At 44.5% G+C, this 667,873-nt stretch carries 542 protein-coding genes, 1 tRNA gene, 16 pseudogenes and 2 riboswitches (1 of these 561 only partly in view); of the genes and pseudogenes, 315 read left to right on the top strand and 244 right to left on the bottom strand.

Features of this window, described 5'->3' with window-relative positions; genetic code table 11:
• Window positions 1-539: 539 nt before the first annotated feature.
• From EXU30_RS09450 to EXU30_RS09435, 4 genes are all read right to left on the bottom strand, one after another.
• On the bottom strand, window positions 540-875 hold the full coding sequence (locus tag EXU30_RS09450) for a TlpA family protein disulfide reductase (RefSeq protein WP_242620403.1): 336 nt from the start codon (window positions 873-875) through the stop codon (window positions 540-542).
• 136 nt (window positions 876-1,011) lie between these two features.
• Window positions 1,012-3,117 (bottom strand): TonB-dependent receptor plug domain-containing protein, encoded by a 2,106-nt coding sequence (locus EXU30_RS09445; RefSeq protein ID WP_130599483.1) that lies wholly within the window; start codon window positions 3,115-3,117, stop codon window positions 1,012-1,014.
• Between the two features lie 403 nt (window positions 3,118-3,520).
• Window positions 3,521-3,946, bottom strand: coding sequence for a hypothetical protein (locus EXU30_RS09440; RefSeq protein ID WP_130599481.1), 426 nt, complete (start codon window positions 3,944-3,946; stop codon window positions 3,521-3,523).
• A 240-nt stretch (window positions 3,947-4,186) separates the two neighbouring features.
• Window positions 4,187-4,705 carry an aldolase/citrate lyase/malate synthase family protein gene (locus EXU30_RS09435; protein WP_130599479.1) on the bottom strand — a complete coding sequence of 173 codons (519 nt, stop codon included), beginning with the start codon at window positions 4,703-4,705 and terminating at the stop codon, window positions 4,187-4,189.
• A 172-nt stretch (window positions 4,706-4,877) separates the two neighbouring features.
• On the opposite strand from EXU30_RS09435, the gene EXU30_RS09430 reads away from it, so the two are divergent.
• The 3 genes from EXU30_RS09430 to EXU30_RS09420 all read left to right on the top strand — a co-directional run bounded on the left by EXU30_RS09430 (window position 4,878) and on the right by EXU30_RS09420 (window position 9,137).
• Window positions 4,878-6,401, top strand: coding sequence for a DUF3612 domain-containing protein (locus EXU30_RS09430; RefSeq protein ID WP_130599477.1), 1,524 nt, complete (start codon window positions 4,878-4,880; stop codon window positions 6,399-6,401).
• A gap of 207 nt (window positions 6,402-6,608) precedes the next feature.
• Window positions 6,609-7,256, top strand: coding sequence for a YqiJ family protein (locus tag EXU30_RS09425; RefSeq protein WP_130599475.1), 648 nt, complete (start codon window positions 6,609-6,611; stop codon window positions 7,254-7,256).
• 87 nt (window positions 7,257-7,343) lie between these two features.
• Window positions 7,344-9,137: a flotillin family protein gene (locus EXU30_RS09420; protein WP_130599473.1), complete on the top strand. Its 1,794-nt coding sequence runs from the start codon at window positions 7,344-7,346 to the stop codon at window positions 9,135-9,137.
• 458 nt (window positions 9,138-9,595) lie between these two features.
• On the opposite strand, the gene EXU30_RS09415 is transcribed toward EXU30_RS09420, so the two are convergent.
• Complete coding sequence (locus EXU30_RS09415; RefSeq protein ID WP_242620374.1) at window positions 9,596-10,387, bottom strand: DUF4344 domain-containing metallopeptidase; 792 nt, start codon at window positions 10,385-10,387, stop codon at window positions 9,596-9,598.
• Window positions 10,388-10,660: 273 nt separating this feature from the next.
• Here EXU30_RS09415 and EXU30_RS09410 point away from each other — a divergent pair, with 273 nt between their 5' ends.
• Window positions 10,661-11,770 (top strand): NHL repeat-containing protein, encoded by a 1,110-nt coding sequence (locus EXU30_RS09410; protein ID WP_130599471.1) that lies wholly within the window; start codon window positions 10,661-10,663, stop codon window positions 11,768-11,770.
• Window positions 11,771-11,900: 130 nt separating this feature from the next.
• Here the strand turns inward: EXU30_RS09410 and EXU30_RS09405 are convergent, their stop codons facing one another.
• Window positions 11,901-12,812, bottom strand: coding sequence for a permease (locus EXU30_RS09405; protein ID WP_130599469.1), 912 nt, complete (start codon window positions 12,810-12,812; stop codon window positions 11,901-11,903).
• Between the two features lie 150 nt (window positions 12,813-12,962).
• Here EXU30_RS09405 and EXU30_RS09400 point away from each other — a divergent pair, with 150 nt between their 5' ends.
• Window positions 12,963-13,262, top strand: coding sequence for an ArsR/SmtB family transcription factor (locus EXU30_RS09400; protein ID WP_130599467.1), 300 nt, complete (start codon window positions 12,963-12,965; stop codon window positions 13,260-13,262).
• Between the two features lie 96 nt (window positions 13,263-13,358).
• Window positions 13,359-14,225, top strand: a complete 867-nt coding sequence (locus EXU30_RS09395) for a hypothetical protein (RefSeq protein WP_165399001.1) — start codon at window positions 13,359-13,361, stop codon at window positions 14,223-14,225.
• 45 nt (window positions 14,226-14,270) lie between these two features.
• Here EXU30_RS09395 and EXU30_RS09390 read toward each other — a convergent pair whose 3' ends face one another.
• Entirely contained in the window at window positions 14,271-16,211 is a 1,941-nt protein-coding gene (locus EXU30_RS09390; RefSeq protein ID WP_130599463.1) for a methyl-accepting chemotaxis protein, read from the bottom strand.
• Between the two features lie 355 nt (window positions 16,212-16,566).
• Between EXU30_RS09390 and EXU30_RS09385 the strand changes: the two genes are divergently transcribed.
• A complete protein-coding gene (locus tag EXU30_RS09385) occupies window positions 16,567-17,118 on the top strand; it encodes a DUF1569 domain-containing protein (RefSeq protein WP_130599461.1) in 552 nt (183 codons plus the stop codon).
• A 116-nt stretch (window positions 17,119-17,234) separates the two neighbouring features.
• Here the strand turns inward: EXU30_RS09385 and EXU30_RS09380 are convergent, their stop codons facing one another.
• The 8 genes from EXU30_RS09380 to EXU30_RS09345 form a co-directional block, all read right to left on the bottom strand.
• Complete coding sequence (locus EXU30_RS09380) at window positions 17,235-19,169, bottom strand: methyl-accepting chemotaxis protein (protein ID WP_130599459.1); 1,935 nt, start codon at window positions 19,167-19,169, stop codon at window positions 17,235-17,237.
• Window positions 19,170-19,218: 49 nt separating this feature from the next.
• Complete coding sequence (locus EXU30_RS09375) at window positions 19,219-20,262, bottom strand: inorganic phosphate transporter (protein ID WP_130599457.1); 1,044 nt, start codon at window positions 20,260-20,262, stop codon at window positions 19,219-19,221.
• A gap of 11 nt (window positions 20,263-20,273) precedes the next feature.
• Window positions 20,274-20,942 carry a DUF47 domain-containing protein gene (locus EXU30_RS09370; protein WP_130599455.1) on the bottom strand — a complete coding sequence of 223 codons (669 nt, stop codon included), beginning with the start codon at window positions 20,940-20,942 and terminating at the stop codon, window positions 20,274-20,276.
• 91 nt (window positions 20,943-21,033) lie between these two features.
• A complete protein-coding gene (locus EXU30_RS09365; protein ID WP_130599453.1) occupies window positions 21,034-21,858 on the bottom strand; it encodes a hypothetical protein in 825 nt (274 codons plus the stop codon).
• 13 nt (window positions 21,859-21,871) lie between these two features.
• Window positions 21,872-23,221, bottom strand: coding sequence for an OprO/OprP family phosphate-selective porin (locus EXU30_RS09360; protein WP_130599451.1), 1,350 nt, complete (start codon window positions 23,219-23,221; stop codon window positions 21,872-21,874).
• A 284-nt stretch (window positions 23,222-23,505) separates the two neighbouring features.
• On the bottom strand, window positions 23,506-24,705 hold the full coding sequence (locus EXU30_RS09355) for a hypothetical protein (RefSeq protein ID WP_130599449.1): 1,200 nt from the start codon (window positions 24,703-24,705) through the stop codon (window positions 23,506-23,508).
• Between the two features lie 135 nt (window positions 24,706-24,840).
• Window positions 24,841-25,311, bottom strand: coding sequence for a CYTH domain-containing protein (locus EXU30_RS09350; RefSeq protein WP_130599447.1), 471 nt, complete (start codon window positions 25,309-25,311; stop codon window positions 24,841-24,843).
• Window positions 25,312-25,324: 13 nt separating this feature from the next.
• Window positions 25,325-25,960 carry a hypothetical protein gene (locus EXU30_RS09345; RefSeq protein WP_130599445.1) on the bottom strand — a complete coding sequence of 212 codons (636 nt, stop codon included), beginning with the start codon at window positions 25,958-25,960 and terminating at the stop codon, window positions 25,325-25,327.
• 321 nt (window positions 25,961-26,281) lie between these two features.
• Between EXU30_RS09345 and EXU30_RS09340 the strand changes: the two genes are divergently transcribed.
• Both EXU30_RS09340 and EXU30_RS09335 read left to right on the top strand, forming a co-directional pair.
• On the top strand, window positions 26,282-27,883 hold the full coding sequence (locus tag EXU30_RS09340) for an SLC13 family permease (RefSeq protein WP_130599443.1): 1,602 nt from the start codon (window positions 26,282-26,284) through the stop codon (window positions 27,881-27,883).
• Between the two features lie 220 nt (window positions 27,884-28,103).
• A complete protein-coding gene (locus EXU30_RS09335; RefSeq protein WP_130599441.1) occupies window positions 28,104-29,093 on the top strand; it encodes a helix-turn-helix domain-containing protein in 990 nt (329 codons plus the stop codon).
• Window positions 29,094-29,400: 307 nt separating this feature from the next.
• Here the strand turns inward: EXU30_RS09335 and EXU30_RS09330 are convergent, their stop codons facing one another.
• The gene (locus tag EXU30_RS09330; protein ID WP_130599439.1) at window positions 29,401-30,153 is read right to left on the bottom strand and encodes a type 1 glutamine amidotransferase; all 753 of its coding nucleotides are present in this window, start codon (window positions 30,151-30,153) and stop codon (window positions 29,401-29,403) included.
• A complete protein-coding gene (locus tag EXU30_RS09325) occupies window positions 30,153-31,001 on the bottom strand; it encodes a hypothetical protein (RefSeq protein WP_130599437.1) in 849 nt (282 codons plus the stop codon). The genes EXU30_RS09330 and EXU30_RS09325 overlap by 1 nt, the downstream gene beginning before the upstream one ends.
• A 654-nt stretch (window positions 31,002-31,655) precedes the next feature.
• Between EXU30_RS09325 and ardA the strand changes: the two genes are divergently transcribed.
• The 3 genes from ardA to EXU30_RS09310 all read left to right on the top strand — a co-directional run bounded on the left by ardA (window position 31,656) and on the right by EXU30_RS09310 (window position 35,241).
• Entirely contained in the window at window positions 31,656-33,185 is a 1,530-nt protein-coding gene (gene ardA / locus EXU30_RS09320) for an acrylate reductase flavoprotein subunit ArdA (RefSeq protein ID WP_130599435.1), read from the top strand.
• A 23-nt stretch (window positions 33,186-33,208) separates the two neighbouring features.
• On the top strand, window positions 33,209-33,559 hold the full coding sequence (gene ardB, locus EXU30_RS09315; RefSeq protein WP_130603379.1) for an acrylate reductase cytochrome subunit ArdB: 351 nt from the start codon (window positions 33,209-33,211) through the stop codon (window positions 33,557-33,559).
• A 548-nt stretch (window positions 33,560-34,107) separates the two neighbouring features.
• Window positions 34,108-35,241 (top strand): DcaP family trimeric outer membrane transporter, encoded by a 1,134-nt coding sequence (locus EXU30_RS09310; RefSeq protein ID WP_130599433.1) that lies wholly within the window; start codon window positions 34,108-34,110, stop codon window positions 35,239-35,241.
• A 190-nt stretch (window positions 35,242-35,431) separates the two neighbouring features.
• Here EXU30_RS09310 and EXU30_RS09305 read toward each other — a convergent pair whose 3' ends face one another.
• A complete protein-coding gene (locus EXU30_RS09305) occupies window positions 35,432-36,313 on the bottom strand; it encodes a LysR family transcriptional regulator (protein WP_130599431.1) in 882 nt (293 codons plus the stop codon).
• Window positions 36,314-36,434: 121 nt separating this feature from the next.
• Between EXU30_RS09305 and EXU30_RS09300 the strand changes: the two genes are divergently transcribed.
• Window positions 36,435-37,088 carry a TetR/AcrR family transcriptional regulator gene (locus EXU30_RS09300; protein ID WP_130599429.1) on the top strand — a complete coding sequence of 218 codons (654 nt, stop codon included), beginning with the start codon at window positions 36,435-36,437 and terminating at the stop codon, window positions 37,086-37,088.
• Between the two features lie 74 nt (window positions 37,089-37,162).
• On the opposite strand, the gene EXU30_RS09295 is transcribed toward EXU30_RS09300, so the two are convergent.
• Window positions 37,163-38,161: an NADP-dependent oxidoreductase gene (locus tag EXU30_RS09295; protein WP_130599427.1), complete on the bottom strand. Its 999-nt coding sequence runs from the start codon at window positions 38,159-38,161 to the stop codon at window positions 37,163-37,165.
• A gap of 116 nt (window positions 38,162-38,277) precedes the next feature.
• Between EXU30_RS09295 and EXU30_RS09290 the strand changes: the two genes are divergently transcribed.
• The gene (locus EXU30_RS09290) at window positions 38,278-39,183 is read left to right on the top strand and encodes a LysR family transcriptional regulator (RefSeq protein WP_130599425.1); all 906 of its coding nucleotides are present in this window, start codon (window positions 38,278-38,280) and stop codon (window positions 39,181-39,183) included.
• Between the two features lie 43 nt (window positions 39,184-39,226).
• Here the strand turns inward: EXU30_RS09290 and EXU30_RS09285 are convergent, their stop codons facing one another.
• Window positions 39,227-39,661 (bottom strand): hypothetical protein, encoded by a 435-nt coding sequence (locus tag EXU30_RS09285; RefSeq protein ID WP_130599423.1) that lies wholly within the window; start codon window positions 39,659-39,661, stop codon window positions 39,227-39,229.
• 100 nt (window positions 39,662-39,761) lie between these two features.
• Here EXU30_RS09285 and EXU30_RS09280 point away from each other — a divergent pair, with 100 nt between their 5' ends.
• The 3 genes from EXU30_RS09280 (at window position 39,762) to EXU30_RS09270 (ending at window position 43,322) form a co-directional block, all read left to right on the top strand.
• The gene (locus tag EXU30_RS09280; RefSeq protein WP_130599421.1) at window positions 39,762-40,361 is read left to right on the top strand and encodes a TetR/AcrR family transcriptional regulator; all 600 of its coding nucleotides are present in this window, start codon (window positions 39,762-39,764) and stop codon (window positions 40,359-40,361) included.
• A 1-nt stretch (window position 40,362) separates the two neighbouring features.
• Window positions 40,363-41,502, top strand: coding sequence for a winged helix-turn-helix domain-containing protein (locus tag EXU30_RS09275; protein WP_130599419.1), 1,140 nt, complete (start codon window positions 40,363-40,365; stop codon window positions 41,500-41,502).
• 125 nt (window positions 41,503-41,627) lie between these two features.
• Entirely contained in the window at window positions 41,628-43,322 is a 1,695-nt protein-coding gene (locus EXU30_RS09270) for a sensor domain-containing diguanylate cyclase (protein ID WP_130599417.1), read from the top strand.
• A gap of 13 nt (window positions 43,323-43,335) precedes the next feature.
• Here EXU30_RS09270 and EXU30_RS09265 read toward each other — a convergent pair whose 3' ends face one another.
• The 4 genes from EXU30_RS09265 to EXU30_RS09250 form a co-directional block, all read right to left on the bottom strand.
• A complete protein-coding gene (locus EXU30_RS09265) occupies window positions 43,336-43,725 on the bottom strand; it encodes a VOC family protein (protein WP_130599415.1) in 390 nt (129 codons plus the stop codon).
• A 105-nt stretch (window positions 43,726-43,830) separates the two neighbouring features.
• A complete protein-coding gene (locus tag EXU30_RS09260; protein ID WP_130599413.1) occupies window positions 43,831-44,244 on the bottom strand; it encodes a helix-turn-helix transcriptional regulator in 414 nt (137 codons plus the stop codon).
• Between the two features lie 198 nt (window positions 44,245-44,442).
• A complete protein-coding gene (locus tag EXU30_RS09255; RefSeq protein WP_130599411.1) occupies window positions 44,443-45,330 on the bottom strand; it encodes a hypothetical protein in 888 nt (295 codons plus the stop codon).
• Window positions 45,331-45,396: 66 nt separating this feature from the next.
• The gene (locus EXU30_RS09250) at window positions 45,397-45,582 is read right to left on the bottom strand and encodes a hypothetical protein (RefSeq protein WP_130599409.1); all 186 of its coding nucleotides are present in this window, start codon (window positions 45,580-45,582) and stop codon (window positions 45,397-45,399) included.
• A 157-nt stretch (window positions 45,583-45,739) separates the two neighbouring features.
• Between EXU30_RS09250 and EXU30_RS09245 the strand changes: the two genes are divergently transcribed.
• Window positions 45,740-46,450, top strand: a complete 711-nt coding sequence (locus EXU30_RS09245; protein ID WP_423213367.1) for a fibrobacter succinogenes major paralogous domain-containing protein — start codon at window positions 45,740-45,742, stop codon at window positions 46,448-46,450.
• Between the two features lie 104 nt (window positions 46,451-46,554).
• Here the strand turns inward: EXU30_RS09245 and EXU30_RS09240 are convergent, their stop codons facing one another.
• Window positions 46,555-47,568 (bottom strand): linear amide C-N hydrolase, encoded by a 1,014-nt coding sequence (locus EXU30_RS09240; protein WP_165399000.1) that lies wholly within the window; start codon window positions 47,566-47,568, stop codon window positions 46,555-46,557.
• 183 nt (window positions 47,569-47,751) lie between these two features.
• On the opposite strand from EXU30_RS09240, the gene EXU30_RS09235 reads away from it, so the two are divergent.
• A complete protein-coding gene (locus EXU30_RS09235) occupies window positions 47,752-48,639 on the top strand; it encodes a LysR family transcriptional regulator (RefSeq protein ID WP_130599403.1) in 888 nt (295 codons plus the stop codon).
• 171 nt (window positions 48,640-48,810) lie between these two features.
• Here the strand turns inward: EXU30_RS09235 and EXU30_RS09230 are convergent, their stop codons facing one another.
• Window positions 48,811-49,884: a linear amide C-N hydrolase gene (locus EXU30_RS09230; protein ID WP_130599401.1), complete on the bottom strand. Its 1,074-nt coding sequence runs from the start codon at window positions 49,882-49,884 to the stop codon at window positions 48,811-48,813.
• 188 nt (window positions 49,885-50,072) lie between these two features.
• Between EXU30_RS09230 and EXU30_RS09225 the strand changes: the two genes are divergently transcribed.
• Window positions 50,073-50,951: a LysR family transcriptional regulator gene (locus tag EXU30_RS09225; protein WP_130599399.1), complete on the top strand. Its 879-nt coding sequence runs from the start codon at window positions 50,073-50,075 to the stop codon at window positions 50,949-50,951.
• Between the two features lie 30 nt (window positions 50,952-50,981).
• Here EXU30_RS09225 and EXU30_RS09220 read toward each other — a convergent pair whose 3' ends face one another.
• Window positions 50,982-52,022 carry a LysR family transcriptional regulator gene (locus EXU30_RS09220; RefSeq protein WP_130599397.1) on the bottom strand — a complete coding sequence of 347 codons (1,041 nt, stop codon included), beginning with the start codon at window positions 52,020-52,022 and terminating at the stop codon, window positions 50,982-50,984.
• Between EXU30_RS09220 and EXU30_RS09215 the strand changes: the two genes are divergently transcribed.
• Window positions 52,006-53,538, top strand: coding sequence for an amidase (locus EXU30_RS09215; protein WP_130599395.1), 1,533 nt, complete (start codon window positions 52,006-52,008; stop codon window positions 53,536-53,538). The two genes, EXU30_RS09220 and EXU30_RS09215, sit on opposite strands and share 17 nt — an antisense overlap.
• A gap of 199 nt (window positions 53,539-53,737) precedes the next feature.
• Here EXU30_RS09215 and EXU30_RS09210 read toward each other — a convergent pair whose 3' ends face one another.
• On the bottom strand, window positions 53,738-54,625 hold the full coding sequence (locus EXU30_RS09210; RefSeq protein ID WP_130599393.1) for a LysR family transcriptional regulator: 888 nt from the start codon (window positions 54,623-54,625) through the stop codon (window positions 53,738-53,740).
• A 196-nt stretch (window positions 54,626-54,821) separates the two neighbouring features.
• Between EXU30_RS09210 and EXU30_RS09205 the strand changes: the two genes are divergently transcribed.
• Entirely contained in the window at window positions 54,822-55,889 is a 1,068-nt protein-coding gene (locus tag EXU30_RS09205) for a linear amide C-N hydrolase (protein WP_130599391.1), read from the top strand.
• 79 nt (window positions 55,890-55,968) lie between these two features.
• On the opposite strand, the gene EXU30_RS20785 is transcribed toward EXU30_RS09205, so the two are convergent.
• From EXU30_RS20785 to EXU30_RS09195, 3 genes are all read right to left on the bottom strand, one after another.
• Complete coding sequence (locus tag EXU30_RS20785; RefSeq protein ID WP_278044727.1) at window positions 55,969-56,097, bottom strand: hypothetical protein; 129 nt, start codon at window positions 56,095-56,097, stop codon at window positions 55,969-55,971.
• Window positions 56,098-56,136: 39 nt separating this feature from the next.
• A complete protein-coding gene (locus EXU30_RS09200) occupies window positions 56,137-57,057 on the bottom strand; it encodes a bifunctional helix-turn-helix transcriptional regulator/GNAT family N-acetyltransferase (protein WP_130599389.1) in 921 nt (306 codons plus the stop codon).
• A 343-nt stretch (window positions 57,058-57,400) separates the two neighbouring features.
• Complete coding sequence (locus EXU30_RS09195; RefSeq protein WP_130599387.1) at window positions 57,401-58,720, bottom strand: serine hydrolase domain-containing protein; 1,320 nt, start codon at window positions 58,718-58,720, stop codon at window positions 57,401-57,403.
• Window positions 58,721-59,061: 341 nt separating this feature from the next.
• On the opposite strand from EXU30_RS09195, the gene EXU30_RS09190 reads away from it, so the two are divergent.
• Together EXU30_RS09190 and EXU30_RS09185 are read left to right on the top strand one after the other, a co-directional pair.
• On the top strand, window positions 59,062-60,804 hold the full coding sequence (locus tag EXU30_RS09190; RefSeq protein ID WP_130599385.1) for a hypothetical protein: 1,743 nt from the start codon (window positions 59,062-59,064) through the stop codon (window positions 60,802-60,804).
• Entirely contained in the window at window positions 60,788-62,494 is a 1,707-nt protein-coding gene (locus EXU30_RS09185; RefSeq protein WP_130599383.1) for a hypothetical protein, read from the top strand. The genes EXU30_RS09190 and EXU30_RS09185 overlap by 17 nt, the downstream gene beginning before the upstream one ends.
• A 147-nt stretch (window positions 62,495-62,641) precedes the next feature.
• On the opposite strand, the gene gorA is transcribed toward EXU30_RS09185, so the two are convergent.
• The 3 genes from gorA to EXU30_RS09170 form a co-directional block, all read right to left on the bottom strand.
• On the bottom strand, window positions 62,642-63,997 hold the full coding sequence (gene gorA, locus EXU30_RS09180) for a glutathione-disulfide reductase (protein WP_130599381.1): 1,356 nt from the start codon (window positions 63,995-63,997) through the stop codon (window positions 62,642-62,644).
• Between the two features lie 375 nt (window positions 63,998-64,372).
• The gene (locus EXU30_RS09175; protein WP_130599379.1) at window positions 64,373-64,984 is read right to left on the bottom strand and encodes a hypothetical protein; all 612 of its coding nucleotides are present in this window, start codon (window positions 64,982-64,984) and stop codon (window positions 64,373-64,375) included.
• A 140-nt stretch (window positions 64,985-65,124) separates the two neighbouring features.
• Window positions 65,125-65,901 (bottom strand): hypothetical protein, encoded by a 777-nt coding sequence (locus EXU30_RS09170; protein WP_130599377.1) that lies wholly within the window; start codon window positions 65,899-65,901, stop codon window positions 65,125-65,127.
• A 361-nt stretch (window positions 65,902-66,262) separates the two neighbouring features.
• On the opposite strand from EXU30_RS09170, the gene prlC reads away from it, so the two are divergent.
• The 5 genes from prlC (at window position 66,263) to EXU30_RS09145 (ending at window position 70,847) form a co-directional block, all read left to right on the top strand.
• Window positions 66,263-68,302 carry an oligopeptidase A gene (prlC, locus tag EXU30_RS09165; protein WP_130599375.1) on the top strand — a complete coding sequence of 680 codons (2,040 nt, stop codon included), beginning with the start codon at window positions 66,263-66,265 and terminating at the stop codon, window positions 68,300-68,302.
• Window positions 68,303-68,498: 196 nt separating this feature from the next.
• Entirely contained in the window at window positions 68,499-69,089 is a 591-nt protein-coding gene (locus EXU30_RS09160; RefSeq protein WP_130599373.1) for a DUF2975 domain-containing protein, read from the top strand.
• A gap of 18 nt (window positions 69,090-69,107) precedes the next feature.
• The gene (locus tag EXU30_RS09155; RefSeq protein WP_130599371.1) at window positions 69,108-69,335 is read left to right on the top strand and encodes a helix-turn-helix domain-containing protein; all 228 of its coding nucleotides are present in this window, start codon (window positions 69,108-69,110) and stop codon (window positions 69,333-69,335) included.
• Window positions 69,336-69,346: 11 nt separating this feature from the next.
• Window positions 69,347-70,219, top strand: coding sequence for an alpha/beta hydrolase (locus EXU30_RS09150; protein WP_130599369.1), 873 nt, complete (start codon window positions 69,347-69,349; stop codon window positions 70,217-70,219).
• 196 nt (window positions 70,220-70,415) lie between these two features.
• Entirely contained in the window at window positions 70,416-70,847 is a 432-nt protein-coding gene (locus EXU30_RS09145; RefSeq protein WP_130599367.1) for a DUF2798 domain-containing protein, read from the top strand.
• Between the two features lie 90 nt (window positions 70,848-70,937).
• Here EXU30_RS09145 and ribB read toward each other — a convergent pair whose 3' ends face one another.
• A complete protein-coding gene (gene ribB / locus EXU30_RS09140; RefSeq protein ID WP_130599365.1) occupies window positions 70,938-71,594 on the bottom strand; it encodes a 3,4-dihydroxy-2-butanone-4-phosphate synthase in 657 nt (218 codons plus the stop codon).
• A 91-nt stretch (window positions 71,595-71,685) separates the two neighbouring features.
• Window positions 71,686-71,859, bottom strand: a riboswitch (FMN riboswitch).
• 163 nt (window positions 71,860-72,022) lie between these two features.
• Between ribB and EXU30_RS09135 the strand changes: the two genes are divergently transcribed.
• Together EXU30_RS09135 and EXU30_RS09130 are read left to right on the top strand one after the other, a co-directional pair.
• Window positions 72,023-72,610, top strand: a complete 588-nt coding sequence (locus tag EXU30_RS09135) for a thioesterase family protein (protein ID WP_130599363.1) — start codon at window positions 72,023-72,025, stop codon at window positions 72,608-72,610.
• A gap of 49 nt (window positions 72,611-72,659) precedes the next feature.
• Window positions 72,660-73,349, top strand: coding sequence for a DNA-3-methyladenine glycosylase I (locus EXU30_RS09130; RefSeq protein WP_130599361.1), 690 nt, complete (start codon window positions 72,660-72,662; stop codon window positions 73,347-73,349).
• A gap of 252 nt (window positions 73,350-73,601) precedes the next feature.
• On the opposite strand, the gene EXU30_RS09125 is transcribed toward EXU30_RS09130, so the two are convergent.
• From EXU30_RS09125 to EXU30_RS09105, 5 genes are all read right to left on the bottom strand, one after another.
• Window positions 73,602-74,267 (bottom strand): outer membrane beta-barrel protein, encoded by a 666-nt coding sequence (locus tag EXU30_RS09125; protein WP_130599359.1) that lies wholly within the window; start codon window positions 74,265-74,267, stop codon window positions 73,602-73,604.
• Between the two features lie 380 nt (window positions 74,268-74,647).
• Window positions 74,648-75,490 (bottom strand): DUF4437 domain-containing protein, encoded by an 843-nt coding sequence (locus EXU30_RS09120; RefSeq protein ID WP_130599357.1) that lies wholly within the window; start codon window positions 75,488-75,490, stop codon window positions 74,648-74,650.
• A gap of 111 nt (window positions 75,491-75,601) precedes the next feature.
• Window positions 75,602-77,524 carry a diguanylate cyclase gene (locus EXU30_RS09115; protein WP_130599355.1) on the bottom strand — a complete coding sequence of 641 codons (1,923 nt, stop codon included), beginning with the start codon at window positions 77,522-77,524 and terminating at the stop codon, window positions 75,602-75,604.
• A gap of 189 nt (window positions 77,525-77,713) precedes the next feature.
• The gene (locus EXU30_RS09110) at window positions 77,714-79,654 is read right to left on the bottom strand and encodes a GGDEF domain-containing protein (RefSeq protein WP_130599353.1); all 1,941 of its coding nucleotides are present in this window, start codon (window positions 79,652-79,654) and stop codon (window positions 77,714-77,716) included.
• 221 nt (window positions 79,655-79,875) lie between these two features.
• Window positions 79,876-80,499 (bottom strand): TetR/AcrR family transcriptional regulator, encoded by a 624-nt coding sequence (locus tag EXU30_RS09105; RefSeq protein ID WP_130599351.1) that lies wholly within the window; start codon window positions 80,497-80,499, stop codon window positions 79,876-79,878.
• A 132-nt stretch (window positions 80,500-80,631) separates the two neighbouring features.
• Here EXU30_RS09105 and EXU30_RS09100 point away from each other — a divergent pair, with 132 nt between their 5' ends.
• The 12 genes and pseudogenes from EXU30_RS09100 to EXU30_RS20900 all read left to right on the top strand — a co-directional run bounded on the left by EXU30_RS09100 (window position 80,632) and on the right by EXU30_RS20900 (window position 94,343).
• Window positions 80,632-81,780, top strand: a complete 1,149-nt coding sequence (locus tag EXU30_RS09100) for an MBL fold metallo-hydrolase (RefSeq protein ID WP_242620373.1) — start codon at window positions 80,632-80,634, stop codon at window positions 81,778-81,780.
• A 341-nt stretch (window positions 81,781-82,121) separates the two neighbouring features.
• Window positions 82,122-83,273, top strand: a complete 1,152-nt coding sequence (locus EXU30_RS09095) for an efflux RND transporter periplasmic adaptor subunit (protein ID WP_130599349.1) — start codon at window positions 82,122-82,124, stop codon at window positions 83,271-83,273.
• A 9-nt stretch (window positions 83,274-83,282) separates the two neighbouring features.
• Window positions 83,283-86,426 (top strand): efflux RND transporter permease subunit, encoded by a 3,144-nt coding sequence (locus tag EXU30_RS09090; protein ID WP_130599347.1) that lies wholly within the window; start codon window positions 83,283-83,285, stop codon window positions 86,424-86,426.
• Window positions 86,427-86,641: 215 nt separating this feature from the next.
• Window positions 86,642-87,124, top strand: a complete 483-nt coding sequence (locus EXU30_RS09085; RefSeq protein WP_130599345.1) for a hypothetical protein — start codon at window positions 86,642-86,644, stop codon at window positions 87,122-87,124.
• 769 nt (window positions 87,125-87,893) lie between these two features.
• Entirely contained in the window at window positions 87,894-88,409 is a 516-nt protein-coding gene (locus EXU30_RS09080) for a hypothetical protein (RefSeq protein ID WP_130599343.1), read from the top strand.
• Between the two features lie 255 nt (window positions 88,410-88,664).
• On the top strand, window positions 88,665-89,330 hold the full coding sequence (locus EXU30_RS09075) for a lytic transglycosylase domain-containing protein (protein ID WP_242620402.1): 666 nt from the start codon (window positions 88,665-88,667) through the stop codon (window positions 89,328-89,330).
• Window positions 89,331-89,498: 168 nt separating this feature from the next.
• Window positions 89,499-90,860 carry a M28 family peptidase gene (locus tag EXU30_RS09070; protein ID WP_130599341.1) on the top strand — a complete coding sequence of 454 codons (1,362 nt, stop codon included), beginning with the start codon at window positions 89,499-89,501 and terminating at the stop codon, window positions 90,858-90,860.
• A 331-nt stretch (window positions 90,861-91,191) separates the two neighbouring features.
• The gene (locus EXU30_RS09060) at window positions 91,192-91,971 is read left to right on the top strand and encodes a class I SAM-dependent methyltransferase (RefSeq protein ID WP_423213382.1); all 780 of its coding nucleotides are present in this window, start codon (window positions 91,192-91,194) and stop codon (window positions 91,969-91,971) included.
• 309 nt (window positions 91,972-92,280) lie between these two features.
• Complete coding sequence (locus EXU30_RS09055; RefSeq protein ID WP_130599337.1) at window positions 92,281-92,832, top strand: PAS domain-containing protein; 552 nt, start codon at window positions 92,281-92,283, stop codon at window positions 92,830-92,832.
• Window positions 92,833-92,841: 9 nt separating this feature from the next.
• Window positions 92,842-93,606 (top strand): hypothetical protein, encoded by a 765-nt coding sequence (locus tag EXU30_RS09050; RefSeq protein ID WP_130599335.1) that lies wholly within the window; start codon window positions 92,842-92,844, stop codon window positions 93,604-93,606.
• Between the two features lie 38 nt (window positions 93,607-93,644).
• Window positions 93,645-93,875, top strand: a pseudogene (locus EXU30_RS20905) (methyl-accepting chemotaxis protein); the annotation flags it as partial.
• A gap of 12 nt (window positions 93,876-93,887) precedes the next feature.
• Complete coding sequence (locus EXU30_RS20900) at window positions 93,888-94,343, top strand: CZB domain-containing protein (protein WP_423213381.1); 456 nt, start codon at window positions 93,888-93,890, stop codon at window positions 94,341-94,343.
• Window positions 94,344-94,417: 74 nt separating this feature from the next.
• Here EXU30_RS20900 and EXU30_RS09040 read toward each other — a convergent pair whose 3' ends face one another.
• Window positions 94,418-95,395 carry a GlxA family transcriptional regulator gene (locus EXU30_RS09040; protein WP_130599331.1) on the bottom strand — a complete coding sequence of 326 codons (978 nt, stop codon included), beginning with the start codon at window positions 95,393-95,395 and terminating at the stop codon, window positions 94,418-94,420.
• A gap of 236 nt (window positions 95,396-95,631) precedes the next feature.
• Here EXU30_RS09040 and EXU30_RS09035 point away from each other — a divergent pair, with 236 nt between their 5' ends.
• Entirely contained in the window at window positions 95,632-96,423 is a 792-nt protein-coding gene (locus tag EXU30_RS09035) for an MBL fold metallo-hydrolase (protein WP_130599329.1), read from the top strand.
• Between the two features lie 183 nt (window positions 96,424-96,606).
• Window positions 96,607-97,452, top strand: coding sequence for a hypothetical protein (locus tag EXU30_RS09030; protein ID WP_130599327.1), 846 nt, complete (start codon window positions 96,607-96,609; stop codon window positions 97,450-97,452).
• Window positions 97,453-97,587: 135 nt separating this feature from the next.
• On the opposite strand, the gene EXU30_RS09025 is transcribed toward EXU30_RS09030, so the two are convergent.
• Entirely contained in the window at window positions 97,588-97,920 is a 333-nt protein-coding gene (locus EXU30_RS09025) for a hypothetical protein (RefSeq protein WP_130599325.1), read from the bottom strand.
• A gap of 828 nt (window positions 97,921-98,748) precedes the next feature.
• Window positions 98,749-99,282, bottom strand: coding sequence for a fumarylacetoacetate hydrolase family protein (locus EXU30_RS09020; protein ID WP_341274642.1), 534 nt, complete (start codon window positions 99,280-99,282; stop codon window positions 98,749-98,751).
• Between the two features lie 424 nt (window positions 99,283-99,706).
• Between EXU30_RS09020 and EXU30_RS09015 the strand changes: the two genes are divergently transcribed.
• From EXU30_RS09015 to EXU30_RS20775, 12 genes are all read left to right on the top strand, one after another.
• The gene (locus EXU30_RS09015) at window positions 99,707-100,021 is read left to right on the top strand and encodes a hypothetical protein (RefSeq protein ID WP_130599323.1); all 315 of its coding nucleotides are present in this window, start codon (window positions 99,707-99,709) and stop codon (window positions 100,019-100,021) included.
• A 144-nt stretch (window positions 100,022-100,165) separates the two neighbouring features.
• Complete coding sequence (locus tag EXU30_RS09010) at window positions 100,166-100,411, top strand: HP1242/YdcH family protein (RefSeq protein WP_130599321.1); 246 nt, start codon at window positions 100,166-100,168, stop codon at window positions 100,409-100,411.
• A gap of 303 nt (window positions 100,412-100,714) precedes the next feature.
• Window positions 100,715-101,035: a hypothetical protein gene (locus EXU30_RS09005; protein ID WP_130599319.1), complete on the top strand. Its 321-nt coding sequence runs from the start codon at window positions 100,715-100,717 to the stop codon at window positions 101,033-101,035.
• 158 nt (window positions 101,036-101,193) lie between these two features.
• Entirely contained in the window at window positions 101,194-101,904 is a 711-nt protein-coding gene (locus EXU30_RS09000; RefSeq protein ID WP_130599317.1) for a metallophosphoesterase, read from the top strand.
• 397 nt (window positions 101,905-102,301) lie between these two features.
• Window positions 102,302-102,886 (top strand): sigma-70 family RNA polymerase sigma factor, encoded by a 585-nt coding sequence (locus tag EXU30_RS08995; RefSeq protein ID WP_165398999.1) that lies wholly within the window; start codon window positions 102,302-102,304, stop codon window positions 102,884-102,886.
• Between the two features lie 151 nt (window positions 102,887-103,037).
• Window positions 103,038-104,303, top strand: a complete 1,266-nt coding sequence (locus EXU30_RS08990) for a serine/threonine protein kinase (protein WP_130599313.1) — start codon at window positions 103,038-103,040, stop codon at window positions 104,301-104,303.
• 370 nt (window positions 104,304-104,673) lie between these two features.
• Entirely contained in the window at window positions 104,674-106,110 is a 1,437-nt protein-coding gene (locus EXU30_RS08985; RefSeq protein ID WP_130599311.1) for an efflux transporter outer membrane subunit, read from the top strand.
• A gap of 1 nt (window position 106,111) precedes the next feature.
• Complete coding sequence (locus EXU30_RS08980) at window positions 106,112-107,371, top strand: efflux RND transporter periplasmic adaptor subunit (protein ID WP_242620372.1); 1,260 nt, start codon at window positions 106,112-106,114, stop codon at window positions 107,369-107,371.
• A complete protein-coding gene (locus tag EXU30_RS08975; RefSeq protein ID WP_130599307.1) occupies window positions 107,368-110,544 on the top strand; it encodes an efflux RND transporter permease subunit in 3,177 nt (1,058 codons plus the stop codon). Before EXU30_RS08980 ends, EXU30_RS08975 begins: the two co-directional genes overlap by 4 nt.
• A gap of 385 nt (window positions 110,545-110,929) precedes the next feature.
• Complete coding sequence (locus tag EXU30_RS08970; protein WP_130599305.1) at window positions 110,930-111,415, top strand: hypothetical protein; 486 nt, start codon at window positions 110,930-110,932, stop codon at window positions 111,413-111,415.
• Between the two features lie 422 nt (window positions 111,416-111,837).
• Window positions 111,838-112,182 carry a GNAT family N-acetyltransferase gene (locus EXU30_RS20575; RefSeq protein ID WP_242620371.1) on the top strand — a complete coding sequence of 115 codons (345 nt, stop codon included), beginning with the start codon at window positions 111,838-111,840 and terminating at the stop codon, window positions 112,180-112,182.
• A 66-nt stretch (window positions 112,183-112,248) separates the two neighbouring features.
• Window positions 112,249-112,377 (top strand): hypothetical protein, encoded by a 129-nt coding sequence (locus EXU30_RS20775; protein WP_278044726.1) that lies wholly within the window; start codon window positions 112,249-112,251, stop codon window positions 112,375-112,377.
• A 24-nt stretch (window positions 112,378-112,401) separates the two neighbouring features.
• Here the strand turns inward: EXU30_RS20775 and EXU30_RS08960 are convergent, their stop codons facing one another.
• The 3 genes from EXU30_RS08960 to EXU30_RS08950 form a co-directional block, all read right to left on the bottom strand.
• Entirely contained in the window at window positions 112,402-113,040 is a 639-nt protein-coding gene (locus EXU30_RS08960) for a sigma-70 family RNA polymerase sigma factor (protein WP_130599303.1), read from the bottom strand.
• Between the two features lie 331 nt (window positions 113,041-113,371).
• A complete protein-coding gene (locus EXU30_RS08955) occupies window positions 113,372-114,316 on the bottom strand; it encodes a glutathione S-transferase family protein (RefSeq protein WP_130599301.1) in 945 nt (314 codons plus the stop codon).
• 142 nt (window positions 114,317-114,458) lie between these two features.
• On the bottom strand, window positions 114,459-115,016 hold the full coding sequence (locus EXU30_RS08950; protein WP_130599299.1) for a TMEM165/GDT1 family protein: 558 nt from the start codon (window positions 115,014-115,016) through the stop codon (window positions 114,459-114,461).
• Window positions 115,017-115,040: 24 nt separating this feature from the next.
• Here EXU30_RS08950 and EXU30_RS08945 point away from each other — a divergent pair, with 24 nt between their 5' ends.
• The 4 genes from EXU30_RS08945 (at window position 115,041) to EXU30_RS08930 (ending at window position 119,606) form a co-directional block, all read left to right on the top strand.
• Entirely contained in the window at window positions 115,041-115,307 is a 267-nt protein-coding gene (locus tag EXU30_RS08945) for a hypothetical protein (protein ID WP_130599297.1), read from the top strand.
• A gap of 159 nt (window positions 115,308-115,466) precedes the next feature.
• Window positions 115,467-116,480: a CDF family Co(II)/Ni(II) efflux transporter DmeF gene (dmeF, locus tag EXU30_RS08940; RefSeq protein WP_130599295.1), complete on the top strand. Its 1,014-nt coding sequence runs from the start codon at window positions 115,467-115,469 to the stop codon at window positions 116,478-116,480.
• 9 nt (window positions 116,481-116,489) lie between these two features.
• Window positions 116,490-116,915: a MarR family winged helix-turn-helix transcriptional regulator gene (locus EXU30_RS08935; protein ID WP_130599293.1), complete on the top strand. Its 426-nt coding sequence runs from the start codon at window positions 116,490-116,492 to the stop codon at window positions 116,913-116,915.
• A 219-nt stretch (window positions 116,916-117,134) separates the two neighbouring features.
• Entirely contained in the window at window positions 117,135-119,606 is a 2,472-nt protein-coding gene (locus tag EXU30_RS08930; RefSeq protein ID WP_130599291.1) for an alpha/beta hydrolase family protein, read from the top strand.
• A gap of 79 nt (window positions 119,607-119,685) precedes the next feature.
• On the opposite strand, the gene EXU30_RS08925 is transcribed toward EXU30_RS08930, so the two are convergent.
• The 5 genes from EXU30_RS08925 to EXU30_RS08905 all read right to left on the bottom strand — a co-directional run bounded on the left by EXU30_RS08925 (window position 119,686) and on the right by EXU30_RS08905 (window position 123,398).
• On the bottom strand, window positions 119,686-120,396 hold the full coding sequence (locus EXU30_RS08925; protein WP_130599289.1) for a hypothetical protein: 711 nt from the start codon (window positions 120,394-120,396) through the stop codon (window positions 119,686-119,688).
• A 230-nt stretch (window positions 120,397-120,626) separates the two neighbouring features.
• Window positions 120,627-120,935: a type 2 periplasmic-binding domain-containing protein gene (locus tag EXU30_RS08920; protein ID WP_165398998.1), complete on the bottom strand. Its 309-nt coding sequence runs from the start codon at window positions 120,933-120,935 to the stop codon at window positions 120,627-120,629.
• Between the two features lie 17 nt (window positions 120,936-120,952).
• Window positions 120,953-121,420: a hypothetical protein gene (locus EXU30_RS08915; protein WP_130599285.1), complete on the bottom strand. Its 468-nt coding sequence runs from the start codon at window positions 121,418-121,420 to the stop codon at window positions 120,953-120,955.
• Between the two features lie 113 nt (window positions 121,421-121,533).
• Window positions 121,534-122,301, bottom strand: a complete 768-nt coding sequence (locus EXU30_RS08910; RefSeq protein ID WP_130599283.1) for a type 2 periplasmic-binding domain-containing protein — start codon at window positions 122,299-122,301, stop codon at window positions 121,534-121,536.
• Window positions 122,302-122,441: 140 nt separating this feature from the next.
• Window positions 122,442-123,398: a LysR family transcriptional regulator gene (locus EXU30_RS08905; protein WP_130599281.1), complete on the bottom strand. Its 957-nt coding sequence runs from the start codon at window positions 123,396-123,398 to the stop codon at window positions 122,442-122,444.
• 315 nt (window positions 123,399-123,713) lie between these two features.
• Here EXU30_RS08905 and EXU30_RS08900 point away from each other — a divergent pair, with 315 nt between their 5' ends.
• Entirely contained in the window at window positions 123,714-124,193 is a 480-nt protein-coding gene (locus EXU30_RS08900; RefSeq protein ID WP_130599279.1) for a hypothetical protein, read from the top strand.
• Between the two features lie 117 nt (window positions 124,194-124,310).
• Here the strand turns inward: EXU30_RS08900 and EXU30_RS08895 are convergent, their stop codons facing one another.
• Window positions 124,311-124,670 carry an HMA2 domain-containing protein gene (locus tag EXU30_RS08895; protein WP_130599277.1) on the bottom strand — a complete coding sequence of 120 codons (360 nt, stop codon included), beginning with the start codon at window positions 124,668-124,670 and terminating at the stop codon, window positions 124,311-124,313.
• Between the two features lie 256 nt (window positions 124,671-124,926).
• On the opposite strand from EXU30_RS08895, the gene EXU30_RS08890 reads away from it, so the two are divergent.
• From EXU30_RS08890 to EXU30_RS08870, 5 genes are read left to right on the top strand one after another with little or no spacing between them, the layout of a single operon-like run.
• Window positions 124,927-125,259 carry an HMA2 domain-containing protein gene (locus EXU30_RS08890; RefSeq protein ID WP_130599275.1) on the top strand — a complete coding sequence of 111 codons (333 nt, stop codon included), beginning with the start codon at window positions 124,927-124,929 and terminating at the stop codon, window positions 125,257-125,259.
• Window positions 125,256-126,119 (top strand): YtxH domain-containing protein, encoded by an 864-nt coding sequence (locus EXU30_RS20380; protein WP_207234109.1) that lies wholly within the window; start codon window positions 125,256-125,258, stop codon window positions 126,117-126,119. Before EXU30_RS08890 ends, EXU30_RS20380 begins: the two co-directional genes overlap by 4 nt.
• Window positions 126,116-126,421 (top strand): magnetosome protein MamC family protein, encoded by a 306-nt coding sequence (locus tag EXU30_RS08880; RefSeq protein ID WP_130599273.1) that lies wholly within the window; start codon window positions 126,116-126,118, stop codon window positions 126,419-126,421. Before EXU30_RS20380 ends, EXU30_RS08880 begins: the two co-directional genes overlap by 4 nt.
• On the top strand, window positions 126,414-126,779 hold the full coding sequence (locus EXU30_RS08875; RefSeq protein ID WP_130599271.1) for a YtxH domain-containing protein: 366 nt from the start codon (window positions 126,414-126,416) through the stop codon (window positions 126,777-126,779). Before EXU30_RS08880 ends, EXU30_RS08875 begins: the two co-directional genes overlap by 8 nt.
• A complete protein-coding gene (locus EXU30_RS08870) occupies window positions 126,779-128,848 on the top strand; it encodes a heavy metal translocating P-type ATPase (protein WP_130599269.1) in 2,070 nt (689 codons plus the stop codon). The genes EXU30_RS08875 and EXU30_RS08870 overlap by 1 nt, the downstream gene beginning before the upstream one ends.
• Before the next feature lie 431 nt (window positions 128,849-129,279).
• Here the strand turns inward: EXU30_RS08870 and EXU30_RS08865 are convergent, their stop codons facing one another.
• Window positions 129,280-131,328 (bottom strand): TonB-dependent receptor, encoded by a 2,049-nt coding sequence (locus tag EXU30_RS08865; RefSeq protein ID WP_130599267.1) that lies wholly within the window; start codon window positions 131,326-131,328, stop codon window positions 129,280-129,282.
• Between the two features lie 422 nt (window positions 131,329-131,750).
• Between EXU30_RS08865 and EXU30_RS08860 the strand changes: the two genes are divergently transcribed.
• The gene (locus EXU30_RS08860; RefSeq protein ID WP_130599265.1) at window positions 131,751-132,050 is read left to right on the top strand and encodes a hypothetical protein; all 300 of its coding nucleotides are present in this window, start codon (window positions 131,751-131,753) and stop codon (window positions 132,048-132,050) included.
• Window positions 132,047-133,663 carry a PepSY-associated TM helix domain-containing protein gene (locus tag EXU30_RS08855; protein WP_130599263.1) on the top strand — a complete coding sequence of 539 codons (1,617 nt, stop codon included), beginning with the start codon at window positions 132,047-132,049 and terminating at the stop codon, window positions 133,661-133,663. The genes EXU30_RS08860 and EXU30_RS08855 overlap by 4 nt, the downstream gene beginning before the upstream one ends.
• 334 nt (window positions 133,664-133,997) lie before the next feature.
• Here the strand turns inward: EXU30_RS08855 and EXU30_RS08850 are convergent, their stop codons facing one another.
• Together EXU30_RS08850 and EXU30_RS08845 are read right to left on the bottom strand one after the other, a co-directional pair.
• Entirely contained in the window at window positions 133,998-137,072 is a 3,075-nt protein-coding gene (locus tag EXU30_RS08850; protein ID WP_130599261.1) for an efflux RND transporter permease subunit, read from the bottom strand.
• A gap of 3 nt (window positions 137,073-137,075) precedes the next feature.
• Window positions 137,076-138,158, bottom strand: a complete 1,083-nt coding sequence (locus EXU30_RS08845) for an efflux RND transporter periplasmic adaptor subunit (RefSeq protein ID WP_130599259.1) — start codon at window positions 138,156-138,158, stop codon at window positions 137,076-137,078.
• Between the two features lie 269 nt (window positions 138,159-138,427).
• On the opposite strand from EXU30_RS08845, the gene EXU30_RS08840 reads away from it, so the two are divergent.
• Entirely contained in the window at window positions 138,428-139,351 is a 924-nt protein-coding gene (locus EXU30_RS08840; RefSeq protein WP_130599257.1) for a LysR family transcriptional regulator, read from the top strand.
• A 141-nt stretch (window positions 139,352-139,492) separates the two neighbouring features.
• On the top strand, window positions 139,493-141,376 hold the full coding sequence (locus tag EXU30_RS08835; RefSeq protein ID WP_130599255.1) for a methyl-accepting chemotaxis protein: 1,884 nt from the start codon (window positions 139,493-139,495) through the stop codon (window positions 141,374-141,376).
• 37 nt (window positions 141,377-141,413) lie between these two features.
• Here EXU30_RS08835 and EXU30_RS08830 read toward each other — a convergent pair whose 3' ends face one another.
• A complete protein-coding gene (locus tag EXU30_RS08830; protein ID WP_130599253.1) occupies window positions 141,414-142,325 on the bottom strand; it encodes a hypothetical protein in 912 nt (303 codons plus the stop codon).
• Between the two features lie 289 nt (window positions 142,326-142,614).
• Between EXU30_RS08830 and EXU30_RS08825 the strand changes: the two genes are divergently transcribed.
• From EXU30_RS08825 to EXU30_RS08720, 21 genes and pseudogenes are all read left to right on the top strand, one after another.
• A complete protein-coding gene (locus EXU30_RS08825; RefSeq protein WP_130599251.1) occupies window positions 142,615-143,058 on the top strand; it encodes an MSHA biogenesis protein MshC in 444 nt (147 codons plus the stop codon).
• The gene (locus EXU30_RS08820) at window positions 143,048-143,590 is read left to right on the top strand and encodes a type IV pilus modification PilV family protein (protein ID WP_130599249.1); all 543 of its coding nucleotides are present in this window, start codon (window positions 143,048-143,050) and stop codon (window positions 143,588-143,590) included. The genes EXU30_RS08825 and EXU30_RS08820 overlap by 11 nt, the downstream gene beginning before the upstream one ends.
• The gene (locus EXU30_RS08815) at window positions 143,590-144,435 is read left to right on the top strand and encodes a PilW family protein (RefSeq protein WP_130599247.1); all 846 of its coding nucleotides are present in this window, start codon (window positions 143,590-143,592) and stop codon (window positions 144,433-144,435) included. The genes EXU30_RS08820 and EXU30_RS08815 overlap by 1 nt, the downstream gene beginning before the upstream one ends.
• A complete protein-coding gene (locus tag EXU30_RS08810; RefSeq protein ID WP_130599245.1) occupies window positions 144,425-144,880 on the top strand; it encodes an MSHA biogenesis protein MshP in 456 nt (151 codons plus the stop codon). The genes EXU30_RS08815 and EXU30_RS08810 overlap by 11 nt, the downstream gene beginning before the upstream one ends.
• On the top strand, window positions 144,870-149,495 hold the full coding sequence (locus EXU30_RS08805) for a DUF6701 domain-containing protein (protein WP_242620370.1): 4,626 nt from the start codon (window positions 144,870-144,872) through the stop codon (window positions 149,493-149,495). Before EXU30_RS08810 ends, EXU30_RS08805 begins: the two co-directional genes overlap by 11 nt.
• A gap of 313 nt (window positions 149,496-149,808) precedes the next feature.
• Window positions 149,809-150,858: a rod shape-determining protein gene (locus EXU30_RS08800; RefSeq protein WP_130599243.1), complete on the top strand. Its 1,050-nt coding sequence runs from the start codon at window positions 149,809-149,811 to the stop codon at window positions 150,856-150,858.
• Window positions 150,859-150,970: 112 nt separating this feature from the next.
• On the top strand, window positions 150,971-151,864 hold the full coding sequence (gene mreC / locus EXU30_RS08795; RefSeq protein ID WP_130599241.1) for a rod shape-determining protein MreC: 894 nt from the start codon (window positions 150,971-150,973) through the stop codon (window positions 151,862-151,864).
• Window positions 151,861-152,352, top strand: a complete 492-nt coding sequence (gene mreD, locus EXU30_RS08790) for a rod shape-determining protein MreD (protein ID WP_130599239.1) — start codon at window positions 151,861-151,863, stop codon at window positions 152,350-152,352. The genes mreC and mreD overlap by 4 nt, the downstream gene beginning before the upstream one ends.
• A gap of 250 nt (window positions 152,353-152,602) precedes the next feature.
• Window positions 152,603-153,178, top strand: coding sequence for a Maf family protein (locus EXU30_RS08785; protein WP_130599237.1), 576 nt, complete (start codon window positions 152,603-152,605; stop codon window positions 153,176-153,178).
• Window positions 153,179-153,260: 82 nt separating this feature from the next.
• Window positions 153,261-154,751 (top strand): ribonuclease G, encoded by a 1,491-nt coding sequence (gene rng / locus EXU30_RS08780; protein ID WP_130599235.1) that lies wholly within the window; start codon window positions 153,261-153,263, stop codon window positions 154,749-154,751.
• Window positions 154,751-158,841: pseudogene (locus EXU30_RS08775) on the top strand (YhdP family protein); the annotation flags it as partial. The gene rng and the pseudogene EXU30_RS08775, both read left to right, overlap by 1 nt.
• A gap of 448 nt (window positions 158,842-159,289) precedes the next feature.
• A complete protein-coding gene (locus EXU30_RS08765) occupies window positions 159,290-160,156 on the top strand; it encodes a carbon-nitrogen hydrolase family protein (protein WP_130599229.1) in 867 nt (288 codons plus the stop codon).
• Window positions 160,157-160,224: 68 nt separating this feature from the next.
• Window positions 160,225-161,673 carry a metalloprotease TldD gene (gene tldD, locus EXU30_RS08760; RefSeq protein ID WP_130599227.1) on the top strand — a complete coding sequence of 483 codons (1,449 nt, stop codon included), beginning with the start codon at window positions 160,225-160,227 and terminating at the stop codon, window positions 161,671-161,673.
• A 222-nt stretch (window positions 161,674-161,895) separates the two neighbouring features.
• Window positions 161,896-163,431: a TolC family protein gene (locus EXU30_RS08755; RefSeq protein WP_242620369.1), complete on the top strand. Its 1,536-nt coding sequence runs from the start codon at window positions 161,896-161,898 to the stop codon at window positions 163,429-163,431.
• Window positions 163,418-164,389, top strand: coding sequence for an HlyD family secretion protein (locus tag EXU30_RS08750; RefSeq protein ID WP_130599225.1), 972 nt, complete (start codon window positions 163,418-163,420; stop codon window positions 164,387-164,389). Before EXU30_RS08755 ends, EXU30_RS08750 begins: the two co-directional genes overlap by 14 nt.
• A 68-nt stretch (window positions 164,390-164,457) precedes the next feature.
• Window positions 164,458-165,591 (top strand): ABC transporter permease, encoded by a 1,134-nt coding sequence (locus EXU30_RS08745; RefSeq protein WP_242620368.1) that lies wholly within the window; start codon window positions 164,458-164,460, stop codon window positions 165,589-165,591.
• Complete coding sequence (locus EXU30_RS08740; protein ID WP_130599221.1) at window positions 165,588-166,715, top strand: ABC transporter permease; 1,128 nt, start codon at window positions 165,588-165,590, stop codon at window positions 166,713-166,715. The genes EXU30_RS08745 and EXU30_RS08740 overlap by 4 nt, the downstream gene beginning before the upstream one ends.
• A gap of 208 nt (window positions 166,716-166,923) precedes the next feature.
• Window positions 166,924-167,214, top strand: a complete 291-nt coding sequence (locus EXU30_RS08735) for a hypothetical protein (RefSeq protein WP_130599219.1) — start codon at window positions 166,924-166,926, stop codon at window positions 167,212-167,214.
• A 113-nt stretch (window positions 167,215-167,327) separates the two neighbouring features.
• On the top strand, window positions 167,328-168,107 hold the full coding sequence (locus EXU30_RS08730; RefSeq protein ID WP_130599217.1) for a hypothetical protein: 780 nt from the start codon (window positions 167,328-167,330) through the stop codon (window positions 168,105-168,107).
• Between the two features lie 109 nt (window positions 168,108-168,216).
• Window positions 168,217-168,459, top strand: a complete 243-nt coding sequence (locus tag EXU30_RS08725) for a hypothetical protein (protein ID WP_130599215.1) — start codon at window positions 168,217-168,219, stop codon at window positions 168,457-168,459.
• 314 nt (window positions 168,460-168,773) lie between these two features.
• On the top strand, window positions 168,774-169,169 hold the full coding sequence (locus EXU30_RS08720) for a hypothetical protein (protein ID WP_130599213.1): 396 nt from the start codon (window positions 168,774-168,776) through the stop codon (window positions 169,167-169,169).
• Window positions 169,170-169,347: 178 nt separating this feature from the next.
• On the opposite strand, the gene EXU30_RS08715 is transcribed toward EXU30_RS08720, so the two are convergent.
• Together EXU30_RS08715 and yjgA are read right to left on the bottom strand one after the other, a co-directional pair.
• Entirely contained in the window at window positions 169,348-171,843 is a 2,496-nt protein-coding gene (locus tag EXU30_RS08715) for an autotransporter outer membrane beta-barrel domain-containing protein (RefSeq protein WP_130599211.1), read from the bottom strand.
• A gap of 29 nt (window positions 171,844-171,872) precedes the next feature.
• Window positions 171,873-172,412, bottom strand: coding sequence for a ribosome biogenesis factor YjgA (gene yjgA / locus EXU30_RS08710; RefSeq protein ID WP_130599209.1), 540 nt, complete (start codon window positions 172,410-172,412; stop codon window positions 171,873-171,875).
• A 156-nt stretch (window positions 172,413-172,568) separates the two neighbouring features.
• Here yjgA and pmbA point away from each other — a divergent pair, with 156 nt between their 5' ends.
• On the top strand, window positions 172,569-173,948 hold the full coding sequence (gene pmbA / locus EXU30_RS08705) for a metalloprotease PmbA (protein WP_130599207.1): 1,380 nt from the start codon (window positions 172,569-172,571) through the stop codon (window positions 173,946-173,948).
• 390 nt (window positions 173,949-174,338) lie between these two features.
• On the opposite strand, the gene EXU30_RS08700 is transcribed toward pmbA, so the two are convergent.
• Window positions 174,339-175,448 (bottom strand): PepSY-associated TM helix domain-containing protein, encoded by a 1,110-nt coding sequence (locus EXU30_RS08700; RefSeq protein ID WP_130599205.1) that lies wholly within the window; start codon window positions 175,446-175,448, stop codon window positions 174,339-174,341.
• 105 nt (window positions 175,449-175,553) lie between these two features.
• Window positions 175,554-177,674: a TonB-dependent siderophore receptor gene (locus EXU30_RS08695; protein WP_130603369.1), complete on the bottom strand. Its 2,121-nt coding sequence runs from the start codon at window positions 177,672-177,674 to the stop codon at window positions 175,554-175,556.
• A 378-nt stretch (window positions 177,675-178,052) separates the two neighbouring features.
• Between EXU30_RS08695 and EXU30_RS08690 the strand changes: the two genes are divergently transcribed.
• Complete coding sequence (locus tag EXU30_RS08690) at window positions 178,053-179,594, top strand: S10 family peptidase (RefSeq protein WP_130599203.1); 1,542 nt, start codon at window positions 178,053-178,055, stop codon at window positions 179,592-179,594.
• A 134-nt stretch (window positions 179,595-179,728) separates the two neighbouring features.
• On the opposite strand, the pseudogene EXU30_RS08685 reads toward EXU30_RS08690, so the two are convergent.
• Window positions 179,729-180,831, bottom strand: a pseudogene (locus tag EXU30_RS08685) (phosphoribosylaminoimidazolesuccinocarboxamide synthase).
• A gap of 272 nt (window positions 180,832-181,103) precedes the next feature.
• Here EXU30_RS08685 and EXU30_RS08680 point away from each other — a divergent pair.
• Window positions 181,104-182,057, top strand: a complete 954-nt coding sequence (locus EXU30_RS08680; protein WP_242620367.1) for a DMT family transporter — start codon at window positions 181,104-181,106, stop codon at window positions 182,055-182,057.
• A gap of 152 nt (window positions 182,058-182,209) precedes the next feature.
• On the opposite strand, the gene EXU30_RS08675 is transcribed toward EXU30_RS08680, so the two are convergent.
• The 3 genes from EXU30_RS08675 to uvrA form a co-directional block, all read right to left on the bottom strand.
• A complete protein-coding gene (locus tag EXU30_RS08675; RefSeq protein ID WP_130599199.1) occupies window positions 182,210-184,057 on the bottom strand; it encodes a DEAD/DEAH box helicase in 1,848 nt (615 codons plus the stop codon).
• Between the two features lie 527 nt (window positions 184,058-184,584).
• The gene (locus tag EXU30_RS08670) at window positions 184,585-185,610 is read right to left on the bottom strand and encodes a M28 family peptidase (RefSeq protein WP_130599197.1); all 1,026 of its coding nucleotides are present in this window, start codon (window positions 185,608-185,610) and stop codon (window positions 184,585-184,587) included.
• A gap of 222 nt (window positions 185,611-185,832) precedes the next feature.
• Window positions 185,833-188,703, bottom strand: coding sequence for an excinuclease ABC subunit UvrA (uvrA, locus tag EXU30_RS08665; RefSeq protein ID WP_130599195.1), 2,871 nt, complete (start codon window positions 188,701-188,703; stop codon window positions 185,833-185,835).
• A 489-nt stretch (window positions 188,704-189,192) separates the two neighbouring features.
• On the opposite strand from uvrA, the gene EXU30_RS08660 reads away from it, so the two are divergent.
• From EXU30_RS08660 to EXU30_RS08645, 4 genes are all read left to right on the top strand, one after another.
• Window positions 189,193-190,560 (top strand): MFS transporter, encoded by a 1,368-nt coding sequence (locus tag EXU30_RS08660; RefSeq protein ID WP_130599193.1) that lies wholly within the window; start codon window positions 189,193-189,195, stop codon window positions 190,558-190,560.
• Between the two features lie 63 nt (window positions 190,561-190,623).
• Window positions 190,624-191,322 carry a single-stranded DNA-binding protein gene (locus EXU30_RS08655; RefSeq protein ID WP_130599191.1) on the top strand — a complete coding sequence of 233 codons (699 nt, stop codon included), beginning with the start codon at window positions 190,624-190,626 and terminating at the stop codon, window positions 191,320-191,322.
• 544 nt (window positions 191,323-191,866) lie between these two features.
• On the top strand, window positions 191,867-194,692 hold the full coding sequence (locus EXU30_RS08650) for a cadherin-like domain-containing protein (RefSeq protein WP_130599189.1): 2,826 nt from the start codon (window positions 191,867-191,869) through the stop codon (window positions 194,690-194,692).
• Between the two features lie 12 nt (window positions 194,693-194,704).
• A complete protein-coding gene (locus EXU30_RS08645) occupies window positions 194,705-197,467 on the top strand; it encodes a TonB-dependent receptor plug domain-containing protein (RefSeq protein WP_130599187.1) in 2,763 nt (920 codons plus the stop codon).
• 139 nt (window positions 197,468-197,606) lie between these two features.
• Here the strand turns inward: EXU30_RS08645 and EXU30_RS08640 are convergent, their stop codons facing one another.
• Window positions 197,607-198,881: a serine hydrolase domain-containing protein gene (locus EXU30_RS08640; RefSeq protein WP_130599185.1), complete on the bottom strand. Its 1,275-nt coding sequence runs from the start codon at window positions 198,879-198,881 to the stop codon at window positions 197,607-197,609.
• Between the two features lie 246 nt (window positions 198,882-199,127).
• On the opposite strand from EXU30_RS08640, the gene EXU30_RS08635 reads away from it, so the two are divergent.
• Both EXU30_RS08635 and EXU30_RS08630 read left to right on the top strand, forming a co-directional pair.
• Window positions 199,128-200,003, top strand: a complete 876-nt coding sequence (locus EXU30_RS08635; RefSeq protein WP_130599183.1) for a LysR family transcriptional regulator — start codon at window positions 199,128-199,130, stop codon at window positions 200,001-200,003.
• Between the two features lie 36 nt (window positions 200,004-200,039).
• On the top strand, window positions 200,040-200,501 hold the full coding sequence (locus EXU30_RS08630; protein WP_130599181.1) for a MarR family winged helix-turn-helix transcriptional regulator: 462 nt from the start codon (window positions 200,040-200,042) through the stop codon (window positions 200,499-200,501).
• Between the two features lie 13 nt (window positions 200,502-200,514).
• Here the strand turns inward: EXU30_RS08630 and EXU30_RS08625 are convergent, their stop codons facing one another.
• Window positions 200,515-201,087, bottom strand: a complete 573-nt coding sequence (locus tag EXU30_RS08625) for a PepSY-associated TM helix domain-containing protein (protein ID WP_242620366.1) — start codon at window positions 201,085-201,087, stop codon at window positions 200,515-200,517.
• Entirely contained in the window at window positions 201,080-201,541 is a 462-nt protein-coding gene (locus EXU30_RS08620) for a DUF4920 domain-containing protein (protein ID WP_130599179.1), read from the bottom strand. The genes EXU30_RS08625 and EXU30_RS08620 overlap by 8 nt, the downstream gene beginning before the upstream one ends.
• Window positions 201,542-201,867: 326 nt before the next feature.
• Between EXU30_RS08620 and EXU30_RS08615 the strand changes: the two genes are divergently transcribed.
• From EXU30_RS08615 to EXU30_RS08600, 5 genes are all read left to right on the top strand, one after another.
• Window positions 201,868-204,726, top strand: a complete 2,859-nt coding sequence (locus EXU30_RS08615) for a M16 family metallopeptidase (protein WP_130599177.1) — start codon at window positions 201,868-201,870, stop codon at window positions 204,724-204,726.
• Window positions 204,727-204,809: 83 nt separating this feature from the next.
• Window positions 204,810-205,280 (top strand): DUF4920 domain-containing protein, encoded by a 471-nt coding sequence (locus EXU30_RS08610; protein WP_130599175.1) that lies wholly within the window; start codon window positions 204,810-204,812, stop codon window positions 205,278-205,280.
• A 27-nt stretch (window positions 205,281-205,307) separates the two neighbouring features.
• The gene (locus tag EXU30_RS08605; protein ID WP_130599173.1) at window positions 205,308-205,886 is read left to right on the top strand and encodes a PepSY-associated TM helix domain-containing protein; all 579 of its coding nucleotides are present in this window, start codon (window positions 205,308-205,310) and stop codon (window positions 205,884-205,886) included.
• Window positions 205,887-206,187: 301 nt separating this feature from the next.
• Window positions 206,188-206,331 carry a hypothetical protein gene (locus tag EXU30_RS20270; RefSeq protein WP_165398995.1) on the top strand — a complete coding sequence of 48 codons (144 nt, stop codon included), beginning with the start codon at window positions 206,188-206,190 and terminating at the stop codon, window positions 206,329-206,331.
• A 490-nt stretch (window positions 206,332-206,821) separates the two neighbouring features.
• Window positions 206,822-208,084 (top strand): serine hydrolase domain-containing protein, encoded by a 1,263-nt coding sequence (locus EXU30_RS08600; RefSeq protein WP_130599171.1) that lies wholly within the window; start codon window positions 206,822-206,824, stop codon window positions 208,082-208,084.
• A gap of 92 nt (window positions 208,085-208,176) precedes the next feature.
• Here EXU30_RS08600 and EXU30_RS08595 read toward each other — a convergent pair whose 3' ends face one another.
• The 5 genes and pseudogenes from EXU30_RS08595 to EXU30_RS08580 all read right to left on the bottom strand — a co-directional run bounded on the left by EXU30_RS08595 (window position 208,177) and on the right by EXU30_RS08580 (window position 214,481).
• The gene (locus EXU30_RS08595; protein ID WP_130599169.1) at window positions 208,177-211,311 is read right to left on the bottom strand and encodes an efflux RND transporter permease subunit; all 3,135 of its coding nucleotides are present in this window, start codon (window positions 211,309-211,311) and stop codon (window positions 208,177-208,179) included.
• A gap of 9 nt (window positions 211,312-211,320) precedes the next feature.
• Window positions 211,321-213,060 (bottom strand): efflux RND transporter periplasmic adaptor subunit, encoded by a 1,740-nt coding sequence (locus EXU30_RS08590; protein WP_130599167.1) that lies wholly within the window; start codon window positions 213,058-213,060, stop codon window positions 211,321-211,323.
• A 23-nt stretch (window positions 213,061-213,083) separates the two neighbouring features.
• A pseudogene (locus tag EXU30_RS20570) lies at window positions 213,084-213,167 on the bottom strand (heavy metal-binding domain-containing protein); the annotation flags it as partial.
• Between the two features lie 20 nt (window positions 213,168-213,187).
• Window positions 213,188-213,607, bottom strand: coding sequence for a hypothetical protein (locus EXU30_RS20265; RefSeq protein WP_165398994.1), 420 nt, complete (start codon window positions 213,605-213,607; stop codon window positions 213,188-213,190).
• A gap of 319 nt (window positions 213,608-213,926) precedes the next feature.
• Entirely contained in the window at window positions 213,927-214,481 is a 555-nt protein-coding gene (locus tag EXU30_RS08580; RefSeq protein ID WP_130599165.1) for a hypothetical protein, read from the bottom strand.
• Window positions 214,482-214,946: 465 nt separating this feature from the next.
• Here EXU30_RS08580 and EXU30_RS08575 point away from each other — a divergent pair, with 465 nt between their 5' ends.
• The gene (locus EXU30_RS08575; protein ID WP_130599163.1) at window positions 214,947-215,510 is read left to right on the top strand and encodes a NapC/NirT family cytochrome c; all 564 of its coding nucleotides are present in this window, start codon (window positions 214,947-214,949) and stop codon (window positions 215,508-215,510) included.
• Window positions 215,511-215,633: 123 nt separating this feature from the next.
• Here the strand turns inward: EXU30_RS08575 and EXU30_RS08570 are convergent, their stop codons facing one another.
• Window positions 215,634-215,903 (bottom strand): DUF1145 domain-containing protein, encoded by a 270-nt coding sequence (locus EXU30_RS08570; RefSeq protein WP_130599161.1) that lies wholly within the window; start codon window positions 215,901-215,903, stop codon window positions 215,634-215,636.
• Window positions 215,904-216,037: 134 nt separating this feature from the next.
• On the bottom strand, window positions 216,038-216,643 hold the full coding sequence (rsmD, locus tag EXU30_RS08565; protein WP_130599159.1) for a 16S rRNA (guanine(966)-N(2))-methyltransferase RsmD: 606 nt from the start codon (window positions 216,641-216,643) through the stop codon (window positions 216,038-216,040).
• A gap of 173 nt (window positions 216,644-216,816) precedes the next feature.
• Between rsmD and ftsY the strand changes: the two genes are divergently transcribed.
• The 4 genes from ftsY (at window position 216,817) to rpoH (ending at window position 221,263) form a co-directional block, all read left to right on the top strand.
• Entirely contained in the window at window positions 216,817-218,346 is a 1,530-nt protein-coding gene (gene ftsY / locus EXU30_RS08560) for a signal recognition particle-docking protein FtsY (RefSeq protein WP_130599157.1), read from the top strand.
• 43 nt (window positions 218,347-218,389) lie between these two features.
• A complete protein-coding gene (ftsE, locus tag EXU30_RS08555; RefSeq protein WP_130599155.1) occupies window positions 218,390-219,091 on the top strand; it encodes a cell division ATP-binding protein FtsE in 702 nt (233 codons plus the stop codon).
• Window positions 219,088-220,041, top strand: coding sequence for a permease-like cell division protein FtsX (ftsX, locus tag EXU30_RS08550; RefSeq protein ID WP_130599153.1), 954 nt, complete (start codon window positions 219,088-219,090; stop codon window positions 220,039-220,041). The genes ftsE and ftsX overlap by 4 nt, the downstream gene beginning before the upstream one ends.
• A 361-nt stretch (window positions 220,042-220,402) precedes the next feature.
• On the top strand, window positions 220,403-221,263 hold the full coding sequence (rpoH, locus tag EXU30_RS08545) for an RNA polymerase sigma factor RpoH (RefSeq protein WP_130599151.1): 861 nt from the start codon (window positions 220,403-220,405) through the stop codon (window positions 221,261-221,263).
• 114 nt (window positions 221,264-221,377) lie between these two features.
• On the opposite strand, the gene menE is transcribed toward rpoH, so the two are convergent.
• From menE to menD, 4 genes are read right to left on the bottom strand one after another with little or no spacing between them, the layout of a single operon-like run.
• Window positions 221,378-222,970 carry an o-succinylbenzoate--CoA ligase gene (gene menE / locus EXU30_RS08540; RefSeq protein WP_242620365.1) on the bottom strand — a complete coding sequence of 531 codons (1,593 nt, stop codon included), beginning with the start codon at window positions 222,968-222,970 and terminating at the stop codon, window positions 221,378-221,380.
• Between the two features lie 2 nt (window positions 222,971-222,972).
• Complete coding sequence (menC, locus tag EXU30_RS08535; protein WP_130599149.1) at window positions 222,973-224,091, bottom strand: o-succinylbenzoate synthase; 1,119 nt, start codon at window positions 224,089-224,091, stop codon at window positions 222,973-222,975.
• Between the two features lie 22 nt (window positions 224,092-224,113).
• Window positions 224,114-224,914: a 2-succinyl-6-hydroxy-2,4-cyclohexadiene-1-carboxylate synthase gene (gene menH / locus EXU30_RS08530; RefSeq protein WP_341274641.1), complete on the bottom strand. Its 801-nt coding sequence runs from the start codon at window positions 224,912-224,914 to the stop codon at window positions 224,114-224,116.
• On the bottom strand, window positions 224,911-226,644 hold the full coding sequence (menD, locus tag EXU30_RS08525; protein ID WP_130599147.1) for a 2-succinyl-5-enolpyruvyl-6-hydroxy-3-cyclohexene-1-carboxylic-acid synthase: 1,734 nt from the start codon (window positions 226,642-226,644) through the stop codon (window positions 224,911-224,913). The genes menH and menD overlap by 4 nt, the downstream gene beginning before the upstream one ends.
• A gap of 218 nt (window positions 226,645-226,862) precedes the next feature.
• Here menD and EXU30_RS08520 point away from each other — a divergent pair, with 218 nt between their 5' ends.
• The gene (locus EXU30_RS08520) at window positions 226,863-227,693 is read left to right on the top strand and encodes an HDOD domain-containing protein (RefSeq protein WP_130599145.1); all 831 of its coding nucleotides are present in this window, start codon (window positions 226,863-226,865) and stop codon (window positions 227,691-227,693) included.
• A 129-nt stretch (window positions 227,694-227,822) separates the two neighbouring features.
• On the opposite strand, the gene EXU30_RS08515 is transcribed toward EXU30_RS08520, so the two are convergent.
• Window positions 227,823-228,263, bottom strand: coding sequence for an Lrp/AsnC family transcriptional regulator (locus EXU30_RS08515; protein ID WP_423213366.1), 441 nt, complete (start codon window positions 228,261-228,263; stop codon window positions 227,823-227,825).
• Window positions 228,264-228,490: 227 nt separating this feature from the next.
• On the opposite strand from EXU30_RS08515, the gene yjeH reads away from it, so the two are divergent.
• Window positions 228,491-229,762, top strand: a complete 1,272-nt coding sequence (gene yjeH / locus EXU30_RS08510; protein ID WP_130599141.1) for an L-methionine/branched-chain amino acid transporter — start codon at window positions 228,491-228,493, stop codon at window positions 229,760-229,762.
• 33 nt (window positions 229,763-229,795) lie between these two features.
• Here the strand turns inward: yjeH and EXU30_RS08505 are convergent.
• Window positions 229,796-230,259 (bottom strand): annotated as a pseudogene (locus tag EXU30_RS08505) (tellurite resistance TerB family protein).
• 393 nt (window positions 230,260-230,652) lie between these two features.
• Entirely contained in the window at window positions 230,653-231,213 is a 561-nt protein-coding gene (locus EXU30_RS08500; protein ID WP_130599139.1) for a DUF2780 domain-containing protein, read from the bottom strand.
• Window positions 231,214-231,406: 193 nt separating this feature from the next.
• Between EXU30_RS08500 and EXU30_RS08495 the strand changes: the two genes are divergently transcribed.
• From EXU30_RS08495 to EXU30_RS08485, 3 genes are all read left to right on the top strand, one after another.
• Window positions 231,407-232,138 carry a hypothetical protein gene (locus tag EXU30_RS08495; protein WP_130599137.1) on the top strand — a complete coding sequence of 244 codons (732 nt, stop codon included), beginning with the start codon at window positions 231,407-231,409 and terminating at the stop codon, window positions 232,136-232,138.
• A 29-nt stretch (window positions 232,139-232,167) separates the two neighbouring features.
• Window positions 232,168-233,637, top strand: coding sequence for a tetratricopeptide repeat protein (locus tag EXU30_RS08490; protein WP_130599135.1), 1,470 nt, complete (start codon window positions 232,168-232,170; stop codon window positions 233,635-233,637).
• Between the two features lie 66 nt (window positions 233,638-233,703).
• Complete coding sequence (locus tag EXU30_RS08485) at window positions 233,704-234,051, top strand: cupin domain-containing protein (RefSeq protein ID WP_130599133.1); 348 nt, start codon at window positions 233,704-233,706, stop codon at window positions 234,049-234,051.
• 25 nt (window positions 234,052-234,076) lie between these two features.
• On the opposite strand, the gene EXU30_RS08480 is transcribed toward EXU30_RS08485, so the two are convergent.
• The 4 genes from EXU30_RS08480 to cutA form a co-directional block, all read right to left on the bottom strand.
• Window positions 234,077-234,850, bottom strand: a complete 774-nt coding sequence (locus EXU30_RS08480; RefSeq protein WP_130599131.1) for an ABC transporter permease — start codon at window positions 234,848-234,850, stop codon at window positions 234,077-234,079.
• 33 nt (window positions 234,851-234,883) lie between these two features.
• The gene (locus tag EXU30_RS08475; protein WP_130599129.1) at window positions 234,884-236,542 is read right to left on the bottom strand and encodes a cation:proton antiporter family protein; all 1,659 of its coding nucleotides are present in this window, start codon (window positions 236,540-236,542) and stop codon (window positions 234,884-234,886) included.
• 247 nt (window positions 236,543-236,789) lie between these two features.
• On the bottom strand, window positions 236,790-238,649 hold the full coding sequence (locus EXU30_RS08470) for a protein-disulfide reductase DsbD (protein WP_130599127.1): 1,860 nt from the start codon (window positions 238,647-238,649) through the stop codon (window positions 236,790-236,792).
• Window positions 238,646-238,969 carry a divalent-cation tolerance protein CutA gene (gene cutA / locus EXU30_RS08465; RefSeq protein WP_130599125.1) on the bottom strand — a complete coding sequence of 108 codons (324 nt, stop codon included), beginning with the start codon at window positions 238,967-238,969 and terminating at the stop codon, window positions 238,646-238,648. Before cutA ends, EXU30_RS08470 begins: the two co-directional genes overlap by 4 nt.
• Window positions 238,970-239,186: 217 nt before the next feature.
• Here cutA and EXU30_RS08460 point away from each other — a divergent pair, with 217 nt between their 5' ends.
• The gene (locus EXU30_RS08460) at window positions 239,187-239,765 is read left to right on the top strand and encodes an FxsA family protein (RefSeq protein ID WP_130603361.1); all 579 of its coding nucleotides are present in this window, start codon (window positions 239,187-239,189) and stop codon (window positions 239,763-239,765) included.
• 151 nt (window positions 239,766-239,916) lie between these two features.
• On the opposite strand, the gene EXU30_RS08455 is transcribed toward EXU30_RS08460, so the two are convergent.
• The 3 genes from EXU30_RS08455 to EXU30_RS08445 all read right to left on the bottom strand — a co-directional run bounded on the left by EXU30_RS08455 (window position 239,917) and on the right by EXU30_RS08445 (window position 243,787).
• The gene (locus EXU30_RS08455) at window positions 239,917-241,728 is read right to left on the bottom strand and encodes a methyl-accepting chemotaxis protein (protein WP_130599123.1); all 1,812 of its coding nucleotides are present in this window, start codon (window positions 241,726-241,728) and stop codon (window positions 239,917-239,919) included.
• A gap of 165 nt (window positions 241,729-241,893) precedes the next feature.
• Window positions 241,894-242,262 (bottom strand): hypothetical protein, encoded by a 369-nt coding sequence (locus EXU30_RS08450; protein ID WP_130599121.1) that lies wholly within the window; start codon window positions 242,260-242,262, stop codon window positions 241,894-241,896.
• 151 nt (window positions 242,263-242,413) lie between these two features.
• Window positions 242,414-243,787, bottom strand: a complete 1,374-nt coding sequence (locus EXU30_RS08445) for an MATE family efflux transporter (RefSeq protein WP_130599119.1) — start codon at window positions 243,785-243,787, stop codon at window positions 242,414-242,416.
• A 206-nt stretch (window positions 243,788-243,993) separates the two neighbouring features.
• Between EXU30_RS08445 and EXU30_RS08440 the strand changes: the two genes are divergently transcribed.
• Both EXU30_RS08440 and groL read left to right on the top strand, forming a co-directional pair.
• Entirely contained in the window at window positions 243,994-244,284 is a 291-nt protein-coding gene (locus EXU30_RS08440) for a co-chaperone GroES (protein WP_130599117.1), read from the top strand.
• Window positions 244,285-244,333: 49 nt separating this feature from the next.
• Window positions 244,334-245,977 carry a chaperonin GroEL gene (groL, locus tag EXU30_RS08435; protein ID WP_130599115.1) on the top strand — a complete coding sequence of 548 codons (1,644 nt, stop codon included), beginning with the start codon at window positions 244,334-244,336 and terminating at the stop codon, window positions 245,975-245,977.
• A gap of 253 nt (window positions 245,978-246,230) precedes the next feature.
• Here the strand turns inward: groL and EXU30_RS08430 are convergent, their stop codons facing one another.
• Window positions 246,231-247,151: a hypothetical protein gene (locus EXU30_RS08430; RefSeq protein WP_130599113.1), complete on the bottom strand. Its 921-nt coding sequence runs from the start codon at window positions 247,149-247,151 to the stop codon at window positions 246,231-246,233.
• Window positions 247,152-247,557: 406 nt separating this feature from the next.
• Entirely contained in the window at window positions 247,558-248,559 is a 1,002-nt protein-coding gene (locus EXU30_RS08425; protein ID WP_130599111.1) for a nuclease-related domain-containing protein, read from the bottom strand.
• A gap of 259 nt (window positions 248,560-248,818) precedes the next feature.
• On the opposite strand from EXU30_RS08425, the gene EXU30_RS08420 reads away from it, so the two are divergent.
• Window positions 248,819-249,910 carry a hypothetical protein gene (locus EXU30_RS08420; protein WP_130599109.1) on the top strand — a complete coding sequence of 364 codons (1,092 nt, stop codon included), beginning with the start codon at window positions 248,819-248,821 and terminating at the stop codon, window positions 249,908-249,910.
• Window positions 249,911-250,162: 252 nt separating this feature from the next.
• The gene (locus EXU30_RS08415; protein ID WP_130599107.1) at window positions 250,163-250,852 is read left to right on the top strand and encodes a zinc metallopeptidase; all 690 of its coding nucleotides are present in this window, start codon (window positions 250,163-250,165) and stop codon (window positions 250,850-250,852) included.
• A gap of 69 nt (window positions 250,853-250,921) precedes the next feature.
• Here the strand turns inward: EXU30_RS08415 and EXU30_RS08410 are convergent, their stop codons facing one another.
• Window positions 250,922-251,482: an excalibur calcium-binding domain-containing protein gene (locus tag EXU30_RS08410; protein ID WP_130599105.1), complete on the bottom strand. Its 561-nt coding sequence runs from the start codon at window positions 251,480-251,482 to the stop codon at window positions 250,922-250,924.
• 247 nt (window positions 251,483-251,729) lie between these two features.
• A complete protein-coding gene (locus tag EXU30_RS08405; RefSeq protein WP_130599103.1) occupies window positions 251,730-252,950 on the bottom strand; it encodes a conjugal transfer protein TraF in 1,221 nt (406 codons plus the stop codon).
• Window positions 252,951-253,278: 328 nt separating this feature from the next.
• Between EXU30_RS08405 and hmpA the strand changes: the two genes are divergently transcribed.
• The 6 genes from hmpA (at window position 253,279) to EXU30_RS08375 (ending at window position 260,962) form a co-directional block, all read left to right on the top strand.
• Window positions 253,279-254,472, top strand: a complete 1,194-nt coding sequence (gene hmpA, locus EXU30_RS08400) for an NO-inducible flavohemoprotein (RefSeq protein ID WP_130599101.1) — start codon at window positions 253,279-253,281, stop codon at window positions 254,470-254,472.
• Window positions 254,473-254,851: 379 nt separating this feature from the next.
• The gene (locus tag EXU30_RS08395) at window positions 254,852-256,609 is read left to right on the top strand and encodes a sensor domain-containing diguanylate cyclase (RefSeq protein ID WP_130599099.1); all 1,758 of its coding nucleotides are present in this window, start codon (window positions 254,852-254,854) and stop codon (window positions 256,607-256,609) included.
• A gap of 384 nt (window positions 256,610-256,993) precedes the next feature.
• Window positions 256,994-258,130, top strand: coding sequence for a DUF2157 domain-containing protein (locus EXU30_RS08390; RefSeq protein ID WP_130599097.1), 1,137 nt, complete (start codon window positions 256,994-256,996; stop codon window positions 258,128-258,130).
• Window positions 258,127-259,251, top strand: a complete 1,125-nt coding sequence (locus tag EXU30_RS08385; protein ID WP_130599095.1) for a DUF4401 domain-containing protein — start codon at window positions 258,127-258,129, stop codon at window positions 259,249-259,251. Before EXU30_RS08390 ends, EXU30_RS08385 begins: the two co-directional genes overlap by 4 nt.
• Window positions 259,244-259,897, top strand: coding sequence for a GDYXXLXY domain-containing protein (locus tag EXU30_RS08380; protein WP_207234108.1), 654 nt, complete (start codon window positions 259,244-259,246; stop codon window positions 259,895-259,897). Before EXU30_RS08385 ends, EXU30_RS08380 begins: the two co-directional genes overlap by 8 nt.
• A gap of 372 nt (window positions 259,898-260,269) precedes the next feature.
• Entirely contained in the window at window positions 260,270-260,962 is a 693-nt protein-coding gene (locus EXU30_RS08375; RefSeq protein ID WP_242620364.1) for an oligogalacturonate-specific porin KdgM family protein, read from the top strand.
• An 80-nt stretch (window positions 260,963-261,042) separates the two neighbouring features.
• On the opposite strand, the gene EXU30_RS08370 is transcribed toward EXU30_RS08375, so the two are convergent.
• From EXU30_RS08370 to EXU30_RS08355, 4 genes are all read right to left on the bottom strand, one after another.
• The gene (locus EXU30_RS08370; RefSeq protein ID WP_165398993.1) at window positions 261,043-262,860 is read right to left on the bottom strand and encodes a mechanosensitive ion channel family protein; all 1,818 of its coding nucleotides are present in this window, start codon (window positions 262,858-262,860) and stop codon (window positions 261,043-261,045) included.
• A 372-nt stretch (window positions 262,861-263,232) separates the two neighbouring features.
• Window positions 263,233-264,891 (bottom strand): ammonia-forming cytochrome c nitrite reductase subunit c552, encoded by a 1,659-nt coding sequence (locus EXU30_RS08365; protein WP_242620363.1) that lies wholly within the window; start codon window positions 264,889-264,891, stop codon window positions 263,233-263,235.
• 719 nt (window positions 264,892-265,610) lie between these two features.
• Complete coding sequence (locus EXU30_RS08360) at window positions 265,611-266,672, bottom strand: polysaccharide lyase family 7 protein (protein ID WP_130599089.1); 1,062 nt, start codon at window positions 266,670-266,672, stop codon at window positions 265,611-265,613.
• A gap of 308 nt (window positions 266,673-266,980) precedes the next feature.
• Window positions 266,981-267,232 carry a DUF2999 family protein gene (locus EXU30_RS08355; protein WP_130599087.1) on the bottom strand — a complete coding sequence of 84 codons (252 nt, stop codon included), beginning with the start codon at window positions 267,230-267,232 and terminating at the stop codon, window positions 266,981-266,983.
• A gap of 235 nt (window positions 267,233-267,467) precedes the next feature.
• Here EXU30_RS08355 and EXU30_RS08350 point away from each other — a divergent pair, with 235 nt between their 5' ends.
• From EXU30_RS08350 to EXU30_RS08335, 4 genes are all read left to right on the top strand, one after another.
• Window positions 267,468-267,995, top strand: coding sequence for a hypothetical protein (locus EXU30_RS08350; protein WP_130599085.1), 528 nt, complete (start codon window positions 267,468-267,470; stop codon window positions 267,993-267,995).
• A gap of 255 nt (window positions 267,996-268,250) precedes the next feature.
• Window positions 268,251-268,550 carry a hypothetical protein gene (locus EXU30_RS08345; protein ID WP_130599083.1) on the top strand — a complete coding sequence of 100 codons (300 nt, stop codon included), beginning with the start codon at window positions 268,251-268,253 and terminating at the stop codon, window positions 268,548-268,550.
• Between the two features lie 112 nt (window positions 268,551-268,662).
• The gene (gene dgt / locus EXU30_RS08340) at window positions 268,663-270,162 is read left to right on the top strand and encodes a dGTPase (protein WP_130599081.1); all 1,500 of its coding nucleotides are present in this window, start codon (window positions 268,663-268,665) and stop codon (window positions 270,160-270,162) included.
• Window positions 270,163-270,540: 378 nt separating this feature from the next.
• Window positions 270,541-272,568, top strand: coding sequence for a S9 family peptidase (locus tag EXU30_RS08335; protein ID WP_130599079.1), 2,028 nt, complete (start codon window positions 270,541-270,543; stop codon window positions 272,566-272,568).
• A gap of 153 nt (window positions 272,569-272,721) precedes the next feature.
• Here the strand turns inward: EXU30_RS08335 and EXU30_RS08330 are convergent, their stop codons facing one another.
• The 3 genes from EXU30_RS08330 to EXU30_RS08320 all read right to left on the bottom strand — a co-directional run bounded on the left by EXU30_RS08330 (window position 272,722) and on the right by EXU30_RS08320 (window position 275,550).
• Window positions 272,722-273,081 carry a response regulator gene (locus EXU30_RS08330; protein WP_130599077.1) on the bottom strand — a complete coding sequence of 120 codons (360 nt, stop codon included), beginning with the start codon at window positions 273,079-273,081 and terminating at the stop codon, window positions 272,722-272,724.
• A 442-nt stretch (window positions 273,082-273,523) separates the two neighbouring features.
• The gene (locus EXU30_RS08325; RefSeq protein WP_130599075.1) at window positions 273,524-274,015 is read right to left on the bottom strand and encodes a hypothetical protein; all 492 of its coding nucleotides are present in this window, start codon (window positions 274,013-274,015) and stop codon (window positions 273,524-273,526) included.
• Complete coding sequence (locus EXU30_RS08320; RefSeq protein WP_130603355.1) at window positions 274,012-275,550, bottom strand: S41 family peptidase; 1,539 nt, start codon at window positions 275,548-275,550, stop codon at window positions 274,012-274,014. The genes EXU30_RS08325 and EXU30_RS08320 overlap by 4 nt, the downstream gene beginning before the upstream one ends.
• A 286-nt stretch (window positions 275,551-275,836) precedes the next feature.
• Between EXU30_RS08320 and EXU30_RS08315 the strand changes: the two genes are divergently transcribed.
• Window positions 275,837-276,550: an SDR family NAD(P)-dependent oxidoreductase gene (locus EXU30_RS08315; RefSeq protein ID WP_130599073.1), complete on the top strand. Its 714-nt coding sequence runs from the start codon at window positions 275,837-275,839 to the stop codon at window positions 276,548-276,550.
• A gap of 162 nt (window positions 276,551-276,712) precedes the next feature.
• On the opposite strand, the gene EXU30_RS08310 is transcribed toward EXU30_RS08315, so the two are convergent.
• The 15 genes and pseudogenes from EXU30_RS08310 to EXU30_RS08245 all read right to left on the bottom strand — a co-directional run bounded on the left by EXU30_RS08310 (window position 276,713) and on the right by EXU30_RS08245 (window position 295,294).
• Window positions 276,713-278,707, bottom strand: coding sequence for a methyl-accepting chemotaxis protein (locus EXU30_RS08310; protein WP_130599071.1), 1,995 nt, complete (start codon window positions 278,705-278,707; stop codon window positions 276,713-276,715).
• A gap of 166 nt (window positions 278,708-278,873) precedes the next feature.
• The gene (locus tag EXU30_RS08305) at window positions 278,874-279,959 is read right to left on the bottom strand and encodes a GGDEF domain-containing protein (RefSeq protein WP_242620361.1); all 1,086 of its coding nucleotides are present in this window, start codon (window positions 279,957-279,959) and stop codon (window positions 278,874-278,876) included.
• Between the two features lie 245 nt (window positions 279,960-280,204).
• A complete protein-coding gene (locus EXU30_RS08300; protein WP_130599067.1) occupies window positions 280,205-281,257 on the bottom strand; it encodes a phosphotransferase in 1,053 nt (350 codons plus the stop codon).
• A gap of 107 nt (window positions 281,258-281,364) precedes the next feature.
• Complete coding sequence (locus tag EXU30_RS08295) at window positions 281,365-281,865, bottom strand: hypothetical protein (protein ID WP_130599065.1); 501 nt, start codon at window positions 281,863-281,865, stop codon at window positions 281,365-281,367.
• A gap of 108 nt (window positions 281,866-281,973) precedes the next feature.
• Complete coding sequence (locus tag EXU30_RS20260) at window positions 281,974-282,141, bottom strand: hypothetical protein (RefSeq protein WP_165398932.1); 168 nt, start codon at window positions 282,139-282,141, stop codon at window positions 281,974-281,976.
• Window positions 282,142-282,238: 97 nt separating this feature from the next.
• A complete protein-coding gene (gene hypF / locus EXU30_RS08290; protein WP_130599063.1) occupies window positions 282,239-284,770 on the bottom strand; it encodes a carbamoyltransferase HypF in 2,532 nt (843 codons plus the stop codon).
• A 77-nt stretch (window positions 284,771-284,847) separates the two neighbouring features.
• Window positions 284,848-285,327, bottom strand: coding sequence for a Kae1-like domain-containing protein (locus tag EXU30_RS08285; RefSeq protein ID WP_130599061.1), 480 nt, complete (start codon window positions 285,325-285,327; stop codon window positions 284,848-284,850).
• On the bottom strand, window positions 285,255-286,685 hold the full coding sequence (locus EXU30_RS08280; protein WP_130599059.1) for a hypothetical protein: 1,431 nt from the start codon (window positions 286,683-286,685) through the stop codon (window positions 285,255-285,257). The genes EXU30_RS08285 and EXU30_RS08280 overlap by 73 nt, the downstream gene beginning before the upstream one ends.
• Entirely contained in the window at window positions 286,663-287,229 is a 567-nt protein-coding gene (locus EXU30_RS08275; protein WP_130599057.1) for a HyaD/HybD family hydrogenase maturation endopeptidase, read from the bottom strand. Before EXU30_RS08275 ends, EXU30_RS08280 begins: the two co-directional genes overlap by 23 nt.
• Window positions 287,230-287,234: 5 nt before the next feature.
• Entirely contained in the window at window positions 287,235-287,900 is a 666-nt protein-coding gene (gene cybH, locus EXU30_RS08270) for a Ni/Fe-hydrogenase, b-type cytochrome subunit (protein WP_130599055.1), read from the bottom strand.
• Window positions 287,901-287,930: 30 nt separating this feature from the next.
• Window positions 287,931-289,633, bottom strand: a pseudogene (hyaB, locus tag EXU30_RS08265) (nickel-dependent hydrogenase large subunit).
• Window positions 289,634-289,635: 2 nt separating this feature from the next.
• The gene (gene hyaA, locus EXU30_RS08260; protein ID WP_130599053.1) at window positions 289,636-290,772 is read right to left on the bottom strand and encodes a nickel-dependent hydrogenase small subunit; all 1,137 of its coding nucleotides are present in this window, start codon (window positions 290,770-290,772) and stop codon (window positions 289,636-289,638) included.
• A 489-nt stretch (window positions 290,773-291,261) separates the two neighbouring features.
• Complete coding sequence (locus EXU30_RS08255) at window positions 291,262-293,550, bottom strand: OmcA/MtrC family decaheme c-type cytochrome (RefSeq protein WP_130599051.1); 2,289 nt, start codon at window positions 293,548-293,550, stop codon at window positions 291,262-291,264.
• Between the two features lie 179 nt (window positions 293,551-293,729).
• The gene (locus EXU30_RS08250) at window positions 293,730-294,701 is read right to left on the bottom strand and encodes a LysR family transcriptional regulator (protein ID WP_130599049.1); all 972 of its coding nucleotides are present in this window, start codon (window positions 294,699-294,701) and stop codon (window positions 293,730-293,732) included.
• A gap of 383 nt (window positions 294,702-295,084) precedes the next feature.
• Window positions 295,085-295,294 (bottom strand): TOBE domain-containing protein, encoded by a 210-nt coding sequence (locus EXU30_RS08245; protein ID WP_130599047.1) that lies wholly within the window; start codon window positions 295,292-295,294, stop codon window positions 295,085-295,087.
• Window positions 295,295-295,526: 232 nt separating this feature from the next.
• Between EXU30_RS08245 and EXU30_RS08240 the strand changes: the two genes are divergently transcribed.
• The 5 genes from EXU30_RS08240 (at window position 295,527) to EXU30_RS08215 (ending at window position 301,854) form a co-directional block, all read left to right on the top strand.
• Entirely contained in the window at window positions 295,527-297,155 is a 1,629-nt protein-coding gene (locus EXU30_RS08240; RefSeq protein WP_242620360.1) for an FG-GAP repeat domain-containing protein, read from the top strand.
• Window positions 297,156-297,655: 500 nt separating this feature from the next.
• On the top strand, window positions 297,656-298,036 hold the full coding sequence (locus tag EXU30_RS08230) for a hypothetical protein (protein WP_130599045.1): 381 nt from the start codon (window positions 297,656-297,658) through the stop codon (window positions 298,034-298,036).
• 261 nt (window positions 298,037-298,297) lie between these two features.
• A complete protein-coding gene (gene hcp / locus EXU30_RS08225; RefSeq protein ID WP_130599043.1) occupies window positions 298,298-299,959 on the top strand; it encodes a hydroxylamine reductase in 1,662 nt (553 codons plus the stop codon).
• Window positions 299,960-300,116: 157 nt separating this feature from the next.
• The gene (locus EXU30_RS08220) at window positions 300,117-301,472 is read left to right on the top strand and encodes an FAD-binding oxidoreductase (RefSeq protein ID WP_130599041.1); all 1,356 of its coding nucleotides are present in this window, start codon (window positions 300,117-300,119) and stop codon (window positions 301,470-301,472) included.
• A gap of 127 nt (window positions 301,473-301,599) precedes the next feature.
• Window positions 301,600-301,854 (top strand): DUF2492 family protein, encoded by a 255-nt coding sequence (locus tag EXU30_RS08215; RefSeq protein WP_130599039.1) that lies wholly within the window; start codon window positions 301,600-301,602, stop codon window positions 301,852-301,854.
• Between the two features lie 436 nt (window positions 301,855-302,290).
• Here the strand turns inward: EXU30_RS08215 and gltS are convergent, their stop codons facing one another.
• Entirely contained in the window at window positions 302,291-303,514 is a 1,224-nt protein-coding gene (gene gltS, locus EXU30_RS08210) for a sodium/glutamate symporter (protein ID WP_130599037.1), read from the bottom strand.
• 690 nt (window positions 303,515-304,204) lie between these two features.
• On the opposite strand from gltS, the gene EXU30_RS08205 reads away from it, so the two are divergent.
• On the top strand, window positions 304,205-304,726 hold the full coding sequence (locus tag EXU30_RS08205) for a DUF3087 family protein (RefSeq protein WP_130599035.1): 522 nt from the start codon (window positions 304,205-304,207) through the stop codon (window positions 304,724-304,726).
• Window positions 304,727-305,014: 288 nt separating this feature from the next.
• Entirely contained in the window at window positions 305,015-306,787 is a 1,773-nt protein-coding gene (locus tag EXU30_RS08200) for an alkaline phosphatase D family protein (RefSeq protein WP_130599033.1), read from the top strand.
• A 70-nt stretch (window positions 306,788-306,857) separates the two neighbouring features.
• Here EXU30_RS08200 and EXU30_RS08195 read toward each other — a convergent pair whose 3' ends face one another.
• The 6 genes from EXU30_RS08195 to EXU30_RS20255 form a co-directional block, all read right to left on the bottom strand.
• Window positions 306,858-308,120, bottom strand: a complete 1,263-nt coding sequence (locus EXU30_RS08195; protein WP_130599031.1) for a cell division protein ZapB — start codon at window positions 308,118-308,120, stop codon at window positions 306,858-306,860.
• A 65-nt stretch (window positions 308,121-308,185) separates the two neighbouring features.
• Window positions 308,186-309,190 (bottom strand): FAD:protein FMN transferase, encoded by a 1,005-nt coding sequence (locus EXU30_RS08190; RefSeq protein WP_130599029.1) that lies wholly within the window; start codon window positions 309,188-309,190, stop codon window positions 308,186-308,188.
• Between the two features lie 592 nt (window positions 309,191-309,782).
• Window positions 309,783-311,018, bottom strand: a complete 1,236-nt coding sequence (locus EXU30_RS08185; protein WP_130599027.1) for a cell division protein ZapB — start codon at window positions 311,016-311,018, stop codon at window positions 309,783-309,785.
• 70 nt (window positions 311,019-311,088) lie between these two features.
• Entirely contained in the window at window positions 311,089-312,093 is a 1,005-nt protein-coding gene (locus EXU30_RS08180) for an FAD:protein FMN transferase (RefSeq protein ID WP_130599025.1), read from the bottom strand.
• A 542-nt stretch (window positions 312,094-312,635) separates the two neighbouring features.
• Entirely contained in the window at window positions 312,636-313,643 is a 1,008-nt protein-coding gene (locus tag EXU30_RS08175) for a class I SAM-dependent rRNA methyltransferase (RefSeq protein WP_130599023.1), read from the bottom strand.
• A gap of 285 nt (window positions 313,644-313,928) precedes the next feature.
• The gene (locus EXU30_RS20255; RefSeq protein WP_165398992.1) at window positions 313,929-314,153 is read right to left on the bottom strand and encodes a hypothetical protein; all 225 of its coding nucleotides are present in this window, start codon (window positions 314,151-314,153) and stop codon (window positions 313,929-313,931) included.
• Between the two features lie 22 nt (window positions 314,154-314,175).
• Here EXU30_RS20255 and EXU30_RS08170 point away from each other — a divergent pair, with 22 nt between their 5' ends.
• Window positions 314,176-316,017: a tetratricopeptide repeat-containing diguanylate cyclase gene (locus EXU30_RS08170; RefSeq protein ID WP_165398991.1), complete on the top strand. Its 1,842-nt coding sequence runs from the start codon at window positions 314,176-314,178 to the stop codon at window positions 316,015-316,017.
• A 49-nt stretch (window positions 316,018-316,066) separates the two neighbouring features.
• Here the strand turns inward: EXU30_RS08170 and EXU30_RS08165 are convergent, their stop codons facing one another.
• The 3 genes from EXU30_RS08165 to arfB form a co-directional block, all read right to left on the bottom strand.
• Window positions 316,067-316,474, bottom strand: a complete 408-nt coding sequence (locus tag EXU30_RS08165; protein WP_130599019.1) for a DUF3859 domain-containing protein — start codon at window positions 316,472-316,474, stop codon at window positions 316,067-316,069.
• A 14-nt stretch (window positions 316,475-316,488) separates the two neighbouring features.
• Complete coding sequence (gene aroQ / locus EXU30_RS08160) at window positions 316,489-316,947, bottom strand: type II 3-dehydroquinate dehydratase (protein WP_130599017.1); 459 nt, start codon at window positions 316,945-316,947, stop codon at window positions 316,489-316,491.
• A gap of 147 nt (window positions 316,948-317,094) precedes the next feature.
• Window positions 317,095-317,511, bottom strand: coding sequence for an alternative ribosome rescue aminoacyl-tRNA hydrolase ArfB (arfB, locus tag EXU30_RS08155; protein WP_130599015.1), 417 nt, complete (start codon window positions 317,509-317,511; stop codon window positions 317,095-317,097).
• Between the two features lie 283 nt (window positions 317,512-317,794).
• Between arfB and EXU30_RS08150 the strand changes: the two genes are divergently transcribed.
• The 8 genes from EXU30_RS08150 to EXU30_RS08115 all read left to right on the top strand — a co-directional run bounded on the left by EXU30_RS08150 (window position 317,795) and on the right by EXU30_RS08115 (window position 327,474).
• Window positions 317,795-318,151, top strand: coding sequence for a SpoIIAA family protein (locus EXU30_RS08150; RefSeq protein WP_130599013.1), 357 nt, complete (start codon window positions 317,795-317,797; stop codon window positions 318,149-318,151).
• Between the two features lie 81 nt (window positions 318,152-318,232).
• Window positions 318,233-318,406: a DUF3012 domain-containing protein gene (locus tag EXU30_RS08145; RefSeq protein WP_130599011.1), complete on the top strand. Its 174-nt coding sequence runs from the start codon at window positions 318,233-318,235 to the stop codon at window positions 318,404-318,406.
• Window positions 318,407-318,455: 49 nt separating this feature from the next.
• Entirely contained in the window at window positions 318,456-318,908 is a 453-nt protein-coding gene (locus tag EXU30_RS08140; protein WP_130599009.1) for a hypothetical protein, read from the top strand.
• 192 nt (window positions 318,909-319,100) lie between these two features.
• Complete coding sequence (locus EXU30_RS08135; RefSeq protein ID WP_130599007.1) at window positions 319,101-319,511, top strand: hypothetical protein; 411 nt, start codon at window positions 319,101-319,103, stop codon at window positions 319,509-319,511.
• Between the two features lie 251 nt (window positions 319,512-319,762).
• On the top strand, window positions 319,763-324,922 hold the full coding sequence (locus tag EXU30_RS08130) for an outer membrane protein assembly factor BamB family protein (protein ID WP_130599005.1): 5,160 nt from the start codon (window positions 319,763-319,765) through the stop codon (window positions 324,920-324,922).
• A gap of 596 nt (window positions 324,923-325,518) precedes the next feature.
• Complete coding sequence (locus tag EXU30_RS08125) at window positions 325,519-325,998, top strand: hypothetical protein (RefSeq protein WP_130599003.1); 480 nt, start codon at window positions 325,519-325,521, stop codon at window positions 325,996-325,998.
• A gap of 205 nt (window positions 325,999-326,203) precedes the next feature.
• Window positions 326,204-326,827, top strand: coding sequence for a trimeric intracellular cation channel family protein (locus EXU30_RS08120; RefSeq protein ID WP_130599001.1), 624 nt, complete (start codon window positions 326,204-326,206; stop codon window positions 326,825-326,827).
• Between the two features lie 191 nt (window positions 326,828-327,018).
• Window positions 327,019-327,474, top strand: a complete 456-nt coding sequence (locus EXU30_RS08115; protein WP_130598999.1) for a Fur family transcriptional regulator — start codon at window positions 327,019-327,021, stop codon at window positions 327,472-327,474.
• Between the two features lie 338 nt (window positions 327,475-327,812).
• Here EXU30_RS08115 and EXU30_RS20375 read toward each other — a convergent pair whose 3' ends face one another.
• A complete protein-coding gene (locus EXU30_RS20375; protein WP_242620359.1) occupies window positions 327,813-328,244 on the bottom strand; it encodes a LysR substrate-binding domain-containing protein in 432 nt (143 codons plus the stop codon).
• Between the two features lie 44 nt (window positions 328,245-328,288).
• Window positions 328,289-328,519: a LysR family transcriptional regulator gene (locus EXU30_RS20370; protein ID WP_242620358.1), complete on the bottom strand. Its 231-nt coding sequence runs from the start codon at window positions 328,517-328,519 to the stop codon at window positions 328,289-328,291.
• Window positions 328,520-328,809: 290 nt separating this feature from the next.
• On the opposite strand from EXU30_RS20370, the gene EXU30_RS08105 reads away from it, so the two are divergent.
• The 3 genes from EXU30_RS08105 (at window position 328,810) to EXU30_RS08095 (ending at window position 331,724) form a co-directional block, all read left to right on the top strand.
• The gene (locus EXU30_RS08105; RefSeq protein ID WP_130598997.1) at window positions 328,810-329,346 is read left to right on the top strand and encodes a porin family protein; all 537 of its coding nucleotides are present in this window, start codon (window positions 328,810-328,812) and stop codon (window positions 329,344-329,346) included.
• A gap of 681 nt (window positions 329,347-330,027) precedes the next feature.
• Entirely contained in the window at window positions 330,028-330,408 is a 381-nt protein-coding gene (locus EXU30_RS08100; RefSeq protein WP_423213365.1) for a BlaI/MecI/CopY family transcriptional regulator, read from the top strand.
• Window positions 330,405-331,724 carry a M56 family metallopeptidase gene (locus EXU30_RS08095; RefSeq protein ID WP_130598995.1) on the top strand — a complete coding sequence of 440 codons (1,320 nt, stop codon included), beginning with the start codon at window positions 330,405-330,407 and terminating at the stop codon, window positions 331,722-331,724. Before EXU30_RS08100 ends, EXU30_RS08095 begins: the two co-directional genes overlap by 4 nt.
• Before the next feature lie 144 nt (window positions 331,725-331,868).
• On the opposite strand, the gene EXU30_RS08090 is transcribed toward EXU30_RS08095, so the two are convergent.
• Window positions 331,869-332,234, bottom strand: a complete 366-nt coding sequence (locus EXU30_RS08090; RefSeq protein WP_423213364.1) for a 2OG-Fe(II) oxygenase family protein — start codon at window positions 332,232-332,234, stop codon at window positions 331,869-331,871.
• A gap of 25 nt (window positions 332,235-332,259) precedes the next feature.
• Window positions 332,260-332,790 (bottom strand): type II secretion system protein, encoded by a 531-nt coding sequence (locus EXU30_RS20770; RefSeq protein ID WP_130598993.1) that lies wholly within the window; start codon window positions 332,788-332,790, stop codon window positions 332,260-332,262.
• Between the two features lie 348 nt (window positions 332,791-333,138).
• On the opposite strand from EXU30_RS20770, the gene EXU30_RS20550 reads away from it, so the two are divergent.
• From EXU30_RS20550 to EXU30_RS08075, 4 genes are all read left to right on the top strand, one after another.
• Window positions 333,139-333,687 carry a hypothetical protein gene (locus tag EXU30_RS20550; RefSeq protein WP_242620357.1) on the top strand — a complete coding sequence of 183 codons (549 nt, stop codon included), beginning with the start codon at window positions 333,139-333,141 and terminating at the stop codon, window positions 333,685-333,687.
• Window positions 333,675-335,312, top strand: a complete 1,638-nt coding sequence (locus EXU30_RS20545; protein ID WP_242620356.1) for a hypothetical protein — start codon at window positions 333,675-333,677, stop codon at window positions 335,310-335,312. The genes EXU30_RS20550 and EXU30_RS20545 overlap by 13 nt, the downstream gene beginning before the upstream one ends.
• Before the next feature lie 143 nt (window positions 335,313-335,455).
• Window positions 335,456-335,974, top strand: a complete 519-nt coding sequence (locus tag EXU30_RS20540; RefSeq protein ID WP_242620355.1) for a hypothetical protein — start codon at window positions 335,456-335,458, stop codon at window positions 335,972-335,974.
• Window positions 335,975-336,111: 137 nt separating this feature from the next.
• Window positions 336,112-338,787 (top strand): TonB-dependent receptor domain-containing protein, encoded by a 2,676-nt coding sequence (locus EXU30_RS08075; protein WP_130598991.1) that lies wholly within the window; start codon window positions 336,112-336,114, stop codon window positions 338,785-338,787.
• A gap of 340 nt (window positions 338,788-339,127) precedes the next feature.
• On the opposite strand, the gene EXU30_RS08070 is transcribed toward EXU30_RS08075, so the two are convergent.
• Window positions 339,128-339,556 carry a protein tyrosine phosphatase family protein gene (locus EXU30_RS08070; protein WP_242620354.1) on the bottom strand — a complete coding sequence of 143 codons (429 nt, stop codon included), beginning with the start codon at window positions 339,554-339,556 and terminating at the stop codon, window positions 339,128-339,130.
• Between the two features lie 312 nt (window positions 339,557-339,868).
• Between EXU30_RS08070 and EXU30_RS08065 the strand changes: the two genes are divergently transcribed.
• Window positions 339,869-340,744, top strand: a complete 876-nt coding sequence (locus tag EXU30_RS08065) for a LysR family transcriptional regulator (protein ID WP_130598989.1) — start codon at window positions 339,869-339,871, stop codon at window positions 340,742-340,744.
• A 92-nt stretch (window positions 340,745-340,836) separates the two neighbouring features.
• Here the strand turns inward: EXU30_RS08065 and EXU30_RS08060 are convergent, their stop codons facing one another.
• Window positions 340,837-341,757 (bottom strand): manganese-dependent inorganic pyrophosphatase, encoded by a 921-nt coding sequence (locus EXU30_RS08060; RefSeq protein ID WP_130598987.1) that lies wholly within the window; start codon window positions 341,755-341,757, stop codon window positions 340,837-340,839.
• Between the two features lie 139 nt (window positions 341,758-341,896).
• Between EXU30_RS08060 and EXU30_RS08055 the strand changes: the two genes are divergently transcribed.
• From EXU30_RS08055 to EXU30_RS08000, 12 genes are all read left to right on the top strand, one after another.
• Window positions 341,897-342,952, top strand: a complete 1,056-nt coding sequence (locus EXU30_RS08055; RefSeq protein ID WP_130598985.1) for an alpha/beta hydrolase — start codon at window positions 341,897-341,899, stop codon at window positions 342,950-342,952.
• Between the two features lie 614 nt (window positions 342,953-343,566).
• A complete protein-coding gene (yedE, locus tag EXU30_RS08050) occupies window positions 343,567-344,643 on the top strand; it encodes a YedE family putative selenium transporter (protein ID WP_130598983.1) in 1,077 nt (358 codons plus the stop codon).
• A 10-nt stretch (window positions 344,644-344,653) separates the two neighbouring features.
• Window positions 344,654-344,857, top strand: a complete 204-nt coding sequence (locus EXU30_RS08045; RefSeq protein WP_207234106.1) for a sulfurtransferase TusA family protein — start codon at window positions 344,654-344,656, stop codon at window positions 344,855-344,857.
• A 63-nt stretch (window positions 344,858-344,920) separates the two neighbouring features.
• Window positions 344,921-346,138: an aminotransferase class V-fold PLP-dependent enzyme gene (locus EXU30_RS08040; RefSeq protein ID WP_130598981.1), complete on the top strand. Its 1,218-nt coding sequence runs from the start codon at window positions 344,921-344,923 to the stop codon at window positions 346,136-346,138.
• Window positions 346,107-346,379, top strand: a complete 273-nt coding sequence (locus tag EXU30_RS08035; protein WP_130598979.1) for a putative Se/S carrier protein — start codon at window positions 346,107-346,109, stop codon at window positions 346,377-346,379. The genes EXU30_RS08040 and EXU30_RS08035 overlap by 32 nt, the downstream gene beginning before the upstream one ends.
• Before the next feature lie 469 nt (window positions 346,380-346,848).
• Window positions 346,849-347,427 (top strand): LON peptidase substrate-binding domain-containing protein, encoded by a 579-nt coding sequence (locus EXU30_RS08030; RefSeq protein WP_130598977.1) that lies wholly within the window; start codon window positions 346,849-346,851, stop codon window positions 347,425-347,427.
• A 174-nt stretch (window positions 347,428-347,601) separates the two neighbouring features.
• Window positions 347,602-348,201 carry a TnsA endonuclease N-terminal domain-containing protein gene (locus tag EXU30_RS08025; RefSeq protein WP_165398990.1) on the top strand — a complete coding sequence of 200 codons (600 nt, stop codon included), beginning with the start codon at window positions 347,602-347,604 and terminating at the stop codon, window positions 348,199-348,201.
• Complete coding sequence (locus EXU30_RS08020; protein WP_130598973.1) at window positions 348,194-348,805, top strand: hypothetical protein; 612 nt, start codon at window positions 348,194-348,196, stop codon at window positions 348,803-348,805. The genes EXU30_RS08025 and EXU30_RS08020 overlap by 8 nt, the downstream gene beginning before the upstream one ends.
• Window positions 348,760-349,995 carry a Mu transposase C-terminal domain-containing protein gene (locus EXU30_RS08015; protein ID WP_130598971.1) on the top strand — a complete coding sequence of 412 codons (1,236 nt, stop codon included), beginning with the start codon at window positions 348,760-348,762 and terminating at the stop codon, window positions 349,993-349,995. Before EXU30_RS08020 ends, EXU30_RS08015 begins: the two co-directional genes overlap by 46 nt.
• A 165-nt stretch (window positions 349,996-350,160) precedes the next feature.
• Window positions 350,161-351,036, top strand: coding sequence for a TniB family NTP-binding protein (locus EXU30_RS08010; protein ID WP_130598969.1), 876 nt, complete (start codon window positions 350,161-350,163; stop codon window positions 351,034-351,036).
• A 437-nt stretch (window positions 351,037-351,473) separates the two neighbouring features.
• Window positions 351,474-352,703, top strand: a complete 1,230-nt coding sequence (locus EXU30_RS08005; RefSeq protein WP_130598967.1) for a DUF3440 domain-containing protein — start codon at window positions 351,474-351,476, stop codon at window positions 352,701-352,703.
• Window positions 352,704-353,327, top strand: a complete 624-nt coding sequence (locus EXU30_RS08000; RefSeq protein WP_130598965.1) for an IbrB-like domain-containing protein — start codon at window positions 352,704-352,706, stop codon at window positions 353,325-353,327.
• Window positions 353,328-353,443: 116 nt separating this feature from the next.
• Here EXU30_RS08000 and EXU30_RS07995 read toward each other — a convergent pair whose 3' ends face one another.
• The 7 genes and pseudogenes from EXU30_RS07995 to EXU30_RS07970 all read right to left on the bottom strand — a co-directional run.
• Window positions 353,444-353,887: a GNAT family N-acetyltransferase gene (locus EXU30_RS07995; RefSeq protein ID WP_130598963.1), complete on the bottom strand. Its 444-nt coding sequence runs from the start codon at window positions 353,885-353,887 to the stop codon at window positions 353,444-353,446.
• A 1,176-nt stretch (window positions 353,888-355,063) separates the two neighbouring features.
• Window positions 355,064-355,291: a hypothetical protein gene (locus EXU30_RS07990; protein ID WP_130598961.1), complete on the bottom strand. Its 228-nt coding sequence runs from the start codon at window positions 355,289-355,291 to the stop codon at window positions 355,064-355,066.
• Between the two features lie 1,011 nt (window positions 355,292-356,302).
• Window positions 356,303-357,268: a TonB-dependent receptor domain-containing protein gene (locus EXU30_RS20535; RefSeq protein ID WP_242620353.1), complete on the bottom strand. Its 966-nt coding sequence runs from the start codon at window positions 357,266-357,268 to the stop codon at window positions 356,303-356,305.
• 26 nt (window positions 357,269-357,294) lie between these two features.
• Entirely contained in the window at window positions 357,295-359,127 is a 1,833-nt protein-coding gene (locus tag EXU30_RS20530) for a TonB-dependent receptor plug domain-containing protein (protein WP_242620352.1), read from the bottom strand.
• A gap of 690 nt (window positions 359,128-359,817) precedes the next feature.
• The gene (locus tag EXU30_RS07980; protein WP_130598959.1) at window positions 359,818-360,087 is read right to left on the bottom strand and encodes a hypothetical protein; all 270 of its coding nucleotides are present in this window, start codon (window positions 360,085-360,087) and stop codon (window positions 359,818-359,820) included.
• Window positions 360,088-360,136: 49 nt separating this feature from the next.
• Window positions 360,137-360,487: pseudogene (locus EXU30_RS07975) on the bottom strand (integrase core domain-containing protein); the annotation flags it as partial.
• Window positions 360,486-360,662: pseudogene (locus EXU30_RS07970) on the bottom strand (DDE-type integrase/transposase/recombinase); the annotation flags it as partial. The pseudogenes EXU30_RS07975 and EXU30_RS07970, both read right to left, overlap by 2 nt.
• A 413-nt stretch (window positions 360,663-361,075) precedes the next feature.
• Here EXU30_RS07970 and EXU30_RS07965 point away from each other — a divergent pair.
• From EXU30_RS07965 to EXU30_RS07945, 5 genes are all read left to right on the top strand, one after another.
• On the top strand, window positions 361,076-361,516 hold the full coding sequence (locus EXU30_RS07965; RefSeq protein ID WP_130598957.1) for a winged helix-turn-helix domain-containing protein: 441 nt from the start codon (window positions 361,076-361,078) through the stop codon (window positions 361,514-361,516).
• Complete coding sequence (locus EXU30_RS07960; RefSeq protein ID WP_130598955.1) at window positions 361,503-362,243, top strand: EAL domain-containing protein; 741 nt, start codon at window positions 361,503-361,505, stop codon at window positions 362,241-362,243. The genes EXU30_RS07965 and EXU30_RS07960 overlap by 14 nt, the downstream gene beginning before the upstream one ends.
• Window positions 362,244-362,251: 8 nt before the next feature.
• Entirely contained in the window at window positions 362,252-363,295 is a 1,044-nt protein-coding gene (locus EXU30_RS07955) for an outer membrane beta-barrel protein (protein ID WP_130598953.1), read from the top strand.
• A 26-nt stretch (window positions 363,296-363,321) separates the two neighbouring features.
• On the top strand, window positions 363,322-373,710 hold the full coding sequence (locus EXU30_RS07950) for an Ig-like domain-containing protein (RefSeq protein WP_130598951.1): 10,389 nt from the start codon (window positions 363,322-363,324) through the stop codon (window positions 373,708-373,710).
• Between the two features lie 484 nt (window positions 373,711-374,194).
• Window positions 374,195-374,842 carry a hypothetical protein gene (locus tag EXU30_RS07945; protein WP_130598949.1) on the top strand — a complete coding sequence of 216 codons (648 nt, stop codon included), beginning with the start codon at window positions 374,195-374,197 and terminating at the stop codon, window positions 374,840-374,842.
• Window positions 374,843-375,296: 454 nt separating this feature from the next.
• Here EXU30_RS07945 and EXU30_RS07940 read toward each other — a convergent pair whose 3' ends face one another.
• The 6 genes from EXU30_RS07940 to EXU30_RS20895 all read right to left on the bottom strand — a co-directional run bounded on the left by EXU30_RS07940 (window position 375,297) and on the right by EXU30_RS20895 (window position 379,960).
• Window positions 375,297-375,974, bottom strand: a complete 678-nt coding sequence (locus EXU30_RS07940) for a hypothetical protein (RefSeq protein WP_130598947.1) — start codon at window positions 375,972-375,974, stop codon at window positions 375,297-375,299.
• 775 nt (window positions 375,975-376,749) lie between these two features.
• The gene (locus EXU30_RS07935; protein ID WP_130598945.1) at window positions 376,750-377,715 is read right to left on the bottom strand and encodes a linear amide C-N hydrolase; all 966 of its coding nucleotides are present in this window, start codon (window positions 377,713-377,715) and stop codon (window positions 376,750-376,752) included.
• A 258-nt stretch (window positions 377,716-377,973) separates the two neighbouring features.
• The gene (locus EXU30_RS07930) at window positions 377,974-378,345 is read right to left on the bottom strand and encodes a cystatin domain-containing protein (RefSeq protein ID WP_165398989.1); all 372 of its coding nucleotides are present in this window, start codon (window positions 378,343-378,345) and stop codon (window positions 377,974-377,976) included.
• Window positions 378,346-378,451: 106 nt separating this feature from the next.
• Window positions 378,452-378,973, bottom strand: coding sequence for an LPXTG cell wall anchor domain-containing protein (locus tag EXU30_RS07925; protein WP_130598941.1), 522 nt, complete (start codon window positions 378,971-378,973; stop codon window positions 378,452-378,454).
• Between the two features lie 3 nt (window positions 378,974-378,976).
• The gene (locus EXU30_RS07920) at window positions 378,977-379,669 is read right to left on the bottom strand and encodes a class D sortase (protein ID WP_165398988.1); all 693 of its coding nucleotides are present in this window, start codon (window positions 379,667-379,669) and stop codon (window positions 378,977-378,979) included.
• Between the two features lie 237 nt (window positions 379,670-379,906).
• Window positions 379,907-379,960, bottom strand: coding sequence for a hypothetical protein (locus EXU30_RS20895; protein ID WP_423213379.1), 54 nt, complete (start codon window positions 379,958-379,960; stop codon window positions 379,907-379,909).
• A gap of 1,447 nt (window positions 379,961-381,407) precedes the next feature.
• Here EXU30_RS20895 and EXU30_RS07910 point away from each other — a divergent pair.
• The gene (locus tag EXU30_RS07910) at window positions 381,408-381,680 is read left to right on the top strand and encodes an LbetaH domain-containing protein (protein WP_130598937.1); all 273 of its coding nucleotides are present in this window, start codon (window positions 381,408-381,410) and stop codon (window positions 381,678-381,680) included.
• Between the two features lie 337 nt (window positions 381,681-382,017).
• Here the strand turns inward: EXU30_RS07910 and EXU30_RS07905 are convergent, their stop codons facing one another.
• Together EXU30_RS07905 and EXU30_RS07900 are read right to left on the bottom strand one after the other, a co-directional pair.
• On the bottom strand, window positions 382,018-382,407 hold the full coding sequence (locus tag EXU30_RS07905) for a carboxymuconolactone decarboxylase family protein (RefSeq protein WP_130598935.1): 390 nt from the start codon (window positions 382,405-382,407) through the stop codon (window positions 382,018-382,020).
• Between the two features lie 57 nt (window positions 382,408-382,464).
• Entirely contained in the window at window positions 382,465-382,821 is a 357-nt protein-coding gene (locus tag EXU30_RS07900; protein WP_130598933.1) for a MerR family transcriptional regulator, read from the bottom strand.
• Between the two features lie 808 nt (window positions 382,822-383,629).
• Here EXU30_RS07900 and EXU30_RS07895 point away from each other — a divergent pair.
• From EXU30_RS07895 to EXU30_RS07845, 14 genes are all read left to right on the top strand, one after another.
• On the top strand, window positions 383,630-384,277 hold the full coding sequence (locus tag EXU30_RS07895; protein ID WP_130598931.1) for a DUF2913 family protein: 648 nt from the start codon (window positions 383,630-383,632) through the stop codon (window positions 384,275-384,277).
• 109 nt (window positions 384,278-384,386) lie between these two features.
• Window positions 384,387-386,024 carry a mechanosensitive ion channel family protein gene (locus EXU30_RS07890; RefSeq protein WP_242620351.1) on the top strand — a complete coding sequence of 546 codons (1,638 nt, stop codon included), beginning with the start codon at window positions 384,387-384,389 and terminating at the stop codon, window positions 386,022-386,024.
• Between the two features lie 157 nt (window positions 386,025-386,181).
• Window positions 386,182-387,468, top strand: coding sequence for a radical SAM protein (locus tag EXU30_RS07885; RefSeq protein ID WP_242620350.1), 1,287 nt, complete (start codon window positions 386,182-386,184; stop codon window positions 387,466-387,468).
• Between the two features lie 1,205 nt (window positions 387,469-388,673).
• Window positions 388,674-389,255 carry a TniQ family protein gene (locus EXU30_RS20525; protein WP_242620349.1) on the top strand — a complete coding sequence of 194 codons (582 nt, stop codon included), beginning with the start codon at window positions 388,674-388,676 and terminating at the stop codon, window positions 389,253-389,255.
• Between the two features lie 41 nt (window positions 389,256-389,296).
• Entirely contained in the window at window positions 389,297-389,908 is a 612-nt protein-coding gene (locus EXU30_RS20520; protein ID WP_242620348.1) for a hypothetical protein, read from the top strand.
• Window positions 389,902-392,007: a type I-F CRISPR-associated protein Csy2 gene (locus EXU30_RS07875; RefSeq protein ID WP_130598929.1), complete on the top strand. Its 2,106-nt coding sequence runs from the start codon at window positions 389,902-389,904 to the stop codon at window positions 392,005-392,007. The genes EXU30_RS20520 and EXU30_RS07875 overlap by 7 nt, the downstream gene beginning before the upstream one ends.
• A 9-nt stretch (window positions 392,008-392,016) precedes the next feature.
• Window positions 392,017-393,102 carry a type I-F CRISPR-associated protein Csy3 gene (gene csy3 / locus EXU30_RS07870; RefSeq protein WP_130598927.1) on the top strand — a complete coding sequence of 362 codons (1,086 nt, stop codon included), beginning with the start codon at window positions 392,017-392,019 and terminating at the stop codon, window positions 393,100-393,102.
• 2 nt (window positions 393,103-393,104) lie between these two features.
• Window positions 393,105-393,707 carry a type I-F CRISPR-associated endoribonuclease Cas6/Csy4 gene (cas6f, locus tag EXU30_RS07865; RefSeq protein ID WP_130598925.1) on the top strand — a complete coding sequence of 201 codons (603 nt, stop codon included), beginning with the start codon at window positions 393,105-393,107 and terminating at the stop codon, window positions 393,705-393,707.
• A gap of 482 nt (window positions 393,708-394,189) precedes the next feature.
• Window positions 394,190-394,375, top strand: a complete 186-nt coding sequence (locus tag EXU30_RS20250) for a hypothetical protein (RefSeq protein WP_165398987.1) — start codon at window positions 394,190-394,192, stop codon at window positions 394,373-394,375.
• Window positions 394,338-394,943, top strand: coding sequence for a 3'-5' exonuclease (locus tag EXU30_RS07860; RefSeq protein WP_130598923.1), 606 nt, complete (start codon window positions 394,338-394,340; stop codon window positions 394,941-394,943). The genes EXU30_RS20250 and EXU30_RS07860 overlap by 38 nt, the downstream gene beginning before the upstream one ends.
• 674 nt (window positions 394,944-395,617) lie before the next feature.
• On the top strand, window positions 395,618-396,769 hold the full coding sequence (locus EXU30_RS07855; RefSeq protein WP_130598921.1) for a ComEC/Rec2 family competence protein: 1,152 nt from the start codon (window positions 395,618-395,620) through the stop codon (window positions 396,767-396,769).
• 252 nt (window positions 396,770-397,021) lie between these two features.
• Window positions 397,022-399,016 carry a Mov34/MPN/PAD-1 family protein gene (locus tag EXU30_RS07850; protein ID WP_242620347.1) on the top strand — a complete coding sequence of 665 codons (1,995 nt, stop codon included), beginning with the start codon at window positions 397,022-397,024 and terminating at the stop codon, window positions 399,014-399,016.
• Window positions 399,009-399,170 (top strand): hypothetical protein, encoded by a 162-nt coding sequence (locus EXU30_RS20245; protein WP_165398986.1) that lies wholly within the window; start codon window positions 399,009-399,011, stop codon window positions 399,168-399,170. Before EXU30_RS07850 ends, EXU30_RS20245 begins: the two co-directional genes overlap by 8 nt.
• The gene (locus EXU30_RS07845; RefSeq protein ID WP_130598917.1) at window positions 399,170-400,168 is read left to right on the top strand and encodes a patatin-like phospholipase family protein; all 999 of its coding nucleotides are present in this window, start codon (window positions 399,170-399,172) and stop codon (window positions 400,166-400,168) included. Before EXU30_RS20245 ends, EXU30_RS07845 begins: the two co-directional genes overlap by 1 nt.
• Before the next feature lie 549 nt (window positions 400,169-400,717).
• Here the strand turns inward: EXU30_RS07845 and EXU30_RS07840 are convergent.
• Window positions 400,718-401,299: a hypothetical protein gene (locus tag EXU30_RS07840; RefSeq protein ID WP_130598915.1), complete on the bottom strand. Its 582-nt coding sequence runs from the start codon at window positions 401,297-401,299 to the stop codon at window positions 400,718-400,720.
• Window positions 401,300-401,564: 265 nt separating this feature from the next.
• On the opposite strand from EXU30_RS07840, the gene EXU30_RS07835 reads away from it, so the two are divergent.
• The 4 genes from EXU30_RS07835 (at window position 401,565) to ubiA (ending at window position 406,496) form a co-directional block, all read left to right on the top strand.
• A complete protein-coding gene (locus EXU30_RS07835; RefSeq protein ID WP_130598913.1) occupies window positions 401,565-402,527 on the top strand; it encodes a pseudouridine synthase in 963 nt (320 codons plus the stop codon).
• A 353-nt stretch (window positions 402,528-402,880) separates the two neighbouring features.
• A complete protein-coding gene (locus tag EXU30_RS07825) occupies window positions 402,881-403,243 on the top strand; it encodes a RidA family protein (RefSeq protein WP_130598911.1) in 363 nt (120 codons plus the stop codon).
• Window positions 403,244-403,366: 123 nt separating this feature from the next.
• On the top strand, window positions 403,367-405,562 hold the full coding sequence (gene uvrD, locus EXU30_RS07820; RefSeq protein ID WP_130598909.1) for a DNA helicase II: 2,196 nt from the start codon (window positions 403,367-403,369) through the stop codon (window positions 405,560-405,562).
• 73 nt (window positions 405,563-405,635) lie between these two features.
• Window positions 405,636-406,496: a 4-hydroxybenzoate octaprenyltransferase gene (ubiA, locus tag EXU30_RS07815; protein WP_130598907.1), complete on the top strand. Its 861-nt coding sequence runs from the start codon at window positions 405,636-405,638 to the stop codon at window positions 406,494-406,496.
• Between the two features lie 85 nt (window positions 406,497-406,581).
• On the opposite strand, the gene EXU30_RS07810 is transcribed toward ubiA, so the two are convergent.
• The 6 genes from EXU30_RS07810 to EXU30_RS07785 form a co-directional block, all read right to left on the bottom strand.
• Window positions 406,582-407,160: a nucleoside triphosphate pyrophosphohydrolase family protein gene (locus tag EXU30_RS07810; RefSeq protein ID WP_130603337.1), complete on the bottom strand. Its 579-nt coding sequence runs from the start codon at window positions 407,158-407,160 to the stop codon at window positions 406,582-406,584.
• A gap of 259 nt (window positions 407,161-407,419) precedes the next feature.
• Window positions 407,420-411,289 (bottom strand): S8 family serine peptidase, encoded by a 3,870-nt coding sequence (locus EXU30_RS07805; RefSeq protein WP_165398985.1) that lies wholly within the window; start codon window positions 411,287-411,289, stop codon window positions 407,420-407,422.
• A gap of 240 nt (window positions 411,290-411,529) precedes the next feature.
• The gene (gene asnC / locus EXU30_RS07800; protein ID WP_130598905.1) at window positions 411,530-411,991 is read right to left on the bottom strand and encodes a transcriptional regulator AsnC; all 462 of its coding nucleotides are present in this window, start codon (window positions 411,989-411,991) and stop codon (window positions 411,530-411,532) included.
• A 99-nt stretch (window positions 411,992-412,090) separates the two neighbouring features.
• The gene (gene rluA, locus EXU30_RS07795; RefSeq protein ID WP_130598903.1) at window positions 412,091-412,765 is read right to left on the bottom strand and encodes a bifunctional tRNA pseudouridine(32) synthase/23S rRNA pseudouridine(746) synthase RluA; all 675 of its coding nucleotides are present in this window, start codon (window positions 412,763-412,765) and stop codon (window positions 412,091-412,093) included.
• 60 nt (window positions 412,766-412,825) lie between these two features.
• Window positions 412,826-413,116 carry a hypothetical protein gene (locus EXU30_RS07790; RefSeq protein ID WP_130598901.1) on the bottom strand — a complete coding sequence of 97 codons (291 nt, stop codon included), beginning with the start codon at window positions 413,114-413,116 and terminating at the stop codon, window positions 412,826-412,828.
• A gap of 100 nt (window positions 413,117-413,216) precedes the next feature.
• A complete protein-coding gene (locus EXU30_RS07785; protein WP_130598899.1) occupies window positions 413,217-413,636 on the bottom strand; it encodes a hypothetical protein in 420 nt (139 codons plus the stop codon).
• A 480-nt stretch (window positions 413,637-414,116) separates the two neighbouring features.
• Between EXU30_RS07785 and EXU30_RS07780 the strand changes: the two genes are divergently transcribed.
• The 10 genes and pseudogenes from EXU30_RS07780 (at window position 414,117) to EXU30_RS07735 (ending at window position 428,509) form a co-directional block, all read left to right on the top strand.
• Window positions 414,117-415,106 carry a 2-hydroxyacid dehydrogenase gene (locus tag EXU30_RS07780; protein ID WP_130598897.1) on the top strand — a complete coding sequence of 330 codons (990 nt, stop codon included), beginning with the start codon at window positions 414,117-414,119 and terminating at the stop codon, window positions 415,104-415,106.
• Window positions 415,107-415,193: 87 nt separating this feature from the next.
• Window positions 415,194-415,930, top strand: a pseudogene (locus EXU30_RS07775) (dienelactone hydrolase family protein).
• A gap of 106 nt (window positions 415,931-416,036) precedes the next feature.
• Window positions 416,037-416,780 (top strand): spermidine synthase, encoded by a 744-nt coding sequence (locus EXU30_RS07770; protein ID WP_130598895.1) that lies wholly within the window; start codon window positions 416,037-416,039, stop codon window positions 416,778-416,780.
• A 299-nt stretch (window positions 416,781-417,079) separates the two neighbouring features.
• A complete protein-coding gene (ahpC, locus tag EXU30_RS07765) occupies window positions 417,080-417,649 on the top strand; it encodes an alkyl hydroperoxide reductase subunit C (RefSeq protein ID WP_130598893.1) in 570 nt (189 codons plus the stop codon).
• A 205-nt stretch (window positions 417,650-417,854) separates the two neighbouring features.
• Window positions 417,855-419,420: an alkyl hydroperoxide reductase subunit F gene (gene ahpF, locus EXU30_RS07760; RefSeq protein ID WP_130598891.1), complete on the top strand. Its 1,566-nt coding sequence runs from the start codon at window positions 417,855-417,857 to the stop codon at window positions 419,418-419,420.
• Between the two features lie 333 nt (window positions 419,421-419,753).
• A complete protein-coding gene (locus EXU30_RS07755; protein ID WP_130598889.1) occupies window positions 419,754-423,464 on the top strand; it encodes an ATP-binding protein in 3,711 nt (1,236 codons plus the stop codon).
• A complete protein-coding gene (locus EXU30_RS07750; RefSeq protein WP_130598887.1) occupies window positions 423,464-424,129 on the top strand; it encodes a hypothetical protein in 666 nt (221 codons plus the stop codon). Before EXU30_RS07755 ends, EXU30_RS07750 begins: the two co-directional genes overlap by 1 nt.
• Window positions 424,126-425,346 carry a phosphoenolpyruvate carboxylase gene (locus tag EXU30_RS07745; protein WP_130598885.1) on the top strand — a complete coding sequence of 407 codons (1,221 nt, stop codon included), beginning with the start codon at window positions 424,126-424,128 and terminating at the stop codon, window positions 425,344-425,346. The genes EXU30_RS07750 and EXU30_RS07745 overlap by 4 nt, the downstream gene beginning before the upstream one ends.
• A gap of 921 nt (window positions 425,347-426,267) precedes the next feature.
• Window positions 426,268-427,509, top strand: coding sequence for a dicarboxylate/amino acid:cation symporter (locus EXU30_RS07740; protein ID WP_130598883.1), 1,242 nt, complete (start codon window positions 426,268-426,270; stop codon window positions 427,507-427,509).
• A gap of 172 nt (window positions 427,510-427,681) precedes the next feature.
• Window positions 427,682-428,509 (top strand): thioredoxin family protein, encoded by an 828-nt coding sequence (locus EXU30_RS07735; RefSeq protein ID WP_130598881.1) that lies wholly within the window; start codon window positions 427,682-427,684, stop codon window positions 428,507-428,509.
• Window positions 428,510-428,592: 83 nt separating this feature from the next.
• On the opposite strand, the gene EXU30_RS07730 is transcribed toward EXU30_RS07735, so the two are convergent.
• On the bottom strand, window positions 428,593-429,585 hold the full coding sequence (locus EXU30_RS07730) for a class 1 fructose-bisphosphatase (protein ID WP_130598879.1): 993 nt from the start codon (window positions 429,583-429,585) through the stop codon (window positions 428,593-428,595).
• 329 nt (window positions 429,586-429,914) lie between these two features.
• Here EXU30_RS07730 and EXU30_RS07725 point away from each other — a divergent pair, with 329 nt between their 5' ends.
• Window positions 429,915-432,149 (top strand): S9 family peptidase, encoded by a 2,235-nt coding sequence (locus EXU30_RS07725; RefSeq protein WP_130603333.1) that lies wholly within the window; start codon window positions 429,915-429,917, stop codon window positions 432,147-432,149.
• A gap of 486 nt (window positions 432,150-432,635) precedes the next feature.
• On the opposite strand, the gene arcA is transcribed toward EXU30_RS07725, so the two are convergent.
• Window positions 432,636-433,352, bottom strand: a complete 717-nt coding sequence (arcA, locus tag EXU30_RS07720) for a two-component system response regulator ArcA (RefSeq protein ID WP_130598877.1) — start codon at window positions 433,350-433,352, stop codon at window positions 432,636-432,638.
• Between the two features lie 647 nt (window positions 433,353-433,999).
• On the opposite strand from arcA, the gene EXU30_RS07715 reads away from it, so the two are divergent.
• On the top strand, window positions 434,000-434,431 hold the full coding sequence (locus EXU30_RS07715; protein ID WP_130598875.1) for a DUF3293 domain-containing protein: 432 nt from the start codon (window positions 434,000-434,002) through the stop codon (window positions 434,429-434,431).
• A gap of 96 nt (window positions 434,432-434,527) precedes the next feature.
• Here EXU30_RS07715 and EXU30_RS07710 read toward each other — a convergent pair whose 3' ends face one another.
• A complete protein-coding gene (locus EXU30_RS07710) occupies window positions 434,528-435,844 on the bottom strand; it encodes a phosphatase PAP2 family protein (RefSeq protein WP_130598873.1) in 1,317 nt (438 codons plus the stop codon).
• 343 nt (window positions 435,845-436,187) lie between these two features.
• A riboswitch (Lysine riboswitch) is annotated at window positions 436,188-436,363 on the top strand.
• A 211-nt stretch (window positions 436,364-436,574) separates the two neighbouring features.
• Between EXU30_RS07710 and lysC the strand changes: the two are divergent.
• Window positions 436,575-437,869, top strand: a pseudogene (gene lysC / locus EXU30_RS07705) (lysine-sensitive aspartokinase 3).
• A gap of 47 nt (window positions 437,870-437,916) precedes the next feature.
• Window positions 437,917-439,064: pseudogene (locus EXU30_RS07700) on the top strand (succinylglutamate desuccinylase/aspartoacylase family protein).
• Between the two features lie 75 nt (window positions 439,065-439,139).
• Here the strand turns inward: EXU30_RS07700 and EXU30_RS07695 are convergent.
• The 10 genes and pseudogenes from EXU30_RS07695 to EXU30_RS07650 all read right to left on the bottom strand — a co-directional run bounded on the left by EXU30_RS07695 (window position 439,140) and on the right by EXU30_RS07650 (window position 451,074).
• The gene (locus tag EXU30_RS07695; protein WP_130598871.1) at window positions 439,140-440,294 is read right to left on the bottom strand and encodes a site-2 protease family protein; all 1,155 of its coding nucleotides are present in this window, start codon (window positions 440,292-440,294) and stop codon (window positions 439,140-439,142) included.
• A 446-nt stretch (window positions 440,295-440,740) separates the two neighbouring features.
• A pseudogene (locus tag EXU30_RS07690) lies at window positions 440,741-442,407 on the bottom strand (DUF342 domain-containing protein).
• A 204-nt stretch (window positions 442,408-442,611) separates the two neighbouring features.
• Window positions 442,612-443,646: a methyltransferase gene (locus EXU30_RS07685; RefSeq protein ID WP_130598869.1), complete on the bottom strand. Its 1,035-nt coding sequence runs from the start codon at window positions 443,644-443,646 to the stop codon at window positions 442,612-442,614.
• A gap of 138 nt (window positions 443,647-443,784) precedes the next feature.
• The gene (locus EXU30_RS07680) at window positions 443,785-445,128 is read right to left on the bottom strand and encodes an alkaline phosphatase (RefSeq protein WP_130598867.1); all 1,344 of its coding nucleotides are present in this window, start codon (window positions 445,126-445,128) and stop codon (window positions 443,785-443,787) included.
• Between the two features lie 19 nt (window positions 445,129-445,147).
• Window positions 445,148-446,098, bottom strand: coding sequence for a glutathione synthase (gshB, locus tag EXU30_RS07675; RefSeq protein WP_130598865.1), 951 nt, complete (start codon window positions 446,096-446,098; stop codon window positions 445,148-445,150).
• Between the two features lie 48 nt (window positions 446,099-446,146).
• Window positions 446,147-446,887, bottom strand: coding sequence for a 16S rRNA (uracil(1498)-N(3))-methyltransferase (gene rsmE, locus EXU30_RS07670; RefSeq protein ID WP_130598863.1), 741 nt, complete (start codon window positions 446,885-446,887; stop codon window positions 446,147-446,149).
• 31 nt (window positions 446,888-446,918) lie between these two features.
• Window positions 446,919-447,635, bottom strand: coding sequence for an endonuclease (locus EXU30_RS07665; RefSeq protein ID WP_130603331.1), 717 nt, complete (start codon window positions 447,633-447,635; stop codon window positions 446,919-446,921).
• A 427-nt stretch (window positions 447,636-448,062) separates the two neighbouring features.
• Window positions 448,063-448,563, bottom strand: coding sequence for a SprT family zinc-dependent metalloprotease (locus EXU30_RS07660; protein ID WP_130598861.1), 501 nt, complete (start codon window positions 448,561-448,563; stop codon window positions 448,063-448,065).
• Between the two features lie 223 nt (window positions 448,564-448,786).
• Window positions 448,787-449,953 carry a pyroglutamyl-peptidase I gene (locus tag EXU30_RS07655; protein ID WP_130598859.1) on the bottom strand — a complete coding sequence of 389 codons (1,167 nt, stop codon included), beginning with the start codon at window positions 449,951-449,953 and terminating at the stop codon, window positions 448,787-448,789.
• Between the two features lie 209 nt (window positions 449,954-450,162).
• Complete coding sequence (locus tag EXU30_RS07650; protein WP_130598857.1) at window positions 450,163-451,074, bottom strand: LysR family transcriptional regulator; 912 nt, start codon at window positions 451,072-451,074, stop codon at window positions 450,163-450,165.
• A gap of 125 nt (window positions 451,075-451,199) precedes the next feature.
• On the opposite strand from EXU30_RS07650, the gene EXU30_RS07645 reads away from it, so the two are divergent.
• Together EXU30_RS07645 and fusA are read left to right on the top strand one after the other, a co-directional pair.
• The gene (locus EXU30_RS07645) at window positions 451,200-455,750 is read left to right on the top strand and encodes an ATP-binding protein (protein ID WP_130598855.1); all 4,551 of its coding nucleotides are present in this window, start codon (window positions 451,200-451,202) and stop codon (window positions 455,748-455,750) included.
• Window positions 455,751-456,155: 405 nt separating this feature from the next.
• Complete coding sequence (gene fusA, locus EXU30_RS07640; RefSeq protein WP_130598853.1) at window positions 456,156-458,240, top strand: elongation factor G; 2,085 nt, start codon at window positions 456,156-456,158, stop codon at window positions 458,238-458,240.
• 188 nt (window positions 458,241-458,428) lie between these two features.
• Here the strand turns inward: fusA and katG are convergent, their stop codons facing one another.
• From katG to EXU30_RS07580, 12 genes and pseudogenes are all read right to left on the bottom strand, one after another.
• Window positions 458,429-460,588 (bottom strand): catalase/peroxidase HPI, encoded by a 2,160-nt coding sequence (katG, locus tag EXU30_RS07635; protein ID WP_130598851.1) that lies wholly within the window; start codon window positions 460,586-460,588, stop codon window positions 458,429-458,431.
• 1,060 nt (window positions 460,589-461,648) lie between these two features.
• Complete coding sequence (locus tag EXU30_RS07630; RefSeq protein WP_130598849.1) at window positions 461,649-462,125, bottom strand: DM13 domain-containing protein; 477 nt, start codon at window positions 462,123-462,125, stop codon at window positions 461,649-461,651.
• A 129-nt stretch (window positions 462,126-462,254) separates the two neighbouring features.
• Window positions 462,255-462,818 carry a dihydrofolate reductase family protein gene (locus tag EXU30_RS07625; protein ID WP_130598847.1) on the bottom strand — a complete coding sequence of 188 codons (564 nt, stop codon included), beginning with the start codon at window positions 462,816-462,818 and terminating at the stop codon, window positions 462,255-462,257.
• Complete coding sequence (locus EXU30_RS07620; RefSeq protein WP_130598845.1) at window positions 462,815-463,282, bottom strand: HNH endonuclease; 468 nt, start codon at window positions 463,280-463,282, stop codon at window positions 462,815-462,817. The genes EXU30_RS07625 and EXU30_RS07620 overlap by 4 nt, the downstream gene beginning before the upstream one ends.
• Window positions 463,283-463,385: 103 nt before the next feature.
• Window positions 463,386-463,847, bottom strand: a complete 462-nt coding sequence (locus EXU30_RS07615) for a GNAT family N-acetyltransferase (RefSeq protein WP_130598843.1) — start codon at window positions 463,845-463,847, stop codon at window positions 463,386-463,388.
• A 194-nt stretch (window positions 463,848-464,041) separates the two neighbouring features.
• A complete protein-coding gene (locus EXU30_RS07610; protein ID WP_130598841.1) occupies window positions 464,042-464,464 on the bottom strand; it encodes a nitrate reductase cytochrome c-type subunit in 423 nt (140 codons plus the stop codon).
• Window positions 464,464-465,366, bottom strand: coding sequence for a quinol dehydrogenase ferredoxin subunit NapH (gene napH, locus EXU30_RS07605; RefSeq protein ID WP_130598839.1), 903 nt, complete (start codon window positions 465,364-465,366; stop codon window positions 464,464-464,466). The genes EXU30_RS07610 and napH overlap by 1 nt, the downstream gene beginning before the upstream one ends.
• On the bottom strand, window positions 465,363-466,097 hold the full coding sequence (gene napG, locus EXU30_RS07600; protein WP_130598837.1) for a ferredoxin-type protein NapG: 735 nt from the start codon (window positions 466,095-466,097) through the stop codon (window positions 465,363-465,365). Before napG ends, napH begins: the two co-directional genes overlap by 4 nt.
• A 32-nt stretch (window positions 466,098-466,129) precedes the next feature.
• Window positions 466,130-468,612 (bottom strand): annotated as a pseudogene (napA, locus tag EXU30_RS07595) (nitrate reductase catalytic subunit NapA).
• Window positions 468,613-469,239: 627 nt separating this feature from the next.
• A complete protein-coding gene (locus tag EXU30_RS07590) occupies window positions 469,240-470,418 on the bottom strand; it encodes a lipocalin-like domain-containing protein (protein ID WP_130598835.1) in 1,179 nt (392 codons plus the stop codon).
• Window positions 470,419-473,055 carry an ABC transporter permease gene (locus tag EXU30_RS07585; protein ID WP_130598833.1) on the bottom strand — a complete coding sequence of 879 codons (2,637 nt, stop codon included), beginning with the start codon at window positions 473,053-473,055 and terminating at the stop codon, window positions 470,419-470,421.
• Window positions 473,055-473,849 carry an ABC transporter ATP-binding protein gene (locus tag EXU30_RS07580; RefSeq protein ID WP_130598831.1) on the bottom strand — a complete coding sequence of 265 codons (795 nt, stop codon included), beginning with the start codon at window positions 473,847-473,849 and terminating at the stop codon, window positions 473,055-473,057. The genes EXU30_RS07585 and EXU30_RS07580 overlap by 1 nt, the downstream gene beginning before the upstream one ends.
• Window positions 473,850-474,097: 248 nt before the next feature.
• Between EXU30_RS07580 and EXU30_RS07575 the strand changes: the two genes are divergently transcribed.
• Window positions 474,098-474,421: a hypothetical protein gene (locus EXU30_RS07575; RefSeq protein WP_130598829.1), complete on the top strand. Its 324-nt coding sequence runs from the start codon at window positions 474,098-474,100 to the stop codon at window positions 474,419-474,421.
• A 112-nt stretch (window positions 474,422-474,533) separates the two neighbouring features.
• On the opposite strand, the gene ygfZ is transcribed toward EXU30_RS07575, so the two are convergent.
• Together ygfZ and serA are read right to left on the bottom strand one after the other, a co-directional pair.
• Window positions 474,534-475,499 (bottom strand): tRNA-modifying protein YgfZ, encoded by a 966-nt coding sequence (gene ygfZ / locus EXU30_RS07570; protein ID WP_130598827.1) that lies wholly within the window; start codon window positions 475,497-475,499, stop codon window positions 474,534-474,536.
• 344 nt (window positions 475,500-475,843) lie between these two features.
• Window positions 475,844-477,076: a phosphoglycerate dehydrogenase gene (gene serA, locus EXU30_RS07565; RefSeq protein WP_130598825.1), complete on the bottom strand. Its 1,233-nt coding sequence runs from the start codon at window positions 477,074-477,076 to the stop codon at window positions 475,844-475,846.
• Window positions 477,077-477,227: 151 nt separating this feature from the next.
• On the opposite strand from serA, the gene EXU30_RS07560 reads away from it, so the two are divergent.
• The 7 genes from EXU30_RS07560 to EXU30_RS07530 all read left to right on the top strand — a co-directional run bounded on the left by EXU30_RS07560 (window position 477,228) and on the right by EXU30_RS07530 (window position 485,950).
• Entirely contained in the window at window positions 477,228-477,836 is a 609-nt protein-coding gene (locus EXU30_RS07560; RefSeq protein ID WP_130598823.1) for a DUF2238 domain-containing protein, read from the top strand.
• A gap of 385 nt (window positions 477,837-478,221) precedes the next feature.
• A complete protein-coding gene (locus EXU30_RS07555; protein WP_130598821.1) occupies window positions 478,222-478,890 on the top strand; it encodes a response regulator transcription factor in 669 nt (222 codons plus the stop codon).
• Between the two features lie 434 nt (window positions 478,891-479,324).
• Window positions 479,325-479,762 (top strand): PaaI family thioesterase, encoded by a 438-nt coding sequence (locus EXU30_RS07550; RefSeq protein ID WP_130598819.1) that lies wholly within the window; start codon window positions 479,325-479,327, stop codon window positions 479,760-479,762.
• Window positions 479,763-479,894: 132 nt separating this feature from the next.
• Complete coding sequence (locus EXU30_RS07545) at window positions 479,895-480,140, top strand: YgjV family protein (protein ID WP_130598818.1); 246 nt, start codon at window positions 479,895-479,897, stop codon at window positions 480,138-480,140.
• 477 nt (window positions 480,141-480,617) lie between these two features.
• The gene (gene katB, locus EXU30_RS07540; protein ID WP_130598816.1) at window positions 480,618-482,078 is read left to right on the top strand and encodes a catalase KatB; all 1,461 of its coding nucleotides are present in this window, start codon (window positions 480,618-480,620) and stop codon (window positions 482,076-482,078) included.
• Window positions 482,079-482,371: 293 nt separating this feature from the next.
• On the top strand, window positions 482,372-483,577 hold the full coding sequence (locus tag EXU30_RS07535) for an aromatic amino acid transport family protein (RefSeq protein WP_130598814.1): 1,206 nt from the start codon (window positions 482,372-482,374) through the stop codon (window positions 483,575-483,577).
• A gap of 216 nt (window positions 483,578-483,793) precedes the next feature.
• Window positions 483,794-485,950, top strand: a complete 2,157-nt coding sequence (locus EXU30_RS07530) for a S46 family peptidase (RefSeq protein ID WP_130598812.1) — start codon at window positions 483,794-483,796, stop codon at window positions 485,948-485,950.
• A 362-nt stretch (window positions 485,951-486,312) separates the two neighbouring features.
• Here the strand turns inward: EXU30_RS07530 and EXU30_RS07525 are convergent, their stop codons facing one another.
• From EXU30_RS07525 to EXU30_RS07515, 3 genes are all read right to left on the bottom strand, one after another.
• Window positions 486,313-487,035 carry a pseudouridine synthase gene (locus tag EXU30_RS07525; protein WP_130598810.1) on the bottom strand — a complete coding sequence of 241 codons (723 nt, stop codon included), beginning with the start codon at window positions 487,033-487,035 and terminating at the stop codon, window positions 486,313-486,315.
• A 67-nt stretch (window positions 487,036-487,102) separates the two neighbouring features.
• Window positions 487,103-487,750 carry a hypothetical protein gene (locus EXU30_RS07520; RefSeq protein WP_130598808.1) on the bottom strand — a complete coding sequence of 216 codons (648 nt, stop codon included), beginning with the start codon at window positions 487,748-487,750 and terminating at the stop codon, window positions 487,103-487,105.
• A gap of 288 nt (window positions 487,751-488,038) precedes the next feature.
• Window positions 488,039-489,385 carry a Na+/H+ antiporter NhaC family protein gene (locus EXU30_RS07515; protein ID WP_423213363.1) on the bottom strand — a complete coding sequence of 449 codons (1,347 nt, stop codon included), beginning with the start codon at window positions 489,383-489,385 and terminating at the stop codon, window positions 488,039-488,041.
• Window positions 489,386-490,028: 643 nt separating this feature from the next.
• On the opposite strand from EXU30_RS07515, the gene EXU30_RS07505 reads away from it, so the two are divergent.
• Window positions 490,029-490,436, top strand: a complete 408-nt coding sequence (locus EXU30_RS07505; RefSeq protein WP_130598806.1) for a VanZ family protein — start codon at window positions 490,029-490,031, stop codon at window positions 490,434-490,436.
• A 49-nt stretch (window positions 490,437-490,485) separates the two neighbouring features.
• Here the strand turns inward: EXU30_RS07505 and EXU30_RS07500 are convergent, their stop codons facing one another.
• Complete coding sequence (locus EXU30_RS07500; RefSeq protein ID WP_130598804.1) at window positions 490,486-491,370, bottom strand: LysR family transcriptional regulator; 885 nt, start codon at window positions 491,368-491,370, stop codon at window positions 490,486-490,488.
• A 215-nt stretch (window positions 491,371-491,585) separates the two neighbouring features.
• On the opposite strand from EXU30_RS07500, the gene EXU30_RS07495 reads away from it, so the two are divergent.
• The gene (locus tag EXU30_RS07495) at window positions 491,586-492,848 is read left to right on the top strand and encodes a serine hydrolase domain-containing protein (RefSeq protein ID WP_130598802.1); all 1,263 of its coding nucleotides are present in this window, start codon (window positions 491,586-491,588) and stop codon (window positions 492,846-492,848) included.
• Between the two features lie 168 nt (window positions 492,849-493,016).
• Here the strand turns inward: EXU30_RS07495 and EXU30_RS07490 are convergent, their stop codons facing one another.
• The 6 genes from EXU30_RS07490 to EXU30_RS07465 all read right to left on the bottom strand — a co-directional run bounded on the left by EXU30_RS07490 (window position 493,017) and on the right by EXU30_RS07465 (window position 501,324).
• On the bottom strand, window positions 493,017-493,637 hold the full coding sequence (locus tag EXU30_RS07490; RefSeq protein WP_130598800.1) for a DsbA family protein: 621 nt from the start codon (window positions 493,635-493,637) through the stop codon (window positions 493,017-493,019).
• Between the two features lie 106 nt (window positions 493,638-493,743).
• Complete coding sequence (locus EXU30_RS07485) at window positions 493,744-494,589, bottom strand: S1 family peptidase (protein WP_242620346.1); 846 nt, start codon at window positions 494,587-494,589, stop codon at window positions 493,744-493,746.
• Window positions 494,590-494,922: 333 nt separating this feature from the next.
• Entirely contained in the window at window positions 494,923-498,108 is a 3,186-nt protein-coding gene (gene putA / locus EXU30_RS07480; RefSeq protein ID WP_130598798.1) for a bifunctional proline dehydrogenase/L-glutamate gamma-semialdehyde dehydrogenase PutA, read from the bottom strand.
• Window positions 498,109-498,610: 502 nt separating this feature from the next.
• Window positions 498,611-499,180, bottom strand: a complete 570-nt coding sequence (locus EXU30_RS07475; RefSeq protein WP_130598796.1) for a TIGR04211 family SH3 domain-containing protein — start codon at window positions 499,178-499,180, stop codon at window positions 498,611-498,613.
• Window positions 499,181-499,319: 139 nt separating this feature from the next.
• Window positions 499,320-500,588, bottom strand: coding sequence for an inorganic phosphate transporter (locus EXU30_RS07470; RefSeq protein WP_130598794.1), 1,269 nt, complete (start codon window positions 500,586-500,588; stop codon window positions 499,320-499,322).
• Window positions 500,589-500,643: 55 nt separating this feature from the next.
• The gene (locus EXU30_RS07465) at window positions 500,644-501,324 is read right to left on the bottom strand and encodes a TIGR00153 family protein (RefSeq protein WP_130598792.1); all 681 of its coding nucleotides are present in this window, start codon (window positions 501,322-501,324) and stop codon (window positions 500,644-500,646) included.
• A gap of 245 nt (window positions 501,325-501,569) precedes the next feature.
• Between EXU30_RS07465 and EXU30_RS07460 the strand changes: the two genes are divergently transcribed.
• The 6 genes from EXU30_RS07460 (at window position 501,570) to EXU30_RS07435 (ending at window position 510,958) form a co-directional block, all read left to right on the top strand.
• A complete protein-coding gene (locus EXU30_RS07460; protein WP_130598790.1) occupies window positions 501,570-503,051 on the top strand; it encodes a CYTH domain-containing protein in 1,482 nt (493 codons plus the stop codon).
• Window positions 503,052-503,421: 370 nt separating this feature from the next.
• A complete protein-coding gene (locus EXU30_RS07455) occupies window positions 503,422-505,170 on the top strand; it encodes a DUF4856 domain-containing protein (protein WP_130598788.1) in 1,749 nt (582 codons plus the stop codon).
• A 248-nt stretch (window positions 505,171-505,418) separates the two neighbouring features.
• Window positions 505,419-506,657: an imelysin family protein gene (locus EXU30_RS07450; protein WP_130598786.1), complete on the top strand. Its 1,239-nt coding sequence runs from the start codon at window positions 505,419-505,421 to the stop codon at window positions 506,655-506,657.
• Window positions 506,657-508,951, top strand: coding sequence for a TonB-dependent receptor family protein (locus tag EXU30_RS07445; RefSeq protein ID WP_130598784.1), 2,295 nt, complete (start codon window positions 506,657-506,659; stop codon window positions 508,949-508,951). The genes EXU30_RS07450 and EXU30_RS07445 overlap by 1 nt, the downstream gene beginning before the upstream one ends.
• A gap of 134 nt (window positions 508,952-509,085) precedes the next feature.
• Window positions 509,086-510,141 (top strand): sterol desaturase family protein, encoded by a 1,056-nt coding sequence (locus EXU30_RS07440; protein ID WP_130603325.1) that lies wholly within the window; start codon window positions 509,086-509,088, stop codon window positions 510,139-510,141.
• A gap of 106 nt (window positions 510,142-510,247) precedes the next feature.
• A complete protein-coding gene (locus tag EXU30_RS07435; protein ID WP_130598782.1) occupies window positions 510,248-510,958 on the top strand; it encodes a DUF3581 domain-containing protein in 711 nt (236 codons plus the stop codon).
• Window positions 510,959-511,055: 97 nt separating this feature from the next.
• On the opposite strand, the gene EXU30_RS07430 is transcribed toward EXU30_RS07435, so the two are convergent.
• Complete coding sequence (locus tag EXU30_RS07430) at window positions 511,056-511,301, bottom strand: cytoplasmic protein (RefSeq protein ID WP_423213362.1); 246 nt, start codon at window positions 511,299-511,301, stop codon at window positions 511,056-511,058.
• Between the two features lie 227 nt (window positions 511,302-511,528).
• Between EXU30_RS07430 and ohrR the strand changes: the two genes are divergently transcribed.
• Entirely contained in the window at window positions 511,529-511,993 is a 465-nt protein-coding gene (gene ohrR, locus EXU30_RS07425; protein WP_242620398.1) for a transcriptional regulator OhrR, read from the top strand.
• Window positions 511,994-512,276: 283 nt separating this feature from the next.
• Window positions 512,277-513,455, top strand: coding sequence for a chromate efflux transporter (chrA, locus tag EXU30_RS07420; protein WP_130598778.1), 1,179 nt, complete (start codon window positions 512,277-512,279; stop codon window positions 513,453-513,455).
• Between the two features lie 309 nt (window positions 513,456-513,764).
• Here the strand turns inward: chrA and fdhF are convergent, their stop codons facing one another.
• Window positions 513,765-517,988 (bottom strand): formate dehydrogenase subunit alpha, encoded by a 4,224-nt coding sequence (gene fdhF, locus EXU30_RS07415; protein WP_130598776.1) that lies wholly within the window; start codon window positions 517,986-517,988, stop codon window positions 513,765-513,767.
• Between the two features lie 693 nt (window positions 517,989-518,681).
• On the opposite strand from fdhF, the gene EXU30_RS07410 reads away from it, so the two are divergent.
• Window positions 518,682-520,346, top strand: a complete 1,665-nt coding sequence (locus EXU30_RS07410) for a methyl-accepting chemotaxis protein (protein ID WP_130598774.1) — start codon at window positions 518,682-518,684, stop codon at window positions 520,344-520,346.
• Window positions 520,347-520,381: 35 nt separating this feature from the next.
• On the opposite strand, the gene EXU30_RS07405 is transcribed toward EXU30_RS07410, so the two are convergent.
• Window positions 520,382-521,365, bottom strand: coding sequence for a pentapeptide repeat-containing protein (locus tag EXU30_RS07405; protein WP_130598772.1), 984 nt, complete (start codon window positions 521,363-521,365; stop codon window positions 520,382-520,384).
• 160 nt (window positions 521,366-521,525) lie between these two features.
• Here EXU30_RS07405 and prfB point away from each other — a divergent pair.
• The 3 genes from prfB to EXU30_RS07390 all read left to right on the top strand — a co-directional run bounded on the left by prfB (window position 521,526) and on the right by EXU30_RS07390 (window position 526,469).
• A protein-coding gene (gene prfB, locus EXU30_RS07400; protein WP_165398984.1) for a peptide chain release factor 2 occupies window positions 521,526-522,624 on the top strand; the annotation gives its coding sequence in 2 pieces (ribosomal slippage) (window positions 521,526-521,600 and window positions 521,602-522,624; 1,098 coding nt in all).
• 12 nt (window positions 522,625-522,636) lie between these two features.
• A complete protein-coding gene (lysS, locus tag EXU30_RS07395) occupies window positions 522,637-524,142 on the top strand; it encodes a lysine--tRNA ligase (protein WP_130598768.1) in 1,506 nt (501 codons plus the stop codon).
• A gap of 422 nt (window positions 524,143-524,564) precedes the next feature.
• Window positions 524,565-526,469 (top strand): hypothetical protein, encoded by a 1,905-nt coding sequence (locus tag EXU30_RS07390; RefSeq protein WP_130598766.1) that lies wholly within the window; start codon window positions 524,565-524,567, stop codon window positions 526,467-526,469.
• 85 nt (window positions 526,470-526,554) lie between these two features.
• Here EXU30_RS07390 and EXU30_RS07385 read toward each other — a convergent pair whose 3' ends face one another.
• Window positions 526,555-526,845: a hypothetical protein gene (locus tag EXU30_RS07385; protein WP_130598764.1), complete on the bottom strand. Its 291-nt coding sequence runs from the start codon at window positions 526,843-526,845 to the stop codon at window positions 526,555-526,557.
• Between the two features lie 294 nt (window positions 526,846-527,139).
• Window positions 527,140-527,415: a hypothetical protein gene (locus tag EXU30_RS07380; protein WP_130598762.1), complete on the bottom strand. Its 276-nt coding sequence runs from the start codon at window positions 527,413-527,415 to the stop codon at window positions 527,140-527,142.
• A gap of 296 nt (window positions 527,416-527,711) precedes the next feature.
• Between EXU30_RS07380 and EXU30_RS07375 the strand changes: the two genes are divergently transcribed.
• Window positions 527,712-528,458, top strand: coding sequence for an MBL fold metallo-hydrolase (locus tag EXU30_RS07375; RefSeq protein WP_130598760.1), 747 nt, complete (start codon window positions 527,712-527,714; stop codon window positions 528,456-528,458).
• Between the two features lie 66 nt (window positions 528,459-528,524).
• Here EXU30_RS07375 and EXU30_RS07370 read toward each other — a convergent pair whose 3' ends face one another.
• Complete coding sequence (locus EXU30_RS07370) at window positions 528,525-529,184, bottom strand: Bax inhibitor-1 family protein (protein ID WP_130598758.1); 660 nt, start codon at window positions 529,182-529,184, stop codon at window positions 528,525-528,527.
• A gap of 428 nt (window positions 529,185-529,612) precedes the next feature.
• Between EXU30_RS07370 and EXU30_RS07365 the strand changes: the two genes are divergently transcribed.
• The 3 genes from EXU30_RS07365 to EXU30_RS07360 are packed head-to-tail and all read left to right on the top strand — an operon-like array spanning window position 529,613 to window position 531,375.
• Window positions 529,613-530,617 carry a S1 family peptidase gene (locus tag EXU30_RS07365; protein WP_242620345.1) on the top strand — a complete coding sequence of 335 codons (1,005 nt, stop codon included), beginning with the start codon at window positions 529,613-529,615 and terminating at the stop codon, window positions 530,615-530,617.
• Window positions 530,618-530,649: 32 nt separating this feature from the next.
• Window positions 530,650-530,832, top strand: coding sequence for a hypothetical protein (locus tag EXU30_RS20510; RefSeq protein WP_242620344.1), 183 nt, complete (start codon window positions 530,650-530,652; stop codon window positions 530,830-530,832).
• Between the two features lie 15 nt (window positions 530,833-530,847).
• Window positions 530,848-531,375: a hypothetical protein gene (locus EXU30_RS07360; protein ID WP_130598756.1), complete on the top strand. Its 528-nt coding sequence runs from the start codon at window positions 530,848-530,850 to the stop codon at window positions 531,373-531,375.
• Between the two features lie 184 nt (window positions 531,376-531,559).
• Here EXU30_RS07360 and EXU30_RS07355 read toward each other — a convergent pair whose 3' ends face one another.
• Window positions 531,560-532,693 carry a PQQ-dependent sugar dehydrogenase gene (locus EXU30_RS07355; protein WP_207234105.1) on the bottom strand — a complete coding sequence of 378 codons (1,134 nt, stop codon included), beginning with the start codon at window positions 532,691-532,693 and terminating at the stop codon, window positions 531,560-531,562.
• A 197-nt stretch (window positions 532,694-532,890) separates the two neighbouring features.
• On the opposite strand from EXU30_RS07355, the gene pyrC reads away from it, so the two are divergent.
• The gene (pyrC, locus tag EXU30_RS07350) at window positions 532,891-533,925 is read left to right on the top strand and encodes a dihydroorotase (RefSeq protein WP_130598754.1); all 1,035 of its coding nucleotides are present in this window, start codon (window positions 532,891-532,893) and stop codon (window positions 533,923-533,925) included.
• 132 nt (window positions 533,926-534,057) lie between these two features.
• Here the strand turns inward: pyrC and EXU30_RS07345 are convergent, their stop codons facing one another.
• Both EXU30_RS07345 and EXU30_RS07340 read right to left on the bottom strand, forming a co-directional pair.
• The gene (locus EXU30_RS07345) at window positions 534,058-535,506 is read right to left on the bottom strand and encodes an OmpA family protein (RefSeq protein ID WP_130598752.1); all 1,449 of its coding nucleotides are present in this window, start codon (window positions 535,504-535,506) and stop codon (window positions 534,058-534,060) included.
• 50 nt (window positions 535,507-535,556) lie between these two features.
• Window positions 535,557-537,401 (bottom strand): hypothetical protein, encoded by a 1,845-nt coding sequence (locus tag EXU30_RS07340; protein ID WP_130598750.1) that lies wholly within the window; start codon window positions 537,399-537,401, stop codon window positions 535,557-535,559.
• A gap of 485 nt (window positions 537,402-537,886) precedes the next feature.
• On the opposite strand from EXU30_RS07340, the gene EXU30_RS07335 reads away from it, so the two are divergent.
• The 24 genes from EXU30_RS07335 to EXU30_RS07220 all read left to right on the top strand — a co-directional run bounded on the left by EXU30_RS07335 (window position 537,887) and on the right by EXU30_RS07220 (window position 562,476).
• Window positions 537,887-538,165: a Flp family type IVb pilin gene (locus EXU30_RS07335; RefSeq protein WP_130598748.1), complete on the top strand. Its 279-nt coding sequence runs from the start codon at window positions 537,887-537,889 to the stop codon at window positions 538,163-538,165.
• A gap of 50 nt (window positions 538,166-538,215) precedes the next feature.
• Entirely contained in the window at window positions 538,216-538,524 is a 309-nt protein-coding gene (locus tag EXU30_RS07330; protein ID WP_130598746.1) for a Flp family type IVb pilin, read from the top strand.
• Between the two features lie 67 nt (window positions 538,525-538,591).
• On the top strand, window positions 538,592-539,992 hold the full coding sequence (locus EXU30_RS07325) for a Tad domain-containing protein (RefSeq protein WP_242620343.1): 1,401 nt from the start codon (window positions 538,592-538,594) through the stop codon (window positions 539,990-539,992).
• On the top strand, window positions 539,992-540,864 hold the full coding sequence (locus EXU30_RS07320; protein ID WP_130598744.1) for a hypothetical protein: 873 nt from the start codon (window positions 539,992-539,994) through the stop codon (window positions 540,862-540,864). Before EXU30_RS07325 ends, EXU30_RS07320 begins: the two co-directional genes overlap by 1 nt.
• A 1-nt stretch (window position 540,865) precedes the next feature.
• Window positions 540,866-541,549: a hypothetical protein gene (locus EXU30_RS07315; protein ID WP_210147080.1), complete on the top strand. Its 684-nt coding sequence runs from the start codon at window positions 540,866-540,868 to the stop codon at window positions 541,547-541,549.
• A 31-nt stretch (window positions 541,550-541,580) separates the two neighbouring features.
• Window positions 541,581-541,766 carry a hypothetical protein gene (locus EXU30_RS07310; protein WP_242620342.1) on the top strand — a complete coding sequence of 62 codons (186 nt, stop codon included), beginning with the start codon at window positions 541,581-541,583 and terminating at the stop codon, window positions 541,764-541,766.
• A gap of 13 nt (window positions 541,767-541,779) precedes the next feature.
• Window positions 541,780-542,475 (top strand): Flp pilus assembly protein CpaB, encoded by a 696-nt coding sequence (gene cpaB, locus EXU30_RS07305; protein ID WP_242620341.1) that lies wholly within the window; start codon window positions 541,780-541,782, stop codon window positions 542,473-542,475.
• A 195-nt stretch (window positions 542,476-542,670) separates the two neighbouring features.
• Window positions 542,671-543,981: a type II and III secretion system protein family protein gene (locus tag EXU30_RS07300; RefSeq protein WP_130598740.1), complete on the top strand. Its 1,311-nt coding sequence runs from the start codon at window positions 542,671-542,673 to the stop codon at window positions 543,979-543,981.
• A gap of 12 nt (window positions 543,982-543,993) precedes the next feature.
• Window positions 543,994-545,754, top strand: coding sequence for a TadA family conjugal transfer-associated ATPase (locus tag EXU30_RS07295; RefSeq protein WP_130598738.1), 1,761 nt, complete (start codon window positions 543,994-543,996; stop codon window positions 545,752-545,754).
• A complete protein-coding gene (locus tag EXU30_RS07290; protein ID WP_130598736.1) occupies window positions 545,751-546,602 on the top strand; it encodes a type II secretion system F family protein in 852 nt (283 codons plus the stop codon). Before EXU30_RS07295 ends, EXU30_RS07290 begins: the two co-directional genes overlap by 4 nt.
• A 7-nt stretch (window positions 546,603-546,609) precedes the next feature.
• On the top strand, window positions 546,610-547,473 hold the full coding sequence (locus EXU30_RS07285) for a type II secretion system F family protein (protein WP_130598734.1): 864 nt from the start codon (window positions 546,610-546,612) through the stop codon (window positions 547,471-547,473).
• Window positions 547,474-547,476: 3 nt separating this feature from the next.
• Entirely contained in the window at window positions 547,477-547,815 is a 339-nt protein-coding gene (locus tag EXU30_RS07280; protein ID WP_130598732.1) for a DUF192 domain-containing protein, read from the top strand.
• Window positions 547,809-548,285: a tetratricopeptide repeat protein gene (locus tag EXU30_RS07275; protein WP_130598730.1), complete on the top strand. Its 477-nt coding sequence runs from the start codon at window positions 547,809-547,811 to the stop codon at window positions 548,283-548,285. The genes EXU30_RS07280 and EXU30_RS07275 overlap by 7 nt, the downstream gene beginning before the upstream one ends.
• A gap of 52 nt (window positions 548,286-548,337) precedes the next feature.
• Window positions 548,338-548,985 carry a TadE family protein gene (locus EXU30_RS07270; RefSeq protein WP_130598728.1) on the top strand — a complete coding sequence of 216 codons (648 nt, stop codon included), beginning with the start codon at window positions 548,338-548,340 and terminating at the stop codon, window positions 548,983-548,985.
• 51 nt (window positions 548,986-549,036) lie between these two features.
• Window positions 549,037-553,098 carry an IPT/TIG domain-containing protein gene (locus tag EXU30_RS07265; RefSeq protein WP_130598726.1) on the top strand — a complete coding sequence of 1,354 codons (4,062 nt, stop codon included), beginning with the start codon at window positions 549,037-549,039 and terminating at the stop codon, window positions 553,096-553,098.
• On the top strand, window positions 553,091-553,570 hold the full coding sequence (locus tag EXU30_RS07260) for a hypothetical protein (RefSeq protein WP_130598724.1): 480 nt from the start codon (window positions 553,091-553,093) through the stop codon (window positions 553,568-553,570). Before EXU30_RS07265 ends, EXU30_RS07260 begins: the two co-directional genes overlap by 8 nt.
• A gap of 418 nt (window positions 553,571-553,988) precedes the next feature.
• Window positions 553,989-554,462: a hypothetical protein gene (locus EXU30_RS07255; RefSeq protein ID WP_130598722.1), complete on the top strand. Its 474-nt coding sequence runs from the start codon at window positions 553,989-553,991 to the stop codon at window positions 554,460-554,462.
• A 297-nt stretch (window positions 554,463-554,759) separates the two neighbouring features.
• Window positions 554,760-555,242 (top strand): NfeD family protein, encoded by a 483-nt coding sequence (locus tag EXU30_RS07250; protein WP_130598720.1) that lies wholly within the window; start codon window positions 554,760-554,762, stop codon window positions 555,240-555,242.
• Between the two features lie 172 nt (window positions 555,243-555,414).
• Complete coding sequence (locus tag EXU30_RS07245) at window positions 555,415-556,350, top strand: SPFH domain-containing protein (RefSeq protein ID WP_130598718.1); 936 nt, start codon at window positions 555,415-555,417, stop codon at window positions 556,348-556,350.
• On the top strand, window positions 556,350-557,297 hold the full coding sequence (locus EXU30_RS07240; RefSeq protein ID WP_130598716.1) for an SPFH domain-containing protein: 948 nt from the start codon (window positions 556,350-556,352) through the stop codon (window positions 557,295-557,297). The genes EXU30_RS07245 and EXU30_RS07240 overlap by 1 nt, the downstream gene beginning before the upstream one ends.
• Window positions 557,298-557,445: 148 nt before the next feature.
• A complete protein-coding gene (locus EXU30_RS07235) occupies window positions 557,446-558,705 on the top strand; it encodes a glycosyltransferase family 4 protein (RefSeq protein ID WP_130598714.1) in 1,260 nt (419 codons plus the stop codon).
• Window positions 558,706-558,894: 189 nt separating this feature from the next.
• Complete coding sequence (locus EXU30_RS07230; RefSeq protein ID WP_130598712.1) at window positions 558,895-559,125, top strand: hypothetical protein; 231 nt, start codon at window positions 558,895-558,897, stop codon at window positions 559,123-559,125.
• Between the two features lie 289 nt (window positions 559,126-559,414).
• A complete protein-coding gene (locus EXU30_RS07225; RefSeq protein WP_242620340.1) occupies window positions 559,415-561,688 on the top strand; it encodes an LruC domain-containing protein in 2,274 nt (757 codons plus the stop codon).
• 83 nt (window positions 561,689-561,771) lie between these two features.
• The gene (locus tag EXU30_RS07220) at window positions 561,772-562,476 is read left to right on the top strand and encodes a hypothetical protein (protein WP_242620339.1); all 705 of its coding nucleotides are present in this window, start codon (window positions 561,772-561,774) and stop codon (window positions 562,474-562,476) included.
• A 134-nt stretch (window positions 562,477-562,610) separates the two neighbouring features.
• Here the strand turns inward: EXU30_RS07220 and EXU30_RS07215 are convergent, their stop codons facing one another.
• From EXU30_RS07215 to EXU30_RS07205, 3 genes are read right to left on the bottom strand one after another with little or no spacing between them, the layout of a single operon-like run.
• On the bottom strand, window positions 562,611-564,086 hold the full coding sequence (locus EXU30_RS07215) for an efflux transporter outer membrane subunit (protein ID WP_130598710.1): 1,476 nt from the start codon (window positions 564,084-564,086) through the stop codon (window positions 562,611-562,613).
• On the bottom strand, window positions 564,073-567,135 hold the full coding sequence (locus EXU30_RS07210) for an efflux RND transporter permease subunit (RefSeq protein ID WP_130598708.1): 3,063 nt from the start codon (window positions 567,133-567,135) through the stop codon (window positions 564,073-564,075). Before EXU30_RS07210 ends, EXU30_RS07215 begins: the two co-directional genes overlap by 14 nt.
• Window positions 567,132-568,214 (bottom strand): efflux RND transporter periplasmic adaptor subunit, encoded by a 1,083-nt coding sequence (locus EXU30_RS07205; RefSeq protein ID WP_165398983.1) that lies wholly within the window; start codon window positions 568,212-568,214, stop codon window positions 567,132-567,134. Before EXU30_RS07205 ends, EXU30_RS07210 begins: the two co-directional genes overlap by 4 nt.
• A 375-nt stretch (window positions 568,215-568,589) precedes the next feature.
• Between EXU30_RS07205 and EXU30_RS07200 the strand changes: the two genes are divergently transcribed.
• A complete protein-coding gene (locus EXU30_RS07200; protein WP_130598704.1) occupies window positions 568,590-569,135 on the top strand; it encodes an outer membrane beta-barrel protein in 546 nt (181 codons plus the stop codon).
• Between the two features lie 137 nt (window positions 569,136-569,272).
• On the opposite strand, the gene EXU30_RS07195 is transcribed toward EXU30_RS07200, so the two are convergent.
• The 3 genes from EXU30_RS07195 to metJ form a co-directional block, all read right to left on the bottom strand.
• A complete protein-coding gene (locus EXU30_RS07195; RefSeq protein WP_165398982.1) occupies window positions 569,273-570,184 on the bottom strand; it encodes a LysR family transcriptional regulator in 912 nt (303 codons plus the stop codon).
• Between the two features lie 138 nt (window positions 570,185-570,322).
• Window positions 570,323-571,063, bottom strand: a complete 741-nt coding sequence (locus tag EXU30_RS07190) for a sulfite exporter TauE/SafE family protein (RefSeq protein WP_130598700.1) — start codon at window positions 571,061-571,063, stop codon at window positions 570,323-570,325.
• A 140-nt stretch (window positions 571,064-571,203) separates the two neighbouring features.
• On the bottom strand, window positions 571,204-571,518 hold the full coding sequence (gene metJ, locus EXU30_RS07185; protein ID WP_130598698.1) for a met regulon transcriptional regulator MetJ: 315 nt from the start codon (window positions 571,516-571,518) through the stop codon (window positions 571,204-571,206).
• A 208-nt stretch (window positions 571,519-571,726) separates the two neighbouring features.
• On the opposite strand from metJ, the gene metB reads away from it, so the two are divergent.
• The 5 genes and pseudogenes from metB (at window position 571,727) to EXU30_RS07160 (ending at window position 577,824) form a co-directional block, all read left to right on the top strand.
• Complete coding sequence (gene metB / locus EXU30_RS07180; RefSeq protein WP_130603311.1) at window positions 571,727-572,887, top strand: cystathionine gamma-synthase; 1,161 nt, start codon at window positions 571,727-571,729, stop codon at window positions 572,885-572,887.
• Window positions 572,888-572,988: 101 nt separating this feature from the next.
• A pseudogene (locus tag EXU30_RS07175) lies at window positions 572,989-575,381 on the top strand (bifunctional aspartate kinase/homoserine dehydrogenase II).
• Window positions 575,382-575,694: 313 nt separating this feature from the next.
• Entirely contained in the window at window positions 575,695-576,579 is an 885-nt protein-coding gene (gene metF, locus EXU30_RS07170; RefSeq protein WP_130598696.1) for a methylenetetrahydrofolate reductase, read from the top strand.
• A gap of 221 nt (window positions 576,580-576,800) precedes the next feature.
• Window positions 576,801-577,133 carry a cysteine-rich CWC family protein gene (locus tag EXU30_RS07165; RefSeq protein WP_130598694.1) on the top strand — a complete coding sequence of 111 codons (333 nt, stop codon included), beginning with the start codon at window positions 576,801-576,803 and terminating at the stop codon, window positions 577,131-577,133.
• 157 nt (window positions 577,134-577,290) lie between these two features.
• Window positions 577,291-577,824, top strand: coding sequence for an SRPBCC family protein (locus tag EXU30_RS07160; RefSeq protein ID WP_130598692.1), 534 nt, complete (start codon window positions 577,291-577,293; stop codon window positions 577,822-577,824).
• 79 nt (window positions 577,825-577,903) lie between these two features.
• Here the strand turns inward: EXU30_RS07160 and EXU30_RS07155 are convergent, their stop codons facing one another.
• Window positions 577,904-578,317, bottom strand: a complete 414-nt coding sequence (locus EXU30_RS07155) for a GNAT family N-acetyltransferase (RefSeq protein ID WP_130598690.1) — start codon at window positions 578,315-578,317, stop codon at window positions 577,904-577,906.
• Between the two features lie 396 nt (window positions 578,318-578,713).
• On the opposite strand from EXU30_RS07155, the gene EXU30_RS07150 reads away from it, so the two are divergent.
• The gene (locus EXU30_RS07150; RefSeq protein WP_130598688.1) at window positions 578,714-580,051 is read left to right on the top strand and encodes an alanine/glycine:cation symporter family protein; all 1,338 of its coding nucleotides are present in this window, start codon (window positions 578,714-578,716) and stop codon (window positions 580,049-580,051) included.
• Window positions 580,052-580,138: 87 nt separating this feature from the next.
• Here the strand turns inward: EXU30_RS07150 and EXU30_RS20240 are convergent, their stop codons facing one another.
• From EXU30_RS20240 to EXU30_RS07130, 5 genes are all read right to left on the bottom strand, one after another.
• Window positions 580,139-580,312, bottom strand: coding sequence for a PA3496 family putative envelope integrity protein (locus EXU30_RS20240; RefSeq protein WP_165398981.1), 174 nt, complete (start codon window positions 580,310-580,312; stop codon window positions 580,139-580,141).
• A 187-nt stretch (window positions 580,313-580,499) separates the two neighbouring features.
• On the bottom strand, window positions 580,500-581,192 hold the full coding sequence (locus tag EXU30_RS07145; protein ID WP_130598686.1) for a TorF family putative porin: 693 nt from the start codon (window positions 581,190-581,192) through the stop codon (window positions 580,500-580,502).
• A gap of 289 nt (window positions 581,193-581,481) precedes the next feature.
• Window positions 581,482-581,754, bottom strand: coding sequence for an HU family DNA-binding protein (locus tag EXU30_RS07140; protein ID WP_130598684.1), 273 nt, complete (start codon window positions 581,752-581,754; stop codon window positions 581,482-581,484).
• A 164-nt stretch (window positions 581,755-581,918) separates the two neighbouring features.
• Window positions 581,919-582,716, bottom strand: coding sequence for a response regulator (locus EXU30_RS07135; RefSeq protein WP_130598682.1), 798 nt, complete (start codon window positions 582,714-582,716; stop codon window positions 581,919-581,921).
• 107 nt (window positions 582,717-582,823) lie between these two features.
• Window positions 582,824-583,225, bottom strand: coding sequence for a hypothetical protein (locus tag EXU30_RS07130; protein WP_130598680.1), 402 nt, complete (start codon window positions 583,223-583,225; stop codon window positions 582,824-582,826).
• Window positions 583,226-583,294: 69 nt separating this feature from the next.
• Between EXU30_RS07130 and EXU30_RS07125 the strand changes: the two genes are divergently transcribed.
• Entirely contained in the window at window positions 583,295-583,804 is a 510-nt protein-coding gene (locus EXU30_RS07125) for a DUF4240 domain-containing protein (RefSeq protein WP_130598678.1), read from the top strand.
• A gap of 103 nt (window positions 583,805-583,907) precedes the next feature.
• Here EXU30_RS07125 and EXU30_RS07120 read toward each other — a convergent pair whose 3' ends face one another.
• The gene (locus tag EXU30_RS07120) at window positions 583,908-584,213 is read right to left on the bottom strand and encodes a hypothetical protein (protein WP_130598676.1); all 306 of its coding nucleotides are present in this window, start codon (window positions 584,211-584,213) and stop codon (window positions 583,908-583,910) included.
• Window positions 584,214-584,743: 530 nt separating this feature from the next.
• Here EXU30_RS07120 and EXU30_RS07115 point away from each other — a divergent pair.
• Complete coding sequence (locus EXU30_RS07115) at window positions 584,744-585,271, top strand: DUF3016 domain-containing protein (RefSeq protein WP_130598674.1); 528 nt, start codon at window positions 584,744-584,746, stop codon at window positions 585,269-585,271.
• Between the two features lie 94 nt (window positions 585,272-585,365).
• Here EXU30_RS07115 and EXU30_RS07110 read toward each other — a convergent pair whose 3' ends face one another.
• Together EXU30_RS07110 and EXU30_RS07105 are read right to left on the bottom strand one after the other, a co-directional pair.
• Window positions 585,366-587,147: a GGDEF domain-containing protein gene (locus EXU30_RS07110; RefSeq protein ID WP_130598672.1), complete on the bottom strand. Its 1,782-nt coding sequence runs from the start codon at window positions 587,145-587,147 to the stop codon at window positions 585,366-585,368.
• 214 nt (window positions 587,148-587,361) lie between these two features.
• Window positions 587,362-587,673, bottom strand: coding sequence for a prephenate dehydrogenase (locus EXU30_RS07105; RefSeq protein ID WP_130603309.1), 312 nt, complete (start codon window positions 587,671-587,673; stop codon window positions 587,362-587,364).
• Window positions 587,674-587,848: 175 nt separating this feature from the next.
• Between EXU30_RS07105 and EXU30_RS07100 the strand changes: the two genes are divergently transcribed.
• From EXU30_RS07100 to EXU30_RS07080, 5 genes are all read left to right on the top strand, one after another.
• Window positions 587,849-588,706 (top strand): TraB/GumN family protein, encoded by an 858-nt coding sequence (locus tag EXU30_RS07100; protein ID WP_130598670.1) that lies wholly within the window; start codon window positions 587,849-587,851, stop codon window positions 588,704-588,706.
• 94 nt (window positions 588,707-588,800) lie between these two features.
• The gene (locus tag EXU30_RS07095; RefSeq protein WP_130598668.1) at window positions 588,801-588,986 is read left to right on the top strand and encodes a hypothetical protein; all 186 of its coding nucleotides are present in this window, start codon (window positions 588,801-588,803) and stop codon (window positions 588,984-588,986) included.
• Between the two features lie 51 nt (window positions 588,987-589,037).
• Window positions 589,038-589,661, top strand: a complete 624-nt coding sequence (locus EXU30_RS07090) for a chemoreceptor glutamine deamidase CheD (RefSeq protein ID WP_130598666.1) — start codon at window positions 589,038-589,040, stop codon at window positions 589,659-589,661.
• A 280-nt stretch (window positions 589,662-589,941) separates the two neighbouring features.
• Window positions 589,942-590,646 (top strand): hypothetical protein, encoded by a 705-nt coding sequence (locus EXU30_RS07085; RefSeq protein WP_130598664.1) that lies wholly within the window; start codon window positions 589,942-589,944, stop codon window positions 590,644-590,646.
• Window positions 590,647-590,767: 121 nt separating this feature from the next.
• Complete coding sequence (locus EXU30_RS07080; RefSeq protein ID WP_242620338.1) at window positions 590,768-591,862, top strand: alpha/beta hydrolase; 1,095 nt, start codon at window positions 590,768-590,770, stop codon at window positions 591,860-591,862.
• Window positions 591,863-592,005: 143 nt separating this feature from the next.
• Here the strand turns inward: EXU30_RS07080 and EXU30_RS07075 are convergent, their stop codons facing one another.
• Window positions 592,006-592,404, bottom strand: coding sequence for a hypothetical protein (locus EXU30_RS07075; protein ID WP_130598662.1), 399 nt, complete (start codon window positions 592,402-592,404; stop codon window positions 592,006-592,008).
• Window positions 592,405-592,892: 488 nt separating this feature from the next.
• Here EXU30_RS07075 and EXU30_RS07070 point away from each other — a divergent pair, with 488 nt between their 5' ends.
• Together EXU30_RS07070 and EXU30_RS07065 are read left to right on the top strand one after the other, a co-directional pair.
• The gene (locus EXU30_RS07070; protein WP_130598660.1) at window positions 592,893-593,327 is read left to right on the top strand and encodes a DUF2057 family protein; all 435 of its coding nucleotides are present in this window, start codon (window positions 592,893-592,895) and stop codon (window positions 593,325-593,327) included.
• 203 nt (window positions 593,328-593,530) lie between these two features.
• Window positions 593,531-594,229, top strand: a complete 699-nt coding sequence (locus EXU30_RS07065) for a hypothetical protein (RefSeq protein WP_130598658.1) — start codon at window positions 593,531-593,533, stop codon at window positions 594,227-594,229.
• A 207-nt stretch (window positions 594,230-594,436) separates the two neighbouring features.
• Here the strand turns inward: EXU30_RS07065 and EXU30_RS07060 are convergent, their stop codons facing one another.
• The 3 genes from EXU30_RS07060 to EXU30_RS07050 form a co-directional block, all read right to left on the bottom strand.
• Entirely contained in the window at window positions 594,437-595,072 is a 636-nt protein-coding gene (locus EXU30_RS07060) for a helix-turn-helix transcriptional regulator (RefSeq protein ID WP_130598656.1), read from the bottom strand.
• 543 nt (window positions 595,073-595,615) lie between these two features.
• A complete protein-coding gene (gene rluF / locus EXU30_RS07055) occupies window positions 595,616-596,560 on the bottom strand; it encodes a 23S rRNA pseudouridine(2604) synthase RluF (RefSeq protein WP_242620337.1) in 945 nt (314 codons plus the stop codon).
• 116 nt (window positions 596,561-596,676) lie between these two features.
• Complete coding sequence (locus tag EXU30_RS07050) at window positions 596,677-597,594, bottom strand: DUF72 domain-containing protein (protein ID WP_242620336.1); 918 nt, start codon at window positions 597,592-597,594, stop codon at window positions 596,677-596,679.
• 261 nt (window positions 597,595-597,855) lie between these two features.
• Here EXU30_RS07050 and EXU30_RS07045 point away from each other — a divergent pair, with 261 nt between their 5' ends.
• From EXU30_RS07045 to EXU30_RS07025, 5 genes are all read left to right on the top strand, one after another.
• Window positions 597,856-600,963, top strand: a complete 3,108-nt coding sequence (locus tag EXU30_RS07045) for a transglycosylase domain-containing protein (protein WP_423213378.1) — start codon at window positions 597,856-597,858, stop codon at window positions 600,961-600,963.
• 37 nt (window positions 600,964-601,000) lie between these two features.
• Window positions 601,001-601,615, top strand: coding sequence for a GNAT family N-acetyltransferase (locus EXU30_RS07040; protein ID WP_130598652.1), 615 nt, complete (start codon window positions 601,001-601,003; stop codon window positions 601,613-601,615).
• Between the two features lie 133 nt (window positions 601,616-601,748).
• On the top strand, window positions 601,749-602,153 hold the full coding sequence (locus EXU30_RS07035; protein WP_130598650.1) for a hypothetical protein: 405 nt from the start codon (window positions 601,749-601,751) through the stop codon (window positions 602,151-602,153).
• A 385-nt stretch (window positions 602,154-602,538) separates the two neighbouring features.
• Entirely contained in the window at window positions 602,539-603,189 is a 651-nt protein-coding gene (locus tag EXU30_RS07030) for a TetR/AcrR family transcriptional regulator (RefSeq protein WP_165398980.1), read from the top strand.
• 431 nt (window positions 603,190-603,620) lie between these two features.
• The gene (locus EXU30_RS07025; RefSeq protein ID WP_130598646.1) at window positions 603,621-606,014 is read left to right on the top strand and encodes a zinc-dependent metalloprotease; all 2,394 of its coding nucleotides are present in this window, start codon (window positions 603,621-603,623) and stop codon (window positions 606,012-606,014) included.
• A gap of 337 nt (window positions 606,015-606,351) precedes the next feature.
• Here EXU30_RS07025 and EXU30_RS07020 read toward each other — a convergent pair whose 3' ends face one another.
• Window positions 606,352-608,163, bottom strand: a complete 1,812-nt coding sequence (locus tag EXU30_RS07020; RefSeq protein WP_130598644.1) for a protein kinase domain-containing protein — start codon at window positions 608,161-608,163, stop codon at window positions 606,352-606,354.
• Between the two features lie 183 nt (window positions 608,164-608,346).
• Between EXU30_RS07020 and EXU30_RS07015 the strand changes: the two genes are divergently transcribed.
• Window positions 608,347-608,688, top strand: a complete 342-nt coding sequence (locus tag EXU30_RS07015; RefSeq protein ID WP_130598642.1) for a hypothetical protein — start codon at window positions 608,347-608,349, stop codon at window positions 608,686-608,688.
• A 90-nt stretch (window positions 608,689-608,778) separates the two neighbouring features.
• Window positions 608,779-609,438, top strand: a complete 660-nt coding sequence (locus EXU30_RS07010; RefSeq protein ID WP_130598640.1) for a thiopurine S-methyltransferase — start codon at window positions 608,779-608,781, stop codon at window positions 609,436-609,438.
• Window positions 609,439-609,554: 116 nt separating this feature from the next.
• On the opposite strand, the gene EXU30_RS07005 is transcribed toward EXU30_RS07010, so the two are convergent.
• Entirely contained in the window at window positions 609,555-610,601 is a 1,047-nt protein-coding gene (locus tag EXU30_RS07005) for a porin (RefSeq protein WP_130598638.1), read from the bottom strand.
• 758 nt (window positions 610,602-611,359) lie between these two features.
• Here EXU30_RS07005 and tcdA point away from each other — a divergent pair.
• Entirely contained in the window at window positions 611,360-612,172 is an 813-nt protein-coding gene (gene tcdA, locus EXU30_RS07000) for a tRNA cyclic N6-threonylcarbamoyladenosine(37) synthase TcdA (protein WP_130598636.1), read from the top strand.
• A gap of 144 nt (window positions 612,173-612,316) precedes the next feature.
• On the opposite strand, the gene EXU30_RS06995 is transcribed toward tcdA, so the two are convergent.
• Window positions 612,317-613,969 carry a sensor histidine kinase gene (locus EXU30_RS06995; RefSeq protein WP_130598634.1) on the bottom strand — a complete coding sequence of 551 codons (1,653 nt, stop codon included), beginning with the start codon at window positions 613,967-613,969 and terminating at the stop codon, window positions 612,317-612,319.
• Between the two features lie 196 nt (window positions 613,970-614,165).
• Between EXU30_RS06995 and EXU30_RS06990 the strand changes: the two genes are divergently transcribed.
• Window positions 614,166-614,777, top strand: a complete 612-nt coding sequence (locus EXU30_RS06990) for a superinfection exclusion B family protein (RefSeq protein WP_130598632.1) — start codon at window positions 614,166-614,168, stop codon at window positions 614,775-614,777.
• A gap of 124 nt (window positions 614,778-614,901) precedes the next feature.
• Here EXU30_RS06990 and EXU30_RS06985 read toward each other — a convergent pair whose 3' ends face one another.
• Window positions 614,902-615,045 carry a DUF3149 domain-containing protein gene (locus EXU30_RS06985; RefSeq protein ID WP_130598630.1) on the bottom strand — a complete coding sequence of 48 codons (144 nt, stop codon included), beginning with the start codon at window positions 615,043-615,045 and terminating at the stop codon, window positions 614,902-614,904.
• A gap of 370 nt (window positions 615,046-615,415) precedes the next feature.
• Here EXU30_RS06985 and EXU30_RS06980 point away from each other — a divergent pair.
• The 4 genes from EXU30_RS06980 to EXU30_RS06965 all read left to right on the top strand — a co-directional run bounded on the left by EXU30_RS06980 (window position 615,416) and on the right by EXU30_RS06965 (window position 619,494).
• Window positions 615,416-615,500 (top strand) — tRNA-Leu (locus tag EXU30_RS06980).
• A 200-nt stretch (window positions 615,501-615,700) separates the two neighbouring features.
• A complete protein-coding gene (locus EXU30_RS06975) occupies window positions 615,701-616,858 on the top strand; it encodes a hypothetical protein (RefSeq protein ID WP_130598628.1) in 1,158 nt (385 codons plus the stop codon).
• Window positions 616,859-616,936: 78 nt separating this feature from the next.
• Entirely contained in the window at window positions 616,937-617,932 is a 996-nt protein-coding gene (locus EXU30_RS06970) for a WcbI family polysaccharide biosynthesis putative acetyltransferase (RefSeq protein ID WP_130598626.1), read from the top strand.
• Window positions 617,933-618,009: 77 nt separating this feature from the next.
• A complete protein-coding gene (locus tag EXU30_RS06965) occupies window positions 618,010-619,494 on the top strand; it encodes a CRTAC1 family protein (protein ID WP_130598624.1) in 1,485 nt (494 codons plus the stop codon).
• Window positions 619,495-619,579: 85 nt separating this feature from the next.
• On the opposite strand, the gene fre is transcribed toward EXU30_RS06965, so the two are convergent.
• Window positions 619,580-620,278, bottom strand: a complete 699-nt coding sequence (gene fre / locus EXU30_RS06960) for an NAD(P)H-flavin reductase (protein ID WP_130598622.1) — start codon at window positions 620,276-620,278, stop codon at window positions 619,580-619,582.
• A 77-nt stretch (window positions 620,279-620,355) separates the two neighbouring features.
• Window positions 620,356-621,825, bottom strand: a complete 1,470-nt coding sequence (ubiD, locus tag EXU30_RS06955) for a 4-hydroxy-3-polyprenylbenzoate decarboxylase (RefSeq protein WP_130598620.1) — start codon at window positions 621,823-621,825, stop codon at window positions 620,356-620,358.
• A 191-nt stretch (window positions 621,826-622,016) separates the two neighbouring features.
• Here ubiD and EXU30_RS06950 point away from each other — a divergent pair, with 191 nt between their 5' ends.
• Window positions 622,017-622,625 carry a hypothetical protein gene (locus EXU30_RS06950; RefSeq protein ID WP_130598618.1) on the top strand — a complete coding sequence of 203 codons (609 nt, stop codon included), beginning with the start codon at window positions 622,017-622,019 and terminating at the stop codon, window positions 622,623-622,625.
• Between the two features lie 237 nt (window positions 622,626-622,862).
• Here EXU30_RS06950 and EXU30_RS06945 read toward each other — a convergent pair whose 3' ends face one another.
• From EXU30_RS06945 to EXU30_RS06885, 14 genes are all read right to left on the bottom strand, one after another.
• Complete coding sequence (locus tag EXU30_RS06945; RefSeq protein ID WP_130598616.1) at window positions 622,863-623,246, bottom strand: transposase; 384 nt, start codon at window positions 623,244-623,246, stop codon at window positions 622,863-622,865.
• 136 nt (window positions 623,247-623,382) lie between these two features.
• Window positions 623,383-623,526: a hypothetical protein gene (locus EXU30_RS20235; RefSeq protein ID WP_165398979.1), complete on the bottom strand. Its 144-nt coding sequence runs from the start codon at window positions 623,524-623,526 to the stop codon at window positions 623,383-623,385.
• 419 nt (window positions 623,527-623,945) lie between these two features.
• Window positions 623,946-625,307 (bottom strand): magnesium transporter, encoded by a 1,362-nt coding sequence (gene mgtE / locus EXU30_RS06940; RefSeq protein ID WP_130598614.1) that lies wholly within the window; start codon window positions 625,305-625,307, stop codon window positions 623,946-623,948.
• Between the two features lie 107 nt (window positions 625,308-625,414).
• Window positions 625,415-625,684 (bottom strand): HPr family phosphocarrier protein, encoded by a 270-nt coding sequence (locus EXU30_RS06935; RefSeq protein ID WP_130598612.1) that lies wholly within the window; start codon window positions 625,682-625,684, stop codon window positions 625,415-625,417.
• Between the two features lie 28 nt (window positions 625,685-625,712).
• Window positions 625,713-626,573, bottom strand: coding sequence for an RNase adapter RapZ (gene rapZ, locus EXU30_RS06930; protein WP_130598610.1), 861 nt, complete (start codon window positions 626,571-626,573; stop codon window positions 625,713-625,715).
• Window positions 626,570-627,013: a PTS IIA-like nitrogen regulatory protein PtsN gene (ptsN, locus tag EXU30_RS06925; RefSeq protein ID WP_130598608.1), complete on the bottom strand. Its 444-nt coding sequence runs from the start codon at window positions 627,011-627,013 to the stop codon at window positions 626,570-626,572. The genes rapZ and ptsN overlap by 4 nt, the downstream gene beginning before the upstream one ends.
• 2 nt (window positions 627,014-627,015) lie before the next feature.
• Window positions 627,016-627,303, bottom strand: coding sequence for a ribosome hibernation promoting factor (gene hpf, locus EXU30_RS06920; protein WP_130598606.1), 288 nt, complete (start codon window positions 627,301-627,303; stop codon window positions 627,016-627,018).
• Between the two features lie 23 nt (window positions 627,304-627,326).
• On the bottom strand, window positions 627,327-628,817 hold the full coding sequence (locus EXU30_RS06915; protein WP_130598604.1) for an RNA polymerase factor sigma-54: 1,491 nt from the start codon (window positions 628,815-628,817) through the stop codon (window positions 627,327-627,329).
• A gap of 145 nt (window positions 628,818-628,962) precedes the next feature.
• Window positions 628,963-629,697 carry an LPS export ABC transporter ATP-binding protein gene (gene lptB / locus EXU30_RS06910; protein WP_130598602.1) on the bottom strand — a complete coding sequence of 245 codons (735 nt, stop codon included), beginning with the start codon at window positions 629,695-629,697 and terminating at the stop codon, window positions 628,963-628,965.
• Window positions 629,698-629,705: 8 nt separating this feature from the next.
• A complete protein-coding gene (lptA, locus tag EXU30_RS06905) occupies window positions 629,706-630,311 on the bottom strand; it encodes a lipopolysaccharide transport periplasmic protein LptA (RefSeq protein ID WP_242620334.1) in 606 nt (201 codons plus the stop codon).
• On the bottom strand, window positions 630,298-630,858 hold the full coding sequence (gene lptC, locus EXU30_RS06900) for an LPS export ABC transporter periplasmic protein LptC (RefSeq protein WP_130598600.1): 561 nt from the start codon (window positions 630,856-630,858) through the stop codon (window positions 630,298-630,300). Before lptC ends, lptA begins: the two co-directional genes overlap by 14 nt.
• Window positions 630,855-631,403: a 3-deoxy-manno-octulosonate-8-phosphatase KdsC gene (kdsC, locus tag EXU30_RS06895; RefSeq protein ID WP_130598598.1), complete on the bottom strand. Its 549-nt coding sequence runs from the start codon at window positions 631,401-631,403 to the stop codon at window positions 630,855-630,857. Before kdsC ends, lptC begins: the two co-directional genes overlap by 4 nt.
• Window positions 631,403-632,380 carry a KpsF/GutQ family sugar-phosphate isomerase gene (locus EXU30_RS06890; RefSeq protein WP_130598596.1) on the bottom strand — a complete coding sequence of 326 codons (978 nt, stop codon included), beginning with the start codon at window positions 632,378-632,380 and terminating at the stop codon, window positions 631,403-631,405. The genes kdsC and EXU30_RS06890 overlap by 1 nt, the downstream gene beginning before the upstream one ends.
• 34 nt (window positions 632,381-632,414) lie before the next feature.
• Complete coding sequence (locus EXU30_RS06885) at window positions 632,415-633,377, bottom strand: calcium/sodium antiporter (protein WP_130598594.1); 963 nt, start codon at window positions 633,375-633,377, stop codon at window positions 632,415-632,417.
• A gap of 189 nt (window positions 633,378-633,566) precedes the next feature.
• On the opposite strand from EXU30_RS06885, the gene EXU30_RS06880 reads away from it, so the two are divergent.
• The 10 genes from EXU30_RS06880 to EXU30_RS06835 all read left to right on the top strand — a co-directional run bounded on the left by EXU30_RS06880 (window position 633,567) and on the right by EXU30_RS06835 (window position 642,432).
• Window positions 633,567-634,391 carry an ATP-binding cassette domain-containing protein gene (locus EXU30_RS06880; RefSeq protein ID WP_130598592.1) on the top strand — a complete coding sequence of 275 codons (825 nt, stop codon included), beginning with the start codon at window positions 633,567-633,569 and terminating at the stop codon, window positions 634,389-634,391.
• Window positions 634,384-635,163: a lipid asymmetry maintenance ABC transporter permease subunit MlaE gene (gene mlaE, locus EXU30_RS06875; RefSeq protein WP_130598590.1), complete on the top strand. Its 780-nt coding sequence runs from the start codon at window positions 634,384-634,386 to the stop codon at window positions 635,161-635,163. Before EXU30_RS06880 ends, mlaE begins: the two co-directional genes overlap by 8 nt.
• Window positions 635,164-635,309: 146 nt before the next feature.
• A complete protein-coding gene (gene mlaD, locus EXU30_RS06870; RefSeq protein WP_130598588.1) occupies window positions 635,310-635,783 on the top strand; it encodes an outer membrane lipid asymmetry maintenance protein MlaD in 474 nt (157 codons plus the stop codon).
• 79 nt (window positions 635,784-635,862) lie between these two features.
• Window positions 635,863-636,477: an MlaC/ttg2D family ABC transporter substrate-binding protein gene (locus EXU30_RS06865; RefSeq protein ID WP_130603299.1), complete on the top strand. Its 615-nt coding sequence runs from the start codon at window positions 635,863-635,865 to the stop codon at window positions 636,475-636,477.
• 25 nt (window positions 636,478-636,502) lie between these two features.
• The gene (locus tag EXU30_RS06860; RefSeq protein ID WP_130598586.1) at window positions 636,503-636,781 is read left to right on the top strand and encodes an STAS domain-containing protein; all 279 of its coding nucleotides are present in this window, start codon (window positions 636,503-636,505) and stop codon (window positions 636,779-636,781) included.
• 26 nt (window positions 636,782-636,807) lie between these two features.
• On the top strand, window positions 636,808-637,059 hold the full coding sequence (locus tag EXU30_RS06855) for a BolA family protein (protein ID WP_130598584.1): 252 nt from the start codon (window positions 636,808-636,810) through the stop codon (window positions 637,057-637,059).
• 14 nt (window positions 637,060-637,073) lie between these two features.
• A complete protein-coding gene (gene murA / locus EXU30_RS06850) occupies window positions 637,074-638,333 on the top strand; it encodes a UDP-N-acetylglucosamine 1-carboxyvinyltransferase (protein WP_130598582.1) in 1,260 nt (419 codons plus the stop codon).
• A gap of 216 nt (window positions 638,334-638,549) precedes the next feature.
• Window positions 638,550-639,974, top strand: coding sequence for a sensor histidine kinase (locus EXU30_RS06845; protein ID WP_130598580.1), 1,425 nt, complete (start codon window positions 638,550-638,552; stop codon window positions 639,972-639,974).
• Window positions 639,946-640,578 carry a response regulator gene (locus EXU30_RS06840; protein WP_130598578.1) on the top strand — a complete coding sequence of 211 codons (633 nt, stop codon included), beginning with the start codon at window positions 639,946-639,948 and terminating at the stop codon, window positions 640,576-640,578. The genes EXU30_RS06845 and EXU30_RS06840 overlap by 29 nt, the downstream gene beginning before the upstream one ends.
• Before the next feature lie 189 nt (window positions 640,579-640,767).
• Window positions 640,768-642,432 (top strand): Ig-like domain-containing protein, encoded by a 1,665-nt coding sequence (locus EXU30_RS06835; protein WP_130598576.1) that lies wholly within the window; start codon window positions 640,768-640,770, stop codon window positions 642,430-642,432.
• 87 nt (window positions 642,433-642,519) lie between these two features.
• Here EXU30_RS06835 and degS read toward each other — a convergent pair whose 3' ends face one another.
• Complete coding sequence (degS, locus tag EXU30_RS06830) at window positions 642,520-643,596, bottom strand: outer membrane-stress sensor serine endopeptidase DegS (RefSeq protein WP_130598574.1); 1,077 nt, start codon at window positions 643,594-643,596, stop codon at window positions 642,520-642,522.
• Between the two features lie 167 nt (window positions 643,597-643,763).
• Window positions 643,764-645,113 (bottom strand): DegQ family serine endoprotease, encoded by a 1,350-nt coding sequence (locus tag EXU30_RS06825; protein WP_130598572.1) that lies wholly within the window; start codon window positions 645,111-645,113, stop codon window positions 643,764-643,766.
• 381 nt (window positions 645,114-645,494) lie between these two features.
• On the opposite strand from EXU30_RS06825, the pseudogene zapE reads away from it, so the two are divergent.
• The 8 genes and pseudogenes from zapE to rlmB all read left to right on the top strand — a co-directional run bounded on the left by zapE (window position 645,495) and on the right by rlmB (window position 653,562).
• Window positions 645,495-646,621, top strand: a pseudogene (gene zapE / locus EXU30_RS06820) (cell division protein ZapE).
• A gap of 236 nt (window positions 646,622-646,857) precedes the next feature.
• Window positions 646,858-647,286 carry a 50S ribosomal protein L13 gene (gene rplM / locus EXU30_RS06815; protein WP_130598570.1) on the top strand — a complete coding sequence of 143 codons (429 nt, stop codon included), beginning with the start codon at window positions 646,858-646,860 and terminating at the stop codon, window positions 647,284-647,286.
• 13 nt (window positions 647,287-647,299) lie between these two features.
• Entirely contained in the window at window positions 647,300-647,692 is a 393-nt protein-coding gene (rpsI, locus tag EXU30_RS06810; RefSeq protein WP_130598568.1) for a 30S ribosomal protein S9, read from the top strand.
• Window positions 647,693-647,851: 159 nt separating this feature from the next.
• Window positions 647,852-648,040, top strand: coding sequence for a DUF2065 domain-containing protein (locus EXU30_RS06805; protein ID WP_130598566.1), 189 nt, complete (start codon window positions 647,852-647,854; stop codon window positions 648,038-648,040).
• A 67-nt stretch (window positions 648,041-648,107) separates the two neighbouring features.
• Window positions 648,108-649,403: an adenylosuccinate synthase gene (locus tag EXU30_RS06800; RefSeq protein ID WP_130598564.1), complete on the top strand. Its 1,296-nt coding sequence runs from the start codon at window positions 648,108-648,110 to the stop codon at window positions 649,401-649,403.
• Window positions 649,404-649,738: 335 nt separating this feature from the next.
• Window positions 649,739-650,317 (top strand): tetratricopeptide repeat protein, encoded by a 579-nt coding sequence (locus EXU30_RS06795; protein WP_242620397.1) that lies wholly within the window; start codon window positions 649,739-649,741, stop codon window positions 650,315-650,317.
• 31 nt (window positions 650,318-650,348) lie between these two features.
• Window positions 650,349-652,802: a ribonuclease R gene (gene rnr / locus EXU30_RS06790; RefSeq protein WP_130598562.1), complete on the top strand. Its 2,454-nt coding sequence runs from the start codon at window positions 650,349-650,351 to the stop codon at window positions 652,800-652,802.
• A gap of 19 nt (window positions 652,803-652,821) precedes the next feature.
• Window positions 652,822-653,562 (top strand): 23S rRNA (guanosine(2251)-2'-O)-methyltransferase RlmB, encoded by a 741-nt coding sequence (gene rlmB, locus EXU30_RS06785; RefSeq protein WP_130598560.1) that lies wholly within the window; start codon window positions 652,822-652,824, stop codon window positions 653,560-653,562.
• A gap of 79 nt (window positions 653,563-653,641) precedes the next feature.
• On the opposite strand, the gene EXU30_RS06780 is transcribed toward rlmB, so the two are convergent.
• The gene (locus EXU30_RS06780; protein WP_130598558.1) at window positions 653,642-654,385 is read right to left on the bottom strand and encodes a DUF481 domain-containing protein; all 744 of its coding nucleotides are present in this window, start codon (window positions 654,383-654,385) and stop codon (window positions 653,642-653,644) included.
• Window positions 654,386-654,611: 226 nt separating this feature from the next.
• Between EXU30_RS06780 and rpsF the strand changes: the two genes are divergently transcribed.
• Genes rpsF through rplI form a run of 4 tightly spaced genes read left to right on the top strand, consistent with a single transcriptional unit; the run spans window position 654,612 to window position 656,035 of the window.
• Window positions 654,612-655,004 (top strand): 30S ribosomal protein S6, encoded by a 393-nt coding sequence (rpsF, locus tag EXU30_RS06775; RefSeq protein WP_130598556.1) that lies wholly within the window; start codon window positions 654,612-654,614, stop codon window positions 655,002-655,004.
• Between the two features lie 21 nt (window positions 655,005-655,025).
• Window positions 655,026-655,313 carry a primosomal replication protein N gene (priB, locus tag EXU30_RS06770; protein ID WP_130603295.1) on the top strand — a complete coding sequence of 96 codons (288 nt, stop codon included), beginning with the start codon at window positions 655,026-655,028 and terminating at the stop codon, window positions 655,311-655,313.
• Window positions 655,314-655,325: 12 nt separating this feature from the next.
• The gene (gene rpsR / locus EXU30_RS06765) at window positions 655,326-655,553 is read left to right on the top strand and encodes a 30S ribosomal protein S18 (protein ID WP_130598554.1); all 228 of its coding nucleotides are present in this window, start codon (window positions 655,326-655,328) and stop codon (window positions 655,551-655,553) included.
• 29 nt (window positions 655,554-655,582) lie between these two features.
• Window positions 655,583-656,035, top strand: a complete 453-nt coding sequence (rplI, locus tag EXU30_RS06760; protein ID WP_130598552.1) for a 50S ribosomal protein L9 — start codon at window positions 655,583-655,585, stop codon at window positions 656,033-656,035.
• 313 nt (window positions 656,036-656,348) lie between these two features.
• Here the strand turns inward: rplI and EXU30_RS06755 are convergent, their stop codons facing one another.
• Complete coding sequence (locus EXU30_RS06755) at window positions 656,349-658,547, bottom strand: S46 family peptidase (RefSeq protein WP_130598550.1); 2,199 nt, start codon at window positions 658,545-658,547, stop codon at window positions 656,349-656,351.
• Window positions 658,548-658,779: 232 nt separating this feature from the next.
• Here EXU30_RS06755 and dnaB point away from each other — a divergent pair, with 232 nt between their 5' ends.
• From dnaB to EXU30_RS06740, 3 genes are all read left to right on the top strand, one after another.
• Window positions 658,780-660,186, top strand: a complete 1,407-nt coding sequence (gene dnaB / locus EXU30_RS06750) for a replicative DNA helicase (RefSeq protein ID WP_130598548.1) — start codon at window positions 658,780-658,782, stop codon at window positions 660,184-660,186.
• 102 nt (window positions 660,187-660,288) lie between these two features.
• Entirely contained in the window at window positions 660,289-661,380 is a 1,092-nt protein-coding gene (gene alr, locus EXU30_RS06745) for an alanine racemase (protein WP_130598546.1), read from the top strand.
• Window positions 661,381-661,390: 10 nt separating this feature from the next.
• Window positions 661,391-662,695, top strand: a complete 1,305-nt coding sequence (locus tag EXU30_RS06740; protein WP_130598544.1) for a BamA/TamA family outer membrane protein — start codon at window positions 661,391-661,393, stop codon at window positions 662,693-662,695.
• A gap of 152 nt (window positions 662,696-662,847) precedes the next feature.
• Here the strand turns inward: EXU30_RS06740 and EXU30_RS06735 are convergent, their stop codons facing one another.
• The 3 genes and pseudogenes from EXU30_RS06735 to EXU30_RS06720 form a co-directional block, all read right to left on the bottom strand.
• Window positions 662,848-663,315 (bottom strand): chemotaxis protein CheX, encoded by a 468-nt coding sequence (locus EXU30_RS06735; RefSeq protein ID WP_130598542.1) that lies wholly within the window; start codon window positions 663,313-663,315, stop codon window positions 662,848-662,850.
• 298 nt (window positions 663,316-663,613) lie between these two features.
• On the bottom strand, window positions 663,614-664,960 hold the full coding sequence (locus EXU30_RS06730; RefSeq protein WP_130598540.1) for a sigma-54-dependent transcriptional regulator: 1,347 nt from the start codon (window positions 664,958-664,960) through the stop codon (window positions 663,614-663,616).
• Window positions 664,961-664,989: 29 nt separating this feature from the next.
• Window positions 664,990-666,893: pseudogene (locus EXU30_RS06720) on the bottom strand (ATP-binding protein).
• A 474-nt stretch (window positions 666,894-667,367) separates the two neighbouring features.
• On the opposite strand from EXU30_RS06720, the gene EXU30_RS06715 reads away from it, so the two are divergent.
• On the top strand, window positions 667,368-667,873 hold the start of the coding sequence (locus EXU30_RS06715; RefSeq protein ID WP_130598536.1) for an alpha-hydroxy-acid oxidizing protein. The gene runs 736 nt beyond the window's last position; the window shows 506 of its 1,242 coding nt (coding positions 1-506); the start codon lies at window positions 667,368-667,370; its stop codon lies off the right edge, out of view.

The following is a 667,873-nucleotide window of genomic DNA, read 5'->3' as shown; positions in this document are numbered from 1 at the left end:
CATAATCGACATTTCTGCCATCCTTAGCGGTCGCTGCTTGCTCGCGCTTCAAAGACCCTGAAAGCATTGCTTTCAAAGCGTGCCTTTACGCCCCTATGTGCGAACGCTCTTTATTGGGCAAAGCTTGATGGTGGTGTTGAACGCGGAGAATTTATTCGAAGCTAGCCATTTCCGACGCCTAACTTCTCGAATCGTGAGAAGTGAAGATGCAACCTATTTTACGTGGTGTTGTGTATTTTATGAAAAGTAAGTCCCTCATTTTCGCCCAATTAATGCCATTAAGGTTTTGTAGCATCCTTACCTAATGCGGGATCAATGCCTATCCTGGATTGCTTGATACCTGTTTATTTGTCAATTTTAATACAGTCTATGGCAGAGGTTTAAGGTATTAGTTATGTAGTTCTGACCCACACTAATAACTTTGTCTGTATTTGTGTTTTGGATGCTGATCGGTGAGGGCAACCTGTAGATACAGATATGCCACGTGCTTAGCTATATCTATAAATATCTAAGTTGTAGGAAAGTAAGCTCTAGTTTGACTAAAGCTCACATTCGCCGTCGCTGAGTTGGCTGGCTAGCTTTATTAACTTTGCCTCTTCAATTGCGCCGCGTTTCTTAGCGAGCACTTCGCCATTGGTGTCGAGCACTAGCGTCGTTGGGTAGCCGATGACCCCACCACTTTTGCGAGCAAACAACTTACTATTTTGCTGTGCAGGTAAGGCGTCAGCAAAGTGCCTTAGTTCGCGCTTGAGCTTAGTTCTTGAGCCTTTATCGCCAACAAGATTGAAGTGAATTTTATTGCCACACTGCTCCAGTAGTTTCGCCATTACCTTGCCTTGCTTTTTGCACCAGCGGCAATCGGGTTGGAAAAACATAAGTACAGTGGGTTTGCTGTTGTCATAAGACACAGCTGAGGAGCTGCCGCGCAGATCTTTGAGTTCGATCTGCGTGACAGAGAGAGATTGCGCCCAGGTATTACTAGCCGCAAGTGCGGCTAGTAATAACAGGCCATTAAAGCTTAGCTTCAACACCTAAGTAGAACTCGCGTCCGTGTAATGGGCCCCAGATGTATGCTACGTCGTAGCCGCCATCTGCATCATAGAATAACGGTGATTCACCTTCTTCGATTTGGGTGTAGTTGAAGATATTAGATAAGCCACCGTAAATTTTGATCTCATTAGTTAAGTTGTATTGCACTTTAACGTTAGAGACTGTGAATGATGGTGCGTCCTGGCTCTTAAGTGAAGTTGGGTCACCTTTGATGTTGTAGCCTTCGTAACCATAGTCACGTAGATCACGGCTACCAAACCAGGTGGTGTTCCAGAATACCGTGAAATCGTCATTCTTCCATTCAATTTCAAAGTTTGCGCGTGTTTCAACTGGTGCAATCGCGTATGAAGAACGGAACACGTCGTTGTAGTCGAAGTACTCGGCACTACCATTAATCGTTAGGTTGTCGTTAATGCTGTAACCGGCAACGATGTCGATAGTCGTTACAGATGCATCTTCATCAAGCTGAGTTAAGATAGGTACTCCAGCATCCGTTTCTTGCAGTGATGCTAGGTTCTTAACATTAGAGTGAGCGGCGGAGAAAGTGCTGGTTAACTTGTCGCCTTCATAGCTCAGTGCGTAGTTAACCGATAGCGAGTCTTCTAAAGAGTCTACATCGATTAAGTAACCTTTTTCTGAATCCAGAATGCCGTGGTCAGTTTCAAAGAAAGATAATGGCGCACGGTAGCCCCGGCCTGCAGAGAAGCGCGATGTGAACTCATCATTGTGGAAATAACGCATATCAACACGTGGTGCAACGAATGTTTCGTCAATCTCAACACCAGGCTTTTTTGGGTCAATAAAGTCAGCTGTTACTTGGTCAATACGCACGGCCATGGCAATTTCGATACTGTCAGTCGGTGTCCATGTATCCTGAACGAAGATACCTTTTACATCGTAATCAAACGAGTCGCTTACATAGTCAGGTACATCTTGCAGTGCTTTTGTGTCTGAGCGCATTTCTTCGGTGCGCATATCAGCACCATAGCTTAAGAAATGCTGATCATTTAGCTCGGTGTCGAATTTAGCACGCAAGTACAACATTTCATCTTCTGCGCGGTAGTCGATACCTTCGTAGAAAGAGTCTTGTTTGTGGTTTGCGTAGCTAACGGCAAGTTCTGAAGTGGTAGAGTCGTTCCACTCGCTTAGCCATTTTACGTAGGCTTCGTCACGGTTAGTCTGAATCCACTCAGTGGTTTCCCATGGCTTACCAATGTAGCGGTTGCGCACATCGTCATCGACAAAGAGTTGATCTGATTCAATACCATCATAGCTGCCTAGTGCTTCTTGAATTGAACCAACTGTATCGCCAATCACTGGACCACCGAATACTTCACTGCGTACTTTAGCGACACGCACGTGAATGTTGTTGTAGTCGTTTAAGTCGTGGCTAATAAGCGCGCTTAGGGTTTGGTTTTCCTGCAGCGGTGCTTCACTTACGCCATTGTCGTCGTGATCTTCTTGGTCTTGCTTATCATATTGACCGATTAAGGTGATACCAGTGCGTCCATCTTCAGAGATACCTGTCGCCATACCTTTGAAAGCGGTGAAGTCGTGGGAGCCTTTTGCTACGTCAACAGCTACCTGGTTTTCATAAGCTTCTTTGGTAACAATGTTGACTGTGCCGCCAATGGCTTCTGGAGCGATAAGAGATGCACCCGCGCCGCGAGCAATTTCGATGCGATCGACGCCCGTTGTTGAGATAGCATCAACAGCGTAGAAGCCTGAGATAAGAGTGTGTGTTGGTAAGCCGTCGACCAAAATTGTTGTGTGCTCGCCCTTCATACCGTTAAGCATCACGCGCTTAACACCACACATAGAGCATTCGTTTGAGACGTTTACACCAGGCTCATTGTTGATTGCATCAGTCAAGCTTAGTGCGTTTTTGTTTTCGATCATGATCTCATCAAGCACCTCAGTCTTTTGGATCACGTCTTTCAAGCGGCCATCTTGTTGCAGTTTCTGACGAACGCCTTTTACCTCAATAACTTCAATATCATCAGCAGCTTGTACTGAAAATGATAGCGCGCTGACTACAGCAGCTGCTAAAAGTGAGTACTTCATCATAGGAGTCAAATTTCCCTTTTATGCATTAAAAACAGTTTGAGCGATTATTTTGTTTTTATAATGACGCGTATGTTAAATGTTATGTCGTTAAAATTACAAATGATAATTATTATTATTAACAATATTGCGAGTTGACGCACAAAATTAAGGTTAATTTAAGGAAGTGTTACTGATTTGTGTTGTTGATCACGGAAAGTCTTGCCTTACTCAGTAGGCGTCGTGATGTGGCGAGTGACTAGTGCGCAGGAGTGAAAGTTTAACTCTTTAGGTAGCTGTATGTTTTATTTGGCTTTTACTAAAAGTCATCAGCATTCGCCAATGACTTTTAAGCGGTGAGCATCAATCGCTCAGTGATTTGGTCATATTTTGCTATATCACTAAGTGAGTGAGTTAGTTAGAAAAATTAGTGGCTCTCGCCAACAACAACGACTTCACCGGTTTTCTCGTCAAGGTAAGCACCAATTGGTTGTGGATCAATAACGTCGAACTCGTAACATGCTTTTGAATCCCAAGTACCAGAGCGGTCGTTAGACTCACCGGCAGCTTTACCCGGCTGCTTTTGTGCTAACCACTCATTAGCTGCTTGACGTAAATCTGGTTCAGCTTCTTTGTAGAAAACTCCGGAAGCGCCTGAACATACTAAGATTTTTGCAACTTCTTCTTTGCGATGCTTCGCAATCTGAAATGGGTGACCTTCAGCTGTGATGAAGTGTGTTTCGTTAGAAACCATATCGTAATCCACGAGCTGGCCTACTTCTTTGATGGTGTTGTAAACAGAACAACCTGAAAGTGCTGATACCATTAATGTTACTGCAGTTAGTTTTTTCATTTGAATCTCCCATTCTTAAAAGCTCGGTTACTGTCACCCGATTTAACGGCAATAGCTTATGAATATGGCGATTACTAAACATCTCTTTAACTGCTAGTAGTAGTTGGAATAGCCATTAGTAATGGCAAAGATTGGTAAAAAATAGTTTGTAGGTGAGCGCTAGCATAAAGGTAGGTAGGAACAATAAGACCAGCCTCAGTCGGCTGGCCTTATTTAAGTTGTGCTGATTAACCCGGTAGGCTATGACTGGTTAATGCGGTAGTCGCTGCCGTCTTTGGCGGTGAACAGCTTGCAGTTGCCTTTAGTTGGCTGACTTTGGGTGTTCAGCATACTTACCCACTGCTTGAACGGTGTAGGTAAATTTTTAATCGGCAAAGTAACCTGAATATCATCAATGTGTGCTTGGTCATTAGCGCCAATGAGTCCGTTACGGTCAAAGCAAATTTCAACATGGGTGTCGTTGTGCTTAAACACTAAGCTCGTTGGCGACTCTTTGTGACCACTTAGGGCAACAAACTGACATGGGTTTTGTAAGCCACACTGAGTGCCATCTTTCATAAAGGCCAGTAAGTGTGTGTAGTACACAACATAGCTACAAACATCGGCATGTGAGCCTTTTGTCAGTGGAAATTGCTCATCCAGAAACTGCTTAGCCTTTGCGGTGCGAGTTGGCTGATTAGTGCAAGCTACAATCTGCTCTTCAATGAAGTTGCTAAGGTTGTGAGCGGCTGTGGTGTGTAGTGGTGTCGACATATTCATAACCTTATCCTCTTCTATTCTTGCTACGTTTTGCCACTTAATGAGTGACTGAGCGAAGACTTATTGATGCTAATTAACCAAATGTGAATTTATCTCGATTGGTTAATTTGTAGTCTAGTGTATTTTTCACTACAATTTCACAATAAAAATTTTACAGTGTGAATTTTACAAAATGCGCAGTGAAAAAAGCTTAATACGTCAAAGCCATTTCTTAGGGACAAAGATAAGAAACCTGAGAAAACGCAACAACTTAACTATGGAAGACTTGTCTGCTCGTTGTATAAGAGTGGATTCAAGTAACGCGCCTAGCGTGTCATATTTGTCGATGATCGAGCGCGGAAAACGTGTTCCTAGTGCCGCTATGTTGGCGGTGATAGCTGCGGTTTTTCAAAAAGATGTTGACTGGTTTTTAGATGACGTACCTGAAGAGCAGGCGATTACACCTGATAAGGGCAGTCGCGGCGGGATCAGTGGCATGCCGCTTGAGCCAAGCTTTTTATTCTCTAATGATATTCTACAAATCGCCATCCCTGAAATGTTGTCGCAAACCGGTACTTCTGGGCGGCAGTTTGCTCATTTGCTTATTCGTGCCCATCAGGAACATCATCAAAATCACTTTCCAGACCTAGAGCGAGCAGCTGAAGAAATAGGTAAAAAGCAAATGCCTTTATCTGCCGATGACATGTTGGCAATTGCCAAGAGTATGGGGCTGAAAATCAAATGGATTGATGATACGCCGCGAGAAATCATTGACAGTAACGGTCAAACTTCACAGCAAATTACCACTTCATTTTTTGAGCCGCCGAGTACGATTTTCATCAACAAGTTGCTGAAAAAGCGCGTGCACCGACTCAAGTATGATCTTGCTGTACATATTGGCCATTGTGTATTGCATAACAAGGATGGTTTAAAGAGTGTCATGTTGTCGGGTAGTCGTGAACCTACCGACGATATCATGCAGTCAAATACCCTTAACGCTCAGGATATTCTCCACGCATGGCGTGACTTTGAGTCGAGTTTTTTTGCCGGCGCTTTACTGTGCCCTAAAGTGCCATTTAGGCAATTACTTGATCGTCATGGCTATGAGATTGATGTACACAAACAACTGCAGGTTTCGGCATCGGTCGCTATGCGCCGCATGACTGTAGTGTCACCTTATCCTCATTGGCATTACTTTGATGCCTATGCGCCGGGCAAGTTAAAAGCGGTTTATCGTGGTAATGGTATTCCGCTGCCTTGGGGCAATATGCGTATGGTGGAAGACCCTTGTCAGCATTGGGCGGTGTTTAGGGTGATAAATGAGCCACTTGAAGGAACCTCGGCGCAAATCTCAATCTTAAACGTGGGTGATGAGCCAAGAATTTATTGTTGTGAGTCAATTAAGGTAGATGACTCTGCTGGTAATCCACATGTGCTGTGCGCAGGTATCGATTTAAACCCGGCGATTGAGGCTCAAGGTAAAGATGCGCTAGGGATTGCAAACGACCTTAAGCAGGCTTGTGTTGACGGCGGTGGCTCAGTGGATATTCCAAAAGCTATTAAGCAAGACCTAACCAGCGTTGCCAAGATCCTTAATATCAACTGGGTAGAGCGCGGCATCGATAATGATGCAAGGTTGATTTGCTCGCGCGGCGCTGTGTGTCCACGTCAGCCAAGTTGTTATTCAGCTGGAAAATCTCAATGCGAGGGCAGTTAGGCTCTAGTTTCCAAGCAGAAGATGTAGCAATAATACCTAGTACTAGCTTGGCTATGACCTAGCTCTACTTCCTAGTGTAAATTGCTAAATATCTGTTTAATAGCAAGAAAGCATCTGTTAAATTGGGTTTTATTGTTACCCATGCCATAAAAATGCTATCAAATAGCGCCAATCATTTGTGGCTCAAGACTGTAAAGGAATACAGCAATGCTAGAGTTTTTGTTACTCAATGCTAATACCCCATTCGCCATCGCATTAAGTATTGTATTAATGCTGGCGCTGCTGGAGGGTGTTGGTATGGTCATCGGGTTTAGTATATCCAACTTACTCGACCATCTTTCTCCCATTGATCTTGATGTCGACGTTGACCTTGAGGTCGCCAATACCGGCGTAACGCCAATCCTCGGTTGGCTGTGCCTTAACCGTCTGCCACTGCTTATTTGGATAGTGCTGTTTCTTACCAGCTTTGCCTTGCTTGGTTATGCCGTGAACTATGTGACATATCAAGTCTCTGGGCAGGTGTTAACTTCATTTATCGCTGGTATCGCCGCTTTAGCCCTGGCGTTATTTACCACAAGCTTTGTTGGTCGCGGCCTTGCCAAGGTGCTACCTAAAAATGAATCTATGGCGGTCAGCAAGGATTCATTTAGTGGCCAGGTTGCCAAAATAACCTTAGGTACAGCTAGGTTTAACCACCCTGCAGAAGCTGTGCTTGTCGATCAATTCAACCAGAAACACTATGTGATGGTTGCCCCTGAAACCGATACCGAAAGCTTCAATCAGCATGAGCAAGTGGTGCTACTACGCAAGCAAAATAGCTTTTGGGTTGGCGCCAAGTTCGAGCAACAGTTTTAAGTTAATTTTCTCAATCAGTTTTGGCTCTGTTGGGTCAAAGCGCTTACTAAACGCACTCCATACGCGTTGTTTTAAAAGGAATTAAATATGGAATCCTTAGAGCTTACTAACACTTCCAATACCATGTTTATCTTATTGGTATCCGGTGTTGCACTTATCGCCTTTATTACTATTGGCCTCATTTTTGCCAAACTTTATATTCGCGCTACTAAAGAAATTGCCTTTGTTCGTACCGGTTTAGGTGGCGAAAAGGTGGTGAAAGATGGCGGCGCCATTTGTCTGCCTGTGCTGCATGAGACCATTCCGGTGAACATGAATACCCTGCGTATTGAGGTAGAGAAAACCCAAAAAGATGCGCTGATCACCAAAGACCGCATGCGTGTCGACGTAAAAGCTGATTTCTACCTAAGGGTTGCCACAAGTCAGGAAGGGATTTCGATGGCTGCGCAAACTCTGGGTACACGTACCATGCGTGTTGAAGAGCTGAAAAAACTCATGGAATCTAAGTTTGTTGACGTACTGCGCGCCGTAGCAGCAGAAATGAGCATGACTGAGATGCATGAGCAGCGTGCTGATTTTGTACAGAAAGTACAGCAAAACGTCGCCAATGACCTAGAGAAAAACGGTCTTGAGCTAGAATCGGTATCGCTCACTGGGTTCGACCAAACTGACTTGCAGTTCTTTAATGAAAACAACGCATTCGATGCAGAAGGTCGTGCTCGTTTAGCCAAGATTATTGAAGAAAAGCGTAAAGAGACCAACGACATTGAGCAAGATAACCGAGTGAAGATTGAGCGTCGTAACCTTGAGGCTGAGCGTCAGTCGTTAGAGATCCAAAAAGAAGAAGAGCAAGCTCGCCTAGAGCAAGAGCAAGTGCTTGAGTTTAAGCGTGCTGAGCAAAAAGCGGAGATTGCTAAAACCCGTGAAGCACGCGAGCGTGAAGAGCGTGAAGCACAGATTGCCCGCGAACAAGCAGTTGAAGCAGCAGAGATTGCTAAGGCTCGTGACATTGAAACCCGTGAAATTGCTAAGCGTAAAGACCTAGAGCAAGCACGTATTCAGCAGCAACGTGATATTGAAGTTGCTGAGCAAGATAAGCAAATTGCGGTTGCCGAAAAGTCAGAAGAAGAGTCGGCAGCACGCGCTAAAGCGGCGGATGCTGAAAAAGGTAAGGTTGAGAAAGAAGAGGCGGTAATTACTGCGAAGCAAGTTGCTGAAGCGAATCGTCGTAAAGAGATTGAGGTGATTGACGCGAAGAAAGAAGCTGAGCGTGAAGCTGTTGGTATTACGGTGCAAGCTCAAGCAGACAAGCAAGCGGCTGAAGATAAAGCTGCGGCTATTCTAACTGAAGCTAAAGCGGATTCAGATGCCAAGATTCTACAGGCAGAAGCAGACGAGAAAGTGTTTGCCGTTGAAGCCGCGGGTAAACAAGCCTTGTATGAAGCAGAAAACACCCTCAAAGATGAGCAAATTGAGCTGCAAAAAGCGCTGGCTATTCTTAAAGCACTACCAGAAGTGGTGGCAAATGCGGTTAAGCCGCTTGAAAACATTGAAGGCATTAAAATTCTTCAAGGCTATCAAGGTGGTGTCGGCGCTGCGGGTAACGGCGCAGATAGTGTGATGGCGACAGGCTCAGGTAGCATTGCAGAGCAAATCACTTCGGCAGCGCTAAACTATCGCGCTAATGCACCTGTAGTGGATGCCATGCTGCAAGAGCTAGGTATGGTGAATGATAAAACCGGTACGCTTACTGATATGCTAACCGGCGATAACTTCTTAACCGGCAAAGCGCGTGAAGCGGTGCAGCAGGCGAATATCGACCCAACATTGCTAAAACCTCAGAGCACACAGACTAATGGTCAGGCGTTAGATAAAGACTAAGGTGACTTGACTCTGCTGTTATGGCTCTTGCTATAACAGCGGCTATGAAACTCACACCCCAAAAAACCAAAGTTAAAACGTAAAACGGCGCACCTAGAGACAGTCACTAGGATTGCGCCGTTTTTGTTTTTAGCCCTAAACCATATACTTCAGTAGGTGGTTATCATTCGATTTGGCTTTGCCTGTAAATTCTAGTGTTTTCCATACACGGCAGCTTTGATTGTTTCTCACGTCGCAATGACATTTAAAGCACGTCGTGAACACTTCCCCTCTTTGTCTCACAAAAATGCTCGACGAAAACATCCATGTTTTCAACGGCTTTAAATGTCATTGCAACTCTAGTATATAGTTTCAACCGGTAAGGCTAGGCTCCCTTCTAGGGATCTCACACAGCCACCTTCTTCAGAACGTGGTAATTTACTCTTAAGGTGATAATTTATTTGTGGAGAGTAAGCTAATCACTCGTCAGTCTGCTTCATCATAGGTGATAGCAGCTCATACCAACTACCAGCCAGTACTTGGTATTCCTCAATACACAACTCGCCGCGCTCAGCGGTAAAAATTTGCTGCTTAATCATATCTTGATAAGCATCAGGGTTGCTGCCGTACACATGACAAAGGGTGCTGAAATAGCGCTGCTCGTTGAGGCTGTGCTCGTCCCAAAAATCCGCATCTTCTAATACTTTTCTGTTTTCTGATTCCAGGTCAAATAAGTCAGCTGCTGAGATTGCCATATCAGCGCCATTTTCAAAAAACTCAATCATGAGTACCGATGCCAAGCCATCTGCTGCATCTTCTTCTTTACCCACAACCGGTAGTTGATGAATATCGATAACCGCATGGGCAAGCTCGTGAAAAGTGGTGTGCACCATGGCATCAAGGCTGGCATCAGCGACAGATACACCCGTCTGGCCATAGTTGGCTTTGGTAAAGCGCTGTTTAACCTCGGTATAAAACCAGTAAGGGAAGGCGATAGTCGCGTCGCTGCTGTCGTAGTAAGGGCCATCTTCAGTGCCAACCACCAGATTAATTGGTTGGTCGAATTCAAATGTTTGATTAATGAAATCACTAATGGCACCAAGACCATTGGCTGATTGCAAGGCCTGCTGCGCTTGTTTGTCGGCGCTAGATTGCGGCGCTAGATATTCAAGGTTGAACGACTCGGCATTCACCTGAGCGCAAAACGTCATAATGCTACTTGCGAGTGCCAACTTAGCGACTCTAGAGACTAAAGCGGTTGCTGATTTCATAACAGTCCTTAGTTAATTCACAGACCTTATAAAGGATACTGGGTTTAGTTTGTAACGTTTGCGGTCAAACAATTTCCTCAATAAGTTTTGATCTATTCATTATTTTTGTTCTCCCTATGGTATTAAATTTTTTGTTTTTATTGGTGTTTACCTGAGTATTCTTTTTTTGCATTTGTCAGATTTGATTGAAACTTGATCGAGATCAGTGGGTTCGTGTTTAATTTGGTTAGGATACAAGTGTTTTGTAAAGTTAACAAAGGGAAGTGTTCGAAAATGCATAGTATTAAACCCAGGCGCAGTTTGCAGACTCGCCTTAAGCAAGCCGTTTTAACTGTAATCGCTTCAATTCCGCTATGCGCCGTTGCAGGTGATACTGGCTTTGATTATGGCGCATTTGCTTCGCAATATTCGCTGCTTACTACCATTGCGGGTGCTGGCGAAGATGGGGCGAAGTATCACAATAACTGGCAGGTTGAGTTTGAACGCGGCGTAGCCACCAAAGCTGAGCTGTCACGGCCGCATCATGCGATAGCTGACTCCAAAGGCAATATTTATATTGCTGATAAAGATGCCCATGCGATTCGTCTCGTTAATGCTACAGGTGAAATCTCAACCTTTATGGGCACCAATAAATACGGCTTTAATGGCGATGCTCATACGCCGGCTAATACTCAACTGGCCTTTCCTAACGGTATTTGGATTACCGCGGATGACACTTTGTATGTTTTAGATTTAGGCAATAATCGCATTCGCAAAGTCACTCCAGTAGGTGTGGTTTCCACCGTGCTTCATGATGATGACAAGATTGTCAGTGGTCGTGGCTTATGGGTAAGCGATGACCATAAAACCATCTATTATGCTAATCACGATAAGCTTAAGCGTTGGCAGCAAGGTGTTGGGATTAGCATAGTGGCTGATGGTTTTGTGGAGCTGGGTAATCTAGCTGTTGATCACAATGGCGATATTTTAGTGACTGACCGTTTTGGTCATCGGGTATATCGAGTCACGCCAGATGGCCGTAAAACCGTAATAGCTGGTAATGGGAAGTTAGCTGGTAATGGGAAGTTATCTGGTGGCGGTGATGGTCACCAGGCCACCGACAATGCACTCAATCAAGTTCGAGGCATTTGGCTTGCAGATAATGGCGGCTACTTCTTGGTAACGCATGCTGGCGGTCAAGTGTGGTTTGTCGACCCTTACGGCATAATTCATCTTTTCATCGATGGTGGCAGCTCAGATGAGCATAGTGGTGATAACCAGTCTTATGCGACATTAGGCAAGAAAATCAGTGAGCCACGAGCAATCTCGATAGATCAGCAAGGCAATTTACTCATTACTGAGAACGATCGCGGCTTTATTCGAAAAGTCGTCCGCAAACATTAGTGATGGTTATTGCTGCTTAGCCAATTAAAGTCCAGCCAAATAAAGCTAACTCAGTTGAAGCTGAGCCTGCAAGATCTAGATAACCAAGCCTAAGTGAGCTTAGGCTTGGTTGTATCTCGTTTTAGCTTTGTTATACAAACAGCATTTGATAAGCAAAACCAGTCACTATTGCCATAGTTAAGATAACCGCGACAAAGGTGATTACCATCGGGTTTTTAAAGATAGATTTCAGTAGCACGACCTCAGTTAAACTGGCACCTGCACTACCAATAATCAATGCCATTACCGCACCTAGCCCCATGCCTTTAGCAACCAAGGCTGCACTCAATGGGATAACTGCTTCAGCGCGAATATACAAAGGAATACCAATTACCGCTGACACCGGAATCGCCCATGGGTTGTCATCACTGGCGACACTTGCCACAAATTCTGTTGGCATAAAACCATAAATTAATGAGCCAATTGCAATACCTGCCATTAAGTAAGGTAGGACTTTTTTAAAGTCGCTCCAGGTGCTGTTCCAAATTGTTAGCCACTTACTTACAGGCTTTGTTTTGCCGCCACAACTGCTGCCACACGACTTAGTCTCTGGCGCGATATAAGCCTCAGGTTTGACGTACTTTTCAAAACCTAGCTTCTCTAGCAAGTAACCGGCAATGACCGAAATTCCCATGGCAAATACAAAGTAAAACACGGTGACTTTAAGCCCAAAAGTGACCGCAAATAGGCCAATAATAATTGGGTTGAGTAACGGGCTAGAGAACAAAAACACCATCATGGTGCCAAAGCCTGCTTGAGCTCTAAGTAACCCTTTTAGAAAAGGAATGGTTGAGCATGAGCAAAATGGCGTGATAGCACCTAGCAGCGCAGCAACCACATAGCCTTTGCCATTCTTGGCGCTAAGTATCGACTGGATTTTTGCTGGTGGAATATACATTTGCAGTACGCCCACCAGATAGCTAATTGCCAAAAATAGCAAGGTTAGCTCAACGGTTAAAAAGGCAAACATATTGAGTGTGTTCATGAGCATTTCTGTATTCATAACTGCCTCACAGAGTGAACTGGTTGACTCACTAAAAACTATATTTCTAGTTTTGTCGAATTAATTGTTGCGGAGATTTTAGGCAGGCTGACTATACGCGTCAAGTTATTTCTAGTAATATCGAAATATATTTTTTAATAAGGTATGGCTATGGAACTTGAGGCAGTTGCTAAGGCATTGAAAGAATTGGGGCATCCAACAAGATTGATGATCTACAAATCAATTGTTAGAGCTGGGCACCAAGGGATCCCTGTGGGTGGATTACAACAAAAGCTCGATATTCCCGGCTCTACGTTATCTCACCACATTACGGGGTTAGTCTCAGCAGGCTTACTTAAGCAGCGCCGTGAAGGGCGAACCTTATTTTGCACCGCGCAATATGAGCAATTACAGCAAGTGATTGGCTTTCTTGTAGACGAGTGCTGCGTTGATGAATGCAACGCTGACTAATGCACCGCCATTAATAAACCACTATTTAAACACCACTGATTAAAACCGAGAGATGAAGCTGCCAATGATAAATAAGAGCAGCAAGGGGTAATGAAAATGATCTCACCGAAAAAAGGCTTCACTAAGATAGCGTTAGCACTTGCACTTCCTGTGTTTGCGAGCCTATCGCTAACAGTCAATGCCAACGACAAGTTCTATGCAAACCCGTCAATTCAGCAGCAAGCGCCGCAAGCGTTTGTGCTGCAGCAGCCAAATCAGCAGTTTTTAGCGCTCACGCAAACTAAAACTATTGCTGATGCCGATAAGTTGTTGGCTCTTTTAGCGCAAGATAAAACGGTATCAACAGCGCTGCAAAACTGGGATACATTGAGCCTTGAGCAGCAAATCCCCTTATTGAGGCAAATCTTCGAGCTTGAAGTGGCAAGCTTTGGCATTAAGCCGCCTAAGTTGGTGATTGATAACCATAGCTACCCCGGCAAGATGGTGTATTTTGACTTTAAACTGACTGACCGAGACAACGGCACGGTTTATCTCAACCCTGAGAAACTCGCCTCACAGCCGCAATATGCAGCGCTTGCGTTCTTGCTACACGAAACCCGCCACGCTTATCAGTTACAGCTAGCAATGCGTCCAAATCAGACACAAGCTAACCCAGTGTTCAGCCGCAGCTACAAGGCGTCATTTACCGCGCAAAAGCAAATTAAAGGCATGGGCTTTAGTGACTTTTTAACCTTATCAAATGAGTATGAAGCCTTCTTGTTTGGCAACTATATGATAGGGCGGATTACACACTGGCAAGTGGATATGATTGGCATGGGCACTTATGCTAGTCAGTTTGATAGCCAGGGTAAGCTCAAAATGGACTTAGCAAAGCTTGCGACTACCGAGTCTGATTTAAGCTTGCTTGAGCAATATAACCAGCTTGCCAAAGCTCAGTTTGACGCAAGACGCGCTAGTAAATAGATTGAGGAAATAGCGCCAATATATCGCCCCTTTACGGAAACTCGTTTAGGCAGACTTGATGCCTAAGCTAACTTCAATATCTTCGACGGACTGCGACACTTCACCCGCAATTAAATTTGTTTGTGCGGTTGCCGCTTGAGCATGATCTTTTAAGCTATCCATCGCGCTAACAAACTCATCAAGGTGCACGACTTGCGACTGCGAGCTGTGCGCGCCTTGTTTGGCGGTTACTGCCATTTCTGAGGCTTGCTGCTGCACGCTTTGAGCGACCTGCCATAGTTTATGGGCACGCTGTTTCTGGCTTAAGGTCGTTTGCTCAATGCCTTCAACACGCGTGGTTAAATCTGCATTGGCTTTGGTGAGTTTATTGAGAATCGCCATGACTTCTTCAAGGGAGGTTTTGGTGCGCTGAGATAGATTACGTACTTCATCAGCTACCACGGCAAAGCCGCGGCCTTGCTCGCCAGCTCTTGCTGCTTCAATTGCCGCATTGAGCGCCAGTAGATTCGTTTGCTCAGCGATGTTGCCAATCACATCAATAATTTGAGATACATCGGTCACCGATGACGTTAAGCTGGCTAATGATTGATGACAATGCTCAACCGCTTGTTGTGACTGCTCGCTTGCTGACAAAACGGCTTCGGCTTCTTTTTGACTTTGCAGCATGTGTGATTTGGTTTTTTCAGCGGTTTGCTCTACTTGATTTGAGGTTTCGCTGACCTCAGTCGCCAGCTGGCGGATTTGCTCAGTTTGCTGTTGCGCATTGACTACCACTGATTGAGTGCGCGCTGTGCTGCTGGAAATATCAGTAATACGATTTACCAGTTGCGACAATGACTGAGAGATCACGCTGATCTGTTGGCGTTGCTGTTCATCTTCTTGCTCAAAACGCTGCAACATTTGATTGAAGTGGTTGGCTATCTGCCCTGTTTCACAGCGACGGGTAATATTCAGTGGCTCGCGGCTATTACTTTCACTCAGCTGGTGGAAGGCATGGTTTAAGTGTTTCAGCGGCTTGATTACTCGGCGCTGTTGCAGTACTAAATAGATGAGTGAGAAGGCAATCAAAATAGACACCATAACCACGATGGCAATCGTCAGAGTACTTTTCAGTTGCTGAGCCTTGCGCTTTTGCATATTGCCCAGCTCAAGTAATTGAGACTCGATTTGTCCAAGGTCGGTGATGAGGGCTTGCTGAATACGCTGATTTTCATTGAGCATGCGATGAGTATTGTCGACTTCTTTACTGTAGCGCGAGCTTAAACTCAGTAACTCTGAGCGATACTCTTCACCAACCTCGATGGTTTCAGGCTCATCATCGCCAAGAGCGAACTCATCAACTTCTTCGGTGATGTAAATTCCAATAAGCGGCAGGGCGGTTAGCCTTTGATTCCATGCTTGAAGCTGCTCAATCAATCTTGCTAATACTGGTTGTAGCTGCTGATTTTTATTGATTAAATAGCCGGTGGTGACCTGTGAAAGTTCATTAACAAGCTGCGGTAAATCGTTAACCAAACTTAGGTATTGGTTAGCAAGATCAGGGTTAGTTGCCTGACCTTTGAAACTATAGTTAGCAAGGTGATAGTTGTAGTCGAGCATTTCAGACTCTGCGTGAGACAGCAACTGCCTCGGGTTGCCTGCTAATTTCCCCGCTGCGCGATATTCGCCGCCAAGTGCAGTAATGAAAGATTCAATAGCACTCAAGGTTGTTTGGGTATCCAGCCCAGTAAATGTACCTAGCTCGTTTTGGGTTTGCTGCAGATCTTGCTTGGCTTGTTCAAGCAGTGCGGCGTTGCCACTGTTGAGATAATCATGAAGTTCTTCTTTAATATCCACAAGAAAGCGCTTTTGCAGTTCTTGCAGCTTATCGCTTTGCAGCTCAATCGCCTGACGTTCTTGGTTACTCCAAAAAATCACCACTGCCATTGCAATAGCAATAACAATTAAAAGTGCAGAGGCGATGCGAGTTAATGTGGATATCTTCATCTTGGCAACCGGTGGCAAATTTGCCGAGAGAATATGACTTGTTTGTGACACTTAGGTGACAAGATACAAATGTTTACAGCCATGGTTGCTTGTTGGCTTAGTTTTGCTGAAAATCACTCTTAGTGGCTAATTCAGCTGTGGCAAAAGTATTACCCCTTGGTATAGCTAAAAGTCTAGCGACCACCTGTACTAAATGATTAGCCAAAAGGACAGGGTGTACAGCAAAAGGTGTAGTTGTTTTGGCGGGCTAGCCAAGGTTATCCACACTTGGTCTGCCAAAGTAGCGGCTAATAATATGAAGTTGTGAACGGTAGTCATAAACGGACTAAAAACGAGCAGTGAGGAGTTGGAGCAAATGGCGACAGATCATCAGCGCCGTAATCTAGTGATTGGCATCGCGGTTGGCAGCGTGATGCTGTCGGCAGGAGGCTGGTTTGCCATAGATGGCAACAACAAGCCGTTAACTATCGCTGCAGCGCTTGTTGAGCTAGATCAGCTACTAGCTGCTTATGCCAATAACAACGCTTCAGTTAATGGTGAGTGGGACTTGGCACAAATGCTCAATCACTGCGCTCAGAGTGTGGAATATTCACTAAGTGGGTTTCCTGAGCATAAGTCTGATTTATTCAAGCACAGTGTTGGTGCATTAGCGTTTACAGCCTTTGCTGCCAAAGGGCGCATGACTCACGGGTTAAGCGAGCCTATTCCTGGCGCGCCAACGCTCGCTGCTGGTGGCTCAGTCGCAGCAGCAGCGCAGCGATTTAAAGCATCCCTTGCTCAGTTTCATAGCTTTAGCGGCATGCTCATGCCGCACTTTGCTTACGGTTATTTGTCGAAAGCTCAGTATGAGCTGGCGCACGTGATGCACTTTTACAATCATCTGACGCAAGTGGTTCATCACGGCTAGCTTGTGGAGTCTGCTCTGGGTTCGCCTCTAGGGTTTGCTCATCTTGAGCCGTAAAAAACCAGCTAGCCCGGCGCTGCCTAGCTCTTTGTGGCCAGGTTCTTTGCCGTCGGTGATTACTACTCATCGCTTTTAAACTGACAGCTGGCTTGCTGCAGTTGCTCGGTTAGCTCGGCAAGTTCCTGACCTTGCAGGGCAACCTGATTGGCAATTGCGGTCACATGCTGCCCCACTGAGTCTATTTGCGCTAAGCCTTCGGTCAATTCGGCAGTGGCACCTGCTTGTTCCTGACTGCCTTGTGCAATGGCATCAAGCTGCTCTGCCGAGGTCGTTACCTGCTCAACAATGTTGGCAAATACTGTAGCAGTTTGGTCTGCAATTTGATTGCCCTCAGCCATTTTCTCAAGCGAATGATTAACCAGTGAAGATGTCTTATTTGCCGCTTGAGCACTGCGTGATGCAAGATTTCGTACCTCATCAGCCACCACTGAAAAACCCCGACCAAACTCGCCTGCGCGCGCCGCCTCAATGGCCGCGTTTAAGGCTATGAGGTTAGTTTGCTCGGCAATATTGGTGATCTCTTTCATGATGTCGGCGATCTGTGCGCCTGAGTCATTGATAGCTTGCAGTGACTCAGTTAGCTGGCTGATATGGACATTACCTTCCTCTGCAGCGATGAGCGTTTGTTGTCCCTGTTGATTCATTTGCATCGCTGATTGCGCGGTAAGCTGAATTTGGCTATCAATCTCTTGTAGTGCTGCGCTGATTGAAGATACTGATGCTAGTTGTTCGGTTGCACCCTCAGCAAGGTGTTGGCCGTCATTGTTTAGCGACTCAGTAGCGCTAGATACTTGCATGCTGGTGGCTTTGACTGAGCTGACCAAGGTTTTAAGACTGGCTTGCATGCTTGTTAGTGCTTGCCCTAACACATCATGTTTACTGGCATGTCTTATCTGATGCATTAACTCACCATTAGCAATGCGTTGGGCCGTGCGTACTTGATGCTGCTGGTTGTCGATAAGTCGTTGCATGGCGTTCGCCATATGCCCAAGCTCGTCTTGGCGATTAAGCTGGGCGCGCCATTTGTTTTGGTCGAGGTGGTGTAATTCAATATCACCGTCTGCCAAATCATCTGCGGCAGCGGTAATGGTCGATAACCCCTGGGTGATAATGCCGACGAGTTTGATGACAACAAAAACCATAATGATGATGGCTAATATAGCGATGAAAGCTGCGCTTGAGCTCAGTGCGGTAAAGCTATCATCTAGCACCTGTTGCTTGGTTGCTGTGATTATGTACCAGCCAGTTGTTGGCTCTCGATGGCTAATCGCCAAATACTCAATGCCGTTGTCACTAAAGTTATGCTGCACACCCGTTTGGCGACAGAGCTTGTCGAAGTGTGGTTGCGACTTAGTTTGCATATCTCGATAAGCTAGCGGTTGGCAATCTTGGGTAAGGATAAATGCATAGCTATTAGGTGATTCTTGAGTGACATCCACGTGTTGCTGATAAAAGTTATTCAGCGGTACGCTTAAGAAAATACTGCCGCGAGTGCTGCCCGTTTCAGACCTTATTTGTTTGGCAAAGCTAATCAGCAAGGTACCATCAACTCGACTAGCACGTGGTGAAGATATAACGATCTCATTGGTTGACTGCGCCTGCTGTACATAAGACAAGTGACCATAGTCTTTGCCTACTCGAGCTGGGTTTGACGCAGCGATAGCCGTGCCATCTTGATTAAGGATGGCGATATTGCGATAGCCATAACTATCGGCAACACTGGCAAAATGCGCCGATGCGTGAGCTTGTTTGGCACTTGTTGTAAGCGCATCGGTCACAACCGGGCTGTTAGCGAGGGATGACAGCATTTGCCGGTTACTGTCGACCCAGTAAGCAATGGATTTGGCAATTAACCCTTGCTTGGCTTCAAGCTGTTCAAGGGCGTTTTGCTGCATAGCATTGATGCTTAAATAGATGGTAAAAGTGGCAACAGTAAGCAGACCAAATGCCACATTGGGCAGCAGAAACAGATTGAACCGAGAGCGCAAATTCATAGCAACATCCTCTAGCTAACAACAAATCAAAGCGCGGGTGGCAGGTGAGTTACATCACCACCTGATTGAACAGGTTTTGCACCACAAACAAACCAATAAAACAGGCAATCGCTGACATAATTGGCGTAATTACCCAGCCCATTAATACCCGCCCCAACACTTTCCACTGCACTGGCAGTCGCTTAAGCAGTGCAATACCGATGACAGCGCCGATCACCGCTTGTGAGCTAGACACTGGCACCAATGGAATGGCAGGTAAGCCGATATCAACAAAGGCGTTAGACAGGGATTGCGACGAGAAGATAAACAGCACAATTGAGTGCGCCATGACCACAACCCAGGCGGTAACTGGTGTCATGGAAATGAGGTTGTCGCCCACAGTCATCATCACTTTTTTAGAGTAAGTAAATACCCCAACGCTGATGGCAACTGCGCCGATAAAGAACAGCTGCATTGCGGCGCTAAACTCAATGTTGAACAACTCAATTGGGTCAAGTGGCGTACTGGTGACAAACACGCCCATTACGTTGGCAATGTTGTTGGCACCTAAACTGTAAGAGCCAAAGGCACCCGCGAGAATAAGACCGATACGCGTCCAATTGTCGAGTTGGAACATACCTGGGCGAATCAGCTTAATCGCTTTGTTGATGCCCATGTATAACAGCACTGCAGTAATGGCAGCGAGAATTGGGCACATTACCCAGGTGCTGAGAATTTTAGTCAGTACCGCCGAGTCAGTGGGCATGCCACTGAATAGGTTCCAACCTATGATCGCGCCAACAATAGACTGACCGGTCGACACAGGTAGGCCGGCCTTGGTCATCAGGTAAACAGTGGTTGCCGCTGAAAGCGCCACGGTAAAAGCACCGCCAATGGCCGAGACTTTACCCAGTGCGCCTAAGGTGTGTGATGCACCAGCGCCACTAATCACGGCGCCAAGAATGACCATTACTGAGCAAATAAGCGCTGCGGTGGAGAATTTAACCATTTTGGAACCAACTGCGGTGCCAAATACATTGGCAGCATCATTGGCGCCCAGTGACCAGCCGAGAAACAGGCCGCTGGAGAGAAAAATCCAGATTGCAATATCCATAGTTTCTCCCATTACTGTGCACGTTTAAGGGTGAAAATAGATATGCGGTCGCTGATGTCTTCGGCTAGGTTGGCTACTCTGTCAATGCGGTCGAAAAAGTAACGTAACTGTACCTTTTGCATTAACGGAATATCGAGATTAAACAAGTGGGTTTTTACCCGGGTGCAGGCTTCATCAGCATCAGTTTCAAAGGCGATGACTTTTTGGTGATACTCTTGCACGCGCTGTAGATCGGTAAAGTAGCTTTTGGCACAAAGTATGGTGTGGTCTATGGTGTCCGCAATGGTAGCAATTTGCGCCAGCACATCTTCATGTAATTCGTAAGGAATGGCTGGTCGTTCAATTTTAAGATGTAAGCCTACGGTTTCCTGGCGATTAATGAGTCTGTCGGTTTGCTCAATTAGCGAGGCAACATCTGATCGTAAGTCTGGAATTAAGGTTTTGCGGTAAAGGGTTTGTTCAATTTCGCGTTTTAGCTTGTCGGCTTGATGTTCAATAGCTTGCAGTTTGGCGAGTGCATCAGTGAATTGTTCACTGTCTGCGCCGTATTTTAAATAGCTTTTCCATAGCAGAGTGAATTGATGGTGGGATAAAGTGACCTGATCCAAAAATAGGTACACTTTAGTTTCTGTAGAGCTACTTTTAGACAGCAAAGAGCTGAGCCGAGAAAAACCAAACATGGCATCTCCTTATAGTTATTGTGATGGGAGGAAGAGCAGGTAAGCCATCATGGGAGCGGTAGATAGCTTACCTGCTGGGGGAGAACCAGATTTACTGGAACGCTTTACTCATTTTGAAGGTTGAACCTGTTTTAGAACCCTGGTGACCAGCCTCAAAGCCGACTTGCTCTACTTTATCTGAAAGGTATTTATAGGCTTGCTCTAGGCGATCTTTGTCTTTAGCACTGCCTTTAAATGAAAACTCAGTAAAGCTGATGCGAGGGCGACGGTAGTATGGTGTCCATACTTGAAAGTCAATTTCTAGGTCGTCAAAGCGTTTATCGTCTAATGCTCCCTCCCAGCCATGGGTGCGCATGACGAGTGTTTGTTTAAGGCTTTGCTTATTTTTCTGGTAAATGTCGCTTACCAATGCCCAGGCAGCCTTGTTCTTTTTAATCACTTCAAAAACCTTGGCGTAGTCGACTTTCTTAACATCAATTTCACCTGGTGAGTACGGCACATCGTAGCTAACACTGTACTTAGCCTGATCGTTAGTGAAGTCAATTTCTGCTTTGCGATAGTTCGATACATCCCCAAAGCCTTCAGGATTATCAGCACGCAGTTTTACGGTGATTTTGCTCTTGCGAGGCTTAGTTACATGCTCACGCACTCTGATGCTGATGTCGTTAGCTTTAAAAGCGCGATCAGGTGTGTCTAGGTAAGTCACCAGCTTGACTGACACATCGTTATCAAAGTCTATAAAGTTGAATGCTTTCTTAAACTCTGGCGTAATAGTGTCAGTTGCATAAGGTAAGGTCTTACCAACACCTGTGTTGACGTGGTACTCCAGTGAGGTAAACGCATCTGGCGATAGTGCGTATGCATTGGCGCCCAAACAGAGGTTCACCAACCCAATTAACAGTAGATTGTTTCTCATGTGTGCCTCCTAATTAGAATGCGTATTGCAGACGGGCTTGGAATACATTGCCATCTTGCTCGTAGACCATGTTGCCGTTGATGTCTTCAAAGGCTGTTTCATAGTCCGCCTGAGTGTGGACGTAGTTAAACTGGGCTTTAAGGTTATTTTCTAGATACCAGTTCACACCAAGTACATAGTCGGTTTTTTTACCACCATCAACACCAGCATCTGTATCGGTAAAGTCAGCAATATCGATACGTGCGGCTAATTCCCAGGCGCCCCAGCCACCGGCAGAAATTGCGTTGTCTGGCTTAGCCGTTTTAAATACGCCTTTCTTGCCACTGTAGCCCCACTTTTCACCAGTTAAGGTGTACACAGCTTGAATGTATCCAGCGTTTACGGAAATCGACTCTTCACCTTCTACTGCATCGGTTTTAGCTATTGCGTATTCACCTTGAATCAATAAGTTGCGGTGCTGATAAGCAGCTTCAATACCATAGTGCTGAGTTGATTCAGCTTTCACTTTGCCTGTATCGATGATGCGACCTGTTGCCTTAGTATTTGGGCGGGCACGGTAACGAACTTTTTGGGTGTAATCATTGGTTTTGGTGTAAAGGCCACTCGCGCCAAGGTGTAATAGGTGGTCGCTATTTTTGATTGGGGTATAGGTGATGCGACCATTTAAAACGTCGAGCTTTTCATTTTCGTCATCGTCATTCAGTAGTGCGGTTACACCGTAGCCTAGTGTGAAGTTATAACCGTCACCTTTATATAGCCAAGATGCACCTACTGCGCGATCAGGTGAGAAAGTATCGGTACTCGCACGCTCTAGGAAAGCTAAGTTTTTAGAGCTGCCTGTCGCCTCCATACCGTAGCCAAATTTTTGGAAACCCAATTTGATCTCAGAGTTTTCAAAGCCGCGATAGTTTACATTCGCATCTTTGACTTCGACCTCTGAAGCGCCATCAAAATCAAACTCTAGCGAGTATTTCCAAACGTTTGAGAAATAGCCTTCTACGCCAAAGCGCACACGGCGGAAGCTCACTTCATCAAAACCTTCAGTGTATTCACGATCATCGCCCGTGTAGAAAGGATCTGCGTTGACATAGTCCATTTGAATCCGGCCGGTAAACTGCATTGTTGATTGACCATCTTTAGAAATTAACTCTGGTGATGGGTCACCAGTTTTAAACTTAACGCGGTCGGTACTTTTGGCGGCGTCTTTCGCTTCGATGAGCTCAACTTCAAGTTGATTTAGTCGTTCTTCTAGTTCATTGATGCGGTCTGACTCAGAGGCAACAGCCGAGGTTGACAGGCAAAGTAACGTTGCCGAAATGGCAAGGGCAACACGGTTAGGAGCAAACACATTTTTCTTCATCATAATAATTATCCTTATGTAACTGCTTGTGTTAACGCTGTGTAAAAAATTGTTCCTGCTGTATGGCTAAATAGTAGAGATATTGTTTGTGAAAAAACTTGATCTATGTCTACTAATTTCAACTTAATCGTACAATTAATTTAAAACTTCTACATTTTTTGTTTGATTGGGTATTCATAGTTAAATGTCTGGTTTTATTGTCAAAAACTGTAGGCAAAAGTAGGCTTGTCCGTGCTTTGGAGGTAATAAGCACAGTAAAAGGAATGTAATGCTGTTTAGGTGTATTTCTAGTTAGTTTTGTTGGTGTCTAGTCTGTTAACTCCATGTATTCCCTTGCGGCTTGCCGATACGCGAAAATGCGCGTATTCAGGATTACCATCATTAACTTGGCTAATAAGTAGATAGAGATAGTGAGTTTTATGTACTGGGATCATCTTTATCTGCTTAGCATCATAGAAATGATGATTACTTAAAATCTTAGGTAACGCCCTTAACGATTTGCTTAAGTTTATTGTCAGTTCATCTGTAAACTTTTCTGTTTTTTGTTTGCGTTTATAAGTACTGAAAAAGTAACGGCGTTGATAAACCCAATGGGCTTTGTCACTAAATTCATTTAAAGGTCGGTGTTTTAACACCGCTTGGAGTGCTTTAGGCAATTTGCGGCTTGATTGCCTGAAGAAACTTTCTTTTACGTCCACAATCAGGTGCTTACTATTACCTTGATACAGGCGAAAATGATGCTGAAAGTATTTGGAAGAGAACTGCTGTAATAGGTACTGTCGGCCTAGCTCCTTGATACGGTCTTTGAAAATGTAAGACAGCACCAGTGAGAAGAAAAAAGGCGTAGAAAAATTGCCAAATATTTTTTGGGTGGCAAATGCAACAGCGGTAGCAAATGCCATGGCAAGGGCGGCAGCCACACCAAATATCAGTTGCTCGGCGACTTGACCGTTTTTAAGCATTTTGCTGCTGACTTTATAAGGGCTGTGGATAACCTTTCGCCCGAGGTGCAACTTGTTAAGTAGGCGCTCGCGGCCATGTTCAGACTCATGGTGTAACTTAATTTGCTGTTGCTGCGCTAGTTCGGTGTATTTAGCAATTAAGTTTTCTAGTTCGCAAGATGGCGTGGCTTTTTGCTCGCGCAATAGTGCTTGATAATAGTAGTAGCTCATCTGGTGCAGGCTGAGTTTGTATAGCCTGACATCAGTTAAATTAGCTTCATTGTCATGTATCGAAATAAATGACTGAATCAGTTCATCAAACTGCTTTAGCTCGCTGGTGGATGCACTAAGCAATAAGATGCGTAAATCGGTAATAAAATGCGATAAAGCTTTGCGATAGCGCTGTACATTGTCTTGCGCTTGGGCATAAGCGGTTTGCTTAATGGCTAACAACGCCTGACGCATCGCCTCAATGCTTGGCGGTGTAGTGGAGGTGAGTAACTGCTTGTGCATGAGTGCATGGTAAAAGCCATGCGGGTTGAGCATGTCGCTATTCTCAGCCAATCGAGTGGGAAGAAAAAAGTGTACCTTGAGTTGAGCATGTTTAACGGCAGGGGAAAAATCCGTCTTAATGCTCAGATGGTACTGATCGGCCTGAGAAAGCGACAATGACATCAGTGCTTACCAGCTAGTGTAAGGCTGTTTCATAAGCATTGAATTGTAGTAGCGGGCATCACCAGTGACTTCTTCACCTAACCAGCTTGGCTTGTTCACTTGTTGATCTTCGCTTTGTAGTTCAACTTCGGCAACTACTAGGCCTTCATTGCTTTGGTAGAATTCATCTACCTCAAAAATATGACCTTCGTATTCAACTAAATAGCGGGTTTTATCGATTACGCCTGGCTCGCAGATTTTAAGTAGATCTTGTGCTTCTGCTACTGGGATTTCGCTTTCCCACTCGTAGCGTGACGCGCCAGACTCATTACCAATACCTTTAATGGTTAAGAAGCCTTTGTCGCCCTTAACGCGTACGCGTACTGTGCGCTCAGGTACTGAGCTTAAGTAACCTTGAATAATACGCACTTGGCGAGCTGCGATAGCTTTAAAATCTTCGTTTTTTACCAGATACTTTCGTTCAATTTCTTGTGCCATGTTTGCCTCCTTATTAGTTTGCTAGTGGCAGGTTTTTCATGCCAATCACACGCTTGATGGCTTGCAGGTAGTTAATATTCTCTACCCCTTCTAGCTTGACGTCTTTAATGGTTTTTTGAATGTCTTCAAGTTCAGTTGACTCACTGTTAATGCTGACAATCTTGGCACCGTTTACCAGTACATTTGCAACTTCACAAATCGTGTTGTTCACCATGTAGCCATAGCGTTCTTTGTGAATTTTTACTGCTTGTAAGTCTGGGTGGTCGTTGATTAGACCGATAAAGGCGTCGAAGCTGTATTCTTCTTGTGTTAATTCTGGGATGTCGACGATAAACGCTGGGAAGATTTCTTCAACCAGGCGCTTTTTAGTAATTGGGAATTCCGCTTTTAGCTTAGGGTCCCACTGTTCAAGGCCGTCTACTGTTTGAACATACGCTTTGATGTCCATCTTGCCGTCGCGGATTTTAGTGTTATTTAAGTCATTAGTGCGCGACATAATGTAAATCTCGTCACTTTCACGGTGCCACACTTTTTCTGGTACGGGTTGAGACAAACGTGCCATACGCTCTGCTGACTCAGCAAAGCTTTGACCAAAAGTACGGAACTCGAAGCGTGGTTTTGAAATCTCACCGATTTTTAACTCTGACATATTTGTAATCCTTCATTTGAACGTGTTTTGAATAGGAGCGTTATTACAGTAATGAGATTAGCGATAAAAAAACTCGATCTAGATCAATATTTTTAATTATTAGTTTCAACCTAATCTTACAGTTTCTTACAGGTGATGTGTTTAAATTGTTTTTATTTATCTGATTTTTAATGGTTTTTTGTTTCTCCGCTTATTGCTGTTTTGTTTTAAAAATATTTTTTAAATAAAACTAGATTGTTATTTTGTTGATCTTGATCGGCTTTTTGTCGTAACAAAATCTGTATGGTTATCCCAACATCATTTGTTGAGGGAATGAGAATAATGAAAAACGAAAATATCTCCCAAGTAGACCCATTGGATATGAGTCAATATCGGATGGAAAACCTACCGGTAAGAAGTAAAAGTAACTTTGAACAATGGCTGGCTAGGGCAGGTATTTGGATAGCGCTTGCCGCGTTTACTTGTATTCTCATGTCAGATCCTGCGTCTTTCTTGGTTAACTTTGACCCTGAGATGCTAAGTAAAACCGCAATGGCCAACTTTCAGGAGTACGGCCTAGAAATGTTTAGCGCTAAAGGTAATGCCATGATGGCTATCTTCTGTGCGGCGGTCATTTTGTGGATTACTGAGCCATTCCCTAACTACTTGACCTCATTGATGGTGATTATCGCCATGGTGCTAACGGGCGTATTACCAGAGAAAGTTGCCTACGCTCAGCTTGGTCACAAGATTATGTGGTTAAACATCTTGTCATTTGTGCTTGCGTCTATGCTAGTGACATCAGGTGCGGCGAAGCGCTTTGCCCTATGGTTTATTTGCCGCTTTGGTACCAGTGCAACGCCTATTTTTTACAGCTTTATGGTGATCAACCTGGTGCTGTCAGCATTTATTTCAGCAACCACCGCAAAAGCGGCGATCTTAATGCCTATCTTCATGGTAATTGCGGCTGTATATGGTGCGCGTGGCGGCGATAATAAAAATAATTTTGGTCGTAACCTTGTGTTGCAAAACTTGCTGCAAATTAACCTGTGTGCCGGCGCCTTCGTGACAGGCTCAGGTGCTAATTTACTGGCTGCAAGCCTAATTGCCGGTGCCATTGGTGGTAGCTTCTTCTTTGCTGACTGGATGATAGTAGCGCTGCCAATTGTGGTGGCGATGATTATTGTTGGCTGGTTGATTGGTACGCGAATTTTCTTCCCACTCGCGCCAGAGGAAAGACTGCCACAAATTGAAGGTGGTATGGAGCGCCTGCAACAAGAACTGCTGAAGATGGGCAAGGTGTCAGTGCGCGAAATTAAGTCACTGGTTATCTTTATTACTATTTTGGTGTTCTGGGCAACTGATAAATACCACGGTGTCAGCGCTACAGCTGTGGCCTTTATTGGTGCGATTGTGGCATTGATGCCGCGCATTGGTGTGGTTAACTGGAATGAAGTCGACGTACCTTGGCATTTACTCTTGTTCTCAGCAGGTGCGTATACTTTGGGCGCGGGTTTCAAACAGACAGATTTACCCAACCTAGTGGTTAACTTTGGTCTGGAGTACTTTGGCTTAGATGATAAAACACCATTTAGTGTGTTCTACATCGCACTCACAGGGGCAATGCTGTTAAGCTCGCTGGTATTCCAGTCGAAAACCATGCGTACCATGTTGTTCGTACCGATTGCGATAGGTATCGCCCAACGTTTTGATTTCCCCGTGATGAGCTTGGCGCTTCCGGTCGCTCTACTTATTGAGCATGTTTATGTACTGCCATTTAACAGTAAACCTGCGTTATTGCTTTATTCAACTGATCATTACAGTTTGAGTGACACCTTTAAGTTTGGCTTTACCATGCTAATGATAGGTTGGGTGGTCAGTATTTTAATGGGCGAAACCTGGTTCAAATGGTTAGGCTATACCCCTAATGGTGTCTTCTGGTAAATACGAGCGCGTACGTATTCAAATGTGACTGTAGTTACTAAGTTAGCATCAAGTTACAAAAAAGTGGTTTAGATCATAGTGTTGGTTGTTCTATATTTTGTATGTTTATATAGAAACTAATGCAATGAGCTAAACCCTTTTTCGGTTTTTACCAAAGCTCATTTTCTGAGGTGACTTTGCACTATATGCAGCCGTTGTGAGATTTTTGAGAGATAGAATTATGAGTGCTAAGAGTAACGAAATTCGCAGTAAGTTAGCTTTGCTTCAATTGGCTGAGGAGCTAGGTAGCATCAGTAAAGCCTGTGAAATCATGGGCTACAGCCGAGACAGCTATTACCGTTTTAAGAAACAATATCAAACTGCAGGCGAGCGTGGCCTGAAGAATCTATCTCGAAAAAAGCCTGCGATTAAGAATCGTCTGTCACCAGAGGTAGAAGAGCAGGTCATTGAAATCGCCCTCGATTACCCAAATTATGGCCAGGCAAAGGCGGCAGAAATTCTGACAGCAAGAGGTTGCCCTATTTCTGCCAGTGGTGTGCGTACCATTTGGGTCCGACATAATTTAGAGACCAAGAAGAATCGCCTCATTGCCTTGCATGCAAAGGCGCTGCAAAAGGGTGATGATGCTGCTCAGCAATATGAGCAGTTGCATCAAATCGACCCCGCTGATCCTATTTTTGATTGTTTGTCTCCCGGTGACACTTGCGTGCAGGATACCTATGCACTGGGCGATATTGCGCCTTTGGGTGAGTTGTACCAGCACACGTTTGTCGATGGTTACAGCCAGTATGCCCATGCGTGGATTTCAACTGAGGCGGACTCTAGTGCTGCGGTTAAGTTTTTACAGCAACAGGTTTTGCCTTGGTATCGCGAGCATAAGATTGACATCAACACCATTCTTACCGACCGTGGTACTGAATTCTCTGGCAGGAAAGCCGCGCCGTTTAAAGATGCGCTAGAAGCGCTGAATATTAGCCATGTGCAAATGCGTGCATATAACGGCCCAGTGGTGAATGGTCTTGCAGCGCGTTTTCAAACTCAGGCATTTAACGAGTTTTACGAGCCATTTTTAAAAGCCAATATGATTGAGAGCATTGAGCAGCTAAACGCTCAGTTGCAGTTATGGTGTGAAGATTACAACCACAATCAGTCGATATCAGGCCGTTATACACTAGGGCGCACAGCCGTTGAGGTGATGGGGCTTAAGTAGTGCTTAGTTAAGCTATTCGTTCTTAAAACAAAACCACTCCGAAAGTCATCGTGAGTGGTTTTTTCTAGCCTATTTTACGCTGAATTCATACATGGTTTTCCTGCTAGGCAATGAGATTTAAAGCACGCCGTGAACACATCCTGTGGGCTCTACGAAAACATCCATGTCTTCAAAGGCTTTAAATCTCATCGCTTCTAGAAGCTAAAGTAGTTTATGGCTAGCTTAGAGCGCCCTTTTTTAGTGGGGCTAATACAAGACGGCGTTTTTCAGAAGTAGATTGGCTTATTTAACGGTTTGTATTTTGCAGCTAACGCGTAAGCCGTTCATCGAGCTTATTGAACAGCCAGTGGGCGAGTTGTTGCTGGTTTTGTTTGTATTGGTCATTGTCATCAAGCTCACTCTCATCAAGCTCCGCGGTATTAAACGGGCACACATCGGAAAATGCCTGTTGTAAGGCATGCATTTGCTGCGTATCCCACTCGGGATGAAACTGGATGCCGAGAATATGGCTATTTTGGTAGATTTGCTGCTTACAAGCGCTTGAGCTGGCGAGAATTTGTAGCGAATGTTCGGAAAGTTGCGATTCGCTAAATTCAAAGCCTTGTTCATGCCACTGCGGCACCATTAAATGTGTGGGTGTATCGCTGATCAAGTTTACTGACTGCCAGCCATTTTCAGCTTGCTCAAGCGCATAAACGGTTGCCCCTAGTTCACTGGCAACCAACTGCGCACCAAGGCATATAGCAATGATTGGCTGTTTGTGGGCGATTAGCCTCGCAATAACTTGTCGTTCAACTGCCATCCACTGCGGGTTATCCTCAACATTCATCGGCCCGCCAAGGATCACCACGGCGAGGTAATCCTTTATTATTCGGCTCGCCAATTGTTGAGCTACCTGTTCGATTACCTGTTCAATTACTTGGTCGAGAGTAGGCGCTGGCGAGAAAAAGCTATCTGCCATGACGCAATCAAGCTTAACACCACTTTGTTGTGCCCAATCCTTAATCCGCCCAGGCCCTTCGGCGCTATGGTGTTGAATGACTAGAATCGACCTATTCATCAGCGTAACTCGTTTAGCTCTAGGTAAATCGGCTCAATGTTTACAGTGTTGTTGGTGTTGGTGTTGGTGTTGGTGTTGGTGTTGGTGTTGGTGTTGGTGTTAGTCAGGGCTTGCTGTAGCTCTTTGGCGCTTGCGTGTAGCTGCTCTTTGCTGAGGTTAATTGAGACTTGTGCTGGCAGCTCAGCGCCATTGCTTGATACACGCACTAGTTGGTCTGCATCTGGGCGGCTTTGTAGGTGTTTAATGTAGAAAAAGCTGCTTGCATCTGCGTTGTTACCAATGGCGATATAGTTTGCGCGAGTAGGTTTTGGTTTGCCTTGCGTCATATCAAGAACGTTAAACAACAGCATATTGTCGATAGTCGCTGTTACCTGTGAGTGCTGCTTGTTGCCGCCACGCTCAAAGTGTCCTTGTACTACATCAAGGGTTAATTGTGTCATTGGCTCGGCGGAATTAGGCGCTAATCGCGCAAGATCAAACTTTTGCGGCACGATAGTCCAAACCTGGTTGGTTTGCGCAAGCTGTTTGTGTAGCTGTTGATTGAGACCGTTGTCTGTAAAGCTCAGCTTAAACACCACTTGGGCGTTATGAGGAGCATGGAACATAGGCAAATGGGATGCGTAAATACCCGCATCATTGGCGAACAGTAACATGCCATGTAAGCCCATGCTGATAGGCATTTCGTGCTTATTTTCTAAGTGCTGGTGTTGTAGATGCTTATGCTGTGAGTGTTTATTACTGTTGCTTGTTAATTGATGCTCATTGGCCAGAGCTAAAGGGCTAGTGGCTAGGTAAATCACCAGTGTGGCAATAAGGTTTAAGACAATTTGAGTACTAATACGCGACATGTGCGGCTCCTATCTGTTAATTGAAATCAGATGGGGCCGTCCCCGAATGGTGACAGTGAAAATGGGCTGGTTAGATTCACTGGTGAGGTCGTCCTCAGATACAAGGGTCTGTTGGTCTTTCAAGATTAGTTTTGCAGCTGCTTGTTGGAAATTTATACAAGGCAACGACTTTGATGTGTGGTTATTCCACATGAGTAAGTCGTTAACGCAGTAGAAATGACAACAAGCGCTGCCTGAAAGGTTCGTTTAAAAGCACTTTACTCTTTGTTGCGAGCGAGTTTGTGTAGGTGACTAGACGTCATCGCTCGCGTCGCGATTAAAGTGCTTTTAATTCGAACAAATTCTAATCAGCAAAGAACAACAGACCCTAATGTTACGAGTGTTTCACTTGTATCTCAAGTGTTGTGTTTTTGCGCTCGCTATCAGCAAGATTATTTCCTTTTTTAAATCATGCTCAAAGCTCGTAGTAGTCATTTTGGAACCCATTCCAAAACGCTAATCGACTAGCAAAAACGGCTAAATTGTAACCAAGTTTGTAAATCCATACTTTACCTAAGGTTACTTAGGGAGATCCTATGACAGTTCCCGTTTTGGAACTGGTTCCAGTTTTACCATTATCTCGTCAACAAATAATCAATAAGAGGACGGGGACAGATGAGTAAAGTAAATTTGCTGGAACGTCGTAACTTTATCAAGGGCATGGGTGCAGCAGCTGGTGCAGCTGGTATGGCTATGGCAGCGCCAGCAATGGCAGTGTCGCAGTCGGCTAACGGGGTAAAGTGGGACAAAGAAGTTGAGATTGCCATTATCGGTTCAGGCTTTGCAGGCTTAGCAGCTGGTATTGAGTCTATGCGCTTGGGCGCGAAAGATGTGCATATTTTTGAAAAGATGTCGTACTTCGGTGGTAACTCTGCCATTAACGGCGGTCTGTTCGCTGCTCCTGGCACGCCAATGCAGAAAAAAGAAGGCGTGAATGATTCAGTTGAGCGCATGGTACAAGATCAGCTTAAAGCAGGTCGTGGTATTGCTGACGAAGCCTTGTTGCGTCACGTAGCTGAGCACGCAGTTGAAGCGCTGCAAATGACCTTTGATGCGGGTAGTGAATATCACCCATACCTACAACAGCTTGGTGGTCACTCGGTTGCACGTACTTACCAAACCACAGTGAGTTGTGGTGCAGGTATCACTCAGCCTCTACTAAAAGAGTGTCGCAAATTGGGCGTACAAACCCATAACCGCGCTAAGTTTGAAGGCTTCCTAGTCAATGATGAAGGCAAAGTGGAAGGCTTTAAGATTCGTCAAGGCTACTACTTTGGTGAAGAAGACACTGGCAAGCTGATGCATATTAAAGCTAAGCGTGGCGTATTAATGGCGACCGGTGGCTTTGCTCAGAATGTCAATTTACGTATGGCCCAAGACCCAACATTAACGGCAGAAGTAGGTTGTACTAATGCTCCAGGTGCAACTGGTGAAGGTATGTACGAGATGTTCCGTCTTGGTGCCATCCCTGTCCACTTAGCACATATTCAATCTGGCCCTTGGGCATCGCCAGATGAAGGTGGCTTTGGTTATGTATCAAACTATTCGATTTACAACTTCCCACATTCAATGGCGGTTAACTGCTTAACCGGTGAGCGTTTCATGAATGAGATTGCTGACCGTAAAACTCGTGCTGATGCTGAGTTAGCCTGTCGTGATAAGCAGGGTAACCCATTACCTCCAATCTTGATTACTAGCTACAAAGACTCGAAAAAACACCCAAATACCAAGAAGGTAATCAAGTACAACGTGGGCTGGAAGTTCGACTCTGTAGAAGAGCTAGCCAAGCACTTTAATGTGCCGCTAAAACCGTTAAAAGCTCAAATCAAGGAATACAACCAATACGTTAAGTCGGGCAATGACGCGCAGTTTGGTAAAAACATGACCAAGGCTAAAGGCAAGTACATTGAAGCGCCTTTCACTGTCGTTCGTTTATGGCCAAAAGTGCATTACTGCCAAGGTGGCGTACAGGTGAACACCAAAGCTGAGGTTAAAGACAGCTTTACCGGTAAGCCGATTGCGGGTCTTTACGCAGCAGGCGAAGTGTGTGGTGGTGTTCACGGTGTTAGCCGCTTAGGTAGCTGCTCTATCCCTGAATGTATGGTGATGGGCATGACCGCCGCTCGCACTATGATGAAAGCCTAACAACAGTGACTAGGAGAAAGATGATGAAAAAACTAAGCCTTGTATTCGCTGTTGCTTTAGCGAGTTTTGTAAGCTTATCTGCTCAGGCTGTTGATCAGCGTGAATACCATAAAGATGTGATTGGCAAAGATTGTAAAACTTGTCATGACCAAGGGTTGAAGAACTACCCGTCTGATCAAGCTTGTACGCAGTGTCATGATGTTGATGAGCTAGCAGAGCAAACGGCTCGCAGTGAAGAAGACAAGTGGCAAAACCCTCACAACAACTTGCACTATGGTAAAGAGCTACCATGTATTGAGTGTCATGGTGAGCATGAGCTGAAAAAACCAATGTGTAGCAATTGCCACACCTTTAAGTACGATAAGCATAAATAACCTGATTTGGGTTAAGTTAATCGAACTTGAGTAGATTGTCTGCTAGCGCAGCAATCAGCAAGTGAAAAAAGCCATATCTTTGAGATATGGCTTTTTATTATGTTTATTAGATAAGACTTTGGATATTTAGGAGAGCAAAATGTGGATGCTTTACTGTCTGTGCTTCTTATGCCTGATATTCATCGGTTTATTTGTGCTAGCTGAGATTATTTTAGCGCAATAATGTTAATTGCTGTTTGGCTACCATTTTGGAATGCATTCCTTAGCTAAAATTTTTGTTAATAAGTTATTTGGCTATTTGCCTCACTCCATACTTATTGTTTCTCATATTTCTATCCCTTCGGCGGTCACTGATTGTTAAATACAGTTGATCGCCATTTTTTTGTTATTTTTATTCGATAATTGTTGCTAATAAATGGCCAATATTTTTAGTAAATACGCCCGTGGCTAATTTTTGGAATTGATTCCAGATTTATTATGTAAAGCACATCGGTTAGATGTGAATTAATTGTACCGAATTAAGATAATAAATAGTGATGGGGATAAAGATGGACAAAAAAATAATTGCACTTTCGATACTCGCAGCTTTGAGCTCAAGTGCACAAGCAGATGATGTAGAATTTAAGTTTGGCGGTTATGTAAAAACGGATGTGATGGTCAGTGACTACAGTAATGGCGCACCATCATCAGGGCATATCTCACGTCAGTTCTATGTACCAGGCACGATTTACGGCTCACCTGGGGAAGGCAAGCAGGTTATCGATTTTCAGGCTCGTGAATCGCGCTTTAATTTTAAAACCCTAGCGGATGTAGATGGCCATAAAGTGACTGCTTTTATTGAGCTAGACTTTATGACTCATGCCGACGGTAACGAGCGCGTATCAAACAGCTACTCGCCACGTCTACGCCATGCATTTGTGTCTTACGACAACTGGCTGGTGGGACAAACCTGGACTACATTCCAAAATCCAAGTGCATTACCAGAAAACCTAGATTTTGTGGGTGCGGCAGAAGGCACCCCTTTTGTGCGTCAGGCGCAAATCCGTTACACCAATGGCGGCTTGCAATTAGCATTAGAAACACCAGAAACCACAGTGACGCCATACACAGGTGGCAGTCGCATCGTGAGCGGTACGGGCATAGTGCCAGATGTGGTTGCACGTTATAACCTAAAAACCGACTCAGGTGCCAAGTTCACCGCAGCGGCGTTATTGCGCCAGCTAAACCTAGATAACGCCAACTATGACGACACCGCATTCGGTTATGGTGTGAGCGTTACCGGTGTTGTGCCTGTGGGCGATGACGATATTAAATTCGCTGCTACATATGGCGATGGTATGGGGCGTTATATGGCGCTGAACTTTGTCAATGCTGCGGTATTAGATGCCACAGGACAAATGGAAACCATCAGCTCAGTTGGTGGCTATGTATCTTACCGCCATTGGTGGAATGATAAATGGCGCAGCAGTATTACAGCTTCAGGCTTTAAAGCGGATAACGATGCTATGCTAACTGGCGATCAAGTTAATGAAGAATCTTATTCAGGCTATATCAATCTATTATATTCACCAATTAAGCCATTAACTGTAGGTGTAGAATATATGCATGCAGAAAATACCAAAGTGAATGACGATAAAGGTAAGCTTGATAGAGTGATGTTCTCGGTTAAGTATGTACTTTAATCTATCTTTATTTTCGGGTTTATTGACGAGCTGCGTTTTAACCTGCTCTTAGGGGTAAGAGTGCAGGAATAAAGGGTGCTTGGCTTGTTAATGCTAATCTAAATAAAAAATGCCAGCTTCTTGCTGGCATTTTTATATATAATTTTTTGAGGTTTTTATTAATTTATCTACTTAATCGCTCAGTTTTGTATTAATAATCAGCTTGCTGGCTTACTACTTCAGCCAGGTTTTCCACATTGGCTTTAATTAATGTAATTAGCTGCTCAGTCGCCTTGGTTTGTGTTTCTGGGTTGAGATATAACGACTCATTAAAGGTTGGCAGTTTCGGTAGCCCATGTTCAATCGGGTCGAGTATCTGCATATTGCCGTTAATTCTAAACTCGGCAATCGGCGCCACCGCTAAATCGTTCTCAACTGCTAGACACAGGGCTTGCGGCGATGGTGTTGACAGTAAAACATTAATCGGGCGCATAGTGATGTGGTGGTTGGCAAAAACTTGAGCACGAATAGGGCAGTTCTCGGGGTATAACGCCATAGGGATGGTGTCTTGATACAGCGCGGTGCTATTTTTCGCCGCGACCCAATGGAACTTGCGCTCAAACAGTAGTTCGCCCGCAGCAGGATGTTGCCAGTGGGTGGCAACAATCACATCAAACTCACCTTGTTGCAATCGCTTATACAAGTTGCCGCTCACGTCAGTGTCTATCACCAGCTCAATACAGGTGAACTCGCGAATAAACTCTAATAGGCAGCTGCTAAGGTAACGTTTGATATAGTCGGTTGGCACACCTAAGCGAATAATTTCTCTGGTTTGGCAGTCTTTTAGGTCATCAAGCGCTTGTGAGCTAAGTTGCACCATTTTGTAGGCATAATTGAGTAGCGTATGGCCTGACTCAGTAAGCGTTGCCCCTTTGTTATCGCGGTTAAGTAATTCTTGCCCCACCGATTCTTCAAGCTTTTTGATTTGCAAGCTTACAGCCGACTGAGTTCGGCAGACTTTTTCAGCTGCTTTTGACAGGTTGCCACACTCGGCAACTGCGATGAAACTTTCCAGCAATTCGATTTTCAGCATAGGGGTATTCGGTTTGCTAATACTGCTCCAATTATTACTCAATATTGGGTAGTACTAAACCTTGTTAAGATGTAACTGTGAAGTAACAAACTACCAATGTCGCATTTTTAGGGGATAGAAGATGAGCACTTGGGAGCAAAGAGAGAAATACCTGGTTGAGGTGTCACAAAGATGCTTAAAGGGTCACAAAACCTTTGATTTGTGCCGTTCGCATTTGGTCAATTCAAGCCAGATATCAAAAGGCACTATTTACAATCATTTTAGCAGCGAGGCTGATTTAATTGTGGCGGTTGCCTGTAATCAATATCAGCAATGGCACGATTTAGCACAGCAAAACCGTCAGCGTTATGAAGACCCATATTTGTGCTTTATCTTTCACCATTGCAGCCGTATTTATGACTTGTTGAAGCAGCAAGATTTCTTAGTTGATAGAGTCATGCCAAATGAGTCGTTATTGGAAAATTGTAGCGAGCAATATAGGCAACGATTTGAAGCGCTAAGAGCGCAAAATATTGAGTGGAATCGTCAGGTGATTACTGAAATCGGTGAGGTAGCAGGCTTTGATCGACTCGAACTGGCGATTCAATATCTGCGCGGTGCGATGATCAACATAGATGATGCTAAATCAAAATACGATGATCCTAAGCTGTATCACCAGCTTAGCTACGCCTTGACCCAGCTGATTGGTCATTCATCAAAGCGCTTACCTAAACTCAAAGACTTTGAACTATGGCTCAGTGAGCAAGAAACTAATTCGCATAAGCCTTTGCATTAGGACTGTTAGCATTTTCTGAAAATAAAAAGCGCTGCCTAGTTAAATCTAGGCAGCGCTTTTTTGGGGGATAACGTTTACAGCTTAACCAGCAACTTACCTTTGTGCTCACCAGTGAAGAACAGATTTAATCCCTCCATGGCACTTTCAAGGCCAGCTAGCTCATGGGTGCGGAATTTGATTTTACCTTGCATCACGTACGGGGTGAGTTTGGCAAGCAGTGCTGGTACTTCGCCATAGTGATCTGGCATAGCAAAACCTTGCACAGTCACGCGCTTTTTAATCAGGTTAATCCAGTTCGGGCCAGGTGATGGCTCACCCACTTTATAATCAGCAATCATGCCGCACACCACAATGCGACCATGGATGTTCATGCGGTTATAAATGTGCTGCTGAATTGGGCCGCCAGTGTTTTCAAAAAACACATCTACGCCATCGGGTGTTAGCTCGGCAAGCTTGGCTTCAAGGTCATCGGTTTTGTAGTTGATAGCGCCATCAAAACCTAGGCCGTTAACAATCCAGTCAACTTTTTCATCGCTGCCAACAACGCCTATTACGCGCAGGCCATCGGCTTTAGCTAGCTGACCAACCAGTGAGCCAACTGAACCTGCAGCGCCGGTAACCACCAGGGTTTCACCAGCTTTTGGTTTACCGACATTGAACAAGCCTTGGGTGGCGGTTAACCCAGGCAGGGCAAACACAGCCAATGCCATTTCAGCATTAACGCCAGCTTGTACCTTGTTGATCCCTTTGCCATTAGACACAAAATATTCAGTCCAGCCCATCATGCCCATGACTTTGTCGCCAACAGCAAAGTTAGGGTTGTTTGATGCAACCACTTCACCGAAACCGCTTGAGCGCATCACTTCGCCTAGCTCAACACGAGGGATATAACTATTGGTGTCTGGGCTCATCCAGCCAATCATTGCTGGGTCGAGTGACATGTGAGTTTGCTTGATCAGAACCTGATCTGCGCTGATTTCTGGTAAGTCTTTTTTAACTACATCAAACATGTGTGCGCCAAATGGCTTACCGTCTGGACGCTGCTTTAGCAGGATTTGCGTGAACTGGCTCATCTGTTTCCCTTTAGATTATCGAGTGCTTGAGCCTATTATTTATGATAAATATGGTTAGATATAGCGGCTAAAATGACAATCTATATTGTCAAAAAGACAATAATAACGGCGAGAAGATGGATCAACTAAGAGCGCTAAAATACTTTATTGCCACTGTGGATGCGGGCAACTTTTCAGCCGCGGCGACCAAGTTTGGCGTGCCGGCCTCAAGTGTGTCGCGGCGCATTGCCGACCTTGAAGCAAGCCTGGGGACGCAGCTTTTAAAGCGTACCACTCGCAGCGTGAGCTTAACTGAGGTGGGCGCACAATATTATGCTCAGGTTTCACCGCTGGTGGCGCAGTTGCAGCAGTTTGATCAAGGCGTAAAAAACTATCAAACCACGCCTAAAGGTAAGCTTAAAATCAGTACCATGGTGGGTTTTGGTGAGCGAGTGTTGGCACCGATACTCGATGAGTTTGTTCAGTCATATCCTGAGATTGAGCTAGATGTTGAGCTTAGCGATAAACTGTCAAAGCTTGATCGTGATGATGTAGACATCGCCATCCGCGGCGGCTTTGCGCCAAACGAGCATGTGGTTGCCCATAAACTGTTGAATAATCAATTTATTGCCGTCGCTGCGCCAAGTTATATTGAGCGCTATGGTATGCCGCAATCAAGCCAGGATTTACCTAATCACAAAGGTCTTTTCTATCGCACTCCCCATGGTGCAACGCCCTGGCTAAGCTTGATTGATAACCAGTGGCGAGATGTGTCGGCGCCAAGCGTGCTAACCACCAATAACGGCAGTTGGCTGGCTGATAAAGCCATCAGCGGTGAAGGCATTTTAATGATGCCAGAATGGGTGTTAAAGCCCTATCTCGCCAGCGGCGAGTTGATAAAACTCAACTTTGCCGAGCCATTAGCCGTTACCAAAAATCAGGAGCTTGGCGTGTATATGCTGTATCAAAAAGCCGCCTACGCCATTCCAAAAGTCAAAGTAGCGGTGGACTTTATAATGGCGCAGGTAAAGTCAGCATATTGAGTCGAGCATGTATTACTGCCTTGAGTATGAGCCAGTTGCAGTGCTAGTGCTCAAACTTGTCATACAGTTTTGAGGCAATAAAAGCCCCGATAAGCATTTCAATCCAGGCAATCGGAAATATGGTAAATGCCATCGTCCAAGTGCCGAGCCCTGAGTTCACAGACGCTATCCAAAATACACCAAGTGTTGCTAGTGCGGTGACGCTACCTGAGATAACAACTGCGCGATTAGTGTGAGTAAATGATTGTTTGCACAGCCAATACATAAACACTAAGGTGCCGCTAAGAATGGTGTCCCACAATGCCCAAATTAATGCATTGCTGACGCCCATTGGGCCAATTTCAATTCTACCCGCATAAAAGTCTTCCATCATTGGGAACGCCACCAACATGGCGCGTGCAACCTCGGCAATGTTGATCCAAATGCTAGTTAATAGCGTCACAATGATAAATGTCTTGATATTGAATGGGCGGTTCATTGTTTGTACCTATATTTTGTAGTGATCGTTACAAATTGACATTTTATAGTGATCACTACAAAATCGGTAGTGATTAAGATCAAAATTAAAGGCAGCAGTCATGAAAGCGGGTAGAAAAAGAACCTTTGATAGAGAGCAGGCTCTTGATGAGGCGATGCGAGTATTTTGGGAAAATGGCTATTTTGGTACTTCTATCGCTCAGTTGGCGCAAGCTCTAGCGATTAATCCGCCCAGTTTGTACTCCGCATTTGGCAACAAAGAGCAGCTTTATCAACAAGTGCTAGTGTTTTACTACCAGCGATATATCACGCCTTGCTACAACCTATTAGATATTGAGCAAGACAAAGACCCTAAGCTGCAATTAATGTCGCACCTGCAAGCCCTTATCGAGCTATTTACGGCAGGAGATACGCCAACAGGCTGCTTGTTTATCAAGAGTATTAATGAAGCTGAGAATGCTGCATTTCCTGCTGATGTACTTCTGCAGCTTGAGCAAATTGGCAAAGAAATATTTCAAACGATAGCAATGTTTATTGAGCGAAAATTAAAGCCTACTCAAGGTGCCAAGCAGGTCGAACTACTGACCAATAGCCTACTCATTGTGAGCAACGGCATTGCAGTACAAGCTCGCGCTGGGCAGTCAAAAGAAGCGTTAGAAAATGTCGCGCAGCATTGTGTTAAGCAGCTAATGGCATCATGACATGTTAAAACTGCCAATACAGCAAGCTAAAAACCTCGCACTTACAGCCCAAGGCTTAACATCGCCTTTGGTTGGTGAGTCATCTAGTTTTGATGCAAGCTTAGCTGTGCTGCAACACCTTGGCTATGCACAAATAGATTCCATTTCTGTGGTACAGCGAGCACATCACCATGTTATGTGGAGTCGCAATAGTGATTACTTGCCTCACCATCTCGATGAGCTAGTTGCTAGGAAACAAGCATTTGAGTATTGGTCTCACGCAGCAGCTTACATTCCAATGCGAGATTTTCGTTTTACTTTACCTAGAAAAGCAGCCTTTAAATCTGGAGTCTTGCGTCATTGGTATAAGCCTGACCATCAGTTAATGCGCTATGTGTTGGACAGAATAGCTGCCGAGGGCCCGTTAATGGCCAAGGACTTTTCTGGTTCAAGTACTAAAACACAGGGGTGGGGAAGTAAACCTGCTAAGCAAGCATTAGAGTGTTTATACATGCAGGGTGATTTAATGATCCCGCGCAGGCAAGGCTTTCAAAAAGTCTATGATTTGACTCACAGGGTAATACCTGAAGAGGTAGATACTACTTTGCCCAGTGACCAAGAATATGGCCGATTTTTGGTACTTGGTTTCTTGCGTGCTCACGGCATTGGCCGTGCTACACAAATGGCCTATTTACTAAAAGCTGTGCGCCCATTGATAGAAATCAGTTTGAAACAGTTGCTAGATTCGGGCGAAATATTACCTGTGCAAATCAATGACCAGACTTATTTTACTACTCCTGCTGCAATCCAGGCTGCTAGTCAGCCTCTAGGGAATCGCGCAATAATTCTTTCTCCCTTCGACAACCTGATAATTCAACGTGACCGTATGCGGTTTTTATTTGATTTTGACTATCAACTTGAATGCTATTTACCCGAGGCAAAGCGTAAATTTGGCTATTTTTGCCTGCCGGTATTGTGGCAGGGAGAGCTAGTCGCAAAACTAGACTGTAAGGTGAACAAGCAGCAGAAAATACTGCAAGTGAACAAGCTATTCCTTGAGCCTTCGCTAAGTTGTCACGATGATTTTATGGCATCACTCGAGCATCAATTAGCCCAGTTTGCTCGATTTAATCAATGCGAACGAGTCGGCACTCCTTGGTAGTTGTTAGGGCGAAAAACCTCTCTGATAGAGTACTCACAGCAGGAGTTCAAACTCCAGATTACAAAACAACATTGGTGTTTCTCAACTAGACTAAGTCTTTAGGTGGACATGAGTTGGGAGATGCAATGAAGACGCCAGCATTCAGCAAATTTTTGTACATACCAGCCATTGCGTTGGCGTGCTCGTTTGTTATTGGCGGCTATATTTACCACCACACCTTACATAACTGGGTTACCGATATTGTTAGCCAGTACATGTTCAGCATAGTGCGCGACGTGCAGTACGAGGTTGAAGCGCAAAAACTCCACTTTAATGACCTCACGCCCGCTGAGGTTGATGACTTTTTAGATAGTCTGTCGCAGTCCACTACAGATAATCGTTTCACTATTATCGACAGTAGTGGCGTAGTGCTTGGTGACTCGACGCTTAAGCCTCATCAAGTACGTAATATGGAAAACCATGCTGAGCGCCATGAGGTCGCAGCAGCATTTGCAACGGGTACAGGGGTTGCAGAGCGCTACAGTTCAACTAAAAAACAAACCTTATTGTATGTGGCTGTGCGCGTTGAAATTATTGACGCGCAACATCAACACCATGCAGATGAGCATGGCTCGCAATACGTTATCCGTATGGCAATGCCGATGACTGCTCTTGCTGATATGTCTGCAGACTTAAAAGCCATTTTGTATTTAATTATGGCGTTTTCTATGGCGGTGCTGGTGGCATCAATTTGGTACAGCTACCAGCGCATGTCGATTCTCATTAACCATGAAAAGCAGCAACAGCAAGATCGCATAAACAAAAGCACCAAGGAAATTGAATTACTTAGGCAGCTAGCTAACATGCTGGCTGCTTGCAAAAACATGGATGATGCCCGCGTGGTGGTGCAAGACATAGTGCCGCGTATTCTGGTCGGTATTAATGGTTGTGTGTCGATCATGCGCGATTCGCGTAACTTGCTTGAGGTGACCATAGACTGGGGCGATAACTGGCCTGCGCACACTGCATTTGAGCCAAATGATTGCTGGGCGATGCGTAAGGGTAAATATCATTTATCTCAAGATGAAAACCACAATCTAAGTTGTAACCACATGCGTGAGTTAAATGAGCAGCACACCGCCATGTGCATTCCACTCACAGCCCATGGCAACACGGTTGGCTTGTTCCATTTGTATTTTCCAACGGGCGCGGTTTGTTTAACTGAAGAGACTAAGCAGCTCGCGTTTACCTTAGCTGAGCACTTAGGTTTGGCGTTAGCTAACCTGCGTTTTCAGCAAAAGCTGCGGGCACAGGCGCTGCGCGATCCGCTTACTCAGTTATATAACCGCCGATATTTTGAAGACAAACTTGAGCGTGAGTGGGCAATCGCCAATCAAAACAATAGCGTGCTGTCAGTGCTGATGCTAGATCTCGACCACTTTAAACAGTTTAACGATAACTTTGGTCATGACGCTGGGGATTATGTGCTGAAACAGGTCGCGAGCTTACTGATTAAAGTGGCTGGCACTCAAGGCTCGGTGTGCCGTTTGGGAGGTGAAGAGTTAGCTATTATTTGTCCTGACTTTTCCGCGCAGCAAGCCTTTGAGCTGGCTGAGCGGGTTGTGGCAGAGGTAAGCGCCATGCATATTGAAATGAACAAGCTGTCGTTAGGGCAGGTAAGTATCTCAGCTGGAGTGGCGACCTATCCAGATAGCAAAGTGTCACAGCAAGAGCTAGTGAAACTTGCCGACACCGCGCTGTATCAAGCCAAAGACAATGGCCGTTCACAGGCGGTGCATGCTAGCGCTAGTAATACCAAAGCAAGTACTAGCGAATCATGATGCCTAAAAGGCGTTACAGGGTTTGCATTAGCTGAATATAGTTGCCGCAAGTGTCATCGAGCACCGCAATCTTCACTGTGCCAGCTTCTCTTGGCTCAATAGAGAACTCAACGCCTAGCTTAACTAATCTTTGGTATTCGCTGTCGATATCATCGACGGCAAATGATGTCCAAGGGATACCAGCTTGTTTTAACGCATCTTGATACTGCTTAGCTGGTTCAAATGCCATAGGTTCAAGTAGCAGCTCAACGCCAGCTTGCTCCTGGGCTGACACCACCGTTAGCCACTTATGCTCACCAAGTGGTACCTCAGTCTTTTTCACAAAGCCTAAAATGTTAGTGTAGAAATCTAATGCCTTGTCTTGGTTAGTGACTGGCACGCTAGTGAGTGCAATTTTAATCATGTGTACTTTTCCTTTCTTAAAAACGGTAACAACTGGATTGAGTACAGAATAACAACTGCTGTATTTAAAACTTATTCTAGATTGCTTTTATGGTTTTGGACCCTGCTAGCGAGCGTCGTTTTTGAGGGGAGTATGTAATTGCTGAAACGCTTTAGGTGAGTATCCGGTGCTCTTTTTGAACACGGCAGAAAAAGTGGTGAGGCTCTCGTAACCCACGTCAAAACAAGTTTTGGTGATGCTTTGCCCTTGTTGCAGCAACAGCTTCGCTCTGTCTATGCGCATATCTTTAAGGTGAGTTCTTGGCGTAACACCATAGATTTGCTTGAACATACGCACATAGTGAAAACGCGACATAAATGAAGCTTTAGCTAGGTCATCTAACACCACATTTTCGCTGTGATATTTTTGCATAAAACTGCGCGACTGGCGGATCAGTGCGAACAACTTCGGGCTGGGTAGCACCTCATTGTAAAGGCGCTCTAGCTCTTGCTCATAGAATGTTTTTTGGCGAGATGACATAGCGTACCTGAAGCTTTAGGAGCGATTAAATGAGATTGTACAGAACTTATTCAGTTAATTCATTTATAGACGAGTTCTCAAACTGCAAAACTCGCCGCGCAACCTTATCTGTATAGAGTATGGTGGCGCGACCTAGACCATTGTTGTGAGTGAATTTATTAGCATTCAACTTTTATATTTAGCATTAGTTCCGAAGAACTAACGGTACGGGCTTTCAGATTTTGAATATAACACATCCTTAACTTCTTGCTCTTTATGCGAATAGCCCTTTTTATTCTGTAATTTGAAAGAAATGACTTTCTCTAATGATAGGATTGGTTCTAAGTTCAAGTCTGATATTTTTAAATCGTATGTGTGTAAGTGAATCAAGTTAACTAGATTGGCAATCCCATTGATAGAACTGATGTCTCCCATTTTATAAATGTTTAGATGCTTTAGTGAAGTAAGATTGAATACTGGTGAAATATCCATAACTTTTTTTAACCCGTAGAGCTCCAAAGACTCAAGGCTGTTTAGGTGCTGTAACCCTGATAAGTGAGTTAGGTTACGAAGCAGACTGAGCTCCAATTTTTTTAGTTTTTGAAATTTCTCCAATCCCTCTAAGTTGTTTAAATTTCCACCAACTATTATAAGTTGCCGCAAGTCTTTACAAAATGTAAGTGAACTCAAATTCCCAACGTTTGAATTGAACTTGTGAATAGAAAGAACTTGTAGTTTCTCTAATTTTATAACTTCTTTGGCGAGCCATGGGTACCAGTCAGTATTGAGTTCGATAATGTTATCGAGATGGTCAAAACTGATATTGCTTTTTTTAATGTTTACCATGGTTAATGATTTTAAGTCATTCAATTCTCCCAAAATTTCTGTCGAACATGTTGGGATTCCATAAATTTTTATGCCAGTTAAGTTTTTAACTTCTTTCAGAAAATCAATACTTTTGAATTTGTGCTCTGAAAAATTAAGATAAACACCAATTTTACTTCCTTGTTTGTTTAGAAAAGATAGCGACAAATCAATGTTCGAAGGAGAAACTTGATAAAAGTCTATATCTCCGAGATAGCAACTGAATTTTATTTTAACCGCCATTATCTTGGTCCTTGTCCATAAGTTTTACACCAGGTGAGTTGACTTTATTTATCGAGTGATCGCTTTTTACCAGTCATTTAAGTTCATATTATGAGCCTCTAACTTGAGTGTATCTTGAGCTTCTTTAGATTTAGTACTACCTGTTGCTTGGCGTGACTGGCGGATCAGCGCGATCTGTTTCGGGCTGGGTAACACCTCATTGTGAAGACGCTCTAGCTCTTGCTCATAAAATGTTTTTTGGCGAGATGACATAACGAATCCTAGTGTTAGCGAGCCTCAAACCCGAGATTGATACAAATAGGCATACATTAGAGAGTATACGTGTAGCTATGGTTTGAGTGAGTCAATAAACTAGATTGTATAGAACTTGTTCAATTAATTCAGTTTGACAACTTTTGGGGTTAAGTTAATGAACAAAATTAGCGTCGTCATTGGAGCCATTTTAGGGGTTAGCGTCATGAATACTGCTGTTTCAGCCACGAATGATATAAACAGTGAGTTATACAAGTTAGTTGATACTGTCAAAGATGCCCAAGGTAATGTCTATCGAACAGTCACAATAGGCAAGCAAACTTGGCTAGCTGAAAACCTCAGAAGCACACAGTTTCAAGACGGATCTATGGTGTCGAGTGGGGTTATTCCTAACGATGAACAAGCGAATTTATTGAAATATGGCAGGCTTTATAATTGGCATGATGTATCTGACTCCAGAAACCTATGTCCTGATGGGTGGCGCGTAGCAACGGATGAAGATTGGCAACAGCTTGAGCGAACTATTGGTATGGCTGAGGCAGAGGTAGATACTCTTGGGTGGCGCGGTGGTGACAAAGACTTAGGGGCTCAGCTTAAAGAGTCGCAGGACGATGGCCTATTTAAAAAGTTCGACCCCGAAGTCATTAACAAACAGCAATTTTTTGCAAGGCCTGCAGGCGTAAAGTGGAATGGCCTGTACATCACTCAAGGGGCATACACTGAGTTTTGGACAGCCAGCGCCGCTAATAACAAAGATGCCTATATCCGCACGCTGGCATACTCATGGTGGAATAGTCATAAAGGTGAAATTCGCCGTGCAACTAGCTCAAAAGATTATATGTTCTCGGTAAGATGTGTCAGGGAATAGATATAAGCAAGAATTTGGTCTTTCAAGTGCTTAGAGCTGCGAATATGACTAAGTGATGAAGCGCCATGCAAGTACTATTGCATGGCGCTTTTTAGGTTTTGGGCTTACTCTGCGGCTGAAACCTCTGTAAAGCTTGGTGCTTGTTGGTAAATATCTTTCGCCGAGTACTTAACCGTACTGAAGTCGATTTTGTCTAAGTCTACTTTACGGATGTCTGGGTTGTTCACCGTGCGGTAGTAGTAATCTTTATTCTCAATATCCACTACATTGCCGTAGCCAATCATTTGCGAGTCAGGTGAAACCCATAACCAGTACATAGTGCTTGGTACAATTTCCATGGCGTTGAGAATGGAGAACGCTCGGCCTAGACCATTGTTGCGGGCGTCTTTGTCAGCACCACGATTTTTATATTCAGCATTGATTGCTGCTAGGTGTGAGAAACGGCTGTCAGAACCAGAATCTAGTTTTTGCCAAATATCTACGGTTTCATCAGTGCGTGCTGTCGCTGCGTCGATGTGCTTTTGCGCATTCTTCAATTGCTCAGGATATGCTGGGTCATTGGCCATCACACCCACTTCATTTTCGTAGATAGTTGGGTAGCCAGAACCATCAACATACTCCACAACCACCGCGCGTTCTTTGTCACGAATGGCGTAGTGCATGCCAACAGTTAAATCGTGGGCAACTTTGATTTTGGTGGTTTCTACTTTGGTTTTCTTTAGTAATTCGACCGCTTCGTCGACAGACTTTGCGTTAGCGAGCACATGGCCAACCACCTCTAGGTAGTTTATGTCACCTTTGCCTTCTTCAAGGTATTCAGATTCAAGTAGCGCCAGCGATTCAATATTAACGCCGTGTTCGTTTAGGCCAGATGAAATCCACTCAGTGTTTTCGTGGCGCATACCAATGAAGCCGTAATCACCTGACTTACCATTAATTTCATAGCCGCGTGGCACAGTAACAAGGTGTTCACCCATGAAGTCTGGCGCTTCCATTGTGCGAGATACATAGGCTTTGCCGTCTACTTCGAAAGTTGAGTATGAACATGCGTTAGCTGTTGCGGTTAAACCAGCCGAAAGCACAGCTGCAGTGGCGATAGTTAAGATAGTCTTTTTCATAATATGAGCCTTATAAATTTGAGTGGGCATTTACCCTAAGTTGAATTCCTTACGCTAATTCTTGGCCGTTCTCCTTGGATGACTTCATTATGAACATGGTAATAAGGGTTTAAAAATGTCATTAAACATGATTTCCATGTCTATAATGTGGGAGAGTTGAGCACATTTAAGCGGGGTATATTGGTGAACTTTTCACTCTCACAGTTGCAAGCATTTGTTTATACAGTAGAAAAGGGCAGTTTTAAGGCTGCTGCTGTTGAATTGGGTAAGCGAAGTCAGGTCATTGCACAGCTGGTGGCTACGATGGAAGATAGCTGCGATTTAGTGTTGTTTGAACGTCATGTACGACGCTTAGAGGTAACCTCACAGGGTAGAAAGCTATATCGCTACGCCAGACGCGTGCTGGAAACCGCTGAGGCATTGAACCATCAATTATCTAGCTATGAGCAAGATATTCCAGAGCAGTTTAATTTAGCCTTAGACAACACCTTACTTTGCCCTGAATTGACAGCCTGTTACATGGCGGTGATAGCGCAATTCCCCACGATCGATTTACAGGTACTGACTGGCGGCACAGAGCAAGTTATTGAATGGGTTAGATCCGGTGAGGTAGAAATGGGGTTGATATTCTCACCGCTTTCACAAATTGAGTCTGTGGTGCATGTGCCTGCCTATAACTTTCCGGTTGTAGATGTCGCGGGTGTGAATACCTTAAATAGAGGCGCGGTGGCAACGGAGCTGGAGCTGGCAAGCCTGACTCAAATTGTGCCTAATGTTGTTTTTAAATATCGACACGACACTCACTACGTATTAAGTGACCAATTTATTAAGACCAATAATCTCAGAGAAGCGATGTCTATGCTTAGGTTTGATAATACTTGGATGCGAGTGCCTGAGTTTGTCGCCAAAGCTGAAATTGAGTCTGGCATGGTAAATGAATTCTCAATTGAGGGTGCGAGTGAAACGGTTTGGTACGCTGAGATTATTTATCAGTCAGAGCAAGAAGTGACTCTGGCTGGTGAGTTGTTTACGCAACAGGTTCAGGGATTGGATAAGGTTTTCTTTGACTAAAACGTCTCGTTTTATGGTGGCAAGTGGTAATGGTAATTTGTATCTAAGTTAGCTTGCTTGGCTTATTACTTCAGTAGGCATACCACTTCAGCACGCATATAAAGCTCAGCAGGCATAAAAATCCCTCTGACTGAGAGTCTGAGGGATCTGAGATTAGCTAGTTAGCTTCGATTACTGAGCTGCACACTGAGTAAATACGGCTTTCTGTAGGCCTTGTTCAGCTTGCTTTACTGTGTCAGCACACATGGTTTCGGTGAACCCTAGCGTGTCGTTAAAGTTGTAGCCGATTTGAGCACGAGTGTCGTAGTTAGTGAATAGGAAGTCACCGTTTTGGTGGTTGTACACAAATTGAGTCCAAGTTGCGTATGTCTCACCGTTAGTTGGGTCAATCAGGTCTTGTGGGATCAAGTTACCCGCATTGTATGTACTTAGTAGCTTGCCGCGAGTTTGTGCCCAGCTTGCATCTTCTTTGAATTCAACGTGTTGAGTGTTAAATAGACCACGTAGGTTACGGTCTAGTGAGCTGATTGAGCTTGGGATACCTGTAGCTGCTAGATCGTCTAAGTTAACCTTCTCAACGTATGCACGGTGATCTTGTTGCAGTGGTGAGTTCGCCATCACACGTAGATCAGACTTAGTATCACCACGATAAACAACCATTTCGCCACCTTTATTTAGCTGAAGCAGCGCGATGTCGCCAGACTTATCTTGGATAGAAATGTGTAAGCCGTGCTCGTGACCGTGAAGGCCATCTTTCCATGCGATTTGCCATTCATTATTGTTGAAGGCTTTAACTGCTTCTTCAGTCGTTGCATAAGTTTCAGTGATGTAACGGATGACGTCTAGGAAGCTCACAGCTGGTGCGCCAGAGTCTTGATAAGCTTCTATGAACTTAGCCGAGTCGTACATGTATAGTAGAGAAGCCGCTAGACCCTCAGAGTTGATTGCATCAGATGCTACGCCACCGAATACATCCCACTCCATTTGAGCAATTGCGTGGTACTTAGTTGTCCACTCCATTGCGTTTTTGTATTTAGGCGTTTCAGAAACGTTCTTAACACCTACAGGGTTTACTTGAGCAACGTTACCTAGCTGATCACCCCAGTCTAAAGAGCGAACTGTAGATACACCGTGTGGTGTGTCTAATGTAAAGCGTGAACAAGCTTCAGCAACGTTAGCAACAGTAGCGATAGACATTGCAGCAACAGCGGCGATTGCGATCGAGTTTAGTTTGAATGATTTCATAATAATTCTCTCTTTAGTTGAGGACTCTTTCTGTGTATGAGTCTATTATTGCTATCATTCGGTTATTTCAAAGCCGCTTAGGGTAGGGGAGTCCCCTATGAAATATTTGCGTTTGCGAGCTAACGATGTTTGCGAACTAATGGCGCTTATGAAATGAGATAAGTGAAGCGAGATGAGTGAGGTGAAAGATGTCAGCATCGTTGGATCAACTGCGTGCTTTTGTTGCCACTGTCGATAATAAAGGGATGGCTCAGGCCGCCAGGCACCTGGGAAAGCATGTCTCTACAGTGAGAGAGCAGTTAAACAACTTAGAGATTGATACTGGGCTGGAGTTGTTTATTCGTCATGCACGCTCAATGGAAGTGACCCCTCAAGGCGAACAGCTTTATAAGTCGGCGGTTGCCATGCTAAAAGAAGCAGCGCTGTTCGATGCTAACGTAGACAGTATATTGCAGGGCGTACCTGACAAGCTAACGATTGCTATCGATTCAAGCCTTATGGAAAGTGAGATTGATAATATGATCGCGCGTATCACCAAGGCTTACCCGCACATGTCATTGAAGTTGCTGACCAGTGACACTATGCAAATTCAAAGTTGGATTCTCTCGGGTATTGCTGATATTGGCTTAATGTTCAATACACTGCGCCTGCACGATGAACTTAAAAGCGAGAAAGCTTACTCCTTTGGTGTGCAGCACATAGTGCCAGCCTCGTGGGATTTACCCGCTGAATTAGACTCAGACTTTCTCAATGATAAGTTGCAAATTAGCCTGTCTTTTTTATCGGATATAGGCATGCGCAGCGCTGATGTCACCAGTCATCGATTTATGCTTTGCAACAATGCAATGCAGACTCTGAATTTGATAAAAGCAGGTGTGGGGTGGGCATCTCTACCGGGCTTTATTTGCCAGCAAGCGCTTAATGAAAAGCAGGTTCAGCTGTATCAAGCCACGCAAGAAAGCGTGTCTGACTGGAACACTAACATCGTCTGGCTAAAGCAAAAAGTGCTCAACCCCGCGATGAAGATGTTTATTGAAGAGATCCACACACTGCCTACAGTGCGTTAGCTCAATTAAAGGCAGTGTAAATAATAAAACTTAGCGGTCTTCTAATTTTAATATGCCGTCTATTACTAAGCGCATTGCCGAGTTGACGGGTTTTTCTGTTCGCCAAATGACGTCTGTATACCAGTGTGCGCTGTCTTCTACTTCTAATTCAAATTTATCGACTTCTCCGTTTTCAATGGCTTCTCTGCATAAGTACAGCGGCATGATTGCCCAGCAGGAGCAATGTTTCACTAAATTCAATATTTCATGCAAGCTATTGCAATATGTGACTTTATTGCTGATATTGTGGCCTTCACTGAGGCCTAGATCTTTCAGAAAGTTAACTGATATCTGCCGTAATCCGCGAACTTGGTGTTTGGTCAATTGTTTGCCAGCGATCCCTAGGTCTGGTGAGGCGACATTGGCAATTTGGAAACTAAAGGCCCTAGCTGATGAGAGCTCATGAGGCATTGAAAAAGTACCGACACTAAAGCCAATATCAGCTTGTCCTGTTAATACCCAGCTTCTCACCAACAGCGCATCTCCAGTCAGTATTTTCACTTCAAGCGTTGGGAATCGAACAAAAAGCTGCTTATAAACCTGTGATAGTTCTTCTCCACTGAGGGCGGTATCCATCGCAATAGTGATTCGACTGGGCTCTTCTTCCAATAAACTGCTGGCTTTAGCATCAAAGTGCTCAAGCTCTCGCAACACTGAACGTGCATGCTCAAACAGTTGATTACCTTTTTCCGTCAACTCCAGTGATCGAGGCTTACGAACAAATAACTCAAAGCCGACCTCACTTTCTAAATTTGCCACTAACCCACTGATGGTTACGGCATGTTTTCCTATGCTTCGGCTAGCTTGTTTAAAGCCACCTTTCTCTACAGTTTCACTAAATGCATGTAATTGTTCGATTGAAATTGCCATTAGCTTGCCCATGTCACCATCAATGAATAGGTTAAACCTATCCTTGAGACCATGGTGAGTCAAATCAATCTGCATAATAATTGTCCGCATCAAAAGCGTTGCTTCAACAGGTGAAGTAACCGTCAGTAATCCAATAGGTATCAAGATGGCACTATCACGCACTTTTAAATTTGCACCAATCGCGTTGGCTCTAGTAGCTGGGAGCGCATTAGCGGCAGATTTCTCTCAAGAAGAATTGGCATACATGCCTGCTAACACACAAATTGAGCTGTTCAAGAGTGGCTTAATTACCCCTGTTGACGTGCTTAAAGCGCAAAAAGCTCAGTACGATGCAACCAACAAGGTTGTTAACGCAGTGACTTTTGAGCACTGGGAAACAGCAATGAAAGCTGCGAAAGAAGCGACTAAACGTTACGAAGATGGTACTTACCGCCAGCTGGAAGGTGTTACGTACGCAGTGAAAGATGAGCACCATGACAAGGGTTGGAAAGTCACCTTTGGCTCGAAGCTACATATGGATGACGCGCCAATGGAGTACGCGGATCCAATGGTTTCTAAAATGAATGCATCTGGCGCGATCCCTGTGATTCAAACTACTGTGCCAGAGTTTTACTTCAGCTGGGTAACATCAACGCTAGCATGGGGTACAACCCGTAACCCTTGGAATCCTGACTTCGCTGTAGGCGGTTCATCAGGCGGTTCTGGCGCAGCAGTTGCCGCAGGTTACGCAACCATGGCAACGGGTTCAGATATGGGCGGCTCAATCCGTATTCCATCATCTTTTAACGGTTTATACGGCCTGAAGCCAGCAGCGTTCACTGTACCAAACGCTATGCTTTACTCGTACTTCTCAGGTAGCGGCCCAATCGCACGTAGCTTTGAAGACATGGTAATGATGTACAACGTTATGTCTGGCCAAGATGCTGCTATGTCTGTGCCAACTGTGGGTGAGCAACCTAAGCTAACTAAAGAAGTTGAGTCTCTAAAAGGCATGAAGATCGCTTACATCGGCGATATGGGCACCAGCCCAATGGCTGACTACGTTGCTAAAGGTATGGAAAACGGCCTGGAAGTTTTACGTAAGCAAGGTGCTACTGTTGATGTTGTTGAGTTTGACTTCGAAATGCAAATGGGTCTGCTTGAAGGTATCTCTAACCTAGCATTCTCTGGTGCGATGGGCGCGCCAATGATGGACGCTTACGGCGACCACACTGACCAAATGTCACCATATGCAGGCAAATTAATTGGTAAAGCTGTTAGTCATCGTGAAGATTACGACGGTCGTGCACAAGCTAAAACAGAAGCTGAAGTACTACGCATGTGGACTAAGTTATCAACTGAAATCTACGCAAAAGGCTACGATTTAGTTATTGCACCAACAATGCCTACGGTTACTGTTCCAGCTGATTACGATTTTATTGTTGGTGAGCCAATTGTTGAAAATGGCGTAACTTACGACAAAGCTGTTGGTATGACGTACACCCTACCATTCAACCTATTAGGTTGGTTGCCAGCGGCAAGTGTACCAGCAGGCCTAAGCCCAGACGGTGTTCCATTTGGTATGCAAATTATTGGTAAGCCGGATGACACTGCAACAGTAGTTAAAGTTGCTGGCGCATACAGCAAAGGCGCTCCTAAGTTCTTTACAGGTGAGCTGCTGCCAAAAGGCGTTAAGTAATAAGGTTGTTTCAGCTACCCTAGTCACTTGATAGTATGAAAAAATCCCCGCTAAAAAATTAGCGGGGATTTTTTATTTTTGCTCACTGATAAGTAGTTTCGCGGGCGACTCATTGGATAACCGAATTTAGTCCATTCTTGTTTTGTCTACAATTAACAAAGCTAGCTGAAACGAGAAACAGCTATATTCGACAAACTCTTTATCGATTCGGCAGCTTTGCCAGTTCGTCAATCATATAGTCCATAACAGCATTCCGTGGCCGCGCCGTTAGCCAACTTATTTCAGTCGCCCACTGGTTAGGGCGCCTTGATGCCGTGGGTGAAATGTACATTTTATCCAGTTCACCTGCTTCGATCTCTTTTAAGCAAAGAAACTCTGGCAGCATCGCCCATGCCTCAGTGTGTTTTATCAGTTCAATCGAGTTGCGCAGGTTATTGCTGTAAATAGTGCGTGAGCTGAGGTTGTGAGTATCTTCTTGAGCGGTCTGCTTCATGAATAATGCCGATACCTGTAGCATTCCCCTCACTTGCTCTAGCGAGACCAACTTCTCTTTACAATCTAGCTGTGGTGAAGCCACCATCACCACATTAAATGAGTAACCGTCAGCCACTGTTAACTCGTGGTGCCCTCTGAACAATGCAATGCCAAAGCCCATATCTGCCTGTTCATTTAGTACATGACTGCGCACTTGCATTGGGTCTACCGTAATGATTTTGAATTCAATTGATGGAAACTTGTTAACCAACTTGGCGCATGTTTTGGCGACATCCGCTCCCATCAGGTCGCTATCTACAGCAATGGTAAACGTGGATGGTAATCCCTCTAACAAGCTATTGGCTTTCACATCTAACAAATCACATTCTCTGAGCACCGACCGGGCATAACGATACATCTCAGTCCCTTTTGGCGTGATCTCCAATGAGCGAGGCTTGCGCACGAATAGCTCCATGCCTAGCTCAGCTTCTAAGTTTGCTATCAAGCCGCTGACGGTTGAGGTGTGCTTGCCCAACTTAATGCTGGCTTGCTTAAAGCTGCCTTTATCGACTGTTTCAACAAAAGCGCTGAGTTGTTCTAGTGTCATTGCCATATTTTTAGCTCTTAAAATCCAATCACTATGAATCTAGCATAACATAAGAGAGGGTTTATGCCGTTCTTGGTGCTGTTAAGATTCTAATTCCAAAGTTACATAATGAACTCATCGATTGGCAAGGCAGTTAATAAAAAGCGTTTTGCTAATCCCCAGATTTCAAAATTGACTATGTAATGGCTAGAGGAAGAATCTTATGAAAAACTTCAAACTTAACAAATTAGCAATCGCAGCTATCGCAGTTGCTTCAATCGCATCAGTATCTGCGGCAAACGCATGTTCACGTCTTATTATGGACGGTGGTGAAACTCACGGTGTAACGGTTGCACGTTCATTTGACTGGGGCGGCAGCGAGCTACAATCTATCGCTAAAGCTTACCCTGCAGGTGTTGCTGTTGAAGCATACAAAGTACCAGAGTACAAGAACCCAGCAAGCTGGACGGTAAAACACCACACAGTTGATTACGTTGAAGTTGAAACCTTCCACGGTACTTCCGGTGAAGCCATCAACGATAAAGGTCTTTCAGCATCACTGCTTTATCAAAACCCTTCTGTAGAGTTTGTAAAAGACGCAGCAGATAACGGTGCGCCAACAGTTCATATGTCGCAAATCGTTAACTTCTTGGTGACGCAATTCGCCACTGTTGATGAAGCTGTTAATGCGTTTGAAGCGGGCGAGTTCCAAACAGCATGGAAAACCGGTATTGGCGGGCACCAGCATGGCTTCCACTTCTCTGTGCAAGATAAGTCTGGCGATATCGCGTTATTCCAATTGAATGAAGGCGGTAAAATGGTGGTTCACCGTGGTGACATCAACAGCGACCTGCGCGTAATGGCTAACATGCCGCTTCGCCAAGATATCCTAGAGCATGCGAAAAAATTCGACTTGAACAAAGCAGAAGAGCTACCAAGTGATATCAGCTCGCCATCTCGCTATATTCGTGGCTACCATGCAACTACTCACGCTAAGTTAGACCCTAAAGCTGACTGGGTTGATACTCGCGGTAAAATGAAAGGTATCTTCGACTTTGGTAACAAGGTTCCTCAAGACTTGATTGACCCAACAAACGGTGAGTCATACGCAACTTGGGAAACCTACATCTATAACCTAGAAACAGGTGATACCACTTACTATAACGAAGGTAATGGTTCGCAAATCAACATTAACTTTGCTCAAACAAAAGCCTTTACTGAGCCAATGTGCGCAGACATGTTTAAGCAAGCTCGCGCTGGTGAGAAAATCTCTTGGGGTGAATGTAAGTAAGTTGGAGTATTAATACTTCTACCAATAAAAAAAGCTCGCGCAAATGCGCGAGCTTTTTACTTTTAAAGACCTTTACTGCTTACTTTGCAAAGTGGTTAACCAGTGCACGCAGGCCGTTTAGATCGTAACGCTCTTGTGCCGGAGTCACTGATTTAGGTTGAGAAGATTGTTTACGTCGCCAGCCAATCACAGCACTGCAGTTGGACATCTTCATTCTGTTTAAAAGTGTTTTTGTGAGGTGCGCTTGTTATAGATCAAGTGCCCATACTTGCCCAATGAGATCCTGACCAAAGCTATGGTGAGGCTCTTCTTTGATGAGCTTAAAGCCTGCAGCTTCGTAGATTTTGCGAGCCGAGTGCAAGACAGAGTTAGTCCAAAGTTCAATACGTTGATAGCCCTTAGTGCGTGAGAAGCTAATACACTCATCTACCAATTTTTGGCCCAAGCCTAACCCTCTCGCTGCTTGCTCTACATACAGAAGTCGTAGTTTTGCGGTCGTATCACTTTCACGGACAATGAACACTGAGCCGACAACTTCGCCATTCATTTCCGCTATCCAGCAGCGTTCATATTCTGGATTAAAGTTGACGACAAAGTCGCCGACAATTTGACTAACCAATGCTTCAAATTTCCAATCCCATTGATATTCATTGTTATATAACAATCCCTGTCTGTGGGTTATCCAACCCATGTCTCCAGGTTTGGGTTCACGCAAGCTATATTCTCGTTTGCTTGGTTGCTCTCCTAGCATGCGACGAACTTTCCTAAGGGCAGATACCAACTCAGATCGCTCTTGGTGAGATAAAGTGGAGATCAGCTCACTTATTTCTCGTGAAGATGCACTATCTAACTGGTCAAAAATTTCCTTGCCAGAGTCAGATAGAGATAACACTATTCGTTTCTTATTTTTTGCATCTGGGGCTTTATTTATCAAACCTTGTTGGCTAAGTGCCGAAATCATTCTGCTCAAATAACCTCTATCTATAGATAGTCGTTCAATTAAATCCGCAGCGGCTAAATTTTCGTTGTTTGCCAATTCAAAAAGAATTCTGACTTGTACTAATGGGAAGTTAGAGGCTAACAACCCTTCATCTAATGCACCGACTAACTTAGTGTGAAATCTATTAAAGCTTCGAACTTCATATACAGTTTTGTCTAAATTTGTCATTAATTTCCCTCCCATTAGTATGTTGCTTTTGTCAACATACGTGCTCATGTTGACAAAAGCAACATGTTAATTTTTCTAAAATTGAGTCAAGGGCCATAGTTTGCGGTTATCTTCTATTTTTATCCCGCACGTACAAAGCATGCTGTTGATACTTTGTATACGCAGCGCAGTTGAACTCCCTTTTAGGTTGTCAATGCTCCCTTGGAGTCATCGAATAGAGGGGGCGTCGATTGGTAAGGCGTTAAATTAAAAGCGCTTTTATAATGCTTGGATTGTTAATACTTCTACCAATAAAAAAGCTCGCGCTAATGCGCGAGCTTTTTACTTTTAAGGCCTTTGCTACTTACTTTGCAAAGTGGTTAACCAGTGCACGTAGGCCGTTTAGGTCGTAGCGCTCTTGTGCTGGAGTCACTGATTTAGGCTGAGAAGATTGCTTAACAATGGCTACGTCGCGCTCAACATCGATGTAAATCCATTGGCCGTGAATACCAATCGCCATGAATGCTTCTGCACCTTCTTCATGGCTGACCCACCATTGACCTCGGTAGCTCCATTCACCTGCTGGCATATTGTTGCTTGCATCTGGGCCTTTGCCGAATGCTTCAGTGCTACCACCTGCTGCTAGTTGGTCGATAACCGCTTTTGGCACCACTTGCTCACCATTGAATTGACCATCGTTTAGCATCATTGCGGCAAACTTAGCTAGGTTGTCTGGGCTAGCATTTAAGCCGCCACCTGCTACCGCTAGACCAACTGGGTCAACTAATACATAAGTGTCACCTGTTGTACCTAACTTAGCCCATAGGTCATCTTGAACGAAGTCGGCAAAGGTTGCGCCAGTTGCATTGCCAGTTACCCAGTTTAGCGCGTCAGTTTTTGGTGTTTGGTAGTGGAAAATTTCACCATGTTCTAGTCCTTTTTCCAGCTTAATGTCTTGCAAGAAACCATACATGTTATTTGGGTATGATTTACCTTCTTGCTTAGGTAGCCAGCCAAGCACTGCGCCATACCTTGCAACGTCGGCTTCAGGGTCGGCGTAGTCTTCGTTGTAGTTCATCGAGTTGGTCATATCCATCACTTGTTGAACGGTTGCGCCACCAAAAGCACGGTCTTCGGCTAATTCTGGTACGTACTTAGATACCTTGTCGTTAGGGTTAATCTTACCGTCTTCAACAGCCATCATCGCCGCTAGACCACCGAATGACTTAGTGACTGACATCATTTGGTGTGGTTGGTCTTTGGTCATGCCGTTGCGGTAGTTTTCATAAACAACCTTGCCACCATGTACCACGATGATTGAATCGCCCCAGGTCTCATCCATGAACTGGTCGAAGGTGCGTGCTTCACCGTCTGCGTTGTTCACTTTGATGTTTTCAACTGAGTTGTCGATAGCACGCTCAAGTTCAATAGCTTGCTTAGCAGGTGCAACATCAGTTGATGCGAAGAACTCGCGCATATGTTGGTATGCATAACGGTTGTATGGCACACCAAAGATGGCGTTTTTAGCAGTCACTTGCTTATCGTCAGGAACAACGATGCCACTAACTGGCTGCATGATGCCAAGCTCTTCGTAAGATTTGTATTTGTCTGCACCTTCTAGATCCAATGCAGAAGCGCTCATTGTGATTGATGCGATGACTAGTGCGAGTAGTGTCTTTTTCATGGGATGTACCTTCTGTCGGTTAAATTCGGTAGTGGTTAAATCAAGTTCGCCACTGGGTTATCGTTTTGCTATGGCTCTATTAAACGATAAGTCCGACATGGGTGCGTGTAAGAACCTTTAACCCAGGGTTTAAGGTTTGGGAGATAAGGGGCTTAGCTTTTTCTGAGCAGGTTAGTTGCTTTAAAATTGAGATTAAAGGGGGCTGGAGGATAGTGCTACCTAGATCATTTATGCCCCAAAACGCTTTGGAGTTTCTTCAAATCTCAATTCAAACACTTTTATTTGATCTAATTTTCCTTATCCAGCAAAGTGCTTTTTGGTTGTTGAGCTAGGGGCGTTGAATGTTATTAGAAGAAACAAAGGCTAGGCTGTTAGATGCAAGTGAAACGGCAGAAGGTCTGCTTGCGCAGATTGACGATTTGTATGTTGAGGAAATACAGTCTGAAGATAAGGTCTTGAAAGATGCGTTGTTTCAGCTGCACAACGCAAGAGAGATTGATCTTGTCGAGATAATAAGAGGAGTTGATAAAAGCTCCAATAGATACGATTTTTTCACCATTCTGCACGCCTTTGAAAGTACGTTACCTTCACTAGATGCAAGTGTTGAAGACGTCCTGCGCTGTCTGGTTCATCTCACGCATCAGGCTGGTAGAGACTTGGCTATTGGTGGTGTTTATCAGGCATTTGAACGTTTCTGTAGTGTGGAAGCGCATCGTCCCGGAGATAGTATTGGATTTATCCTTGCGCAGAGTGAGCTAAGTGCATATGCCCCTTTTCTCTCCAGCTCAATCCTCGCATACGGCTCAGATCGTATGACTGATGCTATTCAAACGACAGAAAACCTAATTGCTAATAGAAATGAAATGGTCAGAAGCCAAGCCTATTTTACTTTGGGAAAGCTTGATGTAGATGAAACTCAGGCTAATCTCATTTGGGAGCTACTTAGCGGCAGCGCCGAGGGCGAGCATGAAAGTGACAGCCGTTCTTCGATACTGCGGGCAGTAATTAACTTTGGAGGTGCATTCCCGTCTTACTGGTCGCAGATTGAACATTTTCTACTTAGGTTTGTTGAGGGAGCTCCTCCAGAGGTTCTCTATGTTATATCGCATATTGTTGCTTTTCAGCGAATCGATCTACCGGAGGAGGTTCTAGGGCTTCTGGTAAAACAGTTCGCAAATGTTTCTCCTGAGCATCAAGGCATCATAGATAATGTCGATCATTTGTTGGTCAATCTAGCTAGAAAGGGAGCTTCTTCCCTTGTGCTAGAGCTATTAGAGTCGATTTTGGCTGTGGGCGTGAAGTTCTCCCAATTGGATGACCTTTCCAGAGAATTACTGAGCAAGCACCGAGAGCTACTCAATCACGTCGTGACAAAGTGGTTTTTGTCCGGTGATCGCGTACTTTGTCATGGGGTCTTAGATTTACTTCGTGATGTAACGGGTAAAGATATTGAGCTAAACGCTGACGTAGCAATGCTAGATGATGAAGTGAAGCAAGTGTTTGTTAGCCACAAGGTTGTCGGTTGGCTGTTTACACGACCTATTGCGGCGGCAAGTTTCATTTTATCTATTTCCGAATCAACTTCGAAAACTACACGTGAAGAGCTTGAGCGGCTTTTGTATGAACCCTTGCTTTTAAGTTATCCAAGGGAGCTAAAGCGATTCTTACGATCGTGTATTGATAGGGGCTTTCAAGCACATACATGTGAGCAATTGCTTGCTAAGCTCCAAGCTTATCATTCTGATATTGAAAAAGTTTCTGAGTTAAAAGAGTTGAAGGCCCCCAGAGAAAATATAAGCCTTTATTGGAAAGAATCTAACAAGAGTATGCAGGCGGCTTATGAAGATTCATCAAAAGGATCATTTTTAGATTTGATAGCAACGAAGCAGACGCTCTTATATGGCAATAGCTCATTTTATTACATGCAACTAGGGGATGGAGAGCAAGTACGACAAGAGGTGCAAATGCAGCCTTTTTCCTATTCGACTGAATTGCCGAGGTTAAACGTCTTAGATCCAGAGTCGCTAGATTACACTTTACGAGTTTACCGTTGTGAGAGAATGAAAAATGAAGCTAATTCTTAAGCAATACTTAGCCTCGCTCAAAGAGCGCAAGGAATTGGATGCGGTATTACCAGATCTCTTGAGTTGTATGGGAATGAATGTGTTCATCTCACCTACTCGTGGCGTTAAAGAGTATGGCGTTGATATCGCAGCTGTAGGTCAAGTAAATGGTCTGGAAGAAAAAGTTTATTTGTTTTCGGTAAAGTCTGGAAACCTTACTCGTGAAACCTGGAATGGGAGTACTGACCAAGCGCTTCGACCTTCATTAGATGAGATTCAAGACTCATTTATTCCCAGTCGCCTACCACCTGAACACAGAGATAAAAAAATAGTCATCTGCTTATGTTTTGGTGGGGATGTTAACTCAGGAATTAGGCAGGAGGTCTCAGGCTATGAACATAGGAATACGCGAGAAAATATTTCTTTTGAAGAGTGGAATGGCGATAAGCTTTCAGAGCTTATTCAACAGTACTTGCTGAAAGAAGAGTTGCTGCCTAGCTCCAGTCAGGCTTTATTAAGGAAATCCTTGGCTTTACTTGAAGAACCTGAGAGTTCAAGTAAACATTTCTCACTATTGATTGATGAAGTGTTGTCAAATGCTATTGATGCAGACTCAGTTGCATCGTCCGTAACTCGGGTTAACGTTTGCTTATGGGTTTTATTTTCATGGTGTCGGGGTGGAGGAAACCTAGAAGCTGCATATCTTTCATCGGAGCGAGCATTGCTGCTGGCTTGGGATAAAGTCAAAGATTTCTACACAGGAAGGAATAAACCTTCAAAATCATTCAGCAGTATTTTAGATACGTATAACCAAGTAACTGACTGTTACGTGGACCAATGTTTAATACCCTATGTTAAATTTAAATATGCCCTTTCTCATGCGGTTCAATCACCATGCTCTATTGATGTAAATATTAAACTGTTTGATGTACTCGGTCGCTTGGCGGTCAAAGGGCACTGGACATTGGATTTACTCACAAAAAGTTATGCAGAGAATCCACCAGTAGATGGAGAAAGTGAAGAACAGGAAAGAGTTCGTCTTCGCCTAGAAGAGATAACAAAGTCACTTAATCTCTTGGTTGTTAATAATCCTATGTTGTTGTCTCCGTACAAAGACTCACAGGCAATTGACCTTGGTTTAGCCTTAACCTTGCTTTCAAATAATTCTGCGCTTGATAGGTTTGTACGAAGCTGGCTATCGGAAATTGTCAATAGGTGCACTTTATCTTTCGAGTGTGATGGAATGTATCCAATTGTGCATAATTCTTATGAAAAGCTGCTTGAACATAGAAATATAGATAAGACCGATGGCTATAAGAATAAAGTTACAAAAGCTAGTGTCTTATACCCACTATTAGCTGTTTTTTGTTCTATGCACAAACTAGATTCGGTAAGCCAAAATTTGGAGAAGTTTGCCACGGATAAACTTACACACAGCACTTTACAGTATTGGTATCCAAACCAAGACAGTGAGCAATATATGTACTCTAACTCAGATACGCATGGTTCAGCGTCAACAAACTTTCCAATGAATGGAAGCGAGGCGCTAGAGCACATAAAGCAAGAGTGTGGTAAAGCTGACTCGTTTAAGAGTATGTCAGCTGTTACTAAAGGCAAGGCTCCTTTGGTACTAACAGCTTGTCGCTGCTACCGATATCCAGTTCCTTTTCATTATCTTGAGGACTTATTCAATGAATCTGTGTTTAGCTAAGCATATAACTCACCCTTATCCAGAAATAATTTAGAAAAAGTGCAACCATCCAATAAAAAAGCTCGCGCAAAATGCGCGAGCTTTTCAGTATTTGATTGGTATGGGCTAATGTCTGGCTTTTAGCGCACAGCTCTATACGCGCACCTACTAGCGCATGGTAACAAACTCTTCAGCACCCGTTGGGTGAATTGCGACAACTGCATCAAACTGTGCTTTGGTTGCGCCCATCTTCATTGCGACGCCAAAGCCTTGGAGGATTTCATCCATACCAAAACCGATACCGTGAATACCGACAACCACTTCATCGTCACCTGCGCACACTAGCTTCATTTTGCATGCTTGACGGTGCGCCGTCACTGCGGTGTACATTGAGGTGAAGGTTGAAGTGTATACTTTAACCTTGTCGTCGCCGTATTGCTCAATCGCTTCTGGCTCAGTTAAGCCCATGGTGCCAATGGCAGGGTGGCTAAATACTACAGTTGGGATCAGTGAGTAATCCATCTTCGCATCTGGCATGTCGCCAAATAAGCGCTCTGATAACAGTCGGCCAGCTTTCACTGCAACTGGGGTGAGTTCAACACCGCCTTTCATGATATCGCCAACACAGTAAATGCCTTTTGCGGTAGTGTTTTGCTGTTCATCAACAATCACATAGCCTTTGTCATCTAGCTGTACGTCAGTGTTCTCAATACCAATGTTGCCCGTTGCTGGTGAGCGGCCAATTGCCCAAACTAGGGTATCAACTGTGATGCTTTCACCGTTTTCAAGCTCAAGGGTCAGGCTGCCATCATCATTTTTGACAACTTGTTTTGGAATGCTGTGAGTGTGCAGTGTTGGGCCGTCTGTTGCCATCGCCTCGACCAGTGCATCAGTTAAGATTGGGTCGAAGTTACGTAGCGGTGCATGTTTACGCACAAGTAGGTGAGTTTCGCTACCTAGGGCATGCATGACACCGGCAAGCTCAACGGCAATATAGCCTGCACCGACAACGGCGACTCGTTTTGGCTGCTCGCGCAGCTCAAAGAAACCGTTTGAGTCGATACCATGCTCGGCACCTGGAATGTTAGGAATGGTCGGCGCGCCGCCAGTGGCGATAAGAATATGGTCTGCAGTGTATTGCTCGCCATTCACTTCAATGGTGTTGTTGTTTACGAACTTGCCGTAGCCGTTAAGCAGGGTAACTTTGTTGCTTTCAAAACCACGACCATAAGCTTGGTGAATGCGACCAATATAGGCTTCGCGGCTTTCAACAAGTTTGTTCCAGTCGAAGTTATTTACAGTGACATCAAAGCCGTAGTCTTTGGCGTAGAGGTTCATGGCTTCGGCAACGTGTGCGCCATACCACATGACTTTTTTAGGTACACAACCTACGTTTACACAGGTGCCGCCGACGTGCTGCGCTTCAATCAATAATACTTTCGCTCCGCGCATGGCTGCACGGTTTGCTGAGGCAATGCCGCCACTACCTGCACCTAGGGCGATATAGTCAAAATGTTGAGCCATGATAATCTCCGCTGTTAATCACTTAGTGATGTTTGTATGCACGCCATTGTAAGGGCTGATTAACATTCTCGCTAGAGGGGATTAACATGTAGGGGCTGCAGACCTTTCAAGATTATTTTTGCAACGACTTGTTGGAGGCTTCGAAGAGGCAGCGGTTTTGATGTGTGCTTGCTTCACATGTTAAGTCGTTCATGCAGTTGACATTACAACAAGTGTTGCCTGAAAGGTTCGTTTTAAATCACTTTCTTCTGCGTTGCGAGCCACTGGTTTAGTCGACTAAACGGCATAGCTCGCGCCTTGATTAAAGTGCTTTAAATTCAAACAAATTCTAATCAGCAAAGGTCAGCAGCCCCTAGTAATGCATTAAGACCTTGGTTAGCGGCGATACTGACAGCGAGCGTGGTCGCTTTGCTCTGGCCCAGTGTCGCTGCACTTTAAGCAATTAAACTCTTGTTTGCGCACTGTAAATTCATTGCGGTAATGATCGCCATGACTATCGTTTCTGCGGTGAAGCTTATCGCCTAGATACTTAAGGCGATTAGCTAACCAGCGACAGCTTGGATTGTTGGCAACATAGCTAGTGCTGGATTTCGCTTTGTCTTTAGCTTTAGTGCGGCTTGCTGAAGATTGGGGCTGGTTAAGATTACGTACTCTTGGGTTGGTGAGATAGTCGTCGGCATCAAACTCAAGGCTAGATTGGGTTTGTTCTGGTATTGCGATTGGTTCACCTTGAGCATTGGTAACGCTGCCAAGGGCAAGCTTTTCTTTTGTGGCTTTTGTGTCCAAGCTAGCGCTTGGATCAGTTGATGCTTTCGATGCCTGAATTAGCTGACTTAAATCATCCGCGTGGATAGCCGTTACTGGCATCAATGTTAAGCATAGCGCCAACAAGCGAGTTGCTAGCTTGGCCTTGATACGGGTGAATTTACAAGCGGTAGAAACATGAGTTGTGTTAACACTGGTGGAATAGACAGTTGTCGCTGACATAAGCACTCCTTGCTCGTTAAGCTGCATCCTGCAGGGGGCTTTAAGTGTAGTTCAGCTGTGCTAACTTGCCAGTTGCGGGCAGTGGCGATAACTATCAGTGGCTTATATCAGTGAGGTTGAGCGCTAACAGTCAGTCAGCGTTACCAAGTCATGTTGATACTAAAACCTGCAAAGGTTTCATTGAGCTTGATGTCACTGTCATCAGCATATTCACGTTTAATATCTTCTTGCGCTATGGTGCGACTAATGTGGCCGTTAATAGTTATGCTATCGCTAATGGCGTACGCTAGCTCAGCGCCAAATTGGAAATGATTAGGGCCGTTGTAGTGTTCAGTCGCGTATTGAAAATCAAAACCTTGAATCGCATAAGGCGAGATGGTGAGTTGTTCAGTGGCCTGCCAATGGTGCTGCAAACTAACTTCAACAAAGTAACCGGCATTTTCAGTTGAATACGTGTATTCAACACTAGGTTCAATCCACTTGCTGCCAGTATAGGTTGCGCTGGCAAATAGCTCGTTGTCGGACTCACGCTCATCACCATAAACCTCGACCCTTTGGTAGCCAACACTGGCTTCAATATCAGCACCTAGCTCAATGGCATACTCAAAACCCAGTTGCCATTCAATATAGTGCTGTTGAGCGGCGCGGCCGACTAGCGCATATGTGGTGAGCTTGCCGTCTTGCGCTGAAAACATGCCCCAGCTAATGCCACCATCTTCAAGGTTATTGCGCCCCTCGCTAATGTATTTAGACTCGTAACCTAGGTCGATGCTTACTGCTACAGAACTAGTTTCAACTGCATTGGCTTCAACAGCATTAGTTTCATCCGCATCAGCAGCTTGCGCGTGTGCAATAGGTAGCAGCGTTGCGGTTAGCGCTGCAAAACTGAGAGTTAGCCATGATGAGTTGCTGGTCATCGCTTTACCTTAGGTTGTTGGTGCCAATTGCTACGTGAGATGTTTTGGGTATAGCTTTTATATGAATTGACCTTCTGTGAATAGATAGGCTCTGCATAAACGATTTCGCCCAAATTCACTGTCTTGAAATACTCGGCGGCAATGATAGTTGAATATCGTCAATATCAACGTTTTTTTTGCTCATTTTGCGAGCGAGGTGTTAAATTTTGTATCCCCAGGCTGGTTTTTTAGTTACTAAGTTCTCTTGGCAGCTAAATCGATTAGATTAAGTTGAAAAATCACTTGGCAGCCCTCATGTATTAAGCATTAAGCTAGCATTTACATGAGTTGGCACCTTTTACATATTCATCAAGGGAATCTTATGAGCAATCCACTGCTAAGCGGCAGCGAGTTACCGCAGTTTTCAAAAATCAAACCTGAGCATATTCAAGTTGCTGTTGAGCAAGCGATTGCCAACTGTCGTCAAGCCATTGATGACCTACTCGCCAAAAACACCGCCTACACCTGGGACAACCTTATTGCTCCGCTGGAAGAAGTGGATGACGAGTTAAGCAAAATTTGGTCGCCTGTATCGCATATGAATTCAGTGGTTAGTAACGATGAATGGCGTGAAGCCCACGATGCTTGCCTGCCTTTGCTATCTGATTACGGTACTTATGTGGGTCAGCACCAGGGTTTATATGAAGCGTATAAATCAATTAAAGACTCAGCAGAGTTTGCCAGCCTAACCCAGGCGCAAAAAATGGTCATTGAGCAGAGCTTACGTGACTTTGAGCTATCGGGTATCGGTTTAGCCGATGAGCAAAAAGCGCGTTACGGTGAAATTGTGAAGCGTCTATCAGAGTTAACCAGTGGTTTCTCTAACCAGTTGTTAGATGCCACTCAGGCGTGGACTAAACTTATTACCGATGAAGCTGACCTAGCTGGCTTACCAGAATCAGCTATTGCTGCTGCAAAAGCCATGGCTGAAGCCACCGAGCAGACCGGTTGGTTATTTACGTTAGACTTCCCATCTTACCTACCTGTGATGACTCACAGCGACAAGCGCGAGCTGCGTGAAGAGTGCTACCGCGCCTTTGTGACTCGCGCATCGGACCAAGGCCCAAATGCCGGTGAGTTTGATAACTCAGCCAATATGGATGAAATTGTCGCCCTGCGTCATGAGCTAGCTAATCTGCTTGGTTTTGACAGCTATGCTGATAAGTCTCTTGCGACCAAGATGGCAGAGTCGCCAGCGCAGGTGTTAGGCTTCTTGAACGAGTTAGGTGAGCGCTCAAAAGCCCAAGGTGAAGCTGAACTTGCTGAGCTAAAAGCGTTTGCTAAAGAGCACTACAAGGTTGATGAATTAGCCTCTTGGGATTTGAGCTACTACGCAGAAAAACTGCAACAGCATAAGTATCAAGTGTCGCAAGAAATCCTGCGCCCTTATTTCCCAGAGGATAAAGTGCTATCTGGCCTGTTCTACACGGTTAACCGCCTGTTTGGTCTTAACATTAAAGAAGAAACTGAGTTCGATAAGTGGCACGATGATGTGCGCTTCTTCCATATTTTTGATGCGCAAAATGTACACCGTGGTAGCTTCTACCTTGACCTATACGCTCGCACTGGCAAGCGTGGTGGTGCATGGATGGATGATTGCCGTGGTCGCCGCGTCACCTCAACCGGTCTGCAAAAGCCAGTTGCTTACCTGACATGTAACTTCAATAGCCCAGTTGGTGATAAGCCTGCGCTATTTACCCACGATGAAGTGACCACTTTATTCCATGAGTTTGGCCATGGTATTCACCATATGCTTACTAAAGTTGATGTCGGTGGCGTATCTGGTATTAACGGTGTGCCTTGGGATGCCGTTGAGCTGCCAAGTCAGTTCATGGAAAACTGGTGTTGGGCTGAAGAGGCGCTAGCTGAAATTTCAGGTCATTATGAAACTGGTGAGCCATTGCCAAAAGAGCTGTTAGACAAGATGTTGGCAGCAAAGAACTTCCAGTCGGGCATGATGATGTTACGTCAGCTTGAGTTCTCGCTATTTGATTTCCGTATGCACCATGAGTTTGACGCTGCCAAAGGCGCTAACGTGCAGGGCATTTTAGATGAAGTACGTAGCCAAATTGCGGTTATGACACCGCCAAGCTTTAACCGCTTCCAACACGGTTTTGCACATATTTTTGCTGGTGGCTACGCTGCGGGTTACTACAGCTACAAGTGGGCAGAAGTGTTGTCAGCCGATGCGTTCTCACGTTTTGAAGACGAAGGCATCTTTAATGCGAAAACGGGTCAAGACTTCCTAGAGAACGTGCTGGAAATGGGCGGAAGTGAAGAGCCGATGGAACTATTCAAGCGCTTTATGGGACGCGAACCAAGCATCGATGCGCTGCTTCGCCATAGTGGGATAGCAGCATAGTCTGACGCTTTAACAACGTAATAAAAACCGGCTTTTTAGTCGGTTTTTTTATGGGAGATAGATACTAGTTGGCTACAACTTTAGTTTGTTTTTGTTATCGAAAAACGATAATTAGTTGTCGAGAAAGAGTGGCCTTGTTAGCTTGAGCTTATTCATATTAGCTAGTGCTAAACCTTTAAAGCTCACAGAGGCATACATGGAACGGATCACTCGCCTAAGTCGTTGGATAAATATTTTATTGTTATTGCTGGCAACGCTGCATCTTGCTAGCTACATCACGGTGGTGACTCTAGGGGAGGCGGTCAGTGGCCAGTCTGGTGGCGTTGAATATCAGTTTACCCTTAGCTGGTGGGGATGGTTTGAAAGTTATCTACGTGTCGATTTCTCACCGTCTTGGCAAGGGCTGGTGGCAGATATTAACGCGCAGGGCTTTCATGCAGGGTTGCTTGTAGGGGCGGTCGAGGTACTGCCATATTTGTTTATCTATGGGCTACTCGCGCGCCTGTTTAGTTTATACAGCCAGGGCGAAGTGTTTAGCCGTGCGAACTTTATCTGCTTTACCCGTATCGCCTACGTGTTTTTCGCCTGGGTGCTGTTAAGTCTTTTCTATCCGCTGTTGCTGGTGGTTTTTCTCAGGTTATTTGCTGGTGCAGAGCCGTTGTCTATCTATCTTTCTATTGGTAGCGAAGAAATCAAACTCGCCTTAGTTGGGCTGATTTTCTACTGCGTGGGCTATGTGATGCAACAGGCTCATGAGTTAGACGCTGAAGCTCAGTTAACGATTTAACGGGCTAAGGTGAGCAATATGGCAATCATCATAGAATTAGATGTCATGCTGGCAAAACGCAAAATGAAGTCGACTGAGCTGGCTGAAAAAGTGGGAATTACCCCGCAAAATTTATCCGTGCTACGCAGTGGCCGCGCGAGAGCAATTCGCTTTTCTACTCTGGATGCCATTTGTCAGCACCTGCAATGTCAGCCAGGCGATATTCTTCGCTATCAATCTAATATCTCAATCTCAGATAATAACTAATGGAGCTATCTATGACCGTATGGAAGCGCAAGGCGAATCAATCAATTGCTCAAGCCATGTTGGGCACCGCTTTAATGGCTTTACTTGCAGGTTGCACCTTGAAAATCGACGAGCAGCAATTTATTGCTCGCAGTGATGGGCACACGGCTTACACCCAAGAGTTTGTTGGCGAACTCACGCAGGTAATGGCGCCTAGTCAGGTATCCCAAATCGCCTTCACCACAGAAGATAAGGTCAATCTAAAGGGCTTTTACATCGACAACCCTAACAGCGAAACCATGTTGGTGTTCTTTCAAGGTAATGGTATGAAGGTTGAGCCTCATAGTTTGTCAGTGCTGAGTAAGCTCGCCGAGTTACAAACCGACATTGTGGTAATCGACCGCCGTGGTTTAGGGGCAAGTGAAGGCTCACCTACTATTGATAATTTACTCAGCGACGCACAGGCGCAGCTTGCATACCTGCAGCAAACATATCAGCCAAAGCAGTTGGTGTTACATGGTTATTCACTGGGTAGTTTTATTGCAGGGCAGCTGGCTAAATCTAATCAAATTGATGCCTTGGTGATGCATGGCTCAGCGACCAATGTTGATGATTGGGTGGATGAGAAAACGCCTTGGTATATGCCGTTTGTGGATATCGAAGTGGTAGGCAACTTTAGGCAAGTAGATAACCAGCAAGTCCTTGCCAAGTATTATAAAGGCCCGTTATTGGTCATTGGTGGCGAGAATGATGAAATGGTGCCGGCAGAGCTTTCTGACAAGTTGTATCAAGCCAGTCAGTCAGCCAATAAACAGCTGATTATTGTGCCAGGTGCGACTCACACAAATATGCTAGATGATAAGCAAACCATGGCTAAGTATCAGGCGTTTTTGAATACGATTTAACTCAATCGATTTGTGCTCAAAATTACAAAAAAATTTTAAAAAAATTATGAGTTAATATTTTACTTAAAGCTATTTATATCAGTTGTTTAAGCTTGAGTTCTTACAGGCTAATAGGAATTTTTATAAAAAAAACTAGACTGATAATTTTAAAAATGTTTCTATACACTCGCCTCTCAATTTACCGGGAGGCTTTTTTATGTCTGAAAATCAAAACAACAGTCGCCGCACGTTTGGGCTACTAGTATCAATTACCTTTTCGTTAGCAATGAACCTCATCTTCCTAACGGCTTACAAGCAGCCATTTGATATGTTTAATTGGTTGATGCAGCTGCCACTAACTATTCCTGCAGGAGCTTTGGTTGGCATTGGTGTCAGCGTGTTCATAACTACATATGCTCCAGAATTACCTCATCACTTCAAAGGCTTGCTCTTTAGCTTTCTGATGTCTGTGGTGATGAGCGCTATTATGGTGCCGTTTGCGCTTATTCCAAGGGTTGGATTTGACGTGTTGGTGCTTATTAAAGCTGTCGGCATAGGTGTGCCTGTGGGCATGTTTGTGGCTTATCTTGTTGTGCCTATGTGTAATTGGTTGGTTTTTCGCAAGTATGGAATGCCAAAGCTAGGTTAACCGCTGATCGTTAAGCAACAAAAAAGCGCAAACATTCAGTTTGCGCTTTTTAGTTTGCAGCTGTAGAGCGTTAGATAAGCTAACTTTAGCCTAAGCTAACTTTAACTCAAATTGTTGGCGGTAAAGCACCATATCTTCAATGGTCAGCACTGGCATATTGTGCTTTAAGCCAAACTCTATGATCTCAGGCGTTTTGGCCATGGTGCCATCTTCATTGGTTAGTTCACAAAGTACGCCTGCTGGCTGCAAACCTGCCATCTGCATCAAATCAACCGTGCCTTCAGTGTGACCGCGGCGAGTCATGACTCCGCCTTTACGGGCGCGTAGTGGAAATACATGGCCTGGGCGGGCAAGGTCGGTTGGCTTTGCATCTGGGTTGATTGCAGTTTTAATCGTGGTTACGCGGTCTGCGGCTGACACGCCGGTAGTCACGCCAACTTTGGCTTCAATCGATACAGTAAACGCAGTTTGATTAGCGCTGTTGTTGTTCTCAACCATTGGCGGCAATTCTAGTTTGCTAGCTTGCTCGTCGGTTAAGCATAAGCACACAATGCCGCTGCACTCGCGGATCATCAGTGCCATTTGTTTTGCTGTGAGGTGCTCTGCGCTATAGATGATGTCGCCTTCGTTCTCGCGATCTTCATCGTCTAGCAGTAATACGCCGTTACCTTGCTTAAGTGCAGCGAGGGCTTTTTCAACGCGCTCGATTGGGTCGCCAAAAGGCGCAAGTAGTGATAACTGATCCATGGTTTACTCCAAAAAATATCAAGGATCAGGGCTTTGGAAAGTGGCCAACAGGCCATAGCAAGCGCACTAACAGCGTGAGCTGCTAGTGGTTTTCTATTCTCTTTCATCCGGACTATAACCGTCGGCTCTGGAATATCCCTCAATGTTGGAGGAAGGCACCAGATCTGCTGACCTCGACGTATCGAGCGCTCGCGGGCTGATTATGTGGCAATGCCTGACATAAATTACCGCCGGTGGGGAATTTCGCCCCGCCCTGAGAATTATCCTAATGGCTTATCCATTAGGGGCTTCAATGCTAATGCTTCTGGCTGAGAAAAAACACCCGTATCTATCACATTCTTTATCGTTATTAGGATAGATACTCTAAATTGTTGCTCGCCAGTATGACCTTTGCTAGCCTTGTGCCCCTGACTTAAGGAGTAGTAGTCATGAACTTGTACTTTCGCCTGATTTGGCTGTTTCTGTGGCGTATTCATCGCACTAAACGTATTGGTTTTTTAGATGTAAGCCGTATTAGCTTTCGTGCCTTGCCGCTTGATTGCGACATCAATATGCACCTCACTAATTCGCGTTACCCAGCATTTATGGATTTAGCGCGCACCCACATGATTGCCGAAATGGGCTTTATGAAACGCTTTTTACGCTTGGGTTGGCTGCCGATTGTTAATGCTTCTGAATTCACTTTTATCCGTGATATTAAGCCAATGGAAAAGTTTGAAATTGAGACCAAGATAGTTGGTTGGGATCAAAAGTACTTTTACATTGAGCACCGTTTTGTCACTAAACGTGGCTTGCACTGTATTGTGCATGTGCGTGGTGTGTTCTTGCATAAAGGCAAACAAGTGCCGATTGCAGAACTAGTGCGTGAAGCAGGTTTTGACGGTGAGCAACCACAAATGCCAGCAGAAGTGGTGAAGTGGAAAGAATTCCTACAGCTTAAAAAAGAGCAAAATCTCGCACCTAAATTACAATCTGTACCTGAGCAAGTTGTCGAGCAAGCAAAGAGAGTCGCCTAGGTTCGATAAGCTTAGATAGCAGATACCATTAAATATTGTGGAGCACAAAGTGGCTAAGTTAGAAAAGTTCTCGTCTATTTATCAACGTGCTTGCGAGCGTAAAGGCGGGCCTGATGCGGTTGAATTATTGCTGCCAGACACACTGAGCGCCGCGCAAATAAGCGAGTACAGCGACGCCGAGTTACTATCTGTAATGAGTAAGCGGGTATTTCAAAGCGGCTTTGTGTGGCGAGTGGTTGAGAACAAATGGCCTGAGTATGAGAAAGCCTTTTTCGACTTTGATCCTTTTAAAGTATTGATGTTGTCGCCAGAGCAAATTCAAGATCGCGCAACCAATCCAACGCTTATTCGCCACCAAAAGAAAACTCAGGCGATTGTCGATAACGCTTATATGGTGCAGCAAATGACCCGTGAACACGGCAGTTTTGCTGAGTTTATTGCTCACTGGCCGAGCGATGATATTGTGGGTTTATGGCAAATTCTAAAGCAAAAAGGCGCGCGTTTAGGCGGTAATACAGGGCCGTATTTTTTACGCTCGATAGGTAAAGATACCTTTTTGTTATCGCAAGATGTGCAAGCTTATTTAAAAGCCAATAAGTTAGTCGATAGTGGTTTTACGTCGAAATCAGGGCTTAAGCAAACCCAGAAAGTATTTAATGAGTATCAACAGCAAACGGGTTTAAAACTTGCCGAAATCAGCAAAATCATTTCGCTAAGCGTGGGTGATAACCATATGTAACTTGGTAGAGTTGAAATTATTACTGGCAGAAAGCAGCTTATGATTGCGAGCTCAGGCCGGTGACGCAAGCGATTGAGAACCATCCTTGGTGTCAGAGAATCCCTTAACTGACAAACTTGCTTGAATAAACCGCACTGTTACTGTCTCTGGGCTGGTAAAAGTGCTGCAAGGCAAAGTTTGTTCAAGAAAATACCTCACTAGCATGAGGTATTTTTTTGGCTATTTAGCTATAAAACTAATTAGCTTATCTGCTTAGAAGCGGTAACCAACAGTGAACATCCAAGTGCTCATGTCTTTGTCGCTAAGTGATGTCTTAACGTTTCTGATGCTTTCTTCTTCAAATCCATCTGCACTCATATAAGCGCCTGTAAAGTTAGCTGTAGCTTGGCGGTCGCTGCGGTGGAAAGTGTAGTGTAAGTTGAAGTTCCAACCGTTGTCTAAGTGGTAGCCTAAACCAACCATTGGGCGAACCAAAGATTCACCTTTCACTGAAGATTGCAGCATACCACCTTCGTTGTTTGCAGTTGAGAATGGTGTTGGTGTCATTGCTTCCCAACCAAATGAGCCATTAGCTTTACGCTTAGAGATTTCAACACCAGCTTTAACCGCTAACTTACCTGCCGCAACGTCAAACTGGTAACCCGCGTAGATAGAGTGAGCAGAAAATTCGTCTTTACTGTTGGTGAATGCTTCTTGGCCGTCGTAGATGAATTCAGAAGACGTCTTCTCTGAAGTGCCAGTGTAGGTGTAACCCATAAGCACATCGCCATAGCCTGCTTCAACACCAGCAGCAAAGCTAGTACCAAATGCTTTGTTGTTAGAAGCACCAATCATTGGGTTGATGGTGAACTCGCTTGCAGAAACAGTTGAAGTTGCTAAAACAGCAGTAGCGATTGAAGCTAAGATGAACTTTTTCATTAAATAATCTCTCTGACTAGATTGTTGTTGCTCTTCATATGGCGCTTAGGCAATTCCATTGTTGAGCCATTTAAGTGCTTGATAAGTATGCCTTATCAAGAATGGATGAGAATGATAGTCAGAGATTCACCACTAAACTTCTTTAATGTGTTTTGTGAGTGTTACTAAAAGCGCTGTTGCAAACTTGTTGTAAACGGTAGGGGTGCTGTTACTGGTTGTTGTTGATTGTTTGCGCGGTGGTGGAATGCTTTGAATTTGTATTGAATGGGAGGCGGTGTTAACAGTCCCTTGACAACTTTTAAGGCTGCTCAGCCTATTTGGGTGGACTGGCTATCATTGAGAGCGATAACCAGTCAACCTTCATTTTGTAGAATCAGTAGTTATTTGCTGTTTAAATTAAAGCTGCCATTTGTTCTGATATACAAGGTGGTAGCAACCTCGGTTTGCAGCTGGTGGCTGAACTCGCCATTTGAGCTAACATAGCTCCCAGGTTTTAGGTTAATACTAGGTTGCTCTTTAGATTGATAGTCAAGTTCACCGGCAATCACCACGGTGCGAAATTCATCAGCCGTTACCTTTAGCTCGCCATCAAATTTGGCTGGCAGCTTGATCATGGCGCCGCCCATTTCACCTATTTTGGTACTGCCCCAAAGATAAGTAACCTGAGCGTTAGACTGATTTACAGCCGTTGCATCAGTTGGTGCTAACCACACCATATTGCTTGAGTGTTGGTTAATCGGGCGCTCACCATTGTCAAAATGCTCACTACTTGGTTGCACAAGGTAAGGGCCACTATCGATTTCTAAATAGATAAGGTTTGTTTGACCATCTGCCGCTGTAATGTGGTTTTCACCCGCTGGTTGAGTCCAAAATGAGCCGGTTGGTAGCCACATTTTTTCTGCACTCGGATCGTCGTTATGCATTAGACCGTCTATCACAACACCGCGGTATGAGATGTTGTGGATGTGCGGTGGTGATGAAAAGCCTTTTTTAAAGCGCACTAACATGCCAGTTGCGGTATTTTTAGTACGGTCGCCCCACAGGTCGGCCGCTCCCGGACTCTTGTCGCCTCTTAGTGGGTTTAAGTAACCCCAGTTTATGTCGCTGGCGCTTACCAGGTGAGATTGCTTGTCGGCTGCATAGGCTCCAGTGATGGTCACTGTAGCTGCAATGGTGCTGGTTGCTAGTAATGCCAAAGCGAGTAGAGATTTAGACGAGTCCATAAAAGCGTGATCCTATATTCTTCGAGTGTTGGTCATTGTAATGATAGTGCAGTGTTGAAAAAGAGCCTTGATAAAGAAAGACTTTCAACAAAATCTATATAAAACTAGGGCCTAGGAAGATAGAGCGACCAATTGTTCTGATAGTTGAATTGCATTACGACCTGATGCTTTGGCTTGATATAGCCTTTGGTCTGCAAGGTTGATAAGTGTGTCCAGCTGCAGCTCGCTGTTAGCCTCGCGCATGACCACGCCGCTACTGAAGTTGATATCTTGGTCGTTTGGCACGCCAATTAATGCTTGCTGGTTAAGCGCTTGATGGATCCGCTTGAGTACAGCAACAGCATGCCCCTCATTTGCCTGATCTAGCAAAATAAGCCACTCTTCACCGCCATAACGCCCAAAAGTGTCGCTTTTGCGCAGTGTTTGTTTGCAGGCGTTGGCAAAGGCTATCAGCACTTCATCGCCAGTGTCATGACCAAAGCTGTCATTGATTTGTTTAAAGTTATCTAAGTCGACCAAAATAATGGTGGCAGCACTTTGACTGTTGGCACAAATTAGTTGCCCCGCATTGATAACAGCTCTTCGGTTAGCAGCGGATGTGAGCGGGTCTTTCATCGCTAGATCGCGATAGAATTGACGATGTTTGAACTGCCTAAATAGTAGCAACGCACCCCCTAAAATGGCGAGTATTAAGTACAAGCGTTGGTTACTTTGGCTGTCGAGTTGCAGCTGTTTTAGCTGTAAGTCTTTTTTCAGCAGCTCGTTGTTTTGCTGAGCCATTTCAGTGTCAAATCGTACTTTAAGGGTTTGTAGCTTCTTCTTTTTTTCGTGCTCGTATACTGCTAACTCTTGCTCGTAATAACTTTCCATTTTGTTATATGCCTGTTGGTACTCACCCATGGCATAGGCGTTTTTGGCTTGTCGTCGCAGTAGCTTAAGCGAAGCGTTTTGAGCGTTAAGTTGACTGGCGAGTTGCTCAAGCTCAGGCAATAAAGCCTGAGCTTGCGCTATGTTGCCGGCCGCAAAATGACTGTCAAATAAACCTAGTGTGGCGCTATAGATATCTCGATTTACCCCTGTGCCAAGAAAGGCCTCGCGAGTTTCGCTATAAAGTTTTATCGCTTGCTCATAATCACCTTGTAAACGGGCAACGCTGCCGAGTCCGGCTTTGGCAAGTAAAACACCAATTTCATCGTCGATACTACGGCTGAGGCTGAAAGACTCAGCCAATGCTTGTTCTGCTAATTCGAGTTTGTTTAAGTGGCTGTATGTGATCCCCAGGTTATAGGCGATGACGGCACTACTAAATTCGTCTTTCAGCTGCTTTTTGATTGCTAAGGCTTGTTTAAAGTAGTCAATCGCCGCTAGGTCGTCGCCAAGGTAGTTGTAGAGGTTTGCCAATGAGTTAAGCACATCACTTAAATTAACCTGATCATCTAGCTCAAAGAAAATATTGTAGGCTTGCTGCATGTTTTTCAGCGATTGATCTAGCTGGTTGTGAGCATACTGGCGCTCGGCTACCGACAGATAAATTTTCCCAGCCAGGTGCCGATTACTTAACGTGGGTGCGATTTCCAGTAGTAGTTGTTTTTGTTGCTCGACCTCTTCTGAATATCCAACTGAATCACTTATGCGTTGCTGAGCGAGCTGCATCCTGATATTGAGCTCTTGAAAGTGTTGAGATTCAGTAATGGGCAAGTAGTGGTTAATTTGGGTATTTGCCTCTTCAACACGCTCCATATATGCAAGCATTTCAACTTGCACCGTTGCAGCCATCACTTCATTTTTTAGCCACTGATTATGCTGAGCAAGGCGAATGAGCTGCTCGGTTTCGGTAATGATGTCGTTAGGAGCTAATGCTTGGTCTTGTGCTAGGTATTCAATACGCTGAAGCATAGTTAGTTGGGTGACATTGCCTGCTGCAATTTCGGCTTCATCAATGATGTTACTGGGCTTGGCTACAGTTGCAAAGCTGGTTGTTAACATCACGGTTGTGATGAACAAGCGAGTATAGAATGCAAGGTGAGGTGGCATGCAGGTTAAGCCTTGAAATCTGTCCGTATCAGTACACCAGTGTCTAGACTGGTTAATTAAGCGCCACACGTTACCTTGTTAGCCTAGTTTATTCAACGCGTTTTAATGCAAAATTTACGATTATTTAATCTGTGTAACAGTTTGATACTTAAACGTTTGTTTCTGTGGTGATAGGTCTGTTAGCTTCAATTAGCTTTGATAGATTTTAACAACCTGGTCGGTCAGGCCAATAGCATTACGTCCCGATTGTTTGGCTTGATATAAACGTTCGTCTGCGAGGTTAATTAGCGTGTCTAGTCGGTGGGACTCGTGAGCAGGGTTGACTGCAACGCCACAACTAAAGTTAATGACTTTATCCTTTGGATAACCGTTGAGAGCCTGTTTGTTTAGGGTATTGTGAATTCGGCGCATTACGGCAATTACATCTTGCTCGCTGGCACGGTCAAGCAACAGTAACCATTCTTCGCCGCCGTAACGACCAAATTCATCATGTTTACGCATGGTTTGTCTGCAGGCGTGGGCAAATGCAATCAGTACTTCGTCGCCAGTGTCATGGCCATAGGTGTCGTTGATCGATTTAAAGTTATCTAAGTCGACCAATACAACTGTCGTGGAGTTAGTCTCGCAAGCACACTTTTGTTTGCCTGAACTAATAATCGCCCGGCGGTTTGCCGCAGATGTGAGCGAATCTTTCATCGCAAGGTTTCGATAGAACTGGCGATTTCTAAATTGATAAAACAGCATAATACCACCAACTAATACTGCCAATATCAGCACGAGGCGTTGGTTACTTTGTTGCTCAATTTGAAGCTGTTTTACCTGATTTTGTTTCTGCAGTAGTTGGTTTTGTTGTTGGGCTATTTCGGTATCAAAACGCACTTTTAACTGTTGAATATTGCCTTGCTTTTCCTGCTCATACTTATCTACGGTTTGCTCATGAAAGCTAAGTAGTTTGATATAAGCTTGTTCGAAGTCACCCTTTATTGCGGCGTTGTCAGCCTCACGTTTGCTCACTTTTGCATAGAAGTCATCTAAATCGAGTTGTTGCGCTAACTGTTGTAAATCCTCTAATTGTTCCCGTGCGCGCTGATATTGCTGAGTTTGGTAGAAAGCATCATGAAGTCCAAGTGTTGCTTGAAAACAACCTCTGGCTACACCAATTTGCTCAAAGCTCGATTTGGCGATGGAGAATAGTTCAATAGCTTTAGCTGTTTTCCCCTGCTTGAGTGCAATCCCGGCAATTCCCATTTGAGCAAGCGCTGTGCCGACATCATCCTTTGTTTTTTCAGTGAGCTCTATCGTTAAAGCTAGCGTTTGTTTGGCTAGATCAAATTGCCTATCTTGGGAGTAGGTTGTGCCTAGGTTATAGGCGATAACTGCAGTGCTGTAGTCGTCTTTTAGTTCTTGCTTCATCGCGAGAGCTTGCTGGTAATAACTAATCGCAGATTGTCTATCACCTAGGGCGTTATATAAGTTGGCGAGTGCATTTAAGGTGTCACTGAGTTTTACTTTGTGATCTGATGCTGCAAATAGCTGATAGGCTTTTTGCATATAGGTAAGCGATTCGCCAAAGTCGCGTTGGGCGTATTGGTATTCAGCAATACTGAGATAGACACGCCCAATTTGCGTTTGATCTGAAATTGTGGGGATTAAATCTAATAAGTGCTGAATTTGCTGCAGGGCTTCATCTGACTGTCCCATGGCGTCACTTGCCGTTAGGTAGGCTAAACGCAGGCGAATCTCTGTGGATTTATAGTGATTGGTTTGGGCTATCGGTAAGTAGCGATTAATTAGCGATAAGGCCTCTGGAATGTCTTCCATATAGCTCAGCATCGAGGCTTTTGCTGCTGCAGCCATTACCTCGTTTTTGAGCCAGTTTTTCTGTTTAGAAAGTTGCAATAGCTGCTCGGCTTCTTTGGCAATATCTGCTGGCAGCATGGTGTGATCTTCGGCGATATATAAGATACGCTCGGCAACATTTTTCTCTGTCGCGGTCGCTTCGGTAACTGAGTTTGGGGTGATATTTACCGAGGTGTATTTCATACGAGCAGCTGCATTGTCAGTCGCTATAGCCGTGTTGCTAACAAGCAACAATAGTAGCGTAAACCTGACCAACAGTTTGTGCAGCATCAATTTAGTTAACCTCCGTGTAAACTCTCACCTTTTGATATTCATAAAGGCGTATTGAATAATTCATATATTCGCAAATTTACTCGCCCACTCTAAATTATTCAATGGCTTTAACTTGCATCTTTGCGTTAATTTACATAGAGATACAAAGTGATACATTGGTTGTTGAGTCTGTGTGATCTATCTCACTGTATTGGCTCTATCGTCGTCGAGTGAGGATTTTATGACTTGTCTGTTTGGTAGCGAGCAAGAAACATCAGTGCAGTCTCTTTAGCTAGATGCAGTCGGTCACTTTCAGGTAACGGAGGTAAGTTACCTATGATATGTGACCAGAAACAATGGCCTTTCATTAGGTGCCAAATCTGCTCACTAGCAAATAAGGGGGCGCTGACTTCTAGACGACCATCTAATTTTGCCGCTTTTATCCAGCGTAGGATTGCTGTTTCTGAATCTTTCAAACGTTGCATTTCCTGGCTCATACCTGTGGTGTCGTAAAACAGGTGGCCAATTGCCATGCGGGCAACATCAATATTAACTTGTTGAGCCATTTGGTTGATTTCACCTAGTAGCAACTCCGTCAACTGACTTTGCAAGTCGCGATCGGCATCATACTCAAGCGTAGGGCGCGCGAGTGACTCTTCCCACAAGCGATTTACTAGGTGCATCACCAGCTCTTCTTTTGTTTTGAAGTGGTTGTACACGGTGCGCTTAGATACTTGCGCTTGTTCTGCAATCTTATCCATGCTCGTTGCTGCCACACCGCATTCAGTAAAAGCTTGCTGTGCGGCTTCAATTATTGCCTCACGCTTTATTTCACTGCGGGTTTTCTTTTGCTCGGTTGTCATGGTGTTGTCTCGCTGATTGCACAGGGGCATAAAAATGTTGATGAGTATTTTACACTGGGTAGTTTACTTTTCAAGATAACATGAATAAACTAAACCGTGTAGTTTACTTTTTTGAGAGGTCGAAAGGTGAAAATGACAATTGCAGCCACATTAATGGCGCTATTTGCCATCGCACTGAGCATATATACGTGCAAGTACGTCAAAGCTGAATCGGTCGTTGAAGATGAGGCAAGTACTATGAGCAAACAAAAAACCAGTGGTGACAAGTTCATCAATAGTGAAACTGAATATAAAAGTGGTTTAGGTGACATATGGCAGATTATGAAAGCCTACGCTGGAGCCAAACGCGCTGCGCCAGCACCGACGGTGCAGGTACCAGTTGTGCCATTGACCAAATCGCAGCTGATTGCTGAGTCGCATGACGCTATTTATCGTTTGGGGCACTCAACTTTGCTGATGCGTATCGATGGTGAGTTTATCTTACTTGACCCTGTATTTAGTGAGCGAGCTTCACCTGTGCAATGGGCTGGCCCTAAGCGTTTCCATCAGTCGCCAATCAGCATTGAAGAGTTGCCACAGATTAAAGCGGTGATAATCAGCCATGATCACTATGACCATCTAGATAAGGCGGCAATTAAAGCCCTGGATGAAAAAGTGGCGCACTTTGTTACCCCGTTGAAAGTGGGTGACCATATGATTGATTGGGGCATTGACGCCGCTAAGGTAACCCAGCTTGCCTGGTGGCAAGACATTGAGCTTGGTTCATTAAAGTTAACAGCGACCCCAACTCAGCATTTCTCAGGCCGTGGCTTATTAGATAGAGACCACACATTATGGGCTAGCTGGGTGATCCAAGGGCAACAGCACCGCATATTTTTTAGTGGAGACAGTGGTTATTTTGGTGGATTTAAACAGATTGGTGAGCGCTTTGGTCCGTTTGACCTAACCTTAGTGGAGACAGGCGCGTATAACGAATTGTGGAGCGATATTCACATGTTGCCTGAGCAGAGCTTGCAAGCGCATATCGATTTACAAGGTAAAACTATGTTGCCGATCCATAACGGTACGTTTGACCTAGCGCTGCATGACTGGTTTGAGCCATTAGAGAAAATCAGCCAATTGGCCCAGGCGCACAATGTAGAGCTGGTGACGCCACGTTTTGGTGAAGAAGTGGTGATTGGTGAGGCGAGTTCGACCCATGCATGGTGGAAGCCCATGCTCAGCGCTGAAACCGAAACCGCTAGTAATGGAGCAATAAAACCAGTGGCTAACAATATATAAGTCGCTGTTTTGACTAAGTTCACAAACCAGAGTTTAACTTGGTCATTTATTGATCGAATTATTAGGCAAGAGAGATTTTAACCACTAACATTTGCTTAGCATTTTACTAATTTGCGTGTCTAAGTGTCGTCAAAATTTGTGGAATGTTAATGGATTGATAACAGCGGAGCGAATCTTATTATTTGTTTACAATTTAGGGCTCACAAGTTTGTTGTGAGCCCTAAACGCCTGTGAGATAAAGGCGCCAGCTAATTTTTAAGCAATAAAAAGTATTATCCCCAAGGAATAATATGATCCACCAAAGTGGGCGAGTTAGGGGATGCATTAGGAGTATAGATAACATGCACAAAGCACTCAAAATTGCCGCTGTTGTGGCAGCCACAATGTGGCTATCAGCTTGTAACCAAGAGGCACAACAAGCTGGCCAATCACAGCAGCAAAGACCGCCCACCCCAGTTGGAGTCATTACCGTTAAAGCTGCACCTCAAGCTATTGAAGTGGAGCTACCAGGTCGTAGCCGCGCCTATTTAGAGGCTGAGGTTCGCCCGCAGGTTACAGGTATCATTACCTCACGAGGTTTCACTGAGGGCGGTATCGTTGATCAAGGTCAATCACTGTACCAAATTGACCCAGCAACTTATGAAGCAACATTGATTAGCGCTAAAGCTGATTTAGCTCGTGCTTTAGCAGCATTAAGCTCTGCGAAAGCGACTTCTGAGCGCTATGAGGCTTTGGTGCAAACCAACGCGATTAGTAAACAGGATTACGATGAAGCATTTGCTGCTTATCAAGAAGCAAAAGCTGGTGTAGTTGTAGCTGAAGCGGCAATCAATACTGCGGAAATTAATTTGCAATATACCGAAGTAAAAGCACCGATTTCAGGCCGCATTAGTAAGTCTTCAGTTACAGCTGGAGCATTGGTAACAGCAAACCAAAACTCTACACTTGCAACTATCCAGCAATTAGATCCAATTAATGTCGACATTGCCCAATCTAGTGCGCAAATGTTACGCCTCAAGTCTCAGTTACGCGCCGGTAAGTTACAGCAATCTGAAGATGCGTCTGTTTCTCTGTTGTTAGAAGATGGCACAGAATATGAACATGCTGGCGTTCTGAAGTTTGCCGAAGTCAGTGTTGATGAAGCAACTGGCTCTGTGACGATCCGTGCTGAGTTTCCAAACCCTGATGGTTTATTGCTACCAGGCATGTATGTTCGTGCCCGTTTAGATACTGGTACTGACCCTAGCGCAATTTTAGTGCCGCAAAAGGCAGTAACTCGTAACCCTAAAGGTCAGCCGATGGTCATGGTGGTTAATGCTGAAAATACTGTTGAAGTTCGCATGGTTAAAACTGCCGAAGCAATTAACAACCAATGGCGTATTGTCGATGGCTTAGTCCCTGGGGATAAGCTCATTGTTGAAGGGCTGCAGAAAATTCGCCCTGGAGCACCAGTAGCACCACAAGTCGTGTCAACTTCGACACCAACTAAATAGGAAATCGTTATGGCACGTTTTTTCATCGATCGTCCTATTTTTGCGTGGGTGATCTCTATTTTAATCATGCTGGCAGGTGTCTTAGCTATTAAAGACCTACCTGTTGCCCAATACCCAAGTATTGCGCCACCGACTGTTGTCATTGATGCTACCTACCCAGGTGCTTCCGCTAAAACCATGGAAGACACTGTAACGCAGGTTATTGAGCAACGCATGACGGGTATTGACCACTTGCGTTATATCTCTTCAAGCAGTGATAGCTTTGGTAACGCAACAATTACCCTTACCTTCAATGCTGAAGCCGACCCAGATATTGCGCAAGTACAGGTACAAAACAAGCTGCAAGCGGCGATGACGCTGCTACCACAAGAAGTTCAAGCACAAGGAGTTAACGTTAACAAGTCCAGTGCTGGCTTCTTAATGGTTGCTGCGTTTGTATCTGAAGATGGTTCGCTGGCCAAAGATGATATTTCTGATTATGTGGCTGCTAACCTACAGGATCCAATGAGCCGTGTTCCGGGCGTTGGTGAACTGCAGTTATTCGGTGCGCAATATGCTATGCGTATCTGGCTAGAACCGCTAAAACTGACGCAATATAACCTAACCAGTATTGATGTTATGGCATCGATTCGTGAGCAAAACGCTCAGGTTTCTGCGGGGCAATTAGGTGGGGCACCATCTTTACCAGGCCAGGAGTTAAATGCGACTGTTACCGCACAAAGCCGGTTACAAACTCCTGAAGAATTTAAACGCATTATTTTAAAATCTGATTCTTCAGGTGCCAATGTGTACCTTGAAGACGTTGCACGTGTTGAGCTAGGTGCAGAAAGCTACTCGGTTGAATCATTCTATAATGGCAAGCCAGCAGCTGGTTTAGCATTCAAACTCGCGACAGGGGCTAATGCGTTAGATACTGCAAATAACATCCGCGAGCGTTTAGATGAGCTCAAGCAGTATTTTCCAGCTGGGCTAGAAATTCACTACCCATATGACACAACTCCATTTGTTGAAAAGTCAATTGAGGGTGTAGTTCATACCCTGCTTGAAGCAATTGTACTGGTATTTTTGATCATGTACCTGTTCTTGCAGAACTTTAGGGCTACTTTGATCCCAACTATTGCAGTTCCTGTGGTTCTGCTTGGTACATTTGCAATTCTTTCAGCAACTGGCTTTACCATTAATACGCTAACCATGTTTGCTATGGTGTTGGCGATTGGTCTACTGGTTGATGATGCCATCGTTGTGGTGGAGAACGTCGAACGGGTAATGAGTGAAGAGGGCTTAAGTCCACTTGAAGCAACCCGGAAATCCATGGACCAAATTACCGGTGCACTAGTAGGTATTGGTTTAACGCTATCTGCGGTATTCGTTCCGATGGCGTTTATGGAAGGTTCAACCGGTGTTATTTACCGCCAGTTCTCAATCACTATTGTATCTGCAATGGCCTTGTCGGTGTTTGTTGCTATGGTGCTGACACCAGCACTTTGTGCCACCATGCTAAAACCATTACCAAAAGGTCACACTCACGCTACAACGGGATTCTTCGGCTGGTTTAACCGTAATTTTGACAAACTGACTTCGCGTTATGAAGCGAGTGTTGCGTCTATCTTGAAACGCAGCGTTCGTATGATGTTTGTCTACTTAATGATTGGTGTTGCTACCGCGTGGATTTTCCTTCGCATGCCAACTGCATTTTTGCCAGATGAAGATCAGGGCATTATGTTTACTCAGGCTATTTTGCCTACCAACTCGACCCAAGAAAGTACCATCAAGGTATTAGAAGAAATTAGTGATTTCTATCTTGAAGAGGAAGGTGAAAACGTTAAATCTGTATTTAGCGTAGCTGGTTTCAGCTTTGCAGGTATGGGCCAAAACATGGGGATGTCGTTTGTTGGTTTACATGACTGGGCTGAGCGTCAAGATCCGGGGCAAGATGTAAAATCACTTTCTGGCCGTGCAATGGCTCGCTTCTCTCAAATAAAAGAAGCATTGGTATTTGCCTTTGTACCACCTGCTGTTATTGAACTGGGTACTGCCAACGGTTTCGATTTATATCTACAAGACCGCAGTGGTCAAGGACATGACGCGCTGATCAATGCTCGTAACCAACTACTGGGTATGGCTTCTCAAAATCCTAACCTTGTAGGGGTGCGTCCTAATGGTCAGGAAGATGCGCCTATGTATGAAATCAATATCGATCAAGCAAAAATTCGTGCGTTAGGTGTCGATATTGATAACGTCAATAGCATACTGGCAACGGCCTGGGGTGGTTCTTATGTCAATGATTTCATTGACCGTGGTCGTGTGAAAAAAGTTTATGTCCAAGGTGAAGCTGCATATCGTATGCAACCCAGCGACCTAGATTCATGGTATGTGCGTAACTCAGAAGGAGAAATGGTACCGTTTTCAGCATTTGCTTCAGGGCAATGGAATTACGGTTCTCCTCAGTTACAACGCTTTAACGGTGTACCTGCGGTAAACATTCAAGGTGCAACTGTTCCGGGTTACAGCACCGGTGATGCAATGGCAGATATTGAAGCAATGGTCGCTCAGCTACCGCCTGGATTTGGCGTTGAGTGGAACGGCTTGTCATATGAAGAGCGTTTGTCAGGTAATCAGGCTCCGGCCTTGTATGCGCTATCTATTTTGGTGGTGTTCCTGGTACTTGCAGCATTATATGAAAGCTGGTCTGTGCCGTTTGCGGTTATTCTTGTGGTGCCGTTGGGTGTGATTGGTGCACTGTTGGCAATGAATGGTCGCGGGTTACCTAACGACGTATTCTTCCAGGTTGGTCTGTTGACTACAGTCGGCCTCGCAACCAAGAACGCGATTTTGATTGTAGAGTTCGCCAAAGAGTTCTATGAGAAAGGTGCGGACTTAATGGATGCAACGCTGCATGCAGTTCGTGTACGTTTACGTCCAATCCTAATGACGTCACTGGCGTTTGGTTTCGGTGTTGTACCGTTAGCGATTAGTACTGGTGTGGGCTCAGGTAGTAAAAATGCTCTAGGTACTGGTGTACTTGGCGGTATGATGAGTTCGACCTTCTTAGGTATTTTCTTAATCCCACTGTTCTTCTTCGTGGTTGAGAAAGTCTTTAGTAAACGTGAGCGTGAAGCACGTAAAAAAGCGAAACCTCAAAGCCAAGGTTAACGTGAGATAATCTTAGTTAACTGAAAAAAGCTCGGCTTATGCCGAGCTTTTTTGTTCCTGCCAATTCATAACTTACTGTTATTAATGTTACATTCAAAAAATCTAATGATATATCTGACAATTTTGTAGGTTATGTTCTTTTAAGAACAGAGCTACTTTAGCAATCTCTTTAGTATTTCGTCTTGTTTCAGTTACCCACATAGGCGGACCAGTAGATGAAGAAGATTATCGGTTTAGTTGTCATGTTGATGAGTTGGCAAGCTCAAGCCCTAATTCAAGAGATCACTATTGATGGCAGTGTAAGCTTGCCGACTATGAAGGTAACGGTAAACACTGACCGTGAGCACACCTATTGGACAATGTACGAATCGAAAGGTGCAGACTTTGTTTCGCTAAGCACACTCACTAAAGCAGATGCCTACAAGTTGCGCGACATCGCAGCTAAAGCACATGACGCCTACGATGAAATCAAGGCCATTAATCGTTGCCCAAAGGACGATATTAAGTCGGGTTCGCTAGGGCAAATTAACTCACGTTCAGACCGAGCTTGGTTTCAGGTGGTTTGCCGCAATAACGATATCAAGTTGCACATAGTTATGTCTGATGAGTACGTCATTAATTATGTCGATGTTGCCGTTGAAGCTAATGACTTCAGCAAAAGAGTAGAAGCGTTGATAACCGAATTAGAAAAGCACTAACCGCTGTCAGCGATGATCCGTGCGCGAACGCAAGTAACTATTTGTTTTCATGTTCTGTTTAGCGAGCATGCTTAGAAAACATAGTTAGAGAATATGATGAGAGATTAACCTGAATTTAGGTTACCTATTATAAAGATCATGGATGTGGAACATTGAGGCTCGCCTCACTTATGACTTACCTTTATCCCCATTGAACAAGTCATTCGCCCAATCATTACGATTGGGCTTTTTTATGCCTGAAATTCATATCCTTAATCTACAAACTGTTCAGATTGGGTATTTGAGGCAGTTAAAGCGAAGCTAATGCTAACCTGAGCTTAGCGTCCAATTGTACAGGGTAAAAAGAGCAGTTAGTTCATTGATCGCCTGCCGAAAAATATAATAATTTTTGATCGAGTGATTAAAAATGTCTCACTAATGATTTTTAGCTATTTGTCTGAATTATATAAGTTTTAATTTTTCATCTGTTTAAGTTGTTCTTAAAAACTTGTTAATGAGCTGTTTTACAGTGCTTTTATGCTTAAATGGCTGAATTGGTGGGTTTATAGAACTTTATGGTTAGCTAGTGTTCATCAGGCTTTACATCTTGAAGCCATGAAAAGGTGATCTCGGTCGCATTTTATGCTTAGTATTAGTCTAGCTAAGCTCGTATTTCGTAGCTTCAACTGAGTGTAATTACACAACATCAGCTGAATTTCTAAAGTCGAGTTAAGGCTAAATATAAAAATAAAAAAGTGCGCCATAAGCACAAAAAACGAAGGATTTAGCAATGTTAGCCATCATACTGTGCCTAGGTTTGGCATTGATATCAGGCTGCTTGTGGTACGCCGGTCTTAATAAGCGTCGTAGCTCAGCAATCAAAGCCCTTAAAACCATACAGCAGAAAATTGACCTACGTTTAGCACTGCTGCAGGCATTTTCTAAAGAGACTCAAGCTTCTTGGTCTGCCAATGTGCGCAATAAATTCCATAAGCTAAAACTGCTTGAAGCTGAATCCGCATGGGATCAAAAGCTCGACACTGATTTAGCCACCATGCTTAAAGTGTGGCAACGACTCGATAAAGAATTGAATGAGTTTTTTGTGCTAATTGGTGAAACAAGTTTCTCTGCCAAGAAAAAACAGCAACAAAACCAACTTGCTCAAGATATCGAGACTGTGCAAAGCTTCTATAATCAAACCGTAACCGAGCTAAATTCTGGAGTGAATTTACTACCGGGCGCAGTGATCACACGCGTAACTAACCTTTCACCACTGCCAACCTTTGCCACTCCAGCTATCAACTAACTTTGAGCGAGTCTAGTAAGGAAAGCTGCTGTGACCCAAACCACTAACGTACCTATTTATCTGCGAGTTAATAAGTTGTGTACGTTAGTGCAATTATTGTGTTTTGCGCTGTTGGCTTGCTGCCAATTCGCGCTTGCTGCGGGTTCAGGCACAGACGCCAGCTCAAAATCCATTTCTAAACCCAAGCTAAGCCTGAGTCAACAAGGCAAAACCGCGATTAAACTGTCTCCGCCTGAGCAACATCAGTCTGATAGTGTGGTGCTTAACAACGACTATCCTCTTGAACAGGACACTTCAGTTAAAGCACCTAAACGCAGTATTAAAGCAAGCTATTCGGAAAATGGCATATTAAATGATATCGGGGTGGAAAAGCGCCGTGTATACCAATATCAAAATGCTGATGGCATTACGGTGTTCAGCGATAAAAGCCCACAGCACAATGACTATCAAGTCTTGTTGTATGAGTGTTTTGCCTGCCGCCCAGAGTCAACTATCGATTGGTATAAGATCCCGCTTAATACTGCTGACTATAAGCACTTTGTTAATAATGCCGCTCGCCAGCACAAGTTAGATGCGGCGCTTATTCGCGCAGTTATTCATGCTGAATCTGCCTTTAAAGAAAAGGCGGTATCCCGCGTGGGCGCCAAAGGCTTAATGCAATTGATGCCAGTTACGGCAAAAGAAATGGGCGTGCTGGACTCACTCAATGCGGCTGACAATATTAATGGTGGCAGTCGCTACCTTGCCAAGCTACTCAAGCAATTTAAAGGTGATCTTGAGCTAGCCTGCGCTGCCTACAATGCCGGCCCAAGCAATGTGCTCAAGCACAACGGTGTGCCGCCATTTCCCGAAACTCAGGCCTATGTAAAACGAGTACAAATTCTGTATAAACGCTATCAAAAAGCCCACAGAGCCAGCTGATCTGCCGCTCACCTAATTAATACCGTTATTCCTTACTTCTGCCAAATGAACTCTGAAACAAATACTTGCAGTGATTGTTTGGACTCACCTTGGTTAATTTAGTAGAACTAATAATCTGTTTGCCTGTTGGTCGACGTTGTCAGTATTCATAACTTTAAGGAACTCATCATGTCTCGCTTAGTTTCACAACTTATGACATCGCTTGTTGCAGTATGCTCGCTTGGCGCGATTGCCGAGCCTGCGCCATCTCAAGAAGATATGCGCCTGTATGATATCGCAACCGCGCCAAGTGCCGATAGATTGCGCGCTGATGTGACTAAGCTGGTGAGCTTTGGTACTCGCCATACCTTGTCTGATACCGAGTCAAACACCACAGGTATCGGCGCAGCAAGGCGCTGGATTGAAACGGAATTTAAGCAGATATCTAAAGAGTGTGGCGGCTGTTTAGAAGTGTTTACCGTGGCAAAAACCGTGCAAGGTAAGCGTATTGCAGAGCCAACTGAAGTGGTCAATGTGATTGCATTGCAGCGTGGTAGTGTCGACCCTAAGCGCGTAGTGATGATGAGTGGTGATATCGACTCGCGAGTCACCGATGTGTTAGATGCCAAATCACTGTCACCTGGGGCGAATGACAATGCGACAGGTGTCGCAGGCGCGTTAGAGGCAGCACGTGTGCTGTCAAAGTATAAGTTTAATGGCACCATTGTTTACGCTGCGCTTTCGGGTGAAGAACAAGGTTTATACGGCGGCGAGATTTTAGCTGATTACGCTAAAGAGCAGGGCTGGCGGGTTCAAGGTGTGCTCAATAATGACATGATCGGCAATATCGCGGGTATTAATGGTGTAATCAACAACTCTACGGTGCGCGTATTCTCTGAAGGAGTGCGTTACGTTGAGACTGAAGATGAAGCGCGCCAACGCTATTTTGGTGGCGGCGAGAATGATTCCGCCTCACGTAATCTGGCGCGCAACATCAAACGTTTGGTCGACCAATACATGACCAACCTTGATGTTCAGCTAGTTTATCGCTTGGATAGGTTCGGCCGCGGCGGTCATCACCTGCCATTTAATAAAGCTGGTTTCCCAGCGGTGCGCGTGATGGAAACGAATGAGCACTATCATCGCCAGCATCAGGATTTACGTATTGAAGATGGCATTGAGTATGGCGATACCATCGAAGGTGTCGATTTTGACTTTAACGCTAAACTCACCGCGTTAAACGCCATTAGCCTTGCGTCAATGGCGTGGGCGCCAGCACCGCCGCAGCAAGTAAATATCTTTGGTCACGTGTCGCCAAGTACCACCCTAAGCTGGCAAAAATCAACTGATGATAGTGTCGTGGGTTATCGCGTTTATTGGCGCTCGACTACTGCGCCAGAATGGACACATAGTCGGTATGTTGGCAAGGTGACCGAGTTTACGGTGGAAAACATGGTCATAGATAACTACCTGTTTGGTGTTGCCAGTGTTGCTGCCAACGGCAATGTCAGTCCTGTGGTGTTTCCAGGGCCATCGGGTAAGTTTTTTTAGTTGCTGTAATTAGGGCCTGTTGATCTTTGCTGATTAGAATTTGTTCGAATTAAAAGCACTTTAATCAAGACGCGAGCTATGCAGTTTAGTCGACTAAACAAGTGGCTCGTAACGTAGAGTAAAGCGCTTTTAAACGAACCTTTCAGGCAGCGCTTGTTGTCATTTCTACTGTGTTAACGACTTACTCATGTGGAATAACCACACATCAAAGTCGTTGCCTTGTATAAATTTCCAACAAGCAGCTGCAAAAGTAATCTTGAAAGATCAACAGGCCCTATTGCTCACAACAGTTCTCAGTGATGCCGGGTTTTGGCATAATAGCCGCTCACTTATTGGTAGGGTTAGTCAGTTGCAATTTCCGGTATTTTTCAATCAGCAGTATCCATCTCTTGTCGACATCGCCCAGCGTTGGAATTTGGTGTGGCAACAAGACGCTGAGTTCGAGCTGCGTTTTGAGCAAAATACCTTAACTTTGCATAAGCGTGATGAGCCGAAGTTAGCTGGCATTAGTGTTGACTTTGTTAGCGGCGCTGTCGCCCACAGGCGCAAGTTTGGCGGCGGTCGTGGTCAGGCAATCGCTAAAGCTGTTGGACTTAAGCAAGGTGTTACGCCAACAGTGGTTGATGGTACTGCAGGCCTTGGACGCGATGCATTTGTGCTGGCTAGCCTAGGTTGTAAAGTCACTATGGTTGAGCGTCATAGCGTGGTGGCTGCACTGCTTGAAGATGGTCTGCGCCGCGCCTATGACGATGCTGAAATTGGCGCTTGGATGCGCGAGCGTATGCAGCTATTTCATGGCTCTAGCCTTGAGGCGTTAGCTGATGCCGCTAAGGTTAGTGGAGATGAGATTGATGTTGTATACCTTGACCCTATGTATCCACATCGTGAAAAATCCGCCGCAGTGAAAAAAGAAATGCGTGTATTCCAAACCTTGGTAGGTGCAGACTTAGATGCCGACGGCCTGCTTGCCCCCGCATACGAGCTCGCCACTAAGCGTGTGGTGGTGAAGCGCCCAGATTATGCCGAAGATCTCGCTGGTAAAAAGCCAAGTACCGTTATCGCCACCAAGAAAAACCGCTTTGATGTTTATGTCAAAGCAGCGATGAAGTAGGCACTAAAGCCTACATTTGCCACTGCGATTACAAACTGTATCATTTAGCTATTTTGAGTTATCAAAGTTATAACTTTCAAATGGTTAGCCTGTAGCTGTCAGGTTTGCTTTACCCCTTTTACTCCTAGTTGCTCAGAATGTGTTCAAACCGCGTGCGGTTAAATTCCTCGCAAATTTCTAACCCTATTTTCAGTACGCTATATTTGTGACCGATATCTCATAAGACCACTTTAAATGTGTGGTCTTAGTCGACTGCATAGTTTAACAAGTGGCTTAAAAGCTAGGTAAGCATGATTGGGTAAATGGAATATGGCAGCAAATAAATTGACCGACGGCATTAGCGTGATCAATGAAGAAATTAGGATGAATGCAGGCGAGTTTATTGTCAGTAAGACAGATCTCAGAGGGCATCTGACCTACGCAAACCGCATTTTTATGGAGATAGCGCTTTATAGCGAAGAAGAGCTACTTAACGTCAACCACAACATCGTCCGCCACCCTGACATGCCAAAAGGTGTGTATCGTTTCATGTGGCAAACCCTAAAAAAACAACAAGAATTCTTCGGCTTTGTGAAAAACCTGCGAAAAGACGGTCGTTATTATTGGGTGTTTGCCAATGTGACCCCGGAATATGACGCTAATGGTAAGCATTGTGGCTACCTATCTGTGCGTCGTTGCCCACCCCGCAGCGCTATTGAAACCATTGAACCTATCTACAAAAAGATGCTCCAGTTAGAGCGTGCTGCGCGTAATGGTAAAGATGCCGAGCTGCAGTCTCTTGCCTATCTACAGCAGCAATTAGACCAGATGAATATTGAGTATCAACATTTGGTGATCAACTTATTTGAGCAAGGGAAATAGGAAGTAAACATGATAAACGCGCAACCTGCCTCCAAACTTGCTGATAGTGATAAACACTACAAAGCCAACCCTATGTTGCACACTAAGCTCAAAGTCTTTGTGGGCATTTTTATTGCCTGCGCGCTGTTTTTGGTGCTGCATGCTTATGTGACTAGCAATACCTTTTGGCCGATGATGATCGTCGCCGCAGTATTGATTGTGGTGGCGCTTAAAGTTAGCTCAAGTATGAGTAAATACTTGCTGACACTAGAAAAAATTAACGCCATTTTGTTGGACGCTAATCGCGGCTATCTAAGTGGCCGAATAACCGATGCCAAAGGCTTAGGTGAAGTTGGCAAGGTGGCGTGGGAGTTAAATGAGTTTCTCGATGTTTTAGAAAATTACTTCAACGAAGTGGAAAGCAGCTTTCGTTATGCCGCTAAGAATGACTTTTCGCGACCGACTTTTCCGGTAGCTTTACCTGGCTCACTAAAGCACTCACTTGAGCATGTAAATGAGTCGCTGGCGGCAATGAAAGCCAACATTGAGTACATCTCCAAAAATGAGCTCAATGGCCGCCTGTATGCGCAAAACACCCGTTTTTTAATTGAAGATTTGCAGGCAAGCCAAACCGACTTGAATGTGATGAACGAGAAAATCGCTGAGGTTGAGCGCCTTGCCCGGAACAATGCTGAATCAACTCAACAAAGTACCGAGTCTGTTGCTCACATTGTCAGTGCGTTAAGCACCATTAGTGACAATGTTGAGGGGTTTCTGGTGTGGTTGATGAGTTAGCGACAGACAGTAAGGTGATCACCAAATCGCTATCAAACATTACTGATATTGCTGACCAAACTAGCTTGTTGGCGCTTAACGCATCGATTGAAGCGGCAAGAGCGGGTGAGCATGGCCGCGGCTTTGCTGTGGTGGCTGAAGAAGTGAAATCGTTATCTGACAGAACCAAAACCATTGCCGATGAAATTAATGCGATTTTGGCGTCATTTGCCACCCGAGTGGAAACTATTACTGGGCTGTCGAAACAGTCAACTCAGTCAACCACAGATGCCAATGAGCTGGTGGCACAGGTGCACGCTAACATTGAGGACTTACTCGCCTCTGCTAAGCAAACTAATAGCTATGCCGCCTTTGCTAAAGATCAGGTAGCAGGCGCACTGGTAAAAACCGACCTGCTGGTGTTTAAACAAACCGCCTATAGCGCAATATCAGACCCAAGCGACTTAGTCAGCCGCGAAGCGGTTGCGGTTGATACCTATAGCTGCTCGTTTGGTCAATGGTACTATGGCGAGCATGGTGCTCACTTCAATATGACTAGCTCGTATCACGCGATTGAGAAGCCGCATGCTCAAGTGCATAGCTCTATTAGCGCGGCAATCGATTTGCTAGACCAAGGCTGGGAAAGCGATGCCAAACTGCGAAATGAGATTGTGGAATACGTTGAGCAAATGGAAGCATCGAGCAACCAGCTGTTAAGGCTGATTGATACCATGGTGACTGAGAAACAGCGCGCTTAATGGTTTCTTAACTTCTAGCGAGTTAGCTCAAGGTCCGTTAACGCTAGATGCGTTATCCCTTTGAGACTTTAAGTCTAAGTGCTGCTTTGCCCTGCAAATGCATATTGCCATTGCTTAGGTGCAATGGCGTAGGCTGCTTTAAAGTGTTTGCGATACACGCTTTCATTGTTAAAACCGGCTAATTCAGCGACTCTGGCTATTGATAATCCACCTTGCTCCAACAATTGCTGAGAGTAATTAAGTCGCTGACTTATAAGCCAGTGGTTAAAGCTATCGCCTGTGAGTGCTTTGAAGTGGCGAGTAAAACTGCGCCGACTCATAGCGCAAGCCTGCGCGACGCTATCTACATTGTAATCCTGTTGTAAGTCACCCAATATCTCATCTAACACTCGCTGAATGTTTGCCTGGCTGCCTTTAGTTTGCGGCACAGGTGTGGGAATAAACTGCTTTTGACCTCCGCTGCGATAAGGCGGCGCGACAATTAAGCGTGAGATTTGTGTGGCTGTTGCGTTACCGAGAAAGTGACGCACTAAGTGTAAGCAGCAATCTAGCGCTGCTGCAGTGCCTGCTGAGGTGAGGATGTTACCTGACTCAATAAACAGCGGGTCGGCATCGAGCAGAGCATTGGGAAATAGCTCGGCAAATTTATCCGCATACGCCCAGTGGGTTGTTGCCGCTTTATCTTCAAGCAAGCCCGCATAACCCAGTACAAATGCCCCTAAACACAGCCCCACAATTGTTGCACCGCGAAGGTTGGCCTGCTTAAGAGCATCGATAAGTTTAGCTGACGGTGCTTGTGCAACGTCATGCCAGCTGGGGAAGATAATAATATCTGCCGACTCAAGACAGCTTAAGTCACTTGCTATGTTAAGCCCAATGGGTGAGCTACTTGTAAGCGAACCATTTTGCTCGGCGCATACAGTGACGTTAAACGGTTTGTCCGCAGGGTTAGGGCTAACAAAAGCATCGTTAAATACTAGGCAAGGCACAGCTAGGTGAAACGGGCTAATATTATCAAACGCGACAATGGCGACATCGAGAGGTAGAGGCATTTGGATGTAGTAAATGAAGACTTTGGCTCAATAATAGTTTAGTTGGCAAATTAGGCCAAAAGGATTAGCTTTTAATGCGGCTACAAAATCTGGTTTCTTATATGCTCTGACATATTGAATGTTGGCCTAAAAGCATCGAAATATGACTTATGGGCCACTGTTGACGCTTCTGGTTAATAGGCAAACTAACATCATCAATTTTTGCTGGTTTAAACCACTTTTTGTTGGAGCATATTATGAAGATTCATCACTTACGTAGCGCAACTTTTATCATCGAATCTGGCGATAAGTTTATTCTTATTGATCCTATGCTCGGGGCAAAAGGTTCTCTGCCGCCTTTTAGTTTGCTGCGCTTTAAAGCGCAAAAGAATCCGACGGTAGATTTACCAAGCAATGCCAATGACCTGTTAGATAAGGTTACCCATTGTTTACTGACTCACTCTAATACCTTTGGCATTCGCCCATTGCAGCACGCAGATCATTTAGACCCAGCAGGTGAAGCGTTTCTAACCGCACGAAATATTCCGGTTGCAACGCCTGCAAAAGATGCCAGCTACTTGCAAAAAATAGGTTTGAATATCGCTGCGCCATTAATGCCGTGGCAAGCGCAGGAGTTTGCCGGTGGCACAATAACGCCTGTGCCGTGTCAGCATGGACATGGTTGGATCCATAAAGTGATGGCTAACGGTTTAGGCTTCGTGTTGCAGCTTCCAAACGAGCCAAGTATCTATATTAGCGGTGATACCGTATTTACGGTAGATGTAAAACGCGCACTAAGCGAGCTTAAACCTGATATTACCGTGGTGGCAGCAGGGCAAGCGCAAATGGATGTGGGTCAACCCCTGTTAATGGCGTTAGATGAAGTGTGTGAGTTTATTAGCGCATCACCAGGTAAAGTGATTGCTAACCATATGGAAGCCTTAAACCACTGCCCAATTGACCGTAAAACTTTAGCTGCTGAGCTTGAGCGCCGTGGTTTAGGCGATAAAGTGTCGATTCCGCAAGATGGTGAGGCAGTTGCGTTTTAACTGAGGTGGTGGATTGTGCAATAAAGGTTATAGTTGTCGGCAACAGAGCCAAATGTTGAGTATAGGAAACTAAGGTGCAAGTTAGAGCTTATCAGGCAAGTGACAAAGCGAGATTAGTTCTGAATAATCAATAGAATCACGTTATGATCAAGTTGGGCAATCATTAATCAGGCTACCAGTATTATGAAGATAGTAGAATTTGAAGTCCTTAATAAACACGATGAGCACTGCAACCTAGATTCTTTCCCACTAAGGTTTGGCTTTAGTTGTAAGACAGATACATGGCTGAAGCTATACACGACCTCTGAGCCACAACCTAGTCCGCATAGGCCTGAAAGATTAAAGTACCAAGGCTACATACTAAACCCTACCACTCAGGAAAAATGCGAAGGCACATTTGTGGTTCTACAGATTAACGAACACCTTAAGTTTGTTACCGCCTGGAGAAATGATCAGGATACTGAGCATTATCTATCTGAAGTAATGAAGAATTTGCGAAAAGATGGTGTGCTCACCTCAGAGCATCTCTTGACTCTTCATCCTAAATATATTCGTGGAGAGCTCAGCAAGCATTCTGATTTAGTTAAGGATATTAGCCATTCCCGTACTGAAGCAGAAGTTGAGAAGATTCAAAGTAAAACAGATAGGTACGTTGCTGAGCTTCAAAAGCGATACCAAGAAAAAAATATTGCTTTAGAAGCAGCAAACAAAAAGTTAAAACAAGAACTTGCAGATGAGAGAGCAAAAGCTGCAAATCAAAATAGTACTGTTAAAGAAATTTCTCCTCACACCCTAATTAGAGTTGAGGAAAATCAAAACTATCGAGGCTCACTTTGTACCGTAATTACCCTCGCAAATGGAGCGCGTTGGTATATGAAAACAAGTACATTTGACAGGGCTGGTAACATTACTAAAAAAGCTCAGTCTCTTATTAATAAACCTGTGGTAATAACGTCCTGGGATCCTGTAGAACAACCTGGGAAATGGTCTTCACAAGGTTACTTTAGAAATTTATTTGCATCGGCTTAGAGCCATAGATAGCAACTATGTAACCCGGTAACAGATTCTGTGTCACTTCTTCATTTAGTCATGCATTTTAGTTATGGTCAGTTTATGGCGTTGAAGGTGGAAAGCTTCAATGGAACTAAGTGAATGCTAAGTTAGTTAGAATGGTAAATCCTTACCAGAAACATCACTCCAAAATATGTCATCTTCTTTGGGGTGGATTGAATTTGTGTTGCCTTTTGCGATGGCTTCAATGTCGCAAAAGTATTCACTTGAAGACCAGTCACCAGTTGTTTTTGAAGTATATATAGCTACCTGTTTACCAACTAGTTTCAAAGCTTTTTGCTCGATAAAGTTAATTCTAGGGAACTTCGTTGTCATTTTTAACTTCTTACCAGCATTACTTTCAATATATAAATTTGAATAAGCGTCACGGTAGACTTTAGCTAAAATCCCAAATTGCATGCTCTTAACTCTTTGATTCGATTTCATGGTTTTTCCATAATTTTAGTGTGTAAGGTTATGGGGAGAGCTTGCTACATAAACGAGCTGTTCATAGCAATGTAGGAGTTGATGCAACTGCTGTGCTCAGTTGATATTACCACTGATTATTCAGGTGGTTAGCTGTAATTTAAAGTTAGAACCTATCTATGATTTTTATAGTTAAAAGTCGTGTGTCGCAGTATGCACAGTAAATTATAGTTGAACAACTATAATTTACTGATTAAATATTTAGCGTCCCAAAGGTTACATGTCCAAGACCTTAGTTAGTTTTCCTTATGGGAGCTATTGCTTGAGCTCATTATCAATTTGAATGCATAGAAGATGACGATTATTGCAATCAAGAATGCTGGAACATCGCAATAATAAACGATGCGTTCTGCGGGCACGCTAGCGGTAATTCGAAGTACTTCCCCTACGCCAAATACAATGATGCTTAGTAAAATCCCTAAATACACGATAGCGCGGTAATTGTGTTGTGGTTTTGGGCAGCTGTGAGCTAGCTTAAAATGTTTTATCGCTAGGTAACTACTAACGCAGATTAAGAATACTTTGAAGGTAATTTCAAAGGGATGGGCGCCAAAAAAAGCGCTTAAAAGTTCCATTATTATCACTTCCTTGTCGTTATGATTGACCTAGCTCAAGCGTTCGCAAAATCCTTGCGGCGGTATGTTATTGAGCTAGTTTCTTATCTGATTTTTTTAACTAAACGTGGGCAGTATCAATCAAAATTAGCACGCTAATCCTGCGCCACCCAAGTGCACTCTTGTATCAAATTGTCGCCAGCAAAAACTTTGGCGGTGAATTTGTCTCCCACATCTATTTTCCCCACGCCTTTTGGGTGCCAGACATAATTACATCACCATCTTCAAGGGTGAGAAAGTTGCTGATGTCAGCTAAAAACTCAGCGGGTTTAAAGATCATTTGTGCGTAGTCGCCTGCCTGAGTGAGCTTTTCATTGATATATAGCTCCATATGCAGCTCAGTTATATCGCTCGGCAGAGTTACAAAATCACTAAATATTGCGGAGCCGTTAAAGGCTTTTGCTCGCTCCCAGGGTAATCCTTTGGCTTTTAGTTGCGATTGAACCTGGCGTTTCGTTAAATCCAGCCCAAAGCCCACGGCGCTTAATTGCCCTGATTGGACAGCAAAGCAAATTTCACCTTCATAGTGGATTTCATCGCCGCCGCTTAAGACTATTTGCTGCGAAATAGCTGAGTTGGGCTTAATAAAAATCACCGGTTCAGTGGGCTGTTCATTCGCCAATTCCTTGATATGGTCAACGTAATTCCTGCCAATACACACCACTTTAGATGGGGTTACCTTGCGGTTGGCGACCATAATTGAATTCATTGATACTCTCCCTGAAAATTTACCGTCACACATCTTAACGATGAGTAACATAAATATCTAACCAGAACTCTGGATAAGGAAGTGCCAATAACTCTATAGTCCTAAGTTATACATGGTATTAAGTTTCTAGCGAGATAGTTTTGTTTAGTTCAAGGCGAAGCTACGCGTCAATAGCTAGCCTATTGCAAGTAGCTTCAACACAGAAATAAGCAAAAGTAGCCGTTAGAAACCGATTTAATATCCAGAACTCAGGTTAGCTTCTGAGCATTGAGGCCAATAAGGTTAGTACCTTAAAGTAAGTGGTATAGGTTCTGCTGTTCGATAAACAGGTTTGATAAGAGTGGCTTAGGTCGTATGATTAGCGAATAGGTTGGTGTTAGCTAGGTCAGCATGCATAAATTTGAGAGTATGAGTTGGAATATCAATGATATTTAGTAAAAAATTTAATCTGATTGGGTTGCTCGGCCTGGCTTTTGCGTTACTGCTCATTTACGTTCAAGACTTTGCTAGTGCTAGTTTTATTCTTAAGCCTTATGACTTTTACATCATGTTGGCTTTTCTTGCTTGTTACGGCGTTCATTTCATTTACCTTGGTGCATTTGCGTACTTCAATAAGCACTGGTGGTGGCTTGCCGGATTATTCCTCATGCCACTTGTTGGTTACTTTGTGTATTTTGCTTTGCAAGTGGTCAAGCAACAGAAAATTAGGGCTAATGAGGTTGAACCGCTAGAAATGTAGCGTCACCAACAAGTTGTTGATAATCACATCTGGTGTGATCTTGATCTCATTTTTCTCCTGACGAACGTGAGTTAATAAACTTAATCAAGTGCTGTTTTCAGTTCTATACTTGAACCAGTTTATTATCACAAAGGAGTGCAATATATGTTGGGTGAGAGTCATTCGTTAGCAAATGAGTTTCCAGAGCACAGCGAGCTTATCGCCAAGTTAGTAGCCAGTGATGAAACCTTTGCAGCGGATACTAAAAAGTACAACGGCTTGGATGATGAAATCCGCGCCTTAGAGTTAAAGAATGCACCAATTGATGATGAAGCTATGCATCAATTAAAGCATGACCGCGCCGAGCTTAAAGATTCCCTATATCAAAGGTTGTTAAAAGCTAACGGCTAAATACCACCTTAATTGTTATTTCAGCGCTAGTGCGCTAAGGAAACAAATAACCATGCCTGGGCTGAGTCCAAGGCATGGTTTTTTATTGCCTGCCATCAATTGCGTTCACTTCTGTTACTTCCTAAATAACATTGCTTTTCATAACAAATTCAATCGACTAATTATTTTTGCGTAATTTGATTTTGTTTACGTCACTGCTGTTTCAGGGCATTGATTTATATCCTCGTTATCAACAACTGAGGCGCTGAGGTAAACCACAGCGCTAAGCAAAAATTTCAAATAACGCAGATAAAGGAAATCGACATGAAATTAGCAACAAGTATTAAAACAGGTTTATTGGTTGCATTGACCAGCGCGATGCTGGTGGGCTGCGGTGGCTCAAGCGAAGAAGAGCAGCTTACCTGGATTAATGAGTGGAACCACTCGTTTGACGTTGACATGAAAATGAAGATGCTCAACACCTGTTTTAAGAAAGCGGGCGTAAAAGGTTTGATGGATCAAATGAGCGAAAAGCAAAACGACATTTATAACGAGTGTCAGCTCGATTACATGATTGAACTAGCAGAGAAAGACGACGTTAGCCTCGACCGTGACTTACTGGCGGCAAACATCCTGCAGATGTGAACGACACTCTCAAGCTTGAGCTGCAACAGTCTTTCTACGGAGATGGTTCGCAGCTCGGGGAGTGGACGAGGGCGAGCAAGGAGTGGGCGAGGCTTAATTTTAGCCTCGCTGCGCTAGCTATCGGTGTTTTAATTAAAGCATAAACAAGGAGTTACGTGATGAAATTTTCCCCGCGTAAACAGCATATTTATCACCAGGCTAATATTCAAGGGCAGGATTATATTGTCGGTGATCTCCACGGCGAAGTGGATGCCCTCAAGTTTGAGCTTGAAAGGGTTGGCTTTAATTATGAAACTGACCGCTTGTTTTGCACTGGCGATATTATTGATAAAGGTGACACCAGCATTGATTGTCTTAACCTGTTAACTGAAAAATGGTTTTACGCAGTGTTGGGTAATCACGAACAGTTGTTTTTAAAGGGATTTGAATCAAGTAAATACTGGCAAATGATGCAAAAACAAGGTGGTGAATGGATAACACCATACCTAGACAGGCTTGATTTGCTCATGCGTTGGAAAACCCTGATTGATGTGACTATGCCACTGGCGCGCACCATAGAGTTTGCTGGTAAAACCATAGGCATTAGTCACGCCAATACGCCGCTAGACTGGCAGCATGTGCAGTCGGGAGAGTTGTCCGAGCATGATATTTGGCAACTCCTTTGGCACAGGCCGCTTGATGAGCGTAAACCCTGGTATAGCGTCAGCGGCGTTGATGCTGTAGTCCATGGCCATGACCCCGTTCCCTGGATTACACAGATGCGTAATCGTTACTGGATCGAAACATTCACCCACAACAAGAAGTTAACTGTGGTTCGTATCGACTTCTTTTTCCCTGAGTTGCAACTGGCCGCAGCTGGTATGCATTAGTTATAAACCTGAGCTCTGGATAATAAATCGGTTTCTAACGGCTATTTTTGCCCATTTCTTCGTTGAAGCTACTTGCAATAGGCTAGCTATTGACGCGCAGCTTCGCCTTGAACTAAACAAAAACTATCTCGCTAGAAACATAATGGAAGGTATAACTCAGACCTAGAGAGTGATTGCCACTTCCTTATCCAGAGCTCAGGTTGAAAAAGTAATTGTGGTGATATGTGTGAGCGATGGGGTTAACTCGTTGGCATAATTATGGAAAAATATCAGTTGTTTAATTGTCCGCGTTTATCTCAATAACACTAAGCTGGAATATTAAGTCTCACCCTTTGAGAGCCGCCGTTTAGTAACGATTTAAACTAGAAAAACTGACATAGGTGAAGGAGTCAATAGAGTGTCTATTAGAGAGCTAGCTAATGCCACTGAGTTGTTACAAGGCTGGCAAAGTCGCGATAAAAGCCAGAGCGCTGAGTTTCTCACCTATGCCTATCAGGATATTCGCGCCATTGTTGAGCGCTACTTGAGTCAGCATCAACCAAATCAAACCTTACTGCATGATGCCTCCATTACCGAGCTTGCTAGTGAGTCTGTAGTTAAGCTGCACCGCTGGCGTAATGACGAACAACCTTTTGCGAGCCGTCAGGAGTTTTTTGACTATGTGCGTGTGTCGGTGTGGCATTTATTGTTTGGTAAGCCGCATCAATCCATGGTCAACAAGCAGCAGGCCAAGCATGAGTTTTTGCATCAACAACTGGATGAAACTGAAGTAGAGCTGCCAAACTGGACTGAAAACCTCAATTTGTCTGCGGCGCTAGAGCTATTGCAGCAGGCTCATCCGCGTCAGGCTGAGGTGTTTGAGCTAAAACACTTTGCAATGGTATCTCACCAGCAAGTTGCTGATATGTTAGAGTTGTCGCCACGTACTGTCGACAATGACCTCAAGTTTGCCACTGTGTGGTTGCGTGCCAAGCTCAGTTAGAAAGAGTTCAGTTAGAAATGGTCCAGTTACAAATAACCCTGTTAACGAAGCCTAAGCCTGCAAGAGCAGAGTTAATTTTGCCCGCTCTTGCTGAATTTAAGTCACAATAGATCCACAAAAATAAAACCACAACAAAGTCATCAATAAACCCATGTCGCAACAGTCTAAACCGCTTGATATAGCCGAAATCTATCCTCAGATAGCTGATTTACCACAAGCGCAATTAGCGCTAAAACTTACCGAGCTTAAATCACAGTTGAGTAGCGAAGATTGGCAAACTTTAAATAAGATGCTGCTTATTGATGATACGCCCCTTGAGGCAGAGAAAATGCTGTCTGAGCAGATGTTAACTGAGAGTCAGCAAACTCAAGCACTTAAAGCCGAGGCATTTATTGGGCAGCAGGTGATGGACTTTACCATTACTGAGCTAGTGTCAGAGACCGGCGGTATGGGACTCGTATTCCTAGGCGAGCAGCGCTTAAGCAGCTTAGATGAGCAAAGTTCCACAGTGCATAACGCGGCCATTAAAGTGCTGCGCACTGATAAACTTAGCTCTGCCCAGCAGCAAGCGGTTTTTGCCAACGAAGCCTCTGCAATGATGCTGCTTGATCACCCCAATTTGTGCCGTATTTATGGGGCATCCAAGGTACTTGGACAAGCGTGTATTGTGATGGACTTTATTGATGGTGAGCCGCTCACCGATTGGCTGATACGTATCAATACTCAGCTGGGCTCCAAAGCGCGGCATAAGCTCAAACTCGAACTATTTAAGCAACTTCTAAACGCCGTGGATTACCTGCATAGTCAGGGCATGTATCACGGCGATATTAAGCCGCAGAATATTATTGTGAACCCGCAAGGTTTATTGGTGTTAATTGACCTTGGCTTAGCACGCAAATACAAGGCGGAGACACCTAAAGAGCCTGAAAAGCAAGCTGACCATCAAAAGTCGAGCCTAACAAGTGTTAAAGCGTTTACTCGTAATTGGAGCGCGCCAGAGCAGCAAGCCGGGCTGCCTACGAGTGTAGCATCTGATGTGTATTCTCTTGGCGTGGTATTGCACTATTTGTTCACTCAAAGCTTCAAGCTTGATATCTACCGTGAGCCGAAACGCTTTGCCATGGAAAGCGCTGAGCAGCAGGCTGAAAAAGCACAGATGCAAAAGCTGCTGCCACTAGAGTTAAGCGCGATTATTAAGCGCGCAGTGGGCGAGTTGCCCGAGCAAAGGTTTGCTTCCTCCAGTGAGTTTGAGCAGGTACTTAGTGCATACCTAGCAGGTGAAGCCGTTGATGAATATTCAACAAGCCCTATGTACCGCGCGGTTAAGTGGATGAAACGTAAACCATTTACCACACTCGCTAGCATCTTGCTGGTGTATTCCATTGCTGCGAGTTACATGCTGTTTGTTGGTGCTTAAGTATCTCGGAAATATCTAGTTGATGGCGTTTGGTTGCCTTAGGAACGTGTGCTTTTAGCTCTTGTCAGAGCCTTCGCCACAGATTGTAAGAAAGTGTGTATTTGTTTCACTTAAGCAATAGCAGTAGTTAAAGTGAATGAATTGTATCGAATACTTTTTCAAGTGTCTGATTTTAATGGTTTATCGCACTGAATGGCTGCCGTTTTTATAATCGTTATTTTCGTTAATTCTCCTAGGTTTACACAAATTTACCGTCAAGTGTGAGGCGCTTTGTAAAAGCGTGCAAAGTCATCTAAATCGCATTTTATTTCGTATCGCAAATCACTAAAATCATAATCATAAAAATAATCAAATCTAGGAAGCGAGACAGATGAGTAAACCTGTCACTAAAGTGGCGTTAGCCCTATCGCTGAGTGTATTGGCAGCTTGTTCAAGCACAAGCTATTTGGACGAGGCGCAAGTTACCCCTGAGTTGCCGCAAACCTGGTACACCAATGCACAAGCATTAAAAGAGAATCAACCTTGGGTTAATGCCATTGCTACCGAGCAATTGCTAGAGCTTGCCAGTATCGGCCTCAATCGTAATCAGCAGTTGCAACAGCTTGCACTGGAAGTGGAAGTAAAAAAACAGCAACTCAACGTGAATGACGCTAATTTTTGGCCTGAGCTCACAGGTTCAGTCAATGCCGCACGTAATGGCGATAATGACGGTCAGTCAAATAGCAATAGTGCTAGTTTGAACCTTAGCTATGAGCTAGATATTTGGGGCAAGCTGTCTGACAGTGCTCGCGCTGCCAAACTTAATCTATTGGTTGCTGAGTCTGACTATCAACAAGCCCGCGATACCTTAGTTGCAGACATAGTTTCCGCTTATTACAAGGTGGTGAGTTCTCAAGCTCTGGTGAAGTTATACGAGCAGCGAACTGACAACGCTAAAGTGAGCTTTGAGATCATTGAGTCGGGCTATGTGCAGGGTTTAAACACTGCACTTGATGTGTATCTCACACAAAATGAATTTTATAGCCAGCAGTCAAACCTGATATCTCAGCGTAATCAGCTTAATAGTGATATTCGCTCCCTTGAGCGCCTGCTGGGTGGTTACCCCGCGGCTAAGTTGATGGTGGACGCTAAGCTACCACTATTGCCTGAGGGTATTACAGTTGGTGTGCCGAGCGAGCTGGTTAAGCGCAAGCCATCGCTACAAAGCGCTTGGTATAAATTGTTAGCTCAAGATGCCAACGTTGCTTACACCCAAAAGCAGCGCTACCCGTCGCTGAGTCTTGGTGGCAGCTTTGGTAGCAGTGGTAGTGAGTTTGCTAACTTGATTGACGGTGACTACACCAGCTGGTCGGTGTTTGCTGGGTTAACGTCGCCTATCTTCAACGCGGGCAAGTTAAAGGCACAAACCGAGCAACAAAAGCTGATTTTGAAGCAGCAAGAGCAGCAGTACTTAAATACTTTGTTTAGTGCATTTGAGCAGGTTGAAAACGCGCTCGACTTAGATGCCAGCTTACAGCTGCAATATCAGTCAACGCTAAAATCGCAAGAAAACGCGCTACAAGCAGAAACGTTATCGTTTGAGAAATACCAAAGCGGCTTAGAAAGTTACACCACAGTGCTCGATGCTCAAGACCGCTCTTTTGTCGCGCAAACTTCAGTTATTAATCTTAAAAATCAAATTATTGCTAACCGTATCCAGCTGCACCTAGCGTTAGGTGGTGAGCTAGATAAAGGCATTAGTATGCAAGATAGTCAAGCAAGCCAGGCGCAAGTCGCTGTGGCTCAAGCGAATGGGGAACAACAATAAAATGCTAAATAAAAAATACCTTATTCCTGTAGCCATCGTTGCAGTCGTTGTGGCAGCAATCATGTGGATTACCAGCAATCCGCCAACCTCAAAACGCGGCCCTAAAAAGTCGGCCGCCAATGTGACCGTCGAGACGCAAACCATAAAACCGCAAGCCTATCAAATTGAGGTCAGTAGCTTTGGCGTGGTCAAGCCGCGTACCCAAAGCTCGCTGGTGGCACAGGCTTCAGGGCAGATCTTAACCATTAGCCAAAACTTCCGTGAAGGTGGTTTCTTCAAGCAGGGTGAAGTGCTAGTGCAGCTTGACGATCGTGATTATCAAGCTGAGGTTAAAGTTGCTCAGGCTGGATTGCTGCAAGCACAGCAAAGTTTACTGGAAGAGCAAGCGCGCGTTGAACAAGCCTTGATCGATTGGAAGCGTTTAGGCAACGGCCGCGAGCCAAACGACTTGGTGTTACGTAAGCCGCAACTAGCCGCCGCGCAAGCTGCTATGCTGTCGAGCCAGGCACAGTTAGACAAAGCCTTGTTAGCACTCGAGCGCACCCAAGTAGTAGCGCCATTTGATGGCCGTATTTTACAAAAAAATGTTGATATCGGTCGCGTGGTGACTAGCAACTCTGAGCTAGCGACGATTTATGCTACTGATTATGTGGAAATCCGTTTGCCAATTCATAACCGAGATTTGGCCCTGGTCGAGCTACCAGAGCAAGGTAAGTCAGCCGTTGCACCGGTTGAGTTTGAGTCTGACTTAGTGGGTCGTCAGCTGTGGCAAGGGCAGTTAGATCGCACTGAAGGCGCGATTGATGACAGTTCGCAGCAATTGTACGTTGTTGCGCAAATTGATGATCCGTTTAGCTACCAACAGGGTAAGCAGACGCCACTAAAAATTGGCCAATACCTTACGGCTAAAATACAAGGTAAAACGCTCCAAAGCTCGATTGTTATCCCAAGTAGCGCCATTTATCAGGGCAGCTATGTTTATCGTGTACGCGATGGAGTATTGCTACGCACAGATGTGAATATCCTTTGGCAAAATGGCACTGATGCTGTTATCTCGTCAGGTTTAAGCCCACAGGATGAATTGGTGTTAACTTCGCTCGGTCAAGTCAGTTCGGGTACGCCAGTAGCCATTGCTGGTGAAGCGAAACCTAAACGTCAGCGCACAGCTGACGCTCCAGCTGGCGAACGAGGCCCTCGTGGTAATGGTGACAAGCCGCGCAGTAAACCTGAAAACGCTCCTAAGAAGGAGGCGACCCTATGATAGCCTGGTTTACCCGTAACCATGTCGCGGCCAACTTACTGATGCTGTTTTTGTTGGTGATTGGCCTTGGTTCATTATCAACGCGCATTCCGCTAGAAGTGTTTCCTAGTGTCGAATCAGAAGTGGTCTCGGTTAGAGTATCGCTTAAAGGTTCAACGCCTGAGGATGTAGAAAAAGGCGTGACTATTCGTGTTGAAGAGGCGGTTCAAGATCTAGAAGGGATCAAGAAAATTACTTCAACTTCCTCGGAATCATCGTCTAACGTCAACATTGAAATTGATAGTGGCTATGAGCCTCGTGAATTACTAGCCGACATTAAAAGTCGCGTTGATGCGATTAACACCTTTCCTGTAGATGCTGAAAAGCCCGTTATTGCCTTAGCTCAGCGCAAGCGAGATGTACTCGCTGTTACTGTGACTAGTCAATACAGTGAAAAAGAAACCCTAGAGTTTGCCGAGGTGGTTCGCGATGAGATGTTGCGTTTAGAGGGGGTTACTCAACTTGAGCTTGCAGGGGTACGCAATTACGAAGTCACGCTTGAAGTACCGCAAGATAAGCTGCAACAGTACAATTTAACGTTAAACCAAATTTCTAATGCTATTAGTGCTTCTAGTGCCGATATTTCGGCCGGTAACCTGCGCACCGATGGTGGCGATATTCTATTGCGTTCAAAAGGTCAGGCTTACTATAAAGATGAGTTTTCTGACATCGTCATTAAGACAGCGGCTGACGGGACCATTATTCGTTTAAGTGATATTGCCTATGTTCAGGACGGCTTTGAAGAAACACCGGTTCGTACACGATTTAACGGCGAAAAGGCGGTATTTATTGATGTATACCGTATCGGTCAGCAAAGTGCGATTGAAGTGGCTGACAAAGTAAAAGATTACATTGATCAGCGCCAAGACTCTTTACCAGCCGGTTATACGCTAAGTTATTGGGACGATGACTCACTGATTGTGAAAAACCGCATATCCACCTTAGCGGGTAGCGCGATGCAAGGCGGTATTTTAGTGCTGTTACTGCTGACTTTGTTCCTACGTCCATCAATCGCTTTTTGGGTGTTTATCGGCATTCCTGTGTCATTTATGGGCGCATTTATCTTCATGCCGTTTTTTAATGTGTCGTTAAACGTCATGAGCTTATTTGGCTTTATTCTGGTGTTGGGTATCGTGGTGGATGACGCCATTGTTACCGGCGAGAATATCTATAGCCACTTAAAAACCGCACCTAATGGTGAAACAGCAGCGATCAATGGCACTAAGGAAGTTGCGGCACCGGTTACCTTTGGTATTTTGACCACAGTGACGGCATTCCTGCCTATGCTGTTCATTGAAGGTACACGTGGCGCTATCTTCGCTCAGATTGCTATTGTAGTTATCCCTGTGCTGCTGTTTTCGTTGATTGAATCTAAGTTTGTACTGCCAGCGCACCTTAAGTACATCAAACTTCGCCATGAGAAGAAAAAGCAAAACAAGCTAGAGCAACTGCAGCAAGCTTTTGCTGATGGCTTTGAGCGCGCGATTATTAAGTTCTATCAGCCTTTCCTGCGTATTGCGTTGAAGAACAAAGCCGCGACGCTTAGCTTATTTACTGGCGTCCTGTTGATTATTGCTGCGTTAATCTCAACAGGCTGGACTAAGTTTACTTTCTTCCCACGTATCCCGAGCGAGACAGTGCGTTTAAGCCTGACAATGCCAGCAGGTACACCATTTGAAGTGACTAATAAACACCTAGTTGCTATAGCTGATAAAGCCAAGATCTTACAAGACAAGTATATCGATGAGCTTACAGGTGAAAGCATCATCATGAATATCCTGGAAACCACTGGCGGTCGTGGTGGTACCTCTAATGCGGGTAATGTGCGTTTTGAAATCACGCCGCCAGAGTCACGGGTATCTGATATCACCTCTGCACAACTTGTTGCAGAGTGGCGTCGAATGGTGGGTGATGTACCGGGAGCTGAGTCGTTAACTTACCGTGCTGAAATTGGTCGAAGTTCAGATCCTATTGATGTACAACTCGCAGCAAGCTCACTTGAAACGTTAGATAAGGTGGCTGAAGAGGTAAAAGCCCATTTAGCGACTTATCCAACCGTGTTTGAAATTGCTGATAGCCTGTCCGACGGTAAAGAGGAACTGCACATTGAGTTAACTGAGCAAGGTAAGGCGCTTGGTTTAACCCGCAGTGAAGTGGTCAGCCAGGTGCGTAGTTATTACTACGGCTCACAGGCACAGCGTATTCAGCGTGGCCGTGATGATATTGAGGTGATGGTACGCTTGCCACTTGATGAGCGTAAGTCATTAGCTGATCTAGAAAAAGTGCTGATTAGTACAGGCCAGGGTACTCAAGTACCTTTAGGGCATGTAGCTAAAATGACCTCAGGAAAAAGTCCATCAACCATTAAGCGTATTGATCGTTACCGCGTCTTAAACGTCACCGCTGATGTCGACAAAGACAATACTAATATGACGGTGCTTCAGGCGAGCTTGAAAGAGTACCTAGATGGTCTAGTTGCTCAATATCCTGGTGTAACTTACGAGCTTGAAGGTGAGGCGAGGGAGCAAAGAGACAGCTTTGGCTCACTGCAGTGGGGTCTAGTGTTTGTGTTCTTCATGATCTACAGCTTACTGGCGATTCCGTTTAAGTCTTACATTCAGCCGTTGATTGTGATGAGTGTGATTCCATTTGGTCTAATCGGCGCGGTTGTTGGTCACTGGTTGATGGGCAGCCCGCTGACTATTTTCAGTATTCTCGGTATGCTGGCCTTGATTGGTGTGGTGGTCAATGACTCACTAGTATTGGTTGATTTCATCAACAAGAAGCGTGAAGAGGGCATGGAGCTGGTTGAAGCGGTATTAACCGCGGGCGCTAAGCGCTTTAGACCAGTCATGTTGACCAGTTTGACTACCTTTATTGGTTTAATGCCTTTGCTACTTGAGCAATCAACTCAGGCGCAGTTCTTAATCCCAATGGCGATATCACTGGGCTTTGGTATCATTTTTGCGACCTTTATTACGCTGATTTTAGTACCAGTAAACTACATGGTGGTTGAGCGCGTAAAAGGGGTAAAAGTCGATGCTGAGGCTTACGACAAGGATTATGGCGACAGTTTTGCTGTGCCAGTCCAAATGTCGACCCAAGAACCAGCTCATGTAGTTGAAGCTAAGTAACGCTTAAGCGTTAAGGTGTCTCTAGATTAAACAGCTACCCAGATTGGGTGGCTGTTTTTGTTTGCATCTATCGCACTGAGTGACTGCATGTGTACCCCATTTGGAATCAATCCTACGCGCTATTTCCGCAAGACGCCGTGATGGCTTCGCCACGGCATTCCTGCCGAGAAAACTTACTCCAATAGCTCGTAGGGTTTGTATGAGTACCGATGACGAGTTAGCTATAGAAAATAAAATTGCGTAAATAATTTACCCTTACGTCAATGTGTCTGTGGCAAACATCTACTTATCATTCATCCCAAGTTAAACAACAAGCTAATTGTTAGCGCAAAAATGAGATGCGCCGTTGGCTTGCTAACTAATACCGACAAGCAAGAGGATGAAGATGATGACAGATACTAAGCAAACAAATGACACTAACCAAACACTTGGCGGTGAAGATAATAAAAAGAAACTTATCTTTGGTGGTGGCGCAGTTGTAGCGGTATTACTGCTACTGTCGCTTACCAGCAGTGCAGATACGGGGAACCTGGATCAAACCTTTCCTGTCGATGCATCGGTTGCTGAGCAATGTGAGTTTTTAGGTAATTATGAGAGCAGCATGATGCAGGCTGCAGTTGATGGCTTCTCTGCTAGTGACATTAAAGAGCTGATGCGTGAAGACATGATCGATTCAGATCAATTCGACCGTTCACCAGCGAAGATGTTTTATGAGTTAAAAGAGTCACGTATTCGCAAAATCGACAAATTAGTGAAAAGTCTTGAGAGCGAAGACTTTAAAGAGATGAGCACTGAAGAAGTCGAGGCGAAAATTGCTAAGCAAGGCAAGCGCCGCGAACAACGTTGTTTAGACCGTTTCGCTGAGTCGTAAATCTGCGCAGCTGAATAACAAAATGCACCGTTAAGCGGTGCATTTGGGTTTTCAGTCCTAAATTATCTATTTCAGTAAGCGGTTATCGTTTATTCAGACATCGTCAGTCAGTTCTAATACTCTAAATCTCTGCGGGGCAATCGTTAGCCTCCGTTGCAATGACATTTAAAGCTCGCAGCAAGCACATCCCCTCTCTATTTTACAAGAATGCTCGACGAAAACATCCATGTTTTCAAAGGCTTTAAATGCTATCGCAACTCTAAGCTATATCTTCAGTTGATTAGGTTACCTTCTAAGGGGAGCACGCAAATCCGTCTTCTTTAGAAGGTGGTAATTTGCGGCCCAGAAACAACTCGCTTTGCTGCAACACTGTTTTAGGCTGGGTATAATTAAGCTTGGTTATTCATTCGAGAAATGTCCTTATGTTGCAGTTTATAAAGTATCAAAACCACCATCATGACAGTGTGATTGAGCTGTTTAAGCACACGTTTAGTGACTCTGAAGGGGAAGCTGAAGGTAAGGTAATTGGCGAGCTTGTAAATAATATGCTCGACACTACCGACGCAGATGAGCTAGTTGGTGCATTGGCCTTTGAAGATGACGCACTGGTTGGCGCGATTATGCTAACGCCTATGCCAGTGTCTAGCGGTCACAGCTGTTATTTGTTATCACCAGTTGCGGTCGCGACAAGCGAGCAAGGTAAAGGCGTTGGGCAGCAGTTAATAAACTGGGGCAAGCAACAATTAGTTGAGCGTAATGTCGACTAGTTATTCACCTATGGTGACCCAAATTATTACTGTAAAGTAGGCTTTGAAGCGATAACTGAAGATGTGGTGCAAGCCCCTCATAAGCTCAGTTATCCCAATGGTTGGATAGCCCAATCACTGTCGGGTAAGGCTATTGATGTGCAAGGGGTTACATCGCAATGTGTTAGCGCGTTAGATGCCGCTGAATACTGGTAACGCTAGTTTTTGGTAAGTGGCCTCTTAGCAGCACTTACCTGATTTAGGTGTGTACTCGATTAAGTTGCCGTGTGCATCTAAGGTGAATTTGCAGCATTGGTTGAGCAGCCCATGCAGTGCCTGGCGACTTTTTTGCACTCGAGACTTTAACGTCGAGTACTTAATCTGTTTTCGCGCCGCGTAGTCTTTTTGTGCTTCCCCATTTAGCTCAACAGCAGTGAGCAGCTCAGCTTGCTCGCTGGGAAGAGCATTGATAAATGGTGTAATACAGGCTGACATTTGTTGGTAGATATCTTCGCTTTCGATGAGCTCTGTTGTCAAAGAGTGCGTGGCTGCAAGCTCTGATTGCAGAGCGTTGCTTGAATCTTCACTGTGTTGCTGGCTTGTATTTTCGTAAAGAGAGCCAGTTACTTGGCCTTTATTGTAACTGGCGCGACTGCGGTAAAAGTCGATGATGGTGCGGTTAGCGATTTGGAATAACCAGGACTTGAGTTTTTTCGCATCATTGAGCTTATCTAAACTGTGATAGCTCTTGATTAGAATTTCTTGCAACAGATCGTCCACGTCATCCAAATTGGCAACGTTTTTCGCGAGAAATGCTTTTAAACTGCTGCGGTACTGTGACCAAATCAGTTCAATGTTTACCTCAACCTCTCTTGTCATATTTGCTCTCTTTTTAAGCTTGGGTATAACTATATAACCTAAACTCTGGACAATAAATCGGTTTCTAACGGCTATTTTTGCTCGTCTCTTAGTAATAAAGAGGGTGTTGAAGCTACTTGCAATAGACCAGCTATTGACGCGCAACTTCGCCTTGAACTAAACAAAACTATCTCGCTAGAAACATTAAGCTAGGTATAGCGCTGTTTCAGAGCGCTATTGACACTTCCTTATCCCAAATTCAGGTTATATGCAAACCATCTAGGCGCGCTGTGATATCCATCGATTTGGATGACAGCCCGCCTAGATAGGGTTGGTAGTTAAATGCTAATTGTTAGCAGCAGCTACCTTTAGTTGAGGTTGGTGTTGTTGGGCAACAATCCGCTTTAACTTGTTCGCTGCAGCAGTCGTCTTTACAACAATCATCCTTGCAGCAGTCGTCTTTGCAGCAGTCGTCTTTGCAGCAGTCGTCTTTGCAGCAATCGTCTTTGCAGCAATCGTCTTTACAGCAATCGTCTTTACAGCAATCGTCTTTACAGCAATCATCACTGCAACACTCTTCGCTGCACATTTCACCACACATTTCGTAGCAACTGTCTGAGCAGCTCGGTGCATTTTCAGCAATGTAAGTGTTGCTGAGGTAAAAATCACTAAACTTTTCAACAAAATCATCAGCTACAGTTTGTTCTATAAGCCCTGACTCAAGCAGGTTTTGTTGCCATTGCTGCACCTTGGGTAGACAACACAGTAAGTCGTGTCCGGTTGCTTGTTTGACGATATGTGCACGGTGTAATAGTGGCAACCAAGCAATATCGACATTGCTAATGCTATCTGATTTAAAGAACTTGTTGCCTTTGCTGGCTTTAGCTTGAGCACTTAGCTGTTTCTCAACTTTAGCAAACGCTTTATGTAACTTGCCGCAGCGCTCAACAAAGGTTTGCTCATCCTGGCTACGCATGGTGCTGCATTGGGCCAAGTAATGCTTAGTTCCCAAATAGCTCCAAGCTCGGTCTAGTGCACGCTGCTCATTCGTGACGTCGAGTTCTAATGAGCCGTATTCATCTTCGATATATTCAATAATGGCATCAGACTCAAATAGTGCGGTGTCCGCTTCGGTGATCAGCACTGGCACCTGGCCATTCGGCGAGATATCTAAAAACCACTGTGGTTTGTCTTTTAGGCTGATGTATTCAACTTCAAACGCAATGTTTTTCGCCGCTAGTGCAGCAGTGACGCGTTGAACAAAAGGACAGATTTTAAAACTTACAACTTTAATCATTTGGGGCTTCCTGGATTTTTATATCGTTAAAAGGTATCGAAATAATTCACTTACCTATAAGACGAAGCCCGATGAAAAAAGACGAAAGAATTTTGAAATAAATTCAAAATTCTTTCTAAGTGCATGTAATTCAGAAGATAAGCTAACTATAAAATGCTGCGCCAACTGCCAGCAGTACGAACAATGCAGCTGTGACTTTTCGGATAAGCGCTAGCGGCAACTTGTCAGCCGACAGCTTACCGATTAGTACCACAGGGACGTTGGCTAATAGCATGCCTATGGTGGTGCCTAGTACAACCATGGCAAGTGCGTCTGCGTATTGAGCGCCTAGAATTGAGGTGGCAATTTGGGTTTTGTCGCCAATCTCTGCCACAAAAAAGGCAATGAAACTGGCGATAAATGGCCCTTTATTGGAGATTTGCTCGTCATCATCTAGTTTGTCTGGCACCAGAACCCAGGCTGCCATGGCAAGAAAGCTGATAACTAACACCCAATTAAGTATTTGTGGTGATAAGTAGTCGGCGACGACGACACCTAGATAGGCCGCTAGTGCATGATTAGCGATGGTTGCCAGAAAAATCGCGGCAATGATGGGTACAGGTTTACGGTAACGGCTGGCTAGCAGCAATGACAGTAGTTGAGTTTTGTCACCAATCTCAGCCAGTGCGACTGTGGTGATAGAAATAGCTAGTACGCTCACAATTAGATTCTTATAGAGGTGGGATTGTTCAAACCAAGACAATACGCCACGCCCCACCTCGGTTCGTGTGTATTGTCTATGGTCTCACTAAATCCTATGTCACTGATGTGGCAAGAAGATCTCATACACCATGGTGATTTTGCACCAATTATGTTGATGTACAAACTGCAGCTTTATTGTGCTAGCAGTAAGTTACTCCCCAAAGACGCCGCTGATGATAAATTCAGCGGCGCTGAATTGCAACTCCTACACTTGTTCAAACACGTCGATGTTTACCAAAGTAATTTTTAACCAAAGGGATTTTTTACCAAAGTGACCTGGCTCAAATATTAGCTAAAGTGAGTTGATTTAGTTTGATAGTCAAAATAAGCTGCAAATATAGTTTGGTAGTCAAACTATTTGTGGGTCAAATAATCTAATCCTACTTTCCAAAGTCCAAAAGGAGCTGTTGTGACTTTTAGCAATCAACACCAACATAATTTTTCCTCTCAACACGACAAGGGTGAGCGCCGCACGTTTTATGTATTACTGCTGACCGTTACTGCTATGGTGGTTGAGATTGTCGCCGGAACCTTGTTTGGCTCGATGGCATTGCTTGCCGACGGTTGGCACATGGGGACTCACGCGGCAGCATTTTGTATTACCTTGTTTGCGTATCGCTATGCTCGCAAACATGCTGATTCTGACCGTTACTCATTTGGCCCAGGCAAGGTGAGCGTACTTGGTGGCTACACCAGTGCTATCGTGCTGGGCATTGTCGCGTTAATGATGATAGTGGAGTCGGTGCACAGGCTGCTCGAGCCGCAAACAATCCACTTTAACGAAGCGATTATGGTGGCGTTTATTGGTTTAGCAGTAAATGTCGCCAGTATATTTTTGCTGGGTGATCACCATCATCACGATCATTCGCATGGGCATTCCCACGGGCACTCTCACGGCCATTCTCATGAGCATAGCCACTCCCATGAACACGGGCATTCACACTCTGGTGATCATAGCCATTCGCATGAGCATCATCATGACCACAACCTGCGCGCCGCTTATATGCATGTACTTGCTGATGCGCTGACCTCGGTATTGGCAATCGTGGCATTATTGTTTGGTAAGTTCTACGGTTGGCATTGGCTCGATGCTGTTATGGGCATTGTGGGCGCTGTGGTGATTATGAAATGGACCTATGGTTTGATGCAGCAAACAGGCCCAGTACTGTTAGATGAAAACATTGACGAGCCGTATCGCGACGCTATTGAAATTGCGCTTAAACCTTATGCTAAAGTCACCGATTTACACATGTGGAAAATCAGCGGTCATCATTATTCTGCCGCCTTGATTATTGAAGCGCATGGGGATAAAACTGTGGCTGAATACAAGCAACTTTTAAGTCAGTTTGATAAGATCAGTCACCTAACATTAGAAGTTCATCCTTCGCCCCTATCGGTTAATAAAAGCCTAGCACCCAAATAAAGAGTACCCATGAGCCAAACTAGCCAGATCCAACAGCTAAACCAAAAATTGACTGAGTTCTACGACAAAATGGCGTCGTGGGAGCAGTCTGTGGTGAAAGAAACGGGTTACAGTTTGGCGCAAACTCACACTATTGAAGTGCTTGGCTGTCATGGTGCGCTGCGGATGAAAGAGCTCGCTGAAAAGCTGGCGATCACCACTGGCACACTCACAGTGCAGGTAGATAAACTCGTGAGCGCAGGGTTAATTGAACGCTGCGCTCATCCAGAAGATCGCCGCGCAATTGTGGTGAAACTAACCGCAGAGGGCGAGGTTATTCACCGCCAACATAACCAGCTGCATCTGGATTTAGTGACCGATTTAACCAGCGACCTTAGCAACGACGAAGCCAAGGTACTGCTCAGTTGCTTGGGTAAGATTAATAGCGCGTTTTAGCGCTGCTATTCCTTGTGTTTGGGTAGTAGCCCGCGCCTAGCGTTTTCCTGTCATTGTCCATTTAGTCTCATTGTAGAAACACTCTCTTGCAAAAACGCAGCTTGGACCTGTGGATTTGCTGATGATTTTGTCCCCAGTTTTTGCCACACTGTAGCCACTCAAAATATACAACGATAAAGCAGTCGAGAAGATTGCTATTGATAACAACAAGGATGCCCCATGAAAGCCGTCTCACTAGTGTGTGCCAGCCTCGCTTTGGCGTTTTCTAGTTTCAGCCACGGTGCTGCAATCGACAAAGCCAATATCCAACGCCTAGGCCCAGTTAATTTTTCTACGTCACAGCCACTATCAGCTGGTGCTCATGCTGATAGTTTGCGCAGCAATTTAGTTAGCTCACTAAGCTCAAGCGCTAAAGGTATTGAGCTTTTTGGTCAAGATTTTGATTGGGCTAATGCCAGCAAAGCTGCAGCATCTGATGCGGGTTGGTTAGCTTACCGACTGCAGTTAAGCACAGAGCGTTATACCCAAGGTACGTTAACCATTGCCGGGCTTGAGAAGCCACAGGTTTATGTTAACGGTCAGCTAGTTAAGGCTGACGACAAAGTCGATTTAGACTTGCGCACCGGTGATTATCAGGTGCTAGTACTGGCTGATGGACGTGTTGCAGACACTGAGTTTAGCCTAGATTGGCAAGGTAAGTCTGACGTTGATAGCCCAAGCTTTAACACTACAGACTCACACCGCGTATCGTACGAGCAATTATTCGACTCGAAAGTGGTCAGCAGCTTAAGCTTGTCGCCAAATGGTAAATACCTACTGCAAACCACCACTGAATACTTACCTGGCGGTGACGGCAAGGCGACTAAAGTTACTGAGTTAATGCAGGTTTCAGGTAAAGAAGTCTTGTATCGCTGGCAAGGTACGCTGCCAGCTAGCACGGCTTGGTCAGATAACAGTAAGCAGCTCGCTTTTGTCGCTGATGGCAAAGTGCAACTGCTAAACATTAAAGATATCAGCATTAAGACGCTTGCTAGCGAGCTTGAAGGCGTGTCAGGCCTAAACTGGTATGGCGACGATTTACTCTTTAGCTGGCAAAAGCCATTTAAAGCCGATGACAAGGCAACCAATAAGCGCTTTAAAGCGTTAGAAGATCGCTGGACCTACTGGCGTAACAATAGCCAAATCTACCTATTAGATGTCGACTCAGGTTTTATGCGCCAGCTTACTCAAGGTGAGCTAAGCAGCAATCTGGTTGATAGTGATGCTAAGCGTGGCAAGCTGTTGCTGACTCGCTATCCGGTTGATTATAAGCAACCTGCACACACGCTATCACAGTTGTTTGAGCTAGATGTAGCAAGCCTTGAAGAAACCAAGATTGGTGAATATCGCACCTTAAATGATGCCATGTATACCGAAGATGGTATGTACATGATGGCTGGCCCAGACTTTATGAATGGCCTGGGCGTGCAAGATAAGTCAGTTGTGGTGAACAACTATGACGGTCAATTGTACTGGCGTAGTAACTCTGGTGAAGTTAAAGCGTTAAGTAAAGATTTTGACCCAGCTATTGGCGGCGCGCAAAAGCTTAGTAATGACGACCTAGTTGTACGTGTAACTGAGGGCGATCGCGCTCAGCTATATGTGTTTGATATCAGCCGAGGCAGCTTTAAAAAGCTAAAAGCCGGCCTTGATATGGTTAATCGCTTTAGCGTGGCAGCCGATCAGTCTAAGCCTGTACTGGCGTTCGCCGGTAATTCGGCAACTGTGCCGCAGCAAGCTTACTTTATGAAGTCAGGCAAAAAGACCAAACTGTTTGACAGTGTTAAGTCTGAGTATGCCAACACTCGCCTAGGTGAGATTAAAGACTTTGATGTGACCAACAAAGACGGCGTTAACATCGATGGTCGCGTATACCTGCCAGTTGATTTCGATGCTAACAAAAAGTACCCAGCACTAGTTTATTACTATGGCGGTACTTCACCAGTAAGTCGTAACTTTACAGGTCGTTGGCCATTCAACCTATGGGCGGCGCAAGGATATGTGGTGTACGTGCTACAGCCAACAGGCGCGACAGGTTATGGGCAAAAGTTCAGTGGTCGCCATGTTAACGCATGGGGTGAGTACACGGCTGACGACATTATTGAAAGCACGCAGAAATTCCTTGATGCTCACAGCTTTGTAGACCCTAAACGTGTCGGTAATATGGGCGCATCTTACGGCGGCTTTATGACCATGTATTTAGCGACTAAAACAGATATCTTTGCTGCGTCTATGTCGCATGCGGGGATCAGTAATTTGTCGTCGTACTGGGGTCATGGCTGGTGGGGTTATGCTTATTCTGGCGTAGCAACCAAAGGTAGTTTCCCTTGGAATAATCGCGACATGTATGTCGAGCATAGCCCGCTATATCATGCCGACAAGATCACCACTCCTATGCTGTTATTACACGGCAATGCCGACACCAACGTACCTGTGGGCGAGAGCCACTATATGTACACTGCGCTTAAGCTGTTAGATAAGCCAGTTGAATTGATTGAGTTTAATGGTCAAGACCACCATATTAATGGCCGCGAAGCGCGCTTTGACTGGTGGGATGCCACACTTGCATGGTTCGATTTACACCTAAAAGATCAACCACAATGGTGGAATAAGCTGTATCCAGATAGCGATATTGAAGACGCGGTGAAATAACTAAAGTTTCAGTTGGTAAAATTGACACTAAACAATCTCAAAGCCCTGCTAAAACTAGCGGGGCTTTTTTGATGAATGGTTACTGGGTGACACTTAATACCTGCTGCAACTCATTTACTTCTGCTTGCTGCTCTTTCGCGATCAAGTCCATTAGGTGTTTCATTTGTTGCTCTTGAGCGGGCGTAGGATCATTGCTGCCCAATGTTTGATACAGCTTTTCAAGGGCCATTTCATTAGCTGACAAGTCGCTGTAGCGCATTTGATCTTCTAACATACTTAATTTGGCCTGGTACTGGTCGAGTGTATTTCTGGTGTGGGCCAGTTGCGTAACCTCTTCATCGGCGTCACCAAGTGGTGCACTGCGTTGAAGTTGCATTAATCGTTGCTCCATTTCGTCAATTTTATCTAGCAGGTGCTGTTTTTGTTGCTCATGCTGAACTCTAGAGTCACTGTCATCGCACTCAGCAATGGTTGCATCAGATAGCCCTGTGACCTTTTTCATTTCTTGTTGCATGCAGGCGTTCATTTGATGCTCGTCGATACCATACTGGCTGAGGCAAGTTTTCATGGTGTGTTGAAATGCGCTAATAAGTTGCTGCTCACTCAAGCCAGTACACTTAGCTGTAGTTTTGATGCTGTTAGACTTTTTCAGTTGCGACAAATTGAGCTCAATGAGCATGTCGAGCTGCTCATCTGTGAGTGGCGTAAATGGCTCTGCATGACTGAGCCCCGTGAATGGTAGGGTGAGCGCTATGGCAATGCTGAGTTGAGAGATTAAGCGTTTCATCATTATTCCTTTAATCTAACTAGCGAACTTCATGTTCATAACTGTGTGCTTAAATGTAAGCGACATATATGCTGAGCCTTTCTCTGCGCTTTGCAGCAAGGCTTGAGCATTAGTATTGAGTGATTACAGCTTAGTTGATTATTGAACGAGTGCTAACTTGCAAGAAGAGTTTAGACGGTAATTTCATACCTTAGTTACAACAGCTCCAGTTACAAGAGCTTTGAGGAGAGAGCCTAATCAAAGTTCATCACTTGATCTTCAGCGGCGCGGATCATTAAATCGAGTTTGCCTGATAAATGCAGCTGTTTAATTTTGTCATCAAACATTGGCACTAGACTGGCGTAGCGTTTGTTGAGGTAAATATACAGGTTGTGATTGGCAAGGTTAGGCTGCATCGGCTGAATATCAGTGATCAGGTTTTTGTTGAGAAACTGCATGCCGTCAACATAGCTGGTTATGGCAAAGTCGATGCGCTTCATTCTGAGCAATTCGATAAGTTGCTGCGTCGACATTACCTGCATGACTTGTTTGCTCTCTTCCATGTATCGCATGGTGTGCTTTACCCGCGCACTATGCCAACGTTGGCTTGCTCGAGTTTGTACAGTAGATCACGAGCTTCATCATTGTTTGCCAACGCAAATGCGGTTGTTTTGAGGGCGTAGTAAGGTGTTGGAACCCGTACCACTTGATCGTTGTTTTCGCCATACGAATAAATCCGCATTATCTCCCCTGCAGCAAGCCCTGCTGACACAGCTCGTTCAGCGCGATTTGCAGGTAGCAGTTCTATATCGACTTTGAGTCCCATCTCTTGGCAGAGCTGTTTAAAGACAACATAACCAATTTCTTGCTCCGACAGGTCTTCAATACCTTTGAAGTGCAAGGTGTTGGCAAATAGCGCTGGACTAAAGAGATAACATGCACCACATAACAAGGCGAGAAAGTGTTTGTACGAGATTTTCATTCGCTTATGTGTGAAAGTCATTAGCTGGTGAGCAAGAGTAAAGCTAGTGGCGTCCTTAGCCTTCATTGGGTTAGTGCCTTAACGAGATTCGATAGTGGGGTAAAGTTCTAAACTTAAAGCTAGTTGGCGTTGCTCAATGCGTCAACAGGTTAAGTAAAATAGCGTGGAGAGTGAGGGAGTTATTGCATAGCCAATACTTGTGCTTCGGCGTCGCTGATCATTTTGGCAAGCTGGCCAGTGCGCTTGAGTTGCTTGATTTTGTCATCAAATAACGGCACTAAATCGGCGTGCTGGTGGTTGAGGTAGATATACAGATTATGACTAGCGACATCATACTTTAACGGCACAATACAGTGGATGCTATTGTGCTTAAGAAACTGCAGGCCATCAAGATAACTGGTCAGCGCCAGGTCTACACGCTTGTAGCGCACTAACTTCATCATCTGCTCGGTTGAACTTACCTGAATAACACTTTTGGCAGAATGAACATAATGCGATGTGTGTTTGCCGCCGTGCACTAGGCCGATGTTAGCTTGATTAATATTGTTGACTAAATGCTGGGCATGCAGATTATCTCTTAACGCAAAGGCAGTCGTTTTAAGAGAATAATAGGGTGTGGGCACGCGAATAACATTGCTATTGTCGACACCATAAGCATAGATGCGCATGATTTCACCGGCCGCATCGCCAAGGTTGACCTCACGCTCGGCGCGTTTGGCTGGAATAAGCTCAACATTTACAGGTAGTTCAAGTTGCTCGCTGATCTGCTTAAATACAATTCTTCCCACTTGCTGCTCTGAGAGATCGGTTATCCCATTAAATTGTAAGCTTTCAGTCTTTGATACAGCTGAATATTCAGCCTGTGCTTGAGCTGTGAGATTGGAAAGTAACAGTGCAACCAGGGTGAATCGACAGGCTCGATAGAAATTAACTCGGCATTGTGGCATTGCATGACCTCTGTTGCTTTTGGCCGAGTGGCATGACACTAGACTCAAGCTTTATGCGGGTATTGAGTCCTTCCTGCTTTAGTTTACTGTCCTAGCTTTTGGTGGCGTATTTTTACTTAGCTAGCAGTGGAAATAAACGTTCATCTATACATGTGTTTGTAATCTGTGACATGGCTCACCCAAATTGGTGGGTTACCTATGTGCTCTTGCACTGCATCGATAAAGGTTTTGACGATGGGCGTTGGGTTACGATGCGGGTAAATTGCGTAGATGCCAGTGCCCATAGTCGACAACTTGTGATTAGTGAGTAAAGGCACTAAACCGCTTTGGCTAATTGGCTTGTCTAGGTTGAATAAATCCACTACACAGTAGCCAATGCCGTTTTGTACCGCTTGCATCATAGAGCGTACATCATTGACCTTGTAGCAAGCCTGCATCTTATAGTCTTGTAGCTCGTCAGACTCAGGTGTTGGGCTAATACAGAAAGTATTGAGTAGGGCGTGAGCATTGCTATACACCACTGCTGGTAATTTAACTAGCTCATCTGGCGTTTTCGGTTCACCGTGGCGTTCAATAAAGCTGTTAGATGCAAAAATAGCAAAGTGAGTGTTAGCAATCTTGCGAGCAATTAGGTTAGATTCAGACAACTTACCCATGCGAAAAGTCACATCAAAGTGGTCGCTAATAATGTCAGTTGGTTTGTCATCCAGTGCCAGTGTGACCTGCACATTGGGGTATGCCTGCATAAACTTGGTCACCACAGGTTGAATATATTCCTGACCGAAAAATATCCCAGCACTGATGCGGATTTTTCCCTGCAGTTGCGACTGATAGCCGTCGGCAATGTTTTGGATTTGGGTAAGGTTCTCCACCAGTAACCTTGTTTGTTCAAGAATTTCTTCACCGGCTGAAGTGAGCGAAAACGAGCGGGTCGAGCGGTTGAGTAATTGTACGCCTAGGTCTGCTTCGAGCTTTTTGATTTGCTTAGATAGTTGCGAGTTGTCCATGTCATGTAATGCAGCAGCTTTAGAAAACGAACCTTGCTGAACGACATCAAGAAAGAGGGCTAGCTGTTTAGTGCGAGTGGACATACTCATTGTGGGTATCCAAATTAAGTGAAGCGAAAGCGCGCCTATTCAGTTTATGTAGTTCTTTGGCAGATAACAATTTTGTCGCCAATCTCAGGGTGACATGCAGGGCTGTAGGCACGTATTGCTATTTTTTTAATACTCTTTTTATTTAACCTATTCATCTAATATCACTAATATACGAATTACACTGGTAAATGAGAATCATATTTATTTACCATGTAAATTTTGCTATTTTAGCTTGGTTGAGGTAGCCCAATCTAAGCCTCACAGAAGGCTTGCTAATGGTTATGAGCAAGGAAATTATAGGGTTAAGGTAGTCACATGGGTTCGAAGAGTGCGCTTAAAAAGCTCAAGAAGCTCCACAAAAAGTCACAGAAGCTACAAAAGAAATCGCAGAAGCTGACCAATAAGTCACTCAAGCAACTGAATGCGCTGACAGCAAACCCGGGCGCTATTGCTGCGATGGACCCTGAATTGCGTGAGCAAGTCGGACAATTGTCTGAGCAGGTTATTGGCTCTATGGTATCTGAGCTTATCCAACCGCTTAATCCTGTGATGTCTTGGCTAAATGATGGCGCGGTTTCAATGCCTATCAGCCGCCGCAGCGTGACCCCAACACCTAACCTCGCTGCCAATTCAAGCATAGCCGCAGCGAATACCGCTACTCACTCTGCAAGCTCAGCTAATGCTGCAGGGCGCATTGCCATTGCGCAAGTGCCACTTAAATCTCCACCTTGTAAAAAGTGCCCAGCCAGAATGGGCGGCAACTGTAAGTGCGCGATGAAGAAGTTTAATCTCTGATCACTTATTTATCCCAATTGGTATAAAACAGTTCCAGATACAAAAACGCCTAGATAAGTGACGTACTTATCTAGGCGTTTTTGTATGAATTTGGGTGTCTAACTTACTAGTTTGACGCTATACGCTCATGATCACTCGGCTAATTGAAGGGCCAACTAGACGTGAAAGGGCGATACCTGTAATGCCTTTAACTAGGGTTTTAGTACCAGCAACAACCGCGCTTTCAACAAAAGATGATTTTCCTTCTTCTTGCAACCATTGATGGCTTTGCAAAATCTCTAGCAGGTCATCACAGCTAATTTCTTGATCATCAAAGGTGATAGCCACAGAGCCTGCGTATTTTTGGTGCTTAATGTGTTGCACAGCATCGACTTCTTCAAGCTGTTCAATCAGTTTGGCAACTTCCAAAGGATTTTTACGAATAAAATCAGATCTAACCCGTAAACGTTTGTCCGTTTTATGGATATAGCAATTCATTCGATACCTCCAGCGTAAGCTATATTAGTAACTAGCAATTAATTGATAATCATTTTCATTATCAGCAATGTTAACACCCGACTGTATCAGGGTAAAGGTTCAGTTGAGAATGATTGTTAGTTATTGCCGCTTACGTCGCGTTTTTATTAGAAAACTTACTTGATGACATTGTAAATTTTTTAACTTCATCAATATGAAGCTTAGAAACGTGATCTCAAACAAGTCTGTTTAAAAGGTCAGCTTTTATAATGTATGAATGGAAAAATATCTCGAAAAAGTCATGAAGATGCGCCGCTGGGTGGTGATAGGTCATCACATTCCAGGTCGTGTGCGTTTGAAATATAAATTAGGCATTGTTGCGCAGCTGATGCAGTTTAACCTGCAAAACGTTGACGATGTCATCGCACAAATTCCGGCATTTCGCAGCTATAAGCTTAACAAGGCAACGGGCAGTATCGTGATTGAATATGACGCGAATACCTTACCGCTTGAGCTTGTTGATGACCTATTTGGTGAGTCAGACCAAGCAGCCGAGCGTGCTTATTTTGCCATCGCCCAATACTTATCTGGTGAAGGAATCCAGTTATGAGCCATGAACACCAGCAATATGGCTATCAGCCACAATTTGCTCAGCCAGACCCACAGCAAAATCAGCAAGGACAAGCTAATGCCGCAGATCCTGAGCAGATTGCAGCTTGGGCGCAACAATTAGCTGAGCTATACCAGCAAATGCCTGCTGGTTTTATGCCTCCTCCAGGGATGCATCCACAGCAAGCTAGTGGATACCCGCCACACGGGCACTATGCTCCTCAAGGGCATTATCCACCGCAAGGGCACTATCCGCATCATGGGTATCATCACGGTCACATGCACCCTAACGGTTACCCACCACACATGGTGCCTCCTGGGTTTTATGGTCAGTACCAGCATGGTCAACCTCATTACGCACAACCTCAGGTTCCACCTCAAGGTGAACCAAACCAAGCTGACAATAGTGAGCAAAACGATGCCTTTATCGAACAAGCCCAAGCCATGCTTGAAGGCGTGTTAGGTGAAGAAGCAGGAATGTTTAAAGAACTTTTAGGAAATTTTGGTATGAACGATAAAGAATTCTGGAAAGGCGCCATGGTTGGTGCAGCAGCGGCGCTATTACTAAGCAATGAAAAAGTACGTGGCACGCTAATGAATGCCGTTTCTGGTGCTGGTGATTTACTAAAATCAGGTGGCGGCAAGGTAAAAGATACCGCAACTCAAACCGCGAGCAGCGTGAAAGAGAACGTATCAAACAGCTCTGAAATCTTTAAAGACACTTACAACGCCGGTCGTCAGGGTTTCCAAGAGTCAGTTGAGCGTCACTACAAACAGGACGAGCAGGTTGAACAAGTAGAGCAAGCTGCTGAAGAAGTGGTTGCTATCAGTGAGTCTGAGCAAGAAGTTAAGCCAGCATGAGTAATGCCTACAACCAATTAAGCCCTGCCAGTCGCGCTATGTTAGTTGGCGCTATGGTTGGCGGCGGCGCAACGGTGGCAACGCAGTGGAAGTCATACAAGCAAGGTGATGTACAAGCGGAGCAGCTGGTTAGCCAGGCTACTAAGGCTGCGCTGCAGGCTGCAGCAATTGGCGGTGTGACGACTTATGTCGCAGGCAAAATGGCAGGTCGCCCTGCGTTGTCTTTAATGACCATATTGGCCGCTGGCGCAGCAGGCTTATATCTTGTCGATCAATTTTCAGGTTCTAATTCCCATGAATAAATATCCTCCTTATGGCGCTCCTTACTATGGTCCACATAATCATGGTCCACAAAGCTATGGTCAACCGTACCCGCAAGCAGGGCAACCACAAATGCCCCAAGGTCAGGTAGATCCTGCACAACAAGGCGCAGAACAGCCTTACAAGCAGCAAAACAGCAAAACCCACTTTATGATGGGCTTGGCTGCAGGTGCAGCAGTAGCTTACCTTCTGAGCAATAAGAAGTTACAGCAAAGCGTAAGCTCAACAGGTGAAAAAGCCTGGTCTGCAGTTCGCGGTGAAGTCGAAGAGCTAAAAGAGCGTTTAGAAGACACGCAAGCAGAGCTAGATTACTACCGTAACCTACACAAAGGTGAATAATGACGCCGCTTAGAATAAAGCATCATATTCCAGGGCGAATTCGCTTTAAGCTTGAACGCAGCGCCGAGCTTGCTGATACCAGCGACTGGTTCAAACAAAGCTTAATTGGTATTCAAGGCATTAAAGATGTGCGCGTGAATGAAGACGCCTACTCCATCGTTATTGAATATGACGAAGCCTTGCTCGACAAAGCTACCGTTGAAGCGCGTTTAGCTCAACTAGATATCGCAGATGCCGAGCTAAGTGAAACTGAACATCAGTTTACTCGTGGTGATATTGCCATGAATGCTATTGGCACGCTTGCTGCGGCTATGTTGCCGGGTAAGTGGGGCGCAATTTCGACTGCCACCTTGATTGCACCAACTTTATTAGAGGGTGTGTCAGAGCTGCGCGACAAAAAGGTATCGGTTGAAGTGCTTGATGCCATTGCTGTAGGGCTGTCGGCATATCGTGGTGATTATAAAACCGCGATGATGACCCAAACTCTGATCAGCTTAGGCGAGTATATGGAGCAAGAAACTTGTCGCAAGAGTGACAAGTTACTTGCCGACTTAATGACGCCAACTGAAGCGGTTGTATGGCAGGTACTGGCAAATGGCGAGCGTAAGCAAGTTAACTCAACTGAGCTAAATGTTGGTGATATTGTTGAGCTAGTACCGGGCGATGCTGTGCCAATTGACGGCACTGTAATTGACGGTGCAGCGTTAATTAACCAAGCAGCCTTAACTGGCGAAAGTGTGCCAGTGCGCCGTGAGCAAGATGCGGTTGTCTACTCTGGCTCAAGCGTGTTTGAAGGCACGATTCAAGTGCGTGTTGATAAAGTGGGCAGTGAGTCTACTACAGCTAAAATCGCCCAGCTTATCTATGATTCTCTAAGTGAGAAGAGTGAGATCCAGCAAGTCACTCAAGATATGGCCAATCGCCGGGTGAAGATCACCCTTGGTATGGGCGCAGCTGTGTTTGCGCTTACCCAAGACATTAACCGTGTTGCTTCGGTATTCTTGGTTGACTATTCCTGCGCGCTTAAACTCAGTACGCCAGTGACCTTTAAGTCGATTATGTACCGCGCCGCACAGCAGGGGATTTTGCTTAAAGGTGGTAGCGCCATCGAGAAGCTTGCCGAAGTTGATGTGTGCGTATTTGATAAAACCGGCACCTTAACTTATGGCGATATGGAAGTGACCGATGTGGTGCCGTTTAACTGTAATGGTGACAATTGCGCCCGTGATTTACTTGCTATTGCCGCATCGGTAGAAGAGCACAGTAACCATCCGTTATCGCAAGCGGTAGTTAATGCGGCTAAGCATCATCAATTGCCACATATCGACCACGGCGAAGTGGAGTATGTGATTGCCCACGGCCTTAAAAGCACCCTTAATGGACACTGTTTAGTGATGGGTTCGCGTCACTTCTTAGAGTCCCATGAAGGCGTGGATTTTAGCGGCTATGAAGCGCAAATTCGCGAGTACGAAGCGAAAGGCCGCCATCTGGTGTATGTGTCTCATCAGCAAGAACTGATGGGAATGATAGGTCTGCGTGATCATCTGCGTGATGATGTTGAGCGAACCTTAGCTGATCTGCGTGAGCTTGGCATTAAGCATCTAGTGATGATCTCAGGCGATAGTGTCTACAAGGCAAACAAGCTCGGTGATGAGCTTAAACTCGATAAGGTATTTGCTGAGGCAACACCTGAGTCTAAGTCTGACATTATTGAATCTCTGCAAGCCCAGGGACATAAAGTGATGTTTGTAGGTGATGGTGTTAACGATGCGCCAGCATTAACCAAAGCCAACGTAGGCGTGGCAATGTGTGAAGGCACAGAGCTTGCTCGTCAGGCTGCCGATGTAGTCTTGTTGCAAGACAAGCTTTATGGTGTGGCTGAGACTTATCAGCTATCAAAAATCGCCATGAAGATGATCAATACCAACATCAAGATTGCTGAGTACGTTAACTCAGGCATTATGTTAGCTGCGGCAATGGGCTGGTTAAATCCAACCATGAGTGCACTGCTACACAATGGCACAACACTGGGTATTTTGGCGCGTTCAGTGGCGATTAAAAACGGCTAAGTTAGCAATTGTATATCCAATAAAAAAGCCAGCGACTTAATTGAACGCTGGCTTTTTTGTTTACATGACACGTTAGGTTGAGCCTGCCATGTAATGATATTTTAAGCACGCCGCAAGCACATCCACTCTTTGTTTAACAAGAATGCTCGACGAAAACATCCATGTTTTCAAAGGCTTTAAATGTCATCGCAACTAGATGCTATTGCTATATCTGGTTAGGCGGGGCACTTTCTTCAAGGTGTTTTTTTACCTGCAAGCCTTATTTCGACAGCTATCAATCACTGGCAATCAGCAAGTGCGTATAAGTTTTGTACTATCTAATCTTTGTATTAGACCGGTTGGTTTAGGTATGCTCAGGTATAGGCTAACTTATACAAGTAAATTAGCCTAACCTAAATAACCCTAATATGAACTTGTCAGTTGGTAACTAATTAGAACTTATAAGTGACTGTTGCACCGATATTTCTTGGGTCAACGATCGCGGCATAACCTACAGGGTAGCGACCACTTGCTGGCTCTAATGAGGTGATGCCTTTTTCGTCGAACAGGTTATTTACATAGCCACTGACGCGCCAATTGTCATTTTGGTAGTCGATGTTTAAACGACTTATCACATAGTCACCAGCAACTCGTTCTTCGGTATTGTTGATATCACCGTAATAGTCGCTGACATAGTTTGCAGAAATGCCAGCGGTGAACTCGTCACTAAACCAGTATTTTAAACCTAGGTTAGCGGTAAATTCAGGCGCAGAGTTAAGCTTGTTGCCAATAATGTCGCCGTAATCAGCATCAGCTTTTTTAATTTCAGTGCGCAATAAACCTAAGCCAGAAACCAGCTGTAAATCGTCGGTCAACATGGCATTAAATTCACCTTCCACACCATAGGTGACCGCTTGTTCAACATTGGTAATACGGCGCAAACTGTTAGATGCTTGATAGCCGTCATAGTCGTTGTAGAACAGGTTGAAGTTCAGGTTCATATCACCATTGTTAAAGCTACTGCGTGAGGTTAGCTCGTAGGTATAAACCGACTCTTTGTCGTAGTAGTAATATTCTTGGGCGAAGAAGTCTAATGCGCCGCCACCTGAGTTAAAGCCGCGGCGAATACTTGCGCCAAATGTGGTGGTGTCTGAATATAAATATTGCAGCACCACTTTTGGTAGGAAGATGGATTCACTGTTATCGAGCTTTTCAATAATTGGCAGGTAAGTAAAGTTACGGGTTTGCTCCTCACGCATGAAGCGTCCACCTGCTGTTAAACGCCAATCTTCAACAAACTCATAGGTCACTTCACTGTAAATTGAGCTTGAGGTGGTGCTGTCGTCACCAAAGTACTCAGAGCTGCCTTGGCTGTCGAAATCTTGCGAGCGCTTAAAGTAAGCAAGGCCAACGAAACCATTAAAACTTGGGTCATTCAAACCAAAGGTATATTTACCATCTACCGTCCAGCTTGCATCCTCCATGATCACTTGCTGTTCTTGAGCCGGGTTTGGCTCGTACGAGTCAAATCCCCACTCATAGTCCATGTAAGACACCAGTAAATCGAGGGCTTTGCCATCACCTAAGTCATAGTCAAAGTTAAGCGAGTGGGTGTTGGATTTGGTGGTGATGTAACGATTGAAAATTCGCTCATATTTCCATGGGTCTTCACCAGAGAAGTAGTTGCGTCCTGAATTACCTTTTTCATCATTGATTGAGAAGCTGTATTTAGCGCTAAAACCATCAAGCGCACTTGGCTGCCACAGTAACTTACCGCGCCAGCGATTAGTTTTGATCTCGCTCTGGTCAAATTTGCTTGGATTATCTGGGTATTCAACATGGTTGATATAGCTATCGCCGGTGACGTTTTGCCCAGTAATGCGAAATGCTAACTCGTCATCCAAAATTGGCCCTGACAGCATGACAGCCGAGTCAATGAATTGGTCCTGATTGCGATAGCCTAAACGGGCAGCGCCTTGCCAATCAAAAGTTGGGTCTTCAGTTTTAATAAATACCGTGCCACCAATACTGTTACGGCCATTAATGGTTGACTGCGGTCCGCGGTAAACCTCGATTTGTTGAATATCCCATATACCGGTATCGCCACCTAGGTCGGCAACAAATGGCTCAGCTACACCATCAACGAGTGTGGTAACACGTGCGCGTGCACCACCTGAAAATGAGTTAAACCCGGTGGCGCTGCCATTACCGCTGACACCACGAATATCAGGCACAGCACCTGAAAGCACCACAATATTGGCTACTTCAGATAGTACGCTCGAAATAGACTGGTACTGACCACTATCTAGGGTGTCTTTGTCGATAACAGAAATCGAAGAGGTGGAGTCTTTAAGGCTACGTTCAATTTTTTCGCCATACACCTTAATCACTTCAATTGATTCTGTTTTTTCAGCATCTAATCCCGCGTTGGCTGATGCGAAAACTGGTGTGGCGAGTAGGGCACTGGCAAGTAGATGCAGTTTAAAAGAGGGAGATTTCATAATAGCGTAAATCCTTTCGCTTGTTTTAAACACTTGTTTATTGGGGGATCAGGATCAATTTACTCGAAAGTGTGAGCTAACGCAATTGCGAATCATTATCATTTATTTTATCATCGTCACAGTTTTGTAACTTCATTAACTTTTTTGACCCTTGAGGTAGTTATGTTTCAAATCTCGGCGGTATTACTCACGCTAATTGGAGTGATATTGATCTATGTGACCACTCGGCATCAGCGTTTGTTGAGCGCACCCCACCCACGCATTTTTGCTGCGCTAGGCTGCTGTATATTAATGCTTGCTTTACTAAGCTGGATGCAGCTGCTTACAACCATCGCAGCTATTTTTACCTGGGTGTTCACCGTCATCACCTTGATGATGTGCGTCCCATTTTCAACCTTGCTTAAGCCTAAGGAGGGACGCTAGTGGCTCGTTTACTACCTCAAGATAAAATTCAGCCCCATTGGTGGCGTAAAAGCCTGATTAGTTTCTTTCTGGGGCTGCTGCTCAGTTATGGCATTGTCGCCCTGTTTGCCTGGTTTGGACCTGGTGGATTAGAGATGGGTATGAAGGTGCAATTTAATATGTGGATGCTCAGTGTTATCTGGTTGCCGCTATTAGCATTTGGCTTTTTGTTTAAAACGGCAAAAACAGCGCTGCTGTGGTTATTAATAGCTAACGCCGTGGTGTATTTAATATTTGTGAGTTTGTGGTGGTTACAATGAAAATTCGCCCTGATGTACTAAGAACTTATCAATCGGTGCACACCTGGACAGGTATCACCACATCACTGTTGTTATTTATTGCGTTTTTCGCGGGCGCCTTGACCATGTTCAAGCCGCAAATCGATCAGTGGGCAAGACCTGCAAGCTTGATTGCCCAACCAGTGAGTAACGAGCGCATTGATACCTTAATTGAACAAGCCGTCACTACCCATGAGAAGGCAAGTCAGGGGTTTATTGTTAACTTTGTTGAAGGCGGTGCTGCGCTATCCTGGTTTGAGCAAGGCGGTGGTCGTGAGTTAGTTAGGCTCAACGATGAGCTGACCTATGCCACATTAGATGATGCAGATAAGCTGCAAATTTCAGGTGCACAGACCAATGAGTTGGGCGACCTGATTGATCAGCTGCATCGCACTGCGGGTATTATTGGCAAAGTCGGTCATGAAGATTTGGGCGTGCTAGTGCTTGGTATTGCGGCGGCGTTGTATTTCATCGCGTTGATCTCAGGCGTGATTGTTTTGTTGCCAACCTTAGTTAAATATCTATTTGCTTTGAGACAAAACAAAGGTGCTAACCGTTTTTGGTTAGACAGCCATAATTTAGTTGGTGTGGTGAGTTTGCCGTTTCATCTGTTGATTGCCTGGACTGCTGTGGTGTTTGCCTTTCACGACCCGTTTTACGGTGGTCTAGGTGTGGTCTATGGCGACAAACCTCTGTTTGAGCGTGGTGGTAAGGGCACGCAAACATATGATATTGCTGAGCTGCCAAGTATGGTGGTTTATAAACAATACCTGCAACAAATGGCGCCAGACTATAAGCTAGAAAAGTTAGAGTTTTCTCAGCTGCACACGCCAAACCCAACTGTCGCGGCATACTTAGCAGCTGACGATCGCCCACTTCGTGGCGGCTATAACGACATCATATACTTTCACCCTTTTACTCAGGCGGTCGGTTTTTCAACAGTCAATTTACCTGAGCATGGGGTATATGGTCCTGTGGTGAAAAGCTTTTTTGCGCTGCACTTTGGTAACTATGCTGGTGACTATGGCCGTTGGATGTACTTTGCCATGGGCTTGCTAGGGGCATTCTTATTTTACAGTGGCAACTTACTTTGGCTTGAAAAGCGCCGCGAGAAAAAAGGTGAACAGCGAAAATCAGTGAAAGTGATGGCTGCGCTTACCATTGGCGTTTGCTTAGGTGCCATGCTTGGAATTGGCAGCGCGATGGTAGCTTCTAAGTGGTTGTACTTACTTAATTTTCCGCTGAACCATGCGTACTTATGGGTTTATTATTCAGTGTTCTTTGCTGCTATTGGCTATAGCTTTTATCGCGGCGCAGCTCGCTCGGCAATTCACTTACTTTATGCCTTGTTTGCTGTATGTGTGGCCATACCGGTTACTTCATTATTAGCACTAGTGGTACCGGGTATGCCTACTTGGACAGTCGCCCAAAGTGGCTTAATGGTTGAGTTTATGGCGGTGTTGTTTGCCCTAGTCTTTATGGTTACAGCCAATAAAGCCAAGTACCGCGCTTATTATGGTGAACGCAACTCTATTTGGGCACTGCCACGTAAAAATGAACTTGAGTCTAACGACTTTCAACAAGTGACGGCTTAAGTTACCTAAAAACCGACTCCCAAAAGCGACGTGTTAACGTCATTAGTAAAAGGGGATGACATATAGTCATCCCCTCTTTTTTGCCCCTAAACTACTTACTTTAGTAGGTGGATATCATTCGACTAGGCTTTGCCTGTAAACTCAAGTGTTTTCCAGATATGGTAGCTTTGATTGTTGGCTCACGTTGCAATGACATTTAAAGCTCGCAGCAAGCACATCCTGTGGGCTCGACGAAAACATCCACGTTTTCAATGACTTAAATGTCATTACAACTGGATGCTATCACTACAGCTGATTAAATTCCCTCCTACGGGGCCACACAAAGCTACCTTGTTTAGCTTGCTTTATAGGGAATTCTAAAGGCTATGGTGTAGGCCACTGGCAACACAATTAGGGTTAGCACTGAGGCAAAACCTAAACCGAAGATAATGGTAATTGCCATTGAGCCAAAGAAGGCATCAGATAGTAGTGGCACCATACCTAGCATCGTGGTAATTGCAGCCATTAATACCGGACGTACACGACTTACGGACGAGTCGATAACCGCTTGCAGCTCTTCTTTACCCTGGCTGAGTTCAAGGTTGATTTGGTCAACCAGCACAATGCCGTTTTTGATGATCATCCCGGTTAAACTGAGTAGGCCAAGTAGCGCCATAAAGCTAAACGGTGCGTCAAATAGCAATAGTCCCGATACCACACCAATGAGTGCCAGCGGCACGGTAAACCAAATCACCAAAGGTTGTCTGACTGAGTTAAATAGCAATACAGTTATTAAGAACATTGCTAAGTAACCCATAGGAATCGAGCTAAATACTGAGGCTTGTGCTTCAGATGCGGTTTCGTACTCGCCGCCCCATTCAAGCTCATAGCCGTCTGGTAGCTCAATCGCTTCAATCAGTGGGCGCACCTTTCTAAAGACTGAATCGGCAGTTTCGTCGATGCCATTGACCGGATCGGCTAACACAGAAATCATACGTTTACGGTCGCGGCGCATGATTAATGGGTTATCCCAGTCGGTTTCAAACTCAGACACCACTTGTGAGATAGGCACAAACACATTGTTGTCGGCGCTCCATACCTGTAGCTTCCAAATGCTTTCGGCATCTAGGCGCTCCTCGGCTGGCGCGCGAGCGATGATCGGCAATAGATGACTATGTTCACGGTATACACCCACTTGCTTACCGCTAAAGTTAGTCAGTAGCGCATTGTCGAGGTCAGACTTACTAATACCGGTTTCGCGTGCTTGCGCCATGGCAAGTTGCGGGCGTACAACCGGCACTTGGTTACGCCAGTCGTGTCGCACGCCATTTGCAGTTGGCTCAGCTTTTAAAATCGCTTCAGCTTTGGCAGCCAATTCACGCAGCACTTTAGGGTCTTCACCATAAAAACGTGCTTCGATTTTTGCTGCTGGGCTAGGGCCGTTTTCCATGTACTTAAAGCGATACTCGGCCTGCGGAAAGCGCACACTTAACTCACGCTCTAAAGTGCGCATATAGTCATTAAGCGTGGTGAGGTCTTGCATTTCTAACAGTAACTGACCGTAAGCGGCGTAACCTTTTTCAGGTGCATAGGTGAGTACAAAGCGCTGCGCACCTTGACCAATCACGGTAGTTAAATTAACTAGCCCAACGTCCTTTTCAGCTTGCTCTGCCATTAGGTTGGCTTCAATGTCATGTAGTAAACGTTCAGTTGCCTTTACATCTGTACCTTCTGGCATCCAAACATCAACAAAGAAAATAGGCGTGTTTGATGCAGGAAAGAACACATTCTTTACGTAACCAAAGCCTAAAACTGACACAACTAATGCAGCGATAACCAGCATCATCGCGACCGCACGGAAGCGAATAGCTAGCTTGAGCGACCACTTATACGCAGTAAATAAGATTCCCTTGTATGGGTCGTTGTCTGATTCATTGTCATCCTGCGCACCGTCTTTAAACATCATGTTGCAAAAGAAGGGCGTTAAGGTCATTGCGGTTATCCAGCTAATAAATAGTGAGATAAGCAACACCTGGAACAATGATACACAGAACTCACCGGTAGCATTGTCTGATAGACCAATTGGTGCAAAAGCAATAATGGCGATGATGGTTGCGCCCAACAGCGGCCACTGGGTTTGTGACACCACTTGTTTAGCGGTTTCAAGACGAGTTTGACCACGCTTGATACCAATCAAGATACCTTCGGTAACGACGATGGCGTTATCAACCAGCATACCTAGGGCGATAATCAGCGCGCCCAGTGAGATGATTTGTAGCTCAATATTCAGCACCTTCATCATGATAAAGGTGCCAAGGATGGTGAGTAGCAATACTAGCCCCATCAAGATACCTGAGCGCACGCCCATAAATACAAGCAGTACCGCAATTACGATCGCGATAGATTGCATTAGGCTAATAACAAAGCCATTAATGGTTTCATCAACCATTTTGCTTTGGTCATAGACGGTGTCGAGTGACATACCAATTGGTAGCTCGTTTGCTAGTTCAGCCATGCGCTGATTAACGGCTTCACCAACCTTAACTACATTAACGCCGCTCGAGAAAGATATACCAATCGATAATGCTTGCTCGCCCTGGGCATGGTAAATATTATCCGGCTGCTCTTCGGTGTCTTTATAGATAGTGGCAATGTCACCTAAATGAACTAGATCTGTGCTGCCTGGGGCGCTGATAAGTAAGCGCTCCATTTGCTTAACGCTATCAAATTCACCGGTTGGGCTAATGCGTACTCGGTTGTCTCCTACAAGGGCGCTGCCTGCATTAGATACTACGTTTTGATTGGTGATCAGACTGTAAATGTAGTCTTGATTTAACCCAAGGGCGTTAAGCTTTTCGCTGGAGATTTCAACAATCACTTGCTCGCCAATAGTGCCGGCTACATTGACCTTTTTAATGCCTTTTACTAGTACTAACTCACGACGTAAAAAGTCAGCGTAGTTTTGCAGCTCGCGCATGCTGTAGTCTTTACCGCGCAGATTGAGCAAGATACCAAACACATCGCCAAAATCGTCAATCACGCTTGGGGTTGCGACACCCGGAGGCAGGCTAGGAATGGTGTCGTTTACTTTGCGACGCACTTCATCCCAAATTTGTGGAAGAGCATCTTTGTCGTAGTTTTCTTTAATTTCAATCTCAATTTGCGACATGCCAGCGCTGTTAATTGAGCGTATGTTTTTAAGTGCATCTAATTTTTGCAGCGCGTCTTCAAGTGGCAGAGTGACTTCTTCCTCTACCTGTTCGGGCGCAGCGCCTGGATAGGCGGTAACAATTAGCGCATTCTTAATGGTGAACTCAGGAAATTCGAGTTGTCCTAATTGGGTAAATGAAATACTGCCACCAACTAGCAACAGCAGTGCAAACACCCAACTAACAACCTTATGGGTAATAGAATATTCAGCAAAATTCATGGCTTATACTCCACGCTGCCAGCGCAGAGGTTTTACTGCTTGGTCCTGTGATAAGTATTGAATGCCGGCGACGACAACTTGCTCGCCTTGCTTTAAACCGTTAACGATTTCAACGCCGTCGGTTGTGATGTTACCTACGCTCACCACTTGTTGAGTGACGGTGCCGCTTTGCTCTTGGTATACCCACACCACCATTTTGCCGTCTTGGTCGCGTTTAATCACTGCACTATTTGGTACTACAGTGATGTCTTTATCCTGTGGTGCTGTTAACACTGGTAAGCTTACTTCCGCGCTCATGCCTGGCAGCACTGCAACCAGCTTGGGTTTTGGCAGGGTGAATACCACTTCATAGGTTTGTGTCCCTGGCGTAACCTGAGTTGCATGCTCTTTGAGGCGCATAGCAAAGGTGTGTTGCTTGTTACCTGCAAAGCTGACTTGAGGTTGTACGCTGGCATTAGGATCGAATTGGGTGAAGCTTGTGATTAGGGTTTCAGGCACCTGAATAACAACGTCAATCGCACTATCTTTTTGAATGGTTAGCACTGTTTGGTTTGCCTGCACCATTTGGAAATTTTCAATGGCGATTTTTGCGATAGTGCCGTTATAAGGAGCTTTGAGTTCTGTGTAGCTAAGTTGGTCTTTGGCGTTGGCAAGGTTTGCCTTGGCCGACTTAAGCTTCGCTTTTGCCAGGTCAAACTCAGCTTGCGAAATTAGCTTTTGATTTAATAGCGTGCCGATACGGTCAAAGTCTGCCTTTGCTAAATCATAGTCTGCTTCACTACGCAGTAAGGTGTTGCGAGCATCGCGACTATCAAGACGCGCTAACACATCTCCTTTCTTAACATGTTGGCCTTCAAAAAGAGGTTGCTCAATCATTTGCCCCTGAATGCGAAATGCCAGTTGCGCTTGTTTAGTCGCTTGGACTTTAGCCGGGAAGTTACGAATAGCACTGCCGTTGAGGTCACCCACTGTCATTAGTTTAACTGGGCGAATGGTTTGTTCCACTGACTCCATTGATTCAGTGCTGCAGCCGGTGGCGATGATAGCCAACAACACTAATGGGATAGTTGATAACGGAAATTTCATTTATTAAGCCTCAATTGGTGACAGTTGTTGCATTTTTGGTGCGTGTTGCGATAGGGCGCAACAATAGCAGGCTTGAAAGTTTATTAAAACGGAACATAATGAAACTTAAGATTCCATTTATTGGAACTCAATTCGGTTGCAGTTTAGGGTGACATGTGAACAATAAGTTAGCCTTACGCAGACTCTGACCGAAGATTGCGGATCGGCTTTGCTAGTCTGCTTGGTGACTAATTGAGATTATATGACTCAGGTTTAGGTTAAATAGATATATGAAAACAGAAGACATTAAGTTGTTTCATCGCGTTGTTGAAACGGGCAGTTTAGTTGAGGCTGCGGATATTCTGAATTTGCCTAAGTCGACCTTGAGCCGTCGCTTGCAGCAGTTAGAAGACGAATTAAAGGTCAAGCTGTTCCATCGTCAAAGCCGCTCGATGACGCTCACCGCATCTGGTAGTCATTTCTATGAAAAGAGTACGGCTATGATGGCAGAGCTTGAACAAACCATGTTTGAGTTAACTGATGCCAAATCTGAGCTCACCGGACACCTACGTATCTTAATTGCTCCTATTCCTGAGATGCTCAATATTACCCGTGCAATTTTCAAGTTTATGGATGCCAACCCAAGTATCTCAGTAGAAATCATGGTCAGTGCTGAGCCGCAAGACATGATCCGCAATAACATCGACTTGGCTTTTATGCTTGAAGACTCTTTTAACGAGAATGAAATGGTCGCCCGCCATGTGATTAACGAAGCGGTCGAGTTTTTTGCCAGTCCTGAGTATGTGGCTAAATATGGCTTACCTACTAATGCTACAGAGTTACTTGAGCACAATACTGTTTTATTCCGTTATCCCAATGGCAAGATATTTAATGAAGTGCCTTACAGTGACGAGGTGACTTTTAAACTCAACGGCAATATTTGTGTTAACAACCTTGAAGTGAGCTTAGAGGCAGCTTTGTGTGGGCGCGGCATTACTATTTTACCAACACCTTATTGTCAGGAATATTTAGATTCAAACCAGCTAGTACGTGTGTTTGAAGATATGCCTCCTTATCGCGGTAAGTGCTTCTTAGTTTACCCTTCACGTCGCTATATTAGCTTGGCTGCGCAGCGTTTTATCGATCATGTATTGGTAGTCATGGCTGGCTGTGACAAAAATGACTCTGGTTTGGGCAAGTCTGTTTGTTCATAACTGTAATCTTATAAATCGCGGTAGTCAGTTTAAACCTGCCACCTCATAGAAAAACCTGAAAATGTAACACGATGTATCTATAATCTGATCGAGATTAGATTTATTAAAATAGAGCAACGGCTTACTTAAGAGGCTGATGATATGAGCGCAAAAACAAAACTAACAAGCTTTATTGGAGCGTTATTTGCTCTGATTATTTTCATTATTTCCCTTGAAGGCTATATCAACTTTCGCAGTGCATCTGTCGACAGCTTCACCAACAAACTATCGAGTGAATCCAACCTAATTGCTAATGCCGTGGAAGAGAAAATGATGCGCTATTTTGATGGCCTAACCATGATCTCCCATACCATGGATATTGATGCTGAAGGCAACTTTGACCGTGACAAGCTGCTGGCCCAGTTGAGCGTGTTACACAAAGACTTGAACGTCCTAGAGGCATATATTGGTTTTAAAAGCGGCGATACTTATTTACCCAACGGACAAATCCCTAATTTTAACGCTGCAACCTTAAAGCGTGAATGGTATACCCGCGGCTTTGCTAATGAGTCGCATATTGTCACTACACCTTATGTTAGTAGTAATGGCATGCATGTGATGGCGGTCGCTGAGCCAGTTATTCGCGATGGTAAGGTGGTCGCAGTGCTGTGTGTGAATATTGGTGTGCAAGAAATCTCAACCTTTATTGCAGGGTTGCTTGAGCTTAATCAAGTGTTCGTGAGCCGTGAGGATGGCTTTTTACTTGCGTCTAAATTCCCGGATCATATTGGTAAAAATGCCTTTGAGTTATTCCCAAGCTTTAAGCAGTATTCTATGGCTGCAACGACTACCCACGAGATTGATACCGAGTTAGGGGAGGTGCTAGTCGCCAATGCGCGCTTTGACAATTTAGGCTGGAATGCTTGGGCATGGGACACGCTAGAACATATCCATGAACCGTCGAATGCATTTTTATGGTTTAACTTGGTGGTCGCGATTATTTCACTGACGGTGGCTGCGTCGGCAACTTACTATCTGGTGATGAATCTAATGTATCGTCCAATTGGCGGTGAGCCAACCGAAATTCAGGCGATCGTCGAACGTGTAGCAAAAGGCGATTTATCTCGGGCAGGAACTGAAACTGGCGGTGAAACCGGGGTATATGCCGCGACATTAGAGATGGTGTCGCAGCTAAAAATGACATTAGATAAAATCAATCAAGTATCGAGCCACTTAGACAGTTCAGCAGAAGATATTACTGTGATCGCTCAGGGCGTGAATAAAAGCTCTGAAGAGCAAATGTTGCAGCTAGAGCAAACCTCAACAGCAATGAATGAGATGACGGTAACGGTTGATGAAGTCGCCCGCAATGCGCTGCAAGCGTCTAACTCAGCGAATGAGGCCAACGGCTCATCTGAGCAAGGCATGGTGATTGTCAACGAGATGAATCAGGAGATCCAAAGTCTGGTTGGTGGTCTTGAAGATGTGGTTGGCGTGACAACTCGCCTTGAGAAAGAAACTCAGAGCATTGGCAGTATTTTGGATGTGATTGATGGTATTTCAGAGCAAACCAATTTGCTGGCATTAAATGCGGCAATTGAAGCTGCTCGCGCTGGCGAGCATGGGCGCGGCTTTGCTGTGGTAGCCGATGAAGTGCGTAATCTTGCTAATCGTACCCGTGAAAGTACCCGCGAAATTCAAGACATGATTAATACCTTACAAGCAGAAGCAAAGCGCTCGGTTAATCTTATGCAGGTGAATATGGATAACGCGCAGAAAACGGCAGAGCGCTCTGAGTCTGCCAATGAAGCTTTAGCTGTGATCCAGCAAGCGGTGATGTCGATTTTAGATATGAACAACCAAATTGCCACCGCTGCGGAAGAGCAAACCCATGTTGCGAGTGAGATTAACCAAAGCGTAGTTGCGATTAACGACTTAGCCAAAGAAACGTTCGAGCAATCAGAGAATAACAATCAACTGGCAGCGGGGCTGAAACAGGCATCAGGCCAGTTAACCGAATCTGTAGAAGCGTTTACGTTGAATTAGTTTAGGCTTGGTGTGGGCTATTTATCCCGACTTCTCGTTATCTAACAAATGGCTGGCAGATACGATCAAGCGGCAGTTTGGGGTCGAGTAAGCGCCCTTGCTGCCGCGCTTGTGTTAGGAACTCGACACTAAGGTTAGGGTTGTTAATTCCAATGACTCGACGCTTATCTATACCTGCACGCATCAAGTCAGGACAAAACTCGGCATAAAACAGCTCATTAAGCTTACCGCTTTGCTCAAGCATCAATAACCCTTGCTCAAGTCGCTCTGCAAGTCTTGGATGCTTTGGCGACACATAAAAAACCGTCAGTATTGGAATATTAATTAGTACACTGTTATCAATGCTAAGGTTTGGGTACTGCTGATGATTGGCTTCAAGTTCGTTGTAAGCTTCGTTAATGCCGCGGCTGAAGGTATCAAAGCGGCCTCTATTTAGCATGTTGAATAGGCTTTGATATTCGGAGCCATCAACCACCTTAAAGCCTGCGTTTTTTAATAGCGGATATACCGACCAATAGGGCAGTAACCCAGTTGGTAGCTGTTTGAGTTGCTGTTCTGACAAGTCTTTCAAAGGTGGCGCTAAGTCTTTGCGCACCATAAACACTCTCAGCCCCTGAATACCTTTAAGCAGTGGGAAGTTAACTTGAATAAGTTGCTGTTGCCATTCAACTAAGGAGACTTGTGGCACAACAGTGACCAATTCACCACGCTTTAATTCCTGAAGCGTGCGGTCACGGGTCATGGTTGTCGGAGCGTGTTGCAACTTAGTCGCGCCGTATTGTTCTGTTGTTTGAACTAAAATAAGTTCGAGTAAACGATGGCTAAAATCGTAGCGTGGGTCTTGTTTGGAAAGTGGTAGATTGATGATAACTTTGTCGCTTGCAAACACTGAGGAGGCAAGTGTTGCAGATAGAAGCCAACCAATGCAGCAAAGCTTAAGCCAGGTCATCAATTTAGTCATCTTAGATTTAGATTGGATGCGCAGATATTAACAAAACGTACGAGACTTTTCGATGATCTGTCACAATCTCACTTAGGATTTGGTGGTTGCTGCCGACCTTTATAAATGAAATCAATATTTAAGCAGACAAAAGTAGCATAAATTTGCCATACTAAGTGCAAGCGAACTACAGCAAGTAAGCAGCAGTTTATTTAATGAAATTAAGCCGTTACCATATTATTTCGCCTGGCATTCAACCTTCTGGTTATCCATTCAAAGGTAAACAGCAGGGTTTAGCCTGGTTGAGCTCGTCACAACTATCATTTTGATCGGCATTATTGCGGTGGCGGTGTTGCCGCGTTTGTTTTCTGATACAACTTACAGTGCTTTTACTCTGCGCAATGAGTTCATATCTGAGCTGCGTCAGGCACAAATTCGTGCACTCAATAATTCAGACCGTTGCTTTGCCATTGAAGTGTCTGCGACCAGTTACCAACAACATCAATATTCAGGGCGCAGCGGCAATCAGTGTACAGGTCTTATTCGCAGTGAAGCGAGTCAGGCAATTCAAGGCGGCGCGCAAATTAGTTTAACGGCTAATGCCAGTTCAAGTTTTACCGTTACCTTTGACTCACTTGGCCGTGTGCTTACACCTAACTGCAGCGGCGATTGTTTTACGATAAATGCGGTTGATACGCTGAAAATTGCTGTTACTAGCGAGGGTTATATTTATGCGCTTTAATCCTCAACGAATAGTAAAACCCTTAACATTTCATCGTGGCTTTACCCTAATTGAACTAGTGATTGGCATGTTAGTGTTAAGTATCGCCATTGTACTGATGACCAGCATGCTGTTTCCACAAGCCGATCGCGCAGTAGACAACTTACAACGCGTGCGTTCGGCTGAGCTGGCACACTCTGTAATGAATGAAATTTGGGGTAAGCGTTATGATCAAAACACCAACCCCAATGGTGGCAACCCTGCTTGCGATAGTGGTCTACCATTTGCGCTCGCTTGCTCAACAACTTTAGGCGCAGAAGCTGGAGAAGGGCGCAATGACTTTAATGATGTGGATGACTATATAGGATTGAATATCAACAGTAATATGTTCGACTCAACTCAAACCTATGCCGACCTTTATCCTAATTTTGGCTTGTCGGTATCAGTTGAGTATGTCGATGCGGCAACGCGTGCGGCCAAGCTGATTACAGTCGATGTCACCACTCCCACAAATGAAGTAATTACTTACCAGTCAGTAAGGAGTAATTACTAATGCGGCGTACAAAATTCAGCCTCCCGGTCATCAAAAATCTCGGTTTTACTTTGGTAGAGATGGTCACTGTTATTCTCATTTTGGGGATTTTAGTGGTTGGGGTAAGCAGTTTTATTATTTTTGGTACCAGAATCTTTATTGAGTCTAGCTCAGTTGATCAGGTGCTAAGTCAAAGTCGATATGGGGTTGAGCGTTTAACGCGTGATTTACGCAACGCTGTACCAAATAGTGTGCGCTTGTTAACTGACGGGAGCGGCTTATATCAGTGCATTGAATTTGTGCCAATTAAATCGAGCAGCAGTTACCTTAACGCTCCCATCGCACCAGACCCTGTTGCTGGCAGTATGAGTGTGTTTCGCTCGGCAACGGCAATTGATAATGGCGATCAAGTCATGCTGTACCCACTTACCGCAAGTGAAGTGTATAACCCAACAGGAACTACGGCTAAACGTTTTAGAGTGCAAAGCACAGTGGTGACGGGCGATCAGGTAACAGTGAACTTTGCCAGTAATATTCGCTTTACTGAGGACTCACCACTGCAGCGAGTTTACTTTGCCGTACAGCCTGTGAGTTATTGTTTTATTCGTGCAAGTAGCAGTGTGGATGCCGAGTTAGTTCGTTATCAAAACTATGGCTATCAAACCAGTCAGCCTGCGCCTGGTAATATGGGGACTGGGGTGTTGATGGCACAGAATGTGACTAACGCGTTTGCAATAGAGCCAGCGCTTATTGTAACGCCATCAAACTTGGTGACTAATGCGTTGGTGCATGTGCAACCAAGGTTCAGTGTTAATGGTGAAACCTTTAAGTATCAACATCAAATACAGGTGATTAATGTACCTTAGCGGCAAGTCTCTCAATCAATTATCTGCGCAGCGAGGCAGTGCGTTGGTAATTGGTATTTTTGTCATTATTGTCATGTTTTTACTGGCAGGTAGCTTGCTGCGCATTGTTGAAGATGCTGATGAGGCTTTGTCGATGGAAGTGTGGGGTACAAGGGCATTAAATAGTGCCAATAGCGGCGCAGATGCTGCGTTAGCGCAGTTATTTCCACTGGGTGGCGTTGTGCAAACCTGTGCGGCAGTATCTGCTAGCTGGACACCGCCTAACACGCTAGGTTTTCATGGCTGTAGTGTGAGCATATCTTGCAGCGCGGCAACTGTAGGAGCGGATACACAATTTACCATTAATAGCAGTGCAACCTGCGAGACAGGCGGTTGTGGCACAGACGATAGTACTAACTGTTTACGAGTTAATCGTCAGGTGGAGGTAGAAGCACGTGGCAATTAAGCGAATTATTCAAACCACTGCTGCGCTAGTCGCTGGGCTGAGTTTATACAGTTCAGCGGTGTCGGCTTTTGACCCCATTGATGAAAATGCGATTTGGCCAGCGGTCGCTCAAGGTCATCATTCAAATAATAACAGTGGTTGTAATCAAATCAGTAATCCACAGCTGACCATTTTTAACAGCTCGAGTATTAATGGTACTCAAGGTAATGATTTAGCATTTTGCTCAATTAACACCAGTAACGGCTTACCTAATGATAGTTGTGATGACGGGGCTGGAGGCACGCGTGCGTGTACTGTAACGGGCAGCTCTATTCGCGGCTTGCAAATGAACGGCAATCAAGGATTTCGCAGCAGCAGCGGCGCAGATGGTGGTATTGGATTTTGTCGTACCGGTGAGGTGTATAACTTAGGCGACTCAGGTGATACGCAATTTTCTTCATTGAGTTTATATGCCGATTGTGAAGTGAACTTTTCTAACAGCAACAGTGAATATCGTTTTAATAGTATTGCTATGGGGAGCGGCGCAAAGTTGGTGTTCCCTACTGGTGATTACTGGATAGGCAGCTTGCAGATTAATGCTACCTCAGAAATTGAAGCTGGAGAGAATACCCGTATTTTCATTAGCCAATTGGCTGGGGCACTAAATGGTGGTGTCATTAACAGCTTAGAGTCTGCTGGTGTACAAGTCATTACCTATGGCGGCTTTTCAATGAATAGCCAGTCAATTGTGAATGCGGATATGTACGTTGAGGAAGGACTCACTCTCAATTCAAGTACAGTCAACGGCCGGGTAACTGCTAAGTCTATTACCATGACGGGTACATCTGAGATTAATCGTCCAGCAGAACCAGTGGTACCATTCCACATCCAGTATGGCAAAGCGACATCAACCGTGGTGAGTTTTGACAATGCATTTCCTACTGGCGTTACCCCTTTGGTTTTCCTGATGCCAACGGTGGCTGACACCAGCTCTAACGGTGACGGCCCTGCTTCAGTGCGCTTGGTTGGTACCCCTTCAACAACCGGCTTTGTATGGGAGCAAGCTGAGCCGCCATCACCGGGTAATCGTTATACTCAGTCAGTGCCAATGCCCGAGGTTCATTGGATTGCTGTGACACCAGGCACCCATGATTTAGCTAACGGTCAGCAGTTACATGCCGGCACAGTTGATATTGACACCGTGATGTTTGGCGGCAATTCACCGTACACTGATGTGCCTTTGCCAGCGGGGCATGACGTATTTTTAAGTCAGCGCCAAACGTATGCGAACGACTGCTGGTTCACCACAACATCTCAGTTTACAAATACTGGTGCTGAGCTAGCCCTTGATACCTCTGAGGTCAGGAGTAATGCAGCGCGTTGTCAGCCTGCCAATCGCAATAATAATCAGATTGTTGCCGAGACGGTTGCCTTTATGTCAGTGCAAAGTGGTACCGGCGTACTGGCGCTTAACAGTGAGAATGTGAATTATCACTTTGGTGCAGGCGCTCAGACTTTCACTGCAGGCAGCATTCGAGATTTAAATTATCAATGTGCATTTACTACACCGCTTACAGGCTTTACTGATGTGCCAATATTTGTAGCGGGTAAAAATAGCCGTCGTGGTGGTGATGGTGGCTGGCTAAGGCGTTGTCAGTTAACAGAAGCCTTAGTTAGCATGGTTATTGATGAAGATACCTATCGTGATAGTGATCGCAGGCACGTTTGGGAGAACTATAGCTTCATTGCACTGCAAAAAGAGGAAGTTGTAGAGCAGTGTTTTACTGACGACTTTAATCGTAATGACCTAGGGACAGACTGGGTCACTTCAAGCAGTCGCGGTAACTTCACACCTAGTATTGTTGGCAGTCGCTTACGAGTCACTGAAGCTGCCGGTAACCAAGCAACCTCGTCTACTTACCAACGTTTGTTCTCGGGTAGTGATAACAAGGTGGTTATCGAGTTTGACCATTATGCATACGACGGCAGTGGCGCCGATGGTATTGCCTTTGTATTGTCCGATGCCTCTATTACGCCGCAACCTGGCTCTTATGGCGGGCCGCTCGGCTACGGCGCTCGCTCAAATGTTGATGGCTTTGCTGGTGGCTGGCTTGGTTTTGGTATTGATGAGTACGGTAATTTCTCTACCGAAGGCGGCCCAGATGGCCCGGGACGTAGACGTCAGTCAGTGGCGATTCGTGGCTCTGGTTCAGGCACATCAGGTTATAAGTATTTACGTGGCACTTGTGACAATGGGCAAACCAACCCTGGTGGTAACTGTTTAACGCCAACGGTGGATAACAATAATGTTAATCCGGCGCATCGATATCGTATTACGGTTGACTCTGAGGTTGCTGGTCAATCGATTGTGAGTGTTGAGCGCGATACTGGCAATGGCTTTACCATGCTTATCCCGCCATTCGACGCTGCTGCAGATTCCGATCAAGCAGCAATCCCTACCGACTTTTTGCTGTCTTTAACAGGCTCCACTGGCGGCGCAACCAATATTCATGAGATTGACAACGTTGAGATTTGTGCGCTCGAGTCTAGGCCAATTGGTGTAGTGATCGACCACTTTGAGTTTGACCACACCGGTAGTGGCTTAACCTGCGCGCCAGAAACTCTCACCCTAAAAGCTTGTGCAAACCCTGATTGTAGTCAATTGGTGCCAGATCAAGTCACAGCGACCTTAAGCCCAGCATCCATTCCAACTGGTGGTGGTTGGGTTGGCGGTAATGTGGTGACCTTTAGTGGCGGGCAAACCACGCTGCAGCTGCGTAATAACACGCCTGGCGCAGTTACCTTAGATGTAATCGGTTCAACACCTGGCGCTAAACCGTTTAGTCAAACTTTATGTTCAATAGCAGGTGGTACGGCAACGGCGGCGAACTGTTCACTCACGTTTGCTGACACAGGGTTTATTTTTGATACTGATGCGGCAAACAAGGACACGGCAACGCAATTTGCCAAGCTGGCGAACAAGCCGTTAAGTATGACCATTGCAGCAGTGAAAAAAGATGATGCCACTGAGCAATGTGTGCCAACCTTTGCCAATCAGGCTAAGAGTATTAGTTTGTGGAGCAGTTATGTTGACCCGTCGGCAGGCGGCCTTGTGGCCACATCATCGGTCACGGTAGATAACACCAATATTGGTAAATCGGCGACTTCTGCGACTCAGCTGGCGCTTAACTTTGATGCCCAAGGTGAAGCTAGCTTTACCCTTAACTATCCAGATGCCGGTAAAATCCAGCTCGATGCCAGTTACTCGGGTACTGGTGAAGAGGCTGGACTGGTGATGACAGGTAATGTTGAAGTGGTAAACTTCCCTGTTGGCCTGTGCATTAGTCAAATTGAGAATCAGGCGACTTGCCCAAGTGGTGATGCTAGCTGCAGTGTGTTTAAGCGTGCGGGTGAAAGCTTCATGTTCGAGGTACGTGGTAAAGCCTGGCAAGCCGATGGTGACGCTGATTACTGCGATAACTTAAATACGCCAAACTATGCCCATGGCAATATGCAGTTATCACATAGTTTGGTTGCACCAAGCCCTGGTCAGCTAGGCAGTATCAGTAATGCTAGCTATAACCATGTTGCAGCGGTCAACAATGCCAATAACGTTACTCAAACCGTGAGTGAGGTGGGGGTGTTCGACTTTAGCGTGAAGCCACAATCGAGTTATTTGGGTTCAAGTTTTTACGATATTCCACAAGCGAGTACCGGCAATACAGGTCGCTTTGTGCCTGCGAGCTTTGCCATCAGCGGCGCAAGTGTTTTACCTGCCTGTGGCGGCTTTAGTTATATGGAGCAACCATTCCCTGTGGCATTTAATATCAGCGCACAGAACTTAAATTCGGTCACAACCCAGAACTATCAAGGTGCTTTTGCTAAAGGTACTGCCAGTCTGGCGGGCGAAAATGCCAATGATGGTGTCGATCTCAGTGCGCGCTTGAGTTCGCTTCCTGTAGGAAGTGGCTCTTGGTCAGCGGGCGTGGCAACAGTAGATTCAAGTTATCGAGCAACTTTTGCTAGAACCACTGCACCTAATGTTGATGGGCCTTATAGTCAGCTCGATGTAGGCGTGCAGGTGTATGATAACGATGGTGATTTTGCTTTTGTTGCAAGCCCTGATATGCGCCCAGATACTTCGGGAGACTGTCAAACTCCAAGTAATACCTGTACAGCCAAGCGCTTAGGTACTAAAGATATGCGTCATGGCCGTGTGTTGATGGACAACACCTATGGCCCTGAATCAGAAGTGTTAATGATGCCGGTTTATGCCCAGTTCTGGAATGGCACTAACTGGCAGTTGAACACTGATGATAGCTGCTCAATTATCAGTGGCGCTTTATCGCCGCTGGCTACCTATAACCCCGCTTTATCAACAGGTGAAACCGTGCAGCGCAGTGGTCAGTTTGGACAAATTATCAATGGTCAGCAAACCCTGCTTTGGCAGAATGTTGGCACTAACAATTATCGTGGTCAGGTATTGTCACCATTAGATGTCGATAGCTGGTTAGAGTGGTATTGGAATTACGATAGCTTGTCTCCTAATACACTAAGCGATCCGCAATCAAGTGCGTTCTTTGGTCGTTACCGTGGACACGATAGAGTGATCTACTGGCGTGAGGTCAGGCAGTAATTCTTAAGCTTGGTTATAGCTCAATTAACAGAACTCAAGCGAACAACTCTCAGTTAGAAAACGCTGCTACAGGTGTATAGCTTGAACCTAGCTATACACCTGTTTTGTTTTTGTGGTGGAGTGGTTATAAATGCAGCAATTTTAGCTTGTGCAAATATCAAATTTTATGGTTTTTTGTGTTTTCAGAATGCTTTTATAAAAAAACTTGCTTGATTAGCATTTGTTAACCTGTAAGCACTTGTGGAAACTGGGTGTCATTGCTAAAGTGAGCTGATTTTTCATCGTTTAGATTTCACCGATACAGGCCTGATCCATGTTCAAAAAGTTGCGCGGCATTTTTTCTAATGACCTATCTATCGATTTAGGTACGGCAAACACTCTTATTTATGTTCGAGAAGAAGGTATCGTACTAAACGAGCCATCGGTGGTGGCAATTCGTGGTGAGCGCAGCGGCAGTGGTCAAAAGTCTGTTGCAGCGGTAGGTGCTGACGCGAAGCAAATGTTAGGTCGTACACCGGGCAACATTCAGGCAATTCGTCCAATGAAAGACGGCGTAATTGCTGACTTCTACGTTACCGAGAAGATGCTGCAGCACTTTATTAAGCAAGTGCACAACAATGGCTTCTTCCGCCCAAGCCCACGCGTGTTGGTTTGTGTGCCAGTTGGTGCAACACAAGTAGAGCGCCGCGCGATCCGTGAATCAGCAATGGGTGCAGGCGCACGTGAAGTTTACCTAATTGAAGAGCCAATGGCAGCGGCGATTGGTGCAGGCCTACCAGTTTCTGAAGCAACTGGTTCTATGGTTGTCGACATCGGTGGTGGTACAACTGAAGTTGCGATTATCTCGCTTAACGGCGTGGTTTACTCATCTTCAGTGCGTATTGGTGGTGACAAGTTTAACGATGCCATCATCAACTATGTACGTCGTAACTACGGCAGCTTAATTGGTGAAGCCACTGCTGAGCGCATTAAGCACACCATTGGTACAGCTTACCCTGGCGATGAAGTGCTAGAAATTGAAGTACGTGGTCGTAACCTAGCTGAAGGTGTACCAAGAAGCTTCACCCTAAACAGCAACGAAATTCTTGAAGCACTGCAAGAGCCATTATCAGGCATTGTCAGTGCTGTGATGGTAGCGCTTGAGAAGTCGCCACCAGAACTAGCATCAGATATCTCTGAGCGCGGCATGGTATTAACTGGCGGTGGTGCGTTATTGCGTGACCTTGACCGCTTGTTAATGCAAGAAACTGGCATTCCTGTGATGGTGGCAGAAGAGCCATTAACCTGTGTTGCTCGCGGTGGTGGTAAAGCGTTAGAAATGATCGACATGCACGGCGGTGATTTATTCTCTGAGGAGAGCTAATCTCCTGATATAATTCTAACAAAATGGGGCGTTTAGCCCCCTTTTTGTTCATAAAAAGCAAAGGTTTTACGCCTTTGGAGCTGATTTTTGCCGAGGTTTGGCAAATCCTAATATGAAACCAATTTTTGTACGCGGCATTTCGATACAGTTTCGTCTCACACTGGCAGTCATCCTGTCGGTGGTGTTGATGCTTTCAAATAACAAGCTAGAACCCTACCGCCAATCGCTTTCTACTCTGCTTAGTCCAATTCAATACCTAGCCAATCTTCCCGGTGTGTTGCTTGACCGCAGCGCCGAAGCCTTTGCCACTCGCGATATGTTATCGCTGCAAAATAAAGAGCTAATGCGTCAGCAATTAATGATGTCAGAACGTTTGCAGCGTTTTGAGCATTTACGCCAAGAGAACGACCGCTTACGTGCCTTGCTTGGCTCACCTTTGCATATGGACTCACGCAAGGTAGTTGCAGAGGTCATGGAGGTCGCGAGCGAACCATTTCGCCAATACGTAGTACTCAATCAGGGTAAGAGCCATGGCGTGTTTGTCGGTCAACCTGTGGTTGATGCGCAAGGGGTTGTTGGTCAGGTCACTGAGGTGAGTGAGTTTACTAGCCGAGTGCTGTTAGTTTCAGATGTCACCCACGGTATTCCTGTGCGGGTAACACGTAACGACGTGCGCGCCATTGCTAATGGTACTGGCGATATCGATGAGATTGAGCTGCGCCATGTGGCTAAAAGTACCGACATTGTCGCAGGGGATTTATTGGTGACATCGGGGCTAGGGCAAAGATTCCCTGAGGGCTACCCAGTTGCGCGGGTGTTATCAGTTAAACGCGATGATGGGCAAAACTACGCGGTGATTAATGCGCAGCCGTTGGCGGCGCTCGACCGAATTCGCTACGTATTATTAATTTGGCCTGACGAAGAGGCCACTGAAGACGTAGCAGATAACCTAATTGAAACCAGTGTTGAAGCACAAAATAGTCAAGCAAGCGAGGAGCCCCAGTGAGCGCGCATATAGCTAGCGGCCGTTGGGTCGTGTGGGCGACCTTTTTCGTTGGCGCCATGTTTCAGGTGATGCCATTGCCAGAGTTGGCGGAAGTGTGGCGTCCCGACTGGTTAGTGTTAGTGATGATCTACTGGGCGATGGCATTGCCTCATCGTTATAGCGTATTAACCGCCTTTACTCTGGGGTTGTTTTTGGACGTACTGTTAGGTGCAACCCTTGGAGTTAGGGCGCTGGCGCTCTCTTTGGTGGTGTATATCGTGGTACTGCATTCCATGCGTTTTCGTAACTTTCCGCGTTGGCAGCAATCGCTGATGGTGGCGTCACTGATCTTCTTGTACCACTTTGTCATTTTCTGGGCGCAATATGCCATCGTTGGTGACAGCGAGTTTGTCATTGATTTGTTTTTGCCAAGCATTTCTTGTGTCGCGGTGTGGTGGTGGCTTTTTTGGGTGCTGCGAAACTTACGCCGCTCATACGGGGTCAAATAATACCAATTAGGATAAATAAGTGATCAGAGGTTACGCAGGGAAAATTGCTTAGAGCAAGGCAGAAATTGCAGCTAGCTAGTTGTTCTACCTACAAAATTTCTAACGAAGTTATAAGCGATTTTAACCAGTAAGAATGACCACATGCTTGTGCTAATTGGTATAACTACAGTGGCAATGTGTTAGCACAACTCTGTGGCAACAAATTTAGCTTAATAGCGCCAAACCATTATAGATAGGAAACAACATCATCATGACATGGGTTTTAGCATCAACATCACCGCGCCGCAAAGAGCTACTTACCCAGGCGGGGTTTAGCTTTCCTGGCTTTAGTTTTGAGTTGGTGGCGCCAGATATTGATGAGACTCAAGCCGATGGCGAGAAGCCGTTAGATTTTGTTGAGCGCTTGGCGATTGAGAAAGCGCAAACAGGTTTAACACTTGCTAAAAAGTTTACTCATCCAAGGGTACTTGGCTCAGATACGATTGTAGTGATAGACGGCAAGGTGCTCGGTAAGCCGCAAGATAAAGCCGACGCCATGCAAATGCTAATGCAGTTATCGGGTCGCACTCATCAGGTGATGACCGCAGTCGCGCTAACTGATGGTTCGCAAACGCTTAGCCGCACCTGTGTGACCGAGGTGACTTTCTGTGAGCTAACACAAGCTGAGATTACAGCCTATATAGATACAGGCGAGCCGATGGATAAAGCCGGCAGTTATGGCATTCAAGCCATTGGTGGCTGCTTTGTTGAGCGTATTGACGGTAGCTATTCTGCCGTGGTGGGCTTGCCGTTAGTGGAAACGCGCGAGCTGTTAAAACTAATTTAAAGACTGGCGCAGCTAATTGCAGTTAGCACGTTAAAACGAACAATAATTAAATTGCGTGCGACCAACCCAATATTGGTGGTTTATGAATAATAAAGTACAAGGTAAAAAAGGCTCAGAGCTACTAATCAACGTGACGCCAACCGAGGCGCGTGTGGCGTTAGTTGAGCATGGTGTGCTGCAAGAAGTGCACATAGAGCGCCGCATGAAGCGCGGCCTTGTAGGTAACATTTACAAGGGTAAAGTCAGCCGTGTGTTACCGGGCATGCAAGCCGCGTTTGTTGACATTGGGTTAGAGAAAGCTGCTTTTTTGCATGCATCAGATATTGTGCCGCACACTGAATGTGTCGCCGATGGTGAGCGCAATAACTTTGTGGTGCGCGACATCGCAACCTTGGTACGTCAAGGGCAAGACATTATGGTGCAAGTGGTTAAAGACCCGCTTGGTACCAAAGGTGCGAGGCTGACTACTGATATCACACTGCCTTCGCGTTATTTAGTCTTTATGCCAGGCTCTAGCCATGTTGGTGTATCTCAACGCATTGAGCTTGAAGAAGAGCGCGCACGCCTAAAAGAAATCACTATGCCGTTTGTGGATAACGACGGTGGCTTTATTATTCGCACCGCAGCTGAAAACGTCAGTGAGCCAGAACTGGCTCAAGATGCTGCTTTCTTGCGCCGTGTGTGGGCTAAAGTCAGTGAGCGCCGCAAGCGTAAAGGCGCGACTTTGCTGTATCAAGACTTAGCCTTGCAAGTGCGTATTATCCGCGACTTTGTCGGTGAAGAGCTTGATCATATTCAAGTGGACTCGCGCCGCACATTCGACGAGCTGCAGCAATTTGCCCAGGAGTTTATGCCAGAAATTGCCGGCAAGCTTGAGCACTATGAAGGCCCTGCGCCTATCTTTGAGCTTTACGATGTTGAAAACGAAATTCAACGCGCATTAGGTCGTAAAGTCGAGCTCAAATCAGGTGGTTATTTGATTATTGATCAAACCGAAGCCATGACCACTGTCGATATCAATACAGGCGCGTTTGTTGGCCATCGTAACCTAGAAGAAACCATTTTTAATACCAACCTAGAAGCAACGCAAGCTATCGCTCGTCAGCTAAGGCTGCGTAATTTGGGCGGCATTATCATTATCGACTTTATTGATATGCAAAACCCAGCGCACAAAGAACGAGTGCTGAGCAGTTTAACCAGCGCACTTGAGCAAGATAGAGTGAAAACCAGTGTCAGTGGTTTCTCCGGTCTTGGTCTGGTTGAAATGACCCGCAAACGTACTCGCGAAAGCTTAGAGCATGTGGTTTGCGCCGAGTGCCCTGCTTGTAAAGGTACAGGCAGCATGAAGACGGTAGAAACCGTATCTTATGAGATTTTCCGTGAGATCATTCGCCTTAATCGTGCTTATCAGGCTGATGAGTTCTTATTGTACTGTGCACCTGCGGTTTATATGAGCCTCAGCGGTGATGAAAGCCATTTGCTTGCCGAGCTTGAGGTGTATATCGGTAAGCGCATTCGCCTGCAAAGTGAAGCCATGTATGCTCAAGATAAATACGACGTGGTAATGGTATAGTGTCAAATAGTCGTTTAGGTACCGTTAACCGCATCTGTTGGCGCTTTATTGCTGTCGCATTGGTGCTGTTTGCGTTGTTAGTCAGTCTAATTCGTGGCTTACTGCCGCAGCTGACTGAAGTGCGCAACGAGATCGTGACCTACCTGTACGAACAATATCAGCTCGAAGTACAACTTGGCGAAATCTCCGCTAAGTGGCAAGCCTATGGCCCAGCGCTATCTGTGCATAATTTGGTGCTACCGCAGCAAGACAATCTCCCCATGACTATTGTCGCTAAAGACGTGCACTTTAAGCTGGACTTTTGGGACTCATTGATGACTGCATCACCGCAAATTGAGACGGTGAACTTTGACGGTCTACAAGTGGCACTTAACCTTGATGAGTTAAAACAATTATCCAGTAACTCCAAAACCAGCAGTGATTTAGACTGGTTATATGCCTTGCTATTAGAGCAGTTAGATCACTTCTCGCTCACTGATGCTAGCTTGCAGCTGTACAGTAGTCAGCATCAATTTAGACCGATTTTTATCGATAATCTGCAATGGTTAAATTCGCCCAATAGCCACCGTGGTCAAGGCGTCATCCACGTTGATGAGAACGCATCTGAAAACGAGCTATTGTCAATTAGCGTTGATTTAACCGGTAATGGCTATCAGCCCGATACCGTTGCGGGAGAGTTGTATGTGGCAGCTAGCTCGCTTGATTTAGGTGAATGGGCGTCGCGCCGTGAAGACCCATTACTTGACCTTAAACATATTGAATTCGAAGGTGTGATTAACCTTGAAGCCTGGGTCGGCTTTGGTGAGCGTAAAATTCAAGATGCCTTGTTAACCTTTAAGCCAAGCTGGCTAAAATGGGGCACAGAGACTGAGCCTCACAGGCTAGATATTCAATCTGGATCTATAACCTGGCAACCGCAGGAAAACGGTTGGCGTCTTGACAGTCATCAGCTTAACTTTGTGACCAATGACGAACCATGGCAGCCACTACATTTAGCGGTTAACTACCAGCAAGGCGAGCTGTTTGCCAATATCAACGAGATATCAGTGGAGCATTTTACACCACTGCTGCCACTTATTCCTGGCATTTGGCAGCAAGAGGTGGAGACCTGGCACTATGTTAATCCACAGGGCACCATAGGGCCTATTCAGCTATACAAACCGCAAAATGACGGATTAAGAGCGGCGGTTAAAATTAATGATATTAGTTGGTCAGCACATCAAAAAATTCCTGGACTTAAGCCCATTGATTTAAGCCTTAATTGGGCGGCTAACAAGCTGAGCTTTACTTTGCCGGAGCAGAACTACGCCATCGATTTTTCAAATAACTTCCGTCAAGCGCTTAACTTTGATGGCAAGTTACTACGTGGCCACTTTGATGCTGACAATATGCGATTGAACGTACCAGCCCTTGAACTTGCTAACCCAGATATCAGTATTCAAGCCGGCGTTGTATTGGACCTTGCCGAGCGCACTCATATGGCGCTTGCGGCTAACGTGCAAATAACTGATGTTGCCATGGCAAGTAAGTATTTTCCGTTGCAAGCTATGGATGACAGTCTGGTTGAATATCTTGAATCTGGCCTAATCGCGGGACAAATTCCTGATGCCACCGTCGTGTGGAACGGCTATTTTGACCAGTTCCCTTATGACGATAAAGCTGGTGTATTTCAGGCAGCGTTTACCCTAGATGATGCCATTTATAAGTTCCAACCCGACTGGCCAGCAGTGACAGAGTTAAACCTGAGCGCCTTGTTTGAAAATGCAGGTATGCACCTGAAAGTAAACAAAGGCTTACTCGGTGAAGTGCCCGCCGATGGCGCGATTGTTGATATTGAACGCTTTAATCTTACGTCGGTATTAACCGTTGATGCGGATTTAAGTGCAGATGCGCAGGCAGCAACGGCAGTTATCCAGCAGTCACCATTGGCAGACTCAGTCGGTGAAACGTTAGCAGTGATTCAAATTCACGATAATATTCGCACCCAGCTTGATTTGATGATCCCGCTATATGCTGGGGCTTCTCCTGTAAGTAAAGGTGTGGTGACCTTTGAAGATAACCCTGTTTATATCGCTCAACCTGGGATGCAGTTAGAGCGGGTTACTGGGCAAATCAGTTTTGTCGATGAAGCGGTGCAAGGCCAAGAAGTGGTTGCACAGCTTTATAATCAGCCTTTGCAATTTAGCTTTAGCACCGAAAAGCAAAACCGCAACATGGCGCTAAATGTCGACCTTCAAGGACGCTGGGATTTACAAACTCTGCCTGATGAGTTTACTAACCCTTTGTCTGAGTTCTACCAAGGTAGCCTTGAATGGGACGGCAATGTGCTGATGATATTTGACCCTCAGGGCTACACTTTGCAAGTACAAGTGGCGTCAGATTTAATTGGCACTGAATTTAATGCACCGGCACCATTTGCTAAAGATGCGCAAACGCCAAAGGTTCTTGAAGCGCAGTTGGTTGGCGACAATGTCAACACCACCCTAAGTGTTAATCTAGCGAATCAAGCTGAGTTTTGGGGCGAGTTCACTACAGAAAGTGGTGATGACTTAGCTCATTATGACATCATGCTAGGTAGACGCTTTAAGCTGGGTGACCAACTTTTAAAACGAGATGGTCATATCAATATCGATTTGCCACAAGCTGAGTTAACACAGTGGTTGCCGATTATCACCAGTTTTGCCAGTCAACAAGCTGAGGTGGCAGTTGAATCTGAGTTTACCCGTGAAGATGATGGTATTGATGAGCCACAAGCGCTTGAGATTGCCGCAGCCAAACAGGTAGTAAACCAGCTTAACCAAGGCACACAAGAAATTGCACAGCAAAATCTAGCTTTAGACGACAATGGGCAAGTGAGTCGTGACAGTATTCAATTGCCACAACGAGCTGATGATAGCGTTCAAGTCAAAAAGCCACCTGTTGTTAGCGAGGCTCGCTCGCTTGCCAATACAAATAGCAACCCGCTTGGGCCTAAAAAGCCACGCTCTTTATTTCCGCCGCTTAAGCAAATTGATGCCAGTATCGATACGCTGGATGTGATGGGGCAGAACTTTGATCAGTTGACCTTAGTCGCAAGACCTCAAGATCAGATTTGGCGCTTTGATATTCAAGCTGAGCAATTTGTTGGCAGTATCGACTTCTTCCCGCAGTGGCGAGAGCAAGGGCTGAAAATTGTTGCCCAAAAACTGCATTTAAACCCAGAAATGCGTGACTCCGCTAATGCCGAGTTTACCGCTAAAGAAATGCTTGAGTCGGTGCCAACGCTCGCGGTTGATGTCGATGACTTCCGTTTATTCGATATTCCTTTGGGCATCTTGTGCTGCAAGGCAATCCTAATGAGCAGGGTTATCGTTTCCAAACACTGAGCCTAACTCAACCTGTGGTCACCTTGACCGCTAATGGCCAATGGCAGCAAGTTGATGGTAAAGACGTCACAGGTTTTGATGTGCAACTGAAAGCAACCAAGTTTGATGAGTTATCAAATATCCTTGGGATCAATTTGGGGATTCAAGATGCGCCGCTCGATATTCTCGCCAGCCTTAGTTGGAACGATGTGCCATACCGCTTTAACCTGGCTGGGTTGAATGGTCATTTGAAGTTTGACTTAGGAAAGGGACATTTGTCTGAGCTAAGCGACAAAGGTGCGCGTTTATTCTCGCTGTTTAGCCTCGACTCAATTTTACGTAAGTTGTCGCTCGACTTTTCTGATGTGTTCGGCCAAGGGCTATATTTCAATAGCTTTGCCGGTAACCTTGATATTGACGATGGCGTGGTGAAAACCACAGACACCGAAATGGACGGCATTGCCGGTGCGATGAAGGTGCGCGGCTTTACCGACTTAACTACTCGAAGCTTAAACTATGATATTCGCTTCTCGCCGCAGCTGGCATCAAGCGTGCCGACAGTGGTGTTATTAAGTACCAGTGCCTGGACGTTAGGTGTAGGCGCATTTGCCTTAACTAAGGTGCTTGAGCCCGTGATTGAGGTGATTTCAGAAATTCGCTTTAGGCTAACGGGTGATATGGAAAACCCAGTGCTCGAAGAGCTAGAGCGTAAGAGTAAAGAAATTGAAATTCCAGAGTCTATCCTACGTGACAGCAAACAAACTGGCGCCGATGCTGCGGTAAGCACTGGTGATGCGGTAAACACAGATGACGCGATAACGAAGGGCGGCGACCAGGCTAATGCTGCTGGCGATGTAACAATTACAGAGTCACTAACTGAAACTGCTACCGAGACAGTCGAACAGAAGCAAGGTATGCAGCAAAGCCCTAGTGAAGAGCCCGCTGAACTTGATACGCCAAACCAAAAACCAGGGCCAGCGCCAGATCCAAATTCTCAAAAGGCCGAGCTAGAAAAAGTAGCGCCTGAGAAAGCCGCACCTGAAAAAGCTGTACCTGAAAAAGTCGAGCAACAAGATGAATCTCAGCCAGCCAGTCAAGCAGACGGCTTTATTCGAGAAAGCACTAATCAAGCCGAGCAAGGCGAAGGGCAGAATCAAGTAAGCTTGATGCTAATTCACCGACAAGGAGCGAGTCATGCAATGGAACTTACTGCAATGTCAGAGCAGCAAAGATGTTCAAGCCAACCTCAGCTTTATCGAATCGCAGCTTAAGCAGTTACCCAGAGAGCCAGATGAGCCGCAACTTGTGGTGTTGCCCGAGTGCAGCTTATTGTTTGGTGGGCATGAAAGTGAACAGCTAAAGTATGCGGGTAGCCAAGATGATAATCCGCTAGCGGATGCACTTAGCAAGCTTGCTAAGCAATATCAGGTTTACTTGATAGCTGGCACCATTCCTTATAAGGCCGAACCACCCCAGAATGCAGATACTGCCGACAATGCTAAGAGCAAAGTCTATAGCCGTTGCTATGCTTTTGATGACAAAGGGCAAACCCTAGGGCATTACGACAAAATCCACCTGTTTGATGTTGAAGTTGCCGATGGCACCCGTAGCTATCGCGAAAGTGATACCTTTGCCGCTGGCGAGCGTATCACAGTTATTGATACGCCTTTTGGCAAGATTGGCCTCGCGATTTGTTATGACCTACGCTTTGCTGACTTGTTTCGCGCATTAAGACTGCAAGGCGCTGACATCATAGTGCTGCCGTCAGCCTTTACCAAGGTCACAGGGCAAGCGCACTGGCAGATATTACTGCAAGCCAGAGCCATTGAAACCCAGTGCTATTTACTGGGTGCGAATCAATGGGGCGCTCACAATCAAGGTAGCCGCGAGACTTATGGTCACAGCATGATTGTTGACCCGTGGGGAAACGTGGTAGCAGTCAAACCAGAGCAGACCGGTTGGCTGCAAGCTCGCATCGATATGAGCGAGATGAAGAAAATTCGCCAGAACATGCCTGTTTTAGGGCATAATCGATTTATTGAACCTAAATTAACACCTTAATCTATTGCGCCGAGCGATTTAATTCGATGATAGCTGCGCCGCAATAGCTGAAGTAAAGAGAACAAACCATGCCTTTTCTAAACCAAGTGGAACAAAGCTTATTTCAAGACGGTTTAACCTTAGACGGTCTGCAAGGTTATTTAAGCCAAATCCACCAACATAATGTCGACTTTTCAGATCTGTATTTTCAAGGAAGTCGCCATGAGTCTTGGGTGTTAGAAGACGGCATTGTTAAAGAAGGTAGCTTCCACATCGAGCGCGGTGTGGGCGTACGTGCCATCACAGGTGAAAAAACCGGATTTGCCTATGCTGACGAAATTACTCCGCAAGCGCTTGAAGCAGCAGCATTAGCGGCGCGAGGCATTGCTAGCCGTGGCGAGTCTAAGCAAGTGCAAGCTTTTGCTAAGCAAAAGGTAAATGAACTTTACGATAGCGCTGACCCAATTGCAGCTATGGATGAAGCGAAAAAGATTGATCTGTTAAAGCAAGCCGATGCCTATATTCGCAGTCTTGATGAGCGCATTATTCAGGTAGTGGTGAGCTTATCTGGCGTGCATGAAGAAATTTTAGTCGCTGCTAGTGACGGCACGCTAGCTGCCGATGTCCGCCCTTTGGTGCGCTTTAACTGCAGCGTGATTTTAGAAGATCAAGGTAAGCGTGAACGTGGCGGCGCTGGTGGCGGTGGACGTCACGACTTTAGCGCGTTTATGGCTAGTGATGAAAACGGCCTGCCACAGTGTTTTGAGTTTGCCCGTGAAGCAGTGCGCCAAGCACAAGTGAACATTCACGCGGTTGATGCGCCAGCAGGCGAAATGACCGTGGTACTAGGTAGCGGTTGGCCGGGCGTGCTGCTGCATGAAGCCGTTGGCCACGGTTTAGAAGGTGACTTTAACCGCAAAGGCAGCAGCGCCTTTAGTGGCAAGGTCGGGCAGCAAGTTGCCTCTGAATTGGTGACTGTGATTGACGATGGCACCATGGAAAATCGCCGTGGCTCGCTATCGATCGATGATGAAGGTGTTGCTACCCAAAAGACTACCTTGATTGAAAACGGTATTTTAAAAGGCTACATGCAAGACAAGCTCAACGCTCGTTTGATGGGTCAAGCGCCTACTGGTAACGGTCGCCGCGAGTCATACGCTCATTTACCTATGCCGCGCATGACCAACACTTATATGACAGCGGGTGAAAGCGACCCACAGGATATTATTAAGTCTGTCGATAACGGTATTTATGCGCCAAACTTTGGTGGTGGGCAGGTCGATATTACCTCGGGTAAATTTGTGTTCTCAGCATCTGAGGCTTACTTAATTGAAAAGGGCAAAATTACCCAAGCAATTAAAGGCGCAACCTTAATCGGTAATGGCCCAGAGTCTATGAGTCAGATCTCTATGGTGGGTAATGACTTAGCACTGGATAAAGGTGTTGGCGTATGTGGTAAAGACGGGCAAAGTGTGCCAGTTGGCGTCGGTCAACCAACATTAAAGCTAGATCGTTTAACTGTAGGTGGTACTGCATAGACTGAGTGGGTAGATTTGATTGCCCTGGCTACTGATCTGCCTAAATAAACGCGCGTTTGATTGCAGTTTTACATTTTGATGCTAGAAAAACTTTTACCAGACACTAAACTGTAGGTTAGTGCATTTGCTCTAATTTAGCCTTGGCTCTGATATATTTTTTGCTGAGGCGATTTAGCTATGCGCTAAATCGCTCCTTGGCAATCGGTTAATGAAGAGGCGTTAATGGCATTTTCTCGCTCGGTATCAATTCAATCTCGGTTAGCGCGGCTTTCTATGGCTATTGGCTCGCTAACACTAACGGCGCTAGCTGTTACGTCTCCCTTGCAGTCGTCGCAGGCACAATCTCTTACGCCTAGCACACCAAATCATGTATCAGCCGAGCCAGTAGACTCTCAAAGCGCAAGCTTGTCTTTCACCCAGGCTTGGCAGCAACTGCAGCAGGTAAGTGACAAACTTAAGGCCGATCAGCAGCAGGTTAACCGAGCGAAAGCCCAAGCTGAGGCCAGTAAATCCTTAAGTTATCCATCGCTAGATATCAGTGGTAGTTACACTCATCTTGAAAAGCCAATTGAGTTAGATTTGCGGGATCTTAATCCCATCGCTTCACTTGACCCAGGTGCTTTGCCACCTGCGATAGGCAACATCATCGGCGCAATTCCTGGCTCATTGTTTGTTACGCCATTTACTGAGCAAGATATTTTTCGAGCTAGCCTGCAAGCCATGTGGCCGATATACACTGGCGGCAAGATAACCGCAGCCCAAGGCATTAAAGCGGCGCAGGTGTCAGAGCAACAGCAGCAGTTTGTGTTAACCCAGCGCGACCTATTTATGCAATTGGTAGAACGTTACTTTGCCGTGGCAGTAACCCAAGCAGCACTGCAAACCCAAAGTGAATTTGTCACTTCATTAGAAGAACACGCCGAGCATGCCAAACAATTAGAGCTGCAAGGGCAAATTGCCCGTGTTGAGCTACTCAATGCTCAGGTCGCGTTAGATGATGCGCGAGTGAAAATGCGTCATGCTCAGCGGCAGAATGAAATGGCCAATATTGCTTTATCGCGCATGTTGCAGCTATCTAGCGTAGCGCCATCATCACAGTTATTTATGTTGCCAAACCAGCCGTCACTGTCACAGGTCAGTAGCCTAACTCAGGCAAGTCACCCAGCGCTCAAGTTGTTGCAAGCTAAAGAGCAGCAAGCCAATCAATTAGTCGATTTAGAGAAAGGTTCATACCATCCAACTGTGTTCCTTTACGGCAATTACACCTTGTATGAAGACGACAGCTTGTTTTCAAAGGTCGAGCCAGACTGGCTAGTGGGTGTAGGTGTCAAAGTACCACTATTAAGTCGTGACGGTCACAGTGGCAAGGTGCAAGCCGCAAAAAGCGCCCAGCTACAAGCAAGGCATATGAAAGCGCAAACCCAGCAGGATTTAAGTTTGCTGGTGGATCAAACCTACCGTCAACTACTGCAAGCTGATGAAGAGATTAACGCGCTAAATACCACTAAAGCGCTGGCGAAAGAAAATCTGCGCCTGCGAGAGCTAGCGTTCAATCAAGGCTTATCGACCTCGGTTGAGCGAGTGGATGCTGAGAGCAAACTTCATGGTGTACAAACCCAGCAGTTAGCCGCGCAATATCGCTACATTCAGGCTTATGCCAAGTTAATGGTACTTAGTGGGCAACTTGATGAGTTCATCGCCCGAGTTGAATACCAAAACCAATCTGTAAAACAAGGAACCCACAATGCAAGCAAATAAAATCGTCGCCGTTATCAGCTTAGTATTGCTGCTTGGTGTGTTGGGTTATGGTGTTAAACAGGCATTTGAACCTAAGCCAGCTATTTTACAGGGGCAAATTGAGGCGCGTGAATACAATGTGTCGTCTAAGGTGCCGGGGCGCGTTGAGCAAGTGTTTGTACGTAAGGGCGACCTGGTGCAAGTGGATGACATTTTATTTGCCATCAACAGCCCTGAACTGAATGCCAAGTTAATTCAAGCGCAAGGCGGTTTAGATGCTGCCAATGCTATGTTGCAGCAAGCCGATAATGGTGCTCGTAGCCAAGAAGTGATGGCGGCTAAAGATCAGTGGCTAAAAGCTAAAGCCGCCACCGAGTTGCACCATACAACATACCAAAGAGTCGAGAACCTATTTGAACAGGGCGTAGTGGCAAGGCAAAAGCGCGATGAAGCCTTTACCCAGTGGCAAGCGGCAAAATACACAGAGCAAGCCGCCAATGCCATGTATGAAATGGCGCAAGAAGGTGCGCGAACCGAGCAAAAAGCCGCAGCTGCCGGTAATGCACGTATGGCCGAGGGTGCAGTTAAAGAGGTCAATGCTGTATTGGAAGATAGCCAAATGCGCGCGCCTAAAGCTGCTGAGGTAAGCGAGGTGCTATTACAAGCGGGTGAGCTAGTGCCAAGTGGCTTTCCTGTGGTGAGCTTAATTGATATGACAGATGCTTGGGCAAGCTTTCAAGTACGTGAGGATCAACTTAGCCAGTTTAAACAGGGAGATAAGCTAGAAGTTTATCTGCCTGCGCTAGACATGAACGTGAGCTGTGAGGTGAGCTTTATTAGCGTAATGGGCGACTTTGCAACCTGGCGAGCAACTGAGTCAGGCCATGACTTTGATCTACGCACCTTCGAAGTGGAGTTAACGCCGCTAACCCAGGTCGATGACTTACGTGTAGGCATGTCTGCAGTGATCTATTTGTGATAGGGCTACTTCTAATGAACCTATCTGAAATGCTCGCCTGTTAGAGAGTTTGCCTAATGAAGCCCTGCTTGTTTAAACGAGAGCTAAAAGCGCTATGGAATGATCCATGGCAGCTTGCTTTGCTGACGTATTTGCCAATTGTCGCATTAGTGCTTTTAGGTTGGATATTCACTAGCGCCATGCCCCGCGAGTTGCCTGTTGCGATAGTCGATCTCGACCAGTCACAATTAAGCCGTCAGCTGGCGTTTGAACTGCAGGCAAGCCCGACAATTAATTTACAAACCTACTCAGATCTCGCCGCAGCTAAACACGCCATGCAACAAGTTGATATGTATGCCATGGTGGTGATCCCGCAGGGTATGCGCAAGGACTTACTTACTGGCCATAGCCCGATTATTGATGTGCGCTACAACAGTCAGTTTTTATTAGTGGGTAAGTTGCTTTCAAGCCAAATTCAACAGGCGTTAGCTGCCGGATTAAAACAGGTATCGCTTAGTTCACAACTCAGTCGCGGCGTGCCTAAAGCGCAGGCCGAGATTAATGTTAGCCCTATTAAGCAACAAATTACTCCACTGCATAATTTTAATAGCCATTATCAGGTGTTCCTTATGCCGGCTATTTTAGTGGCGCTGGGGCAAATTGTGGTGATGCTAAATTGCCTCAACAGCTTTGCTCGCGAGTTACGCCACAATGCGGTTTCACAGTGGCTAGCTCAAGGCGCATTTTATGGCTTATGGGTTAAAGCGCTGGTTTATATTCCGTTATCGGTATTGCAACTGGCGGCGCTAAATTGGGCTTTATACCTGTATTTAGGTGTCGATATTAGTGCTCAATTGCCCTTGTTATTGCTGGCACAACTATTTATGGCGATAGCGATTTGGTTAGTGGTGACTGCGGTATTCATGTTGCTAAAAGACAGTGCCCGCGCGGTGAGTTTTTGCGCCGCTATGTACGCGCCAGCTTTTCCGTTTATGGGGGTAACATTCCCCACCCATGATATGCCGTTTGTCGCACAAATTTGGCGCTTGGTGATGCCGTCAAGCTACTACATAGAGCAACACTTAGCGATTGTGAGTAGCCATATTAACCTTGGACAATTGCTGACTATGCTCAGTGGCTACCTGCCGTTTTTGACTTTGCTAATTGTGATTGCTCTTGGGGTGACCAAGCTAGCGCAAACTAATGCTAAGGAGCCAATATGAGTTGGTGGGCATTAATTTGTGCTGAGCTCAAAGCGATATGGGCCAATAAAGCTATTGCAATCACCGTATTCGGCGGCGTGTTTTTCTACGCCATTTTATATCCGCTGCCGTATCTCAATAATGTCGCCACTGAGCAGCAAATCGTGGTGATTGATAGAGATAACTCAAGCTTGAGCCGTCAGGTTATTCGCCATGCCAATGCCTCGCCGCAAATTGAAGTTGTCGCGCAGTTAGCGTCAATCAATGATGGTCAGGAATACTTAACGCGCGGTCAAGCGCTTGGTTTAGTGGTGATACCACAGGGTTTTCGCCGCGACTTAATGTTGGGCAAAGATGTCACGCTGGCAACGCTAGGTGATGCTAATTACTTTCTAGTCTATTCCGCTATTGCGCAGGGCATGGTGAGTGTTGGGCTAGATACCGCAAAACAAATGCAGTTTAAGGCGCTACTGGCAAAAGGGCAGGACCCAGGCAGCGCTGAGTTAAGCCTTAATGCGATAAAGCTAAACAGTGTGCCAGCGTTTAACCCGAGCCTAGGCTATATGTCGTACGTGGTGCCCGCGGTATTACTGCTGGTACTCCAACAAACTCTGCTTATTGGTAGCGGCATTCTTGGGGCAAGTCAGTGGCGTAGTTCAGGCTATTGGAATCAAGTGTCAGTCGTTAAGTTAGTCACTGCACGTATCATCACCTTTGCTGTGTTATACCTGCTATTTGCCAGCTTCTATTTTGGTTGGTGTCATTACTATTATCAGCTGCCGGTAACAGGCGAGCTGATTAATGTCGTTATGTTGCTGGTGGCATTTGTACTGGCTAGTAGCGCTGCAGGTGTGGCGTTAAGTAGCTGCTTTAGTCGCACCGACATGCCAACCCAAATTGTATTGCTTATCTCAATGCCAATTCTATTTGCTTCAGGCCTCATTTGGCCGACCATGTTGATCCCCGAGCCGATTGTGTGGCTCAGTCAATTAATCCCTGCAATCCCAGCTATGATGGCAATGGCGCAGGTTAATCAAATGTCAGCAGACTGGAGCATGGTGTTCAATCTCTGGCTGCAACTCTGGGGCTTATTCCTACTGTTTAGCGCGCTTGCTTATGTGGGCGTAAAGCAGCGGCTGTCATAGGTTTAGTTTTTAGTCTTGTTTGTGTATTAAACCCAATGTGTGCGCATGTGCACTTTTTTCGTCATGGTATGACGTTCTGTTATCTGTTAACTTCAATAGATACAATTAGTTAATTCAGTATGCGTTGAACCGGATATTGGTAAAACGCGCATGCGCGTTAATCCCAATATGTGTGCATGCGCACTATGCAAATGTTAGGTATACAATCATGCTCGAAGAGTTTCGATACATCTTGTCACCAATAAGTGTCAAAAGTCATCCCGAATGGGGAGCTTATATTGAACTCATTGATTATGAACATAGAGATTACATTGAAGACGTATTATGCGAGCATTTCGATTTAGATTATGCTTTTTGTTCCAATGAAGATGTAACTGGCGACTACGTTTTGTATTTTGCAGAAAAAGCATCAATTGGAGCTGTAGAAAAAGCGGTGAGTGAAATTAACGAATTTCATAAAGCTAATAAAATTGATTATAAAGTGGCACCGTATACCTAACAAGCAATTAAAGCGGGACTTTTTACAGTTTGCTCGGTTTCGCTGCGCTACACATTTTAGCAAACTATTAAAAAGCCCCTTAATGTGGGCGTTAGCTAGACCGAGGTGCTGTTGTGTCATTTCAAGGTTTTATGGAAGGCGATATTAATTCGCATTGTTGGTTTCACGAGTCAGTATGTAAAGCCATTTCTTATGATGGATTTGGTGATACTTGCGGTGGAATTATAGTTTTAACCCAAACTGCTTTTATGGTTGAAGCGTACTTAAATTACGCTTGCAAAACTGTATTTGACTGGCAAACGAGAGCGAGTAAAAAGTTCGATCGTCATGATGACGATTTATTTAAAAAAGTTGATAAATTTAAAGCTGAAGCTGATTTTAATAAACGAGTAGCATTGGCGTTTGGGTACTTCCCAATGTTTGAGGAATTAAGTTCATTATTTGAATCTAACCTCACTGGAAAACGGATTAATAAATATAGGAAATTACTCGGTAACTCTTCATTTTATGCAATTGATAGTGAGCTAAGATTTTCTCCTAAATTAAAATTTAACTTGTTATCTGAAATGGTATTTAAAAATGAAGATGCGAAAATAAATGCAATTTCTTGTATTGCAGAACTATTCGATATTAGGAATATGCTAGCACACGGAACCTCAGAATTTAGCCGTACAAAAGTGAGAGTTAAAAGCGATAGTGTTGATATAGATTTACCGAGTTTTAAAGATATACCTAATACAAAAGCTGCTTGGCAAGAGCAATGTTCTTTAGAAAACTCTAAGGCTTTGTTTTATAAAGCTTGTGTGATTATTGAAACGATAAGTACTGAGTTATTTCAAAATGACAAGCCATTTCGACATCCGCCACAGGTTGGAATGGTTGTGCATGGCTAACAAGGCGTTTAAACAGAACTAAAACAGTGGGTTATGTTCCTCTTCGCTCCGCGGTATAACCCACAATTTTAGTCCGCTTAATGCGGCGTTATGCAGATAAGGAGTTGCAGTGCAATATTGGATAGGCCCATCAGAGTCCCACCTCGGTGAAGGGACAATTTGGACTGAATTTGCTGATGAAGGGCATGCCCTTAGGCAAGTCGAGGAATATAATGGGAAATGGTATTCTTCCAGAGATGATTCTGATGAAGAAGGTTGGCTTTACGATGGTAATATCAAAGATCTAGGTTTGTCTGAATCGAGAGAAATCACAAAAGAAGAATTTGAGGTCGTTTGGCAAAAATCTGCATAACAAGCAACTAAAGCGGGACTTTTTACAGTTTGCTGTTTCGCTTATGCTCAAATTTTAGCAAGCTGCAAAAAGTCCCTTAGTGTGGGCGTTAGGCATATATAGGAATATCACCATCAAAAATCACTAAATTTGGTATTTGACTCATTCTTCCTAAATCGAATCATGAGTTTATGTGGATTTGAATATATAAAATTAAAAGAAAGTCGCATATCTGTGTATAGTGGCTTTGGCGTTATTTAGGTGTATTGCGATTCAAGCTTTTCACCACAATGAATAGGTTTTACGCAGTTAAATAAGGACATTTAATACACGTTATGAATAAGATTGAGAAGTGGGAAGTGGATTCTCGACTAACGGAAAATAGTGCTGTTTACGTTATTGCGATTCATGATGATTTAGAAGGGTTTCGAGTTCTTTTGTCCGGAAAGGATTTACCAGCATTTAGGTTGACTGTTAGTAAAGGAAGCTTGAAAGCTTATCGCGTTTACGACGAGGTGAGCTTGGTTGGCTTAAGCTACGAAGGAAGTTTCACTCCTCCGAATTGTTTCTATATTGTCGATTCTTCTGAATTTAAAGAGCAACAAGTTAAAGACAGCTGTGGCATTGTAAGTGAGGAATCCAGTATTCATTATGCTATCTATACTGAAGATTACTGTATAGATATCCTTTCTGTTCGAGAACCGGAAATTATCGAGCTCCCAAATACTTAACAACATGAGGTAATATTCAGCTCCCTATATTGATCAAAAGTAAGCTTGATACTGCAGTAAAGCGCCAGATAGTTTTCAACAAAAAATCCACCTCATATGAGGTGGATTTTTGCTATTCAAGGTTAGGCTATCTCAGCCGCAATTCAGCCGCTAACCCAAAGTAAATCAAGCCACTTGCCTACAGCAAATCAACTGCAAACAGGTAAGTCGACTTAATGCCTTTAGGTGTCACCACTTCAACAGTAACTAATGCTGTACCTGCTTCACCAGCATGGGATAACGCAAAGTTTGCAGTTGAACCGCCAGCGCGGGTGGCGTTGTGGATGTTAAAGCTGGTAAAGGTTAGTTCACCCTCTGAAGCGGTAACATTCACTGTGCTGTTGTATGGCAGCATTTGGTTAGCGCTGTCGGTAAGCTGCACTGAGAACAGTGAAGTGCTACCTGGGGCGATTGGCGTTATGTCAGTGCTGGTATCCGCAATTGGGTTACCGTCTTGCTCAAGGGCAAATACTGCATTTGAGCCTGACATAGTTAGCACAAAGGCTTTACGAATATAGGTTTTATTCGCCTGACCTTGACCGCATAAGCGGCCCTCACATTGCGGGCCGTTAAATAGCCCATCTGCTGGCGAGTAGCTGTTTTTGCCTTCGGCGTTGAAGAACGGCTCGCCTGAGCTGTAGCTACCTGATTCGCTGTCATCACGGAAAGCATCACCTAGGTCGCTAAAGCCGCCTGCATGGTAGGTTTCAATGTCCATACCATTGCCAGTACATGCCACTGCTGCGCCGTTGCTATCTAAACAAGCCTGAGCGATTGCGCCGCCGTCGGCATCATCAAAGATGTTATTGCCGTTGGTGTCGAAGAAGGTTTCATGACCTAGGGCGTAGGCCAAAATGGTCACCCTGTGGTCGGTCACTCGTGGGTTGGCTGATGTCCAGGTGACTGAGCAGCTGCCGCCGCTAGTTGCACAAGATGGCTGGATTTGACCGCCTTCTGCGGTGAAGTTAATCGTGGTGTCATCTGGCGCTGGGTTACCAAAGCTGTCTGATGCAAATACGCTAATAGTGACCTCTTCACCATTGTGGTCACCCGCTTCTGGGTTGAACACGCTTGGTGAAATAGAGAAGCCAAGTTGCTGCGGCAGACCGGTATTAACCGTTAGCTGCTCTGATTGGCTGGTAACCACATCGCCGGTATCAATGTCAGTTGCGCTTGCAACAACACGTACAGGTGTTGGCACTGTGCCTGACTGCACACGTACACTGGCAATACCTTGGGCGTTGGTAATGCTTTGGTCTGTCGCCTGCCCATTAGCAAAGCTTAGACCGCCAACAACAGTATCTAGGCTAAAATCGACAGTTTGCTGCGCAGCAGGTTGACCGTTAGCGCTAGTGACTAAGAAGGTCACTAGCGAGCTCTCACTTGAGCCTGTCCCGCCAGCGCCTTTAACGCGAATTTGCGTTGGGTCCGCTGATACAAAGCTCAGGCTAGCTAAGGTTTGGCGTGACAAAGTGAAGTCGAAGTTAGCGCTTAGGCTCGTAGTGCCGACTGTTGCGGTGGCGACGATTTGATCGTTACGCTCACTGTTGCCGCTACAGCTGGTGTCAGAGAAGGTTGAGCTTGCACTACCAGATAAAGTGGTGACTGGTGAGTCGAGCGATGCATTATTGTTGGCTGAGCAATCAGATACAAAATTCACGCTAGTTGGCGTTTGTAAGCGGGTGATGTTACCGGCGTTATCGTCAGTGACGATAGTCGCGGTAACGCCAAATGAACCGCCTGCGCTAATGATGTAATCGTCATTGGCATCAGCCGTTAGGCTAGTGCCTAGCACTCCTTCAACAAAGTTGTTGTTAGCATCGAAGTGACCAATTTTAATGGTGCCTTCTGGCACTACGTCATCGGCGCTGCGTACTTCATAAAAGCTAGTATTTGAGAAGGTGTCGCCTTGGTACTCAATGGTTGCACTCAGTGCAGCGGCGCCAAGCTCATCATTACTTGGTGTGTAACTCACCGAGGCTTTACCATCTGCTTGGGTGAGCGCAGTGGCTGGATTCAAGCTAGCGCTACCGGCAGTGAAAGTAACAAGCTGATTGGTCACAGGCTCATTGCTGCCGTCAACAAAGTAAGCGTTAAGCTGCACGGTTTCGCCCACTTTAAAGTGGTTGATGGTACCAGAGGCATCGCTAATTGAGGTGGTCAGGGTGTAGCTTTCAACTGGTGGTAGCGGCTCAGTTGCGGTGAACTCATAGGTGCGCTCATCGCTTACCGAGTCTACATTAGCAGGCGCATAAATCGCGGTGAGTGTACCAGCAATGGCTGTTTGGTCAGCCGATGACACGATGGCTTTTGCCATACCGCTGCTGTCTGTCAGCGTAGTGGCAGGCGCAATTGATGCATTGTCAGACGAAAAGTCGACCAGCACATTGGCAAGGTTAGCATTGTTGGCTTTTACATTTGCTACTGCGCAGAAGCTTTCGGTAGCGGCAAAGCGCTGCTCAGTTGTAGTGGTGTCACACTGACCATCAACTACGGTGTAGTAGCTGAGTGACAAGCTGTAGGTAATATCTTCTGGGTCTGGTGTCGAGCCATCAGACGGGCCGTTACAGCCTGCGACTAAAAGAAGTGATGCAATCGAAAACGGTAAAGTTCTAAAGATTGTTTTTAGCCGCATTGGCAACGTCCTTATGCAAAAATGTTTGGTTACTCGTCTATATGTTCACGCAGGTACTTAAATAGCTCTTTATTGGCTTTTGATTCTTTGTCCGGCGCTTTTTGTAATTCTTTGTTTGCCTGGCGTACTAGCTGACGCAGTTTTTGGCGCTCAAAGGTTGGATGATCATCAAGCAAGGCTTGAATTGCGCTGTCGCCTTCGGCCAATAAACGGTCACGCATTTTTTCAAAAACATGTACGCGTGCAGCTTCATTATTATTCTTATTCAACACATTAGCTAGTGCCGCCTCAATTGGTTCGTGATCGTAACCACGCATTAACTTACCAATATATTGCTGATGACGGCGATAAGCCTCAGTTTTAGGCTTAATGGTTTTTAGCTTGATTAGCGCATCGTAAAGAAACTCGTCTAGGCCCATTTTGTCGAGTTGCGACTTACTAAGTAATGCTAGTTTGATGCCTAGCGATTGGGCAAGTTCGCTTTCTTTTTTGAATTCAGTGCGACTGACGTAGTTCTCGTCATGGTCAAACGGTTGTTGGAAGTGCTCTGAATCGCCTACGATTTTCATAATAATAACCTCTATCTATAACCCGCTAATGATAGCACTTAATTAGGGGCCTTTAGAGGAAAATATACCGCACAAACCTCGAATTTACCGATGGTTATCAAAAAGTGATCGAATTTGCTATGCTAACGACCATCTGTATTTTCAAAGAGTATTCTCGTGGCAACTCATCAATCTTCAACCGGCGATCAAGCTGGTGCATCTCATCAAATTGACAGCCAATTACCAGCCTTAAAGCAAGCGGTAGCCGTGGCGTTGGACTATGCCAATGCGCTAGGTACGTCAGCTGCTGAAGTGGCGATTAGTAAGCAGCAAGGCTTGTCGGTTTCTACTCGCGATAAAGAAGTGGAAACGGTTGAATTTACTAAAGATGGTGCCTTAGGGATTACAGTATTTCGCGACGGCGCTAAAGGTAATTCTTCTACCTCTGACTTATCACCTGAGGCGATTAAGCAAGCGGTAAAAGCCGCTGATGATATTGCGAAATACACCTCGAAAGATTCATTTAATGGTTTGGCTGATGCTGAGTTAATGGCGCAGGATATTCGCGATTTAGACCTGTACCATCCACATGAAATTGATGCGCAAGGGCTGGCAAAGCTAGCGATTGATAGTGAAACTGCGGCGCTTGATTTTAGTGACCGCATTAAAGCCTCTGACGGCGCGAGTGCTAATGCTCATACCGCTGCCAAAGTTTATGGTAATAGCCATGGCTTTTTGAACGGTTACTGCAGCTCGCGTTATAGCTTGAGCTGCGTGATGATTGGTGAAGAGTCTGATGGCAATATGCAGCGCGATTATGACTACACTGTGGCCCGTGAATTTAGCAAGCTGTTAAGCCCTGAAACCGTGGGTATCAAAGCGGCTGAGAAGACGTTTAATCGTTTAGATGCTCGCAAAATTGCTACCGGCAAGATGCCAGTATTGTTCGCACCTGAAATCGCCACCGGCTTAATTGGTCACTTTGTTGGCGCAATTAGCGGTAGCAGCTTGTATCGTAAATCAAGCTTCTTGCTTGATTCATTGGGTAAGCAAATTTTCCCTAAGTGGTTCAATATTCAAGAGCAGCCACACCTTTTAGGTGGGCTAGCTAGTGCCAATTACGACAGCGAGGGTGTTGCCACAATAGAGCGCGACATTATTAAAGATGGTGAGCTCGCCACGTATTTGTTAACTAGCTATTCAGCACGTAAGCTAGGGATGACTAACACAGGTCATGCTGGCGGTATTTATAACTGGACGTTAGCACACAGCGGCCAAACCTTTGCTGAGTTAATCAAAGCAATGGGCACAGGTCTTATTGTTACCGAAGTGATGGGGCAAGGCGTTAACGGCGTGACGGGTGATTATTCTCGTGGCGCAGCTGGCTTTTATGTTGAGAACGGTGAGATTCAATACCCAGTTGAAGAGATCACCATTGCTGGTAACTTAAAAGACATGTTTATGGATGTGCAAGCGGTGGCGAGCGATCGCGATATGCGCTCATCTATTCGCACTGGAGGGATTTTGCTAGGTGAAATGCAGATTGCAGGCAATTAGTTGAATAATGCAACCTCCGGTTGATTGAAGTCGTGGGATTTCATCCCACACCCGACCAAAGGGGAAAAGCGTTTGTTCCCCTTTCCTTTCTATAAATGCTAAGCCGCAACGCTCCGGCGAAATTTTTGAAAAGCGAAAATTTCCAACGGAGTAAGAGCGTGTCTTAGATTTAATTTTCATTTGTAGGCTGCTTCACTCCATTTCAAAAACCACTAACGCTTTCAATGGGGCGTCCCTTCCCCTCGAAAGCTAGTCGGCCATCTCTTGTAATAGGATTTACTGATGTCACGATGGCATGGATGCCAAAGAGTGACCATGGCCGAACTCACGGTGTTTTCTCATTCCGTTCTAGTTATTTGAGAAATCGATTGAAGTTCATGTGTATAAATATCAAGAAACCTGTAACTCTTGCCTTGAGACTTTGGCGCGCTTGCGCTGTCTTGTACGTTGCCAGTATAGGTAGAAGCCAGTGAAGGCGAGGACAACGGGCATTAGCCCCAATACACACCAAATGATGCGAGTGACTAAGCCGCCAAAGTAGCCAAAGTGTAGCTTGCGAAAGCTATCAACAAATACGTGGCTAAAGCCAGACTCGCGTACGTCAATTTTACTCACTAGTTTGCCTTCATCTTTGTCGAAGGTCACCGTACTTGAGTACTCGCTGCTGAAAGGATTTTTATTGGGTACATCGCCCCAATAGGTAATGTAAGAGTCAGGCTCGTGAGGCATAGATAAATATCCTGCGCTGAATCCATCAATTTCTTGTCTTGCTTGTAGGCGCAGTGTTTCGAATGAAATGGTTTCGCTATGTAGTGGCTCAGTAATTAAAAAGTGCTCTTTGCCTGCGTGCTCGACATATTCATGTAGCAACAGGCTAATGTTCCAATAACCACCAGTTATGGCAAGGATAATCAGCACCGGAGAGCTGACAATACCAATCATTTTATGAATGTCGCTGAACAGAATGCGCCTAACTGCTTTGTAGCGTAGGGTGAAGAATTTAGCCCAAAACCTGCGGTAGATAATGATGCCGCTGACACCTAGAAATAACATCACTAACGCGACGATAAAGCCAACCACTATGCCTTGGTTGTGCAACAAAAAGGTGTAGTGCAGCTCTAGCAGCCAGTCGGTAATATAATGCTCCATAGTCTGAGGCTGTGACAACAGCTCGCCAGTATATTGATTTACATATATTTTTGACCACTCTTCGGTGCCGTGTTTTATCAAATAGCCAGCGTCTGAGCGGTAGTTATCGTGGAATAACTCCCAGCCACCAAGCTCATAGCCAGTGTGAGTATCAAGTACGTTTGTCATCAGTGTGTCTAAACTGACTCTTGGCTGCGCGCCAACATGATCAACTCGCATGTGTTCAGGGCGCAGTAGGCTGTCGATTTCGACTTTGAATACCAGAATACTGCCGGTGATCGAAATGATAAATATTGGCAGCATGGCAACAAGTGCAGCATACGAGTGCCATTTGAATAGTGTTTTTCTCATATCGCCCTCAATAAACAGCAAAGTCAGTGCAGTTATCTGCACCGACTTTTGGGTTAAACCCGAGTGAGACTCTAGCGAGTCTCACGATAACGACTGTGGTTTAACTTACATTTTCCAACTTAGTGTTGCGTTGTAGTTAGCTGGTGCACCGTAGAAGCCTTGTGCCCAGTACAAGCTGGTTAGGTATTTCTCGTCGGTGACATTATTGGCGTTAACGGTTAGCTGAATATTGTCAGTAAACTCATAACGCGCCATTAGATCGACAATGGCGTATGCATCTTGTGTGGTGACAACCGCTAAGTCAGGTGTTTGATAGCGGAAAATATCGTCCTGCCAGCGCATGTTAGCACCAATGGTCAGCTGCTCGAGGAACGGCAACTCATAAGTTGTACCAAACTTAAACAGTTTGCTTGGGGTGTAGTTAGCAACCTGATTGGTAAGATCATTGGTGGTAATGTCAAAGTCGGTGTAACCGAGGCTAACATTCCAACCATGGTAGATTTCACCTGCGACATCGACTTCAAAGCCCTTGCTTTTTACGCCGTCACTGCCGTAATAGCGTTGCTCTTCTGGTGGTAGCGGCGCAGTTGATGGGTCAAGTGTCGCTAGGTTAGTTTGCTTAACGTCAAAGTACGCAAGCGTTGCGATAAGGCGATCGTTAAATAGTGAGCCTTTGATACCGACCTCGGCACTTTCACCTGTGACAGGCTCTAATGTCTTGTCGTTGATGTCTTTCTCTGTTTGAGAAGTAAAGGTCTCTGTGTAGCTAGCGTAAGCTGAGAATTGCTCAGTGATCTCGTAGACACCACCAATATAAGGAATGAATTTAGCGTCATCAGCGGTTTCGTTTACGCCATAAGACTCGCCTTCAACATCCCAGCTGTTAAAGCGGCCACCCGCAATTAAATGGAAACCTTCGAATAGGTTAAAGCGGCCAGTAAAGTAAGCTGACTTTTGTGTTTGGGTAACATCACTGCCTGTTAAGCCATCAGTAAAGGTTGGCTTTGGCGTATTGCCATCCCACTCTGGTAGCGGTGGCATAACTGGGAAACCATTGCCAGTTTGATAGTCGTACAGAGAGGTGTCTTCATAACTCATTTTGGCGTAGTTAACACCGAATACCAGTTGATGTGTGTTACCAAAAAGCTCAAAGTCGCCGTCAACATACACATCAGCCATGTGATGATTGTCGTCTAGATCATATTCACTAGCGTAGCCAAATAGCCCAAGCTCGGTGGCTTTGTCTGGTGTGCCGTAGACGTAGAATAGTTCGGTGTCTTCGTCGGTGGTTTTGTAAGAGTAGGTCGCACGTAAGCGCCAGTTGTCGGTGAAGTAATGGCTTAGCTCAAGTACCGTGTTGTTCTTAACTACTTTCCAGTTTGACCAATCAGCAGATGTATTGGTTGATACATCGTAATTGGTTGGTGTGCCGTCTGTGTAAAACAACGGCAGCGCGCCCCAGTTATTACCTTTGGCATCGCTGCTAATAAAGCTGTGACTTAGCGACAGTGAAGTATTGTCTGACAGGTTGGCTTCAAGGAATGCGTAAGCGACATTCTTGTCTGTTTCATAGCGGTCTAGGTACGATTCTTTCTTTTGATTCAGTAACACTACGCGGGCAGAGAAAGTGTCGTTGATAACAAGGTTAGCATCAGCTTCTAGGCGCTTGTTGTTCCAGCTACCGTAACTCGCGTTCACATTGAATGCGTTAAATGCTGTTGGTCGTTTACGGATGAAGTTAACCGTTGCAGATGGGTTACCTACACCTGTCATTAGGCCGTTGGCACCGCGAATAACCTCAATACGCTCGTAAATGGCTGTGTCTTCGTCGGCGTGGTTGTTACCGTTAGTCAGCGGCAAGCCAACACCGTCGATTTGGAAGTTAGTCACATCAAAACCGCGTGCCGTGTAGTAGGTGCGGTCTGTCTCAATTCGTTCTACATTTATGCCGGTAGCGGTATCGAGCGCAGAGTTAATATCATGCAGTTGGAAGTCATCTAGCTGAGCGCTGGTAATGACAGATACCGACTGCGGAATGTCAACAATATCAAGATCTAAACGCGATGCACCGCTAGCCTGGTGAGCGTTATAACCTTCAATATAACTACCAACAACGGTGATTTTCTCAATATCAGCGTCTTTGGTTTCGGTTTCATTAGCGTACGCTAACGGGCTTAACGACATAGTGATCGCAACAGCAAGTGGGCAGAGTTTCATATTCTTCATCATCTAGTTAGTTATGTATTGGTAACATTCGCTGCGAATGTGCTGCATATTTTTACATATCGATAACGATAACCGAAATGAGAATTACAATCATTTACACAAAATGTTTGTTTTGTGATCTAGATCGCGTAGGTAGAAATGATCTCACAAGGGGAAAGCGACTTTCTTGCATAACCGAATGGTGGACGAGTAAGCCTTGTATTATGTGAATATAGGTTTACTTACAATTTTTAACAGTTAAGTCGGCAGTTATCGGTAGTCTAATTAACCAGCGGTATTTATTATCATAAATCGCCTACTTGAGTGTGAGGCGTTCTAATTCAACACAATTTCAAAGCAGTTTTAAAATAATAAAATCCCATTTTAAATGAGGTCATCATGAGAGTATTCACCTTTGTTTCATTGCTATGCGTGACAGCCTGTAGCTATTTACCACAGCAAGCATTGGCGCAAGAAGATAAGGCTGCTGCAAACCAGTATCAGCGCCAAATTCCAATCGATCATAAAGTCGTGACGAAGCACAAGACTAAAATTGGTGATGAACGTATTAGTTACTCGGCCACCGCTGGCACGCAACCTGTGTGGAATGATGACGGCGAGCCAATCGCGACTCTGCATTACACCTATTACCAACGTACTGACGTGAAGAGTAATGAAAATCGACCGCTATTGATGTCGTTTAATGGTGGGCCTGGCTCTGCTTCTGTTTGGATGCATGTGGCATATACCGGCCCTAAAGTACTGAATGTGGATGATGAAGGTTATCCCCTGCAGCCTTATGGCGTGAAAACTAACCCACATTCGGTATTGGATGTAGCTGATATTGTTTACGTTAACCCTGTGAATACCGGTTACTCACGTGTACTACCGAACAAAAGCGGTGAAATGCCGAGTAAAGAGTGGCAAAAAGAGCAGTTCTTTGGCGTTAATGCCGACGTAAAGTACCTGGCTGAGTGGCTAAATACCTTTGTCAGCCGTAACGAGCGCTGGCGTTCACCTAAGTACCTGATTGGTGAAAGCTATGGTACAACGCGGGTATCTGGTCTTGCACTCGAGCTGCAAAACAGACAATGGATGTACTTAAATGGCGTGGTCTTAGTATCACCCACCGATATCGGCATCGAGCGTAAAGGCCCAGTTAAATCTGCTAATCGTTTACCTTATTTCGCAGCGACTGCATGGCATCACAAAGTGCTAGCGAGCGACCTGCAAAGCAAAGACCTATATCAAGTGTTACCTGAGGTAGAGGCATTTACTATCAATGAATATCTACCAGCGCTTGCGATGGGTGGTTTTATTGATGCGGATAAAAAGCAATATATCGCTGAAAAAGTGGCTCACTACTCAGGTTTAAGCGTAAAAACTGTGTTGGATGCAAACCTTGATATTCCAACGAGTTATTTTTGGAAAGAGTTACTGCGAGAGCAAGGTCAAACCGTTGGTCGTTTAGACTCTCGTTACTTAGGCATTGATAAGCAAGTTATCGGCGAGCGCCCTGACTACAATGCAGAGCTTACCTCTTGGTTACACTCATTTACGCCTGCGATTAATGATTACATGCGCACTGAGCTGAACTACAAAACTGATGTTAAGTACAACATGTTTGGCCCTGTTCGTCCTTGGGATCGCACTAACAATAAAACCGGTGAAAACTTACGTCAGGCTATGGCACAAAACCCATACTTAAACGTGATGATCCAAGCGGGTTATTATGATGGTGCGACTAACTATTTCGACGCCAAATACACCATGTGGCAACTTGACCCGAGCAGTAAAATGCAAAGCAGATTAAGCTTTAAAGGCTACCGCTCAGGGCACATGATGTATCTTCGTGCTGAAGATTTACGCCAGTCAAATCAAGACTTACGCGAGTTTATGCTATCGACTATGCCGGATGCTAAAACTGCAGCGAAATACTAGGGTTACTTGAAAGATGGCGGCGAAAGTTCGTAGCTAAGCCGTGTTTAATTCAATAACGAAGTTACTCAATAACAAAGGGAGCATCAGCTCCCTTTGTTATTGAGTAACTAGTATTAGCGCCAGCTCAACTAATATCAATCAACCAAAGCGTATTGCTGTTTTAAGATGGCGATGATGTCAGCTTTTGGATTGTCTGACAGAGCAATTTTTTCGCCAGTGACTTTCTCGGCAACGCCTGTGTAGGTGTTAGATACATTCATCATGGCTTCTAGCGGCAGAGCATTGTCTCGGGCAAGTGCTTCACGCTCATCCATGCGGTCTTTGTTTAGCAGGATATCGGCATCGTCAAAGTGGTTCAGTAGGAACTGACGGAAACCTTCTTTTGAGTTTTCAATCACTTTACCATCACGAAATGCTGGGCCGTCCCAGATACGTGATGAATCAGGTGTACCCACTTCATCCATGTAAATCAGCTTAGACTGACCATCACGGTCAGTCACATAGCCAAACTCAAATTTAGTATCAACAAATACTTGGTCAAGCTTGGCAAGCGCTTCAGAAATGACGCCAAAGCCTTGTTTTAGAAGCTTTTCGTAAAGGTCGATATCAGCTGGCTTTTCAAAACCGAAAGCTTGGTAGTTATCTTCAATGTTTTTGCGAGTGATGTTGACGTCATCTTGCTCAGGCACACCTGGAATGCCAGTTAAAATCCCTTGGTAGAAGGTGTGATTAACAGCTCAGGTAGCTTTTGGTCTTTAGTTAACCCTTCTGGCAGGGTGATGCCACAGAATTCACGTTCGCCTTTGGCGTATGCGCGCCACATGGAGCCGGTAATGTACTGGCGGCAAATGGCTTCAACTTTAATTGGGCGAGCTTTTTGCACAATCCACACAAACGGGTGCGGAATATCCAGAATATGGCTATCTGCTAGGCCGTTTTCTGCAAACAGCTTAAACCAGTGGTTTGAAATGGCATTAAGCGCAGCGCCTTTACCCGGAATACCTTGCAAGTTGTCTTCGCCGTGGAAGATACAGTCAAACGCAGAAATGCGGTCGCTAATCACCATGATTGCCAGCGGCGTATCGTCAGGTACGTTATAACCTTTCTCTTGAATTAGGCGACGGCTGTCGGCGTCAGTTAACCAATATACGCTGCGAACCTTGCCGCTATGCACAGGTTTGTCAGTACGGATCGGTAAATCGTTATTCACGGCTAAAACGGAATCAGCAAGACTCATGACGAGTATTCCTCAGAAGGTGGTGTAGGGTAGTTTTAATGGCGGGTATTTTACTCTTAATGGCGCTGTTTTCCATGGGCAACAAGCCTTGCAAATTACCTTTTTCAGAATGCGAACAATCAGCAGAGCTAGCGCACAGTTATTGGCAGTGCAACCAAGGTTTACACTAATCGAAAGTGGGAATTTACAGTTAAGACTGTTTGTGTCGGACCGCTTTAGGGCAAAATAGCACTTTTATAGTTTCGAGTATTTTACGGTAAATGATTTCGCGTATGTTAGGGGCGTTGACCCCAAGTCAATTAGGGCTGTTCTTTGTGGCCACCGCTGTGGTGTTTTGGGGAATTCTTCCCATTGCCCTTAAGTTGACGACAGGCTTTATTGACCCGGTTACCTTAACCTGGTTTCGCTTTCTAGTCGCCTTTGTGGTGACCTTTTATCTGCAGTGGCGTTTACGTTTATTGCAGCAGTTCATAGGGTTAAAGCAACGAGACTGGCTTCGATTGTCGCTGGCAGGCGTGTTGCTTATGACCAACTATGTCACCTTTGTATGGTCGTTAGATTATTTATCGCCAGGCACCTCACAACTTAACTTTCAAACAGCACCTTTCTTTCTCGCCTTTGGCGGTGCGCTGTTTTTCAACGAGCGGCTAACGGCAGTGCAACTTGCTTGTTTTGCCACGCTCGCACTTGGGGTGTTGATGTTCTTTCATCCTGCGCTAGATTTTGAGCAGTCTAATACCACGCAAATAGTAATGGGCATCAGCATAGTGCAGTTTTCGGTACTGTCGTGGACGAGCTATGCCTTGTTGCAAAAAGCTCTGCTAAAACGCCTATCGCCTAACAACATTCTTATGGGTATTTACGCCCTAGGTATTGTGGTGATGGCTCCTGTGAGTGATTTTAGTCAGTTCAGTGCGATGACAGCGAATCAATGGCTGGTTACGGTTTTCTGCGCGTTAAACACTGTGATTGCTTATGGCTGTTTTGGTCAGGCGATGAAGTATTGGCACACGGCGCAAGTAAGTGCCATGTTAGCGCTGACGCCTATTTTGAGCTTTAGCATGAATGCACTGATAGTCAGCCTAGGTTTATGGCCGCAAATGTTTAGCCATGATCAGCTAGACGCCTTGTCGATTAGCGGGATAGTAGTAATTGTGGTGTCGGTATTTGTGGTGCAGTTATGGCCGTTATATTTGCAGAGAAAGCAACGCAACGTAGCAGGCTAGCGAGCACTTACGGCATCTTGAACGACCAAAGTTCGTTTACCTCTACAACACTGTAGATCACTCATGTCATTTCAGCTGTGGGTTTGCAGGCAGAAAACAAAAATGGAGCCATTTGGCTCCATTTTTTATGTGGCTAGAATCAGAACTCTAGCTTAGCTATTGCCGTTGTCGCGTGGACGACGTTGACGACGCTCGCCGCGATCATTGCGCTCGCCACCACGGTCATTACGATCGCCGCGTGGACGACGGTCTTGACGGTCACCACGTGGACGACGGTCATTGCGATCACCACGGTGACGGCGTTGACGTTGCTCTGGGAATGACTCGCCTTCAGCGTCACGGATGTTGAGTGGACGACCACATACGCGAACCTTCTTAAGGTGTGCTAATACGTCTTTTGGCATACCGTCTGGTAGGTCAACAGTAGTCACTTGGTCGAATAACTGGATTTGACCAATGAAGCGGCTTTCGATGTTCGCTTCGTTAGCGATTGCGCCAACAATGTTACCAACGCCTACACCGTTATCACGACCTACGTCGATCACGTAACGGTTCATCTTCACGTCTGGGCTGTCTTTTAGACCATCTGCTTTACCAAAGCTAGTTGGTGTTGGACGACCGCCGCGCTCACGACCACCACGGTCACGGTTACGATCATCACGGTTGTCACGGTTACGCTCTTGAATTGGAGGTAACTGTAGAGGACGCTCTTGCTGAACCTGTTGCAGTAATGCTGCAGCAAGTAGGTCAGTGTCGATCTCAAGCTGAGTACAAAGATCTGCAACCGCTGTCTTCATGAAATCTAAGTCACCGGCGATGGTTTCTTGAATTTGCTCACCAAGACGAGATAGACGGCGCTCTGCTACTGTCTCTGGGCTTGGGATCTTCATCGGTGAGATGCGGCTGTTAGTTGCACGCTCAATAGTGCGTAGCATGCGCATTTCACGATGAGTAACGAACAGAATCGCCATACCAGTACGGCCAGCACGACCTGTACGACCAATACGGTGAACGTAAGCTTCAGAATCGTATGGAATATCGTAGTTTACAACGTGGCCAATACGTTCAACGTCAAGACCACGTGCTGCAACGTCAGTTGCAATTAGAATGTCTAGCTTGCCGCGTTTTAGCTGCTCAACCGCGCGCTCACGGGCTTGCTGGTTCATGTCACCGTGTAGTGGTGAAGATGCATAACCACGGGCTTCTAGTTTTTCTGCTAGCTCAACACAGCTGTTACGAGTACGTACGAAGATGATGATACCTTCAGTGTTTTCTACTTCTAGAACACGTACTAACGCTTCAAGTTTGTTGTGCTGTGAAACCTGTACAAAACGTTGTTCGATTGAGTCAACCGTAGTGTGGCTAGCGGCAATAGAGATTTGTGCAGGGTTATTAAGGTGCTTGTTGGCAACACGCTTAATTTGCTCAGGCATAGTTGCTGAGAATAGTGCTAATTGGCTTTCAGCTGGCTTGTGATCAAGTACCCACTCGATGTCGTCAATGAAGCCCATTTTTAGCATTTCGTCGGCTTCGTCTAATACTAGTGCTTGTAGTGCATCTAGTTTTAGGGTGCCACGGCGCATGTGATCCATAACGCGACCTGGTGTACCCACAACAACTTGTGGACCACGGCGAAGTGCGCTTAATTGCTGGTGCATGCTTTGACCGCCGTAAATAGGCAGTACGTGGAAGCCTTTCATGTGTTTCGCATAGCTACCAAACGCTTCAGCTACCTGGACGGCAAGCTCACGAGTTGGTGCTAACACAAGAATTTGTGGCGCATTTAATTTTTGATCGACACTGTTAAGCAGTGGCAGGGCGAACGCACCGGTTTTACCCGTACCCGTTTGCGCTTGACCTAGAATATCGCGACCTTCCATTAAAGGGTCGATACTCGCAGCCTGAATTGGCGTTGGTTTTTCGTAGCCTAATTCGTCAAGGGCACGAAGCAAATTCTCGGAAAGACCGAGATCGCGGAAAGTTCTTTCATCGGATGACATTGAGTTGTAGCCTTGTGGATACGCACAAAAAAGTCGATTTTGTGCTTGAGTTTCACAGACAGAAAATCAACCCCGTGTCGATTTCCCGTTTCAAAAAGGGCGATATTATAGCAAAGTGTGAGCTACTTGACTATTGGTATTCGTTAAATTATTCAAATTGGCGCGATTTTTGATTGTTTTATCTGAGTCGCATCTACCTATCACGAAAATACGATATTTGGAAATATTCAGTATTACCCTTGATTTAGGGGAGAGCCTATGGAGCTTTGCTGATTGGAATTTGTTCGAATTAAAAGCACTTTAATCAAGACGCAAGCTATGCAGTTTAGTCGACCAAACAAGTAGCTCATAACCCAGAACTCTTAGCTAAGAGCGTAGGTGTTTTTAAACGAACCGTACCGGCAGCGCTTGTTGTCATTTCTACTGCATTAACAACTTACTCATGTGGAACAACCACACATCAAAGTCGTTGCCTTGTATAAATTTCCAACAAACAGCTGCAAAAAATCTTGAAAGACCTACAGGCTCTAATCTATCGGCAATATCTGATTTTGATCGACTTGCAGAATTTCTAATCCGGTTTCTATTGTTGCCGCCAAAAACTCGTAATTAATGGTTTCGGCAGTATCGGTTAACTGATGATAGTGGCGATGGGGCGGCACACCCAAATATACCCAGGGAACTTTGGCTTTGTGGAACGGGTAGTGATCAGATGCTTTAAGCCAGTTAGTGCGGCCTAAACCGAGTGCAGGCTTGTGACTGCGCTGCTCACGTACACATAAGTTATTGTGCTGGTATAGCTGCCACTTCAGCGCAGCAAACTGCTCAAGGTTTTTATCGCCCTCAATATAAATACTTTTCGACCTTGGCGGCTGACCTATCATGTCCAAGTTTAACATTAGCTCAGGCTTAACTTGCTGCTTGGTTAATTCTTCAACAATGCCATAGCCGCCGTAAAGGCCAATTTCTTCGGCATCGGTAGCTACTAGCATTAGATTAACGTCCTGCGCGATAGGCAGATTCGCCCAATGCTCAGCAATGGCAAACAACCCACTCACACCAGAGGCGTTATCATCCGCGCCGTTATAAACCTTGCTGCCACGTTTACCAAGGTGATCATAATGAGCCACTACCACGCGCCAACGATCACTTGATTGCTTCGATAATTGCTTCGATGCTTGCTCTGATGACGGCTTTGCTAAGTGCACTGCTACCATATTAATACCAGTTCTATCACTAAACTGATATTGGTATTCAAAAGGCTGCTGGTAATCATCTCGCTCAAGCGCCGCCCAAGGCGTTAAGCCTATTTGTGCAAATCGCTTGGCAATGTAACTACGGGCAAACTCAGCGCCTGAGGTGTTGGTTTTACGCCCCTGCATATCATCATGGCTAAGCTTGGTTACGTCAGCTTTAACTTGTTCTAAATCAACCCAATGGTGAGTCAATGGCTGCTTACATTGATACTGACTGGCACACGCGCTAGTCAGCACGCAAATAGCTAGCGTGAGTAAATAGCGATTAAGATTGTATTGATGTCGCCTTGCGAACATGAGCCACCTAAGTTGATGATTTTGTGTTTAATCATAGCTTAGCTGAGTTTTTAAGATGGATTGAGTTTGTTTTAGAAATAGCAACGGCTGCTTGATGGGTGTTTGATGCGCTCGGTATTGAGCAATAGAGCGCGATAAATGCTTAACAAATAAAAAGGGAAGTGACTTAATAGCCACTTCCCTTTAAATACAAATCAAATCTAGGTAAAACCTAAACCAAATCTACTTACCAGCTTTAGCTTTAGCCTTAGCTCTTTGCTTATGCAGCTCCAAGATCGGCTTTAAGAATCTGGCAGTATGTGATGTCTTGTGCTTGGCAACCTGCTCTGGTGTGCCAGTTACTAAGATTTCACCGCCGCCTTGGCCGCCTTCTGGGCCGAGGTCGACAATCCAGTCTGCGGTTTGGATTACATCAAGGTTGTGCTCAATCACCACAATCGTGTTGCCGTGGGATTTTAGGCGATGCAATACATCTAGCAGTAGCTGAATATCGGCAAAGTGCAGGCCTGTGGTTGGCTCATCGAGAATATACAAGGTCTTGCCGGTATCACGCTTTGACAGCTCTTTTGCCAGTTTGACGCGTTGCGCCTCACCACCTGATAGCGTGGTAGCACTTTGACCTAGACGAATGTACGACAGTCCGACATCCATTAAGGTTTGTAGCTTGCGCGAGATAGATGGAATGGCATCAAAGAACTGACGGGCATCTTCTACCGTCATTTGCAGCACTTCGTGAATACTCTTGCCTTTGTATTTCACCTCTAAGGTTTCGCGGTTATAGCGTTTACCTTTACATGAGTCACACGGCACGTACACATCAGGTAAAAAGTGCATTTCTACCTTGATTAAACCATCACCCTGACAGGCCTCACAGCGGCCACCTTTCACGTTAAACGAGAAGCGGCCAACCTGATAACCACGGGTTCGGGCTTCTTGGGTGCCAGCAAATAGCTCACGAATGGCAGTAAAGATGCCAGTGTAAGTGGCTGGGTTGGAGCGCGGAGTACGGCCAATTGGGCTTTGGTCAATATCCACAACCTTGTCGCAGTGATCCATGCCCTTAATGCTCTTATATGGCGATGGCTCGTCTACCGTTGCGCCATTTAGCTCGCGGTGGGCGATTTTGTAGAAGGTGTCGTTAATCAGGGTTGATTTACCTGAGCCAGATACACCTGTGACACAGGTCAGCAGGCCGACAGGAATCGATAAATCGACATTCTTGAGGTTGTTACCTTTAGCGCCTTTAAGCTCAATCAGTTTTTTCTTGTCGATTGGCGTACGTTCATCGCTAATGTGGATTTGCTTCTTGCCCGAGATATATTGCCCTGTTACTGATTGCTCGCAGGCAATAATGTCCTCAAGGCTGCCCGATGCAATCACTTCACCGCCGTGAACGCCTGCGCCAGGGCCGATATCAATAACATGATCTGCCATGCGAATTGCATCTTCGTCATGCTCGACCACAATCACGGTGTTACCAAGATCGCGTAGGTGACCAAGAGTGTTAAGCAGGCGCTCGTTGTCACGTTGATGCAAACCAATAGAGGGTTCATCTAACACATACATTACGCCCACAAGACCCGCACCAATTTGGCTCGCAAGACGAATACGCTGTGCCTCACCGCCAGATAGCGTGTCGGCTGAGCGTGATAGGCTTAAATAGTTAAGGCCTACGTTGACCAAAAAGCCTAAGCGATCGCAGATTTCTTTAAGGACTTTCTCGGCAATTTGCGCCCGTTGACCTTCAAAGTGCAGGCCGTCGAAGTAGTCTTTTGCTTCACCTATCGACCAAGTGGTTAATTCAGGCAGATTGATGTCGCCAATGAACACGTTGCGGGCTTCTTCACGCAGGCGTGAGCCGCCACAGCTATTACATGGCTGCATATTGATGAACTTAGACAGTTCCTCGCGCACCGAGTTACTTTCGGTTTCGCGGTAGCGGCGGTCCATGTTATTCAAAATGCCTTCAAACGGGTGGTTACGTACTACCACATCGCCGCGGTCATTAACGTATTTAAAGGCGATTTTGGTTTTGCCTGAGCCATAAAATACGATTTTTTTCACTCTGTCGCTGAGGCTGTCAAACGGTGCTTCAACGTCAAAGTCATAATGCTCAGACAACGCGGTGAGCATTTGGAAGTAATAGAAGTTGCGGCGATCCCAACCGCGAATCGCCCCGCCAGCTAGCGATAACTCACCGTTGGTGACTACGCGGTCTGGGTCGAAGAATTGCTGATGGCCTAAACCATCACAGGTTTGGCACGCGCCCGCAGGGTTGTTGAACGAGAAGATGCGTGGCTCAAGCTCTGCCATTGAGTAGCCACAGATTGGGCAGGCAAAGTTAGCAGAGAATACTAGCTCTTCGTCTTCATCACTGCCGTCCATCGAGGCAACCTTGGCAATACCGCCAGATAGCTCCAATGCAGTTTCAAACGATTCGGCTAAACGCTGCTTTAAGTCGTCACGCACTTTAAAGCGGTCAACCACCACTTCAATGGTGTGCTTGACGTGTAAATCCAGCGTTGGTGGGTCAGTTAAGTCGCACACTTCTCCGTCGATTCGGGCGCGGATATAGCCTTGTGCTGATAAGTTCTCTAGCAGCTTAACGTGCTCACCTTTACGGTCATTAACCACAGGTGCTAGCAGCATTTGGCGACTACCTTCTGGTAGCTCCAATACTTTATCTACCATTTGGCTTACGGTTTGCGCTGCTAGTGGCGCGCCGTGTGTTGGACAACGTGGCTCACCAACACGGGCGAATAACAAACGCAAATAGTCGTAGATTTCAGTAATGGTACCTACGGTCGAGCGCGGGTTGTGCGATGTTGATTTTTGCTCAATGGAAATCGCTGGGCTTAAGCCTTCAATATGGTCGACGTCTGGCTTTTCCATCAAACTTAAGAATTGGCGTGCATAGGCCGACAGCGACTCAACATAACGGCGCTGGCCTTCAGCATAGAGGGTGTCAAACGCGAGAGATGACTTACCTGAACCCGATAAACCTGTGATTACAATCAATTTGTCCCGTGGAATGGTCAAATTAAAGTTTTTTAGGTTGTGGGTTCTGGCGCCGCGTATTTCAATTTTGTCCATTGGCACTCTTCAATAACGTTTAGGAACTGCTAGCGTTGCTGCTACTTCTTTTCGGAGCTACATAGTTTTGCAGCTATATAGTTGGGGCAACAAAGTGTAGCTATTAAGCTGCTAACAGTAACAGTGAGTAAAAATTGGCTTTAGTATCGCATAGTTTAGCTGATGGGTTTAATTGATTTTAACGTATAGACCACATCGAAATTACCGATTGTAGGTAAGTATTCGTTAGCGCGAGCTTGGTTATTGTGAACAATCATTGGCAATCAGCTGTGGCGCAATCATACGATGTTAAGCTTGTTTTGGTTCATGGCTAGGAGTACGGGTAGGTAATAGGGCAGCGGTTAGACTTAAGGCTGTTGCTTCCCTAGCAGCTAAAGATGAATATTAAAAGCGGCTTTATGAGTAAAGTGTGATTTGCTTTTGAGCTTAATTATTTCGCTGTGATAACATGCGCTGTTAATTTTTTACATTTTTCAAAAGGGCAATTGCATGGCCGCAAATGGACTCTCAGGTGTTGAGAAAAAGGTCGCGTTTTCGCTAGCTAGTGTATTTGGGCTGCGAATGATGGGGCTGTTTATGATCATGCCTGTCTTCGCGCTTTATGGTCAGCATCTTGAAGGCTTCTCACCACTTTGGGTGGGAATTGCTATTGGTGCCTATGGCTTAACTCAAGCCTTACTTCAGATTCCTATGGGGATGCTGTCAGACAAATATGGCCGCAAACCGATTATTCTAATTGGCCTAGTGCTGTTTGCCATTGGTAGCGTGATTGCTGCTATGTCTGATCACATTTATGGCGTGGTGTTAGGGCGTGCCATTCAAGGTATGGGCGCGATTGCGGCAGCGGTACTGGCGCTAGCAGCCGACTTAACCCGTGACGAGCAGCGCACCAAAGTAATGGCAGTGATTGGCATCTGCATTGGTTTTTCATTTGCGCTGTCATTACTGGTGGGGCCAATTGCTACGCAGTCATTAGGGCTTGAGGGCTTATTTTACCTAACCGCAGCCCTTGCGGTTGTGGGCATGTTGATTGTGCAGTTCTTTGTACCTAACCCTATTACGCAAGCGCCAAAAGGTGACACAGTTGCCGTGCCTGAAAAGCTTAAGCGCTTGTTTGTCGACCCGCAGCTATTTCGCCTAGATGCAGGTATTTTTATTCTGCATCTAGTGCTTACCGCTGTATTCGTGGCTTTGCCGTTAGATTTAGTTGATGCAGGGTTGGTGAAAGAAAAGCATTGGATGTTGTACTTCCCTGCATTTGTTGGCGCGTTCTTTTTAATGGTGCCGCTGATCATTATTGGCGTTAAGCGCAACAACACTAAAGGCATGTTCCAGGTCGCGCTTATTATTATGATGCTATCACTTGCTGCCATGGGCATGTTTGCTGGCAATTTATGGGTGTTAGCAGCAGCGGTATTATTATTCTTTACTGGCTTTAACTATTTAGAGGCGTCACTGCCAAGCTTAATTGCTAAGTTCTGCCCAAGTGGTGATAAAGGCTCGGCAATGGGCGTGTACTCAACTAGCCAGTTTTTAGGTGCATTTTGTGGCGGCATGATTGGCGGGGGCGCTTACCAGTATTTAGGTGCATCGGGCGTGTTCTTTGCTGGTCTTGCGTTAATTGGCGTGTGGCTGCTGTTAACCATAGGCATGAAGAACCCTGTGCTACTTAAAAGCTACACACTAAATGCGCACTTTACTGACAGTGACCATGCTAAAGCCATGGCGACTGAGTTAAGTGCATTAGCAGGTGTTGCCGAGGCGATAGTAGTAGTTGAAGAAAAGGTTGCCTATTTGAAGGTGGACGACAATTTCAATTTGAGTGACGCTCGAGCTGTGTTACGCTCTGTCAATTAGATCTTTAAACGATCAACAGTAATAAAATTTGCGAAGTATTAGATAGAATCTCAGGAGATTTCGATGGCCAGTCGTGGTGTGAATAAGGTAATTTTGGTTGGTAATTTGGGTAGAGATCCCGAAGTGCGTTACATGCCAAATGGTAATGCAGTAGCTAACTTTACTATTGCAACTAGCGAGTCTTGGAAAGACCAACAAGGTCAGCCACAAGAGCGCACTGAATGGCACAACATCGTAATGTACCGTCGTCTAGCTGAGATTGCTGGCGAGTACCTAAAGAAAGGTTCTAAGGTTTACATCGAAGGTAAGCTGCAAACCAGCAAGTGGCAAGACCAAAACACTGGTCAAGACCGTTACAAAACTGAAATCAACGCGCTAGAAATGCAAATGCTAGATAGCCGTAACTCAGGTGGCGACAATGCTGGTGGTTTCCAAGGTCAAAACCAAGGTGGCTACCAACGCCCACAACAGTCTGCTCCACAGCAATCTGCTCCACAACAGCAAGGTGGTTACCAACCTAAGCCAGCAGCTGCGCCACAAGGCCAAAACTTCGGTCAGCAGCAAGCACCAGCGCAACAGCAAGCTCCACAGCAAGGCGGTTATCAGCCTAAGCCTGCAGCAGCGCCGCAAGGTAACTTCCAGCAGCAAGCGCCACAAGCTGCACCTCAGCAGCGTCCAGCGCCTACGCCGCAACAGCCACAACAAAACCAGAATTTCACCCCAGATTTGGATGAAGGTTGGGACGACGATATCCCGTTCTAGATTTAAGCGAAAAACTGGTTGTCAGTTTCATCAAAGCCCAGCAGCACTGCTGGGCTTTTTGTTTATATTTATGTTTTACCTCTGTTTGTTTATATGCTCCAAAGTGAGACATGCAAACAGGCTCATTCCTCGCTATATCTCATGGTAATTTAATCGCCTACCGTACGTTAAATACAAGTGTAAATATTGGTAAATTTTTGGTGTTTTACAGTCTTTTGGTTAACTAATTCTTGTGTTCAGTCTTGTTGTATTTATTAACAAGCAGCTATGAGCTTCAAAATTTACAATCAAGTTAGAATAATCGTTCTATAAATATAATATTTAATATAATCAAATGTTTGATGTTTATTCATGTTTCATGAAAAGTAAATTTTTGTACGTTTACACAGTATTTAGACCTCAACTAAGTATTTACATAAAGTTGCGATCAAGATCGCGCAATTAACAATTTGTTGTTAAATGATTATGAGAATGGTTTGCATTTGTAATTTTGCGAGAGCAAAATGCCGTCGAATTGACTTAAAAGACATACAGGAATTAACAGATGGCAAAGCGTAAGTTCCCGGTTGCCCCGGTTGCAATTGCAGTACTCTCAGGATTACTTACAGCATGTGGTGGCGGTTCAAGCTCAAGCGATACTCCGAATACAGCACCAACATTTGATGCAACTTCCCTAAGCGTAACACTCGCTGAAGATACTAGTTTTGATGGAAATTTAACCGCTACAGATGCAGATGGCGATCAAATCAGTTTTTCTGTGACTCAATCGCCTGAAAACGGCACCTTAACCTTGGCGGCAGATGGTAGCTACAGCTACATGCCAAAAGCGGATTTCTTTGGTAGCGATACCGCTAAAGTGCAAGCGAGTGATGGCAGTGCATCAACATCTGGTGATTTAGTTTTCACCGTCACGGGCGTGAATGATGCGCCGGTTATTTCTGGCAGTTCATTAGCAGTTGATGCGAGTGGCGATATTATTGGCCAGGTCAACGCTATTGATGTGGATGGCGATACACTGACTTACTCGGTAGAAGTTGCGCCAGAATCTGGCACGCTGGTGTTAGACCCTGTAACAGGTAAGTTCACCTACAAACCTGAGCTAACATCGTTTGCCAATGAATTTACGGTTGGTGTAACCGATGGCATCGCTGACAAAGTTGTCAAAGTGATTCAGCTAAAACCAGAATATGGTACCAATCAACAAAAACAAGATTTTTACTACACCTCAGAGCTATCTCACCTTAAACAAGCGGAAGTACTCATAGAAACGATTGCAGGTGATAGCGCCGCAGACCCTGCATACTACGCGCTAGCGCAAGGTTATGCAGCAGCAGGTTTTACAGATAAAACCGACCAAATTATTGATCAAGATATTATTTTCGAGAGCAACCAAGCGGAAGCATACAAAGACATTGGCGCTGAATACAATGCTAAAGGCCTATATGCGGATGGTGATGCTGCTCGCGATAAAGGTTTAGGTATTTATAACCGTTACATTGCAGACAAAGGCTTCGCCAGCTTCAGCAATACCGATGGTACTTTCTATCAAACATTACTTAATGGCTATATCGATAGTGGATCTGAAACAGGTGCGGACAATGTCATCGGTATTTTGGCTTTAGTGAAAGAAGCGCTGAAGTCTGATGAAGTTTCGACGGCATACAAGCGACTGGTAACGAGTTTCGATAACTATGCCGATAGCTTGTTAACTATTTATCTAAATGATCGAACTGAAGAAAACCGCTTAAAGCTGGTAGCAGCGATTGACCGTTTAGTTGCAGTTGCAGATGACACGGGTTACCAAGAGCTAACCTCTAGCTATAGCAATGCGGGTAAGCCACATTATTATCAACGTGGCACTTACTATGCCTTTGCGTTAACCCTATACAACCGTGCGGAAGAAGTAGATAAAGCCAAGGAGCTTATTGCCCGTATTATCGCACTGTATACAGATGTGACTCACGATGAAGCATATAATCGCAGCGCACATGAGAGCGCCGTTTACACTTTAGAGTATAAGAATCGTTACCCGCTACAAGTTGCAGCTGGTGCGGCTGAGTTGTACTACTCTGAACTTTCAACCAACCCTGTACTTGCCTTCATTAATTTAGATAACACGCGCGAGAGCTACGTCGAAGATATTCAAGAAGAAATTGATGCGCAGCATGGTCTGTCAATTGTGTTAAATGGCGGCACAGTAAAACAAGCAACCGAGCATCTCATTGCGCTAGAAGATGGCAATACCCTCAATCAGTTCCGCGCAGTGGCTGAGCAAACAATCACTCTACCTGGGCTTGCCTCTCACCTTATCGCAAAGGGGGAAAATGATGCAGCTAAAGAGGCAATTGAAACGGCGAAAGGCATTCTAATCAGCAGCGAGCACATAGAGGCTCGCGTATCGTCACCGAGTTATGTCATTGGCTCTTATGGTTGTGGCAAGTTAATGGACATGCAGTTGCGCATGGGAGCGACTGAAGATGCTCAATCTATGCTAACGACATGTCAGGCATTAGTTGCTGACCATTATCCAACAACCAGTGAAGATGTGCTTACCGCTGACTTAATCGAGGCGCGCCAAGATTTAGCTGCCAATGCTGCAAAAGTGGGGAATACTCAAGTAGCAATCCCTGCAATCATTGAAGCCTTAGGATTGATTGATTTAGTTTCAGACTTTGAAGACCGAATTGAGTGGCGCTACGAATTTGCTCAAAGTGCAGCACTGAATGGCTTACTTGAAGAAGCAACAACTCAGACCCAAGTACTGGTAGATGACTTTTTTGATAACTATGACCAATACGTGGCAGACAATGGTGATGACCAAGAAGCGGGTCTTGAGCTAGCTATTGAGATTTTAGAGCAGCTTGTTGATACTTCGCTAGAAAACTCGGCTTCAGAATCATATGCCGTTATTAAGCAGACACGCTTCTTTGCGGCCGAAAACAATTATGCGGAGCAGTTAGTTGCACTAAAAGCACAAGTTAAGCGCTTAAATGATTTCATTGATACTAAGTTACAAGCCCAAAGTGCGACGGTTCAGGCCAATATTAATGAGGACTGGATACCGCTATTAGGCTCTGCTCGTGAGTTTGAGTTAGGTAATCAAGTGATTGCACGTGAAGCAAACGCTGAGGCAAACAAGCTGGAACTTACGGCAACATTGTCACAGTTTATTGCGCAACAAGATGACTTCCCTAGCACTGTTGCTGCAAACGTTGATACTGACCAAGATGGTAAGCCTAATTTCTTCATTACTACAGCAACCGAGGAGCAAGTGATTGCTTCAGGTCTAACTGCTGATGACGACGCCGATGGTGATGGCATTGTTGATGAGAATGATATCAACCCACTTGTGCCTGATGTCGCTCAGTAGTGGTTTGCTGTTATGGAGTTTAAATTAAACCCTGTGTACGCCAGCATTGTGCTGGCGTCTACCCTCACTATGCCCTTTTCCGCCTATGCGGAAGAGGGGGATTCGTTTGAGCAACAGCAACAAGAGATTTTAACGCAAACTAAAAAAACACCTGAGTTATGGGTTACCTGTGCAACTAAAATGCGCTTTCCTGAAGCCGAGTTACTGAGCTATGAAAAAGCTCAGCGCATGGAAGCCTGCCTGAATAACGACGGTACACCTGTTGAGGTAATCGAGGTTACCGGGCGCTACTTTGGCCCTGAAGTACTTGAAACCCAAGGGCGTATTTTCTTGTCGCAAGACTTTATTGAAAATGCACCAGTGGGCAATGGTGACATTACTGAGCTTTTAAAAGGCTTGCCAGGTATTCAGGCAAACGAAGCCGATAATAGCATTGCAAGCCTGACTGATATCCGCTCTCGTGAAGTGTCTATTTCAGGTGGTAAAGCCTACCAAAATGGCTTTTTCATTGATGGTATGAACACCAATAGTCGTATTGACCCAGCAAGCTCAGGCCTATCTGCTGATGAGACTAACTCGGTAATGGGGCACACCAATGAATTCTTTTTGAATAAAGATCTTGTTGAAAGTATTACCGTTTATGACTCAAATATTCCGGTGGAATATGGCGAGTTTATGGGCGGGGTGGTTGAGTCACAAAGTAAAGATGCCTGGGACTTACCTTCGGTGAGTTTTGGTTATCGAGCAACGCAATCTGACTGGGTATCATTTCATGATATTTATGGAGAAGGAGATGATCCGTCAGAGTCAGTATTTGAAAAACCGGTTTACGATAAAAAGCAATACAAGCTGCAACTAGCTAAAAAGCTAGGTAAAGGTCGAGGCATAGGTTTAAACGTTAATCATACTGAATCGACCAAGAGCATTGAGTCGCTAGGTGAGTTAGTTGACACCTCAAGTACTAACTCAAACGTCATGCTCAAATACGATTCTGAGCAGGATTGGTTTGATCATTTAAGTGTTTCTGCACTATATGCGCCTTATAAAGGCAACTACATTCTCGATGACACGTTAAACAGTGACTACAGCATAGAAGGTGGTGGTTATGCGTTGAATGCCACAGGTCTTCGTAACCTTGGCTGGGCAGATTGGAAGATTACTGCAAACGCTCGTTACAGTGAAAATAGTCGCACAGCACCAATTGATCATGTTATTTGGGGCAAGTACAAGGGTAAAGACTGGGGACCAAACGATTCCACTGTGTCTAAAGAAGGTGGTAATGGCGATTTAGACAATGGCCAGGTGACATACTCACTCAACAACAAGTTTGATTTTGATACGAGTTTTTGGGAGTTAGACCATCAATTTACCATGGGACTGCAGCTTGAAAGCCAGCAAGTTACCCGCGACCGCAACCAAGACAGTGTTCGCTACTCTAATGCAGCAGTTAAGTCTAACGTTGACTGTAACGGTAATTTTGTTGCCTGTGTTGAGCAGGAGTCACTATCTGAGGAAGAATTATCTGCCATATTAGGTGAGCCGTTTGATGACACCAATCCGGAACATATTAGATTAAGGGAAGAAAACGTCGTCACCACGGGGCAATTCCTGCAAAAAAGGCTGATTTACCAAGAAGAACATATCGATGTCACTGTGCGTAAAGGTGCTCTGTATGTTCAAGACGTATTCGAAGTAGGTGATTGGAACTTTAATCTTGGCCTGCGTTACGATACTGAGGACTTCTTTAAAAACCATAACGTCTCGCCACGTTTTTCGGGTGGTTATGACTTATTTGGTGATAATCAAACCTTGATTACCTTTGGTGCCAGCCGCTATTACGATGCTAATTTGACAACCTATGCTATCCGCGAGCAGCAACTACCCTATATCACCCAAACTCGTGAGGTGACTAAAGACGGGCAGTTGACCGAATGGACTGACGCTAACAGCCAGGATTTGACGCGCTATCGCTACGATGGTGTTAAAACGCCTTATTCCGACGAGCTGACTTTAGGTTGGAAGCAAGAAATGCTAGGCGGCTTCTTGTCACTGCGTGGTGTTTGGCGCAAGAGTAAAGATGAGCTAGGTAAAGGCGACTCAGTTCGCGAAGGTGGCTATACCTATATTTATCAGGTAAACAAAGGTGAAAGCGAGCAGAAGCGCATTTCACTGTCATGGAATGGGCAATATAAAGATCATAGCTTTTGGGCTAATACCTCTTGGTCGCAAACTGAAACGACGCAAGATAGCTATGACGGAGATATTGACGATACGCCGCAAGATCAAATCGTGGCCCATGAAACGACTATTATCAATGCAGAAGGTAAAGAGGAAACCGTTTATACCGCTGTTTCTTTAGATGACTTAGACAGAATCGCAGCAAACTATGCCCGTCCTTGGGTGGTAAACATGGGTTGGACTGCCAAGTGGACTGACGATTTGCAAACCACACTTACGGCAAAGTATACCCAGGGATATACATCGGTTGCTGCAACATCGAACGTGCATTATTTTGATGACATTACGGTCGAGAATGAGTCAGGAGAACTCATCCCACTTGAGGCTACCATTTACCGGGAGTTTGAACTAGACGATGCCATTTTATTAAACGCATCGGTTCGCTACCGCTTGCCGGATTTTCATAAGCACAGGCTTTCGCTAAGCGTAGATATTTCAAACCTACTCGATAGCCGTACTTATTCGGTACTGCCTGGTAATTCAGGCGTAGAAGTGGGCCGCAGCTTTTGGCTCGGGATTAATTATCAGTATGATTAGGTGCTATTAGCCTTTGCTGATTAGGGCTTACACCCAATAAAAAACGCCTGCAATTTACCTTGCAGGCGTTTTTATAACTTAGAGTAGAGCGTTAGCGCTATCAATGACTTGCGCTAATCATCACGACAGACTCTTAAAGCTACTTAACTTCGTCGGCAGCAGCAAAGATTGCTGGTAGTGCTTGGTAGAAGATAGCAATAGCCATGCGCGGAGTTTCAGTTTGTGGGTAACCACCGTTCATAGCAACAACAGTACCGGTTTTGTGGTCCATTGCTAGGATTTGACCGTGAATACCTACCATCGCCATGATAGTACGACCGCCAATGTTAAGTACGCGGAATTGGTCTTTGTACCAACCTTCAGCTAGTGCAGATTCTTTACCTTTTAACCATGCGCTACGTACTTTGTCGTTACCTGCTAGGATATCTTTGATGAACTGAGCTGGAACAACTTGCTCGCCTTTGTAGTTCTTACCGCCATTTACTAGGGTACGACCAACACGTGCAAGGTCTTTAGTTGCAGCGTTTAGACCGCCAGAAGCTACTGGGTTACCAGCAAAGTCAGCCTGGTAGTTAGCGTCGTTAGCCATACCAACTTTACCCCAGAAGTTTTGCTCTAGAAGGTCTGCAAGTTTTTCACCTGTAGCAGCTTCTACAACTTTACCTAGAACTTCAGTGTTGATGCATTGGTAAGAGTACTTAGTACCCATTGGCTCAGAAACTTCCTTAACTAGTGGGAAGTAAGATTGGATACCTTGAGGGTAAGTTGCTGAGTGATCGCCAGTCCAACCTTGAGAGTCAGTCATGCGAGTATCCCACGACTTGTGCTTTTGGATTTCTTGAACAACGTTAGTACGCATGTCAGCAGTTTCTTGAACAGTCGCGCCGTCCCAAGCTGTACCCTTAAGCTCTGGTAGGTAGAAGGTGACTTGCTTACTCATATCAAGTTTACCTTGATCAGCAGCAATACCTGCTAGCATAGCAGTGAAAGACTTAGTGACTGACATGTCTAAGTGAGTAGAAGTCTCATTCATGCCATTCCAGTAGTGCTCGTGTAATAGCTTGTCGCCTTTTAGTACAACTAAAGAGTGGTTTTTAACACGGTCACGTAGGTAATCATTCAGTGACATTTCGCCGTCAATTGCAGCGATCTGAATTTTTTCAAAGTCTAGTTGAGTGCCTTTTTTGAACTGCTCAGGAGCAACGCCAGAAGCTTTGATTTTGTAGCTAGGAGTGAACTTGTAAGCATTTGGGAAAGTCGATGCCGCATATTCAGCGTTATCCCATAGTGCTGCTGGTACGCCAGATGCTTCAGCTGCGCCAATGAATTCTTTGTCTGGGCCGTGGAAAGTAGCCGCTTGTGCTGCAAATGCACTGCTAAGTAGTAGCGCGATAGAAAGTGCTTTAAGTTTCATGTGTATTCTCCGAAATCTCGGTTATTTATTAACGATACTTTGTGTGGTCGCCGTTAAAGGCTGCAATCACTATCATCAATAAGTTTGAAAATGCGTTTCTCATCTAAGACACGGCAACTCTCATCTACTTTGCTGCGTCTATATGGTTACTTTGCCACGCTGGTTTTTTTGCCATAAATTGCTTAGCATGCATATTTTGCATGCTTGATTCGGGTTGTGGCTGCGCTAATGAGTAAGAGGGTGATTATGGTTACTAATTTGGATTATCTTGCGGCATTTGTGGCCGTTTATGATAGCGGTGGTTTTGCCCAAGCTGCGGCAGAATCTAAACGTCATGCTTCTACATTTAGCCGCAAAATCAGTGCATTAGAGGATGAGTTAGGCTTTGAGATATTTGTGCGTCATGGCAAATCTGTTGAACCGACATCTCAAGGTCATGCTTTGTATGATCATGCTAAAGGCTTGTTAGTCGAAGCTGATATGTTCGAGACTAAGGTGCAGAGTATTTTTTCTGATCATCCAGCGAACGCCACAATTGTGATCGACAGCGCAATTAATGAGTTGGGTATACTTGAGCATATCAGTCAGCTGATGTGCGACTATCCGTCATTAAAGTTAACCTTAAAGTCGGGTGACACTCAGTCAGTACGTGACATGTTGATTAATGATGAGGCGGATATCGCATTTGCAATGTCGACTTTTTCACTGCCGGCAGCGATAAACCATTGCACCTGTTTTGAGTTTGAGTTTTTACGGGTAGCAACATCTGAGTACCTAGAAAGTCATGGTTGGAAGCCAGGTGAGCAGGTTGCGCCAAGCACCATACGTGGCATGACTCAGGTGATTTTATCGCCGCTTCGAGAAGCAGGGGTTGAAAGTCAGGTATATAGTCATCAACTGATAAATGCTGATAACTCCCGCATCGCTATGGAGCTAGCAAAGCAAGGAGTAGGTTGGTGTAATGTGCCCAAGGCGCTATGTGAAGCTGAAATCGCGGCGGCCAATCTACAAGCGTTTAGTGTTGAGTCTGATTATGCTGGCAGCTGGAGTGTAGATATGCTGTGGCCGGTTGATAAAGTCTATGACCCTATTCGAGAGCGTTTAATCGAGCTATTGAGGTGACCTGTTTGGTTAAAAGGTCTGCAACTGAGGTGATGAATGACCAGCACTAGAGAGACTAACTATTCCTCGGATATTGTGGAGTACTTCTCAACCATTCACGATATTAACCGTATTAGCCATGCGCTGGTGCAAAGAGTATTTGACGCTAAGCAAGTGGATATCAGCTCTGAGCAATGGAAAACGCTGGGGATTATTTACGATAGCCAACCAATCACCCCGATAGAGCTATCGCGGCAGACATTCAAAAATAAAGGAGCGGTTGCACGGGTATTAGCTGGGTTAGAAAAGCGTGAGTTAATTAAGCGCTTGCCCACGCGCAAGCAAAATAGCTATCAAGTAGCCTTAACCGACAAAGGTGATGAGATACTGCAGCAAGCATATGACCTTGGCCATGAAACTCTAGCTTGGCTGACTAAAGATATTTCTGAGCCGGAGTTGTCTCAAGCTTTTGAAGTACTGCAGCGCACCTTGAACGCGATGACCAATGAGCTTGAATAGGGTTTGGAAGTGTTTAACTCGCGATAAAAACATAAACGCATGGGATTACAGTGCCCAAAAGTAATAACCAACCCCGTTTGCTGTGCCATGGGCTGTATTTACCTTTCACCATAAATAGCCCTGAAATGGCTAGAAATAGCAATAAACCTGCATAGAGATCGGAAAAAATAATCCAACCAGCTTTAACTTCATTTAGGTGCAGGCTATTAAATTGTTTGAGAATAGGGCGTGAGCGGATGTTCTCATACACTGCGGTTTGCGCTTTTAAATCTGCCGTTAATGCGCCGCCGTTATCAAAGAACAACTTGTATTGATTGACCGACTCCCAATAGCTGGCTTTAACAGGCTGCTTGATCGCAAATGCCGATAAGAGCTGCTGATTAATTTGCTCGTCGCTTTGATCCACCGTTACTGAAACCGTGCGCTGTTCACGCTCAACAATATAGTTTGAGTTCCAATCAGCTAAATGGTTGAGGGTAATGCCAGAAACCGCAAACAACACTGTCATGGCGAAGGCAAAGTAGCCTAAGTCTCGGTGCAGTTCGCGGTTTAGCCTAAACCAATTTATAGGGCGCTTGTTACTCAAGAATGGTGACTCCGGTTGGTACTAATTGATAAATGCTCATCGGCTCACGAATACTTGCCGCATTAATCTGTTGACCCGTGCGCTCGGCAAGTGCCTGATGGGCACGCGTTTGCTCCAAGTCGAGCTGGATCTCTACTAGTTCGCCTGTGGCTAAAGCGGTGCGCCCTTTAGCGGTCAGTGGGAAAACCATGTCGCCATCTTTTACCTTGATACGTAGCTTTTCAAAGCGGGCATCCGAGGCTAAATCTACCCAGCAACCGCGCTTTTCACATACGCCGATAATCGTACCTTCAACGGTAATGGTTTCGCCTATGTATTGGTTGGGTGTTTCTATTAAGGTTGAAATTTTTACCAACTTTGAACTATCTACGGTGTCGCCAAAGTGCAATTCTTGTGCAGTTGCGGTAAGTGCAGTAAAGCTAAGTAGTGCTGTAAGCAAGATTGATCTAAGCATGTGATGTCCCTTTTGGCTGTTGTACTAAAGTGATGACTAATTTTTATGCCAATGCTAGCGGATTATATTGCAATGGCTCCTTTAAGCTACTTTAGCAGTGTTAGTGATAGTTATTAATACGCCCTTACCTTGGATTGAATGCGGCGAAATATTATCCAATTACACGCTGTAAAGCCGCGGTTAGTGTGGGCTAGCTCTAATTAATTAACACTAGTCGTACCAGCAATTGTAAATGTCATTGCTAATAGAAATTGTTCTCAATAACATTGCTGGCGCAAATCTTTAACTCGTCGTCAAAGATACCTTAACTTCATAGCAGTATTTATATGAATTCATTTAAATCCTTGTGGGTAAGCCTAGGTCGGGCAAGTGCCTATATCGCGGTAATAATTAGTTTTTCTTGCTCAAGTGAATACTTGTGGGATAGCGCGATAACTACAGGAAAGCTTGATAACGGCCTTGAATACGCCATTTATAACAGCAATAAATCTAGCGATCCTTTTAACATACGCCTGATTGTAAACGCAGGTTCGGTTGATGAAGCAACAAGACCCGGTGTGGCACACATGCTTGAGCACATGGTGTTTCACAAGACTCAGGCGCATCCAGAGGGCATGCATACTTATATTGACAGTTTAGGTTGGAAGACTGGCCTGCAAGTCAACGCGGTTACTCGCCAAACTGAAACCCAATATATGGTGCGAACTCGCCCAAATGATTCGCTGGACATGGCGGGCTCACTGGCGTTTTTATCTCAACTAGCTGGTTTTGCTACCTTAGATAAAGCCGACTGGCAGCGCGAGCGCGGGGTGATCATTGAAGAGTGGCGCCAGGGCGATGGCCTAGCGGGTGAAGTTAATAATCTAAAAAAAGCAGTGGTACGTAATGGCTCGCGCTATGTTGATAGACCCACCATTGGTACTCGCGCATCAATTGAAGCGGCAACCATCGAAGAATTGCGTGATTTTTACAACCAATTTTACGTCGCAAGCAATATGCAGCTGGTGGTATCGGGTAATGTAAATGTTGTGCAAACCCAGCAAGCTATTGCCAATACCTTTGGCAAATTGCCAACTAAGCCAAAGCCAAATCGCGACTATGTGGCGTTGCCATTAGCTGAGCAACTTTATATTGATAAGGTTCAGCACCCTAAGGGCACCACTTCAATGGTGGTTTATGGCTTGCGTTTACCTATGCCTGATAGAGCAAGTGAACACGGCCAGTACGCCTATTTACAAAATTACTTTTTGCGTAAGTTAATGCGCAATCAGGTGATGCGCAATCGTGCTTTTTTACCAAAAGATAAGGCTGAGAGCATTAGTTTGACCGTTAAAGAGCCAACTAATGAGCGTTTGGTTGTCGCCATCGCAGCGCGTACAGCAGACCATGCACTTGGATTAAAATTGGTTACTGAGGAATATGCACGCTTGTATCGCGATGGCTTAGACGAGCAAGATTTTAATGAGCTTGTTGAAAAGGCCAAAGGCATTACTCAACGCAATGTGACAGCCGCTAAGCATCGCGACTACATGGCTTGGGAAGATAAGATTACCGAAGCATTAATGAAAGGTGCGCCGCTAGAAGAACCCGCTGTGCGCACGGCAAGAACGCTTAAGTGGTTAGAGCAAATGACCCTTGAGCAGCTCAATGCACGCATGCGTGACATTCTCGATGCTGAAGATAACTTTATTTACTACCAAGCTGGCGGCACTCAGAAACTCAGTTTGCCTACCGTTGCTCAGGTGCGTCAGCTAGAGCAGAACATCCAAAGCAATATTGATTCACTGCCAAAGAGCATTTCGTTAGCGGTGAAGCGCTCAGCAGAGGCAAAAGTCGCCAATCAACAGGCAGCGCCAGAAGCTAACGAGGTAACGGCGGATCAAGTAACTGAGCCGCTGTTGAGCAAGTTGCCAAAAGTAACAACAGCCAAAGCCGATTGGTATGCCCTTGAAAGCGAGCAATGGAGTTACCAAGACGAAACCATTACTTTGCATAAGTACTTACTTGGCAATGGTGACAAGCTTTTGTGGTTAGATAAATCAACCTCTGATAACAAGTTATATATCAAGGCATTAAGCTCAGCTGGCTACCAGAATAATCAAATCAGTGCCTGGCAAGCACAAGCCGGGGTTCAACTATGGCAACAAAGCGGTTTGCCGCATTGGAATGAGCAGCAATGGCAAAACTGGCAGCAAACTCAGCCCCATTGGCAGTGGCAACTAAAAGAAAGCGAGTTAGATTTGGCCGCGGTGATTGCGCCGTCTCAGCTAGCAAGCTTGATGCAGCTTTACCATTTGCGCATGCAGTCGGGGATAGATAAGGGCGTGTGGCAGCAAGTGAAAGCGGATCTTGTGTCTCAATCTCGCACTCATAAAAAATCACGCTTTATTAGTCAGCAACGTTTTGGCCAATCAATGCTTGATGACGTCACAGCACAAGCTGTTGATGCAGTGACTGAAGAGCGCATTATTGCAGACACCCAGAGCATACTGCGCCAACCAACGACCTTCTATATCGTCGGGCAGCTAGACCACGCCGAGCTTGAACAGCAAATGGCGCAGCATTTAGCCAATGTGCCGAGACAAGCAAGTTTATCTAACAGCACTACAATGCAATTGCCGGCAAATCGTCTTGAGCACATAGTGACCCACGAGCAAGATAAAGCTGAAGTGAGCCTGTTTGGTTATACGCCAATGCAATGGACTCCAGAGCAAGCGTTTTTGGTATCGACCTTAACGCCAATAGCGAAAAAGATGCTTAAGAAGAAGCTGCGCCATGAGCTAGGCGGCATTTACTCAATTAAGTATGAAATGAGCCTAAACCCACGCCATGACCGCATTGAAACTGAGGTGCATTTTACCTGTGCACCCGAGCGTAGTGATGAGCTGATTGCTGCGGCTAAGCAGGTACTTACCAAGCTAGGTGACTCAGTAAGCGAGCAAAACTTGCAGCGCACAGTGGAAGACATTGCTTTTGCTGAGCAAGGGCGACTAACGAGTGCCAATACCTGGCTACGACGAATGATTTTGTCAGACAAGCGCTATCAAAATGCCAGCTATATACAGCGAGCTGGTCGCTTGCATGAGCTGGCTAGCGAGCAAAGGCTGAAGATTCTAGCCAAACAAATCTTCCCAATGCCTCATCAAATGACCTTTGTCGATAAGCCCAATGGGCTGAAATTGTAGAGAGTTTATCGCGGCTACCTTTATTTGAGGTGGCCACGACTTATTGTATTTATGCGCTTGGCGCCGTGAATAAAGGAAACACCATGAAATTAAGACTTACTGTTGCCGCAAGCATGCTATGCGGCGCACTTATCGCACCTATGTCTGCCTTAGCCACTGATTTCGGCTCAGGTGTAAACCAAGATCTGCTTGTACCGGTATCGACACTGATGGCAGATCCTGAAAGCTACTTGGAAAACCCAGTAACCATTGAAGGCACCATTGTTGGTGTATGTGAGCATAGAGGTTGTTGGATGACGATAGCGTCAGACAAGCGCTTTGAAAGCCTACGCATCAAGGTGAAAGACGGTGAAATGGTGTTCCCATTAACCGCTCGCGGTAAAAAAGCGCTAGCAACAGGTAAGCTGCAAGCTTTGCGCTACAACCTCGAGCAAACGAAAGAAATCAAAGCTTACTATGCCAAAGAAGCAGGCGAAGAGTTTGACCCAGCATCGGTAACTGAGCCTATGACCATGTATCAGCTAGTGCCCACTGGCGTGAGCATCGCAGATTAACACGAGATAGCGAATTGGTTTGTATATATGAAGTGGTTTAACAACATCAATTGGTATCGACTGAATCGTACCTTACATCGTGACATCGGCTATTTTTGCATTGGTTTTTCTATCATTTTTGCCGTCTCTGGTATTGCGGTTAATCATATTGCGGATTGGAATCCCAATTATGCGGTTGAGCGGCAGATACAAAAGGTCGATGACTCAGATTGGCTAACGCTAGAAGATAGGCAAATTGCCATGCGTATGAAGCAGCAATTTAGCTTAACCCACACAACCAAATCGAGCTTTTGGCAGAATAAGAATAAGTTTGAAGTGTTCTTGGAAGAGGGCGACACCTTGTTGTGGGATAGAAAGTCCAGTCAGGTGGTGTATCAAGACATTGAGCCAAGGGTAATTTTGCAAGCTCTGAATAAATTGCACCTGAATGAAACCCGTAATGCCTGGGTGTACTTTTCAGACTTGTTCGCCGGCATGCTGATATTCCTCGCGTTATCGGCATTGTTTATGGTGAAGGGCAAACATGGACCAGCAAAGCCAAAGTCGATTATTTTGATGGGTTTAGGTGTGGTAATCCCGATTTTCTTTTTAATGATATCAAGCTAATTGATATTTTGGGGTTGAGAAGGAACGGCAACTACACCACTTTGATTCGTTTGGCGGTTACAAGTTCGGCGGCACTTCAGTCTCGGTTGGTGTTAACAATTCATTCTGAACAGCTGCTTCCATGAACAGAAATAGCTTGTATATACAAGCTATTTTTTGTTTTGTCTACTCTAGCTTCAGTTGTAGCTAAGAAGATATTTATTCATGTCAGACCAATTGCTTAGCCGGTTAACTTGAGGTTTTTTGATCTGTTTATTAGGGTTAAATGTAAGTGGTATTTCATGGAAGAAAGGAACTCACTATGTTTAGCGAACAAATCGATTTTTCAGACCCCGAATTGGCAAAACAATTTGCCATCCTCGATAGAAAAATTTTGTTTATTGCAATTGCAGAAATTCCTGTGGTGTTGCTCTTAGCCTTTGGCGCTTACAAGCATTCCATGTAGTTTGTAGATGACTGGTTGCCGCAATTTAATGACCCATTATTGATTTATAGCTTAATGGTAGTCTCATTCAGTTTGATGTTCTTAGGAACACTTTATGTCATGTACCTGATGCAAAAAAAGCAGGATATCATCGATAAAGATATGTACTCTTGAATTTGGCGCGTGTCGAGTTTATGTGTCGCACTTAACTGTTGAGTTTGGTCATAAGTGGCTTACTGAAGCTGTCGATAGAAAGCCTATAAGTTACGATTGCTATCATTAGCTTCACTGCCGTTGTTATTCCTATATCTCTTTCTATATCTCTTTCTATATCTCTTTCTATATCTCTCGCCGCGAGTACGGAATTTCCGCCCGTGAGTCGTTCATTTGGTTTACTTTTGTAAAAAATCTGTAAGCAGTCAGTCAGTTGTGTTTTACTAGCGCGATTAGGCACAGTTAGATGTTTGTTTTTACATGTGTCTATTCTCCATGTGATTTAAGGAATAAGTCTATGAAATTAGTTAAATCGAGTTTGGTTATTGCATGTTTAAGTTTTGGTGCGCATGCCGCTACGTTGCACCAACCAGATAGTCAATTCATTGAGCAAGCGGCCATGTTAGGTGTGAGCCAAACAGAATGGGATCAAGGTGAAATGGCTGCCGCAACCTTCTCAAATGCCTACAAGTTTACTCGCTACTATCAGGTGTCTAAGGGCAGCATGGTCCCTGAAAAGTGGAAGCTAAACAATTCACTCGACCTTACTAAGCTTAAAGGCATGGATGCAGACGGGGAGCATGACCTATATACCATCTTGCGTGACCGCCTTAAAAACCATTCTATGGTTGTTATTAAGGGAAATGAGGTAGTACATCAGCATTTCTTTAATGGCATGACGCCTAATTCAACTCACTTAGATATGTCGGTAACTAAGTCATTTACTGCGACTTTGGCGGGTATTGCAGCAGCCGAAGGTAAGCTTGATATGTCTAAGCCGCTAGAGTTCTATCTGCCAGAATTTAAAGGCACGGCATTTGAGGGCGCAACAGTACAAGAAATTGCCGATATGCGCAGTGGTTTAGGAATTAAAACGCCGCCACACAAGAGCTGGGACCCAAGACTGACTCAGTCACAAGAATGGCATGGTAAGAACGATTCTGGTCTGCATGGTATTCAAGATTACCTGTTGTTGATTAAAGATCATAAGTACCCAAGCGGTGAGGTGTATCAGTATCAAGACCCAAATACAGAAATCTTAGGTAAAGTCGTTGAAAAGGTGACAGGTAAAGAGCTAGCGTCTTACCTGGAAGAGAAGGTCTGGACCAAGATTGGTGCTGAGAATGACGCATTTTGGATGGCAGACCCTGACAATTATGTTGTTGCCTCTGGTGGCTTAAACATGGCAACCCGCGACCTTGCCCGCGTAGGTAAGGTTATCGTTAATAAGGGTAAAAACTATAAAGGTGAGCAGGTTATTCCACAGCAGTTTTTAGACGCTATTTGGGCGGGTAATGACCAAGTGAGAAAGGCCTGGACTAAAGGTAAGGAATACGCCCTTGCAAATGATGCCTGGTACAAAGATCAATACCGCGTACTGAACATTAAAGGTCATAAGCTATTAGTGATGATCGGTATTCACGGCCAGGTGCTGGCAATTGACAAAGCATCTGGTGTGATTGTGGCGATGAATGGTGGTTATCCGCAAACCGAGACACCACGCATGGCTAACTTACTTTTCTATCAGGTGATCCCTGCGGTTATTGATGCAGTGAAGTAAGTTTTTACTGAGAAAAGTAAAGTTAAGCTAAATAAAAAACCACCTTGCTAAAAGGTGGTTTTTTTAACTCTTTTAAAAGTATATCTGGGTAATTACTTCTTCAGCTTGCGCCCGTAAATCAGCAGGTAAATCGCCGGGATCACGAACAGTGACAGAATTGGCGCTGTGACCATGCCGCCAACCATAGGCGCGGCAATTTTCTGCATGACTTCGTTACCCGTACCACTGCCCCACATAATTGGCAGCAGACCAAAGAAGATAGTCGCAACCGTCATTGCCTTAGGGCGAATGCGCATTACTGCACCGTGAATCAAGGCATCAACCAAATCACCGCGTTGGTTGTAGTCGCCGCTTTGTTGCTTGGCTTTAATGGCATTGTTTAAGTACACCTGCATTACCACACCAAACTCTGCGGCAACACCTGCTAGGGCTATCATGCCCACAGACACCGCGACCGAGAAATTAAAGTTCAATGCATATAACAGCCAGGCGCTGCCAACCAAAGAAAACGGCAAGCTGAGCATGATCACCGAAGCTTGAGTGAACGAGCCAAACGTCATCATTAGCAGCATAAAGATCACCGCAATCATCAGTGGGATAACCAATTGCATTTTAGCTTCAACCCGCTGCATGTACTCGTATTGGCCGGCAAAGGTGTAGCTGTAACGCGGTGGCAGTTTGATTTGCTCATCTAACGCGGCGCGAGCAGTTTGTATGTACTCACCAATGGACACATCTTGTAAGTCGACAAATACCCAGCTGATTAAGCGGCCATTTTCGCTGGCGAGCATGGGCGCGCCATCACTAATGCTGATCTCAGCAAGATTGCCCAGTGGTAAGTATTTACCGGTTTTAGTCAGCACAGGCAGCTGGCGCAGTTTTTCAATACTATCGCGCAGCTCACGCGGGTAGCGAATATTGATGGGGTAGCGCTCTTGTCCTTGAATCGACTGACCTACTTGCATGCCGCCGATGGCCATTTGCACCACATCTTGAATGTCACGCAGTGTCATACCATAGCGAGCCGCGTTTTTAAGATTGGGCTCAATATCGATATAACGACCGCCACTGGTACGCTGGGCAAAGGCTGACAGTGTGCCTGGCAACTTAGCTACCACGGCTTCAATCTCAGTGCCGATACGTTGCAGCTCATCAATATCTGCGCCAGAAATCTTTATGCCCACGGGCGTACGTACACCGGTTGATAGCATATCAATGCGGGTTTTAATCGGTTGCACCCAAGCGTTAGTCATCCCGGGCACTTTGACGGTTTTTTGCAGCTCTGCAATGATCCCTTCAAGCGTCATACCCTCACGCCAGGTGTCCCTTGGGTTAAGCATGATGGTGGTTTCTAACATGGTCAGCGGTGCAGGATCGGTAGCGGTCATCGCGCGGCCGACTTTACCAAATACCCGTTTTACCTCAGGCACTGTTTTAATTAAGCGGTCAGTTTGCTGCAAGATTTCAGCGGCCTTACCTGAGCTCACGCTCGGCAGTGTGGTCGGCATATACAGCAAGTCGCCTTCTTCCAGCTCAGGCATAAACTCGCTACCCATTTTCGACATAGGATAGTAAGCACTAACTAAAGCCACTAAGGCGAGCATGATAGTCAGCTTAGGGAAGCGCAGTACTAGGCGAAGTAGCGGCTCGTATATTGCTATCAGCACACGGCTTAATGGGTTTTTATGCTCAGCAGGAATTTTTCCGCGTACAAAATAGCCCATTAAAACTGGAATTAACGTAATCGCTAACAGAGCGCTCGCTGCCATGGCAAAGGTTTTAGTGTAGGCGAGCGGGTGGAACAATCTGCCTTCTTGCGCTTCTAGCGCAAACACAGGCACGAAGCTCAAGGTAATGATCAGCAAGCTAAAGAACAGCGCTGGGCCAACTTCAATCGACGCGGTTTTTACCAGTTGCCAATGCGCTTCACCCGTGGGGGCTTGTCCACCACGCTGCTCACGGTATTGCTCAAGGTGTTTGTGCACATTCTCTACCATCACGATGGCTGCATCGACCACAGCGCCAATGGCAATGGCAATCCCGCCTAAGCTCATAATGTTGGCATTGACGCCGATGATGTTCATCACGATAAAACTGATGAGAATCGAAATCGGCAGCGAGATAATCGCAACCAAGGTTGAGCGTGCATGCAGCAGGAATAGCAAGCAAATAACGGCAACTACCAGCATTTCTTCAAGCACCTTGTGCTTGAGATTGTCTACTGAATTAAGGATAAGCTCAGAGCGGTCGTAAGTGATCACTAACTCTACGCCATCAGGCAGGCCATTCTCGACCTCTTGCAGCTTTTGCTTAACGTTATTAATGGTCGCCAGTGCATTTTCGCCATAGCGCATCACCACAATGCCGCCAACGACTTCGCCTTGCCCATCAAGCTCGGCAATGCCGCGTCTTGCACTTGGGCCAGTGCGCAGCTGAGCAACATCTTTCATTAATACTGGCGTGCCAGCTTCAGAAACAATACCCAGTGGGATCTCAGCAAAGTCATCCAATGTTTGCCGATAGCCTTTTGAGGTGATCATGTACTCAGCTTCGGCCATCTCGATGACCGAGCCGCCAGTTGAGCTATTGGCGTTATCAAGGGCGTTTTTTACTGTCATCAAATCAATTTGATACAGGGCCAACTTATGCGGGTCGACAATGATTTGATAAGACTGCTCCATGCCGCCGATGGTGGCGATTTCCGAAACGCCTGCGACGCTCTGTAGCTCTAACTTTAAGAACCAGTCTTGTAGCGAACGAAGTTGTGCAAGGTCATGCTTGCCCTTGCGATCAACTAATGCATATTGGAATACCCAGCCAACGCCTGAGGCATCAGGCCCTAATGTTGGTGTCACGTTTTCCGGCAACTGACTTTGGGTTTGCGACAGATACTCCAACACTCGCGAGCGCGCCCAGTAGATGTCGGTACCATCTTCAAAGATGATGTACACATACGAGTCGCCAAACATGGAAAAACCGCGCACGGTTTTGGCGCCAGGCACAGCAAGCATGGCGGTTGATAGTGGATAGGTGACTTGGTCCTCAACGAGCTGCGGTGCTTGCCCTGGGTATGAGGTTTTTACAATAACTTGTACGTCTGATAAGTCAGGCAGTGCATCAAGTGGGGTAGTGCGCATTGCCTGATAGCCAACTAAGGCTATCAGTACACTAAAGACCAGCACCATCGCGCGGTGCTTAATCGAGGCACCAATAATGTTTGCTAACATAAACGCCCCCTAATGGTTGTGATGGCTGTGGTCAGTACTGCTATGTGTACTAGTGCTATGTTCATCAGCGCTATCAGCATCCTGGGTATTACTGGTACTTAGACGCTGCAAACTGCCTTGAATACTGGCTTCAGAGTCCAGCAGGAACTGCCCAGATACAATCACTTTGTCGCCCACGTTAAGGCCACTGATGATCTCAGCTTTGCCTTGGGCAATCATGCCGACTTTGACTTCAACTGAGGCAAATTGATTGTCGCTGCGCTGCACCACCACACGGTTTTCACGGCCAGTTAGGATCAACGCTTCGGTCGGTATTGTAATGATGTCTCGCTTAGGGCCACCAAAAAGTTTCACTTCAACTAGGGTGCCCGGTTTGAGGCTCTTTTGTGGGTTATCAAGTTTAACTCTGACTCGCATCGCCCGTGATACTGGGTCGAGCTCTGGGTAGATATAGTCAATGGTCGACTCAAGGTCGAATAGGCCTTGAGCTGCGGCTGATACTTCAACGGGGCGATCTAGCTCTAGCCAGCTTTGCTCGTTTTCAAATACGTCAGCAATCACCCAAACACTGCTTAAATCGACAATCTCAAACAAGGTGTCACCGGGTTGAACATACATGCCGTGGCGTACGTTTAGTTCGCTGACAAAGCCATCTTGCTCGGCGTAGAAAGGTACCCGATAGATGGTTTCACGGGTTTGTTCTAGCTGCTTAATGGTATGTGAGCTCATGCCGAGTAGCTCAAGGCGTAAGCGGGCTTTGCGGAGCAAGACTTTTCCGCGGACTTTGTCTTGTTTTAAGTAATCAAGCGCTTGTACATAGTCATCTTGGGCGCTGACAAGTTCAGGCGAATATAGCTCGTACACTAGCTGGCCTTGTTTTACTTTTTGACCAACGTTGTGAACCATCAGGGTTTCTAGCCAGCCATCGACTCGGGTATGGGCATGACCGATGGCATTCTCGTTATATTCCACGGTGCCAATGGTTTTGACGAACTTCCATAATGTGTCTTTGGCTACGGTTTCTGAGCGCATACCCAGTGCTTGTTGCATACCGCCTGATACGCCAACCACCACTTCTTCTCCCACGCCGCCAATCTCTACGGGCTCTAAATCCATGCCGCAAATAGGGCAAGAGTCAGGTGTGTCAGACACAATATGCGGGTGCATAGGGCAAACATATTTCACATTATTGCTTTGTTTGCCCATAGCATTTGATTGCTCTGTTGCACTTGATGGCGTGTCAGCTTGAGCTTGAGTTATTTCACTTAGCGCAGGCTTGGGTTGGTCGAGTATCGATTGACTATGCTCATGTGTGTGCGCTGCAGCATTATGAACGTGTCCGTTATCAGCAGAGTCACTGCTTTCATCCTTAATCAGAAACATATTACATTGCGGGCAGCGGCCTTTCTCATGGCTGCGCTCTTCAGGGTGCATAGGGCAGTAATAGTCCAATTGCGCTTTTGTAGCCGCGTCTTTAGATTCATCTTTAATGAGGAACATATTGCACTGTGGGCAGCGGCCTTTCTCATGGCTGCGCTCTTCTGGATGCATCGGGCAGTAATAATCCAACTGCTCGTGTTCGCCCGTATGAGTCTTGTGCTCTTCATGCTGGGTTGCATGATGAGCATGCTCGTCACTGGCTAGTGCCGTCGTTAGCGGCAGCAAGCTCATAGACGCTGCAATGGTTATGGCTAAGCTCACTTTGCTCAAGCTTGATGAGCGCACCGATAACTTGTTGATGGTTTGCATAATACCTATCTCCACTGCCGTCTTTAGTGATGTGCGTGGCTTGAGTGAGCGTTTTGCTTAGCAATTGGCTCTAAATTCATTCCACATTTTGGGCAAGTGTCACCCTCAAAACCAGTAATCGCCGAGTTCATTGGGCATACATGAGTCGGTTTTTTAGCATGAGCGTGGGTTGTTTTATTTGGGCATTTATCACAGCCTTTGCAGTCCTGACAATGAGCTTTGGCTTTGCACTTGTCGCAACCTTTGCAGTCTTTGCAACTAGCTTTGGCTTTGCACTTATCGCAACCCTTGCAGTCTTTGCAACTAGCTTTGGCTTTGCACTTGTCGCAACCTTTGCAGTCTTTGCAACTAGCTTTGGCTTTGCACTTATCGCAACCCTTGCAGTCTTTGCAACTAGCTTTGGTTTTGCACTTGTCGCAGCCCTTGCAATCTTTGAAATTAGCTTTGGTTTTGCACTTGTCGCAGCCATTGCAGTCTTTGCAATCAGATTTAGCATGCTTGCATTTATCACAGTGTTTACCGTGATTCTTGCAATGTTGCTTATCATCAGCTTTCTGAGCTGCTTCTAAGTACATACCACACTTAGAGCAGGTATCACCTTTTTTGCCGGTTTCATCGGCATGCATAGGGCACACATACTCTTGGGTAGCACTTGAATGATGATGCTGGTGGTCACTCGCTTGAACTGCTGGATGCCAGGAAATTAATAGCAAAATTGAAAAAACAATGTGGATTAAGGTTTTCATTATGAACTCCATCGAAAACGAGCCAAAAGCGTTTGACCTGAAATAGGCGCACGTTTGACTTTAATAACAACAAAATATTAAAGGGTGTAGCTAGGTGTTGATGCTTAATGCTGAACGCAGTTAGGCAATCGGAGGTCGTATATCTTGTGCTAAAGCGATCGAGTGGAAATGAGGTATTACGCTAGCCAGAGGAGACTCTGGCACAGGGTTGCTAGACCAAGGAGTGAGGTCTAACAGGGTGCCAGCAATTGAAATCACAAGGCAGTGACTGCAATCAGACTGACATTGATTGTCACCGTCACAGCAATGACTGCTGTCGCTAGTCTTCGCGCTAGCCAGGTGGCTAGGCATAGGCTCACTGCAGCAGTCTTCTTCAGTTTGTGGTTGTTCTACCATTGGCTGAGGAGTAGATGCGGCAGTTTGATGACAATGCATAGTGCTTGTTTCAGCTGCTTTGGTATGAGCTGAATGCATGGCATGTGAATCTGCGACTGTATTTTGAGTTAATTCAACAACTGCTTCTTGTGCATGTGCTCTTGGCACCATTAATAACCCATTAGCAAGCACAAGCTGGCATATAAATGTCAGCAAGGTGGCTGTAGTGAGCAAACGGTGGTGGAGCATTTTTAGCATAAAGAACCAAATAGCATAAAGAACCAGTTTATGTTCTAACAAACAAGCTGCCGTTTATTGGGCGAACTTACTATTATCGCGCGAATTTACAAGCTAATTCATCAATAGCTGTGACAGATTCACTTGAGCGATGTTAGCACACATGTATCACTGTGCATTGACTCAATTCACAAAAATTTAGCTTTGCTAAGGGGTTGGGGATGAATTTTTGTTTAGTTTTGATTACAAGCCCGAATATTAGCTCAGTCCAAAACATGATAATAAAATGAACCATTTACCTAATTGTGAGTAGCATGCCATACTGGTTAAATTGTATGAAATTTAACGAACGCTTAATTAGCTGCACACGCTGTTAGCATTTGTAGATCTAGGTCTCACTTTTACTATTTAATTGTGGGTTTACTAATAAAACCTAGACTGAAATCAGTTTTTTGGAGCAAAAAGCATCTAAAATTATTTCCTACAAAAATATTAGAATACTTTGAATATCTATTTGGAGATTGAGTGATGAATTGGCGTGCACTTTTTAAACCAAGCGCAAAAATTTCCATTATCGTACTGCTGTTAATCGGTGTGGTAGTGGGTGTGGTTGGGTACTTTGCGACTCAACAAACTTTACATGCAACAAGTACTGACGAGTTCTGTATGAGCTGTCACAGTAACCATTCATTGAAAGATGAAGTGCTAGCTTCTGCTCACGGCGGCGGTAGCGCAGGTATTACTGTTCAGTGTCAAGACTGTCACTTACCTCATGGTCCAGTTGATTACTTGATCAAGAAAATCATCGTATCGAAAGATCTATACGGCTTCTTAACCATTGACGGTTTCAACACTCAAGAGTGGTTAGACGAAAACCGTAAAGAGCAAGCAGACCTAGCACTGAAATACTTCAGAGCGAACGACAGCGCGAATTGCCGCCACTGTCACACTCGCATCGAAGAGAACCAGCCTGAGTCTATGAGCAAAATGGCTAAGCGTATGCACGAACGCAATGCTCAAAAAGAGCCAGATAAGCGTAAGACATGTGTTGATTGTCACAAAGGCATCGTTCACCCTTACCCTAAAAAGTAATTCGCTTTAGAGCGCTTGATTAGCAGCTCTCAAGTAGACATTAAAAACCTCGTCAATTGACGAGGTTTTTTTATGCTTGTAAATAATAAGTTAGCGCAGGAATGAAGGCTGAAAGAGTGCCAACTATTGAGATAATAGGCGCTGGCGATATTGCAGTAGGGCAAAAACGCCAAAAAAGAATGGTTGTAGGTAATCCTTACCTTTTAGCTTTAACGCTTCGCTAAACATAGTGTGGAAGATAAGCACTTGAAATAAGTGCATCATGACCGTGAATAGCATGAAAAAGTTAAGCGCAATGCTTACCTTACCGGCAAATGGCATAAATAGATTGTAGATCATCACCAACCACATTAACGCTGTTGCAAGTTTGCCTATAACGATGAATTTGTTCATTTCTATCTCTGTATTTTTGCTAAGTGTATTTAAATTCGCTGTACTTGATTCTCTATGCTCAAGCTCTAGCTGATAATTGCCTTTGTTAAGAAGGGGCTCTAGACCTTAGCTTTAGGCTCTAGGCCTTATAAAATTTAGGCTTGATAAAGCCGGTAAGTGAGTTGCCCGGCGACTTTTTCTTTTAGCAGTTGCCAATCAGCTGGCACAGCTAAATTAGTCAGTTCAGACTCAGTTTCGACGTAAATCAACGCATCTTCATTTAACCAATTGTTTTGCGCTAGTAGCTCAACAGTCTTATTCGCTAAGTCTTTACGAAATGGTGGGTCAACAAATATCACGTCAAAGCCATCTTCAGCTTGGTTTGCCAGATAACTCAGGCTATCGGTTTGAGTTACCGTGGCGTTATCGCACTTTAAGGTGGCAAGGTTTTGTTGAAGCTGTTTTGCTGCACTTTGTTGCAGCTCAAGAATTTGTGCGAACTTGGCATAGCGCGATAAAGACTCAAGGCTCAATGCGCCACTACCAGCAAAGCAATCAAGCACGCGAGCGCCGCGAATATCTGTGGCTAACCAGTTGAATAGGGTTTCGCGCACGCGGTCTGTGGTCGGTCTTAGTCCTTCAAGATCATGAATGGGCAGCTTTCTAGAGCGCCATTGTCCAGAAATAATCCTTACCTGGCCACTACTAGCAGACTTATTTGCCGTAGCCTTTTTTGCTCTATTTGAGGGCTTTTTAGCCATGTGATCCCCGTGATTTTGCCTGATGAAAGAAAGTGGTAGACTATGCCACATTCTGCATTGCCGTTATTTTATATCAAACCGACAGACAAAGCTGAGCTTAGTGATAGAAATCTATCTGGCTAACAGCTTGGCGGCAATCGACACCCTAAATAGACAAAGCACTGGTAGCAAACATGGCAAAGAAAGGCTTTTTTTCGTGGTTTCGTAAAGACAAGAAACCAGAACCTGAAGTAGTTGAATCACAAGATAATCAAGCGCAAATCGATGCCGAAAATGCTGCTAAACAACAAGCAGAGCGTGAAGCTGCTGAGCAAGCCGCTAACGAACAGGCAGCTAAAGAAGAAGCTGAACGTTTAGCAGCAGAACAGGCAGCTAAAGAAGAAGCCGAGCGTCTAGCAGCAGAGCAGGCAGCTAAAGAAGAAGCCAAGCGTCTAGCAGCAGAGCAGGCAGCTAAAGAAGAAGCCGAGCGCCTAGCAGCAGAGCAGGCCGTTAGAGAAGAAGCCGAGCGCCTAGCAGCAGAGCAGGCCGTTAGAGAAGAAGCAGAGCGTTTGGCAGCAGAGCAGGCCGCTAGAGAAGAAGCAGAGCGTTTGGCAGCAGAGCAGGCAGCCAAAGAAGAAGCAGAGCGTTTAGCAGCAGAAAAGGCTGCTAAGGAAGAAGCAGAGCGATTAGCAGCAGAGCAGGCGGCTAAGGAAGAAGCAGAGCGTTTAGCGGCAGAGCAGGCTGTTAAAGAAGAAGCTGAAGAGGCGCAACCAGAGCCACAAGCTAAGCCGAAGAAAGAGGGCATGTTTGCCCGCCTTAAGCGTGGCTTAATGCGCACTAGTGAGAATATTGGTTCAGGCTTTATGGGCTTATTCTCAGGCAAGAAGATTGATGACGATCTATTTGAAGAGCTTGAAGAACAGCTGCTTATTGCCGATGTTGGTGTTGAAACTACGACTAAATTAATTGATAGCCTAACGTCACATGCATCGCGTAAGCAGCTAAAAGATGCTGAAGCGCTTTATGATCTGCTACGTGAAGAAATGCAAAAGACGCTAGAGCCGGTTGCTGTGCCGTTAGTGCCAGAAAACAGCGAAGGTCCATTTGTGATTTTAATGGTGGGCGTTAACGGTGTAGGTAAAACCACAACTATTGGTAAATTAGCAAAACAGTACCAAAGTCAGGGTAAATCTGTCATGTTAGCTGCGGGTGATACTTTCCGCGCGGCGGCTGTTGAGCAGTTGCAAGTTTGGGGACAACGCAACGACATTCCTGTAGTAGCTCAACATACGGGCGCAGATAGCGCCTCTGTATTGTTCGACGCCTTACAAGCTGCCAAAGCACGTAATGTAGATGTGCTTATTGCCGATACCGCTGGTCGCTTGCAGAACAAAGGCCACTTGATGGAAGAGCTGAAAAAAGTGGTGCGCGTGATGAAGAAACACGATGAAACCGCGCCGCACGAAGTGATGCTCACCCTAGATGCAAGCACAGGTCAAAACGCAATCAGCCAAGCGCAGCTATTCCAAGAAGCGGTAGGTGTAACCGGTATTACCCTAAGTAAGTTAGACGGCACCGCAAAAGGCGGGGTGATCTTCGCTATTGCCGATAAGTTCAATATCCCTATCCGTCATATTGGTGTGGGCGAGCAAATTGATGACTTACGTACGTTTGATGCGGCAGACTTTATTGAAGCCCTGTTCAATCAGGAAAAGACTGATTAATATCAATCACTAACAATTAGAATAACAACACGGATAGTCATATATGATCCAATTTGAGCAAGTCAGTAAGGTTTATCCAGGAGGACAAAAAGCCTTACTGAATGTGAATTTCCACCTAGAACAGGGGGAGATGGCATTTTTAACCGGGCACTCTGGTGCTGGTAAAAGTACTCTGCTCAAATTGATCACTGTGATTGAGCGTGCTACGGCGGGCAAGGTCAGTATTAATGGCCATGATATTGCCAAAGTGAGTCGTAAGCATGTGCCATACCTGCGCCGCAATATCGGCATGATCTTCCAAAACCACAACTTGCTGATGGACAAAACCGTGTTTGATAACGTGGCGTTGCCGTTAGTGATTGAAGGCTTTTCCCACGGAGAGATCAAAAAGCGTGTTGGCGCCGCTCTGGATATGGTGGGGCTGTATGGCAAAGAGCGCCATAGCCCAGTGATGTTATCTGGTGGTGAGCAGCAACGTGTCGGTATTGCTCGTGCGATTGTTAACAAACCGCCCATTATTCTTGCCGATGAGCCAACTGGTAACCTAGATCCTAAGTTATCGATGGATATTTTACGTCTTTTTGAAACCTTTCACGATGCAGGCACAACCGTGCTTATCGCCACCCATGATCTGGGACTCATTGCTCGCATGAAGTACCGCACCTTAACCCTTCGTAAAGGCACTATGGTAGGAGGTGAGACTGACGAGCCGCTCACTCCAAATATGGCGGAGGTAACGCGATGAGCATAACGCAAAGCAAGTTGCCGCTAAGTGGTCGTATTGTGATGTTCTTCATTCGTCATATCCAGCAAGGTATGTCGAGCCTGGGTGAGTTATGGCGTAACCCGCTTTCATCTTTTATGACCATGGCTGTGTTAGGCGTGAGTTTAAGCTTGCCAGCAGCGCTACAAGTGCTGGTTAAAAATGCCGAGAACATTACTGAGTCGTGGAACAGCGCCGCTGAAATATCTTTGTTTATTAATGAAGGACGCAGCGAACAGTCGATTCAAAGTTTGATATCTCGAGTGCGCGTTTATAGCGAGGTCGATACCGTTCATTACATTAGCCGTGATGATGCCTTAGAAGAATTTCAACGTTTATCAGGCTTTGGCGAAGCGCTGTCATACCTAGATGAAAACCCGCTGCCAGCGGTAGTGACAGTGACGCCGTTAGCTAAGTACTCTAGCCCAGCAGGGGCAAGACAATTACTTGCCAAGCTTGAGCGTGAGCCAGAAGTCAGTTTTGGTCGTTTGGATATTGAATGGCTTGAGCGACTGCAGGCGTTAGTGAATTTACTTGAGAAAACGGTACTTGCCATTGCTGCTTTGCTAATGCTGGCTGTGGTACTCGTGATAGGTAACACCATTCGCCTAGCGATTATGAATCGTCGCAGTGAAATTGAAGTAATGAAGCTAGTTGGTGCAACTGAAGCCTTTATTCAGCGCCCGTTTCTTTACACCGGCATTTGGTACGGCATTATCGGCGGCGTGTTAGCTTGGCTGATCATTAATGTACTGGTGTTATATCTCGATGGTGCGCTCGCTGAGTTACTTGGCTTGTATGGCAGCAGCTTGAGTATTCAGTCATTGTCATTTGCCGAGTTGATTAAACTAGTCTTACTGGCGTCATTTTTAGGCTGGCTGGGTTCTTACCTTTCTGTGCGTCAACATCTACGCAAAATCGAGCCGTCTTAAACCTGCCTGATTGTTGTCGGAATAAAGTAAGTAGCGATATAAAATCAGTGGCGGAATAACATAAGCTCAATTCATCTATGTTTCATATTTTGCCAGTAGAGTCCCACCTAACAAGCGCCTGCCTGGGCGCTTTTAAATACCAATGGGTTTAAGATGAACGTTTGTTCACTTGCACCTAAAAAGCATTATGGTACAACTAGCGTCGGCTATTGCGTTAAATTTAAGCAATGGGTGCGCGAAAAGTTGACATAGCTTGCCGATTAGCCGATAGTTCATCAGCTAAATTGACCTTACTTGCCCATGTGGCATCTTTTCCAAAGTCAGATTTAGCCTTTTTTGTTTTATGTATGTAGGAGAGCGAATGACTTCTCAATCGCAATCAATGGCGCTAGCAGTTCCTCAAAATATTAGTTCTATTGAGGCTTATTTGCAGTCTGTTACCAGCATCGACATGATGGATGCGGAGACTGAGCACAAGCTTGCCAAACGTTTACAAGAAACAGGCGATTTACAAGCCGCAAAGCAGTTGATTATGTCTCACCTGCGTTTTGTTGTGCATGTTGCAAAAGGCTATTCTGGATACGGTTTACCACAAGCTGACTTAATCCAAGAAGGTAACATTGGTCTGATGAAGGCGGTTAAGCGCTTCGACCCAGATGTTGGTGTTCGTCTAGTGTCATTTGCTGTGCACTGGATTAAGGCTGAAATTCATGAATACGTACTGAAAAACTGGCGTATTGTGAAAGTGGCGACCACTAAAGCGCAGCGAAAATTATTCTTCAATCTTCGTAAAACTAAAAAGCGTTTAGGCTGGTTTAGTGACGAAGAAGTCACCATGGTGGCAGAAAACCTAGGTGTATCGAAAGCTGACGTGACTGAGATGGAATCACGTATGGCAGCGCAAGATCCTGCATTTGATTTGGCATCAGACAATGATGATGACAAGCAAGACTATGCGCCAGCGTTATACCTTGAAGATCACTCTTCAGATGTGGCTGAGCAAGTTGAAAATGCCAACTGGGAAGCCGATTCTCAAAGCCGTCTACTGTCTGCTATTAAGACCTTAGATGAGCGCAGCCAGCACATTCTACGTGCGCGTTGGTTAGACGATGATAAAACCACGCTGCAAGAGTTAGCGGCGACTTATCAAGTGTCAGCAGAGCGTATTAGACAGCTTGAAAAGAACGCGATGAACAAGCTGAAATCGCAGATGGATATGTAATCTAGATAACCAATCGCTTTGTTAGTTGTTCCGACTAAATATTAAAACCTGCTGCGGCAGGTTTTTTTGTGCGAGTTATTTGAAATAACTTGGAAAGGCTGAACTTGAATTTGATTAAGCTTGTGAGTTAGCTAAAACCGCTGCGACAACCTGCTTTCTCGCCACCTTGAGGCCGCTTGATGCAACATTATTCGGCCAAGGATAAAACTGCCTTGGGCGCTTAAAGCGCGCGAGCTTATTGCTGACAGACTGAGCTAGCTCCTCGTCAGTGGATGATTGCAGCTGAATATTCACATAATCAATAATAGCTGCAGGTAACAAGCCGAACTTAGTATCCTTGATGCCAAACACGATTGCCTGACGCACATTGGGATGGGCGACTAAAACCGCTTCAATTTCTTCTGGCTGAATATTCTCACCGCCACAAATAAACATGTTGTCGGCGCGGCCGCTAATGCTCAGTTGTCCATGTTCGTTCAAATAGCCTTTATCTTTGGTATTGAACCAGCCATTGTCATCAACAGGGCAATGCAAACCTTGTTTAGACCAATAGCCCAAGAATAAGCATTCGCCTTTGACCCAAATAACCCCATCGCGAATTTCAAGTTGGCGATATTTGAGCGGCGCACCGTGATGCCCAAGCGTATTGGCGCTGGCAGTGGTGATCTGTGAGCTCATTTCCGTCATACCATAGCTGGTATAAGCCTGAATGTTATTGGCTAGGCAAGCTTGAATAATGTCATCAGTAATCGCGCCGCCGCCAAGTAGCATGGCTTTGATGCTCGTTAGAGATTGCTGTTGAGTCTTAGAGTCCGTTTCAAATAGTAGCGAGCGCGCTTGCGCGGTGACCAAGGATAAGTGAGTGACTTTGCCCGCAACAATATGCTGCTCTATCGAGTGCTCGCCGTGCTGCAACATAACCGCACTGCCAGAGAGTGCGCAGCGATTAATAATTGCTAGCCCGCCGATATGAAACAGTGGCAGTGACAACAGCCAGGTATCTTCATCGCTAAGAGCAATGGTTTCCCTAGCGCCATCGGCGCTGTAAATATGGTTAGCTAGACTGTGCAGCGCCGATTTTGGCTTACCGCTAGAGCCTGATGTGAGCACGATATTGGTCGGGCGCTGTGGGTCAAAATCATTGATTTTAGGGCTGATACTGTTGGCGTTATTTGAAGTGCGGTTAGCTGAAACTTTCGTCTCTGGATTTAAGCCGGCGCTAAACTCTGGCATAAACCAAGTCACTTGCACGTGCTTATCAAGGCAAGACTGGCGCTGCGCATTTTCGCAATACACCAGCTTTATTTCATGTTCAGTAATAAGCTCGGCAATTTTGCTATCAGCAAAGCGTGCAGAAATCGGCATAAAAATGCAGCCAGTATCGACACATGCCCAGAAAAGAACGATTTGCTCAAGATTGTTGCTGCTAACAGCGGCGATGATATCGCCTTGTTTGGCGCCAAGCACGGTAAGCTGAGCTGCCACTTTATGTACCAACAAGCTTAGCGTTTGGTAGTTGATTGATTGGCAGCGACCAGGCCGGTTGCTATTAGCTGAAAGGTTCTGTTGGTCGCTGTTTAGGGAGGTAGCATCTGCGCTACCATCCGATTCACCTGCGGATCGCTGTAGCCATTTAACGGCACAGTTTAGCGGCCACTGCTTGGCGGTTTGGTGCAGTGGTGAGCAGGTGAGCGCGCTTAACTCCACAATTAAGCACTCACAAGACTTTGCTGTGCAATTACCTTGAGTAGACTCATATCGAGCTGCTCGCTCATGCCTTTGCCCATCGCACTGCCTGTTGCGCTGTCTGTTGGATTGGCGCGGTATAAGCGCTGGGTAAATGGAGCAAGGGTATCAAGCCCTGGAATATCATCGGGTGTGAGCGCGTGGCTAAGTTTGCGCAAATCATTAATGGCGACATCAGACTCTAAACCTGAGCTGAGAATGCAGCGAATGCCATGCTCGTTGGCTTGCTCAATAAGTCGCTGCAGCTTGTCGATGCTGCCGTAAAGGCCAGGTTTGATGACCAATGCCGCTAAACCAGGCTCGGGCACACCGTTTGTAGATAACAGTGTAAACTCAGGTTTTAGCAGTGACTCATCTAGCGCGTATTTCACCCCAATGCTTTGGTACACGGCAGGGTTGTCTTTCATATGGATGCAAGGCTCTTCAATATAATCGACGCTAGCCTTTGGAATGCAGGTTAGCAGCTCGCACGCTTGTTCTAGCGTCAGGCCACGGTTGGCATCAAGTCTTAGTCTTAACTTGGGCTTTAGTTCAAGGATCTTGTGGATGAACTTAATCTCGCTCGCCATATCGGTTTGCGCCACTTTTACCTTAATTGCATGATGTTCAGCCTTGTCGAGCTTTTGCTTAAGTGTGCTATCACTCATGCCATCATAAACCAACGGCGCTTCGCGGTCGTCAGCGAGGCCCTGATTAAAGCTTGAGGTAAACTTAGCGTGTAGCAAACTTAGGCTAAATTGCACACAGGCAAAGTCGCAATCATCAATTAGCTCATACAAGCTTGAGATGGGCTTACCAAGCACTGTTGGTAGCTGAGTTTGTAGGTAGCTGGTGACTTGCTCAAGTGATTCTGGGCTGAAGCTACTGATTGGCTGGCCGTCAATGTCATGGCCTGAAAGGGGGGCAATTTCGACAAACTCTTGTTGCTCATTGTCGTTATCACACAGGCGCAAGTTTAAGATTAAGCCTTGGCGATTATCAATCCGCTGCTTGCCAACTGGCAGGCTTGGTTGCAAGTCGATTTGATAACTGGCTAAGGTAAACTCAGTAATCACGGAAGTGTCGGCTAACTGTGCTGGCATACAAACTCCAATCTAGCTTGAGCTACTTGTTCAATAGCTTGAGTAGCTGCTGACTAAACAGCTGTGGTTGCAGGCTATGGATATTATGGCCGGCATGTTCCACGCTAATCACATTTAGTGGCTGCTCAGTTTGCCACTGTTTTGCCAGCTTGGAAAATTTCTGGTCATGTTGGCCAACAATTATGTGACATGGCTGCTTTAGTTGGCTAATCACATTACGACAATCCTGTTGATGGCCGAGGGAAGTGGCGAGGTAACAATTAAGCAGTGCTTGGTTGTTATTGTTGCTGCGCTTAGCGATAAGCTTGGCTACCTCATCTTCAGTTAAATCGCTAAATACGCCTTGCTGGTACCAGAGCTGCAAAAACTGCGCTATTGGCAAGCGTTGCAGTTTTTCTGCCCATTGCTTATCGGCATTAAGGCGTTCATCGCGCTGTTTATCGTCAGTCAAACCTGGGTGAGCTGACTCAAGCGTAAGGCTGAGGAGTTTGTGTGGGAATAGCTTAGCGATGTGCAAAGCAATGCGTCCTCCCAATGAGTAGCCAACAAGATGAAACTGGTGGCACTGCAGTGAGCTAAGTGTGGCAATAATGGCTTGTGCCGCTGCTTCTAGCCCAGGCGTAGGAAGTTGCGCCCTAGATTGGCCATGGCCGGGTAAATCGACACAAATACAGTGAAATTGCTGGCTAAGTATTGGCATGCAAGCCAGCCAGTCTTCTTTAGCGCCTAAAAAGCCATGGACTAAAACTAGCTTGGGTAAATGCAGCTCTCCAAAACGGCTGACACGAACCATACCTGAGCTGGCAGTATCAATTATGCTCATAACGCTTGTTTGACCCATTGAGCCAGCTCTGCGATTTGATCGCTAGCTTGATTCGGGCTGACATTGACTTCAATAACGCTTGCGCATTCAAACTCAAACGCTTCTTGATAAACCTGCTTGAAGTCGTCTAACTCATCAACCTGACGGTAAGCTAGGTTAAACATAGCCGCGCCATAACCAAATTCACAGCCATGGCTTAGTCGATAATAATCATTGCGCAGCTGCTCGTTGGGGACTGGCAGTAAGTTAAAAATATTGCCGCCATCATTATTGAAAATCACCAGAACAAAGGTGCTGCTTAGCTGTTTTAGTAATGCAAATGAGTTGAGGTCGTGCAGGCAAGAAATATCGCCAATGATCATACTTGTTGGCTGTTGATTGCCCTTGGCTACACCAACTGCGGTAGCGATTAAACCATCAATACCCGAAGCGCCGCGGTTGGTATAGATGTTGTTGGTTTTTTCCGTTAACGGAGCATACATGTCGTAAAGACGAATAGGTAGGCTGTTACCAATAAATAGCTGCTGCTCACCGCTATTGTATTTGGCAATTTCGCGCATGGTTTGCGCTTCTCCAAACTCGCCGTTATCAATTTTATCGTTAAAAATCGCTTCCAGCTGATGGTTAGTTGCTTGCAAGCTATCAGCCCACAATGCCTGAGAAGAACGGTGCCAAGGCGCACGGCAGAAATGAGTAATCGAGCTTAACCAAACTTGTTTAGTCTGATGACTTGGGTCGAGGCGCTGTTGATGTGCAAGCACTTGCCAGTATGTGTGCCAGCTCAGCTCGGCAAGGTATTGAATTAAACGCTTAGAGACAAAGCGCCCGCCGAACACTAATACGCGATCGGCTTGTTGTAGCATCTTTTTACTTGGACTGTGGTGTAGCAGCTGATCGATATGCCCGAGCACTTGCGGGTGCTGCCGCAGTTGTGACTGAGCATCAACTAGCACTGGCCAGCCAATGGTTTTAGCAAGTTCAAGGATTTGCTTTGGGTCTTCATCAGGGCTTAACGTGCCCAGTACAATCACGCCTTTGCCATGAACAAAGCGGCGCAGACTGGCTTCGCAAGGTGTGTTGCCAGGCACGCTTGACTGATAATCAGTAAATGGGTGGCTGTGTTCAAGCCAGTTGGCTAATGGCTTTAGATAGTTTTGGATTGCAACTGAGTCTTGCTCGCCAAGGGCGCATACCTTCTCTGGGTAGAGTGGTTCGCGGTACATGCAGTTAATGTGCAGAGGTTGAGTTAGGCCGCTTACTGCTTGATCTAGGCTGGTCAGCAGCGCACTCGCTGGGAAGTCAAAATCAGCCGTGGGTAGATTAATCTGCTTGGCGTACTGAGCAAAAATTCCAGGTTGTGGAATCGCCTGATTAGCACCACAGTCAATTAGTTCAATAGGGCGATCGCCCGACAACACTATCAAAGGTACTTGGGTTAACCAGGCTTCAATGACTGCAGGGTAAAGATTTGCAACCGCCGTGCCTGAGGTGGTAATAATTGCTACTGGTGCTTGGCTAGATTTTGCAAGCCCCAGTGCCATAAAACCTAAACCACGTTCATCAAAATGGCTATGGGTAGTAAGCTTAGCTTGCTGGGCTGCCGCCAAAGTCAGTGGCGATGAGCGAGAACCTGGGGCCAAACATACATGTTTTACACCTAAGCGCTGCAGCTCCTCAAGAATTAGCTGACCCCATAAGAAATTTATATCGGCAATCGATTGATGCGCCATGTTGCTTGTACCCGATGCTTTAGATGGTGTTGATATTAAGCCTAAGTTTAACGCGAGTTGTGGCTATTATCTAAGTGAATCTTGTAAATTTGTCTTGCTGTTTGAAATTGTTTTTCCTTTTAAAATCATCATTTATGTTCAAGTGTATTTGGCTAAGTTTGTTGGTGTGTACTATTTTTTAGTTACTGAGTAGCACGATTATAAAATGGAGAATTGAAATGGATTCAAGTGCGTTACTAAGCCGAGTTGATGAATTACCACGCCTACCTAAAGCCATCAGCGAATTATTAGAAGCAGTCAATTGCGACAATATCTCAACTAAAGAAGTTTCGGCCAAAGTGGCACAAGATCCACTCATTAGCGCAAGGGTGCTACGTCTTGCTAACTCTGCCCATTTTGGTCGTAGCCGCGAGGTTGGCTCTATTGATGAAGCCGTTGTGCGTTTGGGCATGCAAACCCTGCGCACTTTGGTGATTGCTTCGGCTGTTATCGGCGCCGTGCCTAAAGTTGAGGGCATTGATATTGCCAAGTTTTGGGGCGAAACCTTTGAGAAAGCGCTGTATGCTCAAGAGCTCGCAAAACGCTCTGGCGTTGCGCCAGATGAAGTATTCACTTGTGGTATTTTACATAAGATTGGTGATTTGCTTATCGCGACAATTGAACCTGAATTAAGTCATCAGATTATTGCTGCCGTTGAGGCTGGTGGCAGTCAGCAAGAGTTAGAAACTAAGCTACTTGGTTTTGATTCACCGTCAGTGGGAGCTCTGTTAGCAAAGAGTTGGAAGTTCACCCCAGATTTGGTTGCAGGTATCGAGTATCAGCGCGTTCCTACTAAGGCAACCCCCGAGTCTAAATTCGCCTCTATGATGTTTTTAGCTGATATCATCTTCCAGTACTGGGATGACGACCGCGACCATGAGTCATTTACCTGTTGGTTTGCCACTCAAGCAAATGATGCTGGGGTAATAAGAATGGATATGGACGGGCTTGCCGATAAGCTTGAAGACTTGCGAGGTAAGGGCATTGAAATGGGTAAGCAGCTTGCTTAGGAATCATACAGCATAAAATTGTAGTTGAAGGGATTGAATTGAAAACGCGAGCTGCAATGCTCGCGTTTTTTGTGCCTGTTACTCATATTTAGCTGATAGAGAGATTGCTTTGCTTAAGGTGTTGTAGTTTCACCCCTGATTATTAATCCATTCACTCATTACCACATGGGTTTTAATTTTGACGATATCGGCCTGGGCATCGATAAACTCGCGGATCTCATGTAGGCGCTGCATTGACGGGGCTTGCACAAATACTAGCAAATCCATATCTCCTGTGATCCCCTGACAAGTGATTACTTCAGGAATTTGATGGAACACTTGCACTACATCGGCGCATTTAGCACATTGGTGTAGGATCTCTAAATACGCCGACACGCCTTGTTTTTGCGATTCGCTAAGCAACACCTGATAGCCACGGATCACCCCAGTTTGTTCAAGCTTTTTAATCCGTTCAGTAACAGCGCTGCGCGACAAATTCACTTGCTCGGCAATGTATGAAATAGAATGGCGGGCGTTGAGCCTCAGTTGTTTAATGATCGCCTGATCAAACTTATCTAGTGAAGTAGTCACAAAAGCTCCTAAAATAGGTAGATTCATGCTGGAATCTCGCAAATCGGGTTAACTGTAGTTTGCTTCTCCCAACACTTTGACGGAAAAATAATTAAAGACCGACAATATGACGGCAAAAGCCTGCATTTTTGAAGTGTGTTCCAACACATTGTTTTAGGTTATCACTTTATAATAGCCATATTAAAACACCTACAGAAATACAGATTAATTAAGAGTTGAGTATAGTTATGAGTCAATCAGCTGTTGGAATTGGTCGCTGGCAAGGCGCCGGATTAATGGCCACCACATTGTTGGGTACTGGGGTATTTATATTGCCGCAGATGTCGATTGCCATTGCCGGTGAAGGTGCATTGTGGGCATGGGCGATTTTAACCTTAGCTATTATTCCTGTGGCGCTAGTGTTTGGCTTACTTGCTGGGCGTATCCCTCACGCTGCTGGGCCTGCCTACTATGTTGAGCGGGTGTTTGGTAAGACGCTTGGTCGCACGATCGGCTTGTGCTTTTTGCTGGTGATCCCTATCGGAGCTCCGGCAGCTATTTTGATGACCTTTCAATTTATGAATGCCATGTTACCTATGGATGGTTTAGCTCAGTTAGCAGTGCAATTACTGATTATTGTCGTGTTGCTGCTACTTAATATGCGCGGCATTCAGGTGTCAGCTAAGCTGCAATTTAGCCTCACTTTGTCGATCGTTACTGTAGTTGTGCTACTAATGGGCTCAAGCAGCACTAGCTTGATGTCTGCTGATGCTGTTACTCCATTTGCACACTGGCAGTTAGAGCCCGTCATGCTCGCTATCGGCATTGGTTTTTGGAGCTTTTTGGGTATTGAAGCCATGACCCATTTAGCCGGTGATTTTGAAAAGCCGCAAAAGGATATGCTGCCGGCAATGCTAATGGGCACTGTACTTGTAGGCGTGATATACCTTTTATGTACCTTGTTGCTGCTAAATACCCCTGATGCCACCGAAGGTGTGGCGATGATTGCGGCATTTAATTACTGGTTAGCTGATACACCTTTGGCAGGTTTTGGCGTGCAAATCATCGGTATTTTAGGTGTGGCAAGTGGCTTAGCGACGGTAAATGTATATGCTGCAAGTGCTGCACGGTTAATGTGGAGCTTTGCTGAGCAAGGGGTATTGCCTAAGCGTTTTGCCAAACGCAACGAGCATGGTGTGCCGCTCAATGCTTTGCTGGCAATTTTATCGACCATGGCGGTGGTGATGGTGCTGACCTTTATTAGTGGGCAGGATTTAGAGAGTTTAATCGCCTGGAGTAACGGTGTGTTTGTGGTGATCTACTTGCTGGCTATGTTATCGGCATTTAAGTTGTTGGGCGCTAAATACCGACTATTGATTGCGGCGAGCTGTGTGTTTTGTATTGCTTTAGGTATCGCCCTTGGCTTTAGCATGATTTACGTGGCGATAATGATGGCGATTGTTGCACCATTCATCTGGCTGCAAAAATCCCACCACCAAAAGCGCGCGGCCAAAGTTTAGCGACCACAGTTTAGCGCTCTGGCGGACTAAACGTTAGCTTTGCGCTGGAGGGTTCTCTTGCATAGCAATATTACGCAGTTTAATCAGCTCGCTGTGTTTAAGGTAAAGTAAGTCTGCCGTGCGGCGAATAATTTGGTCTTCGTAGCGGCACAACTCACCATCAGCATAAGCGACGCGCCACATGGCTAGTATTAATTGCTGGCGCTGGTTAAGGTCGAATGATTCGTTTATTAGGCCGGTAAATTCATACAATGAGGTAGCATCGTGGCGAGCTTGTTTAGCTTCATTCACAAGTTCAGTGGCATCTGCCTCAGTCAAATCCAAGGTGTCAGTGAGTAAGCTTGGTAAAAGCGCTGTTTCGTCGCTAGCGACTTGCTCATCTGCGTATACCACCTCTAGTAATAACGCTGCAGCGGCAAGGTTAAGCTGAGCGGTTTGCTGCTCTGGGTAAAGCTCGGGCTTGGGTTAGCAAAAAACTGTTTCAGCTTGGCAATCATATTTGTTTCCTTGGCAGGCTTCTCAGTGGTGCTGGTGACGACTGAGACTGAACATCTTGGTTATTGAATATACCAGTGCATGGCAGGGTGGGCGAACACAGGGCAGATTAAATTGTGTTCATTTGTGTATCAGCGATTGTCAGAATAAGCTTGAAAATAATGCCAATTGGGATGAGTAGGTGTTCAGAAATTACGCAGGTAAAATCGTTTAGAACAAGGCAGAAATTGCAGCTAGCTAGTTGCTCTACCTACAAAATTTCTAACGAAGTTATAAGCGATTTTAACTAGTAAGAATGATCACATTCTTGTGCTAATTGGTATAAGTCACCTTCAACTAAAAAGCGCCTGATATTATCAGGCGCTTTTATTTGTTTTTTAAAGGCTAAACATAGGCTAGAGCAGTGAGCCAAGACCTTGCATTAGCAGGCCTGTGGTATCTTCAGCACCATTTTGTTCCAGGTAGTTTTTAGCAATGTTGATCATAGGTGCGACCAGCTCTTTAGAGATGCCGAGTTTCTCAAATGCATCGTAAACCATAGCGCTCCCTTGCAGCGCACTGCCTAGGTCACCAGCTTGAGATAGCAGGCCTGACATGCCTGAATCACCCGCTAAAGCAGGTACAGCGCTCAAAAGCATATCGGCACCAGGAATACTGTCGCTTAACTGGCTGAAATCACTGCCGCTTAAGTTGTCTTTTGCCACGCTCAATAGCGTACCTAAACCACCTTCAGCTTGTGATTGATTTAAGCCAAGTTGTGACATGACAGAGCCTACAAGTGGGTTAGAATGTGCAGCAGCTTGAGTTTCTGAAACCTCTGCTGCAGGCTTCTCATCATTACCGCCAAAGATGTTGTCGAGCCAGCTTGCTGAAACTGGGTTTGCGATAACTAGCGCAAATACCGCTAAAAGTGTTGTTGATAATGTTTTTGAAAAGAGTTTCTGTAGTAACTTCATGTTTTGCCTTCCTATAAATTGGCGCTAACCTCGGTCTTGGCGTTATCTTAACCTTTCTATTACAAATGTGATAGCCATCGTATCTAGGATTTACACCTCGGTGTTTAGCAATCGCTGATTTTTCGGTATCCTTAGCAGCTAACCTGACCTCAGGTTTGCTAACCACCACCTTTTTACTAATTTGGGTCATAGAATGTCACTGTCTGCTATTTTGACTGAAGCATATAACTTTTTTCGTAACCACGTTCGCCAGCTAGCGGCGCTTACTATTCCTATGTTGATTTTGCAGGTGATAATTCAACAATGGTTAGGTGGCGAAATGCTGGTTCAGTCGCAAGCTGAAACGCCTGAGTTTGGTGCTATTCACGGCGCAGCCATGATGGCTTTGCTGTTGGTGTTCTCGCTGCTGATTGCCGCATTAACCTTGTTTATGGAAGTGCGCTCGCAAGGCTACGATGTCACGCCAGCCCGTGTTCTTAAAGAGAGCTTTACCTTTGTGCCGCCATTATTGCTAGCGGGGGTGTTCTCTGGTTTGGCTATCTTGATGCCGTTTGTGCTGTTTGCCGCGTTTGGTCCGCTATGGTTAATCGGCTTAACCATGAGCTTTTATCTATTTGCTCGTCTTGCCTTTGTTAACTTCATGGTGGTGGTTGAACGCATCACACCTTTGCAGGCAATTAAAGCCAGCTTTAATTTTTCTAAGCCTGTAGTACTAAAAACTATTATGGTGTTGATGCTGTATCTGCCAATCTCACTAGTCGGTGGTAACTTGTCAGCGATTGCTGCCCAGGTCGGCGCACCTTTGCAGATTATTGTCGATACTGTGGTGGCGTTCTTTAGCTTGTTTGTAAACGTGGCGCTGTTCCGTCTATATATGATCAACCGCAACGACAAACCTGAGCCAAGCGACGATACTATCGCCTAAATCAAACAAGGGTTGGTAAGGAGTCAAACTTGATAAATGACATCGAGTTTATTGAAGGATTCGCCAGTGAGTTAAGTGAAGATTACGCCAGTGCCAAGAGCTATGTTAGGGATATTCCTACGCAGGCGTTAGTGTTTGTGCGGAGCTTTACTCACAAGCTCACCATGGTGCTTGCTCAGCGCCAGCAACTTCACTTTTCTAGTCCCAACCTTTATGACCGCATTGAGCAGCTTAATAAAGCGCGTTTGATTGATGTGCCAACAGTACGTGCTTTGCACCGTTTACGCGGTGATGGTAACCGCGGTGCTCACCCAGAAAAATATCACCTTACCCAAGAGCAGCTGATCGCGATTGCCGAAAAGTCGATAAAAAATATTCTGCAGTTAATTGAAAAGCTCTACCCACAGTTTAATAAGAATCTACCTGAGTATCGTTTTGTTGAGTTTGACTCGTTAGCTGGCCGCGACCTTTGTTATCGCGCGGTGATGCAAAATGACGTTGAAGCGCAATATCTAGTTGGCATGTCGCTAAAAGCCAAAGCGCTGATGCTGCAGGAGCAAGAGCAAGCCCTTGAACGCGTAACTGATAAACCTAATAAAGATGCGAAAGAGCAGGGCGCAGAGCAAAGCTTTGCTCAAGCGGCTCATTGGTTCGCCTTAGCAGCAGAGCACCATCACCAGGCTTTGTACGAGCATGGCGTAAGCTTGCTACATGGTTACCAAGGTCAGGCGCAACCGCAACAAGGTGAGCAATTCATTGCTGAGGCTGCAGAGCATGGTGTAATTGATGCCAAAGCACTGCTTGGCTATTTCTACTTGGTGGGTAGCCATGAGTTTGAGGTTGAGTTAGATAAAGCGAAACATTGGCTTGAGCTAGCCGCCAAACAAGAAAATGCTGAAGCCATGTCTAACCTTGGTGTGCTTTATTATCAACAGTATCAGCAACAACTGCAGTCTGGACTGGATAATATTGACAGCAGCTTGCTGCGAGAGGCGAGCGTATGGATAACTAAGGCCGCTGAGTCTGGTTACGCCCATGCCCAGTACCATTTAAGCTTAATGTTTGAGTCTGGCGAAGCGGGCGAGGTGGACAGTGACAAGGCTGACTATTGGTTAAATGAAGCAGCACAGCACGGTCAGCTTGACGCTATGCTACGCTGCGCCAGCGATACGCTTAACTGCGAACAAGCCACAAAAGAAGAGCTAGCCAGGGCTGAGCAGTACTTACATGATGTGATCCGCTATGGTCACAATGCAACTGCCATGATTGAGTTAAGTGTGGCACTTGCTGATGGCATGTTAGGTCGAATCGATGTAGTGCAATCAGCTTATTTGCTGACTCTTGCTAAGCAATATGCCAACCAAGAGCAGCTCCATGTGATTGAACCTTTGTGGCACTCGTTGCTTACACAAGTGAATTCAGTCATCGAGCTAAACCCAAGTGAGCAAGAGCTAAAAGCGCTGCAGTACGCCAAAGAAATTCTTAGCCAAGAAAGCTAAATTCGTTGAATTTGGGTCAGAGTTAAACGCTAACTATCTGATTTTTTAACAACTCAAGGATGAAGTATGACAGTAGTCTCTAAGCATAATGCTGAGCATTACCTTTGGGGTGATAACTGTGATGGTTGGCATCTAGCAAGTAGCGAGCGTTTAAGCGTGATCCAAGAGCGAGTACCACCTGGCTGTCAGGAAGCGCGTCACCTGCATACTCAGTCTGAACAGTTCTTTTTTGTGTTATCTGGCTGTGCCACATTAGAGGTAAATGGTGAGGTATTTGAGCTAAGTGCTCAGCAAGGAAAACACGTTGCTGCGAATACACCTCATCAACTTAAAAACCTAGCTGATCAAGACCTGCACTTTCTGGTGATTTCTACACCGCCTAGCCACGGCGACCGCCAGCTATTGGAAGAGTGAACTATTAGTTGCACTTCAGACTCACCTAAACTCGGTTAAAGCGCATTTTTCCTGTTTCGTTCAGTAGTTTCTTTAGCGTCAGCCACAGCGCTGAGCTAACAGATAAACTGATGCAGGCAAGTACAGCAACTAAAATGACGATTTGATACTTCACTGCGACTATTGGGTCACTGCCACCTAGAATCTGCCCTGTCATCATACCGGGTAAACTGACAATCCCGGTTGTTGCCATCGACGCTAAAATTGGCGCAAAGGCTTGTTGCATCGCGCTTTGAATAAAGGGGGTTGCTGCTTGCGTTGGTGTCGCCCCTAAAGCTAGCGCGCCTTGGTACTCAGCTTGTTTTTCGTTAAATGCATCAAACAGTCTGGTAAGGGCAATTATGTTATTGCTTAAGCTATTGCCGAGCAGCATACCTGCTGTAGGGATGAGAAATTGGGCTTTATAAAAAGGTGTAGGGCCAAACACACCTAACATTAGGATGGCGAGAATGGGTGTGACACCAATGAGTAAACCGAGCGTCATTGGCATAAACATGGTTTGCTTGGGGAGTTTAGCCTTGCCGATAATCGCACTGCTGCCCACCACTAACATGATCGCCAGCCAGGTTAAATTGAGCGCGAGACTATCAAGGGCGAATACAAACTCTAGGTAGATGCCTACTAGCAGCATTTGCACCGTCATCCGGCTTATGGCAACAAGCATTTCGCGCCCTAAGCCGAGCTGATAGTGACGGTTAATGGTTGCTGGCGTGATTAGCACCAGCATGAATAACCCAAGGGCAAGCCAGCTAATATCCATATTAAATCGCCAATCTTGTTGAGGCTTAGGATGTTAAGGTTTAGATAGCGTTGGTGCGATTTCTTTTTCGGCTTCAGCATGGTCGGCATGCACTAGGCCGCTGGTAGCCACTTGTGGGTCAATCAATTCCTTAACTACATGGTCAACAAAACCAGCACCCGCGGCCTCATACAGGTTATATACTGCTTCGACCCCTGCTTCTTTCAGTGCTGTAGCATCCTCACTATATTGCACTATCGCGCTAATTTTACCCTTGTAGTTAAGGCGCTTTAATTGCTCCACAGCAAACATGTTACCTATGTGGTGTGGCATAGCCAGCAGTACAACTTCGAGCTCAGGTGCACGTTCTAGTTTCTCCCAGAAGTCGGTATCGCTCGCATCGCCTTGTACCACATTGCGACCTTCAGATAAGTGGAAGTCGACCAGCTCTTGCTTATGCTCAATACCTAAAATTTCATCGGGGTAAATTGATTTAAGCTCATCGTATGCACCGCTACCAATACGGCCCATACCCAAGATTAAGAACCTCGGCTTACCGATAGCAATCGGGCGGTCTTCTGGGTGCAAAGGATGCTTTTCTTTACCTAGGAGTTTGGCATGATAGCGTTGATAAATGCGGTTGACGTTGGCATTGAGCGGTGCGGCAACCAAAAAGCTGATACTTAAGGCTACGGCAATAATGACCAGCCATTCGGCAGGTAGCCAGCCTTTGTATGCGGCTACCGATGCCACGATAAGGCCAAATTCACTGTAGTTACCTAAATTAAATGAAGCAAAAATTGCGGTGCGGGCACGCAGCTTAAAGTGGGTTAATAAGCTAAAGAACATCATCACTTTTACTGGGATTAACAACACCAGTAACGCTGCTAGCCCAACGTCCTCAATGGTTGGTAGACCGTTTAGCCCAATGGTGAGGAAGAAGGCAACCAGGAACAGCTCTTTAAAGTAGTAAATCGATTTTGCCAGCTCCGATGATTTAGCGTGCCCTGCCAGCAAAATTCCCATGATCAAAGCGCCTAAATCTGGCTTGAGACCAACGGCTTCAAATACCCAAACACCCATCACAAGCGCCATAGATAGACCAAACAGCACTAGCATTTCACCGTGACCTACACGGTCAAAAATCTTGTAAATAAGTGGTTTCAGCAACGGAAGTAGCAGTAAACCTAATGCGTAAACTGATGGAAATTCACCTTTAGAGATAGTCAGGAATAACACTGCAAAGATGTCTTGCATAATCAAGATACCAATGGCAACGCGGCCATATAGCGCCTGAGTATCACCTGATTCATCAAGTACTTTTACCGCAAATACCGTACTTGAAAAGCTCAATGCAAAACTGATGAGAAGCAATTGATTTAAGTCAAGCCCTACCAGTCTATCTAGCCCTACTAAGGCTAGTAACTTGAGCACAGCTACAAAGAACATCATTGAGCCAACAAGGTGCAAGCTCGAACCCGCCCATACTTCTGCTTTGAGTAAACTCTTAAGATCCAGTTTTAAACCAATGGCAAATAGCAGCAGTGTAACGCCTAAGTCTGCGAGGGTTTGCAGCAGTGGGACGCTGTTTTCATCAATACCAAACACAAACAGTAAAAAGCCAGCGGCTAGATAACCGATGAGCGGCGGTAAACCAACACGGCTAACTAAAATGCCGCACAGCAAGGTAATGATAAATATCGCGGGTTCCATAAATCTCTACTTCGTTATTATGATGATTATGAGTTAGCCGTTGCCGAGCCCCTTTGCGCTCGATGTGCCAATTTGCAGCTGCTCGCTTATTCAACAAGTGCTAAAAATGTTACAACAATTTAGGCAACAGTTACCTAGATTGTAATACAAAAAAATTAACTTTGGATTAAGCTAAGGATGAAAAACAAAAAAATGGTCAACTTAAATAATAAGTTGACCATTTTCATTGGTTTAGTGAGTCGCTAGATTATTTTTCGAGTAATAAATCTAGGTGATCAGCAAAGGCTTGAGGTTTCATAAACCCTGTTACGCGCAAATCTTCTCTTTGAGCGCCATTTTCATCGAACATAAGTAGTGTCGGTAGGCCTAATACATCGTAATGTTCAAGTAGCTCAACGTCAGTAGCGTCGCTCGCGGTAACATCAGCTTGTAGCAATACCATTTGGTTTAGACGCTCTATCACCATAGGGTCAACAAAGGTAATATTTTCAAACTCTTTACAAGCAACACACCAGTCAGCGTAGAGATCGAGCATCACGGTTTTACCGCTAATACTCGCTTTATCAAGCTCACGTTCTAAGTCTTCAAGCGATTTAATCTTAACGAATTCTGGGTGTGCGCCGTGGCTTGCTTGGCCTGATGTGTTGGTCAATGTTGGTGCTTGATGACCCATCGCGCTCATTACTGCTTGTAAGCCGTACGAGAAGCTGGCAAGTAGCGATAGTAGTAGCAGCACGCTGCGCACCGTTTGCTTCCAGTTAAACTCAGTGAGCTTGTTCTGATGCATCAGGTAACCAACCAGTGCAATGCCCCAGGCAGACCATAGTATGTCGGACACAAGGCCAGGCCAGATGCGCCCTAGCATTACGATTGATACTGAGATAAGTAGGAAGCCGAAGATGGTCTTGATGATGTCCATCCAAGCGCCAGCGCGAGGTAAAATTTTACCGCCAGAAGTACCAATGATAAGTAGCGGTACACCCATACCCATACTAAGAACATAAAGTGCGAGGAAGCCTTGAACTAAGTCACCTGACTGCGCCACATAAATTAATGCGCCAGAAAGTGGAGCTGTAGTACAAGGTGAAGCAACAAGGCCAGAAATCACGCCCATCATAAACACGCCAATCAGGTTGCCACCTTTTTGGTTGTTTGACATGTTGTTCATCTTCTCTTGCCATTTACTTGGCAAAGTAAGCTCATACATGCCGAACATGGATAAACTTAAAATCACGAACATTACAGCTAAGAAAATCAAGATAGCTGGGTGCTGCAAGGCTGCCTGGAACTTCATACCCGCAGAGGCAACCACTAACCCAAGTAATGAGTAGGTAATTGCCATACCTTGCACGTAAGCCATCGACAGCGTGAACGCTTTACCTAACGACAGCTTCTTACCTTGGCCAACAATAATGCCTGACAAGATAGGGTACATAGGGAAAACACAAGGGGTTAACGCCAGACCCACACCTAAACCAAAGAAGACTAATAGCGTCCAGAATAGGCTGTCGTTCTGCAGCATTTGGTTAAGTGAGTCTTGCTGCGTGACAGGCGCACTTGATGTACTAGAGTCAGAACCGCTGCTCGCTTTAGGCGCACTGCCACCAATAATTTCTTTTTGCTTAATCTTGCCGTCGTTAAGCTCAACCGGCTCTAAAATAACCTGACGCTTGGTTGGTGGATAACACAATTTACCCTCGGCACAACCCATAAAGGTGACGGTAAAGGTGGCTTCTTTGCTCGCCTCTTTTAGCGCGATAGGGATGTTAACGAACGAGTAATAAACTTCTTGTTCGCCAAAGTATTCGTCGTTGTGCATTTCGCCGCGTGGTAAGTCGATTTCACCAATCTCGGCGCCATCAGCAGCAAATTTCAGCTTGTCGCGGTACATATAGTAACCGTCGGCAATAACCCAGCTGATTTTTAGCTGATTACCTTGTTGCTTATACTCAAACAAAAAGGCCTCATTAACTGGCATTAGCTCAGGTTCGTCACTTAGGAAGCTGAACTTTTTCGCTAAGCCGCCTTCGCTATATGCTGTCGGAGCGACAACTAGCGATGACATCAGCAGCAAGGATGTAAATAAAACAGCAAATAGTTTTTTCATGATGCAGTGGTTTCTTCTATCCATGTTAAATATGAAGGTAAGCCACGAGTTATTGGGGTTGCAATGATCTCAGGGACATCATAAGGATGACGCTGGATCAACAACTGCTCGATGGCATCAAAATGACGTGCCAAACACTTTATTTGCAAAGGTACTTCTTGCGACTGGCAAATTTGGCCGTCCCATTCATATACTGATTCAATCGCTTGGCCGATCTGTACACACGCAGCTAGCTTGGCCTTGACTAAGGCTTGGGCAATCGCTTGAGCAGTGGATTTATCTGGGCAAGTGTTGAAAATGATCAGATGATCTGTCGTCATTGTATCTCAGTTATAGTTAAAGTTAGCTTAAGCTAATAAAGCGATAATTATGGGTACTGTACGATTTTTAACGGCAAGTTTCATTATTGTGCCGCGATATTCGTGAGCTGTCTTGAATTAAGACCGCACAACCCCATAAAGTATTCAACGACGTTAGAAAAATTTGTCAAACAGTGACTTTGCTCAAACTCAGCAAGCCACCACACACGAGGTTGTTATGTTCTTCTTTTTCATCTTGCTATTTGTGGTTATTCCCGTAGTTGAGTTAAATGTGTTGATCCAGGTTGGCGAAGTATTAGGTTCGTGGACGACAGTGGGCTTGGTGTTTTTCACCGCCATTGTCGGTGTGTCTTTGGTTCGCAGCCAAGGTATTAGCACCTTGATGACAGCGCAGCAAAAAATGGCCCAAGGCGAAGCGCCAGGGCAAGAAATTGCTGAGGCGATGATGCTAGCAATGGCTGGTGTGCTACTTCTCATCCCTGGTTTTGTGACCGACTTTGTTGGTCTGCTGCTACTTACTCCAATTACCCGCGCACCCATCGCTAGCTTTGTGTTTAAGCGTATGAAGTTAAAGGTGATGTCTAATAGCCAGTTCCGTGGCGGCTTTGGTCCGCAAGGACCATTTCAACAAGGTCCGTTCGAACAAGGTAACCCATTTGATCAAGGCAATACCTTCGATGGCGATTTTGAGCGCAAGCAAGACCCAAGCCCACGCTCACACCAATTAGAGCAAGAGGATGTGATTGAAGGCGAAGCAGAGCGCAAGCCAAGCTCAGATGACAAAGAAAAAAGTTAATCTGTTAACATTTGGGTCAGAGTAAACTTGTTTAAACTGAACGCTGACCATTAGGACTAAATCACAAAAAAAGGCGCTAACCGATAAGGTTAATGCCTTTTTTGTGGTTGCTACTCACAGGTAGTCGAGTTGCACCGATGTACCTATGTAACTAGAAGTGACCAATCAGCAGGGTCTTCTCGTTCGCAACTGAGCAGGTTTTGTGGTTATTGCGCGCCCGCTCGGTGAGTATGTCACAACTTTCTTTAATGTCAGTTATGTTTTCATTAATGTCTTTGAGCATACAGCTTTGCTGTTCAACCGAGGTGGCAATATTGGTCGCCATGTCGTGGATTGACTCAACCTCAGTTGCGACGTTAGCGAGGATTTGTCGTGACTTGTCGACCTCATCAAGGTTGCTCATACTCATATTCTTACAGTCGGTTACTTCAGTAAAGGCGTCTTGAGTGAGCTTTTGTAGCTCGGCAATAATATGAGTAATTTGCTGCGTCGACTCCTGGGTACGCGCTGCCAGCGTGCGCACTTCATCAGCGACCACCGAGAAACCGCGACCAGACTCTCCTGCACGCGCAGCCTCGATTGCGGCGTTTAATGCAAGTAGGTTGGTTTGCTCTGCAATGCTTTGAATTTCGTCAATAAAGTTATTGATGTTGTGGGTCTTACTTTTAAGTACTTCAATATGTTCAGCAGATTTAACCAGGCTGTCAGCGGTATCATTAAACTTGCCATGCATCACATCAAGCTGTTCGGTGCCGTCGTCAACGTGCGTTGCAATAGCGCCTGTGGTCTCGGCTGTTTTGCTGGTGGTTTGTACAATTTCATCAACTGAGTATTCAAGTTCATTAGAAGCCGCCGCGACAGATTCACACTTTTGCGCCTGTTGTTGTAGCTGCTCTTCGCTGAGTAATGCGCGCGACTCAACTTCTTGGGTGACTTCTCTTAATTCGCGCATAGATAGGTTAATCTTCTGCGCAAACGAGATGAAGTCGTTAATGGCATCAATAATCTGCCCAAATTCGTCATCGGCTTTTTTAGGGACTCGTAATTTAAAGTCTCGCTCATTAATAATGCCGTGAATGCTGTTTACGGCATCGCGAATGGGTTTACGAATATTGCGGCTAAGCTTAACTACTGCCAGTGTTAGCCCAATTGATACAAGTAAGAATAGCGTTAGCGACAGCCAAAATGCGATACGCGCCTGTGTGTTTAAGTAGTCACCTAGGTTAGTGGTAGCTTGCTTAAGTTGCTCTTCTGCTTGATGGGTCGCTTCACGCATTTGTCCGCGCAGACCAGATTTTGGAGTCAGTCCTATTTGATTGTTGAGTTCGGCGTAAGCACTAATACCGTTGCGGTAACCCTGTAAGAATTCTAAAGCTTGCGGCAGTTGCGATAGTGATGTTGCAAGTTTGGCTGCTTCAGCATCGAGTCTTTGTAGGTATTTGTCATTTTGCCTGAGCATGTAGTCTTTTTCGTGACGGCGTAGCGTCAGCATCGAGATTAAATCTTGATGTTTGTTGTGCTGATTAAGTAGAGACTCAAGTTTGTGGGTTGCCGCTCTTAGTTCACCATAACGGCCTGACTTTTCATCCAGCCCCTTTTGCTTCATGGTGTTTACTAGGCTAACAAAGTAGCTTTGATATTGGGTGAAGTTGTTGACAAGACTGGCTTTATTGAGCACAGATTCATCAACATCCAGAGCCTCAATACGATTAACGAGTGTTTGATAATTGCCTTGAAACTTATCGAGGTATTTTTCATCTTTACGCAGTAAGAAGTCTTTTTCGTTTCGGCGCAGCTGCAGGGCAATGATATTGATATCTAACACTGTAGCTTTGATTTCGGCCAGTTTGTCTTGCCTGGTTGAGAAGTAATGTGAGAACAAAAACAGCAGCAGTAGACTGCCGATGACAAAGCTGATCAGAACAATCAACTTACTGCGTAGACTAATATCTGCGTTGAACATCCGTGTTTCTCCCGCGAGTGGAGCCACTCAATTGGCTGTAACTTTTCTGTAATAATTTGAGCCTAGTAGAAAATTAGCCAAAAGCAATATAAGGCCATTTAACGGTAGGTAAGTGACACTATCGCTGAGTTTGGGGAGTTAATAGCTAAAAGCAGAACATTGCGATTATTGAGAGGTATCTCTATCTGTACTCTGCTTGTCTAGCCGACGCCCAAGCATATATGAAAGCGCAATGCTGATTAGCCAAACACCTATAAAACATAAGGTGTAGAGCTGTAATTGCTCGCTTGCCTCGCCTTTGGGAAGCTCGGTTACCGCAGCGTGAATGCTTAAAAAGTCGTTGCTCACTTCACCGCTCAGTATTCTATCTACCACTTTGTTGGCTTGAGCAAAAATAAGCTTCGCAACCATAAATAGTGGTGCACATGCAGCCAGCATAAACGCCGCGCCGAGGAGGCGTTGCTTGAGGTGAAATAGCCCAAGGCCGGGGCAAATGAGCGCGGACAACATCGCCGCTTTATTGGCTTTTTTCATATACTTTGAGCCTAAAAGTTTAGCGCGGTTGGAGGATACTGCTAGGTTAAGCAAGTTATGCAGCAAGCTCAAGTGCTGTCAATTTTGTATTCGCTGAGATGACTTTTAGGCGGTTACTTGGCCAACTTATTCGTTAATGCTATTCACTAAATCATTCAATGACTGCATCGGCAGCATGGCGGCGCTGCGCCAGTGTTGGCTCACTTACTCTGGTTGCCATGTAATAACAAGCGGCGCCCATAATGGTATTGGTAATTGGCAGCGCCAACATTAACCCTGTTTCACCGCCAATGGCTAAGCCCAGTGCTGCCAGAGGCAGCATGATTAAGAACAAGCGGGTGAGGTTAATCAGCAGTGACGTTACTGGCTGATGATAGGCGTTTAAGCTGTTGGCAAACACAATCACCATGCCTAATGGCCCATAAGCCAGCGGCAGAAATGTGAGGTAAAAGCTTAGCCCTTTGACTACTTGTGGGTCGTCGGTAAACAAGCCAGTTAAGAAATCGACGCTAAACAGCAGTGGAATGTACAGCAAGCTTTGGAATATCAGCACAAACTTGAGCGACATTAACAGCGCCTGTTTCGCTCTTTGCGGTTGCCCTGCACCTAAGTTTTGTGCGATGAACGGCGATAAGCTTGATGACAGCGCCATTACCACAATCAACAAGACTGATTCGATTTTTACCCCAGTACCAAATGCCGCCACGCTAGCATGGTCAACCCTTGCTAGCATTGCCATCAGTACGCCGTTGGCAATCGGGTTTATCATGTTCATAAGTGCAGCGGGTCTGGCGATATGTGCTAATGAGCGCCAGTTTTTAACTAAGCGCGCGCGGCAAAACGGCGCAAATTTTACCAGTTCACGCTTGATTAAAATCAAATACCCAGAAACAGACAGCGCCACTAGCCAAGATACAGTGGTCGCAATCGCTGCACCCTTTAATCCCATTGCCGGAATTGGGCCAACGCCAAAGATTAAAATCGGGTCGAGGATGATGTTTACTATCGCTGCTGAAATCATAATTTGCGCAGGTGGCTTAGTATCGCCAGTAGCTCTTAGTGCCTGATTACCGACCATCAATAGCGCTAAAAACGGTGCACCAAGAAAGGCATAAATCATGTAGTCGTGGATCAGCAATAAGATGTCACTGTTGGCACCCAGCAGCGTAAATAATGGGTCAATGAACATCAGGCCAATCAGGCACAGGACACTAATGATGGTAAATGTGATGCAGATTACATCGAACAAAAACACCTTGGCGGTCTGCTGATTGCCCGAACCTATCAGCCTACCAAGGTTGGTCGAAAGCCCTGCGCCTATACCAATCACAATACTTGAGATAACCAGAGTAACCGGGAAGGTGAAGCTAATCGCTGCTAACGGCTCTGTGCCAAGCTTTCCGATAAAAAACATGTCCACCAAACTGCTACCCAACACGGTTAAAATACCGAGTAGGTTAGGTAGGGTCATGTTCATTAACACACGCCCAATAGGTTGAGTGAGTAAACCGTGTTTATCGTTCATGCAACAACTAGGACATCAATAAGGGAGGCGAATTCTAACAGGATTAACCAGCCATTAATAAAACCGACTTAAAAAAATTATAGATTTTTTTACCAATCCCCTTGGATCTGTGATCGATTACCCCCATATCAACATCCATCTAGGGGTAACCCTGTTTTAAAACGCCTTGTTAATATTGGGCATCACATCATTAGGAGAGTTCATAGATGAATATTCGTCCATTACATGACCGCGTAATCGTTAAGCGTACCGAAGTTGAGTCAACCTCAGCGGGTGGCATTGTATTGACTGGTAGCGCTGCAGAAGTTTCAACGCGTGGTGAAATATTAGCCGTGGGCAACGGCCGTATTTTAGAAAATGGCACAGTTCAACCACTAGACGTAAAAGTGGGCGACGTGGTGATCTTCAACGAAGGTTACGGCGTGAAAAAAGAAAAAATTGACGGTGAAGAAGTACTTATCCTGTCTGAATCTGACCTAGTAGCGGTAGTAGGCTAAGCCTCCCCAACTAGTTATTCACTTAATCAATTATTGAAGGATTTACACAATGGCAGCTAAAGAAGTTCAATTTGGCAACGACGCACGCGTAAAAATGCTTGCGGGTGTTAACGTTCTAGCTAACGCAGTTAAAGTCACTTTAGGCCCTAAAGGTCGTAACGTAGTACTAGACAAAAGCTTTGGTGCACCACTCATTACTAAAGATGGTGTGTCAGTAGCAAAAGAAATCGAACTAGAAGATAAGTTCGAAAACATGGGTGCACAAATGGTGAAAGAAGTTGCTTCTAAAGCCAACGATGCAGCCGGTGACGGTACCACAACTGCAACTGTACTAGCGCAAGCTATTGTTAACGAAGGCCTAAAAGCCGTTGCAGCTGGCATGAACCCAATGGACCTTAAGCGCGGTATCGACAAAGCTGTTGTTGCTGCGGTTAGCGAGCTTAAAAACCTATCTCAAGAATGTGCTGACACTAAAGCAATTGCTCAGGTTGGTACTATCTCTGCAAACTCTGACGAGTCAATCGGTGAAATCATCGCAACTGCGATGGAGCGCGTAGGTAAAGAAGGCGTGATCACTGTTGAAGAAGGTCAAGCGCTAGAGAACGAGCTAGACGTAGTTGAAGGTATGCAGTTTGACCGCGGCTACCTATCTCCATACTTCATCAACAAGCAAGAAACGGGCAGCGTAGAGCTAGACAACCCATTCATCTTGCTAGTAGACAAGAAAATCTCAAACATCCGTGAGCTACTACCACTACTAGAAGCACTAGCTAAAACTGGTAAGCCACTGATGATCATCGCTGAAGACGTTGAAGGTGAAGCGCTAGCAACACTTGTTGTGAACAACATGCGCGGTATCGTGAAAGTTGCAGCGGTTAAAGCACCAGGTTTTGGTGACCGTCGTAAAGCTATGCTACAAGACATCGCGATTCTAACTGGCGGTACGGTAATCGCTGAAGAAATCGGTCTTGAAGTTGAAAAAGCTACCCTAGAAGACCTAGGTACTGCTAAGCGCGTTGTGATCACTAAAGACAACACAACCATCATCGACGGTACTGGTGAGCAAGATCAAATCAATGCTCGCGTGACTCAAATCAAGCAGCAAATCGAAGAGTCTACTTCTGACTACGACAAAGAGAAACTACAAGAGCGCATGGCTAAACTAGCTGGCGGTGTTGCAGTAATCAAAGTTGGCGCAGCAACTGAAGTTGAAATGAAAGAGAAGAAAGCTCGCGTAGAAGATGCACTACACGCAACTCGCGCAGCAGTTGAAGAAGGTGTTGTTGCCGGTGGTGGTGTTGCACTGGTTCGCGTAGCAAGCAAAATTGCTGATGTTGAAGTGATCAACGAAGACCAAAAGCACGGCGTAACTATCGCACTACGTGCAATGGAAGCTCCTCTACGTCAAATCGCAACTAACGCAGGTGAAGAAGCATCTGTTGTTGCTAACAATGTGAAGAACGGCGAAGGTAACTATGGTTACAACGCAGGTAACGACACGTACGGCGACATGCTAGAGATGGGTATCCTAGACCCAACTAAAGTAACTCGTAGCGCTATCCAATATGCAGCGTCTGTAGCGGGTCTAATGATCACTACCGAAGCAATGGTTGGTGAGATCCCACAAGAAGCGCCAGCTGCTCCAGATATGGGCGGTATGGGTGGTATGGGCGGTATGGGCGGCATGATGTAATCTAACTGGTTAAAATGGGTTATAGCTGCGTTACTTTGTAGCTCGTGTAGAAAAGCGCTACACGTCGCTACAAAAAGCCTTGCTCTAAGCCCATTTTTCCTGCGTTAGATGCTCTGTTGTTTATAGTTCATAGCTACAAGCTAAGTTAAAAATTGAAAGCCCCGATATCGAGAGATATCGGGGCTTTTGTTTTCTGGTAAAGGTGTTTTCATACTTAAGCCCAGTCAGATACCATCAATTAAAGTTATTTTGCTCAGTTATGTTTGGTTTCTCGGTACTTATTCCAGTTTATGCGAGCATTATATGTGTCGTACGATAAGAACAATATGGATAGCAATACCAGAATAAACGAGAAACTGAATCCCAAATCTCTCAGTTCTTCCATGCTTCTTTTGGAGTGAACCAGCAATTGCGCGTTTTCTAGGTTAAGCTCCCTTGATTCATTAAGACGCTTAGCGGCAGCAAGAAAACCATTGTTTTCAAGATTGAAATTGCTGGTTTTGAAAGAGGCGTTCTTTATAATTGTGGTGTTATCACATTTCTTATTCGCATTGATTATTTTCTCGATAATGACAGCCTTAGGGTCGTCTACTCCTCGGTTAACGAAAAAATGATCAGATATACCAAGCCACAGGTTATTATTCCTATCTAGTAAAACGGTGCAGAACACATCATAAGTTTTAGGATTTTTGCTTAGGTAGTTATAGCGGATCTCCATATCTCTAACGCCACTAATTTCAGCATGCTGAATATTAAAATAAATTGGCTTATCGTTTGATTCCCAATCATTGAAGCTGTCTAAGTTGTATGTCTTTTGTGAGGCATAGGTAGCTAAAGAATATGCTAATAGTAATAACCCACCTTGAAAAAGTGGTAAAGATAAATAAATGACTGAGTTTAATTGACGTGATTTCTTAAATTCTAAAAATGCTATTGGCTTTTTTAGCCAAAATGGAGAGACCAAAAATATAGACATCGCAGCTACGAATAAGATAATAGAATCGTTCCATTTTATCTCAGATAAGTATTTGTGATAGAACGTACTTTTGCCAATAGCGATGCTTAAATGATCTTGATAGAAGAATGATATAACGAAGAAAATGAAGGCTATGGCAACAGCTTTAAACATTATCGGGAGCACGACATAGCGAAGCTTGATTGTATTAGGTTTCAAAATACACTTTCCTTAATCTGCGGTTGTATAAGTGCGGAATAAAAGAAGGCGATTTCTTGTTGCGGTTTTTGGCCGGATTTGATTTGTGTTATTTCAGCTGCTTGTGTCTGCTGGTGATTAAGGGTTTTAGTGTTAACAATCATCTATCAGTCGCATCCATTCGTTTTTAACTTGGCTATTAGATAAGTGGGGTTAGAGTAAACTTTTTCTTGTAAAGAATAAGTTGAAAATGGGAGGCTTATCAAGCATTAGGCTCTGAGTTTACATAAGCGTATGCGCTAAGAGGAATTAAAAACAAAATAATTATTGTTACAGAATTAGGTATGTGAAAAAGCTCATTGAACATAATCTAGCCTTTTAAAATGAGAAAAAATAGCAGTAAATAAGTTGTAAGAATACACTTTACCTAACGACTAATCATCCGTTGTTCATAGAGACATTCTGAGCAATTTAGCGTGTAAGTATCTTTGTGTTTCTTCACTTTTGTATTCTTGCTTTGGCACTGTGGACAAGCTTGTTTCATCGGCGTGTTTTTAGTGCACTCATTGCATTTGATGTAATAGCCAAACTTGCCATACATAGGGATATAATTACTTGATTCTCCGCAATGTTTGCAGGTGACTTGCAAAGTGTTACGTTTACCGGCTTCTGTACCTATTGTGTGCTGAAACACCGCTGTGGGGACTTGTACTTGTTGTGGTGTGCTTGGTATTGCCATGTATTCATCCGCAGTTTTGTCATTGCTAGCTGGGGACTCTTGTTGGCTGATATCTTGTTCAATAAGAAAGTGGCTAATTGAGTCGAGTTCTTGTTGGTTAAAGTAAGGTCGAGTGTCGTAAACATTCACTTTGCGGAGAAGCTTGTTTCTAATCTTCATTAACTTTTTGAGTTTGTCGACTAAGAACTCAGACTTAACCAATTTGCTGGATACCGCTTTTGGCATGGTGTCTCTGTCGATAATCGCATCGCTTGAAACTACGCATAGGTGATCCCAGCAGCGTCCGCCAAATCCTTGTTTAATTCCTAGGAATTTCCCTAAAACTTCAAGGCGGTGATGATCAAGTAGTGAGTGCAACAAATCTTGTTGTAGTTCTACCTGCTTGATTGGTGATGGTATTCCAGACCACTTTTGATTGAAGCTTCTTGTCCATTCCCCGTGCTTGTTTACTTTTACATTGCCTTTGATGCTTTTAGATTCAACGAGTACAAAACCATAGGGGTAAATAATTAGATGATCGATTTGTGCGGTTTCGTCATTAAATGTGAACTTAAAATCATTGATGACCAATATTTCGGGGTTGTCTTTGAAGGCGCGGCGTAGGTAGAAAGCGACTTGATGTTCTTGTTTCTGACCAGCTATCGCCATTGCAGAGGTAGCCGTTTGTGAAGATTTAGTTTTGAGGATCATTTATCAACAGCATCCATTCAGTATGATAAAAAAGCAGTTTCATCTAAACATAATCAATGGCTTAGGTAAAGTTCTGTTTGCCAGACCAGTTGCGCTTATAACAAGGTTGGGGCTTAGAATTTGGACACAAGTAACCTTCCTTAGAGCAATAAGACTTTAGTTTGAATATCAATTGGCTTTAATTAAAGTGATTTTGATAGAGAACAGGGTGTTGTATAAATTGTATTTCAGAATGAATGAGATAAAGGGACTTATCAAGATGAAATGGATAGTTTTGTTACTCGTAATAGTTACTGGTTGTACAACGACAAATGAAGAACCAAGGACTGATCCGAAAGATCTAGTAGGCGGCTCTACGAGTTGGTTTATTGTCAATCCGACTCCAATGCACTTAGATTCGGCCTGGGGAGGGCGAGCAAGTGCGAAAGAGCTTTATGACAACTTTGAGAAGTGTGAAACAGCAACGACTCAGAACCCTGTCACTGTTAACAATCAAAAGTATGATAACCCTTCAACTTGCTATTTGAGCTTATTAACCAATAGCAACTCTGATATCGTCATTAGAAAGATTGAATCAGGCTTAGAAACCAAAGTTGCAACAAGCACAGTCAGCGCTAAAGGGGACTCTTATGAAGTCTCAATGAATTGGTCTAAGTTTACCTGGATGAGAGAGCCTGAGCTAAAAAGCACTTCAAATGAACAAGTCGAAGGTGATGAAGCGTTATACAAAATAGGTGTTGGCGTAAGCATTGTAGCGAAGATTTACAATACTTCTGCCGGTATAGACCTTACTGATTTACCAAGTATCGCAATAGCTGCGCAGACAAGTGAATCTAGGGGGACGGTCTCTTTTGAACGAATTGGTATTAATGGCAAGGTGACGGAGATGGTTTTTCCCGGTTTAACCAAAGACTTGAGTCCAGAAACCTTATCCACAGCATTCGATGGCGTACAAAAAATTCAACTTTTACTTTATTCAGATAAAGATGTTGTTCTAAAACCGAGCGTTTTAGGGTACAGATTGCCCGAAAAAGCTGAACTTGATGAAAGTGCTGCAGGTTGGTTATATATCGGTCATTATCCAAATGAAACCAGCCTGTTAAGTGGTTTCCATAAGATTTCTGCAATTAATGGCTCCCCAAAAATATCTGAATTAGTGGATAAAGTTGTTAAGGTTACAGAGCAGAAGTCCCTTAGAGTTGATAAGCCAAGATTTCCTAGTTATTCAATTCCTGCGGCTATAGAGTCTGTTCCTGCTAACTGTGAGTTAAAAGTCTTAGAGCTGAATTCAGTTGGTCTTAGCAAATACTGGGCTTTAGTATCCAAAGTAAGAAATTGCGATACTAAATAAGCATCTCAGATTATTCATATTAATGCGGTTGACTGCGTTTAATCGTTAACATGTAACCCCAGTACTTCCTGGAACTGGGGTTTAGTTCTTGGCTCTGCCTAAATTCATCAGATCCAGTTGTTTGTATGGATCAGAGTAAACTCTTAATCTTCGCCAACTACTCTATCTCGCAAACACACCCATCTACGCTCCAATCACTACACTAGACAAATGCCGTGAGAGTTAAACCCACTTTATGGCATACTGACTTTCATGCTTTGGATAATTCTAATTCTCGTTATTGCTTGCTGTGTATTCTTGCCTGGTTGGTGGGTTAACCACGTGATGAGCAAGTATCATCAGCCGACAGATCGTTATCGTGGTAAAGGTAACGGCGGTGAGCTTGCGCGTCATCTTCTAGATCGTTTTGGGCTGAAAGACGTTAGGGTTGAAGAGACTAACGGCGGCGATCATTATGACCCAGCCGCTAAGGCTGTTCGCCTGTCGCCAGATAATTATTCTGGTTACTCCCTGACCGCTATTACTGTCGCCGCTCATGAGGTGGGGCATGCTGTGCAAGATTCTCGCGGCGAGTCGCTATTTCTAGCTCGGCAGAAGCTCGCTGGCGCCGCGATGGTTGGTGAGCGTATTGCCAGCGTAATGATGTTGGCATCGCCATTGGTCATACTGCTCACCCGTATACCGCAAGCTGGCATGTTGACCATCTTAATTGGCGTGCTGTCGATGGGTTTAAGCACCATTGTGCATCTGGTGACCTTGCCTGTGGAGTTTGATGCCAGTTATGGCAAGGCGCTTCCAATGCTACAAGAGGGCAACTACCTACATGACGGTGACCTAAAGCATGCAGAGAAGATTCTCAAGGCTGCGGCACTCACCTATGTGGCTGGCTCACTGGCAAGCCTGCTCAATCTTGGCCGCTGGATTGCAGTGCTTCGCCGTTAATGGAAATTGTCAAAGAGCTGCAATTTAGGTCGGGGCAGAGTAGGTTGGGTCAGAGTAAAGTTAATTACTCTACCACCATGAGTTACACCATTGCTTCTCACATGGGACGCCATCGTTGTCGCCATCCATTTTTGTATCAGGGCAGTTTTTGATATAGAAAATCGCCTCTTCGCATGAACGCATGTGGCTACAGTGGGTTTTACCAGCCTCGCAGCGGAAGTTTTGAACTGGTTTAAACGGCATTTGTTCAATATTTTTGTCAGTTGGCATTGGTGTTGCGGTCACTTGTTTATATTTCTGAAAACCAAAAATGCCAAGGATTAATATTACTAACGTAGGGATGAGCAAACCGCTAGACGATTTTCTATTACCCCGTCTACTGCGACTGCGATTGGGTTGATGGGTAGCGACAACCGCTACGCCCTCGATATTAGCCTTTACCGCTTTTAATTTTCCATCGCTTTGAGTCTCTGAAAAATAGTTGATTTGGTCACCCACTACAGGTTTTCTGGCCATGTGCTTGAGTATGGATATGTGAATAAACACATCTTTTTTATTTGCACTAGTTGTAGGTTTGATGAAGCCAAAACCTTTTTCTTCATTCCAACGGACTAACTTTCCTTGTTCCACAAAATAAGCCTTTTAGCGAAGTTGATTTGTTATTCTACACCTTGAATTTCAACGAGAAAATTCAATCTTCAATTTAAAAATTACATACAGCGATTTATACACATCAAGATTTAATTTAGTTGAGAATACGTATGGCTTTATCTACATAACAGCTAAAAGTAAAAGTTAACGCTTCTATTAATTAAAAGCCCTCAATATTAACGCTTTGAGGGCTTATTCATTTTAGCTAGTTGTACGTTTTAGTGTTTTAAAAAGTAAACCTAGTTTGTAGTGCTGCACCCATGTCTTTGCTGTCGGCGTAGCGAGCTGATAGATCAAAATGGAATACATCAAATGGCGAGAAACCAAGACCTGCGGTGATGCTGTCGTCAGTGTTGTTGGTTAAATCGGTTTGATAACCTGCGCGCAGCTTAAACCAGCTCTCAGGGAAGAACTCGACACCTAATGCGGCAAATTGGCGGTTATCGGCTTCTGCATCATAGGCGTTGCTGGTGCCAGTGATGCCCTTATAACCTTCAGACTCATTCAATTGAATATCAATAGCCGCAGTGAGTAAATGGTTTTGATAGTTACCGCTTAGAGTATAAGTTGGCGAGACTTCATACTGACCTTGAACGCCTTTGATGATTTGCGTGTTGTAGCTATTTTTAATCACGTTCTTTGCTGCAAGCGCGACACCAAAGCCAGCGTTGTGCTGATAGGCAATGCCTAAATCAACATTGAAGTTATTGTCGTCAGATTGATAGCGGTCATCGTCCCAATCATCAAACTTGTAGTTTTCAATATCACTGATGTAGTTAATGGTTTTAACGTTTTGATACTTAGGTGATACACCATAATAAATGGTTGCAGTAGGTAGCTTATACGATTTCGCAAGGCTGACACCAAACTCACTTACCACCACACCCATAGTCAGTGCTTGCGAGCTGAGGTCTTGCTTAATAATGTTCTCAGGCACTAGATCTTCATCGGTAATATCTGCAAATACCAGTGCGTCAGCATAAGCCTGCGCAAATACGTTAACAGATACCAAATCATTGGGTATCGCCAGCGCGAGATGTGTACCAGCTTGAACCTGAGCATAGTCACCTTGAACCAATTTTAACTGGTCAATCACCTTTTGAGCGTCCGCTTCAGTTGGATTGCTCATGCCCTTGAATTCGTCATAGATGTCTGAAAAGTCCTCTACATTTTGAATAATATCGGTTGGATCATTGGCATCTGCACCAATAGAAGGAAATAGTAGGGCAATGTCATCATCTTGTTCGTATTTAGCAGCAAGGGCTGGGTTATGGAAAGGCGCGGTTAAGTAGTCAGCACTGCTTGCTCCTACGCCACCCATTGCATATGAGCGCGCGTCAAACTGATGAGCCATTGTTGATGTTGAAATAATCGCTGATGCAACGGCTCCAAGTGGGAGAAGTTTTAGCTTGAGAGATTTGCGGTTACGTTCCGTGTAAGTAGTCATAATTACTCCTTAAAATTAATGAGATACAACGGATAAAAATAGAGCTGCCCAATGAAAAATTGCACTGAAGTATGACAGCCAAAATCTGCTGAACAGTCAAGCTTGATGTGGTTAATTTGTTAAGGTGCGGTGTTTAATTTGTTGAACAACCATATGAAGTAGTCAGGTGAACATTAAACCTGGCCAGTTAACTTATCTTTATTGTTGTTTATTTAGGCTATCGTTCTGTTTAGATTAATAATTATTTGGAATTCTATTGATCTAAATCAAATACATGTTTAGTATCCAGTTCGAAACATGCATATTAAATACATATTAGAGGTTGTTTATGTTAGATCAGCATACTAAAGACGTTGTAAAGAGCACGATTCCCCTTCTTGAAGCTGCAGGCCCAGCACTGACTAAGCATTTTTATCAGCGTATGTTTGAACATAACCCTGAACTAAAAGATGTATTTAACCTATCGCATCAGCACAGTGGTGGTCAGCCTGTGGCGCTGTTTAATGCTGTTGCTGCGTATGCAAAGAACATTGATAACCTAGGTGCGCTTGCTGGCGCAGTTGAGAAAATTGCCCATAAGCACACAGGTTTTTTAATTAAGCCAGAGCAATACGCCATTGTTGGTGGTCACTTGCTTGCAACCTTGCAAGAGCTTGGTGGGGAAGCGGTAACTGAAGAAGTATTAAGCGCTTGGGGTAAGGCGTATGGCCTTTTAGCTGACATCTTTATTAATCGTGAAGCTGAGCTTTATAAGCAAACTGCTGATAAACAAGGTGGCTGGCAAGGTACGCGCCGTTTTGTGATTAAAGCTAAACAAGTTGAGTCTTCAGTGATTACTTCATTTGTGCTTGCTCCTGTCGATGGTGAAGCTGTCGTGGATTTTGTGCCGGGTCAATTCCTGAGTTTGTCGCTTGGGCATGAGCAGCTAGAGAACACTGAAATTCGCCAGTATTCGCTGTCAGATGCGCCAAATGGCAGCACTTACCGCATTAGCGTTAAGGCTGAGCAAGGCGGTAAAGTTTCTAACCTATTGCACGAGCACTATCACGAAGGCGATGAAATTGATGTGATTGCACCTGCTGGTGATTTTGTATTAGATGCTGACGCCGACACGCCTGTGGTGCTGCTTTCTGCTGGTGTAGGGCAAACACCAATGAAAAGCATGCTTAACCAACTGCTTGCTAAACAACATAATGGTGAGATCACCTGGGTACATGCTTGTGAAGATGGTGAGCAACACGCATTTGCTGCAGCGATTAATGATAAAACTGCTGAGCACGACAAGCTTAGTAGCTATGTTTGGTATCGTGAGCCATTAGCTGATGACAAACAGGTAGAGCATTATGACTTTAGCGGCACAGTTGAGTTAGATAAGGTAGCGAAGCATATTCAACCAAATGCCAAGTATTACTTCTGTGGTCCAATTGGCTTTATGTCAGCGGTTAAGCAGCAGTTATTAGCACTAAATGTGGCTGAGTCGCAAATGCACTATGAGGTATTTGGTCCTCACGCAAGTTTGTAATCACTACAAACTTTGCTTGTAAATTCATAACTAACGCATCAATAAAGCCCCAATACAATCAATAGCATATTGGGGCTTTTTTGTTGTCTGTGTTTTACTGTGTGCCAGTTCAGATTTCATTTGTCCTTCCGTTAGGATTTATCCGCTTTGCGCCCAGATGTGGCACATATACCTTTAGGTTGCACCAATCCCATAGGCTTGTTTGTTTAGTCATGCACAGGTGTAAGCTTAAGCTCACAGTTGCTTACATTATCGATATAGGAAACTAGCCGCTAAGCCTTAGCCACTGCATGTTTTTACTGCCTAATTGGTGTTAGTATCAAAGTATTAACATTTATCACTTATACTGAGTATTCGGCCATTAAGGGAATAACGGACTGTGACCACAAGTAAGGACAAGCTTCACTCAGTTCATAGCTGGCAAATTTTGCTAGTGATGTTGCTGTTGTGCGCCAGTATCTTACCGTTTGCCAATGCAGAAACAGTTGTTATTCCAAGCTTTAGTCAGGGAAGCCTGGGTAAACACACTCAGTATTTTCGCGAGCGAGATGGGATTATCTCGCTTGAGCAAGCCAGATTGAGGTTTGCTAGTGATGAGCTGACGCAAGGTAACAGTAACTCGATTTCACTAGGAATTAATGTTGACCCAGTGTGGATGACCTTTGAGATCCGTAATACTTCCGATCTTGGCCAGCTATACCGTTTATCTGCAGAAACCCCTTGGCTAGATTATATTGATACTTGGCTTATACGCGATGGCGAAGTGGTTAAGTATGTCGCTGGTGGTGATGGCTATGCTTTTGAGAAAAGGCCTATGGCGTATCGCTACTACGCATTTGAGTATGTGTATCCGCCGGGCGTCACTCAGGTGATCATGCGGGTAGAAACCCTTGGACCTATGGCAATTCCACTGCAGTTTAGCTCGGTTGAAAATGCTATTAACCGTGATATTAACAGTGGTTACCAGTACGGCGCGCTTTACGGCATTATGATTGCCTTAGCACTTTATAACCTGGTGCTGTACTTCTTCATTCGCCGTAAAGAATATGGCTTGTACGGTCTATATTTACTCGGTTTTGTTACTAATAGCTTGTCCTACACTGGGCAATTACACACCATTATTACCTATGACTTTGGGCCGTATTTTCAAGATTGGCTCGATATCTTTTTGATGATCACCTACAGCGTAGCGGGTTTGCACTTTGCTCGCGCCTTGCTACAAACCAAAGAATATGCGCCAAAGCTTGATAAGTTTGTACTGCGCACCACCTTGTATATTCCATTAGGGATGTTGATTGGCTTTGTATTTAGCCAGCTGTTTTTCTCTATGGTGTTGGCGTTTTTCCTTAACACCTGTTTTGTGCTGCTATTCATTGCTATGGGGGTGAGAGCGCTCTATGCCAAAAAGCCATTTGCGATGACGTTTATATTGTCTTCGGTCACTGCAGCGATTTGTATTACGGTTTCGACCCTCGCAGTCGCTGGCATTCTGGTGCCATACAATGACTATACCTTTAAAGCGATTGAAGTCGGCATGGCGGTGGAGGCCATCTTGCTGGCATCGATTCTCGCCGGGCAATTTCGTAAGGCGCAAATTGATAAGCTGGTGGCAGAAAAGTTCGCCCGTACAGACCCTCTTACTCAGCTTAATAATCGCCGTGGTTTTCATACCCAAATCAAGCCGGTGTTGGCGAGTATTGAGCGTGAGCAACTTGATATGTCGGTGGTACTAATCGACATCGATTTGTTTAAGCGCATTAATGATCAGTATGGTCATCATGTTGGTGACAAAGTGTTGCAGGCAGTAGCTAACTCAATCAAGCAAGCATGTCGTGGCAGTGATGTGATAGCTAGGTGGGGCGGCGAAGAGTTTATTGTGCTGTTGCCAAACACCTCGCAGGAGCAAGCACAGTTCCACGCTGAGCGGATCCGCGTGGCGATTGAGCGGACTAAATGTAGCGAACTGCCTAGAACGCATCAAATCAGCGCAAGCTTGGGTGTTGCCGGCAGTAGTTATCACATCTTTGCTGGGCAGTCCGTAAGCCAGGATTGTGTTGAAGTGATGATTAACCTTGCTGATGATGCCTTATATCAGGCTAAAACCAGTGGTAAAAACCAGGTGCAGTTAGCGGGTTAAGTTGTGTTTGACATCACTGAATAATGTTGAATAGCAGTTCGGTTGGCTCATGAGTCGCTCATACCAATATTAATCCATTAAACTTTGTTTAACACATTGTAATTAGTTGGGTTTTGAACAAAGATAATCGATGTTGTTATCAATGTTTTTGAACGCAAACGCAGCTAATACCAATCAGCAAAAGTGTGTGACCATTCATACCGGTTAACTCTTACTGTTTAAAATGGCTTATCAATTGGTTAGAAGCTTTGAAGTTAGAACAACTGGCTCGCTGCAATCTCTGCCTTGTTTAAAGCAGCTTTTCCTGCGAAACCTCTGACTGATTATTTATACCGATTGGTATTACGCTTTTGTAAAGCATCATAGATAGAGAATGGATTCGATATGGCTTCAAATCGTCAGCAGGTTATTTCCTTGCTAGAGCACAATGCAATTGCGCCTGAAAAAGTCGAGCAGGCGTTGGTTGCAACCGAAGTTCGCCCACAAATGCATGACTGGTTGAAGTTTTTAGACCGAACTTTACTCTGGCTAGGCGCACTGTCATTCGTTTTTTCTGTGCTGTTTTTTATTGCCTATAATTGGGCAGAAATGGGACGTTTTGCTAAGTTTGCACTGGTAGAGGTGCTATTGGTGTTAAGCGTAATAGCCTACTATACGCTCTACAAAATAAAAATAAGCCGCGCAGCTAACTCTAGCCGTCAACACTCTTGCACTCAGCAAGATTGTATTCATCAACAAGGCTCAAGTCGCCGCTTTAATTCTGAGCCACATAGTGGCTCATCTACCACTCAATCATCTGCCAACCTTGGCGGGCAAGCGGCTGGCATAGTACAGCCAGGCATTAATCAAATCCCTTTATTTGTAGCGGCAATACTACTGGGCGTGCTATTAGCTTTGTTTGGTCAAACTTACCAAACTGGGGCCGATCCCTGGCAACTGTTCTTTAACTGGGCGCTGTTGGTCACCCCTTGGGTTATTGTGAGCCGCTTTGCGCCACTATGGGTGCTGTGGTTAGCACTGTTGAATGTTGCAGCGTCACTCTATCACATGAATTTTAGAGGAGACTTTGGCTGGTTAAGCACGCCTGAGCTCAATGGTTTGTGGCATGCTTGGCTGTTAAACACACTCGCCATAGTTTGCTGGGAGTATTTTAGCCGCTCGCGCCTTTGGATGAAAAACGCATGGTCTGCAAGGTTGATAGCGATATATGCGGCGGTGCCAATAACCATACTTATGATTGGAACCATTGTTAACTTTGAAGACTTTGGTTGGCAGTCGTTTATTGGTTGGCCTTTATGGTTACTGGCAATGTATTGGGGCTACATCTACAAGCGACAAGACTTATTTATGGTGGCGTTGGCATTGGTGTCGGTCAATCTGGTGATTATTAGCTTCTTGGTCCATCACTTATTGAGTAGGTTGGACGGTGGCGCGTTTCTATTTATAGGTATGTCGATTATTGCAATGGCAGCTAGCTCTGCGGTGTGGTTACGTAAGTTAAATCGGGAGTGGCAGCAATGAGGCAAGCATCAGAAATGTGGCAGCAGTTATACACTCTTGACCTGGTGACTGGCGACAAACCAACGCTTTGTGAAGATGTGGACTCGCCTTGGTTTGTAAAACTGTTACTCGCTGCAGCGGGTTGGCTCGCAGCCTTGTTCTTGCTTGGGTTTATTTTCTTGAGTTTGAGCTTCTTACTTGAAGAAGATGCGCTGCCATTTATCGTTGGTCCAGGGATTATTTTGGCTGCAGGTGTGTTATTTGCTCGCAAGGGGAACGAATTTTATGAGCATTTAGCGCTGGCGTTGAGCCTCACTGGGCAAGCTGTGTTGATGATTGGCTTTGCTGAACATTTTGATACTAAGGCGTGTTTTGTCATTGCCAGTATTGTGCAGTTTGGGTTGATCTTGCTGATGCCTAACGTGATACATCGCTTTTGCTCAGCGGCATTGGCCGGGATGTGTTTAATGGCGTCCATGTCTCTGTGGGGATTGCCATATTTAGCTGAGGCGCTACTTTTTGCGCTTGCCAGTTATTTGATTCTGACTGAGTTTGACTTGTATAAACGCCCACTTCCGCGCTGGTACCAGCTTTTTGCGGCATCCAGTGCTGGTTATCATCGTATGGCCGTTGCTTATGGTTTGCTGTTTATCAGTGTTTTGCAAACCTGCTTTCTTGCGTTTGAGTATAACTGGATCAAGCAGGTGAGTTTTCGTTATTCCGAAGCGGCATTTACATCGCCCTGGATGGGGGATTTATTGATGGGGCTAGTGGCACTTTTCATTACACGTACCATACTCAGTCGCTACTCAGGTATACCCGTCACCGTTCGTGCTGCAGTACTAATAATCATAGGCTTACTCGCGATGTTGACGATGCAGGCTCATGGCTTAATTGTCGGCGTTTTGGTGATGTTATTGGGAATGTCTGCGAGTAATAATTTGCTTATAGGTGCGGGAGTGTTAGCTCTAGTGAGTTTTATGAGTGCCTATTATTACTGGTTAGATGTGAGTTTAGTGGCTAAGTCAGGCATCTTGCTGGTGACAGGCGCATTATTACTTATCGTTCGCTGGGGGATGCTTCGTTATGTCGCAGTTTCCGGGCTGATTGGGGCTAACATGGAGGAGTCCAACATTGACTGATAATGGACAGGCTAACTATAGGCAAACGAGTCACAGGCAAATTGACCATGCGCACCACTGTGAACGAGTAAGTGCACGTCACTGGTGGCTGGTGTTTGCTGCTTTGGTGTTAATGCTGGGGTTAGTCAATTGGCAAATCTACGTTAAAGAGCAGCACTTAATATCGGGAGATAAGGTGCTTTTCAAATTAGCTCCTGTTGACCCAAGGTCGCTAATGCAGGGTGATTACATGGCGCTGCGTTTTGAGCTGGCTAATCAGATCCGTGACGAGTTAGAGGAGCAATCCACAACGTCAGGCCAAGAGCAGCGGTCATTAACTTGGCAATCTCTGGCTAATCAGCAAGGCTACGTGATTGTAGATGTAGACACTCATGGTGTGGCTCAATTTGCTGCAATTGAATCAATGGCTGAAATTAGTCAGCCATTAAAGGCGCAGCAGTTAAGAGTGCAATACCGAGTTCGTGATGGGCGAGTGAAGTTTGCAACCAACGCGTTTTTCTTTCAAGAAGGCCACGCAAAGTTATATGAAGCTGCGCAATATGGCTTGTTTAGCGTCAACGCCAAAGGTGAGCCCTTGCTTACGTCCATGTATGACGAGCAGTTGCAACTCATTGAGCCTAACGCAAGGGAGGTTGGGTCAGAGTAAAATGTTAAGTTTTACTGTGCTCGCCAGTTAGCTTGTTCGTCGGTTATCTAAATTATTTTCTATTTTTCAATATCTTACTGATTTCATAAAATTGAAGCTGATTGCTCAATTGGCTTGTTTTTGCCTATTTTTACACTGACCCAAACTTGTTGGTTTTGAGGGAGGATTTATTGCTTATTAAGTGATGACTTATGTATGTATTGCTTATTTAGTGTTGTGCTAATGTAAACGAATTGTCTGCACTATGCGGTGTTACTAGCAGATTGAACTGCCTAGATCACAGAATGCATGCTCGTATATTGGAAAGAGAATATTTTCTTATTGTAATACAAATTAAATACTCCTCTGTTATATACAATATTGGGTGCAAGTATGCAGCGTTCGTTAGCTTTAGTTATTGCTTTAATGGTGGCTTTACCTGTCAGTATGGCGAGTTTTTATGCTTCGGCTATTTCGGTTGATTTCCGTCATGAGTATAAGAATGACTCGCAAAAGCATGCTAGCCGCATGAAGATGGGGGGCTCACCAACTAAAAACCTCTCAATGTCATTAGAGCTAAAGTTTAAAAGCCCAACTGGTGGCTTTATGGACGGAGTAGAGGCTACTGGCGCTGAAATTGATACTGGCTATAAGTTTAAGCTAGCAGATGAATGGGAGCTTATCCCTGGTATGCCGGTCGAGTTTAGTGGCGACAATGCAACCTATAAACCACAGTTACGCTTAACCTACAAACCCTTATCCGTTGATGGTTTATCCATTAGCGCTCGTTACCGCTTGGACGTTAAACCTCATGAAAGCGTTAAACGTTTTCGCCACCGTTATACCGCAAACCTAGGTTACAAACACAATCGTTGGGCATATGCTTTAGAGTTAAACCAGTATTACGCTGCAGATGGCAACTATCATTTGTATGACAACGGCCGCTCTAATTATGAAAACAACCTAACCGTTCGTTACAGTCAGGGAAAATGGAGCCCTTGGTTTGAGGTAGGTGATGTGTCTGTTAGCGCTACCTCCGACAAACGCGAGCTTCGTAGCCGTGTTGGTATCAAGTACCAGTTTTAGTACCGATTAAACCTACAATGCACAACAAACAATTTGTAAGCTGTGCATTGTAGATTTGCCGTAACCGCAGCAATATTGGTCTAGCTGCGTATTTCGGTTTCTTCATCTTCTTTTGAAAAACGCACCACATCCTTTGGCTTAGTAATGCTACCTGTAGGTGGATACTCTATTGAGCCTTTAAATGCATTGCGCTCTTCTTCTGTGTAATTGGGGAAGGGGAGTTGATTGTCTTCAATCATTTCTTGTACTAGCTGCTCTGCTTGACGTTGAACTTCAAGGTTAGCGCTATCGGCACGTTGCAACACCACATTTTGTCCTATTGGTGCAATGTGCACATCGAGTTGATTAAGCATACTTAGGATATGAAAATTCAAGTCCTCTGCGATGGCAAAGTACTCGTTGATGTCACCGGTATCAATATAGGCGTTGACGTTAACCACAAACGCGTCGCGCTCAATCCCAATAAACCTAGCTCTTTGGGCCTCTGCTAGCACTCTTGGGTGTGACAGCAATAGTTTGCGCAGCTCCATCAGTAACAATTGTAATTGCTGCTTGCTGGTATTGAGACTAATACGCAAGTCGTGTTTGTAACGGCGACGGTCAATTACCGAAAAGTTTTCTAGCTCTTTTGAGGAAAAAATTGAATTGGGAATGTGTACCACAGTGCGGTCTAGCTTACGGATGCGGGTTGAGCGCAGACCGATTTCTTCAACCACGCCGAGCGTTTTGTCAAAGCGGCAAAAGTCGCCGGGTTTAATCGGTTTCGCTGCGTACAAGGTGAGCGCGCCAAAGATGTTTTCTAGTGGTTTTTGCGCCGCTAACGCAATGGCTAAACTACCTACACCCAAGCCGGTTAATACGGTTGCCATGTTATAGCCTGAGCTTTGCAACCACATAAGCGAGATAATGATGACCACGATAATTTTGATAATCGCAACCAGTGGTCTGAGCAAAGCAACGCTGTAGCCTTTGTCTTGAGCATGCAGCTGTTTAGATTTGTAGTTGCAGTAAAGCTCAATGATACCGAGTGCCAGTATGGTGTTAGCGATATAGAGTAAGGTGCTGTTGTCGAACCATACCCTAGCTCGAACCGATAGTCCCAATGATAGAGCTAAGTGTTGCAAGAATGAGAGGTAAATAAACCAACGTAAACTACGACCACAAAACTGCATTAATCCCGATATTTTTTGCTCAAAGCGCTGGGCAATTCGCTTAGCCAAGTAGCTCACCAACCCACTAGCAAACCAGCCTAAGAATAAAGCACTGAAGAATACGATGACTTGCCAGTTCTCCATATGCATCAGGTAAAACTCGGGCAACATTAGCGAAAGTTTTTCAGCGTAAGGGTGGTAGCCAAACTCGCTCCACAGCTCAGGTATTTTGGCTATTGTGGCGTTGGAGATCTTCCAAACCTTACCTGATTTACCATCAGGTACATGTTGCAAGTACACGGGTACTGGCCCTTGCTGAGTTTCTAAGGTACCGATTAAGTCGCGATAACTTGGCAGTTTGTCGTTGGCATGACCTGTTGGTGAGTCGCTAATTTGCGAGAGGTCTAGGATCTGTTGTTTGCTCCACAGAATACCCAGCTTACGCATATATTCTGGGCCTTTTTCCGCGCTCATTGATTTAGGCAAAAAGCGCAGGTCTGCATACTCGGCTGCCGTTTGCCAGTCTCCTACCTCGGCAGCTTCAGTTATCGCTATCATGGTAGAAAGAGGCGTTTCTCCAGGCTTTGTTAAACCTAAAGATAACTGACTTTCAGCGATTTCTTCACTGCGCTTTTCTGCATCAGAAACTTTTTTGAGGTTTATGTCTGAGGCATAGCCTGGCTGAGTTAAACAGGCAATAAAAGTGAAACTTAGTAGGAGTACGTGGGCTAACCGTTTGCTGCTCATAATCAATCCATTAATAACGTATGCGGAGCAAATTTTACGCAATAATGGCAATAACTGCGAGCTTATACTAATCAGTACGAGCATATGAGCATGTTTACTCCTTAATTCTTATTGGTAAAAGTGGTTTATATGTATGTTAGCTATTTTGAACGTGGGATAATTATCTCACTGCTATTTGAGCCTTGTTCTAAGCGATTGAACGCCTCAGTTTATAAGCAAAAATGCCAGTCAAAGGTAATATCTCTGACTGGCATCGAGCGTAAGCATTCTAGCTTATTGACTAGTCTTGATAGCTAGCTGCTTTTAGTTTGTGCTTTGAGGTTGGGAACATTCATTTGCACTTACTAAGCTAGCCATAAAAGCCGTCAATAATTAGTAGCTTTCTAATTTTGCAGGCCACTCTTTTTCAACACGTTCTTTAATGAATGTTTCTTTGTCTGCATTCATTTGATCTAAGTTTAGTCCTGCAAGTGGTTGCAGTTTAGCTTTAGAATCGTACATGGTCTTATCAAACGTGTAGCTAGAACCATACTTAGTTAGTAAGGTGTCTGCTTCAGCGATTGCGGCATCTAAGACAGTGTTAGCTTTAGTCAGTAGACGCTTAGCTTCGGCAGGGTTATGCGCTGCAATACCATGTGAAGCGGTTGCGCTGTCCCAGAACCATTGTGCGTTACGCACTTTAACTAACAGGCTATTCATGTCAGTTGCTAGCTCATTGCCTGCAGCTAATGCAGCTTCATAGTTAGCTTTAGCTTCGCCAATTGATTTGCCAGCATCTAAACCTTCAATATTGTTGGCTGCCCAAATCGCTTGTGCTTTAAAGTGAACTTCAGTTAGACGTAAGTCAGTACCGTTTTCACCAAAACGTAGCGCGTCAATTTCAGCTTTGCGTTCTTCAACAATTTTGTTGATGTCGAATATACCGCCTTCAGTGTGACAACCTGTACAGTCGCTTGGCAACTTAGCCATTGAGAAATTCACCTGATGGTTAGAGTACTCTTCACCCTCTGCATTGGTAGATTTCGGCATGTGACAAGTGTTACAGCTGAATTCGAGGTGATTACTTGGGCTTGGGTGTGTTTCCTTGGTGCGGTCAAGTAAGTTTTCGAATTCAGGGTGCTGTGCTTTTAACATAGGCGCGCCTGAGATAGCGTTGGTCCAATCTTTAAAGCCTTTGTCGTCAAAGTAAGCTAGCTGAGCCTCAGCTGCAAAGCCTTTATACAAGTCATCGGTACCTTGGTAGGCAACTTTGTCAGCGTAGTCGGTTTCAACACCTGGTACCCAGAAGTCCCATGGGTAGCGCACTTTCTTCTCATCTGTGCCGTCAAAGTAATACTCAACGTGGCATTGAGCACAAGTCTGGCTAGATTGCATATCGTGACTTTGCGCCGCAAAGGTTTTGTCGATAATGGTCATTGCACGATCTGTGTAAGGGCGGCTTAAACGTAAATCGCTCTTACCGTGGTCGTGACAATCTGAACAACCAATGGTGTTGCCCATTTCATCGCCCCAAACAGACCAGCCGTTGTTAGAGAATTTGCCTTCACCCTTTTCTTCATACAAGCGTGCTACATCAGTGGTTTTACAAGACCAGCAGCTAGCTGCCATTGTTTCACCAACAATTTCTCCGTCCATACCCACCATAGGCGCACCAGTGCGCAGTGTGGTGATAATGTCTGTAAGGGCGAAGTGGTGGCCACGAGCGCGGTTGTAATCTTTGGCAAAACCGTAACCAGCCCAAGCCGCAACTAGGTTAGGGTTGGCTTCAAGTAAGTCGGTTGGCTTGCCAGATTCAGGGTTATTTTCTGCAGTTTTCGCCCAAGACTCATGTTGCTCAGGGAAGGCTTCCTTCCAGTTGTCACTGTTGTAGTAGTCGACTGGTTCTGGCTCAGGTTCAGGTTCACAGACGTTTGTGTCAGGATTTAGTATTTCCCCATCCTTACAAGTGATTGGATCGTCATCACTGCTGCCACAAGCACTAAGTGCGGTCATCACTGCTACAGCAATTGCGAGTTTTTGTAGTTTCATCATCACTCCTAATTACTTTTTTCAAGTGAATATTCATCATCTTTATTCACATTCAGTAAAAGTAAATATTGGCTTATTGTTAAGTTTTGTTTTGCCGGCAAACATATAAGTAACATGCTTGTTTCTTAAACAGGCTTTTAATTGGCATGTTATGTGAGCTTGGTCTAAATAAATCGTTAGTTGATTTTTCACTAAATAATTTGTTTTTAAACAATGGTTTAGTTGTTTAGGGTTTGATTTTATATAGGGCGTGCGTGGGTAAGTGTTTGTTTGTAATAAGCTTGCTATTTTGTTTTGTGATCTATAACCAAATTTACTTATGCATATGGCTTGTTTTGTCAATGATTAATTTTATCTTAAAATTTATCTGGGGGTTAATTGGGATGATTTTTAGATATTTAGTTTTAGTGTTTTTAACTTTGTTTTAAGTTTGGGGTAATTATATTTTTTAGCTGAATATTTATTAATTATTATTTTAAAAGATTCGTTAGCTAAATTAGGGTTCGCTCATATAGTTAAAGGTGTTTTAAAGTAATATAGGAATAAATACGTAAAGAAATATAGCGAGATAAATAAAAAGCCCATCGTCAATGGCACTATTATGGCTATTAGCGATGGGCTTTACGTTATTATTTAGCGACTGCTGGTTTAGTTACCCAGCCAGTAATTAGGTGTTATTATTTAGCGACTGCTGGTTTAGTTACCCAGCCAGTAATTAGGTGTTATTGATTGAGTTCTAACTCGTAGAAGCTAGCTTTAGCATAGTCGCCTGCTTCCATACCACGCCACTCACAGTTTGAGCTGCTCGCTTTGGTATTACATTGATTGTAAACACCGGCTTTGTAGTACATCCAGTCGTCGCCATAGCCCTGGTCAACTTCATGGCCTTTGTAGTTACCTTCGGCTAGGTCAACTTCAAAGGTCTTAACGATTTCATTTTTCTCACCTGGGTTCTTAGTGAAAGTTAGGTGCATGATGTTGTCTTTAACATTGACTTCGTAAGAGAAGATTTCGCCTAAACGAATACCGTCTTTTGGATCGTCGTGGTGCTCACGTAGGTTGTACTTACCAAATACATTGTGGCGAATATCTTTACGTAGCTTTTTGCCGTTGCTATCACGAGCATCCTGCAGGTCTGGCACTGGGTTTAGTTCGTAGTTCCAAGATAATGAGCCAAACTCATGACCTGGCAGTTTACGGTAAGAGATTTTTAATGGCTCGTTGTCTGAACCATGGATTTGACCAATGACTACCGCAAAGGCGTTGTTTTTACGGTATTCCCCACTGGTGCTCACCTGGTCTACAGACAGTGTTGCTTTTAACTGGCCACCAATCGCGCCGTAGCTGTTGGCTTGAGGATGCGATTTGATTACGAAGTTGTTTTTTGGGTCATTGTATTGCTCGGCAAGCATGGCGCGCAGTTCTGAGCGAGTATTTTTACTGTTTTTGGTTGTTGGAGCCTGGTTTGGAGATACGAATACCAGTGCACCAGTTTTGCTATCCGTGTAGAACCACTCTGGGTGAATATAAGGCGTTTGCTGATTGCTAAGCTCATGCTTGTTGATCTCTAACGCTTTACCTTTGCGAGAACCTTCAGTGGTCATTTCTGGTAAGGTGATTTTCCAGTTAGATAGATCAAAGTTTTGCGCAGGGGCTTTAGTTGGGTCTAGATTGTACTTTGAGTAGTCGTAGTTAAACTCATGCTTTACTTGTGGCGCAGGTGCGGTAGATGAGCAACCTGCGATAACGCTTGCTGCTAATAGGCTTAGGTAGATTTTTTTCATATTGGTTTCCCCAAAGATCTTATTCAAGTCTCTTAAACTGCTCAGAATACTACAATACTATTGTATTACAATATTGTGATCGAGATTAAGAATTAGCCCGATAGTAATTTGATCTCCTAGTCGATGAGGCGAGCAATTAGCAACTTTCTAGCTCAATTTGAGTTCATTTGGCGTGTTGCAGATACGAAAAAGCCAGCGAGATGCTGGCTTTTAGATTGGTATTGCTATGTGCTGAGGCGTAAACGTCGGTTACCGGCAATGTTTAGCTTCAACGTCTAGCGCTAGCTGATTATTTATTGGTCTAGCTTCTATTGATTTAGTTTGCTTTGTGCTTCCTGCACTTTAGCAAAGTCTAAACCTAAGTCTTCAGTGGCTTCTTTAATCAGTGCTGGGTTTTGCATCACCATCGCCATTAGCTGTTGTAGCTTTTCAGGTGCAATACCAAGTTGGCCAATAATGCTCATCGCCATCATAGGGTTCTCAGTTAATGCCTGAAATACCTCGTTAATCTTCTCATCACTAATGTTGTGCTCTTTAAGCAGGGCAATAATTGGGTTCATCGTGTTACCTAATCTAGTTTGCGTTGTTGTGGCTATTTTATCATTAATACTTGGTTTTTGAGAGTGCGGTAGGGTGAGTATATTTAGTTGCGACTACTTGCACTGTTATCCGTGGTTGTGAGCCATGTGTTTACTTTTTACTTAATCACTTAAACTAATCTGATACTCGTAACGTAGTGGGTCTATAAATCATTAATTATTTTCACTTTTAAGAGTTATTCGAAAGGGAGTTTCTATGCAGCGTATTCTCATTACATTTATTTTAGTGTTAGCTTCATCAGTGTTAACTGGCTGCGCGACTCAATATCCTAATCAGGATATTACTGGGCAGGTTTTTCCAAAAGTGAGCGGTACCAGTTTAGAACAACAGGAAATGGTGTTTCCTGACGATGTGCTGGGTAAAAAAACGTTACTACTGATCGGATATAAGCAAGATAGCCAGTTCGATATTGACCGTTGGTTGATAGGTCTGGACATGACCCAAACTCGTGTTGATGTGTACGAGTTACCTACAATTCAGGGCATGTTTCCGCGTATGTTCAGCACCATGATTGATAACGGTATGCGCGCAGGTATCCCTAAGCCATTATGGAAAGGCGTAGTCACGATTTATCAAGACGGTGCCTTGGTGCAGGCGTTAACGGGTAACCAAAGTCCTAATAACGCGCGGGTAGTGTTACTCAACGAGCAAGGTGAAGTTATTTATTTTTATGATCAGGGTTTTGCTGTTGATGCACTCAATCAAGTTAGGGAGTTGATCTAGCTTTTTTTGCAACACTCTGATTAATTAGACCTTTGTGTTGCGATTGTTGTTCATTCGTTGTGGTGTAGTTTATTTGGTTTTATCTGGATTTTTTATCGCTGTAAAAAATAATCATCACTATTTTTTACTAAGAAATGTGAAAATGCGTAGTGATTTTTAACTCCCTAGGATGGGCGGGATAAACAGATTATCTGTTTGTTTTTGTTCATGCTGCTCTTAAGTCACAGAGAGTACTAATTGTTAATGGGAGATGCTATGGCTGCATTACTTATATTTTTCGGTATTGTGTTAGCTATCTCTGTTAACTTGCTGATGGGACTTATCATAATCTGCTTTGGCCTGATTCTGATTCATTCAAGCCAGAAATCGAAAGCGCAAAGCCGCAAGAACAAGCAGACTAAACACAACCGTTACCTCAAAAAGCAGCAGCGAATACCGCATGTAAGTAAGCCGCCACTTGATACATTAGCTCAAGAACAACAGCAAACAGAGCAGTCGTTAAAACAGTTGCAGGCGATGATTGATAACGACGCTATTCATAACATCCGCAGATAGTTCAACTATTGGCTTAGCCAAATACTCTTGATTGGCTAAATCGCAAATCATTGATTGATATGCACTTGTAAGGTAGTTTGATTGCAATCTAACTAGACTCGCGCGTGCTGCCATGACAATCGAATTTTGCCGTAAAATTAAAATTGATCGACCAATCCAATTTAAAGCGTCGTCTGCGCCGATTTTGAGGCAGTTTGAAAGCGACCGTGGTCGTATTATTAATTCAGCAGCGATTCGGCGCCTGCAGCAAAAGACTCAGGTTTTTCCATTAGAGCGCAATGCCGCGGTGCGTAGCCGGTTGACCCATTCTATGGAAGTGCAACAGGTAGGGCGTTATATCAGCCAGCTTGTCTGTGATGCGGTAAAAAACTATCAAAATACCGATTTATCTAGTTTTGCTCGCGAGCTAGAAACCATTGTTGAGATGTCATGTTTGATGCACGATGTGGGGAATCCCCCTTTTGGTCACTTTGGTGAGGCGGCGTTAATTGATTGGTTAGAAAACCATTTAGGCGATATATATCAGCAAATGTCTGGTAAGAATTTACCTGCGACAATCGCTAATGATTTATGCCACTTTGAGGGCAATGCGCAAGGCATTCGCCTGATCCATACCTTGCTGAAACTCAATCTTACCTACTCACAAGCGTCAGGCATTTTAAAATACACCCGCTGCGGCACTGAGGCAAAGCCGAAAAAGGGTAGTAGTGATCCGCAAAGCTACTTGAAAAAGAAGGTCGGCTTTTATCTGTCTGAGACCGACTACATCGACAAGTTAACTAGCACCTTAAGTATCGCACCAGGTTGCCGTTCGCCGTTTGCCTACATCATGGAGGCGGCTGATGATATTTCTTACGGTATTGCTGATTTAGAAGACGCGGTTGAGAAAGATGTACTGAGTGTTGAACAAATGCGTCGGGCCTTACTTGATAAGTTTACCGAACTGAGCACACATTTAAGCAAAAGCGAACAAGCTTTGATGCAGCAGATGCTAGATAGAGCTGCGTATCTAGCCAGTAAGAACGAAGGCAGTTACGACAGCATGTTCTTTGTATTCTTGCGGGTCGAAGTGAATAAGCGCTTGCCTCAACATGCACAAAAACGTTTTGTCGATAACCTTCAAGCCGTGTTTGATGGCACCCTTAATCAGGCACTGATTGAAGATAACAGCGTTAACCACATGCTGGTAGAAACCTTTAAGCAAGTGGCGCTAGAGCAGGCATTTTGTCATGCAGAAGTAGAGGCTAGGGAGCTGCAAGGGTATCGGGTAATTAGCGGTTTAATGGCGTGCTATAAGCCTTTGCTCGCGTTATCTGGTGAACAGTTTACCCTGCTTGCTTACGGAAAGTCTGGTGCTAGTGAAAAGGGGATAGATATTAGCGACATCAATATCCCGATTTACCCTAAGCGGCTATTTAAAAAGCTATCTTCTAAGCATATCGCAGCATACAAAGCAGCGATGGATGACAATGCGTTGATTGCGCAAATTGATGACGAGCAATGCCGCGAGTTTTATTTCCGCACTCGCTTATTGATAGATTACATCAGCGGCATGACAGATCAGTTTGCCTATGACGAGTATCGCGCATTTAATGTGATTGATGAGTTTTAAAACCATTCAACCCAATGGACGAAAAGCGTAAGCAAATGTATCTTTTGCTTACGCTTTGTTGTTTACAATATCAAAATTAAACCGCTTAAAATCAGTGTCTTGGTTTGTATATACAAGCTTGTGGATGATGTATGTGATTAAGTATCATTTCAGTTAGCTAGACTAGAATGTGACCTTGCCACAATCTGGCTAAAATGGTCGTACCCGCGTTAGGGCTTTTACAGCTATACTGTCGACGCGATCGATTAAACTTATTGTATACAACAGTCTTTAAGTGATGTTGGCAACATTTAGTTAGCACTAAACAGATTGCTGCAAACAACCTGAACCCAGGTTAGATAACAATAATGAATTATGGATACTTCAAGGAGACCACTTGTGAAGAAAGTCGGGATACTGCTTATGTGTCTGCTCACGCCTTTTATGGTTGTGGCAGAGCAAGCAAATAAAACCCTGTCGGTTGATGTCTTGTGGCAGCTAAGCCGAGTTGGGTCACCAATTATTTCACCTAATGGTGAGCACATTATTGCGCCAGTAACTGAATATGATGTGCCTGAAGATAAAGGCACCACACAGCTTTGGTTATTTGACGAAGATGGTAAAACTCAGCGCCCATTAACCGCTAAAGGTATGCGTGTAAGCGAGCCTGTATTCTCACCAGATGGCAAAACTCTTGCCTTTATTAGTCAGCGTGATAAAGACGAAGCTGGTCAGGTTTATCTACTGCCAATGGAGCAAGCGGGTGAAGCACAGCGTTTAACTGACGTACCTGGTGGCGTAAAAGGTTTAAAGTGGGTAGGTAAGCACATCTACTTTATTAGCCGTGTTTTCCCAGGCAAGAACTGGGATGAAATGGCGCAGCAACTAAAAGCCAATAAAGACAATAAAGTGTCAGCAAGGCAGTGGAACGCACTACCTTATTCTTATTTTGATCACTGGATTGAAGAAGATCGTGAAGCCCACGTATTCCGTATTCCTGCACTAGGTGGTGACGTTGAGGCGATTACTCAGCCACTAGGCAAGCAGTTACCGCGCGCATCTCAAAGTGCTGGCAACTATGATATTGACCCGAAAGAGCAATACATTGCCTTTAACAGCAATGGTTGGGACAACCAAGTTGACCCTAAAATTGATATCTTCCTTGCGAAAATTGGCAGCGGTAAAGCGGTAAACTTAACCCCGAAAAACAATGCCCCAGACGCTAACCCAACCTTTAGCCCTAATGGTAAAACACTGGCATTCACGCGTCAGTTGATTCCGGGTTTCTATGCGGATACTTCAAACCTAGTGCTGCTAGATATGGCTAAACGCACTGAGAAAGTGTTGACTAGTGATTTTGACCGCAGCGTGAGTAACTTCGTGTGGACTGACGACGGTAAAGGTTTCTACAGCGCGATTGATGATGCAGCGACTCGCCGTATTTATCATATCAGTGCTAAAAACGGTAAAGTGAAGCCAATCACTAAAGCGACTAACTTCGGTAAGCCTGCAATCTCAAAAGACGGCACTTTGGTCGCCGCAAACGACAGCTTCTTATACCCAGCGCGTATCGTTAAAATCAACAAGCGTAATGGCAAAACTACACGCCTAGATAAGTTTAATGATGATATCTTAGCGGATGTTGATATGGGCACTTATGAGTCTGTGACCTACAAGGGTTACAACGGTGACGACATTCAAATGTGGGTACACTACCCTCCAGGGTTTGATAAGTCGAAGAAGTACCCGTTGATGATGCTAATCCACGGTGGTCCACACAATGCGATTTCTGATGGTTTCCATTTCCGCTGGAATGCGCAAACCTTTGCATCTTGGGGATATGTGACTGCATGGCCTAACTTCCACGGCTCTAGCAGCTTTGGTCAAGAGTTTGCCGACAGCATTAACCCTGATTGGAAAAACAAGTCGCTTGAAGATGTGTTTAAAGCAACTGAGTGGTTCCAGCAAAAAGACTGGATTGATAACGATCGCCTAGTGGCTGGTGGTGCCAGTTATGGTGGTTACCTAACTTCAATCATTCTAGGTGAAGAGCATCCATTCAACGCGCTATTTATCCATGCTGCGGTATACAACATGTACTCGCAAATGGCGGCTGATTTCTCAGTCCATAGCACGCGTTTTGGTAGCTACTGGGATAACCCAGAGATCTACAAGTCTATCTCGCCACACTACAATGCTAAGAACTTCAAAACTCCAACCTTAGTGGTGCATGGTCAACTAGACTATCGCGTGCCTGTAGGTCAAGGTTTTGAGCTGTTCCGCACGTTGCAAACCCGTGGTGTTGAGTCGAAGATGATTTACTTCCCAGACGAGAACCACTGGATTATGAAGCCAAACAATTCAATCTATTGGTATAACCAGGTTCAAGATTGGATGGGACGCTTTGCAACCCCAGGTGCGAAGTAAGCGCTGAGCACTAGCTTGCAAGTAAAATAATAAAGGCTGCCAATTGGCAGCCTTTAGTTTATTCGTGCGGTGAGCATTCAAACTTTGCTTACATCTTTGGCGCTAGCGTTAGCAAAATTTGAGTTGGGCACTATCTAAAGAAAAACAGTGCTGTTATAGATAGTGACTTAGAATCCCTTGGATTTCGTTTGGCACGATAGGTTTAGTTAGGTAGCCATTGGCGCCAAGTTTAAGGGCAAACTCTTTGTCTGACGCTTCTGCAAGCGAGCTTATCACCACAACTGGTGGCGGAGTATCAGTGGTTTGCTGAATGTGTTTAATCACCTGATAGCCGTTAATGTTTGGCATGGCGATATCAAGAAAGATGAGATCGGGAGTCATTGAATTTAGGATCTCAATCGCGCCTTCACCTGAGTTAGCGCTCATTACTAGGTAGTCATCACCTAAAATTGCCAGCAGTAGACCCGCACATACTGGGTCGTCATCAATGATCAAAATTTTTGCTTGGTCCATTATTGGGTGCTCTCCAATCAGCTAGGGTTAGTGGATTGAGCGATATGACCGTCTTGCTCAGTACTATGTGTACAAAATCTACTTTAGTGATTTGCAACTTACTCCATTGTATTCAATCTGACGTTAATTGCTACAAACTGAACTAAAACTGAGCGAAATCAGCCCCTAAACTGAGAGCTGAGTGAGGTTTGTCGCATTTAAACAATACACAAGTGGGATTAAGTCACGTTTTTTAGGTTAGTATGCGAGCGTTGTTTCAAGCAGAGAGAGAACGCTAATAATTCAGATTCGAACAGTTGTACGAAAGTTCCGACCAGCAGATAGGCCTGTTTAGTTCGCAATTAATCACTTAGGTTTTAGCTTTGTTTTAATAAAGAGTTAAGTCATAAAAAACGCCGCATTTGCGGCGTTTTTTGTATCTAAAGATGGTGAAATTAAACCATTATTGAAACTTACATTGAGTTTGCTTCAACACCACAGTCTTAAGGTTGCTGTCGCGGCGCACCACGCACTGACCGAACTCGATGAACAGGCTAAATTGCTCAGGTTTGCTCATAACTCTACCCATTATGGGGTTGCCATTAGCATCCTTGTGAGCGGCGTGCTCTAGGGTGATTTGATGGCTTTGAGTAAATGCCGATTTGGCGATTCGCACTGACTCAATCTCAAGCAGGCTAGCAATTGCCTGACTTAACTCAAGATGACCCTTATCTGTCGCTTTGGCAACTAATGCCGGCGTTGGTTGTGGTTTCTTCCTCACCATTTTATCCGCCGCGGTTGTATTCTGTTGCACAGTTGCGCTTTGTTGACTACTTGCTTGAGGAGCTACAGCTTGTTGATCACTGCTTGCGCTGCAAGCGGTGAGGGTGGCAATGCTAATAGCTGCAGCACCAACAAGAGCAACACCAGCGAAAGGTCTAATCAATTGCATCATTGCGCTCCATTGATATCCGTTAAGATGCGGTTATTGCGCCACAGGCTTTGTTTGCGCGTGTCTTCTAGTATGTAACCAGGGTCATCGAATGGCGCGGCAGGAGCAGCAAGAGCTTTAGATTGTGCGACCGCTGGGCAGCTGCCATTTGCGCGGTAATGTAGCGCAGCGCTTAACAACCCTTCACTGCTGTCGCCCAACGCATGATTTAGGTCATCTTCAACCACACAACCTTGAACCTGGCTTGAAATGACAGGGTTCATTGATGGCATAAAGCCATCAGAGTAGTCGCCAAAGCCTTTTTGGTTTTCACCTCTAAACTGAATAGTGAAGTAGGTGGTGTCACAGTTGTCGGTTGGGTAGAAACCATAAGGTTTACCACAGGTAGTGTCCCCAATTTGAATCACTTCAATGTCGATACCACGTAGTCCGTTCATAAAGGCTTCAGACGCTGAGCAAGTGCTGTCAGTAGTCAGTACAAATACTCTGTCTAAATTTAGACTAGGTAGTGCAACACCACGTCCTAAGAGGTCTTCGTTGTAGCCTAACGAAATAGGGATAAATGGCGTAGGCTCAAGTGTTGCACCGGTGACAGGATCGCTATTGGGGTATTTGTCATTAAAGCGCATTTGCTCAAAAGTTTTGCCTGTTGTGGCTTGCTCGCCCGCGACCATATAGCCCATTTGACTTGCAATGGCTAGTAAGCCGCCGCCGTTGTAACGCAGGTCAATCACTAGGTCATCAACGCCCTCATTGGCTAGCGTGGTGAAAGCGTCATATAGCCCGCGCTCAGCAGTGGCGATATGAGTATTAAATTGCAGGTAACCCACTTTGCCTGACGTAGTTTGAATGGTTTTAGTGTTCTGTACTGGTGTGGCAATGACAGTTTGCGCAGTAAGATTAACCGTTCTTAGTTGTGATGACCCCAGGTCGCGAACAACAAATTCAGTCTGTTTACCGTTGTCGGTTGGGAATAGTCCGGCATTTAATATGTCTATTTCAGCTTGGGTCGCAGCGCTTGCCACATTGACGCCATCAATTTCAACAAGTACAGCACCGCGACTAACGTTTGCAGTAGCAGCAGGAGTACTAGGATCGGTAAAGGTTACGGTTACCTGACGGCTGGTTGTGGCACTGGCGTTACGCAAGCTGTAGTTCATGCCATAACCGAATGAAGCGCCAGATTGGTTTAGCTGCTGCCATTCATCTGTTGGCATAGAAAAGTGGAAGTTGTCTTTACGGTTGCCTGATTCTGAAAGTTCGTTGGTAATGAGCACATTGAAGTAATCCTCAACGCTGAAGTTAGCTGGATCGCGGTCAATAATCTCGTCGTACCAAAGGTAGGTATCATTACTCCAAGAGCGCATCCACATCTTTTCATTAATGCCATCGGATGAAGTACATTGCTGGGCAAATTGTTGGTATGGAGCGAACTGTCCTTCTACCCAAATAGAATCTGAATCACTGCCACCACAAGCAGATAAACCAAGTGTTGTTACCAGAGCTAGCGGCAAAAACTTTAGTTTTGGGCTAAACATCATAAATAGTCCCTTTTTTTATGAATGAAAATGGTTTTACTATTGAGCGTGAGCTCGATAACGCCGAAGCGAGTAATAAGTTCTGTAATTTTCGTTAGTTAACGGCTTTACTGCTTATCAAGCATCGGGCAAACGTATCTAACAACCTTATTACATATCAACACTTTTGTAACTAATTAGTCGTATTAAGTTTGCTTCATTAAGTAACGGTTTTAGCGCATTAAGATGATGCTGAAATTTAGCCGCTAGATTGGTACTACACCCAAGTTAAGGAGTTAACATTCAGATGATATTAATTACTGGAGCCAGCAGCGGCCTAGGCGCGGCAGTTGCCAAGCAATATGCAGAGCAAGGCCATGCGTTATTGCTAACCGGGCGCAGCCAGGAGCGGTTGCAAAAAACACTGGCTAGCTGCAGATTAGCTGCACCAGAGTTTGCTGATAATAATACTTGTATTCAGTCGCTTAGCTGCGAGTTAAGTCAGGATGAATCAGTCGAGCAATTGATTGAGAAAATCCATGAAATGGAAGCCGACGGGCAGATGCTTGCAAAAGTTATTCATTGTGCTGGCAGTGGCTATTTTGGCGAGCTTGAAAAGCAGCAGCCACAAGCGATTCGTGAGCTGATTGATAACAATGTAACCTCTAGTATTATGTTGCTGCAGCAATTGGTGATGCACTTTAAGCACAAACCGATAAAGCTAGTGGTTGTGATGTCTACCGCAGCGTTGAGTGGTAAAGCGGGAGAAACCACTTATTGCGCGGCTAAATGGGCGGTTAGGGGCTTTGTTGAGTCGTTACGGTTGGAGCTTAAAGGCTTACCAATGAAGCTAATTGCAGTTTACCCTGGCGGCATGGATACAGGCTTTTGGCCAACAAGTGGTAAGCATGTCGATACATCAAGTTTTATGAGCGCAGATGAGGCCGCAACTATGCTGATTCAAGCGCTGCCGGCAACCGAACATGGCTATGTGGCCGATTTGACCATTCAGCGCGGTTAGCTCAGTTGTGTGTTGGGAGTAACCAACGTTAGTCTTAGAGCACATAAGTAAAAACCACCTCTGACTCGAGGTGGTTTTGTTTTTAGGTTAGAGCGACTCTGTGTGGGTAACTAGACGCGACTAGCTGTATGCGACTATCCGTGCGCGATTAACTGTGCGCTATTAGCCATGTTTAAACTCGCCGCTGTGCTGATGTTCGAAATAGATTTCTTCCAGTGCTTGTGTTTGGCTGGCATTAGGGGTATCGAAATCGATATGCAACAATAGCTTGTTAGTTTTGGGCTGATGCTGGTGAATGATACGACCACCAATGCGCATACGCTTGCTGTTACCTTGGTATAGATAGTCTATATCGACTGTGACGGTTTGGTTTTCATCAAGGTTATGAGTACCAGCAGGTAGTATTAAACGCGTACCACCAAAACTGATGTCATCGGTTAAACCCTGAATGTGCTTATCACCCTGAGTTAATTCATAATGCAAGCCAGTCTTAACCCTTGGGTGAGCGCGGTTACAGTCATCTTTCTTCTTAGTGGAGTTCAAGGTTACGTCCACCGAGAACTTTTGAATCACCTCGGTAATATCAATACAGACTTTTGAAAGCTGCTTCGCCACAAGGGTCGAAGTGCGGGATTTTTTGTGGCTTTCGTTAATAATGTCTTCAAGTTCTATTTGGGTGTTTTTTAGTTCATCGAGTTGCTGTTTTTGTTGCTCTACTTGTTCGTCAATACTTTGCTGGGCGGTGGCCACTTGTTGGATTCGCTCGGTAACCTCAATAATACCTTCAGCTGTTTGTTTCGAGGTGTTACGGCTTTGCTCAACCCGGCTAGATACTTCCCCCATGCTGTTTACTACCAGCTTAACGCCCTCTGTAAGTTGACTAATCAACTTGGCAATTTCATCGGTAGAATCACCCGTTCGCGCAGCCAGTCCGCGAACTTCATCGGCGACGACAGCAAATCCCCGACCTTGCTCACCGGCTCGAGCAGCCTCAATGGCGGCGTTAAGTGCTAGTAGGTTGGTTTGTTCAGAAATGGCGCGAATCGAGTCGACAATACCTGAGACCTGCTCAGCCGTGTCACTAAGCTCTTGAATAAAGTTGGTGGCTTTTTCGGTTTCATCGGAGGTGGTTTTCATCATGGCGATGTTTTTGGTCACTAGCTCAGATGCCTCGGTTGATAACTGATTGCATTGGGTTGCCATATCCAGAGTTTCTGAGGTGATTTCAACAAGCCTAATGGTGGATTGATCTAGTGATTTTGAGTTGCTGTGGATCATCTCAAAACGTTGCCTTTCCGTATGATTGGCTGCGTTAATTTGTGACGATAAATCAGATACCTGGGTTGAAGAAAGGTTGATACTACTTGAAGCAAGCTGGATTTCACCAAGCGTGTCTTGCAGAGATTGCCGCATGATCTCAATATTTTGTGCCAGTCGGCCAAGTTCGTTGCTGTTGATGGCATCAAGTAGTTTTGGGTCTTGTTTTAAATCACCCTCACCAATCTTACGACTAATGCCAACCAGCAAATTAATAGTGGTGGTGATGTTGCGTATGATCATGAGGGCAAACCCAATACACAAAATACTGATCACAACGGCCAGTATGATGCTTTCCCAGATTAAGATATCCAGTTTACTGCGCGAATGCTGTGCAAATAGCCCAACGGCTTTATTCATTGCGCCCAGCGCTTTGTGGTTGGCGATTAGAAACTCATCGGCCGTTTGTAAGTTAAAGTCATGCTCAAGCTTTTGAGCGACTCGTAACTGTTCTTGCCATAACCCCTCAACCACCTTTAATTGTTCTAGAAATGGCTGATAGTCTACTTTAGGCAGCTCGATTGGTTTGGTCATGGATAGATCTGAGTAAGTTTTACCGCCGTACTTAAGCGCTTTTAGAGAGGTTTCATATAGGTTGACCGTGTGAGATGCCGCAAGCGGGGCTGGCATTTTATGGTCGAGATATTCAGCGTGGAATAGTTCTTCAGCCGAGTATTTTTTGGTTAGCATACGCTGACGACCCGCAATATTAATGATTGAGGTGTCAGACTCGTTCTGCATTAAGGTGTAAGTCACCAGAGTCGCCTCGCCAATGAGGGCGAGGGCGATAATCATCGGCAGTAAAAATAGTTTCTGCTTAATACTGAGAGATTTAAACATGCACGCTTCCTTACTTAAGCTAAATAACAATCCTTGTGAGTATTAGTATAGCGTTAAGTAAAAAGTTGCAGAGTTTTTCTTCAATAAAATTCGGTAGTTAAATGTCTATCTCTTTATGAGTATGCATGCAGATGTTGAGTTGGTTTAGCGTTTAAGTACTTCAAACCTAAGCTTGACTAAATACCACCTGGTTTCGCCCTTGCTCTTTAGCTAAATACACGGCTTTATCAGCCAGGTTGATGGCGTTCTCTAACTCGGGCGAGCTAGGCGGAATATCGACAACACCAAAGCTGGCGGTAACTGGAATTTTAACTTTGCCACTTTTTACCGGTCTTTTGGCGAGTAACACCCTCAGCCTTTCTGCAACATTCACCGCATCGCGGTATTCAGCTCGGGCAATTAAGATGACAAACTCTTCGCCGCCCAAACGCCCAATTAAGTCATGACGTTTAATGTGGCGCTGCACTCGACGCGTAGTGGTGATGAGAACGGTGTCACCGGCGCTATGACCATAGTTGTCGTTAATGCTTTTGAACTTATCTATATCCCAATAAATCAAGCATACATGCTGATTGCGTTGATGGTATTGGTAGATTTGCTGCTGTGCCTGCTCGAAAAAACCGCGGCGATTAAGGCATAGGGTGAGAGGGTCAGTCATCGCCAGTGACTTCATATCTTCGGCAAGATCAGACGCTAGCATATACAAAACAAAGACGGACATCCCCACATAGGCGGCGGGCAGCGCAGTAAAGTTCACTATGGAATATAACGCAATTAGCTCAGGGTCGAATTGCCTGCCTTGCGCGAGCGCAATAGAAGCTGCAACAGCCAAACAAATCGCAAATATTAGATGGATAACTGCAGCACCAATTTCAGCTGGGCGCGGTTTGACTCGATGACGATAAATAATCCAACTTGAGAGCAGCAAGGAAATCACATCTACATACAAGTACCAGGACATCATCAAGCCCGCATGACGGTCTATTGCACTGAAGTAAAAGGTACCGCTAAACCCAATGATAAATAGCCCGATAAATACATAGGGTGACAGCCTGGTGTTTGCTCTGAGCTTATGTCCCCATGTACCGAGCAATACGGCTATCATGGATAAGCTGGTGACGAGCGACCAATAAAAACTCACCTGACCAAAGATGGGTTTGGCGAGGTTGATGGCCCACATGACGGCTGAGATAGCAAATGAGGCAAAAAAGAATAATGCAAAACGCTGTTTGCCCATAGAGTGCCAGGCCATAAAAAAGATGACTGCCAGCATTATGCTAGAGAAAACAGGGTTACTAGGCTACTGGCATCAGCTGTTTTCATAAGGGCACGTTCTATCCAACAATACCTTTAAAGCTATACCAAGGTAGTTGATTTATCGAATTAATTACCCAAATTGTTTACTTTTGAATGATATTGCCTAGTGATACCGTATGCGATGTGTTAATGATCAAGTGTTAGCACTTTGGCACTCAATTACCGTTAGATAAAGCTCGCTTATCTATTGCCTAGTCGCTCGCTATTTTCAGCCATGAGTTTGGGCAATGAGGTTAATGCCTGTTGAGTTAAGCGCTCGGTAAACGGGTTGATTTTCACATGCTGCGGGCTCCAACCCTTAATAAAACGTTGAAAGTCAGCCCATGCGACAGGGAATAGTGCTCGCCAGCTACTTTCAAGCGCATCTAGCTCGATGCCTTGATGTTGTTTGGCGGCTTGTCTTAATGAGTTGAAATAAAGCTTAAGGTAGTTTTCAACTTGCTCATCGGTTTCATCAAATGTCAGCACACTACTTAAAAACAGCGCTACATCCTTCATGCCGCAGCCATAACCCACGTATTGAAAGTCGACTGCCGCAGCTTGTGTTCCTTGCTGATTGAAGCAAAAGTTAGCCAGTTTAGCGTCACCATGAACAACGGTTTGATAGTCACATTGACTCAATAGCGCATCCATTTGGTGTGCCGCTTGTTTAAGCTTGTTGTCAGCGAGCGCCGCTAATTCATCCGGACGTGTAGCGAGATGCCAGTAACCGCCTTGTTGCCATAATTTATCGTTAATGCAGGGGTTGTCGGCAGTCGACTGTTGCCATAAAAAATGTCCATGAAATTGCCCTAGCCAATACAAGCAAGCTGAAATGTGCGAGTGGCTAGCTTGGCTGATGACCTTATCGAACCCTTTGGTATGTAAATCTTCTAATACCAGCAACATATTGTTGCTTTGTTTTTCAGCTAGCAGACATTGAGGCAGGTAACTTTCATTGCTACACAGCTTGGCAAACTCCTTGTACCAAGCGTATTCCACTTGGTAAGAGTTAACCTTGCGTTGGTGTGACAGCTCGGTATTCCAACCTTTAGGGTGAGGTTTAGCAGCTAGCTGTGACTCGGGAATGGCAATGTACTTTACGATAACACTTGAATACTTACCGCCGTTTAAACTTAGACGCAGTAATTGTCCGTAACCGCTCCACAGGTTCTGGATGAGTTGAATGTCAGCGATACTGCTTGCTTGGGTGAGGTCGAGTATTTGTTGGCGCTGCTGTTGTGATAAAGCCATGGCAATCTATTGCTTGAAAACTTACCCTATTTTATCGGCAAATGGTTTCGCACTAAATCACTTGTTGATGTGTTTGGTCGAACCAATTGTGTGGTGTTGGGCTAGTGTTACGGTCGCAGGTTTTGAAGCTGCTTTTGGTAAGCTTCTATTTGGCGATCAATCGTTGCTACTTCAGTGTCGGCTTGTTGATTCACTGCGGTCATTTCTTGCGCCAAACTTTGCTCCCAGGTTGCACCAGCTAAGTTATTGTTGGCGCGATTGCGGCTGTTTCTTAATTGAGTGATTTGTTTATCACGATTTTGCAGCACACGCTTGCGATCGCGTTTTAGTTTGTCAATGTCGCGGTTGATTTGTTGACGACGGATATAGCTAGAGATTTGGTTTTTTTGATCAGTGACTTTAGCTTGGTCGACAGCCATTGGCTCGTCAGAATCAACAGACGTGCGTTCAAGAGGCACAACAATGCTACCAACGCCGCTTAAGTCTAGCGGTATGCTGTTTTCATCACATGGACGATCTTGGAATCGATTTTCACCACATTGATAAATATTAGCGTAGGCTGAACTAGCCAGTAAGCTGCCGATAAACAACACTATTTTTTTAAACATATAAACCTCGGTACAAGTCACTAATGAGTGTACCTTGTTCATTTGTTAAAAAATAGTAGCAAATCCCCTGGCATAACACAGGGGATAAGTGTCACCGTGCATAAGCAGTTACTCTGAGCGTTTCCAAATTACAAAGGCAACGATTGCGACTAGCGCAATGGCCGGTACTAGCTCGGCAACGTGGTGGAATAGCCCCACACCACCGTGGCCTTCATGTGCGATTGCGCTAGTAGAAATAGCAGCGAGTGCTGCGGTCGAAATAAGCTTTTTCATCATATCTTCCTTTTTACTGCTTGAATCTTAACGGCTTGATTATTTAACTGACTCAAGAAAGTGAGAGTCGGTTAAAGCAAATCAAAGCGCGTTAAGTAACTTACTGGTGAATGGCATGCCAGAGCTGCCCTAAAGCAAGTCCGCCATCACTTACGGGGACTTGCTGACTTGCTAAAACTTGTTGTTGATGCTGCTGACAATGTTGTAAACATTGTTTCAGGAGCACCTTGTTTTGAAATACGCCGCCACAAAATACATGCGCGAGTTGTTTGTGCTCATTACTTACTTGAGTCACAGCCGCTGCCAGCATATTAATGAACTGCAGACAAAGGCTGGCGCTCGTTTGTTGGCATAACTCGTTGTTGTCATTACAGTCATCGCTGTCACTACTGTCATTGTTAGCACTAGCGGTTAACAGCGCGTCAACCACTTGCTTAAACACTTGCTGCGAGCTCCAACAAATAATCTGATCATGCTCATTAGAGATAGCCGTGCTAACGGCAGAATATTGGGTTGACTCTAGTTGTATATACGAGCTTGCTAGCTCCCGCTGTGAAAGGCTTTGGATATTATCTAAAGCCAAAACTGCTTGTGTGGCCTGCGCCTCAATTAACATGCCTGCTTGGCCTTCAAATTGATTGGTTTCAATCAAATTCAGCGCCACTGCCATAGCATCGAATAGTCGCCCAACCGAGCGGCACATAATGCCGTGATTTGGGTTTTGCCACAGTTTGTAAAGGTTGTTTAGCTGGTTGTCTGACAGCGCTTGAATTGCCTTGATCGGCAACGCTCGAATTTGCTCTAACGGCAGCACATCGAACAGCAAGGCTAATAGAATCCGCACTGGCTGCTTGATCGCTTGCTCGCCACCAATCAGTTTAAATTCGCTAAAGTGCGCCAGTATTTGGTATGAGTCAGTATTGGCGAGCATGACTTCGCTGCCCCAAAGGCATTTGCTTGAGCCTTCGCCTGACTCTAGGTCGTCGCCAAGTCCTGTGCCGTCAAAGCTAAAACCTAATACTGTTTGTGTGCTTTGGTTGGCAGCCATTATTGCGAGTACATGACCATAGTGGTGTTGCACCTTAGTTACGGGTGTTTTGGTTTGCTGGTGGTAGTTTTGTGCCCACTGGCTTGGGGCATACTCAGGGTGTTTGTCGCTTACTAACTCTGTTGGTTTGAAGTCATATAAGCGTTTAAAGGTTGCTAGGCTGCGGTCAAAATAACTTTGGGCTTCAAGGGAGAACAAATCACCAATATGCGGTGACAAAATAAGATTGTGTTTAAAGGCAAAGCCCACGGCGTTTTTTTGCTGACCGCCAACGGCTAACACTGCTTTGTTAGCAAGCTCTACTTTACCTGTAGGAAGCGTTAACGGTGCATAACCCCGAGCGAGGCGAATAACCTGAAGCTGGTCATCCACCATTTGCACTACGCTGTCATCGCAGGCATTAATGATAGGGCGATTATGGTCAACAATGGCATCAACCACATGCCCAAGCCCGTCAATGATGTCGTCAGCGCTGCAGATAATGGGCTCGCCGCTACGGTTAGCACTAGTGGCGACAATTGGTTTGCCAAAGGTTTGCATCAATAGATGGTGTAGCGGCGTGTAAGGTAAGAATAAACCAATACGGTCGATGCCTGGCGCAATAGTATTGCTTAACTTGGGTGCAACAGCTTCGCTTAGCAAGGGTGCCACAGCGTCGCTTAGTTGAGCATCGTTAGTTACTGGCGCGTACTTATCCATTACTACAATGGGTTTTTCTGCGCTTTGCAGTAGTTGCCATTCTGCGTCAGTACCTGTGGCGTACAACTTGGCTTGAGTAAGATCTTTCACCATCACTGCCAGCGGTTTTGCAGGGCGTTGTTTGCGCTGGCGCAACAGATTAACCACTTTATCTTGGGTGGCATCACACACCAAATGAAATCCGCCTAAACCTTTAATCGCCAGGATTTTTCCTTGTTCAAGTAACTTAGCGGTTTGCTCAATGATGTTGTCACTTACTGTGTTGAGGATTCGGGTGGTTTGGCTTGGCGCATCATAGCTAAGCTCACAGATGGTGAGTTTAGGGCCGCAATTTGGGCAACTCACGGGTTGAGCGTGATAGCGGCGATCCATTGGATTCTTATAGGCTTTAGCGCACTCAGCGCACATATCAAAGTCTGCCATTGAGGTGTTGTGTCTGTCATAGGGCAGGGCATTGATAATGCTGTAGCGTGGGCCGCAATTGGTGCAGTTGGTAAACGGGTAAAGGTAATGGCGATTACTTGGGTCGCGCATTTCATCCAAACAGTCATTACAAGTACTTTTGTCGGCTGACAATGCCACAACGGCTTGTTCATCACCCTTATCGCTTTCGATGATGCTAAAGCTGTCAAACTCAGTGTCGATGCAATTGTAATGAGTGTCGATACTGTCGATGCGTGCCAGCGGCGGCGGGCTTTGCTCGAGTTTGACTAGGCACTGATTGAGCAAAGCGGCTTCACCTTGAAACACAATCGACACGCCACGATGATCATTGAGCACAGTGCCTTTGAGATTAAACTCATCGGCAAGGCGAAACACAAACGGGCGGAATCCTACCCCTTGCACTATGCCTTTAATAAAAATATTAACTTGCTCTTTGATCATCTAATTTCCTTGCCGCGTTAGCCATTTGTGCTGATTGGTATACCTTTATCTGGATACCATTTTGTCTGCTTTATTTGTTATTTACGTCGACGTTGCGCAAGAAAAATGCCTCCGACTGCTAAATTTGCACCTTCTAGATCTAATTGATGGTTCACCAAAATTGGAGTGTTGTTACCAATGCGCAAATTAATCCGCTGTGCCAGCACCGGATTGTCGAATTCACTACCGGCAAGCACTAGATGTTGCACGCCGATATTTTGATCCACATGCTCAATCCAGTTGCTTAGGTAGTCAGCGAGCGAGTCATGGAAAGCAAACGCCAGCATCTTGGTATCGGTTTCACCGGCTAGGCGAAAACTCATCAAGGTACCCAAGGTTTTACACCAGTTAATACTGCGGTGCGCCTCGCCCTTAGTGAGTGGGAAGTCCACTCGCGGTGCATTATTGCCACGATACGCAGCAGCATCTGCGACAAAGCTGTCGGCTAATTGCTGGGTGATTGACTCCGGTGAGTCGTGGTGGATTTTGCAGCCAATGATCGCAGCCGCAACCGCCATAAAGCTGGTAAGTGATTGCGAATGGGTAGTGAGCTCAATATCAAGCAGTGCGGTGTAGCACTCGGGTAGGCTTGCTTGAATTTATCCAACAGGGCTTTTTCGCGGCTTTGACTTAGCAAGTGGCAAATCTCATAACCTGAGCTTGGCATCGCCGCTAGCTCGAAGAATAGCTCGGTTTGCCCTTGACCATCGAGGCTGACAATTTGGCTGGCTTGATAGCGGCTGAAAAACAACACAGCGGCATTTTTGGGCTTTTTGCATTTAGGTGGCGGCGTTTGTGCCTGTAGTCCCGCTAGCATAGCGCATTGCGCTGCGTGGGTTTTAGGCAATACCTCTTGGTTTTGAGTATGCATAGCTTGCCAGCGGATGAACTTGCTGCTGCCTTTGCTTGTTGCTGTGTAAGCCAGGTTGCTGATCAGCGATTGCGCTTCATCGTGTAGTGCTGGGAACTGGCTAATACATTGACCTGCAGCAACTTGTTGCTTAGCAACCCAACGTTGGTTTATCCAGGCAAGTTTTAGTGGCGGATTACCGTGATGCTCCCCAGGTTGATTTGAATGGCTATACAGCCAATTAATGCCTTTTTGGCGCAGACGCTCACACAAGATTGCCATTAAGCGAGAGTCGGCAAATTGCACGTCGACTAATGGGGCTTTGATGCAACGCATGCCTGATTCATTGGTGTGCAGCTTTAAGCAAGGCTTTTCAATGCTTGATAGTGCTAATACTTGTTGCTCAGTGACATTGAAATAACCATTAAGCGCATTAGGGTTACACACGATAATTGCTGGGCGCTCCATCACATTGCCAGGCTGAGCAATCGATAACGTCATGTTGTCATCTGGTAAGTGCAAGGTTTGCTTATCGAGCAGCAGATCTGCAAAGGCAAAAATATCTTGTGTAGTAAGGGCGCGTTCGGTGACCGACAATTTAGTCTCGCCGCCGCAATGTTCACAGGCTAAATCGATATTACCGAATTGCGAGTGTTGGTTATCGGCAAACTGTGGCTGGCAGTGCTGGCAAAAATTAAGCGGAGCAAACTGATGATTTGCTTGTTGCTCGCTGGCTTTCTGCTGGCTTGTGTTGTTTGCTGCCAGTTGTGGATGCTCCAAACGGGTGATCTTGGTGTCGAGCAGCCAAACAGATAGTAGAAAATCCGCTGCAATATCATCGGCGAGCTGCTCCAAGTCAGCCAGTGCACCGTCAGCTTCCAATACATAGCGGCAATTGAATTTCTCGTCGATAATTTTCGCGGTGTGGATCTCGACATTAGGGTGCTGCTGGTACTGCTGACATAAGTGGTCATAGAGCGGCACGGCTTGTGAGCAAATAAACTCAAACTGAATCAGATGTTGCATGATTGCCACCTCGTTTATATGCATCGGGGATCACCTCATCAATGGTGATCTGAGTTTGCGCTTTTGTATTGAATCCAAGCTGCTCAAGGTAGTTGATAAGCGTGCGCTCCATAAGCGGAATCGCGGCGTGGAGCGATGGGGTAAGCCCGAGCGTCATAGGTTCAATTACGGTGGGTACTACGCCTAATACTTGGGTTTGTGGGCGGTCACCTACCATGTCCATCATGGTTAGGGTTTGCAGCATTTCTACCTCATGGGCGCTGCCTTGCCAGTCAATTTCAGCTGGCGCTTGGTCAAAATCGAAAAAGTAAACTTCGCCAGGGTTGGCGGTGGTGCAATTAACGGTATCGACAATAATCAGCTTGTCGTAACGACTAATAAGTGGAATAAGCCCCTGCGCAAGGGTGCCGCCATCGATAATATCGAGCAGGTGCTCTGTATGGCTAAATTGGTATTTGTCCTTGATGTAATTAGTAAAGTGCACGCCGACACCTTCGTCGGCGTACAATACATTACCAATACCTAGCAATAATATGTTATTCACTAGTATTAATGGTCCTTGTGATAGTCATAACCCGAGACGATCGAGTCCACTGAGTTGTGCTTAAAGCGAATACCTGACCAAACCGCCATGTAAACGTGAATCACCACAAACACAATAAATGCCCAGGTGAGGTAGTGGTGCCAAATTCTAATGTTGGCGAGACCACCCATTTGCGCGGTGAACCAAGCTGATACGTCCCACAGCGCGCCGCCAAGTCCTTCATGGTAAACATTGGCATATAGAACTAGACCTGTAATGCAAATAAACAAAGCGACGAATGATATTGCTACATAGGTCACAAATTGCAGTGGACCGTAAATACCGGCTTTGTTTAAGTGCCCCATCCAGATATAAGACTTAAGCTGCACTATCCAGCTATTAAGGCTCATTACGTCTTTAAACGAGCGGCGCTCGATGTCGTTTCTAGAAAAGAAAAACAAGTAAAAACGCACAATGGTGATGGCCGTAAGCACAAAGCCGAACACCACATGGGCAAAGCGAATATAGCTTTGCACCTGGATGTCGTTGGTGGCAGGAGCCACCAAAAATGGCCAAGACAAGTAAAACCCGGTGAGCACTAACACTAAGATGGCGAGTGCTCTAAGCCAGTGAAATATCCTAATGGCAGGCGTGAATATTAGCTGCCGAGTATGGGTTGCTGTAGTAGCCATAATCCCTCCTTCCCCATAGTTTGCTGTCAATTACAAACTGTTAGGGTCGATACGGAACTGACCCAGGGTTTGCTTGTTGTAGTCCATCACATGTACTGCACAGGCCATACATGGGTCGAATGAGTGAATAATACGGATCACTTCTAGCGGCTTGGTTGGATCTTCGAGCTTAAGGCCGATGAGTGATGCCTCGTAAGGTCCCATTTTGCCGTTAGCGTCGATTGGGCCAGAGTTCCAAGTGGTTGGCACAATCGCTTGATAGTTCTCAATCTTGCCACCTTTAATGCGCACCCAGTGACTTAGCATGCCGCGCGGCGCCTCAATCATGGCGTGACCCACATAGTCAGTATTCGGGTCGATTTCTGGCGTGACATAAGTGCTTTCATCGCTTTGTAGATTCACAAGCATGGCTTCAAAGGTTTTTAAGCCTTCTTCAGCGACAATCACGGTTTGTAGCATGCGCGCTGCGGTGCGACCAAGGGTGGTGAATAGTGCTTCAATTGGCAGGCCTGTGGCTTGCAGTAAGCCATTCACTGCATCAACGACGACTTTGTTACCGCGAGCATAGCTCACAAGTAGTGATGCTAATGGGCCAACTTCGACAGGCTCGTCTTTGTAACGAGGTGATTTCACCCAAGAGTATTTGCCATCGCCATCTACTGTTGGCAGTTTGCCGTAAACCGTATCACGCTCAACAAAGCCCGTGTAGTTAGGCTCTGTGGTGCCATCGTACGGGTGCTGAGCACTATCGGCTTTGTACCAAGCGTGGGTTACATCTTCTTTAATTGAGTCAGGGTCGATATCACTCACGCCTGCTAAATCGCCGTGCATGATCACACCTGAGTCGAACATGTACTCACCATTGGCAAGAATGAAGTCGCTGGTGGCCAAGAAGCTGTTAACGTTAACGCCGCCAAGTACCGATGGCTCATTGCCAAATGCCGCTGCCGCCATGACGATATCGGCTTTATAAGCGCGGATAATAAAGTCATGAACAATGGCGTGTTTTTGCTTCCATTCTTGCAGGCGCGCTGGGCTGAGCATGTCACGAATTGCTGTCACACCACCCACCACAAGGGATTGTGGATGCGGTGACTTACCACCAAAGATAGCCAGCATTTCAGCCGCAACACGTTGTACTTCAAGTGCTTTTAAGTAGTGAGAAACCGCAATTAGGTTCTGCTCAGGAGTGAACTTATAGGTACCGTTGCCCCAGTAAGCATTGGCAAATGGGCCAAGCTTGCCGGTTTCAACCAAGCCTTTTACACGTTCCTGAACGGCTCTAAGCTCACCTTCACCTGCCGCAATCGGATTGGCGGTGTATTTCAGTGCTTCCTGAGCTGCCAATGCTGGGTCTGCGCTAAGCGCTGACACAACATCAACCCAGTCCAAACCATGCAGATGATAGAAGTGCACAATATGATCATGCATATACAGCGAGGTTTGCATGAGCGAGCGCAGGTATTTAGCGTTTAGCGGAATTTCAACACCCAATGCATTCTCAACCGCTTCAGTACCGCAGCGGTAGTGCGAGTAGGTACATACCCACAAATACGCTGCACAATTAAGCCAACATCCATTGGTGTGCGGCCTTTGAGGATGACCTCAATGCCTCGCCAAAGTGTCGATGAGGACCAGGCTTTAGTAATGGTGTTGTTTTCATCAACCTCAACTTCTACACGTAAATGACCTTCGATACGGGTGATAGGGTCGATAACGACGCGATTACTCATGTTTATTCCTCCAATGGCTTAGCGAAAAGGCTAGTGACAGCGTGAGCACCAATACCCACAACGGTTGCGCCTAAAATGACGGCACCTATGGTGTCGGCTGTTGCGTCTATGCCATGTAGTAGTTGTCTGCCTAGTGGGCGTTCAAAGTCTGCCATGTCATCCCAGAAGTTAGGCTCAGAGCAGCCCATGCAGCCGTGACCTGCCAGTACTGGCCAGCTGGTGTGATGGTTAAAGCGCTCAGTAGGGCAGTTGTTATAGGTGTAAGGGCCTTTACAGCCAACCTTGTAGAGGCAGTAGCCTTGTTTGGCTCCTTCATCACCAAAGGTTTCAACAAATTCACCAGCATCAAAGCGGCCGCGGCGTTCACAGTTGTCATGTACGCGTGCACCATATGCCCATTTAGGACGGTTAAACATATCGAGTGCAGGCAATTTACCGAACATGATGAAGTACATCAGAGTGCCGACAATGTTCTTCTCACTTGGCGGGCAGCCGCCGAGGTTAATCACGGGTTTGTTGACCACGGCGCCAACACCTTTGGCACCCGTCGGGTTTGGATGTGCAGCTTGAATACCACCGAATGCTGCACACGTGCCCACAGAGATAATTGCCGCAGCGTGCTCTGCTGCTTCTTTAACAATGTGCAGTCCGGTATGTCCCTTACAACCTACGGTTAAGTAAGCGCCATTGTTGGCTGTTGGCACCGCGCCTTCAACCGCAAGTAAGTAACGACCTTGATACTCAGCAAGGGCGTGCTCAAGGTTTTCCTCTGCTTGCCAGCCCGCTGCAGCCATGAGCGTTTCATGGTACTCAAGGGAGATATGGTCAAAAATGAGGGTGTCGAGATTAGGGGTGTCGGTGCGAATTAACGACTCTGAGCAGCCAGTACATTCGGCCATGTGCAACCAAATTAGCGGCACGCGGTCGGCTAATTCTGCCGCTTCAGCAACTAGGGTACTAAAGGGTAGTGGCAGTGCCAGCATAGCGGTGACGGCACCAGTCCATTGAATGAATTCACGGCGGGTGATGCCCGCTTCTTGCATTTTTTGTTCTAGTGAAACTTGCTGCCTAGGCGCGAATTGGCGTAGGTATTCGAGGCGTTTTTTACCTTGTTGGTAGAGCGCTGAGTGGGTGTCCATAAGCTAACCTTCTGATCATTGAACATGGGTTAATTTGTATCCATTTGTTCCAATATAGGGCTGAGCTTTGAACTAAGAATTGATGTAAATCAAACTGGTGAGGTTTTGTGCTTTGGGTCACAAAAATGCACGGCAGATTTATGATTGCGATCCCTGTTTAATGTGTGAAAAGACAGAATGTCTCAGCTTTATATTTATGAGTGATTTAGATCACACTCTGCGTTTTTGTTGAATTGAATTTAAATCAAGTTCAAAGGGCGTAATTACATGATTTAAATCTATAAGTTTTCGCACTGTTTGCCGTTTGGGGCCCCAGTGAGGGTGACCTATTACTGATAGAGACAGAGCGTTGATAGGAAAAACGCCTCAGTGGGGACCGAGGCGTTTGGAAGATAACGCTGATGAACGGCGGGTGATGCCACGTTATCTTACAAATTGGAGCCGCCGCAGGGATGAAGCTGCTCCAAGATGTTTAAGGTAAGGTTCACCCTAGTGCGCTGCGCTACCGTTGTGCACAACATCTACGCCGTAAGTTTTACCTTCCGCGTGACAAGTTGCACAAGACTCAATTGGTAAGTCTGCTGTGGTAGCTGCATCATCTTGAACGTAAGCACCATTACTCTTGAAGTGAGCAAGAGCTGACTCTTTCACGTGACAGCTGCGGCATGATTCGGCGACAGGTGAGATAAAACCTGCATCTGTTTCAATTGCGCGCTTACCAGATGTTAAGCCACCGTCAGCTGCAAATAGCGTGCTGTCTTCTTTGTGACAAGCATGACAGTCTGCCTCAGGCGCTGGGTATCCATGTAGTGTGCCCTCTGCATCGCGGTATACAAGTGGTGTGTCGTCCCAACGAGCATTGTGGAAACGGTGAGCTACTGTCACTAGGTCGCGGTTGGCGAATGTTAGACCTGGCACTTCAGCCCAAATAGCGTTGCCATCAGCATCCACGTCATCAGTTTTGTAAGTTACTGTTGGGTGATAGCTTGGAACACTGCCTTTGTTTTCACTGTGACAAACGACACATTGACTAAACTCAGTGACACCGTGAGAGCCTTTAATGTGGGTTAAGTTACCATGACAAGCATTACATTTAGCTTCGCTCACCGTGGTGCGCTCAGGGTCAGTAATACGTGTCATTACCGGGTCAGCATTTGCATCAGTTAGGTTGAAGTACTTAGTTTCGGCTGTGTTTGCTACTGCAAGTTGGTAAGCGTCGGAATCACACTTAACAATCTTGGTTTGGCTAGCACATAACTGAACTTCTGCAGTCGCGTAGATAGGACCTTCAAGTAGCGCTGTTGCGAACTCTTGGCTAACTGTTAGCATGCCACCATCAGCTAGAGTACCACCTGTAAATGCAGGGCGGAATAAACCGTCACTACCATAGCCGTGTGCAATTGCACCTGTTTCAGGGTTGAGTTTACCCAGTAGGAATGGACGATTAGCATTAGTCATGTAATCGGTGATCTCTGCGTAGGTAGTTGCATCTAGCGCTTCACCATTCATGGTGACTTTTGAGGTGACCACAAGGTTGCTCATGTCAGCCGTTGTTGAATCTTGTACTTCCACTGATTGAATATCAATGACGAAGTTACCTTGTGCTTCTTCACGCTGGCCTACTTGGTGAGCTACTGCTGGACTTAAGCTACCTGAACCGTGACATAAGATACATGCTTCGTCACCACCAGGGATGATACCAGCATGGTTGTCGCCAGTTTCAAAGTCGATGTTGGTGTGGCACGATACACATGCTTCAGCATAGATGTTTTCTTGCCATTGCATGCCATTGTCGTGACAAGCGGTACACTCATGAAGTTCATCAGGGAAACCGACTTCACCAAACTCTTCTTTTGCTTCACCTTGTAAATCTAAATGGTGACCGGCGTGAATCGTATGGATCATAGCGTTCCAGTTAGGGTTATAGCCCTTGTCTGGGTCGTTTTGATCGGCGGCAATCGCAGGGTTATGACAGGCGATACAGTTGTCTACTTCTTGATAATTGTGGTGGGCATGGACATTTGCAATACGGCTATCGTCCTCAGCGAACCCATCAAGGCTTGCGTGACACTTAATACAAGCTTCGTTAGACACTGCATCTTTCATTGATACTGCTAGTTCACCAGTGGCGGGAATAAAATCTATAGGCATTGAAAGAAGCTTGTCGGAAATGCCGCTGCCTGAAAAATCAGTCACATTGTAGCTACGCACCATTACGCGATGCAGGTTATTTGCGTTGCCATCTGCCAGTACAATCGGAGCTGTACCATCATGCTCCCATGTTCCTGTATAGGTACCTGGGTTTTCTGTGTCTTCAACTAAAGTACAAGCGTTAACTTCATTGCCCCAAGAAATTGTCTTGCCTTCAGGGGTACAGTACATAGAGTAACCAGCATCGTTTGCCACGGCGTTGTTCTGCCATAAATATGGCGCGCCACCTTCTGCAGTGTTTTCATACTGGTTGGTTACATAGATAGCAATCTTATCAAGGCCCATGAAGGGCACTTCTTTGCCTTGCTCAGTTTTGCCTGTGACCGAAAACTTCAAAGCGAATGGTTCACTGCCAACCACCACAATGTCGTTTGGATTTAGTGTTAATTTAAAGTCGGCAGCAGTGGCAACATGTTCAGTAAATGAACCCGCTGGAAGGCCGTTTTCACCATTCTCACCGTTTTCGCCATTTTCACCGTTTTTACCATCTTCACCATCGCTACATGCGGTCATGCTGAATGCCGTGATCAACGCAAGCGCGAGAAGTGATTTTTTATGTCTCATCATAGCAGTATCCCTTTTTAGGTATTTTTTGTTTTCTGCAGGATAACTATGATTAAAATAACCTTAAAACGTAAGTTTTTGGTTGTTAACTTGTGACTGTGAATTAAAGATTTAGATACGCAAATTTCAGTTTACAGAATCAATAATTCTGTAAACTGAAATCATGTATTTTGCTTATCAGTTTAATGAGGCTTGGTAATAATGGCGTGACGAATAACGTCAGCAATGGCTTCGCGTTGCTTGCTGTTGTAGTGGCGATATTGTTTTTGGGTTTCAATGAAATGCAGCATTGGACCATGCTGTCTACCATGAAGTGAGAAGTAGTCTTTATCTAATAACCGTTCGGTATGAATAGAAGGTACATCTTTATAAAAGTCGGCTTCTACTGGTGTGAGAAATGACAAGCTGCCCATATTCAGCATGTGGCTATACCATTCTTCTCTTCGCGAAACGCTTTCTATTTTGGCTGGAGTCAGGCCATGGTTGCGACAATACAATTCGAAAGGATCTATTTTATCGTTAAAGCCTGCTTCAGCAATATAAATGAAGGGGTATTCGGTTAAGTGTTCGAGTCTGACATTTTCATGTTGAGACCAAATTGGGTGATCTTCTGCTCCAACCACACACAAAGCTTGTAAGTGCCCCAAGGGAGCGATGGTTAGCTCTTTGCTAAGCGCATTTTCAAAACCAACACCAAAGTCCAGTTTACCGTTGTAGATGTCGTCAGCCGTGTTCTCATGCCATGAGTGCAAACGTACTTTAGTTATTCTGCCTTGGTCTTGAGCATGTTTTAGGCTTCTTGCTATACCAGTAAATAAGATTTGCGGCACCGCAATATGCAGCACTTGCTCTTCTTGTGTAGCCTGAGCTGGTGTCACGGGGGTTTCTAATTTTTCAACGATACGGCAAAACTCGCAAATGCTGTCGTAAAGGCCGTTGGCGACGGGAGTAGGTTTTAGCTCCGCTTGTCGTCGATAGAAGAGTTCATCATCAAAGGTGTTGCGTAAATTGCTTAAACTACGACTGACTTTAGGCGCCGAAACATTCAGTAGTTTAGCAACATTATTGGCGTGCTTGTGCTCGAATATATACTTGAATACGAATAGCTCAAATACATCAAGATCTTTGATTTTGTTAAGGTTTGTTTGAGTCATGTCATTATATTTATTTTATTAAGTCTAAATTCCATTTTGGACGTGAATTACAGCCCTTTCACTCTTAGAGTAAAGTGAATACCACTTTGTAGGTATTCGTTTGTATTAGCTCAATTGTTGGTCAACTGTTGATGTTATTCAATCAATTGCTAATGGAAATGCGAGCTATCTCTAACTATGTGTCAATGAGCGACTTGTAACCGCCTGAAAAGAGCTAGTTTGGCATCGCTCGCTGTGTGCGAGTTGAGGTGGGGTATGTGCAGAAAACAAAAAAGCCGCAGGCGAGTGCCAGCGACTTTACTGAAGTGCCTTTTCAACTGCTTGTGCAAGGCTTTCTGTACTACTTTGTACTAGCTTTCTTGCACTAGAGTGAAGCGACTAAACTAGTCTACAGCAACCATTACATTGCTTGCTTTGATGATAGCGTAAGCGTCGCCACCAACGGTTAGACCTAGGTGCTCACAAGACGCTTTGGTTACTACTGAAGTAATTTCAACACCTGGTGCTAGTTCAATCACAACTTCGTTGTTTACTGAACCTTCTGAAATCGCTTTTACTTTACCGCTTAGTGTATTACGTGCGCTGATTTTCATTTTAGAACCCTCTCAATTAGTGAAGCGCTATAGTAAGACTATTTATGGCATTGCGTAGTCTCTTTACTGAGTTTTTAGAGCTTAGTCACAATGCTAAGTCTCTGAATTACAGAACGATAATCGGTAATAAGTAAATGTTTTAATTAGTAACAATTCACTTGTGTATAAGTTAACCGATTAAGGTAAAGTATTTTGTTAAGAGTAAGTGAATATTCGAATTTAGGGGTAAGCAATGGAAAAATCAGCCGTGTGTAGTAGCCGACTGACTGTGAGTGATAAGGTTAAGCCAATGTTGGTCGCGCTGGGTGTGATGAGTTTGGGGCTGGCTGCGAGCACCGTTGCGAACCCAGCGCTGGCTATTGCGTTTAACGACTACAAGCTCAATGCAGATATTGAGCTGACACAAGCGGTGATTAGCGCCAACATTCTACCTCAGCCAGGAAAAGAGCTGATTGCTGTTGGTGTGAATGACAGCTACCAGCGTTACTTGATGGTTTATGGTTATCAAGGCAACAAGCTGGTGGAGCTAGATCGTATGCTGCTGACCAATGATCTGCTGCGCTATGACGTTTACCAAGCCGAAAATGATCCGCAAGCTCACCCTAGTAGCAAGAACAAACAACAAAAGCTGTTTTTCACCACGGCTGATAGCCTTTATCAATATGTTCCTCGCTCAGACGCTTTTAGCAGTCAGTTAGATACTAGTAGCCAGTTAGAAAAAGTTGCTGATATTAGCTCAATCACTGTGACTGATAATGCAGACTATATTGCTCGAGGCCGTTTCGCCTATGACATTAACCGCGACGGTTATGGCGATGTATTTTTAAGTGATTTTACCCAAAGCCATTTGTTGCTTGCTCAGGAAGATGGCAGTTTGCAAAAGCAATCCGTGCCGTTAAAACCGATAGTTGAAGTGACCCGTAGCGGCGCTGAGTATAGTCGCCCTGAAGTGTTCTCCGCCGATATGAACTTCGATGCTCGCCCAGATTTAGTTCGAGTCGGTGAGGGTATGCTTGAAGTTTATCATCAGCTTGATGACGGCAGTTTCGACAGTGTGGCTAACTTTGTTGCCGTGAGTCAGCCTATTAGTGGTATTAACTGGTGGAATAAGCGTGACGCTTATGGCCGGCAGTTAGACCAAAGTGATTTGTTGTATCGTAAAGTAGAGCAGATTAAAGATATTAACGGCGATGGTATTACCGATCTTGTGGTGCGTTACACCAAAAGCTCCGGCGTGTTTGATCGCAGTAATGACTATGAAGTGTACCTTGGCAGCAAGCAGCTCGTTGGCGAGACCCAACAAGCAAGCATTAATTTCGGTCGCGAGGCCGCTACTGTTATTCGCGCGGATGGCACCTTAACTGGGCTGCGCTTTAGCGATCTCGACAACGATAAGATTGATGAAGTGGTGGTATCAGGCTTTGATATTGGCGTGTCGCAAATTATCGGTGCGTTGTTGTCTGGCAGCATAGATCAAGACGTGTACGTGTTTAAGATGGATGCCAACAGTAAGTTTCCTAAAAAAGCTAATGAGTCAGAGCAGGTTGAGCTCAACTTTAGCTTAACCTCAGGGCAAAGTGGTGAGCCAATAGTGGCACTAGCCGATATTAACGGTGATGGCTTTAAAGAGTTATTATTGTCTGACAGTGATGACACGCTTAAGATATTTGTCGGTCAATCGGGTAGTCAGCCGTTTTCGCGTAAGAGTCACCAACTCAATTTTACCTTGCCAACTGAAGGCTCAATGTTGTCGGTATCAGACGTTAACGGCGATGGTCGTGATGACCTATTAGTGCAATATGGCAGACAAGATGACAAAGCATTGCAACGTCAAATTCATCTGTTTATTGCCGATGACTAACCTTCCTCTTTAAGAATTAAATCAACTGGGTTAATGGCGTTTTGTGCCTAGCGCACGATTAGCCCACAATTAACGCAAATTAATCCAGTTGATAAGCTTCAGTTAACTTTCCTTACTTATATTCATCGCTAACCACATAGGGTCTGTTGACCTTTCAAGATTATTTTTGCAGCTGCTTGTTGGAAGTTTATACAAGGCAAAGACTTTGATGTGTGGTTGTTCCACATGATAAGTCGTTAACGCAGTAGAAATGACAACAAGCGCTGCCTGAAAGGTTCGTTTAAAAGCGCTTTACTCTGCGTTACGAGCCACTTGTTTAGTCGACTAAACTGCATAGCTCGCGTCTTGATTAAAGTGCTTTTAATTCGAACAAATTCTAATCAGCAAAGATCAACAGACCCTAGCTATAAATACGCATTTAGCTCGAGACGTTATTTGTTGGTGATGAATTCTAGCTAGCGTTTACCTTAGCTATAGCAAGCTGTTTTAGAGGAATGTCGATGAAAGTTTTTCTGCGTCACACAGAGTCTAGCCCTTGGTTGCTTGCAGCCTTAGGAGTGGCGCTATACTTTGGCATGTTCACCATGGTGACGTTGCTAATGGTCTATAACCTACCTTTTGGACTGGCTGCATTTCTCGGTGTCGCCATGTTGCTTGGGGCTGCTATTTGTTGGGGCGTCGCGCTGTTTTGTTCTATTAAGCGACTCCGTCATTCTGGTTTTAGCTTTCGTTATGCTTTAACGGCGCTGCTGACTTTACTAGCGCTAATGGGTTTAGTTTGGAACCTTAGTACCAGCCCTCAACTTGATATTTCTGAGCTTACTGATTCCTATTCTGGAGAATTATATTCGGCGCAATATCAGTCTGTTAATGTCAATTAGGCTGGCTAACCCGCGAATAATAGCTTAACTGTTTTCCCCACCTGTCAGGCAAAAGTATCAGTCTTGATACAGTTCTATTTTGCCGTAACTTATAAAAATCCATATAAAACAAACTATAAGCGTTAGATGCGAAATCGCTTAAATTGATTTGAATCAAAGTTTGGCACATTTACCCTAGAAAGTTCTGTTGCGAAAAAGCCTTTGAGAGTAGACTCGCCTTAAAACATGTAAATAATATGCATGATATAGGAGTGTGTGATTATGTTTTGTGTGCAGTGTGAACAAACGATTAGAACCCCAGAAGGTAATGGCTGTAACTATGCGCAAGGTATGTGCGGCAAATTAGCTTCAACTTCAGATCTTCAAGACTTACTTATCTATATGCTGCAAGGCGTGTCAGCTTATGCAGTGAAAGCCCGTGAATTTGGCATTATCAATGCGGATGTAGATACCTTTGTGCCGAAGGCATTCTTCGCAACCTTAACTAACGTGAACTTTGATGATGCGCGTATTACTGGCTATGCTCGTCAAGCTCAAGCATACCGTGAAGAGTTAAAAGCAGCTTACGTTGCAGCTTGTGAAGCGAACGGTCAAACTCCAGTTGAAGTGCCAAACCAAGGTGAGCTAAATCTAGCGGCAACTCAGTTAGAAATGCTAGAGCAAGCACCTGTAGCATTACCTAACCGTGGTGATGTTCACGAAGATATTTTAGGTCTGCGTTTACTTTGTTTATATGGCCTAAAAGGCGCTGCTGCGTACATGGAGCATGCTCGCGTACTTGATCAAGTTGATAGCGATGTGGCTGCTAAGTTCCACGAAATTATGACCTTTGTTGGTGAAGATTCAGCGGATGCTGACAAGCTATTTAACACCGCAATGGAAATCGGCCAGCTGAACTACCGCGTGATGGAAATGCTAGATAGTGGTGAAACAGCTGCGTTTGGTCACCCTGAGCCAACGCAAGTGAACACTAAGAGTGTCGCTGGTAAAGCGATTTTGGTTTCAGGTCACGACATGAAAGACCTTGAGCTTATTCTGCAGCAAACTGAAGGTAAGGGCATTAACGTATACACCCACGGTGAAATGTTACCAGCACTGGCTTACCCTGAGCTGAAGAAGTACCCACACCTTGTTGGTAACTATGGTAGCGCTTGGCAAAACCAGCAGTCTGAATTTGGTACTTTCCCTGGCGCAGTTGTGATGACCTCTAACTGTATTATCGACCCGAATGTAGGTGATTACGCCGATCGCATCTTTACCCGCAGCATCGTTGGCTGGCCTGGTGTTACTCACGTTGAAGGCGATGATTTTGGCATCGTAATCAATAAAGCGCTTGAGCTTGAAGGCTTCAAGTACGATGAAATCCCACACATGATCACCATAGGCTTCGCCCGCAACGCCCTAATGGCTGCAGCGCCAACTGTGGTTGAAAATGTGAAAAATGGCTCGATTAAAAACTTCTTCTTAATCGGTGGTTGTGACGGCGATAAATCAGAGCGTAGCTACTTTACTGACCTTGCTAAATCAGTACCGGATGACTCATTAATCCTGACGTTAGGTTGTGGTAAGTACAAGTTCAACACCCTAGATTTTGGTGATATCAACGGTATTCCACGCCTGCTGGATATTGGTCAGTGTAATGATGCTTACTCTGCGATTCAATTAGCACTAGCACTTAAAGATATTTTTGAGTGTGATATTAATGAGCTGCCGCTACACCTAGTACTTTCTTGGTTCGAGCAAAAAGCGATTGTGGTATTGCTAACGCTGCTATCACTCGGTGTGAAGAACATCCGCACAGGTCCAACACCGCCAGCGTTCTTAACTGAAAACCTAGCTAAAATCCTTGAAGAGCAATTTGGTCTGCGTAACACCACTGATGTGCAAACTGACCTAACAGCCATGCTTAACAAGGCGGCATAAGCTATCAGGGTATAAAACCTTGTATAAAGAATCGCTATATAACCCATAGCGGTGTAAAGCAAAGCGGCGACACAAACCCTCCTCTCTCCCTAGTTCAGGTAAATGTGTCGCCGCTTTAATCGTACAACTAACCCTACTGCATAGGTGTGATATGACAATGTCTGGGTTTTCTTTCTCATCCGCGTTGGCTGACAAACAAGCCGAAAAATCAACTCAAGAGACTAAGCCTGTAACGTCGAGTGGATTTTCATTTGCCACTGCGCTTTCCACTAAGCAAGCCAGCGCTGATGCAGCTAAACAGTCTGATGCTCAAACGAGTAAAGTTGCAGATAAACCTGCTGGTGGCAGTGGTTTCTCTTTTGCTAGTGCTTTAGGTGAAAAACAGTCAGGTCAGCAAATTGCTGCCATTGAGAGTCAGCTTGATGGTAAGTCTTTATTAACCGCCGCCGAGTGGCAGCGCGGTGAAGTTGAGCTTAACTGTATCGAGAAATGGCATGAAACTCATGATGTAGTTAGCTTTCGTTTTCAGGGTTTAAAGCCGGTTAAATTCAACTTTAAACCGGGGCAATTTTTAACCTTCAAACTCAACATAGATGGCAAGCAGGTTTATCGCAGCTATACCATAGCGTCATCACCATCGCGACCATATTCGCTAGTGGTCACAATTAAGGAAATTCCTGATGGCTTAGTATCTAATCACTTAGCCAATACTCTAAACGTTGGCGATACCGTTAGCGTAACTGGGCCAGACGGACTATTTAATTTGATTGATATTCAGGCCGAAAAATACCTGTTTTTAAGCGCCGGTAGTGGTGTGACGCCAATGCATTCAATGTCGCGCTGGCTTAACGATACTCAGGTGGGCAGTGATATCGCATTTGTGCATAGCGCAAGAAGTGCAAGCGATGTGATTTTCGCTAAAGCCATGGCGCAGATGACTGAGCGTAATCAAAGCATGTCGCTAGGTTATGTACTTGAAAGCGCAGAGAGTCAGAGTGATTTAACCAAGTTATATCAAGATACTGCACTAGAGTCTGGGCGTTTAGACATTGATAAGCTTGCTAAGCTGGTGCCAGATTATCAAAGCCGTACCGTGTTTATCTGCGGGCCAGACCCATACATGCAAGCGGTTAAGCAAATGCTAGAGCAAGCTGGGTTTAACATGGCGAACTTTCACCAAGAGAGCTTTGGTAGTGCGCCAACTGAACTTGATGCTAGTTCAGCAGGTGGTGATGCATCTGCGCGCTTTATGCTTGAGGTGTCTGCAGCAGGGCAATCAGCCACATCCATTGAACTTACTGGTGCGCAGTCTTTACTTGAAGGCATAGAGTCGGCAGGGCTACCTATTGTGGCGGCGTGTCGAAGCGGTGTATGCGGCTCATGTAAATGTAAAGTCACCAAGGGTGAAGTTAATAGCAAAAGCAGCGCAGGGCTGACACCACAAGAAGTGGCTGAAGGATATGTACTGGCGTGTTCTAGCAAGCTAACTTCAGATGCCAGTTTGGCGTTGTAGTGCTAGTAAAACCCAAATATTCAATATAAGCCGTCACGGGTGCAGCGTGAGTAAAACATGAGCTAACGCACGTACCTGAGTACAACCCAAGCAGTATAATTAGTCTTTAAAGATGTAGGAGTCGCTAATGTCAAAATCAATTCATGGTCGTAATGTCATTCAGTTAATGCAGCAGCACAAACCAAAGCCGCGTGAGCAGTGGTTAGCGTTAATGGCATCTGAATTTGGCGGCGATGCAACTTACTTTACTTGTCAGGCACAAGATATGAGTGCTGAGCAGTTGTTTGATCTGTTCGCTGGCAATGGCCGCATTACTGACGAAGGCGAAGGTTACGCAATTCATCAGTGCGGTTGTGGTGGTCACGGACATAGCCACGATTAATGCTTGCCCGAGAGCGCAATAGTGCCTCGACATAAGGTTCATAATAAAAATGCCAGTCAGGTTAATCTGACTGGCATTTTTGTTTTCAGCGCTAAACCACCTACTTCAATAGGTGGTTATCATCAATTAGGCTTTACCTGTAATTTCTAGTGTTCTTCAGATCAGGTAACTTTATCAATTAGCTCACGTTACAATGGCATTTAAAGCACGTCGTGAACACTTCCGTGTGGACTCGACGAAAACATCCATGTTTTCAACGGCTTTAAATGTCATCGCAACTATGCTTTAAGTTTAGCTGTTTAGGCTATGCTCCCTTCTCGACTGCTAACATAAAGCCACCTTCTTCAGAAGGTGGGCTCTTTATTTTGCTGTTAAGTATGCTTATCTCAGCCAAATAGAGCGCTACAAACTAGTACGTTACAAATCTAGCAGCGCTTTACCCAATAAAGCTCAAATAACCCTGCAAGATAATGGCGTTAACAATATCAATGAAAAATGCGCCGACAATCGGCACAATCATAAATGCTTGTGGTGATGGGCCAGTGCGTGATACTAGTGCGCCCATGTTCATTACAGCTGTTGGGGTTGCGCCCATGCCAAAGCCGCAGTGACCGCCAGCGATAACCGCTGAGTCATAGTTACTCCCCATAAGACGGAAGGTAACAAAGTAAGCAAACATTGCCAAAATGGCGGTTTGAGCCATCAGAATGACCAGTAGCGGTAAAGCCAGATCGAAGATTTCCCAAAGCTTTAAGTTCATCAACGCCATCGACAAGAATAATGATAGTGATACTGTACCCAGAATATCCACGCACTCACTGTTAATCTTATAGCCACTAGATACTTCAGTGATATTGGTGATCACTACGCCTAAAAATAGGGCATAGACGAAGTTTGGCATTTTTAAAAAGCCAATATTATGCTCGGCTACCAAGTTGCCAATCCACTGCGCGCCAGCAACACAAAGTAGCAGGATAAACAGTACTTCTAAAATGCTCTTGGCTGTCACCCTGTCTTCTTCCAACTGATCGTATGTGACCAGATCTGGATGATCCTTATGATGATTTCCACCGACACCGTACGCCGACTCAAGGTCATTTTTGTTAATCAAACGCTGAGCAACCGGGCCGCCAATAATCCCGCCCATGACTAAGCCGAAGGTGGCTGCCGCCATAGCAAACTCTAAGGTTTGAATGCCGTATTGGTCGTAAAAGGTTTGCGCCCAAGCAGCGCCTGTACCATGACCGCCAGACAAGGTGATCGAGCCTGCAATCAGCCCCATCAAGGGCTCTAGCCCTAGCGATGATGCTAAAGCAACACCCACACCATTTTGGATGATGATGTACAAGGAGGCGATGCCTAAAAACCAAAATACCTTAGCGCCGCCTTTCATTAACAGCTTATAGTTAGCCGCGAGACCAACGGTACTGAAAAACATCAACATGAGGGTGTTTTGCATGGAGAGACTGAACTCCAACACGATATTGTTGAAGTGTAAAATAGTGATCACTGCTGCGACTATCAAGCCGCCAACAATTGGTTCTGGAATATTGTAGCGACGTAAAAACGGTACGTGGCGATTAACATTATGACCAATAAATAAAACTAGAATCGCGATCAGAAAAGATTCCAGTTCACCAAGAGAGTAAACTAACTGCATGGAACTCCTTATTCATTTGCGCGTGAAAATAATGCAGTGCTCCATATAATGAGCACAGGTGTATTTGAAGTATAGGTGAGTCAAAAACCGCTGGTGAAAGATAAAGTCTTAAGTTTTAAATCGGCTTAAGTAATATATAAGACTTTGCGGTTAAAACTGTGTGGCGGTTAAAGTCTGTCCGCCGAAACCAAGCAAGCAATTTTAAGTACAGCCTACGTAAAAATACAGTCGACTGGTCTGGTGTGTATGCTTTTTCAGCAAATGTTGGCTGTAGGTGTTATCGCTGTTGAGCTGATGTTTTTGTGTGTTGGTGCAGATGTTGGTTTTTTGGTGGTCGAGAAACACTAGGGCCTGCTGACCTTTGCTGATTAGAATTTGTTCGAATTAAAAGCACTTTAATCGCGACGCGAGCGATGACGTCTAGTCACCTAAACAAATTCGCTCGCAACAAAGAGTAAAGTGCTTTTAAACGAACCTTTCAGGCAGCGCTTGTTGTCATTTCTACTGCGTTAACGACTTATCATGTGGAACAACCACACATCAAAGTCGTTGTCTTGTATAAATTTCCAACAAGCAGCTGCAAAAATAATCTTGAAAGATCAACAGGCCCTAAGTAACCAAGTATGCTATAGCTTGTAGGCGATTAGACATAAATGTAACCAAAGTAAACGGTTAATAAGAAGAGGAATAATGAAGTTAGCAGTCATCAATAAAAAGCAGTATCGGATGATGAATAACCGGGTCCAGTTAGGGCTGGTGGCTATATTGGCAATTTTATCAGTGGTGTTTGGCCAAGTGCTAATTGCCTTTTGGGGCGCAGAGGCTATGCCTGATGGCAGTACCGGCAATTTTAATTTAAACCTGCTGGGTGTCATTTTAGCGGTAATGGTGTGTACTGTGCTGGTGCGTGTTAACCGCAACAAGCCGCTATTTTTCGAGGTTTACTATGTTTGGCAGGTTAAGCAACTGCAAAACAAAATCTTTAAAAAACTCGCTGCAATTCAATCAGCGGCAAAAGACGATAATCAAGATGCATTGATCATATTGCTGTTTTACTACCAAAGCCTAGCTATGGTGTATGAGCTAGATGACAACACGTTAACCATGTCGAAAGTGAATGCTGAGCTTGAGCAGGTACAAAACCAGATAGACAGCTTGAATTTAGGTATTACAGCAGATGACTTTGATGAGTCATTGTTGGGTAAGTTTTAAATCAGTTTACTGTTTTAGTTATTCACCATTCAAAAATATATAAAGCGCCGCGAGTTAAGCGGCGTTTTTGTTCTCTCATCGCTTTAGTTGGTATTCACTCAAAATCCGGTGTAGTACCCAGCCTAAAAGCATACTCAAACTAAGCAATTCCTTAATGATGAGATGAGAATGTCATCTCACTGTCACTTGTGCGTCATTTTTGCTCGTTAGCTTAGCCACTCATCAGACCTGTGAGCAGGTGAGTCTATGCCGAATGATGCGGCAGAAATAATAACAAGAGGGATGAGTATGTTAGGGGCAAATACTAAAAGCAGTATCACGCGTCGTGACTTTTTAGCCATGTCGGCCAAAGGCCTTGGTACAGTTGTGATTTCATATGGTTTAATGGGTTGCGATAGTGATGATAATGCCCTATATGGCAAGTTTAATCACGGTATTGCTAGTGGTGACCCAGCTCAAGATGCAGTGATTTTATGGACAAGGGTAACGCCAGAAATAGAGGGTGAAGTTAGTCTAGCTTGGGAGGTTGCCACCGATGAGGACTTTAGCCAGCTAGTCACCAATGGTTCTACCACAACCAATAGTGACCGAGATTACACAGTTAAAATTGATGCTGTGGGGTTAGAGCCGGGCACTAGTTACTATTATCGCTTTAAATCTGGAGATAACACCTCGGTTATTGGCAAGACTAAGACCTTGCCTCAAGGAGATGTTGATCAAGTTAAGTTTGCTGTCATGTCGTGTTCGAACTTTCCGGCTGGTTATTTTAATGTTTATGAAATGGCAGCTCGGCGGACTGATCTCGATGCGGTGCTACACCTTGGTGACTACTTGTATGAATATGGGCGAGGTGAATACGCCAGTGACAATGCTGAGGCAATGAATCGTCAAGTTTTCCCAGAAGGTGAATTACTGTCTCTAAGTGATTATCGTACCCGCTATGGGCAATATCGCAGTGATGCAAGTTTGCAAAAGCTGCATCAAAACGTCGCGTTTATCAATGTTTGGGACGACCATGAGGTCACCAATGATACCTGGAAAGATGGCGCAGAGAATCACAATGACGGCGAAGGTGACTTTGATGTTCGTAAACAAGCTGCCCTACAGGCCTACTTTGAGTGGTTACCGATCCGCCCTTGGAGCGAGGGCAACCATGAAGAGATTTACCGTAGCTTTAAGTTTGGTGAACTTGTTGATTTACACATGTTAGACACTCGCGTTATCGCACGTGATGAACAGCTTAACTATGCCAACTATATAGACCCAACATCGGGTGCATTTAATAGTGACAGCTTTATGGCTGATGTGACAAATGTTGAACGCACCTTGCTGGGTCAGGAGCAATTGCAGTGGTTACAACAGTCGATGTTAGAGTCGACTGCAAAATGGCAAGTGTTAGGTCAGCAAGTATTAATGGGCAAAATGACCTTGCCAGCCGCCATTGCGACCCAGCAAATGGAGATAGGCGAGTTTGCTGAACTTGCAGGTTTGGCACAGTTAGCAGCAAGAGCGGCAGCCGGAGATCCAACACTCACAGTTGATGAGCTGGCATACTTACAAGTAAATCAGGCTAGATTAACGCCAGAGGTAGTCGCCATGCTGCAACTACCTTCAATTCCTTATAATCTGGATGCTTGGGACGGATATGCATATGAGCGTGAGGTGATTTTAGCTACGGCTAAGTCTCAGCAAAAGAACCTGGTTGTGGTGGCTGGAGATACTCATAATGCATGGGCAAACCACTTAACGGATGCAAGCGGTGAAAAAGTGGGTGTAGAGTTTGCCACTAGCTCAGTCTCGTCTCCTGGTATGGAATATTATCTTGGTATTGCTGATGCCGATATGCCCCAAACTGAGGCGGCGATTGTAGGATTAGTTGATGACTTAAAATACACCAACTTACGTGACCGAGGTTATATGGTGCTAACTTTCACTGCAGCGCAAGTGCGCAGTGATTGGGTTTATGTTGATACAATAAAATCACTCAGTACGACAGAGCAAACTGAGCGCGCTCACTCACTAATGATGAAAGCAGGTGATGCTACATTGGTGAAGCCATAACCCTTATATAGGATGTGGAAAGGCCCTCAAATGAGGGCCTTTCTAGTATGGGAGAAACTGAAGCTGAGGATTAACCTAGTGGGTAAATAACTTCAACTTTTAAGCTTAGGCTACATGCACCAACAGTGTTCCAATCAACAGTTGTTGGGTCAAATGTTTGGCCATTGCCGCCGTAAACTGGAGTGAACCAGTCAAAGCTTCTTAGCTCTGATTCTGCATAGTCAGTAGAAACTTGAATACGCGCACCAGCGTTACGGGCACCTAGATCTGGCGAACCAAGCTTCACATTAGAGCGAGTGTCAAACTCGTAGTAGTGGATTTCACCTTTATTATTATTTACCAAGTTCTTACAAGTATTGTTCTTGGTAATTAGCATAGTCACGTAGAACTCACCATCTTCACCCTTGTGCATACCTGGGCCAAATGTTGCAGCACTTGCAATTGATTCGCCATTTTCTTCACGTTGAGTGATAAAGGTAGCTGCACCCTTGAAGTTACTGTACTCAGATAGCTCGTATGACTTGCCGTCATCAGGGAACATTGTAGTGATGTGCTCGCGATTTGGCATACCACAGGCGGTCTTAACATCGCTTGTGCCGTTGCTTGATTCCTTCCACTCATAGAAAGTATTCATCTTACCAAAGCGAGTATTTAGGTACTCGGCATTTAGGAAAGATGCATTGTCTTTAGCGTAGTAGAAGGTGCCCGCACTTGCGCCAGTGTATGCATCAAATGCTGCCCATCCGTCGCCATCTGTTGCGCCTTCAGGGTGGGTTGCAACACCTGGTGCACCTGGATCTGGCTCTGGTTCTGGCTCAGGGTCTGGGCCTGGCTCTGCAACAGTGTGGCAACTTGTGCAGTTTTCACCAAAGTGTTGATCAGGAGCTTGAGCTGAGTGACAACCCGTACAAGTGTTGTTGTCACGACCTTCGTGGTCTGCTGGCTGGCTTGGCATTGCAGCTGCTGGTAATGCAGATAAAGCACGTAGCATATCTGGTGTCTTACCATTGTTGATATATGGGTTATCCGGGTTTGGATTTTCGTAATCAAAACTTACACCCACTTCAGCACATTGCTCTTGGAAGTTGCTGATATAACCAACCGCTTTTTCTTGCAGTTGGTCGTTAGTCGCAGCTAGTTCAGCTGCTTGGTCGCGATATTGATCTGACTCGGCCTGAACACTTGCTTTTTCTTTAGCTAACTTTTCGTTTTGAGCTTCAAGTGTTTGAATTTGTTCTTCTAGATACGTTGTGTCGGTATCATCACTACCACACGCGGTTAACGCGAAAATAGAAGCACATACAAGGCTTAGTTTAAACGTGTTTTTCATCATATTTCCCCTGCTAGCATACTTGCTATGCAATTAGTTTTTATTCACCCGTTGCTGGTTTTTACCAGTTAAGGCAGGTACTGCTTGAAGGCAGATGATTCATGGATCACCAGCTCATTTGAGCGGTTTTCAATAATCATCACCGGCAGTGCCATTTTTTCTGCTAATGCTAACGAATCCTTGATCGGCATAATCATCAAAGCGGTGGCCAACCCGTCCGCAGTCATGCATGAGTCATGAATAACTGTGGTCGATACCACTTGATGTGGTGTAGGTTGGCCAGTTTTTGGGTCTATGATGTGCGAGAAGTGTTGACCGTCTTGTTTAAAGTAGTTGCGATAATCTCCTGATGTCGCAACGGCTTTATCGGTTAACCCAACTGCCACCATAGGGCTTGCTGCATAAGCTGCTGGCTTTTCAACGCCCACAACCCAAGGTTGGTTTCCTCTGGTGCCGCTAACTTTTACTTCGCCGCCGATATCAACCAGGAAGTTGTTGATATGGTTCTCCTTTAGCACCTCGGCGATGGCATCGACCCCGTATCCCTTAGCGATGGCCGATAAATTGATGCGAACACCATCATGTTCGCGTGATAGTTGATTGCCATTGATGGTAATTTTGCCGATACCCACCTTGGTCATGGCTTGGTGTACTTCATCAAGGCTTGGCTTAGTCGGCGCTTGTGAGTCAGCGCCAAATCCCCATAGCTGAATAAGCGGATCTATAGTGACATCTAATGCACCGTTAGTTAGTTCGCCTAGGCGCTTAGCTTCAGTCACGACTTTGGCTAGGGCGCTCGACAGCTTAATATTTTGTGTTTGCGCGGAATGGTTAATTAGGCTTAGTTCAGACTGTTTATCCCAGGTCGACATAGATTTGTTAATCTCGGCGAGACGCACTTCGATTTGATTGCGAATATCAATCATGTGCTCCACGTCTTTGTAGTCACCAACCCAAGTGACACGGTAGGTGTTACCCATGGTCTTGCCTTTTAAGCGTGGCAAATGCTCTGCGTAAGATTGCGGAGATAGCAACAAACCAATAGCACTGACAATGAGAAAAATTCGCTTCATTTTTACCTTAATTAACAAAAACCATAACTGGGTTTACATCTACTTAGCTTTGGCAAAATGTACTCACTTAGGGGTAACTATTTTGTGATGAAGTTCATGAGTAAATGAATGTTCTAGAAACTTGCGACAGAAATGTGATCTTGAAATTGACTAGTAGTGATGCGCATCACGAAAACATGTAAAAGAATTAGTGCTTTATTAATTAAATGTTCCTAACGTAACTGACCAGATGCTTTATTTATGAACAGTTTTAGGGTAGGCGTGCGGTTTACTGGATAAGCGGTTGTTGATTATTTAAGCAAAGTAAAATACCTCTTTATTGGTATTTTGGGCATTTTACTTTTGGGTTCACTTAAGTATTGCTGAAATGATTTCATCAGCTAATTGAGGGCAGAGTATACTCTTGTGTGAGTGCACGCTTTACTTGGATGAAAGATCTAAGCTTGCAGCAAGAGAGGAGCTGACCAATTTATCTGAACTGCTTAAGTAAATAACTTAAGTTGATAAATTGTAGATAAAAAAAGGCCCTCATAACGAGGGCCTTGGGTTGGCTTGGGAGCAGCCAAAGGTAACTATTAACCTAGAGTAGGCATTAACCTAGAGGGTAGATAGTTTCTACTTTAAGCGTTAATGAACATGCACCAACGGTATTCCAGTCAACATCTGCAGGTGCGAATGGTTGGCCGTCTGCACCATAAACTGGCGTAGACCAATCCGGACCTTTCAGGACAGTTTCGTGGTAATCAGTTGATACTTGAATACGTGCACCAGCGTTACGAGCGCCCATATCTGGTGAACCTTTTTTCACACTTGAGCGAGTGTCGAACTCGTAATAGTGGATTTCACCTGCATTGTTGTTCACTAGGTTCACACAAGTATTGTTTTTACCAATACTTAGCGTGACGTAGTACTCACCGTCTTCACCTTTGTGCATGCCTGGGCCAAACGTTGCTGCACTTGCAATTGACTCACCGTTTTCTTCACGTTGGGTGATGAAAGTGGCTGCGCCCTTGAAGTTTGAGTATTCAGCTAGCTTGTAGCTCTTACCATCAGTTGGGAACTTGTGAGTAATGTGCTCGCGATTTGGTAGACCACACGCTTGTTTAATATCGCTTACACCGTCTGCAGACTCTTTCCACTCGTAGAAGGTGTTCATCTTACCTAGGCGAGACTCTAGGAACTCAGCATTAACAAACGAAGCGCCGTCTGCATTGTAGTAGAAGGTGTTTGGACCTGAAGCACCGGTTAAACCATCCCAGTTACCGTCTGCAGGGTGAGTTGGTTTGCCTGGCTCACCTGGAACAGATGGATCTGGATCCGGCTCTGGATCAGGAACAGTACTGGCGTGATTGTGGCAACTGTCGCAAGCCATACCTTGGTCGTGGCCGTCACTGTGACATGTTGTGCAGTCTTTACCTACATTGTGATCGACCGGGATTTCAGGTGCGCCAAACACGCCGACTAGCGAAGAGCTGGCAACCATCATCTCAGGCGTGTTGCCATTGTTGACGTAAGGGTTGTCTGGATTTGGATTTTCGTAATCAAAGCTTACGCCAGCTTCAGCACACTGATCCTGGAAGTTGCTAATATAGCCAACAGCTTTGTCTTGTAGCTGGTTGTTAGAAGCTACTAGTTCAGCGTTCTCGTCGCGGTACTTATCTGACTCTTCTTGTACTGCAGCTTTTTCTTTTTCTAACTTAGCGTTTTGTTGCTCAAGCGTTTGGATCTGCTCTTCTAGGTAAGTCGTGTCTGTGTCATCACTACCACAGGCGCTTAACGCAAAAATAGAAGCGCAAACTAAGCTTAGTTTAAAGGTGTTTTTCATCATATTTCCCCTGCTAGCATATGTGCTATGCGTCTAGTTGTAATCACCCTAGAGGTTGCATCTAATCAACCAATTAGGGTTGGTACTGCTTAAATGCGGATGACTCATGAATAACCAGCTCATCAACCTGGTTTTCAATAATCATCACTGGCAGCGCCATTTTTTCAGCTAATGCTAACGAGTCCTTGATCGGCATAATCATCAAAGCGGTGGCTAATCCGTCCGCTGTCATGCATGAGTCATGAATAACAGTGGTTGATACCACTTGATGTGGTACGGGTTTGCCGGTTTTTGGGTTGATGATGTGCGAATAGTGTTTGCCATCTTGTTTAAAGTAGTTGCGGTAGTCTCCTGACGTCGCCACTGCTTTATTGGTTAACGCTATTGCTGTCATCGGGTTAGCTGCATAAGCCGCAGGCTTTTCAATGCCAACCACCCAAGGTTCATCCTGTTTAGTGCCACTTACTTTTACTTCGCCGCCGATATCAACCAGGAAGTTGTTGATACCGTTTTCCTTTAGCACCTCGGCGATGGCGTCGACCCCGTATCCCTTAGCGATGGCCGACAAATTGATGCGAACCTCATCATGTTCGCGGGTTAACTGGTTACCATTAATGCTGATTTTGTCTATGCCGACTTGTGTCATGGCATGGGCAATTGCTGCATCTGATGGTTGAGTACGTGCTTTTGAGTCTTCGCCGAATCCCCAAAGTTGTATTAATGGGGTGACGGTGACATCAAGCGATCCCTGAGTAAGCTCAGCCAATCTTTTAGCTTCAACCACAACGTGTGTTAACTCAGGCGACATGGTGATATTAGTCGTCGCGATGGATTGGTTGATTTGGCTTAATTCTGACTGCTTATCCCAGGTCGACATTGCACTGCTGATATTCGATAAACGCTGCTCAATTTGTTGGTATAAGGAAATCATCTTTTTCGGGCTATGGTGCTCATCATCCCAAGTCACGAGATAGTCATTACCCATAGTTCTGCCTTTTAAGCGCGGCAGGTCTTGCGCCAGTGTTAACGGCGAGACAATTAGCGAAAAGGTGAGGCTACTGATAATGACTGATTTCATTTAAAGCGTACGCTATGCGAGTATCTATACATGTGTTTTTTGTTGTGGCTGAATGTAACCATTTATAGGTATTAAGTGTGTGATGTAGCTCAACTGTGGTGTATTGGTTAGCTGGTGAAGATCAAATTTGTGATCAATTCTTTGTTTAGCTTTTTATTAATGATTAAAGGCTAAAGTGGCTTAAAGCTGTGTGGTTTGGCTGGCTTAATACCGAAGGAGAAGGTATGAAATTAGGTATATAAATAGGGATATTAGGTCGATTATTGTGTAGGTTGATTTGTATATGATTACCTTGCGCTCAGGCCAAATCTTTCTCTCGAGCTAAATTTGCCTCAATGGACTTACAGTATAGATGAGTCGTGTTCTAGGGTTGTCTTGTAGGGGCGTCTGCTAGGAAGAATACGCTAAAGTATTGCACGGACATCACACAAGCCTAGTTGACTTGTGTGAACGCTAGCTCTTACAAACCTCAATTTGTAAGAGCGAGAATGAGTGGTGCTTAACGCTTAACGCTTAACGCTTAGCGCTTAGCCGCGGCTTTGCTAGCTTAACGTTAGCGCTACTATCTTAAGTGGGTGATTGCCGTCAAACGATGGAAAGTCTTGATGGCAATCTAACCATTGTGCTTTGGTGACTTGTCGCCCTTGCTTTTCAACGCAGCGTACCAGTTGATTAAACCAGGTGTCTTTGTCGACCTTAGCGACATTGTTACAGCAAACAATGGTGCCGCCCGAGTTGGTTGCAAGCAGTGCAGGTTTAAATAAGCCTTGGTAATCATTAATTAAGTCCACGATACCAAATGGGCTTTTGGCATATCGTGGTGGGTCTAGAAACACTAGATCGAATTGCTGAGCTGTTAGTTTTGGATATTTAGGTAAGCGTTGATTGCGGCGCCCGCCAACATTAAGCCCAGCAAGCTGTCTTATAGCTGGGAACACGTCACTTTGAATAAACTCACACCGCTCGCTGACATTATTGAGCTCAGCGTTGAGTTTACCTGCTGCCAATGCAAATGATGAAAAATCCACGTTAGTAACCTTGCAAGCGCCGCCAACAGCCGCAGCTGTACCGATTCCACAGGTGTAGGAGAACAGATTTAGCACGGTTTTGCCCTGGCTGTTGTCTCGCACATACTCGCGGCCAATTCGCATATCTAAAAATAACAGTGGGTCTTGCCCTTCATGGCGCAACTTAGTGGTAAAGGCGATGCCATTTTCATGCATCACAGTTTGTGTTGTTGCTATATCATTATCGTCTTCAACAAGCTGATTTTGTACGCGCGAGTTACTCTTTGAGCGATCGTTATACACCACAGGTAACTCAATCAGCTTGTTAAGTTCTTGAGTGATCAGCTCAAGTTCGTCTTGCTCTAGCGATTGATGAAAAGTTTGAATTAACCAGGCGTCACCATACCTATCTATATTAAGTCCTTGTTTTCCCTCAACTGTGCCATGAAAAAGTCGGTAGCAACTGGTGTTGCTTTGTTCCGCAGATAACAGAAACTGTTGGCGTGAGGTGATAGCATTAGTAAGTGATGATAAGAGCGACATGATGGGAACTCAGCTAAATTAAACAACAATTATAACAAGCCGCAAGGGCGCTGTCGGCACTGAGTAACGTGTTTTTATTTTCGCATTCTATGCTTTATTAGATACTCGAAATGCAAAAGGACGCGTGAAGAGTCTGCGATAGTGAATCGTCTTTTGAGGGATTGGTTTACCCCGGTTTATTAACCCTATAATTGTGAGGTTGAGAGTGAAGTTCTGCCAAACGTTAGTTGCCAATATGATTAGTTGTCGTTGCTCAAACCCAGTGATGACATGCGGGCAGATCGCTCATCGCACTGGCGCGCCTTTTGTGCGGTTGTTGGCTTTGTCTTTAATACTTGTCCTCTTCTCGTTATTCTCGCTTACCACTAGTTCAGCAGCACTAGCTACGTCGCTATCAGTTGTAAACACCTCAGCTGCAAATCCTGCTAATGTAAATCCCTCTAATGCAAACTCATACTCCCAGAGTGGTAAATCTAGCAGCGATGACAACATATTTGATCCGCTCACCATGCTCAGAGAAACTCCACAAGGGATGCAGTTAGTTAAGCTGTTTTACCGCATGGAACAAGAGCCCGATTTTGTGCTTGAGCGCATGCAGCAGCTACGCAATCAATGGCAGTTTGAGCAAAACCTGCTTTTCATGGCGCTATACCATCGCACTTTGCATGACATTTATGTGATTAAGTCAGATCTTGAGCAGGCTCAACAATGTGCTGACAAAATGCTTGCTCTGGGTAATAAACACAATGAACGGTGGATTATTGCTGAAGCAATGACCTTAAATGCCATTTTGCTTGCCAGAAGTGGTCAAGGCGAAGCCGCGTTTGACAAGATCAATATCGCTATCCCGCTTGCTGAAGAACTGCATTACCACAGACTGCTATCGCGTGCACTAAATGCTCGTGGTGTGCTCTATTCACGTCGATTGAATTATGAAGAATCGATAACCGATTACCAGCGCGCGATTTCATACATAGAGCCGGGCAAGAACCTAGCTTATTTGAGCAAGCTTTATTCCAATATCTCGGTGATTTATTCGCGGATTAAAGAATGGCAAGAAGCGATTAAATATAACGAGCGCGCTATTGGTATTTACCTACAAGGTGAGCATATTACCAATGAACACCTGGTGGTGCTGTACACCAATGGTAGCCAGCTTTACCTTGAGGTTGATGATTTGACTAAGGCGCTCAATTACAGCGAAAAAAGCGTTGCTGTTGCCCGAAAAGCTGACAGTGCGTCTTTGCTTACCCATGGTTTGTGGGCGCAGGCAAGCATTCTGCTTAGGCAGGAGCGCTATGGTGAAGCGAGACCACTTATTGAGCAGTGCCTTGAGTTATCTGAAGATTTTTACGACCCCACTTACTACAATCGCTGCTTACTTGAGATAAGTAAGATTGAGTTTGCCTTTGCTGAATACGATTCCGCTATCACCAATGCTAAAGCCGCACTCAAGGTATTTGAGCAGGTAAAAACCACTGAGCTTGTACTGGAAACTCATCAGTTATTGAGTGAAGTCTATCAAGCCGCAGAGCAATATCCGTTAGCCATTGTGCATTTAAAGCACTTTTATGAAGGCACGCAGCAGGTACTGTTTGAAAACCGTGAAGCGCGCATGCTTGAACTACAAGAGCAGTTTGAAAATGAGCTAAAAGAAGAGCAGATTGCCCTGCTAACAGCAGAAAACAGCTTGAAACAGGCTGATTTGGAGCGCAAACAGTTAAACGAAAAGTTTTGGATTCTGGTAACTGTCATTATCAGTATGGCAGTGGCCTGGTTGCTGCAACGTTATCGCTCCAACACTCGTCATATTAGTAAGCTAAGTTCGACCAATAAGGATTTGTTTCATCAGTCTAACCAGGATGCGCTCACGGGGTTATATAACCGCCGCTACATTGAAGATTGGGTCGCGACTAGACTCCCTGACAGCAAGGCACCATTTTATAGTGTGGTGATTTTAGATGCTGATTTCTTTAAACGCGTTAACGACACTTATGGCCATGCCGCAGGTGATATTGTGCTCAAGACCATGGCAAATCGTTTGTCTGCGCATTTCAGAGATAAAGATATTTTGGCGCGTTGGGGTGGTGAAGAGTTTATTTTGCTGTTGGCATTGGAGTCGAGCAATTTACCTAAAGATATTTTGAACCGAATTAACAAGGTGATTGCCGACACCCCAATCGAAGCAGAAGGCGTATCGCTTGATATGACAATATCAATTGGCGCGACCGAGCCTGTTAGCCGTGAGCAGTGCGTGCGTGATTGGCATCAGCTTAAAGTCACGGCAGATGAAGCCTTGTATCAAGCTAAAGAGCAAGGGCGTAATTGTGCTGTTGTTGCCGAGATAACTGCTGAGGATGTAGCAAAGAGATAGCTGGTAACGATTAACTGCTGCTAGGTTAAGGCCTGTAAGCCAACATCCATCAGCCCGCTGGCAACTCGCTTGGTAGGTGCACTTTAAAGGTTTTGTCAGCAACGACTTTGCCATTTAGCTCTAGCGTCATGCGCCAGTTACCAGTTTTATTGTTAATTGGCGCCCAAATTGTATCGCCTAGGTAAAAGCGCCAATCGTTTTCCTTTATGTACATCTCACCATCAAAGGGGGCACGAATGTTGCCGTCAGCGTCTGGAATATCTGGATGATAAATACAGTATCTGAGCTTTTGGTTTTTGGCTTTTTTAATCCTAGTCACAAAACCGAATTCGATGTCGATTTCAGCTGGCACATGTACCGTTGCTTTCAAGAACCTCGGTAGTTCAGTGCTTTGTGAGTCCCATTGGCTGAAAATACCCGCCTGGATGATTTGTACATCCGCTTTTAACTTACTCATTTGTATTAGCTTGGTTAGTCACTGAGCTTTGGTAATTTAGTTACATGCTCGATGGCTGCTTGCATAGCAAACTCATAACCCTTAGTGCCGAGCCCGCAAATCACCCCTACAGCTTTATCTGATAGATAAGAGTGATGGCGAAATGGTTCACGGGCATGAACATTTGTAATATGCAGTTCGATAAATGGAATATTTACCCCAACTAGAGCATCACGCAGGGCGACACTTGTATGGGTAAAAGCGGCAGGGTTAATCACGATGAATTGCGCATCAGTTGCATGAATAGCGTTAATCAGCTCATGCTCAGCATTTGACTGAATATGTTCAAACTCGACATCAGCATTGCTGGCTTGTTGTTCAGCACGCTCGACGACATCATTAAGGGTATCGTTACCATACAAACCCGGTTCACGGCGACCTAGTAGATTAAGATTAGGGCCGTTAACTAGCAGTATTTTTGCTTGGGTGGTCATAGGTAAATCCTTAATTCGTTGTCGATTTTGAACTAATAATAATTTATCACGTAAATTCGGTTGGTACTTAGAAATAGTTGTAAAACTATGCCTATGCTCAGAAATTTTCAACTTGTGCAGCTATCGAGAAAAAGTTTGAAGGGGGAGTTAGTAATCAACTCGTTTTTGTCTGAGGGCTTTAGTTGCGCCGCGCTGTTTTTTAGCATCGACTCGGCGGCGCTGACTGGCTTTAGTTGCCTTGGTAGCAATTCTGGCTTTAGGAACAATAGTGATGCTTTTCACTAGTGACACAAACTGTTCAAGTGCAAGCTGTCGATTAAAATCCTGACTGCGACTTTGCTGACATTTAATGATGATTTTGCCGCTTTTGGTAATGCGATGATCAGCTTTAGCCAATAATTTTTGTTTGTAAAACTCAGGTAGGCTAGATTGGTTAATATCGAAGATGATCTGCGCAGCGGTCGACACCTTATTAATGTGCTGCCCGCCAGCACCGCTAGAGCGGATAAACTGCCACTCTAGTTCGTTGTCGTTAATCGCTACACGATTGGTTATCTGAATCATTGCCTTGCTACTGTTATTAAAAACTCGCCACTTTCACCGCTCACTGCTTTCAAGGCTTACCGCTATCAAAAGCTCGCCTATGAGCTAATACTTAAGCACTTGTGTGTATTGAAGATACTGCCTACGGACGATGAAACCAAAGGCCAGTTTAGCAAATTAGTTCACAGAAACGGTAATCTATCGATATTGCCGAGTTGCAGTGCTTGCCTCAAGTCAACAGTCTGCTAGTATTTCGCCATCGCAGCCGCAAAATCTATTTGCGAATATTTGCACGGAGCAACCTATGCTGTATCAAATCAATGATATCGCCCCAGATGTAATCAGCCTGTTTGTAAGTGGCCGATTATCAACGCAAGATTACCTAAATAAGCTACAACCCTTACTCGAAAAATCCTACCAAGATAGCGGCAAAGTGAAGCTGTATATGGAAGCTGACGTGCTGCTAGAAGGTTGGGATGTCAGCTCGCTCACTGGTGGCGACAAAGTGCAGTTTCCGGCATTCGATGCTCTGGTATTTGTTGGCGGCCCAGATTGGGTTGGCAATGCTGTCAATCTGCTTGCCCCCTTTATGCAAGGCGAGGTTGCCTGGTTCCCATTGGAGCAAAAGCAACAAGCTCAGCAGTGGATTGCTGAGATTTAGGTGAGCAATCCGCTTAAATATTTAATATTTCAGAATACCTGTTCATACAAGAACAACTAAAAATAAAAAGGATATAACGCTATGTTAATCAAACACATCGCTAAAGCGACAGCGGCAATTGCGCTTATTTTTGGCCTTGCAGCTTGCGCACCAGAAGTGGGCAGCGAAGCCTGGTGTAAAGACATGAAAGAAAAGCCAAAAGGTGACTGGACTGCAAACGAAGCGGCAGATTTTGCTAAGCACTGTGTGTTTTAAATCAAAGCTTACATGAGTATATGGAATAAAAATAAAATTAAGGATAAAAATGACTAACAAGTTAATAGCTGTGGCTGCAGCAGCACTAATTAGTGGTTGTAGCTCAGTGGCATCGATGAAAAGTGTCGATCAGGCTGTTCAGGTTGAAATTAATGCCGATAGTGCGCTTACACTGACAAAAGACTCGGCAGTTGAGAAGGAGTACAACACCACAAGTTTTGGACAATATAAGTTTAAAGCTAAGCCAGAAGCAGGCGGCGAACCTATGTATGGTTTGATTCCGCTTAAATTTAATGGCGGCTATTTAGCGGCAGACATTCTATTTTTTGCGCCGGCTATGTTCTTCAATTTACGGGAATTTTACCCGTTTTATGAGTTTGACTTTGCTCAAGGTGAAGTTAAATACAAGAAAAACGAGCAAGATAACTGGATGATTTACCGACCAAGCCCTGAAGAAGTAGAGCATGCAAAAACCTACTTCAAGAAAATTGGTAAAAGCTAACGCGTGCATCTGTATGCGGCTAACGATAAGTTACTAATGCTAAGCGTAAGCGACTAACGGCAAACTACTTTTATAACGAGTATGTGAGTCAGTCAGTATTGTCCCTGTATTGCATAGTCACACTTGCTGTTGCAGGGACAGGCAAAATAGCGCATCTTGTGTATCAAGGTACTTTGATAGTAGGAGAGCACAGTGAGAGAGCACGGCTCATTTGAAATGGAAGTCAGAGATCAAACCTTAATCGTTAAGTGTGTTGATAGCTGGAATATTGAAACCGTCATACGTATGTGCCGAGAGTATAAACAGCTGGCAGCAACCATCTGTGATCAACCTTGGGCATGCTTAGTCGACATGACTGAGTGGGTTTTAGCTACGCCTGAAATGTGGGCTGAGATAGATAAGCTCAACGACTGGGGTAATAAGCATAATCAAAAGTTTGAAGCTGTTGTTTGTAGCCTTGCCTTACAAAAAAGCCTCATGGTGCAAAGCCATGAAGTGCTGACTAATGTTGAAACCAAATTCTGCAAAGACTTACCCGAAGCTTACCAATGGCTAGCTGATGCAGGCATGTTAGAGCCGCTACACAGTGAGTGGTCGATATAGATAATCTATTGGTTGATTAGCTAATTCTAAGTTAGTGGTTTACTTGAACTTTTTGTTAAATGGTTGTAACTTTGTTGCCAACGTCAAGGATGCGATCAGATTATTAGTAAAGGATTCACCCACCCCTCCCTTTTTTATAGCTAGATAGCTATGCATTCCTTGAAGTAAAAATAATAAGAATGACGCTCTGTATGAGCGTTTCTTGGTTATTCCTATGGCTGTTGGATTAACTATTTTCAAAAGGACTTTGTATGACTAATAAAAGCTATCTGTTTCTTTGTGCTTTACTCATGGTCGGTTGTGGTGGCTCAGGCGGAGGTGAAAGCTCCAATGATAATAAGCCAGCCGCTGTCGATACCGATGGAGATGGTATTGCTGATACTCAAGACACTGATGATGATAATGACGGTGTGCTTGATGTAGACGATGCCTTCCCATTAGATAAGGACGAGTCAGCGGATTTCGACAAAGATGGTGTCGGCAATAATGCAGATCCAGATGATGATGGGGATGGCGTAAATGACGTCGAGGATGCGTTCCCGCTAGATGCAACTGAAACGCTGGATACAGATGGCGACGGTATTGGTAACAACGCAGATGATGACGATGATGGTGACGGTGCAAATGATGATGAGGATGCTTTTCCGTTAGATGCAACCGAAACGCTTGATACTGACGGCGACGGTATTGGCAATAATGCAGATGACGATGATGATGGCGATGGTATTAACGATGAAGATGATGCCTTCCCATTAGATGCTAATGAGAGTATCGATACAGACGGTGATGGCGTTGGAGATAATTCTGACTTCTATGTTACTGACGCCTCGTGTTATGCCGAGAATGATGGCAATGGTCAGCAATGTTACCTTACTTGGTTGGCTCAGCAGCCCAATTCTTATATCGATGGTGTTGCTGATGGTGTAATTTATTTCGCGGATCCTAGTCGGAGCCAGTTGTTTGAGTACGACACGCAAACGAAGCATTTTACAGGTGTGATTGAGCTAGGTGATAGCCCTGTCACTGCAATGGTTTATGCGCCAAAGCATGAACGTTTATATCTCGCATTTGAAAACACCTCCCTCAAATACGTTGAAGACTCAACGTTAAATGAATATACAACGCTAGCAGAGCCTGCATTCCATTTGGTGGAAACGGACTCTCGTTTGCTTGTTAACTATGGTGCTAATTATCAAAAGCAATCGGTACTGTTGACACAAAGTGGCACTGTGTTGGCCGAGGCTCCTGAGCACAACTACTTTAGTCGTGGTGAGAATGTTACTTGGAATAGCCAATCTCAACGGCTTTATCATTTTAGAGACGGTATCTCTCCAAACGATATCATGTACACAGAGCTAGACCCTGCCTCGGGCTCATTTGGCGACTCTCAAGATTCCCCACATCATGGTGACTATAATATTTACGGCCCAATTATTCTGTCTGAAGACGGTGCTCGCGTGATGTTAGGTAGCGGTGATATCTATACCGCATCCACGTTAACGTATTCAGGTAGTGTGTCAGAGGAACCTGAGGACGGATTTTGGACCGTTCAAGGTGGTTTAATCACGCTAGAAGTGAAAGAAGGTCAAACCCGTGTTTATCATCGTAATACCAGCTTTACCAAGGATGAATATAGAACGTTTGAAGGTGGCTACCTGCAGTCATTGTTTAGTAGTAATGAGAATTTGATTATTACTAGTACTGAAACTGGAATTAAGATTAATAGTTACACTCCAAGTGATGATACCGACGGAGATGGCTCTAGCAACTTACAGGATGCGTTTCCAAATGATCCTGCAGCATCAGTCGATTCAGACAATGATGGGTATCCAGATCAGTGGCATGACGGTTACGATCAATCTTCAAGTGTTACCGGCTTAATGCTAGATGCATTTCCTCAAGATTCAGCTTGTTGGCTCGCAGAGCATGGTAGTGGCGGTGTATGTAATATTGAGCAGCAAATTCCCAATTTTGTCGCAACGCAAATTGTCGATGATGGTGAAGGGACTATTTACATGTTGGCCGGAAGCACAATTTATCCTTGGTCAGCTAGTGTTAATGGCTTTACTAACCCAATCCATTTACGTCAGCCCATGACTGAAGAGCTTATGACGCCGACCCAAATGGCATACTCAGCGGCTCATGAGCGTTTATACCTTGGAGATGAGTCTGGTGCTATTCATTATGTTGATTTAAATGATAGTGCACAAATTCACGAGTTTGCGTCTATGTCCATGGGCATCGGAGGCCTAGAAAGTGTAGGTAACTTTGTACTTGCTCAAGATTACTCTGGTGCTTGGGCAACTCATACTATATTCAATGCTCAAGGGCAGGTAACCGCAAGCGAAGATTGGAACCGTTATTCTCGAGGATATGAGTGGAATAGCTCAAACAATAGGGTTTACTTTTTACGTGATGGCACCTCGCCAAATGATCTTCACTTTGAGGAAATTGATCAATTGACGGGGGAAATTGTTGCAGAAGGCGAAACTCCGTACCACAGCAGTGATGGCATACGTCACCCAATTAAGTTGTCGTTTGATAAATCGAAAGTCATATTGGGTTCAGGGCAGATATACGATGCCGATGACTTGACCTTATTAGGGGATTTAGATGTTGAAGCGACAGATATACTGTGGCTAAAAGATACCATTGTAACTCAGACTCAGTTAGGCGATAGCCACTCAGGCAAGCTGCAGTTTTGGTCGACAGATGATTATGGTTTGCTTGGTAGTACTACATTTAGCGGTGAACCTTTAGCGCTGGCTAAAAATGGCCAAGATATTACAGTCATAACTCAATTAGCTGGGAGAACGAGCTTCACGCATCAAGCTATTGCCGATCATGATCTAGATGGTTTACCTGCATGGTGGGAGCAGCAGTATGGTTTAAGTGATGCTGATGCTAGCGATGCTGCTTTAGATTCTGATAATGATGGACTGACAAATTTAAGAGAGTTTAATCTACGCCTAAATCCACAAGTAGCAGATACGGATTCAGATGGTATCAGTGATGGTGATGAGGTAGACGTATATAAAACTGACCCACTCAACTTGGACTCAGATGCTGATGGTTTAACCGATGGGGAAGAGGTTAATACCTATGGAACAGATCCGTTAAATTCTGACTCAGACGCTGACGGCTTAACTGATTTTGATGAGATTAATCAATATCAAACTAATCCGCTAAATACTGACTCTGATGCCGATGGACTACCAGACAAATGGGAAGTTGATAACCAGCTAGATCCTAATATGGACTCTAGCCAGCAAGACACTGACTCAGATGGCTTGACTAACCTTGAGGAGTTAACTTACCAGACTGATCCAAATGTTGCTGACACTGATGCAGACGGACTCATGGATGGTGATGAGGTACATGCTCATGGAACTTCACCTGTAGCTTACGATTCGGATCAAGATCGAATGAGTGATGGATGGGAGGTTCAACATCAGTTTGACCCTAACTCAAACCATGATGCGCAACTCGATGCTGATAGTGATAGTTTCAGTAACTTAACAGAGTTTTTATTAGAGTCAGATCCACTTGATGGGCAAAATGTACCTATCGTGACTTCATGGTACGGGTATCAAGGAACCGCTGCTCATAGAGGGTTTGTGGCAAGTGATATTGATCTTGATGCAATGGATGTTCGCTGGGAAGTGTCGCTAGATGGCACTCAGTACACAAAGCCGCAACTGCTTGCTGCAGATGGCAAAGTTATCGCATTGTTCACTCGCGATGATGAGCGTCGTCTACTTTCACTAGATGCGCTTTCTGGTGTTGAGTTGTGGAGTAATAACTACGAAAATGTTTGGGACCTATCTATCGCCTACTATGGTGACAAGCTATATGCGCTATCCCGAGCGAGTTCAGGAAACTTTTTACGGGCTATTTCAGGCAGTTCGGGGCAGCTAGTCTACAAGGTTGAACATAGCCTTTATAGTCTTAATCAGGAGTCACTGAATGTCACTGCAGACGGCGTTTATCTTGGTTCAAGCAACGGCAACGCTATTGAAAGGTTTGATCTACAAAATGGTGATAAACAATCGATTCCAACAGCGAGTCAAGGAGCGATGCGAGGCTTCGCAATCAACAAGCAGCAGGCCTTTTACTCTGAACATCAAGATTTAGTTGTCACCGAGCTTTCAACTGGAGAACACTACAATATTGTTGTCGATTCAGAGTCCTATAATTCGCTAAAAACGCCTGTGGTTGGATTCGAGGGTGATGTTTTTGTCTACGACTATGACAAGCTCAATGCCATTGATCTACGAACTAACGAGGTAAAATGGCAGCAAGAATCTGGTTTTGACCGCTACCAGTTAGCGGTTGGCATTGGCGAGTTGTATGCGATTAGGCACGATTCTATAGTTGCCATAGATACTCGAACAGGAAGTCAGCTGTGGCAGTGGGAGTCAGCAGAGCCTGAACAACTGGATAGCAATATCATAGTGGCAAATAACGTGTTGTTTGTTGCCAGTGCTGAAATGACCTATGCGTTAGATCTTACTACTCATCAACAAGTATGGAGTTATCCAGTTGGCGGGCAATTAGCGCTAAGTAACCAAGGTGCACTATACATTATCAATGCTGACAAGCTCATCGCCATTAATGTTGGTGGGGATACTGACCAGGACGGCATGCCAGACTGGTGGGAGTCTGCTTTTGGGTTAGATATCAATGATAATTCAGATGTTTCAGGCGACTTAGACTTAGATGGCCTAACTAATCTTGAAGAATATCAACATAATGCTAACCCAACGTTAGTGGACTCAGATTCAGATACACTGTCTGATGGCGATGAAGTTCATGTTCATGGCACAAACCCGGCATTGATTGACTCTGATCAAGACGGGTTGGCGGATAACGTTGAGTTGATCGAATGGCTTACCGATCCGAATGTCGTTGATACTGATGGCGATGGATTCAGTGATGGTGATGAGGTCAATCGCTATATGACAGACCCACTTGATGTAGACTCCGTGCCTGATTTACTTACAACACTATTTGAGTCGTTTGAAAGTGAGCCGTCAGAGTTGGTTTGGTCGACACCTGTTGATTCTGACGCATCTTGGCTTCGAGACGATACCCAAGCATCCGATGGTAACTATAGTTTGCGTTCAGGTGACATTGATGATTCGCAGGAAAGCAGTATGAGCTTTGAGTTGGTCAATGCTCCTGGCACGCTGAGCTTTGATGCGTTGCTGGATTCTGAATCATGCTGCGATAAGCTATCGGTATATGTCAACGATGTAAATCTACTGACAGTCACGACCTCGGAATGGAGTCACCAGCAGATAAATTTACCTGAAGGTGACAATACTATTAAGTTTGTTTATTCAAAAGACGGTAGTGTTTCTAGTGGAGAAGATGCTGTTTGGATAGATAATATTAACTTTAATATGTAGATGAAATGGCGCCTTAGGGCGCCGTTTTTTTCACTAGTTAAGTATGGGCTGATAGCTTGCATTAACTGACTCGTTTGAAACATCTAGCCATGATTATATTTGCCTATATCCATATTGAAATTTGGCTCACCAATGCTTTTCTGTGACGCGTATTACTTATCTTTCTATGCGAAAGTGACACACTTATTAAAATACAGAGTGCGCAGAGGACACACATTGGAAATTGATTTCTTTATTAGCGAGTTAACTAGATTTATGGGGAACTTGTTTTACCTATAATTTGCGTTTATGGGCCTTTTAAACTTTATTTTTACAAAAAAATTGAAGATCTGATATTGAGGGAAGGGCTAGCTAAATCAAGAAGTCAGGCTGCGGCGTTCTCGTCTGATTCGCATATGATTAATAAAGTGCTTACTAAAAAGAAAGACTCTCAATTAAACAGGTTTTTCTATATTAATATTAGATTTGATCAGTTTTTTAGCGTTTATTTTACTGTGTTGTTAGGGTTGTGGGTTCACGATCACTTTAACTAAAACTTAATTTGCGTATGTTCGATGTTATTTGTTCTAGTTAATACAGTAATGTGAAAAGTATCTATGATTTTGAAGGCTATCTATACCTGTTTCTTTGTGTTTGTGTCGATTATATCGTCAACACTGCAAGCTCACGAGATTAAATTTAACGAGTGTAGTATCAAGCTAACTAATGAATATGAATGGGCACCAGCCAGTAATAGTGAGTTATTAAGTGATTTAACATACACTCGTTTAACAAATACAAATTTTTCAATCGTAAATGTAAGTAGTGAATCGCATAACTATGATAATGATGATACAGAGCTTATAGATAGTTTTGAGAACCAATTAGCACTTTTTAGTGTTTACTTTGTAGCTAACCCAAATGGTCGTTCGGGTTACAATATAGCGGAGATCGTCCAGCACTCAAAAGTGATAGCCATGTATGGTGTTACTGCTGAAGATATTCACTTTATGTTGGCTAATTGCTTTGAACCTATCGCAATCGAAAGATTTAGCGAGGCCGTTCATCATTCTGTGTTACGCCAGTCGAGCTTATAAATGGATGTAGTCGTCTAAACGCTTAGGCAATGCACAACTCTTACTTATGTATGATGTTACTTGTAGTTCGGGCTGTGTACGCCTTGTTAAGCTAGCTTTAATAACTCGTTTCATAACCAGTCTACCCACATATTTTCTTTGGTCTCTGTTGACGCTTTGACTAAAATCGGCGCTTATTTTTGTTCTTCTCTTATTTGAGTCAATCATGTTACTAAGCGTGTTATACATCATTGGGATCACCGCCGAGGCGATGACAGGTGCCTTGAGTGCTGGGCGTCGTAAAATGGATTGGTTTGGGGTCATGTTAGTGGCGAGCGCAGCCGCCATTGGTGGTGGCACGGTGCGCGATATTGTACTTGGACATTACCCGCTAACCTGGATTGAGAATCCGCAATTTTTGGGTATTACTTGCCTGGCTGGTGTGCTTACCACAGGGCTGGCTAAATGGGTGATCAAGCTTAAAGGCTTGTTTATTCGACTCGATGCACTTGGGTTAGTTGCGTTTAGCATTATCGGTACTAAAGTTGCGCTAGATATGGGGCTGCATCCAAGTATTTGTATGGTATCAGCATTGCTAACTGGTGTGTTTGGTGGCTTGCTGCGAGACCTGATTTGCAGACAAACGCCACTGGTTTTACACCAAGAGCTGTATGCGTCTGTCGCGCTAGTTGCCTCAGCTTTATATCTACTCTTATTAGAATTCGCCATTGATGGTGTGACCGCGACCGTGGTTACTCTAATTGTTGGCTACTTGATGCGTATGGCGGCAGTCAGGTTTAAGTGGCGCTTACCTTCGTTTAACTTAGAGCATGAAGGCTCACTGCACTGAGCTTAGGTGCACTAAACTTAGGTGCAATGCGCTAACGATAGCCTCAATTTGTTGCTGACCTTGTTTGGCTGTTACGTCTAAGTTTGTCGTTGATTGGTGAGCGAAATCATCTGCTTGCGAAATTGTCATTTACAATGTCAGGCTTAGCAGAAATAATAATGACACATTCACATATTCGACAGAGTTAAATTATGTCCGCCAGCAATAAAGCCGCTATCCTGACCAAAGCCGAGCAAATGTGCCGTGAAAATGGTGCCAAGCTTACGGTGAAAAGGAAGAATGTACTTAGCGTGCTTTTGGATGCCAATAAGCCGCTTTCGGCTTATGAAATTGTCGACTTATATCGTGACACCTACAAAGAAACGCTGGCGCCAATGTCGGTGTATCGCATGCTTGACGTATTAAGCGAGCAGTCGCTGGTACACAAGTTGTCCTCAGAAAATAAGTACCTCGCTTGTGCCCACATCACTTGTGATCATGAGCATCAAGTTCCTCAGTTTCTAATCTGTAAATCCTGCGGCAAGGTTGCCGAAATTGGTATTCAAGCTAGCGTGATTGATGCGCTAAATGCCAGTATTGAGCAAGCTGAGTTTCAATTGGTAAACACCCAAATTGAGCTGCAATGTCTTTGTAAGGATTGTGCTTAGGTTAAGTCATTACATCCATTAGAGTGTGTTCTAGACTCATGGCGTCAAAGTGTGAATATGCGTTATGGTGACACTTCACACCATTGGACTAACTTTAGGCCGCCAGCCCTTGATACATAGAGGTTAATTATAGCTGCGGTAGTTATTGAGTCGTCCTAGAAACACCATTTTTACAAGCTTGTGCTAAACCCTCTATTACTGCATCCTTTCCTTATTTATAACATGTTGAATTTGTCTCTCTAGCCAGGAAACCACTGGAGACTTAGTGTGTTTGGCGTGAAAGTAAGAGCAGACCGTTAGGTTAGTCTCTTTTCCATCGATAAGTGGCACTAAGGCTTTTATATTTGGAAAGCGATGGAGGGAAATAAATCTGAGTGAGCCATGAAGAGCTCAGTATGTTCAATAACATCAACAACGGCCATAACAAATTCTGACCGGAAGCCAACTTTTGGATCAAGCCCTTGTTGCTTCATTATTTCTGCTACTAACACGCGATTGTCATTCCACCTTGGGGTGACAATCGATGCGATCGGGTAAGGCTCTAGCTGCTGAGGAGTGACGTTAGGGCCAGTAAGTGGGTGTCCGCTTCTAACAAATACCCGAGATTTTAAATCAACAACTTGTCGAGACTTTACCCCTGAAATCAGATCGTGCTGCATACTGATACCAATTAATACGTCGCCGTTGCGAATATCTAGCAAGGTTTCTCTATTCCATCCAACAAGCTCAACAGTTGCATGTGGAGCAATATCTCTAAGGTGTTGAAACAAAGCGCCAGATAGAGACGTTAGAACAATAGGAGCAACAGCTATTTTCAGCCCCCTGTATATTGACTAGGCTCAAATGTATTTTTCTCGTTCAGTATTGTTGCCAAACCGTCCAAATGCGGCGCAATATCCTGAGCTAATTGGTCGGCGAAAGGGGTGGAAGATAACCCCTGAGGTACTTTGACAAACAGGTCGTCTTGAAAGTGAAATCTTAACTTTTGTAATGCTTGACTGATTGCAGGCTGAGATACATTTAGACGCTCTGTCGCCTTACGCATATTTAATTCCTGGCTTAAAACCAAAAATGTTCTAAGTAAATTCAAATCTAGAGAACTAAACCGATCCTTCTGCATAAACCCTCAAAATTGCAATTTAACTCATTTAGATAATATGAATTGTGCCTAAAAACAGGATGTTAAGCTGTGACACCTTTATGGCTCATAAGTGACAATTATTACAGCTATTAGATCTTCTGATTAGCTCAACATATCGAAAAACCACACAATACCTGAATCGCATGGAGCACTTACCTAGCAGGAAATCATCTATGAGTTAAGGTCTAATAAATATGAAAAACTATATCACAGTGCTGATTGTCGGCTCCATGATATCTCCAGTTGTATTTGGTGAGGGTTTCAAGCCCAAACAAAGGGTCGGTTTAGGTTATAGCAGTACCAGTACATCAGAATGGTTGACTAAGTCTGATAAATGGGGAGATGGTATTAGACTGGAATACGGCTATGAACTAAATGAAATATTTGGAATTAACCTTTCCTACTCAAAAAACAGCGATACGATTTTCAGCAATGACTACACTACCGATATCGATGGCTACAACATTAAGTTAGATTCAGATATTGGCTACAAATTTTATGTAAATGGTGTTGCACTCAAGCCTTATGGAAGTATTGGGGTAGCTAGGCAATCTGAAACAATCTCCTCGAACAATACCGATTATAGTTTCAATGAGATGGGTTTTGTCGCAGGTGCCGGACTAAGGGTCGATATCAACGAGCATTTATACTCGGATTTTCGTTTTGACCTGTCTCACTATAACAACAATGACTACGATACGATTTCATGGACAGTAGGGTATCAATTCTAGCTGTTTAAGTTGATCGTGTTAATAAAGTGCACTCATAGCCTCATGTTCTTCTATGGGGCTACTTCAAAAAACCACTTGAGAAATGATATGTTGTATCATAGTATGGTTTTGTTGGTTGTATCGACACTGTGTATGCAAGGCATGGTAAAGGGTAGCAACTTGCCCTAACAAGATGTTTTCTTTTATCGCCTTGCCTGCCGGTGTTTTGCTGCAGTTGTTTGTCTATTTTATGTGTTAGCGCCCTGCTAGTCGTGAGTAGACGCTAAACTGCAGTGCTGTTGTTTCAAATTAAACAAAAACTCCCTAATTTTTGTAGCTCGGACCTTGTTCGAGCTTTTTTTCGTCTTTTATATCTCTTATTTAGTGCTCTGGTGTCGCTCTATATGCCTTGTGGCAGGGTGTCGTATCGGTTTTATGTCGCTTTCTTTCCCGTAATTTTTAGACGTTGATTAAATTACATCCAAATTAATGCTTGCCAATTTAGAATTACAGTTGTAATTTAAACCTAAGGATTACATTTGTAATCATTTGTTTTGTTATCCCTAGTGCTGGTTTTGTCAGTCAAGCGCTGCGCCCCCGATAAAGAAGCGCCGCGCTCTGAAAAAAGTACCGTCCTCTGAGTAAGGAAAGGCCGCATTAGTAAATCGCCCCAACCATTGATTGGGCTTTAGGAGTCATCTTGTGAGTATCGACATTAGTAACAGTGAATTATTGGTATTGCAGCAGTTGTGGCAAAGTGCGCCGCAAACTTCCGGTGAGCTGGCGAACACCTTAGAAGCGCAGCACCAGATGCACGAAAAAACCGTTAAGACTTTGCTTAATCGTTTGGTAAAGAAGCAAGCCATTAGCTTTGACAAGCAAGGCCGAACCTACTTATACAGCCCGTTACTGGTTGAGCAGGATTACACCGCCAATGCATCTAAGTCATTTGTCGAGCGTATGTTCTCAGGCAAGTTGTCGCCGCTCGTTGCAGGTTTTGCCAAGCGCAATGAGTTATCAGCCGAAGATGTGACTGAGCTGCAGGCGCTCATTGATGACTGGCACAAGGAGCAAAAGTCATGATGGCGGCCTTGGACACCTGGCTCGCATCTGCTGTTGAGCTAATGTTGATCGTGACCATAGTGTGCTGTGCAATCTTGCTAATGCACAGCAAGTTACTTAAACGTCTTGGCGCGCATTACACCTACTTGTTATGGCTTATTGTGCCTTTGTTGTTTGCGGTTGAATTGGCTCAGCTATTGATGCCACAGCTTTACGCTTCGATATTGCCAGATACCTTAGCTGAGCCAATGCAGCGTTTTACCGTTGTTGCTAGTAACGGTTTAACTTCGCAGTTAGGCTCTCTTGAGCCACTGGTTTGGGTGTTAACCTGCATTTATGTCGTGGGTGTTGCTTGGCAAGTGAGCAAATTGGTTTACCAGCAAGGCAAACAAAGTGCTTTATTACAGCGGGCTACTGATTCGACTGCTAATTCAGCTACTAGTGCTGCCATTATTGACACAACGGCTGTCCATTCGATGCTGGCTAATGCAAACAACGCAATTACAGTGTTGGTCAGTGAGCAGGTTACTACTCCCATGCTCATGGGGCAGGTAAAGCCAGTCATAGTATTACCGACATCTTTTTATCAGTTAAGTAAAGCGCAACAACAAGCTGTGCTTGAGCATGAGTTATTTCACTTTAAACGCAAAGATCCGCTGTGCAATGGTCTCGCCTATTTGCTCGCGAGTTTGCTTTGGTTTAACCCGATTACTTGGATGGCATATAAACGCTTTCGTGACGATCAAGAGCTATCTTGTGATGCACAAGTAACCGCCGATATGTCAGCCGAGTCCAAGATTGCGTATAGCCGCGCGCTACTCGCATATTCACAACATGCGCCAATGAGCATGTTACAAACTCACTATGGAGACAAAACCATCTTAAAAGAGAGGATCTTACAGATGAAACAACAACATGGAAAACGCACCGGAATGTTACTTGGCTTAACGGCAGTGCTAGGTTTATCTGCGATGCTAATTAATCCGACTGTGGTAGCAGGTGGCGATAATAAGTCGCATGTCGCTGGGCCAAAAGCAGGCAGTGTGTACCCGAAAATGCGCATTGAGCCTAAGTATCCAGCTCAAGCTGCAAAAGAGGGGATCAACGGCTTTGTACAAATGTCGTTTGATATTACCCCTGCTGGTATGGTGACCAACGTGGCAGTCATTAAGTCATCATCGCAAGGTATGTTTGATGCATCAGCTGTGGAAGCGCTGCGGCAATGGCAATATGAAACCTCAGCTAAAGGGCAAAAGGGCGCGCAAGTGCAAATTGACTTTGTCATGCATCAACCAGATGCCTCTGTAGAGCGTATTGAGGTATATCAAGCGCACTAGTTCAAATTGAGCTAATTGCAATTGATACACTAGGTTTAGCCTGATCAACTAAGCCTGTTACCGATTTATTTAATCTGTTTAATACTGATATTAAGCTGCTAAATGCAAAAACGCTGGCTAATACAAAAGTGCTGCAAGTGCATTTTAGCTGTTGCGAACCCAACCAATACTCAATAGATAGCGATTGCCTTTAATGACTTTGGAAACTTGATGCTCGCATATATCTGGGCGAAATAACTTGATGCGTTTGCTGTTATAAATGGGATTAGCGCAAATAAACTCACCGCCGACTTCGGCTTGCTTGAGCACAATGTTCAACCGGTAATGTTTACCTGTTTTTACCTTGTCTGTGTGCGGAGGCACTTCACTGCCTTGAGGGAATTTAAGCAAGTAGGTGTCAAACTTAACCGGCCACAGTGCGCCGCATAGCAGCATTTTGTCGTAACCGGTTTTTTGTCTGCCGCGCTGCCAACGAAACAGCTTGTTGAACATTGATGCAGACGTTTTCATCACAACAGCTTTTTCTGAAAAGGTATTAGCAGCCGGTGTAATCTTCGGTAATGGTAAAGGTATCGGCTTGTCCGCCCGTACCCGTAGGCTCAATATAACGAACATAGCAGCTTTCAGCTTCACCAAATAGTACGTTATAACCAACACTATAGGTTGAAGAGCCTTGGATTACATTAACATCACCAGCGTCACAGCTACTAGCTAAGCAAAAATCTAATTCAGAATCGATTTGCATCAATTCATTCATCCCCACTCCACCATTTTCACCATAGGACTCTGGATAGCCAAGTTTCATCTCAACTAGCTGATCATTCATCATCACCTGACTGCGGTCATCCTTTTCAGTACCTTCAATTGATGAGCGCGCATAAGCGAATGTTGCTGTGCTATTCATCGCCGCTTTTACGCCTTCAAGGGCTGAGATTTTGGCATCGCGACTGAGGTTAATGAACTTAGGTGCGGCTACCACTGCAAGAATACCTAAGATGATAATCACCACCACTAATTCAATGAGTGTAAAGCCTGTGTGTTTGTGAGAAAGCGCCGTGCGAGCCATAGATAAGTCCTTGTACTAATACCAATTGGTAGAAATCGCGAATGCCGATGCAATGGAGCAATACTTTACAGCCAAGAGGCTCATCTCGCTAGGTCAAAGGCAAAATTTTATTCTCTAACTGAAATTATTATCTCGGTCTTACATGTGAAACTATTTTGTTAAATTTATTCTTTATTACCATTGCGCTGTATACCTTGCTTTTACTGAATTTAAACATTTGTGTAACGTTAACGAAATTTTAACGTCACGTTTGCGCAGTCTTTTTGTCATTTTTGATCTCTATGTTTGTCGCCCAGAAAACGAATTCTTGTATGTACCCTTACTTTTATTCCGTCCTCGGAGATGACAATGGAACTGAAAAATCTGTTTAAATTAGGCGCTGTTGCTATGGCCCTTTCTGCAACAATCGGTCTATCTGGTTGTGGTGGTGACATCAACATTAATACTGGTAACGAGACTGTTGACCCAACACCGACGCCTACTCCTGACCCAGACAAATCAGACCAAGAGAAAGCCTACGAAGGCTTCGCAACTAAAAGCACTACATTCGTAAGTGTTGACGGTAAAGAAGTTTGGGAATTAAAAGGCACGTTAGCGCCTTCTTCAGCAGCTTCAACTATCGGCAGCGCCGGTGGTCAAGACGGCAACAAAATCGTACTTGGTAACGATGTTGTTTGGATGCTAGATGGTGCGGTTATCGCTGGTGGCGACAATGCCGATTCAGTTGAGTTGGAAATCCAACCAGGCACTAAAGTACTTGGCGGTAGCGACTCTTATCTAGTGGTTAGCCGTGGTTCGCAAATCATGGCAGAAGGTACTAAAGATGAGCCAATCGTATTCACCTCATCTGTAACTGCGCTTGGTCAAGAAGGTGAAGCGGGTCAATGGGGGGGTTAGTATTACTTGGTAATGCACCAGTAAACACTTGCCCAGACTTAAGTGCTTGTGACGCAGCGTTTGAAGTCGGTAGCCACAACTATGGCGGTAACGACGAAACTGACAGCTCAGGTTCACTTAAATTCGTTCGCGTTGAGTTTGGTGGTTTCAAAATCAACGATACCCAAGAAATGAACGGTATCAGCTTTGCAGGTGTGGGTAGTGGCACTGAAGTTGAATACATCCAGGTACACGAAAACAACGACGATGGCGTTGAATTCTGGGGTGGTAACGTTTCTATCTCTCACGTTGTGCTAACTAACAACTTTGACGATTCATTAGACTGGACCAACGGCTGGCAAGGTAGTGCGCAGCACGTTTATATCCGCCAAGCTGACAATGGTTCAAACCGTGGTATCGAAGCCGACAGCAACAGTGACGCTCAAGCGACACCTATGTCTAACCCAACGCTAGCTAACTTCACTATTCAAGTTGCTAATGGTGAAAACAGTGGTGGTGACGATGCTGAAGGTATCCTTTTCCGCAAAGGTACTGCCGTAAACGCATACAACCTATTGGTTAAAGGCGACGTTGACTCTGGCGAATGTTTAGAAGTGAACGACGACAACACAGTAAACAACGCTAACAGCGACATGCTAGTGGTTGAAAATAGCTTAATTGACTGTGTTGAGCCATTTAAAGATGCCAAGCCTGATGCTGAAGAAGGCCGCACATTAGCACTAGATGTTGAAGCATGGTTCAAAGGTCAAGACGGTAACCTTGAAGGTGCATCTGACCTAAATGGTTACATGCCAAACAGCTCTTCGGTCGCGTTAACTGGTGGTAAAGCAGATTTAGCCAACATGGACGACCGTTTAGATGATGCCCAGTACATTGGTGCATTTGACGGTACTAACGACTGGACAATGGGCTGGACAACTGACATCCACGGTGAAAGCACAGTTCCTGTTGCGCTACCTACTCTGACTTCTTGCCCTGTGGGTACCACGTCTGAGCCAGTAGTAGCCGGTCTTTATAAAGACTCTTCAGTGACTTTAGTTTGTTCATTGCAAGGTAATGTTCTAAGCAACACCACACTGCTTGCTGGTCAAAACGTGATGTACAAGCTAGATGGCGGCGCTGTGGTAGTCGGTGGCGACAACACTACTCCAGCAACACTAGGTATCCAAGCTGGTGTGAACATCTTCTCTACTTCAGACAGCTACATTGCCGTCAGCCGTGGCTCGAAAATCATGGCGCAAGGTACTAAAGAACACCCAATTGTGATGACCTCAGAAGAAGATGTACTAGCAGGTGCAACGGGTGAGCGTGGTCAGTGGGGCGGTTTAGTTATCCTAGGTAACGGCCTAACTAACAAGTGCCCAGATAAAGATGCGTGTGACGTCGCATTTGAAGTGGGTAGCCATAACTACGGCGGTAACGACAACACTGAAAGCAGCGGTCAAATCAGCCATGTTGTGGTTAAGTACGCAGGCTTCAAAGTTAACGACACTCAAGAAATGAACGGTATCTCGTTTGCAGCTGTGGGTAGCGGAACGCAAGTTGACCACATTCAAGTTCACGCTAACGGCGACGACGGCGTTGAGTTCTGGGCGGTGCAGTCAACATCAAGTACGTTTACCTAACTGAAAACTTCGATGACTCACTCGACTGGACTAACGGTTGGACGGGTAAAGCACAGTTTGTTCACATCACTCATGAAGATGGCGCTGCAAACCGTGGTATCGAAGGTGACAGTCATAAGAGCGCGGGTGACACTCCAACCTCTATGCCAATGATTGCTAACTTCACTATCGAGCCAGGTGTTGATATTGAAAACGCTAGCGGTGACAAAGGTGAGGGTATCCTACTGCGCGTTGCGACTGCAGCTAAGTTATACAACGTGCTAGTACACGGTCGTAAAGGCGCAACTGGCGAGACTGAGTCAGGTGAATGTTTAGAGCTAGACGGCACCTACTCTGGCCTAGTTGACAATGTTAACGACGGTTCACTGTCTATCATGAACTCAATCATCGACTGTAACGAGCCATTCAAGTATAGCAATGCTTCAGACCCAGCTAACAACCTAACGGTTGACGTTGAAACTTGGTTCCTAGGTCAAGATGGTAACTCGACTGCTGAGGTTATGCTAACTAACGGTATGCCTGCAGCTACTGACACTGTACTTCTTGGCAATGGTAAAGACCTAAGCACTGAAGATAGCTTCTTCGAAGCAACTGACTACATCGGTGCATTCGACGGTACAACTGACTGGCGTGAAGGCTGGACCTACGCTCCTGCACAGTAATCGTGTCGCCCAAAGCTTGCAATATTAGCTTTGGGCAACTCGCGAACTTATTCAAGTTTATAGCTGCTTTTAAGCAACCCACTTCCCATAAGGCTTAAAAGCAGCTACCTCAAACCTTACACAGGATTGTAAAAGCAATGAAAACCAAGCCGAGCTTTACTGCTAACAAGCTACACCTTGCCGTGATTTCGGCAATTTCGGCAGCGACTATCTTTACCGCGCAGCCCGTTTTTGCAAATGAAGATGTCGATCCAGGTGAAGATTTCCCTATTGAAGACATCGAAGTCATTAAAATCACCGGGCGTCTGCGTACATCAGCATCGGCCGCAACTGAAGAGCGCCGTGAGCAAATAAACGTTGCTGACATTATGGGCTCTGAACAAATTTCTCGTACCGGTGACAGTGACGCAGCCGCAGCGCTACGTCGTGTTACAGGTCTAACCCTTAAAGATGGCAAATTCATCTATGTACGTGGTTTAGGCGAGCGTTATTCTTCGACTTCTTTAAATGGCGCTAAAGTGCCGTCGCCAGACCCAACCCGTAACGTAGTGCCATTAGACATGTTCCCTGCGTCAATCATTGAGTCGCTAGCTGTGCAAAAATCTGCATCGGCTTCTAAGCCAGCAGCATTTGGTGGCGGACATGTCGATATTCGCACAAAAGCGATTCCAGCTGACTTTTTCTTTAACGCTTCTATTAGCGGTCGTTATAACACCAATGATTCTAACGATACTTACACCTATAACGGTGGCGGTGACGACTGGATGGGTAAGGATGACGGCACTCGCGCCATGCCAAACAGCATTGGTAACACTGTTAGCCAGTTTGGCGGTATTAGCCCGGTTGATATAGTCACAGGCTCAGGCGGCGCAATTGATTTTGCCACAGCGCAAAAGATGAACCGCGATCTAGCTCTTGAAATGAATCGCGATATGGCGATCAAAACTGAAGATACAACCCCAGGATACAGCGGTAATATCGCCATTGGTGATCGCTGGGATATCACTGAAGATGTGATTTTCGGCGCGCTTTCAGCTGTGTCGTATAAAAGACAAAGCGACAACTACACCAAGACCGATATTGAGCTAGACGGTGATGCTAACTCAATGCAGGTTGAAAACGCCAAAGACATTGTTGGCACTGACTCTATCGTGCAAATGTCGGGCATGCTTAACCTAGGTTTAGAGCTAGGTTACGACCATAAAATCAAAACTTACACCACTTACCTTCGCGATACTTCTGATGATGTATCGGTAGCAATTGAAGAAACCATCGACACCATTGGTGAGCCAAATGCGCTGCAAGTTTATAGCATCGACTATGAAGAACGCACGCTTATCAGCAACCAAATCGAAGGTCAGCACTTCTTCGAATTCTTATGGGATTCAGAGTTTAACTGGATGTTCTCCGATGCTCGATCAGAGCGTTATGCGCCTAACGAGTTAAGCTACACCTACAACGTCGTGCTTGATGATAGCAACCAACAATTATCACGTGCGTTGAATACTCAAGATGCGCCTAAATATGTTTATAGCCGCCTTGAAGATGACAGCACTAACTACAAGTGGGACTACACACTGCCAGTTGAGTTCGACAGCGCAATCGTTAAGTTCACCGCAGGTTATGAGTACTATGAGCGCACCCGTGAAAGCAATGCTACACGTTTAGCTTTTGACGTTGGCTTAAGCCCGACCGATCCAAATGGCGCAATTTTATCAGAAGATTTCGACAAGATTTTCTCGGATAAAAACATCGATGACGACACCTTAGACATCGAGCTAAAAGATGCCTCAACTGATACTGAAGACTATGTCGCTGCAGAGAAAAACGATGCAGCATTCCTCATGATTGATGCTGACTTTGATGACGTATGGCGTGTGTATGCTGGCGTACGTTATGAAGATTTCCGCCGTACCACTTTACCTATCACACCAGAAGGTGAGATTTCAGATGAAGGCGGTCGTTACGAGTTAACCGACTATGTGATTGCTGAAGATGATTGGTTCCCGTCGATGACAGTGACTTGGAAGCAAACCGACACTACTCAGTGGCGCTTTGGTGCCAGTAAAACCATCGTTCGCCCTGACTTACGTGAAGTATCTCCAGTACGTTTCCAGGACCCAGTTACCGGCTTTGACTTCTTTGGTAACCCAGAGCTTGAAAGCTCGGCTATCAATAACTTTGATGCCCGTTGGGAATACTACTCTGACGAAGGGAACAACTTCTCTATCGGTGCCTTCTATAAAGACGTTGCCGCGCCAATTGAGCCGATTCAACGAATTTCAGAAGCGGGTCGTCAGCTTAAGTTCTACAACGCTGAGTCGGGTTTTGTTTACGGTATGGAAACAGAATTCCTGCAAAAGCTCGATTTCATCGGTGGCGAAGACAGCTTTTGGAATGAGTTCTTTATCGTAGGTAACTTAACCCTAGGTGACTCAGAAATTGAAATTAAGCCTAATGGTGAGATTGACCCGACTAATGAAACACGCCGCATGACTGGCCACTCAAAGTGGGTAGCAAACTTTCAGCTAAGTTATGACGCAGATAACGAAATGCACGCGGCAACCTTGGTATATAACGTATTCGGCGAGCGCATTGCTTACGGTGGTCGCGGTGGTCTAGACGATGTGTATGAAAAGCCATTCCACAGCCTAGACTTCACTTACAGCTTCTTCCCAACTGAAAGCGTATCGCTCAAGTTTAAAGCGAAGAACCTGCTAAATGCGAAAACGGAATACGATCAGCAAGATACGCTGGTTTACGCCAAAGACCCAGGTCAAGAGTTCTCGCTGCAGTTTAGCTACAAGTACTAGTTCGCTCTTTAGCTTTAGCGCTAGTAATAGCGCTCTAGTATGAGTGTGAGTAGTTAAACGCTAAATAGGTGTTGTTGATTGTCATTGCCTAAGCTCCAAAACTAAGCGTGCACGGTCAACAACACCGCCTAATTCGGTGGTAGCGGAATGGAAAAATTGAACAGTTTTAGCTGTATTTAGACACCTCTGTTTTTAGCCGTTATCACAAACCTAATATGGGTTTTGGGCAATCGTTCCTCATCATTTCAGTTGCCCAAAGCCTATATGGCCACTTACCTTGAACAAGTAAGTGGCCACTTTCTTTTTGTCTCGATTTAAAACTAGCCATCTCGAGCTTAGGTTATCTAGCTTGCTCTATCAGCTGTTGCCACTGTGGATATTTGTCAAAGCTTTGCTGTAAATCGCCCCAAGGTGACAGTGATTGCTTCATTTGCGCATCACTTTTATCAAGCCCTTGGCTAAGTTGGTATAGATAATAAAAGGCACTGGCACGATAGTTGGCGGCGCAGTGTACTAGCACTGACTTGCCTTGATACTTATCCATTAGCTTAGAAAACTGCTTAACATCTGATTGCAAAGGGTGTTGCCAATCAACCTCAATGTTCTCGTAAACCATACCGGCATCGACTACCAAACTAGCTTCTTGTTTTAAGTAGTTTGGGTTGTTCTTGGGGATCAGGTTTATCACCACTTCGACTCCCGCCGCTTTAAGCTTGGCAAACTGATCTTTAGTCGGCAGCCCGGAAGTGATCACTTGCTGATTATTCACTTTAAGGGCTTTTACTGGGGGAGTTTATCTGGGTTTATGTTTGCAAAGGCTAAGCTAGAGTGCAGTGTTAATAGGGCGGCAGTTGCTGCGATGTACTTACCTAGTTGCATTTCAAGCTCCTTTGTTACTAGGGGGATGATTGTTTGCTATTGAGCCGCTTAATAAATCGTTTTAGCCGTTAAGCATTGGTTGATTAAATTAGCCTGTATAGTCATATTGTTACAAGCATAGCTTAGCGAATTAGTGCGAAAGTGTTAGCCGATCTTATGGCGGCATGGTAGTCGCAGCACGATATAACAACCAGGGGCATTTATGATCTTAACTACCGAGCGATTGCAGTACCTAGTAGAAGTCGCCAATAAGGGCAGTTTTTCTGCTGCGGCAGATGCGCTTGGAGTAAGTGTTGCGGCGGTAAATAAGTCTATTCAGCATTTAGAGTTTGATCTTGAGATCACCTTATTTGAGCGCCATAGTGGTAAAAAACCTACCCTGACCAATGAAGGTAAGCGTTTGTATTTTCAAGCACTAGATGTATTACCCAAGTTGATTGCCATGGAGCATGATGCACAAATGCTTAGCGAAGGGGTTGAGAGTAAGCTAACCATATGCGTGCATTGTTACAGCTTTTATCCTGTTTATGCCGAGGCCTTTAGTGAGTTGTTGCAGCGTTACCCGCATATTGAACTCAATATAATTGAGGGTGAGGAGTTAAAAAGTTACGACGATGACTTTGATATTCTGATCGCTCCAACCAGGTTAGTTACACCTCGCGGGCTTAATCTTGAAAACCTAGATACCATCAATTGGAAGCTAGTGTGCGCGCCTCATTTTGCGCTTGCCAAATTACACGGCGAGATTGAGCTCAACGATCTTGAGCAATACCGGCAAATCATGCTGCCCCAAGGCTTTTTCACCTCTAAAGATTATCAAGAAGCCATGCGCTACAGCAGCAATACCATCGCCGTAGACCGCTTTTATCAATTCAATCAGTTGTTATTTCAAGGCGTAGGTTTTGCCCTATACCCTGAAGCACTTGCAAAACAAGCTATTAGCGACAATAAGCTTGTAGAATTAGATTTTGATTTTGGTAATGAAGACGTCACTTGGCCAATCGATATTATTTGGCGCAAATCACTAGGCGTGGCAGGGCAATGGCTGATAGAGCGTTTAAGACAAGCTGCAGGATAGCCCGTTCAAGTAACCTGAGCTCGGGAAAAGAAAGTGACAACAAAAAAGCAGAGCCTAGGCTCTGCTTTTTGCTTAGTCAGCCAAAGCTTGGCTTATGCGAAAGCGTCTTGTAGTGGCGGTACTACTTGCTTCTTACGGCTTAGCACGCCGTCTAACCATACTTTGCCGTCAGTGAGTGACTTGCCGTAGGCTTTTTCGATGATAGACGCATCGTCAGAAACCACTAGGATTTCGCTGCCTTCTTTCATGATGTCGGTAAGCAGTAAGATAACGCTGTGGCGGTTACCTTCTTCCTTTAGTTTGGCGATGTCAGCTTCAAGATCAGCTTTGATGTTGTCGAATACTGACAAGTCAGTGACTTCAAGTTGACCGATACCGACTAGGTTGTCGTTCATGTTGAAGTCTTTAAAGTCGCGCATAACAAGATCGCGAGCGGGTGTGCCGTCTACGGCTGACTTCACTTTGAACATTTCCATGCCCAGAGCTTTGAAGTCTTCAATACCAGCGATTTCAGCTAGTGCTTCTACGCAGCGAATATCAGCTGTGGTGCAAGTTGGCGACTTGAAGATAACCGTGTCGCTTAAGATTGCACAAAGCATGATGCCAGCAATGTTTGCAGGGATTTCTACTTGGTAGAAATCGTACATCATTTTAATCACAGTGTTAGAACAACCAACTGGGCGGATCCAGCACTCAAGCGGCGTAGACGTCGTTAAGTCACCTAGTTTGTGGTGGTCAACGATACCTACGATAGTCGCGTCGCTAATATCGTCAGGAGCTTGAGTTAGCTCTGAATGGTCAACAATGTAAACCTCTTCACCGGCGTAGCTTTCTTTAAGCGCTGGCGCTTCAAAGCCAAAACGGTCAAGAATAAAAGCAGTCTCTGGTGATACATCACCAAGACGAGTCGCTACTGCTGGCTCATCAATTTGATTTTTTAGGTAAGCCAGTGCAATAGCACCACAAATTGAATCAGAATCAGGGATCTTATGACCCACAACATACATTGGCATTTTTTGCGCTCCTATAAATTTGTGGCAGATTTTAACAAGAAATAGTTATCCGACCAATGTTTTAATCGCATTGATAGATTGAGCAGATTTGATAGTGTATAAATCTGTTTTTAACTCATAGTGTTATAAGGACGTACATTTGCCTGCGTTACAAATTTTGGCTGGTGCCACAGCGCTACAACAAATAGAGCAACATGGTTTCCAGCAGTCGTTATTTACTCAGCTGTTTGCCGCATCAGGTGGGCCAAAATGGTTATCGCTGGCGCGTTTAGACCAGTACTTGTTCAGTGAGTTTTTTGCGGAGCGCGAAGACCCAATTTACACCATGGGCGCATCATCTGGCGCATGGCGCTTAGCCTGTTTTGCGCAACAAGACCCGCATGCAGCCTATGAGCGTTTAATTGAGCATTACGTGCATCAAAGCTATGAGGCGCCGCCGTCGCGTGCGGAAGTGTCTGGGCAGGTGATTAACATTCTTAATGCGGTATTGGGTGAGCAGCAGGGCGCGGATATTCTCGCTAACCCTATTGTGCGCTCACACTTTGTGGTTAACCGTGCTCGCGGGCTAAATAAAATCAATGCCAAAGTCGGCTTAGCTTTGGGTTTAGGTTTAACTGCGCTAACTAACGCTATTAGTCGCAGCAGTTTAGACATGCACTATCAGCGCGTGGTTGTCAGTCATCAAGACCATGCCTCACCGTTTGGGCGTTTGACCGATTTACCTACTCAGCAAGCTAAGTTCGCTCCTGAGAATCTAAAGCAGGTGCTCACTGCTACTGGCTCAATCCCGTTGGTGCTTAACTCGGTGGATGACATTCCTGGGCTGCCCAAAGGTAAATACTATGATGGCGGCATTACCGATTATCACTTTGATATGCCAATGCCGACTTCAACCGGTTTAAGTTTATTCCCGCATTTCTTCCCATCAATCAGCCCCGGCTGGTTTGATAAATCGCTAAAGTGGCGTAAAGCAAAAGCCAATCTGCATAATGCGGTGATACTGGCGCCGACCGATGAGTTCGTGAGCAAGTTATCAGAGAGGAAAATTCCTGATAGAGATGATTTCTCAAAACTGGATACGCAAACGCGGATCAAGTTCTGGCTAGAGAGCGTTGAGGCAAGTCAGCAAATAGTGGATGAGCTTAAAGAGCTAATTGCATCAGGGCGGATATTGTCGCGCATTCAGGGTGTTTAGAGCAGAAAAATTATTCCTCACCTAATAGCAAACATTATTTTTAAGAACACAACGGAGTTGGCTGTTGCTTAGCCACTCCATGTAACTGTGCAGATGTATTTACTTATTAAGTAACCTATAATTTTGTGGTTGCTTAATATCTCACCAATTTTATTGAACTGAGTCACAGCCTGAAATATCACCAATTGCTGAACCAAATAGAGTTTGAAATAGCTCACACACTTTTGTCTTTTTATATTCAATGATTTAGCCACAGGTAACAGATGCACTGTCTGTTATTCCCCTCAGTAGGTCTACTGAGCGTTCAGTTTCTACCCTTCCTCATAGCATAGGGAAATAATCAAGTTTACTGCACATAGTGCCAGATTTAGCTCACGGGTCTCGTGTGCGATCTCGGCAGGCTTTTATTCAATTCAGTTCAGTATTTGAATACCAATCAGCACAAGTATGTGATCATTCTTACTGGTTAAAACCGTCTATAACGGCGTTATAAATTTTGTAGGTAGAACAACTAGCTAGCTGCAATTCCTGCCTTGTTATAAACAGTTTTTCCTGCGTAATCTCTGCTCACTTATTTATACCAATTGGTATTACTAACAGCTTAAGGAGTAGCTATGGGCTTTTTTGCTTCTAAAAAGGGTATCGTCCTCGTGGGCGCTGTTATCGGCTTGATTGCAGCCTTTTTGCAATTTATGGGTAATCCACCAAACATGGGCGTTTGTGTGGCGTGTTTTGAACGTGATATCGCTGGTGCATTAGGTTTTCACCGCGCAGCAGTGGTGCAGTATTTACGTCCTGAAATTATGGGCTTTGTTTTAGGCTCTATGGTCGCTGCCCTCATGGCGAAAGAGTTTTCACCTCGTGGTGGTAGTGCGCCGACTATTCGCTTCTTTTTAGGCATGTTCGCCATGATTGGCGCGTTAGTGTTTTTAGGTTGCCCTTGGCGCACTTTATTGCGTCTAGCGGGTGGTGACGGCAACGCGATTTTCGGCTTTCTGGGGTTAGTCGTCGGCACCATGATTGGTGGTCAGTTTATTAAAAATGGTTTTTCGCTCGGGCGCGCTCATAAAGGGCATAAAGCCAGTGGTTGGGTGTTTCCAGCATTTATGTTTGCTTTGCTGTTGCTTGCCATCTTCACCCCTAAGTTTGGCGCCAATGCAATTTTTGAAAGCGTTAAAGGCCCAGGTGCTATGCACGCCCCGATGTGGCTCAGTATCGGCGCAGGTTTGCTGATTGGTGGCCTCGCCCAGCGTAGCCGTTTTTGCACTATGGGTGCTATTCGTGACGTGTTTGTTGCCCGTGATTTTCACTTAATCTCTGGTGTTGTGTCACTGCTGATTTTTGCCTTTATCGCTAACTTTGCATTGGGTCAATTCAATCCGGGCTTTGACGGTCAGCCCATCGCCCATACCAATAGTTTGTGGAACTTCCTTGGGATGATTTTAGCTGGCGCGGCGTTCGTTATGGCTGGTGGTTGCCCTGGTCGTCAGCTCATATTGGCTGGTGAAGGTGACAGTGACGCTGCGGTATTTGTAATGGGCATGATCATGGGCGCAGGTGTTGCTCACAACTTTATGCTGGCAAGCTCGCCTAAGGGCATTACCCCGTACGCGCCGTATGCTGTGGTAATAGGTTTGGTATTTGTGTTGGCAATTGGCTTTGCTATGCGTACTAAGTTCAAGTTCGATTAGGGGGATTAATATGAAAACAGTTGATGCTAGAGGGCTAAGCTGCCCAACACCTGTGGTGCTGACCATGCAGGCTTTGGAAGTTGCTCAAGATTTTAAAGTGCTGGTGGATAACCCAGTCGCACTTGAGCGGATCACTCGGATGCTGAAAGACAAGCACAATATTGTGCCAAGCATCGAGAATGAGGGCGATGACATCATCATCCATGTTCAGTAATCAAAGTTCAGTAATCAAAGCTAAGTTAGCAATATAAGTTAGTAATAGTCGAGAAGTGACGTCATGAGCCATAAACGGATATACCTTGATAATGCCGCAACCACTTTCCCAAAACCGGAAAGTGTTGTTACGGCAGTGACTGAGTTTATGACTCAAGTCGGCTGTAGCTCTGGGCGCGCAGCTCATGATGGGGCAATTGCTGCGGGGTCTGTATTGTTTGATGCCCGTGAAAAACTAGCCAGTTTGCTTGGGGTAAATAACCCCATGAGGGTAATTTTCACGGGCTCAGCTACTGAGGCGCTTAATCAAGCCATATTAGGAACGCTCAAACAGGGCGACCATGTAATTACCACTGAGTTTGAGCACAATAGTACCATTCGCCCTTTGAAAGCGTTGCAACAACAAGGGGTTATTGAGTTAACCATTGCTAAGGCCGTTAAAACGGCTGCGGGTAAAGTGTTTGACTATAACCTAGCTTCACTTGAAGCTTGCCTTAAGCCAAACACCAGAGCTGTGGTGTTTAATCACAGCTCTAACGTGTTTGGTAATCTTCTGCCATTGCTAACTTTTGCCCAATTTGCCAGTAAACATAACTTACTATCGATATGCGATGCTTCGCAGTCAGTCGGCACTGTGCCTATCGATATATCTGCAACAGGCATTGATTTGATTGCCTTTCCTGCCCATAAAGGCCTGTATGGGCCAATGGGATTAGGCGCGTTGGTTATTAACGATGAGTTTGATATATCGCAAATGCGGCCATTAAAGTTTGGCGGTACCGGCAGTTTATCGGACAAGGTTCTACAGCCTGATTTTCTACCCGATAAGTATGAAAGCGGTACTCACAATATGCCTGCAATTGCTGGATTGAATGCGGCGCTTGGTGAATTATCAGAGCGAGGCATAGTTAACATAGCAAAGCACAAACAGGCTCTGGTTGAGCATTTTTATCAACTGGCAGCCCAGTACGATGTTATTGAGACCTACCTTGCCGCTAGCCAAGTAGCCACTGGCACAATTTCGTTTAATTTGCGCGGTATTAGCTCATCAGAAGTCGGTTATTTGCTGGCTGAGAACTATCAAATTGATACGCGTATTGGCCTGCACTGCGCACCGCTAGCACATCAAGCATTAGGGACGTATCCACAAGGGACGGTGCGGGTTTCATTTAGTATGTATTCCACCACCGAAGATGTTGAAAGTTTAGTTGTTGCACTTAACGAGATAGCAGCAATGAAGGAGAGCGCGAATGACTGCAGCAAGCACGCAACAAGTAATTAGTGATAGCAGTGTTGAGCCTGCTAGTCGCTACAGTGTGGCGCTGTTCTTTTCAAATAACTATGCGATTTGGACATCAAAGCTATTAGCTCGCAACCAAATTGAGTGCAAGGTTATCCCGGTGCCGCGGCATTTATCTTCAGATTGCGGCTATTGTGTCAGGCTAGCTACAGATCAACTTAAGCTTGCGATCAAACTTTTGGATAAACAGCAGATCGAGTACGATCGTTTTGAAGCTTTGTAATAGATATTCTTGAACTGTTTTGGGCTAGCTCCCTGCAAATCTTATTTCAATTAGTGCCCCCTTATGTTCTTCTTGCGGTTCTTTGGCATCCTCTAATCTGACTGTTTAGGGCTAGCGGTTTACCACTGACTGTTTGCAGCAGGCTGCCTATCGCTGACAGTGCCCTAAATGTGGAGGTAGAACTCGCGTGCAACTTTTGGGTGTTTTTTCCGGTCTAATTCAATAGCAGGTAAGTGTTGCGATGGTAGGGAATTAAGACAATTAGTTAGCTGACACTTGAACATTGAGTTGTCACTGATCGTAGTTGAGATTGTTGTTGAATTGGCTCTCGCTGCTACACTTATCAATATGCTGGCTAATGTAAATGACATAAATCGCTAGCCCAATGAGTTACCAATAATTTGCCTGCATCTGCACCTTTTAAGGTATTTGAAGCGTATTGTAAGTTGATGTTGGTAAGGAGGTTCCCATGCAATCTCAAGAAATGGCACTAATTGTTCAAGACGCTGTTCTGCTGCCTAGCGGACGGTTAGAGATTGAAATTGTCTCTCCCGGAGAACTTAAGCAAATCGCTCGTGTGTTGAAAGGGCACTTTCCGCTAGCGTTTGGTGCAGAACGTAAGAATGCAGATCTTCCTTGTTATATCACGGCTACTGAATGTCGGATCATTGACTTCAATCAGACTGAATCTGGCTCGCTTTGTGTTGTACTCGAAGGGCATCAGCGCATTAAAATCTTATCGGTTGGTCAGCATAGAAATGGCACTTATACAGCGCGTACTTTGGCATGCCCTAACTGGCGACAAGAACCCATTAGCGGCGAGTTTGAAATCATCAGCGCAGCGCTGGAACAGTTCTACCAAGTGAACCCTGAGCTGCTAGATTTATACTCCTCAATTCATTTAGAAGATGCGTCTTGGGTCAGTCAGCGTTGGCTTGAGGTGTTACCCATGTATAACCGCGACAAGATTATGTTGGCGGATCAACCAAACTGCCGCAAGACGCTAGACTTCGTGCTGCAGCTGCTTAAATCACATGTAGATGTGTAGTCTTTTGTTAATTGTTGTTGCAAGCATAAGTCTGCATAAATTACACATAAGCGTACATAGTGACAAATAAGTGTGCATAATTTAAACCATAAGCGTACATAGTATACTATTTGATCGTTATTTTACAACATTTGACTGTTTTCTATGTATCAAAGAAGCATAAAGCACTCTCGTGTGAAGAACCTTTATAAGTTCGCTAGCATAAAGAACCGCGCAACATTAACGTTAGAGTCTACATTAGAGTTTAATGCTTGTTTTCATTTTGAATTTAGCAAGTCGATAGAGTTTTTTGAAGCACAACCTGTTGGTTTTCATTACCAGTATTATGGCAAGTCCTTTCCTTATACTCCTGATTTTTTAGTATCAAGCACTCTTGGTAGGCAAATCTACTATGAAATAAAGTACTCAAACGAGGCTAGTGTCCCAGAGGTTATGCATAGATTTAAGCGCAAGCAGCGATCGTGTAGTGAACTCGGTATGGAGCTTAGGTTGCTCACTGAGCGACAACTTCATAAAGAACCACGCCTCAATAACCTGAAGTTGTTACATCGTTATTCAGGAGATTCAAAGTGCAATACTCAAATTGAATGGCTATTGTCCTTGATTCGTGAGTTTGGTGTCGTGACAGTACGTGATTTACTTGAGCAATCAAAGTTAACCTGCGGACGACTTAATAAACTAGTTTTAATTGGTGCTTCACAAGGTTTAATACAGTTTGATTTAGACGCTATTCCTTTTGGTTTAGGTACAGAGCTTTTTATCGCTTATGAATAAAAGTGTTGATCTATTTAAGGATGAAGTTGATGAACTAGGTGCAGAATCACTTGATGCAAATCATAATGTTAAAACCGCTATTCATGCTAGTAAATCTCTTGAGATGCATAGTGAAGCAATTCAATATGAGACTAAAAAGCGCTTGTATTATGTTAGATTCATTCAAAAACGCATAGATGGTGGGTGGACACAAAAGAACATCGAGCCACTGCTAGCACTGTTAACCCCTTATGATAACTCCCCTAAACCAAAGTGGCGCGCAATAGCCTCTTGGTATAGTAAATATCGAAAATCTAATTTTTGTATAACAGCGCTTATTCCTTCCTTAGCCAAAAAAGGTAATAGAACTCTTAAAAATAACAGTGGTGATTTTTACTTTAATAAAGCCCTGGAAGATAAATATTTACGTAAAGAACGTCCAAGTGTCGCGACTGCCTACCGTTACTATTGCGATCTAATTCAGCTCGAAAACATGCGTTTGGTATCAGGAGCAATAGTCCCTCTCTCCTATACGGGCTTTAATGCACGTATCAAACGTTTAAGCCCTATGAAGTCGAATTGGCACGCTTTGGTCGGAGTTATGTACAAAAAAAGTATAAGCTAGGTGATAAATATGCAGAGCCTACTTGTGTGATGGAACGAGTAGAGATTGATCACACTGTGCTCGATTTTACTGTATTGATGGAAGATAACCTGACTGTGATTGGTCGACCAACCATTACGGCGCTTGTGGATTGCTATAGTAGTTGTGTAGTGGGATTTTATGTCAGTTTTAATGAGCCTAGTTATTTATCTGTTCGAGCTGCATTAGTTAATGCGATGCTAAGTAAAGAAGATGTAATCTCTAGCTTTTCAAGCATCAAAGCAGACTGGCCTTGCCATGGAAAAATTGAGCTATTGGTTGTTGACAATGGCGTTGAGTTTTGGGGAGATTCATTAGAGTCTGCTTGTAGGGAATTAGGTATTAACACGAGTTACAATCCTGTTGGCAAACCTTGGAAAAAGCCGAAAGTTGAGCGGTTCTTTAGAACATTGAATTCGGAGTTTTTAGATTCTCTACCTGGGAAAAACTTTAGAAATATTGATGAAAAAGGTGATTATCAACCAGATAGAGAAGCAGCCATTAGCTTCAGTTTATTTAATGAACTATTACATAAATGGGTTATTGAGGTTTATAACCAAAAAGCTGACGAGCGAAAAACACGAGTACCAATTGCAAAGTGGTATGAAGGCGTGTCTGTTTATCCACCGATTGAATATACTGGTGAAAATAATGAACTTTTGCGTGTAAAACTAGGAGTTTTAGATACACGCTCTATTTCAAAAGATGGCATCCAGTTTTTACATTTACTGTACGACACACCAGAGTTGGTAGAGTATAGGAAATACACCCCAGTAGCCTCTAGGCGTAGTTTGAAAGCTCAAATTAAAATTAATCCTCACGATTTAAGTCACATCTATGTGTATCTAGAACACCATGAGCGTTATCTCAAAGTTCCGGCTAAAGATCCCGACGGTTATACCAATGCACTTACACTAACTCAGCACAAAGTAAATATAAAAAACCGACGACGAAAAGTTACCGATTCTCAGAATTCGAGTTCGCTTGCTCAGAGTCGGCTAGAGATTGAGCAAATGGTTGAGCAAGCGTTAATGAACAAAAAACAAAAGCAAAGTGGGATGAAGAAGTTAGCAAAGTATAAAGGTATCGGTAGTAACGTTGAGAATGGCGTGTTAACTGCGAATACTTCAAAAGGGTTCGCACTTGAAGAGGGGCAGAAATTAATAAAGTAGGTAGCATTGATTGGGACAGTGATGACATTGAGGGGTTTTAGACATGGATATACTAGCTACAGTGAAGCAGTTTTCTTTGTGCTATGTAGAACACCCATATGTCAAAACGATAATTGATGATCTGGATAACTTACGCATTCGGCGTCTACTCTCAAAAGATCAGCAATCTATTTTAATCACGGGAGGGCGGGGACCGGAAAAAGTGCACTGATTGACCATTATAAAGCAAAGTCGTTTGCTCAGGAGTTTACCAGCACGCAAAGACCTGTTTTAGTAACGCGTATATCAGCGAAGCGGGACTTAGATAATACCTTGGTTCAGATGCTTTATGATCTAGATCTTTTTGGGGCGAGTCAATATCGACGCTTGGGTTTTGGCCCAAATTTAGAACAGAAATTAGTTGATGCTTTAAAGCTCACAAAGACTGAGCTGATTATCATTAATGAGTTTCAAAAAATTCTTGAATATAAAAGTGAACAAGAACGTCAAGCTATTGGCAACTTGCTCAAATACATAAGCGAGGAGGCCCAGGTTCCAATAGCTTTTGTAGGTACGCCTTTGGCTGCCCAAATTTGCGAGGATCCGCAATGGGCTTCTAGGCTTATTCGTAGGCGAAGGTTGAAGCACTTTTGTTTCAAAGACATTAATGAAAGGCGCTATTACTTGTCATATCTAAAAGGGTTAGCAAGTCGTATGCCCGTTGAGTTTCCACCAGACTTAGCTTCACCTCCGTTTGCTATTCCTTTGTTTGCCGCAACCCGTGGGGAAAATCGTTACATTAAGACGTTGCTACAAGAAGCACTCATTTTAGCATTGCAGGAGAAGAACAACACCGTGTCGTTAGCACATCTTAGTGCTGCTTATACTTCTTTGGTTTCAGAAGGCGTAAATGTGTTTGAGTTACCTTTTGAGCAACTGAAGTTAATAGAGATTGAAACCACTTTATGCTCGAATTCGGATATGAAAACCCTAGACCAAGCTGCAACAGGAACACAACATACAAAACCTATGAATCTTAATGACATTTTGAGTGTAAAGTAATGCCATTGAGGTTCACTTTTAGATTAAGTTTTATATTAACATTCTGAGCTTTTCCCAAGGATAATTGGCACCAAGCATCCTAAATTGTTTTATCTTAAATCAGACCGACTAGTTTGAAGTGATTATAGGAGATTAGTATGATTTCTACGCTTACATTTCTATTAGTTTATGCTGAAGTTTTGGTCTAATTTTTTGTTAGATTACTTATATATAACAATATGAATTAGTTTTCTGTCTCTCCCCCCTCTTAGGTTCTAATCCTATTTAATGGTATTTAATAAGGTCGTGTTGTCGATGTGGGTTATCATATTTTTAGTGCCGTCAATATCCTCATTTATACAAACTCGGTGTGTGAAGCCATTGCGACAATGTTGGAATGTGAGCTTATGTGCTCTTAAAACCGGATCGTGAAATACAACAAAACACTAAGGTAGGTAATGAAAGGGAAAGTATTCTTAAACAATGATGTTAATACCCAAGCTAGAGCACGAATAAACGAATTATTTGACACATTAGATTCTGTTTATGTTGCATTTTCTGGAGGTAAAGACTCGGGTGTGCTACTTCATTTGGTGATTGAGGAGGCAAGAAAACGACAGTGCTTACCAATACATGTTCTTTATGTTGACATGGAAGCACAGTATCAACACACGCATGACTTTATCAAAACGTTTGCTGAAAGCCGCGATGTTGTTATGCATTGGGTTTGTTTACCTTTAAGTCTTCGTAACGCCTCCTCACAATACCAACCTAAATGGGTATGTTGGGATCCAGAAAGAGAAGACGTTTGGGTCAGAGCATTACCGGTTATAGACAATCCTCAATGTCATATCGTGACAGCCTTGGATTTTTTCCCCTTTTATTATTACGCAATGGAGTTCGAAGAATTTGTAAAGGAATACGGGTTGTGGTTGGCTGAGCAAACTCAGCAAACAATGGCTGCTTTGGTAGGGATAAGAAGTGATGAATCTTTAAATAGATATCGAACAATTAAAAACCGTAATAAGGGAAAACTCGCTCACTTTCAATGGACAACAAAAGTAACTCAGAGCCTCTATTTAGCCTACCCAATTTATGATTGGAAAGTAGAGGATGTTTGGGCTGCTTATGGTAAATTTGGTTGGTCGTACAATCATGTTTATGATTTGATGCATAAGGCAGGAGTCAGCTTACATCAGCAACGACTTTGCCAACCCTACGGTGATGACCAAAAAAAAGGGCTGTGGTTGTATCATATTCTTGAGCCACAAACATGGGAGAGACTGGTTGTCAGAGTCGAAGGTTGTAACTTTGGTGCAAGGTACTCAAAAAAACAGGGGCATATATTAGGCTACTACAACTTTAAACTTCCCGCTGGTTACAGTTATAAGGCATACAGTAAGTTTTTGCTTGATAGTATGCCACCTCATCTGTCTGCACATTATCGAAGTCGGATATTTCAATTTTTGATTTGGTGGAAGAATAATGGAAAACGTTTTGGGGTATCAATGATTCCTGATTCTGCAGACAGAAAGCTTGAGAGTAAAAAAAAGGTCCCTAGTTGGCGAAGGATCTGTAAGACACTAATTAAAAATGATTATTGGTGCAGAGGGCTTTCATTTTCTCAGACTAAAAAGCTTACTAATCATTATATAGCCGTTTATCAAGAGTATTTAAAGGGAAGGTAAATGTATAAAAAATTGGCTGAACTCATTGACTGTTTGAAGCAACACCAAGGGGCACTCACCTTACATGAGCGATGCTTTATCTATAACCTTCTATCTGATGCTGCGTATGAACTCATCCAAATCTCGCATCCAGTTTTAAATGTTAAACTTGTGCCGCAAGAACGAGTTATTGATAATGATTATAATCCTAATAAAGTGGCATCTCCAGAGTACCGATTATTATCTAAATCTATTAAAACTGATGGACTAACTATGCCAGTAGTTGTTGGTGGTCATGATGCAGAAAGCCAAAATTACTATATTGTAGATGGTTATCATCGGTCAAAGTTGATAAAGAGCGATTCGATTATTAACGAAAGCCTTAACGGACTGATCCCAGTAAGTATTCTAGACAGCACCTTAGATCAACGAATGGCTTCTTCTGTCAGGCATAATGTTGCAAGAGGAGTTCACCAAGTAGATTTGACAGCTAATTTGATCGTAAAGCTTAAAGCTATGAACTGGTTAGATGAAGATATTGCCAGTGAACTGGGTATGGATAAAGATGAGGTGCTAAGAATGCAGCAAACAACTGGGTTGGCAGAGGCCTTTAAAGACCATACTTTTTCAAAAGCTTGGGAATAAATGTGAGTTAACTTAGTTACTATATTGTATATTGAAAAACATTAATTGAGCTCTTTTACTATAAAAAAACGTTATAAATTGATAGTCTATCCGGTACTACACTCTAGCTAGCTGACTTAAACTAAATGTTTTTCTAATAATAGTAGCAATTTTTTATTTAGGTAATCTTGACCAAAATAACGATAGCCTAATTGAGAGTATAGGTATTTTGCCTTTTCATTAAACTCAAAAACGTCTAACCAAACTTTTGCTGCTTTAAGCTCGTTCGTGCAATATTCGTGTAACCTTTCCATAGCCATGCGCCCGATCCCTATCCCTTGATACCTGGTGGTAACGATAAATCTTCGTAGTTCAGTTGAACAGCCTTGTTGATTAAGAATGAAAAAGCCAACAACCTTATTTTGAAAAATAATAGACAAGTATAAGTTGTTTGCATTCCTAAAAAAATCTATATGCTCGATGTGGGAGTTAGGTGTTATAAAGTTCTTTATACAGTCTTCTTGCTCGAATGAGGTAAGCAACTTCAGTTCTTGTTCTTTAGTTGGGCGCAAAAAAATCATAAAACTCCAGTTTATTTGGGTAGATTACCGGTGAGGAACGTAACTAATGACACATCAATTAGGGTTGAATAATGTCTTATTATAGTGATGATTGATGGGCTGCAACAGTAAGCGAACATAGAGGACGGAATGAAAGGTTCTACACTAGTTTAGCACCCTGTAGCAAGCCCATTGGTAATCTACCTATTCAGCTTGTAATTGACTAATTATTGGTGGTTATTCTTGTTTAATTGGTCTAATTGCTGACTGTTTAAAATGTGATGTTTTCTATTATAGTCGGACGTTATGCTACCTGGCAATCAACTACTGATTGGTATAGCTCCTTGAAATTATGGAAAATAAACTTGTATCGCGCTAATAAGTTGGATAATCAAGCTGGGAGGGAGTCCTTGTCGTTCGGTTCAGTTAGCTAAGTGGTAGATAGTGTGTTTGTAGTTTATCGTCCCAAAAGCTTAAGTTGGGTAAAACATGATTATTTAGTTTTAATATGCCTTGGCTGGATTGGGATTTCGGCCAATTTGACGACTGTGTTCGCTGCGGAAACGTTTGCCAGGTAAGAGGTAAAAAAGACCTGCTCGCCAGGGGCGAGCAGGTGGGCAAATTTATCACACCTAAGTATTGGCCTGTGTGTATGCCCATATCGTTGAGGTTTTGCTTCGCCATCATGCAGATGGGTCTTGTCGCTTTCACTATCTCTGCGTTTGAAGGTACCGAAGGAAGGAGGTCTTCAAGATAGTGAAAGCAACGGGTGTAATTTACACCTTTTCGGCCCCAGCTATTAATTATAAAAAATTAACTATGATAATTTGGGCTTGTTTTGCTCATTTTGAATGAGGTGTTGATGTTAGAGCGGATAAAAAAACCGGTAATTGGGTAGATTACCGGTAAGGAACGTAACTAATGACACATCAATAGGGATTGAGTTGCGCCTTATTATTTTGATGATGATTTTTGGTGAGCTGCTACCATGAAGCGAATAAGGTGGACGGAATGAGAGGTTCGACACCTTGTTCGACAACAAAGATGACCCCAGTAACAAGCTCAATAATAACTTACCTTCTCAGCCTTTAAATGGCTAATTATTGAAGGTTATTATTCTTTAATTAGCTTAATTAATCATGACTAATAGTATGTACGGCCTGCTGGCCACAATGGCTTTCTGAGGTCGCTTGTGGTTCACATTGCTTGGTAATCAATCACAGATTGGTATAAGGCCTTTAATTTGTGGAAAAACAAACTTGCAAACCCTGCAAATAAGCTTATCCACATAATCATTACCACCACGAATGATAGATAAAAACCTGCCATCGTGTCACAGTAGGTGGCATAGACATAGTGGGAGCCAGGCAATAAAGCACCAAATACAGCAAAACACAATAACGCGACAATAATTTGAATTTTCATAACAATGCACTCTTGTAAGGTTGAGGTATGAGCGTAGGTGTTTCATCCCACCCTCACACCTATCTGAAAACCGTATCACTTAATCGTGATAGCACTAACGTAACAGGGTGCTCATCAGAAATATCTCGTGATACTCACATATTGGCTAATCAGGTGAAATGTTTAGGGTAAGGCCGAGTTTGACAAAAGCAGGTGCACAACTAAAAAAGCCGCTACCAAAACTTGCCAAGCGATTGTGTTGAGAAGGGTGTTTCAACTGCAATAATAACAGGCTAGCGTGATAACGGCTCAATTAATATCTTATCGCAACAAACGCTTTAGTGGGGGTTAAGTTTGATTATTTGGTATAACGCATCACGTATGTCGAATTAATTAAAAAAGCTTTTGTCCAAAAAAGACCCGCTAACCAGAAGCTAGCGGGTGAAAGACCTTACCTAGACGGTTTATGTAGACAAGCGTCTATGTTTATCAAGGTATATTGTATAGATAAACCTTGTCACTCTCACAGTCCAAGCTGTGAAGCAACCTAAGAGATAAGTGGTGTAAACTCAGTGAGAGTAACGAAATCAATCTCCCCTTTACTCACAATGCTACTAATTATAAAAGATTAACTATGATAAATGGGTTTCACAGGCCGTAGGCCCAAAAGGTTTAATACTGATAGGAAGTAAAAGCCGGTAACAATGTCGACTACCGGCAAGGACGAGCTATTGGCGCATTAGGTAGGGATTAAATGGCGCCTTTTACTATGATGAGAGCGCTACTGCACAAAATAGTAATATGAACAACATGAGCGACATGACAGTTCCATCGTTACTTAGGGTGATGCACAGCAGCAACCTCAAGACCAAATTAGTTTTTTGTAGAGCAATCGTCCAGTTATAAGAGATTATTTTTTATTAACTAGCATAATTAACCCCGCTGAATAAAAGAGTTGCCTGAATATCCAGGATTAACACTGAATGACCAACCTCCTACCACTATAGGTAATGATAGGAGGTTAGATCGTGCTTATAATCTGTAGTTAGCTCCTAAGAAAAATGCGCGCCCTTGAGTATCATAATAGCCATCACCATCGTAAACGTATGGGTTACGTGGTGGCTCAAGATCAAAGGCGTTCTTTATACCAAAACGCAAATCTAAGTCATCAGTTAGTACATAACTGCCCGTAAAGTCCCAAGTGGTATGTGACGGAATATCATTATAATTATTGTCACTTGGCACCCAATCATTGCTAGCAACAGCTGAATGACGGTAGTTTGCACGAGCTTCAAGGGTCAAATCATCATAGGTCCAGCCCAAACTGAACATGGCTTTCCAACGAGGATCTGTATACTCCCCCACATCTTTTTGTAAATCACTGGCAAACCCTGTTGGGTTGTACTCCCATTGCTCCAAGTATGTTGCTATAACTCGAAAGTTAAAATCACCATGTGCAGATGTTTCATAGAAATACCGAGATTCGATATCTAATCCTTTCACATTATATGATGCAGAGTTAACAGGCTTATTAACATAATCAATGATATTCCCCGTGTTGTCGTCTCGGGTAAAGAGGTCGCAATAAATGTTGCTCAAGGATTCTGAATCGTAACAATATTTCACGGCTGTATTGACTGCTATATAAGAAATTGCATCGTCGATAGCAAATGCCCAATAATCCAAAGTAAATGAGAATCCTTCAATGTAATCAGGGGTATAAACTAAACCTATTGTATAGTCATTTGACGTTTCTTCTTTTAAGTCAGGATTGCCTGTAATCATGCCTGGACGCGTCCCTTGATACCAATCATCTGTAGGGTTCCATCCTTCTGATAAACCAGCAGCCCTACAATTAGCCGCTCTGTGAGCGCTGCTACCTAAGTTAATATTGATTGAGTCACAAACATCTGTTATTGATGTGAATGTTTGCCCTCCAGGGTCAAATAGTTCACCAATGTTTGGCGCTCTAACAGACTTTGAACGTGTAGCTCTCACTTTCAGATCTGATGTAGGAGACCAGTTTAACCCGACTTTCCATGCATCATTGGCCCCGTAGTACTATAGTCCATCCAGCGATAAGCTAAATCAAGAGTTAAGCTATCTACAAGGAATTGTTCTTCTAGGATCGGAATACTAACTTCAGCAGCTATTTCAGTGACATCATATTCGCCTGACATCGGTAATGAGGTATTGCCAAAAATAGTTCCATCGACCAATGCTTGATCAGGGTTAGTTTCAGACTGTTCTTTTCTATAATCCAAAGAAAAGGCTGTTGACACAAAGCCAGCAGGTAACTCCCATAATGCACCACTCAATACTGCTCCAAACGAAGTTTGAGTTGTCGTTGCCGTCTGACCAGCTTGGGTTCCTACCCAGTCAATTGCTTCTTGGCTTGCTTGATCTACACCAAATAAGTTCAATGGAACGCAACCAGCTGCTCTTGCTGTTGCACTCCTACAAGCTATTTCACCATTTAGCCATACGGCATCCTTTGCTTGATCGTAGCGTTCTGACCATATTTCGCCACGCCATATCGTTGTTTCATCTAGCTGACCACGTTGCGCATGAATTGAGTAGTCCCAATTATCTGTCAACGCACCTTCAAGTCCGACCAAAAAACGAAATGTTTTACGGTTTTGCTCATATAACCTATTGCCAAACTCAGTGTCCATTCTCGCTAGATTAAAACTATCTAATCCATCTTGGATTAACACGTCTTTAGCATCTTCCGGTAAAAAAGCATTATCAATAGACATTGCATTAGAGCTATGGAATACAGGAGAGCTCTCTCCATTAGTTTGATAATCAACATACGTTATTTCAGAAAATACTGTATGATCATCATTAATATCGTAGCTTGTATTCAAAGTGAATACTTTTCTATCGAGCGGCGTTCTAACTAAGCCGTAGTTGATAGGATCATACCCTTCACAGCTGGGGCCACAGTAGTTAGAATTATTACCCGGCCCAGGTATTAGGCCTTCGCCGTAATCAAATAACTTTAACTCACCATTACTATCAAAAGTATACTGCCCTGAATTAGTCGAAAATGTACCAGCCTCGTTAATCCATGATAGTGGCTTTCTACCTTCATATGGTACTTTTGCAGGACTATTAGGATCGCTTGAGTCGTAGTCTGGGTTATAGATACTGCCTACAGGGTTAGATAAAAAACTTCTTCCAGAGTTAGTTAGCTGTGTTTGCTGAGCAAATGTGGCATTGAATACAGCAGTTAGCTGACCATCTAGAAAATCACCTCCAGCAGTTAAAGAGAATTGAGTTTCCTCACCTCCTGATTGCTGTGGCTGAGTATAGGTTGCATCTAATTCAATACCATCCACATTTGTGCGAGTAATAATATTGACAACACCCGCGATTGCATCTGAGCCGTAAACTGCAGATGCGCCTCCAGTTATAACTTCAATTCGTTGGATCATTGCTGTTGGTATTGTATTTAAATCGACAGCGGAATCACCATTTGAGCCAGCAACAAAACGCCGCCCATTAACAAGCACTAACGTACGATCTGAACCCAACCCTCTCAAATTGGTTTGGTTTAGTCCGGCTGCAAATACAAATCCGTTTGAGGTTTCAGGAGAAATTCCCACTGTTGATGAAGGTAATTTATTTAACAAGTCAGCGACATTTGTTATTCCCATTTGTGCCATGTCAGCACCTGATATCACAGTAACTGGTGTTGGAGACAACTCGCCAATTCTTTTTATTTTTGAACCTGTCACCTCAATTCGCTCGATCGATGTCCCTATTGTGTCTTCACTGGAGTAAGCATAAGACGTAAAAAATACGCCACAACACGCCAATGCGATTGACTTCGCTAATTTAGTTTGAATCATTATCTTCCCTTAATTGTTGCTTTCATTATTAGTTGGATAAGTGTGATATCCGCTACCAACATAACGGTGACAACAAAGAAAGAAGATTTATTATTCATAATAATTTATTAAGCAATCTTGAATGCATGTAAATCGGTATTAACTCATAACTTAAGGCTGGACCAGCAAAGCAGGTTTTCTACATCTTTATCAAATTCGTAAAAGAGTGTTTATAAAATTTGCCTAGTGATTGTGTTGAGAAGGAGGGGGCTTCAGCTATAAAAAGGCAAATGATAACAACTCAAGAGAGAGCTTATTGTGACTCGAGTTTACGCGGGCTTAAGAGTGGTTGTTTGGTTTTAATTTACCCCTAAAAAGGTAAAAAGACCTGCTAGTTAGAAACTAGCAGGTGAAGGAGCTTGCCTAACACACCTTAGTGTCGACGAGCGTCTATGTCCATCAAGCTAAAGTAGTGACGTTGTTGTCACATATTGAGGTTTGTTGTTTTCACTATCCCTGCGCATGAAGCTACTTTACAGTTAAGTGGAGTCAAGACAGTGAAAACAACAAGCACAATCTACATCTTTTGCTGAGAGCTTCTCCAGTTATGGATGATTATTTGGGATTAACTAATCTAATTACTCAGCTGAATAAAAAAGCCAACAACACGCATCAGCAGGCCAAAGCGCGGTCAGGGAGCGCTTAAAATCGTTACTTAATCAGTGAGTTTCTGAGTGCTAGCGATAACCCCAATAAGCCTAGCAGTGATAAGAAGCCAAGTGAACCACTACCGGTCTCTTCGATGTGAATATCACCTTTTCCTTTGTTAATGCTAATTACCTGCTCATCATCCAGTACAAGCACACCTTCATATCCATTGACACTCTCAACTTCATAAGTACAGGTCTCAAAAGGTTCAATTGTGGCGCCACCAATCATGATATCACCCAAATAAGTGGCATTATCCGTTAAGCTATTCATATGCAGGCTCAGTACCTCAATCACTTCTTTACTGTTCCGCGCAACTAATTCAAGACACTGTTATTAGGGAATTTAGTTCATGCTCAATTGGCGACAGGTCATCATTAGCTGTATGAAGCCTGTCTAAGTTGTAATAACGCATATACGCGTTTACATCGTTTCTCATTTGCTCACGAGTTGGTTGTGGTGCTTTCTACAACCAGTCACCCTTCAAGCTACCGAAGAACCGCTCAACAACGGCATTATACCGACAAGCACCCACGTCTCCCATACTAGCTCTGATACAATAATTGGTGAGTAATTTACGATAGTGCTAGCTGGTATATTGCGAGCCTCTATCTGAGTGAAAGACTAAACCCTTGGGCAATTGCTGTAAGTTATAGCCTTTCATCATAGCTTCGCAGCGACTCAAATCCTTGTAACGTTGACCAAGTACGTTTTCGCCTTTTGAAGCCACCGGTAACCTCAACCAGTTTCTTAATCGGAGCGAGATCGGAGTCGGTACCATTGTTGAGATACTTCATCTTCCGATGCTTGACATCCGCATGCTGTCTCTCCTCTTTCTTCAGGCAACCTACCGCATAGGTATATGAGAATTGCCTATTTATGTTGATTATAAAAGAAACAATTCTATGGGTTAACTCAGTCTTTGAAACAAGCCTAATCGCATCATTTTTGTGAATATAAAACTAAAGTAAATATGGGGTCGCAAATAAGTTCAAGCAACGGCTTGCTAATTATAATTGTTGTTAATTATTGGGTAGGGGTTGCGTGTTGTTTTGCTTGATAAGGTTTGTTTTGGCGAGTGTGAGCTACCTTTGTTTCTTTGTGAGGTATAGCTGTAGTGTATTGGTACTTATCATTTTAGTGTTAATTAAAATTACATCTGATAATCATCTTTAACCATTGCTTATGTAGTATAGCGATGATTGATGCATTTTAATGTTTAATAATTCTAAATAAGTTTATGGATTGTTAATTAGTTATTATGATTTTATGGATTTTATTTAAGGGTGTTTCAAAAATGATTGAATCTAGTTGCGTAGCGATCTGTTCTTCTCCGCATTGTATTAATTGTGATAAGTCGACCCGAAAAATTTGGCAAGCAGGATTTTCTGTAAAGCTCAATAATAGCGGTAGTTTGGCCTTTTCCGAATCTGTTCAACTCTATTTACCTGAAGCTGATGAAGCTCAGATTTGTAGCGTAAAAGTATTACGACTTTTATGTATTCTATTAGAGCATGCAGGAAAGATTATTTCTAAAGCGGATCTTGAGTCCGCAATATGGGGGCGGATCCCAGTCGGAGGAGGAAGTCTTCCTGTTCTTGTTAATCAGCTAAGAATACTCCTAAAAGATACATCGTGGGTTGTAGTAACTGCACGAGGCTTAGGTTACATGATATTGGAGGGTAAAGATGAGCAAGTTTGATAATTGTCAGCTCCTGAATGGTATTTTTACTAACCAGGCACTCCACCTTGGTCAAGACCTTCTAAACGCCAGTGTCGATTATAAGTTGGAAGAAATTTACGGGCAAGATGGTGTTGTTGGTTATGAAGTGTTAATTGATAACGTCGGTAGTGTTAAAGATAGACTATTTAATGCTGGCCTATTGATGGACCGACTGTTCTATTTCATTGAGCAAAGCGCCTGTTTTTATAAGTATGATATGGAAGGGAAAAGTTTATTTGTAAACTTTGAAGTCTATGAGCTTTGCGATTCTAAATTACTTAAGAAGATTGTTGAATTTTCTGAATTATTAAAAGTTCGTGGAATGGAGCTTGTCTGTGAAATAACTGAGAGAAACTTATGCGCACCATGCCGAGTTTATGAACAAGGATTATTGTTTTTAAAAAAGCATTTAGTTCATTTATGCGCAGATGATTATGACTGGGCTCAAGGAGACTATAGAAGCCGGGATTTACTTAGGTTATTTAACTCCGTGAAATTACAAGTTCCAAAAGATGAAATTTGTTTAGAAAGCTTTTCTAAAAATCTACATTGGAATGATTTTTCAAATAAGTTTGACTTCATCGTTTTCGAACGTGTTGAGACGGTAAATCAGTTACATAGCCTCAAATCTCTAAATATCGATCATAGCTATTATCAGGGATATCTATTCGAAAGCAATCGCATCAAACTTTCACCATTAGGGTAGTATCTCTTATGAAATATACTCTTAAACTTCAGAGCATTATCGCTTTGAGCTGGATGATATCTGCCTGTTGTTTCGCCTCTGAATCTGATATTGAAGTGGGGTTGAAGCTTGCTTATCAACACTACGAAAATAATCTGACTTCGCCTAGTACATTTGCTTATGGTTTGTTCTTTAATACCCCCATTAATCAAGATATATCACTTGAGGCTGGCTTGTACTCTTTGGGTGAGGCGCAAGAGTTAAATGGAAATAAAGGTGGTTTTTTTGTTGGTGAGTTATCAGCGTTATACCACTTTAATTTCAATAATGATGACTCCGATCGCTTTTTTGTAAAAGCCGGGCTATCGCCTTGGGCGGGTTATTTGACGACTCCGACAGAAGAAACCAATTATGATTTTGGCTTTTCACCTATTTTGGGCGCGGGATATCAGTTTTCAATATCGGAGGATTGGTCGGGGCGTCTAGAGTACCAATATTTTCCGAATTTGGGTAAAGACAATGTCGGGCAGGCCGATTCGCATTTGCTCAGCTTTTCATTTATTTGCTGTTCGGTGCCTAACAAAGATCATTTTAGCAGCGCAAAGCCTGTTATCTACCCTGAGCCTCAAGAGGTGAAAAGGGTGCGAAAGCTTTCTCGTCATACATCGAAAGTGGATGCCGTTAACGCTGTAAAGCAAAAAAAAACGCTCCCTAGTGTCCAGCGAGAAATTTTTGGTTCCTGGTATTTTGATAATAACTCATCGCAACTTCATATCACTTATCCAATGGCTGCATTGAATAAGGCGAGAGAGTATATCCAAAACGATTGTAAGTTGGACAGCACTAAAGTCTATGGCTATACCGATGGCGTTGGCGAGGCTGGCTATAACGCTTGGCTTGCTAATAAAAGAGCTGGGCGAGTGAAAGATTATATTAAGGGCGCGCTTGGTGGGCAATTAGGAACTGCAGAGGTTAAAGCGCTTGGAGCGCAAAGAGAGCAAACGTTATTACCAGGTAACGTCGCCCCATATGAGCGTCGTGTCGACTATGTATTGTTGTTTAGTTGTAAATAATTGCACAAAGATTAAGGGTGTACTTTATGTGTGATCAATTGTCGTATTCATTAAAAACTTTATTATTGCTGTTCATGTTAGCTATAGCGTCAGTTGGCTGTAGTGATAGTGATCGCAACTTTCTTGATGGTAATCCAGCCCCAACGATTGACGCTGTTGAGTTACTGCTTGGTGATGAAGTCTCTGAGGTTAGTCTTTTTGTTGGTGAAGAACGTAATGTTACAGTCAAGGTCTATTACTCTGATGGAACGATAGGGGTTGCACCTTCATCAGAGGTCGAGCTCACTTTTTCTCGTCCTCAGGGTGAATCTATTGACCCTCAAGCGTTCATCGAGTTACTACAAAGTGGCGACGATATTCGAATTAAAGCGCTTGCACCGTTAAGCGATTTAGTTTTAACGGCTAAGTATACCCGCAATGGGGCTAGTTACTCCTCTCAACCCCTTACGCTAAATATTTTAGAAAGAGAGATCGAACGTCTTCAGTTGACGCCACCTGAAGTCTCAATAGCGAACGGTTTTAGTCAATATTACACAGTGACAGCGATTTACAGTGACAACACGACCAGTATTTTGGATGCATCTGCTGCACCGCTATCGATTGCAGGGAGTTCGAAAGACAAGGACGTCACCATTGATGGTCATAAGGTGACGGCGACGGCATCGGGTAAGGCAATCACGGTTCAGGCGACATTAACGGCGGACACATCGGTGACAGCGACGGCGGTGATTAACACCACGGCGGCAACGTTAGATCAAATTATCCTATCGAATGCGGGTGAGAACCAACCGTTACCAGCAACGCTAACACTAGTAAAAGGTGGTGAGCTAGCGACACGCGTGTACGGTTTGATGACTGACGGCAGCGTGTTAGAGCTTGATGCCAGCAATATCACTTACACCACGACAAATGCGCATGCAGCAAGCTGGGATGATACCAATATCAAAGCCAATGATGCAGGTGATGCCACGCTATTTGCTCATTATGATGCAGATGGTGATGGAGTCGTTGATTTTGACAGCCAGTCGGTGGCGGTGAAGGTATCGGGCGCGAGTATCTCAAGTCTAAGTATTTCGCCTGATCCAATTAACCTCCTGCTTGGCAGCAGTAAAGCAATTAAGGTTGAGGCCTTGATGTCAGATAACACCACAGCCGATGTGAGCAATGCAGCGACACTGACGGTTGAAGGTGGCGCGAGTGAGATAGCCTTTGACTCAACGGTGAGCAATGTGCTTATCGGTAAAGCGGGTGTGTCGAATGCCCGCATTAAGGCGAGCTTTGGTGGCCAGGAAGCCTTTGCGGACGTGAATGTGATGGTGGTGGCGTTAGAGCGTATCAGCATTAGTCCGAAAGTGGTGACCATGAACGTGGATGACACCCAGGTGTTCAGTGCAACGGCGCATTATGCGAGTGGTCAAACGGCGCAATTAGGAGCGCATGATTTGAGCTGGGTTGTGAGCGGCGATGCAACCGCGACCATAGTCAATGGTGAGCTGACAGTATCGAGTGCGGGTGATGCGGTAGTGACCGCCACGCTTAACAGTGATAGCAGTAAATTTGATACGGCGAACGTGTCAGTGCTATCAGGTTCGGTGGCACGTGTTGAAGTGGTGTTAGCGCAAAGCACACTTGCAGTGGGCCAATCTACATCAGCCGTTGCTAATGCATATTATACGAGCGCGCCAGGAGTGCCGGTTGATGTGACAGCAAATGCGATTTGGGATGTTGAAGACAAAGACGTGGCGTTGGTGACGGGTGGTTATATCCGTGGTGAAGCGGTCGGTGACACTAAAATCAAGGCAAGCTTTGGTGGTGTGCCAAGTAGTCAAGTTGCGCTGAGCGTGACGAACAAAACGCTGGATAGTATTCAGTTAGTGCCGGGTAATATCACATTAGGTAAAGATCAAAGCCAATACTACACAGTGGCGGGTGTTTACAGTGACAACACGACCAGTATTTTGGATGCATCTGCTGCACCGCTATCGATTGCAGGGAGTTCGAAAGACAAGGACGTCACCATTGATGGTCATAAGGTGACAGCAACGGCATCGGGTAAGGCAATCACGATTCAGGCGACATTAACGGCGGACACGTCGGTGACATCGACGGCGGTGATTAACACCACGGCGGCAACGTTAGATCAAATTATCCTATCGAATGCGGGTGAGAACCAACCGTTACCAGCAACGCTAACACTAGTAAAAGGTGGTGAGCTAGCGACACGCGTGTACGGTTTGATGACTGACGGCAGCGTGTTAGAGCTTGATGCCAGCAATATCACTTACACCACGACAAATGCGCATGCAGCAAGCTGGGATGATACCAATATCAAAGCCAATGATGCAGGTGATGCCACGCTATTTGCTCATTATGATGCAGATGGTGATGGAGTCGTTGATTTTGACAGCCAGTCGGTGGCGGTGAAGGTATCGGGCGCGAGTATCTCAAGTCTAAGTATTTCGCCTGATCCAATTAACCTCCTGCTTGGCAGCAGTAAAGCAATTAAGGTTGAGGCCTTGATGTCAGATAACACCACAGCCGATGTGAGCAATGCAGCGACACTGACGGTTGAAGGTGGCGCGAGTGAGATAGCCTTTGACTCAACGGTGAGCAATGTGCTTATCGGTAAAGCGGGTGTGTCGAATGCCCGCATTAAGGCGAGCTTTGGTGGCCAGGAAGCCTTTGCGGACGTGAATGTGATGGTGGTGGCGTTAGAGCGTATCAGCATTAGTCCGAAAGTGGTGACCATGAACGTGGATGACACCCAGGTGTTCAGTGCAACGGCGCATTATGCGAGTGGTCAAACGGCGCAATTAGGCGCGCATGATTTGAGCTGGGTTGTGAGCGGCGATGCAACCGCGACCATAGTCAATGGTGAGCTGACGGTATCGAGTGCGGGTGATGCGGTAGTGACCGCTACGCTTAACAGTGATAGCAGTAAATTTGATACGGCGAACGTGTCAGTGCTATCAGGTTCGGTGGCACGTGTTGAAGTGGTGTTAGCGCAAAGCACACTGGCAGTGGGCCAATCTACATCAGCCGTTGCTAATGCATATTATACGAGCGCGCCAGGAGTGCCGGTTGATGTGACAGCAAATGCGATTTGGGATGTTGAAGACAAAGACGTGGCGTTGGTGACGGGTGGTTATATCCGTGGTGAAGCGGTCGGTGACACTAAAATCAAGGCAAGCTTTGGTGGTGTGCCAAGTAGTCAAGTTGCGCTGAGCGTGACGAACAAAACGCTGGATAGTATTCAGTTAGTGCCGGGTAATATCACATTAGGTAAAGATCAAAGCCAATACTACACAGTGGCGGGTGTTTACAGTGACAACACGACCAGTATTTTGGATGCATCTGCTGCACCGCTATCGATTGCAGGGAGTTCGAAAGACAAGGACGTCACCATTGATGGTCATAAGGTGACAGCAACGGCATCGGGTAAGGCAATCACGATTCAGGCGACATTAACGGCGGACACGTCGGTGACATCGACGGCGGTGATTAACACCACGGCGGCAACGTTAGATCAAATTATCCTATCGAATGCGGGTGAGAACCAACCGTTACCAGCAACGCTAACACTAGTAAAAGGTGGTGAGCTAGCGACACGCGTGTACGGTTTGATGACTGACGGCAGCGTGTTAGAGCTTGATGCCAGCAATATCACTTACACCACGACAAATGCGCATGCAGCAAGCTGGGATGATACCAATATCAAAGCCAATGATGCAGGTGATGCCACGCTATTTGCTCATTATGATGCAGATGGTGATGGAGTCGTTGATTTTGACAGCCAGTCGGTGGCGGTGAAGGTATCGGGCGCGAGTATCTCAAGTCTAAGTATTTCGCCTGATCCAATTAACCTCCTGCTTGGCAGCAGTAAAGCAATTAAGGTTGAGGCCTTGATGTCAGATAACACCACAGCCGATGTGAGCAATGCAGCGACACTGACGGTTGAAGGTGGCGCGAGTGAGATAGCCTTTGACTCAACGGTGAGCAATGTGCTTATCGGTAAAGCGGGTGTGTCGAATGCCCGCATTAAGGCGAGCTTTGGAGGTCAGGAAGCCTTTGCGGACGTGAATGTGATGGTGGTGGCGTTAGAGCGTATCAGCATTAGTCCGAAAGTGGTGACCATGAACGTGGATGACACCCAGGTGTTCAGTGCAACGGCGCATTATGCGAGTGGTCAAACGGCGCAATTAGGAGCGCATGATTTGAGCTGGGTTGTGAGCGGCGATGCAACCGCGACCATAGTCAATGGTGAGCTGACAGTATCGAGTGCGGGTGATGCGGTAGTGACCGCCACGCTTAACAGTGATAGCAGTAAATTTGATACGGCGAACGTGTCAGTGCTATCAGGTTCGGTGGCACGTGTTGAAGTGGTGTTAGCGCAAAGCACACTTGCAGTGGGCCAATCTACATCAGCCGTTGCTAATGCATATTATACGAGCGCGCCAGGAGTGCCGGTTGATGTGACAGCAAATGCGATTTGGGATGTTGAAGACAAAGACGTGGCGTTGGTGACGGGTGGTTATATCCGTGGTGAAGCGGTCGGTGACACTAAAATCAAGGCAAGCTTTGGTGGTGTGCCAAGTAGTCAAGTTGCGCTGAGCGTGACGAACAAAACGCTGGATAGTATTCAGTTAGTGCCGGGTAATATCACATTAGGTAAAGATCAAAGCCAATACTACACAGTGGCGGGTGTTTACAGTGACAACACGACCAGTATTTTGGATGCATCTGCTGCACCGCTATCGATTGCAGGGAGTTCGAAAGACAAGGACGTCACCATTGATGGTCATAAGGTGACAGCAACGGCATCGGGTAAGGCAATCACGATTCAGGCGACATTAACGGCGGACACGTCGGTGACATCGACGGCGGTGATTAACACCACGGCGGCAACGTTAGATCAAATTATCCTATCGAATGCGGGTGAGAACCAACCGTTACCAGCAACGCTAACACTAGTAAAAGGTGGTGAGCTAGCGACACGCGTGTACGGTTTGATGACTGACGGCAGCGTGTTAGAGCTTGATGCCAGCAATATCACTTACACCACGACAAATGCGCATGCAGCAAGCTGGGATGATACCAATATCAAAGCCAATGATGCAGGTGATGCCACGCTATTTGCTCATTATGATGCAGATGGTGATGGAGTCGTTGATTTTGACAGCCAGTCGGTGGCGGTGAAGGTATCGGGCGCGAGTATCTCAAGTCTAAGTATTTCGCCTGATCCAATTAACCTCCTGCTTGGCAGCAGTAAAGCAATTAAGGTTGAGGCCTTGATGTCAGATAACACCACAGCCGATGTGAGCAATGCAGCGACACTGACGGTTGAAGGTGGCGCGAGTGAGATAGCCTTTGACTCAACGGTGAGCAATGTGCTTATCGGTAAAGCGGGTGTGTCGAATGCCCGCATTAAGGCGAGCTTTGGTGGCCAGGAAGCCTTTGCGGACGTGAATGTGATGGTGGTGGCGTTAGAGCGTATCAGCATTAGTCCGAAAGTGGTGACCATGAACGTGGATGACACCCAGGTGTTCAGTGCAACGGCGCATTATGCGAGTGGTCAAACGGCGCAATTAGGCGCGCATGATTTGAGCTGGGTTGTGAGCGGCGATGCAACCGCGACCATAGTCAATGGTGAGCTGACGGTATCGAGTGCGGGTGATGCGGTAGTGACCGCTACGCTTAACAGTGATAGCAGTAAATTTGATACGGCGAACGTGTCAGTGCTATCAGGTTCGGTGGCACGTGTTGAAGTGGTGTTAGCGCAAAGCACACTGGCAGTGGGCCAATCTACATCAGCCGTTGCTAATGCATATTATACGAGCGCGCCAGGAGTGCCGGTTGATGTGACAGCAAATGCGATTTGGGATGTTGAAGACAAAGACGTGGCGTTGGTGACGGGTGGTTATATCCGTGGTGAAGCGGTCGGTGACACTAAAATCAAGGCAAGCTTTGGTGGTGTGCCAAGTAGTCAAGTTGCGCTGAGCGTGACGAACAAAACGCTGGATAGTATTCAGTTAGTGCCGGGTAATATCACATTAGGTAAAGATCAAAGCCAATACTACACAGTGGCGGGTGTTTACAGTGACAACACGACCAGTATTTTGGATGCATCTGCTGCACCGCTATCGATTGCAGGGAGTTCGAAAGACAAGGACGTCACCATTGATGGTCATAAGGTGACAGCAACGGCATCGGGTAAGGCAATCACGATTCAGGCGACATTGACGGCGGACACATCGGTGACAGCGACGGCGGTGATTAACACCACGGCGGCAACTTTATCTGGGGTGATTTTAGTTGAAGACGGAGAGACGACGCCATTAAGTGCGAAGATCATGCTTAGTGGTACAACCCTCAAAGTTAAACTTATTGGTGTCATGTCAGATGGCACATTACAGGAGTCTTTATCTGGTGATATGTACTTTATCACTAATGATGGTGAAGTAGTTAACAACACTCAAGCAACCAGCCAAACATACACGGCCAATAAGCCAGGCTCTACAACTATTTTCGGCGAATATGACGTAGATGGAACAGGCACGACAATATTGACGTCGCTTAACAAACCAATAATTAACGTTCCATCTGCAACAGTCGATAGTGTCGAAATCACCACTTCAGACGCTGATAGAACGTTTGTTCAAGGGTTAACCGTGCCTTTACGTGCAGTTGCTCACATGAGTGATGGCTCTGAGATTGATATTTCATCAGCAGCATCATGGCTCTCTACCAACACAGATGTTGCAACATTTACAGACGTTGACTTCAAAAACCATGTTTATGGTAAAGCAGCAGGCGATGTAAATGTTCATGTGAATTTTGGTGGAGAGAAAGACATTAAGCTCGTTAAGGTTACTGCCGCTAGCTTGCTCAGTATTTCGGTTGAGCCGAAAGACACAACCATTCATGTTGGTCATAACCTGCAATACAAAGCAATGGGGACATTTGACAACGGTGATGAAGTTGATATCACCAATCAAGTTACATGGATTTCGAACAATCCAAGTAGTGTAGCTACAATTGAAAACAATACCGGTCTTGCAACTGCTACAGGCGTTGGACACGCCGAAATCACTGCACATAAGGATACGCTAACTGATGTGGCAACACTTAACGTGATGGCAGACAAGCTTGTTGAAAGCATTCACATTGAGCTTTCGGCAGGGGGCACCTCAGCAGCTAGCTTACCAGAGGGAGCTGAAGCACAGCTATATGCAATGGTGTATTACACTGATGGCACATTTGATGCGGATGCTGCGAAATTTGTTAAATGGATAGTAGAGCCTCAAAATACAACTGATTTGATAGGTTTTGTTGATGGTGATGGCATTTGGCATGCACTGAAAGAAGGCGAAGCTAAGGTTTATGCGACATATGGCGGTAAACCAAGTAATGAAGAGTTTGCTGAAGTAACGGCTGCCACGCTGACAGGGTTAACAATTAACCCGAGCGCACCATCTATTGCAGTGGGGCAAAGTCAGCAATTTACTGTATGGGGTGAGTACTCAAACGGTATACCAAAAGATTTGACTGAGCTTGCGACTTGGGAGCTCCAAGATGCTTCAGGTAACTCGACATCATTAGCGACCTTAGAAAGCCAAAAAGGGCTAGTGAAAGCAAATGGTGAAGGTGACGTTGTTGTCAAAGCAACAGTAGGCTCAGAGTCTGTCACAAGTACGTTAGACATCACAGCGCTAAAACTTTTGGATATTCAGTTAAATTATAACGTGCCTATGTTGCTGGCATTGGGTCAAGAAGTTGAAGTTCCGGTGCTTTGTTTATACTCAGATGAGCAAGTTCTTGAATGTGAAACTTCTGCTACTGGATTTGCTTTTGACTCTGATAATGATACTGCAGTGAGCTGGTTAGGAACGACTGGCAAAGTCAAGGCTAACGCAACCGGGATCGCAAATATATCAGTGTCATGGTCTGATGGTACCAATACAGTTGTATCTAAATTACTTCCTGTTGGTGTTAGTTCAGCACAGCTTGAAAGCGTCAAAGTTGAACCTGGTGTGGTTGAAATACACAAAGGCTTAACACAACTGCTGACGATGACTTATGACGATACTAATGGTGACACAAAACCAATAGCAGCAACTAGTTGGCGCTCACTTAATGCCAGTGTTGCGACAGTGTCAAATACGGGTGTTGTTACAGCTGAAGCAGAAGGGACTGCACAAATTGAAGGCTGTCACAGCGGCAAATGTGATACCGCCATTGTATTTGTTAAAGAGAGAAAACTCTCTAGCCTAACAATGATTACCACTGCTTCGTTTAGTGTTCATGAACTTACCTCTGTGAGAGTTAATGCGACCTATGAAGATGATCCTGCTGGTTTTGAAAATGTTACCGATAAAGTGATTTGGGAGACAGATTTATCTGAAGTGGTGGTTGTGGGCGGTCAAGCTTATGGACTAAAAGCTGGAGATACTGACATCACGGCACACTTTGATGGGAAAGAGGTAACAACAACCGTTACCTTAGTTGACCCAATCGATGACTTTGTTGTGACAGTTGTTAGCGCTGAAGTTTTAGTCGGCGATACAGTAGATTTTACTGCCAAAACGGTCTCACGACTTGGTGTGGATACTGATGTCCGCAGTTCATCAGCATTAACTGCTGAGCCCTATACTGACTCAGGTCTAGAGTGGAATAGTGGCGTATTAACAGCATCGGCACAAGGTAATGGTCGGTTCCGTGTATCTTTTAATGGTATGACGAAAGAGGCGTCAGTGCTCATTAGGTATGTGACACTTGGTAAGAGTGGGCTTTGGTATGGCAGTGACTCATACCTACAAAAAGGCGAATCTATTCCTGAGGCAGAGGCTTATTGTTCATATTGTACTCATCAAGATTTTGATTACGTGTGGATTGTAGATATGAATGAGGATGGTCATTTTGATATCAGCACATCTGCTGGGGACAATGTATACAAGCAAGATACTTTTGCGCCTAGTGTTGAAGAGTACGGGAAGGCGGTTCGTTTGATTGCGAGTCATGATGAAGTAAATGAAAATATCATTAGAACATATGAGCCTCCCGAGTTAATACGAGTGCTTGAAGCTGAGCCCGATGCCAATGATATAAACTACGACAACGCTATTATTTTTGAAGTTGCGGGCGTATATCAAACACTTAACGAAAGCATCAATACTACAAATATTAAAAGGCTTGTCGACTACTTAAATTCTAGCCATAAAGTTCTAAAACGTTTCTGGTACACACCCATGCAGAAGGATGTTTTAGCTGAAACAAACAATAATGGTTTCTTTGGCTATATGGGAAGTAACGGTAATAGCATTGATGCGAGTATGAAATCACTACTGAACGTTAGTGATATTGAAATTTATTCAAATAACTACAGAGGCTTTGTTTTGGTTAACGGAAGTGGAGGGCTAGTTGATGAGTGGCTAACCTTGACTGGCAACTCTATCAACCCGACAATTAGTCGTCTATCAGATGGGGACTTAAGTACTCTAAAAACTAATATTACAAACCCAATCATTGATATAAAATCAAATCAATATGGTTATGCTGCTACTTTAAATGATGACAGTGTTTGGATCTGGGGGCGCGACTATATGGATACAGGTTTCAAAGGCGAAGGAGAACATTATACAAATGTAAAAGACATATATTCACTGAATATCTATGGCTTCTTAATAAAACATTACGACAATACCGCTAGATTCATAGGGCCAAGTGCAGGAGCGCCTTCGTCAGCAATTCAGAGCCTTCTAGACTCTGGAGATTTCATTGATGTTTGCCCACTTGACGATGGCGCAATAGTGTTGATGGAAGATGGCACCATTGTTATTACTGGGATACAACTTAACACTAATAACATCTATAGTACGTACCTAAATAGGATTAATGCATATCTAAATAGTTCGATTAATGGAGTTGCGAAGTTGCATTGTAACGAAACGTGGTGGGTGGATTATCCAATAATTGAACTAGAGGATGGACGTTTTTTGAATTTATCAAACGGTGGACCTGACGAAATAAATGACCTGAAAACACTTGTTCACTTAAATCAATGGGGCTTTGTAGGTATAAAATCTGACGGAAAATTAGAGAGTTATGTAGATGATCACCCAAGTTCAACGATAGACAAATTGAATATGTATGGTCCTATTGAAGAAGTCATCTCTTTTGGTAACAACCGTAGAGTTGCAACCATGTTTGTTCAAGCTAATGGCACATACTATTATGGCTCGTATTCTGGCACAGTAGATATTCTTGATGAAGTTAAAAATGTTGTCAAAATCTACTCTAGTAGTCAAGGTGCGTTAGTGATATTTAAAGATGGCGTGTCAAAAATGATAACCCCTATTTCTAGCGGGCTTGTTTATACTCATAGCAGCTTTAACTCAGAATCAATAACTTCGAATTAGCTGTGACAGAGTCGAGCGAGTATTTTTGAAATATGTAGCGGCAGTTTAGTTTAACTAAGCTGCCGCTTTCTCATAAACTCTTGCAGGATACTATTCATCTATTCGCTTTTATGCGCTGTTTAGCTTAGTGCTCTACAGTCTTTTTAGATTTTCGTTGCAATAATGTTAATGAGCACTTAATCTAACTTTACGGTTCGTAAAATACCTTCATACTAATGCTAGTAACGTTTGACATTCTTTTGAAGTCGTTTCGCTCTAGAGTCGGTGCTACACAGGAAGAGTTCGTTGAACTGTTGCAGCGACAGCCTGAATATGAACGTTTAACCTCAGTGTCCTTCCATCGGTGGGAATCGGGTAAGGTCAGTCCACCATTAAAGAAGCAAGCACAAATATTACTTTTATTGAAAGCAAACACTGAATTAGCTGAATTATGTGCCAGTTCTATTGTTTTTTCGCAGAGTTTTAAAAAATTGCTTAGCTTGCGATGGGGGGGCGTTTTGAAGGCGTTGATAATTGCTATGACTCGCTTATTGAGGGACATATTCCAATTGTCGATGTATCAGATTATGATGACTTCCCTGAAGATGCGAAAGCACTGCAAGCAAAGATATATGATAATCTAGATGAGCATATACAAATAAATATTGAAAAACTATTTCAAGATAGTTCAAGAAATTTTGCATTCATTGCCCAACAAAATGAAAGACTATATGGGCAGCTTGCTTTTCATCTTATCAGTCCTTTGAAGCTTCAAGACTATTTTGAGCAAATGCACTACAACGTTGTTAACCCAATACTAACTGCCGTAGAGAATCATGAAAAAGAAGATGTTTTGTTTCTATCTTCTTTCCATTCTTCAAAAAAGTCCGTGTTTTTATCTTTTGTAAAAACAGTGATAGAGACAGCTTTAGGGTTTTCGAAGATCCCCAAATACACCTTTGTAAGGCTTTATGGGGACCCTTCAAATAACTTAGTTGTTGAACACCTAGACCCCACTCTTATTTCTACAGGGGGACGGAAGTATGCGCGAGTTAAGCTCCATAACAAAAATTATGACTGGCTTGGTTACCTCATTCCTACACACTTACTTCTGTTAGGTTATGGGGCTGTTTTGGAAGAACTTTCACATTAGGTGGTTAGTTTCTTCTGATGTCACCCCTTAACGCACGCTAACCTATTGAATGAGCTAAGGTGATCATTTAGTCATTGAATCGGCGCACACACAATGAATACATAGGTTAGATTGTTGAGGAACTCCCGTTATTAGCTCTTTTACTGAACAGGGTCGAATGATGCCTATGATTGGTGTGAGCCCTGCATTTATAGCAATAGACAAAGCTAATAATGTCGTGACGTTACTCGTGAGATAAATTGAGTATTCTAGATTTGCTAGATCACTTTCCAAAAGTGATCCCTAAATCGGCAAGTTCCTGCTTAAACCGCCGTTGTTCCATAATGTCATCCAAACTAAGGCGGACCGCGTTTCTTCGTTGAGAAGTATCCGCAATGTATTTTTTTTGCTTGGGAGTAGGGGTGTCCTGTTCGTCTTGTTTAAAGGTGCGCCATGATTTAGTCATAATCAAATCTCATGTTGTCGGTAGTGTAATGTTAATGCAGTGCCACTTATTGATATTTAAAGGTTTATTACTATGATGTTTGCAATAAATCAGCATCCCTAATTTACCCAGTAAGCAATCAAACGTACTTAATGGATAATGGCTAAAGTTAGCGTGGCGCTTTTTGAGTGCTTTTTTTAGCCCATTCATACTCCTTAAGTCCCCACTTGCGTCATAGAACATTGGGGACTTTAGGCGTATAGCAGTAATTCCATATTGAGGCAGAATTTCAACCAAGGTGAGCAGTTCTTGATAGGTCGCTTTATCAAATACTTGGTATGGTTTTTTTAAATGAATCTGGACAATAGAATTGTATAAAGGCGTGGCCACTACTAGCTTTGAATTGCAAAAAAGACTTAACTCAGGGGCGATCATCAGCGCTGTAATGGTCGGAGTTACCCCTAATATTAGTATAAGCTCCCCAACAGTTATCGCGTTGCTAAACAAAATACAGATAGGAACTAATACGCACCAAAACACAATTACGACGCGCAGAAAAAGCAAGTACTTGGCGAAAACTACACCTAGTTTTAAGTTTATAGGAGACTGAAAGTGAAGTGGGGTGCCTCTGAGTGAATACAGAATGCTTAAGGTACAAAATAACGAAAGTGTGGCGACTAAGCCCTGTAGGTATAGATCTGATAGCATTCCATGCTCCCTTGCCAATAATCAATTTACCTGCCCTGAAATCGCCTTGCAGGAGTGATAAAAGAGTCGTCCCCTCTTTTTAACCATTAGTTAGTAGCCAAATGCAGTTTTAGCTGTGTGTGTCCAAGAAAGCTTGGGATAATCTGATTCTAGAGTTGATTTTACTGCACCAAAGGTTTAACCGGTGTTAAAAAAGATTATTTGACTTTATTAAGATTTGAATGTGTTCGTATTAAACACTTTTATTAAGTTTGGAATAAAAGACCTGCTCGCTAGGAACGAGCAGGGGACAAGCTATATGACACACTTAAGTATTGGCTTACGTGTCTGTCCATTAAGTTTCGCCATCATATTGATGGGCCAGTTGCCTACACTATCCCTGCATTTGAAGCTCGAAGGTAGACTTCAAGAGTGTGAGTAAGCAACAAGGCAACCTTACAATGTCCCAGTTACAACTGTTAATTATAAAAGATTAATATTGATAATTTGAGATAGCTGAGTGTGCTCTTTAGAGATATGTTGAAAAGGTGATAGAGTGATAATCGAGAGTTGCTCATCGGTAAAGAGTGAGTTTAATGATACACAAATTGATGACGAATTGTGCCTAATAGTCGCGCTGACCACCTCGATGTCCCTGTTGTAAAGTCGGCTCAAAATAGTTCTGAATTCCCTCTTAGTAGGGGACTTACTTAGTCTTTAAGCACAAAATGCCCGATAAAGTTTTTCGGGCATTTTGATTAAACTGTGTCGTTCTGTAGCAGAGCTAGCTAGTGAATCAAAGAGTGATTTCTTGAATATCTTCGATTTTCTCTTTATCTAAAGGTATTGCCACCACCTCTTTTTTTGCAAAATCAATTTTATTAAGATCGATCATTCTCATTCGTCTATTGTGCTCCGTCCACCAGAAATACTGTAGCCTCTCAGGGTTGGCGATGACAGACCATTGAGTATAGTCCATAAAAACTTTGTTCCCGACTTCTTCACGTGACGATCCTCGCGGTATATCGAAGTTATTTAATATTCTAGATGCTTCGTTGACACCCTGCTCAACTGACTTAAGCTCAACAACACTTGCTTTAAAAGCCAGAGCACGAATAAATCGTGATGGTGGTGTTGAATCTCCTGGTAAGCCTGTCATGCCACTCCCTTGGCCAAGAGGCTTGAATTCAATTCCATTGATAGTCCTCGATGTGACATGGGCAAATGCACCTAGCTGGATATGGTTTCTAATATTCAACAGATGCCAATCATAACCGGGTGAGTTAGTCATAACACCGACACTATTATCATAAATTTGTAGTTCGCCATTGGTGTATTCCACAACAATCGAGTCACCATTAATATCAGTAAACACATGGTGGAGATCAGTTGGGGTACCAATTGCTTTTTCAAGATCCTCATTTCTGACAACTTTGATCTTTTGCAAGATAGATTTTACTTCATCTACTGTCTTGGTGTTGCCAAGAATGTAAGCAGAGAGGTCGATGTTATTGATAGATTTACTTTGTTTTTGAGTCTCAAAGACTTGGTAGTTTGCAAATCCAGGGAAATACAGGGTACCCACTACTAAACCTTTTTCATTCATTCCATCAAAAACAAATGGCTGATTTAGGCCGTTCATAGCGACATAACCGTATTGGTTTGTCCATGTCATGCCGTCTTTGCTATTGCTTAGGCTTGACGTTACTTGTTGTCCGCGTGGTACAACAAGCAACTCAGATTTAAGATCGAATGCCCCCATTCCAATGTCCTTCCATATATAGGTTTCCCGTCAACTGTTTCTAACACAAAACTAGTGCACGCAATTGCAACAGGGGTAATTGTAAGTAAACAGGTAAGCAATAATGTCTTACATCTCATAAGTCCATCCTTATCTTCATAGTCCATGTAGGGGAGGGAATTCTTGGCTAAATTGCCAATGCTTTTGCAAAGCAACATTTATCGGGATCCCACAATCCATCTAACAAAAGTGGATGTGTGTAATCCGATTGTTGTTGCTTTAAGAGCAAATGTTTCCATGTTGAGCAGGCTGTGTTAGTGTCATATCGCCCGATAGAGCACGATAAACAATAGCGTGATAGATTTTGCTGTCTTCCATTTCAAATTCTATCGCGTAATTTACTCCGTTCACGGTTTGACTGTAAACCGATGTAACATAAGCTAGCTTTTGCTTTGTATTCATTGAGGCTATTGCAAAGTCTAGCGCTTGATTTGACTCGGGAGTCATTTGGGTTTTAGACCAGCCGCCAGCAAGATTTTGATTATTGCAAATGAGGTTATTCTTTTTCATCACTATATCTTTTGATGTTGAAGAGGTTGTGCAACCAGTAATGATTGCAAGCAACATCATTATTATCAGAGTTATTTTCATTGTTACTCCTTTAGCTTTTAGTCGATATTTCAAAGTATGAGTGACCAACGCGAGGCACACTTTCATGGGGATGAAAACATGCCTCTGGCATATGAGTTAGAAAATGCTATTGGCGGCGATAACGTCTTGAGATGAATCCACCTACTCCTATTAGCGTCATACCCAGCGCACCAAGGGCCGGTAACCAAGAGGCTGTTTTAGGAAGAGCAGCTGTTTGCGTTAAATGAGGAGGTGGTGTGACATTGACCACTTCATGAACCTCAAATCGGTCACTCGGTATGTAAAATTCGAGTTTATATCCTTTTGGTAAGGCATCCCACCCGACTTTGTTACCACCGGCATCGACTTTAGCATCGTGCTTTACTGCAATCGTTTGACGCTCTTTAGTGCCATCACGCTCAAAGAACGCTAACTGTACTTTATGAGGTTCGTGGTAACGAATAAATTCGGCATTTAATTTTACAAATTCCTGACCGTCTTTTTCCACGACAGCTTGACAAGCATTTGCAATACTTGGGTACTTAGCGAGGACATCCTGATGCCAGGAAACATCATCACACTTAGTGTTGGCCATGGCAGGTAAACTCAGCATCGTAGTAAGTAATGCTATTGTATGCACTTTCTTCATTGTTCATCCTTGTTTTTGGTTGGGAAGTCTTTTTACTGCTCGTACAATGTAGCGCTCAGGGGCGCTACCAACGAAATAAAACGGATAACAGGTAATGAGTGTTAGTACATCCTGACTTACTTCAGCCATTACCCAAGTGTCTTCAGGTTTTACAATCCAGTGGTTTGTCATTTGGTAAGTATGCTCTTTACCATCAGCCATTGTGATATGAATAATGGCTCCATTTTTAAGTACTCCAAGCCTTCGAAAAAAAGAATCACGATGTCCGGCTATGACTAGGTTAGAAGAATGTCTAGTGTGATTTGCAGGCAAAACTTTAGCGACACCTTTATTAAGATTCAGCTCAGAGTCCCCCTCAAAAATAGGAGCTTCAAGGCTAATCTCATCAATCAATATTTTGCCAATAGGTTTAGAGAGTGTTGCAACTTCAAAACGTGTTTTACGCGCTGAAGACCAATCAGACTTGTCTGGCTTTGGTAGTGTAAGCTGAGATAAAGGAGAGCTTGGTGTTTTTGACGTGTCAGGCAGCGTCTTTAATGGAGCGTTTGTTCGCTCATCAATTGCATTTAAAGCAAGTTCGCTGGCGATAGTTTGATGAAGCTTTGCTAAAACAAATAGGGTTAAGCACAGTGTCCCCGCCAAATATAAGACTGAGGTAAGTGTTCGATATGTCCATCTTCGCGTGATTTGTTTCATATCACTAAGCCATAACATAGAAGTACCATTACCATGTCACACTAATAAACGTTGTGCAAAAAATGAACGATAATTGGTTGTTATTTTTGTGAGCAATATTCACATTTAAGTCGTTAGTACTATTTTCGGTTTCGGTTGAGAGCTCATCAATTACTTAACTGTGATTGATGAGCTCTCAGTCTTATAGACTTAAGTTATGTCTCCAATCGACGTAGAAAGCGCGTTGGCCTTAATTGGTTAAATTCCATTATCGCAACTGATTTTTGTGTTGTGCCCTTCACTAGCTAAAATGTTCTGACCATTTGCCCCTTTAATCGAAATCGATAATCATGAGCAACATCTTTAAAGAGATTAAACTTTTCAGACATAGTAACCTCATATAACGATTGATACATAGGCGATTAAGCATTCATTGTTATGAATGTGATTTGCTCATTCTGTGGTTTTTTTGGCTGTATTCTAACGGGATTTAATAGCTTTAATTCATGGGGGTGTATTCACATTTAGTCCCCTCATAAAATGGAAGTATTATATTTTCTTTACATTAAAATGCATTAAACCGCTGGACACGCTAAGTGATTAGATAATAATCTTTATTAGGTAAGGTGAATAACAATAATTACTGGTATGTCTATAGGCTTAGGCCAATCCATGATAAGGATTGCAAACAATGCAACTAGCAAATTTAGACAAAGTTAAATCTTTAGAACAGCTTGTCATTCGAAATAATAGAGGCAGAAAGAGAAACAGGCAGCAAGGTTTATCTTATAAAGTCATTGATGGAACCCTATATCCGCGAAACTATCATAGTTTTCAACCGGTAACGAAAGAGAACAACGAGGCCCCCTAACTGTTTTATCAAGGTGAGCAGTATAGAATACATAGTAAAGTAATGATTGGCTATAACCATGTTGTTAACTATTAGCATGAGTGATAGCTACCGTATTATTTACTTTGCTCTAATTAAGTTGGCTTTCGCAAGGAACTAACAGTGTTAGCTAGAATAATAAAATTTAATGCTTGTTAATTTGAAAGGTGATAGCAATTCTAATATTCTTCCTGCTGTTGTCCTCACTGCCAAGCTGTGCATACCTAGGGCGGTGGGGACGACATGGATTAGACGAGGTGCGTTATAATGGCAATATCAGAAAATCTGCCATTGTTGCCAACAAAAAACCGCATTCCATTCTATAGAATACGACGAACCTTGATTGCTCATGTGGTTTTCCATAATTTCAATCGATATCAATGTAGCAATTATGGTGCAGAGTATATGCGGCATAAAGTGTTTTCTCAAAACTGGAAGTTGGTTAAAAAGTGATCGTGCGAATGTGTTATCACAATCGATTACCCTTTAACTGTTCTAAGGCCAATCATTATTTTGGTTTCTGCTATAGTAAAAACTCCCTAATTTATCAAAGAGCATAGTTTACGTAGTCCACTTAACAGTAGGTAAGTTCTTAATCAAAATTAAGCTTTCGTTTGATTTGCATAAGGAGGTCAAGTATGAAGTCAGACAACCTTTTTCCTATCAAAGGTTTAAAAAATACAGTTTTTTAAAGCCACTTATTGCAAAAAGTGGGGTGGCTAATTTTCATGCAGGGGGCTTTAGTTATTATAGTGACTTTAAAGACCCACAGAATTCCTAAGTAAGAAAATTTTATATAATTTTGGCTTTTCTGGAAACTCTCTTTATATCGGTAAATTTTGTGCATTTGCTAACGGTGTTCAGATTATTATGCCGGATGCCATCCATTCGATGTTAGGTATAACTACTTACCCATTTTCAGTATTTGGTGGGAAATGCTCGCAAACCTTACCGATATCAGATTATCCATTTAAAACGTATAAAGATACTGTTATTGGCAATGATGTTTGGCTTGGTTTTGACGTTACAATAATGCCAGGGGTTAACATAGGCCATGTCTCAATTATTGGTGTTAAATCAGTCGTATCGACAGATATTCCTCCGTATAGCATTGCGGTAGGGAACCCCGCAAAAGATAGTTAAAACTAGATTCAGCAAATCTGATTCAAAAGTGCTTTTAGAGTTAGCATGGTGGGACTGGGAGGTAGATTTGATCGAAAAAGCAATACCAATACTTGTCAAGGGTTATATATCTGAAATATTGGAGTTTTCGAAGCAAAACGGTTTAGCTGTATAAGTTATGATTTAGGATGAGGTCGTAATTAGCATTCAAGCCTCTATTTTGCTCAGAGATTAATACTATTTGATAACAAATAGGAGTATCGGCTAAGGTGCACCTAGCCGAACAACGAATAAGGAAAGCTATCATTACCACAGACGTCGACCTAATAAAGTGACGAAGGTTTTTGGGCCATTACTTTTAAAAACACTTCTCGTGTCCTCTTTCTATTAGGACTTCTTTAAAAGCAAGCATACCGTTTAAAGCTGCTGGGAAACCGGCATATACTGACATTTGTAGAATGATCTCTTTGATTTCGTTTTCACTACATCCAACATTAAGAGCAGCATTTAAATGTACTTTTAGTTGAGGTAAGCAGTTTCCAAGTGCTGTTAAAGCGGCAACTGTTGCAACTTCTCTAGAACGAAGATCAAGTGTATCTCTTGTGTAAATGTCCCCAAATGGAAACTCAATAATAAACTTTGCTAGATCGGGACAAATGTCTTGTAGGCTGCTTATTACATTCTCTCCAGCTTTACCATCAATTTTTTCGAGTAGTTTCAAACCTTTTTGATATCGTGATTTATCCATTTGGTTTCTCCAATAAATAACCTTTTACTCACGATACAAGTTAGAGTTAACTCTAAGTCAAGCAACTTTTCCAATCACGTATAATTTTATTTTGGCTTCAATAGCACCTAGATGTGATTGCTGCTGAGTGATATGTTTTTTTACGTCTTCAAGATGTTTTTCTAGTAGTAACTGACGTAATGCTCGAGTGCTAGCACCTTGTTTCCTCAACTCTGAATATTTTAAAATGTCTTTTAGTGGCATTGCAGTGTCTTTGAGGCGCTTTATAAACTCGATCCAAACTAGATCTTTCGAACCGTACACTCTATGCCCGCTAGCATTTCGGGAAATACTTGGAAGTAAACCAATTTTTTCGTAATACCTCAGAGTATGAGCTGATACCTCTGCTTGTTTCGAAAACTCCGCCATGTTCATATTTGCCCTCCCGGTGATATTGTGTGTAAAAGGTAGTGATATATTTTTACTCATAGCCTCATAGTGACTGCTCTGATTTAAGGTTTATTTTTATACCACGTTAAGTTCAAATATAGTGACATGGTAGGTCAAATAAATTTAAAAACTCCTAAATTTGCTAACTCTTTCTTAAGTAGTATCAGGTATTTATCAATACTGATAAACGCATTGTTAGTGAACTTGAGAGTAGAGTCGTTTAGCTGCGCCATTTTGTAAATAATATGACTCAGTAGTTAAACAGTCGTCCATCCAACGTAGTCCCTTGCTGTAACGGTTGTAGCACTTTTGACTTATTGAGCATATTAGAAAGAAGCGTTAAGTTTATCTTTAGGGTGAACTTGCTGCTTTATAAGAAAGCCTATGTTAACAATACTTGACCCTAATGCGAATGCAATGAAAGCACAAATGCCGACAATTGTTTAAGTTTGCTATATTTATTATATAATTTATTGCTCTGACTGCGGCAATTATCGGTACAGCGTTGGTGACTTGGCGAGCAATACAGCTAACCTTAGGCTGTTACCTCCACTTAAAGCCATTAGTTTTGCCTACATCAATGATGCGGCCAGAGCTCGTCCGTTGCTTGGGTTATGGGTTAATTACAGCTGAATCTTCAACTGCTTCGAACATGGCAATTGGCTTATAAATACTCTATTTTCAAAAGCAGTTTCTCTTAATGAGACTAAGGTTTAAGTCACACTACTCTTAATAAGCATGTGGTACTTTTGATTAAACATTTGACCTTTGCATGGACTGATTGAGCTCGCTTATGGATTTGGCCAAAGATAAAACCCACCGACAATGTTTAAACCAGTTTTGTACCAACGCGCTACTGCATCTCTATATTACCTCAACAGAAAAAACTCAGCCCATTTCTCCTATTGAACGTAACCGACTACTTAAACGCTTTATTAAGCCAAAGCTTGAAAATCATCAATTCAGACTCATAAAACGTGAGCTGAAAACAATTTTACAAAGTAAGCGCAGTATCGAACATCTACTGCTTAAGGCGATTGAAGTAACATCAATGCAAGACAAGATGTTAGCTGAAATCGTAAAATGGACAAATTTTATCTCTGAGCTGAGTTCAACCCTAGCTTTAGATATTGAGGTGATAAAGGAAGAACATCCACTTAAGCGCAATGCCATTAATGTATTAGATAATGATGTGTTTAACTCGTTTGACGTTGATACGGGTACTTACAAACAACTATTAACTATCAAAATTTGTTACACCTGCCAAAAGCTTACTGACAAAATTATTGCCCTTGTACAGCAAGATAAACTCTACCAGGTGGCATCGCTACAAACTTTTGAAGGTGAAGGTTTTTTCGTTACTACTGCCATGCTTAATTTTAAAACTCAATGCGTGCAATGTCCTGATTTTGCGGCAAATAGTCGGATTAAGTCAGAGTAATTGTGAGAAGGAAACCTAGAAAGTGTAAAGTCATAAGTCGCTATGGAAATATTACAGTTTGGTATTTGAATAATAATCGGTAATAAAACCAATAGGTTAATGGAGTATCATGATGCGAAAATTATTTGTTAATTGGGTGTTCATATTTACCATAGGCTATACTTCAGTTACCTGTGCCAACACTGCCTCATCAATAACTCCCAATCCAAACCATGATACAGAGCTAATTAGTCAGAATATCGCTTTGTTACAATCAATGATCCATAAAGATATGCTGATACTAAAATCAGTCCATGGTGAAATGCGCGATTTCACGGAGTATCGAATAAAAAATAAGTCAGAACTTCTTCGTCAACAAATAAGTAATTTGATACAAATCAAACCACTAGACAAGAAAGAGTTAACTCCACTGATTGAGCACCAGTTAAGGTTTATCACTAACGTAGAGCGATACATACAAAGTCATATTGATAAATTGTATGGTCAAGTTGAAAGTGATATAGATGAAGATATTTTTAATGCACTTATTTCTCGTCAATCGCAACTCGACTACTTCCTAAAAGCTCAACTTGAGACTTTGAAATTGGCAGAATTAGTCGACATAGACACACGAGAAGAACAAGCGAAGTTCGTCAAGAAATTACTTTTACGAGCAGATCGTTTAGATAGCCTAGCTAATTACAATTATGAAAGACTAAAACTTGCAACTAAAATCGTCGCCAAAGCAGGAAAAGATGCTACCGATGAACAAAAGGAACGAGTTTTAACTCTTAAACGACAGCTTAATCAAAGTAGTACAAGCTTAGAAGGCATGGCTAACTTACTTGAAAGCGTTCAGCATGATGCTACTCAATTTAGACAGACGTTCATTAATGTATCTGGTGATATAACTGAAGATGTGCTTGATATGCATCTCGTTTCGAGTTTAATAAAGCAATGGGGAGGTACTTTAGTTGACCTAGCTAAAGCACATGGCCCTAATTTGTTGTTTAAAACATGTATTTTCATTCTTATCTTGTTCTTTGCTGGGCTTGTTGGCAAGTTAGTTAACCGAATTGTTGCACAAGCTGTACGCGCTTCTAATTTAAACTTTAGCCGCTTACTGCAAGACTTCTTTATTTCATTATCAAGTAAAGCTATTTATGCATTAGGGTTATTGATTGCTCTTTCACAATTAGGCTTTGAGCTAGGACCTTTACTTGCTGGGTTTGGTATTGCTGGGGTGATTGTAGGATTTGCATTGCAAGATACACTCTCAAATTTTGCGTCAGGGATGATGATCCTAATTTACCGACCATATGACGTTGGTGATTTGATTAATGCTGCTGGAGTCACGGGTAAAGTCAGCCATATGAGTTTAGTATCAACAACCATCAAAACGTTGGACAACCAAAGGTTGATCATCCCTAACAATAAAATATGGGGTGACACTATCAATAATATTACAGCAGAGCGTCTGCGGCGGGTAGATATGGTGTTCAGTATCAGTTATAGCGATAACATCGAGCATGCAGAACAAGTATTGAAAGATATTCTTAGTAACCATGAGCTTATCTGTCGTGAGCCAGAGCCAATGATCAAGCTTCACACTCTAAACTCTTCCTCAGTAGATTTCATTGTGCGACCTTGGGCTAAGCCTATTGATTACTGGGAAGTATATTGGGATATCACTCGTACTGTGAAACTTCGATTTGACGAAGAAGGAATAAGAATCCCTTTTCCGCAGCGCGATCTGCACATATATTAGGGGGGAATGTAAAGCTGTTTAATGATAAGCAGGCTTTTTAGCCCCTATCAGTTGAGAGGGAGAGCACTCTTTTAATATTTGAAATAAAGTTTAATGTAAGTATCTGGCAGCCAGCTGTTAGCCTTCATTTACACAACATGTAATTGGAGGCAACGAATTGGACCTTATTTTTAACAAGCTACAGCTGTCAGGAGGATTACTTGATTGGGCAATGAGAAAGGAGATTGTCAAATCTTTAAATTTAGATGGTGTGCAACTTATTGAGTCATCTTTTAACCGTGATTTCTCCAGCAATACTGTTGTTGACACTCTCTATATTCACATCCCATTTTGTCAAACTCTGTGTAAATATTGTTCATTCTTCAAGGTTAAGTTCAATGAACAATTAGCTTTAGCATACTTCAGCGCCTTACGTAAAGAAATACGATTTGTTATTAAAAGTGGCCTTCAATTTCGAAAAGTCTATATAGGTGGTGGAACGACTACTATTTTAGAAGAAGAATTAGTTAAAACTATATTGTTGATAAAAGAACTTGTTGGTGACGTAGAGGTCTCTTGCGAGAGTGATCCAATATATTTCAGTCAAGGTAACCCAAAGTCATTAGTAGGCCTTATAGACCGTATGTCAATAGGTGTACAAAGCTTTGATGACCAGATCCTAAAACGTACTGGGCGGTTTGAAAAATTTGGTTGTGGACATCAACTACAAGATTATATTGGTATTGCTAGAAATTTGTTTCCAAATATCAATATCGATTTCATGTTTGGGTTCAAAGGACAAACTATCGACTTAGTTAGAAATGACATGGAAATAGCGATAAAGCTACAAGCTGAACAGATCACAACTTACCCGTTGTCTTTTGGAGTAGGACCTTTGCGGAGAAAAGAAGAAGAGTTAGCGGGAAACAATGCTGCACTATTTACACACTTCCAAGCAGCTAAATCAACCCTTACTAATTCATATAGCAGGGAACTTCCCTGGGTTTATAAGAATAGAACTTGCACTATTGAACAGAGTAAGTACGTACTTGATGGTGAAAGTTGTTTTGGCATTGGTGCTGGAGCATTTGGGCGTATCAAGAATCAGTTCAACATTTCAACTTTTTCCATAGGTCGTTACATCGAACTCATTAACTCCCGAGGATATGGAGCTTTCTATAAGAAAAACATTAGTGATAATGCGATAGCACAGCACGATCTAATGATGATGCTTGCTCATGGAAAAATTGATGATGAACTATTTCAAGAGCATTCAGGCAAGTCATTGTCGCGAGCATTACCTCTAGAGTTAACCTTTCTTTCTTTAATTGGTGCTGTTACTAAGATAGAAGGGGGCTACGAAACAACAAAAGAGGGGGAGTTTTTAGCATTTAAAATGTTCGGTGGCTTCTTGACTGGTATGAACTATCTTCGTAGTGAGGCTAGGGGCTTAACCTTCTGTTAATTTAAAGATCAAATAATTTTTCATCATCGTTAAGGTTATTGTCGCAATATGAGGTCAGCAACCAGTTTAGAGGAATAAAAAATACTTGTTAAAATTTCCATAATTAGTTTCGCAAAATTGCCCAAATTCTCTATAGCATGAGCGATAATAATTTGAAGATTAAATTATACCTTGGGTTAGCCGCTAGACTATCGAACGGTCAACGTTTTTATCGATAACGCTTAACATCGCTTGAATAACATGGTAGTTGATGCCGTATTTTAAGTGTTGAAAAAATGTATTTATAGCAGGTGACTCCTAGGAGGCATAATCAAATTACCTGTTATACATAAAGTGAAGCCGAATTGTTAAAGAATTCTAGTTAAACCATGCCAATATTCTGTTATAGAATTTTCTAACCAAGTTGTGGATTCACGACACCTGTTTGCATAGGGCTATGTTTCTTATGAATCTCGTTAGTGATTTTGCATTATACGGTTTTAATAATACATCATAACCTTTTATTTTTGACTCACTGTACTGTTTTATCGTAGAAATAATGCAACATGTTGCATTTTGGTACATTGATAGGTTGGACGTATAGATTTGTTCGAATGAGTTTTTTTTGTCTCTTGGAGAGTGTGTTAATGAATCTATGTCAAACAATATCAAGTCAGGTGGAGTTTGGTTGTATGTCGCTTTGTGAAGTTGATTTGGTACGATGGTCTGTATCGTTGACACAAAAGTGAGCTCTTTCAGTACTTTCTTGGTGTATGAATTAATGAGAGGGAATTCGCTGACGATCATTATGTTCACTGGAGGGCTCACTTAACTTTCTGACTTTAGTAGTTGCTTTAAAAGATAAGCGTAATGTAATGGGTTATGTTGACCGTGTGATTATCATTTATTTTCTTTATTTCTTTAGAGTGATAGTTGAGTTTTAGGTTGTTTTTAAGTACTCAAGAGGGGGCTGAGGTAAGCTGTTTTTTTACGTGTTTTACCTTGGGAATATTAAACTAATGTTCACTTATAGGGCTTTATAATCTTTAATGTATTTTTACAAGCGATAATTCTACTTTGTTTGTTGTTAGTGGTAGTGTTTACTCACAGCTATTTAAATAATAGCTGATTTTCGCTATACGGGGTAACTAATAGTTCGAGCTCTGTAATAGTGAGTTATAAGTCTATAACGCTCACTTTTTTGCTATTTCCCCATACTATTTATTATGGCATTTTTATTTTCTCCACAAGCGCGTGCATTTTCTGATGAATCATTAGAGAGCTATCTGCTACGAGTAGTAGCGGAGAATTTTTTTGATAGTTATCAGCAATTGAGTTTGGCTATTCTGGAAGAGTTGCATGAGTTAGATTTTGAGGCTTATGGTGCTTTCCCGAGAGAATTAAAGCGTTTAAATGTGTATCACACCAAACACAACAGTCACTTCCGAATGAGAGCTCTAAACTTGCTTGAGTTCCTTCTTGATTTGCCACCACATGAGTTACAAAAACTAGCGTTACTGCGTTCAAATAGAAACTTTGTGGGAGGCATGACAGCTGTTCATCGCAGTGGTATTGATATTCCACAAAGTCTGTTTCGTTATTCTGGTGCAGAAGGCGTTGAGAGTGTGCCTGTTTGCCCTGATTGTTTGAGGGAAGAGCCTTATATTCGCCAGGCTTGGCATTTAAAGCCTGTTCAAGCATGCCCTAAGCATGAATGTAAGTTATTGCACCACTGCCCTAACTGTAAATCCCCCTCAATTACATTGAACATGAATCCATTACTCATTGCAGTTGCGGTTTTGAACTAGCCATTGCTGAAACCGATAAAGCAGAAAGTAGTGAACTTACTTTGGCTCGAACTCTGTTTAATGGTGACGCCTCATCGGTTAACCCGTTTTTATCAACGAACATATCAGTGACTGAGCGATTTGCAGCTTTGGTTTGCTATCAAAGGCGATATAGCCAACATGAGAACTATGTCGACTCAGGCTCTATCGAGTACTTTGATGACTGGCCGGCTAACTTTTATCAAGAATTAGATGATGTAACTGCTGGCGCGGAGTCTAGACTCATCGATTTGTTTAACCGCACATCTTTTAGTTCGATTTTCGGTAACTTAATTTTAGACTCTCAGTGTTTGTTACCTGAGGGTAGAAGGCCGCATTTTATCTACTTAACGATGATGGATTACCTTCACGAATTAGTGAGCGCAAACCCCAAATCTAAAAAGCCTAATGTGGCCGATATGCTAGTTTCTGTGGCTGAAACCTCGGTAATATTATCTGCTACTCATGAACAAGTTTACCGGCTTTATCAAGAAGGTATTTTGACCTCAGGCTTTAGGCAAAAACTTAGATCACGAATTGAACCCCATATTGGTGTGTTTTACCTTCGGCAAGTTATTGAGTTCAAGGCAAGCTTTGGTGGCAATCCTCATGGAGTTTATTTATCAGCATGGTAGAGCATCATAATCTGCAAACATTGCTCGATATCGAAGACGTTGCCGAGCGAAACACGGCATTACGAAGAGCGTTTGCTGCTTATTCATCACCCGTATGTGTTACAGGTAATGAAGCCGAAACCCTTCGGATTCTGCTAAATCTTACTTACCCTAGAAAACAAGTTGATGACTTACTTGATAGTGCGTTAGCAAAGCGTACATTGAACAATGAGAAGCACTTAGGTTTTTGCATTACTGAAGTGAAGTGGTTGCATTCTCACAACTTAAAGTACCCAGATATACGAGTGAGTAAGCAAAGGTTAGTTACCGCCTCTCCTCAGTTACATCCACAAGTACTCAGTAGTGCCAACTGTATGAGCTCTTTAGGGTGGTCGCACGATAGCGCTAAGGTGAATTTAGCTAAACTATTTGTATGCCACTTTATCTGGCAAGGCCGAGTTTGCTGTCTCGCAACTCTTTTGGCTGATGTTCCTAAGGAGTGGAAGGGTGCTTTTTTGCAACTAGGCATGCCTGTGAAGCACTTCATGAATTTGTGTAGCAGGGTTAAAGCTTTACTGCCTAATGAAGATAGCCCTAGCCGTGTTGATAAATATTCCGTTCAAGTTCGATTTCCCTATAGAGATAAATATCTTGCATTAACACCCGTCGTTAGCCATTCGTTGCAAGCTGAGATACAGCAAACTGCAATGGCTAAACAAGGGCGATATACCAATATTGAATTTACACGACCAGCTTCGGTCAGTGAGTTGTCAGCTTCCCTTGGTGGTAGTAATAGAGTGCTTCATTACCCACCCAGAATAGGAAAAAAGAGGTATGGGTTAAGTGACTCTTGGTTGTTGAAGATTAAATCTGGAAATTCGGCTCTAAATCATCAGGCCTTGTTTACATCACAATTCAAAAGAGCATTAGACGGCCTATTGTCGGCAGGCTTTGAGCTCGCTTTAAAGCAACGAAGGCGAGCTCAAGTTAGCGGTATGAGGCAAATCAGAACTAGTCTAGGTGACTGGTTATCTCCTTTAATAGAGTGGCGAGCGGAACTAGAAGATAGTCAGGTTAACGAAAGTGACTTAGTTAGTATTGTCGGAACAGTTGAGCATCAGTTTTTAACTTCCAAAAAAGAAGCATTTGTTGATTTGCTCCCACCTATTTTTACTTTGTTGAATTCGACACTATCTAACAGCACAAACTTACAAAAATATGCTTTTCATCAGCGCCTGATGAGCCCCTTAAAAAATAGTTTAAAGTGGATTTTGGTGCAATTGTCTAAAGAGCCTGATATCGCCCTAAATACAGTAGATGAAGAGATTCATCAGCGTTATTTATATTTAAAGTCTATTCGGGTATTTGATGCTCAGGCTCTATCTAATCCATATTGTGCAGGTATTCCGTCACTAACAGCCATTTGGGGAATGGTACATAGCTATCAAAGACGATTAAATGAACGATTAGGAACTCAATTGAGGTTAACTTCCTTTTCTTGGTTTATTCGCCAATACTCGCCAGTTTCAGGCACAAAACTCCCTGAGTATGGTATGCAGGGGGCAAATGAAAACCAATTTAGGCGTGCTGGCATTATTGACAATAAGTATTGTGATTTAGTGTTTGATCTTGTGGTGCATATAGATGGTTTCGAAGAAGATTTGAGTATTCTTGATGGCACTTCAGAGATTTTAAAAGCGAGTTTGCCTGCTAGTTTTGCTGGAGGTTGTATACATCCGCCTGAGATAGGTGATGTTGTTGATTGGTGCGGGGTATATCGAAGCGAAGCTGTTCTGTTTGAAAAGTTAAAAAGGTTACCACAATCAGGTAAGTGGATAATGCCAACAAGGTATCATGTGGATAGTCTAACTGGGATGTTGGAGCTCGTTAAAGAGAAGGACACATTGTACCCTGTTATGTCTGGTTATTTGTTGCTGAACAGACCTGAAGAGCGTGTTAATTCGATAGAGCCATTGCACAGTTATGCTGAATCTGCGATCGGTTTAGCAGAGTGCAAAACTGCGATTGATATAAGGTTGCAAGGCATGAGTCACTTTTTTAATCGAGCATTCTGGATGCTGGAAATAAACGAGACCTCAATGCTAATGAAACGGATTTGAGGACGCGTTATGGAGATCTGTAATGTTTTAAAGTACGACCGCTCTTTATACCCAAGTAAAGCTGTTTTTTTCTATCAAACTAGTGAAAAAGATTTTGTGCCACTTGAAGCGGAAATCAACCGTATACGTGGTCAAAAGGCCGGGTTTACGGAAGCTTTTACCCCTCAGTTCAAACCGAAAAATCTAGCACCACAAGACTTAGCTCATTGTAATCCACTCACCATCGAAGAGTGCTACGTACCGCCTAATGTTGAGCATGTTTTTTGTCGATTCTCATTACGAGTGCAGGCTAACTCTTTAAAACCCTGTGGCTGCAGTGATAACAGTGTATTTTCTTTGCTTGAAGAGTTGGCCATAGCGTTTAAAGAGTGTGGTGGCTACAAAGAATTGGCCAAGCGATACAGTAAAAATTTACTGCTAGGAACCTGGCTGTGGCGTAATCAAAACTCAGGAAATACGCTCATCGAGATAAAAACGAGCTCAGGAAAATGCTATCAAATTGCCAATACTCGACTGCTTGATTGGGAAAGTTGTTGGCCCGCAGCTGAACAGCTGGTGTTGGATGAGCTAAGCCATGAGATTTATTTAGCATTAACGGAACCAGGTATATTTTGGCACGCTGATGTCACGGCAAAACTTGAAACGGTTTTTTGCCAGGAGATTTTCCCAAGCCAATCATTTGGAGAAAAAGCTGAGGCAGGTGAAGTTTCTAAGCGTTTTACGAAAGTGCAATGCATTGATGGTCGCCAGGCTGTAAGTTTTAATTCAGTAAAAATAGGTGCAGCAATTCAACTGATTGATGATTGGTGGGATGACGATAGTTCAAAGCGGCTACGAATCCACGAGTATGGTGCAGATAAGGAGCTAGGAATCGCTCGACGCTCACCTGACTCTAACAAAAGTTTTTATTCTTTACTTGTTAACTCTGAGTATTACCTCTCTGAGTTACGAAAACTAGCTGGCACTCCTGATGGTGAGATTGTGCCAAATATCTATTATTTGTTTGCAGTTTTAATCAAAGGTGGCATGTTTCAGAAAAAGGCAGAGGCAAAGGGTAAATCTAAAGAAAAAATCACTTCTAAAGCGGATAAATAACTATGCCGCGCTATTATTTCACCATTAAGTTATTACCAGAAAAAGCCAATTTAGCCTTACTAACAGGGCGATGTATTTCAATATTACATGGTTATATTTGCAGACATGGGATAACTGGCATTGGAGTGAGCTTTCCTGCATGGTCTGATGAATCGATTGGAAATATCATTGCTTTTGTGTATTCAGAAAGTGATGTATTAAATCGGTTAAGGCTGCAAGGTTATTTTAAAGATATGCAAGAGTGCGGCTTTTTTGAGGTTAGTAAAGTCGAGCTGGTACCAGAAGGTTGTGCAGAAGTGAGGTTTAAGCGTAATCAAGGTATAGCAAAAATGTTTGTTGGTGAGGCGAGAAGACGGTTAAAAAGGTTAGAGAAAAGAGCCTTAGCTAGAGGAGAGATATTTAACCCTAGCAAGTCCGTTACGCCGAGAGAGTTCGAGGTATTTCATCGAGTTGCTATGAGTAGTGTTGGAAGTAAGCAAGACTACCTATTACACATTCAAAAACATGTGGTCGATAAGCAGATGGAACCAATGTTTAGTAGTTATGGGTTTGCTACCAATGAGCGATTGAATGGCACAGTTCCAGAGCTGTCTCATATGGTTTAATTGAGTTAACCATTCTGAAGGTGATTGGTTTAAAGGTTTGAAAAAATAAGCGTTTTATATGTAGGCGATTTAGTTTGGTAAAAATTGGATATTTACTGTTAGGTGTTGTTTTTCCTCATTAAGTTTTGGTATTGTCATAGTGAACTGCCGAATAGGCAGCTGAAGATTGACAAAGATTGTCCTTTACTCTTCTCTGCCTGTGAACTGCCGAATAGGCAGCTGAAGATTTATGAATAACACTGCCATCTTCTAATTGATAGTGAACTGCCGAATAGGCAGCTGAAAAAGATCAGCCAGATTGTCGTAAGGCACTCGACTTTTATCCTGCCGCGAAGGCAGCTGACAAAGATCAACCAGATTGTCATCACGCTTTGGATTTATATCCTGCCAAAAAAGTAGTAAAGCCTCTTTCTGCTAAATTAGGAAAGGTTTTCTTAAAATATTTATTACGAAAGTATAATTGATTCAGTAAGAGAGACTTTATGTCGTTGAAACCAACTACAAAGCCTACGCCTGATGAGGTAGAGTTAAATGCAGCTATTGAACGTATGAAAGCTTATGCTTTAGGTAGTCAAAAGTCATTTTCAAGAAATTTACAAATCAAGGCTCCTCAACAAATGCAAGGATGTCTTGCTGGGCCAAGCAGAATACAAAAGCGTAATAGCTAACATATCAGATGAGATGGGAAACATATTGGCGGTTGATTTAATAGTGGTTCTAGATCTTGAGCATACATGTGACTCTGGTGGCGCTACTCCTCCAAATGAGCGCGAGACAATAGAGATTGGTGCAGTACTTGTTACAAAAAATGGGTTCAAGGAAATCTCAACCTTTACTCAGCTTATCAAGCCAACAATTCACCCAGATATCAGTGAGTTTTGTACTGAGTTAACGGGCATTACTCAAGAAGTGCTATCTAATAAACCAACATTTGATGTTGTCTTTAATCAACTACTTGACTGGTTGCCACCAGAATATACGCTTGCAACCTGGGGGAGTTACGACCTAAAGCAGCTTAACATAGACTGCGCCAATCATAACCTTTCAGAATTTGCTCCTGTGCAGTTTATAGATCTTAAGAAACAATACTCCAAAACACATAGGTTGAAACCGAGAGCGGGCTTGAAGCGTGCTTTATCACATGCAGGGTTAACATTTGATGGGAAAGCTCATCGAGCCCTAGATGACGCCAAAAATGCTGTACGTTTATTGCCATTAATCAAACTTGATGCGTGATAGATTCGTATTTGAATATGTAAAAATACATCGAATAGAGCTTCCAATGAGACCTGCGGTAGTTCGCTTATTTACGACAAGCCAAATACTCTTTTGGTGTTGTAACTATTACTGTCTCAGTAGTGATTTAGTGTAGCCATAAGCTTAACGTTAAAGGCAAACCTCAAATTCAAGCTCTAGGAGAAATGGCCTCTAAATGGAGTATTTCAAACTAGTTTTTGCCCCAAAGTTTGCTAGCACTTATTTAGTGAATCGAAAACTAACGAATTAGTTGCCTTACAAAATCTCATCTATTTGCCTAATGTTTGGCACTACCGTAAAGCGGCTAACAATATAGGTATACAGCCGTAATTAAATTTAGATGCTTTTGAGTGTTTTTAAACTCTGCTCTGGTCAACTCTAACCGGACTCTTTTCTAAAAGAAATCTCAAAACCTACCGGTAACCGTTCAGCACTTGCCGAGTGCAGTCACTCTAGATTGTAATAATTAAAATTGCCACCCAAGATTGTTTGGGATGGATTTTCAAGCCCGTAATAATAGGGAGCTACGCCCCATTAAAAATGTCTAAGGTGTCTCGTAAAACTTCAGTTTGGTAAGCCCCTATTGTAATTGGATTTTCCGTCCCCATATATATTTTAATGCCCATAAAAGCTTTACAACATCCGGAGTTACTATGCACACAGTTACGTTTTATCCAGTAGGGAATGGTGATACCAGCCTGATTAAAAGCACTCGTGGTAGGTTCATTCTGATGGATTTCCACCAGATGAGTAACGCTGAAAATGATAAGACGCCTCAATACGATATTAATGCGGCTCTCAGGCAAGAGTTGAAGGATGCAGGCAAAGAGCGTTTTGATGTTGTTGCTTTTACTCATGCTGACAAAGATCACATCAATGGTAGCACTGAGTTTTTTCACCTTGAGCATGCTGCAAAATACCAAGGCGAGGATCGTGTAAAAATTGATGAGCTTTGGGTTCCTGCGGCCATGTTGTTGGAGACAGCTGACAATGACCATCAGTCTGAAGAGAGCATCATTTGGCGTCAGGAAGCGCGTCATCGTCTGAAAAATAAGTCAGGCATAAAGGTGTTTTCAACCCCGGACGATCTGGTGACGTTGGTTGATGGGTGGGATATGACAGTGGATGAGTTGTCTGCTCATCTTATCGATGCCGGGACTGTTGTTGATACCTTTACTTTGGAAGGTGACGGGGTTGAATTTTTCGTTCACTCACCCTTTATGAAGCATTGCGAAGTGGATGGGAAGGATATTAAGCAGGTTCGTAATGAGGCCTCGTTGATATTTAACGTGCGCTTCAATGCGGATGATGAAATCTATGATTACTTGGCCATTGGTGATTCAGAGGCAGAAGTGCTTGAAGATATCGTGTCGATCACGAAATACAAAGAGAATGAAGAACGGTTGGCTTGGGATCTGTTTAATATTCCGCATCATTGTAGTTACCTTGCGTTGGCATTGTCTGGGGACAAGGGAGAAGATAAAACTGTGCCCTTACCTAAGGTTAAAGAGTTGCTGGAGATGGGAAGGTCAGGCTCTTATATGATTTGCTCCTCCCAAGCATTTGATACCGGGGAAGATGCTAAGGAAAGAAAACAACCGCCTCATATCCAGGCAAAAGCCTGCTACGAAGAGTATCTTGAGAAAGTTAAAGGTCGTAAGTTTGTCGTAACGTCGGAAAACGGCGGAAAGAAAAAGCCCAAGCCAGTTGTAATTAAGATTGAAAAAGCAGGCGTTTCCATGATGGCAGCAACGGCAACGGCAGCGATGTTAACAGCGGCAGCAGCTCCTGCCCGGGCAGGGTGATTTTGTGACGGAGTACTTTACCCCTCGAGGCGAGGCGATTGGCGCAGAGGAACTTCGTCTACCCGGTTCTTTGTCGATGCTAAGCGCCGTGAGGCGTTCTCCAGATTGCGAGTTGGTTTCTTGTTTTCGATATGTGAAAGGTGGCATTCGTTATGAATGTGTTGTGTTGGATATTTGCAATGACGAAACCCTTCAAGAAACGTCTTCGGTATTCAATACTGTGAGAGGGTAGTTTACGGTTTCAGTCGTAGTTTGAATATCCCGTTTACCGTATCTTGGCGAAAGGACTTTCCGGAGACTATGCATCAAAACCCTGCTCCCCCAGGGGACCCTAAATCACTTTGCCTCTACGATGAGCCTGAATCCGTTACTTTGATGACTTGGACGCCTGAGCGTCATATTCAGCGTACTAAGTGGTGGCTTACGCAAGCCTCTCTTGGTGAGCTGCATGCAGATGACCAAGCCGTAGAGCCAATGTTTTTTAGCCCAAGTACGACAATTGTGATTCCTCATGATTTGCATGCAGGTTTGGCAAAAGGTCAAGTGATCACTGTTTCGGCAGAAAAGCCAATAATTGCTGGGAAAGAAAGGTTCTTTATCAAGGCTGAGTGGTTAGCTGGGGAAGTAAATCGAGGTGTTAGTGTAAATCTGCTTGAGATCTCGTGTGGTGACGTCACTCATGGAAGAGTGTATTCGGCACCTAATAACCTTCAGGGTTTGATTGACCTCTTCGATTCCGTCGGAATTCATGTGGTGGAATTGATAAGGGACCGGTTATTGAGGTTTGTTGTTACCGACGAAGGTGATGAGAAAATTGAGCATACTGCATTCATTTTTACGTTGCCTATTCGTCGTGGTGATTCATCTTCTGTTGAGCGTGAGCAGATTATTGGTTTTTATTGCAATAAGTCTGTGAGGGAGATGGCAGATGATTTTGAAGTTCGGTTCGGCGCGCATGGTCATTTGAATAAAGTTCCAGGCGAGGCTCTCCGCCCGATGGCTGGTGTTTTACCTCAATACGGATTGGAGCCTATGGAGGTGTTGGTTACTCCATCATCTGCTAAACGCTGTGAGCAGTCTGGATACGATTCAAATCAGGGCAAAGGCGTTTTGGTAGGGGTAGGTGCCTTAGGTGGGGCGTTGCTTGATATTTGGGTTAGAGGTGGCTGGAGGCAGTGGTCCATCATTGATGAGGATATTTTTAGGCCTCACAATTTCATCAGGCATGTAGCGCCTTGCTATGGCTTAGGGCAGAACAAAGCTTCTTACTGTGCGAGAGTTCATAACTTCCATTTTGACGACGCTAATGTGTCGGCCTTGAGCGGTGATGCTTGTGAATTTGCGAAAACAAACAATGAAGGTGTGTATTCTTCCGCAAATTTGGTTGTGGACGCCAGTGCTTCGCTCGATTATCCACGCGCAATTAGTTGGATTAAAAATGTGCCTAGGCACATGTCAGCCTTCTTTGCTCCAAGTGGAAATGATGCTGTGCTACTGGTAGAGGATTCAAAGCGACGAAGTCGGTTGAGTCATTTAGAGGCGCAATACTATCGGGCGCTAATCGAGTTGGATGTTGGGAATACCCATCTGACTCAAGATCTTGTGAGATTCCGTTCAGGAGTTTCTTGTCGCGATAAATCAACTGTAATGTCTCATGCCCGAGTTTTATCCTTGTCATCTTTGCTTGCTGAGCAAATTAGGCTGGCTAGTTCCTCCGATGACGCCCAAATTTTGATTTGGCAGGATGATTTGAGAACTGGGGCGAGGGCCCTGACTAAAGTGGATGTCCATAAGTCGAGAGTGCAGGATAATGTCTCTGCAACAGGGTATAAGGTTATCTGGGATGAGGGTGTAGAGCAGAAACTACATAGCCTGCGTACGTCAGCGCTTCCAAATGAAACTGGTGGTATTCTTGTTGGATATCAAGATCTTAAGAGAAAGCATGTTTATGTGGTCGATGTGCGCCCCGCTCCATGGGACAGTGAGGGTACTCCTATCACATTTGATCGCGGTACAGAAGGGGTTGAGGAAGATCTTAATAGGATTGCGAGCAGAACAGGGGCGAATGTGAGCTACATAGGTGAGTGGCATAGTCATCCTACAGGGTCAGCAGGAATGAGTGCCTTAGATAGAAATCAGTTAGAGGGGGTGGCGGAAAATATGTCCGTGGACGGGTTGCCAGCGTTTCAGATGATTGTCGCACATGGTGAGGTGAGGGTTAGTGGTAAAGGTGGCGCCCGTGGTTGATGCGAATAAAAAAGGTTTGGCACTTTCTGGTGGTGGTTTTAGGGCCACACTTTATGCGGTTGGTTCGCTTGCCAGGCTCAATGAAGAAGGTTTACTGGCCGAGTTAGATACGATTACTGCAGTTTCTGGGGGGCTATCGCTGCCGGGTATCTAATGTTGAATTGGTCTGAGTTAAAATTCAAACCGATTGAAGGTGATTCTGGTCGGGTTCGTGCTACTAATTTTCATGAGGTGATCGTCGAGCCACTGGTGGCCTTTTGTTCTGGTACTATCTTCAGTCCCAAGAAAGGTATATATCATTTGCTTCATCCGCTAAGCACGATGGTTGATGGTGTTCGAAAGCAGTACGAAACCAAATTGTTCGGCAAGATTAAGTTGAGAAATATTGCACATATCCCGGGAGCTCCCGAGTTTATTTTTTATGGCACCAATCTTGATACGGGCGTAAGTGTACGGATTGGGAGGGAGTCTATTCGAGATTACCACATAGGAAGTGCTAACGATCACGACATCACTCTTGCTCAAGCTGTATCGATATCAAGTGCTTTCCCTCCGTTTCTTTCGCCAGTTCTCCTTGATGGTTCAAGCTGGACTTGGAGGGATAGTGAATACCAAAAGCTCCCGGAAGTTGATATTAAAAGGCTGCGTAACGAGTTGGCATTTTGTGATGGTGGTCTTTATGACAACATGGGGTTGGAAATGTTGTGGAAGCACGGGGAAAATAAAGAGTACGACACAGTTTTTAGTTGCGATGCGGGAGCGCCTTTCCCTGCTCCTTGGAATAGTCGTTGGCGATGGTTTGGTAACTGGATTGGTAAGTTTTTAAGGATGTCAGACATCATGGTTAACCAGCAGCGGGCACTTCGAAAGCGAACGCTGGCAAGAAACTATCAAGCCGGAGAGTACCGCGGAGCTTATTGGTGTATTGAAAATAGGTTAGATTTTAGAAATTACTGTTCCTTGTTTGCTACCCCCGAAAAGTTTGAAAGTTATTTGAATTTAAAAAAGCTGGGTACCCAGTTGGACGCTTTTAGTGGTGACGATAATAAAAAGTTGGTCAACTGGGGGTATTTGCATACAGACGAAAGTATTCGGAGTTGGTATGACAGCAGTATTGAGAAAGGCTTGGCTCTTCCATACCCTTTTGCTTGATCATATCCCTAGCCAGCCTGGTGAATATGTAGAAACCTAGGTACAGGATGTTATTCTTGATGCTAGTCAGTTTAGAAGTAGTTCCCAAAACTCGGACACGATATTAGGGGCTGTTGATCTTTTACATTGGCAGCTAAATAACTGGGCAAGCTAAAGCAAGCAGGCTTTCGAACTGAGCTACTCGAAGTCAGAAATAAGCGGGGGGGATTTTAATCGATGCCCATACATTACTAATCACACGAGCCAGCTTTAGACTCCTTGCTCTAACACATTTCTGTCCAAAAGTGGGTTGGTAGGCCTATAGATAGTATCTGTAAGAAAACAACAGTTATAAGTGTTCATTTCAATGCTGCGGGTGAAATTTGTCAGCTTATGGTTATATTTCATGTCAGTTTATGGTTATATTTTTCGGTTAAGCCATTGAAAGCATTAATCGGCTTATGTCAGCTTATGTTTGTAGCAACAGTTAAATAAGTTTGCGGCAAATACTAAAATCGCGTTAGATCGAAGTAGCCGTGTTAATGCTGTAAATAGCAGCCCGTTTGGGTTTTATTTTTTTGCAAAAAAGCCCTTCTTACTTCCCAACAGGTATCGTAACGAGGCACCATTAGCACTTACTTTGAAAGAAGTGATACCGATTTCATGATCAAATTGAAACCTAACATTATTGAACAAACACTCGGTACAAGAAGCGATAATATCAGTAACAACAAGCTCTCTGCCCAATAATGAAAATTTACTGTGCGTTATAGTTGAGTACTTGTAGTTTTCCCAAGTCCAAACCTGAGGGATATTAGGGTTGAAGTTGGCTGGTAAAAACAACTTAACTCGGTCTTTAATAACAAAGCACTCACCTTGATAACCATTGCACTTTTTCTTTTCTCCGGCCTTGGATATTTGCTCTCTAGCCGAAGTTTGATAGAACATGCCATTCAGTAAGGTAAGACCAATCGCTTCATCTTCGTAAATCCTCGTTGGAGGATTATCGATGTCGATTTTTTGCGGTGAATTAGTATAAGCACCATTCGCGAACCACTCATCAATCAGAATATAGGTAATTTCCCTTGCATTAACATTTGAGTTGGTAAGAAGTAGAAGTATGGCGCCTAACCATTTATAAAAAACATTCAACTTAATTCCCTTTAGAAAAGTGTCTGTAAAAGTGCCGACATTTGTTTCAGCATTTGTGTTCCCTAAACTATCACTTACAGTGTGCTGTAGCTTATAGGTCGTAATGTACCGAAATAGCGCCACTCCAAGTCTAATAGAAGACTATATAACTCAATGGCATCCGCGTCATCACTTTAAGAAATTTGATATGATTATCTGCCGCAGCCTAGTTTGGGTTGCGGCATTTTTATAAAAACCACTTTTTGAACCTAATTCTGGTTAACTAATGACTTCTGCTTCTAACAATTCTTTGCCGCAAAATAACCAATCTGCCATTGCTGCCCAGCCTTCTTATGTGGTGTTGCCTCGCGACAGTGAGCTTAATGGCAATAGGTTTGAATTTGTGGCGGATTTTTTGAAGTGGAAGTTTAATCAGATCTCAGCTGAAGTTTGGGCAGAGCGTATTACGCAAGGCAAGGTGCATTGGCAAGATGGTAATTTGATTAGCGCCACTACGCCTTATGTTGCGACTAAGCGCGTTTACTATTACCGCGAGGTGGAGTTTGAAACTAAGGTGCCGTTTAAAGAACGGATTTTATTTAAAAATGACCACAGCATTGTGGTGTTTAAACCGCATTTTTTACCTGTGACGCCGGGCGGAAATTACGTTAATGAATGTCTGATCCATCGAGTGCGCAAAACAACGGGTATTGATACCGTCGCACCAGCACATCGGCTAGATAAAGACACTGCTGGCATCATACTGCTTACGACCAAGCCTGAAACACGTCATCAATATCATCAGCTGTTTTTAGATGGCAACATTGATAAGCGCTATCAAGCGGTGGCAAAGCTAACTAAGCAAATTTTATCTGAATATCAGCAAGGCGAATTAGCTTTGCCTCAGCACTGGACGGTAAAAAATCGCCTCAAGCGCGGTGAGCCAAGTTTTACCATGCGGGTAGCAGAAGGTGAGGCGAATACTCATTCAGAAATTAGTCTGGTTGAGATTAAAGGCGAATATGGCTTGTTCGAGCTAAGCCCTATTACTGGCAAGATGCATCAATTACGTGTGCACATGCAAAGTCTTGGCATGCCGCTACTTGATGATAAGTTCTATCCTGAGCTGCAACCCAAATCCCTAGATTTTGTTAATCCAATGCAGCTGCTCGCTAAAAAGTTAAGTTATATCGACCCTGTTACCAATCAGGCGCTGAGCTTTGAAGTCGAGGGCTTGAGCCTACCTTAAGCGTTTGCAGTTAAGCTACTAAGACTGTTAGTGACTAGGGCGTGTTGATCTTTGCTGATTAGAATTTGTTCGAATTAAAAGCACTTTAATCAAGACGCGAGCTATGCAGTTTAGTCGACTAAACAAGTGGCTCGCAACGCAGAGAAAAGTGCTTTTAAACGAACTTTCCAGGCAGCGCTTGTTGTCATTTCTACTGCGTTAAAGACTTATCATGTGCAACAACCACACATCAAAGTCGTTGCCTTGTATAAATTTCCAACAAGCAGCTGCAAAAATAATCTTGAAAGATCAACACGCCCTACCTAAATAGACTTTGTTATACTGGCGGCAATTAACCTAAGAGAGATTTCACCATGATTGAACGTCTAGAAACTGGCGCACGTATGAGCCGTATTGTTAAGCACAATGGCACCATTTACATTTGCGGTCAGGTTTGCGCGGATGCAACTAAAGATATTAAAGAGCAAACTCAAACCATGCTGGATAAAGTTGATGCCTTGCTTGAACAAGCCGGCAGCTCGCGTAAGCACATGCTATCAGCGACGATTTACGTAAAAGACATGTGCTACTTTGCTGAAATGAATGAAGTTTGGGATGCTTGGGTACCTGAAGGTCATGCACCAGCCCGTGCTTGTGTTGAAGCTAAAATGGCGCGCGATGCATTGTTAGTTGAGATCTCAGTGGTTGCTGCCGAGATTAATCCTAGCTGCTGTTAATTGTCAGTACAGCTAGCTTTTGAGAATAAAGAACGAGCTTAGGCTCGTTTTTTTATGCCTAAGATAAATAGCTCCTCGTTGGCTGCAACTGATATAATGCCCGCCGATAATCTTGGAGGAATAATGGACGTATCATCTTTACTCGACGGCTTAAACGACAAACAGCGTGAAGCGGTCGGCGCACCCCTTTCAAACATGTTAGTACTTGCTGGTGCAGGTAGTGGTAAAACTCGGGTGCTGACGCATCGTATTGCCTGGCTGATGCAAGTTGAACAGCAAAGTCCTTATTCTATTTTGGCGGTAACCTTTACCAATAAAGCTGCGGCAGAAATGCGCGAGCGGGTAGAGAACGTAGTTGGCAGCAACATGGGGCGTATGTGGATTGGTACTTTCCATGGCCTAGCTCACCGCTTGCTGCGCACCCATTATCAAGACGCTAACTTGCCGCAAACTTTCCAGATTATTGATTCTGACGATCAGGTACGTTTAATCAAACGTATTTTGAAAACCTTAAACCTTGATGAGAAGCAGTATCCTCCACGCCAAGCTGCGCACTACATTAACGGTAAAAAAGATCAGGGTTTGCGCCCTAAGCATATTGATGCTGGCGGCTTCCCGATTGAGCAAAACTTATTAAATATCTACAAGATTTATCAGGAGTCTTGCGATAGAGCAGGCTTGGTAGATTTTGCTGAAATCCTGCTGCGCGCCCATGAGTTATGGCTCAATAAACCGCATTTATTGGCGCATTATCAAGAGCGTTTTAAGCATATTCTGGTGGACGAATTCCAGGATACTAACGCTATTCAATATGCCTGGATTCGTGTGTTGGCGGGCAATAGCGCCAATGTGATGATTGTAGGTGATGACGACCAGTCGATTTACGGCTGGCGCGGTGCACAGATTGAAAACCTGCATAAGTTTTTAAGTGATTTTCCGGGCGCTGAAACCATCCGCTTGGAGCAAAACTATCGCTCAACAGCCAATATTCTTAATGCATCGAACGATCTTATCGCCAACAACCCGGATCGCTTAGGGAAAAAGCTATGGACTGAAGATAAAGATGGCGAGCCAATCTCAGTGTACTGCGCTTTTAACGAGATGGATGAAGCGCGCTTTATCGTTGGGCGAATTATTGATTGGCAAGATAAAGGTGGCCGCTTAAGTGATTGCGCCATCTTATATCGCTCTAATGCTCAGTCGCGGGTATTGGAAGAAGCCTTCTTACACAAGGGCTTACCGTACCGTATTTATGGCGGTTTGCGCTTCTTCGAGCGTCAAGAGATTAAAGATGCCATGGGGTATATGCGTCTTATCAACAATCGTGACGATGATGCCGCCTTTGAGCGTATTGTGAATACGCCGACTCGCGGTATTGGTGATCGCACAGTTGAGATTATCCGTAACACCGCAAGGCAACATCAATTGACCTTGTGGCAAGCATGTTTGCGTTTGCTTGAAGAAAAAGTCCTTGCAGGCCGTGCAGCTAACGCGGTGCGCAACTTTATAGATTTAATTATCACCCTAAAAACCGATACCGAAGACATGCTGCTATATCGCATGACAGATAGCGTGATTGACCGCTCTGGTCTGCGCGCTATGTACGAGGCTGAAAAGGGTGAAAAGGCACAAGCGAGAATTGAAAACTTAAACGAGCTAGTCACGGCTGCTCGCAGTTTTGAAATGCCTGAAGAGCTTGAGGATATGGGCGAGCTGAATGCGTTTTTATCTCATGCGGCACTAGAGGCGGGTGAAGGTCAGGCTGACGAGTTTACTGATGCAGTGCAGTTAATGACGCTGCACTCAGCTAAAGGTCTTGAGTTTCCTATGGTGTTTATGTCGGGCGTTGAGGAAGGCATTTTCCCAAGCAAGATGGCATTGGAAGAGGGCGATAGACTCGATGAAGAGCGTCGTCTGTGCTATGTAGGCATGACCCGAGCGATGCAAAAACTCTACATTAGTTATGCAGAATCACGCCGTATGTATGGCCGTGAAGACTACGCATCGCCATCGCGTTTTATTGGCGAAATTCCTGAAAAATATGTAGAGCAAATTCGCCTGCGTGCTCAGGTGTCGCCATCAATCAGCCAGCGTTTTCCTTCTCAAGCCAGCCCGAGTTTTGGTAGTGGCTTAGGTACCAGTGGTCCAGCAAACAGCACAGGTTTTACTATCGGGCAGAAGGTGAAGCATTTTAAGTTCAACGAGGGTATCGTCACCAACTTTGAAGGCACTGGTGAAAAGGCGCGCATTCAGGTCAACTTTTTTGATTTTGGCAGTAAATGGCTGTTAGTCTCATTAGCTAAGCTTGAGGCCTGTTAACCTTGCTTAAGGCGCGGCTTCAGTCACCGAGTAGGCATATAAAAAGTACAAGTGTTCAATGGAGAAAACACTGATGTTGTTACGGGATAAATTACACGCTTACGCACGCTTAATGCGCATTGACCGCCCAATCGGTACCTTGCTGCTGATGTGGCCTTGCATGATGGCGCTGGTGCTTGCCGCTGGTGGTATGCCGGATATAAAGGTGCTGGTGATTTTTGTGATTGGGGTGGTATTGATGCGAGCCAATGGCTGCATTATTAACGACTACGCTGACCGTAAGCTTGATGCCCATGTTGAGCGCACCAAAACACGCCCACTAGTGTCTGGCGAAGTGACACCAAAACAAGCCTTAACCTTATTTGTGGTGCTGGGTCTAACGGCATTTAGCTTAGTTTTGATGTTAAACCCGCTGGTGGTACAGCTATCTGTGGTTGGCATCATTCTTACTATTATGTACCCGTATATGAAGCGGGTAACCAATATGCCACAAATGTTCTTGGGCATAGTGTGGAGCTGGTCGATCCCAATGGCGTATGCTGCCCAGCTTGGTGAAGTACCTGTTGAAGCCTGGTGGCTATTTGCGGCGAATTGGTGCTGGACGGTGGCTTACGACACCATGTATGCCATGGTCGATAGAGATGATGATTTAAAGGTGGGGATTAAGTCGACGGCAATTCTATTTGGCCGTTTTGACAGACAATGGATTGGCGCATTTCAACTAGCTGCGCTAGCTTGCTTTATTATGGCGGGATTGTCGGCAGAGCGTGGCCTGGTATACGGCCTAGGTATCGTCACTTTCATCGCTTTTAGTAGTTATCAACAATACCTAATTTATGGTCGTGAGCGCGCGCCATGTTTCAAAGCATTCCTTAATAATAACTGGGCAGGTTTTGCCTTGTTTGTTGCGCTGGGAGCTGACTATTTGGTGTAAGTGGTTTCTTTAGCGACTTCTTAATAAAAAATGCAAGATGACCTTTAAGGTATCTTGCATTTTTTATTGGTAGTGTCTGCTTTGGTTAGTTTTGCACTAGCTTAGCTAGATCAGCTGGGCGGTAATAAACAGATTTTAGTACCTTGCCTTTTTTCACCTTTTTACCAGCCATATCGACATCTTTAGCGCATTTAGCAATCAAGAATTCGCCTTTTTGCGTACCCACAATTTCTATGCCTTGCTTAGCGTAGGCTGCGATCGTTTCGTCTAGCTCTTGCTGGTTGCGGCATACTTTACTCATGTTACTTGAGTGCACTTCATCCCAACATGTAATGAAGTCAATCTCACGGTTTTTTGCCACATTAAGCAGCACATCAATCAGATAATTAATGGCAAGGTTGTCTTCAATCTTATCGTGGCCAAGGTGTACCAGGCGGCCCATCAATACGTACACAGAGTCAACGATAGCGTCAGCTTGCTCAACACGGCAATCAGCCTCAGCTAACTCAGTCATTTCTTCAATGATTAATGAAGTATGCAATGCATCTGCCTGGCTATCTAGTGAGCTAGCATCCGCTACTGGTAGGTCGAAGGTGCTACGAAATTCATGAATGTCGCGGTAAAGGTGGTCAAAAATTGTCTGAGTCAGTTGGCTTAAGTGCATTGCTGTCGTAAAGATGATGAATGATGCAGTGATTCTAAAGAATTCTGCGAGAAATGTCACAGCTATGGCTTGATGCTGGATGTAATCGTTTAGAAAGAGGCTGTTGGCTGTGGATTTATTGGCGTGGTTCAGAGAAGCCTTGAAAGGCTGGAGTTTTCGAGGATGACCGTAGGGAAAATAAAAAAACCAGTAGCAAATATGCTACTGGCTTTTACGTTAACGAGTATTAACTACTCTAGTTTGTTTGCATCAGTATTGATTAGTGCTTGCGGTTACGACGACGTAATGCAGCAACTGGTAGCAATAGTGCAGTTAACCAACCTAGAGAGCTACCGCCTTCATCGTATTGAGCTTCCACATCAACAGTCGCTGTGGCTTCAGCACTACTCACTGTGCCATCGTTCGCGGTCACAGTGAATGTTAACTTACCTACTTCTGCTGGAGCAGTGAAGCTAATTGAAGAGCCACCGTTTGTAAAGCTCACTGATGAACCGCTTGTTTGCGTCCAAGTGTACGTCAGATCGTCATTGTCAGCATCAGAACCAGATGCGGACAATGTCACAGGCAGAGCTGCAACAGCATTCTTATCCGCAACAGAAACAGTAGGAGCATCATTCACATTTGTTACTGTTAAGTAAACTGTTGTTGGCTCTGATTTGGTTCCTGCAGCATCCTCAGCGGTGTAAGTTAACATGTCTTTACCGAAGAAGTCTGCATTCGGAACATATTTTAAGACACCTTCTGAGCTCAGAGTTGCAGTACCATTTGCTGGTTGATCTACGATAGCTACATTTGTTACATCACCTGAAGCTAAAACATCAATTAGGCGCTGAGCCTTAGCCGTGATGCCGTCAGCAGTCACTTGAGTTCTAGCTACTTTTTGCTCCATGTCTTTGTCATTTTCACGGACATTCAGCTCTACTTCACTATCTTCTTCAACTGTCACATTATCTGAATCTAGAAGAGCAAACGTTGTTCCCTTTGCCATATAGCTTAACTGAACTTGACCCGCAGAAGATGAGCCAATTGAGACAAAATCGTCAGGGGCTACAGTGTCACCATTGCCGTTGTAGTGGAACGTCGTACCAATAGTACCACCGATATTTTCGGCACCAATTGTCACGTTACTTGGCATATTTGGCACCTTGAAGTAGTTAAAGGTAACTTCTTCTGTTTCACCTGTTTTGAACCAAACACTAAAGCTATATTGATCGCCTGACGGATCGTTCCATAGTTGGGCATCATTCCATTCAACCACAACCCAGCTGTCAGTTGCAGTACCTACGATATCAATAGACACAGTACCGCCGCCAGTGTCACCAGCAGTGCCGTCTGACAAGTCAAAGTCAGCCCAGAAAGGAGCTACGATGTTATTTGGGTTACCTGAATCAGGCAGTTCCTTATTAGCGTATGTACCTGACGTTGTCCCACCGCCAGGAATAACCAAACCGTTATCTGACATCGTTAACTGAGTGTACTCTTGGCCATTATACTTAAACGCTGGCAAATTGAATGTGAAGCTAGTTTCATCACAACCGTCAGCGCAAGGCGGCGTATAACCAAGCCCTAAGCCAAGAATATTTGGATAAGAACCGGTACCTTTTTGTGCAACCATTTCTGGCAACTCTAGGTTACCAACCCAAGTCAGAGTTCCGGTACTTTCATTGACGCTAAATCCGTTTTGGACACCATTTGTAACGGCTACGGTTACGTCATCAGCTGAAGTAAGCTCAGTGCCTTCTGGGAGTTTAGCCGTAAAAGTAACAGTGTTTTCAAAACGTGTATTGTTTAGTACTGACACAACCTCAAAGCTATCTTCTGTAGTGATATCAGTATCTGGGGTAAATGTTGAGATAAGTGATGAATCACTAGACTCTTGAGCAAGAACAGCTAATGGTAGATGGGCATCTTGATGACTTGCGCTGGTGAGCATGATGTTACCAAAGATCCATTCGCCATATGTGCTGAAGGTTGAGTCAACCATAACAGTGATTTCTGCAGAAGCACCTGGCTCTAAGTCAAGAGTTGAAGGCATTACCGTTATACCTGCAGCATCCGACTTAGCAGATAAACTCCAAGAAGTAGCTTCTTCGCTCTTGTTGTATACAGTTCGGGTGAATGTACACATACCAACACATGAGTCAGATGCAACAGATGGCTTGTCAAACGTTAATACTGCTTTAGCTGCAGCATCAAGGTCCATGCGACCGGCACCTGTGGCAAACGGTGATGCAGGGGTTTGGGCATCATCATCTAAAATGCCGTCAAGTTTTGAAGTAGAGGTTAGTGCAGTCTTAATGTCGTTGGCTGACCAGTCAGGGTGCATTTGAGCTAATAGCGCTGCTGCACCTGCCACATGTGGGCTTGCCATACTTGTGCCTGAAATCGCTGCATAGTCTAGACCAGCTCCGCCATCATCAGGAGAATAAGCCGACAAGATGTTTGTTCCTGGAGCGGCTAAATCAGGTTTTAAGATGTTTTCGTTTCCGTTAGGACCTCGAGAACTAGAAGCGTTGATGGTGTCTGCTAGTAGAGTATCTACAATACGCTTAACTTCAGAACCGACAACACCTGTGATTGCTTCTTCGCTTTCACCTAAGCTTGCTTCGACAGCTAATCCATCTGCATTTGAAATCATGACAGAAGGGAAAGTTACACCAGGCATAGACATAATGATTGGCGCACCAGGGTTGCTGTTATATACAACTAGCGCTTTAGCGCCAGCATTCATCGCATTTTCAGCTTTAGTACTAAATGCACAAGCACCACGTGAAATTAGCGCAATACCATCTTTGAAAGAGTCTGTTGCGAACGGTTCACAGCCTTCAAAGTTCTCGGCATCGAGATTACGAGCAGCAATGATAGGTGCGCTAACATCCATATCAATAACAGTATCTGAGCCAGGAATAGCTAGCAAGTCGTCACCGCCGGCGTTAAAGCTGTTGGCGAAGAAGCGACCATGAGTGCTGTTTGCTACAGAGATACCAGATTCGATACAAGCAGGACAACCAATTGTCTTAGCGCCATTACCATCATTACCAGCAGCGCTTACTACAACGATTCCAGCCGCTTCTGCAGCTTCAAACATGCTTTTGTATGGACTGCTAGCAGGATCAGCGCCCGCGCCGCCGCCCCAAGAGTTGTTGATTACATCTGCACCGTCATTTGCTGCGTGCTCTAATGCTTCCATTAGCATGATGTTAGAACCGCTACCACGTTCACATGCAGTGTTGGTATATAGTGCTTTATATGACATTAAGTATGCCGCTGGTGCCACACCAGCAATAGTCACATCATTACCACGGTATGTAATATCTACTCTGTTACCTACTGCGGTGCCTGCAACGTGAGTACCGTGACCACCAAATCCAAGTGGACTCATGTACTCATCGGCACACACTGGGAAGGTTGGTTGGGACCAGCGCGCTACGATTAACTTGTTGTTACAGAACGTTGCATCAACCGTTGCACAGTAGTCATCTGTTGGCAAATCACCTGTTGGTGCTTCAAAACCTTCGTCGCCAAACATTGGATTTTCGGGACGGATACCACCATCAATTACTGCTACACGCATGCCTTTACCGGCATTCTCCATACCATTTAACGTGTTCCAGATTGCCTCGCTGTTGATCACGTCATGCGAGGCATCCATGCTGACTTCGTACATTCTTTCTGGGTAAACAGCCTTTACGCCAGACATTGAAGCTAACTTCTCAGCAGACAAACCTTGTCCGACAACGGTTACACCATTGAATAGCGTCTTAAACTGACGTTCAACTTTTGAATTTGGTGATACTTGACTTAACTGACTAACAAATTGAGATTGTTCTTGTGCAAGGAAAGATGCGTAGTTTTTTACTGGGGCACCTTGTAAGTTAATTTTGTCTGTTGGTTTTTTTATTGCAGTAGCAGCTAAGTTGTCGATACCACCCTGGTACATAGCAACAGCTGGTGACTCAAGCTCAACGATGAATCGCTGAGGTGCGGTAATATTATTAGTACGAACGCTTGGTTGATTATTGTTTTCTACTGAAAGTAATTCAGGTGCGTATTTAGCGCCTTGATAGTTGGCATAGGTCGCACTTGAAATAAGTGCTGCCGAAATGGCAATAGAGAGTTTTGTTTTCACAACTTCTTCCTTGTATCTGTATCAATTTATTGTCGACCGTCACTCAAATGAGTTTCCATAATGGGCGGCAAAAAATTGGAATAATGTTGGTTTATTTTGGATGTGTTATAGCAATCTTTGTTGCTTCGGTAACATATTTAGCACATTCCATTAACATTAGTCACCACTACAGAGTAATTATTTGTAATTAGTTGTGAAACAGGACTTCCTCTCGTTTTGATTAAGGTATAACCAAATTGTCTAAGGTTTAACCGCTCGTACAATGGGGTTTTGCAGGCTAATCAGTGTTTCGGTTGATTGAATTTCGTCAATCGATTGAATCCGATTAATCAATACATGTTGCAGCCCGTCGATTGATTGGCACATTACCTTTACAAAAACTGAGTAGTTGCCGGTGGTGTAATAAGCTTCAACGACTTCTTCTAAAGCGTTGAGTTTTGCAAGGGCTGAAGGGTAATCGCCGGCGCTTTTTAGGTTAATGCCAATAAAACAGCAAACGTCATAACCCAGTGCTTTTGGGTTTACGGTAATTTGCGCACCGGTAATGATGCCGGCTTGTTTCATCTTCTCTACGCGCACGTGAATGGTGCCAGCGCTAACACCAAAGCGTTTTGCCAGTTCGGCAAATGGCGTACGCGCGTCTTGCATTAGTGCTTCTAAAATTTGGTTATCAAGCTGGTCGCGGCTGAATGAAGTATCCATAGTAAATTATCCATCGGTTTATCTAATATGGATAATTTACGGATTATGTTTGTAGATCTCTAGCTAAAAATACTCAAGCGTTGTCGATGTTGAATCTTTTTACTGCTGCTCAGAAGCCTCAATAAAAGGAACTGGCGCTTCAAAAGTCATTGGTTTACCTGAATATGGGTGCGCGATTTGCAGATGGCTAGCATGCAGCAGTAGTCTTGGGGATAAGCGCTTGGCTGCGCCGTCAGCATAGAAGCCGTCCCCAAGAATAGGGTGACCTAGTGCCATCATATGTACTCGTAATTGATGCGAGCGGCCGGTAATTGGCGTGAGTTTAACTAAAGTTGAGCGTTTACCATAGCTGATAATGTCTACCAAGGTCTCGCTTGGTTTGCCTGTTTCAAAACAAACCTTCTGCTTCGGGCGGTTGGGCCAATCACATACTAATGGGTAGGATACTTTATCTACCGCCTTTAAATGTCCGGCGACGCGAGCATAGTAGGTTTTGCTGGTTTCGCGATCTCGAAATTGCCTTTTCAGTTCTCGCTCGGCGTTTTTGCGCAGCGCTAATACTATAACGCCAGAGGTTGCCATATCGAGACGGTGAACAATTTGCGCGTTAGGGTGCTCGGCTACTACTCGGCTATAAATACTGTCGTGGTATTGCGCCTGACGCCCTGGCACTGAAAGGATCCCTGAAGGCTTATTGAGCACTATGATATCTCGATCTTGATGAATGATATCTAACCAGGGCTCGGTTGGAGGGGTATATAGGAAGTCAGCCATAAACGTCTCTGCAATTTGTTCGGCGACACCATACTGGGTGCTTATCTTAGGTGCAAGTCTTTAAGAAAAACCATTACCGTTGACGTGCATAATGGTGAAGGTCCACACTACAAAAGACAATGGGATATGAACCAAACTGTAGAAGAATTGATCTAACCGTGAAATGCCATCTGCTACCCAAGTCATGTAAACATGGCTAACGATAACCGCGGGAAACAAGCTAAACAGTGGGTACAGCGCAAAAGGGCTTGCATCAGCAAACACCAATTGAGCGAACAACGCCCAAACCACCATGACGGAGGTAATAATAGGTGGCACTGCTAATCGGTATTGTTCTGGGTAAGGAAACATCCACTGTCCTAATTGGTCGATAGTTAACCTAACTATAAACCAACTGACAACAGAGGTGCACCTGCAGCTTTAACTATTTAATCTAACTTGGTGGGGGAGGCTAACCTTTGATTTCTTTTTTGGTATCAATTTTTTTGCGGTGTACCACAGAGTAGTGTCTTAATCCGGCTGGCCCATGAGATACCACCACAGATAGCAAAATGATGAACAAGAATATCTCAGTTTTAAATTCTGCGAATGGAATGAACAATGCGAGCATGGCAACTTTAACTAAGGTGAGTACACCTTTGAGCTGAATTAACCAGCGCCAATCGCGAACCACTTCCCAGGCAAGTAATAGGCATCCTGTTACCATGGCTGCGATCCAGTAGTTGATCCACAACTGCTTGTCGGCACCGACAATAATGCCGCCACCAGCACCTACAATCCCCATGATATGAATGGCACGCAGACTGGTTTTACTCAGTCGTTGCAACCAAAAGTTCACTTCAGATAGGTTATTTGCTGATTTGTGTTTCATTAACTTAGCCTAGATTAGCAAGATTGAATTCATGGGCATGTTAAAACAAATCAAGCACCTTGTATGTAATCATGGTACTGACATGGGGCAGTGAAATGTTATCCGTTAAGTGATTTGTGATTAACTCGACATATTTATGACAGTGTACATAACCTGCTCTCGGGATAATAAACCGGTTTCTAACGGCTATTTTTGTCTATTTCTGCGTTGAAGCTACTTGCAATAGGCTAGCTATTGACGCGCAGCTTCGCCTTGAACTAAACAAAACTATCTCGTTAGAAACTTAATGCTAGGTGTAACTCTGGACGAGAGAGTCATTGACACTTCCTTATCCCGAGTTCAGGTTAAATACAAACCCATCCTAAGTCTGATCACAAATATCCACTATAACTTCGGCTTATTAACGACAAAAATAATGCTGTCGATTAGAATTGTAGTCAGTAATAGCTTTTAACTCTCGCAGGTCGAGTAGGGTTTGATATGAGAATCGGATTTTTTAGCGCTAAGCCATACGACATTCGTCATTTTAATCAGGCAAATGAGCAAGTGGGTGCGCAAATTGAGTACTTCGATTACCGCTTGTGTATGCAAAACGTAAAACTAGCCGAAGGCTACGAGGTGGTTTGTGCGTTTGTAAACGACTCACTATGTGAGGAAGTGTTAGTTGAGCTTGCAAAAGGCGGCACTAAGGTGATCGCTATGCGTTGTGCTGGCTTTAACAATGTTGATCTTGATGCTGCCAAGCGTCTTGGTATGCAAGTTGTTAACGTGCCGGCTTACTCACCTGAATCGGTTGCTGAGCATACCGTTGCATTAATGCTTACGCTTAACCGTAAAATCCATAAAGCTTATCAACGTACCCGTGATGCTAACTTTGCCTTAGCGGGCTTAGTTGGATTTAACATGTTTGGTCGTACAGTAGGCGTGATTGGTACAGGTAAAATCGGTTTAGCTACTATTAAAATCTTGCAAGGGTTTGGTTGTAAGGTGCTCGCGTACGATCCATATCCGAGTCAGGCGGTGAAAGATTTAGGTGTTGAATACATTAGCCTTGAAGAAATGTACCCGCAGTGCGACATCATTAGTCTGCATTGCCCGTTAACTGCTGATAACCATCACCTACTGAACGCAGAGAGCTTTGCCAAAATGAAGCAAGGTGTGATGGTGATTAACACTAGTCGTGGTGGCTTGCTCAATGCTATTGACGCAATGGAAGCATTAAAAGAGGGGCAAATTGGCTCCCTAGGTTTAGACGTCTACGAGAATGAAAAAGGCTTGTTCTTCGAGGATAAATCGAGCGAAATTATTCGTGACGATGTATTTAGACGTTTATCTGCTTGTCACAACGTGATTTTCACCGGTCACCAAGCCTTCTTAACCGAAGAAGCCTTGAATGCCATTGCTTCAACCACGCTAAATAATGTTGATGCGCTAGATAAAGGTGAGAAATCAGGTAACGAGCTGTGTTAACTCGATAAGATAGTTGCTAAATTGGAGCTCACTAGAGCTCCTTTTTTGGTTTAGGGCTGGCTGATTTGGAATGGCGGTGAGGCAAATATGAACATAGTGCAAGAAATCCATGACATTGCGACTGAAACGGGTGTAATGCGTACTCGGGTTTATCGCCCTAATCAAGCTGGTCAATTTGCTAGCGTCATTTTCTACTCCGAGATTTTCCAAATCACCGGACCAATCAGTCGCTCAGCAGCGATGATGGCAGGTCACGGATTTGTGGTGCTGGTGCCTGAGGTATTTCATGAGTTAAACCCAATCGGTACCGTGCTTGCCTATGACGATACGGGGAAGGACAAGGGCAACCAGGACAAGTTTACTAAGCCACTTGAGCATCATGACAGTGATACTAGAGCTTTGATCGAGTTTGCTCGCAGCCAAACCTATTGCACTAGCCAGGTAGGAGCGATGGGCGTGTGTATTGGTGGTCACCTAGCGTTTAGAGCGGCATTAAATCAAGATATTAGCAGCGCATTTTGTTTGTATGCTACTGACATTCATTCAAACACCTTACCCTGTGAGCAAGGCAATGACTCATTATCGCGTGCTGCAGATATAAGCGGTGAGTTAATGATGATATTTGGTAAGCAAGACCCCATGTTTCAAGTGCAGGGCGCAAGCAAATTTATCAACAGTTGGAAAAAGTTGAGGCTAACTTTAGCTGGCTTGAAGTTAACGCTCAACATGCATTTATGCGTGATGAAGGCGATAGGTATGACCCAGCGCTTGCACTACAAATGTACCAACAGGCGGTGAGTTTTTTCCAACGCACGTTAAATTAGAACCACCAGAGTTTTTATCCAATCTCGTTAAGCGCAAATGGCTTTCACAAGGCTGTTTGCGTTTTTGACTTATACCAATTTAGATAGATACCATCAGAAGCAGTCCATGTCAGAATTTAAACCGATCCACCGCGCCAATGATGAATATGGTGAGTTAACCGTACTCGATGATGGTCAATACCGCGTACTTGCTTTTGGCGACAATGACGAGCAGTCAAAGCTTGATAAAGCCAGCCCACATTTACCACAGCATAGTTATATTCAAGCCATGCTGGCAGCACTGCTTTTCAACACGCCAAAAAGTGCCATCATTCTAGGGCTTGGCGGCGGGGCGCTGGTTCATGCACTGAAGCACTATGATTCTGCAATTAAAATGACTGCCGTTGAACTTCGCGCGCCTGTCATTGAGGCTGCCAAACGCTTCTTTCAATTGCCAATCGGCAAAAAGCTTAAACTGGTGAACCAAGATGCGCTTGAGTTTATCGCCAGCGCAGAGCATAAGAAGGTCGACATTATTTTCGCAGACATCTACAGCGAGCAAGGTGTAGATGAACAGCAGGTATCGTCAGCGTTTTTTGAGCAATGCCAGGCCAAACTTAAGCAAGGTGGCTTGTTGGTGCTTAACTGTTGGAAAGAGCACAGTAAAGATGATGCGTTAAAGCAGCGGTTACAAAGCCAATTCAACCATGTTTACGCTTGCCTTACTGGCAGCGGCAACTGGGTTATTTTTGCTAGTCAGGTCGATTGCAACTTTAACCTTGCCAACAACAAAGCTGCCTTGCAGGAGTTGTCTCAGCAGCTTGATTTTAATATTGCTCGGGTACTGACGCGTTTTGATGAGTGGGTTTAGGCAATTTGTGTAATTTGCTTTAGCGCTAGTCAATATCATCACCACCATCGTTCTAGTGCATTTGACGTAAAAATGCACTAAAACTCATCCTAATCGCTACTTAATTCAACATTAATCGGTTCTGCAGAAAAACCGATTACGATGATAGATTTTGTCCGTTATACATAATCATCAACCCTCGCTATTCTTATCTCCATCGAAACACGGCAAGCAAATTACTTTTTAATGAGCCACGCCGCAGTACTTAATTAACTTGTATGCCAGCAAGTTTAAAAATTGCCAACTTAATGGAGTTAAACATGACACAATCAATCATCAACAGCACTATCAAGCCATTCAAAGCAACTGCATTCCACAACGGTGAGTTTGTTGAAGTCACTGAGCAAGACCTACTAGGTAAGTGGTCTGTTGTATTCTTCTACCCAGCGGACTTCACATTCGTATGTCCAACTGAGTTAGGTGACATGGCTGACCATTACGCACAGCTTCAAGAAATGGGCGTTGAAGTTTACTCAGTATCTACTGACACTCACTTCACTCACAAAGCATGGCACGCAAGCTCTGACACTATCGGTAAAATCAACTACCCAATGATCGGTGACCCAACTGGCCAAATCACTCGCAACTTCGGCGTGATGATTGAAGAAGACGGTCTTGCACTACGCGGTACTTTCGTCATGAACCCTGAAGGTGAAGTTAAAGTTGCTGAAATCCATGACCTAGGTATTGGCCGTAGCGCTTCAGAACTAGTTCGTAAAATTCAAGCTGCACAATACGTTGCTAACCACGACGGTGAAGTTTGCCCAGCTAAATGGCAGCCAGGTGAAGAAACACTAGCTCCATCTATCGACCTAGTTGGTAAAATCTAACTCTTAGTCTCTATTCAGACTAACCCTGTCGGCTAAAGGACTAGCCGGCGAAAATTGCAAATCTACTCAGTTTGCAATCAGTGAGGGCTGCTTACCCTCACTATAAAATTCATCTTCTCTCCAGCTGGTTGTCGACTTCATCACCCGGCAGCTGGCACCCCAAACTTATTTTTTATTACAGACTTATGCTTTGTAAGGAGTCGTTATGCTTGATGCCAACGTAAAAAACCAACTGAAGTCATACATGCAACACTTAAAGCGCCCAGTTGAGTTGGTGCTATCAACTGACGACAGCAACAAATCTGCAGAGCTTGCTTCACTTGCACAAGATATTGTTGATGTGCACGAGTTAGTGAGTGTGCGTAATGAGCAAGGTAAGCGCTCACCAAGCATGAGTATTCAAAGTCAACAAACTCAAACCAATATTACCTTTGCCGGCTTGCCAATGGGGCATGAATTTACCTCACTGGTTTTAGCGCTGCTGCATACGGGCGGTCACGACATCAAACTCGCTGATGACGTGATTGCGCAAATTAAAGCGCTGCCGGGTAAATACCAATTTGAAACTTACGTGTCGCTAAGCTGCCAAACTTGCCCTGAGGTCGTTCAGGCGTTAAACATGATGGCGGCGATAAACCCCAACATCACCAATGTGATGATTGACGGTGCGTTATTCCAAGAGGAAGTCGAACAGCGCGATATCTTGTCAGTACCGTCTGTATTCTTAAATGGTGAGCCTTTCTCTGTGGGCGCGATTAGCGTTGCTGAAATTCTCAATAAGATTGATGTTAATGCCGGTGCTCGCCAAGCTGAGGCGCTTAATCAAAAAGATGATTTTGATGTATTGGTTGTTGGTGGCGGCCCAGCTGGTGCCGCAGCAGCGATTTACGCTGCACGTAAAGGCTTAAATACCGGTGTCGTTGCTGACAAATTTGGCGGTCAGGTAGCCGAGACTGTAGGTATTGAAAACTTTATCTCTGTATCAAAAACCGAAGGCCCTAAGTTGGTGGCAAACCTTGAAAGCCATGTGCGCGACTATGATGTTGATATCATGGAAAACCAGCGCGCGATTGAGCTTACTCAAGATGGCAAGATCAAACTAGGGCTTGAAAACGGCGCAGAGCTTAAGAGTCAATCTGTGATTTTGGCAACTGGTGCTCGCTGGCGCGAAATGAACGTACCTGGTGAGCAAGAATATCGCGGCAAAGGTGTAGCTTATTGCCCGCACTGTGATGGCCCATTATTTAAAGGTAAGCGCGTAGCTGTGATTGGCGGCGGTAACTCAGGTATTGAAGCAGCAATCGATCTAGCCAACATTGTTGAGCACGTTACCGTTCTTGAATTTGATAGCAAGCTGCGTGCTGATGAAGTACTACAACGCAAAGCAAACTCTATGGGTAATATCACCATCATTACTCAGGCGATGACCACAGAAGTGCTAGGTGATGGTAAGCGAGTGACTGGCTTGCAGTACACAGACCGGGCAACAGAGCAGAGTCATCATGTTGAGCTTGCAGGTGTGTTTGTGCAAATCGGTTTAGTGCCAAACACTGAGTGGCTGCGCGGCGTAGTTGAAATGACAGAACGCGGTGAAGTGATTGTCGATGCTCGCGGTCAAACATCTATTCCGGGTGTATTTGCCGCTGGTGATATGACCAACAGTCCATACAAGCAAATTATTATTGCCATGGGCAGCGGCGCAACCGCATCACTTGGTGCATTTGATTATCTTATTCGTCAAGGTGAGACGGTCGAAGAAGTTGCAGCATAAATGCTATAAGCTGCCCCAATAATTGCAAATAAATCCAAAAGGCTGATGCACGTGAGTGTGTCAGCTTTTCTGTTTTTGCACTCATCAACCAAGAAAGTTTGTAGCCCAAGATTGAGGCTTGATTCCTCGCAACTCACCAACTGCTGCTTTGTTGTCCATTATTCGTGAGCAAACTAGCGTATCATCGCGCAACTAATTGCGAACCCAAGTGGTTTGATTTAACTTAATGCCAATCTAAACGCGGTTTACACGCGCATTAATACCGATCGGGATAAATAACAATGCCCATATACTTGTGCTGATTGGTATAAGCTCTGTTTGCAAAGGACTCTCATGCCAAGCTTGAAACGAATTATTCTAATTAACACCCACCTGCCGGGTGTTGTTGAACTCGCCCTTGACGGTCACACCAATATTTGTGGTACTAACGCTTCGGGTAAAACCACGTTGCAACGCCTGGTGCCAGTATTTTATGGTGAATATCCAAGTCGCGTTGTGCCATCAACCCGCGACAGTTTCGAGCGTTGGTATCTACCTCACGACTCAAGCTACATCATTTATGAGTATCAAAAGCAGGATGGTTTGCTGTACCAAGCGGTATTGTCATCAGCTGGTGATGGTAAAGGGGTTAACTATCGTTTTATCGCCCAGGGCTTTGAGCTAGACGATTACATCAAAAGCCGTAATGGCGACACTATAGTGTGTCATTCGATGGCCGATCTTGGTCGTGACATGCGCCGCAAAAAAATCCCTCATACTAACCTTTTGAATACTCGTGAGTTTAGAGCGATCATCCAAAATGATCGCAGCTTACTATCTACTGGTGGTAATCGCAGCGAACTACGCGGTTATGCTCGCCAGTTCTCTTTGTGCGAAGCCGAGCATAGCCTAAGACACATTGAAAAACTGGCAAAAGCGGTGCACTCAAAAGAAGGCAAGATGGAAACCGTAAAATCCATGATTGCCGCCATTTTGGAAGAAGATGGTGTGAACCCGCCTGCGTCACGTATAAATCCGCAAAAAGTTGAGGCCTGGATCCGTGAAAGCCAATTAGTGCAAGGATTTGAGCAAATTCGCCCAGAGTATGAAAAGCTATCGCTAGAGTTTGACCAACTGCTTAGCGCCGAGCTGCGTCTTGCTAGCTTGTCCGAAGGTTATAAAGCGGATGAAACCATTGAAGCTAAGCGACAGGAAGATAACCAAGCCGAAGCTAAAGCCATCAACAGCCAACTTGCTGATCTTGATAGCGAATGGAAAGAAATCCGTGATGAGTTAAATCAGGAAATTTCAGCCGCTAACGGCGCTGTGCAAAGCTATGAGCAAGAACTTGATGCCATTGAAGACAAACACGCAGCCTTTTTAGATGCCGATATTGAGCAAGCAAAAGCGGATTTAGACAGTCTGCCAAGTTGGCGCAGTGATGTTGAAAGCTTGCAAGAGCGTCACAAACTACAAACCGAGAAACACCAGGATATTGAAGCTGCATACAATGCCCGTCGCAGCAAAATTGGTGAGCAGTTAGCGCGCGAGCTAGATAAACTGCACAAAGAACAAGACGCTCAGCGTGAAAAGCGTGATGAGCAGCGCGAGCTAGCTAGCGATGATTTAGCCAAATTAGAGCAGCAATGGCGTGAGCAAACCGATGCAGGTAAAGCTAAGTTTACTGAGCAGCAACATCAACTTAAACTGCAGCGCGTTGAGCTTAATCATCAGGTGAATAGTGTCACCTACACAGAAGATGAGAAAACCCGTTTAGCCATTTTCGATGAGCGTATTGCCAATGCCGATGATGAGCAAGAGGCGTGTAACGCTCAAGTAGAGCGCCTGACCAAAGAAGAAGCCAAACAAAGACGTCTTCGCGAGCAGGCTAATGAAGCGCTGCGCTTAACCGGCATTCGCGTAAATGAAGCCGAGCAAGCCAAAGAAGAGTTGGAACATATGCTGTTCCCACAATCGCACACCCTACTTGAGTTTTTGCGTAAAGAGGCCGATGGCTGGGAGCAAACCTTCGGTAAAGTGATTGCCCCTGAGCTACTGCACCGCAGCGACTTACACCCAAGCTTAGCCGCGAGTGAGCAAGCAGCTGATGCAAGCTCGCTGTTTGGCGTTAACCTAGATTTAGCCGCTATCGACCTGCCTGATTATGCCCAGTCTGAGCAAGATCTGCGTATCGCCCTTGATAAAGCGCAAGATGTACTCAAGACCGCACAAGAAGCCAAAGCTGAGGCTGAGCAGCAACTTATTAGCATGAATGATGCGCTTGATAAGATTGTTCGCGAGCTGACTTTTGCCCGCACTGCGTATAAGAATAGCCGCGAAGATGTGCGCCGCTTATTTGAAGAAAAGCGCAATGAGCAGCAAGCGATTAATGCCGCCCTTGCCGAACGTAAAACTCAGGCCAGCAAAGGCTTAACGCGCATCGATAACGAGTTAAAGCAATTAGTTAATCAGCATCAAAACTGGCTTGAAGAGCAGCAAGAGCAAGCCCTTGAAGCCAAGATGGAGAAAAACGCCTACTGGCAAGAAGTGATTGGCGCCATTGATAATCAATTAGGGCAAATCAAAGCCAATATTGACCAGCGCCGCCAACACGCCAAGCAAGAGCAAAAGGCTTGTGAAACCTGGTATAAGGACGAGCTTAAATCTCGCGGGGTTGATGAAGATAAGATTATCGCGCTTAAGCAGCAAATTCGTGAGCTTGAGGGCAAGATTAGTCATGCTGAGCAGCGCCGCAGTGAAGTGCTGCGTTATGATGACTGGTATCAACACACTTGGCTGCAGCGTAAGCCAACCTTGCAAACACAACTTGCCGAGGTTAAACGCGCAGCCCTTGAGCTTGACCAGCAGTTAAAGCAAAAAACTACAGAAGTTAAAACTCGTCGCAATGAGTTAGAAGCCGCCCGTAAGTTGTGCGATGCCGCGCAAATTGAAGCCTCTGAAAACCTCACTAAGTTACGTGCAGTGATGCGTAAACTGGCCGAGCTGAAGCTACCAAAAGCAGATGAGCAAGCCAGTGGCGGTATTGGTGAGCGCTTGCGTCAAGGTGAAGATTTACTCCTCAAACGAGACTATCTACTTGGCTCAGTCAAGCAATACGTTGAGCACTTTGACAGCGTGATTGCCAGCAAGTCTGGTTCGAGCTTGGCAGAGTTTTGGGAACGAGCCCGCGAAGAGTCGAGCTTTACCAATGACAAAGGCATTCGCATCTTAGATTATCGCAAGCTAGTGCCGCAGCTTGACCAATTGCTCAACGTGATGGTGCCGCAGTCGATTATGGCGATTAAAGAGCAAGGGCGCATTTTCGGCGTCGACTTAACCGCATTCTACGACGTACTTGCTGATATTGACCGCCGCATTGCCAGCCAAAGCGCACGTATTACCCGTGAAGTGGGCGAAGAGTTATTCCTTGATGGCGTGTCCGAATCTGCAGTTAAAATTCGCTCGCGCATCAGTGAGTTAGAGTTCTGGCCTGAGCTAGAAGTTTTTGTCAAAGCCTTCCAGGCCTGGAAAGCCGACAGCTTTAGCGCGTTGCCAGATGAGAACTACACCAATAGCATGCGCCGGGCATTGGAGATTATCGGCCGCGCCGCGCTAACAGGTGGCATTGCTAAGCTGTTAGAAATTGAGCTGCGCCTTAAAGAGGGCAATAGCGACTTAGTTATTCGCACCGACCGCCAGCTCAATGAATCATCGAGTCATGGTATGGCTTACCTGATTTTATGTAAGTTCTTGCTCGCCTTTACCCGCCTACTGCGCGGCAAGGCCGATGTTACCATTCACTGGCCAATCGATGAGCTAGGCACGCTGCACCACGGTAACGTGAAGAAGATTTTTGATGCCTGTGAGAACAATGACATCAGTGTGTTAGGCGCTTTCCCGAACCCTGAGTCAGAAGTATTAAGCCTGTTTGCCAACCGTTACATTATTAATAAGCAAACTCGTAAACTGCAGGTGGTGAAATCTAAATCTAACCCGCTTGCAGAGCGTTTAGCCGCCCATCAACAAGCCAAGCAACCACAATCAACTAACGAGGAGATGGCATAATGTCGCAACTTAACTCAACGTCATCAGACTCCGTATTAGTCGGTACAGGCGTGTTAATTGAACAGCTGCTTAAAGGCGAGTTTATTTGTCAGGTTACTAACGAAGATGGCTGGCGTGCCCTAAAAAGCCCGCAAACCCGTGAGCGAGTAGAGCAATACCTGAATCAAATTAATCGCACCGTGTGCAGCGCAGGCGAGGGCGATGTGTTCTTTTGTGGTTATCTGCAACTTGGCGATGCGGAAAGACAGGTAATTTCAAGCCAGTTTAAAGAGATCTGCTCAGCGTTGATCCCGTTGGTTGAGTGGCTAGTGTTGGTGCAAGAAGCCAATGGCCAAGACGAGCCACTACGTGAGGGCATGCCAATTCGCTTAACCGATCTACAAGCACAAATTGAAGATACCCCAGCATTTAGCGAGCAGCTCGCCAAGCTAGCCAGTTACCGTTTGTTTGGTTCAAGCTCAAGCTCAAGTGATGGTCAGCTAAAGCTGGTATTCAAGCGTCTATTAGAGCTTGGTTTTTTAACTAAACCTAACGCTGAAAAGCAGTTATACATAGCCACGGGTAAGATTGATTACTTATATGAGGTGATTCGCTTTATCGATGAAACCGAAGGCTTAAACCTTGAAGCGCAAGCCGAAACTGCCAGTCAAAGGGACTTACTATGAGTAGCAACTTGCACGCTGCTGGGGTCAAGTTACTTAGGCAGCTTGGCCGTCATGCAGATGTGGTCATGGATGTGTATTTGTCGGGCTCAGTTAATGAAACTCAGCACGATGAGAAAACCATTGAAAAACTGCGTAAAAGCGGCATTTTGTGGCGCCCTGAGGCCGACCAAGATTTACGTCTAAAGCGCTCGGTTAGAGCAGTATTAGAAGAAGCGTTAAGTGATGAGCGTAACCGCCAAATTGACTCTAATGTCGGCTCATCGCTCGCCACAATTAAGACGCTGGCGAATCACTATAAAGAAGCCCGTTTTAATAGTGATTACAGTGCCAGTGAGGCCTACCTTGCCGACCTTAGCGAACATGTTTATAGCTTTACTGATAGCCTGCGTTACTCGATTCGTGTCCTTTGGGGGCGGATTAACAACGAGTTTGGTTATGTGGGTAGCATTAGCGCCAAAATTCGTGAAAACGAGTTAGCCCAAAGTCAGGTTACTGAGCTGCTAAATGGCCTGGAGATGTTCCAGTTTAGTGAACTGGCTGAAATTGCTGGCGATGTACGTGATTTACGCCGCCTGCTAGTCACCAGCTTGCAAGAAACCTTGAGCCAATGTACCCAAGAACTCAGTGTGGTGCAGGCGCGTTTATTTGAGCTACTTGGCCGCTTTAGGCAAATTCAAGGCCGCACTAAGTTGCTTAAAGGTTGGTTGCTACATACCGATTTACACCCAGATTACCAGGTCAGCGATCATGTCGCCCATAAGCAAGTTCCTACCCTGTTTAACTATGCCGAGTCGCTGCTAGCTCCTGCTCACGTAGATGTGCATAACCCTCAGCACGAATTAGAGCTGATGGATATGGTGTCGCGCATTAAGACCATCAATCGTGATGAGTCTACGGTGAAAGTGCGTGAAACCGATATGGCGATTTCGCTAGATGGCGCTGAGGACTTCGCCATTCCAGATAACCCATTGAAACAGGCTGTGGATGAGTATTTCTGCTCGATCATTGACTCAGGCAAGGCGCAGTCAGCATTGGAGTATTTAAACGACAAGCAATTACCTTGGGACAGCGAAAGCTGGATCTATCAGGTGATTGGTGGTTACGAAGGCCTGCCAGCCGAACACAAGCAATATTTTGAACTCGAAGCCAAAGGCGAGCCGCATCCGGTTTATGACGGCAACTTCATCATTCACGATGTTGAGCTTTGGTTAGCGTAAAGAAGGGTTAGCTAAGCACTTTTTATACGTCGACCCTGAATTAGTTGTTACCAGATTTACATCAAGCCATACCTTAGGCCGCACTCATGCTATCACTGATAGTGAGTGCGGCCTTTTTAATTTTCCCTCTAAACCACCTACTTCAGTTTGGGGGATTTGTTCAGGGTTTGTCTACAAATTCTAATGTCCTTCACATCTGACACCTAAAATAGTTAGCTGACGTTGCAATGACATTTAAAGCACGCAGCAAGCACATCCTGTGGGCTCGACGAAAACATCCCTGTTTTCAACGGCTTTAAATGTCATTGAACTCTAAGCTATATCTCTAGCTGGTTAGACTAAGCCTCCTTTAGAGAAGTTGCGCAAATCCATCTTCTTCATAAGGTGTAATTTACTTGGAAGTATTGACTAGAACTTGTTGGCAATAACTGGGTGTTTACGTTTCTCTCACAACACTGACTCGCTTTGTTTGCATCTGAGTAACTCTAATAGTGCGAACTATATCTTCCTTGCTAGCACAGCTGTAACAGCTTTATCTCATTGTTCAAAATTTGCTGGGTTGATCTTTGGATTAACTAGTAGTTGGTAGATATTTCTGCTGCGTGTGGAGCCTAAATCTAATGAAAATATCGCACAACATAATGGTTTGATTTAATTTTTAATAAAATCAATGTTTTATTGGTTTTTACGGTTGTGGTTACACTTTCAGCTTCAAGTAATCAGTTATTAACGATTGAATTATCAAAATCTTTGTTTCAGTATCCTTGGTCATTCATCGCTTTTGCTCTCGATGCTGTTATGGATTAACGCTCCTCAGAATTAGTGCAGCTTAGGACAAGCGCCAGGTGCATTTTTGAGTAAAGGTTGAGTGACACAAACATAATAAGCTGGCTTAAGCCGGTATTTGGGGAATCCAAAACAATGAAAAACGCGTTATCGACTCGAATTTTTATCGGCTTGTTTTTGGGCGTTATGCTGGGAAGTTTGGTGCAATTTGCACTTAACGATATAGCCTTCTTTTCTGAAACCTTAGTCAATATTGCCAGCGGCATCGGTAAGATGTTCGTTAATATGATCATGATGCTGGTGGTGCCACTGGTATTTGTCAGTATCGTTTGTGGCGTCTGTGAGCTTCAAGATTTAAAGAGCTTTGGTCGCCTTGGCGGTAAAACCTTTAGCTTTTATATCATCAATACTTTAGTGGCGATCACTGCTGCATTTACTGTGGCTATGCTGATTGAGCCGGGTAAAGGTGTTGATATGAGCAGTAGTGGCGGGGTGGAAATTACCGCCACTGAGCTGCCAAACCTGATGACGCTGATCGTCAATATTGTGCCAAATAATCCATTCTCTGCCTTTACCTCAGGCAATATGCTGCAAGTTATCTTTATGGCGCTGCTACTTGGTGGTGTGATCAAATCACTTGGCGAAGCTGCTAGCGGTGCAGTAAAAGGGTTTAAAACGGCCAATATCATTATGATGCGCCTGATTAGCGTGGTAATGAATCTGGCGCCAATTGGTGTGTTTGCCTTGATGTTCAAGCTGGGTGCGACACTAGAGCCTGAAATCTTTGTTAGCGTGGTGCAGTATCTGGTACTTATTTTAGGGCTGTTATTGCTGTGGATTTTTGTGGTGTATCCATACGCTGTGGCATTTTTCACTCAGGTGAGTGCCAAGCAGTTTCGTGAGAAAACCCGCGAGCAGATTTTATTCTCGCTTTCAACTGCAAGCTCAAACGCAACCATTCCTGTCACCATGCGTACCCTAACCGACAAGCTTGGCGTTAATCGCGCTGTAGCAGGTTTTGGTGTACCACTTGGGGCAACCATGAATATGGGCGGTGTGTCGATTTATATCACTATTGCGATTTTCTTTGTGGCAAACGCCTTTGGAATGCCTATCAGTGGTGAGCAAATTCCAGCATTGTTGTTTAGTGTGTTCTTGCTTTCAGTTGGTGCAGGTGGTGTACCTGGCGGCGGCATGGTAATGATTGGTGTGCTTATCCACCAAATGGGTTTACCAGTAGAAGCCTTTGCCATCGTTGCCGCGTTAGACCGTTTAATCGATATGATCCTAACCTCATGTAACGTTGTGGGTGATACAGCTGTACTAACCATTGTTGACCAAACGGAAAAACCACACCAAGTGGCAGATGGTGAGTAGTGTTTTACGGTGCTTTCGCTAAGCATTTAGTGAATAACAGCTAGATTGTTTATCGCTTTGAGTTACAACATAATAAGGCCTGCATTCGCAGGCTTTATTGCTTTTATATGAGTTTGATACTGATAGAGAAGTGAAGCCTACGATTGGTAAAACGAAGAATAAGGATATCTCAATGAAATTAGTTGCCTTAAGGCACTTATCGTTAAAGCCTTTCAAGTCAAAAGCGGTAGCAGTCGGTTTGGTATTAATGTCGATACTAGCGTTAAGTGCTTGTAGTTCAAATCAGCATAGCAAAGAGCACCACAGCGACCATTCACTGCCAACCACGTTAGACAAATACCAATTTACCGCGAACAACAATTATCTTGCAGATATCGATGCGGCCAAGCAGCAAGCGATTGAAAGCAATAAATTGCTGATGTTAGTGATGGGGGCACAGTGGTGCCATGACAGCCGAGGCTTTATTGCGAACTTGTCGTCAGATGAAATGCAAGCAATAGTGGCGCAGCGCTTTGTGGTTGAGCTAGTCGATGTAGCCTATTTTGACGACTTGCATCATGTGGCGCAGCAATATGGTTATCCAGCAATTTTTGGTACGCCAACTGTGCTCGTAATTGAGCCTAAAACAAATAAGGTGCTCAACTATAACAGTGTATCTAAGTGGCAAAGCGCCCATAGTGTGCCGCAAGCTGAGTACGTGAGTTATTTCGCAAGTATTGGCGATGCGCCCTGGCAAGCACCTACAACCAATGCACAGTTTGATGAGTTTATCGCACAACAAACCGATAAGTTAAAACAAGCTTACGATTATCAAAGACCAATTTGGGCGCAAGTACGTGCTGGTAAAGCAGATGACAAACAGCTAACCAAGGTTGCCACAGAAGTGTGGAAGTACCGCGTACAACTGCAAAAAGACATATATCGTCTACAGGCGGAGTTAGCTGCAAACCCTAACAAGGAGCTAGTGTTGCCTCAATATCCTGCATTTAGTTGGCTGTAGACAACTGGCAATAGACAATAAAAAACCGCCTCACAATGGAGGCGGTTTTAGTATTTGTAAGTGCTAATGAGTAAAGCTCAATATTACTCGACTTCAGGCTCACCGGCGTAGTCTTGGTCGTGATAGCTAAGACATACATCAACCTCGTTAGCACTACCTAAGATCACTGCCACACGTTGGTGAATTTCTTGTGGCTCGATATCCAAAATAGTTTCGTAACCCGTCGATGCTTTACCGCCAGCTTGTTCAACAAGCAATGCCATTGGGTTCGCTTCGTACATTAAGCGTAGTTTGAATGGTTTGTTTGGATTCTTGTTGTCTGTTGGGTAGGTGAAGATGCCGCCGCGGCATAATACTCGGTGCACATCGCCAACCATAGCGGCAATCCAACGCATATTGAATGCGCGCTCACGCGGGCCAATTTTACCTAGCACTAGATCTGCAATATAGGTTTGCATTGGCGCTTCCCAGAAGCGTTGGTTCGACATATTAATAGCAAACTCACCGGTATCTGGAGTAATTGCGACTTTTTCTTCGGTTAGTAAAAACTCACCGGTTTTAGGGTCTAGGGTATAGAACTGAGTGCCGTTACCTGTGGTTAATGCCATCATAGTTGACGGACCGTAAAGTACGTAACCTGCCGCAACCTGGTTGCGACCTTTTTGCAGGAAGCTTTGCTCGGTAAGCTCACCTTGCGGCGCTGGCAATACTGAGAAAATGGTACCAACGAGTGAGTTGATATCAATGTTTGACGAGCCATCTAGTGGGTCAAAACAAACTAGGTATTCGCCGTCTTTGTCGGCTTCAACCACATAGTCTTCTTCTTCCGATGCAATACCGCGTACGTTGCCGGCTGCTTTTAGGGCATCTTTAAGCATGTCGTTAGTGATCACGTCTAATTTCTTTTGTGTTTCACCTTGAACATTTTCTTGCTCAGTGGCACCCAATACACCAGCTAATGCGCCGTGGCGTACAGCCTGGCTAATGGCTTTTGAGGTGTCAGCTAAAGTAAGTAGTAAGTCAGCTAAAGAGGCGTTAACAGCTTGAGCTGTTAGGGTTTGAGCCAAATTTTGCATGGATATTTCCTAAGACTAGTCGGGTTAAGGTCGTGGGCTTAAAGGCTGAGGAACTGCCCAAAAGCGAATTTTTATAATTGCCGCGGATAATAGCGCAAAACGATGACTATTTCAGCGTTGTGATAAGGCTTTTTGCAATAGCCTGCGCTTTTCAGGTAGATTGACTGCGTAAAATCTTATGCCAAGGAATAATAATGATAACTTCATGGAAACGAGGGAAGGCTAAGACCAAGCTGCTAACACCTCTCGCTTTGACCGTGGCACTGGCTTTAACGGGCGGGTGTCAGAGTGCTTCAGTTGCGCCATCTCAATCTAAGGTGGGTCTTGATATGTCTCAATCTGTTCAATCTCAATCTAGTGTAACTAGCCAGTATTCGACTACAGCACCATTAACTGCGCTTACAGGCGATAATACGCCATTAACGATTGAGCGTATTCATCAATCGCCAGCGCTTGCAGGTGCCAGCCCTCGTGGCTTGCAAATGTCGCCAGATGGTAGCCGAGTCACTTATCTTGCTGGTCGCGATGATAACCAAAGCTTTTATGACCTGTGGCAGCTAGATATTGTCACTGGTGAGCGCAGTGTGCTGATTGATGCGGACAAGCTAGCTAGTGGTGAGTTGTCCGATGAAGAAAAAGCCCGCCGAGAGCGTCAGCGCATCTATGGTCAGGGGATCATGGAGTACTTTTGGTCTGAAGACAGTCAGGCGATTTTAATTCCAGCATCTGGGCAGCTTTATTTGTATCAAGTGGCAAATAATCAAGTGCGCAAACTTGATATTGGTGACGGCTTTGCGACTGATGCGCGTTTATCGCCAAAAGGCCATTATGTTTCGTTTATCCGCGAGCAGAACATTTACTTTTTGTCGCTAGAGACTGGCAAGCTTAAAGCGTTAACCACGGACGGTGGCGGTGCAATTAAATATGGCATGGCTGAGTTTGTGGCTCAGGAAGAAATGGATCGCATGACAGGGTACTGGTGGTCGCCAGATGAAACCAAGATTGCGTTTACTCGTATTGACGAATCAGGCGTTGAGCTGGTTACCCGTAATGAGATTTACGCTGATGGCATTAAGCTTACTGAGCAGCGTTACCCTTATGCTGGTAAAGCTAATGTCGAGATTGAGCTTGGGGTGATTAACCTAAGCTCTAATAAACTTGATTGGATTGACTTAGGTAAAGATAAAGACATTTATCTACCAAGGGTTAAGTGGCTGCCAGATAGCAAACATTTATCTTACCAGTGGCAAAATCGAAGTCAGCAAGCGTTAGATCTGCGTATCGCTGATCTTGACAGTAAAAGCTCCCAGGTGGTGATTGAAGAGCGCAGCAAAGCCTGGGTTAACATCAATGACGATTTACACTTCTTAAAGCAGCAAGCAGGCTTTATTTGGGGCTCTGAGCGCAGTGGCTTTAAGCACCTTTATCTAGTTGAAGACAATGGCAACAAGCTTACTCAATTGACTACAGGTGACTGGGCAGTAGATGCCCTAGAGTATGTTGATGAAGCCAGTGGCTGGGTATACTTCACAGGCCGTAAAGACAGTGTCGTAGAGCGCCATATTTATCGAGTAAACCTTAAGCAAGGTGCAGATAGCATTGAAAAACTGTCGTCTCGTGCGGGTATGCACAACGCAGTATTTGCACATAACAAGCCAGTTTATATCGATCATTTTAGTAGCTTAATGCAACCTCCACAGGTGAGCCTACATCAGCAAAATGGTCAACATATCGCCTGGGTTGAGCAAAACCAATTGGATAAAGAACACCCGCTGTATGCTCATGCCGGTCTTTGGCAAATGCCTGAGTTTGGTACGTTGAGTGCTGATGATGGTCAGACGTTGCAATACCGCTTATTTAAACCAACAGATTTTGACTCAACCAAGCAATACCCTGTGCTGGTGCGTGTATACGGTGGCCCCCATGCGCAAACCGTAACTAACAGCTGGAGTGAGGCTGATTACTTTAGTCAGTATCTATTGCAAAACGGCTATGTGGTATTTCAGCTAGATAACCGCGGCTCAGCAAATCGTGGTACTCAGTTTGAATATGTGATTTATCAAAACATGGGTGAAGCCGAGGTGCGCGATCAAAAGGTCGGTGTAGATTACCTACGCAGCTTACCTTTTGTTGATGGTGACAATATCGCTATTTATGGTCACAGCTATGGTGGTTACATGGCATTATTGAGTCAGTTCAAAGCGCCAGATTACTTTAAAGCGGCTATCTCCGGTGCGCCAGTAACCGATTGGCGTTTATATGATACGCATTACACTGAGCGTTATATGGGGCACCCAGAAACAAACAAAGCTGGTTATGACGCCAGCAGCGTGATGCCTTATGTTGGCGGCTATAAGTCTGGCTTGTTGATGTATCACGGTATGGCTGATGACAACGTATTGTTTGAAAACAGTACCCGTGTGTATAAAGCGCTGCAAGATGACGGTAAGTTATTCCAAATGATGGATTACCCTGGCTCTAAGCACTCGATGCGCGGTGAGAAAGTGCGTAACCATTTATATAAGTCTTTGGCGGCATTTCTAGATAGCCAATTGAAGAACTAATTCGTTTTATTCTTCAGCTGAGAGAGCCAGCCACAGTGCTGGCTTTCTTTTGCCTGTAGTGTGTGGATAGTCGCCTATCATCTGGCATTTTCTATTGGCAGTCGCAAGTTAGCTGGGGGTTATGGACAGGGCTAGCGTATGAGTGATTGATTATCAATCATGTACTAAGAGTTAATGAACTTTGATTGCGCAAGATGCCGTAAAATCATCCCCTATGGTTACGTTAGGGGCTCCGCTTTAGCATCCCTGCTAAAGAGGCTTGCTTACTCAAAGCTCATTAATCCCACAGGAAAATACGTGATAAATGTTCACGAGCTCGCCCTAGGTTTAGAGAGACTAGATTAATACGCAGCTTTGTGCTGTGTTTTATACAATTGTGCACTTTCAAACAAGACTCCGATGCCAAACATAAAAAAACCAGACCCTGAGGTCTGGTTTTCAAATTTTTTCGCTTAGAAGAATTAGTCTTCTCTTAGCTCAGAAGTATTAATCTTCTAGGTTACCACAGAAACGGTAGCCTTCACCGTGGATAGTTGCGATGATTTCTGGCGTGTCCGCTAGGCTTTCGAAGTGCTTACGGATACGACGGATAGTTACGTCAACTGTACGGTCGTGCGGCTTAAGCTCGCGACCAGTCATCTTCATTAGTAGGTCAGCACGAGTTAAGATTTTGCCTGGATTCTCAACAAAGTGAAGCATCGCGCGGAATTCACTGCGTGGTAGCTTGTAAGACTCACCTTGTGGGCTAACTAGAGAACGGCTGTTGATTTCTAAGCTCCAACCATTGAAGCGGTAGTATTCAACGCTACCTTTCTCTTCAGCTTCTGCACCAGTGCTGTTAACGCGAGTTAATAGGTTACGAGCACGGATGGTTAGTTCACGTGGGTTGAATGGCTTAGTGATGTAGTCATCAGCACCGATTTCAAGACCGAGGATCTTGTCGACTTCGTTGTCACGACCAGTTAGGAAGATAAGGCCGATGTTATTGATTTCACGAAGTTCACGCGCTAGTAGTAGACCATTCTTACCAGGTAGGTTGATGTCCATTACTACTAAGTTGATTTTGTTCTCTTGCATCGCTTTGTGCATTTCAGCGCCGTCGTTTGCTTCAACTACAACATAACCTTCAGCTTCAAAAATGCTACGCAGGGTGTTACGAGTTACGGCTTCATCTTCAACAATAAGAATGTGCGGGTTTTGCATATTAAATTACCTAAATTAATAAAGTCATAGTCTAGCTTTCATAATTGCTAGGGCTAAGCGTCACTTGCTCCCTGTAAATAAGTGCGCCGTATCTTCATATTTATTGGTGTTTAAGCGTGTCTGCCTTGATATTAAACACTCGCATTGGCCACTGACAGCTCGGTTTTTATAAGTCAGTGATTCGCATGTCTGCTATGAGCAACATCTATGTTGACGAAAAAAGGATACATGCGAATAAATTCTGGGTTAACACCTCGTCACATTGGAAACCTGTAAAAGCACAAAGTTCCCCGGCAACTTGTTTATTTCATTTAGTTTAATGTTTCTCTAAATGTAGAACATGACATAAACAGGTGTAAACTTAGCTTCTATTAAAATCATTCATAAGTGTCAGCTAAAGTGTGGTGACAAAGTGGATTGAATGTTCAATTAGCTAGTGATGATTATTGTACTCGTTTTAGGCATTTGTTAACAAATAAAATGTTAACAAATTTCCACCAAATACCGTACACAAAAGGTTAATAAACAATAAGGCGCTGATTATAAAGGGAATTAACATTTTTAAACTTGTGACTGACGTCACATCGCTACCGGAACTAAAATCTATCTGCTACACTCAATTCGGCTTAATTGACTAGATTTTGACTATGGAAACTGTGGATTCTTTCTTGTGGCAAGCTTATCAAAGTACACATTTTTTGCTCACTCAGCGCCTTTCTGATCAATTTTCATTTGCGATTATTACCGCATGTAACCCGTTTGGTAATAAATTAACTTCTTGTCAAAATCGACTGCTTGATCGCAAATTACAACGAACCATTCAGCAAACTAAGCAACCCTATCGTGCCCTTTATGGCGCATCTCCTGATCTTAGCCACAGAGAAAAAAGTTGGGCGGTGTTTGTCGACAAGCCGCAAGCCTTAGAATTGGGTAGGCAATTTAATCAGTTAGCGATTTACTATGTTGATAAAGGGCAACTGACTTTGCTGGCGTGTGCAGATGCGAATTTACCAGAAGTGTGTATGGGGAAGTTTTCATCAAGGCAGCGCTTGGTGAATGAACTACCAGATTTTGATTAGTCGTATTCTAGCGAGTGACGCTGGAAGACCAAAAAGGATGCCCAAGGCATCCTTTTTACGCTTGTGTACGGTTACACAGATATGACTGGTTTGCTGCTAGAAAGCATAAGTGACTGCAAAGCCACCATGATCGAATTCAGCATCGTTATAATACTCATCACCATCAATCTCTTGTTCTAACACGCCTCTAAATAATGACGCGCTCCAGCGATCGTTAATTTGATAGGTCACACCTACAGAGTAGGCCTGGCTAGTATATTGAGATAAACCCGATGCGCGGTAGCGCAAGTCTAGAGAGAATTCCTCAGTAAACTTATAACCACCATTGAAGATAATCGCAGGTGCAACGAACAGATCTGACGTTTCGCCTAGGTTGTTGCCTTCAGGGTAATCCAAGCGGATAGTTTGCGCAGCAAAAGTTACACCGGCGCCAAGTTCAACAATCCAGTCGCTATCGCTCAGTAGCTCGAATACATAATCAGCTGTGAGAGACCAGTTACTATAGGCTGAGATGACTTCGCTTCCTGCAGAGTATGACTTACCTGCCCATTTTAACTCTTTGCCCAGTGTAGTTTTGTCGCGAGACTCAATTGGGTTAAAGCTAAAGAGTAGATATTGGTCTTTGGCGACGCCCCATTCAAGCTCAGCTGCAGCATAGGTATTTGGCTCACTCTCTCGACTAAAATCAGTGAGATTGAAGCTTGGGCTACCATTTTCTTGAATAAAGTTGTTGCTAGTGTCAAAGCCACCAATAAATAGACTGTAGCTGCGGTGGAACTCTTTTTGTGCTCCTGAGCCAGACCAACCATCATCAGTTAGCTGGTACTTAGGTAAGCTCTTGCTAGCACCGGGTGTATAGCTTACGGCTAAGCCCATGTTGCCGTCGCTAAAGCTAGGCACAACAACAAGGTCTGATGCATTATAAGGGTCGGTAAAGTAAAGGCTGGTCATTACTGCAATTGAGCCACCGGCAAGTACGTCGTCCATAAAGTGACGATTTGCCCATAAGCGACTTGCGCCGACAAAACTTGCTGCAGTGTATGCAGGTAGTGCCCATTTATCGCCATATCTGTGATGAATATATGCTGCGCCAGAGAATGCTGCTGAGGTGTGGCCTGAAGGGAAAGAATTGCTTTCAGTGCCATCTGGGCGAAGTCTGCCGTAGCCAAACTTCATGGTGTGGGTGATTAACGAAGTAGTTGCAACGCCTTTAGTTAACTGCCAGGCACCTTCTTTATCGCCAATCCATAAACTACCTATTAACGCACCCGCAGGTAGGGCAATTTGCACTACGTCACCGATTTCAGAGATCGTACCCGATTGGCCTTCTAGAATTTCACTCTTGGCCACGGCTGTTGTTGAAGTCAGGCTTAGAATAATCGCACTTGAGGTGAGGCTAAGTTTAGCTTTCATTTAATTACAGTCCTTTGAGTACTTATTGCATTTTATTTAACCAACTATAGGCTAAAACAGCATTTTTCAATAAGTCGAAACGTGCGGATAACTGTTATGGCTAAATCAAACTTACTTTGTTTAGGGTTACCCATGTAACTAGGGCACTATTCGTTAATAGTCATAGAGGTTATTGCTGCGAGTCGTTTCACTTAATGGCACAACCTTCGGTTTTGCATCGCTATTTTACAACTAAATGCCTTATTGGTCACAGTTTTTTGGGGCATGAATTTTATTCATCTGACTAGAGCCTGTTGACTTTAATAAGTGAAAGTTGGTACTTTTTCGTTTCCCTTCCTTGGAGGGGCGCAGAAGAGGAGCGTTAACTAGGTAGTAAGTTTGAGGAAGCACCATTCCAATGAAGACTTATGAGGGAGATTAACGCCGAGATATAACGTAAGGGATGCATCCGTTGTATCGAGCGTCTAGGCTGAATCCTGGCGATTGTCACCTGTATTTTGGTGGAGAGCTTCTGGTGGTGATTGCTGTTTCCCTTCTTCAAGGGTGCGTTATCCTAGCACCAGGCTCTTCGAACGTAGTGAGTTCGGAGTGTAATCATGTATTTATTTCTAAATCATTCGCTTGGCTTTGCAAATGTTGCGGAGGCTAGCTAGTGTCTAATTTAATTAATCAAGTTGAAAATCTAGTCGTAGCCAAATTTGGCGGTACCTCTGTTGCTGATTTCGAAGCGATGAGCCGTTGCGCCGATATTGTATTAGCTAATCCAAATACCCGTGTGGTTGTGGTGAGCGCGTCAAGTGGTGTCACCAACTTGCTGGTGGAGCTAACCCAGGCTAATGTGAATGACGAGCGCCGCCTAGCACTGCTTAAAGATATTGCTAAGGTGCAGTATGCCATTGCTGACAGCCTTGATCGCCCGCAAGAAGTTACCGCGCAGATTGATCAGGTATTAAGTCAAATGGCAGTGCTCAGTGAGTCTTTACTGCTTAACCGCAGTAAAGCGATTATGGATGAGTTGCTGTCGACGGGGAGCAGTGCTCATCTATTCTATTTTCGGCAGTTATTGCACAAAAAGATCAGCCTTCTCAGGCGTTCGATGTACGTCAGGTGTTGCGCACCGATAGTCATTTTGGAAAAGCTGAACCACAGATTGAGCAAATTGCGACACTTGCCAAGGCGAAGCTTCTGCCACTACTTAGCGATAACATCATAGTGACCCAAGGGTTTATTGGTGCAGACGAGCAAGGTAAAACCACAACTTTAGGTCGTGGTGGCAGTGACTATTCTGCAGCCTTGCTAGCTGAAGCGCTTAACGCGCATGCGGTTGAGATTTGGACTGATGTTGCGGGCATCTATACCACTGACCCTAGACTTGCTCCTAATGCTCGCCCTATTGCGGAAATCAGCTTCAACGAAGCTGCTGAAATGGCAACCTTTGGTGCTAAAGTGCTGCATCCTGCTACCATTTTACCCGCGGTTAGACAGCGAATTCAGGTGTTTGTTGGCTCAAGTAAAGCGCCGGAGCAAGGTGGTACTTGGATTCGCCATCAAATTGAAGATGCGCCAGTGTATCGTGCAGTAGCGCTTAGACGCGATCAAACTCTGCTTAATCTTCATAGCTTGCAAATGCTCCATGCTCAAGGCTTCTTAGCCGAGACTTTTGCTACGCTAGCTCGCCATAAGATTTCGGTCGATTTGATCACCACTTCAGAAGTAAATGTGTCACTCACCCTAGATAAAACTGGCTCTGACTCAAGTGGTCAAGGCCTGCTAAGTGAGTCTTTGTTGCAAGAGTTATCGCAGCATTGCCGCGTAAGAGTAGAAGACAAGCTTGCGTTAGTTGCGATTATTGGTAATCAAATTGCGTCAACAGCGGGTATTTGTAGTCGAGTATTTCAGGTGCTAGAACCGCATAATGTGCGCATGATCTGTCAGGGTGCTAGCCCACATAATCTTTGTGTGTTGGTGTCAGAGTCAGAAGCTGCTGATGTGGTTAATGCGCTACATCAGAATCTATTTGAATAAAGCACACTTAGTCCACAGGGCAAATGAATCCTTAGGTTATTGGTTAGATGAATATACAACAAACATCACTACACTTGGGCGAGTTGGCAACAGGTCACGCATTAACGGCGCCGCTTTTTTGCATTGAACCTAGCTTAGTTCCGGAAACGCAAGGTGGCGTTGACGTTTCGCCTGCACCCAGTGTGTATATTCAAGCGAATGTGCACGGCGCCGAGGTGCAGGGAATGCCGTAATATACCAACTGCTCAAGCTACTTGAGTCGTATCAAGTGTTAGGCAAAATAGTGCTTGCACCACTGGCAAATCCGCTGGGGATTAATCAAAAAAGTGGTGAGTTTACCCTTGGGCGCTTCGACCCTATTACCGGGGTAAATTGGAACCGTGAATACCTGGAACATAAGTTCGATGTTGAGGCGTGGTATTTGGCGCATCAACACTTATCAGAAGTTGAGTTAATTAGTGCTTTCAAAGCGCGTTTGACAGAATCTTGTGACGAGCGCTTGAATAATAGCTGGGGCATTTCAACGGGGCATCGCCTGGCAGTGACCTTGCAGAAAATGGCGCATCAAGCGGATATTGTGCTCGACTTACACACAGGGCCAAAGTCCTGCAAACACCTTTATGCGCCAGAGTATGACAAACAAGCAGCAAGGTTTTTCTCTATTCCCTATACACTGGTTATTCCCAACGAATTTGGTGGCGCCATGGATGAAGCCGCTTTTTGCCCATGGTGGTGTTTAGCTGAAGCGGCCAAAGCTCATGGGCGTGAATTTAGTAGTGACTATGGTGTAGCAATTTCTGCGTTCACATTAGAGCTTGCTAGTCAGGAGCGGATAGACCTTGCAGATGCCAAGCAAGACGCTTTGGGAATTTTGGCTTATTTGAGCCATCGCGGCGTAATAGCTGAAAAAGTAGCACCAGCTGACATGCCACGCTTTGGCTGTTATCTCAAGGATTACCGTAAACTGCACGCACCTCAGTCAGGTATGGTGGAATACTGTGCGGAGCTTGGTCAGCCGTTAGCGGCAGGTGAGCCATTAGCTCAGCTTTTACGGGTAGAGCGCTACGGGCGTGAGGATGCGCTCACCAGTGTATCTTTGCCAGTAGATTGTGTGCCTATTTTGCACTTTGCCTCAGCCTCTGTGCATCAAGGTACTGAGCTATATAAGGTGATGACCAACGTGTTTGAGCTTTAGCTGGCGAGGCAGCCTAGTTCGAGTATAAAAATGGCGCATTAGATGCGCCATTTTTGATAATTATCGTGCAGTTTATTAGCTACGTAGAATTTGCAGCGGTAAGCTAAGCATATCGTCACCGTAGCTGGCAAAGTAGGCGATAACACCAACTAAGGCGGCGACCGTCAATATGTACCAAACCGCAGAGAAAATTTGCCCGTATCTATCTAATGGCAGTAAATGGCTTTGGTGGCGGGTTTGCCACTCCATCACAATTTCTAAGCTACCAATCAATAATAAGAATCCAAGCAGGGCTAAGCCAAACGTGTAGCTAATGGCAACGCCTGCTAGCGCCGCAATAATACAAATTACCAGGCCGATGACTGAATTCATTGAAAAGCTTATGCTTTTTAGTATGTGACCACCATCAAGAGGTAAGATAGGCAACAAGTTAAATAGGTTAAGCAGTGCATTAAAACTGGCTAATCCGGCGAAAAAGATATTGTCAGTAAACCAAAATGCCACCATGCATATTAGTGACATAAATAGGCCAAAAGTCGGTCCCATAATCGATATCACCACGTCTTGCCAGCGGGTGTTGATCCGCTCATCGCTGAGGGCAAGTCCTCCCATAAATGGAATAAGGTAGATACCTTTGGTCTTCATGCCAAAATGCTTCATGGCTTTTACGTGACCGTATTCGTGTACCACTAAGCAGGCAATTAGCGCTAAGGCGAACTCGATTGAAAATAGCCAAGAATAGGCGGCTAACGAGGCGCCGGCTAGTAAGGCTTTCACGACTTTGGCCGACTTAAGCAATTTAAATCCGAGTGAAGCTAGCCCCAACAAACTCAGTTTGTTGACCTTTTTCGGTGTGATTTCCGGTGTTTGTTGCTCAATGTCTTTGGTATTGCGTTGTCCCTCTGTGACAATTTGCTCATTGACGCTTAGCTGATATTTGAGGTCAAAGGGCTGCCAAATGACTTGATTGGTCAGTACAACCTGAATGGTTTGTATATTTTGTACTTCGCTTTGCGCATCATCTTGTGCTGTGGATTGTATGCTTTCTTGCGACTTTGTCAGTGTTTGCTGCATTTTGAGCTCAAACTGATGCACCAATGGCCCATCACTGCTGGAAGCGGCATCAATTTGCGATACTAATTGATTGTCCCAAAACAGCTGTTGCCAACCGGCCATTGAGCCTTCAAGGCGCAGTTTTTTGCCAAGACATTCGATGTTTAATAGTTCCATAAAACTGACTGTGTTTACCTTTTATAACTTAGGGCGAATTGTGCCAGAACCGCATCGATACGCAATAAATATCAAGTTGGTTGTAAGTGTTAGCCTGTAAATTACCACCTTCTAAAGAAGGTGGCTTTGTGTGAGCCCCCTAAAAGGGGCATAGCCTAACCAGCTAAAGTTGAAGCATACAGTTGCGATGACATTTAAAGCCGTTGAAAACATGGATGTTTTCGTCGAGCCCACAGGATGTGCTTGCTGCGAGCTTTAAATGTCATTGCTACGTAAGCTAATTACTAAAGTAGTCAGAACTGAAGAACACTGGAATTTAAAGGCAAAGCCTATTCGATGATAACCACCTACTGAAGTAGGTGGCTTAGGGCTGAAAATTAAAAAGGCCAATCGATGATTGGCCTTGGTGTATTGGGGGGCTCGCGTCATTTTACCAAGCGAGTGATTTAGCTGGTTGAGTAATCGAAATTAAGCTCTTGGTTGATGTTTCGAACCACGCATGGGCCATGTTCACGCTGAGTGCGTTGCTGCGCTTGCCCTAAATGGATTTCTACATTGGTATAAATATGTTTATTAGCTTGAATAAAATAGTTCTTGTAATAACCTTCGACTTCATTCAACAGCGTTTGATGTTCAAGTTCTTCTTTATGCTGCTCTTCCGTGATGAGCTTTTTCTGCTCTAGCATCATTTTTACTTGCTCAATCATGCCTGCATCGGTTTGCCATTCACTTTTAGGTGGCAGCTTATGCAGTCTGGCTTCAATATCAAGCCTTGCAACGACTAGTGCTTTCACGCTTTCATCGAGCTCTTTTAAATGAGTTTTCAGCGTGCTTTGATCCATGGCGCAATAAAGTTCAGTTTTAGTGCCAGCTGTGGCACCAAATACGACGGCACGTATGCCTTTAGCCGCTTCAGCTCTGCCGCCGACCAGATCGCCGCGGCGCTTAGTGGGGTCGCTAACTGTGATGGTTTGTTTGCTGATGCTATGACTGTGCAGTAATTGCTTAGTAACCAGGATGTCACCATCAGCTTCAAGGTGTGAGTACTGCACAAATTGGGCGCAGATTTGTCCTTTAGCTTTGATGCTTGTGGTAAATTTTCCTTCGCCAGCTTGACGTCCAATCACACCCTTGCTGGCTATGACATCACCATCGGCCTCAATACTAGCTGAATCGATAAATCCCATTACTGTGACATCACCAGTGGCTTTTACTTGCATACCTTCTTGCACGTCGCCCTTGATCAGCACGCTGCCTTTAAAGTTAACGTGGCCGTGGCGCACGTTAACTTCTTTAATCTCGAGCGTATCGTCAACCTGCATTCCTTTGCGGTTTTCTACCGGTTGGCCGGCTTTGCTTGCGATCAAGATATTGGGGTTATTGGGCTGTAAACAAGTTCCTTCACCAGGGGTGAGTTCGACATCTTTACCTGGCACCTGATTTAAAATATCCCCATGGATGTTATAGCCAGCAGTGCCCTCTGTAGCAGGGGTTTTCACCATTAACACATCATTAGGTTTTACGGTGATCATCGCGCCAAGATTACGCATATCTACAGTGCCATCTTCGCGCTCTTGCGGCTGTAATAGTCGCTCGCGGGCGAGTGGGACTTTACGGGTCAGGTAGGCGTTCTCGCCATTAACGGCTGGCTTACCGTGGGCGATTTCGGCTGTGCAGGTTTCTCCTGGCGGTAATACCTCAAGCTGCTTCATTAAAGACATGATTTTAGGTTTGCTTAAACCCATTTTGACTTTATTGGCTTTTAAAGTAGTGAGCACAGTGGGGAGGCTGACTTCTTGCCCCCCCACGCTGAGGTAATCGTCATGTTTGCATGCATGTGATCGTCACTAATTTCAATAGCAACTTGTCCGTCTTTACGTTCTGCAATAACAAAAAACAGCTCGTGAACACCACTGTCTTGACCGCAAAGTGCGTTCACCTCTGATACGGCTTTATTAATAGCGGGCACAATAGGAAACAGCATAGCGAAGTCGGGTTGCTTAAGTAATGACTCAATATCTTCAGCACTAACCGGGCCATGGGTATTTGGGATAAGACGAAGTTCGACTTGCGTGTTATCGCCACTAAAACTAACAGCAGTAGTCTCTAACATGGTTGCCTTTGATTATTTTAATTATTGTTTTAGTGATAAATGCTGCACGCTAGCATCGGACTTGGGCTTTCGCGTTGCATGACTGTTACAGAATCAGGTTGGCAACCAATTTAGCGGATATTTTTGGGTTTAGCCAGTAGTGTAGTAAATGAATCCTGTGGATATTTATGCAGCATCTCACAGGATTCATCTGGTTAATTTGGCTTATTTGTGGCAGGTGTACAGTTTGTATTTGTTGTTCTCAGCAGGCACATCGAACTGTCCAAAATAGTGAGCGATAGTATCTGCATACGGTAAGTGACGGTTAGCAACGATTTGCCAATATCCACCAGTGTTAAGCTGCAAAGCACTGCGTTTGACGAAATCTTTAGCAATGTCAGTTGTGGCGTTTAGTCCATCATGAAACGGTGGGTTTGAAATAATGCCATCAAACTTAGCCTTGATATGGGTAAAGCCATCGGATGGATAAACATTGGCGCTCATGCCATTGGCTTCCAAGGTGAGCTTACAAGATAGCAGCGCCATGGCGTTGATATCAATACAGTCAATTTGTAGCTCAGGTTGTGACTTGAGTAGCGCGGCACTTATCACACCTGCACCGCAGCCAAAATCGAGTACTTTGCCGTGTAGCTTAGGTAAGTGCGCCAGTAATAATTCCGTGCCAGCATCAAGTTTCTTGTCGCTAAATGTGCCAACGGTATTGCAAATAGTCAGCTCTCCCTGAGGAGTGGCAAGTTGATACTGGCTTGTCCAGTCGGCAATGTTTAGCTTGGTAGCGGGCGCTGTGAGAATTGAACTAAACAACAAGCAATGGCGAGCATTGTCGCGTTTAATCGGCTTGGAAAAGTAATCAGGCGCAAGTTTAGGTAATGACTTAATGCCACCTTTATTTTCGCCGACAACCAACAACTGCCCTTGCGCTTTTAAGTGCTGAGCGGCAAGTTGAAGCAGATATCCTGACAGCGCTTTGGCTTTTGGGAAATAGACGATAACAGTATCAAACTGTTTATCACTTAACTCTTGTGGCAGCTGATGACCAAAGTGGCACTCAAGTTTGTCAGCTTTGGTGGCATTTAGCTTGAGATAGTGGTTAAAGTCTAACGCTAGGCTAGCGACACTGGCCGCACTCTCTAGTAATTGTTTAGCGAGATCATCAGCTTCATGATTGAGCACTAATACATTGTCGTTTTCCACATAGTCTAGGTTACGAATTAGCACTTGAGATGGGTTTGATAGCACAGTGTTTAGCTCATTGATGGTGAAAAACTAAAAGAAGGCCGCAGCCTTCTTTGTGTAATAGCATAATTTAGCCGCTTATTTGCAGCGCGTTAGCAGGGCAAGTATAACAGAACCCCACAGTATTCAGTAAACCTGAACTCACTGTTGCTTTGCAGGCAATTGCGGCAATAAGCTGATCATCTTTTTAGCGATGTCTGTGTTGTCCTGACTGCCGTTAAACAAGCTCGCGCCTGGGCCTGTGGCGAATACCTGCACGTCCAATCCTGTATGGCCAACGGTTGTCCAGCCTGTATTTGAGTGTTGGTCAATAACAGTTTGCAAGGCATAAGTGAGCGGTTCAGCGCCTTGAGCTCGCGCGTCGGCAATCAGCTCCATTTGCTCTGAAGTAAACTCAACCGGGATCGCTGCAGTTAAACTGCTTTGCCACTCGTCTTGCTCAACAAGTTTTTCGGCAAGGATGTATGGCGGCATAGTGACATGGTGCAGAAATTCAGGATGCCAAGCATAGTCTTTGCCTGCTGCAATCGACAGTCCACCTGTGTTGTGATCTGCTGTCGCTACCAGTAGGGTGTCTTGATGCTCGCGCACATATTGCTCAACCACTTCCATCGCTGCGGCAAACTCATCTACCTCATGCATTGCGCTGGCGATATCGTTGCTGTGGCCTGCCCAGTCAATCAAACTGCCTTCAATCAGTAGGACAAAACCTTGCTCATGCTGAGAAAGTAAATCCAATGCTTTTTGCGTTAGGGTACGAAGCTTGTGACCTTGCTTATCTTCAATTACCCATGGCAGTTGCACTTCATCGAATAGACCTAAGACTTTAGGTTTGTCTATGCCATCTAGCTGACTAAACTCGGTGATGTGTTGATAACCCTTTGCTTTGAACTTTTCTAGTAGCTCCTCAGAAAAGTACTTTTGTCCACCACCTAGAATAACTTCTGCACCAGTATCAAGGTAAGCCTCGGCTATCTCTACATAGTTTTTACGATGCTCGTTGTGCACCATAAAAGCGGCTGGAGTAGCATGATTCACCTGTGATGTGACAGCTAAACCCGTTGCCATACCGCGCGCCCTAGCAAGCTCAAAAAGGGTAGGAATAGGCTGTTTTTGCTCATCAACTGAAATAGCACCATTATAGGTTTTATAGCCAGTTGCGAGTGCTGTAGCAGAGGCGGCACTGTCGGTGACATAACCGCTGCTGCGAGCTGGATAAGTCGATGACATCCCTACAAGTAAACGATCAAACACAGTTTGCTCTATCTCTTGGGTATTTGGGTTGTCTTTAAAGTAGCGATAAGCTGTGGTGTAAGCTGGCCCCATGCCATCGCCAATCATAATCACCATATTCTTTGGCACGGCAGGCACAGTTTGACTTGTGCCCGTTTGGTGCTGCGGAGCTAACGAGGTTAGTTCGTTAGCAACTGCGCCAAAGCTAATAATGGCAGACAAGCCAAGGCTAACTAGGGTTAAAAAACGCATCTAATTTGAGTCCTTATGGTTAACCTTGGTTAACTCTTGCTTCAATGGCATCCATCAACATACCTGTGATATCAACATCAAAGGCTGCTTCAATTTCTCTAATACAAGTAGGGCTAGTCACATTAATTTCAGTGAGCTTATCGCCAATTACATCAAGGCCAACAAAGATAAGGCCGCGCTTTTTAAGCTCAGGGCCAATGGTACGGGCAATGTGCCAGTCTGATTCAGATAGTGGCTGAGCTAGTCCGCTACCACCGGCCGCGAGGTTACCACGGGTTTCACCTTTCATTGGGATGCGTGCAAGCGAGTAGGGTACAGGCTCGCCATCGACAACCAGAATACGCTTATCACCAGAGGTAATATCTGGAATGAATGCTTGCGCCATTGCGTATTGGTTGCCATGGGCGGTGAGGGTTTCGATGATCACTCCAAGGTTCGGATCTTTTTCTTTCACGCGGAAGATAGATGCGCCGCCCATGCCATCAAGTGGCTTTAAGATGATGTCGCCTTTTTGCTGGTGGAAAGCACGAATGCGCTGCTCGTCGCGGGTCACAATCGTCTCTGGAGTGAACTCACTAAACCAAGCAGTAAACAGCTTTTCGTTAGCATCGCGCAGGCTTTGTGGCTTGTTGACGATAAGCGTGCCGGCTTCTTCAGCACGCTCTAGCATGTAAGTGGCGTAGATAAACTCGGTATCAAACGGCGGGTCTTTGCGCATTAAAACCACGTCTAGATCTGCAATAGGTGTATCAACTGACTCGCCTAGCTCAAACCATTTGTCGGCATCGTTTTCTACCTTCAGTGGGCGCATGTTAGCCATTGCCACCCCATTTACCATGGCTAAGTCTGCCATTTCCATATAAAACAACTGATAGCCGCGCGCCTGCGCAGCCAATAGCATGGCAAAGCTCGAGTCCTTTTTGATATTAATGTCGCTGATGGGATCCATCACTATGCCAAGCTTAATCATGTTGTTGTCCTTATATGAGTTGAATTCTGTAATGTGAATGCTGCCGGTTTAGCCGATGTCACCAAAGTTAACTTGTAGTGCGGTAATGGCTGTAAGTGATGCGGTTTCGGTGCGCAGCACACGTGGGCCAAGCAATACGTCGGTAAATTGATATTGCTCCGTCATGGCAATTTCTTCTGCCGATAAACCGCCTTCTGGGCCAATTAATAAACGCACGCGCTTATTGTCTTTGTTGAGAGTTAAGCCATTAATACCATGCTTTGCCCTTGGGTGCAGATTGAGTTTAATGGCATCGCTTTGCTCGCCACACCAGACATGTAACTGCATTGCTGGGCGCACGACTGGTACCACACTGCGACCAGATTGTTCACAAGCGCTAATAACAATTTTTTGCCATTGAGCGATCTTCTTGGTTAAACGCTCACCCGTTAGCTTGACGCCGCAGCGATCAGAAAATAATGGCGTAATGGTACTGACACCAAGCTCCACTGACTTTTGAATGGTAAAGTCCATGCGATCGCCTCTTGAGATCACCTGCCCAAGATGAATATTCAATGGTGACTCATTGGTGACGGCTTCACATTCTAGGACCGATATAGTGACCGATTTCTTACTCGCTTGGATGATCTCGGCTAAATAGTCATTGCCGTCGCCATTGAAAAGCTTTAACTGCTCACCTTCGCCCATTCGCAGCACGCGACCAATGTGGGCTACACCGTCATCATCTAGCGCTATTGTAGCTCCTTGGCTAATTGATTGATTCGGTTGGTAGATTCTTGGGACTCTCATTAGTGATTACCTTGTACGCGGGCGAAACAGTTTACAAACCTAGATTTTGGCATTGTTTGAAGACAAATTCATTATGATTCCCCTGGCTTTGTGCAATTAAGCGGTCGCGCTGACACTCCGCCTCGTCAACTGGATGCATTTTATCCCAGGCATTAAATAACTGTCTTTGTGATTTACTGAGCTTAAAATTATAGCTTTGCTGCATGTAAAAATAGGTACGGGCAATTGCGCCACGCGATGGTTTTGGCGGCTGTGCTTTGCGGCCTTTAAAGTCGACTAACATTTGGCATTGACCATATTGATGAGGTTTGCCATTCCACTCGCTAAAGCGGTAATTGCTGCGATCGCCATTCACTTCGCCAATTGCTGGCACCAGGTTGTGCAGATCTGACTCCATCTTTTTAAACTGCTTATCAGTTTTACCACAGTTTTTGCGACCGCCCTCTTGCCAGCATTGGCGTTGATGCCCCATCTCCCAGGCCGGCACAACATGCTCCCATTCGATGCGGTTAGCCCGAACATTTTGCTTACGTACCTGATAACCACAGCTTTGCAAATCTGGTTGCCATAGCTTGCCATTGATTTGGATGTCACAGCCGCAGTAAAAGCTAGTCAGTGGCAGTTGCTGATAGATTTTCTTAATCGCTTTTTTGGCTTGATTAAAACTCGTTGGGTGTTTCGGCTGTTTTGTTTTAGCTGCAAAGGTGCTTGAGCTGAATGCAGTAGCAGTTAATGCCAGTAAAGACATTAACCCAATAATCTTGATTGTGCGCACGATAAACCTACTTCTTAAAGGTTGTTAGCTGGCTGAGCCAGTCTTTGTGGCAGATGGTAAAAGATAGCGATAACTGATGCAATCAAGCTTTATTCAATTGCACTTTTAGTCAGGATGTTGGTAAAGAATAATTAGGGTCTGTTGATCTTTGCTGATTAGAATTTGTTCGAATTAAAAGCACTTTAATCGCGGCGTGAGCGATGATGTCTAGTCACTTACACAAATTCGCTCACAACAAAGAGTAAAGTGCTTTTAAACGAACCTTTCAGGCAGCGCTTGTTGTCATTTCTACTGCGTTAACGACTTATCATGTGGAATCACCACACATCAAAGTCGTTGCCTTGTATAAATTTCCAACAAGCAGCTGCAAAAATAATCTTGAAAGGTCAACAGACCCTAGTTAGTTGTCTGATATTGCCAAGGTTTCACTGCAGCGGCGACAGCGATACTTAGTTTCACCGCGAACGACTTTGTTATGACGCCTTATTGTTAGTGGCACCACACCGCAGCCACATTGGTAATTAAACATCTTCCCTTGTACTGAGCGGATATCGAGCTGATGTGTCGTCGATGGTTGTTGGCCAAACACCTTGAGCATAATGCTCTGCCATTCTCGCCCGTGCGGTCGCACCTTGCCGTATAGTTGATATGCCAATAAGTGGCTCACCTCATGGGGAATAACATGCTCGATAAAAGCGTCGAAATTTTCTTTGAGCAGCACAGGGTTGAGGCGAATCTTGTTTAATTGCAGATGCGCGGTGCCAGCACTTTTTCCGCGTAAGGTGAGTGCAAGCTCAGGTCGCGGAAACTGTTGATTAAAATACGCATCGGCTTTTTGGTAATCCGCCTCAAGTTTGCTGTGAACTTGCTGGATTTGTTGGGCAGTTAAATGAGTCGGCATTAATGCAGTTTACGTTAGACTTGGCAGGTTGAGATGACACAGGGTATATGGTGCGTGTTTTGCCAAGCGAGTGCAAGTAACTAGTCAGTACAAGTAACTCGTAGTGAAAGTAACTAGCTGTGTGAGTCAGTATTTGGATAGACCAAAGCGGTGTGCTTGAGAAAACAAAAGGCGCGAGTCTGTGTGACTCACGCCTTTTGATATTTGGCTTGAATACTCAGTACTAAAGCGTGCTCGCCGCTGCGCCGACCATGGCGCGGACTTGCTCAACTATGTCGCCTTCCACTTGTGAATCGTGACCTTTTACTCTAGGGGTGTGGATGTGACCGACTGGGATGTCAAAGTCGAACTGGCTACGTAGTAATAAGCTGCGGTAAGAGATTTCATTGGAAAGGTAACCGCCGCCGGAGCCTTCAACCGAAGTTGCGTTTTGTAGTGAGTGAATTGATTTCGCGTCAAACTGACCACCTGATGTGGTGGTGACTTGATGATTATCATTCACCGCCCAATTACCTTTTACCGCTTGCATCGCAGCAACTGGTAGAGAGAACTCTATAAACTCTGGGCCATTCAAAGTGCCGCCATTAAATAGTGGTGGCATTGGTGTTTGCTTGCTGGCACCGGTTAACACATTCAGATTATCTGGTGCGGCTGCGCTGCGGTTACGGCCAGGAAAGCGCTCTAAGTCAAAGTCATCACGTCCCATACTGACAGTAACGACCATGTCGATATTACGATTACGGAAAAACGGCGTTAACAATGATTCGATAATGCCATCGTCAAAATCAGCAAAACGCACAGGGATCATCACAGTTTCAACTTGCGCTTGCTTACCATTCACATTGAAGGTGTAACCATCAAGTGCAAGAGCGGTTAGCCCTGATGGATTGCTTTGGCCTATGTCTCTATCTAAAAAGAATGGGTCGAAGCCGGTTAGCAAGATTTTGATTTGGGTGTCTTCTTTAAAGTTAATATCGCTAAAGCCGCGTGATGCTTTCTCTACCGCATTAACTAAAATCTGTCGCTGCCAAGGTACAATATTAAAGCCCGCCGAGTTTTGTTTAAGTGCGCTGCGCATTTGCAGGCGCGTCCAATAGAGTGGGCGGTCATCGTCTAAGCCTGATTGCACATCTTTAACCGCTTTTTGCCACAACAGCTGACCTTGCACAGCAATATCCTGAGTGACTTTTAACTCGTCAGTTGATCGGCTTAATAAACCTTCGAGAGACTGATTATTTGATTGATAGCGTTCAACGACTTGTGGAATAAGCTTAGTTGCTTGTGGAACACGCTGCTCTTCTACATCAAGTGCGAGGCTAGCCTGAGCTGAAGTGGTCATAATCATTAGCAGTGAGCTAATCGTTAAACCTAGTGAGTTGCGCTTGGTCATGGTTATTCCTTTAAAGCAGCGTGGTGGGGCAAGTTAAACCTGGAGATTAACCTGCAGCTATCCTTTGTGCCTTTATATGGCTTAGTTAATCTTACTGGATAAGTTATAACACAAAAAATTATACAAGATCAGCTATGTATGCTGATCCTGCATTGTTATGTCATCGATGTACTTTTAGATAGGTGAGTAAGAATTAGCCCATTAGGCAGTTAGCTCATTAAGCTGTGTAGCGACTCTTGTGAGCCGTAGCGTTTACTAAAAAAGTCTAAAAACGCGCTAATGTTGGTCGCCAATTGCCTGCGGCTAGAATACACGCCGTAGACCTTAAATGGCTCAATGGGCCACTCTTGCAGAATAGGTAACAAGGTGCCGGCGGCGATTTCTTGTTTACAGCTGGTGTTTGACAGCATAGCGATACCGTAATCGTCCATGGCAAAGCGCTTGACCATATTAGCTGAGTTGACCCTAACTTTGCGCTTAAAGGTCGCCATCATCTTGCGATTGCCTTTACCAAGCGGCCAAATTGGCGCTGATAGGCGAGTACCTAACAAGATACCATTGTGCTGTGCTAGCTCTTGTGGCGTTGCTGGTGTGCCGTGCTTTTTAATATAGCCTGGGCTGGCAACCAACACGGGCTGACGTTCAAATAACAGCCTTGCCACTAGGTCTGATGATTGCAGTGGACCATACTTAATTGCAATGTCATAACCTTCACCGACCAGTCCCACATCGTTATCGGTAAACTGAATATCTAACTCGATATTGGGATACATGCGCATAAAGCTAGAGCATAAATGACCAATCACTTCTTGTGAGAATGACACCGGGATGGCAATGCGTAATGAACCGGAAACATCACTGTGGGTATTTTCAATAGTTGCCTTTGCCGCTTCAACCTCGGCGCTTATCGATTCACAGTGCTGAAAAAACATGGCTCCGACCTGAGTCAAGCTCAAGTTTCGGGTGTCACGTTGCAGTAAACGTACCCCTAAATCTTCTTCAAGTTGGGCAACTTTGCGGCTAATTGTCGATTTAGGTTGTCCGATGTCTCGTGCTGCTTGGGAGAATCCTTTGGCTCTCACCACCGCTGCAAACAGCATCATACCGTTCAAATCGGGCATTTTCGTCTCACTGTCTCATTTTTGGAACAAAGCGTCCAAGGTAGTGTATATGGTAATTCGGTGAACAACAAAGTTATATTTACGCGTTAAAAATTTTAGAGGCTATATAAGCAGAGGATCTCTCGATGACCAGCAATAAGCAGCCCGCTAACACGACTCAAGTTGTATCGGCTGACCCGTTATTTTTACAGGCGGAACATCTAGCCAAGGATTTCTCGTTATTTCCTGCTCACAGTAAGCAGACGTTATCTGACGAAATCAAAGGATTACTTTCTGACGACGCTATCCAATCAAACCTAAAAGAATTGGCGTCGTTAGATGTTGACGGTTACGTCAACCAGGTTATTCAACCGACTCAAGATAAGAACCGTTATGGCGCTAAGCGTATGATTGCCGAGTTGAAAGGCAAGCTAATCGCAGAGCACCAACAAGGGCCTTTTTACAGTGCTGAAGTCGAGCTAGATTTTGGTGCTCGTACTCGCCGTGTTGGTTTTATTGCCCAAGAGCGTTCAACCTCTAACGGTGCTTGGATGCCTGAGCATCATTTAGAAGCATGCAAAGCGATTCGCCATTTTGCTGAACTAGCAATGCCAATCATCTACCTTATCGACACTCCTGGTGCTGATGCAGGTGAGGTAGCTAACAGCAACAACCAAGCACACTCAATCTCGAAAGCGATTGCAGAAAGTGCCAATGTTGACGTACCAACGGTAGGTATTGTGGTGGGTGCAGGATATTCTGGTGGTGCTATTCCACTTGCTGCGGCGAACATTCTACTTTCTGTACGCGACGGTATTTTCAATACAATTCAGCCACAAGGCCTGCAAAGTATTGCCCGTAAGTACAACTTATCTTGGCAGGAATGTGCTAAATCTGTGGGTGTATCGCCAGAAGAGCTATACACAGCAGGTTGTATTGACGGCATTATCGATTACTCGCCAACAGACCGCGATGACCGCCAGCATAACTTGCGCCGCGCAATTATCAGTGGTGTAGAGGCCGTTGAACGCGCGGCAATGAACTTTGTACGTGACTCTTCTGATCTAAAAGAGCACTACGAGCGCAGCCTAGAGCGTTTCTTAGCGCCATCAGAAAACTTAGTTAGCTTAGAAAGCAACACTGGGCTTGCGATTGCAAACAGCCCGACTATGCACCACAACATCTTTGGTAGTGCATATCGTTATCTGCGTTATCTAACGCTTCGTAGCCGTATCCATTCGATCTCGCAAGAGCAATATGGTCGACTATCTAAGGTAAGTATCCCTGAAGGTGACTTACTAGAGCGTATCTCACAAGAGCAAGAGCGCGTATTCCAAGCATGGCTAACCAACCCTGACAAGCTAGTTTATGACGAAGAGCTAAACAAGCTGTGGGGCAACTTCACCGCTAAGCGTGATGAGGTGTCGACTGAGCGTAATATGCTGACGCGCTTTATCTTAGGTGAGCCAAAAGAGAACTATAAGAAAGCACGTAAAGCGCTGCTATTTAACATCGGTTGGTCGCTATACCACCGCTGGAAAGCTAACGCTGAGAACAACTTTAAAGGCCTAATTCAATATCTTGAGTCGCTCCCTAAAGAGAAGACTGAAGCAGATTGGCCTGAACTAAACCAGCTAACTGTACTTGATGTAGTGGTCAATGATGAGCTACGTGAAGACTTTATCTGGCAGTGTCACAACATTCTTATCTTCAACGCGCTGTATGACAACGTAGTGGTTAATCTTGCTTCTATCTCGAAAGAAGCGATGAACTCGAAAAGTCTTGCCCGCGAGTCAGTTGATAACCTGCTGCATAAGTCGATTGACCGTGCACTATCAACCAACGATGAAGCTTATGAGAAGAGCAAGTTCTACAAATGGCTTAAATACTTTATGGCGCAATCAAACCGCGCTGAGCTACTAACGCGCGTAGAGCAGTGGAAGAGTGTTGGTTTCCCACAGCTTAACGATTCGCTATTCGTAATTCTGACTTACTTCTTTGAGCGTCTATTACCAGAGTACTTCGACAGTGAAGAAGAGCACGACAAGTACACAGGTGCGATTAACCCTGTTCGTATTGGTCGTCGTAAAGACTTCTGGAACCGTCTAACCATGGGTTATCAAGACTTGTTAATCCAGAAGGTGCTGCGTGAAGAGAAGAAGCAAGGCAAGATGACTTGGGAGAACGTGATTGGCGAGTTCTTCACTGAGTTTGACGAAATTGACGGCGACAAGATGTCTGCCAACTTGCTTAACTTCCCTGGTTTCCGTTTATCGATTGAAGATGCAATCGATCGCGGCGTGCGCCCATGTGGTTTAATCACAGGTTTAGCTGACTTTGGTGAAGGTGACAATAAGCTGCGCGTAGGTGTGGCAGTATCGAACACCGCATTCCAAGCGGGTGCATTCGATATGGCAAGTGCTGAGAAGTTCAGTGCGCTATTAATTGAATGTGCTAAGCGCAAGCTACCGGTTATTTGCTTTATCAGCTCAGGTGGTATGCAAACTAAAGAAGGTGCAGCAGCGCTATTCTCAATGGCAGTAGTGAACGACCGTATCACTCGTTTCATCCGCGACAACGAGCTACCTGTATTGATGTTCGGTTTCGGTGACTGTACCGGTGGTGCACAGGCGAGTTTTGTGACTCACCCATTAGTGCAAACTTACTACTTATCGGGTACTAACATGCCGTTCGCAGGCCAAATGGTTGTACCTGCATACTTGCCATCTACATCGACACTATCTAATTACTTGTCGAAAGTTCCTGGTGCGATGAATGGCTTAGTTCATAACCCATTTAGCGAGACGTTAGACAGCCAGCTTTCAAGCATTGACCCATTAATGCCAATGCCAAATGCTGACATTAAAGACGTTATTGGCAACGCGCTATCAACCATTGTTCCTGAAACAGTTGAAGTGGTTGATGAGATTGTTCAAGACGATCCACGTGCATTGATGAAGCCTATCGACAAAGTACTGGTTCACGCTCGTGGTTGTACTGCGGTGAAACTTATCCGCAAGGCGCACGACAACAACATCAATGTGGTACTGGTTGCTTCTGATCCAGATATGACTTCTGTTCCTGCAGACATGCTAAAAGAGAACGACAAGCTAGTTTGTATTGGTGGTAACACTTCAGATGAAAGTTACCTAAACGCCTACTCAGTACTGAAAGTTGCTGAGTACGAGAAAGTTAACGCACTGCACCCTGGTATCGGTTTCTTATCTGAAAGCCCACAGTTTGCTGCACTTTGTGTAAACAACGGCGTTAACTTTGTTGGCCCAAGCGTACACTCAATGACAACTATGGGTAACAAGTCGAACGCGATTAAAACTTCGCAAGCGCAAAACGTACCTGTAGTACCTGGCTCACACGGTATTTTGACCAACGCTGAGCAAGCTGTGAACGTTGCACTAGAGATTGGTTACCCAGTACTGCTTAAAGCGGTACAAGGTGGTGGCGGTAAAGGTATTCAGGTAGTTGAACGCCCTGAAGACATGATTGCGCTATTCACTCAAACATCGACTGAAGCTGCGGCAGCATTTGGTAACGGTGACCTTTACCTTGAGAAATACGTAACCTCATTGCGTCACATTGAAGTACAGCTACTACGTGACAAGTTCGGCAACACTAAAGTGTTAGGTTTACGTGACTGTTCAGTACAGCGTAACAACCAGAAAGTGATTGAAGAGTCTATGTCGACCATGCTGCCTGATGAGCTTAAGCAGAAGGTGATGGAGTACACTCGTGCACTAGGTGATGCGACTGATTACATGGGCGCGGGTACGGTAGAGTTTATCTACAACCTAGATGCAAACGAAGTGTACTTCATGGAAATGAACACCCGTCTGCAGGTTGAGCATCCGGTAACTGAAGCGACTTCTGGTATCGACATTGTAAGCGCGCAGTTCGACATTGCCGCTGGTCGCTCAATTGAAGACCTAGAGCCTGTTGATCAAGGTTACGCGATGGAAGTCCGTGTAACTGCTGAGAAAGCTGAGCTAGATAGCAATGGCGTTATGCAGCTAATGCCAAATCCAGGCAAGATCACTGAGTGCATCATGCCAGAGCGTGATGACATTGAGATCATCTCGATCGCCGATACAGATAAAGAAGTATCGCCATACTACGACAGCTTGATCGCGCAGATCATTATCCGTGGTAGCGATCGCGCCGATGTCGTTAAGAAGATGTACGACTACCTAGATAGCGTGGTTATTCGTGGTATCGCGACTAACATTCCGCTACTTAAGCGTATTCTTGCTGACGGTACCTTCAACGAAGGCGTTTACGACACTAACTATCTGCCACGCCTAATGGCTGAGATTGACGCTGACGCGCTAATCGAAGAAATGGAAGCTGCGGCAGAAACTGAAGCGGTTGATACTGAGTCGCTACGTGTTGGTGAGTCGAACGAGCTGAAAGTTCTGGCACAAGGTGCAGGTATCTTCTATACGTCTCCAGCGCCAGGAGAAGCAGACTTTGTCAAAGAAGGTGATGTAGTCACCGTTGACCAAACACTGGCACTGACTGAAGCGATGAAGATGTTCTCGCAAGTGTCACTTGCAGGCTTTAACCGTAAAGACGCTGAGCTATACCCATCTGATAAGAAGTACCGCATTGAGCGAATTCTTAACAGCAATGGTCAGCAAGTATCTCAAGGTGACCTACTGTTTGTTATCTCACCAGTTGAATAAACAACGACAGCTAAACTAGTGACAAAAATACTCGCCGCGTGCGGGTATTTTTATGTCTATAGTTGGCGATCGAAATCACGTAAATTCAGCCTAAAGTTGTTGGTAAATCGTTAAATTCTGGCTCATTACTTAGATGCGCGAGGATCTGGCGTTAAAATTCGCGGGTTAAAACAGACTTTTTTGTGTGGCTGAAAAATAATCGATCATTTTTAGATGCTTGTTTTATATCTAATATCTAGCGATTACGGCGAGTTTTTTTGCCAAAACTGCAGAAATATTGCAACTGCTATTTGCGTGTTGCAAGGTTCCAATTTACAATATGCGCCTTAAATAACCTGATGAGCGGTGTGTCGGTACTATTCGCATACTCCGTCTACTTCTTAAACTAATCATTAAAGTTGAATCATGACCGAATTATCAAAATACAGAAACATTGGTATCTTCGCTCACGTTGACGCGGGTAAAACCACGACCACCGAGCGTATCCTTAAGCTAACCGGTAAGATCCATAAGATCGGTGAAGTTCATGATGGTGAGTCTACAACTGACTTCATGGAACAGGAAGCTGAGCGTGGTATTACCATTCAGTCAGCAGCGGTAAGTTGTTTCTGGAACGACCACCGTTTTAACGTTATCGACACTCCTGGTCACGTTGACTTTACAGTAGAAGTATACCGTTCTCTTAAAGTTCTTGACGGTGGTATCGGTGTATTCTGTGGTTCTGGTGGTGTTGAGCCTCAGTCAGAAACTAACTGGCGTTACGCTAACGAATCAGAAGTTGCTCGTATCATCTTCGTAAACAAGTTAGACCGTATGGGTGCTGACTTCCTACGTGTTGTTAAGCAAACTAAAGACGTACTAGCTGCTAACCCACTAGTAATGGTTCTGCCAATCGGTATCGAAGACGAATTCAAAGGCGTAGTTGATCTACTTACTCGTAAAGCATGGGTATGGGATGAAACTGGCCAAGCAGAAAACTACAAGATCGAAGACGTTCCAGCTGACATGGTTGACATGGTAGAAGAATACCGTGAGCAACTAATCGAGTCTGCTGTTGAGATGGACGACGATCTAATGGAAGCTTACATGGAAGGCGAAGAGCCATCTATGGAAGACATTAAGCGTTGTATCCGTACTGGTACTCGTACAATGGCATTCTTCCCAACATACTGTGGTTCTGCTTTCAAAAACAAAGGTATGCAGCTTCTTCTTGACGCAGTAGTTGATTACCTACCTGATCCAGTAGAAGTTGACCCACAACCTCTAACTGACGAAGAAGGTAACGAAACTGGTGAGCACGCTATCGTTGATCCAAATGCTACGTTCAAAGCACTAGCATTCAAAATTATGGATGACCGTTTCGGTGCACTAACTTTCGTACGTATCTACTCAGGTAAGATCAAGAAAGGTGACACCATCCTTAACTCTGCAACAGGTAAAACTGAGCGTGTTGGCCGTATGGTTGAGATGCAAGCAGACGAGCGTAACGAGCTAGATTCAGCGCAAGCTGGTGACATCATCGCTATCGTAGGTATGAAGAACGTTCAAACTGGTCACACTTTATGTGACGTTAAGGACCCTTGTACTCTTGAAGCTATGATCTTCCCAGAGCCAGTAATCTCTATTGCTGTTGCGCCAAAAGACAAAGGCGGCAGTGAGAAAATGGGTATCGCGATCGGTAAAATGATTGCAGAAGATCCATCTTTCCGCGTTGAAACTGACGAAGATTCAGGCGAAACCATCCTTAAAGGTATGGGTGAGCTTCACTTAGACATTAAAGTTGACATCCTTAAGCGTACTTACGGTGTTGACCTAATCGTTGGTGAGCCTCAAGTAGCATACCGTGAGACAATTACTCAAGCTATCGAAGACAGCTACACTCACAAGAAGCAGTCTGGTGGTTCTGGTCAGTTCGGTAAGATCGACTATGTTATCCGCCCAGGTGAGCAAAACTCTGGCTTCACTTTCAGCTCTTCAGTAGTTGGTGGTAACGTACCTAAAGAATTCTGGCCTGCAGTTGAGAAAGGTTTCGCATCTATGATGGAAACTGGTACTGTTGCTGGTTTCCCAGTACTAGACGTTGAGCTAGAGCTTACTGACGGTGCTTTCCACGCAGTTGACTCGTCAGCTATCGCGTTCGAAATCGCTGCTAAAGGTGCATTCCGTCAATCTATGCCAAAAGCCGGCGCACAGCTTCTAGAGCCTGTGATGAAAGTTGACGTATTCAGCCCAGAAGACAACGTAGGTGACGTAATCGGTGACCTTAACCGTCGTCGTGGTATGATTTCTGGTCAAGAAGCTGGTACTACTGGTGTTCGCATTAAGGGTGACGTACCGTTATCTGAAATGTTCGGTTACATCGGTTCTTTACGTACTATGACTTCTGGTCGTGGTCAGTTCTCTATGGAGTTCTCACACTACGCACCATGTCCAAACAGCGTTGCTGAAAAAGTTATCGCTGAAGTTAAAGAGCGTGAAGCTAACAAGTAATTGTTAAGCACAACTCTTTAATAAAAACCGCTGCCTCTGCAGCGGTTTTTTTATGGCTATCGCTTGAGGCTGAAAACAAAAAATGGGTACCAAAGGTACCCATTTTTAATTTGCAAGTTCTAGTATATTAACCTTTAGCTTGCTGAGTAATATTGCATTGTGCAGTATTACTCAGCATAAGATGGTTACTAGGCAAACATATCTGCGTTCATAACTTTCACCCATGCTGCGATAAAGTCGTGGACAAACTTCTCTTTGCTGTCATCTTGTGCATAAACTTCTGCGTAAGCACGTAAGATAGAGTTTGAGCCAAATACTAAATCAGCGCGTGTGGCAGTCCATTTAACGGTCCCCGTTGTGCGCTCAACAATCTCATAAGAATTACGACCCGTTGGTTTCCAGCTGTAATTCATGTCTGTTAAGTTTACAAAGAAGTCGTTAGTCAGCGCACCTAAGGTATCGGTAAACTGACCGAATGCTTCACCACCATAGTTAGTACCCAATACACGTAGACCACCCACTAACACCGTCATTTCACACGCAGTTAAGCCAAGTAGCTGAGCGCGATCTAACATCATTTCTTCAGGTGTTACTGTGTAGTGTTGTTTCTGCCAGTTGCGGAAGCCATCTGCTAAAGGCTCAAGTACAGAGAATGAATCTTCGTCTGTCATCTCAGGCGTTGCATCACCACGACCTGCTGCAAATGGGACGTTAGCTTCAAAACCAGCCGCTTTCGCTGCTTGCTCGATACCCAGGTTACCCGCAAGTACGATTACATCAGCTACACTCACACCCGCATCTGCTGCAATTGGTTCAAGAACAGATAGCACTTTATTTAAGCGTGCTGGCTCGTTACCTTCCCAGCTATTTTGTGGCGCCAGACGGATACGAGCGCCATTTGCCCCACCACGTTTGTCTGAGCCGCGGAAAGTTCGTGCGCTATCCCATGCCGTTGCGACCATTTCGCCGATAGACAAGCCGCTGTCAGCAATACGCGCTTTCACTGCATCGACATCATAACCTTTTGGTCCTGCTGGGATTGGATCTTGCCAAATCAGGTCTTCTGCTGGCACGTCTGGGCCAAAGTAGCATGCTTTAGGTCCCATATCTCTGTGCGTTAGTTTGAACCATGCGCGTGCGAATACTTCTTCAAAGTAAGCCGGATCTTCATAGAAGCGCTTAGAGATCTTGCGGTATTCAGGATCGACTTTTAATGCCATATCCGCATCAGTCATAATAGGGTTATGACGAATGCTGTCATCTTCAACGTCAACAGGTTTGTCTTCTTCGGCAATCTCGATTGGTTCCCACTGTGTCGCTCCCGCTGGGCTTTGGGTTAAGGTCCATTCGTGATTTAACAGCATATCGAAGTAACCACCTTTGGCCGTGTTCCATTTCATTGGGAACGTGGTCCAAGCCCCTTCAATACCACTTGTTACTGTATCACGGCCAATACCACGAGATTTGTGGTTGTTCCAACCTAAACCTTGCTCTTCGATTCCAGCCCCTTCTGGCGCTTCACTTAGATTGGCTGGATCACCGTTACCGTGTGCTTTACCAACAGTGTGACCACCTGCTGTTAATGCTACGGTTTCTTCATCGTTCATACTCATACGTGCAAAAGTTACACGCATATCTTCAGCCGTTTTCTGAGGATTAGAAACACCATCTACACCTTCAGGATTAACATAGATAAGTCCCATCATCACAGCTGCTAGTGGGTTTTCTAAATCACGCTCACCAGAATATCGGCTACCTTCACCGCCACTTGGCGCTAACCATTCTTTTTCTGAGCCCCAGTAAGTATCTTTCTCAGGGTGCCAGATATCTTCACGCCCGAACGCAAAACCAAACGTTTTAAAACCCATTGATTCATAAGCCATGGTGCCGGCTAAAATCATTAAATCAGCCCAACTAACTTTACTGCCATATTTCTTTTTAAGTGGCCAAAGTAAGCGACGAGCTTTATCTAGGTTACCGTTATCAGGCCATGAATTTAGTGGTGCAAAACGCATATTACCGGTAGCTCCGCCTCCTCGACCGTCTGCATTACGGTAGCTGCCAGCTGAGTGCCATGCCAAACGAATCATTAAACCGCCATAGTGTCCCCAGTCAGCAGGCCACCAATCTTGGCTGTCGGTCATTAACGATTTCATGTCGGATTTTAGTGCTTCAACGTCAAGATTTTTGACTTGTTCGCGGTAGTTAAAGTCTGCGCCTAGTGGGTTAGTCTTACTATCATGTTGATGAAGGATGTCCAAGTTGAGCGCTTTAGGCCACCACTCCATTACAGACATGTTGCTTTCCGTTGCGCCGCCGTGCATTACTGGGCATTTACTGTTAGACATTGGGTTCTCTCCTTAAGTTGAATAGATATCTATCCCTTTTGGGTAAAATCGATACTTGAGCTTTGCTGTATCGCCTTTTTCATAATTGAGCTAAATCTAAGTTTTACATCTTTAGAACTGTCACAGCATATAAGTACCTGTGAGTTCGGCCGCTAAGACTGTGTTTGCGCTAATACCCATAAACTCTATGTTTTGTTAACGGTAAAACTGATTAGCTCATGCTTTTTGTAGGTTAAGCTATTGTTTTTTTGCCGATCTTTTATCTACGTTCGGGTTTAGTGTTAAATTCCTAATTGAGATTGATTTGCGATACTACGATAGTTTTATGCATATCCATGTGATTTAGATCAGATTTCTCGTCTGTTTTGTGAACAATTTTTCCTGTTTTATATATCGAAAGGTATATATTTTTTATGTTCAAGCTGATAGGTAATGTGAGGTAAACCATACGGTTTATAGCAAATAGATTTAACCTTATCCTGCATAGATATGCTTATATGCAGCGATAGCTGAAATACAAAACAGTGCAATTGATTTGCCGCGCATAGGGAAAACAGACATCTAACCTAGGAGGCACCAGAATCATAGTTAACGCCAGATACAGAATTAACGCTTAATTGACTGAAGCGAGTAAATACTAATTATTTGACTATGGAGGGGGAATGTATCGGCCAGAGTCCGCTTGATTCTGCTCAAGCTGAGAGTTTACTCTGACCCAAATGTTACATTAAGCTTAAAATCGGGTCAGAGTAAAACCTTAATTTGTTGAAATATATAAGTATTTATTTTTAGGTTGAAGGCTCGAAAGCAAGATAAGCTTAGGTCAGAGGATGATTGCTTAGGTGTAAGCGTGAACGTTTACTCTGACCCAAATGTTACATTTAGCTTAAAATCGGGTCAGAGTAAAACCTTAATTAATTGAAATGTATAGGTATTTATTTTTAGGTTGAAGGCTCGAAAGCAAGATAAGCTTAGGTCAGAGGATGATTGCTTAGGTGTAAGCGTGAACGTTTACTCTGACCCAAATGTTACTGACCCAAATGTTAAAAAGCTGGCGGTGTTATTGGTATTTCGCTGCTGTGATGAACTCGCCAAATGATTCACACCACACAATGACAGTGTTGTAGTTGGCTGGGTCAATGTGGCTCGGCACGTCAACAATGAAGTTATCGAAGCGGTTAACACTGCCTACTTGTACCATCTTGCTTTTTAAGGCGTTGAATTCTTGCTCTGTTTCTACAAACTCTGGTGCCAAGTAGAGTTTAAAGTCAGGCCCAGGTGAAAGCTCGCCTTCCAAGGCGATATGCTGACTATTTATTGAGACTTGTCCTTCACCCCAGTGCAAGCTGTCGCTGCCTTTTAACTCTCGTACAAAGCTGGCGGTGAACTCTGCTTGGGTTTGGATTGACTTTAACTGGGCTTGGTCAGGCGCAGCTGACGCGGTAAGTAATGGCAGGGTGTAAATGCCTGCAGCAAAGCCGATAAATGCAACCATAGCGTGGCTTACTACTAGCAGCAGGATTAAACGTGGTTTCATATAACGTTCCTTAATATATGCAGTGTGTAGAATTATGATTTTTTGATGTTCGAGGGCTAAGGGCTTCCTTCAATTTGCTTTGATCTAGTCACATCACACGGTAACTAAATGGTCTAGCATATCTAGAGCTTAAGCATAGCTAAGCTGGTAGCTAACTTGAACAAAGTCATTAGGGTAAGACTGCGCACTGACCTGGGTAACTGAGACTGGTGATTTGATGTCATTGAACAGTGAAATACCTTTACCTAAAACCACAGGCGCTTGGGTGATGATCATCCGCTCGATGAGCTGCAAGTTAATGAATGCACATATTGTCGCGCCGCCATCAATATAGGCGTGTTTGAGTCCTTGAAGCTCTAATCGCGATAGCAGCGCCTCAATACCATCATTGACCATCTCAACCTTACCAACAAGGTTTTGTGGTGGCTTGGTCATGGTGCGGCTCAACACATAAATAGGCAGCTTGCCATAAGGCCACTGCTCGTCAGTGAGATTAAAGCTAGCAATCTTCTCCATACATTTACGACCCATAATCATGCAATCAACACTGTTTATGTATTCATTAAAGCCCATGTCTGGGTTGTCACTCATGTCTGCTTGTTGATTGCCGGCTTGCTCAAGCCAATCGACATTGCCATCTTCAGTTGCGATATAACCATCGATACTCGTAGCGATAAAAACCGAACACTTCATGATTTCTCTCCTGCACAGCCTGGTTGAGGTTGACGCCAATCTACCTCAGAGATATTGGACTTACCTAGATTACACTGCTCACACAGTATTTGCAGATTGCTTAGCTCTAATGCTAGCTCAGGATATTTAGAGCGAGGTTTAATATGATCAACATGCATTATTGCGCCAGTGCTTGGTGATGCGCCGCAGCAAGCACAGCGATTGCCATACTTTACAAAGGCTTGTTCGCGAAGCTGCAGCCACGCTCTAGTTTGATAGAAGTCCACGGCTTTTTCAGCAGGAGGTTGATAGGGGACGAGCTCAAGCTCAGTAAAGGCTTCTGGTATTCCCTCTGGAGTGTAGAAAATCGCGCTAGCAGTGGAGTTAGCTTTAAGGTAGTTGTAAATTGCTTTGTAAGCGCCTTTGTCTGTCTTGTAGCGGCTGCGACGCAAACGCCCTGCAAGTTTAAAACTGACTGAGTACATATGCTAGCCGCTCCATGTGCTTGATGATAACGATAAGCCTTGAGTCTAACACGTGCAACAAAACCTCGAATGACCTAGTGCAAGTTTTAGTGCGCTCAATTGATCAAACTATTTCTCGCGTCATAAAACAGCTATTCGGGTCTAGTTGGTAATCAGCAAAAGGCTCACAGTAGTTAAAACCATGCTTTAAATATAGCGCTCTTGCTGGGGCAAAATACTCCATAGTGCCAGTTTCTAAACTGATTTGCTTAAAGGCATGTAGGGTAGCCTCATTGAGAATATGCAAAAGCAGTTTAGTGGCAATGCCACGCTGCTTGAACTGCCTTGATGTACGCATAGATTTAAGCTCAGCGTGGTTATCATCAAGACGTTTGTAGGCTGCAAACCCTGCAAGCAGTTCACCTTGCCAGAGGCTCCAAAATTGAATGTCTTTGCCCCTAAGACCACCGAGATCTAAGGCGTGTTTACTTTCAGGCGGCGAAGTGGCTTGCATGTCTTCTAGATGCTCTTCGAGCAATGCGATGACTTGTGGGTTGTCGAGTTGCGCTAATTTGAACGTTAACATTTTGCCGTAGTGCAGTTAAAGGATTGATTATTTATACCTCAGGCTTAACAAAAGCAAAAGTGAACTTAATCTTGTAACTTGCACAACAATAAAAAGGCCAGCAACTTGGATGAACAAGTTACCGGCCAGTCGGGAGTAATATATTCACTAAATCAGTGAGGAGATTTAGCTATACCAATTGGTATTAAACAAGCTTATTTCGAGAAGGTGTTATCAACGATTTTTTGCTTGTTCTCTGCTTGTGCAACGTGGCATTGATCGCAGAAGTAGTACATACCGTTTAGTTCACCATTAGTTAGGTGAGACTCATGTACAGCCGTTGTCTTCATACGTTTTGCTTTTGCTGGACTATGGCACGAAATACAGCCGTTTTTCTTAGTACTTAACTCATAAGAGTCTTTGTGTGGGATCAGCGGTGGTTGATGCACAAAAGTACGCTCAATTGATTTACCACGCTTAGGGTAAACCGACATTTCGTCAGCAGGACGAACATCAGTGATTTGGCTATCGCCAGCCAGTGAGCTCACTTTCACTGGCGCTGCATTTGGCTCTGCGTGTTGGCCGCTACAAGCGCTAATCGCAAACATCATAGCCGCTAGAGTAATGATTTTCTTCATTAGTTGCTCTCCACTTTAAGAGGAATTCTTTTAGAATTTTGGGTATTAAATCGGTTTTTATACTCAAATACGCGCGGTGCACAAACATCGATACAACGGCCACAAAGGGTGCAGTCACTGTCGTTAATGGTTAGCTCCGTTGCCCCTTTTCTCAGCACAGGTTTAAGCACCTGACGCTCAGGGCACACGGTGAAGCAGTCCATACAGTTATTGCAGTCTTTAGCATTGGTTGCTGAAACTTTAATTGGGCTTACTTTGCCTATTAGGCTGAACATAGCGCCAGTTGGGCATAGATGACTACACCAGGCGCGCTCAGCGACAAAGGTGTCGAGCAACAAGATCATTGCCAGCACCCATAGGCCGCTACCTGCTCCAAATAACGCGGCGCGGTAGACAATTGGTACTGGGTTCATCCACTCCCACACGGTTACACCTGTAACCATAGGTAATAGCAGAACCAGTGCTAACATGTAATAGCGTAAGTTTTTCGGCAACGCGTTAATCCGCGGCAATTTAAACTTACGGCGTATCCAGCTAGCTGTGTCAGTAATGATGTTCACTGGGCATACCCAGCTACAAAATACCCGACCACCAACAATCGCATAGGTTAGCGCAATCACAAGCGCGCCAATCAACAAACTTGCTTCAGGTAAGTGCCCGCTGGCTAATACCTGCAGTGTCACAAGCGGATCGCTTAGTGGCACAGTATCAAGCAAGATGCTAGATGATAAATTGCCTTTTAGTAGCCATAAGCCCAGTGCAGGACCAATAGCAAACAGACTAAATACCGCAACTTGAGTTAAGCGGCGCAGCAGCAGGAACTTATGTGCGCCAAACCAACCCAGTTGATTAATTGCTTCTTCGGCAAAACGTTCAGTCTTTGGCTTTGAGCTATGCGTCATAGTGATAGCCCCTTATTTAACATCTCTAGCGTTGTGGCTTCAGTATTTTGATAAGTGTCATGCTCGGCAGTTTTGCCCAAAGCGATTTCAGCCGGTAGTACTTTAATCACTGCTTGTTCTGTCACGCAGGCATGCTCGCATTTACCACAACCTGTACAGGCGTCGGCGTGAACCGTAGGTAAAAACATCGCATGGTGACCACTTTTGTGGTTGCGTTGCATCTCAAGGGTGATGGCTTCATCGATTAGTGGACAAACTCGATAGCAAACATCACAACGTAAGCCTTTAAAGTTAAGACAGTTCTTTTCATCAATAAGCACAGCAATGCCCATTTTTGAGTCGTTGATGTCAGTCAAGCTATGGTCAAGCGAGCCACTTGGGCAGGCTTTAACACAAGGAATGTCATCACACATTTCACATGGCACGTCACGTGCGGTGAAGTAAGGCGTACCCGTTGCAGCACCTTCAAACCAGCGAGCTAGTTTGAGGGTGTCGTAAGGGCATGCTTCTACACATAAACCGCAGCGTACGCATGCTGATAAAAAGTCGTCTTCGTTGAGTGCGCCTGGAGGACGAATCGCTTGTGGGTCCAGGTGCTTAGACTGAGTTGCCACAGTCGTTAGCCCCATACCTACCATGCCCACTACACAACCAGTCTTGGCTGTTTGTGCAAGGAACTGACGGCGGTTAATGCCGTTTATCTTGCTTGGGTTACGATTCGAATTACTCATAGTTCACTCGATTATTTGTGCACGTGTTGCTATTAAGCTTTCATTACTTTTACAGGACACTTCTTGAAGTCTGTCTCTTTCGACAGTGGATCAGTTGCATCAAGTAATAGCTTGTTCACTAATTGGCGCGCATCAAAGAACGGCATAAATACCACACCTTGTGGTGGCTTATTACGGCCTTTCGTTTCAACACGGGTTTTCACTTCACCACGCGGAGAAGCAACAACAACCTCGTCGCCACGTTTCAAACCACGTGCTTTGGCATCTTCTGGGTGCATAAAGATTTGTGCATCAGCATATGAGCGTGATAACTCAGGTACACGACCTGTCATCGATGCAGTATGCCAGTGCTCTAATACACGACCTGTAGACATCCATAAATCGTATTCAGCGTTTGGCTCTTCTGCTGCAGGCTCATAAGGCAGAGCGAAAATAACTGCTTTACCATCTGGCTTACCGTAGAAGTTGAAGCCTTCGCCAGCTTTAACGTAAGGGTCGCTTCCCTCAACAAAGCGGCGCAGTGTTTCTTTGCCATCGATTACAGGCCAGCGCTTACCGCGGTTTTCGTGGTAGTTATCAAATTTATCTAGGTCATGGGCATGGCCGCGGCCGAACTGAGCGTACTCTTCAAAAATACCTTTTTGAATGTAGTAACCAAACGCTTCAGCTTCGTCGTTGTAGTCACCTTTACACTCAGAGGTTGGGTACTTGTTGATTTCGCCGTTGGCGAATAGCACGTCATAAAGAGTCTTGTCTGCAACTTCTGGTTGCTTAGCGATTAGCTCTGCAGGCCATACTTCAGACACTTTGAAGCGTTTAGAAAACTCAACCAGCTGCCATAAGTCAGACTTAGCACCCTCAGGTGCTTTAACTTGTTGGTGCCACATGTGAGTACGACGCTCGGCGTTACCGTAAGCACCTTCTTTTTCCACCCACATAGCGGTTGGCAGAATAAGGTCTGCTGCGGTTGCGGTGACTGTTGGATATGGGTCAGATACCACGATAAAGTTTTCTGGGTTACGGAAACCAGGGTAGATCTCTTCGTTGATGTTTGGGCCAGCCTGCATGTTATTGGTACACATGGTCCAGTAACAATTTAGCTTGCCGTCTTTCAACATACGGCTTTGAAGTACTGCATGGTATCCAGGCTTAGGTGGAATAGTGCCTTCTGGGATGTTCCACAATTTCTCAGTCATAGCACGGTGTTTAGGGTTGGCTACAACCATGTCTGCTGGCAGACGGTGAGCAAATGTACCCACTTCACGAGCAGTACCACACGCAGATGGCTGACCTGTTAGCGAGAATGGTGAGTTACCAGGAGTCGCAATCTTACCTGTTAGCAGGTGGATGTTGTAAAGCATGTTGTTTGCCCACACACCACGTACGTGTTGGTTGATACCCATGGTCCATAAGCTCATTACTTTTTGCTTAGGATCAGCGTAAACCTTAGCTAGCTCGATTAGGTTCTCAACAGGTACGCCACTCATTTCAGATGCATATTCTGCTGTGTAAGTGCTGACGAACTTAGCGTAGTCATCAAAGCTAATTGGTACTGACTTACCATTGCCTGGATTCTTCGCTTTTTTCTCTAATGGGTGATCTGGACGCAGACCGTAACCAATATCAGTCGTACCTAGGGCAAACTTAGTGTGCTTGTTAACGAAGTCTTTGTTAACGCCACCGTTTTGAATGATGTAGTTCGCCACGAAGTTCAGAATAACTAGGTCTGATTGTGGCTTAAAGATCATTGGGTTGTCAGCTAGGTCGAAGCTGCGGTTTTCGAAAGTCGACAGTACGTGAACTTTGGCATCTTTATGGCTAAGACGACGGTCAGTTAGACGAGCCCATAAAATTGGGTGCATCTCAGCCATGTTAGCGCCCCAAAGTACAAAGTTATCAGCCGCTTCAATGTCATCATAACAACCCATTGGTTCATCAATACCAAAGGTACGCATGAAGCCACCTACAGCAGACGCCATACAGTGACGAGCATTTGGGTCAATGTTGTTAGTACGGAAACCAGCTTTGTGCAGTTTAGATGCAGCGTAACCTTCCCATACAGTCCATTGACCTGAGCCGAACATACCAACAGAAGTAGGGCCTTTTTTCGCTAGGCTGGCTTTCCACTTTTCAGCCATAGTGTCTAATGCGACATCCCAGCTTACTGGTGTGAATTCACCTTCTTTGTCGTACTTACCATCTTTCATACGTAGTAAAGGCGAGTCTAGGCGATCTTTACCGTACATGATTTTTGATAAGAAGTAGCCCTTAATACAGTTAAGGCCTTTGTTTACTGGGCTTTCTGGGTCACCCTTAGTGGCGACAACTTTGCCCCTTGGGTGCCGACTAACACGCTACAGCCTACGCCACAGAAACGACATGGGGCTTTATCCCACTTGATGTCGCTCTTTGACTCTGCTGCTTCAACAACTTTAATAGGTAATGCCATACCTACTGCCGAAGCTGCAGCAGTTGCAGCATTGGCTTTTAGAAACTCACGACGGCTTATGCTCATGGTGGTCCTCACTCTCTGTTTTAGTAGTCTTTGTCATTGCTCTCATGCCATATCAAAGATATGACTAGTTAGTATGAAGTGTAGACCCCACAAAAAGCATGGATATACCTCTGAATGAGTATAGTGGTTAATAGTTGTTCAAGATCACATTTTCGAGCGTGACCTGCCTCCCATTTTTGTTGATAGATTGTTTCAAGCTTCGAACAGCACTGCGTTTATATCGCATTTCGCTAAAGTTGTTATTAACTGTCCTAACAGAGTTTTTTGGCTAATAAAAACACAAATATCACAATATTTGACCTATATTGGCACGCCAATGTTGTTATCTATTTAGGTGTATAAATGTTGTGATTTGGTTGCGTTTCTTGAGGTGGCGTGCAGGCTAAAGCTGGTTGATTTGACGCTGTGGAGCCTGAGCATTGTTGATTAGAACCTGAGGAAAGTCAGTATTTAAATAATGGATGAATTCGACGCTACATTTGTTACTTTAACGCGGAAATGTGCAATAAAAAAACAAGCAGACAACCAAGAAAATAGCGAGTAACTCTAAAACCCCACACTAAACTCAGCCGTCAATGGAGTGGATAACGATGCAATCAGCTAAGAGCTAACAATAAAGAGCTAAGACTAATCATAGCCAGTTAGCTCCATATAACCTGTGCCCTGGTGAGTGCCACTAAAGCTAATCGGCCCTTCCCAATAAGCGACTGAAAGCGCCATATCACTATCAGGATTTAGCGCCTGAGTTTGTATATCTATATTTTGGCTTTCTACCTGAATTCGCCAGGCAACAGGGTGTTTACCAAGCTTGGTTTGCTGCCACTGGGTAGGCGTCATGGTGATATCGTCAGGATTATCTTTGCTGGTGAGATTGTTGCCGCTGCCATCTCGCTGCATCAACCTCGCACTAAAGAAATGATCGCTTGGATCATCACCCCTTAGTCTAAAGATCATCATGGTTTGCTCATCAGTTAACCGCAGCGAAAACCAATCCCAGCCTTGCTGTGACTTGGTTAAAAACTGCGAGCTCCATTCTCTATCTAACCAAGCTTTGCCGCTGACTTTTTCGCTCTTACCTTGGCGCTGCACTGTGCCAGAAACCTCAATATAAGGCTGGCTGTAATAGTAAGAGGCAACTGAGGAGTCTGCATATTTAATGCTATAGCCGTTTTCGCCCTGACGCTGAAATGGCGCTGTGCTGTCTAGCTGTAGTGTAAAGCCAAACTCTGCTTGCTCGGCAATTAAAGTTGCTGGAAACAAGTCCTTAGTTTGACTTTGCCAGCGCCAGTTGTGGGTAAAAATGGCTAGCGGACTTGCTTGCACGCTAGCAAGCTGTGGGTGGGCACGAGACCATTTTTCATCAATAAAGTGCTGGTCTTTTGAGGTCAGTGCAGCATGAACCATATAAATCTGATTAGTTTGCCAGTCTGCTGATTTTGTATGAGGTTGTACAAGAGACTGGTTAACAGATTGAGTGTCGTTAGCTGGTTGAAACGCAGCTGGTGGCGTTAGTGCGATTCTAAATTGAGTCCACTGCAGCCCAAGTGGTTCACCAGACTCAGTGGTCAGGTTGGCGGTTAAGTACCACCATTCTTGTTTAAAGTCGTTGTGAGCTTGATGATCTTGCGGGAATACTAACGGCCTGTTGGGCACGACCTTGGCATAACCTACCGCGCTATTACCCATTATTTTACCCATGTCGCGCTCAGTGCTGGCTGGGTTATCAGAGCAAGCTGACATAGATAGACACAAAGATAGACACAGGGCGGTAAAGATAACCTTTAAGTTGTTTACTGACTTGATCATTTACGCACCCTCCTGCTGCAGGCTAGCAATCAAAGGTTTACGAGTTTGCCAGTAAAGCGGCGCTGCCACAGCCAACAAGCAGCTGACAATTGACGTAGCGACTACCTGACCATAGCTGCCCCAATCCCATACCATAGCAATACTCCAACCAAAGGCTTGTAAGGTCACTTTGCTAATCACCAGATAACCAAGCAGCGCGCCCATTGGCATGGCAACCAAACAAGTCAGCAGCACAATAAACAGCATTTGGCTAAAGGCCATCTTTTGTAATTGTCGGCGCGATACCCCAAGGGCAAATAGGCGCGCAAATGGCGCAAGCCTAGCTTGAGTGAGCATGGTTGTGGCGCTAAATAGCCCAATTGCGGCTACGATTAAAGTTAAGCTGTTAAGCACCAGTGTGATTGAAAAGGTACGCTTAAAAATGGCAATGGCCTCTTTCTTAATCCTTGTCTGGCTATACATAGAGGCATTGCTGAGGTTAAGCGTTTGCTTGAGCTCGGTTTGCAGTTCGTCGAGTTCGCCTTGATAGTCAACCGCAAAACTAATGGGATCGCGCGGCAGTGGTGATGCCTGCCACAGCGTCTGGCTAATAATCACTTCACCGGCTGGATTGCCGTAATCGTAGTAGATGCCGCCCACAATTACTGGCTTGGTTAGCTTATCAATTTGCATGCTATCACCAATGTTTAGTTGCTGCTTTATTGCTAATGGCTCACTAATAATTACAAACTCACCGTCGGCGAATGCCTGCCAGTATTGGCGATCATCGAGTGTCTCATCTCCCGGCTGCGTAAGCCTTTGCTTCATGGCTGAGGTTTGCTCAACTGAGTTTAAATCGCGGCTGACTAGCGCTATTGGGACTGATAAGTCGAGGTCTGATGCGCCAGGGACTAATAAGTGAGTGGCTGTGCCGTTTTCGGCAGTTATCTTGTTGCTGCTCGCAGCATTAAACGTTGCGCTTATCTTGGCGTTAGCACGCCACTGGGCGTAAAGCGTGCTAACCTTTTCATCCTGCGCAAGCTTAGCTTTAAGCTCAGGGATCACTTGTGGGTTAGGTTTGATATAAAGCTCGGCGTGCAACCGAGACTCTAGCCATTGCTTTAGGGTGATTTCAAAACTGCCCACTAAGGTGTTCATGGCGATATTTGCGCAAATGGCCAGTAGCATCGCCATCATAGCTAGCCCAAGTGGCGCAATAATCTGTTTACTTTCAGCAATGGTGTATTGAGTTAAGCCCTGCAGGTTAAACCTTTCAAACAGGCTAATCAGCAGGGTGAGCACTTGTGGCAGCATTAACGGGATCGCCACCGTTACTCCGCCTAACAGCACCAGGCTATGTTGATAATTAGTGGTGAAGTTAATCGCGACAAAGCTTACTAGCAGCAGTGCGCTACCAAACATAAACAGCTTACGGTGTAACTTGCGGTAGTGTTTACTCTTAGGGCGCTGATAAGCCCCTTGTGCCAACGGCGAGCGGCTTAGCCCTAACAACATGGGTAAGCAGGCAAATAGCGCCGCAGATGAAGTTAGCATTAACGCTTGAGTAAACCATTGCCACTGCCATTGCCCCGGCATTAACCGCGCGCCATAAAGCTGCTCTAAAGTTAGCGCCACCATAGGTTGCAGCCACTGCGACAGCTGCAAACCAATGATAAAACCTAGCAAGGTGCCCATTATTACCAAAATGAGTAACTCAATCACCAGCGCCATCATTAAAACAGGGCGCGCCACGCCTTGCTGCATTAACTGAATACACAGGCTGTGGCGTTTCATTAAGCTGTAGCGCACACCGTTATAGGCAATAAATAGTCCCACCAGAAAGGCAAGCATGCCCATGGCTTTTAGATTTAGATGGAAGCTGTCAGTAAGGGCGCTAAGTGATGTACCATCATCATCGGCGCTAATGTTGAGCTTACTTATATCAAAGTCATTGGCAGCGAAAATAGCGCTCGCCTCATCGACTAATTGTGCCTTGGTTTGCCCTTCATACTTAGGGTACAGGGCAATATAACTTAGCTTACCTTCGCGCTTTAATAGCGGTTGTACTAGCGATAGATCAGCCAGCAGCTCATTACCTAAACCTGCACTGTCATCAACGGCAATCACCTCTAGTGTTTGGCCGTTGAGTGAAGCTTTACGTGACGGTGAGTATTTATCTGCCAGCGAGCGGCTCATTAAAATGGCTGGGTAGCCAGACAGCAGCTTAGCGGTGGGGATGGTATCTGAAAATGGTTTGATTCGCCCTTCAGTGCTCTTGTTTGTGACCTGCTTATCCTTGCCTATGGTTAAGGCGCTAAATAAGTCGTTACCTGTGATCGACCAAGGATTACCGTTAGGGCCTGCGGCCACTCCTTCAAGCACTGCAAGTGCGGGAATGCCTGCTTGAGTCAGGGCAAAATACAGCTGCTCGTCAATTTCATCGCTACTGTTGGCACTGACATAAGCACTGGCGCGTTGGCTTAATAGCTCGGTCGCCTCGCTGTAACTGCTGATGGCGTTTTCATTGGTAGCCTTAACCCCAATAAGTAAGGTCACCGCTAGCGCAATACCCACCAAAATCGCGCTCGCTTGTACTGGACTGTGGCGATAATGATTTAGAAAAACTTTGGCGGTTAAAAGCGTATGCTGCCAACGCATTACACTGCCTCGCTTGATTCTGGCTGAGTTGCTACTTGAGAGTCGGTTTGGGTGCTCGTGTGAGTGGGTGCTTGAGTCGCTGCAACAGTATCTTGCATTGCTGTCTGAGCCGAGCTGACTTGAGTATCTTGGTTAATATGACCGCTTTCCAAATGCCAGCGGCTTTGCATATAGTTAGCACACACTTCGCTGTGAGTTACCATCAGTACGCAGGTTTGCTGTTGTTTGGCGAGCGACGTCAGCAGGCTCATTACTTCTAAACTGGCGCTGTGGTCAAGGTTGCCTGTTGGTTCATCGGCAAGCAGTAATGCTGGTTTGTGGGCTAAAGCGCGGGCGATGGCAACTCGTTGTTGCTGGCCGCCAGAGAGGGCTTCAACATCACGGGTTAGAAGTGGTCTAAGGCCTAAATTATCAACCAGATGATCGCACCAATCATCCCAGTTAAGTTTATTGAGTTGCAGGGCAAAGCGAATGTTGTCGCGCACATTAAGCGGTGTCAGCAGATTAAACTGTTGAAACACCACACCGAGTTGCTGGTGGCGAAATTCACTCCATTGTTTGTCTTGCCAGTCACTGGTTTCTTGCCCAAGTAGCTTTAGGCTGCCCGCGGTTGGATGTTCAAAACCAGCAATAATATTAAGCAGGGTGCTTTTACCGCTACCACTCGCGCCCGTTAAGGCAACCGTATCACCTTGGTTGAGGGCGATAGATAGATCTTTAATGACCTGATGCTCGCCTTCACCATCATGAAAGCTTTTACAAATGTGGCTCAGGGCAACGATTGGCTGACTCATAGCGTTCCTTGTCTGCTGTCTGCTGATGTGAAACGAATACTAGCTTTCTAACATTCGAGCTAGCTTACATTTAAGCTAGCTAACACACGTGTTCGATAGCATAACCAGTTGTTAAATAGAATAATACCTTATACGAGCGAACCGAGGTTAAAGATTGCTCATCTTGGATTTGTTTTTGGATGGGCTGAGTTTAGCTTATGGTTTTCAGGGGATATATTGCACTTTATTCACGGAGGATAGTTTCATTTATGAAACTCGCACAGGTTTTAGGGTTGTCGTTAACTTTGCTAGCCCTCGGGTATTACTTGAGCTTTGCCTTTGCACTTAATGATAGTCATGATGGATCGCCAAGTTTGGGCATGGGCGCTGCTATTGTGTTTAGTATGCTGGTTGCCTCTGCAGCCATGTTGATAAGCAGTTGTGTTGGACTTATAAGACGTGAAGCGCGAGTTCGTGAGGGTGTTACTGGCCGGTTGTGGCATGTAGTGTTCGCTATTAACTCAGCGTTAGCCATGATCTATTCAGTGATGGCAATATACATAGTGATCAAGCTAGTAGCTGTGGATTATTAAATAACTAAAGCCCCGAAACCATTAGTTTAGGGGCTTTATTGTCTTTGTTTGACCTGCCTTGTTTTGACTATATTAGGTTGCTTTAGCCTTGCGACCGTATTCAGCTTTAAGCCTATTCTTCGTCTTCCAACGAGTATGGCAGGGCGACAATGCTTAGCTCAGATGCGGCATCATCTTTAATACGCAATTTAGCAGTATTAGGTGTGTCGTTAGCTAGCACCGCAGTTAGCAATACTTGCTCGCCTTGTTGTACAAACTCGATGACGTTGCCGCCGCGTCTAAAGCCGTCTTCGTCGGCAATTTCAACTTGAGTTTCAGCGTTTAATTCTACGCTAGCTGTGCCTTTAAGGATGTACAGGGCGCGCTTGTTACCGCCGCGGTATTTCATGCGAGCAACGGTTTCCTGACCCATATAGCAGCCTTTGTTAAAGCTAATACCGTTAATGGCCTGGAGGTTACACATTTGCGGCACGTATTGATTGGCGTGCTCAGCGCCGATATTTGGGTAACCCGCTTTAATTTCTAGTGCTTTAAAGTGGCTATTGTCGGTAAGTGCAACGCCCGCTTTTGCTTGTAGCTCAGCTACTTTCTCGCTGGCGATAACAACAATAAAACGCTCGCCATCTTTGATGACAGTGACATCGTCAAATTGATTCAGCTCATGCTCTGGCGCGCCAAATTGCTCAGTGATAAAGCTTGCAGCATTAGCGCCGCTAACACCGATGAGCGCTAATGAGTCTGACACATCAACTAACTCAGCTTTGCTAAACACCGCGTATTTTTGCAGTTGTGGTAGGTCAACGGCTAGGGTGTCTTTTGGCATTAACATCATTAAATTGTCACCAATGGCAAAGGTACGAAATGCCGCTAGCATTTTACCTTTAGGGTCACAGTGTGCGCCCCAGCGCCATTGATTTGCTTCTAGCGAGGTGATGTCTGTGGTCACTTGACCATGAATAAAGCTGCGGCCTTGCTCGCCACTAATTTCAACCAAACCTAGGTGAGAAAGGTGTGATAACACTAATGCAGGTGGTGTGTCGTTAAAGGTCCAGTCAATCGGTTGTGCTGAAATAGTCATAGTTGTCCCTATTAATGCCGGAATGCGGGTGCTTGTTGCAGAGTCAGCAGTTTGTTATCTGAATCTAGAGCTAACCCTAAGTTCTATCTTCGCAAGACGCCGTGAAATCATCCATGATGGCTTCGCTACGGCATCCTTGCCGTAGAGACTTGCTGCAATAGAACTTAGGATATTGATACAAATATGTTGGTACTTGTGTACCTTGGCTCTGATATCACCCATACGCTTGCTATCTTTTTATAATGTGGGCGATTGTGAAAAAAACAACAAAAAAGCGATCTCTTTTTGAGATCGCTTTTAAATTGGCGAGTTAGATCACTCTATTGAGCTGATGCTCGAATTACCTAGTCAAACAACACACGAGTACGAATAGTACCTTCAATTGACTTAAGTTGACCGAGTGCTTCTTCAGCTTGGTCTGAGTCAACTTCCATTACCACGTAACCAATATCTGCAGTGGTTTGCAGGTATTGCGCCGCAATGTTGATGCCTTTTTCAGAAAACGCTTGGTTAATCTTAATAAGTACACCAGGGCGGTTGTGGTGAATGTGCAGTAGGCGCGATGTGCCAGAGTGTTGCGGCAGTGATACTTCAGGGAAGTTAACCGCAGACAAGGTTGAGCCATTGTCTGAGTATTTGGCAAGCTTGCCAGCCACTTCAATACCAATGTTCTCTTGCGCTTCGGCTGTGCTGCCACCAATGTGCGGGGTAAGCAGTACATTATCAATGCCGCGCAGGGGGCTGATAAATTCATCGTCGTTCGACTTAGGCTCGACTGGGAATACGTCAATCGCCGCGCCTGCAACATGACCGGCTTTTAAGATCTGCGCTAAAGCGTCAATATCAACCACAGTTCCGCGAGATGCGTTAATGAAGAACGCGCCTGGCTTCATCTGCTCAAATTGCAATGAGCCAATCATATTCTTGGTTTGCGGCGTTTCAGGTACGTGCAAACTGACTACGTCAGCTTCAGCTAATAGTGCTTCAAGGCTGGCGACTTGTGATGCATTACCTAGAGGCAGCTTGTCTTCAATATCGTAAAAGCGCACGCGCATACCTAAGGTTTCAGCCATGATACCTAGCTGAGTACCAATGTGGCCGTAACCAATAACACCTAGGGTTTTACCGCGTACTTCAACACTGCCGTTAGCGCTCTTTAACCAACCGCCGCGATGACAGATAGCGTTACGCTGCGGAATGCCGCGCATTAGCATGATGATTTCACCAATGACTAACTCAGCCACACTACGGGTGTTAGAAAACGGTGCGTTAAAGACTGGGATACCCAGCTTTTCAGCCGCTTGCAGGTTGACCTGGTTGGTGCCAATACAGAAACAACCAATGGCAACGAGTTTTTCAGCATGTTTAAGCACGGACTCGGTAAGTTGAGTACGGGAGCGAATACCAACAAAGTGCGCGTCTTTTATCGACTCAAGCAGTTGCTCTTCTGGCAACGAGGCTTTGTGATATTCAATATTGGTGTAACCTGCACGTTCTAGTACATCTACCGCAGTTTGGTGGACGCCCTCTAAAAGCAGGATTTTAATTTTATCCTTATTGAGCGAATGTTTCGCCATGATATGGGTACCCTCTCATTCAAAAATGTGCGTAAACTAAGCTGACTCCGTCAGGGCTCAAAAGTACCACCTTTTTATGAGTATGTGGAGGGCTAGATGGCTAAAGTCGATGTTCTGTCACTAGAACAATAATGAATAAGAGGGATTTTAATTGAATAAAAAGGCAAGTTACTTAGTTATTTATGTAATTATCTTTTTCGCGACAGTTGCCTGGTCGGCGATTGAGCCTAAAGATAGGTTTACTTGGTGGTTAGAAGCGATACCAGCATTGCTTGCACTGCCCATCTTGGTTGCCACTGGCAAGCGCTTTCCACTCACGCCACTGGCGTATTTTCTGATTCTTATTCACTGTATAGTGCTGCTGGTGGGTGCTAAATATACCTACGCAGAAGTGCCTTTGTTTGACACCATTGCCCAGTGGATGGGCAGCGAGCGCAATAATTACGACAAGGTAGGGCATTTTGCTCAAGGCTTTGTGCCTGTGATACTCGCCCGTGAGGTATTGCTACGTAATCAAGTGCTGCAAGTGGGTATGTGGTGCCAGTTCCTATGTGTCTGTTTTGTGTTGGCATTCTCTGCCTTTTATGAGCTGATTGAGTGGTGGGTTGGCGCAGCATCAGGTGAAGGCGCAGAAGCATTTTTAGGCACTCAAGGTTATGAATGGGACACCCAGTCGGATATGTTCTTAGCACTCATAGGTGGTATCGTGGGGTTAACCTTGCTGACAAAATTACATGATAAGCAGTTAAAACACTGTTGAAATTAGCGTTTATTAGGGGATAATAAATTACCCAAGCTTGAAACAATCGCTTGATTTATAAAGGCTAGTTTTGTTTGAAACGCTGCCATTATTAGTATTTAAGACATAGCCCTATGCTGTGTTGTGGGCTAAGGTATAGTTGTGGTTAGCTAGGGTATGACTGCGCTGCAACTTTAGTGCGTATTCATACTTAAGTTTTAAGCTTTTTACTTTCGAGCTAGTGATTATCTACTACTATTTGATGGGTAGGGATTGTCATCATAAATTAGTATGAGAGGTAGGAGATACCTCTGAGCGGATTTGTAGGCATTTTTTTGTTGTGCTTTTGGGTGAATATTAGTTATTTCACAGCACATTTTGTGAGAACTTTTCAGGGAGAAAAGTGATGAGCTCAAACATTAATGAATTAGTTTTTTTACATCAGATTTCTGCGCCTTGTCATTTAGCTATTTTGGCAGAGTCAATCGGCATGAAAACACGGATTGTAAAGCATGCAGGTGAGTTAGAGCTAGAGAAGTACACCAACAGTTTTTATCTTATCGCCCAAGATGGCGCGGCATTAGACAGCAATGGCATACCGCTGATTGTGTCGCGTATCGCACCTCATGTACCAGTGGCAATTTATCAAGTTGAACGCGGCACGTTAGAGCCTGAAGCAGCCTTATTGTTAGGCGTACGCGGATTGCTGTATAGCGATCAGCGTATGGATCTCATGTTGACTGGTTTACGTAAAATGGTGTCAGACGAGCTTTGGTACGATCGCACCTTGATCAGCAAAACTTTCCGCCGTTTAGTGAAGAAGGTAGATACTTCAAGCCCAGTACCAGAAGAAACTGCCGCCATGATTGAAATGCTAACTTCACGTGAGCGCACGATTATTCAGTTGGTATCATCTGGAGCACGTAATAAAGAAATTGCTCATCGTTTGTGTATTAGTGAGCACACGGTGAAAGCGCATATTTCGTCGATTTTCCGTAAAACTCAGTCGCGCAATCGGGTTGAATTACTGCGCTGGGCGCAGACTTATCAAACCCACTTTGAGCTAGTGAGTTAATTCGATTATCTAGCTAATTTAACGAGCCACCACTTTGGTGGCTTTTTAATTACTTCCCCTAAGATATTGATGTTGAATAGGTATTTATTATCAATAACGTTATGTCGATAATTTTCCGTTGATGCCGTACTTAAATAGCCTGCTAGGCAATGACATTTAAAGCACGCCGTTAAGACATCCTTGTGGGCTCTGCGAAAACATCCATGTTTTCAAAGGCTTTAAATGTCATTGCAACTAGATGCTACTGCTGATTAAGCTTAGCCTAGGCGGCTTTATATTAAGTGATAACACTAAATCTGCTTTCAGAAGATAGAGCTGTATGCCGTAAAGCCTTGACTGAGTTGCATAGCAGCTTAGCTTTGAGGTAAAAACGCGTTAAGCTTAATATTTATTAAACGCTTTGATAAACAACAAGAATAACCAAGGATAGTAGTATGAGTATTTGGTACAAAGATATCACCCTAGAAGATTGTGAACGCCTGGATGCTGGAATGGGTGGCAAAGGTACCTTGATGACAACACTTGGAATTAAAGTGACCGAAATTGGTGAAGATTACATGACGGCGACTATGCCAGCGGATCCGTCGGTTCATAACCCATTAGGAATTGTGCACGGCGGCGCTAATGTTGCCCTTGCCGAAACGGTTGCCAGCTACGCCGCAAACTTTGCCGTCGATTTTGAAAAGTATTACTGCGTGGGTCAGGAGATCAATGCCAACCATTTGAAAGCCTCTCGCAAGGGCACACTGACCGCAACCGCAAAACCCGTTCATTTAGGTAAACGTAGCTCAGTATGGGAAATTTTAATCCATAATAGTGCTAATGAATTATGTTGTATTTCACGTATGACTGCGGCAGTCGTAAAGCGCTAATAGTAAGCGCTAATAGTTAAGCGCTGAACGCTTAGTCCCGATAGCTAAACAAAGATAGTGAGTAGGGCTGTTTACATAGTTGGTGAACATGCCTAAGGCATATATTTACTGCCGCGACATTAAGGAGAGAGTATGGAAAGCGCCACAATTTGGGAATGGATTGGCTACCTAGCCTCAGTGCTGGTCGCCGTGTCGTTAACTATGTCTGACATTAAAAAATTGCGTTGGTGGAACCTATTAGGCGCAATTTTATTTGTCGCCTATGGCCTAGCAATCGGCGCGCTGCCGGTCGCATTAGTCAATGCCTTTATCGCCTGCATTAATGTGTACTACCTCAATAAGCTATATCGCGAGCCGCAGCAAGATGAAGAGCAGTAAACGCTGATGTAGTGCTATCAGTTCGAGTTGAATTGAATTTTTTTTTACTCTAAGCCTGTGAATGGGAGCTAAAAGCTCCCATTTTTGTTTTTGGCGCTGGCGCGGTTGTGTCAGAAGATAGCTTTCTCATGCTTGTTCTAGCTAGCTAATATTAACTGCTAACTTCGTTGACGTGTTCAATTTATCTTGCTGATAAAAAATTAAATTCTGCATATTACGAGTTGATTAACCCACATCAAACTCCTTAAGTAAATATCACCTAGGCTTCGTCCCTCGCAGAGAACCAATTCTAACAGTAGTTATTTCTACACAACTTTAAATCGATAAATGTGATTGTTTTAATCTGATTTAATCGCTTTTTAAGTTTAGCGCTTGCGCCTAGTATGAAGCTATTCAAGCAGCTAGGAGGACATCCTATGCCAACGTTAGTCGATTTAATTGAGCAGTGGTTAAAGCCAACGAAGTAAGGAATTTGATATGTCACAACAGTATTTAACGAGTCAAAGCGGTGCACCGATCAGCGATGATCAAAATTCATTATCAGCTGGCGAGCGCGGCCCAGTTTTATTGCAAGACTGGCATCTAATTGAAAAGCTAGCGCACTTTAATCGCGAGCGTATTCCAGAGCGCGTTGTTCATGCCAAAGGTACAGGCGTTTACGGTAAATTCACCCTAACTAAAGATTTAAGTGAATATACTCTGGCTGATCACTTCAACGAGGTTGGCAAAGAAACCGAGACTTTTGTACGTTTCTCTACCGTGGGTGGTGAAATGGGCAGTGCTGACGCTGAGCGTGACCCACGTGGTTTTGGTCTGCGTTTCTACACAGCGCGCGGTAATCACGACATCGTGGGTAACAACACGCCGACTTTCTTCTTGCGTGATGGTATTAAGTTCCCAGACTTTATTCATACCCAAAAGCGTAATCCGCAAACAAACTTAAAAGATCCACAAGCTATGTGGGACTTTTGGGCTGCTAACCCAGAGGCGATGCATCAGATCACAATCTTAATGTCTGATCGCGGTATCCCTGCGAACTACCGCCAGATGCATGGTTATGGCTCGCATACATACTCTTTCTGGAATGCTAAGGGCGAGCGTTACTGGGTTAAGTTCCACTTTAAGTCACAACAAGGTGTGGTTAACTTAACCAATGAGCAGGCCGATAAGCTAAAAGGTATCGATCCTGATTCGTCACAGCGTGACATAGTGGTAGCGATTAAAGATGGTAACTTCCCTAAGTGGACAGTGAACGTGCAAATCATGCCAGAAGCAGAGGCTAACACTTATCACATCAATCCCTTTGATTTAACTAAGGTGTGGCCACATGCTGACTACCCACTCATTGAGATTGGTGAGTTAGAGCTAAATCGCTTACCTGAAAACTACTTTGCTGAAGTTGAGCAGGTTGCTTTAGCGCCAAGCAACCTGGTGCCAGGTGTCGGTGCATCGCCAGATAAAATGTTGCAGGCACGTTTGTTTGCCTACGCTGATGCGCAGCGCTACCGCATCGGAGCTAACTACAATCAGTTGCCAGTTAACTGCCCACATGCAACTAAGGCAAATCATCATCAACGCGGTGGCGCGATGGCAGGTACTCAGTGCCCATATCACGGTGGTCAAACCGGTGGTGATGCTACAGCCAATTATGGTCCAAACACCAAAGAGCCATTAGTTGAGTCGGTTGACTTAAAAGAGCCACCGCTGCGCTTAGACGGTGAAGCAGACCGCTATAGTCGTTACAACCAGAATGACTATGAGCAAGCAGGTAACCTATATCGCATCTTTGATGAAGGTGAAAAACAGCGTTTAGTTGAAACCATTGCGGCAACCTTGAGTCAGGTGACGCCTGAAATTCAAAGCCAAATGGTTGAGCACTTCACTAAAGCTGATGCTGACTATGGTCTAAGAGTTAAAACCGCGCTAGAAATTAATTAGGGTTTGTTTCTTAATTATTTGATAAAAGCAGAGTCATTTGGCTCTGCTTTTTTGTTTGCTGATGTCCTTTAACTTCGAGATAGCTTAAACAAATGCGAAAAACCTGCAGTGCGTACTACTGTATCGGTGTAATGTTTCGTCATTGCAAAGGCTAAGGTTAATTCAAGTGTGCCAATTGTTATGTAATTGTTTCTAAACGCCTCGCAAACCCTTTTAAATAGGAAGTTTCTTGCTCGATAATTTTGCCTCTGCTACTGTCGTTTGAACTACAAAAATAACGACGGGATTTTTCAGTGAACTTAAAAATACTTGGCTCAATTGCCATTGTTGCCGGTACTGCCATTGGTGGCGGTATGTTGGCATTGCCTTTGGCAACCGCTGCGCTAGGCATGGTGCCAGCTATTGTGCTGCTGACGGTGATTTGGGGCACATCAGCTTACACCTCTTTATTAATGCTAGAAATTAACCTACGTACTGGCGTAGGTGACAATGTGCATGCAATTACGGGCAAAACACTAGGTAAGCTTGGGCAGGTTATTCAAGGTGCGTCGTTATTAAGCCTGCTATTTGCGCTGACTATGGTCTACTTAATGGGCGGTTCATCATTGCTTGAAGTACGCCTAGAGCCTTTGCTGGGTATGAAGTTAGATAACCGCATCGCGGTGTTGTTATTTACCTTTATCTTCGGCGGAATTATTGCTGTTGGCGTTAGCTGGATTGATAAAGTCTCACGTATTTTATTCTCGGCAATGGTTGTGTTGTTAGTGGTGGTTGTCGCCTTCTTACTACCTGAAGTTAATGCGAGCAACATCATTGGCGAGGCGAGCAAAAGCATTGTTGAAGCAAGTGAGCTAAACCAATTATGGATGGCGGCGATTCCTGTGGTATTTACCTCATTTGGTTTCCATGTTTGTATCGCGACTATCGTGCGTTACCTGGATGGCGATGCGCAATCTCTGCGTAAGGTATTACTGATAGGTTCAACCATCCCGCTAGTGAGTTACATCTTATGGCTGCTAGTAACACTGGGTACTATTGGCGGCGCCACGGTTCATGGTTTTGAAGGCTCGCTGCCAGCATTAGTTGGTGCACTGCAGCAGGTAGCTGATTCAGCCATAATCCGTCAGTGTGTTGATATCTTCGCTAATCTTGCGCTGATCACCTCTTTCCTCGGTGTGACCATGAGCCTATTTGATTACATTGCTGAGTTAACTCGTGCCAAAGACAACCTGGCTGGTCGCGCGCAAACCTGGGCATTAACCTTTGTGCCGCCACTATTATGTGCCTTGTTCTACCCAGACGGATTCTTCCAGGTGCTAGGTTTTGCCGCTATCCCACTGGTAGTGATGATCATGTTCTTGCCTGTCGCAATGGCATTTAAACAGCGCCCGCAAAACCTAGGTGGATATCAGGTTGCTGGTGGTAGCTTTGGCTTAGGACTTATTTCGCTACTAGGTGTTGCAATTGTGGTTGCTCAACTAATGGTGGCGTTAGGCTAAGGTCTAGGTGCTGTGAAGCTAAGCTTCCAGAAATTAACGGCATTTTGTAATAGAGTGTTTAGTTCGCTGGGAACATAGCAACAGTTTTGATAAAGTCAGGCAATTCGCCTGACTTTTTTATTGGCGTTTTCCCAAGGTTGCGAGAGCCTGTGCATGTGTTAGTAAGTAACGCGGAATTCTCCCAACGCTGAAATCGATAAAACGGAATTAAGTAAAATGAAAAAATGGCTATTAACAGCAGCGATTGCCGCCAGCTTTGGTGCAACTGCTGATGAAGGTATGTGGCAACCATATCAACTGCCGGCAATGGCAGATGAGCTAAAAGCAAAAGGCTTAGAAATTGATGCTAAGTCTATCTCTAAATTAACCGAATTCCCGATGAATGCCGTGATCAGCCTAGGTGGTTGTTCTGCGTCATTTGTATCGCCAAAGGGTCTAGTGGTGACTAACCACCACTGTGCATACGGCTCAATCCAATACAACTCAACGCCAGAGAAAAACCTGCTTAAAGACGGCTTCTTAGCAAAAACTTATGCTGAAGAGCTGCCGGCAACACCGGGTTCACGCATTTATGTGACTGAAGAAGTGACAGACGTGACCGACAAGGTGAAGTCAGGTCAAATGAGCAAAACCGGTAATGACTTCTACAAAGGCATTGAGCAAGCTGAAAAAGCCCTCGTTGCTGAGTGTGAAGCTGAAGATGGTTACCGCTGTAAGGTTTACAGCTTCCACGGTGGTCTTGAGTACTACCTAGTTAAGCAAATGGAAATCCGTGATGTACGCCTAACTTACAACCCAGCGGGTAGTGTAGGTAAATACGGTGGCGACATTGATAACTGGATGTGGCCACGCCACACTGGTGACTACTCTTTCTACCGCGCATACGTAGGTAAAGACGGTAAGCCAGCTGATTACAGCAAAGACAACGTACCATACGAGCCAAAGAGCTTCTTGAAAGTTTCTGCTAAAGGCGTAAGCGATGGTGATTTTGTGATGGTTGCAGGTTACCCAGGCCGCACTAACCGTTACCGCACAGCTAATGAAGTAGAGAATCAGTTCGAGTGGGCATACCCAGAAGGTAAAATTCTGCGTGAGCGCTTAATCGAAATCATCAAGACTACGGCTGCTGAAGGCAGCGATGAGCGTATTAAGTACGAAAGCGCGATTGCTGGTCTAGCTAACTATGCTAAAAACTTCACTTCGATGATCGAGTTCTATGGTAAGTCAACCATGCTTGATGACCGTAAAGCACTTGAAGCAAACCTAGCTAAGTGGATTAACTCTGACAGCAAGCGTAAAGCAAAATACGGCAAAACCTTAGCTGAGCTAGACAAGTTAATCGCTCAAGGCCAGCAAGGCCAAGAGCGTGACATTCTGCTGTCTTACATGGGCTACACCACCATGAAGAGCACAGCTGAGCGCCTATATCGCCTAGCGAATGAAAAAGCACTGCCTGATATGGAGCGTGAGCCTGGCTATCAAGACCGTGACATGACTCGCTTTAAGTCGAGCATGGAGCGTATTGATCGTCGTTATGCTGCAAGTGTTGATAAAGCGATTTTAGCTGACTTACTTAAGCGTTACGCGGCGCTGCCAGCAGAGCAACGTCTCAAAGACTTTGATAAAGCATTCGGCATCGGCAAGAAGTTTGATGAAGCCAAGCTAATGAAAACGCTTGACAAAATGTACGCAAAAACCAAGCTAAGCGACAAAGAAACACGTCTAGCATGGATGGACAAGTCGGTAGCTGAGTTTAAGAAGTCTAACGATCCATTCATCAAGTTTGCTGTGGCAACCTATGATGAAAAAATGAAGCGCGAGAAAAAAGCTAAACAACTTGCAGGTGACTTAATGAAGGTTCGCCCGCAGTTTATGGACGCTATTATCGCTTACAACCGTGAGCTAGGTAAGCCAGTATACGCTGATGCTAACTCGAGTCTACGCGTATCGATTGGTAATGTAACAGGTTACTCGCCGCAAGATGGTCTTGTTGCAGTGCCGTTTACTCGCCTTGAAGGTATTGTGGCTAAAGACACAGGTGCCGATCCGTTTGATGCGCCTAAGCGTCAGTTAGAGCTTATTAATAATAAGCAGTACGGTGATTTCTACATGAAAGACATCGACTCAGTGCCGGTTAACTTCCTATCGACACTAGATACCACAGGTGGTAACTCAGGCTCGCCAACCCTAAATGGCCGCGCTGAGCTAGTAGGTCTGCTGTTTGACGGTGTATACGAGAGTATCATTGGTGACTGGGGCTATGACCCACAAACTAACCGCTCAATTCAGGTTGATAGCCGTTACATGCTTTGGGTAATGAAATACCTAGATAAAGCTGACAACCTACTAGAAGAAATGGAAATCGTTCACTAATTTCTTAGGTTAAGCCAATACTAAAAATGCCAGCAATTTGCTGGCATTTTTGTTTTCAGCCCTAAACCACCTACTTCAGTAGGTGGTTATCATTTGTTTAGGCTTTGCTTGTAAATTCTAGTGTTTTCTATATCTGGCAGCTTAGATTGTTTGCTCACGCCGCAATGACATTTAAAGTGCGCAGCAAGCACATCCCTGTGTGCTCGACGAAAACATCCTTGTTTTCAACGGCTTTAGATGTCATTACAACTCTAGTTTATAGTTTCAACCGGTGAAGCTAGGCTCCCTTCTAGGGAGCTAACACAAAGCCACCTTTTTCAGAAGGTGGTAATTTACATCTGTTAAGGGAACATACAGTAAGACTAGTCAGCCTTAGTCAGTGACCTTAGCGAAGCGAGTTCATCATTGGTTAACTGGCGCATTTCACCCTCATTAACATCTGCAAATGTTAACTCACCAATGGCTATGCGTTGTAAGTCGCAAACGTAATAGCCTAATGCTTTTGCCATGCGGCGAATTTGGCGGTTCATGCCTTGAGTTAAACATATTTCAAACTGACGCGTTGAGCCAATCTCACCAATCGCGCTAACGTGGCATGGCTTGGTAGTGACATCCTTATAGCTAACCCCAGTTGCCATTTTGTGGATAAACTCGGCATCAAACTCACGCTCAACTGTTACATGATAAGTCTTAGGGTAATGAAACTCTGGGTGCATAAGCTGTTGGTTAAACAGCCCGTCGTTGGTCAGTAATAACAAGCCGCGAGAGTCTTTATCTAGCCGCCCGACTGAAAACAATCTGACATCTTCAGGCAGGTGGTGGATGAGGCTAGCTTGGCGCTGGGCATCAAGATTACAGTCAATCCCCACTGGTTTGTGGTAAATCCAATATTGTTTTGCTTCAGGCTTATCAACAGCAATGTCATCGACGTAAATATCTGGGACTTGCGCATCATCGACCTTGTCGGTGTGGTTCGCTAAACGCCCGTCAATTTTAACTCGCCCTTCGGTTATCAGTTTTGATGCGTTTTTGCGTGATGCCACGCCGCACATGGCAAGATAATGAGCGAGTCGGTATTGAGTCATGAATTAGCTGCTTATGCGGTTTGTTGAAAGTGCGAGTGGCCAATTATTGTTAGCCCGAATGGCTGGATTATAAATTAGCGTAGCTAGATTGGACAATGACAGACTGTTGATGCTTGATGTGTTTGCGCATATCTAAGCAAAGTGACACACACCAAAGGATATTGACGTTGGTGAGTAACCACATCGACAACGACACAGTACAAATACTGTTGTCGGCATGGGCGCAAGGTGGAAAATCTAGCACCGACCAATCAATTTGCAACATTAGGCTTAAGGTGCACAGCACACCAAAGGTGGATAAAGCCAAGACCTTTTTCGAAATAGTTGATTTTGTTCTAAAAAAATTGGGGATACATAGTAAATGCAAGCTAAAGGAGCTGAGCATATACAAGGTTGAAACCTTACGGTGCCAGTCAATAAAGTTAATTGGGAACACGCCCATCAACAAAATGCTTAAGCCAACAATGGCGCCTGTTACTGCTATGTAGCGGTTAAGGCTATCGTTAAAGGTAAAGTAAACCCCAAGCATGGCCAGCATTAAACAAAAGCCAGCTGACAACAAAGACATATTAAATACGATCGCAAATGATGAGGTGAGGTAGTTACCAAAGGTGTCAGGACGAGTGTTTATGGTTTCGAGTGTGAGGCCGTTAGTTTCAACATACAGGGTAGCGCCCACTCCAGCAGTGCAGATCACCGCTGTGAATAGCGACATAAAAAATATCACTAGATGTAGGTCAAGGTTGTGCTGTGAATTAGCCAAGTGTTCGCGATTTTTGGTTATTGTTTTACAAAATATTAACCTTAAGACTGACAATGTCAAAGCAGAAAGTTGTCTCGCGATGAGGAGTTATGGTGGTGTTTAGCCAGGTCGTTGCTGCGTAGTTGCACTTAAGCTGTTAAAACTACAGACGATATTGTTTTAAGCTAGGTAACAAAAAGCCCCAAAAATGGGGCTTATGAATATGTCTTTCTGGCTTAAAAGCCTTTGTTTCCGTAGGCGCTATGCGGTGCGCTTACGCATGGTGACAATGACTACAGCAACAACCGCTAGGATCATGCAGTACCACACGTTTGAAATCGCTGCTAAAGGACTGATAGAGAAAGTTGAGGCAATGAGCAGTGCTTGTGCGCCATGAGGGATTAGGCCTTGTACAATACAGGCGAAGATATCCAAGATACTAGCAGCACGCTTGGGTGTAACCTGATTCTTTTGTGCTAAATCTTTAGCAATATCACCAGTAACCACAATCGAGACTGTGTTGTTGGCCACACAAGTATTTGTTGCCGCGACTATGCCCGCCATACCTAGCTCTGCAGCACGGCTTGACGCTTCACCTTTTTTCGATGAAAAACGAGCAATAAGCGCCTCAATCTTAGAGCTAACAAAAGCTAACCCGCCTTGTTGTTGCATTAGCGCAGCAAGGCCGCCGACAAGCATTGAAAGAATGAAAATTTCTTGCATGTTAGTGAAACCAGCGTAAATGTCCTGACCAAAGGTAACCATGGTGTAGTCGGCTGTTGCCACGCCTGTTAAGCCTGCCAGAACGATACCGATAGACAAGACCACAAATACATTTAAACCAGAGACTGCCAGAATAAGAATGGTTAGATAAGGCACTACATTAATGAAGCTATAGCTTTGCGCTTCAATATCTGCCTGACCTTGACCCGCAAAAGTAAAGGCAATCAGGGTGATAAAAGCTGCTGGCGCTGCAAAGATAATGTTTTCACGGAATTTATCTTTCATTTCACTACCTTGAGTACGGGTTGCCGCAATCGTGGTATCTGAAATAATCGATAAGTTATCGCCAAAAAGTGCACCAGACATGACCGCTCCCGCCATTAAAACGTAATCAATTTGCGCTTGGTCTGCCACGCCTAATGCCACAGGTGCAACTGCAGCAATAGTGCCCATTGAAGTACCCATTGCGGTAGCAATGAATGCGGCGATGATGAAGAATCCTGGCAGAAGTAATTCTGATGGAATGAATGATAAGCCCATGGCGACGGTAGCATCTACGCCGCCCGTTGCTTTGGCTACAGAGGCAAATGCACCAGCTAACAAGTAGATCAAGCACATGGCGATGATGTTGCTATGGCCGATACCTGCAATGAAGGTTTCGATGGCATTGTTTAGTTTTTGCTTAGATAAGATCAACGCCAGAATGATTGCTGGCAAAATCGCAATCACACTTGGTAGTTGATAGAATGCGTAATCAACGCCCTGACTTTGGAAATAGAGTCCGGCACCAATGAACAGGCCTAAAAACAGGAACAATGGTAACAGCGCAATAAATGACGCTGGCGTGGCGGACGGAGCCGCTGATGGTGTTGTTTTTATTGTCAAAATTTTCTCTCTTTTATACGCGCCAAAAATGACTGCACAAATGATCCATCAAATTAAAATCGGTGATGTTAGGGCCTGTTGCTCTTTCAAGATTATTTTTGCAGCTGCTTGTTGGAAATTTATACAAGGCAACGACTTTGATGTGTGGTTGTTCCACATGATAAGTCGTTAACGCAGTAGAAATGACAACAAGCGCTGCCTGAAAGGTTCGTTTAAAAGCACTTTACTCTTTGTTGCGAGCGAATTTGTGTAGGTGACTAGACGTCATCGCTCGCGTCGCGATTAAAGTGCTTTTAATTCGAACAAATTCTAATCAGCAAAGAACTACAGGCCCTCGCGACCCTTGCTCAATATGAGTGAAAGCGAGTCTTGCCTAATGAAGGTAAAATTGCTTTCGCTAATATAGTTAACACATCACCCTAGGTTTTTGCCAATCTTAGGGATTCAATCCATTACTGTCAATCTAGACGTCTAGACTTCTTTGTGTCTGTTGTTATTTTTATCTTATTGATTAAATTTTGTTTGGTTTTGTGGCGATATGTTAATTAAGCCAGTAACTTCCCCTGTCATCATGACCCTGGAAAGTGGGCTGTGTGAGGTGGGTATCTAAGAATTCAAAAGTGAGTTTTAGCCAAAGGGGAAAATGGCAGTGCAACATATTATTAAGCTGGTGGCGGCGAGTTTTAGCCTGTTTATTCTGTGGGTGATTTACCTAGCCAATACTGGGGCATCTAGCTCACTGTTTCAGCTTGTGGCGGCCATTCCTTATGGTGACAAACTTGGGCACTTGCTGTTGTTTGGTAGCCTGTCCTGCATAGTAATTGTTGCTAGCCGTTTTTATTGCATCACTCTTTTAGGCAAACAAGCATACCTCGGTGCGATAGTGGTGAGTTTATTTGTTATTGCTGAAGAGTTTTCCCAAGCCTTTATTGCTACTCGCACATTTGATTTTACCGACTTGTTGTTCGATGCCATTGGCATTGGGTTATCCGTCATTGTGTGTCGCAAGCTGCAACAGCGACTGGATACAGACCAAAGCAAAACACTTTAAGATTTAGGGAGCATAGCTAATGGCTAGCTTATGAAAGCTAGCACTATCATTAAGCCTCTTTTGTGGATTGTTCTGTTATCCGCTCTATCAGCCATTCTCCGGCGATACCTAGTTGGTTGCGCCAAAGTGCTTCAACAGGCCAGTAGTTTCCCATGGTGCCAAACTCAAACATGAGATCAACCAACTGGCCATTATCAACAAGGGGTTTTGACAAATGCGCTGGATACAGCGCAAACCCAAGACCAGCTAGCAACATTTCCCGCATTTGATAGAAACTGTCTACGCTGATCACACGCGTTGAGTAGCGCATGGCCTCGCGGTATTCAGGTTTAGTGCAAAAGCCTTCAGTTAGCAGAATTTGCGAGAACTTATCCATATCCTCAGGTTCAATATGACCTCGGTATTTGGTCAATGGAAACGTTGGCGCACAGACTACTCGCCATTCAAACTGGGTAATGGTTAACACGTTCATTCCTCTAGGCACCTGGTGGCGGCTAGGTCCTACATAGATATCAAATTCGTCGTCATAACTTGTGAGTGACTCAGCATCGATGAATTTCAGCTCTAGGGTTGGGTAGTTATCGTTCAGCTCCGATAGCAGTTGGTTGAATTCTAGGGATAAAGTGTAAGGGTGTACTGCGATGGTTAAGCTCGGTTCTATCCCCAGGCTCAGTGTTTCTGCATGCTGTTCCATTAAAAGGACTTTAGGCACTATGTCGAGTGCTTGAACATATAGCTTCTTACCTGCATCGGTAAGTTGAGGGCGCTTACCATGATGGCGCTCAAATATATTTAGTTCTAAGTCAAACTCCAGGGCTTGAATGGTTTTATTTACCGCTGTGTTGCTCACGCCTAGCTCTCTAGCAGCAGCCGAGAAGCTGCCGTGCTGGGCGACCGCAACAAGGTACTTAAGTCGCTCGAAAGTAATGTGCATATTGCCTCCACCTCAAATTCTGTTGCTAATTACAAGTCGCTTGAATCTTAGAAACTACTAACTTCAAAACTCAAGATCCTAACTTCAAGGCCCTAACTTCAAGAACTGTACTTCAAACTTTAGGTTGCAGGTTTTGACACTAACATAATTTTTAGTCTGCTTAAAATAGGCTCATCAGCAATAACGCTGCAAGTTTAAACAAAAGGCAGGCAATCATGAAAAAATCATTAATCGCAGTCGCACTATTAACCACACTTTCTGTTGGCATGGTAGAGGCAGCCAGCTCAATCGGCAAAATCCGTGTAGAAATGGGCGCAAATGCAAGTAACATTCTTCACCCTGATGTAAACCGATACACATACAAGCACTTGAGTGAGTTTGTAAATACCAAGCAAATTGACAATGGCGGCTACAAACAGGTCATTGAACTGCCAAAATCTTATAAGCAGTTAGATCTAAACATGACGTTTGAGCACAAAGGCGAGCGTCTAAATTTGCTTGATACTCTTAATAAGCACCGTGCAGATGCATTTGTCGTATTGAAAAACGGTGAGATAGTAGCCGAGCAATACTTTGATGGTCAGAGCGAACGTACTCATCACCAGATGATGAGTGTGACCAAATCCTTCACCGGTATTATCGCTGCAACCTTAGTTGCTGAAGGGAAACTTAATCGTGACGCCCTAGTAAAAACATATATTCCTGAACTAGCGCAATCGGCATTTAGTGATGCAACTGTGGGCGAAGTGTTGGACATGACCAACAATCTTAAATATTCAGAGGCCTACGAAGACCCTAACGCCGAGGTGTTTAAGCATGCGAAAACAGTAGGTTTAACACCTAAAGAGCCAGGTTATGCCGGTCCGCAAACCATTCATGAGTTTTTAGCAGAACTTGAAAAAGACGGCGAGCGAGATCACGGGCAAGAGTTCCATTACTTAACCGCCAATACAGATGTTGTGGCCTGGTTGATTTCAACTGTAGAGAACAAACCGTTTAGTGAAGTGCTGCAAGAGCGTATTTGGACCAAGTTGGGTATGGAGCGCGGTGCATATATCATGTCAGATCCAGCGTCGGTTGGGCTTGCTTCTGGTGGGTTAAATGGTACGGCTCGAGATATGGCTCGTTTTGGACAAATGCTGGCCGATGGCGGTAAAAACCTAAAAGGCGAACGAGTTATTCACCCTAGAGCGGTTATGGAAACAGTGAAAGGTGGTGACCCAGAAAAATTTGCCAAAGGTGGTTATAGCGAAGGTGCATTAGCTGGATGGTCTTACAAAAATCAGTTTTGGCACACTATGAATGACAATCAGGCATTCACAGCGCTAGGTATTTTTGGACAATGGATTTATGTTGACCCAACCGAAAATGTTGTTGTGGTGCGCCAAGCCTCTTCTGAGAAATCTGTTGTTGACGCCTACGACCATGAAATGGTGTCTGCCATCAACGAAATCGTGAAACAGCTGAAAATGATTTAATCAACATGGTCCTTTCGTTGTTTACGCCTCGCTCACTGCTCACTGCTCATTGTTTATTGTTTATTTTAGTTGAGACTAAAAAAGTAAGCAGAGGCACGGTTTAAAATGATAAATCCCTTGCATAAGGCAAGGGATTTTTACGTCTATAGCGTTCCACGGTGAAGCTGATTAGCGCTCGCGTTTAAGGACCCGCTGCTGATTTTGGATTAATTCCTGACTAGTGCAGTACCCGCTTGCTAAACGGTAGGCATGGTTAGTGTCATCGACATAGAAAAGCGCAGGGAAGCCACTAACCTGAAGCTGACGCGTTATCTGCAAATGCTGCTGCAAACTTTGTTCGGTTTCTTTTGAGTTAAGCGCCGTTTTAAATTGCTGTTTATCTATTCCTATTTCGCCAGCACAACCAATAAGCGTTTGATCTAAAGATGGATTCAAAGCCTTTTGGTAATACGCCGATTGAATTGCCTTTACCATCTGTTGAGCGCTTTTTGGCATTAGCTTTTCAGCGGCGATCACTGCGCGGCAAGCCCCATAGGTTGAGCGATAAGGGGTATTTAATCTCCAAAAATCATGGTTAAAGCTGACCTGAGTTTTGCTTTCGATTTGGTGCCAGTAAGATGCGATGGTTTGCTTTAGGTTCTCGTCCATCGGCGTTGTCGTGTCGGGCGCCAAGCCGCCCATAATCCAGTCAACTTTAGCTTCAGGATGCGTCACTAAAAAGGCTTCGAGCTCGCCCTGAAAGCCGTAACACCAACCACACATGGGGTCCATCACGTACAACAATCGCATTTTTACCTCGGTTAGTTGTGTGCCACTAGATGATTAGCTGCACCTGGTTTTTAGCCGTATGGAATTATAAATAACCTAAACTCCGGCTCGGCTCGTTCGCTTCACTTTAATTCACTTCTATCGAAGCGCACAGTTCATTCATGCTTTCAGGTTTCATGTTGTCATGAAGAAATGGGTTTTGTGTAGCAAGCTGTTTTCTTGATGACTCATTATCTGTTGATATGATTTGTTGCATCCAGTCTCGGTAAGATGAGACGCGAGTGTATAGCTCTGTCACGCCATATTCTCCAACATCGTAGAACCACGAATCTGCACGCGAGCTGACACCAAGTAGTACATATTTATCGCCATCTTTAATGTAAGCAGGGCCACCGCTATCGCCATTGCCTGAAACACCTTCAAGTGCTTCACCTTTGGCACCTTTGTCAAACTTATAAACAATATCTGTGTCTGTGGTGCTCACTATTTTATTCTGTGCTTTTCTTAACTTGCCATTGTTTTCTTTATAGCTGATAGTCTGCCCATCTACGCCACTGCCGGTTCCGCCTACACCGATAAACCAAGTTACCATGCCTTGCTCTGTGGTTTCGCTAAACATGTCGGCAGGTTCAATACTGGTTACTTTTGAATCGAGCTTTAGCAAGGCAATATCGTGCTCATCACCTAGTTGATAATCAGGATAACTATATCGGTTGGCAATTGTAACGACTTGATTACCGACTTTGATTTTCTGTCCAGGGTTCATACAAAAGACCGCATGAGCTGCAGTGACCACCCATTCTGGGTGAATAAGCGTACCGTGAACACCAATGTTATAGAGTGTTGCTAACGGCGGGAAATCTTTAGGTTGGGCGTGGTATTTATTATCGGGAACATCATGACGAATAACGATTGCATTGGCTACCGATGCCACCATACTTATCAATAAAGTAACTAATTGAACAATTTTCAAACGAACTCCTTTTGTTTGCTTTCTCGCTATATCAGCTTTTACTAAAGCAACGTTGTAAACAAATTTAAATCAAAAAAATGTAAGAAATTATCAACTTGGCAAAAGTTGAGTAACGCTTATATGGAAAATTACTGGCAGATTTGAAATGAGTAGAAGTTGTTTGCGTCGTTGTTACTTTCAACTTAGTGCGACTGCGCTATCTTGTGCGCTCATCATCGATGGATGCGAACTCGTTTTGGTATCTGGACCCTGTATACCTATGAAAAAGCCCGCTTGCGCGGGCTTGATACGATTAACTATCTAGCGAAGCAATAAGCTAAGCCATTAAACCGATTATTCGTCAGCATCACCTAGGGATAACAGCGTCGCGTTACCGCCAATTGCTGTGATGTTGTTGGTGCGAGTTTTCTCGGTCACAAAGCGGGTGAGGTAGTGCGGGCCGCCAGCCTTAGGACCGGTACCAGACAGGCCTTGACCGCCAAATGGCTGAACGCCAACAACCGCGCCAATCTGGTTGCGATTGATGTAGACGTTACCCACATCTACACGGCGAGCGATGTCTAACGCGTGACCTTCATTACGGCTGTGAATACCTAAAGTTAAGCCAAAGCCCGTGCTGTTGATATCGTCGATGACTTTATCAAGCTCAGACGCTTTGTAGCGAATAACGTGCAAGATAGGGCCAAAGTGTTCTTTTTCTAGCACCTTGATTGAGTCAATCTCAACGGCCGTTGGCGCCACAAAGTGACCATTTTCAGTGCCCTCTGGCAGTTCAAGCTTGTTGATAAGCTTGCCGACCTGGCTAATGTGGTCAATATGCGCGTTTAAGTTTGCAGCAGCAGTCGCGTCAATCACAGGGCCTACGTCGGTTTTGACTGATTGCGGGTTGCCTATGGTTAATTGTTCCATCGCACCTTTCATCACATCAAGTACACGCTCGGCAATATCTTCTTGAATGTACAGCACACGCAGCGCAGAGCAGCGTTGACCGGCACTGGTGAATGATGAGTCGACAATATCTAATACAACTTGCTCAGGTTGAGAGGTTGAGTCAACCACCATGGCATTTTGGCCACCGGTTTCCGCGATTAGCGGAATGATTGCACCATCGCGCTCAGCTAGGGTGCGGTTAATGACTTTAGCAGTGCCGGTAGAGCCGGTGAAACACACGCCAGCAATACGCTCATCGCTAGTGATCTTAGCGCCAACAGTTGCTCCCGTGCCTGGCAGGTATTGCAGAGCTTCAACTGGAATACCTGCTTGGTGAGCCAGTTGCACCGCGCGGTAACCCACAAGACAAGTTTGCTCTGCAGGTTTAGCCACAACCGTGTTACCTGCAGCAAGCGCAGCTGTTACTTGACCTAAGAAGATAGCCAGTGGGAAGTTCCATGGGCTAATACATACGAATACACCACGGCCTTGTACAAATAGCTCGTTCAGTTCACCAGTTGGCCCCGGCATCACCTCTGGTGTCGCCATCATCTTGGTTGCTTGGACTGCGTAATAGCGACAAAAATCGACCGCTTCGCGTACTTCGTCAATACCGTCTTGAATACTCTTACCGGCTTCGCGGGTACAAAGGGCGATAAGCTCTTCGCGATTGTCTTCAAGTAAATCAGCTAGCTTGTTCAATGCAACGGCGCGCTGCTCAACTGGAGTGTGATTCCAGCTTGGGAATGCAGCTTTTGCCGAAGACAATGCAAGCTCAATAGCTTGCTCGTCAGCATGGGTAATATTACCTACAAGCTTAGTCGTGTCGAATGGGCTAAATACTTGCTCTGGCGCGCCGCTCGAAGATAAAGTCTCGCCGTTAACCAGTGGTCCACCTTGCCATTGGGTGCCTGCAAAAGAATCAAGCTTGCTAAAGAAGTCAGTCGATTCAGAGATAATGTTTAGGTTCATGCCTTTTGAGTTTTTGCGCTCGTCACCAAAAATATCATCTGGAAGTACGATTTGACTGTTTGCCAGGGTGCGATACTTCTTCAAAGTCACTAGCGGATGTACTACTAGGCTCTCGATTGGAGTTTTAGGGTCTACTAGCTTATGTACAAACGAGGTGTTAGCACCATTTTCAAGTAGGCGACGTACCAGATATGGCAGTAAGTCTTTGTGAGCACCAATTGGCGCATAAATACGTACTGATTTCGCACCAGCTTCAGCTAGCATAGTGTCGTAAAGCTCTTCGCCCATACCGTGTAGACGCTGGAATTCATAGTTACGACCATTTGCCATGGCGCTAATGCTTGCCACCGTTTGCGCGTTGTGAGTAGCAAACTGCGGGTAGATATTACCTGTGGTTGCATCTGATAGTAGGAAGCGTGCACAAGCCAGATATGAAGCATCGGTACCGGCTTTGCGGGTATACAGCGGGTAGCCGCCTTCGCCAGCTTGCTGTGCCCATTTTAGCTCGCTGTCCCAGTAAGCGCCTTTTACTAGACGTAGTGGGATTTCATCGCCTTGCTCTTTCGCTAAGCGGTTAATCCAGCAAAGCACAGGTAATGCGCGCTTAGAGTAGGCTTGTACTACAAGACCAAGTAAGCCCCAGCCTTTAGCGGCTTCTGAGTTATAGAGTTTTTGGAATAGTTTAAGCGATAGCTCTAGGCGATCCATTTCTTCAGCATCAATTGAGATACCAATATTTAAGCTACGCGCCTGGGTGATAAGCTTAATGACTGAGTCGTAAAGCTCAGTGAGTACGCGCTCTTCATTGGCCACTTCATAACGAGGGTGTAGCGCTGAAAGCTTAATTGAAATAGTTGGGCGCGGAGCTTGTGACTCGTCGTAACTTTGCTCGCCTAGTGCTGCAATGGCGTCTGAGTAATCCGCAAAATACTTTTCAGCATCTTTTGCAGTAAGGGCGGCTTCACCTAGCATGTCGTAGCTGTGGGTATAGCCTAGCTTGCGTTTATCAACGCTGTTTTTTAGGCCTTCTTTAATATCACGTCCAAGAACGAACTGCTTACCCATGATCTTCATTGCCGACAGCATTGCCTGGCGGATCACTGGCTCGCCCATCTTGTTGACCAAACGATTTAGTAGGTTGCTTGGTTTGCCATCAACCTTGCGGTCTAGCTTTACGATTTTACCGGTAAGCATTAAACCCCAGGTTGAGGCGTTGACTAATACAGAGCCACTTTTGTTTAAATGCTCGTCCCACTTAGCGCCAGACAGCTTGTCTTCAATGAGCGCGTCAGCGGTTTCTGAATCAGGGATGCGAAGTAGGGCTTCAGCCAGACACATTAAAATAATGCCTTCTTGCGTCTCTAGGCTGTATTGCTGCAAAAACGCGTCAATACCGACCATTAGCCCTTTTTTCTCGTACTGACGAACCTTGTTGACCAGAGAATGGGCATGGTCGGTTACCTGACGAATGTCTTCATCAGACGATGGGATAAGTTTGATTAACTCTGATAAGTATTGCTCTTCGTCAACAATATAGTTGTCGGTGATGGCTTGAAACAGGGTATCGAGAGTGGCGTCATCGTAATGTCCGCCTAAAACAGCGCTCGCTTTAAACATATTTATGCTTCCATCTAGGTCCGTTGAGGTAGTTGTAGCCACATTGTATTTATGAGTTATCCCTCTATTAGGATTTTATTTTGTATACAATGTACGATTTTGCTGCGCAGAGTATACATAAAAATGTGACCTTGAACACCCTTGTGTTTAACTTGTGATATGTGTTGCAAAATGTAGTCGATTAATCGTGATTTCGGTACTGGCAAAAAGTTGTATGTGATGACTGTTTTAGCCCAGCGTGCAAGGCGATGAAATGTTTAGTTAAGTACAATTAATCCAGTTGGTTAGTGGAGTGATTTTCTTGGATGATTGCAGGATAGTTTTAGCGAGAAATAGTGAGTGGATTTTATGGTCTGTCCAGTGAATGAGATGTGTCGTTTAACTGTTATTTCGCAGCAGGTGCTGGCTAATAATTGAAATAAAATCTTGAGGCAAAAAACAAGAGCCAGCATTAATGCTGGCTCTTATCATTGAATAGTCTACTTCTGGTAAAGATTAAGAGTTACCAACGCTCTTTACGGCGACGCTGCGGGCGAGGTAGATAAACCAGAATAATACCAATAAGCGCACCAATACCGGCGATCATGCCGCCTTCTTGCCACATGTGATAACGCTTGTTATCAATCGCTTCTTTCACTTGAGCCTGAGCTGTATCACGCTCGGCTTCCACTTCAGCCAGCTTTGCTTTTAATGTGCGTACTTCGCTGTTAGCTGTTTTTAGCTGCTCAGACATACTGGTGTTGTCGTTGGTAAAGCTAGCCAGTTGCTGCTTGGTTTGCGCTAATTCAGCCTCAACTTTAGGCAGACGCTCACGAAAACTTGGCTCAGCGCTTAAGCTGTCGGTTTTTACCCAACCTTCACGGTCTTTATGATCAACAATCTGCGTGAACTCACCGTCGGTTTTACCGGTAGCAGTGATCGGCTGACCCGCTTCAATACTGCCTAAGATACGGTATTGGGTACCTGGACCGCCGTGAATATAGATAAATACATCGTCAGACACATATTGAGTTTGCGCGACACTAGCAAATGAAATAAAGAAAAAACTGAGCAGAGAAAGGATTCTAAACACGGGAAACACCTTTACCTAATAACGTGCTGTCATGCTATTTATTTAAGGCCCTGAATGCAAGAAGGAAGTCATAAGACTTCCTTCTTAAATCGCATTTTTTAGCATGCTAACCCATCTGGTTAGCGCTGCTTAGATTGGCTTAGCCAAAGATGCCTTTAATCGTGAAGAAGAACAAGATTGAAAGTGCAGCACCTGCAGGCAGTGTAACAACCCAAGAAACCACGATGTTACGTACTACGCTTAGGTTAATTGCCGCGATACCACGCGCCATACCCACACCTAATACCGCACCCACTAGGGTTTGAGTGGTAGAGATTGGTAGACCAGTACCCGAAGCAATTACTACTGTTGATGCGGCTGCAAGCTCTGCTGCAAAACCACGGCTAGGGGTTAAGTGAGTGATGTTTTTACCAATGGTTTTCATCACGCGCTTACCAAAGATGGCTAGACCCATTACGATACCAGTCGCACCTAGCGGTAGAATCCACCATGCTAGTACTGCTTTCTTACCGATTTCACCGCCGCTTTCAACAACAGAAACAACTGCCGCTAGTGGACCAATCGCGTTAGCTACGTCGTTCGAGCCGTGGGCGAATGCCATACAACAAGCGGTAACAACCATTAAGATTGCGAATACTTTTTCAACGTTGCCGAATTGAGTTTTGCTGTCTGCACTGGTGTCCATTTTTAGACGTGCGATAGCGACTTTACCAAAAATACCAACGGCGATAGCAACCGCTACAGCCAAGCCATAAGCTTCAACAGTAGAGAAGTGTAGACCTACGTGTTTTAGACCTTTGGTAATAGTCACAAGTGACATAACAAAGCCCGCTAAAGCCATATAGAAAGGCACGTAACGCTTAGCGTTATTTAGTGGGTTGTCGGTGTCGAAAATTAGCTTTTGTACACTTTGGAAAATTAGGAAAGCAATAAAGCCTGAGATAGCTGGTGTGACGACCCAAGAGCCAACAATACCTGCAACCTTACCCCATGCTACAGCATCAGTACCTACACCCACAGCGGCGAAACCAACGATTGCACCAATGATTGAGTGAGTGGTTGATACCGGCCAGCCTAGTGCTGATGCCACAACTAGCCAGATACCTGCAGCAAGCAGCGCAGCAATCATACCGTAAACCAGTAGTTCTGGTGTTGCGGTAAAGTAGCTCGCATCAATAATGCCTTTACGAATCGTGCTGGTTACTTCGCCACCGGCTAGGTAAGCACCACAGAATTCGAAAATCATCGCGATGATGATTGCTTGTTTAATAGTGATGGCGTTTGAGCCCACAGAGGTGCCCATTGCATTTGCAACGTCGTTTGCACCAATACCCCATGCCATTAGAAAGCCGAATGCGGCTGCAATAGCAATCAGCATAGGGCCGTTTGCAACTAATACATCTACCATGTCGTTATCCTTGATAACCTTTGATTATATTTGTTTCGAGTAATAATCGTATTGATTAGTGACGAGCTAGCATTAACTCTAGTCGCGAACCAACACGTTCTGCTAGGTCGGCAAGTCCGCCAACCCATTCGATAATTTTGTACATAAACATCACATCAACAGGATTCAACTCACCTTCAACGGCAAGTAGCTGACGACGTACTTGAATTTGTAAGTCATCTGAATCTTCTTCAATGGAGTCTAGTTTGGTGATCATATTGGCAACTAACTCAACTTCGCGACCACGGAAACCCGTTTCGAGCAGATCGTCAAGTTCGTTGATAGCTTGCTTAGCAAGTGCTACGGCATCCAAACAACGCTTTAGGTAGGCACTAAAAGTTGCTTGAACCGGTTGAGGGAAGACTAATTGACGGCCAATGATGCGGCCTGAAATGTCTTTAGCTTTATTGGCGATTTTGTCTTGCTGAGTTAATAACTCAAGTAAGTCAGTACGCTCAACAGGCATGAACACACCACCTGGAAGGGTTAAGCGAATTTCACGTTTAAGGGCGTCAGCGTCTTTCTCAAGCATACTAATTTGCTTGCGAATAGATACAGCTTTGTCCCAGTCACCTTCAATGGTGGCTTCGAAAAATGGTACGAGTAATGACGCGCACTCGTCTACTTTGTCGATATGTTGTTCTAAAGGCTTAAGAGGTGATTTTGCAAACACACCTAAAATAGAGTTTACTGGCATTGCCGTTTACCTATTTAATTAGTTCCGGTTTGGAAAAAAAGCGGGCGCATGTTACCTCAAGCGACCGCATAATGAAACTGCATTATAGGCTATTTGCCTGTGCAGCTTTTAATCAATTTTTAGCTCGGCGATTATATCTGATTCGAGCGAGGCAATCCTAAGTTATTTTGATTACAGAATTGTGACAGTGTGAACTTATTATGACACTCGGATGAATCTTTGGTGATAATTTTAATGAGAGAACAATGGACTCTGAGATAGAACTGAAACTGTTTCTTCCTGCTCAACTAGCTGATTTGTTAGTGGAAGTATTGAATGCTTACCCAGGTGCTACGCCTCAGGCAACTCACCTGCTCATCAATAAGTACTACGACACCCCTGAGCTTGTTTTACGTGCGCAACACATGGGGTTGAGGGTGAGAAAGCGCGATGATTACAAAGAACAAACAATCAAGACCGCTGGAAAAGTGGTCGGTGGAATCCATTCTCGTCCTGAATATAATGTCGAAATAAACGCCAATCGACCTGATTTGAGCTTATTTCCAGCTGAAATTTGGCCACAAGGCTTCGATCTTAATACGGTAAACGAACAGCTTGAGTGTGTTTTTGAGACAAATTTCACGCGTCGAAGCTGGCATATCTATATAGAACAGAGCTTAGTTGAAATTGCCTTTGACACAGGGCATGTGATTGCAGGCGATCTGCAAGACCCTATTTGCGAGTTAGAGCTTGAATTGCTTGCTGGTGATGCTTCAGCATTATTATTGCTTGCTACTGAAATTGCCAAGAAGGTGCCTATGCGCCTTGGTAAAGCCAGTAAAGCCCAGCGTGGATACTTGCTTGCCGGTAAGATGCACCCACAACCGCTAGAAGATTTGCAATATATCCGTCTGCCTACAGACAAGAGTCTGCAAAATACCTTGATTGCTTTATTAGAAACCGGTTTAGAGCGTTGGCAGCTAATAGAAAGCGCACTTATCGATAGCACAGATATCGACCAGCAAGCCATGCTTTGGGCACAATTACGCGCAGCAGTGCGAGCACTGCGAATGACGTTAAATCAGTTCGGTATTTTAGGGCAGCATGTGGCTGATTGGTTTGAGCAGCTCGAAACCAAGCTTGATTTTATCTCGGCACTTGAAGCGCACTGCCTATTACTTGCCGACGATGGCAACTTATTAGTTAAAGCCCCAGATGCTGAGTTATTGCTTGAGCAAATTCATCAAGATATGCGCGCCAATGAGTACGAGCAAAAGCTGTATCAGCTTTGGCAGCAACCTGAGTACGGCCAGTTGCAATTGGCGTTAGTCGACTTATTGCTGAAAACGGAGAAGGGTCAACATCAATTAGTGGACTACCCTGAGCTTGAGCTGTTTGCTAATCACTTGCAGCAGGATTCGTGGAAGCGAATTTTAGAATTAATGCCACAGCAGCTTGATATGAATAGTCTAGATTACCGCTCGGTTGCCCAAGCATTAGATGAAAGCATATTAGTGGGCGTGGTCTACGGTGAGTTGTACTTGTCTGCTGAGCGCGAAAGCTTCAGAGCGCCTTGGCAAGATTTAGCACTGGGTATCACCACACTAAATGCTTATCAATGTTTGCGCGAGTTAAGTGAGCGCGCAGGTGTTGATATCAATAGCTGGCTAGAGAATAAAGAGTCTAGCTTGTTGTTCGCGATGGAGCATTCACGTAAAAGTGCATTGAAAGTGAAACCATATTGGTAGGCTTTTGATTGTAATAACCTGCTATGTTGACCTCCAAAGAGTTCAAATCAACAGTTGGTTCAACTTAACAGTTGGCTCAAATTAACAATGCGACTTCAATTGAAGTCGCATTTTTTGTGGCCGCTTTGAAACTGTCCGCTTTGAAACTGAGCGCTCGGAAACAGAGTGCTAAGTGATTTGACCTACTCTAAATGTACGTATTTAGAGAAAAACACTCAAAGTAAGAATAATACTCATAATTTATGTGGCTATATAAGCGGTAATTAATTTGCGAATAGTATGGATTCTCATTTGTATTTGTGTATCATGATTGCAAATGTTGTTGCCGATAGGTTGCAACTCTTAAGTAGCGTGTTACAAGGATCTTCTCATGCAATTGAAAAAAACCGTTCTAGCGTCAACTATCGCTTTATCTTTAGGCTTACTAACCGCTTGTGGTGGTTCAGATTCTTCTGACCCAGCACCAGTTACACCGACTAACTCAGCGCCAACAGACATTACTTTGTCGAATGCAACTGTGGATGAAAACACAGCTGGTGCCATGGTAGGTGATTTAAGCGCAACTGATGCTGATAGCGGCGATAGCCACACATTTACTGTGGCAGGTGACGTGTTTGCTGTAGACGGTAACAAGCTGATGCTAGCAGAAGGCGTGATGTTAGATGCAGATAGTGCTGATAGCCTTGAGCTAACTGTTGCGGTAACTACAACCGACAGCGAAGGTGCGACTTACACTAAAGACCTAACCGTGACGTTAGTGGACATCATGGACCGTTACACGTTCGACAGTAAGTTAAATGATGGTGAGTCTAGCGTATCGTACACAGGTCAAACTGCTCGTCACATTTTAATTGCTGAGCTAAATAGCTACATTACAAATACTCTAGAGTCTGACGTTGATAACAATGTTGTGACTACCAAAGATGAAGTGCTTGCTAAGTTAAACTACTTCTTCAACCCAGATGAAACCACTGAATACCCAGACTTACCAATTACCTTTATCGAAAACTCTAAAGATGGCCTATTAAGTGGTATTACAGGTTACAAGAGCATCGCTCAGAAAGTTGCTGGTGAAGACGCGGCTGGTCAACACGAAGACTGGAACAATGGCGCATTTGCTGGTTGGGGCGCAAAAGGCTCAACTACGCCAACAGGCTTAATTAACACTTTATTTGATCGCCTTGCTGACAACGCCGTTGCCAAGATCAATGGTCAAGTACGTCAAGACGTATTAGGCAACGACATTACTAAAATCTACGTTGACGAAGATGGCGTAGATTTAGCGCAAATGATCCAAAAGTTCATCCTAATGTCAGTGACTTACTCTCAGTCTGCTGATGATTACCTAGGTGTTGATTATGAAGGTAAAGGTTTAACGACTGATAACATCAACCCAGCTAAAGACGGTGCGGCATACACTAACTTAGAGCATCAATTTGATGAAGGCTTTGGTTACTTCGGCGCAGCGGCTAACTACTTAGAGTACTCAGACGTAGAAATCGCTGGCAAGGTATCTGACGATGCAGGCCGTGCTGATTGGAATGGTTCACACGATACCGATGGCGACGGCAAAATTGACCTTCGTAGCGAGTACAACTTTGGTCAGTCAGTGAATGCTGCAAAGCGTGACCTAGGCACAGCTGACAACAGCATGCCAACCGATTACACCAAGCAAGCAATGGAAGCATTTATCGCAGGTCGTAAACTGATTAACGACAACGTGGGTAGTGCACTAACAGATGCGCAAATGGATGAGCTTGAAACTCACGCTAAAGATGCTTTAGCGGCTTGGGAATTAGCAATTGTGGCCACAGTTGTTCACTACATCAACGACACAACAGCTGATCTTGCACCGCTTGCAACGGGCGGCACAGCGGCTGACTTCAACTATGAAAACCTAGCTAAGCACTACTCAGAAATGAAAGGTTTTGCATTAGGTCTGCAGTTTAGTGAGTACAGCATGATTTCAGATAGCGACTTTGAAATGCTGCATCAGTATATGGGTGACGCTCCTGAACTGACTGGTGATGTTGACGCATACATTGCTGATTTAGCTAAAGCGCGCGACATTTTACAAGCAAGCTACAGCCTAAATGCTGAGAATGTTAGCAACTGGTAATTCAGTTAAACGAACTACCTCATAAAGAGGAAAGCTTGGCACTTTAGGGTGCCGAGCTTTTGTTGTTTTTATACCAGTCAGGATAAATAAGTGAGCAGAGGTTACGCAGAGAAAATTGCTTAGAACAAGGCAGAAATTGCAGCGAGCTAGTGGTTCTAGCTTCAAAATTTCTAACGCAGTTATAAGCGGTTTTAGCCAGTAAGAATGTTCATCTACTTGTGCTGATTGGTATTATACAAGGGAATTTTATGCAATATCGTACTGTATTATCGAGCCTATTTTTGGCGATGACAGCCGCGCTTGCTACAGGCTGCGGAGAGAGCACTAGCAGCGAAGTTGGCCCAGATTATGGCAATGGTGGTGACACCACAGGTGACTTTGATCAGGCGGCACTGGTTGCCAATATTGTTGATGGTGTTATTACCCCAACTTTCGAGCAACTCGCTCAAGTAAGTAGCACGCAGCAGCAACAACTTAGTGCTATGTGTAGCGCTGAGTCTGCTTTTCAGCAAGGAAATGTGGATCAAAACGCTTATGACCAGGCGGTAGCTTCTGCTAAACAAAGCTGGCGCGATGCAATGACGCAATGGCAGCGTGTTGAACTCATGCAAATTGGCCCGCTTCTGGCTAATGACGGTGCGTTAAGAAACAAGATTTACTCTTGGCCAGTAAAGAGTAGCTGCGGCGTAGACCTAGACGTGGTGTCGTTTGAAAAAGGCGATATTAATGGCGTGCCTTATGACATTGCTACGCGCACACCCGCTCGTAAAGGCATGTTAGCGCTTGAGCATCTGCTATTTAGCCAAAGCCTTGAACATACTTGTACAGGCTCAGTTGTGCCTGATGGTTGGGATAATCGCACCGATGACTCGCGCCGCATTGCTCGCTGTGAGTTTGCTGTTGAAGTGGCAACCGATATTAATAACAACGCCAACGAGTTAGTCAGTGAATGGACGGCATCTGACGGCTACGCTGCCAAATTAAAACAAGCTGGCACAGCAGGCAGTGAGTTTGAAACTGTGCATGCAGCGGTAAATAAGCTAAGTGATGCTTTGTTTTATATTGATAGCGTGACCAAAGATGCCAAGTTAGCAACGCCACTTGGGCAATTTGCTAACTCATGCGGCACAAGCGTGTGTGTTGAAGATGTTGAGTCGCCAATTGCAATGCACTCAATTGAAAATATCGTTAGCAACCTGCAAGCATTAAAAGCACTTTATCAAGGTGATGAGGGCATCGGCTTTGACGATTACCTGATTGACGAAGATGCTCAGGAAACCGCTGACAAGATCACTGCAGCAATAGATGCCGCAATAGCTGATGCCAGTGCTTATCAAGCATCGCTTTCGCAAACCTTAACCGATAACGAGCAGCAAGTTATCACCACACACGGTGAGGTTAAAGCCGTTACTGACCAGTTAAAGTCAGACTTTATCAATACTCTGGCGTTAGAGCTGCCACAAACTTCAGCAGGAGATAACGACTAATGTTGACCTTAAATAAAAAGTTATCACTGGCTGTCGCCATTCAAGCAGCGCTGTTTGGCTCTGTGTATGCACTGCCGGCATACTCTCAGACCACTGACACTCCAAATGTAGAGCAAAGCGCCAGTGCCCAAGGTACTAGTGAAGAGCAGGCAAGTGAGCAAGCGACGGTAAACGATGCTTACATCGAGAAAATGCAAATTGTAGGGCGTAAACAGGGCATCAGCCGTGAGTCAGGCTCTGCAACTTTGATTGATGAACTCGAGTTAGAAAAGTTCAAGTTCGATGATATCAACCGCATTTTGTATCAAATGCCTGGTGTGAATATCCGTGAAGAAGACGGTTATGGCCTGCGCCCTAATATTGGTTTTCGCGGTGCAACACCTGAGCGCAGTAAAAAGATTAACATCATGGAAGACGGTGTGCTGATTGGCCCAGCTCCTTATTCGGCGGCGTCAGCCTACTACTTCCCTATGATGAGCAAGATGACCTCAATCGAGGTATTCAAAGGTCCAGCTGGTATTAAATACGGCCCCAATACGGTGGCGGGTTCGCTGAATATGGTGACTCGCGCAGTACCGCAAGTCAGCGAAGGCATGATAGACGTTGCTGTGGGAACTGATGGTTATCAAAAAGCTCACGGCCATTATGGTAATACCATCGACAACTTTGGCTTTTTAGTTGAAGCAGCTCATGTGCGCGCTGATGGCTTTAAGCAGCTAGATAATGGCGGTGATACCGGTTTTGAAAAATCAGATGTGATGGCAAAGCTGCGTTATGACCTAGCGGGTAAGCGTTTTGATCAAGTATTTGAGTTAAAACTGGCTTATGCCAATGAAACCTCAAATGAAACTTACCTTGGTTTAACCGATGCTGACTTTAACGCGAATCCTAATCGCCGTTATGTGGCGAGTAGCCTTGATAAAATGGATTGGACTCACAGTCAGTTCCAATTAAGTCATTTTATTAGTGGTGATGATTTTGAGGTGATCACTCGCGCCTATCGCCACAATTTTGACCGCTCTTGGTTCAAAATTAATGGCTTTAAAGGCGGTGCACCGGTTGTGACGCGCTCACTGCAGGAGATCCTAGCCAACCCTGACGCAGATGAAGTTAACCAAAGTTACTATCAGATCCTAACGGGTCGCCAAGATAGTGTTGCCGAGTATGAAAAGCTGATTCTAGGTGATAATGACCGCAGCTATTACTCACAAGGTATCCAGTCTGATTTAAGCTTTGATCTCGACTGGTTTGATATTAAGCATAATGTTGATTTGGGCGTGCGTTTTCATCAAGACCAAATTGAGCGTAACCACACCACTGATAGTTTTGTGATGCAATCAGCCAAGCTTGTGAGTGATGGTAATCCGACGCAGGCCGCAACCACAGATCGCGAGAAAACCAGTGCTGTCTCTATTTACGCTAAAGACACTATGACCTTTGGTGATCTTGACGTGACAGCGGGTATTCGTGGTGAGTTTATTGAGTCTGAATATCAAAATCGCGCGCCTGGTAAAGAGGGCGATTACCTTGATAAATCGACCCGTATCTGGCTGCCGAGCTTAAGCCTATACTATGCATTAAATGACAACGCTGGTTTACTTTTTGGTGTGCATGAAGGCTTCTTGCCGACTAGCCCAAAGCAAGATCCAAGCATTGAAACCGAAAGCAGCATTAACTACGAGTTTGGCGGTCGCTTTAACAATGGTGACGTGAGTGTTGAGCTAGTGGGCTTTTTCAACGATATCAGCAATCTAAAAGAGGGCTGTCAGTTCTCTAGTTGTGGTAGCGACGATGACACTGAATTTAATGGCGGTGAAGTTGATATTTTAGGTTTAGAGCTAACCTCAAGCTATACCCTAGCATTAACTGATGATATCGATGTGCCTGTGTCGTTGTCATACACCCATACTCAGTCAGAATTTAAAACCAGTTTTGACTCGGGTTTTGATATGTGGGGGAGTGTGACCGCGGGCGATAAACTGCCATACCTGCCAGAAAATCAGGCGTCACTTGGCTTAGGTCTGCAAGCACAATCTTGGGATGTAAACTTGGTTGTGCGCTATGTTGGCGAGATGCTAGAAGCTTCGGGTGAAGGCGTGGTGTTATCAGGCGTTAAAACCAAGGCGTTGACTACACTGGATATGTCGGCAAGTTATGACTTTGACACCTTTGGTAAGGTGTATTTAAAGGCGGACAACGTGCTCGATAACCAAGAAATTGTTAGTCGTCGCCCTTATGGTGCACGCCCTAGTAAGCCGCAGCAGTTTCAGCTAGGTTATCAGTACCAGTTCTAACCGCTGATGATAAAGCTGACTGCTTTTTATGTGTGTTAATAAGCAGTCAGCCTGTTTTAGTTGTCGTAGGGAAATCGTTGTAGGAGAACCCCTTGTCTGCTGTTGATGTGTTATCCATAACTGCTGATGTGTTAGTGGGCGTTTTATCTGCAGGTGTTGCTGAGCTTGGTCAGCTTGTCAGTTACCCATTTGATGCCAATAAGCGCATTTACATAGGGTATTTGCTGGGTGCTGTGCTACTTGCTTTACCTGTGTATTGGCATGCTGCTAATTCATCAGTGCAAACTGATTCAACAGGTCAGACTAATTCAACAGACAAGCCTAGGCCTGCAAAATCATTTAAGGGCTTGCTAGGCTTTTTATTCCCTAAACACATCTATTTGGCTAAATCTGCTCGCCATGATTACTGGTTGTTGGTGTTTAATAAGCTGATTAAGGCCGCGATATTTGCGCCTCTCATTGTCACTATGGTGCCGATTGCTTTATCTGTAAGTGATGGTCTTGAGTGGCTGTTTGGCGTAATAGAGCCCGTTAGCAACAATGCGGTTTTGGTTATGGCAATCTTCACCGTATTGTTATTTTTATTAGATGACTTTAGCCGCTACTTACTACATCTGGCGCTACACAAAATCCCTTTTCTGTGGCCAATACACGCGGTGCATCATAGTGCTAGCGTTTTAACACCATTTACTATTTATCGCTCTCACCCCATAGAGAGTTATTTTTATGCCTGTCGCATGGCGCTAGCACAAGGTACAGCAGTGGGCATTGGTTACTACCTTTTTGGTCCTAATTTAAAAATGTACGATGTACTTGGCGCTAATGTATTTGTGTTTTTGTTCAATGTGTTTGGTTCTAACTTACGTCATAGTCACATTTGGTTAAGTTGGGGCGATAGACTTGAAGGTTGGTTAATCAGCCCTGCGCAACATCAAATTCATCACAGTAAAGCGCTAGCTCACAGAGACAAGAATTTAGGCAGCGCTCTAGCCATATGGGATCGCGCTTTTGGCTCGTTAGTGTGGGCAAGTGAAGTGCCGTCAAAGCAACTCGATATTGGCGTGAGCTACAAAGTGGGGCATGACAGCCTTACTGGCATTTACATCAATCCGTTTAAGCAATCGTTCGCCGTGATAACTGCTACGCTGAAACGCTATGCAGCACGATTAAAGCAACGTTCGCACTCCTAACTTCCTAATAGCCTTTATCCAAGTCATCGGGTGAGTGATTTGCTAAAGTTACAGTAAACTGCAAGGCTATTGACTTTTACTCACTGAAATTTACAAAAAGAATAATATGTTTTTATCTCCATACTACTCAAAACAACTGCAGCAGGATGCCAGCAAAGTGGTGATCAGTGCGCAGCAAGCCAGTGACTTCGCAAAAAATGTTGCTGGAGACTACAACCCAATTCATGACGTTGGTGCAAAGCGTTTCTGCGTGCCTGGTGATTTACTGTTTGCGTTAGTGCTGACGGAACACGGGCTGAGCCAAAACATGCAATTTAATTTTGAGGGTATGGTGGGCGATAATGTCGAGCTGCTTTTAGACCCTAGTGTCGGCGACAGCTTTAATATTCAAGACACGAACGGCAAGTCATATTTGAATGTCAGCCGTTCTGGCGAGCTATGTGAGTGTGACACTCAAAAAGCCGCATTTATTAAGAGCTATGTGGCATTTTCTGGGCTTAACTTTATCCACGTGTTAGTTCCCTTGATGCGTGAGCATCAAGTGATGATCAATCCTGCCCGTCCGCTTGTTATATACGAGAGTATGGCATTTGAGCTAACCGACTTTAGCTTTGAAGAGATGAGCTTAGAGTTGGTGGAGCAAACCCTAAAAGTCGATGGCAAGCGCGGTGACGTTACCCTGAATTTCGAGCTTACGAGCCAAGGAAGAGTGATAGGTACTGGTGTTAAAACCCTGGTGCTAAGCGGTCTGCGCGAGCTTGAAGAAGACAAAGTTGAGCAAATGTGCCAAGCCTATGAAGGGCGTAAAGCGGCTTAAGTGCTGTTGATGTTTAGCTAATATTTACTGAAATCAGACATTAAAAAGCCATGTGCAGAACACATGGCTTTTTGTCATTTTGAACTTTTTGTTGGAATTAGACTTTAACGTTGATGTTATGGCCTGAATTGCCTGTTGGCGGAGGTACCGCAGCTTCAATCAACTGCATGGCAATGTCGCCTTCGACCTTTTGTTGTTCTTTTGCCATTACCGCAACTTTAAGGCTGTTGCCTGAGTCAATATTGGTCGGCATTGACGACGGTGCATTTACTGAAATAGTCATACTTACCTCAAGTTTCAGCTTAGAAATCATGCCTTCAACGAATGCAAAGTTAAAGGGCAAGGGAGAGTCGTTACTTAATGGCTGTTAGTCATCGATTCGCTATCAAATGTTTGGCGAGCCATTTTACTCTCTTTGTTTATCGGCCCTTTTAAGTTTAGCTAAAGGAAAAATTTTCGCCAAATAGCTAATTTTTGCATTTCTGTGCAAAACCACATTTAGATTGTGTACAATTAAATGATCTACATCTCACTTTGTGTTGCAAAAGCGTGTTTGGTCAGCTGAGTGAGCTGAGCATCACGCCATTAAGTAAGAGCTTTAATATGAAACAACCCGAGTTAATGTTAGAGAATCAGGTTTGCTTCTCGCTTTATAGTTTAACTAACGCGATGGTGCGTGCTTACAGACCTTTACTTGAGTCGATTTCTCTGACGTACCCACAATATCTAGTGATGATGGTGTTGTGGCAAACCTCTGGCATTAGTGTGAAAACCTTAGGTGAACAGCTGCATCTCGATTCAGGTACATTAACTCCCTTGTTAAAACGCCTAGAGGCAAAGGGGTTAGTGTTGCGCGGGCGCAGTGAACAAGATGAGCGTGTTCGTGTGTTACACCTCACTGAAGAAGGACAAGCGCTCAAGCAACAAGCCAGTGAAATCCCTGGTTTAATGCGTTGTAAAGTCGGTGGCGAGATGGAAGAGTTGCAACAACTCAAAGCGCTGTGTGACAAGACTCTGGCTCTGATGAAAGACTAATATAGGCTCAGTGCTTTGGACAGACGCCAATAGATTGGGCAGTACATCACTGCTCTTTTTTGTTGTTGGCTGCCATTTCTCAACTCTCACATGAGCGCTTTTTCACTTAGACACTTTTCTCACATAGTCATTTAGTCACTTTGGGCGCTCCCCAATTGTTCATTAAGTTGTCATATATCTGTCATACTATTTAGCGTGAAACATCAGCGTTTGAGCCTGTAAGTATGTTCACATACTTGTGCTGATCGGTATAAATACAATAGATATAAAAAAGGTTAGCCACATGATTTATTGGCAGATTTTTACCCGCTTTTTAGCCTTAGGTTTAGTCAGTTTTGGTGGGCCTGCAGCCCATATTGGCTATTTTCGCAAAGCATTTGTTGAAGAGCTGCAATGGCTTGATGATAAACGATATGCCAGTCTCGTTGCGTTAAGTCAGTTTATGCCTGGCCCAGGATCGAGTCAGGTTGGTTTTGCCATTGGTTATCATAGAGGTGGCTTGCTTGGTGGTTTTGCTGCATTTGTTGGCTTCACCTTACCTTCGTTTTTACTGCTGTTCTTGCTGGCTGTTACCAGTGCTAAATGGCTAGATATGCCTGCGGTGCAGGGCATGATCCATGGGCTCAAATTACTTGCAGTAGTCATCGTTGCCGATGCCACTTTGGGCATGTTTAAGCAATTTTGCCAGCGCAGTGCTGCGCAGCTCATTGCTGCCTTTACTGCTATTACTTTGATTATCTTCCCTGCAATGGCTACGCAAATTCTGGTGTTACTTGTTGCCGCATTTGTTGGGGTGATGACGCTTAATCGTGAGCCCAAAACGGCAGACATTGATCAGCTCGCCCAGTTTCAAGCACAGCCTATCAAGCTCAACTATGTCTGGTTAGCTGTGTTTGTTTTAGGCTTGATTGCATCAGTTTTGTTAATTGATAAACACCACAGTCTGGGGCAAGTGTTTGCCCAGTTTTATCAAGTTGGTAGCTTAGTGTTTGGTGGCGGTCATGTAGTCCTACCATTACTTGAGTCGAATGTGGGTGAGTTAGTCTCGCCAGAGCGCTTTTTAACTGGCTACGCCTTGGCGCAGGCGATCCCAGGCCCTATGTTCGCTTTAGCGGCCTTTTTAGGTGCAGATATCTGGTTAGAGTCGCCGATCCTTGGTGCTATTGTCGCAACACTAGCCATCTTTTTGCCGGGTTTTTTACTGATGCTGGTAGGACTTAAAAGCTGGCATGCCATCAGTCAAAGACCAGTGATTTCAGCGGCTATTGGCGGAGTTAATGCTGCTGTGGTTGGCTTACTGTTTGCCGCACTTTACTCTCCGGTATTTACATCTGCCGTCTTGAGCCCCGTGGATATGGGGCTGGTAGTACTTGGCTTTGCGCTGCTGAAAATCATCAAGCCGCACATTGTCGTGTTGGTAGCTGGATTTGCCGCAATCGGCGCTGTGATCACGCTGATTTAGCCCTGTGCTCGCTTAACAGATATCAGTTTGGGTCAGAGTAAACTGTTAAATTCTAATCCCTTAAATAGATTAAAAAACGATTTTTAGACCAGTAATTAGAACTCCGTATAGCTAGTCAACTCTGCTTATTAACATTTGGGTCAGAGTAAAATGTTAAATTCTAATCTTTTATTTGGATTAAAATTGGGTTTTTAAATCTGTTTAAAGGTTTTTTTTAGGTTTTCGGACTGGAAAGTAGCCACTTTTAACATTTGGGTCAGAGTTGTGACTCTGACCCAAAAGTTACAAAGCGAGTATTAAGCTTGGGGATTATAACGCTTCTAACCTCTCAGCTTTGACCGCGCAGACCTTGTATTCAGGGATCTTAGCGACAGGGTCGACAGCATTAATCGTTAGTTTGTTTGCAGCGGCTTCAACAAAGTGGAATGGCAAAAACAGCACGCCCGCTTGAGCACGTTTGGTAACAAACGCGCGTATGGTGATTTCACCGCGGCGGGTAGATAGCTTAATGACTTCGCCATTACCAATCCCCAGTTTTTCAGCATCATAAACCGAAATCATCACCTGAGGCTGACCTAGCTTATCTAAACCTTGGGTTTTACGACTTAGCGTACCTGTGTGGAACTGCTCAAGTAGTCGCCCAGTCGACAACACTAACGGATATTCCTCACAGGTTTCTTCAGCTGCGGCGCGATACTCAACAGCCGTGAATAAGCCTTTACCACGAACCGGACCATTAGCATGCATCACAGGTGTGCCTGGATGTTGCTCATCTGCACACGGCCATTGAATGCCTATAGCAGGCTTGCCGTCTGTGTCATTGTTTAAACGCGCCCAGGTGATGCCTTGATATTGTGGCGTAACCAGATTGATTTCAGCGGTAATCGCTTGTTCATTATCATATTGCCAGTTTGCGCCCATGTTGTTGGCAATTGCCTGTACGATACGCCAGTCCTGTTTGGCTTGACCGGGTGGTGTTAGCACTGGTTCTAAACGTTGCACTCGGCGCTCAGTATTGGTGAAGTGGCCATGCTTTTCTGCGAATGCAGCTGCAGGTAATACGATGTCAGCATACTGAGCCGTTTCGGTTAAGAAGATATCTTGCACTACCAAAAACGGTAGCCTTTCAAGCGCGTCAATCACGTGAGCTTGATCTGGGTCGCTAAGTACTGGGTTTTCACCCATCACAAACAGCGCATCGACCTTTTGCTCGCAAATCGCGCTCATTACTTCTGTAGCCGTTAAGCCCACATTCGGTGATAGTTGGGTATTCCAGACTTGTTCAAATTTAGCTTGTACAACTGGGTTATCCACTTTTTGATAGCCAGTATAGTACTGAGGTAGCGCGCCCATATCACAAGCGCCTTGTACGTTACTCTGACCACGCAGTGGGTTAATCCCAGCGCCTGATTTACCTAGGTTCCCCATCAGCATTTGCAAGTTAGAAATCGCGGTAACGTTATCGTGCCCTGAGGTATGCTGGGTGACGCCCATGGCGTAGTAGATAGCCGTTTTATCCGCAGTGCCAATAAGCTTAGCCATGTGTTTGATATCATCAGCTGACACGCCGCAGATTTTCGCGGCTTGCTTTGGAAGATATTTTTGCTGCAATACACATTGCTTAACTGCATCAAATTGTTCGGTATGGGTATCGATATAGGCTTTGTCATGCCAGTCGTTGCGAATAATCTCACCCATGATGGCGTTGATTAGCGCAACATCGCTGCCAGGTTTTTGCGCGACATATAGCTCAGCATCATCGGCGATTGATACGCGTTTAGGATCAGCAACCATTAACCGAGCTCCGTGCACTCGAATGGCTTGTTTGATTTTAGACGCGATGATCGGGTGGGCATTACAGGTGTCTGAGCCCAAAATAAAGATTAAGTCTGAGTCCTTAATTCCCGGAATATCACCTGTCATGGCGCCGCTGCCTAAGCTTTGTTGCAGCGCAGAAACAGTACTTGAGTGACAAAGGCGCGCACAGTGATCAACATTGTTAGTGCCTAATACGCTGCGGACAAATTTTTGCAGTAAGAAGTTATCTTCGTTAGTCGCTTTTGCTGATGCCAGTGTAGCAATAGCATCACCGCCTTTAGCGGCTTTAATCGCACTAAAACGGCTGGCGATAGCAGATATTGCGTCATCCCATGAGCATGGCTCAAGCTGACCGTTTTTGCGCATTAATGGTGTGGTAAGACGCTGCTCACTTTGAATAAAGTCGAAACCGAAACGACCTTTGACACATAACATGCCTTCGTTGACATCTGAGTCTTTACTGCCTTCAACATGGCATATTTTACCCGTTGATGGCGACACGCTGACATTGATGCGACAGCCCACACCGCAGTAGGTGCAAATAGTTGAGGTTGTCTCTAATTTTTCTGTTGCGCCCTGACGTTTGTCGCGTGCATCAACGAGTGCACCGGTTGGGCAAACCTGCACACAGTTACCACACTGCACACAGGCACTTTCTGCCATAGTGACATTAAAGCCCACGCGCGGTGCGCGGCGCTGCTCTGTGCCAACCAATTCATTTGGCAATGCTTGATAGCTGTCTTGTTCAAACTGAATCACGTTGTGACCGCTTTGCTGACCACAGATATCGACGCATTTGCCACAGCTGATACAGCGATTGGCATCAAATTGGATGAACGGCGTGGTTTTATCCACACTAAAACGCTGCATCTGGCTTGCATTTAATTGCTTACTATCAACATGGTATTCGGTTGCGTAGTCGCGAAGTTTACAGTCGGTATTGGCTTGGCAGGCACATTCCAGGCAGCGCGCCGCTTCTTTCATGGCATCATCTGGCTCAAAGCCTTGCTCAACCTCATTAAAGTTAAGTTCACGTTCAATAGCGCTTAACTCACTCATTTTGTAGCGAGCTTGAGGTTTGATGCTTGGATAAAGCTCAGCAGATAGCTCTGAGGTGTTATTTGCCTTGGTAGAGTTGAATGCTTGCTTGGTTAACTCACAGCTCAGCCCTTGTTTTAGTTGCTTATCAATGGCAATTGCGGCTTTGCGACCATCACCAATTGCAGCAACAGCGGTTGCTGGGCCGCGACGCGAGTCGCCAATCACAAATAACTTATCAACGCCTGCTGACATAGTATGTTCACAGCCAATAAAGGTGTTCCAGCGTGATAGTGCCAGCTCGCCCGAGGTTAAGTGGCTACCTGGATGCTCTAAAAAGCTCATATCAGGCGTTTGTGAAACCGCAGCAATGACGGTATCAAACTGCTCTATAAAGGTATCGCCCGTGGCTTTTGGTGAGCGGCGACCTGATGAGTCTGGCTCGCCTAAAGCCATTTTTGCTAGTTCTATAGCGCAAACCTGGCCGTTGTCGTCACTGATATTTTTGACTGGGTTAGTTAAGAAGTGGAACTTAACACCCTCAACTTCCGCCTCATGGATTTCGTAAGGTTCAGCAGGCATGGCATCTTTAGTGCGGCGATAAATAATCGTGACATCATGGCCCTCGCGCACGGCTGTTCGGGCGCAGTCGATAGCTGTGTTACCACCGCCTATGACCGCAACTTTCTTGCCTATTTTATAGGTTTTTACGGTGCAGTAATCACGCAGGTAATCAACCCCTAAATAACAGCCGCCAAGTTCGCTGCCTGGGTACTCCATGGCTACCGCTTTTTGCGCGCCAATCGCTAAACAAACCGCATCATAGTCGTCGGTAAGTTGTTTTAAATGTACATCTTGCCCGAGGCGAGTATTAGTTCTTATGTCTAAGCCATTGGTACACAAAAGTGCTATTTCTTTATCAAGTATGTCTTTTGGCAGCCGATATTCAGGTATGCCGTATCTGAGCCAGCCACCTGCTTCAGGCATGGACTCAATAATGGTGACTTGATGGCCTTGGTTAGATAAAAAGTAACCTGCGCTTAATCCCGCAGGGCCACTGCCAATAATGGCGACCTTTTTGCCCGTGTCAGCTTTGCGCTCAACCTGGTAACTGTGCTCATCAGCAAGGTCGAGATCCGCTGCATGGCGTTTTAGTTGGCGGATAGCAACGGGTTCGTCTACCAAGCCTCGGCGGCACTCTGCCTCACAAAAGGCTGGGCATACGCGGCCAATAGATAAGGGCAATGGCAGAGTTTGCTTAATCACTTTTACCGCTTCAGTGTGATTGCCTTGGGCGATATGAAATAAGTAACTTTGAATATCGACACCAGCAGGGCAGGCTGTTTGGCACGGTGCTTCACAGTCAGCAAAATGATCCGACAGGATGTCGGTTAATGCATTGCGGCGAATTTCACTGAGTTGGCTACTCTGGGTGGTGACCTGCATATTGTCACTCACTTTTGTTTGACATGCTTTAGCAGTGCGGCAACTGGCATCGTGGTTATTGATTTCTACTATGCACAAGTTGCAGTCTTGCTTGTGTTGCAGCTTGGTCGATTGGCTATTTATTGGGTCGCATAAACTTGGAATAGTTATGCCAGCTTTAGTAGCCGCCTGGAGCAGGTTTTGCTCCGGCTCGACAGTGACGAGCTTGCCGTCTATGTTGAGTGAAATCATGGTGCAGGCCTTGGAGGTTGGTAGGGCCTGTTAATCTTTCAAGATTATTTTTGCAGCTGCTTGTTGGAAATTTATACAAGACAACGACTTTGATGTGTGGTTGTTCCACATGATAAGTCGTTAACGCAGTAGAAATGACAACAAGCGCTGCCTGAAAGGTTCGTTTAAAAGCACTTTACTCTTTGTTGTGAGCGAGTTTGTTTAGGCGACTAGACGTCATCGCTCACGTCGCGATTAAAGTGCTTTTAATTCGAACAAATTCTAATCAGCAAAGATCAACAGGCCCTCGTTTCTTTTATTAGCACTACAAAATATAACGAATCAGTTGTGAACCAAATTTTGCGCACAGTTTATGAGTGTTTTTTGCAAGCTTATTCACAACGATCAAGCGTTTTGTGCACTTAGCACATGCTAAGGTGGTTTGACCTGGGATCTGACTCACGCAGCATTGATGATTAATCGATCTGGCTCACAGAATCGGAATCAAGTTTAATCAGCTAGCAAATAAGAGGTGAGTAATTTTGCAGCAGACTATACGATGACACCTTCTGCCTACACATTTGTGTAGACGGTTGCAAGTTGGGGTTTTTGATCTAGGTCATCCATTTAGCATAAAAAGTTTGCTCAAGCGCCTGATTAACTTTTATTTAAAACCTATACTTTAGTTGTAACAATTGTCCTGGAGTGTAAACGATGTCCAAACTTTCCCTTAAGAGTAAATTGTTAGCGCTAGCGTTGATCCCGCTAACTTTTATTCTAGGTGTGCTGCTTGTCATTTTTTATGTCAATGAAAAGCAATCCCTACATGATGATATTCAGCATTTCAAAAACGAATTATTAGAAGAACGTAATACCCAAATGAAAGAAGCGCTTGATATTGCCCAAGGGGTAATCAAGTACGAGCAGTCTTTACCCGGTGGCGGTGACTTTAAAGCTGCCCTGCGCAACCTTACCTTTGGTACAGCGGGTTACTTCTATATCTATGACGATAAGGGCAACAGTATTTTCCATGCCATGCTGCCAGAGCTAGAAGGGCAAAACAAAATGGACATGGCGGATCCGCAAGGTACGCGTATTGTTGCCGGCCTGTTGGACGCGGCTAGATCAGGAAAAGGTAGTTTTACTTACTATTACAAAAAGCCAGGCACTGGCGAGCTAATGCAAAAAATTGGCTACGCGGTAATGTTGTCTGGTACCAACTGGATGCTTGGTACAGGTGCCTACATTGACGATATTGAAGAAAATATTGCTGAGTTTGAAGCTGTTCAGCAAGAGCGGATGAACGAAAAACTTTTCTTTGTGATATTGCTCGCGTCAGTCTTAGGTTTAGCCACTGGTTTTGGTGTGGTGATCGTGTCTAAGAAAATGGTCGATCCAATCGAGAATATGGCGCAGTCGCTTAATGATATTGCTAAAGGTGAGGGTGACTTAACCAAGCGCCTGGATGTGCACGGTGAAGATGAGATTGCTCAGCTTGGGCGCGCATTTAACCTGTTTGTTGATAAGCTGCATGCCATCATTACTGATGTCTCTAACTCAACCAACAAGGTTAAGGCTGCGGCGGCGTCAATTAATGGGCAAACAACCGATATGTCAGATCAGCTGTATAACCATAATAACGAGATCGATCAAATTGTTACTGCAATCACTGAAATGTCAGCAACGGCTAATGAAGTGGCACAAAACACCAGTATGGTGGCAGATGCGACACAAGTAGCAAGTGGAAATGTAACTGAGGCACAATCTTGTGTTGATGCGTCATTGACAGAAGTTTCTACCCTAATGCAGCAAATTGATGAAGCGTCGAGCAATATCAAATTGCTAAGCGAGCAGTCGAAGAAGATTAACTCAGTACTTACGGTGATTGGTGGCATTGCTGAGCAAACAAACCTGCTGGCACTTAACGCGGCAATTGAGGCTGCAAGGGCAGGTGAGCAAGGTCGCGGCTTTGCGGTGGTTGCTGATGAAGTGCGTAGTCTTGCAAGTCGTACCCAAGCGAGTACGGTTGAGATTAACGAAATGCTTGCCGATCTGCATAAACTGGTGAGCAGCGCCGTGGATCAAATGGAGCAAAGTCAGCAAAGCTGTGTTAGCTCGGTTGAGTCATCGCGAGCGATTTCTGAAAGTCTTGGTGCGGTGACATCGTCAGTGACCAGCATTAATGACATGAGTACCCAAATCGCGACTGCAGCGACTGAGCAAAGCTCGGTAACTGAAGAGATCAACCGCAACATTAACTCGGTACAAGAAATTGTAAATCACTTATTGGCATCGAGTCAGGATGCTTCAAACGTAAGCCAAGAGGTGGCTAACGACGGTGACGAGTTAAGCGCTCTAGTCAGTCAGTTTAAGATTTAAGCTTTAGCTTGGTGAGAATAAAAAATGAACCGCTTTTAGCGGTTCATTTTTTTTACAAACACTACCACGAATAAGGCTATGGTAAAGCTGCCGGTAAATGCCTCAATAGCGGCAATTGCTCGTGAAAAACCAATGGGGGTAAAGTCGCCATAGCCAAGTGTTGTAAAGGTAACGACTGAGTAATAAATGCAGTTTAGAAATAACGCAATGCTTTCGGAAAATGACAGTGATGTGGTGAATACATGAGCTTGCCCATCAAAGTTTAAGCCAGTAAAGAAGTAACAAATAGCGCAGATGAAGATCAGCGCCACAGAAAAACCAATAACCCTCAGCGGTGCCTCGCCATAGCCACAAAACAAATCAATTGATTTTGAAATTATTCTATCGAGTGACAGTTTAGGCATTCGACGGCGACGCATAATCAACTCTTTGCGCATGAAAAAACCTGCCATGGCGAACAAGCCTTGCCGATCAGCGGCTTTATGTAAATCACGATAAATCTCTTCGGATTGCTCGTAATAATCGAGCGCTATCTCCATTTCGCCTACTTTTTCGGCTTGTTTTGCCATTTTTTCTTGCTTGAGCATTTTGCCCGTGCAGATATTATCTATCTTGGTCCCGCGCCATTTTACTCCTAACAGGTTAGTACCAATCAGGTTGGCGCAATGTACATTGGCGTCACGCAGATCGGCCTTCATTAAGCTGGCTTTTTCAAGATTAAGGTTGAACATGTGAGCGCCGCGTAAATTGGCTCGGTACAATTCTGCATGGCTCATATCAAAGCCAGTTTTGGAATGATGTTTAACTAAGTCAATACCCGCGAGATCAGCTCGTTTAAGGCTAATACCACGCAGCATACCACCGGCTTTGGCATAAGCTTCAAGGCGGGCTTTATCTTCAGGTTTGTTTTTTACGATACGGGGGTCGTGCCAATAACAAAGCCCTGAGGGCTCGGCAACTTCGGTGCATGAGAACCCTTCATCTTCGTGATAGCAGCAGGTTGGTTTTTGTTCGCTCATGTGTATCAGTATAGTCAAGCCAAATGAAGCTGTTATGGGCTTGAAAAATAATCTGCAAATGTTTGCTATTTATCCGCTAAAGCCCCTAGGTTTAGGGCGTCTCATGGGGTAAAATGCGCGGTTAATTGTATTGTTTATCGCTAAATTAAGTTGAAAATTCATGTTTGAAGTTAATCCTGTCAAAGCCAAAATTAAGGAACTTGCTGAGCGCACCGAACTACTTCGGGGGTATCTTTGACTACGCTGCTAAAAGTGAGCGTTTAGAAGAGGTCACCCGCGAGTTAGAAAGCGCTGAAGTTTGGAACGATCCTGATAATGCCCAGGCATTAGGTAAGGAACGTGCATCACTGGAAGCAGTAGTAAAAACCATTGATGATATGGACAGCGGCCTAGAAGACATTGAAGGATTGCTTGAACTGGCAGTTGAAGAGGAAGATGAAGATACTTTCAACGATGCAACTGCTGAGTTAGACGATTTAGAAAAACGCCTGGAAGAGCTCGAGTTTCGTCGTATGTTCTCAGGCCCGAATGATGCAGCAGATTGCTACCTTGATATTCAATCAGGCTCTGGCGGCACTGAAGCGCAAGACTGGGCTAACATGGTGCTACGTATGTACTTGCGTTGGGGCGAAGCACACGACTACAAACCTGAGCTTATTGAAGTAACCGATGGTGACGTTGCAGGTATTAAAGGCGCGACCGTTAAATTTAGCGGCGAGTATGCGTTTGGCTCATTGCGCACTGAAACGGGCGTACACCGCTTAGTGCGTAAGTCGCCATTTGACTCATCGGGTAAGCGTCACACCTCATTCTGTTCAGTGTTTGTATACCCAGAAATTGATGACTCAATTGAGATTGACATCAATCCAGCGGATTTACGTATCGACACCTACCGCGCATCAGGCGCTGGTGGTCAGCACGTAAACAAAACTGAATCTGCAATTCGTATTACTCACTTACCAACGAACACGGTTGTGCAGTGTCAAAATGACCGCTCGCAACATAAAAACCGTGACTCGGCGATGAAACAATTAAAAGCGAAACTGTATGAGCTAGAAATGCTTAAGCAGAACGCTGATAAGCAAGCCGCGGAAGATGCCAAATCCGATATTGGTTGGGGCAGCCAAATCCGTTCATATGTGCTTGATGACGCCCGCATTAAAGATTTACGCACCGGCGTTGAAAACCGAAATACCCAAAGCGTCTTAGACGGCGACTTGGACAAGTTTATTGAAGCTAGCCTGAAATCTGGCCTGTAACGAGAGAAGAAGATGACTGAACAAACTCAAGACGAAAACAAGTTAATTGCAGAACGTCGCGCGAAATTAGATCACATCCGCGAAAACTGCCCGGCAAATGGTCACCCAAACAACTTCGATCGAAAACATAAGGCAGCTGATATTCAAAAAGAATACGGCCACTACTCGAAAGAAGAGCTTGAAGGCATGAACATTCAGCGTTCGATTGCTGGTCGCGTGATGGCGAAGCGTGGTCCATTTTTGGTTATCCAAGATGTATCTGGTCGCATTCAGGCTTATGCACCTAAAGATGTGCAAAAAGATTTAAAAGCAACTTATCAAGGTCTAGATATCGGTGACATCATTGGTGTAACTGGTCAGCTGCACCTGTCTGGTAAGGGCGATCTATACGTGAACATGGAAGAGTACCAACTGCTAACTAAAGCATTGCGTCCACTACCAGAGAAGTTCCACGGTCTATCAGATCAAGAAACTCGCTACCGTCAGCGCTACGTTGACCTAATTGTTAACGAAGACTCTCGTGAAGCTTTCATCATGCGCTCGAAAGTGGTTACCGCTATTCGTAACTTCATGGTGAAAAAAGAGTTTATGGAAGTTGAAACCCCTATGATGCACAGCATCCCAGGTGGTGCTTCAGCGCGTCCATTTATCACGCACCACAATGCGCTAGACATTGAAATGTACCTGCGTATTGCACCAGAGCTTTACCTAAAGCGTTTGGTTGTAGGTGGCTTTGAGCGTGTGTTTGAGGTTAACCGTAATTTCCGTAACGAAGGTCTATCGCCACGTCACAACCCAGAATTCACCATGATGGAATTCTATATGGCGTACGCTGACTACAAAGATCTGATGGACTTAACCGAAGAAATGCTGAGCTCAATTGCCACTGAATTATGTGGCTCACCACAGCTACCATACGGAGAGCACACCATCGACTTTGGCGGCCCATACGCGCGCTTAAGCATGTTAGATGCGATCAAGAAGTACAACCCAGACAACGAAACTATTCAGTCGATGACTTACGAAGAAGTTAAAGACCTAGAATTCATGCGTAACTTGGCTAAGAGCCTAGGTATGACTATTGAGAAGTTCTGGACTTGTGGTCAGCTGCTTGAAGAAATCTTTGGTGAAACTGCAGAGCCGCAGCTTATGCAGCCTACCTTTATTACAGGTTACCCTGCAGACATTTCACCACTTGCGCGCCGCAACGATGAAAACCACTTCATTACCGACCGTTTTGAGTTCTTCATTGGTGGCCGCGAAGTAGCTAATGGCTTCTCAGAGCTTAACGATGCAGAAGATCAAGATAGCCGCTTTAAAGCACAGGTTGATGCAAAAGATGCAGGTGACGACGAAGCCATGTTCTACGATGCCGACTACATCACAGCACTAGAGCACGGTTTACCACCAACAGCTGGTCAAGGTATTGGTATCGACCGTTTAGTGATGCTGTTTACTAACACACACACTATTCGTGACGTGATTCTATTCCCAGCAATGCGTCCTCAAGGTCAGTAATTGCTACTAGTTAGTTAGGCTATAGCTCGCTAACAGTAAGAAATAAAAAACCAGCCTATTCACAAGAATGGCTGGTTTTTTGTTGTCTCATTTTCACTCATATCTTTGTCTTCAGCACGTTCAGTCGACTAAATAGACCTCGATATCAGCTTGTTGATGTCTATTTACTCCTGCCTTAGCAAATAAATAATTTAAATTGCGGTTTTCCAACGCGTTGGTGTCAGCTGTTTGCTTCACTCAAATTTGATATTTCTTAATACATATACAGTGATTATTAAGTATCGCGCTAAGCTAATTTAGTTGTATCTTGATATAAAACTATGAAAATAAAATAAATTCTTTGTTGTGAAACAGTAACTGCGATAGAATTTTTTGTGATTTTATAGTTTAAAAATATTTACCTATGTGGAGTATTTTACAGCATGGCATTTGATTACGGATCGATTGATCTCGGGTTGAAAAACCCATTTAAAAAGGAAGGCGCAGTGACTTCTCTGCGTGGGTTGCTTACCACCGCTTTGGGTGTGTATTTACTTATTGAAGCCGCAGCTATTGTTAAAGAAAGCGCGGTAATTGGGTGGATTTTAGTTTTATTCGGTTTAGTGCTGTTAGGCGCGGGTTTAAAGGTAACCACTGGCGGCGTGATTGCAATGATGCGCTATTTTGTCGGTCGTAACCACCCAACCTCGTTAGCTCGCAATTATAGTCGCTCAGAGTCAACGACGGCGGAGCATGAAGCTGGCTATGTTGCTTATAGCAAGCAGCGCCTTATCGAAATGCTAGTTGGTCGAAAAAACGTGACTTTTGTGGAGCCTCAGGGGTTTCTTGCTCGTCTCGTGCATACTATTTTCCCGCGCTTAACCTTTATGCCTTATCCGGTGCGCAACATGGCGCAGCGTTTATTCGGTGCTTGGGTGAAAACCATTGTTGCACTGGCAGCATTTGCATTGACCGCTTTTGTGTCTTTAGCTGGTTTTGCCGGTGAGGTAGGCGAGTTTGCTTTCCCGATTTATTCAGTTGTATTAACCCTATACTTGATTAGTGTATGGCGTAGTGCCGGCAGAGCTATTGGTCGCAGCGCGGATCGCAATATTCCTGCAATGGGTACCAAAGAGCTGACTAAAGTGATTGCTGGTGCGATTATTTTCCCTGTAGTGATTGCCACTAGTATCGCTTATGTAATGCAAGCGAACCGCATCAGCATTAGAGATCTTGAGCAAATTATCCAGTTCTTGCCAGACTTTCACGCCTGGGCTTACTTTGCTGCTATTTTGCTTGGTGCAATTGTTAGCTCAGTATTTATTAGTGTGATGATTTTTAAGCGTCTGGCTTTATCTGATCCAAAAGTTGAAGTGTCAGAACTGCGTGATAACTGGCAAGAGTCGATTCACCCTAACGAGATTTTCATTAACCTTGATAATCTGGTGATGGCAAATAGACGTTATAAAGAAGTGCCTAACCGCGTATATCAAGGGCTTGAACCTGAGCTAAATGAGCAAGTTGAAGGAAAGGGCAACTTCCGTGGCGAAATGCTGCAAGAGATCCAGCCAAGATTTAAGCCAATGGACTTAGGCGCTGCTTTTGGTGCAATGCGCATGCTTAGCTTGCTCTTAGGTAACTTACTATTTATTGGCGCGTCAATTCTGACTGTGTGGCTGGCCTTTAGCGTGGTAGATTTATACCGCGTGGTTGAAGGTGTGCCGCTAGAGGTGATTGTTAAGCAATCATCGCCAGAGCAGGTATCGATGTTGAGCGGCATGCTAGGAACGATTATTCATCTGGTGTTAGTGGGTATTTTACTGCGCGCTTTTGCTCACATGTTGGCAAATGCAGCTCACTTGTTCTTTGCTGAAATGCAGTTTGTTAGCCAGCTAATTTACATGAAAGTTGAGGGCACGTTTACTGAGTCACGTATTTCGACAGGTACGGGCATCCATGATTCAACCCGTTCGGAGAATACTTTAGTGCGCTCTAGTATCACGCCTTGGGTGGTAGTCACTGAAGCGGTATCAAGCACCTTTGCAGCAACAGGTATGAGAAACCTAGAGCATCCACGTTACATCATGGAAATGCACAAGGCTGATCAATCACTAGATAGCATACGTCATGATGTGATGAGCTTTATTAAAGACCGCGAGTCAATTGCCGCCATCACCAGCGAGCGCGACCTACGTAATGCATCGCAAATCCATGAGATTAATGAGCAATCGCGTGCAATCCCAATGCAAAGTAATGAGCCGCTAGCCATTGCTAAGCAAGAGGAAGAGGCCGCAGCTTTATTACGTCAAGAGGCCGAAGCTGACGAACAAGCTTCAACACCGGCATAATCGATTACTTAGCTTATAGAGCTTAAGTTTATCAATTAAAAAAGGAGCACAATTTGTGCTCCTTTTTTTGCGCATTGGGCAAGTGCTAGTGGGCTTCTTCAAATACGATTTTGTCTAGCATGCCATCTTCGGTAAACATCAGGTAAGACTCTTGGTTTGGTGCTGTGTGGTATTTAAATACCTTAGTGTCGTCTGGGTTTATCGCAATCTTTGCTGGTTGCCCCACCAGTTGGATAACTTTTTCAGCGTTTACTTTACCTAGCTCAAGTGCCGCGATTTTGGTCTTGTCGATTGTTGTGTGGTGCGAGTCAGTTGATTGGCAAGCGGTGGCTAGCACCATAGATAATAATGCCGTAGAAAGTGCTTTTATTTTCATTGTTATTCCTTGAAACTACTGCGATTTATAGTGGTCATTAGTTTTTGGTATTTGACCTTTAAGGCTTATCGCATCCAGGGGAGTTGATTAAAGCTAGTGAAAGTGATGCAAACAATTAACATCATTCACCCAAAAAATTCACAGAGAGTATTAATCAATACAGTGTAAGGTAATGTGATTTTGATCACGTTAGATGGATAATGGTTGTTACTGCTATGTATATGAATTTGCGTAGTATTTTGTGCTAGCTAGTGTTTCAAAGTGTAACCCAATGAAGATGATTAAACGAAGCGTTTACTCACCGGGCTTTTTAAGCCTAAGTGACAGGTACAGCCAGGTAGCAGCGACTATTCCTGTTGATAAGGTGCCGTTGTAGCCCCAGCCGATAACAGTGGGTTTAAAGATGAACACTTGTAGCGGAAACAGTAGTGCAAACCAAAGTGCAGCCACTTTAGAGTTAAAGTAGAGCAACATGGTTTTGTTGCAGTGTGGGCATAACTTTTGTGGTCCTTTTGTTTTTAACCCGAGGGTGAAAAAGGGAAACACCTTATCGCAATGTGGGCAGCGCATAGCTAACTTCCTTGAATACAGCTAGTTATAAATAGTTCTTGTAAGTAATCGTTGTGAGTAACAGACATTACTGTATGGCGTTTTGCCGGTGACTTTATTGACCAAACTCACAATGTGTAAGCTTGGGTAGATTTAGCTGGATGTTTATCTTACAAGTTAGCTGTGAATATGCTTGTTGCTGTTTGGGCACTTGTTATCTAGCGGAAAAAGTACGGATTTTAAGCAGATTTTGTTAGTACAAATTTCAACCTTTGCTTGTTACACTGGCTAGAATAATCAACAAATATAATGAATTAATGCAGCTCAAGCACATACAAGGTTACATCCAATCTATTTATTTCGCGGTGTACGACGATAAGATTTTGTTGCTAGATGGTTGTTGTAAAGCCGATGTGGACAGAATTCATGATTACATCACCCTTGATTTGCAGCGGCCAATATCCGATCTCAAAGCCGTAGTGGTCACCCATATGCATCCTGACCATGCTGGTGCTGCAAATCAGCTAAAAGCACGTTATGGCTGTAAAATTATCACTGCTAATGTCACAGGCAATTGGTACAGTGGGTTTGATGGTTGGTGCATGTTCGTTAGTGATATTTTACTGACTAAATGGGTAGCTAGCCGTTTAAAAAAGCCACGAAAAAACATTTGGTATTGGCCACGCCTACAGGCTGATTACTTGTTGAGTGATGGTGATTTGATCCCTGACTTTGAACAATGGCAGGTAGTTGAAACTCAAGGCCATACCGACAGAGACATTTCATTGTTTCATCAGCCGACTAAAACCGTGTATGTCGCCGATTTGGCTGTGCAGGTAAAGAATAAATTTATCCCACCATTTCCAGTTTTTTACCCCAATCGTTATAAAAACTCGCTGCAGAAAATAGAACAGCTGCGACCAAGCAAAGTGATTTTGGCTCATGGTGGAGAAGTAGCAATTACCCATGAGGATTATCTACACCTAGTAAGTCTGGCGCCCACAACGCCAGCGACTCATTGGCGAGCTACCAAATCTAAATTGGCTAAAGTGTTTAAGTCTTAATTTGCTTGTTGAGGGTGCCCTAGCCTAGTTTGACAGGGCATCGTCCCTCATTTTTATATTATGCCGCTAATCTTTGCGGCCAAGAATGCGTAGAATCCGCAAGAATAGATTAATGATATCCATGTATAAGGCTGCCGCGCTATCGATGGCGTTATCGACAGTTTTAGGAATTTGATTCGCTCGTCCCCAATCAAGGCCAATATAACCACAAAAGATCAATACCACTATCCAGTCGATAAAATCGTGGTGAATACCAAAAATAAAGATTTCAATTAGCTCAACGATCACCACTAAAAGCAGTGCGATAAATAGTACGCCCTCAATTCTTTGGAAGAATTGCGGAAACAAGGTGCCCAAACACATCATGGCGATGGTGACGAGCCCGGTAACGCGAATTGCCTCAATTACAATGTCTTGGCTGTACTCACTGACAACTAGGTTAACGATTAACCCAAACGGCACCACAACTAGGTTATAGCCGATAAAGCTGACAATTGGCTTATCAGAAGTATTGAACAAATATACCCCCAACATACATGAAGCAAAGTAACCAATGAGAAACAACAGCGGGTTGACGCTATCGATTAATGCTGGATCTATGGTTGAAACCATATACCAGTTAACTCCAAATCCCCAGCATAGGGTAAGGCCGATGATCAGATTATAAATTGCTGGATTGACTTCAGGCGCGCTGCTAGATACTCGCTCCCAAACACTGTCATTCATTTAAACCCCTTTGTATCAGTGTCGCTATATTAGCGATTAAGAAATTAACTGTTTAATTTTAATAAGTTAACATTACATTCTATCTCAATCACCGAGGCTCTCAATTACATGTAGTCTTTATTTATGGTTAATTTTATAAACCTAGCTGCAGCTCAAGGTTTTGAAACTCATTTATAGGTTGTTGTTCGGTAAAGTGTTACTAATTCAGTGTGTTAACCATGGTTGATTACATTTGGTCTCTTTTTGTCTGTCTAGGTAAGTGCTAGTATGTTGCCAGCTTGTTAACTTGGGCGTAAATCCTAAGAGGAAGTTAATTAGTAAGTGCTATTTAGCCAGAGCTATAGCGCTTGTTGATGAAGACTGATTAAGCGGTCACTTTAATCAGCAAAGGGGCGTAGACCCCGACTTTATTATGTTAAGGGAGCAACATGAAAATACCCGCAGCAATTATGATGCTGGCAGTTAGCTTGACTGTAGCAGGCTGTCAAAGCACAAAAATTAAAGCCAACAAACTGCCAAAAGGCGTCAAAGTCAGTAAGAGTGTGGAAGTGCCAAACACCACACAAATTGCTTACTACCTGCCTAAATCTGCAACTGAGCATCGTTTTTATTTAGACAATTGGAACGTTTGGGTCGAGCCAGGCAAAGGTTTAAAAAATGGCGTTGAAGCTGCTGTAAAAGCTTACTTCCCAAACGCGCTGGCTTTTGATCCTAAGAGTGATACTCAAGTCGGTTTACTAATCGACATGGAACCTAAGTGGAGTTTTGATTCTGGTGATGCGGTAATGACGATGAAATACCGCGTGTTGGATGCCAATCAAAAGGTGATCCGTGAAGGTGAGAAAGAGTATGACAATGCCATTGGTAATATTTCAAGCAACACCGCTTTTTATAATGCGAGCTTGCGCGCGACGCAATTGATTCTGGTTGACGTGCTAAACAAACTGCAGCCAACAGCAACCAAATTCGCTGCCGAGCTCGCTTTAGCTGATGTGAACACCAATGACCTAGTAAATCTTGAAAAACCGGTAAGCACAGGTACCGGATTTTATATCAATGAAAATGGTCAGCTACTCACTGCTGCCCATGTATTGGATAACTGTCTGGTTACCAAGATGAAACTAGGTGATGAAATGCAGCAAGTGAGTATTACGGCTAAATCTGCATTGCTGGATTTGGCGGTCATTGATAGTCACCAGCAGGTAGAGCAGCACTTGCCTTTTCGCATTGATGGTAAGTTTCATTTGGGTGAAACCGTTACCAATGTAGGTTATCCACTACAAGGCCTACTCGCCGCATCGCCCAATCTAACCCGAGGCAATATTAGTTCAAAAACGGCATTGAAAGGTGCGATGGGCAGTTCCAGTTCTCGGCGCCAATTCAGCCTGGCTCAAGTGGCGGGCCTGTTGTTTCTGAGGGCGGTGAATTATTAGGTATTGCAGTTAGCACACTAAACTCAGCCAAGATGATTGAAGCGGGCGTTCTGCCGCAAAATGTTAACTTTGCACTTGAAGCTAAGTACGCAGCTAAATTCCTAGACAAGCACGGCGTTAATTACAGCAAGGTTGAAGCCAACAAAAACGGCAACATTGAGGTTGCAAATCAAGCCGCGCTCGGCTCGGTTGTTCAACTCAACTGCTATCAATAATTGAGGGCCAAGCAAATGAAAAAACTAATTATGGCTGCGGCACTAACTCTGATGTCTGCTAATGCTGTTGCTGAGAAGATTGCCTTACCGCCATTAAATTACACCAGTTACATTGGAGCTGACGAGCTTTACGACAAGCTAAAACAGTCTGAGGTGTTTAGTAATCTTGATAAAGAAAACTTTGGCACGCCGATACGTTTAATTGTGCGTTACCGTACTGAAAACACAGCTGGTGGCTCTGCTGCAGGTTTTACCTCGGCAATTCTAGCCGGTGGCTCGCTCGGTATTTTACCTGTGGTCACCAACAATGATTTTGTACTGACTTATGAGTTGACGGTGCAAAATCAAGTGATAGCAGCAATTGAGTATCGTGAAAACTTCACTGAAGCGGCCAATATGTATCAAGCTGAAGACTTACATCGCCTAGATGGTGATGAGCTAGTTTGGGTGATGACCACCGCTGAGCAATTTATTGAGCAGGTACAAGCTGACCCCGAAGTAAGGTCATTGATTGAAGAGTATGACTATTACTTTGGTGAGTAGCTGACGTCGCTCATTTTGTAATAGAGTGAGCTACGCGCTGTATGTAATGATTTAAGCCACTTTGCCCCTGTGCCAGGATCGATGCCGCTATAGCACATGGTCAAAGTGGTTTTTTTGAGCCTGATACCTAGGCCCTTGTTATGCTGTGTTTAGGCAGCTCTAGTTTAGGCTGCTCTAGTTTAGGTTAAGGGGCCTGATAGCTAATTCGATAAACCGCATTGGCAGCATCATCTGACACTAGAAGTGAGCCATCATTTAACGTTAGCACGGCAACAGGTCGACCCCAGCTTTGTTCGCCTTGTAGCCAGCCTGTGGCAAAGGGCTTGTATTCTTTTACCTTGCTGCCATCTAAGGTGACTTGCATTACCCGATAGCCCACTTTACTGCTGCGATTCCACGAGCCATGCTGGGCGATAAAAATGCTGCCCTGGTACTGCGCAGGGAATTGCTTGCCTAAATAGAATTCCATTCCTAAAGCGGCAACGTGCGCGCCCAAATTTAGCTCAGGCGGAGTATTTAGTTTCGCTTTGGCAGCATCATAAAACTCTGGGTCTTTCACGTCAGCATTGTGCACATAAGGGAAGCCAAAATGTTGCCCCTGCGTTGTCACCCTATTTAACTCATCATCAGGCAAATCATCGCCCATCATGTCGCGACCATTGTCGGTAAACCAAAGCTCTCCAGTTTGCGGGTGGAAGTCAAAACCGACGCTGTTGCGTACACCTTGCGCAACAGTGGTGGCCTGTTTAGTGGTGACATCGAGCTTGAAAATCGATGAATAGGGCAGTGGATCGTCACACACATTACAAGGTGCACCCACAGGTACATATAACAGGCCATCGGGGCCAAATTTAATATTCTTCCATCCATGGTGGCGATCATTAGGTAGTTTGTTATAAACCAGCTCAGGCGCGGGAATGTTTGGCAGACTGTTTTCGATGTCGCGATAGTGCCAGATTTTGTCTACCTCAGCGACATATAAATCACCTTGGTGGTAGGCAAGGCCAGATGGCATAAATAAATCGCTGGCGATCCGGATTTGCTTGTCGGCTTTAAAGTCTTGATTGGTGTCGATTAGTGCATACACGTTACCTGCACGGCGACTACCAACAAAAACCGTCCCCTTATTGCCTAGGGCCATTTGCCGCGCGTTTTCTACGTTTTCTGCATACAGTGAAATACTAAAGCCAGGTGGCAACTTAATCTTTTCAAGCGGTAGCGCATGGCTAGCAGCGCTAAGCATGCTAATACCCAAAGCAGAAGTCGCTAAGATAAGTGATTTTAAAGCGAGTGTGTTTGAAAACCTACGATTAGTCATGGCAGCGTCCTAGCGTTATGTAAGCTGTTGGCATCATGGCAAAAATTCTAATGGTTGAGCAAGTGTTTTTAACTCAATCGCCGTGATGTATTTTTTGCTACAGCAAAGTCACTTAACGGCTTTAACGACTATTAAGTTAGCGCCTTTTAAGGCAAAATAGCGCCCCAATTATCGGTTGCAGCAAATAAGGGCAAACAATGACTCAATTGACCATTACCACTCCAGATGATTGGCACCTACACTTTCGCGATGGCGACATGCTAGGTGAAACGGTTCCAGCAACGGCGCGACTATTTAAACGTGCGATTGTTATGCCTAACCTTGTACCACCAGTGACCACTGCTCAAATGGCATCTGACTACCGCGATCGCATTAATGCTGCGCGCCCACAAGGTCGTGAGTTTGAGCCACTAATGACGCTATTTTTAACCAATAACACCACAGCGCAAGACATCATTGATGCTAAAGCCGCTGGCGTTGTTGCTGCAAAATTATATCCAGCTGGTGCAACTACCAACTCAGATGCAGCGGTCAAAGCGCTTGATGCTTTATTCCCAATCTTTGAAGTCATGGCTGAGCAAGGTATGTTGCTGCTTATTCACGGTGAAGTGACTGAGTCACACATTGATATTTTCGATCGCGAGAAGGTATTTATCGATCGTTACATGTCGCGCATTGTGAAAGCGATGCCGAACTTGAAAGTCGTGTTTGAGCACATTACCACTAAAGATGCTGCTGAGTTTGTGGCTGATGCTGCTGACAATATTGCCGCTACCATTACGCCGCAGCACTTGTTGCTTAACCGCAATGATTTATTAGTTGGTGGCGTACGCCCACACAACTTCTGCTTGCCAGTGCTTAAGCGCAACATTCACCAGGAAGCATTGCAAAAAGCGGTTGCGACAGGCTCGAAGAAATTCTTCCTAGGTACAGATTCTGCGCCGCATGAGAAGCACCGTAAAGAGTCAGCTTGTGGCTGCGCTGGTTGCTACAGTGCTTGGTCTGCCCTAGAGCTTTATGCGCAAGTATTTGATGATTTGGGCGTGCTAGATAAGTTAGAAGGTTTTGCCAGCCATCACGGTGCAGACTTCTACGGCCTGCCTCGTAACACAGGTACAGTCACGCTTGTGAAGGAAGACTGGGTGGTACCAGAGCAAATCATTTTGCCAAACGGTAATCCAATTGTGCCTTTCTTTGCCGGTGAAACGGTTAAGTGGAAGGTAAAAGCATAATACTAACCGGTTAACGGAAATTTGAAAGCCAGCATAGTTGCTGGCTTTTTTGTTTGAAAGCGTTTGCTAATTTTGTTTAATACCAATCAGCATAAGAATGATCACATTCTTATGCTGATTGGTATAACTTGATTATTTCGCGTCAGACCTTAACACCAGCTCTACACGGCGGTTTTGTTTCTTACCTGCGTCATTCATATTGCTAGCGACTGGTGCGTATTCACCTAAACCTATGGCTTCGATTTGCTTTTTAGCAATTTGATGCTGCTCGATTAATCGTTTTTCAACCGCTTTGGCACGCTTTTCTGACAGAGTTTTGTTGTAGTGCTGCTTGCCTTGATCGTCAGTATGACCCACTACATAAAAACGCAGCTTAGGGTTTTGCTTTAAGTAAGTTGCGACCACCTCAACGACAGGCAAGGCTTCAGGCAACAGCTTGTCGCTGTCGAACTCAAATAATAAGCCATCTAACGCGACATGACCTGTTTGGGCTATTTTATCGGTTAATCCGTCCAAGTCGATGGTAACTCGCTGATCGTTCAGTGCGGTCTCTTCCACTATTCGCACTTCACTATAAAGGCCGCCAATGTAACCCAGAGTATAGGTCATTACATGCACTGTGCCGGTTGGCCTTTGTAGCTGATATAAGCGGTAATGCTGGCTATCTTCCATGCCAATATTTGCAAGTGCATCTATGCGTTGTTGGAATTGGGTGTCGCTACCACATTCCCTGGCAACACATTGATAAATCTGTTTAAAACCAAGCTTGCCGAGTGCAGCTTTGTAGTTGGCGTCGACTTCATATTCTGAGTACGACCTTGGTAGGTTGTAGTTAATGTCAGTGACTTTGCCTTCAAATGCTTGGGTGATAAATTTCTTGTTTTTCTTATCGGTAATGAGTTTTGTTTGACCAAATTGGAACTGTTTGTAGTCCGCAATATATGCACCAGGCATACGGGATAGCATTGGATGATCTTGACTGCCGCGCTCATCTTTGCTGCTGCGATCCTTCACAGCAATTTCACTGACTTCTGCTTGTAAATAGTCATTGTCTAATTTGATAAGGTCCAGTGGTTCATCAATCAGCTCAATGGTATCGACAGTAACTGTGGTTTCTCGTTTCCAATTAGCTGCGTAAATAGAAGTATATAGTGTCTTGTTATCAAGCTTAATTAATGCGGTAGCAATTTGGGGGTTTCTTGATGAAGTATCGCTTGGCGCTTTAATAAACTGCTTGAGTTTTGAGTCTTTGCCGCAGGCTTCGCCACTGCAGCTAAAAATGAGTTCGCCATTTAACTGCTTAATGTGTTGTAGATAATTATTAAGCATATTTTGCGGAGTATTCTCAGGACTTAAATCATAGCTAATGCGGGTGAGTTTGCCTTTGACCTCTTTCGCGGTGATTTTGGGTTTTGTTGCTGTAATTAGCTGATACGGCGAATAGTTTCTGATAAGGGAAGTGGTGTCTTTTACCTTTGCTGGCGGCTCAAACAGTACGGCTTCTACCTCGGCGGCAATACTTGGAGTGCTAAGCAGGGCGATACTTGTGCATGTTAGTGCTAATTTACGCAAAAGAGTCATAGCTAAATCCGTTTAAAAAATGCGCCCATCAGTGATGGGCGCTTTGTGGGTTAAAGGTTTTTGAAGTGTTCAAACAGGGCTTGGCTAAAGCCTTCGCTGTTGTCATAGGTATAAACAAACTGTGGGTAGGCGTTCGCCCAAAAATCCGTAGTATGTAATTCGATGTGCTCTAATTGCCTAGGCACCCCGTCTAGCCTAACCGTGTAATATTCTTTGAGAGAGTAGGGCTCTAAACCAGGAAGGTGAGACGCGTCGTCAATTTCAATAATGTCAGTTCCGTTGGGACCTTGCAGTAATGTCCAGCGATTAGTTTGGCCTTCTAGTGGGTGGTAGAAGGTTTTTTCAGCCTCGTTAATCTGTAGGTCAAGAGGGTCTTCATTTGGAAATAAACTCCTTACCACAATACTGGTGCTAAGCTGCTCTATCTCGTCGATTGCACTGCTCAGCTCATAAGTTTCGTAGTCATCTTTTATGCGGCACATTACGTCTTTATCTTGCACTGCATCAAAGGTATACATGACGCCCGGCCAGCTAATGTCAGCCAATGCTAGTGGTGCTGGTGTTGCAGCGATGATTGACTCCCAAAAATCAGACTGAGTATCTACCTTAGTAAAGGTAAACGTCATGTGTGCATCTGACACCATAAATTGCGTTGTGAGCGAATTATCGACATAGATATAAGGTGCAATGGGCTCTGTCGGCGTGATGCCATCGATTTGCTCCCAACTCAGCTCAGTATGGTTCCAACATTCCCGTATTTGCTCTTCGCCAACCTCCGAGCCAGGCTCTTGTGCGTAATCAAATATGTGGTGGTTGAACCCGTCAGTTGATAAGGTGCCGAGTAATTGCTTGTTGGTATCGTCACTAACACCAACAAAAACTACACTTGGGGTCAAGTTTAAGGTAATTAAGTTACTCAAGCCTTCATCTTCGCTAAAGAAGTTAGCTTCAACGATTTGCCAATCATTTGCGCTCATAATGCGATCATCGAATGGGTTTTCAATATGCCCAAGCATGGTCAAGGAGTTGTTGATGAGAAAGCTAAATTCAAGTGGGTCGCTCGCTAGGTAGTCTTCAATCGATAAACTTGAGCCCTCAATGAGTGTTTTCGCTTGCTGGTGGATGTGCAACAACAGTTCTTCAAGCTTTAGTGCTTCAAAGGCTATATCTGCTAGCACTAGTTCTAAATAGCCAAGGAGTCGTTCAATGATGACGATTTTTTTTTGAAGATATTCTTCGTTCGTAAACAGATAAGGGTTAGCTTCAGCTTCTTCAAGCAAGCCTTTTAGAATGGTTTCTAGTTTGCTCAGTAATAGCTCAACCTCTGCTTCAGGTAAGTCTTGAGCTATCATTTCAAGCAAGCGGCGAACTTCAAGGTGGGTGAGGTAGTTAATTTTACCTTGGTGAGCTTGTCTTGCCATTAGCTTAGCTTGTCCGTCATTGTTTACGACAGCTTCATATGTTGGCTTGTTAGCAGCATTTGGTTTAGTTGGAGCCGCGTTAATTTCCAGTTTAGTTGGTGAAATACTCGCTGGTGCTGCTTGATTCCAGCTGGCGACAAGCATGTACTCCGGTGCTTCAACCTCACTTGTCCAATCGATTTGATATTTGCCCTCAACGTCCGTTACGGAAGTAGGCTCGTAGGTATCACAAAGTTGGTTTTGGTTTAAATCAACACAGACATCAGCACCACTTACCAATTGATGATAAGCCACAACCCCACTCACTTGATGGTCATAGGTTGTTGTAACTGGAGGATTATCTGGTTGCGTGTCTTCATCAGGTTTGTCCGTATTTGATGAACCACCACAGCCACTGAGCAAATAAATTGAAAGTAATGATGCGACAACTGTTTTTTTAGGAAGTTTATTAGAAATAAAATGGTGTGATTGCACTGTGTGTCCTTACTGGCAATAAAAGAAGTGGCTATTAAAACACAAGTTTTATATGTCTTCTAGATGATTAAGGTTAACTTTGTTTTTAATTGTTTTGTCGTATTGCTTGCGCCTAGTTTGTTGCCTGTTTTTTGTTTATCTAATTTGGTGTCAATTGGTTTTCTTCTCCTATCTTTTAGTATTACTTGATGTTTTTATTTCTTTTTTTTGAAAGCGCTTTCTTTTATTTTTATTGTAATTATAAAGTGCTAGTTTTTTTGTTTTTATTTGAAATTAACCGCTAATGGTATGGTGTTTTGTAAATTTTAATTAATTTGTAATAAAAACTCTTAAGTCCTAAACCCCTTATTATACCTAAGTTTTTTAAAGGTCTTACCCTGATAGGGTGTTGTTATTCTCTTGTATACACCCTTAGTGATTATTGAAAGGTAAATAGCTTGTGAAAGAATTAACCAACTATTCACCTGTATAATAAGGAAAGTACGATGTTTAACAAAAAACAGAAAGGCCAAGGTATGGTCGAATACATCATCATTGTGGCGCTTATCGCTGTGTCTGCAATTGGTGTATACAGTTTCTTTGGTAAAACTATTCGCAACCAAGTTGCTGGTTTGTCTCAGGAAATGTCTGGTAATAGTGCAAGTGGTCAAATCCAGCAGGCGTCTGATGCTGCAGATGATGCAGATGATGTTGCGGATAAAAACTACAACCTAGGTAGTTACGATGACGCTGCAAACTCAAGCGCTGCGTCGGGAACCAACTAATTATTCTAAGGCAGCTTCGGCTGCCTTTAGTTCTATTTCGAGGTTGGAGTATGCGTAAGTTTCAAAGTGGTCAGGGGCTCGTTGAATATTTAATTATAGCTGCACTGATTGCTGTTTCTGCAATTGGTGTTTATAGCTTTTTTGGCAAAACTATACGTAATCAAGTTGCTGGTTTATCTGCGGAAGTATCCGGGCAAAGTGCCTCGGGGCAAATATCTCAAGCTAGCGATGCAGCAGATTCTGCTGATGATATTGCTGATAAAAACTATAATTTAGGTAGTTACGACTCGGCTGCTAACTCAGCGGCAAGCTCATCAGGTTCAGGCTCAGGTAATTCAGGTCAGCCAGTTCAAGACTAATTAATCTTATTGCCGGTAAGGCTAATTATCATTTGTGGTGTCTTAAGTTATTCAAGGAAAGAATAATATGTTGAATGCGCTAGCAATATCAAAACAGCGCGGTCAATCAATGGTTTTATCACTTGCATTGATGACATTTGCGCTCATGACAGTTTTATACAGCTACAACACATCTAAAGTAAATTTAGAATCAAGCAAGTTGCAAAATACGGCTGATAATGCTGCTTACAGTGCTGCGACTTTTATTGCGCGTGATTATAACTTTAAGGCTTACACCAACCGTGCCTCTGTCGCAAACCAGGTAGCGATAGCGCAAATGGTTGGACTCTCTTCCTGGTTCAACATGACAGATCGTTTTGCTCGTAATGCATGTAATACGCTTTGTTGGATCCCTTATGTAGGTAATGTCATCAATGCGATTAAGAACGTTGTTGGCCCTATAAACCGAGGCGTCCAGCAATTTGTTAATGTTGCTGTGCGTGTTGAAAATGTCATGTTGCGAGGTTTAAGTATATCGCAGCAGATTATGCATTATGCCGGTGCAGTTTCTTCAATAGAGTCTACCCAAGATATTGTTGAAGCTAATGACCCCAATTCCCAGCTGGATTTGATGCAAAACCCTCTAATGCTGCAGGATGTGCGGCATGCCTGGTTTACTTTTCAAAAGCGCCATTCGCGAACGAGTAGGGCTTCACGAACACAATTCAATGAGTTCAAACAGGTTACCATGGCGTCACGCGATCGTTTTAGTAGTAACCGAACATACAGACTTGGTAGTCCTTGGTCCGGATCCATTCCATTCTTTAAGTGGAAGGTAATCAAAGCGGGTGGTTCGGATCTTATTTCAAATGGCAATCGCCGTGCTGAAACCTGGACCTCAATGGACTCGATTAGTTATCACTATAAGTATTGGGGTTGTAGCTGGTTTCGGTGTCGCTGGCGTGGATACTATGAAGTTCCGCTTGGTTGGGGCGGCACTCGCTCTGATACACGAGCAAACATGAATCGTGTTGGAAACAATCGTTCTTGGGGTGCTAGTCGTTCCAATAATCGTAGCGGCTCTCGTTTAGCAGCAAGAAACCAGCAGCGTAAAGGTAGTTATTCTGGAGTGCAGCCGTTTTATGGTTTGTCGAACAGTGCCAATCGTCGAAGCGAAACTGACAACATTTCTATTGTCGTGTCTAAAGAGCAAAACAACTTACGTACCACAAGCCAGATTAACAGTCAGGATACAGGTGTCGACCCAGCGAATGATGAGAGCTTACTTGGCGATCGTTTGTCCTCGTTGGCTTCTGCTCAAGCTTATTACTCTCGCCCTCGTGACTTAATGATGTCCACTTCAGCTTGGGCTCGTGGAGATAGTCGTCACGAATACGGCAATCTTTACAACCCGTTTTGGCAAGTGAGACTCGCGGAGTCGACTAATAGTGACCGTTCGGTTGTCTACGCTATAACGAGGTTCTTGTAATGGTGTGTAAGCATACTAAGCAACTTGGTCAGGCACTAATCGAAAGCATTATTGGTTTATCGTTTGTGATTGTTCCATTGCTGTTGTTATTGCCGCTCATGTCGAAAATGACCGCAGTGCAGCATCGAGCTCAAGAAGCTTCACATTACAATGCGTGGGAGCGCACGGTATGGCGAGAATCAAATCCTAGCCGCTTCACCAGTTCTGGCGGAGGCGTTGTTGCCAAGCGCACTGATGCTGAAATCGCTAAAACAATCCCTTGGCGTTTTTATCAGGGCAACGGTCAAAAACTTGCTAGCAACTATCAACAACAGTGGAGTTGGGATGACAAAACTCACCCGCTGTTACATTACAAGATTGATCAGGCAGCTCAAGGCGCCGAACTGGTGCTGACTTCAAATGCGCAAAATCCTCAAGATGAACTTGAAAGTGACCGTTTAGGTTCTGGTGATAATGCCTATGAAGTACCTGGTCGAGTTGCATCGGGGGTCAACAGCGCATTAAACCTACTGTCGTATACAGGCTTTTCTTTAGAATCCCGTCCTTACTATCGTACGTATGTCGAAACTGACTTTGAGCCTTTCTATTTGGAACCTTTCGATAGCATGAACCTAACTTTTCGTAGCGATAGTGCGATATTGGCTTCTGGCTGGAATGCTGGTGGGGCAAGGCATGTCGAGAATCGTGTTAGAGATTTGGTTCTTACCAATTATCTCAATATGGGCATTATTCGCACCGGGCAACGAGCGCTAAGTTGGATTCCATTTGGCCGCAGTTTAAGTCCCAGCCGTCTGCGTTTAGGGCATGTTGACCCTAATACTTTACCAAATAGTCGCCTGTGTACCTATGGCACCCGAAACTGTGGTGGATAACATGATTCATATCCTTATATCTCGCGCGGCCATCGTGCTTTTAGCGTTAATTTGTTTTGCTGCCCACGCTGACAGGTGGCCGCAAATTCAGTTTCCAAAAGATGCTGAGGTGAATGTTGTTGCAGACGACATGCTCTATAACGGCTACCCAATGCGTACTTGGCATTTACGTGACAAACAAAGCCAAATGATGCTAGCAAGCTTTTTTAAAAAGCAATGGCAGAACAAAAGTGACAAGTTCGACGCACGGATGTTTAACGGTGATTACGTAATCAATAGTTTGCAACGTCCTTACTTACTGACTGCGCGAATTAAACAAGATTATCAAGGCACTATTGCGTATATCGGCATTACTAAAAATCTCGATGAGCTCGCTCTAAAGCGTGTTGATAATGATTTTCCAACTCCTTCAGGGAGTGAGGTGATGTCAAATATTCAATCCACCGACCTCTACAAGAAAGGTCATACCCTAATGGTTAAGTCTGGCAAGAGCTTATCTGCCAGTTACCACTTTTATCGAGAGTATTATCAACGCCGAGGGTGGGTAGAGGTATCGAGTATCTTGGACAATCAGGCTGGTAAAGCTGCGCTACAAATGAGTCAAGGTGCCAACGTGGTTGATATCAGTTTTTTCACACAAGAGTCCGCAGTCATTATTGTGGCCAACCAAGTCAAGGAAGGGTAGTTACAGCATGTGTTGCTATGGTCGTTTTCCATTGAAATCAAGTGCTAGGGGACAAGCGTCTATTGAGTACCTTGTCGTCTGTGGTGCGCTAGTCGCCGCGCTATTAACACCAGTACAAAATGATATGAGTGTGCTTGAGCTTTGTGTGCAAGCTCTTAGAGAGTGGTACACGGCGTTTGCCTACACCAAATCTCTCACAGTTTTACCAGGTCAATAATTAGGTTTCCAACATGCAATTAAAAGCGTTTGATTTTAACTGGGTTTTACTCATTGTCGCCTTAGTTTTAGGCGGAATTTCTGCTTGGGCAACCAAGAATTATTTTATAACTAAAGAGCAGCAAATTCGTGATGAGCTGTCGCGTGACAATATCGTTATGGCGGATGTCGTAGTGGCAACCAAAGAGCTTAGAAAGGGCGATATTATCTCCCAGCAAAACATGTCCGTAAGGCGTATTGAAGCTGACACTTTACCACTTGATGCAGTGCATCCTAGTGACTTCGGCGCAGTTGAAGGACAAATGGTGTTAGCTGCAATGGCACCAGGTCGGCCGCTGCTTGAATCTTACTTACCAGGAATGAGCGTCGCTCAGTTTTCCGACATGCTAAAAGATGGTGAGCGAGCAGTGACGATTGATATTGATGATATTAACTCAACAGCAGGCATGTTGGTGCCATCTGACAAAATTGACCTGTTTGTAGCTTATGACGATGACGTTAATGATGACACCTACAAGAAGTTGCAATTACTCATAGAAAACGCTGTTGTGCTCGCCACAGGGCGTCGCAGTATTGATGTGAACCCAGAGCTTGTTGACACCCTTTATGACAATCCCAATGCTTACAACACGGTTACTTTAGCGTTATCTGTTGAAGATGCTGTTCGAGTGTCGCTTGCTCGAGATATGGGGAATTTGTCACCTTACTAAGAAATCAAACCGAGTCACAACCTGTGGCTTTTCAGTCATTACGAGAAGATCAGGTGTTTAACGCCGGTGATATCAGCTTCGGCAACGAAGTTGAAATGATCATTGGGGTGGTGGCATACAGACACGCAACGAAACTTACGACTTACCAAAGGAAGCTCTAGAGCAATTAAGCCAGGTTGAGGCTAGCACATCACTATGAAAAATATACTAATAACTATCTTGGCATGGACGCTGTTGTTACTGCCTAATTTTTCGATCGCCCACAATAATACGCCTTTTAAATTATATGTTGGTGCAGTCGAGCTTTACAAAGCGAAAAATGTTGAACGAGTTGTCGTAGGTAACGGCAATGTACTTAGCGCCAAAGTGGTTGACGACAAAGGAGTGATCCTAATTGGTGAGTCTGCCGGTGAAACTGACCTACAGCTATGGCAAAAAAACGGCAAGATAATCAAGTTAAGTGTGACAGTTACACCTGATAACAGCATTAAAAGTACGGCCACAATTAAGCGTATGTTATCAGCTTTTCCATCTTTAACTGTCACCGAGAATGACGGCTTGATAATCGTGCAAGGTAAGGCGGAGTCATCTCAGAAAGAGCAGCTAGAAAAAATCCTTTCCGCTAGCCCCAATATTGTTTCCCTAGTCAAGTATTTGGAATATGCCAAGCAAATGGAGCCTATGGTGCGTATGCAGGTACGTATTGTGGAGTTCAACAAAACGACATTGCAAGATATTGGTGTGAAGTGGGACTCTTCGATGGCCGGACCTGCGTATGGTGCAGCTAAAGCATTTTCTTCAAACCCAATTTTTAGTGTGGCTTCTCCTGGGCAATACGTTGAGGGGATTAGCGGAGCTATCAATGACTCTATAGGTGTACTTGATTCTCGCGGTTGGAGCTATTTTGGCATCGTGACCGGCATTGGTTCGCAAATACAACTACTGTCCGAAAAAGGTGATGCTCGTTTGCTCGCAGAGCCTAACTTGGCGACTAGAAGCGGTGAAGCAGCCTCGTTTATTGCCGGTGGTGAATTCCCAATACCTGTGCTTAGCGGCCTTGGTGCAGCAGACGTAGAGTTCAAAGAGTACGGTATTAAGTTAGATATCGAGCCCGTAGTTGACGAACAACAAAACATCATTAGCCGTGTAAGTGCTGAGGTGAGCTCAATCGACCCATCTACCGCGGTCGGTGATATTCCTGGATTACTTACTCGTCGCACAGAGTCTGTTATTAACGTTAAAAATAACGAAACCATTGTTATTTCGGGTTTGGTAAATAGTGAGATGTCTAAAGTGGTAAATAAATTTCCATTCTTAGGCGATATTCCGGTTATTGGCGAGCTGTTTAAGTCTCGGGATTTCAGGGACAAAAAGAGTGAGCTAGTGATTTTTGTGACCCCGACAGTGATTTACCCAGGTGAAGAAAGCCATGACAAGCAATTAGCTCGCGGGCGAGAGTTAGCTGGTGATGCGACAGAACTTGAAGCTTTTTATATCTTGGATTAGGGAGCTGTAGGGATGTTTAATATTTCAGTCAGTACGAGTAAAGGCACCAAGGTTGGTGACTTTCAATGTATTCATGCTCAGTGTCAGATTGGCAAAGAATCTGATCATCTTATTCAGCTTCGTGGCTTCAAGGTTTCTAAGCACCACGCCAGTTTAATTCAGAATGAACGTGGCATTTTTGTCAGTGATAATGCCAGTCGTACAGGGGTGAAGGTTAATGGTGAAAAGCGTGAAAGCTATGGTCCATTAGCATTAACCGATAAGGTACAAATTGGCGATTATATTATCCGAGTTAAATCGTTAGACCCACAACGAAGCACAGTCACTACTCTTGCGAGTGAAAGCCAAACTGCTAATCAATCGTCGGCCTTAAAAACCGCTACTCAGAGCGAGTCGGCGTCGAGTGATGCCATTTCTACAAGTTCCACGACAAACAGTAATGTCGTAGAGCTAAGCAGTAAAACATCGTCTAAAGCAAACGAGCAGCAGCTACAGTCTATTAAGCTGCGAAACGAGCTGCGTAAAACGGTGCATGCTGAGCTCATTAAACTGATGGATCTTCGCCGCGTTAACGTAAATGAAATGAGCGATGAAGAACTTCGCACCCAAAGTGAATCTTTAGTTGGCCACATTCTTAATAATATGGATGTACCAGAGCACATCGATGTTAAAGCATTAACTAAAGAAGTGCTTGATGAAACAATTGGTTTAGGCCCCCTAGAAGGCCTTATTGCTGATGCAGAAGTCACAGAAATTATGGTCAATAGCCATGATCAAATCTTCTATGAGAAAAGCGGTAATTTGTATTTATCCGATATCGCATTTTCAGATGACCAAGCCGTCCTAGGTGCGATTGAGCGTATTGTTACTCCAATTGGGCGACGTATTGATGAAAGTTCACCAATGGTTGATGCACGCCTAAAAGATGGCTCTCGTGTAAATGCTGTGATCCCGCCATTAGCGCTGAAAGGCCCATGTATTACTATCCGTAAGTTTATGCAGCGCCGGTTAAGCTGTGATGACTTAGTCAGCTTTGGCTCGATGAATCATGCCATGGCGGCATTTCTTGAAATGGCGGTTAAACAAAAGCGCAATATCGTGATATCGGGTGGTACAGGGTCAGGTAAAACGACTTTGCTTAATGTGTTGTCAAACTTCATTCCTGATGATGAACGCATTGTGACTGTAGAAGATGCGGCAGAGCTACAGTTGTACCAACCTAACTTGGTGTCGCTTGAAGCAAGGCCACCAAACCAGGAAGGTAAAGGTGCGGTTGAAATACGCGATTTGGTTAAAAACTGCTTGCGTATGCGTCCTGATCGCGTGGTGATAGGTGAGTGTCGTGGTGGTGAGGCGCTTGATATGTTGCAAGCGATGAATACTGGCCATGATGGCTCGCTGACAACCGCCCACTCAAATTCCCCTCGTGATTGTATTTCTCGACTAGAAGTCATGGTGATGATGGCTGGTATGGATTTACCTGTACAGGCTATTCGAGAGCAAATCACCTCAGCGGTAAACATTATTGTGCAGCAATCACGCTTCTCTGATGGTTCACGGCGTATTACCAGTATTTGTGAAGTGACAGGGATCGAAGGCAATGTTGTTCAATTGTCAGAAATCTTTAAGTTCCAGCAAACTGGATTTGACGATAAAGGCAAGATTGTTGGCCACTATACAGCGACCGGCACAGTGCCTGAGTTTTATGAACAGTTGCAGCAAAGTGGTGTGCGTATCGCGCTAGATATCTTTGAGCGTGAGGTCAATGTATGAGTAGCGTGATAGTCGCTATGGTGTTGGTGTTTATGGCTGTAGTGCTGGCAGTGTTTGCTATCAAGCATTTGAGTACCAAGCTTGCTCGGCAGTACCAGGAGACCTTTACTACATCGGCTCGGGTGAATTTGACTGAGATGTTTTTGTTTATCGAGCCAAAGCGCATCTTTATGATCAACATGGCCACTTTGTTGCTGATGCCTATTTTGTTCAAGGTAATTACCGGTAGCTGGGTGTTCGGTATTCTCATTAGTATCGTGCTGGCGCTACTTCCCAGGTTTGCTTACAAGTTTTTGCATCAGCGCCGGCGCCGTAAATTTGTTCATCAACTACCTGATGCATTAACCATGATTGCGAGTTCTATGCAATCAGGTGCCAACTTAACCAGTGCTATTGAATTTATGGCTGAAGAAATGGCATCGCCTGCTAAGCAAGAGTTTCAACTGTTTTTAAGAGAGCAGCGCCTTGGAGTAGAGTTCAGCACGGCACTCGACAACATGCATCGCCGCATACCTGAAGATGAATTTCAATTGGTCACTGCCGGTATGCAGATCTCTCGAGAGGTCGGTGGCAACTTGGCCGAAGTGCTTATTCGCCTTTCTGATACCTTGCGCCGAAAAATCGAAATGGAAGGCAAGATAAACGCACTAACAGCACAGGGGAAAATGCAGGGGCTAGTGATGACTGTGCTGCCGGTATTTATTGGTATTGTCTTGTATCACATGGAGCCCGCCTCTATGGGAAGGATTGTTACCGACCCTATCGGTTGGGGTTTGATAGTGGTTGTCACCTTAATGCTGATTTGCGGTTACTTTACCATTCGCAAAATTATTACCATCGATGTGTAGGTGAGCCATGTTGAACTTAATTACTATTTGTTTTGCAATCGCATTGATGTTCTTAATCGTCAGCTGTGTGCGTATTTATCGTCGTGTGCCTGTTGAGAATAGGGAGTTTATGGACCCGCTTTCTCCAGGTTTGAAGTTAATTTGGCCATGGGTGCGCTTGCTAGCTTTTTATGTGAGTGAAAATCTGAGCGTAGACTATTTAGAGCGCGTGTCGCGTAAGCTGCAAGTATCTGGTTTGTCTTACATCATGAGTGCCGAGCAGTATTTTGCAATTCGCATCATCAGTACCCTTTTTTCTGTTGGTTTGATGCTGCTGTGCGGTGCAATGTTGGACGGCGTACCAACCAATTATGTGGTGATTGCGGCAATCTTCGGCTACTACCTACCGGTTATTTCACTGAATGACTTACGTAAAAAACGCCAAGGATTAATTGTTAAGGCGCTGCCGGTTTACCTTGATTATCTGACCATGTCTATTGAGGCTGGTTTGAACATGACAGGAGCCTTATCACAAGCCGTTGAGCGCGGCCCCGCTGGGCCGCTACGCATCGAGTTCGAAAAAGTTATTCGCGACATGCGTGCAGGTATGTCAAGGGCGCAGTCTTTTCGCAATATGGCAGATCGTGTTCAGGTAACTGAAGTAAACAGCTTAGTTAGTGCATTAGCACAGGCTGAAAAAACCGGTGCAAGCTTAGGCCAAACTTTACGTATTCAGTCCGACCAACGCCGAGTCGAACGCTTTTTACGTGCGGAGAAAAAGGCGTTAGAAGCACCAGTAAAACTCATTTTTCCTCTCATCGTTTTTATCTTCCCTGTGACCTTCATGATTTTGGCATTCCCAATTGCAATGAAGTTTCTGTATGAGCTCTAGGTTATGGAAAGTGTCAAGTTAACGAATCAAAAAGGTGGTGCAATTAACAGCGTATCTATTGCTGACACTGCACCGCTGCGGTTAAGAGGGCTACTTGGACGAGACAAGTTAACTGATGAGCAAGGATTATTAATCACTCCTTGTAACTCAGTGCACACTTTCGGCATGAAGTACGCCATTGATGTGGTCTATCTGAATAAACATAACCAGGTGATAAAGCTTGTGCGTGAATTGTCACCAAGGCGACTTAGCTGGTGTTTGAGGGCTAAAAAGGTGCTGGAGCTCGCACCGGGTAGCGCACATCTAAATAATATAAATCAAGGAGATACTCTGTCATGGTAAGACAGTTAATAGTTGCACTCGCATTGGTTGGGCTAACTGCATGTTCAAGTGCACCTTCGCAAGAGGAGCATCAAGGTAATCAGCAAATCCTGGTTATTCAGCAGCAGGCCGAGCACGCCTACAAGACAGCCATGCTCGACCAAGCTGAGAGTTTATACATTGAAGTGCTTAAATCAGTCCCCAACTATGCCCCAGCTTGGTTTCGTTTGGGTAATATTTATACCCGCACAGGGCGCCATGACGCAGCCATTAACGCCTACCTAAAGTGCCTTGAGTTGGAGCCTAAAAATACTAAAGCTTTATATAACATCAGCCTAGTGCGTATTAAGCAATCTACTCAGGTGTTGCAGCAAGCACAACGTCAAGCAGACCCAAATTCAGTTGTGACTAAACAAGTTAATGCGCTGTTGAACGCATTGAATGAACTGCAACGTGAACCAACACCTAAGACTAAACAAGCTTCGTTATGATCAGCAAAGGTGCCTTGAGCAAACTAAGAGTTAGCCCCAGGCAGGGCAGAGTATGATTGAGTTTAACCTCGCTTTGCCTTTTCTTATGCCAATTATTTTGGTTGCCATGATGCTAATTGCTCAGTGGGGATTTATCTACTCAGCAAAAAGCACCTTAGATGCTGCAACGGTAAATGCGGCGCGAGCCGGCGCACTAAATCATGGCAATGTAAGTGAAATTCGACAGGGGCTCGCTAAAGGCATGACCCCACTGTTTGCGCATGGAACAAGTATGTCAGATACCTTGACTGCGGTAGCTAAAGCGCGGGCGGCGGTGTTTGCTCAAAGTCAAATCACTGTATTAAGCCCAGATAGACGCACGTTTAATGAGTTCAAAATTCGTGCTCGCTACAACAACCGTTATATCGATGAGATCCCAAATAATAACTTAATGTATCGAAGTGCTGGGGTGAAGGATGTTGGCAGTGGCCGACAAATGAATATTCAAGATGCCAACCTACTGCAAATAGAAGTGAGGTGGTGTCAAAAACTGATAGTGCCTTTTGCCAACTATGTTATCGAAGAAATTGTCACCTCGGTTTGGTACGCACCAAGCCGTGAGCAACTTGCATGCAATGCCTTAGGGCAAATTACAGGCGATGCGTATTTGGCGCTGGTATCGCAAGGGTTAACGCGGATGCAGACTCCTTTTCGGATGTAGTTAAAGCCGCAATAAAATAGCAATAAACGGATTTTTATAGGGATATGTGCAATGAAATATAAGTATTTATGGTTGTCGATGTTACTGGCATCCAGTCTTACTCTGACAGGCTGTGGAGGTGAACTAGAATCAGGTGATCCTGCTTTCCAAGGAGATAACCCATCAGATCCCACATCACCTAGTGACCCAAGTCAACCTACCGATCCAGTTGACCCTGTTGATCCGGAAGAACCCATAGATCCTATTGACTATGTCGGCACATGGGAGAATAAAGATGAAGATGCTGATGGTGTATTGGATGAGTTTGACGGTTTTCCATTTGTGGCTGAACGTCAATCACTTGATTTAGTCGAAGAGATTGAACCCAATGATAACCCGTCAATTGCTACGGAAGTAGGGTTTACTCCGCCTTTTTCAGTGAGTGGTGCGATATCTGAAAAGTCAGATAATGGTGATATCTTCGCTTTTTCTGCAGAGGTGGGAGACTTTCTAACTCTCGTGCTTAGGTATCAAGATTCAAAATTTAAACCTAATATTTATTTTTCTGATAGGAATGGTAATGCACTTAATTTTGGTGTGATTGACATAGCCCCAAATTTACAAACTGTAGCGATAAACGTAGAAGTGCTGGAATCAGGCTTGCATCATATCGGTATCAATGACATTAATTTCGATGGTAGGGAGAGTTTCACCTATTATGCAGAGGTATTCGTAGATCAAGATGGAGATGCTATTGAAGATCGAAAAGAAGTTGCACTGGGTATTAGTACATTAACTCATGATACTGATGACGATATTATTAGTGATACAGAAGAGTTTCTTTACTCATTTTATTCAGATCAAGTTAGCTTTGATCCCGATGATGACGGCATACCCAATTGGTTAGATAGCGATAGTGATGGCGATGGTTTACCTGATAAAGTCGAAGGGAGAGAGGATGCAGATAATGATGGAATTGGTAACTTTGTTGACGAAGATTCAGATGGGAATAATATCCTAGATTATCAGGAAGTGGGTAACAATATATATAAACCAAGTGATAGTGACTTTGATACAGTTGCAGATTATTTAGACCTAGATGATGACAATGATGGTGTGTTGGATGTATATGATAGTAACCGCTTGGTGGGTTTAACTGAAGATGATAGCTCACTGATAAACATACCTTATGTCATTCACAATAATAATAATGTTGAATATATTCGAGAAGGTGACATTTTCGAACTCCTATTAGAAAAGGAGCTTAGTACAACACAACACTATTTAGTGCTCGAAAGAGATGGTTTAGAACCAATTAATAAACCTATAAACGCACTTTCGGGAAAATTTCAAGCGATTGCTTACCCTGGTGTGAGCAGAGTTTTTGTATCAGATGGAATACTGAAAACTAATACTAGAAATATCAAATTAAAATCAGCAGGGAGTCCTGTAATAAGTTCTCCTGGTGGTATGTTATTGGTTGAGGGTGAGGAGTTTCAGCTTCTAGGAACCGATTTCTCAGAAGACATGACAGTTACAGCAAGTGGAACTCCACTGCCTATAGTGAGTCATAGTGCTACAGAAGTAACCGTATCTATTCTATCTTCATTGTCTGATGGTGATTTTCAAATTAATAATTTATCTGGTCAGAGTAATACAGTTAGTTACTTTGTTACTCAGGATACTAATGTTGAATTAATGGAAGTAGGTGTTGTAGATGGCGTAAGTTTAATTTTTGAATCAATATTGGGGTTTGAGTATGGGGTTGATGAAAATAACAGTGCTCAGGTTAAAAGATTTAAAAGTAGAGTGACTCCTATAGATAGTTACTTGGGGAATTCCAACCAAGGCTTAAGTCAAGCCTATTTGAATGGGTATATATTACCAGAAGATGAAAGTTTTGTACTTGATATAAATGCCACTGTTTTTAGATTTGTTCTAGATTTTATAGGCTCAGGTAAGGTCTCTAATGAGCAGCTTTACGAATTCAGGAGTGCTATTTATAATTATGATGAGTTTCACGAACTGGCTAGTCGACTGGCAGTAGAGCTTGAGTTATCTGTTACAGCTTTGGATAAACTTTCGCCTGAATTATCAAATTTTATCATCACTAAAAGTAACGCTATTTTTTCCAAATTCGAAGCAAGCGCAATGCCAGTTAATAGTGCGGGAAAATACAACATCTCACTTTCTCCACCAATTATCCAAAAAAGTGGGTCCGCGAATATCAAACCTACAATAGTCAACTATGGTACAGACCATTTCGATTACTCGCTAGAGGCTACAAACTTTCTTGACAACTGGCTGCCGTCAGATCCAAGCTGTCCAGATAATAGTAGTGTTAATGATGAGCAAAAAAGTAAACTGAGCTATGATGGTTGTGCTGAATTGCAGAATAGAACAAGACTTTATTTGAGTACGATGATTATACCACTTGGTGATAATGGTGAGTATGATCCTTCCAGTTTAAGCACTCCACTTAGAAAGCATATTGAGAATGGCTGGGATGGCAATATCTTAGGCCCGCAATCTGGTACATTTTTGGGGTTAGAGTTTTGGTCTAAAGATCAATACTACAACGAGTGCCCTTATCAAAATTGTTTGTATCAAGTAATAGCGCCTGGAGTAGGAAATCCAGTCGGTCCATCGCCTTTTAGTAGAGTACCTATTAGTGATTACGATCGTGTGATATATAAAGCACGCCAAAGTATTGCTATTCGCACAATTATAGATGGAATTTTACTTAAATTTTTTGACATTATTTTAACGGGGGTTGGCTATGAACCTAAAGGGTTTGACCCTGTTGTTATTACCAAGCTTATTATCCAGTATTCTCCAAAGCTGATAGAGGAAGCAGAAAAGCTTTATGATGACGAAAATGTAACTGATGAGGATATTGAGAACTTTGTAAAAGAAGTGGCTATTGAATTCTATAAAAATGAGGTTGAAGTTTTAGCTGATCCTGCTAACGCTGGAAAGTTAGGTCCAATTACTAAAACCGTGTTACAGGAGCTTGGAGTCAGTCCACAGGATATAGCAACGATGGCCGCGGGTGCCGCATTGAGAAAGTGGACGCCCTTTGTGGGACAAATAGATGCGATTCTTACCGGAGCTCAAGTCGCTGACATTCTCGTTGATCAAGTTAAAACGATAAAAGACATGATGTTTGTACCTATTAAATCAGACTTTACTGTTACATGGGGTCTAACGATTGTAGATATTGAGCCAAGTATTATGAAAGCTGAGCCAATTGATAAACCGCTATCAATTGTTGGAACGGGTTTTGGTATTAATGAGCGATGGTACTGGTTTGATGAGGAGCCTATCACATATCTTAAAGATGAAGGGGCATCGACTTCTGAAGTGCGGATTGAGCACGACTCCGTTTCGGCAGTAGGTACTTTGTTGAATGTTACAGTACCTGGTACTTTGCTTGAGAGTGCGGTAGGGCCGATTTCTGTGAAAGTTGAGCACAGGGGCGAAATTGCCAATTCGCCAGTCCAGATAAAAATTGGTGATGGATTGGAAATCGCGCGTATCAAAGCGGATAGTGGCCAACCGGGTGATATTGTTACGATTGAAGGTATAGGTTTTAGCTCTTTGAAGTCTAGAAATCGAGTCACATTTGCTGGTAAGAATAATCAGAGAGTTGTTGCTAGTGTGATTAGATCTGAACCTGGCAAATTAATAGTTGCTGTGCCTAACGGCGTAGTTACGGGAGGTGTAACCGTCGAGGTTGATGATGTGGTGAGCAATGCTCTTGAGTTTACAGTTCCGTATATTTTAGACGTGACATTTGGAGATAATGGTAATTTTAATGACGATATCTTTAAACTTGTAGTTGATGATAAGGTCATAATCGATGGCGCAGAGCCACAGAGAAAAGTGGGTCCAATCTCTATTCCGTTGACTGCAGGAATGCATACTGTAAAGCTAGTCGGCATTCGAGCTGAAGATGAAATTGGTACTTACTACATTCAATTTGAGGGCAATCTAATATCTGTTAGTGGTGACGAACTTGAAGGTCGGGATCTTCTAAAAGACAGTATTAAAGTGTTTTATGTAGAAGTTGGCTCTACTACTCAGCCTGTTTTTAGTAAAGTAAATCCGTTAAAGGCTTTACAGTATGAATAAAACGAAGTTTGTTGAAGAGCACATCGTTGTTCTTCAATTTATAGGAGATACTATGTTTCGTTTAATTTTATTAATATTAGTTTTATCCCCTTCTTTTGAAGTGGAAGCTTCAGATGAAAAGCAAGAAGAAATTTTAACTCAAAGGTGCCTTGGAACATTCGAAATTATAAAAAATAAGGATCTAAAATTATTTGTATCTCAAATGCCAGTGACACCTACTGAACACGAGGTTAAGCGTTCAGGTCAAGTCTTGGCTCGAGCTTATGAACGGTGGTTCGTCAAAGAGAAAGTCGTATCTATTGAAGCCAAAGGTGTGAGCTATAAACAACCTTCAAAAACAAAGGTGGATAAGTTTGATGCTATTAATCAAGCCAAAGTGAAATTGTTTGTGGTAGGGGAAAAATATCGTTCAACAGTAAGCTGCAAATTTATTGAAACACCCAAGGGTTGGTTCTTATCTTCTTTGCCTTAAAAGTTTTTTGCTGGTGATTTATACGGTGTGAAGATGGGCGTAGAGGCTTAGATAAATAAAAAGTCCTAAACCATAAACAATACAGCAAGGCCTATCTTTATAGGCCTTGTTTCATAATGACATTAAAGGGACGTAATGACTATAAAATTTGTAAAAAAAACGTACGAGTGTGCTGTATTGCAAGATACTAAATTATAGGGACTTGACTGACGTCCCAATATTTACAAGGTTGATGATATGTCTAGATTACATTCGTCTTTAACAAATAAAGATAACACTAAGGATAAAAATTTAGCGCTTCAAGCTAAGAAGTCTGTGGCGCCCTTATGGTCTATACACGCATGCATTCGTCTATTTTATCCTTTACCATTTATTATCATTTTGGCTCTGGCATTGAAACTTGTTGGAGGCGCACTTTATGGTGTTTAACCTAGTCTCTCCGACGTTAGCTGTGTTATCGAACTCAAAGAGGCAAAAGCTAAGCCGTCGCCTTCTTGGACTTATTTTTACCTCATTTGTGTTACTTTTCTCACTATTTCTTTATCGTCAGCCATATACAGTGTTAATTGCGTGGTCACTCGCAGCTCTCCTCGCTTGGCACTTGTTGTTTGTACGGCGAACCATAGTTTTTGATTTAGAGCGTAAGCAAATAACTACTGAGGTATCGTCAGTCTATACGTTAGCTATGCAGGTTATCTCAATTGAAGGAATTACGGCATTGCAATTTTTACAGAGCACTAAGCGAGGTGAAACAAGAGCTTATTATGAGATTCATGCGGTGTTGAAAAACCAAACGGAAACAATACGTCTAGAGTTTGGCTCAAAAGATCTAATGCTTGAACTAGTAAAACAAATATCTGATTTTACAAATATTCCTTGGGTTGATAATTAATTTTTAAAGATTATTAACCACTCATGTTTAGCGCCTGTCAATTGTTGCGGTAAATAGCTAATCTCATTATTTGACACATTGCAAATAATCACGAACTGCCTTTTATCAAAAGTATGATTTATGCAAAATATTTTGCTTTTATGCATCTTTGCTGTATTGTGACATATTATGTCCAAACGGATTGTGGACGTTGGAGCTAATTTTGCTGACTACTAAGAGGATAGGTATAAACCCTTTTAAGTTCAGTAGCTAAAAGTGCTATTAGCGTTAAACCCACCCTTGATAAAAGGAGCAAAGATGGATTTTACCAACCCTATTTTCATCTGGCTTGTCATTGGTATTGTGATGATGCTGGCTGAAATCATTATTCCCGGCGGCATCATTATTCTGCTCGGTGTTGCCTGTGTACTTGTTGCTTCAGCCTTAGCTGTTGGTTTTATTGATGGCCTGAGCCAAAGCCTGACTTTGTGGTTTATCAGCTCTATGGTGCTGCTGCTCGCATTTCGCCATGTGACCCAAAAAATGATTGGTGGCGACGCTCATGTTGATAACACCGATGAAGAGTTGGACTTATACAATCAGGTCGCCACAGTTAAAGCAGATATAGGCCCGGGTGAGAAAACCGGTCGTATCACCTGTTTAGGCTCAGATTGGACAGCACTCGGTAATGGCTCTGTAATAAAAAAGGGCACCGAGGTGCGTATTATCTGCCGTGAAAACATTGGCTTTGTGGTTGAGCCTCTGCTGCCACAAGAGACCCCTCAAGACATGTCGCAATAGATGCCACAAGAGCCGTAAGTTATTAAGGTTCAGTAACGAACCCAAAACAAATATTCGACTAACAACTCGTTCAGAGTCCACTTAGCTCAGCTGTCGTTAAAGCTGTCAGGATAGTGCTAGGCAAGATGCCTAGCGCAGCGAGCAAGCTGATTTCAAATAATAAGGAAGTGATATGCTGTTATTTACCATCGTATTTTTATTCTTTGTTTTTATTCTCTATAAACTCATGTTGATTGTGCCCATGCGCGAGGTACATGTCATTGAGCGCCTAGGTAAGTTTAAGAAGGTGCTGCAACCTGGGTTTCATTTTCTAGTGCCGTTTGTAGACCGTGTCGCCTACAGGCACGACACTCGCGAAGAAGTGCTCGACGTACCACCACAAAGTTGTATCTCGAAAGATAATACTCAGTTAGAAGTTGACGGCTTAGTTTACCTAAAAGTGATGGATGGCAAGCTTGCAAGTTACGGTATTGAAGATTATCGCCGCGCCGCGGTAAACCTAGCGCAAACCACCATGCGCAGTGAGATTGGTAAGTTGACGTTATCGCAAACCTTCTCTGAACGTGACAGCTTGAATGAGTCTATTGTACGCGAGATTGATAAAGCCTCAGACCCATGGGGAATTAAAGTGCTGCGCTATGAGATTAAGAACATTACTCCATCGCGCCACGTTATTCACACGTTAGAAAAGCAAATGGAAGCTGAGCGTCAAAAGCGTGCTGAAATTACCCTAGCTAACGCAGAAAAAGCCGCGATGATTAACCTATCTGAAGGTGAGCGTCAGGAGGCGATTAATCTTTCTGAAGGTGAAAAAACAAGACGTATTAACGAAGCGATTGGTACAGGTAAAGAAATCTCAATTATCGCTAATGCTAAAGCGCAAGGAATGGAGTTAATTTGTGAGTCGTTAGCTAATAATGGTGGTAACGATGCAATGAACATGCTGCTAAAAGAGCAGTTTATTGGTCAGGTAGGTAAGATTTTATCTGAGTCGCAAGTGTCGGTAGTGCCGGCTGAAATGGCTAAGCTGGAAGGCTTTTTTGAAGGCATGGAGCAGGTAACCAGCACGGTTGCTGCAGGTACTGATTCAGCAAAAGGAGCACGCTAATGATTAACTTAAATGCAAGCAATACAGATATGATTGTGATGGTAATCTGGGGCATTATTTTTACCATTTTCGTGCTCAAATTATTTCAATCAATTCGTCTGGTACCGACTAAATCTGCTTACATTGTTGAGCGACTAGGTAAGTACAGCAAAACCTTAGATGCGGGCTTTCATGCATTGGTTCCGTTTATCGATAAGGTTGCCTACATCCACGATCTAAAAGAAGAGACCATTGATGTACCGCCGCAAGAGTGTTTCTCAAGCGATGAAGTTAATGTTGAAGTAGACGGCGTTATTTATATCTCGGTTACCGACCCGGTTAAGGCTAGCTATGGTATTACCGACTATCGTTACGCGGCGATTCAGCTAGCGCAAACTACTACGCGCTCGGTGATCGGTACGCTAGATTTAGATCGCACCTTTGAAGAGCGTGACTTGATCTCCGCAAAAGTGGTGGAAGTATTGGATGAGGCAGGTGCCATGTGGGGTATTCGCGTTCACCGTTACGAGATTAAAAACATCACTCCGCCAGAAACGGTGAAAAATGCCATGGAAATGCAGGTTAATGCAGAGCGTGAACGCCGTGCATTACTGGCAAAAAGTGAAGGTGATAAGCAGTCTAAAATTAATCGCTCTGAAGGTTTAATGGCTGAAACCATTAACTTATCTGAGGGTGAGATGCAGCGCCGCATTAATGAAGCAGAAGGTAAGGCTGAGGAGATTTTAACTCTTGCCAAAGCGACCTCAGAGTCGATTGCCACACTGGCAAAAGTGATTTCTGCAGAGGGTGGGCAAAGTGCGCTACGTATGCAGCTTGGTGAGCAATATATGAAGCAACTTGATGGACTGAGTAAGTCTGATAGCCGCATTGTGCTGCCAGGCAATATGGTTAACTTTGAATACTGGCTAGACAGTATTGGTCTTAAAGAAGATAAAGTGAAAAGTTAGACATCTTATTGATGAGTTTAAACAATGAAGGTCGGCACTATGCCGACCTTTTGCTTCTATTCTCGCCAAGATAAGGTTCATAAGATAAGGCTTGCCAAGATATCGCTTGTCGGTAACACTCAAATTAAGCAAAGTTGCAGGGTTTACTATGGCGCAAAAACCTCTAGTCGTTCATTGTGTGGACGACAACAAAATGGGCGGTGTGAATATGGCGTTGACTCACTTGTGCCAGTCGCACTTAAGTGAGCATTTTGATATGCGCATTGTATACATGCCTATGGGGTTACATGCTCGTTTGATGCTTGATGCAGACATTATCTGTTTTCACGGCGCTTCAAGTTGGACTGGATTGCTTGGTGTGATGAAGCTAAAGCTTAAATTTCCTAGAGCTAAACTTGTATTGCAGGAGCATCATTACAGTCAGGGCTTTGTTGACGAGAATGTGTCAGCGAGTGGGCGTTTTTATCAGCTACTGAAATTCACCTACGGCTTGATGGATAAGGTCATCAGCATTGCACCATCACAGCAGCGATGGATGCTTAAACACAAACTCGCTTCCAAAACTAAAATTGCCATGTTAGGCCAGGGGCGAGATCTCTCCCAACTAATGCCATTACCTGAAACTGTTACCAGCACCTTCATCGACGCAGATTTGGATTTACTAGCAAACAATTTTCAGACAAATAAGACTCACCCTAACCCTACGCTGGTGCCTATTAACCCAAGTGCGATATCTGAATCTTTTGAGGCTAACGCATCTAACAGCGCAGTTAACAGTAATGCCGCTCAAGTGAAATTACTCGCTTATGGGCGCTTTCATTGCCAAAAAGGCTTTGATGTATTGCTAAAGGCGATGGCTCTCATACCAGCTGAATTATGCCAGTTAACGCTTATAGGCGAGGGCGAGTTGCAAGATGAGTTTCAGGCGCTTGCCGAAGAGTTGAGTCACGTGCAAATATTGCCAGCCGTAGATAATATTGCCACGCAATTACTAGCGTGTGATGCTGTGGTTATTCCCTCACGTTGGGAGCCATTTGGGTTGGTGATGCAAGAAGCCTTAAGTATGGGTAAATGTGTTATTGCCAGTGACGTTGACGGCCTACATGATCAGTTTACTGATGCTCCGTGTGTATGTGTTAAGCTGCTTTCGCAGCAACAAGCGCTACAACAACCGCTACAGTCCTCGCCAGGCTTAGAGCGAAAACCAGAGCTAAAAAAAGAACTAACAAAAGAGCTAAGCCCTGAGCAAGTCGCTATGCAGATAACCTCATTTTGCAAGGCGTATCAGTCAGGTGAAATCGCCGCCAAATGGCACAATGATTACTCCCATATAAATTTACAACAATGGCGATATCAGCAATGGCAAAACGTGGTGGATAACTGGCATAAGTTATTGAGTGAACTTTGAGCAAAGGTGGAACTGCCAATGGCCAAGTAAAGGCAAATTCAGCACAAGCTACGTTAGACAGTTCAAGAACAAACTTTGTTTTACATCGACTCAACCCGTAGAAAGAGCAGCTAAGGCTTCTTGTGCCGCTTCTTCTATTTCAACTGTAGCTGTAAAAGCTGAGAAAACATGTGAAGCAGGAAATTGTTAATGATCAATGAAGAAAAACATAGGGACTGGAAACTTGTACTTAAGTATTTTTTGGTTTATCCACTGTATTATGTGACGGCTATGTTAGTCGCTGTATTTATACTGGCTTGGCTCAAAGATTGGAGCTTTATTTTTGCCAGAAAAATCTTTTTCATTTTCTCTGGAATCATGTGGTTTGTAAGTTACGTGGCACACTTTGATATTTTTAAACTTTCGTGGGGAAAAAAATAACATCAAAGATTCTTTCAACTATTGGAAATATTGTATTTGACTCTAAAGCCTCGCAAGAGCAGTTTTTTTGTTATTTTCAAATGGTAAACCTCCTTTTCACACTTAACTCTAAACGCTCTTTTTTACCAAACCCAAATTCTATTTATCACTTTTCGAATTGCAATGCAGAATGCTATTTTGCATTGTTTGTCACAAAGGCGAATTTTAATTTATTGATTTTAAAGAAGTAAAAAGTTGGTCTGGTCTATGCAATACCTGTTTACCGATACTAACAGAGCGAGATCAGCCTATGACTTCTTTAGCAACCAAGACTGTTCAGTCAGTCCAACAAGCCTCAAATAATAAGCAGGGTGTTTTTGATGATGCTCGGCTTGTACAAAACGTGCAACATGCCGGTGCCAACAGCAGCGGTCTCGCAAATCGATCAATGATGAAATCTAGTTTATATCTGCTATTTGCAGGTGCTGGTTTACTCATGGCGCAAGGTGCGAAGGCCAGTGAGCCATTTAATGCTTGCCCAACCCAAGCCTTTATTGTGCAAACGCCTGCGGGCAACCCTATTACCTATGGTGTAGACCTTAGTACAGGTAGTTATGTGGTGCTGTCGGATGCAATGGGGGTTAACGCCGCGATTAATGGCACTGGCTTTAGTTACAGCGACAATTATTTATACGGCTGGGACTATGATAATCAAACCTTGAGCCGCATCGACAATCAATATCAAACTACGCCACTTAACTTAGTAAAACACGGCTCGGTTGGAACGACTAACTTCTATGTGGGTGACGTTGCCATTGATAGCAATACCTGGTTTGGTTATCGCAAAAATCTCGGTTTATTCAAGGTTGAGTTAGACAACGCGAATCCTGTGATGGAATTAGTCACCAATCAAAGTAGTTTGGTTAACTACAATATTACCGATTTTGCCTTTCACCCCTTTGATGGTTACCTCTACGCCGTGACTAACGGCACCAGTGGCAAGCTACTGCAAATTGACCCAAATACTGGTGAGTATCAAAACTTAGGTACTGTGGTTACAGCAAGTAAGAGCTTTACCTTTGGCGCGCAGTTCTTTGACCCAGACGGCAACCTTTACATGAGTAACAATCGTGACGGTAACGTGTATAAGCTCAATGTCGCTGATGCAAACCCACAAGCAGAGCTGTTTTCTTATGGTCCTTCTTCAACCTCAAACGATGGCGCGCGTTGCGCCCTTGCTGAAGTGCCAGTCGGTGACTCTGTAGATTTTGGTGATGCGCCAAATTCTTATTCAACGTTAATGTCTGATAATGGCGCCCGCCACGGCATCATTGAAGGCTTGAGTTTAGGTAAGCTAAATGACAATGAATCAGACGGTTACCCTGCGCCATTATCGGACGATTCTAGTGATGGTATTGATGACGATGATGGCATCAGCATGCCAACAGGTTTCGAGATTGGTGAGACTGCGGTGTTGCTGGTGGATGTTACTGGCAGTGATGGCTATCTCAACGCCTGGATTGATTGGGGCCAAGATGGTGAATTTGATGCTGAAGATCGTGTTGTAAGCGCGAAAAAAATGGCACCAGGGCAATCGAGCGTAATGATTGATGTACCTAACTGGGCTAAAGCCGGTGACACCTGGGCGCGTTTTCGTTTAAGTAGCACGCCAGATATTTTACCTACCGGTGGTGTAAGTGATGGTGAGGTTGAAGACTACGCGTTAACAGTGACGGAAACTGGCGTGACGATGACTTATTACCCATCTTCATCAACCTATACCACATTAGCCTATGAAGATTTGTTCCCCAATCAAGGCGATTTTGACATGAACGATGTAGTGATGCAGCTGCGCATTGTTCAGTACGAGAAAAATAATCATGTTCGTCGTGTAGGTTTTGAAGCACATCTAGTCGCTATGGGTGCCTGGTATCACAACGGTTTTGCTATCCAATTGCCGGATGTAGCGCGCAGCAATGTACAAGAATCAGCCATTGAATGGTCAATTCAAGGTGTGAAACAAACTCAGTCGCCGCTAGAACAAGGGCAAACCAATGCCGTGATGGTGTTTAGTGAAGACCTATGGCAGCACGCGACACGCGGTAATAACTGTGACTACTTCAGAACCGAAGCCGGTTGCGGTACTAGCTATCGTGCAAGTTGGAATATGACGGTTCCGTTTGTGGAGGCTGTTGACGTTGAATTAATGCCGGCATTCCCTTACGACCCATTTATCTTTGCCACGCCCAATACCGACCATGGCTTAGCCGCCAAGAACATTACTGATGGCAAGAACCCTGGCCGTTCACTTGAGATACACCTAAAGAACAAAGCGCCGACCGATCTATTCGACCCACGCTTTTTAGGTGCCCATGATGACGCATCATCACCATCTCAAGGTCAATACTTCCAGGATGAAAACGGTATGAGCTGGGCGATTGAAGTGCCTGATAACTGGGAGCACCCATTAGAGAAAGAGCGTTTAGATAATGCATACCCAGAGTTTGTCGATTTTGCAGCAGACCCAAGCGGTAACACGAATGCTGACTGGTACATCAACAAAATTGAAGAGCTGGTGTTTTAACTGACAAATGCTAGCCAGAGCAGTCAGTGAGCCAATCAAGGTCACTGACTGGCCAACCCGAATCGAATATTGAGGTAATTAATATGAATAAGCTAACTCACAAGATTGCTGCTCAAACGAAAAATAATGCAACCGCTGCTAACTATCATTCTGAACAATCAGCTGCTGAGCAGGACGAACATAAACAAACTTGGTTTGACTTTTTACAACGCAAAGGTACGCCAATGAATATATTACCAAGCCTGCTGGCTATATCAGTGATTAGTTTGCTAAGTGCCTGTGGTGGAGGCGGCGGTGGGGGAGAATCTCCAGCTCCAGTAGCTAACACGCCAACATCAACAGGTGGCACTGATACAGGTGGCACAGGTGATACTGATACTGGCGGTACAGATGAAGGTGATGATCAAACACCACCAGAGGAGCCGACACCACCTGAAGAAGAGGAACCAACACCCGATCCAACTTCGCTCGATGATCTGGTTGTCGATGCAGACTTTGAAATGCAAGCAGTGTTTGAGCTTGAGGTTCAGGTGGCGCTTACCAACGGCAAGCGCGGCTATTTCTCACTCTGTGATGACTTTACTCAGGGGGCAAATATCACTGTTAATTATGAGTCATGCTTGCTTCGCGGCCCGCTTGATAACGGTCAGCTTAACGATACTTTGAAGGTAGCAAATCACCAAGCGAGTTTGATGGCAGTAGTGTGGTTTTATGATGGCAGCGAACCACAATATCAAAGTTGGCAATATGATAATCAAGTTGAACAGCAGCAGTTAACGTTTAACTAACCTTGCAACGTTAAGCCAAAAAAAGCCCTAGTGCAGGATCTGCGTTAGGGCTTTGTATTAAGAGGCTTTTACTTACTTTTCGTTAGCGACTAAGCAACACCTCAGTTAAGTAACTGGATAGCTAACTCAACGGCTTAGTGTGCTTGAGCAAGAGTTTGTGTATCGGCGGGCACCTGCCAATCACCGCCTAGCGCTTTATTTACCAGTAATAAATTATTGGCGACATTAAGCTTAGCCAGCACAATGGCATCTTTTACCTGATTGTCTTGACGCTGAGCATCGAGTACTTGTAGGTAGTCAATTAACCCAGCTTTGTACAAACTTTTTGCTTTGGCGACAGCTTTACTTGATTGCTCGGCTGCCTCGGCGAGTTGTTTATGGAACATCAAGCTATTGCCATAAGTCATTAAGGTGGTTTCGACCTCATTAAATGCATCGTTCACCGTTTGCTTATAGCGTAACCTTGCTTGTTCAAACCTTGCTTGTTGCAGCTCGACCATGGCATCACCACGGCCACCGTCAAACACATCCCAGGTGACACCTGCAAACCCTAGCCATGCACTAGAGCCTGAACTAAACAGGTCGTCGGCATTCTTTGCTAGCGTTGCTGGCGATGCCGTAATGTAAAAGCTTGGGTATTGTGCTGCAATGCTCGCCCCAAGCTCTTGGTTAATTGCTGCCATATCTCTCTCGGCAAAGGCGATGTCGGTTCTGCGTTTGAGCAAATCTGACGGCAAGCCAACAGGTATTTTACCTGTTACCACAGGAAGCTCGGCCGCTGAAAACTTATCTAGCACTGTACTTGGATGTTGGCCAAGTAAAGTGGCGATACGATACAAGTGCACTTTCTCAGCTGTTTCAAACACGACCTGACTTGCTTTAACACCAGCCAGTGCCGCCCTAGCTTTGGCAAGGTCTAAGTCTGAGCCGTAACCCGCATCCACCAAGCTTGTCACCATCTCCAATGTTTGTTGCTGCTCGTCGATATTTTGCTTCGCGATAGCCAGTCGCTCTTGAGCGCCACGATATTGTAAATAGTTATGGATTAAGTCTGTGGTAATCAAGGTGACTATGCCTTGCTGCAAAATCTCGGCTTGCTCAAGGCGAATACTGGCAGCTTGGCTTAATGCGTCTAGCTTGCCAAATACATCCATTTCCCAGCTGATATTGGCGCCTACCATAAAGCCATACTGGTCTTTATCAATCAGCTCCAATTGCTGACCATTGAGCGGGTTTTGAATGCCGGAAACCATGTCACCTAATAGTGGATCTTTCTCAGATATGCCGTAAGAAAAACCGCCAGCTCCCAATGATACGGTTGGAATGCTAAACGACGACACCGCTTGTTGATAAGCCTTTGCCGCTTGAATACGTTGGGCGGCAACTTCTATGGTTAAGTTTTGCTGCTGAACCTGCTCAATCAGTAAATTGAGTTGCGGATCGTTAAAACTAGACCACCAGTGAGACTCACTTGCAGCAACATCTGTGGTATTTGATTGATGTAGATATACTTTATCTACCGTCATTACCTGCTCAACGTCATATTCAGGTGTCATGCTACAACCGCTAAGTAGCAAGGCTATAGCCAATGTGAGTTTACGCTTGTTCATTTAGCTGCTCCTGCGATGTAGTGGTTGATTGGCTGTTAAAGCTCACCTTGTAAAGTGCTGGCATTAACAGCAGGGTGAGGGCGGTAGCAACAACGAGCCCGCCAATAATGGTGGCTGCCATTTGATCAAATAACAGATCGCTTAGGAGCGGGATCATCCCTAACGCCGTTGTGAGTGCACCCATAGTGATCGCCATAGTGCGATTAAGTGTGGCATCGAGAATGGCATCATCCAGTGACTTACCATTTTGTCTTTCAAGCTCGATTTGATCGGCCAGAACAATGCCGTTTTTGATAATCATGCCTGAAAGCGCAATTGCTCCTACAAGCGCCATAAAACCAAATGGTTTGTCGAGCAACAGCAATGACCAGCACACACCAATCGCCGCAAGTGGCACTGTGGTTAGAATGATCAATGGCTGTTTAAAGGCGCCAAATAGTGCGACAAGAATGATCACCATAATCAAAAATGCTTTTGGTGTTTGTAGCAAAATGTCGTCAATAGCTTCTTGCTCGTCAGCATATTCTCCGCCCCACTCCATGGTGTAGCCAGGAGGTAGCGCAATTGCTTCGATTTGTGCGCTAATCTGGTTGCGCACCTTGCCTATGGTTTCGCCATGTACACCTGCTTGAACCGTTAGTGTTGGTACACGGTCGCGGCGCCAAAGCATGCTTTGTTCACCGCGCACTTCAAAGCCATCAACCACATGCGAGAGCGGTACACTATGTACGCCAAGTAGCGAGCGCACAGGAATGTCACCCATGTCATCAATGCTTGAGTTTGGTGAGCGCATGATGATTGGCAGTAATGTGTCTTCCTGGCGCAGTTGTCCCACGGTGAAACCGTCGGTCGCACGCTTGATTGCCAATGAAATATCAGCTCGGTTTACCCCTGCAAGGCGGGCTTTTTCCTGGTTGATGATAGGCACTAACACCTTGCTCTCTTGACGCCAGTCGTCGCGAACATAACGAGTATTTGGGTGTTGCTGTAACACTTGCTGTGCTTGGCTTGAAAGCTCATGTAACACTTTCGGATCTGGGCCTGAATAGCGAACCTCAATACTGAACTTATCTTTGGTTGCTAGCTTGAGTGCGCGGAATCTCGGTTGAGCTTGTGGGAAGTGCTGCGCAAGCCACTGATTACCCTCACTCACTAAGGTTTCAATGCTTTGAAAGTCATGCGTATTAATTAAGATTTGCCCATAACTGCTATCCAAAGGCTCTGGTTCGACCGTTACCGAAAAACGTGGCGCACTGGCACCAATATAGCTGGCAATCGACTCAACCTCTGGGCGCTCTATCAACCACTTCTCAATCACTAGCATGTCTTTGGACGCTTGCTCTGTTTGGCTGCCATTAGGTAGCCAATAATCAAGGAACACCATTTCGCGATCGGAAGTTGGAATAAAGTTAACCTTTACCAGAGGCGCGATCACTAAGGTCAGCGCTACAGCAAGTGCCGCTGATGCAATGGTGCGTTTTGGGTTATTGATAGTCCAGGTGATTACGCGAGTAAACACGGTTTTGAACTTACTTGGCTTGCTCTCGTCGCTTTGCTCCGGCGTTTTAATAAATAGCCAGCACATTAGCGGCGTAAAGGTCATGGCGATTACCCACGACAGCAACATAGAGCTTGCTAGGATCTGCACTACTGAAATGGCAAATTCAGACGCATCAGTGGTGGAGAAGATCACTGGGCTTGCACCCATAATTGCAATCAGCGTAGCACCCAATAAAGGTAGGGCGGTTTCGCCAACGCTTTCAGTCGCAGCGGCTAAACGTGCTTTGCCTTGCTTGAGTTTTGAGCTGAACATGTCGGCAATGACAATCGCGTTATCGACCAGCATCCCAAGGGCTAAGATGAACGAGCCTACCGACACCCGTTGGAGGTCGATACCGGCAAAATTCATGAAGATTAAGGTTGAAAGAATCGTCAGCAATAAACTCGCGCCCACAATCAGCGCGCTTTGCCAGCCCATAAATAGCATTAATACGACGACAACAATCGCAATACTTTCAAGTAGATTGTTAATAAAGGTGGTGATGGAGTCGTGCACTTCTTCTGGTTGAAATGCAATGGTGCTGATGTTTACGCCAACAGGCAGCTCTGCCTGAAAGTCATTGATGATTTGCGTGAGCTCATCGCCAAGCGATACCACGTTAATACCGTTAACCGGACTTACCGCTAGGGTGATTGCCGGCTCGCCATTGTAGCGGCTTTGAGTTAACGCAGGCTTTTGATAGTCATAGTAAATATCGCTAATGTCGCCAAGCCTAATCAATCCGGTTGATAGTTGGCCGACACCGGATTTTATCATTACATTTTTGATGTCTTCGATATCGGTGAACGCGCCAGTTTGCGCAACGCGCAAGCGCTCAATGCCCATTTTAAAACTGCCAGAGTCCAATGGCATATTCTGGCTATTAAGCTGGTTAATTACCTGTGCTGCAGACAAACCAGACTCGGCGATACGCTCGTCGCTGATATCAATATGCACCACACGGTTTTGTACGCCATGTAGTTCAATTTTCTTGATGCCAGATACTGCTTTTAAGCGACGTTGTAGCTCTTTGGCATAATCTTTTAGTTGATGTGATGGCGCATCCTGGCTATGGATGGCAAATAGCATGCCGTAGACTTCTGAAAACTCATCTTGTACGACGCTAATTTGCGCCTCTGGTGGCAACAGTAGCTTAATATCAGTCACTTTGCGGCGGAGTAAGTCCCATTGCTGCGGCAGAGCATCACTGGGCAGCTCACTCACAAGGTCGACAAAAATCATTGATACGCCGGGTTTCGAAAGCGAGCGCAGGGTTTTCAGTGAACCCATTTCTTGCAGCTTAGTTTCGACTGTGTCAGTTACTAGCTGTTCAACCTCACTTGCTGATGCGCCTGGGTACAAGGTCACAACAACCGCGGTTTTAACCGTGAACGACGGGTCTTCGAGCTTACCGAGATCAAAGTATGAATAAATACCAGCAATGGTTGCCAGTACGGTGAAAAATACAACGAATACACGCTGTCTAATGGCAAATTCAGCTAGATTCATTTAGTCATTCCTAGATCAACAATATTACTGGCGTCGGCGCCATCGTCTAAGAAAGCTGCGCCAGCAATGATGATGCTCTCATTGCCGGTAAATGAGCCTTGAATACAGCTAGTGTCGAGCCCAGCGCGAATAAGCTCTACTGGCATCATCTTAACGGTTGCAGATTCGACTTTTGACACATGAGTTTGCTGATCAACCGTGAAGATAGCACTAGATGGCACGCAGTAAGTCGCTGCAGATTGCTCCGTTGGGTTAATACGCGCGTTAATCACCTTACCCGGGTAGTAAAGCTCACCACCTTGTTCAATCTTGATTGTTGCGCTGTAAGTGCGCTTAATTGGGTCTGCAATAGTAGTGATTTCACTGATTTGCCCAACTAAGGTTTGCTCAGTATCAGCGCTGCTAATAATGGCTTGTTGCCCGCGATAAACCTCGCTTAGTAATGACTCAGAGATATCAATTACTGCTTGAATAGATTGCGGCTGGTGAATGGTGACAAAGCCAATTCCTGGGGTAACCTGTTCAAAGTTGTCAAAGTTACGCTTGCCAATCACGCCATCAAATGGCGCTGTTAACTGGGTATAGCGCAATGAATCTTCGGCCTGTTGCAAATTAAGCGATACGACTTCAACTCCCGCTTGAGCACGGGCAACACCGGTTTTAGCGCGTTCGACATTAACGTCAGCAATAGCTTTGTCTTTGTTTGCAGCCTGGGTGCGTTTTAGCTCATTCTCTGCTTGTTGAAGTGATGCTTTTGCCTCAATTAGTCGGGCTTTTAGTTCATTAACTCGTACTTGAAAATCGTGTGGATCGAGCTGTGCGATAACTTGCCCGGCTTTTACGTGCTCACCTTGGTTGAACATGATTTGCTGCAGCGTGCCAGGTACGCGAAACGCGAGACTCGCTCTATTTTGAGACTCAACCACACCAGAAAAGCGCAGGCTATGCTGCTGGTTTATTTGGTCAATATTGGTTACAGCGATTGGTTGAGTGGGTTTAATTTCAGTTGCGGCTGGATTACCACAAGCAGTAAGCGCGAATAAGCTTGCTGTGAGTATGCAGGTTTGTTTAGTTGGCATCTTATTATTCATCCTCTCTATTTGATAAGGTTATTTTAAGATTCGATACCCATGCTGATTAACCCACCTAGCTGGTTCTTATTGTCTTAAAAAATGAGACAATCGAGTTGTTGCGCCGTTTGTACACTCATTTGAGGCTAATAAGTCTGACTTTGTTGCGTATTTGTTTTGTATGTTATTTTATCTTTGGTGTTGATGTTGTTGGTTATGGGCGCGAATGTAACCAGATTTGATGTGATTGATATAAATAGATTTTGTCTTGTTTTTTGAGACAAAGTGAGTCGTTTTCGCTAGTTAATTAACCCGATTGCTTTGATTACTATTTGTGACGTCGAAAGCAAATGAATCAATAAGTAACTCTGTAAGGGGAAGATTATGAAAACGCAATCATTCAAAACACTAGCCATAGCCACAGCATTAATGGCAACTAGCTCTGTCGCCAATGCCGTTGAAATTGACTTCTTTGCGGGTGCCGGTGTGGGTTACCAAATGGATACGGTTGAAGGCGCAGTTAATAAAGATACCGAAGGTGAAGCGTGGCAAGGCCGCATTGGTATGTTGATTGAACAGCAGCACCGTATTACTGGTACTTTTAGCTATATGGAAGATAAGTTTAATCAGGGCGGCTCTCAATATAAGCAGGAGCAATACAGCTGGTTGGCCAGTTATGATTATTTAATTCCTGTACATAAAGACGTTAACCTATTCGTCGGTGTCACCGCGGGTGCCAATGACAACAAGATTGGTGGTAAATCATCGGCAGATTTTGTTTGGGGTGGTCAAGCTGGTGTGCAATACAAGTGGACGGAGCATTTCTCAAGCGACTTAGGCTATCGCTACCTTGCTCAAGACTATGACAAAAATGGCATCGAAATTAGTGATAGTCAGCAAATCTACCTGACGTTTGACTACAAGTTCTAAGCGTTCATTTTGTCCATCAACTCACGGTGGGTAGGTTGAAACCCACCAGTTTTATATTAACTCCCTATTTTTTGTACAGCATTTGTACGGCATAACATCCCATCTTGTTATGCCTTTTTTGTATTTGGGTCCTGCCATTATTTTAATTTATTTGAGTAGTAAGCCGATTCTGACTTATCCAGTTCTTGCGCGACATCAATAATATTGCTGGCAAACATTTTTGCGGCTAGTGACATATGTTGACGACTTGGGTAAACCAGATATGAGTCAATATAGTCAGATTCAATCTCAGGCAAGATACTGACTAATTGTTGGTTTTCTAGATGCTCAGTGACAAGACTGTAGGGCAGAAAAGCGATTCCAGCACCGGCAAGACAAAAACTAAACAGGGAACTAAAGTCGTTGGTGATTAGGCTGTAATCGATAGAAAAAGTCTGGTCATCGATCATGATATGGTTTTGAATTGTGCCGCCGGTTGAGGCAATCATTGAGTGTTGCGCTAAGTCTTCCACACAAGTAATTTCATCGTGCTGCGCCAGATACTCTGGTGTAGCAAACAGCTTTAGCTTGAAAGATGTGAGCTTTTTGGCAACAAAGCTGCTGTCTTCTAGCTTGCCTACATCAATGACAAAATCTAACCCGAGCCGAGTCAGCTCGCGATAGCCGCCTGAGACCATAAAGATCTCAAGTTTGATTTGTGGGTGCTTTCGCATGAACTCCGCTATTTGCCTATCGAGCAGTCGCTCCATAAATGGCAAGAGACCAATTCTAAGCTTCCCTTGTAACTGAGATTGCTGGTTTTCAACCATTCGGGCAGCATTGAGAAATTGCCCAACTAAAGGCTCCACTTGCTCTAAGAATTGCTCGCCACTAGGAGTTAGCGACATTGCGCGGGTGGTACGAATAAAAAGTGGCGCGCCTAATTGTTTTTCTAGCTCGCCGATGCGGCGGCTAACTAACGCGCGTCTGGTATCAAATGAATCTGCGGCTTTAGAAAAGCTACCGAGTTTAGCAACCGCTATAAATAACTCTAAGTCATTGATATTCAACTGATACACCTTAGGTTAGACAAAAGAATGAGTGTAGATGTATCAAGAGATTACTGTCAAACAACACGTTGATAAGCATGATGGAACTCACAGCGACATCATCGCTAAGCGATGAAAGTTGACAAACGTGAGGGCAAACTAAGTAGCCATTAAGCTAATAATTGATTTAGTAGCCAGGATGAGCGCGCTTAAGCTACACAAAATAAAGGTGACTTTTCGCGTCAGGTCTTTATCAATATTGTGTACATATTTACCAGCCACTTTGTGCCCTAATATCACAGAGGGCAAAAGCATGGCAGCGATAACGAGATGTTGCCATTGTACTAATCCATATATCGCCAATATGGCCAGTGCTATCATTGAGCTAAACACAAAAAACGCAGATAAAGCAGCGCGAAAGTCAGCAGCGGCTTTGCCAGCTAACAGTATTGCTAATGGCGGGCCGCCAATCGCGGCAATATTGCCAAAAATCCCCGAAAAGATCCCAGCAATAAACAAGGTGAGCTTATTCACGGGCGCAGTGATTTTATAGATGCTCAGTAACACTGCTAGCAGCACAATACCCGCAATCATTAGGCCGAGAATATCAGCTGGTGCGAGTATCAGTAGACTGGCACCAAGGAGTCCGCCTGGCACGCGGCCAATGAGTGCATATTGCAGTCCGTTAAATTCAAGCGCGCTGCGCTCGCGATATAAGGTTAACGCTGAAATCGAAAAGCCCATTAATATGACCGGCACTGGCACTAAGTCTGGGTCGACAATATACAACAGCGGCGTTGCCACAACTGCTAAACCAAAGCCAATTAGGCTTTGAGTTAGCGCACCAGCAAACATGATGATTGAAGCTAGGATAAGACTTAACGGGTCGACTATTGTCATGTTACTTCCATATTTAGTATGGCTTGAACTTGAGCAAGCTGCGCCTTGGCGCGGGAGCAAAAAATAGGTGCGAGAGTAATAAAAAATGCTTCAACCACCTGAGCGATTGAAGCATCTTAAAATTCGATATGGTCTGCAGACTATTCTACGTCTTCCCACTCGATGCCCATAGCATCCATCAATTTTTTTGCTTCAGCAGGAATTTGGTCTGGTTGCTCTTTAGATAAGTCATCGTCATTTGGCAGTGGCTGACCTGTGTATGCATGCAAGAAAGCTTCGCATAACAGCTCACTGTTAGTGGCGTGGCGTAGGTTATTTACCTGACGGCGAGTACGCTCGTCAGTTAAAACTTTTAGCACCTTTAAAGGGATGGACACAGTAATCTTCTTTACTTGTTCATTCTTTTTGCCATGCTCGGCGTATGGGCTAATATAGTCGCCGTTCCACTCAGTCATTAACTCACCTTTAGCTTTGAATTCGGGGCTGATTTTAACCCCTTATCTACGTTAGTCAAATTATTGCAACGAAATTGTGTGCAATGCAAATAGATTTCTCGATGTTTAGATGTCTATATGGCTATTTCCTATTGACGCTGATGTTTGGGTTAGGTACATTTGGACGTCTAGACATCTCTTTCTTGAGTGGTTGATTTAGGAGTCAATGATGGCCAAACCTCAAAATGCGACAGTGGCAGTGCGCCAAGGTATTGAAAGTGACACCCAGTATGGCGCAGTTGTGCCGCCGATTTATCTGTCGACCAACTACTCTTTTGATGGTCATAAAAATCCACGCGAGTTCGACTATAGTCGCTCGGGTAACCCAACCCGAAATATCCTTGGAGATACTATTGCTCAACTTGAAAACGGAGCAACAGGTGTTGTGACCTGTACCGGTATGGCGGCCATTACTTTGGTCACCAGTCTACTTGAGCCTGAGGATTTAATCGTTGTACCCCACGATTGTTATGGTGGCAGCTATCGTTTGTTCACAAATCTTGCCAAAAAGGGCGCGTTTAAATTATTGGTTGTCGATCAAACCGATGAGCAAGCATTAGCGCAGGCAATTAAGCAAAAGCCAAAAATGGTTTGGCTTGAAACCCCATCAAACCCGCTATTAAGAGTGGTGGATATTGCTGCCATTGCACAGGCAAGCCACGAGGTTGGCGCTTGGGTTGTGGTTGATAACACCTTCTTGTCGCCAATTTTGCAGCAGCCGCTCGATTTAGGCGCCGACATCGTGATTCATTCCACTACTAAATATATCAATGGCCATAGCGACGTGGTTGGCGGCGCAGTAGTCGCAAAAGATGCTGAGCTAGGCGAGTTATTACATTGGTGGTCGAATACCTTAGGGCTTACGGGCAGCGCTTTTGACAGTTACTTAGCATTACGCGGCATTCGCACTTTAGGTGTGCGTATTCGTGAGCATCAAGCCAATGCACAAAAGATTGTTGCGCTGCTAACTAGCCATGAAAGCGTTGCAAAAGTGTATTACCCGGGATTATCTGACCATCCAGGCCACGAAATTGCGCAGAAACAACAAAAAGGTTTCGGCGCTATGTTAAGTTTCGAGCTTAAAGGTGGTGAGGCCGAGGTTGTCGCCTTTTTAGATGCGCTGAAATTGTTCAGTGTTGCTGAAAGTTTAGGCGGCGTGGAAAGTTTAGTAGCCGTTCCGGCAACCATGACCCACCGTGCAATGGAGCGAGAAGCTCGCCTAGAGGCTGGTGTTGAAGACACATTATTGAGACTATCTGTCGGCATTGAGGATGGTGACGATCTAAGCGCAGACATCAAAGCTGGCTTAGATGCGGTTGCAGCTCTATAAAGCGTTAATTTTTGTCCACATATATTTAGAAAATCGCACGCAATAAAGTAAGTTGTACGCGGCACATATCGAGTATTGCCGCGTAGTTTAAGGAGTGACAAATGGCACGAGGTCATTTACATAAATTTGGTGGTTCAAGTCTGGCTGATGCGGACTGTTATCGCCGTGTTGCACACATTATATTGACCCATGGCAATAGCGACGATCTCGTGGTGGTGTCTGCCGCTGGTAAGAGCACTAACTTCTTATATAAGCTGCTAAAACTGCGTGAAGATGGCGAGTTGTGGCAAGAAGAGCTGCAGGTATTAATTAGCTTTCAGCAAAACCTGATTGAGCAGCTGCTGTCTAACGAACAAGCGCGTGACTTACGCGAGCGCTTATCAACCGATAAAGCGCAATTAGTGACTTTATTATCTTTGCCTGAGCGCAACGAATATCAACTTAATCAAGTGGTGAGCTTTGGCGAGCGTTGGTCGGCGAGACTGATGGCTGCACTCTTACGAGAGCAAGGTGTTGCAGCATCGCATGTGGATGCGTGCTCAATCTTGTTGGCAGATGAAGGCGGCGTCCCCAATATTCGCCTTGATGAATCTAAAGCGAAAGTACAGCAGTTATTGGCAAAACACCCGAATGAGCGCTTGGTGATCACCGGCTTTATTTGTGCCAACGACAATGGCGATACCTTACTGCTTGGTCGCAATGGCTCTGACTATAGCGCGACTTTAATTGCTAGCCTTGCCGATATTGGCCGGGTGACGATTTGGACCGATGTTGAGGGCGTATTCAACGCCGACCCAAATAAGATCAACGATGCCAAATTGCTTAACAGTTTATCGTTAGCTGAGGCTGACAAACTGGCACATTTAGGTTCACCAGTATTGCATTGCCGCACGCTGCAGCCACTGTTTAATACCGAGGTGAGCTTAGCGGTTCGCTCTAGCTATGCCTCTCATACCGACTTTACCTTGATCGCACCGCAAAGCTCATCAGCCAGTGCGCCAGTGGTGACTAGCCTTAATAAAGTGGCGGTCTTCTCATTTAAGATTGAAGCCAAATTAGCTGAGTTACTTGAAGTGGTGAAAGAGCTCGCGCTTAATCCATTAGGCGTGTGGAATCATGGTCAGCAAAAATGTGAAATTGCTTTTACTGTTGAAAATCAAGCGATTGTGGAATCATTACTTGTGCAGCATACGAAGCAATTTGGCATTAGCGAGCTTGAGCATCACAGTAATCTTGGTTTAGTTGCGCTGGTTAGCGCTGATGCCAAGCTGTATCGCCGCAGTTTCGCGCGTTTACTTAGCCGTGATGCCAAGCCAATTTATGAAGATAGTTTGAGCCTAGTGACTTTGGTGCCTGCGACGCAAGTGAATCTACTCACCCAAAAGGTACACCGCCGCTGCGCTGGCCCGCGCATGCGTATTGGCGTATTGCTGCTGGGGTGGGCAACATTGGTGAAGCCTGGATTGAGCTATTTAAACGTTCGCAACATACGCTTAATGGTGAGCTTGAAGCATCAGTTGATCTTGTAGGCTTAGTTAGCTCGCGCAAAGCGCTAATTCAAGAGCATGGCATCGATCTTGATAACTGGCAGCTTGAATTTGCTCAGCAAGGCAATGAGTGGCATTACGATCACTTATTTGATGAGCTGCAAGAGCTTAGCTGTGATGAAATTGTCGCGTTGGATATTAGTGCCAGTGCGTCACTAACCCTGCAATACCCAGAGCTATTTAGCCGCGGTATTCATGTGGTCAGTGCAAACAAGTTAGCAGGCTCTGGGCCGCTGCCGTTTTACCAAGAATTAAAGCAGCAACTAAGTAACCGCCGTTTATTCTGGCGCTATAATGCCAGCTGTGGTGCAGGATTACCGATTCAGCACGCACTTAATGACTTACATAACAGTGGCGATACCGTTGAAGCTGTGGGTGGTATTTTCTCGGGTACACTATGTTGGTTGTTTGAAAACTATGACGGCAGCAAGCCATTCTCTGAGTTAGTGCTTGAAGCCAAAGGGTTAGGGATCACAGAGCCCGACCCGCGTGATGATCTTTCCGGCCGCGACATGCAGCGTAAGCTGCTGATCCTTGCTCGTGAGATTGGTTTATCGATTGAGTTAGATGACATTAAGTTAGCCTCGCTAGTACCTGACGAGCTGGCACAAGTGTCGGTGGATGAGTTCTTAGGTCGCATCAACGAGCTTGATGATGAATTGCTGCGTCAATTCACATTGGCTGCTGAGCAAGACAAGGTGCTGCGTTATGTGGCGGCGCTAGATAAAGTTGATGGTCAGCTAGTTGCAGAAGTTGGCTTGCAGTGGGTGGATACGAGTCATCCGTATGCGAACCTAACTCCAGGTGATAACGTATTTGTTATCCGCAGCGCCTTCTATCAAGGTAACCCGCTGATCATTCGTGGCCCTGGTGCTGGGCGCGAGGTGACCGCTGCGGCAGTGCAGTCAGATCTGGTGCATATTTGTAAAGACTTGCTACAAGAGTGATTGGCTAGCTTGCTCCTAATTACCAAGTTAAAACACTACTAAAGGCTTCAATTGAAGCCTTTTTTATTGCCTGAAAATCATCTTGAACTTGGCTCAAGTTACTATTGAGCAAAATTCAGTTAACGATCGCCACATATGCTGATTTTTTGTCTTGACTTCAATGCTAGTTAATCTAGTATGTAACCCATAGAGACGTTTAGACGTCCAAACGGCTAGATGGTTTTGTTAGTCAATAATGTTAGCTAACTATTGATAGCTATTATTGGATAGTCGTTAAGATGCATAAATAGAATTGAAGTTGAAGGAATTGGTTATGGCTTTTCATCACGCGCAGCACTCTCACTCATTAAATCAGAGCTTAGCCGAACTAAGTGACATCAATGTATCATTTGAGTTCTTCCCTCCTTCAACCCCTGAGATGGAAGAGTTATTGTGGAATTCTATCCGTCGTCTAGAACCGCTGAATCCTAAGTTTGTGTCAGTAACCTATGGCGCTAACTCAGGCGTTCGCGACCGTACCCACAGCGTGATTGAGCGTATTCAAAAAGAAACTGAGCTGGTCGCGGCGCCGCACTTAACCTTAGTTGACGCCAGCGATGAAGAGCTAGTAGAGCTCGCTAAGCATTACTGGAATTCAGGCATTAAAGACATTGTTGCCCTTCGTGGTGACCTGCCAGATGGCAGCCCTAAACCAACGCGATTTGCTAATGATTTAGTGCGCCTGCTGCGCTCAGTGGCGGATTTTGATATCTCGGTGGCTGCTTACCCTGAGGTGCATCCTGATGCGAAAAATGCTCAGGCTGACTTGATCAATCTAAAGAAGAAAATTGATGCTGGCGCAAACCGCGCAATTACCCAGTTCTTTTTTGATGTAGAGTCTTACCTGCGTTTTCGCGACCGCTGTGTGGCGGCGGGCATTGATGTGGAAATCGTGCCAGGAATTTTGCCTGTGACTAATTTTAAGCAAACCAAACGCTTTGCCGACATGACAAACGTGGCGATCCCGAACTGGCTTCATAAACAGTTTGAGGGCTTAGAAGATGATCCCGCAACCCGAAAGCTAGTGGGCGCTAACGTGGCTATTGATATGGTGAAAGTGCTAGCCCGTGAAGGTGTGAAAGACTTCCATTTCTACACCCTTAACCGTGCAGAACTGACTTATGCCATTTGCCACACTTTGGGTGTGCGTCCAAAGTAACCCTCATTAAGGTTAAGCAGTACACTGCTTGATAAATAATGATTAAACGCGGCTTAGGCCGCGTTTTTTGTGGTTGGCAAATAAGCTCAGTGATACCGGCACACCAGCAAATGCTGGCGTGCATCGGGTTACGAGCTCATAGTTTTGTATGCTCAGGTTGAGAATAGAGAGCTAAACTTGATACTGTCAGGGTTTATCTTCCAAGAAAACAGTACAAGCTAATGACTGAGCTATCCAATAACAGTAATGTCTGCCCTTTATGCCATGGCAATAATCAGTGTGCGATGGCTTTAGGGCAAGAGTCCAGTCAGTGCTGGTGTATGTCTTCTTCGCCTAACAAACCATCCCACTTACAACCTCAGCTATTACCAATTGGTAGGCTCGTGGAGCGCTATCTTATCGATAATCCAAATAGTAGTTTGCCCGACAAGCAATGTGTGTGTGCTGCCTGTTGTATTAAGCTCGCCGAGCAATATCCGGAGTTAGTTAGCTCGTTAACCGAAGTGGCAGGCGGGCAACACGTCAGCTTGTTTAAACCATCATCCACAAAATAATGCATTTAACCGAGAGCCTTATATTTGCTGAACACACGCTGTTGTAAATTATTTGTTAATTTCAGTTGTTGGCAGTTTTTGAGCCGTTATACTTTTAGGTATTCCTTAACTGTTTGAGTAAGTTAGCTTTCTGCTTAAACGCTACAACGAGAATACTATGCTTAAGAAACTTGCTATTGTGCTTGCTGCGTTTATCGCATTGCCTTTCATTGTCGCCTTATTTGTCAAAACTGATTATTCTGTAGAACGTTCGGTTGTGATTGATAAGTCGCTGCCACAGGTGTTTAGTTATGTTCGTTTGCTTAAGAATCAGGACAATTTTAGTAAATGGGCACAAATGGACCCTGCAATGGAGAAAACCTATCGCGGCATAGATGGCACGCCTGGCTTTGTCTCTGCATGGTCCAGTGAAAACCCAGATGTGGGCGTTGGCGAGCAAGAAATCATTGCCATTGAAGAGGGCAAACGTATTGATTACGAGCTGCGTTTTATTAGCCCATTTGAGTCAGTGTCACCAGCTTATATGACAACTGAGGCACTAGGCAGTAGCCAAACAAAAGTTGCCTGGGGTTTTAGCGGTCATATGGACTACCCAATGAATCTGCTATTTTTGTTTATGGATTTTGAAACCATTATTGGCAACGACTTGCAGATTGGGCTCGATAACCTAAAAGTGGTTGTTGAAAAATAGCGCTGATTAGTCGATAGCAAGGAATTTAGGGACACATTTGGTGTCCCTTTTTATGCCCCTTAGCTCAGGTCAACCATATTTAAAAGTGCTTCAACATAAAGTAACGGGCGGGACTACCTTCAAATGCGGGCACAGTGCCGACAACCTCGAATCCCATTTTTTGATAAAAGTCAGCGGCTTGAAACTCAAGGGTATCAAGTTGGGCTACCACGCAGCCGCGCTGCTTAGCTAACTCTTCTGCCTGCTCAATTAGTTTACGTCCATAGCCTTGGCCGCGCAGGCTATCATCTATCCATAAAACTTCGATTAGCCAGTTCCGGTAGATAGTGCGCCCGCCTATGCCGCCGATAACCTTGTCTTGTGTATCCTTGATTGTTAACCCTAGTGGTAGTGGCTCCTCTGGTCCCATGTGCTCTGTTCTGTGACGTTTTAAACCGCTAATGAGTTCAGAAAATACGGCATTGTGGTTGTCTTCTATTAGTTCGATGTTCATGTCAGTGCTCGAAATTTTTTGCTTCAAAGGCTCGTGATAAATGTTAGCTATCCAGATTAACAGCATGTTTAGCGCTGTTGTCGATGATTACAGATAGCATGATATTGGTGTCGTGTTAAATATCGAACAATAAACTCGCCGCATTTGGCTGATTTTATGAGAAGTGCGCCATTTTTTTGGTTAACTTGTTTCGGGTTGTTGCGTGTTTCGGTTTAATCACGGTAATCTACAAAATTACCAAAACTGGCCTTAGAGCTAGTGGTATTTGCAATCAACAAGGTACGTCTGCGCTAATTATTAAGTCGCACATAAGCGACGCAGTGTATGGTGGCCGAATATAGCCCGACCTCGGGTTAACAATAACAATTCAAATAACAAGCGTGAAAGAGGTTTTGCATGGATATGGTCACTGAAATAGTCAACACCATTAATGGCATTGTATGGGGCGTTCCCATGCTAGTCATGATTTTGGGTGTCGGGCTATTCTTATCGATTGGTTTGAAGTTGATGCCAATTGTGAAGTTAGGTACAGGTTTTAAGCTGCTGTGGCAGGGACGAAGCAGTGATGACAAAGGCGATGTAAGCCCGTTTAATGCGTTAATGACATCACTGTCGGCAACCATAGGTACAGGTAATATTGCTGGTGTTGCGACAGCGATTGCTTTAGGTGGTCCTGGTGCTTTATTTTGGATGTGGTGCACTGCGTTAGTGGGTATGGCGACCAAGTTTGCTGAGGCTGTGCTCGCGGTGAAGTTTCGTGAAACTGACGGCAATGGCAACCATATCGGTGGCCCTATGTACTATATCAAAAACGGTCTAAGCAGTAAGTGGACATGGTTGGGTACTGCATTTGCCTTATTTGGCGCTTTTGCCGGCTTTGGTATTGGTAATACGGTGCAAACCAATTCAGTTGCCGATGCGATGCAGTCAAGTTTTGGCGTACCGACCTGGGTAACGGGTGTTACCTTGATGGTACTTGTAGGCGCTGTGCTGATGGGCGGTATTAAGCGTATCGCTGTGGTCGCAGGTAAGTTGGTGCCATTGATGGCCTTGTTTTATATCACTGCTGGTTTAATGGTATTGGTGGTGTTTGCAGATAAGATCCCTGCAGCATTTGGATTGATTATTGAATCTGCATTTAACCCTGTGGCCGCGCAAGGTGGCTTCGCTGGTGCAGCAGTTTGGGCTGCAATTCGCTTTGGTGTGGCGCGCGGCGTGTTCTCAAACGAAGCCGGTCTTGGTAGTGCGCCAATTGCGCACGCAGCTGCGCAAACCAAAGAGCCTGTCAAGCAAGGCTTAGTGGCGATGTTAGGTACGTTTATCGACACCATTATTGTTTGTTCGATTACCGGTCTGGCGATTGTGGTTTCAGGTGTGTGGAGCTCTGGTGAAAATGGCGCAGCATTAACCTCAATGGCGTTCTCTCAAGCAATGCCAATCGGTCAGTATATTGTAGCAATTTCTCTAGCTGTATTCGCGTTTACTACCATTCTAGGTTGGAGCTTTTACAGTGAAAAATGCGTTCAGTACCTGTTTGGTGATAAAGCCCTGAAGCCATTTAGATTTATTTGGACTATTGTGGTGCCGGTGGGGGCTGTGAGTTCGTTGGAGTTTATCTGGTTATTGGCTGATACCTTGAATGCCATGATGGCACTACCTAACCTGGTTGCGCTGTTATTGTTAAGCCCAGTCGTGTTTAAGCTAACGCGCGAGTATTTTGCTAAGCAGCAATAACCTCTAAATTTTAGGCATTCGCGCTTTAACGAGCAGACAGAAAAAGGCCCTTTACTCTTGGTTGGTAAAGGGCCTTTTTAGTTTGGGTTACATAAAGTCATCTTCAATATCCCTGCGCAGCTGCGCATCTTCTAAATAGTCATCAAGCTTTCTGCGTACTGCGCGTTTATGTTCAAGTGCTTGGGCTTTTTTCACATTACGCGGTTTTGCCATTTCCTCTAGTTCAGTGTCGTTAGGAACGTGCTCTGTTAGATTCGCCATAAAGATCTCCTTTAACAGGGAGGGTCTAGGTACTCAGCAGATGGATAACCATCGCGTTATTTTCAGCTTAGCAGCTAATTGAGAACTTGCTAAAGTGTCGTAAGGCAGATCTTTAAATTGTCATAAATCGAATTTCCACAAAAAAGCGCCGCCCTAGGGCAGCGCTATTTTTAACGGCAGAGTCTATTTACAGCATATTGAAGCCGTATGAGTAACCAACAACTAAGCGAGCGTCATCATCGTCTAAATCAGTTTTTGACACCATAAAGCTGATGTCACCAAAATCTGTGGCAGTTGATAACGAAACATTGTATTCAGAGTAGCTATCAGTGCCATACCAGCTAGTGATCACATCACCTTTTGAGTAACCATAGTGCAGGCCTAGGGTTAACTTTTCAGTTAATGCATGGCTGTAGTTAGCTTGCGCGTACATCATGTCTTTCGAATCAAGTGGGTCTGCGGCGATGTCGTCACCACCATGAATGGTATGCGAGTAAGACGCATCAAAGCCTTTCCAAGCGAAACCGACAGTGACTTCACCAAAGTCGATGCTGCCTGGCGCATCTGGATAGCCATAATACAGATAGTTAATATCCCAAGATAAATCTTCAGTAATATTGCCACCGAAGCCAGCATAAATATCTAACTCGTAGCTAGTACCATCGCCAAAATCAACATTTGACGCCCAGGTACCTAGATAAAAACCTGAGTCGTGAGCATAGTCGACGCCACCTTGCACTGCTGCACCATTTGATTGCGCAACACCACGCCATAAGTATTCAGATACTGCACCAACATTACCCGTTACTTCTGCACTAGCACTTGCAGTAAGTAACAGTCCTGAAGATAGCGCAACAGCTTGAATTAGTGATTTTTTCATTGTCATCCCCTCAAGTTTTATTGTGATGAACACTAGTGTTTAGGTCATAGCGTTCATGCTCGATATTTGAATGGAATTAGCTAAAACTGTGCCAAATATGAATATCTATTCAAAACAGGCGTTTAGCTAGTCAAATGATTTGATGCGCATTAGTTGTTGCTACTTTATTGAGCATGCTGTGCACTTGTATTGTGCAAAAAATGGGCTGGAGGAGATGTGTGTGCGCAATTTTGAGGCAAAAATAAACCTCCCGTTTGGGAGGTTTAGTTATTAGACACCGTTAGTTATTTTAGTTAACGCTATCTTTTAATGCTTTACCCGCTTTGAACTTAGGTACAGTTGCCGCTGGGATTTGGATTTCTTTACCCGATTGTGGGTTGCGACCTGTACGTGCTGCACGCTCAGTGGTTTCAAAAGAACCAAAGCCAACGATTGAGATTTTCTCACCGTTTTTCATCGCTTCAGTTACTGCTTCTTCGAAAGATTTTAGTGCACGGCCTGCTTCTGCTTTTGTTAAGTCAGCGCTTTCAGCCATCTTGGCAATTAATTCACTTTTGTTCATTGTAATCGTCTCTGCTTTCCATAGGGATATTGTTAAAACTTGATTAACATGCCATAACAATTCGCCCATTAAAAGTACTTTTACGTAGAAATCCCGCACTAGGGCGGGATTTGCGGGCCAACTAAAAGTTAAAATTGTGATCGACTAGTCACCTTTGCTCTGGGTTAGTCTTCTAATAGCTGATACAAGATTTGTTTGACCAGCTTAGGTTCGAATGGTTTGTCGCATAAAGCGTTCACGCCAGCACTAGACACATTACTTAAGTGAGCGTCGTTAGCTTCTGATGACACCATTAAAATGGGTACGTGAGATTGCTGAGACTGCTGGCGGATATATTGTGTCAGCTCCAAGCCATCGACACTTGGCATATTGTAGTCAGTGATGACCAAATCAAACATCGACGCTTGCATCAAGTTGATTGCCTCTTGGCCGTCTTCTGCTTCAGTAATTAGCTGAATACCCAAGTTAGTAATCGTTCGTTTAATTACGTTACGCGCCATGCGACTATCGTCGACCACGAGTACACGTAGGTTGTGCACGTCAAAGTGGCTCAGATCAAGCTCTTCATTGGAGATCAAATCAATGGTCGAGTTCAGTGCTGTTGCTAGGTGATCCGCGTTAAATGGTTTGGGGAGAATCGCCACAACACCTGATTGGCGAAATACTTCAAGTTGCTCGCGGCGGCATTCACTTGAAACCAACATGAACTGAATATCTTGAAACTCTGGGTCTTGTTTAATAAATCTAAGTAACTCGGTCGCCTCGCCGTCACTAAAGTGCAGCGCACTGGCAATTAAATCAGGTTTGTGTTTAGTGATACTCGCGGTAGCTTCTGCCAAGGTTGCCGCCGTTTCAATGTGGCTAACCCCTTCTTTTCTGAGACGGTTTATGATGATTTTTCTTTGAGTCTCAGATGGCTCGAGTAACAAAATAGATAATTCGCTTGGCGAAAGTTGATGCATAGTCTCAGGGCCTAAATTAGTCTAAATTTCGGGCACTATAGCGCAAGCTATAGCGGGTTTGTAGTTATCTTGGTGACACTATTGTTATGATTTCTGCCAGCTAATATTTACGGGTGAACCTCGGGCAGTTTAGATTTATCATTTGCTAGATACTTTTTGCTAACCTTGCTTAACGCTACCCACCATTGGAATATCACTAAACTATATAAGCCAATCGCTAGCGGGATGAGTGGAATATTGCTGCCTTGAAACTCAAGTTTTACATCTTCAGGGGTGATTTGCAGGGCGATGAGCGCGACTACAGACATGGCTATAACCCCAAGGCTTTGCAAACTGATGTAGACGTATAGCACTACATGAGCCCATTTACTTTGATACCAAAGGCCAACCAGTACAGGAAATACCCCAACAGTAAGCAGGTCAAAGGCGTTGAAAGTGACAGCGCGCCATAGACAACCAATGGCAACTAGAACATAAATGATAAAAAGTACACGCAGGCGGAAGGGCATAGTCGCTCTCTTGTTGTTATTTTTGCTGTAGAATACCGTATTCATTTTGATTTGGGTAAGTTTTAGCAAATGACAGAAGCGCAATTTTGGGCTCTCGTGACACGTACGCATGCGACGCAATCTTCTGATGAGTGCGGTGCTGCACTTAAACAACAACTGTTAGCACTCGATAGCGATAGCTTAAAGGCGTTTGACAAAATGTTTGGCCAATTGCTACGTAAAAGCTACACCTGGGATTTATGGGGCGCGGCCTACGTGGTGACGGGTTGTGACTCTGAGCATGCCTTTACTGAGTTTCAATGCTTTTTAATTTCGCTAGGTGAGCAGGCGTTTAACGATATTGTGGCTAATCCTGACAACCTTGCTGATATTGCAGACTGGCCTAAGGTTGATGATTACGCTTACCCCTTTGTTGAAGATTACGATTTGATGGCGGGGCAGGTGTACGAGGACAGAACCGGAGAGGAGTTACCTTTTGTGCCGTCTGGCAGCCACACTCCTGCGGGCAAAAAGTTTAATAATAAGCCAAAGTTTCTACGCAAGGCTTACCCTAAATTGAGTAACCTATTTCCTTTTTAGTATCGTTGTAATAACGCAGATAAACAAAAAACGCTAAGCTTTGGGCTTAGCGTTTTTTTGTTTGCTCAAATTAGCTTTAGTGCTAAAAGCTAATCTCTAATCGTTATTCAACTAGGCAAGTGCCTGATAGTTTGTCGAACTTTAAGCCGTACTGCTTACATTGCTCACTAACAAATTTACGATCAGCTTTGGCTAACTGGCTTTCAAACTCTGCTTCGATTTGCGCTTCGTATTCCATTTCGCTTACTAGCTGCTTCTGCTCAATACGCTCCAGTTGAGCGGCAATCACTTGCTCTGATGTCGCGCTTGCATGTTTTGGCGCTGCAAGGGCTGGATTGATTAAGCTAGCACCAAGTAAAAGCATGCTGGTGATAACGACAATGTTTAAACGAGTAGTTAAGGTTTTCATATGCCTGACTCCACAATAAGTTTATGAATTCACGACGTTCGTCCCTTTTACGTGTGTTGATATTAAAGGTTGATGCTTTAAGTTGTGGCTATAATATCACCGCCAACTTGAACGGTTACTGAACGGTATTCTTAACCTGGTTGTTTGCTTGATAGTTACTATTAGTTAGTACGATAGGTGGAGAAGATTGAGGTTTAGAAAGTGCTACGTACCTTGTATAAACGCTATATAGCTTATTTAAACGCTACGTACCTTGTATGAACGCTATATAGCTTATTTAAACGCTACGTACCTTATATAAATGCTAAGTAGCTTATACAAGTGATGAGTCGCTCATGTTAGTTAGCGAGTAAATGTGCACATTATTAATTGAGTCAGTAGCACACAAAATTTATTGCTTTGGCATTAAGCCAACGTACAGGTTAAGTTTTGTATAGTTATTCCATCAAAGCGGTGTAGGCGAAGTTTATTGCCGTATTAAATGCCACTTTGATTAACCTGACCTTTGTTTAACATTTAAGGAGCATGACATGAGATTTTATACCTTAATCCTTGCCAGTGTATTTTTAAGTACTTCAGTGATGGCTGATGATACTGAAACCCAAGATCCAATCACTGAAGTTGGTGTGGTTAAAATTGAATGGCAAAATCCGAAAAAGTTTAGAGATATAAAAACCTCTAACGAGAGACAATCACGCTTTGAAGCGCGTTTATTTGAAACTTTGACTAAAAATCTGGACAAAGAAGTCACTAAAACGCTTAAACCAAACCAAAAGCTTGAGATGCAAGTAAGTAACCTCGACCTTGCTGGTGATATGCGTCCAACATTTGGTGCAACAACGGGTGACTTACGCATTATCAAAGACTTATATCCGCCACGCATGACCTTTACCTACCAAGTTTTAGAAGGCGATAAAGTGGTTGTTGCAGGCGACGAAAAGTTGGTTGATATGACCTTTATGAACAATGTTCGCAACCGTAATCACAAGCCGTTTCAGTATGAGACCGTAATGCTAAAAAACTGGTTTAATAAAACGGTTGCACCGCAAGTTAACTAAGTTGTTCAGCGCTGTAGGCGAAAGCTCAAGTACTTAGCAGCCGTTCACGCTAGATAGTTGTTAAAGGTCAGTAACCGCTTAATGAGTTCTCTCATTAAGCGGTTTTTTGTTGCCAGTTGTTATCTGAATTTAGCGCGACACACAAAGGGGAATGCGACACCAGTATGAACCCATCGATAGCGGCTTTAGCTTGTTTCTTAGCTTCAGCGCTTAACATCGACAGTTGATGCTCGGTGGCATGGCGAGTGTAAGCGGGTGGCAGTACGCCAATACATAGCGAAATCAATGGGTGATGATGTGGATTTCCCTGCCTGTCTTTGGCAAGCATGGTTTGCTGCTGCCAATGTTCTTCACCATAAAAGCTACACTTGTGAGATTCAAATGAATCAATAATCGCGCGGCATTGCTCAATAACGTTTTGATTAGTTGAAATCATCACAAAGTCATCGCCACCAACATGGCCAATAAAGCAGTACTCGGTTTGGTGTTTATTGAGCAAGTTGGCAACCAATTGAATCACTTCATCACCGCGGCTAAAGCCATAAATGTCGTTGTAAGGTTTAAAGTGGCTTAAGTCCAAGTAGGCTAGGTAAAACGGGATATCTTGTGACTTGAGTTTGGCCAGCTCTTCTTGAATCGGTACATTGCCAGGCAGATTAGTTAATGGGTTCGCATGACGTGCCATCTTGATACGCTCATCGGTGATCCGCTGCAGCAAGTCTTTGGTTAAGCCTATTCCTAAAAGTTTGTTATCTCGGGTTATCACAAATTGCTGCTCAACTGTGTTGACGGCATCAGATGTAAGCAGCTGACTGACGCTAGATAATGGCTCAGTGGCTTCAATGGTTATTAGGGTCTTTTGCATGACCGAGCTCGCGGCTTTGTTTTCATTTAGCGCTCGGCCATAGGGCGTGCTAAATAACTCGAGTAAGCTGGCGCGGTTAACTATCCCTAGCGGGATTTGCGCTTGCTCAATCACAATACCTTGCAGTGCCGGCTGCTCTATAAACTTTTGAATTAAGATTTTTAATTGTGTTTCCGGCGCAGCGGTTATGGCATTCATACATAGACTTTCTGCCGTTTCACAATAACGATGATTGAGACCGCTACTTGGTAGCGGTCTATGTTCAATCTCAAGTTGGCGCTTAGGTTGCACTTGTGGGCGGCCAAGGTAATAGCCTTGGCAGTATGTGACCCCAAGTTGCTTGATAACGGTTAGTTCTTGAGGTGTTTCAATACCTTCGGCAATGACTTTGCAGGTTAAGCTTTGGCATAAATCGACAATTGAGCGCACAAACTCTTGTTTGACTGGATTGGTGTCGATTTCCTGAATGAAATGGCGGTCAATTTTTACGTAGTCTGGCGCCAGCTCAGACCACAATCTTAATCCTGAGTAGCCAGCGCCTAGGTCGTCAATGGCAGTGAGAAACCCCTGATTTCGGTAGTGATTCAAGCAAGATTTAAGTAAGTCTATATCATCGGCTGGGTGTTGCTCCGACAGTTCAATAACCACGTTTTGAGGTGATATGCCCAGTTGTTTCACCAGTTGTAAGGTCATGCCTTTGGGGTGGTTGGGGTCAAGCAAAGCTTTAGGCGAGATATTGATAAACAGCTTGCCATCAAGCTGTCTTTGCCGAAACGCATTGATTGATATGGTTCGGCATAAGGTTTCTAGCTCGCTCAACCTGCCCTGATGTTCAGCGGTTTTAAATAGCGGTACGGGCGAGAATAATGGGCTGTGCTCAGGGCCGCGGCTCAATGCTTCGTATCCGTGAAGTTGATGCGTCGTGATATTAAATATGGGCTGATACAGCGCGGTGATCGCTTGCCTGTTAAATACTTTGTTTAGCTCGTGAACTAAATCAATACCACTCATTGCCGTCATCTTTTTTAAAGGGTTGGGATCAAAAAGTGTATTGCGCTTTGATGACATATTTATTGCAAAGAATGAATGTCAGCCAAAGGTTTAGGGATGATGTCGATGGGTTGGAAATTTATTGGGAGTGAAAAAACGGCACATTATGCGCCGCTTTTTTTAGGAGTTTTTTGCTCTAGAGAGCTTTGTTTAGTTAGCCCGAGCTCTGGTTAAGTTATTTTGAGCTTAGTTTAAAGGCATTCATGGTTTGCAGTAGCAGCCCAAGGCGCTTTACAAAGCTTTCTAGGGTTTCAGGGGCAATATGGGTATTGCCTTGAAAGGTTTCAAACTCGGTTGCAAGTTCTTTTACGTATGGCAAGAAGCGGTTGCTTTGCTCGTTAAAGCCTTGTTCTTTATCGAAAATTGCCACAAATTTGCCGTGACCTGCTTTGTGTAATTCATCGAGGCGGTTGTCGCAATCAATGGATTGACGGTAAGCGGTTTGCAGGTTCTCTCTGATCTGCTGGATAACTTTGGTGTATGGCATCTTAGCCTCGATATTAATGAACTCTGGGCTAATTATACCTATTCCCTCTAATATGTTGAAATTATTAGCCGCATCAAGCGGTTTTATCTTGTACATAGTTAATTTGTCGCTAGCCAATGTTAGCGTTTATGGTTAGATTGACAGATGTATATGGATTAAAGGAATAAGGAAGACAATGTTGAATCGGTTGCTTAAAGCATTTAGCGCACTGGTGTGTGTGGCATCATTACAAGTGATAGCAGCGCCATCGGATAACCCTGTGTTTTATCAAGTTAATTATCAAGGCGAGCAAGCCTATCTGCTTGGCTCGGTACATGTAGGTAAAGCGGACTTTTATCCGTTGAATGCAAAAATCGAGCAAGCATTTGCCGATTCAGATGCTTTAGTGATTGAAGCGGATGTGACTAAAGCCGATGTGGGGAGTTTGCTTGCTAAGCACGGCCAAATCACGCCATCGCAAAAAGCCAAAACCGATAAGATTTTGCAAGGTTACTGTCAGCCACAAATGCAACTTTGCCAGGCCATTTCGGGCTTTGCTCCCTGGTTACAAGCATCGCAAATTGGTTTACTTCGTTTTGCTCAGTTAGGTTTTCAAGCTGAGCAAGGTGTTGATTTAACACTCGTTGCCCGTAACGGTGATAAAGATTTAATTGAGCTTGAAAGTGTAGAGTTTCAGTTTGAGCTTATCTCAAGCTTTAGCGAACAGACCCAATACAAGATGGTGGAAGAGGCTGCTTATGTTGAAGATGTTGAAATGTTGGCGTTAATCGCAGCCTGGCGTAAAGGTGATGATAAGCAACTAGCTAAACTGATGGAAGATCCTCAGGCTGTAACCAATGAGCTATTGGACAAGCTACTTTGGCAACGCAATCACACTATGGCTGCTAAAATTAAACAGCTAATGATTGAGCATAAAGGCAAGCAGTTATTTATTGTTGTGGGTGCTGGTCACTTGGTTGGGCAGCAAGCTATTCCAGGTTTACTGAATACTAAAGGTATGCAGCTTAAAGCTTGTCATCGTAATGAGTGTTAATTTTTAAGGCGACAAGTATCGTTATAGAACTTAACTTTGTCGCTAAACTGGCTTTATATCGTAGGACGTAATAAGAAACATCAGGGAGAATGCGTTGCAAAAACTCGTTGCAGTATCACTGGTCATACTTGGCATTTATTTGTTTAGAGAATACCAAACCGCTTTTGCCATCATTTTGCTTGTCATAGCAGTTGGTCTCATTAAAGGCTCAAATCAAGGTGTTTGGTTTAGCTTGCTAGATGATAAAGACAAAAATAGTGAAGAGAGTCATAAGGACTAATCTTATTTACCAAGCGTTTGCGACAACTTAAGGGACTTGGAAGGAAACTCAATGCAGCAATTGCACCACGCTGATCTTGACCCCAACTTAATTGAGCGCCGTTTTGATAAGGAGCACAATAAGATGGTGGCTCGGGTTGATCCCGGGTTATTTTACGTCAGTCAACAAGATGAGTTGGTATATACCCGCTTAGGGTCGTGCGTTGCTGCCTGTATTTGGGACCCACTGATTGGAGTCGGTGGGCTGAACCACTTTCTGTTGCCAGAAAAGAAATTGCAGGGAGAGTGGCAAAATATCGCAAGTTACTCGTGTCGGTATGGTAACTGGGCGATGGAGCAGCTCATCAATGGTATTTTAAAAGCTGGTGGCAGCCGCTCGCGCTTGCAGGCCAAAGTTTTTGGTGGCGCCCAAATCGGTTTAGCCATGAGTTTCAATGTTGGTCAGGACAACATTGAATTTGTTAAGCACTACCTTGCGATGGAAAATATCCCTATTGTGAGTGAAGATTTAGGCGGAGATTTACCCCGTAAGGTGCTGTTCCATCCTCAAACTGGCAAAGCGCTACTCAAATGGCTGCCTATGAGTAATAAAGAGCAAGTCGCCCAACAAGAAAATATCTATCTTAGTCACCTGGATACAGATCAACAATCAAGCTCAGATATTGAGTTGTTTTGATTTTGCTTGAGTAAGTTAGTGTCCCGAAGCAGTGACCAAATATACTCACTTAAGCCTGATTGTTATCACGTCAATGTGCTTAACGTCGCTATAAATGCTATTTCCCCGTATTTTTGAATTCTACATTTCTATCCTTAAGGGGACGCCTGCTGCGCAACTATTTATCTATATGGCTAGTTGAGGGGCGGGCTGCTGTTTGATAGCTTCGTGGATAATTGATGGAGAGAAGTGGTCAAACAAGCGTCCCCATTGGATGAGATACTTTTATAAGGTGTAAATATTGAAACAAGAGTCAGGTGTTGGCAACGCGGATGCAGTTGCATTGGATGATAAACGTTGGTTTTTTGATTTCCGTATCAAAGGAATGAGCAAGTTTAATGATAACTCGGTTGTTAAGCTTGCTGTCACCAGGTTGTTCTACCCATTGCCGTTGATTAGTTCGCTACTTATTTTAATTGTCATGCTTGGTATAGCTGCAGCGCCTTTAAGTATTGCAGATGATGAACTTGCACGAACATTCGCCTTGGCCAACTTTGCTTTGGTGCCGATTTACTTTATTGTTCGCTGGGTGTTGATACGACTTCACTATGGCAGCAAGCTAGCTCAGCAGTGTATCGTCAGTCGCGATAAACTTATTCTGCCTGGCAGCGCGATTATCAATAAGCCAAAGGGTGAGTATGTTATTGAGCGTGAGCATATAAAGCGGGCAAAGGTCATATATAAGTCCAGGCACGCGCGCGCTTTTGGTGTTCGTAACCACATTGTTGGTATTGAGTTTATATTGCAGTCTGGTGAAAAAGTTTACCTTGATGCCCTGTATTTTCCGTTAAAGCAACTATTTTATATGCTGTTGTTCTTTGACTATCCGGTTCGCACGGCTCATGGTCAATATTCTTTTAAATCACTCTTAGCGATTGTCTTCACTGCATTTCCGGTGCTGGCAAGTATGGTTATTTGCGCGGCTGTCGTTGAGTCCTTCCTTTAAGGATCGATATCTGTCTGACGATTATGCATACGTTTGCATTGCTTCCTCACTTGCCAAAGTGAGTTCGTTCGCCAACCATGACTTCAGTACTTGAGCTAGTTAAGATTGCAAAGAGGGACTTATGGCTAACGTTATTGCTGATGAGACATCTACAGACTCGTCTTTTGATACAAGTAAGATAGTTAAGGCTGCAGCGTTTAATTTAGCTGTGATGCTAGGAGCGGTAACGGCTTTAATTCTAACTAGTGGCACATTATTTAGCACCGATGCACATGCCACAAACACTGAGTCTTTGGATAAGCAAGCATCTCAATCCAACTCAATGACCAACGCGTTGCTCAATGCGCCTATGCCAAGTGCATCACAAGGTCAGCTCAAACGGCTTGATAGTGCAGATATCGACTTTGCGGGTATTACGCCTCGCCCTATTGATGTATGGCTTCCCGCGGATTATCCAGCCAAAGCTCCATATGCAGTGGTATACATGCATGATGGACAAATGCTTTACGATGCAGAGCAATCCTGGAATAAAACGTCATGGGAAATGGATGAAGCATCGGCAAAGCTTAATCAGTCTGATGAAGTTAAACCGTTTATTGTGGTGGGCGTACATAACGCCGGGCCATCTCGCCACAGTGAGTATTTCCCACAAAAACCTTTTGAGTCGTTACCAGCAAGTACTCAAACTGAGCTGTATAAAGATAAGCGAAGTGAGTCTGAGGACTTGTTTCATCAGCGTGTTTATTCAGATAACTATGCCGCCTTTCTTGCTAAATCGTTGAAGCCTTTTATTGATAGTAAATTCGAAGTCGCAACTGATCGAGCCAATACTTTTGTGATGGGGTCGAGCATGGGTGGTTTAATCTCATGGTATACCGCTTTGGAATACCCTGAGGTATTTGGCGGCGCAGCTTGTGTATCTACCCATTGGCCGGGATCGTTTGCCCGTGAAAATAATCCTATTCCTGCAGCGTTTAACTTATATATTGCAGAAAAAATAATGAGCGAACCTAAGGTTAAGTTGTACTTTGATTATGGCGATCAAACCCTTGATGCTATGTATCCACCGCTGCAAGCTAAAGTAGATAAGATGTTTGCTGAACTAAGTTACCCTGCACATTTATGGCAAACCCAGTACTTTAAGGGCAAGGCACATACTGAGGTGGCTTGGGCTGAGCGTGTTGATATACCGCTGCGTTTTCTACTTAGCCAGTGACAACGCTCTTTTAAACTCCTATCGCGTAAAAACAGAAAAGCCGCCCTAAATATACTTTAAGCGCGGCTTTTAGCCTGATTGTACTCACTTATAGCTCATCTAGAGCGCAAAGTAGTACTATACAAGCAGAGTACCATAAATGATTAGAAGTATAGGGTATCCGCAGGCTTGTCGTTTACGAACATTTCGCATTTGTCAGCCGAGCTAGATTTAGCAGCCTGGATGATGCCTGCAACGATACCGAGCTCACCACCATCATCGCCTAGCACAGAGCCAAAATAGCATTTACCTGAGAAGTTAACGTCTTCGTATGTCGCATTAAGGTTTTGGGTTGGGGTGTAAGGCGGGAAACGCCCTTGCATTACAACCTCGCCATTTACCGTTAGTTCTAACTTATTCTTGTCTTTATCGTATTGGCCACCTAAAACATAAGTTTCACCATTTACATTGGTTTCTTTCTCTTGAGCAACACGAGGTGGAGTCGCGCCACAAGCAGAGAGCAATACTGAGCCAATAACTGCAGTTAGTAAGGTTTTTTTCATTTCACTTCCCTTGAAATTAGATAGGTAGAACGAGATAAATTGTGACCAAATATAGTGCTTTCTTGAACCATATTAAGCTGACTTATTCAATAATATTAATGCCTTATTATCAATTGCCTGTATAGGTGTGTCAGGTGTTGGTAGCTGGTCAATTAGGTTCGGTATTATTGGGTGTGGGTGGCGGTTGTTTTTATACCATTTGGTATGTAGATAACTGTAACTGAAGAGTGCTTCAGTCAACTTTGTGTATCTCTGTGGATTACATAGTGACCGTTAATGAACATTTATTAATCAAATAAGTTGAAATAGCTTTGGTTACTTGGAGGTCTCTTACATTAACCCGCCGCGAATCACTTTAACTGAAGCTGTTGGTGAACTTCGAAGTATGTGGCCTGAGATTTAACTGCAGATAGTTATAGCAGGCAAGAGGTGTTGGCGAGGCGATTTAAATTGGAAAGCCTAATATTTGGTATGTAAAGGAGTTTGTTATGAGTATTAAAAATCGTATGTTGTCGGCCGTAATCGTTTCAGCACTAGCCACTATTTCAATGGGAACACAAGCTGCCAGTATTACCACCAACGAAGACCTAAACATCGCCAGTATTAATGGCCAGGATGTTAATTTTGATAGGTTAGTTGGTTTAAAAGCTGGTGAGACATTAATTGAGGTTAACTATCGTGACTTGTTCCAAGATAATGCTGATGATTCTGGTCACTGGGTGCGCTCAGAGCCAATGTACTTGAAGTTAGATTTGGTCGCTAATAGCGAATATCATATTGCCACGCCGGCTTTGTATTCAGCAGAAGATGCTCACGATTTTTTAGACGCGCCGCAAGTGCATTTAAAAGTGAATGGCCAAGCACAGCAAAAAGTCGCGTTGATGACTCAGTCACAACTACTTACCGAACTATTGATCGATTAATGGATCCGGTTGTGTAATATCACGTCTACATATTCAGTTGTCTTATTAAGACCTGGCTTAATGCCAGGTCTTTTTGTATACCCAAATGGATGTAAGCGTATGTATTTATCTAACCGTTAAGTGTGATTGCGTGATAGACGCCTCTTTTATAGGCTGGCAGCATCTATTTATAACTACCGTTTGTGTTTAAAGGATATAAACCCATGCCAGTACCCCTTATTGTAAAATCTTGCTTGCGTGTGCCAGTTGTGAGTGCGCTATTTATAAGCGCGATGGGCTTTAGCGGGATGTTTTATGCTGAAGCGGCATTAGCGTCGAGTAATCAAATAGCTATTGACAAGTTTAGCCTTAATTCTGAGCCGATTGCTGAGCAGGGTAGGCTATTGAGTGAACAACACCTTGAGTTAATGGAGTCGCTTAATCGTGATATGGAAGCCAGTCCTCATAGCGCGATTGCAGTAGTCAATAAAACTGACTTTAACTTAATGGCAAAGCTAGGTGAAAAGAGTATTGCTACTGCTCGTGAATATTTAACCCTATACAAAACCTTCCAATCGGAGTTGGAGCCAACGTCTGCATGCTATCAGGCTGAAGGAGTGGTTGAGATTGAGACAATGATTGCCCAAAGGCTAGAGGCTAACCAGCAAGTTGCTAATATCAAAGCGGCAGACTTTAATGGTGATGAAGCCTCGGCGACAATCGCGTTATTAAATGTGCAAATGCATAACAGTCACATGGCTATGCTAATGCAAATGTTTGAAATGGTAAAAACCTGTTTTATTGCAGATGCTATGGGGCTCAACCCCAATGCTCTACAAATGATGCAAGATATGGAAATGATGGGGACACCACCAATGCCTCATTTACAAGATGAGGCCGAGGAGTTTGAGCCTGAGCAATAAAATCTAAGCTTAACTTAATATTGAAAACCGAGGTTAAAGGCAGTCAAGACAAAGCTGCTTTGAATCGGCATGAACGAAAAAACCACCCGGTTGTAGGTGGTTTTTTTATTTTACTCAAGTCAAATTTGACTGGACCTGCATTGAGAATGGTACTTATAAAACGTTAGGCAAAAATTGACTATCAAGTGTAATAATCGCCAAAGTTTATTAGCCGTGATCAGATGTCAGCGCAAATAACTGACCGCGACTTTTGATGTTGGTTTTCTTATAGATATTTTGAATATGCATTTTGACTGTGTTGATTGAGATCCCAAGCTTTGATGCCATTTGTTCATTGGTCAGCCCGCTCCAAATTAGGCTCAACACTTGTTGCTCTTTTGGTGTGGTCAGCGCTAAAAGCTTGGTACTATTTTGATAAGAAGGTACGCGTTTATTTTGCAACACGTAGCGTGATGTAGCTGCTTGAGAATAGTGAATATGCTCATCTAATAACGTGTTAGCAGCTTGGAGCAACTCTACAGCATTAGCATCAGCTGACACTGCACCGTTAAAGCCTGAAGCAATCAGACTTAACTCTAATTCTGTGGTGAGTTTAGAAGAGACTGCAAGGTGATATTGCTTGTTTATCGCATTAGTCGTGAGGCGACTTAGTTCAACCTGCTCCGGCTGAATATAGCGGATAATGATGGCGGTTGAGCCTGCATTTGAAAATTGCTCTACGTAATGGCTTACCATACTGCGTCCAACAGTGTTAATGGCAAAACCGAGCAACTTTGCGATATGAGAAAACTGCTGGATTAACTCATCGGGTAAGTCGACGAGCAGCATCTGCTTATCTAACATTTAACTTTCCTTGTTTTAAACATATTGTTGTTATCTATAGGGATAATTCACTATATACGCTAAATGTTACAGGATGTTTCGTTAGAGTTGAAGCTTTAATTTCATAGGTTTACACATATGTCTATTCTGGTGAGATTTAGTTTTGGAAGCTGACTGAGTTGGTAGGGTATTATTTATCTATGAATAACAAATGTTTAGGCGATGATATTGCAGAGTTTAAAACAAATGATATTAGGTATCAATAATGCGATGATTGCTGGATCAACTTACTCAAATAGCAGATTTAATTCTTTCGTATGACTTAATTCTAAGCTAACTAGTTGCTTAGAATTAACAACTTATGGTGTTGAATCTTAAAGTAATAAATCGCTTCTAGTCCGTTTATTTTTGATGTATCTAGATGCTCATGGCAGAGCTGTCAGGGCGAGAATGTTAGGGCAAGCTTGAACTATCAAAACCAATAGCTTATTTGCTATTGCAAACTTCCCCTAAATTTTTCTAGGTGTTTAAATCGAGCTTTAGCAGTGGTGCGCGTAATGCTTGCTAGCGCCCTCTGCGAGGCGCACGTGATTGACCGCCACTTTTACCTCGGTTGCCGCCAGCTTTATTTTTACCCGCTCCACCTTTGCTCTTGCTTGCGCCACCTGAGCGTTTTGATTTTCCTCCATGGTTTTGCATAAAGTGCTCTGGGCCTTCAATTTTGCCTTTTAGTGAGGCGACTTTCGGTTTTGGCTTAGGCTTTTTCTTTGGTGTAGCTTTTTTATCTTCAGATGATGAGTTTTTTAGCATGCCGAATAAGGTGTCTAGCTCTTCTTTGGTGAGATCGCGCCATTCGCCTACTGGTAAGCCTTTTAGCGACACATTCATAATTTGCTGGCGCTCAAGCTTAGTCACTTGATAACCAAAGTGCTCTGCCATGCGGCGGATCTGACGGTTTAGCCCTTGCACCAGCACAATCTTAAAGGCGTTATTGCTGACTTTCTCGACCTTACATTTTTTGGTCATCACACCAAGAATTGGCACGCCGCCAGCCATGCCCTTGATAAAGTCATCGGTAATAGGCTTGTTAACTGTGACTACATACTCTTTGTCGTGATTATTGCCCGCGCGGAGGATCTTATTTACCAGATCGCCATTATTGGTTAAAAAGATCAAACCTTGTGAGTCTTTATCTAAACGACCGATTGGGAAGATACGGCTTGAGTGGTTAACAAAGTCGACAATGTTGTCGCGCTCTGTGCCTTCTGTGGTGCTGACAATGCCAACGGGTTTATTCAGCGCGATGAACACTAAGTCTTCAGCATCACGTGGTTCAATATCCTGGCCGTTCACTTTTACTTTGTCGCCTAACTCAACCTGATCGCCAACCTTGGCACGCTTGCCGTTAATGAACACATTGCCTTGCTCGATAAAGCGGTCAGCTTCACGACGTGAGCAGATACCGCTGTCACTAATGTATTTGTTTAAGCGCATGCCTGAGTCAGTCACAATAAAATCCTTGAAACTCTTTAATTGGAAATAGGTAATTTAAAGTTGGGAACAAATCGCCTGTAAAAAGCCGCGCTAGTTTAGCATATAGGCGCCTTTGTAGGGATAGCTTGAGCTTAAAAGCCTAAGTCGAGTTGATCCTGACTAGCATCGTTGGTCTGTGGCAGTTCGATATTTGCAAGTGTTGGCAGTCCCATGTTGCTGAGTTTAGCTCGAAGCTGCTGATAAAAATCGACTGCCTGCTCTGGAGCAAAGTCATTGTCAGGGGTATGAATAAACAAATAAGGCTGTTTCCCTTGGGCTAACCACTTAGGTATTTGTGTGAGCCAGTTATTGAAATAGTGCTGGTTTTTATCTAAATCGTGCTCACCAACAAAACGGATAATCGGGTTTTCGGCAGTTGCGATGGGGTGCACTGGCACTTTCGGTTTTTTTTCATGGGCATCAATGATTGCGGCTGTGGTTGGAGGGGCAGCAAATACTGCGCGGGTATCCATAATAATGCGGTTGCAGTTATGCTCAATTAACATGCGATTAAGCTGTTTTTCGGCTTCACCCTTTGCGAAAAACTCACGATGCCTGACTTCAACGCCAAATTGCATATCTGCAGGTAGCTGAGTGAGAAAGTTGTTCAGTATCGGTAAATCTCTAGGGCCAAATTTACTGGGTAGCTGAATTTTCCACACGCCGACTTTTTCATGCAGCTTAGCCATTACGTTAAAAAACTCCGCTAATGCCTGCTGACAGTTATGGAGCTTGTGCTCATGAGTAATCGACTTGGGCAACTTGAAAGTAAATCTAAAGTTGTCGTCTGTGGCGCTTGCCCAGTTATTGACTGTGTTTAGGGATGGCGTAGCGTAAAACGTAGTATTGCCCTCAACGGTATTAAAAACTTGGGCGTAACGAGCTAAGCGCTCGCTTTGTTGGCACTGTTGATAAACACTGTGTTGCCAGTGGCTATGGGACCACATAGGAAGACCAAGATAAAGTTGGCTAGATGACATTTCCGCGTTCTCTGCCGCGCTAATTGGCATGCTAATGGCCTAGTTCCTATGTAGTTGAAATTTATCGATGATGTCATAGTAAAGCGTATTAGCACTGTAAGCTATACGTGCATCTGCTAATATGCGCTAGTTTGATCATTACCAATGGAGTGGAAATTGCCACAACCTGGCCAACGTTCTGGCACTCATCGTTCAAGTGCGAGCAGTTCAGATACTAATTCGCCTGTTAGAAACGAGCAAGATGTTCAGCCTTGTACTAACAGCAAGTTTGATAACTATCGCCCAGAGCGAATTAGCACTGCTGGCAAGCGCAAAGGAGCTGCGCCCTCTGCACCAAAAACAGCACCAAAACCGGCAGCAAAGCCTAGGCGAAGTAAACTTGGCTTACTGCTGAGTTTAATGGTGCTGGCACTTGGCTATTTGTTGGCTGTTGAAGTTGAGTCATCGTTTTATCAAGCCAAATTATTGCACCAGTATTCTGAGCGTTTGGTCTATCAAGTTAAACCACAACCTACGCCTTTAACCGTCTACCCAACAAGTGGCCCGTTTGATAAGCGCATGGGCTATGTTGACTTACCCCAAATGCTGCCTAAGTTGTTGGCAAAGGGTTATCAGATATCCGAGCAGGCACAGTTTTCTCCGCAGTTATTGCAATACAGTCGTCTAGGCTTATTCCCGCCTTATAAAGAGAAAACTCAGTCTGGCTTGAGCGTACTTGATTGCCGGGCGCAGCCTCAGTTTCATTTTCAGTACCCGCAGCAGGTGTATACCAAGGTTGATGATATTCCTGATGCCATTGCCGCTAGCTTATTGTTTATTGAAAATCGTGAGTTAATGGGGGCAAGTCATTACCATAACCCTGTAGTGGATTGGCCGCGTTTAGCTAAGGCGACGTTAGGGCAGATAACCTCGGCAGCAGGTATCGATGCAATCAAAGGTGGTGGCAGCACCCTTGCTACCCAAATAGAAAAGTTCAGACATTCTCGCGATGGTTTAACTCGCTCGATTAAAGACAAACTGATTCAAATCAGCTCAGCCATGGTGCGGGTATATCACGACAGTGAGCTAACGTATGAAGCCAGACGTAAGCTGGTAAAAGATTATTTAAATACTGTGCCGCTGTCATCTGCGCCAGGCTTTGGTGAAGTTAATGGTATAGGCGATGGCCTTAAAGCCTGGTTTGGTGCGTCTTTAGCTAGCGTGAATCAACTGCTGCAACAACCCCATACGCAAGATAATGCCAGCGCCAGAGGGTTGGCGTATCGGCAAGTGGTAGCCTTGATGATTGCCCAGCGCAGGCCGTCATATTACTTGCTGAAAGGACGGCAAGATCTGGAAGCGTTGGTGGATAGTCACTTACGTTTGATGCAGCAATTTAGCATTGCCGAAACCGCCTTGATTGCTGCAGCAATGGATAGCAAGTTAGCGTTTGTTTCTCGCGGTTTTCATTCTGCTCAGTCTCGAGAAAATACAGCTTCAAGAGAGACTAAGGGCGTCAATGCCGTGCGCATTGATACGGCGCAAAAGTTAGGCGTAGATTTATTCCAGCTTGACCGTTTTGATTTATCAATCAACAGTACTTTTAATCAGCATCTGCAACAGCAGGTGAGTGATTACTTACATGGTTTGTCGAAACTCGACAATGCCAAACGTGAAGGCATCATTGGCAGGCACTTATTAAGCGCTGAGCAGCTTGAGGGAGTTATTTACAGCCTTACCTTGTATCAGACTCAAGAGCAGCAAAACCTGCTCCGGGTACAAACTGATAATAATCCGCAGCCATTCGATATTAATGAAGGCAGTAAACTTGAGCTTGGCTCAACTGCCAAGCTCAGGGTGCTGGTGACTTATCTTGATATTGTTGCAGAGCTGCAACAGCGGTTTATTAAGATGACGGTTGCCGATCTCAACAAGGTAGATGTTGAGCAAGGCGATAATATTACCCGTTGGGTGGTGGATTATTTAATTCGCACTCGAGATAGAAACCTTGCACGTATGCTCGATGCCGCGTTAATGAGGACTTACTCTGCTTCACCTGAGCAGGTGTTCTTCACCGGTGGTGCTCAGCATGTATTTAGTAACTTTAGCACCAAGGAAGATGCATTAACCCCCACTTTGTATGAGGCGCTGCAAGGCTCTATAAACTTACCTTTTGTACGTTTAATGCAAGATATTGTGAGTTACAGCAGTAGCTATAACTATCACGGCAGTGTCGCGCAGCTGCTGCATAACGATAGTGACCCAAATCGTGAGCAGTATTTACGTGCCTATGCTCGTCGTGAGGGCGGTCAATTTGTAAGTCGTTTTTATCGTAAATACCACAAGCAAAATCCGCGTCAAAGACTACAGAACTTTTATCAAGCCTTACCTAATAATACAGACAGGCTCGCTGCGGCATTTCGTTACTTACAACCTCAAGCCAGCGGACGTGAACTCAAAGCCTTTTTAACTAGTCGTATAGCCAAACCGTTATCTGATAAGCAAGTTAATCGCTTATATATGAAATACGGTGAGTCGAAATTTAGCCTAGCAAATCAGGGGTACTTGGCACGAGTACACCCATTAGAGCTGTGGGTTATCAAGCAGCTGAATCAGGCTGATGATGCAGGGCTGCAGGTATCATTGACTGATTTGAAACAGCAGTCGCAAGATCAGTTGTTAGCTGTGTATCGCTGGTTATTTAAAACTCGCCATCAAAATGCTCGTGATGTACGCATCAAGGTGATGCTAGAGGTGGATGCATTTTTATCTATTCATCAAAGGTGGGAAAAGTGGGGCTATCCGTTTGACTATTTGGTGCCATCTTTAGCATCAGCGCTTGGCAGTTCGGGCGATCGCCCTGCAGCTCTGGCTGAGCTGATGGGGATTATTCAAAATCAGGGCAAGCGCTTGCCTAGGCTTAAGGTGTCTCAGCTGCACTTTGCAGAAGATACACCCTATGAGGTTAAGCTAAACCCAAACGTAGGCGACAGTGCAGATGATGGCTATGCTGAGCAAGTGCTGCATCGTGAAGTTGCCAGTGTGCTTAAAAAGGCTTTGGCGAACGTTGTTAATCAGGGCACGGCAATTAGATTAAGCACCAAGGCCAAGCAATATTTACCTAATATGAAGATTGGCGGCAAAACGGGTACTGGCGATAATCGCATCGTCACTGAGGTTAAAGCAGGGCGTAAACTAAGCTCAGTTGCAATCAACCGTACTGCTACTTTTGTGTTTTACATTGGCGATAGCTTTTACGGCACGATAACGGCATACGTGCCAGGGCGACAGGCTGATAGTTATCGGTTTACTTCGTCGCTACCATTGCAAGTACTTAATGGTTTGCTACCTATGCTAGCGCCTTATATTAAAAGGCCCGAGGCCATGTGTCTGCCAGACTTAGCGCAAAATAAAGCTTAGCCAATATATAAATTGATCAATTGTTTAGGGAAAGAGCATGAGAATAAAGTTAGCCGAAGTGACAGAGCAAGATCTCGCTGTGTTTTACCAGCATCAACAAGATCCAGAGGCTTGCAAGATGGCTGATTTCCCAAGCCGAGAGCGGCAAGCCTTTTTTGAGCATTGGCGAACTAAAGTGCTTGGCAGCGAATTGGCCGTTGCTAGAAGTATCTGGATTAAGTCTGACAGCCCTGAGCTAGGTGAAACAAGCTTTAAACAAGGTGGCAGCCCTGAGCGAGACGCCAGCCCTGAGCAGGTTAGCAAAAGTGAAGTGCTCCCACATTGGCAACTCGTAGGTAATATCGTGAGTTGGCAAGTACCCATTGAAGTCGGCTCACCAATGATAGCTGGGCAAAAGCTGCAACTGGCGAGTGAGCATTACACCGGTTACTGGATTGGACGAGAGTTTTGGGGTAAAGGTATCGCAACTCGTGCACTCAATACCTTTTTGCATCAGCATAGCCCCAGACCACTATTAGCCTGGGTGGCTGAGCATAATACTGGCTCGATAAAGGTACTCGAACGTAACGGTTTTAAGCAAATCGATCCCATTGATTTTGGTTTTGAAGCAGAGCAAGGCATGCTGCTTTTAATGCTTGAAGCTGAATCCTAAAAAGTAGTGAGTGGATAGCGCTGGTTGCAATCTAACCAAATTGGCTCCAAGGTCACATTTGTACCACGCAATAATGATTACACTAGTATAAGCCAACCATTATTGCTGATTTTGCAGCTTAAGTGAGGTGTGTATGTTAGACATGCAAAGTGTATTTAAGCGCTGCGCCGTGGGTAAAGCTATTGGCTTTGTGCTTGGTTTGACAGGTTTCTTTTTACTACCAGTTATGCAGGCTGATATCGATACCCGTTTTCAATGGGCGATGCTGCTGTGGTATACCAGTTTTGGCGGCATTATCGGTCTTGCGAGTATTTTCGATTATCACCCGTTACTTAACATCAAACTGCCCTGGTATTTAGTCTCAGGGATTATGGGCTTGTGGCTTAACTTTGTGCTCACATTATTTATCTACGAGCAAATGCAGCAGTTGATGTACGCCATGTTTTCAACCGATGGACTGCTATCTTCACCTTATTGGTTTGCTGCCGAAGGGTTAATCTTAGGTATCTTCATCGGATATTTCGCCCAAAAAGCTTAAAATCGGGTCAGAGTAAACCGCTAAGTAGCTAATTTTATGAAGGTTAATTTTCTAAATTGAGCAATTAGCCAGTTATAAATTGCCCCTCGAGTACAGCGTAACGCTGAAGCTATAGCTTGAGAATTTGCTGAAACAGCCAGCGTCGATGCAATTGCGAGCGCGAGATATGTCGGTCTCATCGGTGTGTTCCTCGGTCTTGTTGTTTTTCTATCCTTAAATACAGCTAAATTTTACGGAACCTTAACTCAAATTAATTTGATTTATATTTATTGTTATAGGTTTGGTTCTTAGCAGTTGTCAAATATAAATGCAATTAATTCGAATTTATTTTTGAGATTACTCATCAAATGAGTAAACTAAAAAGATAACGGATGAGGAAAAAACTGTGGAAAAGCAAAAAGTAACTACTAGAAAACGTAAGTCTAGTTCGCAGGCTCGAGGTGATGTTAGGCGCTCGATATTGGTTAACGCCGGTAAAGAGCTGTTGGCCACCAAGCCCGTAGAGCAGTTGTCATTGGCTGATGTGGCAAAGGCATCTGATATCCCAATTGGCTCGGTTTATCATTTTTTTCCTAAAGTAAACAATTTATTAGCTGAGATCTCTAAGCAGTTTGAACAACAGATTATGGAAGCTGTTTTTCAGCCATTCTCCCTAAAGCCTGAAGATAATTGGCAAGCAATTATTCGCGCTTGTGTAGATAGGGCAGTTGCTTTGTATAAGGAAAATCGTGCTTACGAGCAGCTATTGATTGGTGGTAAAACTCCTGCGGAAATCAAGTTTAGTGACCGCGAGAATGACGAGGAGATTGGTCGCAGTGTGATGGAAGCGCTAAATGAGCATTTTGTGATGATGCCGTTCGCTAATCAAGAGAAGGTCTTCTTCCATACTGTTGAAATTATTGACCTTATGTTTATGTTGTCGGTTAATAAACATAATGAGATCACTGACTATATGGCTGAAGAAGCTAAGCGCGCTGCCATTGCTTATTTGCGCTGTTATATGCCTGAATATTTGCCAAAAAAAGCTGATGAGTAATCTAGTAAATCGATACTGCTTGGTACGACATTCTGATTATTTTTTCGAACTTATTTCAGTTTTACCGTTAAGTTAATATTTGTTGGATAGGTACCGCTCTCACTAGAATTATGTTTCTGGCTTATTTCTTCTGTGGTTTGTGGGGAGATATTACTGGTGACTAAACCTGTTTAGGCGTTTTTGTAGATCTACGTCATATAACCATTCATATTTATCATTTTACCAAGCGCAGTAATGGCAAGATTGTTATCAATAAGTGATGTTTTTATTGTATTCGTAGCATGGTTTGATACCTTATTCATTGATCGCTAATCGAACAAAAATAATGACGCAATCAACCTAGTTAATTAACAAATTTTAGCTAGCAGTTATTTAGCCGAGAACTAATAACTGCTTAGCAAGTGCATTAACTAGGGGATAGGGAGAATATCATGAACCGACGCAGTTTAGCTCTCGCGTTGCTATTGGCCTCTGCGCCACTTTTCTCATTGCCAGCCTCACATGTCTATGCGGCAAATGACAGTCAAAAAATTATTAAAAAGAGTCGTCATGCCGACGGCTTTTTAGATCTTTATTATCACCCAAGCGGTGAGCTTTACCTTGAAGTTAATAAACTAAACCAACCTTTTCTGCTGGTCACCAGCTTGCCGCATGGTGTTGGCTCTAATGATATTGGTCTTGATAGAGGGCAGCTTGGGCAAACTCGCTTAGTGCAATTTGAGCGCCAAGGCCCTTATGTGTTACTCAAGCAGCTCAATACGGATTATCGCGCTACTTCTGACAATCTCGCTGAACAAATGGCGGTTAAGCAAGCCTTTGCTGAGTCGATTTTATGGCGCGGTGAAGTCGTTGATGGCAAAAAGGCACTGGTTGCGATTAATGATTTAGTAGTCAACGATTTGCACGGCGTTGCTCAGCGTTTAGATGCCACCAAGCAAGGAGCGTTTAGGTTAGATACGCAGCGATCTGTATTAATGCCAGCTAGTGTGAAGTCATTTGAGCGAAATGCTGATGTGGATGTCAATCTCACCTTCAGTGCAAGTAAGCCGGGAGATTATGTAAAGCAGGTGACGCCCGATGCTAACTTTGTGTCTGTGCGCATGCGTTATTCGTTTATCGCGCTGCCAGAGCCTGGCTATCAGGTGCGTAGTTACCATCCGATGAGTGGTTATTTGTCGGGCGAATACTTAGATTATTCAACGCCAGTGGCGAGCGATATTCGTCAGCGCTACTTGTTGCGTCATCGCCTTGAGAAGGTTAATCCGGGCCCTGAGCCGAGCGAAGTGGTTAAGCCAATTACTTATTATCTCGACCCTGGTGCGCCAGAGCCTATTCGCACCGCCTTATTAGAAGGTGGTCGCTGGTGGGAGCAAGCGTTTAACGAGGCAGGGTTTATCAATGGCTTTAAGGTTGAAATGCTACCAGAAGGGGCTGATCCACAAGATATTCGCTATAACATGATCCAATGGGTGCATCGTGCCACTCGTGGTTGGTCTTATGGCTCAGCAATAGCCGATCCTCGTACAGGTGAAATCATCAAAGGCCATGTTACGCTAGGAAGTTTGCGAGTCAGGCAAGATCATTTAATCGCACGAGGTTTAACCTCAGCTTGGCAAGACCGCGAAGCTGCATCTCAAGCGGCGATGGATTTATCGCTTGCGCGTATTCGTCAATTGTCGGCCCACGAAATCGGCCACACGCTTGGGCTTGACCATAACTTTGCTGCATCGACAAACGATAACGCATCGGTTATGGATTATCCGCATCCTTATGCCGCGATTGTTGACGGCAAAATTGATATTTCAACGCCATATAGTGAGGGCATTGGTGAGTGGGATAAATACACTATTGCCTTTGGTTATGGCGATGAAGCTAATCAGCAAAGCTTGTTGCAACATGCGCTAACGCAAGGCTATCGCTACATTGGTGAGGCAGACTCACGCAGCCAAAAGGCGAGCCATGCTTATGCGAGCCTTTGGGATAACGGTAATGACCCAGTTGCAGAGCTTGCACGGCTTGAGCAAGTTAGGCGCAAAGCCATTGAAGATTTTAATGCTGATGCTTTGCTAGCAGGGCAACCACGTGGTGAGCTAAGTGATACCTTTGTGCCGATTTACTTACTGACTCGTTATCAAATTCAGGCGGCAGCTAAATTTATCGGCGGCACCGATTATAGTTATCAGCAACTGGGTTCAGGGTTGCGTTGGAGCTACATTGACCCTAAAGCTCAAAAACGCGCGTTAGATACCTTACTTGATAGTTTGTCGTGGCAAAGCTTATATGTGCCACCTAGAGTGCTCGATGCGCTGGTACCAAAGGCTGGCAATTATCGCAGCAGTCGTGAGAGTTTTGCTTCTAACCTGGGGGTAGTTAGCGATCCTATCGCGATGGCGGAAGTACTAAGTCGTCATACCGTTGCTCAGCTGGTGAATCCAACCCGCCTAAATCGCGTAAATCAGAGCTATTTATACGATAGCGAGCAGCTCTCAGTACCTAAGTTAGTCGATAAACTACTTGCTAAAACCGTGTACGCTGAGCTTAAGCGCGGTAGCCAACTAGGCATTCGTATGCAAGTAAACGCAGTAACCGTAAATGAGCTACTCAAGGTTTACCATAGCCCTGAACTTACCCCTGCGGTAAAAGGGCAGTTACTGGTTAAGCTAAGACAAATCTTGAAGCAGCTAGAGCGCCGCTCAAAACGTGCGAGTGATTATCATGCCGCGCATTATGAGTGGCTATACCTTGGCATTTCCAAGGGATTAAAGGATGCGAAATTCAAGCTAATTGAGCAACCAGCTAAGATGCCACCAGGCTCGCCGATCTAGGGAATAGCCCTTATTAAACAACTAAAAGACAGCTAAATAGCTGTCTTTTTTATTTTCAGCCCTAAATCACCTATTGCAGTACGTGGTTATCATAGGCATTACCTGTATTGTTTCCATGACATGTTAGGTTGAGCCTGTTATGTAATGATATTTAAAGCACGCAGCAAGCACATACCCCCTTTGTTTGACTAAAAGGCTCGACGAAAAAATCCATGTTTTCAAAGGCTTTAAATGTCATTACTTATAGATGCTATTGAGAATACAAAATAACTGAAAGCCTCCTTTTAGGGGGAACACAAAGCCACCTTCTTCAGTTTATTGTTTAAGTAAGCTGGTTTTATTCGTTCTCAAAAGCTTTTGGGTTCTTGGGATAAAACTTATCTGGCAGACTTTCGATGTGGCTAAATTCACGGGTATTTTTATAAGGCAGCTTCATAAAGCCAGCGATCCCGTGACCTTGAATTTTGCTGGCGTGGGCCAAAATTCTATCGAGGCTTGCTCTAAATGCAGCTTGCTTACGTGGATTTAGTAGCCTTAAATAGCTATGAATTTTTAAATGCCCGTCTAGTGCTTCAAAGATGATGCAGCCTGTGTGGTGAATTTGGTTAATGCGGGTTAGCTCAACAATGATCTCTTTTGGTAGCTCAAGGTTTTCTTCTGGGTCACGGCCATCTTCAAAGTAAGAGTGCAGCTTTGACTTATCTTCTAATAACGGCGCATCGCCAATTTCGAACGGCAGCATAGTATCGCCGGTAATTTTATATGCGCTATGTGGGCTTTCACGCTCAAAGTGTAAGGTATCTTTAGCGTTGAAAAAGCAAGCTTTGAAAACACCAATACGCTTAATACCGCGAGCTAGAGTCACCATATTATTCACTGCGACAATCAACGACTGGCGAATTTCAGGGTCGTAAATTGTTAAGTTTGAGTCGATGAAAATGCCGTCTTGTTGCCAGTGAATAACCAGACCGCCTACCAGCGGGAAGTGCGCGAGTCTGCTTACCGCTGCAATAAAGCCTTTTTCGGTATCACCCATGCCCACCATAAAGTTGCGATAGTATTTTTCTAACTGAATGTCATCGAGCTTGGCAACTGGGTCATCGGCATTTAGTTCTTTTAAAAAGGCTTTACGTGAGCTGTAGGTAACTGTTTCAATTTCCCGAGTGCGAGCTTGGTTCCACACCGGAATTGCGGCTAGCAAGGGCTTGCTAGGTAGCTTAGGCAAGTGAATTTGATGATTGTGGCGTAAGCTTTTTAAAAAGTAGTCGCCAGCTTGATTACGCATTTGTGGATCATCGCTGAGCATACCATCAAGGGTTTTTGCGAGCTCGACTGGCAGGCCGATGCTGGTGGCTGGGATGACTTTAGCGCCAAAGCGACTAATTTGTCCTGAAGCAAGTGCGTATAGGGTTGCAGCAGCACCTTGCTCATCAAACCTAGGACTTGAAAGTGCGCCATTGAGCTGTTCATCGCCAATAAAATACACATCGCCCATGCGTGCATTGGTTTGGTGCTGATCGCTCGACATTAACGCCATCACGTTATCTTCTGCCGCGCGCCCATGCTCGTCACGCTGAGCAAATACTGCAGAACCCCAGTCGATGAGTGATAAATGATCGCGGTCAACGTCATAGACAAGGTTTGATGGCTTAATATCGCCATGAACCAAAGGCTTACCGGTTCTAAGATAAAACAGAATATTGGCAAGTTGACGTGCGATGCTCATTATCATGGCTGGTGGCAATGCGCCAACACGCAGGCAAAGTTTATCTAAGTCCTCACCTATTGCGTGCTCCATCACCATAATTCCCTGCTTGCCGACTCGCTCAAATTTGATGGCTTTGGGGACATTTGGGTGATCGACCAGGCTGAGCATGTAGGCTTCTTCTTCCAGTCTGTCTTGAATATGCTGGGGAAGGCTGAGGCGGGAGAATTTAAATACGTGTGATTGCCCAAGGTTGTTAGCGCCTGCAAACACAAACCCATAAGCGCCTTTACCTATGTACTCAATATCGGCATAGCCGAGCTTAATCAACTGCTGCTTACATAGGCGGATCCAGGCTTTATGTTTACGCGCATCATCTGCCCTTAGCAGATAGATAGATTGCTCTTCATTAATATAAAAGTGCTTTAATTCAGGTGTTTGCACAGGCGGTAAACGTCCTTTAATCCTTAAGCCTTAACTCCCCATTAAACCCTTGTTGCAAGGCGTTAGCAAGCGCTCCTAACTGAAATATTTGCATCTGTAAACCTTGACCTGCATCAAGTACTTTTTGTTCAGTTATCAGTAATATGAAGTTACAAACTCAAAGTTGTCACAAGGAATGCAATTATGGCGAATATCAATAAAGCTGATTTAATTCAACTATTTGATTTTCCTCGTACACGTATTCTTCAATCGATGGAAGTGACTCATTGCCCTCATGCGGTATTTTTTAATGCTGCTGATGAACAATGCATTAATTGCCATCAAGGTGAAGAGTGTATTTGGATGAATCACAATGATGAGATGGTGGCGTTAGAGAAAAAGTCAGTCGAAGAGCTCAAGCAACAATTATTAATCGCAGTTGATTTCGTCGACTCGAACTTAAGCCCACACCATTTATCACGTCGAAACTGCCAGTGTGATAACTGTGCCTGGCTCAGAAAAGTACAGTCGGTCTTAGGTAGTTAATTCCCGCAGTTAGTCATTTGTGCGTGTGTTGCATCCGCCATTTTAAGCGTCTAAAGTAGCCGCTATATTTTATAAATGGTGAGATGTAACATGGAACCGAGTTTTTGGCATCAAAAGTGGGACAATCAGCAAATTGGTTTCCACCTTCCTGAAGTAAACCCCTACCTTATTAAATTCTGGTCGCAGCTCAAGCTGCCAGTAAATAGTGCTGTGTTTGTCCCTTTGTGCGGTAAAACCTTGGATTTGTGTTATCTGGCAGAGCAAGGTCATGATGTGATTGGCTGTGAGCTAAATCAGACTGCAGTGGAACACTTTTTTAGCGACAATAGCCTTGCAGCATCTGTCGAATCGGTAGGGGAGCTCCAGCATTATTCTTGTGAGCAAATAAGCCTTTATCAGGGTGATATATATAGCCTGCCAGCTAGTGTGACGCAATCGATTGGCGGCTTTTACGATCGCGCAGCCTTAATTGCCTGGCCTGAAGAGATGCGCGCCGATTATGCTAAAAAGCTTGCTGAGCTTATCCCTGCTGGCGTATCTGGTTTACTAGTGACGCTAGACTATCCACAAACTGCGTTGCAAGGACCACCATTTGCGGTGAGTCCAGACTGGATTGAGCAGCATTTAACTGAGTATTTTGATGTTGAGTTATTAAGCTGTGACGACGTGTTAGAAGATAATGCCCGCTTTAAGAATAAGAACGTTCCTTGGCTAAATGAAGCAACTTATAAGTTGACTCGTAAAAGTTAGTTCGTAGCTGATAGCGTCTGTGTAGCAAAAGGGCGCAGATATTGGGAAATTTAAGGCAAACAAAAAGGCGACCAGATGGTCGCCTTTAGTTTTAATGAGACGCTAAGCGTCAATCATTAGAAGTCGTAACGTACACCTACAGTGAAGATTTTGTCATCTTTTAGGTCTACTTTAGCACCAGAAAGCTTGTAGTCACCTTCGTACATTGCGTAGTGGCCATATACTAGTGTTGACTTAGCGATGCGGTAGTCAGCACCCACAACAATGCTAGTTACGTTTACGTCGCTTAGCTCAGTTGCTTGACCTGCAACAGGCTTAATACCACTTACGTTAGCGAAGTACTTGCCTAGGCCAGATTCGTCTTTACCGTATTCAGCTTTTAGGTTTACGCCGTTTAGGTTGTAAGCAGCATTGACAAAGTAGGTGTTACCTTCGAAAGTTTTGTCGATAACGCTTTCAGAGTTTTGGAATAAACCACCAACTTTGAAGTCACCTAGTTTAACTTGAGCAACACCACGGTATGCGTCAATGTTTGAGATACCTTTGTTGTAAGCACCAGCTACGTAGAAGTTTTGTTGCTTAAGCTTCTTGTCACCAACAGTTGCGCTCAATGCATATTGAGTATCTGCATCGTCAACACCTGGTTGGTTGTTGTCAGTCATTAAGTAAGTTGCGTTTAGGGTAACTAAGTCAGCAATTTTTGGTGAGTAGTACCAGATACCGTCTGCGCTACGAGTTTGGCCAGGAGCTAGACGATCGATATCAGCGTTTGAGTTACCGAATAAGTCGATGCCACCTTCAGATTGCTTGAATACAGTGTCGTTACGACCAACTAAAACTGTACCAGCAGCTGTTTTAAGACCTAGGAAAGTATTACGAGCTTTGAAAACGTCAGAAGAAACTGAAGTGTTTTCAACTTGGAATTCCATTTGGTAGATTACGTCGAAACCTTTAGCGATAGTTTCGCTACCTTTTACACCAAGGTGAGAGAAGTTGTTCTCGAAGACAGTACCTTCTTTTCCCTCTTGAGTTGTTGCACCTGTGTCAGAGTTCGTCACAGATAGGTCTAAGCGACCATAGAAATTTGGACCATCAGCCAGTGCACCGAAAGAAGCCAGTGTTAATACTGATGCTACTGATGCTGAGATTAACGATTTTTTCATCTTTTATGCTCCCAAGAACGTCATGTTCTAATTCCATTCGATAATGGTTTTTAAAATGAACAGTTATTACAGTAAAATTACTGCAACAATCTGCGGCGATTTTTACAGGTTTAACCGGTGCATAGTGTGGGCTAGATCATGTTTTACTTTGCAAAGTTCATTAAGAACTGCAGAAATGTGACTAACTCGACCATTTACATAATTAATGCCTAAAAAACAGGTCTATACCTCTTTAGGGGTGTTTATTTTTAGTGATTAATGCGCTACTTGCTGTGGTTTTATAGTTTTTTTCAATAAAATCAGCTTGATGTTAAGGTTTTGTTTGCTGGTTGTTGTTCGTGAGATCTTGTTTTGTGACGCAATTGCATTGGGGGTGTTTTTATTAATGGACAATTCCTTTGGTTAAAACGCTAGTTTAAATGTGAGATTTATCAAATGTTTGGACTATGCTGTGCGACCTTGCTCACGTTTGTCGTAGCTTTATAGTGTCAGTTACTCATTTTGAATTGAGAAAGTTGCTGACACCTGTGTTTGGTGCATATGAAACTTGCCATTAATTAATGGGTTAGAAGCTTAAAATTGGATAACGTCGTATATTCCAATTTGGGGGATTTAGGTTGCTAAGGTTAGCATTCAAGCAACGAGTTAAAAGCTGAGTTGTCACGGTTAGTTTAGATGAATTCAGTTAGCCAGAAGTGCTTCGCTATTTGTCACAATTGATATAAAATTCGCCGTCAATTTTTAGCTTTGGGGTTTTCATGCTCTCTTCTGCCTATTTAAATCGTTTTAGTGGTATTGGTCGTCTATATGGTCAGGCTGCGTTGAATGAGTTTCACCAAGCTCACGTTTGTGTTGTTGGCATTGGTGGTGTAGGCACCTGGGTTGCAGAGTCGTTGGCTCGTAGCGGCATAGGCAAGATTACCCTAATTGATTTAGATGACATTTGTGTCACCAATATTAACCGCCAAGCACACGCGCTAAGCTCAACCATAGGGCAGTCGAAAGTTGAGGTAATGGCTAAGCGAATTCTTGAGATTAATCCAGAATGTCAGGTTAATCAGATAGAAGATTTCGTTACGCTAGATAACCTAGGTGAGCTGTTTGTAAGCCACAAAAATGGTGGTGATATTGATTACGTGATTGATTGCATTGACGCAGTGAAGCAAAAGGCTGCCCTAATTGCCTGGTGCAAGCGCAATAAAATTAACATAGTGACGATTGGGGGAGCTGGGGGGAAAACTGACCCCAGTCAAATCAAGGTAACTGATCTTGCCAAAACTATTCAAGATCCATTGCTTGCTAAAGTGCGCAGTATTTTGCGTAAAGATTATAACTTTAGCAAAAATCTACAACGTCGTTTTGCTGTTGATGCGGTATTCTCGACCCAGCACCTGGTTTATCCACAGTCTGATGGCAGTGTGTGCGCAGCAAAAGCAAGCATGGAAGGCAGTGCGAGGATGGACTGTGCCTCAGGTTTTGGTAGTGTCACTATGGTTACCGGCACGTTTGGCTACTTAGCCGTTGCGCGCGTATTAGATAAACTGACGCTAAAAGCGAACAATGCCAAGTAAACTTGCCATGTGAATAGGCGCTAAAACGACAAAGCCCAATGCTGCGCATTGGGCTTTTTCCTATCTCTAACTTTAATCTCATTGAAATCTAGGCTTCGTTAAGCTTTGCCCGCTTATTCGAACGATTCTTATTGAGTGTCAAAACTATTCAAAGCTCTCGAAGTTACCTGTATCCCCGTCAACGTTTACCAGCTGATTATCTTCGCTGTCACCCATACCTTTAGGAAAGCACACAATAAACATCGGGCCGCCAAGTGATGATTCGGCTTCGTATTGAATCGTGCCTTTTAGCAATGTTGCGGCATTAAATGCAGCTGATAGGCCTAATCCTGTGCCACCTTTGTTTCTGGTTGTGGTGAAGAATGGCTCGAACATATGTTCGGCAACATCTTCAGGAATGGGTAAACCGTTGTTTTGGATCTCAACTTTTATGGTGTCCCCGTCTTGCACTACGTTAATTAGGATCTTGCTGATCTCGACGCCGATAAAGGCATGTGTAAATGCATTCGATAAAATATTACTAAAGATTTGATTCAGTAAGCTTTGATTACTACTCACCCACAGATCCTGGTTAGCATTAATACCAATTTCTACGTCTTGAGGCGAGAACATAATTTGTGTCGACTCAGCAATATCTGTGAGTTGTTGTTTGAGGTTGAATTCAGTGTTTTTCTCATTACTTTGCTCAGCTGCGACGGTTTTGAATTTTTGGATCAAGCTACTTGCACGGGTAATATTGTTAACAATCAGCTGGCAGCTTTGTTGGTACTCTTCAAGGATCGAGTTAATCTCTTCAAGCGTAGCGTGGTCGCTGTGGATTAATTTAATTAGCTCATCAACATGGGCAAGCTGAGAGCTTGCTGCTGTTAAGCAAATGCCGATCGGCGTGTTGATCTCGTGGGCTACACCAGATACTAAGCCGCCAAGTGCCGCCATTTTTTCTTGTTCGACTAGCACTTGCTGCGCGCGTTTTAAGATTAAAAGTGATTGTTCAAGTTCTTTCGTTTGCTCTTTAACTTGCCTTGCCAGCTCGTCTTTATAACTGCGCTCTAGCTCAAGCAGGCGCTCCCTATCTTCCAGCGCTTCTTGCAACTCTTCTTTAGATTCTTGCACTGCAGCAAACGAGGCGCGTACTTGTTGCTGCATGGTATTAATGGCATCAGCAACCTGTGCGAACTCATCGTCAGCAGGTTTACGTAAAAAGCTTAACGGCTCAAATGGCTTATCTAGGCTAATTTGCGCACAGTACTCGCTTAGGCGGTGTAAGTGTTTGGTAATGTTTAACCATACTAAAAATAAAATGAAGCCGGCTACGAGGAAAGTTTTAATCGCATTGGATAGTAAAATCACGATGGCTTTGTCGTAAAGGCGATCGTATACGTTGTTGAGGTCTGCCTGAACTAATAAGGTGCCAACCTGAATTTCGTCATTGTTTCTGTAAATCAGTGGAAACTCTTGCTCGATGACACCTTTTTGCTTGAAGTTACCCGACTGCCATTCTTGCCCGCTATCGTCTTTGATCGAGATGTAAGTAAAGTCGGGAAGTTGGCTTAAACCATTGAGTTGGGTATTGATTAGTCTTTCATCAATCACCCAAATACTGGCTGCAAGTACATCCAAGTTAACCTTTTCGACACTCTCAAAAGCGCGATCGATCCGTGAAACATCGCTATTGTAGTCGTTAAAAAGCTGGTAAATGGTAGTTAGCAGGGTGATCAAGGAACTAAAAAGCACGATTGACAGCATAAGCTTCCGTCCAATGGGGCTTTTGAGCAGTTGTCGTGAAAATGTCAGCATGGGTTTTGTTTAATAATTAGAGTCACTTGAGTTTAAGTATATTCAAATTACTGCAAAATGCCTGTTTCGGCTAGGTTTTATTCAATTAGGCGGTATATTGCTCAATGACTTAATTAATTATACTCGCACTAGCTTTATTGGCATCAAAATTGCTCAAGCTCTATCGGGAACAAATTTCTGACGCTGTGAGTGAATTATGAAAAAGATCGATCTAACTAAACTGTCGGTTTCTTCTGGTAAGCGCTTTTTTGCTTCAACCATGCTTTGGTGGGTGATAGCTTGCGCAAGTATGCTTTTTGTACCGGTTCATGTGCTGGAAAACCTTGGTATTGCAGCCGTGGTAAAACAGTATAATCATTTTATTGGTTTGGGCTTACTGGTCGGTATTGCGTATTTTTTAAGTCAGTTAGTGTCATTTTTTGCTGATGAGTCGATTGCTTACCTCAAAGAAAAGAAAACCACTGAGGTTATTCAAGCTAAAGTAAACTTGTTAGACCCGTCGGAGCGAGCATTGTTACGTGAGTTTTTCTTACAAAGTTCAACGATTTTAACCTTGCCACAAAATGAGTTGGCTGTGCGCAGTTTGTTAGAAACTAATATTCTTGAGAAGTTAGGAAATGATCGCCATTACGCGATTCAAGGGCCTACTGCAGATTACAAAATTTCGATGAAAGCACGGGTATTTTTAAATCGCGAAGTACTTCGCTTGCCCAGTGGTGAGCCATCAGCTGAAGAGATGAGTCATTTACTCAAGGCAAGACCGAATTATATTAATAGCCTGGTTCAGACTCGCAAGCACGCAGCGTAAGCCCAAATTGAGTCAATACTTGTCAGCCGTCCTTGAGACGGCTTTTTTGTAGGGTGATTTGTGGTGTTAAGGGCAATAAAAAGAGGGCTACATTGGCCCTCTAATATTTAGGTGAGTGAGCTTATTATTGTGTATCGTTATTGCTTGGAGCTGACTTCACCACAAACATCCACATTAGGTAAGAAATAATGCCAAATGTGCTGAAAATGACGATCATGGAAAGCAAGCCAATTGGATTACCAAACATTAAATCTAACCAAAATGCCATGTTACGTTTTCCTATATTAGTGAAGTCATTGTTATGATAATGCTGCTAGCTAATTACATTTATGATCTCGATCAATATTTTGGCCAGCGTACGGGTATTTTAAATACCTGATTTGGCTCAGTGGGCGGTTGCTCACATTTTAGCTAGCTTGATGATGAGTTGAGGGAGATTTGAGCAGTTGCTATGCATTTAGTTAAAAGGGTAGGTAAAGCACTTGCCATTACATTCGGTAAAGGTATAATTCTTCGCACTCAGTTGCTTAATGATGTTTGATGTAAAGAAATCATATTAAGCTAGAGTGAGTGTTCAAAGGATTAGCTTTAGATTAAACCTAATCCTTTGCATACTGAAAAGTTTGCTACATCACTTTGCCGGAGTGGTGGAATTGGTAGACACGACGGATTCAAAATCCGTTGCTTTCGAGCGTGACGGTTCAAGTCCGTCCTCCGGTACCATTATTTAAAAGCCTCAACGAAAGTTGGGGCTTTTTTGTATGTGCAGAGAGTTAAATCTCGAATCTCGTCGTATGAACTAAGACATTTATCTAGAGTCATGTTTAATTCATGATTTGTATAGTTAAAAGTAAAATGACACACTCGAGTTAGTTTCGTTAATTTGACCATACTTGCTAACTAAATGTTTGTAGAGAACATACATGATGCAGAAATTATATCTTCATATTGGGACAGGAAAGACTGGTTCGACTTCTATTCAACGTACGCTTAGCAAGGTGCGAGGGGACTTTTATTTTTTCTCTGATTCTGAAAATGGTGCGAAGATATTTGATAATCCAGATGAGTTTAAGGCTAGGTTGGAGGCGGGAAGGGAGTATAAAAAAATAATCTACTCAAGTGAGTGGAGCTACCTTGCCGATGCTGCTGCTGTTAAAGCGCTTCACGAGAGCATTAGTACAGATTTTGATGTTGAAGTAATTATTTACTTCAGAAGGCAAGATGAGTTTGAAGTGTCGCGTTATCAGCAAGTTGCGAAACACGGTGATGGCTTGTCACGAGGAGGTCAAGGCGCCATTCCAACATTTTCTGCGGTTGAATTGAATTACTTTGATATTGCAGAAAAGTGGGGGCAATTCTTCAATGTTACCGTACGAATATTCCAGCGTAGCAAGCTAGTTGATGGAGATGTAGTTTTAGATTTTGCTAGTTTGGTCGGTGTGAATGTAGCGCCATCTGAAGTGATTAGAGCAAATGAGTCGGCGGGAATTGTCGAGGTCAAGCTTGGTCACATTATTAATCAACTTAAGTTACATCATCTCAAGCCTGTCCTATTGAAAGGAGCCCCTCCTTCAGCTCCGTCGAAAGCAAGTGCAGAGCAAATGCGTCTTTTTTACGAACAATTCAAGTATTCAAATCAACAACTGTTCGATAAGTATTTAAATGGTATTCAGGGGTTTGACGAGGACTTTAGTCGATACCCTAAGCGCAATGAAGATATGTGGAATGAAGATACAGCTGACGCTGCGATTAGGCATGTTCTAATTAAGTTAAGCGATGGCATTTTTGACGAATCTAAGGCTGTTCAAGATAGAAATGTTGAGTTGTTGCGAGATGCAGCTATTGCTCTTGAGTCATCAGATTTAAGGCTTAGTCTGAGGTTGATGACGCTTGCTCACAAGTATCGTCCTTATGGCGAGTTAATAAATCAGAAACTATCAACGTATGACTGTGCGCTCAAGGCTGGTAAATTGACTTTAGCTGTAAACATTGAGCAGCCGCGATCTGGCAGTGGGGACGCTACCAAAAACCTGTTTGTTTTTTTTAACCGCTTTTTGAAACGTGTTTTGAGTAAAAAATAATAATTTGAATAATTTATGGACTTTTGGGTCGGTTTTGTCCCTCAGAGAACAAGTCAATCACCTGCAATGGAGTAGAGTATGAATGAAAGGGAAATCGATGATATAAGAGATGCTGCTAACTTCTTAAGGCGGCGCAATCCTAAAATGGCATTTAAACTCTTTTCCGTGGCTTTATCTCATCGTCCTAATGGGTCATTAATACGTAAAAATTATCAAGAACTCAAAGAAAAGCTCAATTTAAAGACCTTTGTCATCATTGGGAATTGTCAAGCAACAGTTGTTGCAAACTTTATCCAAGAGAGAGCTGAAAGCCTAGTGGCTAGGCAAGTTATTTCTGCTCACCTTTACAAGAACCATGATGACAGTTTGTATAAGTCATTGGACGAGGTTGATTTCATCATTACTCAAAATGTTGATGATAAATTTGAAGGTATTAACACTAAAGAAATATTGTCTCGATACGGCAACAAGACAGTTAGGTATCTCAATTTGTTTTACGAAGGTTATCATCCTGATTGGTGCTACTTCCCTGTTTTGAATGGCGTGAGATTAAAGAGTCCAGTTGGTGACTACCATAATCGAACCGTGATCGAAACTTTCATTGAAGGTGGCTCAGAGCGTCAAGCAATTGAACGTTACTTTGATATCGAGTTTAATCGCCAAAGTTATTTTTCTGTAGGTGAGCGGTCAATTGCTGAGCTTAGAAATAGGGAGCAAGAGGTCGATATAAAAATGACTGATGTTATTGAGCAAGGGGTTCAGGATGGGGAGATGCTCTTCCATACATTTAATCACCCTAGTTCCAAACTATTGAATATTCAGGTAGGGCGTATTCTAGAGCACCTCAAGATTAAGTATAACCGTCGCTTTGTGAATCGAGAAGTCTTAAATAATTTAGTCATGCGAGCAAACCCTATGCTTGGCTTGAATCAAAAATATGGTAAAACTACGCATTTGCAACAGGAAGTCGATATTCCCAATTTTGTTCATCAATGTTATTCCATATATGCATCTAGACCTAAGTTTATTGAGGCGTATAAAACAAAGTACCTTAATTCAAAAAAGGTGAAATAGCTTTACAAGTAATAAGAGAAGTTTAAGTTATCATTTTTATTAATTTCATTTGGTTACGGTAGTAATTTGGGGTGACTATGGGTGTGGCTTTTCGATTTAAAATACTTACTTTGGCTTTACTTGCCGTGTCGGGTTGTGGCTCCGACTCAAACGAAACCAGCCTACCTAAACCAATAGATGCCAAAATTTCTTTTACTGATGTTTCCCATCATTTACCTAACCATGATCGGTTAGGAGATTATGGTGTTTTGTGGGGGCATTTTACTAACGCTCAAACTCCTGAGTTGATATTTATGAATCATGCTAAGTTCCCACAATTGTTAAAAAGCAATTCTCAAGGGAAATATGAAGATCACATAGCAAACTCGGGGCTTAGGCAATCAGATTGGATTTATCCAAGTCAGAACGATCGTCATGGGGCTGTTTGTGGTGATTTCAATAATGATGGGTTTATCGACTTATTTATCACTCATGGGGCTAATAAGGGAGATACGATAGGTTTAAAGTATGACGAATTGTTGCAGGGGAACGGTGATTTTAGCTTTATCGACGTTTCTGAGAGATCTGTTATAAACCCGAAAGGGCGAGGGCGAACGGCATCTTGGATTGATTTAAACAATGATGGCTTGCTCGACTTATATATCGCCAACTACGACACTATCAACGAGGTTCAAATTAATATTGGCAATGGTACGTTTATTCCGTCTGATGACTATCCAGAACTTGAGCAAATTGGTGCGCGTGTAAGTTGGCAAGATGTCAATCTTGACGGTATTCCTGACGTTGCAACAGGATTACCTTTTAACTTGTTACTTGGTCAAGGTGAAGGTCGCTATTCACAGCATCAGCTTATTGATTTGGTTCCAGAGAGCGCTCAGGGCTACTCGGTTAACTGGGCTGATGTAACCAATAATGGTTATCCAGACCTGTTAATTAGTAGCTTAGCAGGTGCAGTCTATTTGTATATAAATGAAGGTGGTGGCTTTAGCTTAGCTAGCCAGTCTCATGGTTGGACTAACGGTGTCAAAACAAATGTAATGGGTACTGCTTTTGCGGACTTGGATAACGATGGCTTGGTAGACATTGTTATTAACAAAGCGGACGATATCTATTTGTTCAAGAATGCAGGGCAAGGTCGCTTCAATCAAATAGAGTCTACGTTAGGTCCTTACATTAATACCGACACCAATGGCGATGCAAGTTTAGCTGATTTTAATGGTGACGGATTGCTCGACTTTGCAACGGATAGACTGGATGGTCACATTCTTTGGAAAAATACCACTGAGACAGATAATGCTTGGGTCAGTTTGTCACTTGAGGGCGCTGCAAGTAATCGTATGGGGTTTGGGGCTAGAGTCGAGCTTTATAGAAAAGATGGGCAGTTGTTATCGTCCCAGCAGTATTACGGTTCACAAGGCGGCTTTCGCTCAAGAGGCTGTAGCCCACTCCACTTTGGATTGCAGAGCTATACCGATGTCGTAGCTCATGTTCACTGGCCCAGCGGTGTAGTTACTCAACATGCAGAAATAAAATTGAATCAGCTCAATACTCTAAAAGAGTAAGTCTAGTTCGAAATCAAAAAAGCTATTCAAAGTTGGCTTATAGCCGGTTTTGAATAGCTTGACTAAGTTGTTAATTGTTGCCCGTTTATTTAATAAACGCGAAAGCGTCGCCGTATAGATGTGCTTCGTCTACACCGACCTCTCTAAATACTTCTCTGGCGGCGCCTACCATGTCAAAGCGGCCGGCAATGTAAATATCAAAGTCAGTTAAGTCGTTAAAATCAATTTTGATTTGCTCAAGAAGGTTAGCCGTTTTGCCATCCCAAGTCTCAGTTGCATGTTCTACAACCGGAACAAAGGTTAACCAGTCTTGCTCTTGGTGCCACTGGCGAGCTATTTCCTGATAGTACATGGCATCTTCATTGCGACAGCCCCAGTAAAGGGTTGTTGGAATGGTTTGCTCACGCTGGATTTGGTCTTCAACAATGCTCTTGATGTAAGAGAAGCCGGTCCCGCCGGCAACAAGAAGGCGTGGGCGCTCGCTTTCGTGGCGGAGGTAGGCATCGCCTGCTGGCGCTTCGATGTCGATATAGTCTTGTGACTTTAAGCGTTCAACCACTTGCATTGGGTAGCTCTCAGATACCGCGGCGCCAATGTGAAGCTCAATCGTTGTGTTAGTTGGCGCTGAAGCAATTGAAAAAGGGCGTTTGTCTTTTTCACCCATCACTACACATAAATATTGACCCGCTTTAAAGTCAAAGTGCTGTTCTGGCGTTAAGGTAACCTGGTAAACCGCTTCGTTAAACTCTGCGACCTGATTGATTTTACAACGAATGGTGTTCATCTAATTTCCTTTAGACCCTTTCTATGAAGGTTTTTTCTATCTGCCTTTATTGGCGTATTTGTAGGTTGATGATGGTATTAGTTATCCAGCCCTAAATCAGACCACATTGCATCAACTTTATCTTTGATATCCTGGTCCATCACAATGGGAGTACCCCATTCACGGTCTGTTTCGCCAGGCCATTTATTGGTGGCATCAAGCCCCATTTTTGATCCTAGACCAGCCACCGGTGAGGCAAAGTCAAGGTAGTCGATAGGGGTATTATCTACCATCACGGTATCGCGAGTTGGATCCATACGGGTGGTGATCGCCCAAATTACATCGTTCCAGTCACGACAATTCACGTCTTCATCCACAATGATAATGAACTTGGTGTACATAAATTGACGTAGGAACGACCAGGCGCCCATCATTACACGCTTGGCATGACCAGGATACTGCTTGCGAATGGAGATCACCGCCATGCGGTAACTGCATCCCTCCGGTGGAAGGTAGAAGTCAATAATTTCAGGGTATTGCTTACGCAAGATTGGCACAAACACTTCGTTTAGCGCCACACCAAGCATGGCAGGCTCATCGGGTGGACGGCCGGTATAGGTGCTGTGATAGATAGCGTCGCGGCGCTTGGTAACATGCGTAACGGTAAATACTGGAAATGAGTCAGTTTCATTATAGTAACCTGTGTGGTCGCCATAAGGGCCTTCTTCGGCCATTTCATCTGGCTCTATGTAGCCTTCTAAAATCATCTCGCTGGTTGCAGGGACCTCTAGGTCACAGCTTATTGCTTTGCACACTTCTGTGCGCTCGCCGCGTAGTAGACCTGCAAAGGCGTATTCACTCATGGCATCTGGTACAGGTGTCACCGCGCCAAGGATGGTCACAGGATCGCTACCGAGAGCAACAACAACTGGGTACCGCTCCCCAGGGTGCTTTTCTTTGAAGTCTTTAAAGTCGAGCGCGCCGCCTCGGTGATCGAGCCAGCGCATAATCAGCTTATTTTTGCCTAGCAGTTGCTGGCGATAAATACCCAAGTTTTGGCGCTTTTGTCTTGGGCCTTTAGTAATGGTTAATCCCCAGGTAACTAGCGGAGCAGCGTCACCCGGCCAACAATGCTGAATAGGCAACTGGGTTAAATCAACGTCATCGCCTGTTAATACAATTTCTTGGCACGCTGGGTTACGCACGGTTTTTGGTGGCATGTTCAGCGCTTGCTTGAACATAGGGATTTTTGAAATTGCGTCTTTAAAGCCCCTAGGTGGCTCAGGCTCTTTTAAAAATGCCAGTAACTCACCAACGTCTTGAAGTGCTAACGGGTCGTCTTTTCCTAATGCCATCGCCACCCGTTTTGGAGTACCAAATAGGTTAGCTAGCACGGGAGTTGAGTTGTTAGTCGGATTTTCGAATAAGATGGCAGGACCGCCTGCGCGTAGGACGCGATCGCAAATCTCAGTCATTTCTAAATGAGGATCGACAGGGTGACTTATGCGCTTCAATTCACCTTCTTTTTCTAGGTGTTTGATGAAGCTACGTAAATCTTTAAAGCTCATGATTCAATATCCAATATAAAGTCCCTGATGGGGCGCACTATAGCATCTTTAACTAAGTGGGTTAAGGCATTTGATCTGAGTCACGCTTGTGATATTCGTTATTCTGACTGATGAGTTCATATCGACAAGGCGGGGGAAAGGAGTAAGATGAAATGTATGGTCTATTAGCTATGACTTAATTGGAGGGAAAGATGTTGCTCTCTCACTATCGAATAAACTCTATTTTACGCTTGAACACCTTGCTCGCTGGCGCCTGGTTTGCTTGTTTACCCCTTGGATTAGAGGCAAGTAATACTGTAGTAATGACGAGCGTGAATGGCGTATCACAAGTTAACCATAATGACGGCTGGCGCTGGGGTGCGGGTTGGAATAATTATCGCGGCCCGAGCATAGGTATCGGCTGGAGTAATGGTTACTATGACCCATGGCGTCACAATGGGTGGCGCCACGGTTATTGGGGGAACGACCCTTGGCGCTGGGGTTATTGGCGCAACAGACATTGGGATAATCGTTACCCTTACCGAGAACGTTACCGACAGCCGAAAATTATTCAACCTAAAAAGATTGCACCGCCGCAAAGGGTCACAACAAGTATTAGTTACGACGAAGGGTTACACAGTTTACCTGCCAATGCCCGTGTGGTGATAAAAGGGCCACAGACTTTTTATGAGTGGCAAGGTGTGACTTACCAATACGATTGGCAGGCCCAAAGGTACATGGTGGTTCATGAACCAGAAACATTGGTTCAAGAAACATCGATACCAGAAGGACCAGCCTCTACGGCCTCTAAAGAAGAATAAAAATGGCAAGAGTGAAAGAATTTGCGGTGTTGTTTGCAGTTTGCGTGTTAACTCAACATGCTGGGGGACATGGGAATTAACTTCTTCACTCTTGCCGGAACTGGCGTATCTAACTTTATTCTTAATGACTACTCGATAGTGTTTCAGGAGTTGGTCATTAAACTCGTGCAGCTCAAGGCCGCTAATCAAATGTCGTTAATTTATAGCTTTGCTAGATACATATTATAAAGTTCGGCCTCATGCCTGCAGGGCATGTAGCTGATGGTTAAGGCTTACAAGTTGCTGTTGCAGCTGCGCTATCTGTAAGTTGAGTTGTTCACATTGTTGCTGCTTGCTGTCGTTGGCAGAAGACTGCGCAGCCTTAACCCATTGGTAAAGCTTTTTAGACGAGATGCCATGCTCTTTAGCTACATGTGATACTAGTTTGTTGTGATGAATAACCTCATGAACCAGTGTTTGTTGCATGGAAAGCTCATGATGCCTGCGACTAGCGGAGACTTGTGTGTTACGGCTTTCAGCACTCGAAGCTCGGTTTAAAAGTGAACTCAGTGAGTTGTTTTCATTATCACTAACCTTGGTGCTTTCACTACCTAATGGCGCTTTAGTAGTTAGGTTTTGCATTGTACTTCCTTAAATTTAGTTACTGCATTTTGGCCGCTTAATAGACTTTTTGTTTTTATTAGTCAGCTTTGGTATCACTGAGTTAGTAGCGGTCAAAATAACTTTGATGCTTATGCCCTGTGCTTAACGTCGACCGTTAGCGTTTGTTAATTGGCCAGGTGCTAATACCTAAATGACGATAAAAATATTGCTCCTGCTGGTAAAATCGTCGAACTTTCATCAACAAGTCAGACATAGGTAACAGCCATTTTGTACTATTTAAGTTGTGTACTCGCATCATAGTGAACTCCATATATCTTAATGACTACAAGGTGCCGCTTTGCGTCAACATGAAACAATCAGCATTTCGTATTTAGCATTTGCACCTAGACTCAACAGTTAGCGCTTTAAAGCTATCCTTGCTAGCGCTTTGTTCTCCCTGTTTTTTCTTAACAATGTCTTCTCATCCTAATTTGCCCTAGTTAAGGTTAATTTAGGTGAATACCTCTTTAGGGGTATGTGTGACTATAAGGAAGCTTTGTGCCAACTCAGAAGTATTTTTAAATTCAATAAAATCAGTTGGTTATACTTTGTGTGTTTTTAGGGGGAAAACCAAAAAGCCCAAAATTAGTGCAAATGCACCAATGTTGGACTTTGAAGGGCTGGCTGAGCTGACGGTTTGCCGCAAGCAGCCTAAGCATATTTAGATAGAGTGAGGTGCTACATTAAGAAGGCTGTAGCTAAGCCTAGAAACGCGAACAAGCCGATGACATCAGTGACAGTGGTTAATACCATGCCGCCAGCCAACGCTGGATCAATATTGAATTTTTTTAGAATAAGTGGAATGCCTGCACCGGCTAAGCCTGCAACTGTCATATTGATCAGCATAGCACCGCCGATGAGCCCAGCTAATGCTATCTCGCCTTTCCAAAGCCATACAGCCGCAAATACTAATACTGCCCACATAACCCCATTTAAGCAGCCAATGGCTAGCTCTTTGCCAATAAGCCAGCGCGAGTTACTTTGACCAATATGTCCAAGGGCAATACCGCGGATCACCAGCGCTAAAGTTTGGTTACCCGCAACACCGCCCATACTCGGCACAATAGTCATTAAGATTGCAATGGTAGCGAATTGCTCAAGGGTGTTTTCGAACATGTTGCTGACCGAGGCTGCAAGTAAGGCGGCAAATAAGTTGATGGTTAACCATAATGAGCGTTTAAAGGTGCTTTTAACGACTGGACCGAAGGTATCTTCAGCGTCGTCCATACCTGCCATACCCATCATGTCATGCTCTGCATTTTCACGAATAACATCAACCACATCATCAATGGTGATACGCCCAAGCAGTTTGGCATCGCTATCAACAATGGGGGCAGACATCCAGTCATGGCGCTCGAACAGTTGCGCAACTTCATTAGCGGGCATGTCGACAGGAATGCTCTCTAACTCAATATCCATGACATCGCGCACCGACATACTAGGGTTACAGGTTAATAAATCAGATAGTCTTACACCGCCTAGTACTTGGTCGCGCCTGTCGACTACGTACAGCATGTCTGTGGCATCAGGTAGATGCCCTCGTTGGCGCAGGTATCTAAGTACAACATCAATGTTAACGTCAGGGCGAAGGGTAACTGTATCGGTATTCATTAAACTACCCGCAGTATCATCTGGGTAACTCAATGCTTGTTCAACTCTGTGCCTGTCTTGACTGGTCATTGATTGCAACACCTGATGATAAACGGTATCAGGCAATGAGCGCAGAATGTAGGCGAGGTCGTCGGTATCCATGCCGGCGGTTGCTTGCGCTAACCGCTCCGGCGTCATATTACTAATGAGGGCGTCTTTTAGGTCTTCACCAAGCTCTTCTAAGATTTCTCCAGCTTGTTCCTGGTCAATCAATTGCCATAGTACTTGACGGCTGCGAGGTGGGGAAGACTCAAGAATGAGGGCAACGTCTGAAGGTGCCATGTCGTGCAGCATGTTGCGCACGTGGACAAACATGCCGCTTCCTAGGGCCTGGGTGAGTTGATTGAGTCTTTGCTCTGTTAGCTCTGTATCTAAAACTTCGACACCCATTGGTAGACTCTCCCCAAAAAATTTTGCTAATGGTAGCTTATCAAGTCGAGTACCACTAATTCATTTTTATGATATTGATGTTAAAAATTCGCTTGTATCACAGAGGGTTAACTGTTTTCCTCGAACTTAGCATCAATCAGTGCGCTTACTGCATCGAGTGCAGCCTGAGCATCATTACCGCTAGCTGTGAGGGTAATGGTTTTTCCTACACCGCTTTCCAACATTAATAGCCCTAATACGCTGGCTGCGCTTGCTTGCTTGTCGCCATGGATAAGCGTTATTTCGGCGTCGAATTTCGCAGCTAGGGTTGCTAGTTTAGTTGCTGCGCGAGCGTGCAGCCCGAGCTTGTTAGATATGGTTATTTGTCGTTGCAGCATAGGGTTGTGCACTTTTTATAAGTATAGGCTAGCTTTGTGCTGGCGTGCTTAGCTCGCGGTGACTCACAAGTATTTTGTGTTTGATGTGCGTGCTAAGGCGTTTTGCTACTTGTTCAGCAATAAACACTGAGCGGTGTTGACCACCAGTACAACCTATCGCGATGGTGACATAGCTGCGGTTGTTACGCTCAAGTTGCGGCATCCAGGTTTCGAAAAAATTGTCGATTTGCAGAACAAACTTACCTACCTGAGGTTGCTGATTAAGGAAATTTTGTACCCCTTTGTCTAGGCCTGTTAGTGGTCTTAGCTCAGGCTCCCAGTGAGGGTTAGGTAGAAAGCGCACATCAAACATAAAGTCTGCTTCTTTAGGCATACCATATTTAAAGCCAAACGAGTTGATATTGATCACCAGTTCACGGTCGACACTGCCAAGCAAAATTTCTCTAACCTTGTCACTGAGCTCATAGATGTTGAACTCGGAGGTATCAATAAAGTGGTCAGTTATATTCGAAATAGGCTCGAGTAATTTACCTTCTTGAATTATGGCGTCTTGCAAAGACAGGTGTTGCTTAGACAATGGATGTAAACGGCGCGTTTCGCTATAACGTTTGAGTAGCACTTTGTCGTTCGAGCTCAAAAAGAAGCTAGTGATACTGATATCGGCTGGTAATAGTTGTAGCTGAGCCTGCAGTACTTTTCCTTGCTCCTTTATGTTGCGCACATCAACGCTAATCGCAATAAGCTCATGTGAGCCTTTAAGCTGCTCAAGCAATGTATTGATCAATGGGATCGGCAGATTGTCGACACAGTAGTAACCTAAGTCTTCTAGCACCCTAAGTGCAACGGACTTTCCTGAGCCAGAACGACCTGAGACGATAACCAGTTTCATTGAGCGATCACCTGATAGAGTTGAGTTTTATCTGTTGATTTACGTAACTGTTTGAGTGTTTGCTTGTCATTAAGCTTTTCTGCAATACAAGCCAGCGTTGCCAAATGTTGCTGACATTGGTCTGACGGTACAATAAGCGCAAATAGTAAATCGACAGGTTTATCATCGATGGCATCGAAGTCAATCGCCTCATCGCACTTGATAAATACGGCGATAGGCTGTTCGATACTGTCTAAACGGCCGTGGGGAATTGCGATGCCATTACCTATACCTGTACTACCTTTTTTTTCTCGAGCGACAAGACTTTCGAAAATTTCTTGTGCTGAAAGGTCTGAGTATTGCTCTGCTGCGATTTCGCTGATGAGTTGCAATACCTTTTTTTTACTGCCCGGAGTGGCACAGGCAGTGCACTCCGGCTGCAGGATGGTACGAATTTCCATCATTAATGCTTGGTTAGCTTCTCTTTATGTTTGATTACCTGGCGGTCAAGTTTGCTGATCAAAGAGTCGATTGCAGCATACATGTCGCTGTGTTCAGAAGTGGCGAAGACTTCTCCTCCACTAAGGCTGACTTTAGCCTCAGCCTTTTGTACTTGTTTGTCGACATTTAGGATAACGTGCACATTGTTGATTTGCTCAAAATGACGCTCTAGTTTGGCAAATTTACTGTCAACATACTCTCTAAGTGAGTCAGTTAATTCAATGTGGTGCCCCGTTAGGTTTATTTGCATATATCGTCCTCCTTTGATTGAGCTTATAAGCTCTTACGTTGGTTTGAGGGCGGGATAAGCATTGCTTCACGGTATTTCGCTATCGTACGACGAGCAACATTAATCCCTTGCTCCGCTAACAGTTGTGCCATTTTGCTATCGCTTAATGGCTTTTTCTGATTTTCAGCGGCGACCAGCTTTTTGATAAAGGCGCGAATAGCTGTAGATGAGCATTCGCCGCCGTCATCTGTGCTGACATGGCTTGAGAAAAAGTATTTGAGTTCAAATAGACCGCGTGGCGTATGCATGTACTTTTGTGTGGTAACCCTGGAAATAGTGGATTCATGCATCTCGACGGCCTCAGCAATATCGTTGAGTACCATTGGTTTCATGGCTTCTTCACCATATTCAAAGAAGCCTTGTTGGAACTGTACGATACAGTTGGCCACTTTTAACAGGGTGTCATTACGGCTTTCTAGACTCTTAATGAACCACTTAGCCTCTTGCAAATGACCGCGAATAAACTGGCTGTCAGCCTGGCTCTTGGTGCTACGAGCCATAGAAGCGTAATGCTGATTGACACCAATTTTTGGCATGTTGTCAGGGTTAAGCTCCACGACCCAGCGGCCATTTTTCTTTAATACTGAAACATCAGGTATGACATATTCATCATCACTAGGTGTGATTGCCGCTCCAGGCTTTGGATTCAATGATTGGATCAGGTGAATTGCTTCCCTAAGTTCATCTTCTTTAAGCTTGGTTTTACGCATAAGTAAACGAAAGTCACGGCCAGCAATCAGGTCGAGATAGTTGGCAATCAACATACGCGCATTGTCAATATGAGGCGTGTCATTAGGAAATTGCGCTAACTGTATAAGCAGGCACTCACTTAGATCGCGCGCAGCAACGCCAATGGGGTCAAAATGCTGAATACGTTTAAGTACTGCTTCAACCTCCTCTAGCTCAACCTCTTCATCGCCCATAGCGCTAAGGATATCTTCGGTGCTTTGGGTTAAATAGCCTGTATCGTCAATGGCATCGATAATGGCTGTGGCGATGGCTAAATCGGTATCAGAAAAAGGAGTGAGGTTTTTTTGCCATTCCAAATGCTCGTATAGACCTTCTGTGGTCTCGCCTTGAAATGGCATATCATCGTCGCGTGAGCCAGAGCTGGTTGCGCCAGTGCTGGCAACTGGTGAGGCTGTATAGACTTCATCCCAGGTGGTGTCCATTGGCAGCTCGTCAGGCATAGATTCTTTATTGAGCGAGTCTGCGAGATCAACGTTGGAAGTATCTGTTTCAGCAGACTTTTGGCTTGCTTCACTAAAATCGGTATCAGCTTGATCTTGTTTGTCTTTTGAGGCGTCTTTACCGTCGTAAAATTCTTCTACTTCAAGCAGTGGGTTAGAGTCTAATGCTTGTTGTATTTCTTGTTGTAGCTCCAATGAAGACAGCTGCAGTAGGCGAATTGCCTGTTGCAGTTGTGGGGTCATAGTCAGGTGTTGACCCATTTTGAGCTGTAGTGACGCTTTCATTTACCACTTATCCCTAGGTATCGTATAAGAGACACACATTAATGCTTGTAATTGGTTTCCTTAGGAGAGACTGGATTGGTACTCAGTCGAAGCTAATGCTGTCGCCGCCCATGTAGTTGAGCGAGCGAAACCAAATCATCAATAACTATAGCTTGAATTGTTCACCTAAGTATACTGCACGAACTTGCTGATCGCTCAAGATCTCATCTGGTGTCCCCTCGGCAATTAAGTTACCCTGGCTCACGATATAAGCATGCTCACAAACATCGAGGGTTTCACGCACATTATGGTCAGTGATCAGCACCCCTAGACCACGAGATTTGAGTTGCTGAATAATTTTCTTGATGTCGATTACCGAAATTGGGTCAACACCCGCAAATGGTTCATCGAGCAAGATAAATTTCGGGTTTGCAGCCAGTGCTCGGGCAATTTCTACTCGGCGACGTTCACCGCCTGATAATGCCATACCTTGGCTATCGCGAATGTGAGTGATATGGAATTCTTCGAGTAAATGTTCAAGTTCTTCAACACGTTGCTCTTTAGTTAGCTCTTTACGTGTTTGTAAAACTGCCATGATGTTGTCGTGTACAGTTAGTTTACGGAAGATGCTTGCTTCTTGGGGTAAGTAACCAATGCCTTTGCGCGCACGCAGATGCATTGGATCAGAAGTTAAATCATCTGCATCAATTAAAATGCGCCCGTGGTCACTTTTTACAAGTCCAACAACCATGTAAAAGGTGGTGGTTTTACCTGCACCATTTGGGCCCAGTAGACCAACAATTTGCCCAGTGGAAACCGATAAGCTTACGTCTTTCACTACTTGGCGGTTCTTATAGCTTTTAGCCAGGTTTTCAGCCGTTAAGGTGATTTGCTCTGTCATTACTTAGCCTACTGATTACCTTGTGTTGATGGCTCTTGCTGTTGTTCTATTCGCCTTTGCGGCTCAGGCTGCTGCTCGACAGGTGCTTGCTCTGACGGATCTTGGAAGTTCTCTGGCTGGATAATGGTAATCACTCGCTCATCGCCCTTACTTTGGGCTATGAGTTCTTGCTTATCAATGTTGTAGCGAATGATATCACCCGTTACCTGACTGCCTGCTTGGTCAAGCTTAGCCTTACCTGTCAGCGTCAAGGTGGTGCTTGCGAGGTCGTAGCGTACTTCAGAGGCGCTAGCGGTACCGATTTTACCGTCGTCTAACTCTTGTGAAAAAGTCGCAGGGTTACCAGTGGCGACTAAGGTTTTGGTTACAGAGTTATCAGAAGTAAATGCGCGTAGTTCATCTGCTTGAATATTGATTGAACCTTGAACCACAGTCACTGGACCATAAAAAATGATTTGGTTATTTTTTATATCTGCCTTTTGGCTAACTGAGCTAATTTTTACTTGCTGCTGTAAGTCGCCTTCTTTTGCTTCAAGGGAGCTCATTGGGCTAACAAGCCCAAGGGCAACAATTGCTGAAGCCAACAACATCTGGCGTGGATTAACGTGGTTCATAACGTCCTTCTACCTGACTAAGTAGTGTTAATTCTTGAGTATTTAGGTCTGCATGTAAACCTAAACCTTGAATTTGAAAGCCTTTGCCCTCGATAAATACCGCTGATTTAGAGGTGCCAATTAAGGTATTTAAATCCAATTGTATCTGTTGTGTGCTCAGCGATTGCAAAGGCTCATCAACGTCAACTGCATCAATAAGTACATCCTGGCTGAGCGTCACCACATCTTTATTTTTATCTAATTGACCTTTGCTAGCACTCAGTTGCCATTGTGCTTCGCCATCTTCAGGAAACACCAGATAAACAGGGTCAGTAAAGTGAGTCATGTTAGTCGACTCAAAATGCTCCATGTGTTTAGCACTCACTCGGCTTTCGATCTGCCCTAAATCATTAAAGGTGGTGGTTTTAAGATCGTTAGCGATAAACTCTGGGCGGTCGACACCTGAGTCGACTTTTAGAGCTTGCTCGTTACGCTTGGCTTGTACTTGCCAATAGAGAATAAGCGCGGCGCTAAAAAACGCGATGATGGCGAGGGTGACTCGGCTCATACACTCATACCGTGAGCGCTAGCCAGTTTATCTTGGCTTTGCAAAAGCAGATCGGTTAACTCTCGCAGCGCACCATGACCACCGTTAATGCTGGTTGTCATATCACAGTGTTGCTTAACAAACGGGTGTCCGTCGGCGACACAAACTGATAGGCCTACCGCCTTCATAACGGGTAAGTCCACCATGTCATCGCCAATATAGGCCACTTGCTCTGGTGTAACTTGATACAGCTCAAGGAGTTCTTTAAATGGCACAAACTTGTCGTCAATACCTTGGTAGATGTGAGTGATGCCCAGTGCAGTCATACGGTTTTCGACAATCTGCGATTTGCGACCTGTTATCACAGCAACTTGAATGCCGCTGCCAAGCAGTGAGCGCACGCCATAGCCATCACGGGTATGGAACGCTTTAAGCTCTTCGCCAGCATTGCTGAGGTAGATACGGCCATCTGAAAATACGCCGTCGACATCGCAGATCAGTAGCTTAATTTGCTGTGCTTTTTGCCAGATTTGATCGCTAACTGGACCATATAAACTTTGAGGCATTAAATTACTCCTGCTTTAACCATATCGAGCATGTTCAATGCGCCAATAGGCTGGTGCTGCCCATCAACGACAATTAACCCGTTGATGTTCTTATCGTCCATCACTTGTAGTGCTTGCGCGGCTAAAATGCCTGCCTGGATAGTCACACAGTTTGGCGTCATTACCTGTGCAATTGATGTGTCTCTTAGATTAACCTGGGCATCGATAACGCGGCGTAAATCACCATCGGTAAAAATACCGACCAGCTTGTTACTGTCATCAACCACACCTGCCATACCTAGGCCTTTCTTGGTGATTTCATAAAGGGCATCGGTAATGGTGATGTTTTGCTTAACCAGCGGCAGACGCTCGTCTTTATGCATCACATCGTCAACTTTCAACAATAGCTTTTTACCCAATGAGCCGCCTGGGTGCGATAGCGCGAAGTCATCGCGAGTGAAGCCGCGTGATTGCAGTAATGCTACAGCTAGGGCATCACCCATTACCAGAGTGGCTGTGGTGCTTGATGTAGGAGCTAAGCCTAATGGACAAGCTTCTTCTGGTACCTTGATGCACAAATGCAGCTTAGCCAGTTTTGCCATATTGGATTCTGGCTTCCCCGTTACCGCAATAACAGGTACGCCCATACGCTGGATAACCGGCATCAGAGTTAGAATTTCACTTGACTCACCTGAGTTTGAAATTGCCATCACCACATCGTTTTTAGACAGCGCGCCCAAATCACCATGGCTTGCTTCACCCGGATGAACGAAAAATGCTGGAGTGCCTGTACTGGCGAAGGTAGCTGAAATCTTATTGCCAATGTGACCAGATTTGCCCATACCCATGACAACCACTTTGCCTTTGCACTGCAAAATGAGCTCGCAAGCCTGACCGAAAGCGTCAGAATCGACATATTGGTAGAGGTTTTCTAATGCCTTTTTTTCAATATCAATAACGTTGCGACCCCATTGTCGCAATTGAGTTTGACTCGTCATGGGTACTCTCTTAATAAATTGTGCTGCTTATCATCTATTGAGATTGAAAAACGATGAATTGATAAGCAATAAAGGTAATTAGCAATAATATACCGTGCCAACGAGTAAGCTGCTTTTTAGCGCCGGTTGACAGTACAAGCACGGCTAATGCGGTGCTGGTGCCAAGTACCATATAAAAATCGCGTCCACTTGCAGCCGCGTCAATCGCACCCGGTGCAATCAACCCTGGTAATGCTAAGACTGCAAGTATATTAAATAAGTTCGACCCGACAATGTTACCTATTGCAAGGTCATCTTCTTTCTTGAGCACACCTGCAACACAGGCAGCTAGCTCTGGTAAGCTAGTGCCGACTGCAATAATGGTTAAGCCAATCACTAGGTCTGAAAGACCAAAGTACTTGGCGATGCCTACTGCACCATCAACCATCCAACCAGCTGAAAGCGGTAATAATATCATGCCAACGATTAGCCATATAATAGCATGAAGTGTTGGTACATTATTTGGGATTTCGGCTTCAATATCGTCATCTAACTTATCAGCTGTGTCTTTATTGACTGCTTGATAGATGAAGTAGCCCATAATGGCAAAGAAGGCGACGAGTAAAATGATGCCATCAACACGAGATAGTTGTCCGTCATGTAGCAAATAGCCCGCAAGTGCAGTTGCTGCAAGCATCAACGGAATCTCTCTTTTTAACGTGGTTGAGCTGACGGCAATTGCGCCGAATAACGCGGTAATACCCAAAATTAATGTAATGTTGGCAATGTTGGAGCCAAGCACGTTACCAATGGCGGTATCTGTCATACCATCAGCAGCGGCGGTACCTGCCACTAGCATCTCAGGGGCTGAGCTTCCCATGGCTACAATGGTTAAACCAATCAACATTGGCGGCAAGCCAAGATTGCGCGCAAACGCCGCTGCGCCATAAACAAACCGGTCAGCGCTCCAAACAAGAACGAGCAAACCAATAATAAGTAAACCAATATTGAGTAGCATGATGGGTGATGTATCCAAAAAGGTGATGTATCTAAAAAATTTGTAGCGCGCATTTTCGCTGGAATTTTAGTAAAAGGAAAGTGCTGCGATAGCCTATGAATAACTTATGTTTATATTTTGTTGAGCTCGATAACTAAATTGCGTACAATTTTATTTCTATTTGCCAGGTAGGGCGAGCATTAAATCCACATGTCCCAGCAGTCTCATGAGCAACAATCCCCGTTAATCCAAATCCGTAACCTTGGTTTTAGCCGCGGTGAGCGCGTCATATATCAAGATATTTCTTTAAATATCCCACAGGGCAAAATCACCGCGATTATGGGGCCCAGTGGTATCGGTAAAACTACCTTGTTGAAGCTTATTGGTGGTCAGTTAACACCCGACTCTGGCCAGGTGTTATTTGACGGCCAAGACGTTCATGCATTAAGCCGTAATGAGCTTTTTAGTTTGCGTAAACGTATGAGTATGTTGTTTCAAAGTGGCGCGTTGTTTACCGACATGACGGTATTCGACAATGTGGCGTTTGCGCTGCGTGAACACAGTGGATTACCAGAGGAAATCATCCGTAAACTGGTATTGATGAAGCTACAAGCTGTTGGGCTTCGCGGTGCCAGCCAGATGATGCCTAATGAACTGTCCGGTGGTATGCAGCGCCGAGCTGCGCTGGCAAGAGCGATTGCGTTAGAGCCTGAGTTAGTGATGTACGATGAGCCGTTTGCAGGCCAAGACCCTATTTCGATGGGGATGTTAGTTAAGCTGATTAAAGAGCTGTCTGAGTCATTATCGCTAACCTCTTTGGTGGTATCCCATGATGTTGCTGAAGTAATGGAGATTGCTGACTATGTGTATGTTATTGCCGACAAGAAAATTATCGCTCATGGCGCTCCGGAGGCGTTAAGACAAGCAGCTAACCCGCAATTGCAGCAGTTTTTACAGGGCAGCCCTGATGGCACAGTGCCGTTTCACTACCCTGCAGCAGATTATCGTCAGGAGTTATTAACCGATCATGATTAATGCTATTTCTGCCGTTGGTCGCAGCGCAATTAATACTGTATCTGGCTTAGGTCGAGCTGGATTGATGCTTTGGGGAGCGATAGCTCAGGTGCCTAACGTACGCAAAGGCTGGCCTTTACTGGTAAAACAGCTTTATGTACTGGGCGTACGCTCGATGGTGATTATTTTGGTATCAGGCCTATTTATCGGCATGGTACTAGCGCTGCAGGGCTACACTATTTTGGTGGACTTTGGCACTGAAGAAAGTCTTGGCCCTATGGTGGCGCTGAGTTTATTAAGAGAGCTTGGCCCTGTGGTAACTGCATTGCTATTTGCTGGCCGTGCGGGTTCAGCATTGACTGCAGAGATTGGCTTGATGAAATCAACTGAGCAGTTATCAAGTTTGGAGATGATGGCTGTAGACCCACTCAGGCAAGTTATCGCACCGCGTTTTTGGGCAGGTATGATCTCGCTGCCGCTGCTGTCTGTTATGTTTTCACTAGTAGGTATCGCAGGCGGGCATTTAGTTGGCGTTGAATGGAAAGGCATTGACCACGGCGCTTTTTGGTCTATTTTGCAGGCATCGATTGAGTGGGAGCAAGACATAGTTAACACCGTCATTAAAAGTGTGGTGTTTGGTATTGTTGTCACCTGGATTGCTCTATATCGAGGCTATGAAGTTGAGCCAAATCCTGAAGGCATTAGCCGCGCGACAACATCTACAGTGGTGCAATCAAGCTTGGCTGTTTTAGGGCTAGATTTTCTGCTCACTGCATTGATGTTCGGCAGCTAATTTTATTGATATAGGCACTGCTATAAAGGGCGCTGCAAAGTTAATTATCTTTTGTTACAAAACCAAGCATTCATCAGAAATGTGTAGGTTCATAATAGCCATTAAGTTTTATTTACTATCTAGTTTGTTTTAAGTGGTTTTAGCGTATGTTTACAAGGAAGCTCGAGTTAGCCGTTGGGGTATTTTTACTATCAGGATTGATAGCATTTTGCGTGTTGGTATTTAACGTGGCCAATGTAAAAGTGCAGTCTGACAGTGATACTTATCAACTCGTGGCAGAGTTTAATAATATTGGTGGCTTAAAAGTGCGTTCACCAGTAAAAGTGGGTGGTGTGGTTGTTGGCCGAGTGAGCGATATTACCCTTGATGATCGCAAGCTAGTACCCATTGTCACATTAACTATGGATAAGCGTTATGACCAGTTCCCTGACAACAGCAGTTTGTCGATTCTAACTTCTGGTTTGCTTGGCGAGCAGTTTATAGGCCTAACTCCTGGTTTCATGGATGATGAATCCGAGTTACTTCAAGATGGCGATAGAGTGTACGACACCCAAGGTGCGCTTATCTTGGAAGATTTAATTGGTCAATTTTTGTATAGCATGTCATCGAGTGATAAATAGGAGTTACCTCATGCAGTTGTTTCAAAAGCCTATGCATCGATTTTTTGGGAAAGTATTGCAAGCTCCGTATACTGCGTTCATGTCGGTCATCTTGGTTTTAGCGACTTTGCTGAGCGTTACAGCTCAAGCTGAAGAAGTTGATCGCACTGACCCTTACAAGTTAGTTGAGCAAGTTGCCGACAAAACCTTTGGCCGTTTTGCTGCAGATAAAGCGATAATTGACCAAGATCTAGGGCATTTAAAAGTGATTGTTGAGCAAGAACTGATGCCTTACGTGGATTACAAATACGCGGCTTACAAGGTGATGGGGCAGTACGTTCGCGAGTCTTCCAAAGAACAGCGCAGCGCGTTTGTTGAAGCCTTTAAAGGTTATTTGATTGCGACTTATGCCCAGGCACTTACAGAATATACCGATCAAACCGTCGAGTTTTCACCGGCTCGTGATTTCAGTAATGAAAAGATTGTTGAGGTGAGTGTACAGATTGTCGAGAATGGTCGCCCGCCAATTAAATTAGTGTTTAAAGCAAGACGTTTAAAAGACAAAACCTGGAAAGCATTTGATCTGGTTGCAGAAGGGGTCAGTTTATTAGCGTCAAAGCGCTCAGAAATATCTAACCTTATTCGTCAGCAAGGCATTGATAATGTAATACAAATGCTCAATGACAAAACTCAGCAAGATATTACCGCTGAATAGTCATCAATTTTAGAGCCGAAATATCATGGCGCAGTTTCAACAGCAAAATCAAAGTGTATATGTCAGCGGCCACTTAACGCAGCGGGATGTCACGCAATTGTGGTCTAGGCGCGATCAACTGTTTACTCGTGAAGCGCAGGTGGTAGACTTGTCCGCTTTAGAATATACCGACAGCGCAGGCATTGCGTTGTTATTGTCATTGAAAAGCCCAACGGCAGGCTCGCAGGCATTGAAATTAGTTAGCCCGAGTCCACAATTACAAAAGATGATTGCCCTGTACGATCTGGGTGACTTTTTCGAATAAATACAGAATTTACAAGGTGTATCCATATGGATTGCAAAGAGATAGAGCAATTGGTGTTAGCTGCCATTGACGTAGAAGAAGTGCATGTTACTCAAGACGGTAGTCACTACAAAGTTATCGCTGTAGGTGAAATGTTTGATGGCATGAGCCGCGTTAAACAGCAACAAACGATTTATGCACCGCTATCTGAGCATATTGCCAGCGGTGCATTGCACGCACTAACCATTAAGACATTCACGCCGACTCAATGGAAGCGTGAAAAAATGTTCAACATGTAAGCCTGAGAGTTATTTTGGATAAATTAACCATTAAAGCCAGCCAACCACTCGCTGGTAATGTGACCATTTCAGGCGCTAAAAATGCAGCCTTGCCTATCTTGATGGCTGGCGTACTAGCTGAGACGGATTTTATTGTCTCAAACGTTCCAAACTTGCGTGACGTCAACACCAGTTGTGCCTTGCTGCGCTGTTTAGGCGCTGAGGTTGAGCAGTATGACGATGCTCGCATTCGCATCTCAACCGATAACCTTAACGAATACTGCGCGCCGTACGATCTCGTTAAAACTATGCGTGCGTCGATTTTGATTTTAGGGCCTTTGCTTGCCCGTTATGGCACCGCTGATGTGTCATTGCCAGGCGGCTGCGCCATTGGTGCTCGCCCAGTTAACTTGCATCTTCATGGCCTTGAATTAATGGGCGCGAAAATTGAAGTTGAAGAAGGCTACATTAAAGCGCGGGTTGATGGTCGCCTAAAAGGCGCACATATCTTTATGGATATGGTGAGTGTTGGCGCAACTGAAAACCTACTCATGGCTGCCGCACTGGCTGATGGCACCACGGTAATTGAAAACGCAGCCCGTGAGCCAGAAGTAACAGACTTAGCTAATTGTCTGGTTGCCATGGGCGCAAAAATTTCAGGTATTGGCTCAGCAACACTGACCATTGAAGGTGTTGAAAAGCTTAATGGCTGTGAATATCGCGTCATGCCAGACCGTATTGAAACAGGGTCATTCTTGGTTGCTGCAGCGGTCACTCGCGGCAGTATTCGTTGTGAGTCTGCCGACCCTAAAGCATTAGAAGCTGTGTTATCTAAACTTGAAGACGCTGGCGCCAAAATCACCACAGGTGACGATTGGATTGCGCTCGATATGCAAGGCAAACGCCCACAAGCGGTTAATATTAAGACGGCGCCATATCCAGCATTTCCAACAGATATGCAGGCTCAGTTTTGTGTATTAAATGCCTTGGCTGAAGGTACGGGGCGGGTGACTGAAACCATCTTTGAAAACCGCTTTATGCATGTACCTGAGCTTAGTCGTATGGGCGCGAAAATGGAGCTTGAGGCGAACACTTGTATTATTGAAGGTGTAGAAGGGTTAAGTGGTGCTCAGGTAATGGCAACCGACCTTCGTGCATCCGCAAGTTTGGTCATTGCCGGCTTAATGGCTGAAGGCATTACAACCGTCGACCGTATCTATCATTTAGATAGAGGCTATGAGCATATTGAAGATAAATTCAAAGGCTTAGGCGGTGAAGTCACCCGCATTAAATAAGTAGTTCACTCGCATTAAATAAAAGGTCACTCGCGCTAAATAACAACCGAGTAGAGTGAACTAACGCTTAAATCGATAAATTGCTATTGGGTGCTAAGTCCAGAATGAAAGCCACAGACATTGTTCTGTGGCTTTTTGTTTTCGCTTATTTTATTCGTGTCTGTATTTGTCTAGGCGATCACTATACCCAGTTGGGGTTAATGATACGTTTAGCGTATGTGGAGTTTTGTCACTTTTAATATCTATTTATTTTACGGCCTAGTATTTTTTGCTATTGGCTGCGTTGTCGTTTTTCGTAATTTTAAGTACAGCCAATTAGCTATTTCTCCAACCTTATGGGCACTGGCACTATTTGGTTTTGCCCATGCTTTCCATGAATGGTCTGAGCTTTACGTTATCCTTTTTGGTCGTGATATTAGCGACAATTATCAAGATTTAGTGCAATGGTTAAGGCTGGCTAAGTTATTTTTATCATTTGTATTTTTGATGGTTTTCTCCTGGCTGCTTTATCGTTTCGATAACTCTTTATTTTCCCGTTTAGGGCGATTATCTGTGGGGATACTGTCAGTTCTCTATCTGATCTGTATTACCAGTTTTAGTTTCGCCAGCTTTAGTGTGCTAGACACATTTGAGGAAATTAGCGTATTGACGCGTTTCTTGCTGGGTTTTGGCGCAGCAACTCTCGCTGGTATTGGCATCGCAAGGTACGGCTTGTATCTACGCCAGCAGCAACATTGTTATGGGCAATACTTCGTTATAACCGGCGTTGCACTTATTGTATATGGTGTACTAGCAGGCCTTGTACCAACTCAGTGGCATGCATGCGTACCTGTATTTAGAACCTTAGCCGCTACCTTGATCTTGATATCACTTTATAAAGCGCTAAAGGTATTTGATATTGAGAAAGAGCGCTCAACCGAGGCGAAATTAAAGCGAGCTATCGAGGCTGATAAGTATCAGGCCATTGGTCAGTTAGCGATGGGCGTCGCCCATGAGATCAACAATCCACTGGCTTCATCTAGCCTTGCGCTAGATATTCTGCAGCGCAAACTGCCACAAGCGCATCAAGCTGAGTTGACAGAATACATTAGCCGCAGCCGTGTTGGCATTAACCGGGCTGCTGATATTGCCAAAGAGTTGCTTGCTTATGCTCGGCCTTCAACCGATAAACATACTTTATTCGATTGGAGCAAAGTGATTAACGGCGCCTTGAGTCTACTGAGTCATAAAATCAATCAATATCAAATCAAGGTCATTTGTGAACCTAACTCGACCATGCTTGGACAGGCGGTCAAGCTTGAAGAACTTGTGATAAATCTGGTTCACAATGCCATGGACGCTAGTCTGCCTAATGGCAATATTGAGATCAGTGTATACAAGCAGCAAGGTAGCACTGTGCTGCAAGTGAGTGATCAGGGTGATGGCATGGATGCAAATGAACTTATGCGTGCGACAGAGCTGTTTTACTCCAGTAAGCCAATTGGTAAAGGTACGGGGTTAGGGTTAGCTATTTGTGAGCAAATAGCCAACTCGCACGGCGGCAAATTGGTGTTGAGAAGTGAGCAAGGTAAAGGTTGTCAGGCACAGGTGTTTTTTCGGAAAAGGGTAACCCATGACACGAATTTTGATTGCCGAAGATGATAATAACTTGCGGCAGAATATGGTGGATATTCTTGAGTTAGAGGGTTTTGAAGTTGTTGCTACTGCGGACGCTGAAGCTGCTATTGATGTAGCATCATCACGCAGCTTTGACATCGCGCTGATGGATTTAGTGATGCCTGGTATGACGGGAGTCGAGGCGATTTCTAACCTTCGCCAGGCTAACCCGTTTATGGCCATTATTATCGTCACCGCCTATGCCACAGTTGATACTGCTGTCGATGCAATGAAAAAGGGATCTGACAGTGTCATAACTAAGCCGTTTGACAGTGTTGATTTAGTGGTAAGTATTAGGCGCAGTATTGAAGAAAAGCAATTATTGAAAGCCAGTCGCGATATTGATCCTGATAGCGTTTACAGTGCCCTTGCTAATAGTTTGAGACGAGAGACCTTAAAGCAGTTAGCATTACATCAACAGCTTAAATTTATGGATTTATGCCGTTTAGTTGGTGTTGAAGATCATACCAAGTTTAACTTTCACCTCAGGCAGTTAAAAAAGGCAGGTCTAGTGATGCAGAATGAGAGCAAGATCTATATTTTGACAAATACAGGTCAATTTGTGCTGCAAAATCATAGTTTATCTTGAGAGTTTAAAGTCAATAAATTCATTAGGTTATACATTATCTGATAACTAAAGTTCACAAGCTGTTTTGGCTTGTGAAATTCGCTTATCTATCAAGTCAAAACTGTTGTGCGGATACTTGGGGTATGTCCAAAGAGACATATCAATCGCTCTAGAAAGGGTGGTTGAGATACCCTAATAGAGGATGAATTTATGAACGCACAACTTTCTTTCAAAAAGCTACTTCTCGCTAGTATGGTGTCCATGCTGTTTGCTTGTGGCAGTGACAACGATGATCCAACGCTACTTCCTGAAAATATCGCACCGGTTGCCAATGCTGACCAAGCGGAGCTAAATGCTGGTGCAACGATTGAAATTGACGTACTCGCCAATGATACAGACGCCGATGGTGATACACTGACTATTACTGCTGCAGAGGTCGAGTCAGGTACAGGCAGTGTGACCATTGAAAACAATAAGCTGGTATTTGTTGCCGACACTGTGGGTGAAACAATACTTTCCTATTCGATTGAAGATGGTAATGGCGGTGAAGCCAGTACAAAAGTGACCATTACTGTGTTAAGCAACGAGCTAGCTTATGTTGGCACGCAAACCTGCTTGGGTTGTCATAGCAATAAAGATTCTTTCTTAAAAACCGGTCACAACTTTAAAATTCAGAAAATTAGTAATGGGGAGGAGCCTAGTTTTCCTTATACGCCAGAGTCAACTATCACAGGTGCCATCGATTTGTTGCAGTTCGCCGGCCCTAACGGTGATGGCTCTACAAACAATACTTTAGGTGCACCAAGTTCATACGATGATGTCACCTATGTTGTTGGCGGCTATCATTGGAAGATGCGCTGGCTAGACGCTGATGGTTACATCGTTACTGGCAATAACGTGCAATACAATATCCGCAATGCCAATGGTGAGTTAAATATTCCTGATAATCATCTCAATGATCCTGATGTCATGGGCGACTATAAAGCTAGTGAATTTGACTATCAGTATAAATGCGGCAATTGCCATGTGACGGGTTGGAAACGCACAACAACTGAAGAAGGTGACGAGCGTAACTTAGACCGCCAAGACGATCTGCCTGGTATGGGCGGCACCTTTGCTGCTGGTGGTGTTCAGTGTGAAGCTTGTCATGGCGCTGGTAGCTTACATGCTAGCTCTCCTTCAAAAGACAATATTGCGAAGAATGCTCAAGCGAGAACCACAGAAGATTTCTTAGCAGATGATATGGGTTATGGCAAAGCCGTCACCTGCGCCGAATGTCATACTCGTGATGGTGAGAAAGATTACCCTAGTTATGTGAGCGACTACAACGCAGCGTTCCCCGATGGCAGCAAAGTCGGTGGGCGAATTATCTCTAGTGGTGGCTTATCTAAACATCATCAAACTGCAGATGAAATGCTTGGCGTGGTGCCAGAAGATCACGGCAGTTATAAAGCGGGTGATGAAATTGGTCCTAAGCAGGATATGGCGTGTTCTACTTGCCATGAGCCACATATGTCGACTAAAAACCAAGACAGTGCTGATGGTATACACACTGGCGCAGTAAAAGAGTGTACTAGCTGTCACCAAGTAGAATTTACTTCAGCGGTTCACGGTATGGTTGCCGAGTGTACTGATTGTCACATGCCAAAACTGGCTAAAAGTGCCGTCAAGACTGGGCCGAAAATGGGCAGCGCTGATGTGGTATTTGGTGATGTGAAGTCGCACTTATTTACTATCGACCTATCTGCAGATGCTAAACAGTTCACTGCGGATGGCAAATTCCAAATGCCGTGGTCTACAGCAGAGTTCTCATGTGGTACTTGTCATAGTGATTATCAAGATAGAGCACTACAAACCCCAATTATTCACAAATAGACGTTCGTAGTTTCATCATCCATCCCAAGTAAAAGCCACATCAGTGATGATGTGGCTTTTTATGTTGAGTCGCAGCATCGCGTGGCGTTAAATAGGAGAGTTCTTTTCGCCAACAGTTACAACCAGCTGTTGCACCTGACCCTTACGAATAATAGAAAGGGTTGCTTCAGTGCCGGGTGTGGACTCGGCAATTCTATCCATCAGTAAGTCAGTGCCAGGAATGACTTCGTCATTATAATGAGTGATAACATCGCGTGGCTGCAGATCTGCATGTGCTGCAGGCCCATCTGGGTCAACGCCAGTAATCACTACACCATTTAGGTTAGGCAGGTTAAGGATCTGCGCGACCACGGGATTAACCGGCTCGCCGGTAAAGCCTAAAGCGCCGCGGATAACACGCCCATGCTGGATAAGTTTCCCCATAATGCTATGAGCGAGTTTGATTGGAATGGCAAAGCTAATACCGTTGTTGCCACCTTCACCACCTACAGTAAATGCCGCGGTATTAATACCAATTAGCTCACCACTGGTATCAATTAGTGCACCGCCCGAGTTACCGGCGTTAATTGCAGCATCAGTTTGTAGAAAATCGAGATAACCAGAGCTTAAGCCGTTACGACCTGTTGCGCTAATAATCCCTTGGGTAATGGTTTGGCCAATATTGTATGGATTACCAATCGCTAACACCACGTCACCAACTAACGCAGGGTTATTAAGGTTGATTGGTACTAGCGGCAGGTTATCGCCTTCAATTTTTATCACTGAAAGGTCGGTTTCAGGATCTGAGCCGACTACCTCTGAAGTGAACCTACGACCATCTTGCAGCGCGACCACGATTTCGTCTGCTTGTTTAATGACGTGATAGTTCGTCAGGATATAGCCTTCTTTACTCATAATCACCCCAGAGCCAAGCTCTTGCAGGGCGCCAGAGTTAATCGGCCGAGATTGATCAATACTCAAGCTATAAATATTGACCACGGCGGGGGCGGCGCGGCGTACAGCATTGGCAAAGGATAAGCCCTCACTGCGCTTGGTGGTTGATTTAAACCCAGAGCTAAATGAATCACCGTTCAAATATGCTGTTAGCCCAAGAAACATTGCGGCCATGATTAAGCCGAAAACGATAGCTTTAGCAAAATAGATGAAGGTGCTTTTGATATTCATGGGACAGGTTTTATTGGGCCGAGACCGCAGATGGTAGCACTTTTATAAAAAATAAGCACTGAAACTCATGGGTTACAGTGCTTATTTATCAAACAAAACAATTGTTAAGCGTTAGCTAACTTAGGTTTAACTATGTCTTGAACCGCTCTAATGAAGCTTGTTTACGATTAACGCAATACTAGGTATAGCGAAGTTCTATCACGCTTAATCTTAAGTGCGACCGTACCTTCGGTATCTTTAAGCAGTGACTTCAGGGTTTTTAAGTTACTCGCTTTAGTGCGATTGATGCCTGTAATGATGTCGCCTTTTTGCAGTCCACTGCGCGCTGCTGGAGAGCCATTGGCAACCTCGGTAATTTCAATGCCATTGCTGCCATCTTGCAGCGTTGCCCCATCAAGCATAGGGTGAATACCGCCGCTGGCTTTCTCTACACTGTCTGCTGCGCCTAATGTGGCTTTAACAGACTCTTTATCGCCATCGCGAATAAGGTCAAACTTCACTTTAGCGCCTGCGCCCATGGTGGCGACTTTGGCGCGTAACTCCTGAAATGATTTAATCTTCTTACCATTGACTGAGATGATCACATCACCGGCTTTAATGCCAGCATCATCGGCAGCGCTGTCAGGTACCACTTCGTTAACGAATGCACCGTGTTGTGAATCTAAACCAAAGGCTTCAGCAAGCTGTTTATCTAAATCACGCCCAGCAACGCCTAACACGCCGCGGCGCACTTCACCGTGTTCGATGATTTGACCGACCAAGTTATTGACCATATTGGCCGGAATAGCAAAGCCAATACCAACGTTACCGCCAGTTGGCGCTACAATGGCAGTGTTAATGCCAATCAACTCACCATTGAGGTTTACTAGTGCGCCACCAGAGTTACCGCTGTTAATTGCCGCATCGGTTTGGATAAAGTTCTCAAGCATTTCAATGCCTAGGCCGCTACGACCAAGTGCGCTGACAATACCTGAAGTGACTGTTTGCCCCAGACCAAATGGGTTACCAATAGCGACAGCGAAATCACCCACGCGGATAGAATCGGTATCGGTTTGTTTAATCTCAGTTAGGTTATCTGCATCGATTTTTAGCAGCGCGATGTCTGATTCAGCATCTTCCCCAATCAATTCTGCTTCAATTTCACGGCCGTCATAAAGACCAATTTGGATATTGTCGGCACCATTAATCACGTGTTGATTGGTCACGATGTAGCCTTTGTCGGCATCAATAATCACGCCGCTACCAAGGCCGCGAAATGGACGTTCGCGAACCTGCTCTTGCGGCGCATTTGGGCCAAAGAAGTAACGGAACATATCTGGAATTTGCTGCTTTGACACTTGAGTGCCAGACACTGCAACTGACACTACTGCTGGTGTGGTTTTTTCTAACATTGGCGCCAGGCTAGGTAAGGTTTGACCGTTGACAGAGTGAGGTAATGCAGCTTGCGAAACCACAGGGCTTAAGGCTAATGATGCGGTCAGTACGGCTGCTGATAATAGGCTTAATTTGGCTTTCATGGACGTATGGCTCCTAGAGACATTATTACTATTCGCTATGTTGGTTACCCTAACAACCCTAAAACTATTTACGTGAGTTAAGGCGACTGCGTTAATTAATTAATCAAGTGTAGGCGATTGATCGATTGTTTACGCGTTACTAGTTGATATAGCGGTCGAATGTCAAAATTCAAAGTTAAAATTTTTTAATCAATACGAGAGGTTAATAAGACTTAAGCCATTAGCCTCGTAAAAGATTAATACGTTACCGATTGAGATTGTTGATCAGCTATCAAGTTCCGAAGGGATTAACAAAGGTTAATTAATTTTCTGCACTAGTTAATCAGCGTGGTGAATGGTGTTATTATTCTGAGCATTATTAAGCCGTTAAGAGAAGTTGTTTTGTCGCAGTTAACCCCGTGGGAGCATTACCAGCAAGATCTCACTCGAGAAGACTTTTCGTTTGACCCAGCCCAAGAGCAAGCCGTTAAAACGTTGCAGCGCGTATTTGACGATATTGTCAAAGTGGCGAACAAACCCCAGTCAGGTATTGGTAAGTTGTTGGGGGCTTATTTGGCAGCTCATTTGACAAGAATAAAGCTGAGCAGGTACAGGGCTTATATTTGTGGGGTGGCGTTGGGCGCGGCAAAACTTACCTAATGGATACCTTTTATGATGCCTTACCTGGTGACAAAAAATTAAGAGCGCATTTTCATCGCTTTATGCATCAGTTACATCATGAGTTAGATCAGCTTAAAGGTGTACAAGACCCACTTGTGTCGATCGCCAGTAAAATGGCGAAACAATATCAGGTGATTTGTTTTGACGAGTTCTTCGTCTCAGACATTACTGACGCCATGTTGTTGGGCACCTTGTTTGAGCAACTGTTTAAAAATGGTGTAGTACTGGTTGCGACTTCAAACATTATTCCTGACGACTTATATAAGAATGGTCTGCAACGTGCTCGCTTTTTGCCGGCCATTGCGCTGATAAACAAACATTGCCAAGTATTAAATGTAGACTCAGGGATTGACTATCGTTTGCGCACGCTTGAGCAAGCTGAGATTTATCATTACCCGTTAGATGAACAAGCCGACGTTAACTTGCTTAAGTATTTTGCGCAGCTTGCGCCTGAGTCTGAAGTGCTAAATGATCCCATTGAGATCGACGGCAGGCATATTCCGATCCGTCAGCAATCACAAGGTGTGTTACTCGCCAACTTTCGCGACTTATGCGATGGGCCTCGATCGCAACGAGACTATATGGAGATCGCTAGGGTTTATCATACTGTATTATTAAGCGGTCTTGAGCAAATGGGGGCGCAGTCAACAGGTGATGATATTGCCAGACGTTTCCTTGCCATGGTTGATGAGTTTTACGAGCGCAATGTGAAGTTGATTATCTCGGCTGAAGTCGAGCTTGAGTCGATATACACTGACGGTCAGCTAAGTTTTGAGTTCCGCCGGTGCCGTTCGCGTTTAATCGAAATGCAGTCTCACGACTACCTCACTTTAGAGCATTTGCCGTAGCGGATCTGCGGCAAATTCGGCTTATCTAATAAATCACCATTTTTCTTTCAAAAATCAGGTGATTTTTAATGCGATATTACGTATAATCCGCCACCTGCCCACGTTACTCCGCCATGTGAGGCGGAAGTTATAAGCCAGAATTCTTGCTCGAAGGGGCATGGAATCGGCATCTTTGTGTTGTTTGTAAATGCAATCAACATGTGTGACAGAATTTAAACTTTGGGTTTTTTGAAATAATGAAAACTTTTACTGCTACACCAGAAACTGTAACTCGTGACTGGTATGTCGTTGACGCAGACGGCAAAACTTTAGGTCGTATCGCTACTGAAATTGCTGCTCGCCTACGTGGTAAGCACAAGCCAGAATACACTCCTCACGTTGACACTGGTGATTACATCATCGTTATCAACGCTGAAAAAGTGACTGTAACTGGTAACAAAGCTGCTGGTAAGACTTACTACTCGCACTCAGGCTTCCCAGGTGGCATCAAGCAAATCAGCTTTGAGAAGCTTCAAGCTCACAAGCCTGAAATGATCATCGAGAAAGCAGTTAAGGGTATGTTACCTAAAGGTCCTTTAGGTCGCGCTATGTTCCGTAAACTAAAAGTTTACACTGGCGCTGAGCATAACCACGCTGCACAACAACCACAAGTTCTTGATATCTAAACGGGAGTAAGAAATGTCTGCATCTCAGTACTACGGCACTGGCCGTCGCAAAACTTCTACTGCTCGCGTATTCGCAAAAGTAGGTAGTGGCAACATCGTTGTTAACCAACGTCCTCTTGATGTTTACTTTGGTCGTGAAACGGCTCGTATGGTTGTTCGTCAACCACTAGAGCTAGTTGAAATGACTGAAAAACTAGACATCTACGTAACTGTTAAGGGCGGTGGTACTACCGGCCAAGCAGGTGCTATCCGTCACGGTATTACCCGTGCACTGATGCAACTAGATGAATCTCTACGTCCTACTCTACGCGCTGCTGGTTTCGTTACCCGTGATGCTCGTGAAGTTGAGCGTAAGAAAGTTGGTCTACGTAAAGCACGTCGTAAGCCACAATTCTCGAAGCGTTAATTCGTTTTTGGAATTACGAAAGCCCAGCTATATGCTGGGTTTTTTATTGCCTGGAATTTACCCTTGGTGGCAAACTAGCAAGGGGATGTAGTTTCTATAGAGAACAACAGCTTTGGGTAACAAATGAGTAAGTTGCAGCTGAAAAGATAAGGAATTGATATGAGTTTCGAAACAATCATGGTGGCGATCGCTATGGTTTTGATCCTCGAAGGGATCGGGCCAATGATCTTCCCTGAGCAGTGGAAAAATTATTTGTTAGAGATTTCTAAGCAAAATCAAAACGTACTCAGACGTTTAGGTGGATCTTTATTCACGGCGGGTGTGGTTTTGTTGATTATTTTTTCATAAAAAACTTGCCTTTGCCCCCTAAAAATCTGTTAAAATTCCCCTTTATACCACAACCTTGCAGCAAACAATGGGCAAAAATGTAGTCGTACTCGGCACCCAGTGGGGTGACGAAGGCAAAGGTAAGATTGTCGACCTTTTAACAGAACAGGCAAAATACGTAGTTCGTTACCAAGGCGGCCATAATGCCGGCCACACTCTGGTTATCGATGGTGATAAAACCGTTCTTCACTTAATTCCATCTGGGATCTTACGCGATAATGTTAAATGCATTATCGGTAACGGCGTTGTGCTAGCTCCTGATGCATTAATGAAAGAAATCAACATGCTTAAAGAGCGTGGTGTGCCGGTTGAAGACCGTCTTCTGATTTCTGAAGCTTGTCCGCTTATTCTTCCATTCCACTGTGCACTGGATATTGCTCGCGAAAAAGCGCGCGGTAACAATGCAATTGGTACGACTGGTCGCGGTATTGGCCCTGCATACGAAGATAAGATCTCTCGTCGTGGTTTACGTGTAGGTGATCTATTCAATGCTGAGCTATTTGCTAAGAAGCTTGAAGAAGTAATGAAGTACCACAACTTCATGCTAACCGAGTACTACGGCTGTGAAGCTGTTGATTACCAAAAGACCCTTGAAGATGCATTAGCTATTGCTGATTACTTCAAGAGCATGTGTGTTGATGTTACTGAGCTACTTGATACTGCACGCAAAGCAGGTGAGCCAATTCTGTTTGAAGGTGCTCAAGGTACTCTGCTTGATATCGACCACGGTACATACCCGTTTGTAACTTCGTCTAACACTACTGCTGGTGGTGTAGCGACAGGTTCTGGTTTTGGCCCACGTCACCTAGACTATGTACTAGGTATCATGAAGGCTTACACCACACGTGTAGGTGCGGGTCCATTCCCAACTGAATTAGACAATGAAATCGGTGATTACATCGGTGAGAAAGGTCAAGAATTTGGTGCAACGACTGGTCGTAAGCGTCGTCCAGGTTGGTTAGACGTTGTGGCAATGCGCCGCGCGGTTCAAATCAACAGCATCAGCGGTTTCTGTTTAACTAAACTAGACGTACTTGACGGCCTAGAAGAAGTTAAGATTTGTGTGGGTTATCAGTACCCAGACGGCCGCGTAGAAAAGGTCACGCCACTAGCTGCTGAAGGCTACGAGCAAGTTACACCTATCTACGAATCTATGCCTGGTTGGAAGGAAAACACCTTTGGTGCAACTTCTGTCGATCAGCTTCCTCAAGCAGCACTTAACTACATCAAGCGTGTAGAAGAGCTACTTGAAACACCTGTTGATATCATCTCAACTGGTCCAGATCGTAACGAAACCATGACTTTAGTTAACCCATTTAACTAAACTCAACTCGTTACTAAAGAGGCCGCATTAGCGGCCTTTTTTATTGAACAAAGCAAAAGATCGCGCTTAAGAAATGCGCTATACTGCCGATGCAAAGAGTAATGTCACTGTCACCGAGACTCACTATGCTACGACTATTTGTATTGGCTTTATTGATACTTCCATATTCTCTATATGCTCAAACTGACGAAACTGTTAGTCAGCAGCAAGCTGGAGAAGAAGTGAGTAGCGAGCCAATGGCTGACGATAGTGCCTCAAGTGAGCAAACACCTGAAGATATGGGCGGTGAAGGCGCAAGTGAACCCTTGGCTAGTACAGGTGCAACGGTGCAAGACATGGGCGGTGAGGGTGACGTAGAAGCCTATGACATCTATGGTGATGAAGTTTTAACAGAGCTAATCCGCCGTGACCATTACCTTCAGCGTGTAGAAGATGATGAATGTCAGCTAGTGCAAGATATTGAAGCGAAAGCTGAAGTACTAAGACAGCCTTTGTATCAATTTTTATGGGGCGAAATGCTAAACCATGGTGTTTGCGTTCCAAAACACTCTGCCCGTGGTATGGCTCTGCTTCAAACAGCAGCTGAGCAAGGCAGTGCAGAGGCAATGGTTAAATTGGCTGAATATTATTATTCAGGCAAATTAGTCATTACCGACAAAAATCGCGCCGTACAATATGTATTGCCAGCAGCTGCAAATGGCGATATTCGTGCACGACTTATGTTAGTGCGCTTATTCGGTGAAGGTTACGGTAGCCCGCGTGATTACGAATTAGGCTACCATTGGTTATACAATAGTTATTTTGATGACTCTGCCCAGCATAAGCAGGCGATGTCATTACTGAAAATGTTAGCGGCCAAGATGCCCGAGAGTATTGTGAAGCGGGCACAACAACCGCAGTTATATACACAATAGTGGTGCAAGCGCACCTGAAAATGGAAACTGAATGATCAAAGATCCTCATTTTGAGAGAGAGCAAGACAAGTATCAAAACCCAATCCCAAGTAGAGAATACATTTTAGACTACTTGCGTGCCCAAACTTCCCCTGTCACTCGCGACAATATAGCTAAAGCACTAAATATTACAGACGAAGAGCAATTAGAGGCACTTCGTCGCCGCCTGCGCGCCATGGAGCGTGATGGTCAGTTAGTGTTTACCCGCGGGCAGAGTTACGGTCTACCTGAGCGTATGGATTTAATGTCAGGCACCATTATCGGCCACAGAGATGGCTTTGGCTTTTTTAAGCCAGATGAAGGCGGAGATGACTTATTCGTTAACAATCGCGACATGCTCAAATACTTCCACGGTGATAAAGTCCTTGCCCAAAAAGCTGGTACTGATCGCCGCGGTAAACGTGATGCGCGTATTGTACGCCTAGTGCATGAGCGCACTGCGCCGCTTGTTGGCCGTTACCATGTAGATAGTGGTATGGGCTTTGTTATTGCTGACGACAAGCGTATTACCCAGGAAATTCTTATCGCATCAGAAGATAAGAATGGTGCCCGCGCGGGCGATGTGGTTGTGGTGGAATTGACTCGTCGCCCAGGACGCTTTGTAAAAGCCGCTGGTAAAGTCACAGAGGTGCTAGGTAAAACCATGGCGCCTGGGATGGAAATTGAAATCGCCCTGCGCAATTACGACTTACCGCATACTTGGTCGCCGCTTATTGAGAAAAAGCTGCGCAAAATTCCTGATGAAGTACCTGAGGAAGATAAGCAAGGGCGCGTTGATTTACGTCACTTACCATTAGTGACCATTGATGGCGAAGATGCCCGAGACTTTGACGATGCCGTTTATGCTGAAACTAAGCCTAGTGGTGGCTGGCGCTTATGGGTAGCCATTGCCGATGTGAGCCATTATGTGCGCACTGAATCGGCCCTTGATAAAGAAGCGCGCCGCCGAGGTAACTCGGTGTACTTCCCGTCGCAAGTTATTCCTATGCTGCCAGAGAAGATCTCCAATGGCCTATGCTCGTTAAATCCGCATGTCGATAGACTGTGTATGGTGGCGGAGATGACTATTTCTGCTCGTGGTAAGCTATCAGGTTACAAGTTTTACCCTGCGGTGATGCACTCTCATGCGCGCTTAACCTACACTCAGGTTGCCGACATGCTTGAGGGCGGTGAGGTTAAAGATCAGCATCAAGCTATCTTGCCGCACCTAAAGTGCTTGCAATCACTTTATTTAACTCTGGACGAAGTACGAGCCGATCGCGGCGCGATTGCGTTTGAAACCTTAGAGACCCAGTTCATTTTTAATGAGCAGCGTAAAATCGATAAGATTGTGCCTCGGGGTCGTAATCAGGCGCACAAAATCATTGAAGAATGCATGATTTTGGCCAATGTCGCTTCAGCTAAGTTCGTTAAAAAGCACAAAGGTGAGGTGCTGTATCGCGTGCATGAAGCGCCGTCTGAGCAAAAGCTTACCCAGTTTAAAGACTTCTTGTCTGAGCGTGGTTTAACCTTAGACGGTGGACTTGAGCCGGAGCCGAGTGACTATCAAAAGCTAATGCTAGAGGTCGCAGATAGGCCTGATGCTGAGCTTATTCAGGTAATGTTGCTACGCTCTATGCGTCAGGCAACTTATACCCCTGATAATGAAGGGCACTTTGGTTTAGCACTGGAAGCATATTCGCACTTCACATCGCCAATTCGCCGCTACCCAGACTTAATTTTGCATCGGGTGATTAAGTTCTTACTCGCTAAGGCGCAAGGTAATGTCACTGATAAATGGACCGCTGATGGTGGTTTCCATTACGACTTAGATGAGTTAGATCAACTTGGTGAAGAGTGTTCCAACACTGAGCGCCGCGCAGATGAAGCAACACGGGATGTAAGTGACTGGCTTAAGTGCGAGTACATGCAAGATCATGTTGGCGATACCTTTGATGCCGTTGTGGCATCGGTAACCAACTTTGGTTTGTTTGTACGCTTAAATGAGCTGTTCATTGATGGCCTAGTGCATATCTCAAGTTTGGCGAGCGATTATTATCAGTTTGACCCAAGTCGTCAGCGTTTGATTGGTGAGCATTCGCGTAAGATTTATCAGATTGGTGATGAAGTAACGGTAAAGGTGGCTGCTGTTAACCTTGACGATCGCCAAATTGATTTGGTGATGGAAGGTGATAATAACAAAGGACGTGGTCGCAAGCGTAACCCGAATAAACCGTTAACCGCGCGCGAGCGAGCAAACCTTGAAGGTGCAAAGCGCAGTAATGGCGATGCTAAGTCTAAGTCATCAAGCCGCTCATCAGCAAGCTCAAAGTCTAGTGACTCAAGAGCTAAGTCTGAGCGCAAGGGCGAGCATAAGCCAGCTAGCTCGAAAAAGTCAAAAAAGGCTAGCGCTAAGAAGCGCTCGTCGAAAAAGTCCACTGCCAAACGCAGTAATAGAAAGAAATAGGCAGTTAGAGAAATAAGCCATGAAAAAACAAGAGATGATTTTTGGTATTCACGCGATTAAAGCATTGCTGGATAACAGCCCTGAACGCGTGATTGAAATGTGGGTTTTGCAAGGCCGTGATGACGAGCGTTTGTTACCTGTGATTAAAGCTGCAGCTAACATGGGCGTTGCTGTGCAGCGCGCATCGCGTAAAGTGCTCGATGACAAAGCCAATAGCAGCCAACATCAAGGTGTTGTTGCTAGAGTTAAGCCGGCGAAGCAACTAGGCGAACATGACTTAGATGCACTGCTAGCCAAAACTGACACGCCATTTTTGTTGATCCTTGATGGAGTGACAGACCCACATAATCTAGGTGCTTGCCTGCGCAATGCGGACGCCGCTGGTGTGCACGGCATTATCGTACCTAAAGACAACTCAGTTGGCTTAACCGCAACGGTAAGCAAGGTTGCGTGCGGCGCAGCAGAGGCCGTGCCTTTGTTTCAGGTCACTAACCTTGCGCGAACTATGCGTCAAATTCAAGATAAAGGGGTATGGATTGTCGGTACCGCCGGTGAGGCCGATGGCAACGTATATCAAGCTGATTTAAAAGGGCCGCTTGCGATTGCTATGGGGGCTGAAGATAAAGGTCTTCGTCGCTTAACCCGTGAAAGTTGCGACTCTTTGGTCTCGATTCCAATGGCGGGTAGCGTGTCTAGCTTGAACGTATCGGTTGCTACAGGCGTATGCTTATTTGAAGCGGTCAGGCAGCGTTTAGCTTAAACTGACAAGCTTCGCTGCAAGCAAAACGCCGTATGTTTATATACGGCGTTTTTTTGTTTTCTTGCACAGTGATTGCAGTTTACTGGTAGGTATAAAGTAGGTTAAAGGTGGTAATGGTATCTAACTGCTTAGTATCAGTTGGCACTGTTGTGTTGTATTTAAAGTTCATACCCACTTTAAATGCCCAGTCCTGAATAAATGTATTCTTGTAACTTAAGTCTAAGGTTAGAGTTGAGTTGTCTTTACCCGCTTCAGCGGTAAAGTCAGCATTAAAGCTAGTGTATTCTTGCAGCTTTAATGAGTACTTGGCTGCTGAACGTAAAATCACGTTACTATTAGCGCTTGGATCTGGCTCAGATTCCGTCGCAATAGGGATATCGTAACGGTAACCAGGACCCATCTCTAAGCTCAGTGTGTGTTTGCTGTCTGAAATTACATCAAAACCGTAACCCGTTGAGATAGTGCTAATACGAGTAAACGAACCAAACTTATCCCAGGTTAATTCGCCGCGACCATATAAATAGGCGTCGTCAAACTTGTAGTTTGACTGCAGGTAAAGGTCAAACTTTTCTGCGGTTGACGAACCGTCATCTGCCGCGTAGTAAGCTTTAAAGGTAGCCTCTTGCTTAGCTTTTTCAGTGTCGTAAGTGATGTGAGTGCGACCATTAAAGTTCTGTGTTGAGTTGTTGCCACTATTTACTTGCAAACCAGCCTCAATTTCAGCGTAGATATCGCTCGGTGGTTCTTTATAATCAGGTGGTACTAGCGCCCAGGCTGAAGACGGGAACAGTACTAACGCAGTTAAATAACACAGCTTGTTCATGAAGTTTTATCTTTTTATTCTCATTATGGCTTAGCTTTTAGCGCCATCATCATACCGCTTAAGGGTGCGACTGCAAAGGGATTGCATTAAAGCGAATTACTCGCTTGAGTTTTAGGTAATAAGGCTGTAGAATCGCGCGCTCAAATCAGTCACTTTATTTAGTTCCTTGCCTCAAACTTGGTATGACTGAGCCAAAACGAGGCTACATAACCGTAAGGAGCAATAAATGCGTCATTACGAAATCGTATTTATGGTTCACCCAGATCAAAGTGAACAAGTCCCAGGTATGATCGAGCGTTACACCGGTGTTATCACCGCTGCTAACGGTACAGTTCACCGCCTAGAAGATTGGGGTCGTCGTCAATTGGCTTACCCAATCCAAGACCTACACAAAGCTCACTATGTTCTTATGAACGTAGAGACTACTGCAGAGTCTGTAGAAGAGTTAGAAACAGCTTTCCGTTTCAACGACGCTGTTCTGCGTAACATGGTAATGCGCACTAAAGCTGCTGTTACTGAAGCTTCTCCTATGGCTAAAGCAAAAGAAGAGCGTGACTCACGTCGTGCACCTGCTGCTGAAGCTAAAACAGAAGAAAGCGCTGAAGAAAAAGCTCAATAATTTTCTGTGAATAACCACTTAATGTTGTCGGGCGAAATTAAACGCGCCAGACAATTTGAAAGCCCAAGCGGAATCGCCCATACGGTGTTAACCCTTGAGCACAGATCGCGAAGATTAGATGCAGATTTACCACGAAACGTGTACTGCCTAATTCAAGTGATATTGAGTGGAGAGCGCCTCAACAGCGCAACAGATAAATTTAAAGCTGGTATGCAAGTTGATGTGGAAGGATACCTTTCATTGCAACAAGGGCGAAATGGACAAAACCGTTTAGTCTTGCATGCTGAAAATGTCGAATTGAAAACTTAGGAGACTGTCAAAATGGCACGTTATTTCCGTCGTCGCAAGTTCTGTCGCTTCACTTCTGAAGGTGTTACAGAAATTGATTACAAAGATATCGTAACTTTAAAGAACTACATCACTGAAAGCGGCAAGATCGTTCCTAGCCGTATCACTGGTACTAGTGCTAAATACCAACGCCAACTAGCTCGCGCAATCAAGCGTGCTCGTTATCTTTCTCTTCTGCCATACACTGATTTACATCAGTAATTGCAGACCAGATACAAGAGGATTAGATAATGAACGTTATTCTACTTGATAAAATTGCTAACTTAGGTGGCCTAGGCGACCAAGTTTCTGTAAAAGCTGGTTACGCACGTAACTACCTTCTACCACAAGGTAAAGCGGTTGTTGCTAACGCTGCAAACGTTGAAGTTTTCGAAGCTCGCCGTGCTGAGCTAGAAGCTAAATTAGCTGCTGAACTAGCAACTGCTAACGAGCGCGCTGAAAAGCTTGCTGCTCTTGAAGCTGTTGTTATCGCTTCTAAAGCTGGTGAAGAAGGTAAACTATTCGGTTCTATCGGTACTCGCGATATTGCTGATGCAGTAACTGCTGCTGGTGTTGAAATCACTAAAGCTGAAGTTCGTCTTCCACTAGGTGCACTACGCACTACTGGTGAGTTCGAAGTTGAAGTTTCAGTTCACACTGAAGTTCAAGCTACTGTTACTATCTCTGTAGTTGCAGAAGACTAATAGCTAACTGCTTTTAGTTAAAAACACCGCCAATTGGCGGTGTTTTTTTATGCCTGTTTTATACTAGCCAACACAAGTATGTGATCATTCTTACCGATTAGCTCTTATTGTTTAAAATGGCTTATAACGTCGTTAAATGATTTGTAGTAAGCACAGCTAGCTAGTTGCAATGACTGCCTTGTTCTAATCGCTTGTTCCTAAGTAATCTCTGGTCACTTATTTATCCCAATAGGTATAGCAACGAAATACAGGTACAAAAAAGCAGGTTAATGTCACCATTAACCTGCTTTTGATATATCTGAAGGCAACCGATTTAGTCTTTAACTAAATCAAGCTCCTCCATTAGATTGTCAGCATTATCCACTTTATCCATCATCCACAAGATGTAGCGCACATCTACGTGAACTGCGCGGGTGATGGTTGGATTAAAGAACCAATCTTTGGTAATGGCTTCGTAAGTTGAGTCAAAGTTCAAACCAACTAGCTCACCTTGGCCGTTTAGTACAGGTGAACCAGAGTTACCGCCTGTGGTATCAACACTTGATAGGAAGTTAACTGGCACCGAGCCGAACTCATTTGGTTTAGCTTCACAAGACATCAGTTTACAGAACCATGAGCGTGGGTCTTGGTAAACCGAACCAATTCTATGCTCGCCATAGTCATTAGCTTTAATCGCATTTAGTACTTTCTCTGGTGCGTTAAATGGCTCAACACCTGTGTGCTTTGCGACAATGCCTTCTAAGCGCGTAAACGGCTGCTTGTAAAGCGCATCTGCCGATTGATAACCATCAACCATGCCATAGGTAATACGCAGCGTGCCGTTGGCATCTGGGTATACTGGCCAGTCATTGGCTTTGTAGTAGTTAATCACGGCAGACATATACGCTGGGCGGGCAACAGACAGCTTACCGCGTAAGGTCTTCTGCTCTTGCTCAAGTTGCATATTGGTGTCGTGCAGGGCAACAGCTAAGCGAATGAATGGATCGTTACTGCTCTCGAATTCTGCAGGCGATTTATCCATCCAGGCAAGGCGCGTGCTTTGATCGGTAAGCTCAGTTAACGCATAAAATCCTGCAACCTTATTGCTTAGATCTTCATCGCTACTTGCGCGGCTAAGGGCGTTGTCTAATACCTTCACTTTCAACGGCTGATCAACATACTCATTGAGATCTTGCAGCCACAGCGTTTTATCTACATTGGCATCAAAGCTGGTATCGATACGTTTTAGGCGTGCGGTAAACATTTTCATGTCACGTTCTTGATAGCCCGCTTCGCGATCAGCGTCATCTTTTTGCTTCTCTTTTGCTAGGCGGTATAAGCTTTTAGCCGCGCTAAGTAGTGTGCTCGATTGCGCATTTTCAAAGTAGTAGTTGGTTTGGGTTAGCTTGTGTTGCTTGGCTAGCAGTGACTCAAGCTCTGCAATAACCTGTTGATTGGCATTCTTGTCTTGCTTTAACCAGGCAAGGAAATCATTTTCACGATTTTGTTTAATGCCAACAATATCAGTCGCTTTAAAACCATCAAGCAAACCGTTGAGCTTTTTCATGCGGTTTGCCATTGAAGCAAGTGTGCCCGCATATTTAATCTTGATGCCATTATCTGCACCGCCCATTTGTTCAATGGTGTCGATTTTTTGCTGATAGTGAGCAGCATAGGTTGGATATAGCCACTGGCTGGCAAATTCTAGCTCGCTGGTTAAGCGGTAGCGGCTAGTCGAGCCTGGGTAACCAGCAACAAATACACCGTCACCGGCTTTAACGCCGTTTGCGTTAATTTTTAGATAACTTTTCGGCGTGTAAGGGACGTTGTCTGTAGAGTAGGTCGCTGGCTTACCGTCTTTACCTACGTATGCGCGTAAGAAGGTAAAGTCGCCGGAGTGACGTGGGTATTCATAGTTATCAATATCACCGCCAAATGCGCCAACACTTTCAGGTGGCGCGTACACTAAGCGCACGTCACGGATGATCAATTGCTTACTCAGGTAGAACTCTAAACCATTGTGAAAGCTACTGACTGAGCAGCGATAATTGTCGTCTGATTCACATTCTTTAATCAGTGCTTTTTTATTGCGCTCAATACCCTGATAGCGTGCAAGTGGTTCATCACTTAGGTTGGCATTAACTTGCTTAGTTACGTCAGTAACTGACTCAGTAATGTATAAGCGCTCATTTGGGCCTGCTGATGGCTCTTGTTGTTGGCTCTTGGCTAGGAAGCCTTCTGCGAGGTAATTGTGCTCAGTATTACTGTTATATTGAATGGCGCGATAGGCACAATGATGGTTTGTGACAACAAGTCCTTGGGGCGATACAAAACTGGCTGTACAATACCCGAGTCCAACCACTGCATTCATTGGATACTGGCTTAAATCGGCGAGTTGTTTTGCTGGAATGTCGATGCCGCGATGTTGTAATTTGTCGGCAATAGAGGGCATTTGATACGGTTGCCATTGTCCTTCGTCGGCGAAAGCTAAGCCCGATGAAAGTGTAAGGGCGGCAATCAATGCAATACGCATGTTTAATCCTTAAATCTTTTATTTATTGTCGTATTGTTGGTGTTGTTAAGGGCTTATTCAGCGCCTTTAAAATAACCTAGGTGTTATATCATATTTTTTATTTGTCTGGGGTGTGTTTAACCGGGCAAACAGACGTGTTTAATCAGGTATTTGTAAGTTGTTATGTCTTGCTCAAGCCATAAGCTCATAATACTTTGGGTTAATCACTAAGTTTTGTTTTATTGGAGAGTCAATGTCTCAGAAAGCGCCATTTAGGCCAAAAAAACAACCAACTGATGCAGAAGTTAATGCGCTAAAACTGCCGCCGCACTCGATAGAGGCTGAGCAGTCAGTGTTAGGTGGCCTGATGCTAGACGCCGATGCATGGGACAGGGTTGCTGAAGCCGTAGTGGCAGAGGATTTTTATTCTCGCTCTCATAAGATGATTTTCAATGCTATGCAGCGCCTAATGGAAGCAGGGCAACCGATCGACTTGATCACAGTGTCTGAGCAATTAGAAATTGAAGATCAGCTTGAAGATGCGGGCGGTTTCGCCTATTTAGGTGAGATTGCTAAAAACACCCCAAGTGCGGGCAATATTTTATCGTATGCAGATATTGTGCGTGAGCGTGCGGTCGTGCGCGACATGATTGGCGTAGCCCACGAAATTGCCGATGCTGGTTATAACCCTGAGGGGCGTGACTCAAGCGAATTGCTCGACCTTGCAGAGAGTAAAGTCTTTAAGATTGCCGAGATGCGCGCCAACTCAAATGAGGGCCCTGAAGGCATTAAAACCATTTTGGAAAAGACGGTTGATAAGATTGAAGAGCTTTATAACAACCCACAAAATGGTGTGACTGGGGTATCGAGCGGCTTTCGCGACCTCGATAATATGACCGCGGGCTTCCAGTCTGGTGACTTGATTATTGTTGCTGCTCGTCCATCTATGGGTAAAACCACCTTTGCGATGAACTTGTGTGAGCAAGCAGCAATGAACGAGAAGCATCCTGTACTGATTTACAGTCTGGAGATGCCGTCAGAACAGATCATGATGCGTATGCTGGCATCGTTAGGCCGAGTTGACCAAACGAAAATCCGTACTGGTCAGCTAGATGATGAGGATTGGGCACGCGTGTCATCTACCATGGGGTTGATGCACGAGCAAGGCAAGATGTACATTGATGACAGCTCTGGCCTAACTCCAACTGAAGTACGAAGCCGTGCTCGTCGTATTGCACGAGAGTATGGTGGCTTGTCGATGATCATGGTCGACTACCTGCAGCTGATGCAGGTGCCAGCGCTAAAAGATAACCGTACCCTAGAGATTGCCGAGATTTCTCGCTCATTGAAAGCACTAGCGAAAGAGCTCGAAATCCCAGTGATTGCACTGTCGCAGCTTAACCGCTCCCTTGAGCAACGCGCAGATAAACGCCCAGTAAACTCTGACTTACGTGAATCAGGCTCGATTGAGCAGGACGCCGACTTGATTATGTTTATTTACCGTGACGAAGTGTATAACGACGACTCGGAAGATAAAGGCACTGCCGAAATCATTATTGGTAAGCAGCGTAACGGCCCAATTGGCCGTGTACGCTTGGTGTTCCAAGGTCACTTCTCTCGCTTCGATAACTACGAAGGCCCGCAAATCGAAGAAGATTAATTTCATTGACTGCTGGGTGAATACTCACGCTCAGCAGTTAATCTCGTTCTACACTAACAGAGTTGGTTAGTTGTCATTAGTAGTTGTTAAAGGTAGAGATATTTGAAACCGTTTCCTCGTGCTGAGGTTAGTCGCCAGGCACTGCAGCACAACCTGCAACGTATTAAACAAATTGCGCCAAACAGCAAGATCATGGCTGTAGTGAAAGCCAATGGCTATGGTCATGGCTTATTAAATGTGGCTCATAGTGTGTGCTGCGAGCAAGGACAAGCGGATGGCTTTGGTCTTGCTCGTTTAGAAGAAGCCCTGCAGATGCGCGGCGGCGGCGTTAGTGCGCGTTTGTTATTGCTTGAAGGTTTTTTTCGTCAAGCCGACCTGCCTTTATTAATCGAGCATGATATTGAAACTGTTGTGCATCATGAGTCGCAGCTAGAGATGTTAGAAACAGTCGAGCTTTCTGAGCCAGTGACGGTTTGGCTTAAACTTGACTCTGGCATGCACAGACTTGGTTTTTCACTTGCTGATTTTCAGCAGATGTATCAGCGTTTACTTGCTTGCCCTAATGTGCAAAAGCCAGTTCATTTAATGACGCATTTTGCCTGCGCCGATGAGCCAAATAATGCAATGACCACTAGGCAAATTGAGGCTTTCAATAACCTAGTTGCAGATTTAGAAGGCGATAAAACCCTAGCTAACTCTGCAGGCACACTTTTTTGGCCAACTAGCCAGGCTGACTGGGTGCGCCCAGGAATCGCCCTTTATGGAGTCTCTCCCGTGATTGGCGATCGCGGTTATAAGCATGACTTAGTGCCTGCAATGGAGTTAATGTCTCGCTTAATTGCTGTTCGTGAACTAAAGCAAGGTGAGAGTGTTGGTTATGGCGCACATTGGGTATCGAGCCGTGATACTCGTCTGGGCGTGGTCGCAATTGGTTATGGTGACGGGTACCCGCGTAATGCACCAGAAGGAACGCCGGTGATGATAAATGGCCGCAGGTTGCCGATTGTCGGCCGGGTATCAATGGATATGTTAACTGTCGACCTTGGGCCAGATGGTCTAGAGCAAGTAGGGGATGATGTTCAATTATGGGGCAAGGAGTTAGCCGTTGAAGAAGTTGCTGAGCATATAGGCACGATTGCCTATGAGCTAGTGACTAAGTTAACGCCGCGAGTTGCGGTTGAGTTACTCGATTAAGGTTACGGAAATGCTTATCAATAGGGCATTAGTAGCTGCGTGTATGTGCGCGGTGACTGTTGTTTCCCAGCAAACTCATGCTTCAAGTGAAGCTATTATACCGACTTCACTTGCTAGTGAAGCTGAAGCAAGCACTGACGCGAATGCTAGCGCTGGTGAATCTAGCGATACTCCTAAACCGAGTTATCAGGCAGAAGTAGAAGTTGTTCCGTTTATTTTTGCCACTGAAACCCTAAGCACTGCTTTTGGTGGTGCAGGCGTGATTAAACACGCTGGTCAAGCTCAGGCGACGGCTTTGGGCGTAGGGCTATACACAGCTAACGATAGTTGGATGGGCTTTTTAGGCTTATATAACTATCAACTTCCAGGTGCAGAGCAATGGCTATTCTCTTTTGAAGCATTTCAAGGTCATTATGAACAAGGTATTTACTTCTTAGAGCCCCATGAAAGTCCGCGAGGTGAAACTGAAAAAGTTATTTCTGTCGGTGATGAAGGTATTGCCAAATTACATATTGAGTATGTACTGCCGATAGCATCGGGTAAGCAGGGCGCAGCGAGAAGCCTCGCAAGACGACAAGCTGAAGAGATAAGTTGGAATCCGCTTGAGTCAGGTGTGTCCAGTGTGAAGCTCACTCCCTTTGTTAAAAATCGCAAGCTGGAAGTCAACGAAACTCTGCCAGACCTTGCTAAAGGTGCTGAGTTACTATTTGAATGGGATAACCGGGATACCAGTAAAGACACACTTAAAGGTGGTCGCACTAGCTTAACCTTTACCTATGGTATGGCCATTGACGACCAACCAGATTGGAGTATTTGGGAGTTTGAGCAAAGCGCATTTTTCCCGCTTGGCTCAAATAAGTGGCTAAGCGAGCAAGTACTCGCGGCTAATGTTTATGTTGCAGACACGCCCAGCTGGAATAAGCAAGATGGCACCACAGGTAATTACCATCGTCCACCCACGTTTGCCGGTGTTGGTTTAGGTGGTTTTGATCGCCTGCGTGGTTATTCATCAGATCAATTCACTGGCCGCAGCGCGGTTAACTACTCTTTAGAATATCGGGTTAAGCCTCACTGGCAGCCACTACAAAACTGGCCAGTATTTAATTTGTACAAGGTGCCTTGGTGGCAATGGGTCGTATTTGGCGAGATGGGTAAGGTGGCAAACAGCTTCTCAGCCAGTGAGTTGCATACTGACATGAAGTACGTAATGGGCGCAGGTGTGCGCTTCGAGGTAGAAGATATTGTGGTGCGTTTGGATTTAGCTTCCAATACAGACGAAAACCAATTTTGGGTAATGGTGAACCAAGCGTTCTAAAACAGGCGAACGTTTAAGGCTATATGTAAAGTGCTAACTGTATAGCAATGACATTACCTCGTTTAGAAAACCTGCGTAATAAATTACAAAAACAAGGGCCAAACATTATTGTTTGGCCCTTGTCGTTTTATTTGAATCGCGAGTAATTGTAATTACAAGTCTTCAAAGCAGATTTCGATATAGGCATTGCCTTTTGGGTGAGTAAACGGCATGAGAATTTTCTTACCTTTACTCTTATGAGAAATGCTATGGCCAAGGCCAGAAACTACCGCCGGCGTTGCCATATCAAACTCATAACCATCGTCACTTAATAGATTCTTCGCGCCACCCGTTACCATGTTGGTTATCTCACCAACAAGATCGGTCACTTCATCATTAATGCTAGTGGGTTTTTCGCCAAGCATCTTATCCATAATTTCAAAAATTAGGCTACGGTCGAATGTGATTGACATAGAACCCTTAGTCTCAGGGCCCACCATGCCTATCAAACCTGATACATCACCCTTGGCGACATCATGCGTTTTGATTTGTGGCTTACCTGGCGTGAGATCCAGTGATGCCATAGTGGAAAGTACGTTAAGTAACGAGGATAAAAATGGGTTAATAAAGGCTACATTCATGAACTAAATCCATTGGTGATACGGTAATAAGATACTGATAGCGCGAGTTTAGTTGATATTTTGCTTTTTATTTTTAATGGCTTAATGGTGCTTATAACGTAAGCTCATGTCAGCCTATATCCCCAAGCTTCAAAGATAACAGACCTTGGTGATAACTCAACCGAAGCGACACAATATAATGACAAATAAATTACCAAATAAATGCCAATCGCTTCACAGTTACCCACGCAGCGCCCTTAGCATTTTTGTAACAGACGTTATTTTGTCTAGTTTATTTACATTGTAAGCCGAAATTGCCTCAGCGCAGGCGCCGACTAAGGGCACTTTGGCTAATCCCTAGCAGTTTTGCAGCTTCAACTTGGCTATAGTTACAACGTTTTAATGCTTCATGTATCAGTAATTGTTGAACTTCTGATAGCGTAGGCAACTTATTGGGAAAGCTCACCTGGGTTTCTGTATCTGGGTCAGGCTCAGTGTTTTGTGCAGCATTGACTAGTGCTTGGAGGTTACCAAGAGCTACAGCCTTAAATACTCTTGCTCGAAGCTCTGCGACATTGCCTGGCCAGGATTCTTGCTCAAGTTGCTGCACCAGTTCAAAGCACAAAGGGATTAGAGGTTTATTTAAGTGCTCACAAGCATCCTGCATGAATTGTGCAGCTAATAACCCGATGTCTTCTGGCCGTTCTCTTAGCGGTGGTAAAACAATATGATGAGTATGTAAGGCAACAAATTGAGTAGGAGTAACTTTTCCTTGATCTCTAAGTTGCTGCAGTGGCAGCTCAGTTAACACGAGCACCTTGCAGGGTAGTGGCATGTGCTGCACGCTACCTAAAGGATAATACTGGCGACTTATCAATGCATTGACGACAGAATTAATTACATCATTTTCAAGCTGAAATAAGCCTTCCAGAATAACCACGCGGCCTCTATTTTGCTCAAAAAAACCTAACTGAGCAGGCTCTCCAACTTTGTTAACACCTCTAACACGCCCAAAGAGTGTTGCGATCACTGAATGTTTAAATTGCTCTAGTTGCAGATGCGCTGCACTATTTTCTTCATCCATCAGTTGAGCTAATCCGGTTGCGAAAGTTCGTTTGCCGCCACCGCTCTCACTTTCAATTACAACTGGATACGATGAGCGCGTAAGCGCGGTTGCATAACGGATACAGTCGTTCATTTTTGAACTCTGACTGATGATGCCTGGTAGTTTTCCCAGACGTTTTTTACCTAGAAAACTTTGGGTAACTTCACGATAGTTCACTTCGAGTGCAGCGACTTCTAAAGCCCTACGAATACAGGCAATAAGTTGTTCAGGGCGGCCCCCTTTTACAAAAAAGTCATATGCGCCGCGTTTTACACAGCGCACAGCCGTAGCAGTATCATTCGCGCCAGTGACGACAATCACTCGAGTAAATGGTGCTTGCTCGCTGATAGTATCTAATAGCTCCTCACCACCGATATGCGGCATGTTTAAGTCAAGTAACACAAGGTCAATATCTTGGCCGATAATCATGTCTATTGCGTGGCGGCTGTTTTCACAGCAACTCACTCTGGCTTCTGGTACTTCTTGACGCAATGACACAGCCATAGCACGTAACCAACGAGTTTCATCATCAACAATTAAAATGGAGCGATATAGTTTCATTAGAATACGGTACTCTTGGTATTGGAAAATTAATGGGGTTGAGCCTTGTTAGCAACGTCAAAAGTCACTTTCATCAAGGTACCTTGACCTTGTTTTGAGTCTACATGCCAATGTCCGCGATGTTCATGAATAACTCGCCCACATAAGGCTAAACCTAAACCTGTCCCCCTTCGCTACGGCGCGTGGTGAAGAAAGGTTCACGAATTCGGTCAAGTAGTTGGGGAGCAATTCCGACGCCATTGTCTTTGACTTCTAAAGAGACCTGAGTGCCACACTCCCTGATATCGATTGATATGGTTCCACAATCCCCCGCTGCGATCGCCTGACAGGCATTTTGTACAAAATTAATAACCACTAATTGCAGCTGCACTTCGTCGCCCATGACATAAACAGGTTCAACGGGAGGGTTCCATACTAGGCGATGACGTTTGAGCTGATTCGCTGTCATGCGCAATGCTGAATCGATGATTTGTTGCAGTGGTACTGGCGCATAATGATATTCAGATCTTGGGCTTGAAAGCTTTTTGAGGTCGTTAACGATTCGGCTCATATTTGCAACCGATTGTTCGACGGACTCAACTTGATAGTCCACCTCAACTAGAGCTTCGCTTGGTTTTAGCCCTGCCACACGCCAATACGGATCTTGCTGTTCAATCTCTGGTATTACGGTTCGCGCGTCCGCCAAGAAATAACTGATAAAGCGCACCGCTTCATTAATCAAACCCAAAGGGTTATTAATTTCATGGGCAATACCGGCTGAAATCTCGCCAAGCGCCACCAGACGCGCGGCTTTATCGTTTTCTAATCGCAGCTGAGTCCGTTCGGTTGTGTCTTCAAGCATTGCGAGCACTCTTCCACAACCCATTGGGTGAACTCTAATATGCCAATAGGTACCATCACCACTTAACTCTATAAAGTTTGAGTCATGCTGATCGCAACAGCCGCTGAATAGTTTCTCAAACTCAAATATTTGGCCATTGGCACAATGTAATGAACGATTAGCTAATTGTGATTCAAACTTGTTGTTGCTCCATAGCTGCTCACCATGAGCATCAAAGATAATCACCCCGTAAGGCATATCATCTAGCACAGACTGAAATAACTCTGAGATTTCCCTAATCCGTGACTCTGCGGCATAACGTTCATTAAGCTCTTGTTGCAAGCGCAATTTATGCTGACGTAATCGCAGGGTCATTATTGATGTGATAATCATGCCAATGACGCTGGCGACCCCAAGCGCAATAGCTGCATATAGCGAGTTTCGTTTAATTGAGATTAGGTCTATTTTCTCTTTGCCAAAGCCAACCCATCTTTTGGTCATTCGGTCAATGGTGCCGTTTTGATAAAACTGCAACACAACAGCTTCAACTTGCTCGGCTAAAGATTGATTCGTAAGGTTTGAAACAACATAGAAATTACCGCGGATAAGAGGAGCGCTGGCTGTTTTGATGTTGTCATAGAGGCTTAGTAGCCTCCAAGAGCAATAGAATTCAGACAACACAAAATCTAATTCGCCACGGGTCATCGCCGAGAATGCTTTAGCGTTAGATGAGAAGTACACGACGTCTATGTTATTTGAATGCTTAGCAAGATAACGAGCAACAAATGAGCCTTTCTTTACGCCAACTCTCTTTCCGTCTAGATCTCCTAGGTTTTCTATTTGTGATTGGCCCTTAAGGTTATAGGCGGAGGCATGAGTGGCACTTAGTGGCATCGAGTAGGCTAGTTGCGCATGAGAGTGGCCATTGTCTGCAACAAAGGCGATGCCATTGTGTTCAAAGCTACTCAGTGCGTCAACAATGCTGCCTAATTCGCGTCGCTGAATCTGTAGACTTACACTGAGCTCCTTGGCGATAGCTTGAGCTAATTCGTAGTTTAATCCCTGTTCTTCACCGTCATCGAGCCATTCAAACGGCGGCGTATTACTATGCACATATAAGGTTAACTCCTGGGCCGTAGCTTTAACATTCCCAAATATGGCAACGAGTATTAATGCGACAATACCTCGCCATTGCTTGTTGAGAATACAAAGCAATGAGCTACTGATAACAGTGTTAACCCTATCAATATTTGCCAAGAGAACGCCTCAATTATCGTCTAAGTTACGCATCGCGAGTAAATACAATCACGTATACCAAGAACAACTTTCCATCACAATTGCCTTACTTGATAACTTTCGAAAATTGAGACGTTGAGCAGTACCACGACTACGTCAAAATCATAGATAACAATAGGAGTAGTAATCATTCTCAAAACTTTCATAAATGCATATTGCATAGTACGTAGCGCAAGTTTAACGAAGCTGTATAAATCCCATCACAATTAGCTCAACAAAGTTATCTCCAGGGTTTTGATTTATTGATAATTGATTCGAACGACAGGTAATCACTATCCAAGGAGCGATACTATGAGCGATGAAAAACTAAACACTGAGCGTCGAGATTTTTTAAGTAAAGGCGCAGTTCTTGCTGCATCCGCCGGAGTGGCTGCAGTTTCAGTTGCACCGTCAGTCGCTGTTGCGAAACCAGCCTCTAATGTCGGGCCAATTGAAGTTAAGGGATACGTAAAAGATCCAAAAAATCTAAAAGAAGTGTTAACAAACGCCAAGAAAATTATGGACACTTGCGCGGCTTGTGACATTGCCGGCCCTGGTCGTTGTAACGGTAAAGGCCCTTGTGGTGAGTCAACGCCAGGCATGGGCGGCAAACGTCGCAGCTTCATTAACAATGTTGAGGCATTTGAAAAACTGCACTTCAACATGAGCACAGTGCACAACGTTAAAAAACCAAATACTGAGCTTGAGTTGTTTGGTGTCAAGCTGTCTATGCCTATCTTAACCGGCGTTACCGGTGGATTAACTTACAACATGGGTGCCAAAGGCAAATTAGCCTACGATGGCACTGAGATGACAGA

It is taken from the genome of Shewanella maritima (genome assembly GCF_004295345.1).
GTDB lineage: Bacteria > Pseudomonadota > Gammaproteobacteria > Enterobacterales > Shewanellaceae > Shewanella > Shewanella maritima.
Note: the sequence above shows the minus strand (reverse complement) of the source record. Positions and strands in the feature narration are given on the sequence as shown.

Bases quoted from the DNA above. Each gene is read 5' to 3' on its own strand.
- prlC (WP_130599375.1), top strand. From the start codon at position 66,263: ATGAGCAATCCACTGCTAAGCGGCAGCGAGTTACCGCAGTTTTCAAAA.
- EXU30_RS08750 (WP_130599225.1), top strand. From the start codon at position 163,418: ATGCAAGCAAATAAAATCGTCGCCGTTATCAGCTTAGTATTGCTGCTT.
- EXU30_RS07005 (WP_130598638.1), bottom strand. From the start codon at position 610,601: ATGAAAAAATCGTTAATCTCAGCATCAGTAGCATCAGTATTAACACTG.
- EXU30_RS06880 (WP_130598592.1), top strand. From the start codon at position 633,567: ATGTCCCAGCAGTCTCATGAGCAACAATCCCCGTTAATCCAAATCCGT.
- EXU30_RS09325 (WP_130599437.1), bottom strand. From the start codon at position 31,001: ATGTCGCGTATTAGTACTCAAATTGTCTTAAACCTTATTGCCACACTG.
- EXU30_RS08350 (WP_130599085.1), top strand. From the start codon at position 267,468: ATGCAGCGTATTCTCATTACATTTATTTTAGTGTTAGCTTCATCAGTG.
- napH (WP_130598839.1), bottom strand. From the start codon at position 465,366: ATGACGCATAGCTCAAAGCCAAAGACTGAACGTTTTGCCGAAGAAGCA.
- rpsR (WP_130598554.1), top strand. From the start codon at position 655,326: ATGGCACGTTATTTCCGTCGTCGCAAGTTCTGTCGCTTCACTTCTGAA.
- EXU30_RS08810 (WP_130599245.1), top strand. From the start codon at position 144,425: ATGTACCTTAGCGGCAAGTCTCTCAATCAATTATCTGCGCAGCGAGGC.
- EXU30_RS07250 (WP_130598720.1), top strand. From the start codon at position 554,760: ATGGATTTTACCAACCCTATTTTCATCTGGCTTGTCATTGGTATTGTG.
- EXU30_RS20370 (WP_242620358.1), bottom strand. From the start codon at position 328,519: ATGCGTAAGGCGACAGAGCGTCTAAATGTATCTCAGCCTGCAATCAGT.
- EXU30_RS09450 (WP_242620403.1), bottom strand. From the start codon at position 875: ATGTTTTTCCAACCCGATTGCCGCTGGTGCAAAAAGCAAGGCAAGGTA.
- metJ (WP_130598698.1), bottom strand. From the start codon at position 571,518: ATGACTGAGTGGAACGGCGACTATATTAGCCCATACGCCGAGCATGGC.
- ubiD (WP_130598620.1), bottom strand. From the start codon at position 621,825: ATGAGCTTTAAAGATTTACGTAGCTTCATCAAACACCTAGAAAAAGAA.
- uvrD (WP_130598909.1), top strand. From the start codon at position 403,367: ATGGACGTATCATCTTTACTCGACGGCTTAAACGACAAACAGCGTGAA.
- EXU30_RS08660 (WP_130599193.1), top strand. From the start codon at position 189,193: ATGGCCGCAAATGGACTCTCAGGTGTTGAGAAAAAGGTCGCGTTTTCG.
- EXU30_RS07680 (WP_130598867.1), bottom strand. From the start codon at position 445,128: ATGCGTTTTTTAACCCTAGTTAGCCTTGGCTTGTCTGCCATTATTAGC.
- EXU30_RS08590 (WP_130599167.1), bottom strand. From the start codon at position 213,060: ATGCAAACCATCAACAAGTTATCGGTGCGCTCATCAAGCTTGAGCAAA.
- EXU30_RS07260 (WP_130598724.1), top strand. From the start codon at position 553,091: ATGAATAAAACGAAGTTTGTTGAAGAGCACATCGTTGTTCTTCAATTT.
- EXU30_RS07925 (WP_130598941.1), bottom strand. From the start codon at position 378,973: ATGAAGAAAGTGCATACAATAGCATTACTTACTACGATGCTGAGTTTA.
- EXU30_RS07715 (WP_130598875.1), top strand. From the start codon at position 434,000: ATGGAAACTGTGGATTCTTTCTTGTGGCAAGCTTATCAAAGTACACAT.
- EXU30_RS06885 (WP_130598594.1), bottom strand. From the start codon at position 633,377: ATGCTACTCAATATTGGTTTACTTATTATTGGTTTGCTCGTTCTTGTT.
- hyaA (WP_130599053.1), bottom strand. From the start codon at position 290,772: ATGGACACCCACTCAGCGCTCTACCAACAAGGTAAAAAACGCCTCGAA.
- EXU30_RS08300 (WP_130599067.1), bottom strand. From the start codon at position 281,257: ATGGCTTTATCACAACAGCAGCGCCAACAAATACTCGACCTCACCCAA.
- EXU30_RS07320 (WP_130598744.1), top strand. From the start codon at position 539,992: ATGGTGTGTAAGCATACTAAGCAACTTGGTCAGGCACTAATCGAAAGC.
- gltS (WP_130599037.1), bottom strand. From the start codon at position 303,514: ATGCAGTTAGTTTACTCTCTTGGTGAACTGGAATCTTTTCTGATCGCG.
- EXU30_RS06890 (WP_130598596.1), bottom strand. From the start codon at position 632,380: ATGACGAGTCAAACTCAATTGCGACAATGGGGTCGCAACGTTATTGAT.
- EXU30_RS09160 (WP_130599373.1), top strand. From the start codon at position 68,499: ATGGAACGGATCACTCGCCTAAGTCGTTGGATAAATATTTTATTGTTA.
- EXU30_RS07900 (WP_130598933.1), bottom strand. From the start codon at position 382,821: ATGAACATGGCGGAGTTTTCGAAACAAGCAGAGGTATCAGCTCATACT.
- EXU30_RS06840 (WP_130598578.1), top strand. From the start codon at position 639,946: ATGACACGAATTTTGATTGCCGAAGATGATAATAACTTGCGGCAGAAT.
- EXU30_RS08285 (WP_130599061.1), bottom strand. From the start codon at position 285,327: ATGGCGGTTGCGGCTGCGATCATTGGCTGCAAAATCCACCACGACTCA.
- EXU30_RS07755 (WP_130598889.1), top strand. From the start codon at position 419,754: ATGCCAAGCTTGAAACGAATTATTCTAATTAACACCCACCTGCCGGGT.
- EXU30_RS07360 (WP_130598756.1), top strand. From the start codon at position 530,848: ATGAAAAAACTAATTATGGCTGCGGCACTAACTCTGATGTCTGCTAAT.
- ahpC (WP_130598893.1), top strand. From the start codon at position 417,080: ATGACACAATCAATCATCAACAGCACTATCAAGCCATTCAAAGCAACT.
- EXU30_RS08990 (WP_130599313.1), top strand. From the start codon at position 103,038: ATGTCGCAACAGTCTAAACCGCTTGATATAGCCGAAATCTATCCTCAG.
- EXU30_RS08090 (WP_423213364.1), bottom strand. From the start codon at position 332,234: ATGAAAACGTCTGCATCAATGTTCAACAAGCTGTTTCGTTGGCAGCGC.
- EXU30_RS20770 (WP_130598993.1), bottom strand. From the start codon at position 332,790: ATGGCTCGCACGGCGCTTTCTCACAAACACACAGGCTTTACACTCATT.
- EXU30_RS07750 (WP_130598887.1), top strand. From the start codon at position 423,464: ATGTCGCAACTTAACTCAACGTCATCAGACTCCGTATTAGTCGGTACA.
- EXU30_RS06835 (WP_130598576.1), top strand. From the start codon at position 640,768: ATGAACGCACAACTTTCTTTCAAAAAGCTACTTCTCGCTAGTATGGTG.
- EXU30_RS08365 (WP_242620363.1), bottom strand. From the start codon at position 264,891: ATGATGAAACTACAAAAACTCGCAATTGCTGTAGCAGTGATGACCGCA.
- EXU30_RS08355 (WP_130599087.1), bottom strand. From the start codon at position 267,232: ATGAACCCAATTATTGCCCTGCTTAAAGAGCACAACATTAGTGATGAG.
- EXU30_RS07625 (WP_130598847.1), bottom strand. From the start codon at position 462,818: ATGAAGTGTTCGGTTTTTATCGCTACGAGTATCGATGGTTATATCGCA.
- EXU30_RS07590 (WP_130598835.1), bottom strand. From the start codon at position 470,418: ATGATCAAGTCAGTAAACAACTTAAAGGTTATCTTTACCGCCCTGTGT.
- EXU30_RS09145 (WP_130599367.1), top strand. From the start codon at position 70,416: ATGTCTGAAAATCAAAACAACAGTCGCCGCACGTTTGGGCTACTAGTA.
- ribB (WP_130599365.1), bottom strand. From the start codon at position 71,594: ATGGATCAGTTATCACTACTTGCGCCTTTTGGCGACCCAATCGAGCGC.
- EXU30_RS08835 (WP_130599255.1), top strand. From the start codon at position 139,493: ATGAGCGCAAAAACAAAACTAACAAGCTTTATTGGAGCGTTATTTGCT.
- EXU30_RS07810 (WP_130603337.1), bottom strand. From the start codon at position 407,160: ATGCACTTAAGCCAACTGACTCAGACAATTTTTGACCACCTTTACCGC.
- EXU30_RS09420 (WP_130599473.1), top strand. From the start codon at position 7,344: ATGGAATCCTTAGAGCTTACTAACACTTCCAATACCATGTTTATCTTA.
- EXU30_RS07930 (WP_165398989.1), bottom strand. From the start codon at position 378,345: ATGAAAATAACTCTGATAATAATGATGTTGCTTGCAATCATTACTGGT.
- rplM (WP_130598570.1), top strand. From the start codon at position 646,858: ATGAAAACTTTTACTGCTACACCAGAAACTGTAACTCGTGACTGGTAT.
- EXU30_RS07100 (WP_130598670.1), top strand. From the start codon at position 587,849: ATGTTGAATCGGTTGCTTAAAGCATTTAGCGCACTGGTGTGTGTGGCA.
- EXU30_RS07245 (WP_130598718.1), top strand. From the start codon at position 555,415: ATGCTGTTATTTACCATCGTATTTTTATTCTTTGTTTTTATTCTCTAT.
- EXU30_RS08325 (WP_130599075.1), bottom strand. From the start codon at position 274,015: ATGATGCAATTGATTAGACCTTTCGCTGGTGTTGCTCTTGTTGGTGCT.
- EXU30_RS08575 (WP_130599163.1), top strand. From the start codon at position 214,947: ATGAATTGGCGTGCACTTTTTAAACCAAGCGCAAAAATTTCCATTATC.
- EXU30_RS08605 (WP_130599173.1), top strand. From the start codon at position 205,308: ATGAAGTGGTTTAACAACATCAATTGGTATCGACTGAATCGTACCTTA.
- EXU30_RS08485 (WP_130599133.1), top strand. From the start codon at position 233,704: ATGACAGTAGTCTCTAAGCATAATGCTGAGCATTACCTTTGGGGTGAT.
- EXU30_RS09430 (WP_130599477.1), top strand. From the start codon at position 4,878: ATGCGCAGTGAAAAAAGCTTAATACGTCAAAGCCATTTCTTAGGGACA.
- rsmE (WP_130598863.1), bottom strand. From the start codon at position 446,887: ATGAGAGTCCCAAGAATCTACCAACCGAATCAATCAATTAGCCAAGGA.
- EXU30_RS07300 (WP_130598740.1), top strand. From the start codon at position 542,671: ATGAAAAATATACTAATAACTATCTTGGCATGGACGCTGTTGTTACTG.
- EXU30_RS08075 (WP_130598991.1), top strand. From the start codon at position 336,112: ATGAAAACCAAGCCGAGCTTTACTGCTAACAAGCTACACCTTGCCGTG.
- EXU30_RS06740 (WP_130598544.1), top strand. From the start codon at position 661,391: ATGCTTATCAATAGGGCATTAGTAGCTGCGTGTATGTGCGCGGTGACT.
- EXU30_RS09435 (WP_130599479.1), bottom strand. From the start codon at position 4,705: ATGAATATGTCGACACCACTACACACCACAGCCGCTCACAACCTTAGC.
- EXU30_RS07280 (WP_130598732.1), top strand. From the start codon at position 547,477: ATGGAAAGTGTCAAGTTAACGAATCAAAAAGGTGGTGCAATTAACAGC.
- EXU30_RS08970 (WP_130599305.1), top strand. From the start codon at position 110,930: ATGATGACAGATACTAAGCAAACAAATGACACTAACCAAACACTTGGC.
- EXU30_RS09055 (WP_130599337.1), top strand. From the start codon at position 92,281: ATGGCAGCAAATAAATTGACCGACGGCATTAGCGTGATCAATGAAGAA.
- EXU30_RS09215 (WP_130599395.1), top strand. From the start codon at position 52,006: ATGGCACTATCACGCACTTTTAAATTTGCACCAATCGCGTTGGCTCTA.
- dnaB (WP_130598548.1), top strand. From the start codon at position 658,780: ATGTCTCAGAAAGCGCCATTTAGGCCAAAAAAACAACCAACTGATGCA.
- EXU30_RS07285 (WP_130598734.1), top strand. From the start codon at position 546,610: ATGTTGAACTTAATTACTATTTGTTTTGCAATCGCATTGATGTTCTTA.
- EXU30_RS08220 (WP_130599041.1), top strand. From the start codon at position 300,117: ATGTCTGGGTTTTCTTTCTCATCCGCGTTGGCTGACAAACAAGCCGAA.
- EXU30_RS07265 (WP_130598726.1), top strand. From the start codon at position 549,037: ATGAAATATAAGTATTTATGGTTGTCGATGTTACTGGCATCCAGTCTT.
- EXU30_RS08415 (WP_130599107.1), top strand. From the start codon at position 250,163: ATGCTTTGGATAATTCTAATTCTCGTTATTGCTTGCTGTGTATTCTTG.
- lptB (WP_130598602.1), bottom strand. From the start codon at position 629,697: ATGACAGAGCAAATCACCTTAACGGCTGAAAACCTGGCTAAAAGCTAT.
- rpoH (WP_130599151.1), top strand. From the start codon at position 220,403: ATGACTTCTCAATCGCAATCAATGGCGCTAGCAGTTCCTCAAAATATT.
- tcdA (WP_130598636.1), top strand. From the start codon at position 611,360: ATGCTCTCTTCTGCCTATTTAAATCGTTTTAGTGGTATTGGTCGTCTA.
- EXU30_RS07335 (WP_130598748.1), top strand. From the start codon at position 537,887: ATGTTTAACAAAAAACAGAAAGGCCAAGGTATGGTCGAATACATCATC.
- EXU30_RS08640 (WP_130599185.1), bottom strand. From the start codon at position 198,881: ATGAAACTTAAAGCACTTTCTATCGCGCTACTACTTAGCAGTGCATTT.
- EXU30_RS07355 (WP_207234105.1), bottom strand. From the start codon at position 532,693: ATGACTAATCGTAGGTTTTCAAACACACTCGCTTTAAAATCACTTATC.
- EXU30_RS08840 (WP_130599257.1), top strand. From the start codon at position 138,428: ATGAAAACAGAAGACATTAAGTTGTTTCATCGCGTTGTTGAAACGGGC.
- asnC (WP_130598905.1), bottom strand. From the start codon at position 411,991: ATGGATACTTCATTCAGCCGCGACCAGCTTGATAACCAAATTTTAGAA.
- EXU30_RS07130 (WP_130598680.1), bottom strand. From the start codon at position 583,225: ATGCCCTTCCGCCTGCGTGTACTTTTTATCATTTATGTTCTAGTTGCC.
- degS (WP_130598574.1), bottom strand. From the start codon at position 643,596: ATGAATATCAAAAGCACCTTCATCTATTTTGCTAAAGCTATCGTTTTC.
- EXU30_RS09230 (WP_130599401.1), bottom strand. From the start codon at position 49,884: ATGAAATCATTCAAACTAAACTCGATCGCAATCGCCGCTGTTGCTGCA.
- EXU30_RS07655 (WP_130598859.1), bottom strand. From the start codon at position 449,953: ATGACCAAGCGCAACTCACTAGGTTTAACGATTAGCTCACTGCTAATG.
- napG (WP_130598837.1), bottom strand. From the start codon at position 466,097: ATGAGTAATTCGAATCGTAACCCAAGCAAGATAAACGGCATTAACCGC.
- EXU30_RS09020 (WP_341274642.1), bottom strand. From the start codon at position 99,282: ATGAATTCAATTATGGTCGCCAACCGCAAGGTAACCCCATCTAAAGTG.
- EXU30_RS08620 (WP_130599179.1), bottom strand. From the start codon at position 201,541: ATGCTTAGATCAATCTTGCTTACAGCACTACTTAGCTTTACTGCACTT.
- EXU30_RS08385 (WP_130599095.1), top strand. From the start codon at position 258,127: ATGAGGCAAGCATCAGAAATGTGGCAGCAGTTATACACTCTTGACCTG.
- EXU30_RS08880 (WP_130599273.1), top strand. From the start codon at position 126,116: ATGAGTAATGCCTACAACCAATTAAGCCCTGCCAGTCGCGCTATGTTA.
- EXU30_RS08405 (WP_130599103.1), bottom strand. From the start codon at position 252,950: ATGACTACTTACACGGAACGTAACCGCAAATCTCTCAAGCTAAAACTT.
- rnr (WP_130598562.1), top strand. From the start codon at position 650,349: ATGATCAAAGATCCTCATTTTGAGAGAGAGCAAGACAAGTATCAAAAC.
- EXU30_RS07435 (WP_130598782.1), top strand. From the start codon at position 510,248: ATGTTTTTATCTCCATACTACTCAAAACAACTGCAGCAGGATGCCAGC.
- EXU30_RS06985 (WP_130598630.1), bottom strand. From the start codon at position 615,045: ATGGCATTTTGGTTAGATTTAATGTTTGGTAATCCAATTGGCTTGCTT.
- EXU30_RS07145 (WP_130598686.1), bottom strand. From the start codon at position 581,192: ATGAAAAAATCACTAATTCAAGCTGTTGCGCTATCTTCAGGACTGTTA.
- EXU30_RS08315 (WP_130599073.1), top strand. From the start codon at position 275,837: ATGATATTAATTACTGGAGCCAGCAGCGGCCTAGGCGCGGCAGTTGCC.
- EXU30_RS08180 (WP_130599025.1), bottom strand. From the start codon at position 312,093: ATGAAATCAGTCATTATCAGTAGCCTCACCTTTTCGCTAATTGTCTCG.
- metB (WP_130603311.1), top strand. From the start codon at position 571,727: ATGGCCAAACCTCAAAATGCGACAGTGGCAGTGCGCCAAGGTATTGAA.
- EXU30_RS08855 (WP_130599263.1), top strand. From the start codon at position 132,047: ATGAAAATTCGCCCTGATGTACTAAGAACTTATCAATCGGTGCACACC.
- EXU30_RS08830 (WP_130599253.1), bottom strand. From the start codon at position 142,325: ATGACCTGGCTTAAGCTTTGCTGCATTGGTTGGCTTCTATCTGCAACA.
- EXU30_RS08570 (WP_130599161.1), bottom strand. From the start codon at position 215,903: ATGAACAAATTCATCGTTATAGGCAAACTTGCAACAGCGTTAATGTGG.
- EXU30_RS08105 (WP_130598997.1), top strand. From the start codon at position 328,810: ATGAAAAACTATATCACAGTGCTGATTGTCGGCTCCATGATATCTCCA.
- gorA (WP_130599381.1), bottom strand. From the start codon at position 63,997: ATGGCTCAACATTTTGACTATATCGCCCTAGGTGCAGGTAGTGGCGGC.
- EXU30_RS08870 (WP_130599269.1), top strand. From the start codon at position 126,779: ATGACGCCGCTTAGAATAAAGCATCATATTCCAGGGCGAATTCGCTTT.
- rng (WP_130599235.1), top strand. From the start codon at position 153,261: ATGAATAATAAAGTACAAGGTAAAAAAGGCTCAGAGCTACTAATCAAC.
- EXU30_RS07080 (WP_242620338.1), top strand. From the start codon at position 590,768: ATGGCTAACGTTATTGCTGATGAGACATCTACAGACTCGTCTTTTGAT.
- EXU30_RS07385 (WP_130598764.1), bottom strand. From the start codon at position 526,845: ATGAAAATAAAAGCACTTTCTACGGCATTATTATCTATGGTGCTAGCC.
- EXU30_RS09105 (WP_130599351.1), bottom strand. From the start codon at position 80,499: ATGACAACCGAGCAAAAGAAAACCCGCAGTGAAATAAAGCGTGAGGCA.
- EXU30_RS07035 (WP_130598650.1), top strand. From the start codon at position 601,749: ATGTTAGACATGCAAAGTGTATTTAAGCGCTGCGCCGTGGGTAAAGCT.
- EXU30_RS07375 (WP_130598760.1), top strand. From the start codon at position 527,712: ATGCAGCTCAAGCACATACAAGGTTACATCCAATCTATTTATTTCGCG.
- EXU30_RS07940 (WP_130598947.1), bottom strand. From the start codon at position 375,974: ATGCTATCAGATCTATACCTACAGGGCTTAGTCGCCACACTTTCGTTA.
- EXU30_RS07050 (WP_242620336.1), bottom strand. From the start codon at position 597,594: ATGCCAATTAGCGCGGCAGAGAACGCGGAAATGTCATCTAGCCAACTT.
- EXU30_RS08280 (WP_130599059.1), bottom strand. From the start codon at position 286,685: ATGCAACATCTGATTCAGTTTGAGTTTATTTGCTCACAAGCCGTGCCG.
- ftsX (WP_130599153.1), top strand. From the start codon at position 219,088: ATGAGCATAACGCAAAGCAAGTTGCCGCTAAGTGGTCGTATTGTGATG.
- EXU30_RS09035 (WP_130599329.1), top strand. From the start codon at position 95,632: ATGAAGATTCATCACTTACGTAGCGCAACTTTTATCATCGAATCTGGC.
- EXU30_RS08845 (WP_130599259.1), bottom strand. From the start codon at position 138,158: ATGAAATTTCCGTTATCAACTATCCCATTAGTGTTGTTGGCTATCATC.
- EXU30_RS08495 (WP_130599137.1), top strand. From the start codon at position 231,407: ATGTCACTGTCTGCTATTTTGACTGAAGCATATAACTTTTTTCGTAAC.
- EXU30_RS07460 (WP_130598790.1), top strand. From the start codon at position 501,570: ATGGACTCTGAGATAGAACTGAAACTGTTTCTTCCTGCTCAACTAGCT.
- EXU30_RS07010 (WP_130598640.1), top strand. From the start codon at position 608,779: ATGGAACCGAGTTTTTGGCATCAAAAGTGGGACAATCAGCAAATTGGT.
- EXU30_RS07780 (WP_130598897.1), top strand. From the start codon at position 414,117: ATGAGAATCGGATTTTTTAGCGCTAAGCCATACGACATTCGTCATTTT.
- EXU30_RS09340 (WP_130599443.1), top strand. From the start codon at position 26,282: ATGAAAAACGAAAATATCTCCCAAGTAGACCCATTGGATATGAGTCAA.
- EXU30_RS08065 (WP_130598989.1), top strand. From the start codon at position 339,869: ATGATCTTAACTACCGAGCGATTGCAGTACCTAGTAGAAGTCGCCAAT.
- EXU30_RS20270 (WP_165398995.1), top strand. From the start codon at position 206,188: ATGTTTAGCGAACAAATCGATTTTTCAGACCCCGAATTGGCAAAACAA.
- EXU30_RS06730 (WP_130598540.1), bottom strand. From the start codon at position 664,960: ATGAAACTATATCGCTCCATTTTAATTGTTGATGATGAAACTCGTTGG.
- EXU30_RS08890 (WP_130599275.1), top strand. From the start codon at position 124,927: ATGGAAAAATATCTCGAAAAAGTCATGAAGATGCGCCGCTGGGTGGTG.
- EXU30_RS07710 (WP_130598873.1), bottom strand. From the start codon at position 435,844: ATGAAAGCTAAACTTAGCCTCACCTCAAGTGCGATTATTCTAAGCCTG.
- EXU30_RS08450 (WP_130599121.1), bottom strand. From the start codon at position 242,262: ATGAAAAAAGCCAATAAAGCGGCGATGTTGTCCGCGCTCATTTGCCCC.
- EXU30_RS06935 (WP_130598612.1), bottom strand. From the start codon at position 625,684: ATGCTGCAACGACAAATAACCATATCTAACAAGCTCGGGCTGCACGCT.
- ardB (WP_130603379.1), top strand. From the start codon at position 33,209: ATGAAAAAACTAAGCCTTGTATTCGCTGTTGCTTTAGCGAGTTTTGTA.
- EXU30_RS09400 (WP_130599467.1), top strand. From the start codon at position 12,963: ATGGAACTTGAGGCAGTTGCTAAGGCATTGAAAGAATTGGGGCATCCA.
- EXU30_RS07140 (WP_130598684.1), bottom strand. From the start codon at position 581,754: ATGAACAAAAGTGAATTAATTGCCAAGATGGCTGAAAGCGCTGACTTA.
- EXU30_RS07525 (WP_130598810.1), bottom strand. From the start codon at position 487,035: ATGACTCAATACCGACTCGCTCATTATCTTGCCATGTGCGGCGTGGCA.
- ptsN (WP_130598608.1), bottom strand. From the start codon at position 627,013: ATGGAAATTCGTACCATCCTGCAGCCGGAGTGCACTGCCTGTGCCACT.
- EXU30_RS08815 (WP_130599247.1), top strand. From the start codon at position 143,590: ATGCGGCGTACAAAATTCAGCCTCCCGGTCATCAAAAATCTCGGTTTT.
- EXU30_RS09280 (WP_130599421.1), top strand. From the start codon at position 39,762: ATGAAAGCGGGTAGAAAAAGAACCTTTGATAGAGAGCAGGCTCTTGAT.
- EXU30_RS07455 (WP_130598788.1), top strand. From the start codon at position 503,422: ATGCAATTGAAAAAAACCGTTCTAGCGTCAACTATCGCTTTATCTTTA.
- EXU30_RS08915 (WP_130599285.1), bottom strand. From the start codon at position 121,420: ATGAAGGCTAAGGACGCCACTAGCTTTACTCTTGCTCACCAGCTAATG.
- EXU30_RS07365 (WP_242620345.1), top strand. From the start codon at position 529,613: ATGAAAATACCCGCAGCAATTATGATGCTGGCAGTTAGCTTGACTGTA.
- EXU30_RS07160 (WP_130598692.1), top strand. From the start codon at position 577,291: ATGCTTAAGAAACTTGCTATTGTGCTTGCTGCGTTTATCGCATTGCCT.
- EXU30_RS08330 (WP_130599077.1), bottom strand. From the start codon at position 273,081: ATGGACCAAGCAAAAATTTTGATCATTGATGACGACCCAGTATGTGCG.
- EXU30_RS20550 (WP_242620357.1), top strand. From the start codon at position 333,139: ATGGAACTGAAAAATCTGTTTAAATTAGGCGCTGTTGCTATGGCCCTT.
- EXU30_RS07210 (WP_130598708.1), bottom strand. From the start codon at position 567,135: ATGAATCTAGCTGAATTTGCCATTAGACAGCGTGTATTCGTTGTATTT.
- EXU30_RS08865 (WP_130599267.1), bottom strand. From the start codon at position 131,328: ATGAAATCTCCCTCTTTTAAACTGCATCTACTTGCCAGTGCCCTACTC.
- EXU30_RS08295 (WP_130599065.1), bottom strand. From the start codon at position 281,865: ATGTTTAAAAAAATAGTGTTGTTTATCGGCAGCTTACTGGCTAGTTCA.
- EXU30_RS07215 (WP_130598710.1), bottom strand. From the start codon at position 564,086: ATGAACAAGCGTAAACTCACATTGGCTATAGCCTTGCTACTTAGCGGT.
- EXU30_RS08030 (WP_130598977.1), top strand. From the start codon at position 346,849: ATGCAATCTCAAGAAATGGCACTAATTGTTCAAGACGCTGTTCTGCTG.
- EXU30_RS07110 (WP_130598672.1), bottom strand. From the start codon at position 587,147: ATGAGTGGTATTGATTTAGTTCACGAGCTAAACAAAGTATTTAACAGG.
- menD (WP_130599147.1), bottom strand. From the start codon at position 226,644: ATGGCGCATCAATCGATTGCCGATATAAATTTCTTATGGGGTCAGCTA.
- EXU30_RS09250 (WP_130599409.1), bottom strand. From the start codon at position 45,582: ATGTCATCTCGCCAAAAAACATTTTATGAGCAAGAGCTAGAGCGTCTT.
- EXU30_RS06970 (WP_130598626.1), top strand. From the start codon at position 616,937: ATGAATGAAAGGGAAATCGATGATATAAGAGATGCTGCTAACTTCTTA.
- EXU30_RS08615 (WP_130599177.1), top strand. From the start codon at position 201,868: ATGAATTCATTTAAATCCTTGTGGGTAAGCCTAGGTCGGGCAAGTGCC.
- EXU30_RS07615 (WP_130598843.1), bottom strand. From the start codon at position 463,847: ATGTTAACGTTCAAATTAGCGCAACTCGACAACCCACAAGTCATCGCA.
- EXU30_RS09380 (WP_130599459.1), bottom strand. From the start codon at position 19,169: ATGAATTTGCGCTCTCGGTTCAATCTGTTTCTGCTGCCCAATGTGGCA.
- EXU30_RS07845 (WP_130598917.1), top strand. From the start codon at position 399,170: ATGTTGAATTGGTCTGAGTTAAAATTCAAACCGATTGAAGGTGATTCT.
- EXU30_RS08095 (WP_130598995.1), top strand. From the start codon at position 330,405: ATGATGGCGGCCTTGGACACCTGGCTCGCATCTGCTGTTGAGCTAATG.
- EXU30_RS08390 (WP_130599097.1), top strand. From the start codon at position 256,994: ATGGCTTCAAATCGTCAGCAGGTTATTTCCTTGCTAGAGCACAATGCA.
- EXU30_RS07015 (WP_130598642.1), top strand. From the start codon at position 608,347: ATGGCGAATATCAATAAAGCTGATTTAATTCAACTATTTGATTTTCCT.
- EXU30_RS09195 (WP_130599387.1), bottom strand. From the start codon at position 58,720: ATGAAAAAGACACTACTCGCACTAGTCATCGCATCAATCACAATGAGC.
- EXU30_RS08470 (WP_130599127.1), bottom strand. From the start codon at position 238,649: ATGAAAAAACTATTTGCTGTTTTATTTACATCCTTGCTGCTGATGTCA.
- EXU30_RS07380 (WP_130598762.1), bottom strand. From the start codon at position 527,415: ATGCGCTGCCCACATTGCGATAAGGTGTTTCCCTTTTTCACCCTCGGG.
- EXU30_RS09365 (WP_130599453.1), bottom strand. From the start codon at position 21,858: ATGAGAAACAATCTACTGTTAATTGGGTTGGTGAACCTCTGTTTGGGC.
- EXU30_RS07205 (WP_165398983.1), bottom strand. From the start codon at position 568,214: ATGCCAACTAAACAAACCTGCATACTCACAGCAAGCTTATTCGCGCTT.
- EXU30_RS07165 (WP_130598694.1), top strand. From the start codon at position 576,801: ATGACTGAGCTATCCAATAACAGTAATGTCTGCCCTTTATGCCATGGC.
- cutA (WP_130599125.1), bottom strand. From the start codon at position 238,969: ATGACGACAGATCATCTGATCATTTTCAACACTTGCCCAGATAAATCC.
- EXU30_RS09005 (WP_130599319.1), top strand. From the start codon at position 100,715: ATGAAATTAGCAACAAGTATTAAAACAGGTTTATTGGTTGCATTGACC.
- EXU30_RS09085 (WP_130599345.1), top strand. From the start codon at position 86,642: ATGAAGAAGATTATCGGTTTAGTTGTCATGTTGATGAGTTGGCAAGCT.
- EXU30_RS08500 (WP_130599139.1), bottom strand. From the start codon at position 231,213: ATGAAGTTACTACAGAAACTCTTTTCAAAAACATTATCAACAACACTT.
- EXU30_RS07105 (WP_130603309.1), bottom strand. From the start codon at position 587,673: ATGCCATACACCAAAGTTATCCAGCAGATCAGAGAGAACCTGCAAACC.
- EXU30_RS09205 (WP_130599391.1), top strand. From the start codon at position 54,822: ATGAAAAACTTCAAACTTAACAAATTAGCAATCGCAGCTATCGCAGTT.
- EXU30_RS07075 (WP_130598662.1), bottom strand. From the start codon at position 592,404: ATGAAAAAAACCTTACTAACTGCAGTTATTGGCTCAGTATTGCTCTCT.
- EXU30_RS09300 (WP_130599429.1), top strand. From the start codon at position 36,435: ATGAGCACTTGGGAGCAAAGAGAGAAATACCTGGTTGAGGTGTCACAA.
- lptA (WP_242620334.1), bottom strand. From the start codon at position 630,311: ATGAACCACGTTAATCCACGCCAGATGTTGTTGGCTTCAGCAATTGTT.
- lysS (WP_130598768.1), top strand. From the start codon at position 522,637: ATGACTGAACAAACTCAAGACGAAAACAAGTTAATTGCAGAACGTCGC.
- EXU30_RS08125 (WP_130599003.1), top strand. From the start codon at position 325,519: ATGATTTTGAAGGCTATCTATACCTGTTTCTTTGTGTTTGTGTCGATT.
- EXU30_RS08720 (WP_130599213.1), top strand. From the start codon at position 168,774: ATGAATAAGATTGAGAAGTGGGAAGTGGATTCTCGACTAACGGAAAAT.
- EXU30_RS08595 (WP_130599169.1), bottom strand. From the start codon at position 211,311: ATGTTAGCAAACATTATTGGTGCCTCGATTAAGCACCGCGCGATGGTG.
- EXU30_RS20240 (WP_165398981.1), bottom strand. From the start codon at position 580,312: ATGGCGAATCTAACAGAGCACGTTCCTAACGACACTGAACTAGAGGAA.
- EXU30_RS08045 (WP_207234106.1), top strand. From the start codon at position 344,654: ATGAAAACAGTTGATGCTAGAGGGCTAAGCTGCCCAACACCTGTGGTG.
- fdhF (WP_130598776.1), bottom strand. From the start codon at position 517,988: ATGATTTCACTCAACATAGACGGCAAGCTCGTCACTGTCGAGCCGGAG.
- EXU30_RS08645 (WP_130599187.1), top strand. From the start codon at position 194,705: ATGGAGTTTAAATTAAACCCTGTGTACGCCAGCATTGTGCTGGCGTCT.
- EXU30_RS07390 (WP_130598766.1), top strand. From the start codon at position 524,565: ATGGCATTTGATTACGGATCGATTGATCTCGGGTTGAAAAACCCATTT.
- EXU30_RS08005 (WP_130598967.1), top strand. From the start codon at position 351,474: ATGAAAGGGAAAGTATTCTTAAACAATGATGTTAATACCCAAGCTAGA.
- EXU30_RS09190 (WP_130599385.1), top strand. From the start codon at position 59,062: ATGTTATTAGAAGAAACAAAGGCTAGGCTGTTAGATGCAAGTGAAACG.
- EXU30_RS08140 (WP_130599009.1), top strand. From the start codon at position 318,456: ATGACTAACAAGTTAATAGCTGTGGCTGCAGCAGCACTAATTAGTGGT.
- rlmB (WP_130598560.1), top strand. From the start codon at position 652,822: ATGAAAAAACAAGAGATGATTTTTGGTATTCACGCGATTAAAGCATTG.
- EXU30_RS07325 (WP_242620343.1), top strand. From the start codon at position 538,592: ATGTTGAATGCGCTAGCAATATCAAAACAGCGCGGTCAATCAATGGTT.
- EXU30_RS07070 (WP_130598660.1), top strand. From the start codon at position 592,893: ATGAGTATTAAAAATCGTATGTTGTCGGCCGTAATCGTTTCAGCACTA.
- EXU30_RS09110 (WP_130599353.1), bottom strand. From the start codon at position 79,654: ATGCTGCACAAACTGTTGGTCAGGTTTACGCTACTATTGTTGCTTGTT.
- EXU30_RS08655 (WP_130599191.1), top strand. From the start codon at position 190,624: ATGGCCAGTCGTGGTGTGAATAAGGTAATTTTGGTTGGTAATTTGGGT.
- EXU30_RS08150 (WP_130599013.1), top strand. From the start codon at position 317,795: ATGCTGTATCAAATCAATGATATCGCCCCAGATGTAATCAGCCTGTTT.
- EXU30_RS07740 (WP_130598883.1), top strand. From the start codon at position 426,268: ATGAAAAACGCGTTATCGACTCGAATTTTTATCGGCTTGTTTTTGGGC.
- ftsY (WP_130599157.1), top strand. From the start codon at position 216,817: ATGGCAAAGAAAGGCTTTTTTTCGTGGTTTCGTAAAGACAAGAAACCA.
- mlaE (WP_130598590.1), top strand. From the start codon at position 634,384: ATGATTAATGCTATTTCTGCCGTTGGTCGCAGCGCAATTAATACTGTA.
- EXU30_RS09040 (WP_130599331.1), bottom strand. From the start codon at position 95,395: ATGCCTCTACCTCTCGATGTCGCCATTGTCGCGTTTGATAATATTAGC.
- EXU30_RS08345 (WP_130599083.1), top strand. From the start codon at position 268,251: ATGGCTGCATTACTTATATTTTTCGGTATTGTGTTAGCTATCTCTGTT.
- EXU30_RS08175 (WP_130599023.1), bottom strand. From the start codon at position 313,643: ATGTCGCTCTTATCATCACTTACTAATGCTATCACCTCACGCCAACAG.
- EXU30_RS08930 (WP_130599291.1), top strand. From the start codon at position 117,135: ATGAAAGCCGTCTCACTAGTGTGTGCCAGCCTCGCTTTGGCGTTTTCT.
- EXU30_RS07735 (WP_130598881.1), top strand. From the start codon at position 427,682: ATGAAATTAGTTGCCTTAAGGCACTTATCGTTAAAGCCTTTCAAGTCA.
- EXU30_RS09080 (WP_130599343.1), top strand. From the start codon at position 87,894: ATGTTAGCCATCATACTGTGCCTAGGTTTGGCATTGATATCAGGCTGC.
- EXU30_RS07115 (WP_130598674.1), top strand. From the start codon at position 584,744: ATGAGATTTTATACCTTAATCCTTGCCAGTGTATTTTTAAGTACTTCA.
- yjgA (WP_130599209.1), bottom strand. From the start codon at position 172,412: ATGAAAATCGTAGGCGATTCAGAGCACTTCCAACAACCGTTTGACCAT.
- EXU30_RS07980 (WP_130598959.1), bottom strand. From the start codon at position 360,087: ATGAATAGCTTAACGGATAATGCCACTTATTTGGGTGATATCATGATT.
- EXU30_RS07120 (WP_130598676.1), bottom strand. From the start codon at position 584,213: ATGAAAACCTTAACTACTCGTTTAAACATTGTCGTTATCACCAGCATG.
- EXU30_RS09115 (WP_130599355.1), bottom strand. From the start codon at position 77,524: ATGCCACCTCACCTTGCATTCTATACTCGCTTGTTCATCACAACCGTG.
- EXU30_RS09000 (WP_130599317.1), top strand. From the start codon at position 101,194: ATGAAATTTTCCCCGCGTAAACAGCATATTTATCACCAGGCTAATATT.
- EXU30_RS09355 (WP_130599449.1), bottom strand. From the start codon at position 24,705: ATGCTCAACCCGCATGGCTTTTACCATGCACTCATGCACAAGCAGTTA.
- EXU30_RS09225 (WP_130599399.1), top strand. From the start codon at position 50,073: ATGTCAGCATCGTTGGATCAACTGCGTGCTTTTGTTGCCACTGTCGAT.
- EXU30_RS08170 (WP_165398991.1), top strand. From the start codon at position 314,176: ATGCAGTTAGTTAAGCTGTTTTACCGCATGGAACAAGAGCCCGATTTT.
- EXU30_RS07330 (WP_130598746.1), top strand. From the start codon at position 538,216: ATGCGTAAGTTTCAAAGTGGTCAGGGGCTCGTTGAATATTTAATTATA.
- EXU30_RS09240 (WP_165399000.1), bottom strand. From the start codon at position 47,568: ATGAAAAAGACTATCTTAACTATCGCCACTGCAGCTGTGCTTTCGGCT.
- EXU30_RS08850 (WP_130599261.1), bottom strand. From the start codon at position 137,072: ATGAATTTTGCTGAATATTCTATTACCCATAAGGTTGTTAGTTGGGTG.
- EXU30_RS07410 (WP_130598774.1), top strand. From the start codon at position 518,682: ATGTCCAAACTTTCCCTTAAGAGTAAATTGTTAGCGCTAGCGTTGATC.
- EXU30_RS08715 (WP_130599211.1), bottom strand. From the start codon at position 171,843: ATGCGGCTAAAAACAATCTTTAGAACTTTACCGTTTTCGATTGCATCA.
- EXU30_RS07270 (WP_130598728.1), top strand. From the start codon at position 548,338: ATGATTGAGTTTAACCTCGCTTTGCCTTTTCTTATGCCAATTATTTTG.
- EXU30_RS08935 (WP_130599293.1), top strand. From the start codon at position 116,490: ATGAGCCAAACTAGCCAGATCCAACAGCTAAACCAAAAATTGACTGAG.
- EXU30_RS08200 (WP_130599033.1), top strand. From the start codon at position 305,015: ATGTTAGGGGCAAATACTAAAAGCAGTATCACGCGTCGTGACTTTTTA.
- putA (WP_130598798.1), bottom strand. From the start codon at position 498,108: ATGTTTAAAGCGAGCGCTGTTTTAGGCGGACATTACGATGACGCCACT.
- EXU30_RS06975 (WP_130598628.1), top strand. From the start codon at position 615,701: ATGATGCAGAAATTATATCTTCATATTGGGACAGGAAAGACTGGTTCG.
- EXU30_RS09360 (WP_130599451.1), bottom strand. From the start codon at position 23,221: ATGATGAAGAAAAATGTGTTTGCTCCTAACCGTGTTGCCCTTGCCATT.
- EXU30_RS07505 (WP_130598806.1), top strand. From the start codon at position 490,029: ATGGCAGTGCAACATATTATTAAGCTGGTGGCGGCGAGTTTTAGCCTG.
- EXU30_RS07190 (WP_130598700.1), bottom strand. From the start codon at position 571,063: ATGACAATAGTCGACCCGTTAAGTCTTATCCTAGCTTCAATCATCATG.
- EXU30_RS07965 (WP_130598957.1), top strand. From the start codon at position 361,076: ATGATTTTATGGATTTTATTTAAGGGTGTTTCAAAAATGATTGAATCT.
- EXU30_RS07295 (WP_130598738.1), top strand. From the start codon at position 543,994: ATGTTTAATATTTCAGTCAGTACGAGTAAAGGCACCAAGGTTGGTGAC.
- EXU30_RS07500 (WP_130598804.1), bottom strand. From the start codon at position 491,370: ATGCACATTACTTTCGAGCGACTTAAGTACCTTGTTGCGGTCGCCCAG.
- EXU30_RS09170 (WP_130599377.1), bottom strand. From the start codon at position 65,901: ATGACCAGCAACTCATCATGGCTAACTCTCAGTTTTGCAGCGCTAACC.
- EXU30_RS20235 (WP_165398979.1), bottom strand. From the start codon at position 623,526: ATGATGCGAGTACACAACTTAAATAGTACAAAATGGCTGTTACCTATG.
- arfB (WP_130599015.1), bottom strand. From the start codon at position 317,511: ATGATTCAGATAACCAATCGTGTAGCGATTAACGACAACGAACTAGAG.
- EXU30_RS06990 (WP_130598632.1), top strand. From the start codon at position 614,166: ATGAAAAAGATCGATCTAACTAAACTGTCGGTTTCTTCTGGTAAGCGC.
- EXU30_RS07200 (WP_130598704.1), top strand. From the start codon at position 568,590: ATGAAAACGCAATCATTCAAAACACTAGCCATAGCCACAGCATTAATG.
- rluA (WP_130598903.1), bottom strand. From the start codon at position 412,765: ATGGCTGACTTCCTATATACCCCTCCAACCGAGCCCTGGTTAGATATC.
- EXU30_RS09245 (WP_423213367.1), top strand. From the start codon at position 45,740: ATGAACAAAATTAGCGTCGTCATTGGAGCCATTTTAGGGGTTAGCGTC.
- EXU30_RS20255 (WP_165398992.1), bottom strand. From the start codon at position 314,153: ATGGTGAGCGGATCAAATATGTTGTCATCGCTGCTAGATTTACCACTC.
- EXU30_RS07665 (WP_130603331.1), bottom strand. From the start codon at position 447,635: ATGTCTTTACTGGCATTAACTGCTACTGCATTCAGCTCAAGCACCTTT.
- EXU30_RS08230 (WP_130599045.1), top strand. From the start codon at position 297,656: ATGAAAGTTTTTCTGCGTCACACAGAGTCTAGCCCTTGGTTGCTTGCA.
- EXU30_RS09150 (WP_130599369.1), top strand. From the start codon at position 69,347: ATGACCGTATGGAAGCGCAAGGCGAATCAATCAATTGCTCAAGCCATG.
- EXU30_RS07660 (WP_130598861.1), bottom strand. From the start codon at position 448,563: ATGCCGACTCATTTAACTGCCCAACAAATCCAGCAAGTTCACAGCAAA.
- EXU30_RS09410 (WP_130599471.1), top strand. From the start codon at position 10,661: ATGCATAGTATTAAACCCAGGCGCAGTTTGCAGACTCGCCTTAAGCAA.
- EXU30_RS09350 (WP_130599447.1), bottom strand. From the start codon at position 25,311: ATGGCACAAGAAATTGAACGAAAGTATCTGGTAAAAAACGAAGATTTT.
- EXU30_RS06795 (WP_242620397.1), top strand. From the start codon at position 649,739: ATGGGCGGTGAGGGTGACGTAGAAGCCTATGACATCTATGGTGATGAA.
- EXU30_RS09070 (WP_130599341.1), top strand. From the start codon at position 89,499: ATGTCTCGCTTAGTTTCACAACTTATGACATCGCTTGTTGCAGTATGC.
- EXU30_RS09270 (WP_130599417.1), top strand. From the start codon at position 41,628: ATGAAGACGCCAGCATTCAGCAAATTTTTGTACATACCAGCCATTGCG.
- yedE (WP_130598983.1), top strand. From the start codon at position 343,567: ATGGGCTTTTTTGCTTCTAAAAAGGGTATCGTCCTCGTGGGCGCTGTT.
- EXU30_RS07315 (WP_210147080.1), top strand. From the start codon at position 540,866: ATGATTCATATCCTTATATCTCGCGCGGCCATCGTGCTTTTAGCGTTA.
- rpsF (WP_130598556.1), top strand. From the start codon at position 654,612: ATGCGTCATTACGAAATCGTATTTATGGTTCACCCAGATCAAAGTGAA.
- EXU30_RS08060 (WP_130598987.1), bottom strand. From the start codon at position 341,757: ATGCCAATGTATGTTGTGGGTCATAAGATCCCTGATTCTGATTCAATT.
- ardA (WP_130599435.1), top strand. From the start codon at position 31,656: ATGAGTAAAGTAAATTTGCTGGAACGTCGTAACTTTATCAAGGGCATG.
- priB (WP_130603295.1), top strand. From the start codon at position 655,026: ATGTTGTCGGGCGAAATTAAACGCGCCAGACAATTTGAAAGCCCAAGC.
- EXU30_RS08000 (WP_130598965.1), top strand. From the start codon at position 352,704: ATGTATAAAAAATTGGCTGAACTCATTGACTGTTTGAAGCAACACCAA.
- mreC (WP_130599241.1), top strand. From the start codon at position 150,971: ATGAAACCAATTTTTGTACGCGGCATTTCGATACAGTTTCGTCTCACA.
- EXU30_RS07530 (WP_130598812.1), top strand. From the start codon at position 483,794: ATGAAAAAATGGCTATTAACAGCAGCGATTGCCGCCAGCTTTGGTGCA.
- EXU30_RS08420 (WP_130599109.1), top strand. From the start codon at position 248,819: ATGAAATGGATAGTTTTGTTACTCGTAATAGTTACTGGTTGTACAACG.
- EXU30_RS07235 (WP_130598714.1), top strand. From the start codon at position 557,446: ATGGCGCAAAAACCTCTAGTCGTTCATTGTGTGGACGACAACAAAATG.
- aroQ (WP_130599017.1), bottom strand. From the start codon at position 316,947: ATGACCACCCAAGCAAAAATACTGCTAGTTAACGGCCCTAATCTTAAT.
- EXU30_RS07895 (WP_130598931.1), top strand. From the start codon at position 383,630: ATGGATTTGGCCAAAGATAAAACCCACCGACAATGTTTAAACCAGTTT.
- EXU30_RS08475 (WP_130599129.1), bottom strand. From the start codon at position 236,542: ATGGAACCCGCGATATTTATCATTACCTTGCTGTGCGGCATTTTAGTT.
- EXU30_RS08020 (WP_130598973.1), top strand. From the start codon at position 348,194: ATGAATAAAAGTGTTGATCTATTTAAGGATGAAGTTGATGAACTAGGT.
- EXU30_RS09335 (WP_130599441.1), top strand. From the start codon at position 28,104: ATGAGTGCTAAGAGTAACGAAATTCGCAGTAAGTTAGCTTTGCTTCAA.
- EXU30_RS08040 (WP_130598981.1), top strand. From the start codon at position 344,921: ATGAGCCATAAACGGATATACCTTGATAATGCCGCAACCACTTTCCCA.
- EXU30_RS08960 (WP_130599303.1), bottom strand. From the start codon at position 113,040: ATGACAAGAGAGGTTGAGGTAAACATTGAACTGATTTGGTCACAGTAC.
- katB (WP_130598816.1), top strand. From the start codon at position 480,618: ATGTCACAACAGTATTTAACGAGTCAAAGCGGTGCACCGATCAGCGAT.
- EXU30_RS07745 (WP_130598885.1), top strand. From the start codon at position 424,126: ATGAGTAGCAACTTGCACGCTGCTGGGGTCAAGTTACTTAGGCAGCTT.
- ahpF (WP_130598891.1), top strand. From the start codon at position 417,855: ATGCTTGATGCCAACGTAAAAAACCAACTGAAGTCATACATGCAACAC.
- hypF (WP_130599063.1), bottom strand. From the start codon at position 284,770: ATGATCAAAGAGCAAGTTAATATTTTTATTAAAGGCATAGTGCAAGGG.
- EXU30_RS07550 (WP_130598819.1), top strand. From the start codon at position 479,325: ATGAGTATTTGGTACAAAGATATCACCCTAGAAGATTGTGAACGCCTG.
- EXU30_RS06845 (WP_130598580.1), top strand. From the start codon at position 638,550: ATGTGGAGTTTTGTCACTTTTAATATCTATTTATTTTACGGCCTAGTA.
- EXU30_RS09425 (WP_130599475.1), top strand. From the start codon at position 6,609: ATGCTAGAGTTTTTGTTACTCAATGCTAATACCCCATTCGCCATCGCA.
- EXU30_RS07150 (WP_130598688.1), top strand. From the start codon at position 578,714: ATGGATATGGTCACTGAAATAGTCAACACCATTAATGGCATTGTATGG.
- EXU30_RS09415 (WP_242620374.1), bottom strand. From the start codon at position 10,387: ATGAAATCAGCAACCGCTTTAGTCTCTAGAGTCGCTAAGTTGGCACTC.
- EXU30_RS08445 (WP_130599119.1), bottom strand. From the start codon at position 243,787: ATGAACGATAAACACGGTTTACTCACTCAACCTATTGGGCGTGTGTTA.
- yjeH (WP_130599141.1), top strand. From the start codon at position 228,491: ATGAGTCAATCAGCTGTTGGAATTGGTCGCTGGCAAGGCGCCGGATTA.
- EXU30_RS09260 (WP_130599413.1), bottom strand. From the start codon at position 44,244: ATGTCATCTCGCCAAAAAACATTCTATGAGCAAGAGCTAGAGCGCCTT.
- EXU30_RS09405 (WP_130599469.1), bottom strand. From the start codon at position 12,812: ATGAATACAGAAATGCTCATGAACACACTCAATATGTTTGCCTTTTTA.
- EXU30_RS09265 (WP_130599415.1), bottom strand. From the start codon at position 43,725: ATGATTAAAATTGCACTCACTAGCGTGCCAGTCACTAACCAAGACAAG.
- EXU30_RS07620 (WP_130598845.1), bottom strand. From the start codon at position 463,282: ATGTACTCAGTCAGTTTTAAACTTGCAGGGCGTTTGCGTCGCAGCCGC.
- EXU30_RS08955 (WP_130599301.1), bottom strand. From the start codon at position 114,316: ATGATTAAAGTTGTAAGTTTTAAAATCTGTCCTTTTGTTCAACGCGTC.
- EXU30_RS07225 (WP_242620340.1), top strand. From the start codon at position 559,415: ATGACTTCTTTAGCAACCAAGACTGTTCAGTCAGTCCAACAAGCCTCA.
- EXU30_RS08130 (WP_130599005.1), top strand. From the start codon at position 319,763: ATGACTAATAAAAGCTATCTGTTTCTTTGTGCTTTACTCATGGTCGGT.
- EXU30_RS08610 (WP_130599175.1), top strand. From the start codon at position 204,810: ATGAAATTAAGACTTACTGTTGCCGCAAGCATGCTATGCGGCGCACTT.
- EXU30_RS08680 (WP_242620367.1), top strand. From the start codon at position 181,104: ATGTTAGGGGCGTTGACCCCAAGTCAATTAGGGCTGTTCTTTGTGGCC.
- EXU30_RS06860 (WP_130598586.1), top strand. From the start codon at position 636,503: ATGGCGCAGTTTCAACAGCAAAATCAAAGTGTATATGTCAGCGGCCAC.
- EXU30_RS07240 (WP_130598716.1), top strand. From the start codon at position 556,350: ATGATTAACTTAAATGCAAGCAATACAGATATGATTGTGATGGTAATC.
- EXU30_RS07520 (WP_130598808.1), bottom strand. From the start codon at position 487,750: ATGTCGCTATTCACAGCGGTGATCTGCACTGCTGGAGTGGGCGCTACC.
- EXU30_RS09370 (WP_130599455.1), bottom strand. From the start codon at position 20,942: ATGTTTGGTTTTTCTCGGCTCAGCTCTTTGCTGTCTAAAAGTAGCTCT.
- EXU30_RS08240 (WP_242620360.1), top strand. From the start codon at position 295,527: ATGGAAAAATCAGCCGTGTGTAGTAGCCGACTGACTGTGAGTGATAAG.
- EXU30_RS09210 (WP_130599393.1), bottom strand. From the start codon at position 54,625: ATGGCAATGACACTAGAACAACTCAGCGCTTTTGTTGAAACAGTCGAT.
- EXU30_RS07255 (WP_130598722.1), top strand. From the start codon at position 553,989: ATGGTGTTTAACCTAGTCTCTCCGACGTTAGCTGTGTTATCGAACTCA.
- EXU30_RS06965 (WP_130598624.1), top strand. From the start codon at position 618,010: ATGGGTGTGGCTTTTCGATTTAAAATACTTACTTTGGCTTTACTTGCC.
- EXU30_RS08910 (WP_130599283.1), bottom strand. From the start codon at position 122,301: ATGCCACAATGCCGAGTTAATTTCTATCGAGCCTGTCGATTCACCCTG.
- EXU30_RS09185 (WP_130599383.1), top strand. From the start codon at position 60,788: ATGAAGCTAATTCTTAAGCAATACTTAGCCTCGCTCAAAGAGCGCAAG.
- EXU30_RS07545 (WP_130598818.1), top strand. From the start codon at position 479,895: ATGGAAAGCGCCACAATTTGGGAATGGATTGGCTACCTAGCCTCAGTG.
- cybH (WP_130599055.1), bottom strand. From the start codon at position 287,900: ATGGCTACTACAGCAACCCATACTCGGCAGCTAATATTCACGCCTGCC.
- EXU30_RS08740 (WP_130599221.1), top strand. From the start codon at position 165,588: ATGAGTTGGTGGGCATTAATTTGTGCTGAGCTCAAAGCGATATGGGCC.
- EXU30_RS08370 (WP_165398993.1), bottom strand. From the start codon at position 262,860: ATGAGCAGCAAACGGTTAGCCCACGTACTCCTACTAAGTTTCACTTTT.
- fusA (WP_130598853.1), top strand. From the start codon at position 456,156: ATGACCGAATTATCAAAATACAGAAACATTGGTATCTTCGCTCACGTT.
- EXU30_RS08875 (WP_130599271.1), top strand. From the start codon at position 126,414: ATGAATAAATATCCTCCTTATGGCGCTCCTTACTATGGTCCACATAAT.
- EXU30_RS07040 (WP_130598652.1), top strand. From the start codon at position 601,001: ATGAGAATAAAGTTAGCCGAAGTGACAGAGCAAGATCTCGCTGTGTTT.
- pyrC (WP_130598754.1), top strand. From the start codon at position 532,891: ATGACTCAATTGACCATTACCACTCCAGATGATTGGCACCTACACTTT.
- EXU30_RS07945 (WP_130598949.1), top strand. From the start codon at position 374,195: ATGGGGGGGCGTTTTGAAGGCGTTGATAATTGCTATGACTCGCTTATT.
- EXU30_RS07445 (WP_130598784.1), top strand. From the start codon at position 506,657: ATGTTGACCTTAAATAAAAAGTTATCACTGGCTGTCGCCATTCAAGCA.
- arcA (WP_130598877.1), bottom strand. From the start codon at position 433,352: ATGCAAAACCCGCACATTCTTATTGTTGAAGATGAAGCCGTAACTCGT.
- EXU30_RS08360 (WP_130599089.1), bottom strand. From the start codon at position 266,672: ATGAAAAAAATCTACCTAAGCCTATTAGCAGCAAGCGTTATCGCAGGT.
- EXU30_RS07575 (WP_130598829.1), top strand. From the start codon at position 474,098: ATGAAACTCGCACAGGTTTTAGGGTTGTCGTTAACTTTGCTAGCCCTC.
- EXU30_RS09295 (WP_130599427.1), bottom strand. From the start codon at position 38,161: ATGAGCCAGTTCACGCAAATCCTGCTAAAGCAGCGTCCAGACGGTAAG.
- EXU30_RS06800 (WP_130598564.1), top strand. From the start codon at position 648,108: ATGGGCAAAAATGTAGTCGTACTCGGCACCCAGTGGGGTGACGAAGGC.
- kdsC (WP_130598598.1), bottom strand. From the start codon at position 631,403: ATGCCTCAAAGTTTATATGGTCCAGTTAGCGATCAAATCTGGCAAAAA.
- EXU30_RS07025 (WP_130598646.1), top strand. From the start codon at position 603,621: ATGAACCGACGCAGTTTAGCTCTCGCGTTGCTATTGGCCTCTGCGCCA.
- EXU30_RS08975 (WP_130599307.1), top strand. From the start codon at position 107,368: ATGATAGCCTGGTTTACCCGTAACCATGTCGCGGCCAACTTACTGATG.
- EXU30_RS20510 (WP_242620344.1), top strand. From the start codon at position 530,650: ATGATTGAAGCGGGCGTTCTGCCGCAAAATGTTAACTTTGCACTTGAA.
- EXU30_RS07790 (WP_130598901.1), bottom strand. From the start codon at position 413,116: ATGTTTCCTTACCCAGAACAATACCGATTAGCAGTGCCACCTATTATT.
- EXU30_RS09440 (WP_130599481.1), bottom strand. From the start codon at position 3,946: ATGAAAAAACTAACTGCAGTAACATTAATGGTATCAGCACTTTCAGGT.
- mlaD (WP_130598588.1), top strand. From the start codon at position 635,310: ATGTTTACAAGGAAGCTCGAGTTAGCCGTTGGGGTATTTTTACTATCA.
- menH (WP_341274641.1), bottom strand. From the start codon at position 224,914: ATGAGCATAATTGATACTGCCAGCTCAGGTATGGTTCGTGTCAGCCGT.
- EXU30_RS07090 (WP_130598666.1), top strand. From the start codon at position 589,038: ATGCAGCAATTGCACCACGCTGATCTTGACCCCAACTTAATTGAGCGC.
- EXU30_RS08255 (WP_130599051.1), bottom strand. From the start codon at position 293,550: ATGATGAGACATAAAAAATCACTTCTCGCGCTTGCGTTGATCACGGCA.
- metF (WP_130598696.1), top strand. From the start codon at position 575,695: ATGGCTTTTCATCACGCGCAGCACTCTCACTCATTAAATCAGAGCTTA.
- EXU30_RS07580 (WP_130598831.1), bottom strand. From the start codon at position 473,849: ATGAGTCAGCCAATCGTTGCCCTGAGCCACATTTGTAAAAGCTTTCAT.
- EXU30_RS07370 (WP_130598758.1), bottom strand. From the start codon at position 529,184: ATGAATGACAGTGTTTGGGAGCGAGTATCTAGCAGCGCGCCTGAAGTC.
- cas6f (WP_130598925.1), top strand. From the start codon at position 393,105: ATGCCGCGCTATTATTTCACCATTAAGTTATTACCAGAAAAAGCCAAT.
- EXU30_RS08895 (WP_130599277.1), bottom strand. From the start codon at position 124,670: ATGAATTGCTATATCCATAAAACGGACAAACGTTTACGGGTTAGATCT.
- EXU30_RS09015 (WP_130599323.1), top strand. From the start codon at position 99,707: ATGATATTTAGTAAAAAATTTAATCTGATTGGGTTGCTCGGCCTGGCT.
- csy3 (WP_130598927.1), top strand. From the start codon at position 392,017: ATGGAGATCTGTAATGTTTTAAAGTACGACCGCTCTTTATACCCAAGT.
- EXU30_RS06945 (WP_130598616.1), bottom strand. From the start codon at position 623,246: ATGCAAAACCTAACTACTAAAGCGCCATTAGGTAGTGAAAGCACCAAG.
- EXU30_RS07875 (WP_130598929.1), top strand. From the start codon at position 389,902: ATGGTAGAGCATCATAATCTGCAAACATTGCTCGATATCGAAGACGTT.
- EXU30_RS09120 (WP_130599357.1), bottom strand. From the start codon at position 75,490: ATGGACTCGTCTAAATCTCTACTCGCTTTGGCATTACTAGCAACCAGC.
- EXU30_RS20380 (WP_207234109.1), top strand. From the start codon at position 125,256: ATGAGCCATGAACACCAGCAATATGGCTATCAGCCACAATTTGCTCAG.
- gshB (WP_130598865.1), bottom strand. From the start codon at position 446,098: ATGATTAAGCTTGGCATAGTGATGGATCCCATCAGCGACATTAATATC.
- EXU30_RS08115 (WP_130598999.1), top strand. From the start codon at position 327,019: ATGTCCGCCAGCAATAAAGCCGCTATCCTGACCAAAGCCGAGCAAATG.
- EXU30_RS09255 (WP_130599411.1), bottom strand. From the start codon at position 45,330: ATGGCGGTTAAAATAAAATTCAGTTGCTATCTCGGAGATATAGACTTT.
- groL (WP_130599115.1), top strand. From the start codon at position 244,334: ATGGCAGCTAAAGAAGTTCAATTTGGCAACGACGCACGCGTAAAAATG.
- EXU30_RS08785 (WP_130599237.1), top strand. From the start codon at position 152,603: ATGACATGGGTTTTAGCATCAACATCACCGCGCCGCAAAGAGCTACTT.
- rapZ (WP_130598610.1), bottom strand. From the start codon at position 626,573: ATGAAACTGGTTATCGTCTCAGGTCGTTCTGGCTCAGGAAAGTCCGTT.
- EXU30_RS07890 (WP_242620351.1), top strand. From the start codon at position 384,387: ATGATGCGAAAATTATTTGTTAATTGGGTGTTCATATTTACCATAGGC.
- EXU30_RS08480 (WP_130599131.1), bottom strand. From the start codon at position 234,850: ATGGATATTAGCTGGCTTGCCCTTGGGTTATTCATGCTGGTGCTAATC.
- EXU30_RS09305 (WP_130599431.1), bottom strand. From the start codon at position 36,313: ATGCTGAAAATCGAATTGCTGGAAAGTTTCATCGCAGTTGCCGAGTGT.
- EXU30_RS07920 (WP_165398988.1), bottom strand. From the start codon at position 379,669: ATGAAACAAATCACGCGAAGATGGACATATCGAACACTTACCTCAGTC.
- EXU30_RS08670 (WP_130599197.1), bottom strand. From the start codon at position 185,610: ATGTTCGCAAGGCGACATCAATACAATCTTAATCGCTATTTACTCACG.
- EXU30_RS07725 (WP_130603333.1), top strand. From the start codon at position 429,915: ATGTCTCAATCTGTTCAATCTCAATCTAGTGTAACTAGCCAGTATTCG.
- EXU30_RS07770 (WP_130598895.1), top strand. From the start codon at position 416,037: ATGTCAGAATTTAAACCGATCCACCGCGCCAATGATGAATATGGTGAG.
- EXU30_RS20540 (WP_242620355.1), top strand. From the start codon at position 335,456: ATGCCAATGATTGCTAACTTCACTATCGAGCCAGGTGTTGATATTGAA.
- tldD (WP_130599227.1), top strand. From the start codon at position 160,225: ATGCCTTTTCTAAACCAAGTGGAACAAAGCTTATTTCAAGACGGTTTA.
- EXU30_RS09375 (WP_130599457.1), bottom strand. From the start codon at position 20,262: ATGGATATTGCAATCTGGATTTTTCTCTCCAGCGGCCTGTTTCTCGGC.
- EXU30_RS09390 (WP_130599463.1), bottom strand. From the start codon at position 16,211: ATGAAGATATCCACATTAACTCGCATCGCCTCTGCACTTTTAATTGTT.
- EXU30_RS09200 (WP_130599389.1), bottom strand. From the start codon at position 57,057: ATGACAAATTTAGACAAAACTGTATATGAAGTTCGAAGCTTTAATAGA.
- EXU30_RS07345 (WP_130598752.1), bottom strand. From the start codon at position 535,506: ATGACTCTTTTGCGTAAATTAGCACTAACATGCACAAGTATCGCCCTG.
- EXU30_RS08820 (WP_130599249.1), top strand. From the start codon at position 143,048: ATGCGCTTTAATCCTCAACGAATAGTAAAACCCTTAACATTTCATCGT.
- EXU30_RS07135 (WP_130598682.1), bottom strand. From the start codon at position 582,716: ATGCATCAACTTTCGCCAAGCGAATTATCTATTTTGTTACTCGAGCCA.
- EXU30_RS08190 (WP_130599029.1), bottom strand. From the start codon at position 309,190: ATGAAGCGAATTTTTCTCATTGTCAGTGCTATTGGTTTGTTGCTATCT.
- menC (WP_130599149.1), bottom strand. From the start codon at position 224,091: ATGCCAGCACAGTTAGCCGACACTTCCGTGATTACTGAGTTTACCTTA.
- EXU30_RS08120 (WP_130599001.1), top strand. From the start codon at position 326,204: ATGTTACTAAGCGTGTTATACATCATTGGGATCACCGCCGAGGCGATG.
- EXU30_RS08800 (WP_130599243.1), top strand. From the start codon at position 149,809: ATGTTCAAAAAGTTGCGCGGCATTTTTTCTAATGACCTATCTATCGAT.
- mgtE (WP_130598614.1), bottom strand. From the start codon at position 625,307: ATGGGTGTCGAAGTTTTAGATACAGAGCTAACAGAGCAAAGACTCAAT.
- EXU30_RS07995 (WP_130598963.1), bottom strand. From the start codon at position 353,887: ATGATTTTTTTGCGCCCAACTAAAGAACAAGAACTGAAGTTGCTTACC.
- cpaB (WP_242620341.1), top strand. From the start codon at position 541,780: ATGCAATTAAAAGCGTTTGATTTTAACTGGGTTTTACTCATTGTCGCC.
- EXU30_RS06755 (WP_130598550.1), bottom strand. From the start codon at position 658,547: ATGCGTATTGCATTGATTGCCGCCCTTACACTTTCATCGGGCTTAGCT.
- EXU30_RS08690 (WP_130599203.1), top strand. From the start codon at position 178,053: ATGAGAGTATTCACCTTTGTTTCATTGCTATGCGTGACAGCCTGTAGC.
- EXU30_RS07645 (WP_130598855.1), top strand. From the start codon at position 451,200: ATGACCAGCAATAAGCAGCCCGCTAACACGACTCAAGTTGTATCGGCT.
- EXU30_RS07630 (WP_130598849.1), bottom strand. From the start codon at position 462,125: ATGAAACCACGTTTAATCCTGCTGCTAGTAGTAAGCCACGCTATGGTT.
- EXU30_RS06995 (WP_130598634.1), bottom strand. From the start codon at position 613,969: ATGCTGACATTTTCACGACAACTGCTCAAAAGCCCCATTGGACGGAAG.
- EXU30_RS08425 (WP_130599111.1), bottom strand. From the start codon at position 248,559: ATGATCCTCAAAACTAAATCTTCACAAACGGCTACCTCTGCAATGGCG.
- EXU30_RS08455 (WP_130599123.1), bottom strand. From the start codon at position 241,728: ATGTTCAACGCAGATATTAGTCTACGCAGTAAGTTGATTGTTCTGATC.
- EXU30_RS08920 (WP_165398998.1), bottom strand. From the start codon at position 120,935: ATGGAAGAGAGCAAACAAGTCATGCAGGTAATGTCGACGCAGCAACTT.
- EXU30_RS08675 (WP_130599199.1), bottom strand. From the start codon at position 184,057: ATGTCATCCGATGAAAGAACTTTCCGCGATCTCGGTCTTTCCGAGAAT.
- EXU30_RS07230 (WP_130598712.1), top strand. From the start codon at position 558,895: ATGATCAATGAAGAAAAACATAGGGACTGGAAACTTGTACTTAAGTAT.
- EXU30_RS08460 (WP_130603361.1), top strand. From the start codon at position 239,187: ATGTTCTTCTTTTTCATCTTGCTATTTGTGGTTATTCCCGTAGTTGAG.
- EXU30_RS07855 (WP_130598921.1), top strand. From the start codon at position 395,618: ATGCACACAGTTACGTTTTATCCAGTAGGGAATGGTGATACCAGCCTG.
- EXU30_RS08215 (WP_130599039.1), top strand. From the start codon at position 301,600: ATGTCAAAATCAATTCATGGTCGTAATGTCATTCAGTTAATGCAGCAG.
- katG (WP_130598851.1), bottom strand. From the start codon at position 460,588: ATGTCTAACAGTAAATGCCCAGTAATGCACGGCGGCGCAACGGAAAGC.
- EXU30_RS07905 (WP_130598935.1), bottom strand. From the start codon at position 382,407: ATGGATAAATCACGATATCAAAAAGGTTTGAAACTACTCGAAAAAATT.
- EXU30_RS09310 (WP_130599433.1), top strand. From the start codon at position 34,108: ATGGACAAAAAAATAATTGCACTTTCGATACTCGCAGCTTTGAGCTCA.
- EXU30_RS09175 (WP_130599379.1), bottom strand. From the start codon at position 64,984: ATGTCAGCGACAACTGTCTATTCCACCAGTGTTAACACAACTCATGTT.
- rplI (WP_130598552.1), top strand. From the start codon at position 655,583: ATGAACGTTATTCTACTTGATAAAATTGCTAACTTAGGTGGCCTAGGC.
- EXU30_RS08195 (WP_130599031.1), bottom strand. From the start codon at position 308,120: ATGATGAAAAACACGTTTAAACTAAGCCTTGTATGTGCTTCTATTTTC.
- EXU30_RS20785 (WP_278044727.1), bottom strand. From the start codon at position 56,097: ATGTCCAACTGCAGTGCTGTGATTGGCTGGCGACGTAAACAATCTTCT.
- lptC (WP_130598600.1), bottom strand. From the start codon at position 630,858: ATGAGCCGAGTCACCCTCGCCATCATCGCGTTTTTTAGCGCCGCGCTT.
- EXU30_RS09010 (WP_130599321.1), top strand. From the start codon at position 100,166: ATGTTGGGTGAGAGTCATTCGTTAGCAAATGAGTTTCCAGAGCACAGC.
- EXU30_RS07555 (WP_130598821.1), top strand. From the start codon at position 478,222: ATGAGCTCAAACATTAATGAATTAGTTTTTTTACATCAGATTTCTGCG.
- EXU30_RS07955 (WP_130598953.1), top strand. From the start codon at position 362,252: ATGAAATATACTCTTAAACTTCAGAGCATTATCGCTTTGAGCTGGATG.
- EXU30_RS08520 (WP_130599145.1), top strand. From the start codon at position 226,863: ATGGATTCAAGTGCGTTACTAAGCCGAGTTGATGAATTACCACGCCTA.
- rsmD (WP_130599159.1), bottom strand. From the start codon at position 216,643: ATGGCTAAAAAGCCCTCAAATAGAGCAAAAAAGGCTACGGCAAATAAG.
- EXU30_RS07220 (WP_242620339.1), top strand. From the start codon at position 561,772: ATGAATAAGCTAACTCACAAGATTGCTGCTCAAACGAAAAATAATGCA.
- EXU30_RS07125 (WP_130598678.1), top strand. From the start codon at position 583,295: ATGACAGAAGCGCAATTTTGGGCTCTCGTGACACGTACGCATGCGACG.
- EXU30_RS07990 (WP_130598961.1), bottom strand. From the start codon at position 355,291: ATGAAAATTCAAATTATTGTCGCGTTATTGTGTTTTGCTGTATTTGGT.
- EXU30_RS08145 (WP_130599011.1), top strand. From the start codon at position 318,233: ATGTTAATCAAACACATCGCTAAAGCGACAGCGGCAATTGCGCTTATT.
- EXU30_RS07950 (WP_130598951.1), top strand. From the start codon at position 363,322: ATGTGTGATCAATTGTCGTATTCATTAAAAACTTTATTATTGCTGTTC.
- EXU30_RS07490 (WP_130598800.1), bottom strand. From the start codon at position 493,637: ATGCGATTGTTGTACGTGATGGACCCCATGTGTGGTTGGTGTTACGGC.
- ubiA (WP_130598907.1), top strand. From the start codon at position 405,636: ATGTTGTTACGGGATAAATTACACGCTTACGCACGCTTAATGCGCATT.
- EXU30_RS09445 (WP_130599483.1), bottom strand. From the start codon at position 3,117: ATGATGAAGTACTCACTTTTAGCAGCTGCTGTAGTCAGCGCGCTATCA.
- EXU30_RS06735 (WP_130598542.1), bottom strand. From the start codon at position 663,315: ATGAATGTAGCCTTTATTAACCCATTTTTATCCTCGTTACTTAACGTA.
- EXU30_RS08765 (WP_130599229.1), top strand. From the start codon at position 159,290: ATGCAATGGAACTTACTGCAATGTCAGAGCAGCAAAGATGTTCAAGCC.
- EXU30_RS08250 (WP_130599049.1), bottom strand. From the start codon at position 294,701: ATGACTCAAACAAACCTTAACAAAATCAAAGATCTTGATGTATTTGAG.
- EXU30_RS07465 (WP_130598792.1), bottom strand. From the start codon at position 501,324: ATGCCAGTAAACTCTATTTTAGGTGTGTTTGCAAAATCACCTCTTAAG.
- EXU30_RS20250 (WP_165398987.1), top strand. From the start codon at position 394,190: ATGTCGTTGAAACCAACTACAAAGCCTACGCCTGATGAGGTAGAGTTA.
- EXU30_RS07155 (WP_130598690.1), bottom strand. From the start codon at position 578,317: ATGAACATCGAACTAATAGAAGACAACCACAATGCCGTATTTTCTGAA.
- EXU30_RS07450 (WP_130598786.1), top strand. From the start codon at position 505,419: ATGCAATATCGTACTGTATTATCGAGCCTATTTTTGGCGATGACAGCC.
- EXU30_RS08650 (WP_130599189.1), top strand. From the start codon at position 191,867: ATGGCAAAGCGTAAGTTCCCGGTTGCCCCGGTTGCAATTGCAGTACTC.
- EXU30_RS09090 (WP_130599347.1), top strand. From the start codon at position 83,283: ATGGCACGTTTTTTCATCGATCGTCCTATTTTTGCGTGGGTGATCTCT.
- EXU30_RS08320 (WP_130603355.1), bottom strand. From the start codon at position 275,550: ATGTTTAGCCCAAAACTAAAGTTTTTGCCGCTAGCTCTGGTAACAACA.
- EXU30_RS20575 (WP_242620371.1), top strand. From the start codon at position 111,838: ATGTTGCAGTTTATAAAGTATCAAAACCACCATCATGACAGTGTGATT.
- EXU30_RS08035 (WP_130598979.1), top strand. From the start codon at position 346,107: ATGACTGCAGCAAGCACGCAACAAGTAATTAGTGATAGCAGTGTTGAG.
- EXU30_RS20545 (WP_242620356.1), top strand. From the start codon at position 333,675: ATGGGGGGGTTAGTATTACTTGGTAATGCACCAGTAAACACTTGCCCA.
- EXU30_RS09135 (WP_130599363.1), top strand. From the start codon at position 72,023: ATGAACTTGTACTTTCGCCTGATTTGGCTGTTTCTGTGGCGTATTCAT.
- EXU30_RS07935 (WP_130598945.1), bottom strand. From the start codon at position 377,715: ATGGGGGCATTCGATCTTAAATCTGAGTTGCTTGTTGTACCACGCGGA.
- EXU30_RS07290 (WP_130598736.1), top strand. From the start codon at position 545,751: ATGAGTAGCGTGATAGTCGCTATGGTGTTGGTGTTTATGGCTGTAGTG.
- EXU30_RS08700 (WP_130599205.1), bottom strand. From the start codon at position 175,448: ATGAGAAAAACACTATTCAAATGGCACTCGTATGCTGCACTTGTTGCC.
- ygfZ (WP_130598827.1), bottom strand. From the start codon at position 475,499: ATGACTATTTCAGCACAACCGATTGACTGGACCTTTAACGACACACCA.
- hmpA (WP_130599101.1), top strand. From the start codon at position 253,279: ATGTTAGATCAGCATACTAAAGACGTTGTAAAGAGCACGATTCCCCTT.
- EXU30_RS07585 (WP_130598833.1), bottom strand. From the start codon at position 473,055: ATGCGTTGGCAGCATACGCTTTTAACCGCCAAAGTTTTTCTAAATCAT.
- rpsI (WP_130598568.1), top strand. From the start codon at position 647,300: ATGTCTGCATCTCAGTACTACGGCACTGGCCGTCGCAAAACTTCTACT.
- uvrA (WP_130599195.1), bottom strand. From the start codon at position 188,703: ATGGACAAAATTGAAATACGCGGCGCCAGAACCCACAACCTAAAAAAC.
- EXU30_RS08245 (WP_130599047.1), bottom strand. From the start codon at position 295,294: ATGAAAATCAGCGCACGTAATACACTAAGCGGTAAAGTAAAAGCGATT.
- EXU30_RS08925 (WP_130599289.1), bottom strand. From the start codon at position 120,396: ATGATGAAACGCTTAATCTCTCAACTCAGCATTGCCATAGCGCTCACC.
- EXU30_RS09330 (WP_130599439.1), bottom strand. From the start codon at position 30,153: ATGAATAGGTCGATTCTAGTCATTCAACACCATAGCGCCGAAGGGCCT.
- EXU30_RS06865 (WP_130603299.1), top strand. From the start codon at position 635,863: ATGTCGGTCATCTTGGTTTTAGCGACTTTGCTGAGCGTTACAGCTCAA.
- EXU30_RS07470 (WP_130598794.1), bottom strand. From the start codon at position 500,588: ATGGTAGATGTATTAGTTGCAAACGGCCCTATGCTGATTGCTATTGCA.
- EXU30_RS08375 (WP_242620364.1), top strand. From the start codon at position 260,270: ATGCAGCGTTCGTTAGCTTTAGTTATTGCTTTAATGGTGGCTTTACCT.
- EXU30_RS09095 (WP_130599349.1), top strand. From the start codon at position 82,122: ATGCACAAAGCACTCAAAATTGCCGCTGTTGTGGCAGCCACAATGTGG.
- EXU30_RS09100 (WP_242620373.1), top strand. From the start codon at position 80,632: ATGACAATTGCAGCCACATTAATGGCGCTATTTGCCATCGCACTGAGC.
- hcp (WP_130599043.1), top strand. From the start codon at position 298,298: ATGTTTTGTGTGCAGTGTGAACAAACGATTAGAACCCCAGAAGGTAAT.
- EXU30_RS20265 (WP_165398994.1), bottom strand. From the start codon at position 213,607: ATGATAAGCAACATTGCAAGAATCACGGTAAACACTGTGATAAATGCA.
- EXU30_RS20530 (WP_242620352.1), bottom strand. From the start codon at position 359,127: ATGATTCAAACTAAATTAGCGAAGTCAATCGCATTGGCGTGTTGTGGC.
- EXU30_RS08310 (WP_130599071.1), bottom strand. From the start codon at position 278,707: ATGTTTAAATCTCTCAGTATTAAGCAGAAACTATTTTTACTGCCGATG.
- EXU30_RS09125 (WP_130599359.1), bottom strand. From the start codon at position 74,267: ATGAAAAAGTTCATCTTAGCTTCAATCGCTACTGCTGTTTTAGCAACT.
- EXU30_RS06805 (WP_130598566.1), top strand. From the start codon at position 647,852: ATGAGTTTCGAAACAATCATGGTGGCGATCGCTATGGTTTTGATCCTC.
- EXU30_RS07065 (WP_130598658.1), top strand. From the start codon at position 593,531: ATGCCAGTACCCCTTATTGTAAAATCTTGCTTGCGTGTGCCAGTTGTG.
- EXU30_RS08735 (WP_130599219.1), top strand. From the start codon at position 166,924: ATGCTCGAAGAGTTTCGATACATCTTGTCACCAATAAGTGTCAAAAGT.
- EXU30_RS08695 (WP_130603369.1), bottom strand. From the start codon at position 177,674: ATGAAGAATATGAAACTCTGCCCACTTGCTGTTGCGATCACTATGTCG.
- EXU30_RS06915 (WP_130598604.1), bottom strand. From the start codon at position 628,817: ATGAAAGCGTCACTACAGCTCAAAATGGGTCAACACCTGACTATGACC.
- EXU30_RS08305 (WP_242620361.1), bottom strand. From the start codon at position 279,959: ATGGCCTGGCACTCTATGGGCAAACAGCGTTTTGCATTATTCTTTTTT.
- EXU30_RS09155 (WP_130599371.1), top strand. From the start codon at position 69,108: ATGGCAATCATCATAGAATTAGATGTCATGCTGGCAAAACGCAAAATG.
- fre (WP_130598622.1), bottom strand. From the start codon at position 620,278: ATGAACACCATTCGTTGTAAAATCAATCAGGTCGCAGAGTTTAACGAA.
- EXU30_RS09030 (WP_130599327.1), top strand. From the start codon at position 96,607: ATGAAGATAGTAGAATTTGAAGTCCTTAATAAACACGATGAGCACTGC.
- EXU30_RS08600 (WP_130599171.1), top strand. From the start codon at position 206,822: ATGAAATTAGTTAAATCGAGTTTGGTTATTGCATGTTTAAGTTTTGGT.
- serA (WP_130598825.1), bottom strand. From the start codon at position 477,076: ATGGCGAAACATTCGCTCAATAAGGATAAAATTAAAATCCTGCTTTTA.
- EXU30_RS09385 (WP_130599461.1), top strand. From the start codon at position 16,567: ATGGCGACAGATCATCAGCGCCGTAATCTAGTGATTGGCATCGCGGTT.
- EXU30_RS07495 (WP_130598802.1), top strand. From the start codon at position 491,586: ATGAAAAAATCATTAATCGCAGTCGCACTATTAACCACACTTTCTGTT.
- EXU30_RS09275 (WP_130599419.1), top strand. From the start codon at position 40,363: ATGTTAAAACTGCCAATACAGCAAGCTAAAAACCTCGCACTTACAGCC.
- EXU30_RS08905 (WP_130599281.1), bottom strand. From the start codon at position 123,398: ATGAGTATGTCCACTCGCACTAAACAGCTAGCCCTCTTTCTTGATGTC.
- EXU30_RS06855 (WP_130598584.1), top strand. From the start codon at position 636,808: ATGGATTGCAAAGAGATAGAGCAATTGGTGTTAGCTGCCATTGACGTA.
- EXU30_RS09345 (WP_130599445.1), bottom strand. From the start codon at position 25,960: ATGTCAGAGTTAAAAATCGGTGAGATTTCAAAACCACGCTTCGAGTTC.
- dgt (WP_130599081.1), top strand. From the start codon at position 268,663: ATGACAATCGAATTTTGCCGTAAAATTAAAATTGATCGACCAATCCAA.
- EXU30_RS06950 (WP_130598618.1), top strand. From the start codon at position 622,017: ATGTTGCTCTCTCACTATCGAATAAACTCTATTTTACGCTTGAACACC.
- EXU30_RS07275 (WP_130598730.1), top strand. From the start codon at position 547,809: ATGGTAAGACAGTTAATAGTTGCACTCGCATTGGTTGGGCTAACTGCA.
- EXU30_RS07960 (WP_130598955.1), top strand. From the start codon at position 361,503: ATGAGCAAGTTTGATAATTGTCAGCTCCTGAATGGTATTTTTACTAAC.
- EXU30_RS07405 (WP_130598772.1), bottom strand. From the start codon at position 521,365: ATGAGCGAACAAAAACCAACCTGCTGCTATCACGAAGATGAAGGGTTC.
- EXU30_RS08630 (WP_130599181.1), top strand. From the start codon at position 200,040: ATGACCAGCACTAGAGAGACTAACTATTCCTCGGATATTGTGGAGTAC.
- EXU30_RS07610 (WP_130598841.1), bottom strand. From the start codon at position 464,464: ATGAAGAAAATCATTACTCTAGCGGCTATGATGTTTGCGATTAGCGCT.
- EXU30_RS08900 (WP_130599279.1), top strand. From the start codon at position 123,714: ATGGGTTCGAAGAGTGCGCTTAAAAAGCTCAAGAAGCTCCACAAAAAG.
- EXU30_RS09050 (WP_130599335.1), top strand. From the start codon at position 92,842: ATGATAAACGCGCAACCTGCCTCCAAACTTGCTGATAGTGATAAACAC.
- EXU30_RS09025 (WP_130599325.1), bottom strand. From the start codon at position 97,920: ATGAAATCGAATCAAAGAGTTAAGAGCATGCAATTTGGGATTTTAGCT.
- EXU30_RS07825 (WP_130598911.1), top strand. From the start codon at position 402,881: ATGATTGAACGTCTAGAAACTGGCGCACGTATGAGCCGTATTGTTAAG.
- EXU30_RS08205 (WP_130599035.1), top strand. From the start codon at position 304,205: ATGAAGTTAGCAGTCATCAATAAAAAGCAGTATCGGATGATGAATAAC.
- EXU30_RS07650 (WP_130598857.1), bottom strand. From the start codon at position 451,074: ATGCCCGATTTGAACGGTATGATGCTGTTTGCAGCGGTGGTGAGAGCC.
- EXU30_RS08165 (WP_130599019.1), bottom strand. From the start codon at position 316,474: ATGAGTAAGTTAAAAGCGGATGTACAAATCATCCAGGCGGGTATTTTC.
- hpf (WP_130598606.1), bottom strand. From the start codon at position 627,303: ATGCAAATAAACCTAACGGGGCACCACATTGAATTAACTGACTCACTT.
- EXU30_RS07785 (WP_130598899.1), bottom strand. From the start codon at position 413,636: ATGAAACACAAATCAGCAAATAACCTATCTGAAGTGAACTTTTGGTTG.
- EXU30_RS20260 (WP_165398932.1), bottom strand. From the start codon at position 282,141: ATGATGAAAAAGCTTATTTCGACCGCAGCACTCGCTGCTATTTCTACT.
- EXU30_RS09285 (WP_130599423.1), bottom strand. From the start codon at position 39,661: ATGAACCGCCCATTCAATATCAAGACATTTATCATTGTGACGCTATTA.
- EXU30_RS08985 (WP_130599311.1), top strand. From the start codon at position 104,674: ATGAGTAAACCTGTCACTAAAGTGGCGTTAGCCCTATCGCTGAGTGTA.
- EXU30_RS06780 (WP_130598558.1), bottom strand. From the start codon at position 654,385: ATGAACAAGCTGTGTTATTTAACTGCGTTAGTACTGTTCCCGTCTTCA.
- EXU30_RS07695 (WP_130598871.1), bottom strand. From the start codon at position 440,294: ATGGAACTATTAAACATCGAATGTCTTGGCAAAAAACTGCGCCTTGAA.
- EXU30_RS08755 (WP_242620369.1), top strand. From the start codon at position 161,896: ATGGCATTTTCTCGCTCGGTATCAATTCAATCTCGGTTAGCGCGGCTT.
- EXU30_RS07060 (WP_130598656.1), bottom strand. From the start codon at position 595,072: ATGTTAGATAAGCAGATGCTGCTCGTCGACTTACCCGATGAGTTAATC.
- EXU30_RS08980 (WP_242620372.1), top strand. From the start codon at position 106,112: ATGCTAAATAAAAAATACCTTATTCCTGTAGCCATCGTTGCAGTCGTT.
- chrA (WP_130598778.1), top strand. From the start codon at position 512,277: ATGATTTATTGGCAGATTTTTACCCGCTTTTTAGCCTTAGGTTTAGTC.
- EXU30_RS07835 (WP_130598913.1), top strand. From the start codon at position 401,565: ATGACTTCTGCTTCTAACAATTCTTTGCCGCAAAATAACCAATCTGCC.
- EXU30_RS08635 (WP_130599183.1), top strand. From the start codon at position 199,128: ATGGTTACTAATTTGGATTATCTTGCGGCATTTGTGGCCGTTTATGAT.
- EXU30_RS20525 (WP_242620349.1), top strand. From the start codon at position 388,674: ATGGCATTTTTATTTTCTCCACAAGCGCGTGCATTTTCTGATGAATCA.
- EXU30_RS07730 (WP_130598879.1), bottom strand. From the start codon at position 429,585: ATGCAAAATTTGGCTCAAACCCTAACAGCTCAAGCTGTTAACGCCTCT.
- EXU30_RS06825 (WP_130598572.1), bottom strand. From the start codon at position 645,113: ATGAAAGCCAAATTAAGCCTATTATCAGCAGCCGTACTGACCGCATCA.
- EXU30_RS08185 (WP_130599027.1), bottom strand. From the start codon at position 311,018: ATGATGAAAAACACCTTTAAACTAAGCTTAGTTTGCGCTTCTATTTTT.
- EXU30_RS09290 (WP_130599425.1), top strand. From the start codon at position 38,278: ATGGATCAACTAAGAGCGCTAAAATACTTTATTGCCACTGTGGATGCG.
- ftsE (WP_130599155.1), top strand. From the start codon at position 218,390: ATGATCCAATTTGAGCAAGTCAGTAAGGTTTATCCAGGAGGACAAAAA.
- EXU30_RS08440 (WP_130599117.1), top strand. From the start codon at position 243,994: ATGAATATTCGTCCATTACATGACCGCGTAATCGTTAAGCGTACCGAA.
- EXU30_RS07910 (WP_130598937.1), top strand. From the start codon at position 381,408: ATGCCGGATGCCATCCATTCGATGTTAGGTATAACTACTTACCCATTT.
- EXU30_RS09395 (WP_165399001.1), top strand. From the start codon at position 13,359: ATGATCTCACCGAAAAAAGGCTTCACTAAGATAGCGTTAGCACTTGCA.